Origin of the sequence: Phyllobacterium sp. SB3, from assembly GCF_040009165.1 — a bacterium.
Classification (GTDB): domain Bacteria; phylum Pseudomonadota; class Alphaproteobacteria; order Rhizobiales; family Rhizobiaceae; genus Phyllobacterium.
The window spans coordinates 1-922,746 of record NZ_JBDYKI010000001.1 but is presented as its reverse complement, the minus strand read 5'-3'; the positions used below and the strand labels follow the sequence as shown (position 1 = coordinate 922,746).

The 922,746-nt window shown below is 53.3% G+C and carries 882 protein-coding genes, 8 tRNA genes, 1 other RNA gene, 9 pseudogenes and 4 riboswitches (1 of these 904 only partly in view); of the genes and pseudogenes, 466 read left to right on the top strand and 434 right to left on the bottom strand.

The annotated features are described in order from the left end of the window. Positions 1-897: the 3' portion of a multidrug efflux MFS transporter gene (locus ABKW30_RS04500; protein WP_348596919.1), read on the top strand. 321 nt of this gene lie to the left of the window's left edge; only the last 897 of its 1,218 coding nucleotides appear in the window; its start codon lies beyond the left edge, outside the window; it ends in the stop codon at positions 895-897. 4 nt (positions 898-901) lie between these two features. Here the strand turns inward: ABKW30_RS04500 and ABKW30_RS04495 are convergent, their stop codons facing one another. The 5 genes from ABKW30_RS04495 to argH (ABKW30_RS04475) form a co-directional block, all read right to left on the bottom strand. Further along, a complete protein-coding gene (locus ABKW30_RS04495) occupies positions 902-1,378 on the bottom strand; it encodes a GNAT family N-acetyltransferase (RefSeq protein ID WP_348597617.1) in 477 nt (158 codons plus the stop codon). Positions 1,379-1,448: 70 nt separating this feature from the next. Next, on the bottom strand, positions 1,449-2,279 hold the full coding sequence (locus ABKW30_RS04490; RefSeq protein ID WP_348596917.1) for an ABC transporter substrate-binding protein: 831 nt from the start codon (positions 2,277-2,279) through the stop codon (positions 1,449-1,451). Between the two features lie 30 nt (positions 2,280-2,309). Continuing rightward, on the bottom strand, positions 2,310-3,074 hold the full coding sequence (locus tag ABKW30_RS04485; RefSeq protein WP_348596915.1) for an amino acid ABC transporter ATP-binding protein: 765 nt from the start codon (positions 3,072-3,074) through the stop codon (positions 2,310-2,312). A gap of 2 nt (positions 3,075-3,076) precedes the next feature. Further along, on the bottom strand, positions 3,077-3,976 hold the full coding sequence (locus ABKW30_RS04480; RefSeq protein WP_348596913.1) for an amino acid ABC transporter permease: 900 nt from the start codon (positions 3,974-3,976) through the stop codon (positions 3,077-3,079). 5 nt (positions 3,977-3,981) lie between these two features. Continuing rightward, the gene (gene argH, locus ABKW30_RS04475) at positions 3,982-5,415 is read right to left on the bottom strand and encodes an argininosuccinate lyase (protein ID WP_348596911.1); all 1,434 of its coding nucleotides are present in this window, start codon (positions 5,413-5,415) and stop codon (positions 3,982-3,984) included. Between the two features lie 117 nt (positions 5,416-5,532). Here argH (ABKW30_RS04475) and ABKW30_RS04470 point away from each other — a divergent pair, with 117 nt between their 5' ends. Beyond that, on the top strand, positions 5,533-6,441 hold the full coding sequence (locus ABKW30_RS04470; RefSeq protein WP_348596909.1) for a LysR substrate-binding domain-containing protein: 909 nt from the start codon (positions 5,533-5,535) through the stop codon (positions 6,439-6,441). On the opposite strand, the gene ABKW30_RS04465 is transcribed toward ABKW30_RS04470, so the two are convergent. The 12 genes from ABKW30_RS04465 to ABKW30_RS04410 all read right to left on the bottom strand — a co-directional run bounded on the left by ABKW30_RS04465 (position 6,442) and on the right by ABKW30_RS04410 (position 20,677). After that, positions 6,442-8,100, bottom strand: coding sequence for a GMC family oxidoreductase N-terminal domain-containing protein (locus ABKW30_RS04465; protein ID WP_348596908.1), 1,659 nt, complete (start codon positions 8,098-8,100; stop codon positions 6,442-6,444). It lies immediately after the preceding gene. A 1-nt stretch (position 8,101) separates the two neighbouring features. Then, positions 8,102-8,869, bottom strand: a complete 768-nt coding sequence (locus ABKW30_RS04460) for a 3-ketoacyl-ACP reductase (protein ID WP_348596906.1) — start codon at positions 8,867-8,869, stop codon at positions 8,102-8,104. Further along, on the bottom strand, positions 8,869-10,392 hold the full coding sequence (locus tag ABKW30_RS04455) for a GMC family oxidoreductase (protein WP_348596905.1): 1,524 nt from the start codon (positions 10,390-10,392) through the stop codon (positions 8,869-8,871). Before ABKW30_RS04455 ends, ABKW30_RS04460 begins: the two co-directional genes overlap by 1 nt. Positions 10,393-10,416: 24 nt before the next feature. Beyond that, on the bottom strand, positions 10,417-11,535 hold the full coding sequence (ugpC, locus tag ABKW30_RS04450) for a sn-glycerol-3-phosphate ABC transporter ATP-binding protein UgpC (RefSeq protein WP_348596903.1): 1,119 nt from the start codon (positions 11,533-11,535) through the stop codon (positions 10,417-10,419). Between the two features lie 4 nt (positions 11,536-11,539). After that, positions 11,540-12,421, bottom strand: a complete 882-nt coding sequence (locus ABKW30_RS04445; RefSeq protein WP_348596901.1) for a carbohydrate ABC transporter permease — start codon at positions 12,419-12,421, stop codon at positions 11,540-11,542. Beyond that, positions 12,418-13,296 carry a sugar ABC transporter permease gene (locus ABKW30_RS04440; RefSeq protein ID WP_348596899.1) on the bottom strand — a complete coding sequence of 293 codons (879 nt, stop codon included), beginning with the start codon at positions 13,294-13,296 and terminating at the stop codon, positions 12,418-12,420. Before ABKW30_RS04440 ends, ABKW30_RS04445 begins: the two co-directional genes overlap by 4 nt. A gap of 92 nt (positions 13,297-13,388) precedes the next feature. After that, positions 13,389-14,636: an ABC transporter substrate-binding protein gene (locus ABKW30_RS04435; protein WP_348596897.1), complete on the bottom strand. Its 1,248-nt coding sequence runs from the start codon at positions 14,634-14,636 to the stop codon at positions 13,389-13,391. Between the two features lie 106 nt (positions 14,637-14,742). Then, the gene (locus tag ABKW30_RS04430) at positions 14,743-16,251 is read right to left on the bottom strand and encodes an aldehyde dehydrogenase family protein (RefSeq protein WP_348596895.1); all 1,509 of its coding nucleotides are present in this window, start codon (positions 16,249-16,251) and stop codon (positions 14,743-14,745) included. A 2-nt stretch (positions 16,252-16,253) separates the two neighbouring features. Next, positions 16,254-17,030, bottom strand: coding sequence for an enoyl-CoA hydratase/isomerase family protein (locus ABKW30_RS04425; RefSeq protein ID WP_348596893.1), 777 nt, complete (start codon positions 17,028-17,030; stop codon positions 16,254-16,256). After that, the gene (locus ABKW30_RS04420; RefSeq protein ID WP_348596891.1) at positions 17,023-18,624 is read right to left on the bottom strand and encodes an acyl CoA:acetate/3-ketoacid CoA transferase; all 1,602 of its coding nucleotides are present in this window, start codon (positions 18,622-18,624) and stop codon (positions 17,023-17,025) included. Before ABKW30_RS04420 ends, ABKW30_RS04425 begins: the two co-directional genes overlap by 8 nt. A 17-nt stretch (positions 18,625-18,641) precedes the next feature. Continuing rightward, entirely contained in the window at positions 18,642-19,643 is a 1,002-nt protein-coding gene (locus ABKW30_RS04415; RefSeq protein WP_348596890.1) for a Gfo/Idh/MocA family oxidoreductase, read from the bottom strand. Next, positions 19,640-20,677, bottom strand: a complete 1,038-nt coding sequence (locus ABKW30_RS04410; protein WP_348596888.1) for a LacI family DNA-binding transcriptional regulator — start codon at positions 20,675-20,677, stop codon at positions 19,640-19,642. Before ABKW30_RS04410 ends, ABKW30_RS04415 begins: the two co-directional genes overlap by 4 nt. Before the next feature lie 260 nt (positions 20,678-20,937). On the opposite strand from ABKW30_RS04410, the gene ABKW30_RS04405 reads away from it, so the two are divergent. Further along, positions 20,938-22,101 carry a dihydrodipicolinate synthase family protein gene (locus tag ABKW30_RS04405; RefSeq protein WP_348596886.1) on the top strand — a complete coding sequence of 388 codons (1,164 nt, stop codon included), beginning with the start codon at positions 20,938-20,940 and terminating at the stop codon, positions 22,099-22,101. A gap of 249 nt (positions 22,102-22,350) precedes the next feature. Then, positions 22,351-26,802: an autotransporter domain-containing protein gene (locus tag ABKW30_RS04400; RefSeq protein WP_348596884.1), complete on the top strand. Its 4,452-nt coding sequence runs from the start codon at positions 22,351-22,353 to the stop codon at positions 26,800-26,802. A 67-nt stretch (positions 26,803-26,869) separates the two neighbouring features. On the opposite strand, the gene ABKW30_RS04395 is transcribed toward ABKW30_RS04400, so the two are convergent. From ABKW30_RS04395 to ABKW30_RS04355, 9 genes are all read right to left on the bottom strand, one after another. Then, entirely contained in the window at positions 26,870-28,594 is a 1,725-nt protein-coding gene (locus tag ABKW30_RS04395; protein WP_348596882.1) for an ABC transporter substrate-binding protein, read from the bottom strand. A gap of 96 nt (positions 28,595-28,690) precedes the next feature. Next, the gene (locus ABKW30_RS04390) at positions 28,691-29,098 is read right to left on the bottom strand and encodes a DUF2160 domain-containing protein (protein WP_348597615.1); all 408 of its coding nucleotides are present in this window, start codon (positions 29,096-29,098) and stop codon (positions 28,691-28,693) included. Continuing rightward, positions 29,098-29,916, bottom strand: a complete 819-nt coding sequence (locus tag ABKW30_RS04385) for a carbohydrate ABC transporter permease (protein WP_348597613.1) — start codon at positions 29,914-29,916, stop codon at positions 29,098-29,100. The genes ABKW30_RS04390 and ABKW30_RS04385 overlap by 1 nt, the downstream gene beginning before the upstream one ends. Before the next feature lie 79 nt (positions 29,917-29,995). Beyond that, positions 29,996-30,862, bottom strand: a complete 867-nt coding sequence (locus tag ABKW30_RS04380) for a sugar ABC transporter permease (protein ID WP_348596880.1) — start codon at positions 30,860-30,862, stop codon at positions 29,996-29,998. A 2-nt stretch (positions 30,863-30,864) separates the two neighbouring features. Next, entirely contained in the window at positions 30,865-31,932 is a 1,068-nt protein-coding gene (locus ABKW30_RS04375; RefSeq protein WP_348596878.1) for an ABC transporter ATP-binding protein, read from the bottom strand. Positions 31,933-32,157: 225 nt separating this feature from the next. Beyond that, a complete protein-coding gene (locus tag ABKW30_RS04370) occupies positions 32,158-33,285 on the bottom strand; it encodes an ABC transporter ATP-binding protein (RefSeq protein WP_348596876.1) in 1,128 nt (375 codons plus the stop codon). Between the two features lie 51 nt (positions 33,286-33,336). Further along, positions 33,337-34,881, bottom strand: a complete 1,545-nt coding sequence (gene glpD, locus ABKW30_RS04365) for a glycerol-3-phosphate dehydrogenase (protein WP_348596874.1) — start codon at positions 34,879-34,881, stop codon at positions 33,337-33,339. A 113-nt stretch (positions 34,882-34,994) separates the two neighbouring features. Continuing rightward, the gene (locus ABKW30_RS04360; RefSeq protein WP_348596873.1) at positions 34,995-35,759 is read right to left on the bottom strand and encodes a DeoR/GlpR family DNA-binding transcription regulator; all 765 of its coding nucleotides are present in this window, start codon (positions 35,757-35,759) and stop codon (positions 34,995-34,997) included. A gap of 175 nt (positions 35,760-35,934) precedes the next feature. Next, positions 35,935-36,960, bottom strand: a complete 1,026-nt coding sequence (locus tag ABKW30_RS04355; RefSeq protein ID WP_348596871.1) for a LacI family DNA-binding transcriptional regulator — start codon at positions 36,958-36,960, stop codon at positions 35,935-35,937. 212 nt (positions 36,961-37,172) lie between these two features. Between ABKW30_RS04355 and denD the strand changes: the two genes are divergently transcribed. The 10 genes from denD (at position 37,173) to ABKW30_RS04305 (ending at position 48,758) form a co-directional block, all read left to right on the top strand. Then, positions 37,173-38,162 carry a D-erythronate dehydrogenase gene (gene denD / locus ABKW30_RS04350; RefSeq protein WP_348596869.1) on the top strand — a complete coding sequence of 330 codons (990 nt, stop codon included), beginning with the start codon at positions 37,173-37,175 and terminating at the stop codon, positions 38,160-38,162. Beyond that, positions 38,159-38,932, top strand: coding sequence for an SDR family oxidoreductase (locus ABKW30_RS04345; RefSeq protein ID WP_348596867.1), 774 nt, complete (start codon positions 38,159-38,161; stop codon positions 38,930-38,932). The genes denD and ABKW30_RS04345 overlap by 4 nt, the downstream gene beginning before the upstream one ends. A 58-nt stretch (positions 38,933-38,990) precedes the next feature. Continuing rightward, positions 38,991-40,055: a sn-glycerol-3-phosphate ABC transporter ATP-binding protein UgpC gene (gene ugpC, locus ABKW30_RS04340; protein WP_348596865.1), complete on the top strand. Its 1,065-nt coding sequence runs from the start codon at positions 38,991-38,993 to the stop codon at positions 40,053-40,055. Positions 40,056-40,170: 115 nt separating this feature from the next. Continuing rightward, complete coding sequence (locus ABKW30_RS04335) at positions 40,171-41,487, top strand: ABC transporter substrate-binding protein (protein WP_348596863.1); 1,317 nt, start codon at positions 40,171-40,173, stop codon at positions 41,485-41,487. A 126-nt stretch (positions 41,488-41,613) separates the two neighbouring features. Beyond that, positions 41,614-42,546 (top strand): sugar ABC transporter permease, encoded by a 933-nt coding sequence (locus ABKW30_RS04330; RefSeq protein WP_008127671.1) that lies wholly within the window; start codon positions 41,614-41,616, stop codon positions 42,544-42,546. Between the two features lie 17 nt (positions 42,547-42,563). Next, entirely contained in the window at positions 42,564-43,463 is a 900-nt protein-coding gene (locus ABKW30_RS04325; protein ID WP_348596861.1) for a carbohydrate ABC transporter permease, read from the top strand. 17 nt (positions 43,464-43,480) lie between these two features. Then, on the top strand, positions 43,481-45,283 hold the full coding sequence (locus ABKW30_RS04320) for an IlvD/Edd family dehydratase (protein WP_348596859.1): 1,803 nt from the start codon (positions 43,481-43,483) through the stop codon (positions 45,281-45,283). A 334-nt stretch (positions 45,284-45,617) separates the two neighbouring features. Beyond that, positions 45,618-46,370 carry an SDR family NAD(P)-dependent oxidoreductase gene (locus tag ABKW30_RS04315; protein WP_348596857.1) on the top strand — a complete coding sequence of 251 codons (753 nt, stop codon included), beginning with the start codon at positions 45,618-45,620 and terminating at the stop codon, positions 46,368-46,370. Between the two features lie 33 nt (positions 46,371-46,403). Continuing rightward, positions 46,404-47,243: a fumarylacetoacetate hydrolase family protein gene (locus ABKW30_RS04310; RefSeq protein ID WP_348596855.1), complete on the top strand. Its 840-nt coding sequence runs from the start codon at positions 46,404-46,406 to the stop codon at positions 47,241-47,243. A 177-nt stretch (positions 47,244-47,420) separates the two neighbouring features. Continuing rightward, positions 47,421-48,758: an MFS transporter gene (locus tag ABKW30_RS04305; RefSeq protein ID WP_348596853.1), complete on the top strand. Its 1,338-nt coding sequence runs from the start codon at positions 47,421-47,423 to the stop codon at positions 48,756-48,758. A gap of 102 nt (positions 48,759-48,860) precedes the next feature. Here the strand turns inward: ABKW30_RS04305 and ABKW30_RS04300 are convergent, their stop codons facing one another. Beyond that, the gene (locus ABKW30_RS04300) at positions 48,861-53,474 is read right to left on the bottom strand and encodes a translocation/assembly module TamB domain-containing protein (RefSeq protein WP_348596851.1); all 4,614 of its coding nucleotides are present in this window, start codon (positions 53,472-53,474) and stop codon (positions 48,861-48,863) included. After that, positions 53,471-55,399, bottom strand: coding sequence for an autotransporter assembly complex family protein (locus tag ABKW30_RS04295; protein ID WP_348596849.1), 1,929 nt, complete (start codon positions 55,397-55,399; stop codon positions 53,471-53,473). Before ABKW30_RS04295 ends, ABKW30_RS04300 begins: the two co-directional genes overlap by 4 nt. A 298-nt stretch (positions 55,400-55,697) precedes the next feature. Between ABKW30_RS04295 and ABKW30_RS04290 the strand changes: the two genes are divergently transcribed. The 4 genes from ABKW30_RS04290 to ilvD all read left to right on the top strand — a co-directional run bounded on the left by ABKW30_RS04290 (position 55,698) and on the right by ilvD (position 58,698). Further along, positions 55,698-55,940: a type II toxin-antitoxin system VapB family antitoxin gene (locus tag ABKW30_RS04290; protein WP_348596848.1), complete on the top strand. Its 243-nt coding sequence runs from the start codon at positions 55,698-55,700 to the stop codon at positions 55,938-55,940. A gap of 10 nt (positions 55,941-55,950) precedes the next feature. Continuing rightward, positions 55,951-56,346 (top strand): type II toxin-antitoxin system VapC family toxin, encoded by a 396-nt coding sequence (locus ABKW30_RS04285; protein WP_348596846.1) that lies wholly within the window; start codon positions 55,951-55,953, stop codon positions 56,344-56,346. A gap of 75 nt (positions 56,347-56,421) precedes the next feature. Next, the gene (locus tag ABKW30_RS04280) at positions 56,422-56,658 is read left to right on the top strand and encodes an Lrp/AsnC ligand binding domain-containing protein (RefSeq protein ID WP_348596845.1); all 237 of its coding nucleotides are present in this window, start codon (positions 56,422-56,424) and stop codon (positions 56,656-56,658) included. 186 nt (positions 56,659-56,844) lie between these two features. Next, positions 56,845-58,698, top strand: a complete 1,854-nt coding sequence (gene ilvD, locus ABKW30_RS04275; RefSeq protein ID WP_348596843.1) for a dihydroxy-acid dehydratase — start codon at positions 56,845-56,847, stop codon at positions 58,696-58,698. A gap of 151 nt (positions 58,699-58,849) precedes the next feature. Here the strand turns inward: ilvD and ABKW30_RS04270 are convergent, their stop codons facing one another. The 7 genes from ABKW30_RS04270 to ABKW30_RS04240 are packed head-to-tail and all read right to left on the bottom strand — an operon-like array spanning position 58,850 to position 66,800. Continuing rightward, positions 58,850-59,839, bottom strand: coding sequence for an ABC transporter substrate-binding protein (locus ABKW30_RS04270; RefSeq protein WP_008127659.1), 990 nt, complete (start codon positions 59,837-59,839; stop codon positions 58,850-58,852). A gap of 26 nt (positions 59,840-59,865) precedes the next feature. Further along, complete coding sequence (locus tag ABKW30_RS04265) at positions 59,866-60,972, bottom strand: ABC transporter permease (RefSeq protein WP_348596841.1); 1,107 nt, start codon at positions 60,970-60,972, stop codon at positions 59,866-59,868. Next, entirely contained in the window at positions 60,969-61,868 is a 900-nt protein-coding gene (locus tag ABKW30_RS04260) for an ABC transporter permease (RefSeq protein ID WP_348596840.1), read from the bottom strand. The genes ABKW30_RS04265 and ABKW30_RS04260 overlap by 4 nt, the downstream gene beginning before the upstream one ends. Further along, positions 61,865-62,704: an ABC transporter ATP-binding protein gene (locus ABKW30_RS04255; RefSeq protein ID WP_348596838.1), complete on the bottom strand. Its 840-nt coding sequence runs from the start codon at positions 62,702-62,704 to the stop codon at positions 61,865-61,867. Before ABKW30_RS04255 ends, ABKW30_RS04260 begins: the two co-directional genes overlap by 4 nt. Continuing rightward, positions 62,704-64,158, bottom strand: coding sequence for a dihydropyrimidinase (hydA, locus tag ABKW30_RS04250; protein WP_348596836.1), 1,455 nt, complete (start codon positions 64,156-64,158; stop codon positions 62,704-62,706). Before hydA ends, ABKW30_RS04255 begins: the two co-directional genes overlap by 1 nt. A gap of 57 nt (positions 64,159-64,215) precedes the next feature. Beyond that, positions 64,216-65,463, bottom strand: a complete 1,248-nt coding sequence (locus tag ABKW30_RS04245; protein ID WP_348596834.1) for a Zn-dependent hydrolase — start codon at positions 65,461-65,463, stop codon at positions 64,216-64,218. 11 nt (positions 65,464-65,474) lie between these two features. After that, a complete protein-coding gene (locus tag ABKW30_RS04240) occupies positions 65,475-66,800 on the bottom strand; it encodes an aspartate aminotransferase family protein (protein ID WP_348596832.1) in 1,326 nt (441 codons plus the stop codon). 223 nt (positions 66,801-67,023) lie between these two features. Here ABKW30_RS04240 and rutR point away from each other — a divergent pair, with 223 nt between their 5' ends. Then, positions 67,024-67,677: an HTH-type transcriptional regulator RutR gene (rutR, locus tag ABKW30_RS04235; protein ID WP_348596830.1), complete on the top strand. Its 654-nt coding sequence runs from the start codon at positions 67,024-67,026 to the stop codon at positions 67,675-67,677. A gap of 196 nt (positions 67,678-67,873) precedes the next feature. Here the strand turns inward: rutR and preA are convergent, their stop codons facing one another. From preA to ABKW30_RS04215, 4 genes are all read right to left on the bottom strand, one after another. Then, positions 67,874-69,184, bottom strand: coding sequence for an NAD-dependent dihydropyrimidine dehydrogenase subunit PreA (gene preA, locus ABKW30_RS04230; protein WP_348596828.1), 1,311 nt, complete (start codon positions 69,182-69,184; stop codon positions 67,874-67,876). Between the two features lie 11 nt (positions 69,185-69,195). Next, on the bottom strand, positions 69,196-70,653 hold the full coding sequence (locus ABKW30_RS04225; RefSeq protein WP_348596826.1) for an NAD(P)-dependent oxidoreductase: 1,458 nt from the start codon (positions 70,651-70,653) through the stop codon (positions 69,196-69,198). Positions 70,654-70,993: 340 nt separating this feature from the next. Next, positions 70,994-74,179: an efflux RND transporter permease subunit gene (locus ABKW30_RS04220; RefSeq protein WP_348596824.1), complete on the bottom strand. Its 3,186-nt coding sequence runs from the start codon at positions 74,177-74,179 to the stop codon at positions 70,994-70,996. Further along, positions 74,142-75,311 carry an efflux RND transporter periplasmic adaptor subunit gene (locus ABKW30_RS04215; protein WP_348596822.1) on the bottom strand — a complete coding sequence of 390 codons (1,170 nt, stop codon included), beginning with the start codon at positions 75,309-75,311 and terminating at the stop codon, positions 74,142-74,144. The genes ABKW30_RS04220 and ABKW30_RS04215 overlap by 38 nt, the downstream gene beginning before the upstream one ends. A 422-nt stretch (positions 75,312-75,733) precedes the next feature. Between ABKW30_RS04215 and pncB the strand changes: the two genes are divergently transcribed. Beyond that, the gene (gene pncB / locus ABKW30_RS04210; protein WP_348596820.1) at positions 75,734-77,041 is read left to right on the top strand and encodes a nicotinate phosphoribosyltransferase; all 1,308 of its coding nucleotides are present in this window, start codon (positions 75,734-75,736) and stop codon (positions 77,039-77,041) included. Between the two features lie 25 nt (positions 77,042-77,066). Here pncB and ABKW30_RS04205 read toward each other — a convergent pair whose 3' ends face one another. Continuing rightward, positions 77,067-77,312: a DUF1150 family protein gene (locus ABKW30_RS04205; RefSeq protein WP_348596818.1), complete on the bottom strand. Its 246-nt coding sequence runs from the start codon at positions 77,310-77,312 to the stop codon at positions 77,067-77,069. Positions 77,313-77,367: 55 nt separating this feature from the next. Next, complete coding sequence (locus tag ABKW30_RS04200; RefSeq protein WP_348596816.1) at positions 77,368-77,790, bottom strand: Hsp20 family protein; 423 nt, start codon at positions 77,788-77,790, stop codon at positions 77,368-77,370. A 134-nt stretch (positions 77,791-77,924) separates the two neighbouring features. On the opposite strand from ABKW30_RS04200, the gene ABKW30_RS04195 reads away from it, so the two are divergent. After that, positions 77,925-78,863 (top strand): nucleoside hydrolase, encoded by a 939-nt coding sequence (locus ABKW30_RS04195; RefSeq protein WP_348596815.1) that lies wholly within the window; start codon positions 77,925-77,927, stop codon positions 78,861-78,863. On the opposite strand, the gene ABKW30_RS04190 is transcribed toward ABKW30_RS04195, so the two are convergent. The 7 genes from ABKW30_RS04190 to cysG are packed head-to-tail and all read right to left on the bottom strand — an operon-like array spanning position 78,860 to position 85,035. After that, on the bottom strand, positions 78,860-79,204 hold the full coding sequence (locus ABKW30_RS04190) for a 2Fe-2S iron-sulfur cluster-binding protein (protein WP_008127640.1): 345 nt from the start codon (positions 79,202-79,204) through the stop codon (positions 78,860-78,862). The genes ABKW30_RS04195 and ABKW30_RS04190 overlap by 4 nt on opposite strands. Beyond that, positions 79,205-80,233, bottom strand: a complete 1,029-nt coding sequence (locus ABKW30_RS04185) for an NAD(P)/FAD-dependent oxidoreductase (RefSeq protein WP_348596813.1) — start codon at positions 80,231-80,233, stop codon at positions 79,205-79,207. Between the two features lie 39 nt (positions 80,234-80,272). Further along, positions 80,273-80,809 (bottom strand): DUF934 domain-containing protein, encoded by a 537-nt coding sequence (locus ABKW30_RS04180; protein WP_348596811.1) that lies wholly within the window; start codon positions 80,807-80,809, stop codon positions 80,273-80,275. After that, the gene (locus ABKW30_RS04175) at positions 80,806-81,561 is read right to left on the bottom strand and encodes a phosphoadenylyl-sulfate reductase (protein ID WP_348596809.1); all 756 of its coding nucleotides are present in this window, start codon (positions 81,559-81,561) and stop codon (positions 80,806-80,808) included. The genes ABKW30_RS04180 and ABKW30_RS04175 overlap by 4 nt, the downstream gene beginning before the upstream one ends. Beyond that, entirely contained in the window at positions 81,551-83,221 is a 1,671-nt protein-coding gene (locus tag ABKW30_RS04170; protein ID WP_348596807.1) for a nitrite/sulfite reductase, read from the bottom strand. Before ABKW30_RS04170 ends, ABKW30_RS04175 begins: the two co-directional genes overlap by 11 nt. Positions 83,222-83,241: 20 nt before the next feature. Next, entirely contained in the window at positions 83,242-83,556 is a 315-nt protein-coding gene (locus tag ABKW30_RS04165) for a DUF2849 domain-containing protein (protein WP_348596805.1), read from the bottom strand. Between the two features lie 18 nt (positions 83,557-83,574). Further along, a complete protein-coding gene (cysG, locus tag ABKW30_RS04160) occupies positions 83,575-85,035 on the bottom strand; it encodes a siroheme synthase CysG (protein WP_348596804.1) in 1,461 nt (486 codons plus the stop codon). Positions 85,036-85,380: 345 nt separating this feature from the next. Between cysG and ABKW30_RS04155 the strand changes: the two genes are divergently transcribed. After that, the gene (locus tag ABKW30_RS04155) at positions 85,381-85,776 is read left to right on the top strand and encodes a VOC family protein (protein WP_348597611.1); all 396 of its coding nucleotides are present in this window, start codon (positions 85,381-85,383) and stop codon (positions 85,774-85,776) included. A gap of 6 nt (positions 85,777-85,782) precedes the next feature. On the opposite strand, the gene ABKW30_RS04150 is transcribed toward ABKW30_RS04155, so the two are convergent. The 6 genes from ABKW30_RS04150 to rph are packed head-to-tail and all read right to left on the bottom strand — an operon-like array spanning position 85,783 to position 90,023. After that, the gene (locus ABKW30_RS04150; protein WP_348596802.1) at positions 85,783-86,148 is read right to left on the bottom strand and encodes a YraN family protein; all 366 of its coding nucleotides are present in this window, start codon (positions 86,146-86,148) and stop codon (positions 85,783-85,785) included. An 8-nt stretch (positions 86,149-86,156) separates the two neighbouring features. Next, the gene (gene rsmI / locus ABKW30_RS04145; RefSeq protein ID WP_348597610.1) at positions 86,157-87,020 is read right to left on the bottom strand and encodes a 16S rRNA (cytidine(1402)-2'-O)-methyltransferase; all 864 of its coding nucleotides are present in this window, start codon (positions 87,018-87,020) and stop codon (positions 86,157-86,159) included. A gap of 60 nt (positions 87,021-87,080) precedes the next feature. Beyond that, positions 87,081-88,247, bottom strand: coding sequence for a radical SAM family heme chaperone HemW (hemW, locus tag ABKW30_RS04140; protein WP_348596800.1), 1,167 nt, complete (start codon positions 88,245-88,247; stop codon positions 87,081-87,083). Continuing rightward, on the bottom strand, positions 88,244-88,891 hold the full coding sequence (gene rdgB, locus ABKW30_RS04135) for an RdgB/HAM1 family non-canonical purine NTP pyrophosphatase (RefSeq protein WP_348596798.1): 648 nt from the start codon (positions 88,889-88,891) through the stop codon (positions 88,244-88,246). Before rdgB ends, hemW begins: the two co-directional genes overlap by 4 nt. After that, the gene (locus ABKW30_RS04130) at positions 88,888-89,295 is read right to left on the bottom strand and encodes a VOC family protein (protein ID WP_348596796.1); all 408 of its coding nucleotides are present in this window, start codon (positions 89,293-89,295) and stop codon (positions 88,888-88,890) included. Before ABKW30_RS04130 ends, rdgB begins: the two co-directional genes overlap by 4 nt. A gap of 11 nt (positions 89,296-89,306) precedes the next feature. Next, positions 89,307-90,023: a ribonuclease PH gene (rph, locus tag ABKW30_RS04125; RefSeq protein ID WP_348596795.1), complete on the bottom strand. Its 717-nt coding sequence runs from the start codon at positions 90,021-90,023 to the stop codon at positions 89,307-89,309. Positions 90,024-90,147: 124 nt separating this feature from the next. On the opposite strand from rph, the gene hrcA reads away from it, so the two are divergent. The 3 genes from hrcA to ABKW30_RS04110 all read left to right on the top strand — a co-directional run bounded on the left by hrcA (position 90,148) and on the right by ABKW30_RS04110 (position 92,769). Further along, positions 90,148-91,215, top strand: coding sequence for a heat-inducible transcriptional repressor HrcA (gene hrcA / locus ABKW30_RS04120; RefSeq protein ID WP_348596793.1), 1,068 nt, complete (start codon positions 90,148-90,150; stop codon positions 91,213-91,215). A gap of 76 nt (positions 91,216-91,291) precedes the next feature. Next, positions 91,292-92,005, top strand: coding sequence for a nucleotide exchange factor GrpE (gene grpE / locus ABKW30_RS04115; RefSeq protein ID WP_348596791.1), 714 nt, complete (start codon positions 91,292-91,294; stop codon positions 92,003-92,005). A 110-nt stretch (positions 92,006-92,115) separates the two neighbouring features. Beyond that, positions 92,116-92,769: a trimeric intracellular cation channel family protein gene (locus ABKW30_RS04110; RefSeq protein ID WP_348596789.1), complete on the top strand. Its 654-nt coding sequence runs from the start codon at positions 92,116-92,118 to the stop codon at positions 92,767-92,769. Here the strand turns inward: ABKW30_RS04110 and ABKW30_RS04105 are convergent. After that, entirely contained in the window at positions 92,761-93,753 is a 993-nt protein-coding gene (locus ABKW30_RS04105) for an adenosine kinase (protein WP_348596787.1), read from the bottom strand. The genes ABKW30_RS04110 and ABKW30_RS04105 overlap by 9 nt on opposite strands. Before the next feature lie 180 nt (positions 93,754-93,933). On the opposite strand from ABKW30_RS04105, the gene ABKW30_RS04100 reads away from it, so the two are divergent. Next, positions 93,934-94,650: a sulfate transporter family protein gene (locus ABKW30_RS04100; RefSeq protein ID WP_348596785.1), complete on the top strand. Its 717-nt coding sequence runs from the start codon at positions 93,934-93,936 to the stop codon at positions 94,648-94,650. A gap of 9 nt (positions 94,651-94,659) precedes the next feature. Here the strand turns inward: ABKW30_RS04100 and nth are convergent, their stop codons facing one another. Beyond that, a complete protein-coding gene (nth, locus tag ABKW30_RS04095; protein ID WP_348596783.1) occupies positions 94,660-95,442 on the bottom strand; it encodes an endonuclease III in 783 nt (260 codons plus the stop codon). Between nth and ABKW30_RS04090 the strand changes: the two genes are divergently transcribed. The 4 genes from ABKW30_RS04090 (at position 95,441) to cueR (ending at position 99,945) form a co-directional block, all read left to right on the top strand. Next, entirely contained in the window at positions 95,441-95,947 is a 507-nt protein-coding gene (locus tag ABKW30_RS04090) for a DUF2244 domain-containing protein (protein WP_348596781.1), read from the top strand. The two genes, nth and ABKW30_RS04090, sit on opposite strands and share 2 nt — an antisense overlap. A gap of 77 nt (positions 95,948-96,024) precedes the next feature. After that, positions 96,025-96,924, top strand: a complete 900-nt coding sequence (locus tag ABKW30_RS04085) for a bifunctional helix-turn-helix domain-containing protein/methylated-DNA--[protein]-cysteine S-methyltransferase (protein ID WP_348596779.1) — start codon at positions 96,025-96,027, stop codon at positions 96,922-96,924. A gap of 128 nt (positions 96,925-97,052) precedes the next feature. Continuing rightward, positions 97,053-99,548: a heavy metal translocating P-type ATPase gene (locus tag ABKW30_RS04080; RefSeq protein ID WP_348596778.1), complete on the top strand. Its 2,496-nt coding sequence runs from the start codon at positions 97,053-97,055 to the stop codon at positions 99,546-99,548. A 7-nt stretch (positions 99,549-99,555) separates the two neighbouring features. Beyond that, a complete protein-coding gene (cueR, locus tag ABKW30_RS04075; protein WP_348596776.1) occupies positions 99,556-99,945 on the top strand; it encodes a Cu(I)-responsive transcriptional regulator in 390 nt (129 codons plus the stop codon). On the opposite strand, the gene ABKW30_RS04070 is transcribed toward cueR, so the two are convergent. From ABKW30_RS04070 to maiA, 6 genes are all read right to left on the bottom strand, one after another. Then, complete coding sequence (locus ABKW30_RS04070) at positions 99,942-100,232, bottom strand: Dabb family protein (RefSeq protein WP_348596774.1); 291 nt, start codon at positions 100,230-100,232, stop codon at positions 99,942-99,944. The two genes, cueR and ABKW30_RS04070, sit on opposite strands and share 4 nt — an antisense overlap. An 83-nt stretch (positions 100,233-100,315) precedes the next feature. Further along, positions 100,316-101,278: a hypothetical protein gene (locus tag ABKW30_RS04065; RefSeq protein WP_348596772.1), complete on the bottom strand. Its 963-nt coding sequence runs from the start codon at positions 101,276-101,278 to the stop codon at positions 100,316-100,318. Between the two features lie 224 nt (positions 101,279-101,502). After that, on the bottom strand, positions 101,503-102,579 hold the full coding sequence (locus tag ABKW30_RS04060) for a porin (RefSeq protein ID WP_348596770.1): 1,077 nt from the start codon (positions 102,577-102,579) through the stop codon (positions 101,503-101,505). Between the two features lie 672 nt (positions 102,580-103,251). Then, on the bottom strand, positions 103,252-104,571 hold the full coding sequence (locus ABKW30_RS04055; protein WP_348596768.1) for a HAMP domain-containing sensor histidine kinase: 1,320 nt from the start codon (positions 104,569-104,571) through the stop codon (positions 103,252-103,254). Beyond that, the gene (locus ABKW30_RS04050) at positions 104,568-105,308 is read right to left on the bottom strand and encodes a response regulator (RefSeq protein WP_348596766.1); all 741 of its coding nucleotides are present in this window, start codon (positions 105,306-105,308) and stop codon (positions 104,568-104,570) included. The genes ABKW30_RS04055 and ABKW30_RS04050 overlap by 4 nt, the downstream gene beginning before the upstream one ends. A 32-nt stretch (positions 105,309-105,340) precedes the next feature. Beyond that, positions 105,341-106,006: a maleylacetoacetate isomerase gene (gene maiA / locus ABKW30_RS04045; protein WP_348596764.1), complete on the bottom strand. Its 666-nt coding sequence runs from the start codon at positions 106,004-106,006 to the stop codon at positions 105,341-105,343. A gap of 276 nt (positions 106,007-106,282) precedes the next feature. Here maiA and ABKW30_RS04040 point away from each other — a divergent pair, with 276 nt between their 5' ends. Next, on the top strand, positions 106,283-106,783 hold the full coding sequence (locus ABKW30_RS04040) for a MarR family transcriptional regulator (protein WP_348596762.1): 501 nt from the start codon (positions 106,283-106,285) through the stop codon (positions 106,781-106,783). Positions 106,784-106,800: 17 nt separating this feature from the next. On the opposite strand, the gene ABKW30_RS04035 is transcribed toward ABKW30_RS04040, so the two are convergent. From ABKW30_RS04035 to ABKW30_RS04025, 3 genes and pseudogenes are all read right to left on the bottom strand, one after another. Then, positions 106,801-107,217 carry an organic hydroperoxide resistance protein gene (locus tag ABKW30_RS04035; protein ID WP_348596760.1) on the bottom strand — a complete coding sequence of 139 codons (417 nt, stop codon included), beginning with the start codon at positions 107,215-107,217 and terminating at the stop codon, positions 106,801-106,803. Between the two features lie 168 nt (positions 107,218-107,385). Next, a pseudogene (locus ABKW30_RS04030) lies at positions 107,386-108,636 on the bottom strand (cytochrome c biogenesis protein DipZ); the annotation flags it as partial. A gap of 186 nt (positions 108,637-108,822) precedes the next feature. Further along, positions 108,823-109,593, bottom strand: a complete 771-nt coding sequence (locus ABKW30_RS04025; RefSeq protein WP_348596758.1) for an alpha/beta hydrolase — start codon at positions 109,591-109,593, stop codon at positions 108,823-108,825. Between the two features lie 366 nt (positions 109,594-109,959). On the opposite strand from ABKW30_RS04025, the gene ABKW30_RS04020 reads away from it, so the two are divergent. Beyond that, a complete protein-coding gene (locus ABKW30_RS04020) occupies positions 109,960-110,982 on the top strand; it encodes a DUF3095 family protein (protein WP_348596756.1) in 1,023 nt (340 codons plus the stop codon). A gap of 161 nt (positions 110,983-111,143) precedes the next feature. Beyond that, complete coding sequence (locus tag ABKW30_RS04015; RefSeq protein WP_348596754.1) at positions 111,144-112,196, top strand: alpha/beta hydrolase; 1,053 nt, start codon at positions 111,144-111,146, stop codon at positions 112,194-112,196. Between the two features lie 96 nt (positions 112,197-112,292). Here the strand turns inward: ABKW30_RS04015 and ABKW30_RS04010 are convergent, their stop codons facing one another. Beyond that, positions 112,293-113,075: an SDR family oxidoreductase gene (locus tag ABKW30_RS04010; protein WP_348596753.1), complete on the bottom strand. Its 783-nt coding sequence runs from the start codon at positions 113,073-113,075 to the stop codon at positions 112,293-112,295. Positions 113,076-113,170: 95 nt separating this feature from the next. On the opposite strand from ABKW30_RS04010, the gene ABKW30_RS04005 reads away from it, so the two are divergent. Beyond that, entirely contained in the window at positions 113,171-113,632 is a 462-nt protein-coding gene (locus ABKW30_RS04005) for an OsmC family protein (protein WP_348596751.1), read from the top strand. Positions 113,633-113,656: 24 nt separating this feature from the next. Continuing rightward, positions 113,657-113,851, top strand: coding sequence for a glutathione S-transferase (locus ABKW30_RS04000; RefSeq protein WP_348596749.1), 195 nt, complete (start codon positions 113,657-113,659; stop codon positions 113,849-113,851). Between the two features lie 17 nt (positions 113,852-113,868). On the opposite strand, the gene ABKW30_RS03995 is transcribed toward ABKW30_RS04000, so the two are convergent. Then, entirely contained in the window at positions 113,869-114,819 is a 951-nt protein-coding gene (locus tag ABKW30_RS03995) for a DMT family transporter (protein ID WP_348596747.1), read from the bottom strand. 188 nt (positions 114,820-115,007) lie between these two features. On the opposite strand from ABKW30_RS03995, the pseudogene ABKW30_RS03990 reads away from it, so the two are divergent. Next, positions 115,008-115,378: pseudogene (locus ABKW30_RS03990) on the top strand (hypothetical protein). Here ABKW30_RS03990 and ABKW30_RS03985 read toward each other — a convergent pair. Continuing rightward, positions 115,364-115,966: a TetR/AcrR family transcriptional regulator gene (locus ABKW30_RS03985; protein ID WP_348596745.1), complete on the bottom strand. Its 603-nt coding sequence runs from the start codon at positions 115,964-115,966 to the stop codon at positions 115,364-115,366. The pseudogene ABKW30_RS03990 and the gene ABKW30_RS03985 sit on opposite strands and share 15 nt — an antisense overlap. A gap of 148 nt (positions 115,967-116,114) precedes the next feature. On the opposite strand from ABKW30_RS03985, the gene ABKW30_RS03980 reads away from it, so the two are divergent. The 21 genes from ABKW30_RS03980 (at position 116,115) to ABKW30_RS03880 (ending at position 137,641) form a co-directional block, all read left to right on the top strand. Further along, on the top strand, positions 116,115-116,864 hold the full coding sequence (locus tag ABKW30_RS03980; protein ID WP_348596743.1) for an NIPSNAP family protein: 750 nt from the start codon (positions 116,115-116,117) through the stop codon (positions 116,862-116,864). A 250-nt stretch (positions 116,865-117,114) separates the two neighbouring features. Then, entirely contained in the window at positions 117,115-118,428 is a 1,314-nt protein-coding gene (locus ABKW30_RS03975; protein WP_348596742.1) for a site-specific integrase, read from the top strand. A gap of 214 nt (positions 118,429-118,642) precedes the next feature. Beyond that, complete coding sequence (locus ABKW30_RS03970) at positions 118,643-120,130, top strand: hypothetical protein (RefSeq protein WP_348596740.1); 1,488 nt, start codon at positions 118,643-118,645, stop codon at positions 120,128-120,130. Positions 120,131-120,270: 140 nt separating this feature from the next. Continuing rightward, positions 120,271-120,483: a helix-turn-helix domain-containing protein gene (locus tag ABKW30_RS03965; protein ID WP_348596739.1), complete on the top strand. Its 213-nt coding sequence runs from the start codon at positions 120,271-120,273 to the stop codon at positions 120,481-120,483. A 225-nt stretch (positions 120,484-120,708) separates the two neighbouring features. Beyond that, positions 120,709-121,002 carry a hypothetical protein gene (locus ABKW30_RS03960; RefSeq protein WP_348596737.1) on the top strand — a complete coding sequence of 98 codons (294 nt, stop codon included), beginning with the start codon at positions 120,709-120,711 and terminating at the stop codon, positions 121,000-121,002. Next, positions 120,996-121,178 carry a hypothetical protein gene (locus ABKW30_RS03955; RefSeq protein ID WP_348596736.1) on the top strand — a complete coding sequence of 61 codons (183 nt, stop codon included), beginning with the start codon at positions 120,996-120,998 and terminating at the stop codon, positions 121,176-121,178. The genes ABKW30_RS03960 and ABKW30_RS03955 overlap by 7 nt, the downstream gene beginning before the upstream one ends. 290 nt (positions 121,179-121,468) lie before the next feature. Continuing rightward, complete coding sequence (locus ABKW30_RS03950) at positions 121,469-122,047, top strand: toprim domain-containing protein (RefSeq protein ID WP_348596735.1); 579 nt, start codon at positions 121,469-121,471, stop codon at positions 122,045-122,047. Beyond that, positions 122,040-123,098 carry an AAA family ATPase gene (locus ABKW30_RS03945; RefSeq protein ID WP_348596733.1) on the top strand — a complete coding sequence of 353 codons (1,059 nt, stop codon included), beginning with the start codon at positions 122,040-122,042 and terminating at the stop codon, positions 123,096-123,098. The genes ABKW30_RS03950 and ABKW30_RS03945 overlap by 8 nt, the downstream gene beginning before the upstream one ends. Continuing rightward, positions 123,088-123,360, top strand: coding sequence for a hypothetical protein (locus ABKW30_RS03940; RefSeq protein ID WP_348596732.1), 273 nt, complete (start codon positions 123,088-123,090; stop codon positions 123,358-123,360). Before ABKW30_RS03945 ends, ABKW30_RS03940 begins: the two co-directional genes overlap by 11 nt. Positions 123,361-123,741: 381 nt before the next feature. Next, positions 123,742-124,251: a GNAT family protein gene (locus ABKW30_RS03935; RefSeq protein ID WP_348596730.1), complete on the top strand. Its 510-nt coding sequence runs from the start codon at positions 123,742-123,744 to the stop codon at positions 124,249-124,251. Next, positions 124,175-125,647: a tail fiber domain-containing protein gene (locus ABKW30_RS03930; RefSeq protein ID WP_348596728.1), complete on the top strand. Its 1,473-nt coding sequence runs from the start codon at positions 124,175-124,177 to the stop codon at positions 125,645-125,647. Before ABKW30_RS03935 ends, ABKW30_RS03930 begins: the two co-directional genes overlap by 77 nt. Next, on the top strand, positions 125,648-127,906 hold the full coding sequence (locus tag ABKW30_RS03925; protein ID WP_348596727.1) for a hypothetical protein: 2,259 nt from the start codon (positions 125,648-125,650) through the stop codon (positions 127,904-127,906). Then, the gene (locus tag ABKW30_RS03920; RefSeq protein ID WP_348596725.1) at positions 127,906-129,951 is read left to right on the top strand and encodes a hypothetical protein; all 2,046 of its coding nucleotides are present in this window, start codon (positions 127,906-127,908) and stop codon (positions 129,949-129,951) included. Before ABKW30_RS03925 ends, ABKW30_RS03920 begins: the two co-directional genes overlap by 1 nt. A 264-nt stretch (positions 129,952-130,215) precedes the next feature. Then, positions 130,216-130,566: a hypothetical protein gene (locus ABKW30_RS03915; RefSeq protein WP_348596723.1), complete on the top strand. Its 351-nt coding sequence runs from the start codon at positions 130,216-130,218 to the stop codon at positions 130,564-130,566. Positions 130,567-130,773: 207 nt separating this feature from the next. Then, positions 130,774-130,929 carry a hypothetical protein gene (locus tag ABKW30_RS03910; RefSeq protein ID WP_348596722.1) on the top strand — a complete coding sequence of 52 codons (156 nt, stop codon included), beginning with the start codon at positions 130,774-130,776 and terminating at the stop codon, positions 130,927-130,929. 1,701 nt (positions 130,930-132,630) lie between these two features. After that, on the top strand, positions 132,631-133,119 hold the full coding sequence (locus ABKW30_RS03905; RefSeq protein WP_348596720.1) for a hypothetical protein: 489 nt from the start codon (positions 132,631-132,633) through the stop codon (positions 133,117-133,119). A 34-nt stretch (positions 133,120-133,153) separates the two neighbouring features. Beyond that, on the top strand, positions 133,154-133,519 hold the full coding sequence (locus ABKW30_RS03900; RefSeq protein WP_348596718.1) for a hypothetical protein: 366 nt from the start codon (positions 133,154-133,156) through the stop codon (positions 133,517-133,519). A gap of 833 nt (positions 133,520-134,352) precedes the next feature. Next, the gene (locus ABKW30_RS03895) at positions 134,353-135,177 is read left to right on the top strand and encodes a hypothetical protein (RefSeq protein WP_348596717.1); all 825 of its coding nucleotides are present in this window, start codon (positions 134,353-134,355) and stop codon (positions 135,175-135,177) included. Beyond that, positions 135,174-135,716 (top strand): hypothetical protein, encoded by a 543-nt coding sequence (locus ABKW30_RS03890; protein WP_348596715.1) that lies wholly within the window; start codon positions 135,174-135,176, stop codon positions 135,714-135,716. Before ABKW30_RS03895 ends, ABKW30_RS03890 begins: the two co-directional genes overlap by 4 nt. Further along, entirely contained in the window at positions 135,713-136,369 is a 657-nt protein-coding gene (locus ABKW30_RS03885; protein WP_348596713.1) for a hypothetical protein, read from the top strand. Before ABKW30_RS03890 ends, ABKW30_RS03885 begins: the two co-directional genes overlap by 4 nt. A gap of 219 nt (positions 136,370-136,588) precedes the next feature. Continuing rightward, the gene (locus ABKW30_RS03880; RefSeq protein WP_348596711.1) at positions 136,589-137,641 is read left to right on the top strand and encodes an IS110 family transposase; all 1,053 of its coding nucleotides are present in this window, start codon (positions 136,589-136,591) and stop codon (positions 137,639-137,641) included. 336 nt (positions 137,642-137,977) lie between these two features. Here ABKW30_RS03880 and ABKW30_RS03875 read toward each other — a convergent pair whose 3' ends face one another. From ABKW30_RS03875 to ABKW30_RS03860, 4 genes are all read right to left on the bottom strand, one after another. Continuing rightward, positions 137,978-138,361, bottom strand: a complete 384-nt coding sequence (locus ABKW30_RS03875; RefSeq protein ID WP_348596710.1) for a hypothetical protein — start codon at positions 138,359-138,361, stop codon at positions 137,978-137,980. A gap of 190 nt (positions 138,362-138,551) precedes the next feature. Further along, positions 138,552-139,031 (bottom strand): DUF2569 domain-containing protein, encoded by a 480-nt coding sequence (locus ABKW30_RS03870; RefSeq protein WP_348596708.1) that lies wholly within the window; start codon positions 139,029-139,031, stop codon positions 138,552-138,554. A gap of 86 nt (positions 139,032-139,117) precedes the next feature. Continuing rightward, positions 139,118-139,390 carry a hypothetical protein gene (locus tag ABKW30_RS03865; protein WP_348596706.1) on the bottom strand — a complete coding sequence of 91 codons (273 nt, stop codon included), beginning with the start codon at positions 139,388-139,390 and terminating at the stop codon, positions 139,118-139,120. Then, positions 139,387-139,959, bottom strand: coding sequence for a hypothetical protein (locus ABKW30_RS03860; RefSeq protein ID WP_348596705.1), 573 nt, complete (start codon positions 139,957-139,959; stop codon positions 139,387-139,389). The genes ABKW30_RS03865 and ABKW30_RS03860 overlap by 4 nt, the downstream gene beginning before the upstream one ends. A gap of 243 nt (positions 139,960-140,202) precedes the next feature. On the opposite strand from ABKW30_RS03860, the gene ABKW30_RS03855 reads away from it, so the two are divergent. After that, positions 140,203-140,790 carry a hypothetical protein gene (locus ABKW30_RS03855; RefSeq protein WP_348596703.1) on the top strand — a complete coding sequence of 196 codons (588 nt, stop codon included), beginning with the start codon at positions 140,203-140,205 and terminating at the stop codon, positions 140,788-140,790. Positions 140,791-140,891: 101 nt separating this feature from the next. Here the strand turns inward: ABKW30_RS03855 and ABKW30_RS03850 are convergent, their stop codons facing one another. After that, positions 140,892-141,158, bottom strand: a complete 267-nt coding sequence (locus ABKW30_RS03850; RefSeq protein WP_348596701.1) for a helix-turn-helix transcriptional regulator — start codon at positions 141,156-141,158, stop codon at positions 140,892-140,894. Between the two features lie 151 nt (positions 141,159-141,309). Here ABKW30_RS03850 and ABKW30_RS03845 point away from each other — a divergent pair, with 151 nt between their 5' ends. Genes ABKW30_RS03845 through ABKW30_RS03830 form a run of 4 tightly spaced genes read left to right on the top strand, consistent with a single transcriptional unit; the run spans position 141,310 to position 142,341 of the window. Then, complete coding sequence (locus ABKW30_RS03845) at positions 141,310-141,612, top strand: hypothetical protein (protein ID WP_348596699.1); 303 nt, start codon at positions 141,310-141,312, stop codon at positions 141,610-141,612. Beyond that, positions 141,609-141,890 (top strand): hypothetical protein, encoded by a 282-nt coding sequence (locus tag ABKW30_RS03840; RefSeq protein ID WP_348596697.1) that lies wholly within the window; start codon positions 141,609-141,611, stop codon positions 141,888-141,890. The genes ABKW30_RS03845 and ABKW30_RS03840 overlap by 4 nt, the downstream gene beginning before the upstream one ends. Next, positions 141,887-142,123 (top strand): hypothetical protein, encoded by a 237-nt coding sequence (locus ABKW30_RS03835; protein WP_348596695.1) that lies wholly within the window; start codon positions 141,887-141,889, stop codon positions 142,121-142,123. Before ABKW30_RS03840 ends, ABKW30_RS03835 begins: the two co-directional genes overlap by 4 nt. A gap of 38 nt (positions 142,124-142,161) precedes the next feature. Beyond that, positions 142,162-142,341: a hypothetical protein gene (locus ABKW30_RS03830; protein WP_348596693.1), complete on the top strand. Its 180-nt coding sequence runs from the start codon at positions 142,162-142,164 to the stop codon at positions 142,339-142,341. A gap of 533 nt (positions 142,342-142,874) precedes the next feature. On the opposite strand, the gene ABKW30_RS03825 is transcribed toward ABKW30_RS03830, so the two are convergent. Next, entirely contained in the window at positions 142,875-143,627 is a 753-nt protein-coding gene (locus tag ABKW30_RS03825) for a hypothetical protein (RefSeq protein ID WP_348596692.1), read from the bottom strand. A gap of 57 nt (positions 143,628-143,684) precedes the next feature. After that, the gene (locus ABKW30_RS03820; RefSeq protein WP_348596690.1) at positions 143,685-144,731 is read right to left on the bottom strand and encodes a type I restriction endonuclease subunit R; all 1,047 of its coding nucleotides are present in this window, start codon (positions 144,729-144,731) and stop codon (positions 143,685-143,687) included. Between the two features lie 202 nt (positions 144,732-144,933). On the opposite strand from ABKW30_RS03820, the gene ABKW30_RS03815 reads away from it, so the two are divergent. Then, positions 144,934-145,497, top strand: coding sequence for a Panacea domain-containing protein (locus tag ABKW30_RS03815; protein ID WP_348596688.1), 564 nt, complete (start codon positions 144,934-144,936; stop codon positions 145,495-145,497). Positions 145,498-145,893: 396 nt separating this feature from the next. On the opposite strand, the gene ABKW30_RS03810 is transcribed toward ABKW30_RS03815, so the two are convergent. The 3 genes from ABKW30_RS03810 to ABKW30_RS03800 form a co-directional block, all read right to left on the bottom strand. Beyond that, entirely contained in the window at positions 145,894-146,793 is a 900-nt protein-coding gene (locus ABKW30_RS03810) for a hypothetical protein (RefSeq protein ID WP_348596687.1), read from the bottom strand. A gap of 175 nt (positions 146,794-146,968) precedes the next feature. Continuing rightward, positions 146,969-147,044 (bottom strand) — tRNA-Ala (locus tag ABKW30_RS03805). Between the two features lie 167 nt (positions 147,045-147,211). Next, positions 147,212-147,592, bottom strand: coding sequence for a TIGR02300 family protein (locus ABKW30_RS03800; RefSeq protein ID WP_348596685.1), 381 nt, complete (start codon positions 147,590-147,592; stop codon positions 147,212-147,214). Between the two features lie 351 nt (positions 147,593-147,943). Between ABKW30_RS03800 and aroA the strand changes: the two genes are divergently transcribed. The 4 genes from aroA (at position 147,944) to rpsA (ending at position 152,442) form a co-directional block, all read left to right on the top strand. Continuing rightward, on the top strand, positions 147,944-149,299 hold the full coding sequence (gene aroA, locus ABKW30_RS03795; RefSeq protein ID WP_348596683.1) for a 3-phosphoshikimate 1-carboxyvinyltransferase: 1,356 nt from the start codon (positions 147,944-147,946) through the stop codon (positions 149,297-149,299). A gap of 7 nt (positions 149,300-149,306) precedes the next feature. Then, positions 149,307-149,624 carry a hypothetical protein gene (locus ABKW30_RS03790; protein ID WP_348596681.1) on the top strand — a complete coding sequence of 106 codons (318 nt, stop codon included), beginning with the start codon at positions 149,307-149,309 and terminating at the stop codon, positions 149,622-149,624. A gap of 341 nt (positions 149,625-149,965) precedes the next feature. Beyond that, complete coding sequence (gene cmk, locus ABKW30_RS03785; RefSeq protein WP_348597609.1) at positions 149,966-150,604, top strand: (d)CMP kinase; 639 nt, start codon at positions 149,966-149,968, stop codon at positions 150,602-150,604. A 137-nt stretch (positions 150,605-150,741) separates the two neighbouring features. After that, the gene (gene rpsA / locus ABKW30_RS03780) at positions 150,742-152,442 is read left to right on the top strand and encodes a 30S ribosomal protein S1 (RefSeq protein ID WP_008127561.1); all 1,701 of its coding nucleotides are present in this window, start codon (positions 150,742-150,744) and stop codon (positions 152,440-152,442) included. A gap of 96 nt (positions 152,443-152,538) precedes the next feature. Here rpsA and ABKW30_RS03775 read toward each other — a convergent pair whose 3' ends face one another. Then, positions 152,539-153,126: a hypothetical protein gene (locus ABKW30_RS03775; RefSeq protein ID WP_348596679.1), complete on the bottom strand. Its 588-nt coding sequence runs from the start codon at positions 153,124-153,126 to the stop codon at positions 152,539-152,541. 403 nt (positions 153,127-153,529) lie between these two features. On the opposite strand from ABKW30_RS03775, the gene ABKW30_RS03770 reads away from it, so the two are divergent. Then, entirely contained in the window at positions 153,530-154,567 is a 1,038-nt protein-coding gene (locus tag ABKW30_RS03770; protein ID WP_348596677.1) for a LacI family DNA-binding transcriptional regulator, read from the top strand. A gap of 121 nt (positions 154,568-154,688) precedes the next feature. Continuing rightward, positions 154,689-155,657: a complex I NDUFA9 subunit family protein gene (locus tag ABKW30_RS03765; RefSeq protein WP_348596676.1), complete on the top strand. Its 969-nt coding sequence runs from the start codon at positions 154,689-154,691 to the stop codon at positions 155,655-155,657. Here ABKW30_RS03765 and ABKW30_RS03760 read toward each other — a convergent pair whose 3' ends face one another. The 10 genes from ABKW30_RS03760 to ABKW30_RS03715 form a co-directional block, all read right to left on the bottom strand. Next, a complete protein-coding gene (locus tag ABKW30_RS03760) occupies positions 155,658-157,280 on the bottom strand; it encodes a GMC family oxidoreductase (RefSeq protein WP_348597607.1) in 1,623 nt (540 codons plus the stop codon). Positions 157,281-157,282: 2 nt separating this feature from the next. After that, positions 157,283-158,812 (bottom strand): FGGY-family carbohydrate kinase, encoded by a 1,530-nt coding sequence (locus tag ABKW30_RS03755; RefSeq protein ID WP_348596674.1) that lies wholly within the window; start codon positions 158,810-158,812, stop codon positions 157,283-157,285. Between the two features lie 33 nt (positions 158,813-158,845). After that, positions 158,846-159,664, bottom strand: a complete 819-nt coding sequence (locus tag ABKW30_RS03750) for a class I fructose-bisphosphate aldolase (RefSeq protein ID WP_348596672.1) — start codon at positions 159,662-159,664, stop codon at positions 158,846-158,848. After that, positions 159,600-161,408, bottom strand: coding sequence for a glycerol-3-phosphate dehydrogenase/oxidase (locus tag ABKW30_RS03745; protein ID WP_348596670.1), 1,809 nt, complete (start codon positions 161,406-161,408; stop codon positions 159,600-159,602). The genes ABKW30_RS03750 and ABKW30_RS03745 overlap by 65 nt, the downstream gene beginning before the upstream one ends. 11 nt (positions 161,409-161,419) lie before the next feature. After that, a complete protein-coding gene (locus ABKW30_RS03740; RefSeq protein ID WP_348596668.1) occupies positions 161,420-162,415 on the bottom strand; it encodes an aldo/keto reductase in 996 nt (331 codons plus the stop codon). Further along, the gene (locus tag ABKW30_RS03735; protein WP_348596667.1) at positions 162,412-163,422 is read right to left on the bottom strand and encodes a sugar-binding transcriptional regulator; all 1,011 of its coding nucleotides are present in this window, start codon (positions 163,420-163,422) and stop codon (positions 162,412-162,414) included. The genes ABKW30_RS03740 and ABKW30_RS03735 overlap by 4 nt, the downstream gene beginning before the upstream one ends. Before the next feature lies 1 nt (position 163,423). After that, positions 163,424-164,413 carry an ABC transporter permease gene (locus ABKW30_RS03730; RefSeq protein WP_348597605.1) on the bottom strand — a complete coding sequence of 330 codons (990 nt, stop codon included), beginning with the start codon at positions 164,411-164,413 and terminating at the stop codon, positions 163,424-163,426. A gap of 22 nt (positions 164,414-164,435) precedes the next feature. After that, positions 164,436-165,974 (bottom strand): sugar ABC transporter ATP-binding protein, encoded by a 1,539-nt coding sequence (locus ABKW30_RS03725; protein WP_348596665.1) that lies wholly within the window; start codon positions 165,972-165,974, stop codon positions 164,436-164,438. A 73-nt stretch (positions 165,975-166,047) separates the two neighbouring features. Further along, positions 166,048-167,076: a substrate-binding domain-containing protein gene (locus ABKW30_RS03720; protein WP_348596663.1), complete on the bottom strand. Its 1,029-nt coding sequence runs from the start codon at positions 167,074-167,076 to the stop codon at positions 166,048-166,050. Between the two features lie 249 nt (positions 167,077-167,325). Further along, positions 167,326-168,135, bottom strand: a complete 810-nt coding sequence (locus tag ABKW30_RS03715; RefSeq protein ID WP_348596661.1) for an undecaprenyl-diphosphate phosphatase — start codon at positions 168,133-168,135, stop codon at positions 167,326-167,328. Positions 168,136-168,396: 261 nt separating this feature from the next. On the opposite strand from ABKW30_RS03715, the gene ABKW30_RS03710 reads away from it, so the two are divergent. Genes ABKW30_RS03710 through ABKW30_RS03700 form a run of 3 tightly spaced genes read left to right on the top strand, consistent with a single transcriptional unit; the run spans position 168,397 to position 171,130 of the window. Further along, positions 168,397-169,089, top strand: coding sequence for a glutathione S-transferase family protein (locus ABKW30_RS03710; RefSeq protein WP_348596660.1), 693 nt, complete (start codon positions 168,397-168,399; stop codon positions 169,087-169,089). Continuing rightward, positions 169,089-170,264 (top strand): tRNA epoxyqueuosine(34) reductase QueG, encoded by a 1,176-nt coding sequence (gene queG / locus ABKW30_RS03705; RefSeq protein ID WP_348596658.1) that lies wholly within the window; start codon positions 169,089-169,091, stop codon positions 170,262-170,264. Before ABKW30_RS03710 ends, queG begins: the two co-directional genes overlap by 1 nt. Continuing rightward, positions 170,261-171,130, top strand: coding sequence for an SDR family oxidoreductase (locus ABKW30_RS03700; RefSeq protein ID WP_348596657.1), 870 nt, complete (start codon positions 170,261-170,263; stop codon positions 171,128-171,130). Before queG ends, ABKW30_RS03700 begins: the two co-directional genes overlap by 4 nt. Before the next feature lie 6 nt (positions 171,131-171,136). Here the strand turns inward: ABKW30_RS03700 and ABKW30_RS03695 are convergent, their stop codons facing one another. Together ABKW30_RS03695 and ABKW30_RS03690 are read right to left on the bottom strand one after the other, a co-directional pair. Next, positions 171,137-171,628, bottom strand: a complete 492-nt coding sequence (locus ABKW30_RS03695; protein ID WP_348596655.1) for an ABZJ_00895 family protein — start codon at positions 171,626-171,628, stop codon at positions 171,137-171,139. A gap of 100 nt (positions 171,629-171,728) precedes the next feature. Then, entirely contained in the window at positions 171,729-172,778 is a 1,050-nt protein-coding gene (locus ABKW30_RS03690) for a zinc-dependent alcohol dehydrogenase family protein (protein ID WP_348596654.1), read from the bottom strand. A gap of 123 nt (positions 172,779-172,901) precedes the next feature. On the opposite strand from ABKW30_RS03690, the gene mepA reads away from it, so the two are divergent. The 8 genes from mepA to ABKW30_RS03650 all read left to right on the top strand — a co-directional run bounded on the left by mepA (position 172,902) and on the right by ABKW30_RS03650 (position 181,124). After that, entirely contained in the window at positions 172,902-173,897 is a 996-nt protein-coding gene (gene mepA / locus ABKW30_RS03685) for a penicillin-insensitive murein endopeptidase (protein ID WP_348596652.1), read from the top strand. Between the two features lie 90 nt (positions 173,898-173,987). Further along, a complete protein-coding gene (locus ABKW30_RS03680; RefSeq protein ID WP_348596650.1) occupies positions 173,988-174,443 on the top strand; it encodes a methylglyoxal synthase in 456 nt (151 codons plus the stop codon). Between the two features lie 15 nt (positions 174,444-174,458). Further along, a complete protein-coding gene (locus ABKW30_RS03675; RefSeq protein ID WP_348596649.1) occupies positions 174,459-175,487 on the top strand; it encodes a glucokinase in 1,029 nt (342 codons plus the stop codon). 178 nt (positions 175,488-175,665) lie between these two features. Continuing rightward, a complete protein-coding gene (locus ABKW30_RS03670) occupies positions 175,666-177,498 on the top strand; it encodes an ABC transporter ATP-binding protein (protein WP_348596647.1) in 1,833 nt (610 codons plus the stop codon). After that, the gene (dapB, locus tag ABKW30_RS03665; protein WP_348596646.1) at positions 177,495-178,316 is read left to right on the top strand and encodes a 4-hydroxy-tetrahydrodipicolinate reductase; all 822 of its coding nucleotides are present in this window, start codon (positions 177,495-177,497) and stop codon (positions 178,314-178,316) included. Before ABKW30_RS03670 ends, dapB begins: the two co-directional genes overlap by 4 nt. Before the next feature lie 26 nt (positions 178,317-178,342). After that, positions 178,343-178,963: a 2,3-bisphosphoglycerate-dependent phosphoglycerate mutase gene (locus ABKW30_RS03660; RefSeq protein WP_008127518.1), complete on the top strand. Its 621-nt coding sequence runs from the start codon at positions 178,343-178,345 to the stop codon at positions 178,961-178,963. 111 nt (positions 178,964-179,074) lie between these two features. Continuing rightward, a tRNA-Leu gene (locus tag ABKW30_RS03655) sits at positions 179,075-179,159 on the top strand. Positions 179,160-179,417: 258 nt separating this feature from the next. Further along, a complete protein-coding gene (locus ABKW30_RS03650) occupies positions 179,418-181,124 on the top strand; it encodes an ATP-binding protein (protein ID WP_348596644.1) in 1,707 nt (568 codons plus the stop codon). On the opposite strand, the gene ABKW30_RS03645 is transcribed toward ABKW30_RS03650, so the two are convergent. The 6 genes from ABKW30_RS03645 to ABKW30_RS03620 all read right to left on the bottom strand — a co-directional run bounded on the left by ABKW30_RS03645 (position 181,118) and on the right by ABKW30_RS03620 (position 186,384). Beyond that, complete coding sequence (locus tag ABKW30_RS03645; protein WP_348596642.1) at positions 181,118-181,765, bottom strand: response regulator transcription factor; 648 nt, start codon at positions 181,763-181,765, stop codon at positions 181,118-181,120. The two genes, ABKW30_RS03650 and ABKW30_RS03645, sit on opposite strands and share 7 nt — an antisense overlap. A 105-nt stretch (positions 181,766-181,870) precedes the next feature. After that, a complete protein-coding gene (locus tag ABKW30_RS03640) occupies positions 181,871-182,638 on the bottom strand; it encodes a 2,3-dihydro-2,3-dihydroxybenzoate dehydrogenase (protein ID WP_348596640.1) in 768 nt (255 codons plus the stop codon). Between the two features lie 5 nt (positions 182,639-182,643). After that, the gene (locus ABKW30_RS03635) at positions 182,644-182,895 is read right to left on the bottom strand and encodes a phosphopantetheine-binding protein (RefSeq protein WP_348596639.1); all 252 of its coding nucleotides are present in this window, start codon (positions 182,893-182,895) and stop codon (positions 182,644-182,646) included. Positions 182,896-182,899: 4 nt separating this feature from the next. Continuing rightward, positions 182,900-183,538: an isochorismatase family protein gene (locus ABKW30_RS03630; protein ID WP_348596638.1), complete on the bottom strand. Its 639-nt coding sequence runs from the start codon at positions 183,536-183,538 to the stop codon at positions 182,900-182,902. Between the two features lie 4 nt (positions 183,539-183,542). Then, a complete protein-coding gene (locus tag ABKW30_RS03625; RefSeq protein WP_348596636.1) occupies positions 183,543-185,159 on the bottom strand; it encodes an AMP-binding protein in 1,617 nt (538 codons plus the stop codon). Between the two features lie 13 nt (positions 185,160-185,172). Then, the gene (locus ABKW30_RS03620) at positions 185,173-186,384 is read right to left on the bottom strand and encodes an isochorismate synthase (protein ID WP_348596635.1); all 1,212 of its coding nucleotides are present in this window, start codon (positions 186,382-186,384) and stop codon (positions 185,173-185,175) included. Positions 186,385-186,630: 246 nt separating this feature from the next. Here ABKW30_RS03620 and ABKW30_RS03615 point away from each other — a divergent pair, with 246 nt between their 5' ends. Then, the gene (locus ABKW30_RS03615) at positions 186,631-187,449 is read left to right on the top strand and encodes an ABC transporter ATP-binding protein (RefSeq protein ID WP_348596634.1); all 819 of its coding nucleotides are present in this window, start codon (positions 186,631-186,633) and stop codon (positions 187,447-187,449) included. Between the two features lie 20 nt (positions 187,450-187,469). On the opposite strand, the gene ABKW30_RS03610 is transcribed toward ABKW30_RS03615, so the two are convergent. From ABKW30_RS03610 to ABKW30_RS03595, 4 genes are all read right to left on the bottom strand, one after another. Then, the gene (locus ABKW30_RS03610; RefSeq protein WP_348596633.1) at positions 187,470-195,977 is read right to left on the bottom strand and encodes an amino acid adenylation domain-containing protein; all 8,508 of its coding nucleotides are present in this window, start codon (positions 195,975-195,977) and stop codon (positions 187,470-187,472) included. A 198-nt stretch (positions 195,978-196,175) separates the two neighbouring features. Next, complete coding sequence (locus tag ABKW30_RS03605; protein WP_348596632.1) at positions 196,176-196,400, bottom strand: MbtH family protein; 225 nt, start codon at positions 196,398-196,400, stop codon at positions 196,176-196,178. Between the two features lie 24 nt (positions 196,401-196,424). Continuing rightward, positions 196,425-197,801, bottom strand: coding sequence for an enterochelin esterase (gene fes, locus ABKW30_RS03600; protein WP_348596631.1), 1,377 nt, complete (start codon positions 197,799-197,801; stop codon positions 196,425-196,427). A gap of 43 nt (positions 197,802-197,844) precedes the next feature. Continuing rightward, the gene (locus ABKW30_RS03595) at positions 197,845-200,031 is read right to left on the bottom strand and encodes a TonB-dependent siderophore receptor (protein ID WP_348596630.1); all 2,187 of its coding nucleotides are present in this window, start codon (positions 200,029-200,031) and stop codon (positions 197,845-197,847) included. A 179-nt stretch (positions 200,032-200,210) separates the two neighbouring features. Here ABKW30_RS03595 and ABKW30_RS03590 point away from each other — a divergent pair, with 179 nt between their 5' ends. The 5 genes from ABKW30_RS03590 to fepG are packed head-to-tail and all read left to right on the top strand — an operon-like array spanning position 200,211 to position 205,460. Further along, the gene (locus tag ABKW30_RS03590; RefSeq protein ID WP_348596629.1) at positions 200,211-201,098 is read left to right on the top strand and encodes an AraC family transcriptional regulator; all 888 of its coding nucleotides are present in this window, start codon (positions 200,211-200,213) and stop codon (positions 201,096-201,098) included. 8 nt (positions 201,099-201,106) lie between these two features. Then, complete coding sequence (gene fepB / locus ABKW30_RS03585) at positions 201,107-202,090, top strand: Fe2+-enterobactin ABC transporter substrate-binding protein (RefSeq protein ID WP_348596628.1); 984 nt, start codon at positions 201,107-201,109, stop codon at positions 202,088-202,090. A gap of 57 nt (positions 202,091-202,147) precedes the next feature. Beyond that, positions 202,148-203,428 carry an enterobactin transporter EntS gene (gene entS / locus ABKW30_RS03580; protein ID WP_348596627.1) on the top strand — a complete coding sequence of 427 codons (1,281 nt, stop codon included), beginning with the start codon at positions 202,148-202,150 and terminating at the stop codon, positions 203,426-203,428. Then, complete coding sequence (locus ABKW30_RS03575; RefSeq protein WP_348596626.1) at positions 203,425-204,426, top strand: Fe(3+)-siderophore ABC transporter permease; 1,002 nt, start codon at positions 203,425-203,427, stop codon at positions 204,424-204,426. Before entS ends, ABKW30_RS03575 begins: the two co-directional genes overlap by 4 nt. Continuing rightward, positions 204,423-205,460: an iron-enterobactin ABC transporter permease gene (fepG, locus tag ABKW30_RS03570; protein ID WP_348596625.1), complete on the top strand. Its 1,038-nt coding sequence runs from the start codon at positions 204,423-204,425 to the stop codon at positions 205,458-205,460. Before ABKW30_RS03575 ends, fepG begins: the two co-directional genes overlap by 4 nt. 49 nt (positions 205,461-205,509) lie before the next feature. Here fepG and fdhA read toward each other — a convergent pair. After that, positions 205,510-206,704: pseudogene (gene fdhA, locus ABKW30_RS03565) on the bottom strand (formaldehyde dehydrogenase, glutathione-independent). Between the two features lie 273 nt (positions 206,705-206,977). Continuing rightward, a riboswitch (cobalamin riboswitch) is annotated at positions 206,978-207,181 on the bottom strand. Positions 207,182-207,382: 201 nt separating this feature from the next. Here fdhA and ABKW30_RS03560 point away from each other — a divergent pair. Both ABKW30_RS03560 and ABKW30_RS03555 read left to right on the top strand, forming a co-directional pair. Further along, the gene (locus ABKW30_RS03560; protein WP_348596624.1) at positions 207,383-207,997 is read left to right on the top strand and encodes a dihydrofolate reductase family protein; all 615 of its coding nucleotides are present in this window, start codon (positions 207,383-207,385) and stop codon (positions 207,995-207,997) included. A 113-nt stretch (positions 207,998-208,110) separates the two neighbouring features. Continuing rightward, positions 208,111-208,443: a PepSY domain-containing protein gene (locus ABKW30_RS03555; RefSeq protein WP_348596623.1), complete on the top strand. Its 333-nt coding sequence runs from the start codon at positions 208,111-208,113 to the stop codon at positions 208,441-208,443. A 174-nt stretch (positions 208,444-208,617) separates the two neighbouring features. Here ABKW30_RS03555 and ABKW30_RS03550 read toward each other — a convergent pair whose 3' ends face one another. Then, a complete protein-coding gene (locus tag ABKW30_RS03550) occupies positions 208,618-208,863 on the bottom strand; it encodes a hypothetical protein (RefSeq protein WP_348596622.1) in 246 nt (81 codons plus the stop codon). A 156-nt stretch (positions 208,864-209,019) separates the two neighbouring features. Here ABKW30_RS03550 and ABKW30_RS03545 point away from each other — a divergent pair, with 156 nt between their 5' ends. Next, on the top strand, positions 209,020-209,535 hold the full coding sequence (locus ABKW30_RS03545; RefSeq protein WP_348597604.1) for a transglutaminase-like cysteine peptidase: 516 nt from the start codon (positions 209,020-209,022) through the stop codon (positions 209,533-209,535). A 42-nt stretch (positions 209,536-209,577) separates the two neighbouring features. On the opposite strand, the pseudogene ABKW30_RS03540 reads toward ABKW30_RS03545, so the two are convergent. Further along, positions 209,578-210,483: pseudogene (locus ABKW30_RS03540) on the bottom strand (ATP-binding protein); the annotation flags it as partial. Positions 210,484-210,513: 30 nt separating this feature from the next. Between ABKW30_RS03540 and ABKW30_RS03535 the strand changes: the two are divergent. Continuing rightward, positions 210,514-212,328: a recombinase family protein gene (locus ABKW30_RS03535; protein WP_348596621.1), complete on the top strand. Its 1,815-nt coding sequence runs from the start codon at positions 210,514-210,516 to the stop codon at positions 212,326-212,328. 147 nt (positions 212,329-212,475) lie between these two features. Continuing rightward, complete coding sequence (locus ABKW30_RS03530; RefSeq protein ID WP_348596620.1) at positions 212,476-213,081, top strand: hypothetical protein; 606 nt, start codon at positions 212,476-212,478, stop codon at positions 213,079-213,081. Between the two features lie 24 nt (positions 213,082-213,105). Here ABKW30_RS03530 and ABKW30_RS03525 read toward each other — a convergent pair whose 3' ends face one another. Together ABKW30_RS03525 and ABKW30_RS03520 are read right to left on the bottom strand one after the other, a co-directional pair. Further along, positions 213,106-214,083, bottom strand: a complete 978-nt coding sequence (locus ABKW30_RS03525; protein ID WP_348596619.1) for a hypothetical protein — start codon at positions 214,081-214,083, stop codon at positions 213,106-213,108. 141 nt (positions 214,084-214,224) lie between these two features. After that, positions 214,225-215,454, bottom strand: coding sequence for a hypothetical protein (locus tag ABKW30_RS03520; RefSeq protein WP_348596618.1), 1,230 nt, complete (start codon positions 215,452-215,454; stop codon positions 214,225-214,227). Positions 215,455-216,402: 948 nt separating this feature from the next. On the opposite strand from ABKW30_RS03520, the gene ABKW30_RS03515 reads away from it, so the two are divergent. From ABKW30_RS03515 to ABKW30_RS03490, 6 genes are all read left to right on the top strand, one after another. Then, entirely contained in the window at positions 216,403-216,984 is a 582-nt protein-coding gene (locus ABKW30_RS03515; protein ID WP_348596617.1) for a hypothetical protein, read from the top strand. Positions 216,985-217,567: 583 nt separating this feature from the next. Then, positions 217,568-218,446: a hypothetical protein gene (locus ABKW30_RS03510; RefSeq protein WP_348596616.1), complete on the top strand. Its 879-nt coding sequence runs from the start codon at positions 217,568-217,570 to the stop codon at positions 218,444-218,446. 80 nt (positions 218,447-218,526) lie between these two features. After that, positions 218,527-219,249, top strand: coding sequence for a hypothetical protein (locus tag ABKW30_RS03505; protein WP_348596615.1), 723 nt, complete (start codon positions 218,527-218,529; stop codon positions 219,247-219,249). Between the two features lie 134 nt (positions 219,250-219,383). After that, positions 219,384-219,749 carry a hypothetical protein gene (locus tag ABKW30_RS03500; protein WP_348596614.1) on the top strand — a complete coding sequence of 122 codons (366 nt, stop codon included), beginning with the start codon at positions 219,384-219,386 and terminating at the stop codon, positions 219,747-219,749. A gap of 474 nt (positions 219,750-220,223) precedes the next feature. Continuing rightward, on the top strand, positions 220,224-223,226 hold the full coding sequence (locus ABKW30_RS03495; protein WP_348596613.1) for a DNA methyltransferase: 3,003 nt from the start codon (positions 220,224-220,226) through the stop codon (positions 223,224-223,226). Beyond that, entirely contained in the window at positions 223,223-224,251 is a 1,029-nt protein-coding gene (locus ABKW30_RS03490; RefSeq protein WP_348596612.1) for a hypothetical protein, read from the top strand. Before ABKW30_RS03495 ends, ABKW30_RS03490 begins: the two co-directional genes overlap by 4 nt. A gap of 457 nt (positions 224,252-224,708) precedes the next feature. Here the strand turns inward: ABKW30_RS03490 and ABKW30_RS03485 are convergent, their stop codons facing one another. The 3 genes from ABKW30_RS03485 to ABKW30_RS03475 are packed head-to-tail and all read right to left on the bottom strand — an operon-like array spanning position 224,709 to position 228,645. After that, the gene (locus ABKW30_RS03485; protein WP_348596611.1) at positions 224,709-226,106 is read right to left on the bottom strand and encodes a hypothetical protein; all 1,398 of its coding nucleotides are present in this window, start codon (positions 226,104-226,106) and stop codon (positions 224,709-224,711) included. Further along, positions 226,106-227,278 carry a UvrD-helicase domain-containing protein gene (locus ABKW30_RS03480; protein WP_348596610.1) on the bottom strand — a complete coding sequence of 391 codons (1,173 nt, stop codon included), beginning with the start codon at positions 227,276-227,278 and terminating at the stop codon, positions 226,106-226,108. The genes ABKW30_RS03485 and ABKW30_RS03480 overlap by 1 nt, the downstream gene beginning before the upstream one ends. Further along, on the bottom strand, positions 227,278-228,645 hold the full coding sequence (locus ABKW30_RS03475; protein ID WP_348596609.1) for a protein kinase: 1,368 nt from the start codon (positions 228,643-228,645) through the stop codon (positions 227,278-227,280). Before ABKW30_RS03475 ends, ABKW30_RS03480 begins: the two co-directional genes overlap by 1 nt. 235 nt (positions 228,646-228,880) lie before the next feature. On the opposite strand from ABKW30_RS03475, the gene ABKW30_RS03470 reads away from it, so the two are divergent. The 4 genes from ABKW30_RS03470 (at position 228,881) to ABKW30_RS03455 (ending at position 230,491) form a co-directional block, all read left to right on the top strand. Next, positions 228,881-229,501: a recombinase family protein gene (locus ABKW30_RS03470; protein ID WP_348596607.1), complete on the top strand. Its 621-nt coding sequence runs from the start codon at positions 228,881-228,883 to the stop codon at positions 229,499-229,501. 91 nt (positions 229,502-229,592) lie between these two features. Further along, positions 229,593-229,766 (top strand): hypothetical protein, encoded by a 174-nt coding sequence (locus tag ABKW30_RS03465; RefSeq protein WP_348596606.1) that lies wholly within the window; start codon positions 229,593-229,595, stop codon positions 229,764-229,766. A gap of 205 nt (positions 229,767-229,971) precedes the next feature. Next, positions 229,972-230,148 carry a hypothetical protein gene (locus ABKW30_RS03460; protein WP_348596605.1) on the top strand — a complete coding sequence of 59 codons (177 nt, stop codon included), beginning with the start codon at positions 229,972-229,974 and terminating at the stop codon, positions 230,146-230,148. A gap of 43 nt (positions 230,149-230,191) precedes the next feature. Further along, positions 230,192-230,491, top strand: a complete 300-nt coding sequence (locus ABKW30_RS03455; protein WP_348596604.1) for a DUF982 domain-containing protein — start codon at positions 230,192-230,194, stop codon at positions 230,489-230,491. Positions 230,492-231,161: 670 nt separating this feature from the next. Here ABKW30_RS03455 and ABKW30_RS03450 read toward each other — a convergent pair. The 9 genes from ABKW30_RS03450 to ABKW30_RS03410 form a co-directional block, all read right to left on the bottom strand. Continuing rightward, entirely contained in the window at positions 231,162-233,792 is a 2,631-nt protein-coding gene (locus tag ABKW30_RS03450; RefSeq protein WP_348596603.1) for a hypothetical protein, read from the bottom strand. 525 nt (positions 233,793-234,317) lie between these two features. Beyond that, complete coding sequence (locus ABKW30_RS03445; RefSeq protein WP_348596602.1) at positions 234,318-235,238, bottom strand: hypothetical protein; 921 nt, start codon at positions 235,236-235,238, stop codon at positions 234,318-234,320. A gap of 233 nt (positions 235,239-235,471) precedes the next feature. Beyond that, the gene (locus ABKW30_RS03440; protein ID WP_348596601.1) at positions 235,472-235,969 is read right to left on the bottom strand and encodes a hypothetical protein; all 498 of its coding nucleotides are present in this window, start codon (positions 235,967-235,969) and stop codon (positions 235,472-235,474) included. A 15-nt stretch (positions 235,970-235,984) separates the two neighbouring features. After that, entirely contained in the window at positions 235,985-236,662 is a 678-nt protein-coding gene (locus ABKW30_RS03435) for a hypothetical protein (protein WP_348596600.1), read from the bottom strand. Positions 236,663-236,680: 18 nt separating this feature from the next. Then, the gene (gene tssI, locus ABKW30_RS03430) at positions 236,681-238,762 is read right to left on the bottom strand and encodes a type VI secretion system tip protein TssI/VgrG (RefSeq protein WP_348596599.1); all 2,082 of its coding nucleotides are present in this window, start codon (positions 238,760-238,762) and stop codon (positions 236,681-236,683) included. 639 nt (positions 238,763-239,401) lie between these two features. Further along, positions 239,402-239,641 (bottom strand): hypothetical protein, encoded by a 240-nt coding sequence (locus tag ABKW30_RS03425; protein WP_348596598.1) that lies wholly within the window; start codon positions 239,639-239,641, stop codon positions 239,402-239,404. A gap of 90 nt (positions 239,642-239,731) precedes the next feature. Beyond that, a complete protein-coding gene (locus ABKW30_RS03420) occupies positions 239,732-240,097 on the bottom strand; it encodes an SH3 domain-containing protein (RefSeq protein ID WP_348597602.1) in 366 nt (121 codons plus the stop codon). A 332-nt stretch (positions 240,098-240,429) separates the two neighbouring features. Next, positions 240,430-240,759 carry a hypothetical protein gene (locus tag ABKW30_RS03415; RefSeq protein ID WP_348596597.1) on the bottom strand — a complete coding sequence of 110 codons (330 nt, stop codon included), beginning with the start codon at positions 240,757-240,759 and terminating at the stop codon, positions 240,430-240,432. Between the two features lie 8 nt (positions 240,760-240,767). Then, positions 240,768-241,184 carry a PH domain-containing protein gene (locus ABKW30_RS03410; protein ID WP_348596596.1) on the bottom strand — a complete coding sequence of 139 codons (417 nt, stop codon included), beginning with the start codon at positions 241,182-241,184 and terminating at the stop codon, positions 240,768-240,770. 124 nt (positions 241,185-241,308) lie between these two features. On the opposite strand from ABKW30_RS03410, the gene ABKW30_RS03405 reads away from it, so the two are divergent. Next, a complete protein-coding gene (locus tag ABKW30_RS03405) occupies positions 241,309-241,677 on the top strand; it encodes a helix-turn-helix transcriptional regulator (protein WP_348596595.1) in 369 nt (122 codons plus the stop codon). A 32-nt stretch (positions 241,678-241,709) separates the two neighbouring features. On the opposite strand, the pseudogene ABKW30_RS03400 reads toward ABKW30_RS03405, so the two are convergent. From ABKW30_RS03400 to ABKW30_RS03380, 5 genes and pseudogenes are all read right to left on the bottom strand, one after another. After that, positions 241,710-242,354 (bottom strand): annotated as a pseudogene (locus ABKW30_RS03400) (magnesium chelatase domain-containing protein); the annotation flags it as partial. A 104-nt stretch (positions 242,355-242,458) separates the two neighbouring features. Beyond that, positions 242,459-243,400, bottom strand: a complete 942-nt coding sequence (gene gshB, locus ABKW30_RS03395; RefSeq protein ID WP_348596594.1) for a glutathione synthase — start codon at positions 243,398-243,400, stop codon at positions 242,459-242,461. Positions 243,401-243,489: 89 nt separating this feature from the next. After that, positions 243,490-243,843 carry a septal ring lytic transglycosylase RlpA family protein gene (locus tag ABKW30_RS03390; protein ID WP_348596593.1) on the bottom strand — a complete coding sequence of 118 codons (354 nt, stop codon included), beginning with the start codon at positions 243,841-243,843 and terminating at the stop codon, positions 243,490-243,492. A gap of 430 nt (positions 243,844-244,273) precedes the next feature. Continuing rightward, complete coding sequence (gene uxuA / locus ABKW30_RS03385; RefSeq protein ID WP_348596592.1) at positions 244,274-245,464, bottom strand: mannonate dehydratase; 1,191 nt, start codon at positions 245,462-245,464, stop codon at positions 244,274-244,276. Between the two features lie 36 nt (positions 245,465-245,500). Next, positions 245,501-246,271, bottom strand: a complete 771-nt coding sequence (locus tag ABKW30_RS03380; RefSeq protein ID WP_348596591.1) for a GntR family transcriptional regulator — start codon at positions 246,269-246,271, stop codon at positions 245,501-245,503. Between the two features lie 198 nt (positions 246,272-246,469). On the opposite strand from ABKW30_RS03380, the gene uxaC reads away from it, so the two are divergent. The 6 genes from uxaC (at position 246,470) to ABKW30_RS03350 (ending at position 253,553) form a co-directional block, all read left to right on the top strand. Continuing rightward, positions 246,470-247,867, top strand: coding sequence for a glucuronate isomerase (gene uxaC, locus ABKW30_RS03375; RefSeq protein ID WP_348596590.1), 1,398 nt, complete (start codon positions 246,470-246,472; stop codon positions 247,865-247,867). 18 nt (positions 247,868-247,885) lie between these two features. Continuing rightward, entirely contained in the window at positions 247,886-249,364 is a 1,479-nt protein-coding gene (locus tag ABKW30_RS03370; protein ID WP_348596589.1) for a mannitol dehydrogenase family protein, read from the top strand. A 122-nt stretch (positions 249,365-249,486) separates the two neighbouring features. Then, a complete protein-coding gene (locus ABKW30_RS03365) occupies positions 249,487-250,665 on the top strand; it encodes an extracellular solute-binding protein (protein ID WP_348597600.1) in 1,179 nt (392 codons plus the stop codon). Between the two features lie 61 nt (positions 250,666-250,726). Further along, positions 250,727-251,794, top strand: a complete 1,068-nt coding sequence (locus ABKW30_RS03360; protein ID WP_348596588.1) for an ABC transporter ATP-binding protein — start codon at positions 250,727-250,729, stop codon at positions 251,792-251,794. Positions 251,795-251,799: 5 nt separating this feature from the next. Next, positions 251,800-252,705 (top strand): sugar ABC transporter permease, encoded by a 906-nt coding sequence (locus ABKW30_RS03355; protein WP_348596587.1) that lies wholly within the window; start codon positions 251,800-251,802, stop codon positions 252,703-252,705. Positions 252,706-252,707: 2 nt separating this feature from the next. Continuing rightward, the gene (locus ABKW30_RS03350; RefSeq protein WP_348596586.1) at positions 252,708-253,553 is read left to right on the top strand and encodes an ABC transporter permease subunit; all 846 of its coding nucleotides are present in this window, start codon (positions 252,708-252,710) and stop codon (positions 253,551-253,553) included. A gap of 61 nt (positions 253,554-253,614) precedes the next feature. Here the strand turns inward: ABKW30_RS03350 and ABKW30_RS03345 are convergent, their stop codons facing one another. The 4 genes from ABKW30_RS03345 to ABKW30_RS03330 all read right to left on the bottom strand — a co-directional run bounded on the left by ABKW30_RS03345 (position 253,615) and on the right by ABKW30_RS03330 (position 258,559). Further along, positions 253,615-254,631, bottom strand: a complete 1,017-nt coding sequence (locus ABKW30_RS03345; protein ID WP_348596585.1) for a Gfo/Idh/MocA family oxidoreductase — start codon at positions 254,629-254,631, stop codon at positions 253,615-253,617. Further along, positions 254,628-255,662, bottom strand: a complete 1,035-nt coding sequence (locus tag ABKW30_RS03340; RefSeq protein ID WP_348596584.1) for a Gfo/Idh/MocA family oxidoreductase — start codon at positions 255,660-255,662, stop codon at positions 254,628-254,630. Before ABKW30_RS03340 ends, ABKW30_RS03345 begins: the two co-directional genes overlap by 4 nt. Positions 255,663-255,673: 11 nt before the next feature. After that, complete coding sequence (locus tag ABKW30_RS03335) at positions 255,674-256,864, bottom strand: extracellular solute-binding protein (protein ID WP_348597598.1); 1,191 nt, start codon at positions 256,862-256,864, stop codon at positions 255,674-255,676. A 168-nt stretch (positions 256,865-257,032) separates the two neighbouring features. Then, positions 257,033-258,559 carry an altronate dehydratase family protein gene (locus ABKW30_RS03330; RefSeq protein ID WP_348596583.1) on the bottom strand — a complete coding sequence of 509 codons (1,527 nt, stop codon included), beginning with the start codon at positions 258,557-258,559 and terminating at the stop codon, positions 257,033-257,035. A 434-nt stretch (positions 258,560-258,993) separates the two neighbouring features. Here ABKW30_RS03330 and ABKW30_RS03325 point away from each other — a divergent pair, with 434 nt between their 5' ends. Together ABKW30_RS03325 and ABKW30_RS03320 are read left to right on the top strand one after the other, a co-directional pair. Next, the gene (locus tag ABKW30_RS03325) at positions 258,994-259,197 is read left to right on the top strand and encodes a hypothetical protein (protein WP_348596582.1); all 204 of its coding nucleotides are present in this window, start codon (positions 258,994-258,996) and stop codon (positions 259,195-259,197) included. A 696-nt stretch (positions 259,198-259,893) separates the two neighbouring features. After that, the gene (locus ABKW30_RS03320; protein WP_348596581.1) at positions 259,894-261,360 is read left to right on the top strand and encodes a calcium-binding protein; all 1,467 of its coding nucleotides are present in this window, start codon (positions 259,894-259,896) and stop codon (positions 261,358-261,360) included. Between the two features lie 34 nt (positions 261,361-261,394). Here the strand turns inward: ABKW30_RS03320 and ABKW30_RS03315 are convergent, their stop codons facing one another. After that, positions 261,395-266,011, bottom strand: coding sequence for a GH92 family glycosyl hydrolase (locus tag ABKW30_RS03315; RefSeq protein ID WP_348596580.1), 4,617 nt, complete (start codon positions 266,009-266,011; stop codon positions 261,395-261,397). Between the two features lie 319 nt (positions 266,012-266,330). On the opposite strand from ABKW30_RS03315, the gene ABKW30_RS03310 reads away from it, so the two are divergent. Further along, positions 266,331-267,266, top strand: a complete 936-nt coding sequence (locus ABKW30_RS03310) for a cyclase family protein (RefSeq protein WP_348596579.1) — start codon at positions 266,331-266,333, stop codon at positions 267,264-267,266. 130 nt (positions 267,267-267,396) lie between these two features. Here ABKW30_RS03310 and ABKW30_RS03305 read toward each other — a convergent pair whose 3' ends face one another. The 13 genes from ABKW30_RS03305 to ABKW30_RS03245 form a co-directional block, all read right to left on the bottom strand. Then, positions 267,397-268,023: a hypothetical protein gene (locus tag ABKW30_RS03305; RefSeq protein ID WP_348596578.1), complete on the bottom strand. Its 627-nt coding sequence runs from the start codon at positions 268,021-268,023 to the stop codon at positions 267,397-267,399. A 179-nt stretch (positions 268,024-268,202) separates the two neighbouring features. Next, on the bottom strand, positions 268,203-269,246 hold the full coding sequence (locus ABKW30_RS03300) for a hypothetical protein (protein ID WP_348596577.1): 1,044 nt from the start codon (positions 269,244-269,246) through the stop codon (positions 268,203-268,205). Next, the gene (locus ABKW30_RS03295; protein ID WP_348596576.1) at positions 269,243-269,893 is read right to left on the bottom strand and encodes a hypothetical protein; all 651 of its coding nucleotides are present in this window, start codon (positions 269,891-269,893) and stop codon (positions 269,243-269,245) included. Before ABKW30_RS03295 ends, ABKW30_RS03300 begins: the two co-directional genes overlap by 4 nt. 11 nt (positions 269,894-269,904) lie before the next feature. Continuing rightward, positions 269,905-272,019, bottom strand: a complete 2,115-nt coding sequence (gene tssI / locus ABKW30_RS03290; RefSeq protein ID WP_348596575.1) for a type VI secretion system tip protein TssI/VgrG — start codon at positions 272,017-272,019, stop codon at positions 269,905-269,907. A gap of 446 nt (positions 272,020-272,465) precedes the next feature. Beyond that, positions 272,466-273,737, bottom strand: a complete 1,272-nt coding sequence (locus ABKW30_RS03285; RefSeq protein WP_348596574.1) for a polyhydroxyalkanoate depolymerase — start codon at positions 273,735-273,737, stop codon at positions 272,466-272,468. Positions 273,738-273,925: 188 nt separating this feature from the next. Further along, complete coding sequence (locus ABKW30_RS03280; RefSeq protein WP_348596573.1) at positions 273,926-274,213, bottom strand: DUF1330 domain-containing protein; 288 nt, start codon at positions 274,211-274,213, stop codon at positions 273,926-273,928. A gap of 29 nt (positions 274,214-274,242) precedes the next feature. Continuing rightward, complete coding sequence (gene pyrF / locus ABKW30_RS03275; protein WP_348596572.1) at positions 274,243-274,953, bottom strand: orotidine-5'-phosphate decarboxylase; 711 nt, start codon at positions 274,951-274,953, stop codon at positions 274,243-274,245. Between the two features lie 83 nt (positions 274,954-275,036). Further along, on the bottom strand, positions 275,037-275,633 hold the full coding sequence (gene pmtA, locus ABKW30_RS03270; protein WP_348596571.1) for a phospholipid N-methyltransferase PmtA: 597 nt from the start codon (positions 275,631-275,633) through the stop codon (positions 275,037-275,039). Between the two features lie 83 nt (positions 275,634-275,716). Further along, positions 275,717-276,847 (bottom strand): molecular chaperone DnaJ, encoded by a 1,131-nt coding sequence (gene dnaJ, locus ABKW30_RS03265; protein WP_348596570.1) that lies wholly within the window; start codon positions 276,845-276,847, stop codon positions 275,717-275,719. A 308-nt stretch (positions 276,848-277,155) separates the two neighbouring features. Further along, the gene (locus ABKW30_RS03260) at positions 277,156-277,659 is read right to left on the bottom strand and encodes a hypothetical protein (protein ID WP_348596569.1); all 504 of its coding nucleotides are present in this window, start codon (positions 277,657-277,659) and stop codon (positions 277,156-277,158) included. 211 nt (positions 277,660-277,870) lie between these two features. Then, positions 277,871-279,790 carry a molecular chaperone DnaK gene (dnaK, locus tag ABKW30_RS03255; RefSeq protein ID WP_008127427.1) on the bottom strand — a complete coding sequence of 640 codons (1,920 nt, stop codon included), beginning with the start codon at positions 279,788-279,790 and terminating at the stop codon, positions 277,871-277,873. A 239-nt stretch (positions 279,791-280,029) separates the two neighbouring features. Further along, positions 280,030-281,016, bottom strand: a complete 987-nt coding sequence (locus ABKW30_RS03250; protein WP_348596568.1) for a Gfo/Idh/MocA family oxidoreductase — start codon at positions 281,014-281,016, stop codon at positions 280,030-280,032. 66 nt (positions 281,017-281,082) lie between these two features. Continuing rightward, positions 281,083-281,973 (bottom strand): LysR family transcriptional regulator, encoded by an 891-nt coding sequence (locus tag ABKW30_RS03245; RefSeq protein ID WP_348596567.1) that lies wholly within the window; start codon positions 281,971-281,973, stop codon positions 281,083-281,085. A gap of 139 nt (positions 281,974-282,112) precedes the next feature. Here ABKW30_RS03245 and ABKW30_RS03240 point away from each other — a divergent pair, with 139 nt between their 5' ends. Then, positions 282,113-283,108, top strand: a complete 996-nt coding sequence (locus ABKW30_RS03240; RefSeq protein ID WP_348596566.1) for an aldo/keto reductase — start codon at positions 282,113-282,115, stop codon at positions 283,106-283,108. A 70-nt stretch (positions 283,109-283,178) separates the two neighbouring features. On the opposite strand, the gene ABKW30_RS03235 is transcribed toward ABKW30_RS03240, so the two are convergent. Next, positions 283,179-283,382: a hypothetical protein gene (locus ABKW30_RS03235; protein ID WP_348596565.1), complete on the bottom strand. Its 204-nt coding sequence runs from the start codon at positions 283,380-283,382 to the stop codon at positions 283,179-283,181. 94 nt (positions 283,383-283,476) lie between these two features. Continuing rightward, positions 283,477-283,794 carry a hypothetical protein gene (locus ABKW30_RS03230; protein WP_348596564.1) on the bottom strand — a complete coding sequence of 106 codons (318 nt, stop codon included), beginning with the start codon at positions 283,792-283,794 and terminating at the stop codon, positions 283,477-283,479. Positions 283,795-284,201: 407 nt separating this feature from the next. Between ABKW30_RS03230 and ABKW30_RS03225 the strand changes: the two genes are divergently transcribed. Continuing rightward, a complete protein-coding gene (locus ABKW30_RS03225; RefSeq protein WP_348596563.1) occupies positions 284,202-285,014 on the top strand; it encodes an aspartyl/asparaginyl beta-hydroxylase domain-containing protein in 813 nt (270 codons plus the stop codon). Positions 285,015-285,133: 119 nt separating this feature from the next. On the opposite strand, the gene pheT is transcribed toward ABKW30_RS03225, so the two are convergent. The 6 genes from pheT to infC form a co-directional block, all read right to left on the bottom strand. Next, a complete protein-coding gene (gene pheT / locus ABKW30_RS03220; RefSeq protein WP_348596562.1) occupies positions 285,134-287,548 on the bottom strand; it encodes a phenylalanine--tRNA ligase subunit beta in 2,415 nt (804 codons plus the stop codon). An 80-nt stretch (positions 287,549-287,628) separates the two neighbouring features. Further along, complete coding sequence (pheS, locus tag ABKW30_RS03215) at positions 287,629-288,711, bottom strand: phenylalanine--tRNA ligase subunit alpha (protein ID WP_348596561.1); 1,083 nt, start codon at positions 288,709-288,711, stop codon at positions 287,629-287,631. Positions 288,712-288,867: 156 nt separating this feature from the next. Further along, positions 288,868-289,269, bottom strand: coding sequence for a 50S ribosomal protein L20 (gene rplT / locus ABKW30_RS03210; protein WP_008127401.1), 402 nt, complete (start codon positions 289,267-289,269; stop codon positions 288,868-288,870). 41 nt (positions 289,270-289,310) lie between these two features. After that, positions 289,311-289,511, bottom strand: coding sequence for a 50S ribosomal protein L35 (gene rpmI / locus ABKW30_RS03205; protein ID WP_008127399.1), 201 nt, complete (start codon positions 289,509-289,511; stop codon positions 289,311-289,313). A 191-nt stretch (positions 289,512-289,702) separates the two neighbouring features. After that, the gene (locus ABKW30_RS03200; RefSeq protein ID WP_348597597.1) at positions 289,703-290,320 is read right to left on the bottom strand and encodes an isoprenylcysteine carboxylmethyltransferase family protein; all 618 of its coding nucleotides are present in this window, start codon (positions 290,318-290,320) and stop codon (positions 289,703-289,705) included. A gap of 98 nt (positions 290,321-290,418) precedes the next feature. After that, the gene (gene infC, locus ABKW30_RS03195) at positions 290,419-290,955 is read right to left on the bottom strand and encodes a translation initiation factor IF-3 (protein WP_040855885.1); all 537 of its coding nucleotides are present in this window, start codon (positions 290,953-290,955) and stop codon (positions 290,419-290,421) included. A gap of 215 nt (positions 290,956-291,170) precedes the next feature. Here infC and ABKW30_RS03190 point away from each other — a divergent pair, with 215 nt between their 5' ends. The 10 genes from ABKW30_RS03190 to ABKW30_RS03145 all read left to right on the top strand — a co-directional run bounded on the left by ABKW30_RS03190 (position 291,171) and on the right by ABKW30_RS03145 (position 300,548). Next, positions 291,171-291,962, top strand: a complete 792-nt coding sequence (locus tag ABKW30_RS03190; RefSeq protein WP_348596560.1) for an alpha/beta hydrolase — start codon at positions 291,171-291,173, stop codon at positions 291,960-291,962. Between the two features lie 11 nt (positions 291,963-291,973). Beyond that, positions 291,974-293,119: a benzoate/H(+) symporter BenE family transporter gene (locus tag ABKW30_RS03185; protein WP_348596559.1), complete on the top strand. Its 1,146-nt coding sequence runs from the start codon at positions 291,974-291,976 to the stop codon at positions 293,117-293,119. A 116-nt stretch (positions 293,120-293,235) separates the two neighbouring features. Further along, entirely contained in the window at positions 293,236-293,685 is a 450-nt protein-coding gene (locus ABKW30_RS03180) for a DUF2852 domain-containing protein (RefSeq protein WP_348596558.1), read from the top strand. A gap of 89 nt (positions 293,686-293,774) precedes the next feature. Beyond that, a complete protein-coding gene (locus ABKW30_RS03175; RefSeq protein WP_348596556.1) occupies positions 293,775-294,545 on the top strand; it encodes a M48 family metallopeptidase in 771 nt (256 codons plus the stop codon). Further along, positions 294,545-295,186 (top strand): YdcF family protein, encoded by a 642-nt coding sequence (locus tag ABKW30_RS03170; RefSeq protein ID WP_348596554.1) that lies wholly within the window; start codon positions 294,545-294,547, stop codon positions 295,184-295,186. The genes ABKW30_RS03175 and ABKW30_RS03170 overlap by 1 nt, the downstream gene beginning before the upstream one ends. Positions 295,187-295,406: 220 nt before the next feature. After that, positions 295,407-296,066: a phosphoribosylanthranilate isomerase gene (locus ABKW30_RS03165; RefSeq protein ID WP_348596553.1), complete on the top strand. Its 660-nt coding sequence runs from the start codon at positions 295,407-295,409 to the stop codon at positions 296,064-296,066. Between the two features lie 14 nt (positions 296,067-296,080). Continuing rightward, positions 296,081-297,331 carry a tryptophan synthase subunit beta gene (gene trpB, locus ABKW30_RS03160; RefSeq protein ID WP_348597595.1) on the top strand — a complete coding sequence of 417 codons (1,251 nt, stop codon included), beginning with the start codon at positions 296,081-296,083 and terminating at the stop codon, positions 297,329-297,331. Positions 297,332-297,333: 2 nt separating this feature from the next. Further along, a complete protein-coding gene (gene trpA, locus ABKW30_RS03155) occupies positions 297,334-298,173 on the top strand; it encodes a tryptophan synthase subunit alpha (protein ID WP_348596552.1) in 840 nt (279 codons plus the stop codon). A gap of 44 nt (positions 298,174-298,217) precedes the next feature. After that, a complete protein-coding gene (gene accD / locus ABKW30_RS03150; RefSeq protein WP_348596551.1) occupies positions 298,218-299,138 on the top strand; it encodes an acetyl-CoA carboxylase, carboxyltransferase subunit beta in 921 nt (306 codons plus the stop codon). 78 nt (positions 299,139-299,216) lie between these two features. Continuing rightward, positions 299,217-300,548: a folylpolyglutamate synthase/dihydrofolate synthase family protein gene (locus tag ABKW30_RS03145; RefSeq protein ID WP_348596550.1), complete on the top strand. Its 1,332-nt coding sequence runs from the start codon at positions 299,217-299,219 to the stop codon at positions 300,546-300,548. A 59-nt stretch (positions 300,549-300,607) separates the two neighbouring features. On the opposite strand, the gene trxA (ABKW30_RS03140) is transcribed toward ABKW30_RS03145, so the two are convergent. From trxA (ABKW30_RS03140) to ABKW30_RS03080, 13 genes are all read right to left on the bottom strand, one after another. Further along, entirely contained in the window at positions 300,608-300,958 is a 351-nt protein-coding gene (trxA, locus tag ABKW30_RS03140) for a thioredoxin (RefSeq protein WP_348597593.1), read from the bottom strand. A 420-nt stretch (positions 300,959-301,378) separates the two neighbouring features. Further along, on the bottom strand, positions 301,379-304,876 hold the full coding sequence (gene addA / locus ABKW30_RS03135) for a double-strand break repair helicase AddA (protein ID WP_348596549.1): 3,498 nt from the start codon (positions 304,874-304,876) through the stop codon (positions 301,379-301,381). Then, positions 304,873-308,013, bottom strand: coding sequence for a double-strand break repair protein AddB (addB, locus tag ABKW30_RS03130; protein ID WP_348596548.1), 3,141 nt, complete (start codon positions 308,011-308,013; stop codon positions 304,873-304,875). Before addB ends, addA begins: the two co-directional genes overlap by 4 nt. Next, positions 308,006-308,728, bottom strand: coding sequence for a nucleotidyltransferase family protein (locus tag ABKW30_RS03125; protein WP_348596547.1), 723 nt, complete (start codon positions 308,726-308,728; stop codon positions 308,006-308,008). Before ABKW30_RS03125 ends, addB begins: the two co-directional genes overlap by 8 nt. Then, positions 308,725-310,239, bottom strand: coding sequence for a tRNA (adenosine(37)-N6)-threonylcarbamoyltransferase complex ATPase subunit type 1 TsaE (tsaE, locus tag ABKW30_RS03120; protein WP_348596546.1), 1,515 nt, complete (start codon positions 310,237-310,239; stop codon positions 308,725-308,727). The genes ABKW30_RS03125 and tsaE overlap by 4 nt, the downstream gene beginning before the upstream one ends. 5 nt (positions 310,240-310,244) lie before the next feature. Further along, positions 310,245-312,773 (bottom strand): ATP-binding protein, encoded by a 2,529-nt coding sequence (locus ABKW30_RS03115; protein ID WP_348596545.1) that lies wholly within the window; start codon positions 312,771-312,773, stop codon positions 310,245-310,247. A gap of 206 nt (positions 312,774-312,979) precedes the next feature. Then, on the bottom strand, positions 312,980-314,380 hold the full coding sequence (gene ahcY / locus ABKW30_RS03110; RefSeq protein WP_348596544.1) for an adenosylhomocysteinase: 1,401 nt from the start codon (positions 314,378-314,380) through the stop codon (positions 312,980-312,982). A gap of 175 nt (positions 314,381-314,555) precedes the next feature. Then, positions 314,556-315,701 carry an alpha-hydroxy acid oxidase gene (locus ABKW30_RS03105; protein ID WP_348596543.1) on the bottom strand — a complete coding sequence of 382 codons (1,146 nt, stop codon included), beginning with the start codon at positions 315,699-315,701 and terminating at the stop codon, positions 314,556-314,558. Between the two features lie 54 nt (positions 315,702-315,755). Further along, positions 315,756-316,070 (bottom strand): HPr family phosphocarrier protein, encoded by a 315-nt coding sequence (locus ABKW30_RS03100; RefSeq protein ID WP_348596542.1) that lies wholly within the window; start codon positions 316,068-316,070, stop codon positions 315,756-315,758. 9 nt (positions 316,071-316,079) lie between these two features. Further along, positions 316,080-316,481 (bottom strand): PTS sugar transporter subunit IIA, encoded by a 402-nt coding sequence (locus tag ABKW30_RS03095; RefSeq protein WP_008127362.1) that lies wholly within the window; start codon positions 316,479-316,481, stop codon positions 316,080-316,082. 185 nt (positions 316,482-316,666) lie between these two features. Beyond that, a complete protein-coding gene (locus ABKW30_RS03090) occupies positions 316,667-317,125 on the bottom strand; it encodes an HPr kinase/phosphatase C-terminal domain-containing protein (RefSeq protein WP_348596541.1) in 459 nt (152 codons plus the stop codon). Then, positions 317,122-318,909 carry a sensor histidine kinase gene (locus tag ABKW30_RS03085; RefSeq protein WP_348596540.1) on the bottom strand — a complete coding sequence of 596 codons (1,788 nt, stop codon included), beginning with the start codon at positions 318,907-318,909 and terminating at the stop codon, positions 317,122-317,124. The genes ABKW30_RS03090 and ABKW30_RS03085 overlap by 4 nt, the downstream gene beginning before the upstream one ends. Positions 318,910-319,016: 107 nt before the next feature. Then, on the bottom strand, positions 319,017-319,736 hold the full coding sequence (locus ABKW30_RS03080) for a response regulator transcription factor (protein ID WP_163025315.1): 720 nt from the start codon (positions 319,734-319,736) through the stop codon (positions 319,017-319,019). Positions 319,737-320,045: 309 nt separating this feature from the next. Between ABKW30_RS03080 and ABKW30_RS03075 the strand changes: the two genes are divergently transcribed. The 4 genes from ABKW30_RS03075 to ABKW30_RS03060 all read left to right on the top strand — a co-directional run bounded on the left by ABKW30_RS03075 (position 320,046) and on the right by ABKW30_RS03060 (position 323,465). After that, complete coding sequence (locus tag ABKW30_RS03075) at positions 320,046-321,659, top strand: phosphoenolpyruvate carboxykinase (RefSeq protein WP_348596539.1); 1,614 nt, start codon at positions 320,046-320,048, stop codon at positions 321,657-321,659. Positions 321,660-321,771: 112 nt separating this feature from the next. Next, entirely contained in the window at positions 321,772-322,209 is a 438-nt protein-coding gene (arfB, locus tag ABKW30_RS03070; protein WP_348596538.1) for an alternative ribosome rescue aminoacyl-tRNA hydrolase ArfB, read from the top strand. Positions 322,210-322,326: 117 nt separating this feature from the next. Beyond that, complete coding sequence (gene lysM / locus ABKW30_RS03065; protein WP_348596537.1) at positions 322,327-322,785, top strand: peptidoglycan-binding protein LysM; 459 nt, start codon at positions 322,327-322,329, stop codon at positions 322,783-322,785. A gap of 65 nt (positions 322,786-322,850) precedes the next feature. Then, positions 322,851-323,465 carry an alpha-ketoglutarate-dependent dioxygenase AlkB gene (locus tag ABKW30_RS03060; protein ID WP_348596536.1) on the top strand — a complete coding sequence of 205 codons (615 nt, stop codon included), beginning with the start codon at positions 322,851-322,853 and terminating at the stop codon, positions 323,463-323,465. On the opposite strand, the gene coaA is transcribed toward ABKW30_RS03060, so the two are convergent. Genes coaA through hisB form a run of 7 tightly spaced genes read right to left on the bottom strand, consistent with a single transcriptional unit; the run spans position 323,452 to position 328,080 of the window. Next, complete coding sequence (coaA, locus tag ABKW30_RS03055; RefSeq protein WP_348596535.1) at positions 323,452-324,465, bottom strand: type I pantothenate kinase; 1,014 nt, start codon at positions 324,463-324,465, stop codon at positions 323,452-323,454. The genes ABKW30_RS03060 and coaA overlap by 14 nt on opposite strands. Positions 324,466-324,467: 2 nt before the next feature. After that, positions 324,468-324,791, bottom strand: coding sequence for a phosphoribosyl-ATP diphosphatase (locus ABKW30_RS03050; RefSeq protein WP_348596534.1), 324 nt, complete (start codon positions 324,789-324,791; stop codon positions 324,468-324,470). Between the two features lie 13 nt (positions 324,792-324,804). Further along, positions 324,805-325,590, bottom strand: a complete 786-nt coding sequence (hisF, locus tag ABKW30_RS03045; RefSeq protein WP_348596533.1) for an imidazole glycerol phosphate synthase subunit HisF — start codon at positions 325,588-325,590, stop codon at positions 324,805-324,807. Then, entirely contained in the window at positions 325,587-326,330 is a 744-nt protein-coding gene (gene hisA, locus ABKW30_RS03040; RefSeq protein WP_348596532.1) for a 1-(5-phosphoribosyl)-5-[(5-phosphoribosylamino)methylideneamino]imidazole-4-carboxamide isomerase, read from the bottom strand. Before hisA ends, hisF begins: the two co-directional genes overlap by 4 nt. Continuing rightward, positions 326,327-326,977, bottom strand: a complete 651-nt coding sequence (gene hisH / locus ABKW30_RS03035; RefSeq protein WP_348596531.1) for an imidazole glycerol phosphate synthase subunit HisH — start codon at positions 326,975-326,977, stop codon at positions 326,327-326,329. Before hisH ends, hisA begins: the two co-directional genes overlap by 4 nt. A 2-nt stretch (positions 326,978-326,979) precedes the next feature. Next, positions 326,980-327,468: a DUF2628 domain-containing protein gene (locus ABKW30_RS03030; RefSeq protein WP_348596530.1), complete on the bottom strand. Its 489-nt coding sequence runs from the start codon at positions 327,466-327,468 to the stop codon at positions 326,980-326,982. Between the two features lie 3 nt (positions 327,469-327,471). Further along, complete coding sequence (hisB, locus tag ABKW30_RS03025; protein ID WP_348596529.1) at positions 327,472-328,080, bottom strand: imidazoleglycerol-phosphate dehydratase HisB; 609 nt, start codon at positions 328,078-328,080, stop codon at positions 327,472-327,474. Positions 328,081-328,276: 196 nt separating this feature from the next. On the opposite strand from hisB, the gene hslV reads away from it, so the two are divergent. The 4 genes from hslV to ABKW30_RS03005 all read left to right on the top strand — a co-directional run bounded on the left by hslV (position 328,277) and on the right by ABKW30_RS03005 (position 331,878). Next, on the top strand, positions 328,277-328,831 hold the full coding sequence (hslV, locus tag ABKW30_RS03020) for an ATP-dependent protease subunit HslV (protein ID WP_348596528.1): 555 nt from the start codon (positions 328,277-328,279) through the stop codon (positions 328,829-328,831). After that, on the top strand, positions 328,821-329,381 hold the full coding sequence (locus ABKW30_RS03015) for a GNAT family N-acetyltransferase (protein ID WP_348596527.1): 561 nt from the start codon (positions 328,821-328,823) through the stop codon (positions 329,379-329,381). Before hslV ends, ABKW30_RS03015 begins: the two co-directional genes overlap by 11 nt. Continuing rightward, positions 329,378-330,679 (top strand): ATP-dependent protease ATPase subunit HslU, encoded by a 1,302-nt coding sequence (gene hslU / locus ABKW30_RS03010; protein ID WP_348596526.1) that lies wholly within the window; start codon positions 329,378-329,380, stop codon positions 330,677-330,679. The genes ABKW30_RS03015 and hslU overlap by 4 nt, the downstream gene beginning before the upstream one ends. Positions 330,680-330,909: 230 nt before the next feature. Then, complete coding sequence (locus ABKW30_RS03005; RefSeq protein WP_348597592.1) at positions 330,910-331,878, top strand: DUF1402 family protein; 969 nt, start codon at positions 330,910-330,912, stop codon at positions 331,876-331,878. A gap of 7 nt (positions 331,879-331,885) precedes the next feature. Here the strand turns inward: ABKW30_RS03005 and ABKW30_RS03000 are convergent, their stop codons facing one another. From ABKW30_RS03000 to ABKW30_RS02985, 4 genes are read right to left on the bottom strand one after another with little or no spacing between them, the layout of a single operon-like run. After that, complete coding sequence (locus ABKW30_RS03000; protein ID WP_348596525.1) at positions 331,886-332,257, bottom strand: helix-turn-helix transcriptional regulator; 372 nt, start codon at positions 332,255-332,257, stop codon at positions 331,886-331,888. Beyond that, positions 332,254-332,802, bottom strand: a complete 549-nt coding sequence (locus ABKW30_RS02995; protein ID WP_348596524.1) for a Smr/MutS family protein — start codon at positions 332,800-332,802, stop codon at positions 332,254-332,256. The genes ABKW30_RS03000 and ABKW30_RS02995 overlap by 4 nt, the downstream gene beginning before the upstream one ends. Then, a complete protein-coding gene (locus ABKW30_RS02990) occupies positions 332,802-333,899 on the bottom strand; it encodes a murein transglycosylase A (RefSeq protein WP_348596523.1) in 1,098 nt (365 codons plus the stop codon). Before ABKW30_RS02990 ends, ABKW30_RS02995 begins: the two co-directional genes overlap by 1 nt. A 21-nt stretch (positions 333,900-333,920) precedes the next feature. Next, positions 333,921-334,616, bottom strand: a complete 696-nt coding sequence (locus ABKW30_RS02985; protein WP_348596522.1) for a Tim44/TimA family putative adaptor protein — start codon at positions 334,614-334,616, stop codon at positions 333,921-333,923. 177 nt (positions 334,617-334,793) lie between these two features. Here ABKW30_RS02985 and ABKW30_RS02980 point away from each other — a divergent pair, with 177 nt between their 5' ends. Both ABKW30_RS02980 and secB read left to right on the top strand, forming a co-directional pair. Next, a complete protein-coding gene (locus ABKW30_RS02980; protein ID WP_348596521.1) occupies positions 334,794-335,273 on the top strand; it encodes an FxsA family protein in 480 nt (159 codons plus the stop codon). A 128-nt stretch (positions 335,274-335,401) separates the two neighbouring features. Further along, positions 335,402-335,887, top strand: a complete 486-nt coding sequence (gene secB, locus ABKW30_RS02975) for a protein-export chaperone SecB (protein ID WP_008127318.1) — start codon at positions 335,402-335,404, stop codon at positions 335,885-335,887. A gap of 45 nt (positions 335,888-335,932) precedes the next feature. Here the strand turns inward: secB and dnaQ are convergent, their stop codons facing one another. From dnaQ to ABKW30_RS02950, 5 genes are all read right to left on the bottom strand, one after another. Beyond that, positions 335,933-336,640 carry a DNA polymerase III subunit epsilon gene (gene dnaQ / locus ABKW30_RS02970; RefSeq protein WP_348596520.1) on the bottom strand — a complete coding sequence of 236 codons (708 nt, stop codon included), beginning with the start codon at positions 336,638-336,640 and terminating at the stop codon, positions 335,933-335,935. Positions 336,641-336,707: 67 nt separating this feature from the next. Continuing rightward, a complete protein-coding gene (gene coaE / locus ABKW30_RS02965; RefSeq protein ID WP_348596519.1) occupies positions 336,708-337,301 on the bottom strand; it encodes a dephospho-CoA kinase in 594 nt (197 codons plus the stop codon). After that, complete coding sequence (locus ABKW30_RS02960; RefSeq protein WP_348596518.1) at positions 337,298-338,134, bottom strand: shikimate dehydrogenase; 837 nt, start codon at positions 338,132-338,134, stop codon at positions 337,298-337,300. Before ABKW30_RS02960 ends, coaE begins: the two co-directional genes overlap by 4 nt. Next, complete coding sequence (locus ABKW30_RS02955) at positions 338,127-338,720, bottom strand: Maf-like protein (RefSeq protein ID WP_348596517.1); 594 nt, start codon at positions 338,718-338,720, stop codon at positions 338,127-338,129. Before ABKW30_RS02955 ends, ABKW30_RS02960 begins: the two co-directional genes overlap by 8 nt. Positions 338,721-338,746: 26 nt before the next feature. After that, positions 338,747-339,568 carry a pyruvate, water dikinase regulatory protein gene (locus ABKW30_RS02950; RefSeq protein WP_348596516.1) on the bottom strand — a complete coding sequence of 274 codons (822 nt, stop codon included), beginning with the start codon at positions 339,566-339,568 and terminating at the stop codon, positions 338,747-338,749. Positions 339,569-339,983: 415 nt separating this feature from the next. On the opposite strand from ABKW30_RS02950, the gene hemE reads away from it, so the two are divergent. From hemE to rho, 3 genes are all read left to right on the top strand, one after another. After that, a complete protein-coding gene (gene hemE / locus ABKW30_RS02945) occupies positions 339,984-341,012 on the top strand; it encodes a uroporphyrinogen decarboxylase (RefSeq protein WP_348596515.1) in 1,029 nt (342 codons plus the stop codon). Positions 341,013-341,022: 10 nt separating this feature from the next. Further along, entirely contained in the window at positions 341,023-341,553 is a 531-nt protein-coding gene (hemJ, locus tag ABKW30_RS02940) for a protoporphyrinogen oxidase HemJ (protein WP_348596514.1), read from the top strand. Positions 341,554-341,749: 196 nt separating this feature from the next. Next, on the top strand, positions 341,750-343,015 hold the full coding sequence (rho, locus tag ABKW30_RS02935; protein ID WP_008127303.1) for a transcription termination factor Rho: 1,266 nt from the start codon (positions 341,750-341,752) through the stop codon (positions 343,013-343,015). Here rho and ABKW30_RS02930 read toward each other — a convergent pair. After that, a complete protein-coding gene (locus ABKW30_RS02930) occupies positions 343,012-345,018 on the bottom strand; it encodes a thioredoxin domain-containing protein (RefSeq protein ID WP_348596513.1) in 2,007 nt (668 codons plus the stop codon). The genes rho and ABKW30_RS02930 overlap by 4 nt on opposite strands. Positions 345,019-345,088: 70 nt before the next feature. On the opposite strand from ABKW30_RS02930, the gene mnmE reads away from it, so the two are divergent. The 5 genes from mnmE (at position 345,089) to ABKW30_RS02905 (ending at position 350,875) form a co-directional block, all read left to right on the top strand. Beyond that, the gene (mnmE, locus tag ABKW30_RS02925) at positions 345,089-346,411 is read left to right on the top strand and encodes a tRNA uridine-5-carboxymethylaminomethyl(34) synthesis GTPase MnmE (RefSeq protein ID WP_348596512.1); all 1,323 of its coding nucleotides are present in this window, start codon (positions 345,089-345,091) and stop codon (positions 346,409-346,411) included. A gap of 172 nt (positions 346,412-346,583) precedes the next feature. Further along, positions 346,584-348,449 carry a tRNA uridine-5-carboxymethylaminomethyl(34) synthesis enzyme MnmG gene (gene mnmG / locus ABKW30_RS02920; protein WP_348597590.1) on the top strand — a complete coding sequence of 622 codons (1,866 nt, stop codon included), beginning with the start codon at positions 346,584-346,586 and terminating at the stop codon, positions 348,447-348,449. Next, positions 348,446-349,078 carry a 16S rRNA (guanine(527)-N(7))-methyltransferase RsmG gene (gene rsmG / locus ABKW30_RS02915; RefSeq protein WP_348596511.1) on the top strand — a complete coding sequence of 211 codons (633 nt, stop codon included), beginning with the start codon at positions 348,446-348,448 and terminating at the stop codon, positions 349,076-349,078. The genes mnmG and rsmG overlap by 4 nt, the downstream gene beginning before the upstream one ends. A 61-nt stretch (positions 349,079-349,139) precedes the next feature. After that, positions 349,140-349,934, top strand: coding sequence for a ParA family protein (locus ABKW30_RS02910; RefSeq protein ID WP_348596510.1), 795 nt, complete (start codon positions 349,140-349,142; stop codon positions 349,932-349,934). Between the two features lie 38 nt (positions 349,935-349,972). Further along, the gene (locus ABKW30_RS02905) at positions 349,973-350,875 is read left to right on the top strand and encodes a ParB/RepB/Spo0J family partition protein (RefSeq protein WP_348596509.1); all 903 of its coding nucleotides are present in this window, start codon (positions 349,973-349,975) and stop codon (positions 350,873-350,875) included. A gap of 17 nt (positions 350,876-350,892) precedes the next feature. On the opposite strand, the gene holA is transcribed toward ABKW30_RS02905, so the two are convergent. Further along, entirely contained in the window at positions 350,893-351,945 is a 1,053-nt protein-coding gene (gene holA, locus ABKW30_RS02900; RefSeq protein ID WP_348596508.1) for a DNA polymerase III subunit delta, read from the bottom strand. 203 nt (positions 351,946-352,148) lie between these two features. After that, positions 352,149-352,223 (bottom strand) — tRNA-Gly (locus ABKW30_RS02895). 197 nt (positions 352,224-352,420) lie between these two features. Between ABKW30_RS02895 and ABKW30_RS02890 the strand changes: the two genes are divergently transcribed. From ABKW30_RS02890 to ABKW30_RS02865, 6 genes are all read left to right on the top strand, one after another. Beyond that, positions 352,421-352,930 carry a YbaK/EbsC family protein gene (locus tag ABKW30_RS02890; protein WP_348596507.1) on the top strand — a complete coding sequence of 170 codons (510 nt, stop codon included), beginning with the start codon at positions 352,421-352,423 and terminating at the stop codon, positions 352,928-352,930. Between the two features lie 61 nt (positions 352,931-352,991). Beyond that, on the top strand, positions 352,992-353,963 hold the full coding sequence (gene trxA / locus ABKW30_RS02885) for a thioredoxin (RefSeq protein WP_348596506.1): 972 nt from the start codon (positions 352,992-352,994) through the stop codon (positions 353,961-353,963). A gap of 51 nt (positions 353,964-354,014) precedes the next feature. Then, positions 354,015-354,677, top strand: coding sequence for an LON peptidase substrate-binding domain-containing protein (locus ABKW30_RS02880; RefSeq protein ID WP_348596505.1), 663 nt, complete (start codon positions 354,015-354,017; stop codon positions 354,675-354,677). Between the two features lie 7 nt (positions 354,678-354,684). Continuing rightward, the gene (locus ABKW30_RS02875) at positions 354,685-354,879 is read left to right on the top strand and encodes a Trm112 family protein (protein WP_348596504.1); all 195 of its coding nucleotides are present in this window, start codon (positions 354,685-354,687) and stop codon (positions 354,877-354,879) included. 60 nt (positions 354,880-354,939) lie between these two features. Further along, entirely contained in the window at positions 354,940-355,362 is a 423-nt protein-coding gene (locus ABKW30_RS02870; protein WP_348597588.1) for a metallopeptidase family protein, read from the top strand. A 17-nt stretch (positions 355,363-355,379) separates the two neighbouring features. Next, entirely contained in the window at positions 355,380-355,721 is a 342-nt protein-coding gene (locus ABKW30_RS02865; protein ID WP_348596503.1) for a hypothetical protein, read from the top strand. Here the strand turns inward: ABKW30_RS02865 and ABKW30_RS02860 are convergent. Next, positions 355,718-355,927, bottom strand: a complete 210-nt coding sequence (locus ABKW30_RS02860) for a DUF1737 domain-containing protein (protein WP_348596502.1) — start codon at positions 355,925-355,927, stop codon at positions 355,718-355,720. The two genes, ABKW30_RS02865 and ABKW30_RS02860, sit on opposite strands and share 4 nt — an antisense overlap. Positions 355,928-355,963: 36 nt before the next feature. After that, a complete protein-coding gene (locus ABKW30_RS02855) occupies positions 355,964-356,845 on the bottom strand; it encodes a CoA ester lyase (protein WP_348596501.1) in 882 nt (293 codons plus the stop codon). 151 nt (positions 356,846-356,996) lie between these two features. On the opposite strand from ABKW30_RS02855, the gene leuD reads away from it, so the two are divergent. Then, positions 356,997-357,602, top strand: a complete 606-nt coding sequence (leuD, locus tag ABKW30_RS02850; RefSeq protein WP_348596500.1) for a 3-isopropylmalate dehydratase small subunit — start codon at positions 356,997-356,999, stop codon at positions 357,600-357,602. Positions 357,603-357,776: 174 nt separating this feature from the next. Next, the gene (gene leuB / locus ABKW30_RS02845) at positions 357,777-358,889 is read left to right on the top strand and encodes a 3-isopropylmalate dehydrogenase (RefSeq protein ID WP_348596499.1); all 1,113 of its coding nucleotides are present in this window, start codon (positions 357,777-357,779) and stop codon (positions 358,887-358,889) included. 63 nt (positions 358,890-358,952) lie between these two features. On the opposite strand, the gene ABKW30_RS02840 is transcribed toward leuB, so the two are convergent. Then, entirely contained in the window at positions 358,953-360,839 is a 1,887-nt protein-coding gene (locus ABKW30_RS02840; RefSeq protein WP_348596498.1) for an MFS transporter, read from the bottom strand. Between the two features lie 581 nt (positions 360,840-361,420). Here ABKW30_RS02840 and ABKW30_RS02835 point away from each other — a divergent pair. After that, the gene (locus tag ABKW30_RS02835) at positions 361,421-362,455 is read left to right on the top strand and encodes an aspartate-semialdehyde dehydrogenase (RefSeq protein ID WP_348596497.1); all 1,035 of its coding nucleotides are present in this window, start codon (positions 361,421-361,423) and stop codon (positions 362,453-362,455) included. Positions 362,456-362,501: 46 nt separating this feature from the next. On the opposite strand, the gene ABKW30_RS02830 is transcribed toward ABKW30_RS02835, so the two are convergent. Then, positions 362,502-362,969, bottom strand: a complete 468-nt coding sequence (locus ABKW30_RS02830; RefSeq protein ID WP_348596496.1) for a MarR family transcriptional regulator — start codon at positions 362,967-362,969, stop codon at positions 362,502-362,504. 157 nt (positions 362,970-363,126) lie between these two features. Between ABKW30_RS02830 and ABKW30_RS02825 the strand changes: the two genes are divergently transcribed. Together ABKW30_RS02825 and ABKW30_RS02820 are read left to right on the top strand one after the other, a co-directional pair. Next, positions 363,127-363,549, top strand: a complete 423-nt coding sequence (locus tag ABKW30_RS02825; protein WP_348596495.1) for an organic hydroperoxide resistance protein — start codon at positions 363,127-363,129, stop codon at positions 363,547-363,549. 199 nt (positions 363,550-363,748) lie between these two features. Next, positions 363,749-364,570, top strand: a complete 822-nt coding sequence (locus tag ABKW30_RS02820; protein ID WP_348597586.1) for an alpha/beta hydrolase — start codon at positions 363,749-363,751, stop codon at positions 364,568-364,570. 11 nt (positions 364,571-364,581) lie between these two features. On the opposite strand, the gene ABKW30_RS02815 is transcribed toward ABKW30_RS02820, so the two are convergent. Together ABKW30_RS02815 and ABKW30_RS02810 are read right to left on the bottom strand one after the other, a co-directional pair. Further along, entirely contained in the window at positions 364,582-366,630 is a 2,049-nt protein-coding gene (locus ABKW30_RS02815) for a M3 family metallopeptidase (RefSeq protein WP_348596494.1), read from the bottom strand. Positions 366,631-366,737: 107 nt separating this feature from the next. Further along, positions 366,738-367,961 carry an argininosuccinate synthase gene (locus ABKW30_RS02810; protein ID WP_348596493.1) on the bottom strand — a complete coding sequence of 408 codons (1,224 nt, stop codon included), beginning with the start codon at positions 367,959-367,961 and terminating at the stop codon, positions 366,738-366,740. 169 nt (positions 367,962-368,130) lie between these two features. Here ABKW30_RS02810 and ABKW30_RS02805 point away from each other — a divergent pair, with 169 nt between their 5' ends. Further along, the gene (locus ABKW30_RS02805; protein ID WP_348596492.1) at positions 368,131-368,772 is read left to right on the top strand and encodes a LysE family translocator; all 642 of its coding nucleotides are present in this window, start codon (positions 368,131-368,133) and stop codon (positions 368,770-368,772) included. 2 nt (positions 368,773-368,774) lie between these two features. Here the strand turns inward: ABKW30_RS02805 and ABKW30_RS02800 are convergent, their stop codons facing one another. The 4 genes from ABKW30_RS02800 to ABKW30_RS02785 form a co-directional block, all read right to left on the bottom strand. Then, positions 368,775-369,194 carry a hypothetical protein gene (locus ABKW30_RS02800; RefSeq protein WP_348596491.1) on the bottom strand — a complete coding sequence of 140 codons (420 nt, stop codon included), beginning with the start codon at positions 369,192-369,194 and terminating at the stop codon, positions 368,775-368,777. A 7-nt stretch (positions 369,195-369,201) separates the two neighbouring features. Continuing rightward, positions 369,202-370,440, bottom strand: coding sequence for a 23S rRNA (adenine(2503)-C(2))-methyltransferase RlmN (rlmN, locus tag ABKW30_RS02795; protein ID WP_348596490.1), 1,239 nt, complete (start codon positions 370,438-370,440; stop codon positions 369,202-369,204). 122 nt (positions 370,441-370,562) lie between these two features. Next, complete coding sequence (locus ABKW30_RS02790) at positions 370,563-371,066, bottom strand: invasion associated locus B family protein (protein ID WP_008127246.1); 504 nt, start codon at positions 371,064-371,066, stop codon at positions 370,563-370,565. 258 nt (positions 371,067-371,324) lie between these two features. Further along, positions 371,325-371,711 carry a YkvA family protein gene (locus ABKW30_RS02785; RefSeq protein WP_348596489.1) on the bottom strand — a complete coding sequence of 129 codons (387 nt, stop codon included), beginning with the start codon at positions 371,709-371,711 and terminating at the stop codon, positions 371,325-371,327. Between the two features lie 133 nt (positions 371,712-371,844). Between ABKW30_RS02785 and ABKW30_RS02780 the strand changes: the two genes are divergently transcribed. Next, positions 371,845-372,315: a low molecular weight protein-tyrosine-phosphatase gene (locus ABKW30_RS02780; RefSeq protein WP_348596488.1), complete on the top strand. Its 471-nt coding sequence runs from the start codon at positions 371,845-371,847 to the stop codon at positions 372,313-372,315. Here ABKW30_RS02780 and thpR read toward each other — a convergent pair. Beyond that, a complete protein-coding gene (gene thpR, locus ABKW30_RS02775; RefSeq protein WP_348596487.1) occupies positions 372,267-372,863 on the bottom strand; it encodes an RNA 2',3'-cyclic phosphodiesterase in 597 nt (198 codons plus the stop codon). The two genes, ABKW30_RS02780 and thpR, sit on opposite strands and share 49 nt — an antisense overlap. 135 nt (positions 372,864-372,998) lie before the next feature. Next, on the bottom strand, positions 372,999-373,688 hold the full coding sequence (locus ABKW30_RS02770; RefSeq protein ID WP_348596486.1) for an arylesterase: 690 nt from the start codon (positions 373,686-373,688) through the stop codon (positions 372,999-373,001). A 68-nt stretch (positions 373,689-373,756) separates the two neighbouring features. On the opposite strand from ABKW30_RS02770, the gene ABKW30_RS02765 reads away from it, so the two are divergent. The 4 genes from ABKW30_RS02765 (at position 373,757) to ABKW30_RS02750 (ending at position 378,683) form a co-directional block, all read left to right on the top strand. Further along, a complete protein-coding gene (locus ABKW30_RS02765; protein ID WP_348596485.1) occupies positions 373,757-374,461 on the top strand; it encodes an ABC transporter ATP-binding protein in 705 nt (234 codons plus the stop codon). After that, a complete protein-coding gene (locus tag ABKW30_RS02760) occupies positions 374,458-377,022 on the top strand; it encodes an ABC transporter permease (RefSeq protein WP_348596484.1) in 2,565 nt (854 codons plus the stop codon). The genes ABKW30_RS02765 and ABKW30_RS02760 overlap by 4 nt, the downstream gene beginning before the upstream one ends. Before the next feature lie 181 nt (positions 377,023-377,203). Further along, the gene (locus ABKW30_RS02755) at positions 377,204-377,980 is read left to right on the top strand and encodes a Bax inhibitor-1/YccA family protein (RefSeq protein WP_348597584.1); all 777 of its coding nucleotides are present in this window, start codon (positions 377,204-377,206) and stop codon (positions 377,978-377,980) included. 157 nt (positions 377,981-378,137) lie between these two features. Next, positions 378,138-378,683 (top strand): N-acetyltransferase family protein, encoded by a 546-nt coding sequence (locus ABKW30_RS02750; RefSeq protein WP_348596483.1) that lies wholly within the window; start codon positions 378,138-378,140, stop codon positions 378,681-378,683. Between the two features lie 3 nt (positions 378,684-378,686). Here the strand turns inward: ABKW30_RS02750 and ABKW30_RS02745 are convergent, their stop codons facing one another. From ABKW30_RS02745 to acnA, 3 genes are all read right to left on the bottom strand, one after another. Next, a complete protein-coding gene (locus tag ABKW30_RS02745; RefSeq protein ID WP_348596482.1) occupies positions 378,687-379,058 on the bottom strand; it encodes a DUF2794 domain-containing protein in 372 nt (123 codons plus the stop codon). A gap of 386 nt (positions 379,059-379,444) precedes the next feature. After that, positions 379,445-380,215 carry a DUF1223 domain-containing protein gene (locus ABKW30_RS02740; RefSeq protein ID WP_348596481.1) on the bottom strand — a complete coding sequence of 257 codons (771 nt, stop codon included), beginning with the start codon at positions 380,213-380,215 and terminating at the stop codon, positions 379,445-379,447. A gap of 189 nt (positions 380,216-380,404) precedes the next feature. Then, positions 380,405-383,092: an aconitate hydratase AcnA gene (acnA, locus tag ABKW30_RS02735; protein WP_348596480.1), complete on the bottom strand. Its 2,688-nt coding sequence runs from the start codon at positions 383,090-383,092 to the stop codon at positions 380,405-380,407. A gap of 289 nt (positions 383,093-383,381) precedes the next feature. Between acnA and ccmA the strand changes: the two genes are divergently transcribed. The 5 genes from ccmA to ABKW30_RS02710 are packed head-to-tail and all read left to right on the top strand — an operon-like array spanning position 383,382 to position 386,233. Further along, the gene (ccmA, locus tag ABKW30_RS02730) at positions 383,382-383,990 is read left to right on the top strand and encodes a heme ABC exporter ATP-binding protein CcmA (protein ID WP_348596479.1); all 609 of its coding nucleotides are present in this window, start codon (positions 383,382-383,384) and stop codon (positions 383,988-383,990) included. Next, complete coding sequence (gene ccmB, locus ABKW30_RS02725) at positions 383,990-384,655, top strand: heme exporter protein CcmB (RefSeq protein ID WP_348596478.1); 666 nt, start codon at positions 383,990-383,992, stop codon at positions 384,653-384,655. Before ccmA ends, ccmB begins: the two co-directional genes overlap by 1 nt. A gap of 47 nt (positions 384,656-384,702) precedes the next feature. Further along, positions 384,703-385,467 carry a heme ABC transporter permease gene (locus ABKW30_RS02720; RefSeq protein WP_348596477.1) on the top strand — a complete coding sequence of 255 codons (765 nt, stop codon included), beginning with the start codon at positions 384,703-384,705 and terminating at the stop codon, positions 385,465-385,467. Beyond that, positions 385,467-385,640: a heme exporter protein CcmD gene (gene ccmD, locus ABKW30_RS02715; protein ID WP_348596476.1), complete on the top strand. Its 174-nt coding sequence runs from the start codon at positions 385,467-385,469 to the stop codon at positions 385,638-385,640. Before ABKW30_RS02720 ends, ccmD begins: the two co-directional genes overlap by 1 nt. Then, complete coding sequence (locus tag ABKW30_RS02710; protein ID WP_348596475.1) at positions 385,637-386,233, top strand: DsbE family thiol:disulfide interchange protein; 597 nt, start codon at positions 385,637-385,639, stop codon at positions 386,231-386,233. Before ccmD ends, ABKW30_RS02710 begins: the two co-directional genes overlap by 4 nt. Here the strand turns inward: ABKW30_RS02710 and ABKW30_RS02705 are convergent. The 7 genes from ABKW30_RS02705 to ABKW30_RS02675 all read right to left on the bottom strand — a co-directional run bounded on the left by ABKW30_RS02705 (position 386,230) and on the right by ABKW30_RS02675 (position 393,075). Continuing rightward, the gene (locus ABKW30_RS02705; protein ID WP_348596474.1) at positions 386,230-386,646 is read right to left on the bottom strand and encodes a hypothetical protein; all 417 of its coding nucleotides are present in this window, start codon (positions 386,644-386,646) and stop codon (positions 386,230-386,232) included. The two genes, ABKW30_RS02710 and ABKW30_RS02705, sit on opposite strands and share 4 nt — an antisense overlap. A 103-nt stretch (positions 386,647-386,749) precedes the next feature. After that, on the bottom strand, positions 386,750-387,418 hold the full coding sequence (locus ABKW30_RS02700) for a septation protein A (protein WP_348596473.1): 669 nt from the start codon (positions 387,416-387,418) through the stop codon (positions 386,750-386,752). Next, positions 387,418-388,935 carry a signal recognition particle-docking protein FtsY gene (gene ftsY / locus ABKW30_RS02695; protein ID WP_348596472.1) on the bottom strand — a complete coding sequence of 506 codons (1,518 nt, stop codon included), beginning with the start codon at positions 388,933-388,935 and terminating at the stop codon, positions 387,418-387,420. The genes ABKW30_RS02700 and ftsY overlap by 1 nt, the downstream gene beginning before the upstream one ends. Before the next feature lie 17 nt (positions 388,936-388,952). After that, entirely contained in the window at positions 388,953-390,248 is a 1,296-nt protein-coding gene (gene mtaB / locus ABKW30_RS02690; RefSeq protein ID WP_348596471.1) for a tRNA (N(6)-L-threonylcarbamoyladenosine(37)-C(2))-methylthiotransferase MtaB, read from the bottom strand. Continuing rightward, a complete protein-coding gene (gene dapF / locus ABKW30_RS02685; protein WP_348597582.1) occupies positions 390,248-391,135 on the bottom strand; it encodes a diaminopimelate epimerase in 888 nt (295 codons plus the stop codon). The genes mtaB and dapF overlap by 1 nt, the downstream gene beginning before the upstream one ends. A gap of 105 nt (positions 391,136-391,240) precedes the next feature. Continuing rightward, on the bottom strand, positions 391,241-392,257 hold the full coding sequence (locus tag ABKW30_RS02680; protein ID WP_348596470.1) for an NADP-dependent oxidoreductase: 1,017 nt from the start codon (positions 392,255-392,257) through the stop codon (positions 391,241-391,243). 65 nt (positions 392,258-392,322) lie between these two features. After that, positions 392,323-393,075, bottom strand: coding sequence for a siderophore-interacting protein (locus ABKW30_RS02675; protein WP_348596469.1), 753 nt, complete (start codon positions 393,073-393,075; stop codon positions 392,323-392,325). Between the two features lie 391 nt (positions 393,076-393,466). Between ABKW30_RS02675 and ABKW30_RS02670 the strand changes: the two genes are divergently transcribed. Then, complete coding sequence (locus tag ABKW30_RS02670) at positions 393,467-394,006, top strand: protease inhibitor Inh/omp19 family protein (RefSeq protein WP_008127209.1); 540 nt, start codon at positions 393,467-393,469, stop codon at positions 394,004-394,006. 40 nt (positions 394,007-394,046) lie between these two features. After that, on the top strand, positions 394,047-395,219 hold the full coding sequence (gene zapE, locus ABKW30_RS02665) for a cell division protein ZapE (protein ID WP_348596468.1): 1,173 nt from the start codon (positions 394,047-394,049) through the stop codon (positions 395,217-395,219). A 1-nt stretch (position 395,220) separates the two neighbouring features. Here the strand turns inward: zapE and ABKW30_RS02660 are convergent, their stop codons facing one another. After that, positions 395,221-396,498: a DUF3422 family protein gene (locus ABKW30_RS02660; protein WP_348596467.1), complete on the bottom strand. Its 1,278-nt coding sequence runs from the start codon at positions 396,496-396,498 to the stop codon at positions 395,221-395,223. 449 nt (positions 396,499-396,947) lie between these two features. On the opposite strand from ABKW30_RS02660, the gene mdh reads away from it, so the two are divergent. From mdh to lpdA, 8 genes are all read left to right on the top strand, one after another. Beyond that, positions 396,948-397,910 carry a malate dehydrogenase gene (gene mdh / locus ABKW30_RS02655; protein WP_008127205.1) on the top strand — a complete coding sequence of 321 codons (963 nt, stop codon included), beginning with the start codon at positions 396,948-396,950 and terminating at the stop codon, positions 397,908-397,910. Positions 397,911-397,980: 70 nt separating this feature from the next. After that, positions 397,981-399,177 (top strand): ADP-forming succinate--CoA ligase subunit beta, encoded by a 1,197-nt coding sequence (gene sucC / locus ABKW30_RS02650; RefSeq protein ID WP_348596466.1) that lies wholly within the window; start codon positions 397,981-397,983, stop codon positions 399,175-399,177. A 3-nt stretch (positions 399,178-399,180) separates the two neighbouring features. Beyond that, positions 399,181-400,095, top strand: coding sequence for a succinate--CoA ligase subunit alpha (gene sucD / locus ABKW30_RS02645; protein ID WP_115054438.1), 915 nt, complete (start codon positions 399,181-399,183; stop codon positions 400,093-400,095). Between the two features lie 163 nt (positions 400,096-400,258). Further along, the gene (locus tag ABKW30_RS02640) at positions 400,259-403,273 is read left to right on the top strand and encodes a 2-oxoglutarate dehydrogenase E1 component (protein ID WP_348596465.1); all 3,015 of its coding nucleotides are present in this window, start codon (positions 400,259-400,261) and stop codon (positions 403,271-403,273) included. Between the two features lie 112 nt (positions 403,274-403,385). Then, entirely contained in the window at positions 403,386-404,678 is a 1,293-nt protein-coding gene (odhB, locus tag ABKW30_RS02635; RefSeq protein ID WP_348596464.1) for a 2-oxoglutarate dehydrogenase complex dihydrolipoyllysine-residue succinyltransferase, read from the top strand. A gap of 71 nt (positions 404,679-404,749) precedes the next feature. Beyond that, the gene (locus tag ABKW30_RS02630; protein WP_348596463.1) at positions 404,750-405,391 is read left to right on the top strand and encodes a LysE family transporter; all 642 of its coding nucleotides are present in this window, start codon (positions 404,750-404,752) and stop codon (positions 405,389-405,391) included. Positions 405,392-405,398: 7 nt separating this feature from the next. Then, positions 405,399-405,923: a hypothetical protein gene (locus ABKW30_RS02625; RefSeq protein WP_348596462.1), complete on the top strand. Its 525-nt coding sequence runs from the start codon at positions 405,399-405,401 to the stop codon at positions 405,921-405,923. Between the two features lie 30 nt (positions 405,924-405,953). Next, positions 405,954-407,360, top strand: coding sequence for a dihydrolipoyl dehydrogenase (gene lpdA / locus ABKW30_RS02620; RefSeq protein ID WP_348596461.1), 1,407 nt, complete (start codon positions 405,954-405,956; stop codon positions 407,358-407,360). A gap of 65 nt (positions 407,361-407,425) precedes the next feature. On the opposite strand, the gene ABKW30_RS02615 is transcribed toward lpdA, so the two are convergent. The 3 genes from ABKW30_RS02615 to ABKW30_RS02605 form a co-directional block, all read right to left on the bottom strand. Next, on the bottom strand, positions 407,426-407,767 hold the full coding sequence (locus tag ABKW30_RS02615) for a hypothetical protein (protein WP_348596460.1): 342 nt from the start codon (positions 407,765-407,767) through the stop codon (positions 407,426-407,428). 93 nt (positions 407,768-407,860) lie between these two features. After that, a complete protein-coding gene (locus ABKW30_RS02610; protein WP_348596459.1) occupies positions 407,861-408,928 on the bottom strand; it encodes a TraB/GumN family protein in 1,068 nt (355 codons plus the stop codon). 21 nt (positions 408,929-408,949) lie between these two features. After that, the gene (locus ABKW30_RS02605) at positions 408,950-409,906 is read right to left on the bottom strand and encodes a tyrosine recombinase XerC (protein WP_348596458.1); all 957 of its coding nucleotides are present in this window, start codon (positions 409,904-409,906) and stop codon (positions 408,950-408,952) included. Between the two features lie 123 nt (positions 409,907-410,029). Between ABKW30_RS02605 and rimM the strand changes: the two genes are divergently transcribed. From rimM to leuC, 6 genes are all read left to right on the top strand, one after another. Next, positions 410,030-410,605 (top strand): ribosome maturation factor RimM, encoded by a 576-nt coding sequence (gene rimM / locus ABKW30_RS02600; protein WP_348596457.1) that lies wholly within the window; start codon positions 410,030-410,032, stop codon positions 410,603-410,605. After that, complete coding sequence (gene trmD / locus ABKW30_RS02595) at positions 410,605-411,291, top strand: tRNA (guanosine(37)-N1)-methyltransferase TrmD (RefSeq protein ID WP_348596456.1); 687 nt, start codon at positions 410,605-410,607, stop codon at positions 411,289-411,291. The genes rimM and trmD overlap by 1 nt, the downstream gene beginning before the upstream one ends. 177 nt (positions 411,292-411,468) lie before the next feature. Beyond that, entirely contained in the window at positions 411,469-411,921 is a 453-nt protein-coding gene (gene rplS, locus ABKW30_RS02590) for a 50S ribosomal protein L19 (protein WP_348596455.1), read from the top strand. Positions 411,922-412,090: 169 nt separating this feature from the next. After that, entirely contained in the window at positions 412,091-412,885 is a 795-nt protein-coding gene (locus ABKW30_RS02585; protein WP_348596454.1) for a transporter substrate-binding domain-containing protein, read from the top strand. Positions 412,886-412,899: 14 nt separating this feature from the next. After that, entirely contained in the window at positions 412,900-413,721 is an 822-nt protein-coding gene (locus ABKW30_RS02580; RefSeq protein ID WP_348596453.1) for an amino acid ABC transporter permease, read from the top strand. Positions 413,722-413,864: 143 nt separating this feature from the next. Further along, positions 413,865-415,274, top strand: coding sequence for a 3-isopropylmalate dehydratase large subunit (gene leuC, locus ABKW30_RS02575; protein ID WP_348596452.1), 1,410 nt, complete (start codon positions 413,865-413,867; stop codon positions 415,272-415,274). Between the two features lie 137 nt (positions 415,275-415,411). Here leuC and queF read toward each other — a convergent pair whose 3' ends face one another. From queF to ABKW30_RS02550, 5 genes are all read right to left on the bottom strand, one after another. Continuing rightward, positions 415,412-415,870: a preQ(1) synthase gene (gene queF, locus ABKW30_RS02570; protein WP_348596451.1), complete on the bottom strand. Its 459-nt coding sequence runs from the start codon at positions 415,868-415,870 to the stop codon at positions 415,412-415,414. Next, positions 415,867-416,253: a 6-carboxytetrahydropterin synthase gene (locus ABKW30_RS02565; RefSeq protein ID WP_348596450.1), complete on the bottom strand. Its 387-nt coding sequence runs from the start codon at positions 416,251-416,253 to the stop codon at positions 415,867-415,869. The genes queF and ABKW30_RS02565 overlap by 4 nt, the downstream gene beginning before the upstream one ends. Positions 416,254-416,322: 69 nt before the next feature. Continuing rightward, positions 416,323-416,976: a 7-carboxy-7-deazaguanine synthase gene (gene queE, locus ABKW30_RS02560; RefSeq protein ID WP_348596449.1), complete on the bottom strand. Its 654-nt coding sequence runs from the start codon at positions 416,974-416,976 to the stop codon at positions 416,323-416,325. Continuing rightward, positions 416,973-417,683 (bottom strand): 7-cyano-7-deazaguanine synthase QueC, encoded by a 711-nt coding sequence (queC, locus tag ABKW30_RS02555; RefSeq protein WP_348596448.1) that lies wholly within the window; start codon positions 417,681-417,683, stop codon positions 416,973-416,975. Before queC ends, queE begins: the two co-directional genes overlap by 4 nt. A gap of 72 nt (positions 417,684-417,755) precedes the next feature. Continuing rightward, positions 417,756-418,133 carry a hypothetical protein gene (locus tag ABKW30_RS02550; protein ID WP_348596447.1) on the bottom strand — a complete coding sequence of 126 codons (378 nt, stop codon included), beginning with the start codon at positions 418,131-418,133 and terminating at the stop codon, positions 417,756-417,758. A gap of 167 nt (positions 418,134-418,300) precedes the next feature. Here ABKW30_RS02550 and ABKW30_RS02545 point away from each other — a divergent pair, with 167 nt between their 5' ends. The 5 genes from ABKW30_RS02545 (at position 418,301) to ABKW30_RS02525 (ending at position 422,643) form a co-directional block, all read left to right on the top strand. Further along, a complete protein-coding gene (locus ABKW30_RS02545) occupies positions 418,301-418,774 on the top strand; it encodes a GNAT family N-acetyltransferase (RefSeq protein ID WP_348596446.1) in 474 nt (157 codons plus the stop codon). A 370-nt stretch (positions 418,775-419,144) separates the two neighbouring features. Next, positions 419,145-419,543, top strand: a complete 399-nt coding sequence (gene sdhC, locus ABKW30_RS02540; protein ID WP_348596445.1) for a succinate dehydrogenase, cytochrome b556 subunit — start codon at positions 419,145-419,147, stop codon at positions 419,541-419,543. 11 nt (positions 419,544-419,554) lie between these two features. After that, positions 419,555-419,938, top strand: a complete 384-nt coding sequence (sdhD, locus tag ABKW30_RS02535) for a succinate dehydrogenase, hydrophobic membrane anchor protein (protein ID WP_348596444.1) — start codon at positions 419,555-419,557, stop codon at positions 419,936-419,938. Positions 419,939-419,946: 8 nt separating this feature from the next. Continuing rightward, complete coding sequence (gene sdhA / locus ABKW30_RS02530; RefSeq protein ID WP_348596443.1) at positions 419,947-421,779, top strand: succinate dehydrogenase flavoprotein subunit; 1,833 nt, start codon at positions 419,947-419,949, stop codon at positions 421,777-421,779. An 84-nt stretch (positions 421,780-421,863) separates the two neighbouring features. Beyond that, the gene (locus ABKW30_RS02525) at positions 421,864-422,643 is read left to right on the top strand and encodes a succinate dehydrogenase iron-sulfur subunit (RefSeq protein ID WP_008122201.1); all 780 of its coding nucleotides are present in this window, start codon (positions 421,864-421,866) and stop codon (positions 422,641-422,643) included. An 81-nt stretch (positions 422,644-422,724) separates the two neighbouring features. On the opposite strand, the gene ABKW30_RS02520 is transcribed toward ABKW30_RS02525, so the two are convergent. Beyond that, entirely contained in the window at positions 422,725-423,162 is a 438-nt protein-coding gene (locus ABKW30_RS02520) for an OsmC family protein (RefSeq protein ID WP_348596442.1), read from the bottom strand. Positions 423,163-423,336: 174 nt separating this feature from the next. On the opposite strand from ABKW30_RS02520, the gene ABKW30_RS02515 reads away from it, so the two are divergent. The 5 genes from ABKW30_RS02515 (at position 423,337) to ABKW30_RS02495 (ending at position 428,391) form a co-directional block, all read left to right on the top strand. After that, the gene (locus tag ABKW30_RS02515) at positions 423,337-423,861 is read left to right on the top strand and encodes a hypothetical protein (protein ID WP_348596441.1); all 525 of its coding nucleotides are present in this window, start codon (positions 423,337-423,339) and stop codon (positions 423,859-423,861) included. Between the two features lie 23 nt (positions 423,862-423,884). Beyond that, positions 423,885-424,925, top strand: coding sequence for an aldo/keto reductase (locus ABKW30_RS02510; RefSeq protein ID WP_348596440.1), 1,041 nt, complete (start codon positions 423,885-423,887; stop codon positions 424,923-424,925). A gap of 231 nt (positions 424,926-425,156) precedes the next feature. Next, entirely contained in the window at positions 425,157-426,695 is a 1,539-nt protein-coding gene (locus ABKW30_RS02505) for a sodium:solute symporter (RefSeq protein WP_348596439.1), read from the top strand. An 11-nt stretch (positions 426,696-426,706) separates the two neighbouring features. After that, on the top strand, positions 426,707-427,003 hold the full coding sequence (locus tag ABKW30_RS02500) for a hypothetical protein (RefSeq protein WP_348596438.1): 297 nt from the start codon (positions 426,707-426,709) through the stop codon (positions 427,001-427,003). Between the two features lie 65 nt (positions 427,004-427,068). Further along, positions 427,069-428,391 carry an LLM class flavin-dependent oxidoreductase gene (locus tag ABKW30_RS02495; protein ID WP_348596437.1) on the top strand — a complete coding sequence of 441 codons (1,323 nt, stop codon included), beginning with the start codon at positions 427,069-427,071 and terminating at the stop codon, positions 428,389-428,391. A gap of 10 nt (positions 428,392-428,401) precedes the next feature. Here the strand turns inward: ABKW30_RS02495 and ABKW30_RS02490 are convergent, their stop codons facing one another. Continuing rightward, positions 428,402-429,625, bottom strand: coding sequence for a ubiquinone biosynthesis hydroxylase (locus ABKW30_RS02490; RefSeq protein ID WP_348596436.1), 1,224 nt, complete (start codon positions 429,623-429,625; stop codon positions 428,402-428,404). A gap of 85 nt (positions 429,626-429,710) precedes the next feature. Here ABKW30_RS02490 and tesB point away from each other — a divergent pair, with 85 nt between their 5' ends. The 3 genes from tesB to ABKW30_RS02475 all read left to right on the top strand — a co-directional run bounded on the left by tesB (position 429,711) and on the right by ABKW30_RS02475 (position 432,573). After that, positions 429,711-430,595 carry an acyl-CoA thioesterase II gene (gene tesB, locus ABKW30_RS02485; protein WP_348596435.1) on the top strand — a complete coding sequence of 295 codons (885 nt, stop codon included), beginning with the start codon at positions 429,711-429,713 and terminating at the stop codon, positions 430,593-430,595. A gap of 254 nt (positions 430,596-430,849) precedes the next feature. Next, positions 430,850-431,188 (top strand): P-II family nitrogen regulator, encoded by a 339-nt coding sequence (locus ABKW30_RS02480; protein WP_008122182.1) that lies wholly within the window; start codon positions 430,850-430,852, stop codon positions 431,186-431,188. A gap of 26 nt (positions 431,189-431,214) precedes the next feature. Continuing rightward, a complete protein-coding gene (locus ABKW30_RS02475; RefSeq protein WP_348596434.1) occupies positions 431,215-432,573 on the top strand; it encodes an ammonium transporter in 1,359 nt (452 codons plus the stop codon). Positions 432,574-432,661: 88 nt separating this feature from the next. On the opposite strand, the gene ABKW30_RS02470 is transcribed toward ABKW30_RS02475, so the two are convergent. Further along, positions 432,662-433,102 (bottom strand): hypothetical protein, encoded by a 441-nt coding sequence (locus tag ABKW30_RS02470; RefSeq protein ID WP_348596433.1) that lies wholly within the window; start codon positions 433,100-433,102, stop codon positions 432,662-432,664. A 460-nt stretch (positions 433,103-433,562) separates the two neighbouring features. Here ABKW30_RS02470 and ABKW30_RS02465 point away from each other — a divergent pair, with 460 nt between their 5' ends. The 3 genes from ABKW30_RS02465 (at position 433,563) to ABKW30_RS02455 (ending at position 437,971) form a co-directional block, all read left to right on the top strand. Then, entirely contained in the window at positions 433,563-436,190 is a 2,628-nt protein-coding gene (locus ABKW30_RS02465; RefSeq protein ID WP_348596432.1) for a DNA translocase FtsK, read from the top strand. Positions 436,191-436,492: 302 nt separating this feature from the next. Continuing rightward, complete coding sequence (locus ABKW30_RS02460) at positions 436,493-437,065, top strand: outer membrane lipoprotein carrier protein LolA (protein WP_348597580.1); 573 nt, start codon at positions 436,493-436,495, stop codon at positions 437,063-437,065. A gap of 99 nt (positions 437,066-437,164) precedes the next feature. After that, positions 437,165-437,971 (top strand): exodeoxyribonuclease III, encoded by an 807-nt coding sequence (locus ABKW30_RS02455; protein ID WP_348596431.1) that lies wholly within the window; start codon positions 437,165-437,167, stop codon positions 437,969-437,971. Between the two features lie 135 nt (positions 437,972-438,106). Here ABKW30_RS02455 and ABKW30_RS02450 read toward each other — a convergent pair whose 3' ends face one another. Both ABKW30_RS02450 and ABKW30_RS02445 read right to left on the bottom strand, forming a co-directional pair. Continuing rightward, positions 438,107-438,562, bottom strand: a complete 456-nt coding sequence (locus ABKW30_RS02450) for a cyclic nucleotide-binding domain-containing protein (RefSeq protein WP_348596430.1) — start codon at positions 438,560-438,562, stop codon at positions 438,107-438,109. A 38-nt stretch (positions 438,563-438,600) separates the two neighbouring features. Beyond that, entirely contained in the window at positions 438,601-439,284 is a 684-nt protein-coding gene (locus tag ABKW30_RS02445) for a response regulator transcription factor (RefSeq protein WP_008122166.1), read from the bottom strand. A gap of 129 nt (positions 439,285-439,413) precedes the next feature. On the opposite strand from ABKW30_RS02445, the gene ABKW30_RS02440 reads away from it, so the two are divergent. Continuing rightward, positions 439,414-439,947: a L,D-transpeptidase family protein gene (locus ABKW30_RS02440; protein WP_348596429.1), complete on the top strand. Its 534-nt coding sequence runs from the start codon at positions 439,414-439,416 to the stop codon at positions 439,945-439,947. Here ABKW30_RS02440 and ABKW30_RS02435 read toward each other — a convergent pair. Genes ABKW30_RS02435 through tsaD form a run of 5 tightly spaced genes read right to left on the bottom strand, consistent with a single transcriptional unit; the run spans position 439,944 to position 443,425 of the window. Further along, complete coding sequence (locus tag ABKW30_RS02435) at positions 439,944-440,615, bottom strand: methyltransferase (protein ID WP_348596428.1); 672 nt, start codon at positions 440,613-440,615, stop codon at positions 439,944-439,946. The genes ABKW30_RS02440 and ABKW30_RS02435 overlap by 4 nt on opposite strands. A gap of 9 nt (positions 440,616-440,624) precedes the next feature. Continuing rightward, the gene (locus ABKW30_RS02430) at positions 440,625-441,053 is read right to left on the bottom strand and encodes an EVE domain-containing protein (RefSeq protein WP_348596427.1); all 429 of its coding nucleotides are present in this window, start codon (positions 441,051-441,053) and stop codon (positions 440,625-440,627) included. 8 nt (positions 441,054-441,061) lie between these two features. Beyond that, on the bottom strand, positions 441,062-441,352 hold the full coding sequence (locus ABKW30_RS02425) for a YciI-like protein (RefSeq protein ID WP_348596426.1): 291 nt from the start codon (positions 441,350-441,352) through the stop codon (positions 441,062-441,064). A 10-nt stretch (positions 441,353-441,362) separates the two neighbouring features. Beyond that, the gene (locus tag ABKW30_RS02420; RefSeq protein WP_348596425.1) at positions 441,363-442,349 is read right to left on the bottom strand and encodes an NAD(P)H-dependent glycerol-3-phosphate dehydrogenase; all 987 of its coding nucleotides are present in this window, start codon (positions 442,347-442,349) and stop codon (positions 441,363-441,365) included. Then, complete coding sequence (gene tsaD, locus ABKW30_RS02415) at positions 442,346-443,425, bottom strand: tRNA (adenosine(37)-N6)-threonylcarbamoyltransferase complex transferase subunit TsaD (protein ID WP_348596424.1); 1,080 nt, start codon at positions 443,423-443,425, stop codon at positions 442,346-442,348. The genes ABKW30_RS02420 and tsaD overlap by 4 nt, the downstream gene beginning before the upstream one ends. 87 nt (positions 443,426-443,512) lie before the next feature. Between tsaD and hemC the strand changes: the two genes are divergently transcribed. The 6 genes from hemC to ABKW30_RS02385 all read left to right on the top strand — a co-directional run bounded on the left by hemC (position 443,513) and on the right by ABKW30_RS02385 (position 449,594). After that, entirely contained in the window at positions 443,513-444,442 is a 930-nt protein-coding gene (hemC, locus tag ABKW30_RS02410) for a hydroxymethylbilane synthase (protein WP_348596423.1), read from the top strand. Positions 444,443-444,444: 2 nt separating this feature from the next. Beyond that, positions 444,445-445,152: a uroporphyrinogen-III synthase gene (locus ABKW30_RS02405; RefSeq protein ID WP_348596422.1), complete on the top strand. Its 708-nt coding sequence runs from the start codon at positions 444,445-444,447 to the stop codon at positions 445,150-445,152. Positions 445,153-445,258: 106 nt separating this feature from the next. Beyond that, complete coding sequence (locus ABKW30_RS02400) at positions 445,259-446,575, top strand: mitofilin family membrane protein (protein ID WP_348596421.1); 1,317 nt, start codon at positions 445,259-445,261, stop codon at positions 446,573-446,575. Positions 446,576-446,582: 7 nt separating this feature from the next. Beyond that, on the top strand, positions 446,583-448,259 hold the full coding sequence (locus tag ABKW30_RS02395; RefSeq protein ID WP_348596420.1) for a heme biosynthesis protein HemY: 1,677 nt from the start codon (positions 446,583-446,585) through the stop codon (positions 448,257-448,259). A gap of 113 nt (positions 448,260-448,372) precedes the next feature. After that, the gene (locus tag ABKW30_RS02390; protein ID WP_348596418.1) at positions 448,373-448,849 is read left to right on the top strand and encodes a TerB family tellurite resistance protein; all 477 of its coding nucleotides are present in this window, start codon (positions 448,373-448,375) and stop codon (positions 448,847-448,849) included. A 10-nt stretch (positions 448,850-448,859) separates the two neighbouring features. After that, the gene (locus tag ABKW30_RS02385) at positions 448,860-449,594 is read left to right on the top strand and encodes a glutamine amidotransferase (protein ID WP_348596417.1); all 735 of its coding nucleotides are present in this window, start codon (positions 448,860-448,862) and stop codon (positions 449,592-449,594) included. Between the two features lie 6 nt (positions 449,595-449,600). On the opposite strand, the gene ABKW30_RS02380 is transcribed toward ABKW30_RS02385, so the two are convergent. Together ABKW30_RS02380 and aqpZ are read right to left on the bottom strand one after the other, a co-directional pair. Then, positions 449,601-450,836, bottom strand: coding sequence for an MFS transporter (locus tag ABKW30_RS02380; RefSeq protein WP_348597578.1), 1,236 nt, complete (start codon positions 450,834-450,836; stop codon positions 449,601-449,603). 143 nt (positions 450,837-450,979) lie between these two features. Next, a complete protein-coding gene (gene aqpZ, locus ABKW30_RS02375; protein WP_348596416.1) occupies positions 450,980-451,666 on the bottom strand; it encodes an aquaporin Z in 687 nt (228 codons plus the stop codon). A gap of 256 nt (positions 451,667-451,922) precedes the next feature. Here aqpZ and ABKW30_RS02370 point away from each other — a divergent pair, with 256 nt between their 5' ends. Beyond that, the gene (locus ABKW30_RS02370) at positions 451,923-452,213 is read left to right on the top strand and encodes a YggT family protein (RefSeq protein WP_348596415.1); all 291 of its coding nucleotides are present in this window, start codon (positions 451,923-451,925) and stop codon (positions 452,211-452,213) included. A 3-nt stretch (positions 452,214-452,216) separates the two neighbouring features. Then, positions 452,217-452,534 (top strand): DUF167 family protein, encoded by a 318-nt coding sequence (locus tag ABKW30_RS02365; protein ID WP_348596414.1) that lies wholly within the window; start codon positions 452,217-452,219, stop codon positions 452,532-452,534. A 6-nt stretch (positions 452,535-452,540) separates the two neighbouring features. Here ABKW30_RS02365 and ppa read toward each other — a convergent pair whose 3' ends face one another. The 6 genes and pseudogenes from ppa to ABKW30_RS02335 all read right to left on the bottom strand — a co-directional run. Then, positions 452,541-453,080: an inorganic diphosphatase gene (gene ppa, locus ABKW30_RS02360; RefSeq protein WP_348596413.1), complete on the bottom strand. Its 540-nt coding sequence runs from the start codon at positions 453,078-453,080 to the stop codon at positions 452,541-452,543. 157 nt (positions 453,081-453,237) lie between these two features. After that, positions 453,238-453,744 carry a GNAT family N-acetyltransferase gene (locus ABKW30_RS02355; RefSeq protein WP_348596412.1) on the bottom strand — a complete coding sequence of 169 codons (507 nt, stop codon included), beginning with the start codon at positions 453,742-453,744 and terminating at the stop codon, positions 453,238-453,240. Positions 453,745-453,867: 123 nt separating this feature from the next. Beyond that, entirely contained in the window at positions 453,868-455,697 is a 1,830-nt protein-coding gene (gene typA / locus ABKW30_RS02350; protein ID WP_348596411.1) for a translational GTPase TypA, read from the bottom strand. A gap of 136 nt (positions 455,698-455,833) precedes the next feature. Continuing rightward, entirely contained in the window at positions 455,834-457,138 is a 1,305-nt protein-coding gene (mgtE, locus tag ABKW30_RS02345; RefSeq protein WP_348597577.1) for a magnesium transporter, read from the bottom strand. A gap of 454 nt (positions 457,139-457,592) precedes the next feature. Then, positions 457,593-460,034, bottom strand: coding sequence for an FAD-dependent oxidoreductase (locus tag ABKW30_RS02340; RefSeq protein ID WP_348596410.1), 2,442 nt, complete (start codon positions 460,032-460,034; stop codon positions 457,593-457,595). Between the two features lie 105 nt (positions 460,035-460,139). Further along, positions 460,140-460,325, bottom strand: a pseudogene (locus tag ABKW30_RS02335) (choline kinase); the annotation flags it as partial. Between the two features lie 395 nt (positions 460,326-460,720). Here ABKW30_RS02335 and ABKW30_RS02330 point away from each other — a divergent pair. Together ABKW30_RS02330 and ABKW30_RS02325 are read left to right on the top strand one after the other, a co-directional pair. Further along, positions 460,721-461,485 (top strand): DeoR/GlpR family DNA-binding transcription regulator, encoded by a 765-nt coding sequence (locus ABKW30_RS02330; RefSeq protein WP_348596409.1) that lies wholly within the window; start codon positions 460,721-460,723, stop codon positions 461,483-461,485. A gap of 75 nt (positions 461,486-461,560) precedes the next feature. After that, positions 461,561-462,130: a methylated-DNA--[protein]-cysteine S-methyltransferase gene (locus tag ABKW30_RS02325; protein WP_348596408.1), complete on the top strand. Its 570-nt coding sequence runs from the start codon at positions 461,561-461,563 to the stop codon at positions 462,128-462,130. A gap of 236 nt (positions 462,131-462,366) precedes the next feature. Here the strand turns inward: ABKW30_RS02325 and ABKW30_RS02320 are convergent, their stop codons facing one another. Then, positions 462,367-463,107 (bottom strand): 3-oxoacyl-ACP reductase family protein, encoded by a 741-nt coding sequence (locus tag ABKW30_RS02320; RefSeq protein ID WP_348597575.1) that lies wholly within the window; start codon positions 463,105-463,107, stop codon positions 462,367-462,369. Positions 463,108-463,207: 100 nt separating this feature from the next. On the opposite strand from ABKW30_RS02320, the gene ABKW30_RS02315 reads away from it, so the two are divergent. Further along, complete coding sequence (locus tag ABKW30_RS02315) at positions 463,208-463,813, top strand: TetR/AcrR family transcriptional regulator (protein WP_348596407.1); 606 nt, start codon at positions 463,208-463,210, stop codon at positions 463,811-463,813. On the opposite strand, the gene ABKW30_RS02310 is transcribed toward ABKW30_RS02315, so the two are convergent. After that, positions 463,805-464,470: a DJ-1/PfpI family protein gene (locus tag ABKW30_RS02310; RefSeq protein WP_348596406.1), complete on the bottom strand. Its 666-nt coding sequence runs from the start codon at positions 464,468-464,470 to the stop codon at positions 463,805-463,807. The two genes, ABKW30_RS02315 and ABKW30_RS02310, sit on opposite strands and share 9 nt — an antisense overlap. 75 nt (positions 464,471-464,545) lie before the next feature. Here ABKW30_RS02310 and ABKW30_RS02305 point away from each other — a divergent pair, with 75 nt between their 5' ends. After that, complete coding sequence (locus ABKW30_RS02305) at positions 464,546-465,508, top strand: GlxA family transcriptional regulator (protein ID WP_348597573.1); 963 nt, start codon at positions 464,546-464,548, stop codon at positions 465,506-465,508. Here the strand turns inward: ABKW30_RS02305 and ABKW30_RS02300 are convergent. Further along, positions 465,505-466,401 carry a LysR family transcriptional regulator gene (locus ABKW30_RS02300; RefSeq protein ID WP_348596405.1) on the bottom strand — a complete coding sequence of 299 codons (897 nt, stop codon included), beginning with the start codon at positions 466,399-466,401 and terminating at the stop codon, positions 465,505-465,507. The genes ABKW30_RS02305 and ABKW30_RS02300 overlap by 4 nt on opposite strands. A gap of 90 nt (positions 466,402-466,491) precedes the next feature. Between ABKW30_RS02300 and ABKW30_RS02295 the strand changes: the two genes are divergently transcribed. Further along, positions 466,492-467,577: an aldo/keto reductase gene (locus ABKW30_RS02295; RefSeq protein WP_348596404.1), complete on the top strand. Its 1,086-nt coding sequence runs from the start codon at positions 466,492-466,494 to the stop codon at positions 467,575-467,577. A gap of 227 nt (positions 467,578-467,804) precedes the next feature. Here the strand turns inward: ABKW30_RS02295 and rpsP are convergent, their stop codons facing one another. From rpsP to ABKW30_RS02270, 5 genes are all read right to left on the bottom strand, one after another. Then, positions 467,805-468,254, bottom strand: a complete 450-nt coding sequence (gene rpsP, locus ABKW30_RS02290) for a 30S ribosomal protein S16 (protein WP_348596403.1) — start codon at positions 468,252-468,254, stop codon at positions 467,805-467,807. A 45-nt stretch (positions 468,255-468,299) separates the two neighbouring features. Next, positions 468,300-468,605, bottom strand: coding sequence for a chorismate mutase (locus tag ABKW30_RS02285; RefSeq protein ID WP_348596402.1), 306 nt, complete (start codon positions 468,603-468,605; stop codon positions 468,300-468,302). Between the two features lie 2 nt (positions 468,606-468,607). Further along, entirely contained in the window at positions 468,608-470,197 is a 1,590-nt protein-coding gene (ffh, locus tag ABKW30_RS02280; RefSeq protein ID WP_348596401.1) for a signal recognition particle protein, read from the bottom strand. A 236-nt stretch (positions 470,198-470,433) separates the two neighbouring features. Next, complete coding sequence (locus ABKW30_RS02275) at positions 470,434-470,820, bottom strand: BrnA antitoxin family protein (RefSeq protein ID WP_348596400.1); 387 nt, start codon at positions 470,818-470,820, stop codon at positions 470,434-470,436. Then, positions 470,801-471,076, bottom strand: coding sequence for a BrnT family toxin (locus ABKW30_RS02270; protein WP_348596399.1), 276 nt, complete (start codon positions 471,074-471,076; stop codon positions 470,801-470,803). The genes ABKW30_RS02275 and ABKW30_RS02270 overlap by 20 nt, the downstream gene beginning before the upstream one ends. A gap of 334 nt (positions 471,077-471,410) precedes the next feature. On the opposite strand from ABKW30_RS02270, the gene ABKW30_RS02265 reads away from it, so the two are divergent. After that, the gene (locus ABKW30_RS02265) at positions 471,411-472,232 is read left to right on the top strand and encodes a lytic murein transglycosylase (protein ID WP_348596398.1); all 822 of its coding nucleotides are present in this window, start codon (positions 471,411-471,413) and stop codon (positions 472,230-472,232) included. 84 nt (positions 472,233-472,316) lie between these two features. Then, entirely contained in the window at positions 472,317-473,774 is a 1,458-nt protein-coding gene (locus tag ABKW30_RS02260) for a diguanylate cyclase (protein ID WP_348596397.1), read from the top strand. Between the two features lie 24 nt (positions 473,775-473,798). Here ABKW30_RS02260 and ABKW30_RS02255 read toward each other — a convergent pair whose 3' ends face one another. The 3 genes from ABKW30_RS02255 to ABKW30_RS02245 all read right to left on the bottom strand — a co-directional run bounded on the left by ABKW30_RS02255 (position 473,799) and on the right by ABKW30_RS02245 (position 476,056). Further along, positions 473,799-474,905: an NADH:flavin oxidoreductase/NADH oxidase gene (locus ABKW30_RS02255; protein ID WP_348596396.1), complete on the bottom strand. Its 1,107-nt coding sequence runs from the start codon at positions 474,903-474,905 to the stop codon at positions 473,799-473,801. An 88-nt stretch (positions 474,906-474,993) separates the two neighbouring features. After that, complete coding sequence (locus tag ABKW30_RS02250) at positions 474,994-475,746, bottom strand: GGDEF domain-containing protein (RefSeq protein ID WP_348596395.1); 753 nt, start codon at positions 475,744-475,746, stop codon at positions 474,994-474,996. Positions 475,747-475,819: 73 nt separating this feature from the next. After that, positions 475,820-476,056, bottom strand: coding sequence for a hypothetical protein (locus ABKW30_RS02245; RefSeq protein ID WP_348596394.1), 237 nt, complete (start codon positions 476,054-476,056; stop codon positions 475,820-475,822). A 136-nt stretch (positions 476,057-476,192) separates the two neighbouring features. Here ABKW30_RS02245 and ABKW30_RS02240 point away from each other — a divergent pair, with 136 nt between their 5' ends. Both ABKW30_RS02240 and ABKW30_RS02235 read left to right on the top strand, forming a co-directional pair. Continuing rightward, positions 476,193-476,375, top strand: coding sequence for a hypothetical protein (locus ABKW30_RS02240; protein WP_348596393.1), 183 nt, complete (start codon positions 476,193-476,195; stop codon positions 476,373-476,375). An 85-nt stretch (positions 476,376-476,460) separates the two neighbouring features. Beyond that, positions 476,461-476,808 carry a hypothetical protein gene (locus tag ABKW30_RS02235; protein WP_348596392.1) on the top strand — a complete coding sequence of 116 codons (348 nt, stop codon included), beginning with the start codon at positions 476,461-476,463 and terminating at the stop codon, positions 476,806-476,808. 69 nt (positions 476,809-476,877) lie between these two features. Here ABKW30_RS02235 and ABKW30_RS02230 read toward each other — a convergent pair whose 3' ends face one another. From ABKW30_RS02230 to ABKW30_RS02215, 4 genes are all read right to left on the bottom strand, one after another. Continuing rightward, positions 476,878-477,549 (bottom strand): carbonic anhydrase, encoded by a 672-nt coding sequence (locus tag ABKW30_RS02230; RefSeq protein WP_348596391.1) that lies wholly within the window; start codon positions 477,547-477,549, stop codon positions 476,878-476,880. A gap of 61 nt (positions 477,550-477,610) precedes the next feature. Continuing rightward, positions 477,611-478,147 (bottom strand): GNAT family N-acetyltransferase, encoded by a 537-nt coding sequence (locus tag ABKW30_RS02225; protein ID WP_348596390.1) that lies wholly within the window; start codon positions 478,145-478,147, stop codon positions 477,611-477,613. Positions 478,148-478,153: 6 nt separating this feature from the next. Next, on the bottom strand, positions 478,154-479,035 hold the full coding sequence (gene pdxY, locus ABKW30_RS02220; protein ID WP_348596389.1) for a pyridoxal kinase PdxY: 882 nt from the start codon (positions 479,033-479,035) through the stop codon (positions 478,154-478,156). A gap of 50 nt (positions 479,036-479,085) precedes the next feature. Beyond that, a complete protein-coding gene (locus tag ABKW30_RS02215; RefSeq protein ID WP_348596388.1) occupies positions 479,086-479,334 on the bottom strand; it encodes a hypothetical protein in 249 nt (82 codons plus the stop codon). A 125-nt stretch (positions 479,335-479,459) separates the two neighbouring features. On the opposite strand from ABKW30_RS02215, the gene ABKW30_RS02210 reads away from it, so the two are divergent. The 5 genes from ABKW30_RS02210 (at position 479,460) to ABKW30_RS02190 (ending at position 488,018) form a co-directional block, all read left to right on the top strand. Beyond that, a complete protein-coding gene (locus ABKW30_RS02210; protein WP_348596387.1) occupies positions 479,460-480,086 on the top strand; it encodes a LemA family protein in 627 nt (208 codons plus the stop codon). An 18-nt stretch (positions 480,087-480,104) separates the two neighbouring features. Then, a complete protein-coding gene (locus ABKW30_RS02205; RefSeq protein WP_348597571.1) occupies positions 480,105-480,938 on the top strand; it encodes a YgcG family protein in 834 nt (277 codons plus the stop codon). Further along, entirely contained in the window at positions 480,932-481,573 is a 642-nt protein-coding gene (locus ABKW30_RS02200) for a TPM domain-containing protein (protein ID WP_348597570.1), read from the top strand. The genes ABKW30_RS02205 and ABKW30_RS02200 overlap by 7 nt, the downstream gene beginning before the upstream one ends. A gap of 106 nt (positions 481,574-481,679) precedes the next feature. Continuing rightward, complete coding sequence (locus ABKW30_RS02195; protein ID WP_348596386.1) at positions 481,680-486,473, top strand: NAD-glutamate dehydrogenase; 4,794 nt, start codon at positions 481,680-481,682, stop codon at positions 486,471-486,473. A 183-nt stretch (positions 486,474-486,656) separates the two neighbouring features. After that, complete coding sequence (locus ABKW30_RS02190) at positions 486,657-488,018, top strand: MFS transporter (RefSeq protein ID WP_348596385.1); 1,362 nt, start codon at positions 486,657-486,659, stop codon at positions 488,016-488,018. Here ABKW30_RS02190 and purH read toward each other — a convergent pair. From purH to htpX, 6 genes are all read right to left on the bottom strand, one after another. Further along, a complete protein-coding gene (gene purH, locus ABKW30_RS02185; protein ID WP_348596384.1) occupies positions 488,008-489,624 on the bottom strand; it encodes a bifunctional phosphoribosylaminoimidazolecarboxamide formyltransferase/IMP cyclohydrolase in 1,617 nt (538 codons plus the stop codon). The genes ABKW30_RS02190 and purH overlap by 11 nt on opposite strands. A gap of 89 nt (positions 489,625-489,713) precedes the next feature. Continuing rightward, positions 489,714-490,946, bottom strand: coding sequence for an MFS transporter (locus ABKW30_RS02180; RefSeq protein WP_348596383.1), 1,233 nt, complete (start codon positions 490,944-490,946; stop codon positions 489,714-489,716). A 42-nt stretch (positions 490,947-490,988) separates the two neighbouring features. Beyond that, positions 490,989-492,044: an aldo/keto reductase gene (locus ABKW30_RS02175; RefSeq protein WP_348596382.1), complete on the bottom strand. Its 1,056-nt coding sequence runs from the start codon at positions 492,042-492,044 to the stop codon at positions 490,989-490,991. Positions 492,045-492,172: 128 nt separating this feature from the next. After that, complete coding sequence (locus tag ABKW30_RS02170; RefSeq protein WP_348596381.1) at positions 492,173-493,882, bottom strand: heparinase II/III family protein; 1,710 nt, start codon at positions 493,880-493,882, stop codon at positions 492,173-492,175. Positions 493,883-493,941: 59 nt separating this feature from the next. Next, positions 493,942-495,315 (bottom strand): RsmB/NOP family class I SAM-dependent RNA methyltransferase, encoded by a 1,374-nt coding sequence (locus tag ABKW30_RS02165; RefSeq protein ID WP_348597569.1) that lies wholly within the window; start codon positions 495,313-495,315, stop codon positions 493,942-493,944. Next, positions 495,312-496,280 carry a zinc metalloprotease HtpX gene (gene htpX, locus ABKW30_RS02160; protein ID WP_348596380.1) on the bottom strand — a complete coding sequence of 323 codons (969 nt, stop codon included), beginning with the start codon at positions 496,278-496,280 and terminating at the stop codon, positions 495,312-495,314. Before htpX ends, ABKW30_RS02165 begins: the two co-directional genes overlap by 4 nt. 127 nt (positions 496,281-496,407) lie before the next feature. On the opposite strand from htpX, the gene ABKW30_RS02155 reads away from it, so the two are divergent. After that, positions 496,408-496,653 carry a DUF1674 domain-containing protein gene (locus ABKW30_RS02155; RefSeq protein ID WP_348596379.1) on the top strand — a complete coding sequence of 82 codons (246 nt, stop codon included), beginning with the start codon at positions 496,408-496,410 and terminating at the stop codon, positions 496,651-496,653. Between the two features lie 10 nt (positions 496,654-496,663). Here ABKW30_RS02155 and ABKW30_RS02150 read toward each other — a convergent pair whose 3' ends face one another. Continuing rightward, complete coding sequence (locus ABKW30_RS02150) at positions 496,664-498,058, bottom strand: MATE family efflux transporter (RefSeq protein WP_348596378.1); 1,395 nt, start codon at positions 498,056-498,058, stop codon at positions 496,664-496,666. Between the two features lie 503 nt (positions 498,059-498,561). On the opposite strand from ABKW30_RS02150, the gene ABKW30_RS02145 reads away from it, so the two are divergent. Next, positions 498,562-499,842 (top strand): cyclopropane-fatty-acyl-phospholipid synthase family protein, encoded by a 1,281-nt coding sequence (locus ABKW30_RS02145; RefSeq protein WP_348596377.1) that lies wholly within the window; start codon positions 498,562-498,564, stop codon positions 499,840-499,842. Between the two features lie 316 nt (positions 499,843-500,158). On the opposite strand, the gene acs is transcribed toward ABKW30_RS02145, so the two are convergent. From acs to ABKW30_RS02125, 4 genes are read right to left on the bottom strand one after another with little or no spacing between them, the layout of a single operon-like run. Beyond that, positions 500,159-502,111, bottom strand: a complete 1,953-nt coding sequence (gene acs, locus ABKW30_RS02140) for an acetate--CoA ligase (RefSeq protein ID WP_348596375.1) — start codon at positions 502,109-502,111, stop codon at positions 500,159-500,161. A 31-nt stretch (positions 502,112-502,142) separates the two neighbouring features. Further along, positions 502,143-502,556: a type II toxin-antitoxin system VapC family toxin gene (locus ABKW30_RS02135; RefSeq protein ID WP_348596373.1), complete on the bottom strand. Its 414-nt coding sequence runs from the start codon at positions 502,554-502,556 to the stop codon at positions 502,143-502,145. Then, on the bottom strand, positions 502,553-502,795 hold the full coding sequence (locus tag ABKW30_RS02130; protein ID WP_348596371.1) for a hypothetical protein: 243 nt from the start codon (positions 502,793-502,795) through the stop codon (positions 502,553-502,555). Before ABKW30_RS02130 ends, ABKW30_RS02135 begins: the two co-directional genes overlap by 4 nt. 56 nt (positions 502,796-502,851) lie before the next feature. Continuing rightward, positions 502,852-503,514, bottom strand: a complete 663-nt coding sequence (locus tag ABKW30_RS02125) for a YggS family pyridoxal phosphate-dependent enzyme (RefSeq protein ID WP_348596370.1) — start codon at positions 503,512-503,514, stop codon at positions 502,852-502,854. Positions 503,515-503,794: 280 nt separating this feature from the next. Here ABKW30_RS02125 and leuS point away from each other — a divergent pair, with 280 nt between their 5' ends. From leuS to ABKW30_RS02080, 9 genes are all read left to right on the top strand, one after another. Further along, a complete protein-coding gene (gene leuS / locus ABKW30_RS02120; protein ID WP_348596369.1) occupies positions 503,795-506,425 on the top strand; it encodes a leucine--tRNA ligase in 2,631 nt (876 codons plus the stop codon). Continuing rightward, positions 506,412-506,993: an LPS assembly lipoprotein LptE gene (lptE, locus tag ABKW30_RS02115; RefSeq protein ID WP_348596368.1), complete on the top strand. Its 582-nt coding sequence runs from the start codon at positions 506,412-506,414 to the stop codon at positions 506,991-506,993. Before leuS ends, lptE begins: the two co-directional genes overlap by 14 nt. Positions 506,994-507,020: 27 nt before the next feature. After that, complete coding sequence (locus ABKW30_RS02110) at positions 507,021-508,145, top strand: AAA family ATPase (RefSeq protein ID WP_348596367.1); 1,125 nt, start codon at positions 507,021-507,023, stop codon at positions 508,143-508,145. Positions 508,146-508,252: 107 nt separating this feature from the next. Then, positions 508,253-508,939: a DUF2268 domain-containing putative Zn-dependent protease gene (locus tag ABKW30_RS02105; RefSeq protein WP_348596366.1), complete on the top strand. Its 687-nt coding sequence runs from the start codon at positions 508,253-508,255 to the stop codon at positions 508,937-508,939. Positions 508,940-509,118: 179 nt separating this feature from the next. Beyond that, positions 509,119-510,066 (top strand): aliphatic sulfonate ABC transporter substrate-binding protein, encoded by a 948-nt coding sequence (locus tag ABKW30_RS02100; RefSeq protein WP_348596365.1) that lies wholly within the window; start codon positions 509,119-509,121, stop codon positions 510,064-510,066. Between the two features lie 24 nt (positions 510,067-510,090). Further along, positions 510,091-511,254: an FMNH2-dependent alkanesulfonate monooxygenase gene (ssuD, locus tag ABKW30_RS02095; protein WP_348596364.1), complete on the top strand. Its 1,164-nt coding sequence runs from the start codon at positions 510,091-510,093 to the stop codon at positions 511,252-511,254. Next, positions 511,251-512,030, top strand: coding sequence for an ABC transporter permease subunit (locus tag ABKW30_RS02090; protein ID WP_348596363.1), 780 nt, complete (start codon positions 511,251-511,253; stop codon positions 512,028-512,030). The genes ssuD and ABKW30_RS02090 overlap by 4 nt, the downstream gene beginning before the upstream one ends. A gap of 10 nt (positions 512,031-512,040) precedes the next feature. Next, positions 512,041-512,847, top strand: a complete 807-nt coding sequence (locus ABKW30_RS02085; protein WP_348596362.1) for an ATP-binding cassette domain-containing protein — start codon at positions 512,041-512,043, stop codon at positions 512,845-512,847. 17 nt (positions 512,848-512,864) lie between these two features. Next, positions 512,865-513,875, top strand: coding sequence for an isopenicillin N synthase family oxygenase (locus ABKW30_RS02080; protein WP_348596361.1), 1,011 nt, complete (start codon positions 512,865-512,867; stop codon positions 513,873-513,875). Between the two features lie 56 nt (positions 513,876-513,931). Here ABKW30_RS02080 and fsa read toward each other — a convergent pair whose 3' ends face one another. Continuing rightward, positions 513,932-514,585 carry a fructose-6-phosphate aldolase gene (gene fsa, locus ABKW30_RS02075; RefSeq protein WP_115054346.1) on the bottom strand — a complete coding sequence of 218 codons (654 nt, stop codon included), beginning with the start codon at positions 514,583-514,585 and terminating at the stop codon, positions 513,932-513,934. Between the two features lie 106 nt (positions 514,586-514,691). Here fsa and ABKW30_RS02070 point away from each other — a divergent pair, with 106 nt between their 5' ends. The 8 genes from ABKW30_RS02070 (at position 514,692) to ABKW30_RS02035 (ending at position 523,728) form a co-directional block, all read left to right on the top strand. Then, positions 514,692-516,875, top strand: a complete 2,184-nt coding sequence (locus ABKW30_RS02070) for a primosomal protein N' (RefSeq protein ID WP_348596360.1) — start codon at positions 514,692-514,694, stop codon at positions 516,873-516,875. Positions 516,876-517,059: 184 nt separating this feature from the next. Continuing rightward, positions 517,060-517,449: a DUF4345 family protein gene (locus tag ABKW30_RS02065; RefSeq protein ID WP_348596359.1), complete on the top strand. Its 390-nt coding sequence runs from the start codon at positions 517,060-517,062 to the stop codon at positions 517,447-517,449. Between the two features lie 245 nt (positions 517,450-517,694). Beyond that, complete coding sequence (locus ABKW30_RS02060; protein ID WP_008121995.1) at positions 517,695-518,255, top strand: F0F1 ATP synthase subunit delta; 561 nt, start codon at positions 517,695-517,697, stop codon at positions 518,253-518,255. Next, positions 518,255-519,784, top strand: a complete 1,530-nt coding sequence (gene atpA / locus ABKW30_RS02055; RefSeq protein WP_348596358.1) for a F0F1 ATP synthase subunit alpha — start codon at positions 518,255-518,257, stop codon at positions 519,782-519,784. The genes ABKW30_RS02060 and atpA overlap by 1 nt, the downstream gene beginning before the upstream one ends. An 18-nt stretch (positions 519,785-519,802) precedes the next feature. Further along, a complete protein-coding gene (locus ABKW30_RS02050; protein WP_348596357.1) occupies positions 519,803-520,681 on the top strand; it encodes a F0F1 ATP synthase subunit gamma in 879 nt (292 codons plus the stop codon). Between the two features lie 18 nt (positions 520,682-520,699). Next, positions 520,700-522,370, top strand: a complete 1,671-nt coding sequence (atpD, locus tag ABKW30_RS02045) for a F0F1 ATP synthase subunit beta (protein ID WP_348596356.1) — start codon at positions 520,700-520,702, stop codon at positions 522,368-522,370. Positions 522,371-522,502: 132 nt separating this feature from the next. After that, positions 522,503-522,910, top strand: a complete 408-nt coding sequence (locus tag ABKW30_RS02040) for a F0F1 ATP synthase subunit epsilon (protein WP_115054341.1) — start codon at positions 522,503-522,505, stop codon at positions 522,908-522,910. A 116-nt stretch (positions 522,911-523,026) separates the two neighbouring features. Beyond that, positions 523,027-523,728, top strand: a complete 702-nt coding sequence (locus ABKW30_RS02035; RefSeq protein WP_348596355.1) for a hypothetical protein — start codon at positions 523,027-523,029, stop codon at positions 523,726-523,728. Here the strand turns inward: ABKW30_RS02035 and ABKW30_RS02030 are convergent. The 4 genes from ABKW30_RS02030 to ABKW30_RS02015 form a co-directional block, all read right to left on the bottom strand. Continuing rightward, the gene (locus ABKW30_RS02030; RefSeq protein WP_348596354.1) at positions 523,723-524,262 is read right to left on the bottom strand and encodes an RNA pyrophosphohydrolase; all 540 of its coding nucleotides are present in this window, start codon (positions 524,260-524,262) and stop codon (positions 523,723-523,725) included. The genes ABKW30_RS02035 and ABKW30_RS02030 overlap by 6 nt on opposite strands. A gap of 32 nt (positions 524,263-524,294) precedes the next feature. After that, positions 524,295-525,350 carry a divergent polysaccharide deacetylase family protein gene (locus ABKW30_RS02025; RefSeq protein WP_348596353.1) on the bottom strand — a complete coding sequence of 352 codons (1,056 nt, stop codon included), beginning with the start codon at positions 525,348-525,350 and terminating at the stop codon, positions 524,295-524,297. A gap of 189 nt (positions 525,351-525,539) precedes the next feature. Further along, positions 525,540-526,865: a S41 family peptidase gene (locus ABKW30_RS02020; protein ID WP_348596352.1), complete on the bottom strand. Its 1,326-nt coding sequence runs from the start codon at positions 526,863-526,865 to the stop codon at positions 525,540-525,542. After that, positions 526,855-528,213 (bottom strand): murein hydrolase activator EnvC, encoded by a 1,359-nt coding sequence (locus tag ABKW30_RS02015; RefSeq protein WP_348596351.1) that lies wholly within the window; start codon positions 528,211-528,213, stop codon positions 526,855-526,857. The genes ABKW30_RS02020 and ABKW30_RS02015 overlap by 11 nt, the downstream gene beginning before the upstream one ends. A gap of 271 nt (positions 528,214-528,484) precedes the next feature. On the opposite strand from ABKW30_RS02015, the gene ABKW30_RS02010 reads away from it, so the two are divergent. Then, a complete protein-coding gene (locus tag ABKW30_RS02010; protein WP_348596350.1) occupies positions 528,485-529,204 on the top strand; it encodes a glycosyltransferase family 2 protein in 720 nt (239 codons plus the stop codon). Here the strand turns inward: ABKW30_RS02010 and ABKW30_RS02005 are convergent. The 3 genes from ABKW30_RS02005 to ABKW30_RS01995 form a co-directional block, all read right to left on the bottom strand. Beyond that, positions 529,146-530,612, bottom strand: a complete 1,467-nt coding sequence (locus ABKW30_RS02005; RefSeq protein WP_348596349.1) for a glycosyltransferase family 39 protein — start codon at positions 530,610-530,612, stop codon at positions 529,146-529,148. The genes ABKW30_RS02010 and ABKW30_RS02005 overlap by 59 nt on opposite strands. Positions 530,613-530,779: 167 nt before the next feature. Further along, entirely contained in the window at positions 530,780-530,944 is a 165-nt protein-coding gene (locus ABKW30_RS02000; protein WP_348596348.1) for a DUF1328 domain-containing protein, read from the bottom strand. Positions 530,945-531,026: 82 nt separating this feature from the next. Beyond that, positions 531,027-531,821, bottom strand: a complete 795-nt coding sequence (locus ABKW30_RS01995) for a response regulator (RefSeq protein WP_348596347.1) — start codon at positions 531,819-531,821, stop codon at positions 531,027-531,029. Between the two features lie 171 nt (positions 531,822-531,992). Between ABKW30_RS01995 and ABKW30_RS01990 the strand changes: the two genes are divergently transcribed. Together ABKW30_RS01990 and ABKW30_RS01985 are read left to right on the top strand one after the other, a co-directional pair. Beyond that, on the top strand, positions 531,993-532,196 hold the full coding sequence (locus tag ABKW30_RS01990; RefSeq protein WP_348596346.1) for a NepR family anti-sigma factor: 204 nt from the start codon (positions 531,993-531,995) through the stop codon (positions 532,194-532,196). Positions 532,197-532,208: 12 nt separating this feature from the next. Then, positions 532,209-532,760 carry an RNA polymerase sigma factor gene (locus ABKW30_RS01985; protein WP_348596345.1) on the top strand — a complete coding sequence of 184 codons (552 nt, stop codon included), beginning with the start codon at positions 532,209-532,211 and terminating at the stop codon, positions 532,758-532,760. Here ABKW30_RS01985 and ABKW30_RS01980 read toward each other — a convergent pair. Continuing rightward, positions 532,743-533,159, bottom strand: a complete 417-nt coding sequence (locus ABKW30_RS01980) for a hypothetical protein (protein ID WP_348596344.1) — start codon at positions 533,157-533,159, stop codon at positions 532,743-532,745. The genes ABKW30_RS01985 and ABKW30_RS01980 overlap by 18 nt on opposite strands. Before the next feature lie 141 nt (positions 533,160-533,300). On the opposite strand from ABKW30_RS01980, the gene ABKW30_RS01975 reads away from it, so the two are divergent. Then, positions 533,301-534,056, top strand: coding sequence for a Crp/Fnr family transcriptional regulator (locus ABKW30_RS01975; protein WP_348596343.1), 756 nt, complete (start codon positions 533,301-533,303; stop codon positions 534,054-534,056). 15 nt (positions 534,057-534,071) lie between these two features. Here the strand turns inward: ABKW30_RS01975 and ABKW30_RS01970 are convergent, their stop codons facing one another. Next, positions 534,072-534,293 (bottom strand): hypothetical protein, encoded by a 222-nt coding sequence (locus tag ABKW30_RS01970; protein WP_348596342.1) that lies wholly within the window; start codon positions 534,291-534,293, stop codon positions 534,072-534,074. A 138-nt stretch (positions 534,294-534,431) separates the two neighbouring features. On the opposite strand from ABKW30_RS01970, the gene ABKW30_RS01965 reads away from it, so the two are divergent. Continuing rightward, positions 534,432-535,958: an HWE histidine kinase domain-containing protein gene (locus tag ABKW30_RS01965; RefSeq protein WP_348596341.1), complete on the top strand. Its 1,527-nt coding sequence runs from the start codon at positions 534,432-534,434 to the stop codon at positions 535,956-535,958. On the opposite strand, the gene ABKW30_RS01960 is transcribed toward ABKW30_RS01965, so the two are convergent. From ABKW30_RS01960 to ABKW30_RS01945, 4 genes are all read right to left on the bottom strand, one after another. Then, positions 535,938-536,411, bottom strand: a complete 474-nt coding sequence (locus ABKW30_RS01960; RefSeq protein WP_348596340.1) for a hypothetical protein — start codon at positions 536,409-536,411, stop codon at positions 535,938-535,940. The two genes, ABKW30_RS01965 and ABKW30_RS01960, sit on opposite strands and share 21 nt — an antisense overlap. Before the next feature lie 2 nt (positions 536,412-536,413). Continuing rightward, positions 536,414-536,752 (bottom strand): DNA gyrase subunit B, encoded by a 339-nt coding sequence (locus ABKW30_RS01955; protein ID WP_348596339.1) that lies wholly within the window; start codon positions 536,750-536,752, stop codon positions 536,414-536,416. 125 nt (positions 536,753-536,877) lie between these two features. After that, a complete protein-coding gene (locus tag ABKW30_RS01950) occupies positions 536,878-537,741 on the bottom strand; it encodes a PRC-barrel domain-containing protein (RefSeq protein WP_348596338.1) in 864 nt (287 codons plus the stop codon). 187 nt (positions 537,742-537,928) lie between these two features. Next, the gene (locus tag ABKW30_RS01945; RefSeq protein WP_008121950.1) at positions 537,929-538,087 is read right to left on the bottom strand and encodes a DUF3309 family protein; all 159 of its coding nucleotides are present in this window, start codon (positions 538,085-538,087) and stop codon (positions 537,929-537,931) included. A gap of 185 nt (positions 538,088-538,272) precedes the next feature. Here ABKW30_RS01945 and ABKW30_RS01940 point away from each other — a divergent pair, with 185 nt between their 5' ends. From ABKW30_RS01940 to ABKW30_RS01925, 4 genes are all read left to right on the top strand, one after another. After that, positions 538,273-540,246 carry an AI-2E family transporter gene (locus ABKW30_RS01940; RefSeq protein ID WP_348596337.1) on the top strand — a complete coding sequence of 658 codons (1,974 nt, stop codon included), beginning with the start codon at positions 538,273-538,275 and terminating at the stop codon, positions 540,244-540,246. A gap of 257 nt (positions 540,247-540,503) precedes the next feature. After that, positions 540,504-540,695, top strand: coding sequence for a CsbD family protein (locus ABKW30_RS01935; RefSeq protein ID WP_348596336.1), 192 nt, complete (start codon positions 540,504-540,506; stop codon positions 540,693-540,695). A 108-nt stretch (positions 540,696-540,803) separates the two neighbouring features. Next, positions 540,804-541,610, top strand: coding sequence for a transglutaminase family protein (locus ABKW30_RS01930; RefSeq protein WP_348596335.1), 807 nt, complete (start codon positions 540,804-540,806; stop codon positions 541,608-541,610). 61 nt (positions 541,611-541,671) lie between these two features. Beyond that, positions 541,672-541,908 (top strand): hypothetical protein, encoded by a 237-nt coding sequence (locus tag ABKW30_RS01925; protein ID WP_348596334.1) that lies wholly within the window; start codon positions 541,672-541,674, stop codon positions 541,906-541,908. A 13-nt stretch (positions 541,909-541,921) separates the two neighbouring features. Here the strand turns inward: ABKW30_RS01925 and ABKW30_RS01920 are convergent, their stop codons facing one another. Further along, positions 541,922-542,350, bottom strand: a complete 429-nt coding sequence (locus ABKW30_RS01920; protein WP_348596333.1) for an Lrp/AsnC family transcriptional regulator — start codon at positions 542,348-542,350, stop codon at positions 541,922-541,924. Positions 542,351-542,470: 120 nt separating this feature from the next. Here ABKW30_RS01920 and ABKW30_RS01915 point away from each other — a divergent pair, with 120 nt between their 5' ends. After that, positions 542,471-543,574, top strand: a complete 1,104-nt coding sequence (locus tag ABKW30_RS01915) for a saccharopine dehydrogenase family protein (RefSeq protein WP_348596332.1) — start codon at positions 542,471-542,473, stop codon at positions 543,572-543,574. Between the two features lie 65 nt (positions 543,575-543,639). Here ABKW30_RS01915 and ABKW30_RS01910 read toward each other — a convergent pair whose 3' ends face one another. The 4 genes from ABKW30_RS01910 to ABKW30_RS01895 all read right to left on the bottom strand — a co-directional run bounded on the left by ABKW30_RS01910 (position 543,640) and on the right by ABKW30_RS01895 (position 547,700). Beyond that, the gene (locus ABKW30_RS01910) at positions 543,640-544,890 is read right to left on the bottom strand and encodes an aminopeptidase (RefSeq protein ID WP_348596331.1); all 1,251 of its coding nucleotides are present in this window, start codon (positions 544,888-544,890) and stop codon (positions 543,640-543,642) included. 81 nt (positions 544,891-544,971) lie between these two features. Continuing rightward, positions 544,972-546,285 carry an MFS transporter gene (locus ABKW30_RS01905; protein WP_348596330.1) on the bottom strand — a complete coding sequence of 438 codons (1,314 nt, stop codon included), beginning with the start codon at positions 546,283-546,285 and terminating at the stop codon, positions 544,972-544,974. Between the two features lie 48 nt (positions 546,286-546,333). Beyond that, positions 546,334-547,185: an SDR family oxidoreductase gene (locus tag ABKW30_RS01900; protein ID WP_348596329.1), complete on the bottom strand. Its 852-nt coding sequence runs from the start codon at positions 547,183-547,185 to the stop codon at positions 546,334-546,336. 68 nt (positions 547,186-547,253) lie between these two features. Further along, positions 547,254-547,700 (bottom strand): hypothetical protein, encoded by a 447-nt coding sequence (locus ABKW30_RS01895; RefSeq protein ID WP_348596328.1) that lies wholly within the window; start codon positions 547,698-547,700, stop codon positions 547,254-547,256. Between the two features lie 256 nt (positions 547,701-547,956). Between ABKW30_RS01895 and ABKW30_RS01890 the strand changes: the two genes are divergently transcribed. Together ABKW30_RS01890 and ABKW30_RS01885 are read left to right on the top strand one after the other, a co-directional pair. Beyond that, a complete protein-coding gene (locus tag ABKW30_RS01890) occupies positions 547,957-548,244 on the top strand; it encodes a DUF6074 family protein (RefSeq protein WP_348596327.1) in 288 nt (95 codons plus the stop codon). Positions 548,245-548,312: 68 nt separating this feature from the next. Beyond that, positions 548,313-548,495 (top strand): hypothetical protein, encoded by a 183-nt coding sequence (locus ABKW30_RS01885; protein ID WP_348596326.1) that lies wholly within the window; start codon positions 548,313-548,315, stop codon positions 548,493-548,495. Positions 548,496-548,498: 3 nt separating this feature from the next. Here the strand turns inward: ABKW30_RS01885 and ABKW30_RS01880 are convergent. Together ABKW30_RS01880 and ABKW30_RS01875 are read right to left on the bottom strand one after the other, a co-directional pair. Beyond that, a pseudogene (locus ABKW30_RS01880) lies at positions 548,499-548,624 on the bottom strand (SDR family oxidoreductase); the annotation flags it as partial. Between the two features lie 54 nt (positions 548,625-548,678). Further along, positions 548,679-548,960: an aminotransferase class V-fold PLP-dependent enzyme gene (locus tag ABKW30_RS01875; RefSeq protein WP_348596325.1), complete on the bottom strand. Its 282-nt coding sequence runs from the start codon at positions 548,958-548,960 to the stop codon at positions 548,679-548,681. A 200-nt stretch (positions 548,961-549,160) separates the two neighbouring features. Here ABKW30_RS01875 and mqo point away from each other — a divergent pair, with 200 nt between their 5' ends. The 6 genes from mqo to ABKW30_RS01845 all read left to right on the top strand — a co-directional run bounded on the left by mqo (position 549,161) and on the right by ABKW30_RS01845 (position 555,556). Further along, on the top strand, positions 549,161-550,879 hold the full coding sequence (gene mqo, locus ABKW30_RS01870; protein WP_348596324.1) for a malate dehydrogenase (quinone): 1,719 nt from the start codon (positions 549,161-549,163) through the stop codon (positions 550,877-550,879). Positions 550,880-551,413: 534 nt separating this feature from the next. Further along, the gene (locus ABKW30_RS01865) at positions 551,414-552,616 is read left to right on the top strand and encodes an integrase arm-type DNA-binding domain-containing protein (protein WP_348596323.1); all 1,203 of its coding nucleotides are present in this window, start codon (positions 551,414-551,416) and stop codon (positions 552,614-552,616) included. Then, positions 552,613-553,305 (top strand): hypothetical protein, encoded by a 693-nt coding sequence (locus tag ABKW30_RS01860; protein WP_348596322.1) that lies wholly within the window; start codon positions 552,613-552,615, stop codon positions 553,303-553,305. Before ABKW30_RS01865 ends, ABKW30_RS01860 begins: the two co-directional genes overlap by 4 nt. A gap of 93 nt (positions 553,306-553,398) precedes the next feature. Further along, positions 553,399-553,584, top strand: coding sequence for a helix-turn-helix domain-containing protein (locus ABKW30_RS01855; RefSeq protein WP_348596321.1), 186 nt, complete (start codon positions 553,399-553,401; stop codon positions 553,582-553,584). Positions 553,585-553,709: 125 nt separating this feature from the next. Continuing rightward, complete coding sequence (locus ABKW30_RS01850; protein WP_348596320.1) at positions 553,710-554,174, top strand: hypothetical protein; 465 nt, start codon at positions 553,710-553,712, stop codon at positions 554,172-554,174. Then, the gene (locus tag ABKW30_RS01845) at positions 554,174-555,556 is read left to right on the top strand and encodes an AAA family ATPase (protein WP_348596319.1); all 1,383 of its coding nucleotides are present in this window, start codon (positions 554,174-554,176) and stop codon (positions 555,554-555,556) included. The genes ABKW30_RS01850 and ABKW30_RS01845 overlap by 1 nt, the downstream gene beginning before the upstream one ends. 1,173 nt (positions 555,557-556,729) lie before the next feature. Here ABKW30_RS01845 and ABKW30_RS01840 read toward each other — a convergent pair. After that, positions 556,730-557,455 carry a hypothetical protein gene (locus ABKW30_RS01840; protein ID WP_348596318.1) on the bottom strand — a complete coding sequence of 242 codons (726 nt, stop codon included), beginning with the start codon at positions 557,453-557,455 and terminating at the stop codon, positions 556,730-556,732. A gap of 209 nt (positions 557,456-557,664) precedes the next feature. On the opposite strand from ABKW30_RS01840, the gene ABKW30_RS01835 reads away from it, so the two are divergent. From ABKW30_RS01835 to ABKW30_RS01810, 6 genes are all read left to right on the top strand, one after another. Further along, positions 557,665-557,853, top strand: a complete 189-nt coding sequence (locus tag ABKW30_RS01835; RefSeq protein WP_348596317.1) for a helix-turn-helix domain-containing protein — start codon at positions 557,665-557,667, stop codon at positions 557,851-557,853. Then, positions 557,850-558,029, top strand: a complete 180-nt coding sequence (locus tag ABKW30_RS01830) for a hypothetical protein (RefSeq protein WP_348596316.1) — start codon at positions 557,850-557,852, stop codon at positions 558,027-558,029. The genes ABKW30_RS01835 and ABKW30_RS01830 overlap by 4 nt, the downstream gene beginning before the upstream one ends. Positions 558,030-558,236: 207 nt before the next feature. Then, complete coding sequence (locus ABKW30_RS01825; protein ID WP_348596315.1) at positions 558,237-558,665, top strand: hypothetical protein; 429 nt, start codon at positions 558,237-558,239, stop codon at positions 558,663-558,665. Between the two features lies 1 nt (position 558,666). Beyond that, on the top strand, positions 558,667-560,907 hold the full coding sequence (locus ABKW30_RS01820) for a phage tail tip lysozyme (protein ID WP_348596314.1): 2,241 nt from the start codon (positions 558,667-558,669) through the stop codon (positions 560,905-560,907). Then, a complete protein-coding gene (locus ABKW30_RS01815) occupies positions 560,907-562,418 on the top strand; it encodes a hypothetical protein (protein WP_348596313.1) in 1,512 nt (503 codons plus the stop codon). The genes ABKW30_RS01820 and ABKW30_RS01815 overlap by 1 nt, the downstream gene beginning before the upstream one ends. A 468-nt stretch (positions 562,419-562,886) precedes the next feature. Next, entirely contained in the window at positions 562,887-563,414 is a 528-nt protein-coding gene (locus ABKW30_RS01810) for a hypothetical protein (RefSeq protein ID WP_348596312.1), read from the top strand. Positions 563,415-563,438: 24 nt separating this feature from the next. Here ABKW30_RS01810 and ABKW30_RS01805 read toward each other — a convergent pair whose 3' ends face one another. Together ABKW30_RS01805 and ABKW30_RS01800 are read right to left on the bottom strand one after the other, a co-directional pair. Further along, positions 563,439-563,687 (bottom strand): hypothetical protein, encoded by a 249-nt coding sequence (locus ABKW30_RS01805; protein ID WP_348596311.1) that lies wholly within the window; start codon positions 563,685-563,687, stop codon positions 563,439-563,441. A gap of 197 nt (positions 563,688-563,884) precedes the next feature. Then, a tRNA-Ser gene (locus ABKW30_RS01800) sits at positions 563,885-563,974 on the bottom strand. A gap of 329 nt (positions 563,975-564,303) precedes the next feature. On the opposite strand from ABKW30_RS01800, the gene rplU reads away from it, so the two are divergent. From rplU to ABKW30_RS01745, 11 genes are all read left to right on the top strand, one after another. Beyond that, a complete protein-coding gene (gene rplU / locus ABKW30_RS01795; protein WP_008121909.1) occupies positions 564,304-564,780 on the top strand; it encodes a 50S ribosomal protein L21 in 477 nt (158 codons plus the stop codon). Between the two features lie 24 nt (positions 564,781-564,804). Beyond that, positions 564,805-565,077, top strand: coding sequence for a 50S ribosomal protein L27 (gene rpmA, locus ABKW30_RS01790; RefSeq protein ID WP_115054309.1), 273 nt, complete (start codon positions 564,805-564,807; stop codon positions 565,075-565,077). Between the two features lie 119 nt (positions 565,078-565,196). After that, entirely contained in the window at positions 565,197-565,799 is a 603-nt protein-coding gene (locus ABKW30_RS01785; RefSeq protein WP_348596310.1) for a GNAT family protein, read from the top strand. Positions 565,800-565,952: 153 nt separating this feature from the next. Next, positions 565,953-566,987 carry a GTPase ObgE gene (obgE, locus tag ABKW30_RS01780; protein WP_348596309.1) on the top strand — a complete coding sequence of 345 codons (1,035 nt, stop codon included), beginning with the start codon at positions 565,953-565,955 and terminating at the stop codon, positions 566,985-566,987. Positions 566,988-566,995: 8 nt separating this feature from the next. Continuing rightward, positions 566,996-568,192, top strand: a complete 1,197-nt coding sequence (gene proB, locus ABKW30_RS01775; RefSeq protein WP_348596308.1) for a glutamate 5-kinase — start codon at positions 566,996-566,998, stop codon at positions 568,190-568,192. A 3-nt stretch (positions 568,193-568,195) separates the two neighbouring features. Beyond that, complete coding sequence (locus ABKW30_RS01770) at positions 568,196-569,491, top strand: glutamate-5-semialdehyde dehydrogenase (RefSeq protein ID WP_348596307.1); 1,296 nt, start codon at positions 568,196-568,198, stop codon at positions 569,489-569,491. A 47-nt stretch (positions 569,492-569,538) separates the two neighbouring features. Further along, positions 569,539-570,135, top strand: coding sequence for a nicotinate-nucleotide adenylyltransferase (locus ABKW30_RS01765; protein ID WP_348597567.1), 597 nt, complete (start codon positions 569,539-569,541; stop codon positions 570,133-570,135). Between the two features lie 154 nt (positions 570,136-570,289). Continuing rightward, positions 570,290-570,673, top strand: coding sequence for a ribosome silencing factor (gene rsfS / locus ABKW30_RS01760; RefSeq protein WP_348596306.1), 384 nt, complete (start codon positions 570,290-570,292; stop codon positions 570,671-570,673). Positions 570,674-570,776: 103 nt separating this feature from the next. After that, positions 570,777-571,259 carry a 23S rRNA (pseudouridine(1915)-N(3))-methyltransferase RlmH gene (gene rlmH / locus ABKW30_RS01755; RefSeq protein WP_348596305.1) on the top strand — a complete coding sequence of 161 codons (483 nt, stop codon included), beginning with the start codon at positions 570,777-570,779 and terminating at the stop codon, positions 571,257-571,259. A gap of 172 nt (positions 571,260-571,431) precedes the next feature. After that, positions 571,432-572,721: a macrolide transporter subunit MacA gene (gene macA, locus ABKW30_RS01750; protein ID WP_348596304.1), complete on the top strand. Its 1,290-nt coding sequence runs from the start codon at positions 571,432-571,434 to the stop codon at positions 572,719-572,721. A 2-nt stretch (positions 572,722-572,723) separates the two neighbouring features. Then, positions 572,724-574,667 (top strand): MacB family efflux pump subunit, encoded by a 1,944-nt coding sequence (locus ABKW30_RS01745; protein ID WP_348596303.1) that lies wholly within the window; start codon positions 572,724-572,726, stop codon positions 574,665-574,667. A 1-nt stretch (position 574,668) separates the two neighbouring features. Here ABKW30_RS01745 and ABKW30_RS01740 read toward each other — a convergent pair whose 3' ends face one another. Further along, entirely contained in the window at positions 574,669-575,550 is an 882-nt protein-coding gene (locus tag ABKW30_RS01740) for a LysR family transcriptional regulator (RefSeq protein ID WP_348596302.1), read from the bottom strand. Positions 575,551-575,675: 125 nt separating this feature from the next. Between ABKW30_RS01740 and ABKW30_RS01735 the strand changes: the two genes are divergently transcribed. Next, complete coding sequence (locus tag ABKW30_RS01735) at positions 575,676-577,172, top strand: CoA-acylating methylmalonate-semialdehyde dehydrogenase (RefSeq protein WP_348596301.1); 1,497 nt, start codon at positions 575,676-575,678, stop codon at positions 577,170-577,172. Between the two features lie 51 nt (positions 577,173-577,223). On the opposite strand, the gene ABKW30_RS01730 is transcribed toward ABKW30_RS01735, so the two are convergent. Continuing rightward, positions 577,224-577,877, bottom strand: a complete 654-nt coding sequence (locus ABKW30_RS01730) for a GntR family transcriptional regulator (protein ID WP_348596300.1) — start codon at positions 577,875-577,877, stop codon at positions 577,224-577,226. A gap of 81 nt (positions 577,878-577,958) precedes the next feature. On the opposite strand from ABKW30_RS01730, the gene ABKW30_RS01725 reads away from it, so the two are divergent. From ABKW30_RS01725 to ABKW30_RS01675, 11 genes are all read left to right on the top strand, one after another. Further along, positions 577,959-578,852 carry a dihydrodipicolinate synthase family protein gene (locus tag ABKW30_RS01725; RefSeq protein WP_348596299.1) on the top strand — a complete coding sequence of 298 codons (894 nt, stop codon included), beginning with the start codon at positions 577,959-577,961 and terminating at the stop codon, positions 578,850-578,852. A gap of 22 nt (positions 578,853-578,874) precedes the next feature. Then, complete coding sequence (locus tag ABKW30_RS01720; protein ID WP_348596298.1) at positions 578,875-580,128, top strand: FAD-binding oxidoreductase; 1,254 nt, start codon at positions 578,875-578,877, stop codon at positions 580,126-580,128. Positions 580,129-580,133: 5 nt separating this feature from the next. After that, positions 580,134-581,135 (top strand): 4-hydroxyproline epimerase, encoded by a 1,002-nt coding sequence (locus ABKW30_RS01715; protein ID WP_348596297.1) that lies wholly within the window; start codon positions 580,134-580,136, stop codon positions 581,133-581,135. A gap of 266 nt (positions 581,136-581,401) precedes the next feature. Next, complete coding sequence (locus ABKW30_RS01710) at positions 581,402-582,310, top strand: branched-chain amino acid ABC transporter permease LivH (RefSeq protein ID WP_348596296.1); 909 nt, start codon at positions 581,402-581,404, stop codon at positions 582,308-582,310. Between the two features lie 4 nt (positions 582,311-582,314). Further along, positions 582,315-583,721, top strand: a complete 1,407-nt coding sequence (livM, locus tag ABKW30_RS01705) for a high-affinity branched-chain amino acid ABC transporter permease LivM (RefSeq protein WP_348596294.1) — start codon at positions 582,315-582,317, stop codon at positions 583,719-583,721. Next, entirely contained in the window at positions 583,721-585,181 is a 1,461-nt protein-coding gene (locus ABKW30_RS01700) for an ATP-binding cassette domain-containing protein (protein ID WP_348596293.1), read from the top strand. Before livM ends, ABKW30_RS01700 begins: the two co-directional genes overlap by 1 nt. Then, complete coding sequence (locus ABKW30_RS01695) at positions 585,181-585,912, top strand: ABC transporter ATP-binding protein (RefSeq protein WP_348596292.1); 732 nt, start codon at positions 585,181-585,183, stop codon at positions 585,910-585,912. The genes ABKW30_RS01700 and ABKW30_RS01695 overlap by 1 nt, the downstream gene beginning before the upstream one ends. A gap of 42 nt (positions 585,913-585,954) precedes the next feature. Further along, the gene (locus tag ABKW30_RS01690) at positions 585,955-586,308 is read left to right on the top strand and encodes a DUF6867 family protein (RefSeq protein ID WP_348596291.1); all 354 of its coding nucleotides are present in this window, start codon (positions 585,955-585,957) and stop codon (positions 586,306-586,308) included. Between the two features lie 127 nt (positions 586,309-586,435). Then, complete coding sequence (locus tag ABKW30_RS01685) at positions 586,436-587,551, top strand: branched-chain amino acid ABC transporter substrate-binding protein (RefSeq protein ID WP_348596290.1); 1,116 nt, start codon at positions 586,436-586,438, stop codon at positions 587,549-587,551. A 168-nt stretch (positions 587,552-587,719) separates the two neighbouring features. Then, on the top strand, positions 587,720-591,178 hold the full coding sequence (gene pyc, locus ABKW30_RS01680; protein WP_348596289.1) for a pyruvate carboxylase: 3,459 nt from the start codon (positions 587,720-587,722) through the stop codon (positions 591,176-591,178). Between the two features lie 120 nt (positions 591,179-591,298). Beyond that, positions 591,299-592,465 carry an MFS transporter gene (locus ABKW30_RS01675; protein WP_348596288.1) on the top strand — a complete coding sequence of 389 codons (1,167 nt, stop codon included), beginning with the start codon at positions 591,299-591,301 and terminating at the stop codon, positions 592,463-592,465. A 4-nt stretch (positions 592,466-592,469) separates the two neighbouring features. On the opposite strand, the gene ABKW30_RS01670 is transcribed toward ABKW30_RS01675, so the two are convergent. Continuing rightward, on the bottom strand, positions 592,470-593,570 hold the full coding sequence (locus ABKW30_RS01670; protein WP_348596287.1) for a patatin-like phospholipase family protein: 1,101 nt from the start codon (positions 593,568-593,570) through the stop codon (positions 592,470-592,472). Beyond that, complete coding sequence (locus tag ABKW30_RS01665; protein ID WP_348596286.1) at positions 593,570-594,349, bottom strand: 3-hydroxybutyrate dehydrogenase; 780 nt, start codon at positions 594,347-594,349, stop codon at positions 593,570-593,572. The genes ABKW30_RS01670 and ABKW30_RS01665 overlap by 1 nt, the downstream gene beginning before the upstream one ends. Positions 594,350-594,552: 203 nt before the next feature. On the opposite strand from ABKW30_RS01665, the gene ispG reads away from it, so the two are divergent. Next, a complete protein-coding gene (gene ispG, locus ABKW30_RS01660) occupies positions 594,553-595,803 on the top strand; it encodes a flavodoxin-dependent (E)-4-hydroxy-3-methylbut-2-enyl-diphosphate synthase (protein WP_348596285.1) in 1,251 nt (416 codons plus the stop codon). 2 nt (positions 595,804-595,805) lie between these two features. On the opposite strand, the gene ABKW30_RS01655 is transcribed toward ispG, so the two are convergent. After that, positions 595,806-596,723, bottom strand: coding sequence for a polyprenyl synthetase family protein (locus ABKW30_RS01655; protein ID WP_348596284.1), 918 nt, complete (start codon positions 596,721-596,723; stop codon positions 595,806-595,808). A gap of 230 nt (positions 596,724-596,953) precedes the next feature. Between ABKW30_RS01655 and mtgA the strand changes: the two genes are divergently transcribed. From mtgA to ABKW30_RS01640, 3 genes are all read left to right on the top strand, one after another. Beyond that, positions 596,954-597,613: a monofunctional biosynthetic peptidoglycan transglycosylase gene (mtgA, locus tag ABKW30_RS01650; RefSeq protein WP_348597565.1), complete on the top strand. Its 660-nt coding sequence runs from the start codon at positions 596,954-596,956 to the stop codon at positions 597,611-597,613. 177 nt (positions 597,614-597,790) lie between these two features. Beyond that, the gene (gene rpmF / locus ABKW30_RS01645; protein WP_008121851.1) at positions 597,791-597,973 is read left to right on the top strand and encodes a 50S ribosomal protein L32; all 183 of its coding nucleotides are present in this window, start codon (positions 597,791-597,793) and stop codon (positions 597,971-597,973) included. An 86-nt stretch (positions 597,974-598,059) separates the two neighbouring features. Further along, positions 598,060-598,464, top strand: coding sequence for a hypothetical protein (locus tag ABKW30_RS01640; protein WP_348596283.1), 405 nt, complete (start codon positions 598,060-598,062; stop codon positions 598,462-598,464). On the opposite strand, the gene ABKW30_RS01635 is transcribed toward ABKW30_RS01640, so the two are convergent. Next, positions 598,461-598,751, bottom strand: coding sequence for a cupin domain-containing protein (locus ABKW30_RS01635; RefSeq protein ID WP_348596282.1), 291 nt, complete (start codon positions 598,749-598,751; stop codon positions 598,461-598,463). The two genes, ABKW30_RS01640 and ABKW30_RS01635, sit on opposite strands and share 4 nt — an antisense overlap. 26 nt (positions 598,752-598,777) lie before the next feature. After that, entirely contained in the window at positions 598,778-599,389 is a 612-nt protein-coding gene (phaR, locus tag ABKW30_RS01630; protein ID WP_348596281.1) for a polyhydroxyalkanoate synthesis repressor PhaR, read from the bottom strand. 258 nt (positions 599,390-599,647) lie between these two features. On the opposite strand from phaR, the gene ABKW30_RS01625 reads away from it, so the two are divergent. The 6 genes from ABKW30_RS01625 to ABKW30_RS01600 all read left to right on the top strand — a co-directional run bounded on the left by ABKW30_RS01625 (position 599,648) and on the right by ABKW30_RS01600 (position 607,080). Continuing rightward, positions 599,648-600,832, top strand: a complete 1,185-nt coding sequence (locus ABKW30_RS01625; RefSeq protein WP_348596280.1) for an acetyl-CoA C-acetyltransferase — start codon at positions 599,648-599,650, stop codon at positions 600,830-600,832. 117 nt (positions 600,833-600,949) lie between these two features. Next, entirely contained in the window at positions 600,950-601,675 is a 726-nt protein-coding gene (locus tag ABKW30_RS01620) for a beta-ketoacyl-ACP reductase (RefSeq protein ID WP_348596279.1), read from the top strand. Between the two features lie 406 nt (positions 601,676-602,081). Continuing rightward, positions 602,082-605,108, top strand: a complete 3,027-nt coding sequence (locus tag ABKW30_RS01615) for a helicase-related protein (RefSeq protein ID WP_348596278.1) — start codon at positions 602,082-602,084, stop codon at positions 605,106-605,108. 4 nt (positions 605,109-605,112) lie between these two features. After that, entirely contained in the window at positions 605,113-605,523 is a 411-nt protein-coding gene (locus ABKW30_RS01610; RefSeq protein ID WP_348596277.1) for an RNA-binding S4 domain-containing protein, read from the top strand. 258 nt (positions 605,524-605,781) lie between these two features. After that, the gene (fdxA, locus tag ABKW30_RS01605) at positions 605,782-606,120 is read left to right on the top strand and encodes a ferredoxin FdxA (RefSeq protein ID WP_348596276.1); all 339 of its coding nucleotides are present in this window, start codon (positions 605,782-605,784) and stop codon (positions 606,118-606,120) included. Positions 606,121-606,465: 345 nt separating this feature from the next. Next, positions 606,466-607,080 (top strand): CarD family transcriptional regulator, encoded by a 615-nt coding sequence (locus ABKW30_RS01600; protein WP_348596275.1) that lies wholly within the window; start codon positions 606,466-606,468, stop codon positions 607,078-607,080. 47 nt (positions 607,081-607,127) lie between these two features. On the opposite strand, the gene ABKW30_RS01595 is transcribed toward ABKW30_RS01600, so the two are convergent. The 17 genes from ABKW30_RS01595 to ABKW30_RS01515 form a co-directional block, all read right to left on the bottom strand. Beyond that, positions 607,128-608,558, bottom strand: coding sequence for a M48 family metalloprotease (locus ABKW30_RS01595; protein ID WP_348597563.1), 1,431 nt, complete (start codon positions 608,556-608,558; stop codon positions 607,128-607,130). Positions 608,559-608,759: 201 nt separating this feature from the next. Beyond that, positions 608,760-609,500 carry a thiamine ABC transporter ATP-binding protein gene (gene thiQ / locus ABKW30_RS01590; protein ID WP_348596274.1) on the bottom strand — a complete coding sequence of 247 codons (741 nt, stop codon included), beginning with the start codon at positions 609,498-609,500 and terminating at the stop codon, positions 608,760-608,762. Continuing rightward, on the bottom strand, positions 609,493-611,121 hold the full coding sequence (gene thiP / locus ABKW30_RS01585; protein WP_348596273.1) for a thiamine/thiamine pyrophosphate ABC transporter permease: 1,629 nt from the start codon (positions 611,119-611,121) through the stop codon (positions 609,493-609,495). Before thiP ends, thiQ begins: the two co-directional genes overlap by 8 nt. A gap of 5 nt (positions 611,122-611,126) precedes the next feature. Continuing rightward, the gene (gene thiB, locus ABKW30_RS01580; protein ID WP_348596272.1) at positions 611,127-612,140 is read right to left on the bottom strand and encodes a thiamine ABC transporter substrate binding subunit; all 1,014 of its coding nucleotides are present in this window, start codon (positions 612,138-612,140) and stop codon (positions 611,127-611,129) included. Between the two features lie 46 nt (positions 612,141-612,186). After that, a riboswitch (TPP riboswitch) is annotated at positions 612,187-612,297 on the bottom strand. A gap of 761 nt (positions 612,298-613,058) precedes the next feature. After that, a complete protein-coding gene (locus ABKW30_RS01575) occupies positions 613,059-613,778 on the bottom strand; it encodes an ABC transporter ATP-binding protein (protein WP_348596271.1) in 720 nt (239 codons plus the stop codon). Continuing rightward, a complete protein-coding gene (locus tag ABKW30_RS01570; RefSeq protein ID WP_348596270.1) occupies positions 613,759-614,529 on the bottom strand; it encodes an ABC transporter ATP-binding protein in 771 nt (256 codons plus the stop codon). Before ABKW30_RS01570 ends, ABKW30_RS01575 begins: the two co-directional genes overlap by 20 nt. Next, positions 614,526-615,524, bottom strand: coding sequence for a branched-chain amino acid ABC transporter permease (locus ABKW30_RS01565; RefSeq protein ID WP_348596269.1), 999 nt, complete (start codon positions 615,522-615,524; stop codon positions 614,526-614,528). Before ABKW30_RS01565 ends, ABKW30_RS01570 begins: the two co-directional genes overlap by 4 nt. Before the next feature lies 1 nt (position 615,525). Next, complete coding sequence (locus ABKW30_RS01560; RefSeq protein WP_348596268.1) at positions 615,526-616,389, bottom strand: branched-chain amino acid ABC transporter permease; 864 nt, start codon at positions 616,387-616,389, stop codon at positions 615,526-615,528. Positions 616,390-616,413: 24 nt separating this feature from the next. Continuing rightward, positions 616,414-617,589 (bottom strand): ABC transporter substrate-binding protein, encoded by a 1,176-nt coding sequence (locus ABKW30_RS01555; protein ID WP_348596267.1) that lies wholly within the window; start codon positions 617,587-617,589, stop codon positions 616,414-616,416. A gap of 256 nt (positions 617,590-617,845) precedes the next feature. Further along, complete coding sequence (gene pobA, locus ABKW30_RS01550; RefSeq protein ID WP_348596266.1) at positions 617,846-619,015, bottom strand: 4-hydroxybenzoate 3-monooxygenase; 1,170 nt, start codon at positions 619,013-619,015, stop codon at positions 617,846-617,848. Positions 619,016-619,020: 5 nt separating this feature from the next. After that, positions 619,021-620,076 (bottom strand): 3-carboxy-cis,cis-muconate cycloisomerase, encoded by a 1,056-nt coding sequence (locus tag ABKW30_RS01545; protein WP_348596265.1) that lies wholly within the window; start codon positions 620,074-620,076, stop codon positions 619,021-619,023. Positions 620,077-620,085: 9 nt separating this feature from the next. Then, on the bottom strand, positions 620,086-620,700 hold the full coding sequence (gene pcaG / locus ABKW30_RS01540) for a protocatechuate 3,4-dioxygenase subunit alpha (RefSeq protein WP_348596264.1): 615 nt from the start codon (positions 620,698-620,700) through the stop codon (positions 620,086-620,088). Beyond that, positions 620,700-621,440, bottom strand: a complete 741-nt coding sequence (pcaH, locus tag ABKW30_RS01535; protein ID WP_348596263.1) for a protocatechuate 3,4-dioxygenase subunit beta — start codon at positions 621,438-621,440, stop codon at positions 620,700-620,702. Before pcaH ends, pcaG begins: the two co-directional genes overlap by 1 nt. 9 nt (positions 621,441-621,449) lie before the next feature. Then, complete coding sequence (gene pcaC / locus ABKW30_RS01530; RefSeq protein WP_348596262.1) at positions 621,450-621,845, bottom strand: 4-carboxymuconolactone decarboxylase; 396 nt, start codon at positions 621,843-621,845, stop codon at positions 621,450-621,452. 6 nt (positions 621,846-621,851) lie between these two features. Beyond that, complete coding sequence (gene pcaD, locus ABKW30_RS01525; RefSeq protein WP_348596261.1) at positions 621,852-622,664, bottom strand: 3-oxoadipate enol-lactonase; 813 nt, start codon at positions 622,662-622,664, stop codon at positions 621,852-621,854. Between the two features lie 108 nt (positions 622,665-622,772). Continuing rightward, on the bottom strand, positions 622,773-623,378 hold the full coding sequence (locus tag ABKW30_RS01520; RefSeq protein ID WP_348596260.1) for a class GN sortase: 606 nt from the start codon (positions 623,376-623,378) through the stop codon (positions 622,773-622,775). Next, complete coding sequence (locus ABKW30_RS01515; RefSeq protein WP_348596259.1) at positions 623,375-625,636, bottom strand: marine proteobacterial sortase target protein; 2,262 nt, start codon at positions 625,634-625,636, stop codon at positions 623,375-623,377. Before ABKW30_RS01515 ends, ABKW30_RS01520 begins: the two co-directional genes overlap by 4 nt. A 184-nt stretch (positions 625,637-625,820) precedes the next feature. Here ABKW30_RS01515 and ABKW30_RS01510 point away from each other — a divergent pair, with 184 nt between their 5' ends. Beyond that, on the top strand, positions 625,821-626,588 hold the full coding sequence (locus ABKW30_RS01510) for a helix-turn-helix transcriptional regulator (RefSeq protein WP_348596258.1): 768 nt from the start codon (positions 625,821-625,823) through the stop codon (positions 626,586-626,588). Then, positions 626,585-627,499 carry a pca operon transcription factor PcaQ gene (gene pcaQ / locus ABKW30_RS01505; RefSeq protein ID WP_348596257.1) on the top strand — a complete coding sequence of 305 codons (915 nt, stop codon included), beginning with the start codon at positions 626,585-626,587 and terminating at the stop codon, positions 627,497-627,499. The genes ABKW30_RS01510 and pcaQ overlap by 4 nt, the downstream gene beginning before the upstream one ends. On the opposite strand, the gene ABKW30_RS01500 is transcribed toward pcaQ, so the two are convergent. Next, positions 627,496-628,251: an IclR family transcriptional regulator gene (locus ABKW30_RS01500; protein WP_348596256.1), complete on the bottom strand. Its 756-nt coding sequence runs from the start codon at positions 628,249-628,251 to the stop codon at positions 627,496-627,498. The genes pcaQ and ABKW30_RS01500 overlap by 4 nt on opposite strands. 176 nt (positions 628,252-628,427) lie before the next feature. Here ABKW30_RS01500 and ABKW30_RS01495 point away from each other — a divergent pair, with 176 nt between their 5' ends. The 7 genes and pseudogenes from ABKW30_RS01495 (at position 628,428) to ABKW30_RS01465 (ending at position 634,819) form a co-directional block, all read left to right on the top strand. Next, a complete protein-coding gene (locus tag ABKW30_RS01495) occupies positions 628,428-629,276 on the top strand; it encodes a CoA transferase subunit A (protein ID WP_348596255.1) in 849 nt (282 codons plus the stop codon). A 4-nt stretch (positions 629,277-629,280) separates the two neighbouring features. Next, the gene (locus ABKW30_RS01490; RefSeq protein ID WP_348597562.1) at positions 629,281-630,060 is read left to right on the top strand and encodes a CoA-transferase subunit beta; all 780 of its coding nucleotides are present in this window, start codon (positions 629,281-629,283) and stop codon (positions 630,058-630,060) included. Continuing rightward, positions 630,060-631,265: a 3-oxoadipyl-CoA thiolase gene (gene pcaF / locus ABKW30_RS01485; protein ID WP_348597560.1), complete on the top strand. Its 1,206-nt coding sequence runs from the start codon at positions 630,060-630,062 to the stop codon at positions 631,263-631,265. Before ABKW30_RS01490 ends, pcaF begins: the two co-directional genes overlap by 1 nt. Positions 631,266-631,319: 54 nt before the next feature. Continuing rightward, entirely contained in the window at positions 631,320-631,955 is a 636-nt protein-coding gene (locus tag ABKW30_RS01480; protein WP_348596254.1) for a thiamine diphosphokinase, read from the top strand. A 95-nt stretch (positions 631,956-632,050) separates the two neighbouring features. Beyond that, entirely contained in the window at positions 632,051-632,332 is a 282-nt protein-coding gene (locus ABKW30_RS01475) for a hypothetical protein (RefSeq protein WP_008128299.1), read from the top strand. Between the two features lie 138 nt (positions 632,333-632,470). Further along, positions 632,471-632,761: pseudogene (locus ABKW30_RS01470) on the top strand (glycine zipper 2TM domain-containing protein); the annotation flags it as partial. 237 nt (positions 632,762-632,998) lie between these two features. Beyond that, positions 632,999-634,819 (top strand): ATP-binding cassette domain-containing protein, encoded by a 1,821-nt coding sequence (locus tag ABKW30_RS01465; RefSeq protein ID WP_348596253.1) that lies wholly within the window; start codon positions 632,999-633,001, stop codon positions 634,817-634,819. 9 nt (positions 634,820-634,828) lie between these two features. On the opposite strand, the gene ABKW30_RS01460 is transcribed toward ABKW30_RS01465, so the two are convergent. The 3 genes from ABKW30_RS01460 to ABKW30_RS01450 form a co-directional block, all read right to left on the bottom strand. Further along, entirely contained in the window at positions 634,829-635,779 is a 951-nt protein-coding gene (locus ABKW30_RS01460; protein ID WP_348596252.1) for a tripartite tricarboxylate transporter substrate binding protein, read from the bottom strand. A gap of 107 nt (positions 635,780-635,886) precedes the next feature. Further along, positions 635,887-636,252 (bottom strand): cell division protein ZapA, encoded by a 366-nt coding sequence (locus ABKW30_RS01455; RefSeq protein WP_348596251.1) that lies wholly within the window; start codon positions 636,250-636,252, stop codon positions 635,887-635,889. A gap of 17 nt (positions 636,253-636,269) precedes the next feature. Continuing rightward, positions 636,270-636,542: a DUF4164 domain-containing protein gene (locus ABKW30_RS01450; protein WP_348596250.1), complete on the bottom strand. Its 273-nt coding sequence runs from the start codon at positions 636,540-636,542 to the stop codon at positions 636,270-636,272. Between the two features lie 293 nt (positions 636,543-636,835). On the opposite strand from ABKW30_RS01450, the gene tkt reads away from it, so the two are divergent. The 5 genes from tkt (at position 636,836) to ABKW30_RS01425 (ending at position 643,244) form a co-directional block, all read left to right on the top strand. Beyond that, positions 636,836-638,821 (top strand): transketolase, encoded by a 1,986-nt coding sequence (gene tkt, locus ABKW30_RS01445; RefSeq protein WP_348596249.1) that lies wholly within the window; start codon positions 636,836-636,838, stop codon positions 638,819-638,821. Positions 638,822-638,881: 60 nt separating this feature from the next. Next, entirely contained in the window at positions 638,882-639,889 is a 1,008-nt protein-coding gene (gap, locus tag ABKW30_RS01440; RefSeq protein WP_348596248.1) for a type I glyceraldehyde-3-phosphate dehydrogenase, read from the top strand. Positions 639,890-640,011: 122 nt separating this feature from the next. After that, positions 640,012-641,205 carry a phosphoglycerate kinase gene (locus tag ABKW30_RS01435; protein ID WP_348596247.1) on the top strand — a complete coding sequence of 398 codons (1,194 nt, stop codon included), beginning with the start codon at positions 640,012-640,014 and terminating at the stop codon, positions 641,203-641,205. Between the two features lie 171 nt (positions 641,206-641,376). After that, complete coding sequence (locus tag ABKW30_RS01430) at positions 641,377-642,402, top strand: class I fructose-bisphosphate aldolase (RefSeq protein WP_348596246.1); 1,026 nt, start codon at positions 641,377-641,379, stop codon at positions 642,400-642,402. 92 nt (positions 642,403-642,494) lie between these two features. Continuing rightward, positions 642,495-643,244: an SGNH/GDSL hydrolase family protein gene (locus ABKW30_RS01425; protein WP_348596245.1), complete on the top strand. Its 750-nt coding sequence runs from the start codon at positions 642,495-642,497 to the stop codon at positions 643,242-643,244. Positions 643,245-643,251: 7 nt separating this feature from the next. Here the strand turns inward: ABKW30_RS01425 and ABKW30_RS01420 are convergent, their stop codons facing one another. Further along, a complete protein-coding gene (locus ABKW30_RS01420; protein ID WP_348596244.1) occupies positions 643,252-643,416 on the bottom strand; it encodes a hypothetical protein in 165 nt (54 codons plus the stop codon). A gap of 121 nt (positions 643,417-643,537) precedes the next feature. On the opposite strand from ABKW30_RS01420, the gene ABKW30_RS01415 reads away from it, so the two are divergent. From ABKW30_RS01415 to ABKW30_RS01395, 5 genes are all read left to right on the top strand, one after another. Continuing rightward, on the top strand, positions 643,538-645,448 hold the full coding sequence (locus tag ABKW30_RS01415; RefSeq protein ID WP_348596243.1) for a propionyl-CoA synthetase: 1,911 nt from the start codon (positions 643,538-643,540) through the stop codon (positions 645,446-645,448). 48 nt (positions 645,449-645,496) lie between these two features. Further along, entirely contained in the window at positions 645,497-646,282 is a 786-nt protein-coding gene (locus ABKW30_RS01410) for an SDR family NAD(P)-dependent oxidoreductase (RefSeq protein ID WP_348596242.1), read from the top strand. Positions 646,283-646,367: 85 nt separating this feature from the next. Further along, complete coding sequence (locus ABKW30_RS01405; protein ID WP_348596241.1) at positions 646,368-646,667, top strand: hypothetical protein; 300 nt, start codon at positions 646,368-646,370, stop codon at positions 646,665-646,667. A gap of 29 nt (positions 646,668-646,696) precedes the next feature. Beyond that, complete coding sequence (locus ABKW30_RS01400; protein WP_348596240.1) at positions 646,697-647,284, top strand: DJ-1/PfpI family protein; 588 nt, start codon at positions 646,697-646,699, stop codon at positions 647,282-647,284. A 110-nt stretch (positions 647,285-647,394) separates the two neighbouring features. Further along, entirely contained in the window at positions 647,395-648,105 is a 711-nt protein-coding gene (locus ABKW30_RS01395) for a YafY family protein (RefSeq protein ID WP_348596239.1), read from the top strand. Positions 648,106-648,168: 63 nt separating this feature from the next. On the opposite strand, the gene ABKW30_RS01390 is transcribed toward ABKW30_RS01395, so the two are convergent. Next, positions 648,169-648,861, bottom strand: coding sequence for a DUF1013 domain-containing protein (locus tag ABKW30_RS01390; protein WP_115054130.1), 693 nt, complete (start codon positions 648,859-648,861; stop codon positions 648,169-648,171). 250 nt (positions 648,862-649,111) lie between these two features. Between ABKW30_RS01390 and ABKW30_RS01385 the strand changes: the two genes are divergently transcribed. Next, positions 649,112-651,310: an esterase-like activity of phytase family protein gene (locus ABKW30_RS01385; protein WP_348596238.1), complete on the top strand. Its 2,199-nt coding sequence runs from the start codon at positions 649,112-649,114 to the stop codon at positions 651,308-651,310. A gap of 61 nt (positions 651,311-651,371) precedes the next feature. On the opposite strand, the gene ABKW30_RS01380 is transcribed toward ABKW30_RS01385, so the two are convergent. Continuing rightward, positions 651,372-652,376: an NAD(P)H-quinone oxidoreductase gene (locus tag ABKW30_RS01380; RefSeq protein WP_348596237.1), complete on the bottom strand. Its 1,005-nt coding sequence runs from the start codon at positions 652,374-652,376 to the stop codon at positions 651,372-651,374. Positions 652,377-652,471: 95 nt separating this feature from the next. Here ABKW30_RS01380 and ABKW30_RS01375 point away from each other — a divergent pair, with 95 nt between their 5' ends. The 3 genes from ABKW30_RS01375 to ABKW30_RS01365 all read left to right on the top strand — a co-directional run bounded on the left by ABKW30_RS01375 (position 652,472) and on the right by ABKW30_RS01365 (position 654,329). Next, on the top strand, positions 652,472-652,657 hold the full coding sequence (locus tag ABKW30_RS01375; protein ID WP_348596236.1) for a DUF1192 domain-containing protein: 186 nt from the start codon (positions 652,472-652,474) through the stop codon (positions 652,655-652,657). Positions 652,658-652,769: 112 nt separating this feature from the next. Further along, positions 652,770-654,011, top strand: a complete 1,242-nt coding sequence (locus tag ABKW30_RS01370) for an MFS transporter (RefSeq protein WP_348596235.1) — start codon at positions 652,770-652,772, stop codon at positions 654,009-654,011. 54 nt (positions 654,012-654,065) lie between these two features. Next, a complete protein-coding gene (locus ABKW30_RS01365; RefSeq protein WP_348596234.1) occupies positions 654,066-654,329 on the top strand; it encodes a metalloregulator ArsR/SmtB family transcription factor in 264 nt (87 codons plus the stop codon). 123 nt (positions 654,330-654,452) lie between these two features. On the opposite strand, the gene ABKW30_RS01360 is transcribed toward ABKW30_RS01365, so the two are convergent. Continuing rightward, positions 654,453-654,632 carry a DUF465 domain-containing protein gene (locus tag ABKW30_RS01360; protein WP_008128261.1) on the bottom strand — a complete coding sequence of 60 codons (180 nt, stop codon included), beginning with the start codon at positions 654,630-654,632 and terminating at the stop codon, positions 654,453-654,455. A 223-nt stretch (positions 654,633-654,855) separates the two neighbouring features. On the opposite strand from ABKW30_RS01360, the gene ABKW30_RS01355 reads away from it, so the two are divergent. The 5 genes from ABKW30_RS01355 to ABKW30_RS01335 all read left to right on the top strand — a co-directional run bounded on the left by ABKW30_RS01355 (position 654,856) and on the right by ABKW30_RS01335 (position 657,748). Next, positions 654,856-655,059: a DUF465 domain-containing protein gene (locus ABKW30_RS01355; RefSeq protein WP_008128260.1), complete on the top strand. Its 204-nt coding sequence runs from the start codon at positions 654,856-654,858 to the stop codon at positions 655,057-655,059. 91 nt (positions 655,060-655,150) lie between these two features. After that, positions 655,151-655,648, top strand: coding sequence for a 5-(carboxyamino)imidazole ribonucleotide mutase (purE, locus tag ABKW30_RS01350; protein ID WP_348596233.1), 498 nt, complete (start codon positions 655,151-655,153; stop codon positions 655,646-655,648). A gap of 2 nt (positions 655,649-655,650) precedes the next feature. Beyond that, a complete protein-coding gene (locus ABKW30_RS01345) occupies positions 655,651-656,724 on the top strand; it encodes a 5-(carboxyamino)imidazole ribonucleotide synthase (protein WP_348596232.1) in 1,074 nt (357 codons plus the stop codon). Positions 656,725-656,891: 167 nt separating this feature from the next. Continuing rightward, positions 656,892-657,017 carry a type B 50S ribosomal protein L36 gene (ykgO, locus tag ABKW30_RS01340; protein WP_027231189.1) on the top strand — a complete coding sequence of 42 codons (126 nt, stop codon included), beginning with the start codon at positions 656,892-656,894 and terminating at the stop codon, positions 657,015-657,017. Between the two features lie 170 nt (positions 657,018-657,187). Continuing rightward, positions 657,188-657,748, top strand: a complete 561-nt coding sequence (locus ABKW30_RS01335) for a hypothetical protein (RefSeq protein ID WP_348596231.1) — start codon at positions 657,188-657,190, stop codon at positions 657,746-657,748. 386 nt (positions 657,749-658,134) lie between these two features. Here the strand turns inward: ABKW30_RS01335 and pyk are convergent, their stop codons facing one another. Beyond that, entirely contained in the window at positions 658,135-659,571 is a 1,437-nt protein-coding gene (gene pyk / locus ABKW30_RS01330) for a pyruvate kinase (protein ID WP_348596230.1), read from the bottom strand. After that, complete coding sequence (locus ABKW30_RS01325; protein ID WP_348597558.1) at positions 659,568-660,041, bottom strand: DUF1036 domain-containing protein; 474 nt, start codon at positions 660,039-660,041, stop codon at positions 659,568-659,570. Before ABKW30_RS01325 ends, pyk begins: the two co-directional genes overlap by 4 nt. Before the next feature lie 363 nt (positions 660,042-660,404). Between ABKW30_RS01325 and ABKW30_RS01320 the strand changes: the two genes are divergently transcribed. The 12 genes from ABKW30_RS01320 to ABKW30_RS01265 all read left to right on the top strand — a co-directional run bounded on the left by ABKW30_RS01320 (position 660,405) and on the right by ABKW30_RS01265 (position 671,821). Then, positions 660,405-661,208 carry an N-formylglutamate amidohydrolase gene (locus ABKW30_RS01320; RefSeq protein ID WP_348596229.1) on the top strand — a complete coding sequence of 268 codons (804 nt, stop codon included), beginning with the start codon at positions 660,405-660,407 and terminating at the stop codon, positions 661,206-661,208. Beyond that, on the top strand, positions 661,201-661,506 hold the full coding sequence (locus ABKW30_RS01315; RefSeq protein WP_348596228.1) for a DUF1244 domain-containing protein: 306 nt from the start codon (positions 661,201-661,203) through the stop codon (positions 661,504-661,506). Before ABKW30_RS01320 ends, ABKW30_RS01315 begins: the two co-directional genes overlap by 8 nt. 130 nt (positions 661,507-661,636) lie before the next feature. Further along, on the top strand, positions 661,637-661,900 hold the full coding sequence (locus tag ABKW30_RS01310) for a DUF2312 domain-containing protein (protein ID WP_040856131.1): 264 nt from the start codon (positions 661,637-661,639) through the stop codon (positions 661,898-661,900). Positions 661,901-662,013: 113 nt separating this feature from the next. Continuing rightward, complete coding sequence (locus ABKW30_RS01305) at positions 662,014-662,532, top strand: DUF4269 domain-containing protein (protein ID WP_348596227.1); 519 nt, start codon at positions 662,014-662,016, stop codon at positions 662,530-662,532. A 92-nt stretch (positions 662,533-662,624) separates the two neighbouring features. After that, positions 662,625-663,017 (top strand): GFA family protein, encoded by a 393-nt coding sequence (locus ABKW30_RS01300; protein WP_348596226.1) that lies wholly within the window; start codon positions 662,625-662,627, stop codon positions 663,015-663,017. 386 nt (positions 663,018-663,403) lie between these two features. Beyond that, on the top strand, positions 663,404-664,441 hold the full coding sequence (locus ABKW30_RS01295; RefSeq protein ID WP_348596225.1) for a substrate-binding domain-containing protein: 1,038 nt from the start codon (positions 663,404-663,406) through the stop codon (positions 664,439-664,441). Between the two features lie 90 nt (positions 664,442-664,531). Next, the gene (pstC, locus tag ABKW30_RS01290; RefSeq protein ID WP_348596224.1) at positions 664,532-665,998 is read left to right on the top strand and encodes a phosphate ABC transporter permease subunit PstC; all 1,467 of its coding nucleotides are present in this window, start codon (positions 664,532-664,534) and stop codon (positions 665,996-665,998) included. Then, the gene (gene pstA / locus ABKW30_RS01285) at positions 665,995-667,311 is read left to right on the top strand and encodes a phosphate ABC transporter permease PstA (protein ID WP_348596223.1); all 1,317 of its coding nucleotides are present in this window, start codon (positions 665,995-665,997) and stop codon (positions 667,309-667,311) included. Before pstC ends, pstA begins: the two co-directional genes overlap by 4 nt. 21 nt (positions 667,312-667,332) lie before the next feature. Further along, positions 667,333-668,154 (top strand): phosphate ABC transporter ATP-binding protein PstB, encoded by an 822-nt coding sequence (gene pstB / locus ABKW30_RS01280; RefSeq protein WP_348596222.1) that lies wholly within the window; start codon positions 667,333-667,335, stop codon positions 668,152-668,154. A gap of 21 nt (positions 668,155-668,175) precedes the next feature. Then, positions 668,176-668,904, top strand: a complete 729-nt coding sequence (gene phoU / locus ABKW30_RS01275; RefSeq protein WP_348596221.1) for a phosphate signaling complex protein PhoU — start codon at positions 668,176-668,178, stop codon at positions 668,902-668,904. A 16-nt stretch (positions 668,905-668,920) separates the two neighbouring features. Continuing rightward, a complete protein-coding gene (phoB, locus tag ABKW30_RS01270; protein ID WP_008128223.1) occupies positions 668,921-669,607 on the top strand; it encodes a phosphate regulon transcriptional regulator PhoB in 687 nt (228 codons plus the stop codon). A 285-nt stretch (positions 669,608-669,892) separates the two neighbouring features. Next, positions 669,893-671,821: an LTA synthase family protein gene (locus tag ABKW30_RS01265; protein WP_348596220.1), complete on the top strand. Its 1,929-nt coding sequence runs from the start codon at positions 669,893-669,895 to the stop codon at positions 671,819-671,821. Between the two features lie 2 nt (positions 671,822-671,823). On the opposite strand, the gene ABKW30_RS01260 is transcribed toward ABKW30_RS01265, so the two are convergent. The 3 genes from ABKW30_RS01260 to ABKW30_RS01250 form a co-directional block, all read right to left on the bottom strand. Beyond that, positions 671,824-673,686, bottom strand: a complete 1,863-nt coding sequence (locus ABKW30_RS01260; protein WP_348597557.1) for an ABC transporter ATP-binding protein/permease — start codon at positions 673,684-673,686, stop codon at positions 671,824-671,826. Positions 673,687-673,894: 208 nt separating this feature from the next. Continuing rightward, positions 673,895-674,329, bottom strand: coding sequence for a nuclear transport factor 2 family protein (locus ABKW30_RS01255; protein ID WP_348596219.1), 435 nt, complete (start codon positions 674,327-674,329; stop codon positions 673,895-673,897). A 103-nt stretch (positions 674,330-674,432) separates the two neighbouring features. After that, positions 674,433-675,272, bottom strand: a complete 840-nt coding sequence (locus tag ABKW30_RS01250) for an oxidoreductase (RefSeq protein WP_348596218.1) — start codon at positions 675,270-675,272, stop codon at positions 674,433-674,435. 101 nt (positions 675,273-675,373) lie between these two features. Here ABKW30_RS01250 and ABKW30_RS01245 point away from each other — a divergent pair. Beyond that, positions 675,374-676,263 (top strand): annotated as a pseudogene (locus tag ABKW30_RS01245) (LysR family transcriptional regulator). 8 nt (positions 676,264-676,271) lie between these two features. Here the strand turns inward: ABKW30_RS01245 and ABKW30_RS01240 are convergent. Both ABKW30_RS01240 and choX read right to left on the bottom strand, forming a co-directional pair. Beyond that, entirely contained in the window at positions 676,272-677,312 is a 1,041-nt protein-coding gene (locus tag ABKW30_RS01240) for an alcohol dehydrogenase catalytic domain-containing protein (protein WP_348596217.1), read from the bottom strand. Continuing rightward, complete coding sequence (gene choX / locus ABKW30_RS01235) at positions 677,309-678,247, bottom strand: choline ABC transporter substrate-binding protein (protein WP_348596216.1); 939 nt, start codon at positions 678,245-678,247, stop codon at positions 677,309-677,311. The genes ABKW30_RS01240 and choX overlap by 4 nt, the downstream gene beginning before the upstream one ends. A 141-nt stretch (positions 678,248-678,388) precedes the next feature. Here choX and betI point away from each other — a divergent pair, with 141 nt between their 5' ends. The 6 genes from betI (at position 678,389) to ABKW30_RS01205 (ending at position 683,606) form a co-directional block, all read left to right on the top strand. Further along, positions 678,389-678,994 carry a transcriptional regulator BetI gene (gene betI, locus ABKW30_RS01230; protein ID WP_348596215.1) on the top strand — a complete coding sequence of 202 codons (606 nt, stop codon included), beginning with the start codon at positions 678,389-678,391 and terminating at the stop codon, positions 678,992-678,994. Between the two features lie 146 nt (positions 678,995-679,140). Beyond that, positions 679,141-679,380, top strand: coding sequence for a hypothetical protein (locus tag ABKW30_RS01225; protein WP_348596214.1), 240 nt, complete (start codon positions 679,141-679,143; stop codon positions 679,378-679,380). A gap of 146 nt (positions 679,381-679,526) precedes the next feature. Then, positions 679,527-680,816 (top strand): amidohydrolase family protein, encoded by a 1,290-nt coding sequence (locus tag ABKW30_RS01220; protein ID WP_348596213.1) that lies wholly within the window; start codon positions 679,527-679,529, stop codon positions 680,814-680,816. A 226-nt stretch (positions 680,817-681,042) separates the two neighbouring features. Then, positions 681,043-681,990, top strand: coding sequence for an ABC transporter substrate-binding protein (locus tag ABKW30_RS01215; RefSeq protein WP_348596212.1), 948 nt, complete (start codon positions 681,043-681,045; stop codon positions 681,988-681,990). 57 nt (positions 681,991-682,047) lie between these two features. Further along, positions 682,048-682,824 carry an ABC transporter permease gene (locus ABKW30_RS01210; RefSeq protein ID WP_348596211.1) on the top strand — a complete coding sequence of 259 codons (777 nt, stop codon included), beginning with the start codon at positions 682,048-682,050 and terminating at the stop codon, positions 682,822-682,824. Then, the gene (locus tag ABKW30_RS01205; RefSeq protein WP_348596210.1) at positions 682,821-683,606 is read left to right on the top strand and encodes an ABC transporter ATP-binding protein; all 786 of its coding nucleotides are present in this window, start codon (positions 682,821-682,823) and stop codon (positions 683,604-683,606) included. Before ABKW30_RS01210 ends, ABKW30_RS01205 begins: the two co-directional genes overlap by 4 nt. A gap of 1 nt (position 683,607) precedes the next feature. Here the strand turns inward: ABKW30_RS01205 and ABKW30_RS01200 are convergent, their stop codons facing one another. Continuing rightward, entirely contained in the window at positions 683,608-683,865 is a 258-nt protein-coding gene (locus ABKW30_RS01200; RefSeq protein WP_348596209.1) for a GlsB/YeaQ/YmgE family stress response membrane protein, read from the bottom strand. A 354-nt stretch (positions 683,866-684,219) separates the two neighbouring features. Here ABKW30_RS01200 and ABKW30_RS01195 point away from each other — a divergent pair, with 354 nt between their 5' ends. The 12 genes from ABKW30_RS01195 (at position 684,220) to ABKW30_RS01140 (ending at position 696,338) form a co-directional block, all read left to right on the top strand. Continuing rightward, a complete protein-coding gene (locus ABKW30_RS01195; protein ID WP_348596208.1) occupies positions 684,220-685,260 on the top strand; it encodes a glutamine synthetase beta-grasp domain-containing protein in 1,041 nt (346 codons plus the stop codon). Between the two features lie 412 nt (positions 685,261-685,672). Further along, positions 685,673-685,896: riboswitch (cobalamin riboswitch) on the top strand. 101 nt (positions 685,897-685,997) lie between these two features. Beyond that, positions 685,998-686,261, top strand: coding sequence for a hypothetical protein (locus tag ABKW30_RS01190; RefSeq protein ID WP_348596207.1), 264 nt, complete (start codon positions 685,998-686,000; stop codon positions 686,259-686,261). Next, the gene (cobF, locus tag ABKW30_RS01185; protein ID WP_348596206.1) at positions 686,258-687,031 is read left to right on the top strand and encodes a precorrin-6A synthase (deacetylating); all 774 of its coding nucleotides are present in this window, start codon (positions 686,258-686,260) and stop codon (positions 687,029-687,031) included. Before ABKW30_RS01190 ends, cobF begins: the two co-directional genes overlap by 4 nt. A gap of 72 nt (positions 687,032-687,103) precedes the next feature. Further along, positions 687,104-687,321: riboswitch (cobalamin riboswitch) on the top strand. Further along, positions 687,278-687,469, top strand: coding sequence for a hypothetical protein (locus ABKW30_RS01180; RefSeq protein WP_348596205.1), 192 nt, complete (start codon positions 687,278-687,280; stop codon positions 687,467-687,469). (Overlaps the previous riboswitch by 44 nt.) A 26-nt stretch (positions 687,470-687,495) precedes the next feature. Further along, the gene (locus ABKW30_RS01175) at positions 687,496-689,439 is read left to right on the top strand and encodes a TonB-dependent receptor (protein WP_348596204.1); all 1,944 of its coding nucleotides are present in this window, start codon (positions 687,496-687,498) and stop codon (positions 689,437-689,439) included. 93 nt (positions 689,440-689,532) lie between these two features. Further along, positions 689,533-690,270, top strand: a complete 738-nt coding sequence (locus ABKW30_RS01170; RefSeq protein WP_348596203.1) for an ABC transporter substrate-binding protein — start codon at positions 689,533-689,535, stop codon at positions 690,268-690,270. Then, positions 690,267-691,262, top strand: coding sequence for an iron ABC transporter permease (locus ABKW30_RS01165; protein WP_348596202.1), 996 nt, complete (start codon positions 690,267-690,269; stop codon positions 691,260-691,262). Before ABKW30_RS01170 ends, ABKW30_RS01165 begins: the two co-directional genes overlap by 4 nt. Beyond that, complete coding sequence (locus ABKW30_RS01160; protein ID WP_348596201.1) at positions 691,259-692,044, top strand: ABC transporter ATP-binding protein; 786 nt, start codon at positions 691,259-691,261, stop codon at positions 692,042-692,044. Before ABKW30_RS01165 ends, ABKW30_RS01160 begins: the two co-directional genes overlap by 4 nt. Beyond that, positions 692,037-693,071, top strand: a complete 1,035-nt coding sequence (locus ABKW30_RS01155) for a hypothetical protein (protein WP_348596200.1) — start codon at positions 692,037-692,039, stop codon at positions 693,069-693,071. Before ABKW30_RS01160 ends, ABKW30_RS01155 begins: the two co-directional genes overlap by 8 nt. Positions 693,072-693,136: 65 nt before the next feature. Continuing rightward, positions 693,137-694,108, top strand: a complete 972-nt coding sequence (locus tag ABKW30_RS01150; RefSeq protein WP_348596199.1) for a GAF domain-containing protein — start codon at positions 693,137-693,139, stop codon at positions 694,106-694,108. A gap of 182 nt (positions 694,109-694,290) precedes the next feature. Further along, positions 694,291-695,808 carry an aldehyde dehydrogenase gene (adh, locus tag ABKW30_RS01145; protein ID WP_348596198.1) on the top strand — a complete coding sequence of 506 codons (1,518 nt, stop codon included), beginning with the start codon at positions 694,291-694,293 and terminating at the stop codon, positions 695,806-695,808. Positions 695,809-695,987: 179 nt separating this feature from the next. Continuing rightward, a complete protein-coding gene (locus ABKW30_RS01140) occupies positions 695,988-696,338 on the top strand; it encodes a DUF779 domain-containing protein (RefSeq protein ID WP_348596197.1) in 351 nt (116 codons plus the stop codon). On the opposite strand, the gene ABKW30_RS01135 is transcribed toward ABKW30_RS01140, so the two are convergent. Beyond that, entirely contained in the window at positions 696,331-696,741 is a 411-nt protein-coding gene (locus tag ABKW30_RS01135; protein ID WP_348596196.1) for a DoxX family protein, read from the bottom strand. The genes ABKW30_RS01140 and ABKW30_RS01135 overlap by 8 nt on opposite strands. Positions 696,742-696,869: 128 nt before the next feature. After that, complete coding sequence (locus tag ABKW30_RS01130) at positions 696,870-697,781, bottom strand: hypothetical protein (protein WP_348596195.1); 912 nt, start codon at positions 697,779-697,781, stop codon at positions 696,870-696,872. 41 nt (positions 697,782-697,822) lie between these two features. Between ABKW30_RS01130 and ABKW30_RS01125 the strand changes: the two genes are divergently transcribed. Both ABKW30_RS01125 and ABKW30_RS01120 read left to right on the top strand, forming a co-directional pair. Next, positions 697,823-698,029, top strand: a complete 207-nt coding sequence (locus tag ABKW30_RS01125; protein ID WP_348596193.1) for a hypothetical protein — start codon at positions 697,823-697,825, stop codon at positions 698,027-698,029. Further along, positions 698,026-698,580 carry a DNA-3-methyladenine glycosylase gene (locus ABKW30_RS01120; protein WP_348596191.1) on the top strand — a complete coding sequence of 185 codons (555 nt, stop codon included), beginning with the start codon at positions 698,026-698,028 and terminating at the stop codon, positions 698,578-698,580. Before ABKW30_RS01125 ends, ABKW30_RS01120 begins: the two co-directional genes overlap by 4 nt. 36 nt (positions 698,581-698,616) lie before the next feature. Here the strand turns inward: ABKW30_RS01120 and ABKW30_RS01115 are convergent, their stop codons facing one another. The 6 genes from ABKW30_RS01115 to ABKW30_RS01090 form a co-directional block, all read right to left on the bottom strand. Next, positions 698,617-700,059, bottom strand: a complete 1,443-nt coding sequence (locus ABKW30_RS01115; RefSeq protein ID WP_348596189.1) for a TRAP transporter large permease subunit — start codon at positions 700,057-700,059, stop codon at positions 698,617-698,619. Then, a complete protein-coding gene (locus ABKW30_RS01110) occupies positions 700,056-700,664 on the bottom strand; it encodes a TRAP transporter small permease subunit (protein WP_348596188.1) in 609 nt (202 codons plus the stop codon). Before ABKW30_RS01110 ends, ABKW30_RS01115 begins: the two co-directional genes overlap by 4 nt. A gap of 151 nt (positions 700,665-700,815) precedes the next feature. Continuing rightward, a complete protein-coding gene (locus tag ABKW30_RS01105; RefSeq protein WP_348596187.1) occupies positions 700,816-701,850 on the bottom strand; it encodes a histidine kinase dimerization/phosphoacceptor domain -containing protein in 1,035 nt (344 codons plus the stop codon). Between the two features lie 14 nt (positions 701,851-701,864). Further along, the gene (locus ABKW30_RS01100; protein ID WP_348596186.1) at positions 701,865-702,302 is read right to left on the bottom strand and encodes a response regulator; all 438 of its coding nucleotides are present in this window, start codon (positions 702,300-702,302) and stop codon (positions 701,865-701,867) included. Between the two features lie 3 nt (positions 702,303-702,305). Beyond that, entirely contained in the window at positions 702,306-703,793 is a 1,488-nt protein-coding gene (locus ABKW30_RS01095; protein ID WP_348596184.1) for a CHASE3 domain-containing protein, read from the bottom strand. A 106-nt stretch (positions 703,794-703,899) separates the two neighbouring features. Further along, positions 703,900-704,772, bottom strand: a complete 873-nt coding sequence (locus ABKW30_RS01090) for a DMT family transporter (RefSeq protein WP_348596183.1) — start codon at positions 704,770-704,772, stop codon at positions 703,900-703,902. A gap of 241 nt (positions 704,773-705,013) precedes the next feature. Here ABKW30_RS01090 and ABKW30_RS01085 point away from each other — a divergent pair, with 241 nt between their 5' ends. Then, positions 705,014-706,168 carry a fumarylacetoacetate hydrolase family protein gene (locus ABKW30_RS01085; protein WP_348596182.1) on the top strand — a complete coding sequence of 385 codons (1,155 nt, stop codon included), beginning with the start codon at positions 705,014-705,016 and terminating at the stop codon, positions 706,166-706,168. Positions 706,169-706,179: 11 nt separating this feature from the next. Here the strand turns inward: ABKW30_RS01085 and ABKW30_RS01080 are convergent, their stop codons facing one another. Genes ABKW30_RS01080 through ABKW30_RS01055 form a run of 6 tightly spaced genes read right to left on the bottom strand, consistent with a single transcriptional unit; the run spans position 706,180 to position 711,917 of the window. Beyond that, positions 706,180-707,121 (bottom strand): phosphatidate cytidylyltransferase, encoded by a 942-nt coding sequence (locus tag ABKW30_RS01080; protein ID WP_348596181.1) that lies wholly within the window; start codon positions 707,119-707,121, stop codon positions 706,180-706,182. After that, complete coding sequence (locus ABKW30_RS01075) at positions 707,114-707,770, bottom strand: lysophospholipid acyltransferase family protein (RefSeq protein ID WP_348596180.1); 657 nt, start codon at positions 707,768-707,770, stop codon at positions 707,114-707,116. Before ABKW30_RS01075 ends, ABKW30_RS01080 begins: the two co-directional genes overlap by 8 nt. Next, positions 707,767-708,177, bottom strand: coding sequence for a hypothetical protein (locus ABKW30_RS01070; RefSeq protein WP_348596178.1), 411 nt, complete (start codon positions 708,175-708,177; stop codon positions 707,767-707,769). The genes ABKW30_RS01075 and ABKW30_RS01070 overlap by 4 nt, the downstream gene beginning before the upstream one ends. After that, positions 708,170-709,516: a phosphatase PAP2/dual specificity phosphatase family protein gene (locus tag ABKW30_RS01065; protein ID WP_348596177.1), complete on the bottom strand. Its 1,347-nt coding sequence runs from the start codon at positions 709,514-709,516 to the stop codon at positions 708,170-708,172. Before ABKW30_RS01065 ends, ABKW30_RS01070 begins: the two co-directional genes overlap by 8 nt. Next, positions 709,513-711,285 carry an alpha/beta fold hydrolase gene (locus ABKW30_RS01060; protein ID WP_348596176.1) on the bottom strand — a complete coding sequence of 591 codons (1,773 nt, stop codon included), beginning with the start codon at positions 711,283-711,285 and terminating at the stop codon, positions 709,513-709,515. Before ABKW30_RS01060 ends, ABKW30_RS01065 begins: the two co-directional genes overlap by 4 nt. Positions 711,286-711,308: 23 nt before the next feature. Beyond that, complete coding sequence (locus ABKW30_RS01055) at positions 711,309-711,917, bottom strand: CDP-alcohol phosphatidyltransferase family protein (RefSeq protein ID WP_348596175.1); 609 nt, start codon at positions 711,915-711,917, stop codon at positions 711,309-711,311. A gap of 201 nt (positions 711,918-712,118) precedes the next feature. Between ABKW30_RS01055 and ABKW30_RS01050 the strand changes: the two genes are divergently transcribed. Further along, a complete protein-coding gene (locus ABKW30_RS01050; protein ID WP_348596173.1) occupies positions 712,119-713,870 on the top strand; it encodes an EAL domain-containing protein in 1,752 nt (583 codons plus the stop codon). 13 nt (positions 713,871-713,883) lie between these two features. Here the strand turns inward: ABKW30_RS01050 and ABKW30_RS01045 are convergent, their stop codons facing one another. Further along, on the bottom strand, positions 713,884-714,192 hold the full coding sequence (locus ABKW30_RS01045; RefSeq protein ID WP_348596172.1) for a hypothetical protein: 309 nt from the start codon (positions 714,190-714,192) through the stop codon (positions 713,884-713,886). Between the two features lie 192 nt (positions 714,193-714,384). After that, positions 714,385-715,395 (bottom strand): DNA topoisomerase IB, encoded by a 1,011-nt coding sequence (locus tag ABKW30_RS01040; protein WP_348596171.1) that lies wholly within the window; start codon positions 715,393-715,395, stop codon positions 714,385-714,387. Between the two features lie 128 nt (positions 715,396-715,523). Between ABKW30_RS01040 and ABKW30_RS01035 the strand changes: the two genes are divergently transcribed. Beyond that, complete coding sequence (locus ABKW30_RS01035; protein WP_348596170.1) at positions 715,524-716,324, top strand: Ku protein; 801 nt, start codon at positions 715,524-715,526, stop codon at positions 716,322-716,324. Here the strand turns inward: ABKW30_RS01035 and ligD are convergent. From ligD to ABKW30_RS01005, 6 genes are all read right to left on the bottom strand, one after another. Then, complete coding sequence (gene ligD, locus ABKW30_RS01030; RefSeq protein WP_348596169.1) at positions 716,321-718,882, bottom strand: DNA ligase D; 2,562 nt, start codon at positions 718,880-718,882, stop codon at positions 716,321-716,323. The genes ABKW30_RS01035 and ligD overlap by 4 nt on opposite strands. 3 nt (positions 718,883-718,885) lie before the next feature. Further along, positions 718,886-719,725: a Ku protein gene (locus tag ABKW30_RS01025; protein ID WP_348596168.1), complete on the bottom strand. Its 840-nt coding sequence runs from the start codon at positions 719,723-719,725 to the stop codon at positions 718,886-718,888. 65 nt (positions 719,726-719,790) lie between these two features. Next, the gene (locus tag ABKW30_RS01020) at positions 719,791-721,089 is read right to left on the bottom strand and encodes an MFS transporter (RefSeq protein WP_348596167.1); all 1,299 of its coding nucleotides are present in this window, start codon (positions 721,087-721,089) and stop codon (positions 719,791-719,793) included. Beyond that, positions 721,086-721,763, bottom strand: a complete 678-nt coding sequence (locus ABKW30_RS01015) for an FCD domain-containing protein (RefSeq protein WP_348596166.1) — start codon at positions 721,761-721,763, stop codon at positions 721,086-721,088. Before ABKW30_RS01015 ends, ABKW30_RS01020 begins: the two co-directional genes overlap by 4 nt. A gap of 127 nt (positions 721,764-721,890) precedes the next feature. Then, positions 721,891-722,340, bottom strand: a complete 450-nt coding sequence (locus ABKW30_RS01010; RefSeq protein ID WP_348597555.1) for a GNAT family N-acetyltransferase — start codon at positions 722,338-722,340, stop codon at positions 721,891-721,893. Positions 722,341-722,355: 15 nt separating this feature from the next. Further along, entirely contained in the window at positions 722,356-722,955 is a 600-nt protein-coding gene (locus tag ABKW30_RS01005) for a DUF1993 domain-containing protein (RefSeq protein ID WP_348596165.1), read from the bottom strand. A 145-nt stretch (positions 722,956-723,100) separates the two neighbouring features. Between ABKW30_RS01005 and ssrS the strand changes: the two genes are divergently transcribed. The 7 genes from ssrS (at position 723,101) to ABKW30_RS00970 (ending at position 727,601) form a co-directional block, all read left to right on the top strand. Continuing rightward, a non-coding RNA gene (gene ssrS, locus ABKW30_RS01000) (6S RNA) lies at positions 723,101-723,257 on the top strand. A 47-nt stretch (positions 723,258-723,304) separates the two neighbouring features. Continuing rightward, entirely contained in the window at positions 723,305-723,910 is a 606-nt protein-coding gene (locus ABKW30_RS00995; RefSeq protein ID WP_348596164.1) for a 5-formyltetrahydrofolate cyclo-ligase, read from the top strand. 19 nt (positions 723,911-723,929) lie between these two features. Then, entirely contained in the window at positions 723,930-724,754 is an 825-nt protein-coding gene (locus ABKW30_RS00990) for a TIGR00282 family metallophosphoesterase (RefSeq protein WP_122083294.1), read from the top strand. Positions 724,755-724,999: 245 nt separating this feature from the next. Then, positions 725,000-725,737, top strand: coding sequence for a TerC family protein (locus ABKW30_RS00985; protein ID WP_008128127.1), 738 nt, complete (start codon positions 725,000-725,002; stop codon positions 725,735-725,737). 30 nt (positions 725,738-725,767) lie between these two features. Next, positions 725,768-726,343, top strand: a complete 576-nt coding sequence (locus ABKW30_RS00980; RefSeq protein ID WP_348596163.1) for a biotin transporter BioY — start codon at positions 725,768-725,770, stop codon at positions 726,341-726,343. Next, positions 726,340-726,768, top strand: coding sequence for a DUF1284 domain-containing protein (locus ABKW30_RS00975; protein ID WP_348596162.1), 429 nt, complete (start codon positions 726,340-726,342; stop codon positions 726,766-726,768). The genes ABKW30_RS00980 and ABKW30_RS00975 overlap by 4 nt, the downstream gene beginning before the upstream one ends. A gap of 83 nt (positions 726,769-726,851) precedes the next feature. Continuing rightward, positions 726,852-727,601, top strand: coding sequence for a YebC/PmpR family DNA-binding transcriptional regulator (locus tag ABKW30_RS00970; RefSeq protein ID WP_348596161.1), 750 nt, complete (start codon positions 726,852-726,854; stop codon positions 727,599-727,601). Positions 727,602-727,668: 67 nt separating this feature from the next. Here ABKW30_RS00970 and ABKW30_RS00965 read toward each other — a convergent pair whose 3' ends face one another. The 3 genes from ABKW30_RS00965 to rpmE all read right to left on the bottom strand — a co-directional run bounded on the left by ABKW30_RS00965 (position 727,669) and on the right by rpmE (position 730,108). Then, on the bottom strand, positions 727,669-729,090 hold the full coding sequence (locus ABKW30_RS00965) for an APC family permease (RefSeq protein ID WP_348596160.1): 1,422 nt from the start codon (positions 729,088-729,090) through the stop codon (positions 727,669-727,671). Positions 729,091-729,154: 64 nt separating this feature from the next. Beyond that, positions 729,155-729,802 (bottom strand): aspartate/glutamate racemase family protein, encoded by a 648-nt coding sequence (locus tag ABKW30_RS00960; RefSeq protein WP_348596159.1) that lies wholly within the window; start codon positions 729,800-729,802, stop codon positions 729,155-729,157. An 84-nt stretch (positions 729,803-729,886) separates the two neighbouring features. Beyond that, entirely contained in the window at positions 729,887-730,108 is a 222-nt protein-coding gene (gene rpmE / locus ABKW30_RS00955) for a 50S ribosomal protein L31 (RefSeq protein ID WP_348596158.1), read from the bottom strand. Between the two features lie 214 nt (positions 730,109-730,322). Between rpmE and ABKW30_RS00950 the strand changes: the two genes are divergently transcribed. Then, entirely contained in the window at positions 730,323-732,137 is a 1,815-nt protein-coding gene (locus tag ABKW30_RS00950) for an ABC transporter transmembrane domain-containing protein (protein ID WP_348596157.1), read from the top strand. 57 nt (positions 732,138-732,194) lie between these two features. Continuing rightward, a complete protein-coding gene (locus tag ABKW30_RS00945) occupies positions 732,195-732,548 on the top strand; it encodes a DUF1304 domain-containing protein (RefSeq protein WP_348596156.1) in 354 nt (117 codons plus the stop codon). On the opposite strand, the gene ABKW30_RS00940 is transcribed toward ABKW30_RS00945, so the two are convergent. The 6 genes from ABKW30_RS00940 to ABKW30_RS00915 all read right to left on the bottom strand — a co-directional run bounded on the left by ABKW30_RS00940 (position 732,545) and on the right by ABKW30_RS00915 (position 738,320). Further along, a complete protein-coding gene (locus ABKW30_RS00940; RefSeq protein ID WP_348596155.1) occupies positions 732,545-733,576 on the bottom strand; it encodes a peptidoglycan -binding protein in 1,032 nt (343 codons plus the stop codon). The genes ABKW30_RS00945 and ABKW30_RS00940 overlap by 4 nt on opposite strands. Positions 733,577-733,578: 2 nt before the next feature. After that, entirely contained in the window at positions 733,579-734,604 is a 1,026-nt protein-coding gene (locus ABKW30_RS00935) for a MotA/TolQ/ExbB proton channel family protein (protein ID WP_348596154.1), read from the bottom strand. A gap of 154 nt (positions 734,605-734,758) precedes the next feature. After that, positions 734,759-735,550, bottom strand: a complete 792-nt coding sequence (locus tag ABKW30_RS00930) for an inositol monophosphatase family protein (RefSeq protein WP_348596152.1) — start codon at positions 735,548-735,550, stop codon at positions 734,759-734,761. Between the two features lie 73 nt (positions 735,551-735,623). Further along, positions 735,624-736,187 (bottom strand): elongation factor P, encoded by a 564-nt coding sequence (gene efp, locus ABKW30_RS00925; protein WP_348596151.1) that lies wholly within the window; start codon positions 736,185-736,187, stop codon positions 735,624-735,626. A 386-nt stretch (positions 736,188-736,573) separates the two neighbouring features. Continuing rightward, positions 736,574-737,638 carry a tetratricopeptide repeat protein gene (locus tag ABKW30_RS00920; RefSeq protein ID WP_348596150.1) on the bottom strand — a complete coding sequence of 355 codons (1,065 nt, stop codon included), beginning with the start codon at positions 737,636-737,638 and terminating at the stop codon, positions 736,574-736,576. A gap of 19 nt (positions 737,639-737,657) precedes the next feature. Then, entirely contained in the window at positions 737,658-738,320 is a 663-nt protein-coding gene (locus ABKW30_RS00915; RefSeq protein ID WP_348596149.1) for a thiamine phosphate synthase, read from the bottom strand. A 203-nt stretch (positions 738,321-738,523) separates the two neighbouring features. Here ABKW30_RS00915 and ABKW30_RS00910 point away from each other — a divergent pair, with 203 nt between their 5' ends. The 21 genes from ABKW30_RS00910 to ABKW30_RS00810 all read left to right on the top strand — a co-directional run bounded on the left by ABKW30_RS00910 (position 738,524) and on the right by ABKW30_RS00810 (position 761,261). Continuing rightward, complete coding sequence (locus ABKW30_RS00910; RefSeq protein ID WP_348596147.1) at positions 738,524-739,297, top strand: sulfite exporter TauE/SafE family protein; 774 nt, start codon at positions 738,524-738,526, stop codon at positions 739,295-739,297. A gap of 135 nt (positions 739,298-739,432) precedes the next feature. Then, positions 739,433-740,629 (top strand): OpgC domain-containing protein, encoded by a 1,197-nt coding sequence (opgC, locus tag ABKW30_RS00905; RefSeq protein ID WP_348596145.1) that lies wholly within the window; start codon positions 739,433-739,435, stop codon positions 740,627-740,629. A gap of 128 nt (positions 740,630-740,757) precedes the next feature. Continuing rightward, the gene (locus tag ABKW30_RS00900) at positions 740,758-742,404 is read left to right on the top strand and encodes an acyl-CoA synthetase (protein WP_348596144.1); all 1,647 of its coding nucleotides are present in this window, start codon (positions 740,758-740,760) and stop codon (positions 742,402-742,404) included. Positions 742,405-742,794: 390 nt separating this feature from the next. Next, positions 742,795-743,340, top strand: coding sequence for a DUF1465 family protein (locus ABKW30_RS00895; RefSeq protein WP_348596143.1), 546 nt, complete (start codon positions 742,795-742,797; stop codon positions 743,338-743,340). A 74-nt stretch (positions 743,341-743,414) separates the two neighbouring features. Continuing rightward, positions 743,415-743,942, top strand: coding sequence for a crossover junction endodeoxyribonuclease RuvC (gene ruvC, locus ABKW30_RS00890; RefSeq protein ID WP_348596142.1), 528 nt, complete (start codon positions 743,415-743,417; stop codon positions 743,940-743,942). Beyond that, complete coding sequence (ruvA, locus tag ABKW30_RS00885; RefSeq protein WP_348596141.1) at positions 743,939-744,556, top strand: Holliday junction branch migration protein RuvA; 618 nt, start codon at positions 743,939-743,941, stop codon at positions 744,554-744,556. The genes ruvC and ruvA overlap by 4 nt, the downstream gene beginning before the upstream one ends. A 40-nt stretch (positions 744,557-744,596) precedes the next feature. Continuing rightward, positions 744,597-745,637 (top strand): Holliday junction branch migration DNA helicase RuvB, encoded by a 1,041-nt coding sequence (gene ruvB / locus ABKW30_RS00880; RefSeq protein WP_348596140.1) that lies wholly within the window; start codon positions 744,597-744,599, stop codon positions 745,635-745,637. Continuing rightward, entirely contained in the window at positions 745,637-746,074 is a 438-nt protein-coding gene (ybgC, locus tag ABKW30_RS00875) for a tol-pal system-associated acyl-CoA thioesterase (RefSeq protein WP_348596139.1), read from the top strand. The genes ruvB and ybgC overlap by 1 nt, the downstream gene beginning before the upstream one ends. Before the next feature lie 237 nt (positions 746,075-746,311). Beyond that, on the top strand, positions 746,312-747,019 hold the full coding sequence (gene tolQ / locus ABKW30_RS00870; protein ID WP_008128090.1) for a protein TolQ: 708 nt from the start codon (positions 746,312-746,314) through the stop codon (positions 747,017-747,019). 39 nt (positions 747,020-747,058) lie between these two features. Next, a complete protein-coding gene (tolR, locus tag ABKW30_RS00865) occupies positions 747,059-747,508 on the top strand; it encodes a protein TolR (protein ID WP_122083313.1) in 450 nt (149 codons plus the stop codon). Positions 747,509-747,514: 6 nt separating this feature from the next. Then, positions 747,515-748,618 (top strand): cell envelope integrity protein TolA, encoded by a 1,104-nt coding sequence (locus tag ABKW30_RS00860; RefSeq protein ID WP_348596138.1) that lies wholly within the window; start codon positions 747,515-747,517, stop codon positions 748,616-748,618. Positions 748,619-748,658: 40 nt separating this feature from the next. Next, the gene (tolB, locus tag ABKW30_RS00855; RefSeq protein ID WP_348596136.1) at positions 748,659-749,975 is read left to right on the top strand and encodes a Tol-Pal system beta propeller repeat protein TolB; all 1,317 of its coding nucleotides are present in this window, start codon (positions 748,659-748,661) and stop codon (positions 749,973-749,975) included. Positions 749,976-750,205: 230 nt separating this feature from the next. After that, positions 750,206-750,706 carry a peptidoglycan-associated lipoprotein Pal gene (gene pal / locus ABKW30_RS00850; RefSeq protein ID WP_008128081.1) on the top strand — a complete coding sequence of 167 codons (501 nt, stop codon included), beginning with the start codon at positions 750,206-750,208 and terminating at the stop codon, positions 750,704-750,706. A gap of 159 nt (positions 750,707-750,865) precedes the next feature. Next, positions 750,866-751,828, top strand: coding sequence for a tol-pal system protein YbgF (ybgF, locus tag ABKW30_RS00845; protein WP_348596135.1), 963 nt, complete (start codon positions 750,866-750,868; stop codon positions 751,826-751,828). Beyond that, on the top strand, positions 751,803-753,176 hold the full coding sequence (gene tilS / locus ABKW30_RS00840) for a tRNA lysidine(34) synthetase TilS (RefSeq protein ID WP_348596134.1): 1,374 nt from the start codon (positions 751,803-751,805) through the stop codon (positions 753,174-753,176). The genes ybgF and tilS overlap by 26 nt, the downstream gene beginning before the upstream one ends. Before the next feature lie 93 nt (positions 753,177-753,269). Further along, entirely contained in the window at positions 753,270-755,201 is a 1,932-nt protein-coding gene (gene ftsH / locus ABKW30_RS00835) for an ATP-dependent zinc metalloprotease FtsH (RefSeq protein ID WP_348597553.1), read from the top strand. A 200-nt stretch (positions 755,202-755,401) separates the two neighbouring features. Continuing rightward, positions 755,402-756,745: a phosphoglucosamine mutase gene (gene glmM / locus ABKW30_RS00830; RefSeq protein ID WP_348596133.1), complete on the top strand. Its 1,344-nt coding sequence runs from the start codon at positions 755,402-755,404 to the stop codon at positions 756,743-756,745. Positions 756,746-756,943: 198 nt separating this feature from the next. Continuing rightward, positions 756,944-757,717, top strand: a complete 774-nt coding sequence (locus ABKW30_RS00825; RefSeq protein ID WP_348596132.1) for an outer membrane beta-barrel protein — start codon at positions 756,944-756,946, stop codon at positions 757,715-757,717. A gap of 167 nt (positions 757,718-757,884) precedes the next feature. Then, the gene (locus ABKW30_RS00820) at positions 757,885-759,060 is read left to right on the top strand and encodes a phosphoserine transaminase (RefSeq protein WP_348596131.1); all 1,176 of its coding nucleotides are present in this window, start codon (positions 757,885-757,887) and stop codon (positions 759,058-759,060) included. A gap of 73 nt (positions 759,061-759,133) precedes the next feature. After that, positions 759,134-760,729 carry a phosphoglycerate dehydrogenase gene (gene serA, locus ABKW30_RS00815; protein WP_348596130.1) on the top strand — a complete coding sequence of 532 codons (1,596 nt, stop codon included), beginning with the start codon at positions 759,134-759,136 and terminating at the stop codon, positions 760,727-760,729. Between the two features lie 16 nt (positions 760,730-760,745). Continuing rightward, positions 760,746-761,261: a GNAT family N-acetyltransferase gene (locus tag ABKW30_RS00810; RefSeq protein WP_348596129.1), complete on the top strand. Its 516-nt coding sequence runs from the start codon at positions 760,746-760,748 to the stop codon at positions 761,259-761,261. Here the strand turns inward: ABKW30_RS00810 and ABKW30_RS00805 are convergent. After that, a complete protein-coding gene (locus tag ABKW30_RS00805; protein ID WP_348596128.1) occupies positions 761,239-762,150 on the bottom strand; it encodes a DMT family transporter in 912 nt (303 codons plus the stop codon). The genes ABKW30_RS00810 and ABKW30_RS00805 overlap by 23 nt on opposite strands. Positions 762,151-762,337: 187 nt before the next feature. Between ABKW30_RS00805 and ABKW30_RS00800 the strand changes: the two genes are divergently transcribed. Beyond that, positions 762,338-763,630 (top strand): adenylosuccinate synthase, encoded by a 1,293-nt coding sequence (locus ABKW30_RS00800; RefSeq protein WP_348596127.1) that lies wholly within the window; start codon positions 762,338-762,340, stop codon positions 763,628-763,630. 54 nt (positions 763,631-763,684) lie between these two features. Further along, positions 763,685-765,292, top strand: a complete 1,608-nt coding sequence (locus ABKW30_RS00795; protein ID WP_348596126.1) for a transcriptional regulator — start codon at positions 763,685-763,687, stop codon at positions 765,290-765,292. A 54-nt stretch (positions 765,293-765,346) separates the two neighbouring features. Here ABKW30_RS00795 and rpoH read toward each other — a convergent pair whose 3' ends face one another. Both rpoH and ABKW30_RS00785 read right to left on the bottom strand, forming a co-directional pair. Beyond that, positions 765,347-766,258, bottom strand: coding sequence for an RNA polymerase sigma factor RpoH (gene rpoH / locus ABKW30_RS00790; RefSeq protein WP_348596125.1), 912 nt, complete (start codon positions 766,256-766,258; stop codon positions 765,347-765,349). 222 nt (positions 766,259-766,480) lie between these two features. After that, on the bottom strand, positions 766,481-767,485 hold the full coding sequence (locus tag ABKW30_RS00785; RefSeq protein ID WP_348596124.1) for an RluA family pseudouridine synthase: 1,005 nt from the start codon (positions 767,483-767,485) through the stop codon (positions 766,481-766,483). 89 nt (positions 767,486-767,574) lie between these two features. Between ABKW30_RS00785 and ABKW30_RS00780 the strand changes: the two genes are divergently transcribed. From ABKW30_RS00780 to ABKW30_RS00770, 3 genes are all read left to right on the top strand, one after another. After that, positions 767,575-767,973, top strand: a complete 399-nt coding sequence (locus ABKW30_RS00780) for a fimbrial protein (protein ID WP_348596123.1) — start codon at positions 767,575-767,577, stop codon at positions 767,971-767,973. Between the two features lie 75 nt (positions 767,974-768,048). After that, positions 768,049-768,123 (top strand) — tRNA-Glu (locus ABKW30_RS00775). 134 nt (positions 768,124-768,257) lie between these two features. Next, on the top strand, positions 768,258-769,415 hold the full coding sequence (locus tag ABKW30_RS00770; protein WP_348596122.1) for an acyltransferase: 1,158 nt from the start codon (positions 768,258-768,260) through the stop codon (positions 769,413-769,415). A gap of 51 nt (positions 769,416-769,466) precedes the next feature. Here ABKW30_RS00770 and ABKW30_RS00765 read toward each other — a convergent pair whose 3' ends face one another. Together ABKW30_RS00765 and ABKW30_RS00760 are read right to left on the bottom strand one after the other, a co-directional pair. Then, positions 769,467-770,111 (bottom strand): glycosyltransferase family 29 protein, encoded by a 645-nt coding sequence (locus tag ABKW30_RS00765; protein WP_348596121.1) that lies wholly within the window; start codon positions 770,109-770,111, stop codon positions 769,467-769,469. A gap of 4 nt (positions 770,112-770,115) precedes the next feature. Next, positions 770,116-771,306 (bottom strand): alpha-hydroxy acid oxidase, encoded by a 1,191-nt coding sequence (locus tag ABKW30_RS00760; protein WP_348596120.1) that lies wholly within the window; start codon positions 771,304-771,306, stop codon positions 770,116-770,118. 177 nt (positions 771,307-771,483) lie between these two features. On the opposite strand from ABKW30_RS00760, the gene ABKW30_RS00755 reads away from it, so the two are divergent. After that, positions 771,484-772,407: a 2-hydroxyacid dehydrogenase gene (locus ABKW30_RS00755; RefSeq protein ID WP_348596119.1), complete on the top strand. Its 924-nt coding sequence runs from the start codon at positions 771,484-771,486 to the stop codon at positions 772,405-772,407. Between the two features lie 13 nt (positions 772,408-772,420). Here the strand turns inward: ABKW30_RS00755 and purU are convergent, their stop codons facing one another. From purU to cobG, 5 genes are all read right to left on the bottom strand, one after another. Then, a complete protein-coding gene (purU, locus tag ABKW30_RS00750) occupies positions 772,421-773,275 on the bottom strand; it encodes a formyltetrahydrofolate deformylase (RefSeq protein ID WP_348596118.1) in 855 nt (284 codons plus the stop codon). Positions 773,276-773,429: 154 nt separating this feature from the next. After that, complete coding sequence (gene cobJ, locus ABKW30_RS00745) at positions 773,430-774,845, bottom strand: precorrin-3B C(17)-methyltransferase (RefSeq protein WP_348596117.1); 1,416 nt, start codon at positions 774,843-774,845, stop codon at positions 773,430-773,432. Continuing rightward, positions 774,842-775,582, bottom strand: a complete 741-nt coding sequence (locus ABKW30_RS00740; RefSeq protein ID WP_348596116.1) for a precorrin-2 C(20)-methyltransferase — start codon at positions 775,580-775,582, stop codon at positions 774,842-774,844. Before ABKW30_RS00740 ends, cobJ begins: the two co-directional genes overlap by 4 nt. Next, positions 775,582-776,208 carry a precorrin-8X methylmutase gene (locus ABKW30_RS00735; protein WP_348596115.1) on the bottom strand — a complete coding sequence of 209 codons (627 nt, stop codon included), beginning with the start codon at positions 776,206-776,208 and terminating at the stop codon, positions 775,582-775,584. The genes ABKW30_RS00740 and ABKW30_RS00735 overlap by 1 nt, the downstream gene beginning before the upstream one ends. Beyond that, entirely contained in the window at positions 776,201-777,571 is a 1,371-nt protein-coding gene (cobG, locus tag ABKW30_RS00730; RefSeq protein ID WP_348596114.1) for a precorrin-3B synthase, read from the bottom strand. Before cobG ends, ABKW30_RS00735 begins: the two co-directional genes overlap by 8 nt. Before the next feature lie 120 nt (positions 777,572-777,691). Here cobG and cbiE point away from each other — a divergent pair, with 120 nt between their 5' ends. From cbiE to surE, 12 genes are all read left to right on the top strand, one after another. Next, the gene (gene cbiE, locus ABKW30_RS00725) at positions 777,692-778,918 is read left to right on the top strand and encodes a precorrin-6y C5,15-methyltransferase (decarboxylating) subunit CbiE (protein ID WP_348597551.1); all 1,227 of its coding nucleotides are present in this window, start codon (positions 777,692-777,694) and stop codon (positions 778,916-778,918) included. A gap of 150 nt (positions 778,919-779,068) precedes the next feature. Continuing rightward, a complete protein-coding gene (locus tag ABKW30_RS00720; protein ID WP_348596113.1) occupies positions 779,069-780,115 on the top strand; it encodes a DUF475 domain-containing protein in 1,047 nt (348 codons plus the stop codon). A gap of 80 nt (positions 780,116-780,195) precedes the next feature. Then, positions 780,196-780,993, top strand: a complete 798-nt coding sequence (locus ABKW30_RS00715) for a mechanosensitive ion channel domain-containing protein (protein ID WP_348596112.1) — start codon at positions 780,196-780,198, stop codon at positions 780,991-780,993. Between the two features lie 88 nt (positions 780,994-781,081). Beyond that, positions 781,082-782,314, top strand: a complete 1,233-nt coding sequence (locus ABKW30_RS00710) for a putative DNA modification/repair radical SAM protein (protein WP_348596111.1) — start codon at positions 781,082-781,084, stop codon at positions 782,312-782,314. After that, positions 782,311-783,771 carry a UdgX family uracil-DNA binding protein gene (locus tag ABKW30_RS00705; protein ID WP_348596110.1) on the top strand — a complete coding sequence of 487 codons (1,461 nt, stop codon included), beginning with the start codon at positions 782,311-782,313 and terminating at the stop codon, positions 783,769-783,771. The genes ABKW30_RS00710 and ABKW30_RS00705 overlap by 4 nt, the downstream gene beginning before the upstream one ends. A gap of 91 nt (positions 783,772-783,862) precedes the next feature. After that, the gene (locus ABKW30_RS00700) at positions 783,863-784,870 is read left to right on the top strand and encodes an AI-2E family transporter (protein WP_348596109.1); all 1,008 of its coding nucleotides are present in this window, start codon (positions 783,863-783,865) and stop codon (positions 784,868-784,870) included. Between the two features lie 259 nt (positions 784,871-785,129). Further along, positions 785,130-785,495 (top strand): hypothetical protein, encoded by a 366-nt coding sequence (locus ABKW30_RS00695; protein ID WP_348596108.1) that lies wholly within the window; start codon positions 785,130-785,132, stop codon positions 785,493-785,495. Between the two features lie 323 nt (positions 785,496-785,818). Further along, positions 785,819-786,805 (top strand): ABC transporter substrate-binding protein, encoded by a 987-nt coding sequence (locus ABKW30_RS00690; RefSeq protein WP_348596107.1) that lies wholly within the window; start codon positions 785,819-785,821, stop codon positions 786,803-786,805. A gap of 232 nt (positions 786,806-787,037) precedes the next feature. Beyond that, the gene (locus ABKW30_RS00685; RefSeq protein ID WP_348596106.1) at positions 787,038-788,741 is read left to right on the top strand and encodes an iron ABC transporter permease; all 1,704 of its coding nucleotides are present in this window, start codon (positions 787,038-787,040) and stop codon (positions 788,739-788,741) included. Beyond that, on the top strand, positions 788,729-789,796 hold the full coding sequence (locus ABKW30_RS00680; RefSeq protein WP_348596105.1) for an ABC transporter ATP-binding protein: 1,068 nt from the start codon (positions 788,729-788,731) through the stop codon (positions 789,794-789,796). The genes ABKW30_RS00685 and ABKW30_RS00680 overlap by 13 nt, the downstream gene beginning before the upstream one ends. Then, positions 789,796-790,947 (top strand): MBL fold metallo-hydrolase, encoded by a 1,152-nt coding sequence (locus tag ABKW30_RS00675; protein WP_348596104.1) that lies wholly within the window; start codon positions 789,796-789,798, stop codon positions 790,945-790,947. Before ABKW30_RS00680 ends, ABKW30_RS00675 begins: the two co-directional genes overlap by 1 nt. Positions 790,948-790,959: 12 nt before the next feature. Further along, complete coding sequence (surE, locus tag ABKW30_RS00670) at positions 790,960-791,703, top strand: 5'/3'-nucleotidase SurE (protein ID WP_348596103.1); 744 nt, start codon at positions 790,960-790,962, stop codon at positions 791,701-791,703. Here the strand turns inward: surE and ABKW30_RS00665 are convergent, their stop codons facing one another. Beyond that, positions 791,704-792,597 carry a DMT family transporter gene (locus ABKW30_RS00665; RefSeq protein WP_348596102.1) on the bottom strand — a complete coding sequence of 298 codons (894 nt, stop codon included), beginning with the start codon at positions 792,595-792,597 and terminating at the stop codon, positions 791,704-791,706. A gap of 65 nt (positions 792,598-792,662) precedes the next feature. Between ABKW30_RS00665 and ABKW30_RS00660 the strand changes: the two genes are divergently transcribed. Next, on the top strand, positions 792,663-794,003 hold the full coding sequence (locus tag ABKW30_RS00660) for a cation:proton antiporter (protein ID WP_348596101.1): 1,341 nt from the start codon (positions 792,663-792,665) through the stop codon (positions 794,001-794,003). Here ABKW30_RS00660 and ABKW30_RS00655 read toward each other — a convergent pair. Then, complete coding sequence (locus ABKW30_RS00655; protein WP_348596099.1) at positions 793,978-794,244, bottom strand: hypothetical protein; 267 nt, start codon at positions 794,242-794,244, stop codon at positions 793,978-793,980. The two genes, ABKW30_RS00660 and ABKW30_RS00655, sit on opposite strands and share 26 nt — an antisense overlap. Positions 794,245-794,268: 24 nt before the next feature. Here ABKW30_RS00655 and ABKW30_RS00650 point away from each other — a divergent pair, with 24 nt between their 5' ends. Next, positions 794,269-794,718 carry a DUF3592 domain-containing protein gene (locus ABKW30_RS00650; protein ID WP_348596098.1) on the top strand — a complete coding sequence of 150 codons (450 nt, stop codon included), beginning with the start codon at positions 794,269-794,271 and terminating at the stop codon, positions 794,716-794,718. Here the strand turns inward: ABKW30_RS00650 and ABKW30_RS00645 are convergent. Beyond that, positions 794,715-795,074 carry a winged helix-turn-helix domain-containing protein gene (locus ABKW30_RS00645; RefSeq protein WP_348596097.1) on the bottom strand — a complete coding sequence of 120 codons (360 nt, stop codon included), beginning with the start codon at positions 795,072-795,074 and terminating at the stop codon, positions 794,715-794,717. The two genes, ABKW30_RS00650 and ABKW30_RS00645, sit on opposite strands and share 4 nt — an antisense overlap. A gap of 149 nt (positions 795,075-795,223) precedes the next feature. On the opposite strand from ABKW30_RS00645, the gene ABKW30_RS00640 reads away from it, so the two are divergent. Both ABKW30_RS00640 and ABKW30_RS00635 read left to right on the top strand, forming a co-directional pair. Beyond that, on the top strand, positions 795,224-795,730 hold the full coding sequence (locus tag ABKW30_RS00640) for a GAF domain-containing protein (RefSeq protein ID WP_348596096.1): 507 nt from the start codon (positions 795,224-795,226) through the stop codon (positions 795,728-795,730). 4 nt (positions 795,731-795,734) lie between these two features. Further along, positions 795,735-796,163, top strand: coding sequence for a DUF6314 family protein (locus ABKW30_RS00635; RefSeq protein ID WP_348596095.1), 429 nt, complete (start codon positions 795,735-795,737; stop codon positions 796,161-796,163). A 163-nt stretch (positions 796,164-796,326) separates the two neighbouring features. Here the strand turns inward: ABKW30_RS00635 and ABKW30_RS00630 are convergent, their stop codons facing one another. Beyond that, positions 796,327-797,214, bottom strand: coding sequence for a LysR family transcriptional regulator (locus tag ABKW30_RS00630; RefSeq protein ID WP_348596094.1), 888 nt, complete (start codon positions 797,212-797,214; stop codon positions 796,327-796,329). A gap of 108 nt (positions 797,215-797,322) precedes the next feature. Between ABKW30_RS00630 and ABKW30_RS00625 the strand changes: the two genes are divergently transcribed. Then, on the top strand, positions 797,323-798,345 hold the full coding sequence (locus ABKW30_RS00625) for a putative sulfate exporter family transporter (RefSeq protein WP_348596093.1): 1,023 nt from the start codon (positions 797,323-797,325) through the stop codon (positions 798,343-798,345). A gap of 419 nt (positions 798,346-798,764) precedes the next feature. Beyond that, the gene (locus tag ABKW30_RS00620) at positions 798,765-800,486 is read left to right on the top strand and encodes a GGDEF domain-containing protein (protein ID WP_348596092.1); all 1,722 of its coding nucleotides are present in this window, start codon (positions 798,765-798,767) and stop codon (positions 800,484-800,486) included. Positions 800,487-800,492: 6 nt separating this feature from the next. Here the strand turns inward: ABKW30_RS00620 and ABKW30_RS00615 are convergent, their stop codons facing one another. Further along, positions 800,493-800,741: a hypothetical protein gene (locus ABKW30_RS00615; protein ID WP_348596091.1), complete on the bottom strand. Its 249-nt coding sequence runs from the start codon at positions 800,739-800,741 to the stop codon at positions 800,493-800,495. 98 nt (positions 800,742-800,839) lie between these two features. Continuing rightward, positions 800,840-801,643, bottom strand: a complete 804-nt coding sequence (locus ABKW30_RS00610) for an SDR family oxidoreductase (protein ID WP_348596090.1) — start codon at positions 801,641-801,643, stop codon at positions 800,840-800,842. Positions 801,644-801,791: 148 nt separating this feature from the next. On the opposite strand from ABKW30_RS00610, the gene ABKW30_RS00605 reads away from it, so the two are divergent. From ABKW30_RS00605 to ABKW30_RS00585, 5 genes are all read left to right on the top strand, one after another. After that, positions 801,792-802,661: a LysR family transcriptional regulator gene (locus ABKW30_RS00605; protein WP_348596089.1), complete on the top strand. Its 870-nt coding sequence runs from the start codon at positions 801,792-801,794 to the stop codon at positions 802,659-802,661. Between the two features lie 383 nt (positions 802,662-803,044). Beyond that, the gene (locus ABKW30_RS00600; protein WP_348596088.1) at positions 803,045-804,730 is read left to right on the top strand and encodes an integrase arm-type DNA-binding domain-containing protein; all 1,686 of its coding nucleotides are present in this window, start codon (positions 803,045-803,047) and stop codon (positions 804,728-804,730) included. A 232-nt stretch (positions 804,731-804,962) separates the two neighbouring features. Further along, the gene (locus ABKW30_RS00595) at positions 804,963-805,379 is read left to right on the top strand and encodes a hypothetical protein (protein WP_348596087.1); all 417 of its coding nucleotides are present in this window, start codon (positions 804,963-804,965) and stop codon (positions 805,377-805,379) included. 841 nt (positions 805,380-806,220) lie between these two features. Continuing rightward, complete coding sequence (locus tag ABKW30_RS00590; RefSeq protein ID WP_348596086.1) at positions 806,221-806,631, top strand: hypothetical protein; 411 nt, start codon at positions 806,221-806,223, stop codon at positions 806,629-806,631. Then, positions 806,628-808,913, top strand: coding sequence for a DNA-primase RepB domain-containing protein (locus tag ABKW30_RS00585; protein ID WP_348596085.1), 2,286 nt, complete (start codon positions 806,628-806,630; stop codon positions 808,911-808,913). The genes ABKW30_RS00590 and ABKW30_RS00585 overlap by 4 nt, the downstream gene beginning before the upstream one ends. Before the next feature lie 281 nt (positions 808,914-809,194). On the opposite strand, the gene ABKW30_RS00580 is transcribed toward ABKW30_RS00585, so the two are convergent. The 8 genes from ABKW30_RS00580 to ABKW30_RS00545 all read right to left on the bottom strand — a co-directional run bounded on the left by ABKW30_RS00580 (position 809,195) and on the right by ABKW30_RS00545 (position 820,212). Then, positions 809,195-811,000: a hypothetical protein gene (locus ABKW30_RS00580; RefSeq protein ID WP_348596083.1), complete on the bottom strand. Its 1,806-nt coding sequence runs from the start codon at positions 810,998-811,000 to the stop codon at positions 809,195-809,197. After that, positions 810,945-812,056, bottom strand: a protein-coding gene (locus tag ABKW30_RS00575) for an IS3 family transposase (RefSeq protein WP_348596081.1) whose coding sequence is annotated in 2 segments (ribosomal slippage) — positions 810,945-811,801 and positions 811,801-812,056 — 1,113 coding nt in all. Because the reading frame shifts where the segments join, the coding sequence is not laid out codon by codon here. Before ABKW30_RS00575 ends, ABKW30_RS00580 begins: the two co-directional genes overlap by 56 nt. Before the next feature lie 347 nt (positions 812,057-812,403). After that, complete coding sequence (locus ABKW30_RS00570) at positions 812,404-814,125, bottom strand: response regulator receiver domain (protein WP_348596079.1); 1,722 nt, start codon at positions 814,123-814,125, stop codon at positions 812,404-812,406. Continuing rightward, positions 814,122-817,094 (bottom strand): ATP-binding protein, encoded by a 2,973-nt coding sequence (locus ABKW30_RS00565; RefSeq protein WP_348596077.1) that lies wholly within the window; start codon positions 817,092-817,094, stop codon positions 814,122-814,124. The genes ABKW30_RS00570 and ABKW30_RS00565 overlap by 4 nt, the downstream gene beginning before the upstream one ends. Further along, on the bottom strand, positions 817,094-818,155 hold the full coding sequence (locus ABKW30_RS00560; RefSeq protein ID WP_348596075.1) for a DNA cytosine methyltransferase: 1,062 nt from the start codon (positions 818,153-818,155) through the stop codon (positions 817,094-817,096). The genes ABKW30_RS00565 and ABKW30_RS00560 overlap by 1 nt, the downstream gene beginning before the upstream one ends. A 79-nt stretch (positions 818,156-818,234) precedes the next feature. Further along, positions 818,235-818,675 (bottom strand): very short patch repair endonuclease, encoded by a 441-nt coding sequence (locus ABKW30_RS00555; RefSeq protein WP_348597550.1) that lies wholly within the window; start codon positions 818,673-818,675, stop codon positions 818,235-818,237. Positions 818,676-818,840: 165 nt separating this feature from the next. Beyond that, positions 818,841-818,917: transfer RNA gene (locus ABKW30_RS00550), tRNA-Arg, on the bottom strand. A gap of 125 nt (positions 818,918-819,042) precedes the next feature. After that, positions 819,043-820,212: a M20 aminoacylase family protein gene (locus tag ABKW30_RS00545; RefSeq protein WP_348596073.1), complete on the bottom strand. Its 1,170-nt coding sequence runs from the start codon at positions 820,210-820,212 to the stop codon at positions 819,043-819,045. A 143-nt stretch (positions 820,213-820,355) separates the two neighbouring features. Between ABKW30_RS00545 and ABKW30_RS00540 the strand changes: the two genes are divergently transcribed. After that, a complete protein-coding gene (locus ABKW30_RS00540) occupies positions 820,356-821,477 on the top strand; it encodes a D-alanyl-D-alanine carboxypeptidase family protein (RefSeq protein ID WP_348596071.1) in 1,122 nt (373 codons plus the stop codon). After that, the gene (locus ABKW30_RS00535) at positions 821,477-822,631 is read left to right on the top strand and encodes a GTP-binding protein (RefSeq protein WP_348596069.1); all 1,155 of its coding nucleotides are present in this window, start codon (positions 821,477-821,479) and stop codon (positions 822,629-822,631) included. Before ABKW30_RS00540 ends, ABKW30_RS00535 begins: the two co-directional genes overlap by 1 nt. Positions 822,632-822,803: 172 nt before the next feature. Here the strand turns inward: ABKW30_RS00535 and ABKW30_RS00530 are convergent, their stop codons facing one another. The 4 genes from ABKW30_RS00530 to ABKW30_RS00515 form a co-directional block, all read right to left on the bottom strand. Then, positions 822,804-823,028, bottom strand: coding sequence for a sulfurtransferase TusA family protein (locus tag ABKW30_RS00530; protein WP_348596068.1), 225 nt, complete (start codon positions 823,026-823,028; stop codon positions 822,804-822,806). Positions 823,029-823,036: 8 nt separating this feature from the next. Next, positions 823,037-824,206, bottom strand: a complete 1,170-nt coding sequence (locus ABKW30_RS00525) for a hypothetical protein (RefSeq protein ID WP_348596067.1) — start codon at positions 824,204-824,206, stop codon at positions 823,037-823,039. A 276-nt stretch (positions 824,207-824,482) separates the two neighbouring features. Next, the gene (locus ABKW30_RS00520) at positions 824,483-824,827 is read right to left on the bottom strand and encodes an HU family DNA-binding protein (protein WP_348596066.1); all 345 of its coding nucleotides are present in this window, start codon (positions 824,825-824,827) and stop codon (positions 824,483-824,485) included. 136 nt (positions 824,828-824,963) lie between these two features. After that, positions 824,964-825,905, bottom strand: coding sequence for a LysR family transcriptional regulator (locus tag ABKW30_RS00515; RefSeq protein WP_348596065.1), 942 nt, complete (start codon positions 825,903-825,905; stop codon positions 824,964-824,966). A 165-nt stretch (positions 825,906-826,070) separates the two neighbouring features. On the opposite strand from ABKW30_RS00515, the gene ABKW30_RS00510 reads away from it, so the two are divergent. Next, complete coding sequence (locus ABKW30_RS00510; RefSeq protein WP_348596064.1) at positions 826,071-827,024, top strand: ring-cleaving dioxygenase; 954 nt, start codon at positions 826,071-826,073, stop codon at positions 827,022-827,024. A 19-nt stretch (positions 827,025-827,043) separates the two neighbouring features. Here the strand turns inward: ABKW30_RS00510 and ABKW30_RS00505 are convergent, their stop codons facing one another. The 3 genes from ABKW30_RS00505 to ABKW30_RS00495 all read right to left on the bottom strand — a co-directional run bounded on the left by ABKW30_RS00505 (position 827,044) and on the right by ABKW30_RS00495 (position 829,657). Next, the gene (locus ABKW30_RS00505; RefSeq protein ID WP_348596063.1) at positions 827,044-828,609 is read right to left on the bottom strand and encodes a VOC family protein; all 1,566 of its coding nucleotides are present in this window, start codon (positions 828,607-828,609) and stop codon (positions 827,044-827,046) included. Positions 828,610-828,807: 198 nt separating this feature from the next. Further along, the gene (locus tag ABKW30_RS00500; RefSeq protein WP_008127986.1) at positions 828,808-828,957 is read right to left on the bottom strand and encodes a DUF1127 domain-containing protein; all 150 of its coding nucleotides are present in this window, start codon (positions 828,955-828,957) and stop codon (positions 828,808-828,810) included. Between the two features lie 247 nt (positions 828,958-829,204). Next, positions 829,205-829,657, bottom strand: coding sequence for a low affinity iron permease family protein (locus ABKW30_RS00495; RefSeq protein WP_348596062.1), 453 nt, complete (start codon positions 829,655-829,657; stop codon positions 829,205-829,207). 227 nt (positions 829,658-829,884) lie between these two features. Between ABKW30_RS00495 and ABKW30_RS00490 the strand changes: the two genes are divergently transcribed. Further along, positions 829,885-830,688 carry a DUF2189 domain-containing protein gene (locus ABKW30_RS00490; RefSeq protein ID WP_348596061.1) on the top strand — a complete coding sequence of 268 codons (804 nt, stop codon included), beginning with the start codon at positions 829,885-829,887 and terminating at the stop codon, positions 830,686-830,688. Between the two features lie 126 nt (positions 830,689-830,814). Continuing rightward, positions 830,815-831,030: a hypothetical protein gene (locus ABKW30_RS00485; RefSeq protein ID WP_348596060.1), complete on the top strand. Its 216-nt coding sequence runs from the start codon at positions 830,815-830,817 to the stop codon at positions 831,028-831,030. A 105-nt stretch (positions 831,031-831,135) separates the two neighbouring features. Here ABKW30_RS00485 and ABKW30_RS00480 read toward each other — a convergent pair whose 3' ends face one another. Further along, positions 831,136-831,609, bottom strand: a complete 474-nt coding sequence (locus ABKW30_RS00480) for a VOC family protein (RefSeq protein ID WP_348596059.1) — start codon at positions 831,607-831,609, stop codon at positions 831,136-831,138. A gap of 281 nt (positions 831,610-831,890) precedes the next feature. Further along, the gene (locus ABKW30_RS00475; RefSeq protein WP_348596058.1) at positions 831,891-832,634 is read right to left on the bottom strand and encodes an SDR family oxidoreductase; all 744 of its coding nucleotides are present in this window, start codon (positions 832,632-832,634) and stop codon (positions 831,891-831,893) included. 97 nt (positions 832,635-832,731) lie between these two features. On the opposite strand from ABKW30_RS00475, the gene ABKW30_RS00470 reads away from it, so the two are divergent. Beyond that, positions 832,732-833,652: an AraC family transcriptional regulator gene (locus ABKW30_RS00470; protein ID WP_348597548.1), complete on the top strand. Its 921-nt coding sequence runs from the start codon at positions 832,732-832,734 to the stop codon at positions 833,650-833,652. 33 nt (positions 833,653-833,685) lie between these two features. Here ABKW30_RS00470 and ABKW30_RS00465 read toward each other — a convergent pair. From ABKW30_RS00465 to ABKW30_RS00445, 5 genes are all read right to left on the bottom strand, one after another. Further along, positions 833,686-833,762, bottom strand: a tRNA-Arg gene (locus tag ABKW30_RS00465). 96 nt (positions 833,763-833,858) lie between these two features. Beyond that, entirely contained in the window at positions 833,859-834,812 is a 954-nt protein-coding gene (locus ABKW30_RS00460; RefSeq protein ID WP_348597546.1) for an acetyl-CoA carboxylase carboxyltransferase subunit alpha, read from the bottom strand. 139 nt (positions 834,813-834,951) lie between these two features. Next, positions 834,952-835,473 carry a hypothetical protein gene (locus ABKW30_RS00455; protein WP_348596057.1) on the bottom strand — a complete coding sequence of 174 codons (522 nt, stop codon included), beginning with the start codon at positions 835,471-835,473 and terminating at the stop codon, positions 834,952-834,954. A gap of 99 nt (positions 835,474-835,572) precedes the next feature. Then, the gene (gene xerD / locus ABKW30_RS00450) at positions 835,573-836,499 is read right to left on the bottom strand and encodes a site-specific tyrosine recombinase XerD (protein ID WP_348596056.1); all 927 of its coding nucleotides are present in this window, start codon (positions 836,497-836,499) and stop codon (positions 835,573-835,575) included. 4 nt (positions 836,500-836,503) lie between these two features. Then, on the bottom strand, positions 836,504-836,665 hold the full coding sequence (locus tag ABKW30_RS00445; protein WP_348596055.1) for a histidine kinase: 162 nt from the start codon (positions 836,663-836,665) through the stop codon (positions 836,504-836,506). A gap of 241 nt (positions 836,666-836,906) precedes the next feature. On the opposite strand from ABKW30_RS00445, the gene ABKW30_RS00440 reads away from it, so the two are divergent. From ABKW30_RS00440 to ABKW30_RS00430, 3 genes are read left to right on the top strand one after another with little or no spacing between them, the layout of a single operon-like run. Further along, positions 836,907-837,539, top strand: coding sequence for a shikimate kinase (locus tag ABKW30_RS00440; protein WP_348596054.1), 633 nt, complete (start codon positions 836,907-836,909; stop codon positions 837,537-837,539). After that, positions 837,539-838,666, top strand: a complete 1,128-nt coding sequence (aroB, locus tag ABKW30_RS00435; RefSeq protein ID WP_348596053.1) for a 3-dehydroquinate synthase — start codon at positions 837,539-837,541, stop codon at positions 838,664-838,666. The genes ABKW30_RS00440 and aroB overlap by 1 nt, the downstream gene beginning before the upstream one ends. Continuing rightward, positions 838,663-839,952, top strand: a complete 1,290-nt coding sequence (locus tag ABKW30_RS00430) for an HlyC/CorC family transporter (RefSeq protein ID WP_348596051.1) — start codon at positions 838,663-838,665, stop codon at positions 839,950-839,952. The genes aroB and ABKW30_RS00430 overlap by 4 nt, the downstream gene beginning before the upstream one ends. Positions 839,953-839,971: 19 nt before the next feature. Here ABKW30_RS00430 and ABKW30_RS00425 read toward each other — a convergent pair whose 3' ends face one another. The 3 genes from ABKW30_RS00425 to ABKW30_RS00415 form a co-directional block, all read right to left on the bottom strand. Next, positions 839,972-840,241 (bottom strand): type II toxin-antitoxin system RelE/ParE family toxin, encoded by a 270-nt coding sequence (locus tag ABKW30_RS00425; RefSeq protein WP_348596049.1) that lies wholly within the window; start codon positions 840,239-840,241, stop codon positions 839,972-839,974. After that, positions 840,225-840,452: a DUF6290 family protein gene (locus ABKW30_RS00420; RefSeq protein ID WP_348596047.1), complete on the bottom strand. Its 228-nt coding sequence runs from the start codon at positions 840,450-840,452 to the stop codon at positions 840,225-840,227. The genes ABKW30_RS00425 and ABKW30_RS00420 overlap by 17 nt, the downstream gene beginning before the upstream one ends. A 74-nt stretch (positions 840,453-840,526) precedes the next feature. Next, positions 840,527-840,829 (bottom strand): BolA family protein, encoded by a 303-nt coding sequence (locus ABKW30_RS00415; RefSeq protein ID WP_348596046.1) that lies wholly within the window; start codon positions 840,827-840,829, stop codon positions 840,527-840,529. 133 nt (positions 840,830-840,962) lie between these two features. Here ABKW30_RS00415 and ABKW30_RS00410 point away from each other — a divergent pair, with 133 nt between their 5' ends. From ABKW30_RS00410 to ABKW30_RS00395, 4 genes are all read left to right on the top strand, one after another. Then, positions 840,963-841,616: a J domain-containing protein gene (locus tag ABKW30_RS00410; protein ID WP_348596044.1), complete on the top strand. Its 654-nt coding sequence runs from the start codon at positions 840,963-840,965 to the stop codon at positions 841,614-841,616. 79 nt (positions 841,617-841,695) lie between these two features. Beyond that, a complete protein-coding gene (cobS, locus tag ABKW30_RS00405) occupies positions 841,696-842,682 on the top strand; it encodes a cobaltochelatase subunit CobS (protein WP_348597544.1) in 987 nt (328 codons plus the stop codon). A gap of 14 nt (positions 842,683-842,696) precedes the next feature. Then, the gene (gene cobT, locus ABKW30_RS00400) at positions 842,697-844,586 is read left to right on the top strand and encodes a cobaltochelatase subunit CobT (protein WP_348596043.1); all 1,890 of its coding nucleotides are present in this window, start codon (positions 842,697-842,699) and stop codon (positions 844,584-844,586) included. Between the two features lies 1 nt (position 844,587). After that, on the top strand, positions 844,588-845,601 hold the full coding sequence (locus tag ABKW30_RS00395; RefSeq protein ID WP_348596041.1) for an esterase-like activity of phytase family protein: 1,014 nt from the start codon (positions 844,588-844,590) through the stop codon (positions 845,599-845,601). Here the strand turns inward: ABKW30_RS00395 and ABKW30_RS00390 are convergent. Together ABKW30_RS00390 and rpmB are read right to left on the bottom strand one after the other, a co-directional pair. Continuing rightward, positions 845,574-846,224, bottom strand: a complete 651-nt coding sequence (locus tag ABKW30_RS00390; RefSeq protein ID WP_348596040.1) for a queuosine precursor transporter — start codon at positions 846,222-846,224, stop codon at positions 845,574-845,576. The two genes, ABKW30_RS00395 and ABKW30_RS00390, sit on opposite strands and share 28 nt — an antisense overlap. A gap of 82 nt (positions 846,225-846,306) precedes the next feature. Then, the gene (gene rpmB / locus ABKW30_RS00385; protein ID WP_008127961.1) at positions 846,307-846,609 is read right to left on the bottom strand and encodes a 50S ribosomal protein L28; all 303 of its coding nucleotides are present in this window, start codon (positions 846,607-846,609) and stop codon (positions 846,307-846,309) included. Positions 846,610-846,880: 271 nt separating this feature from the next. Between rpmB and ABKW30_RS00380 the strand changes: the two genes are divergently transcribed. Together ABKW30_RS00380 and ABKW30_RS00375 are read left to right on the top strand one after the other, a co-directional pair. Beyond that, entirely contained in the window at positions 846,881-847,687 is an 807-nt protein-coding gene (locus ABKW30_RS00380) for a DUF3108 domain-containing protein (protein WP_348596039.1), read from the top strand. A gap of 34 nt (positions 847,688-847,721) precedes the next feature. Then, positions 847,722-848,582 (top strand): EamA family transporter, encoded by an 861-nt coding sequence (locus ABKW30_RS00375; protein ID WP_348596038.1) that lies wholly within the window; start codon positions 847,722-847,724, stop codon positions 848,580-848,582. Here the strand turns inward: ABKW30_RS00375 and ABKW30_RS00370 are convergent. Both ABKW30_RS00370 and gloB read right to left on the bottom strand, forming a co-directional pair. Beyond that, complete coding sequence (locus tag ABKW30_RS00370) at positions 848,569-849,012, bottom strand: cupin domain-containing protein (RefSeq protein WP_348596037.1); 444 nt, start codon at positions 849,010-849,012, stop codon at positions 848,569-848,571. The genes ABKW30_RS00375 and ABKW30_RS00370 overlap by 14 nt on opposite strands. Continuing rightward, entirely contained in the window at positions 849,012-849,782 is a 771-nt protein-coding gene (gloB, locus tag ABKW30_RS00365) for a hydroxyacylglutathione hydrolase (protein ID WP_348596036.1), read from the bottom strand. Before gloB ends, ABKW30_RS00370 begins: the two co-directional genes overlap by 1 nt. A gap of 110 nt (positions 849,783-849,892) precedes the next feature. Between gloB and ABKW30_RS00360 the strand changes: the two genes are divergently transcribed. Further along, entirely contained in the window at positions 849,893-850,651 is a 759-nt protein-coding gene (locus tag ABKW30_RS00360) for a class I SAM-dependent methyltransferase (protein WP_348596035.1), read from the top strand. Here the strand turns inward: ABKW30_RS00360 and metW are convergent. After that, a complete protein-coding gene (gene metW / locus ABKW30_RS00355) occupies positions 850,648-851,262 on the bottom strand; it encodes a methionine biosynthesis protein MetW (RefSeq protein WP_348596034.1) in 615 nt (204 codons plus the stop codon). The genes ABKW30_RS00360 and metW overlap by 4 nt on opposite strands. Next, complete coding sequence (locus tag ABKW30_RS00350) at positions 851,259-852,446, bottom strand: homoserine O-acetyltransferase (protein WP_348596033.1); 1,188 nt, start codon at positions 852,444-852,446, stop codon at positions 851,259-851,261. The genes metW and ABKW30_RS00350 overlap by 4 nt, the downstream gene beginning before the upstream one ends. Positions 852,447-852,594: 148 nt before the next feature. Here ABKW30_RS00350 and hisC point away from each other — a divergent pair, with 148 nt between their 5' ends. Together hisC and ABKW30_RS00340 are read left to right on the top strand one after the other, a co-directional pair. Beyond that, complete coding sequence (gene hisC / locus ABKW30_RS00345; protein ID WP_348596032.1) at positions 852,595-853,701, top strand: histidinol-phosphate transaminase; 1,107 nt, start codon at positions 852,595-852,597, stop codon at positions 853,699-853,701. A 3-nt stretch (positions 853,702-853,704) separates the two neighbouring features. Next, on the top strand, positions 853,705-854,634 hold the full coding sequence (locus tag ABKW30_RS00340; protein WP_348596031.1) for a prephenate/arogenate dehydrogenase family protein: 930 nt from the start codon (positions 853,705-853,707) through the stop codon (positions 854,632-854,634). Here the strand turns inward: ABKW30_RS00340 and ABKW30_RS00335 are convergent. After that, positions 854,629-855,648: a DUF2125 domain-containing protein gene (locus ABKW30_RS00335; RefSeq protein WP_348596030.1), complete on the bottom strand. Its 1,020-nt coding sequence runs from the start codon at positions 855,646-855,648 to the stop codon at positions 854,629-854,631. The two genes, ABKW30_RS00340 and ABKW30_RS00335, sit on opposite strands and share 6 nt — an antisense overlap. A gap of 62 nt (positions 855,649-855,710) precedes the next feature. Here ABKW30_RS00335 and ABKW30_RS00330 point away from each other — a divergent pair, with 62 nt between their 5' ends. Continuing rightward, positions 855,711-856,238 carry a gamma-glutamylcyclotransferase gene (locus ABKW30_RS00330; RefSeq protein ID WP_348596029.1) on the top strand — a complete coding sequence of 176 codons (528 nt, stop codon included), beginning with the start codon at positions 855,711-855,713 and terminating at the stop codon, positions 856,236-856,238. On the opposite strand, the gene ABKW30_RS00325 is transcribed toward ABKW30_RS00330, so the two are convergent. The 4 genes from ABKW30_RS00325 to ftsE all read right to left on the bottom strand — a co-directional run bounded on the left by ABKW30_RS00325 (position 856,235) and on the right by ftsE (position 859,666). After that, positions 856,235-857,020 carry a 1-acyl-sn-glycerol-3-phosphate acyltransferase gene (locus tag ABKW30_RS00325; RefSeq protein ID WP_348596028.1) on the bottom strand — a complete coding sequence of 262 codons (786 nt, stop codon included), beginning with the start codon at positions 857,018-857,020 and terminating at the stop codon, positions 856,235-856,237. The two genes, ABKW30_RS00330 and ABKW30_RS00325, sit on opposite strands and share 4 nt — an antisense overlap. Positions 857,021-857,209: 189 nt before the next feature. Further along, entirely contained in the window at positions 857,210-857,920 is a 711-nt protein-coding gene (locus tag ABKW30_RS00320) for a YdcF family protein (RefSeq protein ID WP_348596027.1), read from the bottom strand. Between the two features lie 95 nt (positions 857,921-858,015). Then, entirely contained in the window at positions 858,016-859,014 is a 999-nt protein-coding gene (locus tag ABKW30_RS00315) for an ABC transporter permease (RefSeq protein WP_348596026.1), read from the bottom strand. After that, complete coding sequence (ftsE, locus tag ABKW30_RS00310; RefSeq protein WP_008127935.1) at positions 859,007-859,666, bottom strand: cell division ATP-binding protein FtsE; 660 nt, start codon at positions 859,664-859,666, stop codon at positions 859,007-859,009. The genes ABKW30_RS00315 and ftsE overlap by 8 nt, the downstream gene beginning before the upstream one ends. 214 nt (positions 859,667-859,880) lie before the next feature. On the opposite strand from ftsE, the gene hpt reads away from it, so the two are divergent. After that, positions 859,881-860,417, top strand: coding sequence for a hypoxanthine phosphoribosyltransferase (gene hpt / locus ABKW30_RS00305; protein ID WP_348596025.1), 537 nt, complete (start codon positions 859,881-859,883; stop codon positions 860,415-860,417). Positions 860,418-860,601: 184 nt separating this feature from the next. On the opposite strand, the gene ABKW30_RS00300 is transcribed toward hpt, so the two are convergent. The 4 genes from ABKW30_RS00300 to argH (ABKW30_RS00285) form a co-directional block, all read right to left on the bottom strand. Next, on the bottom strand, positions 860,602-863,154 hold the full coding sequence (locus ABKW30_RS00300; RefSeq protein WP_348596024.1) for a TIGR02302 family protein: 2,553 nt from the start codon (positions 863,152-863,154) through the stop codon (positions 860,602-860,604). Between the two features lie 119 nt (positions 863,155-863,273). Further along, a complete protein-coding gene (gene lysA, locus ABKW30_RS00295; protein WP_348596023.1) occupies positions 863,274-864,539 on the bottom strand; it encodes a diaminopimelate decarboxylase in 1,266 nt (421 codons plus the stop codon). Between the two features lie 10 nt (positions 864,540-864,549). Then, complete coding sequence (locus tag ABKW30_RS00290) at positions 864,550-864,735, bottom strand: lipoprotein (RefSeq protein ID WP_348596022.1); 186 nt, start codon at positions 864,733-864,735, stop codon at positions 864,550-864,552. A gap of 84 nt (positions 864,736-864,819) precedes the next feature. After that, complete coding sequence (argH, locus tag ABKW30_RS00285; protein ID WP_348596021.1) at positions 864,820-866,220, bottom strand: argininosuccinate lyase; 1,401 nt, start codon at positions 866,218-866,220, stop codon at positions 864,820-864,822. Positions 866,221-866,256: 36 nt separating this feature from the next. Here argH (ABKW30_RS00285) and ABKW30_RS00280 point away from each other — a divergent pair, with 36 nt between their 5' ends. Then, entirely contained in the window at positions 866,257-866,928 is a 672-nt protein-coding gene (locus tag ABKW30_RS00280; protein WP_348596020.1) for a TlpA disulfide reductase family protein, read from the top strand. A gap of 65 nt (positions 866,929-866,993) precedes the next feature. Here ABKW30_RS00280 and ABKW30_RS00275 read toward each other — a convergent pair whose 3' ends face one another. After that, positions 866,994-868,901: a DEAD/DEAH box helicase gene (locus ABKW30_RS00275; RefSeq protein ID WP_348596019.1), complete on the bottom strand. Its 1,908-nt coding sequence runs from the start codon at positions 868,899-868,901 to the stop codon at positions 866,994-866,996. A gap of 311 nt (positions 868,902-869,212) precedes the next feature. On the opposite strand from ABKW30_RS00275, the gene ABKW30_RS00270 reads away from it, so the two are divergent. After that, positions 869,213-871,204: a CocE/NonD family hydrolase gene (locus tag ABKW30_RS00270; RefSeq protein WP_348596018.1), complete on the top strand. Its 1,992-nt coding sequence runs from the start codon at positions 869,213-869,215 to the stop codon at positions 871,202-871,204. 18 nt (positions 871,205-871,222) lie between these two features. Here ABKW30_RS00270 and ABKW30_RS00265 read toward each other — a convergent pair whose 3' ends face one another. Beyond that, entirely contained in the window at positions 871,223-871,708 is a 486-nt protein-coding gene (locus tag ABKW30_RS00265; RefSeq protein ID WP_348596017.1) for a YaiI/YqxD family protein, read from the bottom strand. A gap of 67 nt (positions 871,709-871,775) precedes the next feature. On the opposite strand from ABKW30_RS00265, the gene ABKW30_RS00260 reads away from it, so the two are divergent. Beyond that, positions 871,776-872,123, top strand: coding sequence for a hypothetical protein (locus ABKW30_RS00260; protein ID WP_348596016.1), 348 nt, complete (start codon positions 871,776-871,778; stop codon positions 872,121-872,123). Here ABKW30_RS00260 and ABKW30_RS00255 read toward each other — a convergent pair. The 9 genes from ABKW30_RS00255 to ABKW30_RS00215 all read right to left on the bottom strand — a co-directional run bounded on the left by ABKW30_RS00255 (position 872,088) and on the right by ABKW30_RS00215 (position 878,989). Then, positions 872,088-872,711 (bottom strand): exopolysaccharide biosynthesis protein, encoded by a 624-nt coding sequence (locus tag ABKW30_RS00255; RefSeq protein WP_348596015.1) that lies wholly within the window; start codon positions 872,709-872,711, stop codon positions 872,088-872,090. The genes ABKW30_RS00260 and ABKW30_RS00255 overlap by 36 nt on opposite strands. A 23-nt stretch (positions 872,712-872,734) precedes the next feature. Further along, positions 872,735-873,616, bottom strand: coding sequence for a 3-hydroxybutyryl-CoA dehydrogenase (locus ABKW30_RS00250; protein WP_348596014.1), 882 nt, complete (start codon positions 873,614-873,616; stop codon positions 872,735-872,737). Between the two features lie 133 nt (positions 873,617-873,749). Beyond that, positions 873,750-874,679, bottom strand: coding sequence for an electron transfer flavoprotein subunit alpha/FixB family protein (locus ABKW30_RS00245; RefSeq protein ID WP_348596013.1), 930 nt, complete (start codon positions 874,677-874,679; stop codon positions 873,750-873,752). A 21-nt stretch (positions 874,680-874,700) separates the two neighbouring features. After that, complete coding sequence (locus ABKW30_RS00240; protein ID WP_348596012.1) at positions 874,701-875,450, bottom strand: electron transfer flavoprotein subunit beta/FixA family protein; 750 nt, start codon at positions 875,448-875,450, stop codon at positions 874,701-874,703. Between the two features lie 194 nt (positions 875,451-875,644). Further along, on the bottom strand, positions 875,645-876,406 hold the full coding sequence (locus tag ABKW30_RS00235) for a rhomboid family intramembrane serine protease (protein ID WP_348596011.1): 762 nt from the start codon (positions 876,404-876,406) through the stop codon (positions 875,645-875,647). A gap of 163 nt (positions 876,407-876,569) precedes the next feature. Beyond that, entirely contained in the window at positions 876,570-877,301 is a 732-nt protein-coding gene (locus tag ABKW30_RS00230; RefSeq protein WP_348596009.1) for a rhomboid family intramembrane serine protease, read from the bottom strand. Between the two features lie 27 nt (positions 877,302-877,328). Beyond that, positions 877,329-877,910 (bottom strand): cob(I)yrinic acid a,c-diamide adenosyltransferase, encoded by a 582-nt coding sequence (locus ABKW30_RS00225; RefSeq protein WP_348596007.1) that lies wholly within the window; start codon positions 877,908-877,910, stop codon positions 877,329-877,331. An 11-nt stretch (positions 877,911-877,921) separates the two neighbouring features. Next, positions 877,922-878,119, bottom strand: coding sequence for a twin transmembrane helix small protein (locus ABKW30_RS00220; RefSeq protein WP_348596006.1), 198 nt, complete (start codon positions 878,117-878,119; stop codon positions 877,922-877,924). Between the two features lie 39 nt (positions 878,120-878,158). After that, positions 878,159-878,989 (bottom strand): SDR family oxidoreductase, encoded by an 831-nt coding sequence (locus ABKW30_RS00215; protein ID WP_348596005.1) that lies wholly within the window; start codon positions 878,987-878,989, stop codon positions 878,159-878,161. Between the two features lie 95 nt (positions 878,990-879,084). On the opposite strand from ABKW30_RS00215, the gene ABKW30_RS00210 reads away from it, so the two are divergent. Beyond that, on the top strand, positions 879,085-879,939 hold the full coding sequence (locus ABKW30_RS00210) for a YihY/virulence factor BrkB family protein (RefSeq protein WP_348596004.1): 855 nt from the start codon (positions 879,085-879,087) through the stop codon (positions 879,937-879,939). Here ABKW30_RS00210 and ABKW30_RS00205 read toward each other — a convergent pair. Continuing rightward, positions 879,906-880,793, bottom strand: coding sequence for a DMT family transporter (locus ABKW30_RS00205; RefSeq protein ID WP_348597543.1), 888 nt, complete (start codon positions 880,791-880,793; stop codon positions 879,906-879,908). The two genes, ABKW30_RS00210 and ABKW30_RS00205, sit on opposite strands and share 34 nt — an antisense overlap. A 62-nt stretch (positions 880,794-880,855) precedes the next feature. Beyond that, entirely contained in the window at positions 880,856-881,710 is an 855-nt protein-coding gene (gluQRS, locus tag ABKW30_RS00200; protein WP_348596003.1) for a tRNA glutamyl-Q(34) synthetase GluQRS, read from the bottom strand. 85 nt (positions 881,711-881,795) lie between these two features. Between gluQRS and ABKW30_RS00195 the strand changes: the two genes are divergently transcribed. Together ABKW30_RS00195 and ABKW30_RS00190 are read left to right on the top strand one after the other, a co-directional pair. Beyond that, positions 881,796-882,440 (top strand): DNA-3-methyladenine glycosylase, encoded by a 645-nt coding sequence (locus ABKW30_RS00195; protein ID WP_348596002.1) that lies wholly within the window; start codon positions 881,796-881,798, stop codon positions 882,438-882,440. A 108-nt stretch (positions 882,441-882,548) separates the two neighbouring features. Beyond that, positions 882,549-883,106 (top strand): HNH endonuclease, encoded by a 558-nt coding sequence (locus ABKW30_RS00190; protein WP_008127884.1) that lies wholly within the window; start codon positions 882,549-882,551, stop codon positions 883,104-883,106. Positions 883,107-883,177: 71 nt separating this feature from the next. Here the strand turns inward: ABKW30_RS00190 and ABKW30_RS00185 are convergent, their stop codons facing one another. Then, positions 883,178-883,678 carry a disulfide bond formation protein B gene (locus ABKW30_RS00185; RefSeq protein ID WP_348596001.1) on the bottom strand — a complete coding sequence of 167 codons (501 nt, stop codon included), beginning with the start codon at positions 883,676-883,678 and terminating at the stop codon, positions 883,178-883,180. Positions 883,679-883,711: 33 nt separating this feature from the next. Further along, entirely contained in the window at positions 883,712-884,302 is a 591-nt protein-coding gene (locus tag ABKW30_RS00180) for a YqaA family protein (RefSeq protein WP_348596000.1), read from the bottom strand. 254 nt (positions 884,303-884,556) lie between these two features. On the opposite strand from ABKW30_RS00180, the gene ABKW30_RS00175 reads away from it, so the two are divergent. Both ABKW30_RS00175 and ABKW30_RS00170 read left to right on the top strand, forming a co-directional pair. Further along, positions 884,557-884,641 (top strand) — tRNA-Leu (locus tag ABKW30_RS00175). A gap of 209 nt (positions 884,642-884,850) precedes the next feature. Beyond that, entirely contained in the window at positions 884,851-886,281 is a 1,431-nt protein-coding gene (locus ABKW30_RS00170; protein WP_348595999.1) for a diguanylate cyclase, read from the top strand. A gap of 15 nt (positions 886,282-886,296) precedes the next feature. Here the strand turns inward: ABKW30_RS00170 and pepT are convergent, their stop codons facing one another. Beyond that, positions 886,297-887,529, bottom strand: coding sequence for a peptidase T (gene pepT / locus ABKW30_RS00165; protein WP_348595998.1), 1,233 nt, complete (start codon positions 887,527-887,529; stop codon positions 886,297-886,299). A gap of 159 nt (positions 887,530-887,688) precedes the next feature. Between pepT and ABKW30_RS00160 the strand changes: the two genes are divergently transcribed. Next, positions 887,689-887,982 carry a hypothetical protein gene (locus ABKW30_RS00160; protein WP_348595997.1) on the top strand — a complete coding sequence of 98 codons (294 nt, stop codon included), beginning with the start codon at positions 887,689-887,691 and terminating at the stop codon, positions 887,980-887,982. Here the strand turns inward: ABKW30_RS00160 and ABKW30_RS00155 are convergent. Genes ABKW30_RS00155 through ABKW30_RS00140 form a run of 4 tightly spaced genes read right to left on the bottom strand, consistent with a single transcriptional unit; the run spans position 887,975 to position 890,208 of the window. Continuing rightward, entirely contained in the window at positions 887,975-888,514 is a 540-nt protein-coding gene (locus ABKW30_RS00155; RefSeq protein WP_348595996.1) for a GNAT family N-acetyltransferase, read from the bottom strand. The genes ABKW30_RS00160 and ABKW30_RS00155 overlap by 8 nt on opposite strands. Beyond that, a complete protein-coding gene (locus ABKW30_RS00150; protein ID WP_348595995.1) occupies positions 888,511-889,059 on the bottom strand; it encodes a tail fiber protein in 549 nt (182 codons plus the stop codon). Before ABKW30_RS00150 ends, ABKW30_RS00155 begins: the two co-directional genes overlap by 4 nt. Positions 889,060-889,110: 51 nt before the next feature. Continuing rightward, the gene (locus ABKW30_RS00145; RefSeq protein WP_348595994.1) at positions 889,111-889,641 is read right to left on the bottom strand and encodes a tail fiber protein; all 531 of its coding nucleotides are present in this window, start codon (positions 889,639-889,641) and stop codon (positions 889,111-889,113) included. Between the two features lie 36 nt (positions 889,642-889,677). Then, positions 889,678-890,208: a tail fiber protein gene (locus ABKW30_RS00140; RefSeq protein ID WP_348595993.1), complete on the bottom strand. Its 531-nt coding sequence runs from the start codon at positions 890,206-890,208 to the stop codon at positions 889,678-889,680. A 462-nt stretch (positions 890,209-890,670) separates the two neighbouring features. Between ABKW30_RS00140 and ABKW30_RS00135 the strand changes: the two genes are divergently transcribed. Then, positions 890,671-891,444, top strand: a complete 774-nt coding sequence (locus ABKW30_RS00135; protein ID WP_348595992.1) for a sulfotransferase — start codon at positions 890,671-890,673, stop codon at positions 891,442-891,444. Between the two features lie 23 nt (positions 891,445-891,467). Here ABKW30_RS00135 and ABKW30_RS00130 read toward each other — a convergent pair whose 3' ends face one another. The 3 genes from ABKW30_RS00130 to secA form a co-directional block, all read right to left on the bottom strand. Further along, positions 891,468-892,754, bottom strand: coding sequence for a GNAT family N-acetyltransferase (locus ABKW30_RS00130; RefSeq protein ID WP_348595991.1), 1,287 nt, complete (start codon positions 892,752-892,754; stop codon positions 891,468-891,470). Next, positions 892,754-894,175 (bottom strand): lipopolysaccharide biosynthesis protein, encoded by a 1,422-nt coding sequence (locus tag ABKW30_RS00125; RefSeq protein ID WP_348595990.1) that lies wholly within the window; start codon positions 894,173-894,175, stop codon positions 892,754-892,756. The genes ABKW30_RS00130 and ABKW30_RS00125 overlap by 1 nt, the downstream gene beginning before the upstream one ends. 120 nt (positions 894,176-894,295) lie before the next feature. Beyond that, positions 894,296-897,022, bottom strand: coding sequence for a preprotein translocase subunit SecA (gene secA, locus ABKW30_RS00120; protein ID WP_348595989.1), 2,727 nt, complete (start codon positions 897,020-897,022; stop codon positions 894,296-894,298). Between the two features lie 260 nt (positions 897,023-897,282). On the opposite strand from secA, the gene ABKW30_RS00115 reads away from it, so the two are divergent. From ABKW30_RS00115 to ABKW30_RS00095, 5 genes are all read left to right on the top strand, one after another. Beyond that, the gene (locus ABKW30_RS00115; RefSeq protein ID WP_348595988.1) at positions 897,283-898,209 is read left to right on the top strand and encodes a peptidylprolyl isomerase; all 927 of its coding nucleotides are present in this window, start codon (positions 897,283-897,285) and stop codon (positions 898,207-898,209) included. A 73-nt stretch (positions 898,210-898,282) separates the two neighbouring features. Continuing rightward, positions 898,283-899,524, top strand: a complete 1,242-nt coding sequence (gene argJ / locus ABKW30_RS00110; protein WP_348595987.1) for a bifunctional glutamate N-acetyltransferase/amino-acid acetyltransferase ArgJ — start codon at positions 898,283-898,285, stop codon at positions 899,522-899,524. After that, on the top strand, positions 899,524-900,285 hold the full coding sequence (locus tag ABKW30_RS00105) for a GNAT family N-acetyltransferase (protein ID WP_348595986.1): 762 nt from the start codon (positions 899,524-899,526) through the stop codon (positions 900,283-900,285). Before argJ ends, ABKW30_RS00105 begins: the two co-directional genes overlap by 1 nt. Beyond that, entirely contained in the window at positions 900,278-900,691 is a 414-nt protein-coding gene (locus ABKW30_RS00100) for a (deoxy)nucleoside triphosphate pyrophosphohydrolase (protein WP_348595985.1), read from the top strand. The genes ABKW30_RS00105 and ABKW30_RS00100 overlap by 8 nt, the downstream gene beginning before the upstream one ends. Before the next feature lie 111 nt (positions 900,692-900,802). Then, complete coding sequence (locus tag ABKW30_RS00095; protein ID WP_348595984.1) at positions 900,803-901,123, top strand: hypothetical protein; 321 nt, start codon at positions 900,803-900,805, stop codon at positions 901,121-901,123. On the opposite strand, the gene ABKW30_RS00090 is transcribed toward ABKW30_RS00095, so the two are convergent. Then, a complete protein-coding gene (locus ABKW30_RS00090; RefSeq protein WP_348595983.1) occupies positions 901,120-902,001 on the bottom strand; it encodes a methyltransferase domain-containing protein in 882 nt (293 codons plus the stop codon). The genes ABKW30_RS00095 and ABKW30_RS00090 overlap by 4 nt on opposite strands. 62 nt (positions 902,002-902,063) lie before the next feature. On the opposite strand from ABKW30_RS00090, the gene ABKW30_RS00085 reads away from it, so the two are divergent. The 7 genes from ABKW30_RS00085 (at position 902,064) to ABKW30_RS00055 (ending at position 907,454) form a co-directional block, all read left to right on the top strand. Next, positions 902,064-902,843, top strand: coding sequence for a ComF family protein (locus ABKW30_RS00085; RefSeq protein WP_348595981.1), 780 nt, complete (start codon positions 902,064-902,066; stop codon positions 902,841-902,843). Between the two features lie 77 nt (positions 902,844-902,920). Further along, entirely contained in the window at positions 902,921-903,190 is a 270-nt protein-coding gene (gene grxC, locus ABKW30_RS00080; protein ID WP_348595980.1) for a glutaredoxin 3, read from the top strand. A gap of 10 nt (positions 903,191-903,200) precedes the next feature. Then, positions 903,201-904,067 (top strand): carbon-nitrogen hydrolase family protein, encoded by an 867-nt coding sequence (locus ABKW30_RS00075; RefSeq protein ID WP_348595979.1) that lies wholly within the window; start codon positions 903,201-903,203, stop codon positions 904,065-904,067. Then, positions 904,064-904,477 (top strand): DUF1178 family protein, encoded by a 414-nt coding sequence (locus ABKW30_RS00070; RefSeq protein WP_348595978.1) that lies wholly within the window; start codon positions 904,064-904,066, stop codon positions 904,475-904,477. The genes ABKW30_RS00075 and ABKW30_RS00070 overlap by 4 nt, the downstream gene beginning before the upstream one ends. 60 nt (positions 904,478-904,537) lie before the next feature. After that, complete coding sequence (locus ABKW30_RS00065; RefSeq protein WP_348595977.1) at positions 904,538-905,434, top strand: DMT family transporter; 897 nt, start codon at positions 904,538-904,540, stop codon at positions 905,432-905,434. Positions 905,435-905,466: 32 nt separating this feature from the next. Further along, entirely contained in the window at positions 905,467-905,811 is a 345-nt protein-coding gene (locus ABKW30_RS00060) for a YnfA family protein (RefSeq protein ID WP_348595976.1), read from the top strand. A gap of 215 nt (positions 905,812-906,026) precedes the next feature. Further along, positions 906,027-907,454: a diguanylate cyclase gene (locus ABKW30_RS00055; RefSeq protein ID WP_348595975.1), complete on the top strand. Its 1,428-nt coding sequence runs from the start codon at positions 906,027-906,029 to the stop codon at positions 907,452-907,454. A 22-nt stretch (positions 907,455-907,476) separates the two neighbouring features. Here the strand turns inward: ABKW30_RS00055 and ubiG are convergent, their stop codons facing one another. Continuing rightward, positions 907,477-908,220 (bottom strand): bifunctional 2-polyprenyl-6-hydroxyphenol methylase/3-demethylubiquinol 3-O-methyltransferase UbiG, encoded by a 744-nt coding sequence (gene ubiG, locus ABKW30_RS00050; protein WP_348595974.1) that lies wholly within the window; start codon positions 908,218-908,220, stop codon positions 907,477-907,479. A 190-nt stretch (positions 908,221-908,410) separates the two neighbouring features. Here ubiG and ABKW30_RS00045 point away from each other — a divergent pair, with 190 nt between their 5' ends. The 7 genes from ABKW30_RS00045 to ABKW30_RS00015 all read left to right on the top strand — a co-directional run bounded on the left by ABKW30_RS00045 (position 908,411) and on the right by ABKW30_RS00015 (position 920,191). Continuing rightward, complete coding sequence (locus ABKW30_RS00045) at positions 908,411-909,664, top strand: aspartate kinase (RefSeq protein ID WP_348595973.1); 1,254 nt, start codon at positions 908,411-908,413, stop codon at positions 909,662-909,664. 100 nt (positions 909,665-909,764) lie between these two features. Further along, on the top strand, positions 909,765-912,041 hold the full coding sequence (gene ptsP, locus ABKW30_RS00040) for a phosphoenolpyruvate--protein phosphotransferase (protein ID WP_348595972.1): 2,277 nt from the start codon (positions 909,765-909,767) through the stop codon (positions 912,039-912,041). A 7-nt stretch (positions 912,042-912,048) separates the two neighbouring features. Further along, complete coding sequence (gene prfA, locus ABKW30_RS00035) at positions 912,049-913,128, top strand: peptide chain release factor 1 (RefSeq protein WP_348597541.1); 1,080 nt, start codon at positions 912,049-912,051, stop codon at positions 913,126-913,128. Beyond that, positions 913,115-913,996, top strand: coding sequence for a peptide chain release factor N(5)-glutamine methyltransferase (prmC, locus tag ABKW30_RS00030; protein WP_348595971.1), 882 nt, complete (start codon positions 913,115-913,117; stop codon positions 913,994-913,996). The genes prfA and prmC overlap by 14 nt, the downstream gene beginning before the upstream one ends. A 317-nt stretch (positions 913,997-914,313) precedes the next feature. Then, positions 914,314-915,144 carry a DUF4167 domain-containing protein gene (locus ABKW30_RS00025; protein WP_348595970.1) on the top strand — a complete coding sequence of 277 codons (831 nt, stop codon included), beginning with the start codon at positions 914,314-914,316 and terminating at the stop codon, positions 915,142-915,144. Positions 915,145-915,988: 844 nt separating this feature from the next. Continuing rightward, positions 915,989-918,601 (top strand): ATP-dependent chaperone ClpB, encoded by a 2,613-nt coding sequence (gene clpB, locus ABKW30_RS00020; protein WP_348595969.1) that lies wholly within the window; start codon positions 915,989-915,991, stop codon positions 918,599-918,601. A gap of 198 nt (positions 918,602-918,799) precedes the next feature. Then, positions 918,800-920,191, top strand: a complete 1,392-nt coding sequence (locus ABKW30_RS00015) for a L,D-transpeptidase (protein WP_348595968.1) — start codon at positions 918,800-918,802, stop codon at positions 920,189-920,191. A 3-nt stretch (positions 920,192-920,194) separates the two neighbouring features. Here the strand turns inward: ABKW30_RS00015 and ABKW30_RS00010 are convergent, their stop codons facing one another. Next, on the bottom strand, positions 920,195-922,171 hold the full coding sequence (locus tag ABKW30_RS00010) for a M23 family metallopeptidase (RefSeq protein WP_348595966.1): 1,977 nt from the start codon (positions 922,169-922,171) through the stop codon (positions 920,195-920,197). Positions 922,172-922,445: 274 nt separating this feature from the next. Continuing rightward, a partial coding sequence (locus tag ABKW30_RS00005) for a hypothetical protein (RefSeq protein ID WP_348595965.1) occupies positions 922,446-922,746 on the bottom strand: 301 nt, incomplete at its 5' end.

Here is a 922,746-nt window from a genome sequence, read left to right as displayed (position 1 = left end):
GCAACCGAGGTCTGGCATCTGATAGTTCTCCGCCTGCTTACCGGATTGCTCGGCGGTTACGCATCCGGCTCAACAGTCCTTGTTGCAACGCAAACACCTAAGGCGCGGACCGGCTGGGCCTTGGGAACGCTCGCGTCAGGCATCATGGCCGGAAATCTCATTGGACCGCTGATTGGTGGAGGTTTGCCGCCATTGATTGGTATCCGGGCAACGTTCTGGCTGGCCGGTGGCGTCATCTTCATAACCTTTCTGGCGACGAGCCTCTTCATCAAAGAAGAAAAGCGGCCGGCAAAAAACAAAACTCTTGAACAAACTGGTGGATGGAAGGCAATTCCGGATAAACGTCCGGTATTCGCGATGCTGGTTACCGGCATGCTCCTGATGCTTGCCAATATGTCTATCGAACCCATCATCACAGTCTACGTGGCGCAACTGGTCGACAATCCGGCTCATATAACGATGGTTGCCGGTATAGTGATGTCTGCAGCTGCACTGGGCAGCATTCTGTCTGCATCAAGACTTGGCAAACTGGCCGACCGCATAGGGCACTGGAATGTAATCGTCGCAGCCCTTGGCGTATCTGCGTTGCTCTTGATCCCGCAGGCTTTTGTCACTGAGGGCTGGCAGCTTGTCGTCTTGCGATTTCTTATGGGCCTTTCGCTTGGCGGCCTCCTGCCCTGTATTACAAGCGTCATCAGGCATAATGTACCGGACAGGGTTGCGGGCAACATTCTTGGTTATGCAACGTCCTCGCAATATGCCGGACAGGTCATAGGTCCGCTTACGGGTGGCTTCGTTGGCGGGCATTTTGGCATGCGGGCTGTTTTTCTAGCCACCAGCATACTACTTGCAGGAAGTGCCATTTACGGATGGGTCATTCGTCCCAAAAGGTCATAGGCGGCTAACTATCACTTTTTGCTGCGGCAAGGAGGGCCGTTCCATCGAGGCGATAGAACAACTTCTCAGGTTTTGACGCTCCACCCAACCCATCGTAAAAGGCGCGAAGACGAAGGTTATCACGGTCAGCGGTCCAGTCGACACGGCCATGTCCTCGCTCAAGTGCCAGTTTCGCCACGCCCTGCATCAAGCTTTTTCCGACACCCGATCCTCGAAAACGCTTTGATACGAACAGCTCCTTGAGGAACAAGCCTGATCCAAGCTCCGGCCCGGGATAGACCGGAGCGATTGCAGCAAAGCCCTTGATTGCTTGCTCTCCGGCAACAAGAATTTCTGTACCCACCGGCATCGCAGTGAGCCCTTCAAGTATCACCTCTCGCGACGGGCATGGGACATTGTAATGCGCCTGCATTTCCTCGAACAGAGCGGCGAGCGCAGCGTGATCTGACGCTTTTGACAATCTCACTTCAGGCAATTCAATAACTCCATGAAAAATGGCAACCCGGAAGTGCTCCGGAGTTGCCATTCTTGTATGTAATTTCAACTAAAGCCTAGTCGCCCATGTTGACTGTGATGGGTGACAGTTTGTTGGCCTTGAGCCCATACTTGTCGAGAAGGACATCATAGGTTCCGTTCGCCTGCAATTTCTCAAGTGCCGCCTTAACTGCGTCGCGCAATTGGGTTTCAGATTTTAGAACCGGAATGCCAGCCAATGACTGACTGAACGCATCGCCAATCGTCACATATGTGTCAGGCTCGAGCTTCTGATTGTAAGGCAGAGTTTCATTGCCTTGCGCAGCGGCCTGCAATCGCTGACTTTTGATCTGTGTGCGGGCGTCTGCAGATCCTTCTGTGCCTGTAACATTGATCGCTGGCTTGCCCTTTGCAGTGCAATTGGCTTCGCTCCACGCAGTGATCTGGGCAGGCCAATCAGTCGAGCGGCTTGCGCCCACTGATTTTCCACAAAGATCGTCAACCGTTTTGATCTCTCCGGCAAGAGCTTTGGAAGTGTAGAACTGAGCACCGGACTTCATGTAGTCAACGAAATCCGCCGTCTCCTGACGCGCCTTCTTGTCGCTCATCCCGGCCATTGCCAGATCAACGCGTCCGGTTTGCAAAGAGGGCAGCATTTGAGCAAATGCAATTTCCTGCCATTCGATTTTGACACCAAGCTCCTTGCCGATCGCTTCACCAAGATCGATGTCGAAGCCCTGAAGCTCGTTTGTCGCCGGGTCCTTGTAGGTAATCGGAGGATAATTTGGCATCGTTGCAATGATGATCTTTCCGGCATCCTTGATGCGCGCCGGAAGTTCTTGCGCCGTAGCAGGGATGCTGACTGCGATGCTTATACCCAGTAGCGCCAGTTTGATAAAGTTGCTCATGTTCTCTGTTCCTCTTTTATGTTTATTGCTTCAAGCCAGAACGGCTGCGATAAAATCCTGAGTGCGTTTTTCTTTCGGACTGCCTAAAATCTCTTGAGGCGTTCCGCTCTCAATGATCTTGCCATGATCCATAAACACCACACGGTTCGCCACCTCGCGGGCAAAACCAAGCTCATGCGTGACAACAACCATCGTCATACCGCTTTTCGCCAGATTACGCATGACGCTGAGAACGTCGCTGACAAGCTCCGGATCAAGCGCCGATGTGGGCTCGTCAAAGAGCATCAGCTTCGGTTTCATCGCCAAGGCCCGGGCAATCGCGATACGTTGCTGCTGACCGCCCGAAAGCTCGCTGGGATAGGAGTCCTTCTTGTCAGCCAACCCCACTTTTTCGAGCAACGCCATGGCTTCGGGAATAACAGCACTTTTGGTACGCCTTTGCACCGTTACCGGACCCTCAATAATATTCTCGAGCACCGTCATATGAGCAAACAAGTTGAACCGCTGAAACACCATGCCGCTTGAAAGTCTTTGGCGTGCAATCTCCGAGTCATTCAACTGATAGAGCTTGTCACCTTCCTGCCTGAACCCGATGAGTTCATCATCAATCCATATTGCGCCGGAATCGATACGCTCAAGCTGGTTTATACAGCGCAGTAGCGTACTTTTGCCTGATCCGGACGGACCGATAATGCACAGGACTTCGCCATGCTCTATCTCAAGTGAAACCTTGTCGAGAGCCTGAAAATCGCCGAAAAATTTGTTAAGCTCAACTGCAACCACCATGGAGGACATCGTTACGCTCCCTCTGCTTCTGCAGCGGCTGCGCGCTTGGTATCCCGTCGTCCTTGGCTTTTCGCATAATGTTTCTCAAGCAGGTGCTGCCCGATGGAGAGTATGGTGACCACAACCAGATACCAGATGGCCGAAACAATCAGCAGTTCCATGACGCGGTTGTTAGCGTAATAGACGGACTGTGCGTTGCGCAGAATTTCGGCATAACCAATTACGCTGGCGACGGAAGTCAGCTTGACCATGCTGATGACTTCATTGCCGACGGGCGGAATGATAACCCGCATTGCTTGCGGCAGAATGATCCGGCGCAACATGGTGAGGCGTGTCATGCCGATCACTTTCGCAGCTTCAATTTGACCGTTGTCGACGGAGAGAATTCCGCCGCGAACCACTTCCGCCGTATAAGCTCCCTGATTGATGCCAAGTCCGAGCAGCGTCGCCATGAATGGTGTCATGAAATCGACGGTCCGCATTTCGAACAGGCCCGGAATACCCAAAGTCGGAAAAATCAGAGCAAGGTTGAACCAGAGCAGAAGTTGCAGGAGTAGCGGCGTGCCCCGGAAAAACCAGATGTAAAACACGGCCACATATTTGAGCACCGGATTTGGCGACATAATCATGATCGCAAAAACAACACCAAGAACAAGTCCAAGCGCCATGGCGCAGATTGTCATCAGGATTGTGTTCCAAAGTCCTGAAAGAATAGCCGGAGCAGTGAAAAACTGCGCAACCACAGGCCAGGCAATCTGCCCCTGTGCGAAGGCTTTGACGATCAGAGCCAACGCCAGAATGATCAGGGCGGCGGCCAGCCAGCGCCCATAATGCCGACGCGGCTGATGGTGGAGATGAGCAATCGAATATTTTGCCGGAGGAATGGAAATGGTACTGTCGACGCTTGCCATGTGTCTTACCTTTCAAATCTGGGACCGGAATAGAGGTTCAACCACTCCTGCTGCTCATTCAACAAATTGCCCAACCGCGCGATCTGTTCTTTAACCCTGGCGGGTGCGGTTCCGCCATAAGCTCTGCGCGCTTCAATTGCTGCCCTTGCCGTCAACGCTGATTTGATGGATGGCAGTAAACGCGTATCAACTGCGGCAAGATCATCGTCGCTCAAATCCTCCAGTCCAACTTCCCGGTCCTCGCAATAGCGTACAAGAGCGCCTGTAATTTCATGCGCCTCCGAGAATGGCACACCATTTTTTGCCAGCCAATCGGCAACTTCCGTCGCGAGCGTAAAGCCATCTACAGAATGCTGCTGCATCCGATCGACATTCACCCGCATTGTGCGGATGAGCCCGGCCATCGCAGGCACGACCAGCTCCAGCGCATCTATCGTATCAAACGCAGCATGCTTATCTTCGGCCAAGTCGCGATTATAGGCAAAGGGCAAACCTTTCAATGCAACCAGCATCGTCGTCAAACTGCCAATCAAACGCGAGGCGCGACCGCGGGTCAATTCTGCAATATCGCAGTTTTTCTTCTGCGGCATGATCGATGATCCTGTTGCATAGGAATCATCCATTTCGATCCAGCGGAACTGCCGAGACGACCACAGGAATAGCTCCTCGGCGAGGCGTGACAGGTGCACGCCGAACATTGCCATAACAAAGAGGAACTCTGCCACATGATCCCGGCTGCCAACGGCATCTATTGAATTCTCGCACGGCCCGTCATAACCAAGCTCTTCGGCTGACCGCTCAGGGTGCAAGGCGATGGCTGATCCTGCAAGCGCCGCAGCGCCCAGCGGCGAACGCGCCGCACGGCGATCCCAGTCACGCAGTCGCTCGAAATCGCGCGCAAAGGTTTGAGCATGTGCAAGCAGTTGATGTGCAAAACTCACAGGTTGTGCCGGTTGCAGATGTGTAAATCCAGTAGTGACAGTCTCTACGTGCTGACTGGCCTGCCCCATCAATGCAGCCTGAAGGGTAAGCATATCAGAACCAATCCTGCGACCGACATCACGCAGATAAAGTTTCAAGTCGTTGGCTGCCTGATCGTTGCGTGATCGTCCTGCACGTAACTTCCCTCCCAATATGCCAACACGCTCGCCAAGCACCCGCTCGAGAAACGTATGGATATCCTCATCGGAAAGAGACGGGGAGATGGCTCCCGATTTGTGTTCTTTTCCAATAGTTGCAAGCGCGGCGCAGACTTGATCCGCTTCGGCGGTTGTCAGGATTTTTGCACGAACCAGTTCCCGGGCGTGAGCCGCTGATGATGCGAGATCATAGGGTACAAGGCGGAAATAGCTGCTTTCCGATCTCGATAGTGCTGTCAGTTCTGCAGATGGACTAGCTCTGAAACGTGCACCCCACAAGCGCGCGGATTGCTCAGACATAATATTGTTCCCTTATTCTTTGTTGTTTGAAGCTTATGGTTGTGATTTCAGCGCGACAAACGAAATGATTTCGCGTAACCATTCCAAAATGGAATACCCCTCCAAGGGCAAATTGAAATGGTTACTGGCCGCAATTACCCATCCACGCGCGCGTTGCAGGTGATCGTCACGATTGCCGAGCGAGGAAGCACGACGGCTTGCGCACAGGCGTTGAATATGACCCAGAGCGCCGTCAGCAAACAGCTTCAATCACTTGAGCAACTCGCAGGAACTGTTCTCTTCACGCGTACGCCCTATGGCCTTTCAGCTACAGAAGCCGGCCGCATCTATGTAAACGAGGCTCGGGTTGCCTTGGGTGCCTTGGAAAATGCAACTCTGCGTATTGCTGCCTTGGGCTCATCACCCAATGCAATCAAACTTCACATTCTACCAATCATGGGCGACCGCTGGGTAATTCCCCGCTTTGCCGGGTTCGCAGATGCGCATCCCGAAATCGACGTGGAACTTTCCACCTTTGCAACGGCTGACTTGATTAACCAGGCAGATGCAGCTTTCCGGTTTGGGGAAGGCGATTGGCATGGGCAGAACAATTATTACCTTTTCGGGCGACAGGTAGCTCTTGTTGGAGCACCGCACTTTCTTGCCAAAAATGGCGGTATCCAAAGGCCGGGTGACATCCGTTCCTTTCCACTTCTTGATCACAAACATACGCCATTACGCTGGAGCGAGTTCGCAGCCGCTCACAAAATCACTGATTTCACCCCGGAACGCATTACGCATTTCGGTTATTACGCTCTCGTTATTCGTGCTGCCATAGCGGGACAGGGACTAGCCTTGGTACCGCGTGGCCTGATTGCCGATGAGCTTGCTTCCGGGAAACTTATCAACCCACTTGGCTATGGTTTCGTAAGCAATCATGCCTATTGGCTAACCTGCCCTGATGACCGTCCCCAGCGTCCCGCAATGCGGCTTTTTCTGGAATGGCTGTTGGAAGAAGTAGGATCAATGCCTCCGGAAATGCGGTAACTAGCTGATTTTCTCTCGTGCCCGTGGTCGTTTTTCATTGAGTTCGTTGGAGAATATCGCGGATGGTAACGGTGCCATGTTGCGGATGATATCGGCACCTTTCTCTCCCACCATGATCGTAGGTGCATTTGTATTGGCTGAGGGAACGCGCGGCATCACGGAACTGTCACACACCCGTAAGCCCTCAATGCCATGCACTTTCAATTCAAGATCGACAACAGCCATGTAATCCGTACCCATCTTGCAGGTACCGACCGGGTGATGGTCTGTCTTTGCATTGGCGCAGCCATACTCAAACAATTCTTCATCCGAATTGTATTTTGGTCCGGGCAAACGCTCGGCTAGAACATATGGTTTAAGTGCTGCCTGGTGCATGATCTCGCGAGCCAGCTTCAATCCTTCGATCGACATCTTGCGGTCATGCGGATCACTCCAATAATTTGGATCGATCAGCGGAGCCGCCGTGGGGTCTCCGGAACGCAGGCGCACAGTGCCGCGGGAGCGCGGATGCAAATATGCAGAATTCAGCGTTACACCGGCATTCTTCAGGCGTTCCACGCCAGCCTCAATCCCTGAGCCAAGCCCCAGATGAAACTGGATGTCAGGTGACCGCGCTTCCGCATCGGCATACCAGAAGCCGCCTGTCTCAAACAGGCTGGAGGCAACGGGACCTGAACGGAACATCACATATTGCAGCCCCGCCCAGAGGGTACGATGCAGCTTGGCAACCCCGTCATAGGTATGATCGCCCGTGCATTCGCTGATAACAAAAAGATCCAGATGATCCTGCAGATTTTCACCGACACCCGGCAGATTGTGTACGACCGGAATACCAGCGCTTTTCAGGTGATCGGCAGGGCCGATACCCGATTGCAGTAGAAGCTTTGGCGATCCAATTGCGCCCGAACTAACCAGAACCTCGCGGTCTGCACGTATGATCTCACGAGTATTGCCGGTGATGATCTCCACCCCCACGGCGCGGGTGCCTTCAATGACAATCCTTGATACCTGAGCGCCCATACGCACTGTCAAATTCTTGCGCTTTTTTATGGGAGAGAGATAGGCCATCGATGCGGAAGAGCGACGCCGATTGCGCTGCGTTAGTTGGTAAAAACCCACACCTGCCTGCTGCTTGCCGTTGAAATCGTGATTGTAGGGGATACCCAATTCCTGACCGGCGCGAATATAGGCATCACAGATCGGCAATGCGGCGACCGGCATTGAAACGCCGAGCGGACCACCATAGGAGTGATAATCGTCAGCAAAACGTTGATTGTCTTCAGCCCTTTTGAAGTACGGGAGGATGTCGCGATAACTCCAGCCCGTGCAACCATCCTCATTCGCCCATAAGTCGTAGTCGGTTGCATTGCCGCGTGCGTAAAGCTGGGCATTGATGCTGGAGCCGCCGCCTATAACCTTTGCCTGCGTATAGCGAAGAACGCGGTTGTTCATGTGCTTTTGCGGTACGGTTTCCCAACCCCAGCTGGCAACCCCCTTGGTCATTTTGGCAAAGCCCGCAGGCATATGGAACAACGGATTCCAATCACCTCCACCGGCCTCCAGCAGCAAGACTGAAACATCGCTGTCTTCGCTCAACCTGTTGGCAAGCACGCAGCCAGCCGGTCCAGCGCCAGTGATAATGTAATCAAAGCTTTTCATTTCAGAGCCTGCTTATGGAAAGGGCACCATCCGCGTTGATGATGGAACCTGTGGCAAAATTGAAATCTCCGCTGGCAAGTGCGGCAGCGATGCGACCAAGGTCATCCGGCTCGCCCCAGCGCTTCATCGGAACCAAGCCATCCGAAATCAGACGGTCGTATTTTTCGGTAACGCTGGCGGTCATGTCAGAACGGATAATACCGGGGCGAACATCGAAAACACTGATGTCATGATCAGCCAGCCTCAATGCCAACCCTTGTGTGAAGGCAGCAAGCGCTGCTTTCGTCATGCAGTAATCAAGGCGTTCCGGCGATGTCATTGCCGCCGAAACCGATGTAATATTGATGATCGAGCGTGGATGGCCGACGGCCTTGTCTGAGATCATTTCCCGAACTATCGCTTGGGAAAAGAACACGGTCCCGCGGAGATTGACGTCAAAAATCGTGTCGTAATTGGCAGCATCCAGATCGAGAAAGTCTCCTCGCACCTTCGAGCCAATTCCTGCATTGTTCACGAGGCAATCGATCTGGCCAAACTCATCGATAATTGTTTGTACTGTTGCCTGGTGCGCCGACAGATCGGCAATATCTGCTTGAATAAATTGAGCCTTTGCGCCGAGATTCTGCAATATTTCTATGGCAGATTCACTTGCTTCATCCGCGGCAATATCCGTGATCACGAGGTCAAATCCTTTGGATGCCAATGCCTTGGCGATTCCAAAGCCGATACCCCGGCGCGCACCGGTAACAATCGCAAGCGGACGCCTCATCAGCTCAGCTCCTTTGCAGTAATATGATCTGCAACGCGCAGGGCCTGAGCAGCAATTGTCAGCGCAGGATTAACGGCAGCAGATGTCGGCAGGAACGCGGCATCAACCACAAAGAGATTGGAATGGTCATGGGAGCGGCAATATATATCAAGCGGCGCGGTTGAAGGATCAGCGCCCATACGCACGGTACCGCACTGATGCGATGGGGTCTTCCGGTCAAATGCTTTGGAAACAACCAAAGGGAAACCTGCCGCACGAAGTACAGCCTTGATTTGTGCAACCAGTTTTTGATGAGCATGCCAATTGCTTCTTATCCACTGGAGGATGATTTTATCGCCATCAATCTGGACTCGGCTTTCAGGCTTCGGCACATCTTCACTCATGGCAAGGAAATCCACGGTGTGGGCGCAAAATCTGTTCAGGAGCCACTCGGGCACAAGTTTCATATCAGATTTCAGGACAGGCGCGCTGATCCGGCCGAGCAACTGGACGTTGCCTAACGGCGCTCCACCCTTTCCGTCGGAAAGATAGAAATCATTGAAGCCCAGCGTCTTCTGATAGACGGAATCGTTTTTAAAGCGAGGGTCAAAGCCAATAACCGCCGACAGGTTGTGGTTCATAAAATTTCGGCCGACCTGATCGGAACGATTGGCCAACCCCGCCGGATTTGCATTATTCGCAGAGCGCAAAAGGAGAACCGCAGATTGCACCGCTCCGGCTGAAAGGATTACCAATTTAGGCTTGATAACAAAGCGCTGTCCGCCTGTTTCGTAGTGCACGGCAGTGATCGTTTTGCCGTCTAATGCTGTTTCCAGATTGGTCACGCGTGAGTTTGTCTGGATTGTTACATTGTCGTGTTTCAGCGCTGCAGCAAGTGCAGTGGTCTCTGCATCCATTTTGCCATTGAAACTGTTAGGGTGTGCATCCCAAGGTGTTTTGCCATGTGACAGCCATGTATCGATATCAACGCCAAGCGGCAGCGAGAAAGGATGAACGCCTGCGGTTTTGAGGCGCTGGCGTAATAAGCTGATTGGAGCCTCATCCGGCACGGGTGGAAATTTATAATGGGTTGAATGCTGCGGTTCGGTTGGATCCTCGCCCAGAGCACCACGGACCTGAAACAGTTCCTCCGCCTTACCGTACCACCGTTCCAATTCTTGATACCGGAATGGCCAAGCTGGCGAGACGCCTTCCAAATGCTGCATCTCTTCAAAATCTTCGGCACGGTAACGTGTAAGCACTGCACCGTAGAATTTCGAGTTCCCGCCTACATTGTAGTAATTCCCGGGATTGAAGGCTTTCCCAGTTTCGTCATACCAGCTCTCCTTGGGGCGGAAGAAACCTCTTTGAAAGATCGCTCTTGGATCACGATTTTCCGGACGATCCGGGAGATGATCTCCCGCCTCAAGAATGAGAATGTCAGCTCCCGACGCCGCGAGGCCAGCGGCCATAGTCGAACCACCAACACCCGAGCCGATGATGACAATATCTGCAGTTGTACGTGGTTGCGGTTGACGTGTCATTTGTTCGGAATCGTTCGGCGCTTTTTAAGCGCCGATACGCAATTGCGATTGCGGATCAAAGAACACTGCTTTGTCCAGATTGAACGCGAGCTTTGTCTTCTGGCCCGGCAGAATATGAGCATCTGCACGCAGCCGTGCGACCACTTCTTTGCCGCCAAGCTTTGTAACAGCGAAAGTATCCGAGCCAGCCGGCTCAACCACTTCGATCAAGCACTCGCCCTCAGCCAGAGACGCCGCATTTCTGTCGGCGCCATCCGGATCGGTAAGGGCTTCCGGACGAATACCAAAGACAACGTCCTTGCCGGAATAACCTGCCAGCGCAGCATTGGTCTTCTTGATTGGCAGCCGCAAGGGGGCTGCATCGGGCCGTTCGAGAGTCACATGCAGATCAGAAGCTGCTCCATCGATCTTTGCCTTGAGAAGATTCATGGCCGGTGAACCCATGAAATCCGCAACGAACAGATTTGTCGGATTGTTGTAGATTTCTGCAGGCGTGCCAAATTGCTGCAGGACACCGTCCTTCAACACCGCAATCTTGCTGGCAAGGGTCATGGCCTCGATCTGGTCGTGCGTCACATAAACAATCGTTGTCTTCATCCGTTGATGCAGGCGCTTGATTTCCGTACGCATGTCGACACGCAGCTTGGCATCGAGATTGGACAATGGTTCGTCGAATAGAAACACCTGCGGGTTGCGCACAAGCGCCCGGCCCATGGCAACGCGCTGACGCTGACCGCCTGAAAGCTGACTTGGCTTGCGGTCCAGAAGATGGCCGATCTGCAGCATGTCAGCAACCTGTTTGATAGCTTTGTCACGCTCGGGTTTCGGTACGCCACGAATTTCCATACCGAAGGCGATATTTCCTCCCACGGTCATATTCGGATACAGCGCATAGGACTGGAACACCATGGCGATATCACGCTTCGATGGATGCAGCCCACTTATCGACTTTCCCCTTATAGAAATATCGCCTGAGGTAATCGGTTCGAGTCCCGCAATAGTGTTTAGCAGGGTAGATTTACCGCAACCGGACGGACCAACGAGGACGAGAAAACCGCCCTCATCGATTTCGATATTGATATCCTTCAGGATCGGCACGTTACCGTATGACTTGTGCAGGTCTTTGATTTGGAGAAATGACATTGATTTATCCCTTCACGGCGCCGGACATGAGGCCGCGGACGAAATAACGCCCGGAGACGATGTAGACGATGAGAGTTGGCAGCGCTGCGAGTATGGCGCCGGCGAAATGCACATTGTATTCTTTCACACCCGTCGACGAGTTGACGAGATTGTTCAGAGCAACGGTCATGGGCGTGCTGTTAAATCCGGAGAACGATGCACCAAAAAGGAAGTCGTTCCAGATGTTGGTGAATTGCCAGATGACTGAAACAACGATGATCGGACCCGACGAAGGCAACAGGATGCGGCGGAATATCTGAAAGAAGCTTGCGCCGTCTATTTGAGCTGCGCGTACCAGTTCAGTTGGAAATGCTTCGTAGTAATTGCGGAAATACAGGGTCGTGAAACCCAGTCCGTAAATGACGTGAACCAGGACCAACCCCTGAATCGTACCCGCCATGTTCAATATTCCCAGAACGCGGGCCATAGGGATGAGCACGATCTGAAATGGTATGAAACAGCCAAGGAGCAGCATGCCGAACATTACATTCGAACCACGGAATTTCCACTTTGTCAGAACGTAGCCATTCAATGCGCCGAGGATTGTAGAGATAGCCACGGCAGGAACGACCATGATTATCGAATTGATGAAATAAGGACGAAGGCCGGTGGGCTGAACGCCAATCTGGGCAGTCGACCAGGCAGAGAGCCAAGGTTCGATTGTCCATTCGCGTGGAGGCGATAACATTCCGCCCTGCCGGATTTCATCCAGCGTTTTAAGCGAATTCACGACCATTACGTAGAGGGGCAACAGGTAATAAAACGCAAACACCAAAAGCGCGGTGTAAATCAGTACACGCGTCAGCTTTCCACTGCTGATTGCATTGTCGGGGCTTGGAGCACTCATTTGTTGCCTCCCCTGATTTCTGAATAGAGGTAAGGAACAATGATCGAGAAGATCATGATCAGCATAATGATCGCTGAAGACGCCCCGATGCCCATCGAGTTACGGGTGAATGTGTAGGAATACATGAAGGTTGCGGGCAATTCTGTTGCCTGACCCGGACCACCGCCTGTCAGCGCGATCACCAGATCGTATGCCTTGATGGCAAGATGCGCGAGCACCACGACGGCAGAAAGGAATACCGGGCGCATGAGCGGAATGATAATACGGCGGTAGATCATGCCGGTCGAGGCTCCATCGATCTGGGCGGCCTTGATGATTTCATTATCCACGCCGCGCAAACCGGCAAGAAACATTGCCATGACGAAGCCGGAGGACTGCCAAACGGCGGCAATAACAACCGTGTAGATCGCCATCTTTGAATCTTTGATCCAATTGAACGAGAAACTCGCCCAGCCCCATTGATGGATGGTATTTTCAAGGCCGATACCGGGGTCCAGAAACCACTTCCAAGCCACGCCGGTCACGATGAACGACAGTGCCATGGGATAGAGATAGATCGGGCGGAGAAAACCTTCGATACGGATTTTTTGATCAAGCAGAATAGCAAGCCCAAGTCCGATGACCGTGCAAATAATGATGTAGAGCGAAGCAAAAATGCCAAGATTGGTGATTGCACGCCACCAATGTGGCAATGCCCAGAGCTTACGATAGTTCTCAAAGCCGACAAAACCATATGTGGGCAGCATTTTACTATCCGTAAAGGACAACACGCCCGTGTAGGCAATGAACCCATAAACGAAAATCAATACGATCAGGAAGCTCGGTCCCAATACCAGCTTTGGTATAAGGTCCTGTATGCGGCTGCGGGTATCCATAGCCTCACCCCTTCAAATAAGCATTATTATCATTGCCGCGCACTTGCGGAAAACTGTTCGGGGCGATATCGCCCCGAACAGAGATGCTGCGTTTACTTGGCAGCATCAACGGCTGAAACAAGTTCCTTGACGGCATCTTCCGACGACAGATCGCCATTGAACTGACGTGTCACCACGTCATAGATCGCATTCTTCACAGCTGCTGGATTGGCATGGCCGTGAGCCATCGAACCATAAAGCGTGCCTGCCGTGTTGGCTTCAGCCAGATCTTTGATCGCCTTCTTGCCGCAATCATCGAATGCTGTGTCCGGAACGTCAGTACGTGCGGGAGCTGAGCCCTTGACGACGTTGAAGGCCGACTGGAAGACAGGGTCTTCGATTGCAGAAGCCATAACCAGCTGAGGCTTGGCCTTTTCATCGCTGACCTTGAACATGGCAAACTGGTCAGAGTTGAACGTGACAGAACCCTGTGTACCTGGGAAGCGCATGCAAACGAAATCCTTGCCTGGCTCTTTCTTGGCTTTGACAAACTCGCCCTTTGCCCAGTCACCCATGAACTGCAGGCCAGCCTTGTTTTCGATAACCATTGCGGAAGCAAGGTTCCAGTCACGACCGGAGAAATTGTCATCCACATAGCTGCGAAGCTTGGTCATGCGGTCGAAGGCTTCCTTCATCTTGTCACCGCCAAGAGCAGCCGGATCGAGATCAATGAAAGCTGCCTTGTAGAAGTCATTACCAAGCGACAGGACAACAGCATCGAAAATCGTCGCATCCTGCCAAGGCTGACCACCGTGGGCGATCGGTGTGATGCCCTGTTCTTTGAACTTGTCGAGAAGAGCGATCAGTTCGTCCCAGTTCGCAGGTTCCTTGCCACCGGCCTTGTCGAGAGCGGCCTTGTTGATCCAGATCCAGTTGGTCGAGTGCACATTGACCGGAGCTGCGATCCAGTGGCCATCATACTTCGAGAACTTCTGCAGAGCGGTCGGGATTACATCATCCCATTTTTCTTTCGAAGCAACTTCATCAAGATTGCCAAGTGCGCCCTGTTTCGCCCAATCGATAATATCGAAGCCGAGCATCTGTACGGCTGTCGGAGCATTGCCTGCAGTAACGCGAGCACGAAGAACGGTCATGGCTTCTGTACCGCCACCGCCGGAAACGGGCATGTCAGACCAACTGATGCCTTTGCTTTCCAGATCCTTCTTCAGCACTTCAAGTGCCGTTGCTTCACCGCCGGATGTCCACCAGTGCAAAACCTCGACATTTTCAGCAGCGCGAGCTGCCGTTGCAACGCCCATCAGCATGGCTGTGGCGGCTACAGTATTCATCAACTTTTTCATTTAGTCCTCCCGTGAGAAAAAAGAGATAAAAATCCAACAAAACCGACTGAAGTTTCCCTAAGTCCGGAGCATTCATACAGCATGCAGAATGGCTCTTACAATCGATTTAATTGGTTGACCATACTACTTTCCTACTACCGATGTGCATGTTTAAAGTCTTGGTTTCCGTGTAATCCTCAACGGCATGCCTTCCAAGTTCCCGGCCAAGACCGGATTGTTTATAGCCACCGAACGGCAGTTCCGATGCGCCGTCCATGAATGTATTCATCCAGATCGTTCCTGCACGCACCTTGCGCCCTACACTCAGGCAGGTGTCGAAGTCACGGCTCCAAACTCCAGCGGACAAGCCATAATCAATTGAATTGGCAATTTTTACCGCATCTTCCAGTGTTTCGAAAGTCAGAACCGATAGCACCGGACCGAAAACCTCCTCACGCGCTACGGCCATTTCAGGCTTAACTGATGAAAGAATTGTGGGCGACATAAACTGCCCCATGCCGAGGTTCAACAACTCCCCACCATAACTTACTGAGGCTCCTGACGACGCGGCATTGCGGACATAATCATTGATTTTTGCCAGATGTTCCGGAGTGATAATCGCCCCTACCTTCGTCTGCGGATCAAGCGGATCTCCCACTTTCACTTTGGCTGATAATGCCGCCACCCGTGCTATAACGTCATCGGCTATATCCCGGTGAACAATCAAACGTGAACCGGCATTGCAGCATTCGCCCGCGTTGAAATACGCCCCAAAAACTGCGGCATCGATGAAATCATCGAGATTTGCATCCGGAAATACGATCTGGGGGTTTTTGCCGCCCAGCTCGAGTGATACCTTTTTCAAGGTCTGTGCGGCATTGGCCATGGTCAGCTTGCCAACCCCGGTCGAACCGGTGAAGGATACCATGTCCACATGGGGGTGCGTTGTCATGGGAGCACCAACTTCCGGACCAGTGCCGACGATGATATTGACCACTCCGGAAGGCACGCCTGCTTCCATCAGAATTTCGCCGAGAAGAAGCGTTGAGCCCGATGTCAGCTCCGAAGGCTTAACCACAGCTGTACAACCAGCAGCGAGAGCAAATGGCAATTTCTGACTGACGATGAGGAAAGGGAAGTTCCACGGAGTGATAATGGAAATGACACCGATGGCTTCCCGCAACACGACACCGAGTGTTCCTTCTCCAAGGGTATTATAGCTCTCCCCATGAAGATCCCGCCCAAGGGCGGCGGCATAACGCCAGATATCCACGGCGCCGCCAAGTTCGGCTTTTGCCTGACTGATTGGCTTGCCGGATTCGATACAGTCAAGATAAGCGAGTTCATCGGAGCGAGCAGCGATGAGATCCGCCGCTCTGAGCAGGATATTTGAACGTTCTGCACCAGTCATATGCGGCCATGGGCCAGTGTCGAACGCTACACGTGCGGCAGCAATTGCACGCTCCGCATCGGCTTTCGTGCCAGCCTGATAGCGCGACACCACAACACCATGTCCAGGGCTCTTGCGCTCGATAACATCGCCCGCAGCGCCATTGGTCCATCTGCCATCAATCAGCATCTGGAACTCGCGCACTTTAAAATTTTCCAGTGCCTGTGGGCGGACCAGAACTGTCATTATCATTCTCCCTTGAACGCGGGTTCGCGCTTTTCGGCAAATGCCGAAACGCCTTCTTTCAAGTCCGCTGTTTTCGCTACGAGGATCGAGCCCAAGGCTTCCACCGCTGTTCCATTGTCTTCGCCATTGGCAGAAGCAATCATGAGTTTTGCCACTTCGATAGCCGAAGGACCTCGCTTGGCTATGCGTTCGGCATAAGCTTGGGCCGCGTTAAGTGCAGTTCCAGTTTCAACCACATGATCTACAAGCCCGAGAGCAAGCCCTTCATTCGCACTGAATATTTCTCCACCGAGAGCCATTCGGCGTACCGCCTGCGCGCCGAAACGCAAGGTTAAACGTTGCGTGCCGGACCAACCGGGGATCATCCCCAGACCCGTTTCAGGCAGGCCGAGCTTGATGTGCGATTCTGCAATTCGAATATCCGCAACCGCGGCAAGCTCCAGTCCACCACCCAGCGCATGTCCATTGAGCGCTGCGATAAGTGGTACGCGCAACGTTGCGAGACGCTCGAAAACACGATGGCCAAACCGCACCCACGCATGTCCGAATTCGTTCGGCGTCATCGCGGCCCAAGCTTTGATATCACCTCCTGCAGAGAAAGCCTTTCCTGCCCCGGTGAGGATTGCAGCACGTACCTGCCCATCAGCCTCGACGGTATCGCAAGCAGTGCTCAGTTCCTTCAACATGCCAATGTCCAAAGCGTTCAGCTTTTCAGGCCGTGTAATGGTTATGGTAGCGACGTGGCCGTTAATCGAAACGTGGATGCGGGGCTCAGCCATGGAGTGTCCTCTGCTTCTTTTGCGGCAGCTTCAGGCCAAATGGTTCTGGCGAAAACAGATGCGCATCCATCAGCTTGAGGTTCCGCGCGACAACGAGCGGGAATTCGGATTGATCGAGAATATGCGCTTGCAGATCGATACCCGGAGCGATTTCCGTCAGCACCAAACCTTCGGGGCGCAAGACCATGACGCAGCGCTCGGTTACGTAGGTAATGTCCTGCCCCTGCTCCACGGCGCGGCGGCCGGAGAAGGTGACATGCTCGACCTCGTTGACGAGCTTTTTCAGCTTGCCTTCTTTCTCGATAATCAACTTGCCGTTTTCAATGTGCACCTTCGCACCGGCATTGAACATGCCGGAGAAAACAATCTTGCGGGCACGAGCCGTGATATCGACAAAGCCGCCAGCGCCTGCCGTTACATGCGGACGAAAGCTGAGCTTTGAGACATTGACTGAGCCCGACTTGTCGATCTCAAGGAACGACAGCAGCGAAGCGTCGAAACCCGCACCTTGAAAATAAGTGAACTGGTGAGGCGATGGGACAAATGCCTCAGCATTGGAGGCACAGCCAAAGGCAAAATCCAACAATGGTATTCCGCCGACCGGACCCTGCTCGATGACCCAGGTAACAGCGCCGTGCAGGCCCTCTTCGAGCAGAATCCGCGGCACATTTGCCGAGATACCAAAGCCGAGATTAACAGCACTACCCGCCTCAAGCTCGCTTGCAACGCGGCGCGCAATGACCTTTTGGATATTGAAATCGGCCAAAGCAAAGTCTTCCAGCGGATGGAAAATTTCGCCGGATATGGCCGGATCATAAACAGTCTGCGTCGTCTGCTTCTGGTCTGGATCGACAACAATATAGTCGACCAGAATGCCCGGAACGCGAACATCATGCGGTTTCAGCGATCCGCTTTTCGTTATGCGTTTGACTTGGGCAATGACAATGCCGCCATTGTTGCGCACAGCGAGCGCCTGATCAAAACCACCAAGATAAGCGCCTTCATGCTCATAGGTGAGATTGCCGCGCTCATCGGCGGTAGTCGCGCGAATGATAGCGACTTGGGGAATGATCGGCTTGAAAAACAGCCATTCTTCGCCGTCAAAATTGATCTTGCTGACCACTGGTTCTTTCGAAGCTGCCGCATTCATGGCGCAGCCCTGACGGTCGGGATCGACAAAGGTATCCAAGCCAACCTTTGTCAGCACGCCGGGACGCTTGGCTGCTGCCTCGCGGTGCATGTCGAACAGAATACCGGACGGGACATTATATGCCGCGACTTCATCATTGCCGATCATTTGCCAGATCAAAGGCGGTTCGGCAGTAGACGGGCCCGATGGATAAGAGCCGCCAATGATTTTCTTTAGGAGGCCTTTCTTGGCAATATAATCGACCCCCTTGATACCGCTCATATCGCCCGCTGCGATAGGGTGCAGCGTGGTGAGATCACGTGGCTGGCCGGTAGCATCGAACCGTGCGCCAATCGCCTTCAGCATCAGGTCCGGACAGCCAAGACCGCTGGACGAAGACACCGTGATGATGGCTTCATCAGGGATGAGATCAGCGGCTTGTTCTGGGGTTATGTGCTTGTTCATGCTTGGTTTTATTCTTCTCAAAGGCCAGGATCAATCGGTTGTGCAGTTCCGGTTTCCGCGGCCTTCGCCACAGCCAGACCAGCTGCGAGAGACCAAAGCCCATCCTCACCGCTTGCGGCAGGCTTCCCATCTCCAGCGATCGCGGAATGGAATTTGGCGATACCCGTTTCGTATAAATTCCTGTGATCGAGCTTCAGCTCTGTTTCGCCATCGGCATTGCGCAGGTTCACCACACCGACCGGCCTTTGCGACATCACATTGCGGCCAACAAGAGAACCTTCAGTGCCATGCACTTCGAAGCCCGTCTCGGAATATTTGGTTGTAAAACCATCGTGGAACATGGCGATAAGGCCGGACTTAAAGCGTATGACCCCCATGACCGCATCAGCCAGACCGGCTTTAGCCAAACCGCTTTGTTGAGTAGAAGCAATGGCTTCGACCGGATCGTCGTTCAATACATAACGCAACGTATCCGTGTCATGCACAGTGATGTCGAGGATGACACCGCCACCCGCATCCGGGCGATCAAGACGCCAGCCCTGCAAATGCGGTGGCAGATAAACAGCGTGAAATACTTTCGCCGCCAATGGCTTGCCAATCTTGCCGGCAGCGACCGCATCGCGCATCGCTGTGTGAGTGGCGGCATTACGCAAATGATGGTTGGTGGCGAAAACAACATTGGCGGCCTTGCAGGCATCGACCATGACTTTTGCATCGGCCAAGCTTGTCGCCAGAGGCTTCTCGCAAAGGATGTGCTTACCAGCCTTTGCCGAAGCCAGAACCTGATCCTTGTGCAGCTCGTTTGTTGTCGAAATGTAAACAGCATCAATGGGTTGACCATTCAGCAGCGCATCCAAAGTATTGACTGAATGGGGAATGCCGTGATCCGCAGCGTACTTCGCTCCCCGCTCCACATTGGTACTCATGACCGAAACGATCTCGCCGCCACTAGCCCGGATCGCACCGATCACCCACTCGTGTGCAATGGTACTTGCCCCGATCAATCCCCAACGTATCATGCCATTTCCTCCGATTGTTTTACTGATGCGCCGCAGCTCTGGCGCACGACCAGTCTCACCGATGTTATGATCGACTCCTGATCGCGTTGCCCTGAATTGATCTGCTTGAGCAAAAGTTGTGCCGCACGCTGACCCATCCCCTGCGGGTCAACAGACACTGTTGTCAGGGCAGGAACTGCGGTCTTCGCCTCGATAACATCATCGAAGCCTATGATTGCAAATGATTTTCCTGGCTCAAGGCCGTTGGCGCGCAGACCATCGCACACACCGAATGCCACCGCATCATTGAGGCACAAGGCGGCGGTTGGACGGCCAGTGAGCACCATTAAACGTTCTAAAGCAATCACTCCTCCGGCGCGGGAGGGAGCGGAATGAATGATGAATCTTTCGTCGACCGGAATGCCCACATCCGCAAGCGCATTGCGGTAGCCGCGCAGGCGCTCGCCAAAAACGGCGGTGTCCTGGAAACCACCCATGAAAGCAATACGACGATGACCCAGACCAACCAGATGCCTGACAGCCGCCTTGGCACCCGCATAATTGTCGGACAACAGCGTCGAAACCTTAACCCCGGGGAGATTGCGGACAACAACGACAACGGGGATACCACTTTCAACCAACGCCTTGATATCATTAGGTTCTGTACCGCGAGCCGGTGACAGGATCAGTCCTGCAATTCCATTCTCCCGCATAGAAGCAATGACTTCGCGCTGACGATCAACGCTCTCGCCGCTATGGGCAAGGAACTGAACATAACCCGCGGATTGAACGACCATATCCATGCCCACAGCCAGTTCTGCGAAGAAACTATTGGTCAGGTCATTGACCACTATACCGACAATTTTCGACTTGGACTGGCGCAGGCTGGCAGCGCCACGGTTATAAATATAGCCCAATTCAACGATATGAGCATTGACCTTTTCGCGGGTACTTTCACTGACCAGCGGGCTCTTTTGAAGAACCAGCGACACAGTCGATTTCGACACGCCAGCGGCGCGCGCAATATCCACGATGCTTGTTCTGGTCCGGCTCAAAAGCGACTTCCTCCACCAAGCTCGCCATATAATTGGAACGTTCCAATTACGTCAAGAGGTTAATTTACACAACCGTATGCACCTAAAATGCATCCATGGGTTACGAATTTGCTGCCATTTCCGCCTGTTTTGCTGGCAAACTTCGTTATTTCAACGCAATACCGCGCCATTCTCCTACAGTTTGGCTGTAATCCAGATTTATTTCTTGTTTTTTGGATCGTTCCAAAATATGTGTTCTTTTGTTCGATGGGAGCGATGAGATGACTGACACCTTAAAGTTGCCGGATCAAAGTGGCGCAATCTCCGATTACAAATTAATCGGCACTCCGATACCTCGCCCATCTGGTCCGCCAACTTTCAACCGGATCGCTTATGCAGCGGCGCATGTCGTGTCCAATCCGCTTCGCGATACAGCCCCATGGGGTTCGCCAGCCATCGATTGGGACGCAACCATGGCGTTCCGTCACCACCTCTGGTCGCTCGGATTCAAGATCGCCGAAGCAATGGATACAGCCCAACGCGGCATGGGTGTGGACTGGGCTGATGCCCGCGAATTGATCCGCCGCTCGCTGGCAGAGTCTCGCAGTGTACCGGGTGCAGATCTGGCCTGCGGAGCAGGCACCGACCAACTGGCACCCGAAAATGCCACGACGCTTCAGGATGTGATCGACGCTTATGAAACGCAGATCGATTTTGTCGAAGCCGAAGGCGGCCGCGCAGTGATGATGGCGAGCCGGGCTCTGGCCCGTGTTGCCCGCTCCGGCGAGGATTATCGTGCGGTCTATGGAAATATTCTCAGCCAGACACGCGAGAAGGTTGTTTTGCATTGGCTGGGCGACATGTTCGATCCACAGCTTGCCGGATACTGGGGCTCATCCTCGTTCGACAAGGCGCTGGAGACTGTGCTCGCGATCATTAATGACAACAGAGACAAGGTCGAGGGCATCAAGATTTCGCTCCTCGATAATGTCCGGGAAATCGAACTGCGCAAGCGCCTGCCGGAAGGCGTTCTGTGTTTCACCGGCGATGATTTCAACTACGCGGAACTGATCGAAGGCGATGGTGAACATTATAGCCACGCCCTGCTCGGCATATTCGATGCGGTGGCGCCTTCCGCTTCAAAGGCTCTTGTGCATCTTGCCAAGGGTGACACGCAAACATTCCGTTCCGTCATTGAGCCGACTGTGCCGCTATCCCGAAAGATATTCGAAGCCCCGACACAATATTACAAAGCCGGCGTTGTATTTCTTGCCTGGCTTAACGGGCACCAATCTCATTTCATCATGCCGGCCGGAATGCAGTCGTCACGCGGTATCATTCACTATGCGGATATTTTCCGGCTCGCCGATCAGGCGAATGTACTCGACAAGCCTGACCTCGCCCTCAACCGGATGAAAACCCTGCTGCAGGTTTACGGTCTATAGCAGGAATATCAAATTCCGGCGGGGTTTAACACATTGACGTTTGTAATGTTATTTACTAACACGCACTGAATTCCCCGTTGGAGATGGCTTTTGTCGTTCAGGCAAAAGTTGATCGATATTCCAGTCTGTACATCAAAAGGAGGATGACAAGAGACTTGGCAGAGTGCGCGATGTTGGGCACCAGCTTCTACGCTTTCATTATTCTGATTTTAGAACCTCATTTATTTTTGCATTTTTCCGGAGTCCATTATGAAGATCGTCCTCTCGAATGCTTCAAACCTGTTGCACTCATCCGACAGGCAAGTCCCTTACGCTACCTCACAGAAATCCAACCAACTCAAGCTTTGGAAAGCTGCAAAACTGGCTTCCATTGCAGGGTTCGCCTGCTTCGGTCTCAGCCCTATCGCCATGGCGCAACAGGCGGTGGTCTCGCCAATGGTCGGGGTGTCTGGAACGACGGGGGAACCCGGGGAACACAGCCACGATGAGAATATGGAATATGGCGGAACCGGCGAAAATGGCGGCGTGGGCGGTGCGGGGTTAATCATCCAGCCATCTACCGGCCAGACTTATAGTGGCATTGTTATTGGAGGAGATGGAGGCACCGGAGGAAACGGCGGCAACAAGTACGATTATCACGACCACAACGGACCTGTCGACGTTAACGCGCACAAGCATGGAGGGGGCGGCTACGGTGGGATCGGGGGGATGGGCGGAACCGGCATTCTCGGAGATAGTGACACCTTTGTTTTCAGCGGAACTGCAACAGGCGGCGCAGGTGGAAAAGGCGGCGCAGGCGGTGAGGGTCTGATAGTTGAGGACGAGCATCATGATGAAGAGCATGAGGGCGACGAACCCGCCGATCATGAGCCTATTCCACCAGCCAGCGGTTCCGCAGCCCCAGTTGTAAAGCAATATACTTCTGCTGAGGAGCATAATGGCGGAACTGGCGGACGGGGAGGATTGGGTGGCGACGGTATAATCGTTAAAAACCTTGAGAATGAAGGGACAATCATTGGCGGTCAGGGTGGTGCGGGCGGTGATGCAGGCCACGGCGACAGCGGTATAGGCATTCACGGCCACGGTGGTGATGGCGGCACCGGGGCCGATGTTGTTCAACTAACCAATAAGGGCACCATAAACGGTGGAGCTGGCGGTAGCGGTGAAGGTCATCCGGAAAATGGTTACGGCGGCAAGGGTGGTACAGGTGTCATTGGTCGCAATGGTAGCGTAATCGTAAACAACGGGGATATTTCGGGTGGCATGACCGGAAAAAGCGGCCGGAATGGGACTTCAGGAGATGGTGGTATCGGCTTGGTGGCACTCTCCGGCACCAATATCACCAATAATGGCACTATTATGGGCGGATATGGCGGTGCCGTCGGCGGACGAGGGGCCGCAGGTGTTTCATTTGCCGGAACCCTAATCAATAATGGAACCATCGGCGGTGGCGATGGCGGTTCAATTCGAGGTAAGTTCAAACTGTCATCGGGGGTCGAGATTACGCCTACAGACAGCGTTGGTGTCCATGTCGGAGATGGTTCAGGCAGCATTCTCACGAATAACGGCACTATTACCGGTGGTCTTGGCAAAGGAAATGAACGGGGCACGGCCGTTCAGTTTTCTGAAAAAGCAGTGAACGGTGCGCTCGTTCTGCATGCCAAATCAAATATCATCGGCAACGTAATAGCGAACAAATCCATCGTCCTGAAGCTTGGTGGTACAGAAGCAGCAACCTTTAATGTCGCCCAGATAGGGGATAATGCACAGTACCGCGGGTTTGGCTTTTTTGACAAGATTGATCCCGGCACGTGGACCTTACAAGGCTCCACAACCGCAGTCACGCCTTGGGTCGTGTCGGGGGGCATTCTCGCTGTCTCGTCCGATGAAAGTTTCGGTGACCTAGGCGGTATTGTTATCCTCAACGGCGGCAAATTACTGACTACAGTCGCAATAGAAACATCCCGACTGTTTTCTGCAACTACCGCAGTCGGGAGAATTCAGAACGATGCCGCGCTGACCCTGAAAGGTGGCTTTGTTGGGCAGGGATCTTTGATAAAATCAGGTCAGGGACGGCTCACAATTGCAGGTGCGGGCACCTATCCGGGTGAAACCACTGTCGAGGAGGGAGAACTGGCGATCGCAAAGTCCGGTTCATTGGTCTCACCAATTACTGTCAATTCATTAGCCCGACTGATCGTCGATGGCAGTGCAGCTGCGGCCACACTCAATTCCGGTTCTCATATTTCCGGGTCTGGAACTCTGGTCAGTCTGCATGCCAAAAGCGGCAGCATTGTCTCGCCGGGCAATTCGGTAGGAACTCTCCGAGTAAGCAAGGACGTAACGTTTGAACAGGGCAGCACTTTCAATGTGGAGATCAAATCGAACCTTGGAAGTGCCGATAGACTGGCAATTTCTGGTCAGGCAATGCTGCTTGGCGGCGTGGTGAATGTGCGGTTGGAGAACGATACAGCGCTTTTGACAGAGGATGTTACGAAAAGCCTGTTCCTGAAAACTTTCGATATTTTGACAACGGGCAAAGGCGTGACCGGTCAGTTTGATGGTGTCTGGCCGCGTTACAACTACATCACTGCCAATCTTGATTATACCGACAAGAACACGGTGGTCCTTGGTTTCGATTTCACGACTGGCGTGAAGACTGCGGAGATTGTGAAGCTTGAAACGCAATTGGCTGCAGTTCAAGCCGAAAAGAAATTATTGATAGATGCCGAGGCCAAACGCATTGCCAATGCGGCTGAGGCAGCACACCTAGCCGAGGAAACCGAGAAGCAGAGGCTCGCTGACCAGAAGGCTGAGGAAGATCGTATCGCGGCAGTTAAAGCGGCAGATGACCTAAAACTAGCCGAGGAAGCCGAACAGAAAAAACTGGCTGATCTGGCCGCTGCCGAGGCCAAGAAACTCGCCGACCAAAAGGCCGAAGAAGAGCGCATCGTGGCAGCCAAAGCGGCAGATGACCTAAAACTAGCCGAGGAAGCCGAACAGAAAAAACTGGCTGATCTGGCCGCTGCCGAGGCCAAGAAACTCGCCGACCAAAAGGCCGAAGAAGATCATATCGCGGCAGTTAAAGCGGCGGATGACCTAAAACTAGCCGAGGAAGCCGAGCAGAAAAAACTGGCTGATCTGGCTGCTGCCGAGGCCAAGAAACTCGCCGACCAAAAGACCGAAGAAGATCATATCGCGGCAATTAAAGCGGCGGATGACCTAAAACTAGCCGAGGAAGCCGAACAGAAAAAACTGGCTGATCTGGCTGCTGCTGAAGCCAAGAAAATCGCCGACCAAAAGGCCGAAGAAGAGCGCATCGCCGCAGCTAAAGCGGCGGATGACCTAAAACTAGCCGAGGAAGCCGAACAGAAAAAACTGGCTGACCTGGCTGCTGCCGAGGCCAAGAAAATCGCTGACCAGAAGGCCGAAGAAGATCGTATCGCGGCGGAGAACAAGCGGCTTGCTGATCTGGTGGCTACTGAAGCCACGTTACAAGGGGACCTCCATAAAGCGAGAATGAAAACATTACTGTTAGCGGAGTATTTGCCAGTTGGTGTTCAGAGCCGCAATCAAACGAGCGTGTGGAGAGGTATTCAATCGCTAGGGCTAGCAAACGAGGATTTGCTGAATCAGGTAGCGGGCTCCAGCAGCGACAATCCCCTCGACTTCGATACCCTCTCCGGTGAAGTTCATGCCAGCTTGTCGGGTGTTCTGGCGGCCGATAGCCACTTCATCTCCGATGCGGCAACGTCGCGGGTTCGCAATGCCTTTGGCGGTGTAACCGGCAAGGCGCAGGCAGTGACCACGCCACTGGCCTATGGTCCGGAGAGCAAGGCAAAGCACAGCGATGCCTTTGCCCCCGTCGAACCTGCCGCTGCCACCACGGCATTCTGGGGTGAAGCCTATGGCTCATGGGCACATGCGGACGGGGATGGCAATGCTTCCGGCTACAGCCGCAATACCGGCGGCCTTGTCACCGGCTTTGACGGCATTGTTGCCGATGATTGGCGCTTTGGCCTGCTTGCCGGATATGGCAGCACCTCGCTGCAGACAGGATATGGCAAGGCATCGGTCGACAGCTATCAGGTCGGTGTCTATGGCGGCACGAAGCTCGATGCACTCGGCCTGCGCCTTGGCGTCAATCTCGGTCAGCATGAGATCGACACGAAAAGAACAGCACGCTTCGGTAGTCTCAACAACGAGCATGAGGCTTCCTATGATGCACAGACGGTGCAGGTGTTCGGTGAACTCGGTTATGAGATCAACACGGCCTATGCAGCCCTCGAACCCTTTGCCGCAGCGCGGCATGTGCACGTCAAGACGAACAGCTTCAATGAGGATGGCGCTTTCAGTAATTTGAGCGGAGAAGGTTCCAGCACCGACCTGACGATCACGACGCTTGGCCTTCGTGCCGCGCATCAGTTCACCTTGAGCGAAAGCATGACACTGACGGCGCGCGGCATGCTTGGCTGGACCCATGGCTTTGGCGATATGACGCCTGAGGCAAGCCTTGCCCTGAACAGCAGCGCAGGCTTTACGGTTGAGGGTGCCGGCATTGCAAAAGATGCAGCGATCATCGAGGCGGGCTTTGATATCGGCATCGGCAGGGCAACCAGCATCGGCCTCAGCTATACCGGGCAGTTCTCCAGCCAGTCACACGACAACGCCATCAAGGCCGATCTCAGCGTCAGGTTTTGAAACAAGACCTGGTATCAAAGAAAAAGGCGGCGCCGAAGCGCCGCCCCTCCCCTCAATCTCTTGAGACTTACTTGTTCCAGCTCTTGACCAGCTCATCATAATTGATGGTCTGCGGCTTTTCCTTTTCGTTCTCGATCTTCAACTGTGGTGCAAGGTGGCCATTCTTGACCGCATCGGCATTCCAGTAAGCAAGATCATGTTCTTCTGCCATTTTCGGTCCGATGTCGCCCTGAATACCAGCGCGTTCCAGACGTTCCATGACCTTTTCCTGTTCGGCGCAAAGTGAGTCCATTGCTTCCTGTGCAGTCTTGGCACCGGACGATGCATCACCGATTGCCTGCCACCAAAGCTGAGCCAGCTTTGGATAATCAGGAACGTTGGTGCCGGTTGGCGACCACTGAACGCGAGCAGGCGAACGATAGAATTCGATCAGACCACCGAGTTCCGGAGCGCGCTTGGTGAAGCTTTCATGCTGGATCGAGCTTTCGCGGATCAATGTCAGGCCCACATGGCTCTTCTTCACGTCAACGGTCTTCGATGTGACGAACTGGGCATAGAGCCAAGCCGCCTTGGCGCGATCATCCGGTGTCGACTTGAGCAAGGTCCAGGAACCCACATCCTGATAACCAAGCTTCATGCCGTCCTTCCAGTAAACGCCATGCGGCGAAGGTGCCATGCGCCACTTCGGCGTGCCATCCTCATTCATGACCGGCAGGCCCTTTTTGACCATATCGGCAGTGAAGGCCGTGTACCAGAAAATCTGCTGGGCAACATTGCCCTGTGCAGGAACCGGGCCGGATTCCGAGAAGGTCATGCCCTGTGCTTCCGGCGGAGCATATGCCTTCATCCAGTCGAGATATTTCTGGATGGAGTAGACCGAAGCAGGGCCGTTTGTATCACCGCCGCGAGCGACGCAAGAGCCGACCGGCTGTGACTTCTCGTTGACCTTGATGCCCCATTCATCGACCGGCAAACCATTTGGCAGGCCCTTGTCGCCATTGCCGGCCATGGAAAGCCAAGCGTCCGTGAAGCGCCATCCAAGTGATGGATCTTTCTTGCCGTAGTCCATGTGGCCATAGACTTTCTTGCCATCGATTTCACGGCCGGTGAAGAATTCGGCAATGTCCTCATAGGCTGACCAGTTGACCGGCACACCGAGGTCGTAACCATACTTCTCCTTGAAGTCGGCCTTGTTCTTTTCGTCGTTGAACCAGTCATAGCGGAACCAGTAGAGATTCGCGAACTGCTGGTCAGGCAGCTGATAGAGCTTGCCGTCTGGAGCAGTCGTGAACTTGGTGCCGATGAAATCATCAAGGTCGAGATCGGGATTGGTGACATCCTTGCCCTCATTGGCCATCCAGTCGGTCAGGCTGCGGGCCTGCTGGTAGCGCCAGTGGGTGCCTATGAGATCGCTATCGTTGACATAAGCGTCATAGACATTTTCGCCGGACTGCATCTGTGTCTGCAGCTTTTCAACGACGTCACCTTCACCGATAAGGTCATGGGTGATCTTGATGCCGGTGATATCCGTGAAAGCCTTGGCCAATGTCTTGGATTCATACTCGTGGGTGGTGATCGTTTCTGAAACCACCTTGATATCCATGCCGGCAAAAGGCTTTGCAGCATCGATGAACCACTGCATTTCCTTTTCCTGACCCGCACGGTCAAGGGATGACATATCGCCAATTTCCTTGTCGAGGAAAGCCTTGGCCTCATCCATGCCCGCATAGGCACTTCCGGCCCCCAGTAGCAGCGCAAGCGCTGTTGTTGTTGTCAGTATTCGCGTTCGCATTTTAGTCCTCCCAGAGTTGCGATTTGCATGTTTTGAATGACTGGCGGGTGCCGGGCATTCAATTCCTATCACCGGATTACTTTTCGGTCCGATGCTTTAGACAAAGCGGAATACGCCGATGGCGTAGACCACAGAGATTGCAAGTGCCCACCAGACATTCGGGCCAACAAGGCCAAGCCATGCAAGGTGGATGAAAGCGCTGCCAAGCAGCGATACGAAAAGCCTGTCGCCGCGCGTTGTTTCAAAGCGAAGAATGCCGATGCGCGGATTGCCACCCGGCGAGGCATATTCCCAGACGGCCATCAGCGATATGAGCGCGAAGATCGTCAGGAAGAACAGCGCCGTCGGAAATGTCCACGCCATCCACCCGCCACCGGCGAGTGGGCCGAACCAATCCCGCGCACCACTTTTGAGCGGTACAGCCGTCACAAGCAGGCCGGCAAGAACCGCATAGGCGGCAAGTACAGCCAAGAGAGCTATCGGCCAGCGCCGTGTGTTTTCCATCATACCCTCCCCAGGGCAAAGCCCTTGGCGATATAGTTGCGGACGAAATAGATGACGATCGCACCGGGGATGATGGTCAGCACGCCCGCCGCGGCAAGCACACCCCAATCCATGCCTGAGGCGGAAACCGTGCGCGTCATGATTGCCGCGATCGGCTTTGCTGCCGTGGTCGTCAGCGTACGGGCGATGAGCAGTTCCACCCATGAGAACATGAAACAGAAGAAGGCAGCAACACCGATGCCGCTGGCGATGAGCGGAATGAATATCTTCACGAAGAAGCGCGGAAACGAGTATCCGTCAATATAGGCGGTTTCGTCGATCTCTTTCGGAACACCGGACATGAAGCCTTCGAGAATCCAAACGGCCAGCGGCACGTTGAACAGGCAATGCGCAAGGGCAACGGCGATGTGCGTATCGATCAGACCGAAAGCCGAATAGAGCTGGAAGAATGGCAGTGCGAAAACAGCAGGTGGTGCCATGCGGTTTGTCAACAGCCAGAAGAAGAGATGCTTGTCGCCAAGGAAGCGGTAGCGCGAGAACGCATAGGCAGCAGGCAATGCAGCAAGCACGGAAATTACCGTGTTCATCACCACATAGATGATCGAGTTGATGTAGCCCTTGTACCACGACGGGTCGGTAAAAATGACCGCATAATTGTTCAGCGTCGGGCTTTGTGGCCAAAGCGAAAAGGCACCGAGGATTTCCTGATTGGTCTTGAAGCTCATATTGATGAGCCAGTAGATCGGTAGCATCAGGAAGACGATATAAAGCGTCGGGATCAGCCACCAGAACTTCGACTCATCGCCGCGCTTGCGCATGCGGCGGGCAAGCGCCTTGTCTATCCGGGCCTGTTCAGGGCTTACATCGCGTGTGCTGCGGGCAACGGATTCTGACATCTCAGCGCTCCGCATCATAGTTGGTCATGACGGTGTAGAACACCCATGACATCAGGAGAATGATAAGGAAGTAGATGATCGACATGGCCGCGGCCGGTCCAAGGTCGAACTGACCGACCGCCATCTTGACCAGATCAATGGACAGGAAAGTTGTCGAATTGCCCGGGCCGCCGCCGGTGACGACGAATGGTTCGGTATAGATCATGAAACTGTCCATGAAACGCAGCAGGACGGCGATCAGAAGCACGCGATTCATCTTTGGCAGCTGGATATAACGGAACACAGCCCAACGCGAAGCGCCATCGATCTTCGCCGCCTGATAGAAGGCATCCGGTATCGAAACAAGCCCGGCATAGCAGAGCAATACCACAAGGCTGGTCCAGTGCCAGACATCCATGATGATGACAGTGAACCATGCGTGCATCGGATTCTGCACATAGTTGTAATTGATGCCAAGACGCTCAAGCGTATGGCCGAGCAGACCGATATCGACGCGTCCGAACACCTGCCAGATCGTACCAACAACATTCCACGGAATGAGCAGCGGCAGCGCCATCAGCACGAGGCAGACGGGGACGCCCCAACCCTTGCGCGGCATGTTAAGCGCGATAATAATTCCGAGCGGTATTTCGATGACAAGAATGATGAACGAGAAGAACAGGTTCCGGCCCAGCGCCGAATGAAACCGCTCGGAGGTAAGCATTTCCGTAAACCATTCAGTACCCGCCCAGAAGAACTGGTTGTTGCCGAACGTGTCCTGCACTGAATAGTTGACCACGGTCATTAGCGGGATAACTGCCGAGAAAGCCACGAGAAGCAGCACAGGCAGAACCATGAACCAGGCTTTGTTGTTCCAGGTTTTTTCCATGATCAGTTTCCTCCCACGCGCCAGCTGTCGGCATAGATATTTATGCCCTTCGGGTCGAAGGTGATGTGCGGATCGGCAGGGATATCTTCACCCTCGCCGACGATGACTGCGATGTCCTGATTTTCGAGACGGGTGCGGACAATCTTGTGCCGCCCGATATCCTCGACCTTGGCAATCTTCACCGGCATGCCGGAGCGGCCGATACGGACATATTCCGGACGAATGCCCAGCTCGATCTTTTTGGCATCGGCTGGCGTAACAGGTGTAGGAAGTTGTATCTGGTGCGCACCAATTTGCGCCGTGCCGCCAGCCAGCTTTACCGGCATGACATTCATGCCGGGTGAGCCGATGAAATAGCCAACGAATGTATGCTTCGGCCGTTCGAACAATTCTTCCGGTGTACCGATCTGCACGATCTCGCCGTCATACATGACGACCACTTTCTGGGCGAAGGTCAGGGCTTCCGTCTGGTCATGCGTGACATAAACCATTGTATAACCGAAACGCTGGTGCAACTGCTTCAGCTGCGAGCGCAGCACCCATTTCATATGCGGGTCGATAACCGTCAGCGGTTCATCGAAAAGAATGGCGTTTACATCAGAGCGGACAAGCCCCCGACCGAGCGAAATCTTTTGCTTCTGATCGGCGGTCAGCCCCCGGGCTTTCTTGTTCGCCCAGCTTGCAAGGTCGATCATCTCCAGCGTTTCGCGCACCTTGACGTCGATCTCGGATTCTGCAACGCCGCGATTGCGCAGCGGGAAAGCGAGATTGTCGTAGACGGTCATGGTGTCGTAGATGACCGGGAACTGGAACACCTGCGCAATGTTGCGCTCTTGCGTTGAAAGGTTGGTCACGTCCTGCCCGTTGAACAGCAATTGTCCATGCGACGGGTGGATAAGCCCAGAAATGATGTTCAACAATGTTGTCTTGCCGCAGCCAGATGGGCCGAGCAGCGCATAGGCGCCGCCATCCTCCCAACTGTGATGAACTTCACGCAACGCATAATCCTTATCCGACTTCGGATTGGGGCCGTAAGCATGGCGGATATGGTTCAGATCAATACGTGCCATGTTAGAGCCCTTTCTGACCATATTGGACGTATTCTGTTTCTCGGCTGGCTAGACAGTCCACGCGGAAGGTGGCGAGGTCGATGTGGTTCATCGGACGAAGCCGCCTGACAAAGTGGATGGCCGCCAGTCGGAAACCCGAAGGGACGGGTCCTGTTGCGCCAATTCCAGCGCAAAGCCACTCGCCCGCACGCAGAGTGCGGGTCTTCCTGTCTTTGCTTGATCTTGTCACAACATGCCTCCGTCAGAATAGGTCAATGTGGTCAAAAAGGGCTCTGCCGCCAGTTTCTGGGCGCGGCGAACAGAACTGCCGTTGCCGTCAAAAATCATCAGGTTGCGCGGATCGATGAAGATATCGATTTCCTCATCGGGAGTGTGAATGTGGATACCGTGTGCGAGCATGATCCAGCGCGCATCGGCAAAGGACAGATGCACAAAGCTTTCCGAGCCAGTGATTTCAGTTGCGGTAACGCGCGCCTTCAACCCGATTTCTTCAGCATTGCTGCGAACGGTATTGATGTGATGCGGCTGGAAGCCGATTGTATAAGTGCCGTCGGCAATATCCGTCAGATTCGAAGGGATTGGCAGAGTAACGCCGCCTTCCAGCTGGAAAGCCTTGCCGAATTTGGCAAGCGCGATTGTGTTCAGCGGCGGATCGGCAAAAGTCTGCGCGGTAACAAGGTCATCCGGCTTGCGGAACACATCGATTGTAGAGCCGAACTGTGTAACACGTCCCTCTGAAAGCGTTGCTGTGCTGCCGCCAAGCAGCAATGCCTCATGCGGCTCGGTGGTCGCATAAACAAAGATCGTGCCGGACTCGGCGAATATCCGTGGCAATTCCTGACGCAATTCCTCGCGCAGCTTGTAATCGAGATTGGCCAGCGGCTCATCGAGCAGCACGAGCTTGGCGTTCTTGACGATAGCACGGGCAAGAGCGGTGCGCTGCTGCTGGCCTCCGGAAAGGCTTAGCGGTGTTCGGTCCAGATATGGCGTCAGCTTGAGGATTTCAGCGGCTTTGCGCACTTCCCGATCAATGGTCGCCTTGTCAGCGCCTGCGACACGCATGGGCGAGGCTATATTCTCATACACCGTGAAGGCGGGATAGTTGATGAACTGCTGATACACCATGGCGACGGAGCGCTTTTGAACCGGAACGCCGGTTACATCCTGCCCATCGAACCAGACGGAGCCGGAGGTCGGCACGTCAAGGCCAGCCATGATACGCATAAGGCTGGTCTTGCCGGACAGGGTGGGCCCGAGCAGAACGTTCAGCGTTGCATGTTCCAAAGTCAGCGATATATCGCTGAGGTGCGGCTTGCCGCCCACCATCTTGGATACATTCCGCAGTTCCAGCATTACTTCTCCTCCCAGAGCCGACACGCGCTTCAACACGCATCAACGGTATATTTATTCTGCAGCAATGGCGCGCCGTCTGTCGACTGCGCCTTCCATGAAATGATCGAGAGCACCAGCTTCATCGGCACTCAGATGCAGGCCCTTCTTGGTCCTGCGCCACAGCACATCCTGCGCGGTCAGTGCCCATTCCTGCTCTATCTGATAGCGTACTTCAGCCTCGTATAAATCCGATCCAAAATGCTTACCCAGATCGCCGAGAGACTTTGCATTGCCAAGCAAAATACGGGCCTTCGTGCCATAGAGACGGAAAAGCCGATGCGCATGCGCCGCCTCAAGGAATGGATAGTCTGCCCTCAGTTTCTGCAATTCGCTATCAAAAGCCGTCACGGCAAAATTGCCGCCGGGCAAAGTACCCGTTGCAGTCCATGGCTTGCCACGCTTGCCAAGCTGATCTTCGATCTTTTCAAGCATATGTTCCGACAGGCGGCGGTATGTGGTGATCTTGCCTCCGAAGATATTCAGGATCGGCGCGCGGCCTTCCGGTGCATCGGTTTTCAACACGTAATCGCGCGTTGCTTCCTGCGCTTTTGATGCTCCATCATCGTAAAGCGGACGCACGCCGGAATAGGTCCAGACAACATCCTCGCGCTTGACCGGCTCAACAAAATATTCACTGGCAGCGGCACACAGATAATCTATCTCCGTATCGCTGATTTTCACCTCGGCAGGATTGCCGTGATAATCCTGATCGGTTGTACCAATCAGCGTGAAATCCTGCTCATAGGGAATAGCGAAGATGATGCGTCCGTCAGTGTTCTGGAAGAAATAGGCACGCGGATCGTCGAACTTCTTTTTCACGACGATATGACTGCCCTGCACCAGACGTACATTATGCGCGTTGTTGCTGCCGACAACGCCGGTCAATACTTCATCCACCCACGGACCGGCAGCATTGACCACAAGCTTCGCCTGCACCTCTTCCTTTGCACCGGTCAGGCTATCCTGCAATGTCAGGGTCCAATGATCACTATCGCGAACAGCGCTGACGACCTTGGTACGTGTGCGGATAGTTGCGCCGCGATCTGCAGCGTCACGAGCATTGAGCGCAACGAAGCGCGCATCATTGACCCAGCAATCGGAGTATTCAAATGCTTTTGTGTAAAGCGATTTCAGCGGCTTTGCGGCTGGATCGCGGGTCATGTCCAGCGTGCGTGTAACAGGCAGCTTCTTGCGCCCGCCAATATGATCGTAGAGGAAAAGACCGAGCCGCAGCAGCCATGCAGGACGCAAGCCCTTGTGGTGCGGCAGCACAAAACGCATCGGCCAGATGATATGCGGCGCACAGGCCCAGAGAACCTCACGCTCCATCAAGGACTCGCGCACAAGGCGGAATTCGTAATGCTCGAGATAGCGCAGGCCGCCATGGATAAGCTTGGTTGAACCGGAGGACGTACCGCTGGCAAGATCATTCATCTCGGCCAGAAAAACCGAATAGCCACGACCCACAGCGTCACGCGCAATGCCGCAGCCATTGATGCCGCCGCCTATGACGAAGATATCGTAAATCTGGCCAGTCAAATCTTTTCCCACCCTCATTTCGCACCGCACCATTCTTTCGCAAATGCGAAAGGAAAATGTTGAAATTGCGAAAGCAATACGAAACTAAAATGAACTATAGCGCGCAACCGACCAACGCACAAGGGGCGGTTTCAACCAGACGTTTCAATCAATCGAACATCTGCTTCGCTACAAATCCGGCGTATCGCCTCGCTTTCGCAGCGGTCGGTGATGAAGGTATTGACCTGTGACAGATGCCCTATACGCACCGGCGCGGTTCGCTCAAACTTTGTCGAGTCCGAAACGAGGATTACGTGCCGGGCATTCGCCATGATCGCCTGCGCAACCTTGACCTCGCGAAAATCGAAATCAAGCAAGGCGCCATCGCTATCGATTGCCGACGTGCCGATCACCGCAAAATCGACCTTGAACTGGCGAATGAAGTCTACGGCGGCTTCGCCGACAATACCGCCATCGGAGCCGCGTACAACACCACCGGCGATCACGACCTCGATATCGGGATAAATACGTAACCTATTGGCAACATTAATATTATTAGTGATAATCATGAGACCTTTACGATCCAGAAGGGCCTGACCCACCGCCTCGGTTGTCGTGCCGATATTGACAAAGAGCGATGCATTGTCGGGTATCAGCTCTGCCGCCGCCTTGCCGATGGCTTCCTTTTCGCTCGCAGCGATTAATCGCCGGGCCTCATACTCAAGGTTCTGGACACCAGAGGGGAATAAAGCGCCGCCATGTATGCGGGTGAGCAGGCGCTGATCACACAGATCATTGAGGTCTTTTCTGATGGTCTGCGGCGTTACATTGAAGTGCATAGCCAGATCATCGACCAGCACACGACCATGCTCCTTGGCCATCTCCAGAATTTCGGCATGTCTGGGAGCAAGAAACATGGGGTAACGCTTTCATTTTCGTTTTGGTGGTTTCTATACGAAAACGAAAACGCAAATATGTCAATTGGGGCTAAAGCGAAACCGGCTAAGTTTTGCAAGTCTTAATACTGCATCGGGCCGTTCTGCGTGGTTCGCCCTTCGACAAGCTCAGGAGCAATGCAGCATACGGATACAGCTAAGCCGTAGCACCTTCAATAATATCGAATCCGGTATTGATGATTGTTTTCTCTGCCGGACGTTCGCGGCTTTCAAGGAGCTTTTCCGCAGCTGTCTTACCAATAAGGAAACGCTTGGACAGGATCGTCGATAGAGGCAATGGCATTGCCTGTCCGATATCCAAACCATTGAACCCGAATATGCCAAGCCGCTCTTTGATGACGATCCCCGCGTGAATGCAGTGAAATATGCCACCCATGGCCATATCGTCATTCGGGAAGATGACAACATCGATATCCGGATGAGCCACAAGCAGTTTTTCCAGAAGCTCGCGCCCGGCTATTGTCGAACCACCGCCGGGCGAGCGCATCTCCGCAACCAGTGAAAGCCCGCCATCCTGTAACGCAGAGCACAATCCTTCATAGCGGGCTTTGGCGCGATCATCATGGACAAGCATATGCCCGGCATAACCGAATTTGCGATAACCCCGCTTGATGAGATGCCGCCCGGTTTCATAACCAGCCTGCCGGTGCGACATGCCCACAGCGATATCGACGGGATCGCCATCGATATCCATCAGTTCGGCGACACGAAACCGCCCCTGCTCCAGATGTTTTCGTGCGATGGGCGTGTGATGCAGGCCTGCGAGAATGACGGCTGCAGGCTGCCACGCCAGAAACGACAGAAGAATACGCTCTTCAATCAGGGGATCATAGTCGGTAACGCCGATAACCGGCTGAAACGCTGTTTCGGTAATCGCAGTATGTATCCCGCGCAAAACATCGGGAAAGACAATGTTCGAAAGTGACGGCAGGAGCACGGTCATCAGTGTCGAGGCAGCAGAAGCGAGACTTCCCGCAGCGCGATTGGGGATGTAACCGAGCTGGGCAACCGCGGCCTGAACGCGGGTTCGCGTGGCGTCAGCAATTGGCCCCTGGTTGCGAACGACGCGCGAAACGGTGATTTCGCTCATACCCGCCAGCCGCGCCACATCGGCCAAGGTCGGAGTACCGGCGGTTCGATTGGCGTTTCGTTTGCGGGCCATGGTGTCCCATCCAAGGCATTTCGGAAGAATAATGACAGCGCTACCATAAAACACTTGATGAACGCTAGTCAGTGTGCATAACTTTATGACAGCGCTAACATTAGAGCTGTTCGCATCAATTCTGTTGTCATGATTCCGGACGGAAAACCGGCACCTACTTTTTCTGGAATTGTTTTGGGCCCGGGAGGGGCTTGCAGGGAGGAATACCGCATATGCATGTTTTGGTGATCGGTTCAGCCGGAATGGTTGGCCGCAAGCTTTTGGACAAGATCGCTGCCAATCCGGGCGCGCTCGGATTGGATATCGACAAACTGACGCTGGTTGATGTTTTCGAACCTGTTGCACCCCCTGCCTTTGCCGGTATTTCCAGCACCATCGCAGCGGACCTATCTGACCCCGGGGTCGCAGAAAAGCTGATAGCCACCCGCCCCGATATGATCTTTCACCTTGCCGCAATCGTTTCCGGTGAAGCGGAGGCCGACTTTGAAAAAGGCTATAAGGTCAATCTTGACGGCACGCGCTCGCTGTTCGAAGCCATCAGGATCGAGGGCCATCGCGAGCCTTACAGGCCGCGGGTCATCTTCGCCTCTTCCATAGCCGTTTTCGGCACACCCTTTCCGGACAAGATCGGCGACGAGTTTTTCACGACACCGCTCACAAGCTATGGCACGCAAAAGGCGATCTCCGAGCTTTTGCTCTCCGACTACAGCCGCAGGGGGTTTTTCGACGGTATCGGCATTCGCCTGCCAACCATCTGCATTCGTCCGGGTAAACCAAACAAGGCCGCCTCGGGTTTCTTCTCAAACATTCTGCGCGAACCGCTTTCGGGGCAGGAAGCCATTCTTCCCGTCGATGAAAACGTACGGCACTGGTTTACAAGCCCGCGCTCGGCAGTCGGCTTTTTCATTCATGCCGCAACACTCGATCTCGAAAAAGTCGGACCAAGGCGCAATCTTTCCATGCCGGGGCTTTCAGCACTTGTCGGAGAAGAGATTGCCGCCCTGCAACGCGTGGCAGGAGACAAGGCTGTAAAACTCATCCGGCGCGAGCCCGATGCTGTGATCCAGAAGATCGTTGCCGGTTGGGCAACGGATTTTGATACGTCACGCGCCGCCAAGCTTGGTTTCAAGGCGGAGACAGCCTTTGACGACATCATCAAGGCGCATATTGACGATGAACTGGGCGGAAAGATTCCAGCATGAGCGTGATCGATTCAGGTAAAGGCAAAATCGCGCTGGTGACAGGCGGCGGAACAGGCGTCGGCAAGGCGATCACCACCGCATTGCTGGGCGTTGGCTATACGGTTGTCATTTCAGGCAGGCGCAAGGATGTGCTTGAAGATGCGGCCAAGACTTTAGCCGCAGGCACAGGTGGTACAGTCAAACCAATCACCGCAGATGTAAGCGATCCGAACTCCGTCGCGGCACTTTTCGAGGCGATCAAAAGCGAGTTTGGACGACTTGATCTTCTGGTCAACAATGCAGGTATCAATGTTCCGAACATCGCCATGGAAGAACTGACGTTCGAACACTGGAATGCAATCGTTGGTGCTAACCTGACAGGGGTATTCCTCTGCACGCAGCAGGCGATGAAGCTGATGAAGGCGCAGTCACCCCGTGGCGGACGTATCATCAACAATGGTTCAATCTCGGCACAGACCCCTCGCCCCAATACGGCGCCCTATACGGCAACAAAGCATGCGGTGACCGGCATGACAAAATCGACGGCGCTGGATGGCAGGCCTTTCGATATTGCCTGCGGGCAGATCGATATCGGCAATGCTACGACTGAAATGACATCAAAAATGGCGGGCGGCGTCATGCAGGCCAATGGCGAGATTGCCAGCGAGCCGACAATACCGGCGCACCATATCGGTGATGCGGTGGTCTATATGGCAAGCCTGCCGCTGGACGCGAATGTACTGACAATGACGATCATGGCGACTAAAATGCCACTGGTGGGTCGCGGATAAATCATAGGGCAGCACTTTGGGAGAAGTGGTGCCTGACATAATTTCTGGAGGAGAGCGCATGGCATCGGTTGAATTCGCCGACGTACGAAAATCATTCGGTACGCATCCCGTCATCAAGGGTGTCGACATCAAGATTGAAGATGGCGAGTTCGTCATCCTTGTCGGGCCTTCCGGCTGCGGCAAGTCTACCTTGCTGCGCATGCTGGCGGGGCTGGAGAATATCTCGGCAGGCGAAATCAAGATCGGCGGCCAAGTCGTGAACGGTCTCGCGCCCAAGGAACGCGACATTGCCATGGTGTTCCAGAATTATGCGCTTTATCCGCATATGACCGTGGCCGACAACATGGCCTTCTCGCTGACGTTGAAACGCGCCTCGAAAGCCGAAATCGAAAAGCGGGTGAAGCCTGCAGCGGAAATACTCGGACTGACACCGCTTCTTGATCGCTTTCCACGCCAGCTTTCCGGTGGTCAGCGCCAACGTGTTGCCATGGGCCGAGCCATTGTCCGCGACCCGCAGGTCTTCCTTTTTGACGAGCCTTTGTCCAATCTTGATGCCAAGCTGCGTGTCGCCATGCGCGCCGAGATCAAGGAACTGCATCAGCGGCTGAAGACCACAACGGTTTATGTCACGCACGACCAGATCGAAGCCATGACCATGGCCGACAAGATTGTCGTCATGCATGACGGTCTGGTCGAGCAGATCGGTGCACCGCTCGAACTCTATGATCAGCCCGCCAACCTGTTTGTTGCCAGCTTCATTGGCTCACCTGCCATGAACATGCTCAAGGGTAAACTTGATCCGAACAGCACACTCAAATTCAAGACTGACAATGGCGTGGATCTTCCCGTTGCCAAGGCGCCGGAAAGCGCCAAGGGACGTGCGCTGATCTATGGTCTGCGGCCAGAACACATGACCATTGCCGATGGCGGTATTCCTGCGGAGGTGGTGGTGATCGAGCCAACCGGCTCGGAAACGCAAATGATCATGCGGGTTGGCGGCGATCTCGTTACCGGCGTTTTCCACCAGCGTATCAGCGCCAAGCCGGGTGAGACCGTGGGTCTGTCGATCCATGCTGAAGCAACATATCTCTTCGATGCTGAAACCGGCAAACGACTGGTCTGAAGTTCATAAGCGGTGCCTGCCGGTCGGGAGCAGGTCTTCGTCATAAAGCCCCGGCACTCATGGCCTGAAATGTGGGAGCATTTCAAAAGCCTTTTACAACCAAGGAGGAGCAAGAATGACCATCAATAGAAGACATCTTCTCGGCGCATCAGCCGGACTAGTCGCCGCCGCAGGGCTGAACCGTTTTGGCCTGACACCAGCCTTTGCGCAAGGCTCTGCGCCTGCCTACAAGCCGGAAGAAGGCGCAACGCTGCGCCTCCTTCGCTGGGTTCCATTCGTTCCGGCTGAAGAAGCCGCCTGGCTGGCCAATACCAAAAAATTCACTGATGCCACTGGCGTTACTGTGCGTGTAGACAAGGAAAGCTGGGAGGACGTTCGCCCGAAAGCTGCCGTCGCTGCCAATGTTGGTTCCGGTCCCGATATGGTCATGAGCTGGTTTGACGATCCACAGCAATACCCCGACAAGCTGATCGACGTGACCGAGCTTGGCGAATATCTCGGCGGTGCTCATGGCGGTTGGTATGCCGGTCTTGAAGGCTATGCCAAGCGTGACGGCAAGTTCATTGCCCTTCCACTTTGCGCCATCGGCAATGCGGTTATCTATCGCGACAGCCACATGAAAGCCGCTGGTTTCCAGGAGTTTCCGAAGGACACGGCAGGCTTTCTTGAACTGTGCAAGGCGTTGCAGGCCAAGGGCACTCCGGCAGGCTTCCCGCACGGCAAGGCAGTGGGCGACGGCAACAACTATGCGCATTGGCTGCTTTGGAGCCATGGCGGCATGATGGTCGATGAGAGCGGCAAGGTTGTCATCAACAGCCCTGAAACTTTGGCTTCCGTCAAATATGCACAGGAGCTTTACAAGACATTCATTCCCGGCACTGAAAGCTGGCAGGACGTCAACAATAATCGCGCCTTCCTTGCCCGTCAGATATCACTGACTGCAAATGGTGTCTCGGCCTACTATACAGCCAAAGCTGATCCATCCATGGCCGATATTGCCGAGGACATGCGCTCGACAAACCTGCCTATCGGTCCCGCCGGTCAGTCCATCGAACTACATCAGACTTCGACTATTTCGATCTTCAAACACACGAAATATCCGGAAGCTGCAAAAGCCTATCTGCAATTCATGTATCAGGCCGAAAACATGAATTCGTGGATTGAAGGTGCCAGCGCCTATTGCTGCCAGCCGCTCAAGGAATTTGCGGCCAATCCGGTTTGGAAATCCAATCCGATCCATGAAGCCTATGCACGCGCTTCCGAAACGCTTCGTCCGAATGGCTTTGCAGGGCCTTTGGGAACAGCGTCTGCAGGCGTCATGGCCGATTATGTTCTGGTCGATATGTATGTCACAGCCGTCACCGGCCAGATGACCGCAGAGGATGCCATCGCACAGGCGGAGAAGCGCGCCAACCGCTACTACGCCACTTAAGGAACACAAGCCTTCCGCCGCGCAAATGTGGCGGAAGGCTGACCGTTGTTACGCAATTCCGGACGGAAAACCGGCTACCACTTTTCCTGGAATTGCTTTCGAAGCCGACGCAACCGGAGATATCCGATGACAATGACGCCGACTGCAAAACGAAACTCTGGCTTTGGTGCAATGGCCCGCAGCAACACTGCGGTCGGCCTGTTCTTCATGCTGCCTGCAGCAGTATTCCTCATATGCTTTCTCACATATCCGCTCGGGCTGGGTGTCTGGCTCGGCTTCACCGATGCGAAGATCGGCCGCGATGGCATATTCATCGGGCTTGAGAATTATCAGGCTCTCGCCAATGACAGCGTGTTCTGGATGGCTGTTTACAATACGGTCCTCTACACCTTTATCGCCTCCGTTCTGAAGTTCGGTTTAGGGCTCTGGCTGGCGATGATCCTCAACGAACACCTGCCTTTCAAATCATTCTTTCGCGCCATTATCCTCCTGCCCTGGGTAGTCCCGACAGTGTTGTCCGCCCTTGCCTTCTGGTGGATTTACGATGCGCAGTTCTCGATTGTTTCATGGTCGCTGATGCAGCTTGGCTGGATCGACGGACCAATCAATTTCCTCGGCGATCCAAACAATGCACGCGCCTCGGTTATTGCCGCCAATGTCTGGCGCGGCATTCCTTTTGTGGCAATCTCACTGCTTGCAGGCTTGCAGACAATCCCGCAATCGCTGCATGAAGCCGCGTCGCTTGATGGCGCTACGGGTTGGCAGCGTTTCCGCTTCATCACCCTGCCCATGCTGACGCCGATCATCGCCGTTGTCATGACCTTCTCGGTACTTTTCACCTTTACCGATTTCCAGCTTATCTACGTGCTGACAAAAGGCGGGCCGGTTAACGCCACGCATCTGATGGCAACATTATCGTTCCAGCGCGGCATTCCCGGCGGGCAGCTTGGCGAAGGCGCCGCCATTGCCGTTGCCATGATCCCATTCCTCCTCGCTTCGATCCTGTTCTCATTCTTCGGCCTTCAGCGCCGCAAATGGCAACAGGGCGGACAAGATTGAGCGGAGGGAGAACGATCATGAGCATTTCCGAACAAACGACAGTCCAGCCGCTCAACGACGAAGCGCAGGGCATGAGCTATCTCAACCGGTTGCCACGGCGCATCGTCGTGCTCTACCTGCCGCTGCTTGTCTTCATCATCGTGCTGCTGTTTCCATTCTACTGGATGGCGATCACTGCGGTGAAACCAAACAACCAGCTGACCGACTACAACAATTTCAGCCCTTTCTGGGTGGTGAAGCCAACGTTTGACCACATCAAATATCTGCTGTTCGAAACCTCCTATCCCGGCTGGCTGTGGAACACGATCGTGGTTTCCGTCTGTGCGACTGTGCTGTCTCTAGGCGCATCGGTCTTTGCTGCCTACGCCATTGAACGCGTCCGCTTCTCCGGATCACGTCCGGTCGGCCTCCTGATCTTCCTCGCCTATCTGGTGCCGCCTTCAATCCTGTTCATTCCGCTGGCAGTGATCGTATTCAAGTTCGGTATCTACGATACCAAGCTTGCACTGATCTTCACCTATCCGACCTTCCTCATTCCATTCTGCACATGGCTGCTGATGGGTTATTTCCGCTCGATTCCTTTTGAGCTTGAGGAAAGCGCCTTGGTGGATGGTGCCTCCCGCTGGCAGATTCTGGTCAGGGTCATATTGCCGCTGGCAGTGCCCGGTCTGATCTCTGCAGGTATTTTTGCCTTCACTTTATCGTGGAATGAGTTCATCTATGCGCTGACCTTCATCCAATCCTCTGAGAACAAGACTGTCCCGGTTGGTGTGCTGACAGAGCTGGTTCGAGGCGATGTTTTCGAGTGGGGTTCGTTGATGGCGGGCGCACTGTTCGGGTCGCTGCCCGTTGTCATTCTCTACTCGTTCTTTGTCGATTATTACGTTTCTTCCATGACCGGCGCGGTCAAGGAATAATTGGAGCCTTCTCAAAAATGACCACCAACAAAGCCCCGAAAAAACTTCGCTCGCAGGAATGGTTCGACAATCCTGACAATCCGGGGATGACAGCGCTCTATCTGGAGCGCTATCTGAATTACGGCCTGACGCGTGGCGAGCTGCAATCCGGCAAGCCGATCATCGGCATCGCCCAGACCGGCTCTGACATTTCGCCCTGCAACCGTCACCACATCGAACTCGCCAAACGCGTACGCGATGGCATTATTGCTGCGGGCGGCATTCCTTTTGAGTTTCCCGTCCATCCGATACAGGAAACCGGCAAGCGTCCGGGGGCCGCACTTGATCGCAACCTTGCCTATCTAGGCCTCGTCGAAGTGCTTTTCGGTTATCCGCTCGATGGTGTTGTGCTGACAATCGGCTGCGACAAGACTACCCCGGCCATGCTGATGGGTGCTGCCACAGTCAATATTCCCGCCATCGCCTTGTCTGTCGGACCCATGCTGAATGGCTGGCATCGCGGTGAGCGTACAGGCTCCGGCACGATCGTCTGGAAGTCCCGCGAGAAGCTCTCTTCCGGCGAAATCAACTATGATGAATTCATGGACATCGTTGCTTCATCCGCTCCATCGGTTGGTTATTGCAACACCATGGGCACCGCGACAACCATGAACTCGCTGGCGGAAGCGCTTGGCATGGAATTGCCGGGTGGTGCGGCCATTCCCGCGCCATATCGCGAACGCGGACAGATCGCCTATGATACCGGCAAACGCATCGTCGATATGGTGCGTGAAGATTTGAAGCCTTCCGATGTCATGACGCGCGCAGCTTTTGAAAATGCCATCGTCATCAATTCTGCCATTGGCGGCTCAACCAATGCTCCAATCCATCTCAATGCCATTGCGCGCCATCTGAACATTCCCCTCGACAATGATGACTGGCAGGAAATCGGCCACGATGTACCTTTGCTGGTCAATCTGCAGCCAGCCGGTGAGTATCTCGGCGAAGATTATCATCGCGCGGGCGGCGTCCCTGCCGTCGTTGCCGAACTTATGAAAGCCGGAAAACTGCCGCATCCATCGGCTGTAACCGTCAATGGCCAGAGTATCGGCACGAATTGCGAACATGCCGAAAACCTCAATACGGATGTGATCAAAACCTACGATGCGCCATTGAAGAAGAAGGCAGGTTTTATCAATCTCAAGGGCAATCTGTTTGATAGCGCCATCATGAAGACCAGCGTGATCTCTGACGAGTTCCGCGAGCGCTATCTTTCCAACCCCGATGATCTGGAAGCCTTTGAAGGTATTGCAGAAGTATTCGATGGACCTGAGGATTATCATCACAGGATCGATGATCCCGCGCTTGGCCTCAATGAAAACAGCATCCTCATCATGCGCGGTACGGGACCAATCGGCTATCCGGGCGCAGCGGAAGTCGTCAACATGCAGCCTCCGGCCTATCTGCTGAAACAGGGCATTCACGCGCTGCCTTGCCTCGGCGATGGCCGCCAGTCCGGTACATCGGGTTCGCCTTCCATCCTCAATGCTTCACCGGAAGCTGCGGTCAATGGCGGACTTGCTCTGGTGCGATCCGGCGATCATCTGCGTATCGACCTCAATAAGGGCACCGCAAACATTCTGATCGACGATGAGGAATTGCAGAAGCGCAAGGACGATCTGATCGCTGCCGGTGGCTACAAATATCCTGCCAGCCAGACACCTTGGCAGGAAATCCAGCGCGGCATGGTTGGGCAGCTTGACGAAGGCATGGTGCTGAAACCTGCCGTCGGCTACCAGCGTATTGCTCAGACAAAGGGCCTGCCGCGCGACAATCACTAGGGTCAGGACCTATTAATATGATCGCAATGGCGCCTACAATGGCAAGAAGATGCGAGGAGAAGCGTGAAGGGCGGGGCCTTCCCCCGGCCAAGCGGTTCGACACTGCAGCTTGCGGCCATTTTGGCGTCCGTAGGATATGGTCTTTTCGCCCGCCCAGTTTGTCGCAAAGTCTCGACAATGAACCACATTGCCTTCGCCTTTGCTCCTCCTGGCCAAACGAAAAGCCTCATACCATTGCGACCAGATTAACAGGTCCTGACCCTAAGCATTTCCAGCAAAGTGCGTAGCGGTTTTGCGTTCGGACAATGCGTCAAACAATAGAGCGGGAGGAAGCATGGCGAATTCCATACGACGCTATGAAGGGCGGCACGCGGTCATAACCGGCGGTGCCTCCGGCATAGGTTTCAGGACAGCAGAGCGGATCGTGTCGGAAGGCGGCACGGTCAGCCTGTGGGATGTGGATGCAGCAAAGATCGACGAGGCGAAGGCAGCGCTCGGCGCTTCTTCGCATGGCGTGCGGCTTGACGTGTCGGACCCGGATCAGGTCGATAAAGCCACGCAGGAAACTGTTTCGGCATTTGGCAAGATCGATGTGTTGATTTGCTCGGCGGGCATAACTGGCCCCAATGCCAAGGTTGCCGATTATCCTATAGACCAGTGGAAGAAGGTCGTCGATATTAATCTGCACGGCTTGTTCTACTGCAATCGTTTCGTCGTGCCAGTCATGCAGAAGAATGGTTATGGCCGGATCGTCAATGTCGCCTCCATTGCAGGCAAAGAGGGTAATCCCAATGCGTCGGCCTACAGCGCTTCAAAGGCAGCTGTGATCGGTCTGACCAAATCGCTTGGCAAGGAGCTTGTTGGCGATGGAATAACCGTTAACGCCATAACACCAGCGACAGTTGATACGCCGATCCTCCAGCAATTGAAGCCGGAGTTTATCGATTACATGCTTTCGAAGATCCCGATGCAGCGTTTTGGTAAAGTCGAGGAGCTTGCATCGCTGATTACGTGGATTGCCAGTGAAGAATGTTCATTCACGACCGGCGCAGTATTCGACATTTCCGGTGGCCGTGCTACATACTAAGCCACTACTCACCAGTGAAGAGAAGGTTGACCAATGAAACTCTTGCGTTATGGCCCGCTCGGCCAGGAAAAGCCAGGTCTTGTCGATAAGGATGGCAAAGTCCGGAATCTTTCAGGGCATGTGAAAGATATTGCCGGAGAAGCGATTTCGCCGGAAGGTTTGAAAAAGCTGGCTGCCATTGACCCTGCTTCGCTGCCAATAGTCGAGGTTGAGCGTTATGGTGCCTGCGTTTCCGGAACAGGTAAGTTCATCTGCATCGGCCTGAACTATTCCGATCACGCGGCCGAGACTGGCGCGACAGTGCCGCCGGAGCCGATCATCTTCATGAAGGCAACATCTGCCATCGTTGGCCCGAACGATGATGTCGAAATTCCCCGCACCTCGCTCAAGACCGACTGGGAAGTCGAGCTTGGCGTTGTCATCGGCAAGCATGCCAAATATGTCAGCGAAGACGAAGCGATGGATCACGTGGCAGGCTATTGCCTGATCAATGATGTTTCCGAGCGCGCATTCCAGGCGGAACGTCAGGGCCAATGGACGAAGGGCAAAAGCTGCGACACATTTGGCCCAACCGGCCCATGGCTTGTTACCAAGGACGAGGTCAAGGACCCGCAGGACCTGAAGATGTGGCTGGAAGTCAACGGTCACCGCTATCAGGATGGCACATCCGCAACGATGGTCTATGGCGTGAAGTATCTTGTCTCTTACCTGTCGCAGTTCATGAGCCTGCATCCGGGTGACATCATTTCGACGGGCACACCTCCCGGCGTTGGCCTTGGCCAGAAGCCGAATGTGTTCCTCAAGGAAGGCGACATCATCACCCTTGGTATCGAGGGGCTTGGCGAACAGCGCCAGTTGGTTGTGCAGGCCTGAACTTCCTGATGGTATAAATCATTATAGCAATTAAGGTGCCGGTACGGTTGTGCCGGCACTTTTTTAGCGACCTCGTTTCGCAAGGAACATCCGTACAAATGGTTAAGTTGCCACTCGCAACTTTTGCATGATGCGATGCCGTTGGCTTCGGCCTGATGCGGCAAAGGGAGATACAAAATGTCCTCAGCTACCAAAGCTGCCCACCCCCCACAAAAAGCTCCGGCGGGAGCCAGCAAGGTCCGGTACATCATTCTCGCGATGTGCTTTCTCGGCCTGACGATGAATTATCTCGACCGCGCCAATATGAGCGTGGCACTTCCCTATATCGATGCTGAACTCGGCCTCAACCTGACCAATGCCGAAAAGGGTCTCATCTTCGGTGCGTTCTTCTGGGCCTATGACGGCATGATGCTGATCGCAGGCTGGTTCACCGACAAGGTTGGCGCACGGCGGTCCTTCTCGCTGGCGGCCGTATGGTGGTCCGTATTCACGGCGTTGACACCGCTCGCCACCAGCTTCTGGGGTTTCTTCGGTATGCGGTTCGCATTGGGTGCGGGTGAGGCACCAGCCTATCCCAGCGCAACCAAGGCTGCCTCGCGCTGGTTCCCCAAAAGCGAGCGCGCCTTTGCCACCGCGGTCGTCGATTCCGGCTCGCGCGTCGGCACTGTTCTCGCATTGCCCATCGTCACCGGCATTATCGCGCTGGCCACATGGCACTACTCGTTCATTATCCTCGGTGCACTTGGTCTCGTCTGGGCATTCTTCTGGTACATGATGTATCGCGACCCGGCTGATCATCCCGGTGCAAACGATCTTGAGCGTCAATACATCACCGACAATGGTGGACGCACGGAAGACAATGACGATGCGGAGGCGGTAAAAATCCGCTGGCGCGACCTTTTCCGTTATCGCACCATCTGGGGCATGATGATCGGCTTCTTCTGTCTGAACTTCGTCATCTATTTCTTCCTGACATGGTTTCCGGATTATCTGAAGAATGCGCGCGGCCTCAATCTCGCGGAACTCGGCACCTTCGGCATGATCCCCGGCCTTACCGCCGTTGCTGCGGCATGGGCAGCAGGTATCTGGGCTGACAAGGCAATCCGCAACGGCGCCGATGTGACGACGATCCGCAAGATCATCATGGTTGGCGGTCTGCTTGGTGGTGCCGCCATTCTCCCGGCAGCACTCGTGACATCGCTTTATATGGCGCTGATCTTCCTTGCGATTTCGTACAGCAGCCTGGCGGTTGCAGCGACTGCAATCTGGTCACTGCCAGCAGACGTTGCGCCAAGCTCACATCACGTAGCTTCAATCGGCGGCATCCAGAACTTTGCGTCGAACATTGCGGGGATTATCAGCCCGTTCCTGTTCGGTTATCTGCTTGATCTGTTCAGTGGGAATTACATTCCGTCTTTCGCTCTGGCTGCCGGTGTCGCTGTCATCGGCGCATTCAATTACGCTTTCGTGGTTGGCCGTGCAGAACCGCTGCCGGTATTGCCAGCACGGGCTTAAAACAAAAAGGGCGGTGCAATGCGCCGCCCTTATCCTGTGAACATACGTTTTTCAACGCATTATCCGGACGCAAAACCGCGTCGCACTCTGCTGGAAATGCTTTTAGTAGTCTTTCTCGAAGAACAGACCCGCGCCGGAATCGCCATCGCTGCCAACGGCACCCTTGGCTTTCAGATTGGGCGTAATGTCGAGATTGATCGTGCCCTTGGTGTTACCACCCGCACCTGCCTCGACCCCCAGATAGATATTATCCCTGATATAGCGGCCTGCCCGCACGCCGGCATTGCCTTCGCTGTCGGTGACGACATCAAGGTCATCAAGGCCCGTGCTCTTGCGCAGGCTATCAATAAGCGATGAGTTCGAACCACCCGCCAGTTCCGCAGCGGCTGTTGCCAGACGGGCTATCTGCAGCGGCGTCAGTTCACTTATCGAGCGATTGAAGATCAGCCGCGCCATGACTTCATCCTGCGGAAGCTCCGGCTGCGAGGAGAACACTATCTGCAAGTCGGATACACGGCCCTTTACCGTCACATTGACGGTGATATCGCTGCTCTGTGTACTGGCAACAAAGTTGATCTCAGGATCAAGGTCGCCAACCAGCGTTACCTGACCTTCCGTAAAGGTAATGCGTTGGCCAAGAATGCCAAGACGACCGCGGATAAGATCAAAACCGCCAACAGGCTGGATATCCGTTGCAGGGCCGGTCAGCCGTACTGAACCGCCAATTTCCGCATCAAGGCCGCGACCACGCACAAAGATCTTGTTCGGCGCGGTAACATTGATGTCCAGCCGGACAACACTCGGACGCGCTGTCGGTGTTGCGACTTCGCGCTGATCAGCCTTGGCGCGCTTCAATGTCTGCTGGACCTTTTTCGAAGGGTCCTTGTGCTTCACATCGATGACAGCCGAGGAGCCACCAAAACTTTCCGGAACGGTAATTTCGGCACGATCAATATTGATGTTGCCGGCGATGACAGGATCACGGGTAAGCGGACCATTGATCCCGAGCGCGCCCGTGACCGTCGCTACAACGAGATTGCCGTCCGCATAACGAGCCTTGTCGAGCTTGATATCGATATTGGCCGGGAAGTTTGCTGCCGCGTCTGTCGATATCGTGCCGGTCGCACTGACTGTTCCGCCCGTCGAAAGCCCCGCCGTAAGGGTGCGGATGGTAACCGTGGTGCCTTCCATGCTGCCGAGCAAGGTGATGCGCTGGAGGCGCAAATTGGCTTCCGGATCGATGACCTCAGCACCATTGGCCGAGAACATGCCGCGTATCTGCGGCTGCGCAAACGTACCTGTTACATTTGCCGTCACATCGATATTGCCCTTGGCCTGCGTTCCGCGATCAGCAAGGAAGCGGTTGGCCAGTGATAGCGGAATGTTGCCGGTCACATTGATGCCGAGACCATTGCCAGAGATGGGAACTTCACCACTGGCAGAAACGGTAAAGCCTTGCGGCCCATCAACCTTCGCAGACGAAAGCGAAAGCCGCTCATTGGCAAAGCTACCCGCAGCGGTGAGCTGCAGAGGTGCAAGTCCGGCTTCCTGCAACGGGTTGGCGGAAATGCTAGAACCCTTGAGATCGAATTCCGCATTCGGCTTCTGCAAAGTACCGGTGACACGGCCACGGCCGGAAATGACGCCCGCAAGGTTTTGATCCTTGACGATGCCATTGAGCGTTGCCAGTGGCAGGCTCTTCAGATCGAGATCGACAGCGAGCTGGCCCCGCGCCAAGGGCACGGAACCACGCGCCGAAGCATCAAGCCCATTTGCTCCAGTCAGATGCGCATCAACATTTAACTGATCAGTCGTAGAGGTGCCCTTGGCGTCAAGATTAAGCGCTTCAAGACCTGCCTTTTTGAGAGCCGCCGCAGTCACGCCGCGTGCCTGCATATCGAAATTGACATCGGGCTTTTCGCGCGTCCCGCCGATTTTCGCCGTACCGTTTATTTCACCGCCGACGCCAAGGTCAGGCTTGATCGTATTGGCGATATCAAGCGGAAGCTTCTCGATTGCGACGGCAAGATTGAGTGTCTGCGCGACTTCGCCACTAACAGTTACCTTGCCCTTGCCGATATCAAGGATGATATCGCCAAAAGATACATCACTTCCTGCAACATTGATTGCAGCTGGTTGGACCAGGCGCGCTGCGAGCTTGTCGCGTGTCAGTTCGGCCTTGGCCAACGACAGAAGATAACCTTTTTCTGTCGGCTCAAGCGCACCACCTACGGAGGTCTTTGCACCATTCTTCAAGGCAGCATTCAGATTGAAATTGGTGCTCTTGCCACTCTGGTCGGCCTGCGCATCGAGGCTTGTGATATCGACACCGCCAGCCGACACATTGGCTGCTGTAATGGAACCATTGGCCGCAGGAACGTTGAAAATATCCTGCGCCACGAGCGCAATATCGGCTTTGCCTACAACAACGTCATTGGCCTTGAGACTATCAATATTCCCTTTGATGTCGAGATTCTGTTTGTCGTCCTCGTGAGAAAGCGCGATCGTTGCATCCGCCTTGCCTGTTGCCTCAACGAGGAAGAGTGCCGCAGCGGTCGATACATCAGCTGAACTCAGAGTCAGATTGCCTTGCAGCAAACCCTTTTTGTCCTGTGTGACATCACCACGCAGACGTGTACCGCCTGCAATGAATTGCAGGTTGCTTAGGCGTTTCTCATCCTTGCGCAAGGCTATTTCCGTCGCAAGATCAGCGCGGATACCATCAAGGAATGCGAGGCCGGATAGCTTGCCATCAACATTATCCTCGACCAATGTTCCATTGAACGAGATGTCGCCTTCGGTCAGCTTGCGGCCCGATAATGTGCCCTGCGGCACGCCGGCATTGAAGGCAAGCGCAATAATCTTGTCCTGACCGCGAGCGCTGCCTTTGACTTTGAGCGCACCACCGGCTTTTTCAGAAAGCAGAGCCAGATCGGTAAGGTCGAGACCGAAATCGAAATTCGCTGCGCCACTGGCAAATGTGCCATTGGCCGTGACCAGTGTTTGTGGATTTTCAACTTTGAAGTTCTTGGCACTCAAACCGTTTTCGCCGCGTGCAAGACCACCAGTAATACGCGTTTCCCCTGCCAGAACCTTGTCTGCCGCATCAATACCGAGCTTCATACCAGTGGCACTGCCGTCAAGCATCAAATCGAAACCGCCAGTCAGAGCCTCGACAAGTCCGTTGGCTTTCAAATCCAGCGAACCGGCCATGTCTCGGCCTGCAAGCGCAGAGAATGGTGAAATGCTTGAAGCTTTCACCAGAATATCGCCGCGATAAGCAAATTCGTTGATAGTCCCGGCAAGAGAAGCACTGAGGCCGTTTGCTGCGATCAAAGCCTGTGTGAGGTTGACTGGCGTACCGGCCTTCCAGTCACCATTGATTTTGAGCTGGACCAACTCGCCGAGGGCTTCGGCGATATCCGCACGCTTGGCGGTGATGCCTGAAACGTCGCCGTTCACGTCATAGGTCAACGAACGGGCTGCCGGGTTGTCGATATTCTGGGCCAAACCCTTTGCGACCAGACTAACCGATTTGGCGGCGAACATTTCCGTGGTCAGATTTGCAACTTCCAACGTGCTCGACCATGCATCATTGGCGTTGGTGCCGAATCCGACGGCAAAAGTTGCCTTGTCGACGGTTGTCTGCCCGCCAGCTACAGGCAGAATAACCTTCTTGCCTGTTGGATCGGCAATCGTTGCATCAACCTTCAACTGGCGCAGAAAGCCGTCATTGGTTGTTTCGCCTGTCGCATCGACAACCAGCGCATTGCTTTTGATGCTGAGGCGATCAAGTGAAAAACCACCCGCATCGCGCACGACACCATTGACCACCAATGCGGTATCATTGCCGAAGAAGTCGCGGAAGACAGGTGGTATCAATGCTGCAACTTCACCATCCAACGTGGTCTTGAAACCCAGCCCATCTGCCTGACGGTCGATCTTGGTATTGCCTGTAAGAACGCGCTTGCCAGCAGCATCAAGGGTCAACTGCAGTGCCAGATCGCTCAACGGGCCGGAGCCCTTCAATGCCATTACGACCGGCGGACGACCTTCAATATTGAGGAGGTTCGCCATGATGCCATTTGCCGGTTCGTTCAACGAAAGATCGAGGTCCAGTTGCTGGCTTTCATTGGCGTAAGCTGCCTTTATGCTGAAATCACCGCCCGGACCATCGAGACGTTTTATCTGCAAATTGGAGTCGAGAGAGCCACCATCAAGCGTGAGGTTACCCGCAGCGGAAATTTCTGATTTCAGGCCAAAAACAGTATCGCCGAAGGCAACACGGCCGATCTTCAATTCTTGAAGAATGACTGCAAGCGGCAATTCCGGCAGGCTGAAGCCCTTTGCTTCGGGCGAAGGCAGGCTTTCATCCGGCAATGGCTTGCGCATGACATCTATGCTGTCAGCGGCCAGTGTATTGATATCCAGGCGTCCCCTAAGCAAGGCAAGACGGCTCCAGACGATCTTGGCATTGGTGACTTTCAGCCAGATACCTTCACGGTCGGCGACAGTGATGCTGCCAATATTCGCTTCGGAGGAAAGCACGCCCTGAATATCGGAAATCACGATTTGGCGATTGGGTGTCGACAGCTGGTTTTCGACGAAGCTCAAGAAATATGATTTCTCTGCCTCGGGGCTGGCAGGCGCAGGTGACTGCGCCACGGATGGGCCGACAAGAAGAAGCAGAAATAGGGTTACTAGAATCCTGATCAAAACGCCTGTCCTATGCCAACGTAGAATGCAAAACTGGGATCGTCGTTCGTCCGATCCAGAGGAACGGCAACATCAAGCCGGATCGGACCAAGGCCGGTATTATACCTTATACCGGCACCTACACCGAGCCGCATATCCTGAGCAAAATCCGGGAAAGATTCTTCGCCCACATAACCGGCATCGACAAAGGCAACAGCGCCGATCGTGTCTGTAAAGCGCACGCGCGCTTCCACCGAACTTTCGATAAGCGACCGCCCGCCTATAACATAATCATCGCCATCGCGCCTTACGTTCACGCCGATATTGCGATAGGCATAACCACGAACAGAGCCGCCGCCACCTGCGAAAAACAATTGATCCGGCGGCAGTTCGCCAATATCGGCACCCACGATTGATCCAAGTTTCAGACGCCCGGCAAGAACAAAGCGGTTATCCTCGCCAAAACCATAATAGGTGCGCCCTTCCGCCGTGAATTTCGTAGCGAAGTTGCCATATTCGATTTCATAAAATGGCGATAGCAGTCCTTCGAGGAAGTAGCCGCGTGCCGGGTCGACCTTGCTGTCACGACTATCGTAGGTAAGACCGCCCAGCACACCGACGGTGAGGAAATCACGGCTGCCGAAGAAATCGTCTTCAAACTTCGACTTCGAGACATTGGCCGTCAATTTGCCGGAAAGTTCGTCTGAGAATATGTGGGTGAGCCCAGCCTCCGCGGTGATGGAGGTCTGCGTGTAGGCATCGAGAACCTTGCGCTCGCCAATCAACGAGGAAATGAAATCCGTGTCCGGCGTCCAGACGCCGGGCTTGGTGAAACTAACGCCCAGCATGTAGTTATAATCCTGCGGATCGTAGGACTGCCCGCCAATACCACCGATCTTGGCATCGAAACGCAAACGCTCCGCACGACCGAAAAGATTCCGGTGTTGCCAGTAGGTTTCAAAACCGGCACCATCCAGAGTCGAATAACTGCCACCGACGCCAAAGCGGCGCAGCTTCTGCTCCTGCACAGCCACCGTAATCGGCAAAAGGCCCTCGCTTGTGATGGCGTCTGCCTCTTCGATGCGGGCTGAGCGGAACACCTCAAGTCGTGACAACCGCTTCTTGGCGCGCTCTATCTCGTCGGGATCATATTCGCGTCCGGGTTCCAGCCCTGTGATGAAGGCCACAAACTCCGGGTCCATACGTTCAGTGCCGGTAACCTGTGTCTGACCGAAGGAAGCACGCTGCCCCGGATCGACATCAATGCTTGCATCCACTTTATTGTTATCGTGGTCGGCAGTGACTTCACGCGAAACAATCTTTGCCTTTGGGTGTCCCTGCTCGCGCCATGCGTCAACGGCAAGTCGCTCCGCTTTCACGATTGCCGTGGAACGGGCAATTTCGCCAACTGCGAACCCCTGCTTTTCGGGCAGGTCAACAATGTCTTTCTTATCAACAGGCGGTGGGGCAACATTCTTGATCCGCGCATTGGCGAAGAGGAATTGCGGCCCCGGATCTACGGATATCGCGACAGTGGCAGGGTCCGGCAGAACTGTATCCGGAGGAAGATCGCTTGCCTCACGCCCATCCACCTTGATGCTTATGTTGCCGCCATAACGGCCATCGGCATAGAGTGCCCCCAGAATACGGCGATAATCGCCTCTGGCTTTTGCGAGAAGCCCGGCAGCACCCGAGGCGGGCTTTTCCTTGTCGGCGACAAGGCTGGATGCGCCTTCGACGAGCTTTTTAGTTTCCTCATTTTCTTCGTTTGCGATTTCGACAGTGTATTTCTGAGGATCGGCGATGACAGAATCAGCGTCGTCTTCCTTCTTTTCACCCCAGAGATGAATGCCGAAAATATCGAACGCGTGCGCAGGCGATACGAGGGCTGAGCAAGCCAGCAAAGCGGCAGCAAACAAACTGGCCTGTGGGCGCTTGAAGTCCATCAACCAGTATAATCCCTAACTCAAACAAAATGACACAAACCAACAGGAATGATTACGCCATACCCTGTGATCGTTAAAATTCGCCTCTCTAGCTTAAGAAAACGATAACATGGTGACTCATACAGGCCAACCCGCAAAGACCACTCACAGCCCGTTGCAGCCTGGAGTTGTGGCCATATCGCCACAAAACGGGGAGATGCAGTACTGTTAGGCAGTACGTCACTTTTTATTGGGTATTGTATTATTTGGTTTGTATATTCTGAACGTATATATTATATATCCAACAAAGGATATACTCATGCCTCTTTATATAAAAGACGATCGAATAGATCAGTTGGCGCGTCGGTATCAGGCGGCCATTAAAGCGCCCTCTAAAACTGAAGCGGTCAGATTGGCACTGCAACACGCACTCGAAGCCAACCTTGGACAGCCAACGCTTGCCGAGATTGCAGCAGCGTTCTGCCGGGATTTGAAACTACGCGCCAAACCCGAAAAGGGTCTGTCGCCCGACAAGGCCTTCCGCGATAGTCTTTACGACTGAAAGGCATTTGATGTTCATAGATGCTTCGGCAATGGTGGCAATGATGACAGACGAAGATGATGCACGCCTGCTTGCTGCTCGCATGCAATCATCCACCAACCGCATAACGTCACCTGCCGCCATATGGGAAACCGCGATCAACATTGCGCGCATTCTTGGAATCGAGCTTGATGATGCCGCGCGTACGGTACAGTCCTTTCTCGATGCGATGGAGATAACACTGCTGCCGATTCCGCCTGAAGCTGCCTATGCAGCGATTGATGCGTTTGACCGCTTTGGCAAACGCCACCATCCTGCTGAACTCAATTTTGGCGATTGTTTTGCTTATGCGTGCGCCCGGCACTATGCTGTTCCACTGCTTTATAAAGGCAATGATTTCTCAAAAACCGATATAGAAGCCGCGTAGCCAGAAACCTGTGATTGCGCTGTCTGTGCAACCCAAATAGGTTATGCAAGACCAATCAGTCCCCGGAGCATATCAATGAAACCCGTATTCCTGCAGCTGCAATGCTTTCCCGGCAAAACATATGAAGTGGCGGCTGCCCTGTTCGAGCGCGAAATAGTCTCGGAACTCTATTCAACCAGCGGCAACTTTGACCTGCTGGCAAAGATTTATATTCCCGAAGATCAGGATGTCGGCAAGTTCATTAATGACAATGTTCTCAACATTCAGGGCATCGCGCGCTCGCTCACAACCATGACCTTCACGGCATTTTGACATCCCGAGAGCGATTTTAACGTGACAACCGAGACATTACGTCTCGTTTCATGCGATAATGATGTCCCCTATGTAATGAGTGCAATAAAAGAGCTCCATTCGGGTAACAAAATTCCATTCTTTGCTTGAGACGCGGTTCTTCTATAGACTGGTTCTTTCGCAATTCACTATCAGGATAGTTTGAAAATGCCGCCCTATCGTTCACGTACAACCACACATGGCCGCAACATGGCCGGTGCCCGCGGCCTTTGGCGCGCAACCGGCATGAAGGACGATGACTTCGGCAAGCCGATTATTGCGGTGGTGAATTCGTTCACGCAGTTTGTGCCGGGGCACGTGCACCTGAAAGATCTCGGCCAGCTTGTGGCGCGCGAAATCGAAAGCGCTGGCGGTGTCGCCAAGGAATTCAACACGATTGCCGTCGATGATGGCATCGCCATGGGACATGACGGCATGCTTTATTCGCTGCCATCGCGCGAGATCATTGCCGACAGCGTTGAGTATATGGTCAACGCACATTGCGCAGATGCCATGGTCTGCATTTCAAATTGCGACAAGATCACGCCCGGTATGCTTATGGCAGCTCTGCGCTTGAACATCCCTGTCGTTTTCGTTTCCGGCGGCCCTATGGAAGCCGGCAAGGTTATCTGGGACGATAAGGAAAAGAAGCTCGATCTAGTCGATGCCATGGTTGCCGCTGCTGACGACCGCATTTCCGATGCGGAAGTAACGGCTATCGAGCGTTCCGCCTGTCCAACCTGCGGTTCCTGCTCCGGCATGTTTACCGCCAATTCGATGAACTGCCTGACCGAGGCACTGGGTCTGTCCCTGCCGGGCAATGGTTCAACACTGGCAACCCACGCGGATCGCCGCCGTCTGTTCGTTGAGGCAGGTCACCTGATCGTCGATCTGGCCCGCCGCTACTACGAGCAGGACGACAATACCGCGCTGCCGCGTTCCATTGCGTCCTTTGCCGCTTTCGAAAATGCCATGACGCTCGATATTGCCATGGGCGGGTCGACCAATACGGTTCTGCATCTGCTTGCGGCCGCACATGAGGGCGAAGTCGATTTCACCATGAGTGATATTGACGGGCTGTCGCGTCGTGTGCCGGTGCTCTGCAAAGTGGCTCCTGCGGTTGCCAATGTGCATATGGAAGACGTGCACCATGCGGGCGGTGTCATGGGCATTCTTGGCGAACTTGATCGTGCCGGTCTGCTCGACACCTCCGTCTATTCCGTTCACGCGGCAAATCTTGGCGCAGCGCTGGATCGCTGGGATGTTATGCGCAGCAAGAACCAGTCTGTACATGATTTCTTCAAGGCGGCGCCGGGTGGCGTTCCAACTCAGGTTGCATTCAGTCAGGACCGCCGGTTTGCGGATGTTGATCTGGACCGCGAAAAAGGCGTTATCCGCAATGCGGAACATGCCTATTCCAAGGATGGTGGCTTGGCCGTGCTTTACGGCAATCTTGCCGAGGATGGCTGTATCGTCAAAACCGCAGGTGTTGACGAGTCGATCCTGAAATTCTCGGGTCCTGCCCGTATTTTTGAGAGTCAGGACACAGCGGTGCTGGGCATTCTGAATGGCGGGGTCAAGCCGGGTGACATTGTGCTGATCCGCTATGAAGGTCCACGTGGCGGCCCCGGCATGCAGGAAATGCTTTATCCGACCAGCTATCTGAAATCGAAGGGCTTGGGCAAGGCCTGTGCTTTGATCACTGATGGACGTTTCTCCGGCGGTTCGTCCGGCCTTTCCATCGGTCACGTTTCTCCGGAAGCAGCTGAGGGCGGTCTGATCGGTCTGGTGCAGGAAGGCGATGTTATCGATATCGACATTCCAAACCGCAAAATTCATTTGGCTGTAGACGATGCGGTTATTGCCGATCGTCGTGCACATATGGAAGCTAAGGGCACAGCCGCCTGGAAGCCGGAAGAAAAGCGCAAGCGCAAGATCACGACGGCATTGCGTGCCTATGGTGCGATGGCAACCAGCGCCGCACGCGGCGCTGTAAGGCAAATCCCTGATCATTGGGAGTGATGTAGCACTGCCGCCTCTTGCCCTCCCCCTTGTGGGGAGGGTGGCTGCAAAGCAGCCGGGAGGGGTACGCTAACAATCATATTAGAAATAATCCCCTCCCCGTCGCTACGCTCCGTCCCTCCCCACAAGGGGGAGGGTAAGGCGTCCGGCCTTACTTCGCGGCGTCAGTGACCTTGGTTGTCCAGGCACCTTCCGGCTTCTTGGTGATCACCGGATCTGAGCCTCCACCAAGCAGGGTCTCGACTGTGCGGTCGGCAGCTGCCGTATCAAGCACACCGTCTGAACCTTCCGTCAGCTTGTTGATTTCGGCAACCATGCGCTTCTGGTGCTTTTCGGTCTGTGCACCGCTTGCGTCATTGTCGAGGACAATCGTTGCGGCTTCATCAGGATTGGCGCGCGCATATTCCCAGCCCTTCATTGACGCTTTGACGAAGCGGGCCAGCTTTTCGACCATCGCCGGATCATCAAGGCTCTTCTGCAAGACGTAAAGACCGTCTTCCAGCGTTGCCACTTTCTCGTCTTCATACTTGAAAGTGACAAGCTGATCTTCCGGTATACCTGCATCAATGACCTGCCAATATTCATTATAGGTCATGGTGGAAATGCAATCGGCCTGCTTCTGGATCAGCGGATCGACATTGAAGCCCTGCTTGAGAACTGTAACGCCTTCCGGGCCACCATCTGTCTTGAGACCGAGATGGTTCATCCATGACAGGAAGGGATATTCATTGCCGCCAAACCAGACGCCAAGTGTTTTGCCCTTGAAATCCTCCGGCTTGGTAATGCCGGTTTCCTTGCGGCAGGTCAGCATCATGCCGGAGCGTTTGAAGGGTTGCGCGATATTGACGAGCGGCAGACCTTTTTCGCGCGTGGCAAGTGCGGACGGCATCCAGTCAACCACGACATCGGCACCACCACCAGCGATGACCTGTGGAGGCGCAACGTCAGGGCCACCCGGCTTGATCTCGACATCGAGATTGGCTTCTTCATAGAAGCCCTTATCCTTCGCCACGTAGTAGCCTGCGAACTGCCCCTGCGTGACCCATTTAAGCTGAAGGGTCAGTTTGTCCGCCGCCAGCGCCGAACCGGCCATCAGCGTGCTAATGGCAAGCCCTAGTGAGAGTGCAATTGTCTTTTTCATTTTTAGTTCTCCTCTGTTCTTGTTTTTTAAGTTCTGTAGGAAGGATGCCAGAAGGTGACCGCCCGTTCGAGCAAGGTGATCAACCCGTAGGATAGTGAACCAGCCAAGGCAGCAACGAATATCTCGGCCCACACCATATCGACATTCATGCGTCCGACTTCAGCCGATATACGAAAGCCCATGCCCACAATCGGAGAGCCGAAGAACTCCGCAACAATCGCGCCGATCAGCGCCAGCGTCGAGTTGATTTTCAGCGCGTTGAAAATAAACGGCATGGCAGCGGGAAGACGGAGTTTCAGTAGTGTCTGGCCATAGCTGGAGCCGTAAGTGCGCATCAGATCACGCTCCATGGCACCCGATGCGGCAAGCCCGGCAACCGTATTCACCAGCATTGGAAAGAACGTCATGATGACGACGACAGCAGCCTTTGACTGCCAGTAGGAACCGAACCACATGACCATGATTGGAGCAATACCGACGACTGGCAGGGCTGCAACGAGATTGCCTATCGGTAGCAGTCCCTTACGCAGGAACGGTACGCGATCAACGATAATCGCAGCAAGAAAGCCCGAGCCGCAACCCATGACGTAGCCGGCAATTGCGGCTTTCAAATAGGTTTGCTGGAAATCCGCCCAGAGCGTAGGTACAGACGCAGCAATACGAGAAGCAATCATGGAAGGTGGTGGCAGGAGGATAGCCGGAACACCGAAACCGCGCACAACAACCTCCCAAAGGATGAGCAGCCAAGCGCCAAACAGGACAGGCAGCGCAAGGTTGATCAGACGCTGCATATCCGGCGAAGCAGCACGCCACTCCGCAAGGCGCTGAACTGTCAGCCACGCGAGCAGCCACGCGGCGATAACCATGCACCAGTAGCCGAGTGCGGCACCTGCTGCTCCCATCGAGCCAAGCAGCGATATAAGACAGTAAGCCGTAACGTGTACAAGAACGAGCAAAGCAATCGTCGATGATGCGGAGGCTGATGCAAACACCGCGACAGCGGAGGCGGCAAATAGGATTACCGGAGCGGCATAGGACAGTGTGCTTTGCACATCAGCGCCCGTCGATAGCACCAGCGAGGCTGCGGACAGGACGAAGGCACCGATGGCCAAGGGTGAGCGCGATATCCTCATGGCCGCACTCCCATGCGCCGGTTGACCAGCGTTGAGATAACACCGATCAAGCTTACAAGGATGGCCGCCATCAGCGCCGCTGCGATCAAGGCCGCCCAGATTTGCACCGTCTGGCCGTAATAGGAGCCGGCGAGCAGACGCGCGCCGATACCTGCCACTGCGCCGGTTGGCAACTCGCCAACGATAGCGCCGACGAGGCTGATTGCGACTGCGATCTTCATTGAAGTAAAAAGATAAGGCATCGAGGCAGGCCAGCGCAGCTTCCAGAAAACCTGTGTCTTGGAAGCGTTGTAAGTGCGCATGAGATCAAGGTGCATAATCTCTGGCGAACGCAGGCCTTTGACCATGCCGACAGCAACCGGAAAGAAAGACAAATAGGTCGAGATCATTGCCTTGGGCAAAAGCCCGGTAATATTTACCGCGTTGAGCACCACGATAATCATCGGGGCAATAGCAAGGATCGGCACGGTTTGCGAAGTGATGATCCAAGGCATCAGGCTCTTGTCGAGCGTTCGCGAATGCACAATGGCAATCGCCAGAAGAATGCCGAGCAAAGTACCAAATGCAAAGCCAAGCAACGTAGACGACAGGGTGACCCCGCCATGATAAATAAGGCTGCGTTTCGAGGTTGGCGCAATATCGAAGACTGTCTTGCGGATTTCAGCGGCGACCTGATGCGGAGCGGGCAGAACCGGCCTTTCCTGCGCCATTGTATTGGCGATCAATTGACTGGTGGAGATGGTGGTATTGGCACGCGCTGCCTGATCACGCTCGAAAGGTGCATTGAGGAATATTGCGAACCCATACCAGAGCACGATAATGACCAAGAGGATTGTTCCGACCGGGATTACCCTGTCGTGGAGCATGGCTGAAAAGCCTTTACGCTCCTTCATCATAAATGCGCCTCATCATAAGAGTGACCGTGGCGAAGGCCCTCGCGAACCCTATGTGCAATCTCAAGAAACTTTGGCGTTTCGCGGATATCGAGCGTGCGTTCGGAACCGAGATTGCAGTCTATGATCTCGTGAATGCGCCCAGGACGCGGACTCATGACGACGATCTTGGTTGATAGAAAAACCGCCTCGGGGATTGAGTGTGTCACAAAGATTACGGTCTTCTGCGTCTTGGCCCAAAGCTTCAGCAATTGTTCGTTCAGATGATCGCGGACGATCTCGTCCAACGCGCCGAAAGGCTCATCCATCAACAGCATGTCAGGATCGAATGACAGCGCGCGGGCAATGGATGCACGCTGCTGCATGCCGCCGGACAATTGCCAAGGAAACTTTTTATCGAACCCGGCAAGATTGACCAGCTCAAGATTCTTGGCGATGCGCGCCTTGCGCTCTTCCTTGGCAATTCCCATCACTTCCAGCGGCAGGGAAATATTGCCGCCAATGGTACGCCAAGGATAAAGCGCCGCCGCCTGAAACACATAGCCATAAGCGCGCTTTTCACGCGCTTGTGATGGCGTCATGCCATTAACCGATATGCTGCCCGATGTGGGCTGCTCCAGATCGGCGATTACCCGCAACAGAGTGGTCTTGCCGCAACCGGAAGGGCCGATGAAGGAAACGAACTCGCCGCTGTTCACTGCAAGGTTGATATTTGACAAGGCGTTGACCGGCCCGTCATTGGTCTGGAAGACCAGCGACAGATCCTTGACGTCAATTACATTTTTTGGCGCCGCATCAGCCATTATCTTTGCCTTGGGTGGAAGCGCGACGACTGTCATCAGACGCCTGCCGGAATGTTCTTCGGATCGCGCTCCACTCTACGCGGTGCGGTCAATTCCTTCCAAGTGGAAAGTGCTCGGCTGGCAGACGGATTGGCTTCGCGTTCTACAAAGCGGCCACTCCCAGTTGGCGCAAGCACCTCACCATCTCTATAGGCGATCTCGCCACGCGAAAGCGTGATGCGCGGTAAGCCTGTGACCTCAATGCCTTCAAAGACATTATAGTCGATAGCAGACTTTTGCGATTTTGCAGAAATGACTTTGGTTGCGTTGGGGTCCCAGATGACGATATCCGCATCGGAACCCGGCAATATCGCACCCTTGCGCGGGTAGATATTGAGGATTTGGGCAATGTTGGTAGACGTCGCGGCCACAAATTCGTTCGGGGTCAGGCGGCCTGTCCGTACTCCCTTGGTCCAGAGTACGGGCATGCGATCTTCAAGCCCACCCGTGCCATTCGGTATTTTGGTGAAATCACCAATGCCGAAACGCTTTTGCTCCGTGGTAAAGGCACAGTGATCTGTTGCAACAACTTGCAGGCTTCCCGATGCGAGGCCCGCCCACAAACCATTCTGGTTGATCTTGTCACGGAAGGGCGGAGACATGACGCGGCGGGCGGCATAATCCCAATCCTCGTTCTTGTATTCGCTTTCATCCAGAACAAGGTGCTGAATCAGCGGCTCGCCGTAAACACGCATGCCCTTGGCGCGGGCGCGGCGTATGGCTTCGTGTGACTGCTCGCAGGAGACATGCACGATATAGAGCGGTACACCGGCCTGATCGGCGATCATGATGGCGCGATTGGCCGCCTCGCCTTCGATTTCCGGTGGTCGTGAATAGCCGTGGGCTTCAGGGCCGGTATTGCCCTCTGCCAGAAGTTTCTGCTGGAGATGAGCAACCACATCGCCATTTTCCGCATGAACCAGCGGCATGGCGCCAATCTCGGCGCAGCGCAGGAAGGATGCGAACATTTCGTCGTCGTCCACCATCAATGCACCCTTATAGGCCATGAAATGCTTGAACGTGTTGATGCCGCGCTCGACGACCTTTGGCATTTCGTCGAAGACCTGCTTGTTCCAGCCGGTGATTGCCATATGGAAGGAGTAATCGGTGCGTGCTTTGCCCGCCTTCTGGAACCAGTCCTGCAGGGCTGCGAGCAGCCCATCTTCGCCCGGAAGAACAAAATCGACGACCATGGTGGTCCCGCCCGCTAAAGCTGCGGCTGTACCAGTGTCGAAATCATCGCTGGAATGCGTGCCCATGAAAGGCATTTCAAGATGTGTGTGGGGGTCGATACCGCCGGGCATCAGGAAACAGCCCGTTGCATCTATCACTTCGTCGCCGATAAGATCATTGCCGATAGCAGCGATCTTATCGCCGTCAATCAGCACATCCGCTTTGTAGGTGCGGTCGGCGGCAATAATAGTGCCGCCCTTGATCAGTTTCGTAGCCATGTGTTCGTTCCCCTTTTTGGTCTTTTGCCGAACATGTTGCCATATGTGGGTGCTAGATCAGGCTTGAATCTCCGCCGTCTCCAGAACCGCATGCAACAGGACGTCAGTACCGGCAGCAGCCCATTCTTTCGAAATCTCTTCATCCTCATTGTGGCTCAGGCCATCGACGCAAGGACACATCACCATCGCCGTCGGAGCAACGCGATTGATCCAGCAGGCATCATGGCCCGCCCCGGAAACAATATTGCGGTGACTGTAACCAAGCCGCTCAGCCGCATTGCGCACGGCCGTGACACAACCATCGTCAAATGTGACGGGATCGAAATGGCCCGCCTCTTCAATTTCAATGCCCAGACCAAGTTCTTTGGCGATTTCCGGTGCTTTCGCTTCAATTTCAATCTTCATGGCGGTGAGCGTTGCCAGATCCGGCGAGCGGATATCAACGGTGAAAACCACCTTACCCGGGATGACATTGCGCGAATTCGGATAAACATCGACGTGGCCGATTGCGCCGACAGCGCTTGGCTGATGTGCCATGGCAACCGTGTGAACAAGTTCGGTAATGCGTGCCATGCCAAGCCCGGCGTTCTTGCGCATCGGCATGGGCGTCGAGCCCGTATGGCTCTCCTTGCCTGTCAATGTGACTTGCAACCACCACAGACCCTGTCCGTGAGTTACAACACCGATATCCTTGCCTTCAGCTTCAAGAATTGGTCCCTGCTCGATATGCAGCTCAAACAGCGCATGTATCTTGCGGGCACCAACCTTTTCATTGCCCTTCCAGCCAATACGCTCCAGCTCGTCACCGAACTTCTTGCCCTTGGCATCTTCACGATCATAGGCCCATTGCTCGTCGTGAATACCGGCAAATACGCCGGAAGCCAGCATGGCCGGAGCAAAGCGCGTGCCTTCCTCATTCGTCCAGTTGACGACGACAATTGGGTGCTTGGTCTTGATATTAAGATCGTTGAGTGTGCGGATCAGCTCCAGCCCACCAAGAACACCGAGCACGCCATCATACTTGCCGCCGGTCGGCTGCGTATCGAGATGGCTCCCGACATAGACTGGTAAGGCGTCGGGGTCTGTTCCCTCGCGGGTGAAGAACATATTGCCCATGGTATCCACTCCCATGGTCGCTCCGGCTTTCTCGCACCAGGACTGGAACAGGCGGCGACCTTCACCGTCCTCATCGGTCAAGGTCTGGCGGTTATTGCCGCCGCGCAGACCCGGGCCGATCTTGGCCATTTCCGTGAGGCTGTCCCAGAGCCGGTCGCTATTGATCCGAAGATTTCCTGTCAGCGACATTTGCCTGTTCCCTATGTGAGGTTCTTCAACACGTCAGCGAGTGTATCGAACAGGTGCTCGATCTGCCCCTTGCTGATGGTCAAAGGCGGTGACAGCGCGATAATATCGCCGGTTGTGCGGATCAGCACACCCTTTTCATAGGCGTTGAGGAACGCCTGGAACGCACGCTTGGTCGGTGCGCCTTCAATGGGTTGCAACTCGATAGCGCCGATCAGGCCGAGATTGCGAATGTCGATAACATTCGGCAGCCCCTTGAGCCCATGCAGCGCATCTGCCCAATAATCGGAAAGCTCCGATGCGCGGGTCAGAAGACCCTCTTCCTCATAGGTATCGAGAGTTGCCAATGCGGCGGCGCAGGCAACAGGATGACCGGAATAGGTATAGCCGTGGAACAGCTCGATCAGGTTTTCAGGACCATTCATGAAGGCCTGATAAATGTCGGATGAAGCAAACACAGCGCCCATTGGAATGACACCGCTGGTAATGCCCTTCGCGGTTGTGACGAGATCAGGCACGACGCCGAAATAGTCAATCGCAAAGGGAGTGCCGAGGCGGCCAAACCCGGTGATGACCTCATCGAAGATCAGGAGAATATCGTTCTTGGTGCAGATCTCGCGCAGGCGCTTCAAATAGCCCTTTGGCGGGATGAGAACGCCGGTAGAACCAGCAACCGGCTCAACGATAACAGCCGCGATATTCGATGCATCGTGCAGAGCAATAACTCTTTCCAGATCATCGGCAAACTCGACGCCGTATTCCGGCTCTCCGCGCGTATAGGCATTGCGCGCCAGATCGTGGGTATGGCGAATATGGTCGATGCCACCCAGCGCATTGCCGAAAGTCTTGCGATTGCCGGAAATGCCGCCAACGGAAATACCGCCAAAGCCAACGCCGTGATAACCGCGCTCACGGCCGATCAGCTTCACCTTGGTACCATTGCCCTTGGCGCGATGGTAAGCCAGCGCAATTTTCAGCGCAGTGTCGACCGATTCAGACCCGGAATTGGTGAAGAATACATGATCGAGCGGTGATGGCAGCATAGCTGCGAGACGGGCAGCGAGCTCAAATGCCTTGGGGTGGCCCATCTGGAATGCCGGCGCATAATCCAGCTCTGCGACCTGCTTTTGAACTGCTTCTACAATCTTCGGGCGGCCATGACCGGCATTGCAGCACCAGAGGCCAGCAGTGCCATCAAGAATTTCGCGGCCATCATGAGACTTGTAGTGCATGTCTTTAGCACTGACGAGGAGGCGGGGATTTTGCTTGAACTGCCTGTTTGCCGTGAAAGGCATCCAGAACGCGTCGAGATTGTTTGTCCCCAGTGCCGCTTTAGACATGTGACGAAGCCTCCTGATTGCGGATATTACCGCTTGTTTTGTGTTCCCGAATGATTGAACCTTTGGGTGGATTCAAAAACCAATTGCCAAAAACTTGACTAGTTGGTCAAAATGCAGGCTAGAAGAGCATAGTTAGGTGGTCAAGCGCTTTATAGGCATTTCAACCCGTTGCGAGTGATAGCGGAATTGCCATTTTGTCGCGGGTGGGTGGAGTAATCGGTAGATGGCGAAAGCTGCAAAGCAAAAGACCAGTAGCGGACCGGAAAAAACGACCCGTATTCAGGAAATCAACCGCCGCCTGATCCTTGATGCGGCGCTTGATGTTTTCTCAACCTATGGTTTTCGCGGCACGACTATCGATCAGATCGCCGATAAGGCAGGGATGTCAAAACCGAACCTGCTTTATTATTTCCCCCGCAAACAGAACATCTATGTGACACTGCTCGAAGAAACATTGACCGAGTGGCTTGCACCTTTGGCGGATATCGATCCCGAAGGCGATCCGATTGAACAGCTTCGTAAGTACATAACGCTCAAGATTAAAATGTCTGAAAGCCACCCGGAAGCTTCACGCCTCTTTGCCAATGAAGTGCTGCATGGCGCACCGGCGATCAGCGATTTTCTGGCCAAGCACCTGAAGCCACTGGTGGATGAGAAAGCTGTCGTTATCCGCCGCTGGGTGGGTGAAGGAAAGCTTGCGCCCGTCGATCCCTATCATCTGATTTTCATGATCTGGGCAACCACCCAGCACTATGCGGATTTCGATGTTCAGGTTCGCGCCATCATGGGCAGCCAGGTTGGCCGTCCGGGCTTTCGCGAGCAGACGGCACAGGCTGTGCTTAGCATCATTCTCAACGGGATACGGCCGCGTAGTTGAGTACAAATTACCGTAAACTTGGCTGCGTTACTTGTTGTGCGTGGTTCGACGGGGCTCACCATGAGGAGAATTGTAGGTTGCAAAGCCAGCCTGCATTGCTACAGAACTAGACTCTCTTGCCAATTACAACTCCCTCATGGTGAGCCCCGTCGAACCACGCACAAACGGTATGCCAACCGGAGGTCGAGTTAATCTCTTACTCTGCCGCGACCTTCGCCATTGGATTATTCGGGTGCGTTGTCCAGTTGGCATAGTCGGGTCGAACCGGTGTTTTGGTGCGCGGGTCAACACCCGAGATCATCGGCACCATATCGATGCAATTTTCGACCGGGCAAACATTGACGCACAGATTGCACCCCACGCATTCCTCATCGATCACTTCGAAATGCCGAACTCCATCGACCATCGAAGTGATGGCCTGATGCGATGTGTCTTCGCAGGCAATATGGCAACGGCCACATTTGATGCAGAGATCCTGATCGATCTGCGCCTTGGTGATGTAGTTGAGGTTGAGATACTGCCAGTCCGTAACATTCGGCACAGCCATGCCACGAAAATCTTCGATGGAACTGAAACCGCGTGAGTCCATCCAGTCAGACAGACCGGAAATCATTTCCTGTACGACCTTGAACCCATAGGTCATCGCAGCGGTGCAAACCTGCACATTGCCACAACCGAGCGCGATGAATTCTGCCGCATCGCGCCACGTGGTGATACCGCCGATACCCGATATGGGCAGGCCGCGCGTTTCTGCATCGCGGGCAATTTCCGCAACCATGTTCAATGCGATGGGTTTCACCGCCGGGCCGCAATAGCCACCATGCGAGCCACGCCCGTCAATGGAAGGATTGGGCGCGAAAGTATCAAGATCAACCGAAACGATGGAATTGATGGTGTTGATCAGCGATACGGCATCGGTGCCACCAGACTTGGCAGCGCGAGCAGGTTTGCGAACATCGGTGATGTTCGGCGTCAGCTTGGTGATGACCGGCATGCGCGTATATTGCTTGCACCAGCGCACCACCATTTCGATATATTCCGGCACCTGACCGACAGCAGCGCCCATGCCACGCTCGGACATGCCATGTGGACAGCCGAAGTTCAGCTCGATGCCATCGCATCCTGTCTCTTCCACGCGTGGCAGGATCGCCTTCCAGGCCTCTTCCTCGCAGGGCACCATGATCGATGCGATCAGCGCACGATCCGGCCACTTCTTCTTGACCTCGGTCATCTCGCGCAGATTGACCTCAAGAGGGCGATCCGTGATCAACTCAATATTGTTCAAGCCAAGTAAGCGGCGGTCCGGGCCATAGATTGCACCGTAACGCGGGCCATTGACGTTGACGACGGGAGGCCCCTCTTCGCCAAGGGTTTTCCAGACAACACCACCCCAGCCAGCGGCGAATGCTCTTTCGACATTGTAGGCTTTGTCGGTAGGCGGCGCGGAGGCCAGCCAGAATGGATTTGGGGATTTGATACCAAGGAAATTCGATGAAAGATCAGCCATGATGGTTTCCTTTAGCCACTAACGTGGCCTGGATTGGCAGGACGTTGCGCAGGGGCGGTTGTAGGTTCGGCATTGCTGGCAATGACTGCCTCTGCAAAACCGCTGACCTTTTCCGGCTGCATTGAAAGAACGCGGTGGATGGATTCGGCGGCAAGCTTGCCATCCTGAACGCCTGCCACGGTCAAATCCTGACCACCTGCAATACAATCGCCGCCTGCCCAGATTCCCGGGATCGAAGTGCGGCGTTCCTCGTCAACACTGATACGGCCGCGCGATAGCGCCATTCCCGCATCTGCAAGTATCTTTTCCGCAGGCATCTGGCCGATGGCCTTGAATACCTGATCGCTGGCCAATGTGACGCTCTCACCGGATGTCTCCAGCTTGCCATCATTCATCACCGTATAATCGAGAGTAATACCGCACACCTCGCCTCGCTCGTTGCGTGTCAAAGCGCGGGGTTGCAACCAATGGCGGATGATGACGCCGTTCTTCAAAGCGAGTTCCTGTTCGAACTCACTGGCATTCATGCTTTCTGGTCCACGACGGTAAGCGATGATGACATTTTCCGCGCCGAGCAGTTTTGTCTGAACGGCAACGTCAACAGCAGTCATGCCGCCACCAATGACGACAACATCGCGACCAACCGCTATTTCCGAAAGATCATTGCTCTGGCGCAGAACCGAGATGTAATCCACGGCATCGATGCAACCAGCGGCATCTTCGCCATCAAGTCCCAATTCATTGACACCAGGCAAGCCCAAACCGAGGAACACCGCATCAAACCCGGCTCGCAATGCATCAAGGCTGATGTCGCGTCCAAGCGCTTTGTCATTCTGGATTGTAATCCCACCGATCTCCAGAATGAACTGGAGTTCCTTCTGGGCGAAATCATCGACGCTCTTATAAGCAGCAATACCATATTCATTGAGGCCCCCGGCCTTGGGGCGAGCCTCGAAAATCGTGACATCGTGACCATGCATGGCCAGACGATGGGCGGCAGAGAGACCCGCAGGACCGGCACCAACAACAGCAACTGATTTGCCGGTAGGTGCAGCGCGCTTGAAGGGATGCTGGCCATTCTCCATGAGATGGTCGGTAGCATAGCGCTGCAACAGGCCGATTTTTACCGGCTTTCCTTCAGCTGCTTCCCGCACGCAGGCTTGCTCGCAAAGCGTCTCTGTCGGACATACCCGGGCGCACATGCCGCCAAGAATGTTCTCGCTCAAAATTGTCTTGGCGGAGCCGGTTGGATTGTCTGCCGCGATCTCGCGAATGAAAAGCGGAATATCGATGCCCGTCGGGCAAGCGTTCATGCACGGTGCATCGTAGCAGAAGTAGCAACGGTCAGATTCAACGAAAGCCTCATGCCGCGAAAGCGGTGGATGCAGATCGGAAAACACTTCGCTGTAATTGCCGTTGGCGAGCCGCCCGGCCCTGACGTCACGGATTCCTGAATCCATCGATCCCATGAAATGGCATCTCCCATATCTGTGGCAGTGTCCGGTTCCCGTGGATCACCGCCATTTGCAGGATGAGCCGGTACGTCCGGCTCCGTTATGGAAAGAATGGCATATTTTTACAAAAGGTCAAATTTTTTATCAAATGGTCAATAATCATATTCCTATGAAGAACTGTCTCCGTACACTCCCATCGTGCGTGGTTCGACAAGCTCACCATGAGGAAGCTAATGGGTTGTAAGGAGATCGACTCCGCGAGCCAACGATTCTACTTGCAAGCAACCACCTTCCTCATGGTGAGCTTGTCGAACCACGCACAAACTATTTTGTAATCAGAGTACGGAACTAAGGTTTACTCCGCCGGAAGCTGTGCCCGCGTATTGACCTGCAAAAGTTCACGCTGGAGTCTCGCCTCCTCTTCGGCCTTTGGCTTGGAGAAACCTGCCAGAAGCAAATACGCGACCGGCGTAAGGAACAAGGTCGAAGCTGTTGCCAAACCAAGTCCGCCGACAATGACCCATCCAAGCGCAATGCGGGCCTCGGCGCCTGCGCCACTGGCAAGGACCAGCGGAACACCGCCAAGAATTGCGCAGAGCATTGTCATTACAACCGGGCGTAGCCGGATAGTTGCTGCTTCCTCGATTGCCTGGCGAACATTGCGACCCTGATCGCGCAGATGATTGGCAAACTCGACAATAAGAATACCGTTTTTCGCCATGATCCCCACAAGCAACACCAACCCGATCTGACTGTAAACGTTCATGCTCGTGCCAGTCATCACCATCGCAAAGACGGCGCAAGCCAACCCCAGCGGGACAGTCGCCATCACAATGACAGCACTGATGAAGCTCTCGAACTGCGCAGCAAGCACAAGGAGGATGATCAATATGGCAAAGCCGAAAGTAATGATCATGCTTGAAGAATTTTCACCAAGCGTAGCGGCTTCGGCAAGCGGAATGAGACGATAGCCGGGTGGAAGCAATGGCTCGGCAACCGCCTGTGCTTCCGCATAGGCATCACCAAGTGCGAATTCCGGCGACAGGCTTGCGGTAATGGCTACCGACCGCATCTGCTGCTCGCGGGTCAATGCAGGTGGCACCGCAACTTCCGTTAGACGTGCAATCGTCGACATCGGCACAAAACGCCCATCTTGCGTGCGCAAGAACACGTTTTCCAAATCGGTCGGATCGTTGATCGGATTGGTGGTCGAGACGAGTTTCACATCGAAGCTGCGATCTTCGATATAAACAGACCCGATCTTGTAGCCGTCGAGCACCGACTGCAAAGCTTCTGCCAGACCGGTAATATCGATGCCAAGGTCCGATGCACGTTCACGGTCAATCGTAACGGCAAGCTGCGGTTGTGTCGGCTCGTTGGTCAGGCGTGGACGATCAAAACGGCGATCCTTTTCCAGTTCGCTAACAATCTTGGCAGCTGTTTTGCCCAACTCGGCATAGCTGGTCCCAACTACCGCAAACTGCAAACCATTGCCTGCGCCGCGAATGCCTAGCGAATTAGGTTGCGATGCGAAAACCTGAATGCCGGGGACAGAACGGACACGTTTCGATACGTCGGAGATGATCTCCTGCTGCGTTCTTGTGCGTTCTTTCCAATTGGCAAGGCTAAGGACCATGAAACCCCGATTGGTATTGCCGTTCTGGCCTGCGATGGAAAACGTGTTCTGGATTTCGCCGGAGTCACGTAGTGGCTGGATCAACGTTTCGATCTGGCGCATCTCATCATTCAGATATTCAAGGCTGACACCTTGAGGAGCGGTGATGCGCAAAAATGCAGCGGCGCGATCTTCGGTCGGGGTCAATTCCTGCTTGAGCAGCGAGAATGCGCCAAATGCGGCTCCGGCAAAAAGAAGGGAAACAACAACGACGATCCATGGGCCGGCAAGGCAGGCATGCAGCAAGGTTTTGTACCAGCCGCCGAGAAGATTACCCGCACGGCCGACAATGCCGGGAGCATGAGCAACTTCATGATGGCTGGCCTCACTTGCGCTCAGGAGCCGCGAGGCCAGCATCGGGCACAGAGTAAGGGCTACGACTGCGGAAAGAAGCACACAGATCGCCAGAACAAAGCCAAACTCGCGGAACAACCCGCCCGTTTGGCCGGGAAGGAACGATAGCGGCACAAAAACGGCAGCCAAGGTAACAGTGGTTGCGATGACTGCGAAGAACACTTCCTGCGTACCGAGCACCGCAGCGGCACGCGGGCCCATGCCCTGATTACGACGGCGGACAATGTTCTCAAGCACGACAATGGCGTCGTCCACCACCAGACCCGTTGCCAGCACCAAAGCAAGCAGCGTCAGAATATTGATGGAAAAGCCCGCCAGATAAATCGCCGAAATTGTGCCGATCAATGCAACCGGCATGCTGACCGCTGGAATCAGCGTCGCCCGGATATCCCAAAGGAACAAATAGATGATCGCGATGATGATAATGACCGAGGCACCCAACGCTATTTCCACTTCATGGACAGCGCCATTGATGAAGTCGGCATCATCACTCGTAACGCGAATATCTACGCCTTCCGGCAATGTCTGCTGAAGCTGCGCGACTGCCGCACGGACACCCGTTGAAATATCAAGCGTGTTCGACTGCGCCTGACGGATAATGCCAAGGCCGATACCCGTCTTGCCATTGGCCCGGAGACTGGAGGTGCCGATATCCGGACCGAGCGTCACCGTTGCGACATCACGGATCTTCGTCCGACCCTTGATGATAATGTTTTCAAATTCCTCTGGCGTTGTAACAGGCGCCGTTGCGCGCACAACAATGCTCTGGTCATTGCTGTTGAGCTGTCCTGCCGGTGTATCAAACGCCATCGTGGTGAGCGCATTACGGATATCGGCGACGTTCATGCCAAGGCTTGCGAGTTTGCCCTGATCGATATCAATGCGGAAAATCTTGTTGCGATCGCCGTTGACCTGCACGTCGGCAACGCCGGGAACAGATGCAAGCACATCTTCGATCTGATCCTCGACAAGCACGGTCATGTCTTCGACGGCCATGGTATCGGACGTAACGGCAAGCCGCATCACCGCATCGGAGTTGGCATCCGCCTTGACGATCCGCGGAGGATCAGCCTGCTCGGGCAGCGTGTTGGTAATGCGGCTTATAGCGTCGCGCATATCGGCCGCAGCGACGTTCAGGTCAACGCCATCATTGAACTCGACGGTCACGCGGCTGCTGCCAAAAGATGAACTGGACGAGATGGATTTGACACCTGAAACGCGGGAAACAGCGCCTTCGATTGCGGATGTCAATTCGCGGTCAACCGTTTCGGCGGCTGCCGATTCAAAATCCGTAGAGACGGTAACCACGGGACGGTCAACGTCCGGCAGTTCGCGCACGTCGACACCGTAATAAGCCGCCAAACCGCCCACAACGATAAGGGCATTGAGCACCAGTGCCATGACAGGACGGCGGATGAAAAGTGCGGTAAAACTCGTATCTGAATTATTGCTCTGCGTTGTCACGGATACGCCCTCAGCCAGCTTCGCCGGCAGAGGCAAGAGGCCCTGCATCCGTATTCTGCTTGGGTGCAGGTTGCCCTTTTATCTGAACCAGGCCGCCTTCACGGACCGATTGGACACCTTCTGCAACTATCTCATCGCCTGGTTTTATCTCTGCATCAACCAGAACATTAGACGCATTTCGTTGAACGATCCGAACTGGCACGCGGCTCGCCTTGTCATCAGCTATTTTCCAGACAAAGGCGCCATCCGTCCCCCATTGGATAGCCAGCGGGTCAACCGCAGCATAGGTATCGCCCGGAAATGCAATGGATATCTCGAAAGCCATGCCCTCTCGTAGCGTGTCCTTTGGATTGGTGATCCGTGCCTGAACGTGCAAGGTACGGCTGGCAGGATCAACCCTGCTATCAATGGCACTTACAGAACCGTTAAAGGTTTCTCCGGGGCGGGCAATCGAGCTTGCTGAAACAGGCGCACCAACGGTAATCAAGGGCGCAAAGCGCTCCGGCACCCAAAAATCTACGAGCACCTCAGATCGATCATCAATTGTTGCAACCTGCGTGGAAAGCGTAATGTAATTGCCTGCATTAACCGGCAGGATACCGACGATCCCGCTGATTGGGGCTTTTATATCGCGGCGATCAAGCGCGAGTTCGGCCTCACGCAAATTAAGCGCAGCATTCTCTACGGCAAGTTCGGCATCCGACACCTGCACAGCCGAAACCGTATTGGTTGTGCTCAGATTCTCCGCACGCTTCAGCTTGTTTTGCGCATCCTTGAGAGCAGTGCGGGCTCTTTCTGCAATGATCATTTCGGCTTCTGCATCGAGCTTGGCGATGACATCGCCAGCCATCACCCTGGAGCCGGACTGGACAAGCACTTCGGTCATTCTACCAGCGGCAAAGGGCGTAACGGATACCGAACTCTTTGCCTTACCCGTACCAATTGCTGAAAGCCGGTCGTTGATTTTGGCGTCCGTGGCGGCTTTCACAACCACAAGAGGCATTCCCTGTCCGCCATTGCGGCTGCCGGAACCCGCAGCGGGCTCTGTAGTTGATGTGGAGGTTGGATCAACACCGGCCTTTTTCAAAAGTTCATTGGAGCCGGGAAAAAAGTATAGCCAGCCGGCCCCGGCACCTACCAGAACCACGACGGCGATCAAAATTTGTTTCCAGACCTTCATCCAACACTCCAAGGCCGGTTCCGTTCAGGGGAGCCAGCAAAAATCATTATAGCCGCACCTGCGCTCCGCAGCGAACAACTTATCTACTGGAGAGAATAAAGCGCTTTGATGTCCCCGTTAATGACAATTCGGAGATATTACAAAGATTTAATAGAACGGTATCATTCAACTTGGCCGCATTTTATCCGTCACACTTCTTGATGACGCTGTTCTGCCGTGCAACATGGCTAGTGGAGTGAATTTGACATTTGTATCTCACCGGTCGATGGCTCTTAAAGCAAATGTCAAATTCGTAAACTCCACTAGAACCATAAACTTAACAGTGGTCTTCCTGATTCTAACATTCGCTACGAGCGTGATCGAAACGGGGCGCGAATGTTAGAATCAGACCACTGGCGACATATTCGCAAGGATAGCATTCGATGGCGACCAAGACCGATATAGCCCGGCGCGTTTTCAACCATACATGGAAACTGGACCCCATCGTCCGGAGTCTGCTTGATACCGACTTTTACAAACTCCTGATGCTGCAGATGATTTGGGGTGTCTATCCCAAGGTCGATGCTACATTCACTCTCATCAATCGCACTACGACAGTCCGGCTGGGCGATCAGATAGACGAACAGGAGTTGCGGGAACAGCTCGATCACGCCCGGGAAGTTCGCTTCACGAAAAAGGAAATGATCTGGCTCGGCGGTAATACGTTCTATGGCAAGCGCCAGATATTCGAGCCGGACTTTCTCAGCTGGCTCTCGAACTTCCAGTTACCGGAATACGAGCTGATCAAGCGCGATGGCCAGTACGAACTCAACTTTCACGGCCCGTGGATGTACACCACGATGTGGGAGATTCCAGCGCTCACCATCATCAACGAACTGCGCTCGCGCGCCGCAATGAAGCGGATGGGGCGGTTTGAACTCGATGTGCTTTATGCCCGCGCCAAAGCGAAGATGTGGACGAAAGTCGAGCGCTTACAAGCTTTGCCGGACATACGGATTTCCGATTTTGGTACACGCCGCCGTCACTCGTTCCTGTGGCAACGCTGGTGCGTGGAAGCTTTGAAAGAAGGTATCGGCGCTTCATTCACCGGCACCAGTAATGTGCTGATGGCGATGGATAATGATCTGGAAGCGCTAGGCACCAACGCGCACGAATTGCCCATGGTTCTGGCAGCTCTGAGCAAAACCCGTGAGGAACTGCTGGCCTCGCCTTATAAGGTGCTTCAGGACTGGAACCGCTATTATGGCGGCAATCTTCTCATCGTCTTACCGGATGCCTTCGGAACAGCGGCATTCCTGCGCGATGCACCTGACTGGGTGGCGGACTGGACCGGTTTCAGGCCCGATAGCGCACCGCCCATAGAAGGCGGCGAGAAAATCCTTGCCTGGTGGAAATCAAAAGGCAAAGACCCACGCGAAAAGCTATTGGTGTTTTCGGATGGCCTCGACGTCGACACGATCGAAGAAACCTACAGGCATTTTGACGGGAAGGTTCGCATGAGCTTCGGTTGGGGCACCAACCTGACCAATGACTTTGAGGACTGCGCCCCGCGCTTCAACGACCAGTTGAATGCAATTTCGCTGGTCTGCAAGGTCAGCTACGCCAATGGGCGTCCCGCAGTGAAGCTCTCGGACAATCCCAAGAAGGCCACGGGTGATCCCACCGAGATAAAGCGCTATCTTGAGATTTTTGGAGCGGAAGATCGCGTGGAGCAGACTGTTAAAGTCTGACCCACGCTGTTTCCAATCTGCGCAATTACTGAAGCATCACGGTGCGCAACTCGTGTTCCTGAGCGCCGACAAGAACATTGTCGCGTTCATCGGAAAGCACGATAGGATCGCCGTTAGCTGCAAAGAGCGCCCAAAGCTCGACACCCGGCGTCATCGGCGGAAGAGCTGGAAAGCTGGTAGCGAGATCATCGGTCTTGACCTTGCGCAGGTACGCAACCTGACCGGAGCCAAGACGGGAAAATTCAAGTTCTGTCAGAGGATTCGTTTGCATTATAGCCTCCTTATTTAGACAGTCTCTCGTGAGCCCTGTCCCGTTAGAGCCGTGATTAGTCTTCCACCGCGATATTAATGCGTTTGACCAATCGTTCGGGTTCCGGCCGATCAAGATCGATCGACAAAAGCCCATTCTTCAAAGTGGCGTTACTGACCCGCATTCCATCGGCAAGAACAAAAATGCGCTGAAACTGGCGGGCAGCGATGCCTCGATGTAAATATTCCCGCGCTTCTTCCTCAACCTGACGGCCGCGAATGATCAGCTGATTATCTTCCGTGGTGACTTCAAGATCGTCGCTGGAAAAGCCCGCCACGGCGAGAATAATTCGCAACTGCTCACGATCATTATTGCAACGGATACGCTCGATATTATATGGCGGGTAGCCGTCGCCGGATTTGGCGATACGCTCCAGCGTCTTTTCCATCGAGTCGAATCCAAGCAGCAATGGGCTTGAAAATGGTGTCATTCGTGTCATCTAAGCAGTCCTTTAGTAAAGCGACCTAAAGCAAAACCCGTAATTCAACAGCATTTCACTCCTGTACTCAGATATGGTCTATCGACCTCGAGACTTCAAGGGAGTGCAGTATATAGAGCAAGAGAAAGCGACAAATGGCACGTAAGATCATAATCGATACCGATCCCGGGCAAGACGATGCCTTGGCGATCCTTTTGGCATTTGCCAGCCCGGAACTGGAAGTACTCGGTATTACGGCGGTGGCCGGGAATGTGCCGCTTGCCCTGACCGAGGTGAATGCCCGTAAAATTTCCGAACTGGCGGGGCGTTCGGATGTGCGGGTTTTTGCTGGCGCCGACCGTCCGCTTATGCGCCCTTTGATCACCGCCGAGCATGTTCACGGGAAAACCGGCCTTGACGGCCCGGACCTGCCTGAACCATCCATGCCTTTGCAGGATCAGCATGCGGTCGATTTCATTATCGATACTTTGCGTAATGAGGCGTCAGGAACAGTTACGCTTTGTGTGCTTGGGCCACTGACTAATATCGCCCTTGTGCTGCTGCGCGCGCCCGACCTAGCCCCGCATATTAAAGAGATCGTCCTTATGGGTGGCGGCTTCTTTGAAGGCGGCAATATTACGCCAACCGCCGAGTTCAACATTTATGTCGATCCGCAGGCCGCGCAAATCGTGTTGCAATCCGGCGTTCCAACAGTGATTTTGCCGCTCGACGTTACGCATCAGGCGCTGACGACCGCCAAGCGCATTGATCGCTTCCGCGCCATGGGAACCAAGTCAGGTGATGCTTCAGTGGCGCTTCTCGAGTTTTTTGAGCGTTTCGATGAAGAGAAATATGGCAGCGATGGTGGACCTCTGCACGATCCGAATGTCATCGCCTATCTGCTGAAGCCGGAGCTTTATACGGGTCGACAGTGTAATGTGGAGGTTGATGCTTCCAACGAGTTGACGCTTGGCATGACAGTGGTTGACTGGTGGGGTGTTACCGACCGCCCGAAGAACGCGTTCTATATTCGTGGTGTGGATTCTGACGGCTTCTTCGAACTTTTGACGACACGAATTGCGACGTTGCCCTAAGCCGCGACGCTATCCTTCTGAGTGCCTGGAGCAAGTGTAATCTCCAGGCCGTTCAATTCTTCGGTCATGATCAACTGACATGACAAACGGGAATTCTCCTCGACGTGAAATGTCACGTCGAGCTGATCAATTTCCTCATCCAGCGGGGCAAAAAGTTTCTCTGTCCACTCCTGCTCGACATAGCAATGGCACGTGCCGCAAGCGGCAGCGCCGCCGCACTCTGCCTTGATGTCGAGGCCCCAATCACGAATGACTTCCATGACGCGGAAGCCTTCCAAAGCTTCCAGCGTATGGCGTTCGCCCTTTTGATCGGTGACGTGGATGAAAAGAGAATCAGACACTCAAGCCGCTTTCAGTTTCTTTTGGAGGGATGATGAGGAGGTCGTATACTGAAAAATAATGCGTTCGCCAGGGGCAACTATGCGTTTTGCTGCTTGGGACATCAAAGCTGCCTCATGGAAACCGGAAAGAATGAGCTTCAGTTTACCCGGATAAGTATTGATGTCACCAATCGCGAAAATTCCCGGTTCAGATGTCTCGAACTTTTCAGTATCAACCGCAATCAGGTTCTGATCGAGGTTCAGCCCCCAATCGGCGATTGGACCTAACTTCATCGTAAGGCCAAAGAATGGCAGCAAACGGCTGGCTTCCAGAGCTTCCTCGCCTTCTTCGCCGCCTTTGAGCAAAACCTTCGATATCTGACCGTCAGCACCTTCAAGGCTGCCGAGTTGCCCCATGCGGAATTTCACGCGGCCTTCTTTTTCAAGCGCCCACATCTTGTTGACACTATCAGGAGCAGCGCGGAATTCGGGGCGACGATGAACCAGCGTCACCGACTTTGCAACAGGCTCAAGATTCAGCGTCCAATCAAGTGCGGAATCACCCCCGCCAACGATGACGACATCATGATCGCGGAAAGCCTCAATCTTGCGGACAGCATAATGGACGCTGACACCTTCATAATGTTCGATTTCCGGCACAGGCGGGCGCTTCGGCTGGAATGAGCCGCCACCCGCAGCTATGACGATGACCTTGGTAATAAAGACTTCATCCGCATCGGTTTCTACACGGAACCGGCCATCTTCCAGACGAGTGAGCGCGCTCACCATTGTCGAAAAATGGAACTGCGGATCGAACGGTGCAATCTGCTTCAAAAGATTATCGGTCAAGGCCTGGCCGGTAACTTCCGGCAAGCCCGGAATATCGTAAATCGGCTTTTCCGGATAAAGCTCGGCACATTGGCCGCCCGGACGATCAAGAATATCAATGACATGGGCGCGCAGGTCCAGCAGGCCAAGCTCGAATACCGCAAAAAGGCCGACCGGGCCGGCGCCGACGATAACTACATCTGTTTCAATAATTTCGGACATATAATTCTTTCCAACAAACCCAATTGAACTTTGATTTTTTCAGACGCCGGGGACGCGACGCCAGCTATAGGCACCCGGGACGGTGTGCGATCCCCTGCCAGGCTGATAATAGCCGGGGGCATCATGCAGATTATGCTCCGCAAGACGCGTCAGGGTTACAGCATGCGTCACCTTCATCGTATCGAAGCCGGTACGCAGCATATAGGCAACCTGATCGATGAGAACATCGCCCACAGCACGCAACTCACCTTTGAACTGGTGCTGGTTCTTTAAAATATCCGCCTTTGAATAGGATCGTCCATCGTTGAAGGCCGGAAACTGCAATGCAATAAGTGGTATCGTATCAAGCAATGGCAACAATGGCTCAATGCTTTCACCCGGCGCAACAGAAACCCCAATCTTGCGGTTTGTCTCTGACCGGACGCTTTCGTCAAGGCCGAGCCAGACAGCCAGCGGCAGAATTAACGCCGGGGCATCGCCGGTTTCTTCCAGTGTTTCCGCTATAATATAGGGGTCTTCGCGAAATCCTTCGCGGCCCCAAAGCTCGCCAGCTGCGTTTTCAGAAATGTCACTCATAGATTCGAATCCGTCAGGGAAATATTGCTCAATTGATCGGTAAGGCCCGTCAGGTGGATACCGCATTCTGTCTTGTCACTGCCAGCCCAACGCCCGGAGCGCGCATCTTCGCCTTCCTTCACCGGCTGGGTGCAAGGCATGCAACCGATTGAACGATAGCCTTCTGCAACCAAGGGATGTGGAGGCAAATGATTTGCGACCATATAATTTTGAAGATCCGCTGACGTCCATTGCGCCAGAGGATTGATGCGGATGCGCTCACCCACGGACTCAAAGACCGGCAAGGCGTTGCGCGTCGACGCCTGAAACTGTTTGCGACCAGTCATCCAAGCCCGGTAAGGGGCAACGGCACGAGCCATCGGCTCCACCTTGCGGATGTAGCAGCAACGATCCTTGTTGGTCATCGACATGGCACCATAAGGATCTTCATCCTTGAGGCTTTGTTGCAGAGGATGAATGTCATGAACGTCCGTCATGCCAAGTTCGCCGACCAGTTCATCGCGGTAGCGAAGGGTTGCCGGAAAGTGCTTCCCTGTTTCCAAAAATAGAACCGGAGTCGCGCGGTCTACCTGAGCAATAAGATGCAGCAGCACAGAGGATTCGGCGCCGAATGATGAAACGACAGCAATTTCTTCATTGAACAAATGATCTACAGCCAGCTCGATAATATCGGCCGGTTCAAGATTCCCGTAGCGGGCCTGAAGCGCACGCGCTTCATCCGCTACGGTACGTTCATTCATTTCAAGCAGCATTTGCAGTCTCGTTATAAAGCGCATCCTTGAATGGTGCCGCGCCTAGACGACGGTACGTTGCAAGGAAATTCTCTTCCTTGTCCGTCCTTACCAGCAGATAGCGGTCAACAATGGTTTCAACCGCATCCACGATCTCTTCGGATGAGAACCCGCGACCAGTAATATCGCCAATGGTGCAAATCTCATCACCCGAGCCGCCAAGCGAAATCTGGTAGAGTTCTTCGCCCTTCTTCTCGACGCCGAGAATGCCGATATGGCCGACATGGTGATGCCCGCAGGCGTTGATGCAGCCGGAAATCTTGATCTTGAGTTCGCCAATATCTGCCTGACGTTCCGGTTGACCGAAACGTTCGGAAATACGCTGTGCTACCGGAATGGAACGGGCATTAGCCAGCGCGCAATAATCAAGGCCGGGGCAAGCGATGATATCGGTGATCAGTCCGGCGTTGGCGGTCGCCAAGCCATCGGTCAACAGCAGATCGTAGACTATGCGCAAATCGGCAATGGCAACATGCGGCAAGACCAGATTCTGTTCATGGCTGACGCGGATTTCATCGCTGGAGAATTTCTCCGCAATGTCGGCGACCAAATCCATCTGAGCATCAGTTGCATCCCCGGGGATGCCGCCAATCGGCTTCAGGGAAATGGTCACGACACCATAGTCCGGATTCTTATGCGGCGTTACATTCTGGTCTACCCAGCGCGCAAAAGAATGGTCAGCCTTGCGCGCCGCGGCAAGCTGTGACCAGCCTTCCGGACGGTGCGGGAGATTTGGCATGCGGAAATAATTGTCTATGGCGTCGACATCCTGCTGCGGCATCTTCAGGTCTGTATCCTTGATCGCCTGCCATTCAGCTTCAACCTGACGCGTAATTTCTTCCGTTCCGGTTTCATGCACGAGGATCTTGATGCGCGCTTTGTATTTATTATCACGACGGCCGTTCAGGTTGTAAACGCGCACGATAGCAGTCGTGTAAGTCAGCAAATCTTCAACGGGCAGGAAGTCACGGATTTTCTTGGCAACCATCGGCGTGCGGCCTTGTCCACCACCGATATAGACAGCAAAACCCAGTTCTCCAGCTTCATTCTTCTTCAGGTGAAGCCCGATATCATGCACTTGAATCGCTGCACGATCACGATCAGCACCAGTCACGGCGATCTTGAACTTGCGTGGCAGATAGGAGAATTCCGGATGCATGGACGACCACTGCCGCAGGATTTCCGCATAAGGGCGAGGATCGGCGGCCTCATCGGCAGCGGCACCAGCGAAATGATCGGCAGTAACATTGCGAATGCAATTGCCTGATGTCTGCAACGCATGCATTTCAACGGATGCCAGTTCATCCAGAACAGCAGGCATATCGCTCAAAGCAGGCCAGTTATACTGAATGTTCTGGCGGGTGGTGAAATGGCCGTAACCGCGATCATAACGGCGGGCAATATGCGCCAGCTTGTGCATCTGGCGGCCGGACAACGTGCCATAAGGGATCGCAACGCGCAGCATGTAGGCATGCAGCTGCAGATAGACACCGTTCATCAACCTCAGCGGGCGGAACTGCTCTTCGGTCAGTTCACCGGCAAGACGCCGTTCAACCTGATCCTTGAACTGCTCAACGCGGGCTGAAACAAACGCGTGATCAAACTCATCGTAACGATACATTCTATTCAGACCTTCAGATATTAGGCAGCGTTGGCGCTGGTTTTCTCGGCCTGTTTGCCGAGATCAAGACGAATTGTAGGACCAAGTTGGCGGATGCGCTCGCGCAGACGGACCGGATAAAGGTTTGTACCGCGTTCTTCAACATCAATGACATTAACATCGATAACCAGATTGGATTTGATCGCCGCTTTACCGGCCTCTTCAAGTGCTGCTACGGCCTCAGCATGACGGGCGACAAGCGCACCATCAATCTGGTCAAGCCAGTCGCCATTGGCACCAAGCCAAACTGCTTCGCCATCTGTCAGGCGGTTCGCTGTTAAAACTTTGACACTCATGATCGTCGTCCTTGCGATTCAGACAGCTTGTGCTGTCAGGTGGCGTTGCGCCACAGAATTTTCAAAAGTTGCATTGCTTGTGGCAAGCGGCTCAGCCAGATGGATTGCGGCGCCGGCAACTGCATCGCCAATGACGACCATCACCGGGCCCTCCAGATCAGCCCGCTCTTCAAGCGCCGGCAAATCCTTCAATGTGCCATGGAACATGCGGCGCTCGGAGCGCCCGGCATTTTCGATAACAGCGACACCCGTATCCGCGTGCAAACCGGCCTGTATCAGACGGCTGGCAACGGAAGCGGCCACGCTACGGCCCATGTAGACGGCGATTGTTGCGCCAGAGATGGCGAGACGTGCCCAATCCGGCAAAACGTCGCCAGCCATGTCATGACCTGTGGTGAACACGAGCGAAGAGGCGACTCCCCGCAATGTCAGTGGCAGTTGCATATCTGCCGCGGCAGCAAAGGCAGAGGTAATGCCCGGAACAATTTCGAAGGCTATTCCGGCATCGCGGAGCGCTGCCATTTCTTCACCAGCGCGACCATAAACCAGCGGATCGCCGGACTTCAACCGGACAACGCGCTTGCCTTCGCGGCCAAGGGACACGAGAAGATCATTGATCTCGCTTTGACTCTTGGAATGGCAACCTTTGCGCTTGCCAACCGATAGTCTTGTTGCATCGCGGCGGCCCATGGCGACAACAGCTTCGGGAACCAGTGCATCATAGACAATTACATCCGCTTCCATCAAAACGCGATGAGCGCGCAGTGTCAGCAAGTCCTCAGCACCGGGACCTGCACCGACCAGCCATACATAACCCTTCGGTGATGCCTGATTTTCCAGCAAGTCTGCGGCAGAACCATGCGCAGCAACAAGATCGTTGTTATAAACATTGCTGGCCACATCGCCGGAGAAGAACGACCGCCAGAATATCCGGCGGGGCAATCCTTTTTTCACCAGCCGTTCGACGGCAGGCCGATAGGCGTTGGCCAAGCGGGCAAGATCGCCCAAGCGTGGTGAAAAGGCAGAATCAATACGAGCCCGGATAAGCTGGGTCAGAACGGGGCCCGTGCCTTCCGAGCCGATTGCGATGGCAATGGGTGCGCGATTGACGATGGCAGGCGTATAGAAATCGCAAAGGTCAGGACGGTCGACCACGTTCACCGGAATGTTCTGGCGACGAGCCTCATCGGCTATCGCCATGTCCTGGTCTTCATCGCCTGTTGCGACGAAGACCAGTTTTGCGCGGGTCAAATGCTTGGGAGCAAATTCTTCTGCAATATGGTCGTATTCGCCTTTGCGCAGGAACGCTGCTAATTCTGGCTCGGGTTCAGCGGCGACAACCCGGATGGTTGCATTGGTCTGCTCAAGCAGGCGGGCCTTGTTCAGAGCCTCTTCCCCATTCCCAATAACCACAAGCACCTCATTCCGCACACGGAAAAAGGCAGGAAACACAGATAGCTGGTTGGAACGAATGGTCATGAATCGAAGGTATCCCAATGGCTGAGGGAATTATCCGATATCAATGACAGGATTATAAGAAACAGAAGTGCGCCGTTTATCGTGCGTGAGCATAGAATTTCTGAAAAACCGGAGACAACCGGATTCTATTTCCATGTAACGCGCAATTACAGTCCCCATCGACCCGCCGGAGGGTTTCGATAAGGCACAGGTCAGCACTCCGCAAAGCAGCATTCTATACACGACTATTTTTATAGGGTTAAAACGTAATTGCAAGTTGTTTTTTATTTTTTAAAGAATGTCGGGACCCGACACCTTCGTTCGTCATTTGTGAGTAAGCTACCAAATGGAGAGGATGCTATCCCGATGCGTATGATTTTCGTAAACCTGCCAATCAAGAATCTTGCTGCTTCAAAGGCCTTTTTTGGCGCCTTGGGTTTCAGTTTCAACCCGGACTTTTCTGACGATAAAACCACCTGCATGATCATTGAAGAGAATATCTTTGCCATGCTGATGGAAGAAGACCGCTTCAAGGACTTTATCAATAACGGGATTAGCGACGCGACAAAATCCCAAGAAGTCCTTATCGCCCTATCGGCAGCCAGCAAAGAAGAAGTCGACGAAACACTCGCAAAAGCTCTCGCCGCTGGTGGCAAGGAATGGAAGCCGATACAAAATTATGAGGGCTTCATGTATGGCTGTAGTTTCCAGGATATAGATGGGCACGTCTGGGAATTGGTGCATATGATTCCGCAGGGATAACGGGCCTCAAACGGTAAAAACAGCCGGAACATGAACAGGCCATCGCCAAGGCAAGATCGCAACCAGATCGAAACGAAGCGACAGGCGGTCATGATCCGGTTGCCGGGCCAGCCATTGATCGGCAGCAGATTCAATGCGTTGCATAGTGAGCTGATTGACCGAATCCATCGCCTGTTGGAGCGTAGCCCGCGCTTTAACCTCAATAATGAGAACAACATCGCCACGGCGTGCAATCAGGTCGATTTCCCCAAGTTTCGTGCGATAGCGACGCCCTACGATCCGATAGCCTTTCAGCATCAGGGCCATGGCAGCAAAGCGCTCAGCAGAATGACCGCGGCGGTAGGCCTTGTGGCGCTTGCCCCGTTCGCTCATCGATTCCCTTATTTCATCGCCAACAGGCGTTGATACAGCTCGCCCTTTGGCCGCCCCGTCATGCGGGATGCCTCTCCCGCTGCCTTGGACGGCGACATTTCGAGACTGAGTGCACGCAGCAACGCATCAATATCGTCATCGCTTCGCGCAACATGCTCATCTTCTTTTGGTGGCCCGATAACCAGCACAACTTCGCCGCGAATACGGTCTTCGCCATCAAACTCTGCGGCCAGATCCTTCAAAGGCAAAGTTGTCACGGTTTCATAAGTCTTGGTAAGCTCGCGGCACAGCGAGCCTTGGCGCTCCGGCCCAAACACTTCCACCATATCGGACAGTGTGGTCGAGGTACGGTTGGGTGATTCAAAGAACACCAATGCCGCATCCAAATTCTTCAACTGCTCGAGTTTTGCCTTGCGCTGTCCCTGTTTTGAGGAAAGAAACCCAGCGAAATAAAACGCATCCTTGAAAAGGCCCGAAGCTGTCAACGCCGCCAGAACCGAGGATGCACCGGGAATTGGTACGACACGAATGCCGGCAGCCTTGGCTTCGGGAACAAGGCGTCCACCCGGATCGGATACCAGAGGCGTGCCCGCATCTGACACCAGCGCGACGCTTTTTCCGGCAAGGAGAGCTTCGATAAGCTTGGGCCCTGCCATCTCTGCATTATGCTCATGATAGGCATAAGGGCGGCGCGAAATGCCGTAACGATCAAGGAGAACACGACTGACGCGCGTGTCTTCGCATGCAATGACATCTGCAGCAGCCAAAGTCTCGATACCGCGAAGCGTCATGTCCCCAAGATTGCCGATGGGCGTCGCCACAATATAGAGCGCCGGTTCCAAAGGCCGGGCACGATAGGATGCGCTGCCGATCTGATAACTCCGGTCCTTATCGGCAGATTGAGTGTTTTCCGCTTCGGTCACTGCATATCCTCAAGCTGCCAGATCGGCGATAACCGCATTGAGCACAATCGCTCCTTCCGGCGTGGTCCTGATGCGGCTGTTGCCGATATATTCGATAAGCCCCTGCTCGGCCAAGGAAATCACCCGGCTTTCCTTGACGCTATGGCCGGTGAGCCGCTCATAACGGGAAAGATCGATACCTTCCACCAGCCGCAGCCCCATGAGCAGGAATTCATCGCCCTCTTGCTCGCCGGTCAAAAACTCTTCTTCAACAACGCCATGCCCATTGGCCTCAACCTTCTGCACCCAGGTCTCAGGGTGACGCTCGGTAATGGTCACAGAACGCGCGCCATTCTCAATGAAGCGTCCATGAGCACCGGGGCCGATACCGACATATTCGCCATAGCGCCAATAGACGAGATTGTGCTGTGATTCAGCACCCGGCACGGAATGATTGGAAATCTCATAGGCAGGCAAGCCATGCTTGGCAGTAACATCCTGCGTTTCGGCATAAAGCGCCGCTGCATGATCACCATCCGGAGTAACCAGCTTGCCTGCCTTCCAAAGGTTGTAGAACGGCGTACCCTCCTCAATTGTCAGCTGATAGAGCGACAGGTGATCGGCCGCATAGGAAATGGCCTTTGCCAGTTCCTCCCGCCACGCCTCGATTGTCTGGTCCGGCCTTGCATAGATCAGATCGAAGGACAGGCGGGGGAAAATCTCGCGTGCAAGTTTGATCGCAACCAAAGCTTCATCGACATTGTGCATGCGGCCAAGGCGGCGCAAATCCGGATCATTGAGTGCCTGAACGCCAAGTGATACGCGATTGACCCCAGCAGCACGATAGCCACGAAAGCGATCCGCTTCGACGCTGGTTGGATTGGCCTCCAGCGTAATCTCGATATCGTCCGGCACATGCCAGTTGCGGGCAATCTCGTTCAAAACGGAAGCGACAGTTTCGGGCTGCATCAATGATGGTGTGCCGCCGCCCAGAAAGATACTGGACACTTTGCGTGCGCCTGTTCGCTCCCGCATGGTTGCCATTTCACGGGCAAAAGCCGCAGCAAAGCGCGGCTGGTCTACCGCTTGATGCCGGACATGCGAGTTGAAGTCGCAATAGGGGCATTTCGCCATGCAGAAAGGCCAGTGGACATAGATCCCGAAGCCGGATTCGGATCTATGGTCGCTATGGTTCATGCAGCGTCCAGACAGTCTTTGGCAAACAACTGGAAAGCGCGGGCGCGATGGGACAAGGCCAATGCATCGCCGGGCTTCCAGCCATGCTTTTGTTCCGCCGTCATTTCACCGAAGGTGGTTTCATAACCTTCCGGTTTGAACACGGGATCGAAGCCAAAACCAGCTGTACCGCGCGGCGGCCAGACAATTTCTCCTTCCACTTCGCCGCGATAATAATTGGCTTCTCCATCCGGCCAAGCAAGGCAAATAACGGAAACAAACCGCCCGCCGCGCTCTTCGGGTTTAACAACGCCTTCTTCCTGAAGCGCGGTTTCAACCTTCTGCATACCGTATGCAAAGTCACGCTTGCCATCCGGCAATTCCGCCCAGTTGGCTGTATAAACACCCGGATTACCGCCCAACGCGTCTACACACAGGCCAGAATCATCAGAGAGAGCTACAAGGCCGGTGGCCTTTGCAGCAGCAAAAGCCTTGATGTACGCATTTTCTTCAAAAGTGGTGCCAGTCTCGTCCGGTTCGGGCAGTCCCAGCTCGGCGGCAGACACAACCTCAAAGCCAAAAGGGCCAAGCAGATCAATCATTTCATTGATCTTGCCTTGATTGTGGCTGGCAACCAGTAGTTTGCCTTTTTCCAGTGTTCTCATTTCAAATTCCATAGTTGTGGTTCAGCGAACTCCACGGAGTTACCCGAGGGATCGCGGAAATAGAGCGAATGTGCTCCGCCTGGCCAATCGAATTCGCTTTCGATTTCTATACCATGCTTTGTCAGATGGGATTTCCATGTCGCAATTTCATCCCGGGAAGCACGGAAACAAACATGACCCGGGCCTTTTGCACCATGTTTTGGAATGGGGAGGCCACCAACAGGCCGGTCTTTCAGCTTCTCCGCATTGAAGACGATAAGCACACCGGCACCGCAGGTAAAGAATGCTGATTCCTCGCCTGCCCGCAATATGCATTCCAGACCAAGCAGGCCGCCGTAAAACTGCGCCGCCACCTCGACATCATCTACATAAAGCGCTGTTTCCAATATGCCCGATGGCTGCATGGTCTCGCCCCTTAGCTGACTGCCATTTTCTGCAAGGAAACCAGCCGTGTGATGCCATTGCGCGCCAGATCCATAAGGGCGAGCAGTTCTTCCTGTGAGAACGGCTCGCCTTCAGCCGTACCCTGAACTTCGACAATGCCACCCTTGCCGGTCATGACGAAATTGGCATCGGTTTGCGCCGTGGAATCTTCGAGATAATCAAGATCGATAACAGGCGTACCATTGGAAATACCGCAAGAGATTGCAGCGACGTGATCTTTCAGAACCTTTTCCACTTTCAGCATCTGGCGTGTTTCCATCCAGCGCAGGCATTCGTGCAGAGCCACCCAACCGCCGGTGATTGCTGCGGTACGTGTACCGCCATCGGCCTGAATGACATCGCAATCGACAGTGATCTGCACTTCGCCCAGTGCCTGCAAATCAACGACTGCCCGCAATGAACGTGCGATCAGGCGTTGAATTTCAAGGGTACGCCCACCTTGCTTGCCGGATGAAGCTTCGCGGCGCATGCGATCGCCGGTTGAGCGAGGCAACATGCCATATTCCGCAGTTACCCAACCCTTGCCCGTGTTGCGCATCCAGCCCGGCACTTTTTCCTCAAGGCTGGCAGTGCACAGCACATGGGTATCGCCGAACTTGACCAGGCACGAGCCCTCAGCATGTTTGGAAACGCCGCGCTCAAAGTAAATGGCGCGCATTTCGTCGGGGGCTCGTTTGGAGTGACGCATGGATAGACCTCTTGTTGAAAAGCTTTCGGCCTTTTAACCGCGATGAGGTGATGAAGCAAAGGCTTTGATGATTCCGGCAAGAATGCTTATATCAGTGTTATAACCAACCGATAGATGAGGCACGATGAACAAGGCAGTCGCCCCGGAAGCACTTCAATCGCTTGATCAGAGGTCACGCGATATTTTCCGGCGTATCGTCGAGAGCTATCTGGGCGATGGCGAGCCGGTGGGTTCCCGCAACCTGTCGCGTATATTGCCGGTGGCCCTGTCACCGGCCACTATCCGCAATGTCATGAGCGATCTTGAGCATCTGGGCCTTGTCTATGCTCCGCATATTTCGGCCGGGCGCTTGCCAACCCAGCTTGGCCTGCGCTTTTTCGTCGATGCATTCATGGAAGTTGGTGATCTTTCTTCGTCAGAGCGCAATTCAATCGAAGCGCAGGTCCGTGCCGGTGATGCGCAATCCGCAGAAAATGTGCTGACGCAAGCAAGCCAGATTCTTTCCGGCATGTCACGTGGAGCTGGTCTTGTGCTTGCGACCAAGGTTGAAGGTGCACTGAAACATATCGAGTTCGTGCGGCTGGAGCCTACGAAAGCTCTTGCGGTTCTCGTTACGCAAAACGGTGACGTGGAAAACCGGGTCATCGACCTTCCAATTGGCGTAACACCTTCGCAATTGATCGAAGCATCCAATTTTCTCAATGCGCATATTCAGGGACGCACCATTACCGAGGCGAGGCAGGAAATTGCACGTCTCAAAGATGAGACGCAGCAGGCCCTCGATAGTCTCTCGCAGCATATGGTCAAGCAGGGCTTGGCAGTGTGGGGCGGCGATGGGGCAGGACAACCTGCACGTTTGATCGTTCGGGGCCGGGGCAATCTTTTGGAGTCAATTCACGCGGAAGCCGATCTGGAGCGTTTACGCCATCTCTTTGATGATCTGGAAACAAAAGAGGGTACGCTGCAACTGCTTGATCTGGCGGAAGCCGGGCCGGGTGTGCGTATTTTCATTGGATCGGAAAACAAGCTGTTTTCGCTTTCTGGGTCTTCTCTCGTGATCGCACCCTATCGAGATTCCGAACAGCGGATTATCGGCGCGCTTGGTGTCATCGGCCCGACACGGCTCAACTATGCCCGTATCGTACCAATGGTGGATTATACGGCACAACTTGTCTCAAGACTCTTGCGATAGAGCGGTTTGCACTTGATTTTCGAGCACTAAACCTCGATATCCAGCGCAACTTACGAATATAGGACGGACTGGATAGATGACTGACGACAAGAACAATCACGACACACCTGATCTCGATCAGCGCGATCTGAAGAATCCGCGCGATCGCGATGCGCTGAAACGCGCTGCCGATGATTTTCTGAAATCACGCAAGGCTGAAGAATACGCCCTGGCGAATGAAGATGAAGTCGAGGCAAATGCCCAAAATTGGGCTGAACTGGACAAGCTGCGCGCTGAAAATGGCGACTTGAAAGATCAGTTGCTGCGTCTTGCTGCCGATATGGAAAACCTTCGCAAGCGTACCGCGCGCGATGTGCATGATGCGCGCAGCTATTCGGTTGCGAATTTCGCACGCGATATGCTTTCGGTTTCCGACAATCTCAAGCGGGCGCTCGAAGCCATTCCAGCCGATGTGCTTGCGCAAGGCGATGCCGGGTTTAAAGCACTGGCCGAGGGTGTCGACATTACCGAGCGTTCGCTGATTTCGGCTCTGGAGCGTCATGGCGTCAAGAAGATCGAGCCGCAGGGCCAGAAGTTCGACCCGAATTTCCATCAGGCCATGTTTGAAATTCCGAATGCAGATGTTCCACACAACACGGTGTTGCAGGTAGCACAATCCGGCTATGTCATTGGTGATCGCATGCTTCGCCCCGCTCTGGTCGGCGTTTCCAAGGGCGGTCCCAAGCAGGCATCGGCTGAAGGTCAGCCCGAGCCGGGACCGATAAACCCGCAAGCGGAAAAAGACGCCTGATCTGAGGGCACACCAAATTAGAGCCACGTTTCCAAAGGGAGCGTGGCTCTTTTCATTTTAGCGGTAGCGTGCTGTATCTTCAGCCTAATTACAGCGTAAGGACACTGCCAATGACCATGATTCAGCTATTCAATTATGCGGGCGTGTTCGTTTTTGCAGCCACGGGGGCGCTAGCGGCATCGCGGCGGCAACTCGATATCATCGCCTTTGTGTTTCTGGCTGCCGTTACAGGTATCGGTGGAGGTACCCTGCGCGATCTGATTTTGGGCGTTCCGGTGTTCTGGGTGCAGGACCCAGGCAATCTGCTTGTCTGTACCGCAGCCGCCTTTATCGTCTACTTTTCAGCCAATCTGCTGGAATCGCGTTATCGCCTGTTGCTTTGGCTCGATGCATTGGGGCTTGCTGCCTATAGCGTTCTTGGCGCCGCCAAAGGCCTGGCAGTAGGTTTCGATTCAACAATCGCGGTTGTAACAGGGATTCTGACTGCAACCTTTGGTGGTATTTTGCGCGATATTGTTTCGGGAGAGCCATCAGTCCTGATGCGTCGCGAGATTTATGTCACGGCGGCATTGGCTGGCTCAAGCGCATACATACTCCTGTACAAGCTCTCCGTGGCACCCGAGATCGCCGCGCCGGTGGCTGCGCTCGCTGCGTTTTCTGTACGCGGCGGAGCGCTTTATTTCGGATGGATACTGCCCAACTATCACAAGCCGGGCCGCACTGATGAGGAACTCAAGCGCGATGGCTATATCCGTTCAGAGTAATCCGGCGCGCTCAGCTGCGATTTTGAGATTCTGCTGAGGACGCGGGCCGATCTGCTGAATTACCAGACCTGCTGTCAACGAACCGAGCTTCGCGCAATCAACCAACGGACGCCCGCTGGTATAACCGAACAAGAAGCCAGCAGCGTAAAGATCGCCTGCTCCGGTCGTATCCACCAGCTCTTTAATTTCGATTGCCGGAACCGAAACAGTTTCATCCCCTGACACAACGACCGAGCCTTTTTCGGAGCGGGTGATCGCTGCAAGTTTGCAGTCCTTGCGGATCAATTCGAGACCTTCTTCGAAGTCATCGGTCTGATACAAGGATTTCAATTCTGCTTCATTGGCAAATACGATGTCCACAGTGCCGGAACGCATGAGATCGAGGAATTCTTCGCGATATCTGTCGACGCAGAAAGGATCTGACAAGGTCATGGATACTTCGCGACCATATTCATGTGCGATTTTTGCCGAAAGGCGGATGGCTTCCTTGGCACGGGGCGGGTCCCAGAGGTAGCCCTCGAAGTAAGTCACTTTTGCTTCAGATACCTTTGAACTTTCCACATCTTCCGGTCCAAGTTCGATGCAAGCACCGAGGTAGGTATTCATCGAACGTTCGCCATCCGGCGTCACAAAAATCATTGATCGGGCGGTGGGCGGTGGGGCCTGCAAGACTCTCGTATCGAATGCCACGCCCTGCGAGCGGATATCATGGATAAAGACATGGCCGAGCTGATCGTCGGCAACCTTGCCGAAATAAGCGGCGCGACCACCGAGGCTGGCGACGCCAGCGGCTGTATTGCCAGCGCTTCCGCCCGATGCCTCGATAGCTGGTCCCATGCGCTCATAGAGAAATTCTGCACGATCGGCATCAATAAGGTTCATTGCATTCTTGATGATGCCGTTCTTCACGATGAAATCGTCATCGGTGCGGGCAATGATATCGACAATGGCATTGCCGATGCAAAGCACGTCATAGCTGGACATGAATTCTCCGGATTGCGAGGCCGCCTTGGCAGCGATTACACCTGTAAGCGAATATTCCGGAGCACTTCGTAGCGCGTCAGCAAAAGCTTTACTACCCCTTGTTTGGCATATGTTGCCTTGTCATCAACTGTTACCGACCCTATCTCGGATGCAGAGGTTCAACTGGAGTACGGAACGCCAATGATAGTCGAAAGCGCCCGCGCTGCAGCAAGTCATTTATTCAGACCGGAGTTTCGCGCTGTCCTGTGGAAATCGATCGGCCTGACAATTCTGCTTCTGGCAGGCGTCTGGTTTGGACTTCGGGAAATCTTCGAAGCTTTGGCTTGGCCTTTTGTCGACCAGATGATCCCCGAACTCCCCGCATGGACCGGATGGATCGGCTTTATTGCCGGAATTCTTGCAAGTTTGGGGCTGGCTTTGGGGCTGGCCCTTCTCATCGCTCCGGTGACTGCCATCGTCGCCGGGCTATTTCTCGATGACGTTGCTGAAGTCGTGGAGAAGGAAGATTATCCTCTAGATCCGAAAGGGCGTCCCCTTCCAGCATTTCGCTCCTTCATTCTTTCAGCAAAGTTCCTCGGTGTCGTTATTGTTGGCAACATTATTGCACTGCTTTTGCTGTTGATACCCGGCATCAACATTATCGCGTTTTTCGTGGTGAATGGTTATCTGCTTGGCCGCGAGTTCTTTGAGTTTGCGGCGATGCGGTTCCGCCCCGAAATGGAGGCAAAAGCCTTGCGCTCCAAGCACTCAACGACCGTATTTCTGGCTGGCCTGTTGATCGCAGCCTTCATGGCAATCCCGATATTGAACCTGCTGACACCGCTGTTTGCCGCAGCAATGATGGTCCACCTGCACAAGGCTGTTGCGCAGTCCGAGCCACCTGCTGCCGTACATTAGCAATATTCGTCAGAAGACCTGTGGCGGAAGCGGCACCAATAGCGCGGGTATTTCCGAAGTCTTTTCGGCAGCCTTGCAGATATCGGCGATAACACATGCCGGGCACTCGGGTTTGCGCGCTTTGCAGGTATACCGGCCATGCAGGATCAACCAGTGATGCGCATGATAAAGATATTCCGCCGGAATAATTTTCATCAATTTGTCTTCCACCTGCTCCGGCGTTTTACCGGGCGCAAGACCGAGACGATTGCCGATGCGAAAAATATGCGTATCAACAGCCATCGTAGCTTGCCCGAAAGCCATCGAAAGTACGACATTTGCGGTCTTACGGCCAACGCCGGGAAGCTTGACCAACTCGTCCCTGCTGTCAGGGACGACACTATTGTATTCATTGATCAGTGTTTGCGACAGGGTGATTACGTTCTTGGCCTTATTGCGCCAAAGACCGATTGTCCTGATGTAATCGCCGACTTTTTCTTCACCGAGTGCGAGCATCTTCTCGGGCGTATCGGCAATTTTGAAGAGAGCCCGCGTTGCCTTGTTCACACCGACATCTGTTGCCTGTGCAGACAGAACAACCGCTACAAGCAGTGTGAACGGATTGACGTGCTCAAGCTCGCCTTTTGGCTCGGGCCGCTGGACCGAAAAACGCCGGAAAATTTCATGGATTTCCGCTGCTGTATAGCTCGTACCGGCCACACGGCGCACCTTCGAGGAAACATTGTTGCTCACGTGAATCTGATCAACTTTACGCTTGGGATTTTCCATTTGCCTTCTATACTCAAACCCCATGAACCAAACAATCGACCCAATTGACGCTGGCGGCATCAACGAAGAAGAGATTTTCCGCGCTCTTCTCGTGCCGCATCGCTCGCTTGGAAAGACAGGCTTTCTCGTCCTTATGGGCGCGCTCGGTATAAGCAGTTTTGTAACAGGAATCTTCTTCCTGATGCTCGGAGCATGGCCGGTGTTCGGATTTTTCGGGCTTGATGTCCTGCTCGTCTATATTGCCTTTCGTTTGAACTACCGATCCGGGCGAGCACATGAGGAAGTCAGCGTTTCCCGTATTGCTTTGCAGGTCCGCCAAGTAGCTGCATCAGGCCGAACCAATCTGCACGAATTCAATCCATTCTGGACACGATTTCATGTGGCGCGCCATTCAGAAATTGGCATCACATCGATGCAGGTAGAGAGTCGCGGCAAAGCGCTGACTATCGGCTCATTCCTCAATCCGGATGATCGCGAAAGCTTCGCTTCCGCCTTTCAGAATGCCTTGGCGACGGCAAAAAGCCGGTAGTTGCGCCGCGTGCAAGAATCGGGTGGCGACAAAGGCCTATCGATGGTCATATAACCTCAACAACGAGGTGCAGAACCATGAAACCACACGCCATACTTCAGAAAGATATTACGCCAAGCGGCGATGATTATGCAATTGTCAGCCATATCATAGAGCGCATCAGCAAGGACTATCGCGACCAGCCTTCGCTAGAGACATTGGCTCGCGACACCGGCCTTTCGCCAACAGGCCTTCAAAAGCTGTTTACGCGGTGGGCGGGACTATCCCCCAAGGGCTTTTTGCAGGCAGTGACAATTGACCATGCGCGTCGCCTGCTCGACGATGGCATGCCTTTGCTTGAGGCAGCCTATGAAACCGGGCTTTCCGGTCCCGGCCGCCTGCATGATCTGTTTGTAACACATGAGGGCATGTCTCCCGGTGATTACAAAACGCGTGGTGCAGGGCTGACCATCCGTTACGGGTTTCTCATTTCACCATTTGGTCAGGCCTTGATCATGGTGACGGATCGCGGATTGGCCGGACTGGCATTTGCTGATCCCGGCAAGGAGCGCGAAGCTCTTGCCGATATGTCGTCACGTTGGCCCAACGCAACCTATGTAGAGGACCTCGCTGCAACTGCACCTTATGCGGCTCGCGTCTTCAATCCGGCAGAATGGCGCGCCGACAAGCCTTTGAAGGTTGTCACCATAGGGACAGACTTCCAGCTGCGTGTCTGGGAAGCGCTTCTCAAGATTCCGATGGGCAAGTGCGTTGCTTATTCCGACATCGCTGCCGACATTGGATCGCCCAAGGCATCACGTGCCGTTGGTGCTGCGGTGGGCGCCAACCCAGTTTCCTTTGTCGTACCCTGCCACCGGGCCGTCGGCAAATCCGGCGCATTGACCGGGTATCACTGGGGCCTCACCCGCAAGCGTGCGATCCTGGGCTGGGAAGCCGGACAACTTGGTACCGGAGATGAAATCAGCCAAGCCGGTTGACAGAGCGTCTAAGCAAAGCCCGACATTGTTTCGGGCTTTTGCATAATAAAACCCATGCCCCTTGACCTTCCAGTTACTGGAAAGATTATGTTTGATGCACTATCTGGTTTATAACCGAAAGCTGCATCATGAAACACGACCAAAACCACCACCATAATCACTCCTGCTGCGGAGGATCGCAATCCTCGGCCGATGCGATTACACGCGATCCGGTTTGCGGAATGCTGGTGGAACCCGATGCGGGCAAACTGACGGCCACACATGATGGGCGGTTGTTTCATTTCTGCTCGGCAGGCTGCCATTCAAAGTTCGCAAAGGACCCCGAAGCTTATCTGGAGGCAACAGATCCGGTCTGTGGCATGAAAGTCGACCGCGCCAGTGCCAAGCATTTTTTACGGCATGAAGGCGAGAAGTATTATTTCTGTTCGGCCAGTTGCATGGCGAAGTTTGAAAAATCTCCGCAAGACTATCTGGGTGACCGTCCCGCTCCGAAGGCTATGCCCGCAGGGACACAATATACCTGCCCGATGCATCCGGAAATCGTGAAGGATGGACCGGGTTCCTGCCCGCTTTGCGGCATGGCTCTGGAACCCATGGGCATTCCTACAGGTGATGAAGGGCCCAATCCCGAGCTTGTCGATTTCACCAGACGCTTCTGGATCAGCGCCCTTTGTTCGGTTCCACTTTTGCTCATAACGATGGGGCCGATGCTTGGCCTGCCATTACGCACGTGGATCGGAGAACAGCTTGCCGTCTGGCTGGAGTTTGCCTTGGCAACGCCGGTGGTCTTGTGGGCGGCAGTACCCTTTTTCGAGCGTGCTTGGGCATCCTTCGTCAATCGCAGTCCGAATATGTGGACCTTGATCGCAATTGGAGTTGGTGCAGCCTATACTTTCAGTGTCGTTGCGACCTTGCTGCCAGATATCTTCCCACATTCATTCCGGATGCATGGCGGTTCCGTACCCGTCTATTTTGAAGCAGCTGCGGTAATCGTCACGCTTGTCTTTCTTGGCCAGATTCTTGAGTTGAAGGCACGGGAACGTACCGGCTCGGCTATTCGTGCTCTGCTTGATCTCGCGCCCAAGACTGCACGCCGTATAGCAGCAGATGGCACAGAGACAGATGTTCCACTTGATGAAATCGTCGTGGGTGATCGCCTGCGTGTCCGTCCGGGTGAAAGCGTACCCGTTGATGGTGTCGTGATTGAAGGCCGCTCGTCAATCGACGAATCCATGCTGACTGGCGAACCGCTTCCAGTTGAGAAGACTCTTGAAGACAGCGTGACTGGTGGCACTCTCAACCGGAATGGTACTTTGCTGATTACTGCAGAAAAAGTAGGCGCGGATACTGTGCTGTCCCAGATTGTCGGCATGGTGGCGTCAGCCCAACGCTCACGCGCACCCATCCAGGGCATGGCAGATCGTGTCGCAAGTTACTTTGTTCCAGCCGTGGTTATTGTTGCCGTCATCGCATTTGCCGCCTGGGCACTCATCGGTCCTGAACCCAGCATGATTTATGGCCTTGTCGCAGCGGTCTCGGTGCTCATCATTGCCTGCCCCTGCGCATTGGGACTGGCAACGCCAATGTCGATCATGACCGCAACGGGACGCGGAGCCCATGCGGGCGTACTCATAAAAGACGCTGAAGCACTTGAGCGCTTTGCCAATGTCGACACGCTGATTGTCGATAAAACTGGCACGCTGACGGAGGGCAAGCCGAAACTGACCGACATCATAACAGTAAACGGCATTTTCGAGAATGAATTGCTCGCCTTTGCGGCAAGCCTTGAAAAAGGCTCGGAGCATCCCCTGGCCGAGGCTATAATTGAAGGTGCAAAAATACGCGATCTCGCTGTTCGCGACGCGGGCGACTTCAATGCGGTCACGGGTAAGGGCATATCGGGCAAGGTCGGCGCCAACGCTATTGCGCTTGGCAACCTTGCCATGATGCAGGATATCGGCGTCGAAATCTCTGCCCTCATACCACAGGCAGATGATTTAAGGGCTGCTGGCAAAAGTGCGCTGTTTGTGGCAGTCGATGGCAAGGCAGCAGGTATTTTGGCAGTGGCCGATCCGGTAAAATCAACAGCAGCCGAGGCGATCCGCAAACTGCACGGAGCGGGACTTCGCATCATCATGGCAACAGGCGATAATCAGGTAACAGCTCAAGCTGTAGCCAAGGCGCTTGGGATTGATGAGGTACGTGCCGATATGCTGCCGGAAAGCAAAAAGCAATTGGTGGACGAATTGCATGCCAAGGGTGCCAAAGTTGCCATGGCTGGCGACGGTGTGAATGATTCGCCTGCATTGGCTGCAGCCGATGTTGGGATTGCAATGGGTACGGGTGCTGATGTCGCAATGCAAAGCGCAGGAATCACCTTGGTCAAAGGAGACCTGAACGGCATCGTTCGCGCGCGTACGCTTGCCACTGCCACCATTCGCAACATCAAGCAAAACCTGTTTTTTGCCTTCGTCTATAATGTGCTTGGCGTGCCGGTTGCCGCTGGTGTGCTCTATCCGATTTTCGGCCTGCTGCTGTCGCCTATGCTTGCGGCTGCCGCGATGAGTCTTTCCTCCGTCTCGGTCATCGCCAATGCGCTGCGCCTGCGAACGATAAAACTGTGAGATCACCATGAATATTGGCAATGCTTCCGAACGGTCCGGCCTTCCTGCAAAAACCATCCGCTATTACGAGGATATCGGCCTATTGAAACCTGACCGCGCCGACAATGGTTATCGCGATTACTCGGTATCAGACGTACACAAGTTGCGCTTTCTGCAACGTTCGCGGGGGCTGGGGTTTTCCGTCGAAGAATGCCGTCAGTTGCTTGCGCTTTATGAAGACAAGCACCGCGCCAGCGCAGACGTTAAATCTATGGCGCAATCCAAACTTCAGGAGATTGACCGCAAGATTACCGAACTCCGTGAATTGCAGCACACGCTGAATCATCTGGTCGCTCACTGTCATGGCGATCAGCGGCCCGACTGTCCGATACTCGAGAATATATCGGGAAGCAGCTAGAGCGTCGATACAACGTCAGCGGAGATACGCAGTTCGCGCATTGGCTTCACAAGCGTTGTTGTTGCCGAATAGATGGGGTGGGCCTTATAGGCTGCGAGGGAGTCCGCATCCTCGAATTCTCCATAGACGACAACATCGATCTCGCCTGAGATCGGGTCGACTTTGGTGTTCTTCATAACCTCAAACACAGTTGAGTGGGGGATGTCGCCAAGCTGTTTCAGTCCGGTGACGATTGCTTCAACGTCATCTTTGTTGCGTGCGCTGAAGAATACAATATGGCGGATCATAGCTGCTTCCTGATGCAATGGATTGCGCCGGACTTTTCATATCCCACCCCCATCAGTCAATAGGTGCGCTGTCGCAGTTTGACTCAGAAGGTTGTTTCTACTTGCGACGTCTGAGATTTATGACTGCCGCCGTCGATTGGCAGCATATGATATTCGCCATTCGCAAGGTGGATATCAAACTGCGCCCGCGCAACGCGCGAAGCAACCATCTCTGCAAATACATCATCAAGACGCGGTAGAAGCTCAACTTTACGCCCCCCAGTTTCAAGCAATCGCACAAGCCCGTCATCTTCAGCGCGTTTCATGAGCCGGCGGATGTGGGTTCTCGAAACACCGTAGAGATGGCCGATTTCATCAAAGGGAAAGCTGACTGCATGCACGTCTCCACCCCGTCCGGAGTTTTTGATTGTCATCAACTTGCATAACAACATAACGCCGCTATCAGTAATCGAAAACAATTGGGAGTTTCGATTGAACAGGGTATTTATGTTCATCAGAGAATGCAGACTCGATGCGAAATATCTGCGCATGAAATCTTCTGCGCCGTTGATTCGCTCAACGTAATGTTTGTCAGGATATAATTTATCAGCTGCCGCGAATGTGACGCCCACCATCTTGCTGGTGCCCATAATCATTCTATCGGTTGGCCGTATGAGATGATTCCTACGATCACTTTCATCCGCGACCCGGGTTATCAAGCCCAGATTCTCCAGAACGTCGATCGTTGCAGCGGTTGTATTCTTGCTGCATAGTCCGAGCACTGTCGTAATGTGCTGAAGTGTCGAGATCATAGCGCCGTGATGATCACCGGCAGCGTTGAAGTGCAAAGCAAGGATAGCCATATAGATTACGCGTTTGGCTACGTTGGCCATGACCTTGTTGGCCATATAACGGCCCTCAAAAATCTTGACGCTACCCTCGGCAAACACGATAGCTGCCTGATCAAGATTGGGGTTTTGCCGGATTTCCGCAACTCTTTCGAGGAGCCAGCGCGAGCGAGCTTCGTGACTTATGCAGGGCAGCGTTTCAAATGGATTATAGTTCATGCTGGCATCCAATTCACTGCAGCAGTTCGCTAACAGCATCCGGAAATTGATCGTCAACGCATTTTACGCCGCCCCAACAGGTGGCTCACGAGATCGGATATTGTTCCAGATAATACGGCAAACCCATAGCTTGACCGGAAGAGGTGATATATTGAGCTGACAAATAAGAAATACATGAAAAAGGTCCGGGGATGTAGTCCCCGGACCGTTACAATTTGGTAATGTTAGAAGTTGCGCTGGAAGCGGATGATGCCTTCGAAAGCATCATCTTCATTGCCTGCGAAGTTCCCCAGATCTTTGCGCTCGCCACCGAACGAGGTGTAGCTGATTTCCGGGGTAATAACGAAGCCTGGAACGAGTTCGTAGGCAACGTTCATGGCTGCAGCAAATGTACCGTCATCCTCGTAAGCAGCCTGTGCATTGAAGGTTGCCTTCTCGGAGACCTTGGCAGCCAGACCACCCCAGACGGCATAATCGCCATGCCATGTTCCGAAGTAGTTGTTTTCGTAGTCGTCGCCGTCAGATTTGTAACCGCCCATTACCCATGCGGATACAGTGTCTGTGAAGTTTACATCCAAACGGATTTTTCCGGCCCATTCTTCAGATACAGAGTCGTAACCGGCAACACCGGAAATCTTACCCCATGCCTGTTCGAACTTGGCACCAGCAACAACATGCGGCATGTAGTCATCAATACGATAGTCTACAGTGCCATACCCCTGATCGTTGGTCTTGCCCTGTTCAGCACCGATCATTGCCGAGAAGCCGTTGCCGCCTGCCCAAGTGTAGCTGATCTGGTTTGTAACATAGTTGCCTTCGAGGACCACGTCATCATTGATGATATCGCCAAGATAGCCGGTCCATGAAATAAACTGCGAGTCTGTTGCACCGACCCGGAAACCACCGAGTTCGATGAAACCGTTATTCAATTCAACCGAGTCGGCATTGTTACCGTCGTCGAAATTGAAGCGCAGTTCAGCGTAGGAACGCAATGTGCCGAGTTCTGTTTCATTGCGGGCATCCACACGCAAACTGAAACGCGTACGCTTGAAGTATGTGTCGTCGCGATCATTACCGGTATAAGCGTCATCGCCCGCATGGGCATCGTAGCGCATATAACCGTCAAGTTTCAGGCATGTCTCAGTACCTGGAATGTAGAAGAAGCCAGCACCATATGTATCGCAGACGCGAACATATTCTACAGGCTCCGGTTCAGCAACGACAACGGCATCTGCCGCACGCGCACCAGACGCTGCTATCAAAACGGCTGCCGAGCCGAGAAGAAGACTTTTTATATTCATGTCGATCTCCAGTTACGGAATATTAGGTTAACAACAAACATCGTTCGACGAACGGTCTATCTATGTCGTACTTTGCATTAGTTTTGGTCAAAGGACATAACTGGGCGCATTTCTCTGCCTGCCATACTGTTGCCATTATGTGACATGGCTAAATGACAAAACGAATACTGTCATCAACTTGCTTTTGTATTTCAAATTTCAGATAAAAACTTATGCTCACAAGAACACCCAATTATGTCCTTTGACTCCCGTTGGAATCGGATGCAGCTTGATATTGCTTATTCGACCAATGTAGAAGGACTGCATTGGGCAAGGGCATTGGGCTTTTTGATCTCCAGTCAAAGCTCCAGGACTCTGTCTTTCAAGGCAGAGTCCTTTTGGTTTTGCAGGGGTTTTCACGACCCGGAGCCTGGCTAAAACCGGGGATTAAAACTGTACCTGTCACCCACACATTGGCTGCATTGCGATGACGCCATCACTATTGAAACAATTACATGAATATCTGTCACCGGCGGGACTGATATCTTCGGGCACGATTGGGTGCCGGACACTCAAGACAGGGACAGCGAAGATCACTCTTCACCCATCCTGTCAGCAACAAAGTTGCTCGATTGACATGATCGGCTCCGCAGGCCGACCATAGTTGATAGTCGACGAACAATAGATAACCCGTCAACGCAGTGTAAGTTCTGCCGACAATCCTCCCCCATCGCGATTACGCAATTTGAGCGCAGCACCTATACCCGCTGCCAGTTGGTGAGCTATGGCGAGGCCAAGTCCAGTTCCTCCGGTTCCTCTGTTTCGGGATTGCTCCAGCCGAAAAAATGGCTGAAGTACCGCCTCAAGTTGATCTTCGGGTATTCCGGGGCCACGATCAAGAATCCTTACCACAATCGACTTTCCCGGACCCTGTAGCAAGTCCACTTCAGCGCTTCCACCAAACTTGAGTGCATTGTCGATCAGATTGGTGAAGATACGGCGCAGGGCATGTGGCCGGGTCAATATTGCGCTCTCAGCACTGCCAGCTAGGGATACGGATTTCCCCGTATCCTGATAATCATAAACAAGGCTTTCCATGAAGGATTCAATGTCAACTCTCGTCGACTTTTCTGTATTGCCGTGGGCGCTGCGGGCATAAGCTATGCCCTCATGAACGAGGCGTTCGATCTCTGCCAGGTCCTGTATGAGCTTATCTTTCTCGGTCGAGCCCTCCGAAAATTCGGCGCGCAGTTTCATACGCGTGATCGGTGTTTGCAGATCGTGGGAAATTGAGGCGAGTATCTGCACTCTTTCCTCAAGATAATGCGCAATACGGTCGCGCATCGCATTAAACGCCACGGCAGCATAAGCGACTTCGCTCGGCCCTTCTTCACTCAACCGAGGAGCCTTCTTGTTGGGATCAAGCGCATCTGCAGCATTGGCAAGGTCAACCAGCGGTCGTATCGCCAGTCGAACAGCAAACCAGCTGCAAAGAATGATCAGCAGTAATTGGGCAAACAGGACATAGGGAAGCCAGTCCGCAACGGGCATGATTGAAGGGTTCACTTCAATCGTCAGTGGCGTTCCATCACTCAGATTCAGTTTAGCCTGAACACGCTTGGTGCCCGGAATGGAATCGACCGTCACAGGAAATTTCGGTCCAACGGCCTTGCGGATCGTAGAAGCTACATCGGCACCGGTATTTGTGAGTTCCGGAATACCCGCTGCCCCCGGACCCAGGATATAACGTGCGTTCCCTTTGTCGAGCTGCGGCGCCCACTGCACACGTTCCTTGGCTGAAATCCGGTCAAGAATAGTCACTGACGTTGCAACGTCCTGCTCGAAATTGGTGAGCATCATGGCCTTTGCCGTCATGTAGCGCTCCAGAAACAGGACACCAAAAGACATGCAATGCGCGATGGTCAGAGCGGCCAGAAAGATCAGAAATAGCCGAGATCCCAAAGTGCGTGGCCACGGACGAAATGATGCAATAGCGGCAGTAGCTGCACTCATTGCCGGACCTCGATTATCTCGACGGGCATGGAAAATACATAACCTTCACTGCGAACCGTTTTGATGTAGGACGATCCGCGGGCATCATCTGCAAGCCGCTGCCTGAGACGGCTGACAAGGAGATCGATTGACCGGTCGAACAATTCGGCTTCGCGGCCTTGTGTCAGGTTTAATAACTGATCCCGATTGAGGACACGTTGCGGATGATCGACAAACACCCTTAGCAAACGATATTCCGCGCCGCTCAATGCCACTGTTGTTCCGTTGCGGTCCAGCAAATGACGCCCGGACGTATTCAATTGCCAATCTCCGAAGGAAACCACCTGACCGACTTCTGTGATCTGGAGGTTTGGTGGCAGCATGCGTGTACGACGAAGAACCGCCTTGATCCGGGCGAGTAGTTCGCGGGCAGCGAAAGGCTTTGTAAGATAATCGTCAGCGCCCATCTCAAGACCAATGATGCGGTCCGTTTCATCATTGCGGGCAGTCAGCATCAGCACAGGCGTGGATTTGTGCTTTCCTGCCCGCAATTCACGGCACAGGACAAGGCCATCGTCGCCCGGCATCATCACATCGAGAATGATCAGGTCGACGGAATTAGCTTCAAGAAACTTCCGCATGTGCCTGCCGTCCGCCGCCGTGGTGACACGGAGTCCATTCTTCTTGAGATAGCTGGAAACCAGTTCACGGATTTCACGATCGTCATCGACAATAAGGATGTGGTCAACATGATCCATCGAACGGGGCCTTCTGTAGAGTTCAGGGAGCTTCAAACTTTTTCGATAAGTGGTCGAGCAGGCTGAGGAGCAGTGGGCGCGTTTTCAAAGAACGCGGGAATATCTTTCAACGCGGTTGTGATCTGCGCTATTCGAGGCCATTGCCCAAGATCAATCCCCAGCCGCTGCTCCGTATTAATGGCCTGCGGATATAGGAACAGGTCTGCAATTGATGGTCTGTCTCCTGCAGTAAATCTGGATTGTTTGCGGCCAGAAAGTAACAGTTCAACTGCATTCATGCCTTCAATTATCCAGTGCTGGTTCCATGCGAATACATCGTCGTCGGTGAAACCCGGGATACTCAAGAGGCGCGCCCTTATTCTTGGCGGCAGAAGGGCGTGTATTTCCGCAGCAATCATAAGTGCTACAGAGCGGGAGAATGCACGATCCTCAGCATTATCCGGCAAAAGCGCAGGGTGCGGATGAAGCTCGTCAAGATATTCGATGATTGCCAGCGACTGAGTAATCAGAGTGCCGTGACTGGTCAAAAGCGCGGGTACAAGTCCCTGCGGATTGACGCTCAAATAGTCGGACTGCCGGTTTTCGGCGTCGGGTCCAAGAATGCCCACCGGGATCTTTTCGAAAGAAAGACCTTTTAGAGCCAGCGCGATGCGAACCCGGGAAGAGGCTGATGAAATTTCGTTCTCGTAGAGTTTCATAACGGTTCTCTGATCTGACTTAGTGAAGTCGGGTAACTGACGACCCCGCGAAAAACGCCGTTAGCGCGGAAGGTTCGGTGGATGTGCTGTCGTAAGCGCAAGGCACAGCGAATATGGCGAACCCAATGAGAAAGATGGCTGAAAGCTTCATAGCGACTACCTTTTATATAATGCACAATTGATTATTACGATAATGATATGCTCGTGAATTTCAAAATGCAAGCTTGATAATCATTCGCGTAATAATTAATTCTGATATTTGATTGGAGAGGACGAATGACCGACCAGAACCCGCCGCGCACAAGGACTGCGAAACTCGCTGACTTCATGTGCTTTACGATCTATTCGACCAACCTGGCCTATTCACGGGTCTATAAGCCTGTGCTGGAAGCCTTGGGGCTCACCTATCCGCAGTACATAACGATCATTGCTCTCTGGGAAGAAGACAACCAGACTGTCAAAAGCCTGAGCGAGAAACTTTTTCTTGAGCCAAGCACTATGACGCCCATGCTGAAGAGACTGGAAGCAATGGGCTATCTTCATCGCACCCGCGACACAGTGGATGAGCGTAATGTTCGTATCTCGCTGACGGATTCAGGGCGCCAGCTTCGTGAACGAGGTTTCGGTTTTGGCGAGATAACCATGAAGGCTTCCGGTTTGACGCCGGAAGAGTTTCCCATACTGCAGAAGGCTATTGCTAATCTTCGCAACAACCTTCTCAAAGCCAGTCGGGAAGAACCTCAAGGAGCAATGCCGGTCAAAGGGCTTGTTCCTTAAAGACGTCACGATTCTATCTATTGCAGCGTTATGATAACATCGATGTTGCCGCGCGTTGCCTTGGAATACGGGCAGGTCTGGTGAGCCGCATCCACAAGCGCTTGAGCTGTATCGCGATCAAGGCCCGGGAGGCTGACATCGAGGCGAGCCTGCAGGAAATAAGCTCCTTCGGTTACACCAAGGTCGACTTCCGTATCAACAGACAAGTCGGTCGGTAAAGCGACCTTCATCTTGGCAGCGGCCAATCCCATTGCGCCGATGAAACAGGCCGACCAGCCGGCTGCAAACAACTGTTCCGGATTGGTGCCACCTCCAGCTGTTCCAGGTGACGAAAGCTTGATATCCAGACGACCGTCAGAACTGCGGGATGCACCATCCCGGCCACCTGTAGTGATTGTCTTTCCAGTATAAAGTACGCGATCTATCTTGCTCATGATTTTGGTCCTTCGGTTTCTATATCTTTGCTCGTTGAGCTGGCACAATAAGGCGCTTCGGACATGTCTCGCATGTGTCTGCAACAGTCCGAATTGTAACGAAATGTAGGTGGCCTGCGGGCGTTAAACCCGCAGGTATTGCTAACCGTTCGAAGCTTGCTGTCCCGCTGCTTCGGCAAGCAGATCCTGAATGACCTTTTCAGACTGTTCGTAGTCCCCCTCACCGAAGTGGTGATAGCGAATCTGCCCTTTGGCATCGATGAAATAGTGAGCCGGCCAATAGCCGTTCTCGAACGCCCGCCAGATCTTGAAATCATTGTCAATTGCAACAGGGTATCCAATCCGGAAATCCTTGACGGCTTTTTTAACGTTGTCGATTTTCTTTTCGAAGGCATATTCGGGCGCATGTACGCCAATGACCACCAAACCCTGATCCTTGTACTTCTCCGCCCAGGCGCGAACGTAGGGAACGGTGTGGATGCAGTTGATACAGGAGTAGGTCCAGAAATCGACGAGGACGACCTTGCCTTTGAGTTGTTCCGTCGTAAGTGGCGGTGAGTTCAGCCACTGAACCGCTCCATCGAGTGAGGGGAACAGGCCTTCAACCGGCAGATCGCTCTTCTTGGCCGCTTTATCGATCGTATTCTCCGCGACTATCGGGCCATTGCCTTTAGCAGCCACAGCACTTTTTTCTGGAGCATTGACGCTATCCAGAACAACCTGTTCCAGTGTCGACGTGCTGGCATAGGACAGGCGCGCGAGAAATCCGGTATCAAGGCCAAGAGCAATTGCTGCGACGCCTGCAAGGACAGTAACGCCAAGCACCCGACGAATTCTTTCGCCCGCACCCAACGATTTTTTCATGGCAGTGAGAACACGGCCACCAATCAATAGAGCGAGGGCCAGCGAGGTGGCAGCACCTGCCGAATAAGAAAGAAGCAGCAGCGTCGTGTCAACGCTTGCGCCCTGCAATGCCGCACCAGTCAGGACGAGCCCAAGAATCGGTCCAGCGCATGGTGCCCAGAGCAACCCTGTCGCTATACCCAGCAATAGTGAGCCGCCTACAGATGACATCGCGCCTCGGCCATTGGCAGTTTGTGTGAGCCGATTGCCCAGTGATACCACCGGCCGCATCAGCTTTTCCGAAATGCCCGGTGAGACCAATGCAATACCGAATGTTGCAAGCAAAACAATTGCAGCATAGCGGCCATATTCGTTGACATGGATTGCCCAGCCGCCACCGACTGCCGCCAGAGTTGCTACCCCTGCAAATGTCACAGCCATACCACCAAGCATGGGCAGCGTGCTTTTCATAAAGGGATGCCCGGCGCGGGCAAAGACGAAGGGCAGCACAGGAAGGATGCAAGGACTGAGGATAGTCAGCACGCCTCCGAGATACGTGATTGCAAGAATGATCATGGTTTTATCCTTTGCAGTGAGATTTTTTCTGGCCTCAGCCAGTCACTGCATTAGGAATCATGCGTGTATCCGGGGTGTGTTCAGTTCGCGCCTAAATGTATCAGTCTGTAAGTGTACGGGCGAGAAACAGAAAAGCGCCAGCTGCTTTCGCAACCAGCGCTCTCGTTAAGTAAGTTACTTTCTGAGTTATTTAGAAGCGCCCTTGGCGGCCTCTTCAATGATCTTGGCCACGGCCTCCGGCTTTGATGCATACACCACATGACTTGCATCCAGCTCATAGACTTTGCTATCGGCTCGCTTTGCCATTTCCCGTTCAAGATCAGGATTGATGGAGCGATCAGCCTTGGCAATAATCGATATGCTCGACTTTGTCTTCCAGGCAGGTTCTCCCGCTTTTGTGGTGAAAGCTTTTTGTGATGCGAAAACCTGCGATCGTCCGATAAACTCGGCATCAGCGAGCGGCAGGTCTGCAGCAAAGGCCTCCGGCACAGCGGCAGGATCAAGATAGAGAAACCCATCTGGCGTTGCTTTGATGGTATCTTTCTTTGCATTCTCGACGGGCTTGCGTGTCGCAAGGTCAATCAAGCTTTCACCTTTATCGGGCTGAAACGCAGCAACGTAGACGAGACCGGCAACGTTGGCGGCATTTCCCGCATCGGTGATAACCATGCCACCGTAGCTATGGCCAACAAGTATGCTTTGGCCATCCTGCAGATCGAGCACACGTTTCGTTGCGGCAACATCTTCGGAGAGAGAAGTCAGCGGTTGTTGTACCAACGTGACCTTGTAGCCATCTTTTGTCAGAATGTCCGAAACTGTACGCCAGCCCGAACCATCGGCAAAAGCGCCATGCACTATAACCACATTTTTGATTTCAGCTGCAAAGGCCATGGAGAAGGCGCTTGAGGCAGCAAAGGCAAGACTGGCAACGGTTGGAAACAGAGAAGATTTGGCCATCAGAGGCTCCTGTTATTAAATTGCTCAACATATATTATGATGATAAATATCAAATAGGAGCGACTGCTTTATGAGTCCAGTGAGTCCGGCAGTAATCTGCGACTAGAATTGTCCGCTAATGTATCGCTGCCAGTCGCCCGATACATTGCGATACAAAGCAACCGAATGACCGGTTCCTGTTCGGTGGTATTACATGCATGTCACAAAGGACGACCGGACTGATCGGCGACTGTATACACATGTATCCGAACGGACGAATAAAACACTTCCATGCAAATAGCCCCAACCTCGACATACTGGAGATACATGCGGGGCATCCTTATATAATCGTATCAAAACACTTTCAGAAAAATGAGGACGACAGCCATGGGCAATATACTGGAGGGTCATGCGCGTACTTATAGCGACTTTACCAGCATCCTGAGCGATGCAGCCTATGAACCGCTCCCCGATGATTGGGTGATCGGCATGACGGATGTGGTCGACTCGACGTCGGCCATTCGCAGAGGCGCTTATCAGGATGTCAATTATACCGGTGCCGCCGTGGTTGCAGCAATTGGCAACAGTTGGGGCACCTACGACTTTCCGTTCACCTTCGGAGGTGACGGTGCATCTTTCGCCCTACCGGCCAATGGCATTGAACAAGCCAAAACTGCACTTCGGCAAGTCATCACCATGGCGAAATCCAGATTTGACCTGACTCTTCGCGCCGGACTTCTCCCGGTAAGTGAAATCCGTGCCAATGGCCGCGATGTAAAGATTGCCCGCTATGCAGTATCGGAAAATACAACCTACTCAATGTTTGCCGGCGGCGGATTGAGATGGGCAGAGCGCGAGCTGAAAAAAGGCAAATATGCTGTCGAACCGATTGGGAATAATTCCGAAGCGGACTTGACCGGGCTTTCCTGTGAATGGCGACCCTTTGCCAGCCGTCACGGGCTGATACTGTCCTTGCTTGTAGAACCGCGCGATAACAAAGGCACAGCTGGTTTCTCGGCATTGGCACAAAGGGTTCTAGCAGTACTTGACTCAGGCGCGCGACATGGACATCCATTACCGGATACATCCCCAACACCAAAAGGTGCGAAGAACGCACTCGATCAACAGACATGGTCCGAGATCGTCATGAATTCCGATTTCCGAAAGTATGATGATGTCTTGCGTCTTACTCTCGACTGTTCGGAGGAACAGGCGGATACTATCGAAGATATTCTGAAAGCTGCAGCAGCCGACGGCTCCATCACCTATGGCATGCATCGCCAGTCTCACGCTCTCATGACGTGCTTGGTGCCCACCGGAAACCCGAACTCGCATCTGCATTTTCTTGATGGATCGGATGGCGGTTATGCGAGGGCTGCTGAGAATATGAATACCGTCAAACGCAGATAGCCAATTCCAGCATGATATGTTCTTTTGGCAGCGGTGATTGTAACACAATGTATCCCTACCCCGCTTTTTCTACATTTGCTTTCAATTCAGGTTGATGAAGACACATCGCTGATACATGGAATTGGTCTCTTCAGCCTCAACATGATGACTGGAGAGAAGAAATGTCAGAAGAAATCAACCATCATCGCCGTGGCTTTCTAGGCATCGCAGCAACGGCGCTCGCCGCGGCACAGTTTGGAACATTGAGGCCCGCAATTGCCAAGTCAGGCACATCGAAGGCCAGCGAACTTCCAGAGATCAAGCCAGGCACCAACACTTCATTCGGCACGCTGAAGCAGATCAATGCAGGTGTCTTGAATGTTGGCTACGCCGATCTTGGCCCTGCCGATGGTCCCGCCGTTCTGCTCTTGCATGGCTGGCCCTACGACATACACAGCTTCGTCGACGTTGCGCCCTTGCTCGCATCTGCCGGTTATCGTGTTATCGTGCCGCATCTCCGAGGGCATGGCACGACCAGTTTCCTTTCCGCTAATACGTTTCGCAATGCCCAGCAATCCGTCGTCGCGCTGGACATCATTGCGCTTATGGATGCGCTTGGCATCAACAAAGCCATCCTAGCCGGGTATGACTGGGGTGCACGCACCGCCAATATCATTGCCACGCTTTGGCCCGAGCGCTGTAAAGCCATGGTTTCGGTCAATGGCTACCTGATCAATAATCTGGAACGGAACAAGATGCCCCTGCCGCCAAAGGTCGAGCATGGCTGGTGGTATCAATATTACTTCGCCACAGATCGCGGCAAAGCCGGCTACGATGCAAACAGGCGCGAATTCACAGACCTTATCTGGCGCGCGAATTCGCCGGAATGGCATTTCGATGCAGCGACATTCGACAGGACGGTCGCGTCATTCGACAATCCGGACTACGTTGCCATCGTCATTCATAATTACCGCTGGCGCCTGAGCCTTGTTCCGGGCGATCCACAATGTGACGATCTGGAAAAGAAGCTTGCGGAAGGCCCGGTCATTGCAGCACCGACAATCACTTTGGATGGAGATTCAGACGGCGTGGCGCCAGCGTCCGACGGTACATCCTATGCCAAAATGTTCACCGCGAAACGCACCCACAGGATCATCAAGGGCGCGGGCCACAACCTGCCGCAAGAAGATCCCCAAGCATTTGCCGAAGCGGTTGTCGAAGTCGACACCTATTGATACAGGAATCACCGACAACGAGTTGGACTGCCACAGGAAGCTTCCGAAGCTTTCACGGCCACTGCAGCAGACCTCGTCGGCCCTTAATTTGAGCAGTTAGCCCATTGTCGAATTAAATGCTCCACCATCAAGCAAAAGATTTTGACCAACAATGAAACCTGAAAATTGACTGCAAAGAAACGCCGCTGCCGCGCCGAATTCTTCAGCGGTTCCATACCGTCCCGTTGGATTTCCTGCATATGCCTCTGCACGGGCGGCTTCCAAAGAAATGTTCTTCGTCGCGGCCGTACGCTCGATGAAGCCCTTTGTCCGGTCCGTGTCGTGTGAGCCGGGCAACAGATTATTGATAATGACCCCATGACGGGCGACCTGTCTGGCAGTTCCCGCAACGAAGCCGGTAAGACCGCTGCGAGCTGCATTGGACAAGCCGAGCTGTGCAATCGGAGCCTTTACGGAACCGGACGTGATGTTGACGACGCGACCCCATTTGCGTTCGATCATTCCAGGCAAGATGGCGTTCATCAACAGGATGGGTGTCAGCATGTTGTTATTGACGGCCTTCAGCCATTCTTCTTCGCCCCAGTCCGACCAGACACCGGGAGGCGGGCCACCTGCATTGTTAATCAGGATATCGGCGTCAGGCTCTGCACGAAGCAAAGCCAGACGCCCAGCCTCTGTCGTAACATCTTCCGCAACGATCTGGACGTGAACCCCATACTTATCTGCGATCTCGTCTGCCGTAGTGCGCAATGTCGACTCAGTGCGTGCATTCAGTGTGAGATTAACTCCGGCTTCCGCCAGCTTCTCCGCAACGCCCCGGCCAAGCCCCTTCGAACTCGCGCAGACAATCGCGCGTTTTCCCTTGATACCCAGATCCATCGTGCTCTCATCCTTTGTTGTTGGTCATTCGCTTATCGACAATTCCAGCACACTTTGACAAGCTCCCGGCACACAAATCAGAATCGGAAACCATCATGACCACATTTGGAGCGACCATTCTCTGGAACAGAGATGTGGACGCAGTTTTCACCGACAATAAATATAGCCGGGCCCATATCTGGCAGTTCGACGGTGGCGCTGAAGTTCCTGCATCCTCGTCGCCGCATATCGTAAAGCTGCCCTATTCCGCAGCGGAAAATGTTGATCCGGAAGAAGCTTTTGTTGCCTCTCTTTCCAGCTGCCACATGTTGTTCTTCCTGGCCGGTGCAGCAAAGGCCGGTCTCGTGGTGGATGAATATCGCGACGAAGCCGAGGGAGAATTGGCGAAGAATGAAAAGGGTAAACTATTTATCAGCCGGGTAACATTAAGACCCCGTGTTACCTATGCAGGTAAATCGCCCGACAGTGCTTTAGAGGCAAGCCTGCATCACGAAGCACACGAGCAATGTTTCATTGCAAACTCCGTCATCACCCAGGTCGATGTCGAGCCATCCTGACCCTTACACCTTGGGAGCAACCGAATGCGCGAACTTAAAATCAGTGATGCCATCAATACAACCTGCCCTTGGTCAGGCGATCCGATCAAAGAAGACAGCCTGACGCTTTATAACGGAGCCGTTGTGGGGTTCTGCAATCCGGGCTGCCGTGACAAGTTTGAAAAAGCGATCAATCACTTCGAGGCCGAACTTGTCCATCGCAGGCACGAAGGTGTCTGAATTGACTTACTCGAAGCTCAGGCGCCGTCGCCTGAGCCAGCCACCACAGCCTCTGCCGGTTGCTTGATCCGGCCCTGCCGTTTCAATTGCTGTTCCCGGAAGAAAATGAACAGGCCCGAAGCGATGATAAAGCCTGAACCGATCAACATTGACATGCGTGGTACATCGCCAAATACCATCCAGCCGAACAGGATCGCCCAGAACAGCAATGTATATTGCAAGGGCGCTACGGTTGCCGCATCAGCAAGCTTCAATGCACGGTTGACCAGCACGTGCGCAAGCATTGCGACAATGCCAAGCAGCCCAAGCAATAACAGGTCACGCATCGTTACCGGTGTCCATTCGAAACCGATCCAAACAAGACCAGCAAGCCCTGCTCCGATAATCTGCCAGAAAACCAGCGTTGTATCCGGTGTGCCGCGCAAAGTGCGACCAAGCAAGAGCATGAAGGCAAAGGCTACGCTGCCGAATATCGAGATGACCGCTTGCGGCGTGAGCGCTTGGGACGACGGCTCAAGTGCGATTACCACACCGATGAAGCCGACAATGATTGCGCTCCAGCGCCGCCAGCCAACAGGCTCTTTCAAGATAAAGGGAGAGATGGCGGCCACATAGATTGGCGCAGCTAGCCAATAGGTCATCACATCTGCCAGCGGCAGATAGATCACTGCGAAGTAAAAGGCGAAAACTTCAGCTGTTGAGAGAATGACCCGCGCGGTCTGCACCCACGGGCGATCAACCTGAACGATCTTCTTTGGTCCCGTGAACCAGATGAATGGCGCCAGAACGACCAAGGCGGCAATGCTGCGGATAAATACAACCTGCCCGACGGAATAGGTTGAAACCAGCCATTTTCCCATCACGTCATTGAGCGAGAACATCAGCATACCGAGCAGCATGAGCAACACGCCAGTGCGTGCTGCTGACGATTCCGGGATGCTCGTTGAAGGTGCCTGGCTGGAGGACATGGGCCGTTTCCTGATAGAAGTCTTTTGCCCATGCTTTGAGCCATTTTCTGCTTTCAATCCAGCAGAAAAGTCTTTGATGACAAATAGTCCCTGCCCAAATTGCTTACTGCTTTGCGCATTTCCTAGTCTGGAATGATTCTTGATTTGCCGGTACTATCCGCCTCGGCCTGGCTCGGGGGAGACTAACCATGCCAAAGGTTTCAGAACTATTCTTCAAATCCGCCACGATTTTTTCATAATCGGGATCGTGATGGGACTTCATATGGGGATTTCGGGTGATCATAGTCCCTTTCCCGCACATGCCCACCTCAATCTGCTGGGCTGGGTTAGCAGTGCCATTTTTGCAATCTACTATGCGCTTAATCCCGCGAAGGCCGAGGGAAAACTGGCGATGTGGCAGTTCACTGTCTACACACTGGGGATCATCGTGATGATTCCGGCGCTTTACTTCATGGCACTCGGAAACACAGCCTTGGAGCCAATTGTCGGTATTGGTTCGTTCATTATCTTTGCCGGAGTGCTGCTTTTCGCAGCCGTTGTGTTTTCAAGCAAGTACTAAAGCCAGTTGCCGTGCGCTCGCGCGTAATGGCTCCGCGCTCTGGCTTGCCTTGGCCATTGCCATCGCGCCGGAATAGCTGGCGACAACAAGCGTCGCCAAATCATTCGCATCCGATGTATTCAGCGTCTGCCTGTCAGCCTTGAGCCGCAGAACCAATGCCTCTCGCCATCGGTCGAAGACAGTATTCACAGCTTCACGAAAATCCGAATCCGCAAGGGATAGTTCCAGCGCCAAATTGTTGAGCGGACAGCCCGAAACTGCCTGATTATGCTCCAATGTACCGGCGACATTGTCGAGAAAAGTCGCTACGCCCTGGGCTATTGATGCGGCCGTTGCCACAGGCCTGATTGCAGTTTTCTCCACTTCGACCGCAACCCGCTCAGCTATGACAGCCAGGCCAAGTGCTTTCTTGGTCGCAAAATGGTGGTGCAGTGCGCCGCCGGTAGTTGCGGCTGCCTTTACAACATCATGGATACTCGTCGCATTATATCCCCGTTGCTGAAAAAGAATGGCAGCAACATCAAGAAGCCGCGCCCGCATCGCTTGCGGATTATTGGTCCGTTTCGGTTTTTCCAGATCTTTCGTCATCAGCTATTTTCCGTATCCACCAGCGAACTCTTTTGCAGGAAGATCGTCTCCGCTTGAGAGTTTCACTCTTGTGATAATAGCCAATTGACAAAACAGGACAACCGGTTTTATTAAAAACAGGACAATCATCCTGTTTATGGAGTCTAAAATGACGGACGCTTCTGCACACCCCCAAATATCCCGTTACAGCCCGATCATTGAACTGCGGCGCTATCGCCTGCATCCGAACAAGCGCGATGAGTTGATAGATATTTTCGACACGCATTTTCTTGAAGGCCAGGAACGATGCGGGATGAAAATCATCGGCCAGTTTCGCGACATGGACGACCCTGACGCGTTTGTGTGGTTCCGCGGCTTCGATAATATGCAAGCGCGAGATCAGGCACTGACAGGATTTTACGATGGACCAGTCTGGTGTGAAAATCGACAGGCAGCCAACGCCACCATGATCGATTCAGATGATGTTTTGCTGCTGCACCCTGCCAGCCGCAACCTTGATTTTGTATTGCCGGTAATCCGCCATGCTAAACAGAAGATCAGTGCTGATACTATATTTCAGATTAACACTTACAACCTGAAGGCGCCTGCTGAGGATGGCTTTCTCGATTTCTACGAAGGCGTGATCGCGCCTATTCTTGATAGCGCTGGTGATAACCGTATCGCGCTTCTCGCCTCTGACCACAGTGAAAACAGTTTTACCCGCTTGCCGGTGCGATTGGGAGAGAATGTTTTGATAAGCGTTTCACGCTTTAAATCTGCTGCCGCGCAAACAGATTTCGTCCGTGGGCTTGCGAGCAGTGAAGCTTTTGCCAGCATACAGGATAAGCTCTCCACCTGGCTTGTCGCACCAACAGTCATTGCACGACTGGAGCCAACCAGCAGGTCATTGTTGAGATAAATTGGAAAAGTTTTGGTGGAGCCAAGCGGGATCGAACCGCTGACCTCTTGCATGCCATGCAAGGTGTCTTACTTTCGTTCTCTTTCCGTTTCATTCCTGCTGTTTCCATTAAAGCTTTATTTTCAATGATTCTCATGTATGGTCATTCCGAGAGATTTCAGTTGTTTCCTTTTTAGGGGTGCCCTCGGGGTGCCCAGTATGCGAAAGTACCCTTATGTCGGATGACAAGCGTTCGAAATCCGTGCGGATAATGAAACGCACTGTTGATGCCATCAAACCGGATGGCACTGACTTCTATGTATTCGATAGTGAGTTGATCGGGTTTGGTGTCCGCGTTCGCAAGACAGGGGGCATGTCGTACATTGCCCGGTATCGCGCTGGCTCGGGACGTTCAGCGCCAGTGCGCCGGGTTACTATTGCCCCGATAGGGAAAATTACTCCTGATCAGGCTCGCGAGATGGCGAAGGACATTTTGGCATCGGTGGTTAAGGGTGAAGATCCTGCCAAGAAGAAATCCGACCAGAAGAACGCAATTACATTTGAGGAGTTGGTGAAGCATTTTCTTGCCAACGTGGAAGCAAAGAAGAAGCCAAACACTCATTACCTGTATAGCCACCTCCTGAACACATATGCCGTGCCCGAGTGGGGTAAGCGCAAAGCGGAGGCTGTGTCTCCTCAAGACGTAGCTGTACTGCACTTGGGATTGAAGGCAAAACCAACGACGGCCAATCGCGTGCGAAACGTCCTTGCCACTATGTATACGTGGGCGATGAAGGGCAATGTGATTGGCAAGATGGAGAACCCTGCGGCAGGCATAGAGAAATACCGGGAGACAAGCCGGGAACGTTATCTAAGTGGTGACGAGATGCTCCGACTAGGAGATGCCATTGAGGAGGCGGAGACTGTGGGCGTTCCATGGGATCCAGACCCGGCAAAGAAAGTAAAGCATGCGCCAAAACCGGAGAACAGGCGAACGATAATTGAACCTGCTGCTGCGGCAGCAATTCGACTCTTCATTTTGACTGGAGCGCGTCTTCGCGAAATCCTGCACCTTACATGGGACATGGTTGATATAGAGCGCAGCTTGCTGTTGCTCCCAGACAGTAAGACCGGGAAAAAATCTATCGTCCTGAATGCACCTGCCAAGATTGTGTTGGCAAATTTACCGCGTGTTGATCGTTATGTCATTCCGGGCAAGCCGCGTCGTTCAAAAGATGGAAAAGAGATGGAGAGCCGTCCCCGTTCGGATCTGAACCGTCCGTGGCGTTTGGTACGCAAGCGCGCTGGTCTCGCTGCAGACGTGGACAACCCTCATTTCCGCGTCCGTATCCATGATCTGCGCCACACACATGCCTCAGTGGGCGTAGGTGCCAGCTATGGCTTACCCATAGTTGGAAAGCTACTTGGGCATACCCAAGCCAGGACAACCGAGCGGTATGCACACCTTGAGACCGATCCTTTGATAGCTGCGTCCGAAGTCATTGGTGGACGTATCGCCGATGCAATGGGCTTACGGAAAGATTTGAAAGACAACGTGGTCCCCATCAAAAAGGGAAAAGGTTAGTTTCTTATCTTCTTATCGCTATGCCGATTAGGATAAGGACAGAATAAGATCAGAGTAAGAAGTCCATGAAGCTAACTACATGAATTGTTTAGTTTTATAGGATTTTCTTATCTTCTTACCGCAATTTGACTAGCTGGGATAGGACGGCCATCCGACAAGCCGAGGTAGCACCATCGGTTTCCCAGCGCCCTCGGTGCTTTTCGCAGGTGCGCGAATGAATCTTGAATTCGATGAAAGCATGAAGTTCTGGGTGACCACTGAACGTTGGCCGCAAGACAGCAGCGAGTACGTTTTCTTGGCACGCGCAGTTCATCAGATTGGCCGGCATCGGTTTCCGGGGGAATGGTTGGGGAGCGAAGTCACTGCGAGCAATCTACTTGGCAATCCTCAATCACAGAAGCCCCTTCCACCTTCCCCCGGCGCTGCAACAGATGGTCAAAAAATACGAGCGTATCTCATCTTGAATCGGAACAATCCAGACCGAGGACCGCTGCCACTAACATCCAAACTTTCATTCAGCGATGCGGAATGGGAACTCGCGTTGAAGACTGCTGCTGAAATCGACCGGAAGCAAAAGACAGCGATCAGCCGCTTCTCTCAGACGGTTGATATCGTGATCAAAGCTTTAGTCGATGGCCAACTGATATCTGTCCTGCGGCCTGGGGGCGGTGGGGCGTTTAGCTCACCTTTAGACAAGAGCTTCTGGAACTCTGAGAATCTTCGCCAACGTTTCCAGGCATGTATGATGAACCGATCAGATCCGTTTGGACACGGATTCGCAGGCAAGGGATACGAATACATCTTTATAGAGAAGGAGAGCCTTGATTCGTTTGCACGCACACCACCCCCTGTTTCCCGTCGTTTTGATCACCTGCGTAAAACGGAGGAACCAAAGGATCTCATTCGAAAAGACATCCTGAAGCAATTGGAGAGGGGCGACATAACGGTGCAGGTCGCTAAACAGCAGGCTGAGTATCGCGAAGCGGTTCTGGAAATAATTCCCGATAAATCAGATTTCGATCCGATGAAAAAACGTGTCTGGTCACTTCCCATGGTTGTCGCGTGGATTATCTGGCGGGACGTAGAGAAGGTTCGGGAGCACTTTGACGATTATAGACTTCAACGTCACGATAATTGGACATTTAAAAGCACCGTGCTCTCGGGAGCGGTTTTGCAATCACAAGGAAAATCCTCCCTTCCATTGATTGAAAAATCCTACAAGAACAGGCCGGGATCTGACAATTTATTTGAGCGGGCGGTGGACGAACTGCTAACGAAGCTAATCCAAGGCGAGCTTGTCGCCATGGCATTGGAGAACGGAGAACCGGCTCAGATCACCTCGGCTCAATGGTCTCACCTTCATCTGGCCGGCAGCAGCGCTGGCGGTGACATCCTCCATAGCCCCGGAAAGTCTGCAAAATTTACAGACATGACAATTCTCCGAACAACCGTGCTGGATCAATGGCCCCTCAACAAAACCGCCGCTGAAAAACCATGCTGGAAAGACCAACTGTCTCCAGCGCAAAAATCTATTAGCGATGCTGTAGATCAGCTTTGGGGAAATGATAAGCCTTTCCCACCAAGCGTGGGAGAAAGAAATGTCGCAATTGTTAAATGGCTGCGCGACAATAACCGCACCCTTCGGAGCGACAAGACAATAACCCGATACTTCGATGAGCGTAAGAGACATTCTTCTGACTAAGCCAATGATATTATTACTTCTTCATCGGACAAATTAGACAAATTTTCTTGTCCACGCTTGTCGCTACAAAAGCATCTCGTCGTTCGTCATCCTTCCTCTATGCCCACTGATTTTCAGGGGCATTCATTGAGGAGTACCAGATGTCAACGACAGAAACGCACCCACGACAGATGCTGCGCACGGACGCTGCGGCACGTCATACAGGGCTTTCATCTTCCACGCTTACAAAGCTCCGTTTGACCGGCAACGGCCCCAGGTTCATCAAGCTTGGCCGCTCCGTCGTCTATGATCCTGCCGATATTGAAGCATGGATCGCCCAAAACCGCCGTTCTTCCACTTCGGTAAATCAGTGAGGATGTGGTTATGACGACACAAAGCAAAACCGCCGCTCCGATGGGCTCAATCATCGGAAACGGCGGAGAAGGTAGTTTCAAAAGTATTGCGCCTCGAAATTATCTCATCCACTCCGAATCCGCAACCGACTTTGCTGTCAAAGTTATCACCCGACGCTTTCGGCTGTCATCTGTTCACGCTCGCGTTGTGTGTGAGCTTGCTTGTATCGGCGGGAGGGCAGAATAATGGAAAAGCACCGTATGCTTGTCCGGGTTTTGCCCGATGGCGCTATCCTGCCCCTGGTTGGTCGTGAGTGCTGGTGTCTTGGCCAACTGCTTGAGGCAGGATCACGTGGCTGCACGCCGATCGAGCGTCCAGCGCCCCGGTGGTCAGATTACGTTTTCAAACTTCGTCGCCATGGTCTCGTCATTGAAACCATTCACGAGCTACATGAGGGCCCCTATTCCGGAACGCATGGCCGTTACGTTCTGCACTCGCAGATTGAAATCGTCAAAGAAACGGGGAAATCATCATGGTGACCCCCTTCGAAAAAAGAGCGGCGCGTGTGGAACGCGCTGCAATCTGGCTTGCCACTACGCCGCGCGATTTCACAACGCCAGCCGTGGTGCTGCTGCGAGACCGCTTTGACTTAACAGCGCTTGAAGCTTGCGAGGCCATCGCTGAAGCTCGTTTGATCAGTGCGAGGTCCTTATGAGTGTTCACCATTTCGCAAAGCAGTTAGGTGGCCAGATTTCTGGCCCTAACAGCGTCCTTTGCCCAGGCCCCGGCCATTCTCCCCATGATCGTTCATTAGCGGTGACGTTCTCAGAGAGTGACTTTTCCGTACATTCATTCGCAGGCGACGACTGGAGGGCCTGCAAGGATCACGTTCGACTATTACTTGGCGGGTCTATTTCAACCGTTGCCGCGCACCCTCGTTCAGGAAGAACCGACAAGGACGAAGATCTACGGACAAAAGGAGCTCTCGAAATCTGGAACCGCTCGATGTCCGCGAAAGGCTCACCCGTCACACTCTATCTTCAACGTCGGGGTATTTCGTACTCCGGGCCCGATATCCGTTGGCTTGAAAGCTGTCCGTTCGGTCGCGAGAGGGTTGGCTGCATGGTTGCCTTGGTAAGAGATATTATGACCAACGAGCCCAAGGCGATCCATCGCACTGCCATCGATCGGGAAGGGAACAAGCGGTCTAATCTCGGGGCTAACGGGCGTTTGACCCTCGGGCCCATCAGTGGAGGAGCCATAAAGCTGAGCGACAACAGCGAAGTAGGCGTTGCACTGGGCGTCGGTGAAGGCATCGAAACAACATTGTCGATCCGCAACTTGCCAAGTCTTAAATCCCTGCCCGTTTGGTCCCTTTTATCGGCGAGCCAAGTTGCCAATTTTCCCGTGTTACCCGGATTGGAAACGGTCTGGTTTGCGATGGATAACGACCTGGCAGGCTGTAGCAGTGTTGAGCGAGCCGCGTCACGTCTGACCGAAGCAAATGTCGAGGCGCTCATTATTCGACCGATTGCTGCGGGGGCTGATCTCAACGACATCTGGAAAGGGGCTCATAATGCTTAATACAGAGCTGGGGCCCACAGGACTTCCTGTTGTGAAGGGCGTTCATATTGAACCGTTCAATGCAGCCAATCAGCAGCGGCAGAAAAAGCCGAGTGCTTCTTTCAACCTCACAAACACGAGCACAATCATGGAAACCAAATTCAGACCCATTCAGTGGGTGGTATCTGATTATCTGACAGAAGGCTTCTCGGTCCTCGCAGGCCGCCAAAAGCTTGGGAAGACATGGCTGGCTATCGACTGGGCGATTGCCGTCGCTACCGGAGGATACGCAATGGGTTCGGTTCGGTGCGAACAGGGCGATGTTCTTTACATCGATCTGGAAAACGGGCAGCGCCGTATTCAAAGGCGTATAGACGCTCTTTTCCCAGACCCCCGCTCCAGACCAGACCTATCCCAACTCAATTGGGTAACGGAAGCACCCATGCTGGATGCTGGTTTCATCGATGCTTTGGAAAATTGGAGGTCGTCGGTCACTGCACCACGGTTCGTGATCATTGATGTTCTCCAGCGCATCAAACCAGCGGGGAATCCCGGACGGAACAGCTATGAGAACGATTACTCCATTTTCGCAGGCTTACAAAAATGGGCCACACAAAAAGGCATCTGCGTCTTGGCTTTGCACCACACCCGCAAAGGCGGCGCTGATGATCCTCTGGAAGCCCTGAGCGGATCGAATGGGTTGTCAGCGTGCGCAGATGCAACCCTTGTACTCGATCGTGACGAGAACGGCATTACGCTTTATGTGCGAGGCCGCGATATTGAGGAGAAAGAAAGTGCCTTGAAGTTTAATTCTGGCATCTGGAATCTTGTGGGAGATGCTTCAGCTTTCAAACGTACAAATGAGAGAGAAAGCATTTTGGCAGCCCTGCTTGACGCCGATGAGCCAATGTCTCCGAAGGACATTTCCATCGCGACAGCCATGTCACGAAACAATATTGATCAACTTCTTCATAAGATGTCCAAGGCTGGAGAATTACAGAAGCACGGACGTGGCCGTTACGTTCATCCTGGAAGGGCGGATCTGATTAAGGGAGGTTCAGATGCACGGTAAACCAATCAATCTCTCGATCGGAGAGGAGATGATCAGTGTTACTCAGGCTGCGGTGGCACTTGGCAAAAGTCCCGACACCATCCGACGTTATGCAATAAAATATGGCATAGGGCGGCAGTTGGACAAAAACGGAGCATGGAGCGTGTCTCTTGCTGCATTGAAGATGGTTTATGCAAAAGACCCGGAAGCATTAACGCTTTACCGAAATGGCGATAGAGACGCTCCGCGGGTGCGAATGTACTTCCAAACAGACGGTTCATAACTGAATTTGCAGAGCTTTGCGGCATTTGCGTTAAGTTACTGTTTTCGCATTTATTTACAGCGTGTTTCCTATGGCGATTTGGTGTCTCATCCAACCGGAGAAGAGACCGAGGGCTATCTTTTGCGATCCAATGTTGCCATGCCAATGAACATAAACTTCGCCGTCTTAAATGACGAAAAGCGAAGAATCCGGGAGGCCGCGTCACGGACGGGTATACCGATGGCAGAATTTGTTCGAAACGCTGCCCTCAATCAAGCGTCAAAGGCCAGCAAAATACCAGATCCAATTGGGGTTATCGCTGGATTAGGCCGAAGTTCCTTGCCATGGCGCATTCCCACCGTTGCCGCACAACCATGCAGGTCTACCAAAGAAATCAGGTCGATGGTGTTCCGCCAAGGGCGCAGTCTGAAAATAGCGTTTGGGAGCCTTGATTGCCCGGAAATCAATCAAGGGATCGCCTATTTCGTGGCATCCCATATTCCAGGCTGTACGCGAGGATTTGAGAGCTACACAACAATGGGCGTCATTAAGGACGACCAGTTGATTGCAGGCGTTGTCTATAGCAATTTCTTTCCGGAAACTGGTGTCATTGAACTCTCGGCAGCATCTACCAGCCGTCTTTGGCTGACCCGCCCGGTCCTCAATGCAATGTTCGGATATCCTTTCGATCAGCTTGGCTGCCAGATTTGCGTTCTTCGCGTCTCCGAACGCAACGAGCGGATGATCCGGATACTGCACAGATTTGGATTCGGTTCTGTGCGCATCCCACGCCTGAGGGGCAGCGATGAAGCAGAAATCATATTCACTCTGACAGATGACGCTTGGCGATCCAGCAGATTCAATCCCGCTAACAGAAAAGTGCAAGCGGCTCGTACCGCTTCACGAAGGTAGGTGTATTATCGGAAAATCAGCGCCCAAGGCTCCGGATCCAGCAAAAACAGCGGCAGCCCAAACAGGTACCAACGTAGCTACTGCCGTTGCCAATGCCGCGCTCGGTAATGTAAATCAAATCACCCCAGACGGTACGCTGACCTACAATCAGTCGGGAACGAAGTCGATCTATGATCCGACCTCGAAAGTAAATTACGATGTACCGATTTACACCGCCACACAAACGCTTTCGCCCGCTCAACAGGCAATCAAGGCGCAGGAAGATGCAGCGCAGCTCAACCTCGGAAAGCTTGCAAACAACCAATCAGCCCGGTTGGATGGGCTGCTCGGCACACCGTTCAGCCTGAATGGTCTGCCCGCAGGCGGCAATGCGGCGAATATCAAGGCTCCTCAGTATCAGCAGTTCGCCAATGGACCACAACTTCAGACCTCGCTCGGCAATGCTGGCGATATCACCAAGTCATATGGGACTGATTACGCGGCCAACGGCCAGCAGATTCAGGATACCCTGATGCAGCGGCTTCAGCCGATGATTTCGCAAGATGATGCGGCTATGGAGCAAAAGCTTGCCAACCAAGGCATATTGCGCGGTTCGGCAGCATTCGATGCAGCAATGGATGAACGTGCAAGGGCAACCAATGACGCCCGGATGACAACTGTCCTGGCTGGCGGACAGGAGCAGTCACGCCTTGCAAACCTCGCCCGCGATCAGGCCTTGTTTCAGAATACGGCTCAGCAGCAGGGCTTTGATCAGAACCTGTCCAGTGCGACGTTCGGCAATACCGGCAAGCAGCAGATGTTCACCAACCAGAACACTGTCACCGGCCAGAACAACCAGCTTCAGGACCAGAAAACCAATGCGCAGCTTGCACAGTTCAATGCAGCCAATCAGCAGCGCCAGCAGGCTTTGAGCGAGAAGTTTGCAGAACGTAACCAGCCGATAAACGAGGTCTCAAGTCTTTTGTCCGGATCTCAGGTGACAAATCCCCAGTGGGCAAGTTCCAATATGCCTACGCTGCCCACCGTCGATTACGCTGGCCTCGTTCAGCAAAAATATCAGAACGACATGGGTGCATATCAGCAAAGCAACGGGCTTTTGAACAATATAGGCTCGGGTATTGGCAGTATTCTAGGCCTCGGTAGCGGGTCGATAGGTGGGAAGCTGTTCGGGCTCTCTGATGAACGGGCTAAGAAGGATGTCAAAAAAGTAGGGAAAACAGCCGGAAAGAACGGCCATGACCTTTACGCTTACAGATACATCGATGAGCCCCAGGACGCGCCGATACGAATAGGTTTGCTTGCCCAAAAAGTGGAAAAGAAACAGCCCGGCGCTGTGAAGAAAACCCGCTCCGGGCTTCTCGCAGTCGACTACGGCAAAGCACTGGGGGGCAAATAAATGGTTGCGGCTCCATCTTTCATTTTTGGCGAAGGTCAAAAATACAAAACACCTGAAGAGCTAGAGCGTGCTCGTCAGACTGTGATGCAGATATACAATGGGATCGGGAAGGCTCAGGGACCGGGAGGGTGGTTTGATTCTCTTGCAAAGGGCATAGCTGCCCGTTCCATGAACAACAAAATCGACCGCGACCAAAACGAATTCAATGCGAACCGGGCAACAGCCGATAGCAATTTTTTCACTGGAGCACCTGCATTCCCTGCCAGTGTTGCTGCTGGCGGGTCGTCAACGGCTCCGGCTGCGACCGGCGTTTCCAGTGGTGCACAAGTCGCGCCCGAAATAAAGGATGGCATCGTTCAAACAGCAGCCTCCCTTGGTATCGATCCGGTTGATCTGGGAACTGCTATCTCATACGAAACTGCTGGAACATTTGACCCAACCAAAGCAGGCCCACGCACTCAGTGGGGGCAGCACAAAGGGTTAATTCAATTCGGGGAACCGCAGGCCAAGAAATTCGGTGTTGACTGGAACAACCCTGTTGGTTCTCAGCTCGGTGAAAACGGTGCCGTTGCAAACTATCTCCGGAATGCTGGCGTGAAGCCGGGCATGAAGATGTTGGATATTTATTCAGCAATTAATGCCGGTGGTGTCGGCAAGTACAATGCATCCGATGCGAATAATGGCGGCGCGCCCGGAACCGTCCGCGACAAGGTTGAAAAGCAGATGGCCGGGCATCGTGCCAAAGCTATGGCGCTGCTTGGTTTCGACGGTCCCAAGCCCGTACAGGTTGCTTCGCTTGATCCTTCTGCCGGAATGGCCGAGGCGATGCAGCCGACACGTGAACAGGTCGTTCAGCAGCAGAGACAACTGGCTGCCCGAAACGGCTTTGTAGACGGACAGCCTGTAGCGCAGCCTCAACAGCAGCCTATGGGATTGGCGGCAGCAAATCCGAACAACTATCCGGAAGCCGGAAATATCGCTCCGGTTGACTGGACCGATCAGCCCAATCTGTCTGCCGGTGCAGGAATGAGTTTTCAGGGCGGTCAGCAGCCGCAAGGCCAAGAAACCGCAGCGCTACAGCCTCAACAGCCCCAGATGGCTCCACAGCAAGCACCAGCCTTACGTCCGCAAGCTGATCCGAATGATACGCTCGTTGCCGGTGCAGATCAGACCATGCAGCCTTCAGCACAGGAATTGGGCGGCAACGGTGGCTTCCCGCCCGCTCCATCCATGGGGCAGCAGCAGTCACCGCAAGCGCAGCTTGAATATTATGCTCGCGCTATGAGTAATCCGTTCATATCGCCGGAAATAAAGAGGGTCGCTGCCACACAGTATCAGCAAATCATGCAGCAACAGCAACAAGCCAGCGATCCTGCAGTGCAGTTGGATATGCAGTACAAGCAGGCGCAGATTGATGCGCTTTCAAACAAGCAGAATGGGGCCGGTGACTTCAAGGTTGTTGGCGATCAACTGGTCCGGATCAGCCCCAAGGGTGAAATCAGCGATGTTACTCCGCAGCAGACAGGCGCTGCGACGACAGGAGAGTTCCGGTTCGGTGGCAAGTCTGTCGAGGCTCAAGCACTTAATGGCCTTATGGATGCCGGGACATTGACACCTGCACAGGCACAGCAGCTCGGGGCGGGCAAGACAATCACTGATCCTTCGACTGGCGCTATAATGTTTATGACACCTCAAGGCATATTCAGCCAGCCAGCAACGGGAGGCGCACCAACTGCATTGTCTTCAGGCAGCAATGCGGCCCCTCAGGGCGCTGTTACCCCTGCTGGTGGTCAACCGGGAATGATCCCGCTGACAGCAGGCAAAGAAAAGCCATTAACCGAAGGGGAACGCAAGAACCGCTCTCTTTATTCAGTGATTAAGCCGGAATTGGTAACCGTCGAGACCAACTTCGATGCCTTGGCAGATCCAAAAAACCAAGTTCTCTCTAGGCTGCCGTTCAGCGAGTACGCCACTACGCCCGAGTATCAGAAGGCTGCAAACTCTCTCCAGACCATCATTTCGTCGTACCTCTATAGTGTATCGGGTGCGACGGCCACGCCAGATGAGGTTCGCAAGCAAACCGATATCCTTCTCCCGCGCCCCGGTGAGGCAGCCGAGTCCATCGCTAATAAAAAGCTGCGCATTCGGAACATGGTTGAAGCTGTTGCCAAGACGGGTGGCATGGAGCCGGAAATTCAACAGGATACGGGCGGCGGCTGGCAAGATCTAGGCGGCGGTGTCCGGGTAAGGGTCAAATAATGGCAATATTCGAGTTCCAAGGGCCAGATGGTCGCACATTTGAAATCGATGCTCCGGATCAGTCCACCGCGTTGAGCGCTTATCAGCGGGTTTCCGGCGGGCAGCCTCAACCTGAGCGGAAAGCATCAGGACAGGCGGAATACAATGATGGGACAGTAGGGCCGACTCTTGCACGTGGTGGAGCAGCCTTGCCCCCTGAAACCAGTGGGATGCGTAGTTTTGCGCAAGGATTGGCTGACACAGCCTCGTTTGGCTTCTCAGACGAGATAGCAGCGGGGCTGGGTAGTATCGGCGGCATGCTTCCCGGAGGACATGGCAAATCATATAGCGAACTTCTGCCGGAAATAAGAGGACAGCAGGACGCTGATGCCGAAGAGCATCCTTATGCGCATGTCGCAGGACAATTGACTGGTGGCGTAGGCAGTGGCGTTGCCTTGGCCAGAGGCGGACTGTCTCTCGCTGCCAACGCCGCAAACGCTGGACATGGCCTCGCTCGAGTTGCCGGTATGTCCGCCCTTGATGGTGGAATGCTCGGGTTTGGCCAAGGTTTCGGTAGTGGCAGAGAGGGATTTCAGAACAGATTTGAGAACGGCTTACTCTCTGGCGGAATAGGCGTTGGCTTGGGTGGTACTCTTCCATTCGCGTTGGCCGGTGGGGGAGTGGCGGCCCGTAAAGCTTTTGCCCCTCTTACTGCAAGAACCAATCCTGAAAAATATACTGATCTCGCTTTGAATACGGCAGTACGCCGCGCCGGAACAACTCCGCAAGAATTATCAAACTCTCTTCGGGCCGCTCAGGATGACGGACAGAACATGTTCAACTTGGCGGATGCGTTAGGGCAGCCTGGTCAACGTTTTATGTCCACAGTCGCCAGAACACCAAATGATGCCCGGCATGAGGTGGTTCGGGATCTTCTTCTCCGGCAGACAGGGCAAGGCCCACGACTTTCCAATGCTTTATCTGAAGGTTTCGGCGCGCCCGATACAGCGGCTCAGCGAGCAGCAAGCCTTACCGGGGCGAGGGATGCGGCCGGCAACATAAACTATAACGCTGCGCGACAAGGAGCTGGCGCGGTAAACCTGACGCCAGCCATAAGCTCTATCGATGAAACTATTCGACCAGGCGTGCAGCAGTTTGTAAATCCAGCGGACGATATTGCGGGAGATAGCATAGAGCGGTCCTTGAATAGCTTCCGCTCAAGGATGACTGATGGGAATTCCACTCTCACTGATTTCAGTCGGACGCTGTCCATAAAGAGGGACCTTACGGACGCTATTGAAAGTGCGAGAAGGTCAGGACAGGGAAATAGAGCTCGTGTCCTTGGCATGTTGAACCGGGAAATTGATCAGGCGCTTGAAGAGGCATCCCCGGCTTATCGGACGGCCAATGACACGTTCAGGGACCAGAGCCGCGCCATAGGTGCCATAGATACGGGGACGAATGCTGCTTCAGGCCGGATGCGCGCCACTGATAATATCCAAGGCTTCAATCGTATGTCTCCGGATCAGCAATCAGCCTTCCGCGCCGGTTATGCCGATCCATGGATTTCAAAAGTAGAAGCAGCATCTCAATCGCCCACTACCAACAAGGCCAGGATGCTTGGATCTGAAAAAACCAATCAGGAATTTCCCGCCTTCGCTGCTCCCGGGCAAGCTGATCAGCTCTCTCGTCGCATTGGCAGGGAGGATACCATGTTTCAAACGCTGACGGCCGCAACTGGCGGATCAAAGACAGCCGACAACCTCGCTGATATGGCTGACATGTCTCAGTTTGATCCATCAGTTATGCAGGGTCTATTGACGGGTGGATGGAAACAGGGGCTCACAACCGCTGTCATGAGGGGACTGAATGAGGTCAGGGGCCTGCCGCCTGGCGTCGTAGAGCGTGTTGGCCGGTCGCTCATGACAACCAGTCCGGAAGAAGCTTTGACGGTTCTTAACAGGGCTGCGCAGCGCGGTCAGATAACAGCCCGCCAACAGGCGAGGGTGACCACCATAATCAACAACGCGAGTGCTGGTTTAACGGGGAGGCTTGGTTCGCCATGAATCGGGAACCTTGTTTCCTGTTACCTCAATTGCCCATGCGGCAAGTACACATCCGGTTCCAAGAGCTAGAGCGATCTGCCCCCAATTGAACCAAGCGAGGCCGTGAATGTATAAGTTACCAAGCCAGAAGAATGCCAACATCGGCCATACAAATTTCCATGGTGCGGGAAATTTCCGGTTGATCTTTGGTTCGTCGTCTTGGTGCTCAATCTCATTCATGCAGAAACCATACCGTGTTTTCAACTCCAGTAGAAGGGGCCAGATATGACCGACCGACCTGAGGATTATCCGCCGCTCCTCGCTTGCCAGGAGGCGCTTGAACTCGCAAACATGCGTCGTCAGTCCTTGCTGGGGCAGACTGTAACGAATGACGAATTTTATTCGCATCTCATCAAGATTTTGGGAGCTCCGGCCTTAGGCGGATTGGATGCCATGGCCCTGATCGTGGTGGCCAAGCACCTCGTTACTACGATGCATACGCTTCCCGACGAGGAAGCGAAAACATCCGCTTTGAATTTGGTAGCGGCCTATCTTGCCAATGCTGTCACTGCCCTCGAGTATACGACTGGGTATTGCGGAGAATCCTTTACCGGGGATCTGCAACTGTTTCATTGAGGCGAGTAAACGCATGACTGGAAAACCAAAAGGGGTGTTTGTTAAGGGGCAGTCCGGAAATCCGGCCGGCCAAAAGGTGCTCGCAGCAAACTAGGTGAACAGTTTATCGAGGATTTTCTTGCCTCATGGGAGGAACATAGCGCTGATGTTATCAATCGCGTTATCGAGGAGAAACCGGAACAATATCTGAAAGTAGTCGCCAGCATTATGCCGAAGGACCTGAATGTTAATGTGAACGGCATGGAGGGGCTTACGGATGTTCAGCTACTCAACCGGATCAGAAACCTTGATGCGCAGATCCAGCCACTGTTGAAGGCTGCCGAGGAGGCAGATAACGAACCCGAAGGCAACAAGCTTCATTGAGCGCTTATGATCTGGATAAACACCCCTGTTTTTGAAAGTGCTGACCAGCTGCGACAGATCAGGCATCGAGCAGGATGGTCACAAAAGCTATTGGCTGAAAAAGCCGGGGTTCACGTGCAAACCGTAAAATACCATGAGGCACGAAGCGGTCAGATCAATGGCTCTGCGCCTATACAGTTCCGGGAAGCTTTTGCCAGAGATGGGGTACCGCTACCGGATTTGCCGCGTAAGTCTGTCTCACGGACCATCCTGCGGCCCTTAATTGTGCCTGTCAGGCACATTAAAGAGATCACTATCGGAAAATCTGACACTGAACTAATTCACGAAATTGGGAAAAAGTCCGGAGCAAAGGCAAAAGCCCCGCTTCTGCGCTGTGAGGCTATAACCCGTCAGGGCAATCCCTGTAAGGCTAAGGCTATCCAAGGGCGTAATAGATGCAAGAACCACGGAGGGCTGTCTACAGGCCCCAAGACGCCCGAGGGAAGGGATAGGATACGCAACGCCCAGATCAAACGCTGGGAGCGCTGGAGAGGCCAGAAAAACGCAGGTGTGTCGCCTTGGTGAAGATATGAGCAGTTTTGCTCACATCTACTCCGACAGCATGAACCGCGACCAGACGGGTATCTGTTGAATGAGCGGTATAGATTGTGGATCAATACGCGTGGGCGTGCGCGTGCATCATGGGGTCTTAGTGGGCCTATCGGTTTAACCTGTGTTTTACTCAGGTTATGAGTGCAGCCTGACTTGCAACCAAGTGCGCGCATATGTGCGTCATGGGGTATTACAAGGGTATCAATAGAGCTGACACCCCTATTCGGAAATCAGAATCCGATACGGTGAGGCTTTTCTTCGACGTTAGGCGTTGCACCAAGCCCCGACATCACGGTGGATCACGGCTTTTTTCAGCTTTGTCTAGTCGGTTTAGAATATCTCGGAAGGGTGCATCGTTGGCGGGCGTTTTGTATGCACTGGCCATCGCCGTGCGAAAGTCCCGCTGACGTAGCTGACGTCTAAAGTTTTCGTCTTTGCCCATTTTCATTTCGTCGTCATCCGCCAAAACACAAAACTCCGCTTTGGCGTACAAGCAAGTAATCTTGCATTGGTTCCAACTTGATTTTTCATCTCGAAATGAACGCTTCAATTTTCTGCGCTGTTGACTATAGAAGAGGTGAGCAGATCAGGCGCTTTTCGTGGAGTTTAGGTGAAATGCCCTTTAGCAGGCGGGACGAACAATACACGTCAGAAGAATGGAATTGTATGCAGCAAGCGCATATGATCGCATCAACAATGCTTGGGCGTGATATTAAAACACACGAGCATTCGGATAGAGCGGCTCGCATGGTGATACTATTGTTTGGTCAAGGCCTCCGTGACCCTCAAGAAATAGCGTTACAGGTAGTTAATCGTGAATTGGAATTAGCTTCCGAGTAAGGACGGAATTTAACACAGGATTTCGTTGGCGGACTTCCTGTCATCCTTCTGAAAGTTATAGTTGCTTGATAGAAGCTTGATGAAATGTTCGGTGCGCTTTCTCACTGATCACGATCAAGAGGCCCACGTGATAAAGATTTTGAAAGTCACTCGCCGCGCAGCACGGCAAGTCTCATCAAGATAAACATCTAACGCCGTCTCTCCCCATTACTTCCTGTTTTTGAATCATCCGTCTTAAATTAAGAATCGAGAATATGGATTATAGAATCGTTGGTGCAAACACCCACGGCAGGCTATGGATATGGCCAGGTTAAAGGTTTGCAGGGAAAGGAACCTGATTTGGATCTGGAAAACTGTAGGTTCTGTTCTCGACCGGCCAAACTGTCCAAGTCACATTGCATTCCTGATTATTATTTCCGGAAAACCAAATCCAAAGGTCACTCCATGTTCGTCACAGCTACGGACAAGGCGCGGGTAATTAAAACCGTCGATAGTGGAGCTAGCCCCCTGCTCTGCTCTCAATGTGAAAGCGATTTCAACAGGCTTTACGACAAGCCTTTGCGGAAACTTACCGGAACAATCTATCGCTCTGGCGGTATGTTAATTCTGGTTGATGCTTCACGGTTAACTGCTGCGATTGTATCTGTCTTGTGGCGAGCCAGTGTATCAACATCGAACCTCTATAAACCGTATGCGGTTTCAGGAACGGTAGTGGTGCGTTCTAACCGTTGTCATACCTGTGCGATTGTGCCAATTTGAGACTTTCCCGGGAAGCAAAAAGGGAACGCCTCATATGGTTGCGAAGTCGATGCGCTGCCTGCTGTTCGGATTAATTACCTTCGTACCTGGTCCGTCCTTTGCAGAATACTTGGAAATCAACAAAGACCTTCTTAATGATTCTGACAGCACGATCTACGCCATTGGCAAATGTGATTTTAGTGAGGATGAAGCCGTACACATCACTATGACAGCCTCGTTGCAAGCCCCGCTGGATGGGAATAGCACGGACAATATTGCTGCTACTGTGAAGGGTAATCCAATCGCTTTCCCGTTAGCTGTCCCACCACACGTTCAATACAAATTCTCGGCCCAATGGCATAACGGTTCATCGGGGAACATCAGGGACTATTGTCTCGTGCAAACCTATCCAGTTCAGTAACCCAAGCGCGCTGGATTGGAGCATGTCGTCTATCGTTGGTGCAGGTGGGTGGCAGTGACTGGCCCGGGAAGTGAAATGGGATTTACCTGAAACGACATCCGGCGGTTAAGCTGGCCTGTCAGACTGGACGCGCCGCATATCAATTTCGAGATATTGCCGAGTGTGTCACTGACACCGTTTCGACCGCCCATTATCGAGAGTGCCGAATAGCCTGATCCATAGACTGGCACCCAATAAGTCAGCGCCTTAAATAATAGAGGCCCGGTTTTCGCTTTCGAGGGGAAAGAGAAGGGACGCCGGACCTCATACTGCTGCAACTTGGTAGGGAACAGCAGTCCGGCCATCTAAGATGCGCGTTAAGTTGAAGTCAATGCACCGTACGACCAGAAAACGTCCAGCCCAGATAGATTACAACTGCGGCCACAATCATAAAAGCGATGAGGTAAGGCACTACCGGTGTTAAGTATGGTCGATAGTCTGGGATATGGTCTTGCTCGAACTGCATAGTCACCCCTCCCTATAAGCGAGACCCAGCTTCATCTTTGTGGGGACTTAGCCGGGCCTCATGCTGGCGATTTGGTAAAAACCAGCCCAAGGAGATCAACACACTACCACCAAACGATCAAGCCCCGGTGTCTCCTATGCGTTGATAGATCGTTTGGAGCGTGCAGAGCGGGAACGGCGTCAAGCGTTACTGCCTTAAGGCATACGGCAGCGATAATTGTACGCCCTTTCGTGAATACGGTTGATTTCTGTCTTAACTGCACGCTAGTACGTTTGTGATAACGTGATATGGCGAAACCTTCGCTAAATGAGAATGGATCATAAGTGGAATGTGGAAACCAGTTAGCGATGATCATTCGATCGAGAGTATGTCAGCTGTAATTTCGTTCGTCGAGCCTGTCAGTTCTCTAGTTTATAGAAAGATGATTCGAGAATTCGAGCGCACAACCTTTGATCAAGGATTGAACAATCGTCAGCCGATGCAAGCCTTCGAATTCAAGATGGATGGGGGCGTGCCGTCTCCGGTCCAGCAGGTGTTGGTAAATGGAATGATATTTCAGAAACATTCGTTGGTGCGGGATGTTACTGGGGCCGTTGTCAATAGGTTGGTGGAGCAGTTACAGTTTCAGCCTCAAGTTATACATTATACAGCGTGGAAATATGTCAGTTGGACTCAGGCACTTGCAACTATAAATAAGATAATATTGCCTGCTTTGAAAATTGCACTAGATTCAGTAGCTTTAGGCGTCGTTCGCTTAGAGTATATCGATAGATTTATTTACGAAGGCGCAAGCGGAGATATAACTGCCAAGGGCGTGATAAGAGAAGATTCAGACTTAATCTCCGCCCACATATTCAAAGCTAGCGATCTATGGCATTCTCACACTGGAAAATTCGAAACATTAGAACCAAGTATTAAACGATTGTTTCAAGTTAACGTTGATGCACAAGAATTACTCGGGCCGGCTGAAACCAAAAGATCAATTAGCGTAATGACTGCGGTAGAGGATCGTTTTGAACAAACCGGGCTAGTTGTTGAAGATGATGTGGAAGAAGTCTTGTCTTCCCGCTTGTCATCTTTACATGAGAGTGTCATAGATCTGTTTAAAGGCGTGGTGGATTCGACCATGACAAAAAAGGTGGGGATGGTATGAGTTTCGTAGATCGGCGGTATTTATCGACAACAACCATCGTCGCCATACCCTTCATTTTTGCAGCGGGAGTAATTCTAGCACCGCAAATTGGCTCTACAAGCACGAACCAAAGCAAATTTGCCGTTCTACATCGTACGGGAAAGCCTGCAAAAATTGTTGATGCCATCGAATTTAACAGCTCGCTTGTGTACCAGAGGTCCATCGAACGACTGAATACACTAAAATATTTAGATGATGATTTTGATGGTGAAGGTGCAGCTTCTCCGACAGCAGAGGCGATTGATGCTGCAATCTCGTTTGTAAAATTGCTTCCATTTTATGCGCCGGAACCTTCGGTGGGAGTAGACCGCGATGGGAATGCAATCGTGGAATTCCATGAAGAGAATGAAACGGGCCAAGTGCTCTTTGGAAGTGGTGGCTACTTTGAAGCGTTCTACTCAAAGGCTGGCGGAAAAACTGTGAGCTTCGAAGGCCAGTTAGGTGATGCTCAATCCAACTCAAAATTCATAGCTGCGTTCGGATTCCCGCTCGAAGCGTGAGTACCACCGGCTGCGAACACTGTCGAGATTTACTGAACGGTCTAGCTGAGGACAAATTACAGGCTAGCCGAGTAGACGCAACTCATCCACACTGTGCTTGTGAAAAGATTTCTGTCGGCATAGGCAGTCCTGGCCCCATACTTTCTGATGAATACATTTACAGGTTGGTAATTAGTCCTGGGGATGTGGATGAAATTACCGGCAAACTACTTTTGTCATCGCTTAAAGATGCAGCGGAAAACGGATTAAGTGTGTTTCGTGAATGCGCAAGTGATGATGATATTGAAGCGCTAGTGAGAGAAAGATTGATGCGCAAGGCTGATCGAAAGCCCAAGATAGTCCAAGCGCTCACTAGAGTTAAAGTTTCAGATATACATCAGATGGAGAACGCGCGGTCGGGGCGCCTTTTTTGTGTCTATGATGAAACTGTGCCCCGTAAGGACGCGAGCCTTCAGCCTGTCCCAACACACGGAACTATTCTGCAGCGAATACCCCCGCCGAAAACCGACAATAGGAAGGGCCTCATAAAAGAAGACCAGTTAGAACTTTTGAAATCTATGCAGGCTCAATTAATCCAATTAGAAGATTTCAGAGGCGGTTTGATTGGTGGTCTAAACGAGCGCTCTATTAACGGTGATTTTATCTCAGACTAACGCCGCTCTGTCCTCGGATGGGGCGGCACTTTTTTGCATTTCCGGGGTGGTTCTGGAAAAGGCAAAAGAGTCCGGCGAAGAGTTGCCTTGCTGAGTGTCACTGGTCCTGTTGGCTATTGAAGTGATCTATCAGCAATCTGCCTGCCTTCATACCGTGCGGTGCGGCGGCCCCCGTGTTAAAATGGCGTATTTCTGCCATTCGATTAAGGAGGACCGGTCATGGAGAAAGTCGCAACTATAGGATTAGACATTGCCAAGAATGTTTTTCAAGTTCACGGCGCGGATAAGGAAGGCGCACCGTTGTTCGATCTCAAGCTTCGCCGCGCGGAGATGTTGGGCTTTTTCAAGCGGCTGCCACAATGTATGGTCGCCCTGGAAGCTTGTGGAACTGCACATTACTGGGCGCGCTGCATCTCGGAACTGGGCCATGAGGTGCGCCTGGTACACACAACGTACGTGAAACCCTTCGTTAAACGCGGAAAGAGCGACGCCTTGGATGCGCAGGCAATCGCCGAGGCGGCAACACGAAAGACCATGTGGTTTGTTCCGATTAAGTCGGTTGACCAACAGGCGGCCACTATGGTTTTCCGCGCCCGGAATCTTTTCGTTCGTCAAAGAGCGCAGGCTACGAATGCGCTACGCGCCCAACTAGCGGAGCTTGGATTTACTGCGAATACGGGACTTGCGAGCTTTAAATCGCTAGCAAGGGCTGTTCGTGGCGTAGATGGGATAGACCTTCCAACGATAGCCAGAGATGCCCTTGAGGAAATCGTTTTGCAAATCGAACGCTTGTCAGAACGCATAAAAAAACTCGACCAAGAGATCGATGCGCGGGCAAAGAGCGACGAGGATATGCGACGCTTGATGACGATACCGGGTGTGGGAGCCCGAATCGCTGCGGCAGTGAAGGCAATCGCTCCAGACCCCTCTGGATTCAAATCCGCGCGTCACTTCGCAGCTTGGATTGGTCTGACGCCGAAGTCACATTCAAGCGGCGGCAAGGTGCTTCTGGGGCATATCTCGAAGATGGGCAACCGTGAACTTCGCTCGTTGCTATATTTCGCGGGTGCAACGGTTCTCAGCACCGTCAAAGATGAGAGTGGGATGGTGCGCTGGTCAAAGAGGTTGAAAGCTAGACGCCCGTTCAAGGTAGCTGCTGTGGCGGTGGCAAACAAGCTCGCCCGAATAATCTGGGCATTACTGGTCAAAGGTGGGGTGTACGTTCGGATTAGAACAGCGTCGATCTCGGGAGCGGCGGCGAGCGAGGCGTAGTCACTGGATGAGTTGCTGCCGCCTGCGTATAGGCGGGATAAGAACAATTGTGGTGGCCTCTTGAAACGTAAAAGATGGGCAAAGAAAACCGGCACTGCGTTCGTGCTTCCAAGCACGCAAAAGATAGTGGGATTTGCCCTGCGGAGCATGATTAGGCCAGCGGCCAACCACCGCTAAGGCCGCTGTCAATACAGCACCGTTTCGCTGAGGCACATAGCAATAACCCATCTCGCCTGGCGGGTCGCTCTGTGTAACCAGAGCGGCCCGTCATTAAATCAGCCCAAGTGTCCCATGCGTATGCCGGGGCTTTTTGCGTTTTTGGGTTTTCACCGGGTGTCACCCATCCGGGTTGTCGACCTTACAGCCGATACCATGGCATCCTTGATAGTTGCCTTGAGTGTCAAAATTCGGATTGCCGTCTTTATCGTACTGGGGCCGGTCATCGATGATGCTAGACCCGGCAGTGGATTCGAAATCTTTCGCTCGCCGCCGGTCTCTTCGATCCTGTCGTTCCAGGTCATCCATTGTGCGCTGCTGGTCGTCGGCTCGTTTCTGGTCTTGATCCATCATGCAGTCAGCAAAACGGTTTGTTCCCTGTCGATAGCCGTATGAAGCGCACTTATCCTGATTCGTTGCTTGCTGGTCCTCAGAGCTGACGCAACCGGCAACAGCCAGCGGCACAAGCGCGATCAGAACATATCTCATGTTGAAACTGGTCATTCGTCCCCTCCAGAATATTCGTCCCGATTCCGCACATCAAACATTCTCATGCACAACGTTGTCAATCTATCCGCTTGTCTCTGTCCTCCGGGAACGAGGGGCGCTTTTTTGCGTTTGGAAGGGGCTTGTTAATTTCTGCGACCAGATTTGTGGTGATAGCCAGAAGGTCTGTCAGGTGCCTCCTCGAATGCTAATTCACGAACGTGTTTCGCACCCGTTTCGAACGCATGAAATATGGAACCCAAACTGCAGCGATGATGTAATTCCGGATAGTATCTTTCGGCTCGTCGTCCAACATTGAAGGATCTTGGAAAACATCCGCATAGTGATGCAAAATTCCAAACTCTATTGTCCCAATGACCACCATGAATATGAAATAGAGGATTGCCCACTTCGGGGCTCTGGCATCCTTGGAAAATATAAGCTTCAAGGTGAATGCAATAATCGCGACTCCCGCCACACCAAAGGCAACCGATAACGCCAAAGATGCTACAAACCAAGGATATGCGGCAAGTAGGTTCTGCCAATCATCCAACGTTAGTCCCGCAACGCCCTGCCAGGTAGTGATGCCAGCCGCTAAGGCAGTCCCTGCCATCCCCAGAATAGGGAGTATCATCCAACCACCAATCCCTTTTGGTCCATCGCTAATAGAGTTTTCAACCGCTGTCATTCTATACCTTCTATTAAATCGCCCATGAGTCAGTGAACGAATCCTGCCTCAAATCTCTTCCGTTAATTCGGCTTTGGGTTTTCGGATCAATGCGCAACCTTCGGATCGTCAAGATACCTTCCAAGTGAACGCAGATGTGCCACGATCTGGTGCCTGAGAAAGTCCCGTTCGCCATACTTTTCCTTTATTCGCCTCAACTCGGATGCCGCTTTTTCGTAGTCTTCGTCCGGAATATCAGCATCGCCAATTACATACATGTCGTCGCCAATCGCGCAGATATCGCAGCCAGCGTTTATTACATCGTAAACGAAATCAGGGATTTCGCTCTCTGACATCAGTTTGATTGGTTGTTCGCTCATATCTTTCCTTCGCTCTGATGCTTAGAAATTGGTGGAATTGTACAGACGATTTCCGCATTAAAACGGCGCGAACTTAATTCTTTGGACCGGAAGCCCAAGGATATAGAGAGGCGATCGGAGCGAAGATGAAAGGGCAAGTGAATCCAAAGGGCATCTTCTGCCCGCTCACTATCCCCATTTATCAAGCTGGCCGAGCCGGCTCCTTTGGAGGCCAGGATTCTTCCAAGTTTCAAAGAGTTTGTAAGTCGTGACATATCCAGCTTCGAAACGTCAGGATCTCCGGGATCCCAAACTGGTCCGTTTCTCGGCATTGTCTTCTCGTCAACTATTTTTCCGCCGACAGGTTGTGTCAAAAGCACATGGTCGACTTCCCATCTCACATGGGAATTGTTTTGGGTTATGAAACGGACAATAAGCCAATCAGGCAGTGGGCCACAGTACGTATATGTTGGCTCTACCGTCGGGTAGTCCATTTGGGACTCATGAACACCCTTTTTCCAACTCAGGAAAAAGCCGACGGCAGTGATTATCAAACCGCCTAAGGCAATGGCTATCTCCGGCCACCCCATTCATTCCCCCTGACGCGCTCCTTAACCCTTACCCTCTGGCCTAAGGTTCCTTCGATCACTCTTAGCCCTCAATTTGGCGTTGTCCCATGTTCGCCTCCGCTGTGCGTTCGGAAAGAAAAGGTGAATTTGGCGGAACTGTCAACTTAACGGAGCAATCACGCCAACCTGTGGATGCTTGTGGAAAGCGAGGATTGTCACACAGTTTGACTCGCAAACGCGAGACGTGTGCGCTGGGTTTATAAAATGACACGTCTCAGTAATTTTGCCAGTGGCGCAGCAACTGCCGAACGAAATCGTCAAAGAATGAGGAGGAATGGCTTCACTATGAATGGCCACAAATTATGGAGTGATGACGAGCGTGAGTTTATTACCAAGCTTTTCCCTGACATCGATGCAATCTGTAAACAGTTGCCACATCGAACACGAGTAGCCGTCTTGGATCAGTGCCGTAAAATGAACTTCAGAAGGCATATTCATTTCTGGACCGCCGCTGAGATATCAAAATTGAGAAGAATGTATCCTGCTGCATCCAAGGAAGATATTTGCAGCATATTTTCTCATTCCACTTGGATCAATATTCGCCAAGTCGCTCGCTATCATGGCATGAGGCGCGACAGGAAACCATATAAGAAAACTGGAATCGTTCCGCTGGATCAAGTCCGAGACAAATGTTTCGACATTCGATGGACGATGGTTGACTTGGACCAGGCAAGCCGCACAAAGAGCTATTTTCAGAAATCAAATTGGATCGGCAAAAGGCTAAATTATAAAGCTCTTGGAAAAGCAGTTCGGGCTCTTGATGGAAGGTTGAGAGTAGAGTGGCCAGATTAATTGCGTTGGGAGCGGCCTACCTGCCCCTTCGGAACCGAATACTTTCAATCTTCGGCAACTTCTGCATTTTGTACGCAGAGATTTCTAACCACGCAGGTCCTTCAGGTTTCGTTAACTTTTGACACGCTGCCTTTCCCGGCCCCCGGCAAAGAAAATCGCACCCCTGCACCCTTCCCGTTCTCGTCCAGAAATTCAATTCCCGCTTCTTCGAAAGTCATGCGCAAAAGCTTTTGATTTGATGAGCGCATTTCGCGCCCTCTTTCGAAGGCTCGGATCGAAGCGGCAGCAATGTGAACGCGCTGCGCCAAGTCATCCTGCGTCCAGTTTAAGAGCGCTCTTGCAGCACGACTTTGTTCAGGGGCAATCATAACATTCCTTTTTAGTACGTTTGCTATTGATTTCGTATTTTAGGTAAGATATGTAAAAAGAACGTTAACACTGAAAAACAAGCGTTACAAGGTTAGGAAGCGTTCATGTTCAACAAATCAGGCATCATGAAAGCCGCATGGGAGAAGCAAAATGATCTGCAAGCAGGATAAGACACCGAAGCGCCCAGTACCCTATGATTTTGGGATTCCAGATCCAGTTGTCCGCAGAATTTACCTGAAGCAGGAACTGGACAAGCTCGACATAGATGAAACACCTCACGCTAAGGCAAAGCGTCTGGCATTGGAGCTTTTTGGAGCTTTGGACGGTATTCCAGAAATCACCAGTCTATACATGGATAAATCAGCTCCAAAGGGCCAGCGATTACTCTGGATGTCCCATTTGCCAGAATTGGAATGCCCCTCCCATCTTGACTCGGAAGGTAACAAGCAATGATCACTCGCCGCCTCTTTCTAAAAGCAGTTCCTCCAGTTGCGTTGGCTGTTAACATTCCTGCTGTTGCATCGGCAAAAACACTTGAAATCACACAGCAGCAGCGCCTTGATGCAGCAATCGAAGAACTGAAAGCCGCCTCCGAGGTTATTTGGCCGAATGCCAATGATTGGCGCATCATCATTGGGGCATCTCCCGGCGCTCCGCTTCTGGTCAATGCGCTGACTCCCACTCATCGAGAAATGCAGTCCGGCCCACTGATTTGGAAGGCACAATCATGATTATCCCACACCATAATGTGCTCCCGCCGGTAAAGCGATCCCTGCGCAAAAGATTGGAAAGCGTCGTAGAAACCCTTGTTTCGCTACTGGATGAAATAGACGGCGACTCCGATTTTGAGGATGACGACCGGGAACTTGATCAAGCTGAGGATGGCGTAGCCGATAGAGATGCTTTGCATTTCATTGAGCAGTCGCTTCATCCAGAACGGTTCGTGTGCGTCGAACATGAATAACAACGGTCACAGACCATAAGTTATCAAAGAGGTACGGTATGACGGAAGGAAATCATGATAATTTTAAGGTCCGCGAAGCTGCTGCTTGGTATGCAATCAACCCGATAGATAATCGTCAGCCCGCAATTCCGTTGTTGCGGGAGCGTTTTGGTTTGACCGCATTAGAAGCATGTGACGCGGTCAAAGAGGCGCATATCATTCGAGCGAGGTCCCTGTAATGGCAGCCCGGTTCAGTTCTGATTGCCGCTGCATCGACGGTCGCTTATGGCGTCACGATCCCATGCCGGATGATCCATACCTCGAAACGGATATTGGCGTGTGCGAGGAATGCGGAGGGTGGGGCGGTGGCTTGAATTGCAGCAATGATTTTAGCGGGAGAAAGCATCTGCCGGATACGGTAAAATCTCTCCTTACCGAAGAGAACTCCTAACGCGCGGAATGTCCATGGTTTACCGTTGATATTACAGGGGATTTACAGGGTGTGGGGCTCTTTTGAACGGCACGATTAAAACCGAGATGCATACAAGTATTCTCTGCAGAGTTTCAAGCAGCAAGGGGTGCCGTCAAGAGAAAGGCAGTAAGAAGATAAGATATTTCTAATTATATCGAAAAATCAAAGACTTGACTTAAAAGAACTTCTTATCCCAATCTTATTCTTTCTTACCGAAAGGTCGCCGTCGATAAGAAGATAAGATAAAAATGCATGTTAGGCCTCTACCGCTAGCGCCTGTTGGCGGCTCATGACTGCCGGTTACGCATCTTCTTGTCTTTCTACCATTCCCTCGAGTGCCAATATTTCAACAGCCAACTCCATGGCTTCTGCATCGGCCTTGGTAAATGCAGTCTCCGGGTCTTGGCCAAACTCTAAACTCATCTCCTCTATCAGTTGCATCATGAGAAACACGTGAAGCCCAAAGGCTCTCCTAGACGCGTCTTTATCGAGCAATGGGAACTGTCTAGTCGCTTTAGTGCCGTTTGGAGCATCGGTTAAGTCTGCTTCTTCCCAGTGAGTTGCCATGCTCATGACTGAATGATGGGATAGATGAGTTGCTATGGACAACGAGCCATACATCCGAGCAAGCGATTCTCCGAGACTCGTCACATTCGGTGAGCCTTTGGACTTCCTTCTACCACTTCGTACGGCCTTGAGTTGCGCTATGGTCTCCATCTCTTGACGAAGCAAGGCGTGAGCCTGAAGGTAGCGCCCTTCTGCAATAGCATCTTCGCAGATTGAAACGCCGATTATGAACGATGCAAACAGCGCTGTCCGCTGATCTTTATCCGAATCCATCGGTAGGATTTTTCCGTTCGCCCGGAGCAATGCAGAACCCAAAACTCCAGCAACCAACATATGCGCATCCAAAATTTTACCGTATGCAGCGTGGCTCTGCTCACGTACTGCATCCCCTTGAATCTTTTGAACTGCGTATAGGGTCGCTGCCGCATCAATCAGACGTTCTTGATGAGATTTCAGAGCAGCATCGAAAGAGTTGTGATCTAGCATTTTACGCTCCATCTCGCTCAGACATAACCGAGACGTTCGGCCTACGTGGATATGCTGTTAACTAAATTTAATTTCGAACGAGCCGTCAGTTCGCATTTCAATATGTTTTGGCAGCGGAATTGGTGCTTCTGTGAGCAATTCGTAAGCATAAATGACGGTGAAAATTCCCTTGAATGTGGTCCCGTCGATAAATCCTTCTGCCTCAATAAAACACTCTGCCTTAACTCTGATCGGTAAAACTCCACCCGGCGACAAAGGTGTGGTAGGCAAATGTGTACCTTCTGGAAAATCAACGATAAGCAAATTCTGCAATAGCGTCGGGTTCTCTGAATCCACAGAAAGAAATTCGTCAGAAGTGCTGAAGCGAAGAGGATAAAACCCAAACGCGGTAAAAATTTCATCCATTGCAGCAAATGCTGATTTAAGCTCAATTTCCGCTACAATTAAGCCATCGTCCGTTCGAAAAACCTTATTTCCTTTTACTGTGTTGACGAGACCATCCATATTGAACTGCTGTGGAAGACTACTGAGGGTTTTTTCGTATGTGACATGGCCACCAACGATTTGTACCGATGATGGAACGCCCGGTGCCAACGGTTTGCCCTTATCTATCTCGACGCTTGCCCGTTTTTTCATAGCTGCTGGCCCAAGTAACTCACGCAGCGCGGGCAATAAGTCGTCTGTGTCGTCTTTTGCCCATGTCCAGAGTGGCGTCTCAGGATTTCCGGCCCTGTATAGGCGGAACTCTCGTCCGTTCGTTAAAATGTAGAACTCAGCCGCAATACTTGGATGGGTTGCATAGGTGTGGGCTTGCTCGCTATCCCCCAGAGACAATTGAACTGTCGGCTTTTTGGCTTCGATAACCCACCGGGCGTAGGATACTACTTCGCAAACAAAGTCCGGCTTTCCAATCAATGCAGGATCCCGTTTGGGATTCTTGTGGCCCAGAAACGAGTGAGGGTACCGGATAGTAACTTGGCTTCGAAGGTTTGCTTCAGGATGCCCTTGAAAATATCCGAGCGCTCTACAAAACGGACGAATAATTTCGCCCTCAACATCAGCTTCGGTCATTGTTTCAATATTATGGGGCGCAAAAATACTCACAGAATACCCTCCGAATCGCACAGCTTATAGTCTAATGGGATTTGAAGTTCTGACCACGGTGACGAAGTATGGTTACACAGGAATTGGATTAAGGCGTTGGTAGCGCTTAGCCCTTGACGTAGGACGTATTGTGAGAATGAAACATTCGGCGTAGAATCACTTTGGAGATGCGCTTCGTTTTTCCAAATTTGAGGAAGCCACCATGTTATTACCCGGATATGACGTTGCTAAAGCCGCTCAAGCGGTTGTTTTTTTTGCGACGAAAGCCGGCGGCGCAATTAACGTCCTGAAGCTTGCTAAGTTACTCTATCTTTCTGAGCGGGAGTTCTTAACCCGCTATGATGAGCCAATGTTTTACGACAGGCTTGCTGCATTACCGGACGGGCCAGTCACATCTGTAACACTGAATTTGATCAATGGCCATCTGGAAGACCCTGTTTGGCAAAAGTTCGTTGCTGCCCGTGCGGGGTATGACATAGCTCCGGCCCAAGGGGTAAGTAGCGCTGAACTGACCGACTTAAGCAAAGCCGATTTGGAAGTCCTGGACGCGATATGGGCTAAGTTTGGGTCTTTTGATAAGTACAAGTTGCGCGACTGGACTCACAAGCCGGAAAATGTGCCTGAATGGAAAGATCCGAATGGCTCGTCGAATGATATTAGTTATCAGTCCGTTTTTGAGCACCTGCACAAAGATGATCCTTCCCTGCTGATCGAACACATTAAAGAGCGTAGAGCGCTGTCAGCAGAACTAGCAAAGTCGGCATGACTTTCTCTCCGTATCCGTCTGGCACGCTGTTGATCCCATCTGGGCCGAGCAAGCATCTTTTCGTAGTTATGACCAATTTGTGTCATAACGGCCAACATCTTCTTTTCTCAGTGACAAGCATCAAGCCAGGGGTGAAATACGATAACGCATGCGAGTTCTCAGGTGGAGAGCATGAATTTATCAACAAGCCGAGCTATGTTTATTATCGAATGTCCGAGATTCGTCGGGCCGACCGAATTACCGAATCCGTGAACAACAATTATTATCATGTAAAAGCAGATCTCTCGGCCCAAGAGTTCGAAAGAGTGTGCAAGGGCGTGGAAGTTTCCCCATTCATAAAACCATGGGCCATTGAATATTTTCGCACAAACAGGCCATGACAGAACTGGTTGGTTTTCAGGCAGACAACAATTCAATCAATTCTGGTATCAATGATTGGTACCACCCGTAACCAATGTTGGTCGCGGACAAGTCCTTGCTTTGCAAGCGGCCTGCGTAAATTCCAATGATGTCGTACGAAGCAAATTCTTCTACAGCCCCAATGTCCCGATTATCAACCGTGACCGCGATTGCCTTTCTAATGATCGGAGAGCCAGACATTGCAGATGTGGTGGCTGCATCCACCAAGAAGATAGGTCTGTTATCCACGCCAATCGAAGTATCGCTTGCAATAGAACCTCGTTTCCAAACAGGAAGATTCAGCCCAGCATAATTGGTGAGTGGGTAGCCAAGAATGAAACAATCATCACCTGCACGCGTCACAATTCTTTGTCCGATATGTTCGTTAATGAATCCGGAAGTTGTCGAGGCCCCTTTAAATCCAGTTGCTTTAGGATTTTTGCGAACGACTACATCAGAGGCAACCTCGAGGGCGTAAACATCCACGATGGCCCCCCGGAGCACTGGAGGGTTTGATAAAAGCTCTTGAGCTACGTCCGTAATGGTCACGACATGTTTTTCGCGGGTAAACACAACTTTGCCATCCTCGATACCATATCCAAATCCATAGTAACTGAATTTCGTTGGCACAAATCCGCTTGATGACATGGGGTCATTTGTAAAGGGGTTTCGACCGGACAAGACATGCCAGTTCGTGATCAAGAATGATCGAGAGCCGTGCAGCCAGAAGAAACCACTGGCGGTTGAGACAATCGAATCTTCGCCATCATTGCTTAAAAGCTCAATTGGCGTGCAGCAAAATGACATCCCTAAAAAACCAGCTCCTGCAAAATTACGTGACGCAGCAACCATGCTTTGCTCGTCAACGTTGCCATAAGTTAATACGCCGCTGTTCATCACGAGGCTCCAAGCATCCATCGCGAGACTCGCGACTCGTGGACACAATTAGATATTTCTACAGTTGAGGCGAGTCGATTTCCATGCGGGAGTGCCCCAGGGGTGCCCCCAGAGAAATCAAAGATTTTCGCCGCATAGGGCTAAGCGATAACCTATTGAATCATTAGTGAGAATTTGGTGGAGCCAAGCGGGATCGAACCGCTGACCTCTTGCATGCCATGCAAGCGCTCTCCCAGCTGAGCTATGGCCCCATTCCAACCAGCCGTTCAGGCGGCACCGGAGAACCGGCTTGTATTCCGCAAGGTCTGGTAACCTTGCTTACGCTATCCGAAGATGGCGGGTTCTTAGCTTCCGCTAACGCGAAGATCAAGCCCCGTTCGCCGCTTATTTCTCGGCGAACGGAACTTATTTTTTGAAATCAATTCTCGTCGTCGTCGCCGATGCCGCCGCCGAGGATGTCCGTAACGTCGTCATCCTCGTCTTCCTCATCGGTGGCAAGGAATGTATCGTCATCGTCTGAATCGTCGACTTCGACATCATCGCCAAGATCCGGAACATCGCTGTCATTGTCGCCATCGGCTTCTTCGAGAGCTACAAATTCAGGCTTCTCCAGCGCTACGTCCAACTCTTCAGTCTCGACCTCTTCTTCTTCCTCGCGGACAGAAGCTGTCGTTTCGAAATAGCTGAGCGGATAGGTTTTGCCTGTGAATGGCGAAACGATCGGATCGCGGTTCAGGTCGTAAAATTTCTGCCCGGTTTCCGGGTCAACACGCTTGGTGCCAAGTTTTGGGTTCGCCACGTTATGCCTCGTCTTGCTGCGCTTGCCTGCATTCGGCTGACAATTATTGCGCCATGTGCCTACAGAGACCCATGTGCACGCAATAACACTTTGTATTGGCGCATAATCCTTGTCCAAAATCGAACTGATTTTGGGGATATACGCTGGTTTCTCGAGGACACGGCTTTTCCGGCCGCCCCTCATAAAAAAATTCGTGGTCCCATAAACGCAATTCGCCGCGTTTGTCAAAGTGAAAAAGCACAAGGCGAGGATTGAATTTGCAAGATGACCGCGTAGCCAAGCTGTGTTAGGAGGTGCTCGGCCTCTCAAGTCCATCCCGCCCATCATATTTTATCGCGATTGATCCACATCATGTCCCACTCTTCGCTGCCCAAGCCCGCAACATCCCGCCGCTCAAATGCCCTTACCGGCGATATCCGTATTCCCGGCGATAAATCGATTTCGCACCGCTCGTTCATGTTCGGCGGGCTGGCCTCCGGCGAAACGCGTATTACAGGCCTTCTTGAAGGCGAGGATGTCATCAATACGGGCCGCGCCATGCAGGCCATGGGCGCAAAGATTGCCAAAGAAGGCGATGTATGGATCATCCATGGGACCGGTAATGGCTGCCTGCTGCAACCTGAAGCACCATTGGATTTCGGCAATGCAGGTACTGGAGCGCGCCTCACAATGGGGCTTGTCGGCACCTATGCCATGGAAACCACCTTTATCGGCGATGCATCGCTGTCGAAGCGCCCGATGGGCCGCGTGCTTAACCCGCTGCGTGAGATGGGTGTTCAGGTTTCGGCTGCCGAGGGTGACCGTATGCCGCTAATCCTGCGGGGCCCGAAAGTGGCTGCTCCTATCACCTACCGCGTTCCAATGGCTTCGGCCCAAGTGAAATCTGCTGTCCTGCTCGCAGGCCTCAATACACCTGGCATAACTACCGTGATCGAACCTGTCATGACACGGGACCATACGGAAAAAATGCTGCAGGGCTTTGGTGCAAACCTTTCGGTGGAAACTGATAAGGATAATGTGCGCCATATCCGCATCGAAGGCCAAGGTAAGCTGACAGGCCAGACAATTGATGTTCCCGGCGATCCCTCATCGACCGCTTTCCCGCTGGTTGCTGCCCTGCTGGTTCCCGGCTCAGATGTGACGATCCGCAATGTGCTGATGAACCCTACCCGCACCGGGCTTATTCTCACGCTGCAGGAAATGGGTGCAAGCATCGAAATCATGAATGCACGGCTGGCTGGCGGAGAGGATGTTGCTGACCTACGGGTAACGCATTCCGAACTCAAGGGCGTCAATGTACCGGCGGACCGCGCTCCTTCGATGATTGATGAGTATCCTGTTCTGGCCGTCGCTGCGAGTTTCGCCACGGGCGAGACCGTAATGAACGGGCTGGAAGAACTGCGCGTAAAAGAGTCGGATCGGCTTTCCGCCGTGGCCAATGGTCTGAAAGCAAATGGCGTTGACTGCACCGAAGGTGCCGAAACGTTGAGCGTGCGCGGACGTCCCGATGGTAAGGCTATCGGCGGTGGCACGGTGGAAACCCATCTGGACCATCGCATTGCAATGAGCTTCCTCGTCATGGGCCTCGCTTCAGAGAAACCTGTCACCGTTGATGATTCGACCATGATTGCCACAAGTTTCCCAGAATTCATGGCAATGATGGCAGGCATGGGTGCGGAAATCACCGAACGTTCAACGCCAGCCTGATTCTTTGATGAGTGCATTTTTCTCGGCTGTTACAGTTTATGGGCTTTATGGAATGTCCAGTATCCCGTTCATCGTGTGGGCCGGGAGAAGCGCTTATGCGGGCACGCACGCCAGTAAGGCAAAGCGGCCTTGGCCGGGTATAAGCAGCACGATCTTTCGTATCGTTCTTCCTTTACTGCTCATCTTCCTCTATGCGTGGAACGTCTCCAGCGCGGCAAGTGCGAGTAAGTGGATGCCTTACCAGTTTTTGTTGCTGCCACCGGCACTTGGATCGATAGCCGGTTACGGTATAGGGTTCTTAATAAGCAAGAGGACAAAGAACTGATGTACTTCCTGCTGGCATCGATTGCCATTACGGCCATCCCCTATGCTATCGAGCGCATCGGCCTAAAGGTCCGTTTTGGCCTGTTCGCGCTTTTGTTCTGGCTATTTGTTTTCCAGTTTCTACTAATTCTGGCTATCGACACGTTCCTGCAAAATCTGGCGTCTTATCTGCCGGAGTGGCTGGAAACGATGATGACGACGCTTGGCGGCTTCGCCTTTGTGACCATTGGCATCACGCCGCTCATCACGCTTGTTCTTGCTGCGGCGTATCTGCTGTTTGCCGTCTGGCAGTGGCTCTTCGACAGGGACGACCCGGAGCTAGCACCAAAGAAACATTTTACGATCGCGATCGATGGCCCTGCCGCCTCGGGCAAGGGTACGCTTGCACGTCGTCTCGCAGAATATTACGGCTATCATCATCTTGATACAGGCCTCACCTATCGCGCTGTGGCAAAGGCATTGCTGGATCAGAATATGCCGCTGGACGATGAGTTTCTGGCTGAAAAAGCTGCACGCTCTGTCGACTTATCAAAGCTTGATCGCACTGTTCTGTCCGCTCATGATGTTGGGGAAGCTGCCTCGAAAGTAGCGATAATACCGGCAGTCCGCCGCACGCTTGTTTCAGCACAGCAAGGTTTTGCCTTGCTATCTCCTGGCGCTGTGCTTGATGGCCGTGATATTGGTACGGTCGTTTGCCCGGATGCACCGGTAAAGCTATATATTACAGCTTCGCCGGAAGCCCGTGCCCAGCGGCGCCATGATGAAATCAAGGCGAGTGGAGGCGATGCCGACTATCAGGATATTCTCGAAGATCTGACCCGCCGCGATGCCCGCGATATGGGCCGCACTGACTCTCCATTAAAACCGGCGGCGGACGCGCACTTGCTTGATACGACAGAAATGGATATAGAGACCGCGTTTCTTAATGCCAAAACACTGATCGATCAGGCCTTGGCGCGGGAAACCCGTAATACCAAGTAATACATTCGCAGTCGGCCCTCGCACCGGATTGCCCTCACAGGGCGGGTTGGCATGTGGATGATCCTTAACTCGAACCACCGGTGCCTGTGCCCACAAACCTTTCCCAAGGCGGAAAGCCGGGTGCTCCAGGAGTATATATGTCTCAAGCCAATCCATCGCGCGAAGATTTCGAAGCTCTTCTCGCCGAGTCTTTTGCTACCAATGACCTTGCAGAAGGTTATGTTGTAAAGGGCCGTGTTGTTGCCATCGAAAAAGACATGGCAATCATTGACGCAGGTCTTAAGGTTGAAGGCCGCGTTCCGCTGAAGGAATTCGGTGCGAAAGCCAAGGACGGATCGCTCAAGCCGGGCGATATCGTTGAAGTTTACGTCGAGCGCATTGAAAATGCACTGGGTGAAGCCGTTCTGTCGCGCGAAAAAGCACGCCGCGAAGAGAGCTGGGTTCGTCTGGAAGAGAAGTTCAACCGCGGCGAACGTGTCGATGGCGTGATCTTCAATCAGGTCAAGGGTGGTTTCACCGTCGATCTCGACGGCGCAGTAGCCTTCTTGCCACGTTCGCAGGTCGATATCCGTCCGATCCGCGATGTTACACCGCTGATGCACAACCCGCAGCCCTTCGAAATCCTCAAAATGGACAAGCGTCGCGGCAATATCGTTGTATCGCGCCGTACAGTTCTCGAAGAGAGCCGTGCAGAACAGCGTTCTGAAATCGTCCAGAACCTTGAAGAAGGTCAAGTCGTTGAAGGCGTCGTCAAGAATATCACCGATTATGGTGCATTCGTTGACCTCGGCGGTATCGACGGTCTTCTGCATGTGACTGACATGGCATGGCGCCGTGTGAACCATCCTTCGGAAATCCTGAGCATCGGCCAGACGGTCAAGGTTCAGATCATTCGTATCAACCAGGAAACACATCGTATTTCGCTCGGCATGAAGCAGCTCGAAAGCGATCCTTGGGATGGTATCGGTGCGAAGTACCCAATCGGCAAAAAGATCACCGGTACGGTTACCAACATCACCGACTACGGTGCATTCGTTGAGATCGAGCCAGGCATCGAAGGCCTTATCCACGTTTCGGAAATGTCCTGGACAAAGAAGAACGTGCATCCGGGCAAGCTGCTCTCGACCACACAGGAAGTCGAAGTCGTTGTTCTCGAAGTGGATCCGGTCAAGCGCCGCATCTCCCTCGGTCTCAAGCAGACGCTCGACAATCCTTGGACAACCTTCGCAGACAAGTTCCCTGTCGGCACAATCGTCGAAGGCGAAGTCAAGAACAAGACCGAATTCGGCCTGTTCATTGGCCTCGATGGCGATGTGGATGGCATGGTTCACCTCTCCGATCTCGACTGGAACCGTCCAGGCGAACAGGTTATCGAAGAGTACAACAAGGGTGACATGGTCAAGGCGCAGGTTCTCGACGTTGACGTTGAGAAGGAACGCATCTCGCTCGGCATCAAGCAGCTTACCGGCGATAAGGTCGGCGAAGCAGCAACTTCGGGTGAACTGCGCAAGAACGCCGTTGTAACCGTTGAAGTTACGGCAATCACCGATGGTGGCCTCGAAGTTCGTCTGGTCGATCACGACCTCGACACCTTCATCCGCCGCGCTGATCTGTCCCGTGACCGTGACGAACAGCGTCCAGAGCGCTTCACTGTTGGTCAGAAGGCTGACGCACGCGTCATCGCTTTCGACAAGAAGACCCGCAAGCTGCAGGTTTCGATCAAGGCGCTTGAAATCGCTGAAGAGAAGGAAGCTGTTGCCCAGTACGGTTCAACAGACTCCGGCGCTTCGCTCGGCGACATTCTCGGTGCAGCTCTGAAGAACCGCGAAAAGAACTAAATCTCTTTTCACAGTTTGAAGTAAATGAACCCGCCGGTTACACTGGCGGGTTTTTCTTTGCCGGACAGCGATTCCGACAGCACTTGCCGTGCAATCCTAGATGGTATCGAACTGAATGAGGATGAAAGCGGTCTGCAGTATTAATGCTGCGATCAAAAGCGCAAGCTGTGCTCTCTGATTGTTAAGATAAATGCCTGTAGCAAGAAGGCCCATCAGAACGAGGTTGCGAAAAGGATATTCCGCACCAAGCGACTGAAAGTGGACCATGCCCTTCATCACCGTGTCGATGAAGTCGAAAATGAAGATCGAGATCATGATGCCGAAGAACCAGCGCCTGCGGGACATGAAGTAATCTTCATATCCGGCATAACCCTCCATACTGTCGGGGAACAGCATGGCGCAGGCGAGAAAATGCAGGCTCGCAAAGAAAATAACGAAGAGATATGCCTCGAACTTCCACAAGACCAGCTGATGAAGATAAAACTCGAACCACCAGAAATGCACTACTGTTAGAAAAGTAAAAAGCACCCAACCCAAATGAACCGCATAGATATTTTTACGTTGCGGATGCTGGATGATACGGGCAATACCAGTAAGCAAGCGTGACACGCTGAGACCGAGAATGATGCCGATGATCACACGGACGTGTGTGAACACTTCAGGATTAGGAATTGCACCTTCCATCGAACTTTCTCCATATTACGCCGAGGACAGTCAATAGGCCCCGACCGGGGAGGGCCGAGGCAACGCAATTTTTACATATGAACTATGCGATTGACTGCGTGTCATAACAATATGAAACTGAAGGGTAGATATTTGTAAAGTCGTAAACTATTAAAACCTATTGGTTCATTTACGTGCACGTTCTAGATGGGAATAACAACATTGTAACAATCAGGAAATTTGAGAAAACATACGTTCTATTCGAGTAACTTGACACTGCTTTTTGCCTTACATATTCTCAACTTAGACGATTATTTATATACAACTGCAAGCTGTATTATTCGAAATTAATTCACACATTTATTGCGGGCTTAGTTGCAATTGCTTCGTTCAATTGCCTACGGCCTAAAAAGGAAATTAAGCGATGCCTAAAGACATCAAAACGATGGAAGATTTTTCCGAATTTGCAGGCCTGTCACGACCTACAGTGTCGAAATACTTCAACGACCCGTCATCTGTTCGAAAAACCACGCGCGATATCGTCGAGGCTGCTATTCGGAGCTCAGGCTACAAACCCAATATTTTTGCAACCAATCTCTATCGTCGACGAACCCATATTCTCGGCGTCATTGTGCCCAACTCCAATGACCCGTTCTACATGGCATTGACCCGCCGCATCCAGCATTTGGCAGGTCTGGCTGGTTATATGGTTTTCGTACAAAGTTCCGAGGGGCAGGCAGAGCTTGAAGAGCGCGCCATCGAAACCTTTAAATCCATGAATGTGGCCGGGGTAATTATAGGCCCGCTCGGCATTGAGTCTCATCACGAAAAGCTGGCCCAAGCTGCGCAAACCTTACCTCTGGTCTATATTGATTCGCCACTTGATGAGACATCTCCCTTCGTTGGTACAGATAACCGACAAAGTTTCCGTCTCATTGTGGAGTATCTCACTCGTTCTGGTGACGCTCCATGCTACTTCCCGATGCCACAAATTAACAGCAATGCACAGGATCGTAAGAACGCCTATATCGAGGCGATGGAAAATCTGGGCTTTGAACCGCTTTTCGTAGCGGTGGAAGACATGACGACATTGGGCTTGGAGAAATTCGCCTTTGATGCAACTGTCCGCATACTCCGGGACGGATCATTTCCTACCAAGACCGTACTTTGCGCGAATGACCGGATTGCCGCAGGTGTTTCCGCCGCCGCTTATCAGGCTGGATTGAAGATTGGACGGCGCCAGCATGATGATCTTCGATTGGCTGGCCATGATGATCAGCCTTTTGCTCGCTATATGTGTCCACCTCTAACAACAGTTGCGCAGAACCATGGGGAAATCGGCCGACTGGCAGTCGAGCTTATGTTTCAAAAGCTCGGTGAAAACCGTGATACTAAAACGTTGCTACCCACAAACGAGCGCATTCTGTTGAATGCAGAGATCATGCTGCGTATGTCGGCCTGAATGGTAGAAGCGCGGCAACGCGCCGCGAGATTCCTGCAACAACGACCCTTTGCGCCAGCCTTAAAACGGATTAAACAGCATAGAACAGCCATTATACGTTTTGACTACCAGGAGAATTCCAATGACGATCACCAAACCAAAGCTGGTTACTGTTTTTGGAGGCTCCGGCTTTGTGGGTCGTCACGTGGTTCGTGCACTGGCAAAAAGGGGATACCGGGTCAAGGTGGCAGTGCGGCGACCTGACCTTGCTTTTCACTTGCAACCATTAGGTGGTGTTGGCCAGATACAGGCAGTGCAGGCCAATCTGCGTTACCGTTGGTCTGTCGATCGTGCTGTCGCCGGTTCAGATCACGTGATCAATCTGGTTGGCATTCTTTATGAGGGCGGTAGTCAGCGCTTCAACACAGTGCATGATTTTGGTGCACGAGCCGTCGCTGAAGCTGCGCGTGCCGCAGGTGTACCACTCACCCATATGTCAGCGCTTGGCGCCGATCCACAATCGGAATCACAATCAGCCAGCAGCAAGGGACGCGCTGAACAGGCCGTTCTTAAAATCATGCCTGAAGCTTATATTATCCGCCCATCAGTCATTTTCGGACCAGAGGATGGCTTCTTCAACAAGTTTGCCGCAATGGCACGCATTTCACCATTCCTGCCACTGATTGGTGGTGGTCACACAAAGTTCCAGCCTGTCTATGTTGGTGACGTAGCAGAAGCCATTGCCCGTTCGGTCGACGGCACTTTGCAACCGGGCAAGGTTTACGAACTCGGCGGCGGGGAAGTGCTGACATTCCGCCAATGCATGGAAGAAATGCTGCGCGTGATTGGCCGCAAGCGTCTCTTCATGCCAATTCCTTTCTGGGTAGCATCCATTCAAGGTTCGATCCTCGGTTTGCTGCCAAAACCAATGATTACTTCCGATCAGGTTATTCAGCTCAGAAGTGATAATATCGTCTCTGAAGTTGCAAAAGCTGAAGGCCGCACATTGGAAGGCATCGGTATTCGCCCACAGACAATCGAAACAATTCTGCCGTCCTATCTCTGGCGTTTCCGCGTCCAAGGTCAGTACTCCAGTCAAAAGCCTGCCTGACTAATGAGCCACCGCCCGAATTAGATCGGCGGCCTTCTCTGCAATCATGATGACCGGCGAGTTGGTATTGCCCGATACAATTGAGGGCATTACCGAGGCGTCAACGACGCGCAACCTTTGCAACCCCCGCACTTTCAGATCTTTATCGACCACAGCCATACTATCGTTGCCCATTCGACATGTGCCTACCGGATGAAAAATCGTCGTAGCAATATCACCCGCACGATGGATCAGCTCATCATCGGTTTGATATTGCGTTCCGGGCAGCATTTCCTGCGGCTGGTACTTCATTGCGGCTTTGGTTGCCATCAGATCGCGTGCATGACGGATAGACCGGGCAGCAAGTAGTCTGTCACCCGCTGTTGAAAGGTAATTCGGTTTTATGTCCGGCGGCAGGCTGGAATCAACCTTGCTTATATGGACTGTGCCACGGCTCTCAGGCCGCAAATTGCAAACCGAGACGGTAACTGCAGGATATCGATGCAAGGGCTCGCCCAATCGATCTGTGCTCAGTGGCTGCACGTGATACTCCAAATCCGGTGTTAGCAGCGCCGGATCGCTTTTAGCGAAGATACCAAGCTGGCTCGGTGCCATGGACAAAGGCCCCGAGCGACGGAGAGCATATTCAATGCCCATCGCAGTACGCGAAAACAGGTTGTGATAAAGCTGGTTCAGTGTACGTGCACCTTCAATGCGAAATACAGTCCTTATCTGCAAATGGTCCTGAAGGTTTTCGCCAACACCGGGCAAATCATGCAATGGGTTAACCCCGACATCCTTTAAAAGAGCAAAATTTCCAACACCCGACAGCTCAAGGATTTTTGGAGAGTTGATAGCACCTGCCGAAAGAATGATTTCACCCGACGCTGTTGCCGCACAAAGCTTGCCCTGTATACGATACCGGACCCGCCTGGCTTGCTTGCCTTCGAACTCAAGCCGCTCCACTTCGGCTCCGGTAATCACCCGCAAGTTGCGACGCTTCATGGCAGGGCGAAGAAATGCCTTGGTGGTATTCCAGCGTAACCCTCCTCGCTGGTTTACCTCGAAATAGCCTGAACCTTCATTGTCGCCCGTGTTGAAATCTTCCGTCTTTCGAATGCCCAGCTCTTCCGCAGCATCGCGAAATGCATCAAGGATCGGCCATGATAGACGCTGGCGCTCGACACGCCATTCACCGCCAGCGCCGTGCAAGGCGGACTTTCCACGATAATTGTCTTCAGATTTGAGGAAATAGGGTAGCACGTCGTCCCAGCCCCAGCCGGTATTGCCCGCTTGACGCCAACCATCATAATCTGCCGCCTGCCCGCGCATATAGATCATACCGTTGATCGACGAACATCCGCCCAAAACTTTCCCACGAGGATAGGGCAGAGCACGGCCGTTCAATCCGGGCTCCGCTGCAGTCTTCATCATCCAGTCTGTTCGGGGATTGCCCATGCAGAACAGATAGCCGATAGGCACATGAATCCAGTGATACCGGTCCGTCCCTCCCGCTTCAAGCAAGAGCACGCGATGTTTAGGGTTGGCGGAAAGTCTGTTGGCCAGAACGCATCCTGCCGAACCTGCGCCGATGATGATGAAGTCGTAGATTCCCTCGTCTACGACGATCTCACCGCTTTGCATATTCACGCTGCCACCTCCGCGACCGCAGCGTCGCTTTCGGCCATGCGCCGCCAGATTGGCTCCATAGCTGCGGCAATTTCCAGATATAATTGGTAGCGGCGTTCATAATGTTTCGCGCGATTGGCGTCAGGTTTGTAATGGCGCTCGCTGGTGACCATTGCACCGGCACCGGCAGCAAAGTCCGCGAAAACCCCGACTCCAGTTCCAGCAGCGATTGCGGCTCCCAGCGCTCCTGTTTGGCTTGATCGCGCAATCGAGACCGGCAGGCCCAGCACATCAGCGAAAATCTGCGGCCAGATCAGGCTACGCGACCCACCACCCGAAAGCACCGCTTCATTGAAGCTGGCTCCTGCCGAACGCATTGTTTCGATGTGCTGGCGATGGCCGAAGGCTACACCTTCCAGCAGTGCACGAACCAGATGTCCCTGGGTATGCCAGCCTGCAACACCATAGAACCCGGCACGCGCATTTCCATCCTGTTGGGCGCCGTAAAGGAAGGGATGATAAATCGGATCATTCGCCACCGGTTCAACTGATGATGCCAGTTCACAGCAAACATCGAATGGCGATTGACCGCCCGGCTGCTCCCCATGGAAAAACTCGCGCACAAGCCATTCAAGATTGGCTGCGGAGGTGGCACTGGATTCGATTGCCATGTACCGGTCGCGATCGAATGTCGATGACATGAACACCGGACCGTCCAATCGCGGGCGATCAATGATCACCTGATTGATACTCCATGTACCTGCGATAATAGATGCTGCACCAGTGCGTGTGACACCAGAGCCGATGGCCGAAGCAATCACGTCAAAGAATCCGCCAACGACCGGTGTACCCTCGGCAAGCCCGGTTTCGGCGGCAGCCTTGGCAGTGACCGTACCGGCAATGTCGGCGCTCTCAATCAAAGGTGGCAGCATATACATGCAATCACCCAGCCCGAAGGCTTCAAGCAGGCTCTGGTCGTAGCGGCGTTCTGCAACATTCAGCAATCCGCAGCCGGTCATATCCGAGACCTCGCTGACGCGCGCGCCGGTCAATCGGTTGACGATGAAATCCTTGCAGAGAAACACTGTCCCTATCTTACCGAAGGTCTCTGGCCGATAGCGTTTAATCCAAGCCAGCAGGGTGGGCGTCTGGGAGGGCCAGGGACGCTGTAGTCCTATTGGATAGGTAAGGTCTCCCACGCCTTCAGCTTGCAACAATTCGACCAGCAATGCGGCACGGGTATCGAGTGATTGAATGGCAAGCAACGGCTCACCGGAATGATCGAGCGCATAAAGCCCATTGCCGTGCCCGGCACAGCCAATAGCTGCAATGTCTCCGGGTTTGATACCGGCTTTTTCGATGCAGGTCCGGATAACCACCTTGGCATTGTCCCAAAGTTCGCCAAGGCCGCGCTCTACATGGCCGGGAGCGGGCATCGTACTGTGCCCCTCCTGTGCTGCCGAAGCGATCTCGTTGCCCTGTCGGTCAAAGATCACCGCCTTGATGATCGTATTGCCGGCATCCAGCCCTAAAAGATATTCTCCCATCCGGAACCCCTCCTCAGGTTCTTATGCGTATGCTCAGCTCTGCTGATAAAGTGCGTAGGCATCCTCACCGCTGGCATCATCATGGATGATTGCCATTAGCCCCCGTACCACCGCTCCGGGATTTGCATGCTGATAGATATTGCGCCCATAAACCATACCCATTGCACCCTGCTGCATTAGGGCCGCGGACTTTATGAAGACGTTCTTCAGATCTTCCTTGCCACCACCGCGCACCAGAACCGGACAACGTGCGGCTTCTACGACACGGTGAAAATCTTCGGCATTCGTGGTCGGATCAGCTTTGACGATATCTGCACCCATTTCGCGGGAAAGCCGCGTCAGCGTTACAATCTTGTCTGCATCACCGTCGACCATATAGCCTCCCCGCTCGGTCACCGGCTGCATGACGAGCGGCTCGATCATCAGCGGCAGCCCATATTTGTCGCAATCGGCGCGTACACGGGAAATGTTCTGAACGCACTGCCGGAACAGGTCCGGTTCGTCGGGCAACATAAAGAGATTGACGACGACGCAGGCTGCATCCATCTCGATAGCACCGATCAGGGGCTCTGCTTCGTTCTGCAAAACCGCCCACATATCGCGATGACGTATTGGGTTATAGGGATTGCCCATATCTATACGCATGACCAGTGCAGGCTTGTCCTTACCATCCACATTCTGCAAAAGATCGGCCTGCCCGTAATTCATCTGTATGGCATCCGGAGCCGCGGCGACCAGCGTCTTCACCACCGACTCCATATCCTCAAGACCATTCAGGAAGGTAGGCTCATTGCACACGCCGTGATCGATCGCCACGTCGAGGCAGCGCCCTTTGCCGAAAAGACGGTTCATCCGAACCTTGCTGTTGTTTCTCATCATATTCTCCTTCTTCATTTCGTGCGTTCAGTACGGCGATATCAGCACCGTGCCGTTCTGTGAGCAGGCGCAAAAACACCGCCCGTGCATCATTGCGGCGTGCAGTAGGCCATTCTTTTTCAGTGGCAAGCAGATCGAGTACGGCTTCCGTCATTGTCAGGGAAAGCTCTCCACTAATCGCAAGGGTCGTACGCCGGAGCAGTATATCGTCCAGATTTTCGACAGCTTCGTTGCGGATCAGAAATAGTATTTCCCGTCTGGAGTAACCCGGATGCGGCATCGTCTCATCGTTATCGGCTGTAATAAACCGAGCGATTGTCTCGGCATCGGTCCCGTAACGCTGGAATAGTTGATTGATGCGATCATCTCCCAGTTCTGTCTTGGCAGCGACACGTGATATCCAATCAGTTGTGTTTGCCGGGAAAGCGCGACCGCCACCGATGGCGCGATCCGTCGTTAACAGCCGCCGCTGACGTCCAAGTCTTGTCAGAACCATATCGGCAGCAAGTTCCCCGAACGAGCGGAATGTCGTCCATTTGCCGCCAATCATGCAAAGGACAGGCGGCCCATCATTTTCCTGTTCGATAAAGGTGCAGAAGTGGTCACGCGGGATACGCCCGGTAAACTGATCCTTGCTTGCGGGCAGCGGCCGTACACCGGAGAACTGAAAGACAATCTCTTCAGACCGTATCTTGATCGCGGGCAGCACAAAAGCCAGTGATTGCAAAATGTAGTCACGCTCTTCCGGTGTACAGGCAACATTTTCCGGACTGTCAACGCGGATATCCGTAGAGCCGATCAGCACCTTGCCAAGATAAGGAAAGAGGATGCAGACGCGGCCATCTTCGTTCTCGTAATAGATCATATGCCCATCTAGCGCTGCCAGAAGTTCGGGATTATCGATGATGAGATGCGATCCCTTGGTACCGCCCATCAGTGGTGTAGGGAGCGTGCTCTGTGAAAATAAGGTGGCATTGGCCACATCGATCCAGCCGCCTGTCGCATTGATGATCAGGTTCGGTTTTACGGTTACTGACGTTCCATCGATATGGTCGCGAACGATGAACCTGCCAGCAGCATCCCGGCTGAGTTCGGCATAGTTGATTGCTCTGGCAAAGACATTGGCTGCCAACCCATCCTGCAGCAGTTCAATGCCTATCCGCTCAGGATGGCTGACCCAGGCATCATGATAGGTTGCTGAACTCTTGATTGCCGGATTGAGCGCAGGCCATTTGGCCAGACTGGCCCGCCGTCCACGAAAGCGATGCTTAGGCATCAGGGCACGCTTTCGTGTCAGAAAATCATAGATGGTCAAGCCGCTCTTGATAGCGATGGCGCCACGCCTGCTGGGCTTGCGGGTCAAGCCGAGAAAGCGGACAGCGCCATTGGCCAAGCCAGAAAATATACTGAATACCGGCACTGTGGTTGGCAATGGCGCTACCATATGCGGGGCATTGCGGAGCAGGCGATCACGCTCGACGAGTGACTCCTTCACCAGATTGAATTCACCGTTTTCGAGATAGCGCAAACCGCCGTGAACCATGCGTGAGAGAGCAGAGCTTGCGCCTGAACAATAGTCGTTCTTCTCGACAAGCAGAACGTTGATGCCCTGCAGCGCCAGTTCACGGAATACGCTGAGACCATTTATCCCGCCGCCGATGACACACACGTCCACCTTCGGGCTCCGGCGAAGCCCGTCAAACACTTCTTCACGCTTCATGATACAGCCCGTTACCTGTCCATATGTGCCAGTTTCACTGCGATGGCCGCGTCAATGGCCGCAAGGTCTTGTTCGTCGAGCCTTATTGTTCCGGCTTTGGCGTTTTCCAGTGCCTGCTCCGGATTGCGCGCGCCGCAAAGCGCAAAAGTCACACCGGGTTGCGCCAGCGTCCAGGCAATAACAGTCTGGGCGATACTCGCCGTATGCTTTTCAGCAATAGGCTGGATGGTCTCGGCAAACTGCTTTACCTTCAGCCGGTTATCCGTAGAAAAGCGGGGGTTATCCTTGCGCTGGTCATCGCCGGAAAAAGTACGCTCGGGATCGATTGTTCCGGCAAGAAGACCAAGCGCCAATGACGAATAACTGAGGGTCGATACACCTTCCCTGCGGGTCACCGGGAGCAAGTCAGCCTCGATCTCACGATCAATCATGCTGAACCGCTCCTGTATCGCATCCAGCGAGCCGGTTGCTACATAGGCATTCAGTTCGTCAAGGCTGAGATTACTTGCACCTATTGCGCGGATTTTGCCCGCTTTGCGCAAATCCTCCAATGCCCGCACGGTCTCTTCGATGGGAGTCGTCGGATCCTGCCAGTGAGTGATGTAGAGGTCGATATAGTCGGTTCCGAGCCGTTTCAGGCTTTCGTCGATCTCATGGAGAATCGCATCACGTCCGAGATATCGGTGGACCGGCTTCCCATCCTGATCAAAAAAATGTTTTCCCTTTTGTGTATGCCAGACCAGCCCGCATTTGGTGGCAATGATTGCCTTGTCGCGCCTGCCTTTTAACGCCTTGCCGACAATCTCCTCCGAACGACCCAGACCATAGGCTGGAGCTGTATCGATGAGACTGACACCAGCGTCGAGCGATGCCTGTATAGCAGAGATGGACTGATTTTCGTCCGTGCCGCCCCACATCCAGCCGCCGATTGCCCAAGTTCCGAGGCCCACTGCCGAAGCTTCAACACCGGATTTGCCGATTGCGCGTTTCAGTTGTCCCTCGCTCATGCCCAACTTCCTTCTGCCTCAGCTATTTCAAGAATACGCATTCCCGTTGCTTCGTCGGTTACCAGCGTATCCAGATGGTTGCCGCGCATGATGCTGAGAATTGGTTTTGCCTTATTTGGTCCGCTCGCCACACCGATCTTGGTGGGGATCGAAGCAAACTCGCTCAGCGTCAGCGAGACAAGGGAATCGTTGAGGCTGTAGCCGCAAACCTGACCCCGGTCGTCCAGCAGATGCGCTAGCAGTTCACAGCTTGCACCGGAGCGCTCAATGGCCACCCGGTCGGTGCTCGATGAAGGGTGCAAATCGTAATAGCTGGAATCATCGGTCAGGATGGAGCCGATACCAACCACCGCGACTTTTGCTTCTCTTGCGCGTTTGAAAACGTCTGCCACAGAACGCATGTTAATGAGCATGGAGCGCTCTGCCGCAGTGTCAGCAAAGAGCGGCGCATGTATCTGATATGCGCGTCCGCCGAGCTTGTCGGCCAGCAATGTCGAGACATGATTCACGTCGGTATAGTGCTTGCCCTGCACGCAGCCCGTCGCTGGAACAACCTCGATATTGAATGGTCGCGGCACCTGCAATCCGGCGACCACAGCGCTGACACCTTTGCCGCCGGTAATGCAGATCGTATCGCCATCGGTGATTTGCTCAAGCAACAGCCGAGCCGCAGCTTCACCAACTGCCTGTAGTGCCGTCTGCGGATTACCCGAGACAGTAGGCACGACAATCGCCCGGTTGATACCCCCAACCGCCAGAAGCCGCTCTTCCAGATCGATCAGCGGTTCGACCGGCGACTTGATCTTGATCTCGACCAGCCCAAGCTGGCGCCCACGCTTGATGAGGCGATTGACTGTAGGCTGCGATACACCGAGCTGATCGGCGATCTGTCCCTGTGTCAGCCCCTCCACGAAATGGAGAACCAATGCCTGATGCATTTGCCGGGCAATGACGATTTCCTCGCGTGGTACCGGAGATTGTTTCGTACTGAGTCTGACAACCGTCATGTCAGGAAGCCTTCCGCTTGTGCAGGAAATGATCGATGGACACTGCGCCGAGCAAAATGCAGCCCTTGATCATGTCCTGCCAGTAGACAGATACATTGAGTAGAACCAAAGAACTCGTCACCACCGAGAGCAAAGCAATGCCGAGGATCGCACCAAGGATCGTTCCGGAACCGCCGTTCAGCGAAGCGCCGCCAATAACTGCTGCTGCGATGATGTTCAACTCCATGCCAACACCGAATGTCGGGGTCGCTGCACCAAAGCGGGACATGTAGATTACCCCTGCAACACCGGCCAGTGTAGAGCAAAGGACAGTCACCCAGAACTTCACCTGATTGGTCTTGATGCCTGAATAGAGTGCAGCCTTTTCATTACTGCCTGTATAGAAAACCTTGCGGAGAGCCGTTGCACGACGCAACAGGAAATCAAAGAGAACGACGACGGCAACGAAGATGATGATAACATAGGGCACACCGTTAAAACTGCCCTGCCCGATTGCCTTGAATGCCGGAGGCAGCGTGAAAAGCGAGAGCGGTGTACCCTTGGTGATGATGAGGCAGAGGCCTCGTACAATGACCATACCGGCAAGTGACGTAATGAAATGGTTGAGGCCAACGACAGTTACAAAGAAGCCCATCACGCAGCCAATGAGACTGCTGGCGAGAATACCGATGAGAGAGGCACTCCAAGGGTCCAGCCCGGCGAGGAATAAAGAGCCCGAAAGCACCATGGCAAAACAAACTACTGAGCCAACCGCAAGATCAATACCGCCGACAATAAGCAAGATCGTCATGCCGACGACCACGATACCTTCGACGGAAAAACTCATGAGCATGGCACGGAAATTGCCGAGTGTCAGAAAGTGGGGCGAAGCAAAACTCATGGCAATGCAGAGCGCCAGAATGATAGCGATCAGCCCTGCCTCCCGCATCGAACCCAGCCGCTTCCAGGATGGCGACCGCGTCGGGCTTGCTCCTAGTGTATCAGCCACCATTTTCTTCTCTCCCATAGCATTTTCAGGCTGCATGATCTGTCGCCAGCCGTGTTTGTACGTTCGGGTTGACGCCGGAAGCCAGCCGTATAACCGCCTCTTCCGTCATCTCATCCGCACTGAGTTCCCCTGCGATTTTCCCCTCGCGGATAACCAGAACGCGATCACACAATCCCAGCAATTCCGGCAATTCCGACGAGATGACAATGATGCCGATACCGGATCGCGCCAGATCACGCAGCAGCAGATGGATTTCGGATTTCGCCCCCACATCGATACCGCGCGTCGGCTCATCCATCAGGATTACCTTCGGCTGCACTGCAAGCTGCTTGGCAATCGCAACCTTCTGCTGATTACCGCCACTGAGCGAGGATACAAGCGTATCGATGCTGCCCATGCGAATGTTAAGCCGTTGCGCGAAATCGCGGGCAAGTTGTGCTTCGCCTCGTGAATCGATTAGTCCCAGATGGCCCGTCAATGCTTCAAGGTTTAAGACCGAGATATTCTGAGCGATGGACAAATCAAGGAATACACCGGAGCCCTTGCGGTCCTCAGAAAGGTAGACAATCCCCGCCTCCACCGCATCAGCATAGGTTTTGATCGTTTGCACTTGTCCATGCAGCCGCACCTCGCCATCAGTCGTGGCCCGCAAACCGCAAATACCTTCAGCAATCTCTGTGCGACCAGAGCCAATCAAACCTCCAATGCCGAGTATTTCGCCCTTGTTCAACTCGATACTGATATCGCGGAAGCGGTCCCGGTCTCCAAGCCCCCGAACCGAAAGGATGATCTCTCCAGATGACTCGTCACTCTGTTTTTTCGGCGGGTAGAGCTGTGTAATTTCACGACCTACCATGCGACGGACAACATCGTCCGGCGTAACGTCCGCGACATTTTCGGTCGAGACATAGCGCCCGTCGCGCAGAACTGTCACGCGGTCGCAAAGTGAGAAAATTTCGGCCATGCGATGACTGATATAGATGATCGAAATGCCGTTGGCCTTCAGGTCGCGGATAATATCAAACAGAATACGGGTTTCCGCTTCGGTGAGTGCCGCTGTTGGCTCATCGAAAATCAAAACCCGGCAATCCAGTGTTAAAGCTTTGGCGATCTCCACAAGCTGTTGGCTTGAAATTGACAGATCGGCAACCTTGCGGCGCACATCAATCGGCGCCAGCCGATTCATCACTTTCTGCGCCTCGCGTTCCAGCTTGCGATAGTTCATCAGGAAAGATCGCTGGCGGCTGGTTGCTGCCATGAAGATGTTTTCCGCCACGCTCGCATCCGGGCAAAGCGCTATCTCCTGGTGCACAAGTCCAAGACCGAGCGACTGGGCAACCGAAGGCGATGCGATCTTGACCACTGCGCCTTCGACAAGAATTTCTCCTTCATCCGGTTGCAACACACCAGCAATGATATTCATCAATGTCGACTTGCCGGCTCCGTTTTCGCCGCAAATCGCATGGACTTCCCCGCGTTCGAGACTGAAACTCACATTCGTGAGCGCCTTCACTGCGCCGAAATGCTTTGTGACACTGCGGATGTTCAGAACCGGTTCCGGCATGACGACATTCCTTCCAAATGCTTCACAGGATGCTACCCAGACTTGGTAAGCCCGGATAGCAGGTCTGTAATGCTTACTCCTCGATACCCTTGGTACCGCGACGCTTCAGGTATTTGTCCCAGAAGAAATCATCGGCATTTTCTGCCGTGACAATCGACAGACCATTATCGACAAAGGGAATGCTCATCGGGTTGAAACCAGCCCGCTTTGCGTCGTTCATAGGATCAATCAGTTCAGGATGCTTGGCCAGCCAAAGCAACATGAAGCCCATATAGCCCTGCATGCCCTGATTGGGGTTGATGGAACCGAAGACTTCACCAGCCTTGATCATATCAAGGATATTCGCATTGACGTCCGCGCACATCACAAGAATCTTGCCCCCGCTTTCCTTGTTCGCCTGAGCAGCACCGATTGCCGAGTTGGCCTCCGGCATGAAAACTGCGCTTAGATTTGGATTGGCCTGAATGATACTCATCAAGCCCTGATAAGCTTTGGTTGGGTCCTGATTGGAAGCGGCGCGGCCAACCAGTTTCATGTCCGGCCATTTTTCCTTCATGCGATCGACAAAGGCGGTAACGCGCTTGTCGTGATTGTCCTGACCGGGATTTTCCAGCACTGCATATTCGCCCTTGCCGCCAAGCTTGTTGGCAATGGCATCTGCCGCATAGGTTCCTTCGCGAATATTGTCCGAGGTTATGAATGATATCCGCTTTGACAATGGCGAGTCCGCAGCGAATGTCACGACGGCAGTACCCTGATCAATGGCGCGGTTGATTGGCTCGATGAAAGGATCCGAATTCATCGGATGCACCAGAATGCCCGCCGGGTTCTGTGCCAGTGCCTGATCGAAGCTGGCGATCTGCTTGTTGACGTCATATTCCGGTGTACCGGTATAAGCGGTCTCGCAACCGAGCTGCTTGCCCGCCTGTTTGAACATTTCGTAGACGGGGAACCAGTATTCAACGCCCGACACCATCACGTTCATGACGTATTTCTCACCTGGCTTGCAGCGGAAAGGCGATTCCGTTTCAGCTTTGGCTGGCGATGCAAAAAGTGTCGTTGCAAGGACCGCCATCGCGGTCGTGCCTAAAAAAGTGCGCAAGTGTCCTCCTCGAGGCCGGAGCCCCTCCCATTTGTCCGCGGCGCTTCGATGCTGCCACTTTACTTTGCGAAAACCGGCGCTCCTCCTCGAATGCCGGCACACACAACTAAGCTCAAAGAAAAGACTCTGTCAATAAAATTCATATCGTGAATAATAATTCATGCCTTCTACAATTCGAAAGATTACCGGCCCGCGACATTGCTACTCTCAGTCCAGAATTGATGAGGTCAATAAATCTATTTTTTACAATTACTTGCCGATCAGAATAAGCGCGACGAGGCCTACAGTTCCTACGACAAGCCGCCACCAGGCAAAAAGGCCGTAGCCATGACGGGATACGTAATCGAGCAGATAGCGCACCACCAGAACAGCGGAAATAAAAGCGGCAATAAAGCCGACTCCTATCAGTGATAGGTCATCAAAAGTCAGCACATTACGATTCTTGAAGAGATCAAGTGCGAAAGCACCCGCCATGGTCGGCATAGCCAAAAAGAAGGAAAACTCAGCTGCTGATCGTTTATCAGCCCCCATCAGCAAAGCTCCAACAATTGTTGAGCCTGAACGCGATGTGCCGGGAATCATGGCGAAACACTGGAAAAGACCAATCTTGAAATAGAGCGGCAGCGGAAAGTCCATCGCATCATTATAGCGCGGCTTCAGATCGAGCCTGTCCACCCATAGAAGGATAAGTCCACCCAGTATCAGCATAATGCAAATCAGCATCGGCGATTCAAACAGCACCGCCTTTATTATCCCATGGGCAAGAACGCCGATTACAACGGCTGGTAGAAAAGCAATCAGCACTCCGGTGACGAACCGTTGGGTCTTCGGATCGCTCGGTAAGTCACGCGCTATTTTCAGGAGTCGCCCAAAATAGACAGTCAGGATAGCTAAGATCGCACCAAGCTGAATCAGCACTTCAAAGGTTTTTCCGTTGGATTCAAAACCGAGAAAATGCCCGGCAAGAAGCAGGTGACCAGTGGAAGACACGGGGATGAATTCTGTCAGGCCTTCCAGCAATCCCAGAAAAAGCGCTTCGACGATCGTCTGTGTTTCCATGTTTATGCTTACCGCTTCCTTAACCTTGCCGCAGCGCCTTGGGACTTATCCGACGCCCTACCGCATTTGAATATGCTACATAATTCCTGTCTTAACCGATTCTCGTTTAAGAAATTATGCAGTGATGGCGAGCTGTTGGTTAAATCGTGTTTACTTGTCTCATGCCACTGTTACGCCTATAGCATTGACCGATGCCTGCCTTACCCGCAATGCAATGCCGACTTGCTAAATGCCATTTCGAAAGATTTAAGAATAGCTACCATGTTGACGCTTTTTCATCATCCCATGTCCACCGGTTCGCGATATGCGCGATTGATCCTCAATGAATATGACATTGAGGTTCAGTTGATCGAGGAAAACAGCTGGGCCCGCCGTAAGGAGTTCCTATCTCTCAACCCGGCAGGCACACTTCCCGTATTGCTTGCAGAGGGCGACGTTCCCGTGGCAGGTGCATCGGTGATCGCGGAATATATCGACGAAACGCGTGGTGCTTTGAAACGCAGCCGCCGCCTGTTTCCCGAAGACTCGCTAAATCGCGCTGAAGTGCGGCGTCTCATCGACTGGTTCCTGAGCAAGTTTGAAAACGAAGTGACTCGTCACATGGCTCGCGAGCGCATTTTTAAGCTGCATATGACTGCCGAGCAGGGAGGAGGGGCGCCTGACAGTGCTGCAATCCGCGCGGCACGTGCAAATATTACCCAGCACATGAAGTATATCGACTGGTTGACGGCTACGCGTAATTGGCTTGCCGGTCCCGCTCCGACCTATGCAGATATGGCGGCCGCGGCCTCCATCTCAATCCTCGACTATCTCGGCGAAGTCAAATGGGCTGAGTACCGCGCGGCGCGCGACTGGTACACACGAATGAAATCCCGCCCATCTTTCCGCCCGCTTCTCGCGGACCGCGTGCGCGGTTTGCCCCCCGCATCTCATTACGGCGATCTGGATTTCTGATGCTGGGCGCGCATGCAGATACAGCATTGCGCAACACCTCGCAGTCAGAGCGGCTCAAGCAATTCATTGTCGAGGAATCTCGGGCTGCCGGCTTTGATGTGGTTGCGATAACCCGTCCGGATTCTATTCCACAGGCGGAAGAACGGTTACGTCAATATCTTGCGCTCGGCCGCCATGCCAGCATGGATTGGATGCAGGAAACAGAAGAGCGCCGCAGCAGCCCCAACGCGCTTTGGCCGGAGGTTCGCTCTATCATTGTGTTAGCCATGAATTATGGCCCGGATAGCGACCCGCTGACTATCCTCAATCACAAAGACAAAGCGGCAATTTCTGTCTATGCGCAGAACCGCGACTACCACGATATTGTCAAAGGTAAGCTCAAAGGCGTAGCTAGCCGTTTTGCATCCCGAGCTGCTGGGGAGGACCTCAAGGTCTTCGTTGACACCGCACCAGTCATGGAAAAGCCTTTGGCCGAGGCGGCGGGTCTTGGCTGGCAGGGCAAGCATACAAATCTGGTCAGCAAGTCACACGGTTCCTGGCTTTTTCTTGGCACCATTTTCACGACCGCCGATCTGCCATCGGATACCAAAGAGCGCGATCATTGCGGCTCGTGTCATGCCTGCCTTGATGCCTGTCCGACTTCAGCCTTTCCGGCGCCCTACCAGCTCGATGCGCGGCGCTGCATCTCCTACCTGACTATCGAGCACAAGGAACCGATTGCGCTTGAGTTTCGCAAAGCAATGGGTAACCGCATTTACGGCTGCGATGATTGCCTTGCTGTTTGCCCATGGAACAAGTTTGCCGAAACTGCCCGTGAAGCGAAGCTTCGTGCCCGCGACGACCTTCGATCACCTTCGCTTGACTATCTTCTGACACTGGACGACCCGGCATTTCGTGCACTCTTCTCCGGCTCACCAATCAAGCGCATAGGCCGGGATCGTTTCATGCGGAACGTGTTGAATGCCTGCGGCAATTCCGATGATCAGAGTCTCGTCACACCGGTGACGCAGCACCTGGATGATCCATCGCCACTTGTACGTGGCTCTGCTGTCTGGGCACTGAGTCAGCTTCTGGATCAAAAGAGCTTTTCTGACCTTCGCCTTCATCACGCAGCTAAAGAAAATGATGTCAGCGTCTTGACCGAATGGCGCAATGGCGCAAACAATCAGCCATGAAAGTTTTCCTGTTCGGCGCGGGCTATTCGGCTCGCGCTTTTGCCAGATTAATTGGTTCCAACGCCGACTTTATCGGCGGGACGACACGCGACAGTTCAAAACTTGCAGCCCTCGACAAGGAAGGCATTACGCCATTCCTGTTTCATGGCACCCATGCGTCGCAGGAAATAAGCGATACACTCGAAACAATCACCCACCTTGTCATTTCCACTTCGCCCGCCCAAACCGGCGATCCGGTGATCGGATTGTTCGGCGATACGATCCGCCGCGCCATGCCGAAACTGCAATGGATCGGATACCTGTCAACCGTTGGCGTTTATGGCAATCATGCTGGTGGGTGGGTGGATGAAACGACGCCTTGCAGCCCAGTCTCTGCCCGCTCAGTGGAACGTGTCGATGCGGAAAAAAGCTGGCAGGCATTGGCTGATGAACGCGGCATTCCCTTAGCAATCCTGCGACTTTCCGGAATTTACGGACCGGGCCGCAACGCTTTTGTGAATCTGACGAATGGATCGGCGCGCCGCCTCAATAAAACCGGACAGGTTTTCAACCGCATCCATGTGGATGACATTGCCGGTGCACTGCAATTTCTCAGCCTTAGCAATGAAGGCGGCATATTCAACATCACCGATGATGAACCAGCGCCACCGCAGGATGTTGTAGCCTATGCAGCTGAGTTGATGGGCGTTGAGCCGCCGGAAGAGTCCGATTTCGAGTCAGCGCAACTGACACCTATGGCGCGCTCATTCTACGGCGAAAACAAGCGTGTCTCGAACAAACGCATTAAGGCGCGCGGCTTTACCTTCCGCTATCCTGATTACGGCACCGCATTCGCCGCCATGTGGCGCGATGGCACCTGGCGGTAAAGTAAGTTACTTTGCCTTCGACAGGCCTTTAAGCACACGACGTGCAAACCATCCTGTTTCGATATAGGCGAGGATCCAAGTCAGAGCCAATGCGAGCAAAGATAGACCGGCTATGAGGATCATCCCAGACAACCCTGTCTCTCTCGAAAAATCATCCAGCATTATCTGATAACTATTCGCTTCGCCCGTCATGGCGAGCATATAGTAACTGAGCAGGGCCAAAGCACCGGTGACCAGAAGCCCGATAACAGACGTCATGTTTGCAAAGCTCACACGCTCACGGCCTGTGAACACGCGCTCGTGGGTTTTGACGAAGAGGGAAACGGGATATGACAAAGCAGCCATAACCACAACTATTCCCATTCCTGCCGGAACATCGAACTGAAATATCGAGGTAATGGCAACAACCAAGACCTGACAAAAAAGCAGGACGCCGCCAAACATGAGTACGTATTTCTTTAGATCAACCGGCGTTACCGCAGCGTCCGATACTGTCATTTAGCTCCCCCCGGAGGCAGGAACGTCATTCCGCCCTGCTCAATGCTGCAGCGTTGATACGACAATTGCACGCCCGTCCACAAGCCGGTTTTATTACGGCTTAACTTTGCTGAAAGCTCGTAATCACATTGATCCCTATGCCTTCAAACCGATCCATTGCCATCAGCGCGGCCGGAGCGTCATCAAGCGTGATTTCCTTGCCGATTAGCTGCTGTGGTTTCAGCTTTCCGGCTTCCAGCATATCCATCAATGAGTTGTAGCGAAACGCCTGCATGCCATGGCTGCCGTATATTTCAAGCTCATGCGCGATAACCTTGTCCATCGGTATGGGAGGATGCGCATGATCGCCGAGCATAAGCCCCACCTGCACATGACGACCACGGCGGCGCAGGTTTGCGACTGAATTGAAGCAGGTAGACGGATGACCAAGTGCATCGATCGAAACGTGCGCACCTCCACTGGTTATCTCCCTCACGGCCCCGATTACGTCCTGCGTCTCGCCCCCATTGACCGTCGCAACTGCACCAAGCTCGCGGGCAAAGGCCAGCTTTTCTTCGGTGAGATCAAGGGCAATGACATTTGCGCCCATGGCGGTAGCGATCATGATCGCAGAGAGGCCAACGCCCCCGCAACCGTGCACCGCTACCCATTCACCCGGCTTTACCTTTGCCTGATCTACGATGGCCCGGAAAGACGTAACAAATCGGCAGCCGAGGCTTGCAGCCGTTGCAAAATCGAGCGAATCAGGAAGGGCAACGAGGTTGGTGTCAGCAAAATCCAACGCGACATATTCCGCAAAGGAACCCCATGCCGTGAAGCCCGGCTGAAACTGGTTTTCGCACACTTGATGGTTACCTGAATTGCATTCAAAACAATGCCCGCAACCGCCAACAAATGGCACGGTTACCCGTTGGCCCACTTTCCACTGGGTGACATGCTTGCCGATCGACTCGATTGTTCCAGCCAACTCATGTCCCGGCACGTGCGGCAGCACGATATCCGCATCGTGTCCCATCCAGCCATGCCAATCGCTGCGGCAAAGACCCGTTGCTTCGACCTTGACCACAACGCCGGTTGCGGCCGGTTCCGGATCGCGAACATTCTGTACGCGTGGCGGCTGACCAAAGTGTTCGAAAATGACTGCTCTCATGATAATGGTCCGTGCGAATCAATGCGGGGTATTATTCCCATATTGCGGGTTTCATGCGAATCTGGCCATCATAAAGCCCGGATGATCAAAGCAATTTTGCTTCTCATCCTTTGGATAACGAGCATGATTTCGAAAACTCTGGCACGGCTGGCTCTTGGCTTTCTGATTACATTCGCAGGCCCGCTCAACGCAATTGCCGAAGATGGCCCCGCAAAACAGCTGTTCGGCTCTCAATCGCTACCTAGCCTCGGCGCGCCGCAGTCAACCGGTTTCTATGCCAAAGGCTGCCTTGCAGGTGGCGTTGCGCTGCCGGTCGACGGATCGGCATGGCAGGTCATGCGTCTGTCACGAAACCGTAACTGGGGTCATCCGCGCATGATCGCCCTGTTGGAGCGACTTGCACGCGATGCATCTGCCAAGGACGGTTGGCCGGGTCTGCTCGTCGGTGACATTTCGCAGCCACGCGGTGGACCGATGCTTACCGGACATGCATCGCATCAGGTAGGGCTGGACGCGGATATCTGGCTGACACCAATGCCAAAGCGCCGCTTTACCAATCAGGAGCGCGAGACAGTCGAAGCAAGGTCCATGCTCAAAGGCGATACGCTGTTCGTTGATCCTGATAAATGGAGCGCCAATCGCACCGCCCTTCTCAAACGCGCAGCAGGCTATCCCGAAGTAGAGCGGATTTTCGTCCATCCCGGTATCAAGAAAAAGCTATGCGACAGCGTGCAGGGAGACCGCAGCTGGCTGAACAAAGTGCGTCCTTACTGGGGCCACTACTATCATTTCCATGTGCGCATCAAATGTCAGCCCGGATCTCCGCAATGCAAGGCGCAGGAGCCTACGGGCACCGATGACGGATGCGGAAAACCTTTAGCCTGGTGGTTTACCGACGAACCTTGGAAGAAAGCACCGCCACCAAAAAAACCAGTGAAGCCGAAGGTGATGATGCTTTCCGATCTTCCCAAACTCTGCGCCCAGATCTTGCGAGCGCCCGGCCCGCAATCGGTCGAAGAGGTAACCCTTGGCGTTGGTGCAAAAGTTCGACAGCCTTCCGCTGATGCAGAAGGTGAAGATATTCCGGAGGATGTACCCGTACCAGGTCAAAAGCCCTAAGGTCTTTTTCTGCTCTGCCCTTTTCACAACGACATGAATTGTTTATAGGGTTTCAATCGATTTAGGGCGCCAACCCGAAACAGAGTTTTGATGACACAGCCTTTTCGCCTCGCGCTGATTGCCCATGACCAGAAGAAGGACGACATGGTTGCGTTTGCACGCAGTTATGAAAGCCTGCTTGTTCCATGCGATATCGTCGCCACCGGAACAACTGGCGGGCTGATTCAGGAGGCGTGCCCTTCACTGACGATATCGCGCGTGAAAAGTGGCCCGCTCGGCGGCGACCAGCAGATCGGTGCATTGATAGCAGAAGGCCGGATCGATGGGCTGATTTTCTTTGTCGACCCGCTGTCACCCTTGCCACATGATGTCGATGTAAAAGCACTTATGCGGCTTGCCAGCGTCTACGATATCCCGATGGCTCTAAACCGGGCGACTGCCGAGGTTCTGGTACAAAAGAGGGGTCTGCTTCGCGACGATGCAGCCGAAAATACATTGATGAGCCATTCGTCTGCCCGGACGGATAAAGGCTCTGGTGACAATTAAGACAGGAAAGCGATAATGGTAACACAGGCAGATACCGACCACATCATGAAGTTTCCGATCCTGGTCGGCGATATCGGCGGTACCAATGCGCGCTTCGCAATTCTTGTCGATGCCTATGCTGAGCCAAAAGAATTTCCGGTTCTGCAGACAGCGGATTACCCGACCATTGATGAGGCAATCCAGAACGCCATTCTCGACCACACTTCGATCCAGCCACGCTCTGCGGTTCTGGCCATTGCCGGACCCGTGGAAGGCGATGAGATCGACCTGACAAATTGCGCTTGGGTTGTCAAACCGCGCCAGATGATGGAAACACTTGGCCTTTCGGACATCACCGTTATCAACGATTTCGAAGCGCAGGCGCTAGCCGTTGTCTCGCTTGAGCCAAAACATCTGGAAAAGCTTGGCGGTGGTGCAGGCGATCCGCATGGCAGCCGTGCAGTACTTGGACCCGGCACCGGTCTTGGCGTGGCCGGAATGGTCCGTTCCCGAGCAAGCTGGGTCCCGGTTCCCGGTGAAGGCGGACATGTCGATATGGGTCCGCGTACCGAGCGCGATCTCGAACTCTTTCCGCACATTGAACATATTGATGGCCGCATCTCCGGCGAACAGTTGCTTTGCGGACGCGGCCTGCAGAACATTTATCGGGCAATTTGCAAAGTTGGCGGCACTGAAGCGACGCTCGAAACACCGGCCGACATCACTGCTGCCGGGCTTTCCGGCGAATCCGAGGAGGCCAAGGAAACGCTGGCGTTGTTTGTGACGTATCTCGGCCGTCTTGCCGGTGATTTCGCCCTGACATTCATGGCGCGCGGCGGTGTTTATCTTGCCGGTGGCATTGTACAGAAGATCGTGGAGCCACTGAAAAACCCGGCCTTCCGCGAAGCTTTTGAGGACAAAGCTCCCCATCAGCAAATACTACGCGAAACGCCAGTCTATATCATCACGCATCCTCTGGCAGCTTTGAGCGGCCTCTCTGCATTCGCCCGCACACCGGCCCGTTTTGGTGTTGCTACGGAGGGCCGTCGCTGGCGTCAGGGCTAAGCAACCCGACTAACTACTCTGGGGCATCAGGGCAACACTGTCCGCCGCATTGAGCCTCACGGGGCAAAACCGATAGGCAAGAAGGGGCAATAACGCTATAGGGACAGGATCACGTGGCAAAATTTCCTTTAAAAGGATGTTTGCCTGATATTTTAGTACCAGCGAGTTGCCGCCTCCCATGAATGGTGTACCCAAGAAGAAGAAAATCGATCCGACACAAGCGAGGCGCGTCGTCGGCCGGGTCCTTGGCGAAAATGTCCGTCAGCACCGTTCGTCCTATGCCATCGCCGTTGTTGCCATGTTGGCAGTGGCTCTCAGCACTGCTTTTGTCGCCTATATCTTCAAGGACGTGATCAACAAAATCTATTACGAGCGGCGCGAAGATCTAATTGTGCCGATAAGCCTTGGCATTCTTGCTGCTTTTGTCATTCGCGGCGTCGCCACCTACGTGCAGTCGGTCACGATGGCGAAAGTCGGCAACAGCATCGTCGCGCGTTATCAGCATCGAATTTTCGATCACCTGATGAAGCTTGGCCTCGACTTCTATCACGATACCCGTTCCGCCCAACTTGCTGCCCGCATCAACCAGAATATTGGCGGTGTTCGCGAACTCCTTGATATTGTCGTCACGACGATCGGCAAAGACATCCCTACGCTCATTGCCTTAGTGGGCACCATGATCCTGCTTGATCCGCTGCTGTCACTCTTCGCGCTGCTGATCGGCCCGCCTGTACTTATCACCGTGCGTTACCTTACCAAGCGTCTACGGGTTATCCATCGTGAATCAGTGACTCTTAATTCCCATCTTCTTGGGGCCATGCAGGAAGCCACGCAAGGCATCGCCATCGTTAAAGCTTTCACCATGGAAGATCAGCTGCGCGGCAAGATCAGCACACTGATTACGCGGGCCGAGGGACGTGCCAACAAGATTTCACGCGTGTCCGAGCGACTAACGCCGGTTACTGAGCTGATCGCCGGTACTGCTATTGCCTCTATGATCATGTATACGGGCTTCCGTGCGGTCTATGACGCGCAGCCGCCTGGTGCCATGTTCAGTTTTATTACGGCCGTCCTACTGGCTTATGATCCTGTACGCCGACTCGCCCGTGTACAGGTCGGCCTTGAGCGTTCGCTCGTCAATGCGCGAATGATCTACGAAATCCTCGATATTGAACCACGCCAGGCCGACAGCATCGGCGCGGTGCCGATTACGGTGCCGAGCGGCGAGGTACAGTTCGACAATGTCAGCTTCGGCTATGGTAATGGCATTCCGGTGCTGCACAATGTCAGTTTCACTGCAGAAGCGGGCAAGACAACTGCAATTGTCGGTGCATCGGGTGCGGGCAAATCAACGTTGATAGGCCTTGTTCAGCGTTTCTACGATATCGATGGCGGACGCATTCTCGTCGATGGTCAGGACATCGCCCATGTCAGCAAGCGATCCTTACGCCAATCCATAGCCTATGTCTCACAGCAGCCCTATCTGTTTGAAGGCACAATTGCCGATAATATCCGCTACGGGCGTCCGGATGCCACCGATGAAGAGGTGATCGAGGCAGCCAAACTTGCCAACGCGGATGAGTTCATCATCAAGCAGCCGCAGAGCTACGGCACTGAAGTCGGCGAAAACGGCATCACACTTTCCGGCGGTCAGCGGCAACGCCTGTCAATTGCACGCGCGATTGTCCGTAATGCGCCCATCCTGCTGCTCGATGAAGCGACATCAGCACTCGACAATGAGTCTGAAAAACGTGTGCAGCAGGCATTGGAACGCAGTATGCAGGGCCGCACCACAATCGTTATTGCGCACCGTTTATCGACTATCGTCAATGCGGATCATATTGTTGTTATGGAAGCTGGCCGTGTCGTGGAAGAAGGTGTCCACGACACCCTGCTCGCCCGGCAAAATGGTGTCTATGCCCGGTTCTACCAATTGCAGGGCAAAGACGGTTCTCCCATAATCGATACAGTCGAAGACCAACACTCCGAAATAGCAGGACAACCGGAATGAATGCAGAGAATCCGATGAAGCTTGCGGTCACCGGCGCTGGCGGGCGCATGGGGCAGACATTGATCCGCATCATCCATTCGACACCAGGCGCTATGCTTGCCGGGGCCGTCGAGCGGGCAGGATCACCGCATATCGGGCAGGATGCGGGTGAATTCGCCGGCGTTGGCCACCTTGGCATACCCATAACTGATGATGCCCTTTCCGTTTTTGCGGGTGTCGAAGGCGTTCTTGATTTCACAGCACCCGCTGCAACTATTGAATTTGCTGAACTCGCCGCACAGGCGCGTATCGTCCACGTGATAGGAACTACGGGTTGCTCGGATGAAGACAATGCCCAGATCAGGGCTGCCGGTCGCCATGCGGTTGTTGTCAAATCAGGCAATATGAGTCTCGGCGTCAACCTGCTCGGCGTTCTCGTCAAGCAGGCAGCAAAGGCGCTTGGCGACGATTTTGATATCGAGATTCTCGAAATGCATCACAAACACAAGGTCGATGCTCCTTCGGGCACTGCCCTGCTGCTTGGAGAAGCTGCCGCCGATGGACGTGAGATCGGTCTTGGCCAGCATAGCGTGCGCGTGCGCGACGGCCATACCGGCCCTCGCGAAACCGGAGCTATTGGCTTCGCGACTTTACGGGGCGGATCGGTTGTCGGTGATCATTCTGTCATCCTTGCAGGTGAAGGCGAACGCATTACGCTCTCCCACCACGCGGAAGACCGTACCATTTTCGCGCGCGGTGCAATCAAGGCGGCGCTTTGGGGCAAAGGCCGCAAACCTGGCCTGTATTCCATGCTCGATGTGCTTGGCCTCAGCAACTAATTTTTAGCTTTAGAAGGAGTCTCACAATGTCCGGAACCCTCGTCCTTGTCCGCCACGGCCAGAGCGAATGGAATTTGAAAAACCTTTTCACGGGTTGGCGCGATCCGGCATTGACTGAACTCGGCCACGAGGAAGCCAAGGATGCCGGCAAGCGCCTTAAAGCCAAGGGTCTCAAATTTGATATTGCCTATACATCCGTCTTGTCGCGTGCCCAGAATACGCTCCAGCACATCCTTGAAGAAGTCGGACAGACCGGCCTCGAAACCATTCGCGATCAGGCGTTGAACGAGCGCGACTACGGCGATCTCTCCGGCCTCAACAAGGATGATGCCCGTGCCAAATGGGGTGAGGATCAAGTGCATATCTGGCGCCGTTCCTATGATGTTCCCCCACCCGGAGGCGAAAGCCTTCGTGACACCGGGGCTCGCGTCTGGCCCTATTACCTACACGAAGTTCAGCCGCATGTACTGCGCGGCGAGACTGTTCTGGTAGCCGCACATGGTAATTCGTTGCGCGCCCTCATTATGGCATTGGATGGTCTGACAGGGGAAGAGATCGTGGCGCAGGAACTCGCGACCGGCGTACCAATCGTCTATAAGCTCAATGCTGACTCAACAGTTGCGTCCAAGGAAGTGCTTGCGGGATAACACCTGCAAAACCGCTGGCCATGGTTCAACAAGCTCACAGCTTTTGCAATCATATATTTCCCGAATATATGCATTGACAGACCCTTGAGCGCCCCTTAGATGAGACGCGCTGCCCAGATGGCGGAATTGGTAGACGCGCACGGTTCAGGTCCGTGTGCCGCAAGGCGTGGAGGTTCGAGTCCTCTTCTGGGCACCAATTCTCTTTCCACAAAGGTCTATGACCTGCTGGAAATACTCAAAAAGCCCGGTTTTCCCGGGCTTTTTTGTTGACCTGATTCCTGTTTACGCTCAAGCAATCCCAGTTTCCGGTGGAAATAAAGTGATACCTACGTACCTTCTGCAAATTAAAACACTGGACGACACCCGCCCCTCGTAATATCACCGTTCTCTATTTTGGTACTTAAGTCATTATCTTCTTAAGTACATGAATTTAATACGGAAAGGGCTTTCTTCTATGGAAAAAGACGTTAGCCTGAATACAATATCGGGCAAATTTAGAGCCCGTTTTGCGAATGACAAGCAGCGAAAGCAGGATACCGAACGATCTCAGGCTATTGTCCGTCTAATAATAATTCCATTCTTCTTTAGCTACATATTTTATGCAGCTGTATCACAAGACTTATCGACAGCGTTTCTTGTAATATATTCTTATTACTGGATATACTACGTCTTATCTTCAATTGTATTATTTATATGCATTGTTATCTGGCCGGGAAAATACTTGCTGCGCCGAATATTTTCTATATCCCACGACTACATTGCCATGACGTTTGCCATGTCCGTTGGTGCTCAACTGACACTCCCTGTTTACGCCATATTGCTTTGGGTGACCGTCGGGAACGGATTGCGGTTTGGGCCTCGCTACTTGGTTGCAGCCACAATCGCTGCCCTGCTCGCATTGGCAACGACGACATATTTCAACAGTTTTTGGCGAGAATACCCCTACGTCGTCGGCACCTTGATGATTACCGCGATCCTCGTACCTTCCTACATTTTTGTTCTATTGAATCGGGTTCACAAAGCGTACAATGACGCGCTCGAAGCAAATCTTGCGAAATCTCGCTTTCTGGCACAAGCAAGTCACGATCTACGTCAACCTATTCATGCCATCAGCCTTTTCATTGCCTGTTTGCGTGATGCTCGCCTCGGCGTGGATGAACAGCAGATGGTTGATAATATCGACAGGTCACTACAAAGCGTTTCGAGGCTGTTCCAATCCCTTCTGGATATCTCCACACTCGATAGCGGCAAGATCTCCGAACAGCGGGAAGACGTCGATATTGGAGAGATACTGCGCGATATCAAACAGCAAAATTCCGAGGCTGCTCAATGGGCAGGTGTTGAGCTCAAACTTGTGGGGACTAAAAAGTTTGCTAGGGTCGATCCAAGCCTCTTAACCACAATGATCCAGAATATTGTCTCAAATGCCTTGAAGTACGCACCGGGAGAGCCTGTTCTGATTGGGTGCCGGAAGCGGTCAGGCAAACTGTCCATAGAAATCCATGATCGCGGGCCCGGTATAGCGAATGAACATTTACCGCATCTTTTTGAAGAATTTTATCAAGTTCGTGAGCGTGGCGACAAAGACACCGAAGGTGTTGGGTTAGGTCTCTCGATCGTGCGCCGCCTCTCCAATATAATGGGTCTCGACGTTTCATTGCGGTCTGAAGAGGGTAAAGGGACAACCGTTATCGTTGATGGACTTGAAGTGGTGGCGCAGCCTGTCCGTACCGCTCAACCAGCAATTAACAAACCTGCGTCGATGCTCAATGGTCTACGTGTGCTTCTGGTTGAAGATGATATCAATGTTCTAATGGCGACCAGAATACTTCTGGAAAAATGGGGCTGCATTGTTCAGCAGGAAGAATTCCTGCCAGAGGGCAAAGATGTAACATGCGACCTCGTCATCACTGACTTTGATTTGGGCGCAAAAACCACCGGGTTGGACTGCATAAACTATGTCCGACGCGAGAATGGGCGAAACCTCCCGGCGATTATCGTGACAGGTCATGATGAAAACAGGGTGCGTGACGACGTCGGAGACCCTGAGATACCGATATTGTCCAAGCCGATACGGCCAGCAGAATTACGTTCAACTATTCTAGCGCTAAAGTTGAAACTGCAACGTCAAACTGTCAGCGCCAATCCGCGAAATCAGTAGTTGGTGCCAATACCGAAAGTCACAGCTTTGCCAGCCGCGGCAGCCCGCGAACCGACATTAAGCGTGCGCAGCAGAGCCGACACATGAATACTGACCGTGTAAGGCGATATCTCTAGAATACGGCCTATTTCCTTGTTCGTTTTTCCGTCAACGATTAACCGCAACACTTCCAGCTGACGTGGTGTCAGCGATGAAAGGCCGGTCGAGTTAGGCGGCCGCACTTTTCCGTCAATTGGATGGGGCCTTACGACAAATTCACCACCGCGGATATCGACAATAATCGCGCTAAGTTCATCAGGCGGAACCGTCTTGCCAATAAATCCGTCAGCGCCCTGCGCCATAACCATGTCAATCGCGACCGGATCATCCAGCATTGATACAACGATGATGGACGATCCCATGAATTCCTGGCGTAACTCGCCAATAGATTTGTCGGGAACCATGCCAGGAAAAAGCAAATCGAGGACGAAAGTGTCCGGCTTCTTTCCTTCGTGGGCCAGCTTGAGTACCTCATTCATGGTACCAGCGCAAAGCACCTCTGCCTCGGGAAAAGTTCGCTGGATTACCTGACGCAGACCTTCCCGAAAAATGGGGTGATCGTCTGCAATGATGATACGCTCTTTTTCCGTGTGTAAACTCATCTGATAGCTTGTATCGTTACAGTAAAGGCATGCCAAGGTGTCCCCTATAGCAAACCTTCACTAATGCTTCACAAGCCAGCACTTGTCTGTTTGCGACCGCAATGTTTAACCACGCAAGGTTGCCCCTCCGTCGACATAAATATCAGCCATTGTCACGTGCCCGGCCTTATCTGATAAAAGGAAGAGTACCGAATTGGCCACATCCTCCGGCGTCGCCAGTTTGCGAAGGGGAATACCTGTCTTATAGGCGATAAGCGAGCCTTCGATCACCCGCTCACCACCAGTTTCATCCTCCCACATGCCTGTCTGCATTGGCGTCAATGTTGAACCTGGAGCAACAATGTTGCAACGTATCCCATAAGGTGCAAGCTCAAGGCCCAGACATCGGGTGAACATCGTCGAAGCAGCTTTGGAAGCAGCATAGGCAGCCATGCTGTGGCGCGGAATTCCCGCAGCATTTGAACTCACCGTTACAATAGCTCCGCTCTTTCGCTCTATCATATGACGGGCAATAGCCCGCGATACATGGAATACGCCTGTCGTATTGACTGCAAATACCCTTGCCCATTCATCGTCGCTAGTTTCTGTAACCAGTGTCGTGGACAACACGCCAGCAACATTCACGCCAAAATCGAGCGCGCCCCAGCGTTCCACTGCTTGCTCTACTGCATGGTCGACTGCAACACTATCGCTCACATCAAGCATAACAGCTTGCAGATGGTCACTGCTCATCTCTGCCAGCGCATCGACATCAAGGTCCGTGGCGGTAACCCGCACTCCTTCCTCGAGCAGCAGTTTGACGAGGCTAAAACCAATTCCTCCGCCTGCGCCAGTTACGAAGGCAGACTTGCCTGTAAATCCATCACTGCGCATCTATGCTATACCTTTTCCGATGCAGCTATTTTATTCGATGCAATGCCCCACCAATGGGCCAGCGTCAGCGAGGTGGCTAGTTCGGCAAAGTTGAGATGAATATTGCGCTGCTGCCAGAGCAGAACGAGGTTCATCGCGCGCATAGAGTCGAGGCCGAGATCCATCAGATTATCATTGTCGCCGATCTCTTCCGGATCGACATAGATCATGTCGGCAATATCCTGGCGCATAAGGTCAATCGTAAATTTATCGGTCATGCTTTTATCCTTCAATGTGTATCAGCAAATCTGCAAGCAGCAACGGTATGCCACTGGTCTTTGCGAGATAGCTCAAAGCCATGTCATGATTTTCACGGGAGAAGTCCGCCACAGCATCGGCCACCATGAACGGGTGTATATCGCGCTGGAAAGCTTCGGCCGCAGTCAATAGGCAACCAATATGCGCATAAATCCCGCAGATAATGATCTGGTCGCGGCCGCGCACCCGCATGAGATGCTCAAGGTTGCTGAGCTGAAAGGCGCTATAACGGTGTTTTGCCAGAACCGTATCGCCCTGTTCCGGCTTGAGCGCTGCTGTAATATGCTGATGCTCCGGTGCATCTGTCATTCCCGGCCCCCACAGATCTGCTTGCAACCCGCGATCACGCCGATCTTGATTGCCGTTCTGGGCGGTATAATAGACAGGTATACCGGCTTTGCGGCAGGAACTTTTTAGCCGGTTAATATTTTCGATCACTGGAGCGATTGGCGAGGCATCCTGCTCGAACGCATTGATGAAATAGTTCTGCATATCGTGAATGAGCAAAGCAGCCCGATCCGGCTCGAATGCCCATTTAGCGCGTGCAACTGGTATTTCGCCGGCAATAGGCAGTTCATATGCCGGTATTTTCGGTAGACCCATTATCTTACTCCGCCGCCGATGTGCTCAAAAATTGTTCGCGCAATGTCTGGCGAAGGAACTTGCGGCTGGTTTTGCCAACTGCAGTTGTTTCGAATGCCTCGACGAATACGATCTGATCAGGAACTTTGAAATCGGCAAGGCCACGCGAGCGCACGAAAGCCTTGAGTGCCGCGCTCTTCGGCTTCTCACCCTTGGGTATGATGAAAGCGCAACTCCTCTCGCCCAGATAAGGGTCAGGAATGGAGACTACTGCCACATCCAGCACCGAGGCATGGGCAAGCAGATGATCTTCGATTTCTTCCGCTGAAATTTTCTCGCCGGAGCGATTGATGTGATCTCCGGCTCGACCGCGTACCGTCAGATAGCCATCCGGTGTTCGCGAGACGATATCGCCTGTGCGGTAATACCCGTCTTCTGTAAAGGAGCGGGCATTGGCTGCGTCATCATTATGATAGGCATTGATGGTATAGGGTCCGCGTGTCAGCAGCATGCCCGGCTCGCCATCTGCCACCGGATTGCCCATATCGTCAACGATCAGTACCTCATCGTGCAGGCTGATCGGACGGCCTTGCGTATTGATGACAACCTCATCTGTATCATCCAGCCGTGTATAATTGACCAGACCTTCAGCCATGCCGAACACCTGCTGTAGCGAACAGCCAAGGCTCAACTTTACACGGGCGGCTGCTTCCGGGATGAATTTCGCACCTCCAACCTGCAGGATTTGCAGGCTTGAAATGTCGTGCCCCGTCGTTGCCGCCGCCTGCATCCACAAAAGCGCCAGGGGCGGCACAACGCCAGTAATGGTCACTCGCTCCTGCTCGATCAGGGCGAAGGCCGTTGCAGGCGTCGGTGATGGACACATGACAACCGTACTACCGGCATAGAGTGCCCCGAAGACACCCGGGGAACTCATCGGGAAATTATGCGCAACCGGTAGCGCAGCCATATAAACGCTCGCCTCATCCAAGGCACATATCTCCGCGCTGGCTCTGAAGCTGTAGATGTAATCGTCATGCGTACGGGGGATCAACTTTGAAAGACCAGTACTGCCACCGGATATCTGCAGGAAAGCTACACTGGAGGATTTCACTGCCAGGGGGAGTCTTGCCACGTCGCTGGGCGCGCTGCGAAACTCCTTCAGATCATCTACGACGATAACCCGCCGCAGCCCGGGACACTGCACCTGAACCTCGCCCGCAAGAGCGCGGTAATCGAAGCCCTCATGTGTTGCAGTAACTATATAGGCACCCGCCTCAGATTTATTGACGAAATGGGACATCTCCGTCAGGCGATGCGCGGGAAGGGTAAAGACGGGTATCAAGCCAGCACGGAAAAGCCCGAAAACCACGGAAAGAAATTCGGGAATATTGGGCAATTGTACAACAACGCGCGTGCCTGGCTCCAACCCCATGGCAAGGAAGGTTGCTGCATGGTGCTTTGCTCGGCTTACCAGTTCAGCGTAGCTCCAGCGCTCCTGCCCCCCGACAACTGCGATATTGTCTGGCGATTTCGCCGCCCTCTGCTCGAGGAACCCGAACATGGTTTCTCCGCGCCAGTAGCCTGCCGCCCGGTAGTGCGCAGCCCGCTCTGCGGGCCATTCCTGCTTCAGTTCAAGCATGGTCATTCTTCCTCTAAATCCCGAACCGGTCGCCATCGATGCCGAAAGCGTCCAGCATGGCGCGGAACTTGGCCGCTGTTTCAGCCACTTCACCTTGCGGTGTCGAACCTGGAACAACCCCTGCTCCCGCGTAAAGCCGGGCATTCGGACCTTCCACTTCCGCACAGCGAATGGAGACGTACCAGCGCCCGTCACCCGCAGAATCACACCAGCCAACCGCACCCGCATAAAAGCCACGGTTGTAGGCTTCCAATTCACTGATCTTCGAGTGTGCCGCAGCGCGAGGGACGCCGCAAACCGCCGGTGTCGGATGCAATAGCGAAACAAAGTGCTCCGAGGGAATGGAGCCATCCTTCAGACGGCCAACGATCCTTGTGCCCAGATGCCACATGCTGGCCGTAGCGCGCAGTGCCATTCCTTCCGGCGCGGAAAGTTCCACACAATAGGGTGCCAGAAGGTCCATAATGGACTCGACAACCATGGCGTGTTCGCGCCGGTCTTTATCCGAATTCCACAGGGAATCGGCGGAACGGCGATCTTCTGCCTTGTTTTTGTGTCGCTTGGCCGATCCGGCTAGTGGATGAGATGCAATATGCGTGCCGCGCTTTTCAACAAGCAGTTCAGGTGTTGCACCAACAAGCATTGCTCCGCCTTTTTCCGGCTGACGCAAAGGCGTTGCAAAAACAGTGATGCTTTCGTCAAGTGCAAGACGGCTCATCAGGTCTGCAATGGAAAAATCGCGGCTGGCAAAGACTTTCAGGCTGCGCGAAAGCACGATCTTCTGCAATGCACCATTCGATAAGGCCATGGCCTCCAATCCGGCAGCAACGCTACTGCCGAATATGTCCGCCGAAGGGTCGGCGCTGACAGAAATAATCCTGTTTGGTTCGGCACTGCCTGCACTTGCTCCAAATCCCGGGACATGGCCAAGATTGTGCTCTCCTTGCACGCGCAGAACACGCTCGGGCTGGAACAGAAATGCTGAATGATCGGGATCGAATGGAAGGGCGCCGACAAGGATATCGGGGCCATCCGTACGCTTACCAAAGAAGTTTGCGGTGCGTTCGCTCAAGGTTGACAACGGCCCCTCAGCCAAAACAGCTTTTTGGCCAAGAGAAAAGAACGTCTCTCCGGATGTCTTGAGGATGTAGAAGGGCTTTTTTGAATTTGAGCTTTGGGGATATGTTCCCTCATCGAGCCGAGCCAGCGAGATTGGCATTTTCATACTCCATTCCTACGATTTTGGCTGGTTGATCCCGATGCTGTGGCAATAATATGACTAGACTTGTCATATTATGATATGTAGCAGATACGGAACCAGAACAATCAGCCTGAACTTTTGCCGATGACGATAATTTCAGTTGAAGATCTGGCGTTAGAATGTTTATCCAAACATCACGACAGCCTCCCTTTTCCCACTAAGGCGGAACTTTGAAATGACGGGTGCCCATATATTCAGGACTGTTTCCCCATGACCGCGCCATTTCATCTCGAAAGCCGTCTTACCGGCTCGAATCTCACGCTTGGCTATGGCAAGCGCATGGTTTGCAAAGAACTCGACATCGCTATTCCCAGCGGTGGATTTACTGCAATTATCGGCCCTAATGGCTGCGGAAAATCCACGCTGCTGCGGGCCTTGAGCCGTCTGCTCACACCTTCCGGCGGTCAGGTTCTGCTTGATGGTAAGGATGTTCAGAACACGCCAGCCCGCGAAATTGCCAAGCGTCTTGGCTTGTTGCCGCAGAGCGCAATCGCGCCCGCCGGAATTACTGTGTCCGACCTTGTCTCTCGCGGACGTTACCCTCATCAGACCCTGCTGCGTCAATGGAGCCGAGCAGACGCCGAAGCTGTCGAAAAAGCTATGCAGGCGACTGCCATCAGCGATCTTGCCGAACGGAGTGTTGACGAGCTTTCCGGCGGCCAACGCCAGCGCGTCTGGGTGGCGATGGCTCTTGCCCAAGATACGCCGTTGCTGCTCCTGGACGAGCCGACAACGTTTCTCGATATCACCCACCAGATTGACCTGATGGACCTGTTTCAGGATCTCAACCGCAATAGCGGTCGCACGCTTGTAGCCGTGCTGCATGACCTTAATCAGGCCTGCCGCTATGCCACGCATCTGATTGCCATGCGCGAAGGACGTATCATTGCCAAAGGCGCCCCCAGCGAGATCGTAACCGCAGAACTCGTGGCAAGCGTCTTTGACCTCTCTGCCATGATCATCGAAGACCCGGTTAGCGGAACACCATTGGTTATTCCGCGGCAGCGGGCGGGCAAATCCGTCGAGTAGGTTCAGGACCAACATCCGCATCATCCGAGCGACCGCACGTCAGCCAGTAATTTCGCCAGCTGCGGCCCCAGTTCCACCAGCGTTTCAGGGCTGAGAATATCCTCATGAGCGCAATCGACTTCATGAATGTCCAGCGCATTGATATGGCCTGACCACGAACCGCGTACATCCCAATCAACGGGCAATGTGTTCTTCGCAACGAACAGCACGGCTTTGCCATCGAAATAAGGTGTTCGTCCCTGTGCCAGCAGCTTTACCGCGTCGGCGTAGTTGGCGACGATATCGCTAAACATTGCGGCCTTTTCTGCCTGCATTGCTTCGTCGACAATCTCGTCTTCAGTCGCGGCAACGAATTGTTCGCGCTCGCGATCTGCTTCGGCACCCGCCTCATTCTCCGTATTGCCGCTCCAATCCTGACCTTCCGGCGGATAGGTATCAAACAGCCCGAGGAAGGCCACTTCTTCGCCAAGCTCGCGTAGACGTGCTGCCACCCCTTGCGCCAATGTTCCACCAAGCGAATAACCAATGAGATGGTAAGGTCCACGCGGCTGCAATTTACGGATAGTTTCAAGATGCCGTTCGCATGCTTCAGCCAGCGTTGCGCTATTGGCAATAACGCCGTCAGCACGCGGCGACTGCAATCCGATCACGGGAAGCGTCACTGGGAGATATCGCGCAAAACCATTATACTGCCAGGCAAAGCCGGATGCCGGATGGAAGCAGAAAAGCGGATTTCCCTGTCCAGCGCGAAGCTGCAGAACTTTCCCGAAACCGGCGCCGCTTTTGTCGCCGGGTTCAGCCGAAAGCAATGCCGCAAGTTTGGCGACACTTGGCGCCATCATTACTTGCCCTACCGACAGCGGTATGCACAAACTGGCACGCAGTTTCGAAGCAAGCCGCATGGCCAAAAGCGAATGGCCACCAAGACTGAAGAAGTCATCTTCTGCGCTAACTGATGGCAGTTCGAGAATGGCGGCAAATTCCACGGCAATCCGGCTTTCCAGTCCGGGACGAGGAGAGCGTCCACTTTGTGTTACGCCGGTCGGCACAGGCAAAGCTTTGCGATCCAGCTTGCCATTCGGACTGAGCGGAAGAACATCAAGCTCGACGATCAATGTCGGTATCATGTGAGCAGGCAACCGCTCGGCCAGAGCCAGTTTCAATCGTGCCATATCCAAGTCTGCCTCAGGCACCACATAGGCTACCAGCTGCCGTGCATCGCCGCCATTTCCAGCAGCGCCGAGCACACAGGGGTTGACTACGGCGTTGATGATGCCGGGTTGGGTTTTCAAAACCGCTTCGATTTCGCCAAGCTCGATACGTTGACCGCGTATCTTCAACTGGTCATCGCTGCGGCCAAGATAATCAACCTCGCCATTCTCCATCCATTTCGCAATATCACCTGTGCGATACATGCGCTGACCATTGGCAAAGGGATCGGCAACAAAGCGGGTCGATGTCAGCTCTGCGCGGTCCAGATAATAATCCGCAAGCTGAACGCCACAAAGATAAAGATCGCCCGGAACGCCAACCGGAGCAGGCCGTAAGGCATGATCCAAAATGCGCAATTGAGTGTTCCATACAGGTCTCCCGATTGGAACATTTGACGATGCGGCACACTGTTCACTCGCAGGCTTGTAAGTGACATCCACTGCCGCTTCGGTTGGCCCGTAGAGATTATGCAACTCAGCAGAAAACAAGGCCTGATGCCGGTCGGCGAGACTGCGGGAAAGAGCTTCACCACTGCAGAACACGTGGCGCAGACTTTGCCCCAGTGGCGCTCTGGCATTCGCATCTTCCTCGCACCATTCAAGGAATGCAGCGAGCATTGAAGGCACGAAATGCATTACCGTTATATTTTCGCGCTTGATGATTTTCGACAACTCATCGGGGTCTCGATGAGCTTCCGGCGGGGCCATATAAAGCGCTGCGCCCTCAATTAATGGCCAGAAAAATTCCCAGACCGAGACATCGAAGCTCGCGGGTGTCTTTTGCAGCACCACATCGCCGCGGTCGATCTGGTACTCGTGCTGCATCCATGCAAGACGGTTCACGATGGCGCAATGCGAGACGAGCACACCTTTCGGCCTTCCGGTCGATCCCGATGTGTAGATCAGATAAGCGGGATCATGCAGTGCAAGTATTGGAGACGCGAACGCCAGCGCATCGCCTTCCGGTAGACCATCAAGCAGCATGATTTCGCTGAGGCCCCTGAACCGCCCTTCCAGCGCCGATGCTGTGATGATGAGCGCAGGTTTGGCATCTTCGATCATCATGTGCAGACGCTCGTCCGGATAGCCGCTATCCAGAGGCAGGTAAGCTGCTCCAGCTTCGATAACAGCATGGATGGCTATCGTCAAAAGCACTGAGCGTGGCAGAGCAATAGCGACGATCGCGCCCGGACCAACGCCTGCCACCTGCATCATTGCAGCAAGCTGTCGAACCCTTGCTCGCAGTTCGGCATAAGTTAGCGTGTGATTTTCGTCGACGAGAGCAATGGTGTCAGGAGTTGCTTTTGCTTGTGCATCCAACAGGTCACGCAAGCTCGTATCGGGGAACGGCGCCCCTGTCGAATTGATTTGCTCGATCAATTTACGTTCGCTCGGCACCAGCGGATTGAACTCCGACCAAGATTGATCACCCTGATATGCGACGTGTTCAAGCAGCATCCTGATGCGCGCCATCAATTGATCCGGATCGCGCAAAAGGTCACGGTACTCGACGAGAAGACGCAGTTTTTCTTCGCGTAACACCATCAATGTCAGCGGATAATGCGTATAGCCACGATTACTCAGGCCCGAGAGCCGAACACCGGCATAATCGCGCGAAGCGAGTGCGTTCGTCTGCGGATAATTTTCACTGACAAGCAGCGTATCGAACAAAGTCGAGCCGCCTGCGATCTGCTGGATTTCGGCGAGTCCAAGCCCGTCATGTTCAAGCATGCCGCCTTGCACTGCTTGCGATACCGCCAATTGCTGGAGTAGCGGCAGGGAGGGATCGAGGCGGATACGCACCGGAACAGTGTTGCTGAACAGCCCAATGTGTTCATCGATGCCGTCGACCGGACTGAAACGACCTGAAACCGGCGTGCCAAACAGCACATCACTTCTTCCCGTCAACAGTGACAGCGCTGCCCCCCAAATACCCTGCATGAGCGTGTTGAGCGTCAGGCCATTTTCACGGCAGCGTGCCAGCAAAGCCTTTTCCAACACATCCGGAACGATGAATTCCATTTCGTGCACATCGGATGCGGCAATTGCCGTTCCAAACAGCAAGGTGGGCCGAGCACCTGCAAGCATTTCGATCCATGCTTGCCGTGCGGGCTTCAGATCTCGGGCTCCGAGTGCATTGATCACATCGCTATAAGCAACACGGGTTTTTTCAAGAGTATCAGGCCCATCGCCATAGGCGACGAGTAATTCGCGTAGCAGGATCGGTGTCGACCAACCATCAATGACAAGATGATGCACGTTGATGAAAAGCGTGTGGGCTTCCTCACCGCGTTGAACAAGGCTAGCGTGGAAAAGTCGGCCTGCCGCCGCAAAGAACTCTCGCTCCAATTCCAGATGCTCTATTTGTCTCAGTGCCGCCGATTTGTCTGCTTCAGCGCTGATGTCGTATTCATCCAGCGGCCAGCTTCCCGGTATCAGCGGCAGTACATGGCATGATCCGCAACGCAACCCTGTTTCAAACCGTGCAGCAAGTTGCGGGAAGCGTTTCAGCAGCCCGTCAAGAGCCTCCCGCAGCAAAGCCTTGTCCAGAGGGCCCGTAAAATCAATGCGCGTGATCGAGTTATATTTGCTTGCGGCCTCGTGCAGTTGCGTGTGGAACAACAGTCCCTCTTGCAACGGCAGCAGAGGTAGTACCGCAGACAATGGTCCATGCCGCTCGCGCAGGTCCTGCAGTTCGTCATCACTCAGTCCCGGTGTGTCAGCGGCAACAAGCGTATCGGCGGCATTTTCCGGATGCTCCCACGCGTTGTCTGCCAATGCGGAAATATTGGCAGCGATTGAATCGTGCAAAGCCTGGATTGTATCCGGCTCAAAGATTCCATCAGCCCAAGTCCAGTTGATGGCAAGGCGCGGCCCGGCCTCTGTCTCATCTATGAAAGCATTGATTTCCATGCCATGCATGAGTTTCATTACCGGATCGACATCGACGGCAAAGGCATCGGCAAAGCGCCCGCCCACGGCTTGCGGCGTCCAGTGCCCATCCCGAGAAACGAAACGACCAAGGTAATTGAACAAAACCTGCGGCGGATTGTCGGCCTCAAGCTTTGCCAGATCAGGTCCGGTTTCCGCATCAAGATAACGCAAGATGCCATAGCCAAGCCCATGATCCGGTATCCGGCGCAGTGCCTGTTTCACTGCCCTCACAGAGCCCTGCAAACCGGCACTTCCCCCAAGGTCAAACAGCACGGGATATTCTGCAGTGAACCAGCCGACCGTCCGGCTCGGGTCAACGCGATCATCGATGATATGGCGACCATGGGATTCCAAAGCAAACCGCAAACGTTCAACCGCAAAGACCTGGGAGAAAGCTCGTGTAACCGCAGTAAGAATCGTTTCCTCGACCGTCATATGGTAGGCGGCTGGCAGATTATTCAGCATCAGCCGTGTGAGATCGCTATCAATCAAGGTCCGCTTGTGCAGAGACGAGCCATAAGTATCGCGAGCTGCATCAAGCTTGCGTGGCATGATGCTGGATTTCTCTGCCAACATTTCACGCCAGAGTTTCTGCTCGCTTTGACGTGCCGGGACCTGCTCTCCCAACATCTTCGACCAATCGCGGATCGATGCTTCCTCCCGAGCTATGAAAGGAACGGTCCCCGCCATTGCGGCGAGACAGGCGGTTTCAAGTTCGGTCAGCAAGATACGCCACGACACACCGTCAGTAGCGAGATGGTGGATAACCAGCATCAGCCAGCCATCCCTGTCCGTTGAAGGCCAGTGGACTGCCTGCAACAGGATACCGGATGCCGGGTCCAGCCTAGCGCTTGCGGTGGTAAAAGCTGCTTCTGCCTCATCCGAGATTTTACCGTCACCCGCCCCGGCAATCTCATGCAAAAGTGGTGCTGCGCTGAAGTCGAGCGGCAAAGGCGGTATTCTCAGACTGGTCTCTGTAGCTTGCGCCCGCAGTGCCGGATGCGCGCGATGCAGAGCTTCCAAAGCCTGCTCGATTGGCTTGCGCGTTAGCTGTGCGGGTACACGCAACAGGACGGCTTGGGCGAAACGCGTTTGCAGACCATGGTTTTCCGCATACCATTTTATGATCGGAAGGTCGCTGACCTCACCGTCAACATCCACCATGCGCAATTGCGGCTGTGTTTCGAGAGGCTGTAATGCCGCTTTCATTCGGCTGGCACGGCGCAATCCGAAAACATCGCGCGGTCGCAAGACAAAACCTGCTTTGCGCAACGCCGTACACAGCGCCATGGCGCTGATACTGTCGCCACCCAGTCCGAAGAAGTCATCGTCACTGCGTACAGTTTCAATGCCTGTGACAGCGGCAATGCTCTCGCAGATCAGCTTTTCCTGATCATCAGCATAGGTTACGGGTTCGCTAATCACACTACGTTGCTCAGGACGAGGCAAAGCCTTGCGCTCAACCTTTCCATTTACATTGAGCGGCCACGTTTCCAATCTCAAAAGACTGGACGGCACCATGTAGTCGGGGAGACTTTGAGCGAGGGCAGCAAGCACATCTTTTTCACTGGCAGCGCCGGTAAACCAGCCAAGCAATCTCAGACTCATCCCGAATGGTTCAGCCAAAACCAGAGCCGCAGTTACACTTGGCAAGGAGGTTATCGCATGTTCGATCTCACCCGGTTCGACGCGGAAGCCGCGAATCTTCACCTGATGATCGCTGCGACCCGCATAATCAACCTGACCATCCGAGCGCCAACGGGCGAGGTCACCCGTACGGTACATCAAGACGCCATCATCGAATGGATTGGCGACAAATCGCGAGGCCGTCAGCCCGGCGCGACCAAGATAACCAGCAGCAAGACCCGGGCCGGCGATATAGAGTTCTCCGGTCACGCCAATTGGAACAGGCTGCAAAAGTTTGTCCAAGATGTATATGGCCGAGTTGGCAACAGGGCGGCCAATAACCGGCGTCTCTGCCGCCATGACAGCGGCGCTTAGCGTGTCGACGCTGTACTCAGTCGGACCATAGAAATTATGGAAATGGATGTGTGGATGTCGACGCAGTTCCCGCCAGAGCGCAGAGGATACAGCCTCCCCGCCAACCTGAATCATCACAGGGTGATGTTCGCGATCCAGCAGTCCGCTATCAATCATCTGCTGCAACATCGAAGGTGACAGGTCGACGGTATCGATCTGCCGTTCCACGATGAGGTCAACCAGTGCCTGAGCATCACGCCGCTGCTCTTCGTCACACAGATGCAGCTCGTGGCCAAGTAGCATCCAGATCACCTGTTCCCAGGACGAATCAAAAGAGAGTGACATCGCATGACCGGCACGCACACGCCGCCCGCTGACCTTGCGCATGACCTCCCCGAACAGGTCTGCCTCGTGCGACAAAAGGAGGTTCAGCAAGCCCTTGTGCGGAACCATAACGCCTTTGGGCATGCCGGTGGAGCCGGAGGTATAGATGATATAGGCAAGGTCCTCGCTCCTCAGAGCGCGTATCCGATCAGTATCTTCAATCGGTCGGGATGATTGAACTGCCATCAACTCCATAATTGCCGGGTCATCAAGACAGAAGACATCCGCATCTGTCACCACCGCTGCCCGCAAACTTTTCCGCGTGAGTACCAGTGCTGGCGCTGCATCGGTACACATTAGGGAAAGGCGTTCGACAGGATAATCCGCATCAAGCGGCATCCACGCTGCTCCCGAAGCCATGATCCCCATCAGGGCTACGATTGCTTCGATACGCCTTGGCAGAACTGTGGCAACAACATCGCCGGGACCGATCCCTTGTGCAATCAGCAAGTGGCCGAGCCGCGCTGACGCAGCAGAGAGCGTGGCGAAATCCATGCGGCCTTCGCAATCGGCAACAGCCGTCTCATTGGCATTTGCCAGCGCACTTTGTTCGAAAACATCAAGGACCGTGTGCGCCTGACGCGAGCAGCGTACCTGCGGTCCACGTGACCAATGGACAATTGAGGCTTCCTCCGATGCACTTCGCAGCGAAATCGATGCGATCGGTTCGTCCACGTGGCCGATCAGGCGACAGAGGAAAGCCTCAAGCCGATCAGCATGCAGGCCAAGGTCCTCTGCAGAATAACGTTCGGGATTTGCAGACAGCTCTACAGTCAGCGCATCGCCTTCAAACCAGAGACCAAACTCGATATCTTCCACCGGTCCCGCTGCAAGCACGTGCGTGGTCGACTTTACGCCTGCCAGTGCGAGATCGCCATCATAGACCTTGAAGTTGATGGTCGGGCCGTAAAGCGCGCGCCCTGAACCAACCAACCCGAGATCGCGTTGTACCTGTTCAGCATCATAACGTTGATGTTTACGGACACTTCGAAGTTCACGCGACAGCTGCTGCGCCAGCGCACCGAAGCACTGGGTGTCGTCAAAGCGAAGCTTGACGGGAAGGACATTCACGACAGGTCCAGTTGCATTAATGGCTGCCGAACCCATCCGCCGCATGAACGGCATGCCGACGATGATTGTTTCACTCATCGTCATCCGGTGAATATAGGCTGCGACACCAGCCATCAACATTTCCGGTTGCACCACCCGGAAACGATGCCCCGGCTCGTCGAGCCCGGTCAATATATTCGCATCAAGTTTGAACCGGAGCCGCAACACGTCGATATTCGCTGTGCTTTCCTTTCCGGTATCTGCCGGAACAAAGCTCACGGGGACATCGTCCTCAGTCAGATAGCTGTTCCAGAAGCCTCGGTCCCGTTCATAGAGGTCGGAGTTTTTGTAATTCTGATATTCTTCGATCACTTCGCCGAAGGGAGTGAAAGGCCTATGGTCCGGCTTGCTTCCAGCAGCCAGTGTGGTTTGAATCTGGACGATACGCCGGGTAAGCGCTGCAAAACTATAACCGTCAAGGCAAAGATGATGATAGCGCTGATACCAGAACCAGCGATCAGCGCCGATTTTCAACAGCATATGTCGGTAAAGCAGGCCTTCGCTGCCGGGTGCCGGCGTTGTTTCAAGATCGGCGCGCATTAGTGCACAAGCCTTGCCAACAGGATCTGTTTCGCCGGTCAGATCAATGACATCAGGTGCAGCAATATCGTCAAATGAACGCTCGACAGCCCAGCTCTGAACCGGTCCATTTTCGCCATTTTCGAAACGTGCGTGGATCGTATCTACTTCGGCAAGTCCTATGCGGATGGCGCGGCTCAGCAGCTCCACATCAAGCACACCTTCCAGTTCGGCATAATGCGCAACAACAAAGGTTTGTGCCTCGGAATCGATCTGCCCTGCAAACCAGATGCCGGGCTGCGCCGCAGCCAGCGGTAGCTTGATCACGCGGGTGTGATCAAGCTTTTGAGAGCTGGCAGGGGCGTTTACCGGAGATGGAACAATCGGCATGATGTTTTCTCACAATCCAGTTTTTACGGTTTCGCCAGTCAGGTGCTTGGCAAAACAGTCCTGCGTGGTTCGACAGGCTCACCATGAGGAGGATGCCTGATCGCAGGGTAGCTAAACGGTTATCCTTGCAACTCACCTGTTCACTCATGGTGAGCTTGTCGAACCACGCATTGGTGCTGTTGCAGGCGCAGTTTTATTCTACAAAGTTTGGCCGTCCATCATGCTCGCCCCCGGTCGCAAAGCCGGACCCCAGCGCATTTCAACAAACTCAATGCACGTAGCGCGGCTGTCCGGCCCCGCTTCAATGCTCCATCCCGCTGGCACGCGCGCGAAGCTCGGCCAGAGGCTGTATTGACCTCGTGCGTTAAGCAAAACGAGGAACTTGCCATTCTCGTCGTCGAATGGATTTGTTTCTTCACTCATTGTTCGGCTCCTTGACTTTAGTTTTCAGGCAAATAGCCAGCGCAGTCCGTCGATCAGTCCATTGCGCCAGCAAAGACCATCATGGCCGCCTTCGAAGCGGCGATAAGAAACATCGTGCCCGGCATCCTTCAGCGCCGCACTCATGGCGTCGCTTGCGTCGATCATGTCTTCTTCGCGGTTGCCGACTTCCATGAAAACGCGCAATCCGCTGATGGTTTTTTGCGGTATCTGCTGCGATTTCAACTGTGTAGTGAGCCAGCCTGTTCGGGCGCCTTCGCGTAATTCCGCAACATTCTGCGAAGAGCGAAGTGCACCGAAATTCGGCCACCAGAATGACCCGGACTGACTGAGAACGAGACCGAAACGATCGGGCAGATGCAGCCCGGCATAGGTGGCAGCAAGACCTCCATAGCTCTGACCCGCCACAACACTATTTGCTGGATTTCCGGTAATCGGAGCAATTTCGGCCACAAGCGGCAACAGCTCGCTGCGCACCGCATTCCAGAATATTGGATTGCAAGTCAGGTCTTCGGCGCGCTGTTCCATGTCAATTGGGTCGATGAATATATAGACGGCGGCAGGCAAGCTGCCTTCGGCGGTTTCTTTTTCAAGCACACCTTGGATGGGCATCTGTTCTGCCCAGTTACCTCCATCAAGCAGCACCACCAGCGGATAACCATCTGCCGGAGGTGCGCTCTGGTTGTGGCTCCAACCTGAAACATAGACCCAAACCTTTCGGGTCTTATTTTGAATGGAGCTTGTCCACTCGATCCCGATCAGTTTCTGGAATGGTGCATGAGGTACTGTTCCGGAATCGATGGCGTGCCACAACGCATAATTGGGAGCCCCCGGCATGTGGAGTGGTGAGGTATACATCCGCAGCCCGGTCCTGTAGGGCCGCAACGGATTGAGTGGATCGGAAACCGCGTATGGAAGTACAGATCGCAACCAGTCTCGATGGTTTCCCCGACAGGTTTCCATGTCGCCTTGATGCCTTGGCGGCAGACGATCGGCAGTTACCGGAATGAACGAATAGCTCCCACGCCAGTCGAGTGGCAGTTCCACTTGCCAGAACCATATGTCGGTTCCGCTTATCCGTTCCAGGCTTTGCGGAGTGAGGCAATGATGATCGGTAACTGAGTTGACATCAGCAAAGACACGTTGGATCGGCGAGGTAAGCTCGCTGCCCTCTCCATCTCGCCAAAGAAAGGTGACACACGCCTGCCCCTCCCCGAACAGTTCGACCATTGGCACGCCGCGCTTTTCTAAGCGCATCCACCAGCCCACCTCACCGCGATCGGATGAGTTGAGCAATGAGGCAGTCTGCGGCGCATTCCGGTTGAGTGCAGGAGGTTGCATTACCTCTTCAATCTTTGCCCGGGATGAGTTTTCTCTTGCCATGATGCTAACTTGTGAACGTTTTCTGGAATGTCATGGCCGCCACCTACCAGGACTTCTTCAGGGTGGCGGTTACAGTACGCCCCTCGCCATAGAAGCAGGCAGTCGAATTGGAACAGGACGCGACGAACTCTTTATTTGCCAAATTTTTGCCGTTGACCTGAAGCTTGAGACCCTTCCATTCTGGATTCACAGCTTCAAAATCATAACTGAGCATGGCATCGAAAAGAGTCGCGGAATCTACCTCAAATGTATTGGTGTCATCACCCCAACTTTTACCCTGATACCGAACGCCACCTCCAACCGAGAGTCCGTTCAACGCACCGTGATCGAAGTCATACTTGACCCATAGCGCCGCCTGATGCGCAGGTTGGCGCGCAGGCGTCTTGCCAATCTCAAGCTCATTGATTGAATTTTTCACCTCTGAGTCGAGATAAGCGTAGCTGCCGATCAGCGTTAAATTCTCATAGATTTCTGCCTTGGCAGAGAGTTCCACACCGCGATTACGGATTTTGCCGATTTGTCGGTAAACTGCCTGTCCGTCGATCCAATCGCTTTTTACGACATCTTCTTGAGTAAGATCGAAATAGGCAGCCGTCAGTACAACATCTGTACCTTCAGGTGCATACTTTATGCCGACCTCGTATTGATCTGCTGTCGTCGGCTTGAACGCGCTCTGACCTTTGCCGGGAACATTCAAGGAAGGTTCAAACGATGTTGAATAGCTGGCGTAAGGCGCTAGGCCATTGTCGAAATTATAGACAGCGCCCACCCGCCATGTGAATGCATCGTCATCATAAGAATGGTCACCGGTGCCGAGCTTGTCGTCGATATCCGTGCTTGCCCAATCATAACGACCGCCAGCCATCAGGTTCAGCTTGCCAATCTCGATCTGATCCTGAACGTAAATACCTGCCTGCTTCGCCGTGGTGTCGTCGATTTGTGTAGGATTGAGAACAATCGAACCATAATCTATCGTGCCATAACGTGGATCGGTCAGATCGATATCCGGTACGGATGCCCCTCCCCAGTGGTAATCCCTTGAATAATACCGATAGTCGAAGCCGCCAAGCAAAGTATGTTCTGCGGCACCAGTACTGAATTTTGCCTCAATCTGATTATCGATTGTGAACTGGTTCGTCCGCGCCCCGCCGCCTCTGGCTGCGCGCGTAATTACCGTGCCTTCACCGGTATCCGGATCGGCAGGCCTGTAACCATACACCAGTGTATGATGCTCATAATCGACATATTGATACCGTGCATTCTGCCGTACGGTGAATGTATCATTCAATTCGCGCTCGAATTCATAGCCGATCCAAGCTTGATCACGCTCAAACTTCTCGAAATCGGGATCCGAAACAAAGAAATCACGCGGAATGTATCCGTAGCCGGGTATTGGTGTAACTGTTCCGACCGCATCGAGGAAGTTACGGAAACCGGCATGCGGCTCCCTCTGATAACCGCCAAGAATCGTCAGTGTCGTATGGTCATCGGGGGTCCATGTTACCGATGGGGCGATCGCAAAACCTTCCTGCTTGGTAAAGTCTTCTTGCAAATCTGTTGTGAGACCCGTACCGACGACACGGTAGGAAAGAGCATCAGATCCCGGAACCTGATCGCTAAAATCGAACGAGGCTCCATAATGGTTTCTTGATCCACCCGTGAATTCGATCTCGCGAATTGGCTCCCCGGTTGGCTTTTTGCTAACCATATTGATAATACCCCCCGGATTGGTCTGGCCGAATAGCACGGATGATGGGCCCGAGAGCAGTTCCACCCGCTCAAGCAGATAGGGGTATATTTTCGAATAGCTTCCGCTGACACTGTTATCGAACAATAATCCGTCAAGATAGCGGGGAACATAATAGAAACCGCGAACACCTATTTCATCCTGCAGATTTGATGCGCCGCGGTATTCCGTGTTCACGCCTGGGGTAAAGCGCAGCGATTCGGCTACAGATTGCACATCCATATCTTCCATCTGCTCTTTTGATATGACCGCAACGGACTGTGGTGTCTTGATCAATGGCGTGTCAGTCTTTGTTCCAGCCGTGCTCTGCTTCGCCACATAGCCTTTAACCGGCCCGTTGCCCTTTTCGCCCTTGATCGTAATTGTATCCAGAACAATCGGATTACCGCTCTCCTGTGCCTTTGCACCGCTTGTCATGGCACTCACCATGAGGAGCAAAAGGGCGGAGCTGGAAAAATAGCGGTTCTTCAACATGCGACTCATCAACAAAGGTCCTTGCAATCTTGGATGGGCTGAACTAGCACCCAATAAACTTGACTAAGAATGTCATGTATATGATGCTATACGCGCTGTCGACAGAACGCTTTTTGACGAAACGGCAAAAAACTTTGTTCAAACGGCAGCCCCGAAAAGCGAACCATTTGCAAACGGAAATTTCTGATATGGCCTCAATCATGCAGCACGCCGTGATGAATCTCAGTATCCCGCAGCCCCTGTTCGTCGGTACGATAGAGGGTGTCCCTGCATGCACATCCGACACCGAAACGCAGGACATTTCGGCGAAGTTTATTGTCATGGTGCTGTTGCAGGGCGCGCAGCATTTCATTGTCGATGACGTGCCCTTCCGCATTGACGCCGGATTTGGCGAAACCTGCGCGCCCTTTGTTTTTGTGTTGAATGTTGCGCGTGCATCCAAGCTGACCTTTATCAATGCCAGCAAGGTACCCTTGCGCAAGGTAATGATCTCCGCACCGCTATCCTGGATGAACTGGCTGATCAGCGCACAAAGTGACGGCGTTCCGGCACTCAAGGAGTTTCTATCGACCCACCTTGCGCATTTTCGCATTGATGCCAGCAGGCACATTCTTGGTCTTGCGGAGCAGTTGATGAATCCGCCAGTGGGCATGCAGGGTGAGATGCGCACACTGTTCCGCAGTTCGCGCGCCTTTGATCTTATGTCCCTGACATGTGTCGACCTTGCTGCACACAAGGTAGAGCGCCAGAGTCCGCATCTTTCCAGCGCACGTCAGAGTGAGCGCGTCTACAACTACATCCTTGCCAATCTTGGTGAAGAACTGACAATCGAGACCATTGCGCGTGAATGCGGCGGTAGCGTTTCGTCGATCCAGCGCCATTTCAAGGAACATTACGGCGTTACTGTTTTCGAGTTCATCCGCCGCAGCCGACTGGAACTTGCTTATGACGCGCTTGAACGCGAAGGGGCAACCATCGGTCAGGCTGCACATCTCGCCGGTTATAATACGCCGTCTAATTTCACAACGGCATTCAAGAAAACCTATGGCGTTTCGCCAAAATACAAGCGCAGGTAATGGGAATTATGGCCACACCTTTGTGGAAACGACGCACATTTCTTTTGGGTGCGGCCAGTGCTTTGCTGGCAAATCAGTCTGGCGTTATCGGACAGGCAGTGGCAGCTGACGATATTTGGCCGCGCAGTGTCGATACTCCCAAAGGCAAGCTGACGCTCGAGAGTAAGCCGCAGCGTATCGTTTCCACGAGTGTGACCCTCACTGGCACCTTATTGGCCATCAATGCGCCTCTGGCAGCAAGTTCCGCGACTAACAATATGGGTACGGTGGCGGATCACGCAGGATTCTTTACCCAGTGGGCAGAAATAGCGCATCAAAGAGGCGTTGTTCCTGTCTACCGCACCGAACCGGATGTCGAAGCTGTCATGGCGGCCGCGCCGGACCTTATCATCATGTCCGCAACAGGCGGAGACAGTGCGCTGCGCCTGTACGACCAGATCAGCCAGATCGCGCCGACACTCGTGGTCAACTATGATGACAAAAGCTGGCAGGAAGTCGCAATGCTGCTGGGCTCCGCAACAGGTCTTGAAGCCGAGGCCAAAGCAGTTATTGCCGAATTCGACAAACGCGTCGCCGATACGAAACTAAAACTGCGATTACCGCCGCAGCCGATCACAGCAGCCGTCTATTACGAAGATGATTCCGGTGCCAATGTCTGGACGCCAGCCTCGGCACAAGGGAAGCTGCTGCTCGCCCTCGGTTTCGAACTGGCCGCCATCCCGCCAGAGGTCAAGACCCTGACCACGATGGGGATACGCAGTGATATCATTCAGCTATCAGGCGAACAGTTCGCAGATGGCGTCAATGGCGAAACGCTTCTGCTCTTCGCGGCCGATGACAGCATCATTGATCAGGTTAATGCCAATATCTTTCTCAAGCACATTAAATCCGTTTCCAGCAAACGTGTCTATGCAATGGGACTGGATACATTCAGGCTCGATTATTACAGCGCCTCGCACATGCTGGAGCGGCTGACGCGACTTTTCGTATGATGCATTTATCCAATCACATTCCTTCCCACATGCCCGTATAAGGTTAGACAGAACGCTATGGCCGCCTCATTTATAGTCGATTTCAGCTTATTGAAACGCAATGCAAATTTCCGGGCGGTTTTTGCCGCACGCATGATGTCAGTTATCGCGCTTGGCATTCTCACCGTTGCGGTACCGGTTCAAATCCATCAATTGACAGGTTCTGCCCTACAGGTTGGCATTGTGATCGCTCTGGATGGCGTCGGGATGTTTGTCGGCCTCATGGCCGGCGGCGTACTTGCCGACCATCATGACAGGCGGCGTCTCATTCTTCTGGCGCGTGGTCTTTGTGGTGTCGGTTTTCTGGTACTCGCACTTAACGGCTTTCTCAGCAGCCCATCTCTGGTTGCGCTTTATCTTGTCTCGCTCTGGGATGGCTTTTTCGGTGCCATTGGAATGACTGCTTTGATGGCCGCTATTCCAACGCTTGTAGGCCGTGAAAATCTGCCCGCGGCCGGTGCACTTTCCATGATTACAGTCCGCTTCGGTGCCATTCTTGCACCGCTCATCGGCGGCCTGATCATCGCATCTGCCGATGTCAGCTGGAACTATCTCATTGCAGGCATCGGAACGCTTGGCACGCTGGTCCCGCTCTTCCGCCTGCCGTCATTGCTACCGGGTGAACGCGGCGATGAACATCCGCTTCGCGCCATGATGGATGGTTTTGCGTTCCTGCTGCAAAACAAGGTCGTCGGCGCAGTTATTGCGGTTGGAACCCTGCAATCGGCGCTCAGCGCCATCCGCGTCATGTTCCCCTCCATTGCCGACAGTTTCACCGCCGGACCCGTTGGCATCGGCCTCATGTACTCGGCTGTACCGCTCGGGGCAATGATTGGTGCCTTTACCAGCGGCTGGGTCGGGCGGTTTCCACTGCCGGGACAACTCCTGCTTGGCTGCGTCTGCGGCGCTTCCGCTTTGCTGGCAACTATTGGATTGGTCAGCCACCTTGTGCCAGCGCTTATCATCCTTGCCGTGTTCGGTTATCTCGGCTCTATCGCATCGCTGATGCAATATACTCTGGTGCAAACCAATACGCCGGATCACCTCCTTGGTCGTGTCAATAGCCTTTGGGCGGCGCAAGATGTCGTCGGTGATCCGGGCGGCTCCATCGTCATGGGCAGCCTGTCACGCGCATTCGCACCGATGGCATCGGTGTTCTGGTTTGGCACGGGTGTCTTTCTCATTGGCGCTGTCATGAGTTTCGGTTTCAGCAGTTTGCGCAATCTTTCGAAAGGCGTGGCTGAAGAAGATAGCGAACCACTCGATCAAACATTGGCTGCCGATAGCGCTACGCAATGAAAGCAGGTCGCCTGATATGGCTCGGCATCGGACTGATTGCTCTTGCGTTGCTTTTCGTCGTCAGTCTCGGTATCGGTGCCAAGCCCCTGCCATTGCAGGTGGTCATCGATAGCCTTCTTGGCCGCGTTGACGGGCCTGACAGCACAATCATCCTGCAATCGCGCCTGCCGCGTGCATTAATCGGGCTTTTTGGGGGTGCGGCGCTCGGAATTTCCGGCGCATTGATGCAGACGCTGACACGCAATCCATTAGCCGATCCGGGGATTGTAGGCATCAATGCTGGAGCGGGCCTTGCGGTGACGCTTGGCTTCGCTTTTGCCGGGATCAGCCAACCCCATGTCTTGTTTGCCTACAGTTTTGCCGGGGCCTTGGCGACAGCCATGCTTGTCCATTTGATCAGTATCAAGGGAGTGGCCAAACCCGATCCGGTGCGTTTCATTCTTGCAGGGCTGGCAGTTGGCGCAATGATGAGCGGAATATCGTCCGGAATAGCTCTTTTGCAGCCGGCCGTGTTCAATCGCATGCGCTTCTGGATGGCCGGTTCGCTCGACGTGGGCGATTTGACGCTCGTTCTTGCCGCCATACCGCTGATTTGCATCGGATGCATCGCCGCGCTTGTCCTCGCCCGTCCGCTCAATGCTTTGGAAATGGGTGACGACATGGCCGCGTCTCTCGGAACCAATCCCTTGAAGACCCAGACTGCAACACTCCTGACCGTAGCGCTTTTGTCCGGCACAGTGACCGCAGTTGCTGGCCCAATCGGTTTCGTCGGGTTGATGATTCCCTATATCGCGCGCTGGGCTGTAGGCCCCGATCTACGCTGGATGCTGCCGTTTTCGTTCCTCTATGCCCCAATTCTTCTCCTATGTTCCGACATCGCAGGACGCCTGATCGTAGCTGGAGAACTGCGTGTTTCCATAGTCACAGCCTTCATAGGTGCGCCTGTTCTTATCCTGTTGGCACGTGGAAACAGCACCGCACGGACAGCACTGCAGTGACGTCGTTGAACCGAACCATCCTTCTTGGCAACATAGACGGACGCATCAATCTGCGCTTGCAATTGCGGCACGTCATCGTTTCGGTTCTGCTTGCCGTCATGGCACTGATTCTCGCCGTTTTTGTACTTGGGCTTGGAACGTTACCTCTCTCTTTTGCCGACACCCTTTCCGCTCTAAGCGGTCGCGCCAATCCACGTACCGCCATGATCGTGCTGGACTGGCGCCTGCCGCGCATCACCATGGCGCTGATCCTTGGGGCGGCGCTAGGGATGAGCGGTGCGATATTTCAATCGCTCATCCGCAATCCGCTCGGCAGCCCGGATATCATCGGCTTTAACACCGGTGCCTATACGGGTGTTCTTATCACTATTGTCCTGTTTCACGGCGATCACGTGATGATTACGTTGGGCGCTCTTGGCGGTGGACTTTTAACGGCGGTGATCGTCTATCTGCTCAGTTGGCGGCAAGGCATTCAGGGCTTCCGGCTCATCATGATCGGTATCGCTGTCAGCGCGATGCTGACTGCATTCAATATGTGGCTGATGATAACCGGCAGTCTTGAAACAGTCATGAGCGCGGCCCTCTGGGGTGCCGGTTCATTGAATGGCATGACCTGGGCCCGCGCTATACCTTCTGCGATCGCTTGCACGCTTGGCATGTGCTTGTGTCTTGGTCTGGCACGCCGTGTGCGAATGATGGAGATGGGGGACGATATGGCCGGGGCTCTCGGCCTGTCTGTGGGTTCAACGCGTCTTTGGCTGATGATAGTGGGCGTAATGTTGGTTGCGGCTGCAACTGCTGCTACAGGCCCAGTGGTCTTCATCGCCCTTGCTGCCCCGCAGATTGCGCAGCGCCTTTGCCGGACGCGATCCATGACGCTTGCTGCTTCAGCCTGTACTGGCGCCGTACTTTTGCTTGGAGCCGATGCTGTTGCGCAGCACCTGTTCAGTCCATTCAGCCTGCCCGTCGGAATTGTCACCGTCAGCATAGGCGGGCTTTACATGCTCTGGCTGCTGGTCCGTGATGCGTCATAAAAAAAGCCCGCTCCAATCGGAGCGGGCCACGACATGAGCTTGGGAGGCTCTATGCTGCCTGACCGAGAGCGCCGTGCGGGTCGAGCACGAATTTCTGTGCTGCGCCCTTATCGAAGCTTTCATAGCCCTGTTCTGCTTCTTCCAGCGAGATGATCTTCGCATTGACGATATCGGCAATGGGCAGGCGGTCATAAAGGATAGCCTGCATAAGCTGGCGATTATATTTCAACACCGGGGTCTGGCCTGTGTGAAAGGATTGCGCCTTCGCCCAACCAAGGCCGAAACGCAGTGAGAGATTGCCATGCTTGGCGGCACTGTCCACCGCGCCCGGGTCTTCTGTCACATAAAGCCCCGGAATGCCGATGGAACCTGCCGCGCGCGTGATCTCCATCATCTGATTGAGTACCACCGCAGGCTGCTCGCCGCCACCATGTCCACGAGCCTCAAAGCCCACGGCATCAATGGCGCTGTCCACCTCGTTGCTGCCAGTCACCTGCGCAATCATATCACCGAGGCGATCACTGGCTGAAAGGTCTATTGGCTCAAAACCGACTTTGGCCGCATGAGCCAGTCGTTCCTTGTTGAAATCGCCAATCATGACGACCGCAGCGCCTAGAATGCGCGCCGAAGCGGCTGCGGCCAGACCAACTGGCCCTGCACCCGCGACATAAACCACCGAACCGACACCCACCCCGGCTTTCACAGCCCCATGGAAGCCTGTCGGCAGAATATCCGAAAGCATGGTGAGATCACGCATCTTTGCCATGGCACGGTCACGGTCAGGAATCTTCAGAAGGTTGAAATCCGCGTAAGGCACAGTGACATAGCGAGCCTGCCCGCCAATCCATCCACCCATATCGACATAGCCATAGGCACCACCCGCACGCGCCGGATTGACTGTAAGGCAGACACCCACCCGTGTCCTGCGATTTGCAAGTGCGGCAGCGGCCGCAGGCGACATTGAACGGAACCGAAACAATATCGCCGACGCACAGCATCTCGACGTCGCTTCCCTTTTCGATGATTTCGCCAGTGATCTCATGGCCAAGCACCAGGCCGGGCTCCGCCGTGGTGCGGCCACGAACCATATGCTGGTCGGAGCCGCAAATATTGGTCGATAGCACCTTGAGGATAACAGCATGGCCAATTGCGCGTCCGTCCGGCGCCTCCAGTCTTGGATCGGCAATGTCCTGCACCTCTACCCTGCCGGGGCCGACATAGACCACGCCTCTGTTCTTGCTCATTACGGTATCCTCCCTTGGATTGTACTTGCACGATGGACTTAAGTGGAAATCAGGACAGACCGTCCCGTCTGTGGTTCGAACTCAGATCCTGTCGTGACGTCTATAGCGCTCCTCGCCGTCACGACTTCGAATGTGTTGCGAAGATCGCGCGAACGCGACCTTCGCAGGCCCGACCTTTCTGGGTGGAAAACTTAAAGAGAGTAGCACTGCGTTTGATAGGCCAGGAGGGGCTTCGCAAGGCTATTATCCCTTTGATTGCCCACCGCAATCAGTCGAGTCATCTCAGCTCATGGCTGGTTTCCGGGCTTCGAAGCTGTCCTACTCGACTCTTCCGGCACCTTCCCGGCCTCAAGAGGCCAGTGGTGATCCGCCGGAAATTACGCTTCGCTACCGTTGCGGGGGCAGCGCTGGACTTAAGACCAGCTTCCCAATTATCAGCCCCGTCACCGAAGCAGCACCGTGAGTATGATGATTTAAGCATCAATTGACACAAAGAAGTGCGTGGATTGCGACCTTCCGACAGCACAGGCGCGACAGTGTGATATCTCCGAACACAACCGGTTTCCGGGTATGTGGGAGGCCTGATCACTTTCAGTCCAGAAAAAATCGAGGGTGGTGTCGGCAAGGTCGAGGCTCGTTCGTCCTAGTTGCATACTAACCAAACAGAGGAACTTCGGAATGCGAAAGATCATTGCAACAACCTTCCTTTCCCTTGACGGCATTATGCAAGCGCCGGGTGGCCCTCAGGAGGACACGGATGGCGGCTTTAAATATGGCGGCTGGACATTTCACTACTGGGACGAAGTGATGGGAGAGGTCATGAGCAAAGGCATGAGTACGCCTTTCGATCTTCTGCTCGGTCGTAGAACCTACGATATATTTGCAGATCACTGGCCTCGTGCTGAGAAGGGCGACCCGATTGCTGACAAGTTCAACGCAGCCACCAAATATGTTGCGACCTCTTCACCGAACACGGTGAACTGGGAGAATACCGTGACCTTAGGTGCAGATGTTCCCGGGGCAGTGCGCAAACTCAGCCAGTCCGATGGCCCGGATTTGCTCATTCAAGGCAGCAGCCAACTCATCCATGTCTTGCTTGCCAATAATCTCATCGATGAACTCAACCTGTGGGTTTTCCCGCTTGTACTTGGCAAGGGCAAAGCCTTCTTTAGCGGAGATGCGAAACCCGGCGCACTTACTCTCGTCAATTCAAGAGCCTCCACGACGGGCGTAGTGATGAATACCTATCACAAGGCTGGAGAAATCAAGACAGGTTCGTTCGCGCTGGAATAGCCAGCTTCTGGCGAAGGCTGGAATGCGAAACATCATGAAGGGAACGCTATCGCCTACGATGCGTTCTCTTCAACATGGCCGGGGAATTGATTGCTACTCGGAAGGAGAAAGCCATGTTGAAGAAGTTTATTATTATCGGTGCCGCATCTCTTATGGCACTCACCGCAGTGCCACAGAGTTTCGCTCAAACCATTCAGTTAGGCCCCAATGGCGTGCGTCTGGTCGAACCGGAACGTATGGATCGCCGTGATCGCAGAGAACGGGATCGCCGCGATGAGATCAGCGAGCGCCAAGCGGTGCGCATAGCGAAAAGTGAAGGCGTACGAACGGTCGATGATGTCAGAAAAACACGTTCCCGTTATGTAATCGAAGGCTTGGATCGGCGTGGTAATGACATAGAAGTCAGCATTGATCGCCGCAATGGAGATGTCATATCCGTTAATTGACACCTCACTGAAAGCGCATTGACAGACAAAGGGTCAACGGGCCCTTTGTCTGGGTGCCGCATGGCCTGCCCTATTTGGTTAACGATCATGCGGAGCTGAAACACCAATACGAAGTGAAGCTGCCCCCTGATGCGTATCAATGATTAATCCTTACGATTTAGCTCTTTGGCAAAGTTATTTGGGTTCAATATTGCTTGCATTGTAGCCGATCAAAATCTCCATTTCAAAAAGTCCTAACAATATCAATTTGTTGAGCAACCTGTCGTTGCAAACAATCAATCCAAAAACCATTCCAATAGTGGTTGGAGAAGCAATTTGGGAACCTTGGGATTGCATCATCCTATTGTGGGAATGCGAAAGCTCAAATTTTAACCATATATTAACAATGGCAGGACCGTGGCGCCATTGTGATTGACTCATGGTCCACTCCGACATTAACGTTTTGTTAACGATCGGTAGTCGGGTTTGGAGTAAAGAATGTTCGCAGCACTCAAAAAAATGAAATCCTTGGGCTTTGCCCTCGCGTTTTTCGCTGCTGCATTCTGCACAAATCCCGCATCTGCCGCTGAGCCTTTCATGCAAACTGGCGGCATGACATCGCAGCCTATCGGCCATTACGAGTTCTGCAAAAGACTTCCTGCGGAATGCAGCGTAAAAAGCCGCAATGTGATGCCCGAAACGATGAATCATGATTTTTGGCAGCTCATCGTCAGCGTTAACAGCAGTGACAATCAGAAAATCAAGCCGTTGACCGACATGGAAATCTACGGCGTGGAGGAATATTGGGCCTATCCGGATGCTGTCGGCGATTGCGAGGATTACGTCCTTTTGAAGCGTCGCGACCTGATGGAAGCCGGAATTTCACCAGCCAATCTGTTGATAACAGTCGTCCGTAAGCCCGACGGTGAAGGCCATGCTGTCCTGACTGTACGTACCGACCGGGGTGACTTTATCCTCGACAATCTTGTCGATGGCGTAAAGAACTGGTCGGAGACGGATTACACCTATCTCAAGCGCCAAGCTTCCAACAATACGGGCCGCTGGGTCAGCATCGAAGCACCAAGCAACATCCTTGTTGGCTCGGTTCAGTAGACCTGATCAACGACTGTGCCGGATCAAGAGGTCCGGCATTTTCTATTGTACTGCCTGATTCATGGTATCCGCACCCATCCGATATGAGATCGCTTCGGCGAGATGAATGCGTCCAACTGTTTCCTGCCCTTCGAGATCAGCCAGAGTTCGCGCTACTTTCAGCACTCGGTGGTACGCTCTTGCAGAAAACCGCATCTGCTCGCTCGCCTGGTGAAGCAGGACCACGCCTGCTTTATCCGGCTGAGCGATTTTCTCAATGATTGCGACAGAGCATTGAGCGTTGGTTGTCATTGCCGAAACACCGAGTTGCTCGAAACGCTGCTTCTGGATTACCCGGGCCTTGGCAACACGTTGTGCAACGGTTGCACTGCTTTCCGATGCAGAGGGCTTGATAAGGTCAGCGGCGCTCACGGAGGGCACGTCAATCCTGATATCGATACGGTCCAACAACGGACCTGAAATTCGCGCCTGATAGTCCTCGCGGCATCGCGGCCCCCTTGCGCAACGACGGCCGGGCTCGCCTGCCATCCCACACTTGCAAGGGTTCATAGCAGCGACAAGCTGAATTTGAGCTGGATAGGAAATACGATGATTGGCACGGGCAATCATACACTCGCCAGTCTCGAGCGGTTGGCGCAGAGAATCCAGAACTTGCGGGGTAAACTCAGGGAATTCATCAAGAAACAAAATACCGCGATGAGCGAGGGACACCTCTCCGGGCCTGGCACGCATCCCTCCACCGACCATAGCAGCCATTGACGCTGAATGATGTGGTGCCCGGAAAGGACGTCTGTCGGTCAGCTTGCCACCCATAAGCTCACCAGCGATAGAAGCGATCATCGAGACATCAAGCAGCTCGCGCGGCAGTAGCGGCGGCAGGATAGACGGAAGCCTTTGAGCCAGCATGGATTTGCCGGAGCCCGGAGGCCCCATCATAAGGCCATTGTATGCTATTAAATAAAGATGTAATTTACGATAATGACAGCTCCTCGTGCATACTCTTACATACGGATGTCCACTGACCTACAGATCAAGGGAGACAGTTGGCGGAGGCAGAGTCAACTATCGATTGAGTATGCCCAAAAACACGGTTTGATATTGGATGAGGAATTCCAGCTTAAGGACATTGGAATATCGGCCTACACCGGTGAAAATGTCCAAAGCGGTGAATTTGGTGCCTTTCTAAGGGCGGTCAAATCTGGCCAAATTCCCAAGGGCTCGTATCTGCTAGTTGAATCGTTGGATCGAATAAGCCGCCAGACACCCACTACTGCCGCCGTAGCGTTTCTCGACCTAATTAATAATGGAATCAATCTTGTTACGCTCTCAGACGGTCAGCTTTTCAAAGCTGGAGACACGGATTGGGTCCAACTTGTTGTCTCCATTGTTGGAATGGCCCGCGCTTACGAGGAATCCCGAACAAAAAGCGATCGAGTTGGTAAGGCGTGGTCAAATAAACGAAACAACGCAGAAACGAAAAAGTTGACTCGCATTTGCCCGGCATGGCTGAAACTCTCTGTGGATCGGAGATCATTCAACATACTGGAGGGACGAGATGTTGTTGTCAGGCGCATTTTTGAAGAGAGCTTATCCGGCGTAGGGACATTCTCTATAACCAAACGCTTGAATCGTGACGAGGTGCCTCCATTCGGGAAATCCGATGGGTGGGTTCAGTCTTATGTAGCGAAGATTCTAAAAAATCGTGCTGTCATTGGAGAATATCAGCCGCATAAGATGCTAAGCGGTAAGCGTGTTCCTGAGGGCGATCCAATAAAAGGATATTTTCCCGCAATCATTGAGCCCGAATTATTTTACGGCGTGCAATCAGCCCAGCGCGAGAGGGCAGCTTACCCAAGTGCGGGACGAAAAGGTGAGCAACTTAGCAATCTTTTCACTAACATCGCGAAGTGCAGGTATTGCGGAAGCCCGATGCATTTTGTCAATAAGGGTAAAGGACCCAAGGGGGGGACTTATCTCAAATGTTCGAAAGCAATTAAAGGCCTTGAATGCATCGAAACCGGCTGGCGGTATTCTGACTTTGAAAAGTCTTTTTTGTATTTTGTCAGCGAGATCGATCTTGAAACTATATTTGAGGCATCGTCTATAAACCAAGAACGAAAAGCGTTGGAATCAAAGTCAATCGAACTGAGCGGGCGTATACATGATGCTAAGTCGCGTCGGGATCGGATATTTGAAACCATAAAAGAGTCCACGATTTCGGTTAAGTTTTTGGGAGCGAAACTCGATGAGGTACAAGCGGAAATAGAAGTCCTCGAAGAGGAACTCTCCCGTTTAGCTGTTGAAACCACGTCGAAGAGCGATACCATTTCACCTGAGCTGCTTCGCGAACAAATAATGCATCTTCAAGAGGGAAAGTATGCCAATTATCTCGATAGGACAGCAGTAGCCAACAAACTTAAAACCGTAATACATTCACTTTACGTCGCCCCTCAAGGCAGGGCACCTTTAATCGCGACCGTTGAGGCGTTATTGGAAGAAAACCACGTTGAACTCGAATATCGTAAGCAACTTCTTGATCGGATGAATGGTGCGATTACTGAAAATAAATCCATGAGTAGGACGTTCTACGTTCAGTTCGCAGATGAATCTTCCAGAGCTGTAGTCGTGGATGAAATTGATCCAACGAAATTTGTTACCTACGTCGATAATATCCCTTCCCAAGTTACGCTTTTGCGTCGGGACAAGTTTGGAAAAATAACTGACCACAGTGGATGGTTTGCGCGTAATCAATCCGAGCCGTCTTGGTGGGAAAATATCAATTGGGACGCATAACCCGTCATTCTTCTCAATAAATAATCGATAATCGATTACAATTCTGTTGTGTAAAGACCCTCGCAATTACCGTCGATGTTTGAGTTGGCAACCACCTGCAAATCAGGTGGCTTTATTGTTATATGAAATTTTTAAAGAGACCACACATTGCCTAATAAACTCAAACACGCATACGGATTCTGGTTCGACCAGCTGCTAACGGATTTCATTTGCCAACATAAATGCGAAACTGAATCCGAAGAAGAATACGCCAGCCGAAATGGGTTTTTCATCACATTAAATTTTGACACCAACGCAGTTGCTTCGCGTAAGCGAAGCTTACACGATCAGAATGAAACAGCTCGTTCAATCGAGCTGTGGAACACCAATCATCTTTATAATTTGCTTTGTAACAAGTTGATTGGAAGGAACTTTCTAAAAGCAAAAAACCATAATCGGCTTCCAAAAATGATTGCTTGTGTAGACGTCAATGGAACACGGCACTGGCATTCAATGGGAGAGGTTCAAAACATCCATATTCACACGATTTGGATGCTACCAAGTGATCTGACAGAAAAGTTTAAAACAGCGTTGAATGAGATTGATCTAAGCAGGTTTGATTTCCGTCAAATCGATGTTCAACCAATTACTTCATTGAAAAATAATCGATCCGGACCATCAACACTGAGCAGTTACACAGGAAAGTTTCTAGGTTTCAATAATCACAATCTGGAAGTCAGCGAGGACATAATGATTTATCCAAGAGCGAGATAAAAAGTTGTGGCATTGGAAATGCTTCTAAGCGTCTCCGGTATGATCAGCACATGGGCTAATCGCTGCCATCAACTCATCATCGCTGGCCTCATCAAAGTCGCTTGGATCAATTGGGATAGGGTTCTCAAAAAAATAGAAACGTCTAAGTTTGATATGGCGAGCGAGCATTTGCTCTATATCATTTACCAGGGCGGTAACGACTTTTTCCAGATGTCCAACCGTTGCACTATCAATCGAATGCATCTGCCCGCCCTTATCCCGACCATTCCGATGTACAAAATCGTGACGAATTGGCATGGCCGCATCAAGTTCCCGGCGCAGTGTATTTGTCCGGAAAATGTCGACATCGAACGCTTTCTTGTAAAGTGTCTCAACATCGGTAAGACGGTGATATAAAAAATCGATTAATGCTTTTCCCACAAGCTCGTGGACGATACGAGGATGTCCCAAAATAGCGTGAAGTGGAACATTTTTGTCACCTAACAATGGGTATTTCGTTAAAAATCTTTTCAAGACTTCATCACTATAAGTCACCAGACTTACAATACGGTCACACAGATAAGCCTCTAGGATCGCGATATTGTGTGCGTATAACATTCTGAGCTGCACCTGCTCCAACTCGCCGGTCTCAAAATCAATATGCGCAAGTTGATGTAACCCCGCAGTCGACCGGAGAAAAAGGCGATAGGGATCATCGAGTGTGTCGTCAACAAGCCAGAACTCGTAATGGTCTTTGTCTTCAAAAAACACTGGTACTTCGAGCATCGCTTTAACGGTTTGGTCACCAACGCACTCAATTTCGTAGTAATTTAATTCATACGCGGTGATTTCAAACAACTGCTCTGCTTCACAGGTTTCACACACTGCTTCGCAGATAATCGTGTCGCTGGCGTCTCCGCGCGAATCCGCAGTCTCGTCAAAAGCAGGGAGTTCGCACTCCTGAAAGACCGGTTCACCACAGTCGAGGCAGCGATATGCTATGTAGGATACTCCGAACGCCATAGCTCTCCCGTATCTAAGTCAGTATGGTCTTCATGCGGTGTAGGTAAATCTTGCCCGTCTGTCATTAAAACAGCAACCAACACTATTTAATAGAGATTGTGTTAGAGCTCTTTTGCAATACCGGAATAGCCCAATACGCAACTAACTGCTTGAAGAATCTTCATAGTCGATATTTTCCAGAAAGCGCTTCGATGCTAGCGGATCGATTCTGTTCGCCTGAGCGAGAGCCCATTCGGACCACTTTTCGAATTCCTCAGTAGTTACTTCATTGGTCACCGTGTTCCGGACCGCCTCCACGTACCCACGAATGTCAGCTGCTTGCCGAAATGCTTCGGCTTCACCAAGCAATCTATCAACGCGGGCTTTTTCAGCAGCTATCCTGCGTTCTCTTGCAAGCCGTTCTTCTTCAACGTTGCGCTTGCGTTGTTCTTCAATCAACTGCGCTTTGCGCCCAACAAGCCAATTGTGATGATGCAGCTCACCAGCTCGATATTTGAGCTCTCCGGCCAAGGCGATGTTGACTGCAATCTGTTGGCAGTGGCTCTCGACCTTTTCATCGGACGTGTCTTCCCAAACCAAACGCACCTGCTCACCAGCGGCATACGCAGATATCTTCACAGTCAGCTTGTCAGAAGCGGGGCGATTGGCTTCAGATGTCGGGAAATACGAATTCCGGGATTTACCATTGCTATCAAAAGTTACGGAGACGCTCTCCCCTCCAATTTTAACGTCGAAACCTGCTGGGTTTTTGCCTCGCATTGAGACTGCAAACCCGGACCGCATCAGTGCGATCATCAGTGCATTGATAAGACGCAACCTACGACGTTCAAACGGCGATTGAAAATAAGGTGCATCCCAGCTTGATGGATATCTTTGACCGAGTTGTTTAAGGCGACGCTGCTCATCATCTTCCAGAAGCTTCTGTATCGATCTGTGGGCCTTGTCGAAGGTCTTAGGGATAGTGACTTTGCCAATCAGCTTTTCAACGCGGTCTTTCACGTCGTTGATTGGTTCTTCGAACTCTGGAGGAGGCGGAAGCTCAGCATTGATCAAATTATCTGGCGTATTGTAACGCTGCCAATAATTATTGGACCCTGTTTGGATAATCTCAGCCATTCCCAATTCCCGGGCCGGTAGTGGTGTTTTCGATACTTTCTTTCCCGCTTGAACCTTTGCCCAATATCCACGAAACGGAATCGGTATCCCACCACGTTTACACATTTTGGCAAAAGCCACGTCAGAAACGCCGTAACGTGCCGCAGCGGTTTTCATCGATTCTGACCAAACGAGATCGTAAAGCTGTTTTCGGGTGAATGATTTTCGCATCGCTGCAGTTACAGAAAAAAGTTTGAAAACCGTATGACCAAGCAACTGTTTTTTGTGATACCTAGATTGAATTGGGGGAGAATTGGGAGAAGGGCTAAAACCTTATCGTGTCCCCTCAATGATTTTTGACTTTTTTGCGACGAAGTTTGCCCTCGCTAAAATCGTCCGAGCCGGATCCATCAGATCGTTGTTTAGCCGATCACGCGGTGGAAAAATAACGGATCGATGCTCCTGATCCTACGAAGTTACACAAGAAAGTTTCTTAGCCTCAAAAACAAGTGACTAAAGTGACCAACGATTTACTGATTCCTTCCGACAGCGAGTAAGAAAAGCTAAAAAATGGAAAGGTAAATAAATGGCATTTAAAACGGCTTACGATGATCCATCTTTGCTAAAGGTCAAAATTACCCATTGCGGAGAAGAAGTCCTCGCATGTCTTTTTTGTCATACGGTGCGCCCGACTCCCAAAGTAGTAATATTTGAAATCATTTAGAAACAACTTATACCCCGATTTATCATATGATCGGGTTCTCCGTACGTATGAAAAATCTACTAGTTTCGAACGGGTTGTAGAGCTGGATCCTTGATGACGCGGGCGGCTTGCTTCCACGAATTCGAAAGTTGCAAATTTACCATCGGGGCTGCAAAAATACTGAACGCGCCAGTTTTGCCGATCGGGTCTGTTAATATGTATAGCCCCCGCTTTTCTCGCTACATCATCGGCTTGGCCAATTAGTGAGCCTTTGAAAAAATTAGTTTGGCTACGTGCCCAATAGAAATAATCCGGATCAGAAAACATGATCTGCGGAAGGGTTTTACCCTTATGCTTTCCAACTGTCAGCTCAGTCCACATCTGTGTTTCTCCCTTGGTGATTTCATCTAAACACACTCACGCACCGCCGAACACCACAGGTTTTATCGAGTTATTCCAACTATTGACATTCGATGGTGAAACGGGTATCTCATGAATTACACGTGAGGTAGGTGAGCGACATGAGATATAATCTGGCTTTTATGGGTGATGGCGGTGATGGAGCTATTCTTTCTGGAGCTGTTAACGGTAAAATCGCCTTCGCTCAGTTGGTCAAAGAGATAGATAATGAAGCCAATGCTCCCATACCCTTGTTTCTTGACTTCAAGCACGTTGACGTAGCAACAGCTAGTTACTTGCGAGAGTCTATTTTTGCATTGAAAAACTACATGCGCGCTGTTGGATCAAAATACTATCCGGTTGCTGCAAATCCAAACGACTCAGTCCATGATGAGTTACTCATGGTTGCCAATGCGAAGAATGACGCAATTCTTAGTTGTTTAATGAGCGACGATAACCTTATCTCTAATGTTACCGTAATTGGGTTGCTTGACGTTAAACAACAAAGAACATTTGAACTAGTTTGTGACTTAAGAAAAACTGATGCAAATCAGCTGATGGAACAATTCGGGGAATCCGAAGAGATTAAAGTGACGACAGCTTGGAACAATCGTTTAGCTGGCCTAGCAAATAAAGGACTAATCCGAGAATTCACAAAAGGACGATCAAAATACTATCGCCCTGTATTAGAAGTGAGTGACTGATGGGATCAGAATTTCTTAATAGGACTCGGCGAACCTTCAACAAGCATATTGATGCAAAGCGCGTGGAGCTTGCCACTCCTGATTTGTTTACTCGTAACCCTGAGGATCAACCGCGATGCTTGATCGCTTCAATAGCAAAAGAAACAAGCTTAACCGGAGGTGAGAAACTCATTATCGAATCTCTGGATGGCTCGCTAAAGTTACGACGGGGTAACTCAATCGTTGGGTCTTTGGACAGTCCGTCCAAAGATGTGATTGCCGCTGTGGAAAAATCTGGCGGGGTTGCGACCGGCGTTATACGTCGGGTTCACACCTTCTCAAGGAAGGCTGAAGTATCGCTGTGCTAAATCAAAGCCAAGATTTGCGTCGTAATGATACTATCATTCGCTCGCTAACCGACGAACCACAGTATAATACAAAGCTGCTCGGATGCTTCACTTGCCCCGACCACGGGTTGTGTGGCGGTCTATCTATAAAAGGATCACTATTCGACTGCCTCGGACTTTGCTGTGGAGACACTGAGCGCTGTACGAGAGTTTGTCCGAACAACATCGAAAGATATGTATCGCAAAAACGCGAGATTATGGGTTTTGGTCTTGATAATGTACCTAGAACGCCACTTTGTGACATAGATTTGCCAAATGGCGTCGCTCCCCTAATCTATCATGGAAGCTCACGCTCTTCTAATCTACCAAACCAATGGATTGCCCTCCGGTTATCTGACCTCGTTAATTTTCAAAAGAAAGAGGTTCGCTTCAATTCACGCGAACACCTTTGTAACTCCTATCGCATTGGCTTTGGATCAGAAATCATTCTTTCGGGCGTTGATCACGACCACCGGATTGAACCTTGGTGGGCGCTAGGAACGGAACGTTTTACCATTATTCAAAAATTGGTTCACTTGGGTATTCGTCTGGTATCATCACCGAATTTCAGCCTTTTATTAGACAATCCTCGAACGGACGACATGCATGCAATAAAGCGCATAGGACTGATTTTTTCGGAATTCCAACATGTGGGACTTTCCTGCGCGCTTCATCCTAACGGTAGAACAAACAAAGACTTCGAACGGTGGGGAAAGTTTATTTCCGAGCGCCCAGAGATCCAAGTTTTAGCCTACGAATTTATTACAGGGCCAGCGCGAAAGGAACGGATGCAGTTTCATTTGGATAGTCTCGCTCACTTAGCAACAAAGGCGGGTCGAACATTAGATATTGTAGTTCGGGGTGATCCAAGTGTGATCCCTTTCTTGCGCAGATTTTATAGAAGCGTAGTTTACATTGATACAACCGCTTTCATGAAGACGATTAAACGCCAGGTAGCTGAACGTACAAATAACCAAACGTTGGATTGGAAACCTAAAAAGACTCATCCTGAAGAGTCATTAGCTAACCATCTAGAATACAATATAAATGAACAAGTAGCTTTTCTGAAGGCTGCTTTCTACAATGAAGCAATTTAAAGTTTGGTTATACGAGGCGCATTATCGATACGCTTACATTCGATCTTCTAGATGACATCTGCTTTGCAATTGAAGGTGGAATGACAGTTACCGAGCTCCCCACATTTGTTGCTCACGATTTGGGACCGCTATTAGAACTTGTTCATATGGCGTCAAACGCCAACGCACGATCAGAAACGTCTAAATACCTTCTAGCTCCAAATCACTCTAACTTGCTCAAAAGTTTGAGAAAAATGAATTCTTGGTTTGGTTCATTTGACGGTCAAGGATTCGTTCCTGTCACGCAGCTTGTAGATGATAAGCTCGCGTGGACGGATTTCATTTTAAGATCGAAAAGAGCGGCGACTTCTGTCGGCTTCTCTAATGATTCTGCGGGTAAACTGATAGCGGCTATTGGCGAAATATATGGAAACATCGTTGATCATAGTGAACGAATTGAGACGGGTTATGTTGCATACAGTACAAGAGCAGGTAAGTTTGAGTTTGTTGTGGGAGACTCAGGAGTTGGTGTTCTGCGAAGCCTCCAGACGAACTCTCAATATGCTGACATTTCAGACTCTGGTTCAGCACTGGAATTGTCTTTGAAAGAAGGGGTATCGCGCTTTTTAGAGCCCGGGCATGGTTTCGGATTTAGGCCACTATTTGTCGGATTGGCTAACATAAGCAGAACCATTCGATTTCGATCCGGAGACTACGGCTGCACATTGAGCAGATCACCCGATGGCCATATCCACGCGACGACCACTCAACTGGCGAAGATATCGGGATTATTTTGCGCTGTGGAATGCGAGCTAGATTCGTGATCGGTATAAAGTGGCAATAATATCTATAGCTCATCAAATTTGTCACTGCCGTGGTTACGGCAAATGGTATTCAAACTAGTTGACCATTTCTTGTTTCCACCTGATGCCCTTCGCACTCAACAGGGAGAAAGCGAATGGCATTGGAAGGTTTGAAACTCACCGTATCGAAAGCGAAGCCAAAACTAGACGCCACTGCAAAGCGGCGCAAACGGCTGGTCACTCAGATCGAGAAGCAGATCAAATTTGTCGATCAGACTTCACAGGGAAAATCTCCTCGCGGTCGCTGGTGGTTTGAAGACGAAGACGGAAAACTGATCTTGTCGATCAAATACGGACGTACCGCTCTGGAACTTGCCAAGGGTAAGAATGCGATCATCTGCGAAGCGTTACCGGATTTGATTGCTGCGTTGGAAAAAGCTAAAGCTGCAGCCGTATCCGAGTCGTTCGATGATCAGTTGGCTACAGTATCGGAGCAGATCAAGAAACGGTTTCGGAAATAGTTAAATGGAGCTTCTAAAGTGTTTGTTGCAGCAGAATCCAGCAATCAGAAGGCCACGGGGCGTACGTGTGCCCTTTAAGGCTAGTGGCCGAGCTTCAACGGCGCTGCACGTCGGCGACATATTTTCTATTAACTTGCCATCTGTCTGACCATAGTAGCGTTCGTTGAACTCAAGCTTTTGATCTTGGCGCGTGAGCAAGGTTCAACGGCTAATTGTGATCTCCATCCCAAGACTTAATTTAAGCCGCTACTCCCTATCTTCGAATGAGCTTACGATTCTATCAATTCGATGGCCCAAATCCCTTCAAGTTTTCGGTGGCTTCGTGAACGGTAAGAGAAAGATCCTACTAAGTACTACGAAGGGTGGAGACTGTAGTGATACACAAAGCTTGCGTCTCGTTTGAAGATGACACCAACTATGATGACGGCTACAGTAGGGATATGAGAACATACGACATAACAAGAAATTAGGTACATGCACGCCGACGATTTTATAACCAAATGGAGAGCTTCTACACTCAAAGAAAGGTCTGCTTCCCAATCGCATTTCAACGATCTTTGTGACTTGCTCGGCGTTGAGCAGCCAATTAGTGCTGACCCAACGGGGGAGTGGTATTGTTTTGAACGGGGTGCTTCAAAAGCCGCAGGTGGAGAAGGGTGGGCAGATGTCTGGCGACGAGGAGCTTTTGGTTGGGAATACAAAGGCAAGCGTAAAGATCTAAGGGCTGCCTATAGCCAACTTCTACAATATTCTGTGGCGCTGGAAAATCCACCGCTCTTAATCGTATCTGACATGGATAGGATTATTATCCATACAAATTGGACGAACACCGTATCAGAGACACATGAGATTCTCATGGAGGATCTCCGAGACTACAATAAGCGTGAGTTCTTGCGGAATGCTTTTGTCGAACCTGAGCGTCTAAAACCTAAGAAGACGATCGATGCCTTGACAATGGAGGCGGCTGATAAATTTGCATCCCTTGCCATTCGTTTGCGTGAGCGGGGACATCAAGCACATAAAGTGGCACATTTCATTAACCGGCTTGTTTTCTGTATGTTCGCCGAGGATATAAGCCTATTGCCACGCAAATTATTTACGCAGATTCTTGACCGTGCGTTTGAGCGACCTTCAATTGGCTCAGATTTGCTGACGAGTCTTTTTGAGAAAATGAAAAGTGGCGGATTGTTCGGGATCGATCAGATCGCGTGGTTCAACGGTGGATTATTCGATGACGCTAACGTGGTTGATTTAAACAAGGAAGACATCGAGTTAGTAAGACGGGCGGCAGAGCTGGATTGGAGTGACATTGATCCATCGATCTTCGGTACTCTTTTTGAACGTGGGCTGGATCCCGCAAAAAGAGCTCAGCTTGGCGCGCATTATACAGATCGCGAAAAAATAATGATGATCGTACGGCCCACGATTATCGAGCCTTTGCTGTCAAAATGGGAAACTGTATTTACGGAAATTAAGGAGCTGTGCTCTGCTAGGGATAAGGCCACTTTAGACATCAAGGCCGTACTGGATGAGGCCAGTGCTCTTTATAAACTAGACGCGGATAAAGCCAAAAAGTCGGATAAAGGACGGCAAGTCCGAATTACGAAACTACGAAAGGCAGCGACCGAGAAATTCAATCGGGCTCATACATTACGTGATAAGTTTCTGCAAGAATTGCGGGAATTTCGTGTTCTGGATCCAGCATGTGGTTCAGGGAATTTCCTTTACATGGCGTTGCATGTGTTGAAGGATTTGGACCATCGTGTTCGCCTCGATTGCGAATCTTTCGGAATAGAGCGTGGTGTACCAGAAGTTTCCCCCGCGGCCGTTTTGGGCATTGAATTAAATCCTTACGCAGCTGAACTGGCGCGAGTAAGCGTCTGGATTGGTGAAATTCAATGGATGCGGAAAAATGGTTTTGAGGTGAACCGCGATCCTATTCTGAAGACGCTGTCGACCATCGAAAACAGGGACGCTCTTTTGAATGAAGACGGCTCTGCATCACAATGGCCACGAGCAAATGTCATTATAGGCAATCCGCCATTTTTAGGAAGCCGCAAGCTTCAGCCAGAGTTGGGTAGGGAATATGTCCGAGAGCTACGTGCGGTTTATGGCGGCTCGGTTCCAGATGGTGCTGATTTAGTGACGTTTTGGATCCACAAAGCAGGCGAAGCGCTGAAAGATTTCACCGATAGGGTAGGCCTTGTTACAACCAATTCAATCGCCGACGGCAAAAACAGAGAGGTACTTGCTAAGGCGGCTTCAAAAGGTAAAATTTTTGAGGCCTGGTCGGATGAGCCGTGGACGGTTGATGGTGCGTCAGTTCGCGTCTCCATGGTCTGTCTAGCCAGTTCTAGAGTGACATCCGAAATTCGACTGGACGGAAAGAACGTTGACACCATTTTCGCGGATCTAACAGCGAAGATCGGCGAGACTGGTGTAGATCTGACAAGGGCAGGGAAACTACTTGCTAATAAGGGAATAGCTTTTCAAGGTGTAGTGCCTCGTGGAAGCTTAAATCGCGCTGACGCAATGCGTTTGGGCTTGCCACCTGCTACCTATCTAGTCGATGCTGAACAGGCCACGGGACTTCTATCCGCAACAGGGAACCCGAACGGACGGCCAAACTCTGACGTGGTGGTGCCGTATTTAATCGGCGATGAAATCGTCAATAGGCCATATGGTCGGTCCATCGTTGATTTCAACAATCTCAACGAATACGAGGCATCCCTTTACGAAGCTCCGTTCAAATATATAAAACCGGTCCGAGAGCATCGTGCTCACATGAACCAGAAAGAGGCATTGGAGACATGGTGGAGGCATTGGAATACACGTCCAGCCATGCGTAAGGCCCTCGTAGGGAAACGCCGGTTTATCGCTACACCGAGAGTATCAAAGCATAGAATTTTCCGCTGGGTTTCGACCTCTATGTTAGCCGACAATATGGTTGTGGCTATAGCAAGAGACGACGATCTTGCGTTCGGTATACTACAAAGTAGATTACATGACCTTTGGTCGTTGCGGATGTGTAGCTATCTGGGAATGGGTAACGATCCGAGATACACGCCCAGTACGACCTTTGAAACTTTTCCCTTTCCCGACGGATTGACGCCAGATATCGAGCTAGGTATCGCGATGACAGACCCACGCGCAAAGGCAATAGCTAACGCCGCTCAGGAGTTAAATCGGACACGTGAACGATGGCTAAACCCACAAGAACTTGTAGGTGTTGAGATCGATCCAGATCAGGGAATGTCTGTCGTGCACGATGCTATCGACACCGTTGCCACTTCAGAAGTCAAGCGGCGTACGCTAACAAAGCTCTACAACGAGAAGCCGTCTTGGTTGATAACTCTCCATGAAAGGCTAGATGCTGCAGTTGCGGCAGCATATGGATGGCCGTCCAACGTCAGTGACGATGATATAATTGCCAAACTCTTCGCACTTAACCTGTCGCGAGGCAAAGATCGACAATGAAGGTAAAAGCTTTTCTTCAAAGCCCGAACTCTGAAGTAACTACGTCAGGGCAACTTTTAAGAGTGCACGGCTTGGTAGGATCATCGTCTATGCTGGGATGCTATGCCTATGCAACCCAATCAGGTGCTGCCGGGTTTGACATTGAATTCGGTGCTGGCTTCTGGAACAATGTGCCGACGCGGTGGCTATTCGGGTTGGACTATGGTCGGACGCACCCCAAAGCTCTTAAATTCATTAGCGAAAAACCAAACACCGAGGTTCGAATTTATGATGGGGCTTGGATTGTGGGCCAAGATGGGTTTGTTCCTCGTCTTGACTACCACATGAAGGCAGCCTTCCTGCTTAATAATCCAGAGAACAAATTTGGTATGGTTTCGGGATCGGGGAACTTTTCGGCCAGCGGTCTAAGTAAAAATGTGGAGTGCGGGGTTGCATTGTATGCGGCCGATCACGCCCAATATACTAGGATATTTCGCCAATCGCATCTTGCAGCGGAAACGCTTTGGAATGGGGCAACACCTTTAGCGGAGATCATAGATCTTTATGAGGCCGCGTGGGTGGAGAAGAAAGCACCCCAAGGGGATGACGGAGGCGAACCAGACTACGCAGAAGTAAAAACTTTCTGGATAGAGGCTGGATACGTTACTCGTAATCGTGGTGAGGACAGACCCGGAAACCAAATTGATATGCCTCGGGGAATGAATCGTTTTTTTGGATTTCACGCGCCTATTGATCAACCGTTAAACTCGATTATCGGTGAGATCATTTTCGTCACCCCCACCGGACAAGAAGTTGCTAAAAACCTTCGGATGGGGAACAACCACATGGAAAAAATTACTTTGCCGATTCCAGAAGAATACGGTTTTGATATGTACGATGGCAAGGTGTTGGTATTTCGAGCCGACGGCGCAAAGCACCATATACGGGCTTTGGAGGAAGCGGATTTTGACGCAGCCTTCGGACATAGTATTGCTGGCGCTAAAGTCATGGGAAGTGGGCGCCGCTACGGTTACGTAAATGAATAAATAAAAGTACTTTTGAGATGCGTTCTTCCAAAGTCGGGACGCGCAATTATGCTCATCGATCACTCGTTTTCCATGATGCCGACCGTGACAGAACTTGTTTTTCTTGTGAAGTGTATCTCCCTAACCGATCGGCCTATGCTGAGTTCGTCCAGCACTAGGATATATCTTCGACTCGGCAAAAACCCGACTGAGTTAAAAGTCTGTGTTATATATTGATGGCTGTTGCCCTCAATCTTATTAGCCGTGAGTAGAGAAAGAGTTCGAAACGCGATCATTTGCGAGATGTTGACCGATGTGATTGCCGCGCTTGAGAAAGCAAAAGCCGCAACAGTCACCGGATCCTTCGATAAACAATTGGCGGTAGTATCAGAGCAAATAAAGATGCGATTTGCAGAATAGCTTACCGCACTAGTGTCTCAGACAACGTGTATTGCCTGCTGCACCATCTTCGCTTGGATTAATCTGAACTATACTTAGTTTGGTTCGCGCGCTTTTTAGAACTAGCATTTTTCGGTGCTGTGTTACTTATCAAGCCTTCACTTCGGATTTTATCCAAAATTGAAGGCCATAAAACGTTTACGAGCGCTGCGAAATCGCCGACCTTTTGCTCAGGTCGCATTGCCGTGGTCTGCTGCCCACTGGACACCTCATTCTGTTCTGATAACGGAACCGTTAGATTGACGCCGGGGAAAAGCGCAATCGAAAGTTGTCGCTGCTGTTTGATTTTCAAATGTACCAGAGGATCGCTTAACTGCTTGTCCACCAGATGAACGGCTTCATCAATGGAAAAATCACAACTAGGAGGCTCGTTTAGGTGGAGTGGGCGCAACAACTCCCTGCTCACGAGCCTACCTAGACCACTAAAACTAGAGGTCCAAGTTATTTGTTCACCAATTCCACCTATTACGTAGGCCCAAGCCAAAACTGCGGGAAAATCTCGAGATACATGCTCGGCCAAACCGATACTTGGCGCTCCACCAGCTGCGATCGTTGCAATATAACCTGCCACAAATGCCAACACATTTGACCTTTCGGTGCCTAGGTTTGAGAAACGAAGTTCGTTAATAACCTGATCAAATGCATTTACCCTTGCTTCGGGATGGAGCTCGTTAAGCTGAACTATAAGTTCACGTTCTGGCCAGCGCGATAAATTTTCAGCCAATACTAAATTTTCACTGGACGGGTCATTTAACCGTGATTCCAACAGCCCCAATATGGCTTTGCTCAGGCTGCGATCAGAGGCCGCATATGCGTTAGGAACTCCAATCAGACTACCCCATATTGGCTCAAGGTCCTTTGCCAGTTTAACTGTTGCTCGTGGAACATTGCGCGCAACACTGTTAGCCAACTCATATTTTTCAATAGTCTGTTCAACACGTACCCTCGGCCATAGTGCATGCGTTCGCGCGACCGCAAAACTGGCGGTGGCAAAACATGCCGCGACACGAATCTTGTCAATTGGTCGTTGAGCTAAAAGAGCTGATTCGGCAATTGCTAACCCACTCCAGGCGGCTTCAAGTCCACCCAATGATGCCGGTTGATGTAAATCATCGATTGAGTCAAACAATTGCTCGGAAATGATATGACACCACGTTGAGAGAGGAGCGAGTTCTTCCCGGAGAGAAGCGAATCGCCCGAAAAGCCGCCGTTGCGCAGGTTCTGGTACTACAAGCACTACTGGCTTGATGTGCTCGTGCTCATCAAGACCTAATTCGATTAAAACTCCGATTTGCCCGTCGCCTTTGTTCCTAAGTTGAATGCTGGGCCAAGGCACATAATTGCCAGTTAGTTGTCCTGTGACAAGCTCATTAAGTTCCCGGTCTGACGCCCAGACAAAGTAAAAATCTTTATTCATCAAGACCAAATGTCCCCCGCGGGCTTAGAGTGCGATCTTGCTAGAGTTTGAGGAAGGGAGTTTGTGTGATAGATGTCCAAGCTCGACTTCGCACGTGTCACCACCGTATAGTACCGCTCGTCGGTTCGAAATCCAGTTAGGTCATCCACAAATAACCAATGCAGTGCTCTGAACTCCAACCCTTTGCACGCTTGCTCTGTCATAATCAAAATAGGTCGGTCGAGGTCAAGAGCTGTCGAATGGTTTCGATCATCTTCATCACCGGTGCGAGCTCTCACTATCTGGGCGCGACCAGATAATTCGGAACTTGCTTCTATCGCATCATAGAGTAAAATTCTATCATCCTTACGCGGAACAATTACGCCTAGCCTATCGCCTTGACTTAAGAAATCGCCGTAAGCTCTGAGCTGGTTGGTGAGATTACTAATTGTCGCAGCAATGAGAGGTTCGCGGTCTAGGAAGGCATGAACATCAATCCGCCCGGGCTTTGGCCCTGTGTAGTGCTCGGTTTTCGATAAGGTTTGTCCCGCCACATTATTGAGAATTCGATCAGCCATCGCACATATCTCGGGAGCTAATCTATAGTGAAATGGGAGGGTTTCCTCAACAGGAGTAGGCACAATGGCCCGAACTGCTTCTAAACCACTTACGCTATGATAGATGCGCTGACGGTCATCCCCCACAAAAAACAACCTATCTGCCCTATCTTGAATCAAAGCCACTTCTTCCGGCAAAAGATCTTGCGCCTCATCGATAAAAAGAGCGTCATATCGAGGCAAATAACTGTTTCTAACAATTTCCAAAGCTCCAGCTGCTAACTCTCTTTTTCTGGCTGACGGATCAGTGACCGTAGGGAGATCGATTTTTTGCTTATAATAGATTTCTCTGATCCAAGATTCGTAAGTGGTTATTAAAGCAGGAGGAAATATTTCATCTCCATTGGCATTAAAACAGCCAGTCCGCAAAAATTCTGTCAAAGATCTTGTAAAAGTCAAAACAAGAATATTAGGGATACTCTGTGTTCTGAAAAACTGGGCGCGCCGCAGTAGAACATTCGTCTTTCCTGAGCCGGGAGGGCCAAGTATAAGATATTTTCCTTCAATTTCTAAATCTTCAATCAACCTGCGTTGATGCTCGTCCAATTGATCTTTACGGGCCCACCAGAGTGACATTATTCGTTTTCCTTAGAGCTATTCATAATATTGGTGGCAAGCTCGGATATAGCACCGACCGCACGAGTAAAAATTACTTCTTTGGTAGACTCGTCAATAGGGATATTTGGTAATTCTATCGTTGCAGCATGATCTCCAGATGAATTGTGAGCAATGAGTGTCCCAACCATACCGATCTGCGTATTGCCCATAACAGAATGTACCGACAACTCGTAGGATAGGGCTATGTGATCATAGCTATGCTCTCCATCGATAGGCAATGTCCACTCGAAGCAGACTTCCCAGCGGTTATCATTAAGGCGTGGAGCAGCGGAATGGATTGCCTTAATTCCTTTTTCGACTTGGTATGCCCGAAGCTGCTCTTCCAAATCCTTGGCGTAGCCTGACAGAAGTTGACGGATATTAGCCGGGCCAATCTCAGGTTTTTGTTTTAATTTTGGAGCGAGCCCAATTGCTTCGATCCCTAATTTACTGCGGCTATTCTTGTTTGCAAGAAAGTCTTCCAGCTGAAGACTAGAGCGACGTTGCCAATCCTTGTCTAACGATCGTTGCCCAAGTAGTAGAAGTCCGGCATCAATGTCTTCTGCAGCGAGCTCTGGAGTTTTGGTTGCGACCACCCAAGCGAACCGGTAGCGGTTTTCAGCCGACTTTCGATAGTCTTCCTCAAACATGGGCTTTCGCATAACTAGATCATGTATTAGTCCGCCCAGTTGATATACATCTACCGCATGCCAGAGCTCTTCACCCGGATCAATTAACCTAAACAAATATTCCGGCGGAGTGTAACGCGACGTAGCAACAACGGGTAGCTTATCTCCATGGTCCGTTCCGAGACCAACGGGATCGTAGATGTCACGCGCCACAGAGACATCCAGCAAAGTGGCATGCGTGAAATCCGAAGTCACGAAGACATTGGCGGATTTGATGTCTCTATGACACAGTCCGATGCTTCTTAAGTATATGCAGGCTTGGGCAACCTGATCAACTATGGACGATATCTTGTTTCTAGGAACAAGATCCAAGCATTGTGCGAGCTCAGAACCAAGCGCCTTGTTCATTAGTAGAAACAGTCTGTCCTCAAAAGCTCCCCCCTCGTAAACTTGGATAAGGTACGGGCATGCATGAATCCCAATCGAGTCAACTTGTTTCTGGATACGTTTTTCACTTTCGGAGCGGCGGGCTCCCTCGGAAAACTCCTTATCGAGTAACTTGAGTGCGAGCGGTCCTTTGGGAGAGTTGACTGTAAATACTGGAGCGGTACCTCCACGTCCTGCGGTATCAACTAAACTCCAACCTGAACCTTTTGAACGGCACCACCGTTCAGCAATAGCTTGGTTTAACTTTTCATCGTTTTGCTCCGCAATCATTGGAACCGCCTTTCTTTATTCCCTCTCGAGTTATAGATTGCAATGTGTACTGTGCAAGCTACTTCCGAACGGCAATTCAATGTATAAAGTTAACAATCTCCGTATCTGCGTAGTATTCTCACAAACTTCTTTGTCGGCGCGGAATCCCTGCGCAGTTGAACTTTTTTCGTTGCCCCCCAATTTATTCGACGTGACCCGTCAAACATAAACCAGCGTTTATGTTTGAAGAGGATCGATGCAATACGTTGCTTATTACCGGGTTTCGACCAAAAAGCAGTCCAAATCTGGATTGGGTCTGGAAGCTCAAAAACAGATGGTCGAAGCATTTGCTGAAGCAAATGGTCAGCTGATCGCCGACTTTGTTGAAGTTGAATCTGGCAGGAATGATCAACGTGTTGAGTTGATCAGGGCGATGGCGTTTGCCAAGAAGTCAGGCGCTTCATTGCTGATAGCCAAACTCGACCGTTTTTCGAGACGCGTCAGTTTCATTGCGACAATGATGGAAAAAGGCGTTCCACTGGTTATCGCGGAAATGCCGAATGCAACGGATTTTCAGCTTCACATTTTCGCAGCACTGGCACAGGAAGAACGCAGACTGATTTCCGAGAGAACCAAGGCAGCACTCGCTCAAGCCAAAAGGCAAGGAAAACAGCTTGGTCTGAATGGATCAGTTTTGGCTGAAAAGAACAAGGCTGACGCTGAAGCGTTCGCGTCGTCACTTGTCAGCCACTTGGACGAAGACTGGAAAAACCAGTCCCTTAGTCAATTGGCAAGAACTTTGAATGCGAAAGGGATTAAAACCAGAAATGGCGGCAGGTTCTTTCCTCAGACAGTGAAGAACTATCTAGGGTCCTGAGCCCGATATCATACCCTTTTTTAATCTAGACCATGATTGCTTGATTTGTTAGCCGCGAAACTGTTATTTGGGCATTTTGCACAGGTGAGCAATGGCCAAGAAGAAAAACAAAAAGCTTTCGACTTACGTTACGACGAGTCTGGGGCTGTTCTATCTAAATATTGAAGATGGTTCCCCTGAACCTGAGATCATGGGACCGTTCAAGACTTTGGCTGAGGCCGAAGAAGAGCAGACCCGCCAGTCAAAGCTTCGTAAATCCAAATAGAACAGCTATCCTGACACGTGGTGTGTTTCAGTTTGTGGCAATTGAGAAAGCCCGACAGGCTTCCGCACGGCTCTGAAAAATTACGACAAAACTCTTGAAACGCAGTTTTCCCAGAATTATAATTCCGGGTATCCAAACAACCCAAATGCTACCCCGCGATATGTATCGTGGGCGCAGTTTGTTATTCTTCAGGGAGTGGCAAAACATGGAAGGACTGACTCAAAAAACCTCTGTTAATCGCGTAGCTCCACCGGAGCTGCTTATCAAGATCAAGGCTCAGGCGGTTCGAGACTACTCACCGCCTGAAACAATCTCCGAGATCTTACGCAAGGCAAAAGGTGGTTGCATGCGCCGCCGCGTACGATCTTCAGGGAAAGCCTAATCAAACCCAATCGATTTCTTGGTGAACCATTCTGGAGGAATTGATGAACATATATTTCGAAAGCCCAATCTTCGTAAAAGATGGATCGCGAATTGTTCGCGAAATCGCAACGCTTGATGATGCGATTGAATTTCTGGACAACTGGCCGGAAGCCCATCGCGATCTTATTCATGAAACTGCATGGCGTACATGCTGTGAAGTCTTCGACGGCCATAAGCCGCTGAGCGTGGCTCATTCGGCATTTGAAGGCTTCGCCCGCAAGGCAAAGATACTTGAAGATCCTGCGTCGGTCATGCCTTGGATTGTCAACGGAAAAGCAGGAGGTGGATTGATGACGGCTTGATACAATCTCAACACAGCCGGTATCTCAAAACGATAAGGTTGTCTTCCGGATAAAGTCTGGTTCCAAACTCAACAATGATTGGATGAGTTTTCCTTGAATGATGCCAATGGATAGGAATTAGCCTGCGGCACGCGTAAACGCGTCTTTTCTCCTTTTTTGGTAATCAGGCCCTTTCAAGATAAAACAAAAGGAGGATAAGAGAATGATTTTTATGGTTTTGTATATAAAGTGGTGTGTTATCCTGCATCGCATAGATGCTTGGGTTTAATATATCCAATATATTCTTATAATATAAAACAAACCAAAATCCGTAAAAGTTATATATGGGTGTGGGGAGGCAAACATTTACGGATTATACTTGTCTACGTAATAGACGCGTCGTTATTATTTAAAACAATTCACTCATCCTGTAAACATTAAACTTGGTGAGGCCCGTTCCTCGATAGGTGGGATAAATATTGAAATCTGTGGTTGGGACCTTGGTAGGTGACCACTGAGGTTTATCTGATTTCAATATTTATGCTGGCTTTCGAGGGATGAAGAAGGGTTTTCACGAGTTATCCATTGGCCCTTAGATAAAGTGAATCTCATAAAAAACCGGATCAGAAATCCGGTACGGATTTCTCTTCAGTTTACTGAAGTGGGTTAAATCCTTGTTGACGCGATTTTCTTATTCAGGTTCCATCAGGATATCGATATCCAACTGCGGATAGTGGTTTTGCTTTAACATCTGGATAGCCTGCATGGCCTTTTCTGTACGGAACGATTGGTTGGGTTTGAACTCTGCCCGCTTGCCATTATCCAGATCAGAATCTTTGCACTCGATCCCGCAATCCGCCAACGCACTCATAAAGCTTGCATGGGAGATTTTTCCCTGAATTTCAATCTCACGATCAAACCCTGCCAGTGAATGCTTGAACGCACGGCACAAATCTCTTCTTAGCCTTTTCATATCTCCCGCTTGTCTGCTCACGTACTTTGCCCGCTGGCGATCAGGCGTGGAGTTGGTTTGGAGATACGTATTGAAATTATCAAAATCGGATTTTGTCTTCAGGCAACTGTGAGACTTGGAATCATATTTTTCCCATGCATTTCTTGCCTTTTTGAATTCCTCTGCATCTTCCAGTGGAGCGGTTTCATAAGACAGGTGGGTATAGGTTTTCCCGTTAAAAACGACCGATTTATCACTTGGTTGGATTGGTCTGCGTTTCCAATCGAACTCCATTGAAACGCGTTTCGACACGTCCTTGAAAACGAAGTCTGTTTCAAATCTTACCATGTCTTTGATACCAATACCGGACGTGTATTCCAGCTTTTGTTCAGGATAGCGATTGAAGAATAATTCTACGACATGATTGTTTTGCTGATCATCATCGAAAAGAATGTTGGTTTTCAGCCCTCCTTTTTGAAGAACGATCGCATCTTTACCAAAACCTTTTTTCAGTGTCGCCGATCCACGTGTTCGCCATCCCAACGGCTGCCTGATCTGATGCTTTATTTCCAGTGACGTATCGTTGCCGACCAGCTTTTGTCTGGCCGCACCAAATGATTTGACCAATGCCCCTGTCGAAGCCTTATCTATTTGAGCTTGTGAAGCGGTGGTGAGCAAGCCATCCGTAGTCGCGCTGAACACTTTTACGGAAGGGGGAAATCTATTGAGGATTTCCCCAAGTACGGCCCTTGTATACGATGTGATGAAGGCGGCGAAGAACGGCTGTGTCAATTCACTGGCAGGTAACTCGACCATATCATCGCTTTTGAGATCATATACCCTTTTCTCTTTCAGCCCTTGCGCTGTCTTACCATACGTACTGTTTCCAACTTCCTTCCAGAACAGATTGTCGAACGTGCCTTTACCGAACGCATTGCGCCTTTCGATGCAATCGCGATTAAAATCTGCAAATACCGGGTTTTTCTTATCTGTGTCCACGACGACCGCTGTTTTGACCGTCAGTGTTGCCCCAAGCTTCCTTGCAAGATAAATCTCAGGCGCAGCACAATAAGATTCTCCTTTTCTTGGAAATATAATTCCATGCGCGGTTCTGACTGGTAGTGTGGGAAACCGAGCTGACGCCGGAAATTCAAATTCCACCCACGCATAGCCAAGATCATCCAGCTTGAAATCATCAATACTGTAGACCTCTCGCACACTTTCCCAGTCTGGCGTGCCTATCAGGGACATTGCCGTTGGATAGGCTGAACTCAAATCGATGTCTTTCCACTCGCCCTCATCAGCTATGCCGAAATGATATTGCTCATTGCGTCCGCCGTGAAAACACTCTGTAATAAAAGCCTGCTTAAAATGTACCTTTGGCAGGAATGGTGTTTCTGTATCTGATATAAAGTAGCCCAGTTTCTTCTTGTATTGTTTGGTGTCCACCTTCTCTTTTCCAACGATCTGATAAGGATCAAGCCCCTTTTCTTCCCAGCCTTGCCACACCAGTTTGCGACCGAAGCTTGTCAGTGTGACCGGCATTTTGAACTCACCAAATAATTGATGGTTCTGCCTGATAATCCGTTCTGCATAAGCAACACAGATTTCCGCGTCTCGAATTGCATAGTCGCGGAACTCTGGCCAATTCGTCCGGCGATACTCTTTCATATTCTCTTTGATATGAAGCTCCGTGGCGGCATCATCCGCCAGAGAGAACTTTTCAAAACCCAAGATGTCACCGATGGCCGCCAAGGATTTTGCGTTCGCTGGAGCTAGCAGGATTGTGTCACGCATTCTGACATTCAGCGTGCCGAGATCGTTGTTTTGATTATCGCAGATCGTTAGCTTCTGGGACGCGTCAATGGAAACAAATGTGCTGCGAACATTGGACAGTAAATTTCTTGCATGATCGGCAAACCCCTCAAAAGCTGGCAAATCTGCCCGAGTGAAATGGCCTATCAGGTAAACATCCTTGGGAAGAACGATGTCAGGATTCTTCCCGACAAGATCGCCAAGGCTCGCTGCGATGAAGTCGTCAAGAAACCATCGTTTATCTTCATCCGGAATGATAATTCCTGAAACTGAAATTGGCGGATCGGCTGGTTGACTGTTTGCATCGATAAGCTTGACGCAATACTGGTAGGAAAGAACCTCGTTTCGCGCTTTGCGATCCTTGATCTGCTCAGCCGTCACATTGAATGACTGGTACTCAGTATCGAAACCAATCAACAAATGTCGTGTGGTCGATTGACCTTTTCTCCTTCTCCCTGCTGGTGAAAAGTTATGCGGGTTGATTGATACCGTAATTGGGTGACTGCCCTGTTCAGGCGTAGCTGTATTAAACTCATAGGTGTTGAGTGTCGTCATTTTTGGTCCGCCCCGTTCGCGCTGAGAATGAACGGTCCAAGGCTTTCATTCCAGTAGATCGCAATGAGTTATCCGCATAATTTTATGGTGTAATTGATCCATGGAATGCGAATGGATCGAACGTTGAAATTGGCCGACTATGCGAGCTGCCTCGCAGATTGTTTCGGCGTAAACCTGACGCGGATTTCTGACCAATATGTCGCTGCAAGCAACGCACCGATTGTGAGCGTTGATGCCGTGGGTTCAATTGGCAGCAGCTGCGTAACTATACCAGTGATAGTTATGTATGAAGCCGCAGGCTGGGACCTCCAAATCGCAATAAGCCTATCGTTGTTACGACCGCCGCAACGAGAAGCAGGATGTCTGCTTAGGTAATCTCGGTTGGAGCTTTGGCATCTGCCACGGTGCTAAAGAATTCAACCAATCCACTGGTCAATGCTAAAACCAAGTTTGCAATCACTAGTACGCGGAACTTCATGGTTGTCATTTCTGCGATCATGCTCACCTAGCGTTGGAATGTGGTTGTTATTGACTGCTGGAGAGCGCAGACCACATTTCTGTGGAAGCACTCTTAGCCAATGTTAGCCCCTCTTGGACAAGCGCTTGGTCGTTGTTGACCGTCTCGTTTAACTTGGTAACGAGACGATTGAATTCTTCACTATCGCTGTCACTCTCAAAGAGCAAAACACCATCTGCGCTAAGCGAATACTGGCCCTGGCGGTCAAGAAGAAACTGCGACGTTGAAGCGGCTGTATTCATAAGCTCGCTAAAACCTGCAACCCGACGAGAAAAAATGCTCCGATTGTTTGTGTGCCTTCGCTCAATGCCCCCAAGATATCCCTTACGCATTTGGCTGGACAGCTGAGCCAGCAGGAGATCAAATTTATGCCGTTCGATACTGAAAATTTCTTCCGCTTTTGGTCCAAAATCGGCCAGAAGTGTAATTTTCGCATTTGCCGCCGCATTGGCTGCTCGCAGTGAGCCGATGTCCATTACTTTTTCTGGTAAAAACGGTCCGTCGAGTGCGGGATCATCTAGTGAGTTTAAAAGCTTTTCGAACGAGGCTGCACTTTCTGTTGAGATCGCCTGCATTCCACGAGCTGTTGCAGCGTAACGAGTATTGGAGCGTTGAATTGTCTCCATTAGTTTGTCTGGACCCACTGCCGCAGCTTCAGTTTGGAATTTCCTCACATCATAAGTGTCAACGATTATTGATCGATTTGACATAATCAACATAACCAGGGTTAAGGCCAGTGTTATATCGCCTCTAAATTTGCTCTTTGTAAAATGCGCAATCGCTCCGGCAAAACATGCAACGATTGCAAAAAATGCTGTCGTTTGGGCAATGATGTACCCGATGCCAATCGGTGATCTGCTAATATAAAAATGTATCGTAAACATCACTGCGATCAGCATCGCGAGAGCGATCTTGCTTTTTCCCGTCATTTTGGCCCCAAAGTATTCTATGCCCATATTCTTTTGGTCACTATAACATCGCTGCTTTTCTGCATAGTGGATTCTCGAGCATTGCTGGCCCGCTTGGAGGCAGCTTCCCAGTCGAATCGTGGCACATTCTGTCTATCGCAAATCGAGACTGGACATATCGGTTCTGATAAATGAGCCTTGGCATAATACATAAATCCAAGAAGAGGATCGATCCCCTTCAGCAAACACGATAGTCACATTCTGTCAAACTCCACATCTTTAAAACAGAACGCCAAAGCTACTCTTTCGTTATCTAGAACAATCTCAAAATTGCGATTGCTAATTACAGCGATCGCGCTTGTTAAAGCTGAGCGATTAAGTAGTAAAAATGCATTGTTTTCCTTCAAGAAAAAGATAGGAGAGATGTTGATATTTGAATTTATAAGGAAATTTCTCGCAGTCCAATTTTCACACTTGTTGAGCACTTGGTGAAAGAGGCTATATTCGCTTTCCGCAACATCTTTTATTCTAGTTGAGACCCCTGCAAGTATATTGCTCCCGTCTCTGCTTCTCTGTGTGAAGCGAATATCCACGTCAGTATCGGGACTGCTTAGAATAACGTTGTCATAAGAATTAACGTGCGGAAATACATCCGTAGATTCCTCGGAATGGCAACTCATATCGAACGAGTAGTAATCGATGCCATATATACTTTTATATGAAATACACTCTTCAACCCACAATTCGATCATAACTCTGCTCTTGTTCTATTTATAAAGGAAATGAAGTACAGTCCAGTCCTTCGTCCGAAGGACTAATTCCAATGTGTATTTCTTAGCTTGGCCAGTTTTATCGTATTTTTCAAGCTCAAGGATAAATTTCACCGCGCCAGCAACGCCTTGGGGATCAGCCATTCTTTTGCCGTAGCGAGCTGCCAGATAAAGGACATGCGTAGGCACGTATCTACCTTTTTCTGCCATATGTACTGCTGTGGTGCCCGTGAACTTAAAGATCTCCCGCTTAGTCAATTGGCGAAACGAAATGCGCAACCCAACCAAAGCTGATCGACTTATAAGAGCAGCCGCAATGCCTAAACTGGCTGAGCGCCCTATTTGCCTTCCCGCAACAACAGCAGCTTCTTTTCCTCCTTGTAGAATCCACTTAATTTCTGTGATTCCAACAAAAAGCAAAAGTATGTCTTCGACAATGTAAACATTCTCTAAGGGAAGTTCTTCCATCCCCACGAACTTGCCTTCAAGGTCGTATATTTTCTTAAGACCAGTCCATTCTTCCACCCACCCAATCACTGCATTTGATTCTTCATCAAATACTGGCTTCCAATTTGCTGGAATTCCAGGTAAGCGCACGGCAAATATTTCATCAGAATCATGATGAATAACATCCGCATCAAGCTCGATACCTATTTCAGTGCCATTATAACCCATATCTGTGCTTTATTTCTTTCAGTTTAAATCGATGCGTTTAGCATTCAACTTTATAGAAACCCCGTTCACTTCAATTTGCCCGTCCTTATTCAAAATAATTTTTGATTTCCCGCATCTCAGTTCAATGGATTGTCCGGCACTAACAATCACGTGCTGATTGCCTGACATCAATATGCTCTTTCCTGAGGCCAAGGATTTTGAGCCATTCGATATCTCCGTACTGTTTCCTTGGACTCGTATCGACGATTTGCCAGAAATGTTGACGTGGAAATCTCCTGGCCCCTTATAATTATCGTCAAGAACCTGATAAGATTCGCGAAGTTTTACAAATTGATCAAAGATGCGTAAATTAGCGTCGGGCAAACTTGTTGACAGACCCGACTTTCCGACTGAAAGACGCATGTCACCTTCAATCTGTATGGTCTTATTTAACCTTGTTTGGCTGAGTTCATTCTTAAATACAATGTTTGTCTTGTTTCCATCCGTACGCTCTACGTGATCATTTCTGACATAAGAAAGCCTATCATGCCCTACAATTTTTGATTCATCGTGTTCAATTTCGACATCCATATCTCTTTCAGCGTGGACATAAATTTGTTCACGCCCGTTTTCGTCCTCAAATGTCAGTTCGTTAAAGCCTTTCCCCTTATGCGTGTTGGTCTTGAACACACTCTTTGTCTTGTTTGCGGGAAGCTTATACGGAACCTTTGTGCTTGGATTTGGCACGATGCCGGTCACGACGGGACGGTCGGGATCGCCTTCAAGATAGGTGACCATCACTTCCATGCCGATACGTGGGATGACTTGTGCACCGAAGCCACCACCGGCCCACGACTGCATGACGCGTATCCAGCAAGTATCGGAGCCATCCTTCTTGGCGCGATTGCGTTGCCACGGAAACCACACCTTGATCCGGCCGTATTCATCCGGGTGAATTTCCTCGCCGGGTGGTCCGGCGACTATGGCGACCTGCGAGCCGTCAACCCTCGGCTGCGGCGTTGTCCGGTGCGGCGTTGCGGGAAGTCTTGAGGGAAGCGCAATAAAGCTGTTGGAGTAGTCGAGAGAGCCATCTTCCGCAGTCTCGTAAGAGTGATCGACAATCCGGTGCACAATGGCGGTGACCACATATTCCTCAAACACGTGCTCGGCATGAGCAACTTCATAGGGCTTGAACTTGCGGCCCGCTGCAAGGGTCCTGACCGTGGATGATCCCTCGATCTTCTCGTGGTCGGCCTCAACCGCCTGCATGCGAAGCTTTGAAGCCGCTTCGTTGGAAGATTGATCCATGGCTTTCGCCGGGTAATGGAACAGTTCGTACTCTGCGTTTTTCGGTAGCGACACGAGCGAGGGAGTGACCGCACCCTGTGGCCCCTTCGGCATCTCAAAGTTCCAGTCACCACCAGCCCGTTTTCCTGGTGTGAATTGATAGTCTCTTGCAAACGCGCTGATGTGGTTCCTGTCCGTGGAGCCTGCTGCAAACCTAACATCGGTTTCCGGTCCCTCAGTATACCCAAAAGGATGACTGGCGATATGAAGCGTATGCTCACCATCCTCATGTTCAAACCAGTAGAAGAGACCATCCGCCTCAAGGCGGCGGGTGAGGTAGGCGAGGTCCGTCTCATTCCATTGGACCGAGTAATGAATTGGTGCCGGTGGACTGACGACGCCGCCGGTGACCGCTGCCTTGATGCCGTGTTCCGACAAGAGAGTTTCAGCGATCTGCAGCGCCGTCATATCCATGAATATCCGGCAATCCGAACGCTGCGACAGCAGCCACAATTGCGGCCGGATGGTCAGCTGATAAGAGCGCAGTCCACGCGAAACCGGTGGCCCTTCGCGAAAGCCTGTGATCAGTCCGTTCCAGGGACGGCGCTCGCCATAGGCAACTTCCAGCGAGACATCGGCAAGCGTTCCGACAAGTTCTTCCGGCTTGAGGTCGGTGCGCTTGGATTTGACACTGACATGGATTTCGAACAGGCCATTGATTTCCTCGCGGACATCCATCTTCTCGGCGAGAAAAACATCAAGCCCAAGCACCGTGGAAATGCGAAGAATGCGATCTGCCTGAATCAAACCAGCGTCGAAGAATTCGTATTCCATTCGCACCTCAAGTGTATTGCAACCCAACTCTAATGCTCACGTTGTTTTAGGGCGCTCGGAGAGATGCGTCGAGAGCTAATTCTTTTTGATTAGAATAAAAGCGAAATAAAGCTCACTTTTCAGCTCACGAAACAAAGCAACACTGAATATATGATTTGCGTTCGATACAAATGTTAGGTTTGATCTTGATGAGCACTCGCAAGAGCGTACTAGCTCGTCGTGCACTCAGGGGAAAAAGATTGCCCGTGACCGCTCCCGCGTTGGGTCTTTTTTATTAGCGTACTTATTTTCATCTTTCCGAAGGCTCGAAAGTGATCAGAAGCATTCGGTCGTTGTCCGAAATTCTCTTTGGCTTGATGCTTAGTGGATGCAGACAATTTCAATTCCCGATAATTTCCAAGCGTATATCTTGCTTGAAGACGTTCCGTATTTCCCTGAACCTAATTGCTGGATTCAAAAGGGAAGTATCGTTTTCACCTGCGTGAAACCAGACTACGGGATTGCTGCTGGCGATAGCCGTATGTTGGGAGAGCCGTGTTTGGCTGTTACGCTTGATCCAACCGGCGATTATCCGTTCTGGACTGTTCCGGTAAGATTACTAACGCCCGCTGTGAGAGCGAATTAGCTTTTCCCACGTGGTTATTCTGGAACAGGGTCAACCAGTATTTCAATGACGCATGCTTTATCAGTCAGATATCGGAAGAAGCGGGAGACCACGACCCAAAGTTTTTCATCGTTGCTGTCAAAATCAAAGAAACTAAGGAAGTCGCCGATATCGGGTAGTATTGCATTCGGGTTTGGTTCCAGTTCTTGAAGAAGCTGTGAGAGTTCGGGCTTGTTATCGATAGGGAGTGACTTGAATTCGATTGAGTACTTCATTGATATTCCCCTTGTAGTTGTCCTCCCATTTTCGCTAACGATCACCTCGGCAAAAGGTTCACAACAGCATTTTCCTTTTCATTTCAATCGTCAGTAATAGCAAATTGGGCTACGCCCTCCGGGACGACTGTAGGCACTCCTGCCGCCACAACGACTACCGTTACGTGCATAGTCGTAGGGACAGTCACAGGTGCCGGAATAAGGCTGGCGAACGGGTTGTCCTGATCGATTTTGAGATGGAACTCGCACTACCGCCGATGGAGGCGAAGGCGCTCGCGGTCGCTCACTATTCACCGGTTTTGGAGCAGTTTCCGAAATATATCGGCCATAAACCCAGCCTGTGTGGTTGCGATACGATATGCTGAACCAGCCGGATCGGTGATTGACAACCTGAACGATCTGGCTTGCATCTATGGTGGTTATGACTTGAGAGGCCGTGTTGGGCTCAGCTCTCATGTTAATGCGGGTTGTAACGTAAAGATGTTTGCCGATGTACGGATGCTTCTCAACAATCGGAGGCGGTGTAACTGGTCGCTGGGATACCGACGGCTTTTGTATAAAACCCAGTCCCTCGACCGGTTGGTCGGATGATTGTGACACTTGGGGAGGCGGTGTGGATATTGGCGGCGGTTTATCTTCACCAAACAATTTTACGACAAGCACGATTAATGCTGCGCCGATAATCCAATTTCTCACTTTCACCAATTTTGATCCCCACCCCTATGGAATCAAAGCAAAACCATCGTCAAGAGTCGAGGCTGGTGATTGGGCGTCAAGCTTGGATGCTATTACGGAAATTTTCTGATTAGTTCCCTTGTTCCTTCGTCACGACTTTCGAAACGTCCGTTCACGCATGAGTATGCTTCACCGCTTTCTCCAACCCCGAAGCTAACACCGGATTCCATCGGATCATCAAACGTGACATAGATTTCTGTCGGCTTGGCATTTTTCTTTATATATTTCAGTGCGTACACATAACATTGGGCATCACGGTCGTTCAGTCCCCTCTGGATATACACTTCCGTGGCTCGATCCAGTTTATCAAGCCTGACCGTTTCCACATTAGCCGCAGTTAAAATCACACCTACGGCGATAAGAGCTATAAAAGCACGCTTCATTTAGTCACCTACTCTGTATGAATGCGAACGTTGCGGCTCTGCTTTAACTGTTCGGTTGCCTTACGAATTTTCTCGCGGGTATCTCTCGGTGACAGAATTTTCTGAATATTCCAATTTCCCGACACATCTGACGTATTGACCTTGACTGATCCAATCTGAAGCATGCGATCAATCACGCCCTGATCAAGCTTGGTATCCTTGATTCGGTACAGCTCAATGTCATCGATCTTTTTGGCGATGATACCTTTCTCAACCATCAGCCGATGGTTGGTCAGCGTATACCGTGTCGTCAATCGAACGATGACCAGATATGCTACGACAAACAGGAAAAGTCCTCCCGTCGCTATCGTGAGAATGATCCAAAAGGGATTGAGAAACACATCCCGCAACACTGGTCTATCGACCCAAATCGTCTGTTCTTCCATTTGCTCTCCGTCTTAGGTGGTATCAATGACTAATAAAATCCTCCATATGGTATAACCATATCATTTTCAACGCGAATTGGTATGGATAGATATTTTATCGCGGGTAGACTCGTCTCATCAGTTAATGATGACCCCGAAGCAAAAGGCCTTACAGTCCGCAGAGTTATTTAAGGAGCGTCTTAAGGCGGCTCGTGTAATGCGTGGGCTCACCCAAGGCGAATTAGCCACGAAAGCAGAGCTATCTTCTGTGACCATCAGCAAACTCGAAACCGGAACGAACCGACCTGCTTTCGAAATAATCGTAGCGCTGTCTCATGCCCTCGAAATCCCTCCAAATTTTTTGCTTGGATGGGATGGCAGTTTTTCTGATGAGGTTAAACCGTCTCAACAACAAGCTATACAGCGCCTCGTCCTTGCGGCAGGAAGGCTTGAAGATGATTGGTTAAACCAACTTATTGCGTTAGCTGAAAAAGCTGGCTCTAACTTAAAATAAAGCCCGCGTACAATTTAATTAATAGCGTACAATATGAGGAGATTATGTCCACCTGCAGCGGCGACCTCCAATGCGCGCCGTGCGCTTTCCTGCCCACGTATCTCGGCCAGATCAGGTAGCCCCGTTGCCCCGGCCTGCATCGCCGGTTCCGGGCGGGAAAGCACCTGTGTGCCGCGAAAATGGTTGGCGAGTGCAATGAGGCTCCGTGGCGCCAGAATATCAATATCCGAACCAGCCCATGCAGCTTCCGGACCACATGGTGCTGGACATATGAGGCCTCTTTCCTGTCTGTTAGCCGCAATGGCTGCAGGCAAGACGCCCGCGACATGGGTTATTGTCCCATCAAGTGAAAGTTCGCCAAGCACCACATAAGATTGTAGCGCATCGGCCGGAATAGCACCGAGACCAGCCATAAGGCCCACGGCAATCGGCAAATCATAATGACTGCCTTCCTTCGGAAGGTCTGCTGGAGCAAGATTTATTGTGACTTTCTTGACGGGCATTGACAGACCGGAAGCGTGTAGCGCTGCTTGCACACGTTCACGACTTTCCGCCACTGCCTTATCCGGAAGGCCGACGATATGCATACCCATCTTCCCCGGTGCGATCATGACCTGTACATCGACAGGCTGGGCTTCAATGCCTTGAAAAGCGACCGTCCGGACACGGGTAACCATGCAATGTTCCTTGAAAATACAGTAATCTAAAATGAAAAAGTGCCAATGTTTTCACATCAGCACGTTTCATCCCGCATGACAAGAACATTGAGTGAACGCAGGATTTACCGGCGCTTGGCTTCCACTGCATCCCAGAACAGCGCCGCAATATCGGCACCACCGAATTTTTTGACTTCCCGCACACCTGTTGGAGACGTGACATTGATTTCGGTCATATAGTCGCCGATTACGTCAATACCGACAAGAATAAACCCGCGCTCGCGCAAAGACGGGCCTATTCGAGCGCAGATTTCCCGCTCACGCTCTGTCAGTTCTGTCTTTTCGGCACGACCACCAACATGCATGTTGGAACGGGCATCCGTTTCAGATGGGACCCGGTTGATAGCTCCCACAGGCTCACCATCAATAAGGATGATGCGTTTATCGCCCGAGCGAACATCCTTGAGGTAACGTTGAGCGATGAATGGCTCGCGGAACATCTGGCCGAACATTTCCAGCAGTGACGTGAGATTGCGATCGCCATCGGCCAGATGAAACACGCCTGCGCCGCCGTTGCCATAAAGCGGCTTTAGGATGATATCGCCGAACTCCTTGCGGAATGCGGCAATTTCCTGCGGATCTTTGGTGATCAGCGTTTCCGGCATCAAGTCGGGGAACTCGGTAACAAAAATCTTTTCAGGACTGTTCCGCACCCAAGCCGGATCATTGACTACGAGCGTCTTCGGATGAATGCGCTCCAGCATATGGGTAGTTGTGATGTAGTTCATGTCAAAAGGCGGATCTTGCCGCAATAGCACGACATCCATCTCCGATAGATTACGGGATATTTGTTCGCCAAGCGTGAAATGATCACCTTCGACATCACGCACACTCAGTTCTTCTACACGTGCGGAGACAATGCCATCGCGCATGCTCAGCCGGTCAGGAGTATAGTGATAAAGGCTGTGTCCCCGCTTCTGTGCTTCAAGACAAAGCGCAAAGGACGTATCGCCGCCGATCCGGATAGAATTGATATGGTCCATCTGGACCGCGACTTTCAGTGCCATGGAACGCCCCCGGTTTTAACGCGAATGTTCACATGGCGATGTCACGTTCAACGATCAAGGTCAATGCCGAGATTGTTGGTCCTGTTTTATCAGAGGCGGGCCATGCAGATATTCGTGTGGCCTGCACTGACAAAACCGAGACGGTTTGCAGCACCCTTGGAAAGATCGATCACACGGCCTTTGATGAACGGGCCGCGATCATTGATGCGAACCACGATGGATTTGCCATTACGCTGGTTGGTAACCTTTACCTTGGAACCGAAAGGCAATGTACGATGAGCCGCAGTAAGTGCGGAGGGATTCATGCGTTCACCTGAAGCGGTTTTGGAGTGGAGAGCATACCAGGAAGCACCACCGCATGCGGCATTTGCGGAAGCCGCACCAAACATCAACAGAGCAATTGAGGTGACGAGTACCGTACGGATACTTGAAAAAGAAATCATAGAGAAAGTCGCACTTTAAACGGCCCGTGGCAGAAATGCCTATGAAGAAACACGCAGCTGAAAATGACCTTGGGCAAGTAGATCGTGGCGTAGATGAAGTGCCTCTTCTATTTTGTAGAAATGTGGCGCTGAGGTGTCTCGGTCGGAAAGAACATCTGAGATTAACCGAACAGAATTGCCAAGTTACTCAAAAAACTTGTCTTATTATGATTCAAAACGTGATCAGGGTTGCTTTATATAGAAAGGGATATGCCTTCTGCCATGGGGAAGTGTGGCGATATTGTGATGGTTTATGATAGAATTATTAAGCGTGAGGCGCCGCTCCCGGTAAATCGACATAAAAGGGTTAACAGGAATTAAGCCATTGGATGTAGAAAACCCCGGCTTGAAACAAACCGGGGTTTTGACACGATGCAAAATGTGATCGGTTTTATGCGAGTGCGCTCGCGTCGAGGGCGTGAATAATACCACGAAGCTCGGCAAGACCACGCAGGCGGCCAATTGCCGGGTATCCCGGTGTCACGTCCTTGTTCAAATCATCAAGCATGCGATGACCATGGTCCGAGCGGAAAATGATACTGTCCGGCTTGGCGCGTTTACTGTCTTCAGCAAGCAGCTCGCGCAGGACTGCAACCATGTCGACATCACCCTCCAGATGCGCTGCCTCATGAAAACTGCGGCCATCGCCTTCCCGGGTGGTTGCCCGCAAATGCGAAAAATGGATGCGCGATGCAAAGCGCCGGGCGATTTTCGGCAAATCATTATCGGCACGTACACCAAGGCTGCCGGTGCAAAAACACATGCCGTTCGCAGCGGAAGGGACTGCATCGAACAATGCCGCGTAGTCCGCTTCCGTTGAAGCAATGCGTGGCAGGCCAAATAGCGAGCGGGGCGGATCATCCGGATGCAGCGTCAGCTTGACGCCAAGATCGTCTGCAACTGGAGTAACGGCTTCAAGGAATTCAATCAGGTGCTGCCGCAGGCGCAGTGCATCAATACCGGAATAGGCTTCAAGTTTCTCGCGGAATGCAGGAATGGTCAGAGGCTCGGTTGTCGAGCCCGGAAGGGCGCTGGCTATGTTCCGGGTAAGATCGGATATCTCCTGCGCGCCCATAGCTTCATAAAGGTCGTTGGCGATTTCCCGATCAGCTGCGGAATAATCGTTTTCGGCACCGTTGCGCTGCAGGATGTGCAGATCGAACACTGCAAAGCTATTATGGTCGAACCGCATGGCGGTAGAACCCGTTGGTGTCACATAATCAAGGTCTGTGCGGCACCAGTCGACGACAGGCATGAAATTATAGCAAATGACTTTGATGTCATTGGCGCTAAGCGCTTCCATGCTGGCAATCCATGCCGCAATCTCTTGCTTTGCTGCTCCACCGAGACGCTTGACGGCATCGGGGATCGGAATGCTTTCCACTACAGACCAAGTGAGTGGTGTTCGGTCTGCTGGTGTCGACTCGATCAATGATTTACGGGTTTGAACCTGTTCTTTGGTCCAAGCTTCACCGATCGGCACCTCATGAAGGGCAGACACAATGTCTGTTGCTCCCGCCTGACGCACATTGTCGAGTGAAACCCCTGCTTTGGGCCCAAACCATCTCCATGCCTGACGCATTATTCCTCCGTCAAATTTTCGTATTCCAGCCGTGGATCAGACAAATGATCCCGGATGGCTTTTTCTCAAGGTTTCAATATCGGGAATGACGGCATTCAAATGCTGTTTCATTGCCGCACAGGCAGCGGGAACGTCATGGTTTTCAATCGCATTGCGAATGATTTTGTGTTCGGCAAGCACATGGCCCATCCGGCCCAGGCCCGGCAATGTCATACGGCGTGCTCTGTCGATCTGAACTTTCACGGGCTTCAGATAATGCCAGATGCCGGGATGCCCCGAAATTCCGGCAATGGCCTCGTGAAAAGCTTCATCTGCCTCGTGAAATGCACTCATATTCTGCCGGTCTGCAAAGAAATGCTGGCGGGCAAGGATTTCATCGAGCCATTCGATATCCTTGGGCGTAGCCACTGCGGCGGCACGCTCGACCGTGGCACCCTCAAGAGCTTGGCGAATAATGACAGCCTGCGGGATGAGAGCTACTGGAATACGGGCAACGAAGGTTCCGGATTGAGGAAATACGTCAACAAGGCCGTCTTCTACCAGGCGGATCAATGCTTCGCGAACGGGCGTGCGGCTAACGCCGAAACGCTCGGTCAAAACTTTCTCGTTGAGTGCGGTTCCGGGTGTCATCTCCATGGCAACAATAGCGGCGTGAAGCTCACGATAAATTGCCGTTGCGGTGGTCATGCGCCCGACCGGAGCACCACGCGGGCTAGGCCGTGCGCCTTTAGTTGCGCGGTCAGACTTGGATTCTGCGACCGACGACGCGAGTTCTGCAGTCTTGCCCCCGAAATTATCTGCTGTCATTTCAGCGCTCCATTTCCATCTCTCACAGACCCTCTGTCTCACTGAATGATGGAATTCCGTATAAATTCATAGTCCGATGCCACTATTATCCGACGATATAAAACGCAATCACCGGCTGTTGACATACTAATATATTATTATTTAGTCTTCGCCAAGATCATCGTTCGCCCTAATTGAGCGGCGGCAAGGGACATTTCCATGGCACTTCACCCAGACCGGCTATTCCCCATCGAATCCGATGCGCGCTCGATTGCAAGGCGCCTTTTCGGTGCAGTGGAGCGACTACCGATCATATCGCCGCACGGGCATACGGATCCATCCTGGTATGCCACGGACGAAGCCTTTCCCGACCCCGCCAGCCTCTTCGTGAAGCCGGATCATTATATTTTCCGTATGTTGTACTCGAAAGGCGTCAAGCTCGAAGACCTTGGCGTGCCAAGACAGGATGGCGGTCCGGTTGAAACCGATGGCCGGAAGATATGGCGGCTGTTTGCCAAGCATTTTTATCTGTTTCGCGCCACCCCATCGCGCCTCTGGTTTGAGCACGCTCTGGAAACTGTATTCGGCATCGTCGAGCGCCTTACCGAAAAAAATGCTGATGCACTTTATGACAGGATCGCAGAACGCCTCAACGACCCCTCAATGCGCCCACGCGCACTTTACAAGCAGTTTGGCATCGAGGCTATCTCTACTACGGATGCGGCAACGGATAACTTGGCGGCTCACGACACAATATTAAAATCTGGCTGGGATGGTCGCGTTGTGCCTGCCTATCGCCCGGATGCTGTCGTCGACGCATCGCGCACTGATTTCCGGACTAATGTTGAGGCTTTTGTCGCTCTCGCAGGCACAAAACTTGATTATCAAGGCTATCTGGAGGCGCATCGCATAAGGCGGGCCTATTTCAAGCAGCGCGGCGCTACGTCCACAGATCACGGCCATCCAAATGCCCGTACCGCCAATCTTTCAACGTCCGAAGCTTCTGCACTTTTCGAGCGCGTTCTCAAAGGTGCTTCGACTGCCGATGCTGATCTTTTCCGTGCGCAGATGCTGACCGAAATGGCACGCATGAGCATTGAAGATGGTTTGGTCATGCAGATTCATCCCGGCTCATTTCGAAACCACAACGCTGCTGTGTTTGAGCGGTTTGGGATGGATAAGGGCGCAGATATTCCACGGTCCACGAGCTATGTGGAAGAATTGAAGCCGTTGCTTGACGCCTTCGGTAACGATTCCCGCCTTACGCTCATTCTGTTTACACTGGATGAGACGAGCTACAGCCGCGAACTTGCGCCCTTGGCGGGTCACTATCCTGCCCTGCGGCTCGGACCTGCATGGTGGTTCCATGACAGCCCTGAAGGCATGCGGCGGTTCCGCGAACTGACGACTGAAACCGCTGGCTTCTATAATACTGTTGGTTTCAACGACGATACGCGCGCCTACCTGTCCATTCCTGCCCGCCACGACATGGCGCGCCGTGTGGATTGCGCATTTCTGGCACGACTTGTTGCGGATCATCGACTGGATGAAGATGAGGCGCACGAGATAGCCCACGACTTGGCATACAGACTGGCGAAACAAGCCTATAAGCTTTGAACCGAAAGAATTCCGACGATGACTGAACAGGCACGCCTCTCCAATGCGACACTCTCATCTTTGCCAAGGGAGGTGACGCGTCCTGAATATGACCGGAGCCGGGCGAAAATTGGCATAGTGCATCTTGGTATCGGTGCCTTTCATCGGGCACATCAAGCTGTCTATACCGACAGTGTATTGGCAGGCGGGGACAATGACTGGGGAATCCTCGGTGTATCATTGCGCAGCGGCGATACGCGTGACGCCTTGGAGCCACAGGATGGTCTTTACACAGTTGCAACGCGCAGCGGGAATGGAGATAGCTTTCGGGTGATCGGAAGTATCAACCGGTTGCTGGTTGCTCCGGAAAATACGGAAGCTGTTCTTGACGCAATGGTTGATGCTGCAGCCAAAATTGTCTCTCTTACAGTGACCGAAAAAGGTTATTGTTATTCGCCAGCATCAGCGTCACTCGATGAAAGTCATCCGGACATTGTGCACGATCTTGCAAATCCGACTGCTCCTAAATCAGCTATTGGTTTCATCGTCGAAGCTCTTTCCCGGCGCCGGGCCAACGGGACGGAGCCGTTTACTCTGTTGTCCTGCGACAATCTCCCTGCTAACGGCCGGACGCTACAACGTGTCGTAACGCGTTTTGCCGAACTCCGCGATCCTTCACTGGCAGATTACATCAGAGAGAACATCGCGTTTCCGTCGACTATGGTTGACAGAATTGTTCCAGCGACTACCGACGCAGATCGTGCCCTGACAGTGGCTGCTACCAAACTCACCGATACGTGGCCGATCATGACCGAACCATTCTCGCAATGGGTTGTGGAAGATCATTTCCCTGCAGGACGACCAGCATGGGAGAAATTTGGCGTCACGTTCGTGGATGACGTGGACGCCTTTGAGTTGATGAAGCTGCGGCTTCTGAATGGCAGCCACTCGACATTGGCCTATCTTGGCTATCTCGCGGGGCATGAAACCGTTTCGGATGTGATGAAGGCTCCGGGGTTCAATGACCTTATCGAAGCGATGATGGATGAGGAAATTTCACCTACACTTCCGCCGCTACCCGGCTTTGATCTTGCTGCCTACAAGACAGAACTGCGTGAACGCTTCCGCAATCCGGCCCTGCGTCACCGCACTTGGCAGATTGCCATGGATGGTTCGCAGAAACTGCCGCAACGATTACTGAATACGATCCGCAAGTGCATTGAGAGCGGCTCGTCGTTTGATCGTCTGGCTCTCGGTGTCGCTGCCTGGATGCGCTATGTAACCGGTGTTAGTGAGACGGGCGCAGCTATCGATGTCCGTGACCCGCTTGCCGCTGAACTCAAGAGTCGGACCGCCAAAAAAAATAGCGCTGACGAAATTTTTAACGCACTTATCAGCATGGAGCAGGTTTTCGGCGATGATCTTCCTGCAAACAACGTATTTAGGCGAAGTGTCGAAGCTCAACTTGAGAAGATATTGAAGCATGGAGCAGCGGAGACCGTGGCTAAAACCACCTGAAGCCGAAAGTTCTTGCTATCTGCATCTGATAGATTAATATATCAAATACAATAAAGATCAGTTGTGGGAAGCTGGTTTATGCCCAGAACGGGCGACGAGAATCAAACAGGGAGGAAGTCATGATCCGCATTACACGCAGGCAAGCTATTGCCGGAATGGCGGCTGTTGCCACCTTGCCGGCAACGCGTCTTTTTGCACAATCGAAACTGGCATTGCCGAGTTCACCCATTACATTGAACGTCGCCGATGTCGCCGGCAATCTCGCGCTGACGCAAACGGCGATCGAAAACTATGCGAAGGCAAAGCCCGAACTCGTCTCTAAAATCACTTTCACAAAGGCACCAGCGCCGGAACTACCGGGTAAAATCAAAGCGCAGCAGGCCGCAAACAGGCTCGATATCGACCTTGTGCTGACGGGAACCGATGCTCTTTCAGCAGGTCTCGATCAGGATTTGTGGGTCAAGCTTCTGCCGGATCACTCAGCATCGTTGCCGGACCTTGCCGCGATCTATCTGGAGCCAGCGCATCGCATGCTGGCCTTAGGTAAAGACCATGGCGTTGTTGTCACCTACTACCCTTCAGGTCCGCTCCTCGAATACATGCCGGAGCGTGTGAAGAAAGTTCCGACGACGGCAGAAGAACTGCTCGCCTGGGCCAAGGAGAATCCGAACAAGTTCCTTTATGCACGTCCTGCAAATTCCGGCCCCGGCCGCACATTCCTGATGGGCCTTCCCTATCTGCTTGGCGACAGTGATCCGCGCGATCCGGTCAAGGGCTGGGACAAAACCTGGGCCTATCTCAAGGAGCTTCACAAGTATATCGAGTACTATCCAACCGGCACCGGTGCTTTGATGAAAGAGCTGGGTGAAGGTACGCGTGATATGACTGTTTCAACCACTGGCTGGGATATCAATCCGCGTGTCCTTGGCGTTGTTCCGAAGGAAGCTGCCGTTGCACCGCTGAAGGGTTTCCATTGGGTAGCCGATGCGCATTATATGTGCGTGCCTAAAGGCATTGCTGATGAAAAGCTCGCCGTTCTGCTTGACCTGATGAGCTTCCTGCTTACGCCGGAACAGCAGGCCTACACATACGATCAAGGTTATTTCTATCCGGGGCCAGCCGTGAAGGATGTTCCAATCACCATGGCACCTCAGGAAAGTCAGGACGCCATTGCTGAATTCGGGCGTGCCGAATATGCTGATTGGATAGCCAATAATCCGGTTGAAATTCCGCTTGAACCGTCATCGATGGTCGTGGCCTTCCGCCGCTGGGACGAAGAAGTCGCAGCCAAGAAGTCCTGATTCATAAACGAACATTAGGCCATCCGGGTGATCCGGATGGCCTTTAATCATGAGGTAATCGATGCTGCTTGCGTCATCCCCATTTAATGAGATCCGCCTCGACCGGATGAGCCGCGCCTTCGGTTCGCACAACGCACTCAAGGACGTATCGTTATCGATCCGCAAGGGTGAGTTCATCGCCCTGCTTGGCCCATCGGGCTGCGGAAAATCCACCGCGCTTAACTGTATTGCCGGATTGCTGTCGACTACGGGTGGTGGGATTTTCATCGACGACAAGCGCATAGATACACTGAAGCCCGAAGATCGCGGCTTCGGTATGGTTTTCCAAAACTATGCACTCTTTCCGCATATGACGGTCAGACAGAACATTGGCTTCGGTTTGAAGATGCGTCGGGTGCCCAAAGTGGAAGCCGAAAAGCGTGTCGAAGAGGCTCTGAATCTCGTCCGCCTGCAAGGTCAGGGGCACAAATTGCCGGGCCAGCTTTCCGGTGGTCAGCAGCAGCGCGTGGCTATCGCTCGCGCCATTGTTATTGAGCCGCCGCTGGTTCTCATGGATGAACCTCTTTCAAACCTCGATGCGAAGTTGCGGCTTGAAATGCGCGCCGAAATCCGCCGCATTCACAACCAGCTTGGCGCTACGACGATCTATGTTACGCACGATCAGGACGAGGCATTGTCCTTGGCGGACCGTGTTGTCGTGCTGCGTGACGGTGAAATCCGTCAGGTTGGTGTGCCAAGTGATCTTTACGAGCGCCCCGATCATCTGGACGTGGCTGAGTTCATGGGCTACCGCAACCGTCTGACCGGCAAAGTTACCGCTGTTGATGGCGATAAGACGAGCATTGCGGTCGGCGCTTCAACACTCTCCGGAATAGCTCGCGACAAGCTGAAGGTTGGCGATACCGCTGTTGTCGCTGCCCGTGCCGATGACGTTATTGCCGGAACGAAATCCACTACGACCGTGGAAGCCGTGGTTGAAACTATCGAATATCGCGGTCGCGAATTCGTTGGAACGGCGCGCACTGCCGAAGGGCTTGAGCTGGTGTTTCATGCCCCGCAAACAGCGGCACTCGGCAGCGCTATATGGCTTTCGGTCGATCCAGCGCGCGCGCTGGCTTTTGCGGCGTGACTGCCATGACAAGCGTAACCTCAACGCCATTCGACAACCGAATGTCACTGCGTCAACGCCTCGCCTTGCGCGGGATTGACGGCGTAACATTGCTTGTCCTGCCAGCCGTGATTTTCCTGCTGGCTGTGTTCATTTATCCCTTTATTTACGGTCTTATCCTCTCTTTCGAGCCAAAAGAGGGAGGCATGTTTGCCAACTACCAGAAGTTTTTCTCGGACCCATTTCTGTATGACACGATCCTTACGACACTCTGGCTTGCAGTCCCCGTTACGCTGATCAGTATTGCGATAGCCCTGCCGGTGGCCTTCCGGGTGCGCCTGATGACCCATCAGCGCCTGCTGACGACCATTCTGGTTCTACCCGTCACGCTGGGTACGGTGCTTGTCGCTGAAGGCCTGTTGAATTATCTCGGTCCGCAAGGCTGGTTCAGCCGCACCTTGATGCTGATCGGCCTGATAGACAGTCCTGTAAAGCTGACCAATAATTACTGGGGTGTCTTTTCCTCTTTGATCATCACAGGCTTTCCGTTCACCTTCCTGCTGACCCTGTCCTATGTTTCTGGTATCGATCCGGCATTGGAGCAGGCTGCAGCAACACACGGGGCTAAAAGCTGGCAGCGTTTCCGCTATGTCATGTGGCCATTGCTGGTTCCGGGTCTCACCATCGCGTTTTGCCTGTCCTTCGTTCAGGCCTTTGCGGTTTTCCCTTCCGCTGTCTTGCTCGGCGCTCCGGCAGGGCCTACCCGCGTCATATCGATAGCGGCCTATCAGGCGGCTTTCGAGCAATATGATTATTCAATGGCATCGGCTATCGCGATGATCATGGCCGCGGTTCAGCTCTTTATTGTCGTGGCGCTGCTCTCAATTCGAAACTTGTTCTATCGCGGCTCGACCGCTGGCGGAAAGGGCTGACGATGATCCGTGATACGACCATTGGAGCAAAGCTCTGGATCACTGCCGTATGGGCAGTGGTCGCCTTCTTCATCATCAATCTTCTGGCGATGATTGCGACAGTCATCATATCGTCTTTTGGCACCCGCTGGCTTGGCACATGGCTGCCTGCCGGCTGGACTACAAAATGGTATTTCACTGCATGGTCTGAATTTCAGCTCAGCGACGTGCTGATCGTCACCTTCCAGATCGTCTTTACCGTGGTAGCTCTATCCGGTCTGCTCGGTGTAACTGCAGCCTATGCTTTGGCCAGGCGAAACTTCCCCGGCAAAAAACTGATCATGCTCCTGTTCCTGCTGCCCTTGCTCGTGCCGCCGATTACCTTCGGTATTCCGCTGGCAACGGTGCTTTATCAAGCTGGCGTAGGCGGCACATTCTGGGGTGTTGTTCTTGCCAATCTGGTGCCAACGGTTCCGTTCGTCATCCTTGTGATGATCCCGTTCATCGAGCAGATCGATCCGAAGGTTGAAGCTGCCGCGCGAGTGTTCGGCGCTGGTACTTTCCAACTGTTCCGGCATGTGCTGTTGCCGATGCTCCTACCCGGCATTCTTGCGGCCCTGCTGCTGGTGCTGGTACGCACAGTTGCAATGTTTGAGCTGACCTTCCTGACCGCCGGACCAACCAGCCAGACGCTTGTTGTTGCTCTGTATTATTCGGTCTTTGCATCTGGTGTGCGTGCCGTTCAATCGATCGATGCCATGGCAGTCGTCTACATGGTCACAACACTGATATGGCTGCTAATCGCGCTGCGCTTCGTCAATCCGACGCAGATCGTGGCCCGGGCCAAGACACAACAAACCACAGCCTGATTTTTGCAGCATGAAAAAACCCGCCGGATTGCTCCGGCGGGTTTTCTATTACAAGTCTGCTTCAGACGGGCTGGGTATTGGACGGGTCAGCCCGAATAATATCGGCAATCAATTTTTGTGTTGCCAAAGCTTCTTCTCCGGTCACCACGGGGTCCCGCTTTTCAGCAACGGCAGAGAGGAAATCTGCGATCAGCGCCCGATGGGCGTCGTGCGGAAAATCCATGATATTGGCGCCGCTACCGGATTTGCCTTCCGCTTCAACGACTTCCTCACGATCATCAAGCCAAGAAAGCTTTAGCGCACCGCCCGCGAGATGCGCAGAACCCAGTGATCCGGTGATTTCCAGCGTCTCGGGAAAACCCGGAAACGCTGCCGTGGTAGCAAGCAAAGATGCAGGCGCGCCATTGTCCAATGTCATCAAGGCGGTCACATGATCCTCCGCTTCCATACGGTGCAGAGATGTGGTCCGCACCTGTGAAGCAACTACATTCTTCACGGGAAGAAGCGAGCGGAAAAGATCCAGTGCATGGATCGCCTGCGACAGCATCACACCCCCGCCATCGCGAGCGAAAGTGCCTCGCCCACCCTCATCATAATAGCTCTGTGGACGCCACCAAGGTACGCGTAACGATGCCGCTTCGATCTTGCCGAGGCTATTGTCTTCAAGCGCCTTGCGCAGTCTGACGCTGGCGGTTCTAAACCGGTGTTGCAGTACGACGCCGAATGTCAGGCCGCTTGCACGCCCGGATGAAACAATCTGCTCTGCCCGTTGCAGGGTAATGTCCAGCGGCTTTTCCAGAAGCACGTGCTTTCGCGCCGCAAAGCTCTTCTCGGCTATCTCGAGATGTGCGTTGGCTGGTGTCAGAACCAGCACAATGTCGACAGCTGGATCGGCGATTGCTGCATCAATGTTGTTCGTAACGGGAAATGGAAAGGCCTGCGCAAACTCTTCCGTACGCCCCTTTGTCCGGCTTGCACCCCAAATTACATCAACCTTGTCGCTCAAATCGACGAGACTTCTTGCATGAGGGAGCGCGGCAGGGCCAAGTCCGATGATCGCAAGCCCAGGCTTTTTCATTGCATGCTCTCTCTTAATGCGGGCCGTCTGGTCAGAATAGCTGCGCGTTCCTGCACATCAAGCGCAAGCCTGCTGACTGTAAAAGCGTGGCTTTGCTTCATTGTGGTTTCGGTGCGATCACACACATCGGCAAGAAACGATTTGAAATAAGTGATAGGTTCGTTGCTCGCATCGATATGTTTGGTGCCTTTCCCGTTGACCAGGAACACATGATCAGTGCCGCCGCGTCCGGCAATATCAACATATTTGCGCAGCTCGATCGTACCCTCCGTACCAAGGATAATCAGCCTGCCATCGCCCCACGTGGAAAGCCCGTCAGCGGTAAACCAATCAACACGGACATAGCCGGTTGCGTGGTCGCTACGGAGCAGCACCTCTCCAAAATCCTGAAATGCCGGAATATCGTCGTCCCCGAAATGACCGATTGCACTCGAAACAATTTCCGCATCATCCGATCCGGTATAGGTCAAAAACTGATCGATCTGGTGTGAGGCAATATCGACCAGAATGCCGCCATAAAATGAGGGATCGAAAAACCAGTCAGGACGGATAGAGCGATTCAGCCGATGAGGTCCCAGACCAACAGTCTGGATGACGCGACCTATCGATCCATCAGCAATCAGTCTTTGCGCGACGCCCGTTGCCGGGACGACAAAACGTTCTGAAAAACAGATGGAGAATATGCGTCCGGTTTCAGCCACAACCTTTTCGACCTCGACCAACTGATCAGAATCGGTGATGCCGGGTTTGTCGGTCATCACATCCTTACCCGCTTGCATTGCTGCAATGGCGATTGCGGCCCGCTCATTTGGTACTGCGGCGGTTATGATGATGTCGACAGTGGGATCATCCAGGAATATTCGTCCATCGGGTACGGATTTCAGGCTTGGAAAACGCTCCCGAATTCCTTCAAGAATTTTCCCATCTGATGTTTGGGAAACGAAGCCGGCGCACTCAGCGCCGGCTCCGATGAGACCACCAATCATGTGGTAGATATGACGATGATCGATGCCAATGACGGCAAACCGCATGACTATACCCGCTACTTGTTCATCTTGTTGGCACCGACTTCTCGGTCCCATTTTTCAAAAGCAGCAACAAGCAATTGCGGCTTCAAAGGAGCTTCTACCGGATATTTCGCAATCAAAGCCTCATAGGTCGGGCGACCGAACTCAGCGATTACATCCTGACTCTCCTGCGGGGCCAAAGTGAGCGGAACGTCCTTTACCGCAGGGCCGGGATAGAAATAGCCCTTATCATAGGTATAGGCCTGCTGCGCAGGTTCCAGCATGTAGGACATGAGCTTCAGCAATACCGCTACCTTATCATCACCCACACCACGCGGGATGCACATAAACTGTGTATCCGGCACCCAGTGCGTGCCATCCAATGCGAATGTCTCCGCTTCCTTGGGAACCACACCAAGAACGCGTGGATTGATATCCCAACCAAAGGTCGACACGACCATATCACGTGTTCCTTCGGCAAATTCCTTCATGGTCGCAGTGGTGCCCGGCGGATAGTAGTCGATACCCTCATCGAGTTCTTTCAGATAGGCCCAGGTCTTCTCCCAACCATTGATGGGATCGCTCGGATCCTTGTCGCCAAGAATGTAGGGCATCGCCATCAGGAAGGTCCATCCCGGCCCTGAATTTACGGGGCGGGCATAACAGAAACGTCCGGGATTTGCCTTGACCCAAGCCAGCAGTTCTTCAGCATTCTTCGGCACCGACTTGACGCGATCAGGTGCATATTCGAACAATGGTCCCGATGGCGAATAGACAACGGCCACACCTTCATTCTGGCCAAAGTTCTTCTGCATCATGAGAGCTTTCTCATGATAGATTTCATCAGCTTTCGGCAGCAGATCCGGATATTTCGTCCAGACATCAATCCACAGTCCCTGTGTGATGCCATCCGACATGGCGCCCGGTCCGGTCAGGACAAGATCGATATCAACCCGGTTAGCAGTTTGCTGCGCTTTAAGCTTGGCAGGCAACTCCGGTGACGGGGCGCGGGAAAAGATCACTTTCGATATAAGTGCCGGATTTTCCTTGGCAAATTTCTCGATTGCGGCCTGCGTCAGCTGCAGGTTTCCGGCCACATCAATGATGTTTAGCGCGACCGGTGATGACGGCAAAGCCAAAGATTGCGCGAAGGCAAACCGCGGCAGAACACTCGCCCCCGCAAGTCCAGCCAATCCTCCAATTGCTTGTCGGCGATTAATTCGGATCATTATTTTCCTCCCAGAAATGCCCGATTATTCTTGTTTCTCCAAAGCAAGAATAATCATATTAGTATATTACTTAGAGAAAAAGCAACCGTTACTTGTCCTTTGGTTGAAGCCACGCAAACGAAAGGGAGCCGAAGCTCCCTTTCGTTCTGTACAAGGCTCCGGCACTTACATGGTAGCGCCGATCTGCCACGGCACAAATTCCGCATCGCCGTAGCCCAGAGCTTCGGATTTGCTACGTTCGCCCGATGCGATTTTAAGGATATGTTCGAAAATTTCACGACCCTTGTCCTCGATAGAAACGCCATCGAGAACATCGCCGCAATTGATGTCCATATCTTCGATCATCTGCGTGTACATGGGGGTGTTTGTTGCGAGCTTGATGGAGGGTGTCGGCTTGCAACCATAGGCAGAACCACGACCAGTGGTGAATGCGAGAATGTTGGCACCGCCTGCTACCTGGCCTGTCGCGGAGACCGGATCGTAACCTGGGGTATCCATGAAAACCAGACCCCGCGCCGTGACAGGTTCGGCATATCCATAAACTGCTTCCAAAGGCGTTGTGCCGGATTTTGCCACAGCTCCAAGCGACTTTTCAAGAATGGTGGTCAGACCTCCCGCCTTGTTGCCGGGTGACGGATTATTGTTCATTTCCATACGGTTACGTGCTGTATAATCTTCCCACCAGGCGATAACAGATTGTAGCCGCTCAACGGCTTCAGGGTTCGATGCGCGCTCGATCAAAAGATGCTCGGCACCGTAAATCTCCGGGGTTTCAGAAAGAATGGCAGTGCCACCCTGCTGGACCAGAAGATCGACCGCTGCACCCAGAGCCGGGTTGGCGGTGATCCCCGAATAACCGTCCGATCCGCCACATTGCAGCGCCAGCATAAGCTCCGATGCGGGAATGGGTTCACGCTTCACATTTGCAGCTGTCGGCAGCATATCGCGCACAGCGGCAACGCCGGCTTCCATAGTCTTGCGGGTGCCGCCAACCTCCTGAATTGTAAGGCTTCGGAACGTATCGCTCTCGACAATATTGTAGGCTTCCTTCCAACGCCCAATCTGGAATCCTTCGCAACCAAGACCTACCATCAGCACAGCAGCGATATTCGGATTGGTCGCATAGCCCCACTGGGTGCGCTTCAAAACCTCGTAACCTTCACCTTTGACATCCAGTGCACAGCCACCACCGTGGACAAGTGGGATAATGCCATCAATCATTGGATATTCGTCGAGAATACCAGACTTCTGCACTGCTTCGGCTATGAAGCGCGCAACCGATGCGGAGCAGTTCACAGAAGTCAGAACGCCAATATAATTACGGGTGCCAGCGCGGCCATTGGCGCGGAGAAACCCTTTAAAAACAGCACGTTGACCAATGGGCAGGACACCATTGACCGACGTTGCATGAGCCGCATCCGGCTCGCGGGTGAAGTCGCTGTAATCGAGATTATGCTCATGCACCCACTGGCCGGGCTCAATTTGCACGGAGGCAGAACCAATAATCTGGCCGAATTTACGAACAGGCTCACCCACGGCAATCAAACGGGAAGCCAGCTTATGACCTCTTGGAACGCGGTCCGAAACGGTAACATTTTCAATGAGTTGCCCCGCCTGAAACGTATCGACAGCTACAACAACATTGTCGCTGGCATGCAGGCGTAAATGCCTTGGTGCAGTGAGGGTGTCCATGAAACTCTCCAATTGGTCAATTAATATATTAGTTCACGGCGCATAAGGTTGCAATGTGTCAAGATGACCAGAAAGACCAGTTGTCATCACTCAGCTACAACAACCGACCACAATCAAATTACACGCAAAGATAGCGAATTTGCTCGAAATTTTGGCGTTTTCTCTCGCAACTTTGATGAATTTTGCGAAACTGCATGATCATTTCCTCCAAAGCTGTTCGAAACACATGGCTCTTTATAGCTTGAAGTGGATCACTTCGAAGAACCGATAGCAGAGCCCCCTCCTCCCTGTTCTGATGGCTTGCAATACGACCGGAACCTTATTTTGAGATGTGCGTTTTTAGATGGGGTTTTAATCTCATTTTATTTATATTGCCCAACGGACTCGCCAGTAATTATCGGCCCATTGGCGAAGCAAATCAGGATGGCTGAAGGATGAACGATATTCTCAATGATATTGCCGCAGAACCAAACAAATTGCACAGCACCACATTTATCAAAATTCACAAGCAACCTTTGCTGGGTGCACTGTTACTTGAAACTGACAAAGGTCCGATTATACTGGCCGTCAATCGAACTGTAGCTGAAGAATTATTAAGCGAAATTGAACGCTTTCTGATGGCTAGCAATGAACAGTAATAGTATCATTTGATACATTGCATCTTCCAGATTTATTTGTATGCATGTGGTGTGCCTAGCTATTACACCTGTGCATGGAGACGGGAAATGAAATTCCTTCTGACCCTATGCTGAAGGTTAAGCCAGTTATATGGACAGACGAAGAACTCAGGCTCGTTCGTAAGTACTTTCCCGAGTACGCATTGCTTTCGGAGAAATTGCAGAACCGCTCGCCCGCAGCTATTCGGAGTGTTTCTCGCAGGCTTAGCCTGTCAGTTCGCAAGCACCAATGGTCTCAAGAGGACCTGGACCTCCTCGAACGAATGTTTCATACGAGTTCATGGCAAGAGCTTTTAGCGGCTTTCCCATTCGCGACCGAAAAGATGCTGCGAAGTATGGCGAGCAAACAAAGGCTTTTTCGCAGATCAAACCGAAAATAACTGTCGTTCGGACATCATTTATCCAGTCACGCCTAAAAATTTTTTGACCGGTCACTGGCCGAGGATAAGGCGTACCGATCGTTACTTGTGATCAGGTTTATTGAAAGAAAAGCGAAATTCCAAATATATTTTAATTCAACTTTTGAAATATATTGCGCATATATTTCAATTATACTTTGTCATAAAAATTTCAGTTGGAATATAGAAAATTTTGTAGTTCATATCCAAAATATACCCAAATTAATTCCGAGAGAATTTCTCCAAATCGAGGACTCCAATGGCGCTGAACCAATCCCTGCTCGACCTTTTGAATATTCATCCAGAAAATGGCCTGGACGAGATTATCATCGGTAACAATGGCGATGATACGATCTTGGGCGGCAGCGGCAACGAGTACATAGAAGGCGGCAGCGGAACTGATTTGCTGTTTGGAAACGAGGGCACCGATACGCTCGGCTATGCCGGTTCAAAAGAAGGCGTCATGGTGCGCCTTGGTGGCTTCGAGGGCTCCGGCGCACTTGGCGGATGGCACGGCGACGCGGAAGGCGACCGGCTTGCAGTTGGTTTCGAGAATGTTGTTGGTTCGGGTTTCAACGATGTCATCTCAGGCGATGCCGGAGACAATGTCATTGCCGGTCTCGACGGTGATGACGGACTTGGCGGTGGTGCTGGCAATGACACTCTGGTTGGCGGTGCCGGTAATGACTGGCTGGACGGCGGAACCGGCGATGACAGGCTACTTGGCGGCGAAGGCGAGGATTATGCCTATGGCGGCGACGGCAACGATATCCTTGACGGTGGCAATGGCGACGACCGGCTGAGCGGTGACGCGGGCGACGATCAATTGCTCGGCGGAGCTGGCAATGACTGGCTCGATGGCGGCACCGGCAATGATTATCTGAATGGCGGTGCGGGCAATGATTCCCTTCGCGGCGGCGAAGGGAATGACACCTTGATCGGCGGCGCTGGCAATGACGTCCTCAATGGCGGTGATGGCGACGATCGCATCAGCGGCGGGGACGGCAACGACTCAATTGATGGCGGCGATGGGACCAATTGGATTGACGCCGGTGCAGGTAATGATGAAATTCACACTGGCAACGGAGCCAACTGGATCTATGCTGGCGATGGCAATGACAAGGTGTTTGGCGGATCTGGCGACGACCGTATCAGCGGCGATGCCGGCGATGATCAGCTGAATGGTGGCGGTGGCACCGATTGGCTTGATGGCGGTTCGGGCAATGACACGCTGCTTGGCGGTGAAGGCAATGATTTTCTTCGCGGCGGATCGGGAAATGATTTCCTCAAAGGTGGTGACGGCGACGACCGGCTCAACGGCGGTGAAGGCAATGACATCCTCAATGGTGGCAGCGGCAATGATTGGCTGAGCGGTGGTGCGGGAGCCGATACGTTTCTCTTTGATACGCTTGGGCGCGGCGTTGATGGCTCGGCACATGAATACGCTGCGCGGATCACAGACTTCAATGCAGCCGATGGCGATAAAATCGACCTGAGCCGCCTTGATGCGGACACAGGCACGGCGGGCAACCAGCCATATCACTTCATCGGTGAGAGCGGCTTCTCCGGCACAGCCGGTGAACTGCGTATTGTTGTACCGGAACACGCAACCGATACACATTATCTGCAAATTGAAGCGGACAGTGATGGTGACGGAATCGCCGACCTGATCATAGCCGTCAACGATACGGAACATGATTGGTCGGCAAACGACTTTCACCTTTAGAAGCAAAGGGCCGCTGCGAAGCGGCCCTTTTCTTTTACTGGATCAATTGCGGCCCGGGCAGCGGCTTTGCCGTCGCCTTGCTGTAATCCGCATTTGGCCCGGATGGCGGCGTCAGTTCCGGCGCTGCACCCCATTCCGTAGTAAGCTTCGAAAGTGTGAAGCTTAGCTTGCCGCCATTGGCAATTTTATCGAGGGGTAGCCAAGTGCCTTTATATGCGGCATCTCCCAGCTTCATCTCGCTGATATACCGGGTATCGTCGAGCATTGCCTGCTTGTCGGTTTCAATACGAAGCTTCCTGCCATTGCCCAGCCATAGATTGATGCCGGAGAATTGCGGCGTCGATACTGCAAATCCGGCTTCTGACGGAATGACAGGATAGAGACCCAACGCAGCAAGAACATACCAGGTGGATGTCGCGCCCATATCATCATTGCCGGGCAGACCTCCGGGATTAGTGGTGAAGGTTTTGTTCATGATGATGGGGATGACATACTGGGCATGTTTCGGTGATCCTGCCCAATTATAGGCCCACGGGGTCTGGAATGCAGGCTCGTTGCCTATGTAAAGGGTGGCTCCCGACTCACCGCTGTTGAGTTGGCGACCGGTTGGCTCAATTCCTGTGAAATTCGAAAAGACAAAGAGCTTGTTCAACCTGTCGAGTGCTGCGCTCTTGCCACCGAGTTTTTCAATCAAAGCAGACCAATCATGGGCAAAGGCCCAGATATAATTCTCTTCCGTTGACTCGTGGAAGATATCACTCGCGTTACTCCAGTTAGAGTTCACGTCCTTTCCAATCAGCTTTTTCTGGGTATCGTGAAAAATGTTTGTCCAGTTCGAAGCGCGCGCTCCTTTATCCGCAGCACCCACGAGCAATTCATCGATCTCGGCTTTATCTGCCGTTGCTGTCGGCAATGCTTTCAGAAATGCGCCTATCGAGCGGTCTGATGTGACCATTTCAACGGTAGCTGACCCTGCCTTCCATGGATTGCTTGGGAAGGCTGTCGGAACATAGCCGAGTCGCTTGTATGTGGGCAAAACCGGCTGATCGCCATTCCGACCAACGCTCAATTTATCATTGCAGGCACTGTCATCCTTGAAAGCAGATTGCTTCATGAAGGTACGCATGGAATCGACGTCAAACTTTCTTGCGCCAAATACATAGGAACCCGCCACAACATTGGTGCCATGATCACCCTGCATGGGGATTGTATCATCGCTGCCGTCAACCCAGTGCGGAATTGCACCGCATTGTTTGGCATCGGCAACAAGAGATTGCATCATTTCGCTGGCTTCGTTTGGTGCGACAAGGGCAATCAGTTGCGCCTGCGAACGATATGTATCCCACATGGAGAAGCCGGAATAATGTGTATTGTAACCGGCATCCTGCCCATTCAGCTTGAACTTGTAGTTGGATACATTCTCTGTCGCTCTTACCGGAACCGTATTGGCAGCAGGGAAAGGAGTAGTCTGCTTCATACTACGATATTCACCATTTACGTCACTATAGACAGTTGGACCGCTATAAACGCGATAAAGTGCGGTGTAGAACTTTGTCAGATTGGTTTTGGCGACAGGCAATTGTGCGGCCGGAACTTTGGCGAGTTCCTCTGGTTTGGCCAGATCGAGCTGGATTGTATTCAGGCGCCTGTTCCACTCAGCTGAAGCCTGTGCCTTGAGCGCATCGAAGGAAAGATCCTTGTTCTCCGTCTCCAGATTCAATTTGGCATTTTCGACGCTGACTGAGGAAATTCCAATCTTGACACTTACAGACTTGTCCGTGTCTGTCACATCGAAATGCAATTGTGCAAAGCCGCCGACAATCTTGGACGATGCTGTCTTCAAGGGCTTGTCAAAGGTAGCGTAGAAATAAACCGGCTTACGCCAGGTGCCATCGCAAAAAGCAGCCACGACTGATCTGCCGGAAAGGGCGCCTTCGTCCTCATTGCCCGGCAAACCTTGAGCAGTGATACCAAAGAGTTCGTTGAGAACTCGCCGGACGAGGGCTTGAGTTTTGTAGGGTTGGCTTGTCCAATTATACATGAAAGGCGTGGCAAATGAAGGTTCATTGCCAACCCAGAGATAAGGCTTTTGCTCCCCGCCTGCGAGATGAGTCGTGAACGTATCCAGCCGGGCAAGGGCATCTACCTCGGAATTGGGCGCATTTGTCTTGTCTTTCACAAGCACGCGGAACAAGCCGCGAATATCATGCGGCACCATATAGGTATATTGTTCGGCGTTGCCTTCACGGTAAGCTTTTGCACCGTTGGGGTAAAGCGCAGGGGTATAAACCGGCCAAGTTCCATCAGCATTACGTGGCTGTAATTGTGGATATGGTTGTCCAGCTACCTTTTCCCATTCCGGATTGAAATGATTGCTCCAATTACCCGAGCGCTTCAAGAGATCGGCGGCATCACTCGTGCCGGCATTGATGACAAGCTGACTGGCCTCGCTATCCAGCGCGGTAAGGAAGCGGGAAATGGCAAAATCCGTGCTGGCATATTCCAGCGTATTTGATGCGGGCGTATTCTCGCCATAGGCCATCGGGCCTTCGCCAATGGCGAGATAACCACGATCTATGTAGTTTTGAAGAAAAGGCAGCGGTGTCACGCCCTTACAGCTCGTCTTCTTGTTAAGGGCCATGTCCAACATGATTTGCCGTGCCGCTGTCGTATCGAAGTTGTCGGCGCCAAAGGCGTAATTCTGCGCGACGATGATAGACGCGCCATCTCCCGGCATAACATTGCTGTTAGACGTAGCGTCAACCCACATGGGAAATACGCCGCCGCATTGCTTGGCGTCATTAACAAGAGATTGCGCCATGTCGCTTGCTTCTTTCGGAGCGAGCAAAGCCTGTAACGGTGTAAGCGAGCGATAAGAGTCCCAACTTGAAAATGTGGTATAATGGGTTCTGCCTTGCTCGACTTTTTCGACGGTTCCTTTTCCGTCAAAACTTACATATTGACCATTCACATCGTTGAAGACAGACGGTGCAAAAAAGGTATGATACAGGGCTGTATAGAATTTCGTCCTATCATCGCTACTGCCGCCTGTGATCTGAATGCCGTTAAGACGTTTATTCCAGGCATCATCGGCATTTTTGCGAACCTCATCGAAGCTCAATGACGCATTTTCCGCCAGCAGATTTTCCTTTGCATTGGCTGTGCTCACATAAGAGATGCCAGCCTTCATCCCGATGGTGGTTTTTGAGCCGACCGTCGGGACGAAAGTCAGAACAGTTCCAGAACTGTTGGATGTAAATGGCTGGTCGAACTCCGCATGAAAGTAAATGTTATAGAACGGGCCACCACAAAACCCACCCCCTCGGGTCGAAGCGGATATCGTACGCGATGCGGTATCTATCTTTGCATTGCTGAAATTAAATTTGAGGATAGCATTACTGCCATCCGGGAATGTGAAGCGCCCGGCACCGGTCCGTGTCGTCGCAGTCAATTCGGTTTCAATATTGTTATCAAACTGGACGCGGTAGTAACCCGGTTTTGCAGTTTCATTAGCGTGACTAAACTTGGCATTCTGGTCTGTGGCCTTCGCTACGGGCTGCACCATGAAGGGGGCCTGCGTTCCGCAACCCACGCCATTCAAATTTATCATCGGAAAGCCATGGATGACATCCGTCTCATAGTGATAGCCGCGCGGAGACCACGTCCCACTGATGGCATCTGTTTCCGGACCCCACGACACCATTCCGAAAGGAACTTTTGCGCCGGGATTTACAAAACCACCCAGCAGATCTTCAGTGGAACCCGGCACGTCGGATTTTGGAACTTGACCTGAGCCGATGAGCGGATTGACGTAACCGGTCAGTCCGGCAATGTCCTCTCGCACTTCCGGTTCGAGTGGCTTGAGGTCGGCTTCCAGCTTGGCAAGGCGATCTCCAAGCGCTTTGGTCGAAAGTTCACCACCCTTTGCCGAGGTTTCAAGCAGAGCAAGTTTCGCATCGACAGATTTGTGGGCTGCCTCAAACTCGCTCTTGCTGGCTGTGGCGGACGCGTCCAGCCGCTTCACATCAGCATCCAGTTTGTCGAAGCTCGTAAGCTCAACTTTCGACGCCAGTTCTTTTGCGAAGTCCTCGCTCAGTGATTGGAGCCGTACATCCAGCCCTTGAACCCTGGCAAGGTCTTCCTTTGAGAGGGTCGTTTCTTTCAGCGCGTCAATGCGGGTTCCAAGGGCCGTAAGCCGGTCTTGCAGTTCTTGCAGCGTCGTAATGTCGTTCTGCACGATCTGCATCTTGGATTTCAGATCGGCGACGTCGCTGCCCAGTATTTCGAGGTTCAAGTCCTTGAACCCTTTCAAATCGGTTTCCGCAGCCGAAATCCGTGCCTCAAGCTTTGCAACAACCTCTTGCCAGCCCGCTGTCGCGTCTTTTTGCGCAAGGCGTTTCTCAAGATCGGCGATCAATGCCCGTGTTTCTGCCGTGTCAGCATCTGTACCGCTTTTGAGTCCCGCAATAAGCCCCAGCAATTCCTCATCGGTCTTTTGCGAATCGCCAACTCTGGTGGTCTGCGTATCAAAGGTGCCTTGCGACACGTCTGCGACGGTATTTGTGTCAACCTTGCTGTCTGAATCGCCCTTGCAACCGGCGAGCATGGTCGTGCCAAGAAGCATCACCACAAATGTGCGTTTAAAAAACATGGTTCCTCCCAAATGCTTTTTTTGAAAATATTTTGAAATATGAAGCTAAGGCGCTTTAGACGCGTGTGCGGTTGCACTCGCAAATTAAACCGTGCTCCTCCCAAGCCGATCTAAAACGATTAGATACAGGTTTCTGATTATTTCGTCGGGTGTTAGGGTGTCAATTCACCTAAAGTCTAAGCCGTAAACCGCAATAACGGTGGATCGATTGCGCGAACGTTTCTACAAAACCGCTCATTCAGGAACAAGCATTGCTTGCTCTGTCCGGGAATAGCGGTAGTTTTACTTCAGATGAGCTATTCTCAGATGGAGCGACGATATGAACATAAAGCGTTTTATTGCGAGCACTGTATTTCTCGGAGTTATGTCGCTGCCGAACCTTGCACTGGCTGATAACTCATCGCTTTGGAAGTTCTACGACGAAACATTGAAATCTTCGAAGTATATTGATCTCACACATGCTTTCGAACCGCAGCAACCGGTATGGCCAGGCTTTGCAAATGCCAGGTTTAAGCCAGCCGTAGCCGGGCAGGACATTGAGGGTTATGTCAAAGCCGGTGAAGAATTCACTTATGAGAAACACGGCTTTGTTGCCAGCGCCTATGATTTGACGACAGATCAATACGGGACGCAGCTTGATCCACCATCGCACTGGAATCCGCTTGGCGCTTCTATCAGCGATTTGCCGGCAACCTATGCCGTGCGCCCACTGGTGGTTATTGATATCAGCGGCAAGGTGGCAACCGATGAGGGCTACCATCTACAGGTCAGCGATATTGAGGGCTGGGAAGCCAAACACGGCAGGATTCCGGAAGGCTCGGTCGTGTTCGTGCGCTCTGACTGGTACAAGAAATGGTCCGATCCAGCACGTTTCAACCAAAAGCCTTTTCCGGGTGTCAGTCTGGATGCTTTGAAGTTCCTGCATCTTGAACGGAAAATCCTCTTCCATGGACATGAACCGCTCGATACGGACACGACACCCAACCTTGAGGGTGAGCATTGGCTTTTGCACAATGATTTCGCGCAGGCGGAAGGCGTTGCCAATCTCGATAAGGTACCCGAGGCAGGCGCACTGCTTACAATCGGCTTTGCCAAGCCCCTCGGCGGATCGGGCGGCTATGCTCGATATATCGCCATTGCACCAGCGGACTGGAAAGAAGGCGTTTCAATCAATGATGCTCCGGGAGCGCCCTTGGCGAAGCAGACAGCACCGTTAAAGCGCGATGCGAATGGGGTATTCCGGCCAACGCCTTGAGAGGGGAAAGGGCATCGCAACAGCAAGTTTTAGGAAGATAGTGCCCAAATATATAACTCAGGTGTTGCGCCTGAGTTATATCATTCGACCACGGTTTCCTTATTCCAGGCGCATCGCACGACTCTGCTCATTACTTTCGCTCCCGTACAACGCAAGAGAGAGAACTCTCAAATTCTTTGCAGTTGTAACGCTCTTCCAGATAACCCAGTTTTACTTCTGACCCCAGCGACCGGGACTCCGACTCATCAGCGTCAGGTCCAAGGATGCTAAACACCTGAACAACCGGTACAAACATTTCTTCGCGCGTTTTCGGATGGTAGTCATACGTATTTCCAGCTTCGACAAGCACCGATCCCTGTTTTTCCGGGGGTACGCCACTCTCGAGGGATGGAAGGAAACGAAACTCGTAGCTTCCTCCAGCTGGGTAATCGAAGCGCACAATACTGACTTGCCCAAATGCCAGAACGGAAAGTCGCCTGTCATGTTCCAATATCGGCTTGCGGACGTCGAGCCGGGAGTCTTGTCGAGCGGGATTGGGTTGGGCGGGATGCGGCTTCCAGTTATCCAGAGGTACTTCGCGCGGCACAACGAAAACAGTTCCACCACGATTGAGCAGCGGCCCATCAAGATAAATGGTAACATCTGATTTAATAGGGTTGTCTTGTGCCTCTGCAATTTGGGTAATGGTAAGAAGCGTTAAGAAGACAAGGCTACCGATGAGGAAAGCAGCAGGGACCCTTGGTGTTTCTTTGCTCATTTGATCCGCCATCTAATTCAATCCTGCCTGTCTCCATACTCCTGAGAAAGCTGAGCGATAATCCAACACTATCCTTCGCAATCTCTGGTATCGCGTCAGTACGCGCTTGTGTGAAGCCGGATCTTCCGTCCCAAACCACGTTTGTGAGAAGTTGTTTGGTTACTCAGGAAGAAATCGCCCTAGAACGCATTTCTGATTTGCTCTTTGACGCTTCGCCAAGTTTGGCGGGGCAGTGGAACATTGTCTTCGACTTGTCGCAACCAGTTGCCGCTTGCATCCCTGCCAGTGTGAGCTCTATTCCAGTCAGCGCGGGACAACTCGCCATAACCGGCAATCTCCTGGGGACTGCCGTCACCGGTATAATCCACAGCAAGCTGAACATTTACCTTTTCCCCAAATATGTCTCCCTCGTTCAAATCTGCGACGATCATCGTTCGAGACATAGGCAAGGCACGGCCGCCGGGCAATTGCGTTGCAGCAGTTCCTATGCGGATATGGCTGGCAAGAAAAAGCACATTATTCGAGCTATCTATCAGGAAGCTTTCACAATTGGGAAAACCATCTCCCGAAATTGCGGAGGTTATATGTGCCGTTTTCATGCTACGGGCAAATCGAATGCTGAACTCATGAGTAACGTCCAGATCAGGAACAACTCCGCCCCAGCGCTTCCAAACTTTCAGACTGCCACCCTCGGTATTGGAGCCGCCATCAGATATCTCTCCACCCAAAATTCCATGCCCTATATCGGAATCGGCACCATAAAAGGCGAAATTCTTCCCAGCGTATGCGATCCGCCCGTTTACAGCCTGATCGCCATCTTTGCGGTAGGGCGTGATGTTGACGCTTTCATTATGCCGCGGCTTCTTGCGTTTTTGAGAATAGTCATTCTTCATGGGCGGCAAAATATCCATTTTTTTTGAAATCGGATTTTCCGGAGGTGTAGGAACACCCCAGTCCGTTAGTTCATTGCGCGCCAATATCTCAGCCGCCCGGCCTTCGCGACCCTCCAGAATTCTCGGGATGACTTCGTTTGAAGAAGGGTCTGAGTCACACTGCGCCAAGACAGATGCCGCTTGCAGGTCAATCGTAAGAATATGGTAGATTCTCGCTGTTACCAGCTTATCTGCGCTAAATCCGCGGCTGTCTCCATGAAAGCCCAGTCCACCCATACCAAAGTTGGTATCGGGGTGAAATGATCGTGTATACAAACTGAGTTTTGTCATTTTGAATTGACCACATATTTTTCTACAGCTTCTTTGCTCAAAGCGAGAACCCGTGATCCAAGAAACTTATTGATGGAAATTTCCTCCTTGTTGACGTCAGAAAATGTGACGTTAAAAAGCCGAACCCATTGCACATCATATTTATTCCCATGGACGAAAATGGTGGTGGTCAGCCAACTGATTTTTTGTCCCGTCTCCGGATCGAAAATTTCCCTGCTGCCATCAGAGGTAGCCTCGGTTTGCAACTCCCTCCCGTCCTGCAATCGCTTGCCCGGTTTTGGGAGAATATTGAATGTATAAGAGCCGTTCTCGGGATAGAAAAACTCTACAGCCGAGGCAGATGAGGAAACAACTGCTCCGAAATGCCGATCTCCGTCTTGAATCTGGGCGCGTTTAGGGTTGCTCTGGTCGCTATCCGCGGGATTGAAACCATCGGACAACTTTAGCCACTCAGCCTCCGCAATGGGTCGAGCTGCAACGATGATGCCCCCTCCTTCGCTGAGAATGGGTTCGTCAAGATAAATGGTAAGATGAGTTTGCACGGTCTTGTCCTGTGTAGCCCAATCGGAAATTGCAGTTATGGAAATGGCACCAATAAACAAGATGGCGACTGCCGCCATGATAAGGGGGTTGGTCAATCGCTTCATGTTCAATGTCTCTAGTTAAGGTCAATTCTCCCGGCATTCACTTTGACGGATTCACTTTCCTCTACAATGAGTTTGGTGCCACGAATCGTGACAACTCCTTCAGGAGTCATGTGTATCTCCGATTTTCCACATCTCAGAAGCACAGCCCCATGTGCATCGATCGTTTTTGTTCCACCGACAATCTCACTTGAATCCAGCCCGGCACTTTCGAAAATCGTACCGCCTGATGCAAGCGTATGTGTGAGGCCGACAGTAACCATATGTGCACCACCAACCGTGTGAGTGGAAGCTCCAATTGCATTCATACTGATAGAACCCATTGCATTGAGTGTGTAGTTGCCTTGGCCAGTCATAGTTACCATACTGTTGGCAAGAAAATAGGCGGCGTCCCTGACCCCAAATACATTGGCAGCCAACGGGCCGCGTATCATGTCGCCTGCAGGTCCACTACCGACATTGATCGTCATGTTCTGTCCGACATGCGTGGTATTGCTTCGCTGGACTTCAGTGAGTTGTGCACCGCCAACAGAAATAACCTTGTTCGCATCAACGCGTTCGGTTGCGTGGTTTTCCACCTTAACGGTCATGTCTTTCTGAGCATGCAGATATACCTCCTCCTGACCCTCTTTGTCTTCGAAGGTCAGTTCATTGAACTGCATGACATCTTTCGACTTGTGCGTATTGGTGCGGAAGACGCTCTTCGTCTTATTCTCCGGCAACTTGTAGGGAACCTTTGTGCTTGGATTGGGCACAATTCCGGTAATAACGGGGCGATCCGGGTCGCCCTCAAGATAGGTGACCATAACTTCCATTCCGATGCGCGGAATGACCTGCGCGCCAAATCCACCGCCAGCCCATGATTGCATCACCCTTATCCAACAGGTATCCGAACCGTCCTTCTTGGCGCGATCACGCTGCCAAGGGAACCATACTTTAATCCGTCCGTATTCGTCCGGGTGGATTTCCTCGCCGGGTGGTCCGGCAACAATAGCAACCTGAGAACCGTCGATCTTTGGGCGTATCGTCGTGCGGTGCGGCGTTGCCGGCAGACGCGAAGGAACCGCAATAAAGCTGTTGGAATAATCAAGTGCGCCGTCATCCGCCGTCTCATAAGAATGATCTACGATCCGGTGCACAACGCCTGTAACAACATATTCTTCAAACGGGCTATTAGCGTGGGCAACTTCATAGGGCTTGAATTTTCGGCCAGCCGCCAGAGTTCTAACCGTTGAATGTCCTTCGACTTTCTCATGGTCGGTCTCCACCGCCTGCATCCGCAGTTTTGAAGCCCGCTCATTGGCGGATTGATCCATAGCTTTTGCCGGGTAATGGAACAGCTCATATTCCGCATTCTTTGGCAAAGATACGAGCGAGGGCGTCATCGCCCCTTGCGGTCCCTTGGGCATTTCAAAGTTCCAGTCTCCACCGGCCCGTTTTCCCGGTGTGAACTGATAGTCTCTTGTGAATTCACTTATATGGTTTCTGTCCGTCGATCCCGCCGCATAACGCACATCGGTTTCAGGACCTTCCGTATAACCAAAGGGGTGGCTGGCCAGGTGGAGCGTATGCTGACCATCCTCGTGCTCAAACCAGTAGAATAAGCCGTCATGTTCGAGACGACGGATGAGATAGTCGAGGTCCGTCTCGTTCCATTGAACCGAATAGTGAATTGGAGCCGGTGGAGCGATGACGCCTGCGGTAACCGCAGCCTTGATCCCATGTTCGGACAAAAGCGTTTCAGCAATCTGCAACGTTGTCATATCCATGAAAATACGGCAGTCTGAACGCTGCGAGAGCAGCCACATTTGTGGACGAATCACAAGCCGGTAAGATCGCAACCCCCGGGAAACCGCAGGCCCTTCCCTGAAGCCGGTGATCAGTCCATTCCATGGCCTTCGCGCACCATAGGCTATCTCAAGTGAAACATCCGCAAGCGTGCCGACAAGTTCTTCCGGCTTGATATCGGTTTGCTTGGATTTAACATCGACTTGGATTTCAAAGAGGCCGTTGATTTCTTCGCGAATATTCATCTTCTCGGCCAGAAATACATCGAGGCCAAGAACGGTAGATATGCGAAGAATGCGATCTGCCTGAATCAAACCAGCATCAAAGAACTCAAATTCCATTCGTACCTCAATGTATAACGGTCTCGAACTTTCAAAGCTGCGCTTCTTCTAGTTTGCCAGAAGACTTACGTCGAGAGTTAATCTTCCACTCCGCCAGCTACGTAACAAGCACTTCCTGCAGGAAACTTTATGAAAACTTCCCACGAAACCTTTCGGTATTTCGAAGTTGAGCAAACTGCTTGGCCATTTTACGAGCGGTTCGAACAACTGCAAACAGCACAGTACCCTGTTGCAGGGCGTCAAGGCAGTAGCAAGATCAGACTATGGTAATAGAGAATGTCGCGCTGGCACGCTTCAGAAAAGCGTTTGATCGCTGGCGGAAATACCGGGGCTTAACCCACGGGCGTGGTCATACAACGTGAGATGATCTGTTCGGAACGGCAAAAGCCTTTGCCAAGGGGGGCCTTTTGCAAAGGCCGGAAAATACCAAGCTCTATTAGCTGATATCAGGCACGTCTGATGATCGGAGTTACGTTTGATTCGCGCTTGGCCTGTGCATGATCATTGACGAATTTGACGATCCTCGGTGCAATTTCAGCACGGAATCTCGATCCGTTGAAAACGCCATAATGGCCAACCTTTGGCTGAAGATAATGCATGCGCATATCATCAGGAATATTGACGCAAAGGGTCTGTGCAGCCTTTGTTTGGCCAACGCCGGAAATATCGTCGTTTTCGCCTTCGACGGTCAGCAGAGCCACATTGCGGATAGAGGACGGGTCAACCGGCAGGCCGCGATGGGTCATCTCGCCCTTCGGCAGTGCCTGTCGAACGAAGACTGTATCAACAGTCTGCAAATAGAATTCCGCTGTCAAATCCATCACAGCAAGATATTCATCGTAGAACTCGCGATGCTTGTCAGCAGAATCGCCATCCTCCTTGACCAGATGCACAAAGAACTCCTTGTGCGCAGTAATGTGCCGGTCGAGATTCATGCTCATAAACCCTGAAAGCTGCAAAAAGCCCGGATATACATCGCGCATAAACCCGGCATGCGGCCAAGGAACTGACATGATCACGTTTTCGCGGAACCAGTCTATGCCCTTTTCTTCAGCGAGCTTGTTCACTGCAGTCGGATTTTTGCGGGTGTCGATTGGTCCACCCATGAGAGTCATGCTGGATGGAGCAAAACGATCGCCATTCGTCTCCATGATCGCGACGGCCGCAAGCACCGGAACCGATGGCTGACAGACAGCGACCACATGGGTGTCCTCACCCAATGCATGAAGTATTTCAATGACATAGTCGATGTAGTCATCAAGATCAAAAGAGCCATCGCTCAACGGGACGCTACGGGCATCAACCCAGTCGGTTATGTAAACCTCGGCATCCGGAAGCAAGGCCTCGACGGTGCCACGCAGCAATGTCGCATAATGACCGGACATTGGAGCCACGATGAGAATCTTGGGATCGGGAGCGCGTTTCGCCGACAATGAACGCTTAAAGTGAATCAGATTGCAGAACGGCTTTGACCAGACGATCTTTTCGCGAATGTCCGTTTCAACACCATCCACTACTGTCGTCGGCAGGTTGAATTTTGGTTTCGCATAGGCGCGCGTCGTACGTTCGAACAGTTCGCAACCAGCAGTAATTGAACGCCCGAAAACTGTTTGGGATAATGGATTCAACGGGTTGTCATAGAACAACTTCGTAGCGTCGGCTAGAGCCCGATATGGCTGGAGCGCGGCATGGTTGAGTTCATAAAGCTGGTAAAACATTCCACCGTCCGATCAATCAACACAACTGCAACCCAAAGAACATCGCACTCACAGGTGAAAAAGTTCTTGATTGGTCAGTGACCCTATCCGGTTTTGGCAATATTGCAATGCAACAAACGGATAAGATCGGATAAAAATGTTCAGGACTCGCGAGCCATGCAAGCCGTTGAAATCGTTTGGGTAAATGATCAAGCGCCTTCGACAACCAGCATTTCAGCATCGGCCACGCTTTGCCGGATTGCCTTAGCCGCCTGATATTCAGGCGAATTATAACAATCGAGCGCAGCCTGAACCGAGGGGAATTCAATCACGACATTGCGACCACGGGCCTGACCTTCCAATGTGTGAAATGGACCACCCCGCGCCAGAAAATTAGCACCATATTTTTCAAAAGCCGGCTTGGCTGTCGATACGTAATCCTTATAGCGCTCCGCATCCCGAACGTCGACGCGAGCTATCCAATATCCCTTGGCCATTGATCTTTTTAACCTCCACAAATCCGCAATTAAGCTGGCGCAAACCCGCCAGCCATTTCATTCAGGATCGACTCAGCTGCCTTCCGGCGATCCTGAGCGGCAATAATTGGTCGCGCAACCACCAGATGTGTTGCGCCAGCGCGGAGTGCATCCGCAGGTGTCATCACCCGCTTCTGATCTCCGGCATCAGACCCTGTTGGCCTGATGCCCGGCGTCACGATACTCAATTTCGGGCCGACGATTTTCCTCACGCCGGATGCTTCCGCCGCGGAGCAGACAATTCCACCCATGCCCGCATCGGCGGCTTGCTTTGCCCGCTTGAGCACGAGAGCTTCGGGGCTACCCGCGTAACCGGCTTCAATCAGGTCCTGACCGTCCATCGAAGTCAGTACCGTTACGCCGAGAAGGCAAAGGTTTGATCCATGGGCGGCTTCAACTGCCGCCCTCATGGCCTTCGGGTAGGCATGGAGGGTGAGCATGGACACACCCATTTTGACAATGTTTTCGACGCCTTTGGCGACGGTGTTGTCGATATCGAGCAACTTCATGTCCAGGAAGACTTTCTTGCCCGACCGGACCAGATCAGAAGCAAAATCCAATCCTCCGGCAAAGACCAGCTGATAGCCGATTTTATAGAAAGCCACCGTATCGCCAAGTTCACTGACAACCTCATTGGCTGTCTCAACCGTTGGCACGTCAAGGCCGACGATCAGGCGCTCGCGCAAAGCCGCATCCGTCATGACAAATCACCTTTTCTGTTGATCGTATTCCAATCGCACAGAAACGGCCAATATGAAAGATGAAAGCTAGGGCAAGTTTTACTCTAATCCACGCGGCGATAAACCCACAGACGAGCGGGGGGCACATTGCGGATAATGAAGTCCAGATGTTCGACTTTATAGTTACCGCGGCCAGCAGGAACCGGCGACATCGGGCCATAGGTGATCTGGACCACCGGGCGGCCGTGGGGGATACGGCGCAAAAGATCTTCGATGATCTTTACCCGATCATTGACGGGAAAATTCAGCAGCGGGACTGCCGATATAACAGAGTCAAATTTTTGATCCCGCTTGTTGCCAAGTGTCGTATCCAGATCGAAAGCATCGCCCTCAATAATGTTTACGCCGGGAAAATCCTCACGCAGATGCTCGGCAAAATCCGCCGAGTACTCCACACTGTAAAGATTGGACGGCTCGACACCGCGTTTCAGGATGGCTTTGGTGATGACACCCGTGCCCGGCCCAAGCTCAAGTACCGGAAGGCCGGAATGTGGATTAACGACACTTGCCATTCGGCGGGCAGTAATGGAACTGGTCGGCAGAATTGACCCCACTGCCTTCGGTCCGTGCATCCAACCCTTGAAGAAGCGAATTTCCTCGCCGAACTTTTCGGCAAACTTCTTACCCAGTGGTCGTGACATGCCATTCCTCCGTCGCAGCTAGACAAGTTTATGACGCAACAGATGGCAGAAGCAAGGCCGCAGCTTGCGAATGCCTCAAGAAATTATTCGCTCAGACCTTCAAAAAAATCTTTCATCCGGGAGAAGAAGCCTGTCGACTGCGGGCTGTTGTCCTGTGACGAAACACGTTCGAACTCCTCAAGCAATTCGCGCTGCTTCTTGTTGAGGTTCTGAGGAGTTTCTATCGCAATCTGGATGTAGAGATCACCCATGGCTGGCTGGCGCAAAACCGGCATGCCTTTGCCCTTGAGACGGAACTGCTTGGCATTCTGCGTGCCGTCGGGAATTTTTACCCGCGTCTGCGTGCCATCCAGCGTCGCCACCTCGAACTGACCACCGAGTGCGGCGGTCGTCATTGAAATAGGTACCTTGCAATAAAGATCGGCACCATCGCGCTGGAAGAATTCATGCGGCTTCAATGAGAGGAAAATGTAGAGATCGCCCGAGGGACCACCGCGCAGACCCGCCTCACCTTCGCCCGTCAGGCGAATACGTGTGCCGTCTTCAATGCCAGCCGGAATATTGACCGAGAGCGAACGCTCTTCAGTGATACGCCCTTGACCACTGCATTTCGGGCAAGGGTCCTTGATGATCTGGCCACGGCCATGACAGGTCGGGCAGGTGCGTTCAATGGAGAAAAAGCCTTGCGCTGCACGCACGCGTCCGGAACCGCTACAGGTTCCACAGGTAACAGGCTGCGTGCCGGGCTTGGCACCACTGCCTGAACATTCGTCACAGGTAATCGATGTGGGCACATGGATTTGCGCCGTCTTGCCCGCGTAGGCCTCTTCCAGTGTGATTTCCATATTGTAGCGCAGGTCTGCACCGCGCTCACGTCCACCGGAACGGCGCTGGCGGCCGCCACCCATCATCTCACCGAAAATGTCTTCGAATATATCTGCGAAACCACCGGCTCCGCCGCCGCCAAAGCCGCCGCCTCCCATGCCGCCATTCTCGAAGGCAGCATGTCCGAAGCGGTCATAGGCCGCCCGCTTTTGAGGATCTTTCAACGTCTCGTAAGCTTCGCCGATTTCCTTGAATTTGTGCTCGGCATTGGCATCGCCCGGATTCTTGTCAGGGTGAAATTGCATTGCCAGTTTACGGAAAGCGCTCTTCAGCTCTTTCTCATCAGCGCTTTTGCCTACGCCGAGGGTTTCGTAATAGTCAGCCTTCATCCAAACACTCGTTCCATGGAAACTCAGGAACTTCCTCAGAAGCTCGTTTAAGAGCGGTATTTAGGTGTTCACGCCCGCAAATGCCATAGTTAACTTACATTGATTCCAATGAAATGGCGCTTATTTGCGGATTATTGCGTTTGTGTGGCAAGCATCTCACGGAATACGGATGCGTTCCCTTGTTGAAACCCGGACGGGAGAGGCCTCGAATCTTAACCAAACAAAGACAGGATAGATTTTTCGGGTTGCAGAATACCGTTTAGCCGAAACGGATATGTTCCCGGAGCGCCGAACTGGATCCACAATTATTACGGCTCCAGGGGCGATACCGTAATTGGAATAGGGTTTTGGACATTGGTGTTTGTGATGCCATCATTGTTGGCAGAACTGTTATTAGTGTTCCCCTCATTATTAGCTGAGTTGTTGTTGGTACTGCCCTGACTATTTGCGGAATTGGTATTAGAAACATTCACTTGCGGTGAGCTTGCATTTCTCTGGTTTCGTACGGCAATCGAGATTGGCAAGCTGCGGGCAAGGCCTGTTACGGCAGCTTCGGAGACTGTCTGCGTCATGCTGCGTTCGGATGATGCGGCCTGTGCGACAAGTTTTGCATCACCCTTTTTTCCGATATCGAAAGTTTTGAGATGTGTAATCGTAGGAGCGGTACCTTTTCCATTCGTGGCAACGGAAATGACGTCCTGATAAACAGCTCCATTAGACAAGGTATAAGGTTTGAGAACGGTTGTTTGCGGGGACGCGCATCCCGCCAGTAACAACGACATAGACAACATGGCGAGAGAGGCAAACTTCATCGTGGCGCCTTAAAAAAACAGTTAAGTTCTGAAAAATATATTTTGCATTCGCAAAATTTGTTTTTGATCCTGAAAATATTTATGTAGTGCCACTATTACAGCGAGTTGAAAGGTGTCAATTATCCTTAAGTCTAAGATTGACGTGCAGGCCGACTAAACAAAAAAGCCCGGCACAATGGCCGGGCTTTTCATTAAACGCAGAGCGTTGGGATCAGGCAGACTTCTTCTTGCCGTCTTCGTCGATTTCTTCGAAATCGGCATCGACAACATCGTCATCAGCCTTGGCTGTTGCGTCGGCTTCAGCGCCTTCGCCAGCTTCGGCAGCCTGTGAGGCTTCGTACATGGCCTGTCCAAGTTTCATCGAAACTTCGGCAAGCGTCTGTGTCTTGGCCTTGATGTCTTCCGCGTCATCGCCTTCAACAGCAGTCTTCAACTCGGCAAGAGCAGTCTCGATGGAGCCCTTGTCTTCAGCCGAAACCTTGTCGCCATAATCCTTCAGCGACTTTTCAGTCGAGTGGATCAAAGCTTCAGCCTGGTTCTTGGACTCGACGGCCTCACGGCGCTTCTTGTCGCTCTCGGCATTGGCTTCGGCATCCTTAACCATCTTCTCGATATCAGCGTCGGAAAGACCGCCCGATGCCTGAATACGGATCTGATGTTCCTTGCCGGTGCCTTTGTCCTTGGCAGACACGTTGACGATACCGTTCGCATCAATGTCGAAACCGACTTCGATCTGCGGAATGCCACGTGGTGCCGGCGGAATGCCAACGAGATCGAACTGGCCAAGCGACTTGTTGTCGGCAGCCATTTCACGCTCGCCCTGGAAAACGCGGATCGTCACAGCGGACTGATTGTCCTCAGCCGTGGAGAAAGTCTGCGACTTCTTGGTCGGGATCGTGGTGTTACGTTCGATCAGACGTGTGAATACGCCGCCAAGTGTTTCAATGCCGAGTGACAATGGAGTTACGTCGAGCAGAAGAACGTCTTTAACATCGCCCTGCAGAACGCCAGCCTGAATGGCAGCACCCATAGCAACCACTTCGTCCGGGTTCACACCCTTGTGTGGCTCCTTGCCAAAGAAGGCTTTGACGATTTCCTGAATCTTCGGCATGCGGGTCATACCGCCGACGAGAACCACTTCATCGATTTCGCCAGCCTTGAGGCCTGCATCCTTGAGCGCGGCTTTGCATGGCTCAACCGTACGCTGGACCAGATCGTCAACGAGGCTTTCGAACTTCGAGCGCGACAGCTTCATGGTCAAGTGCTTTGGACCGGAAGCATCTGCCGTGATGAATGGCAGGTTGATTTCAGTCTGCTGCGACGAGGAAAGCTCGATCTTGGCCTTTTCGGCAGCTTCCTTGAGGCGCTGCAGAGCAAGCTTGTCGTTCTTCAGGTCGATGCCCTGTTCCTTCTTGAACTCAGCTGCGAAATATTCGACCAGACGCATATCGAAGTCTTCACCGCCAAGGAATGTATCGCCATTGGTGGACTTAACTTCAAAGACGCCATCGCCGATTTCAAGAACGGAAACGTCGAATGTACCACCGCCAAGATCGTAAACGGCAATGGTCTTGCCTTCCTTCTTGTCGAGGCCATAAGCCAAAGCAGCAGCAGTCGGCTCGTTGATGATGCGCAGGACTTCAAGACCGGCAATCTTGCCTGCATCCTTGGTAGCCTGACGCTGAGCGTCGTTAAAGTAAGCCGGAACAGTGATGACGGCCTTTTCAACCTTCTCGCCCAAATAGGCTTCGGCTGTTTCCTTCATCTTCTGCAGAATCATTGCAGAGATTTGCGAAGGCGAATACTTCTTCTTGTGAACTTCAACCCAGGCATCGCCATTGTCGCCCTTGACGATTTCATAAGGAACAAGCTTCTTGTCCTTGGCAACGGTCGGGTCTTCATAGCGGCGACCGATAAGGCGCTTGACCGCAAAAACAGTTCCTTCCGGATTTGTTACAGCCTGACGCTTGGCCGGCTGGCCAGCAAGGCGCTCATCGCTATCCGTAAAAGCGATGATCGAAGGCGTAGTACGTGCACCTTCTGCATTTTCGATGACCTTCGCGCTCTTGCCATCCATGACGGAAACGCAGGAATTGGTCGTACCCAGATCAATACCGATAACTTTAGCCATTACTCTTCTCCATTCAGCAGGCTGCCGGGACCTCTGCCGAGCATTCCATACGGGCAGCCCCTAGGTTTAACAAAATCAGGACTGCCGGGGCGGGCAGTTCCTTACAGTGTTGAGGGCTATATAAGAAGGGCTAAATTGCCATGCAAGTAAGAAGCAGTGCAATTTACACCCTTAATCGCCCAAAAAGACTCATAAAACGGCGTTTTTAGCCGGTTTCACGAGATTGCATATTCGCGATCTCAGACAGTTTCCCACTGACCCGTCTCGTCAGCCCGGTAAACAGCGTCGATGAGCTTCTGATTCAGTACCGAATCTTCCAGCGAAAACACACCAGCCTTCTCGCCTTGGGCCTCGCGTGCAAATGCCTCGACCTGCAGCCTATAGTGGTTCACTGCGCCGAAGTTGAACTCCTGTGCACCATCATGGGCGGCATTGTGCAAAGAGACTTTCGCGTGGTCATATTTGCCGGTGTTGAACGGCGCCAGCACTTCGATATAGCCCTTGTCACCGTGAAAAACGATGGACTGCCGGGCGGCAAGCTGGGTTGCCACATAGAAGTTCAGTTCAAACCCATCAAAGTCAGCCCGGATATTGGCATAGCGGTCTGTGCCAAAATCCGGATCGCGTTCGACTGTCGCGGCCACGCGAAGCGGTTCCTTTCCGGTGACAAAACGTGTTGCCACAGTCGGATAGACACCGATGTCCGGTAAGGCACCGCCGCCCAGCGATAGCTGATTGCGCATATTGCCCGCGTCTTTGTTGAAATAAGTGAAGGCCGCCTGCACCTGACGCAGGGTTCCAATGGCTCCGCTTTGCACCAGCTCACGCACTTTCAACCATTGCGGATGATAGGTGACCATGAAGGCTTCCGAAATCAAGACACCATGCGTGTCACGTGCCTTTTGCAAGGCGGCAATCTCGCTGGCATGAAGCGAAATCGGCTTTTCGCAAAGGACATGCTTGCCTGCTTCGGCAGCTTTTAATGACCATTCCACATGCTGCGAAGTTGGCAACGGGATGTAGACGCCATCAATCTCCTTGGAGGCGAGCATTTTCTCGTAGGAGCCGAATGCGTGGGGAGCACCAAAACGATCAGCCACAGCACGGGCCTTTGCAATATCCCGGCTGGCAATCCCCGAAAGCACCGAATTCTCCGCATCGCAGATTGCGGGAATAACCGCGGTAATACCAATTTTGGCGGTGGACAGAATACCCCAGCGAAACATGACGACTTCCTCTTCATAATGAGCGGACGCACCCTATTGCACTTCGCTCGTGGAAGGAAAGGCCGTTCAACCCGTATATTTGAAGAAATCGATGAAAGCGCGTAGTGCCGGACGCATTTGCCTTCGGCTCGGATAGTAGAGGTAAACGCCCGGGAATGGCGCGCACCAATCCTCCAGCACGCGGCGCAGCTTGCCATCCGCAATCGATTCGGGTGCCATATGCTCCAAAAGAAAAGCTATCCCCGCACCGCCAAGCACGGCCTCGACCACCAGCCCGTCATCGCCAAGAATAAGAGGCCCGTCAACATCAAGCACAATCTCTTCTGCGCCTTTCTCGAACTCCCAGCGATAGACCTGACCACTGGCAAAGCGACGGCGAATACAGCGGTGATCAAGCAAATCACGCGGATGCAACGGCACCGGGTATCTTTTGAAATAGTCGGGCGTGGCGACAACACTTGCGGAAATGGAATCGCTCATGCGAACCGCGATCATGTCCGATTCCAAACTTTCGCCAAGCCGCATACCCGCATCCATACCGGCGGCAACGATATCGTTGAACTGCTCCTCCACGCGCAGTTCCAGCGTAATTCCGGGATAGGTCTGGCTGAAGGCTGCCAATTTGGGTGCAAGTAACCAATGCGCAGCAAAGGGCGGTACACTGAGCCGCAGATTTCCTGCGATACGGTTATTGGCTTCCTTCACCGCATCTAGCGCCAGATCAATTTCGCCAAGTGCAGGGCGCAAGCGCTTCAGCAGCATTGCGCCCTCATCCGTGACAGCAACGCTGCGTGTGGTACGCGTAAGCAGCCGCACGCCTAATGATCGCTCCAGAGACGATACGGCATGACTTACCGCCGACGGCGCAATGCCAAGTTCCTTGGCGGCATTACGAAAACCCCCATACGTAGCAACAGTGGCAAAAATGGCTAATTGGGGAAGATGTGAGCGATCCATTGATCTATTATACAGAACAGCCTGTGAAAATTTAAGCAAATTATCGAACAGCGATTCACGATTTATGTTTGCTCCATCACACCAAAGCAATTCCGGGAAAGTCGGTTTCCATCAGGAATTGTCAAAAAGGAGATGAGTGATGGAAAAGCGCAAACTCGGAACGAACCTCGATGTATCGGCCGTTGGCCTCGGCTGCATGGGCATGACATTTGCCTATGGCGGACAGGACGAAGCAGATGCAATCCGCACACTTCACCGGGCAATCGATATCGGTGTCACGTTCTTCGACACGGCTGAAGTCTATGGCCCCTTCGACAATGAAATCCTTCTGGGTAAAGCATTCAAAGGTCGCCGTGACGAGGTGATCATCGCCACCAAATTTGGCTTCAAGATTTCCGACGAAGGCGAAGGCGCATCACGCATGATCGGAGTCGACAGCCGCCCGGAGCATTTGAAGGCTGTAGCTGAATCGTCGCTTGGCCGCTTGGGCATCGAACAGATCGACCTGTTCTACCAGCATCGCGTCGATCCCACCGTGCCGATCGAAGAAACAGTCGGGGCCATGGCCGAATTGGTCAAGCAAGGCAAGGTGAAGGCGCTCGGACTATCTGAAGCCAGTGCCGCCACCATCCGCCGCGCTCACAAGGTGCATCCGATTGCCGCAGTGCAAAGTGAATATTCATTGTGGAGCCGCGAACCGGAAGATGAAGTCTTTGCGGTCTGCCGCGAACTCGGAATTGGCTTTGTACCCTACAGCCCGCTTGGACGTGGCCTTTTGACCGGCACAATCAGCAAACCCGATGAACTTGGCGCGGACGACTGGCGAAAGACCCTGCCGCGCTTTCAGGCGGAAAACATGGATGCGAATGCTGTGCTGATTGCCACCTTGAAGGGGCTGGCCACCGACAAGGGTGTTACGCCTGCACAGCTTGCACTTGCCTGGGTGTTGCATCAGGGTGACTTCATTGTGCCAATTCCCGGTGCACGCAAGATCAAGCATCTCGAGGAAAATGCCGCTGCGGCAGGTATCAGGCTGACAGAAGCGGAACTTGCCCGCATCGGCGACGCTTTGACGCCGGATCAGGTTGCAGGAAGCCGCTATACGGAAGCTGCACTGGCCCTCGTCAACGGCTAAGTTCACTTCAAAGTTGAGGGTGCTGATTACTCAGCGCCCTCAGCTTTGTTTTAGAATACGGCCAACAGGTTCACTTTTTAACCTCTACCGGATCAAGCGGTACACTCTTGCCATCCGGGTCAACCAGCGCCTTCTTTATCGCGTTTAGAAACATCTCGGGATCGTCGATGACAACCCTGACGCTCCTGTGCTTCTTGAATGGATTCAGGCCGGAAAACTTTATTGTTGCTGTCCGTTCATCATAATGAATTTCCTGTAGTTCGCGGATACGCATATAGCTGAAGTCCTCACTTTAGGGCCGTACAGCAATATTCCCCCGAATTTTCTGTCATAATCAAGTCTTCCGGTAAAATCCGCGATATGGCCGATTAGGTGGCAGTCAGAAATACTCCGGACACGGCTGTGAGCATAAGCGCGCCTCCAGCTACTCCTGCCGCTTGCTCCCTGTTCAAAACCACGCGACCTGCCGCAAACTCCACAGCAAGAAGAAAGACGATAACTGCAAGGATCGGGTTCGTGGCAAGTCTGGGATAGATCACAGACATGGTTATATAAAACAGGCCTATGGCGGAAAGGCCGAACGTGGAAACAATCCCGCCCTGCCAGATCTTTGCACCTGTCTGGACTGCACCGAGCATGCTTCCGAGCACGGTAGTGATGGCAAGTACTGATAGAAAAAACTGCATCAAATCGCTCCTGATTCCCGGAGCGAACCTGCATTGGCAAACTGACAACAGGCTGAACAATCAACCGGCTGTATTATCCGCGATGGTGCGGGTTGCATCATCCGCACTACTCGCCTTGATCACTTCGTAGCAGTGCGGCTATTTCGGCATCATTTTCATAACTGGCAACGCGCCGGGCCAAACTGCTGCCCGGGCCATAAAGCCGGGCCTCGTTAAGTGCCCGCCAGCAATTTATCTGCCTTAGTCTTGCCAGAAACTGGCCGCAGTCCTATTCGCTGGCGCCGGTCCATCGGAACTTAGCGTCAGCGGCGTAACATACACGTAATTTCATTGTCCTATTTGTCCCAACATTAGCCAACCAACCCTGTACATTCATCGATGGTCGGGCCTTTAAAAGCTGGAATATCATGGAAAAATCCACCAAAAAATCCTTTCGGCGCTGGACTGTCGGAGTAATCCTCTTCGCCGTTCTTGCCTTCTTTATCCCCTATCTCGAATTCTTCTATCTGGCCTGCGGCATCTATGATCTGGCCCGCAACAAGAACCTGAAACTTCAGGTCGTAGAACAGTATTTCTTTGGCAATGGACTGTTTACCTGGTTGCTTTCGCCCTTGAATATCCTGCTCGATATCCTGTCTTTGCCCTACAAGAACAAGGGCGTTTACAAGCTGGAAGACCTGCCGCCAGCCTATCAGGCTGAAGTGAAGCGCCTGATCACCGCCGCGCAAAAAGAAAACATCGTCGGGCAATTGCAGCAGCGAGCCGAGCAACAGGGCCGCAGCATGTTCTTCTTCAAATGGTACGGCAAGGACCAATCAAGCTTTGCCAATGTTCCGTCCTTTTACGAGAACTATGATTATGTAAAGACGATCGGTGTTTCGGTGTTCAACAAGAAGAACTCGACATCAAAGCATTTTGGCCCGATCCGCGCGACGATTCGTGTGCTTTACAACATCAACGATATGAATGACCGCACGGCCTATATCTGGTGCGGCGATACCACCAGTTACTGGAAAGATGACAAGCTGTTTATTTTTGATGACACCCTGATGCATCAGTCCGTCAACCAGACCGACCAGACGCGCTATTGCCTGTTTGTCGATATATTGCGGCCTTCATACATACCGGGATTCTTCGCCGCCATCGTCTCGTTCATGGGCCTGATCCTGAAAGGCAGCAACTCGATATTCTACAAGAACTGGAAGGTTATTCAGAGGTAGGGATTGGCTCGCTCTCTTTGCCTCGTGCCTCTCCGACCGTCATCCTCGGGTCAAGCCCGAGGATGACGGAGAGGTAAAAGTGTAAACACAACCTCAATGAGGCTCAAACAGGCACCAGTTTACCCGCGCAATACGCCGCCGGTCTGCTTGCTCACGCTTTCGACAACGCGCTTGGTCAAAGCATCCAGATCCTCATCGTTCAAAGTGCGTTCCTGTGGCTGGATCGCTACTTCGATAGCAACGGACTTCTTATCCTCGCCCAGCGAAGCGCCCTCGAACAGATCAAAGACCTGCACCCCGACAATCAACTTCTTGTCGCTGCTTAGTGCGGCGCGAACGATGCTGCCCGCTTCGACCGATTTGTCGACAACGAATGCGAAGTCACGGCGCACAAGCTGCAAATCAGAAAGATTGAGTGCGGGCTTGGTACGGGTGGCTTTCTGCTTTGGCTCCGGGATGGCGTCAACGAAGATTTCGAAGCCGCAAAGGCTACCGCCGACATCAAGTGTTTCGAGAGTTTTCGGATGAAACTCACCAAAGGTGCCAAGAATAACCTTCGGTCCGAGCTTGATCGTGCCCGAACGGCCGGGATGATACCATGCCGGACCGCCTGCCTCGATCTGCAACTTGTCCACGGGCGCACCGCAGGCTTCCAGAACCGCAATCGCATCGGCCTTGGCGTCAAATACGCCGACCGGTGCAGCATTTCCGGACCAATGACGCCCAACACCTTCGAAATGTGCAGTGCCACGACGGACACCCGCGGCAACGCGGCGCTGATCTTCCGGCGTATTGCCCTCATAGGTACCCGAAACTTCGAACAGTGCAAGATCATTGAACCCGCGATCCGCATTGCGCTGCGCCGCTGAAAGCAAGCCCGGCAACAAGGACGGGCGCATGTCCGACATATCCGCAGCAATCGGATTACTCAGTTTGAGTTCCGGCTTTCCGCCACCAAAGGCTTTGGCCGCGCTTTCCGAAATGAACGACCAGGTAACCGCTTCCATCATGCCGCGCGATGCCAGTGCACGCTTGGCATTGCGCGTGCGAATCTGCAGCGTTGTCAGGATTTTGCTGTTGATCGCGTCGAGCCTAATCAGGGGCTGCGGCTCAATCATATCGACGCCGTGAATGCGCATGACTTCTTCAACCAGATCGGCCTTGCCATCAACGTCAGGCCGCCAGGACGGCACGGTCACGTCAACCAGTTCACCCTTGCCTAGCGGTTTGAAACCAAGGCGCGACAGGATATCGAGACTGGTTTCGGCGGAAACATCGATGCCGGTCAGCCTTTTGACTTCGGATGCCGGAAACTTGACCGTTTTAGGCGTATGGCCCTTGTAACCCACGACCGTGGTTTCTGATGGCGTGCCGCCGCAGAATTCAATAACCAGCTGTGCAGCAAGCTCCACACCCGGGATCATCTGTTCAGGATCAACACCGCGTTCGAAGCGATAGCGGGCATCGGTTATGAGGCCCAGGGTGCGGCCCGTGCGGGCAACGTTCATCGCATCCCAAAGCGCCGACTCAATGACGACATTGACCGTATTTTCATCGCAGCCGGAATGCTCACCGCCCATGACACCGGCGATGGATTCAACGCCATTCTCATCAGCGATGACGACGTTCTCCGGGCTCAGAGTGTAGTCTTTGCCGTTGAGACCGAGGATCGTCTCGCCGTCGTGCGCACGACGAACAACAAGTCCACCCTTGACCTTATCCGCATCGAACACATGCAGCGGACGGCCACGATCGAATGTCACGTAATTGGTGATGTCAACCAGCGCATTGATCGGGCGCAGGCCAATGGCGATCAGCCGCTGCTGCAACCATTTCGGGCTCGCACCATTCTTGACGCCCTTGACCGTACGCCACGCGAAGCCGGGGCAAAGATAATCCTCACCCTTCAATTCGAGCGCTACATCGACCTGTGGTGCACCGATGCCCTTTACAGGCTCGATTGCAGGCGTTTTGAGCGTGCCGAGACCGGCTGCCGCCAGATCACGCGCAATGCCATAGACACTCGTGCAATCAGGGCGGTTCGGTGTCAGGTTGATTTCGATGACAGGATCATCAAGGCCAGCATAGGCGGCAAAGCTCGTGCCGACGGGTGCATCTTCGGGCAAGTCGATAATGCCATTATGCTCGTCCGACATCTCCAGCTCACGCTCGGAGCACATCATGCCGTGGCTTTCCACACCCCGGATTTTGCCGACCGAAAGCGTAATATCAATCCCCGGCACATAAGCGCCCGGAGCAGCAAAAGCGCCGATCAGCCCTGCGCGCGCGTTGGGCGCGCCGCACACAACCTGAAGCGGCTTGCCATCCCCGGTATCGACGGTGAGCACTTGCAACTTGTCTGCATCCGGATGCCTTGAAGCGGTCAAAACTTTGGCAATGACAAACGGCTTCAGCGCTGCCTTGTCGTCGAGGGACTCGACCTCAAGACCAATCGTGGTCAGGGTTTCGACGATTTCATCAAGCGACGCCTTTGTCTCAAGATGATCTTTCAGCCAGGAGAGTGTGAATTTCATGATTTCACTCGTTTTCTGAATTTATTATGAGAGGATTCCAACCGAAGCCTTGATCCCCTTAGGAAGAGCCCAATCGCCTTTTAAGCGCTCAAGCCCCCGAACAAGGTTGGCATATCGAGCGGGCGGAAGCCGTAATGCGACAGCCAGCGAACATCGGCATCGAAAAAGGCGCGAAGATCGGGCATGCCATATTTGAGCATGGCAATACGATCAATGCCCATGCCCCATGCAAAGCCCTGATACTCATCCGGATCGAGTCCGCCATGGCGCAGCACATTCGGATGCACCATGCCGCAGCCTAGAATCTCCATCCAATCATTGCCTTCGCCGAACCTCACTTCCTTGCCGGAGCGGTCGCACTGGATATCGACTTCCAGCGATGGCTCGGTGAATGGGAAGTAGGATGGACGGAAACGCATCTTCAGGGATGGCACTTCGAAGAAGGTTTTGCAGAACTCTTCAAGCACCCATTTCATATTTGCGACATTGGCAGTCTTGTCGATAACCAGACCCTCGACCTGATGAAACATCGGCGAGTGTGTGGCATCGGAATCCATGCGGTATGTCTTGCCGGGAATGACGATACGGATCGGTGGCTTCTGCGCTTCCATGGTACGGATCTGTACAGGACTCGTATGGGTACGCAGCACACGACGATCGTTCTTCTCGTCAGGGTTGAAGAAGAACGTGTCATGCATCTCGCGCGCCGGATGACCTTCCGGAAAATTCAACGCTGTGAAATTGTAGTGGTCGGTCTCGATATCCGGACCTTCGGCAATGGCGAAACCCATATCGGCGAAGATCGCAGTGATCTCGTCAATGACCTGACTGATAGGATGGATACGGCCACGCTCTGCTGGCGAAGCGCGCAACGGCAAGGTCACATCCACTTTTTCCTTGGCGAGGCGCTCGGTGATCGCCGCATCTTTTAGCGTTGTCTTGCGTGCAGTCAGCGCTTCGGTAATGCGGTTTTTCAAACCGTTGATTGCCGGTCCCTGGCTTTGACGCTCTTCCGGCGACATCGAGCCAAGCGATTTCAGCTTTTCGGAGATCGAACCCTTTTTGCCCAGCGCCGCAACGCGAACGGCTTCTATAGCCGCTTCATCATTGGCAGCGTTGATCTGCGCAGCAAGAGTGCTTTCCAGTTGTGTAAGCTCGTCCATGGCTTTTGACCTGTTGTTCTACAGTGACGATAGTAGGTGGCGTATCTTCCCCGAGAAAGACAGAGCACCGTTAGAAAATCGAAAAACCCGCGCCAGCCGAGCCAGCGCGGGTTTCCCAAACTTAAATTTTCGAATGCTTTGGGAGCGGCGGCTGGCTTAGCGGACAGCGCCTTCAAAAGCGTTCGGTGTAGTGTCTTTGAGATATTCGAGCGCCTTCTTGGCAGAAGCCACGATTGCACCGAATGCTTCTGGCTCGTGGATCGCGAGATCCGACAGAACCTTGCGGTCAACTTCGATTCCCGACTTGGTCAGACCATCGATGAAGCGGCTGTATGTCAAACCATGCTCACGCACAGCAGCATTGATGCGCTGTGTCCAGAGCGCGCGGAATGTGCGCTTCTTGTTCTTGCGATCGCGATAGGCATATTGCTTCGAACGGTCGACAGCAGCCTTGGCGGTCTTGATTGTATTCTTGCGGCGACCGCGGAAACCCTCGGCCTGCTTCAGAACTTTTTTATGCTTGGCGTGGGACGTAACGCCCCGTTTTACACGTGCCATGATATGATCTCCTTACTTGAGGATGGATAACGTTGCCCGGATCAGAGACCGTTAGGCAGGAACTTCTTCACGATTTTCGCATCGGCATCGGCGAGAACCATGGTTCCGCGAGCGTCACGAATGAATTTGTTCGAACGTTTGATCATGCCATGGCGTTTGCCAGCGGCGGCGGCTTTGATTTTGCCAGTTCCGGTAATCTTGAACCGTTTCTTGGCAGCAGATTTGGTCTTCATCTTGGGCATTTTGCTACTCCTGATTTTGTGAGGCCATTCACTCTTGCGAGCTTCGAACCTCTGTTTTTGACTTCAGGCCGACCAAAGCCTGAAAGCATACAAAACCGCCACGGCATGCCCTGCCGGGCGGTTTGAACGGGTGCTTCTTACCAGAAGCTTGAAAAAGCGCAACTGTTGAATCGAATAAGCCAGCAAAACTATCAATAAAGCCGCAAAAGAACCGGCAAGATATCAATCGACTGCAGATATTCGACAAATTCCAGCAATGGATAGGAAACAAAGAACACCAGTCCGTCTGCCAGCGTCTTATAGAGCACAGACGGGCGAACACTCAACAGTTCGGTTTCCCTGTAAATCGAGAATTTTGGAAAGAAGCGCGGCACATCACGTTTGTAAGACAGATAGGTCTCACCGAATATGTTCTCCAGATATCCTTCTTCGGCGCGGATAACGAAGTGAAATGCCAGACAGCAGATAATGGCCAGCACCAGCCCAATGATCAGGCTACCTGTCATCATGCCGATACCGGCAGCGCCAAAGGCTGAAAACACGTAAAGCGGATTGCGGCTTATCGAATAGGGCCCAAGGCGCACGATCTCTGCGCTTTTCCGCCCGCCAATGTAGAGCGTGCACCACATGCGCCCGAGGATCGACAGGACGATGATACCGATACCGACATCCTCGATATATTCATGGTACCAGTCATTGGTCCATGCCGAACGGATGGTCATCAGGACAATCAGAATCAGCGCAATGATACCCGCGATGACCAGACGCCTGCGGCGCTGAAAACGCGCCATGTCTTTGGGAGATTTCAATGTCATTGAGCCGGTGCATCCGTTAGAGCCGGAGCTTCGCATGCCCCGAAACGGAAAAAGCCGCCCGAAGGCGGCTTTTCAAAGGCAATGAACCGGTTTTAGCGCGGCGCCAGAACCATCATCATCTGACGGCCTTCCAGCTTGGGCTCGGCTTCCACTTTGGAAATCTCAACCGTGTCTTCCTTGACCTTGTCGAGGAGGCGCATGCCAAGTTCCTGGTGGGCCATTTCACGGCCGCGGAACCGCAGCGTTACCTTGACCTTGTCGCCTTCTTCAAAGAACCGCTTAATTGCACGCATCTTCACGTCATAATCATGCGTGTCGATATTGGGGCGCATCTTGATTTCTTTGATTTCGACCGTCTTCTGCTTCTTGCGAGCTTCCGCAGCCTTCTTCTGGCCCTGGTACTTCAGCTTGCCCAGATCAACGATCTTGCAGACCGGCGGTTCGGCATTAGGTACGATCTCGACAAGGTCGAGACCCGCCTCGTCGGCCATGGCCAACGCTGCCTGAATCGTTACGATGCCGTGGTTTTCACCTTCGGCATCAATGAGCTGCACCTGGGGTACCCGGATATCACGGTTGGAACGTGGTCCATCTTTCTGGACCACCTGGGCTCTAAAGGGTCGACGAATGGCAGTAGTCTCCTTGAATTATTTCGGACCCGCAAATAGCACCACCGGGCCTTGGCCGCAATGCTTAAGCTGTACCGGCGGGCGTCAATATGACTATTTTTGGGGTAAATCGCTCAAATTAAACATAGGATTATTTCAGTTTTATGCAATGGAGAGGACTTTCTTGACGCGTTTTCGCATGCAAAAAGATGAAGATAGAAAGCGAGTCGCGACCCATGACACTCTCTACACCGGAATATCTTGAGCTTAACGGAATCAATATTGCCTTGCGACGACGTGCCGGAACCGCCCCCGGCGTGGTTTGGCTCGGCGGTTACCGTTCCGACATGCTGGGCAGCAAGGCAAATTTTCTGGATGAATGGGCAACCGCAACCGGACATGCCTTCCTGCGCCATGACTATTCCGGACATGGCGAGTCGGGGGGCGAGTTTCGCGATGGGACCATATCGCTCTGGCTCGAACAAAGTCTCGGCGTGTTTCGGCAGTTTTCAACGGGACCGCAGATTATTGTCGGCTCATCCATGGGCGGCTGGATTGCCCTGCGCTTGCTGGCGGAATTGCAGCGGCTTGGCGAAGGTGGCCGCGTTGCCGGTCTTGTGCTGATTGCACCGGCTCCCGACTTCACCTCCGAGCTGGTGGAACCGAACTTGACCAACAAACAGCGCAAGCAGATCGCCGATCAAGGCTACATGGAAGAACCGTCGGAATATTCTGACCAGCCCTACATCTACACCAAGGCTTTGCTTGAAGATGGAAAATCCAATCAGGTTCTCAAAGGTGTTATCCAGACTGATTGTCCGGTGCACATCCTTCAAGGCATGCAGGATGAGGATGTTCCGTACAAACATGCGATGAAACTCGTGGACCATCTTCCCGTCGATGATGTGACCATTACGCTGGTTCGCGATGGCGATCACAGACTATCGCGCCCGCAGGACCTTGAACTTTTGGGCCGAACCGTGTCTTCAATGGCAGATAGTATAAAGCCCATTCCCTCCGTCCAATAATCAGGCTCGCCATGCGCTTTTCCGTGATTGCCTCTGCTGTCGTTGCTGCCATCGTTGGATTTGGCGGGACGCTCGCGCTTATTATCGCGGCGGCGAATGCTCTTGGTGCAACTCAGGCTCAAACCGCAAGCTGGGTTACCGCGAGCTGTCTCGCCATGGTTGCCGCCACCGGCTATCTCAGCTGGCGCTACAAGATGCCCATCATCAGCGCCTGGTCAACGCCGGGTCTCGCGCTCATCGGCAGTTCCATCGGTTTTACGATGCCACAGGCTGTTGGTGCGTTTATCGTCACAGCCATTGCAATTATCCTCACCGGCCTGATCAAACCCATATCGACCTTCGTATCCAAAATACCTGCGTCGATTGCCTCTGGTATGCTTGCGGGAGTGCTCTTTGCTTTTTTGATTGGCGCAGCACGAACAGTTCCCATTGATCCCCTCTTCGTTTTGCCGCTTGTGCTGCTGTTCTTCGTCATCCGTCTTTTCAATCCGGCTATGGCAGTCCTTGCCGTTCTGTTCGGCGGCGTGATCTTTGCTTTCGCCACTGGCCGTGTAGCCAGCGTGCCCGCAATTGAACTATCGACGCTCAACCTGATCATGCCGGTTTTCGACATGCACGCGATGATCGGTCTCGCCTTGCCACTTTATCTCGTCACGATGGCATCGCAAAACCTGCCGGGCTTTGCAGTGCTGCGCGCAGCGGGGTATGAGCCACCTACAGCCTCGGCGTTGCAGGTGACGGGACTTGTATCGCTTTTCAGTGCGCCATTCGGTGCGATTACCAGCAATATGGCGGCAATTTCAGCTGCGATCTGCACGGGCCCGGACGCGCATCCCGATCCGGCGAAACGCTGGCTGACCGGACCGTTCTATGCGCTCAGCTACCTCGTATTTGCTATTTTCGGGGCATCTCTTGTGGCTCTCTTTGCCGTACTTCCCGCTCCCTTGATCGCGCTTGTTGCGGGCCTCGCACTGATAGGCGCCTTCGTCAACGCACTGGCACTTTCGCTGAAAATCGAGGAAGAACGCCTTGCTGCAATCGTCACTTTTGCAGTCACAGCATCGGGTATTACGATCGCCGGAATTGGTGCCGCCTTCTGGGCTTTGGTAGCCGGACTTCTGGTTGCCGGGTTGGAGCACGCAAAGAAACGGTCCTGATTTCAATCCCTTGCAGTAATTGGAATCACGTTTTCTTGAAAAGCCGCAATGTTTTTCCCATGTCGTTCTTAATCGACCAATTAGGGTCGGGGCTTCTTAAGAAGGAAGGGCTCAATATGAACAATGCTGCTTTGATCCGGCCGGGCTGGACTCCCGCGACCATCGCTCTGATGATCATCGGTTTCATGCTTTTCTGGCCACTTGGTTTTGCCATGCTTGCCTACATCATCTGGGGTGATCGCCTCGAAGGGTTCAAGCGCGACGTGAACCGCAAAACGGACAGTTTCTGCGGTGCATTCCGCCGTAACAAGCGTTCGGCACATTTCGGCCGCGCTCCATTTGGCACGGGTAATGCCGCTTTTGACGAATGGCGCGATAAAGAACTTGAGCGTCTCAACGAAGAGCGCCGCAAGCTCGAAGAAATGCGTGCGGAATTCGAAGATTATGCAAACGAGCTACGCCGTGCCAAAGACCGTGAGGAGTTTGATCGCTTCATGGCCGAACGTAATGCAGTCGCGAAAAAACCATCGGGCACAGTGCCGGATGTGAAAGACGATCAGGAATAATTATTGCCTGATTTCGCTTCGCAGGGCGGCGCCGGTGAAACTCCGGTGCCGCTTTTGTTTTGTTCTACGAATCAATTACTATCGAGACCATGATCCTATCGCTCTTTCGGGCCTCGCCTCCCAAGCCAGTCAAGAAATCGGCCACTTTGCGGGCCGAGCGGAGCTATGAGGTAGCGGGCCGAATCCTGCCGTTACGTGTCATGGAGAATGCGCGGGCAACGCGGCTGACGCTGCGCATTGATGCAGGCGGCAAAGGCCTGCGAATGACCGTGCCTCCCGGTGTCCCCTCACGTGAAATCGACAAGTTCCTTGTACGGCATGAAGGCTGGATCGAAACGCGTATCGCCAAGATGCCGGATCAGCCGAAGGTTCGCCCGGGTGTGAAAATCCCGGTGCGCGGCGTGCCGCATCTGATTGTCCATGAGCCCGCTGCGCGCGGAACCGTGCGGCAGGAGAATGGTGCTGAGGGTCCGCGCCTGATCGTGTATGGCGACCGGCCCCATCTTGCACGGCGTGTTGGCGATTTTCTCAAGCGCGAAGCCAGACGCGACCTTGAAATTCTCGTAGCCCGGCATACGGCGACGGTCGGGCGGCGTGCCAAAGTCATTCGCATCAAGGATACCAAGAGCCGCTGGGGTTCATGCACCTCAGATGGCACGCTGGCATTTTCCTGGCGCATCATGATGGCTCCGCCCCCGATCATCGATTATCTTGTTGCGCATGAAGTGGCGCATCTGAAGGAAATGAACCACGGCCCCAAATTCTGGAAATTGTGCGGCGAGCTGTGCCCGGATACTGAACGTTGCAAGGCTTGGCTGAAGCGCAATGGTAGCTCGCTGCAGGCAATCGACTTCACCTGATGTCTGCCGCTGTTTCCCCTGCCGTACTTGCAGCAAGCCGCATACTTTGGAATTTCCATCTTGTCTATGACAAGCTTTCACGAGCAGACCTGATCGTCGGGCTCGGCAGTTATGATCTGCGTGTGGCCGACCATTGTGTTGATCTGCTGAACCAAGGCCTCGCTAGTCAAATTCTGTTTACCGGCAAATCCGGGAACTGGACGGGCGGGCTTTACAAGACATCGGAGGCGGAAGCCTTTGCCGAACGTGCCATGGAACTTGGTGTTTCTGCACAAGCCATATTGATCGAACCAGAGGCCACCAATATCGGCGAGAACATTCGCTATGCACACAACATGGCGGGAAATGCAGTGAAGCGCATTATCATCGTTACCAAGCCTCAGACGCAGCGCCGGGCATTTGCGACGGTTCGAGCGCAATGGCCTGATGTAGAGGCAATGGTGACAGCCCCGCCAACACCGTTTGATGAGCAACCTATCCCAGCCTATCCGATGGAAAACTTCATCAATGAAATGGTCGGCGACGTGAAGCGGGTGATAGATTATCCGGCCAAGGGTTATCAGATTCCGCAACATATCCCGGCACATGTCGCAGATGCGTTCGATTTTCTTGTGAAAGCCGGTTACGACAACCATCTTTAATTGAGTTGGTTACATTAGTTTTGTGCGTGGTTCGCCCTTCGACAGGCTCAGGATGAGCTCACCATGAGGGAGGTGGGGTGATTGCAGGGAGCAAAAATCTGCAACGCAGGCGATTGGCTTGCAACTCCACGTTCCTCATGGTGAGCTTGTCGAACCACGCACTATATCTGATGCAACCAAAATCCTCGACTTTGACGCATTTTCATGCGAGTTGCGCCCTATGAGCCTTGATATCAAAATATGCGGGTTGAAAACCGACGATGCAGTTGCCGCGGCACTGGATGGCGGTGCGACGCATATTGGCTTCATTTTCTTTGCAAAAAGCCCGCGAAATATCGATCCGGTAGAGGCTGGACGGCTTCGCAAAGCAGCCATAGGCAAAGCAAAGGCTGTTGCCGTTACGGTCGATGCAGATAACGCAACGCTTGACGCCATCGTTGAAGCGCTGGAGCCTGATTTCCTGCAACTGCATGGCCACGAAAGTGTCGAGCGGGTGGCCGAGGTCAAGGCGTGCTTCAGACTGCCGGTCATCAAGGCTTTTGCCATACGCGAGCAAAGCGATCTCGATCAGGTTGAGCCCTATATCGGCGTTGCCGATTTCTTTCTCTTCGACGCAAAGCCACCAAAAGGCTCCGAGCTTCCGGGCGGAAATGGCATCGCGTTTGACTGGCAGGTGTTGAGCACGCTTGACGGCAAGGTTCCTTACATGCTTTCGGGCGGACTAAACGCGGGTAATATCGGCGAGGCGCTGCAAGCGACCAATGCGCGCGGTATCGATATTTCATCGGGTGTGGAGTCCGCTCCGGGCGTCAAAGATGTTAGCCTGATCAAAGAGTTTTTTCAGGCGGTACGCGCCGCACAGAGCGTGAATGCGGTATGACAGGGAGTATAGTGGTGGACAAGGCGGTTGAACCCAATTCATTCAAGACAGGCCCCGATGAAGAGGGCATGTTTGGCATTTTCGGTGGACGGTTCGTCGCCGAAACCTTGATGCCGCTCATCCTTGAACTACAGCAGGCCTATGATGATGCGAAGAACGATCCTTCATTCAAGGCAGAACTTCAGGAACTCTCAACCCATTATGCCGGACGGCCCTCCAAGCTCTATTATGCTGAAGGGCTGACCAAGCATGTACGCCAGCTTGCCAGGGATCAGGGCCTTGATGGCGGCGCGAAGATTTACTTCAAACGCGAAGATTTGAACCACACGGGCAGCCACAAGATCAACAATTGCCTCGGCCAGATCCTGCTTGCCAAGCGCATGGGCAAAACCCGTATCATCGCTGAGACGGGCGCTGGCCAGCACGGCGTTGCATCCGCCACCGTTTCCGCGCGGTTTGGTCTGCCTTGCGTTGTTTATATGGGCGCGACCGACGTTGAACGGCAGAAGCCGAATGTGTTTCGCATGAAACTGCTCGGTGCCGAGGTAAAGCCAGTCTCTTCAGGACATGGCACGCTGAAGGATGCAATGAACGAAGCCCTGCGCGATTGGGTTTCCAATGTTGATGACACCTATTACCTGATCGGTACTGCCGCTGGCCCGCATCCCTATCCTGAACTCGTGCGTGACTTCCAATCGGTCATCGGCACAGAAGCCCGCGAGCAAATTCTGGAGCGCGAAGGTCGTCTCCCCGACACCATTATTGCTGCCGTTGGCGGTGGTTCCAATGCAATTGGATTGTTTCATCCATTCCTGGATGACAAGAGCGTCGAAATCATTGGCATTGAAGCCGGTGGTCGTGGACTTGAGGGCGAAGAACATTGCGCTTCAATGAGCGCTGGAAGCCCGGGTGTACTGCACGGCAACCGCACCTATCTTCTGCAAAATGCCGATGGCCAGATTCTTGACGGCCACTCGGTTTCGGCAGGGCTGGACTATCCCGGCGTAGGTCCTGAACATTCATGGCTGCGCGATACGGGCCGGGTTTCCTATGTGCCGATTCTAGATGATGAAGCTCTGGAAGCCTTCACGCTGACAACGCGTACGGAAGGTATTATTCCCGCGCTTGAATCAGCGCATGCAATTGCTCATGCGGTAAAGATCGCGCCAAAAATGGCGCAGGACAAGATCATGATCGTCAATCTATCGGGCCGCGGCGATAAGGACGTGCATACGGTCGGTCAATTGCTTGGGATGGATATTTGACAATGGCGACACGTATCGATGCAAAATTTGCCGCTTTGAAAGCTGAGGGTCGCCCGGCACTGGTTACTTACTTCATGGGCGGTGACCCTGATTTTGAAACCTCGTTGAAGATCATGCAGGCCCTGCCGCGTTCCGGCTCCGACATTATCGAGCTTGGCGTGCCTTTCTCAGATCCAATGGCTGATGGCCCGGCCATTCAAGCTGCTGGTCTGCGCGCGCTCAAGAAGGGCATGTCGCTGACAAAGACGCTCGAGATGGCGGCGTGTTTCCGCGAAACCGACAACACCACGCCGATCGTCATGATGGGTTATTACAATCCCATTTACATTTACGGTGTGGACCGTTTTCTGAAAGATGCTGTGGCATCGGGCATTGATGGTCTAATCATCGTTGACCTTCCACCTGAGATGGATGAGGAACTGTGCATTCCTGCAATCAAGGCCGGTATCAACTTCATCCGCCTAGCAACACCAACGACCGATGAAAAGCGTCTGCCAAAGGTTCTGCAGAACACATCGGGCTTTGTTTATTATGTCTCGATGAACGGGATCACCGGATCGGCGCTACCGGATACCACAAAGATTGCCGCTGCCGTTCACCGCATCAAGCAGCATACGGATTTGCCTGTCGTGGTTGGTTTTGGCGTGAAGACTGCGGAGCAGGCCAAGGTCATGGGCGCATCTGCCGATGGGGTGGTTGTAGGCACTGCAATCGTCAATGCCGTAGCCAATACGATCAATCCGGATGGCTCATTGGTGACCGATCCAGCAGAGGCTGTGGCGACGATGGTGCAGGGCCTATCGAGCGGCGTACGTGCGGTGCGACTTGCAGCGGCGGAATAGAAGCCTTAAATCAACCTTCCGATAGATAAAAAACAGGACCGATCATGAACTGGATCACGAATTACGTCCGGCCGAAGATCAATTCGATGCTTGGACGTCGTGAAATGCCGGAAAACCTCTGGATCAAAGATCCCGAGTCCGGCGAAATGGTGTTTCATACGGATCTGGAAAAGAACCAGTGGGTCGTCCCTTCGTCCGGGCATCATATGCGCATTCCAGCCAAGGATCGGTTGAAGTTTTTCTTCGACAATGGCGTTTACGAAACCTTGGAACAGCCCAAGGTCGCGACTGATCCGCTGAAATTCCGCGACGAGAAGCGCTATGTTGATCGTTTGAAGGAGCATCGCTCCAAGACCGGTCAGGAAGACACGATCATCAATGCTCTTGGCACGATTGAAGGTCTCCCAGTCGTCGTGACGATCCACGATTTCAACTTTATCGGTGGTTCGCTGGGAATGGCGGCCGGTGAAGCCATTATCAAAGGCTTCGAAACCGCTATCGCTCAAAAGAAACCTTTGGTGCTTTTCGCTGCTTCCGGCGGCGCACGCATGCAGGAAGGTATTCTTTCGCTCATGCAATTGCCACGCACCACTGTTGCCGTGGAAATGCTGAAAGAAGCCGGTCTGCCTTATATCGTTGTTCTCACCAATCCGACGACGGGCGGCGTCACGGCATCCTACGCCATGCTTGGCGACATTCACATTGCAGAGCCGGGCGCATTGATCGGCTTTGCCGGACAGCGCGTTATCGAACAGACCGTTCGCGAGAAACTGCCTGAAGGCTTCCAGCGTGCGGAATATCTCAAGAGCCACGGCATGGTTGACATGGTTGTTCCGCGCACCGAGCTGAAAACCACTATTGCGCGACTTTTGAAGATGTTGGTGGGCGAGCCTGCAACCGAAAAGGCTGTCGAACCCCAAGTGGAAGAGTCCGCGGTGCCAGCGGTGGTTGAAGCTCAATCCTGATAGGATCGTGCTGCTGCTCGGAGTTTATTCGGGCAGCGCTGCCAACAATCAAACCAGAACCGCTTCAGGAACCGCATTTTGACGTTATCCCGTGCCGAACAGGAAATAGAGCGACTTCTCAGCCTGCATCCCAAGGGTTTTGATCTCTCCTTGGGTCGGATCACCCGGCTTCTGGATACGCTCGGCAATCCGCATTTGAAGTTGCCACCAGTCATTCACGTTGCTGGTACAAACGGCAAGGGTTCCGCCACAGCCTTTTCCCGCGCATTGCTGGAAGCTGCTGGCTATACGGTTCACGTTCACACGTCGCCACATCTTGTCCACTGGCACGAGCGCTATCGCTTGGGGCGCCCCGGCGGTGGCAAGCTGGTTGATGACGATGTGCTGTTTGATGCGGTCCGGCGAGTAGCCGACGCCAATGGGGGGCAGCAGATCACTGTTTTCGAAATCCTGACTGCCGTGACTTTCGTGCTGTTTGCCGAGTATCCTGCTGATGCGGTCATTCTCGAGGTCGGGCTTGGCGGCCGCTTTGATGCAACCAATGTCATTCCGGAACCAGCCGTCAGCGTTATCATGCCGATCTCCCTGGATCATCAATCCTATCTGGGCGACCGGGTTGAACTCATCGCCGCCGAGAAGGCCGGGATTATCAAGGCTGGCTGCCCTGTCATCATCGGCGCACAAGAGCACGAGGCCGCTCGTACAGTACTGATCGAGACAGCCGAGCGCCGCGATTGCCCATACAGCGTTTATGGGCAGGATTTTCTCAGTTTCGAAGAACGGGGCCGGATGGTCTATCAGGACAATACGGGCTTGTTGGACTTGCCGTTACCGAGCCTACCCGGACGTCATCAACTGGCAAATGCAGCAGCGGCCATTCAAGCGGTTAGAACCGCAGGCTTCACTATCCCTGACCATGCTGTTGAAACGGCTATGGGTACTGTCGAATGGCCTGCACGGATGCAGCGCCTGTCTAAGGGCAAGCTGGTTGAAATGGCAGTGCCCGGCTCTGAAATCTGGCTGGATGGCGGCCATAATCCTGGAGCTGGAATGGTGATAGCAGAGGCTATCGCAACCCTTGAGGATCGCAGCCAGCGACCGCTTTTTCTAATCACCGGAATGATCAATACCAAGGACCCGGTTGGTTATTTTCAGGCTTTTACGGGGATGGCACGACATGTTTATACCGTGCCGATCAGTTCTACGGATGCCGGCATCCCGCATGAAGAACTTGCACTGTCAGCGCAGGAAGCCGGACTTTCAGCCGAGCCCGTCCATTCCGTCGAAAATGCCTTGAAGATATTGCGCGACAGCTGGGATAAGACCGAGCCCTCACCACGAATATTGATTGGTGGCTCGCTCTATCTGGCAGGCGATGTCCTGTCACAGAATGAAACACCACCACAATAATTCCGGATACAAAAAAGCCCACTGAAGAGCGGGCTTTTAATGCAGAGATGCCGGATTGATCAGGCAGCAGAATTCTTGATCCAATCGGAAAGCTTGCTCTTGGGAGCAGCGCCAACCAGATTGGCCGCAAGTTCGCCATCCTTGAACAAAAGCAAGGTTGGAATTGAACGGACGCCGAACTGGGCAGCCAATTCAGGATTCTCGTCAATGTTTACCTTGGCAATCGTGACCTTGCCGTCCATTTCGGCAGCGATCTCTTCAAGCGCTGGAGCAATCATCTTGCACGGACCGCACCATTCTGCCCAAAAATCCACAACGACGGGCTGGCTGGCCTGAATTACGTCGGACTGGAAATTGCTGGTGTCGATTTTGACGGTGGTAGCCATGAAGCTTTTCCTTAACCTGTGAATGTGTTGCCAATCATGTGGTGAGTCTGCTCGAGGTAGTCAAGCGGAGTCCTGTCACGATTCAGTGCAATCTCACACCTGAGTGCTTTCAACCCTGCGTTTGTTGCCGAAACGGATTAGCCCAATCAATACTCGGATGTATCAGTTTTGAGGGCGAAGCAGCAGCACTGTTCCAGCCAGTGCACCGGGGAGATGGCCTCCCCGGCTGAGGCATACGGCCATATGCCCTCAAAATTTGGAGCAATAGATATGTGGTATCTGCCATTATCTATTACCTTTGAAGTGCGAAAACCCGGACCAGCTGGACACTGACAATCCGGGTTCAATTGATAGCTTAAGGTAAACGTGGGGTAGGCAAAGCTTACCCCACACTCCAAGACGAATATAGCACTTATCGCAGAAATTCCAAGTTCCTCGTTCGGTTCAACCCAACCGCTCCAGCGCGCTTTGCATTACCTCTGCCGGGATGTTGATCAGATGTGGACCTTCCGTGAAAAGCAGTGCCGCTTCCACCGCTTTGCCGGGATAAAGCGGCTCAAGCAGTTTCCGGTATAGGGCGAGCTGAGCGACATAGGCATCGGGAACTTTGGAAAGATCGCGCGGGGGTGGCCGGTTCGTCTTGTAATCGACAATGACGACCCTGTTTTCACTGACAGCAAGCCTGTCGATGACGCCGGAAACAGCGTGATCTTTTCCACGAATATGCAGCGTTCCCATGATAGCTACTTCAGCCAGTGATCCTGATGCAAATACAGTCGCAAAACCGGGGGAATCCAAAACGGCAAAGACCGGTTCCAGCGCATTCCGGGTTTCTGCCGGCTCCCAATCGAAAGCGGCGCGGCTCATATAACGCTGCGCTGCCTGCATACGCTGCTCATCCGGAATATCCGGCAAAGTCTGCAACAAGGCATGGATGACTGTGCCCCGGCGTATGGTAAAGGATGGATTTTTGCCTTCCGTAGCAAGAACCGGCGAGCCGGTTACCAGTGGGGCTTCGTCGTCTGGTTCAATCAGAACCGAGACACCTGAGGGCGCGAGCGGCCTTGGCAGGCCTGCTTCGCGCGGCATTGGTATACGGTAGGTCGGCGGAAACGGCAGTACTCTGGGTTCAAGCGCGAGCTCTGGTTCTGGAATTGAAGGAGCACTTCGCGGCGTTACCCGGTAACGCTTGGCAACCACGGAATCTACCACATGCTGCACTGGTTCACTCAAATCGGCCAACGCCGCTTCGACCAAGCCATGCCAAGTGTCCGGTGCCTGCCGCGCGCCGCGATAACCACAAACGATCAGCCTGTCTTCAGCGCGGGTCATGCCGACATAAAGCAGCCGGCGATATTCCTCTTCTGATCTCACCTTCAGGCTATCGACGAGGCGGGTCGTAAAGGCAGTTGAATAGGATTTTCCGGGCACGAACAGGAAGCCTTTGCCGTGCCAGCCGCTATCCTCTTTCATATCAAATGAAAGCAGATTGGGTGTGCGCCCACCCGAAGAGGCCGAGCTGCCGGAATCCACGAGAAACACCACTGCCGCCTCAAGACCCTTTGCTGCGTGCACGGTCATGATGCGTACTTCGTTGCGGCTTTGATCCAGTTCGCGTTTGATTTCTGGCGTTACTGCTTCCAGTGTTTCAAGGAAGGCCTGCAGGCCCGGCAAGCCGGTCTTTTCGGTGGCAATCGCATAGTTCTGAAATTCGTCGATAACATCGCCCGCCTCGTGCCCAAGCCGCGCAAGAAGCTCCCTGCGCGCGCCGCCGCGACCAAGAATATCCCCATAAAACTCAAAAACAGGAACCGTGTCAGCGCGATTGCGCCATTCCTGAAGGCGTGCCGCGACGGGAGCCAGCAGCAGATCATCCTTTGCTTGAGCTATCAGCCTTTCAAAAAGGGTTTCATTGGCAGCCCGCTCATAGCCCAGAGTAAAGAGCTGATCATCATCCCATTTGAACAAAGGGCTTTTGAGCAGTGCCGCCAGTGAAAGATCGTCCGACGGCAGAAGCATGAAGCGGCCAAGCGCCATGAGATCCTTGATGGCAATGTGATCGGTCAGTTTCAGCCGATCCGCGCCCGCCACAGGCACATGACGTTTTTTCAACTCACGTGAAAGAGCGGGCATAAACTGATCGCGCTTGCGGACCAGCACCATGATGTCACGCGCTTCCAGACGGCGGTTCTGGCCCTCGATGACTTCACCGTTCCTCAGCCAATGTTCGATGGTACGTGCAATATGCTCGGCCAGCCGTACCGGAGGAGCAGGAAGGCTATCGACAGGCGTGCGCCAATCATCCTCTTCCGGTGCTGTTTCCGGTGTCAGCATATCCCAAATCTGCACTTCGCCCGGCTCATGGTCGCGGATCGGTGTATGGATGGTAGGGCCATGATCCGTACCAAAACCACGATGAGCCTCGGGGCGTTTGAACACCTTGTCGACCGCGGACAGTACATCCGGCGAGGACCGGAACGAGAAGTTGAGATTAACCCGCTCGAAGCTCAGCTTGGCTTCATCGGTTTTTCGCTTTGTCGCCCTGCCATGCTTCGCAAAGTCTTCCGGAATTGCTCCCTGAAACGAATAAATCGATTGCTTCTCATCACCAACCGCAAACAGCGTACGGCGCACCTCGCGCGCAGTCTTGCCTGTGAAGAATTCTTCGCTGAGCAGGCGGATAACATTCCATTGGTTCGGGCTGGTATCCTGTGCTTCATCGACCAGAATATGGTCGATTCCCTTGTCCAGCTTGTATTGCACCCAAGGCCCGGCATCCTGCCGCGCCAACAATGCCACGGTTCGAACAATGAGATCATCGAAGTCGAGCAAGCCACGGCCCTTTTTCATGTGCTCATAGCGGCCGATCAGATCATCGACGACGACCAAAGCGGACAGGGTCAATCGAATAAGACGCAGCTGTTTGAGCCGATCCAAACCTTCGAACACACGCTGAGCCGCCTTATCATAAAGCTCTGCGAAATCTGGGAACCGCTCCGCCACCCCCTTTGTACCGACATAGGAGCCGCTTTTGGGCTCACCCGTCGCCTTTAGGAACGCGGCCCTCAATGCTTCTTCGCGCTGATCCTTACCCGGCTCAAACTTCGCTTCCAGCAGGATCATCGCAAATTCCTGTGCACGCGTTGCGCTCTTCGGTATATCAAGAATTGAACGCAGCATTTGTTGGTCGAACTCTTCGACCGGCCAAATTGCAGAAAGGATGTTGTCCTCGGTCTCCTCGCCGCTGAAGCCGAAATGTGAATAGAATGCTGGTCTGCGCAGATCGTCGTGACCAACTTCACGGATGAAGCGGGTCAGATCATTGCGTTTGTTCACGGCCTCGTCGAGCAGTTCCTGCAGACCGAATTCACCAGCCGCCTCCAGCACATCGGCAAAGGCCGCAGCCAACTCGACATTATGATCGAGGCGCGCCGATTGCAGCACCTGACGCCGCGCCTCGCCAATAAGCGCAACCTGCATCATGTCGTCCATCAGTTCAAAATGGCCGGCAATATTTGCCTCCAGCGGGAACTGATGCAGGATCGCCTCGCAAAATGCGTGGATTGTCTGGATTTTCAGGCCACCCGGCGTTTCCAGTGCACGCGCAAACAATCTGCGCGCCTGTGCTAAACGCTCAGGGCCGGGAGTAGTGTCATCAATTTGCTCGATGATCTTGGCAAGCGCCGCCGCATCCATGGTTGCCCAATCGGAAAGGCGGGCAAATACGCGGTTCTGCATGACTGCCGCAGCGGCTTTCGTATAGGTCAGGCAAAGGATTTTTGACGGATCGGTTCCGTCAAGCAGCAAGCGGATAACCCGGTCTGTAAGAACGTAGGTCTTGCCTGAACCGGCATTGGCCGACACCCAGACGGAGTCTCGCGGATTGGCCGCCTTACTCTGGCTGCGGGTTGTTTCCTGAGGTATGGTGCGCGGCTTTCTCATTCGCCTTCGCCTCCGTCCTCGGCCCCACCTGCCGACCACTCAAGTACGCGTGCCAAGTGATCATAATCACCCGTGAGATCGCTTTCCCTGAATGGCAACGCACGCGACAGATAACCTTTGTGCGGATCGTGATAGGCCGTCAGCAGTTCGTTCAAACGTAGCCACGATAGTTCACCGAGTTCCGGCGCAGTCTTCTCACTGCCGTTCGCAGCGGAGCCAACCCTCAAGATTGATTCAGGATCGACCCTGCCGTTTGGCCGCAAGCGGACATAGAGAAGATCGGCGGCTTCACGCGCACCGACTTCGTGAAAAGCGCCTCGAGCCAGCAAAGCCGCCTCAAGCGCAAGTTGCGGCGACAGGAGGACATGCGCCTGACGCTTGGACGGCGTTGACCCGGTCTTGTAGTCGATGATCTCGACTGTACCATCACGGCGTAAATCCACCCGGTCTGCCCGCCCTGAAAGGGTAACGCCAGTCGCCTCAACGGCAATTTTCTTCGACGCTATTTCGGGATGGCGCTCGGCGATAAGGTGGTCGCGTTGCCGCTCCCAGTTCAAGTATTCCGGTACCAGCGATTGGAAGCGGGGCCACCAAACAGCATCGATTTCTTCCGGCAATGCTATATCATCAAAGTACTGCCTGCCGATTTCCAGCAAAAGCTTGGACGCGTCCGCACGCATAGGATCAATGCGCTTCTCTGTGAAATGCGCCAAGATGTTGTGAAACAGCGAGCCGCGCTCTGCCACATCTGGGTCACGGATCAACGGCTCAATGGGCCGCAATCGCAATATGCGCTTGGCAAAAATGGCATAAGGATCTCGACGGAGTGTCTCGATTTCCGTCACCGAGAAATGCTTCGGGCGGGCTGACAATGGCGGCTTGGGCTCCGGCCGTCTTACAAAATCCTCATCCGGCGCATGGTCGATTTCGCGGGCCCAACCAAGATATTTTGCACCCCGCTTGCGCATTTCTTCCGTAGCAAGATTGCCAAGGACTGTTTCAAGCCGTTGCAACCAGCGCGAAGCAACTGTAGGCGCATTGGCCGAGCGTTGCGCGCGGGTGAGAATGACCTGATCCATCCCCAGCGCCATCTGAAAATCATGAGCCGCAAGGCCGGTGCGGCGTTCAGGGGGATCGAGATTTATGATGGATTTCATTGGTCGCGACATGAATGGGTCATTGCGCGTTTTACCGGGCCAAGAGCCTTCATTAAGGCCACCGATTATCATTGTATCTACTGTTTGAAGGCGCGCTTCGAGCGCACCCCAGATGAACAGACGCGGGTGCGCTCCGCTCTTTGGTTTTACAACCTCTCCCGCAATCAGAGCTTCGATCATTGCGGGGAACTCCGCGACCGGAAAATCCAACCCTGAATCTGCCGAGACAAGGTTACGAAGAAAAGCGGCAAACTGCTCTCCGGCAGCACCAGTGTAAAGCGCGGCAATATCGCCCTTTTCATCCCGTGCGAGATTTTCAAGACTGGCGACAACAGCCTCAATGATTTGTGGAAGCTGTATCTGTTCCGCTAATTCAGCAAAGCCAACCAACGGTTCCACTGATTGGCTGAGTGCTTTGCAAACAATGCGAGCAGACTCGATTCTGGCGGCATTGATCTGACGAAGCCAGACAGGCTCGAAAGGCGTATTGCCGCTTTCCGCAAGGCGTTTTTCGAAATGCTGTTCGAAATCGGACAGGGTAGCCCGCCCGGTACCTCCGCGAAGCGCAATCAGTTCAATCGTTTCTGCTGCCTGACGCACCACAACGCGGTCCAGTCCAAGCCGCGTGAGTGGATGTTTGAGCAAAGCCAGAAGAGCAACCGGATCGCCAGGGTTGAAAACGATGTCCAATACCAAACGCATCAGCGCCGCAGGTTGCGTTTCCCGCATGGCATGTCCGCCAGAGTCATCCGCTGCAATATTGAAACGGGCAAGTTCCGTCGATACACGCCGAGCCAAATCACGGTCGGCTGTAATTAGAGCTGCAGTCTTTCCGGGTTGCTCAATGGCATCGCGCAAAGCAATCGCGATGCTCAGCGCTTCCTCGCGTTCATTGGAAGCCTCAATCAGAGCGATGGAAGCTACCGCCGCAGAAAACTTACCACTGTTGCGGTTGATATCCGCCCATGCCTCACTGGTGTCCGCAGGCCGCATAGCCTCGGCCAAAAGGTTTTCCCGCTGACGCTTTTCGGGCGTGATCTTGCCCAGCACAGCCACGTCTTGACGCAGTACACCGAGTTCACCAAGCAATTTGCGTAGCCCATATTGCGGGTGACCAAAGATAGAAGGGTTGTCGGCAGTATTTGCCAGTACATTCCAACTGACCGAATCCATATCGCGATCAAGCCCGGGAAGAACCAGGGCGCCCTTGGGCAGCGAAGCAATGGCGGCCAGCAGTTTGGCTGTAGCAGGAATGGAACCTGTAGAGCCGGCAGCGATAACAGGACCTTGCGGCGCCTTGCGCAGAAGCCTCTCAGCCTCGAGTTCAATCAGACGATTACGGTGAGCAGCAGGATTTGAACGTCGACGCTCGGCCAGAATCTCCGGCCAGAGACTGGTAACGATGTTGAGGAAGTCGAGCGTGACCTGCCACCAATTCGGCAGTTCTTCCGAAATAATGTTGGAAAGTGTCGACCATCCAGTCGACTCCGTCTCCACCTGATCCATAAGCCCGGCCAGATCGCGCGCCAGCCAGATTGCATCGGCTGTGGTAGCCGGGATCGCGATTTCTTCATTTCCGAACAGGGCACGTACATGTTCTGGCAGGCGCTCCCGCCATGGCCGAACCAACCGGGCCAAGAGCAACAGCCTTTCCGCGCCCCCGATTGGCGGGAGAAGATCAAAGAATGCATCCGATCCCATGTCGAACATGGCGGCATCTTCATCGACATCGCCCAATGGACGAATGACCGGAAGAATAGCGGATTTGACCGGACTCTTTTCGACTAGAAGCGAGCGCAGTGTGCGCGCCGCGCGCCGGGTCGGTACATAAATGGTCGCCTGCGCCAACGCCATCGGATCATTGGGATTGGCCGGATAACCCGGTATCAGCGTTCCTGATTGCAGTGCATCGACTAGAGCCGGAAGAAACGGCGTACCCGGCGCTATGGAAAAAATCTTCGGATTCTGGCGCTCAGCCATGAATCCCCTGCTTGGCAATAGCGGCATTCGCCTCGGCTATCGCACCAGGCGTTCCTACTGTGAGCCACAAACCATCCATTGACTTGCCAAAGAGCCGGTCTGAGGCAATCGCTTCATCGAAATATCTGTTCAAGGAGATTTTTCCGGAAGGTGCATTGGCAAAAATGCGTGGGTGAATGATCGCTGCTCCCGCATAAATGTAAGGTGACGTTTCGCCGGGCTTCAAGCGTCGCAACTGTCCTGTGCCGCTCATGCTGAAATCACCGCCACCCTCACGGCCGACGGCTTGATCCATATGTGCGATCATCAGAAGAATATCCATGCTCGCATCATCCCACCCTTCGGCCAGCAGGACAAGGTTGGGCTTGTCACCATCCGTCCAAAAGGTGTCTGCATTCAGCACATAGAACGGTTCTGTGCCGATCTGCGGCAATGCCTTGATGATGCCACCTGCGGAGTCGAGCAATTGCTCCCTCTCATCGGAGATGACTATGGCCGGCGATGCGCGTCCTGCAAGATGTTTCTCCAGCTGGTCGGGTAGATAATGCACGTTTACAATAGCGCGCTTTACGCCCGCGACAGCCAACGCATCAAGCCCCCAATCAATTAATGATTTGCCGGCTACACTTACCAAGGGCTTTGGTATTGTATCGGTAACAGGCGCCATGCGCTTGCCTAAGCCAGCAGCAAGAACCATCGCGGTATCGGGTGTCATGCTTCAATCCTATGGGCGAGTATTCCATTCTTTTCGCACCAATCCTTGACGGGCGCCAGAGCTGGATGATCGATGACCCGCTCAAGATACGCACGGATGCGAGGAAGGTGTTTCAGATAGAAGGGCTTGCCGTCGCGCTCATGAAGGCGAACGAATATTCCGAGAATCTTGGCATTTCGCTGCGCCGCCATAATGGCAAAGGATTTTCTAAAGCTTACTTCGTCAAAATAAGCACTTCCCTTGCAGCGCTCATCAATATAGGCGGCCAGCAGTGCATCCTGCATCTCCGGCGGGACAGTGACTCTGGCATCCATGACAAGTGACGCGACATCATAGGCGGCAGGACCTATCATCGCATCCTGAAAGTCAATCAGCCCGACACGGTCTGTTCCATCTTTTCCTGCCTGCCAAAGGATATTGGGTGAGTGAACGTCACGCAGAAGCAAGCTTTTTTCCACATCACTTAGCTGACTAAATACTTTACTCCAAGCGGATATGAATTGCTGCTTCACTTCAGGATTCAGTGGTGCGCCGTTCATCCTTGGCACATACCAATCCGAGAGCAGTTCCACTTCGATCATCATTGCATCACTGTCGAAGTCGTGGATGTGATGCGCGACATCAGCAGTCACTGATGCGTCATGCGGCCACGAAAGCTGGTGCAGCCTGGCAAGTAACCGCACCGCTGCTTCATAACGTTCCACGATAGGCAACCCATCCCCGTCAAGAATACCTTCGTTGCCAAGATTCTCGATAATGAGAAAACCATTCTGCAAATCCTCCGCATGGATTTGCGGAACCTTAAAGCCTTTGGATGCCAAGAGCCGGTCCACGGCGGCGAATGCATTCACGGACTGGGAAAGATGCGCAATCTGCATATAGGTTTTACCATCACGCAGGATTGGACCACCCGGATTATAGGGCGAGTTCATTAGAATGAGAGGTGTTCCACTGCCCGTTGAGACGGTTTCATAGCCCCGCGCCGATGCGTCACCGAGCAGATAACGGCGCTCGGCGTACGGCAAGTCCGACTTTGCCAAGAATGAGCGGACAGCCAATGAGCGTTCAAGTCGCGCCAGAACTTCTGTCTTTCCCTCGATGATCGCTTTGCGACCACCCCCATCATCAAGGAGTGTGATGCTCAAACCGACCGTTGGCAAAAAACCATCGGAACGTTCAGGCCATTCTACGAGCACAATCCCCTCTTGCAGCGCCTCATCGAGACCAAGCTCATCGATCTCATCCGCAGTTGAGAGGCGGTAGAGATCCACATGATTTACAGGCAGGCGGAGTTCCGGATAGGACTGCACGATCGTGAAAGTCGGGCTTGGCACGTCAAAATTGCCATCATCCGCAATGGTGCGGATCAAGCCACGAGCCAATGTCGATTTGCCTGCGCCAAGATCGCCGCTCAGCGTGACTAAATCACCTTTACGCAAGCATAGGCCAACATCCTGACCCAAGCGTGCCGTATCTTCAGCAGTAGCTAATTTTACAACAAACGAGTTCATGCAGATCATTCAGCGGCAAGGCTGAAGGAGCGTGCCTCCAGCGGGAAGCGGCAAGTGACCAGCGTACCCTTACCGGCAGAACTGTTTATATCAACTGTTCCGCCGTGCAGTTCAACAAAGCCCTTGACGATGGAAAGGCCAAGCCCCGCACCCCGTTTGCGACCGCCGTTTGGATAAGGCTGGAAGCGCTTGAAGATACTGTCGAGCACATAATCCGGCATTCCAGGGCCATTATCCATGACGCTGAAAACCATTTCTGTCTGCTCGCGCCAGCACTTCAGAGTGATCGTGCTGCCCTCCGGAGCGTAATTTGCAGCATTGCTGAGGAGGTTGGACAAAACCTGCTTGATGCGGGCGGCATCAGCACGGAACGAACCAGTCCCCGCCTCAATGCGGGTGTCGAGGAGGATATTGTGCTCCTTGAGCCGGTCCGCGACTTTCTCCGAGGCCACGGTAACAGCGTCCGTGACCGAGACATCGCTGATATCAAGCTCCATGATCCCCGCATCCACTGTTGCAAGATCAAGAATGTCATTCACGATGGTCAAGAGTACAGACGAGGACGTGCCGATATGATCGAGGTAATCCCGCTGACGATCGTTCAGTGGTCCGGTCATCGGTGTTTGAAGAAGTTCCGTAAAGCCCATGATATTTGTTAAAGGCGAACGCAATTCGTAAGAGACGTGCTGGACAAAATCATTCTTGAGTTCGTCGGTACGCTCAAGGGCTTCGTTCTTTTCTTTCAGCGCTCTCTCAACCTGAACAGAATCCGTCACATCCACAAAAGTCAGCATTGTCTGGCCGTTTGGCAATGGCGCCGTTGCATAAGACAATATTTTACCGGTGGTAAGTTCTATGTGGCCAGTCAACGAGAGGCGCTCATCATCAAAGCCCGTGACCGTCGTTACAAAGGATTCCCAATTGTCCACATCCGAGACAGGCTCGCAGACTTTCCTGATTGCCGAAATATGCGTTCCTTCCGCAACCTGCTCACTCTTGAGCGACCAGAGAGATGCGAATGCGGGATTGGCGAGACGTACTTTTCCGTCTGAACCAAACACCGCTACCCCTTCTGCGAGATAATCGAGCGTCTGACCCTGAACTTTAATCAGCGTATTATAACGGCTCTCGAGTTCGAGCTTCTCGGTGAGGTTTTCGAAGACCCATGTAACCCCACCTTTCGGCTGCGGGTTGACGATAACCCGCAATGTACGGCCATCGGTCAAATGCCAGACATATTCCTGCGACTCGATGGAATGATAGGCCGTAAGAACCTGCTCTTTCCAGCGCCGCCAGTCCGGCTGTTCCGGTAGTATGCCGTCACTGCGGAAACGATCAAGCAGCATGGCGTTGTCGGGATTGCTTTCGAGGAATGGTGTTTCCAGCCCCCAGAGCTTGGCGAATGCCTGATTGAAGAATTGCAGTTTACGATTGGCGTCAAACATAGCCACTGCGGAGTTCAACTGATCCAACGTGTCAGAATGATTGAGAACAGTCCGCTTGAACTCTTCACGGATCAATTCTATCTCACTGATATCAATCGCCAAACCTGCCGAGCCGGTGCTCGCGGTAATATCCGTCACATCGAACATATGTCTATCACCGCCAACGACAGTCGATAGCTGATCATGAAATTTGTGGTTTAGCGTCTTGTCACGCTCGATCCGCTCGCGCGCCTGGGCACCGAAAAGCTCACGGCCTTCATGTACCGCGCTATTGGGATCACGTTCATCGACTGCTCTGGCATAGGCCAGATTGACCCAGTTCAACTTGCCTTCGCTACTACGGCTCCATGCAGGCACGTTGATAGCATCCAAGAGGCCGCGCAGTGTCGCGACGGCTTCGCTCAGATGATAATTTTCGGTTTTAAGAAGTGCCTGCGCGGCGCGAACTTCGCCGGGATTGATGAAGCGTACAATGGCGTAGCCGCCTGATGTGCGGCCCTGCACCTCCAAAGGTGCACCTTTCGATGTTTCGATAGCGATATCGAAAGGCCGGGCTTTCTCCCGCAACGCGGATACTGATCTGTCGAGCAGAGTGACCGACTCCACCCGCAACCAGCGGCCAAATGCCAGAAACAAAGCGCGACTTTCAGGAACACCGATCTCTGGCGGCAGATTGCCGATGAGCGCAGGCGTTGCAGAATTGCCTTCCCAGACAATAACGCGTTGATCCTTGAGGTTGAGCAAGGCTTCGTTACGCTGAACTGTAACGTTGAGATCCGCCACCTTGTCGCGCAAATGACGGTTTTCATGAGCAATGCGGCTTCGCTCGCGGATCAACCAGCCGGCGGAGAGCAATGCGGCGCCCATGGCGCCAAGGAACATTGCGAATTGCACGACTTCAAACGTACCAACCTTCATCCCGAAAGGTGTATCAATCAGGCCAAGCACGTCTTCAGCACGAGCGGATAAGGAAGATGTCAAGAGGATCGGCAGCGCGGAAACTGCGCTCAGCGCCCGGGTTTGCAGCCTGTTTAGCACCGGTCGTTTGTGTGCTGCATCTTCACTGCGAACATCACTTCTCATTCTCATATCAACCGTCGCAGCCCCATCCAGACGAATGCCGGTAGCTCTTTTCCATCTGGCTGGTCACCATTTGGCCCATCAAGAGCAACGTCATCCCGAATCACTACAATAAACCTTGAGGGAATCGACGGGAAGAACTATGCGTAAAAAAGAAAGCCGGAGAATTTCTCAATTCTCCGGCTTCTATATATTGTGGGTATATTCTAACTATATCAATATCTGTAGTGGTCAGACTTGAATGGACCCTTTGGAGTCACGCCGATATAGGCAGCCTGTTCTTCCGAAAGAACTGACAATTTTGCTCCGAGCTTATCAAGATGCAAGCGCGCAACCTTTTCGTCGAGGTGCTTAGGCAGAACGTAGACTTCATTCTTGTACTGCTCGCCGCGGCTATAAAGTTCGATCTGCGCCAGAACCTGGTTGGTGAATGAAGCGGACATGACGAAGCTTGGATGACCGGTTGCGTTGCCGAGATTGAGCAGGCGGCCTTCCGAAAGAAGCAGCAAACGCTTGCCATCCGGGAACGAAATCATGTCGACCTGTGGCTTGATGTTGTTCCACTTGAGATTACGCAGGGCCGAAACCTGAATCTCGTTGTCAAAGTGGCCGATATTGCCAACGATGACCATGTCCTTCATCCGGCGCATGTCATCAATGGTGATAACATCCTTGTTGCCGGTTGTGGTGATGATGATATCTGCGGTCGGTGCTGCGTCTTCGAGCGTAACGACTTCGAAACCATCCATCGCTGCCTGCAGCGCGCAGATTGGATCGACTTCCGTTACCTTGACGCGAGCACCGGCGCCGAGCAGCGACTGCGCCGAACCCTTGCCAACATCGCCATAACCGCAGACCACGGCAACCTTACCGGCCATCATGACATCCGTTGCGCGGCGAATGCCGTCAACCAGCGATTCCTTGCAGCCATATTTGTTGTCGAACTTCGACTTGGTGACGCTGTCGTTGACGTTAATGGCAGGGAACGGCAGCAGGCCCTTCTTCTGCAACTGATAGAGACGATTTACACCAGTCGTGGTTTCTTCAGTTACACCCTTGATCGCATCGCGCTGCTTGGTGAAGAAGCCCGGGGTTTCCTTCATGCGCTTCTTGATTTGCGCGAAAAGGATTTCCTCTTCTTCGCTTTCGGGCTTCGACAGAACGTCTTCACCAGCCTCAGCGCGCGCGCCGATCAGGATATACATGGTGGCGTCGCCGCCATCGTCGAGGATCATGTTGGATGGCTGACCATCCGGCCACTGGAAAATCTGGTCCGTATAGGTCCAATATTCTTCGAGCGACTCGCCCTTGACCGCAAAAACTGGCGTGCCGGTTGCAGCAATGGCTGCTGCGGCGTGATCCTGTGTCGAGAAAATATTGCACGACGCCCAGCGAACTTTTGCACCAAGTTCCTGCAAAGTCTCGATAAGAACCGCAGTCTGAATTGTCATGTGCAGCGAGCCGGTGATACGCGCGCCTTTGAGCGGCTGCGACTTGCCGAACTCTTCGCGGCTGGCCATGAGGCCCGGCATTTCGGTTTCAGCAATGTCCATTTCCTTGCGGCCCCATGCGGCCAGCTCAAGGTCTTTGACTACATAATCCTGCTTATCGGCCATCTTTTTCAGCTCCGTCTTTGTTTATTCTGATCGGCAAGGCCCAAGTTTTCAGGCCGCCGGAGATGCGCTTGACTAGCAGATATGCCATCCGCGCACAATGGGACATAAAGAAATCCTTATGCGTGCATATCCAGCGCGGTGAACGTCGTCCGTTTCTGTTTGATCATTAACCGCTTTATCTGAAACGAAGGTTCTCGCGGGAAAGCTGATCGACAGAGGTACAACCCATGAGCTTCATGCCTCTCTCAACTTCTATTCTCAACAGATCAACGGCACGTTCCACGCCTTCCTGACCTGCCGCGGCAAGCGGAAACAAATAATATCTGCCGACACCGACAGCTTTTGCCCCAAGCGAAAGTGCCTTTAGGATATGCGTTCCACGTTGAACGCCGCCGTCCAAGATTACGTCGATCTTATCGCCAACTGCATCGACAATTTCGGCAAGCTGGTCAAAAGCCGCCCGTGAGCCATCAAGCTGACGGCCACCGTGATTTGAAAGAATAATGCCCGTACAACCTATATCAACGGCCCTCTTTGCATCGGCCACAGACATGATGCCTTTGAGGCAAAACTGTCCGGACCAGAGCTTGACCATTTCTTCGACGTCATCCCAATCCAGCGAGGGATCGAGCATCTCTGTGAAATATTTACTGAGGGACATGGCACCGCCTTCCATCTGAACATGCCCTTCGAGTTGTGGCAGTCTGAACTTTTCATGAGTAAGATAATTCAGTGCCCACATTGGCTTGATGGCGAATTGCAGCATTCCGGCCAGATTGAGTTTGAATGGAATCGAGAACCCTGTGCGCCGGTCACGCTCGCGGTTGCCGCCGGTAATGCTGTCGACCGTCAGCATCATGACCTCGACACCTGCTCCTTTGGCACGCTCCATCATGGCACGGTTCAGTCCGCGATCCTTGTGGAAGTAGAACTGGTAGACCTGAGGACCGCTGTGTTGCTTGCGCAATTGTTCGAGATCAACGGTTCCCAGCGAGGAAACACCGAACATGGTGCCGTATTTGGATGCGACATTGGCAACGGCATGTTCACCGCGATGATGGAATAGGCGCTGCAGCGCTGTGGGCGACAGATAAAACGGCAGCGTCAGTTTTTGCCCCATGATGGTTACTGACATATCCACTGCTTCAACGCCGCGGAGGACGCTTGGCAAAAGATCGCAACTGTCAAAGCTTGCAGAATTACGTCGCAGCGTTACCTCGTCATCAGCCCCGCCATCAATGTAATCGAAGATAGGACCCGGCAACCGTTGCTTGGCCAAGGCCCGGAAATCATGGAAATTATAGCAATCGCGCAGACGCATCAAAACCTCGTATAGCGCTTGGGAATGGGAAGAGTAACGTCAATGACCGGGTGATCAGGCTTCTTCGCCAAACTTGTCCGCAATCAACGCGCCAAGCGCTTTCATAACATCGGAAGCCTGACGTCCGGACGCGCTGACTTTGATACAGCAGCCGGGCGAGGCAGCAAGCATCATCAGGCCCATGATAGATGTGCCGCCCACGGTCATGCCGTCTTTTTCCACACGCACATGTGCATCATAGCCATCGACAAGCTGAACAAACTTTGCAGAAGCCCGCGCATGCAAACCGCGCCGGTTAACGATTTCGAACAACTCGACGAGCGCGTTTTCCGGGTTAAATGTGCCAGTGGTTTCAGCAGTCAGGCGCATTCATTACCTCTATTTGGCTGTCAGCACCTGGCTGGCAACATTGATGTATTTTCGTCCAGCGTCCTGGCTTTCCTTCAAGGAAGCGGCCATGTCATTGGTAACCCGAACACTGGAAAGTTTGATCAGCATTGGCAGGTTAACGCCAGCGATGACTTCTACGCGTCCGGCTTCCATAACCGAAATTGCAAGGTTGGATGGTGTGCCGCCGAACATATCGGTGAGGATAATGACGCCCGAACCATTGTCGGCGCGTGCAACAGCATCAACAATGTCTCGCCGGCGTTGCTCCATATCATCATCTGCACCGATCGAGACGGTCTCCAGATATTCCTGCTGCCCGACCACATGCTCAACCGCATGATGAAACTCTTCGGCCAGTCTTCCGTGCGTCACAAGCACGAGTCCGATCATTCTGAAACTGCTCCTGTCGCGCCCGCCCGTTCAAGAATAGGCTTTTTTCTGCGCTCTAAAATGCCCCTTTTGGCAGGTGTCGCATTCTGGCAGGACGAATCGCGAAGGCAAGCAGAAAATGTCATACACATGGCAGTCAGTCATTTTATCGCAGGATAACTGTTTAACCCGCTGAATCAGCCAGATTATTTTTTCCATAGTGGTTTAAATAACCACGCTTCAACCGAACGGCATGCGGATTCGACCTCACCTGCCGGCAGTATCAACTGCTCAATTGCGACGCCCTGAAGCTCTGCTTCGGCATTTTCATACATTCTGATGGCATGTGCTGGCTCAATCAGATGTACCACGAGATGAATCACTGCGCGCGACTCAAACGCTATCTCATGCAGTCCCGACCCCCGAATCTCCATTCCGCCTCGAAGGGTTTCAGGGGTGGTACAGATCAAGCGCCCGGACGTCGCATGCAGCAGGCATTGATCGTCGCTCACCAAAGCAGCGTACCGCCCTTCAAAAGAAGCACGATCAAGAAGTGCATTGGCCAACGATGACTTGCCCGAGCCCGAAGCTCCCGTGATGAGGACACCGCGGTCGCCGACCACAATCGCAGTCGCATGGACTAGTTCACCTACAGCTCCACTCATGCCTCAACCGGCAGGACAGCGATGAACCGCGCGCCGAGATAATTGTCCGGATTTGCGGGATCAATAATGTTTTCAGCATTCAGCGTACCGCCATGCGCTTCGATAATCTGACGACTGATTGAAAGGCCCAGACCCGAGTTCTGGCCAAATGCTTCGCCTGCCGGACGATCCGTGTAGAAACGCTCAAAAATACGATCAATCTGTTCGACACGGATGCCGGGGCCGTTGTCTTCTACAAGAATGCGAATCCTGTCGCCCAGATGTTGAAGCGTGACAGTAATCACTCCGTCATCAACAGGGACAAACGAGCGTGCGTTCTCGATCAAGTTGGATACGACCTGACCAATCCGCAAATCATGCCCTACAACAAAGAAGCCCTTCCGGTTATTCGGGAGCTTGTCCACCACATACTCAATGCGAGTGTCCTTCTTGTTGCGTCGCACTTCGCGAGCAGCAACCACCAGATTGCCTAGAAGGAACTTGAGATCTACATGTTCGGAATCTTCTCTCGCCAGTTCAGCATCCAATCTTGAAGCGTCAGAGATATCAGTGATCAGTCGATCGAGGCGACGTACATCGTGCTGAATGACATCCAGGAGCCGTTTGCGGGAATCGTCATTCTTGGCAAGCGGCAATGTTTCTACAGCGCTACGCAGCGACGTCAGGGGATTTTTCAACTCGTGACTAACATCCGCAGCAAAGCTTTCGATTGATTCAATCCGCGCATAGAGTGCATTGGTCATATCGCGGATGGATGTCGAAAGATGCCCGATTTCATCCTGACGTTCGGAGAAGTCTGGTATTTCTTCACGGTTCTTGACGCCATGGCGAACGCGGTCCGCCGCGGCTGCGAGCCTGCGCAGCGGATTGGCTATTGTCGAAGCCAGAAACAGGGAGAGAATAGCCATGACCAGAGCAGCGACAGTGAACACGCGGATGATCGCATACCGTTCGCCCTGAACGATCTTGTCTATGTCGCCGCCTTCCGTCGATAGAAGCAACACACCGAGCACAGCGCGGAAACGTTGAATCGGCACGGCAACCGAGACGATCTGTTCACCCTTCTCAGTCATTCGCACAACTGTTGCAGGTTGTCCTGTCAGTGCTTTGACGATTTCAGGATAAGACGAGCCGTTACCGCCGGGCAATTCCTGATAGATCGGTAGATCGCTGCGACGTAGAAGCCGTGTCATGCGATTGGTCAGGCGCTCAAAAAAACTTGGTTCTTCGCCGTCAATGGGCGGAAGATCGTAGCGAAGGACCTGTCCGCGTGAATAGAGGTGGCGCGAATCAAGCAAAAGATTCGAATCGCGATCATAGATGCGGGCGCGAGTACGCGTCGGTGAGATCAACCGACGCAGCACAGGCGCGACACGCTCCGGATTGATCGGAAAATCGAGATTATCAAGAACGTCGGGTGAAGGCGTGATGCTCTGTCCGGCTTGAAGTTCCAACAGCTTTTCCGGATCAATGGCGATGGAGTTTGTATCGACCGTGGCCGATGAAGCGATTGCACCAGCGATAATTTCGCCCTGTGTCATCAAGCTCTCGACGCGAGCGTCGATCAACCCGTCACGAAACTGATTGAGATACATGATGCCGGAGAGAAGAACAGCCAGACCGGCAAGGTTGAGAAAGAGAATACGCCGCGTCAGGCTTGAGAAAAGATAATTGCCGAAGACGCGGTTAAGCGGTTTGAACAGCCGACGCAGCGCGAGCGAACGCTTCCGGCGCATAACAGCGCTCTTGCGCGTAATATTGCCGCCTCGCAGTTCGGCTACCATCTCTGCCTCAAAACATCCGGAACAGGTTGCCTCTTCGCATTCATAACGCGTCGAGACAACCATATTTATAGCCGATCACGCGGCTTTGAAAGCAGGTTCGTCTGCGATCAGGTCTCGCGGAAGCGATAGCCAACGCCGTAAAGCGTTTCAATCATATCGAAGTCGTCGTCAACAACCTTGAACTTCTTGCGCAGGCGCTTGATGTGACTGTCGATTGTGCGGTCATCAACATAGACCTGCTCATCGTAAGCAGCATCCATCAGGGCATCACGGCTTTTTACGACGCCCGGACGCTGCGCCAGGGAGTGCAGAATGAGAAACTCGGTGACCGTCAACGTTACCGGCTCGCCCATCCATGTGCAGGTATGACGCTCCTGATCCATGACAAGCTGGCCGCGCTCAAGCGACTTGGCCTGCACACTGCCCGGTTTGGCTGCGCTTTCGCGCGCAGCAACCCGGCGCAGAACCGCCTTGACCCGCTCAACCAGAAGGCGCTGCGAAAACGGTTTGGTGATGAAATCATCCGCACCCATTTTAAGGCCGAACAATTCGTCGATCTCGTCGTCCTTCGAAGTCAGGAAAATCACTGGAAGATCTGATTTCTGACGTAGGCGGCGTAGAAGCTCCATGCCATCCATGCGCGGCATCTTGATATCGAAAATGGCAAGGTTAGGCGGACGGGCAGTCAGGCCATCCAGCGCCGAAGCTCCATCTGTATAGGTCTCTACGCGATAACCTTCCGACTCCAGTGCGATGGATACGGATGTCAGAATGTTGCGGTCGTCGTCGACGAGCGCAATAGTCTGCATTGCGGGTACTTCCCTCATGCCCTGCCTTCCTATGTGCTTCAAACCTGTGCGCTTGTGCCGGACAAATTAGGTACAAAATGTGGCACAGATCGCAAACCTTGTCATCCAATCACTTTTAAAGGTGTTTTTTATATCTGACGAACATTCCTCCAGCCCCTCCAAATTAAACCGATTTAAAAAAAATTAAAATCTTTAAATCGATTAAACATTTGAAACTATTTGATATTTCTGCTTTTGACCAATTCTAGTCGCATTCGGCATTGAACATGTGGAATGCGGTTAACCAAAAGTTTGACCTATGCACCCTACTTAAACAATGGCGGACAGATGACTAGAGAGATCGGCATCCATAACGCGGCAATCGCGCTCGGCAACTTAGGATTAGAGGGCGTTTCGGCGGCCTACTACAATCTTGGAACAGCAGAACTCTATGAGGAAACATTGCGCCGTGGCGAAGCTGAATTGACAGCTCAAGGTGCACTTGTTGCCCGTACGGGCCAACACACGGGCCGCTCGCCCAAGGACAAGTTCGTTGTTCGCGATACATCCACCGAAGGCAATATCTGGTGGGACAATAACGCAGCAATGTCACCTGCAGCTTTTGAGTTGCTCTATGCGGATTTCATGGAGCAGGCAAAGGGCAAGGACCTGTTTGTCCAGGATTTGATTGGCGGTGCCGATGAAGATTATAAACTCAACACGCGCGTCATTACAGAATTCGCGTGGCATTCCCTGTTCATCCGCAATCTTCTCATCCGTCCTGAACGCGAAGATTTGGCTGATTTCGTTCCGCAGATGACGATTATCGATCTACCGTCCTTCCGAGCAGACCCTGCACGCCACGGGACAAGGACCGAAACTGTTATTGCTGTAGATCTCAATCGCCTGATCGTTCTGATTGGCGGTTCAGCTTATGCAGGCGAAATGAAGAAGTCTGTCTTCACGGCGCTCAACTACATTCTGCCGGCAAAAGGCGTCATGCCAATGCACTGCTCAGCCAATGAGGGCCTTAATGGCGATACCGCCGTATTCTTCGGACTTTCCGGCACAGGCAAAACCACACTTTCGGCCGATCCGACACGTACTTTGATCGGCGATGACGAGCATGGCTGGGGCGAACACGGCGTTTTCAACTTCGAAGGCGGTTGCTACGCCAAAACCATCCGTCTTTCCGCGGAAGCTGAGCCGGAAATCTTCGCAACCACACAACGTTTCGGCACAGTGCTGGAAAATGTTGTGTTGGACGAGAAACGTCAGCCCGACTTCAATGATGGTTCGCTGACCGAAAATACACGCTGTGCCTATCCACTCGACTTTATTCCGAACGCGTCGAAGACGGGCAAGGCAAGTCATCCGAAAAACATCATCATGCTCACGGCCGACGCTTTTGGCGTTATGCCGCCCATTGCGAAGCTGACACCTGCCCAGGCAATGTATCATTTCCTGTCCGGCTATACTGCAAAGGTTGCTGGCACAGAACGTGGCGTAACCGAACCTGAAGCAACATTCTCAACCTGCTTCGGCGCTCCATTCATGCCACGGCACCCGTCGGAATACGGAAATCTCCTGCGCCAGCTAATTGCCGACCATAATGTTGATTGCTGGCTGGTAAATACCGGCTGGACAGGCGGTGCCTATGGCGTTGGCAAGCGTATGCCTATCAAGGCAACGCGGGCTCTATTGTCTGCCGCACTTGATGGATCGTTGAAGAATGCCGAATTCCGCACGGATCCGAATTTCGGTTTTGCGGTCCCGGTTTCAGTAAACGGCGTTGACGGTTCCATCCTCGATCCACGCTCAACATGGGCAGACAAGGCAGGCTATGACGCCCAGGCCAAGAAGCTTGTCGACATGTTCATCCGCAACTTCGACAAATTCGAAAGTCACGTTGATAGCGATATCAAAGCCGCCGCTCCGCATACGCCAGTTGCAGCGGAATAAAATTCCACTTTGAAACTAAAAAGCCCCGTCCAGCATGGGGCTTTTTTTTATGGCGATTGGCTGGTTGGCAATGGTTCTTTCAGAAAATTAAAGTTTAGGCTACCAATCAGCCATGGAAGAAAGTCGCAGCAAAATCCGAATCAATAATCGAATCTGGATCGATGAGAGCGATCTGGAGGAGAGCTTTATTCGCTCTGCGGGTCCCGGCGGACAGAATGTAAATAAAGTTTCCACCGCCGTTCAGTTGCGATTTTATGCTGTGCGGGCAGGATTGCCTGATGAGGTTCTGGCGCGGCTCGTCACGCTTGCGGGACAAAGAGCGACCAAGGATGGCGAAGTCCTGATTGAGGCAAATCGCTTTCGCACACAAGAACGCAACAGGCAGGATGCCCGCGAACGTATGGTGGCGCTGATCGCGAAAGCTGCAGAGCCGCCTCCGCCGCCACGCAGAAAAACCCGCCCCACGAAAGGCTCAATCGAACGTCGATTGAAAGAAAAATCAGGCCGTTCCGGAGTGAAAAAACTGCGCGGCAAAGTTCAGGGCGACTAGCCGGGATCAAATGGCCTCAACAAGCGTTATCGTGTGAGTTCAATTCATTCTTTCCAAAGCGGGCGTGAAATGTCACAACAATGCCTGTCGATTTGAACAATCAACAAGGAGCCAGTCATGGGACTATTTGATTTCGTTAAATCCGTAGGCAAGAAAATTGGTATTGGCGATGAAGAGCCGAATGCCGACGATCTAAAAAAGGAGCTGGACTCCCACAAACTAGGCACCGAAAACGTTGAGGTGGTCGTTGAAGGGGACAAGGCAGTACTCAAAGGCAATGTCACCAATCAGGAAATTCTTGAGAAAGCCATCATCGCGGTAGGTAATTCGCTCGGCGTTTCCAAAGTGGATACGGGCGGTTTACAGGTCGATCAGACGACAACGGGTTCTGTTGCCAAAGCTCCGGTCTTCTACACGGTGAAAAAGGGTGACAATCTCTGGAAAATCGCCGAATCCCAGTATGGCAAAGGCAAGGGCGCAAAAAACACACTCATTTTTGAAGCCAACAAGCCGATGCTGAGCCACCCGGACAAGATCTATCCTGGTCAGGTTCTGCGTATTCCTGAACTCAGCTAAATAAAACTTCACCAATCCCAAACCCGGTGCATGACGCCGGGTTTGTTTTTTGAGGTTGCAGGTGAATGCTACTGCTCGCACCGGGTATTCGCTATTTTCCGGATTATTTCAGCCAGCAGCAACAGGCATCACTGCTGGAAGAAATCCGTGCGGTGGTGACTGCAGCACCCCTTTACGTTCCGGCAATGCCACGGACTGGTAAGGAAATGAGCGTGCAAATGACCAATTGCGGGACCCTTGGCTGGGTTACCGATAAAGAACGCGGTTATCGCTATCAGGCCACACATCCGGTCACAGATCAGCCATGGCCGGAGATTCCGCAACAACTGCTGGAGCTTTGGCAGAGCGTGGGTGACTATCCGCAATCCCCCGAGGCTTGCCTGATCAACTTCTATTCCGAAACGGCAAAAATGGGCCTTCATCAGGATCGCGACGAGCAAAACCTCGAAGCACCGGTCGTTTCCGTATCGCTGGGAGACACGTGTCTTTTCCGATTCGGCGGCACCAACCGTAACGACCGGACGCAATCCATCAAGCTTGCGAGCGGCGATGTCGTCGTGCTGGGCGGCGAAGGACGACTGGCATTTCACGGGGTCGACCATATTTATCCTGGCACTTCGACTTTACTGAAAAGCACTGGCCGGATCAATCTTACGCTAAGGCGCGTTACAGCTTCCTGAGCGCCACTTCTTCAACGAGATGATTGTTGCCTTTGCGCAAGATCAGGTCAGCGCGCGGCCTCGTCGGCAAAATGTTCTCACGCAAGTTCTTCAGATTGATATTCGCCCAGAGGCTTTCGCCGATTGCTCTGGCGGAATCATCAGAAATTGTCGAATAGCGATGAAAGAATGAGCTTGGGTCTTTAAAGGCAGTTTCACGCAGACGCATGAAGCGATCAATGTACCATTTGTGAATTTGCTCTTCGTCTGCATCGATATAGATCGAGAAATCGAAGAAATCCGAAACGAAGGGCACCATTTTACCATCTTCAGGCAGGTCGCGCACCTGCAGCACATTGATACCCTCGAAGATCAAAATATCCGGCGCATCGACAGTCTGGAATTGCCCCTGCACTACATCGTATGTCAAATGGGAGTAAAGCGGGGCATTGACGTTGCGCTGTCCTGCCTTGATCTGCGAGAGGAAGCGCAGTACCATTCCGACATCATAGCTTTCCGGAAACCCCTTGCGCTCCATCAGGCCTTTGGAACGCAGCACGTCATTGGGATAAAGGAAACCGTCTGTCGTGACGAGATCGACTTTTGGGCTTGAGGGCCAGCGTGCCAGCAGCTCTTTCAACACGCGAGCAGTGGTTGATTTACCGACCGCAACCGAACCAGCAACACCGATGATGAAGGGTGTCTTGAATGCATCGCCCGTATTGAGAAACTGACGGCGCTGGTAAAACAAGAGCTGGCTTGCTTCGACATGAGCCGAAAGCAGGCGGGAGAGCGACAGATAAATCCGGCTTACCTCGTCGAGATCGATCGGATCGTTAAGCGAACGCAGCCGCTTGATCTCTTCATAAGTCAGCGTGATCGGCGTATCGGCACGAAACTCCGCCCAACGCTCCGCGCTGAAAAAGCGGTACGGAGAAAACTCGCTGGGTGCCAATTGATCCACGACGTCACCTTCCGCCAGTCTGATCGCCTGCCTCTCACCTGCCGGGGCTTTGAACATGATCAGCCCTGCCCCCGCGAAGCTTTTTCCTCTAGTCCGGTCTGGCTTGTCCGGTGCTGCAATTCTGCCAAGACCTCATCAAGCTTGATACCGGAAATTCCGAGAACAACGAGGAGATGATAGAGCAAATCCGCGCTCTCGGAAACAATGCCTTCCCTGTCGCCCGACACAGCCGCGATAACTGTTTCCACCGCTTCTTCGCCAAGCTTCTGGCTGGCTTTGCCAATGCCCTTGGCATAGAGACTGGCTGTATAGGATTTTATATCCGTCGAGCCAGCGCGGATGGCAACAATGCGTTCCAGATCTGCCAAAGTGAATGCAGTCATCAAAACTCTCCAATCAACGCACAGGGTCGAGCCGCATCGGGATACCAGCCGCAGCCATATGCGCCTTCGCTTGCGCGATTGTATAAGTCCCGAAATGGAAAATGGATGCTGCAAGGACCGCCGATGCATGGCCTTCCCGGATGCCTTCAACCATGTGATCAAGGTTGCCGACGCCGCCTGATGCGATAACCGGCACACGAACCGCGTCAGAGATTGCCCGTGTCACGGGTATATCATAGCCAATTTTCGAGCCATCGCGGTCCATGGAGGTCAAAAGGATTTCTCCTGCGCCAAGATCCACAACTTTTCTGGCGAACTCAACCGCATCAATGCCTGTCGCCTGACGTCCGCCATGGGTGAAGATTTCCCAGCGATCAACCTCGTTTGCCCCTGAAACTTTCTTCGCATCTATTGCGACGACAATGCATTGATTGCCGAATTTGTCGGCCGCCTCTGCGATAAAATCAGGATTAACCACAGCGGCTGTGTTGATAGACACCTTGTCAGCGCCTGCCAGCAGCAGCTTACGAATGTCCGCAACTGTCCGCACACCACCGCCTACAGTCAGCGGCATGAAGCACTGCTCGGCAGTGCGGGCGATAACGTCGAATATCGTCTCACGATTATCCGAAGATGCCGTAATATCGAGGAAGCAAAGTTCGTCCGCTCCCGCCGCGTCATAGGCTTTGGCTGCCTCGACAGGATCACCAGCGTCAACGAGATCGACAAAATTGACGCCTTTGACGACCCGTCCGTCCTTCACGTCCAGACAGGGGATTACGCGTGCTTTGAGGGTCATGCTGCGCGCTCCCTTGCCTGCCGGAGGACATCCAGCGCCTCTTCAGGGTCAATGCGTCCATCGTAGAGCGCCCGGCCTGTGATCGCGCCCTCCAGCTTACGCGCATCAGGCATGGTCATGCGGACAATATCCGCGATTGATGCGAGCCCGCCTGAGGCAATGACAGGGATTGAAACCGCCTCTGCCAGTTGCAGTGTCGACTCCCAATTGATGCCCGCCAGAATACCGTCGCGGTCGATATCCGTATAGATGATCGCCGCAACACCAGCACCCTCAAACTTCTTTGCAAGCTCTATTACGCCCAACGTTGATGCTTCGGCCCAGCCTTCCACGGCGACCTTGCCGCCTTTGGCATCGATACCGACGGCTACCTTGCCCGGAAACCGCTTGCAGGCCTCAATGACCAGCTCCGGATCTCGTACAGCAATGGTGCCCAGAATGACGCGCGACAGGCCCTTGGCAAGCCAGGCTTCAATGTGATCCAGCGTCCGGATACCACCGCCAAGCTGAACGGGGTTTTTTGTTGCTTTAAGGATCGCTTCCACGGCTGCGCCATTGACCGACTCACCGGCAAAAGCACCATTGAGATCCACAACGTGAAGCCACTCGAACCCCTGATCCTCAAAAGCCTTGGCTTGAGCACCGGGGTCAGTGTTGTAGACGGTTGCCTGTTCCATGTCGCCAAGCTTGAGCCGGACGCATGTGCCGTCTTTCAGATCAATCGCCGGAAAAAGTATCATGGGTTCCACCTCAAAAAATTACCGATGAGAGCAAGGCCAAGGGCTTGGCTCTTTTCCGGATGGAACTGTGTTCCGGCCATATTGTCATTGGCGACGGCTGCAGTGATCGCACCGCCATATTCGGTAACCGCAAGAACGTCGTTTTCTATTTCCGTATCCAGAAAATAGGAATGAACGAAATAGGCATGCAGTCCTTCCGGCCCGGTTTTGATACCATCAAACAACGGATGAGGTCGGGTCAAGCGAATGGTATTCCAGCCAATCTGCGGAATTTTCAACGCCGGATCAGAGGGTACCATCTCGCGAACATCGCCTTTGATCCAGTCAAACCCGGTTGAAATGGTTTTTTCCAGCCCTCGGGACGACATCAACTGCATGCCAACGCAAATGCCAAGGAACGGGCGTGCTTTTTTGACCGCGACTTCGTTGATAGCATCAACCATGCCTTCGACGGCATGAAGACCGCGACGACAATCCGCATAGGCACCAACGCCGGGCAAGACAATACGGTCTGCAGAACGCACACGCTCTGCATCAGCAGTCAGGTCAATGGTGGCATTGATCCCGTTTTCATATGCTGCACGTTCAAAGGCTTTTGTGGCCGAGCGCAGATTACCCGAACCATAATCAATAATGGCAACGCGCATGTTCAGTTTTCTCCGCGATGGCTGACGAGGCCAACCATGCCGCCAACTACAGGTTTGAAGCCGCGAGCTTGAGCGGGCATATCAACTCTGGCCGTCGGTTCGCTTGGTTGCTCGGCAACAAAGTCATCACCGTAGAAATAAGCAATCTCGGCATCACCCGCATTTGCTGCATCCACAACAGCGCGCTGCTCGAAACCCTTGCGCTCAAGCTTGGCATGGCGCCAGCGACTCGCCTCAAGTCCCACGAGCAGCGAAAGCAACGCAGTAATGATGGCCGCCATGTCTGCATGGCCGGTGTAAGAGCCAATCAGCGAGACGGCGATGGTGGCCGCGAGTACCAATCCAGCCTCAAGCCACAGTCTCTGCAATAGCAGCCACGGTACAGGGAAAATGAACGCCAGCCAGATAAAACCATCGCGGATGAAGACCGCGCGATCTTCATCAGGTAGGCCGTTACGTAACTGCGGCGTCAGCACAATAAAGCTGGCCATAACTCAGCCTTTCAAACTGCCCTTCGTTGAAGGAATAGCATCCTTCTGGCGAGGATCGGTTTCAATTGCGTGCCGTAACGTACGGGCCACGGCCTTGAAGCAAGTCTCGGCAATATGGTGGTTGTTCTCACCGTAAAGATTCGCGATATGCAGGGTAATCCCGGCATTTTGCGCCAAGGCATGGAAAAACTCCCGAACCAGTTCGGTATCAAACGTGCCGATTTTAGGTGCCGAGAATTTTACATGCCAGATAAGATAAGGACGCCCTGATACATCCAGCGCAGCGCGTGTCAGTGTCTCGTCCATGGCGAGGTCGAGCGAAGCATAGCGGTTTATGCCCCGGCGCTCCCCCAAAGCCTTTGCAATAGCCTGTCCAATGGCAATACCCGTATCTTCGACGGTGTGGTGATCATCGATATGCAGATCGCCATTGGCCTTTATATCCATGTCTATCAGCGAATGACGCGAAAGCTGCTCCAGCATATGGTCAAAGAAACCGACGCCTGTTGCAATATTGAATGCACCGGTTCCATCCAGATTCACCGAAACGGCAATGCTGGTTTCCTTGGTTGTCCGCTCTACCTTCGCTTCACGCGTGCTGACGCTGCTCATGCCTCTATCCCGCTGGAGAAATATCTTTAATTGTGGCCTTCTAAAACACGAATGCCGAATCTCCAAATGCTTTGATGGCTTAGGGTTATAGAGTCATTTGCATTTCTGCTGCGGCATCATACATAAGTGGAACAGAAGGGGTTCGATATGCTGCCAAATGGGGCATGAGCCGGACCCGCTTTAAGGAGCGTGAGCCATGCAAGAACACAACCCCTCCACCATGTACGGGACTACCATTGTGACCGTCCGCAAAGGCGGCAAGGTGGTCATAGCCGGTGATGGACAAGTCAGCCTCGGCAACACCGTCATGAAAGGCAATGCCCGCAAGGTTCGCCGTATCGGAAAAGGCAATGTCATTGCCGGTTTCGCTGGTGCAACCGCAGACGCCTTCACATTGCTTGAACGACTTGAATCCAAGCTCGAACAATATCCTGATCAATTGATGCGGGCCTGCGTCGAACTCGCAAAAGATTGGCGTACGGACCGCTATCTGCGCCGCCTCGAAGCCATGCTATTGGTCGCCGACAAATCTGTGACGCTGGCACTTACCGGCAATGGTGACGTGCTTGAACCTGAATATGGTGTAATGGCTATCGGTTCCGGCGGAAATTTCGCTTTGGCAGCAGCCAAGGCACTTTTGGATACAGATAAGGATGCTGAAGAAATTGCACGCACTGCGATGCAGATTGCGGCCGATATCTGCATCTATACCAACACGAACGTAACGCTTGAGAGCCTCGATGCAGCCTGAAGCTGAAGCTGGGACCAAGTTCCGTTACCGTTTCATTCCGGTTGAGCCACGCCATCTGAACATGATTTCGGAATGGCTGGCAGAGCCGCATGTGGCGCAGTGGTGGAATGATGACCCGGAAAGGGAAATAGCCGAGATCGCCAACCATATGGATAGTATTTCGGTTGAACCCTTCATTATCATGCTTGGCGATGAACCGATCGGCTATCTGCAAACTTACGATCCACACCTTGAGGATGACCACCCCTACCAGGACCAGCCCGGCGGCACGCTTGGAATGGACCTTTTCATCGGTGAGCCGAATCTGACCGGAAAAGGTCATGGAGCGCGACTGATTGATGAATTCGTATCGTTGCTCTTCGAAGAAGGCGTTCCACGCGTAATCATTGATCCTGATCCGGCCAACAGGCAGGCAATCCGGGCTTACGAAAAAGCGGGCTTTATCGCTTTCGACACGAGAACATCAATCTATGGTCCCGCCCTGATGCTGGCACGGGATAACTTTGAAATTTGGCCCAACGACGGGCAGGAAGAAACGAGAATCCAATGACAACATTTTCTCCAAGAGAGATCGTCTCTGAGCTTGATCGCTATATTATTGGCCAGAACGACGCAAAACGTGCCGTTGCTATTGCGTTACGTAACCGTTGGCGCCGCCAGCAGCTGGCAGGCCAGATGCGCGAAGAAGTCATGCCGAAGAATATCCTGATGATCGGACCGACCGGCGTTGGTAAGACGGAAATTTCCCGCCGGCTGGCCAAGTTGGCAGGCGCCCCTTTCATCAAGGTCGAAGCAACCAAGTTCACTGAAGTTGGCTATGTCGGACGCGATGTTGAGCAGATTATCCGCGATCTGGTTGAAGTCGCTATTGGCCTTGTGCGTGAAAAGAAGCGTGAGGACGTGAAGGCCAAGGCCCATGTCAATGCGGAAGAACGTGTGCTTGACGCTCTGGTAGGCAAGACTGCCAGCCCTGCAACCCGCGACAGCTTCCGCAAGAAATTGCGTGACGGTTTGATCGACGACAAGGAAATTGAGGTCGAGATTTCGGACACGGGCTCGCCGAGCTTCGAGCTTCCGGGCATGCCGGGTGCCAATATTGGCGTGCTCAATCTTAGCGACATGCTTGGTAAAGCCATGGGCGGCCGTACCAAGACTGTTAAAACCACCGTGAAGGAATCCTACGGTGTTCTGATCAATGACGAGTCAGACAAACTGCTCGATCAGGACCAGATCACCCAAGAAGCACTACGTTCCGCTGAAAATGACGGCATCGTCTTCCTCGACGAGATCGACAAGATTGCAGCGCGCGATGGCGGAATGGGTGCAGGTGTGTCCCGCGAAGGCGTGCAGCGCGACCTGCTCCCATTGGTGGAAGGAACGACGGTCGCGACCAAGTATGGCCCGATCAAAACCGATCACATCCTGTTCATTGCATCAGGTGCATTCCATGTATCCAAGCCTTCCGATCTTCTACCGGAATTGCAGGGGCGCCTGCCTATTCGTGTAGAGCTAAGCGCTCTTACCCGGGATGATATGCGCCGCATTCTCACTGAACCGGAAGCAAGTCTGCTCAAGCAATATATCGCGCTCATGGCAACTGAAGAGGTCAAGCTGGATATTACGGACGATGCGATTGATGCACTGGCAGATATTGCCGTTGACCTTAACTCGACGATAGAAAACATCGGCGCACGACGTCTACAGACAGTTATGGAACGTGTGCTCGACGAGATTTCATTCAGTGCGCCTGACAAATCCGGGGCCGAATATACTGTCGATGCAAAATATGTCCGGGATACAATTGGCGACATGGCCAAGAATGCTGATCTCTCCCGGTTTATTCTCTAGAGAAAACCTCTTCCGGATCATGTGAACTGAGAAATCGCGATGGGAACCGTCGCGATTTCTTGTTTAAGAGTAAGTTCCAGCCGGAGATACCATTTGAAATATGAGATGGCAGGTTGAGTTGCCTAGTTCCCACACAGTCAAGGGACTCGACGCCTTGAACTGAGGTTTTTCTGGCTTTCATCGAAACAAGCCGCTATTGCGGGGCCTCTGACTGGATTTCTGGATCGATGATGAAACGAACCCTGTGCCTCATAGCAACCAGCTGTTTTGTGCTGTTTTCTGCTGTTTCCCAATCTGCATTCGCTGTAACCCTCGTGCCCGTGGGTAACCGCAATGTTAGCCAGCCTGGTGTTCCAGCTGCGTCCGCCAAGCGGACACGCGAGATGAATACGACCTATGAAGCAAAGTACCAGAAAATTTATGGCCTGCTAAAGAGCGACTCGAAGCTGCGGTCAAAAATTGCCAGCGTTTCCAGAACCTACGGGATTGATCCGGTTCATGTTGCTGGCGCGCTCATCGGCGAGCACACCTACAACGTCGATGCCTATGATCGACTGCAGACCTATTACGTCAAGGCCGTTTCCTATTTGAAACAGGGTCTCAGCTTTGACTACAAGGGAGAAAGTATTGGCGATTTCGTCAAGCGTCCTCAGTTTGCCGAGTGCAACAAGTTCAAGGATAGTCTTCGCCTTTGGTCGTGCCGGGAAAATGTCTGGGATAACAACTTTCGCGGAAATACGATCGGCGGGACGAGCTATCCTAATAATCGTCTGAGCGCTGTTTTCTTCCAGCCCTTTTATGCGGGTCAAAGCTTTGGTCTAGGGCAACTCAGTCCTCTCGTCGCTTTGCAGATGACGGATATGGTCAACCGTTACTCGGGCTTGCCAAAGCTTGATGCCGATCATGCTACCGAAGTCTACAAGACCATTATGGATCCTGATCTGACGCTGCCATACATGGCCGCAACACTGAAACATTCAATCGATGTTTATCGGCGGGTTGCCGATCTCGACATTTCCAAGAATCCTGGCCTAACAGCTACGCTATACAATACGGGCGGTGCCGATGCTCGTGCACGCGCGCTTGCCAACATCAACGCGCAGCGCTCTGCAAATGGCGAATCCCTGCAAATGCCTGAAGAAAACTACTATGGCTGGCTTGTTAACGAGAAGGTCGATCAGCTCAAGGCTTTGTTCTAGTCTCGCTTTAGCGTCGGCGCTTGTCCGGCAATGATTTCAGCCTGGTGATGAACATATCTGTTGTTTCCGGGTCTATATCCCCAATACGCATGGAAAGCAGGTTCGCAAGCTCTGTTACAGAGGGCGAAAGGCCGCCCGTATCAATAGTCACGCGCGGTTGCGAGATCAGCGCCAACCTTTGCAGTTCTTCTGCCTCATCCCAGATAATATTGAAGTACTGGATGATACGCTGGAGTTTGTCCCATGTTGGCTGGCCACGCCGCCCATGCTCCAGTGCGGAAAGATAGGCTGCCGAAACACCGATCGCCTTGGCCATGTCCTTTTGCGAGACGTTCCTTTCCTGCCGCAACTCCCGCAGTTTTTTCCCGAAAGGTGTCATGGGGCCTCACGACGTATGCGAACATAGATTGCGCCTGTGCCGCCATGATTGCGAGCTGCATCCTCATAGCCATTGACCAGAATGCGGAAAGCGGGTGTGGCAAACCACGAGGGCACCGCCTGACGGAGTACACCATCGCTACCAAACGAAGCGCCTTTGCCGGTAATGACTAGTACATGCCGCAATTTTCTCAGATGGGCCCGCTGCAAGAAACCCAGCAGCAGACCATAGGCTTCGCTTTGCGTCAGCCCATGAAGATCGATCCGGCCTTCGATAACAACGCGTCCCTTGGCGATTTTCTTATGGGTCGGTTTGTCGATTGGATGAAGAAGGTGCGGACGTGGAGCTGGTTTTGCCGGGAATGCCGGTGCCTGCTGCCTTGGTCTTTCTGGAGCGGAGGGTTGCTGCAACTCGCTCTCGGATTTTTCATCCAAAAGAAATTGAGGTTTGTCCTTACCCTTTAAAGGGCGGGTCGTCTTCGCAACGGTCTCCCAAAGTATCCGGTCTTCGAGCGTTGCAAACTCCGGTGATGATTTTTTCTTCATCACATCGATCCCAGCAGGCTTCGCGGTACCAGTGCATAGAAATCTGCATTGTGACGAATACCTCCGGCTATCTCGCCAGCAGCATCACCTGAACCCGCAAACAAATCACCCCTCGCCGGGCCAACAATTGCCGACCCAGTGTCCTGAGCGATCATCAAACGGGAAAAGCTATTTCCACCAAAGGCAGTCAGTTGCGGCGCATGAATGTAAAAAGGGGTTCCAAACGTATGGAGAAGGCGGTCGACAGCCATCGACCGCCCCCCCATAAGCGGCACCTTTGCCGCTGCGATGGGGCCGAGGCTTTCGTCATCTACAGCTGCTTCACGAAAGAAGATGTATGACTGGTTATTCCACATCAATGACTGGGCTTGTTCCGGATGTTCGGCAAGCCACTTGCGTATGGACTGCATGGATATGTTTTCAGGAGCAATCTCACCCCGGTCAAGCAGTATTTTGCCTATTCCGGTGAAGCGATGGCCAGTCTTTGCGGCATAGGTGATACGGCGTAGACTTCCATCAACCATTTTCAGCCGTGCTGCTCCCTGCACGTGAATGAAGAATGCATCCACAAGACTTTTCACAAAGGCGATTTCCAGTCCCTGCCCATCAAGTGCGCCGCTCTCAATGGCTTGGCGATCATAGTATTCTGAAAGTCCTGCCGATGTCTGACGGGCAAAGGCAAAATAGGGATCAAGCCCTGCAGGGCGATTGCTATCATCTATATCGATCAGATCATTAGGTCGTTTCAGGAAGGGAATCCTGAATTCATCCGTTCGCACCGGAGAGGCGATGACTTCCGGCTCGTAAAATCCGGTGACGAAACCACTGGATGAGTTGTCCTGCATTATCCGGGCGGGACGAAACCATTTCTCAAAAAATTGCCGCGCCTGAATATCTGTTTGGACAATTGTTTCACGTGAATCAGCGAAAATTGGTTCCAAGGCTTCAAATGAAATGCCAAGCGACCCGGATTTATAAGGTTTTTCCAGAACCCGATTTGCCGAACGCCTGAATGCAGTGAGGGCTTGCAGTTGATTGTCATCCTCCCAACCGGGGCAATCTTCAAACTCCACCGGTTGCAGCAGGGGCGATAACATGTTTTCTGATCTCAGATATGGTCAGTCTTCAGCTTCAGTAGCAACAAGCTTCCAGTTCGGATCTTTTGATCGGGTGTCGCGGGCAAACGTCCAGACATCCTTCACCTCGACAACAGCTTCCTTATCGCCATCGATAACAGCATCATCCTTGTCGAGGGTCGCCGAAATCAGCTCACTTATAATGCGAACGGTCACATGAGATTCGGTGCCCTTCATCTCGGCACCGATGATCTCTGCCTTATTGATCCCTACGAAAGAAGACTGAACTTTCTCACCACGCGACTCACGATCTGCGATAGCTGAAACAAAGCCGTCAAAAACTTCGCGCGAAAGCAAGGATTTCAGCGTCTTTCGATCGCCATCGGCGAATGACATGACAATCATCTCATAAGCCATCTTGGAGCCATCAAGGAATTTCACTGGTTCGAATATTGGGTCAGCGGCCTGAATGGCACGTAGACCATCATTCAATGGCGTGCCCGGCTTCGCAAGACTGTCGATCTTCTCGAAGTCATTCTCTTTGACTTCGCCGCGTCTTGGCAGAGAAACAACATTGTCGCCAGACTTTGCCTTGTCATCAACCTCACCCTGTCGCGAATAAGGATTGAACGGCGGGCGCTCGCTTCCGGTACGGCGTCCAAGGACTTTGCGTAACTGCAGGAAGATCACCACAGCTGCTACGAAGAAAAAGATTGTTCCAAAGTCCAGGTATTCCATGTTGCCTGCCATTCATCCAGATGTTCGTTTCCGCTTTCGATCTTTCGTCGAAATATCAAAAATATATAGATTGCCAATTGCAATCATACAAATACTCTTCACGCTTACCTATATAGGCATGAAATTGACACCGGCCATGCATAATAGCCGGATATGTCCTTTGAAAGGTAAAATAGTTTGCGATCTCTTATTCCTCTGTTCCTGTTGGCTCTGCCTTTTCTGGAAATAGCCGGTTTCATCATCGTCGGAAACGAGATTGGTGTTCTGGCAACGCTTGGCCTGATCATTTTGGCTATTTTTGTCGGTGTATTCCTTCTGCGCCTGCAAGGATTTGGTTTGATCCAGAAAATACGTGAGGAAACAGCAGCCGGACGCTCACCGAAACGCGAGCTTGTTCACGGTGTGATGCTGTTCTTTGCGGCTTTGCTGCTGATCATACCCGGTTTCATTACGGACATTCTGGGCCTGCTCCTCTTTATCCCAGCGGTACGTGACCTTGGCTGGCGTTGCATCAGCGACAGGGTGGTCGTTGTGAATTCAAGCGGTAAACGCCCAGCCGGTGCACGGCAAACCCGCATCAAGGAGAATGTCATTGATCTCGATCCGGAAGACTATTCAAGCAAACCAGACCCAAAGTCGCCATGGAAGCCTGATTAGTGAGAGTCAGCATATGGAACGATAGGATTAGACCCGACAGCTTGCCTCGCCAAACAACACATGCTAGCCAGCCATCATTGATTTTCTAGACCGCTGCGGCGGATGCAACAGTAAAAGGTTTCCAGATAATGGCTGATGAGAACGCAGAAAACGGCAATGGCAACGGTACTGTCCAGCCACAGACCCTGAATATTCTGGCGCAGTATGTGAAGGATCTTTCCTTCGAAAGCCCAGGTTCACCCCTGTCGCTGCGTCCGCGTGACAAGGCCCCGGGTATCAGCATCAACGTCAACGTTAATGCCAATCCTATTGCCGAGAACGATTTTGATGTTGTTCTCACGCTTTCCGCCAAAGCTGCTGAAGGCAAAGAGGTTCTGTTCAACGCGGAACTCGTCTATGGTGGTGTTTTTCGTCTCGAAGGCTTCCCGCAGGAGCATCTCCTGCCGCTGCTTTTCATCGAATGCCCCCGCCTGCTGTTTCCCTTCGCACGCCAGATCATCGCTGAAGCAACGCGCAATGGTGGCTTCCCTCCATTGATGATCGACCCGATCGATTTCGCACAGATGTTCCAGCAGCGCATGGCTGAGGAACAAGCCAAGGCGAAAGTCAGCTAAAATCTGATACTGATTAAATGAAACCCGGGCTGGTCCCGGGTTTTTTTATTGCGCTTCTATCCGTTCATTCCAGATGGCTTTTTCGCCAAGCTTGGCCACAAGTGCAGCATGCGCATGTTTTTCATCTTCACTTAGCCGAGGCGGCAACGCTACTTTGCGCTGCATAATAACAATTGTAGTTGTTTCGCCCGCATCGCTCCGATTGTTCGTTTGGTCTGCAACCGTGAGTCCGAGCGCAGTCTGTTTCCCGCCAATGAGCTCTATGTAGACTTCGGCAAGCAATTGCGAATCAAGTAGCGCGCCGTGCATGGTGCGATGGCTATTGTCGATGCCATAACGCCGGCATAAAGCATCGAGTGAGTTTGGGCCCATAGGATGTTTGCGCCGAGCCAGCGCCAGCGTATCGACAACCCGGTCATTATGGATAGGTGGATGACCAAGCCTATTCAGCTCAGCATTTATGAAACCCATATCGAACGTCGCATTGTGTGCGATGAGCTTTGCGCCGTCGGTGAAATCCAGAAAGTCCTGAAGAATTCCGGCAAAAAGCGGCTTGTCCAACAATTGGTCATTGCTGATTCCGTGCACCGCCAATGCTTCAGGATTAACAGCTCTGCCTTCGGGATTTATGAAAACGTGAAATGTGCGGCCGGTCGGAAACCGGTTGATCATTTCCACACCACCAATCTCGATGATGCGATCATCCAGCCGGTCGAGACCTGTCGTTTCCGTATCAAATATAATTTCACGCATGGAATCACCTTTGTCTCAAACTCCACGACTTCGCCTGCTCTTGCAAGGTTATGCCGTTGCTGAGTGTCTAATCTGCCGACATATCCACCAGTGAGTGGATAAGCTCAAGAACGTCGGCACGCGCTGCTTCCAATCCATGGCTTGTATCAAGAACAAAGTCTGCGCGTTTTCGTTTTTCTCCATCCGGAATTTGTCGGGCAAGGATAGCGTCGAGTTTTTCCACCGTCATGTCCGGGCGGGCAAGAACTCTTTCCCGCTGTACTTCTTCGGGTGCAGTCACAACCAGAACTTTATCAACCCGATTTTCGGCTGCTGTTTCGAAAAGCAATGGGATATCGAGTAGGATCAGTTCGGCACCGTTTTCCTTTGCTTCTCTGCGAAAACGATTCTCTTCGTTTCGCACAAGCGGATGAACGATCTTTTCCAGTTTCTGCAATGCTTTCGGCTTGCCCATAACGGCTGCGGATAATTTGCTACGGTCTACCTCGCCACTGTTTGTCGTACCAGGAAAAGCCTGTTCAATAAGTGGTGCAGCTGCACTCTTGTAAAGGCGGTGAACTGTGTCATCGGCAGAATAAACGGGAATCCCGGCGTCAAGAAACATTTGGGCCGTCGTCGATTTGCCCATGCCAATAGATCCTGTCAGCCCCAGTACGATCATTTTTGCTGCCCGCCATTCATATCAGCGAGAACCAAGTCGCGTAGTTCTGAGGTCACTTCCGGGCGAACGCCAAACCAATGTTCAAAACCTGGTACAGCCTGATGTAAAAGCATACCAAGACCATCTACAGTTTTCAGCCCAGCCAAACGCGCAGCTTTCAGCAGTGGGGTTTCAAGTGGGACATAGACAATGTCGGTAACCAGCGCATTAGGCTTCACCCCCGAAAAGTCGATGGACAAGCTTTCCTTACCCTCCATCCCAAGCGACGTTGTGTTCACGATAAGTGACGTATCCTGAAGCAATTCCGGTGTGGCTGCCCACTCGTGAGCAGTGATGCCCGATCCGAAATGGCCAGCCAGTTCTTTGGCCCTTGTCAGTGTGCGGTTCACAATGCGGACATCGGTAAATCCGCGCTGCTTCAGAGCATAAAGAATCGCACGGCTCGCGCCTCCAGCCCCAAGCACAAGTGCAGATTTCTGCTTGTCCCAATCCGAAGCGCTTGCATCAAGGTTTGCGACAAAACCATAGGCATCAGTATTACCCCCGCGAAGCTGTCCCTCCTCAAACCACAGGGTATTGACAGCACCAATCTCCTCGGCTGCGGAATCACGCTTCTGACAAAGGGAGAATGCCACTTCCTTATGAGGAATTGTAACATTGCCACCGACATAGCCATTCTGCTGCAGGGTGCTCACAAAGTCACTGAAATCTTCCGGTACAACTTCAATGGCGCCATAGGAGCCTTCCAGTTCATACTTCTTCAGCCAATGGCCATGGATCAATGGTGATCGTGAATGCTTGATCGGGTATCCGGTTACGAAGGCCTTATGCATCGATCGCGCCTTCCTTGCGAAGCTCAGCCAGCAGTGGAAGTAACGGAAGCCCTACAATGGTGAAGTAATCTCCATCGACTTTCTTAAACAGTTGCACGCCCTCACCTTCGAACTGATATGCGCCAACACTTTGCAGAGCGATAGGACCAACGCGTGACAAATGGCGACCGACAAATTCCGGAGTAAGCTCCCGCAGTGTCATTCGTGCGACCGACACATGTCTCCAAAGAGTCTGGCCATCCCTGCAAAGCACAACAGCACTGTTGAGATGGTGTGTCTCGCCGGAAAGTTTCAGCAATTGGCGGCGGGCAGCTTCCATGTCCTCAGGCTTGTGCAAAACTTCATCACCGAGTGACAATGTCTGGTCCGAACCTATTACAAGCGCTGATGGATTGTGCTCGCTGACGTCGAGCGCTTTTGCCTCGGCCAGAACCAGAGCAACCTCTTCCGGGGTAGCGCCACTATTATAGAGAGGAGCTTCGACGGCTCGTTCATCTATGTCTGCCGATTGTGCCGTGAATTCTACACCGGCATTCTTCAGGAGCACGGCACGGAACGGGCTTTTCGAAGCGAGAATGATTTTCATGATTTTCTCTTTGTTGCGATCTGGCGCTATCGACTTTGTGCTCGCAGGGCAAGCACAGCGGCAGCCGTTTCTTCTATCGAACGCCTTGATACATCAATCATCGGCCAATTGTGTCTGTGGCAGATTTGGCGGGCATAGGTCAATTCCTCGATAATGTTCGCCCTGTCGAGATAATGATCTGCATCAAACCCTTGCGTAGCGCCAAGCACTCGGTGTTGTCTGACCTGTGAAATACGTTCTGCAGAAGCAACCAACCCCACGATCAAGGGTTTTTGCGAATTTATGAGCACATCCGATATAGGCACCCCGACAACAATCGGCACATTGACCGTTTTGATGCCCCGGTTGGCTAGATAGATGCTTGTTGGCGTTTTGGAGGTACGGGAGATACCAATCAGAATAACGTCTGCCTCTTCTATGTCTGGCGGCAACTGACCGTCATCATGTTCCATCGTAAAGTTGAGGGCATCTATCCGCTGAAAATATTCAGCATTCAGGACGTGCTGGGCGCCTACCCTGCGTCCAGCAGGAGCGCCAAGGTAAGACTGAAACAGCGTCAGCACCGGTTCGAGTACGGAAACACAAGGTACGCCTAGTTCCGCGCAGCTATCGTCAATCATTGCGGCGAGCCGTTGATCTACAATTGTATAAAGAACAATTCCCGGCTCCGCATCGATACCCTCAAGCACCTTGCGTATCTGCTTTTCAGTCCGGATTAGGGGATAAACGTGCTCAATTGCCCGCGCATGGGCATATTGGGCCGAAGCCGCCCGTCCGGCAGCAATGAGAGTCTCTCCGGTCGCATCAGAAATCATGTGAAGATGAAAGTAGTTTACTGGTTTCGTCACAGAAATTTCCACGTCCTGTTGATGAATGGGGACAATTTGGACAATCCCAACCAAGAGATGGCAGCCATGTGAATTGTTGGCAAGTCATCCACAGCGAGCTCATCTGTGCGCAACGTTACCGTCTGTATCTGCATACTGTGAATTGTTGCGACTTTTCGTCTGTTGTTCTTTACATTTCCACATGAAAATCCACAATCTAAATTAGGATAAATATTTGATATAATTATATTTTTTTAGTTTTCCCAGAAGTTCTGTAATCTGGCACAATAGTTTTCCCTGACGTTGGCTATAATTGTTTGCTGTGGGAAAATTCTGACAATGTGATAATTCCCGCTACTAACAGACTCTAAGAATCAGAAAATCAAAATAGATCTGAATTTCTTTTTTAAGAGAGGCCATGAAGAGGGATCACCTAATGACCGATCGCAAAGTGATGAAAGTTCTAAAAGGTGAAACTGTTTTTCCACCACCAATCTGGATGATGCGGCAAGCCGGTCGGTATCTTCCTGAATATAGGGAAGTCAGGAAGAACGCAGGAACTTTCCTGGATCTTTGCTACTCGCCAGACCTTGCTGTCGAAGTAACCTTGCAGCCAATTCGACGTTTTGGCTTTGATGCAGCAATCCTGTTCTCTGATATTCTCGTTGTACCCCATGCTCTCGGGCGTGATCTCCGTTTTGAGGAAGGTCGCGGTCCATTGATGACACCAATAGACAAGGACGGAATATTTTGGCTGGAATCGGCGGGTGCTGCAGACAGGCTGGAGCCGGTCTATGAGACGGTTCGTCTGTTGAGACAGCAGCTACCAGCTGAAACTACCTTGTTGGGCTTCTGTGGGGCTCCTTGGACGGTAGCGACCTATATGATTGCGGGCCATGGAACGCCTGATCAGGCTCCGGCCCGTCTGTTCGCATACCGCGAACCTGAGGCTTTCAGGAAACTACTCGACGAGCTTTCGGATGTTTCAGCCGAGTACCTGATCAGACAGATCAATGCTGGCGCAGATGCAGTTCAGATTTTTGATAGCTGGTCTGGTGTGCTGGATGAAGCCTGCTTCGAGCAATTCTGTATTGAGCCTGTGGCAAAGATTGTAAAAAAGGTACGGGCTGTTCACCCCGATGTGCCGATTATCGGGTTCCCAAAAGGAGCAGGAGCGCTTTACACCAATTACCGGCAGCGAACGGGTGTTACTGCACTAGGGCTAGATTGGTCAGTACCACTTTCTATGGCTGCTTCTTTGCAGGATGAAGGTGCTGTTCAAGGTAATCTTGATCCTTTGCGGGTGGTTGCTGGTGGCAAGGCAATCGATGAAGGTGTTGACGCAATTATTGACGCACTTGGCCATGGACCTTTGATATTCAATCTGGGCCATGGCATTACGCCGGATGCGCCTGTTTCTAACGTGGAACAGATGATTAATCGTGTCCGTCTGGCATCCAGCTAAGGAGGGAGCCATGACCATTTCACCAGATGCAGATCGGAATATACCGGTTTTGCCGCGCTTGATTATGGCGGTAGTGGCTATTACAGCGATTGCGCTGGTGTTTCTTTATCCGGACCGGGCCTACCTTTGGGTCAAGGCTATCCATGTCATTGCTGTCATCTCGTGGATGGCCGGAATGCTCTATTTGCCGCGTCTTTTTGTCTATCATTGTGCTGCCGAACCGGGCTCTGTTCAGTCCGAAACCTTTAAAGTGATGGAGAATCGTCTTCTCAAAGCCATAATAAATCCCGCCATGGGGCTTACATGGCTCGCAGGGTTATGGCTTGCCTGGCAAAGTCAGGCCTATCTGGATGGCTGGTTCCACGTAAAGTTTCTGGCAGTTGTTCTTTTGTCAGGCGTACACGGATTTTTTTCCAAGGCTGTCAGGCTATTTTCACAAGATCGCAATGAAAAATCGGCTCGTTTCTGGCGATTGATGAATGAAGTACCTACATTATTGATGATCGTTATTGTCATCATGGTCATTATTAGGCCATTTTGATTCATCATAAAAACGACAGTCTTATATCAATAAGACTAATGAAACCTCTTGCCCTTGACTTGTCTATTAGCTAGATAGGGGCTCTTCCTACGGAAATACCGCCATAGCATCTCCGGCCATTTCACTATGGCACTGCATTCAGGCAACGTCATTTCCCTTCCCCATTTCAAACAACAAGAATTAGAGTTCCGCACACATGCAGGAAATGAAACTACAAGAACTTAAGAACAAAACCGCTGTAGACCTTTTGGCTTTCGCGGAAACGCTGGAAGTGGAAAACGCCAGTGTCATGCGCAAACAGGAATTAATGTTTGCAATCCTCAAAAAACTTGCTTCTCAGGAAGTCGAGATCATCGGTGAAGGGGTGGTCGAGATTTTGCAGGACGGTTTCGGCTTTATGCGTTCAGCCAATGCCAATTATCTTCCAGGCCCTGATGATATCTATATTTCGCCATCGCAGATTCGGCGCTTTTCGCTGAAAACTGGCGATACGGTTGAAGGTCCCATCCGCGGACCAAAGGAAGGTGAACGCTATTTCGCTCTTCTGAAAGTCAATACCGTCAATTTTGAAGACCCGGAAAAAATCCGTCATAAGATTCATTTCGATAATTTGACACCACTTTATCCAAATGAGCGCTTCAAGATGGAGCTGGAGAATCCGACAACCAAGGATCTTTCCGCTCGCGTTATCGATCTGGTGGCACCACTCGGCAAGGGCCAGCGCGGTCTCATCGTTGCACCGCCGCGTACAGGTAAAACAGTTCTTCTGCAGAACATCGCCCATTCAATCACTGCAAATCATCCTGAATGCTATCTGATCGTTCTTCTGATTGATGAACGTCCGGAAGAAGTGACCGACATGCAGCGTTCCGTAAAGGGTGAAGTTGTATCCTCGACGTTCGACGAGCCGGCATCACGTCACGTGCAGGTTGCGGAAATGGTTATCGAAAAGGCCAAGCGTCTTGTTGAGCACGGTCGCGATGTCGTTATTCTGCTTGATTCGATCACCCGCCTTGGCCGTGCGTACAATACGGTCGTTCCATCATCCGGTAAGGTTCTGACCGGTGGTGTGGATGCCAATGCATTGCAGCGTCCGAAACGTTTCTTCGGTGCAGCACGTAATATCGAAGAAGGTGGCTCGCTGACTATTATTGCGACAGCACTGATCGATACGGGCAGCCGTATGGATGAAGTTATCTTTGAAGAATTCAAGGGTACGGGCAACTCGGAAATCGTGCTTGACCGCAAGGTTGCCGATAAGCGTATCTTCCCGTCCATGGATATTCTCAAGTCCGGTACGCGCAAGGAAGACTTGCTGGTCCCGCGTCAGGATTTGCAGAAGATATTTGTTCTGCGCCGTATCCTGGCTCCGATGGGTACAACGGATGCTATCGAATTCCTTATCGACAAGTTGAAACAGACAAAGACCAACAGCGACTTCTTCGACAACATGAATACTTAAGGGACGGTGCGAAGCAGAGTGTCAAGCTCCGCTTCAGTCTCTATCGGTGGAAGACAAACGAACCCGCGGCATAAGAATGCTGCGGGTTTTTTAACGATGACTTCGCCACCACCCGGCACAAGTTCAATCTTTCGGTCGTTTCTATATTCCACCCACAGGTCAATCCGGCGCGGATCTGCATGAAGATTAGCTACACGCATTAGGGTATGATTACGATCGGGAGTCACGATGACGAGTTTGATCTGTTCCAGCAACAGGCTGGCACTATTGAGTATCCCGGCTTGACCATAACGCTGCGGCAATACGCGCCCCAAGGCATTTTCAGCGATACGATTGGCGCGCTGACGTAACTCTTCGTCGCCCGTAACCAATGCTAGTCGGCCCATTGCTTCGATTATCTGACTTGTCGCGCTTGGTATGGCTTCATCCTGATCGCCGCGAACGCGAATGATTGTATCCGTACTATCCTTTGCACTCAGGGAGTAATCCCCATCTTCTGTCTGATGCCAGCTATCCAGCATTGCCATCCAATGGGCAGCGTCCTCAACATAATCACTGTTTTGCGTTGCTTGATGGAGCGATAAGGAAGCGTTCATCATTGCCGCATAATCCGACGACAAGCCGGGAAACAAGTTTGATTCGCCGAGTGCAGAATGTGGAAGTCGACCGTCAACCATCGATTCGGATACGGAACGATATACATTAGCTGCCAGCTCAATCCATTTGCTATGGCCCAATGCGCGACCTGCCTCTGCCAACGCCCGAATCATCAACCCATTCCAGTCGGTAAGAGCCTTGTCGTCACGTCCGGGGCGAATACGGGATAATCGCTTGTCAAAGAGCTTTTTCCGTAAGGTAGTCAAATGTTTTTCGGAAGAATCGTCCATGAGAGCAATGGATTGCAGACGGTTAAGAATGTTCTTGCCTTCCCAATTGCCTTTCTCTGTGACGTCATACACGTCACGAAATTGCTCGAACTCTGTTGTTTCGGGAATATCGGTGCTTTGCCAAACATAAAAGCGACCCTCTTCCCCCTCGCTATCGGCGTCGAGACTAGAAGCAAACCGTCCATCCACCAGCATCTCGCGCTGTAACCAGCTGACGGTCTCTTCGATTCGTCTGCGGAATAGAGGGTTATTAGATTGGCTATACGCATATGTAGCATGCCGGATAAACTGTGCATTGTCGTACAGCATCTTTTCGAAATGCGGTACAAGCCACTCATCATCGACAGAGTATCGCGATAGGCCGCCTCCCAGATGGTCATATATCCCACCTTGAAGCATGGTTTGAAGACTTTTGAGAAATATGTCCCGATGTGACGCTTCACCATTGCGCAGCCAGGAAAGCCAGATTGTATCCATAAAGGGCGCACTTGGAAATTTAGGCGAGCCGGTTAGTCCGCCCTTAACCGGGTCCATGGCTCCATGAATGTTTGACGCGAACTGATCAAAAAGTGCCGGGTCAAGCTCTGTGCCCTCTGTCTTCGCGTCCAGTCGCGCGCTTATATGTTGGGTAAGAGCAATGACGTTCTGTTTAATACGCTGACGATCATTTCTCCACACGCCATCAATTGATCGCAAGACATCCAGAAACCCAGGCCTGCCATAATGCGAATATTTGGGAAAATAAGTTCCTCCCCAAAACGGTTTTCCTTCCGGGGTCAGAAACATTGTTAAAGGCCAACCGCCTTGTTCTCCCATAGCTCCAAGCGCCGCCATATAAATCTGGTCGATGTCCGGTCTTTCTTCTCGGTCAACTTTGATATTGATATAAAGTTCGTTCATCAACGCGGCGACTTCACCGTCCTCAAAACATTCGTGGGCCATGACATGGCACCAGTGGCATGCAGCATAACCAACCGACAACAAGATTGGCTTGCTGGTTGAGATCGCTTCGTCGAGCGCATCCCTGCCCCATGGCCGCCAATGGACCGGATTATCAGCATGCTGGCGCAGATATGGGCTGGATTCCTTGCCAAGTAGATTGGCCGCTTCAAACATGAGTTTACCTCGCTCTTTCCCAACCATCTTAGGACAGCTATTAAGGCCTGTGTAGCAGGAAGCGATTGAAATGAATCACGCCTTTGACGATACAATATTTGCACTATCAAGCGGTCGTTTGCCAGCCGGCGTCGCAGTAGTGAGGATTTCCGGAAACAAGACTCGATTCGTTATCGAAACGATTTGCGGACAACTTCCAGTGCCACGCATTGCCAAACTATGCAATTTTAGAGGCGGCGAAGGTGCTTTGATTGACCGTGGACTAGCTCTGTTTTTTCCAACGCCACATAGTTTTACGGGTGAAGATTGTGCCGAACTTCATCTTCATGGCGGCAAGGCGGTCGTAGATGCAATTATAACTGCACTTTATGCATTTGAAGGCTGCCGCATGGCAGAGGCCGGCGAATTCTCCCGTCGAGCTTACGCAAATGGAAAGTTTGATCTTACAGCGGCAGAGGGCTTGGCCGACCTAATCGCTGCGGAAACAGACAGCCAGAGACGGCTTGCCTTGCAGATATCTTCAGGAACCCAGGCAAAGCTCTACTCCGGCTGGCGTACAGATATTATTAGAGCCCGCGCTCTAATCGAGGCTGAACTGGATTTCGCCGATGAGTCGGATGTGCCCGGTTCGGTATCGGATCAGGTCTGGCAGCTTATGGAAGATTTGTCTGATCGAATAGGCAAGCATGTGCGCGACGGAAAACGAGGAGTCATTGTAAGGGATGGCTATAAAGTGGTGATTATTGGAGCTCCGAATGCGGGAAAATCCAGTTTGTTAAATACGCTTGCTGGAAGCGAGGTTGCCATAGTCTCTGATGAACCAGGCACAACACGAGACCTTATCGAGATAAAACTGGATCTCGGCGGAATTACTGTTCTCGTCACGGATACGGCTGGTATTCGTGACACTAAAGGGACTGTTGAGAAAATTGGCATCGAGAGGGCTCTTGATCGTGCTGAAACTGCGGACCTCGTGCTTAGCTTGCATGATCTTACCGCGCCTGTTCAAGTAGATCATGGCTCGGCTGTAAATATCCTACGAATAGGAACGAAGGCTGACCTTGCTGTAAGTACGGACAGTATGGGCTACGATCTGTTAATCTCAACTCGAACCAGTACTGGTATTGAAAACCTGATATCGCTCCTATCCAGAAAAGCAGCGGCTGCAGCGGGTAATTTGTCGGACCCCTTGCCCACGCGTCGACGACATATGGAGCTACTCCATGACGCGAATGCAGAACTGCGCCTCGCTATTGACGATGAAACGGCACCCTTGGAAGTTCGCGCTGAGTATCTGCGCCGTGCCTCGCATTATTTGGGCAGGATCACTGGTGACGTCGACGTGGAAGACATACTTGATGTTGTGTTTTCCCAGTTCTGCATCGGCAAATGATTCACGTGAAACATTTGATTGATGGCAATGAACCTCCAAGCTCTGTAGAGAAAACTAAGTAGACTGGCAGCGATAAATGTTTCACGTGAAACATCGATTATCGGGTTATACTTGACTCGTGAAGCAGTTTTGCCCATCAAGATGCGAAATCGAATCCAGAAAGTTTTATATCGTGCAGAGATCCTTTGACGTCATCATTATAGGTGGTGGTCACGCCGGTTGCGAGGCTGCTGCTGCTTCAGCACGCCTTGGTGCCAAGACTGCCTTGGTCACCCATCGGGCAGATACCATTGGCGTTATGTCCTGTAACCCCGCTATCGGCGGGTTGGGAAAAGGTCACCTTGTCAGAGAAATTGATGCAATGGACGGCCTTATGGGTCGAGTGGCTGACGCTGCTGGTATTCAGTTCAGATTGCTGAATCGTCGAAAGGGTCCAGCCGTGCGTGGACCACGCAGTCAGGCAGATAGGAAGCTTTACCGACTCGCTATGCAGCAGGCAATTGCTGAGCAAGAGAATCTTTTAGTCATCGAAGGCGGAGCCAACGATCTGATTATTCGCGATGGTCGTATTGCTGGCGTCCAGTTAATGGACGGTCGTGTACTGGATTGTGCTGCGGTTGTTTTAACCACAGGTACGTTCTTGCGTGGCCTTATCCATATAGGAGAAAAGCAAATTCCTGCGGGCCGTATGGGGGAGGCCCCTGCCCTTGGATTATCTGATACTTTGAGCCAACAAGGTTTTGCTCTCGGGCGCCTGAAGACGGGTACACCGCCTCGACTCGATGGTAGGTCTATCGATTGGCAAAGCCTTGAGAAGCAGAGTGCGGACGATAATCCTCTACCGTTCTCCCTCATGACGGATTCGATTGTTAATCCTCAAATTGACTGTGGCATAACGAGAACAACCCCTGCCACCCACGAAGTGATACGGACAAACATTCATCGATCAGCCATGTATTCTGGCTCTATCGAAGGTATAGGTCCGCGCTACTGCCCTTCTATTGAAGACAAGATTGTAAAGTTCGGCGATCGTGATGGTCATCAGATATTCCTTGAGCCAGAAGGACTGGATGACGACACCGTTTATCCCAATGGTATTTCAACTTCTCTGCCTGAAAGTGTGCAGCTGGACATTCTCAAGACAATACCTGGACTTGAACATGCAACAATGCTGCAACCCGGCTATGCGATCGAATATGACTTTATTGATCCGCGCGAGCTTGATCGCAGTTTGCAGACACGCCGGATTGGCGGACTTTTTCTGGCCGGGCAAATTAACGGCACAACTGGCTATGAAGAAGCCGCGGCTCAGGGTCTGTTGGCGGGTCTGAACGCTGGACGTCTGGCTGGTAGATATGATCCGATTATTATGCAGAGAACCGAGGCATATATAGGTGTGATGGTGGACGACCTTACTGCTCGGGGTGTCAGCGAACCATACCGCATGTTTACATCACGAGCCGAATTCAGGTTATCCTTGCGTGCGGACAATGCTGACGAACGGCTCACTCCATTGGCCGGACGTCTGGGACTTTTAGGACGAGCTCGTGAGATTCGATTTAGAGAGCGCACGGTAGCCTTGGACAAGGCTCGTGACTTGGCAAAAGCTTTGATGATTACACCCAATGCCGCAGCAAATGCCGGTTTACGATTGAATCAAGATGGTGTCCGCCGTTCAGCGTATGATTTAATGGCCTTCCCCGATATTGATCTTCAACGAGTTAAAGAAATCTGGCCAGAGTTAAACACGATCGCCCCTCGCGTTGGTGAGGCTCTTGAAATTGAAGCGCAGTACGCTGTTTATCTTGAACGGCAGAAAAGCGATGTGGCTGCAATGCAACGCGATGAAATGCTCACTATTCCATCGGGTATAGATTTTGATGCTACTGCCGGATTATCAAATGAATTGAAACAGAAGTTGAAACAACGGAAACCCCAATCTATTGCCGAAGCGCAGCGGATTGATGGAATGACGCCGGCAGCACTGGCTTTGATAATCACACAGATTAGGCGCTCATCAGCCCGGAATGCAGCGTGACCGCGAATCGCGAGAAAAGTCTCAGGCAAGTTCTTCCACATGTTTCACGTGAAACATTGGAAGATTTATTTGCATTTGAGGAACTTTTCAGAAAGTGGTCCAAAGCAATCAATCTGGCCTCTCCTTCCACGCTGGATCATCTCTGGGAGCGGCATGTCCTTGATAGCGCACAGCTCTATCGTTTGGCCCCACATGAAAAGCGTTGGTTGGACTTGGGCTCTGGTGGTGGGTTCCCGGGGGTGGTGCTTGCAATTCTCATGAAAGCATCAGTAGAATCGCGGATTCATCTTGTTGAAAGTAACTCAAAGAAGTCCGCCTTTCTAAGAACGGCGTTGGGATTGACGTCAGCGCCCGGTACAGTCCATGCCGCAAGAATCGACGCCGTTTGGGATAAGATACCCGTTCCAAATATCGTTACTGCGAGAGCATTGGCTTCATTGAAGGAGCTTTTTGGGCTTGCAGAACCTTGGCTAACGGCAGGTGCGACGGCTCTCTTTCAAAAAGGTAGGGATTATCGTCGGGAAATTGATGAAACTCGTGACGGTTGGGTATTTGATCTGGTAGAACATGAAAGTGCAGTTGATCGAGATTCGGTTATTTTGCAGATAAGCAATCTTAGAAGGCTCTGATACGCCCCGGCCTATTACCCGTTTGATCGGCAACGAACAGTTTAGTGTTCAGGAAAAGTCAATGAACAGCCAGACTCGTATTATAACCATAGCCAATCAGAAGGGCGGCGTGGGTAAAACAACGACCGCAATCAACCTCGCTACTGCGCTGGCCGCTATTGGCGAGAATGTGCTGATTGTCGACCTGGATCCGCAAGGGAATGCCAGTACCGGTCTTGGGGTAGATCGAAAGAGCCGCGCAATATCATCATACGATGTCCTGATGCAGACCGCGACAGTGGAAGAAGCGGCCGTTCCAACAGCTGTTCCAAGCCTATCCTTGATCCCATCAACGCTCGACCTTCTGGGTGTTGAGATGGAAATAGCCAATGCTGCAGATCGTGCAACGAGATTGCGCAAAGCTTTTCGCGGAAATGCGTCAACATCTGAGTTTACCTATATACTCATAGATTGCCCCCCATCGCTCAATCTTTTGACGATGAATGCCATGGCAACTGCCGATTCGGTGCTGGTGCCTTTGCAATGTGAGTTCTTCGCTTTGGAGGGGCTTAGCCAGTTGCTTGAGACCGTTAGCCAAGTGCGAACGTCATTGAATCCGGCACTGACAATCCAAGGTATTGTGCTGACCATGTATGATGGGCGCAACAATCTGGCGACTCAGGTCGTAGATGACGTTCGCTCATTTATGGGCGATAAGGTTTATCGAACCGTTATTCCACGGAACGTTCGCGTTTCCGAAGCGCCTTCTTATGGAATACCGGCTATCCTCTATGATTTGAAATGTGCCGGCAGCCAAGCGTATTTGCAATTGGCGTCTGAAGTTATCCAGAGAGAGCGACACTTACGCGCTGCCTAATCGATTCGTGAACGAAACATTTTTGAGAGCCTGCGACAATGAATGAAGATCTGTCAAAGAAACGCCTTGGACGAGGCTTGGCTGCACTTATAGGGGAAATGGATCGTGTCCCTGATGAGGCTGCTGCGCCAGTTGCAACATTGGACAGGCAAATACCGATCGAGTTCATTGCTCGTAATCCACGTAATCCACGCAGACTGTTTACAGAAGGCGATTTGGAGGATCTTACCAATTCCATTCGCGAGCATGGTATAGTCCAGCCGGTGGTTGTCCGTCTCGCCAAGGATTCAACTGATAGGTATGAACTTATAGCCGGTGAGCGCCGCTGGCGTGCAGCACAGCGTGCAGGTCTAACAAGTGTGCCGGTAATTATTCGCGAAGTCGATGATCGCGTTGCACTCGAGCTTGCAATTATCGAAAACGTCCAGCGCGCAGACCTCAATCCGCTCGAAGAAGGCATGGGATATCAACAACTTATCGATGATCATGACTATACCCAAGCTGACTTGGCGCAAGTTATTGGCAAGAGCCGCAGCCATGTCGCCAATACCCTTCGCCTATTGAAACTGCCGGAACCAGTCCGTGATTTGATCACCAATGGTTCTCTTTCTGCGGGACATGCCCGCACATTGATTACAGCCGACAATCCTGCTGCCCTGGCCGACAAAATTGTTCGTGATGGCCTCTCGGTTCGACAGGCGGAGGCGCTCGCGCAAGGTGAAGGCGGAAAGCAGCAGGCACCAAAGGTCAAGGCAACCGGAGATAAAGATGCTGATACGCAGGCGCTTGAAAAACTCCTCTCCGACGTTATGGGTATGCGCGTTACAGTGAATCACCTTAATAAAGGTGGTGATGTGCGCATCCATTATACGACTTTGGAACAGTTGGATGAGATCTGCCAGCGGCTGCAAAATCGCACAAAATGGGGTGGACTAGCCTGATACGGCTGGCCCGCTAGTCAGCGCCCGTTGCTTCGCCCGGCACGCGCAGCTTCTGCAACCAGAGCAATCATTGTCTGACGGATAATTGGCACCGATAGCGCTGCGTTGCGCCGGCTCTCCAGCACGGTCTTTTGCAGGCGCTCAATTGCTCTTGCGCAAGACGTCGTTGACCAGCGTTGAAGCGCTGTTTCCATCAGCTTTTTTCTGGCAAAAAATACCGGCGGCCGTGCCGAAGCAACCGTTGCAGCAGCATTCTTATTCTCAGTTTCCATGCCGTAACGGAGCGTTTGTAACGCTTGAAACTGCCGAATTGCTGAACTAAGGATCAAAAAGCTTGAGCTGCCCGTGTTAACGACACGATCAAACGCTGAAGTGAAATCAGTCAGATTGCCAACGATCATAGCGTCAACGATTGTCTCGTAGGATGCTGCGCTGACATCACCGATAATGTCTCGAACATCATCGATCGTTATACGTTCCTTGCCGTGAGCATAAAGGCAGATTTTCTCCAGCTCGGCACGGGTGGCCAGTCTATCGCCGCCAAGGCTCTCCTTGAGCAGGTTACGCGCATCCAATGCTATCTGGAGCTGGCTTTTGGTCAGCATGTCGTCAATAGTACTGTCAATTCCACGCGCATCGTCACTGTAGCAGGGCAGGGCCATAGCGCTGGCGCTTTGCTCAACGATGCCACGCAGTCCAGCTCCCTTTTTTAAATCACCGGCTTCGATTAGTATGAAGGTGCCAATGGGAGGGTTTTTGGTCAGATACGAAACTGCATCTGCCACACCCTTCTGGCCGGCCGCATTTCGCACCCAGATCAACCGCTCTCCACCAAACATTGATATTGTATTGGCTTCGTCAGACAGTCTTCCGGGCTCCGCCTGTACGACATCGGCGTCTAGCCGGATTACAGCAAAGGGGTCGTCCCTGGCCAGTCCGGTCATCGTTATGAAAAGATCGGCTCTTTCGCTGACCAAGCCTTTGTCCGGACCGTAAAGCAGCACTATAGGATAACTGCGATCCAAGCGCTTTAGAAAGGAATCTACTTCGTGAGCTTTTTTCTGTGCCATGATGAATGGTTTAGCTATTTGAACGAGCATTGCAATTGCGTGGTTCGCTGCCCGGTACAAATTCAAGAAAATTGCAGAAGAAATAACCGACGTGTTTTGCCATGCGCCGGATAATAAAATTTGAACCGGCAAGTTCAAGGTAAACATAAATGAAGAATAGCAAAAAGGCCCGGTAAAACCGGGCCTTTTGAACTTCGGACAACTGGAGCGGGAGAAGGGATTCGAACCCTCGACCCCAACCTTGGCAAGGTTGTGCTCTACCCCTGAGCTACTCCCGCATGCGCCAGTTAGTCTTGCGAAGCGGCTGCTATATGACCCAAGCGCAGACCAATTGCAACAGGGAAAATTGGACTTTCTTTCGATATCCGTAAAATTTGCAGATTGTATCGCAAACTTCCAGAGTTTTGCTTGAGAGGACGATCTCAAGCCTTTAGACAAGTTTGCGAGCGTGCATGGTGGACCAAGGAGGATGGAAATGTCCAAGTCGTTTGAAGAGTTGATGCAATTTATCAATGATCTTGGCATTGAAGTATCAACAGTTCGCCATGCAGCGGTTTTTACCGTTGCCGAAGCTCAAGCCTTGCGTGGAAAAATTACTGGCGCCCACACAAAGAATCTTTTCCTCAAGGACAAGAAAGACAATTTCTTTCTGCTCACAGTCGATGAAGAAGCGAACGTGGATCTGAAAACGATCCATACAAAAATCGGCGCATCAAGCCGGCTATCTTTCGGGAAACCGGAAAAGCTGCTTGAATATCTGGGTCTTACGCCGGGCTCTGTCAGCGTGCTTGGTCTCATTAACGACACTGGCCATAATGTGATGGTCGTACTTGATGAAAGTTTGTTCAAACACGAAGCTATCAATGCGCACCCGCTGACCAACGAAGCGACGACGTCGATACGCACGGATGATCTTTTGAAGTTCCTTGAGGCCACGGGGCATAGCCCGACGGTCTTGAAAATCGAGGCGTCGAACCCGAATTGAGTGTTCTAGACATGCCATGCAAATAGCGGCAATGGTTTATCCCAAGATGACGGAGAGTTTCATGAGCAGTACAGATAATCCGTTCAGTGGCGGGTATGGCAGTGGTTCCGCGACGACGACATTGACTTTCGGTTCCGGCGAGGCGCCATCTCCTGTAGGAGATGTCATCAAGGATACCACGACAGCTGCCTTCACAACGGACGTAATTGCCGAATCAAAGAAACAGCCTGTGCTCGTCGATTTTTGGGCACCCTGGTGTGGGCCTTGCAAACAGCTCACACCAATCCTCGAGAAGGCAGTCCAAGCTGCGGGCGGCCGTGTCAAACTCGTCAAGATGAATATTGATGATCATCCGGCCATTGCCGGGCAACTCGGGATTCAATCTATTCCTGCCGTTATAGCCTTTGCAGATGGCAAACCTGTCGATGGTTTCATGGGTGCCCTGCCGGAATCCAAGGTGAAGGAATTTATCGACAAGATAGCTTCGCCAGACGGCGGACGCGACGAGGCGATAAAAGATGCGCTCGCGGCGGCTGAGCAAAGGGTGGAGGCATCTGACTTCGAACAGGCTGCTCAGATTTATTCTGCAGTGCTGGGAGAGGTTCCGGATCATGTTGCAGGACTTGCAGGACTTGCAAATTGCCTGATTGAACTTGGGGATATTCAGGCTGCACAGGCGACGCTAGAGTCAGTCCCCCCTGCAGGCAAGGAAGATGCAGGAGTTCGCGCGGCGCAGGCAAAAATCACATTGGCCTTGCAGGTCGCCGAACTCGGCGATCCATCAGCACTGGAAGCTCGCCTGAAAGCCAATCCAGCCGATCATCAGGCGAGATATGATCTGGCCATGATCCTCAACGCCAAGGATCAACGTGACGAAGCGGCCGACCATCTTCTCGCCATCATGAAGGCAGATCGTACCTGGAATGATGATGGCGCGCGCAAACAGCTCCTGCAGCTGTTCGATGCGTGGGGAGCCGGAGATCCGGCTTCCATGAGTGCCCGTCGCAAACTGTCCTCTCTGCTGTTTTCCTGACAAGTGTAGTATACAGAGAAGCAGGTTAAAGGGCTTGGCCCGGAGCAAGTTATGCAAGCTGGAAATGTTCGTTATCGCACGCTGGACGATATTCCGGAAAGCGTGCCGATTTTTCCGCTTTCGGGAGCGCTGTTGCTCCCGGGGGGACAATTGCCGCTAAATATTTTCGAGTTGCGTTATTTGGCAATGATCGATGCGGCGCTGGCATCCAAACGGATTATAGGAATGATCCAGCCGCGCCTTGATCAGGAAGACGAAGAAGGTCTCGAACTAAGCGAAGTCGGTTGTCTTGGAAGAATAACATCGTTCGCCGAAACGGGCGACGGCCGATTGCTGGTTACACTTCAGGGGATTTGCCGTTTTCGGGTTATAAAGGAACTAGCGACCCGCACACCTTTCCGTCAATGCAAGATTGCTCCTTTGCGCGCTGATCTTGACGAAGCGGATGATAGCGAAGTTGACCGGGCAGCGCTATTGCGTGTCTTTCGTGCATATCTTGACGCAAACAGCCTTGAGGCTGATTGGGAGGGGATATCCCGCGCTGGTAACGAGACGCTTGTTAATGCCCTCGCGATGATGTCGCCATTCGGGTCAGCAGAAAAGCAGGCTTTGCTGGAAGCAGCAGATCTGAAAACCAGAGCAGAAACCCTGATTGCGATTACCGAAATCGCTCTTGCAAAAGATCAGGACGATTACGAATCCAGTCTGCAATAGGTCCCCGATGACAGAACCCAGGCGCGAAACACCAATTGATCGTAAGTTGCTGGAACTGCTGGTTTGCCCGCTTACCAAGGGGCCGCTCACTTACGATCAGGAAAAATCCGAATTGATTTCCCGAAAGGCACGGCTTGCTTATCCCGTACGCGATGGCATTCCCATCATGCTTCCCTCCGAGGCGCGCGCCATTGAGGATTGATCTCTCGCAACGCTGCTGACGACGCATTATATGAGGCCGTAAACCTTATTGGGAATTGTTATGGCCAGAAGTAACCAAACCGCAGACTGGACTAATCGTGTGTCGCCTTCGATCGCTGAAATCGAATCGTTGGCGATCGAAGCTTATGCTCATCTGCCGGAAACATTTCGCAGTTTGTGCGGTGAAATCACTATGCAGATTTCAGAGTTTCCTGATGATCAGATCATTGAAGATATGGGACTGGAATCACCTTTCGATCTGATGGGCCTTTTCGAGGGCAGTGGTATCGGTGAGCGATTTTCATTACAGACCGGCCAGCAAACTAACCGCATCACGATCTATCGGCGGGCAATCCTTGATTATTGGGCGGAATACGAGGAAAGCTTGGGCGATATTGTTACGCATGTTCTCATTCATGAAATAGGTCATCATTTTGGATTGTCTGATGAAGAGATGGAACGTATGGAAGCCAGCGTAGAATAGCCTGACGGGAGACTCTCTTGACCGCCGATTTCGCCACACCCTACGAGCTTTATGCCAGCCTCAAGACCGCGTGGAGCAAAGAAAGCGCGACTTCGTGGTCAGCTGAAAATCCCGCGAAAGGCCAATGCAGCGTAACCTCCCTGGTCACGCAAGACATATTCGGCGGTTCGATCCTCAAAACGAAAACCTATGGCGGTACACACTTCTATAATCTGATTGACGGCGTTCGTTGGGACATGACGGTCAGCCAGTTTGACCGGCCTATCCCATTCGAGGACAACCCGGCCACACGCGATGAAGCAATGGCCGACACGTCAGAATCACAATATCAGGCACTGAAACGCCGGCTGGGTATTTAGTGATCACTTAGTTTGGTTGTTCCAGGTACGTAATCGACCCCATCAACATCTTTGACCACAGCCTGACCGCATTGCATGATGCCGGTCACAGAATTGAATGCGTATGTTGGCGAACCATAAATATGCCAGCCTTTGTTAAGTGCGGCTGTCACCTTGTGACAAAAGCTTGCATCGTCGGGGCCAGTCAAAAATCTGTAAAGCTTCATATCTGAATTCCAATTCTCGCGCTTATCTAACGTGTATTAATTCTGAACGATTGTCCCGATCCTTGCCAGCAACTTTTGTGCTGTTTCGAGATGCATACGCTCAACCATCCGGCCATTTAGTGAAATCGCGCCTTTGCCGACATTTTCGGCAAGGGCGAAGGCCTGCACAATTGACCGGGCGTCGGCAACTGATTTGTCGTCAGGTGTAAATGCTTTGTTTGCTGGTTCAATTTGCGAGGGATGGATTAGCGTTTTGCCATCAAAACCCATCTTGAAGGATTCAACACATTCGTCGGTGAAGCCAGACAGGTCTTTGAAATCATTGTAGACGCCATCAATAACATCAAGACGGCCCGCCTTCGCGCAAAGCAGAATTTGCATCAGCCAAGGTGTAAAATACTGACGCCCTTTTTCCAAAACTGTGCCGGTTTCCTTTGCGATGTCATTGGTGCCCACTACGAAGCAATCGAGTCTCGCAGTCGATCGAAGACCAAGCTCGGCAATTTCATCGGCATTGATAATTCCGCGCGCTGTCTCGATCATTGCCCAGAGCCGCACGTTCTCGGACGCATCGGTTTCCTCCAAGACTTCTGCCACGCCTGTTACATCCTGTAGGTTCTCTACCTTGGGTAGCAAAATTGCATTGGGCTTGCAGGCGCGAGCGGCCAGAAGATCTTCGCTGCCCCAGTCGCTGGCGAGGTGATTGATGCGGATAATGCGCTCCGCTTTGTCCGGTGGGTTGGCGGCAAAGTAATCGCGCAAGGCCTCTCTCGCATCTTCCTTTGCTTCTGGTGCGACCGCATCCTCCAGATCAAAGATAATCACGTCGGCATTCAACGATGCTGCCTTGGCCAATGCTTTGGGATTGGATGCCGGAACGTAGAGTACGGATCGGCGAGGTCGGAAAAGTTTGCTCATCGCAACTTTTTGCCCTGAAGACGTTTGCAAGGCAAGGGGTCGCTCAGGGCGAGCATAAAGTGCCACAGGTGAAACGCTTTGATTCGTGGCAAAGCTGGTGTAAAGCCAAGAATAATCTCTTATCTACGGACGGACTGTACAGGCGGATACTATGGATAAATTTACCCAGCTCACGGGCGTGGCTGCTCCATTGCCCATCATCAATGTCGATACTGATATGATCATTCCGAAGGATTACCTGAAGACGATCAAGCGTACAGGCTTGGGTACCGGGCTATTCGCCGAGATGCGCTACAATGAAGATGGCAGCGAGAACCCGGACTTCGTTCTGAATAAGCCCGCTTATCGTAAAGCGCAGATTCTTGTTGCCGGCGATAATTTTGGTTGCGGTTCAAGCCGTGAGCATGCGCCATGGGCTCTCCTTGATTTCGGTATCCGCTGTGTGATTTCAACCAGCTTTGCCGATATTTTCTATAATAACTGCTTCAAGAACGGCATTTTGCCAATCCGCGTGAGTCAGGAAAACCTGGACAAGCTCATGGACGATGCGCAGCGTGGTTCCAATGCTACGGTTTCGATCGATCTTGAAGCTTTGACAATCAAAGGTCCGGACGGCGGGTCGATCAGCTTCGAGCTGGATGAGTTCCGCCGTTATTGTATGCTCAATGGTTTGGACGATATCGGGCTGACAATGGAGAAAGCCTCGAAAATTGATAATTTCGAAGCTTCCAATGCTGAAAAGCGTCCTTGGGCCTGATGTTCTTGCCTACATTAAAACAGCCCGGCTTCGCCGGGCTTTTTTATATCTTGAAGGATGGGCACGGATTTGGGCATTTAAGATAATTTCCCAAAACGCTTTTCATCTTTGCTCAAGTTGCGCTAAGTACGCGCCATCTCGACTAGAGCTAATCACATAAAGAGGTTTTCCAGCATGGCACCGAAAAAGCTTTTCCTTCTTCCTGGCGATGGCATCGGCCCTGAGGCAATGGCCGAAGTCCGCAAAATCATTGCTTATATGAATGCCGAGCTGAAAAGCAGCTTTGAGCTGGATGAAGGTCTGGTTGGTGGTTGTGCTTATGATGCGCATGGAAAAGCCATTTCAGAAGCTGATATGGAAAAGGCGTTGGCTTCCGACGCAGTTCTTTTCGGTGCGGTTGGCGGTCCGAAGTGGGACAGTGTTCCCTATGATGTGCGTCCTGAAGCCGGATTGCTTCGCCTACGCAAGGATATGGAGCTTTTTGCCAATCTGCGTCCGGCTATCTGCTATCCGGCGCTTGCCGACTCTTCCTCATTGAAAAAAGAGATCGTTGAGGGTTTGGATATTCTCATCGTGCGCGAGTTGACCGGCGGCGTGTACTTCGGGGAACCGAAAGAAATTCGCGATCTTGGCAATGGCCAAAAGCGCGGTGTCGACACTCAGGTTTATGACACCTACGAGATCGAGCGTATTTCCGGCGTAGCTTTTGAATTGGCGCGGACCCGTGGCAACAAGGTCACGTCGATGGAAAAGCGCAATGTCATGAAGTCCGGTGTCTTGTGGAACGAGGTTGTCACCGCGATACACAAGGCGAAATATTCAGATGTGAAGCTCGACCATATGCTGGCAGATGCCGGTGGCATGCAACTTGTGCGTTGGCCTAAGCAGTTCGACGTTATTGTTACGGATAATCTGTTCGGCGATATGCTTTCTGACATTGCGGCTATGCTGACAGGCTCGCTGGGCATGCTGCCTTCGGCTTCGCTCGGTGCACCGGATGGCAAGACGGAAAGCCGCAAGGCGCTTTATGAGCCTGTGCATGGCTCTGCACCGGATATTGCCGGAACGGGTGCTGCCAATCCGATCGCGATGATCGCGTCATTCGCCATGTGCTTACGCTATTCGTTTAATATGGTGGCTGAGGCTGACAGGCTGGAGGCTGCAATTGCCGGGGTACTTGATGAGGGCATCCGCACAGCCGACATCATGTCAGATGGCATGACCAAGGTCGGAACTGTCGAGATGGGCGATGCAATTCTCGCCAAGTTCAAGTCGCTATCTGCCTGATCGGACATCGGGACAAGAAAAAGCCCGGCGCGAGCAAGTCGCGCCGGGCTTTTTTGTATTATCTTATTTGATTTCGTCGAGATCCGTATCCTTGGTATCGCGAACAAAGAGCAGTCCGATGACAAGCGTCATCGCGGCAATGACAATGGGATACCAAAGGCCGTAGTAAATATCGCCCCTGGCTGCGCTCATTGCAAAGACTGTTGCCGGCAACAGACCACCGAACCAGCCATTGCCGATATGATAAGGCAAGGACATGCCGGTGTAGCGAATACGGGTCGGGAACATTTCCACCAGAATTGCTGCAATTGGCCCGTAAACCATCGTCACATAGATAACGAGAACGAACAGAATACCGATAACCATTGGCCAATTGACGGCCGCAGGATCGGCCACCATCTTGAATGCACCGGCATTCGGAACGGTATAGACGGTAACCTCCGTGGCACCGGCCGCCTCTTCTGCTGTAACCAGCTTGTCTTTGACAGCTTGATCCACCGGTACGACAGTCTTTTCACCGGCGCGGATAGCAGCTGCGTCCAATGCCAGTTTAGGATTGCCTGCAACCAAGGCATCAAGCTTGCTGTCTGCAACCTTTGCAGGGTCGCGAACGAGCGGGTAACCACCGTCCTGAAGCGCAGTGTTTACGCCTTTTTTGAATGCATTGTCCTTTGCCGCAGCATCGGCACCAGCGGTGGTTGCGTTATATGATTCAACAGTTTCTTCGCCGATTTTAACTGTTGCCGCAGTTCCGGACGGGGCCGTTGCTACGATGTCATAGGGGATTGAATTCTTGGCGAGAAAGTCGGTTGCAATATCGCAGGACGTCAGTGGTTTTCTCGTGCCAACTGGGTTGAACTGGAAATTGCAATCTCCCGGCGCAGCAGTCACGGTTGCCCGCACATCCTGCTGTGCGGAAGCGAGTGCCGGATTGGCGGCCCAAGTTAGCGCTTTGAACAACGGAAAGTAGGTAAGGATGGCGAGTGCCAAACCGGCCATAATGATCGGCTTGCGGCCGATTTTGTCGGACAACCAACCAAACAGGACGAAAAAGCCAGTGCCCAGCAAAAGCGCAATGGCAATCATGATGTTAACAGATTGGCCATCGACCTTCAGGACGTTCTGCAGGAAGAACAGTGCGTAGAACTGACCTGAATACCAGACAACTGCCTGACCTGCGGTAAGACCGAAGAGCGCGAGCAGGGCGATCTTGGCATTCTTCCATTGTCCAAAAGCTTCTGAAAGCGGTGCCTTCGAGCCCTTGCCTTCTTCTTTCATCTTTTTGAAAGCAGGTGATTCACTGAGTGACAAGCGAATCCAGACTGAAACGCCCAAAAGAACGAATGACAGAATGAAAGGAATGCGCCAGCCCCAGGCGGAGAAGGCTTCCTTTGTCATCGAATTCTGAATGATCAGGATGACGATAAGTGAAAGGAAAAGACCCAGCGTTGCGGTAGTCTGAATCCATGAGGTGTAAAAGCCGCGACGATTGCTCGGTGCGTGTTCGGCAACATAGGTTGCAGCACCGCCATATTCACCGCCAAGTGCAAGGCCTTGCAGCATGCGCAATACGATCAGAATGATCGGAGCAGCAATGCCCCAGCTGGCGGAGCCAGGCAGAATACCGACCAGGAAGGTCGAGAAGCCCATAATCAGGATTGTGACAAGGAAGGTATATTTGCGGCCGACAAGATCGCCGATGCGTCCGAACACCAGCGCGCCGAAGGGGCGAACCAGAAAGCCGGCGGCAAAAGCAAGCAAAGCAAAGATATTACGTGTTGCTTCAGGATACTCGCTGAAAAATGCTGCGCCAATAAAGACAGCCAAAGAACCATAAAGGTAAAAGTCGTACCACTCGAAAACAGTGCCGAGAGAAGAAGCGAAGATCACCTTCTTTTCTTCCCGCGTCATCCCCCGGCTGGTAGCGCCGGCCACAGTAGTGGATGCCATTTCTATTCCTCCCAGAAAACAGCAATTAAGCCTCAAGTTCAAAGAGACATGATCAGACTAAACCTTGTTTCATGCCCCCACTCCGACACTTGCGCGCGTTCTTTTTGCTCAGCCTGTTGCTATTGCAGATCACGCGCTGGCGAATGTCCTTGCGAATTTCTTTCCCCCCAAGGTCAGACAACCCAATGCACCAATGAATTGTTGACTAAATATTGAAGAAAGCAAAGCCCGTAACTTGTACCAAATGTCTAAAATTGTGCGTAACACGACATATTCTTGCCCGTTAAAGATGTAATTGACTCTTTTCGGAAACCGCGTACAAGCACAACCGGATAAGGAGAGCCCCGCGTGCACAGCGAATCATCATCGCTATTTCCAATGAACGGTTCCGGTATTTTCGCCGGCTGCGTTGGCGCGCCTGCTGTTCTGACCAAAATTTCGGCCAAAAAACTCTCGAAAACGACCACCAAAACGGTCTGATTTCCCTTGGCCTGCTCGCCCCCTCCCGGGCCCGGCCCGGGGGATGAAACCTGCGGTGGCCAGCGGGTTAGAAGCAGCGGAGAGGGACAGGAGAATATACAATGAGTTTCAAGGTTGCGATTGTTGGTGCCACAGGCAATGTGGGCCGGGAAATGTTGACAATACTGGAAGAGCGTGGCTTTCCGGTAAGTGAAGTTGTTGCGCTCGCCTCGCGTCGTTCGCAAGGAACCGAGGTTTCCTATGGCGACAGAACGTTGAAGGTTAAAGCGCTCGATACCTATGACTTTTCGGATACTGATATTTGCCTGATGTCTGCAGGTGGTAATATTTCAAAGGAATGGTCGCCGAAGATTGGTGCGCAGGGTTGTGTCGTCATCGATAACTCTTCCGCATGGCGCTACGATTCCAACGTGCCGTTGATCGTTCCGGAAGTAAATCCAGACGCAATTACCGGCTTCAGTAAGAAGAACATTATTGCAAATCCGAACTGCTCGACGGCGCAATTGGTCGTTGCTCTGAAGCCTTTGCATGACAAGGCTCGTATCAAGCGCCTTGTCATTGCGACGTATCAGTCCGTTTCGGGAGCGGGCAAAGATGGCATGGATGAGCTTTTCCAGCAGTCGCGTGCAGTCTTTGTTGCTGATCCGGTGGAAGCCAAGAAGTTCACCAAGCGGATTGCCTTCAACGTTATTCCGCATATCGATGTGTTCATGGAAGATGGTTACACCAAGGAAGAGTGGAAGATGGTCGCCGAGACCAAGAAGATGCTCGATCCCAAGATCAAGCTGACGGCGACTTGCGTACGCGTTCCTGTTTTCATTGGTCACTCGGAAGCGGTGAATATCGAGTTTGAAAGCCCGTTGAGTGCTGAAGAGGCGCGTGAGATTCTTAGCGATGCGCCAGGCTGCCTGGTTATTGATCGTCATGAAGATGGTGGCTACATCACCCCTTATGAGGCAGCCGGTGAAGATGCGACCTATATCTCGCGTATCCGTGAAGATATCACAGTCGAAAACGGCCTGTCGCTTTGGATCGTTTCGGATAATCTACGCAAGGGTGCAGCGCTGAATACTGTCCAGATCGCTGAACTTCTGGTTGCGCGTGGACTCATTCAACCAAAGAAGATCGCAGCCTGATCCATCAGGCCGGTGAAAGCTCTAAAGGCGCTGGAGACGGCGCCTTTTATTTTGCCTGATCAATGCTCGCAACGAGATTATCTCGTAACCCGATGAGTTCTTTTCGCATGCCGCGTGCTTCATCCATGGTGCAGCCAAATGCCTGTCCCATTGCCAGAGGGACGGCTTCTGCTCTCTCCCGCATGGCGCGGCCTTCATCCGTCAAGCTGATCAGGACTTGACGCTCGTCTGTCTTGTCGCGCCTACGTGATATAAGGCCTGCTGTCTCCAGCCGTTTCAAAAGCGGGGTCAGCGTACCGGAATCGAGACTGAGCTTGTCTCCGATCGCCGTTACGGTTTGGTTCTCTTCTTCCCACAGCACCACCATGACCAGATACTGCGGATAGGTCAGCTTCAACGCCGCCAAGCGTGGTTGATAGGCGCGTGTAACCGCGTTTGCAGTGGAGTAAATGGCGAAGCACAGAAAATTTTCCAATTTCAGTTGTGACTCAGGCGCCTTCTTTTTTTCGCTCATTTGCCTTCCTTCTCAATAAGTTGGCTCAGGATACCCAAGCGCTTTCAATTGTGCATCATTTAATTTTTTAACATTGATGCAAAATATCTATTGCACACAATCTAATTGTATGCAATTTAATATGCATTGAACAATCACAACCCGAAAGGAAATGAAAATGAGCATCCTCTATACAACTAAAGCGACAGCAACTGGCGGACGCGATGGCAGTGCCAAGAGTGAAGACGGTCGTCTGGAAGTTACGCTCTCCACGCCAAAGGAACTTGGCGGCAACGGTGCGCAGGGCACCAACCCTGAACAGCTATTCGGCGCGGGATATTCCGCGTGCTTTCTCGGCGCACTGAAATTCGTGGCCTCGCAGAAGAAGATCAAGCTTTCTGAGGAAGCCGCAGTAACAGCCACGGTCGGTATTGGCCCTCGTGATGATGGCAAGGGATTTGGCCTGGACGTTGCTTTAGCCGTGACATTGCCTGGCATTGAAGCTGGACAGGCACGCGAGCTTGTCGATGCAGCCCACATCGTCTGCCCTTACTCGGAAGCAACACGCAGCAATCTAGACGTACGTATTTCGATTAATTGACGCCTGCGCCGTCACCATAGAGTTATCAAGGAGCGCTAGCATCATGAGCAATGACCCAAAGAATGTGACGTCACGCCGTGCTGTACTGGCCGCGGGCATTGCCTTGGCGGCGGCAGCAAGCCTCCCGGCACTTCCCAGTTCAGCGGCAAACAAACCGACAAAGCAAAAATCCAACCAACCCGTGAAAGGACATAGTACAATGACCACGATCACAACCAAGGATGGAACAGAAATTTACTACAAGGATTGGGGCAAGGGACAGCCTGTCGTCTTCAGCCACGGTTGGCCACTTTCTTCGGATGCCTGGGAAGACCAGATGTTTTACCTCGCATCAAATGGCTACCGCGTGATTGCCCATGACCGGCGTGGCCACGGCCGCTCGAGCCAGCCTTGGAACGGCAATGATATGGATACTTATGCCGATGATCTGGCGGAACTGTTTGAAAAGCTGGATTTGAAGGATGCCATCATGGTTGGTCATTCGACCGGTGGCGGTGAAGTAGCCCGCTATATCGGTCGCCATGGTACAAAGCGTGTTGCCAAGGCCGTGCTGGTTGGTGCCGTCCCACCGCTCATGCTGAAAACTGATGCAAACCCTGAAGGTCTGCCTATTGATGTTTTCAATGGCATTCGTGATGGCGTCATTGCCGACCGTTCCCAGTTCTTCAAGGACCTGTCGTTGCCATTTTATGGTTACAACCGTACCGGTGCGAAGGAGTCTGAAGGTGTAAGAAACGCTTTCTGGCTGCAGGGCATGATGGCCGGAATGCCAGCCTCATACTTCTGCATCAAGGCGTTTTCGGAAACGGATTTCACCGAAGATCTGAAGAAGATCGATGTCCCGACCCTCTTTATCCATGGCGATGACGATCAGATTGTGCCTATTGATGCTGCTGCTCGTAAGGCAGTGAAGCTGGTAAAGAATGCCACGCTGAACGTCTATGCCGGTGCGCCGCACGGTTTGGCCACGACGCACAAGGACAAGCTGAACGCTGATCTTCTGGCTTTCGCCAAGTCCTGATTGGCTCTATCTCAAAGCCCACGCTTTTCGATCATCGCATCGGGCGTGGGCATTTTACCCCGGAAAGCTTTGTAAAGCTCTTCGGGGTCTTTGCTGCCACCAGCCGAATAGATGTACCTTTTCAGCTTTGCCGCAAGCTCTGTATTGAATGTATCGCCAGTCTCTTCAAATGCCTTGAATGCATCGGCATCGAGCACTTCCGACCACAGATAAGAATAGTATCCCGCAGAATATCCATCACCCGAGAAAACGTGCTTAAAGTGCGGTGTGCGGTGGCGCATGATGATTGCATCGGGCATGTCCAGTTGCTGCAAAGTCTCTGCCTCGAACTGGATTGGGTTCTCCGGCGGGGTGCCATCTGCATGAAATGCCATGTCGACCAATGCCGATGAGGTAAACTCGACGGTGTTGAACCCTGCATTAAACGTATCTGCGGCAAGCACCTTGTCGAGCAAAGCTTTTGGCATTGCTTCGCCCGTGCGGTAGTGGATCGCGTACTTTTGAAGGATCGATGGTACAGTCAACCAGTGCTCGTAGAGCTGAGATGGCAGTTCGACGAAATCCCGGGACACTGATGTGCCTGAAACCGCTGGCCAAGTGACGTCTGACAGCAAGCCATGCAAAGCATGGCCAAATTCATGAAAGAGGGTACGTGCACCGTCGAGGGAAAGTAGTGCAGGCTCACCTTTCAGTGGCTTGGCAAAGTTCATCACATTATAGATGATCGGCTTCTGCACGCCGCCCAGCTTGTGCTGTGACTGTAACGCACTCATCCATGCGCCGGAATGTTTCGACTGACGGTTGAAATAATCGCCAAGGAAGACACCGCATTCAGTTCCATCGGGATTGAACACTTCCCAGACACGCACATCCGGATGCCAGGTTGTGATGCCGGATTTTTCCTTGAAGGTAATGCCGAACAGGCGTGTTGCCACATCGAAACAGGCCTCGATGATTTTCTCCAGCTGCAGATATGGCTTCAGCTCCGCAGCATCGAAGGCAAAGCGTTCGCTACGCAGCTTTTCCGCATAGAAACGCCAGTCCCAAGGCGCGACCTTGTGGTTGCGGCCTTCCTTGGAAATCAGTTGCTGCAGGTCATTTTCTTCTTCTCCCGCGCGCGTCTTTGCTTTTTGCCAGACTGGCTCCAGCAGGTCCATAACGGCTTTAGGCGTTTTTGCCATGGTGTTGTCGAGCTTGTATGCGGCAAAGCTTTTGTACCCCAAAAGTTTTGCCTTCTCTGACCGTAAAGCTACCGTCTGAGCTACAATGGCGACATTGTCAGTATCCCCGCCATTTTCGCCCCGGGCAGCCCAAGCGCGGAAAGCCTTTTCCCGCAAATCACGGTTCTCGGCAAAAGAAAGGAAGGGTTCAATAATCTCACGCGATAATGTCACCGCCCAAGCATCCGTACGGTTGCGCTGTTCGGCAGCACCGCGCATCGCATCGCGCACGAAATCCGGCACTCCCGTAAGGTCGGTTTGATCAGTGATGTACAAAGCCCAGTCGGACTCATCCTTGAGGACATTCTGGTCAAACTGCGCGCCAAGGCTGGCGAGTTTCTCATTGATGTCCGCAAGACGGGCCTTGCCCTGATCATCCAACCGGGCACCACTGCGAACGAAACCCTTCCAGATTTTTTCCAGCACACGATCCGTTTCGGAATCCAGGCCAAGAAGGTCACGCTGTTCGTAAAGGGAATCAATGCGGGCAAACAGATGCGGATTCATCATGATTGACGATGAATGACGCGACAATTTTGGAGCGATAGACCGCTCAAGTGCCTGAATTGTATCGTTGGTATTTGCACCGGTCAGCATCCAGAAGATTGATGATACCCGGTCGAGCGACTCGCCGGAAAGCTGCAGGGCTTTCAAAGTATTCTCAATGGTGGGCGCTTCGTGATGGCCGATAATTGCTTCAATGTCGGCAAGATCGTCCGCCAAAGCCACATCGAATGCCGCAGCGAAATCCTGATCATTGAATGCTGTGAAGTCCGGCAGACCCAATGGCCCTGTCCAGTTTGTCAACGCGGTATTGATGGCTGGCTTGTCTGAAGGCATGGGGAACTCCGTCGTATGAACTTATGGCTCTATCATCTAGGCTGCCAAATTGGCGGCAACAAGCGACAAAAGTAAAACGGCGGGACCAGCCCGCCGTTTTGTATTCTTTAGCTGTTGCGCTTGCGCGCTGCGAGCGTACGTAACCGCAGGGCATTCAGGCGGATAAAGCCTGCCGCGTCCTTCTGATCATAGGCGCCGCGATCATCTTCAAAGGTGACAAGTGCATCGGAATAAAGTGACTTGTTCGACCTGCGGCCTGAGACCATGACATTGCCCTTGTAGAGCTTCAGACGAACAGTACCTTCCACATCCTCCTGGCTCTTGTCGATCATGGCCTGCAGCATCTCGCGCTCGGGCGAATACCAGAAACCATTATAGATCAACTCGGCATAACGTGGCATGAACTCATCTTTCAGGTGCGCCGCGCCACGGTCCAGCGTGATCGATTCCATCGCCCGATGTGCGGCGAGCAAAATGGTGCCGCCCGGAGTTTCGTAAACGCCACGAGACTTCATGCCAACGAAACGGTTTTCAACGAGATCAAGGCGGCCGATGCCATTGTCACGGCCAAGATCGTTCAGCTTCTTCAGAAGTGTTGCTGGCGATAGGGGTTTACCGTCGATAGCAACAGCATCGCCTTTTTCGAAAGCGATCTCGATTTCGGTGACCTTATCAGGTGCCTCCATGGGCGAGATTGTACGCTGGTGCACATATTCGGGCGCTTCCTGCCATGGGTCTTCAAGCACTTTGCCCTCCGAGGACGAGTGCAGCAGGTTGGCGTCGACAGAGAATGGAGCCTCGCCGAGCTTGTCCTTGGCGATCGGAATCTGATGCTCGCGCGCAAATTCCAGAAGGTCGGTGCGGGATTTGAAGGTCCAGTCGCGCCAAGGCGCAATCACTTTGATATCGGGATTGAGCGCGTAAGCGGAGAGTTCAAAACGAACCTGATCGTTGCCTTTGCCCGTTGCGCCATGCGCAATTGCATCAGCGCCGGTGCGGGCAGCAATTTCAACGAGGTGCTTGGAAATAAGCGGTCGCGCTATCGAGGTGCCAAGCAGGTAAACGCCTTCGTAAACGGCATTGGCGCGAAACATCGGGAAAACGAAGTCACGAACGAATTCTTCGCGGACATCTTCGACATAGATTTCCTTGATGCCCAGCATCTCGGCTTTCTTGCGTGCAGGCTCAAGTTCTTCGCCCTGACCGAGATCAGCGGTGAAGGTAACGACCTCTGCGCCAAGTTCCGTTTGCAGCCATTTCAGGATGATCGATGTATCCAACCCGCCTGAATAGGCCAACACGACTTTCTTGACGTCTTTCCATTTATTCATTGCTCATATCCTGTCTGTCGACCGCCGCCGCGATCCTGAAATTTCAGTTGGGGTCTTGTAGCATTTGCGCCGCTATTGGCAAGCGTAGCTAAAACGAGATGAGGCGCAAATACATATGGCATAGGGCTGCTTTTCGCGTTAGCTTCCGCCAGTTTTTCCGGAGCATCTGATGACCTTCATTCCCGATTGGCCAATTATACTGCAGTTTATAGTCGCCACTTTCGTTCTCTCGATCACGCCGGGGCCGGATATGACTCTATTTGTCGGACGCGCTCTGTCAGAGGGCAAGGCTGCGGGATTTGCCTGCCTCGCCGGAGCCTGTAGCGGCATCGTCGTTCACACGACAATGGTAGCTATTGGTCTCTCGGCGTTGATTGTGGCTTCGCCAACCGCCTTTCTTGCGCTGAAGGTCGTTGGCGCTGGCTATTTGGTGTGGTTGGCCTATCAGGCTATCCGCTATGGTTCGGCTTTCTCGCCCGAGAAGAAAACAGGACAAGTTCATACATTGTTTCAAAACTGGCTGACAGGGCTGGGCATTAACCTGCTCAACCCGAAGATCATCCTGTTTTTCATGACTTTTCTGCCGCAGTTCGTTTCTGCCAGCGATCCGCATGCGCCGGGAAAGCTATTTTTTCTTGGTGTACTTTTCATCCCGCTATCATTACCGGTGGTTGCACCGATGATCATAGCGGCTGACAGATTTTCGATGTTGCTGAGAAAGAATCCAACTGTGACACGTATTACAGACTGGTTGTTTGCCGGCGTGTTCTCGGCCTTTGCCGCGAAAATCCTGCTGGCACAGGCAAAATAATTTTAGGAGGAACTGGTTGGCCTTGCAGGAATAATCCCCGCTGTACGGCCGGAAATCATCCAGTAAACAAAGCCGCCGACAACGCCCGTGGCAAGGATAGCAGCGAATGCGCTGATATCCTCGGTCTGGGGCCGCCATTTCCAGACGATAACGACTACAGCCGTTGCTGCCCCTCCGAGCGTATAGAATAGCCAGTCACGCCAAGCGGTAAGCTCGGCGTATATGATGATAAGTGCCGCAGGCACGAATACGCTATAGCCAATTGCTGAAGCAAAAGCCGGGATGGTCAAATAGAGAAACGGACTTTCGCCGCCGATCCACTCCGCACTGCCGATCAGGAGCATGTTCAGAAATACTGAAGCCGCGAAAATGGCGCAGATAAATCCAAAAACGATGAGAACAAAGCGGACGAGATACAACATGCGCTGATCAGTCTTCGCCGTGACCGGCTATCATCGCTGCCTCGAAGGCAAGGCGCTCGGTCTTCTTCATGCGCTCCGACTCTGATTTGAGCTGGCCGCAGGCGGCAAGGATATCGCGGCCGCGCGGTGTGCGGATAGGCGATGCATATCCTGCCGCATTCACGTAATCGGCAAACTTCTCGATCTGCTCCCAATCGGAGCACTGATAATTGACACCGGGCCATGGATTGAACGGGATCAGATTGATCTTGGCTGGAATGCCTTTGAGCATCCGCACAAGTTCCTTGGCGTCATCAAGAGAGTCATTGACGCCCTTTAGCATTACATACTCGAACGTAATACGCTTGGAATTGGACAGGCTCGGGTAAGCGCGGCACGCAGCAAGCAGTTCCTTTAATGGATACTTCTTGTTTATCGGCACCAGCATGTCGCGCAAATCATCTGTCACCGCATGCAGGGAGATCGCCAGCATGACGCCGATCTCTTCGCCCGCTCGGTAAATCTCCGGCACGACACCGGATGTAGAAAGGGTGATGCGGCGCCGGGACAGGGAAAGACCAGCATCGTCAGCAGCAATCAGCAGCGCCTTCTTGACGTTATCGAAATTGTAGAGTGGCTCGCCCATGCCCATCATAACGATGTTAGATACTTTGCGGCCTTCTGCCGGGACCATCGTGCCGTCTGGCGTGTTGCGATCAGGAAAGTCGCCGAGACGATCACGCGCTACTAGTAACTGAGACAGTATTTCTTCAGCGGTAAGATTACGCACCAGCTTCTGTGTGCCTGTATGGCAGAAAGAGCAGGTGAGGGTGCAGCCGACCTGGCTGGAAATGCAAAGAGTGCCACGGCCCTCTTCTGGAATATAGACCGTTTCAATCTCTACAGGGCGTCCTGCTCCACGAGCAGGAAAACGGAACAGCCACTTTCGCGTCCCGTCGTTGGAAATCTGCTCCTCAACGATTTCCGGACGAGCAATATTGAAGTTATTGTTCAGTAGTTCACGCATCTCGCGCGAAATGTTTTGCATATCGTCAAAGTTTGAAACGCCGCGCACATAGAGCCAGTGCCAGACCTGCGCCACGCGCATTTTTGCTTGCCGTTCAGGCACACCAACCGCAATTAGGGCCTCTGCCAGTTCCGGACGCGTCAAGCCGATCAGTGAAGGCTTCTCAACCATCGGGGCGCGAACGGCATCACGGGATTTATCCCGGGCAACAGGATGTGTCAGGTCAAGCGAAACGGACATGGGTTTTTCTAACGTTTATAACGGAAGCGCGGCTCATATCACGTTCCAGCGGCCACGTCACCTCCACAAGCAAAAAGGCCCGGCATGTGCCGGGCCCTTCGCATGAAATGGGATTATTCAGACTATTTGCAAGTGGAAATTGCCTTGAGGGCTGCCGATACGCCTTTCAGCGAATAGGCATAGCTTGTCTTGGTTCCACGCTTGGAAACAGCGTTGATCGACATATTATGTCCTGCTCGCAAAGCGGCAACGAGCTGCGGCTCTTCCGCTGCGTTTTCCATCCAGCCATGGCTGCCATTGGTGAACATGGAGAATGTGCGGTCATCAATCTTGACGAGGACTTTTGAATTTTCCTGCAGATCATAGCCAGCCTTGAACTGCGGCTCGAAACTGACATTCTGGCCGGGTTTCTGGCTTACCATGAAGAAATTGTCGCCATGGTCAATCTTTGCTGGTTGCTTATCAACCGGCACAGACAGGACATAGCAGACTTTGCCCTTGCCCTGCTGGTAGCTATAGGCACCCCACGCGTTGAACTGGCTAATCTGACTCGGGGTCTGGGCAAGAGCTGTTCCCGCCAGCCCAAGCATGAGCACAGAGGTCGCTACGATTGATTTTCCAAACATGATACCTACCAGTTTTATTTGTACACTTCATAACTCATGAACCGGCAATGGCCCGGAAGATAATCCAGATGCCGTATTGTCCAGTTCGCTTGTCTTAATTTGACTTAATCTGGGTTACCAAACGGTGAAGACAGGTCAAAAAAGCAATTTTTAGAGCCAAAAAGGTCACAGCCTCATTCAAGTCCGATGCAGTAACACCAGCCAAATAAAAGCGGCGAGACTTTGACATTGGGGCTTTTCACAGTCTTGTGATCTCGATCACACCTTTTCGTCAGTATCGAGTTCCTTGATCGCCTGTCGTGCAGCCGCCCTGTGTGCGGGGGTGATGTTATTGCGGATGGCGCTCAATGCCGCCATCATTACCGCAACATCGTCGGTAAAGCCGAGGCCCAGAATGAAATCCGGAATGAAATCCAGCGGCAGAACAAAGTAAGCCAGCGAAGCCAGCAATATACCGCGAACCTTTGTCGGGGTAGCAGGATCAAGCGCACAAAAATAGCCAGCGACCAGCTCGTCCAGAAACGGGATGTTCTTTGCCGCCTTACGCACGGTTTTCCAGAAGGAAGCGCGGACACGCTCCTCGCGCGAACGCTGTTGATGCGCGCTGCCCGGCTCCAGAATTTCACCGATCTTGATCTCGTCCATTCCTTTTCCTTCAGTTGTTCAGCAAGAACATGGGAAGGAATGCGGGGTGGTGCAAGAGTTTTGCTCACAATGATGTGATTTCTTTGGTAAGGGTCATCCTTGTCCGCATTGCTTTCCGAACCACGGTGTCAAAATGAAATCCTCTCCTCTTCGCTCCGTTCTTTTTGTTTGCCTGGGCAATATCTGCCGGTCGCCGTTGGCAGAAGGTGTCTTTGGATCGGTTCTGAAAGCTGAGGGCAAAGCTGCGGGAGTGTTGATCGATTCTGCTGGAACCAATGGCTATCATACGGATGAGGCACCGGACTTGAGATCAATCAAAGTCGCACAACGACACGGCGTTGATATTTCCTCTCAGCAATGCAGGCAGCTCGGTGCGGACGACTTTACACGTTTCGATCTGATCATCGGTATGGACCGCATGAACATGACTGCCATTGAAAAGCGTCGCCCTGCAAACGCTACGGCACAGATCGGGCTGTTCTACGAGGTCGCGCTTGGTGATACCAAGCAAATTCCCGATCCCTATTATGGGACCGATGCAGACTTTGAAACGATCTACCGGATGATCCTTGCAGCTTCGAAAGGTCTCTCTGTGAGGTTCTGATAAGAAGATCGGCGCGATTCCAAAGGCCAGGCCTCTTCAACGATATATGGCCCGCCGCCGACTGAATCTCGCGATGACATCAGCACGAAACGCCCGACAGAAAAGGGTGCCGTGGAGAAATTACCCCGCGAGGAAAGGTAGTGCGCGATCTCTTCGTTGCGGACATTGCGCAGCCGAGCCAGAGAAACATGCGGCGTGAACTTGCGCGGGTCGGGGGCAAGCATCAACCGTTGGCAGATGCGCTCGATCTCAGCTTGCAGTGCCTGAATATCGGGTGAAGGCGCAACAGAGGCAACAACGCTATGGGGTTTTTTGGAACCGAAGGCGTTGACGCCTGAAAGCCAGAGCGTGAATTCCGGACGCCGTATGCGATCAAGGGCGTTTGCGACTTCGTCGGCAACATGGCCTTCGACATCCCCGATGAAGCGCAATGTGATGTGATAATTCTCGACATCAATCCACCGTGCTCCGGGGAGTCCACCACGCAACAACGACAGCGAGAGTGCAGCGTCGCGCGGAATTTCGAGGGCAGTAAAGAGACGCGGCATAAGGCATCCTCCCCGAATCGAGTTGTACACCTAGAGAATCATTGAACCTGTCTGTGGGCAAGCCATAAGTTTATATTCTTCTGCCACGCGACAAATTGGACACGGTAACATCGTCAGCCAAAATTGAAATCTGGTCTATTGTGAGGCGCTGGGTCCCGTAGCATTCGCTGGCGGGGTTGCATTGCCTGCGATGGTTTTTTCGATGACTGGAAGGAAACCCTCCACCATTTTGGCAACACCTTCCGTGTTCGGGTGCATGCCATCCTCCAGCTGCAGGGATTTTTGCGCCGCTACACCTTCCATGAAAAAGGGATAGAGAGGGACATTGTACTTCTGGGCGAGGCGCGGGAAAATCGCATTGAACTTTTCCTCGTAATCGACGCCCATGTTCGGGGGAGCCAGCATTCCGGCAAGAATGACCTGAACTTTACGCTGCTGAAGCTTCTCGATTATTTCCGCGAGGTTCTTTTCACTTATCTCGGGGGAAATGCCACGCAACGCGTCATTTGCACCAAATTCGAGGATAACCAGTCCGGTACCCTCCGGCACAGACCAGTCGAGCCTGCTTACCGCATCCGTAGTCGTCTCACCGGCAACGCCTGCGTTTGCGACCGTGACGTTGATACCCTTGTCCGTCAGGGCTTTTTCGAGTTGCGCCGGGAATGAGTCCTGAACGGGCAGCTCGAAGCCAGACATAAGGCTATCACCAAAGCCCACGACAGCGAGAGGCTGTCCGGACACGGTATTTTGATTGGCCAAAGCCGAAACAGGCAAGGCAACAAGACTTAGAAAAACAACAATTCTTATCAACGGTTTGAATATCATTTCAGGGCACCCATATCAGAACAGCTGCATTGCATGTTGTGTCGACCATATCGCAAAGGAAGTCTTTCGTGACGAAATCCGTTATCAAGCTCGATCACATTGAGTTGACACTGGGCACAGGAGCCTCCGCCGTGCATGTCCTCAAAGGTATTTCCCTGGATATTGATGCTGGTCAATCAGTAGGAATTGTCGGGCCTTCAGGTTCTGGGAAATCTACGCTTCTTATGGTTCTGGCTGGTCTTGAGCACGTGGATTCCGGCTCGGTTCAGATTTCCGGGACACGACTTGAAAAATTGAGCGAAGATGCAACAGCCGCATTTCGCGGCCAGAATATTGGCATTGTTTTCCAGTCGTTCCATCTGATTCCGAACATGACCGCACTGGAAAATGTTGCCGTTCCGCTGGAGCTTGCGGGGAATTCTGATGCTTTTGCCATCGCAGAACAGATGCTTGCAGCTGTTGGTCTGGCAGATCGTGTGACCCATTATCCGGGCGAGCTTTCCGGCGGTGAACAGCAGCGCGTTGCTATTGCCCGCGCACTCGCGCCATCGCCAAAAATACTTATTGCCGACGAGCCGACGGGAAACCTCGATACGACGACAGGGCGGCAAATTGCCGATCTTCTTTTCGAGAAACAGCGGGAATTGGGACTAACCCTCGTTCTCGTAACTCATGATACAAGCCTTGCTGCACGCTGTGACCGGGAAATTCGTGTCCGCTCCGGCTTGATAGAAGCCGACGAAGGCGTGACTGCATTGGCGAAAACCGCATGAGCAACGCCTCTTTTGGTTCCGGACCGTCGTTAAAGCTGGCTCTGCGTTTTGCTCTGCGGGAAATGCGCGGTGGCCTGTCAGGTTTTTACATATTCCTGGCCTGCATTGCACTCGGCGTTGCGGCAATTGGCGGCGTTAACTCGGTAGCGAACTCTGTAACATCGGGGATTTCCACACAGGGGCAGAGCATCCTTGGCGGCGACATGCGGTTCCAGCTCAACCAGCGTGAAGTTACGCCCGAAGAACGGGCTTTTCTCGACAGCAAGGGCATGGTGGCAGTGAGCGCCAATATGCGTTCGATGGCGCGCCTTTCTGATGGATCGGACCAGTCGCTGGTAGAAGTCAAGGCAGTCGATAACGCTTATCCTTTAAATGGGGCGCTTGAAACTTCACCGCCGTTGGATCATCAGGCTCTCTTTGCAGAAAAGGCCGGCGTCTATGGTGCTGCGGTCGCGGAGATATTCCTCGAACGTCTGCACTTGAAGCTTGGTGACCGTATCTTGCTAGGTTCCGCAAAGTTCGAGGTGCGTTCTGTTATCGTCAACGAGCCGGACGCTTTGTCGGATGGTTTCGGTTTTGCTCCGCGCTTCATGGTGTCGCTTGAGGGGCTCAATGCTGCGGGTCTTGTACAGCCGGGCAGCCTTGTTGATCATAGCTATAAAATTGCGCTTCCTGCGGGGGCGGGCGAACAGGTGATCACAGCTATCCGCGATGAGGCGCAGGAAAAATTCCCGCAGGCCGGCTGGACAATTCGCAGCCGCACCAATGCCGCGCCTTCCCTTAGCGCCAACATTGAACGTTTCTCGCAGTTCCTGACGCTGGTTGGCTTGACGGCTCTTGTTGTTGGCGGCGTTGGCGTGGCAAACGCAGTTCGTTCCTATCTCGACGGCAAGCGCGGCGTTATTGCAACCTTCAAATCACTTGGCGCGCCAGGTTGGTTCGTTATTGCGGTCTACCTGTTTCAAATCGTCATCCTTGCAATTGCCGGCATTCTCATTGGTCTCATCGCCGCCGCCGCAATACCCTATCTTGCCGCATATGCACTTCAAAACGTACTTCCCATTGCAGGCTCAGGTGGTTTTTATCCGGGAGCACTGCTCTGGGCTGCCCTGTTCGGTCTCCTGACCACGCTGGCTTTTGCAATCCTGCCGCTGGGGCGCGCCCGCGACGTTCCGGCTACGGCGTTGTTTCGCGAACAGGGTTTCGACCAACGGGGCTGGCCGAAGCCTGTTTACATTGGCGCAGCCGTTCTGCTGATCGGTGCGCTTTGCCTGCTCGCAATCTATTTTGCCTATGATCGGCGCATCGCTATCGTGTTTGTCGGGGCGGTAGCCGTCTCCTTTGTAATCTTGCGCGCGGTCTCCGTTCTGGTGCAGTGGCTTGCCCGCCGTGCGCCAAGGGTTTCATCAACGGCGCTGCGTCTGGCGATCGGCAATATCCACCGTCCCGGGGCTTTGACGCCCTCGGTTGTTCTTTCGCTGGGTCTTGGCCTTACCTTGCTTGTATCGTTGGCTCTGATCGACGGTAGCCTCCGGCAGCAATTGGCTGGCAATCTGCCGGAAAAAGCGCCAAATTTCTTCTTCGTAGATATCCAGAGCAGAGAGATCGATCAATTCAAGGACGTATTGCAAAAGTCCGCACCCAACGGAAAAATCGTCAGCGCTCCAATGTTGCGTGGCCGTATCGTTGCCTTCAATGGCACAGATATCACCAAGATGACGATCCCGCCGGAAGGTGCATGGGTATTGCGGGGCGACCGGGGTATAACCTACGCCAAGAATGTGCCGGAAAATTCAACCCTGACCGAAGGAAGCTGGTGGCCGGCAGATTATACGGGCGAGCCACTGGTTTCATTTTCGGCAGAGGAGGGGCGTAATCTCGGTCTCAAGATCGGCGATACCGTTACTGTCAATGTACTCGGAAGAAACATGACGACTCGCATCGCCAATTTCCGTGAAGTGCAGTGGGAATCATTGGCCATCAACTTTGTCATGGTCTTTTCGCCCAATACTTTTGCCGGGGCTCCCCATGCGTGGCTGGCAACATTGACCGACCCGACCGCAACGACAGCGGAGGAGGCCAATGTCATGCGTGAAGTAACGAGCGCATATCCCGCTGTAACGTCGGTCCGCGTCAAGGATGCAATCACCATAGCGAATGAACTGGTTGGTCAGCTGGCTGTGGCCATTCGGGCGGCGGCTTCCGTTGCCTTGATCGCATCGATTCTGGTCTTGGGTGGTGCTCTGGCAGCCGGGAACCGGGCGCGCATTCATGATGCAGTGGTGCTGAAAACACTTGGCGCCACACGGCGGACGCTCATCAAGGCCTTTACGCTCGAATATGTACTTTTAGGGCTTTCAACAGCAGTCTTCGCGCTGTTGGCCGGCGGTTTGGCTGCCTGGTATGTGATTGTCCGGGTCATGACCTTGCCAGCTTCATTCCAGCCGGAAGTTGCGGTGATGACTGTTGCCGTGGCGCTTATTTTGACCGTGGGATTCGGGCTTGCGGGGACGTGGCGGATTCTTGGTCAGAAGGCAGCTCCGGTGCTTAGAACGCTTTAAATTGATTAAAAGCATGTAACTATTGCCCCAATTGGCGGCTTTGCACGCAATCTTGAGCAAAACAGGACTTGTTATAGAGCGGGTTAATCACCATAATTCTTGTCAAGGCATGCTGGGGTCCCGCCAGCGGAGCCTGGGGATAGTCCCCGACACCCGACGGGACGAAGCAATGAGGAAAACCATGGCTGACTATCGCAACATCCAGGCCCAGAATTCGGCCGGAGTGCGTGTGGACGCGGGGATCGATCAAGGTCTGCGCAGCTACATGCTGAAGGTCTACAATCTTATGGCGATCGGTCTCGCAGTGACCGGTCTTGCTGCTCTCGCAATCGTATATATGACAACAACCAATGATGCGTCGCTTGCGGCTGCAACATTGCCCAACGGCAAGATGCTGACCAGCTTCGGTGTTACGTTCTACGTGTCGCCATTGAAGTGGGTAGTAATGCTTGCCCCGCTGGCTGCAGTGTTCTTCCTGAGCTTCCGCATTAATTCGATGAGCGTTGCTGCCGCCCAGACGACTTTCTGGGTTTATGCCGCACTTGTCGGTGCATCGCTCTCGTCAATCTTCCTGGTTTATACATCCGGAAGCATTGTACAGACGTTCTTCATCACTGCGGCATCGTTCGGTGCGCTTTCGCTCTATGGCTACACGACCAAGCGTGACCTTTCCGGTTTCGGCTCGTTCCTGTTCATGGGCGTCATCGGTATCCTGCTCGCTTCGGTGGTCAATATCTTCCTTCAGTCGAGCGCGCTTCAGTTCGCTATCTCTGCAATCGGTGTGCTGGTATTTGCAGGCCTAACCGCCTACGACACACAGCAGATCAAGGAAATGTATTATGAGGGCGATGATTCGGACTCCTATGGCCGCAAGGCAATCATGGGTGCGCTGCGTCTCTATCTCGACTTCGTCAACATGTTCATGTTCCTGCTGCAGTTCCTGGGCAACCGCGAATAGTTTTTACGCAGGACCAATAATGAAAAGGGCAGCCCAGGCTGCCCTTTTTTATGCGTTGCATAAGGATTGCTGATCGAGAATCTATCACCAAGCCCTTTAATTCTGCATCGAACGGGTGCATGAAAGTTGTCAGAAACTTACCCTTCAAGCGAAATCCATGTCTGACATCAATATCCGTTCCGCACAGCCAGCCGATCTGCCAACCATCACCGAAATCTATCGAGATGCAGTTCTGCATGGCACAGCTACTTACGAGATTGATCCGCCCGATCTCAAGGAAATGACGAACCGGTTTCACTTGCTTACTTCGGATGGCTTTCCATACGTCGTGGCGGAGCAGAACGGCGAGGTTATTGGCTACGCCTATGCCAGTTATTTCCGAGCACGTCCTGCCTATTGGTGGATGGTTGAGGACTCGATCTATATTACGCCAGCAGCCAAGGGCAAGGGATTGGGGAAAGTTCTGATCCAACGGCTTATTGATGATTGCACTGCTTTGGGATTCCGTCAGTTCATAGCTGTCATTGGCGATGGCCATGAGGGATCGGCTTCGGTGCGTCTGCACAGCAAGGCGGGCTTCCGGCATTGCGGCAAGATAGAAGCTTCCGGTTTCAAGCATGGCCGATGGCTGGACACGGTTCTCATGCAGCTTGATATGAATGGGGGAGCAGCAACGCTGCCGGGCAAGCCGCCACTTAAGTAGTAATTAGCTTCGAACGATGCTCAAGGTCTTGTCGAAGACGCGCAAGACCCTGTCCAATTCATGACCACGCTTGAGGATAAGTCCGCTTGCTGCAATCACGCTGTAGACGCCCTGCTTTCGTGATAATTTCGGGTTCTTTTCGATGCGGAACATCGGGACTTCGCTGGTTCGCCGGAAAACCGAAAAAATTGCCCTGTCGGAAAGATGGTCGATGGCGTAGTCGCGCCATTCACCGGCGGAAACCATGAACCCGTAAACCCGCAAAATCTGGTTTAACTCGCGCCGGTCAAAGGTAACAGGCAGGTCATTGTTTCGAACGAGGGGGATGAGTTTCGCCTGACGCTGCGAATCTTCGCCACCTGCATTGCTGTCCATCAATCAACCACCTTTGAATCTGTCGTGTGACACCTGGATGACAATAAAGTGGCCCCATCCGGACAATTTTACAAGCTTGCAGTTTTCTCGCAGCACAGATTTTATAAAAACGCCGGTGTAATTTCATCGTCTCACGAACAAATACGAGATGAAGTGAATGGTGATGGCTCATCACATTCTCGCCATCTTCTGTACGCATTGCCGCCGGATTTCAAACTGAACATCGCCCCGTGTTGCCAGAGACGGTTTCATCAGGGCAGTCCGATTACCCAAGCCCCCCGCCCAAGCGGATTGTTCAGGTAAGACCAACAGTTCTCATCTATTGGCAACATGCCCCAATAGCTCAGGCCGGATTTATCCGGCCTGTTTTTGTTTAGTGCAGGGTGTTATTTCGCTGCCATGATTGAAGCGCCGATAATCGGCCCCGGCTTGCCGTCGCCCAGCATTTCCTGCAATAAAACAGCGCAACCGGAAGCTTTCTTGCTGGCAAGCTCGCTGATTGGAATTTCGATCTTTTGTGCGTTTCCGTCCCACATGCCGATGGTTTCCATGGCCCGAACGCTGTTGGCATAACTCACCATCCGTCCGACATTTTCACCCCCGGGAATAGAGACGATGCTCTCCCGGTTGAAATAGGCAAGGACCACGCGAACCGGATTGGTAGTCACAGGGCCAGATCCGATATCGATGAGGAGCCGGTTTTTTGCAGCTTTTTCAATTGAGACCGGCACTGTCAGGCCAGAAGGCGTGTCGCGCATATCCGCAATGCGCCGGCGGATTTTTGTCTCGTCCTGTCCGTTCACATGTTCGCGGCCATTGATAATGACCTGCGGTGTGTAAACGCCGTTCAGGCTGAGGGCCTTACGATACTCGTTCTGACGCTCGGTATTTTCCGGCAAGGCAAGATTATCTGTCCAACCGCGATAATCCCAATAGTCGACATGAAATGCCAGTGCCACGACCTTCCCTTCGGTTGCCAATTCTTTAAGGACGGCATCGGCAGGCGGACATGATCCGCATCCCTGCGACGTATAAAGTTCGACGACACCTTCCGGTTTCGTTCCCGCATCCTCGGCGCAGACTGGCAACACATAGACGATCGCTGCCACTAGAGGCACGCCGATAGCCAGAAGTCTTGAAGTGGTGCGCGAGAGCAAGGTTGCGAGCTTTCTTCCCGAAAATTTCTAAATCTTATGTGCCAGATTGGTTGCCAGAAGATTGATAGGAGTCCGTTCGCTCAAGAGGAAGTCACTTTGAGGTGAATTCAATCACGAATGCTACATCCTTACAGGATTGAGGGCCGCCAGTTGCCCGGCGGCCCTCAATCCTAACAAAATTCCGCTAAATCAGGCAGCGAGATCGCGCAGAACGTACTGCAGGATGCCGCCATTCTTCAGGTATTCCAGTTCATCGATGGTGTCGATGCGACAGATCAAAGGAACCTGCTTCACCTGACCATCGGCAAACGTCACCGTCGCAAATGTCTTCTGGCGTGGCTGGATGGTGGCCAGACCTTCGATGGAGACGATTTCATCGCCCTTCAGGCCTAGTGACTGCCAGCTTGTGCCTTCCTCGAGAACGAAAGGAACAATGCCCATGCCTACAAGGTTGGAGCGGTGGATACGCTCGAAAGACTGGGAGATAACAGCGCGAACGCCGAGCAGATTGGTACCCTTTGCTGCCCAGTCGCGTGATGAGCCATTGCCATATTCCACACCGGCAAAAATCACCAGTGGCACGTTCTCGCGGCGATATTCCATTGCCGCGTCATAGATCGGCATTTCTTCCTTGGTAGGATAATGGATGGTGTATCCGCCTTCGCGCCCGTTCTCACCAAGCATGTGGTTGCGGATACGGATGTTGGCAAACGTACCGCGCATCATGACTTCGTGATTACCGCGACGTGTGCCGTACTGGTTGAAATCCAGCGGAGCAACTCCATGATCTGTCAGATACTGACCAGCTGGTGAAGCTGCCTTGATCGAACCGGCCGGAGAAATGTGATCGGTGGTGATCTTGTCGCCGAACAGTCCAAGGATACGCGCGCCCTTGATGTCATTGACCTTGCCCGGGGTTTTGCCCATGCCGACAAAATAAGGCGGGTTTTGCACGTAGGTCGAATTATCGTCCCACGCATAGGTCTGGCCAGCCGGTACCTTGACGTTCTGCCAGTTCTCATCGCCCTTGAAGACATCCGCATACTTCGCCGAAAACAGCTTGCGGGTGACGTTCTTGGTGATGAACTCCTGGATTTCGTGGCTGGAAGGCCAGATATCCTTGAGGAACACCGGATTGCCGTTCTGATCTTCACCGAGAGGCTCGGTGGTCAGATCTTTGGTAACGGTACCGGCCAGAGCATAGGCGACGACCAGCGGAGGCGATGCAAGATAGTTCGCCTGAACATCTGGCGACACGCGGCCTTCGAAGTTACGGTTGCCGGAAAGAACGGCAGCAGCAATCAGGCCCTTGTCGTTGATGGTCTTGGAGATCGGTGCAGGCAGCGGACCGGAGTTGCCGATGCATGTCGTGCAACCGAAACCGACCAGATTGAAGCCAAGCTTGTCGAGTTCAACCTGTAGTCCTGCGCTTTCCAGATAAGCGGCAACAACCTGCGAGCCGGGAGCAAGCGAAGTCTTGACCCAAGGCTTGGATTTCAAACCCTTTGCAGCTGCATTCCGGGCAAGAAGCCCGGCGGCAATCAGGACGCTCGGATTTGAGGTATTGGTGCAGGACGTGATAGCAGCAATGGCAACATCGCCATGTCCGAGATCGAAATCTTCGCCCTCGACCTGATAGCGCGCATCGAGCTGTTCGGTCTTCTTGTATTCCTTCTGCAGGGATTCACGGAAGCCGGATGCGATACCTTCCAGCGCAATACGGCCTTCAGGACGCTTTGGACCAGCCATCGAAGGCACGACTGTGCCGAGGTCCAGTTCAAGCGTATCGGTGAAGACCGGATCGGCAGCACCTGCTTCACGCCACATGCCCTGCGCCTTGGAATAGGCTTCCACCAATGCCAGACGATCTTCGTCGCGGCCTGACATGTGCATGTAGTTGATGGTTTCGCCATCGATCGGGAAGAAGCCGCATGTAGCGCCGTATTCCGGACCCATATTGCCGATGGTTGCGCGGTCAGCGAGGGTCATCGAATCGAGACCCGGACCAAAGAATTCGACGAACTTGCCGACGACACCCTTCTTGCGCAGCATCTGCACGACAGTCAGAACCAGATCGGTTGCCGTCACGCCTTCCTTGACCTTGCCGGTCAGGCGGAAGCCGATAACTTCCGGCAGAAGCATGGAAACAGGCTGGCCAAGCATGGAAGCTTCGGCTTCGATGCCGCCAACGCCCCAACCGAGAACACCAAGGCCGTTGACCATGGTGGTATGCGAATCGGTGCCGACGCAGGTGTCCGGGTAAGCGATGGTTACGCCGTCTTCTTCCTTGGTCCAGACGCCTTGCGCGAGGTACTCAAGGTTGACCTGATGGCAAATGCCGGTGCCGGGTGGCACAACGCGAAAATTCTTGAATGCCTGCTGGCCCCATTTCAGGAAGCGGTAACGTTCGCCATTACGTTCATATTCGAGATCGACATTTCGCTTGAAAGCCTGCGGATTGCCAAATTCATCAACGATAACCGAGTGATCGATGACCAGATCGACCGGGACGAGCGGATTGATCTTTTCAGGGTCGCCACCGAGATTGACCATCGCATCGCGCATCGCCGCAAGATCCACCACTGCGGGAACGCCGGTAAAGTCCTGCATGAGAACGCGGGCAGGGCGATAGGCAATTTCAGCACCGGCAGCGCCGCGGTCAACGAGCCATTTGGCTACGCTCTCGATGTCTTTCTTGAAAACCGAGCGGTTGTCTTCAAAGCGAAGCAGGTTTTCGAGGAGAACTTTCATGGAGAACGGAAGTGCGGAAATCCCTTCCAGTCCATTCTTTTCGGCTTCGGTCAAACTGAAATAAACATATTCCTTATCCCCTACGGTGAGGGTTTTACGGCATTTAAAACTGTCAATCTGAGACATTTTGCGTACGTCCTTATGCTGAGGCCTAAACCCGGGACGAACGCCTTTGCCGCGTTTCAAGGACGCGCTAAGGTGCGGGTGCAGTCATTTCCGCTGTCCGTCCCGCAGCAAATACCGGGTAAAGTATTCGCTTGAGATCGGCCAAAATTGTTTCCACGCCGACCGCTGGCATGGTTGACTGGTATATAGAGTTTTTCCGCGATTTGTGCCAGACCGGCTGGGAGCAAAAATGCGTACTGCGGCGAAATGGTCATTTGGCCGCATCTGAACCAGAAAAAGCGGGATTTTCATGCAGTTAGTCGCCGAAAGGTTGAGTGGAGAGCGGGGTGGGGAAATGTTGTTTTCCGGGCTCAACTTTACCATCAGGTCGGGCGAAGCGCTGCTTGTCACCGGACCGAATGGTATCGGGAAATCGACGCTTCTTCGAATCGCTGCAGGACTTTTGCGTCCGGCAGAGGGCGCTCTTCACCTTGAGGGCAAATCCGCTGAGTATGACAGTCTGGGTTCTGCCTCGCATTTTCTCGGACATCTCAATGCGATGAAACCGGCTCTTACGCTGGAGGAGAACCTTCACTTCTGGCAGTCCTTTTGCGGAATTGGCAAGCGAACGGTTTTACATGCTTTGGAAATGGTCGGATTGGCCGATATCGGGCATCTTCCATTCGGATATCTGTCCACCGGACAAAAGCGTCGGGCCAGCATTGCGCGCCTCTTGGTCAGTGACCGCCCGGTCTGGTTGCTCGACGAACCTACAGCAGGGCTGGACAAGGACTCCGAAGCGCAATTTTCCGAGTTTATGCAGGCGCATCTTGCCGATGGCGGCATCGTCATGGCGGCAACACATCTGCCACTTGGCCTGCCTCATTCGAGAGAACTGACACTCGGGGCATTTGTCTGATGGGCGCATTGTTCATCCGCGACGCCAGATTGGGTTTGCGTGCCGGGGGTGGTGCGCTGGTCGGGATACTCTTCTTTCTGGCGGTCATTGCAGTTGTGCCTTTCGGTGTCGGGCCTGATCTGAAGCTTTTGGCGCGCATTGGCGCTGCCATGCTGTGGATCGGGGCTCTGCTTGCCACGCTGCTCGGTCTTGACCGCCTCTTTCAAGCGGATAGGGATGATGGTTCGCTCGATATTCTCATCATGGCATCCGATCGCCACATGCTGACACTGACCGTACTGGTCAAGTGCCTCGCACATTGGACGGTGAGCGTGCTGCCGCTGGTGGTCGCAGCGCCTTTGCTGGGACTGTTCATGAACATGGAGCCTGTAGCGATTGCAGCGACAACTCTAACTCTGCTTGTTGGCACTCCGGCGATAACGCTGATTGGTGCGGTTGGTGCGGCCGTTGCGGTTTCCCTGCCGCGCGGCGGGCTGCTCGTTTCTGTCATTGTACTGCCCTTGACGATACCAGTCCTGATTTTTGGTGTATCTGCGTCCTATGGCGCAATTGAAGACCCAGCCCCCTTTCTGGCACCTTTCCTTATTCTGGGTGCAATTACATTGTTCTTTTCGGTTTTGGGTCCTTGGGCAGCTGCAGCGGCCCTTAAATCCTCGACCGACTGACAGGCTGATGAATTGCACTACCAAATTCGAAAAGCTAAGAGACTTTTATGAGTAATGTGGCATCCAAATCCGGGCGGTGGATCGATCTGGCCAATCCGACAAGATTTTTGAATCTTGCAGGTAGCGTGCTGCCATGGTTGGGCGGAATAACATTGATCACGCTTGCAATAGGATTCTGGATGTCGATGACAGCTCCGGATGATTACCAGCAGGGCTCAACTGTCAAGATCATGTTCATCCATGTGCCTTTCGCCTGGCTCTCCATGATGTGTTACACGGTGATGTCGATTGCTGCACTTGGAACGCTGGTCTGGCGTCACCCTCTTGCTGATGTTGCGGCAAAGGCGGCTGCACCCATCGGTGCCGTGTTTACGGCACTTGCGTTGATCACCGGTTCTCTCTGGGGCAAGCCCATGTGGGGAACATGGTGGGTTTGGGATGCGCGCCTGACGTCAGTGTTTGTGCTTTTTCTCATGTATCTGGGTGTTATCGCGCTGACGCGTGCCATGGGTGATCCGGCCAAGTCTGCAAAAGTGACAGCCATCCTCACGCTTGTCGGATTCGTCAATATCCCGATCATCAAGTTTTCTGTCGATTGGTGGAATACTTTGCATCAGCCGGCGTCTGTAATCCGCATGGGTGGGTCTACTTTGGATTCGTCCTATCTCTGGCCGCTATTGATCATGGCGATCGGCTTCACACTGCTGTTCTTTACTCTGCACATCATGGCCATGCGCAATGAAATCTGGCGTCGGCGTGTTACTGCGATGCGACGTATTGCAGCGCGTAGTGCAGAAAGAAAGGTAGGCTAATGAGCAGCCACACAGCTTTCGTCCTTGCCTCATATCTTTCGGCAGCCGTCGCTTTGACGGGCTTGATCGGGTGGATTTTTTTCGATCAGCGCAGCCAGCGTAATGCTCTTCGCGATCTTGAGGCGCGGGGCGTGCGGCGCCGTTCTGCTGCTGATACGGATGGTGCGTCTTGAGTGAAGAAGTTCAGCAAGGTACGCGCCGCAAGCGCCATCCTGCCCTTGTTTTCCTGCCGTTCATCCTGTTCTCGATACTTGCGCTGATTTTTGCACTGCAACTCGCCTCAGGCCGCGATGAATCGGTCATTCCTTCAGCGTTGATCGGCAAGCCAGCACCGAATGTTATGCTTCCGGCTGTTACAGGACTTGTAAAAGACGGCACGCCTGTTCCCGGTCTAGATCCGGCAAAGTTCAAAGGCCAAGTGACGCTCGTCAATATATTCGGCTCGTGGTGCGTGCCATGCCGTGTTGAGCATCCGCTCCTGATGAAGCTTTCACAAGACAGGCGATTTGTGCTTACCGGCCTCAACTACAAGGACAAGCCTGAAAACGCTGTCAGCTTTCTTGGCGATCTTGGTAATCCCTACGCAGCCGTTGGTGCTGATCTCAATGGTCGTGGGGCCATTGAGTGGGGCGTTTATGGTGTACCGGAAACATTCCTGATAGGGCGCGATGGCATCATAGCTTACAAGCATGTGGGGCCGTTCTCCGAGGAAACGATCCGCAACGACCTGATGCCAGCAATTGAAGCAGCGCTGAAGTCAAATTAGAGCGACGCGTAATGCCTTACCCAACCAGCAGCGCGGTTCGCGGCTGTTGTTGTGCCTTCAACGGCATGATTGAAGGGTCCGGTGATCAGTCTGTAGCCTAAAGACCGCTTTTCAACATGCACCGCTGCTTCAATAGATGTTCCCATCGCAATGGTTTCGATTGGGCGGTTGATCGCGGGAGAGGGAACTTTGAACGATTGACTGGCGATTGCTGATCCGGACTGTGATCTTGAAGAACAGGTAGCCGTAATCAGGGGATAGTCGACTTTTCCGGTTTTTCGAATCTGTGCCTCAAGATCGGCACGGCAAGTCTCCATGGTGCTCCAGCCCGTATCCGCTGTCTTGATGTACTCGCAGACTTTGGCATCGCAGTCGCAACCCATCAGGGTCATTACGATGAGGGCGGTTTTCATGGAGGATGGCTTTCTCAAGAATCGTTGATAATTACCAACTCTTGAGCTTTGATCGCGGCGGGATTTCGTCGCGATCAGGCGGAAATTGTGACCGTTTCCAGCGTTATGTTTTCTTGTTGGCTGCCTTTTCACCATTTAATGGTTCTGCAGAATATTTCATGATTAGCGGCATTTGCGCGAAAGTGAAAAGCAAGGTGATTGGCATTGTGCCCCAGACCTTGAATGCAACCCAGAAATCCGTCGAAAAACTGCGCCAGACGACTTCGTTCAACACGGCGAGGAACAGGAAGAAAACTCCCCAACGCAAAGTCAGCTTGCGCCAACCTTCAGCATTGAGCTTGAAAGCACTGTCGAACACATAGCCCAGAAGTGCTTTGCCGAAATAAAGCCCGCCAAGCAGAATCACGCCGAACAGAGCATTGACGATTGTTGGCTTCATTTTGATGAAGGTTTCATTGTGCAGCCAAAGCGTCAGCGCGCCAAAGATGAGCACAACGATGCCGGAAATAAGCGGCATGATCGGCAAGCTGCGGGTAAGCACCCAGGATACGCCCAGTGCAACGAAAGTCGCAGCCATGAAAAGGGCGGTCGCAATGAAGATCGGCTCGCCTATATTTCCCAGCGCAGGAAAACGTTCCAGAAGCCAGTCGCCCTTTGCATTGGCAAAGAAGAAGACCATCAACGGACCCATTTCCAGCGCCAGTTTGAGCAATGGGTTGATCTGCTTGTGAGCAGGATCGGACGGATCGCGTTCAAATATCGGTTCGTTCATTATGCAACTCCAGCAATGGCCTTGGCAAAATCGCTTGCCGCGAATGGCTCAAGGTCATCGACCTGTTCGCCTACGCCAATAAAATAGACCGGCAATTTATGCTTTGCCGAGATGGCAACAAGAATGCCGCCGCGTGCCGTGCCGTCGAGTTTGGTCATGACCAAGCCGTTGACACCGGCAATATTTCTGAAAATCTCGACCTGATTAAGCGCATTCTGGCCGGTCGTCGCATCAAGTGTCTGCAAAACAGTGTGCGGCGCTTCCGGGTCGTGCTTGCCAAGAACGCGCACAATCTTCGCCAATTCTTCCATAAGCTCTGCCCGGTTTTGCAGGCGACCAGCAGTATCGATGATCAATACATCGCTTCCTGCTTCCTTGGCCTGTTTCCAGGCGTCAAAGGCCAGCCCTGCTGCATCGGCACCAAGCTTGCTGGAAACGACAGGTGCACCTGTGCGCTTGCCCCATATGTGCAGCTGTTCGATAGCGGCGGCGCGGAATGTGTCACCTGCTGCGAGCATGACATTCAATCCACCAGCGGTGAGTTTAGCGGCCAGCTTGCCGATTGTCGTGGTCTTGCCGGTACCATTGACACCGACAACGAGGATGACGTGCGGTTTATGTGAGAGGTCAAGTTCCAGCGGCTTTGCAACTGGCCCGAGCACTTTCTCGATCTCCGTTGCCATGATGTTGCGCACCTCGTCAGTGCTGATGTCCTTGCCATAACGCGTAGCACTCAGGACACCCGTTATACGGATTGCGGTTTCCATGCCAAGATCCGCTTGGATCAGAACATCTTCGAGATCCTGCAGCGTGTCTTCATCAAGTTTGCGGCGTGTAAATATGCCACCAATGGAGTCGCCAAGCTGCTGCGAGGAACGTGACAGACCTTTGCGAAGCCGTTCAAACCAGCTGATGCGCTTTTCCGGCTCTACGGGTTGCGGTTCCTCGTCCTGCTTTTCCTCGACAGTTTTGGAAACGGTGACCTTTTTCGCGACAGGCTTGGGTGCCTCAACAGGTTCTGCCGGAGTAACAACGACCGGTATTTCTGCCACAGGCTCCGCCTCAGGACTGATCACGGATTCCGGAGCAGGTTCGGGTGTTGGTGCGGCTACAGGCTCGGGTTGGGGCTCCGGTTTCGGTTCAGGTGCTACAACAGGTTCGAATTGTTCTTCTTCGGGCGCTTCTACTTCGACGGGTGCAAGCGTCTCGATTATCGCTTGCTCAAGAGGCTCCGTTGGTTCGAGATTTACCTGCGGAATAATTTCCGGCTCTGGCTCCGGCAGGATTTCAGGTTCGGGAGCAGGTTCATCAGCAACCACTTCCGGTTCAGCCTGTGGAGCAGGCTCTGCTTTGAAAGCTTCTTCCGCAGCAGGCAAGGTCTCCTGTGCAGTAGTATCTTCATAGGTCTGCTCGACCGTTTCGGGCTTTTCCACCTCGATCAGAGGCACATCGGCAGGGGTCTCCTGGACCTCCTTCTTGCCGAACGAAAATATCTTCTTGATAAAACCCAGAGCCATGAATGCTGCTTTACTTTTTATGCCGCGTGGCGATTGCTGCCATTATCACTGGCGTTGGCCAACAGTTTATCACCGTCATGCCCTGTTATGTTGCGTTCAATGATCGTTCCTGCCGCACCGGCATCGACGCCAACGAGCGTGAAGCCTTCCGTGCGGCCAATACCGTCGCGCTCGATGAGAATTTTCTGGCGCGTGCCGACGAGGTCGCGCAAGTGACTTTCATAGGCTGCATCACCAGCAGATCTTAGCCGGGCAGCACGATCCTTGATAATTTTGCGGTTCATTTGTGGCATGCGCGCAGCAGGCGTTCCGTCACGCGGACTGAACGGAAAAACATGAAGGTTTGTCAGGCCGCATTCTTCGACAATGCGTATCGAATTCTCAAACATTTCGTCGGTTTCGGTCGGAAACCCGGCAATAATATCGGCACCGAATACGATGTCGGGACGGATACTCCGCACAGTTTCGCAGAACTCGATCGAGTTTTCGCGGGAGTGGCGGCGCTTCATGCGCTTCAGGATCATGTTGTCGCCGGATTGAAGCGAGAGATGCAGATGCGGCATCAAGCGGCTCTCCGTAGCCAGAGCCTCCATCAAATCCTCGTCGGCCTCAATGGAGTCAATGGATGAGAGCCGCAAGCGTTGCAGGTCCGGCACTTCCTTGAGTACCGTTTTGACGAGTTTGCCGAGCCGCAGATTACCGGGAAGATCCGGACCATAGCTGGTCATGTCGACACCAGTCAGAACCACCTCGTGATACCCATTGCCGACAAGCCGCTTGACCTGCTCCACAACGCCGCCCATCGGGACAGAACGGGAGTTACCGCGGCCATAGGGGATGATACAGAAAGTGCAGCGATGGTCGCAACCGTTCTGCACCTGCACGAAAGCCCGCGCACGTCCTTCAATGGCATCAACCATGTGCGATGCGGTTTCGCGCACTTCCATAATATCGTTGACGCGAACCTTTTCAAACTGGTTGACGCCGAAATCCGGCAGCATGCGGTAGGAATTGGATTTGAGTTTTTCCTCATTACCCAGAACGAGGTCCACCTCGTCCATGGCAGCGAAATCATCTGCACCTGTCTGGGCAGCACAACCAGTCACAATAATGCGCGCTTCGGGATTATCGCGCCGCGCTTTGCGGATTGCCTGCCGCGCCTGCCTCACAGCTTCGCTGGTTACAGCGCAGGTGTTGAAAATGATCGCGCCATTTTCCAGCGTGCCAAGACCGGCGGCATCAGCCTCACGCTTCATCACCTCGGATTCATAGGTGTTGAGGCGGCAGCCGAAGGTGACGACGTCCACAGCCATCAGGCCGCTCCCTGTGCGTCTTCGTCGCGTGTCCAGCTTCCGTTTTTAGGATCGAGATTACCGGAAAATTCCCACTCGGCAGGTCCGGTCATCAATACATGATCGTCTTCCAGCCACTCGATGATCAGCGGACCACCAGGAACTGTGACCGTTACAGCCCGCTCCGTCCTGCCTGTACGTGCAGCAGACACACCTGCCGCGCATGCAGCAGAACCGCAGGCGCGGGTTAGTCCTGCACCACGTTCCCATGTCCGCAGCGTGATCGCATTGCGGCTGGTAACATGTGCGATAGAAATATTGGCCCGTTCCGGAAACATGGGATGGTTTTCGAGCATTGGCCCGAAACGCTCCAGATCATAGGTCCAAACATCCTGCTCAACCCAGAAAATCGCGTGGGGATTGCCCATGCTGACAACAGAAGGAGAATGCAGAACCGGCGCGTCTATCGGTCCGATCTGCAATTCGATCTTTCGCGTATCGTGGAAAGGTTCGGAAAGCGGTATTTCCTGCCAGTCGAAATGCGGCTTGCCCATGTCGACTGATATCTGTCCGTCGGGATGCTCGTTGGCTGTCAGAATTCCCGCGATTGTCTCGAAGGTAAATTCACGCTTGCCCGATTGGGCGCTGAGAGCCTGCACGACACAGCGCATGCCATTGCCGCAGGTCTGGGCCTGACTGCCATCCGAATTGATGATCTCGACATAGGCGTCTGTGCCATCATTGCGGGGTGAATGGATCGCCATGATCTGATCGAACTTGGTTGCTGGATCGCGATCAAGTGCAATCGCCGCCTCCGGGGTAATCCTGTCCGCACGACCGCGCATGTCGGCAACGATGATTTCGTTACCGAGCCCGTTCATCTTCGCGAAGGGTGCGCGCGTTGTCATGCCGTCAAGTTCCTGCATCGGATTGGTGTCTATCGCGCCTATATGGCTGAAAAGGTGACGAATTGCCAGTCCCGGCAAGCATTCGCGACGCGTATCATTTGGCAATCATGCCACACGGATAACCAGTTTTCCGAAATTATGTCCCTGAAGCAGCCCCATGAAGGCTTCCGGGGCATTGGCAAGGCCGTCAATGATGTCCTCGCGATATTTGACTTCGCCGCTTCGGAGCCATCCTGCCATGGCCTCCGCAAAGGCAGGGCGCTGATCCACGAATTCGCGTTGAATAAAGCCGCGTATCAGCAGGCTCTTTTTCAGTACATCCCGCATGACATAGGGCAAACGGTCCTTGCCGGATGTGTCGAGGCCATCATATTGCGCGATCAGCCCGCAGACGGGTACTCGCGCATATGTGTTGAGCAGCGGAAAGACGGCGTCCCAGACAGCGCCGCCGACATTCTCGAAATAGACGTCAATGCCGTCAGGACAAGCCTGTTTCAACTGTTCAGCAAAATCCGGTGCGCGATGGTCAATAGCTGCATCGAATCCGAGTTCATTCTTGATGAAAGCGCATTTGTCCTGCCCGCCAGCGATTCCTACGGCCTTGGCGCCTTTTATCCTTGCGATCTGACCGACTGCGGAGCCTACAGGGCCGCTGGCAGCTGCGACAACGACAGTTTCACCGGGTTTCGGCTGGCCGATTGTGAGAAGACCCGTATATGCGGTGAAGCCCGGCATGCCGAGAACACCGACAGCTGTTGAAAGCGGTGCGATTTTGGGATCGAGTTTGCGCAAGCCGCTGCCATCAGACAGTGCATAACTTTGCCAGCCGGAATGCGAGAGCACGATGTCGCCGATGGGATAGGCAGAGTTCCTGCTTTCAATGACTTCCGCAACCGTGCCGCCTTCCATCACGCCATTGATGGCGACCGGTGCGGCATAGGATTTCGCATCATCCATGCGGCCACGCATATAGGGGTCGAGCGAAAGGTAAAGAATTTTGAGCAGTATCTCTCCGTCACCGGGAATCGGGATTCCTGCCTGTTCCACCCGGAAATTGTCTGTTTTCACGTGGCCTTCCGGGCGTGAGGCCAAAACGATACGGGTATTTGCTGGCTGGGACATGGTTGCTCCTTCAAGATCGGCATTCAGCCTAACCCAGCCACTTAACCCCGGCAACGCTTGAAAACTTAGTGAGGCTCGTGAGCGTCCGCAACGCCGCGCAACCAATAACCGGAAGCTTTGATCCATTCATTATTAAGGCCGCGCTTGTCGACAAGGTGTTCGCGAATTGCTTTCGAAACGCCGCTTTCGCTGGCGATGAAGGCATAACAATCGCCCTCGGGGAGGGAGAGCGATTCAATCTTGCGGAGCAGAAGATCATTGTTGCCCGGCTCCAGGCCATTGCGATGGACCCAGATGATCTCGACATTCGCTTTTGTATCGAATGTCTGCTCTTCTTCCTTGCCGGCCACTTCGATAACCGCAGTGACCTTCGATGAAGCGGGCAATTCTTCCAGTCGGCGACCAATTGCCGGCAGGGCTGTTTCATCGCCTGCCAGTAAATACCAGTCAAAAGCATCAGGGACGATCATCGAACCTCGAGGGCCGCCAATAACAAGTTTCTGTCCAACTGCAGCCTGCGCAGCCCAACTGGAGGCAGGACCATCACCGTGCAGAACAAAGTCCACGTCAAGTGTATTGGTGGCCGCGTGGTATTTGCGCGGCGTATAATCGCGCATTTCAGGCCGGGGCCTGCCTTCCGGGAAAGTTACACCATCAGGCCCAAGCGTCGGTAATACCGGTTCCTCACCCAGTGGCGAAAAGAATAGCTTGATGTGGTCGCCGTATCCGGGACTGATAAATCCTTCCAGATCATCGCCTGCAAGCGTGACGCGCAGCATAAGCGGCGTCAAATGTCTTACGGCCTGGACTTCAAGCACGCGAAGGCGGGTTTCGTGGCGGATTCTTTGAGGAGTTTTATTTATGACTGACATAGTCAGGAAATACGCCGCCGCTTCTTCAAGTTCAATGGGTTCTGGCGTTAAATTTTCGTCATCAGGGAGCAAGACATAATAAGACTTTATTCACCTTGAAATGCTTAAATTGGTTAATGCGGCTTGATCGTGTCGAAAGGATTGATCCGCAAAGGTGTGGCGATATTGCAAGTCTGGTCAGTTTTTGGACCCGTTTACCAAGAGAGACGCCATTGAAATGGCGGTTTTTTCGGAGTTCGGGTTGAGAATTTCGGCCAGATGCCATTGTATCATGGTCAATCATGCGGAATGGGTTTGCATTCCCCGAATCAGATTATGCAGATGGAGAACTGACGTTATGGGAACTTTGAAGGTCAATTTGCTGACCGTTGCCGCTGTTGGCATGGTGTTGGCTGGATGCCAGAGTTCGCGGATGGACCCGATGGATAGCCCATCGGCGCCAGCACCGTTGCAAGCGGCTCCCTCGGGCTCAGTCAGCCAGAGCCAGTTGCCTCCTCCCGGCGGCAATCAGTTCCCTACAGCTCCAACGACCAATACTGCTGCTCCGGGCACGCAGGGTAATACGCAGGTCGCGTCATTGCCTCCGGAAAATGCGCCTGATCTTACGGCGGGCAGCGTTGCCGGTGTCTGGAACGCCAACATGGGCGGTCAGAGCTGCAAGATTGCCACTCCACAGACGAAATTTGGTCAGGGCTACCGCGCTGGGCCGCTCCGCTGTCCGGGCGAGTTGGCAACGCTCTCATCATGGGCGGTCAGCGGCAAGCAGCTTACCTTGTATGATGCAGCTGGCGGTACTGTAGCGCGGCTTTATTCGTCAGGGGCTTCCAAGTTTGACGGTCAAACATCCGGTGGGCAAAACCTGACGCTCTCGCGCTAGTAAATTAAACAAGGCGCTGCCTTAAGAGACTGCTCTCCGCATGTCGCATGATAATCTGAAAGTGTTCCCTTCGGTGAGCGAGCGCTACCAAGCGCTCGTTCAGGCGGGGGATCTTGACGCAGACCCCGCACAGCAGCAGCTTGCATTGCGTTTCGACCGGCTTATCCGCGATGTTGCGACGAAACGCCTTGCAACAAAATCAAGTGCCTTGGGTTGGCTTTTCAGCCGAAAATCACCGCGCAACGAGATCGTGAAGGGTCTCTATGTTTACGGTGAAGTCGGACGTGGCAAAACCATGCTGATGGACATGTTCCATGAACTTGTTCCGGTCAAGCGCAAGCGCCGCGCGCATTTCCTTGATTTCATGGCTGATGTTCATGAGCGCATCAATGCGCATCGTCAGGCACTCAAGAATGGCGAAACAAAGCAGGACGATCCCATACCGCCTGTCGCCGATGCCCTTGCCGAACAATCGTGGGTTCTGTGCTTTGACGAGTTCACTGTTACCGATATCGCCGATGCAATGATATTATCGCGATTGTTTCGCGCTTTGTTCGAGCGTGGTGTCGTGCTTGTTGCCACCTCCAACGTATTGCCGGACAATCTCTATCGGGATGGCCTCAATCGCCAACTGTTTCTGCCATTCATTGATCTTCTGAAAACCCATGTTGATGTCTTCAATCTGGATGCGCGGACGGATTACCGGCTTGAGAAGCTGAATCGTATGCCAGTCTACCTCTCGCCCTTGAACGACGAGAATGCTCGCCTGATGGATCAGGCGTGGCATGCGGCGACGGATGGTGCCTCTGTTGTACAGGACAGCGTTACTGTAAAAGGCCGTACGGTGGTCATCCCCAAGGCCGCCCGCCACGTTGCACGCTTTACCTTTGCGGACCTCTGCTCAAAGCCGCTTGGTGCTGCCGATTACACAGCCATCATCCAGCGATACAAGACAATTTTCATCGACGAAGTTCCCGTTCTCGATCACCCGCGACGCAATGAAGCCAAGCGCTTTATCATCCTGATCGATATTCTTTATGATCATCATGTGCATGTAGTGATCTCAGCGGCTGCCTCACCAGACAAGCTTTACATTGCCAATCGTGGAACGGAAGCCTTCGAATTTGACCGCACGGCATCGCGCCTGTTTGAGATGCAGAGCGAAGAGTATCTGGAAACGGCTGATGCGAGCCGCGCCCCCGGAGTTGCGTAGCTTAGGCGCGATCTTCTTCTTCGTGCCGCTTACGGATCGAACGTACCACGAACCAGATTGAAAGCACGGCCACAGGAACGAACAAGCCCGTCAATATATTTGACTCGACCGGGAGTCCCAGTTTTTCGAGCGCCTTCGCCAGATAGCCGAACAGGCCAACGACATAATAGGAAATTGCTGCGACTGAAAGACCTTCAACTGTTTGCTGAAGACGCAGTTGCAGCTTGGCGCGCCGGTCCATTGACAGGAGCAGAGCACTGTTCTGGCGTTCCAGCGCAACGTCTATCCAACTTCTCAAAAGTGCCGTTGCCCGTGCCAATTTACGGGAAAGGTTGGCCTGTCGTTCTTCTATTGATTGGCAGGTGCGCATGGCTGGTGCGAGACGGCGCTCCAGAAAGAAGCCAAGCGTCTCGTAGCCGGGCACAGCAGTTTCGGCGAGTGTGCGGATGCGCTCCTGTACAATGCCATAATAAGCTCTGCTTGCGCCGAAACGATAAAGCGTTGAGGCCGCATTTGCTTCCAGTCCTGCCGCAAGGCGGGTTATTTCTTCCAGCATCGCATCTGCGTGTTCACGCGCGTTGGATTTCATTTTCAAGGTGACTGCCGTAAGGCCATCTTCGATACGGCGCATCTCGGGAGACAGGGATTGAGCCAATGGCAGGCCGAGCATGGCAAGCGTGCGGTAGGTCTCGATGTCGAGCAGCCGCTGCACCAGCGCCCCGGTGCCTGAATTGGTCATTCCGCGATCAATCACGAGAATCTGGGTCAGCCCGTCACCATTCTGACGAAAATCGGTAAGAATAGCCGCTTGTCCATTTTTCACTTCACTATGGCAAAGACTGGTTGGATCGAACACGGCAATGGCCGCCTGCGTTTCGGTCGATTCCGGCCGTATCTCCAGCCGGATGCCGGAGATTAAGGTTCCGGGCGGAGAAAAGCCGTCGCCAAAAGGATGCACAGGAACCTCACCGCCAAATTGTTTCGGCAAAGGTCCATCCCAGAAATAGGTTGAGAACTCGGTATGCCGCTCCCAGCGCAAGGTTCCTTGACCCCAGGGAATGGCGTGATGGTTGGCATCGCGGGCGGGTGGAGCCAGTCCCCTTGCACGCGAAATTTCGGAAAGTACGGCATGATCGACACCCGATCCGCCATCCGTTATGAAGGCCAGCTGAAAGATCACACGGGGCGAGGGCACGAGAACATAAGGGCGCGCATGAATTTCACCGAGCGCTTGTGTCCGGTTGATAGCAGTTGGAAATGCAAATGTCCCCTGCGGCATCGATATCCCCTCGAATGCTGTTTTTCATCGATACCAAGGCATACGATAAAAGGAAAACAGCGCTTTGACGCAGGTATGACACAGATTCCGTGTGCAGCATGATCTGGAACGCCATCTGTGAGCACGGGTGCGCCATCTATCAAGATGCCAGACGTTCCGCGGGGTCATTTTTCTGACGCATATCCCATGTTAAAAATGGGACGAGATCAAGTGAAATGCTAAATCTGATTGACGTTTACGTAAATCCCATCAAATCTAAACGATTGAATTTATTGAGGTGAAAATTTTTGGTTGAGTTATTTTTCAAAGAGGAATATTCGAACCACCCAACGCAGAGGCATATGGCGACAGGTTGCCGATGGGCATTCCTGATAATCGTTATTTTTGTCTTTGGCGTCGGTCAAGACTTTTAAGTTCAGGCAAAACTTCAGATCAGGGAAGTATCCAGCATGGCACGTAACAAAATCGCCCTCATCGGCTCAGGTATGATCGGTGGAACGCTTGCACATCTGATCGGGCTCAAGGAGCTCGGCGACATCGTTCTTTTCGACATCGCGGAAGGGACGCCTCAGGGCAAAGGTCTCGACATCGCCCAGTCTTCCCCGGTCGATGATTTCGACGCCAAGCTCACAGGCGCGAATGACTATGCAGCCATCGAAGGCGCAGATGTCGTTATCGTTACCGCCGGTGTTCCCCGCAAGCCGGGCATGAGCCGCGACGATCTGCTCGGTATCAACCTCAAGGTCATGGAACAGGTCGGCGCGGGCATCAAGAAATACGCCCCCGGCGCTTTCGTGATCTGCATCACCAACCCGCTCGATGCGATGGTCTGGGCCTTGCAGAAGTTCTCCGGTCTGCCGAAGAACATGGTTGTCGGCATGGCCGGTATTCTGGACAGCGCCCGCTTCCGTTATTTCCTTGCCGATGAGTTCAAGGTTTCGGTTGAAGACGTCACTGCATTCGTTCTTGGCGGTCATGGCGACTCCATGGTGCCATTGGCGCGTTATTCGACTGTTGCCGGTATCCCGCTGCCGGATCTGGTGAAGATGGGCTGGACCAGCCAGGAAAAGCTTGACCAGATCATTCAGCGTACCCGTGATGGCGGTGCGGAAATCGTCGGTCTGCTGAAGACCGGTTCCGCATTCTACGCACCTGCTTCGTCAGCCGTGCAGATGGCTGAGGCTTTCCTCAAGGACAAGAAGCGCGTTCTTCCAGTTGCTGCGCATCTTTCGGGCCAGTACGGCGTTAAGGACATGTATGTGGGCGTGCCGGTCATTATCGGCGCTGGTGGTGTTGAGCGCATCATCGAGATCGATCTGAACAAGACAGAAGAGAAGCAATTTGAAGCTTCGGTTGCTTCGGTTGCCGGACTTTGCGAAGCCTGCATAAACATCGCGCCGAACCTCAAGTAATTCGGCTCACGAAACAATTCTGAAACGATCCTGGGCTACGGCTCAGGATTATTCGTAGAGGAAATACCATATGAACATTCATGAATATCAGGCCAAGCGTCTGCTGCACACTTTCGGTGCACCGATCGCCAACGGCGTTGCCGTTTACTCCGTCGAGCAGGCGGAAGAATGGGCGAAGACGCTGCCCGGTCCGCTTTATGTGGTGAAGAGCCAGATTCATGCTGGCGGACGCGGCAAGGGCAAGTTCAAGGAACTCGGTCCGGATGCCAAAGGCGGTGTACGCCTTTCAAAGTCTGTCGAGGAAGTTGTAGCCAATGCCAAGGAAATGCTCGGCAATACGCTGGTCACCAAGCAGACCGGCCCGGCAGGCAAGCAGGTCAACCGCCTCTACATCGAAGACGGCGCTGATATTGATCGCGAACTCTATCTTTCGATCCTTGTCGATCGCGCTGTTGGCCGCCCCGCATTCGTGGTTTCCACGGAAGGCGGTATGGACATTGAAGGCGTTGCACACGATACGCCAGAAAAGATCATCACTGTTGCCATCGACCCTGAAAAGGGCGTGACAGCAGAAGACATCGCCAAGATCAATGATGCCTATGGCCTGACCGGCGAAGCGCGCGCCGATGGCGAGAAGCTTTTCCCGATCCTCTACAAGGCCTTTACCGAGAAGGACATGAGCCTGCTCGAAGTGAACCCGCTGATCGTTATGAAAGACGGCCACCTGCGCGTTCTCGACGCCAAGGTTTCGTTCGATGGCAATGCCCTGTTCCGTCATGCGGATGTGGTCGAGCTGCGCGACACCACTGAAGAAGACGAGAAGGAAATCGAGGCATCCAAGTATGACCTCGCTTATGTTGCTCTCGATGGCAATATTGGCTGCATGGTCAATGGTGCCGGTCTTGCCATGGCAACCATGGACATCATCAAGCTCTACGGTGCGGAGCCAGCAAACTTCCTCGATGTTGGCGGTGGTGCCAGCAAGGAGAAAGTAACGGCTGCGTTCAAGATCATCACTGCTGATCCGGCTGTCAAAGGCATCCTGATCAACATCTTCGGCGGCATCATGAAATGCGACATCATCGCTGAAGGCGTGATCGCTGCGGTCAAGGAAGTTGGCCTCAAGGTTCCGCTGGTCGTTCGTCTCGAAGGTACCAATGCTGAACTCGGCAAGAAGATCATCAATGAAAGTGGTCTGAATGTCGTCTCCGCCGATGATCTGGATGATGCGGCGCAGAAAATCGTCAAGGCTGTAAAGGGAAACTAAGGCATGTCTATTCTTGTTAACAAAGACACCAAGGTTCTCGTTCAGGGCCTGACCGGCAAGACCGGCACATTCCACACCGAACAGGCTTTGGCCTATTACGGTACGCAGATGGTCGGCGGTATTCACCCGAAGAAGGGTGGCGAGACCTGGGAAGGCAATCTGCCGACCGGCTCAAGTGCACAGTTGCCGATTTTTGCTTCCGTAGCCGAAGGTAAAGATCGTACGGGGGCAAACGCATCCGTCATCTACGTTCCGCCAGCAGGTGCAGCAGAAGCCATTCTGGAAGCCATCGAAGCAGAGATTCCTTTGATCATCTGCATCACTGAAGGCATTCCAGTCATGGATATGGTTCGTGTCAAGGCGCGCCTTGACCGCTCCTCATCGCGCCTGATCGGGCCGAACTGCCCGGGCGTCCTGACCCCTGAAGAATGCAAGATCGGCATCATGCCGGGCAATATCTTCAAGAAGGGCTCGGTAGGTGTTGTATCGCGCTCCGGCACGCTTACTTATGAAGCAGTGTTCCAGACAACGAATGAAGGCCTCGGCCAGACGACAGCTGTCGGTATCGGTGGCGACCCTGTGAAGGGTACCGAATTCATCGACGTGTTGGAAATGTTCCTTGCTGACGAAGAAACCAAGTCGATTATCATGATCGGTGAAATTGGCGGTTCGGCAGAAGAAGATGCAGCGCAGTTCATTGCCGACGAAGCAAAGCGTGGCCGCAAGAAGCCAATGGCTGGTTTCATCGCCGGACGTACTGCTCCTCCCGGACGCACAATGGGTCATGCCGGTGCGGTTATCTCCGGCGGCAAGGGTGGTGCTGAAGACAAGATCGCAGCGATGGAAGCCGCGGGTATCCGCGTTTCGCCATCGCCTGCGCAGCTTGGCAAGACATTGGTTGAAGTCCTCAAGGGATAAGACCTTAAAAGAGGCGAACTTTCGCCTTTATCAGACGCAAGAAGGATTGGGGCGGCTTCCGCCCTGATCAATCCGCGGGGCCAAAGTGGCCTCACCCAGGGCGGCACCAGAAGGCTGGTGCGCTCTTATCAAGGGAGACGGGGCGCAGCTCCGGTCAACGAACATGGCACGTCAAGAACAGGCCAACGATCTTTTTGCTCTCACTTCATTTCTCTATGGCGGCAATGCCCACTATATCGAGGAACTTCACGCGCAGTACGAGAAAGATCCGTCATCGGTGGATGCGGAGTGGCAGGAGTTTTTTGCCAATCTCGGTGATAACAAAGACGATATCCAGAAGAACGCCAAGGGCGCGTCCTGGGAAAAGCCAAACTGGCCGATTGCCGGCAATGGCGAACTTGTTTCGGCTCTCGACGGCAATTGGGGCGAAGTCGAAAAGCACATTACCGACAAGCTGAAGTCGAAGGGTGCCAACGGCGCTGCTCCAGCAAACGGGGCTGCTGCAAAGGCGACTGTCTCCGACTCCGACATCATCCATGCGGCGCGCGATTCCGTCCGCGCCATCATGATGATCCGCGCCTATCGCATGCGCGGTCATCTGCATGCCAAGCTTGATCCGCTGGGCCTTGCCGAAGTCAAGGAAGACTATAACGAACTGTCTCCCGAGAGCTATGGCTTCTCACCGGCCGATTATGATCGCAAGATTTTCATCGATAATGTGCTTGGTCTCGAATATGCGACCATTCCGCAGATGCTCGACATCCTGCAGCGCACCTATTGCTCGACGATCGGCGTCGAATTCATGCACATTTCCGATCCGGTGGAAAAGTCCTGGATTCAGGAACGCATTGAAGGTCCGGATAAGGGCGTCGCCTTTACCGCCGAGGGCAAGAAGGCAATCCTTTCCAAGCTTGTAGAGGCTGAGGGCTTTGAGCAGTTCATCGACGTCAAGTACAAGGGCACGAAACGTTTCGGTCTTGATGGTGCAGAATCGCTCATTCCGGCGCTTGAACAGATCGTTAAGCGTGGCGGCTCGATGGGCCTCAAGGAAATCGTCCTTGGCATGGCTCACCGCGGCCGCCTCAACGTGCTCAGCCAATTCATGCGCAAGCCGCATCGTGCCATTTTCCATGAGTTCAAGGGTGGTTCCTATGCCCCGGATGATGTGGAAGGCTCGGGCGATGTGAAGTATCATCTTGGTGCTTCGTCGGATCGCGAGTTCGATGGCAACAAGGTGCACCTGTCTTTGACAGCCAATCCTTCGCATCTGGAAATCGTCAATCCTGTCGTCATGGGTAAGGCCCGCGCCAAGCAGGATTTGCTTGTCGGCCGCGACCGTGATGAAGTTGTGCCGTTGTCCGAACGCGCCAAGATCATGCCGCTGCTGCTTCATGGCGATGCTGCGTTTGCGGGTCAGGGCGTTGTTGCCGAGTGTCTGGGCCTTTCCGGCCTGCGCGGTCACCGCGTTGGCGGCACCGTGCATTTCATCATCAATAACCAGATCGGTTTTACCACCAATCCGCGATTCTCGCGCTCTTCGCCTTATCCTTCCGATGTGGCCAAGATGATCGAAGCACCGATTTTCCACGTCAATGGTGATGATCCGGAAGCCGTGGTGTACGTTGCCAAGATCGCAACTGAATATCGCATGACTTTCCACAAGCCGGTTGTCATCGATATGTTCTGCTATCGCCGCTTCGGTCACAATGAAGGCGATGAGCCTGCATTCACGCAGCCGCTGATGTACAAGACCATTCGCGGCCAGAAAACGACAGTGCAGCTTTATTCTTCCAAGCTGATCGAAGAAGGTCTCATCACCGAGGCTGATCTCGACAAGTTGCGGGCCGCATGGCGCGAGAATCTTGAGCAGGAATTCGAGGCTGGTCAGCACTACAAGCCTAACAAGGCCGATTGGCTGGATGGTGCGTGGAGTGGCTTACGCACGGCAGACAATGCCGATGAGCAGCGCCGCGGCAAGACGGGTCTTCCGCTGAAAACCCTGAAGGAAATCGGCAAGAAACTGGCCGAAGTACCTGCGGGCTTCAATGTGCACCGCACGATCCAGCGCTTTCAGGATAACCGCGCCAAGATGATTGAAACCGGCGAAGGTTTTGATTGGGCAACGGCAGAAGCGTTGGCATTCGGCTCGCTCGCAATCGAAGGTCATCCGGTCCGCCTGTCGGGTCAGGATGTCGAGCGTGGCACGTTCAGCCAGCGGCATTCGGTTCTTTATGATCAGGATACCGAGCAACGTTATATCCCGCTGAATAATCTTCAGAAGGGTCAGGCAATCTACGAAGTCATCAATTCGATGCTTTCGGAAGAGGCTGTACTCGGCTTCGAATATGGTTATTCGCTATCCGATCCGCGTGCATTGACCCTTTGGGAAGCTCAGTTCGGCGATTTCGCCAATGGTGCACAGGTCATTTTCGACCAGTTCATCTCGTCCGGCGAGCGTAAATGGCTTCGCATGTCGGGTCTGGTCTGCCTGCTTCCGCATGGTTATGAGGGTCAGGGTCCGGAGCATTCTTCAGCCCGTCTGGAGCGCTATCTGCAACTTTGTGCGGAAGACAACATGCAGGTTGCGAACTGCACGACGCCTGCAAACTACTTCCACATTCTGCGCCGTCAGATGAAGCGTGACTTCCGCAAGCCGCTGATCCTGATGACACCGAAATCCTTATTGCGTCACAAGCGTGCTGTTTCGTCAATCAGTGACTTCACCGGCGATTCCTCGTTCCATCGCCTGCTGTGGGATGATGCGCAGCTTCTGAAGGACCAGCCGATCAAGTTGCAGAAGGACTCGAAGATCCGCCGTGTCGTTCTCTGCTCGGGTAAAGTCTACTACGACCTTTACGAAGAGCGTGAAAAGCGCGGTATCGATGATGTGTATCTGCTGCGTGTCGAACAGCTTTATCCGTTCCCGGCCAAGGCGCTGATCACCGAGCTTTCGCGTTTCCGTAATGCGGAGATGGTCTGGTGTCAGGAAGAACCCAAGAATATGGGTGCCTGGGCGTTTATCGATCCTTATCTGGAATGGGTATTGGCGCATATCGATGCCAAGCATCAGCGTGTTCGTTATACCGGACGTCCTGCTGCCGCTTCGACGGCAACCGGCCTGATGTCCAAGCACCTTGCACAACTTGAAGCATTCCTTGAAGATGCTTTGGGTTCTTGAGAGCAATTCCAGAAAAAGTGGGAACCGGTTTTTCGTCCGGAATTGCGTATTAGAAAATAGAGCGGCGTGAAGTCGCTCTGAACAATTATTTAGATCAACGAGAGCTGAGAACATGGCAACCGAAATCCGCGTCCCAACACTGGGCGAATCCGTTTCCGAAGCAACGATCGGCAAATGGTTCAAGAAGGTCGGCGAAGCTATTGCTGTCGACGAACCGCTGGTCGAGCTTGAGACCGACAAAGTTACAATCGAAGTACCAGCCGCCGCTGCCGGTTCTCTTGCCGAAATCACGGCCAAGGAAGGCGATACGGTTGAAGTGGGTGCCTTGCTCGGCATGATTGGTTCTGGTGATGGTGCTGCTGCAGCACCCGCCAAGAAAGAAGAAGCCAAGCCTGAAGCGGTTGCGCAGGCTTCCGGAACATCGGCTGCTGCATCGACTGCAGAAGCAGAAGAAAAAGCCGGACAGGTAGCAGGCAATACGCCGATCTCCGAGCGCAAGCCGAGTGAAATGCCAGCCTCGCCAGCAGCTTCCAAGCTTTTGAGCGAGAAGGGCGTTTCTGCTTCGCAGGTTGAAGGCTCGGGCAAGCGTGGTCAGGTTCTCAAGGGTGACGTGCTCGATGCTGTTGCCAAGGGCTTCACATCGCAGCCAGCCGCCGCAGAAGCACCGAAGGCAACGGCCCGTCCGGCTTCCGCACCAGACGACGCATCGCGCGAAGAGCGCGTAAAGATGACCCGTCTGCGCCAGACAATTGCGCGCCGCCTCAAGGATGCGCAAAGCACCGCTGCCATGCTCACCACCTATAATGAGGTGGACATGTCTGCGGTCATGGACCTGCGCAACCGCTACAAGGAAATCTTCGAGAAGAAGCACGGCGTCAAGCTTGGCTTCATGGGCTTCTTCACCAAGGCTGTTACCCACGCCCTGAAGGAAATCCCGGCAGTCAACGCTGAGATTGATGGCACAGATATCATCTACAAGAACTTTGCCCATGTCGGCGTTGCAGTAGGCACGGATAAGGGCCTTGTCGTTCCAGTTGTGCGCAATGCCGATCAGATGTCGATAGCCGAAATCGAAAAGGATATTGGTCGTCTGGGCAAGGCTGCCCGTGATGGCGCGTTGTCGATGGCTGACATGCAGGGCGGCACATTCACCATTTCCAATGGTGGTGTTTATGGTTCGCTGATGTCGTCGCCGATCCTCAATGCACCGCAGTCCGGCATTCTTGGCATGCACAAGATTCAGGAACGCCCGGTTGTGGTCGGCGGCCAGATTGTCATTCGTCCGATGATGTATCTGGCACTGAGCTATGATCACCGCATCGTTGATGGCAAGGAAGCCGTAACCTTCCTCGTTCGCGTCAAGGAAAGCCTCGAAGATCCGGAACGTCTCGTTCTCGATCTCTAAGCAATAAGCCGGTGCCGGTCTGCTCGTTCTGAGGCTGACCGGCATCGAAATCTTGTCGTTGGAGATAAAGCATGTCGCACTACATGTACGAATTCCTTGGTCTGATGGCGGTCTTTTCGATCATGATCGTCTCACCGGGTGCTGACTTTGCCATTGTTGTCCGGCAGAGCATCGTGCATGGGCGCCGCAGCGCTATCATGACGAGCTTTGGTATAGGCTCGTCGCTGCTTTTCCACATCAGCTATACGATTCTCGGGCTTGGGCTTCTGGTGTCCAAGTCTCTGCTGCTTTTCAGCATGCTGAAATGGGCTGGCGCGGCATATCTGGTTTATCTTGGTATCAAGGCCCTGCGTGCTCCAGCGATGGAAGCACCGGCCGAGATCGTCAAAGACGCAATGGACGAGAAGAAGATTTCTGACGGTCGTTCTTTTCTGATGGGATTTGTGACGAATGCGCTCAATCCAAAGCCGGTATTGTTCTTTTTGTCTTTGTTCTCGGCTCTGGTCAGCCATGAAACCCCCGTGCTGGTGCAAGCCAGCTATGGCGTGTTCATGGCGATAGCTCTGATCGCGTGGTTTGTTGCGGTCTCGACTTTCTTCACCATCCAGTCGGTGCGCGACCGCTTTGTCTCTTGGGGCAGGTGGTTCAATCGCATAACCGGCATGGTTTTCATCGGGCTTGGCATCAAGCTTGCGACCAGTCAGGCAAGCTAGGGCGCAAATGGCTGTCTTTTTCCGCTCCACCAGATTAGGCCTTGCAGTGATATCTGCGCTGGGAATCGCATTTGCGTCTCCCGCCTATGCTGCGTGCACGCAGGACCGGGCTGTCTACACGGACCGTGATGATGACTATACGCTGACCTTCAAGCATTTCCCCGAAGATCAACCCATGGCCACATCGAATGAATTCGTCCTCCAGCGCAACGAGACGGAGTTGAAGCTCGACGGCGTTGTCATGCGTGATGACGCGGCAAGGCCCAATGGACTTATCATGTATAATTGCCCGAGCGGCGACGCGACCGGCGATGAGTTGACGGCCTGTACGGTCTGGGAAGGTGTTCCCTACGCTTTGAAAGACGGTGTGGATGCGGAATATCTGCCGAAGGCCAAGGAGCCTGCGGCGCAGGCTCTGCTTCTGCCAAATCTTTCAGGCGCAATGAGCAGCTTCAATTTCAAGCTCGAAAAACCAATCGAAACATTTCCATGGGAAGTATTCCGCTTCAAGGAATGCGTTCGCGAACAATAATTGATACGGGTTACAACAAAGGAATCAATCATGGCATATGATGTCGTCGTCATTGGATCAGGCCCCGGCGGCTATGTGTGCGCTATCAAGGCAGCACAGCTCGGTCTAAAAACCGCAGTCATCGAAAAGCGCGCAACCTTTGGCGGAACATGCCTTAACATTGGCTGCATCCCTTCCAAGGCTTTGCTCCATGCTTCGGAAGTTTTCCATGAAGCTGGCCATTCCCATGCAACTCTCGGTGTCGAAGTAGGCTCGCTGAAGCTGAACCTCCCGGCGATGCTGGCCCACAAGCAGGCGACTGTGGACGCCAATGTGAATGGTGTCGCCTTCCTGTTCAAGAAGAACAAGATCGATACATTCATCGGTACCGGCAAGGTTGTTGCTGCGGGCAAAGTCTCGGTAACAGGCGAAGACGGCAAGGTTCAGGAAGTCGAAGCCAAGAATATCGTGATCGCCACCGGCTCCGATGTCGCTGGAATTCCAGGCGTCGACGTGAAATTCGACGAGAAGGTAATCATCTCCTCAACAGGTGCGCTGGAGCTTCAAGCTGTTCCGGAACATCTTGTTGTCGTTGGCGGTGGCGTCATCGGTCTTGAACTGGGTTCCGTATGGGCCCGTCTCGGCGCCAAAGTTACTGTTGTCGAGTTTCTCGACAAGATTCTCGGTCCAATGGACGGCGAAGTTTCAAAGCAGTTCCAGCGCATGCTGGAAAAGCAGGGTATCGAGTTCAAGCTTTCTGCCAAGGTTACAGCGGTTGAGAAATCCGGTAAGGGGGCGAAGGTCACATTTGAGCCGGTCAAAGGCGGCGATGCTCAGACAATCGAAGCCAATGTCGTTCTCGTTTCGACAGGCCGCAAGCCTTATACCGATGGTCTCGGCCTGAAAGAGGCTGGTGTCGAAGTGGATGATCGCGGCCGTGTTGCGATCAATGATCATTGGCAGACCAATGTGCCGGGCATCTACGCTATTGGCGATGTGGTCAAGGGCGCGATGCTGGCGCACAAAGCTGAAGATGAAGGCATTGCAGTTGCTGAAATCCTCGCCGGACAGGCCGGACACGTCAATTACGACGCAATCCCGAGCGTCGTCTATACGCAGCCTGAAGTTGCCTCGGTTGGCAAGACGGAAGAAGAACTCAAGGCAGCCGGGATCGAGTATAAGTCCGGCAAGTTTCCATTCACTGCCAATGGCCGTGCCCGTGCCATGCTGCACACGGATGGCTTCGTCAAGATTCTCGCAGACAAGACGACAGACCGTGTTCTTGGCGTCCATATCCTTGGCTACGGCGCAGGCGAGATGATCCACGAGGCAACTGTCCTCATGGAGTTCGGCGGATCGTCGGAAGATCTGGCTCGTACCACGCATGCTCATCCAACGATGTCGGAAGCGGTGCGCGAAGCGGCTCTGGCTACCTTTGCCAAGCCCATTCATATGTAAGCGTATTGAGTTTAAAACTATGAAAAAGGCCCGGAATTTCCGGGCCTTTTTTGGGAGTCGCTCTACTAATTAGCAGGCGCTGGTGCAGGGGCCGGAGCCGGCGCAGGAGCGGGATCAGCTGGCGCTGGAGCCGGTGCAGTTGATGCGGGTGGCTCTGCCGGTGCTGGATCTGCCGCTGGTGGCGTGGTTGTATCCGTTGCTGGCGCTGTAGGTGCCGGAGCGTTCATTTCGGTGCTTCCGCTCATGAAGTAATAACCACCGATGACAATCGCAGCGATAATGATGCCAGCGATGAGATAGGTGCCGCCACCGCTCTTGTTGTTGACGACCGTTGTGTTTGGCCTCAGCGGATCGGTCGGGTTCAACGGATCATCGACGGGTCGTTGCAGGTTTGGATCGTAGGTCATGTTCTATCCTCCATGGCATTCCAGTGATGCCGATGGAGGAATAACGGGTATCCACTTGTAAAGTTCCAGAATTCCTGCGCAAGTAGCGCCAGATTACTGTGCTGTCACTGTATAGTTCTGTTTCTTGAGAAGAGATACCAGCCCTTGCTCGCCCGGAAGATGCAATGCACCGACGGCTATAAATGCATTTCCTTTGGCAATTATTGGCTCGGCGCGTTCGGCCATGGTGCGATTACGCGCATTGACCATCTTTTCTTCAAATTCTGCATAGTTTTGGCCATTGGCTGTACCATCGGGGGATACTGAACGCATGAGCGGGAAGATCATACCCACGTCGCCCTGCGTATAAAGTACGGTCATTGTTTCAAAGAGGTCAGTCATCTGTGGGCCCAAAGCCAGCATTTCGATCACGCCGTCGATATGAAATTTGGCAGGCAGCGAGGCCATGGCTCCCAGCTGGTCGCGGATCGTTTCCAGCCCTGCAATCTGTTTTCCATTATCCTTGGCTTCCTGTGCCAGCTTGATATCAAGAAACGCGGCACCCTGTTTCTTGCGGGCCATTTCACAGGCGGGCAGGGCGAGCATGCTTGTCAGCATCCAGGGTTGCATCTTATTTACAGAGCTCAACGGGATTCCCCGCTCTGAAAGCGCGGCTTTGACGCCATCCAGCTTGTCAGCCGGGATAACCTTTTCCAACGTTGTTCCATCTGTGAACATCATCAGTTCCGGTGACTCGGCCATCACTTTCATTATGCCTTTGGGGTCGAGAATTTCATCTGTTTCAATTACGATCGTATCTGCGGTTTTATAGGCTGCCTGTGCGGTGTCTGAAAGTTTCAGAACACGCGGATCGGTCAAGTGCATCGTCCCATATAGCCATGATGGTTTGACGCCCGACTTTTCGATCTTCCAGAGCAGGCCGTGACCATTGGGAGTAGCGGCGGCTTCCTTCCGCAAAGTTTCGAGCTTTGCGGGATCGGACTTGGCCAGTTCCTCGATCAGATTATTGCCGCCGCAGGAAACATCCTCCGCCCGGGCATAAGTGGCGCTGAAAGCGACGGCAAAAAATGATGCCAGCACAAGCCAGCTTAACCCTGCACAAAATCGTAACAGGGCATCAGCATGTCGGTCGAACGGAGATAGATTATCTAGATTGTTCATGGATAGTCCCAATTTGCTTGGTCAGGCGCGTGGATGAGCCTTGTCGTAAATTTCCATCAAGCGGTCCGTATCGACGCCGGTATAGACTTGCGTTGTCGATAAGCTGGCGTGACCGAGCAGTTCCTGAATTGTCCGCAGATCGCCGCCCCGGCCCAACAGATGCGTTGCAAAGGAATGGCGTAGTGCATGTGGTGTCGCCGTGTCAGGCAGGCCTAGGGCCCCGCGCATTTTCTGCATATCGCGCTGGATTATGGCCGAATGCAGTTCACCGCCACGAGCGCCACGAAAAAGCGGCTTGCCTTCTTCAAGGTCATAGGGGCAAAGCCTGCGATACTCTGCAACAGCCCTGTGCACTATCGGAAGCAGCGGAACCATGCGTGTCTTGCCACCCTTGCCGGAGATTGGAATCGAACGGGCGTCAGGATCGGTCAATGCTCCACCATCAAGACCAAGCGCTTCGGAAATGCGCAGGCCACAACCATAAAGCAGCGTCAGCACGGCAGCATTGCGGGCGGCAATCCACGGCTCTTCGTTGAGCTGCTCACCGATCTCGACAACGCGCCGGGCATCAATCGTTGTCAGCGGCTTGGGCAGGGACTTCGGCTGTTTAGGTGCCCTCATCGCAATGGACGCAGCAGCATTGGCCATCCCCTGCTTTTCAAGGTGGCGCAGAAAGGAGCGGATGCCCGCCAGCCCGCGTCCGAGCGTACGTGCGCCAGCGCCATCATTACGCCGCCGCGCCAGAAATGAACGCAGATCGGCGATGCGCAAAGTCGCGACATCCTTCAGTGCGGGAGGTTCCCCCAAATGCCCGGTCAGAAACTGAAAGAACTGCCTTGTGTCACGCTCGTAGGCTTCAAGCGTATTCGTAGCGAGCCGCCGCGTATTCTTGAGCGATTTCAGCCAGTTCTCCCGCGCATCGATCAGATCAGGACGCGCGGATACAAGAAACTGTTCGGTTTGCGGTTGGACGCCCATGGCATCGCTCCTTGGCTTTAATAGGCAGACAATGGCACAAGAACCCTTACGAGAAGGTTTCGCCTTGGTTTTATCGGGCGTTTGCTCTAATTCGGGCAGAACAGATTTTTGATGGATAGAACAATGGCAAAATTGAATGATCCGGTTCAGCTGGCAGTGATCGGCGCGGCGCACGGAACGCGTGGCGAACTCAGGGTGAAAACATTCACCGGCGACCCCATGGCGCTTGCCGATTACGGCCCGCTTTATGACGTGACCGGCAGGGCTTTCGAGGTGCTGGATATCCGCCCCGCAAAGACCGTGGTTGTCGTGCGCTTTCGCGGTGTGAATGATCGCAACATGGCCGAAGCCCTAAATGGAACAACGCTGTTCATCGAACGCTCGCAACTGCCGCAGGATCTTGATGAGGATGAGTATTACCATTCCGATCTGATCGGGCTTGAAGCGATCGATGCGGATGGTAAAAATTATGGCAAGGTTTCAGCCATGTTCGATTTCGGCGGCGGTGACCTGCTCGAACTTTCCATTCCCGGCAAGCGTCCGATGTTGATCCCTTTCACGATGGCCGCTGTGACGAAAGTAGATGTCAAAGCGGGTCATATTGTGGTTGACCCTGCCGCTGCTGGTCTACTTCCCGATGAGAATGAAGATGAGGAGCGTCGCAGGCAGCTTGGCGGCGAAGGGAAAGACAAGTCCTGATGGGTGCTTTCCGCGCGACCGTCCTGACGCTCTACCCGGAAATGTTCCCCGGCCCCCTTGGCATTTCTTTGGCAGGGAAGGCTCTGGCAGAGGGTGCCTGGTCGCTGGAGACAGTGCAGATACGCGATTTTGCCACCGACAAGCATCGCATGGTCGATGATACACCTGCGGGCGGCGGTGCAGGCATGGTGATGAAGCCTGATGTGCTTGGGCGTGCTGTAGATCATGTGGCAGATGAACGTCCGAAACTGTTCATGAGCCCTCGCGGGAAACCGCTGACACAGGAGCGGGTGCGCGAACTGGCGACAGGGCCGGGCGCGATCCTGCTTTGCGGCCGCTTTGAAGGCGTGGATGAGCGTCTTATCGAGGGCCGCGATTTCGAGGAAGTATCCATTGGCGATTATATTCTTTCGGGCGGTGAAACTGCGGCGATAGTGGTGCTGGATGCGATTGTGCGGCTGCTGCCTGGCGTCATGGGGAATAGCCTTTCCGGTGAAACCGAGAGTTTCGAGACCGGACTGCTTGAGCATCCGCACTATACAAAACCGCAGGAGTGGGAGGGCCGCCGGATTCCGGATGTGCTACTGTCGGGTAATCACGGTGCAATAGACAAGTGGCGGCGCGCCGAAGCGGAAAAGCTTACGCGAGAGCGCCGCCCCGATCTTTGGGATAAAAAGAATCGGTAAAACAGGTGACAAAGCGGGTTTTATGGTGTATTTGCCCGCCAACTCGGAAAATCCGAAGTCTGTTAATCAATGAATGGTGAATTCGCCCCTGTCTCGTTCGAGACATAGAAATGCGACCAAGGATGCTGCATTCAAGTGTGGACGCTCTGACTGTTTGAACAATAAAAGGATAAGACAATGGCCGTCGATATCATTCGTCAGCTCGATCTCGAACAGAGAGCAAAAATCGAAGCCAAGCGCGTGCTTCCAGATTTCAAGCCAGGCGACACAGTTCGTGTCAACGTACGTGTTACTGAAGGTACACGTACCCGCGTGCAGGCCTATGAAGGCGTTTGCATTGCCCGTAATGGCGCCGGCATCAACGAGAACTTCACAGTTCGCAAGATTTCCTATGGCGAAGGCGTAGAGCGCGTATTCCCGATCATTTCACCACTGGTTGAAGGTGTTGAAATCGTTCGCCGCGGTAAGGTACGTCGTGCGAAGCTTTACTACCTGCGTGGTCTTACCGGTAAGGCTGCTCGTATCGTCGAGAAGAAAGACAACCGCAAGAACAAGACTTCCGTTCCTGCAACCGGCACTGCCGAGACAGTAACAGAAGCAACTGTTGCAAAGGCACCTGTTGCTGAATAAGCGCTGTACATTAGTTTTAAGAAAAGGCGGTCTTCGGGCCGCCTTTTTGTTTTTGAGCATTTTTTCCTTGTGACCGCCATTAGAAGAAACAGACATGCTTGCGGGGATTGACGTGCCGATGACAAGGTGAAATCAGTTTGCCCAAGTTTATTGCACAATAGGGATTACGATGAGCTTTCGTTCCGTTTTTCTGGCAGTAATTACGCTGGCCATGCTTCCGATTTCCGCCTTCTCCGCCGATCTGCCTGATCTTGGCGGTAAACAGGTCACCGTCGTGACTGAAAACGCCTATCCGCCATTGCAGTTTGTCGATCCCAAAACCGGTAAGCCCGTGGGCTGGGAATATGATGCGATGAACGAAATTGCCAAGCGCCTTAACTTCAAAGTTGAATATCTCAACACCAGTTGGGATGCGATGATCCAGGCTGTGTCCGACAGCCAGTATCAGATTGGCATGACCGGCATCACCATCAATGACGAGCGCAAGCAGAAGGTGGATTTTTCCGAGCCCTACATGCGCTCCGAGCAATTCATGCTGGTTCGCAGCGACGAAAAGCGTTTTACCGATGCCAAAAGCTTTTCCGAATCCAAGGATACGCTTGTCGGCGCACAGCCCGGAACCAGCAATTTCTACGTTGCCGTCTACAATGTTCTTGATGGCAACGAGCAGAATACGCGCATCAAACTATTCGAAACATTCGGTGCAACCGTTCAGGCACTGAAAACCGGCGATGTCGATCTTGTCCTGACTGACAGCACGGCTGGCAAAGGTTATGTCTATGCATCCGATGGTGCCTTAAAGCTTATTGGCGAACCGTTAGGTGCAGAAGATTTCGGCTTTATCTTTCCAAAGGGCTCCGATCTTGTCGGTCCAGTCAATGCTGCAATCGCCGCGTTGAAAGCGGACGGTACATTCGACGCTCTGAACAAGAAGTGGTTCCTTGACTACAAGCTTGGTCAATAGATGAGTTTGGGTTCTTGAAGCAGGAAACCTCTCCACGGCAGGCTGTAAAAGCCGATTTTCCGTGGTGGCTTGTGGTTGCCACAGCGATTGCCATCGCGCTTGGCCTCGCAATTCTTTTCAATCCCCTTTACGGGCAGGTTTTTTCCACCGTCGCCCAAGGCATCTGGATAACCGTCTGGGTATCTCTGGTTGCGTTCTTTCTTGCGTCGATATTAGGGCTGGTCCTCGCGATCATGAGCCGCTCGGAATATATCGCTGTCAGGCAGATCGCGCGGTTTTACGTGGAGATCATGCGTGGTGTCCCGTTGCTGGTGCTGTTGTTCTACATCGCGTTTGTCGGTGCTCCTGCCACCGTCTATTTTTGGAATTTCATTACGCAGCCTCTGCAGAACGCCGGCATTCTGGAACCGCTGCTGGTCCGGGATTTTTCCCTGCTGTGGCGCGCAATCATCGCGCTGGTGCTTGCCTATTCGGCGTTTCTTGCCGAAATTTTCCGGGCGGGTATTCAGTCTGTCGATGCTGGCCAAATCGAGGCTGCCAAGTCGCTTGGACTGCGGCGCTTTCCGCGTTTCCGGCTCATTGTCATGCCGCAGGCAACCCGTACAATCCTGCCGCCTTACGGCAATGATTTTATCGCGATGGTGAAGGATTCGTCGCTTGTGTCGGTACTTGGCGTTGTCGACATTACCCAGATGGGCAAGGTCTATGCCTCCGGATCGTTCCGTTTCTTTGAAACATATTCGGTCGTGGCCTATATATATCTCATCCTGACGATCAGCCTTTCCCTGCTGTTGCGATGGGTGGAGCGACGTCTCGATCAACGAAACCGGTATTAGCCAACTCACGTAATTTTGTCTGGTTTTCAGCTTGCAAACAGCGGCGCATTGTCACTTTTAGTGCTTGTTTCTTGACGTTTACCGGCCTCAAGTGCATATGTCCCACGAAATAATCGAAAAGACCCCACTGCCAGGATATCGCGATGATTGCGCCACGCACACTTTATGACAAGATTTGGGATGACCATTTGGTTGACAGCCAGGATGACGGCACATGCCTGCTCTATATTGATCGCCATCTTGTACATGAAGTGACCAGCCCGCAGGCTTTCGAAGGTCTGCGCTTGACCGGCCGCCAGGTTCGTCACCCGGAAAAAACGCTTGCCGTGGTCGATCATAATGTTCCGACTTCGCCGGATCGCGTCAATGGCATCAAGAACGATGAAAGCCGCATTCAGGTTGAAGCCTTGGCAAAGAATGCTTTGGATTTCGGTGTTGAGTATTACTCGGAAAAAGATATCCGTCAGGGCATCGTTCATATCATCGGACCAGAACAGGGTTTCACCCTGCCGGGCATGACGATTGTTTGCGGTGACAGCCATACCTCGACGCATGGCGCTTTCGGCGCTTTGGCGCATGGTATCGGCACGTCGGAAGTCGAGCACGTGCTCGCCACCCAGACGCTGATCCAGTCCAAGGCCAAGAACATGCTGGTGCGTGTCGATGGCGTTCTGCCTGAAGGCGTGACCGCCAAGGACATCATTCTCGCCATTATCGGCGAAATCGGTACAGCAGGCGGTACGGGCTATGTCATCGAATATGCGGGCGAAGCCATTCGTGCGCTGTCGATGGAAGGCCGCATGACCATCTGCAACATGTCGATTGAGGGCGGCGCACGCGCTGGCTTGATCGCTCCGGACGAAATTACCTTCGCTTATGTCAAAGACAAGCCGCGTGCACCGAAAGGCGAGCAGTTTGATCAGGCTGTTGAATATTGGAAGACTTTGCAAAGCGACGAAGGTGCGCATTTCGACAAGGTTGTCGTCCTGAACGCCGCCGATCTTCCGCCAATCGTTTCATGGGGTTCTTCGCCCGAAGATGTGATTTCCGTCATGGGCGCCGTGCCTAATCCCGACGATATCGCTGACGAGACCAAGCGTTCATCCAAGTGGCGCGCTCTCGACTATATGGGCCTGAAGCCGGGCACGCCGATCACCGATATCAAGCTTGATCGTGTTTTCATCGGTTCCTGCACCAATGGGCGTATTGAAGACCTTCGTGCTGTCGCCAAGGTTGTCGAAGGCCACAAGGTCAGCGAAACTGTCGATGCGATGATTGTGCCGGGCTCGGGTCTGGTCAAGGAAATGGCGGAAGCTGAGGGTCTCGACAAGATTTTCAAGGAAGCAGGCTTTGACTGGCGCGAGCCGGGCTGCTCCATGTGCCTTGCCATGAACGATGATCGCCTGAAGCCGGGTGAACGCTGCGCATCAACATCAAACCGCAACTTTGAAGGCCGTCAGGGGTTCAAGGGCCGCACACATCTCGTATCGCCCGCCATGGCTGCCGCTGCGGCAATTGCCGGTCACTTCGTCGATATCCGCGAGTGGAAGTAAGCTAGCTGCTGCTGCATATTTGTTGTGCGTGGTTCGACGGGGCTCACCATGAGGAAGGTTAGTTGATTGCAGACAACAACCTTCCTCATGGTGAGCCCCGTCGAACCACGTATAATGTTAATGCAATCAGCGCAAATCTACCGTCCCCGGTAGCTTGGTACGCCCTGATCCGGCAGCCACAATCCCTCAGGCATTGGGCCTGTTTGCCAGAACACATCGATTGGAATGCCGCCGCGCGGATACCAGTAGCCGCCGATACGCAGCCACAGAGGCTTGACTGTCTCAACGATGCGCTTGCCGATGCTCACAGTGCAATCCTCGTGAAATGCCCCATGGTTGCGGAAGCTGCCGAGAAACAGTTTCAGCGATTTGGATTCGAGCAATGTTTCGTTTGGCGCATAGTCAATGACCAGATGGCCAAAATCCGGCTGGCCTGTTACGGGGCATAGCGAAGTGAACTCGGGGCAGGCAAAGCGCGTAAGGAACAAGGTTCCGGCCTGCGGATTGGGAACAGCCTCAAGAATTGCTTCATCGGGATGCTGCGGGAATTTGACCTCTTTGCCCAGCATGGTTGAGCTTTCCGCATAATGGCTCATGCTGCAACCCTCCGCGTTTCGTATTCGCCCTGATACTCGCAGCCTTCACCGCAGGTATCACGATAGACACCGATCTGCGCAAGGCTTGGCAGGTCGGGATAGAAATGCCGCCACAACCACATGGCAATGTTTTCCAGCGTCGGGGTTTCGAGCCCTTCAATTTCATTGAGATAACGATGGTCGAGCTTTTCGCGTGCGCTGCCGAACGCAGTCTCTACCAGTCCAAGATCGGCGATAAGGCCGGTTCTTGCATCGGGCTTTCCTTCAAGTGTCACACGCACACGGAAACTATGTCCGTGCAGCCGCGTATTGACGTGCCCATCGGGAAAAACATGCGGCAAATGATGTGCCGCCTCAAACGTGAATTCGTTGAAGATCCTCATAAGTGCTCCATTCGCATTGGCGCAATACAGGCGCCCGCAATATCAAACACGGCACCGAAAGGGTTTGCCCTATGGTAAGCCGTTCATCTTATGTGTCTGCGTGCTCAGCCGCCAAAGCGGATGTGCGAGGCAATAGGCCGCTGCAGATGCCACATGCGCGGCGGTTTGCGCCGGATCACCGATGACGTCAAGAGGTTGCAAATAGAAATGCTCGAAGGACAGCTGTTCGAAACGTGAAGGATGCGTCTCTTCTTCCTTTTGCGGAAAGACCAGTTTCAGCTCATTGCCGCTGGTCTGAACAAGTGGCGCAGCAGCCTTCGGAGAGACGCATATCCAGTCAATTCCGGCTGGAGCCTCAAGTGTGCCATTCGTCTCGATTCCTACTTCAAACCCTCGTGCATGGAAGGCTTTTATGAGAGGTTCATCAAGCTGCAGCAAAGGTTCGCCGCCGGTGCAGATGACATAGGGCGTGCCGCCGCCGCCCTGCGGCCATGCGGAGGCAACTGCATCTGCCAAGGCGTCAGCCGTCTTGAATTTGCCGCCGCCCGGACCGTTAACACCGACAAAATCAGTATCGCAAAACTGGCAAGTGGCAGTCGCCCGGTCCTGTTCCCGTCCGGTCCACAAATTGCACCCGGCAAAGCGCATGAACACAGCAGCGCGTCCGGTGTGATTGCCTTCGCCTTGCAGGGTCAGGTATATTTCCTTGACGGCGTAGGTCACACGGCCTCCGCCTTGAACTTCTGCCAGCCGGACGATCGCAGTTCACAGGCCGGGCATGTGCCGCAACCATAGCCCCATTCATGGCGCTTGCTTCGGTCGCCGAGATAGCAGGTGTGGCTGTTTTCAACGATCATGTCGAGAAGCGGCTCGCCCCCAAGCTCTTCCGCAAGCGCAAAGGTTTCTGCCTTGTCCAGCCACATGAGCGGCGTTTCGATTGTGATCCGGCGATCAAGTCCAAGCGACAGCGCCACTTGCTGGGCCTTCAACGTGTCGTCGCGGCAATCGGGGTAGCCGGAATAATCGGTTTCGCACATTCCCCCGACAATCACACGCAAGCCTCGGCGATAAGCCAGTGCTGCAGCCAGTGTAAAGAACAGCAGATTGCGGCCGGGGACAAACGTATTGGGCAGGCCATTTTCCGCCATTTCAATGGCGATATCATCGGTCATGGCGGAACTGCCGAGCTGACCAACTATTCCGGCATCAAGCATATGATCTTCGCCGAGCCGCACTGTCCACTCCGGAAACTGAGCTATCAATGCCGCCCGGAAGTCCTTGCGAACTTCAAGTTCGATCCTGTGGCGTTGGCCATAGTCGAAACCCACGGTTTCCACGCGGTCGAAATGCGACAGAGCCCAGGCTAGGCAGGTAGTTGAATCCTGACCGCCGGAAAACAGAACGAGGGCGCCGCCGGAACGTCGTGCCATAATCAATACCTCTCAAGTGAGCCGGTCCCATACAGGCGCGGCCAGTTGGAGGCAAATCAAATCTCGGATTCGTCAGTCGGGACAGCCCGGATGTTCGAGAATTGCTATCTCGTTTCGATCCAGACCATAGCGATAGCTCAGGCCCTTGATGACGATAGGCGCATCGCAGTTTGTGTTCGGAGCGGGAATGACACCCACGACCAAAGGATCAGCAGCGGGATAGATGACCGATGGTCCACTGACCCGCTTGTAGACCGGGGTATTGCGTCTGACCTCTTGTCCGATCACGTCAGACTTGGCAGCTCTCGATCCGACAAAGATGATCTTTGGCCCGCCAGCCTGATGCATGATGACATTGCCATATTCATCGCCATAAGTGCCATTATCGGCGAGCGCTGCGCCCGACAGGCTTCCGAGTGCGGCCAGAATGAAAAGCGATGTACGAAACATGGCGAGACCTCAAATCAGGTGATCGTCATGCCAGCATTAACCATTTGTTAACGATTGTCATCTGCCTCGACGCAATCAAATCGATTTTGATTCCGCCTTAAGGTTGACGTGAACGGCACAATCAACCAATCCTTGGCACAAGCAGCAATAAAGGGACGGAAGCGATTATGACCAAAAAAGCCGCAGACGAACATGCAATTGATATTTCCCTGCTGCATTTGAACGATGCGCATGAATTCGCGCCGCTGCTTGCCAGCTATGCGCAGGCGCTGAAGCGCGGCGCACCTCGCCGCCCCGATGATTATTACGCCGAAAACCTCTTGCGTGACCGCGCAGCGGAAATTGCCGGGGCAAGACTTGACGGCAATCTTGTTGGCTTCGTCATTTTCTACGATCTGCCTGAGCCTGTATCGGGCATGCGTGCGGGGCAGGTCGATCATATTTACGTGCATCATGATCATCGCGGCAAAGGAATTGCCAAGGCTTTGATCGATGTACTGGCCGACAAGGCGGAAGAGCGCGGCTGGACCAAACTGTCGCTCAATGCACCGCGTGTACCGGAAGACGGGCGCAAACTCTATGAGCAGGTGGCTGCGGCCGCAGACTGGACGAGTTTCGTCATCCGTTTCGGTAATCAGTAGTCTCCGCAACGATCAGGGAGTTGCTCCAACCTGCGAGCGACTCCCGGCGTCGCAGATGAACTTGTAATGCCGGGACCATGGCAAATGATCGGGCAGTAAATCTGGACAGACTCACTCAACTATTTCTGACATTATTTTGATCGCTGTTTTTACCCTTCAAAGGGCTGTTCAGGCTGTTTAAACGATTGAATTTTATACAAAAACCTTATTATCTTGCTATTAGAGCCAATTCGCCGCATGAGGGTTCTGAATGGGGCTTTGACGCAGTGCAAAAACCGCATTAAAACCCTTCTAAATTGGCTCCATCCAGCCTTCGGCCCTGCCCGTCTTTTTCCCACCCTAAGGCGCGGCGATTCTCATTGGGGACGCTATGAGCAAAACTAATTTGCATGCAAACCGGCCTTTGTCGCCTCACTTGCAAATCTATAAACCAATCCCGACCATGGTTATGTCCATTGTCCACCGCATTACAGGCTGCGCGCTTTATTTCGGCACACTGCTGGTTGCATGGTGGTTGATCGCGACTGCAACGAGCCAGCAGCAATTTGACATTGTTGCCATGGTCTACGGCTCATGGATCGGCCTTCTCGTGCTGCTCGGTTATACTTGGGCGCTTATCCACCACATGATCGGCGGCATCCGTCACCTGATCTGGGATACAGGGCGCGGTCTGGAAAAAGACACCACCACCAAAATGGCATGGGCATCGCTCATTGCTTCCGTTCTGCTGACGATCCTTGTCTGGGTCGCCGTATTCACACTCGCGTAGGGAGCTATACCATGGCTGATATGCGCACGCCGCTTGCCAAGGTTCGCGGATTGGGTTCTGCGAAGGAAGGCACCGAGCATTTCTGGCGCCAGCGTCTCACGGCAGTCGCCAACATTCCTCTAATGCTGTTTTTCATCGGGCTGATCGTATCGTTGCATGGCGCAAGCTACGAGGAAACCCGGGCAGCATTGTCACACCCGCTGACGGCGCTGGTTCTTATTCTGGTACTTTTGTCCGGCCTATACCATATGCGTCTTGGGATGCAGGTGGTCATTGAGGATTACGTGCATGGTGAAGGCGCAAAGCTTGCCTGCATCATGCTCAATACCTTCTTCACAATCGCGGTTGGTGTTGTGTCTCTTTTTGCGATCCTCAAGCTGAGTTTCGGAGTTTAAGCTCTATTATGGCAACTACAGAAAACAAAGCCGCAAAGCCTTACACCTTCGTTGACCACAAGTTCGATGTGGTTGTCGTTGGCGCTGGCGGCGCCGGCCTTCGCGCTACGCTCGGCATGGCGGAGCAGGGTTTGAAGACAGCCTGCATTACCAAGGTTTTTCCAACGCGCTCGCATACGGTTGCGGCGCAGGGTGGTATTGCCGCCTCGCTCAGCAATATGGGCGCAGACTCCTGGCAGTGGCACATGTTCGATACGGTCAAGGGTTCCGACTGGCTCGGCGACACCGACGCGATGGAATATCTGGCCCGCGAGGCCCCTGCTGCGGTCTATGAGCTTGAGCATTACGGCGTGCCTTTCTCCCGTACCGAAGAGGGCAAGATTTATCAGCGCCCATTCGGCGGCCACATGATGAACTACGGCGATGGTCCGCCCGTGCAGCGCACTTGCGCCGCGGCTGACCGTACCGGCCACGCCATTTTGCACACACTCTATGGCCAGTCCCTGCGCCACAACGCGCAGTTCTTCATCGAGTATTTCGCGCTTGACCTCATTCAGGATGAAGACGGCACGATTACCGGTGTTGTCGCATGGAATCTTGATGACGGCACGATCCACCGCTTTGCCGCCAAAATGGTGGTCATGGCGACGGGTGGTTATGGCCGCTCTTATTTCTCTGCAACTTCGGCCCATACCTGCACTGGCGATGGCGGCGGCATGGTTTCCCGCGCCGGCCTCCCGCTTCAGGATATGGAATTCGTGCAGTTCCATCCAACCGGCATTTATGGTGCTGGATGCCTGATCACTGAAGGTGCGCGCGGCGAGGGTGGCTATCTGGTCAATTCCGAAGGCGAACGCTTCATGGAGCGTTATGCGCCTTCAGCCAAGGATCTGGCTTCGCGTGACGTGGTTTCACGCTGCATGACGCTGGAAATCCGCGAAGGCCGCGGGGTTGGCAAGAATAAGGATCACATCTTCCTGCATCTGGATCATCTTGATCCTGCCGTTCTGCATGAGCGCCTTCCCGGCATTTCCGAATCCGCGAAGATTTTCGCAGGCGTTGATTTGACACGCGAGCCGATCCCGGTCTTGCCGACCGTTCATTACAATATGGGCGGTATTCCAACCAATTATTGGGGTGAAGCGCTTAATCCTACGCCGGAAGATCCGGACCGTATCCAGCCCGGCCTCATGGCTGTGGGGGAAGCCGGTTGCGCTTCCGTACATGGTGCCAATCGTCTCGGTTCCAATTCGCTGATCGATCTCGTGGTGTTCGGCCGCGCTGCCGCCATTCGTGCCGGTCAGGTGATCGACCGCAACTCGAAGATTCCGGAGATCAACGAGGCTTCGGTTACGAAGATCATGGATCGCTTTGATCGCCTGCGTCATGCCGATGGGGGCACGCCAACAGCCGTGCTTCGCGAAAAGATGCAAAAGACCATGCAGGAAGATGCGGCCGTGTTCCGCACCTCGGACTCGCTGAAATCCGGTGTCGAGCGCATGGAAAAGATCTGGAGCGAACTGCCTGACGTCAAGGTGACGGACAGGTCGATGATCTGGAATTCCGATCTGGTGGAAACACTGGAATTGGAAAATCTGATGGCGAATGCCTTGACGACTGTTGTCGCGGCAGAAGCCCGCAAGGAAAGCCGCGGCGCGCATGCGCACGAGGATTTCCCCAGCCGCGATGATGTCAATTGGCGCAAGCACAGCCTGGCATGGCTTACGCCGGAAGGTGAAGTAACGTTGGCGTATCGTCCCGTCCACCTTGATCCGCTGGTCAAGGAAGAGGATGGCGGTATTAGCCTCGCCAAGATCGCGCCGAAAGCGCGTGTGTACTAAAAGCGGCTTCTGGCTGCGAAGAACAAAAGAGAGAAAGCGGTTCACTGATCCAGTCTGAGAATCGTTATAAAGGACCAGAACATTATGGTTGAACTTGCACTTCCGAAGAATTCGAAGATGCAGCCCGGCAAGACCTGGGACCGTCCGGCAGGCGCCAACAATCTGCGCGAATACCGGATTTACCGCTGGTCGCCGGATGATGGCGAAAATCCCCGTATCGACACTTATTATGTCGATCTGGACGATTGCGGCCCGATGGTTCTCGATGGCCTCCTGTGGATCAAGAACAAGATCGACCCGACGCTGACTTTGCGCCGTTCGTGCCGTGAAGGCATCTGTGGTTCATGCGCCATGAATATTGACGGCACCAATACGCTCGCCTGCACCAAGGGTATGGATGAGATCAAGGGCGCGGTGAAAATCTATCCGCTGCCGCATCTGCCGGTGGTCAAGGATCTGGTGCCGGACCTGTCGAATTTCTATGCGCAGCACCGTTCAATCGAGCCTTGGCTGAAAACCGTTTCGCCGGAGCCTGCAAAGGAATGGCTGCAAAGCCATGAAGATCGCGCCAAGCTTGATGGCCTTTATGAGTGCATTCTGTGCGCCTGCTGCTCGACATCCTGCCCAAGCTATTGGTGGAATGGCGATCGCTATCTCGGCCCTGCTGTTCTGCTTCAGGCCTATCGCTGGCTGATCGACAGCCGTGATGAAGCCAAGGGCGAACGTTTGGATAATCTGGAAGACCCGTTCCGGCTCTACCGCTGCCATACGATCATGAACTGCGCGCAAACCTGCCCCAAGGGTCTCAACCCTGCCAAGGCAATTGCCGAGATCAAGAAGATGATGGTGGAGCGCCGCGTTTAACCTGACGCGTTGGTTCTGTATTACAAAGAGCAAAAAGCCCACCTGTCATGGTGGGCTTTTTGCTGCTTTGATCGAGTTAGCTCAAGCCAGCTTGGCGTCCAGCGTCACGTCAATGGCGCCGAGTGCTTTTGACAGCGGGCAGGTTGCCTTAGCCTGATCTGCAAGCTTGGCAAAAGTCTCTGCATCTATGCCCGGAACATCACCAACCAGCGTCAGGGCGCTTTTGGTGATCTCGAATCCGCCACCTGCCGCAGGGCTTACGGTGACAACAGCCTTGGCATCGAGATTTGCTGCCGGTGTGCCGTTCTCGGCCAGGAAGTGCGAAAGCTGCATGGCAAAGCAACCCGCGTGGGCAGCGGCCAGAAGTTCTTCCGGATTGGTACCGGATGTACCGCTTTCATCCTCGAAGCGCGCCTTGAAGTTGTAGGGAAGACCTTTCAACGCGCCGCTTTGCGTGTCCAGCGTTCCTTTGCCGTCCTTCAATGCGCCCTGCCAGATTGCCGTGGCTTGTCTGTCCATGAGTATCTCTCCCTCGTTAAGATGTGTGTTGTCCGTACGTCATGTTTGTGTACCTACGATAACGTACGATCTCTGCCAGTGTTCCGTATCAGGTCCATGACGGTCTCGCATATCGGTGGAATATACAAATGGATTTCTCCTCTGTAGAAGGGAAAAATCAAACGGGGGTTGTTGATGCATATTCTTCTGGCGTTGCTTGGGATTATTGGCGGCGGTCTTTTCTGGTGGTACAGGGTGCGTACCCTGGGAAGCGCTGCCAGCGATGTGATTGATACGGCTGGTAAAGCTCGCGGCTATCTGCGCCGCAGAAAGATCCGCCTGCAGCACGAGCACTCGCCATTAACGGCGATCGATGATCCGGTTCTTGCTGCAGCGACTGTCATTTTCGCGATCATTTCAGAAGACACACCGGTTACCGACAGTCACTATGAAGCGGTTCGGGATGCGATCATTGATATCAGCGATCCGGAGAAGGCAGACGAGGCCGTCATCTATGCAAAATGGGCGACCGGCCAGATCGACGATACAGTCACTGTCATCGAAAAAACTTCGCCATTCCTGCGTCAGCGGTTGAACGATGCGGAAAAACGTGAATTGATTGATATGGTAGGCAGGGCCGCTGCCGCCGTTGCCGTTTCCCCCACTTATGGCCAGCGCGTGAAAAAGCTCAAGCAAAAGCTTGGCCTCGAAATCGACTGATCAATCCAGATAGGAATCATCCCTTGAAACTGAAGAAACTTGGCCGGACGGATATTGACGTCACGGAAATTTGCCTCGGCACGATGACCTGGGGCGTACAGAACACCGAAGCCGACGCTCACAACCAGATTGACTACGCTCTGGATGCCGGCGTCAATTTCATGGATACGGCGGAGGTCTATGCCATCCCTTCCAGCCCCGAAACCTATGGCAAGACCGAAGACTATATTGGCAGCTGGTTCAAAAAGTCAGGCAAGCGTGATCGTTTCGTTCTGGCAACGAAAATTTCGGGCGGTGGTCAAAGCTGGATTCGTGATGCCAGCAAGCCAAGCCGCGCAAGCGTGCGTGAAGCTGTCGAAGGCAGCCTCAGGCGCCTGCAGACCGATTATATCGACCTCTATCAGGTGCATTATGCGGCGCGGGGTCATTATCATTTCGGCTCTGCGTGGAAATATGCCCCGCATACGCAAAACCAGACGCAGGTTCTGGACCAGATCGAGGATGCGCTGCTTGGCCTTGGCGATATGGTCAAGGAAGGCAAGATCAGGCAGATCGGCCTGTCCAACGAAACTGCGTGGGGCATTGGCCAATGGTTGAAACTGGCAGAGCGCAGCGATCTTCCGCGCGTTGTCTCCGTTCAAAACGAATACAGTCTCATCCAGCGCGTTTTCGATCTCGATCTGGCAGAACTCAGTCACCATGAGGATGTCGGCCTGCTCGCCTATTCCTCACTTGCCTCGGGCGTGCTCACTGGCAAATATCTGGATGGTAAGGTTCCGGCTGGAACACGCGGCGCGATCCAGACCGGCGGCCTGTGGCGCAATAATGAGCACTCAGAGCCTGCGGTTCGCGCCTATGTGGAATTGGCAGGCAAGCATGGGCTTGATGTTGCGCAAATGGCAATCGCTTTCGCACTTACCCGGCCATTCATGACTTCGGTGATCATTGGAGCGACTTCCATGGATCATTTGAAGACGGATATTGGGGCAGCTGATCTGGAGCTTTCGCCTGAACTTCTGTCTGAAATCGACGCGATCTACCGGAAATATCCGCGCGCCCTTTAGGTGCGATTTTTGTAGAGCAGGCTAGTTATGCTTGCTCTACAACCGGATACATATTGATTATCCTTCAGTGGCCGTATCCACTGGCGAAACGATCCTTTGCATCTCAATGCAATTTTTGATTGGTTTTTTCTTAAAGTCAGGTGCGTTTGGATTTTTATCCCAAGCCAACCCCGCCATATTGGTTATTTTACAAGAAATTTTTAGCGAACCTATTTTTATTGGAATTTTTTAATGGATAAATCGACTCTGGCTTTAACGCCCGGATTAACGCCCGCCCTTGGCTACGCTCTTATGATCGGATTGGGTCTGGGCTCTCTTATAATAGCACTCATTGTACGTGCCAAACTCGTGCGCAATACGCATGATTTCATTATATCTGACAGAAAGATCGGCTTCGGCTTTGGTGTCGGTTCAGTCATCTCCGTCTGGACGTGGTCGATGGCGGTCATGATGACATCCGCAATGACCTTTCAATGGGGCCTGTCCGGGCTGTTCTGGTTCGTTGTGCCAAACGGACTGGCGATCATGCTTTTGATCCCATTTACGCGGGTGCTGCGCCGCCAGATGCCAAATGGATATACCATCTCCGAATTTGTACGCCATCGGTTCAATCGATCCAATGTGGCGACCGGAATCGTCACTGCCACAATGATCTTCGGTATCATTCTGGAATTGCTGATCAACCTCAAGGGTACATCTGTGGTCATGTCGACCATATTCGGCACGGATTGGGCCATTGCCGCACTTGTGGGCATGCTCTCGGTATTGGTCTATTCCTATTTTGGCGGCCTGTGGACCAGCGTCATGACAGGAACCATCAACCTGCTGATGATCACTGTACCGGCGGCGATCATCGTGTCTCTGGCCTTTGATAAGGTTCCGGGCGGTGCCGCAGCGGTCATGGAACAGGTTGGTGCAGCAGGCGCTGAAAATCTATCTGTATTGCGCCCTGAAGCTGCTGCCGGGTTTGGTATCACCTTGGCTTTTGGTATTTTTGCTGCGGCAATTGCGGATCAGACATTCTGGCAAAAAGCGTGGGCCTTGCGTCCGGAATATGTGAACAAAACATTCCTGTGGTCCGGCGCCTTGTTTTACCCGATCCCGATTTGCCTTGGCATGCTCGGTCTCATCGGCATCGCCTATGGCATCACGCTACCGGAAATTGGCGGCGACAGTGCCGCGATTGGCCCGTATCTCATCGCCCATCTTGGATTGCCAATATTCGTAATTGTTATCTACGCATTGGTCATTCTAGCTGCCTGCTATTCAACCATTGATGGAGCCAGTGCTGCTCTGTCTTCCATTGTTGCAGTGGACATCGTGAAGCGTGTTTCGCCGGCAACATCGGAAAAGACGCTGTTCGTCATTACCAAACTGTCGATTCTGGCAGGTGGATTTATTGCCCTCGCCATCGTCCTTTCCGGTGTTGATTTCACAACGCTTGTCCTGACCACCTATGCGTTGAAATCTTCAATCCTGCTTCCGTTGGTGCTGGCAATCTTGTGGCCAAGGACAAACACCGTTGGTTTTGTTGGCGGTATCGTTCTCGCCATCCTGATCGGTATGCCCATCCGCCAATATTACGGCGACCTTATCGGGACGCTCTCGATTGTCAGCATCAGCGGCCTCGCGGTTGTCATTGCTGCTGCGTTCAAGCCAGTGCGATTTGACTTTTCATCCCTGCGGGAAGCCGGCTTTTTAAGCGAGGCAGGTGTGCCGGGCGAACCTGCGCATGTTATCACCAGATCTGCTTCACAGCCGGTATTGTAAGGAGAGAAGCTATGTCCGCTATTTCACTTATCATTATTGTCCTTGGCGTTGCCGTCAGCATTTTCTTCACCTTTGGTTTCATTCGCGGCGTGCACAACGCTATCGCCGCGATACGCTCCACGAAACCGGCCGGACAAATGCCGGAGAACGGTCATTGGGCAAGCATAGCTATAGTCTTCTCACTGTCGATCTTTGTCATTGCAGGGATCGGTTATGATTATCGCTTTATCTATGCGGGACCTTTACTGGTGCTGGTCACGGCCGCTGGGACTGCACTCGCTTTCTTCATCGAGAAGCGACCGTCCTGAACTGCCAGCCAGCAATTTCAGAATATTCATTTTCGAGGCATTGGCCTCCATAAGCGGTGATTGATATGACCAAGAAGAAAGCCCATTTTTTGGGCTTCATACAGCATGGGGTCAGCAGCCATGCGACAGGCATGTGGCGGCATCCAAAAGATAAGGTGGGTTGGGATTATGCATCCCCTCCCTACTGGCATCATTTGGGACAGACGCTGGAACGAGGCCTGTTCGATGCAATATTCATTGCCGATGAACTTGCGCCTTATAATACCTATGCGGATAGTTCGGATACGACTGTAAAATATGCCGTGCAATTTCCAACGCACGAACCATCGACCATTGTGCCGGTAATAGCAGGTGCTACGCGCAACCTTGGGATTGGCGTGACGCTTTCAACTGCATTCGAGCATCCTTATTCAATGTCGCGTCGGCTTTCGAGCTTGGACCATCTAACCGGCGGACGTCTTGCGTGGAATATTGTCAGTTCCTATTCGAAGAGCGAGTGGGATGCTTATGGCTCTACAATGCCAGATCGCTCGCTGCGCTATGAGCGGCTTCACGACTATATCGATCTCTGCAAAAAGCTTTGGTCCTCTTGGGATGAGGGTGCAATCGTTGCCGACAAGGTGAGCGGTGTTTATGCCGATCCGTCAAAGGTACGTGAAATCAACCATGACGGGCCATTCTTCAAATGCCGCGCCCGCCATTTCGTGTCTCCATCTCCGCAAGGAAACCCGGTCTTGTGGCAGGCAGGTTCGTCCGATGCGGGCCGTGATTTTGCGGCGGAACATGCTGAAGCAATCTTTGCTATCCACCCGACGGTTGAGCGTATGCGTGCCTATAGCGAAGACCTCAAAAATCGGCTCGTGACGCGGTTTTCCCGTCCTGCCAACAGCGTCAAACTCATCTATGGCGTTCAGGTTGTAGTGGGAGAAACGCGCGCTGAGGCGGAAGAAAAGTACGAGTTCATCCGCTCACTGGTGCCGAAGGAAGGATCGCTCGCGATGATCTCCGGTCAGCTTGGTGTGGATTTCTCGCAGTATGATCCAGACCGGCCTCTCGCCGATATTGCGGTTCCCGGCATTCAAGGTGTGAAGGATGCTCTGGTGGAATCTGGGGCCGGAAAAACCGTGACCATTGGTGAGGCAGCTCAAACCTATTCCCTGCGTTTCTCCATGCCTGCGCTGGTAGGTACGCCAGCCGACATTGCCGATCAGCTGGAGGATTTTATGGATCGCGGTGGTGCAGATGGCTTCATGTTGCTGGCCACCTATACACCCGGCTGCTTTGAGGAATTCGTCGATCTGGTGGTGCCGGAATTGCAAAGACGTGGCCGCTACCGGACCGCTTATACCGGCACGACATTGCGGGATAATTTACGCCAGACCGACTAACAGCCAAGGATCAGATAGACTGCCCCTGCAGCAGCTTCGGGGCAGACGGTGATAGTCCGGCGGCTTGACGGATGAAGAATCCTTTAAGCCGCGGCATGCGTTCGACAAGACCAAGTCCGAAATCGCGCAAGGCGCGGACAGGTACGTTGTCATTCGAGAACAGGCGGTTGAGCACGTCTGTGGTCACGCCCATCTGTACCGTATCGAAACGGCGCCATGTCTGGTAGCGCTCCAGAACTGCAATAGAGCCAATGTCGAGGCCAAGGCGATCTGCATCGACAATTGTTTCAGCAATGGCTGCCGCATCCTTGAAGCCGAGGTTCAGCCCTTGTCCGGCAATAGGGTGAATGCCGTGGGCCGCATCGCCGACAAGCGCAAAACGTGGCTTGATGAAATCGCGCGCCAGTGTCAGGCCGAGCGGGAAAGCTTTGCGGGCACCCTCGACACGCAGTTCGCCAAGCTTCAGGCCGAATCGCTGTTCAAGCTCTGCATCGAAGACGAAATCGTCTTCCTTGATCAAGCGGTCTGCATCGGCGGTACGTTCCGTCCAGACCAGCGAAGAACGGTTGCCTTTCAGCGGCAGCACAGCAAATGGACCGGCAGGCAGGAAATGTTCTTCGGCGCGGCCATTATGCGGGCGCTCATGTGCAACTGTGCATACGATTCCGGACTGGCCATACTCCCAGTTCACGGTCTTGATACCCGCCATGTCACGCAAGCGCGACTTTACGCCATCCGCCGCTATCAGCAGGCGGGCCTGCAAAGACTTGTCCTCGCCATAGCGCACGGTCAGGCTATTATCGCCCTGATCGAAACCATGCACCGGCGCGCCTTCGATAAAAACAATACCCAGCGCGTCAGCCTTGTCGCGAAGCGAGGCGTTGAGAGCGCGGTTCTCGACCATATGAGCAAACGGTTCGCCCGGTTCGATTTCGCCGTCGAAAGTCAGGAATACAGGCCGCACAGGATCGGCAGTACGCGAATCGGTGACAATCATTTCATTGATGGGCTGGGCATCCGGGAGAATTGACTGCCAGCAACCGAGGCGATCAAGCATGCGGCTTGCGGCAGCTGCGATGGCTGAGGCACGCGTATCATTGCGCCAGACGCCGGCAGGCGCGGCATCGATAACAGTGACGCCCAGATGCGGCGCTGATGACTTCAGCGCAACTGCAGTCGCCATGCCGACATAACCTGCACCGGCGATGATGATGTCTGTGCGGGGTGCGTTCATGATGGTCTCCGGGTTGACTATACTTGACTTGTCGGCCTGTTCCTGTTGCAAGCGATGACACGGATGAACAGGAGATTTGTCGATCATGTCTGAAGCGCCCAAGTCAACAGCAATGACTGAGCTTTTGTCCATACTCGACCTTGAGACGCTTGAACACAACCTGTTTAGAGGTCGCAGCCCGCAAGTTGGCTGGCAGCGGGTTTTCGGCGGCCAGGTTATCGGGCAGGCATTGGTTGCAGCGCAGCGGACAGTGGACCCGCTCCGGCATGTGCACTCGCTGCACGGCTATTTCATGCGTGCTGGTGATCCAAAGGTGCCGATTATCTATGAAGTCGATCGCATCCGCGACGGCTCAAGTTTCACGACGCGCCGCGTCGTTGCCATACAGCATGGCCATGCCATCTTTTCTCTGGAAGCTTCATTCCAGATTGAGGAAGAGGGGCTGGAGCATCAAAAGCCAAAGCCATTGGACATTGCCGCGCCGGAAAGCCTCATCTCCGACAAGGATATGAAAGAACAGTACCTGCAAAATGCGCCAAAGATCATCCGGCAATATTGGGAGCAGGACCGGCCAATTGAGATCAAGCCGCTTTCACTTCGGCATTACTTGACACGCGACAAGCTTCCGCCAGAGCAAAGCGTCTGGATAAAAGCGACAGGCCCCGTGCCGGAGGATCGCGCCATACAGGCTGCGGTACTTGCCTATCTTTCGGATATGACCCTGCTCGACACCTCACTCTATGCCCATGGCCGCAATATTTTCGATCGCGATTTGCAGGTGGCGAGTCTTGATCATGCCATGTGGTTCCATCGGCCTTTCAGCTTCGATGACTGGATGCTCTATACGGCCGACAGCCCCAGCACTTCTGGCGCTCGCGGCTTTAACCGTGGCGCACTTTATAGCCGAGACGGCACTTTAATCGCCTCTACTGCGCAGGAGGGCCTAATTCGTGTGCATAGTACCGAGTGAAACTTGAACAGTCTTCGCTATTCGCCTAAATTTTAGGCATATTGCTGCACTGCATATAAATTTGGAAGCTCATATAAAAAATATCCATTTAAATTCAAAGTATTAGAAGTAATTTTCGAATCTGGCACGGAACTTGAATACTCCTTCTCAGTCACTAAGGGCCTTGCGGCCTGAGGCGATGGGTTCAACGCGGTTGCTGAGAGTTCAGATAATTCCATCTGACGGGCACCGCGCAAAGCGCAGGGGTATAGTCAATGAAAATTGTGATGGCCATCATCAAGCCGTTCAAGCTGGACGAAGTGCGCGAAGCACTCACCGCTGTCGGCATCCAGGGCCTGACCGTCACCGAGGTGAAGGGTTATGGCCGCCAAAAGGGACACACCGAGATTTATCGTGGCGCGGAATATGCCGTCAGCTTTCTTCCGAAATTGAAAGTGGAAGTCGCTGTCGCGTCGGATCTCGTCGATACCGCCGTCGAGGCCATCACTGCCGCCGCCAAGACCGGCCAGATCGGCGACGGCAAGATTTTCGTTCTCAGCATCGAGCAGGCAGTCCGTATCCGTACGGGCGAGACCGACACCGAAGCGCTGTGAGTTATTTGGGGTTCAAGGAGAGCATAATGAAAATTCCAAGCAGATTGACAACAGCGGCAGGCAGCACCCTTCTGGGGTCGCTGGCTTTGACCGCATTCGGCTCGCTGGCCGCATTCGCACAGGAAGCAGCGCCCGCTGCGCCTGAAGCTGCAGAAGCAGTCGCCGCAGTGGCCGACAAGGGCGATACCGCCTGGATGATGGTTGCAACCATTCTCGTCCTGTTCATGATTCTTCCGGGTCTTGCCCTGTTCTATGGCGGTCTGGTCCGCGCCAAGAATGTTCTTTCCGTTCTCATGCAGTGCACGGGCATTACCGCCGTCGTCATGGTCATCTGGGTTGTCTATGGTTACTCTTTTGCTTTTGGTGGAAGCGAGAGCGCTTATTGGGGTGGTCTGGGCAAGGTCTTCCTTTCGGGCATTGGCCCCGATACCGTATCAGGCTCGATCCCTGAATATGTCTTCATCTCCTTCCAGATGACATTTGCCTGCATCACACCGGCGCTTATCGTTGGCGCCTTTGCAGAGCGCATCAAGTTCTCAGCGACCATCCTGTTCGTGGCTCTCTGGGTTACTTTCATCTACTTCCCGATCGCTCACATGGTCTGGGACTCAAATGGCCTGATCTACAATTGGGGTGCGCTTGATTTCGCTGGCGGTACAGTCGTTCATATCAATGCAGGTATTGCAGGTCTGGTCGGTGCTATCGTTATCGGCAAACGTGCAGGTCTTGGCCGTGATATGATGGCTCCGCATTCCATGCCACTCACCATGATTGGCGCTGCAATTCTCTGGGTTGGCTGGTTCGGCTTCAACGCAGGCTCCGCGCTTGAAGCCAACGGCACAGCGGCTCTTGCAATGATCAACACCTTTACTGCTACAGCAGGCGCGATCATCGCCTGGGTGGTCATTGAAGCGCTCTCACGCAAGACGGCGTCCATGCTGGGTGCTGCATCGGGCATTGTCGCGGGTCTTGTGGCAGTAACACCTGCTGCCGGTGCTGTTGGCCCGGTCGGTGCAATCGTCCTTGGCGCTGTCGCCAGCGCGATCTGCTACTACATGGTTGCAGTTATCAAGCCGAAGCTGGGCTATGATGACAGCCTTGATGTGTTCGGCGTGCATGGTATTGGCGGCATTGTCGGTGCTATTGGAACGGGCATCTTTGCAAGTTCAGCCCTTGGTGGTGTGGGCTATGCGGAAGGTCTGACAATGGGCAGCCAGGTCTTTATACAGATCAAGGCGATCGCTGTTACCATTGCATGGAGCGGCATCGGTTCCTTCATCCTCTACAAGATCGTGGATGTTGTTGTCGGTCTCCGCCCGACTGCAGAGAACGAGTCCATCGGTCTCGATCTCACCTCCCACGGCGAAGCTGCCTACCACAATTGATAGCTTCCTTACGAAAACTCAAAAGGCCCGGTTTACCGGGCCTTTTCTGTTATAGGTTGGATGTTATCCATGAAAGTTTCGGATATTTTTACCGGCAACGATACCTTTGCCCGTCGCGCCCTATAAATGTACCTGATCTCTCGTCGTAGTTGCTATAGCGGCTGTAGCAGCGGGCATGCCGTTCACGATCCGCATCGCGTTTCTTTGCCTGGCTTGCTGCCCCTACCGCCAAAGCGCCGAGTGTCAGCCCCACAATTCCGGCAGCGATAGCGGCATCTTTATTTTTCTTTTCGCGTCGGTGGTCGCGTTTTCTTTCTTCGCGCTTTCTCTCGTCACGCCACCTGTCTTTCTGCCGCCAGCACCGTTCGCGATCCCAACGATCGGAATCGCGACAAGACCTGTTGCCATCCCATTGGGCAACTTGATAGCTGCCGGTGGGATATTGCTGTTGTGCGCCAGCGGGCACAGTAGTGATCATCAGGCTGCCAATGACGGCAAACTGAATCGAACGGAAAATTGTTGTAGTCAAAGCCATCTCCATTTTTTGGAGACACAGAAATTATGCTTCAACATTGCAACAATGTTACGCTTGGCTTTGACCCCGGTTGAATTTACCCGACGAGCTTACCGCGCAGCCCCGTGTGAGAAGGAGTGATGTTGGTTACGCCTTGTTATCTCTCCGGCTTTCAAGGCGCGCGCTGCACAAACACATCTCTGGACCCGACCGCCTTCACAACCTCCCGCCTTAACTGCCCCAGTCTCTCCGTTATCATAAAACACCTCCTTCTCCGTCCTCCTCGGGCTTGACCCGAGGATCTAAAAATTCTGTGACTTATGGGACAGTCTTCTATGAGGCTCTGGTACCATCCAGCTAATTTCCCCCACATCACCCATGGTTAATGGCCCCTTAACCATCCAGCCGGTAAGTTTGGAATCAGCTCCGTGGAATGCACAGCCACAGGGCATAGATTCACGTGGGACCGGATTTCATGCGTCAAGGATATTCAGCCTCTTATGCCATCGACGACGACAGGACAGGTTTTTATAACCTGTTCCGCAGGCAGATAAACATCCTGATCGGCCTGGCAATTCTTTGCCTTGTCGCGCTTGCTATCGGCAGTCTGGCAACCTGGAATGTGCTTGATCCAAGCTTCAGCCACGCCACATCCAATCCCACTCAAAATGCTCTGGGCTATGCCGGAGCAGTATTTTCAGACCTTGGAATGCAGTTTTTTGGCCTGTCGACGGTTGTTGCGCTGATGCCGGCCGTATTCTGGGGTGGGCTATTCATGACAGGTCGCGGCGTTGACCGTATGGCGCGCCGCACGGTTGCATGGTTCTGTGCGTCGCTGCTCGCAGCGGCCATGGCCGGTTGTTTTGCCATTCCGGAAAGCTGGCCAATGCCTATCGGTCTTGGCGGCGTGCTTGGCGATATGGTTCTCAAGATACCTGCGATCTTCACCGGAACTTTCCCGCGGGGCGGGCTTGCCATGATCCTGGTGGCTGTTCTTGCTGTCCCGACTTTATGGATATTTGCCTTCGCAAGCGGCCTTACCTATCGCGGCAGCGAGCCTGCTGTAGCCAAGAAGACGAAACGTCATGTGGCCGAGCCGGATGACTTTGACGACGACGAGGACGAAGATGACGAGCGTGAAGGCGGTGGTCTTCTGGCGCTCGGTGCCATTACGCATTTCTTTTTCAGTACACGTGCCTTGTTCCGGCGTTTGTTTGGCCGTGGCGCTGGAATGTATAACAGTGCCCGTAGTCTTGGTGCCCGCCATGAGGATGGCTTTGATGACATTCCGGTATCGCGCCAGAAGGCCGGTAATGGCGGTGAACGCCGCGAGCCGGGCTTCTATAATGAATCACCGCGCATTGAAGCGCCTTCGATTGAGATCGATGATGACTTTGATGACCAGAGTGATCGTTTCGATCCGGTAGCCTTCAGTGATGAAGACGAGGCCGTCGATGATTGGGCACCGCAAGCTGCGCCGGCACGCCCGGCCGCAAAACCAGCCGCTCGTGTTTCAACGCCGGCTCCGGCACCCAAGGCCGGTGTCCGTATTCAGCGCGAAGCTCAGGCTTCATTGATCAAATCCGATGGTTTTGAAATGCCGCCGCTGCACTTCCTGAGCGAGCCGAAGAATGTGGTGCGCAATCCGAGCCTCTCCAAAGAGGCATTGGAACAGAATGCGCGGTTGCTCGAAGGCGTATTGGAAGACTTCGGCGTACGGGGCGAAATCATTCATGTTCGCCCAGGACCGGTCGTAACGCTTTATGAGCTGGAGCCTGCTCCGGGTATCAAATCATCCCGCGTTATTACCCTGGCAGATGACATCGCCCGATCGATGAGCGCTATAGCCGCCCGCGTTGCCGTTGTCCCCGGCCGCAATGCCATCGGTATCGAATTGCCGAACCAGACACGCGAAATGGTTTATTTGCGTGAGTTGCTGGCCAGCCGCGATTTTGAGCAGACGAAGACCAAGCTGGCGCTGGCGCTGGGCAAGACGATCAATGGCGAGCCTGTCATTGCCGATCTTGCCAAGATGCCGCATTTGCTGGTCGCGGGTACGACTGGTTCGGGGAAATCCGTTGCCATCAACACGATGATCCTGTCGTTGGTCTACCGGATGACGCCGGAACAGTGCCGCCTGATCATGATCGATCCGAAAATGCTGGAACTCTCCATCTATGACGGCATTCCGCATCTGCTGACGCCTGTTGTGACTGATCCCAAGAAAGCAGTCGTAGCACTGAAATGGACCGTCAAGGAGATGGAAGACCGCTACCGCAAGATGTCGAAGGTCGGTGTCCGCAATATTGACGGCTTCAACCAGCGGGTCGAGCAGGCGCGGCAAAAGGGTGAACGTATTGCCCGCACAGTGCAGACCGGATTTGATCGCGCAACCGGCGAAGCTGTTTATGAGACCGAAGAACTCGATTTGACTGCAATGCCATACATCGTCGTCATCATCGACGAAATGGCCGACCTCATGATGGTTGCCGGCAAGGATATTGAAGGTGCGGTGCAGCGTCTGGCACAGATGGCTCGTGCCGCCGGTATCCATGTGATCATGGCGACGCAGCGTCCGTCAGTGGATGTTATCACGGGTACGATCAAAGCGAACTTCCCGACGCGTATTTCCTTCCAGGTTACTTCCAAGATCGATTCGCGTACCATTCTTGGTGAGCAGGGTGGTGAGCAGCTGCTTGGCATGGGCGATATGCTTTACATGGCGGGTGGCGGACGTATTCAGCGCGTGCATGGGCCATTCGTTGGCGACGATGAAGTCGAAAAAATCGTTCAGCATCTCAAGATGCAGGGTGTGCCGGAATATCTCGATTCCATCACCGAGGAAGATGACGAGGATGACAGCGGCGGCGGACCTGCCGGAACCTCCAATCTTGAGGATTCCGATGATCCATATGATCAGGCTGTTGCAGTCGTCCTACGCGACAAGAAGGCCTCGACAAGTTACATCCAGCGTCGCCTTGGCATTGGTTACAATCGTGCTGCTTCGATTATTGAGCGCATGGAAGAGGAGGGGCTTGTCGGTCCGGCCAACCATGCGGGCAAACGCGAGATATTGGTGCCGACGCAGGATGATGACTTCTAGATTCAGGCAATGGCAACTAACAGCTTGTAATTGCCTGAAAATTTGAACGTAACGTAACGGGTTGTTACGAGCGTTATGGAACTGGGCAGGTCCCGTTCCTATATGTGTTTGCGGTTGTTACGTGACGAAATCGTGGAACCAGTTTACGCAGCCCGCCGTTTCTTGGCCACACTCAAGCCAAACTGATCGAGTAGGCCTAAGACAAGATGACAGGAGACTCTACACCCATGAGAACCATGACAGCATTATTTGGCGTTGCAGGCCCATTCGCCCGGCGCGTCGTAGCTGCTTCGATTATTGGCATGGGCCTCCTCACAGCACCCGCAATGGCGCAGAATGCGGCGCCGGGTGCGGCTCAGCAGATTGCCAATCAATTCTCCAGCGTGAAGACCCTGACTGGTGACTTTGTTCAGTTCGGCCCTCGGGGTGAACAGACTGAAGGAACTTTCTATATCGAGCGTCCGGGCAAGATTCGCTTCAACTACAATAAGCCGTCGCCAATTCGCGTTATCTCGGATGGCGATTCAGTCGTCATCAATAATCGTAAGCTCGATACATGGGATCTCGTTCCCCTGTCGAAAACGCCATTGAAACTTCTTTTGAGCGACCAGATCAATCTGACTGGCAATACAGTCAAATCGGTCAAAGAAGAGCCGGACATGACGACAATCGTTCTCGGCGACAAATCGATCTTCGGTAATTCGACCATCACCATGATGTTCGACCCCAAGACGTTTGAACTGCGTCAATGGACCATTACCGATGCGCAAGGCCTCGATACGACGGTGATGATTACCAATGTCCGAACCGGCGTACGTTTCGCCAAGGACATGTTCAAGATCGATTACACGCGTATCGCGATGAGGGGCAAATAAGCCAAGGACAGTTTTGCCGGAAATAAGATATCCGGTTTCAATAATCCTTAACTTGCTCTAGTCTTGCGGCTCACCCATCACCCGCGAGACTTTCTTTCCATGCCTTTTTCTGTAGCTACCTGGAACATCAATTCGGTGCGCTTGCGCTTGCCGCTCGTCCTGCAATTCCTACGCGATTATCAGCCGGACGTGTTGTGCCTGCAGGAAACCAAATGCCCCGATGATCTGTTTCCGCGTGAAGCTTTTCATATGGCTGGTTACGAGCATATCGAGATCAGTGGCCAGAAGGGTTATCACGGGGTTGCCACCCTTTCGCGCCGCCCTTTGACAGAACCTGCGCGTGTCGGATTTTGCGATATCGCCGATTGCCGTCATTTGAGCACAGTCGTGACTGCTGGCTCGAAGCGGATGCGTATCCATAATTTCTACGTTCCGGCTGGCGGCGACGAGCCCGATCCGGAGATCAATCCCAAGTTCAAGCACAAGCTGGGTTTTCTCGACGAGATGAAGGCCATGAATGCGGTTTATGGCGACGGCCATGCATCGCTGCTGGTCGGTGACCTCAACATCGCTCCGCTTGAAACCGACGTCTGGTCGCACAAGCAGTTGTTGAAGGTTGTAAGTCATACGCCGATCGAAACCGAAGGTCTGGAGGCGCTGCGCAAGAATGGTGGATGGAGCGATCTCATGCGTCACCACATTCCGCCGTCCGAGAAGATTTACACCTGGTGGAGCTATCGGGCTGCCGATTGGCAAGCAGCGGATCGCGGTCGGAGATTGGATCATATTTGGGGCTCGCCCGACCTTGAAGCGGATTTGAGAGACATCACAATCCTGCGCGAAGCCCGAGGTTGGGAGCGTCCGTCAGATCATGTTCCGGTGATCGCGCGGTTTGATCTGGATTGATCGCAGTCCGGAGGATATTTTCTGTAATCTGAAGTCAGTCAGTGTAAGAATCGAAGGTTCTTGCAGAAAAACCATCGATTTTTGCAGCAAATTCGCAATCAACGCGGGAAATTTGGTTGTGGTCACGCGAGTTGGCTAATCGCCAAACAGTTTTTCGTATTTGGAAATTTCCGCGATCATCTCGCTCAAATCAGTGGAAATCTGATCGTGCAACGCAGCGGCGATTTCAGGATATTCTTCGAGAATACGCCGAAACAATGAGCGGTTCAGGCGGATAACTTCAGTCTCCGTGTCGGCCATTGCACTGGTCAACCGCTTGGTTTGCGCAATAATCGCCATCTCGCCGAGGACCGCTCCCGGCCCGACGGTTTTAAGAGCTATCCGGCCGGAAGGTCCTTCCCGAAACAGGGAAATCGTACCGCGATCAATGACATAGGCGCAATCCGCCGACTGTCCTTCACGGTAAAGTTCACGACCCTCCCGCAAGACAAGGCGTTCTGTCCCGAAGGCAAGCAAGCGCAACTGGTCGCGCGTAAACGTGCCGAACAGTCCCACCGTCTCCAGAATGCGAATATCATCTTCAATTGCCATGCAATTACAGACATATACCTAGATTGACCCGATCGGCATCAAGGAATGAGCTTGTATCCCCCGCTTTCCGTGACGAGTATGGTTGAATTCGATGGATCCTGTTCGATTTTCTGCCGAAGTCTGTAAACATGCGTCTCCAGCGTGTGAGTTGTCACGCCAGAGTTGTATCCCCAGACCTCTTCAAGAAGAATATCGCGTGTGATGACCTTGCCGCCAGCGCGATACAGATACTTGATAATTGCGACTTCCTTTTCGGTCAGTCGAATCTTGCCGCCCTTGGCGTCGATGAGCATCTTCTGGCCGGGCTTGAATGTATAAGGGCCGACAACGAAAGTCGCGTCTTCACTCTGCTCATGCTGGCGCAGCTGCGCGCGGATACGGGCAAGCAGTACAGCAAAGCGAAACGGCTTGGTGACGTAATCGTTGGCACCGGACTCCAGTCCGAGAATCGTATCAGAATCAGTATCATGGCCGGTCAGCATGATAACCGGAGCCTTGAAGCCGCCCTTGCGCAGGAGCTTGATGGCTTCTCGTCCATCCATGTCCGGCAAGCCGACATCCATGATCAACAGGTCGACAACGCCATTGCGCGCAGCCTGAATTCCTTTGGTCGCATTGTCTTCCTGAACAATCTGAAACTCTTCGTAAAGGCTCAGTTGTTCAACCAGAATGGCCCGCAGGTCTGCATCGTCATCGACGATTAGGATGGTACGTGCTGTCATTGGATCTCCCGAAGATGGAAAGAAGTCGTTGGAATTTAAGTCGAATTCTACAGGAAAGAAAGAGCATCGACTTGATATTGCTTATGCGGCGCATCAGTCTGCCATAAAAATGCTTTTTATGAGGCAAGCATGCCACGAAGCTCTTTGAAATATATCGATGTTCACCCTCGGCCTGGCCATAAAAGTCAGGGGCAACTCATCGCGGGTGGAATTGTCTTGCGCTGCGCGCTTGGCAAAGGCGGCATAATTTCCAGAAAACGCGAAGGTGACGGTGGTACTCCACTGGCATCCATGCGGCTCCTCTATGGCTTCAAAAGACCAGACAAGCGGGTTAGGGCGACGCGATTGCTAAAGCTTAACCCGTTGAAAAATAATGATGGTTGGTGCGAAGTCAGCAATGACCGCAATTATAACCGCCAAGTTCAAATACCCTATAATGCCAGCCACGAAACCATGTGGCGTAACGATAATCTGTACGACATCTGCATCGTTATGGACTGGAACATCCGGCCACGCAGAAGGGCCGGTGGCAGTGCAATATTCTTTCATCTGGCGAGACCGGGATACATGCCGACCGAAGGCTGTATTGCCTTGAGCCGGGCAGACATGAACAGGCTCTTGCCTCATTTGTCGGACAGAACAATTGTCCGCGTACTGCGTTAGCTCGGGAAACGCCAGACAGTTGTTTTCTTTATCTCGGCATCTTCCAGAACACGGGTAACCGGAACCGAGTAGACTGCCAGCGGCTCCAGCATACCTTTGGGGAAATAAGATCGTCCGGGATCGCCGACGATCACTTCCGTACCGCGCGCGGCAAGTTTATGAAACCATGGAATGATCATATCTGCCAATGGTTTATCGTAAAAAATATCACCCGCGAGTATCGTGTCCCAAGGCTCGTCACTCCCTATCAAATCCGCTATCCGCACGTCTATTTTGACTTCGTTGGCGGCAGCATTGAGGATGATTGCAGGCTTGGCAAACGGGTCGATATCGCAGCAGAGAACATGTTCTGCATTAGCCATGGCAGCAGCAATGCCGATCAGTCCCGATCCGGAAGCAAAATCAAGCACAGAGCGGTTTTCAACTGTTTGCGGATTGTCAATTATGTAGCGGGCAACGCCTTGTCCACCAGCCCAGGCAAAGGCCCAGAAAGGTGGTGGAAGGCCGATAGTGGCAAGTTCGTCTTCCGTACGCTGCCAGAGATCATGGGCCTCATCCGCAAGGTGAAGTTTGATTTCAGGAACGTGCGGCGGCGATTGCAACACCGTATTGGCAAGCACAAACTGCCGGTAGCGTTCGCTGGCAGGGTCCAGCGCGGTCTCAACCAAAACAGATCGTCACTTTGGAGCCGGGACAAGATCACCCATGCGGCAAACTTCGTCCCATTCATCCTCGGTCACCGGTTGAACCGAAAGGCGCATCGAAGTCACCAGAGCCATTTTCTCCAGTTTCGGATTTGCTTTGACATCCTTGAGAGTGACAGGCTTTGGCATGTCCCTGACAGCGCGAATATCAACGCAGTCCCAACGCGGATCATCCGTCGTCGAATCCGGATGGCTGAGCGCGCAAACCTCGACGATCCCGACGACTTCCAGACCTTCATTGGAGTGGTAGAAAAAACCCTTATCGCCGATCTTCATGGCCCGCATATTGTTACGGGCGAGATAGTTGCGTACGCCGGTCCACTCCGTACCCTTGGCGCCTGCAGCTTTCTGCTTTTCCCACGACCAAGCGTCAGGTTCGGATTTGTACAGCCAGTATGCCATGTTGAAACCTATTTGTTGTCCGGGTTTTTGATTGCCCAGTTCCATGGGCGGATATCGACAGACGCAAAAAGCCCAGCTTTTGCATAGGGATCATCGGCCGCAATCTGTTTTGCAGCTTCCAAATCCACAGCTTCCACAACAACCAGACTGCCATTTGGCTTGGCATCATCTCCAAGGAAGGGGCCGGCGAATTTCAGCTTGTCACCCAGTCCGTTCAGATAATCGAGATGCACGGTCCTTGTATCAAGGCGAAGCTGCAAGCTGTCAGCCTTATCGTTACATAGCAGCGCAAAAAGCATTCCTATTCTCCTAGTCTTCGTTCTTGAGTGGCCGTGAAAGCAATGCTTCCATGGCCTCGTCGACGGTAATCTTGCCATCGAGTATTTTTGAAACAGCCGAAATGATAGGGGCATCGATATCATGTCGAGCCGCCAGTTCAACTGCAATGGATGCAGTTGCAACACCTTCCGCCAATGGGCGCCCCGTCAAGTCATCGCCTTTCCCCAGTGCAAGGCCGTAGGAGTAATTGCGCGATTGCGGGGTGGAGCAGGTCAATATGAGATCGCCAAGTCCGGAGAGCCCCATGATCGTTTCTACCTTTGCGCCCAAAGCCTGACCGATGCGGCGCAATTCGACAAAGCCACGCGTAACGAGAGCGGCTTGCGCACTGGCGCCATATCCTCTGCCGATGGCGGCACCAGCCGCAATGGCAAGTACGTTCTTGAGTGCGCCGCCGATCTCAACCCCGGTCATGTCATCGGTGGAGTAACAGCGGAATGTGGCGCCCGAAAGCGCAAGCGCAATACTGTCTGCCAATGCTTTGTCACGCGAAGCAACGGTTACCGCCGTGGGCAATCCTCTTGCTACATCGGTAGCAAAGCTTGGACCGGATAATATGCCTAGCTGATGATTTGGCAGGATGTGGTGCGCAACCTCGGACATGAGAAGGCCGGTGGATCGCTCAATTCCCTTAGCGCAAATGATGAGAGGCGTAGTTTCGGGGATATGCTCCTTGAGTTCCTGCAAGGCAGTTGAGAGCGCTTGGGCGGGAACAACACACAGAATGAATTTGCCATGCTTCAAGGCGCTTTCAGGGTCGTCGCTCGCGGTCAATAAAGGATCAAGTTGGATGTCCGGTAAATGGGCATCGTTACGATGATTATCGTTTATCGAGGCGACGGTCGCGGAATCCCGCGCGTACATCACCACTGGGCTGCCATTTGATGCGGCCATGGTTCCGAGTGCTGTACCATATGCGCCGCCGCCCAATACGGCTATTGGCGGCCTGTTGCTCATGCCTTTGCTCCGCGTCGGCCTGCGCCAATCAAAGGTGCAGAATGCATGTCCAGCGGCCAGCGTGATCGCGGTGCTATATCGAGTGAATCCGGAGACATATTTCCTGCGCGTTCAGCACCTGCCCATGCGATCATGGCCGCATTATCGGTGCATAATGCCATTGGGGGTGCAATGAAGTCGAAACCGTTCTTGTCGCAAAGCCGCTGAAGCACGCTCCGGAGAACCTTGTTTGCGGCAACCCCACCCGCAACCACCAATGCGGGGCTAGTCACATCCGGGAACGTCTCGCGAAACCGCGAAAGCGAGCGAGCAACGCGGTCATCCAATGTATCGGCGACAGCCGTTTGGAAGGCCGCACAGATGTCATTAACATCTGCTTGCGAGAGGGGTTCGAGGCTCGTTGCCAATTGACGAACCGCTGTCTTGAGGCCCGAGAAAGAAAAGTCGAGGCGCTCTTCACCTTTCAGGGGGCGCGGCAGATTAAAACGCGTTGAATCACCCAGCATCGCCGCTTTTTCGACTTCCGGTCCACCCGGGTAAGGGAGGCCAAGCATTTTTGCGGTTTTATCGAAAGCTTCGCCGAGTGCATCGTCGATGGTCGTGCCCAGTCGCTCATAATCGCCGAGCCCTTTGACCAGCACCATCTGCGTATGTCCGCCGGAAACCAGCAGCAAAAGATAAGGAAATTCAATGCTATCCGTCAGGCGCGGTGTTAGTGCGTGACCTTCAAGATGATTGATCGCATAGAATGGCTTTTGGCTTGCCATGGCGATGGCTTTACCAGTCATCAGTCCGACAATCAGGCCACCGACGAGGCCCGGGCCTGCTGTGGCGGCTATGGCATCAACATCATCAAGCGTCAAATGTGCTTCATGCAGTGCCTGACCAATCAAACGATCAAGAACTTCGACATGAGCGCGTGCAGCGATTTCCGGCACGACACCGCCATAGGGTGCATGTTCGTCGATCTGGCTCAGGACGACGTTCGAAAGAATGGTGCCATGACCATGCTCATCGCGTTCGACAACAGCCGCCGCCGTCTCGTCACAGCTCGTTTCAATACCCAGAACCCGCATCGATATCCTTCGTCGCATTGCCCGTCGAATAAAACCCCGTTAGTAGAGGCCATGAATATGAAACTCGCGTAACACGGACAGCGGCCAATGCAAACAAAAACGCTCAAGATCGGTACACGTGGGAGTGCGCTTGCGCTTATGCAAGCCCGCGAGACGCGCGACCGGCTGATCAAGGCCCATGGGTTGCGTGAAGAAGATATTGAAATCGTTGCGATCTCTACAAGTGGCGATCGGATACAGGACAAGTCTTTGGCCGAAGTGGGAGGCAAGGGTCTTTTCACGCTGGAAATCGAAGAACAGCTTGCCGATGGCCGCATCGATCTTGCCGTGCATTCATCAAAAGATATGCCGACATTTCTACCGGAAGGTTTGCACTTATCAGTCTTTCTTGAGCGCGAAGATCCCCGGGACGCGTTCATTGGCCGTGAAGTGAAAACCCTCACCGACCTCCCCTTGGGGGCTGTGGTCGGTTCCGCATCGCTTCGCCGTCAGGCATTGATCAAGCGCGTTCGCCCGGACCTTCAGGTGGTCAATTTCCGAGGCAATGTGCAGACACGTCTTCGCAAACTCGCCGAGGGAGAAGTCGATGCAACATTCCTGGCTTTTGCCGGGCTAAAGCGCCTTGATTTGGGTCATGTTGTCACCGAGTTGATGGATGCCAAAGCATTTCCACCAGCGCCGGGACAGGGTGCTATCACTGTCGAAAGCCGGATCGGCGATGATCGGATCGACAATCTCCTCGCTGCCATCAATCATTCGCCAACTTCTACTGCGCTTGCATGCGAGCGGGCATTTCTTGCTACGCTCGATGGGTCATGCCGTACTCCGCTTGCGGGACTGGCTACGATCTCTGGTGAAGTGCTGCATTTTCATGGCATGATCCTGCTGCCGGACGGCAGCGAAGTCCATGAAATTACAGGTGAGGGATCTCTTGCGGATGCTGCTCAAATTGGCCGGGACGCGGCGTTGCGTGTCAGGAAAATGGCTGGCGCGCATTTCTTCACGGACTGGCTCTAACCATGAAGACTGTTTTGGTTACGCGGCCCGAACCCGGAGCGACCAGAACAGCCGAACGATTGGTGGCTCTGGGTTTTAACCCGCTTGTTTTGCCGCTGACTGAAATTCAGCCGCTGCCTGTTCAATCGCCGGGCGGAAATTATGATGCCGTGACAATTACCAGCGCCAATGCGTTGCGGTACATACCCGAGGATATTCTCGCACCGCTTTATCATTTACCCTGCTTTGTCGTTGGTGAAGTAACAGCAGAACTTGCCCGGAACACCGGCTTCATGCACGTGGTTACGGGGGATGGCGATGGCGCTTCGCTTGCCGGGAAGGTGAACAATTCAACGCCTTCCAGTGCCAGTTTGCTCTATCTCACCGGACAGGTCAGGTCTTCCCGGTTTGAAACGATCATTGGTCAATCCGGTCGGGTCGTGACGCCTGTTGCGGTCTATGACACGATTTTGAAGAGCTATGAGACGGATTATTTGGCCAGACTGCTCAAGCCTTTGCCCGTTGATGTCTGCCTTTTATATTCGACAAAAGGCGCGGAAGCTTTCATGGACGCAATCCGCAAGGCCGGAATTCAACATCTATTTGAAAAAACAGAATTTTTATGCCTTTCTAATAGCATCGCAGCGGTTGTTTCTGGGCAAGCATTTGGCCGCATCGCCACTGCCAGCTTACCGGATGAGGCAGCATTGCTCGAATTACTGAAGGCTTGATACCATCTGCTAATCAACAAGCCGGCTTGACTGGTGGTTTCATATCAGGAACTTCCTTGCTAGCTTTAGAGTTCAATTGAAGCATCTGTTCCCGAAGAGAGTTTCCATGGCCAAATCTACCGTTCCACGTCATTCCAAAACGACCCGCAAATCGATGACGATCGAACTGGAGCCATCTTCGATAGTAAAACAAACAACGTCCACAAAAGATATTCCAGAGCCGGAACCAGTAGGTTTTGATCCTGCAATTCAGGCAAAGGCTGCGCCAGTGGCTGAAAAAGCTGAGCCCGTTACTGAAAGGGTGGATCAGAATGCAAGTGCGGAGCCTGAATCTTCGTCCTCCAGTCCCGCTGCAAACTTTGGCCGTGGTGGTCAAGCCTCCGGCGGAAAGCGTGTCAGCTCCGGCCCTGATCAATTCAGTTCCGTCCAAAAGTCGAATGACTCATTCGGTCGGTTGGCGTCGGGGCTGATTGGCGGTGTGGTTGTTCTTCTCGGCGCCGCTGCATTGCAGTGGGCGGGTGTGCTTCCATCTCCAAAAGCTGATGTCTCCTCGCTTGAACAGCAGATCGCGCAATTGCGGGATGCTCCAAAACCGCTTGATGAGGGTAGTCAGACAGCTTTGAACAGCGCTACTGCCAGCGCCAAGCAGGCATTGGATCAGATTGGCGCTCTTTCAACGGAGTTGAATTCGGTCAAGCAGAGCGTTGCGGATATCCAGAATAATGCTTCGGCGGGCGGTACGCCTTTGGATACCAACGCCATAGACGCACGAATTGCCTCGCTTGAAGAGCAGCTCAATGTGAGCAAGCAGCAGGTCGCTCAGGCCGATGGAGCTGCTGCCGGTGCCACCACGAGACTTGACGCGCTCGAAGCCAAGGTCAATGACACGTCCGGCCAGACCAACATGGCGCTGGCAATGGCAGCAACGGGCCTGAAGGCGGCTGTAGATCGCGGAGAGCCTTATAAGGCTGAACTTGATACTTATATCGCTGTCGCTCCGGCTGCGGGTGATGTCGAAACATTGCGCCCGACAGAAGCCAGAGGGATACCTACTGTAAACACTTTGGCAGGTGAGTTCGGTGATGTTGCTGCCCGCATTATAGCCAGCACTCGTACAGTTGATCCCAATGCCGGGGTCCTTGACCGGTTGTGGGCGAGTGCATCCGGATTGGTCGAAGCTCGACCGGTCGGCATGATCGAAGGCGAGGGTGTTGATGCAATCACTGCCCGGATAGAAGCTCATCTGAACGCCGGTGATCTGGCGGCTGCAATTGCTGAATGGGATAAATTGCCTGATACAGCGAAGACTGTTTCAGCAGACTTTGGCAGCGCGATGAAGGCACGGCAGAACGCCAGTACAGCTGTCTCCAAAGCCTTGTCAGATGCTTTGAGCGGCATCAAGACGCCAGCAAATCAGGAGTAAGAAGATCATGATGCGTATTCTGTTCTTCTTCATTTTCGTCCTGCTGCTTGGCGTTGGGTTTGCGTGGCTTGCAGACCGTCCCGGCGATCTGGTTCTGACCTTTGCCGGGATGCAGTACAAAGTCAGCCTCATGGTGGCAGCATCGAGCATTGTCGCTATCGTTGCAGCCGTGATGCTGACCTGGTGGCTGGTCAAAAGCATTGTCACCTCGCCCTACGCCTTGCGGCGGCATTTCCGGGCACGCAAGCGCGACAGAGGCTACCAATCGCTTTCCACGGGCTTGATTGCTGCGGGGGCAGGTGATGGCCAAAAAGCACGGTTGATGATCAAGCAGGCGGAAAAGCTCCTCAACGTCGATCAGGAACCATTGATCAAGCTGCTCGATGCGCAGGCTGCAATGCTTGAAGGGCGTACTGATGATGCTCGCGCCAAGTTTGAGGCTATGCTGGATGATCCGGAAACAAGGCTGCTGGGGTTGCGCGGTCTCTATCTGGAAGCGCAGAGGTTAGGCGCTCGCGATGCATCCCGTCATTACGCCGAGGAGGCCGCTCTGCTGGCGCCAAATGTTGAGTGGGCTGCTTCCGCAGCGCTTGGGCAGAAAACGACCCATGGCGACTGGGACGGTGCTCTGGTGCTTTTGGAAAAGCAGAAGGCGACCAAGCAGATCGACAAGGAGAAGGCCAAGCGCGAGCGGGCAGTCATCCTTACCGCAAAGGCAATAGAAACGCTTGAAAGCGATCCGGTAAATGCAAAGCCGCTGGCTATTGAAGCCAACAAATTGGCTCCGGACCTTGTTCCGGCAGCAATTGTGGCTGCCAAAGCATTGTTTGCTCAGGGTGACCTGCGGAAGGGTTCAAAAATTCTAGAATATACGTGGAAGCGGGAGCCACATCCCGACGTTGCCGAAACCTATGTTCATGCCAGAATCGGAGATTCGCCCGTTGATCGCTTGAAGCGTGCGCGTCATTTGGCAGGACTTTATCCGCACCATGCCGAATCCAGTCTGGTAATTGCTCATGCCGCTCTGAGCGCTGGCGAATTGAAGGAAGCACGCGAAGCTGCAGAAGCAGTTCTGCGCAGCACGCCGCGTGAAAGCGCCTATTTGCTGCTTGCAGATATTGAGGAAGCGCAAACCGGGGATCAGGGCCGTGTCCGTCAATGGTTGTCACGGGCTGTCAAAGCGCCACGTGATCCTGCATGGACTGCTGATGGTTATGTTTCCGACCATTGGGCTCCGGCTTCGCCGGTGACTGGAAAGCTGGACGCTTTTACATGGAAAGTTCCTGTTGAGCAGATTGGGCCGGTTATCGACGCAAGCGATGATTTTGACAGGGCGAAAGCGACAGAACCGTCAAAACCGGAGGAGGCCACAATAGAGGCAAAGCCAATTTTACCGCCGCGCAAGCAGGAGGCGAATTCGCAGCCGGTAAAGGTAGAGGCAGATATCGTCGATGCTGAAATTGTGCCGTTTCAGCCGCCAGTGCAAAACACGGTGAAGGCCAAGTTGGACAAGCCCGCGGCAGAGGCGGATATTCCTCAGAGGATCGCCTCGGTGCTGCCTCCGCTGCCGGAGAAGGAAAAAGACGATGCCGGCGAACCGTTTTTTGGCCCGGTTCCGGATGACCCCGGCGTGAAGCCCGAATATAAATCGCCTCAACCCAACAAGAAGTTCAAGCTGTTCTGATGGTAGCAAGGGGAGGATTTGGCTCACTTTGCGGCAAGATGCACAGTAGCGGGACAGGTCGACTCGGGCTATCAGTTATTGAAGTGATGCTAAAAGCTGAAAGACTTCTATAAATGCTTGATCGCCTTGTTACTTTTTTCAAATCAATACCCTCGGGCGAAAGTGGCTCGGAGCATTTTTCGAAGTCAGATCCTCGTCTGGCCGCTGCTGCTTTGCTATTCCACGTAATGGATGCAGATGGGTCCAGCGGTAAAGAGGAACGTAAACGTATCTCGCAACTGATATCCGATGCTTATGGCTTGAAGGGCGAGGCGCTGAAGCGGCTTCTGAACGAAAGTGAGCAGGCGGATCAGGAAGCAGTCGATCTTTATAGCTTCACCAGCATTATCAAGCGCAATCTTGACGAAGAAGCCCGCATCAGGTTCATTGAACTCATGTGGGAAGTGGTTTTTGCCGACGGTGTCGCTCATGAGCTTGAGGACAATGTTGTCTGGCGGGTTGCCGAATTGATCGGTGTATCCACACGTGACCGGGTCACAATGAAGCAAAGGGCCGCTGTTCGAGCCGAGCGGGAAGTGCCCGAAGAATAGGACCTAACGGATGTTCCAGACAGAATGGATGGACGGGAACAAGATAGAGCGCCCGAAAATCCTCGCAGTTCTCCATCAGGAAAGGTCAAGCACCGGCCGCGTTGGACAATTGCTGCTTGAGGCTGGGTTTTCACTGGATATACGCCGTCCACCACTTGGTGATGTACTACCGGAAACGCTTGAGGATCATGCGGGCGCCGTTATTTTCGGTGGTCCGATGAGCGCCAATGATCCGGAAGAGTTCGTCAAGCAGGAGACGGATTGGCTATCGGTTCCATTGGCCGAGAATAAACCATTTTTGGGTATCTGTTTGGGTGCGCAGATGCTTGCAAACCATCTTGGTGGAAGCGTTGCACCGCATCCCGATGGACTGGTTGAAATAGGTTGGTATCCTTTGGAACCAACGGCAGCTGGCAAAGCGCTGATGGATTGGCCATCAATGGTCTACCACTTTCACCGCGAAGGCTTTGATCTGCCGAAGTCTGCAACCTTGCTGGCAACTGGCAATACTTATGCAAACCAAGCATTCCGCTATGGCAAGAACGCCTGGGGTGTGCAGTTCCATGCGGAGCTGACCCGAGCCATGATGCAGCGCTGGGTGGTGCGCGGGTCGGAGCGGTTCTCGCTTTGTGGCGCGCAGCAGGGGCGGGATCATCTGGAAGGCAGGATGATCCACGATGCCATACTCAAAGCTTGGCTGCATCGCTTTCTCGGGATAGTGTTCGGCGCTCCCGTTACTGCCTGAAGGGTCTCATGTTCTCCCCTGCAAATTGCGTGCCTTACGCAATTGCGGAAACCACCACGCCCATAGGCCCGCTACCGCGACTGTGCCTATCCCGCCGAAAACGACAGCAGGAATGGTGCCGATCATTGAAGCCATGATGCCTGCGCGGAATTCGCCAAGCTCATTGGATGCACCGACAAATACCATATTCACCGCGTTGACCCGTCCGCGCACATTGTCCGGTGTCCAAAGCTGAAGCAGGGTCTCACGAATATAGACGCTTACCATGTCTGCCGCGCCCATCAGTGCGAGGACAATGATTGAAAGCCAGGCGATATTTGAAACACCGAACATGATGGTAAGCAGGCCAAACAGTGCAACGAAGGCAAACATGACGATACCGGCATGATCGCGGATAGGATGGCCTGTAAGCCATACGGCGGTCAGGATTGCTCCAACGCCAGGTGCCGCGCGCAACATGCCAAGCCCCCAAGGTCCAAGTTCCAGAATATCACGCGCGTAAACCGGCAAAAGCGCTACCGCGCCACCAAGGAGCACAGCAAACAGGTCCAGCGAGATTGCGCCGAGTACGACTTTCTCTTTCCAGATATAATGGAAGCCGGCCAACAGCGTCTGAAGCGACTTCTTTTCATTCAACGTATGCTGCGTGGGTTTGGGAATGGAGAAAATGGCAACAGCAGCGATGAACAGCATCACGCAAGCCACACCATAGGCCGCAACCGGTGATAGACCATACAATAACCCGCCCGCCACAGGTCCGACCAGTGTTGCGATCTGCCACGCTGAGGAGTTCCAGGAAACCGCGTTTGAGAAAATCTCGGCCGGCACAAGATTTACCACGAGCGACGAAGATGCTGGCCCTAGAAACGCGCGCCCTACACCAAATCCTGCCAGTACAATGAAGACATGCATAGGCGAGAACGTGTGAGTCACGGTAAGTATCAGCAGCAGGGCGGCGCAGATCAGTTCGACACCGATGGACAACCCCATAATCAAGCGGCGGCCAAAGCGATCAGATGCAGCGCCGGTTACAAGAACGAGCAGAAGGGCAGGTGCAAACTGCACAAGGCCAACAATGCCGAGATAAAAGGGATCACGTGTCTGATCGTAAATCTGCCAGCCGACCGAAACGCTGATGATCTGAATGGCAAAAGAGCCAAAAAATCGCGATAGCCAATAACGGGTGAACGACGAGTGGCGAAAGGCGGCATAACGATCGTGAGCCGCGTCCGTTTCAGATATAGTCATTTCGGTGGAGAGCTCCGGAAGATGGAGATTTCTTCTAGAACAGTTTCCAGCAGAAGTAGAGAGAAAAGCGGCACTTTATATTACAGTGTGAAAGTCAAAGGGAGCGAGCCGGCAGGCCGCCTCGCTCCGGCAGCAGGTTAGTCCTTGCCGAGCAAGGCTTTCCAAATGATTGCGCCAATGGCAGCACCAACAAGCGGTGCAACCCAGAACAGCCAAAGCTGACCGAGGGCAGCAGTTTCGGCAAACAAGGCTACACCTGTAGAGCGAGCCGGATTAACCGAAGTGTTGCTGACAGGAATTGACACCAGATGGATCAATGTCAGGCCAAGGCCGATCGGGATCGGTGCGAAGCCGGCAGGTACCGAAGCGGACGTTGCTCCAAGGATGATGATCAGGAAGAATGCAGTGAAAACAACCTCTGCGACGAGTACTGCGGTAAGTCCATAGCCGCCGGGTGAGAGCGTATCGTATCCGTTAGAAGCAAAGCCTCCAGCCACAAAACCAGTCTTGCCTGATGCTACCAGATAAAGCACCGCAGCGGCGGCAATTGCTCCAATTACCTGTGCGATCCAGTATGGAATAAGTTCCTTGAAATCAAACCGCCCGGCAACAGCCAACCCAAGCGATACAGCAGGGTTGAAATGCCCCCCGGATATGCCGCCGACCGCATAGGCCATGGTAAGAACAGTCAAGCCAAAAGCTAAGGCGACGCCAAGATAACCGATACCGACATCGGGAAGGCCGGCAGCCAGAACTGCGCTGCCACAACCGCCCAGGACAAGCCAGAATGTGCCGAAGAATTCGGCCGATAGTTTGTTTAGCATGGTAACCCCCTAGATGAAAAACGGACCGGAATAGCCCGAATCACGAGGGTTAAATTTATTCCTGTTTTTGAAGTTCAACAATATCTAGGGGGTAGTCCAGCCTTACTACCATAGTCTAGTGTTTTTGAGACAGTACACGACAAGGGAATACTATGAGCGACCATCGGAGCGTCATGGAAATAATGTCCGTCGCTCCTCGCCTCTTGCTCGTGAGGCAGCCAATCGCTACATAACCTGAGACTTTCAGGAGAAACAGATGCTCGCCATTATCCGCACCATAGATCTTGCCCTTGATATCTATACTTGGATCCTTATTGCCAGTGCGATCTTTTCATGGCTTTACGCCTTCAATGTCATCAACTCGAGCAACAGGTTCGTGGCGTCCATCGGCGAGTTCCTTTATAAGGTGACTGAGCCTGCCTTGCGTCCTATTCGGCGCTTTCTCCCTGATCTCGGAGGGATCGATATTTCCCCGATCGTTCTGCTGCTGATTATCTTCTTCGTCCGTCAGCTGTTGTGGACCACGATTGCGCCAATCCTGCTCTGAGCCATGACAGACCGTTACTTTCGCAAGGAAGCCGACGGCATTATGCTCTTTGTGCGGCTAACGCCAAAGTCTGCAAAAGATGCGATTGAAGGTGTGGAAACGACGGATGATAACCGCCAGCATATAAAGGCGAGGGTGCGCTCAATTCCGGAGGACGGTAAAGCCAACGCGGCGCTTATCAAGCTGCTCGGCAAATGGCTGGGTATGGCACCGCGTAATATCACGATTGTTGCAGGAGCAACTTCGCGCGTTAAACAGGTAAGACTTGAAGGTGATCCGGACAGCCTGATTGCCAAACTGTCCGGTTTACTGAGCAGATAGCGGCAGTTATGCGCCGACTTTGGCCTTATGGCGCTCCATGGCTTCTGTAATCAGCTGGCGTGCAGCGTCTTCATCACCCCAGTCGCCGATCTTCACCCATTTGCCGGGCTCCAGATCCTTATAATGTTCGAAGAAATGCTGGATTTGCTTCAAGGTGATCTCGGGCAGGTCTGTATAATTGTGAACCTTCTCGTAACGCAGCGTCAGATGCGGTGAAGGAACGGCGATGATCTTTTCGTCCTGACCCTTATTGTCTTCCATGACGAGAACGCCAATCGGACGAACGTTGATGACGCTTGTAGGCATCAATGCGCGGGTGTTGCAGATAAGAACGTCGATTGGGTCGCCATCGTCCGACAATGTGTGCGGTACGAAACCATAATTACCCGGATAGGTCATGGGCGTGTGCAGAAAGCGATCGACGAATAGTGCGCCGGAATCTTTATCCAGCTCATATTTGATAGGTTGACCGCCGACCGGGACTTCGATGATCACGTTAACGTCTTCAGGAGGATTGTTGCCGACAGGAATGGCATCGATGCGCATATTCTAGGAGTCCTTGTTGGTTTGGGAGTGCTGTACTGATTTTTGACCCTTTGCGCAACAACGCGTCGCCTTTTAGGTCGTTATCCGACCTATTCTTGCGACGATTGGGCGCAAAGTCAGGGTATATCGTGGTGGGATTGATATGAGAGGTAGATTCTCAGCTCCAGACGAAAGCCCGCTTCTTGAGCATCTTGCCGTCGAAGCATTCCACGCCTTCTGCAGCGTCCCGTCCGCCAGCACCATGGTAGAATGAAACGGCCAGATCATTATCCTCAAGCACCCAGATAACCATGCCCTTCAGGCCCTGATCGCCAAGGCTACGCTTAGCCGCGCCAAGCAGGCGCGAGCCCAGACCGCAGCCTTGATATTCGGGGCGGATGTAAAGTTCGTATACTTCGCCCTTTTCAGGCAATTGCCGCGCGCGGTTTGGTCCGAGTGTTGCATACCCGGCGACAACACCGCCGATGTCCGCAACCAGAATTTGTGTGGAACGCTTGATAGCTCGTGCCCACCAGTCGGCGCCTCTGCGTTCCAGCATGGTAGTAAGAGCACGATGCGGAATGATGCCTGAATAAGCGCCGCGCCAAGCGCTCAGATGAATGGCTGAAATCGCCACTGCATCGGCCAAACCGGCTTTTCTTATCTCGGTTACGTGCGTGCTCATGCCAAGAGCATAAACCCGCGACACGCGATTTCGCAACGGCATTAACAACGATTTTTTAAAAGCATCAAAAAGAAAAAGCGGCGATGAACGCCGCTTTTCAAACTGTCTGCAAAGGTGGTGCGATTATGCAGCGCCTGCAGCCTTGTTGCTCTTTTCGAAACGCTTACGCTCATTTGGATCAAGGTAAAGCTTACGTAGACGAATGGACTTTGGCGTAACTTCCATGAGTTCGTCGTCCTGAATCCATGACAAAGCGCGCTCAAGGGTCATGCGAATTGGTGGAGTGAGCTTTACAGCTTCATCCTTGCCGGCAGCGCGAATGTTGGTGAGCTTCTTGCCCTTGAGAATATTCACTTCCAGATCGTTGTCGCGTGAGTGAATGCCGATGATCATACCTGCATAGACCTTGACGCCAGCTTCGATGATCATCGAGCCGCGATCTTCAAGATTCCACATGGCGAACGCTACGGATTCACCCTGATCGTTGGAAATCAGAACGCCATTGTTGCGTCCTGCAATTTCGCCCCGGAAGGGCTCGTAGGCGCGGAACAGGCGGTTCATGATCGCAGTGCCGCGTGTATCGGTCAAAAGCTCCGACTGATAGCCGATGAGGCCACGTGTCGGTGCGTAGAACACCATACGGACGCGATTGCCGCCGGATGGGCGAAGCTCAACCATTTCGGCTTTGCGTTCGGACATCTTCTGGACAACCGTGCCGGAATATTCTTCGTCAACGTCGATGAGAACTTCTTCGATTGGCTCAAGCAGATTGCCTGCATCGTCCTTCTGCATCACAACGCGCGGGCGGGAAACACCAAGCTCGAAGCCTTCACGGCGCATGTTCTCAATGAGAACGGCAAGCTGCAATTCACCGCGACCGGACACGAAGAACGAGTCCTTGTCGCCGGACTCTTCAACCTTGAGCGCGACATTGCCTTCGGCTTCCTTCATCAGGCGATCACGGATGACGCGGCTGGTAACCTTGTCGCCTTCAGTGCCTGCAAGCGGGCTGTCATTGACGATGAAGGACATTGTTACTGTTGGTGGATCGATAGGCTGTGCATGCAGCGGCTCGGTTACTTCGAGCGCGCAGAATGTGTCGGCAACGGTGCCCTTCTGCAAGCCGGCGATGGCAACGATGTCACCCGCATGGGCTTCATCAATCGACTGGCGTTCAAGACCACGGAATGTAAGAATCTTCGAGATACGGCCGGTTTCAACCTGTGTGCCGTCGCCATGCAGAACCTTGACTGGCTGGTTGGACTTCACTGTGCCGGAATGGATACGGCCGGTAATGATGCGTCCAAGGAACGGATCAGCTTCAAGGATCGTTCCGATCATCTTGAAAGCACCTTCACCAACGGTTGGCGCAGGTACGTGATCGAGAACCATGTCGAACAGGGCTGACAGACCCTGATCCTGTGGGCCTTCCGGGTTTTTTGCCATCCAGCCATTGCGGCCTGAGCCATAAAGGATAGGGAAATCAAGCTGTTCGTCAGTTGCATCTAGAGCGGCGAAAAGATCGAACACCTCGTTCACGACCTCTTCGTGACGCGCATCAGGGCGGTCGATCTTGTTGATCGCAACGATTGGGCGAAGGCCAACCTTCAGCGCTTTGCCAACGACGAACTTCGTCTGTGGCATCGGGCCTTCCGCAGCATCGACGAGAACGATAGCGCCATCCACCATCGAAAGGATACGCTCGACTTCACCACCGAAATCGGCGTGGCCTGGTGTATCGACGATGTTGATGCGGGAATCTTTCCAGACAACAGAAGTGGCTTTGGCGAGAATCGTGATCCCGCGTTCCTTTTCTATGTCGTTGGAATCCATCATTCTTTCGGCAACGCGCTGATTATCGCGGAAGTTGCCGGACTGTTTCAATAGTTCGTCAACAAGCGTGGTTTTGCCATGGTCAACGTGTGCGATGATCGCGATGTTGCGCAGTTTCATAAGGTTCTCTTTGGAGGATTGTGGACGCAAAATTGCATGCGACGCTTTACATTTGCGCGCTCCATACATGTTTTTTCGCAATTGCGAAAGGGGGCGGCACAGGAATATGCCGCCCGGATAGCTTTCGGGTCCCGGTTCAGAGCAGCGTACCGGACAGGATAACCAGCGCGATGCTGAAATAAATCACCAATCCTGTGACATCGACGAGTGTTGCGACAAATGGTGCAGAGGCACTTGCCGGATCAAAACCCAGGCGCTGCATGGCGAACGGCAGCATGGACCCGACGAGTGAACCGAAGGTCACGATACCGACCAGAGCAGCACCAACTGTAGCGGCAACCAATTGCCAGTGCTGGCCATAATCATAAAGGCCAAGCATTTGCCAGGCGGCGATACGCGCGACACCGATCAGGCCGAGGAAAGAGCCGAGTACGAGCCCTGTCGGAATTTCGCGTAAAGCTACCCGCCACCAGTCCTTCAGGCGTAAATCCTGCAAGGCCAGAGCGCGGATGAGCAGAGAGGTTGCCTGCGATCCGGAATTGCCACCGGAACTCATGATGAGAGGGATAAACAGTGTTAAAACAACAGCTTTTTCCAATTCTCCTTCGAAATGCTGCATGGCGCTGGCAGTCAGCATCTCGCCCAGAAGCAGGATTCCAAGCCAACCGGCGCGCTTGTGGATCATCTGGAAAAACCCGATCTGCATATAAGGCTTGTTCAAAGCCTCCATGCCGCCGAACTTCAACGTATCCTCGGTCATCTCCTGTGTCATGGCATCGATAACGTCATCAACCGTAACGATTCCAATGACTTGGTTACCATCTGTCACGACCGGAACAGCCAGAAGATCGTGCTTGCGGAAGAGGCGGGCAACGTCCTCCTGATCGGTCAATGGCGTAACCACCACAGGCGCAACATCGCGCCCCACGCTCAAGATGGAAGCCTCTGGTCCGCTGGTAATAAGGCGGCGCAATGTCACGGTACGAAGTAGAATTTTCGATGCAGGATCAATGACATAGATCGCATAAATCGTCTCGCGGGACCGCTCGACTTCACGCACATGCTGCAAGGTTTGCGCTACTGTCCAGTCAGCGGGAACGCTGACGAATTCCGTGGTCATCAGGCTGCCCGCCGTATGCGGCGGATAGCGCAAAAGCTTGCGAAGCGCGGCGGTGGTTTCAGGCCCGAGACCGGCGGCTAGCCGGGCGCGTGTTTCGGCATCAAACTCCTGAAAAATGTCGGTAACACGATCAATCGACATTTCATCGAGTATATCGCGTGCCCTTTCTGCAGGCAGTTTTTGAATGATCTCCGCTGCCGAATGCAGCTCGGGCTGATCCAGAATCAGCACGGCATGCTCAAGTGGTATGTCGACAAAAATATCAATGATATCAGTTAGTTCAAGCTCGTTTAGAAGCTCGATCGCATCTGCGGCATGCATGGATGCAAGGCGCTGGGTGATGTTCAGGTCTGCGCCAAGCGCATCCTGATTTACGAGGATGTTGTTCATTTTACTCGCCTTTCCGTCGATCCGCCGTCAAGGGGGATCAAGGCGAGCTGATTTCAAATCAGGCCAGGATCACCGCTGACGGCGCAAACAATCGACTACTGTCGTCGTTGGGCATGGAAATAGATTCCTGATTGAAACAAACAGGCGCTGAATGCTTACCTGCATGGGGTCATTTGGCTCTGCCACTGCAAAAAGTCAACCCCGTGGAAGCCGCTGCAACTGAGCACAATCAAATTGCAGCCTTAGATAGCGAAAATGCTCGAAAAACCGATCGTTTTGCTGCCACTTCGGTCAGATTTCGCGTAAACCTGCTATCAAACCGCGGAAAGCAGAATCATTATCGAAGAAATCTGTTCCCTGCTGGAAACGCGGTGCGAAACTCTGATCAGCTTTTCACTTTTTCGTTCTGCGGGTCGTAAAGTGGTTCCATATGCAACTCTGCCGCGAACCGTTCATTGGCGACGATGAGTTCATATTCTCCTTCGCGGAGAAAGTCATCGCTGACGCCATCCTCGTTTCGGACGTAACCATATCCGACAGGTTTACCGACCGTGTACCCGAAACCACCGCTGGTAAGATATCCGGCAAAAACCCCATTCCGCAAAATTGTCTCACGACCGAGAAGAACAACATTGCTGTCGGCAATAGTAAAAGCCGCGAGACGTTTTTTCAGTGGTTTGGCACTGATGGCTTCACTTGGCCCGCGCCCGATGAAATCCATATTTTTGCGAAGCTTGACCGCCCAGCCGAGACCGGCCTCGAATGGCGAGTCATTTGGCGTGATGTCGGAGCCCCAGGCCCGGTAGCCTTTTTCCAGACGAAGCGATTCAATGGCACGGTATCCCACGGGCCGGATTCCGAATTCTTCGCCCGCCGACATGAGCGCATCGAAGACCGTTGCGGTTGCATTGATCGGAATATGCAACTCCCAGCCGAGTTCGCCGACATAGGTGATACGCAAGGCCCGCACGCTTGTTCCGGAAATTTCTATTTCGCGAATATGACCGAATGGAAAAGCGCTGTTGCCAACATCGGCATTGCTGACCTTTGCCAGCACGCTTCGAGCTTTCGGACCCATGAGCGAGAGCGTCCCATAATTCTCGGTAATGTCGATAAGTTCCGCATCGAGATCTTTGCCGATATGATCCCTGATCCAGGCAAAGTCATGGGTGCGGAAACCCGTGCCGGTGACAATATAGAACTTGTCGTCGGAAAGGCGCGCTACGGTAAGATCGCATTCAGTACCGCCTCTTGTGTTGAGGAGCTGGGTATAGGTGATGCGGCCTGCCGGTTTGGTCACGTCATTGGCACAGATGTGGTCCAGCGCTCTGGCTGCGTCCTTGCCGGACAGCTCAAATTTGGCAAAGGAAGACTGGTCGAAAATGCCGACCTTTTCGCGCACCAACCGATGCTCCTCGCCAACGGCATCGAACCAGTTCTGGCGGCCCATGGAGTAGATGTCTTCGGCAGGAACGCCTTCCGGCGCGAACCAGTTTGGCCGCTCCCAACCGAGCTTTGAGCCGAAGACGGCACGGTGCTTTTTCAAGCGTTCGTAGAGGGGTGAAACAATAGCAGGGCGGCCCGAGGCGTATTCCTCGTGCGGGAAGCCGATAGTGTAGTGCTTGCCATAGGCTTCAAGGGTTCTGTCGCGCACCCAATCGCGATTGCGATGAAGGTTTGAGAAGCGGCGAATATCGACGCTCCACAAATCGAGCGGGCTCTCGCCATCAATCGCCCACTGCGCCAACACCCAACCGGCACCGCCGCCGGAGGCAATACCGAAGGCGTTAAAACCGGCGCCGACAAACATGTTCGAGCATTCGGGCGCGACGCCGAGAATGAAATTGCCGTCGGGCGTGAAGCTTTCCGATCCATTGATCATTTGTTTGACCCCCACTGTTTCCAGCGCCGGAATACGCTCGATAGCCTGAACCATATGCTGCTCGAAATGATCGAAATCATCGTCGAACAGGCGGAACTGCCAATCATTTGGAACATCGCCGGTCGTCCAGCTTTGCGGGTTGGGCTCATAGCCGCCCATGACCAGCCCACCCACCTCCTCCTTGAAATAGGTGCGCCGGTCGGGATCGCGTAGAGTTGGTGCGTCGACCGTAAGTCCCTCTATCTTTTCAGTGATGATGTATTGATGCTTAACCGGCTGCAAAGGCACATTGATGCCCGCCATCTCGCCGACCTGTCTTGCCCATTGTCCCGCGCAATTGATCACTTTCTCGCAGGCAATATCGCCTTGGTCCGTCCTGACCTTGATGATCCTGCCCGCTTCCATTTCAAAGCCGGTCACCCTTATGTTCTCGCTGAGTTTTGCGCCATTCATCCGCGCGCCTTTGGCAAGCGACTGGGTGATGTCGGATGGGCTTGCCTGTCCGTCAGTCGGCAACCAGCTTGCGCCGACAAGATCATCCACGTTCAGGAGTGGCCACATGGCCTTGACCTCTTTTGGCGATAAAAGCTCCATATCCATGCCGAAGCTGCCAGCAGTTGTTTTCAGCCGCTTATATTCCGTCCAGCGATTCTGATTGGTGGCAAGCCGCAAGCAACCTGTCATTTTCCACCCGGTCTCAAGGCCGGTTTCTGCGGCCAGTCGTTTATAGAGTTCAACGGAATATTTGAGCACGCGGGTGATGGAGGCAGAAGAACGAAGCTGACCGACCAGACCCGCCGCATGCCATGTGGAGCCGGAAGTCAACTGACCCATTTCAAGTAAAACAACATCCGCCTTGTGATCTTTGGCGAGGTGATACGCGGTGGAACAGCCAATAATGCCGCCACCGATGACAACGATTTGTGCGCGGGAGGGAAGGGTCATGATGTGCTGTACTCTATTTGCATTTCGTTACTGCGTGGTTCGCCCTCCTGAGCTTGTCGAAGGGCGAACCACGCGTAATTAGGACTGCAATTCGACGTATGAGCATTACCCAAACGCCAATCTATAACTCTCCAATGCCTGATCCAGACACAGGAGATTCTCAGCTGTACAGGCAGCGTAATCGACACACGGCGCGTTGAGGTAAAGTTCCGATACCATGCTCTACATGGCTTCCCGCCGCAGCGAAGCGTACTGCATCACGGCATGGGCGCGCTGGAGTTCAAAGTCAGGCGAGTGCGCAATCCCATTTGCAGAAGGAGTTTTTAAAGGATTCATACGACGCGTCCCCTCCTCGCTTGTCTACTTACAGGACGGGAGCATAAGCGCAGTCAGACAGACCCATCATGAGTAACGAACATGTTTCATGGGGTTGTGAGCTCTCCACGGAACAGAACGATTATTCAATATTTTCTGCGTAGTATCCTCATATATGCTTCTTGTTATTCGAGGACACTTCCCCTCACGATGAGCCTGTCTAACCACGCTTCTTATTGTGTTGTGAGGTTCCTGCATCTTCTTGTCTCTGTCAACAGAATTATGTGGTATTTTGTGGTTTTTATGACTTTTTACATCGAATTATGTGTTATTTATGCCCGTTATCTTACGTTTTCGTCAAAGGTTCAGTCATGAGTTCGAAGCGCCGTAGTGAAATCAAACGTCTTTTGCAAGATGAAGGAACGATTTCGATAGCTGATCTGGCTGTGAAGCTGGGTGTCTCGCTTGAAACAATACGGCGGGACGTGAAACCATTATATGATGAGGGCGCAATTACCCGTGTGCATGGCGCTGTGGGCCTGCCGCAACATTTGGGCGAAGCGCCGTTTGAATTGCGGATGCGCGAGAATGCCGACGCAAAGCGACTGATTGCGCAATATGCAGCGGGTACTATCGGAAACGGCGAATCGATTATGCTGGATACGGGTACGACGACGAGCTTTCTCGCCCGCGAACTTTTACAGCATCGAAACCTGACGGTGATCACCAATTCTTCCGATATTGCCCGCACTTTGGCCACCGTTAACGGCAACCGCGTCTTCATGGCTGGCGGTGAGCTGCGCAGCGACAGTGGTGCGGCTTTCGGAGTATCGGCAATCGATTTCGTCAGCCGGTTCAGCGTCAATCACGCGGTCATTTCTATAGGTGCAATCGACGCCAGGGGTGGTGTGATGGATTATGATCTGGAGGAGGCGGAATTCGCGCGCACGGTTTTGTCGCGGGGCGCCCGCAAACTGGCTATCACCGATGCGACGAAATTTGGCCGTCACGGGCTGGTAACCGTCTGTGGCTTTGACGGGTTTGATGAATTGATAACAGATCGTCAGCCGCCTGAGGACATAGCGCAGGCTTTGGATGAAGCAGGCGCGATTTTGACGATCGCCACGCGGCAATAGAATTCTCGCAGAGCAAGAAACGGATTGGCGCTGAAATAATCACGGCTATTCTGAATGCGAGTCGGAGAAAAGCCCGTGTCCAAATTATTGCTCAGCAAATCCATCCAGACCAAAATTGGCCCGATGATCGCGATGGCCACCAACGAAGCTCTGGTGCTGCTTGAATTTCATGACCGCCCGATACTGGAATATGAGCTGAAAGAATTGCAGCAGCGTTATGGCTATAAGATCGAAGCTGGAAGCAATGCCGTGCTCGACCAGATACAGTCGGAACTTGACGCTTATTTCGACGGAAAGCTGACCGGATTTAAAACGCCACTTGCCATGCCAGCCATGCCTTTCCAAAAACAGATATGGTCTGTGCTGCAAGACATTCCCTATGGGGAGACGCGTACCTATGGCGGCATAGCGCGTGATCTCGGCAAGCCCAACTCAAGCCGTGCCGTAGGAGCGGCCAACGGCCAGAACCGCTTGGCGATTGTTATTCCCTGTCACCGGGTGATCGGGGCCGACGGTGCCCTGACAGGCTATGGTGGCGGCAAGCACCGCAAGCGCTATCTGCTCGACCTCGAACATCGCATCGCGGCAGGTATTTCGGAAAGCCCGGTGTTTCATCCGATTACCGCGCAAAGCAGTATGTTTTAGGATTTCCAAGAAGAGCGCGACCCTTTTCTCCCCCACTTGTGGGGGAGAAAGCAATTTCAGCATCTTAGCTTCTTGGCCAAATACTGGAAATTGCCAGAGAGGGGACTGGCCTTGCTAATTCCCCCTCCCTTGGATTTTCCAAGGACTTGGCAAAGGGGCCAAATCCAGGAAAACCCCTTCTGTCCTACCGGGGGAGAGATAATCGTCATCGGCTGTCAGCGTGATTGAAGCAAGGACTAAGCATTCGCGCCGCCATCAATGACGAAGCCGGAACCAGTGATGAAACGGCCTTCTTCGCCAGCAAGAAATGCTACCAGACCGGCAATGTCCTTTGCCTCACCAAATTTGGGAATAGCCATGCGGGCGCGCTGCCCGTCGGCATGGTCGCCATTGGCAGGGTTCATATCCGTATCGGTGGAGCCGGGATGAACGATATTGGCAGTGATTTCCCGTGGGCCAAGATCGCGGGCAAGGGCTTTTGTCAGGCCGATAAGTGCGGCCTTGCTGGTTGAATAAGCGAGAATGCCGGAGAAAGGCACGATCTCAGCGAGGTTGCTGCCAATGGTAATGATACGGCCGCCAGCACCCATATGCGCTGCTGCGGTCTTTGAGGCAATGAAACTGGCACGGACATGGATCGACATGACCCTATCAAATTCAGCCAGTTCCAGCTGATCGACTGTATCCATCGTATAGACACCCGCATTGTTGACAAGGATATCGAGGCGGCCAAGCTTGGCATGGGCTTCGTTGACAGCGCTTTCAACAGCGGCGGCGTCGAGATTGTCTGCCTTGATGGCAATGGCACGGCGGCCAAGCTTTTCTATCGCCTTGACTGTTTCATCGGCCTTGGTGGCGTTGCTGGTGTAGGTGATGGCTATGTCCGCACCATCTTCAGCGAGTTTCAGTGCAATGGCGGCACCCATTCCGCGGCTTCCGCCGGTGATGAAGGCAACCTTGTTTTCAAGACGAGACATCATATTTCCTTTATGTAATGATCGATACATAATGAATGGCACTGTTGCAACGAGCCGTCAAGTGATTTATGTATTGACTACTACAAAAAGGAGATTTGCCATGTCGACCAAGGGCCGTCCACGCGCATTTGACCGCGATGCAGCGCTTGAGCGTGCCATGCGGGTTTTCTGGAAGAAGGGTTATGACAGCGCTTCGATGGCCGATCTGACCGGCGCGATGCAGATCAATGCGCCGAGCCTCTACGCGGCGTTTGGCAGCAAGGCCGATCTCTTCAAGGAGGCGGTAGAGCTTTATACGGACAAGGTGGGTCAGCGTATCAAAAACTCTTTGCCGAACGCGGCAACCGCAAAAGAAGGCATTGCCGATTTCCTCATGCAGACCGCGATATCGCACACAGACCCGGAACAGCCGCATGGTTGCATGGTGGTGCTGGGGGCACTGCATGGAGATGATGCGGAGAACACGCCATGCGGTTTGCTGCGTGATCGCAGGCTCGACAATGTTACACTTCTGCGCGGTCGGCTGGAGCGCGGTGTGCGCGACGGGGAGATTGCCGCTTCTGTCGATCTCCAACAGGTGGCCGAGTTCTATGTGACCGTGCAGCACGGCATGTCGATCACCGCACGCGATGGAGCAACATTGGAGCAGCTGACCAAGACTGCCCACGCGGCCATGGCCGCATGGGATGGGCTGGTTTCAGCCTGACGACAGGATTGCCTCCCGCTCCGCTCGCGCTTTTGCCATGCGCTGTCTGGCCTGCGCCAGAATCTCTGCAGAGGCTTCCTTTGGCGTTCCTGATTTGAACGGAGGAGCTGGCGCATATTCCAGCGATAGCTGGACAATCTCCGCCTCGGTCTGCCCGATCAACCCGGCAAGAACAGTCAGGCCGAAATCTATTCCTGATGTTACACCGCCAGCCGTAATCAGATTACCATCCTGAACGACGCGCTCTTCCACCGGGATTGCGCCAAAATGCGGCAGAAAATCCATAGCGTTCCAATGGGTTGCAGCTCGTTTGCCGTCGAGAAGACCTGCCGCACCAAGCACCAGTGATCCCGTGCAGACCGAGGTGATGAAGCGCGCTTGAGCGGCCTGCCTGCGGATAAATGCCAGCACCTCTTCGTCGCGCAGCAGCGCGTTCACCCCGCCACCGCCCGGAACGCATATGACATCGAGCTGCGGGCAATTCGCGAATGTCATTGTAGGGGTGAGCTTGAGGCCAGTCGCGGACACCAAAGGTTCGAGATCCTTCCAGATGAGATGAACCTGCGTGTCCGGGGCCGATGCAAACACCTCATAGGGACCGGTAAGATCAAGCTGCTGAACGCGGGGAAATACGAGTATGCCGAAGGTTAGGGGCATGACGGAAACTCCTTGATTGACGCTGGCAATGTACAGGAATAGAACTTGGCAAGATTGCCAATGAGCCCTCGTTTCATGCCAAATGTCAGACGCATCGAGATACTGACTTTCGATCAGGCCCAGCTTCTGGATGTGGCGGGTCCTCTGCAGGTTTTTGCCTCGGCCAATGATTTGTCGGCGGCGAAGGGCATTGCGCTGCCTTATCAAATGATGGTCGTGGCCGAGAAGACGCCGGTAATAACCACATCCGGGCTGGAGCTTGCAGCGGCACGTTTGCCCGACGCTGGCAGTGTGCCGGATACGTTGATTGTGGCAGGTGGGCGAGGCGTCAATGCAGCCTGCGAGAATGCGGTGCTGGTGGAATGGGTGAAGGATCGCGCCATGCAAGCAAGGCGTTTTGCCTCGGTTTGCAGTGGAGCTTTCCTTTTGGCGCAGGCCGGGTTGCTGGATGGAAAGCGTGCGGTGACACACTGGCAACGCTGTGCTGAATTCGCCAAACGCTACCCTCTGGTGCTCCTCGATCCGGACCCGATTTTTGTGCAGGACGGCAATATCTGGACGTCAGCAGGTGTAACAGCAGGGATCGACCTGGCGCTTGCGCTGGTGGAAGCAGATCTCGGGCGCAACATGGCGCTGGCTGTCGCAAGGCAGCTTGTGGTGTTCCTCAAGCGTCCCGGCGGACAGACACAGTTCAGCGCTGCACTTGCTCTTCAGGAGGGCGACCAGCATTTCGACCGGCTTCATGTCTGGATCATGGAAAATCTGCGCAAACCATTATCGCTCGAAGTGCTGGCCGAACAGGCGCGCATGAGTCCGCGCAGTTTCTCGCGGCATTACCGGCAGAAAACCGGGCGGACGCCAGCCCGCGCCGTCGAAGACATCAGGATTGAAACGGCGCGCCGCCTGCTGGAAGAGGGGCTCACTATTGCCCGCGTTTCGCAACGCTGCGGCTTTGGATCGGAGGAGACCATGCGCCGGGCTTTCATGCGGAGTCTCGGCACGAACCCCCAAACCTACCGCCAACGGTTTTCGGCTTAAGGTTTATGCCGCTGCACCAGTTCGATCAACGCGCGTAGCGCCGGTGAAGCCTGCCGCCTGCTTGGATAATAGAGGTAGAAACCGGGAAAGCGCGGTGTCCAATCCTCTAGGATCGGGACCAGCCGCCCCGCCTGAACTTCATGTTTCACCTGATCTTCCAGCAGGTAGGCGACGCCCAGACCGGCCGCGGCAGTTTGAACCAGAACCTGCGTGTCATTGACAATCATCGGGCCATTCACGGCAATGTCGAACTCTTTCCCGTCACGCTCGAATTCCCAGCGATAGATATTGTGTGTTGTAGGTCCGCGAAAGTTGAAACAGCGATGGTTCCGCAAATCATAAGGTGTTTCGGGCGTACCCATGCGTTGAAGATAGGCGTGCGAAGCAACGCAGACCAGGCGCTGGTTTCCACTGATCGGCAGGGCAACCATATCTGCATGCAGATTCTCGCCAAGGCGTATGCCGGCATCATACCCGCCCGAGACAATATCGATCAAACCTTCTTCGACCGTGATATCCACGATCAATTCTGGATGCGCAGTCAGCAGGAGCTGCAAAAGCGGCGCCAGATGGTGGTAAAGGGCAATGTGGGCGGTATTGATACGCAAGGTTCCGGCGATCACACCGCGTGAAGCAATGACCCCGCTGATCGTTGCATCGAGGTCAGCCATGATCGGGCGCAGTTTTTGAACGAGGCTTTCACCCGCCTCACTAAGGCTTACGCTGCGTGTCGTCCGGTTGACAAGCGTCACCCCCAGCCGTGCTTCGAGCTTGGCTATGGTCTGGCTTAAAGCTGAGGCCGACATGCCCAGATGCGCACTGGCACGGCGAAAACTGCGGTGCTCCGCCAGCATGGCAAAGGCTCGTAATTCTGCATAATCCGATCCGCGCATTGTATATCAATTACTTCATGGCTCATGGAGATAATACACGATTATCATATCAATCGAATGCGTCAATATAGGTTCCAAAAGGAGACTATCATGACGCTTGCACTTGATCATTATCGCCTGCTTGGCCGCTCGGGCCTGCGTGTTTCACCGATTGCGCTGGGCACGATGACCTTCGGCAACGATTGGGGTTGGGGCACGGAAGAGGCCGATGCCCGCCTCATATTCGATGCCTATGTCGATCGCGGTGGCAACTTTATCGACAGCGCCAATCGCTATACGGACGGCACGTCCGAACGGTTTGTCGGCAGCTTTGCAAAGGGGCGCAGGGACCAGTTGGTGATTGCCACGAAATATACTCTTCCGATGCGCCCGGGCGACCCGAATTCCGGCGGCAATCATCGCAAATCCATGCTCCGCTCGGTGGAAGATAGCCTTAAAAGGCTCGATACGGACTATATTGACCTGCTTTATCTGCACGCATGGGATTTCACGACGCCGGTTGATGAAGTCCTGCGCGGGCTCGATGATCTGGTCAGGTCGGGAAAGGTGCTTTATGTCGGAGTCTCGGACATTCCCGCGTGGCAGGTGTCACGCATGCAGGCCATTGCCGATCTACGCGGCTGGTCGCCGCTTATTGCGCTACAAGTAGAATACAGTCTAATCGAGCGCACGGTTGATCGTGACCTTGCTCCCATGGCTCAGGAAATGGGCCTTGGCGTCATCCCTTGGTCACCGTTGGGAAGCGGTGTGCTTGCCGGCAAATATTCAAAGGCTGATCTTGGCAAGCTTCCGCAAGGCTCGGCTGCCGAAGGTACGCGCCGGGATGTTGCTGCGGGCAATGGATCGCTGACTGAAAGAGGTCTCGCAATTGCCGATGTGGTGAAAGAGATAGCGGGAGAGATTGGCCACACGCCATCGCAAGTTGCACTTGCATGGACTTTGCTGAATCCGGCAGTGACTGCGCCGTTGATCGGTGCGCGAACATTGCAGCAGCTTGAAGAAAATCTCGGCGCTTTGGAGGTTATTCTGGATAAAGGCCAGCGGCAAAGGCTGGAGGATGCAAGCAGGATCGATCTCGGCTTCCCGCATGAATTTCTAGCGCGCCCGATGACACAGGCAATCATGACAGGTGGATTGAAGATTGAGCGACGGGTTGGTGGGGTTGGTTCAGGATAATCGTAAAGCACCTACTTCTCCGTCATCCTCGGGCACTTGACCCGAGGATCCATAATTCAACGGCCCGAAATAGTATCACTTAGGCGCAAAACCTGTAAGAGATAGATTCTCGGGTCAAGTGCCCGAGGATGACGGAGAGGTCAGTTCTAAGCTCGAAGACATCATCGCAAGAACAAAAACGGGTGGCACATGGCCACCCGTTTGCATTCAATAAATGAAAGTGCCGATTAGCTGGCAGCTTCTTCTTCAGCCGGTGCTTCTGCAGGCGCAGCAGCAGCGGCCTTGGCAGCTTCTTCCGCAGCCTTTGCAGCTTCTGCTTCAGCAATAACTTTTGCCTTTGCATCTTCTTCAGCCTGCTTGGCCATGGCAACGCGTTCCTGCGCCTTCTTGCCTGGCAGTGCCTTTTCAGGGTTGTTGCGGGTGTCGCGCTTGGCGATACCAGCCTGATCAAGGAAGCGAAGAACGCGGTCTGTTGGCTGTGCGCCGTGACCGATCCAGTAGTTGATGCGCTCTGCATCAAGCTTAACGCGATCGCCATCCTTGGGAAGCATTGGGTTCCATGCGCCTACTGTTTCGATGAAACGGCCGTCGCGTGGCGAACGGACGTCAGCAACGACGACGTGGTAGTAAGGGCGCTTCTTTGAGCCCGCGCGGGCCAGACGGATTTTCAATGGCATTGGTAGTCTCCTAGTTTTTCTGTTGTCGCAATTCCGTGGAATTGCTTAGCCGCCGTTTTCTTTGGCAGCGGTTGTTTCGTGATGCCTGATCACTTCCTTGACGATGAAGTTCAGGAACTTCTCGGCAAAATCGGGGTCGAGGTCGGCAGACAGCGCCAGTGAGCGCAAGCGTTCAACCTGTAGTTTTTCGCGGTTCGGGTCGGCAGGAGCCAGACCGTTCTTCGCCTTGAGAACGCCGACCGCCTTGGTGCAGCGGAAGCGCTCTGCGAGCATGTGAATCAGCGCGGCATCGATATTGTCGATGGAGGCGCGCAGTTCGAGCAATTCTTTTGGCAGGGATGATGCGCTCATGATCAGCCTTTCTTTTTTGGAAAACCGGGAAGACCGCCGCCGCCCAGGCCGGGAAGCCGGGGTAGGCCACGGGGGCCGCCAAGACCGCCCGGAAGACCACCAAGTCCGCCTGGCAATCCGCCGCCCTTGCCGAAACCTGCTGCTTCAGCCTGTTTTTGCAATGCTTCAAGCTGCTTCGGGTCCATCTTGGACAGATCAGGCATACCGCCGCCAAAACCCCCGGGGCCACCGAGCCCACCAAGGCCCATCTTGGCACCGAGGCCGCCCATCATCTGTTTCATCATGCCGCCTTTGCCCTTGCCCATCGACTTCATCATGTCCGCCATTTGGCGGTGCATTTTCAGAAGTTTGTTGATGTCGGCGGCATTGGTGCCGGAACCCTTGGCAATACGCTGCTTGCGCGAATGTTTGAGCACATCGGGATTGCTGCGTTCGGCTTTGGTCATTGATGAGATAATTGCGAGCTGACGCTTGAAGATGGAATCATCAAGACCGGCAGCGGCCATTTGATCCTTCATCTTGCCCATGCCGGGCATCATTCCCATGATGCCGCCCATGCCGCCCATCTTCTGCATCTGGCCAATCTGGTCAGCCAGATCGTTCAGATCGAACTTGCCGGACTGCATCTTTTTGGCCATCGCCGCGGCTTTTTCCGCATCGATGTTTTCGGCAGCCTTCTCAACCAGCGAAACAATGTCGCCCATGCCGAGAATACGGTCAGCGATACGGCGGGGATAGAACTCCTCCAGCGCATCCATCTTTTCGCCGGTGGCGATGAGCTTGATCGGCTTGCCGGTAACGGCGCGCATGGAAAGAGCAGCACCACCGCGTCCATCGCCATCCATGCGGGTGAGAACAAGGCCGGTAATGCCAACGCGTTCATCGAAGGAGCGTGCGAGATTGACCGCGTCCTGACCAGTCAGCGCATCGGCGACCAAAAGGATTTCGTGCGGATTGGCCTTCTTCTTGATGTCGGACATTTCGAGCATGAGCGGCTCGTCAATATGGGTGCGGCCGGCAGTATCGAGAATGACGACATCGTGGCCGCCGAGCTTGGCAGCCTGTACGGCGCGGGCGGCGATCTCCACGGGTGTCTGGCCCGCAATGATGGGCAGTGTGTCAACGCCGGTTTGCACACCAAGCTGGCGCAACTGTTCCTGCGCGGCAGGACGGCGCGTATCGAGCGAGGCTAGAAGAACCTTCTTCTTCGAGCGTTCCGTGAGGCGCTTGCCGATCTTGCCGGTTGTTGTGGTTTTACCTGAACCCTGCAGGCCGACCATCATGATGACAACGGGCGCCGGGGCATTCAGGTCGATGGTGACGCCTTCGGCGCCGAGCATGTCAACCAGCTCGTCATGGACGATCTTGACGACCATCTGGCCGGGCTTGATGCTTTTCAGAATGTCGGCGCCGACAGCCTTGGCACGCACCTTGTCAGTGAAGGAGCGGACAACATCCAGCGCAACGTCAGCTTCAAGCAGCGCACGGCGTACTTCGCGCAGGGCTGCCGAAACATCGGCATCCGACAGCGCGCCACGGCCTGTGAGGCCGTTCAAAATAGTACCTAACCGTTCCTGTAAGCTCTCGAACATTCAAACTTTCCTTTATCCCTTCGAAGACCCTTCCCCGAAAGATAAGTACCAACCGCGCCAAGGCAATGAGCCACAAGCAAAATGACACCCGAGGGCGCATCGCGCTGTCGGGTGTTGACCTCCGGGATCGTTTGAACCCTTGCGGGGTCCCGGTTGGCTGCTCGGAGTTTATTACTCGTCGCGGATTGATGAGCGGCTTAAACAGGAAATGCTGCGCAGAGTCAAGACGTGTGGCCTCAGGCCCGCTTTTTCAGACCCGCCGCATCCCGCAAGGTTTCGTCAATGCGGCCTTGCCAGCCGGGGCCGGTTGAGCGGTAGTAATCGAGCACGTCAGGGCTAAGGCGAATTGAAACCGGCTGCTTGGGTGCATCGGCAACAGGGCGACCAGGGCGGCGCTTGGTTAAAGACGTGATCAATGCCGTATCGGGGTCTTCAAGTGCAGCCTTGGTGAGAGCGGCATCTTCTTCGGGGGTAAGAGATTCGCCATAGGCCTTGGCAGCTGCCAAAGCCTGCTCTCGCGTCTTCGGCTGATAGGTCTGACCAGTTACAGTCATGGTTACCAGCCGTCCTACCTTCTTAATGGTGATCTTTGCTTCCTGCTCTTTAGAAGTTCGATTTGACATATTTATCTACTTCCTTTTTTGACGCTTTGCGCAGGGAGATAATGCGGATCGTTGTTCCTCGAAAAGTATAAACCAAGGTGCAAAGTTTTGATCCCAAGATTCCAACTGCGATTATTCGTTCTTCGCCATAGTCATAACTATCATCAATCCACTCGATCGCTGTATCAAATTCGAACTGATCCAGTATTTCAAAAGCCACACCATGCTTGCGCAGATTGCGTTTTGCCTTTTCTTCGTCCCACTCAAACCTACTCATAAAAATCGCTCTGGTCAATAATTATTGTATATACAGAAATATGCTGTGGCGGCGCTGATCGCGGAAGATATCACGGTCGATAGAGACGGCGCTCTTATCAATAAGTTCAAGTTGGCCGCAGAAATTCGCGTAAGAACAACCTTGGATTGTGGATGCAATGCCTGAAGCAAGTTGCCGCCCGGGTCATCGGGTATAAAGCGGTCCAAGCCGGAATTGGCTCAAAACAGCGTAAATAAGCACTGTTTCCGGCATCATAGCTCGATTCAGCCAGATGACAGGACACGCGAAAAGTGGCAGATAGGCACAAGACGATTCAACTTTTAAGGAGATATCCATGGCATTTGTTGCCAAAGGCAGATTTTTTGCGGGCGTCGCGACCGCTCTTCTCGGCTTGGCCGGTACTGCGCATGCAGCCGGTCAATGTGGCAACAATTCTGCCGGATTCCCCGAATGGATTCAACAGTACAAACAGGAAGCCCGGGCGCAGGGCATTGGCAGCCGGGGTCTCAAGGCGCTGGACGGCGTGACCTATGCCAGCAAGACCATCAATGCCGACCGCAATATGAAGAGCTTCAAATATTCGCTCGACAAGTTCATGCAGGTTCGCGGCGCACAGACAATTGTTTCCCGCGGCAAGAAGCAGAAAGCGCAGAATGCAGCTCTGTTTGACCGTATCGAGCAGCGTTATGGCGTGCCTGCCGGACCGCTTTTGGCGATCTGGGGCATGGAGACCGGTTTCGGCTCGTATCTCGGCAGCCAGAACACGCTTTCCGCAGTTGCGACGCTTGCCTATGATTGCCGCCGTCCCGCTTATTTTCGCCCGCATTTGAATGCGGCACTTCAGCTGGTCGACAATGGTACTCTTTCGCCCGATGCAAAGGGTGCGATGCATGGTGAAATCGGCCAGACACAATTCCTGCCGCTGAACGTGCTGAAATATGGTGCCGATGGTGACGGCAATGGCCGCATCGACATGGTACGCTCCAAGGCCGATGCGCTGGCATCAACGGCAAACTTCCTGCGTGGTCATGGCTGGCAGCCTGGCGCCGGATATCAGGCGGGACAGCCCAACTATGCGGCTATTCAGGGCTGGAATGCCGCAAGCGTATATCAGCAGGCGATCGCCATCATGGGTGCGCAGATCGACGGCCAGTAATACTTCGTCCGGCGTCACGGGTCCGGTGCAATGCGCCGGGTCCACAAGCCTAACGCTCCTCCAAGCCAAGAGTTCAAAGCTTCGATGAACGACCGAATTGACCACCGGACCGAGAGCGACACGTTCGATCTCGCGCCTATTTCATTGTGGCTGGAAGATTTCAGCGATGTGCGGGCGCTTTTCGAAACATGGCGTAAGGCGGGTATCAAGGACATCAAAGCCTATCTGCTCGAAGATGTTACCCGCATCCGCGAATGCTCGCGCCTGATCCGAGTCCTCAAGGTCAACAAGAAGACACTTTCGCTTTTTCAGGCGGAAAGCTTCGAGAGCCTGACAGCCAATCTTGGCACGATCTTCCGCGATGATATGCTTCTATCCCACGTTCAGGAGCTTGCCGCGCTGTGGAATGGTGAGACCGAGTTCTCCAGTGATACGGTGAACTATACATTATCCGGCGGCCGTCTCGACATTCAGCTGCGTGGTGCAGTCCTGCCCGGTTATGAAAATACGTGGGAGCGCGTATTGCTCTCCATCGAGGATGTGACAGAGCGTGAAGATGCGCGACGCCAGCAGATCGAAAGCAAGCAATATGCGGAGGGACTGTTCGAGCATTCTCCCGTATCTCTATGGGTCGAGGACTTCAGCCGGATCAAGAAGCTGCTGGACGAGGTGCGCGAGCGGGGCATAACCGATTTTCGCGTGTTCACGGATGTTCACCCGGAGTTCGTCGGGCAATGTGCCAGCGAAATTCGCGTCATTGACGTTAACCGGGAAACGCTGAAGCTTTTTCTCGCGCCGGACAAGATGACACTGTTGCGCCGTCTGCCGGACGTTTTTCGCGATGTCATGAATACGCATTTCCGTGAGCAACTGATCGAGCTTTGGAACGGAAATCTGTTTCACACGCGTGAGACAGTGAATTACGCGCTGGATGGCACGGAACGCCATGTTCTCCTGCAATTTTCGGTGCTGCCGGGACATGAGCAGGACTGGTCGCTGATCCAGATTTCATTGACGGATATTACTGCGCGCAAGAAAGCTGAGGCCTATCTGGAATATCTCGGCAAGCACGATGTGCTGACGAAACTGCACAACCGCGCCTTCTATGTCGATGAACTGAACCGGCTTGAGCGTCGCGAGTTCTTCCCAGTGTCGATCATCATATTGGACCTGAATGGCCTGAAAGCCATCAACGACCAGTGGGGGCATGGTGTCGGCGATGGACTTTTGCGGCGCATGGGCGAAGTGCTTGGCGAGGCGGTCAAGCCGCCATCCTACGCCGCGCGCATCGGCGGTGATGAATTTGCAGTGCTTTTGCCATCAATTGATGAGCTTGGTGTTGCCAGCATGGTCGATGAAATTCGCAGCCTGATCGAGATCAACAACCAGTACTACTCGAACATTGTCCTGAATGTTTCGATTGGCTGGGCGACGAGTGCTGTCGGTGAAAAACTGGAAGCGGTCGCAAAACGCGCCGACCTTCTGATGTATGAGGATAAGCACCAGCATTACACGAGAGCCGGGAACAGCCATCACAGCTGATCCCGGACAAGAACCTTCCGGCATTCAGTCGGTATGGGCGAAAAGTTTCGGATAAGCACGAGGCTGGCACCGCAGATATTGCGGCGACGCGAATGTCCTGGCACCGAGTTCGGCTGCTGCATGCCACGGCCAGCGTGGATTGTAGAGAATTGCGCGGGCAAGCCCGATGGCGTCCGCATCGCCATTGGCGACAATTGCTTCGGCATGTTCGGGCTCGTTGATCAGGCCTACGGCAATGGTTGTCATGCCGGTTTCCGCCTTGATCTTGCGGGCGAGATTAACCTGATAGCCGGGGCTCAGCTTCATCTGCTGCAAGGGTGAAAGACCGCCACTGGAGACATGGATTGCTGCGCAACCGAGCTTCTCCAGCGCCTTGGCAAAGGCAATCGTCATATCGACATCCCAGCCGCCGCCCTCGACCCAATCTGTGGCTGACACACGTATCCATACCGGCTTGTCAGCCGGGAAAGCACCGCGCACCGCCTCAAACACTTCGAGGGGAAAGCGCATGCGGTTTTCAAGGCTTCCGCCATACTCGTCCTCGCGCTTGTTTGACAGCGGCGAAAGAAATTCGTGCAAGAGATAACCGTGCGCGCCATGTACCTCAATGCCGTCTATTCCCAGACGGGCTGAACGTTTCGCTGCTTCCGCGAAGGCATCACGAATACGAGCCAGTCCGGCTTTATCGAGTGCCGTTGGCGAGTCATATTCGTCGAGATAAGGAATTGTAGACGGTGCCTCGGTTTTCCAGCCGTCTGCATGTCCGGGTGCGATTTGCCTGCCGCCCTTCCAGGGTAGGTCAGTCGACGCTTTGCGTCCGGCATGAGCCAGCTGTATTGCAACCGGCATTGGCGAATGATCGCGGATCGCCTTCATCACGCGGGCAAGCGCCTCTTCATTCTCGTCGTTGTAAAGTCCCAGATCCTTATAGGATATGCGTCCTTCCGGCGTCACCGCAGTTGCCTCGGTAATGAGCAACCCAGCCCCGGACAGCGCCAGATTTCCCAGATGCATCATATGCCAGTCAGTCGCGCTGCCATTCTCCGCTGAATATTGGCACATCGGGGCAATGATGATGCGGTTTGGAAGGTCTAGCGTACCCAAACGCAATGGCTGGAACAATTGGCTCATGGATCATACCTCGGCGAGATTCAGGGAGGGGTTTATTGTGACAAGATGCGAAGAGTCAGTCCTTAATTCAAGTCACGGTTGTACCGGGTCAACCCGCCGGTCCAAAAACTATGCGGTCGCGTCCCTGATTTTTAGCCTGATAAAGACATTGATCGGCGCTATCCACGAGTTGCTCCAGCGTCTGTCCGGGAGCGTGAAAAGCCACGCCGATACTTACCGTGACAGATACGTCCTGATCGCCGGCGCGGCGCGTAACAGCGCGGCAGTTTGTGAGTATCCTGTTGGCTACCCACATGGCCTGACCATAATCCGCATCCGCCAGAAAAACAGCAAACTCTTCCCCGCCAAAGCGCGAACCTACATCGCGCCGCCCCATCATGCCACGGATCAATAGTCCGATATCCTGCACGATGTCGTCACCTACCGCATGTCCGTAACGATCATTGACCCGTTTGAAGTGATCAACATCCACATAAAGCACGGCACCTGCGCTCAGCACCGGATTGCTGGCCTTGATGAAGTGGTCAACGCGGAGATAAAATTCGTGGCGGGTAAAGAGCCCAGTCATTCCATCTTTGCGAAATGCAGTGTCCAACTCGCCGGTCATCTGCTTCAGCCGATAGTTCCAGCTTACAAGGAATGCACAAAGAGGGCCTCCCACGGTCATTACAATAATGGTTGTCAGATAAATGGTTCGATCAAGCCTGTTATAGCCGCCAAGCAAGAAGAAGGCGGCGGCCATGGCATCTGCCAGAACAGCGCCAATGCATACCATAACCAGAACCTGCATCACGGGCGATAGATTCGCAAATCTTGTCGACCAGAGGTTGTAAAAACTCATTTTCACCTTCCAGCATTCACAGGCAAGCATACCCTTTGGGAATGAAAAAAGCTTTCTGAAACAAGGTGAATGATTATTGTACAGATTGATGGGCGCAATTTTGAATTACAGGCAAAAAAAGAGCCGGACTAAAAAGCCCGGCCTGAATTGTGAAGGTTAAAAAACCTCCAGAGGGGAACAGCCATCGCGGCAAAATGGGAGGAGTACCGCGACGACTGACTTCTACATAGGCCTCTTTTTGCAGCGCAGCAATCGCTATAAATGCATAGCTGCTATGCAAAGCGGTGAAAATATAGCCAGCGAGACGCATTTCTGAGCAGTCGCAGCATAAGTATCAAATAAAGGTACTGAAAGGTTGCGAATTAGCGCGATCAGCCGGCTGTTGCGTGATAGGCAAGTCACGGGCGTGCGTTGCGTCCTTACGTACCGGCAAGGAGCCAGGCAAAATGGCGATAAAATTCGCGCAGAAGACAAGCGACACCAAAACTCCGGCTCCGGCAGACAAGGCACCAATCAGGATACAGTCAGAAAAGATTGAAGCTGCAACGATCCAGGCCGATGAGACCGAAGGCGGTACGGATCTTTTCGAAACGAAGTCCGGAACCCAGAAGCGTAAAAAGAAACGCTAAGCTCTTTCTGAAATAACCCGGTCCGTTCACACTCTGTTCATCGTTAAAGGCGCACCCATGGTTGCAGACTTTAAAGGAGCAGTTCATGAAACGAGTAATCTCAGCGATAGGTGCCGGTATTGTGGCCGTCCTTATCGGGTTCACTTCAGTTGTATCGTCTTACGCAGCACCAATTGCGCCGATGCAGGTTCAGGTATCGACAAATGTCGAAAAGGCGCAGTACCGCGAGAAACGCAAGCATCGTGTAGAGAAGCGGCATGACCGCCGTGATCGGTACGAACGACATGACCGCCGTTCGCATTTTGAAAACAGACGCGAGCGGGAGCGCCGCTGGAACGGTCATCGCGGCTATCGCGAAAAGCGCAGTGGCTATCGCCGCGGCCATGATGGCTGGTGGTACCCACGCGCAGCTTTCATCATTCGCGTGAAGTAATTCCTAGTTATTGACTAAAGAAAAAGCGGCCTGCAGGGGCCGCTTTTTTATAAGTTCATGCTGAGCAGCTCAGGCGGATTTCTCGACCGCCCCGTGCTCTTCCGGGTCTGGCCGCAGGAAATCGCCCGTTTCAGGATTCATGATCCATAGCTCACCCGTTGAAATATCAAACCAGGCGCCATGAAGTGACAAGCGCCCCTTCTTTTCGAGAATATCGACGCAGGGAAAACTGCGCAGGTTTTTCAGGGAGTAACGGATGGAGATGCGCTCAAGCGCGGTCTGTCGTTCAAATGGCGTCATCAACTCATTGGCAGCAACCGCTTCGGCAGCTGGAGCGACAAGGCTCATCCATTTGCCGATGAAATCGCCCGGCGACAGGGGTTGGCTGTCCGGGCTCAGTGCTGCCTTGATGCCACCGCAACGGCCGTGGCCCATGACAACGATGTGCTTGACCTTCAGGCTCTGCACGGCAAATTCAAGGGCTGCCGAAGTAGAATGATATTCGCCGTCGGGCGAATAGGGCGGTACAAGATTTGCCACATTGCGAACGACGAAGATTTCGCCAGGCGCCGTGTCGAAGATGATTTCAGGAGCAGATCGGGAATCGCAGCAGGCAATAACCAGCGTTTCGGGCGTCTGGCCCTGTTCCGCCAATTCCTTGTAGCGCAGCGTCTCGTTGGAGAAACGGTGTGCCATGAAGTTGCGATAACCGGTGAGGAGTCTCTCGGGAAGCAGTGTCATAAAGTTGCTCTAGTCCTGATTACTCGGAAATTCAATTGGCTTGCCAGCAGGGCTTACCCTGTCAGAAAGTCAGATACCAGAATAATGCAGTTTCATCGCGGGTGGCAGGCATTGCGGAATAAATGCCTGTGTCGAAACCACGCAGGACAAAGCCGTAACGTTGGTAGAAAAGACAGGCATTCACATTGTTGTCCTGCGTTTCCAGCATAAGCCCCGGAAGATTGCGTGATTTTGCCCACTCTACCGCAGCGTCGACCAGCATCCGTCCGATGCCCGCTTTGCGGTGGTCAATATCCACCTTGATATTGTCGATGAGGGCATAGCCATTCCAGTTTTCGCTGACGAGCAGCAGTCCGGCGGGATTTCCACTGTTATAGGCGATCACGGCACGCTTTGAATCTGTTGCAATGTAGCTGGCGAGATCATCCGGATCGTCGTGCTCATAGCGTTTTATGCGTGGCTCTGCAGGAACAATCGTAAAATGCACACTGCCTTTCGCCGATGAAAGCAACAGGCGGGATTCTATATGAAACGACCCGTCAATTGCCTCCACATCACCAGCATCCTCTGCCGTGAGCGTCTTCAGAACGACCGCCATTATCTATCAGGCCCTGATACCTTTGGTTGGATGGGTCAAATGCCGCATCTGCACCATTGCCATGGGTGTAGAAAGACTTGATGCATCGGCTTCGAGCATAAGCTCATCCGCTCCGCGCTTGGCAGAACGTGCCATGATCTCAAAGACGGAAGCGGTGGTTCGTTGCAGAACCTGTTCCAGTTCGAGGCCGGAAAGCATGCGTGCAAGGAACAAGGCGGAAGTCAGATCCCCGAGGCCATTGGTAGGGCCGGTAACAAGGCGGTGTTCAGCAAGCAAAGCGAGCGCGTGATTGACAAGCAGGTTGCCCGTGCCGCCGGCCAGCATGGGATGAGCGGAAGTGACGAGCATTGTTGCGGGACCAGCATGAAGCGCCGCCTGCATGATCGCCTTGTTATCCGGCAGATCGGCTCCGGCCAGCCATGCCAGCTCGAAACGATTTGGTGTTGAAATATCCGCAAGCGGCATCAAGTCGTCTCTTATTGCGGTGGCCGTTGCTTCCGGAACATAAAGCCCCTTTTCATCTCCGATGACAGGATCGCAGAGATAGAGCACATTTTTGTTCTTCGCCTTGATGGTTTTCACAAGGCGGGCAACCGCTGACGCCTGCGCTGCATTGCCGAGATAGCCACTCATGATGCCGCTGATTTCACCAAGCCACGGCGCACGTTCAAGGTCTGCAATCAGATCGTCGAACTGCTCGACCGGCGGAACGATACGCTTGGCGGGACCGTGTCCGGGATGCCATGGCAGGATGACAGTCGGCACTGCCCATACGGGGTGCCCCAGCGTTTCCAGGGCAAAAACAGCAGCGCGGTTACCTACCGAACCGCGCACCACATGGCTGGATATGACGATAACGGCATTGGAAGATATAGCAGGTTTATTCATCGGGGATACTCATGAGAGTGGGTGAAGGCAGGCGAGTGGGGAGTGGAGGGTCAACTCAAGCCGAAGAAAGAGATCACGAACCAGATAAACATGGCGATTAACACAAGCAATCCCAAGCCCCGGCCAATGCGTGTGCCGAGAATCTCGATAGGATCGGAGGCATCGGTATCCTTTGCGGAAAAATGCCGCTTGGTGCGATCAGTGAAGGAAAGGCCACTCGAAACATTTTCGTCGCCCACGCGTTGCAGTATGCGCTGCGCTTCCTTGTCCTGCCTGTTGTCTTTGCTGCTGCCTGTCATGATGGCCCCGTTGCTTCGGATTCAGCATAGCGCTTTGCCAGTTCCTTTTGGAACAAAAAATAGCTAGGGTCTCCGTTATTCGGTTCCTGCCGGATGGGGATGACATGAAAACTGGAGAGCGGATTATGCAGACTACCAATTTTTCAATCGGGCGCCGCCGGCCTTCAAGCCGCGTTCTTTCTGTTCTTGCCCTGACATTGCTTGTCCCGCTGTTATCAGCCTGCGGTTTCAACACCATCCCGACCAATGAAGAACGTGCGAAGGCTGCCTGGAGCGAGGTTTTGAACCAGTATCAGCGCCGCGCCGACCTTATCCCCAATCTCGTGGAAACGGTCAAAGGCTATGCAGCACAGGAAAAAGACGTGCTGACCTCGGTGGTCGAAGCACGCGCCAAGGCGACCTCGGTGCAGGTTTCACCTGAGACGTTGACCGATCCCAATGCAATGAAGGTATTTCAGGAGAATCAGGCTCAGTTGACTGGTGCCCTGTCGCGGTTGCTGGCTGTGGTCGAAAACTATCCGGACCTGAAGTCCAACCAGAATTTCCTCGCCCTGCAGTCGCAGCTTGAAGGCACGGAAAACCGTATTGCCGTATCACGCCGGGATTATATCGAGGCTGTACGGGTCTATAATACAGCGTTGAAGACCATGCCGACAATGATCTGGGCGTGGATCTGGTTCACCAGCAATGAGCCTTATCAGACATTCAATATCGAAGACTCAGCCAAGCAGACACCTCAGGTGAAATTCTAGGCATTTGATGTGAAAGCCATGCGTCCGATAGCTGCCGGTGCCAGCCGCCTTTGGCTGGCTCTTGCCCTGCTTGCTGTCTTCTCCGTCCATGCTTTTGCAGCGGAACTGCCAGCGCTTACGGGCCGGGTTGTCGATGGCGCCAATGTCATTGAAGCGGGTACACGCGAAGCGATCACGCGCGAATTGGAAGCCTTTGAGGCAAAATCCTCTGATCAGGTTGTTGTCGTTACGGTTCCCAGCCTTGATGGCGAGGATATTGAAACATACTCCAACCGGCTCTATCGCCACTGGGCACTGGGGCAGAAACAGGAAAACAACGGCGTGCTGCTGGTGGTAGCGCCGAATGACCGCAAGGTCAGGATTGAAGTGGGCTATGGCCTTGAAGGCACGCTGACCGACCTGTTGTCGAAGCTCATCATAGAGAACAGCATTATTCCGGGTTTTCGCTCGGGCAACTATTCCGAAGGAATATCCCACGGGGTCCGTGACATCCTTCAGGTTCTTTCCGGCGATGCCGCAGAGCTTGAGGCTCGCGCCAAGCGCAATATCAAAGAGCCAGGCACTGATATCGACTGGTTCATGGTGATCTTCATCAGCATCTGGATCATCATTTTCTTTGGCGGTTTTGGTCTTGCCGTGCTTGCCCCGGTTTTCGGGCGCAAGATCGGCCCCGGCCAATATCGCTGGCTGGGGATGAACATCGATACCAGGCCATCCCGCAACAGCGGCGGCAGCAGCGGTGGAGGCTGGTCTTCCGGTGGCGGTGGTTGGTCATCCGGCGGAGGTGGTGGCGGTGGATTTTCGGGCGGCGGCGGTTCTTCCGGCGGCGGTGGCGCATCGGGGAGCTGGTAGTCATGTCCTTAATCACAGACATCGATCACAAGCGCATTGCCGAAGCGATCCGGCTTGCAGAAAGCCGCACCAGCGGTGAAATATATGCCGTTGTGGCGCGGCGCAGTGACAGCTATTTTTTCGTTGCTGGATTTGCCGTTGCATGTGGAATATTGCTGGCTGCAGTGATGGTTGCCTTGGCCGCGCATTGGTACTGGTTCGTTATTTCGCTGCCCACTTTCGGGCTTGCAATCCTCGCTGCATTTTTGACTGCGGTACTCGTCCTGTGGTTTGTGCCTGGCATTACAATGCTGCTTGTGCCAAGGCGGATCAGATATCGCCGCGCCCATCAGAATGCCGTCCAACAATTCCTTGCGCGGAATGTTCACCTGACTTCCGAGCGCACCGGTATCCTGCTTTTCGTTTCGCTTGCAGAGCAGTATGCCGAGGTGATTGCCGATGCGGGAATCAACGCCAAAGTGCATCAGGACGAGTGGAATGGCATTGTCAGCCTGCTGACCGATCACGCCAATAAAGGCGAACTTGCATCAGGTTTTCTACTTGCAATTGAAAAGGCCGGTTTGCTGCTGGAGGAACATTTCCCCGTCGGCCCTGGCGACGTCAACGAACTCGATGATCATCTTGTTGAATTGTAATATTCTTGCGTGTCACGCTATTTTCACGTCCACGTGCAATTTGGGGTCGAAAAGCCTTATTTAATGGCTATGATCGGCCAAATTTCAGGATTCAGGGGGGTATTTTATGGTTTCCGGCAAAAGTTCCGCGACGAAAGCCAAACCGGCATCAAAAACCACAAAAACTGCAAATACGAAAAACAAGATCCGGCTCTTCGAGGAATTGCTGTTTGCCCGTGCTCCGGAAGAGGATCTGGCAGTTTATGACGCGGGTGCGCTGACAGCCTCCGCCAAGCTGGCCGAAGATGCATTGAGCCGGTTCAAATCGGGCAAGCCGCTGATCGACCTTTCGGATGGAGGCACCATTGCTCGCGATGGCAGGCCGATCACAGTCATTACCCTCATCAACGACAACATGCCGTTCCTGCTCGATTCGGTTCTCGGCGAGATCAGCGAACGCGTCAGCTCGGTCTATCTGGTTCTGCATCCGGTGATGGATGTCGACAAGAAGAGCGGTGCCGTCATAGGCGCTGCAGGCCCTGACAAGCCCGGTACGGGCATAGCGCGCGTCTCCGTGATGCAGATTCATGTGCCTGCGCTGGATGCTCCTGTCCGCGAGATCATGCTGGCCGCACTAAACCTTGTGCTGAAGCAGGTCCGCGAGGCGGTCAACGACCGCGCAGCAATGGCGGCGCGGCTTGAGGATGCCATCGAGGCCTACAAGACCGGCAAAACGCCGATGAAGAAAGCGGCTGCTGACGAAGCGGTCGAGTTCCTTGAATGGCTCCGCGACAACAATTTCACGTTTCTCGGCGTTCGCGAATACGACTATCAGGGTGATGCAACCCAGGGCGAGCTGGAACGTTCGGGCAAGACTGGTCTCGGCATACTGCGCGATCCCGATGTGCGCGTTCTCAAGCGTGGCAATCAGGGCGTAACCACCACGCCGCAGATCATCGCGTTTCTCACCGGCCCGGAGCCTTTGATCGTAACGAAGGCGAATACCAAATCGCTGGTGCATCGTCGCGGTTACATGGATTACATTGGCGTCAAAACCTATGATGCTGAGGGCAAGGTCAGCGGTGAATTGCGATTTGTCGGTCTCTTCACTTCCGGGGCCTATACCCGCCCCGTACTGAAAATCCCTTACCTGCGTTCGAAGACGGAAAGCGTTATCAGCCGCTTGGGATTCAATCGCGAGGATCACTCCGGAAAGCAGTTGATCAAGGTTTTGGATGGCTATCCGCGCGACGATCTTTTCCAGATCGACGTCAAATCATTGACCCGCAACGCCGAGATCATTCTGGCGCTGGGTGAGCGGCCGCGTGTTCGTGTCCTGCCGCGTATCGACCCGTTCGGACGCTTCGCTTCGATCATCGTCTACGTGCCGCGCGAGCGTTATGATTCCGTCGTGCGTGAGAAGATGGGAAGCTATTTTGCTTCGGTTTATGATGGGCATGTATCAGCCTATTATCCGGCGTTCCCGGAAGGCAATCTCGCCCGTGTTCACTTCATTATCGGCCATGCGGATAACGACTTCCCCAAGGTCAAGCGTGAGGTTCTGGAAGAGAATGTCCGTTCTATCGTCCGTACTTGGGAAGATGCTGTTGCCGAGGTTGGCGATCGTACGGGTGCAGCGGAATTCACGGCGCTGGCAGCCGCATTCCCCGATAGCTACCGCGAAAACTTTTCACCGGATGAAGCGCTTGTCGATGCCGGACGTATCGCCGGTCTGACACGCAATAATCCGCTCTTTGTCGATTTCTATCGCCATCATACCGATGGGCCGGGTGCTGCTTCGCTGAAGATTTACCATTATGGTTCGGCGGTCGCGCTCTCACAGCGTGTCCCCCTGCTTGAAAACATGGGTTTTCGCGTTATCAGCGAGCAGACATTTGCCCTGCCGGCGGCAGATGGCAGTCCGCTTTTCGTGCATGACATGGAACTGACCAGCACTTCTGGAACGCCAATCGACCTTGACGATGATGGCGATTTGTTCGAGGAGGTTTTCCGCAGTATCTGGAATGGTGCCTCCGACAATGACGGTTATAATGCACTGGCACTTACAGGTCAGCTCGCATCGCGGCAGATTATCATTCTGCGTGCCTATGGCCGTTATCTGCAGCAGGCGGGTATTCCCTATTCGCAGGATTTCATTGCCGCGACGCTGAACCGCTATCCGGCAATAGCGAAGCAGGTTTTCGATCTGTTCGACCAACGTCTCAATCCGGCAAAGAACAAGGCAGGCGCTGCAAAATCGCAAAGCGCCCAGCAGAAAATACGCGCCAAAATTGAGGAAGCCTTGCAGGGTGTGCCGAGCCTTGACGATGACCGTATTCTCAGGCGTTTCCTCAACCTGATCGAATCGACATTGCGTACCAATGCTTTCGCTCCGGAGGAAAATGGCAGCGAACGTGTTACGCTTGCCTTCAAGCTTGATCCGCGGGCGCTGGATGAACTGCCTGCACCGCGCCCTTACCGCGAAATTTTCGTTTACGGTCCGGAGGTCGAAGGCGTGCATCTGCGCTTTGGCCCGGTTGCCCGTGGTGGTCTGCGCTGGTCCGATCGTGCACAGGATTATCGCACCGAGGTTCTTGGCCTCGTCAAAGCTCAACAGGTCAAGAATGCCGTTATCGTGCCGGTCGGCGCGAAGGGCGGTTTCTATCCGAAGCGACTGCCGACAGGTACGGATCGCAATGCGATCTTCGAAGCGGGCCGTGCTGCCTATATTACCTTTATTTCGACGCTGCTTTCCGTGACAGACAATCTGCACGGCGAGACGGTGGTGCCGCCGGAGAATATCCTCCGGCTTGATGGCGACGATCCCTATTTTGTTGTCGCTGCCGATAAGGGTACTGCAACGTTCTCTGATACGGCCAATGCCATCAGCCAGGCGCATGATTTCTGGCTGGACGATGCCTTTGCATCCGGTGGCTCGGTTGGCTATGACCACAAGAAAATGGGCATTACTGCACGCGGTGCATGGGAGGCTGTAAAGCGCCATTTCCGTGAAATCGGTACTGATATCCAGAAGGCACCATTCACGGCTGTGGGTGTCGGCGACATGTCGGGCGACGTGTTCGGTAATGGCATGCTGCTTTCTCCGCAGACCAAGCTGATTGCCGCTTTCGACCACCGGGATATCTTTATTGACCCTGAACCCAATGTGAAAGCCACATTGAAGGAGCGCCAACGCCTGTTCGACCTGCCGCGCTCCAGCTGGCAGGATTTCGACAAGTCGAAGATTTCCGCAGGTGGCGGTGTTTTTTTCCGCTCGCAGAAGTCCATCACGCTTTCAAAGGAAGCGGCGAAGGCGATAGGCCTCAGCAAGACAACTGCAACACCGTTTGAAATCATGACGGCTATTCTCAAGGCACCGGTCGATCTTCTCTGGTTCGGCGGTATCGGCACCTATATCCGCTCCTCGCTGGAAACAGATGCGGAAGCGGGCGACCGCTCCAATGACGCGATCCGCATCACCGGCAGCGATGTCCGGGCGAAGGTGATCGGCGAAGGTGCAAATCTCGGTGTAACGCAGAAAGGCCGCATCGAATTTGGCCTGCTCGGTGGCCGCTGCAACTCCGATGCCATCGACAACTCGGCTGGCGTTAACACGTCTGACGTCGAGGTTAATATCAAGATTGCGCTGGCTCAGGCCATGCGCAGCGGCAAGCTGAAGCGTGACAAACGCGACAAGGTGCTGGAATCCATGACCGAGGAAGTCGGTGCGCTGGTTCTGCGCAACAACTACCTGCAAACACTTGCACTTTCACTTGCGCAAAGACGTGGTGTTGCCGATTTGGCCTATCAGGCGCGCTTCATCAGCGACCTTGAAGCCCAGAAACTGCTGAACCGCAAGGTCGAGACTTTGCCGGATGACAAGGTATTGCAGGAGCGCCAGATTGAAGGCATTCCGCTGACCCGGGCCGAGCTTGGCGTGCTTCTCGCTTATGCCAAGATTGTGCTCTCCGACCAGCTTTTGGCCAGCGATCTGCCGGACGATCCTTATTTCGAGCGCGAATTGTTGGAGTATTTCCCGGTTCAGATGAAAGAGGGTTTTGCCGACGAACTCCGCAGCCACCGTCTTCGCCGGGAAATCATTGCAACCCAGCTTGCCAATGACATTATTAATAGGGGTGGCCCCACATTTGTTAGCCGGCTTTCTGACCTGACAGGCCAATCCGGACCGGAGATCGTCCGCGCTTATGTCATCGTTCGCGATGGTTTTGAAGTGGACGCCTTGTTCGATGCGATTGACCGGCTGGATAATACCATGCCCGGCGATGTGCAGAACGGGCTCTACGCCAAAGTGGCGCAGATGTTGAACTGGACGACCGCCTGGGTACTCCGCAACCGCAAGAGTTCTGATCTTGGCGGGGCAATCGAGGAGATCAAGGCCGGGCGCAATGCTCTGCTTCCGCGTCTCGACAAGCTCCTGCCTGCATCCATGATGACTCTTATCCGCGAGGACACGGCGAATAATGTGGCACTTGGTGCACCGCAGACCTTGGCTGAGCAGATGGCAAGATTGGAAATCGCTCCGATCATCCCGGATATCGCTGCGGTGGCGCAGGCGGCCAACGTGGATATCACTGCCGCTGCAAAGGCTTACTTCGATATTTCCGAAGCGTTCCGCATCGGGCGCATCGAGGATGCTGCGCGCAATGTCTCGGTTGCTGATTATTATGATGGGCTGGCGCTTGCCCGCGCTACCGATCTGATCAGTCAGGCGCGGCGCGGTATTGCGGTGGCGGCACTGACCCAGCATGGCAAGAAATCCGACCCCGCGAAGGAATGGCTGACAAGCCGGGGTACGCGTCTGGATGAGGTGCGGCAGCGCATGGCGAACATCGTCGAAACTGGTGATCTTACGGTTTCGCGGCTGGCTGTTGCTGCCGGGTTATTGTCTGATCTTTCGTGATTGGAAAAACTGAAAGCTGGACGGTGAGCTTTACCCTCCCCCTTGTGGGGAGGGTAGCTGCGTAGCAGCAGGGAGGGGTACTTAATCTTTTTTAGAATTCCCCTCCCCGTCGCTTCGCTCCGTCCCTCCCCACAAGGGGAGGGTTGGCGCTTGTAATACTCACTTCCGACCACTGGAGCACGCATGCAACAAGCACCGAAACGCGGTATCTGGGGTTGGATGTTCTTCGACTGGGCGGCGCAACCGTTTTTTACGGTCGTCACCACATTCATTTTCGGACCCTATTTCGTTTCGCGCATGGCGACTGACCCTGCCATGGGGCAGGCAGCATGGGGTTACGGCATTGCCATCTCCGGCCTGTTCATTGCCATATTATCGCCGGTGCTGGGCTCGATTGCCGACCAGACCGGGCGGCGCAAGCCATGGATCGGCTTCTTTGCTGTCATCAAAATCCTGTCGCTTTGCATGTTGTGGTTCGCCGAACCGGGTTCAGGCCTGATCGCACCGCTAATCTTTTTCTCGCTCGCTTCCATTGCTGCTGAGTTCTCCATCGTCTTCAATGATTCCATGATGCCGCGACTGGTTGCGCAGAAAGATATCGGCCGCATCTCCAATATTGCGTGGGGCCTTGGTTATCTCGGTGGCATGATCGTGCTGATCTTTGTCGTAGCCTTCATGGCAGCTTCTCCGGAAACAGGAAAAACGCTGCTTGGTGCCAATCCGATTTTCGGCCTTGATCCAAGCCTTTCCGAAGGCGATAGGGCGACCGGACCCTTATCGGCGCTGTGGTATCTCATCTTCATCCTGCCGATGTTCTTTTTCACACCGGACGCAGTGAAAGGTCTTCCGGTTGACAAGGCGGTGCGTGCAGGACTGACCGAACTGAAATCCACCATAGGGGAGGCAAGACAAAGGCCGGGTATCATGCGGTTTCTTCTCGGGCGCATGATCTATCAGGATGGTGTCAATGCACTGATTGCCCTTGGCGGTGCCTTTGCCGCAACGATGTTCGGCTGGGTGACGGCCGAGATCGGCATCTTCGGAATTATCCTGAATGTGGTGGCTATTTTCGGCTGTCTTGCAGCAAGCAAGTTCGACACGGTGCTCGGCTCCAAAGCGGTCGTTATCGTCTCGTTGATCCTGCTGACCATTGCAACGCTGGGGATTGTATCGACCGGGCCGGGCTATACGCTTTTCGGATTACTGCAACTGCCGGGTGCGGACAGCGGCGGCCTATTCGGCACACCCGCAGAGAAAGCCTATATCGGCTTCGGCCTTCTTATAGGCATCGCGTTCGGCCCCGTGCAGGCTTCCTCACGCTCCTATATGGCACGCAGTGTTTCACCCGATGAGGCAGGCCGCTACTTCGGCCTTTATGCACTGTCCGGAAGGGCGACGAGCTTCCTTGCGCCCTTCATGGTGGCAACAGTCACGGCATTAAGTGGATCGCCACGCCTTGGCATGGCCATGATCCTTATCTTCCTGCTTGCCGGTCTGGCGATCCTCGCAAGGACGCCATACCCGGCCGCAAAAATCAGTGCCTGAAATGGCGCATGCCGGTGAAGACCATGGCTATGCCATGCTCATTGGCAGCGGCAATCACTTCATCATCGCGCATTGATCCGCCCGGCTGGATGACTGCCGTTGCACCTGCTGCGACGGCCGAAAGCAAGCCATCGGCGAACGGGAAGAACGCATCGGAAGCGACGACAGAACCCTTGGTAAGCGGCGTTGCCTGTCCTGCTGCCTCGGCTGCATCTTCCGCCTTGCGGGCGGCGATACGCGCGCTGTCAACACGGCTCATCTGACCTGCACCGATGCCAACTGCTGCGCCATCCTTGACATAGACAATCGCGTTGGACTTCACATGCTTGGCGATACGGAAGGCAAGCTTGAGATCAGACATCTCAGTTTCGGTCGGTGCGCGCTTGGTAACAACCTTCAAATCCAGATCATCGACGACGCCGCTATCGCGTGACTGAACGAGGATGCCGCCAGCAACTGTCTTGGCGCTGATGCCACCCGCACGCGGGTCAGGCAGGCCGCCAGTCACGAGCAGGCGCAGGTTTTTCTTGGCCGCGACGATGGACTGCGCTTCCGGTGTCGCGTCCGGTGCAATGATGACCTCGGTGAAGGTTTTTACGATCTCTTCCGCAGCTTCCGCATCCAGCGTCTTATTGAGTGCAACAATGCCGCCAAACGCCGAAACCGGATCGCAGGCAAGCGCCTTGAGATAAGCCTCCTTCAAGGTCGCACCTTCGGCAACGCCGCATGGATTGGCGTGCTTGATGATTGCCACGGCTGATGTGCGTTCAGGATCGAACTCGGCCACCAGTTCGAAAGCTGCATCGGTATCATTAATGTTGTTGTAGGAAAGCTGCTTGCCCTGAAGCTGGGTAGCTGTGGCAACGCCGGGGCGCTTTTCGCCGGTAAGGTAAAAGCCAGCGGACTGATGCGGGTTTTCACCGTAACGCATGACTGAATGGAGATGTCCGCCAATGGCGCGGCGCGATGGCGTTTCTGTCATCAGCGCTTCGGCAAACCAGCCGGAAATAGCCGCATCATAGGTCGCCGTACGGGCATAGGCCTTGGCCGCAAGGCTCTGGCGGAACGAATAGGGCAGCGAGCCTTCGTGTTTGTCGAGCATGGCGATAACCATGTCATAATCGCCAGTTTCTGTAACGACACCCACATAGGCATGGTTCTTGGCGGCAGCGCGGATCATGGCCGGGCCGCCGATGTCGATGTTCTCGACGATATTGGCATAGTCAGCGCCCGAATGGCGCACTTCCTCGAAAGGATAGAGATTGATGACAACGAGATCGATCTCGCCGATGCCATGGGTCTTCATTGCCTCGACATGCTCGGGATCATCGCGCACGGCGAGCAGACCGCCATGTACCTTGGGATGCAGGGTTTTGACGCGGCCATCCATGATTTCCGGAAAATCGGTGATTTCGGAAACATCGCGAACCGGAATACCCTCGGCTGCAATGGCCTTGGACGTCCCGCCTGTCGAAAGGATTTCCACGCCGTGGCGATGCAGGGCATGGGCAAGAGCTGTCAGGCCCGCCTTGTCGGAAACGGAAATAAGCGCCCGCTTGACTGGATGAAGATTGGGAGCGGGAAAAGATTTCGCGGCGACGGCCATGGGGTTCGTCCTTAAATTTCGTATGGATCAATGGATTTGGCTTGGCCGTTAGCACAGGCCGAGCCGGAATCCTACCTTTTTGCGCAAGTTCACACGGGTGATTTGCTGGTTCTTTCGGTAGCGAAGATGCCAAGAACGATCAGCCCCATGACAGCTCCGGTAATGCAGGTCGCCCACCAGCCGCCATAGAAATAGCTCGCGGCAGCGATGGCTGATCCGCTGGAGCCAATCAGGAATACGATCGTCATATAGACCGCGTTGAGCCGCCCGCGTGCCGCATCATTCAGTGAAAAAATGATGCGCTGGCTTAAGATCTGGTTGGTCTGCACTGCGCTGTCGATAAAGATCGCAGATAACACAAGCGCCGCGATGGAGATGGCGGTACCGGCCCAACCCGCGATGAGGAACCAAAGGGTCAGCGTAATCATTGCGATTGCAGTACCCTGCCGCGTGTAGCCACGGTCGGCGAGACGTCCGGCGATAGGTGCTGCCAGAGCACCGGCAGCGCCAGCCAGCGCAAAGAGTGCGATCTGGCGCTGGCTGTAACCAAACTGCTCTGTCAGCAGCAGCGGAATACCCGTCCAGAACAGGTTGAAGCTGGCGAAGATGATGCCTTGATAGAAGGCGCGGCGCTGCAAGGCAGGCGTGGTGATAAGCAGGTTCCACATGGATTTGAGGATTGCGCCGTAATGTATGCCGCCTTGCGGCTGACGCTTTGGCAGGGCAATACGCAAAAGGACAAGTACAGCCAGCATTGCTGCTGCCGATATCCAGAAGATAGCGCGCCAGCCAAATTCCGAGGCAACGAGATTCGCGAGCGGTCGAGCCAACATGATGCCGGTCAGCAGACCGGCCATGACATTGCCAATCGTTCTGCCACGCGAAGCGGCCGGAACGAGATGAGATGCGAAAGGCACAAGCACCTGCGCGCCGCAGGCGAAGAATCCGATAGCGAAAGATGATATCAGGAAGGTGGTTGCCGAACCGGACATTGCAGCACCGGCAAGACCGAGCGCCGTACCGCCGAGGGTAAGCAGCACGAGACGGCGGTTTTCGAACAGGTCCGCGAGCGAAACAAGTAGCAGCAGGCCCGCGCCATAGCCAAGTTGCGTCACCGTGACGATAAAACCGGCCATTCCGCCATGCAGATTAAGATCGTCGCTGATCAGTCCAATCAGCGCCTGAGCATAGTAAATGTTGCCGACCATCGCACCGCAGGCGAAGGCAAACAGGAAAGTCAGTGCGGGTGACAAGCCATTGGGCTCGGCAACCGCAATTTCAGGTGCGCCGGGCTGAAGGGCAGGATTGTTTGAATAGGCCATTTGGTTCTCGCTGCCGGTGGCCTCCCTCCGCCGGTTTTCTGGTTATTTCTTCAAGTGAGGTTCGATAAGGGAAAGGTCCGCTGCGGAAAGCCGGTCAGATGCCGTGCGTGCCTGATGCCAATAGGGATAAAGCAACGGCGGTTGGCTGACCGCATCAAGGCTTGCGCGCTCATTCGCAGTTAATACGAGATCGGCTGCTTTGAGATTGTCGGCAAGCTGCTCATCCGTTCTTGCGCCGACAATGAGGGACGTTACCCCTGCGCGGCCAAGCAGCCATGCCAGAGCGACCTGTGCCGCTGAAACTTTGTGGGCCTCGGCAATACCAACGAGCACTTCGACAATATCGTAAAGGCGCTCTTCATCGCGGATTGGCGGCTCACCCCAGTTGGCCAATTGGCGGGTACCTTCCGGTGTCGCCTTGCCACGGCGGTATTTGCCCGAAAGCAATCCACCGGCAAGCGGGCTCCAGACGAGCACACCCAGGTTCTGGTCAAGCGTTGCCGGAATCAGTTCATACTCGGCATCGCGCGATTCAAGGCTGTAGTGAATTTGCTGGCTGACCGGGGCGATGAATTTTTCCAACGCGGCAACGCCCATCGCCTTCATCAGATGCCATGCGGAAAAATTGGATATGCCGACATAGCGGACCTTGCCGGAGCGGACGAGAGTATCAAGCGCTTCAAGGGTCTCATCAAGCGGCGTCAGCCCATCCCACTGGTGCAGTTGATAAAGGTCGATATGATCAGTGCCAAGACGCTTGAGGCTTATCTCTGCGGCGCGGATGAGATGATAGCGCGACAGGCCTGCATCGTTGATTTCTTCGCCCATGCGGAAACGCGCTTTGGTGGCAACGAGAACCCTGTCACGCTTGCCTTTCAAAGCTTGTCCGAGAATTTCCTCTGATGCGCCGTTCGAATAAATATCTGCCGTATCGAACAGATTGATGCCTGCATCGAGTGCCATGTCGACTTGCCGCTTTGCACCTTCGAGATCAGTGTCGCCGGTTTTGGCAAAGTTACCTTTGCCGCCGAACGTCATGGTTCCAAGACTGAGCGCAGATACTTTAAGACCGGAACGGCCAAGCTGACGATACTCCATGGATCGGCTCCTGATGATATGACTGGAAATGGGATTGCGCCGGCGAGTGCGTCAATGACGGTCGCTTCCTATAGCCTATCATGGAGCTTTTGTCGCCTCGTTGTCGTACAAGATTCAGTGATATTGTATCAACCGTAGACGCCGAGCGATGTACGGGTGAACTGCCATTCGACTTCCGGACGATTGGCGGCATTGACCGAGAGCGTGATCTGCCGGGTTTTTACCGGACCGCGGAAACCGGCAAAGAACAGCGAATCTTCGACAAAAGGCTGAACCGTCGAAGAGAACATCCAGATATCATCGTTGTCAGCCTGAAGAACGATAAGCCCATGATCGTCAACACTGACGTTCACTGAGGGATGCAGGTGAAAGCGGATGACGATTTCTTCCGCCCCGGTCTGGCGTAGTGGATTGCGTCCGGCGGCAAAAAAGCTGTCGATGCCTTCGATAACACTGCCATTGTGGGACAGGACGATCTGGCGTTCATGGTAAATGCCGAAAGGCCGGACATAGCCATTGTGATTGGCGACGAAGCCAATTGTTCCCGGCTTTTCAATCCGTTCGATATTGACCTTATTCGGACCTGCAATAATAGGCGTGCCGATCATTGTGGACAGGCCGGAAGTATTGCTGAAACGGCAGGACGAGGTGTCGTTGATGGTCGCTGTAGAATGCGCCGCTGTAGAGCGCGCCAGCGGGCGAAACTCGGCCGGACCGTAACGGTCGACGCCCGCATTGACGATGTAACGGCTGCGGCCTGATGACATTTCGAATGACAGGCAACCCGCATGGGCATCACGTGATGCCGTAACGGGCGGCGCGAGGCCTGTATCTGCAATGATTGTCGTCGAATCCATGGACAGGCGTTCATAACCGGAATGCGCCGCATGGATGAGCGGCAGGCCGCCAATATCATCATGCCGTAACACGGCAATAACCCGTTCGGGCATGGTGGCGCCAACGCCATTGAACAGGGCAAGACTGCCATCATGGTGGCGGAAAAAGCGTAGCGCAGGCAGCATGCGCTCTATAGCTTCGATCAGTGCTTTCGGGGGGGCTTCCTGCCCGCTCGCATAGGTTTGGCGCAGCGGCAGGAGGTCGGCCAGCAATTCAAGAATTGCCAGCGGATTGCGTGAGATATGTCCGCCATCAGGCAGTATCTGCCTTGTAAGCTCCAGTTCAAGGTTGCGCCGCGCAGAACGGGTGGTGCTGGACGAAACAGGCAATGCCAATGCCGCAAGGGCCAAAGCGATGCGTGCGCGCAGTTTTTCTTCGCCGTCATCCATGACAGCGGCCATCGTACGCAAATAGCGCACCTGCATGGCCAGAGAGCGCATGAACTGGCGGTAGGTACGAAGCTCGGCACCAGCCAGAATAAGGTTGGAGTGCTGCAACCAGGCAATGATACGCTGTGCGGTTACTTCCGGTGCCCAGGCAGGGCCACTGATCGAGCGGCCATGAGTAACGATCCAGTCGCCCAGCAATGCCCGTGCATTGGCGGTGGCAAGTTCCGTGCCTGCGGCGCGCAGATTACGCAGCCAGCCGAAATTATGCAGGGCGATCTGCCAGGCGGCATTGGGTGGTTCGACAAGGAAGGGCGAGCGCCCGCCGGTTTCGACCACGCGGCCAGCAAGGGCGAAGCGGCCGTGATAGAACTCTTCCGCGAGCTGCGGATCGGCAGGACGCAAATCCTGCGGGGCAATGAGAACGCGCTCTGGGGTGAAACCGGTAAAGCGCCAGCGATAGAGCGGACCCATACGCACACGTCTGCGGAAACGGCGCCAAAGCTGCGCTGTTGCAAGTCCCCATAGTTGCGGTGTTTCGCTCAACGCGACCATATTTATTGCTTCGAAATTTGTCGACAGTCAGCGATTATGCAGCCCGAACAGTTAAAACTTTAGTATTTTCGGCGAAACCGTGCGGCAAAGAAGCCATCCATGCCGGAAAGTGCCGGATTTTCATGTGGCAGGTCCGCAGGCGTAGAGCGGACGAAACCTTCCGGCGTGATAAGTTCGGCAACGCCGCCAACCTCTTCCTTCGTGACGGGCACGAGTTCAATAGCGGGATTCTTGGCAAGGAGTTCACGCGATACAATCTCGCCTTCAAGCGGATCAAGCGAGCAGTTGGAGAAGACCACGATGCCGCCCGGACGGACGATTGTTACCGCGTGATCAAGCAGTTTCGCCTGCAGGTTGGCGAGCTTACGCACATCTTCCGGGGTTTTCGTCCATGGTACGTCAGGATGCCGCCGCACTGTGCCTGTGGAGGAACAGGGGGCATCAAGCAGTATCGCATCGAAGGGCTCGGCGGGAGTATAGGCGGAGAGATTTGCTTCGACTGTTTCGGCGACAAGGCCCAAACGCTCAAGATTTCCGCGAAGACGCTTCAGCCGATTGGCGGAAAGATCAAGCGCGGTGACATTTGCGCCCGCATGGGCAAGCTGGGCTGTCTTGCCGCCCGGTGCCGCACACAGATCGGCGACGCGCTGACCCTTGATGTCGCCAAAAAGTTTTGCGGGGAGGCTGGCAGCAGTATCCTGCACCCACCATTCGCCCTCTGCAAAACCGGGAAGTTCGGTCAGCGAGCCCTCAACCGTGCCAAGCCGCACTGAGCCTGTCGGCAAGGCAATGCCACCGAGCTTTTCAGCCCATTCCGCCATATTGCCTTTTACAGTCAGATCGATAGGCGGTTCTTTCGCCTGTATATCGAGAATAGCTTTCGCCTTGTCCTTGCCATAGGCCGCAATGAGCGTTTGCTCGAACCATTCCGGAACGTTGCTCGCACCAGCCTTCAACGTATCCTTCTCGCGGGAAAGGCGGCGCAGAACAGCATTGACCATGGAGGCAAAACGGCGATTTCGCGGGTCATTATTCGCTGCGGTCACAGCAAGATCGACAGCCGCGCGATCAGGAACGTCCAGATAAAGAATTTGCGCCGCAGCGACGTGCAGGAGGTGCTTCAGTGCCACTGCGTTTTCTGGCAATGGCCGGTCAATCATCTGGCCGATAGCGGTCTCGATTGTGCCGCGATTGCGCAAGGCAGCGCCAAGAATAGCCCGTACAAGCGAACGATCCCGGTCTTCAAGCTCCATGTATTGCGGATGGCCATTACTGTTATCGGTCAACCCGTCAAGTGACGTGTGCTTTTCGATAACAGCCCCGAGGAGCCGTGTCGCGCACTGGCGCGCCGCCAGACCCGGGCGGTCCTCAGCGTCGATATAGTCTTTTGGCTTTTTACCGAATGGCCGTTTTGTACCGTGCTCCACACTCATGCCCATGGGCCTTTGCGCCCGCCGCCATTGCGGCCCCAGGGCGATGGCCTGTCATCCTGTATTTCTTCCTCGGCGGGAGCCTGTACACGGCGTCCCTGTTGTGGTGCCGGCTGAGCCTGGCGAAATTCCTGCGCCATGGCTTCGAGCGCGGCAATACGGTTTTCGGTGCTCGGATGAGTGGAGAAAAGATTGTCCGCGCCCTGACCGCTCAAAGGGTTGATGATGAACAGCGGAGCCGAAGCAGGATTGCGCTCGGCATCCTCATTGACGATCTGCTTTGCACCGCGCGCGATCTTGTTGAGTGCAGAAGCGAGCCAGAGAGGATTGCCGCAAATCTGCGCGCCGCGCCTGTCAGCCGCATATTCGCGGGTCCGGCTAATAGCCATCTGCACGATCATTGCCGCGAAAGGCGCAACGACCATGGCCGCGATAATGCCGATGAAGCCAAGGGGATTATTGTTCTGGCGGTTGCCGCCGAAGAACATGGCGAAATTGCCAAGCATGGAGATTGCACCGGCCAATGTTGCAGTGATTGTCATGGTCAGCGTGTCGCGATGTTCGACATGGGCAAGCTCATGCGCCATGACGGCTGCGACCTCCTGAGGTGTCAGCGCTTGCAACAGTCCGGTACTGGCTGCGACAGCCGCATTTTGCGGGTTCCGACCGGTCGCAAATGCATTGGGCTGGGCGTTCTGTATCAGGTAAACCTTGGGCATTGGCAGATTGGCATTGGCCGCAAGGTCACGTACGATACGGTAATATTCGGGGGCATTGGCTTCATCGACCTCGACGGCATTGTGCATTCTCAGCACCATCTTGTCGGAATTCCAGTAGCTGAAAAGATTCATGACTGTAGCTACGACAAGGGCGATCATCATGCCGCCGGTTCCACCGATAAGAAACCCGACGCCCATGAAAAGGGCTGTCATGAAGGCGAGCAGCATTCCTGTGCGCATTACGTTCATGGTTGAAGTCTCTCTTCCGGTAACACTATGATAGGCAAGGTTATTCCTTTTATTGCGTTTATTCCGCTATATGATGGTGTTTCGCATCGCAAGCTTCAATGATCAGTATATTCGGAATGAGTATAACATGACCCCATCCAATTCCGGTGAAGAGACATCAACACACCCGCAGGCAGACAATGATGATCAGCGTCCGCGCCCGAGCTTTGACCAATTGCCGCCTGCCGCACAACGGGCCTTGAAGGAAGCGGAAGAGCGTCACGCGGCGGAAAAAGCCGAAGCGGACAAGCCCCGCGAAATTGGCGGGCGAGGTGGCAAGGACCCCGCCCGGTTTGGCGATTGGGAAATCAAAGGCCGCACGATCGATTTTTAGCAGGCGGTTTCTAGTGAATGATCTCGATGCCGAGTTTTTCACGCCGCAGCCAGCGGCTCAACAGCAGAAGTGATGCCACGGCAAGGCCGACAAGCAGCCCTATCCAGATGCCAACGCCCTTCATGTCGAGCCAGAAGGCAAAGGCTACCGACAGGGGTAGACCAATGCCCCAATAGGCGATGGCGGCATAGATCATCGGAATGGTCGTATCGTGCAGCCCGCGCAACATACCGGCAGCAACCGCCTGCGCGCCATCGAAAATCTGAAACAATGCCGCAAGAGCCAAAAACGAAACCGCCAAGGTGACGACCTCGACATTTGCCGGACTATGGATATCGATAAAGACGCGGATGAGTTGCAAAGGCGCAAGTATCATCAGCAGGGCCGTAAGTGCCATGAATCCTGTACCAGCAGTAAACGCCACCCAGCCCGCCCGCTTGATGCCAGCGGGGTCCTGTGCACCATATGCGCGACCGACACGCACAGTCGCCGCCTGCCCGAAGCCGAGCGGCACCATGAAGCTTATCGATGCAATCTGGATTGCGATGGCATGGGCCGCGAGCGAGTTGGGGCCGATGAGACCCATGAGGAAAGCTGCTGCGTTGAAGATGGTGACTTCAAAGCCCATGATTGCAGCGATCGGCAAACCCAGCCGCATCAATTGCCCATAGCGCGGCCAGTCAGCACGCCAGAAGCGACCAAACAGATGGTAGCGCCGGAAGCGGCGATCAAGCGAGATGATAAGCACCATACCGCTGAACATGAGTACGGAAGACAGGGCGGTTGCGATACCTGAACCAACGATCCCCATTGGAGGAAATCCGAAATGGCCGAAAATCAGCGCATAGTTGGCCAATGCGTTAAAACCGACAGCCATAAAGGCGATGACCAATGCCCAGCCGGGCCGCTCGAGCGCCGCCATGAACGAGCGCAGGACAATGTAGAAATAGAATGGCAGAATGGCCCATTGCAGCGCGCGGACATAGGTGCCCGCTTCCGCGGACAGGCCAACATCCTGCCCCATAGCCAAAAGGATTGGAGTCGCGTTCCACAAGGCAATCCAGATAGGAATTGCAATTGTTACAGCAATCCACATGCCCTGACGCACGGTGCGGCGCACATCGCGAACGGAAAATTTGCTGCGGCCAAGTTCGCGCGCAATCATCGGCGTTGTAGCAGTCATAAGGCCAAGGCCGAAAATCATGGGAATGTAATAAAGATTGGTGCCGAGGGCACCTGCAGCCAGTGCGTGCGGTCCCAGCCAGCCAAGCATCATCACGTCGGTAGCCGTCATCGCAACCTGAGCCACATTCGTCAGGATGATGGGCCAGCTCAAAGTGAGCATCGCTATGATTTCGTCACGCCACACACGTGGTGCGGCATCTTGAGATATAACCACCGACATTGTTTTGTCTTTCAGAGGGAGATGCCTTTTTAAAAGGCAAAATGCACCGTTTTCAGGCAAATCAGGTGGTATCATTATTTGGTCGAGGAAGCAAAACCGTTGGCTATGCAAAGCCCAAAAGGAAAGGGCCACCCCTAAGGATGGCCCCGTAATTCCGTCTGGCCTAAGGGCCTATACCCGGCGGGAGCCGGGGACACTGTTTCAACGGAGAGATGATCCCCGCGGATTAGCATCAGACGCCTTGTGGCACATATCGAAATCACTAGACATCGGATCACCTCCTTTACGTTCGTTGAACACATGAAGAGAATGGGGTGTCTTTTTATAGATTTCAAGAGAAAAATCAGCCCACCGCGCTGCATTGTCTCCAAATGGCCGTCTCCGCGCGCTTTCATAGGTGGGTGTTGCCGGAAAACCGTTGGACAGTTTTCAGAAACCTGCTTAGAGCAAATCATGTTTCGTAATTTTCATGCAAGCACTGGCGCAGTGCCTGGAGGCAAGAAATGGCAGCTGAGCAGCGTGCAGCCCGAATTATCCGCACCGTAATCGATCTGATCGAGCCCCAATTTTCGGTCGAGTTATGGGACGGAACCCGTATTGGAGATGTTGCTGACGGACCAATGCTGGTCATCAACGATCCGATGACTGTGCGCCAACTGGCTCTTAAACCTAATATAGGTTCTATCGTTGAATTATGGGTATCCGGCCAAATCGACGTCAAAAACGGGACGTTGTTCGAGCTTGTCGAGCGCGGGCCAAAGGGCAAGCTGAAAGAGAAGATCAAGGCTCTGCCGAAATGGCAGTTGCTGAAGGATATTCCTGCCCTGCTTTTGAGCGGTGGTAAGAGCGGATCATCCGGTCTGGGCGGCAAAAACCCGTACGTCAGCGGCTCGAATAAGGAAGCGATCACGCATCACTATGATGTCTCGAATGCTTTCTATCAGCTCTTTCTCGATGACCGGATGGTCTATACCTGCGCTTATTTTACCGACTGGAACAACAGTATCGATCAGGCGCAGGCCGATAAACTGGAACTGATCTGCCGCAAGCTGCGCCTTAAACCCGGTGAACGGCTTCTCGATATCGGTTGCGGCTGGGGTGCCATGCTGATCTACGCCGCAAAGCATTACGGCGTTACCGGCACAGGCGTCTCATTATCGGAGGCGCAAACGGCACTGGCTCGCGAGCGCATCAAGGCCGAAGGTCTTGAGGACAAAATCACGATCCACGTCAAATCCTATGAGGAGCTGGCCAAAGATCCGCAGATGCGTTTCGACAAGATATCGTCGATTGGCATGTTCGAAGCCGTTGGGATCGCGCATTACAACACCTACTATTCAAGTGTACATAAGCTTTTGAAGCCGGGTGGGCTCTATCTGCATCACGCGATTACACGTCGTATGAAGCGCAACAAGAAAGCTTTCGGACGCAAGAGTGCCGAACATCTGGCGCTGGTGAAGTACATTTTCCCGGGCGGCGAACTCGACCATTTGGGCATGACGGTCGAGAATCTCGAAGGCCATGGTTTTGAAGTGCACGATGCGGAAAACCTGCGCGAGCACTACGGCAAGACCTGCCGTATCTGGGCCGACCGCCTGCATGCGCGGTTTGACGAGGCAATTGCAGAAGTAGGCGCGCCAAAGGCTCGTCTCTGGCTGCTTTATCTTACAGGTTGCGCACTGGCATTCGAGCGCGGCACTGTGCAGATCAACCAGACACTGGCTTCCAAGCGCAAGCGCGGGATATCTGCGGTGCCACAGACGCGAGCTGATTTATATAGGTAAATTGCATTTCAGTTGTGCGTGGTTCGCCCTTCGACATGCCCAATGCTCACCCTGAGGAGTGGTTTTCACAAGGCTGAACAGCTAATTTAGCTGCAACTCGTATAATGCGTGGTTCGACAAGCTCACCATGAGGAAGGTATGGTTATTGCAGGAAGCTCGTTTTGAAAGGCTATAAGCAAACCCCTGCCATGCACAAACCGTCCTCATGGTGAGCCCAGTCGAACCACGCATTGACGATACTGCAAGCGTGTTTATTGACGGCTCATGAGCCTACCTAAATGCGACCCCGCATAATGAGGTCGCCAGAGGCTGAATATCAGCCCTTTTTATTCTGCCTATTGGCGATCAGATCATCGACAACTGCCGGATCTGCAAGCGTTGATGTATCGCCAAGTGAGCCGAAATCATCCTCGGCGATCTTGCGCAGGATACGGCGCATGATCTTGCCGGAGCGTGTTTTGGGCAAGCCCGGTGCAAACTGGATCTTGTCCGGTGATGCAATGGGGCCGATTTCCTTGCGGACATGAGTGATGAGTTCCTTGCGCAACTCATCGCTCCCCTCGAGACCTGCCATCAAAGTGACATAGCAGTAAATGCCCTGCCCCTTCAGATCATGCGGATAACCGACAACTGCCGCTTCCGAAACCGTATCGTGCGATACCAGTGCAGACTCGACTTCCGCCGTTCCCATCCGGTGTCCCGAAACGTTCAGAACGTCATCAACACGGCCGGTAATCCAGTAATAGCCATCCTTGTCGCGGCGGCAGCCATCGCCGGTAAAGTACTTGCCCTTATAGGTGGAGAAATAGGCTTCGATGAAACGCTTGTGATCGCCGTAGAGCGTACGCATCTGGCCGGGCCATGAATCGGTGATGCAGAGGTTGCCGTCGGCGGCGCCTTCCACGACATCGCCTTCATTGTCGACGAGCTGAGGTTGTACACCGAAGAACGGGCGCGTTGCGGAACCGGGTTTCAACGCTGTTGCGCCGGGAAGCGGGGTGATGAGGATGCCGCCGGTTTCCGTCTGCCACCAGGTGTCGACAATAGGCGAACGCTTTTCGCCGACCACCTGATAATACCATTCCCATGCTTCCGGGTTTATGGGCTCGCCAACCGAACCGAGAACACGCAATGATTTGCGCGATGTCTTCTTGACCGGCTCGTCGCCTGCACCCATCAGGGCGCGTAGGGCGGTTGGGGCTGTGTAGAAAATATTGACCTTGTGCTTGTCGATAACTTCCCAGAACCGCGACACGGAAGGATAGTTGGGCACGCCTTCAAACATCAGCGTCGTCGCGCCATTGGCGAGCGGGCCATAGACAATATAGGAGTGGCCCGTAACCCAGCCCACATCGGCGGTGCACCAATAGATATCGCCTTCATGATAATCGAAAACATATTCATGGGTCATGGAGGCGTAGACGAGATAGCCGCCTGTGGTGTGCAGTACACCTTTCGGCTTGCCTGTCGATCCTGATGTATAAAGAATGAAAAGCGGGTCTTCCGCCTTCATCTTTTCCGGCTTGCAATCGCCCTTAACCGAGGCGATTTCCTCGTGATACCAGAAGTCGCGGCTGTTTGCCCATGTGGTCTTGCCACCGGTGCGGCGCACAACCAGCACATTCTTGACCATGACATGGTGCTTGGCAGCGATGTCGATGGCCTTGTCGGTGTTGTCCTTGAGCGGAATTGGCTTGCCGCCGCGCATGCCCTCATCGGCAGTGATAACGAAAGTGGATTCGCAGTCGATGATGCGACCGGCCAAAGCGTCGGGCGAGAAGCCACCGAAGACAACGGAATGAACGGCACCGATGCGTGCGCAAGCCAGCATCGCATAGGACGCTTCGGGGATCATCGGCATGTAGATGGTTACGCGGTCGCCCTTTTTGACGCCATGCTTCTTCATCACATTGGCGAGGCGGCAGACCTGATCGTAAAGCTCGTTATAGGTGATCTTCTTGTCGAGGTAAGGGTTGTCACCTTCCCAGATGATCGCAACCTGATCGCCACGCTTTTTCAAATGGCGATCAATGCAGTTATAGGCGACGTTGGTTACACCATCCTCAAACCATTTAATGGAAACCTTGCCGGTGAATGAGGTGTTCTTGACTTTGGTGTAGGGCTTGAACCAGTCGATACGCTTGCCATGCTTGCCCCAGAACTTTTCCGGGTCCTTGATGCTCTGCTTGTACCAGCTGAGATAGGTATCATTGTCGATAAGCGCGTTTTTCTTCGCGCTGGCCAGCACGGGATATACCTTCTCGGACATTCATTTCCTCCACTTGAACAGTTTGTTTTATCTACTGAACCTGCCACGGATCAATGATTTGAAGCGGCAGACCTGTAAAGTCTTTGGTATTACGCGTTGCCAGAGTTCCACCCACCACACTCACTATACCCGCAATCATCATATCGGCTAGTGTTGTGGGCTTCCCGGTGGATTCACGCAAGGCGCGATACTGCCCGGCTTTGTAGGCCGCAACATCGTCTAAAGGCAAAACGGGGATTGTGCGGATATAGGTTTCAAAAGCCTTTTGAAGCTGGTCTCTGCGTATTCCCGCTGGCAATCTCTGTATCCCGAACTCAATTTCAGCGATCGTGATCGAGGTGGTAGCAAGCGGCGTGTCTTCAAGTCCCACAAGCCAGTTGCGTAAGCCGTTATCAGCTCTGACGTTCAGAAGCTCCGAAATGACGTTGGTATCAAGAACAATCATTGTTCAAAATTGACCGGCGGGCGGTCATTATTCCGATCCGGCAACTCGAGCGCAATGCCGCTATTTTCTCCGAATAATCCGCGCGACAAATCCCAAAGCTCTTTGCCGGTGATACCGCCAGTTGCGCGCTTTAGGATTATTCGTGCCTCTTCTTCCATGGAATGGCCATTTTGGGCAGCCCGCACGCGCAACCGCTCCTTTACACCTTCATCGATATTCCGGATCGTCAGCATAGCCATTGGGCAAACTCCATCTTGGAAACAAAATGTATGCAATGCATGCATTGAAGTCAATATTATCGGCTGCCAAAGATTGCTGAACCAACGCGCACGGACGTTGCTCCGAAACCAATGGCGATCTCGTAATCGCTCGACATGCCCATGGAGAGCTTTTCGACGTTGGCTTCTCCGGCGATCTTGCGCAGGAGGGCGAAGTGTGGGCCGGGATTTTCGTCAGCGGGAGGAATGCACATCAAGCCTTCTATGGTCAGACCGTGCACATCGCGGCAACGCTTGACGAAAGCCACAGCCTCTTTTGGTTCAATTCCGGCCTTTTGCGGCTCAGATCCTGTATTCACCTGAATATAAAGCTTGGGAAAGCGGTTTTGTTTCTTCATCTCCGCTGCGAGCGTGGCGGCGATTTTCTCGCGGTCGACAGTCTCGATGACATCGAACAAGGCAACTGCATCCTCGGATTTGTTGGATTGCAGTGGTCCGATGAGGTGCAGTTCGATACCGGGAAACTCTGCACGAAGGGCTGGCCATTTGCCTTGTGCTTCCTGAACGCGGTTTTCTCCGAACACGCGCTGCCCGGTTTCCAGCACCGGGCGGATTTCATCGGCGTCAAAGGTTTTTGATACTGCTACCAGCGCTACGGAATCCTCGTCACGCCCCGCCTCAACTGATGCTTTGCCGATTGCGGCGCGAACGGTAAAAAGTTGATCAACAACGGTCGACATGGCTGGTTCTTGTCCTATTTATAAGTTTCGAGCCGGTTTTAGCAGGCCCGATAAGCGTCAAGTGGTTGACGGTACACCTAATACGTGGTGAAGGTCCGCCCAACCAGGGTGTGCGAGATTCACGTCGTGGTGGCCTGCAAATGGCATTTTTCTACGCTTCCGGTACTCATGAACCAAAAGTTCACTCCGTTCCGGTTCTCGAAAATTACCATTTTCGGCTCACCCTGACCTGAACTTCGACGCACCCTAATCCAGTATCCTTTGCAAGAGAATTCCGTTCATGGCAACCGAACGTTACAACCCGCGTGTGGCAGAAAAGCATTGGCAGAAAGTTTGGGACGATGCCAAGCTTTTTGAAACCAGCAATGATGATCCGCGTGACCCGTACTACGTGCTTGAGATGTTTCCCTATCCGTCGGGCCGCATTCACATGGGGCACGTGCGCAACTATGCGATGGGCGATGTTGTAGCGCGTTACAAGCGCGCCAAGGGCTTCAATGTGCTGCACCCGATGGGTTGGGATGCTTTCGGCATGCCTGCGGAAAACGCGGCGATGCAGAACAAGGTCCACCCTAAAGAATGGACCTACCAGAACATCGATTCGATGCGCAAACAGTTGAAGTCCATGGGACTGTCGCTCGATTGGTCGCGTGAGTTTGCAACCTGCGATGTCGAATATTACCACCGCCAGCAGATGCTGTTTCTCGATTTCGTCGAGAAGGGTCTGGTGACGCGCAAATCTTCCAAGGTCAATTGGGACCCGGAAGATATGACGGTGCTTGCCAATGAGCAGGTCATTGACGGTCGCGGCTGGCGTTCAGGTGCTCTGGTCGAGCAACGCGAACTGACGCAATGGTTCTTCAAGATCACCGATTTCAACGAAGAATTGCTGGGTGCGCTGGACGGGTTGGATCAGTGGCCGGACAAGGTGCGCCTGATGCAGCGCAACTGGATCGGCAAATCTGAAGGCATGCTGATCCGATGGGCACTGGATGAAAAATCTGCCACGCCCGAAGCCAGCGAGATCGAGGTTTACACAACGCGCCCGGATACGCTGTTTGGCGCATCGTTCATTGCGATTGCTGCCGATCATCCACTGGCGAAGAAAGCTGCCGAGAGCAATCCCGCTCTGTCTGAATTCAACGAGGAATGCCGCCGCGCAGGAACATCCGTAGCGGCGCTGGAAACGGCTGAGAAGAAGGGCTTTGATACTGGTCTGCGCGTTACTCATCCGCTGGATGCGAGCTGGACGCTGCCGGTTTATGTCGCCAATTTTGTTCTGATGGACTATGGAACAGGCGCAATTTTCGGTTGTCCCTCCGGCGATCAGCGCGATCTGGATTTTGCCAATAAATACGGCTTGCCCGTTGTGCCGGTTGTCATGCCGGAAGGCGGCGATGCGGCAACGTTCCAAATCACTGAAACGGCTTATGTCGATGATGGCGTGATGATCAATTCACGTTATCTGGATGGCCTGACGCCAGCGGCGGCTTTCGACGAAGTTGCGAAAAAGCTTGAAACCCAGACAATCGGTGGCCGCCCGCAAGGCGAGCGCAAGGTTAATTTCCGTTTGCGTGACTGGGGTATCTCGCGCCAGCGCTATTGGGGTTGCCCGATCCCGATGATCCACTGCGACGATTGCGGAGTAGTACCTGTTCCAAAGGCCGACCTGCCGGTCAAGCTGCCGGACGATGTGGAGTTTGACCGCCCCGGCAATCCACTGGATCGTCATCCTACCTGGCGTAACGTCAATTGTCCGAACTGCGGCAAGGCTGCGCGCCGCGAAACCGATACGATGGACACGTTTGTCGATTCGTCCTGGTATTTCGTACGCTTCACTGCGCCTTGGGAAAATGAGCCGACCAACCCGAAGATTGCCAACCACTGGTTGCCGGTTGATCAGTATATTGGTGGGATCGAGCACGCGATCCTGCACCTGCTCTATTCACGCTTCTTCACCCGGGCGATGAAAGTTGCCGGTCATTTGGATATCAGCGAGCCATTCAAGGGCCTGTTTACGCAGGGGATGGTCGTGCATGAAACCTATCGTCTTGGCACTGGTGCAAACAGTAACTGGGTTACTCCGGCAGAGGTGCGGCTGGAAGAGGCTGACGGCAAGCGCCGCGCTGTGTTGATAGCCACCGGCGAAGAAGTCGAAATCGGCTCTATCGAAAAGATGTCGAAGTCGAAGAAAAATGTTGTCGATCCGGATGACATCATTGCTTCCTACGGTGCTGATACCGCCCGCTGGTTCATGCTGTCCGATTCGCCGCCGGAACGCGATGTGATCTGGACGGAAGCCGGTGCAGAAGGTGCGCACCGCTTTGTGCAGCGCGTATGGCGGCTGATTTCGGAAGCGGCTGAAGGTTTGCGCGGCGTAAAGCCAGTTGCAGCAGCGAATGGTGATGCCTTGCAGATTTCCAAGGCGGCGCATCGTACCGTCAAGCTGGTCGGTGAAGACCTTGAGAAGCTGGGTTTCAACAAGGCCGTGGCGCGTCTCTATGAGCTGGTAAATCTCTTGGCTGGACCTTTGCAGAAAATCGCCGTGGGCGAAGCGGATGCCGTTTTGATAGGCGCCTGCCGTCAGGCAACGGAAATGCTGCTCTCAATGATTGCACCGATGATGCCGCATCTGGCTGAACAGTGCTGGAAAGAGCTGGATGGCGAAGATCTGATCGCGCATCGGCCTTGGCCGGAGTTTGATCCTGCATTGATTATCGAGAACGACGTCACCATGCCCGTTCAGATCAACGGAAAGAAGCGTGGGGATTTGACAATTGCCCGCGATGCGGATCAATTGACGGTCGAAAAGGCCGTGCTTACGCTTGATTTTGTACAGGCAGCGTTGAATGGCAATTCGCCAAAGAAAGTCATTATCGTACCGCAGAGGATCATCAATGTCGTTGTCTGATCGTTGGATGCAGGGCTTTAGCTCCAAGCGTTTGTTGTCCCTGTGTGTTGTGGGATTGGCGTTGGTTGCCGGTGGTTGTCAGGTGCGGCCGCTTTATTCCGATTCTGCGCCTGCTGCCGGTAGCAGCGTTGGCGTGAACGGAAGCATACGCTCCAAGCTTGCGAGTGTTTCTATCAATCAGCCCGGCGACCGCATTACGCAGGAAGTGCGCAATCATATGATCTTCTTGTTTGCTGGCGGCGCTGGTCAGCCAGCTAGCCCCGCATATTCACTGCGGCTTGCGGTAAGTTCAAAGAATCTGTCTCTGGCGCTCGTCCAGAATGCAACCAACGATAAATCAGGGCAGCCCACGGCAGGTTTGATTCGTATGACTGGTACCTATGTTCTGACCCGGACTTCAGACGGCAAGGTCGTTGGCCAGAAAACCCGGATTGTCACGTCGAATTATGATTCGCCGAGACAGCGCTTTGCAGCCACACGGGCGGCACGTGATGCGAATAATCGCGCCGCGCGTGAACTTGCCGAGGCATTGAACCTGAGTGTTGCACAGGACCTTTCCAAGTTCTGATCTCATAATTGCGGGCGGAAGCAATTCATGCGCCTGACTTCACTCTTTGCGACCGGCTATCGGTCGCTTCGCTCCATACGCCTCGACATGGGCCAGCTTGCCCTGTTCGTTGGCGAAAACGGCGTTGGCAAGTCCAATCTCTACCGCTCCATGCAGTTGATAAAAGCCGCCGCTGGAGGCACGCTTTCCTATGAGATCGCTCGCGAAGGCGGAATGCAGTCGGCTCTATGGAGCGGGAAACGCAAATCCGGTCCTGTTCGTATGGGCTTCAATGCATGTTTTGAAGCCGACGATACGGCCATGCGTGCCGATTACAAGGTAGAGTTGGGCTTGCGCCCGCCAGCCGCGGCCGGTTTTGCTTTCGAACCCCAGATCAAGGAAGAGGGCCTGACGGTCAGCAATGGCGGTCGTCCAGTCGATATGATGGACCGCAAAGGCCCCGCAGTTTCAATCCGGGACGATGCGGGAAGACGCACGCAATATCCGCTCAAGCTTCTTGATTCAGAGACGGCGCTGGCAATCCTCGGTCTTTCGGGGCGCTATCCGGAAATAGGCGACCTGCGTGCCACTGTTCTCGGTTGGCGCTTCTATCACGGTTTTCGAACAGACAGGGATTCACCGATCCGCCAGCCAGCGCTGGCTATCACAGCGCCGATGCTCGATGAGGACGGACGCAATCTGGCGGCGGTCTTTGCGACTCTTGTTCACATTCGCGAGGATACAGTGGAACTTGACCGCTGTATCGCAGATGCCTTGGGCGGCGCCATTCTGGATGTGCCTGTTCCAGGAGAAACAGCAACCTTCGGACTGCGCCTGCCCGAGTTTCCGCAACGGGTTTTCCGGCCCGAGGAACTATCTGATGGACAAATAAGGTTTCTGGCATTGGCGGGCGCACTCATGTCGTATCGCCTGCCGGGGTTGATGGCATTGAACGAGCCCGAAACCAGCCTGCATCCTTCGATGCTGCCAGCGCTGGCCGAGATGATCGCACAGGCAGCAGAACGTACACAATTGTGGATCGTAACCCACTCACAAGTCCTCGCCGATGAGATAACGGCCAGAACGGGTGTGCGATCCATGGCAGTCGTCCGCAAGGACGGCGCGACTTCTATTGAAGGCTTGAAGCTGAGTGGAGGTTTCGAAGACGAGTGAAATTCGTTCAGGCTGCGGTCATTGCAAGGGCGTTTAGACTATAGTCAGGCTTGGCATATCCCATAAGCTGAGTACATTAGATTGGTGTTATCAACATTGATGCTGCGATGAAACTGAACCTGCATTTTCTTGAAGCGGAGGGATCACTTGATTCTTGGCATGCAATTCTTCGCACTCAAGCAAAAAGCGTTGCTGATCTCATTACGGCAACGGTGCCTCCCCGATTCATTTCTCGACCAGTGGATGTCCTCGTTCAATATTTACCGGAAGAAACTATTCCTGAACTTGGTATTGGCGGTTCCTGCTTCCGGCGTGGATTGGTAACGATCAACCTCGATCCAGCCAACACACTTTTTGAGAAGAGTTTGACCACAGGCAGATTTACGCAGACTTTAGCCCACGAGCTTCATCATTCCATGCGGCACGAGGCATGCGGTTACGGCTATTCTCTGGGCGAAGCATTCATCTCCGAGGGGCTGGCGGACAGCTTTGCCCAGAAGCTGTTCACTGGACTTGCCCCTGTATGGACTAATGCACTTGTGAATTGCGATTGGGCGGAGGTCATAAATCGGGCTGAACTTGAATTAGATCACGTTCACTATGATCATTCTGTCTGGTTTTTCGGGGCTGGTGAGCTACCTCGTTGGACTGGTTATACAATTGGCTACCATCTCGTGCAGCTCTACGGGCGACATTATCCCGACAAGGCCGAACACGGGATGATAGATGTTCCTCACTCAGACATCTTGCTGACCATGTGGGAAGCTCTAAAGATGGAACTTCAAAGTAATTGACGCACAAGTGAAACTGGCAGAGCCGTTTAACTTCTTCGGGTTGCGCCAGAAAATTAATCGCATTTATGCCTCTTCTATGAAATTTCTTTTCTCTATAAGAGCGGTCGAGTTACCTAACATAGGTCCAATTCCATATCGGGCGGAAGATTTACCGCAAGCCTGTGATGTTGAGAGGGACTATGACAAGACTGACACGCCGGGCTCTCGGGGCCTTATTCTTCGCCGCAGCTTTTATAGCGACAAGTTCATTCGCTGCGGAGCCGTTGCAGGAATTGAAGATTGGCTACCAGAAAACCGGGCTGCCTGTTGTGGCACGCCAGCAGAAGGTCATTGAGAAGGCTGTCGCACCCGCCACCGTCAAGTGGGTTGAATTCACTGCGGGGCCACCGCTGGTGGAGGCTCTCAATGTCGGCAGTATTGATGTTGGCTGGGTTGGTGATGCACCACCCATTTTCGGGCAGTCCGCAGGCTCTGCGATTGTTTATGTTGCAGCGCTTGCTTCAAACGGCGCGGGTGAAGCTGTCTTCGTCAAACCGGAATCGACAATACAGTCGCTGGCCGATCTGAAGGGCAAGAAGGTTGGTGTCGGCAAGGGTACCAGCGCGCATAATCTGCTGATTGCTGCCCTTGAAAAAGCCAAGCTCGGATATGATGAAATTACGCCTGTCTATTTGAGTCCAGCCGATGCGGCAGCAGCATTCGCCAGCGACAAGATCGATGCGTGGGCGGTTTGGGACCCGTTCTTTGCCATTGCGGAAACGCGCTACAAGCCTCGTATTCTTGCTCTGAGCAGTGAAGTTTTGAACGTAAAAACCTATTTCATTGCCAATCGCGATTTTGCGGCAGCACAGCCAGCTGCCGTGACAACGACAGTCAATGCCCTGGGTGAGGCTGCCAAGTGGGCCAATGCGAACAAGGACAAGGTTGCAGAAGCGCTGCATGAGGTAACCGGTGTTCCGCTCGATGCGCAAATCCTGGCAGCAAACCGTTCTGTTTTCAGTGTTGAGCCGATCACTCCGGAAATCATAGCTCACCAGCAGGAAACGGCAGACCGCTTCGCCAAGCTGAAACTCATTCCAAACGCGATCAAGATTTCCGATGCGGTTTGGACCGCACCGACGAATTGATCGGGACCTGACGGGACATATCCGATGACACTTTCCGGTAATAAGCCTCCACTGGATTTCTTCTGGTTCATCCCGACTCACGGTGATGGTAATTATCTGGGCTCTGAACAGCAGCAGCGCCCGCCGGAACACGACTATCTCCGTGAGATTGCGCAGGCGGTTGACCGGCTGGGATTTCCCGGTGTCCTGTTACCTACCGGGCAAAGCTGTGAGGATTCATGGATCACGGCCGCCGGACTTGCCACCCATACGGAACGGTTGAAATTTCTGGTCGCCTTGCGCCCCGGTGTTACCTCGCCAGTCTTCGCCGCGCGCCAGACAGCGGCTCTGGATCGCCTGAGCAAAGGGCGGTTGCTGCTGAATGTGGTGGTCGGCGGCAATCCGAAAGAACTCGCCGGTGATGGCGTTTTCCTGCCGCATGATCAGCGTTATGAACAGGCGGCGGAGTTTTTGAAAATCTGGCGCGATCTGGTTTCCGGTGAAACGGTGAACTTTGCCGGTGAGCATTACCGGGTCGACGGTGGAAGGCTCGATCTTCTGCCGACGCAGGAGCGGCCGCCGCTTTATTTCGGCGGCTCGTCTGATGCCGGACAGGACTTGGCTGCTGAACAGGTGGATATGTACCTGACATGGGGCGAGCCTGTTGCGCAGGTGGCTGAAAAGATCGAGCGTGCCCGTGCCAAGGCAGCATTGAAAGGCCGCAAGCTGCGTTTTGGTATTCGTCTGCATTTCATTGTGCGTGAAACCGAAGATGAGGCTTGGGCTGCGTCTGACCGCCTGATCAGCAAGATTACGGATGATCAGATCGAAGTCGCACAGGCCCGGTTCCTCAAGGAAATGGACTCTGTCGGCCAACGCCGCATGGCGGAACTGCATGGCGGACGCCGCGACAAGCTTGTTGTGGCGCCGAACCTTTGGGCCGGTGTGGGTCTGGTTCGCGGCGGGGCGGGCACGGCGCTCGTCGGCTCTCCGGAAAGTATTGCAGCACGTATCCGCGAATATCAGGAAATCGGGATCGATACGATTATCGGTTCTGGCTATCCGCATCTGGAAGAAGCATACCGCGTTGCAGAACTATTGTTTCCGGTGCTTGGTCTTGGCAATGCAAAACGCGCTCCACGCCGGACGCAGGAAAACGAGTTTGGAGTTGGTGCTCACAGTGTCCAGCGCTTGCAGGCTTCATCATGAGCAGGGCTCTCTCATCATTCGGTCGAAGCACTCTAGGTTGGCTTTTGCCTGCCTTGCTGCTGGCAGGATGGGAAGCAGCCTCACGAGCGGGGCTTATCCCGGCTAATGTCCTGCCTGCACCATCGGCGGTGGGCGAAGCATTCTGGAAACTGCTTCTATCGGGTGAGCTTATCGAGAATATCCGCATATCCACTTTGCGCGCGCTGAGTGGCTTTGCCGTTGGTGGCCTTATCGGGTTTTCACTTGGCCTTGCCAACGGGCTTTCGTCGCTTAGCCGCGAGCTTACCGACACGACATTGCAGATGATCCGCAATATTCCGCATCTGGCGCTGATACCCTTGGTCATTCTCTGGTTCGGCATTGATGAGGAAGCCAAGCTTTTTCTCGTCGCGCTGGGCGTGTTCTTTCCGATTTACGTGAACACATTGCTTGGCATACAGGGTGTCGATCCTCAACTGGTCGAGATGGGACGCATTTATGGCATGTCGAGACGCCAATTGTTCCTGCGGGTGATTTTACCGGGAGCACTACCCTCGATCTTCGTCGGGTTGCGTTATGCCCTCGGAATCATGTGGTTGACACTGATCGTTGCTGAAACAATCTCGGCGTCATCCGGACTTGGTTACATGGCGATGCAGGCACGCGAATTTCTGCTCATCGATGTCGTGGTTCTGTCGATCCTGATCTATGCCCTGCTTGGAAAGCTGGCCGATGCGCTTGCAAGGTTTCTCGAACGGCTATCCCTGCAATGGCACCCGGCCTATCAAACAGTTTGAAGGAACGAAGATGACCGCAGCAACTGTTACAGCACGCCGGGCCTTCACGGATACCTCTTTTATAGCCCCGGGCGAACAGGCTGAAGAAGCGCGAGGCACGCTTGCCTTTTCCTTTCGCAACGTAACCAAGCAGTTCAAGGACAAGCCGGTCCTGCAAGGCATCGACCTTGATGTGCAGGAAGGTCAGTTCGTTGCAATCATCGGCAAAAGCGGCTGTGGCAAGAGCACTTTGTTGCGGCTGCTGGCGGGGCTCGACAAGCCGACATCCGGTGAACTTATCTATGGTGCGGATGCCAAGGAACAAAAGCGCACGCGCATCATGTTTCAGGAGCCGCGGCTTTTGCCGTGGGCGCGGGTCATAGCAAATGTCGAAGTGGGGCTGACCGGGATCGAAAAGGGCGAAACTGCCCGGGTAAAAAGCCAGGAATTATTGACGGAGGTAGGACTTGCCGATCGTGGCGGGGAATGGCCTTCTGTTCTATCAGGAGGACAAAGGCAACGCGTGGCGTTGGCCCGGGCCTTGGTAGGACACCCTTCCATTTTGGCGCTGGACGAGCCGCTGGGCGCGCTGGATGCTTTGACGCGGATCGAGATGCAGCAATTGCTGGAACGCATCTGGATTGCCAAGAAGTTTACTGCCGTGCTGGTGACTCACGATGTCACCGAGGCCGTCGCGCTGGCAGACAGGGTTGTGGTGATCGATAGCGGCCGGATCGCTCTTGATTTGACCATCCCGGTGGAAAGGCCAAGGCGTCATGCTTCTCCGGAATTGGCCTTTTACGAACGCCAGATACTGGATAGACTTTATAACCGCTGAACTTTGGAGAATTCGCAATGACCGGATTGCCGGCGAACACAACCCTCCCGACACTTGATTTTTCGCGCTATCGTGATCCGGCGCAACGCGACAGTTTTTTCGAGGATTTGAGACATGCCGCGCGCGAGTTCGGCTTTTTCTATCTAAGCGGCCATGGCATTTCGGACGAATTGCAAAAACGGATTGTTGCAACCTCCAAAGAGTTTTTCGCGCTGCCCGAAAAGGAAAAGCTGGCGGTGGAGATGGTCAAGTCGCCGCATTTTCGAGGCTATACACGAGCTGGCGGCGAGCGCACCAAAGGTGAGGCGGACTGGCGCGAGCAGTTCGACATAGGGGCGGAGCGAGAGGCTATACGCCAGACGGAACGTTCTCCCTCGTGGTCTCGCCTGCAAGGTCCGAATCAATGGCCTGCCGGTTTGCCTGACCTCAAACTGACTACTCTAGAGTGGCAAAGCGAGTTGACCCGTGTTGCCATTGAGTTGTTGCAGGCATTTGCCTTGGCTCTTGGCCAGGACGAAGATGTTTTCAAACCGATCTATCAGGATGCACCCAACCAGCACTTGAAAATCATTCGCTATCCGGGCCGCGACGCAACCGGAAGCAGCCAAGGCGTTGGTGCCCACAAGGATAGCGGCTTCCTCACCCTGCTTTTGCAGGATGTGCAGGGTGGCTTGCAGGTCGAAAAAGATGGCGGCTGGATTGATGCCACGCCTGTGCCCGGAACATTCGTCATTAATATTGGCGAGATTCTGGAGCTGGCTTCGAATGGTTATCTCAAGGCAACTGTGCACCGGGTGGTGACACCTCCCTCGGGCAAAGATCGGCTTTCGGTAGCGTTTTTCTTCGGTGCGGACCTGAAGGCGAATGTGCCGGTTCTGTCATTGCCCGCTAATCTGGTGGCCGAGGCGGGCGGGGAAGATACCGATCCGGATAATCCCTTGTTCCGCGAAGTTGGCCGCAATTATCTCAAGGGCCGTTTGCGCTCGCACCCGGATGTGGCGCAGAGGCATCATTCGGATTTGCTCTAAACAAAAACGCCCGCTGGTCTAATCAGCGGGCGTTTTCATTTTATTGCCAGATCGGCTTAGGCGATGGACTGACCAGTCTTCGCCCAATCGGCCAAGAATGTCTCAAGGCCCTTATCGGTCAGCGGGTGCTTGACCAGTGCCTTCAGTGTTGCTGGTGGTGCAGTTACAACATCGGCACCGATGAGAGCTGCGCTTTTGACGTGATTGACCGTGCGGACAGAAGCCGCGAGAATTTCTGTCGGATAGTCGTAATTGTCATAGATGGTGCGGATTTCCGAAATCAGCTCCATGCCGTCAATCCCGATATCATCGATGCGGCCGATGAACGGCGAGATGAAGCTTGCACCGGCTTTGGCGGCGAGCAGTGCCTGATTGGCAGAGAAGCACAAGGTAACGTTGACGAGGTGACCGTCGGAACGAAGCGCCTTGCAGGCACGCAGGCCGTCAAGCGTCAGTGGCACCTTGATACAGATATTGTCGGCGATTTTGGCGAGAACCGCTGCTTCCTTCATCATCTGCTCATATTCCACGGCAGCAACTTCCGCTGAAACCGGACCCTTGACGATGCTGCAAATTTCCTTGGTGACTTCCAGGATGCTGCGGCCGGATTTGAGAATGAGTGAAGGGTTCGTCGTTACGCCATCGACCAGTCCAAGGTCGTTAAGCTCACGGATATCCTTTACATCGGCAGTATCGACAAAAAACTTCATCGGGGCATTCCTTCCTAATATGACAGCTGGTCTGAAACAGGAGATGGGATATATCTCCGGAAAGTGGCTTTTCTTTAGACCAAAGCCGCGTCAAGGTCACGCACATATGAGTGAAGATTCGTCCAGCCCGCAAAAAATAGTTCCGGTGCTCGTGCCAATGCCGGCTGAGCGGCCCTATAGCTATGCCGTGCCGGAAGGAATGGACGTAAAACCCGGTTCCATCGTGAGGGTGCCGCTTGGCCCACGGGAAGTCGCGGGTATTGTCACGAGCGATGTGACCAATGATGTCGCGGCCAAGAAGCTACGTCCCATTTCGCAGCTTTTTGATTGCCCGCCCGTCGATGGGGGCATGATGCGTTTCATGCGCTGGGCTGCCGATTATACGATCTCGCCGCCGGGGATGGTGGCGCGCATGGTGCTACGGGTTCCAGCGGCATTCGATCCGGAGCCGCATGTGCCTGGCTTGCGCTTTTCCGGCAAGGAGCCCGAGCGAATGACCGGCGCCCGCGCTCGCGTTCTCGAGCTTGCGGAAGATGGCATGGCGTGGACGCGGACAGGCCTTGCCCATGCTGCCGGTGTATCAGCAACGGTGATTGACGGGCTTCATACGGCCGGTGTTTTCGAGCAGGTGATGATCCCGCCGCGCCCGATCGTGGCTGCGCCTGATGTTGAATATGCAAAGGCGGTTCTCTCAGGCGATCAGGCTGATGCTGCAGCTCAATTAGTGGAAGCAGTATCGAATGAAGGATTTTCGGTTGCGTTGCTTGACGGTGTAACCGGCTCCGGCAAGACGGAGGTTTATTTCGAGGCCGTCGCCAAAGCGATCGAGCAGGGAAAGCAGGTACTGATCCTGCTGCCTGAAATCGCGCTGACCCAGCAATTTCTTGAACGGTTTCATGACCGGTTCGGGACCAAGCCGGCGGAGTGGCATTCGGATCTTGCGCCAAAAACCCGCGAGCGTGTCTGGCGGCAGGTCATGGAGGGACAGGTGCGGGTTGTGGCTGGAGCGCGCTCGGCCCTGTTTCTGCCGTTCAATGATCTGGGCCTGATCGTCGTCGATGAAGAACATGACGCTGCCTACAAGCAGGAAGACCGGGTATTTTACAATGCACGCGACATGGCCGTGGTGCGCGGACATATCGGCAATTTTCCGGTGATCCTTGCATCGGCGACGCCTTCGATTGAAAGTCAGGTCAATGCGATACAGGGTAAATATACCCGCATCCGCCTGACCGGCCGCTATGCCGAAGCGGCCATGCCCAATCTGCGCGCGATAGATATGCGGAAATCGCCGCCACGCCCCGGCGGATTTCTCTCGCCCGCACTTGTGGAAGCAGTGAACCAGACTCTGGAGCGCAAAGAGCAGTCGCTGCTTTTCCTCAACAGGCGCGGTTATGCACCTTTGACCCTTTGCAGGGTTTGCGGCCATCGCTTCCAGTGTCCCTGCTGCTCCAGCTGGCTGGTTGAGCACAGATTTCGCGGACAACTCGTCTGCCATCAATGCGGCCATCACGAACCGAAACCGGATGCCTGTCCTTCCTGCGGTACACTCGATCATCTGGTCGCATGCGGCCCGGGTGTGGAGCGCATTGCGGAAGAAGCCGAAAAGACCTTTCCGGAAGCGCGGATCATCGTGCTATCCTCCGACCTCATGGGTGTAAAGCGATTGCGGCTGGAACTTGATGCAATTGCACGGGGTGAGGCCGATATCGTGATCGGCACGCAGCTTGTGGCCAAGGGGCACAACTTCCCCAACATGACGTTGGTTGGCGTGGTTGATGCCGATCTTGGTCTGGCCAATGGCGATCCGCGTGCTGCAGAGCGCACTTTCCAATTGCTCAATCAGGTAACGGGGCGCGCTGGGCGAACCGGCAAGAAAAGCACCGGCCTTCTCCAGACTTATCAGCCGGATCATCCGGTCATGCGTGCCATTGTCTCCGGCGATGCCCAAGCTTTCTATGATAGGGAAATTGAAGAGCGCGAACGTTCCGGTCTCCCGCCGTTTGGAAGATTGGGCGCGTTGATCATTTCCGCCGCAACCCGCCCGGAGGCCGAGGGCCATGCGCGTGCTTTGCGCCGCGGCGCGCCAACGTCACAGCAGATCAATGTTCTTGGCCCGGCGGAAGCACCCTTGGCGCTGGTACGCGGTCGCCACCGTTTCCGGCTGCTTATTCACGGTACGCGCAAGGCGGATATTCAGGGCTTCATTCGCGCCATGCTTAGCGCAGGCCCAAAAGAGCGGGGATCAATAAGGGTGCAGGTTGATATCGATCCGCAAAGCTTCCTATAAACAAAAACTGCCATGACGGGCTGCAAATGGCGCTTTTCTGCACTCCGGTGCTCATGTACCCAAAAGTATATGCCGCTCCGTGGTTCAAAGTCACCATTTTCGCCACCCCATGACAAGTTTTGAGTCGGCGTTATAAAAGGACGCTATAAGTGTTGAATCAGCTGTTTGGGGGAAGGGGATTGAGATGGAACTTTACTGGCCGGCAAGTCAGGGGGAATGGATGGCCTGGTTGTCTGCGGCCATTACCGTGGCGTTCGGTATCATCCTGTTTTTTGCGCCGCGTATCGCCTTAAAGGTTTTGCGGCTTCAGACTGTACCTGCGCATCCGGAAGCGCTTGCGGCAGTTCGTGGCCCTCTTGCCGGATTTTATCTCGGGCTTGGCCTATCCGCTCTGATTTTCTCACAGCCCTTTTTGTGGATCGCGCTTGGCGTTTCCTGGGGACTCACGCTTTTTGGCCGCCTGATCTCCATGATGTCGGATCGCGGCAATACGATCTATAATTGGGTGATGGTCATTATCGAACTGGCGCTGGCGGCCGGTCCTTTGCTCTTTGCTTTCGGCTTTATCGCCTAGCGTAAAACGTCATTAGTGGAATGGCTTACTCATGATTATCCAGAGTTGAAGCAATTCTGATGCCCATTTTACGGGATTCCCGTGTTGCGAGTCCGGTATTCCTATGCTAGACGGCAATCAAATCTCGTCAGGGATGGCCTCCGGGTCATGTTCTGAGGTTAAAAAAATCAATAATGCCAAAGATTTGACCCGAAATTCGTTCAGGTCGCCCGATTTTTGGCCAAAACGCAGAGAGCTTGTCGTTCGTGGCAGAAACTTCGTCGCTCATTTCCGGTGTTGCCCAGCGCTATGCGGGTTCATTATTTGACCTCGCGCTGGAGGCAAAATCCGTCGCACAGGTAGAGAAAGATCTCGGCAGGTTCGAGGCTCTCATCGATGGCAGTCCCGAATTGAAGCGTCTGATCGTCAGCCCGGTTTTTTCTTCCGGTGATCAGGTAAAGGCGATTTCCGCCATCCTGACCAAGGCCAAGATTGGCGGTCTCGTCAATAATTTCCTGCGTCTCGTGGCGCAGAACCGGCGCCTTTTCTCGGTGCCTGCAATGATCCAGTCATTCCGCCAGATCGCTACCGCTCATCGCGGTGAGGTTTCGGCAGATGTTACTTCCGCGCATGCCTTGACAGCAGCGCAACAGACAGAATTGAAGGCCACGCTGAAAAGCGTCGCCGGCAAGGACGTGACAATCAATGTCACCATTGATCCGTCGATCCTTGGAGGTCTCATCGTCAAGTTGGGGTCCCGCCAGATCGACACTTCGCTTCGCACAAAACTTTCTTCGCTTAAGCTTGCACTGAAAGAGGTCGGCTGATGGACATCCGCGCCGCGGAAATTTCCGCAATCCTTAAAGATCAAATCAAGAATTTCGGCCAGGAGGCAGAAGTCTCCGAGGTTGGTCAGGTTCTGTCCGTCGGTGACGGTATTGCCCGCGTTTACGGTCTGGACAATGTTCAGGCCGGTGAAATGGTGGAGTTCCCTGACGGAACCCGCGGCATGGCCCTGAACCTTGAAAGCGACAATGTCGGTGTCGTTATTTTCGGTTCCGACCGCGACATTAAAGAAGGTGATACGGTCAAGCGCACAGGCGCCATCGTTGACGTTCCAGTCGGCAAGGAATTGCTTGGCCGCGTTGTGGATGCTCTTGGCAACCCAATCGACGGCAAGGGCCCGATCAAGGCAACCCAGCGCTCGCGCGTTGACGTCAAGGCTCCGGGCATTATCCCCCGCAAGTCTGTGCACGAGCCAATGTCGACAGGCCTCAAGGCTATCGATGCTCTGATCCCGGTCGGCCGTGGACAGCGCGAGCTGGTTATCGGCGATCGTCAGACCGGCAAGACAGCGATCATTCTCGACACGTTCCTTAACCAGAAGCCAGCACACGATGCCGGTGACGAGAACCAGAAGCTGTATTGCGTTTATGTCGCTATCGGCCAGAAGCGTTCGACTGTTGCCCAGTTCGTGAAGATCCTTGAAGAGCGCGGTGCGCTTGAATACTCGATCATCGTTGCGGCAACTGCGTCCGATCCAGCTCCTATGCAGTATCTGGCACCATTCGCCGGTTGTGCAATGGGCGAATATTTCCGTGATAACGGCATGCATGCTTTGATCGCTTATGACGATCTTTCCAAGCAGGCCGTTGCTTACCGCCAGATGTCCCTGCTGCTGCGCCGTCCTCCGGGCCGTGAAGCTTATCCTGGCGACGTTTTCTATCTGCATTCCCGTTTGCTGGAACGCTCTGCAAAGCTCAATGACGAAAATGGCGCCGGTTCGCTGACCGCCCTTCCAGTCATCGAGACACAGGCAAACGACGTATCTGCCTATATTCCAACCAACGTGATCTCGATCACCGATGGCCAGATCTTCCTCGAAACCAACCTGTTCTATCAGGGTATCCGCCCGGCTGTTAACGTCGGTCTTTCGGTTTCCCGCGTTGGTTCTGCTGCGCAGATCAAGGCGATGAAGCAGGTTGCCGGTTCGATCAAGGGTGAGCTTTCGCAGTATCGCGAAATGGCTGCCTTTGCCCAGTTCGGTTCCGATCTTGATGCCTCGACGCAGCGTCTGCTTAACCGCGGTGCACGTTTGACTGAACTCTTGAAGCAGCCACAGTTCTCGCCGCTCAAGACGGAAGAACAGGTTGCCGTGATTTTCGCTGGTGTTAACGGATATCTCGACAAGCTGGCCGTCAATCAGGTTGGCAAGTTCGAGCAGGGTCTGCTGACCTGGCTACGCACGGAACACAAAGATGTTCTGAGCACAATCGCCAAGGAAAAGCAGATCAGCGATGACACCAAGGGCAAGCTGAAGGCAGCAGTCGATGCCTTTGCCAAGTCTTTCGCTTAACACTGACGGGATGAACGGATGCCTTCGTTAAAGGATCTGAGAAACCGGATCGCCTCGGTCAAGGCGACGCAGAAAATCACCAAAGCGATGCAGATGGTCGCTGCGGCGAAGCTGCGTCGTGCACAGGAAGCTGCGGAAGCCGCACGCCCTTACTCGCAGCGCATGGCTGCAGTTCTGGCGAACATCGCTTCCAATGTGGATGGTGACGATGCGCCTGTACTGATGAGCGGAACCGGCAAGGACGACGTGCATCTGTTGATCGTGTGCACTTCCGAACGCGGTCTTTGCGGCGGCTTCAATTCACAGATTGCGCGTTTGGCCCGTGAACATACGCGTCGGCTGCTCGCAGATGGCAAGACAGTGAAAATCATCACCGTCGGCAAGAAGGGTGCGGATATTCTGCGCCGTGATCTTGGCAAGCTAATTATCGATCACGTCAATCTGCGCGAAGTAAAGCAGGTTGGGTTTACCAATGCTGACGAGATCGGTCACAAGATCATCGGACTTTACAATGAAGGCGCTTTCGATGTCGCCACATTGTTCTACTCCGAGTTCAAGTCTGTAATTTCGCAGATTCCGACTGCACAGCAGCTGATCCCGGCCAGCGCCATTGGCGATGCCGAGCCGGAAACAGCAGGTGATGCAGTTTATGAATATGAGCCGGATCCGGCTGCCATTCTCGGCGATTTGATCCCGCGCAATATTTCCGTCCAGGTTTTCCGCGCTCTCCTTGAAAACGCGGCATCGGAACAGGGTGCGCGCATGTCCGCCATGGACAATGCAACCCGTAACGCCGGTGACATGATCAACAAGCTGACAATGTCGTACAACCGCCAGCGTCAGGCCCAGATCACCAAAGAACTGATTGAAATCATTTCGGGCGCGGAAGCGCTCTAATCGCGAAGGTAAGGATCGATGGCAAAAGCAGCGACCCCGAAAACACCCGCAGCCGCAAAAGCAGCTGCACCAAAGGCAGCAGCTGCCAAGGCTGCTCCGGCAGCCAAGCCAGCAGCCGTAAAAGCGGCAGCTGTTAAAGCAGCGCCAAAAGCTGAAGCCAAGGCTGCACCTGCCGCCAAGGCGTCAGCACCGAAGGCAGCTGCGGCAAAGGCTCCAGCAGCGAAATCAGCCAAGGCATCTTCAACACCGAAGACTGCGCTGAAGGCAACCGGCGTTGTCGGGCGTGTCAGCCAGGTCATCGGCGCTGTTGTCGACGTGGCTTTCGATGGTGGTGTTCTGCCAAAGATTCTCAACGCTCTGGAAACCGACAACCTCGGCAACCGCCTTGTTCTGGAAGTTGCCCAGCATCTCGGTGAAAATACTGTTCGTACAATTGCCATGGACTCGACCGAAGGTCTGGTTCGCGGTCAGGTTGTTTACGATACAGGTTCGGCAATTCAGGTTCCGGTTGGACCGGAAACTCTCGGCCGCATCATGAACGTTATTGGTGAGCCGGTTGACGAAGCCGGCCCGATCAAGACGACATTGACCCGCGCGATCCATCAGCCAGCTCCCGAGTATGTCGAGCAGTCGACAGAAGCGCAGATTCTGGTAACGGGCATCAAGGTTATCGATCTTCTCGCGCCTTATGCACGCGGCGGTAAGATTGGTCTGTTCGGGGGTGCCGGCGTTGGCAAGACCGTTCTGATCATGGAATTGATCAACAACGTCGCCAAGGCGCATGGTGGTTACTCTGTATTTGCCGGTGTGGGTGAACGTACTCGCGAAGGCAACGATCTCTATCACGAAATGATCGAGTCCGGCGTGAACAAGGAAGGCGGCGGAGAAGGTTCCAAGGCTGCACTCGTTTACGGCCAGATGAACGAGCCACCAGGGGCCCGTGCCCGTGTTGCTCTGTCGGGTCTGACAGTTGCTGAACATTTCCGCGATGAAGGCCAGGACGTTCTGTTCTTCGTGGACAACATTTTCCGCTTCACGCAGGCTGGTTCGGAATTGTCGGCTCTGCTTGGCCGTATTCCTTCTGCTGTGGGTTATCAGCCAACGCTGGCAACCGACATGGGCCAGATGCAGGAACGCATCACCACGACCCACAAGGGTTCGATCACTTCGGTTCAGGCGATTTACGTGCCCGCCGACGATTTGACCGATCCGGCTCCTGCGACATCGTTCGCGCATCTTGATGCGACGACCAACTTGAACCGTGCGATTTCCGAGAAGGGTATTTACCCGGCTGTGGATCCGCTCGATTCAACATCGCGCATGCTTGACCCGCTGATCGTTGGTGAAGAGCACTACCAGATTGCCCGTCAGGTACAGTCAATTCTTCAGCGCTACAAGTCGCTGCAGGACATCATCGCCATTCTTGGCATGGACGAGCTTTCAGAAGAAGACAAGATCGCTGTGGCACGTGCCCGCAAGATCGAACGCTTCCTGTCGCAGCCGTTCTTCGTTGCTGAAATCTTCACCGGCTCGCCGGGCAAACTCGTTGATCTTGCTGACACCATCAAGGGCTTCAAGGGTCTTTGCAACGGTGACTACGATCACCTGCCGGAAGCAGCATTCTACATGGTTGGCTCGATCGATGAGGCAATCGAAAAGGCACAGCGTTTGGCAGCAGAAGCAGCCTAATTCCGGAAATGATGGCGGGCTACGGCCCGCCCTTTTCTGTCTAACTTGGCAATTTCTATTGGGAAACCTGTTCCCGCGTTTTGCAATTGCTTGAACTGATCAGGTCACGATCACAGGAATTGAGTGGATATCATGGCTGAAGCCTTCCAGTTTGAACTCGTCTCGCCAGAACGCCTGCTTCTCTCGGAGCAGGTCATTGAAGTCGTTGTTCCGGGCACGGAAGGTTACATGACTGTGCTGGCGCATCACGCTCCATTGATGGCAACGATCAAGCCGGGCGTTGTTACGGTAAAGACACCTGACGGCAAGCCAGACAGCTATGTTGTTTTCGGCGGCTTCGTTGATGTGACGCCAGATGGCTGCATTCTCCTCGCTGAATCGGCGGTACACGTCACCGATATAAAGGCTGATGAATTGCAGAACCGCATCAAGGACGCGAAGGAAGACTTCGAAGATGCGACAACGCGCGAAGAAAAGTCCCGCGCCGAAGATCTGCTAGGCCAGTTGACGACATTGCAGGAAGCCATCAAGGCCGCTTGAATATTCTTAACTGAACGACAATGATGAAGCGGGCTCTGCCCGCTTTTTTATTTTGGGTCTCAATCGGATTTATCTCACATGATAAAAGATCAGCCCGGTTTATGCGCGCGTAAGAGATGAGTGATCGGCGACGCATTGTTATTTTGCCGGGACTGGATGGAACAGGGCGACTTCTCGTAGAGTTTGCCGAACATTTGCGAAGCCATTTTACAGTTGATGTCATCGCCTATCCAGTTGATAAGCCGAAAACGTATGACGAACTGATGTCGTATGTGCAGGAGCGGTTGCCAAGGGATGAATACATCTTGATTGGAGAATCGTTTTCCGGACCGTTAGCCATACGACTGGCGTCGCAGAATTTTCCTTCTTTAAAGGCTGTTGTTTTGGGTGCTTCGTTTGCCCGGCTTGATTTTCCGGTCAAGGGCTTGATGGACAAGTTGGTTGAGTGGGCACCCCGGCAACTTATACCGTTCGCAGTACTTAACTTCCTGCTTATGGGTGGCAGGGCAACTGAGGAGCTTCGACAAGGAGTGAAAGAAGTGCTCAAAGGAGTGCAGCCAGAGGTACTAAAAATCCGGGCGAAGGAAGCACTCAATGTCGACCTTATACAGAGTCAGTTCGAGGTAGAGCAGCCAGTACTTTATCTGCAGGCTTTGGCAGACAGGTTAATTCCTTCCAGTGCAGCAAAGCATATTGGACGTATCGCGCCGCAGACTGTCGTTCACGGCATTGATGCTCCGCATTTCCTGTTCCAGATGGAGCCTTTGGCCTGCGCCAAAGCAATTATCGAGTTTGATATCTCGCTTTCGAATTCATGAGCTGCTGCCTTGTGCCACCAAATGCCTGAAGGCGGCGACAACCTCTTCGTAGACGGCGCGCTTGAACGGTACAATCAGCTCGGGCAATTGTTCCATCGGTTTCCAGGCCCACTCGTCGAATTCGGGTGTGTGGCCGCCCGGAGGAGGATTGATCGCGATCTCGCTTTCATTACCTTCAAAGCGATAAGCAAACCACTTTTGCGTTTGGCCACGATATTTGCCCTTGAGCGCAACGCCCATGAGATGTGGGGGCAGATCATAGTTGATCCAGTTTGGCGCTTCGGCGAGCAGGGATACCGACTTCATGCCGGTTTCTTCGTAAAGTTCACGCAGCGCAGCCGGTTCAGGATTCTCTCCCGCATCGATGCCACCCTGCGGCATTTGCCAAAGCTGCGTCTGTCCATCCATTTCATCATTGGGAATGACGATGCGATGCCCGGCCCATACAAGTCCATCCTTGTTAAGCACCATGATGCCGACACAAGGCCGATAAGGCAGGGACTGCGGATCTACAGGCTTCTTGTTCTTGCTCATGAGAATGCTCCGGTACGTATTGTTGGAGGGTGCTAGCCCTTCTGAGGGTCGCGGACAAGCGCTGATATAGGGACGATTTCTATTCCGCGTGCCTTGGCTTCATTAGCCCAGGAGGTGACCGCCTCGACAGTCACATCGAATGCCGAGCCGGTCGCGATTGCCGTACCTTTGGCACGGGCAATACGCTCCAGTTCGTCGAGCTTTTTCAGAATGCTACCGCGTTCTTGCGTTGCGTCGATCATAAGATCGCCTGCTGCATAGGGAGTGCCTTGCTGACTGGCGATTGCATCGGCCTGACTGCGCGCCGAGGTACCATCATCAAGATAGAGCAGCCCGCGGCGCGTAATCTCCTGCATGAGCGGCGTCATTGCAGCAATCTCCGAGGTGAAGCGAGCGCCCATATAATTCATCACGCCAGTATAGTTGGTGATGCGTCCCATGGTCTTATGCAGGTTTTCAATCGTAGTTGCCGGATTTGCATTCACGGTAAGCGTGTTGCGGCCAGGGTTGACCCGCGGATAATCAAAAGGTTCGAGCGGTATCTGCAGGAGTATCTCGTGGCCTTCCTGTCTGCCTGCCTGCATCCAGCGGCCAAGGCTGTTTCCCTCCGGCGAGAAGGCAAGTGTCACTTCGGGCGGCAAAATCCGTATGGCGTTTTGAGACCCGGTTTGCGACAGGCCAAGCCCGCCGATGACAATGGCGACACGTGCGCCGCGCGCACCGGACCATGGTCTTGCATAGGCATCAAGTGGGCGGCGCCCATCCGGTGCGATGACGGGCAGAGGCCCTTGGGGTGACTGCTCCAGCAAGTCCGGCTCCGGCAGGTGCGCAGTTCGGGGGTCTTGTGATCGTCTTGTAGGGTCACCGACCACGATGACCTTCGGTCCGCTTGCGGTATCGCTGGCAATATTACCCGGTAGCTGATTCTGGCTGTGCGTCGGCTGGGCCGAAGTAATCGGCTCCGGAGCAGCAATTTGAGCTGTTACCGGCGCGGACGGAACTGCGACAGGCCGTCTAAAACCTTGATGGCTCGTATATGAAATTACCGACGAGGCCACCAGCATGGCGACAACAACGGTCGAGGGCAATATCCATCGCCCTGTAATTTTGTTGCCCGCTCTGACGTTCGGCCGTTTGCTGTTTTGCCCCAGCGGCCTGTTCAGTTCTGAATTCACGCGTGTCGGCCGGAAAAAGGGAGGAAGAGCTGGCGGCAAATGCCGCGCGAGGTGGGAAAAATGGCCGGACTATTCAAAGAAAGTCCGGCCACTTGTACCACATTAGTTTGGGACGCCCTTTTTGGGGTCAGCAGGGAATGCCGCATTGGCCTGCTCACCGCGAAGAAGCTTCATTGCCTGAATGAGCTGCAGGTCATCCTTTGGTTCCGGCGGAACATATGGAATGGAGCCGGAACCGTCAGCGTCCTCAAGGGCACCCTTGATGTGGCCCTTCAAGCTCGATTCGCTCATTGGCTCAACCTTGCCTTGCAACTCTTCAGGCAATGGCTGCTCAACCGTAATATCCGGTATGATGCCTTTGCCCTGAATGGACTTGCCGGCAGGCGTGTAATAGAGCGCTGTTGTAAGACGCAGCGCGCCATTCTCGCCAAGCGGGATAATCGTCTGAACAGAACCCTTGCCGAATGAACGCGTACCGAGGATCGTACCACGGCGATGATCCTGCAGGGCACCAGCAACAATCTCGGATGCACTGGCCGAACCGCCATTGATCAGAACGATCAGCGGCTTCCCGTCAGTCAGATCGCCCGCACGGGCGTCAAACCGGGTAATGTCCTGAGGATCGCGGCCACGCGTGGAAACGACTTCACCCTTATCGAGAAAGGCGTCCGAAACGGCCACTGCCTGATCTAGAAGACCACCTGGGTTAAGACGAAGATCGAGAACAAAGCCCTTTAGCTTGTCCTTCGGAATCTTGGTCTGGATATCCTTGATGGCTTTCTGCAAATCATCGAATGTCTGCTCTGTGAACGAGATTACGCGCACATAACCTATGTCATTTTCGACACGGGACTTTACAGCCTGAACCTTTACGACGTTCCGCACGATGGTCAACACGATCGGCTTGTCCGCGCCCTGACGAATAAGTGTCAGTTCGATCGGCGTATTGATCTCACCGCGCATCTTGTCGACAGCATCGGTCAGTGTCAGTCCACGAACCTCAACGCCATCAATCTTGGAAATGTAATCGCCTGCGAGAACACCGGCTTTTGCGGCTGGTGTATCGTCGATTGGCGCGATTACCTTCACCAGCTCGTTTTCCATGGTGACTTCAATACCAAGACCACCGAATTCGCCCTTGGTCTGGACGCGCATGTCCTGTGCCTGCTCGGCATTCATGTAGGACGAATGCGGATCAAGCGAAGTCAGCATGCCGTTAATGGCATTCTCGACAAGCTTCTTGTCATCCGGCGGCGTGACGTATTGAGCGCGCACGCGCTCGAAAATATCACCAAAAATTGATAGCTGCTTATAGGTATCGTTGCCCGCAGCCTCTGCAGCGGTAGTGGGCAGAGCACCCTGCACGACGACCATTGCCGTAGCGCCCATCAGTGCTCCAGCCATGAGAAGCGACAGTCTACGTATCATTTGCGGTCCTTCCAGCAAGCCGATCCGCCCACCATGGAGCGGGATTAACAGGTTTTGTATCTTTTCGGAACTCAATGTAAAGCATTGGAGCTCCATTTCCCATCGGCATAGGTGCACTGCTCGCAATAAGTTGTTCGTTCATTACACCGACCGGTTCTCCCGCCAGAACAAACTGGTTCTGCGAGACGTTGATTCTAGACATCCCTGCCAAAACGACATGATAGCCATTGCCGGCATCAAGTATCAAGAGTTGACCATAAGAACGGAATGCGCCCGCATAAAGGACAACCGCATCTGTTGGTGCAGTTATTGTCGCTCCGGCATTGGTTTCCAATGTGTCGCCCTGGAGAACGCCGCCCAACCCATCATTGTCGCCAAAGTGTTTGACAAGCTTACCCGCGGCAGGCATCGCCAGACGACCGCGAAGGGAGGCAAAGTTTACCTGCGCAACGAGGCGGTTTTGATTGGCGGCAAATTCGTCGGCACGTTTACGGCTGGCTTCGAGTTTCTGTTGCTCCTCGCTACTGGCTTCGTTCGCGGCCTTTTGCACCTCTGCCATATCCTTTTCCATGGAAGCGATCAGACCCTGCAACGATGTGGCACGCTTGGCGAGATCCTCGGCTCGCTGCTTTTCAGCAGCCAATGTTTCCTCGGATGTCGTTTGCAATTTCTGCTTTTCAGCCAACAGAAGATCGAGCCGCTTCTTTTCTTCGGCCTGACTGGACAATGCAGTCGTCAGTCGCGCCTGTTCTTCGGAGATCGACGTCTTGATTTTGGTCAGTTCCTTGAGATCGGCGATCAGAACCTCGGTCTGTTGGCGCATTTCAGGGACAACTGCACCCAGTAATACTGCACTGCGTACGGACGCCAAGGCATCATCAGGACGTACCAGAAGAGCGGGTGGAGGATTGAGACCCATACGTTGCAATGCAGCCAGTACTTCCGCCAAGGCACCGCGTCGCTGGCGCAAGACCAACCTTACTCCGTCTTCGCGTTCCCGCAGGCCCGTCAATCGGTCGGTGAAGCTGCTTATGTCTTCGCTCAGTTTCTTTTCTGTCTTGGCCGACTGGATCAGGGCCGCAGTAATCGTCGTCTGATCTTTCTTGAGACCCGAGATTTCCTTGTCCAGGGATGCTACTTTTTCTACCGAAAGTGAAATCTGATTTGTCAGTTCCTGCAGTTCTTTGGCAGTCTCGGCGCGCTTTGCTTCCACGGAGGCTTGGTCGGGTGGCGTAGCGATTGTCTGAGCGTTAGCAACCGGACTCAAGGCTATCATTGACGCAAGAATGACTGCTCCGGAAATGTTCTTGCCCGAACCGATAAATGCTCTGGTTAGCTCAAGTTTCATTACCTGTCCGGAATCAATGCGTTATTTGATGCGACTCTAGAAAGCTCCGCTTAATGAAGCATTAACCATGATCGGCCCGCATCGGAAGCTCTTTATTCTAGTAGTAATAGGGATGGCGGAATTACGGCACCCGCTCCTGTTGGTCGGATGAAGTCATATGAAGAGGGATGGAAATCGTTTCAACGTATCTATACATAGCGAATTATCGTATCGAATATGAGCTGGTTCTGCCGCCAGCTTGCTACCGGTACTTCTTTGATGGTTTCCTGATATGATCGAACTGACAATCATTGTTCCTGTGCATAACGAGGCTGGCAATATTGGCTTGCTTGTCAAAGAGATCAGTGCCGCTTTTGCAAATGGTCCATCACATGAAGTTATTGTGGTAGACGACGGTTCGACGGACAATTCAGCCGCTGAAGCCTTGAGCGCGGATGAGAAAGTTCGTGTGTTGCGCCATGAAAAGCGCACAGGCAAATCACGTGCATTGCTCAGTGGTTTTCAGGCAGCAAATGGCCGATGGATTGCAACACTGGATGGTGATGGCCAGAACGATCCTGCCGATATCGTAAAGCTCTGGAACCGTATAGAAACTTCGCCGCCGGTTCTTTTTGCCGGCGTGCGGAAACGCCGGAACGATGGTGTCGTTAAACTGCTGACCTCACGCTTTGCCAATTTCGTTCGCAAGCGGCTTCTTAAGGATGATTGCAGGGATGCGGGTTGCGGTTTCAAGATCATGCCAGCTGCAGCCGCCCGGGATTTCCCTTATTTCGATAATATGCATCGCTTCATCCCGGCTCTTTCGCGCCGGGCCGGATTACCTGTCATAGAAGTGGATATCGAAGACCGGCCCAGGCTCGCGGGCATTTCGAAGTATGGTTTTTTCGATCGCGCAGCCGTGGCATTTCTGGATACTGTGGGCGTATTCTGGCTTATTCGTCGTTACTCTGATCCGGTACAGGTGACCGAGATGAAAAGCGCTGAAAACTGAAGGTTCTCAACTCTTTGCTAAAATTCCTGACGGGGGCAGATACGCGCGTCACGGGACTGGCAGGCAAGGCATCTGCAGGTAATCGAGCGAGAAGTCCCTCTGTGGGAGGATTATTGTCTTGCCAAACAAGAACGATATCCGTTGTAGAGCCTTGTTCGGGAGGCCAATGCAAAAGAACCGAGATATTCGCCGCATCATCCTGACGATTTGAGATGATTGTCGCTGGAGCCGGATTCTGGGCACGAATAGCACCGCTGACGGCATCATATGGGAACGTAAATCGCGGGGTGCCAAACAGCGCAACGCCGGCAAAGCCCAGTGGAGCGAGAACGAACATGCAGGCGGACAGAAACAGGAGATTCCGCGCTCCCAATACTTGCGGAAGGTATAGCGCCAGCAATATCGCAGTGGGGGCTAAAATAGGCGCCATGTAACGTTGGGCAACCGAATGGTAGTCAGCAACCAAAACCAGCAGTGCAAAAGCTCCCATACCGATCAATATGGTGCGCAGGAGCAATTTGCGAACATCTTCATCGCCATCAGCCACCGGGCGCGGGTGATCGCGTGTCCTCCCGATGACGTAAACGATAAAGGCCAGTCCGGCCCAAAGAACGGCAGAAACCACAAGGCTGGTAAAACCATCGATGCCTATATGGGGCAGATCGATAACGTCGAGATACTCAACCGGTTGATTCAGTTTCTCCATCCGCCCTGCGGTGGCCGCCAGCGGAGCCTTGATTGATGCCATGACGACGGGTGTGAAGGCCGTAACGAAAATCGCAATCGATATCCAGATTGACCGGCTGAAAAGCTGACGACGGATTGATGGTGTGAGGGTTGCGGCAACGAGGAAGCTGATCAGGAATATAAAGAAGTTGTATTTGGCGAGCGCACCTACAGCCGCCCAAATCCCAAACCAGACATAGGCAATATTCCCTTTACCAGATCTTATCAGTGCCAGCGCATGGATTATCCCAATCGAGGCAGCGACGACAAGTACGGTGTGTGCAGTTGTTTGGATAGACATCCATACGATCTGCGGCAGAAAAGCCGACGCCATCAGTGCCAGAACGCCTGCGCGGTCGCCGCCAAGACGCCTTGCCGTGTCGAAGACAAGCCAGTGATAAAGGCCAAGCAGTGAGAGACGAACAAGTGCCAGTGAAAGCACCCAGTTCCAACCGGTCAGTTCAAGCGCTGACCGCACCAGCCAATTATATAAAGGTGGATGTGAATTGCCGTATATCCAGGAAAAGTCCACGGCCCCAACGAACTGTGCTTCATCAATCTCCATGAAGCGCGAAAGCAACAAGCGTAGGGCAAGGACAAGAATAATGTAGACTGCAATTATTCGAGGCGCGCGGCGCGCGAACCACGCCCAATTTATTTCCGGCCCATCAAGTGAGGCCAAGTTAAATTTCCGCCAAGTCACCCAAAACCCCACCGCTCGCTTTCAAGGTGGACTACTACGATAGACGGGTCGGTGCAATCCCAACGCGGCCTTTACAACCTTAATTATATGTTAGGATGAAACGACAAAACCGTCAGCATAAGCTGACGGCCGTCTGGTAGATTGGTTTATGCGCGGCGTATGATACTCGCGATCAACGACACCAGAAGAAGTGCCAGGAACACATAGAATATAATCTGGGCAATACCAGCAGAAGCGCCGGCAATACCACCGAAACCCAGGGCACCTGCGACAAGCGCGATGATCAGAAAAACCACTGCATAATAAAGCATTTTTATCTCCCTTTATTGTTGAAACAGAAACGAAACAAAGTTCGTTTGGTTCCCGCAAAGATCAGGGATGTGTTACGCCGATCTATGCTTTTGTCTTGCTGCTTTCCTTAAAGAACAAAGCCTGGGTGATAAGCGCTTTTACCATGTCCGGATTAAATGGCTTCGTGACCAGGAAGGTCGGCTCAGGCCGCTCGCCCGTCAGCAGGCGCTCCGGAAATGCTGTAATGAAGATGACTGGAACAGCATCCTGGCTAAGGATGTTATTGACAGCGTCAATGCCTGAACTGCCATCGGCCAACTGGATATCCGCCAGTATCATGCTTGGCTGTGTCTCGGAGTAAAGCTTTAATGCTTCATCTTTGGTGCGGGCAATGCCAACTACCCGGTGACCCAGACTCTCAACCATGTGTTCGATATCCATGGCGATCAAAGGCTCGTCCTCGATAATCAGGATATCCGTGGCAATCTGCTTGGAAATGCCAACTGACGCTTCATCGAGCAGTGCATACAGTTCGTCATCGGAAATTTCGAGAATTTCCATGGTTTCCGTTTGACTGAAACCTTCAAGGCTGATGAGCAGGAATGCCTGACGCGCCCGTGGTGCGATCGAAGTCAGATTCGCTGCAGCGTGTTTTTCCCAACCGTATTCAGACTGCATTTCCAGAGGTCGCACATTGACCGAGTTGAAATGTTTGACCAGCAATTTATAGAGACTTACCCGGTCTGAACCCGTATCGGGAAACAGGGAGACGTCAGCTATCAGGATTTCGAGGGTTGCCGCTACATAAGCGTCGCCTGAAGATTGTGAGCCAGTGATGGCACGGGCGAAACGGCGGAGATAAGGCAGGTGGGGGGCTATCCGGGTGGATAATGACATTCTAGTGCGTTCCCTGTTAAGGCGATATTGGTCAGAATATATAGAGAGTTCCGTCCTACAACACTTTCGAGAAAAAAAAGTTCCAGCCTACGGAACTTTTTCTTTTTTCGGGCATTATCGAAATTAATGTGCCTAAGAACTTCGCGTCGACATACCAGCAAAGATCAAGCAATGAACGCAAAAATTAATTCATCCTCCGCGCCAGCCAAGGCGCGTGTTCTTCGCCGCGATGCAAAAAATGCTGAAACGGAAATTGGGTTGAAGCTTCGCGCACTTTATGCGGCGGTGCAGGAAGAAGAGATACCGGCAAGGTTTCTCGATCTTCTGGAAAAGCTGGATGAGGCTGAACGCCTGCATTCGCGATCCTCGAAGTAAGCGGGCCCTTGAATGGTACATGAATCAAAGGACTTCAAAAGAAATCTGATTGCCTCGCTTCCGAAGCTGAGAGCTTTCGCGGTTTCCTTGATCGGTAATCCTGACCGGGCGGACGATCTGGTGCAGGATACAATCATGAAAGCTTGGGCCAAGCAGGACTCGTTCGAGCTTGGCACAAACATAAAGGCGTGGCTTTTCACAATCCTGCGCAATGAGTTTTATAGCCAGATGCGCAAGCGTGGGCGCGAGGTACAGGATTCCGATGGGATTTTCACCGAACAATTGTCTGTACACCCCGCTCAATACGGTTCACTTGATTTGCAGGATTTCCGTAAAGCGCTGGAAAAACTTCCCGATGATCAGCGTGAGGCCATCATTCTTGTAGGCGCCTCCGGGTTTTCCTATGAGGAAGCCGCGGACATATGCGGCTGTGCTGTAGGAACGATCAAGAGCCGTGTCAGCCGCGCCAGAACCCGCCTGCAGGAACTTCTCGAGATTCAGGGAGAGGTCGACTACGGCCCGGATGCGATCGCTACACAGGTTACATCAAACAAGTTCGCCTGATGAATCGTCCTTGCTGGAAAGCCTGTTGAGCAAAGAATCGCTGCCAACTGTAGCGACAGCCTGCACAATCTGGCTTTTTCCATAGGGCTTTCCGACGACAGGTATGCCCGCGAACTCGGTAATACCACTCAAATCTGCATCATAGGCGCTGGTAAACACGAGAGGTATTTTGCGGGCTTGAAGCTTTGATGCAGCTTTAAGCGAGGAAACGCCACGCGCTTCCACTTCAAGTATAGCAAGATCGCATGTTTGATTGCTGTTTATCCAGTCGAGCAGCTGGTCGATTGTAGAAACAACATGCACGGACTTTACACCGCATTCTTCCGCGATTCGCTCCAGCTCCAGTCCGATCAAGTATTCATCTTCGAGTACCAAAAGACGTTTGCCGGCCAGTTCCATAATTCCATCACTCCATTTGGCGGTGGTTATGGGACTGCTTGGGTGAGCTGTCATTTAACTAAGACATATCGTTTGCGAAGAAACCGCATGTGAATTTCTGCGGGCATGCTAATTTGCACGCGGCTACAACTGGATAAAAAAATGAAAAGCAAGCCGGCGTTGACAGTAAGACAGTACCCTTGTGAAAGATGCCCTTTACAGGATTATCCGCATTTTCAGCCGCATGAGAAAGAGGAAGTTGAGTTCCTGTCCGGTTTCAAGATGGGCGAACTCGTCGCTGATGTCGGTAGTACCGTACTTGGTGAAGGCACCAGCAGCGCCCATCTTTTCACGGTTCTCTCGGGCTGGGCGTTCCGGTACAAAACATTGGAAGACGGCCGGCGGCAGATTCTGAACTATGTGCTGCCGGGCGATCTTATCGGGCTGCAAGGCTCGGTAATGAAAGAAATGCAGCACTCTGTCGAAGCTTTATCGCCGATGGTCTTGTGCATGTTTCAGCGAGATAAATTGCCGAACCTTTTCCGTAGTTTTCCGAGCATTGCCTATGACATTACCTGGCTAGCATCACGCGAAGAACAGATGCTCGACGAGATATTGTTGAGTGTTGGCCGCCGGTCTGCGCTTGAGCGGGCCGCCTATCTGTTTGCATTCATTTATCAACGGGCAAAATCAGTCGGAATGGTGAAGAATGACAAGTTGATAGTGCCCCTGCGGCAACAGCACGTTGCCGACACGCTCGGACTATCAATTGTTCATACAAACAAGACTTTGAAAAAACTTGCTGCAAGGGGGGCGTTACGCTGGCTGGACCGCGGCTGCGAAGTTCTTAGCCACCAAATGCTTTTGGATATTTCCAGATGGCAGGGTCTTCCTGCTGCACCCCGTCCCTATATTTGACGGGTGATTATGCCTTTATAGCGTTGCAGCACCGGTTTCGGGCTTTTCGGCATTCAGCCTGTCCAAAGCGAGTTCTATGTCACGCAAGTTTCTTGTAACGCCATCATCCGGGTCCATTCCACCCTCGGTCGCTGCCCGTTGCAGGCCTCGTGCCTCAGCGAGAAGTTCTTCCAATCTTGCAACTTTTTGGACTTTGCTAAGACTTTCGTCCGATAGAATGTCGTTGGCTTCGAGCATTTCGTCCTCCATATGGTTGCTGATTGAGAACGAACGGAATGATTAAATGTTCCGTTAGAGGAACAATGGCAAGGTGGCCGCGTTGAAGTCGTGGGATTTATAACTTAGTGGAGTAAGGGCACCTTAAAACAGGTCGTCATGTGGGATATGAAGTTAAACGATATTTCCGAAAACACTTTATTGTTCCTGACAGAAACATCACGCCGGGAAGCTCTTTCCACGCTCCGGCTGATCGGGAAAGATGATAGCGACCTGAGAAATCTCACTGATCTTGCATTGTCTGTTTTTAACGTCGATGGCGTGAGGGTGGCTCTGGTCGATAGCGACCACAGTCTGGCTCTTTCGTCGGCAGGTTCCATGGCTGATGTTGATATATGGGCGATCGAAGCACATGCGATTGCCCAAATAGACAAGAGGTGCCTTGTAGCTCTCAATGCCGCTGAGGATGTGAGATTTGCTGAAGTTACAGCCGTTGCAAGGAAGCCTGGCATAAAGTTTTTGGCCATTGCGCCGGTTTACGTTGGCGAAGAGCGTGTTGGCGCATTGAGCATTTTGTCGTTGGCTCCGCTTGCCGAATTCGGCATTGAGCAGGAAGAGAAGTTGATACAGCTCGCCTCTCTTGCCGGATCTCTGATCCAACTGAAGCGCAATTCCCGCCTTGACCAGACCGCAGTGGAAAAACTTCATCAGGACGAAGACCGCAACGCCATGGCGTTGGAGGTAGGTAATGTTGGCAGTTGGGTTTGGGATCTGAAGAGCGGTATATTTACCGGTAACAAGATGGCCTATTCCATGCTGGGCCTGAGCGAGGAAAATCCTGTCACGGGTGAGGATGTGTTCCGGGCCATGCATCCGGATGACTTTCCAATGATGAAGTCATCGATTACGCGTGCATTGGCTCATAATCAGGATTATGCGGGTGAGTTTCGCGCTGCATCCTCCGGTCAATGGCTGCTGGGAAGAGGTCGCGTTTTTGAACGAGACGAAACGGGGCGGCCTGCAATTGCAGTCGGTGTGAACATCAATATTACAGCGACAAAGAACGCGGCTGAGAAAACGCGGCTTTTGCTTAGAGAACTTAATCATCGCGTGAAAAACACTCTGGCCATGCTGCAGTCGCTTGCACGGCAAACTTTGAACCGGACATCTGATCCTGCCGAGTTCATGGAAGCATTTTCCGGCCGGTTAAGGGCAATTTCCGAAGCACACACGCTTCTCTCTGACCGCGAATGGAGCGGTATAAGCCTTGTTGACCTTATCACGCGGCAGGTCGAACCCTATGCAATTTATGATGCGGCTCAAATGGTGCTCGTCGGCGAAGATATAGTCTTGCCCCCTGATCATGCATTAGGTCTTGGCATAGCGTTGCATGAGCTTGCAACGAATGCGGCCAAACATGGCGCATTCTCGGTTGCGGGAGGTCAAGTGCGGGTGTCCTGGGAGATTGAGCCAGGACTCGACGGATCGCGTGTGGTCATCCATTGGGTAGAAGCGGGCGGCCCACCGGTGGCGGCGCGTGAAACGCGCGGACTTGGCGAGCGTCTGATCGAACGCAGCCTGGATAAGGTAATATCCAGTAGCGTCAGGTTAAGTTATCCTGAAAGCGGCGTGGAGGCTATAATCTCCATGCCGATCAAGGATAACTCAATCCCCGAGTTCCTCTGAAGAACGGCGGCGTCTGCGTCGTCCCGCTTTAGGTTTTTTCCCCAGCATGGACAGGCCGCCAAAGGCGATAACCGGGAGCGCCAGCATCAACAGCGAACGTGAACGCAAAAGCATGGGGGCGGCAGCAACTGCAGCGATGGCCAGAAGGGCGGATGTATCGGTTTTCGCCTTATCACGCTGACGCTTGCGGATGATAGCGTCGGATATTTTCATGATGACGTAGAGGATAAGCGCCAAGGCAATAGCACCGCCGCCAATATAAAGGGCTGCCCGCAATTCACCGTAACGGTCCGAAAGAGCGATATAGGCCGCGACCAGCAAAAAAATGGCACCGATAGTACCGAGCACACCGATTACGCTCAGGAAGATTGCACTACGCTTTACGCGATTCACTGCAAGACCAACCTCGCCAGCGGCGAGGCTAGTCAATAAAGGAGTAAGCAGTTTCAGCATGATCAGCGACGGGAAATCAGAGCGAGAAGAAAGCCGACTCCCGCTGCTACCGCTATAGATGTCAACGGTTTATCACGGATCGTTTCAGTCAGCTGATCCTCTACGTCCAATGCCTGCGATTTCAAGTCTTCAAAAACTTCCTCACCGCGCACCTTGGCGGTTTCGAAAGAATTGGCAGCGCTGGCGCGGGCTCCCTTTGTCGAGTTCTTGCCAATCTTTGCCAGCGTGGCAGCGATGCTGGCAATATCATCCTTCAGAGCTGCAACCTGTGCCTGCAAATCAGGATTTGTCTCCGTAGCATCATCGACTGCTTTTCGAACTTTTGAGGAAACTGAGGCCATGCGATAACTCCTTGGAAAATTGATGCATATGATTTCGAAACGTCGCTGGAAACTATTTGTTCCATGCGAAAACGGCCACCGCAAGTTGCGGTGACCAAACACTTTTTAAAAGACCTATGTTTCTGCTATTCGGCAGTGCCACGTAGCAGGATTTTCTCGCTGTCAGCCTTGTAGGCTTCTGCCGTATAGGCCGGTTGGGCTTCCAGATCTTTCTTGGTAAAAGGCGTAAAAACCGAAATCTTGCCGCTATCGTCGGCAAGCAGGTCGAGATTCTCAATTGACACTGCGATTGGTTTTTTACCGAGTCCGAGGAATCCGCCCACATCCACGACAAATGCTTCAATCTGGCCGTCCGGGGTCATTAGTGCATCACCGACGCTGCCGAGTGTTTCGTCTTCAGGTCCATAAACCGTTGAGCCGATCAATTTATCGGCGCTCATTGCGCTTGAGGGAACTGCCTTGAGTGCACTTCGAAGCTCGGCAGCAGGCTTCTCTGCTTGGGGTTCAGTTTGATTGGCGACGGGTGGTTCGGGGGCCTTTGCCGGGTCTGAAGCGCCATCAGTCAGCAGTACTGAACGATCATAAGCCGGGGCTTTGTCCAATTCTTCCCTGGTTGTAGCGATGACGAGCCAACGTTTCTTGTCGGGCTTCTCGGTCCAGGATAACTGATCCAGCCCAACGGCTACTTCCTTTTCGCCCACACCAAGAAAGCCGCCGACACCAACGATTGCAGCTTCTGCACGCCCTTCAGGGTTGAGCACGACATCTTTAACCTCTCCGATGGATGCAGCATCGTCTTTCGAACTGTTATAGACGGACTGGCCGATCAAGCCGCTGGCCAATACCTGCCCGGGCGCTGCAACAAGATATCGATCCTGTACAGGAGAAGCCATGATTGGCTGGCCAAAGATGTCGGAGCCCTCCTGCGCGGCAGCAGCCGTGCAGAGAATGACCACTATAGCTGAAGTGGAAAGAAGTTTTTTCAACATTTATGTTCCTTTTTGCCCGGACGGCACAACGCCGGTTAAATAGTTGGCGCGCATGTAAGAGGCTGAATTCAAAAGGCTTTATGAAAGATAGCCCATCAACCAGAGAATAATGATTATTGGTAGCGGCAGGCCAATAAGCCAAAGTAAAACGCCACGAAGCATAGGTTCAAACTCCTTTTCTTCGGTATCAGATGCGGCCCATAAGCAGCAGTACTACCAGTACCACCAGTACGATCCCGAGTAGCCCCGATGGTCCGTAGCCCCAGTTTCGAGCATGGGGCCAGCTTGGAAAGACACCTATGAGTGCAAGAATGAGAATGATGACAAGGATCGTTGTTAACGGCATGTTCCAAGCCTCCGGTTGTTGTTGTCGGATAATAAACACCGCGACAGTGTTTTTCGTTCCAAATCATCAACTTGCATGAATGTGTGAGAAGTGCCGCATTCCATGCAACCAATTTGCTTCGTCGGCGTTGCAGTGGCGGGTTTATATGGAGAGGCACTTTATGCAATTCGGGTTAGGGGTTTTCGATGCCTTCTGAGGATTTCAGCGGGCGGTCGCCACGTGCTGTGGAACGTGTGACGCGGAAATCTGTCTATGCGCCAGCCGTAGTTGAGGCAGATACGCGGACCCAGTTTCCACCTGTTATTGTCGCTATAGCTATTGTTGCCGCACTTTATTTTGCCAGTGACGTTTTCGTGCCATTGGCATTGGCGTTGCTTTTGACATTTGCCTTGTCGCCGTTGGTCACCCGCTTGCACCGTAATCGCGTGCCCAAAGGCATAGCGGTTATCAGTGTCGTCGTAACGGCATTTCTGGTAATTGCGATGTTTGTCGGCATTGTTGTCAGCCAGCTAACTGTCCTGGCACAGAACCTTCCAAGCTATCAGTACAATATCGAAGCAAAAATACGCACGGTTAAAGACGCGCAGTCGGGTAACAGCATCTTTGATCGCGGCGCCCGCATGTTCAAAAGATTCAACGAAGAGATCGGGCGTTCTGACGAAGTAGAGCGATTCCAGGTGGACAATGCGCCTGATAATCCGGATCAAGCCCGGAAACAGCCAGAAAATGTTGATGCACAAAATCCGGCAGACGGAACCCAGTTGAAAACACAGGATCCCAACAAGCCTGTGCCGGTGGAAATACGTTATCCTCCGCCCGATCCGCTGAGCCTTTTGCAAACATTTGCCGGTCCATTGATCCAGCCCTTGGCTACGATTGGCATTGTCATTGTCGTCGTGATCTTCATGCTGATGCGGAGGGAAGACCTTCGCGACCGATTTATAAAACTGGTCGGGGCAAGTGATATTCACCGGACGACGACAGCGCTGCACGATGCCGGGAAACGCGTCGGACAATATCTGCTGATGCAGCTCATCATCAATATCAGCTTTGGCGTGCCGATAGGTATCGGGCTCTGGCTGATAGGCATTCCCAATCCAATGCTGTGGGGCATGCTGGCAATTATCTTGCGGTTTGTGCCTTATATCGGTCCGATCATCGCCGCGTTCTTCCCGTTGATGCTGTCGCTGGCGGTTGATCCGGGTTGGATGCTGCTGTTCTGGACCGCCTCCCTGTTCATCGTGCTTGAACTCATCAGCAACAATATTATGGAGCCGCTGCTCTATGGATCAAAGACCGGGCTTTCTCCGGTAGCGATCCTCATGGCTGCAATCGTTTGGACATGGATATGGGGTCCTATCGGTCTTATTCTATCCACGCCGCTGACTGTGTGCCTTGTTGTGCTCGGGCGGCATGTTCCGAAATTCGAGTTTCTTGACGTTCTGCTTGGCAATGAGCCCGTTCTTCTGCCGCCGCAGCAACTTTATCAAAGGCTGCTGTCGGGCGATCCCGACGAAGCAACAGAGAAAGCGGAGGAATATCTCCAGTCCAACTCAGTCATGGAGTACTTCTCCTCGGTTGCAGTTCCTGCGCTTCTGTTGGCGGAACACGACCGGGGGCGGGGAGTTCTCGACGCGCCGCGACGTAACCGTGTTGCACAAAGTATGGTGTTTCTGGTCGAGAACCTGTCTGATTATCACGATGCTCTGGATGAAGAGGACGAGGCAGAAGAACAAGTTTCCAAACCGGAAAAGAAGCCGCTCAAGAAGGCGGAATCTGCCAAACCGAAGACAATCATATCAGCTGGCGGGCGTGGTAATCTGGATGATGCAGCAGCAGTTATTATTGGAGATATTCTTGAGCGTAACGAGTTCGAAGTTCATGACATTACCCATGACGAACTGGAAGCTGCCAATATTGCCAAACTCGAACTTACAGGCGTAAGTGCTATCTGCATAAGCTATCTGAACACGTCATCCATCGCACATGCTCGATATCTGATACGGCGGATAAGACGCCGTAACACGCGCATAAAAATCATTATCGGGTTTTGGGGCGACGACGCTGAAAATGTCGATGGAGAGAAGATTGTCGGCTCGACCCGCAACTGTATTTTCGCATCTTCAATCGAGAACGCGATACAGGAAATATGCTCCTGAGAGGTCGCTTTCTGTATTTCTTTTTCGCGCAGGATTTAAGCGGAACCAAGATATGGTTGCGGCGTTTCCCACAAGCCGATCGAGCCTTTTGATTGGTAACGTAAGACCCGGTGCCTGTTCCCCCGTGGGCGCCGGGTCGGTTTTTGTGTGAGTATTTATCTTTATATTTCAACTATTTAATTAATATGCTCATTGGGAACCAACCTGAAAACTGTTCGTTTATAGATTGTAAATTCAAAGTTTCAGGAGTTCCTATCATGGGTAGTACAAGTGACAAGATTTCCGGTGCGGCCAATAAAGCAGCCGGCAATGTTAAGCAGGCGGCAGGCAAGGCAACGGGTTCAAAGAAGCTGGAAGCCGAAGGCAAGGTGCAGGAACTGAAGGGTGACGCTCAGACAGCCAAGGGCAAGGCAAAAGATGCCGTCAAGAAGGTTGTAGACAAGGCTTAATACCTTTGTGGGCAAATAGTTTAACCGGTCCGCTTTCGGGCCGGTTGCTTTTTGCATAAGACTCTGCCGATGCTGTTGCGACATAAATTATAATCAAGGGAACGGTGAATGCGATTACATGTAGGGTGCGAGCTGACATTCGAATTCATGCAGGAAACACCCCTTGTAGCGATATTGAATGTGCATCACTCGAGGTTCGAGGATCTGGAAGGCATAGAAACGTTCCACACCAACTTTGATTCAACGATTACAGGCTATCACGACCAGTTTGGCAATTGGTGTAACAGGATAGTTGCTGCCCCCGGGACGTTTGTTTGTTCGACAAATGCCATCGTGCGCGATAGTGGTCTGCCCGACCCGGTTGTACTTGGTGCAGAGCAGCACCGCGTTCAGGACCTTCCGGACGAAACGATGGTCTATCTCATGGGTAGCCGCTATTGCGAAACTGACCTGTTGAGTGACGAGGCTTGGCGGCTCTTCGGAAATACACCGCAGGGTTGGCAGCGAGTTCAGGCTGTTTGCGATTTCGTTCACAATCACATTACGTTCGGCTATGAGTATTCCAATCCAACCCGGACAGCATCCTCAGGCTATTATGAAGGTCGGGGCGTATGCCGTGATTATACTCATCTTGCTGTAGCCTTTTGCCGTTGCCTGAATATCCCCACCCGCTACTGCACAGGTTACATCACGGATATTGGCGTGCCTCCGCCCCATGCGGAAATGGATTTCTGTGCGTGGATGGAAGTCTATCTTGGCGGCGAGTGGCATTCATTCGACCCCCGCAACAACACTCCCCGAATCGGGCGGGTGAAAGTAGCTCACGGGCGTGACGCGGCAGATGTTCCATTGACCAATATTTTCGGGCCAAACTATCTGACAAAGTTCAAGGTCTGGGCGAGCGAAGCGCGTTAAATTCGCAACCTTATCGTTCTCCAACTGTTTTACTCGCTGGATGCGTAATAAGGAGAAAAGCATGAGTCAAAGAGCTATTGATTTTGTCAATAACTGGATTGATGCCAACGTTGATACTGCCAAGCCTGCCGATATGGAACACCATGACAGTCGGCCACAGCGTCTCGCAGAGAAATGTGCGAAGGCTGCAGAATCGGCGGGCATAACTGACGGTGAAATCAAGGATGGTCTCGGGGATCTTGAAGTGTGCATGATTGCGGCCATTGACAGGGTAGCGCTGGCAAAGGCGGACAAATAGATACCCGACGTCCCTATCGGTCTATGCGTGTGGAAAGGATGATTGACGACATCGTTCTTTCAACGCCTTCCAATGCGCCGATCTCATCCAGCAGTTTATCAAGTTCCTGAATCGACGGCGCTTCCACAATAACAATCATATCAAACTGGCCGCTTACAGAATGCAGGGTTCTGACCCAGGGTATTTTGCGGAGCGAAGCCTCCACGCGGATGGCAAGCTTTGGCAGGGCCGTTACCAGAACATGCGCCTTGACCAGATTTTGCTGATACTCAGCGGATAATTGAACGCTGTATCCTCGGATCATCCCCCGATTTTCGAGTCTCTCAATGCGGCTTTGTACTGTAGTGCGCGACAGGCCGAGCTTGCGTGCGAGATCAGCAGTTGATGCTCTGGCGTTTTCCCGGAGCAGCGATAGAAGGTCGTGGTCAGCTTCCGTCAGCATAATGACAAATCCATGCGGCATATTGATAAAATTACTGCGCTATATCGTCAGTATATATACTTCATTTCGCCGATCAATATGCGAAAATAGCACAGGTTTATGCATATTCAGGGGAATCACATGAAAGAGATCGTTGTTGTCGGGGCTGGTAAAATCGGAGGAACGATTGCCAATCTGCTGAGCGAAACCGGAGACTACCGCGTAACCGTGGTTGATCGCTCGCAGGCGCAACTGGAAGCGCTGGAAGTTTCCGCGCGCGTTGAGACAGCCTGTATCGAGATTTCCGAAGCTGGTGCACTGGAGAAGGTACTTGAAGACAAGTTCGCTGTTCTCAGTGCTGCACCTTTCCATCTAACCACACGCATCGCTGAAGCTGCGGCCAAATCCGGCGTGCACTATCTCGATCTTACCGAGGATGTTGCGAGTACACGTATTGTCAAGCAGCTTGCGACAACAGCCAAGAGCGCGTTTATTCCACAGTGCGGCTTGGCTCCGGGGTTCATCTCCATTGTCGCCAATGATCTGGCCAAGCGCTTCGATACGCTGGAAAGTGTTCGCATGCGGGTTGGCGCGCTGCCGCAATATCCGTCCAATGCTCTCAATTATAACCTTACCTGGTCGACAGACGGCGTTATCAATGAATATTGCGAGCCATGTGAAGCTATCGTTGATGGCGAGCTGACCGAAGTACCTCCACTGGAAGAGCGTGAAGAGTTCTCTCTTGACGGTGTGACGTACGAAGCATTCAACACTTCCGGTGGTCTTGGCACATTGTGCGAAAGCCTGCTTGGCAAGGTGCGTACGCTCAACTACCGCACGATCCGTTATCCCGGCCATGCCGCAATCATGAAGGCTTTGCTGAATGATCTCGGGCTTCGTGATCGCCGTGACGTGTTCAAGGACATTCTTGAAAACGCATTGCCATCAACGCTTCAGGATGTTGTCGTGATTTTCGTGACAGTCAGTGGCCGCAAGAAGGGCCGCCTGTTGCAGGAAACCTATGCGAACAAGGTTTATAGCGGCCATATCGGTTCGCAGCTTTATAGCGGCATCCAGATCACTACCGCTTCAGCCATTTGTGCTGTCCTGGATATGCTGGCCAAGGGCGACCTTCCGCAGCAAGGCTTTATCAAGCAGGAAGACATCGCTCTCGATGCATTTCTGGCTAATCGTTTCGGCAAGGCTTATGCCCAGACCGAAACTGCAGGCCGTCTCGTCGCCTGATAGGCCCGATTCAAACTAATCGCCACCGCTTGTGCGGTGGCGATCTTTTGCTGACGCTAATTCAGTTATGCCCACTCGCCCTTGCGCATGACCGGCACAGTTGACCCATCCTTGTGGATGCCATCGACATTGATTTCGCCAGACCCGATCATCCAGTCAATGTGAATGAGGCTCTTATTGCCACCCTTCGATGCTACTTCATCCGGCGTCAATTCACCGCCATTGATGAAACATTTCGAATAGCATTGTCCAAGCGCGATGTGACTTGCCGCATTCTCATCGAACAAGGTGTTGAAGAACAACAACCCTGACGCCGAAATAGGCGACGAGTGCGGAACAAGTGCAACTTCACCGAGACGCCGCGCGCCCTCATCCGTGCCGAGAATTTTATTGAATACTTCCTCGCCGCGTGTCGCTTTGGCTTCGATAATCTTGCCGCCCTCGAAGCGAACCTGAATATTTTCGATCAAAGTGCCCTGATGCGACAATGGTTTTGTGCTGGATACATGACCATCAACGCGAAACGCATGCGGGGTAGTAAAGACTTCTTCAGTCGGGATATTAGGATTGCAGGTAATGCCGTTCTTGGCCTTTGAGGCACCGCCCTGCCATTCATGCTGATCAGCTAGACCTACGGTCAAGTCTGTTCCGGGCCCCTTGAAATTCAAGGATGCGAAGTTCAGGCCGTTCAACCACTCTCTCCGTTTCAGCAAGGCTGCATTATGCTCGCGCCAGGCGCTGACCGGATCATCAATATCCACACGGGAAGCGGCAAAAATAGCGTCTGCAAGCATTGCAATAGCCGTGTCCGAATCCTGATCCGGGAAGACCTGCTTTGCCCAGGAAGGATTGGGATAAGATACGATGTTCCAGTTGACGTCAAAGCCAGTGATTTTTTCGAGTGCCGGTCGATAGGCCTGGGATTGTGCCTTGTTGGCTCGCGCTACTTTTTCCGGATCTTCTGCCGAAAGCAGCATGGGATTGTCGCCGGCTACGGCAAGACGCGCAGTGTTGGCGGAAAATGCCTTCGCCATGCCTTCGTAAAGCCAGCCTGCAGAACGATCGAAACTATCGCTTGGTGCATTACGATAACGCATCAAGGTTGCTTCTTCGTCGCTGTAGAACGTCGTGACCAGCCCTGCGCCAGCCTTGTAAGCATGCTCGGTTATGCGGCGAACCAGAGGGAGTGCTGCCAATGGCGCGGTGATCAACAGGTCTTGTCCCGGTTGCAATTGCAGGCCGATTTTCACGGCGACTTCACCCAAACGATCAAGTTTGACCGGATCAACGGACGGAATTTTTTGTGACGAGTTCATAATATATCCATGCGGTTCAGTAATTCCGAACCAGCATAGAACCGGACCATCAACTTCATCAAGCCGATGATCCGGATTTAATCAATCCTCGTGGATGAGGCTGTGGTCGCGTGTATCACGCATGCGCAGATAAACGATCAGCGACAGGCCAATCATGATTGTGACATACCAGAAGAACCAGCTTTCATGGCCAACCTGCTTGAACTTGAGCGCGACCCATTCGGCGGTACCACCAAAGATCGTATTGGCCAGAGCATAGGGCAGGGCGACACCCAATGCGCGGATATGCGCTGGAAATAACTCGGCTTTAACGACTGCATTGATCGACGTGTATCCCGTAACGATCAGAAGGCCAGCGAGAGAAAGACCGAATGCCGTATAGGCGTTTGTGGTTGTCGCAAGTGTCGAGAAGATCAGATAGGTGAACAATACGCCAAGGATGCCGAACCCGACCATCAGCGGTTTACGGCCGATACGGTCGGACAGAGCCCCGGCAACAGGCTGGCACAGCATGAAAACAAGAAGTGCCAATGCGGTAATCTCACTGGCTGATTCCTTGCTGAAGCCGGAAGTATTGACGAGAAATTTCTGGAGATAGGTCGTGTAGGCATAAAATGCCAAAGTGCCGCCGGCTGTAAGGGCAAGAACGGTAAATGCCTCTTTCGGATAATGTTTGAAAAGAGCAAAGCCGCTGGACTTTGGCTTGTCGGAGTCTTTTGCATTGTGGAAAGACTGGGTTTCCGCCAATCCGCGCCGAATGTAGAACACTGCAATGGCCAGAATGCCGCCAATGGCGAACGGTATGCGCCAGCCCCATGATCCCAACTGCTCTGGCGTCAGAATGCGCTGCAGGATGAGCAAGACCGCGAGCGCGACCAACTGGCCGGAGATCAGCGTGACATACTGGAAACTTGAATAAAAGCCACGACGGTTCTTGCCAGCCATCTCGCTGAGATATGTTGCGCTGGCACCATATTCGCCGCCGACACTGATGCCTTGCAACAGTCTGGCAAATACCAGAGCAGACGGAGCAAGAAGGCCGATGGATTCATAGCCGGGCGTTACTGCGATCAACAGAGAGCCCAGACACATCAAGGTCACGGAAAGTGTAAGTCCTGCCTTGCGGCCCTTCCTGTCAGCATAAATGCCCATGAACCACGCGCCGATCGGGCGCATGAGGAAGCCGACCGCAAAGACTGCTGCAGCGCTCAGAAGTTCCGCAGTTTGATTGCCTGACGGAAAAAATACGGGTGCGAAATAAAGGGTAAAGGCTGAGTACACATACCAGTCATACCATTCGACAAGATTACCCGCGGAACCGCCGACGATCGATTTCAAACGCGTGCGGATGTCCGGCGCCCCGATGCCGGGGGCAATGGCAGCTATATTAGACATGAAAACTCCAATCTGAATTATTGGCAGGGGATTACGAGGAACTGCGGATCATGAGGGCTGCTTGAGAAAATCAGCAAACTTCGTTTCATAGTCCGCGTGCCATCGTGACAGTGGCGGCCGGTTCTCGATAATGTCGTTAGCGGCCCAAAGAATGCGCTTCTCATCCAGACTGCGAGCAACATCATTGTCGGGACAAAGAATATAGAAGTCTCCGGCATCCACGCTTTGCATCATGAAATCGACCGTCTGCTCGGGAGTCCATGCTCCTGCAGGTTTTTCAGTGCGGTCGCCTTTGGTCAATGCCGTATAAACAAAGCCCGGAATGAAAAGATGAGCAGTTACGTCACAATCCTTCGTGTTACGTAACTCATGCTGAAGTGCCTCTGTATAGGTCTTTACGCCTGATTTTGAAACATTATAGGCGGGATTTCCGGGCGGTGTCGTAATGCCCTGCTTCGAGCCGGTGTTGATGATCAGCCCCGGTTTCTTTCTTGCGATCATTGAAGGGCCGAATGTCTGGCAACCATGAATGATCGCCATGAGGTTCGTTGCTATTATCCGTTTCCAATTGTTCGGATCGAACACGCTGCTACCGGGCTGTATTCCGGCATTATTCATCAGGACATCAACGCCCCCAAATTTTTCATCCACGGCATGCTTCAGGCTGCGCAGATCGTCCAGGCTTGTAACATCAGTGGGGACTGAAATAATGTCGGCAGACTGTACCGAGTTGATGTCTACGATTTCCTGACGTGCCTCTTCGAGCTTTTTGCCACCCAGATCAGCAATCGCAACTTTCATACCCATGCTGGCAAAACGCTTTGCTGCCGCCAGACCGATCCCCGACGCCCCACCGGTAATGACAGCAACGCTTGATTTGGAAAAGGCAGGATGAGTCATGGTGGTGTCCTCAAGTGCGTTGAGAGAAGATATCGCCGCGCTACCAATTAATCTGTCAATCTTGGCGATCAGCCGAAATTGGGAACACGCAGATAATGAGGGAGCGGTGTTACTTGTTCCTTCGCAACGCGATTTTCCGGCACTGTCCGGACTTCAGGCTTAGCGGATAATTTCGCAGACTTTTGACGCCGCGCCTCAAGAATCTCCTTTTCTGAGCTTTCGCCCATGGAGAGCGCTTTCAGGAGGGTCATCCGCGCTGCGTCCGCGATCGAAGATTGATTTTCATTGAGGGCGATATCGAGAATGACGCGCCGGAAATCGGTAAGCTCAATCAGTTTCCCCGCAGCCGTACGCTGCCTCGCTGCATTCTCGGCATCGATGAGGGCATACAGCTTTTCGCGCAAATCGGCCCCTACATTTTCATACTGCATGACGATATCGGGAGCGACCGACGCCAGCTTTTGCTTCTGCCGTTCGCGGTGCCGTCTTTGCCGTTCTGCGTTACTTAATGCCATGTGTGAATATCTACGCCGTTAACAAACGAATCACTTACCTCTCTGTGATAGGCCTGCATGCCGTAACGGGCAAGATTCAGGACCTGTTACGCACAAATCTGTTCCCCAATAAATTGCTATTGTTTGTTACGTAACGTTTGAAAACATTGATGTTTTTGCCAATGGATTATGCTGAACAAATTATTAGGAACCTTGCACGTATCCTTCCTGGCGAATCAATTGCAAACGCGGCAAGTGCCGTTGGGAATGGTCGAGCATGTCAAAAGTTGAATCTTCAGTAAGTTGCCAAATAGTTCCTTTTCCGCTGACAAGAAGGCTTGCTACAGTCCGCGACGTGGCGGCAAAACTGAAAGAAAAAAATGATCGACATGCCGAAGCTTACCGGAACAGGATTGCCGATGAGCTGTTTGAACATTTGGCCCGGATAGGTCTCTCGGAAGACGAGCAGGATGAACAGGTTGGGGCGTTTTTCAGCGCCGTCGAACTGGAAATGTTCGAGATGTACGACCCAAGCGGCATTTATGGCGATCGTTCTGTTTACTGACCGATTTACGCGCTGCAGGGCGCAAGCTGATGGTTTGCTTTTTGCGGCGCTATGAATGAAAATACGGCATGGCAAATGAACAAAGATGCTATGTGCAGACCGACAAGAAAAGCGATGGTAAATGGTATTATGTTATCGTCGTCGACGGTGAAACCGGTGTGCTGATGGGGCCTCATGATACCGAGGATGAGGCTCTCGCTGCTGGCCAGAAAGATCTGGAAAACCTCGGTATCTGCGACGATGAAGAATAGCTGTTAGCCAAGCTTTGAGTTAAACGCGCCGCCATCAAGCAATAAATTCTGACCGACAATATAACCGGAATACCGGCTGTACAAAAATGCTGCCGCAGCACCAAATTCGTCTGGCGTGCCAAAGCGGCCTGTCAGGTTTTGCCTCATTGACCGAGATGCCCGCTTGCGCGGCAGTTTTCTCGATCAGTTGATGAATACGATCCGTCTCGTGCGGAGGCCGGGCAGCAACGCAATGGAGCGTTCACTGGTTTCGAATTTTCTCGCATCCGTCCCTACGGCAGGCATTCCGTCATCCAATGGGGCCGGAAGAACATCAAGATAGACGGGATCGAGCTTGGGGAGAAAATCTTCACGTATGTAGAGAATGGCTGTTCCCCGCGGTCCGCGAAGAAATTTGCGGCATGAGGCTTTGAGGGCGTCGCAACCTATCCGCCACAGAAAATCACAAAGGCAATTTGGCTGCATCCACTATAGATTATTAGATGTTTAGTCCCAACATCATGCACGATGTTCGACTGGAATTTGTCTTGACGTTCCTGTGTTTGACAAAATGTCGCACCATGCATATATCGCGGATATTCATCTGACCGAGGCGATGCGTATGAACATTCGCGGTCGGTTGTGAAGTGGCATCAGCCTTCAACGGCCTATTGCGGAGAACAGATTTGTCAAAAAGCACTGGCACGGACACCGGAGATACGAAACGCTCCCCATTAAGGCTTACGCGACGCCGTCTGCTCGCCTCGGTGTTTGGGGCTGGTGTTGCTGTTTTTGGCTATAAATGGCTGACGGACAATCAATATCGCGCGGAAAAGGCAGATAGATCGGTCGATGTTCTGCTCATCGGTGGTGGGATTATGAGTGCAACGCTTGGCGTGCTGCTTTCGGAACTCGAGCCGAATTGGAAACTTGAAGCTTTCGAGCGGCTTGATGACGTAGCGCAGGAAAGTTCGAACGGTTGGAACAATGCCGGGACCGGACACTCCGCGCTTTGCGAACTCAACTACACGCCCGAGGATAAGGACGGGAACGTCCAGATAGATCGGGCAGTGGCCATCAACGAGCAGTTTCAGATTTCGCGGCAATTCTGGTCACATCAGATTCGGCGCGGCGTTCTCGGCAATCCGCGTTCATTCATCAATTCGACCCCGCACATGAACTTGGTATGGGGCGAAGAAAATGTCGAGTATCTTCGCAAGAGGGTCGAGGCGCTTTCCCAAAGCCCTCTCTTCTCCGGAATGGAATACAGCACGGACAGGAAGCGCATTGCCGAATGGGTTCCTGTCATGATTGAGGGCCGCGACCCCGACCAGAAGATCGCTGCGGCGCGTTCCGATCTCGGCACCGATGTGAATTTCGGAGAGATTACGCATCAGTTTTTCAAACACCTGCTCGCATCTCCCAATTTCGCCAGCACTACCAATCACGAGGTGCGTTCAATTACACGCAATCCGGATGGCACATGGCGGGTTTCCGCCTTCAGCACGGCGGATGAATCGAAGGTTCAAACCGTTGATGCGCGTTTTGTGTTTATCGGTGCCGGCGGCGCCGCTCTGCCCCTGTTACAGCTTTCGGGGGTATCTGAAGCCAGTTCCTATGCCGGTTTCCCGGTTGGCGGCGCATTTCTGATCGCCGAAAAACCAGAGATCGTTAACCGTCATCTCGCCAAGGTCTATGGAAAGGCGGATGTCGGGTCGCCACCAATGTCCGTGCCGCACCTCGATACGCGCGTTCTGGACGGTAAGCGCGTTCTGCTCTTCGGGCCTTTCGCTACATGGTCGAGCAAGTTCCTCAAGAACGGCTCCATATTTGATTTGCCCGATTCCGTGACGCTCTCCAATATTCTGCCGATAGCGAATGTGGGATGGGACGAGATGGCACTTGTCAAATATCTGGCAGAGCAATTGATGATGTCTAAGAGCGACCGGATGGAAGCATTACGTGCCTATATGCCGGAGGCGAAGGATGAGGACTGGCGTGAATGGCAGGCTGGCCAGCGCGTTCAAATCATCAAGAACGACCCGGAAAAGGGTGGTGTACTCAATCTGGGAACGGAAATCGTCGTATCTGAAGACAAGTCGATTGCGGCACTTCTTGGCGCGTCGCCGGGGGCATCGACCGCGCCTTCAATTATGCTCGATCTTTTGAAGAAAGCCTTTCCAGACCGGCTTGAGAAACCTGAGTGGCAGGCAATTCTGCGGGAGATAGTGCCGAGTTACGGTAGAAAGCTGAATGACGATCCGGCGCTTATCGCCCAAACTTGGGCCGAAACGGAAAGCACGCTACAACTTGCAATCCCATCACCAAAGGTGAATGAAAATGCTGGAACCATACCGGGTGCGAACGGGGCGACTGTTCCGAAGGTGCCCGACATCGCCCTTTGATTTTGAAACATTCAATCGGCGCGGATCGCACGCCCACGTCTCGGCTTAGATTTTGCGGTCGGAAGGATTTGCAGGCGTGTCACGCCACGCCTGTGGAACTGTGCTTGCCAGCGTCCTCTCAGCTTCAGTATCGTTGCCATGTGATTTCCAATAATATTGAAGATCACGAATAGGGTGCTGCCAGAGGGCGCGTCAAGGATTGTCCCGGCACAACTTTCTGCTTGCGGTGGCCGCTTTAAACGATCCTATCAAGGCTTCGTGCCGAGAATGTAGCCCTGATCGCAATGCCGATCGCATCGGACGTCAATGCGTGTGATCGCGCTCATTGTTGAAATCTATAACGTCAAGAAAATCAAATTATAATGGCGGAGAGGGAGTCCGCCCAACTAGAATTCGCCATCGTTTTATGACGTTTGCTATAGGATTGTAATATCAGTATTTAATTCAGTTTCTCTATTCAATCTTCCACGATTATCCGCTATAGTTCACCCCTATCCCTAACTCAAGTTAGGGTTTTAGTTAGGGACTATCGAAATGGCCGCTCGCACTCTCAACAAGTTGACAGATACGGAATGCAAGGCCGTCAGCAAAGTTGGATTACTTGGAGACGGCGGCGGGCTGTATCTGAACGTCAAGCTCTCTGGCGCGAAGTCCTGGGTGTTTATCTGGAAGAATGCAGGCAAGCGCTATGAAATGGGCCTGGGGGCTTATCCATCGGTAAAACTGGCAAAGGCCCGTCTGTTGGCAGCGGACCACCGGCAAGCGGTAGCTGAGGGACGAAACCCTATTGAAGAGCGCAAACAAGTAGCTGAGCCGACATTCGCTGATTGCGCGGATATGTTCCTGAAATCGATGGATAGCCAGTGGCGCAATGAAAAGCACAGGGCTCAATGGCGGATGACGCTGGACAAGTATGCCAAGCCAATAAGTTCCTTCAAAGTTTCAGAAGTCCGGACTGAGGAGGTTCTAAAGGTTCTCAAGCCCATTTGGGCCACAAAGTCTGAAACTGCATCGCGGCTTAGAGGGCGTATTGAGCGTGTGTTGGACTTCGCAAAGGCAAAGGGGTGGCGCAATGGCGAGAACCCAGCACTATGGCGCGGCCATCTCAAAAACATCCTTCCGGCGCGTCAGAAGCTCACGCGCGGTCATCATGCGGCAATGCCCTATAACGGAATAGCTAAGTTTGTGGGGCAACTGCGCGTCAGAGAGGCTATGGCTGGAAAAGCCTTGGAGTTTATTATTCTGACCGCCAGCAGGTCTGGAGAGGTCGTCAATGCAACATGGGATGAGTTCGATCTAGATGCCAAGCTCTGGACAGTCCCAGCTAAACGCATGAAAGCCGGTCGTGTGCATCGAGTGCCTCTATCGGAAAGAGCCGTTGAGATTGTCAAAGAGCTGCTGGAGACGCGGGAAAGCGATAACGATTATGTGTTTTCCGGCCAGAAGGCTAAAAGGCCCATATCGGCGGCGTCCATTGATATGCTCATGCGTCGTATGAAGGTTGATCAATACACCATCCACGGCTTTCGATCAGCATTCCGCGATTGGTCAGGGGATGAAACCCATTATCCGCGTGAAGTCGCGGAACAGGCGCTGGCGCACACTGTCGGAGATGCGACGGAGCGGGCCTACAGGAGAAGCGATGCGTTAGAGAAGCGCCGTGAGTTGATGGAGGCATGGGCCAGTTATTGCACAGCCCTGCCTAATGCCACCCCTCCAGAGACAGGTGACGCATGAGCAACATAAATAAAATATCGGATGAAGCTATTGCGCCGAGCAGATGGGGATCTGAGGCAATTGGGGACCTGCTTGATAAAGTTCAAAAAGCGGGCGGCACAATCCCGGAGCGGTACCTATGTCCAAAGGGCAGCTCACCAGAACAGGCTGGAATAGCTGGTGACGCTCGCCGCCAATTGGGGGAAAAAATATCGTGGGCTTTCTTCTTCGAAGAGTTTCATCCGGAACTGACTAGCAAAACGCCAGCAAAAGAAAGATATAAGAAACTGAATTCCATGAAGAAGCAGCTCAGTATGCTGTTGTCTCCGCTGGAGGATGACTTGTTGAAGTCCCAGCTCTCCGCCCGCGTTAGTTGGAGAGGCCACGACCTGGCCAATATTGTTGAAGGTATGAAGGCCCTACGAGAGTCCGCGCTTGATGAACTCAAAGTGTTTGCCGAGACAAAGTCTCATGAGCAAAAACTGATGCCAAACTTAAAAGAAACTCCGCAAGAGCTTCTGCTAGGACGCCTGGGAAAAGTTTATCGTGAAGGTTTGGGACTTGAACCAGATATTAAAGAGAAAGGCCCCTTCGTGGCATTTGTGGATGCCTCCTATCTTCTTGCCGGAAAAAAGAAGCCAAAATCGGGTGATACAATAACCAAGGCGCTCCGAAGAGCGGGGCATAGTAAATCTCCGGACAATCTCTGATTTTTATTCATAATTTGTCCGGATATTACTTTGGACAACAACGTATCCATGCATACAATCCGATACCATCTGAAACATAAAGGATGGTCTCCCATGACTCCGACCCAGAAAATCGCCCTGACAATACCGGAAGCAATCGACTACTCAGGTATCGGTCGCTCAAGCCTCTATAAGCTTTTCTCTGAAGGAAAGATTACACGACGCAAACGTGGTAAGAGCGTTCTTATCATACGCGAGGAATTGGACAGGTTTATCCTAAACCTTCCTACAGCCGTCTGATTGCCGTTCTCATGGGGTGTAGAGGGAGCCCCGGAAATCTAAATTCCCGAGGCGGCTATTAGCATTTACCCTGCCGTGGTTTATACCACCACGATACCGCTCTCGCAATACGCGAGGCTACTGTTATGAATCTTATACCTACAGAAATACCAACCGAGCGCCTGGATGCAATTATTGATGGCACGCTTGAGACAGCAGAGCATATCCGAGTACTTGCCTTAGCAATACGGCATGGCGGTGTAACGCTTTCTGTTATCCCTCAAGGCCGGACACCATTCCGTGACAATGATAAGCGCCCGACGATCTTCTTGATAGGCGACGACACCGGTAGGGCTCTTGGGCCGGACGGCTTCCACATGCCTTCAATCCGTCGCGCAATCCGGCAATGTGCGGGCTTCAGCGTGATCTCGTGTGCACCGATGGTGGAAGCTTATGGCCCACCTGCGGGTGCTGCCGCCTTGCTCGGACAGAACGTCATGATAGTTGAAACGCGGCTGGAGCACGAAGCAGATTGGTATAATCTGATCCAGAGACTCGCGCCAAACTGCCCGATCCTGCTGTCTACGGTCAAAGTCGGAGGGCATGCGTGATGGACTATATCGATAAAGATAATTTGTTTGAGGACGACGATATCCGTCCATTAGCCCCTCTCTCTGCACAGACGGATGAATTCAATCGCGATGGCGACCAAGACAATGGTATTTGCTATGATCAGCCGATGGTGGAGGTAATTCAAGACGCTCCTGCATACATGTCTGAAGCGCCTATAGCCGACCCAGACGATTATGGTGCCAGGCTACCCGGCGCGGTAAATGATGAGGAGGCAGGGCTGCAAGAGTTGCGCAAGCGAATTAATCGTAATCCGACTGTCGGCCATAGTATGCAGCCATCTCAAGACGTAGGCATACTCGACACTATAACCGCCTCAAGCTTGGCAGGCGTCGCAGTACCTCAGCGTGATTGGTTCGTGGAAGGGCTAATCCCCGCATATACGGTAACCTTACTTAATGGCGATGGCGGAACAGGTAAATCACTTCTTGCCCTGATGCTTGCTGTTGCAGCCCAAGTTAACGGCTATTGGGCAGGGAAAGCGGTCTTTCAAGGACTAGCCTGCTTTCTAACAGCGGAAGACGAAATTGACGAGATTCTCCGGCGTCTTGCAGACATCGTGCGTGAACTCGAACTCGAACTCAACGCTCTTAAAGACCTCCACATTTGCTCATTGGCAGGCAAGGACGCGCTTCTCGCTGTCCCGAAAGTTAAAAGCAACGTACTGGCGGCAACGGCGCTTTTTGAAAAGCTCGAAGCCTTCGTAGCAAAATACCGACCATCGCTGTTGGTTCTCGACACCCTTGCTGATCTGTTCGGGGGCGATGAGATCCAGCGCGCGCAGGCCCGTCAGTTTATTAGTCTCCTGCGTGGTCTGTGCGCTCGGTATCGCGTTACCATCGTGATGCTGGCTCACCCATCAATCGCAGGTATGGCAAGTGGCACGGGATCATCAGGTTCGACGGCCTGGAATAATTCTGTACGTAGTCGTCTTTATCTGGACCGCCTCAAGGAGAAGGACGGCGAGGAGACGGATACAGATATTCGCGTCCTTCGAACGGTCAAATCGAATTACGGCAAAATTGGCGATGAAACCGTTCTGCGTTGGGTGAATGGCGTTTTCAAACCGAACACCAACGACAGCCTTCAAGCTGTCGCGGCCATGAGCAACATAGATCGTGTGTTCCTTCACCTCCTCGAAAGGTACGCCGCCGAAGGTCGCAAAGTCAGCCACTCTGCTGGTGCAAACTATGCGCCAGCCGTGTTCGCAAAAGACCCGCAAGCAAACGGCATCAAGAGGCGCGGTTTTATCACGTCTATGAACCGCCTGTTCGAAGCCGGACGCATCAAAGTTGATGAGATTGGCCCTCCATCTCGGCGCTCATATCAGCTCGCAGTCGTGGATGCAAATCATGTCGAATAGCCTACGAACCCCCCTACGAACGGGGTACGAACGGGGTACGAACGCCCCTACGAACGCCCCTACGAACGCCCCGCTTTTCATACGACCCCCCCTACGAACGGCCTGCCATCACGTCCCCCCATACCCCTATACGCATGCGCTGCCTTTGAGCAGCACCGCGTGCGAAGAAATAGGAGGCTAAAAATGATCAAGCATCTGGAGCACACGGCAGCAATGCCACTCGGCTACGAACTCAGGTTCATTTGGATTGGCGATGCTATTCCTGATTTTCGCTAGCCGTCACGCGCAGGAGCGGCAAAAAATTGATTATGACGTGCGCCTTGCACTGCCAGCCACGCGCTGGAACTTGACGCGGACAAACATTTTTGAGGGCCAGCCTTCACCTGAGTTATTTATTTGAGGTACGCCCAAAACGGCGTCCACAACCAGCCACTCGGTCCCCAAATGCAGATCGCTTGAAACGCTATTATGAAAAGCCCGAACAAAATCCACCGTATAATACGGAGTTCTGAAAGAATCGTGCGCGTGCCATCCTTAATATGAAAATTGATTTTTTCATGAGGGGGTGACGCGTCATAGTATCGTTGCTCGCGCTCCAGTCGCTCAATTTTCTTATCAGACCATCCCATGAGAGTTGCCTTTATGGTCGCATTGCGAAAAATAGGACGCCGATTAGCAGAACGAGTCCAATCAGTACGTTCACTTTTGTATGCAGAGACGCAAGAGCTTTGTTGGTAGCTACTATCGCAACTACGGAATGAGCCGCGTCTTGCCGGGCGTGAGCAAGCAGTCTGTCTCTCACCTCGCTTTCAAGATTATAGACTTGGCTAAACTTGTTTGAGTCGGAAAATTCTCCGAGGTCGTCTCTCAGGATGTTCTGGGCGGTAGTCGCGTGGATACTCGCCTCGATATCCACATTCTTGGAAACGCTGTTCTCTATAGACCGTATCACTGTCACCCTTCGACGTAGGTCTGTTTCAGCGGTATCGTCGCGCATAGTCTCTCCCGATTGTAATTGCTTCTGAGCGCTAGCCTGTGATCACATAGTGAAGATAACCACGCACAAGAGGAAACCACGCCGATATTAAGAAAGTCCCTCCGTTGCCTTTCGCATCGGGCATTTACGGTGAAATATTCGCTTAAAATCAATTCAAGAAGTGGCCAGATATCCCGTTAATGACCGTATAAAGGCCCGAGCAACCCCGGCAACGCCTGACCTGTATTCCACCGGTCAGGATTATTAGACCGATCGCGAATAACGGTTGAGCCTTTATCTTTCGCCGCCAATTGGTCAATCAGCATCATAAACGCTTCCTGGTCGCCGGTATAGTCAAGCTTCTTATTCTCACGCCAGCGCCATACAAGGCCAAGGGTAAGCAATCGTTCGCCACCTCGAATAATAAATTCATCGCTGTCACTCATAAATTCAGCCGTGGGAATGCCGCCACCTTGAGGAACAGCATAATTCGCTGATACATAAGGGAATATTGCCGAGCTGCCTGCTGCGGGTGCCGGAAAGAAATTCAGCTCATTGTTGTAGATCGTCCATGCGCCGGGAGTGCTGTATTCAGCGCCACGGGTTTTGAAAAACAGGAAGTCATTGATATTCGCGATATGCTGATAATCCCAGTACCAGTTATTCAGGTCTTGGATGTCAGTAACCAGCAACCGCCGATCATACTCTGCTAGCAGTGCGAAAGTCTCGGTAATGCCATCTCCAGCGATAGCGTGGAGCTTCGTCAGTGCCTGCCAATCGGCGTACTTGCAGATGTCTTTTGCGACCTCATTAACAAAGTCAAAAAGCTCGAGCTCAAACTCTTCTGATGATGCAAAGAACGCACCGGGTTTTTGGCCAATCAATCGAATGGAAGCTGACTGTAGAGAGTTTAATATCGACATGTATGCAGTCCGCCTTATCTGCTGATTATCTTCGCCGTATCAAACATTGGCGAGTTACTTAATTTATCATAATATCATAGTAAATTATGCAATATTCTTAGACAGTAATATATAATTATGATAATATATATGAGAGCACAACAGTGCACTAAACACTAGTGGACAATAGTAAACAATATAGAATGATAGAAAACGCTAAGGATTTCCTTATGTCTATTAAGCCAGTTCTTACCATCGAAGAGTTTTGTGAGGAATACGGCATTGGCCGTTCCTACGCGTACCTGCAAATCAGGGCTGGAAAGCTGCCGACGAAGAAAGCTGGCAAGCGGACACTAATTCTTCGCGGTGAAGCTGACGCATGGCTGGAAGCACTGCCCAATGGTCAGCAAGCAGCATGAGCGCGTCATGGGCTTTCCGCATGGGCCGCAAGTATCGCTGTATGCGGTACGACTTCGTTTACGACCATGCCAGCACTAATCCAATTGCCACGCAGGGCTGCATTCTGATGGCCGCATACGTCATCGACAGCTTCATCAAGCCAACCACAGGAGTTCTACAGTGGTTAATCCAGTAGGCCGGACTTCTGTCGATAGGCAGCCATACCAACTTTTCTCGCTTCGAGGCAAATTACGATGATCGTCTATAACCCCGAAAATAGTCTGCTCGCCATAGATTGGGCTTTCCTATACGCGGCATACTTTATCGACGCATGCCAAAAAGTGGGGTGGTTTACATATACCCACTTGCTAGGCCCCCTCCAAAGCGCATCGGGAGTTTGACCGTGGCATCACCTAAATCCGACAATCCAATTGGGCGTCCAAGTCTCTACAAGCCAGAGTATTGCGATCTTGTTATTGAGGTTATGCAGCAAGGTTTGGGCCTCAACTCTTTCGCTGCTGCTGCCGGTGTTTCACGAAGGACGGTTACAGAGTGGATGGAAGTGCACTCAGAATTTGCGGAAGCCGTTTCACGCGCAAAGGCATTTGCAGCGTCTTGGTACGAGATGCAACAGAAGAAACACGTTGAGGTCGGTGGCACATCTTCGCAGGCCACTTTGATAGTATTTGGACTGACAAACCTTGCTCGCACAGACTGGCAGTCGAAGGCGGCAATCGAGGTTGAGCACAGCGGCACGATCTCGCATATGCGGGACATGTCCGACGCCGAGCTTGAAGCTATTGTAAGCAGCGCATACCTCGAAAGGAAATAAAATGGCTACCAATCTGCAAGAGATCATTCCGGCATTTTTTGTTGGCCCCAATGGCGCGCAGCTTACCCCTGAGCAGATTGCTATCCGTCAACAGGTTGCACAATCATTGTTGCAGCAGGCCACAGATACATCCCCGAATGCCGGTGGCGTCGCGAGCATATTGGCAAAGGGCGTTCAGGGCGGAATTGCAGGGTTTAAGCAAAATCAGGCTGAGCGTGCGGCCACTGAAAACAATGAGTATAATTCAGGCTTGCTGTCGTCGCTTTTTAGCGGTGGAGGATCTGCATACCCATCGAGTGTGGCTGCTGGTGGTAGCCCAACGGCTCCGGCTGCAACCAATGTGCCAAGTGGCGCGGGTGTTACTGGTCCAGGCACTGTCGCCCCTGAAGTTCTCAAGGCCAAGTTTATAGAGCGTGGACTTCCTGAACATGTCGCTGATGGCCTTGTGATGAACTATGCCGACGAGAGTAGGTTAAATCCCGGCATCAATGAAGCCCATCCGATTGTACCCAATTCACGCGGCGGTTATGGGTTGGCTCAATGGACAGGTCCTCGGCGCAAGGCCTATGAGGCATACGCGGCAGAGCGTGGAAAGCCCCTTGATGATGTCGATACTCAGGTTGATTTTACCCTTGCCGAATTCCAGGGTTCAGAACGCAGTGCGGCAGAGAAAATATTAGCTACCAAGGATGCTGGCTCAGCCGGTGCGGCAATAACCAAATATTATCTGCGACCAGCGCCAGAGCATAGGGACAGGCGTATAGCGAAGTACACGTCTGGTCGCAGGTCTGCTCCAGTTCAAACTGTATCGCTTGATGGTGGCTCTGGCATGGAAGCGCTGCCGATGACGGTGACACCCAATCCAAAGCCAACAGTGGCGGAGGCGCTGCTGCGTCCTACTTCTCCAGTTGTGAAACCTGTATCAGTGCCTTCCGTCGAGGGCGTGGGTGTTGCAAATACGCCTGTCGGGACAGGTGGAGCGCCGGTGCTAGATGTCACTCAGGTTCCAGAGCTTTCCGCTGGTGCTGGATTGCCGTTTGTAGGTGGAGGTGCTGGCGTAAAGCCTGCGCCGACTCCTGTAGCGACAAGTCCAGTAGTAAGCCCTGTTGCTCAGGCCTTGGCTATTCGTCCAGAGGCTGCGGCAGGCGATGCCATGGTTGCCGGTGCAGATCAGACATTGCAACCAACGCAGACAGAGTTGCAAAGCTTGGGTATGTCATCCGCCCCCGCACCACAGCAAGCGCCGCAGACGGGCAGCATCAATCGGGAGGCTGTTGTGAAAGCCATATCGGACCCGCGTGCTAGTCCACAGACGCGCGCCGTAGCTATGGGGCTGTTGCGGCAGGAACAAGAGCGCGAACAGTCTGTCGCTACACAGCAAGCCGAGCAGGAACAGTGGCGTCAACGCCAAGAGTACGAGCAGAGCGTGAGGCAGAATGATCCGCTTATTCAGGCGCAAACCGATAAAGCCCGCATTGAAGCGGATGCTTTGCGAAATCCTCAGCCTAAGTTCCAGCAGCTATCGCCAGAAGAAGTAAAGAGCCTTGGTCTGGATCCCAAGAAGCAGTATCAGCAGTCAGCAGATGGGCGAATTACAGCTATTGGCGACAGTGGCGTAAATGTAAGCGTCAACACTGGCCAGAATACCAACGATTTCATTAAAAAGAGCGACGAAAAAGCCGCTGAGCGTTTCGATGGGTATATTGCCGGTGGTCGTCAGGCAGCGCAACAGGCTTCCGACATGCAACAACTGGTCGAGCTTGGTAAGCAGATCAAGACTGGCGCAGGTGCTCAGGCTCTTATCGCTCTTGGTCCTTATGCCGAGATGGCTGGTATCAAGCTTGAAGGTCTAGGACCAGCTCAGGCATACAAGTCAATAATTGATCGGCTTGCACCTGCCATGCGCGTTCCAGGTTCTGGATCATCCTCTGACATCGACGTGAAGATGTTCCTTAACAGCCTGCCGAACATTGGAAACTCACCAGAGGCGAATGCGATCATTAATGGAACATTCCAGTCCGTTGCTCAAAATAAAATAGCTGCTGCTGATATTGCGGTTCGCGCTCAATCTGGCGAGATGACATGGCAAGAGGCGGAGAAGCAAATTTCAGCGCTTCCAAACCCATACGAAAACTTCAAGAAGTTCAAAAAGGATAATCCCGCTATGTTTGGTGGCGATTTGAGCGATGAGCAGCCAATTAGCGGCGCTAATGATCCCCTTGGTATTCGTGGAAGTCGATAATGGCTAGCATTGCAGATATCCGCGCCAAATTCCCTCAATACCAAGATCTAAGTGACGAGCAGCTTGCCAATGCCGTCCATCGGAAATTCTATGCCGATATACCTGTTGATGAGTTCAACAAGACAATAGGGCTACAGCCAGCGGCTGGTGGCTATGGAACTCAAGTTGTTTCGGGACTCCTTGAAGGCGCTACGGGAGCATTGGGCGCTCCCGTCGATCTGATGAACAATTTGGTTGTTCGTCCAGTTACCAGCGGCATTAATGCGGTATTCGGTACTGACATACAGCCCTCCGACAATCCCTTGGGTGGTTCAAAGGGATTGCGTGAAGGATTGGCTATCGCTCCTCCGAGTACTGAAATGGGGCCACAGATGGCCCGACGTGTCTCTCAGTCTGTTGGCGGCGCTGCTGTACCTTTGGCGGGATCGGGAGCTACGGTTGCACAAACTCTTGCCGGTCTAGGCTCGGCGGCGGCTGGCGGCGTTGGTGGTGCTGTTGCTCAACAGGTTGCACCAGGAAATGCAGCGGTTGAGACTGTTGCTGAACTGCTCGCTGGCCTTGGCGCTGGTGGCGCTATAAGTGGCATTGCAAACAGGAGCGCACGTAATGCTGCTGAAAAAGCTGTTCCTACCGTTGAGAAGCTCAAACAGGATGCAAGCGACCTTTATGACCTTGCAGACAAGAACGGCGTAACCGCTACCAAATCACAGACCACGGCTCTGTCGCAGGATTTCAAGTCTCTGGCAACCGACGAAGGTCTTATCTCGCCTACGGGCCGCGTCTCTGAAGCTTACCCCAAAGCAAGGGAAGCTCTAAAGCTTGTCGAGGATTATGCAAACGGACCTATGACGGTTAAGCAGATGCAGACGGTTCGCAAGGCGCTCGCAGATGCAGCAGCGTCACCTGATGGAGCTGAACGGCGTATGGCAACTATCATGTTGCGCAAGTTTGATGACTTTACGTCTCCCCTTGCTCCAGAGCTTGAGACGGCACGTAGTCTGTACAGTCGTGCGGCTAAAGGTGATCAGCTTGAGACAGCGCGGGAGTTGGCAATTCAGAAATCCGGTCAGTACAGCGGAAAAACCTACGACGACGCCTTAAAGACCGAATACGGGAATGTTGAGCGACGGATTATCAAGGGTAAAGAAAAAGGCTGGTCGCCTGCTCAGGAAAAGGCCATTAGCAAGGTAGCGCAGGGCGGTCCTACTCAGAAAACAGCTCGCGCCCTCGGAAAGCTTGCCCCAACTGGAAATGGATACGGGCCACTCGTTGGCGCTGGTATGCCGTTTGTAATCGGCAATGCAATTGGCGGGCCCGCTGTCGGATCTGCTGTCTCCGGCGCTTCTATGGCAACAGGCATCATTGCGAACCAGTTGGCAAATCGTATGGGTGCAAGATCCTCGGAAATCGCAGAGATATTGGCACGCAATGGCGGCGTGCTTCCAAGGGTCAGCGATACTGAGTTGCAAAATATTATCGCCCGTGCGCTTATCGGCTCTGCGGCTCATTAAGAAGCCGCTGGGGGAAAAAATGAAAATACTGAAATTATGGTTGCCACTCCTTTGTGCAGGAGGGCTAACGGCGTCATGTGTCAGCACGCAGGAACCTATTCCCGGCCCATCGGGACAAACGGTTCAGCAAACCAAGTGCAATGGATCACCGAATGCATGCCTTAAAAAGGCGGCAGAGATATGCGCTGGCCCCTATCAGGTTGTTGATAGCTCAAGTAATGCTGGTGGGCTTGTGGCGGATATAATGCCTGGCCCCGTAACTTGGTATCGAATGACTTATCAGTGCGGGCCATCTGATGGCCGAATGCCCAGTTTTGCATTTAGGGGCCAATCCTATACGCCGCCGCCAATGCCAACGTATCGCGCGCCCAGTGTTACGAACTGCAACCGTTACGGCAACAATGTCACCTGCACGAGCTATTGAGTGAAGGGGGCAAGCCAGATGCATGGATCAATAGGGTGTTGGCAATGATTCGCAATCTGGGGCTAGTTGTTTTTGCACTGCTGCAAGGTATTCCAGAAACCATGGCGACAGAGTTTGCTACTTATATTTGCATTGAGGAGCGGTCTGCTGGGTGGGAGCCGCGTGAAGGTAAAGTTGATGTAATTGGGCAATTCCAACCGGATGCCTCACCGATGATCATCAAGGCATTTCCTTCGAAAATTAGCGACAATAAGGTCGTTACGCTTGGCAAGATAGAAGTTACCGAGGAAGGTAAAACTTCGACTTTCACGACCACTGAATGCTCCGAAATCTCAGCTTACATGATTAGAGATCGTGCCTTTAGGGTTGCGAGAGACGTAGACTATTACGTGAATTCCTGTGCATCAATTCTCGCCAGAAAATCTCAGCAAAATACTTTCGGCTTTGGTAGCCATACTTTCTATTTCACAAAAGACCCAGCTGCCGGGGAAACGCCTGTCCAGTACAGAGAGGCCCTCATGGTTGGAATACGAAACACCTATGTTCATCTTGGCACATGCACTCTTCAATAAGTTGCAAAAGCGGGAGCCTGACGATTATGGGAGGTGGTCTTTTTTCTCCGATATTCTGCGTTCCATATCCTCTCGCCAGCCGGACCCGATGCTTTCTGCTCTATCCGCCTTTGGTAATCTCCTGTTTTGAATGGCCAATAGCACCAGCGTAACTCCGTATGCTAAAATCCCTGCCATAACAGGTGCCGCAATACCTTTAACCCCCCAGCCAAAATAGATATTGGCGACGAGGAACGAGACAAAGATGACGATCTGTAAGATGCGTAGTCCCATTGCTCACCGCAGATTTAATTATCATGGAATGATTATTGCTGCATTCAGTATACGGCAGCGGAAGCAAGGCAAGCGATTTCGCTGATGGCGATCCGGGAAAATATAAGCAGCTTGACCAAAAGTTAGGGCTAAAGTTAGGGCCTCCGCTCATCTAATGTGAAATTATATAGTAATTTCAATTGGATGGCAGAAATAACTGGCGGAGAGGGAGGGATTTGAACCCCCGATGGAGTTGCCCCCATGCCGCATTTCGAGTGCGGTGCTTTCAACCACTCAGCCACCTCTCCGCGTCTGGGATCAATGTCGAGACCCCGTATCTATAGTGCCGCGTTGCCCCGAGGGGCTTTGGCTTGAGCGTGCGACGCGCTAGATAGCGGGCAAAGCGTGCAGATACAAGAGCAATTTTGCGTTAAATTTCTTGACTCTGTGCCAATCCTGATCTTATAAGCGCCCAACGACTGGCGTGGGGGATTCTCCGCGCCGTTTGTTTTTGAGTTCGGGTGCCTTCATTCATACGGATAAAAGTGCCTTTCGATCAATCTGTCACGACTGACAAAAAGACGGTTATTGCGGGGAAACCCGCAGAAAACCGAACCGAACGCCGAAAGGGCACAAAATGTTCGCAGTCATCAAGACCGGTGGTAAGCAGTATCGCGTTGCCGCCAATGACCTTCTAAAGGTCGAAAAAGTTTCCGGCAATGCCGGCGATATCGTACAGTTCGCAGAAGTTCTGATGGTTGGCGTCGGTGCTGACGCAACAATCGGCGCTCCTGTTGTCAGCGGCGCGCTGGTTACAGCCGAAGTCGTCGAGCAGGGCCGTGCACGCAAGGTTATCGCTTTCAAGAAGCGCCGCCGCCAGAATTCGAAGCGCACACGCGGTCATCGTCAGGAATTGACAACGATCCGTATCGCAGAGATCCTCACAGGTGGTGCGAAGCCTTCGAAGACTGCCGCTGAAAAGCCGGCCAACAAGAAGCCTGCAAAGGCAGAAGTTGCTGCAGCTGACGCGACAGAAACCAAAGCCGCCCCAAAGGCCAAGGCTGCGCCCAAGAAGGCTGCTGCCAAGGCTGAGAAGCCCGCTTCGGGCGAATAAGAACAGGTTTAAAGGAGCAATCCCATGGCACACAAAAAAGCTGGTGGTTCGTCACGCAACGGTCGTGATTCAGAATCGAAGCGCCTTGGCGTGAAGAAGTTTGGCGGCGAGCGCGTGCTTGCTGGCAACATCCTCGTTCGTCAACGTGGTACCAAATGGCACCCCGGTGTCAATGTTGGTCTTGGTAAGGACCACACTCTGTTTGCGCTTGAAGCAGGCACAGTATCTTTCCGTACCAAAGCCAACGGCCGTAGCTTCGTGTCGATCGTCACCCCGATCGCCGAAGCAGCAGAATAGCCGGTCATGCTTGAAGCACCGGCGTCCCATCGGACCCGGTGAAAAAATGGCAACCGCCAAAAGATCAAAGGGAGATGGGGCACTACCCGTCTCCCTTTTCGTATCTGGAGGAATGAAAAATGGTTGCTGATATACTCGAAGAAGAAGATGAACGGCTGGATCTCATAGACTGTCCGGTCCTCGTTACAGAACGCCTCGTTTTGCGCGCCCCTCACATTGAGGACGTGGATGCAATTGCCAATCTCGCCGATAATCTTCGCGTGGCAGAAATGCTGTCGCGTATGCCGCACCCCTACACGAAAGCCCATGCGGTGGATTTCGTGCGACGTGCCAATGCGGGCGAGATTGGCAAATGTGTCTACGCCATTACCCTCGCACAAACGGGTACGTTTGTCGGATGTTGCGGGATCAATTATCGACGCGGTGCAGGCAAGGACGAGCTGGAAATAGGTTACTGGCTGGGTGAGCCGCATTGGGGCAAAGGTTACGCGACCGAGGCCGCTCATGCGCTGGTTGACCTGGTATTCCGCGCTACGCAGGTGGAAAAGCTTTACGCCTCGTGCCGCGTGTCAAACATTGCGTCGCGCCGCGTCATCTACAAGAGCGGTTTCCAGTACACCAATACCGGGATGATGGACTCTATCAATGCAGGTAACGTCCCGGTGGAGCGTTACATGCTTGACCGGCGTACCTGGATTGGTTTGCGGAGCTGGACATCCTAAATGAGTTCGGGTGAGCGCCCGTTGTATTGCCGTTCATCAGTCTCGCCATTCAACACGCTGGTTCCCGAAAGGTTATCCGACGGGAACTGGCCAGTTTTATTCTCGCTGGAATTGCTGTATTGCCTCCAAGCAACACATAAGGACTGAATTTCCATGAAGTTTCTCGATCAGGCGAAAGTCTATATCCGCTCCGGTGACGGTGGTGCCGGCTCGGTGTCGTTTCGCCGTGAAAAATTCCTGGAATTCGGCGGCCCCGATGGCGGTGATGGCGGTCGCGGCGGCGATGTCTGGGCCGAAGCGGTCGATGGATTGAATACATTGATCGACTATCGCTATCAGCAGCATTTCAAGGCCAAGACAGGTATGCATGGAATGGGCCGTGACATGACTGGCGGTAAAGGCTCGGATGTCATTTTGAAGGTGCCGGTCGGTACCCAGATTTTTGAAAACGACAATGAAACGCTGATTGTCGATTTCACGGTTGTAGGACAGCGCTATCGTTTGGCCAAGGGCGGCAATGGCGGTTTTGGCAATGCTCATTTCAAGACTTCGACCAATCAGGCTCCGCGTCGCGCGAATCCGGGTCTTGAAGGTGAGGAACGCAACCTTTGGCTCCGATTGAAATTGATTGCCGACGCCGGGCTGCTTGGGAAGCCCAATGCTGGTAAATCCACGTTTCTTGCCAGCGTTACGGCTGCCAAGCCAAAGATCGCCGACTATCCGTTTACAACGCTGCATCCCAATTTAGGTGTAGCGCGTGTCGATGCGCGCGAGTTCGTTATTGCAGACATTCCGGGCCTTATTGAAGGTGCTCATGAGGGCGTCGGTATCGGCGACAGGTTTCTTGGCCATGTGGAGCGGACGCGTGTACTGCTGCACCTCATTTCGGCGCAGGAAGAGAATGTTGCAGAGGCATACAAGACGGTCCGGAACGAGCTGAAAGCTTATGGCGGGGGACTTGCAGAAAAGCTCGAAATCGTTGCTCTGAGCCAGATCGATACATTGGATGCAGCGGCCCGCAAAAAGAAAATCGCGGCACTGAAAAAGGCATCCGGCGTTGAGCCCATGCTCCTATCGTCGGTTAGCCGCGAGGGCGTCGAGCATGTATTGCGGGCGCTTTCGGCCATCATATTGGAATCCCGTAAATCGGAAGCGCCTGTAGAGGTCGACAACCGTTACAAATATTGAGTGTCGCAATGTCCGTGAAATCCACGCAAAGCCGAAAAGATAGTGAGTTTGCTCAGGTAAAGGTTTTGCCGAAGCTGCACACTTATCGGCGGATCGTCGTGAAAATCGGTTCGGCTCTGCTTGTCGATCGGGCCAGTGGATTAAAGCGGCAATGGCTGGAAAGCCTGGGCGCTGATGTGGCAGCACTAACCGCATCCGGCGTCGAGGTGATGATTGTTTCGTCAGGCGCAATCGCCCTTGGTCGAAATGTACTTGGCCTGCCGAAAGGAGCGTTGCGGCTTGAAGAAAGCCAAGCTGCTGCTGCTGCGGGTCAGATCGAACTGGCAAAGGCATATGCTGAGGTATTGAGCGACCACAGCTTGCGCGCGGGGCAAATCCTGCTGACTTTGGCCGATACCGAGGAGCGTCGGCGATATCTTAATGCGCGTGCTACACTAGGGACATTGTTACGGTTGAAAGCAATTCCGGTCATCAATGAAAACGATACGGTGGCGACGACCGAAATCCGTTATGGAGACAATGACCGGCTGGCTGCGCGTGTCGCAACCATGATGAGCGCTGATCTGCTTGTCTTGCTCTCGGACATAGATGGACTTTATACCGCCCCGCCGCATCAGAATCCCGATGCGCAATTCCTTCCGGTCGTAGATGCGATTACGCCCGATATTGAGGCCATGGCTGGCGCTGCCGCTTCTGAATATTCACGTGGCGGCATGAAGACGAAACTTGATGCAGGCAAAATTGCCAATGCTGCTGGTACAGCGATGATCATTGCGTCGGGAACACGGCTTCATCCGCTGGCTGCAATTGACCTCGGTGAACGCTCAACCCTGTTCAAGGCGAGTACATCGCCGGTAAATGCCTGGAAAACATGGATTTCCGGCAACCTCGAACCATCTGGACGTTTAGTTATCGATGAGGGTGCCTTGATTGCCCTGAAATCCGGCAAATCTTTGCTGGCAGCGGGCGTTCGTGAGGTTTACGGACAATTTATGCGCGGCGATACGGTTGCTGTCGTCGGTCCCGATGGCCGGGAGGCAGCGCGGGGCTTGATTGCCTATGATGCATCGGACGCCGTGAAGGTTGCCGGACACAAGACCAGCGAGATCGCCGAAATATTGGGGTATGATGCCCGTTCGGCGATGATACATCGTGACGATCTGGTGGTGCGCGCAGCAAAACGCCTTGCTGTTGCGGAGGAGTAAAGAATGCTGACACGTGCGGATGCAAATAGTGCCGAGGTCACGTCCATCGTTGAATTAATGGCTGAGACGGGCCGAAAGGCACGTGCTGCTGCACGTCCCTTGGCTATCGCATCACCGGAAGTGAAGACCATTGCGCTTCTCGCTATGGCGGAAGCGATTGAGCGCCGCGAGGCTGAAATTCTGCAGGCCAATGAGCAGGATATGGCAAATGGTGCAGCTGCCGGTATGACCTCCGCATTGCTTGATCGCCTCAAGCTGGACGAAAAGCGGATCGCAGCAATTGCGACCAGTATCCGGACTATTGCTGATCTGGCAGATCCTGTTGGACAGATCATCGCCGAATGGGATCGCCCCAATGGACTGCATATTGAGCGCGTCCGCACGCCGCTTGGGGTCATCGGCGTGATTTATGAGAGCCGGCCAAATGTGACGGCAGATGCGGGCGCGCTTTGCCTGAAGTCTGGCAATGCCGTGATCCTGCGCGGCGGTTCGGATTCGGCAAACTCATCTCGTGCTATCCATGCAGCTCTTGTCGATGGACTTGAAGCTGCTGGACTGCCATGCGATGCCATACAGTTGGTGTCCACGACAGATCGTAGTGCCGTAGGAGAAATGCTCAAAGGTCTTAACGGCAACCTTGATGTCATTATTCCACGCGGCGGCAAAAGCCTTGTTGCCCGTGTTCAGTCAGAAGCGCGGGTTCCGGTTTTTGCGCATCTGGAAGGCTTGTGCCACGTTTATATTGATGGATCAGCGGATGTCGAACTGGCCCGCAAGATCATTGTGAACGCCAAGATGCGGCGGACCGGGGTTTGCGGAGCCGCCGAAACTCTCCTCGTCGACCGTTTGATTGCGCCAGTGCATCTTGCACCGATGCTGGACGATCTGATCGCAGCCGGTTGTGAGGTCCGCGGCGATGAAGAGGTGACCAAACTCTACGGTAAAGCTAACGCTGCGATGGAGGAAGACTGGTCAACCGAATATCTGGACGCGATCATTTCGGTAAAACTGGTCGACGGTATCGATGGGGCGCTCGATCACATCAATCATTATTCGTCGCATCACACGGAAGCGGTTATCGCCGAAGACAGAGATGTCGTGGAAAGGTTCTTCAACGAGATCGACTCGGCAATTCTTCTGCACAATGCTTCGACGCAATTTGCCGATGGCGGAGAGTTTGGAATGGGTGCAGAGATTGGCATCGCGACCGGTAAGATGCATGCGCGGGGACCTGTGGGTGTTGAACAGTTGACGTCTTTCAAATACCGCGTTCGCGGCACTGGTCAGATACGTCCGTGATATTTGGACCAGCGAGCATTCCGGGCATCGACGATGCGCATCTGCGTATGCCTTTTGTCGAAAAGGGCATGGCGGTCGGTCTGTTTGGCGGATCATTCAATCCACCTCACGCCGGTCACGCGCTGGTCGCTGAAATCGCGATGCGCAGGCTGAAACTTGATCAGCTCTGGTGGATTGTCACACCGGGGAATCCGCTCAAGGATAAGCGCGAGCTTGCACCATTGTCGAAGCGGCTGGAGTTATGTGAAGCGCTTATTCACGATCCGCGAGTGAAGGTTACGGCATTTGAGGCGGCTCACCACATTCGCTACACAGCGGATACGCTTGCTCTCATAAAGTTGCGCAATCCGGGCGTTCATTTCGTCTGGATAATGGGTGCAGACAGCCTTGCCGATTTTCATCGCTGGCAGCGATGGCAGCAGATTGCAACAACGTTTCCCATTGCCGTAATAGATCGACCCGGTTCAACGCTGGCGTTTTTGTCCTCGCGCATGGCAAAGACGTTCGACTACGCGCGAATTGACGAAGACGATGCTCCACTTCTCGCCCGCTCGCGTGCACCGGCCTGGACCTTTATTCACGGGCCAAGATCACTGCTTTCATCCACGGCTATACGCAACGGGAAAACACAACAAAAAAGCTGAGATCGCGTTGGGAGTGGTTAGTTCAAGATGATGTCTTGAAACTGCCATGCGACTCTGCCTATCTTATACGTGTGCAGCGAGTTCAATAGCTGCGGCGCGTTGTTCTTAAGGGAAAGGAATTACACTGAGAACAGCAATTCAAAAGAAGGAAGCTTTGGCTCCTTCAACGGCAGAGATCAGCGGTATCAATTCCGTCGCTCGTGCCCTCAAATCAGTGCTTGATAGTCTCGACGACTCCAAGGCTGAACAAGTTGTCCCCATCGACCTTCGAGGTAAATCCGTTGTCGCTGACTATATGGTCATCGCGTCCGGTCGTTCGCATCGCCACGTTACAGCGGTTGCGGATCAGCTTCTTCGAACTCTGAAAGAGAACGGACACGGCAATAATGCCAAAGTCGAAGGTCTAGCCAGCGGTGATTGGGTGCTGATCGACACGGGCGATATCATCATCCATATTTTCCGCCCCGAAGTGCGGGAGTTCTACAACATCGAAAAGATGTGGCAGGCTCCGGAACTGGATGGTGAAACCGTACACTAGAGCAAGTTTTGCTTATATAGAGCCTGGGCTCTTGTGTATCATAGGCCGGCGGCAAGTCCGGTGTGAGCAGGTTTGTCTTTAACTCTGCCCGGACTGGAGTGTTATGCGTATCAGTGTTTTTGCCGTGGGCCGCATGAAGTCCGGTCCGGAGCGTGAGCTTGCGGATCGGTATTTTGACCGTCTGAAAAAGACCGGTGTTCCTTTGGGTCTTGAGTTTTCGTCGGTGACGGAAATCGTGGAAAGCCGTGCGCAACAGCCCGATCTGCGAAAGCAGGAAGAGTCTGCTCAGGTCCTTAAAGCTCTTGATACCGGCGGTGTGCTTGTGCTTCTCGATGAAAGGGGCAAAACCATGCCGTCCGAGGCCTTTGCATCCAGCATTGCGCGATTTCGAGATGAAGGTAAACGGCAGTTGCTGCTGGCTATCGGCGGGCCGGATGGTCACGATGCTGCCCTGAGGGAGCGAGCCGACCTTGTTGTTGCACTGGGTGCCATGACTTGGCCGCACCAGATTGTACGTATTCTTGTTGCCGAGCAACTTTATCGTGCCACGACGATACTGTCCGGGCACCCTTACCATCGCGTTTGATTACAAATATGTAATTCAGCCCTTGTTCATGCTGAGCGAGGATAATGACCTCCACTGATCATTACGAAAATATAATGATCTCAATGCTTTTCGAGTGAACCGCTCCTATCCATTTCTTGGTATTATCAATCAGGATGGAGATGTTTCATCTGCGAAGAAGGTGGATAGGTCGATGACTAAAATTGCCAAGGTAGCCAGTCACGGTAAGCCGACTCCCGAAGGGTCGAACGTTACCTTTATACCTGGTGCCATTCCTCCCGGACGCAAGAAAAAGCGCTCACGTCTTTGGCTTTGGCTACCGGTTGTGGTCATAGCCGCTGGTGCCGGTTATTATGCCTGGTCAGCCTACGGAGCTTCCACGACCGCTGCAGCTGTGATCACGCAACCTGTTGTCAGAGCGGATATCGAGAATGCAGTAACCGCCGTTGGAACCCTCGACTCGATCAAATCGGTTGACGCGGGTGCGCAGGTTTCCGGTCAGTTGAAGGTTCTGCACGTCGAAATTGGCGATAAAGTTACCCAAAACGAACTCATAGCCGAAATTGACCCGGCAACTATTCAAAACAGAATTGAGATTGATCAGGCAGAGCTTGCAAACTTGCAGGCGCAACTGGTGTCAAAGAAAGCCCAGCTTGTGCTTAAACAGGCCAATATTGAGCGTCAGCGTAATCTGGTGGCAACGCGTTCGGTTTCGCAATCGACGCTGGATCAGGCAGTTGCCGATCTTGCTGCTGCCGAAGCTGATGTAAATGCGCTCGAAGCACAGATACGCAAACAGAAGGCCACCCTTGATGGTGATCAGGTCGATCTGGGTTATACAAAGATTTATGCACCGATGGCGGGCACTATTGCCGCTGTGCCGGTGAAAGAAGGTCAAACGCTGAATGCCAGCCAGACAGCTCCGACAATTGTCACGATTGCCGATCTTTCGACAATGACTGTCAAGGCGCAGGTGTCGGAGGCGGATGTCAGCAAGCTCAAGATTGGTATGGAAGCATACTTCACACTGCTCGGTCAGCCGGGAAAACGTTATACCGGCAAGCTGCGCCAGATACAGCCAACGCCCGATATCGAGAACAATGTTGTTCTGTATTATGCGCTTTTTGATGTGCCCAATACCGATGGCGATCTCATGATCTCAATGAGCGCGCAGGTTTTCTTTCTGCAATCAGCTGCGAAGGATGTTCTGGTGGTTCCAAGTTCTGCCATCAAAGCAAGTCGAACTTCCGGCGAGGCTGGGAATGGAAAGCGGGCGTTTGAGGTAAGTGTCGTCGATGCTGCAGGTAAAACGTCGATGCGTGAAGTTGAAGTTGGTATCCGCAATCGCGTGAATGCGGAGATCAAGAGTGGCTTGCAGGAAGGCGACCTTGTGGTAGTCGGTCAGGGGAGCGATGCCAATAACGGTGCAAATGGGTCAGGCAACCGCTCGCAACGCGGTCAGCGCATGCCACGGATGTTCTGACCATGACAGCGCTCATTTCGCTCAAGGATATCGATAAAATCTACTACAATGGCGATCTTTCCGTTGAAGTTCTGCATGGAATCTCACTCGATATTGAAGCTGGTGAATTCGTTGCGATCATCGGGCAATCCGGTTCGGGAAAATCAACGCTCATGAATATTCTTGGCTGTCTGGACCAGCCGACCAGCGGCAGCTACCTGCTCGATGGAGAGCATGTTGCGGGGTTTGAGCCGGATGAACTGGCCGGACTGCGAAGGAGAACCTTTGGCTTTGTCTTTCAAAGCTATAATCTGATCCCGACTGCCAGTGCGCAAGAGAATGTCGAAGTCCCTGCTGTTTACGCAGGCGCTTCCGCGAAAGACCGGCACGACAGGGCGGAAGCCCTTCTAAGCACGCTCAATCTCGGTGATCGGCTGGACCATAGGCCAAATCAGCTCTCCGGTGGTCAGCAGCAACGTGTTTCGATTGCGCGAGCGTTAATGAATGGCGGACGGATTATCCTTGCGGACGAGCCCACAGGAGCGTTGGACAGCCAAAGCGGCGAAGAAGTCATGGCGCTTCTGCGGGAGATGAACGAAAGCGGCCATACGATCATCGTTATCACGCACTCGCGCGAAGTGGCTGAGCAGGCAGATCGTCTGATCGAACTGCGTGACGGGCGGGTTGTTTCCGATCGAACAAAGAAGGGGCGCAGTAATCCCGAAGCGGCTCTTGGATTAAAGCAAAAGGCAGTTGATGGCGTTGCTGCAATTGCTGACATATCTGAAGCGATCAAGATGGCGGTTCGTGCTCTGCGGGCAAACCTCTTTCGTACAATTTTGACATTGCTTGGCATCGTTATCGGTGTTGGTTCAGTTGTGGCTATGCTGGCCATAGGTACGGGTGCTCAAAACTCGGTTCTGGATCGCATCTCGTCCATGGGGTCAAACCTGCTGGTCGTCAGACCGAACATGGCGAATTTTCGTGGCGGGCAGGGCGGGAGTATTGTCACGCTGGTTCCGGGGGACGCCGACGCAATTCTGGAAGTGCCAAATGTGGCCTTCGCTGTTCCAGAAATGACCAGTACAGTTACCGTGCGCTACGGCAATATCGATTACCAGACGTCGGCGAATGGAACTGTCCCGCAATATACCGATGCCAAGTCGTGGAAGATCGGAACAGGGGAATTCATCAACCAGCGGGATATGATCAACTACGCCCCCGTGGCTGTCCTTGGTCAAACGGTTGCCAAAACGCTGTTTCCGGATGGAGAAAGCCCGCTGGGGAAATATGTTCTGGTCAGCAAGATTCCATTCCAGATCATTGGCGTGATGAGTGAAATGGGTGCCGGTCCCGGCGGCAATGATCAGGACGATACGATTATCGTTCCGCTGACCACCGGCAGCACAAGACTGTTCGGTCAGCGAAATGTGCGCTCCATTACTGTGCAGGTTAAAGACGGTTCGCTCATCGATGCTACGCAAACAACGATACAGCAATTGCTGGACGAGCGGCACCAGAAACAGGACACGCAAATCACCAACATGGCGTCAATACGGGAGGCCGTGACGGAAACGTCGAACACACTCAAGCTCTTCCTGGGTGCTGTAGCTGCGATTTCCCTGCTGGTTGGCGGTATCGGCGTTATGAACATCATGCTGGTGAGCGTCAGCGAACGGACACGCGAGATCGGTGTACGCATGGCAACAGGTGCACGGCAACGCGATATCCTGTTGCAGTTCATCATTGAAGCATTGGTTGTTTCGGCGGTCGGCGGGGCTATCGGCGTTGTCGCGGGTCTTGGCACAGGTGTGCTGGCCAAGTTCCTTGGTGCACCAATAAGTTTCACAGTTGGGCCAGTTGCATTGGCTTTTGCCTGCTCATTCTTGACGGGCCTCGTCTTCGGCTATCTGCCAGCCAGAAATGCTTCGAAGCTGCAACCAGCGGTAGCTCTGAGTTCAGAATAGATCAGGAGAACCGTCCCGCTTCACTGTGAACCAGATCGGAAATGAAACCGGATACAGCAGTGATACGGCGAAGCGTGCGTACTGATTCATGATACGAAAGCCAATAGGAACGGCGGATTTTGCGTTCGGGTAATACGGGCACAAGATCATCATGTTCGCGTGCGATGAATGTGTGAAGAATACCTATTCCCGCGCCCGCTCTAACGGCTTCGACCTGTCCCAAGGCACTCGATATTTCGAAGGCCGGGTGCCATTCACGCGTGATTTCAGGTGCATAGTTCAGTGATTGGCTGATGACCAGGTCATCAACATATCCAACGAGACGATGCTTTGGCAGATCATCAATAGTTTGTGGTGCCGGATGGGCTGCGAGATAGTTCCGGCTGGCATAGAGGCAGAGGCTGTAGTCGACCAGCTTCCGCGCAACCAATCGACCTTGATCGGGGCGATCAACGGTAATCGCTATATCGGCCTCTCGCCGTGATAGCGAAAAGGAACGTGGAACAGGAACAAGCTGGATTTTGAGATCAGGATAGCTTGCCGTGAGTGTTGCAAGCCTTGGAGCCAGAAAGGTTACACCGAAACCATCCGGGGCTCCGATGCGAACTGAACCGGAAATAGCGACATCGGCATCGCCAAGTGATGAACGTGCCGCCAGCATTTCTGCTTCCATACGTTCGCCCGAAAGGAGAAACTCCTCACCAGCGCGGGTCAGTTCGCAACCGTTCGTGCGCCTTGTCAGCAGTTTCGTATTAAGTGCAGTTTCCAAGGCAGTAAGCCGTCGCGCCACCGTTGCGTGATTGACGCCAAGGCGTTTGGCAGCCCCGAGTATTTGACCTGAACGGGCTACGCTGAGAAAAATACGAACATCATCCCAATTCATTTGAAAACTCCACACGATGTTGCTTTAATTTTTGCACAACGGATACGCTTTTGCACGTCTTGCATTAAATATTTTGTAGCGCGATTATGGTGCATACGAAAATTATCAAAGGGAGGTTGCTCGCAATGCGCGAAGTTGGACATTTTATCGGTGGCAAGCATGTCGCTGGCACGAGTGGTCGGACGACCGAGATTTTTCAACCTATGGACGGTACTGTTCAAGGTACTGTTGCGCTAGCCACTCCGGCGGAAGTGCGCGCAGCGGTTGAAAATGCCAAGGCAGCACAGCCGGCATGGGCAGCGACCAACCCGCAGCGCCGCGTTCGCGTCATGCGCAAGTTCCTCGAACTGGTCGAAGCAGAATATGATTCCCTTGCTGAGCTTCTTGCTCGCGAGCATGGCAAAACCATTCCGGACGCAAAGGGCGATATCCAGCGCGGTCTGGAAGTGGTCGAGGTTTGCCTCGGTGCTGCTCATATGCTCAAGGGCGAGTTCTCCGACAGCGCAGGTACAGGCATTGATGTTTATTCAATGCGGCAACCACTCGGTGTTGTTGCGGGCATTACACCTTTCAATTTTCCGGCGATGATTCCGCTCTGGAAGGCTGGACCTGCAATCGTATCGGGCAACGCTTTCATTCTGAAGCCTTCCGAGCGTGACCCCGGCGTGCCGATGCGCCTTGCCGAATTATTCATTGAAGCTGGATTGCCTGCTGGCATTTTCAATGTGGTCAATGGTGACAAGGAAGCAGTGGATACGTTGCTTGACGATCCGGATATCAAAGCTGTGGGCTTTGTTGGGTCCACACCGATTGCGCAGTACATTTACAGCCGTGCAACAGCAAACGGTAAGCGTGCCCAGTGCTTCGGTGGTGCCAAGAACCACATGATCATCATGCCCGATGCCGACATGGATCAGACAGTGGATGCCTTGATCGGTGCTGGCTATGGTTCAGCTGGCGAGCGTTGCATGGCGATTTCTGTTGCTGTTCCAGTTGGCAAGGAAACGGCCGACCGTCTGGTTGCAAAGCTAATTCCACGCGTTGAGGCTCTAAAAGTGGGTCCATCAACTGATCTGACTGCCGATTATGGCCCGGTCGTCACGAAGCAGGCACTGGAGCGCATTCAAGGCTATGTTGATCTTGGCGTGAAAGAAGGAGCGAAGCTCGTCGTCGATGGTCGCGGTTTCAAGATGCAAGGTTACGAGAACGGCTACTATATGGGCGGCTGCCTGTTCGACAATGTGACGCCCGACATGCGTATCTACAAGGAAGAAATCTTTGGACCGGTCCTCGGTATTGTCCGTGCCGATACTTATGAAGATGCGCTGCGCCTTCCGAACGAGCATGAATATGGCAATGGTGTCGCGATCTTTACCCGTGATGGCGATGCGGCGCGCGATTTCGCCTCACGCGTGCAGGTTGGCATGGTTGGTATCAATGTGCCGATCCCCGTTCCGATTGCCTATTACACATTCGGCGGTTGGAAGGGTTCCGGTTTCGGCGATTTGAACCAGCACGGTCCCGATGCATTCCGTTTCTACACCAAGACAAAGACTGTCACTTCGCGCTGGCCATCGGGCGTAAAAGATGGTGCCGAGTTTGTTATTCCGACAATGAACTAAGCTGTCTGATAAGTAGACCCGGAGCCGCCAGAGTTACTTTGGCGGCTTTTCCTATGGGGCGAGCACCCTCAGATGCTCAATAAGTTTCGTCGCTGCTTTTTCTGCATCCTCCGGATTGCGCTCGATGATCGCTTCGATCAATGCCTTGTGTGCGGAAACTGATTGTTGCAACCCGCCCGGCCGTTGCAGACGAAACCAAAAGCGCCTGCTGTGCGTTTGCAGTGGCGACGCAAGGCGGGCTGCAAACGGATTGCTCGCTGCTTGTCCCAGCACAGTGTCAAAAGTTTTGTCAGCCACCAAGAACCCGGTGACATCCTCCGAAGTCACTGCCTTGCTCATAGCGTCGGAAGCTTCCTTCAACCTGCGGTGATGCAACTGCGCACCGTATTGCGCTGCACCTCGTGCCAGTACACGCTCTATACCTTCGCGGGCATCCAGAACCTTTGCAAAGTCCTGTGGGTTCAGTTCTGCAATTGCTATGCCTGATCTGGGTCTGATCTCCATCAATCCTTCCCAAGCCAGCTTTTGAACCGCTTCCCGTACAGGTGTTCGGCCCATGCCTGTTATGTCAGTCAGTGCACGTTCATTGACGATTGCACCTGGCTCAAGCTTGAGCGTGACGATCATCTCTTCGATTTGCCGATAGGCCAGTTCTGCGAGGCTCTCGCCATATTGTACAGACGCGTGTGCAGTAGTTTGGAACATGAAACGGGATCTTTCAATGAAGCGATTGACAGATATGTATATTATAGATATATTTCTGATATATCAACAAGGAGTGTGATCATGTGGTCGGGTGTTCTTCCTGCAGTTACCAGCAAATTTACGGATGATGATAGGCTTGATCATGCGGAAATGGAACGCTGCTTCTCTCTCCTGATGGAAGCCGGTTGCGACGGTCTGATTGTCGCCGGTTCACTCGGCGAAGGCCCCATGCTCAGCCATGATGAAAAGCTTGAAGTGTTGAAAATTGCCCAGGATGTCGCCAGGGGTAAACCAGTACTGCTCACAATCAATGAGGCAGCCACTCGTGAAGGCGCTGCTCTTGCCAAACGAGCCGCCAAAGCCGGAGCGGATGGATTGATGCTTGTCCCCAGCCCTATTTACCATACGGATCCGGAAGAGACCGTCACGACATTGAAGGCTGTTGCTTCCGCAGGCGATCTTCCAGTGATGATCTATTCAAACCGTATCGCATACCGTGTTGATGTAACGAGTGCGATTCTGTCCGAGCTTGCTTCGGATGATCATTTTGTAGCTATCAAAGAATCTTCGGACGACATTCGCCGCACAACAGACATCATCAATGATTTCGGTGCACGGTTCGATCTGTTCACCGGTGTCGACAATCTTGCTTTTGAGGCATTGACGGCAGGCGCTGTTGGCTGGGTTGCAGGGCTTGTAACAGCCTTCCCGAAAGAAACGGTAGCCATTTACAAACTTGTGCTTGCAGGTCGGTATGCTGAAGCATTGGCAATTTATCGTTGGTTCCGCCCACTTCTAGACCTCGATGTCTCGACCTATCTGGTGCAAAACATCAAGCTTGCCGAAGTGCTGGAGATCGGTACCAATGATCGCGTGCGTTTACCAAGGCAGCCTCTGCGCGGCGAACGCAGGGCATCTGTTGAAAAGACGGTCAGGGATGCAATAGCGTCGCGTCCGGCCCTACCGGTGCTCTAGGTTTCGTGCAAACTTTGTAATCATGCCGAAAGACAATATCGATATCCTGATCATCGGCGCCGGTATTGTTGGCGTAGCAACGGCCGCCATTCTTGCAGAGAGTGGCCGCAAGGTACTTGTCGTTGATCGTCAAGGTATCTGTGAAGGAACCAGCTCCGGCAATGCCGGAGCCCTGGCATTCTCCGACATATTGCCAATGGCTTCGAAGGGCATACTTGCAAAGGTGCCGGGTTGGCTGATGGACCCGCTTGGGCCCTTCACCATACGCCCGTCTTATCTGCCAAGGCTTCTGCCGTGGCTCTACCGATTCTGGCGTGCCAGCAGCGCGGACATGCTTGAACGCACTGTGGAAGCGCAGGGTGCGATGATGCGTCTTGCCGAACCGGAAATGCTCGGGTTGATGCAGCGTGCAGGTATCGGAAATATGGTGCGGGAAGATGGCTCTCTGGAGCTTTATGAAAGTGAAAGCGAGCTTAATGCTTCATTGCCGGGATGGAGCGCGAGAAAAGCTGCCGGAATTGCCTTCGAGCATTTGCGGGGCAGCCAATTGCGTGAATGTCAGCCGGGCCTTTCACCCAGATTTATTACCGGGACATTTGTTCCCGGATGGAAGACCGTCAGTGACCCGAAACACGTTGGTCAAAGCTTGTGGAACTACGCGCAGCGCAATGGTGCAGCTTTTACTCACGGCGAAGTAACTTCAATCAGCATGAACACGCACGGTGCGGTAGCGCACTTTGCCGATGGGCAAACAATTGAGGCTGCAAAAGTTGTTGTCGCGGCTGGAGCCTGGTCACATCATTTGGCCAAGTATCTGGGCGATCATATCCCTTTGGAGACCGAGCGTGGCTACAATACAACCTTGCCTGTCGGTGCTTTCGATTTGAAACGGCAGCTCATCTTTTCCGGGCATGGATTCGTTGTCACTCCGCTGGAGACCGGCATACGTGTTGGCGGTGCCGTTGAGTTAGGCGGATTGAAACTGCCTCCGAATTACAAACGATCTGAAATCATGCTGCGAAAAGCCGAGCAATTTCTGCCCGGTTTACAGTCAAAGGGCGGACGCCAGTGGATGGGATACAGGCCATCGACACCGGACTCCCTACCTGTGATAGGATCTTCCAGATCGACGAATAATGTTCTCTATGCTTTTGGCCATGGCCACCTCGGCTTAACACAGTCCGCAGTAACAGCCCGGCTCATCAGCGATCTGATTGCCGGCCATACGTCTTCGATACCGGTTGATCCCTATAGTCCCGAACGTTTCAGGAGCTAGACCAGATGGCACGTCATTCTTTCTTTTGCGTAGATGGTCATACTTGCGGAAATCCGGTGCGCCTCGTAGCCGGTGGCGGCCCAAATCTGGCAGGCGCAACAATGATGGAAAAGCGTGCGCATTTTCTTGCAGAGTTTGACTGGATAAGAACCGGTTTGATGTTCGAGCCCCGCGGACATGACATGATGTCGGGTTCGATCCTCTATCCACCGACACGTGATGATTGCGACGTTGCAATCTTGTTTATCGAAACATCCGGCTGTCTGCCAATGTGTGGTCACGGCACGATCGGTACTGTGACAATGGCGATTGAACACGGACTGGTCACTCCGAAGGTTCCGGGTACTCTGCGGCTCGACACGCCTGCCGGTCTTGTCGTTGCCGAATACATACAGGAAGGGCAATACGTCACGAGTGTGAGAATCACCAACGTACCCGCTTTTCTCTATGCGGAAGCCCTGGAGGTGGAATGCCCCGATCTCGGTACACTCCTTGTCGACGTAGCCTATGGGGGCAACTTCTATGCGATCATCGAACCACAGGCAAACTACAGGGATATGGCCGATTATCGTGCACTGGATTTGATTGGCTGGAGCCCGGTGCTGCGGGAGCGTTTGAATGAACACTATACGTTCGTTCATCCAGAGAACCCCGGTATCAATAAGTTAAGCCACATCCTGTGGACAGGTGCGCCAACCCATCCTGAAGCGCATGCTCGAAATGCGGTTTTCTATGGTGACAAGGCAATCGACCGCTCACCTTGCGGCACTGGTACATCGGCGCGAATGGCGCAGTTGGCAGCCAAAGGAAAACTTCATCCTGGCGAAGATTTTGTTCATGAGTCGATCATAGGTTCGTTGTTTCATGGCAGGGTTGAGAAGACGCTGACTATCGGGGAAAGGCCCGCGATCATTCCTTCAGTGGCGGGATGGGCACGCATGACCGGCTACAATACTATTTTCATAGATGACCGCGATCCGTTTGCTCACGGTTTTGTCGTGAAGTAGTGCATTTTGCTGCATTGCAAAATTAGTGCTCTGGTGGTGATTTCGGCTAAAATGGACGGATTGGTTGTGGATAGCACTAAAGAAGACATCAAATTTGGTGTAAAATTCTGGAGAATCTATGCCAGCAAATAAAAGTGTGTCGCCGGTGCCAAAAAAGCAGTTGCTTTCTTTATCGCAGGCGCTAGGTGTAATGACATTGGGGCAACAGTAACCGGATAGAAAAACCGGACAAGAAACTTCCCAATAAAACGAGGGGTATCGTTGCAATGGAGTATTTCATCCAGCAATCGATCAATGGGTTGACGCTTGGTTCAATTTACGGCCTGATCGCCATTGGTTACACGATGGTCTATGGGATCATCGGTATGATCAACTTCGCCCATGGCGACGTGTTCATGCTCGGCGCCTTCATGGCGATGATTGTTTTTCTGGCACTGACGACATTTATTGGCGGTGTTCCAGTGGTTCTGGCGCTGTTGCTGATGATGCTTGTCGCAATGCTTTTGACCGGCCTCTGGAGCTGGACAATTGAACGGCTGGCATACCGGCCGTTGCGCGGTTCCTTCCGGCTGGCGCCATTGATCACTGCCATTGGCATGTCGATTGCTCTTTCGAACTTTGTGCAGGTTACACAGGGCCCTCGCAACAAGCCAATTCCACCGCTCGTCAATGGCGGCATTATCATCCCTGGTACCGATATCAGCATCGCCTACAAGCAGATGGTGATCATCGTTGTTACAGCAATTCTGCTGGTTGCCTTCTGGTACCTCGTCAACAAGACGACACTTGGCAGAGCCCAACGCTCCTGTGAACAGGATCGCAAGATGGCCGCCTTGCTCGGGATTGATGTCGACAAGACTATTTCCATGACCTTCGTGATGGGTGCAATGCTGGCTGCAGTGGCTGGTACACTGTACCTGATGTTCTACGGGGTGATTTCGTTCACAGATGGGTTCACGCCCGGCGTCAAAGCCTTCACGGCGGCCGTACTTGGCGGTATCGGCTCCTTGCCGGGTGCGGTGGTCGGAGGGTTGCTGATCGGCCTGATCGAGGCATTGTGGTCGGCTTATTTCTCCATTGATTACAAGGATGTTGCGGCATTCTCGATCCTGGCGATCGTTCTGATCTTCCTGCCGTCGGGTATTCTCGGCCGGCCCGAAGTCGAAAAGGTTTAAGCATATGGCCGATGTACAAACGTCTAACCCGGAATCCAACTTTGCCAAGGCAGTAAAGGAGGGTCTGGTCGCCGCCGCTCTGGCTTTGGGGTTGTTTCTTCTCATCGTCGGCTTCCGTACGGATCAAAATATTCGCAATGAACTTGTTCTGAACCAGCGTTGGGGTTTGCTTGCGATATTTGTTCTGGTTGCCGGTTTTGGCCGGTTTTTCCTGACGGCCTATGTGGCGCCTTGGAATGCCGCACGTGCAGCGAGCAAACGAGCAGCTGTAGCAAAAGAGGCGAAGGAACAGTCTGCGTTCCGCAAAAGCTTCCCCAAGATCGGTCTCGCACTGCTTTTTGTCTATCCGTTTCTGGTGATCGCGATTTTGGCCGCCTATAATGGCTCGATGATGGGCGGCCTGCAGGGTTCGCTCAAATATGTCGATAATTTCGGTATCCAGATTCTCATCTATGTGATGCTGGCTTGGGGACTCAATATCGTTATCGGCCTCGCCGGGTTGCTGGATCTCGGCTATGTCGCGTTCTATGCTGTCGGTGCCTATTCCTATGCGCTTCTGTCGACGCATTTCGGCCTGTCCTTCTGGCTTCTTTTGCCGATGGCTGGCATTTTCGCCGCGCTTTGGGGCGTTATCCTCGGCTTTCCGGTGTTGCGCCTGCGCGGCGACTACCTTGCCATTGTGACGTTGGCCTTCGGTGAAATCATTCGCCTTGTGCTGATCAACTGGACGGTTGTCACCAAGGGGACATTCGGTATCTCGGGCATCGCCAAGGCAACGCTGTTCGGTATTCCTTTTACACCCGGACCCGGTGGCTTCGCCAATCTGCTCGGTCTGCCCAACTCCGGCGTCTACTACAAGATATTCCTCTATTATCTCATTCTTCTTCTTGCTCTTTTGACGGCATGGGTAACAATCCGCCTGCGCCGCATGCCGATTGGTCGCGCATGGGAAGCGTTGCGTGAGGATGAGATCGCCTGCCGCTCACTTGGCATCAACACAACGACAACCAAGCTGACTGCTTTTGCCACGGGTGCAATGTTCGGTGGCTTTGCGGGGTCGTTCTTCGCCGCGCGTCAAGGTTTCGTTAGTCCGGAAAGCTTCGTCTTCCTTGAGTCTGCAATTATCCTTGCGATTGTGGTTCTGGGTGGCATGGGTTCGCTGGTCGGTATCGCGATTGCTGCTGCTGTCATGATTGGCGGCACGGAACTGTTGCGTGAGCTTGAATTCCTGAAGCGAATCTTCGGCAATGACTTCACGCCAGAACTCTACCGCATGCTGTTGTTTGGTCTGGCCATGATCGTGGTCATGGTATGGAAGCCACGAGGTTTTGTGGGTAACCGAGAACCGAGCGCCTTCCTGCACAAGCGAAAGTTGATATCGAGCGAATTCACTAAAGAAGGGCACGGCTGATGGTTTCGGAAGTGCAAAAAAACAATAGCGCAATTCTGCGCGTAGAACGCCTGTCAATGAAGTTTGGTGGTCTGATCGCCATCAACGATCTGAACTTCGAGGCGAAACGTGGTGCCATCACTGCGTTGATCGGCCCGAATGGTGCAGGCAAGACAACGGTATTCAATTGCATTACCGGCTTCTACAAGCCGACCGAGGGCATGCTGACCATGACCCGCCAGAACGGCGAGGAATATCTGCTGGAACGCATGGCTGATTTCGTGATCACCAAGAAGGCGAAAGTTGCGCGCACATTCCAGAATATCCGGCTATTCTCGGGACTGACAGTCCTTGAGAACCTGCTTGTTGCCCAGCACAATCCTTTGATGCTTTCATCAGGCTACACAATTCTTGGACTGCTTGGGTTTCCGACCTACAAAAAGGCGGCGGCTGATGCGATCGAGAAAGCCCGGTTCTGGCTGGAGAAGATTAATCTGGTTGACCGTGCCGATGACCCAGCGGGTGATCTGCCCTATGGTGCGCAGCGCCGTCTCGAGATTGCACGAGCCATGTGCACCGAGCCGGAACTGCTTTGCCTTGATGAGCCCGCTGCTGGTCTCAATGCACGCGAATCCGCTGAGCTTAACAAGCTCCTGCTCGATATTCGCGACGAAACAGGTACCTCGATCCTTTTGATCGAGCACGATATGTCGGTGGTCATGGAAATCTCTGACCACGTTGTTGTGCTTGAGTATGGCACCAAGATTTCCGACGGCACGCCCGAGAGTGTGAAGAACGATCCGAAAGTGATAGCCGCGTATCTCGGCGTTGAAGATGAGGAAATCGTTGAGATGCTGGAACAGGCCGAAGCTGCCGGCGTCGACGATATTACCGCTGCTGTTGACCTCATGTCGACCGAAGCCATTCACGAAATTGAAGAGACGCATCCGGATGCTGCGGCTGCTGCACTCGTTGCAACAGGACCCGCCCGTCCGGTCAAACCTGCAGCCGCAAAAAAGCAACCAACTGCGACTGCAAAGGCAGTGGCAAAGCCTGCGGCAAAAGTAGCTGCACCGGCTCCGGCCGCCCCTTCGCAACCGGTTAAACCGAATGTTGCAAAGCCTACCAAAGCTCCAGCAGCAAAGAAGCCTGCGGAAAAGCCAGAAAAAGCATCGCCTGTGGCATCTTCGATCAAGGCAGGCGCGACAACCAACGCATTGGCAGCGCCGCGTGACGGAAAGGCTGACAGGCTGATCGATATCAAGGGGATCGGGCCGGTCAACGAACGTAAGCTGAACGAGCATGGGATATTCCACTTCGACCAGATTGCCTCCTGGAAGAAAGCCGATGTCATTGCGGCCGAAGCCTATCTGGCTTTTGACGGGCGCATTGCCCGCGAAGACTGGATTGGTCAGGCAAAGGCAATGGCCAAGGCAAGCCAGAAGAAACCGGCAGCCAAGAAGAGCGGAGGAGCTAAGTAATGGCGGAGAACAAGGCTCTTCTCAGCATTGAAAATGTCGAGACATATTACGGAAATATCCGTGCGTTGAGCGGTGTGACCGTACATGCCGATGCCGGTGAGATCGTCACGCTGATCGGTGCAAATGGCGCTGGCAAATCAACGCTGATGATGACCATCTTCGGAATGCCGCGCGCCCGCACCGGCCGCATTATTTTTGATGGCAAGGATATCACGCAACTACCGTCGCATGAGATAGCCCGGCTGCGTATCGCACAGTCCCCGGAAGGCCGCCGCATTTTCCCGCGCATGACCGTGCAGGAAAATCTGCAGATGGGTGCCAGTCTCGACAAGCTGGAATATTTCGATGAGGACGTGCGCAAGGTTTTCGACCTGTTTCCGCGCCTCAAGGAACGGATAAATCAGCGCGGTGGAACGCTTTCGGGTGGCGAACAGCAAATGCTGGCCATTGGCCGTGCATTGATGGCGCGTCCACGTTTGCTTTTGCTGGATGAACCTTCTCTCGGCCTTGCCCCGTTGATCATCAAGCACATTTTCGAGGCGATCAAGGAACTCAACAAGACAACGGGTCTTACTGTGTTTCTGGTAGAGCAGAATGCTTTCGGCGCATTGAAGCTTGCCGACCGCGGTTATGTGATGGTCAACGGCATTGTGACCATGAGCGGCGCAAGTAAGGACCTTCTGGCCAATCCGGAAGTGCGGGCCGCCTATCTTGAAGGCGGGCGTCACTAACAAGACAAGACGGCTCAAAAGAGCCGCAAGGAGAACTTCGCCATGCAGGGCATATTATACGAAGAACCTTCCGTCTGGCTGTTCATTCTGGTCACCTGCATCATGGGTGGCTGGGCCGCATGGATGGCTGGCCGGGCATGCGCCAAGACATGGCGGCCAATCGCCATTCTCGTCTTCTACATGCTGCTGCTTGGCGTTGGCGTGCGTTTCATCCATTTTGCTCTCTTCGGTGGAACCATGGTTACGCTGCACTACTATATCGTCGACACTATCGTCCTTATCATCATCGGAACATTGGGGTACCGGTACACAAGGACAAACCAGATGGTGAGGCAATATCATTGGCTCTACGAAAAAGTTTCTCCTTTCGGTTGGAAGGAAAGAACAGGAGCCTGATCTATCTCGCTGATGCGAAATGAATCAGCGTGACAACCGCCGGAAAATCGGCAAATGTAGTCTTAAGCGATGCCCAGAAATCATCGCGAGGGGTTTGGTAAGTACCTAGAAAAATGGGAGTTTTCAAATGAAGAAGTCACTGTTCTCAGGCGTTGCATTTGCTGCGATGCTCGCTCTGAGCGGTCATGCCTATGCGGATGTTCTGATCGGCGTTGGTGGTCCGATGACTGGTCCGAATGCTGCATTCGGTGCCCAGTTGCAGAAGGGTGCAGAGGCAGCCGTTGCAGAAATCAATGCTGCTGGAGGCATTAATGGCGAACAGGTCAAATTGTCCCTGGGCGATGATGTTTCCGATCCGAAGCAGGGCATTTCCGTTGCCAACAAGTTCGTTGCCGACGGTGTGAAGTTCGTCGTGGGTCACTTCAACTCTGGCGTTTCTATCCCGGCATCAGAAGTTTACGCTGAAAATGGCATTCTGGAGGTTTCACCCGCTGCAACCAATCCGGTCTATACGGAGCGCGGCCTGTGGAACACATTCCGCACCTGCGGTCGTGACGATCAGCAGGGCGTTGTTGCCGGTGGTTACATTGCCGAAAAGTTCAAGGACGCCAAGGTCGCTGTCGTTCACGACAAGACTCCATATGGTCAGGGTCTGGCCGACGAAACCAAGAAGACGCTGAATGCCAAAGGCGTGACAGAAGCGCTTTATGAAGGCGTCAATGTTGGCGACAAGGACTTCTCTGCACTGATCGCCAAGGCGAAGCAGGCAGGTGTAACTGTTCTTTATTGGGGCGGTCTGCACACGGAAGCTGGTCTGATCATTCGTCAGCTTGCCGATCAGGGTCTGAAGGTTACCTTCATTTCCGGTGATGGTATCGTGTCGAACGAACTGGCTTCAATTGCAGGTGACGCTGTTGCAGGCACGTTGAACACATTCGGCCCAGATCCAAGCAAGGACCCTGCAAACAAGGAACTTGTTGAGAAGTTCCGTGCGCAGGGCTTCGAGCCTGAAGCTTACACGCTCTATTCCTATGCGGCGACACAGGCCATTGCAGCGGCAGCTACAGCAGCCAAGTCAAATGATCCAGAAACCGTAGCAAAAGCTCTTAAGGAGAATGGTCCGTTCAAGACCGTGCTCGGTGATATCGCATTCGACGAAAAGGGTGATCCCAAGCTTCCAGGCTACGTCATGTACGAATGGAAGAAGGGCGAAGACGGTAAGTACACCTACGTACAGCAGTAATACTTCTGCCTTTCATATATTAGCGAATGCCCGGTCCTGTACCGGGCATTTTGCTGTTGGAAATTTCCTGTTCCTGTGGTCAATATGTATTGTTTGCACTGCAGCAATCTTGAGCCGTCTTAAAGCATCAAATCAATTTTGATTTGCCTCTCGTTCGGAGTTTTCGTTTTGTCCATCAAGAAAATCCTCGTCGCCAATCGATCAGAAATTGCTATCCGCGTATTCCGTGCGGCCAACGAGCTTGGTTTGAAAACCGTGGCGATTTGGGCAGAAGAGGACAAACTTGCGCTCCACCGTTTTAAGGCTGATGAATCCTATCAGGTTGGGCGAGGTCCCCATCTGGCGAAAGACATGGGGCCGATCGAGAGCTATCTCTCAATTGAAGAAATTATCCGTGTTGCGCGGTTGTCCGGTGCGGATGCCATTCATCCCGGCTACGGCCTATTGTCCGAGAGCCCTGAGTTCGCCGATGCGTGTGCTGAAGCGGGCATAATATTTATCGGGCCGAAGCCGGAGACAATGCGGCGTCTTGGTAACAAGGTTGCTGCGCGTAATCTGGCGATTGAAATCGGCGTTCCAGTTGTGCCTGCGACCGATCCCCTGCCGGACGATATGGATACAGTCAAGCAGATGGCAGAGAAGATTGGTTATCCAGTCATGCTTAAGGCCTCTTGGGGCGGGGGAGGGCGCGGTATGCGCGCAATCTTCAAGCCCGAGGACATTGCTCGTGAAGTTACCGAAGGAAAGCGCGAAGCCAAGGCAGCATTTGGCAAGGATGAAGTTTATCTTGAGAAACTGGTTCAGCGCGCACGCCACGTTGAAGTGCAGATATTGGGTGATACGCATGGTAATGCGGTTCACCTGTTCGAACGAGACTGCTCGATCCAACGACGCAACCAGAAGGTGGTTGAACGTGCACCTGCTCCTTATCTGAATGAAGCGCAGCGTAAGGAAATTGCGGACTACGGACTGAAGATTGCCAAGGAAACGGCCTATATCGGTGCTGGAACCATCGAGTTCCTGATGGATGCGGATACCAATGAATTCTACTTCATTGAGGTCAACCCACGCATTCAGGTGGAGCACACAGTTACTGAAGAAGTAACAGGGATAGATATTGTCAAAGCCCAAATCCGTATTCTGGAGGGTGCCACGATTGGCACGCCGGAGTCAGGAGTGCCCGCACAACAGGACATCCGGTTGAATGGCCATGCCTTGCAGTGCCGTATCACAACGGAAGATCCGGAACAGAATTTTATCCCGGATTATGGCCGCATTACTGCTTATCGTGGCGCAACCGGCTTTGGCATTCGCCTCGACGGCGGAACGGCTTATTCAGGAGCAGTCATCACACGGTTCTATGATCCGCTGCTGGAAAAGATCACCGCCTGGTCTCCGACTGCCGAAGAAACCATACACCGCATGCATCGCGCCCTGCGTGAATTCCGTATCCGTGGTGTTGCAACGAACCTGACGTTCCTTGAAGCGATCATTACGCATCCGAAGTTCACGGACAATTCCTATACAACGAAGTTTATCGACACGACGCCGGAGCTGTTTGAACAGGTCAAACGGCAGGACCGCGCGACCAAGCTGCTGACGTATCTTGCAGACGTGACTGTTAACGGACACCCCGAGACAAAGGGACGGGCGGTCCCGCCGGCAGAAGCCGCATTACCGCGTGTTCCATTTATTGAAACGCCCATCCCGGATGGGACAAAACAGCTTCTCGATCAACTCGGGCCCAAGAAATTTGCAGAATGGATGCGTAACGAAAAACGCGCATTGTTCACAGATACTACCATGCGTGATGGACACCAGTCATTGCTTGCAACCCGCGTGCGGACTTATGACATCGCACGCGTTGCAGGCACCTATGCGCGTGCGCTCCCACAACTTTTCTCGCTCGAATGTTGGGGCGGTGCCACTTTCGATGTCGCTATGCGTTTTCTGACGGAAGATCCTTGGGAGCGCCTTGCGGAAATTCGTGAGCAGGCTCCCAATATCCTGCTGCAGATGTTGCTGCGCGGAGCCAATGGCGTCGGTTACAAAAGCTATCCAGACAATGTTGTAAAATATTTTGTCCAACAGGCAGCACGAGGCGGAATAGATGTTTTCCGTGTTTTCGACAGTTTGAACTGGGTAGAGAATATGCGGGTCAGCATGGATGCCGTGCTGGAGGAGAACAAGCTTTGCGAGGCAGCAATCTGCTATACGGGAGATATTCTAAATTCCGCCCGCCCGAAATATGATCTGAAGTATTATGTCGATCTGGCGCAACAGGTGGAGAAAGCCGGAGCGCATATTATTGCGGTCAAGGATATGGCCGGACTTTTGAAGCCCGGCGCTGCCAAGGTACTTTTCAAGGCTCTGCGCGAAGCTACCGATTTACCGCTGCACTTCCATACGCATGATACGTCTGGTATCGCTGCTGCAACCGTTCTTGCCGCTGTGGATGCGGGTGTAGATGTGGTGGATGCGGCTATGGATGCACTTTCCGGCAATACGTCGCAACCGTGCCTGGGCTCTATCGTTGAGGCCTTGAAGGGAACCGATCGCGATCCGGGACTTGATCCGGAATGGATTCGCCGGATTTCTTTCTATTGGGAAGCTGTGCGCACACAATATGCAGCATTTGAGAGCGACTTGAAGGGGCCTGCTTCCGAGGTATATCTCCACGAAATGCCGGGAGGTCAGTTCACAAATCTCAAGGAACAGGCCCGCTCGCTCGGTCTGGAGACACGCTGGCATGAAGTTGCCCAAGCCTATGCGGACGTCAACCAGATGTTCGGCGATATCGTAAAGGTAACGCCATCCTCGAAAGTGGTTGGCGATATGGCACTCATGATGGTGAGCCAGGACCTCTCTGTCAGTGATGTGAAAAACCCGGACAAAGACATTGCCTTTCCTGACTCCGTCGTATCGATGATGCGCGGCGATCTTGGTCAACCGCCTAAAGGCTGGCCAAAGGACATTCAGAAAAAGGTATTGAAAGATGAGAAGCCCTTTACCGAACGCCCGGGGGCTTTGTTAGCTGCGGCTGACCTTGCTGCAGAGCGCAAGGAGATTGAAGACAAATTGGAACGCAAAATCAGTGATCAGGAATTTGCTTCCTACCTGATGTATCCCAAAGTTTTCACCGATTTCGCAGTGACACATAATACGTACGGTCCGACCAGCGTATTGCCTACGCATGTTTATTTCTATGGTCTGGAGCAGGAAGAAGAAGTGTTCCTTACCATCGAGCGCGGGAAGACCCTGGTTGTTCGCAATCAGGCGGTTGGCGAGACCGACGAAAAAGGCATGCGCACCGTGTTCTTTGAAATGAATGGCCAGCCGCGGCGCGTCAAGGTTCCAGACCGGACACATGGTGCCACCGGCGCTGGCGTCAGGCGTAAGGCAGAGCTTACTAATGAAAAGCATGTTGGTGCCCCAATGCCAGGTATTGTTTCAACAGTCGGCGTAGCAGCGGGTCAGAAAGTCAATGCGGGCGACGTTCTTCTCTCTATCGAAGCAATGAAGATGGAAACTGCGTTGCGGGCTGAGCGAGATGGTGTTGTCGCAGAGGTTCTGGTCCGATCGGGTGATCAGATCGACGCGAAAGATCTCATGATTGTCTATGAATGAGGCGATTATCACAGTAATCATCTCAAATCCGTTCATAAATGATCAGAAAGAGTGATTTGACATCAAATTAAATCGATTTAAAGGTTTGCTCGACCTCAAATTCGAATGGCAGTGAAATCAATGGATGCTTCTGTTTATCGCAAGCGCGCCGTGTACGGCCGGTGGGCGGTCGCCTGTGCTTTCTTCTTCAATGGTTTCCTTGTGGGCAGCTGGGCTCCGCAGATTCCGGTGTTCATGACACGTTTGGACATTAGCGAGTTTACGCTTGGTCTGATGATCCTTGTTTTCGGGACCGGCGCACTTGTTGCCATGCCTTGGTGCGGCTATCTCATTGGCAAGTACGGATCACGGCTCGTTGTTAAATCCTTTGCGGTCTTTTGTTCTTTTTCTCTTTTACTTGTCGCCCTAGCTCCTAATTTGATTACCGCAGCACCTGCGCTTTTTCTTTTTGGCGCGGTTATCGGGGGCATGGATGTCGCGATGAATGCAAACGCCGTGGAAGTTGAAAAACAGCTATCGCGTGCCGTCATGTCATCGTCGCACGGCTTCTGGAGTCTCGGCGGTTTTGCCGGGGGTGCCTTGGGTGGCATTCTCATTGAGGCGCATGGACATTTGATTCACGCAATCGTCGTGACGGTGATCGCAATTGTTCTGGGGCTGGCTTCGTTCAGATATATGATCACCGAAGATGCACCCGTCGTCCATGAGAAACAGAAGTTGTCGTTTCCCACAAATCCGCTGATTTACCTGATAGGGGTGATGGCACTGTTTTCCATGGTGCCGGAAGGCTCGGTGCTGGATTGGGCTGCACTCTATTTGAAGCAGGAACGGGGAGCGGATATTGCAACAGCTGGGTTCGCGTTTGCCGCGTTCTCAGGAACAATGGCAATCATGCGGTTTCTGGGTGATGGCGTGCGCAACCGCTTTGGAGCGGTGAAAACATTACGGGTCTCGGCTCTTATCGGAGCGTCTGGACTGTTGGTAGCGAGTATTGCGCCTACGCCGTGGATAGCAATTCTTGCCTTCGCTTTCTCAGGCCTTGGTATTGCCAATATGGTGCCGATAGCATTTTCAGCGGCTGGCAATCAGCCCGGCACATCGTCTGGTGTCGCACTTAGCATGGTGACGCTGATGGGCTATTCCGGGATATTGGTCGCGCCTTCCGCTATCGGATTTGTCGGCGGGCATACAGGATTCGGACCTGTCTATATGGTGCTTGCAGCGCTTCTTGTTGTTGTTTTCTTGATGGCTAACCTCGCTGCGACTGCTGATCGAGCAAAGAGTTAGCCGGCTAGGCAGCCGGTTTTTTGCGCTGAATGAGGAAGTCGGTAACGCGCCTGCCGGGCTTCTTCTTCTTCAGACCAATATTCATTTCAGGCGCGAGTTCATCTGACAGATCAAGAGTCTCATGTTCGCCGATCGCGTCGAAATGATCTTCAAGCCAATCCTCTGCCGCCGCCCGGCCAAGATCGCGGAGATACTCCAGGAACGCCCATTCCGCATTGATTTTTGATGATGGAGAAAGACCCGCCAGTGCCTCATCCGCATCGATCCGATGCATGCGGATATTACGATATTCACCATGCTCAATTCTGCCAGCCTTGATCAAAGAGTTTACGAAAGAGATTGATCGGAATTCACGCAAAAGTGCGGCATTGAAGGTAATTTCGTCGATGCGGTCGGTAATCTCGCGGGCAGTCTTGGGGGTGCCTCTGCGCTCAATGGGATTTATCTGGATGAGCAGCACATCCTCGCAGGCGCTCGAATAGAAAAACGGAAACAGGGCTGGGTTACCGCCATAGCCACCATCCCAATAGGGCTGGCCATCAATCTCTACGGCCTGAAAAATATAGGGGAGACATGCGGATGCCATAATGACGTCAGCATTGAGTTCGCTCTGGGAGAAAACACGTAATCTGCCGCTCTCAACATTCGTTGCCGAGATGAAAAGCTTAAGTGCGGAACAGGCTTTGACCCGCTCAAAGTCGATCTCTTTCTCAACCAGATCACGGAGTGGATTCAGGTTGAGCGGATTGTACTCATAAGGCGAGAACATCCGGGTAATCTTCTCGAAAATATTGTAACCGATGCCGTTTTCGATTGACCAGTTACCGAAGAACACGTCCCAAGGAGTACGTTGGACAGGACTGAAACGTCCGCTACGCCCGACAGCACGCCAAAACTCATGAAGCTTGGCCCGTGCACCTTCGGCACCGTTCTGCGACCATCCATCTGCCAGTGCCACGGCGTTCATGGCACCGGCGCTGGTGCCGGAAATTCCTTCAATGGTCAAACGGCCATCTTCAAGAATGCGGTCAAGAACACCCCAGCTGAAGGCGCCATGGGAACCGCCACCCTGTAGCGCCACATTGATGGTTTTGGACTTGGCCATTATGCAGCAGTCCAGCCGCCGTCGACAGATATGGATGTTCCCGTAATCTGAGCCGCAGCATCGCTGGCCAAAAAGACAACCGTCGCGCCGATCTGATCGACAGTTGCAAACTCTTTGGTCGCCTGCTTTTCGAGCATGACGTCGCGAATAACCGTTTCACGGTCCATATTATGCGCCTTCATCTGATCGGGGATTTGCGCTTCAACCAGAGGCGTAAGGACGTAACCGGGGCAGATAGCGTTACTGGTGATGTGCTTTTCAGCGACTTCAAGCGCAACCGTTTTAGTAAATCCGATAACACCATGCTTTGCTGCAACATAGGCGGACTTGAAAGGGGAGGCGCGCAGGCCATGTGCCGAAGCGATATTAATGATGCGGCCCCAGCCAGCTTTCTTCATGTGCGGAAGGGCGGCGGCGGTAGTATGGAAAGCCGATGTTAAGTTGATTGCAATAATTGCATCCCATTTCTCAACCGGAAACTCGTCAACCGGTGCTACAAACTGAATACCGGCATTGTTCACCAATACATCAACAGTTCCGAATTGCTCGACGGACTTTTCGATGAGTGCACGACACTCAGCTCCATTCGACATATCTGCCTTGATATAGGAGACTGCGGTAGAGTATTTTTCGGCAAGATCTTTGGCCAATGCGTGATCTTCCGGGCGGTCCGTAAACGAATTTATCACAACATTATAACCAGCGGCTGCAAGTGCGTGTGCAGCGCCGAGACCAATACCTGAATTAGAACCCGTAACGATAGCTGTCTTTTTGGCCATGATTTAAGCTTCCTGAGCTGCAATATGTTTCTGGTTGAGCATGGCTGGAATATATTGCATTGCAGCAAAATTACTAGGTTTGGATCATGAACACTTTGTCATGCGGATTTTTTGCCAGCAGGGTAGGACAATACGGTAAGGTTGCATGGTGTTGACAAATGGCCGTGTCTGCGCCACCTGAACAGCATCTCTGGAGCTTGATAATGTCCGACTATATTTCGCAACCCTTTGCCCGGCGCTCGTCGATTGGTGTCGATGTGGGCGGTGTAATGGTTGGCGGCGGTGCCCCCGTTGTGGTTCAGTCCATGACGAATACCGATACGGCGGATGTCGACGGAACGGTTGCGCAGGTTGCAGCTCTTTCCCGGGCAGGTTCCCAGATCGTCCGTATTACTGTTGATCGTGATGAATCAGCTGCCGCAGTTCCGCGTATTCGCGAACGGCTCGACAGGCTTGGCCTGAATGTACCACTTGTCGGAGACTTTCATTATATCGGGCACAAGTTGCTTGCCGACCATCCAGCCTGTGCCGAGGCTTTGGCCAAGTATCGCATCAATCCGGGAAATGTAGGCTTTAAAGACAAAAAAGATGCGCAGTTCGGTGCCATTATTGAAATGGCTGTCCGTTATGACAAACCTGTGCGCATCGGTGTCAATTGGGGATCGCTGGACCAGGAGTTGCTTACGGCCCTGATGGACAAGAACAGCGCAGCAGGTTCGCCACTTACGGCTGAGGCTGTGGTGCGTGAAGCAATCGTTCAATCAGCGCTTATTTCTTCACAACTGGCAGAGGAAATCGGACTGCCGCGTTCGAAGATCATTCTGTCCGCCAAGGTAAGCCAAGTGCAGGATTTAATCGCCGTCTACGCTGAGTTGGCCCGCCGCTGCGATCATGCTTTGCACCTAGGACTAACAGAAGCTGGCATGGGGACCAAAGGCATAGTGGCTTCGTCGGCGGCCATGGGTATTCTCCTGCAACAGGGAATTGGCGATACAATACGTATTTCACTGACGCCAGAGCCCGGCGGAGACCGTACGAGAGAAGTGCAGGTAGCACAGGAATTGCTGCAGACGATGGGCTTTCGGCAGTTCATTCCTATCGTTGCCGCATGCCCCGGATGCGGACGCACAACCTCAACAGTGTTTCAGGAACTGGCGCAGTCCATTCAAAGCGATATCAGAACAAATATGCCGATATGGCGCGAGAAATACCCTGGTGTTGAAGCGCTGAACGTGGCCGTCATGGGGTGTATCGTCAATGGTCCGGGCGAATCCAAGATGGCTGATATAGGCATATCTCTCCCCGGAACAGGTGAAACGCCTTCGGCCCCAGTATTTGTGGATGGCAAAAAGGTTGCGACATTGCGTGGGACGGGTATCGCTCAGGAGTTCCAGAAGATGGTTGCCGACTATATTGAAAACCGTTTCGGCCACGGCAATCAGGCAGCTGAATAATTTTAGTTTTTTCGCTCGGCGATAAAGCGTGCTGCCTCTTTCAAAAGAGCTGCTTTTTCACCAAAAGGCTCAAGCAGCTGCTGTGCCTGCTCAACAAGGCCTGAGAGCTGTTGCTTTGTCCATTCGATCCCGTGAATTGAAACCAGTGTCGCTTTGCCGGCTGCTGCATCCTTGCCAGTCGCTTTACCCATATTTCCGGCATCCGATGTTACGTCCAGAAGATCATCAGCGAGTTGGAACGCCAGTCCTATGGCAGAACCGTATTCGGCAAGACGTTCGCGCTCACGCAGATCAGCATTGCCAATAATAGCACCCGATTCGCAGGCAAATCTTATGAGCGCGCCAGTTTTCATTGCCTGAAGCCGAATGATGCCTTGTTCATCAGGCTTCACTTTTTCAGCTTCCAGATCGAGTGTCTGGCCGCCGGTCATGCCACCGATTCCGGCTGCCCGAGCTAGCTCGGTTATAAGCGAAGCACGCGCCAGCGGGCTGAGTTCAGTTTCTTCGCTGGCAATAAGTTCGAATGCGTAGGTTAGGAGACTGTCACCAGCAAGTATTGCGGCAGCTTCATCGAACTTGCGATGAACGGTGGGTTGGCCTCGGCGCAAGTCGTCATTGTCCATGGCGGGAAGGTCGTCATGGACGAGAGAATAACTATGTATACATTCGAGCGCGGCAGCGACGCGCAAAGCAGCCGAATTGTCGGCTTCAAACAGGGCTGCGCTTTCCATGACCAGAAAGGGGCGAAGCCGTTTGCCACCATTGAGCACTCCATGCCTCATTGCTGCGAGCAATCTTGGGGGACGTGCAATTTCACCACTACGTGGTTGGTCAGACAAAAGCTCCGACAGCGCCATCTCTACGGATGCTGCGCGTTGTTGCAAACTTTGCTGAAAAAGCGAGAAACCATTGTCGTTCATGGCTGCTCAATGATCAATAAATAGTCTTTGGGTCAAGCACCGGATAAATTTTCTGTTCATTTTGTAAATGCAGAGCAGAATTTCGCAGAAAGAATTCCCTTCTGCTTCCTGATGCTCTATGTCCGAGGTGGCAATTCAAGCGGAAGGTCTACGTGGCAAGAGTTCTGGTCAGAAACAAACGGGGCAGGGGATATCTTGTCGATCCCGGGCGCTCGCCGTTAGGGCGAGTTATGCGCTATTTGGTTTTGACGGGCATAATACTCATTATGTTGCCTCTTATTCTGCTTTGCCTATATCGGCTGCCCTTTGTGCATCCGATTTCAACTTTGATGGTCAAAGATCTCGTCACATTCTCAGGGTATGATCGTCAGTGGGTGTCCATCGATGACATATCACCAACGCTCGTCAATTCGGTAATGATGTCCGAGGATGCCAAGTTCTGCTCCCATTCCGGTGTTGATTGGGATGCATTGAACTCAGTGGTTTCCGATACGATTGATGGGGAACAGACACGAGGCGCTTCGACTATACCCATGCAGACAGCCAAGAACCTGTTTTTATGGAACAGCCGCTCTTTTATTCGCAAAGGACTCGAAGTGCCGCTGGCCGTCATGACAGACCTTATATTGCCTAAGCGGCGCTTGATGGAAGTCTATCTCAACATTGCGGAATGGGGACCGGGAATTTACGGCATCGAGGCTGCAGCGCAGCATCATTTCAAGACCAGTGCCGCTAAACTATCTGCACGTCAGGCAGCCTATCTTGCAGTCACCCTGCCCAACCCGATCATGCGAAATCCGGCTAAACCTGGTCGTGGCCTGCAAATGCTGGCAAGGGTTAATGAGCGCCGTGCGCGTGCCGCGGGGGCTTATGTTGGATGCGTGGGATAGGTGCTAATAACACGCGATTGCCTTCTTTAACGGGTTCATGACAAAAAATATAAGAGTCACGCTGGTCAAAAGCTCTTAGGCGGTGTATAGCCCAGCCGAACTTTCCGGATTTTTGTCCATTGTGACAGGCTCAATTGGGCCAGTGCCGGATTTTGACTGATTACTGGAGCTGGAACAATGGCTGTACCTAAACGAAAAACTTCTCCGTCGAAGCGCGGCATGCGCCGTTCCGCTGACGCGTTGAAGGCACCGACATATGTCGAAGACAAGAATTCAGGCGAGCTGCGCCGCCCACACCATGTCGATCTGAAGACCGGCATGTATCGTGGCCGTCAGGTGTTGACGCCTAAAGAAGGCTGATTTTTCCTTCGAAAGCATGCTAAAAGGACCGGCCATGTGCCGGTCCTTTTATTTTAGGACCAGCGGCTTTTGTGGGAGATTGCTTCGTGATTTCGAATATACCGTTGATGATTGTGCCGCTTGTTGTATTCAATCTGGTTATTGCCGGGTTGGCTGGCATTGGTGGCGCTGACCCTTGGGCCACGCAGCTTTATTCGATGCAGATGCTGTCTGGGGGCAATTGGATCATGACGCTCGGCGACTTAATGATCGTTTTGTCGCTTGCATTGCTGTTCTTCGAAATCATGAAATCGACGCGCACGAGCAACGCTTCCGTTGTTGATCACCTACTCTCGACATTTGTCTTTGTTGCGTTTCTGGTCGAATTTTTGCTTGTGCCAAGTGCATCGCACTCGCTGTTCTTCATTCTCATGGCGATGGCGTTTTTCGATATCCTTGCTGGCTTTACAGTATCGCTACGCTCGGCGGGCCGTGATGTGAACTTCCGCTAGGGAGATTGCTTCAACTCGATTTCAATGAAGGCGTATTCGCCATCATTTGCGTTTATGACATCGTGTTCCACGCCTTCGGATCGAAAATAGGGAACACCCTTCGTCATCTCGGCTATTGAATCTCCGTCCTTGGTGACGAGTTTCACTTTGCCGTCCATCAACGGCACCACGACATAGTCGTGACCGTGACGATGCCAACCCGTATTATCTCCGACGCCAAACCGGTATTCGGTCACGATTACTTTTTCATTGTCGATGAAAACGGTTGCCTTGGCCGATCCGGTCATTATTCCTCCCGAATATCCCTCGGAAATTATTTGTCGAAAGAATCCAGTTTACGCTGCATGGCAGCAATCTGCTCTTTCAGTTCATTTAAACCCGAGCCATCGGCTGCTTGCTCTGTCGCATTACTCTCGTCAGGTGCGGCAGCGTCTGCTGACTTACTAAGTGGAAACGGAGTGAACATCTTCATCGCATGCTGCAGCATTTCAGTGTTACGGCGAACCTGTTCTTCTACCAACTTGATAGGGGTGCTGACATTCATCATGTCGATGGGCGACTTGCCAAAAGCAGTCGTAATTTGCTCGCGCATACGCTCTTGCTCTTTGGCAAAAGCCGACATGGATTGCTCAAGAAACGTTGGAAGAACAACCTGCATCTGATCGCCATAATAAGCAATCAACTGGCGCAGAAAGGGGATCGGCAGCATATTCTGGCCGTCTTTGTTCTCCAATTCGAAGATGATCTGCGTCAGAACTGAGTGAGTTATATCTTCGCTTGTCTTGGCATCCTGTACGGTGAAATCTTCATTTCGCTTAACCATGCCCGCCAGGTCTTCTAATGTTACATAGGTGCTTGTACCCGTGTTGTAGAGACGTCGGTTGGCGTACTTCTTGATGATGATTTCGCCGGTCTTCGCTGCCATTACTTAACTCCCCAAGCATATCCCATTGCCGAACTTACGCGCCAGCTTGACGGTAGATCACAAAGGATAGGGGCAAAGCGCATCATTTCAAAGTGATTTGTGCACCGCATACAACCGGTTACCAGCAAAGTTATGCTGCACTGCGGCAAGGATAATTCCTTCTCAAGACCAATTGGGCCCTTGTCAAATGTCTGAAGGGAGGGAATTCTGTTTGTTAGAAGTATTTTGAATTGAGCATTACAAAATGAGGAAACGTTTATGACCCAATCAATCGTTATCGCCAGCGCAGCACGTACCCCCGTAGGCTCCTTCAATGGCGCGTTTGCCAATGTGCCTGCGCATGAGTTGGGCGCCGCGGTTATAAAAGAGGTGCTCAGTCGTGCTGGTGTCGAGGGCGCAGATGTAGACGAAGTGATCATGGGTCAGGTGCTTGGTGCGGGCGAGGGGCAAAATCCGGCGCGGCAGGCTGCCATGGAGGCTGGTATCCCGCAGGAGGCGACAGCGTGGGGTTTGAACCAGCTCTGTGGTTCGGGTTTGCGTGCGGTAGCTTTGGGCATGCAGCAAATCGCTACTGGCGATGCCAACATCATTGTTGCCGGTGGTCAGGAGTCCATGTCCATGGCACCGCATTGCGCGCATTTGCGCGGCGGCGTCAAAATGGGCGATTTCAAGATGATCGACACCATGATCAAGGATGGCCTGACGGATGCCTTCCACGGCTATCACATGGGCATCACCGCTGAAAACATCGCCCGCAAATGGCAGTTAACGCGCGAAGATCAGGATAACTTTGCCCTCGCTTCGCAAAACAAGGCCGAGGCGGCGCAAAAGGCCGGACGCTTCAAAGACGAGATCGTTCCGTTCACCATCAAAACCCGTAAAGGCGATGTGGTTGTTGCTGATGATGAGTATATCCGTCATGGCGCTACGCTGGAATCGCTTTCGAAGCTGCGGCCGGCCTTTGACAAGGAAGGAACGGTGACTGCTGGCAACGCCTCGGGTCTGAACGATGGTGCAGCCGCCGTAGTGCTCATGAGTGAAGAAGAGGCCAAGCGCCGTGGTATCAAGCCGCTGGCTCGTATCGTTTCTTGGGCAACAGCAGGTGTTGATCCGGCAATTATGGGAACCGGCCCTATCCCAGCCTCCCGCAAAGCTCTCGAAAAAGCCGGTTGGAAGGCAGAAGATCTTGATTTGGTGGAAGCAAATGAAGCCTTTGCGGCTCAAGCTTGTGCGGTCAACAAAGATCTCGGCTTCAATCCCGATATCGTTAATGTCAACGGTGGAGCGATCGCCATAGGTCATCCGATCGGCGCTTCCGGTGCACGTGTCCTCAACACGTTGCTTTTCGAATTGAAGCGGCGCAACGGCACCAAAGGCCTTGCCACGTTGTGTATTGGTGGCGGTATGGGCGTAGCGCTCTGCATTGAACGCGTGAAGGATTAATTGAAAATCTTGCCGGCTTTGCGTTAGCAAGGCCGGTATTTTGCAGGGAGCAAATCGCCCTCTGCGCAAGTGACTTATTGACTGTGTTTAAGCGAGATTATTTCAGGGAGGGGAAACATGACCAAAACAGCAATCGTAACTGGTGGTACGCGCGGCATTGGTGCAGCGATTAGTATTGCCTTGAAGGCTGCTGGCTACAAAGTTGCCGCTAGTTATGCCGGCAATGACGAAGCCGCGAAGAAATTCAGTGATAAGACAGGCATAGCCACCTACAAATGGGATGTGTCGAGCTACGATGAATGTACTGCCGGTATTGCCAAGGTCGAGGCAGACCTTGGGCCAGTTTCCGTACTGGTAAACAATGCAGGTATTACGCGCGATGCGATGTTTCACAAGCTCACGCCCGGGCAATGGAGCGATGTGATCAACACCAATCTGAATGGCCTGTTCAACATGACTCATCCAATCTGGACGGGGATGAGGGATCGCAAGTTCGGTCGCATCATCAATATATCGTCGATCAATGGTCAAAAGGGCCAGGCCGGTCAGGTAAATTACTCGGCTGCCAAGGCGGGTGATATCGGCTTCACAAAAGCTCTGGCACAGGAAGGTGCTCGCGCCGGGATTACGGTCAATGCGATTTGCCCCGGCTACATTGGAACCGAGATGGTGCGGGCAATTGACGAAAAGGTTTTGAACGAGCGGATCATTCCGCAAATCCCGGTTGGACGCCTTGGGGAGCCAGAAGAAGTGGCGCGCTGTGTGGTTTTCCTCGCGTCTGACGAATCCGGTTTTATAACGGGCTCGACACTTTCGGCTAATGGCGGACAATATTTAAGTTAACCAGTTTTGCCGCGTATCCCCGGATGCGCGGCAAATCCTGGCACCTACGGAATCTCATCCTAAAATGAAACTTGACTCAAGATTAAAATTGACAGTGATGGCTAAAAGCCAAGAGTTAATTTTTTCACGAAATTTAGCTCTCTAGCGAGTCGGGCGATTCAGTATGTGGTATTCTTACCCCAAAGAAAATCTACATATGGCCGTGAACAAATCAGGAATCTGGTCCTAAAGCTGATTCGTAGCTGATTCGTTCTGCTCGCGTTCTATTTCTTAACGGTACATTCCGTGAATCGATTAATGATTGTTTATCTGGATTGGGCCACATACCTTCTGTAGATGCTGAGAATGCTGTTTGGTTGAATGCCAAACTTGGTTTGCTCGTTTGGGCGGTACTGGAATTTAATTGATGAACCTAATGCCCAAGACCGAACTGCCTCTCACATTGACTGGCCGCGATGTAACGGCAGTTTTGGGGCCTACAAACACTGGCAAGACCCATCTTGCTATTGAACGTCTTCTTGCGCACCGGTCTGGAATGATTGGTTTGCCGCTGCGACTTTTGGCGCGTGAGGTTTACAATCGGGTTGCCGAACGGGTGGGCATTGCCAATGTCGCGCTGATCACCGGCGAAGAGAAGATCAATCCGCCGGGCGCTCGCTATTCAGTTTGCACAGTTGAGGCGATGCCGCGTCAAACCGATGTGGATTTTGTTGCGATTGATGAAGTGCAACTCGCCAATGACCTTGAGCGCGGTCACATTTTCACAGATCGCATCCTTCATCTTCGGGGACGTCAGGAAACAATCCTGTTGGGTGCCGCAACAATGCGCGGGATCCTCGAAAAGCTTTTGCCGGGTATTTCCGTAATTACGCGGCCAAGATTGTCTAATCTCACTTATGCCGGTTCAAAGAAGATAACGCGCTTGCCGCCGCGGACGGCCATTGTCGCTTTCGCGGCGGAAGAGGTTTACTCAATCGCCGAGTTGATCCGCCGACAAAACGGTGGCGCTGCGGTTGTTATGGGAACATTGAGCCCGCGTACCCGAAACAAGCAGGTCGAACTCTATCAGTCGGGCGATGTGGATTATCTGGTCGCAACTGATGCGATTGGTATGGGGCTCAACCTGGACGTTGATCATGTGGCCTTTGCCCAAGACCGCAAGTTTGACGGCTATCAGTTCCGCGATCTTTCTCCTGCCGAGATCGGTCAGATTGCCGGACGTGCCGGTCGACATTTGCGAGATGGTACATTTGGCACCACAGGCCATGTATCAGGCTTTTCTGAAGCCCTCGTTCAGCGTATCGAATCGCATGCCTTTGATGCGGTCAAAATTCTGCAATGGCGAACCGCTCGTTTTGACTATTCCAATCTTGATGCGCTGAAGCGCTCTATTGATACGCCCGCGCCAATTGAGGGGCTGACGAGAGCACTACCTGCGGTTGATCAGCAGGCTTTGGAATTTCTCTCGCGCGATCCGGACATTGCACCACTTGCGAACACACCGGAGCGAGTGGCCCTTTTGTGGGATGCCTGCGCATTACCGGATTACCGCAAAATTGCCCCCGCGCAACATGCGGACATCATCGCGTCCGTGTATACCGATCTTGTTGAAAAAGGTCATGTGAACGAAAATTACATGGCTGAAGAAGTGCGCCGGGCTGATTCCATTGACGGCGATATTGACGCCCTTTCTCGGCGTATCGCACAGATCAGGACGTGGACATTTGTGTCTCATAGGCCCGGTTGGCTGGCAGATCAGGCACATTGGCAAGAAAAGACGCGTGAAATTGAGGACAGATTATCCGATGCACTGCATGAACGGTTGACGAAACGCTTCGTAGACCGCAGGACAAGCGTGCTTATGAGGCGCCTGAGAGAGAATACAATGCTAGAAGCCGAAATTAGCCCTGCCGGGGACGTTGTTGTCGAAGGGCACCATGTTGGACGATTAGACGGGTTCCGCTTTACTGCGGATGCCCAAGATGATGGAACAGACGCCAAGGCCATTAAGGCCGCAGCGCAAAAAGCCCTGGCGGCAGAGTTTGAAAATCGTGCCGAGCGATTCTCAGCATCTGCCAATGGCGATTTCGCGCTGGCGTCCGACGGTACGTTGCGCTGGGTCGGCGCGACGATTGCTTCTGTCGTGTCTGGCGAACAGGCCCTGAAGCCGCGCGCTGTACTGCTTGCGGACGAGCAGCTTACCGGCCCGGCTCGTGACAAAGTTGCAGCACGCGTTGAACGCTTCCTTAGCCATCACATCGATACGGTATTGAAGCCACTTGTTGATCTCGCCAACGCGGACGCGCTGGTCGGTATCACCAAAGGCCTTGCGTTTCAGCTGGTCGAAAACTTTGGTGTTCTGCAACGCCGGGATGTCGCCGAAGAAGTTCGTGGTCTGGATCAAGACTCCCGTGCGGCTCTGCGCCGCTTGGGGGTGCGTTTTGGTGCCTACCACGTATTCCTGCCTGCTTTGCTCAAGCCAGCTCCTGCCGGTCTGCTGACGCTCCTCTGGGCTCTTAAAGAAGATGCCAAAGATCGTCCGGGATACGGCGATGTTGTGCAGGTATTGTCTGCGGGCAGAACGTCTGTTGTGACTGATGCAAGCTTTGATCCCGCATTTTATCGTTTGGCAGGTTACAGATTGCTTGGCCGTCGGGCTGTTCGCATCGATATCCTTGAACGCTTGGCTGATCTCATCCGTCCTGCGCTGGCTTGGAGGCCCGGAACGGGCGTGCGTCCTGATGGTGCCTATGATGGTTCGCGCTTCCTGGTGATCCCGGCGATGATGTCGATTCTTGGCGCAACGGCAGATGACATGGAAGAGATTCTCAAAAATCTTGGATATCGTCAGGAAGCGGTCGAGCCCGCGGTTGTTGCTGCCAAGCTGGCAGAGCTTGAAGCAGTAGCAAATGCTGCGCTGAAACAAGATGTGCCAACCGCCTCTAAAGTACCTGCTGCGGAACCAGTCGGTCCAGGTTTCGTCAATGCATCAACGATCGAAGCTGTTGTTAAACCTGTTGCGGATGTCAGTCCGGTTGTAGCGGTTACGACTGAGGACGCACCGAAACCAATTCTTCTGTGGCGTCAAGCTCGTTTTGATAATCGCAATAATAATCGCGGCAATCATGAGAAGCGTGACAATCAGCGTGGCGGACAAGCGCGTAACGGCCAAATTGAGCAGAGGACCGCTCGACCGGATCGTCCGTCACTGCCTCAGAATGAGCGTGGTGAACGTAAGGAGCATTTTCGCGGTAAAGGTAAACCGGCGGGTAATGAGCGCTTCAAACAGGATGGCGCGAAACATGGCGGAAAACCACAAGGGCAGCACAAGGCTCCGGCCAAGCGTCCCGAACGCGAGGAACGTCCAGTCAAGATCGATATGGATTCGCCTTTCGCAAAATTGCTCGCCCTGAAGGAACAAATGAAGAAATAAAGCGATGGCAGAGGCCGAGGGGAAAAAGGGACAGCGTATCGATAAATGGCTGTTTTTTGCACGGGTGGTAAAATCCCGCTCCCTTGCGGCCAAGCTGGTGTCCAGCGGGAATGTTCGTCTCAACAAGGTAAAAATTGATCAGCCATCTCAGAATATCAAAACTGGCGATGTGCTGACAATTGCCTTGGAGCGTCGTATCCTTGTTTATGAAATCGTCTCCGGTGGGCTGCGGCGTGGGCCGGCTGAGGAAGCACGGGAGCTGTATAAGGACATTTCCCCACCTCCTTTACCGAAAGAGCTCAGCCGCCTGGACGCGTTGCCAAAGCGTGATGCAGGAAGTGGTCGCCCCACAAAACGGGAGCGACGGCAAGTTGATCGTTTAATGCACGGTGACAATGACGATTCCAGTCAATAATGCCGGCCGACAGGTGGATGGAATAAACTTCGAAGTTTAAGCTGAATTCCAATATGCTATACCGCAATATCTCTATTGCAGAGGAATGAATTTCTTGTTCAGCTCCGATGAAGGTGCGAACAATGCCGCCGAGAGCTTGCCGGTAACCCGACAACCGCGTTCTGGTGCCGCAGTCTTGTTCTTACCTCTTGTCAGCTTGGCAGCAAATCGTTACCTCAACGATTGTACCGCTGATCGTGGTGTCTTCTGGAGCCGTAAATGACTTATGTTGTGACCGACAATTGCATCCGCTGCAAATACATGGATTGCGTTGAAGTCTGTCCGGTCGATTGTTTTTACGAAGGCGAAAACATGCTGGTCATCCATCCGGATGAATGCATTGATTGTGGTGTCTGCGAGCCGGAATGCCCTGCAGAAGCCATTAGACCGGACACTGAGCCGGGGCTGGATAGCTGGTTGCAACTCAATTCCGAGTATTCCGAGAAATGGCCGAATATTTCGACCAAGGGCGAAGCGCCTTCTGATGCCAAGGAAATGGATGGCGTAACCGGTAAGTTTGAAAAGTTTTTCTCTCCGGAACCTGGCGAAGGCGACTAATGTTCAAAGGAATAATGCTGGCTAAGCTGGATTTGCTGCAATAAGCAAGTCTGTAGACGCTCGTTTTTTGAGCAAATGCAGCAAAAATTTGATTCTACTCGGTTTTCATGTTATGGTGCTGAAATATGTTGATCATTGGACGTCAATTTCGTGGCGCTAAAGTATAAATCACCACTTGGCTAGATTTTTTTCGGACGTAGCAGTTCAGGGTATGCTTGTTTGTCATTCAGCCCAACTGATCCGTCCGGATTGCTTTTGCGCGACACCATTGACGACCGACAAACCGGGTTCCGGTTTCCAGTGGTTGGTTTAACCGGTGCGTTTTGCCGGGCGCAGCAGGGAGTAATGAAGCGCATGACAGTAGTTCCGCAGAAAAAAGCCGCCCAGCGTATTGGATTCAAGACGGGCGAATTTATTGTATATCCGGCACACGGCGTTGGTCAAATTGTCAATATTGAAGAACAGGAAGTTGCAGGCCACAAGCTTGAACTGTTCGTTATTGATTTTCAGAAAGATAAGATGCGCCTGAAAGTGCCTGTTGCCAAAGCAACGGCCATCGGTATGCGGAAGCTTTCTGAGACAGATTATGTAGAACGCGCACTGAAAGTGGTACAGGGTCGTGCGCGCATCAAGCGGACCATGTGGTCGCGTCGCGCGCAAGAGTATGATGCGAAGATCAACTCAGGCGATCTGATTTCAATTTCCGAAGTTGTACGCGATCTTTTCCGCGCTGATAATCAGCCGGAACAGTCCTATTCAGAACGCCAGCTCTATGAAGCAGCGCTCGACCGCATGGCTCGCGAAATTTCTGCTGTCAACAAGATGTCGGAGACAGAGGCCGTCCGTCTCATCGAGGTTAATCTCGCAAAGGGACCAAAGCGCGGTGCAAAGACTGATGAAACTGAAACTGAAGTTGAAGCAGATGTAGTTGCTGAAGACGAACAGGAAGAAGCCGCGTAAAGAGCCTATTCCCTCAGAAAAAAGCCCGGCTGTGCCGGGCTTTTTTGTTATTCGCTGATAAGCTTCACCTTGTCGCCAACCGATACCGTTCCGCCTGGCGGCATAGCGTTGATAAGGCGAAAGAGATCAAGCTTGCGATCTGTTCCCATGATCTTGCTCGAAAGAGATGACAAGGTATCGCCGGCCTTCACCGTCACCACGCGGATACGCAATGGTTTGGCGGCAGCCTTCTCCTCGGGGGTTAACAACCGAAAGCTTTGAACGACTGTTTGCGAAGCAGGCATCAATGCAGCGCTTCCCGCAGGCGCGGCGGTCAGAAAGCGGTAGATACGGTTGCCGGCATTGACGACAAAAATGTCAAACTCCCACCGATCCGCCTTTGCCTTGGCGCGTGCTGCGGGCATCCCGTTAAAGGTTGTAGCAGTCACACTGGAATCATCTAGTCCTGTGACCCAACCACTGCGCATGTAGTCGGTCATTGATGGATTACCAGAGATTTGTGTCCCGTCGAAGCGGATTGCAACCTCACCTGCTCCCGTGGCCATGACAGCATCGGCGCTGTTATCGATGGTAAAGCCATCAGGAACGGTAAAGCTCACACCCAAAAGTGGATGGACAAAATTCCTGCCACGCACATAACCTTCCTCAGGCGTGTCGCCGTAAAGGATACCATCGATACCCTTCAGGAAAGAATCGCGATCGGTCGTGCCAACTCCAGGTGCGCCTATGCGGCGCGCGTGACCGCGCGCAAGCTCAATGCGTTGCGGAGCAGAGGGGTGGCTTGCAAGGAAGTCGAGGCTGGCATCTGTCGCGCCTGACACATTGCGGAAGTCAGCATAGGAAGCCATGGATTGCAGGAAGCGGGGGGCTGCAAAAGGATCGTAGCCTGCTTCGCCGATCATCTTGATGCCGATAGCATCCGCTTGGAGTTCCTGATTGCGTGAGAACTGTGCCATTCGCAGTTTGCCACGGATCAGAGCCTCTTGCCCCGCTGTATCGCCCTGCAGTACTTCCGATACGACCCGTCCGGCAATGACGGCTTCCTGCTCGCGCTGCTGGCGTTCGATGCCATGGTTTGCAATGACGTGACCCATTTCGTGAGCAAGAACTGCGGCAAGCTCGGCACTATCGTTTGCGAGGGCCAGAAGGCCACGCGTCACATAGAGATAGCCACCCGGTAATGCGAAGGCGTTGATATTTGGCGAGTTAAGGATCGTAATGCGGTAGGTGTGGGTCGGGTTATCGGAAACGGTCGTGAGATTACCAACAACCTTGGCAACCATCCGCTCAAGCTTTGCGTCTTTATATTCGCCGCCATAGGTTGCGAGAATACGCGGGTGCTGCTCGGCGCTAAGCTTGGCCAACCGGTCATTTTTATTGACGTTGTCTACGGTAACGGGATTGGAGGACGGCCCAAGAGCGGCATCTTCCTTGGTGACATTGAGCACCTGGCAGCCTGAAAGAAAGGCAAGCATCATCACGACCTGCGCGGGCTTTCTACCGCGATTGGCTGCTTGAAACCATGCTGTCTTCAGGGGTGACGTGTGCGAACCCAGAATCATATCCTCTTCGTACCGAGCGCCAGGAGACTCGTATGTCTTTGTTCTTGCTAGCCCGATGCGCGTCCGGGAGCAAGAATTTCATTGTTTTCTTGAGGGTGGCAAGGCGTCGAAAATATGTCAAAGCTCAGACTCTTTGCTACCGAGGTAATTTCGCAACAGCGAAGGTCCCCCATTGGACAGCAAATCTTTAGCGGGACCGGAGGCGGCTATATGCCCGTTCTCAACGAACAGGAGCGTTGATGGCAAGTACAAGGCATCGTCCGGATGATGGGTCACCATGATAATCGTCATCCCGGTTTCCTTGTGAAGATCTCCGATCAGATCAAGCATTTCATGACGTAGCGCCGGGCCTAATGATGCAAAAGCTTCATCAAGCAATAAAACGGGCCTGTTACGAACCAATGCGCGGGCAATGGCAACGCGCTGACGTTCCCCGCCGGATAGAGCTTCGGGTTTTCGTCGTTCTTTTCCCGTAAGCCCAACTTTCTGGATAGCGGCCTGTATGTCAGCCTGATCTGTCTGACTAAGCTTGAGGTTGGATCGGCGACCAAGCCCCACATTGGATACAACGTCGAGATGGGCAAAGAGATTATTGTCCTGAAATACCATTGAGACCGGTCGTTGTGAAGGCGGCAACGCGGTGACATCAAGATCGCCTATTCTTACCAAGCCTCCAACCGGCCGCTCGAAACCTGCAATAAGATTAAGCAGCGTCGATTTTCCCGATCCGCTAGGTCCGATGATCGCGGTTATCGAGCCAGATTCGATGAATATATCGAAGTTCATAGCCATTTCGCCATAGTCAAAACGAACGGCGTCGAGTTGAACTGAGACGCCATTTGTTGCTGGCTCAGCCATTGTTGCTATCCCTTCTGGCCAAGCTGGTTGCACCTCTGTCAGCGATTATCATGAGTATCAGGCAAAGAGCCGCAAGGATTAGCGCAAGTCCTGCAGCGTCGTCAGTACGGTAGCTCCCCATTCGCTGCAACAGCAAATAGGGCAGGGTGAGAATGCTATCGTTGCCAAAAAGCGCAATCGTTCCAAGATCCCCGAGGGACAAAGCCATGGCAAAAGCAAAAGCGATGCCCAGCGGTCGCTTTAAAACCGGCCAGTCAATGATCTGGAGTCGATTCCAGCCGGTGATACCAAGCTGCTCGCAAAGCCGGTTGTTACGGCTCGCTGCGGTATCCCATGACGGACGAAGAATGCGAAACGCAAAGGGGATGGCCATAGCGGCGTTAACGCAAACAACCATGAGGGGTGCAATACTGAACGGATCGACGAAGTGGCGGGAGAGTATGAACCATCCCGCACCAATGACGATAGGCGGCACGACCATGATCAGGCTTGCGCCAAGATCAAGGGAACGCTCGAACATTCCGGCACTGGCATAGCGTCGTCTGGTTGCAAGAAACTCGCGTGCAATTACCAGACTCATTGAGATTATCAGCGATAGTGCTGCAGCGGTCGCGCCGAGAATAAGACTTGTAGCAATTGCACGCCAGACCATTGTCTCGGATAGAAGCCGCGTAAGGTCCGCGGAAAGTCCGGAAACGACCGTGCCGACAATGGGCAGGGCGATGAAGAGAAAACCAAGCAGGATTAATGTGATATTCCACGTTCTAGCCTGCCAGGAGGGTGTGTCGAGGCGGCGTGTCGTCGTGCGCATGCTAAAACCTTCTTCGGTTGGTCGACCGGCCAATGACAGCACGGAAAGCACGGCGATAGTCAGACAAAGCTGGAGAAGCGTTAATGAAACTGCTCTGGCGATGTCGAAATCAAAGTGAAGGGATTGGTAGATTGCAACTTCAAGTGTTGTAGCGCGAGGCCCGCCGCCAAGTGTCAGAACCACTGTGAACGAGGTGATGCACAGCATGAAGATCAGGCCAGCCACTCCGGATATATTGCGCAGAATGACAGGCCATTCGATCAGCTTGAATTGGGTCCAGTTGCTCATTCCCAATTGTGATGACAGCTTCCAGTAATCTTCCGGAATGGAATCAAGGCTTGAAAGAATAAGCCGTGTCGCCAGCGGCAAATTGAAAAATACATGGGCTAGAAGAATTCCCGTCAGCCCGTAAATGTCAGGAACGATATCCAGTCCGAGCCATGCAAATGTTGAGGCAAGCAATCCGTTCCGCCCATAAATACTGGTGATACCGAGGACAGCTACAAGCGCCGGCAATGCCAGTGGCAGCGCAAACAACCGTAATATCATCCCGCGCCCGGGAAAACTCTGCTGTGAGTGCAACGCGCATGCAAGCGGGATGGCAAATCCCACCGAAAGCACCATGGAAAGCAGCGCTTGCAGGATTGTGAAACGAGCGATCCGCCAGAGATAGCTGTCGAACGCGGCAAACCCTTCCGTGCTGCCACGGAAAGCTTCGATTGCAAGGCTGAGTAAAGCGCCGCCTGCCAATATACTGAGAAAGGCGAGGGCGAGAGCCCCCGCCACAGGTTTGATCAAGCTTGCCGCCATTGGTGTTATTTACTCATGGCTTCCAGCCATTCGTCGATCCAGGCTTTGCGGTTTTCAGCCACTTCTTCAGCCGTGAAAGTGAGTGTCTTGGACGGTTTTACCAGCGTATCGAAAGCCGGGTTAAGCGGAGTGGAGGTTTTCGCCGCCGGATACATCCAGTTGCTTTCCGGAATGGTGTCCTGAAAGGCAGTACCTGTCATGAATGTCAGGAACTGCGCTGAAAGCGGGTTTTGGGACCCGTTCACCGTTTGCGCCGCTACTTCGACCTGCAAATAATGGCCTTCTTCGAAAGAAGCGGCTTTATAGCGGTCGGTTTTTTCGGCGATCAGGTGATAGGCAGGTGATGTGGTGTAGGAAAGAACCAGCGGCGCTTCACCTTTGGTGAAGAGCCCATAGGCTTCCGACCAGCCGGGCGTAACGGTCAAGACACGGTCTTTCAACTTAGCCCAGGCTTCACCGGCTTTGTCGCCATATACCGACTTGACCCACAATACGAGACCAAGACCCGGCGTTGAGGTACGGGGATCTTCAATGACAATCTTCTGCTTCGGGTCACCTTCAACGAGGCTTTTTAAACTCGCAGGAGCGTCTTTGATTTTCTCGCTGTCATAGATGACGGCGAAGTAGCCGTAATCATAAGGAACGAAGGTATCATCCTTGAATCCACCGGGGATATCGACCGTGCTGGCGTCGATACCATGTGGCGCGAAAAGTCCGGTTTGCCGGGCTTCATAGGTCAGGTTGGTGTCAAGTCCGAGAACAATGTCAGCCTTTGTAGAAGCCCCCTCGAGTTTCAGCCGGTTGAGCAGTGCAACGCCATCGGCAACTGCAACAAAGTCGACTGTGCAGGTGCATTGTTTCTCGAAAGCCACTTTGACTTTCGGTCCCGGTCCCCATTCGGCTGTAAAGCTTTCATAGGTATAGACCGTCAGCTTGCCTTCTGCGCTCGCAGTGCCGGCAATGCCTAATGCAAAAGCACTGGTAACAACGGCAAACTTCATAAGATCGGGTAGTCGCATAGGCACCTCCTGGAGTTGGATTTTCAAAAGGATAGGTGCGCCGGCCTGTAGAGCCGCATCTAATCCCTCCGCCGGTACAAACCGGATCAGGTTCCGCGGGTTGACTGGATTGTTCCAGCCTCTCAGCCTGTTGATGCAGGCACCCCGTTAGAGCAGGAGCCAGATTAAAGACTATAGCCATCAAGCGCAAGCGGCCATAGGCTAGCCGCTTGTTTTTGTTGTGCTTCCCCCTTGCCACGCCCGCTTTTGCGTCTGGCTGTTGATGGATGGGGAAAGACGGGCGGTCATCGAAGCGCGTCTTGGTAGATAAATTATGCGATCCGAGGACCGCCCGTCCGGCGATTTTGTCATCTGCCCGTTCCGCTTGGGGGGCTCCGGCTGCGTCAGGCACGCCATTTGCGGCATGCCCCTAGTCGCCGACGCCCCTTAAAGTGCTCGTCCAGCACGCGCCGCTCCTAGTAACGGCAGGGGAACCCTTGGACAGAACTTCCCCGGACAACGGGTCCGTAACCCGCCATCGGAGGCGCCCATCCTTCCCCAACTTCGAACGGCTCCGGAAGCAGTTCCCCGCGGGAAGGACACGAAAAGAATAAATCAGCTCCAAAGCTGTTGGATAAGTTTTCCGAGATTATTTTTGGAAGGGAGGAGCAACCGCAGTTTTTCGGTCAATGCAGGCTCGGGAAGTGGGAGTTTGCCTAAACAGAATGCGTGGTTCGCCCTTCGACAAGCTCAGGAGGGCTCACCATGAGGAAGGTTAGTGGGCTGCACGCTAATCATCAGCGTTTGCAGATACATTGCAAATCCTGACTCCCTGCAATTACCGTCCTTCCTCGTGGTGAGCGTCCTGAGCTTGTCGAAGGGCAAATTATGCAGGGATTTACGCAGTCGATCTTCCTCGTGGGAGTAAAAGCTTACGCATTAATGAACCAGACCGGAAACGCCCAGTAGCGTCTCGATCGTATCGCCCTGTTGTTTCAATTCCGCACTGGTGCCTTGCCAGGCAATTCGTCCGCGTTCCAGAATGAGCACATGCTCGGCAAAGTCGAGCGCGCTTTGTATGCGCTGTTCAACGAGCAGGATGGTCATTTCCCCGCTGGATGCCAAACGCGTAAGCGCGGCCATCAACTCTTCGCAAATTACCGGCGCCAGCCCTTCCAAAGGCTCATCAAGTAGAAGCACGCTGGGTTTCCCTAGAATCGAACGAGCCGTTGACAGCATCTGCTGTTCGCCGCCGGAAAGTTGAGAGCCGAGATTTTTCCGTCGCTCCTTCAGGCGGGGAAACATGTCATACGCTTCCTCCAGCGCCGATTGCGGGCGGCCCTTCAAACCGACGAAAAGATTTTCCTCGACGGTTAGCGAAGCGAAAATGCAGCGTGCCTGCGGAACATACCCCAACCCTTTCAGGGCACGGGCAGAGCTGTCGAGGGTTTCAATGGCCGTATCGTCAAGCCGTATCGAGCCATTGTAACGGCGCGTCTGCCCGGCAAGTGTTGCGAGCAATGTTGTCTTGCCCATGCCATTGCGTCCCAACACAGCGAGGCGGCCACCAGAAGGTACCGAAAATGAAATGTCTTCCAAAATGCGGGTTGGGCCATATCCGGCACTAAGACCTGTGACCTCAAGCGACGCTGCTGTCATGGCCATAACTCCCAAGATAGGCTTCACGTACGCGGGGATCGCGTGTCACATCGGCTGGTGATCCGTCGAAAATAATCTCACCAGCGGCCAGGACGATGACCCTTTTGGCAAAGCGAAAAACAAGATCCATGTCGTGTTCGATCATCAGCACGGCGAGGTTGTCAGGCAGTTTTGCAAGTGCTTCCTCAATGCGTCCGGTATCGCTTTGCGGAACACCTGCGGCGGGCTCGTCGAGCAACAGAACCTTAGGCCGCAATGCCATGGCGAGCGCTATTTCGAGAAGACGCTGCTGCCCATAGGCGATCTGGCGTACCTTACTGTGGCGCAATGAGTCGAGGCCAAGTGTCGATAAGAGTTCGTCGACTTCAGAGCGCATACCGGACAGAGCCATATAGTTTCCGAACATGCGACCGGACTGTTTATTGCGCTGTAGAATGGCAAGGGCGATATGCTCTTCAGGGGTCATGTCAAGGAAAAGACGTGTCACCTGAAACGAGCGCACGAGACCATGGCGTACACGTTGGGTCGGGTTGAAACGCGTCACATCGTCTCCGCCAAGTCTGACGGTGCCGGAATCGGGCCTCAGGTGGCCGGTAACCAGATTAACGAATGTTGTCTTGCCAGCGCCATTGGGGCCGATAAGCGCTAAACGATCACCCGGTTGCATGGCGAGGCTGACATTGCGGGTAACGGCAAGGCCGCCGAAGTTTTTTTGCAGATTTTCAACCTGAAAAATGAAGTTTTGGCTCATGACCGGCGCTTCCATAGGTTTGGCAGGCGTTCCAGCGCTGTGCCGTAGATGCCGCGCGGGGCGCAAAGCACAACCGCGATGAGCAGAGCACCGACAAGAGTAAGCCAATGGAATGGATTTGCGGCTGAGACAAAATCCTCGAAGAACATGAACACAATTGTTCCGATGAAGGCCCCATAGAGTGAACCAACTCCTCCCAGAACCAGCATGACAAGCGCTTCCGCAGACATTGTAAAGCTGAGACTGTCCAGCCCGACAACCTGTGTCGAGATGGCAGTGAGCGCACCGCCTATCCCGGCGACAGCACCGGAGATCGTGTACATTTTGAGAAGCGTACCGCGCACGGAAGCGCCCATGGCCCGAATACGCATCGGATCTTCTTTGATGCCCCGGCACAGCATACCGAAAGGCGATTGTACAAGCTGACGCAAGAGCATGAAAACCACCAGCAGAATTACAATACTGAAGACATAGGCCGTGCGTCCCCACAGGTCGAACTGGAAGATGCCGAAAACTGCGTCTGGAGCGATGCCTGAAAGGCCATCGCTACCACCGGTATAGGTAGATGCCTTGTTTGCAGCTTCATGGAACAAATGGATGATCGCGATAGAGAGAACAAGTTGCGACAGGCCATGCCCACGCAGGATGATTGCGCCGGATAGAAGCCCGGCGGCTGCGCCGCCCAGTGCGCCGATCAACACCATGGTGATGGGTTCGGTGATGCCAAAATGAGCTGCTGCGATACCGGCAGCATAGGCTCCGGAGCCGAAAAGTGCCGCATGACCAAGAGTTGCAACGCCGCAATAGCCGGTCACCAGATCAAGCGACAGCACCAGTAGCAGGATAGCGGTGATGCGGGTGAGCAATGCGAGATTGTTCGGAAAAATGAGATAGAAAACAATCGCAAACAGAACCATTACTGCAAGCCCAGCCAGATCACGCTTGAAGTGACCATGTTTGGTCGAGGCCGGTGCTTTTTCATCAATTACCGTCATTTCAGTTTGCCTTTCCGAGCAGGCCGCGCGGGAAGAAGCTGACAATGACAATCACGGCCAGATAGAAGAAGAACTCACCATATTCGGGCATGAGGTAGCGGCCAGTCGTATCGATGCCACCAAGGAGAAGACAGGCAAGCAGCGCGCCTGCAATGGACCCCGCGCCACCGACGGACACTACGACAAGGAAGGTCACCATATAGCGCAGGGCGTAATAGGGCTCGATAGGCAGAAGCTCAGCACCGACAACCCCACCAAAAGCGGCGAGCCCGACAGCAACGGCAAAGCTTGCCGCATAGACAACCTGCGTTCGAACCCCAAGCGCAGCAGCCATGGACGCATTATCCACCGAGGCACGCAGCTTGACGCCAAAGGATGTGCGCTCGATCAGATACCACAGAGCGAGGGCAACGGTGGCTCCGCAGCCGATCGCAAACAGCTTGTGCGCTGCAATCGAGCGGAAGCCGAGATCGACAGGTCCGCGCAAATGTTCGGGTAAGGGAATAGTCTTCAGCGTGGGGCCGAAGACATAATTAGCGATGCCGATGACGCAGAAGGTGATGCCGATTGTCATCAGAACCTGTGTCAATTCCGGTGCGCCATAGATTCGCCGGTAAAGCAGACGCTCGACCGGAATGGCAATGATGATGGTAGCAAAGACGGCAAGCAGCACTGCAAAACCATAGGCAAGACCGAGATCACGCACCGCGTAGGATGCGATGTAACCGCCGATCATAGCAAAGGCCCCATGGGCGAGATTGACGACCCGCATCAGGCCCATGGTCACTGAAAGGCCGATTGAGATGACGAAGAGCACCATGCCATAGGCCAAAGCGTCTATCGCTATGCTGAACACGGTCTGCATGATTCTATCCTGCCTTGCGGGCCATCACTTTACTGCTGCAAGGCCAGGATCGCCCTGCTTTTCGAAGGTCTTGATCTCCTTGTTGTAGAATGTTCCGTCTTCGTGCTTGGCAACTTCGCGCAGATAAATGTTCTGTGTGATATGGCGCGAACTGGCATCAATCTCGACAGGCCCGCGCGGACTTTCCCAGGCAAGACCCTTGACGGCATCAACCGCTTTTTGAGCGTCCTGTTCGCCGCCGGTCGCTTCGATCATCTTGTAAATGACGTGCATGCCGTCATAGGCACCAACCGATGGGAAAGACAGTTCCGCCGGATTGCCGATTGCTTTGGAAGCGGCCTCGACAAAGGCTTTGTTCTCAGGTGAGTCATGCGACACGGCGTAATGGAACGTGGTCAGGATACCGAGCGCGGGATCACCAAGTGCGGGAAGGTCCGACTCCTGTGTCAGATCGCCGGGTGCCAAAAACTGGACGCCAGCCTGTTTCAGGCCATTTTCATTATAGGCTTTGACGAAGCCCAGCGTTGTGGGGCCGGATGGCAGGAAAGCGAACACCGCTTCCGCACCCGAATCCTTGACGCGCTGCATGATGGGGCTGAAGTCATTGGTTGCGAGCGGCATACGGATCGACTCGACGACGGTGCCGCCTTCGGCACCGAATGTGGCCTTGAAGGCATTTTCAGCATCGACGCCCGGTCCATAATCACTGACGACGGTAATCACTTTGGTGATGCCGCGCTCCTTGGCAACTTTCGCCATGGGCGCCGAAGTTTGCCATGTCGTGAAGGAGGTACGAATAATCAATGGGCTCTTGGTGATGATGGCGGATGTTGCCGCGTTCATGACGACGAGTGGAACATTTGCCTGTTCGAGCAGAGGGGTAACGGCCATGGCATCGGGCGTAAAATAGAAGCCTGCCAGATATTGAACGCCTTCTTTGACGACCAGTTCCTGTGCGAGAGCCTTGGATTGGGCAGGGTCTGCCTGCGGCACGTCGCGATAGATGATTTCGATGTCATCATCGCCTATTTTGCCACCGCCATGAGTGGCTATATAAGCGTCGATACCAGCCTTGAAGTTTTTACCCTGAAGCGCGAACGGACCGGAAAATGGCCCGACCACACCAACTTTAATGGTGTCCGCTGCGGCGGCGCTGCACAAAGCAATGGCTGCGACCGTTGACATGATAATTCTTCTCATTCGTTCCTCCCTAGAACTTTGTCTGGAACCTGACTTTATATCCGGCCTTTATCAGGTTTGCGCATCTCCCGAACAGTCATGCAATCCCAAACATTATCAACCTAATGTCGCAGACTGCACGCTGGTGTAAAATGAAAAGTTCGACATAATAGATAACCAGTCATGTATATGTTTTGAGCATTTCTCGCCCACTTATATCAGCCGTTGCAGCCTTCTTCGCGATGCACATCACTTAAAGGTTATGCATTCTCGAAAATCAGTATGGCAGCCCGACATAATTCTCCGAAAGAGATGCGCTGGCTGCCGGTGAATGCACAAGATAGTCCAGCTCGGCCTCCTGAACTCGCTGGCTGAAAGCATCCGTTCCGGGAAAGCGGTGAAGCATTGTCGTCATCCACCATGAGAAGCGTACGGCTTTCCAGACGCGCGCCAGAGACTTGCCGGAGTAGGCATCAAGGCCTGCGGTGGACTTTTCCAGATAGTGCTGGCGCAGTCCTTCAAACAGATAATGTACATCGCTCGCTGCAAGGTTCAGCCCCTTTGCGCCGGTGGGCGGTACGATGTGCGCGGCATCTCCGACCAGAAATAACCGGCCAAAACGCATGGGCTCGGCAACGAAGGAACGCAGCGGCGCGATGGACTTTTCAAATGATGGGCCGGTAATGAGAGCCTCAGCGTCTTCAGCCGGGAGCCTGCGGCGTAGTTCATCCCAGAAACGATTATCGGCCCAGTCCTCGATTTTGTCGTCGAGCGGGCATTGCACGTAATAACGGCTGCGTGTCAGCGAGCGCATGGAGCAAAGGGCAAATCCGCGTTCGTGACTTGCATAGATAAGTTCGTCGCGAACCGGGTGTACCTCTGCAAGAACCCCAAGCCAGCCAAAAGGATATACTTTTTCGAAAGTCCGGATTGCATCCTCTGGTACGGATTTTCTGCTGATGCCGTGATAGCCATCGCATCCGGCTATATAATCGCAATCGATACGATGTGTTGTGCCGTCTTTCTCATAGGTGACATAGGGCGAAGAGCCGTCAAAGTCATGCGGCGACACATTGGCAGCGTCATAGATGGTTGTTGATCCTGAAGCTTCGCGTACCGCCATCAGATCGCTGGTCAGTTCCGTCTGGCCATAGATCATCACACTTTTTCCGGTTAGCGCATGCAGGTCAATGCGATGGTTCCTGTCATTGAATGCAAGTGAGAATCCTTCATGCGTGAGGCCCTGCGCATGCATACGCGCACCTGCTCCGGCTTTATCAACGAGACCGATGGTGCCTTCTTCGAGAACACCTGCCCGGACCCTGTGAAGAATGTAATCCTTGCTCACCCGGTCGAGGATAACATTGTCGATCCCGACCCGTGTGAGAAGTCCGCCAAGCAGTAAGCCTGCGGGTCCAGAGCCAATGATGACGACCTGCGTGCGCATTCCAGCTATTCCCGCCCGATTGATTTGATGCTGCCGCACACACGCTGGGCAAGGTTCAATGAAGCCGCCGCCGCGACCGCCATTTGCGGAAGCAGCATCCATTCAAGCGACCATGCTGAGCCTGACCGCTCCTGTTCGTGCACAAGGGCAAGATGCATGCCCGAAAGCTGAACCGCGTTGAACTGTGCCAGTGTCACGAGCAGTTCGGCGGACACCGGGTTCTGCTTGTGGGGCATTGCCGATGATCCGCCTCCGCCGTGGAGAACAATTTCATCGCCGCCTTGCGCCAACAGCGCGATGTCCATGCCGAATTTGCCCAGGGTTCCTGTAATCAAAGACAAGAGGCTGGCGAATTCCGTGAGGCGATCACGCTGGCTATGCCATTGCGGCGCATCGCCAAGCTTGAGTGACTTGGCCAAAGCTGCCCTTACCGCAAGGGCCTTGTCTCCAAGGGCATCCAACGTCCCGACTGGCCCGCCGAACTGAACGATCAAAAGCGATTGAGACAAAATGATAAGCCGTTCACGGTGGCGGACGAGCGGTGCATGCCATGCGTTGATGCGATCCGATACGCTGATAGGTAGAGCCGGTTGCATCCGCGTCCGTCCCATCAAGGTTTTTGTCCCATGCTGCTTATCCAAATGCGAGAGAGCAGACAGCACCACTTTCATCCGGGCGTCGAGGATCTTGCAAAGCTGCTTGAGGCGGAGAACATTGCTCGTATCGATAACGTCCTGACTGGTCGCACCGAAATGCAGCGACTTGCCATGCGGAGAGGGTACCGCTTTTCGTAGTTGCCGGATGAGTTCGGGCACCACCACTCCATCCCTTCGGGTCGCATCTTGCAGAGCAGGGAGATTGGGTTTGAAGGAATTGCACGTTTTGGAGATAGCCTTTGCTGCTCCGGCTTTGATAATTCCAGCCTCTGCTTCGACCTCCGCCAAGGCTGCCTCAAAGGAAAGCATGGCTCGGATATCTGCTTCAGCGGTAAAAAGCTTGGAGGCTTCTTCGTCGCCAAACAGGCCGGAGAGAAATGGATGGTCGAATGGAGATACGGTCATTTCCAGCTTTCAAATATCGAGAAAGACGGTTTCCTTGTCGCCCTGCAGGTGAATGTCGAATCTGTAGGTGTTGTCCTCGCGCGGTGCGATCAGCGTCGAGACTCTGACCTTGTGCTCAATGCGCGCCAGTAGAGGGTCTTCGGTATTGGCCTGTTCCTCGTCGCCGAAGTACATTCGCGTATGCAGGCCAATATTGATGCCACGGGCGACGATCCAGAAAGAGATATGGGGTGCCATCAATCGCCCATCCTTGAACGGAACCCTGCCGGGTTTGATGGTCTCGAACTTGAATTCACCATTTTCCATATTGGTTGGCTGTCTGCCCCATCCAGTAAAATTTGGATCGGCCGCCCCACGCAATTCAGATGGGCTGTTGTATAATCCGGCGCTATCTGCCTGCCAGATTTCAATCAGGGCATCTCGTAGGGGCGTATCCGTTCCATCGAAAATCGCGCCGCAGATGGTGATACGTTTACCTCTGGTTTTTTCATTGAGCATCGAGTGGCCAAGATCGGTCTCATACACGCCTTTGATGTCTGCAAAGTTCGGGAGCAATCCGATGTGGACATAGGGGCCCGCGGTCTGAGAAGCGCTCTCCTTCAAGAGACCAAGAGATTGTGCCATCAGTTGCCCTCCAAGCGATTTTCAAAAAGGGTCGAACGGCGGCCACGCAGCACGATATCGAACTTGTAGGCGCGGGCATCCATGGGAATTGTATTGTTCATGTCCAGCGCTGCTATGAGCTGCTCTATGGCAGCTTTGTCCGGGATGGTTTTTACTATCGGACAATTCCAGATCATCGGATCACCATCGAAATACATCTGGGTTATCAGGCGCTGTGAGAATCCATGACCGAACACCGAGAAATGGATATGCGCCGGACGCCAATCGTTAACTCCGTTGGGCCATGGATATGCTCCCGGTCGAATGGTTCGGAAACTGTAATAGCCGTCATCATTGGTAATCGTTCGGCCGCATCCCCCGAAGTTGGGATCAAGTGCGGCAAGGTAGGTTTCTTTCTTGTGGCGATAGCGTCCGCCGGCATTGGCCTGCCAGAATTCTAGCAAAGCGCCCGAAACACCTCTGCCGCGTTCATCCAGCACGCGGCCATGAACAATAATGCGCTCGCCGATGGCGGACTCGCCCGGTGCGGCATAATTATGGATTAAATCATTATCGAGTTCGCCGAGTATCGACGGGTTGAAGACCGGCCCTGTTATTTCAGACAATGTCCCATCGAGAGAGAGCAATGCTTTTTGCGGCGAGCGCAGGACGCTGGTTTTATAACCTGGTGTAAAGGCGGGTGGATGTCGGGCATAATCCCGCGACCAAAAAGCACCGGTCTCTGGTTTCCTGTTCGACATGTTTCCTCCTCATGCCGCCTGTTCGTCTTCTAGTTCTTCGTAGACCTGCTTGGTCAGTTTTATCGCGTGATTGGCTGCAGGTACGCCAGCGTAAATGGCCACATGCAAAAGCGCTTCGCGGATATCCTCTTTGGTAGCGCCTGTGTTGACAGTCGCGCGGATATGCATGGTCAGTTCTTCGTCCTGTCCCAGTGCAGCGAGCAAAGCGATGGTAACGATCGAGCGCTCACGTTTGGTCCATTGCGGGCGCGACCAGACATGTCCCCATGCAGCTTCGGTTATCAGGTCCTGAAACGGCACGTCGAACTCTGTTTTGCTGGCTTCGGCCTTGTCCACATGCCGGTCACCCAAAACAGATCGCCGCGTTTCCATGCCTTGGCTGTAGCGCTCTGATGGGTTCTTCATCTTGCTCTAACCATTCGATTTTTCCCCAAGCTTGAACTCATCGATAAAGGCAAGGATAATTGCAACGAGCATTTCGGGTTGTTCCACGCAAGGAATGTGTCCGGCATCCCTGATTAATTCGTAGCGGGAACCCGGAATAAGTTTTGCGAGGGAAAGCACCACATCCGGCGGCGTCGAGCCATCCTGATCGCCGACAATGCAAATCGCCGGGATTGAAATCCTGCCTGCAGCTTCTGTGAAATCGGCATCGCGAAGCGCCGCACACGTTCCGGCATAGCCCGCCAATGGCTGGCGGATAAGCATATTTCGATAACCCGCCAAGGCCGCGCTGCTTTCGCGATGAAACGGCGGTGTGAACCACCGTTCCAAGACGGTATCAGCGATGCTTTCAATGCCGTTCTGTTCAAGCGTGGCAATGCGGGCCTTCCAGAAATCGGCCGTTCCAATCTTATGGGCTGTGTCGCAAAGTATCAGAGCCCGAACTAGATCGGGCCGTTCGGCATATAGGCCCTGCGCAATAAGGCCGCCCACCGATAGACCGCAGATAATTGCATCCTTGACATTCAGAAGATCCAAAAGGCCGGCAAGATCGCCGACATGATCGTCTATAGAATAGGGGGACGTGCCGACACCTGATAATCCGTGCCCGCGCTTGTCGTAGGTCACGATGGCAAAATCGCCAGCCAGCCGGATTATGACGTCACGCCATATGCGAAAATCCGTGCCCAATGAATTGGCAAATACGATAACCGGCTTTGATGCCGGCCCACCAATCAGCTGATAATGCAGCGTCACACCATTAATATTGGCAAATTGCACGTCTTTCTCCCTTTCATACAAAATGATATGTGCGTACGGTTCTGTAAAATGAACTTTTAGGGCAAATCGATAACTCAGTGGTTATCAGTTTCCAAAGTTTGCTACAGTTTACTCGACGAGGATTGCTTTCACGAGATAGCGCATTGGCCCCGAAGTGGCGCTATCGAATGGCCAGCACGTAGCAAGGACAAGATTCTTGCCATTGGCTCTGGTGCCGATCCCTGAATGATCCCAACGAACAATGTCTGTGCCAGTGACGCGGTAATGGAACGCCCGGCCGTCTTGCCCGGTGATCTTGATGTCATCGTCGATGTTTACGTCTTTCAGGAAGGCAAAATGAGTATCGCGATGTGCAGCATAGACCGCTGTACCATCGCCTCCGGGTTTGGCGCTGCGATCAATATGACCGGGGCCAAAGGCGAGTGCCTGACCGCTTGCACCGTGGAGTGCGATGGCACTTTCAGCGAGGCGGGGAACTTCAATGCGGGCGACCGGCCATGTATCGGCCCAAGACCATGGTTTGACAGGATCACCGGTTGCAAGAGTTTCGGCAAAGGCACGCTCCAGCAGGATTTGCGCGAGTTGGGCCTTGGCATGTATCCATAGGCCTTGACCGAATAACGAAAAGCCGAACAGAGCCGCAATGATCGCAATCATTCTTGCGGCAGGGCGGAAAACCGCCCTGCTTTTATGTGTATGGGAGATTGCGGTCATGATGCTTTAAGTCCCGACTTGCGATTGAAGAGGAACAGGGCTCCACTGGCCAGCAGGATGAGAAGCCCGCCGATCATACGCAGTTCCGCATCGGTGGCCGTCTGGGGAAGAGGCAGTTGTTCCAGTGCGTCCTGTGCTGTTACCGGTTTGTTGCTATGGGCGATCTGTTCAATATCGGGCGAGTTGATATCGGCTTTGCGGAGTGTTTGCTCACCGAAGACCCTATCAAAATCCCATCCGGCTGGAAGATTCAGCGGAACATCGGAGCGTGTCAGAGGCATGTCCGCATTGCGTGATGGTGTCTTGTCTACTGCCACCAGACTTGTCAGGCGGGTTACCAGACCATGCTCCAGCGCCAGTTTGAGAATGCGCTTATTGGCGTCGTCAATGCTGATGGTTCCAAGTGTGCTCTCGACTTCCGCATCGGAAATCTTGCGGCGCGCCCAAAGCTTGGACAAGCCTTCACCAGTCGCGGCATTGGCAAGGGGCACGGTCATTTCCCAAGGCTGCCTGCCGATCATACCCTTGACTGTCAGAGTTCCTGACAGCGAACCAAGCTTGGCTGCAATGACCAAAGGCTCGCCTCGATAAAGATCAGGCAGGTTGGATGGTGTCATATCGACATTACCGGACGAGAATGTGGCAACGAGATTGGTGACAACGGGGTTTTCGAGCTTCGCGAAGAGGTCACGCATACAGTCATTGACCTGTTCGCCGGAGCCGATGGAGGTGAAACTGCCACGGCCCAGTTCGGCAGCACGGTTCATCAGGTAATTATTTGGTGCCGAGCCAATGCCAACCATGAATACCCGCGAGCGACCACGCTTTGCGGCAATCGCATCAAGAAGCTGCTGCTCATTGCCGATGGCGCCGTCGGTGAGGAAAACGATTTGGCGGATGAAAGACTGATCAGCAGGACGGGGATCATTCAACGCCGCCCGTAATGGCTCCAGCATTTCCGTGCCGCCGGATGCCTGAAGGCTGTTGATAAATTCACGCGCCGTGGAAACATTCTTGGCATCAGCTTTGACGGTATCTGTGAAAAGCAGGTCCATCGTGTCGTCAAAACGGATGACGTTGAAACGGTCGGCGGGCTTCAAACGGCTCAGCGCATAATCAAGGCTGGCCTTGGCCTGATCCATTGAGGTGCCGCCCATCGAGCCGGAATTATCGATAACGAATACGATCTCGCGTGGACGTGTATCCTTCTGCTGCTCGATGACAGGAGGCGTTATGTAGGCGAGTGCATAATCATCCTTGCCGACGTGCTCACGGAAGAGACCAACAGTAGGGGTCTTGTTGTCTTTGGGTGTCCAGGTCAGTTCGAAATCGCGATCCGCATGGGCACCATCGGCAAGAGTAATGACCTGTGTTTGATCATTGACGGTCTCTGTTTTTACCGCATGGTACTGGCTCTTGACCTCGCCAAGGTTAAATCCTGCCTGCAGGCGAACCTTGACGCTGACCGGGTTAACCAGCGCATTGAGGCGTGGATCAAGCACGGGAGATGTAATTTTTTCGCGGTCCGGAACCGGATCGGAAGCCGTGCCCCAACCAGTGCCGTTGGCGGAAATATCCGCTGATTGCGTTACAGATGCAGGATTGTAGCGCGGTGCAACGACCAGCGGTATGCGAAGGGAAAATACGTTGTTGGAAAGGCGGATCGGCTCCTGCAGATCAATCTGCACGACGACCTGTTCATGCGGCCCGATATTAGCGACGGAGTTGGTGAAAAGGTTCGGTCGCTCCTGTTCTACCAAGCTGGCTTTCTGACCGGCCGCTTTGGCAGTCTCATAGATGGCCTTCGCCTCCTGCCGCTCCTTGATGTCTCCTACGATAACGCGTTTGCCGACAACCATTTTGAGGCCATGGACGGCGCTGTCTTCCGGCAGAGGATAGGCATAGACCGCCTCCACCCAACCATTGGATGGGTTTGTAAAAATCTGCGTGATACGGGTACGTGCAGTCGGGCCGCTGACAACAATATCAACATCCGTTGCCACGCGCGTTGCTTCAACATACCGGCCGGGCTCCGTGCTCTTCAAAAGCAGCGAACCGGATTTGACCTCATCTAGAGTCATCTGTTGTGTCTGCGGCGAGGCTGATGTCTCGGCACGGGCAGGAAGGGCAGAAAAGAGAGTGGCGGCAAGTGCGATCAATGGCAGAATCAAAATGTTGATCAGGCCAATAGCGCGGCAACTCTGCCCGACCCAGCGGGGCATCGATCTTTTTTTGCGGTTGAGTGTTAAAGGATTCATCGGGAAAGCTCCTGTTGGTGCTCCCATCGGGGAAGCTTTCCTCATTTCATCCACATGCCGCTTTGCCGCCAGCGTAAGGTTCCGCGATGTTCCGCACGCGAACGTCACCTGCTGTCTTGCCGGATGCCGTGATGTGTGGATATGTGAAGGAATGTGCGGACTCTAACGCATTTGGGGCAGGAAAATGGACGGTGACGAACTATCCGAAAAACAGAACAGGGCTGTTGCCGCCAGAATCCGGGAGGAATTGGCACGCCGCAGGGTCTCAAGGCAGTATCTCGCTGACCTTGCAAAGATCAGTCTTTCAACGTTGGAAAAAGCCCTTTCAGGTCATCGCCCCTTCACGCTGGCAACAACAATACGGTTGGAAGAGGCGCTGGCGATGCGGCTGCGGGCGGCAGACACGCAGGATACAGTTATTCCTGTATCCAATGGTCACGCTGATGAGCAGTTTGGCGCTTATTCGCGGGCATCCGTCGCCTGGATCGAGGGCCTCTATGTGACGATCCGGCCCTCATTTGGCGACAAGCAGGCGATCTTTGCCTATTGCACCGAGATTCACTGGAACGAGGTTACCTCCAACCTCCGGTTCAATGAAAAAGACAGGTTGGACGCCGCATTCACCCAGCAGGGAACCGTGGCTATCCCCAACCTTTCCGGTCACATTTACCTTTCAACCAATACGTCCGGGCAGCAGAGATTGATCATTGTCTCGCGACCTTCGATTACCGGCGAAATGTATGGGATACTCACCACACTGCAGGCAGGACGCGGAGCACAGTTGACGCCGGTCGCCGCGCCAATAGTGCTTATTCCGATGCGGTCGCTACCCGAGGCGCCGCTGGGGCGAATAGGTCCTGATCAACCGGGTTTTGAAACCTATGCTGCTTATCTCAAGCGCACGGTGGAAGAGCCGTTTGCCATGTTCCTGCCAGGCGTGGCAGCGCAATGATCGAGAACCGCATCAAGTTTCGCCATCTCTTTACCTTCCTTGAGGTTGCACGGCAGAAAAGCGTGATGAAGGCTGCGGATCAGCTGAATATCAGTCAGCCAGCCGTCACGAAGACCATAAGAGAACTTGAAGACGTGCTTGGTGTAGCCGTTTTCGAGCGTGACGGCCGCGGGATTCGCATTACGCGCTATGGTGAGGCATTCCTCAAGCACGCAGGTGCATCCATAACGGCGCTGCGGCAGGGCGTTGACTCCGTTTCAAGCGAGTTGAGTGGAGATGGAATTCCCATACGAATAGGGGCTTTGCCGACTGTATCCACCCATATCATGCCGCGTGCCATGCAGTTGTTTCTCAAAGAGAAGACAGGAAGCCGCCTTAAAATCGTAACGGGTGAAAACTCGGTGCTGCTGGAGCAGTTGCGGCTGGGCGATCTTGATCTGGTGGTCGGGCGACTTGCGGCTCCGGAAAAAATGACCGGCCTGTCTTTCGAGCACCTCTACTCCGAACAGGTGGTGTTTGCGGTACGCGCGGGACATCCCTTGCTGGGAAGCGATAACGTCTTTTCGCGGCTGGGCGAATTTCCTTTGCTGATGCCGACACGGGCATCGATCATCCGTCCGTTTGTGGATCGTTTTCTTATAGTCAATGGCATTGGCAGCCTACCAACAGAGATTGAGACCGTTTCGGATGCCTTTGGCCGGGCGTTCGTCCGTATCAGCGATGCCGTGTGGATCATTTCTGCAGGGGTGGTGGCAAATGATCTGGCTGACGGTTTATTGGCTACGCTCGACATTGACACGCAAGATACCAAGGGTCCGGTCGGGCTGACTGTGCGGGCGGAGGTAATACCCTCATTACCGCTTTCGATTCTGATGCAGACGATCAGGGAAACAGCCCGCGATATCTCTTAAATGAGGACATGCCGTAGTGCTGCTTGTGTTTCGCGCATGATTGGTAGATACCGCCCGACCATTTCAGTCAGCTCTGTGCGCGCGGCTTGAGTGCCCACATTCATCGCTGCGATGGTCGATCCTCTGCTATCCTGTAACGGGATGGCAATCGAGCGCAGGCCGATTTCCAATTCCTGATCTACAATTGCATAACCTTGATTTTGAATACGCCGAAGTTCCTCAAGCAACTCCGCGATATCGGTTAATGTATGCGGGGTGTTGGCATTCCGGTCAGTATCTTCAAGAATGGCTCGTGCCTGTTGTTCGGGGAGCGCCGCGAGCAGAACCCGCCCCATGGATGCACAATAGGCAGGCAGCCGGCTGCCGGGATTGAGATTTATCGACATAACTCGCCGCTGGGCGGCACGGGCAACGTAGACCACCTCATTTCCGTCGAGAACGGAAACGGAGGCACTTTCGCCAGTTGCCTCGGACAGCCGGTCGAGAAAAGGCTGGACGATGCGTGGCAGGGGGGTAGCTGACAGATAAGAGTGGCCGAGACGCAGAACACGCGAGGTCAGGGTGAAGAACTTGCCGTCATAATGTGCGTAACCGAGTTCTGACAAAGTTAGCAGGCAGCGACGGGCGGTTGCCCGCTCAAGTCCCGTAATGTTCGACACATCAGTGATTGACAAACGTGGTGTTGCTTCACCGAAAGCCTCAATGACACGAAGACCCTTTGCAAAGCCGTTTATAAAATCCGTTTCACGCATAGAGGCTGCTCTCCATAGTTGGCCTACAACTATCACAATTTGTGCGATATACGAACAAAAATCAAATAACGCACAAATTGTTTGACGTTTTATGAGGCACGCCTTTATCTGCAAGCGGAATTGACCAGACCGACGGTTCAGTTTTTCGAAACTCCGGATTGCATGAGGAGATTGCCATGGCGCGCCTGTGCTCACTTTCACAAGCTATCGAAGAAAACTTGCGTGACGGCGACAGTGTTGCGCTGGAGGGTTTTACTCACCTTATCCCTTATGCAGCGGGGCATGAAATCATCCGGCAAGGCCGGAAAAATCTGTTCCTGATCCGCATGACCCCCGACATAATCTATGATCAGCTCATAGGTGCCGGTGCTGCCAGAGGCATGAAGTTTTCATGGGGAGGCAATCCGGGTGTAGGGTCATTGCATCGGTTTCGTGATGCGGTAGAGAACCAATGGCCTCGACCTCTGGAAATCGAAGAGCATTCCCATGCCGCCATGGCAAACGCCTATGAAGCTGGAGCAGCCAATCTGCCGTTTGCGGTGCTTAGGGGGTATATCGGAGCCGATCTGCCCAAGGTGAATGCAAACATCCGCAATATCACCTGTCCCTTCACCGGAGAAGTTCTGGCAGCCGTGCCGTCTATACGCCCTGATGTTTCAGTTATTCATGCACAACGGGCAGACCGGCAGGGCAATGTCCTAATCGAAGGTATTGTCGGTGTGCAAAAGGAGGCCGTGCTTGCGGCCAAGCGATCGATAGTCACTGTTGAGGAAATCGTGGATGAACTTAATCCACCTTCGCCCAATTCTGTCGTTCTGCCTTCGTGGGCGATCAATTCGGTCGTTCATGTTCCAGGCGGCGCATTCCCGTCCTATGCCCATGGCTACTACAAGCGTTCAAACTCTTTCTACATTGCATGGGACAGGATCGCCCGTGAGCGCGACAGTTTTCAGGCTTGGCTTAACCAGAATGTGATGAACGGTGGCCCGGAAGATTTTTCGCGGCATATCGGCCACGCGGCTTGAGGATATGATCGTGAGCAGTGATTTCACCCCAACTGAAATGATGACCATCGCCGCATCCCGGGCCTTGACCAATGACGATGTTTGTTTCGTCGGGATAGGCGCACCGTCTGCTGCCTGTAATGTGGCGCGCTTGACCCATGCGCCGGATATAACCCTGATTTACGAAAGCGGCACAATCGGAACCAAACCGGATGTGCTCCCGCTCTCGATAGGTGATGGCGAGTTGTGCGACACAGCCCAGTTCACGGTTTCAGTGCCCGAAATGTTTCGCTACTGGTTGCAGGGCGGGCGGATAACAACCGGATTTCTTGGCGGTGCACAGATCGACCGCTTTGCCAATCTCAACACGACGGTCGTCGGCGAATACGATCATCCGAAAGTCCGGTTGCCGGGTGGTGGGGGCGCGCCGGAAATCGCTAGTAATTGCGGTCAGATATTCATCACGATGGCTTTGACCAATCGTGGGTTTGTGGATCATCTGGACTTCATTACTTCAATGGGGCACGGCGAGGGTGGTGATCATCGCGCCCGTCTTGGTATGAAAACGAAAGGTCCGAGCAGGGTAATCACGGACCTTTGCATTCTTGAGCCTGATCCCCTGACGAAGGAATTGACCGTCGTGTCGATACATCAGGGGGTAAGCTGCGGACAAATTCAGGAAAATTGTGGCTGGCCAATCAAATTTGCTAAGGACGCAATCGTGACTCCTGTTCCGACTGAAACGGAATTGTCAGTTCTGCGGGATATCAATGCACGTACAAAGAAAGCGCATGAGGCAGCATGATGGGCGATGTATTTATCTGTGACTATATCCGGACGCCTATCGGCCGTTTTGGAGGATCGCTTGCCGTGGTTCGTACGGATGACCTTGGTGCGATCCCGATCAAAGCGCTGATCGAACGAAATAAATCCGTTGATTGGGTGGCGGTCGACGAGGTGATTTTCGGATGTGCCAATCAGGCTGGCGAGGATAACCGCAACGTTGCCCGCATGTCGTCGCTGCTCGCGGGTCTTCCTGTCGAAGTGCCGGGCACCACCATGAACAGGCTTTGTGGTTCGGGCATGGATGCAGTGATTACAGCAGCGCGCGCCATCCGCGCCGGCGAAATGGATATTGCGATTGCGGGCGGTGTTGAATCCATGTCGCGAGCGCCCTTCGTATTACCCAAGGCGGATAGCGCTTTTTCCCGGAATGCCGAAATTTACGATACGACAATTGGCTGGCGGTTTATCAACCCGCTCATGAAAGAACAGTACGGTGTGGATTCCATGCCGGACACTGGCGAAAATGTAGCGGAAGATTTTCATGTTTCTCGTGCTGATCAGGATGCCTTTGCCGTACGCTCTCAGCAGCGGGCGGGAAAGGCGCAGGATAATGGCCGTCTTGCGAGAGAGATAACGCCAGTTCTCATCCCGCAAAAAAAGGGCGAATCTGTCGTCATTGACACGGATGAGCATCCGCGCCCGCAAACGACAATCGAGGCATTGGCCAAACTCCCGACGCCATTTCGTGCAGGCGGTACTGTGACAGCGGGAAATGCTTCCGGAGTAAATGATGGGGCTGCTGCCTTGATCGTAGCGTCAGAACCTGCTGCAAAAAAATATGGCCTTAATCCCATCGCGCGTATTTTGGGCGGAGCAACGGCTGGGGTAGCACCGCGTATTATGGGGTTTGGCCCTGCGCCCGCAACGAAGAAGCTTTGCGCGCGCCTCGGTCTAACACCTGCGGATTTTGATGTTATTGAACTCAATGAGGCATTCGCCTCGCAAGGCTTGGCAACGTTGCGCAATCTTGGAATTGCAGATGATGCAGAATACGTCAACCCGAACGGCGGAGCCATTGCGCTTGGCCATCCACTTGGCATGTCGGGCGCTCGTATCACTGGAACCGCAGCACTGGAACTGCAATTGCGTGGTGGAAAACTCGCCTTGGCAACGATGTGCATAGGCGTCGGGCAAGGCATAGCTATAGCCCTTGGTAGTGTCTGAAACCTGTTGCAAAGTCGTCTGGTGGAAGTGTTTCACGCGTGCTATGGGCGGGTTATGAGCAAGTTCGTTCTTCTTTTGGGTGGTACCGTCCAAGTCACTGACCGCCTTCTCCAACAGGTTGCCGGAGCCAGAGTTCTTGCTGCTGATGGCGGGATTGCCCATGCTTCATCTCTAAGGCTCAAGCCGGAACTATGGCTCGGTGACTTCGACTCGACATCGCCTGAGTTGGAGGAACAGTACGCGCATGTGCCGCGGCAGGTTTTCCCGGCGGCCAAGGATATGACTGACGGTGAACTTGCATTGAATGAAGCCTATCGACTAGGTGCGACTGAAATCATTCTCTGTGGTGCATTCGGCGGCGAACGCACCGATCACACGCTCCTGCACCTGACGATGGCCGTAGCCCACGCCGCTCAAGGGCGAAAGATTATTCTTTCAAGCGGAAGCGAAGAAGCACACCCGCTTGTAGGTGGTGAATATACCTTCGATTTCGCTGATGAAACCCAATTCAGCATTGTTGCATTTTCGCAATTACACGGACTTTTTATCAATGGTGCACGTTGGCCGCTTGAAAATGTGGAACTTTCCTTCGGTTCATCGCTTACAGTGTCGAATGCCGTATGTGGAAACCTCCACGTATCGCTCCATTCGGGCAAAGCAATCCTGATTGCAGCGCCGCAAGTTGCCTGACGCTTGTCAATACAAGCGGAAAGTGTAATGTTTGCAGCACAGCATTGGGGACGCAAGCTGGTAAGTTTGGTTTTTAGAAACGGGAGAGGTCTTCCATGTTGAAAAGTTTATCTACAGTTGCAGTCGCCGCAGTTCTGGCATTCTCGGTTGCTGGTTGCACAACCAGTGAACAGCGGACAGCCGGCTATGGCGTCGGCGGTGCAGCGCTCGGTGCATTGGCCGGTGGTGCTATCGGCGGTGGCCGCGGTGCTCTGGCCGGTGCGGCAATCGGCGGTGCTTCAGGTGTCGTCGTTGGCGCAGCAACTTCAGACGGCGGACGCCGTTACTGCACATACGAAAACCGCTACGGCGAACGCTATCGCGCTCCCTGCCGCTAAGCAGTTAGCAGTTTCCAAAAAACAGGCCGGTTTTCCGGCCTGTTTTTTTGTGCGGATTTTGTTCGAAAACAGTGCAATCTTTCTTCTGCCGCATTGAGGAAGCAAGGTTTTGCCGCACTTTCAAATGGAGAGGTTATTATGAAAATTCGTTTTGCTGCCATAGCGGCCACAGCGCTTCTGGCATTTACAATTGCCGGATGTGAGACGAGTGAGCAAAATCAACGTGCCGGGACGGGTGCATTGATTGGTGCTGGCGCAGGTGCGCTGGCCGGACAGGCTTTGGGGCGTGATACGAAAAGCACGGTAGTTGGTGCTGCTGGTGGCGCATTGCTTGGCGCAGCCGTTGGTACGGCTACGACCCCACGCGGCGGAAATCAAAATCTATGCCGTTATCAGCGGCCTGATGGGTCAATCTACAATGCTCCCTGCCAAGGTAATGGTGGTGGTGCCTATGGCAATGGCCGTTATCCCGATGATGACGGATACCGCGATCAGCGCCGTCGCCGATATAATCAAGATCAATACAGTGATGACGGCGGATATTGATCCAGAATTACCGATTTAAGCAAACAGGCCGGAATTTCCGGCCTGTTTCGTTTGACAGAACACGCAATCTCAACGACAAGCCGTCAAAACCCCGCTTCACTTCCGGAATGATCAAGTTTTATGGCCCCACCACTGTTACGCCTTGATAGAATTGCCCTGACTTTCGGCGGCACGCCACTTCTTACGGATGCAGCCATCTCAGTCAGTGAAAATGATCGTATTGCACTTGTCGGTCGTAACGGTTCGGGCAAATCCACGCTGCTCAAAATCGCGGCCGGGTTCGTTACGCCGACCGATGGTGAAGTCTTCAAACATCCGGCAGTTACGGTTCGATATCTGGCGCAGGCACCTGATATGGACGGGTTTGCCAATGTCCGCTCCTATGTGGAGGCGGGGCTTGGACCGGCAGATGATCTTTACCGCGTCAGTTACCTGCTCGAGCATCTGGGCCTGACAGGCGATGAAAAGCCTGAAAACCTTTCCGGGGGTGAGACGCGCCGCGCTGCCTTGGCAAAGGTTCTCGCTCCTCAGCCTGACATTCTGCTGCTGGACGAACCGACCAACCACCTCGACCTTACGACCATTGAATGGCTTGAAGGCGAGCTACGTCAGATACGTTCAGCCATAGTGGTGATTTCGCATGACCGGCGTTTTCTGGAGAATGTCAGCCGCTCAACAATCTGGTTGGATCGCGGCGTTACGAAACGGCTGGATCAGGGATTTGGCTCGTTTGAGGAATGGCGCGACAAGGTTCTGGAAGAAGAAGAGCGCGACCTGCACAAGCTCGGGCGCCAGATCGTGCGCGAGGAGCATTGGTTACGATACGGCGTTACGGCACGGCGTAAACGTAACATGCGGCGGCTTGGCGATCTGCAATCTATGCGTAGTGAATTCCGCAATCATCGCGGTGCGCAGGGCAAGGCGGTCCTCAAAGCGAGCGATGCCAAAGAATCCGGCAAGCTGGTAATTGAAGCGGAACATCTTTCCAAAGGCTATGATGGCCGGGTACTCGTGGATGATTTTTCCACGCGCATCCAACGTGGAAATTGCGTTGGATTTGTTGGGCCGAATGGAGCAGGCAAGACGACGCTTCTTTCCATGTTGACGGGACTGCTCAAGCCGGATAGCGGGTTTGTCAAACTTGGCACCAATCTTGAAGTCGCTGTGCTGGACCAGCGGCGTGACAGTCTTAATCTGGAGCAGACCCTTTCGGATTATCTGACGGATGGTCGTGGTGAAAACGTCGTGGTTAATGGCGAGCAACGCCACGTTGCCTCATATATGAAGGACTTTCTGTTCCAGCCGGAGCAGTTGCGCACGCCTATCCGCGAACTGTCGGGCGGTGAAAGGGCACGTCTCATGCTGGCGCGCGTTCTCGCCCGGCCTGCGAACCTGCTGGTACTCGACGAGCCGACGAACGACCTCGATATGGAAACGCTGGACCTGCTGCAGGAACTGGTTGCGGGTTTTGCCGGCACAGTGCTTCTCGTCAGCCATGATCGCGATTTTCTTGATCGTACCGTAACGTCGGTCATCGCTCCTGAGGGCGATGGAAAATGGCTTGAATATGCGGGTGGCTATACGGATATGCTGGCGCAACGCAAAGAAACTGCTATCGCGACACGAAAAGAACTAAAGGGAGCGAAACCGCAGGCATCGTCTGGTGCCGTTGCTGAAAAGACGCCTGCTGTACGCGACGAAAAGCGCAAGCTTTCCTATAAGCAGAAGTTCGCGCTCGAGACCCTTCCTGCCAAAATTGAAACACTGCACGTTGAAATCGCGGCGTTGGAAAAGAAACTGGCAAACCCTGACTTGTTCGCCAAGAATCCGGCCTTGTTCAACAAGACTGTCGAAGAGATTGGCAAGAAGCGCTCCAGCCATGAAGCGCTTGAGCACGAATGGCTGGAACTTGAAATGCTGCGTGAAGAAATTGAAGGTTGAGTTGCTAGCCTATTCGACGAGTTTCAGTTCACGGAAGGTCGTGAGTATCGTTGCCTGCTGTTCTTTGATGTAGGCAGCAAATTCTCCCGATGGCTGGTAAAGGTCGACCCAGCCCTGTTTCTTTAGCAGCGACTTCCACTCCGGACTTTGCACCAGTTTGCCTAGGGTTGTATCAAGCTGCTTCGTCTGCTCTTCCGTCAGGCTGGCTTGTCCAAGCAGACCCCGCCAATTGACAAGCTCAACATCCACACCTTGTTCCTTCATCGTTGGAACATCGATTCCTTCCAACCTTTCCGGAGAGGAAATGCCGAGCGCCCGCACGCTACCCGCTGAAATCTGCCCGGCAAATTCAGCGTAGCCTCCTGCACCAACGGAAATATGGCCGCCCATGACCTGCCCGAGCATTTCGCCGCCGGCGCCGATTGCGACGTAGTTCATTTTAGACAGATCGCCTCCGATTGCCTTGACGATCATGCCATACAGCAAATGATCGACACCGCCCGCCGCAAAACCGCCCAACGACACTGATCCCGGATCAGCTTTGAACGCCTTGACCAGATCATCCATGTTCTTGAATGGCGAATCTGCAGGCACTACAAGGGCGAGGTATTCCCCGGTCATCCGTGCAATTGGCTTCGTCTGTTCCATTGTAACGGGTGATTTGTTGGTCAGGATTGATCCAACCATGCCTATCCCCGTTACGATAAGGCCCGTATCGGGATATTGCTTTGAAACGAATTCGGCGAGACCGATAGTGCCTCCGGCGCCCGGGCGGTTTACGACCTGAATGTCCCCGGCAAGTTTTAAATCCTGAAGCTGTTGTTGGGTAGAGCGGGCCAACTGATCATAACCACCGCCGGGACCGGCCGGGGCAATAATCTCAATGTTTTTTAGCCCTTCAGCATGCGCTAATGAGCTCATACCAAAGGCTAGCACCAACGCCAGTGTGCGAAGTTTCATGTATTTCCTCCCTGAAAGCTCCCATGCCTTGCACGTATGGCAAGGCTTTCACAGGCTGCGGGAGGATACTGTCATGGAGCTGTCTTGGTAGAGGGTAGGGAAATCCGTCAGTTTGCCTTCGGGGCGAGACGGGTAGCAAGAGTTTCGATACGGCCTGCAACCTCGGACAAAACGCCGGTAATTGCCGAGTCATTCTTATCGGCCTTGGCCAATGCTTCGTCCCGGCTCTTGCGCAGCGCTTCGGCTTCGTTTTCCAAGCCGGTTAGTCGCAATTGCAGCTCATGCAGCTCGTCCGTCACCATAATACCGGCCATGACTGTCAAACGTAGATCGCCGATTTCACCGAATGAAGATTTAAGGTGCGTCACGTAACGGTCGAAACGCTCTGCCAGCCCGGTAAGATGTTGCTCCTGGCCCTCGTCACAGGCCATTCTGTAGGCCTTGCCATCAATCGTTACGGTAACGGTAGCCATGGTCGTTTCGTCCTGTTCTATCGATCAAGCACTGTGCGGATTGATTCCATCGCAGCGACGAGACGGCGCGAAACTTCTTTGTTGACCGCCTCAAGACGCTCGGCCCGCCCTTCGGAAGCATCAAGCTCCTGCGCGAGCTTCCGGCGGTCCATGTTCATGCGCTGGACTTCTTCTTCCGCTTCGGCAAAGTCGCCCTCGTGCTCGAGACGCACTTCAACTGCATCCTCAAGCGCGGAAAGGGATTTGGCCAATCTTTCCAAAACTTGTTTGAGGGTGGCCTCAGATGCCATTTTCGACGTTTCCCCTGTGTCTCAATCTTTTCAGCGAATCGCAAAAAGAAGAACAACTTATGACGATGAGTCTAGTGGTTACATTAATGCTGCGTCAATCAATCCGAACGATCAGCTGCCACTCATGCACCGATAATAATGTGCTGCGACGAAAGACTTGCATCAGAGTGTCCCAATTTGGCCCAGCTTTTATTGACTCCCTCTAGACACCTGCTATTTGTCGCGTGCCTTTTGGATATTGTCTAACCGGCATCCAAAATGGCATCTCCTTTCCATTTCGAAAGACGGTGATTATGACCAATTCTGACAAATCCAATCAAATGGCCAACGCAATTCGCTTTCTTTCTGCGGATGCAGTGGAGAAAGCCAATTCCGGTCATCCCGGTCTTCCCATGGGCGCAGCCGACATTGCGACCGTCCTATATACAAAATTTTTGAAATACGATCCAAAAGCGCCGCATTGGCCGGACCGCGATCGTTTCGTGCTGTCAGCGGGCCACGGCTCGATGCTGCTTTACTCGCTGCTCTATCTGACCGGCTACGAAGATATCGATATCGACCAGATCAAGAATTTTCGCCAGCTCGGCTCGCGGACAGCCGGTCATCCGGAATATGGTCACGCTGCCGGTATCGAGACAACGACCGGCCCGTTGGGTCAGGGTCTTGCCAATGCCGTTGGCATGGCACTTTCCGAGCGCATCATGAATGCGCATTTCGGCGATGATCTGGTAGACCACCACACCTATGTCATCGCTGGTGATGGCTGCCTCATGGAAGGCATCAGTCAGGAAGCGATTTCACTGGCCGGTCATCTCAAGCTGAACAAGCTCATCGTTTTCTGGGATCACAACAATATCTCCATTGATGGTCCGGTGACGCTTGCGGACAATACCGACCAGCCTGCACGTTTTGCGGCTTCGGGCTGGAACGCTATCAGTGTTGACGGTCACGATCAGGATGCGATTGCCGCTGCTATCGAACGCGCGCAGAAATCCGACAAGCCAACCCTCATTGCCTGCAAAACCACCATCGGTTTTGGTGCACCAACCAAGGCAGGCACCAATAAGGTGCATGGCTCGCCGCTTGGTGCAGAAGAACTCGCAGGCGCGCGCAAAGCGCTTGGCTGGACTTCGGAGCCTTTTGTCGTTCCAACGGAAATCCTTGACGAATGGCGTCTTGCAGGCCTGCGTTCCGCAAAAGAGCACACGGCTTGGAATACACGTCTGGAAGCAGTCGATTCTGAACTGCGTTCTGAATTCGAGCGCCGCATGCGTGGCGATCTGCCGGGTAATTTTGAAGCGACAATTTCGGCTTACAAGAAGAAGCTGTCGGAAGAAAAGCCGAAGGTTGCCACCCGCAAAGCTTCTGAAATGGCACTTGAAGTCATCAATGGTGTTGTTCCTGAAACAATCGGCGGATCAGCCGATTTGACAGGCTCCAATAATACAAAGACCAGCCAGACCAAGGGAATCAGCGCTGAGGATTATGGCCAGCGCTACGTGCACTACGGTATCCGTGAACACGGCATGGCAGCGGCGATGAATGGTATCGCGTTGCATGGCGGACTGATCCCTTACTCCGGTACGTTCCTGACCTTCTCGGATTACGCACGTGGTGCGATGCGTCTATCAAGCCTGATGGGTATTCGCGTCATATACGTCATGACCCATGATTCCATCGGTCTTGGGGAAGATGGTCCTACGCACCAGCCGGTCGAGCATCTGGCTGCTTTGCGCGCTATTCCGAACAATTACGTATTCCGGCCTGCCGATGTGGTGGAAACTGCCGAATGCTGGGAAATCGCGCTCAAGTCACGCACAACACCGTCGACCATTGCTCTGACCCGTCAGAACCTGCCAACGGTTCGTGACGTTCATGTCGAGGAAAATAAGTGCTCCTACGGTGCTTATGAACTTGCTACCGCAAGCGGCAACGCGGAAGTCACCATTTTCGCAACCGGCTCGGAAGTTGAAATCGCTCTTAACGCAAGAACACAGCTTGAGAAAAACGGACACCCGACCCGCGTGATTTCCGTTCCCTGCTTTGAATTGTTTGAAGCACAGAGCGACGATTACAAGCGTACGTTGATAGGCGATGCGCCGGTCAAGGTTGCTGTTGAAGCCGCAATCCGCATGGGTTGGGATCGGTTTATCGGCACCGACGGTATTTTCATCGGCATGAATGGCTTTGGCGCCAGCGGACCGATTGAAGAACTCTACGAGCACTTCGGCATCACCGCGTCACATATCGTCACGGCTGCCGAAGCAAAGTTGAAATAATCCAGTCTATTCCTTCATGATCCATTCAAGGGCTCCAAATACCCTAAGGAGAAAACAGATATGACAGTTCGCGTTGCAATTAACGGATTTGGCCGCATCGGCCGCAACGTTCTTCGCGCTATCGTAGAATCCGGCCGCACCGATATTGAAGTCGTTGCCATTAACGATCTGGGTCCGGTTGAGACCAATGCCCACCTGATGCGTTATGACAGTGTGCATGGACGCTTTCCCGGCACGGTCACTGTAGCTGGCGACACAATTGACGTTGGCCGCGGTCCGATCAAGGTTACTGCCGTTCGCAACCCTGCCGAATTGCCATGGAAAGAGTTGGGCGTTGATATCGCGCTCGAATGCACAGGCATCTTTACGGCGCGTGACAAGGCGGCTGCCCATCTCGAAGCTGGTGCAAAGCGCGTCATCGTTTCGGCTCCATCCGATGGTGCCGACCTGACCGTTGTTTACGGCGTCAACGACCATAAGTTGACCAAGGAACACATGGTCATTTCCAATGCATCCTGCACGACAAACTGCCTGGCACCGGTTGCTTACGTGTTGAACGAAGCCATTGGTATCGATCATGGGTTCATGACCACCATCCATAGCTATACGGGCGATCAGCCAACTCTCGATACCATGCACAAGGATCTCTATCGCGGCCGTGCCGCTGCCTTGTCCATGATCCCGACTTCGACAGGTGCGGCGAAGGCGGTTGGTCTGGTCTTGCCTGAGCTCAATGGCAAGCTCGACGGTAGCTCAATTCGTGTTCCAACGCCGAATGTTTCGGTTGTTGATTTCAAGTTTGTTGCCAAGCGTTCGACGACAGTTGCCGAAATCAATGATGCCATCAAGTCGGCGGCCAATGGCAAGTTGAAGGGCATTCTCGGCTATACCGATGCTCCGAATGTCTCCATCGACTTCAATCATGATCCGCATTCATCCATTTTCCATCTGGATCAGACAAAGGTCATGGATGGTACGTTTGTTCGCGTTCTTTCGTGGTACGACAATGAATGGGGTTTCTCGAGCCGTATGAGCGATACTGCTGTTGCCTTCGGCAAGTTGATCTGACCGGCTTTGAAGTGATTTGATTTCAAATGGCGGGTCGACACACCCGCCATTTTTGTTTTTGATGGTTACACAGTCCGCTTTGCGGGTTTCCCAGCGGTTGTATGCAGATGAGGGTGAATTCAATGACTAACTTCAAAACGCTTGATGATGCCGATGTCGCGGGCAAGCGCGTTCTGGTGCGTGTTGACCTGAATGTTCCGGTTAGCGATGGCGTCGTAACGGATGCAACGCGTATCGAGCGTGTAGCGCCGACCATTCAGGAACTCTCAAAGAAGGGCGCAAAGGTTATTCTGCTTGCCCATTTTGGACGCCCGAAGGACGGTCCCGACCCTCAGTTCTCGCTTGGGCCGATTGCGCATGCCGTTGCAAAGATAGTCGGCCATAGTGTGCATTTCGCTGCTGATAGCATCGGAGAAAAGGCAGATGAAGCAGTCGCCAAGCTTAAGAATGGCGATGTGCTGCTGCTTGAGAACACGCGCTTTTATAAAGGCGAAGAAAAGAACGACCCCGAGCACGTCAAGGCGTTGGCCGCCAATGGCGATATCTACGTGAATGACGCGTTTTCTGCGGCGCACCGGGCTCATGCCTCAACTGAGGGCCTTGCCCGTGTGCTGCCTGCCTATGCGGGCCGGACAATGGAAGCTGAACTGCTTGCGCTGGAAAAAGGCCTTGGTGCTCCCAAGCGCCCTGTTGTGGCAATTGTAGGCGGCGCAAAGGTTTCGTCCAAGCTCGACCTGCTCGGCAATCTGGTGGAAAAAGTCGATGCGCTGGTCATTGGCGGCGGTATGGCGAATACATTTCTTGCCGCGCAGGGTGTCAAGGTTGGCAAGTCGCTGTGCGAGCATGATCTGGCCGGAACCGCGCGGGAGATCATGGCTAAGGCCAAGGCTGCAAACTGCACGATCATCCTTCCGGTGGATGCAATTGTTGCCTGGCATTTTCAGGCCAATGCGCCATTCCACGCCTATGGGCTTGATGCCATTCCCGATGATGGCATGATCCTTGATGTTGGCCCGCAATCCATTGAGCGTGTAAAGGCTGCAATTGACGATGCATCCACGCTTGTCTGGAACGGCCCGCTCGGTGCATTTGAATTGACACCATTTGACAAGGCGACGGTTGCTGCTGCCCGTCACGTTGCAGAGCGCACTAAAGCCGGACATCTGGTTTCGGTTGCGGGCGGCGGAGATACGGTGGCGGCGCTCAATCATGCGGGTGTTGCAGATGACTTCAGCTATGTCTCAACTGCTGGCGGTGCGTTTCTTGAATGGATGGAAGGCAAGCCATTGCCCGGTGTCGATGTGCTGAAGAAGTAGAATCCACTCTAATCAGGCCCGCAAACCGGGCCTGATTACCAAATAAAAGAAAATGTTATCCGGTTAAATCGGTTGAAAAAATTTCAATCGTTTCAATTACTTGGTGTGCCGTTTCGTTTGTCGTAGGCTTCTGTTATGGGGCGGATAAGGGAAAACGGAGTACATTATTCTATGAGCGAACGTCTGGAAGATATAGCGATTGCAATGGTTGCCAACGGCAAGGGTCTCCTTGCTGCCGATGAAAGTTCAGGAACCATCAAGAAGCGGTTCGATAGCATCGGACTGGAATCCACCGCCGATAGCCGGCGTGATTATCGCGAGATGCTCTTTCGCTCCGATGATGCGATGAAGAACTACATTTCAGGTGTCATCCTTTACGATGAAACCATTCGCCAGAACGCCAAGGACGGCACATCTCTCGTCAAGATCATGCAGGCTGCAGGCTGCATTCCGGGTATCAAGGTTGATGCGGGTGCGAAGCCGCTTGCAGGCTTTCCGGGAGAGACCATCACTGAAGGTCTAGATGGTCTGCGCGAGCGACTTGCAGAGTATTACAAGCTCGGCGCACGCTTCTCCAAATGGCGCGCAGCAATAGCCATTTCCGATGGCCTGCCAACATGGGGTGCGGTCAAGCAGAATGCTCAAGCTTTGGCACGTTATGCTGCGCTTTGTCAGGAAGCTGGAATTGTGCCTATCGTTGAGCCTGAAGTTCTTATGGACGGCACACCGGGCAACCATTCGATCGAGCGCTGCTATGAAGTCAGTGAATGGGTTCTGAAGACGGTATTCGACGAGCTTTATGATGCACGCGTTGTACTTGAAGGCATGATCCTCAAGCCAAACATGGTTGTTGCAGGCCAGAAGGCCCAGAAGGCTTCAGTAGAGCAGGTTGCTGAGCAGACTGTGCGCCTCCTGAAGTCGACTGTACCATCTGCCGTTCCGGGTATCGCGTTCCTTTCCGGTGGTCAGACCGAAGAAGAAGCGACGGCTCATCTGTCGGCCATGAATGCCAACTATACGATGCCTTGGAAGCTTACTTTCTCCTATGGCCGCGCGTTGCAGTCGGCAGCTTTGAATGCCTGGAACGGTAAATCCGAGAATGTCGCAGCAGGTCAGCGTGCCTTTGCGCACCGCGCAAAAATGAACGGCCTTGCTGCAACTGGCGGTTGGAAGAAAGATCTGGAAAAGGCGGCTTAAGGGTCCTTTAAGCTTTTTTTATCCAAAAGCGTATCTCATGAAGCCCGGGTTGGAATCAGCCCGGGCTTTTCCATGGGGACGACTATAGACGAATGAAACCTTCGCCTTTCCATCCTTTGCTGAGTTGGTTCCTGTATCCCGTATATGCATGGCAGGGGATCAATGTACGGCTGAAGACAGAACGGATGCTTCCGCCTGTCGGTCTTCCGGTGGGTGAGATAGCCGGTAAAGACCCCGCGATACGCCTGTTGGTTCTGGGCGATTCTTCGGCAGCGGGTGTAGGCATCACCGATGCTTGGCAGGGGCTGTGCGTGAGGTTGGCGATCCATCTGCAGGGGCGTACGGGGCGCAAGGTTATCTGGCGCGCCGCGGGGTTCAGTTCCGCTACATCCGGCCAGTTGCGTGATCATGTCGTGCCAAATCTGGAACGCGGAATGTGGACGCATATTGTGCTTTCCACCGGAACCAATGATACGAAGAATTTTCATTCGCTGCCACGCTTCAAGCGAGAGTTTGGCGGCCTTCTCTACGCGTTGAGAGCCAAGTGGCCGGAAGCGCATGTGGTTTGGTCTCAGGTGATCGATTTTCGCGATGTACCAGCCATGCCGCCCTTGCTCGGGCGCATTCTCGAAGGGCGGGCGGGGGCAATCAACAAGCTTGGCGAGCGGCTATGCCGTGAGCGGATGGCGATTCCGGCGGTTCGCTTGCCGGTAGAATCGGCTGAGGGATTCTCGACGGACGGTTTTCACGCCTCTGCGTTGGGTTACGACGCGTGGGCCAAGCATCTGGTTCCCTATATCCTTAATCGTCCCCATGCGGACGAGAGCGACACAGCGTCCTGATTGGTCGCTAATATCCTGCGTGTCTTGAGACACCAACAATCAATATGGCCAAGACTGCGCCGACCGCGATCTTCCAGAAATCCTTGCGCTTTTTCAATCCCGGCCAGCCAAGCGGCTTGAAAAGATGCAGCGCCATTATAACGATGAATATGAACGACAGGATTTTGGTCATGGATGATCGATCTGCAATATCCTGTTGATTGAACCGAGCAGTGTGCCAAGCGTGGGGAATTGTCAATTCGCCCTTTGACTCCGCCCGCCGGATTTAGGATGCTCGGTGCGGGAGGAAATTCATGACATCACGATATGCGCCGGTCTATCAGGACTGGCAAGCTGACCCTTTGGCGTTCTGGGCCAAGGCCGCGGTAGCAATCGATTGGACCAAGCCATGGGACCAGGTCTTTGATCCGGGCAGTGGGCCGTACGGGCGCTGGTATTCCGGCGCGGAGTGCAACACCTGCTACAACGCCGTAGATCGGCATGTTCTTGCAGGGCGCGGCGATCAGGATGCATTGATCCATGACAGCGCCATAACCGGCACAACGCGTAAAATAACTTATAGTGATTTACAGGCCGAGATCGAAGCATTGGCTGCCGTGCTTGGGGACAACGGTGTCGGCAAAGGCGATCGCGTCATCATTTACATGGCAATGGTGCCTGAGGCCGTTGTTGCCATGCTTGCATGCGCGCGTATAGGCGCGGTTCATTCCGTAGTCTTTGGGGGATTTGCCGCCAACGAGCTTGCAACGCGCATAGACGACGCCAAGCCGGTCATGATTATTGCCACCTCCTGCGGGCTGGAGCCGGGCAGGGTAGTTGCCTACAAGCCTATGCTCGACAAGGCTATCGAACAGGCCAAACACAAAGTCGATAGGTGCCTGATCCTTGTTCGTCCGCAACAGGCGCATGAATTGGTGGCTGGCCGGGACATTGATTACGCACAAGCGGTTGCCGCCGCTAGTGGACGCAAGGTTCCCTGCACGCCATTGAAGGCAACCGATCCGCTCTATATCCTTTATACTTCTGGCACGACCGGCCAGCCCAAGGGTGTTGTTCGCGATAATGGCGGCCATCTGGTTGCCCTCGCATGGTCGATGGGCGCTATCTATGACACTTACCCCGGCGATGTATTCTGGGCGGCATCAGACATAGGCTGGGCTGTCGGCCATTCCTACATTGCCTATGCTCCATTGTTCATTGGTGCGACGAGCATTCTCTATGAAGGCAAGCCCGTTGGCACTCCTGATGCAGGTACGTTCTGGCGCGTCGTTGCCGACCACAAGGTCAAGGTGCTGCTCACGGCGCCAACTGCATTCCGCGCGATAAAGAAAGAAGATCCGAAAGGCGAGTTCATCGGCAAGTATGACATTTCTTCATTGAAGTATCTTTTTCTTGCTGGAGAACGCGCAGATTCAGACACGATCAAATGGGCAGAAGAGAAGCTGGGTGTTCCGGTGATCGACCATTGGTGGCAGACCGAAAGCGGCTGGCCAATGGCGGCCAATCCTGCGGGGCTTGGCATGCTGCCAGTCAAATATGGCTCGCCGACAGTGCCAATGCCTGGCTACGATGTTCAGGTGCTGGACGATGCGGGCCACGCGGTGAAGCGCGGTGAACTGGGCAATATTGTCGTCAAACTGCCGCTGCCACCTGCGTTCCTGCCAACATTATGGAATGCCGATCAGAGGTTTCGCGAAGCCTATATCAGCGAGTTCCCGGGATACTACAAGACGGCGGATGCCGGTATCGTCGACGAAGATGGCTACGTCTATATTATGAGCCGTACCGACGATATCATCAATGTCGCAGGCCATCGCCTGTCTACCGGGGCTATGGAAGAGGTGTTGTCCAGCCACCCGGATGTTGCCGAATGTGCTGTTATCGGCATTGCTGATCATTTGAAGGGACAAGTTCCCTGCGGGTTCATCGTGCTTAAGTCTGGAGTTACCCGCGGCGAGACCGAGATCGAGCAGGATTGCGTTGCCTTGATGCGCGAAAGGATCGGGCCGGTTGCAGCCTTTAAAACAGCCATCACTGCAAAGCGTCTGCCAAAGACCCGCTCTGGAAAAATACTTCGCGGTACGATGCAAAAGATCGCCGACCAAGAACCGTGGAATATGCCGGCGACGATTGATGATCCGGCAATCCTTGATGAAATCAAGTCAGTGCTCAATGCGCGCGGAATTGGTACGGGCAACGGTTGACCATCTGCCGTCCGGGGTTAAGGTCTGTTTTCAAACCGGAGACTGACAATGGCATTGGATGGCAAAATCGCGATTGTAACGGGTGGCGCCCAAGGCATTGGGCTGGCAATAGCGAGGCGTTTTCTGCAGGATGGCGCAAGCGTCATGATTGCCGACATCAACGACAGTCAGGGAGCTGCGGCTATAAAAGAACTTTCCGCCTTGGGTAAAGTTCGGTTCTCTTCAACTGATGTCAGCAGCAGGTTGGACGTACATAATCTTGTGGCAGCAACAATTGAGGCGTTTGGCGATATGGACGTCCTCGTCAACAATGCTGGTATTGTTCATACGGCAGACTTTCTCGATCTGAACGAGGAAGATTTTGATCGCGTTCTTCGGATCAATCTCAAAGGATCGTTTCTTTGCGGCCAAGCGGTGGCTCGGCACATGGTCGAGAAAGTGAAAAATGGAGGCAATGCCGGCTCAATAATCAATATGTCGTCGATCAATGCCGTGGTTTCGATTCCCGAGCAGGTCGCTTATTCCGTTTCCAAGGGCGGCGTTGGTCAATTAACGAGGGTCATGGCGCTGTCACTGGCACCCTTTGGGATACGTGTAAATGCCGTGGGTCCGGGGTCAATCAAGACGCAAATGCTGGACGCCGTTAATTCGGATGCTGCGGCAAAGCACCGGATTCTGTCTCGTACACCCTTGGGGCGAATCGGTGAACCTTCGGAAATAGCAGCTGTTGCTGCGTTTCTGGCATCGGAAGATGCAAGCTACATAACGGGCCAGACGATCTATGCCGATGGAGGACGGCTGCCATTGAACTACACGGTTCCGGTCAACGGATAATTCTCGGCCTGTTGACATCCTCCTGACAGAAGGTTGTCAGGAGGGGTATGCCATTATGTTCCCATAGTCAGAAGGAGACAGGGATATGGCTTACATCGATTTCGACATTGTACGTAGTGTAAAGCGTTGGTTTTCGGAGTTTGCAATCCGTAGGGCAGAACTCCGCACGGAACGGCATTTGAACTCACTACCCGAATACGTCCTGAAAGATATCGGGTGGCCTGATGCCTATGCCGAGCGGTTGTCACAACGCAATTCCATGCGGATTGATGATGCGGGGGTCCGTGACCCTCGCGTCGCTACGGTATCCCGTTCAGCAGACTGGACGAAGCATTATGAAGCACTGAAGATTCGCAAAAACAATACCTTAGAGCTAGGGTGTTGAGCTGAGCGGCCATAGTGGAGGTGGCTTTAATGGAAAAGAAAAGAACCGTGGGACTCGTTTTTGTCGACGGTTGGGCCGATTGGGAATTCGGTATGCTCTCTGGCTCGATCAACGAGTGGTTCGGTGGCAAAGTTGTGTCGCTGTCACCGTCCACTGGCCAATTGAGATCCATTGGCGGTCTGCGGTTGGTTCCAGATCGTGGTGTAGCAACCTCTGAGAATGCAGACTTGGATGCGGTCGCCGTCATTGGTTCTGACGCATGGTCGGCAACTGACGCTCCTGACATAACACCGTTGTTGAAGGATGTTCTGGCGCGTGGCGGGATCGTTGGTGGTATATGCGCGGGCACGCTGGCTTTGGCCCGTGCAGGATTGTTTTCGGGGCGGAAACACACCAGCAACGGAGCTGGCTGGATTGAGTCACGCCTGAAAACCTATGCTGGTTCTGAGTTTTATCAGGACGTGCCCTACGCAGTCCGCGATGGACATGTCGTCAGCGCGGCAGGAACTGCGCCCGGAACGTTTGCAATCGCTTTTCTTGAAGCGCTATTTCCTGAACAAGCGCCCCAGATTGCTGAAATGCGCGAAATGATCGGTCGCGAGTTTCAGGCGAGCTGAGCAGTCCCGGCAGGGAGATTTGGACATGAAGACATGGACAGTGAGATTGAACTCCGGCGCGCAGCATCTGTGACAGAGCAGCGTCTGAAGGAAGGCTTGAGGGATTAGTGATGCGTAGAGCAGACAGACTTTTCCAGATTGTACAGAAGCTTCGTGGCGGGCGTCTTGTGACAGCAAGGCAGCTCGCCGAAAAGCTTGAGGTATCAGAGCGTACAATCTATCGCGATATTGCCGACTTGCAGTCGACGGGTGTGCCAATCGATGGCGAGGCGGGCGTTGGTTATATATTGCGGGAAGGCTTCGATCTTCCCCCGTTGATGTTCACCCGAGATGAGGTGGTGGCGCTTGTCGCCGGTGCGCGGCTTATAACCGCTTGGGGTGGTGCTTCGATGGCCCGCGCTGCGGAGGAAGCGATCATCAAGATCGGTGCGGTTTTGCCAAAAGAAGACCGGCCCCGCATCACCAATACGCATATTCATGCATCGGGTACGAATATCAGCGATAGTGCACGTGCATTGATCGATGTGGCTGAGAATGCCGCCGAACAGTGCCGGGTTCTCTCCATCACCTATACCGATCTGGAGGGTAAGGACAGCACACGAGATATAAGGCCGCTCGGTCTCTGGTTTTGGGGTAAAGTCTGGACGCTGATCTGCTGGTGCGAACTTCGCAATGATTTCCGGACATTCCGGATCGACCGGATCACCAAGGTGGAAAAGGCTGACCGGATTTTCCGGCAGGAACGCGGCAAGACGCTTGCTGATTTCTATCGCCGCGTGGAACTCAGCGAAACACCCTATACGGAGGCGCGCGCTTCATAACGAAAAGCTCCATCGTGTTGGATGGAGCTTTTCGTTTAGATAATCAGCTGGACAGAAAGACGATTATTCTTCGTCTTCGTCGTCTTGACGGCCTTTCAAAGAGGAAAGCTTGGCGAAAACCTTGTCCGCATCAAGCTCCTGATCCTCTTCGCGTACTGTTGGCTGAATATCGAGGTTCTCTGTAGCGGAAGCTGGCAGCAATGTGTCACCACCTTCGCCTGGCTGGACGGGACGGCCACGGGATGAACGCTCGACTTCGATGTCCAGATCAATCTGCGATGAAAGGCCAAGAGTGACCGGATCCATGGGCTGCAGATTATTGGAGTTCCAATGCGTACGGTTGCGAATCTGCTCGATGGTCGATTTGGTCGTGCCGATCAGGCGCGAAATCTGCGCATCCTTGAGTTCCGGATGATTGCGAACCAGCCAGAGAATCGCATTCGGACGGTCCTGACGCTTGGATAGCGGTGTGTAGCGTGGGCCCTTGCGCTTGGTCTCGGGAACGCGAACCTTGGGGTCCGAAATCTTGAGCTTATGATTAGGGTCTTTTTCACCCTTGGCAATTTCTTCGCGCGATAGCTGGCCAGTGATCAACGGATCAAGGCCCTTGATGCCTTGAGCTGATTCTCCGTCGGCAATAGCTTTTACTTCCAGCGGGTGCAGCGTGCAGAAAGCAGCAATCTGATCAAAAGACAGGGCCGTATTATCGACAAGCCAGACGGCCGTTGCCTTTGGCATTAGAAGCTGGGTGGCCATAGATATAGTCCTCTTGTTCGTCCGCTCCGGAGGGGCGGGACGTGGGTTCAACCACAATTTCCGGGATTTCGTGGCGTTATATAGCGGTATTTTAGGCGATGAGCAAGAATCGCTTTGGGGATTCGTAGCATGGCTCGAATATCACCGGATCATTGGGTTAAGTGTGTTTCATCAAACTGTCATGCAAACGTCATGACAGTGCAACACACGCACGCGATCAGTCTCTTAAAATCAACCGGAGATTGTTCCAATGTCGCATCGTTCCCTCACCCTTGGTCTTTGGACCATCCTTGCTGCATCCGTGGCAATGCCGGCAATGGCAGAACCGGTATTCAACCGCATTGCGAGCTTCCCGGTTGTTTCCAATCTGCCCAAGGATGCCGACCAGTCGAAGGCAACCTCCTCAGAAATCATTACAGCCTCGGAAGATGGCAACACGCTGGTCTATTCGGATAGCCCCAGCGGCGCGATTGGTTTTATCGACATCACCGATGCGGCCAAGCCGCAGCCGCTTGGACAACTCAAGATGGACGGTGAGCCGACATCTGTAGCCGCCGTTGGGGCCAATGTGCTCGCAGCTGTCAACACATCAAAGGACAAGGTCAATCCATCGGGCCGCCTGGATGTGGTCGACTTAGCCTCCCGCAAGGTTGTTGCCACATGCGATCTGGGCGGGCAACCGGATTCCGTCGCAATCTCTCCGGATAAAACTTTCGCTGCCATCGCCATTGAGAATGAACGCGATGAAGAGCTGAACGATGGTGAAATCCCGCAACTGCCGAGTGGCAATCTCAAAATATTCTCGCTGAAGGATGGCGCACCTGATTGCGCGACTGCCAAGACTGTCGAGCTTACAGGTCTTGCAGAAATCGCTCCGGAGGATGCCGAGCCTGAGTTTGTCTCGATCAACCAGCAAAACCAGATCGCTGTGACATTGCAGGAGAATAATCACATTGCGATTATCGATGCGGCAACCGGCAACGTTGTCAGTCATTTCTCCGCAGGAACTGTTGATCTGGACAAGATCGACGTGAAAAATGATGGTGCACTCAAGTTTGACGGTAGCGCAAAAGGCGTGCTGCGGGAGCCAGACACAGTCAAGTGGCTCGACAATGACCGCATCGTTGTTGCCAATGAAGGTGACTACAAGGGTGGTTCACGCAGCTTCACGATCTTCACCAAAGACGGCAAGGTTGCTTTCGAATCCGGCCCCTCACTGGAACACAAGATTGCCGAAGCAGGTCATTATCCTGACAAGCGCAACAAGAAGGGCGTGGAGCTGGAAGGCGCTGAAGTAGGCAAGTTCGGTGACACAAACTACCTCTTCGTCGCCAGCGAGCGAGCTTCAATCGTTGGCGTCTACAAGGATACCGGCGCCGAGCCGGAATTCGTTCAGCTGCTGGCATCCGGCGTTGCTCCCGAGGGCGTTCTGGCTATACCATCGCGCAACTTGCTTGTGACAGCCAATGAGGCAGACCTTGGCGAAGATGGTGGGGCTCGCTCGCACGTCATGATTTACGAACTCAAGGATCAGACGCCGAACTATCCGCAGATCGTCTCGAAGATTAATGACGATGGTACGCCGCTCGGCTGGGGTGCCTTGTCTGGTTTGGTTGCTGATTTGAAAGAAGCTGGCAAGCTCTACGCTGTATCCGACTCCTTCTACTCGGCAGCGCCCTCAATTTTCACCATTGACGCAAAGCAGCGCCCGGCAAAAATCACCGAAGCGCTGGTTGTCAAGCGCGGCGGACAGGCAGCACAGAAACTCGACCTTGAAGGCATTACCACAGATGGCAATGGTGGTTACTGGCTGGCCAATGAAGGTGACCAGTCAAAGCTGGTTCCGCATGCAATTCTCAATGTGAATGAAAAGGGCGAGATCAAAAAAGAAATCGCGCTACCTGAAGAGCTTCTACCCAACCAGGTGCGTTTCGGTCTGGAAGGCATTACGCGGCTCGGTGAAGGAGATGAAGCGACATTATGGATGCCCATCCAGCGGGAGTGGAAAGACGACGACAAGGGCTTCGTCAAGCTGTTGAACTACAACATCAAAGACAAGTCATGGAGCGCTGTCTCCTATCCGCTGGACAAGACCGAGGCAGGGTGGATCGGACTTTCTGAGATCACAGCTCACGATGGTCAGCTTTATATCGTGGAACGTGACAACCAGATTGGTGACAAGGCGGTGAACAAGCGGTTGTATCGCGTGGCACTTGAAGGGCTGAAGCCTGCCAAGATTGGCGAGAAACTGCCGGTTGTCGAGAAACTGCTGGTGCACGATTTCATTGACAATCTCAAGAGCGCCAACGGCTATGTTCCGGAGAAGCTGGAAGGGTTCGCCATCGACATTGACGGCAATGGTTATGCTGTGACCGACAATGATGGTGTTGATGACTCTTCGGGTGAAACACTGTTCTTTGGCATCGGCAAGGTTCAGGCAACAAATTGATAGCTTAAACTAGGAAAAAGCCGCGCTGATTGCGCGGCTTTTTCACGTTTTATGGCTGTACTTAGCTGACATCCAGAACGATCTTGCCAATGTGCTGGCCATCTTCCATGCGTTCGTGCGCGCGCCATGCCTCGTGTAACGGGTAAACAATGTCGATCACAGGCGCGACTTTGCGCTCTGCCAGAAGCGGCCAGACTTTCATTTCAAGTTCCCGGGCTATCCCGGCTTTGAAATCGATTGTCCGGGTTCGGAGGGTCGAGCCGGTATGCTGCAGGCGTTTCACCATAAGTTTTGTAATATCGGTCGTCGCTTTGGCACCGTTGAGGAAAGCAATTTGCACGATACGGCCATCAACCGCCGCCACGTCATAATTACGTCCAATGTAGTCGCCGCCGACCATATCGAGGATCAGGTTAACGCCCTTGCCGTCCGTAAGTCGCTTGATGACCTCGACGAAATCCTCCTTGCGATAATTGATTGCATGATCAGCTCCAAGCTTGATGCATGCCTCACATTTGTCGTCGGAGCCAGCTGTCGTAAACACTATGGCACCGAATGCCTTGGCCAACTGTATAGCGGTCGTGCCAATGCCCGAAGAGCCGCCATGAACAAGAAATGTCTCGTCGGATTGTAATGCACCGCGCTGGAAAACATTGTGCCAAACCGTGAAGAATGTTTCGGGAATGGCTGCGGCTTCGATATAGCCATACCCCGCTGGTATTGGCAGCGCGTTGCTCTCGTGAACAGTACAGTACTGGGCATAGCCGCCGCCGGGAACCAGTGCCGTAATCCGCTCACCGACGCGGAAGCGCGTGACGCTTTCGCCTGTTGCAACGACATCGCCTGCGATTTCCAATCCCGGAATATCGGAGGCTCCGGCAGGTGGTGGATAATGGCCTTGTCTCTGCAAAACGTCAGGACGGTTAACCCCGGCAGATCGTACCTGCACGAGAAGCTCACCCGGTTTTGGTGAGGGAACAGGACGCTCGGCTGTCTTGAGAACCCTTGGACCGCCGGGCGAACTGATCTCGATTGCCGTCATTACTGTTGGAATCTGTTCAGCCATTATGCACTTCCCTGATTTTGATTCGCTGGAATAATTTGCAATTCCAAGCAGTTGGAATGTATCTTATCGCACCAGACCGACAAGTGGAGGAAAGAATGTCACTTTTCGACGAAGAGCCGCGGCGCAAGACTGTTCATGATATCGGTCAGGACCTGTCTTTGCTCTCCGTGGGAGACATTGATGAGCGTATAGCCTTGTTGCGCGCCGAGATTACCCGGCTCGAAGAGGAACGTTCGCGCAAGGGCGACAGCAAGATTGCTGCGGAAGCCTTTTTTCGTTGAGCGACTTCGATTTGATGCGGGTGCCATGAAGTCTCCGCATTGATAACCGAGACAAAGTTACATCCCGGCCAGTCAAAAGCTGGTTCCAGCCGTTTCGTTCGAAGGATTTCTTGTGTTTCGTTCATTTGTCCAGGTCTTCGCGCTTCTCTGCGGCACATCCTTTCTCGTCATGGCTTCGGGTCTGCATGGCTTGCTGCTGCCATTGCGCGGTGGCGCTGAAGGATTTTCGACAACGTCGCTTGGCTTGCTGGGAACGGCGTGGGCGGGAGGCTTCATAACTGCCTGTCTGCTTGCACCGCGTCTCGTAAGGCGAGTGGGCCATGTCCGTGCGTTCAGTGCTTTTGCGGCGATTGCGGCAATCGTAGCACTGATGACCGGCATTCTGGTCGATTCGACAGCATGGATCGTCTTGCGCGCCCTTACCGGGTTTGCCATGGCGGGGTCTTACATGGTGATCGAAAGCTGGCTCAACGAACGTGCGACCAATGCCAATCGCGGTCAGATTTTTGGCCTTTATATGGTGGTGAATTTCGGCTCGATAACCGTTGGTCAGCTGATGATCGGATTTGGTGACGTGCACAATGGCACTTTCTTCATGCTGTCCGGCATCCTGTTCTGTCTTGCCTTGATTCCGACCGCCATTTCAACAGCCAGCAGCCCCAAACCTTTGACGGAAGTGCAGCTTGATCTAAGGGCGCTTTACCGGAATTCGCCGGTAGCCTTCCTTGGCTGTATTCTCATTGGCGTTGCCAATGGTGCATTTGGCACGCTGGGTGCTGTTTATGGCGCTGCTACCGGCATTTCGGTTGGTGAAATCGCATTGATGATGAGTGCTTCTGTTCTGGGCGGTGCGCTGATGCAAATTCCTGTCGGCCGAATGTCTGATCGCACAGACCGGCGCTATGTGCTGGCGTTTGTTGGTGGTGCTGCCGCATTGATCGGCTTGCTGATTTTCCTGATTGCACCACGCCATGCTACCATAATTCTGATCATGACTGCGATCTATGGCGGGCTTGCCTATACGCTTTATCCGGTGGCGGTTGCTCATGCGAATGACTTTTCGGACTCTGAGAACTTCGTCAAGGTAACCAGCGGTCTGCTCCTGCTTTATGGTTTTGGCACGATGATCGGCCCGGTTCTCGGAGCTTGGGCGATGGAAACAATCGGTGCGGAAGGGTTGTTTGCAATCACGGGGCTCGCTCACGCGGCAATCATGTGCCACGCGATCATACGCTCGCGTATGCGGGCACCTGTGCCGGTTGAACTCAGGGACAATTTCCAGTCGGTGCACTCGGAACGCGCGACCCCGGAAGGCGTCAGGCTTGATCCACGCGCGGAGACTCTGCCAGAGTAGCGCCATACGACGAAATTCGTTGACATTGCTGGTGATTTAGACCGAAACTCCAGCATGGTTGAAACAGATGCTTTCGTTGCAATTTCTGATCCAAACCGCCGCTACCTTCTTGAAGAATTGAGGCGGGGGCCAAAAACCGTAAATGAGCTGGCATCTGGCCTTCCAATCTCGCGACCGGCAGTTTCCCAGCACCTCAAGGCATTGCTCGACGCACAGCTCGTATCAGTGAAATCCGAAGGTACCCGCCGCATCTACACTGTCGATGACAGCGGTTTCTTCCATATGAACATCTGGCTGGACCAGTTCTGGAGCGAATAGCTTCGTTATTTATAGAGACATGAAAACCCGGCTGTCTGACCAGACGTGCCGGGTTTTCTGATCTGCCGCGTGATATACTCATGCGGAATTCGGGGTCTGTTCTGCCTTGCGACCCGGAGTCATTCAGTGGTGAGTAACGAGCGTCCGTATTTTTTCGATCTGCTCTTTCAGCACAAGCTTGCGACGCTTGAGGTCGCTAATCTTAAGATCGTCCGTGGCGGGACTTAGCAGGGCATCGGAGATCTCTTTTTCGAGTGCTCCGTGCTTACGTTCAAGCGTTTCAAGATGAGACTCAATGGCCATGCGGCTTCTCCCTTGGTTGATTTCCTTGCTCGTAATGCTCTGCCGGCCAGTGGGGGCTTTATGACAGAGCCGTGACACTCTGCCACTACTTCAAGCAATTGTCGAATGTGTTTCGCAGGATTTTATTGTCACATGAAATGTGATATTGCGGCATACCGGTAAGCAACCGTGTTGCTCCGGACCGCATTCGATAATTCTACAGCAAAATACCGGGAATCACTGCATGTCCGATCAAGATCAGGCTGACATTCGATTGGCAGTCGCAAGATTGAAGCAAGAGCATCTGGACTTCGATGCAGCCATACAAGCAATGATCCAGGTTGGTTGCGATCAACTTCGCATCCAGCGCATGAAAAAGAAGAAACTCATCATCAAAGACAAGCTCATCGAGCTGGAAGACAAAATTATCCCCGACATAATCGCCTGATATAAAAGAGCAATTTGCAATGCTGTGACTTATGCTTGCAGCCTCTCTGCTTTTGCACTAATCCCCCCATTCCGTTATTAGAGGATGCTCAATGGCTGATACACGCGCTGACGTAGCAATCATCATGGGAAGCCAGTCCGATTGGTCGACCATGCGTCATGCGGCTGAAACATTGGACAGCCTCGGCATTTCCCACGACGACAGGATCGTTTCAGCGCATCGAACGCCCGACAGGCTGGTAGAATTTGCCAAGGGAGCGCGTGAGACGGGTTTCAAGGTCATTATTGCCGGTGCTGGCGGTGCTGCACACTTGCCGGGCATGGCCGCATCCATGACACCCTTGCCGGTTTTTGGTGTACCCGTAGAGTCTAAGGCTCTGTCCGGCCAGGACTCCCTTCTTTCCATCGTTCAAATGCCAGCGGGCATACCTGTCGGAACTTTGGCTATAGGCCGGGCAGGCGCAATCAATGCGGCATTGCTGGCAGCGGCGGTTCTGGCTCTTAATGATCCGCAACTGGCGGACCGACTCGATAATTTCAGGCAGGCACAGAGCGAGAAGGTTGCGTTGCGGCCTTCCGACGAGGCGTAAGAATGATTTCTGCAGGTTCGACGATTGGTATCATCGGTGGCGGTCAACTCGGGCGTATGCTGGCGATGGCGGCGGCGCGTCTCGGTTACAGGACAGTGGTTCTTGAGCCGCAGGAAGATTGCCCCGCGGCACAGGTCGCAAATGAAGTGATCGTTGCGGCCTATGATGATCCAACCGCTCTGGAACGGCTGGCGGAGCTGAGCGACGTCATCACCTATGAATTCGAAAATGTGCCCGTCGATTCAGCGGAATTATTGAGTGAAACCAAAAATGTGTTTCCGCCAGCAGAGGCGCTGAAGGTCTCGCAGGATCGCGTTACGGAGAAGCGCTTTCTCAACAAGCTCGGCATTCAGACTGCGCAATGGCGCGTTGTCGAGAACGAAGTGGAGCTGGAAGCCGCTCTTCTTGCATTCGATGGCAAGGGCATCCTCAAGACCCGCCGCTTCGGCTATGACGGGAAAGGTCAGGCGAAGTTTTCCGGGGTGCCTGGAGAAACTGCCAAGGCCGGATTTGCCGCCGTTGGCAATGCACCATCGATTCTCGAGGCGCTGGTAGACTTTACTCACGAGATTTCCGTGATTGCCGCGCGCGATGAAGCGGGAGACATCCGTATTTACGATATAGCCGAGAACGTCCACAAGGACGGGATACTTGCAAGCTCCACGGTTCCTGTTTCAGTTTCCTCGACCATAGCAGGGCTGGCAGCCGACGCGGCACGTAAGCTACTGGAAGGATTGAACTATGTCGGTGTTCTCGGCATGGAATTCTTCGCGCTTGCTAATGGAACTTTGCTCGCCAACGAATTTGCGCCACGCGTGCACAACTCCGGGCACTGGACGGAAGCGGCTTGTGTTGTGTCGCAATTCGAGCAGCATATACGTGCAATTACAGGACTTCCGCTTGGCGATACGCGGCGTCATTCCGATTGCGTGATGGAAAACCTCATCGGTGATGATATTGACCGTGTGCCGGACCTGTTGAAGGAAACCGGAGCAGTCGTGCATCTTTATGGCAAGGCTGAAGCCCGTCCGGGACGGAAGATGGGCCATGTGACTCGCATCACGAAACGTCTCTAATTGCGGGAAAAGACAAGTTTTCTCGCTGAATCATGAGATGAATCGCGGGATAGGAGTTGACAATGCGGGCATTCCTTGGCTATTTCCCCGCAACGTGTTTCCGGCGCGCTTTAAAGGCGCGCTTTTTATTGGTGCCCGGTTTCGGGCGTAAAGATACCGGTGCTGAAATGAAGATCAAGAATTCGCTCAAGGCTCTCAAAGCCCGTCATCGTGACAATCAGCTGGTCCGTCGCAAGGGCCGCATCTACATCATCAACAAGACTGCTCCGCGCTTCAAAGCACGCCAGGGCTGATCTTTACCGTTTCACGGTTTTTTGCATTTGACGTTTCGCTGATACGGAATAAGCTTCGTGTCATGCGGAACGTTTTTTCTATTCTACTCGGGTCGACTCTGGTTCTTTCGCCAATGATTTCAATGGCGCAGGAGTCTAAAGACAGTGATAGTACGCAGGATAAGGCGGGCGTGGAAAAACCTGCACTGCAGGAGCAAGCGGCCACTCCACAACAAGCCGCTCTGCCCGCCAAAACGCTGGCTGAAAAACGTGCCGCGCGGCTGGACGAGCTTTTCGGTCAGCTGAAGCGCGAGAGCAACGCGATGAAGGCATCGCGCATCGCTTCACAGATTCAGACTCAGTGGCAGAATTCAGGCAGCGCCAGCATAGACCTGATGATGGGCTGGGCCGCTAAGGCCATGGAAGATAAGAAGTATTCTGTCGCGCTCGACTTTCTGGATCAGGTCATCGTCATGAAGCCGGACTACGCGGAAGGCTGGAACAGACGCGCGACGCTCAACTATGTGACCAATGATTACGGGCGTGCCATGGCGGATATTCAAAAGACGCTAGCGCTGGAGCCACGGCATTTTGGAGCCATTGCCGGGATGGCGGCCATCCTCAAGGAGACCGGTCGCAAAGAGGCTGCACTGGGTGCTTTCGAGCAAATTTTGAACGTCTATCCGATGATGCGCGACGCACAAAAGCAAGCCGGTGAGCTGGCCGATGAATTGACGGGCCAACGCACCTGATCTCGGCGCATTTCAACCCTGCACAACCAAATTGCTCGTACTGATTGCGAATTTGCTGCAAAACTCGCTTGTTTTTCTCGCAAACCTCTCAATTTCTATGTGAAATGGCAACGCTTCTCGCTAGGAAGCGAGCAGAAGCCTGAAACATCGGCGCAAGGGGCGACTGACTTGTCTGGCAGGGAACTGTGGTCGCGCCCGCACCCCTCGGGCCTTGAATGCGACTAACTTAAGTCTGCTTGGAGGCGTAGATTAGAGGTGCAAAAAGTTGTGGTGACAATCGCTGAGGTGGTAGTGCCCCACTTGAACTACCCAGAAATGCAAATTCCGGCGATGCATAAAATGCACGCCGGAATCATGGATAGGTTATCCGCTAAAAGCGGTATAAGTCAGACGCTCGTTAGACCGTCGGAGCCTATATAGGCAATGCGCAACATATTGGTGGAGCCAGGTGTGCGCAGCGGAACACCAGCCGAGATGATGATGCGATCACCTGGATTGCCGAACTCTTCCTGATAGGCAATGTGGCAGGCACGATCAACCATCTCGTCAAGGTCGTAGGCTTCGTCGGTTACAACGCAATGCAACCCCCAGACGAGCGCCAGCTTGCGCGCTGTCTCGACCACTGGCGACAGTGCAATGATCGGCAGGAGCGGCCGCTCACGTGCTGCGCGCAATGCGGTGGTGCCTGATGCGGTGTAAGTGACGATTGCCGAAAGATTGAGCGTCTCGGCAATCTGGCGGGCGGCCAGCGAAATCGCATCGGCGCCAGTCGCGTTTGGCTCCGGACGCTGCGCGTGAATGATTCCCGGAAAGTTAGGATCGCGCTCCACCTGTTCGGCAATACGCGCCATGGTTGCAACGGCTTCGACCGGATAATCACCGGCTGCAGATTCTGCAGAAAGCATGACCGCATCCGCACCTTCGAAAACGGCTGTTGCCACGTCGGAAACTTCAGCACGGGTTGGCACGGCAGCAGTGATCATCGACTCCAGCATCTGCGTGGCGACGACGACAGGCTTACCTGCGCGACGGCATGCGCGGATGATCTGCTTCTGAATGCCAGGGACCGACTCAAGCGGCATTTCAACGCCGAGATCGCCGCGCGCAACCATGAGCGCATCGGAAAGCTCGATGATTTCGTCAAGACGGGTAACCGCCTGCGGCTTTTCGATCTTCGAAAGGAGTGCAACGCGGCCGCGCGAGATCTTGCGGACTTCGGCAAGATCCTCCGGCCGCTGGATAAAGGACAAGGCAACCCAGTCGATTTCCTCCTGCAGCACGGCATCGAGATCGCGCCGGTCCTTTTCGGTCAATGCGCCGACATCGAGCGTCGTGTCGGGCAGGCTGACGCCCTTCTTGTCGGAAATCCTCGTACCGGAAACAACGCGGCAGCGAATATGCTTTCCGTCGGAAGCTTCGGCGACAAGCGCGAGCTTGCCATCGTCGATCAGCAGGCGGTGACCCGGCTCGACGGCTTTGAGAATTTCCGGGTGCGGAAGATAAACGCGGGTATTGTCGCCAAGCGCCTCGTTATTATCGAGCGTGAAGGTCTGGCCTGCAACGAGATCGACCTTGCCTTCGGCAAATTTGCCGACACGCAGCTTTGGTCCCTGCAAATCGGCAAGAATGCCGATAGGGCGGCCGACTTCTTTTTCCACATTGCGCAGACGGCGCACCAACTCACGCATAAGATCGTGGCTGGCATGGCTCATATTGATGCGGAAGACATCGGCGCCGGCTTCGAACAGTTTGCGGATCATGCCTTCGTCGGAAGAAGCGGGTCCGAGCGTGGCGAGAATTTTTACCTTGCGGCGACGTCTCATTGAGGAGGGGTATCCGTTACGATTGGAGATGAGGGAGGATTTTCTTCTGTCAGCTGGACCATCCAGCTTGTCTGCTCGCCCGTATCATATTCCTGAAATCCGGAGCGCTGGAACCCGCGCGCAAAACAGTCATTGATACCGGTTATCTTGAATTGGTTTTCAGCAACACACATGTTGATCTTGCCGTCCCAGCGTCCACCGCTTTGGGCATCTTCGGCATAAAGATAATAATAGCGCGAAGTCAGCGGTCCGACAACCAGCGTGGTGCAGGACGAGGCATTTACGTGCCACCAGCCCTCGGTGATCCAGCCGGTCTTGGCGCGATAGCCAAGCGCAACGCCAACAAGATTCTGGGTGGAGTTGCACACGCGGAAATCAGCATGGGCCTTGGTCGGCGTGAAAACGCTTCCCGCTATGAATATGAACAGAAATGCCGCGAGGAAGCTTCCCCATCTTAGCTTTATGCCCATACTCAATATTGCCTCCGTCTGGTCTTTTAGGGTCCTGCCAGCGCTAAAGTTAAGCCAAGGGCTTCAGGGCAGGTAGACGAGGTTCCTTTTCGGTAGTTTCGCGAGCATTGTCAACGCGTGAATAAGTCGTAGAGCGATGGCAGTACAAGATTGTGATCGGCTGTGCTGTTTTTGGGACGATATGGCCCCTGCTTCAATCTAATCGATTTGTAATGACGCATAATGTTGGCCAGTGCCACTTTCACGTCGAGCTTATCGAAGGACGCATAGCATCGCTTCACGCGTGACAATCACACCTTGCATTGCGGGCAAGGGCATGAAAGACAAAAGCAGTCAGATTCACTGTTGCAAGAGCCTGTCTTCATGTCCTTCTCCCCCTATCATCTGGTTGATGGCGATTATGCCAAGGGCCTTGTTCTTCTCGCGGATCATGCAAGCCGTGCGCTGCCGGAGGAATATGGTTCGCTTGGGTTGGATGCCGCGCAGTTCGAACGGCACATCGCTTATGATATCGGTGTTGAACAACTAACGCGGAAGCTTGCAGCCATGCTTGGCGTTCCAGCCGTGCTCGGCGGATTTTCGCGGCTGCTGATTGATCCGAACCGCGGCGAAGACGATCCCACGCTGATCATGCGGCTTTCAGATGGCGCAGTCATACCGCGCAATAATCCAATGCCGGCCGATGAACGGCAAAAGCGTATCAGCCAGTATTACCGGCCATATCATGAAGCCGTGGATGCGGCGATAAAGCAGACGTTGAAGGCAAGCGGCAAGGCGCCTCTGGTCATTTCGATCCATTCGTTCACCGCCTTCTGGAAGCAGACGCCGCGGCCTTGGCATGCGGGTATTCTCTGGGACAAAGACCCGCGTGCGGTGCTGCCTTTGCTGGCAGGGTTGCGGGCTGATCAACTTCTGGTGGTGGGTGATAATGAGCCCTATGATGGTGCCTTACAGGGCGACACAATGTACAAGCACTGCATTCTACCGGGCTATGCACACGCATTGATCGAAGTGCGTCAGGACCTGATCGACGATGATGCTGGAACGACGCTTTGGGCAGAACGGTTAGGGCCAATCCTTGAAGGCATGAACGCCACAGCCGATATACATGAGGTGCGCCACTATGGGTCGAGGACCGGCGCAATCGAGGAGATCTATCATGACTGAGCTTAGCCCCGAACAGCAGACAGAGCTTGAGGCGGCGGCTTTCCGCCGTCTGGTGGAGCATTTGCGGACACGCAATGACGTGCAGAACATTGACCTGATGAATCTCGCAGGCTTTTGCCGCAACTGTCTTTCCAACTGGTATCGGGAGGCGGCGGAAGCATCCGGAATCGAGATCAGCAAGGATGAGTCGCGCGAGATCATCTATGGCGAGCCCTATGCCGAGTGGCAGGCGAAGTATCAGCGGGAGGCGAGCGATGCGGCCAAGGCAGCTTTCGAGGCAAACAAGCCTGAACACTGAAAATGGTCAGGATGGTTGCTGTTCAGACTCAATTCCCTTGACTCTCTGGTCTCTGGTCGGGCATCGGAACGCTCCGCGCGGCTTTTCCCCGAGTCGCCCAGTTTTAAGTTTTACGGAGTGAGATATGAGCATGGATGATTTGGGCGCACAGGGTGGTGTCGAAGGTGTTGCGGCAGCGGAATTGCGGCAGTTCATCGAGCGCATAGAGCGCCTCGAAGAGGAAAAGACCACGCTTTCGGACGACATCAAGGAAGTGATGGCCGAAGCCAAAGGCCGTGGTTACGACACGAAAATCATCCGCACGATCGTTCGCCTTCGCAAGAAAGACGCCAACGAGCGCAAGGAAGAAGAAGCAATCCTCGAACTGTACATGAATGCGCTTGGCATGGAGTAAGTTTCCAAAGGCCTGCGGAGGAAATGAATGCTGCGTATCGTGGTCTGCATCATAGCCTTGATCCAGAATGTGCTCGCCGATCACGATATCGAACCCTGACGCGGCTCCGAACGATGGCTCGTCCTCCTTATCATGTTGCACTGGAACGCATGCAGCTATTGCAGCTTCTGCATGCATTCGACCCAAGAGTTGCGGGCACGCCGCCATTGGGTATCGCAGTCGAAACCAGTGATATCGATGTGCTGTGTCATTTGACGGACCAAGCCGCGTTCATGGACGTGATCCGGAATATTGTTTCGCCGCTTGAGGATTTCCGGATCGAGCAATGGGTGCATGGTGCGCGGCCCATCATTGCTGCTTTTCATGGTGAGGGGTGGGAATTCGAGATATTTGCCTGCCCCGAACCTGTAGACGAACAGGCAGGTTGGCGGCACTTCTGCATAGAGGCTCGTCTGCTTCATCTGGGCGGAGCTGCGTTTCGGGATCGCGTGATGGAATTGCGCCGCTCGGGACTAAAAACAGAGCCGGCATTTGCCATAGCGCTGAGCCTGACCGGCGATCCTTACAACGCGCTCTTGGAGCTTGAAGCGCTGGCAGACGATGTTCTCGCCGAGCGATTGACGGCGATATAGACCTGCTGGGCGCGTTGACGGCAGATTTTTTACACCACTATCTGCCTAGTGCGGTTCATAGTACATCTCGTTGGTAGTGGAGGAGATATGCAATGGACCGGTTTACAGGTGGTTGCCGCTGCGGAAGTGTGCGGCTTGTGGCGACGGGACTTCCATACAGGGTCGGCCTTTGTCACTGCCTTGATTGCCGTAAACATTATGGGGCGCTTTTTGGTGCCATTGCGATCTTTCCTCATGACGCTGTGACAATTGAGGGCGAAACAAGCAGCTACGCCGGACGCTTTTTCTGCCCCCGCTGCGGCTCGCCTGTCTTCGCGCGTAGCGATGATGAAGTCGAAGTGAATCTGGGCTCACTCGATGAGCCCGATCAATTGGTGCCGACATACGAAAGCTGGACTGTCCGTCGCGAGTCATGGTTGCCGCCGTTTCCACTCAATAAGCGGTATGAACGCGACCGCGAAGAAAAGGGTCGTTTTGAAGAATAGGCTGTCTCAAGCCGTTTTACTCGTGACAAGGGTGGGAATGCAGCTGCCGGGCATGGGACCTCTTATCCCTTGGCCAGCTCATGACGATACCTTTTGCCAAGTCTGGACGCATAACTGCCGCGGTTACGCTTGGCAGAAGAGAATGCCGGGCAACGTACTGCAACCTGCAGTGATATAATTGAGCTTCACCATGATTTTTGGCAGAAGGCTCATTTGCAGGATGTGGATTCGATCCGGTCATAAATAGCTAATTAAAACAATAGCTTATTCTCGCAGAATGCAAGGCCGAAGCATTGTGATCAAACCGTAATATAAGTGTCACATGACTGTTATAAACCTTCTGTAGATAGCGGTGACTTCAAAAGTTTCCCAACAGGAGTAAGACCATGAACAAGCTTTTTTCGACGGCCGCAATTGCCGCCCTCGGCATTGCAGCTTCCCTCGGCACTGCGTCTGCACGTGATCAGATCCAGATTTCCGGTTCCTCCACAGTGCTGCCCTATGCCAAGATCGTTGCCGAAACATTCGGCGAGACCTATCCTGACTTCAAGACGCCTGTTGTCGAATCCGGTGGTTCGGGCGCAGGCATCAAGGAATTCTGCAAGGGCGTCGGCGAAGACACAGTTGATATCGCCAACTCATCGCGTCCGATCAAGGAAAGCGAATTGAAGTCCTGCGTCGATGCCGGTGTGAAGGACGTTCAGGAAGTGCGCATCGGTTATGATGGCATCGTTTTTGCTACCGACATCAAGGGTCCAGACTGGGCTCTGACACCCAAGGACATTTATCTGGCACTTGCCGCGCAGGTTCCGGTTGACGGCAAACTCGTTGCAAATCCAAACACCAAATGGAACCAGGTTAATCCTGCCCTGCCGGATTGGGACATTGCCGCCTACATCCCTGGTGAAAAGCACGGTACACGCGAAGTCTTCGAAGAAAAGCTGATGACTGGCGGTTGCAAGGCAGCCGGTGCCGCAGACGCGATCAAGGCAGCTGGCCTTGACGAAAAGGCAGCAGCTTCCGCCTGCATCGCCATCCGCAAGGACGGCAAGGCAGTTGATATCGATGGCGACTATGCCGAAACACTGGCACGCATCGACGCCAACAAGACCGGCGTTGGCGTTTTCGGTCTGGCATTCTATGAAAACAATGCCGACAAGTTGAAGGTTGCTACAGTCGAGGGCGTTGTTCCAAGCACTGAAACAATCTCCAGCGGCACGTACCCGGTCTCCCGTCCGTTGTTCTTCTACGTCAAGAAGGCTCATCTCGGCGTTATCCCGGGCCTCAAGGAATATGTTGAGTTCTTCCTTGGTGAGCAGATGATCGGCGAAGACAGCCCACTGGTTGAATACGGCCTTGTTGCTGCACCAGAAGCCGAGCGCAAGGAACAGCGCGACGCATTCACTGCCGGTAAGACAATGTAATAAGCCTGACTGCATCAAGCGGGCGGCCCCGGCCGCCCGCTTGATCGTCATCAGACTTTGAATTTGCACGGACGGATCGAGGAAGCTTTGATGTCCACATTGCTGGTTTTTACAATCGTCATCGCCATAGCTGTTGCCGCATACCTCATCGGTAGCCGGCGTGCTGCGGGCAAGGACAATGGGAGCGTCAAGGCACATTCGCTGCCACACTATCATGGCTGGTGGGCTTTTCTGGTTTCTGCACTGCCTGCAGTTTTGTTCATCGCCATATGGGCCGCAGCGACAAGCATGTATCTTGAGCGGACTGCAATTTCAGAATTGCCAGTCCACAATGAAAACAGTGTCATTGCCAGTCAGAGTCTGGAACTCGGTATGGTGAGCGGCATTGCCCGCGGCCTCGACCGTCTTACGGATGCGGAGCGGCAAAATCTTCCTCAGACTTTTGCGGAACTGCGCCCTATTCTGTCCGCAAAAGGCGTAGCTCTGGCGACAGAGGGTCAGGATTTCATGATCCCCATCGCTATTGAGTGGAACAAGAATTCCAAGCTCGCGAAGAATACCGGCGCATTCATTGCCATTGCCCTCGCTATTGCGGGTGCGATTTTCGGGCTGTCCCGCATTCAGGCGCGGACCCGGGCCCGCAACAATGTCGAGCGGATCATTCTCGGTGCGCTTGTCGCCGCATCTACCATCGCCATTTTGACCACTATCGGCATCATCCTGTCGATGCTGTTCCAGACACTCACATTCTTCCAGTCGGTTTCGCCGACGAGTTTCTTTTTCGGAACAGTGTGGGACCCGCGTTTTGCCGCGGCAGGCTCAGGCGGATCGCAGGGGCAATTCGGTCTGATCCCGCTTCTTGCCGGAACACTCTATATCGCTTTCGTCGCCATGCTTTTTGCCGTGCCGATCGGGCTGTTTGCCGCGATCTACATGGCTGAATATGCCAGCCGCAGTGTGCGTTCGGTCGTCAAACCGCTGCTTGAGGTGCTGGCCGGTATCCCGACCATCGTTTATGGCTTCTTTGCCCTCGTCACGGTTGGGCCCTTCCTGCGTGACTTGAGTGCGGCGCTTTCCGGTGGTTACGCGTTTATCCAGGCACAAAGCGTGCTCACCGCCGGTATCGTCATGGGTGTCATGCTGATCCCTTTCGTCTCGTCGCTGTCCGACGACATCATCACTGCGGTTCCGCGCTCGCTGCGTGACGGCTCGCTCGGGCTCGGATCGACCCAATCCGAAACCATTCGCCGCGTGATTTTACCGGCTGCATTGCCGGGTATTGTCGGCGCTCTGCTTCTGACGGCATCGCGTGCTATCGGCGAAACCATGATCGTGGTGCTCGCTGCCGGCGTCGCTGCCAATCTGAATATCAATCCGTTCGATGCAATGACCACGATCACCGTCAAGATCGTCAATCAGTTGACCGGCGATCTCGAGTTCAACTCGCCCCAGACGCTGGTGGCGTTTGCCCTTGGCCTCACCCTTTTCTTCATCACTCTGGCGATGAATATTTTCGCGCTCTACATCGTGCGTAAGTATCGGGAGCAGTACGAATGACCGACATAACTCTCAATCCGGTATCAGCTCCAGCCCGTCCCGCGCGGCGCGATATCGGTCTAAAGCGCCGCTATGCTGCCGAACGCCGCTTCCGGATTTACGGCATTGCCGCGATTGCTGTAGGACTATTCTTTCTTGTTGCCCTGATGTTTTCGGTATTCTCCAACGGCTATACCGCATTCTGGCAAACCGAGGTCAATCTGGCGATCAATCTCGACCCGGCGGTCATTGATCCTGAAAATGCGCGCGCAACGAACCCGAATGTTCTTCTGACTGCGAACTATCCGGTTCTTGCCCGCAATGCCCTGGCCGAGAAGCTCGGTGTGAATGCAAGCGACAAGCCTGCCACACGTGAGCTGGGCAAGTTGTTTTCCGACGGCGTGCGCGGACAATTGCGTGAGCTTGTTGTCCGTAATCCCGCACTGATCGGAACCACGCAGAACATCTGGGTTCTGACGGGTGCCGATATCGACTCCGCCTTCAAGGGTCAGATCGACCTTGGTGTGGACGAAGCCCGGCGCAAGGTTTCCGACCGTCAGGTCGGCTGGATGAACGCGCTCAGGGATGAGGGCATTATGGCCCAGCGGTTCAATTCCGGCCTTTTCACTTATGGTGCGTCCAGCCGTCCTGAAACATCGGGACTTGGTGTCGCGCTGATAGGCTCGCTCTACATGATGCTCATCGTGCTGGGTCTATCGTTGCCAATCGGTGTTGCCGCCTCCATCTATCTTGAGGAATATGCCAAGAAGAGCAGGCTGACAGACATTATCGAAGTCAATATCAATAATCTGGCTGCCGTGCCTTCAATCGTGTTCGGTCTGCTGGGGCTTGCGGTATTCATCAACTTCTTTCACTTGCCACGCTCGGCATCGCTGGTCGGCGGGCTGGTCCTGACGTTGATGACATTGCCAACGATCATCATCGCGACCCGTGCGGCACTGCGGGCGGTACCACCTTCTATCCGCTCTGCGGCGCTGGGCATCGGTGCCTCAAAAACGCAGATGGTCTTTCATCATGTGCTGCCGCTTGCCGCACCAGGCATATTGACCGGCACCATCATTGGCCTTGCTCACGCACTGGGCGAAACGGCACCGCTGCTGCTGATAGGCATGGTGGCTTTCGTAGCCAACAGTCCCGTGACACCGCTCGATCCGTCGACGGCATTGCCGGTGCAGATCTATATGTGGGCCAACGAGGCGGAACGGGCCTTCGTTGAAAGGACATCCGGTGCTATCATCGTACTGTTGCTGTTCCTTGCGGTCATGAATATCACGGCAATCATTCTTCGGCGCCGCTTTGAGCGTCGCTGGTAGGTCACGGGGAAGGCTCCAATCATGAATCTAATGACCGAACGAAATCTCGAAAAAGCGGTGAATGACAAGATGAACGCGCAAACCAATGCGATCAAGATGCGAGGCAACGACGTCACCGTCCATTATGGTGACAAGCAGGCCTTGTTCGGCGTCAGTCTGGATATACCGGAAAAGATGGTAACGGCATTGATCGGGCCTTCGGGCTGCGGCAAGTCCACTTTCCTGCGCACACTCAATCGCATGAACGATACGATTGAAGGTTGCAAGATGGGCGGACTTATCACGCTCGATGACGAAGACATCCACAATCCGAAAATCGATGTTGTCGAACTGCGTGCCCGCGTCGGCATGGTTTTTCAGAAACCCAATCCATTTCCGAAGTCCATCTACGAGAATGTGGCCTATGGACCACGCATCCATGGTCTTGCCCGTACCCGGCAGGATATGGAGGAAATCGTTGAAAAAAGCCTGCAACGCGCCGGTCTTTTCGCTGAGGTCAAGGATCGTCTGCATGAACCTGGCACCGGCCTTTCGGGCGGTCAGCAGCAGCGCCTTTGCATCGCACGGGCCATTGCGGTCAGCCCTGAAGTCATCCTCATGGATGAGCCATGTTCGGCGCTTGATCCGATTGCTACGGCAAAAGTCGAAGAGTTGATCGATGAATTGCGCCAGAACTATACGATTGTCATCGTCACACACTCGATGCAGCAGGCTGCTCGTGTGTCGCAACGTACTGCAATGTTCCACCTCGGAAATATTGTCGAAGTCGGCGACACGGAAATGATGTTTACGAGCCCTACCGAAAAGCGCACGCAAGACTACATTACCGGACGTTTCGGTTGATCACGGGAAGAGGCTTAGGCAATGACTGAAACAGCACAACACACCGTCCGCTCCTATGACGATGAACTGAAGTTCCTCACGCACAAGATTGCAGAGATGGGCGGGCATGCGGAGCGCATGGTCGAACAGGCCGTGTCCGCCATGGTAAATTCTGACAATGCCCTTGCCCAGCGCGTTATTTCGGATGACCTGATCCTCGATGCCGGTCAGCGCGAGATTGACGAAAAGGCCATCACGATCATCGGCAAGCGCCAGCCAATGGCAATCGATCTGCGCGAAGTCATCGGCACCATCCGCATCTCGTCCGATCTCGAACGTATCGGCGATCTCGGCAAAAACATCGCCAAGCGCGTTGTTGCGGTCAATGACACGCGGCAGACGCTCTCTGTCTATCGTGGCTTGCAGACAATTGCAGAGCTTGCGCTGACACAGCTCAAGGATGTGCTGGACGCCTATGCAACGCGTTCTGTGGCACAGGTCAACATCGTCCGCGAGCGCGACGATGAGATCGATGCGCTTTACACATCGCTTTTCCGCGAACTCCTGACTTACATGATGGAAGATCCGCGCAACATATCGGCCTGCACGCATCTGCTGTTCTGCGCCAAGAATATCGAGCGTATCGGTGACCATGCCACCAATATTGCCGAGACGGTTTACTACATTGTCACGGGAACCCAGCTTCCAGCGGAACGTCCGAAGGAAGACCAGTCCCATACCGTTATTTTAGACGAGCCAGTCACGCCATAATTGCCGGAAGCAGATCATGCCTATAGCTCCCAGAATCACAGTCGTTGAAGACGAAGACGCCCTCAGTGTACTCCTCCGGTATAATCTGGAGGCTGAAGGCTATATTGTCGAAACCATCAGCCGTGGTGACGAAGCCGAAATAGCCTTGCGCGAAAAAGTACCGGATCTGCTGATCCTCGATTGGATGCTCCCGGGTCTTTCGGGTATTGAACTTTGCCGCCGCCTGCGTGCGCGCCGCGAGACGGAAATCCTGCCGATCATCATGCTGACGGCACGCGGGGAAGAAAGCGAGCGTGTGCGCGGACTTTCAACCGGTGCGGACGACTACATGGTCAAGCCGTTCTCCACGCCGGAATTGCTGGCACGTATCAAATCCATGCTGCGACGGGTCAATCCCAGCCTGCTTTCACACGTATTGAGCTTTGGCGATCTGAAGCTTGACCGCGAGCAGCATCGGGTTTTCCGCAAGGAACGCGAATTGAAGCTCGGTCCAACCGAGTTCCGCCTGCTGGAATTCCTCATGCAATCGCCGGGCCGGGTGTTCTCGCGCGGTCAATTACTGGACAATGTCTGGGGCGCGGACATTTATGTCGATGACCGCACGGTTGACGTGCATGTGGGCCGTCTGCGCAAGGCAATCAATATCGGCCGCTCGCTTGATCCCATCCGTACAGTGCGCGGTGCAGGCTATTCTTTCGGATAGCGACCGGCTTTCCGTATAAACTTCTTTGTTTCAGACATTCCGGCCCGGGCCGTTCCTCACAAGAACGACCCGGGCCACATTGTATTCATGTTCTTTTTAAACTCCGGAGACTTGCCATTCCGGTCGCGGCACAAAAGCTCGCCAGCCATCACAATCCATGACTCTGTATCAAGACAAATTTATCGGCATTAACGATTTTGTCACTGGTCGGGGAACGGAACGCTGATATATGACGTTTATGTGACGGTTTTGTGAATGCCGTTCTCGTGTAGCGTGGAGATGTTTTTGGCTGGGCAGATCGAGCAAGTGGAACTTGAAACGAATGTCTGGTCCGGTGCAGAAGCGGTGGTCAGGCCATCGCGGCTGGCAGGTTTTTTCCGCCACGCGGGCTATCTGACGGCCGTATTTGCCATCTCCACAATGCTTGTTCTTGCCATCGAACTGGTGTTTCGGGGCTCAATCTCAGACTCGATTCTCTTCTTTCAGCAGCTTTATCGTCCGGCATGGACCACAGTTGGTCTCTATGTCCTGATTATTCTTACATTGGATGCCATTTTCGGCCGGGCCCATAACGGCCTGCTGATTGTTGCGCCGCTTGCCCTGTTTTTTACATGGGTAGGGCGGCAGAAAGCTCTTTATCTTGGCGATCCGCTCTATCCGGCGGATTTTTTGTATTCGCGCCAGATATTTGACCTGATGCCGCTGCTGGTTCGCGAGCGGCCATGGACGGCGGTTGCGCTGCTGCTGGCCGGAGTTACAGCTGCCACCGGACTAGTAATGGCGTGGCGGTTCTGGCGCAAACGGGGGACACGCCTTAGCAGTAAGGGCCGGCTTTGGCGGTTGGCACTTGCGGTGCCTGCGCTGGCATTCTTTGTCTCGATCATGGACTACAACACATTCTCATGGGCGCGGGACCGGCTGCATGTTCAACCGATCATGTGGGACCAGAAAGAGAACTACGCGCATAATGGTTTCACCATGGCTTTTGCGCTCAACCTGCCGATGGCGGATGTTTCTGCGCCAGCGGGATATTCGGCAGAGGCGATCAGCTCGATACCTTCGGTTCCGGCACTGTTCGAATCCACGGGCAAACCCGATATCATCATGGTGATGAGCGAATCTTTCTGGGACCCAACCCGGCTTCCCGGCGTGAGTTTCAATCGCGACCCGATCCCTACAGTTCGCGCCAATCAGTCCGGCTCGGTGTTTTCACCGGAGTTCGGCGGGATGACTGCAAATGTGGAATTTGAGGCGTTGACGGGCTTTTCCAATGCCTTTCTGCCATATGGCAGCATTCCCTATCAGCAATATGTCCGTCACTCCGTGCCGTCATTGGCGACGTTCTTCAAAAGCGAGGGTTATGAGACAAAAGCGATCCATCCCTATCGGGAGTGGTTCTGGAATCGCCGCAATGTCTATGAATCATTCGGCTTTGATACATTCATGTCGGAAGAAAACCTGCCAAAGCTGAAGGCACGTGGGCCGCTGGTCTCCGATGATGCATTGATGGACGAGGTGATCAGCGAGGCAGACAAGGCCAAGGGACCATTCTTCTATTTCACGGTTACATTGCAGGGGCATGGTCCTTACGAACCGAACCGCTACAAGAATAACCGGATCAGCGCTGCCACGGATGCGGGCGAGGGCCCTCGTCAGATCATCGAGACATTCTCGGAAGGCGCGTCCGACGCGGATCGCAGCCTGAAAAAATTGATGAACTGGGCGTCCCACCGCAAACGCCCAACGATCCTTGTTTTCTTCGGGGATCATCTGCCGCCGCTCAACGAGGCCTATGTGGCGACGGGCTACATGAAAAATCGTGTGGCCGACCGGCGGGCGCCTCTGGATGACATGCTGAAACAGCATGAAACGCCCTTGGTCGTATGGTCGAATACATGGGGTGCCGATTATGGCATCGGTACGGTCAGCCCGTCATTCCTGCCGCTGCATGTGCTGGAATTGGCAGGCATGAGCCATCCTTACTATACCGGCGTTCTCGGAGCAGTTCGGGACAAGTACAAGGTCATAGACCGGCATATGCTGGTGACGGAAAATGACGAGCCGATGCCTGACTGGTCAGGCAAGCAGCAGATCGATCCGTTGATCAATAATCTGCGGCTTTTGCAATTTGACATGATGTTCGGTGAGCAGCACGGTACGCAGAAATTCTTCCCCGAAACCGGTGCGGGCAAGGCTACAGCCCCGATGTTTTGATGCTATTCTGCTGCAACCAGCGGGAAGCTGGTTACTGGCGTTGGAACGGGTTCTGCCGGTATTTCCTGAAGTGACCGTTGGATAGCCACGCCGTCACCGATTTCCAGTATATCTGTGTAGAAGCTTTCGCCGGAAATGGAGCGGGGCGCTTCAATCTCGTGCATCACGCTGATGACAGTTGTACCGGCGCAGTGATCCTTGATAGCCTGATGAAAGGCAATCTTGGAATCCGGGTCAAGCGCGCCGGTTGCCTCATCGAGAAACAGAACGGCAGGTTTGTGCAGAAGGATGCGCGCAAGCACAAGTTTCTGCTTCTGGCCGCCCGAAAGAAGCTGATCCCATGAAGTGCCGTCACGGCTTTCATCGGAAAGATTTTCGATAAAGTCGCCCATGCCGGCGCGATGCAATGCGGCGGCAACAGATGCATCGTTGAAGCGGGCTTCGTCCATCGGCAGGCAGACAAGCTGTTTAAGCGAGACGCCAGGGAGCTTTACCTCCTGCGCGGCATACATGGTTGCCGCATCTTTCGGGTAGAATATCTCGCCGCGCCCGTAACCCCAAAGGCCGTTCATTGCCTTGAGCAGGCAGGTTTTGCCGCTGCCGGAATCGCCTTTGATATATGCCCATTGGCCCTTGCGCAGGCGCATATTCGGCAAGGTCAGAAAAGGCTTCACCTCGCTATCGCGATGCATCAATTCAAGGCCGCGGACCGAAATGCCAAAGGCCTCGTGCTGCGTTGCGAATTTAAACTCGCTGACGCCGGTTGAACGATAATATTCGGAGGGCTGGCTGACACGCTCGACGGCCTGTGCGAGTTCGGTGACGCGCCGCGCATTTGCCCGCAGATTGGCGATCGCAGGCATGACATGGATGAACCACGAGCATTCATTGATCATTGAGCCGACGAGTTCGGAACCGGTAATGTAATTCTTGAAGCTGATCGTGTTGCCCATATAGGGCAGAAGACCGGGAATATAGGCCACGATACGGGCAGAAAAGAAATTATAGACCGATGTGAACGACATGTAGCACGCATCGAAAACATTGAATCGAGCCCAATTTTTATCAACGCTTTTGTAAAGCCTGCCATGCAGCGACTTCTGGACTGTCTCGCCATTGGCGGCGGCTACCTGAAAGCTGCGGCGCAAAAGCGTGGTCAGCTCGCCCCTGTAACTTCCTTCGGATTGCTGCATGGCCAAAGTGAGCTTTTCGAGCACGCGTCCAATGCGCATGGCAATCCATGTACTGACGGGGACGTATAGAGCAATTGCAGCGAAGGCCAGCGTGGCGCTGCCATAATCGCCGAGAATATCGAGGCCGGGAATTGGCGTCGACATTTCAATGAGCTTCTGGCCCACGAAGATAATGGACATGGTGACACCGAGAACCCCCATTGCAAGGCCGATAGCGCCGCCGGTCATGCCCTTGATGGACTCCTGAATGCGCTGATCGATATTATCCGGCGTCTGGTCTTGGGTAGAAGAAGAGCCGCCCTGCTGCAAATGATAGTGGGTGTGCTGCCCATCAAGCAGCGCTTCGCCGAAGCGGGTATTGAGCCAGCCGCGCCATTTGCGATGCAGCGTGGTCGACAGGAGGTGGCGAAAGCCGATGAAACCAACTTCCTTGACCGCGACGAGTGCGGCGAGAATACCGGCATTTACAAGAATCACATTGAGCGGATCGATCACAAGCGGGTCGTGAATATTGACAAATGAGCTGATCAACTCGCCGGACGCCATTGCCATCCAGACGCTGGCCTTGCTTGCCGCTGCGGTCAAGAGCGCAATGGCGATTGTCAGTGCCCAGGCTTCGACCCAGCGATCCGAAGTCCAGTACGCCCTTAGCAATCCCCAGAAGCTGCACATTGAGGATAATGTGGAGGTTCTGTTGGCGGGAACTGCTTTCTCAATGGCGTCATTGCCTGCTTGCAAAGGATTTCCTCGGTTTGATTCTCAATTATTGTAACACAATGTTACGCATTGCAACAAACCGTGGTTAAAATTGGGTTAATATTTGCGAAAAGGGAGCGCTCAGAGATGAAGCCCAGGCAAATCATCGCCCGGGCACCAATGCTTATTGTTGAGGCTGCGGTGTCACACGCTGCCAGAAATCATTGAAGGCAACGCTGTCAAAGAATGCGGAAGCCTTGACGATTTCCTTGCCGCGCAACTGCAAGTACCACGTATAGGTATTGCGATAAGGCTTCCCGTCCCGCGCAGTTCCCTCGGCATCGAAGAAGACGATCACCGTATCTCCATCGGCATAAACATTGCGGATGGTGGGAACGAGTCGGGTCGACATGCGGGCGTTGAAAGGACGGATGACTGTATCGATGAAATCCGCCTTGCTGGTATAGACCCGCGAAGCCGCGGAGTTCCCGACGATTTCCCACGTGGCATCCCGGGCAAGCGAATCGTAGGGGCTACCCGTTCCGTTCTTCCACGCGTCGAATCCAGCTTGGACAATCGCCTTGCTCTGCGTTTCAATAGCGTCGTTCGTTTGGGCCATGCTCATCTCCATCGGGGTCAACATTAAAAGACCTGTTGATAGCGTCAGAGCGTGGAGAGCGGATCGTCTGTCAAACATTGCATTGCTCCTTTCCTGAATGCGCTCAGGCGCCTGTTGGAAAGTCGGTTGAAACTGCCAGGTCGCGCCAAGTGGCAAGCTCCATGGCTACGGCAGCGTTCTTCTTTTCGATTGCCGCTACCGTGTCCGAGCCGAATGGCATGCGAAGCGGCGGATTATCGGAATGAGCAACGATGATCATTGCCTTGGCGAGGCGTGCGGGGTCGCCCGGTTGTTCATGATTGTACTCAACGGCCAAAGACCGCATCGCACCTGCTGGAGTTTCATCATAATCGGCGATGGCACTGTGACTGACTGAAAGTGAGCTTTCGTCAAGAAAATCGGTGCGGAAGAAGCCGGGTTCGACGACAGTTACCTTTACGCCAAGGGGAGCAAGTTCGTCGTGAAGAGCCTCAGAAATGCCTTCCACCGCAAACTTCGTTGAGCAATAGACACCCCAGCCGGCATGGCTGACATAACCGCCGATGGAGGAGATGTTGAGAATGTGGCCGGAACGCTGCCGACGCATGTGCGGAAGCACGGCGCGGGTAACCTTGAGCAGGCCGAAGACATTCGTTGCATAGAGTTTTTCAATCTCGGAGGTTGTCGCCTCTTCAACTGCGCCAAGCAGACCGAAGCCCGCATTGTTGAGAAGGATATCGATCCTGCCGAAACGCTTGATCGCCTGTTCGGCTGCGGCGTTTGCCTGTTCTTCGTTTGTGACGTCGAGCGCGACGGGGAGCAGATTGGGATGTTCGCCAAAACGGGCAGTGATTGTTGCAGGGTTACGGGCGGTTGCAACAACGGCATCGCCTGCTTTCAAAGCTTCCTCGGTGATCAGTGCGCCAAAGCCGCGCGATGCTCCCGTAATGAACCAGATACGCATGATATTTTCCTTTCTTGGTTGAACTCAGCCAAGTTTTACCGCATGAAGTAAGATGAAATAATCGCTTCAATTTTCCACGAGCTAATGAGGAAAATTCATCAATGCGAAAGATTGGTCCTGCCGACCTCGCCATATTTCTGGCTATTGCCCAGCATCGGAGTTTCCGCAAAGCCGCCGTCGAGCTTGGCGTCACTGCTTCGGCGCTCAGCCATGCGTTGCGCACCATCGAAGAACGGCTTGAGATACGGCTGGTCAACCGGACAACGCGCAGCGTGGCACTGACCGATGCCGGGCAGCAGCTTTTCAGCCGGGTCAATCCGGCTTTTCTCGATATTGAAGATGCGCTGGAGGATTTGAATGCCTTTAGAGGCCAGCCATCGGGAAAATTGCGGATCAATGCGGCACGGGCTGCGGCGAAACTCGTGCTCTTGCCAATCATCTCGAAATTTCTGCGGCCTATCCGGCAGTCGAGGTTGAGCTTCTGGTCAATGATGCGCTTGTAGATATGGTCGCGGAGGGTTGCGACGCGGGCGTGCGCTTTGGCGAGATGATTGCAGCGGACATGATCGCTGTGCCGATTGGCCCAAGGCATCGCTTTGCGGTAGTCGCATCGCCCGCTTATTTCGAACAACACCCCGTGCCTGTAACGCCGCGTGATCTGAGCACGCAGCCCTGTATCCGCTATCGTTTCGCGGGTGGATCATTTTACCGCTGGGAGTTCGAAAAAGGCGGTATAGAACTTGAAATCGAAGTGACAGGTCCGCTGACACTGGGCGATCAGGACTTGATGATCGGCGCTGCATTGGATGGCTCTGGCCTCGCCTATCTCTTTGAGCAGCAAGCGGAGGCACATATTGCCGAAGGGCGCTTGAAGCGGGTTCTGGAGGACTGGTGCCCCTATTATCCGGGGTTCTTTCTCTACTATCCGAGCCGCAGGCAACTTCCGACAGCGATGCGCGCCTTCATAGATTTTCTGAAAGCAAACAGATAGGGGCGTGGTTAATCGAAGCGGATTATAATGCGGCCATCGACCTTTCCGGCAGCCAAATCTTCCAGCGCGGCTTCGACACCTTCCAGAGATATCTCGCGTGTCTGCATGGCAAATGGCTTATCCCGGTGCAGCCGTAACAGTTCGCGCATTTCGAGGCGTGTACCGACGCTTGTGCCGGTTATGGTTACGCCGGTTCCGGTCAACCATTCCTGATTGATTGGCACGGGCTGCGAAACCATGGCAGTTGCAACAATCCTGCCGCGCGGCCGGATTGCGCCAATCATGAGCGGCCAGGTTGCCGTCGTCGGGGCGAAATTGATGCAGGCATGGACGCCGCCCAGCTCCTTCAACTTTTCAGCGGCAGTACCGTCGGCAATCAGGGTGGTATGAGCGCCCATGGATTTCGCCAGATCGAGCTTATCCTCCGAAATATCGAGGGCGATGACATGGGCACCCGCTCGAATTGCAATCTGGATTGCGTAGAGGCCAAGGCCGCCGCATCCGAAAATTGCGCAGCGCATGCCGGGCTTCAGCTCAGCTTTGCCAACTGCCGAATAGGCGGTGACGCCTGCGCACATCAATGGGGCGAGTTGTGAGGCTTCCATTCCTTCGGGCAGGGGAACGGCATAGCCTGCGTTGACGCGGACATATTCGGCAAAGCCGCCATCGACGTCAAATCCATGGGCACGCTGCGATTGGCAGAAAGATTCCTGCCCTGCCAGACATTCATCACATGCGCCGCACGTGTCGTGCAGCCACGGAACGCCGACACGGCCGCCAGTCTTGAAACCGGTTACACCTTCGCCCAGAGCAACAACGCGGCCAACGCCCTCATGTCCAAGAATTTGCGCTGGAGAATGCCCGCTTCCCGGCCTGACCGATCCCTTCCAGATATGAAGGTCGGTATGGCAGACGCCGCAGCTCTCCAGCTTTACGATCATCTCGCCATGACCAGCTGACGGAACGGGGATACAGGCAATTTTGAAATTTCCGCGCGGCGTGCCATCTGTGACGGCGGCACGCATTTCGACAGGCTCGAACAGGCTCATTTCAGAAGTTCCGCCTTCACCTTTTCCAGGGCGGGCGAGCCATCGGCGGTGGTTACGCCATCCAGCCATCTGTCAAGGTTCTCCGGATTCTTCCGGATCATCGCCAGAGCTGCCTCCTCGCCAGTGGCACCATCATCAAGCATCATCTTCATGCCTTCGTTTTCCTGATCGACGGAAAAGACGAGATTTTTGAAGAACTTTGCCACATTGGGGCAGGCCTGTTCATAACCGGGCCGTGTCAATGTCCATACGGTGGAGCCGCCAAAATTCGGGCCGAACTCCTCATCTCCGTCGGTAAGATATTCCATCTTCAGATTGAGGTTCATGGGATGAGGTTGCCAGCCGAGAAAGACCACCCATTCCTTACGGTCGACAGCGCGTTTGACTTGCGCAAGCATGGCCTGTTCGCTGGACTCTACGATTGTCCAGCCACCAAGGCCATGACTACCTTTGGCCACCATATCCAGCAGGGGTTGATTTGTGCCGGGCTCGATGCCGTAGATTTTCTTGGCGAACTTGTCCGGATGTTTGGCGAGATCATCAAAGGATTTCACGCCTTCCGCCGCCACATAATCCGGCACGGCCAAGGTGTATTTTGCCCCGGTGAGATTGGTTGTCAGCACATCGACCCACTTGTCGTCGAAGAACTGCTTGAATTCCATGTTCTGGGCGGGACGCCAATTTCCCATGAAAATATCAACCTGCCCATCCTTCAGGCTGGCATAGGTAACGCTCAAGCCGAGCAGGCTGCTCTTCATCTCATAATCCAGAACGCTGAGGATGGTGGTTGCCACCGCAGTTGTCAGGGTTATGTCTGTCCAGCCAAGATCGGCGGCTTTGATGCTTTTGCAGGAGGCATCGTCGGCCGCAGCTGAAAGTTCAGGACGGCCAGAAAGTAGCGCGGCAAGCAGCGCAATAGACACATATTTTCTCATGCTGTTCCTCTTTGGTCTTCTAACGTGAGATGTTGTCTCCAAGCTTGGCACCGCAAATTTGTTTGTCAATTTAAAAAATTGTATGAGCATACAAAAATGTGAACGCTATAGTCATTCCGGCGACAGCAACGGGTCCATGAAATGAAGCGTTCCATTGAAGACATAAGGCGGCAGGAGTTGATCGAGGGTGCCTACAGAGCATTTTTGCAGTTCGGCATTGATGGTCTGACCACTGCCCGCATATGCAAGGAGGCGGGCATGTCGCCGGGCATCCTGTCTTATTATTTCAAAAGCAAAGATGAGGTTCTTTTCTGGATGGTCCGGCACGCCAATCGCGTCATAATGGATGAGGTGGCAAACCGCATGAAGGCGGCGACGAATCGCTGGGACCGGCTGATGGCCATTATCGAAGGTAATTTTCCGGAATCGCTGTTCGAGCAGAATATCGCCAATGCCTGGCTCTCTTTCTACGTTGCCAGTGCGCGCGATCCACAGCTTGAGCGCCTGCAGCGGTTGTTTCATCGCCGTCTGGCTTCGAATATCAGCAGTTGCGTCAGTGATGTGGTGAGTGCGGCAGCCCTGAAAGATTTCGTTGAAACGGTTGCGGTTCTTATTGATGGCTGTTGGCTGCATCGTGCAGCTATGCACAGCCAGACAACAAGCTTCGGCGCCGTCGAGCTTATCAAGACGCAAGTGTTACAGATGCTTGGCAGTGACAGGATCAGCGGGATGATGAAAGCCAGCTAAAGACAAGGCTAAAATAACGTCTTTGCACTTTATGGCGAGATTTTCTCAATCAGCCGAAGCAATTCTTACAACCGCCATAATGACGACATGCAAGCGACATTGAGCATGGGCAAATTGCCGGCACTGACATCCTTTAGGAGGGAATCATGCTGGAAGTGCTTGAACCTACATTGAACGAATTGCTGGCCGAACCAATCATCCGTCAGATGATGGCGAGTGATGGTGTCAAAGCGGATGAGATTCGACGGTTGATGGCGCGCATCGGCAAGACTGTCGCTCCGGTACCGACCCAACGCCATGAGCGCGTGCTTCATGCCCTGAAAATGCCGCCGAACTGGCTCTATCGCCCGGGCGCAGCAGATGGTTCCATGTGCTGTCCGAAATAATAAAACGGTATTCCACTTTCGGGCGGCGTCACCCAAGTTTGACACGCCCTGGATATTTCCTCTCACATTGCGAAAACCTGCCACTGCCTGTTAACTGGCACGATGGCCTATTGCCCTGGTTCGAGGGCGAAAGATAAAGGTTTTCCATGTTCGATCTGAAACTAACCAACGCGACTTTGCCCGATGGCCGTACCGGCGTTGATATCGGTGTTAAATCCGGACGAATTGCTGCGGTTGAAGCCAAACTGGGCGGGGAAGCGGGCGAAGTCATTGATGCCGCAGGCCAGCTTGTATCGCCGCCATTTATCGATTGCCATTTTCACATGGACGCAACGCTTTCGCTTGGTGAGCCGCGTCTGAATGAAAGCGGGCGGCTGCTTGACGGTATCCGGATTTGGGGCGAGCTGAAGCCGCTTCTGACTCATGATGCCGTGATTGATCGTGCGATGCGTTACTGCGATCTGGCGGTTACGCAAGGCCTGCTTGCTATACGCACTCACGTTGATATTTGTGACGACCGTCTGCTCGGCGTCGAGGCATTGCTTGAGGTCAAGAAGCGCGTTGCGCCCTATATTGACTTGCAGCTCGTGGCCTTTCCGCAGGATGGTTATTACCGCTATCCCGGTGCTGTCGAATTGCTCGGTCGCGCGCTGGATATGGGTGTCGATGTCGTGGGCGGTATCCCGCATTTTGAGCGGACCATGGCAGATGGCGCGGCAAGTGTCCGGGCACTTTGCGAAATCGCGGCTGAGCGCGGGCTGATGATCGACCTGCATTGCGACGAGACGGACGATCCGTTGTCGCGTCACATCGAAACCTTGGCCTATGAGACCCAGAGGCTCGGACTTGGCGGACGTTCTACCGGATCGCATCTTACATCCATGCATTCGATGGATAACTACTATGTCAGCAAGCTGTTGCCACTGATTGCCGAGGCAGGCGTAGCGGCAATCGCCAATCCGCTGATCAATATCGGCATACAGGGCCGCCACGATACCTATCCAAAGCGTCGGGGCATGACACGCGTACCGGAACTGCTGGCGCATGGGGTCACCGTGGCTTTCGGCCATGATTGCGTGATGGACCCTTGGTACTCGCTGGGGCAAGGCGACATGCTTGATGTTGCAAGTATGGGATTGCATGTGGCGCAGATGACCAGCCGTGATGCCATGCGCCAATGTTTTGCAGCGGTGACAACAGAGCCTGCCAAAATCCTGAATCTGGAAGGCTACGGCCTCGATGTGGGCTGCAAGGCAGATATGGTGCTACTGCAGGCCGCTGATACAATCGAGGCAATTCGGCTGAATGCGACCCGGCTTGCGGTGATCAAAGGTGGCAAGGTGATTGCCAAGACACCGACAAAGGTAAGCACGCTTGATCTCCCTGGCAGGCCGGCAAGTGTTGATCCGGCAAGTTATGCGCCCCGGCTGGGATAAGTAAAATTTGCATTGGCTTTGTGCGTGGTTCGGCAAACTCACCATGAGGAATACAGGGAGAACTGCACGATAGATAGTTCGCTGCAACTTCACTCATAGTGAACTTGCCGAACCACGCATCACGCATAAATTCATCGAATATGTGTAGACAAAAGAAGCCCTGCCTGCCTATCATATGACCTGATATTCAACCTGCCAAAAAAATAAACACAGGGGTTCTGTCATCATGAAGTTCAAAAACTATATCGCAATTGCATCTATGGCAGTTGCACTATCCTCGGCACCTGCGCTTGCTGAGACCGCCGTATCAGTCGGGCTTTCCGGTTGGACAGGTTTCGCACCGCTGACGCTGGCAAAGCAGGCCGGAATTTTCGAGAAAAACGGCCTCAACGTTACACTGACGAAGATACCGCAGGCGAGTCGCCATCTGGCGCTTGCTTCCGGTGACGTGCAGTGCGCCGCGACCACAGTTGAGACGTGGATATCGTGGAACGCCAACGGTGTTGCGACTAAACAGATTTTCCAGATGGACAAGTCCTATGGTGCGGATGGCATGGTCGTTCGCGGTGATGTGACCAATATTGCCGATCTGAAGGGGAAGTCGATTGCGGCGTCAGCGCCCGGCACATCGCCTTACTTCGTGCTGGCGTGGATGCTGAAGAAAAACGGCCTTTCCATCAAGGATGTGAAGGTCGTCAATATGGAGCCTGGGCCCGCAGCACAGGCTTTCGTGGCCGGACAGAATGATGCGGCAATGACCTATGAGCCATATCTTTCCACGGTTCGCGCTGCACCGGACAAAGGCAAAATCATTGCCACCACGCTGGATTATCCGGTTGTGATGGATACTTTCGGCTGTACCAATGCTTTCCTTGAAAAGAATCCGGACGCGGCAAAGGCGTTTGCAAAGAGCTATTTCGATGCTTTGGCGTTGATCGCCTCCGACAAGGATAAATCTTATGAAATCATGGGAGCGGATGTGAAGCAGTCCGGTGAGAAGTTTGGGGAATCCGCGCAGTATCTGAAGTGGCAGGATCAGGCCGCGAACAAGGTTTTCTTCGACAAGGAGTTCACGACGTTTTCCGAAGAAGCCGCAGATCTTCTGCTTGAAATTGGCATCATCAAGAAGAAACCCGATCTTTCGACGATTGTAGATACCAGCTTCATACAATAATCAGGCTTATCAGGAGAGCGGGCGCTTTCCGCTCTCCGGTATCGCCAAGGGGACTTTATGTTCAAGCCATTACAGCCCATCGGGGCGCAAGCGCGGATACTGTTGGGTATCCTGTTTTTCATTCTTTTTGTCGGCGGCTGGTCCATTGCGACCTTTGGCGGTTTTGTGTCGAGCACCTTTCTCGCTGATCCACTGACGATGGTACATGACGGCTGGATTTTGCTGACAGAGCAGAATTTCCTCTACGATATCGGCATGACCATCTGGCGTGTCGTCGGTGGCTTTATCATCGCCGCTGTCATCGCCGTGCCGCTTGGCGTTGCTATGGGTGCCTACAAGCCAGTCGAGGCGCTGCTTGAACCATTTGTTTCCTTTGCCCGCTATCTACCTGCTTCGGCCTTTATTCCACTTTTGATTTTGTGGGCCGGGATTGGTGAATTACAAAAGCTGCTGGTGATCTTCATCGGCGCTGTATTCCAGATCATCCTGATGGTTGCGGTCGCTGTCGCCAATACGAGACGCGATCTGGTCGAAGCCGCCTATACGCTCGGTGCAAACGATCGCGGTGTGGTCAAGCGCGTTCTCATTCCAGCCAATGCCCCCGATGTGGCAGAGACATTGCGGCTGGTTCTTGGCTGGGCCTGGACCTATGTGATCGTAGCGGAAATGATCGGTGCGTCTTCCGGCATCGGCTATATGATCATCAACAGTCAGGCGCTGCTTGCGACAGGACAGATCATTTTCGGCATTATCGTTATTGGCATTATCGGCCTGATTTCCGACTTCCTTTTCAAGTCGGTCAACCGCCGCCTTTTCGCCTGGAGGCTCGCATGAGCACGCTTGTTATCAAAGGCGTCAGCCGTGTGTTTCCGGGTGTCCGTGGCGGCCAGCCTGTGCAGGCGCTGCAACCCACGGATTTGACTGTCCCGCACAATGATTTCGTCTCCATTCTCGGACCGTCCGGCTGCGGGAAGTCGACGCTGCTGCGCATTGTTGCGGGGCTTGACCGTCCCACGACAGGGACGGTTACGCTCGATGGAAAAGAGGTCAAGGGACCGGGTGCTGATCGCGGTGTCGTATTCCAGTCCTATACGCTGTTTCCTTGGCTCACAATTGAGCAGAATATCGGCTTCGGCCTGACGGAGCGCGGCGTTGGCGCGCGGGAGAAGGCGGATATCGTAGCGTCCTATATCGACAAGGTAGGGCTAAAGGGGTTTGAAAACCATTGGCCCAAGCAATTATCCGGTGGCATGCAGCAACGCACGGCCATCGCGCGGGCATTGGCGAATGATCCCAAAATTCTACTTCTGGATGAGCCATTCGGAGCGCTGGACAACCAGACACGCGGGTTGATGCAGGAACTCCTGCTCAGCATCTGGGAACGGGAACAGAAGACGGTGATCTTCGTCACGCATGATATCGAAGAAGCGATTTTTCTGGCGTCGCGTGTCGTTACGATGTCGGCGCGGCCCGGGCGCATCAAGTCGATTACGCCGGTGCCTCTGGCGCATCCACGCCATTACACGGTCAAAGCCGCACCCGAATTTGCCGAGATGCGGCTACAATTGACCGAAGAGATACGCAGCGAGGCGATACTCGCTGCGGTCGCTCATTAGCTCAGGCGGTTCGCCTGAACATCCGTGCAACGGCGATCAATATGCAGGCCCCGATAAAGCCCGCAATGAGATAGCCAAGCCAGCCGGTAAGAACGACACCGACCAAGGAAAGAATCGCGTTGGCAATAATCGCCCCAACGATTCCGAGGATAATGTTCATGATGATGCCCATGTTGCTTTTCATGAACATCTCAGCAAGCCAGCCCGCAACACCGCCTATTATGATTGCTGCGATCCACCCGATTCCGGCACTTTCCATAACCATTCTCCATTCAGTTCATTCCAGATGACTGAACCCCGTAGCACAGCTATTGGTTCCCAATTCGCGGATAGATATTTGCGCTTCGGTCTGCCCAGAATTTCTGCACTTGCCTAAAATTGCATCAGAGGAATGTAAGGTCGAAGTGGCCCAAGCAGTTTTATAAATCTGGCGGCTGCGGCAGGACGCCGCAAAAAGTGCGGAAAAATACTCCGGCTAACCTATTTCTCAAATAATTGCCGAGATATCACCTGAATTGGCACGCTGTTTGCTTTGTTAATTTTATCTGCGGAACTGCACACTCTCGTGCAGGCTTCGCAACCGGTTTTGCACAAACAATATGAGAGAAACGGAATGGCAAAATATAAACTCGAATACATCTGGCTTGATGGCTATACCCCTTCGCCGAATCTTCGTGGCAAAACGCTGATCAAGGAATTCGATACTTTTCCGACGCTGGACCAATTGCCATTCTGGGGCTTCGATGGAAGCTCTACCCTGCAGGCTGAAGGCAAAAGCTCCGATTGCGTGTTGAAGCCTGTTTCGCTCTATCCGGACAGCGAGCGCAAGAACGGCGTTCTCGTCATGTGCGAAGTCATGATGCCCGATGGCAAGACGCCACATCCTTCCAATACCCGCGCCACCGTCCTTGACGATGATGGCGCATGGTTCGGTTTCGAACAGGAATATTTCTTCTACAAGAACGGCCGTCCGCTCGGCTTCCCGGAGACAGGCTTCCCGGCTCCACAGGGCCCTTATTACACCGGCGTCGGTTACAGCAATGTTGGCGATATCGCCCGTCAGATCGTTGAAGAGCATCTGGACATCTGCCTGAATGCAGGTATCAACCATGAAGGCATCAATGCCGAAGTGGCGAAGGGCCAGTGGGAATTTCAGGTTTTCGGCAAGGGCTCCAAGAAGGCCGCCGACGAAGTATGGATCGCGCGCTATCTTTTGCAGCGCCTGACGGAAAAGTACGGCATCGATATCGAGTATCATTGCAAGCCGCTCGGCGATACCGACTGGAACGGCTCGGGCATGCATGCAAACTTCTCCACCACCTATATGCGTGAAGTGGGCGGCAAGGATTACTTCGAAAAAGTCATGGCTGCATTTGAAGAAAATTGCGCTGCTCATATCGCTGTTTACGGGCCGGACAATCACATGCGCCTCACCGGCAAGCATGAGACTCAGTCGATCCACCAGTTCAGCTACGGAATCGCTGATCGTGGCGCATCGATCCGTGTTCCGCACAGCTTTGTAAACAACGGCTATCGCGGTTATCTGGAAGATCGTCGTCCGAACTCGCAGGGCGATCCTTACCAGATCGCTTCGCAGATTCTCCGGACAATCTCCGAGGTTCCGGAAGATGCGGAAGAAGTTCTGGCCGCTTGATCTGGTCTGAATAATCTAGAGCCTTTCTTGCTTAAATAGAATCGTTCTGCCGGTAGGAATTTTGGACAAGGTCGAGGGATTTAGCGAGATCGATGTTTATCCATCGGGCGAAGCTGAAGTACGATGGATTTGGCCCAAATTCACCCGGCCCTTTGGGTTTCCGGCTGGTGGCCAACCACTTTGTCAGGCGGCGTCGGACGATGGATAAACATCGACCTCGCCACCTTTCGCGTGGATTGTCTCACCATCCAAGAAACAGAACTGTTTCTATTTAAACAAGAAAGGCTCTGGAATGGCGCAGGCATTTGTCTGCGCCATTTTTATTGCCTGTATACTCGTGCAGAGGTCGGGCGGTGTCCGATTTTCCCGGTTAATTTTGCGCCTGCCTGTTGACCTCTATGGCCATGCTGGGCTCTTATGTGATTGTTCCGGTTCTCCCGTGTCGCAAGACCGGGAGCTAAGAGGGAAGCCGGTGAAGTGAGTTTCACCAATGCCGGCGCTGCCCCCGCAACTGTAAACAGCGAGTTGCTGTCGCCTGAATCAGTTCAGGCAAAAGGTCACTGGGATTTCCCGGGAAGGCCAGACAGCCGCACCGACCTGTGAGCCAGGAGACCTGCCGAAACATGATGAACGTCCACGGGCGGGGTGTCCCGGTGTGTCGCTTGCAATGGTTTGCCGCAGGCTGACTATATGCAATCTTCGCGCTCGACCCTTGCCCCCAGCAATCGGGGTTAAGCATGTCTCTCGGCGCCAGTACAAGCCAACACAACAATCCGCCTGCCGTGGATGCATCCAGTGCACCGGAAGATGTGTTCTTCGCATGGCTGCTGTCCCGCCCGCGGGGCGTCGATATCGTGGCTGCTGCGAGCAGCGAGGTCATCAAGCTTGAAGCCTATGCGGGCAAGTACGCAGGAGCGAAACGGCTGCATGATCTGTTTTGTGCGTTGATTGAAGAGAAGCAGGGACTGGCGGCGACGCCGGTTGCGCGTGCGGCCCAGTGAAACGCAAGGTGCTCATTATCGGGATTGGCGCTGGCAACCCGGATTACGTCACCATACAGGCTGTCAACGCTCTCAATCAGGTCGATGTGTTTTTCATTCCGGACAAGGGTGCGGAGAAGGAGCAATTGTCGCGCATTCGCCGTGAAATCTGTGAGCGGTTCATTACCGATCCCGATTATCGCATGGTGGATTTTGAAACGCCGATCCGCCAAAAGCCCTCATCCACCTATCGCGCGAGTGTCACCGATTGGCATGACAAGGTTGAGGCGACGTATGAACATCTTCTCATGGAGGAGCTGGGCGACGATGAATGCGGTGCTTTCCTCGTCTGGGGTGATCCATCGCTCTATGACAGTACGATCCGTATTCTCGACAGATTGAACGCCAAGGGCAATTTCGAACTCGAGTATGATGTCATTCCCGGCATTACCAGCATTCAGGCGCTGACGGCCAAGCACAAGGTCGTGCTCAATCGCATAGGCGAGTCGATCACCATCACGACAGGGCGAAAGCTGGCGGAAGGCTTTCCGAATAATTCGGAAAGCGTCGTGGTCATGCTCGACGGCGAGGGGGCTTTCAAGAATCTCCATGAGGATGTCGATATCTATTGGGGCGCCTATATCGGCACCGAGGATGAGATTCTCATGTCTGGCAAGCTACGCGAGGTCGTGGATGATATCGAGCGATTGCGCAATGTGGCCCGTGCTCAAAAGGGCTGGATCATGGATACCTATCTGCTCAAGAAGCCGTTTGAGGAAGTCGAAGAGTGAAAGGCGGATGTTCTGCCGCAGTCTATCCCGCCCTAAAATTGTATCGCGATTGACCGGTTCCTGCACAGTTGCTATCCAGAATATGGAACTGGTTCCGCAATTATATGCGGATTAAAAGGGAACACGGTGAGGATGACCCATTTCGGGGCCTAATCCGTGGCTGCCCCCGCAACTGTAACCGGGAAGCGGTCTTCCATATGCCACTGAAAGCGCAACGGCGCGATTGGGAAGGCGGAAGAGCTTGCAATGATCCGGAAGTCAGGAGACCTGCCAGATCCGGTCACCAAGCCTGAGCACGGGGTGTGTTCCGGCGCGGTCGCTATGAACGCGGTGACATTTGAAAAAGTGTTGCCGCTTGCAGGGCGATGGGTGATTGGCGTTCTTGTCCACACATCATTTTCCCCCGTTCGCGGTTCAGTCGCAATCGCCAGCCCGTAACATGCTGGCAAGCCGTGGGGGCGAACATGTTGAAGCAGGCAGGTCTTGTGGGGGCCGCATTCCTTATTCTGGGTGGCGCTGCAAAAGCGCAGGAGACGACCAGCGCGGATGGCTCCATCCAGCTTGATCCGATCTATATCGATCTTGGCCAGTCGAAAATCGAGGCGGAGAAATCGGGCCGCGCCTATACGGTCATAACCGGTGAGCAGCTTGAGCAAAACCAGACCCGTTACGTAGCGGATGCGTTACGGCAGGTTCCGGGCTTCGCTGTCTCACGAACAGGTTCCTATGGCGGCGTGACGCAGGTGCGTGTACGTGGTGCAGAGGGCAACCATCTGCTTGTGATGATTGACGGTATCGAAGCGAGTGAGACCGGCAATGGCGAGTTTGATTTCGGCAGTTTGCAGGTAGCGGATATCGATCATATCGAAGTTTTGCGCGGACCGCAGAGTGCATTCTGGGGATCGAATGCCTTGGCTGGTGTTGTCAATATCATCACCAAGGGCGGCTCGCGCGATGGTTTCAAGGTGAGCGGACGCACTGAGGCAGGCACGGACGGGACATGGCTGGGCAGTGTGCTTCTGCAGGGTGGCAAGGAGAATTACGACTTCTCGCTGTCGGGCGCATGGCGTCAGAATGACGGGTTCAATGTTTCCCGTTTCGGCTCGGAAAAGGATGGTGACCGTAACGGCACGATCAATGGCAAGTTCAAGATCGACCTGACGCCGGATGTCGTTCTTGACGGTACATTCCGTTACGTTAATCGCAAAAGTGATTATGATCGCGAGGGCGATTACGGCTCGCCTTTCCAAGGATTGCCCATCGATAGTGATAATCAGACATCAACTGAGGAATTGCTGGGCTCGCTGGGGATCACGTGGACCTCTCTTGACGGAGCGCTGGTTCAGAAGGCGCGTATCAAGGATGGAGATACCAAGCGCGAATACTTCAAGGATGGCGATTACGAATCCGGAAATGACGGCAACAGGTTCTCTGGTTCCTATCAGGCAAGCTATACGTTCGAAACGCCGTCCTTTGCCGAGGCGAAGCACACGCTGACAGCGGGTTATGAGGGTGAGCGTGAGACATTCCAGCAAAAAGCATCGAAGATTGACTCTTCCAGCTCATCGCAATTCGACAAACATGATCGCACGACGCATTCATTCGTGGGGGAGTACAGGGGCGAATTTTACGACCAGCTCTATTTGAATGCCGCTGTAAGGCATGATGGTAACGACCGTTTCAAGGATGCTTCGACCTACAGCATTGGCGCTGCCTGGAAAATTCCCGGATGGGGAACGCGTTTGCACAGTTCGGTCGGAACAGGTGTGACTAACCCGACATTTTATGAGCAGTTCGGCTTCTTTCCTTCCACCTATCTGGGCAATCCGGATTTAAAACCGGAAAAGAGCCTTGGTTGGGATATCGGTGTTGAGCAGAGCTTTTTTGATGATCGGCTTGTGTTGGACGTAACCTATTTCCACCAAAACCTTACCGACGAAATCGTCACGATATATGCGCCTGTGGCTACGCCAATTAACCAGAATGGCACGAGCCGCCGTCAGGGTGTTGAGGTGTCGGCGACCGTCAATTTGATGAACGGCTTTACCACGACAGCGACCTACACCTACACGGACGCAACCGACCCGGATGGCCGGGAAGAGGTGCGCCGTCCAAAGCATTCGGGTTCATTGAATGCGGCCTATACATTCTATGAAGATCGTGCCCGGGTTTTTGGCGAAGTTACATTCAATGGCAAGATGGAGGATGACGCATTTACCTCACCGGCTCCGAGCCGAGTTGGGTTGGATGAATATACGCTGGTCAATATTGGGGGCAGCTACAAGTTCAATGACAAGGTGGAAGCCTATGCAAGGATCGAAAACCTGTTTGATGAGAACTATGAAGAGGTGTTTGGGTTTAGCACACCGGGACGCACTGCCTTTGTGGGTCTCAAGGGAAGCTTCTAGATGATGCCATTCGGCAAATTACTTCTTTGCTTTTTCCTGTTAGCTGCCTTGGGCTCGTCAGCCCAAGCAGTGTCTCCAATAAAGGTTGTCTCGATGAACCTTTGCACGGATCAGCTTGCCATGCTGCTTGCGGATGAGGGCCAGCTCTATTCCGTCTCCTATCTTGCCGGGGACATGGGAGCTTCGGTGCTGGCCGAAAGAGCCAAGGCCTATGTGGTCAATCATGGGCTGGCGGAAGAGATTTTCCTGATGCAGCCGGACCTGATTATTGCCGGCAGCTACACGACACGGGCTACCGTAGACATGCTCAAGCGCCTTGGTTTTCGCGTTGAAGAGTTCGAGCCGGAATCATCATTCGATGACATACGATCAAATATTATCCGGATGGGTAAACTGTTGGGTCAGGAAGCCAAGGCACGGGAAATGATCCGTGTAATGGATGAGAGGCTTGCGCGAATCCGGGAAAGCTCGCAGGCAAAAGCCGGAGCGGCGCCGACAATAGCCCTCTATTACGCCAATCAGCTCACCTCCGGTAAAGGCACATTGGCGGACGATGTTGTCAGACATGCGGGTCTTGTAAATCTCGGCGAAAAACTTGGTATGCAAGGCACGCAGAAATTGCCGCTGGAGCAGCTTGTGATGGCCAAGCCAGATCTTGTTGCAGCACACAATGCCTATCCCACTCCGGCTCTTGCTTATGAGGCTCAGGTACATCCGGCATTCCGGGCGACACTGAACGGCAAGCATCCGATTGATATTCCGGACAAGTACTGGATTTGCGGCGGGCCATTTACGGTTGACGCCGTGCAACTTCTGGCGGAACAGCGATGAAAGACCGCTACTGGCTACTCCTTGTCTGCCTGGTATTGCTGACGCTTGTGTTATTCACGCTGTCTTTGCTGACTGGCCCGGCCTCGCTGGCCATGTCGGAAAGCCTGAATGCATTGTTGTCGGGACGGGGTGATGCGATTGTTCTCGTCATGCGCGAAATTCGCCTGCCACGCGCTTTACTTGGATTGATGATCGGAGCGTCGCTCGGACTTTCGGGCGCGGTACTGCAAGGCTATCTGCGTAACCCGCTGGCTGAACCGGGCTTGCTCGGCATCAGCGCGTCCGCATCACTTGGGGCGGTTATCGCGATCTATACGGGATTGTCTCTGCTGTTTCCGCTGGCCCTGCCGCTTATGGCGTTGGCCGGTGCCGTCGTCGCGGTACTTATCGTCCAGTTGCTGGCTGGCAGGGGCGCCAGCGTGCTCACCATCATCCTCGCAGGTGTTGCGGTATCGAGCCTTGCCGGTGCCATGACATCGCTGGCGCTCAATCTCTCGCCCAATCCATTCGCGGCGATGGAGATTGTCTACTGGATGCTCGGATCGCTTACGGACCGTTCTATGCTGCATGTGCAGCTTGCCGCGCCATTCATTATTATAGGCTGGGTATTTCTGTTCAGCCTCGGACGTTCGCTCGATGCTTTGACGTTGGGATCGGACGCGGCGGCAAGCATGGGCGTCAGCATCAGGCGGGTGCAGTGGCTGGCCATCCTTGGAACGGCAGCTGCAGTCGGTGCCTCGACGGCGGTGTCCGGTGCCATCGGCTTTGTCGGGCTGATCGTCCCGCATCTGTTACGTCCGCTTGTCGGATCGCAGCCATCAAAGCTGCTTCCGGTAAGCGCATTGGGCGGGGCGTCGATGATTCTTGCAGCGGATATACTTGTGCGGGTTATTGCGCCAGGCCGTGATCTCAAGCTCGGCGTACTCACGGCAATTGTCGGTGCTCCCTTCTTTCTCTGGCTGGTATTCCGGACACGGAGGGCAGCGATATGAGTTTGCTCCGCGTTTCCCGTCTGGACGTATCGCTGGGTTCCAAAAAGGTTCTGAACGGCATTGAACTTGAGGCGACCAGTGGCGAGTTCATTGGTTTGATCGGGCCGAATGGTGCCGGCAAATCGACACTGCTGAAAAGCATTCTCGGACTTGTCCCGTCCAGTGGCGAGATCCTGCTTGATGGGAAAGCCTCCGGGCAATTGAGCGCAGTGCAACGCGCAAGAATTGCCGCTTATCTGCCGCAGGATCGCGAGATCGGGTGGGCCATCTCCGTGGAGCGGCTGGTCATGCTTGGCCGCATGCCGCACAAAAGCGCTTTCGCCGCTACCGACGCGAAGGACGCCCTCATAGCCGAAGAGGCAATACGGCGCATGGATATCGAAGCGTTTCGGAATCGCTCCGCATTAGAGCTATCCGGAGGCGAGAAGGCGCGGGTGCTGATCGCCCGGGCGTTGGCCCAGCAAGCGCCGCTGCTCCTTGCGGACGAACCCACAGCAGGTCTCGATCCGGCTCATCAAATCGGGCTTATGCAGTCATTCGCCGGCCTTGCGGAAGACGGATCGACGGTGATCGCATCCACACACGATCTTGCCCTTGCCGCCCGCTGGTGCACAAGGCTTGTGCTTCTTCATGGCGGCCGGATCTTGGCCGATGGTGAACCCGCTAACGTTCTGACGAGAGAAAATTTGCGCCGGGTCTTCGGCGTTGAAGTCTACCTCGAAACCACGCAGCAGGGACTGATTGTCCAGCCCGTGGCGATGACAGGAGAGAATAATGGATAATCTGCGCGCAGTTTTGACAAAGCATCTGGGGGTCTGGCAATCAAGCTGGAGCATGGGCACGTTTGGGGCGATTGCAGAGTTTCATCAGGACAAGGGTGAGCAGCCTATCATTTCGGATGTACGCAGCATGACGCGGGCAACACGCCGTGGAGCTGTTGAGCTGGACCCGAAGATGGTCGGCAATATCGTGCCTGTAGCCTATGAAGTGCCAAGCCCCCGCGCGCATAGGTGGACGCAGGCCGTTGCGCTTTGTCTGCCGGAAAGACAGGCGCGCCGCGCTGCCCGGCCCGTGCTCACCGAGCTTGGCCCTGACGACAATGCCATTCGGGGTATTGATCGCATGGGCATTCTTTTTGACATGGGGCTTTCATTGCCCCAGTGCGATTTCTGCATTCGTACGACAGACCCAAAGCTTCTGGCTGAGCTGCGGGCGAATGCCGGTAGGTCATTGTTCGAGCCGGACAATCCTGTCATGCACACGATCTTCCAGACGCACCCGCATCGGGTTGCGCTGACAAATATCGGCCGCGTCGAGGTCTACCAAAAGATAGGCGGACCGGACACAGGCGGCGTTTCGCCTGCCGGGCCCCATACCCACGTCCTGCCCAAACTCCTGAAAACCGGGCGAACCCATTCGGCCAATACACCAATCCCTGATCATCTGATGCCATGCGGGTTTTTACATCCGGGCAATCCGGTTATTGGGCCGCTTGGCGAGGATACAAAGTTCGATTGGGCGCTTCATGCACAATTCGAACGCATGTTTTTCAGCTATGGACCGGAGGAGGCTGTGGCAGTCAAGAAAAGGCTGATTGCGGCCCTCAATGAAGAATTGCCCTGCGAGAACTTTGAAAAGCCATCAAGCCGGGCAGAGCGTGCCGCTTTGCGTGTCGGTCTGCGGCAGCAATTGGCATTTGCATCCGTGCAGAGCGATCATGAGCGTGTGGAGCGCATCAAAAGCTGGCAGACAATCTTCGACCGCGAAAGCACCGCAATTGAGACGGATGATGATACGCCCGGTCACTGACAAATAGGTTACTTGACGCAGGCGAGAACAGGCGTCACCCTATGCGTGGACTTCGGGAGGAGACCATGGGTACGCTTCATGATGGCCTACACGCCGAGCATATTCAATCTGCACTGACGGGTGATGCCGCGGCGCAGTCCGCGCTGGTTGCATCCTGGGGGCGCTCTATGCGCCTGTATGGCCTGAAGCCGGATGAAGGCACCCCGCCTGATATTCTCACCGAACAGGAATTGCGCGAGGCGCGTGAGCATCTCGGTTCGTTGATAGAGACGGCGGAAACAACGCTTGACCGGCTTTACTCAGCTGTGGGCGGCGCTGGCTGCTGCGTTCTGCTGGCAGACAAGAACGGTGTTCCGGTGGATCGCCGCGGCTATGAGGGTGATGATGCGACCTTCTGCAAGGCCGGGCTTTGGACTGGTGCTGTCTGGAGCGAGGAAAGTGAAGGTACGAACGGCATCGGTACCGCGCTTGCCGAACAGCGTGCCCTGACAATTCATAGGGATCAGCATTTCCGCAGCCGCAATACGGCTTTGTCCTGTACAGTTGCACCGATCTTCGATCATCGCGGGCGGCTTATGGCAGCGATCGATGTATCGTCAGCACGTTCGGATCTGACGGAGGGCTTCGTCAAACTGATTGCCATGGCCGTAGTCGATGCTGCGCGGCGTGTCGAGGCCGAGAATTTCCGGCTGGCTTTTCCAAAGGCCCGCATCGTTGTGGCGCAAAGTGCGGATCTGGGTAATGACCGCGCGTTGAATGCCCTCATTGCCGTTGATGAAGACGACCTGGTTGTCGGTGCATCGCGTTCGGCGCGGTCACTGCTTGGGCTTACGGACGAAAGCCTTAGCAACCCATTGCCTGCTGCAAATCTGCTTGGGCAGGATACCGATGCGGAGCGAGGCTTTGCTGCGGCAGAGCGCAGTGTGATCCAACGTGTGTTGCGCAAGGCGGATGGCAATATTTCGATTGCCGCGAATATGATGGCCATGAGCCGCGCAACATTGCATCGTAAACTGAAACGGCTTGGCCTTAACTGAGTTTCTGACGTTTCCTGTCTCAATATTGCGACAAATCCTAAACCTGATTTCAGTGATGGGGATGACACATTCCCGTCGAAGCGCAATGCTGTCTGCATGCCGCGAGGAGGCGGTATGAAAATTGTGCAGGCGTTTGCCGTTGGCTTCTAAGCCGGAACGTCGTGCTTCAGGGAGGAATTTCAATGAACAAGGTAGAATTCAACCGAACCGTCAAACCCAACTTCAAAAAACGCTACGGCAATTTCATCGGCGGGAAATTCGTCGAGCCGAATGCCGGGCGTTATTTTGAGAATACATCGCCGGTCAATGGCCAGGTACTATGCGAGATCGCCCGTTCCGATGCCAGCGATGTCGAGGCCGCACTGGATGCTGCTCACGCAGCAAAGGATGCATGGGGCCGGACAAGTGCTGCTGAACGCAGCGTGATGCTGAACAAGATCGCGCAGGTGATGGAAGACAATCTGGCCGTTCTGGCTCAGGCTGAAACATGGGACAATGGCAAGCCGATCCGTGAAACAACGGCAGCCGACATGCCGCTGGCGATTGACCACTTCCGCTATTTTGCGGGTGCGATCCGCGCTCAGGAAGGCGGTATATCTGAAATCGACCACGATACTGTTGCCTATCACTTCCATGAACCTCTAGGCGTCGTCGGTCAGATCATTCCATGGAACTTCCCGATCCTCATGGCAGTGTGGAAACTTGCTCCGGCGCTTGCTGCAGGCAACTGCGTCGTGCTCAAACCCGCCGAACAGACACCGGCATCCATTCTCGTGCTTGCAGAACTGATTGCCGATATCCTGCCGCCGGGCGTTCTCAACATCGTCAATGGTTTTGGTCTCGAAGCAGGCAAACCGCTCGCATCAAGCCCGCGCATTGCCAAGATTGCCTTTACCGGCGAGACCACGACGGGCCGCCTGATCATGCAGTATGCCAGCCAGAACCTCATTCCGGTTACGCTGGAGCTGGGCGGCAAATCACCCAACATCTTCTTCAAGGATGTGGTGGCAGAGGATGATGATTTCTTCGACAAGGCTATCGAAGGTTTCGTTATGTTTGCGCTCAATCAGGGTGAAGTCTGTACATGCCCGAGCCGTGCTCTCATCCACGAATCGATCTATGATCGCTTCATGGAACGTGCGTTGAAGCGCGTTGAGGCAATCGTGCAGGGCGATCCACTTGACCCCGCAACCATGATCGGTGCGCAGGCATCCAGCGAACAGCTGGAGAAAATCCTGTCCTATATGGATATTGGCAAGCAGGAAGGTGCTGAGGTGCTTATCGGCGGCGAGCGCAATGTTCTGGCCGGTGATCTCGCCGGTGGCTATTACGTCCACCCGACCGTATTCAAGGGCCACAACCGCATGCGGGTGTTCCAGGAAGAAATCTTCGGCCCTGTGGTGTCGGTCACGACCTTCAAGGATGATGATGAAGCCCTGTCCATCGCCAATGACACGCTCTATGGCCTTGGTGCCGGTATCTGGAGCCGCGACGTAAACCGGTCCTATCGCTTTGGCCGTGCCATTCAGGCAGGTCGCGTCTGGACCAATTGCTACCATGCCTATCCGGCTCATGCGGCCTTCGGCGGGTACAAGCAATCCGGCATTGGACGCGAAAACCACCTGAAGATGCTCGATCACTATCAGCAAACCAAAAATATGCTGGTAAGCTATAGTCCAAACAAACTCGGCTTCTTCTAAAACCGATGTGAATACACCCTGACGGGCACCTGATGCGGTTTTCTACGGCTTCCGGTGCTCATGGACCAAAAGTCCACTGCGCGCCGGTCCTCAAAAACCGCACCATCTGCCTCGTCAGGCTGAACTCCCAAACGGTTTTACCCCAGGACTTGGAGGACAAGAAAGGTTCGGCAGGAGGTATGGAAGGTATAGTTGAAGATAAAGTGAGTGCTACGCCAGCGGCGCTTGAGCTGATCGCTACACTGCAATCAGAGTATGGGCCAATCCTGTTTCACCAGTCGGGAGGCTGCTGTGATGGCTCGTCACCCATGTGCTACCCACAGGGCGACTTTATCGTCGGCGATAATGATGTGAAGCTTGGTGAGATCGGTGGAGCGCCGGTCTATATCAGCGCGTCGCAATATGATGTCTGGAAACATACCGAACTTATCATCGATGTGGTTCCCGGCCGGGGTGGTATGTTCTCGCTGGACAATGGCCGGGAAGTCCGTTTCCTGACACGTTCAAAAGTCTGCGCGATTCCTAGTTGAAGGGAATGAGTGCGCGTAGGCGTCGATCGCGCAGATAAAGGCCGCCCCACATGATCAGCCCAAGGTAGACGCCGAAGAGCAGGTGGCTGAAGAGCGGATTTCCGATGCGTAGTTGGGTGAGTATCGCCCCTCCCATGTAACCGGTAAGCAGGATTGCGCCAAGGATCGAGGTGCGCGGATAAGCGTAGAGGGCTGTGCACAGCAATGCCAGAATACCGAGGCCGCGTGCAAAACCAACGGTCGCCGGCAAGCCCATTTCCGCGCTGGTTTGCAGAACAATATCGAGTGGCACGAGTTTGATGCCGCCATCGAAAATCATGAAAAGAATGAAGATCCCGCTGAGGATGCGCCCGGTCCAGAGTGCCTTGCCGGAAAGGTTGGTATTATGTGCAATGTTTTCCATGTTGTTCGTCCCATTGAGTGTGTAACTGTCTCAAGGACGAAGCAGATGCGGTAGCTCCTACAATGGTTTAAAAAATAAAAAAGCCCGCCCTGATAAACGTCAAGGCGGGCTACTATAATACCGAGCTGTTACTGATAAGGAGCCGGGTTTGTATTCAGATAGCCGTCTTCATCCTCATCCCTCTGGCGGCCACCGATAGCGGCGGCAACGCTTGAGATGAAAGCGCCGATCAGAAGGGACAACGCTGTCATGAATACGGTCGTTGCGCCGACCTTACGGGCGGTCTCAGCGGCTTCCTGAGCAGATTTCTTGGCCTCGTCTATCCGGGTAAGAACGCCATCAACGCGTGCCTTTGCCTCTGCCTCGTTCAAGCCGGTGCGTGAGGCAACCAGCTGGTCGAGATAGGCACGGTCATCAGCAGGCATTTCGCCAGTGGTGGCAGCATTCAGCAGAATACGTGAGACTTCCGACGCGGCTTGTCCAGCTTGTTCGGCGTTGGCTGCAGCAGGACTACCGGGACGTAGCAGACTATCGACAAAGTAGTTGGCCGAGTCGCTGTTGGCAGCAGCACCTGCGGCTGTAGAAGCCGCGCTGGCAGCACCGGACGCAACGCTGGAAGCAGCCTGAACGCCTGCACCAATCGTCGAAGAGATCGCAGAACCCAGAACCGCAACGAGGAACAATGTCGCAATCGCCCATGAGATGAACCCATGCGCCGTATCACGGAAGTAGACTTCGTTGGTATGCACGCCGGACCATTTGGTGCGAAGTCTGCCTGTGAGGTATCCGCCAAAAGCTGCCGAAATCCACTGAACGATAATGAGGCCCACGGCTGTCGAAACAGCAAATGTCGTGGCGGATGCGCCTTCGGAAGCAAACGGCGAAACCATCGTCAGGCCAAAACCTGAACCGAACAGGGTGAGCAAAAGCGTGATTGCAGTAGCTGCGACGGAGCCTGCAATAATTGGCCCCCAACTTACTGCGGACGAGCTGGATTCCGTGGTCGGGTCAGCGCCCACGTTCAATTCTGTGAGGGACATGATGTTCTCCTATCGCATGAAGAGAAAGAGGAGAATGATGATTGGAATCGGAACTCCGAGTAGCCATAGAAGAATACCGCGGCCCATGGGAAACCTCCTGTAATTACCTGATTTGCCAGGTGTTGCATGTGAGCAAGATCTTCGAGATTGTGGACCTTGCATTTGCTAAAGCTTTTTCATTAGAAATAGTTCCAGAAGCCGGCAAAGATCGCTTTAAAAACCGCAATTTTATCAAAGGGGTGCGATGATTACGCCCGAATTCTTCCAACGCAATGCTGTCGAGGTTTCGCGGGATCTCATCGGCATGTTGCTATTTGTCGATGGTGTGGGAGGGAGGATTGTGGAGACAGAAGCCTATACGCAGGACGATCCGGCCTCGCACGCTTTCAGAGGGCCCGGCCCATCCAACAAAACGATGTTCGGACCCGCCGCTCATGCTTATGTCTATCGTTCCTATGGCATTCATTGGTGCCTGAACATGGTCTGTCTTACCGGATCTGCCGCCCTGATCAGGGCATTGGAGCCGCTTCTTGGTCTGGAAGCAATGCAAGAGCGCCGCTCAACAGACAATCTACGTTTGCTGTGTTCAGGTCCGGGAAAACTTGCGCAGGCGCTTGGCGTGAACAAGTCGCATGATGGCCTGTCGCTGCTCAAAGAACCTTTCGTTCTTGAACATGGCAGCGGCAAGCCTGAAATCAGTATCGGACCCCGTATTGGCCTGACAAAGGCCATCGAAACGCCATGGCGGTTCGGGGAACAAGGTTCGAGGTTTGTCAGTCGGAAATTTGCGGAGGGTTAAAAACCGGCGAGATTGGCTCGCCGGTTTTTATTGCCATTATTTGAACGATGGTGGTTGGCCGAGATCAAAGGATGGCGCGTTGCCAAGATCATTGGCTGGAGCGTTTGGCAGATCGATCTTGAAGTTCTCCATATCGACAGTCACTGCCGGATCAAGGAAGTACGTCACCATGCCCGGGAAAGCGATCAGCAGACCGACCAGAATCAGTTGCAGCACCAGCCAAGGAATTGCACCCATATAAATATCGCTGGTCTTGATCGATTTGGGCGCGATACCTCGCAGGTAGAACAATGCAAAGCCGAAGGGCGGGTGCATAAAGCTTGTCTGCATATTGGCGCAGATCATGACGCCGAACCAGATCAGATCGATGCCCAAGGCGCTGGCGGCTGGTGCAAGCAGTGGAATGATGATGAAGGCGATCTCGAAGAAGTCGAGAAAGAACGCGATGATGAAGATGAAGATGTTGACGAAGATCAGGAAGCCGACAACGCCGCCTGGCAATGACGTCAGCATGCCTTCGATCCAGTGACTTCCACCCACCCCTTGGAAAACCAGGCTGAATACGCGTGCGCCGAGAAGGATGAAAACAACCATGGCGGTCAGCCGCATGGTCATGGCCATTGCTTCGTAGACGAGCTTCCATGTCAAACGGCTGTTCAACCATGCCATGGCCATGGCGCCGACAACACCCATCGCACCGGCTTCAGTCGGCGTGGCAAGGCCCATGAAGATGGTGCCGAGAACGACGAAGATAAGAGCGAGGGAGGGAATCATTCCGCGTGCACAACGGACGAAAAGCGGCCAGCCACGCAAGGTGCGGGCTTCAGGCGGCAGCGCCGGTACATAATGCGGCTTTATGATGCTGAGGATGAATACCCAGCCTGCAAACAGCAAAACCTGAACGATACTGGCACCGGTTGCACCGATATACATATCACCGGGAGACTTGCCGAGCTGGTCGGCAAGGACGATGAGAACCAGCGATGGCGGGATGAGCTGGGTTATGGTGCCTGATGCCGCAATAACGCCCGTGGCGTGGCGGATATTATAGCCATATTTTGCCATGACCGGCAGCGATATGAGGCCCATGGCGATAACTGAAGCAGCCACTGTGCCGGTGATCGCACCAAGAATGGCACCGACGAGGATTACCGCATAGGACAAGCCGCCGCGTACACCGCCGAACAATTGTCCGAAACCGTCCAGCAGATCTTCGGCAAGGCCGCATCGTTCGAGGATAACGCCCATGAGGGTAAAGAACGGGATGGCGAGGAGCAACTCATTCGAGAGTACCGAGAACATCTGATAGGTAAGATTGCCGAGAAAGTCCGGGCCGATAGCCCCCATCTCAATGGCAATGAATCCGAAGAACAGTCCAACGGCCGCAAGTGAGAAGGCTGCAGGATAGCCGATCACCATAAAGATGATCAGCCCGAAGAACATCAACGGGGCAAGATTGTCGGCGAAAAATGACATCATTGGGCAGGCTTCTCGTAGGCGAATTCACGCACGTAATCGGTCGTCAGGGCGAGATAACATTTAATGATTTCGGCGATGCCCTGAAGCCCGACAAGTGCAAAGCCCACGGGCAGGCTGAGCTTGACGGGCCAAAGTGGAAGGCCGCCCGAATTTGATGAGGCCTCATTGGTTACCCACGAGAGAACGAACCACGGCCATGTGAAATAAATCATCAAAGCGCAGATCGGCAGCAGAAAGAACAGGCCGCCGAGCAGGTCGATCCATGTTCTGGTTCTTTCGCTAACCGAACCATAGACCAGATCAACCCGGACGTGTTCATTGACCTTAAGCGTCCATGCTCCGCCAAGCATGACCATTCCGGCAAAAAGATACCATTGCGCTTCGGAAAGTGAATTGGAGTTGCGTCCATAAATGCCAAGAATGCCGCTGAACAGACCAGCTCCGCCGATATTCTGTTCGAGCCAGATCAACCCGCCAAGGCTGTAGCGCAACAGCGCGTTGAAAGCGCAGACCAATGATGCAAAAAGCACAAAATAAATGGCAATAATGCTTATGCGACGATTAAGTTCGTCGATCCAACCTGTGACCGTCAGCCACCGCGACATCCAGACCCCTCCCAAACCAGTTACGCAGATTCTCGAATTTCTGCGTCATTCCCTCCCGCAGTTCCTTTGCAGATATCAGCGGGTGTTTTGCGGGTTACAGAGTTAACCCATGGATTTGCACGATGCAATGACGGAATCCCGACCATTCTGATCAGCCGGCAATGTCGACGAGCAGTTCGGCCCTCGTTCCCTTGTCGCGCGCTGTGTAATCTATTCCGGTACCCAGACTTGTGGCCATCGCCTTGACGATACGGGTTCCAAGGCCTGTGCCCTTTGGCTGGTCGGTTTGTTGCCAGCCAACGCCGTCGTCCTCGACGGCAAGTATGGCCTTGTTTTCTCCAGAACGAAGAAATGAAATACGGATTTCGCCTTCATTGGTGCCGGGATATGCGTATTTATAAGCATTCGTGACCAGTTCCGTCACCACCATTCCAACAGATACCGCCCGGTCGGAAGAGAGACGTATGTCCTGTACATCAAGCGAAATTTTCAGCTTTTGATCGGTATGTTCCAACGAACTGCGCAGCTCGGACGTGAGGCTGGCTAGGTACTTGTCCATCTCGACCTGGCGCACATCATCGGAACTATAGAGGCTGCGGTGCATGCCGCCAATGGCGGTAATGCGCGCCTGCGCCTCGGTCAAAGCGTGTTTGACCTCTTCATTGTCGATACTGGATATTTGCAGTCTTATCAGAGCAGCAATGAGTGCAAGACTGTTGCCAACACGATGATTGACCTCGGTGAGCAAGACCTCGGCACGTTCCTTGCCGCGCAAAATCTCCATATCGGCGCGTTCGCGGTCACGGCGCAGCTCTGCCGTTGCAATGGCCTGCGCCACCGCGCTTTCAAGCAGCGGCATGAATTCTTCGCCAATGGTTTTGATGACATAGTCGGCAGCACCTGCCTTCAACGCATCAATCGCGATCTTCGCCTCGCTCGATCCGGTGACGTAAACAACCGGAACGGTTATGCCGTTCTCGCGCAGGACTTTCAGAAATTCTGTGCCGGTTGTCGTCTGGAGGTAGTGATCGAGCACAATAACGTCGATATCGCCTTTGCCGAGGATATCCAGACCGGCAGCGACGTTATCGGCATGGACAACATCATAACCCGAGCGCCCAAGCGCTTTTTGCGCCAGACGAACAAACGCGGCGTCATCATCGACATAGAGAATTCGGGCTTGCATGTTTCTCGGTTCGCTTAAGGAATTTGCATGACGGAGAAGAAAAGGCCGAGCTGCCGGATTGCATTGGCAAAGCTGTCATATTCTACCGGCTTGGTAATATAGACATTGGCACCAAGATCGTAGCAGCGCTGAATCTCGCCTTCATCGTCGGTCGTCGTCAAAATGACTACAGGCAGGCGCTTGGTATGCGGGTTGGTTTTGATCTTTTCGAGAATATCAATGCCCGACATGTCAGGCAGATTGAGATCGAGCAGGATCAGGAGGTAGTTGCTCTTGTTGCCTTCACCCGTGCGATCCTTGCCGAGGATAAAGTCGAGGGCCGAGGTTCCATCGGTGAATGGCAGGATCGGATTATTAACGCCGGCGCGCCGAACATTCTTTTCGATCAGACGAGCATGACCTTCGTCATCCTCAATCATAACGATGGTTACTTCTTTGCCGGTACCTTGCACGACCTATGCTCCTACTACTTTAGTCAAATCCGAAGGAAGCCGTAGCACAAAGGTACTGCCTTTTCCAATTGCCGATTTAACAGTGATATCTCCTCCCAGATTTCTGACCAGAGAGCGCACATGGGCAAGGCCAATGCCTTCTCCAGGCCTGTCCTGCTGGCCGGATCGACGGAACAGTTCAAAAACGCGTTCAAGGTCATCTTCCGAAATACCCCGACCATTATCGGAAACTTCGACGCCGATAAATCTGTAACCATTCTGATAGGCGCGGACAGAAAGTTTCAATGGGCGATCGGGGCTTGCATACTTAACCGCATTGTCGAAAAGATTGCCGAAAATCTGCTCCAGAGACAGCTTGTCAGTAGTGATCTTCGGCATTTTCTCCGAAATTTCTACAGTCCCATCAAGTTCCGCAACCTGATGGTTTATGCTGGCCGCACTCACTTCCAGCAAAGCTTTCAGATCAATTGATTCTGGTTTCAGTTCACGGCGGCCATCGCGTGAGATTTTCAGAATGGCGTTTATCAGCCCGTCCATTTTCTTCGTGGAAGAGCGAATGAACGAGATCGCTTCCGGCAGATCCTCGCTGGCGGCTGTCCGTGCCAGTTTCACGTCCTCTTCCGTCAGCGGTTCCCCATCCGTGAGAATATAGGGCTGTATGGCTTTCAGGGATGTTTCGAGTTCGCTGGTAAATCCCATAATGTTGACGAGCGGCGCTCGAAGATCATGCGTAACGATATAAGCGAAGCGCTGGATTTCCTGATTGGCGCGTATCAGGTCCTCGGTGCGTTCGTTGACGCGCTCTTCGAGACTGGTATTGAGAAGCTCGACCTCGCTGCGAGCGGTAGACAAATCGCGGACGTGCTGAAAAATAATGAAGATCGCGCCGCCGAGTACAGCGACAATGGCCACCGCACCGACAATGGTTGCCCGCTGAAGCGCTGCCGTGGCGCTGGACTGTTCTTCAATCCCCCGTTGCAGGTCCAGTTCTGAATCGACCGTGAAGGCGCTCAACAGCTCCCGGATACCCTCCATCGCCCGTTGTCCGGCGCCTGCGCGCAAAATCTCGATGGCCTCCGCCGCTTTGCCGGCATCGGCAAGCTCCAGCGTGCGATTGAGTTCATCCACCTTCAGGGCGATAAGCCGGTCCAATTCCGGCAGACGTGAGGAAAATTTCGGACTGTTCTCGACGCTTTTCCCTAACGCCTCCCTTCTTGCAACCAGAGTTGCCAGCGCTGTTTTGTAGGGATTGAGGAAGCTTTCTTCCTGCGATAGCAGATAGCCTCGCTGGCCCGTTTCGGCATCCTGCATCGTCAGCAAAAGGTCTGCCGAATTACTGCGAATGGAGCGTGCTGTCACAACCTCGGTGAAACGCTCGCTGCTCTCCTCCACCAGCCATATGGTGGAGGCAACGATACCGAGCAGGATCAGCACTCCAACTGTCAGCATGATCAAGGTGGAGCGGGCGAAGGAAGTATTGGTCGCGGCCATTTATTGTCTGCCAGTAGTTAAGGCACCGGCTTAGCGGCGCGAAAAAGGATGTGCGTCAGGAATGACCGGAGACGGACCAATCGTCAACCAGTGAGAGCAATCGTTCTCAACGCAAGGTGGTTGCGGGCGTTGCTTTTGATGCCCCAGAGATGACATGAAGAACGACAGCACCGAAGACAATGCAGCCGCCTATCAAGGTACTGCTGCCGGGAATCTCGCCAAATACAATCCAGATCCAGAGAGGCGCAAGCGGCGCATCGAGCGATCCGATCAGGGCGGTTTCGATGGGTGGAAGAAGCTTGGCACCGAGCGCGAAGAAGGCAACGCCAACGGCTGATACCATGATCCCAAAGAGTGCAATCAGCAGCAGCTCATGGCTGGACACTGCGAGAGGATCGCCCAAGGGCCAGCATATTATCGAGCTGAAAAGAGCGGATAGACAAGCAGCAGGCATGACGGAGATATCGGGATGACGGCGTGCGATAATCATGAGGACCGCCATGCCCAAGGTCATGCCGAAGGCAAGGAGGTCGCCGAAGAGAGTGCCTTCACTACCCAATCCGACCATGATCGACACGCCCGCGAGCGCGGCCACACTGGCCAATACAGCGCGAATTTCCGGCCGCTCGCCCATGACCAGCCAACCAAGCGTTGCGGCGCAGAAAGGTATCGTCGCGTAGATGACGGCAACATGCGCTACGGTCGTTTCCTTCAGTGCCGTGATAAAGAAGACCATGCAGACGCCCGACACGACCACAAAGAGCCACCCTGACTTGTCGAGGCGAAAGATGCTGGCCCATGACTGATGGCGCTCGGTCATGAAAATAACCGCGGCAAGGCCAAGCGCACCGAACACGCCGCGCCATGCCAGTATGGTCCAGCTGTCCAGTGGAATAACGCGGGTGAATAGCCCTGCAAGGCTCCAGGCGATTGCGGAAGCCGTTACAAATACAAGCCCGAGTTTGTACGGCGAGATCATCCTCATTCACCTTATGCCATGTCAGTAAACCACTTAGAACCGGCTTTTCTCTGCCATGCAATCAATGTCTGGAAGGGTTGATGCCGCTGCTGACAGTCCGTTGTCAGGAGCAGAACCGCATCAGACTGTTTTGAGCTTCGGTCTTGATTGACGCATTCATGTGCCGCATAAATATGAGCGGCCCGTTTCCGGCCTATCCCCGCCCATAAAACCCCATTGCCAGTTTGAAGGAAGCCGAACCATGTCTCATGCGATTATCCCTGAAGAAGGCGTTCTCCTGGGTAGGGCCAAATTGCCAGGTTGTAACTATCCGCGTGTCATCACGGTGCGTTACGGGGAAGCTTTCGACATTACAAGCAAGACTGCGCCAACCGTTCGCGACATTGCCGAACTGGAAAATCCGGCGACATATGTGGCGCAGGCAGAAGGCGTAAAAATCGGGAAAATTGACGCGATTATTGCCAATAGCTGGTCTGAAAAGAGCAATTCCGACGCGCCGTCGCTATTGTCGCCAATCGATTTGCAGGCGGTGAAGGCGTCCGGGGTTACCTTTGTTGCCTCGCTGCTTGAACGCGTTATAGAGGAACAGGCCAAGGGCGACAAGGCAAAGGCAGATTCCCTGCGTACAGACGTGCTCAATCTCATTGGTGCCGATCTTTCGCAGATTGTGCCAGGCTCGCCGGCCGCGATGAAGGTCAAGGAAGCCTTGATCGCGCGCGGCGTATGGAGCCAGTATCTGGAGGTTGGCATTGGACCGGATGCAGAGATATTTACCAAGGGTCAGCCAATGTCGACAGTCGGCTACGGTTCTGATGTGGGCCTGCATCCCATTTCAAGCTGGAACAATCCCGAACCGGAAATCGTGCTTGTCGTATCTAGCGCTGGAAAGATTGTCGGTGCGACGCTCGGCAACGACGTCAATCTGCGTGATGTTGAAGGGCGCTCGGCGCTGCTTCTCGGCAAGGCTAAGGACAATAATGCCTCCGGCTCGGTCGGACCGTTCATTCGGCTGTTCGATGGGGATTTCACAATCGCGACGGTGAAGAACGCTGAGCTAAGCATGCGAGTCGAAGGCACGGATGGCTTTGTTCTCGACGGGGCCTCGAATATGGCAAAGATTTCGCGCACGCCGGAATCGCTGGTGGAAGCCACCATAGGACGACACCATCAATATCCGGATGGTCTTGTGCTTTATCTTGGCACCATGTTTGCGCCGGTCAAGGATCGCGATGGTCCGGGTAAGGGCTTCACCCACAAGATGGATGATGTGGTGTCCATCTCCACGCCGACCCTGGGTACTTTATCAAACCGCGTGAGGCTTTCGACCGAATGCGCAGCATGGACCTATGGCGCGAGCCACTTGCTACGTGATCTTGCCAAGGCGGAGCTGCTTTAGAGCGGCTTGCTTCAAGGAACCCAGAAATAGCGGACGATGTGAAAGAAGACCGGGGCGGCAAAAATCAGGCTGTCCGCCCGGTCGAGCATGCCGCCATGACCCTCGATCATATGTCCCCAATCTTTGACGCCGCGATCCCGCTTGATTGCCGAGGCAACGAGCCCGCCAAAGAACCCCATGATACAGGCAAGGCCTGCCATAAGACCGGCTTGGACGAAGGTGAATGGTGTGAGCCATGTCAGTGATGCGCCAAGCAATGATGCGCTGATAATGCCGCCAATCAGGCCTTCCCAAGTCTTGGAGGGGGAGATTTTAGGGGCGACTTTGCGCTTGCCGAACAGCTTGCCAAAGACATATTGCAACACGTCGCTGCCCTGAACGGTGACGATCAAGAATGCGATCAGAAGCAGTCCTTTGCCTTCGAAGCCCGGGATCGGCAAGGTCAGCAGAGCCGGTACATGACTGATGCAATAGACCGATAGCATGATGCCCCATTGCTGCTCGCTGACGCGCTCAAGAAAGCGTTCTGTATCACCCGAAATCGCTGTCAGGGCAGGCATTGCGAGGAAGCAGTAGACAGGCACGAAGATCGAATAGAGGCCGTACCATTCAATCCACAGCAGGTAATATTGCACGGGAATGATGACCAGAAACATACCGATGAGAATCCGATGATCGCCGCGCCTTGTATGGGTAAGGGTTACGTACTCTCGCAGTGAAGCAAACGAGACGAAGGCGAAGAGGAAAATGACGCCCTTTTTGCCAAAGAGGAAGGCGACAGAAATGCCGCCAATCATGATCCACCATGCCTTGATGCGCGAATTGAGATTTACCAGCGTCGAGGGCAGAACATCTGTCGTACGTCGGCTTTTCCAGGTGAGCATTGTTGCAATGGCACTGGCAAGCGTGAGTACGCCGAGGAGACCAAGAAAAAGCCAGACCGTTTCAGCCATGATTAAGCGCCTTCTGCTGTTCCGGCGAGAGGTCGAGCAATGATTGGCGCGCCCTGTTGAGGAAATCTTTCCGGTCCTCGTCCTGCTCAAGCACGACAGGCGTTCCGAAAACAACGCGGCAGAGGAGCGGGACCGGCAGGAATGCACCTTTTGGCAGGACGCGGGACATGTTCTCGATCCAGCACGGCACGAGTTCGACATCCGGCCGCGCAACGGCCAGATTATAGAGACCTGAGCGGAAGCGGAGCAGGGGCTCATCGGTCATATTGCGGGTGCCTTCGGGAAAGACAATCAGCGAACTTCCCTGCTCAAGAGCGTCAATCATGATCACCATGGGATCGTCCGAACGTTCGATCCAATTACGATCAACGAGAACAGTGTTCAGCAGGTCTTTTGCCAGAATGTGCCGCAGCTTGTTGCGTTTCCAGTAATCGGCACCGGCAACAGCACGCGTACGCTCACGCTCGCGCGGCGGCAGGCTGGAGGAAAGCAGAATGAAATCACCATGGCTGCAATGATTGGCAAAGTAGATGCGCTGACGCTCTGACGGCGAGCAGCCCTGCCAGATCGGACGTACGCCGGTGACGCCGCGTGCCAGTCCGGCAAGCAGCATTGCACAGGTTCGTCTCATCATTGTTTTTGCGTTCATGGATGCCCCCACAACCCATAGGTTGTAATAGCAGCGAATAGAACAAGAAAAGCTGCAAAAGCAAGATGCAGCTTCAAGAGAAGACGATTTGTGCCAGCCATTCTTGCATCCAACAAAGGCGTTGCTTGCGGTAGCTTCCGTAAATGCAGGCGTGCGAGCAGTGTGTCGACGGCATGGCAACCTTCCTCTTCGCTTGCATGCGAGGCGATAAGCCTGAAAAGAGCTGCATCGAAAAGCATGTAGACGGCAAAGAACAAAACGATGAGCCCGCTTGCGACCGCCAAGGCGTGACCCCATCCGCGTTCGTCACCAAGTAAAAGAAGCAGCATCAGGAAAAGAGTGAGGATTCCCAGATACAGGCCCTGACGTTGGAGGCGGGAGGCAAATGCAGATGCACGCTCATTCATGCTTGTTGTGCTCGTGAGCAGCGAGAAGCATGTCTTCAGTTAAATGAATCTGTCTGCCTTTTGCTTCGATCTGTCTGATGGCTTCGGCAGTGCTTTTGACGCCGCCATATTGCATGAGCCAAACTGCAATTGCGGCGGCGCTTCGCTGAAAGCCAAGAGCACAGCAAACAAGAACCGGTCCTTTGCTGCGTGCCAGTTCTATGGCGTCGGCTGCCCTGAGAAGCTCAACGGACTGCGGCGAGACGAGATCAAGCAGTGGGAATGCATGCCAGCTAATGTCCATACGCTTGGGTTTGGCCAGCTCGGCGGTCAGATCAACAATACTTGCGAATTTCGACTGCTCTGCAGAGCGCGGCAGCCGACCAAGGTGCACATCTTTGCGAATGGCAACTGAAGCGGGGAGGTCGCGTGTCCAGATTCGACTGTTGATGAGCGCACCAAGGCGATAAGGCGCGAGCAGCCATTTACTGGCAAAGGAAATCGTGCCGTCAGAATTTTTCTGAAACACTGCGGGTCCGCCACCGAAGTAGCCAAGCGATACGAGCGCAAGGGCCAAAGCCGGCCAAAGGAAAAACAGGAATGCTGCTGACAACCCGGTTCCGAAGATTGCGGCAAGCAGGAAGATCAAGCCACCTGACGCATAGTAGGTGCCGATACGCCGGGCTTTCGGGTTGTTTGTCATCTGAAATGCAGCCAGCGGCGAGGTGGTTTGAGACGGGAACAGCCATAGAGCGAACAAACCCAGAAGCAGTCCTGTCGGAATGTCGATAAAATGGTGCTGATATGTAGTGAGAACCGATATCCCGATCAGCGCGCACCAGACATGCCAGATCAAACGAAGCGCGCCGGACAGGCGGACACGCCAATGCGACCAGATAATCGTCAAGAGCGCGATGTGCAGTGACGGCGCCTGATTGAACGGCTTGTCAAAGCCCCCAAGCATGTCGAAGAGAAAACCCGCGGCGCCGGTCGTGGGAGGTTTCTGGAAGATCGCTGTCAGCGGAAACGCGACGAAGCAGATGACAGCGATAATCTGTGCGGTGAGATAACGCTTGGCCAGCCGGTCGACCCCAACCTCCGTATTGTTGAAAAACAATGAGAGACCGTAGAACAGGTTGATCGACCAATAGGGGAAAATGGTCCAGGCAAGGAAGGGAATGGCATGTTCCCACGCGAAGGTGATGTTGGGGACATTTGCACGCTGGGAGGCGAGCCAATTGGTCGTCCCATAGCTGATGTAAAACAGCGGGGCGAGACAAAGCAGCCAGATCAGGGCACGCTTCGCCACAGCTTGATTGAAACGCCAATCTCCAATGGGGGCGATTGTGTTTTCGGTCATGTGCGCTCGGCAATGGAAACAGTAAATATGCCCCATTCGTCGATAAGCTGGTCAATCTTACGGAAACCTGCTGCCGCAACGAGTTGATCCATTTCCGCCTGTGTGCGCCGTCGCATGACCCAGGCTTCTCCGCCCCGGTGCGAGGTCAGCGCTCGCGCAATCATTTCAAGCTGGGGGTGCCATGGCTGGTTCGTGTAGATCAGAAGGCTGCCGGACTCCATGGATTTGGCAAGGCCTGCCAACGACCGTTTGATCAGCGCATTGTCGGGGAAAAGTTCATAGAGGCCGGAGACAATGGCAAGGTCAGGTGCGGGCTCAGTGACAGCGAGCTTGTCGCCATCGAAAGCGTCTGCCTGATGGAAACTTGCCGTTTCCTCAAGACCCCGCTCAGCGATGGATTTTCGACCTGCATCGACATTGATCGGCGAATAATCCTGCAACCGGACGCTTGACGGTTTAACAGCCGACTTGGCGATTGCATCGAGCACATAACGTCCATGGCCGGCTGCAATATCAAGAATGTTCGTGGTCCGGCCATCCTTCTGCAATCTTGAGAGAGCAAAGCCGATAAGTTCCTGCAGATGCAACTTGCGTTGACGAATACCGCGCCAACCAATGGCTTGCAGAAATTGCTTGTCGATAAGCTTGCCACCCGGCCCCATGCCGCGTGGTTCGTTCTCATAAACGTAGTCGAGCGTAGAACCGGAATCGAACCCGGTTTCGACGCCTGTTTTCAGTCCTTTGGAGAATAGAGCACTGAAACGGATCGAGGCGCGGTAGAGAGCCCAATATAGTCCTTTCAAGGAAAGCAGGTCATGCGGCGATGAAAGCCTGTCCTGTTCGTCGCGGGTAAAACCGGTCTGGTGGGCGTTTGTTAAATCGAGCTTATCCGGCTTTGCTTCGAACTGCTCCAGAATAAACCGCCGCGCATGGGCAACAGCGATTGCCCGATCCTTCTCGCCAAGTGTGTCGTGATAGAAACCTTTCAGGACATGACGCTCTTTCAGCGGATGCGCAAGATTTTCATAGAACCGATGTTGCGGCTCATGCCTGACTACCCAATCGCTGCCCGAGATGAGCAATTGCGTCGGCACAGTGATTGCACGGGCGTCGTCCACTACGCGCTCGGCATTTGTGTAGAGATCAAGCAGGATATTTGATGCGATGGCCCGGGTGATCAGCGGATCATTTTCGAACGAAGCAATGCGCGCTGGATCGTGGGTCAGAAATTTTGCTTTGACGTACGAGTTTACAAAGAACTGGCCTTTCAGTTTCTGCCAGAGCCAGATGCCCTCGCGTGCGAACGGTACGTAAAGCTTGACGCTGAAGGCTGGTGAGGCGAGCACAAGCGCGCGGATCGGCGGCGCATAATCATGAACCCACGTTGCTGCAAGCACGGCACCAACCGACTGTGCAACGACGGCGATGTCTTCGACTGGAAAATTGCCGATTTCGCTGATGTGCTTTATGAAACTGTCGAGATCGCGAACCGAGGCCGCAAAGGATGGTGAATATCCGCGTTCGCCGGGCGAGCGGCCATGGCCTCGCGCATCCCACGCATAAAATGCAAAATCGCCAAGTCCAAGTTCCTCAACCAGATGAGCGACACGCCCGCCATGCTCATGACCGCGGTGCAGCAGGATGATAGCGCCCTTGGGCTTGCCGGATTTTGAGGGCCATTTGCGATAGAATAGCTCAGTTCCGTCATGGGTGCGGAAGGTGGCTTCTTCTGCTGCATCTGCGGGATTTTGGGATGGTACAACGGACATGACTTGCTCCAGCAGAGATGACTTCAGGAATTGGCGCGGCGAAGACCGGCACGGATACGATTAAGCACAGTAAGGACTGAAAGCAGCGCCATCACGGGAAATACCCAGCCGAACCATGATGGCAGTATCAGGCCGCTGCCGATAAGGGCGGCGATGATACCAAGAGCCAATGCGCGATCGCTCTTTCCAAACGGTCCGTCATAGCCGCGACCACCGCCAGTCATGACGCCAAGTACACCCGCATATTCTGCGATGATCGCCGCGACTGTGAATGCCACCACGCCGGGCATCGCAAACGGGTGAACAAGGGCAAATGGCAGGATAAGCGCTACATCGGAAATAATATCGCCGATCTCATTCAGATAAGCGCCAAGCTTGGATGCCTGACCAAATTCACGCGCCATCATTCCGTCAACGGCGTTGAGCGCCATCCGCACGAAAAGCACAACCGGAAGTAGCCAAAACAGCAGCGTAGCTTCGGGGAAGAGGGCAATCAAAACGCCGGTGATAACAGATATGAGAGTGGCGGTTACGGTAACCTGATTTGCCGTCGCGCCGATGGCTACAAGGTGTCTGACAAGGGGGCGAAGTAGATTCTGGAAAGCCGGTTTGACTGAATAAAGTGTCGGCATGTAATCACCCCCATTGATTGCGCATATTCCCCTTATTCAACTGCTTGTAGCAGGGAAACCACCTCTGACCATTTTTCATGCATAAGATAATTGTTTCGAAGATGAAATAACCTCGCTTGAGCGTATGCAACAATATTTTCTTAAGGGAGTTTAATCAGGATGGCTGCCACAGGGAATCGGCAGAGATAAATAGAAAATACAATGGCTTCAGTACGATCAGAGCGAGACTTTCAAAGTATTGTGCGCAGGCTTGAGCTTGCACTCGACGCATCGCAAATAGGCGTGTGGGAGCACAATATCGATACCGATGAGGTGCTCTGGGACCTTCAGATGCATCGGCTTTATGCAACCGGAGAGATAGAAAGACTTGTGACCCCTCATCGCTGGCTCGGGAGCATACATCCTGAAGACAAGCAAAGAGCAGCAGACGATTTCACACGGGCAATTGCAGGCAAAGGTGACTACTCTTCGCAGTACCGCATCATACGACCCAACGGAGATATCAGGCATTTCAGGACGAGGGCGCATCGTTATGAGGACGCTGCCGGAGTAACATATATCGGTGCCGAATGGGATGTTACGGCCGATGTCCTGTTGCAACAGGAATTGTCGGATCAGAAGACGATTGCAGAAGCACGAGCAATCGAGCTGGAATCGAGCACAGCCCAAATCGCGCATGCCGCCGAACATGATTATTTGACGGGATTGCCGAACAGGCGGTTCTTTGAAAAGTCATTCAGCGAGATTGCCGGCAGCACCAAGGAACGACTGGCAATCCTTCATGTCGACCTGGATTATTTCAAACAGGTAAATGATGTTGCGGGGCACGCTGCGGGGGATGCCGTGTTGAAGTCTGCGGCTCTCGTAATCGCCTCTGTTGTTCCGCAGAACGGTTTTGTGGCGCGAATGGGCGGTGACGAGTTCGTTGTAGTCCTTCCGGACTTCGGATCGCTTGCCGAACTGGATATGGTGGCACAGCACATCGTCCGCCTGCTTCGTCAGGGGATTACCTATGGCGAGACACTTCTGCAGATGAGCGCTTCAATTGGTGTGGCGTGGGTGGATGACGGCAATCCTGCGAACCTGCTGGCAGAATCAGACCTGGCGCTTTACCGGGCCAAGAGGCTGGGGCGCAACCGTGTCGAGTTTTTTGCTCCTGATCTGAAGATCGAACTTGTACGCGACAGGCGGATTGCGGATCACGTGAAACTCGGTCTCGATAGGGGGCAGTTCATTGCTTTTTATCAGATACAGGTCGATGCCCGATCACAACGCATCGTCGGGATGGAGGCACTTGCCCGTTGGCAGCATCCGGAACGCGGGCTGCTGGCACCGGATAGCTTCATCAATATAATGTCGTCTCTCGGATTGATGGCTGAGCTGGACGCGGCAATCTTGCGGGTCGTCTTAAAGGACCGGGAAAAATGGGACCGGCTGGGCCTTAAAATTCCCCGAATAGCTGTAAATACATCGGCGTCACGCTTGTCCGACCCGTCATTGCCGGAGCAATTGCGAGCGCTTAAAGTAGCTCCGAATATCCTGTCATTTGAACTACTCGAAACAGTGTTTCTCGATGAGATCGAGGATGGTGTTCTTGGTAATATCGTGGCGCTTGAACAGATGGGAATCGAAGTCGAGGTAGACGATTTCGGATCGGGCCACGCTTCGATCATAGGCCTGTTGAAGATCAAGCCGAAACGGCTGAAAATCGACAGGCGCCTTGTCGCGCCTATCACAACTTCGCGCGAGCAGCGTATTCTTATCAGGTCGATCGTTGATATTGGCAAGGCGTTGGGCATAGACGTCATTGCCGAGGGCGTTGAGACCCCGGAACATGCGAAGCTATTGCGCCGGTTGGGATGCGACACGCTTCAAGGTCACACCATCTCCTATCCCGTTCCTGCGGAGGATATCGCAAACCTGCTTCTCGATGATCAGCGTATTCTGGTCTAATCGACCATAAAGCTTAGTGCTGGGTTCCCGTTTCCTTGACTGTTTCAAGTGGGCTTTGCGAAGGTTTGAAGGTAAAAGGTTTCTGGAAATGGCCCCGCACTGAAAGATGACCAAGTTCCCGATTGGCTGCCATCGCCGCCAGCTCATCTTCATCGCGGACACCGCTATCGAAAAGAGCCATTACCGTTCGCGCAAGATCGTTGCAGCGGGGATGTGTCTTGGGGCAACGATCAAGCATCTGTGAAGCCCTTTCGTGGGCTCGCTGCATGATCCCCCAATCGCTCGTTGCAAATATACGCCTGTCCCGGTCTAACAATGCCATCACACGCCTCCATTGTTGGCGCGAGCATATTTTTTGGACGTGGGTTCGTCCTGATGCTCGGCAATTAAGCAAAAGCTAAGCGCATTTTTATCCTGCCCGCAAATCGCATTTTATTTGCTTTGTGTGTGCAGCACTTACCGCATTGCAAAATTTTCGAGCGAGCAGAAAATTTGGCGCCAGCAGTTTATTGGCTCAAATTGTGGCTTTCTCAAGCAGGCGCATCAGGCCGGTTTCCGGCCCGGTAAGCCCCTTGCGGTGGGGCGCACGCAGTAGGGAACGATCCAGTTCGCCGGCAAAGAAACTATCTGTTACAACAGGGTGGACATAGCTCGAACGGGTTACGGCGGGCGTATTACGCAGGAAATTGCTGACATCGCGCATCGCCGCTACAATAGCCCTTTTTTTCTGAGCGTCCGTTTCTGCATTCACCTCTGCAAGAAAAGCCAGGGCTCGCGCCGAACCATGGAAAGTCCGAAAATCCTTGGCACTGACTTTCGAGCCGGAAACTTCACGAAGATAATCATTGAGTTCCTGAGCATGAAGGCTGCGCCAACGTCTCTTGTCCTTGTACTGAAACAAGCGCCCACGCCGCTTAAGCGCCTTCAACCGCGTGACAGCAGAGCGATCGGTGATGGAAATCTCATTCTTTTTCTTGGATTTCCCGGCAAAGACAAAGTTCGCAACATTGCCGTTGATCTTGAGATCGCTGCTCTTGAGAGTTGCGATACCTCTGCCGCCATCTTTTGCATATTGCTCGTGACCTGCGCGAAAAGCTTTTTTGTCGATGAGCTTCACGGCAAGTGCAGCAAGTGGTTTGCTCGACGTGGGAGGTCGCTGAATGTCGCGTGCGATCCGTTTACGAATGCGTGGCAAGGCTTTGCCAAATGCCAGCAGGCGATGGGTCTTCATGCTGTTGCGCACAGCTTCCCAATTGGGATGGTAGATATATTGGCGGCGCCCGAGGTCGTCGTACCCGACAGCCTGAATGTGTCCACAATCGTCATCGCTGCACAACACGCTGGTCCACGCGGGAGGAATGACCAAGGCGGCGATGCGCTCAATATTTTTCTTGGCAGCGGGGCGGCCGTCGACGCGGATATAACGCACGCCGGTTTTTGTCGTTTCGCGTTTGAGTGTAAAGCTTTCCGGATCGACCAGCTTCAATCCAAGTTTTTTAGCGTAATGGGCATGGTCAAGTTGCATAGGTTACTCCTCATCGCGAACTAGAACGCCCCCAAGCGGATGCTGTTCCGCCGAGTTTGAAAAACCGCGGCGGGAACAAAACGCTGAACAAGATCGTTGCGTGAATCGTATGGGAAAGGTTTGTGCTTATGGCCCCTCGTTCATTCTGGAAAGGCTATCTGAAGCTGTCGCTGGTGACGTGCCCCGTTGCGATGGCCCCAGCAACGACGGATAATGAAAAAGTCAAATTTCATACCCTGAACCGCAAGACCGGCAACCGGGTTGTCAGCCAGTATGTAGATTCCGTCAGCGGCAAGGCCGTGGATGAGGATGATGAGGTCAAAGGGTATCAGCGCGGCGAAGACGAATACGTCATGCTCGAGGAAGACGAGATCGACGCGGTGGGGCTGGAAAGTACACGCACAATCGACATCGAAATGTTCGTACCCGCCGATAGCATCGATTGGATATGGTACGATAAACCTCACTATCTGACGCCGGATGATCCTGTTGGCGAAGAAGCATTCTCGGTGATCCGGGATGCCATGGAGGCAACAGGACGTGTGGGTATTTCAAGGCTTGTCATGTATCGGCGCGAACGTGCCGTGATGTTGGAGCCACGTGGCAAGGGTATCATTCTTTGGACGTTGCGGTACGGCGACGAGGTGCGCAATCGCGAGGACTATTTTGGCGATGTCAAAGATGTCAAACCTGACAGCAAGATGATGGCGTTGGTCAAAACGCTGATTGATGAGCGAACCAAACCCTGGGATTCAAAAATGGTCGACGATCCTGTACAGGATCGTCTGCTGGAAATCATTGCTGCCAAGAAAAAGGGCAAGAAGCGTCCGGCAAAACCCAAGGTCGATGCGGAAGCTCCAAGCAATGTCATCAACATCATGGATGCTCTCCGCAAAAGTATCGCCAGCGAAGCCAAGAAAAAGCGTTAGCTTTTCTTCGCCCGTGTCGTCTTTGCCTTCTCGATGGGGGCTGCTGCTTCCTTGCGAAAGTCAGTCCAAGGATCACGCTTGATTGAAGCCATGCGGGTAGGTGCATTGAGCACGGTGAAATAGGCAGGCCCAATACCCGGCGTCAGTTCATCCCATTCCAGCGGCATGGATACGGCTGCTCCGGGCCTCGCGCGTGTTGAATAGGGCGCAACAGCGGTCATTCCGCGCTGGTTGCGCAGGTAGTCGATCAGGATTTTGCCTTTGCGTTTGGATTTGGTGATGGTCGAGACGTACTTGTCCGGGCTGTCCGCGGCCATGCTGTCGGCGATGGCTTTGGTAAAGGCTTTTACGTCAGGCCAGGCCGCTTTCGGCTTGATGGGAGAAACCACGTGCAAGCCCTTGCCGCCGGATGTCTTTACGAACGCGGCAAGGCCCGCCTGCTGCAACCTGTCCCGCGTTTCATGTGCACCCTTGATGACGGTCTCCCAGTCGACGCCATCGCCGGGGTCGAGATCCATAATGATCATGTCCGGGCGCTCCCAATCTACAATTGTTGAGCCCCATGGATGAATTTCGAGAACAGCGGATTGGACCAGGCCGATGAGCCCGTCGAGGTCATTGATGCTGATAAATGGCTCGCCATCTTTGTCTGTCGGGTCCTTGACCAGTGATATATTCGGGTTCAACCCTTTCCACGCGTGCTTCTGAAAAAATGCCTGTCCGTTGATACCCTCTGGACCTCGAAGCAACGCCAATGGTCGCTTGACGACGAACGGCTCGATATACTTCCACACATCGGTGTAGTAATCGGCGAGACCTTGCTTGGTCACGCCTTCCTCTGGCCAGTAAATGCGATCCGGATGGGTCAGTTTCACGGTGTGCCTCGCAGGTTGAGATTTTGACGTCGCCGTCGACTTCGGTATCTCCCGCACAACATCAGTGGGGTTTTTGTCTTCACGCAAACCACGGAAGGCGGCGTGACGCAGATTTCCGTCACCGGTCCACGCGCGAAACTCCACCTCAGCAACAAGCTGCGGCTTTGTATAGCGGACCTGCCTTGCGGCATCAGCGCTCAAGCGCTCTGCAAAAGAGCTTTCTGAGGCGCGTATCCGCTCAAGCCGCTTGAACAAATCTTCGGCCATTGCGGCGCTATAGCCCGTGCCGACACGACCGACATGCTCCAGCTTTTTGCCGTTGTACACGCCCATGACCAGTGAGCCGATGGCGCGACGGGAGGTGGACGAAGGCACATAGCCGGCAATGACAAACTCCTGCCGCAAGGAACATTTCGCTTTGACCCAGCTTTTGCTGCGACCCGAACGATAAGGCGCGTCGCTTAACTTTGAGACGATTCCTTCAAGGCTGAGACGACATGCATGATTGAGTACGGTTTCACCATTTTCGTTGAAATGACTGCTGTAACGAATAGGGTCTCCCGCATCGTTGACCAGCTGTTCCAGCAATGATTTGCGCTCGATAAGAGGAAGCGCGCGCAAATCATAGCCATCAAGATAAAGCAGATCGAACACGTAAAAAATGAAGCGATCGGTCCGGCCCTCGCTCAGGTCATTTTGCAGAGAAGAAAAGTCGGACGCTCCCGCAGATGTCTCAACCACCAGTTCGCCGTCAATCAATGCCTTGCCGACCGGGAGTTCCTGAAATGCGCTGACGATTTCTTTGCCAAACTTCTTCGTCCAATCGAGGCCAGTACGGGTAAGCAGCTTGACACGCCCGGCTTCTATGCGCGCCTGAAGGCGGTAACCGTCGTATTTTATTTCATGAATCCAGCGTTCTCCCTCCGGCGGCTTTGCCGCAAGTGTTGCCAGTACCGGCTCGACGAAGGCCGGGAGTATGGTTTTTTTTACACCTTTAATGCCTGAGGGATCGGGAACATTCGGTTCGATAAGCTCTATCTTTTCCGGTTTTACAGCTTTGGCTTTCGTTGTCTTTTTCTTGTCGATTCTCCCGGTCTTGGATGACCAGCCGGGCTCTTCTCCTGCCACCGCCGAGAGATTTCGTCCCGTCTTCACGGAATCCGGCATTTCCTTCAGGATGTCAGGGTCTTTTGAAGTGCGTGCCAGATCGTCATCGCCCTTGATGAGCAACCAGTTCTCCCGTTTCTCACGCGGTTTTCCATGCATGCGCACAAGGTGCCAGCGGCCGCCGAGTTTTTCGCCATGCAATTCAAATTCCATATGGCCTTTGGCATAGCCCCGCTCCGGGTCGTGCACAGGCTCCCACGTGCCGCGATCCCAGACGATAACAGTGCCACCGCCATATTCGCCTTTTGGAATCGTACCTTCGAAATCGCCGTATTCAAGCGGATGGTCTTCGACGTGTACCGCGAGGCGCTTTTCTGTCGGAACGAGACTCGGGCCGCGTGTTACCGCCCAGCTTTTCAGAACGCCATCCATCTCCAGACGAAAGTCATAGTGCAACCGCGTCGCATCGTGCTTCTGTATGACAAAGCTGTTTCCTGTTTTTCTGGATTTGCGGCCTTTGGGCTCGGATGTTGTCTTGAAGTCGCGTTTCTTGCGGTATGTTTCAAGCGCAACCATGGATCAGCTCGCTTTCCGTCGTGCCGGTTCTGCCTTGGTTTTTTTGGCAGTCTCCGGCTTCTTGCCGCCCAGAGCTTTGGCACTTTCGCGCAAGGCTTCCATAAGATCGACTACCTTGTCGGACTTGACTGATTTTCTGACCGGAATCTTCTTGCCCTCAAGTTTGGCTTTTACCAATTCTGCAAGGGCGGCCTCGTAGCGGTCCTCGTATTTTGATGGGTCGAAGGAGCCCTTCTTGGTCTCGATAATATGCTTGGCGAGATCGAGCATTTCGCCCTTGATCTTCATTTCCGGAACATCGCTGAAAGCGTCTTTGGCGGATTTGACCTCATAATCGAAATTAAGGGTCGTCGCGACCAACCCTTGGTCCTCAGCCCGAATGAGGAGTGTCCGGGCACGCCGGAAAATTACGGTCTGGGCGAGGGCTACGACCTTTTTTGCTTTCAGGCCTTCGCGGATGAGAGCGAATGCCTCTTCGCCATTCTTGTCGCTTGGAGCGAGATAATAAGGTTTGTCGAAATAGACATCATCCAGATCACCGACTCCAACAAAGGCTTCGACAGAAAGTGTCTTGTCGCTTTCCGGAATGGCGGCGGCAACCTCTTCAGGTTCAAGCACAATGTAGTCGCTATCGCCGACTTCGTAGCCTTTGACCTGATCCTCGCGCTCGACAGGTTTGCCGTTGTCGCTGTCAATAAACTGACGGTGGACGCGATTGCCGGTTACGCGATTAAGTGTGTGGAAGGCGATACGATCAGACGTTGAAGCCGCCGTGTAGAGTGCGACCGGGCACGTCAGCTCGCCAACTTTCAAATAGCCTTTCCAGTTTGCTCTCGGTGCCAAAAACTCGACTCCTTACACGCCATTGGGAAGAATGCCGGTAAAGGGGTTTTGTTCCAAGCCCCCTATTATTCAGGTAGTCTGGTGGAAATAATGACGGTGCGTGCGCCGACATGAAGGGCTCGGCCGGCACCCCAACCGAAGAAGGCCGTGGCCAGTCCGAGCAAAACAAAGAGCACTGATGTCGCACTATAGCTATCGGTGAGATTATGAATAAGGCCGACCAGCAAGGGGCCGATTGCGCCAAGCATATAACCGATGCATTGGGCCATGCCGGACAAGTGCGAGGCAATATGTGAGTCCGGCGAACGCAGGACGATAATAGTCATTGCAAGGGCGATCAGCCCACCTTGCCCTATGCCCTGAATGATTGCCCATAACCACACCCCCGTTAGCGGCGCAAAAAGCATTCCCAGCAGACCAACTATGGCAAAGGCGACGAGCGTGACCCCTACCAGACGCTGATCCTTGCAGCGCACGGCGATTGAAGGAATGCCGAGACAGGTCACAACCTGCGCCATCACTGAAACAGAAACGACCAGCCCTGCTGTAACGCCATCAAGCCCGCGATCACGCAAGATGGGTGAAAGCCAGCCAAACACGCAATAGGCCAGGGATGATTGGAAGCCCATGAAGAAGGTCACCTGCCAAGCCAGACGATCCCGCCAGAGTCCTTCGACACGAAAGCCAGCATGCTTGACTCTAACCTTGCGGAAAAAGGCGTGCGGGAACCAGATTAAGGCGACAACCAGCGCCGGAATTGCCCAAGCGCCAAGTGCCAGTGACCATGAACCGCCAAACGCATGCTGGAGAGGCGTAGTGAAACCAGCCGCGCTAGCCGCTCCGGCACACAATGCCATTGTGTAAAGCCCTGTCATCATTCCGGTACGACTGGCAAAGTCACGCTTGACCAAGCCTGGGAGCAGTACATTGCCGACCGCTATGCAGGCACCTGCAAGTGCCGTCCCAAAGAAAAGCAGCGGCAGGGAGGAAAATCCCCGCAAGGCTGTACCCAAGGCGAGCAGCAGCAGAACACCGAGCAATGTGCGTTCGGCCCCGATACGCTGGGCCAGCTTTGGCGCAACCGGAGCAAATACACCAAGGCAAACAACAGGAAGTGTGGTCAAAACGCCTGCACCGAGCGATGAAAGTCCCGTCTGAGCGATGATTTCCGGCAGGAGAGCCGAGGCGCTTGAAAAGACTGGCCGCAGGTTGAACGCAATCAAAACGAGACTTAACCCGGTCACGATTTCGACAGCACGGCTGCTGAAAACCGGAGCTCTCGGCGTTGGCTTGGAGTCAATCTCCGCATCTATCAACTGTTCAATGGAGGTGCTGCTCTGGCTGGAAGAAATATGCTGGTTCATGATGCAAGGAGCCGATCGAGTTCCAGAAGAATGGGAGCCATGAAAGCGCGCGTGGTGGCTTCCGCCTTTTCGGCATTGCCGGATTCGATGGCGTCGATGATTGCGGCGTGTGCCGCCATGTCAGGTTCCGGGAGTTCGCCCGTGACAGTCGCCTTGATGATTTCTCCGATTGAAATCGAAAAGAAATCATAGACCTCGATGAGTGCGCGATTGCACGAGGCTGCCACGACTGCCTTGTGAAATTTCAAATCCCGTTCGATGTAACGGTCATGTGTGGCGGGGTTGTACTCGCCGCGATCTGCAAGAATATCGCGCAGGTTGATTATGATCTGCGGGGTAAAGCGCGTGGCAGCCAGTCGGGCGGCTTCAACTTCCAATGCACATCGCGTTTCCACCTGATCGCGAAGACCCGTACGGCGAATGCGGAGCAGGCTATCTTCCGAACCCGTGATCGACTGAACGTAAGTGCCGGAGCCTTGGCGCGTATCAAGAAAGCCTTGGGCGACGAGAACGCGCACAGCCTCGCGCACAGTGCCGCGACTGACGCCGAGCATATCTGCCAGCGTCGCCTCGTTCGGTATGCGCTCACCAACCTGCCAGCGTCTCGCTGTGATTTCAGCGCGTATATTGCTGACAGCATTATCCGCGAGATTTGTACGTGTCGCAGGTTGCATTCTAAATCCTCAAGTCATCTGATGACTTGACTAATAAGCTCCCCACTTGAATGCGTCAAGGGGCAAGCCGGAGCGGCTGTTATGAAGTTTTTTGGTTCAGTTCGAAGGCGAAATGAGAAAGGTCGGCTTAGACAGCTTTTACATATTTGATGAATGGCGTTACTTTGGCGATACGGTTGTAGAGCTGGCGCGCAGTATCGTTGTTCTGATTGGTCAGCCAGTACACTGAATGAGCGCCTGCCTTTTTCGCCTCGGCATGAACAGCTTCGATCAATGCCCTGCCGATGCCCTTGCCGCGCACTTCCGGGTCTGCATAGAGGTCTTGCAGATAGCAGACATTCTCGATGCTCCAGTTATGCCGGTGAAACAGGTAGTGCGTGAGCCCGACCGACTTGCCGTCAAGCTCAGCTATCAGGCCGTTATATTCGTGCTCATCGTCGGAATTCAGCCGTGCAAAAGTGGTCTGGTAGACTTCCTCTGGCACCTTGGTTTCATAGAAATCAAGGTATCCGGTCCACAGACGACGCCATTCGGCTTCATCGGACTTTTGCAAAGGGCGAATTTGAACACTCATAATCTATGCATCCCTGTTTTAGTGCTGCCATGTCTGATGCGGAGTTGCCGGACCTGTGGAATAGATGGGAGTGCCTTCAAAATCCTGCTTTCCAAGCGGGACACCGGCTATACGCAAGATCGCGTAGCTGATTGTCAAATGAAAGTAGAAGTTTGGCAGCGCATAGTCCCGAAGAAACGGCAGTCCATGAAAATAACGGGTATTGTCGCGCCATGTCACTTCGATAGGCTTGTTCTCGCTACCATCGACGTTTGCCGGAGATATCGCATCGACATAATCGATGGCATCGCGAAGATAGGCGATGAGGCTTGCAAAGGTATGGTGGGATTCGGCGAAGTCCTGATGATAGCCGCGATTGAACACGGCGAACTGCCGTGCGTCGGGGGCAGGCAATTCCTGTCCCGCAAGCCGCGCTACGCAACCGCGCGCTCCATCTGCCAGAATCTGGACTTGCACCTTCAATGGAAACATATCGGGGGCAAGCTTTGCCTCTGTCATGCGCCGGGCGTCAGTGCCACTCAAATGCGCATGAGCCTCGGCTTTCTTCAGAATTGATATACAATTGGCGAGCAATCGCTGAAACACCGGAACGGATGCCTGATACATTGTTATGGTCATATGATCGAGTCTCCCCCTCAATGCACACGAAACTATCGTGACCTGACGCAGTCAACAACATAGCTACGGACAATGTTGTGTCAGGAATAGAAAATCGTGTCCGGTCCCACTGGCGCTATCCTTGCGGGCGTCCTATATTCGGATCGGCGCTCTGCGCCTCACGACAGGAGAGACATATTCCCCGGGGCCTTAATAATCCCTTAGGGAGCTGTCCCTGGAGAGGCCCGTGGGCTTCTTCATACGGCGCCCACCTACTTTGTAGGTTCCCGGGATCGACTTCTCCATCGGTTGTGTGGACGCCACTGTTTCATCCCGAGCCGGTTAGCCGGCGCCTCATGAAATTATTGCCTTGCAAACCCAACTCCCCATCAAAGAACTGAAAAAAGCACTGCGCCTTGAAGCGCTGGCGCGGCGTGATGCTTTGCCCGCGGACTATCGCAGCAATGCTTCCCTGCAGATTGCCGACCATGGTCTTCCCGCGATTGCGCTATCGCCGGGAGAAATCGTATCGGGTTTCTGGCCGATCCGTTCTGAAGTGGATCTGCGCCCTTTGCTTTTCGCGTTACGCGATAAAGGAGCGCGGCTTTGCCTGCCGGTTATTGTCGACAAGCAAACGATCATTTTCCGGGAACTGGTCAAACATATGCCGATGATCGAGACCGGGTTCGGAACTTCAGGTCCGCACGAAGATGCGCCTGTCGTCGATCCTACATTCATGCTTGTGCCACTGGCGGCTTTTGACGAGCGAGGCCATCGCATTGGCTATGGTGCGGGCTACTACGACAGGGCTATCGCAAGATTGCAGGGGCTGGGAGTGAACCCCAGGCTGCTTGGCATCGCCTTTGATTGTCAAAAGGTTGAAACGGTGCCCGACGAGCCCCACGATGTGCCGCTCGAAGCAATCTTGACGGAAAGCGGGTTGCGCAGCTTTGGCAGTATCGATAAAGCCAATTGACGAAATTCAGGATGCTTGCGTGAGATTACTTTTTCTTGGTGACATGGTGGGTCGATCCGGCCGGACGGCAGTTTACGAACAACTGCCCGGTCTGATTTCCGACCTGAAACTCGACTTCACTATTGTCAATGGTGAGAACGCCGCTGGCGGCTTCGGAATTACCGAGGAAATATTCCACGATACGATCAATGCGGGCGCCGATGTTGTTACCACCGGCAACCATGTGTGGGACCAGCGCGAAGCTCTGATCTTTGCAGACAGGGAGCAGAGATTTCTGCGTCCTGCAAATTTCCCGCTAGGTACTGCCGGAAAAGGCTCGGGCGTTTTCCTTGCCAAGAATGGCGCGCGTGTTCTCGTCTCCAATATTATGGGCCGGGTTTTCATGCACCCCGATCTGCATGACCCTTTCACAATTGCCGAAGAAATACTCAAAGCATGCCCGCTGGGCGAGCAGGCGGATGCGGTGGTCTTTGATTTTCATGCGGAAGCGACCAGCGAGAAGCAATGTTTCGGGCATTTTGTCGATGGCCGCGCCAGCTTTGTCGTTGGAACGCACACTCATGTGCCGACAGCTGATGCGCAGATACTGAATGGTGGGACGGCGTACATGTCCGATGCGGGCATGTGCGGCGATTATGATTCATCGCTTGGCATGGATAAGGAAGAACCACTGAACAGGTTCCTTTCCAAGGTGCCGAAAGGCCGGTTTGAGGCGGCCAGCGGTAAGGCTACAATATGCGGCGTGGGGGTAGAGATTTCCGACAGAACAGGACTTGCCGAAAAGATTGCGCCCTTGCGTATCGGCCCGCGGCTTGAAGAAACAATTCCCGCATTCTGGAAATAAGTTGACGTTTAGTTCCGTACACTCCTAGTGGAGTGAATTTGGCATTTGCCACTCAGCCAGGGCGCAAGCTCCGAGCAAATGCCAATTTCGAAAACTCTACTAGAAACATATACTTGCTAGTGGTCTTATGGGTTTTGACATTTGCTGCGAGCTTGATCGAACCAGGATGCAAATATTAAATCCCGACCACCAGGTCACACATGAAGTTTGCCCATCCGGTCATTTAACAAGGGACATACGACCCCATGGAAACCTTTCTTTCTCATTTTGATTTCATCTATCAGCCAGCCGGTCTCATAGCGCTTGTAACATTGGTTATAATGGAGGTCGTACTCGGGATCGATAATCTGATCTTCATCTCCATCCTCACCAATAAATTGCCGAAAGAGCAGCAGGCCCGCGCCCGTCGCCTCGGTATTGGTGCCGCGCTGGTTTTGCGCTTGGCGTTGTTGTTCACTATTTCGATTATCGTCCAGCTTACCGAGCCGGTTTTCGAGGCTTTCGGACATGGTTTCTCATGGCGCGACATAATTCTTATTGCCGGTGGCCTATTCCTCGTGTGGAAAGCAACCAAGGAAATTCATCATACGGTTGATCATGAAGACGCCAAGGATGATGTTATTGGTCGCAAGGTTACGCTCACGATGGGTGCTGCCATTGGCCAGATCCTGCTGCTTGACCTGGTGTTCTCTGTGGACTCTATCATCACGGCAGTGGGCATGACCGACGAAATCGCCATTATGGTCATTGCGGTTCTGGCCGCTGTTACCGTCATGCTTTTTGCTGCTGAACCACTGTCGAAGTTCATCGCGAACAACCCGACAATTGTAATGCTGGCACTAGGATTCCTGCTGATGATCGGTATGACACTGATTGCTGACGGGTTCGGCTTCCATGTGCCAAAGGGCTACATCTATGCGGCCATGGGCTTCTCGGCCCTTGTCGAGGCGCTCAACATGTTTGCGCGCCGCCGCAAGCGCTAACTATACTCAACCTTATCGGGGAAATGTGAAATGACACAGACTAATCCTGCCCAAGCCTTCGTACCCTTGAAGCTTGCCGAACGCTCTCTTGGCTCTCAGGCCTTGGCCGTTCTTATCGGTACAATGTTTCTGGCCGTGAGTTCATGGATATCCGTACCAATGGTTCCTGTGCCGGTAACAATGCAAACCTTTGCTGTCACCATGGTTGGTGCACTGTATGGCTGGCGTTTGGGCGGCATTACCGTGGTCGCCTGGCTTCTCCAGTCCTTTATTGGGCTACCGGTTCTTGCCGAAGGAATGCCCGGCCAGATAGCGTTCGCAGGACCAACGGCAGGCTATTTGTTCGCCTTTCCTGTCGTTGCTGCAGTGGTTGGTTTTCTGGCCGAACTCGGCTTTACCCGCAACCCGTTCATTTCGGCTATCGTCATGCTTCTCGGCAACGCACTTTGCCTTGCGGTCGGCGGCTTGTGGCTGGCTGGTCTTTTCGGGGCTGAAGTGGCTTGGACTTCCGGCGTTGCGCCATTCATTCTTGGCGGTGTACTCAAATCTGCACTGGCAGCAGCAACGATTGAAGGTATCCGTCGTTCGGGCATTCGTTTGCTTTGACGATAAGGCTTCGTCCGCACCACCTGCTTTGCATGCTGACCTATGTCGGTAAAGGCTATAGCCAGGCCTTTATCGATAATTACGACAAGGTTATCGCGCGGCTTGCGGGAGGTGAGGAGATATTAATCGGGGAGGGGCCGGACGAAATTTGCCAGCCCCTTCTCGAAACTGATGAGCCACATTGTTACAATCCAAGCGTTATCGAGCGTGATGTGCAAGCGTTGCATGATGTGGGCGAGCTACTTGGCCGGGAGTTGCACATAGGGGACCGCCTCGCGATCAAACTCCCCACACTTCAAAAATTTCATGAGGCTTTCGTTGCCGGGATAACCCGAACGGCCTGCGGCGGATGCGAATGGTTCGAACTTTGTACTGCCGTGTCGACAGACGGCTATGCCGGTGTAAAACTGCGCATCGCTGAATGAATTCTGGCGGTGCTGGACGGCGAGGCTGTTTTTACTTATAAGGGCCCCCATTCCAAAACCGCAGACAAGCATGCAGGGGTGCCATGGCAGGCCATTCACAATTCAAGAACATCATGCACCGCAAAGGGCGTCAGGACGCCGTGCGGTCGAAAATCTTTTCCAAGCTGGGGCGCGAAATCACTGTCGCCGCCAAGCAGGGTCTGCCAGACCCTTTGATGAATCCGCGTCTGCGTCTGGCTGTTCAAAACGCCCGTGCGCAGTCAATGCCGAAAGACAATATTGAGCGAGCCATCAAGAAAGCTGCAGGCGGCGATGCCGAGAACTATGAGGAAGTGCGCTACGAGGGTTACGGCCCGGGCGGCGTTGCTGTCATCGTCGAGGCGCTGACCGATAACCGCAACCGCACAGCTTCAAATGTACGCGCTGCTTTTACCAAGGCTGGCGGGGCATTGGGCGAGACAGGGTCTGTGGGGTTCATGTTCAACCGGGTAGGCGAGATCACCTACAAGTCTGAAGTCGGCGATGCCGATAAAGTCATGGAAGCGGCTATCGAAGCTGGCGCCGAAGACGTTGCAAGCGATGAAGAAGGCCATGTCATCATTTGCGCCTTCGAAGACATTGGCGATGTTTCGAAAGCTTTGGAAGCAGCTTTGGGTGAAGCGGAATCAATCAAGCCTATCTGGAAACCGGCGACAACTGCGCCAGTTGATGAAGAGAAAGCACAATCGGTCCTGCGTTTGATCGCAACCCTTGACGATGATGACGATGTTCAGAACGTTTATGCGAACTTCGAAGTCAGTGACGAAGTTCTGGCCAAACTAAGCGCTGCCTGATTTCAACATTTGAAAAAATCAAAAACCTGCCGAACGTAAGTCCGGCAGGTTTTTTTATGTGCAAAGATCAGTTGACGGGACCGTCGCCGCCAAGTGTGCTCAAATCCGACTTTTCGGTTACACCGGTAGCGCGATTAACCAGTATTGTAACGACCCATAAACCCACGCCTATCGCCACGAGAATGCCGGCGATCTTGTACTGAACCGGGTCGCGACCCGTCCATGGACCGGCAAAGAATGCGCAGGAAATAGCACCGATAACCGGAAGGAATGTCGGGGTGCGGAAATGGTCGTGATCGACCTTCTCGCGCCGCAAGATCAGCACTGCGATGTTGACGACTGTGAACACGAACAACAGCAGCAGTGCGGTCGTTCCGCCGAGCGCCGGAACTTCACCTACAAACATGATGAGGCCGAAAGCCAGAAGCGTTGTGAAAGCAATCGCAAGATAGGGCGTGCGACGTGTCGCGTGCACTTTGCCGAAGAGAGGTGGCAAGACGTGCTCGCGGCTCATGCCGTAAACAAGACGGCTCGCCATCAACATATTGATCAAGGCACTGTTGGCGACGGCGAACATTGTGATGAAGCCGAAAATCCACAGAGGGAAATTCGGTGCTCCGGCCTGTACCACTTTCAGCAAGGGCGTTTCGCCTTCACCAAGATCGGCAGGCGAGACCAGCGTGATGGCAGAAATCGAAACAAGTACATAAATGATGCCGGTAATTAACAGGCCCGTCAGAAGGACTTTCGGGAAGATACCTGACGGGTTTTTGCATTCTTCCGCCATGTTCACGGAATCTTCGAAGCCTACCATGGCGAAGAAAGCCAGTGTGGTTGCGGCCATAACCGACCAGAAAATACTGGAGTCAGGCGAAGTGCCAAACTGGGTGATGCGGGAGACGTCGCCCTGTCCCAGGCTTATGGCCCACAGTCCGATGAATATAATGATCAATAGGCCCGTGAGTTCAACCACGGTGAGCACGACATTGGCTTTCACGCTTTCACCAACGCCGCGGAAATTGACAATCGCGACCAGTGCCATAAAGCCGAGGGCAACGAGAGAAATACCGATGCCGGATTCGAGATTGAGTTGGAACGCGCCTGACAGGTTCGCTGCAAATGCGCGGGAGGCTGTTGAGGCCGAAGTAATGCCAGAGCACATGACGGTAAAGGCAACGATGAACGTGATGAAGTGAATACCGAAGGCCTTGTGCGTGTATAGCGCCGCACCGGCTGCTTTCGGATATTTTGTCACCAGCTCGAGATAGCTGAATGCGGTAACCACCGCAACGACGAAGGCAATCAGAAATGGCAGCCACACAACGCCGCCAACCTGTTTTGCAACTTGTCCTGTCAGGGCATAAATGCCTGTGCCGAGGATATCGCCTACAATGAAAAGAAGGAGGAGCCACGGCCCCATTACCCTATGCAGACTTGGTTCAATCGTTGCGCCAGCTGCTTTACCGGCTCCGGAAGTCACGTCGGTCATTGCATGGTCCCTCCCTATGCACGCTGATATGCCCGGGAAAAGCTATTGGCGAAACAGCAGCTTGTCAAACAGCGGGGTTATACGCGGCGACGGCTGCCATCAGTCCTGAACTTGGCGAGTCGAGAGGCCTTGGGCCTTTCGTAACAAGATGGGCTGCACCCATCATGGATGCCTGCGCCAAGGCAACAATGTCGGCTCCGGCCTCATATGCAGTGTCCGCCGCTTTAGCGATTTCTGCGTAATATGCGGCATGATCGCCTGCCAGAAGCAGATGCCAGATATCAGGAATCAGGCGGACTTCAACTTGTGCGCCGGTCTTGGAAACCGCTTGTTCAAAAAGCTTTGTCGTTGGCTCGACTGTGGTATCCAAGGCGCAAAGGGCCACTACCAGCCCACCATTGCAAACAGCACGCTCTGCCAGTGCCGCATCGACACGCAGGACTGGAACTTTGCTCGCGCGGACTTGTTCGACTGAGGGACCAAGTGTGGAACAGGTCAGTACCACCACGTCGGCGTTTTCGGTAAGCGCTTGCAATGACGCTGCTGTCTCCTGGGCGACGATGGCTGTCAGTTTGCCTGCCTCGCGTGCAGCGTGCAAAAGATCGGCGCGTACGGTGTGAACAAGCGTCCCCGCTGGAAGGCCGATTTTCACGCCGGCCTCTTCAAAACCCGCAATGTTGCTTTCGGCAGTGTGAAGCAGGGCAATCTTCATGGCTGTTCTTCCTCTGGAAAATCCACAAACAAAAACGGCCCCGCAGAGCGGAGCCGTTTCGTAATGCCATAAAGGCAAAAAGAATTATATGCCGAGATTGCCGAAGCGTGTCTTGAACTTGGAAACGCGACCACCGCGATCGGACAACTGTGCGTTGCCGCCGGTCCATGCCGGGTGTGTGGATGGATCGATATCGAGGTTCATCGTATCGCCTTCCTTGCCCCATGTGGAACGTGTGGCGTATTCAGTGCCATCGGTCATGACGACTTTGATGTTGTGGTAATCAGGATGAATGTTGGCTTTCATCGGTATAGTCCTAAACTGGAGGGCGTAAAACTGGAGCCACTATCTTTGTGGTGGTTCCAGTCGGAAGCCGATTGTTAAAGATGAAGCCAAACGCCACAGGGACTGCAGACGGTTGGGGCTTCCAAAACTGTTGGCGAGCCTATACATCAGCCTTCAAGCAATAACAAGGCCGTCTGGCTGCAAAGTCGCGAAAGCGATGTTAGGAAATCTATTAATGGCCGATTCGGCTCAATCTGACCTTGAAGAGACAGAAAGAAAGCGCCGCTCGCTAAAGCCGCTGAGCCGGGTTTTCCCTTACATGTCGCGCTACAAGGGCATGCTGGCAGGGGCTTTGATCTCCTTGTTTCTCGCCGCCGTGACGACATTGACGCTTCCGCTTGCGGTGCGCCGGATGATCGATCATGGGTTCTCCGGCGCCAATGGCGTGTTCATCGATAATTATTTCGGCATGCTCGTCTTGCTTGCGGCGTTGCTCGCGATAGCCTCAGCAGGGCGCTACTACTTTGTCATCACACTTGGTGAACGAATAATTTCGGATCTGCGCCGTGATGTATTCTCGCATTTGACCACGCTTTCCCCGGCTTTCTTCGATGGTACCCAGTCCGGCGAGATTGTCTCGCGTCTCACGGCGGACACCACACAGATCAAATCTGCGGTGGGTGCAACTGCATCCATTGCTTTACGCAATCTGATCCTGGCGCTCGGTGCCATCTTCATGATGGTGATTACCAGCCCGAAACTTTCAAGTCTTGTGATTGCCGCCATTCCGGTCATCATTATTCCGTTGGTCGCATTCGGACGCTCGGTTCGACGCCGTTCACGCAGGGCACAGGACACGCTTGCCAATGCTACCGCCTACGCCAGCGAATCGATTGTCTCCGTGCGGACGCTGCAAGCTTTTACCAACGAAGCCTTGGCGACTTCCCGGTTTGGTGGAGCAGTTGAGGACGCCTTTCTGGCGGCCCGCGCTTCGGTCAAGGCAAGGGCAGTGCTGACTGCTTTTGCAATTTTCATGATTTTTTCCAGCGTCGTTGCCGTACTCTGGTTCGGCTCACGCGATGTACTCTCCGGTGTCATGACGCCTGGTACACTAGGGCAATTCCTGCTCTACTCGGTCTTTGCTGCAGGTGCCTTGGGTGCACTTTCGGAGGTATGGGGTGAGCTGTCACAAGCCTCTGGTGCTGCCGAGCGACTGACGGAAATTCTCAACGAGCAACCTGCAATTGCAGCACCGGCCAATCCGGTTGCCTTGCCGCAGCCTTCCATCGGTTCCGTGAGCTTTGATCAGGTGCAATTCAATTATCCAGCGCGGCCGGATGCCCCGGCTCTAAAAGGGCTGAATTTCGCCATTCAACCCGGCGAGACTGTTGCCATTGTCGGTCCATCCGGTGCCGGGAAAAGCACGGTCTTCTCGCTCCTGCTACGCTACTATGACCCTGTTTCAGGAAGCATCAAGGTTGATGGCATCGATATCCGTCATGTCGATCCTGCAGATTTGCGGGCTCGCATCGCCATTGTTCCGCAGGATACGACAATCTTTGCGGCAACGGTCGGTGAGAATATCGGCTTCGGCCGTCCGGGCGCAAACGACGCTGACATAGAGGCCGCAGCAAGGTCAGCCTTGGCACATGATTTTATTCAGGCCCTGGATCACGGTTATGCGACGCAGGTTGGAGAGCGAGGAGTTACGCTTTCAGGCGGGCAGCGCCAGCGATTGGCGATCGCCCGGGCGATCCTGCGCAACGCTCCCATACTGCTGCTTGACGAGGCGACCTCAGCCCTGGATGCCGAGAGCGAAATGCTGGTTCAGAAGGCGCTTGATCACTTGATGGAAGGACGCACAACGCTGGTGATCGCTCACCGATTGGCAACGGTTCTAAAGGCTGATCGTATACTGGTAATGGAGAATGGCCGTATAGTAGAAGAAGGTTCGCATCAGGCGCTTGTGAAGAAAAACGGCATTTATGCAAATCTGGCCAAATTACAGTTTGAAGCAGGGGCGGATGCTTTCAAAGGTGCCGCTGAGTAACGTATTGTTATTTGAGCTGAACCAAGGCTCAGGTTGGAAGGTATTGGGGGGACGGAAATGATTGCAAATATTCTGACGGGATTGGTTGCGCTGCTCCACGTCTATTTCATGTATCTTGAAATGGTGGTCTGGGACAAACCGCAGGGCCTGAAAACATTCCGGCTTACGCAGGAGTTCGCTACTGCTTCAAAAGCGCTGGCTATGAATCAGGGCCTTTACAACGGCTTTCTGGTCGCTGGCCTGATTTGGGGCCTGTGGCTGGGCGAAGGCGGCTTCGCCATCAAGGTGTTCTTCCTTGGCTGTGTGCTGGTGGCAGGGCTGTTTGGCGCTGCAACCGTCGGCCGGAAAATCCTTTACGTACAGGCTTTCCCGGCCCTTCTGGCACTATTGGCCACCTTGTTTGGAATTTAGCGTTCAGTAAGTTTCAGCTCGATGCGGCGGTTTCGCGCGCGCACTTCCGGAGTTTCGCCGGGTTCCAGCGGTTGGAACTCGCCAAAACCTGCTGCGACAAGCCGGTTCGCCGGTACGCCGTTCGCAATAAGGAACTTGACCACTGAAATTGCACGGGCCGAAGAAAGCTCCCAATTATCCTTGAACTGGCCTGTGCCGGACAAAGCAATATCGTCCGTGTGTCCATCGACGCGCAAAACCCAGTTTATGTCGTCTGGAATTTCCTTTTGCAGGTCGATCAGAGCAAGCGCCAGCTTCTTCATTTCCTCTGAGCCAGCCGGGTTCAAGACTGCCGCACCTGACGGAAACAGCACTTCGGACTGGAAGACAAAGCGATCACCAACGATGCGGATATTCTCACGATCTGACAGTATCTCCCGAAGACGTCCGAAGAAGTCGGAACGATAGCGGTTCAGTTCCTGCACACGCTGGGCCAAAGCGACATTAAGCCGTTTGCCAAGATCGGCGATCTTCGCATTGGACTCCTTGTCCCGGGATTCAGAGGCGTTCAGCGCTTGTTCGAGTGCGCCGATCTGTCTGCGCAGTGCGGATATCTGCTGGTTCAAAAGCTCTACCTGTGAAAGTGCCCGGGCGCTGATCTGCTTCTCGTTTTCAAGGCCGGTGGATAGCTCGCTTATCTTGCCTTCTGCCGCAGCACCCGCGCCTGCACCTTGGGACAGCAATGATTGCAACCGCGATTGCTCGCTTTGTGCATTGGTCAACGAGGCTTGCAGGTTGGCAATGGTGTCTTCCAAGTCCTGTTTGTTGCCCTGCTCAAGCGAGAGAAGCTGCGTGAGTTCATTGATCTGGGAATTAAGCCGGTTGAGAACTGCATCCTTGCCGGTGATCTCCTGACTGAGCAGAAACTGGGCAAGTACAAACACCGACAGCAGGAACATGATGGACAGGAGCAGCGTCGACAGGGCATCGACGAAACCCGGCCAATAGTCGACGTGACGGATGGGGCGGCGTTTGCGACCAAGGCCCATCTTCAGTTTGCCTTGTTGCTACGTTCGATAGTATCGCCGAGTTTGTCGAGCGTTTTGCGAATGGCCTTTTGCTCGTCTGCCTGTTTTTCAACCCAGTCACGCATTATCTGTTGTTCTGCCCGCATATTCTTGACGAGGCCTTGGATACCCTCTGCAAGGCTGGCCAATGCCGCTGTCGTGCGCTGGCTGGAACCGCCCGTCTCCTGAATATTCTGCAGGCGTTCAGACAGCGCGCGCAGTTCATCGGATGTGCCGCTGCTGGCTGCGTCGAGTGCATGAATATCTGAACCAAGATCAGTTACACTGGAGAGCCAGTTCTCAAGCTCGGTGTAGAAACGGTTTTGAGCGCGTCCGGCCTGAAGGTCCAGAAAGCCAAGGATCAGTGAGCCGGAAAGACCGAAGAGGGAGGAGGAGAACGCCGTACCCATGCCGCGTAGAGGTGACTCAAGGCCAGCTTTGAGCGAATCCAGAACACTGTTTGCGTCACCTACTCGTGGATCGAGCGATTGGATGGTCGTTCCGATGGAACCGATCGTTTCCAGCAAGCCCCAGAATGTTCCCAGAAGGCCGAGAAAGACCAGAAGGCCAATCAGATAACGCGAAATATCCCGGGTCTCATCCAGTCGTGCGGCGATGGAATCGAGCATGGAACTCATTGCGCTTGTGGAAAGCGCCATTGATTGACGCCTGCCGATCAATGCCCGCATTGGTGCGAGCATGACAGGCCTTGCATCCGGGTCGTTATTGCCCTTCCGGAAGGAATTGACCCAACGCACTTCCGGAAACAAACGAATGACCTGACCGAAGCCAAGAAGGATGCCGACGATCAGGACGCCTATAATCAGACCGTTCAGGCCGGGGTTCGTAGTGAAGAATCCGGATATCTGACGATAGAGAATGGCACCAAGAAATGCGACGATAATCAGGAAGATCGCCATGGACAGCAGTACGAACCTCGGGCTTGAGAGCCGGTATGGATCGTAATCATCGTGGTCCAGACCTTGGCGGGTCGAACTGAAATCAGCCATCGTATCGTCTCCGCGGTTCGGTTAGCCGCGCAGATATGCACGTGCCAAATCGATTTCTGCGAACCCTAACCGAAAATGCGCTGCAAATGAAAGACGCAATAAGGCAACGATGGGACAATAAATTCCAATCGGATGGTCCAAATGGCGGGATAGATCAAACGGGCTTCTTGAGCGCCTTTACCAGAGCCTTCTGGATGGCTTCATTACCGGCAACGATAGCCTTGCTCTCGACAACATCCTGACCGCCATCGAGATCGGTAACGTATCCGCCTGCCTCGCGGATCATGATGATTCCCGCGCCGATATCCCAAGGATTCAAGCCGTCTTCCCAGAAGCCGTCAAAACGTCCAGCGGCAACATAAGCAAGATCAAGCGCTGCGGCGCCCATACGGCGAACACCGGATACTTCGCCCATGATATTACGCAACTGGAGAAGGTAATTACCGTGATCGCCGCGACCCAGATGAGGAACGCCTGTGCCGATGATGGAGTCCACCAGCTTTGTGCGTCCTGAAACGCGCAGGCGGCGGTCATTCAGGAATGCCCCGCCACCACGTTCGGCGGTATAAAGCTCATCCATTGCCGGATTAAAGATAACACCGGCAACGATCTGCCCCTGACGTTCGAGCGCAATGGAAACCGCGAACATCGGAATACCGTGGAGGAAATTGGTGGTTCCGTCCAGAGGATCGACCAGCCAGCGATGCTGACCATCGGAGCCTTCGACGGCGCCTGATTCTTCCATCAGAAAGCTGTAGTCCGGGCGGGCGCGTTTCAGTTCTGTATAGATGATTTCTTCGGCCTTCTTGTCGGCCTGGCTGACATAGTCGCCTGGGCCCTTGAGGGACACCTGCAGGTTCTGTACTTCGCCAAAATCACGAGCGAGCGAGCGGCCTGCCTTCATGGCAGCCTGAACCATCACATTGAGTATCGCTGAACGCGCCATTCGACTTACTTTCTCCGTAGTATAAAATTAGAGCGGCAACACGATTTCGAGGTGTTGCCGCTTATGTCCGGTCTTAGTCAGCCCGGCGAACATATGTCAGTTCATTGGTGTCGACGATGATACGCTCACCGGACGAAATGAACGGTGGCACCAGAACGCGAATACCATTTTCGAGGACAGCAGGCTTGTAGGACGATGCAGCCGTCTGTCCCTTCACGACCGGGTCAGCCTCGGTGATCTCAAGCGTCACATAATCCGGAAGCGAGATACCGATGGGGCGCTCATCGTAAAGTTCAACAGTAACCATCATGCCGTCCTGCAGGAACGCGGCGCGATCGCCAACGAATTCTTTCTGCAATTCAAGCTGTTCGTAGCTGGCGGTGTCCATGAAAACCAGTGCTTCACCCTGTTCGTAGAGGAAGGAAAAGTCTTTCTGCTCGAGGCGAACTTTTTCGACTGTTTCCGCTGAACGGAAACGCTCGTTCAACTTTGTGCCGTTGATGAGGTTCTTCAACTCGACCTGATTATAGGCGCCGCCTTTGCCGGGTTTGACATGGTTGGTTCGGACTGCGACCCAAAGTCCGCCATCATGTTCAATCACATTGCCAGGACGGATTTCATTACCGTTGATTTTCATTTGTCTATCCGGATTGAAGTTGTGAGTTGGCGCCAACATGAAAAGCGGCGTCCAATAATGGCGCTCCAAGACCACAAATTCGCGCAATAGGCAAGTGAAAGCACAAAAACAGCGCTTAGAGCAAATTTTGCTCATATCGAGTCATTCTGTTTCTCGGATGACGAGACAACCCATGCGGAAGGGAGCGAGGGTGATGTTTATCCATCGGGCGAAGCTGCCTGACAAAGTGGTTGGCCGTCAGCCGGAAACCTGAAACGCCGGGTGATTTTGGGCCCAATTCATCGGGCATAATCTCGTCTGATGGGCAAACATCGGCGTCGTTTAATCCCTCGACCTTGTCCACAAATTCTCTCCGGCAGAATAGTTCTATATGAGCAAAACTTGCTCTAACGAAGCTTGTTTGCCTCAGTAATTGCGGCTTTCATCTGATCATCATCCAGCCCGTCCATAAAGGAATTCAGGTCGGGATCGCTCAGACCGGCACGTCTGGCAACGATATACCAAGCCGCTGCTTTGATACTGTCACCTTCCACACCCAAGCCATCGCGGTAGAGTTTTGCCAGCCGTGCCTGTGCTGCAACATTGCCGCCTGCTGCTGCGCGGCGCATCCAGCCAAAGCCTGTCTTATAGTCACGCTTGCCGCCACGGCCCTCAACGAGCCACGTTCCAAGATCCATCTGTGCCGTGTCGTACCCCTTGATGGCTGCCCTCACGAGATATTGCCGCGCCTTGGTTTCATCCTTTTTTACCTTGAGCGTGCCGTTGGCCAGGATTTGGCTGACTGCATATTCGCCATCGGGCAAGCCCTTTTCAGCAGCTTGGAGAAACCAGGGATATGCGTTGTCCAGCCCGGTTTCACCCGGATGTTCCTGCATGAGGATCTGCCCGAGGTTGAATTGTGCAGCAGCATTCCCGGCATTGGCGGCTGCTTTCATCAGTTCCTTGGCTTTTGCCGGGTCTTTGGTTGCATACTTGCCTTGCAGCAAAATGCCTGCGTAACGGAACTGTGCCTCCGGCTGACCCTGATCTGCCGCCTTTGCATACCATTTGGCTGATTCAGCGAGGCTTGCCGGAACGCCCAGACCTCGGGCGAGAATATCCGCGACCAGAACCTGTGCCGTCGCATCGCCGGATTCGGCACGTGGCATCGCCAGATTATATGCAGTCTTATAGAGACCGCGCTGATAGGCGCCAAAAGCCTCGTCCTCTGCGCCTTTGCCAAAACGCGTCGGATTGATGGGGTCGGTAACGGGGGTGCCCAATGGTTTTGGCTTATCCTGTTTGGGCGTTGTGTCGGGCGTTTCAAGAGGCGCCGGTGCAGGATCGGCTTGTTTCAGCACGGGGCTCGTCGCGGTTGGCGGCGTGTCTGTCTGTTGGGCAAGGCCAAGCGATGCCGGTATTACCGTCAGCGCAGAGGCCAGGATAAGAAGAGCAACACGCTTCAATGCCATTAGTCCCGCTTCACTTTCATTATTTGCCGTCTTCGAATGTTGGAGCGTGCTCATCAAGCAGGCGGTTGGCTTCCTTGATTGCCGCAGCAGGATCGGCGCTATCGAAGATTGCTGCACCCAAGGCAATAAATTCCGCGCGCGTCGTGACCGCATCCGGAATGCTCTCGAGCGTGTTTCCCGCCTGAATGATGCAAGGGATTTCAACCATTGATGCCCACCAGTCGGCCAGGTCGATATTACGCGGATGCGCTTCCGGTTTGTTGTCAGCGCCGATTTTGCCAAAGAGCACGTAATCAGGTGCGGCTTCGCCAATTTCGAGCGCCGTATGCCGGTTTTTGATATTTCCGGTGCCGACGATCAGCTTTGGCGAAAGTCGCTGAATATTTTCTGTCAGCTCGGCAACCGGGCCTTCAAAATGCAGCCCATCGGCTTTGACGCGCCCTGCAATCTGAGTGTTGCCGACAATAATTGCAGCAGCACCAAAATTCTGAATCAATGGAACAACTGCTTCGGCCAAATTCTGGAACGTGGTCTCGTCCATTTCATAGGGCGGTAACAGTACTGAAGCCACATCGCCGCCACCTAGCGCTGCGCCAAGTTTCGCTGCAAGCTCGTCGGCGTTATCTGCGTTTGGTGCGACCAGAACGATACGGCAACGCTGGGGGATCGATTCGTTGTTCATTTGTTACCCTGACAATCGTTCATCTTTAACTGTTAAATCGTGATCGAATTCGGGCATAAAGGATGGTGGGAGCTTTGAACAGACCCCCTGCAATTTGTGAAAACGGCGTTTTCAGTTTTTCCGGTGGCTTTCAAGAGAAAGCATTTCTCAATTTCTCCGATCGGGATTAAGACGAAAGTCTCCTCCTCACGGGTCTTCCTGTCATGTCCGATCTTTTGATGAACCCATGGTTCTATGCCGCTGCCGTGCCAGCGACCATCCTCATAGGATTGTCGAAGGGTGGGCTTGGTGGTGCCATGGGACAAGTTGGTGTGCCGCTTATGGCACTGGTCATGCCACCGGTGCAGGCAGCGGCAATCATGCTGCCGATACTGATCATCATGGACGTGGCCAGCCTTTGGTCGTGGCGAGGGTATCGGGATGCAACAACGCTCAAGCTCATGTTGCCGGGCGCTTTGCTTGGAATAGGGATCGGCTGGCTGACGGCTTCAATTGTGACTGACGACATGGTTAAACTCATTGTCGGGCTGGTCGCGATCATCTTTTTTGCGCGGTATGTTTTTGCAAGTGCAGAACGTCGGGCCAAGGCGCAACCGCACAATGCTGCATCGGCGACCTTCTGGTCCGCCATAGCCGGGTTCACAAGTTTTGTCGCTCATGCCGGTGGGCCGCCCTATCAGGTTTACGCGCTTCCGCTGCGGCAGGACCCCAAGGTTTACAATGGTACCAGCGTGATATTTTTCGCGGTGGTCAATGCGGTAAAGGTCATCCCTTATTTTGCTCTGGGCCAGTTCGATACAACGAATCTTCAAGCTTCTGCGGTCCTTATGCCGCTTGCGCCACTCGCTACTTTTGCAGGTGCCTGGATCATCAAACGCATGCGTCCGGAAGTATTTTATCCCTTCATGTATGGGATGATCCTGCTCATGGGTCTCAAGCTAACTTACGATGGAATCGTCGCTTTGTTATATTCTTGAACCAAAGTTGATCGGCAAAACCGCAACTTTTGCCTTAGGTAGACATTATCAAGTCACAACTACCCCGAATGAGTCGCTCCCAACGAGGCAGGGAACGCAATGCTTGCTTGGTATTGACAGGAAACGGTGAACTTCATGACACAGACCCAGATAAAACAGCGGGATACCCGCATTGATGTTTTCCGGGCTTTGGCGCTGCTGACCATTTTCATTAACCACATCCCGGGTACGATTTTTGAGCATTTGACTCATAAGAATCTGGGATTTTCGGATTCTGCAGAAGCATTCGTGCTGATTTCGGGCATTGCCGTAGGCTTGGCCTATGGTTCCAAGTTTGAGCCTGGCAATCGCTTGCTGATGTCATTGAAAGCTTGGCGGCGTGCGGCGACGCTTTACAGTACGCATATTCTGACCACGGTTGCTACGCTCGCGATTTTCTGTGCTGCCGGGCTTTATCTGAAGCGTCCCGAGTTTATGTCATTCATCAATATCGGACCGTTGATGGATCAGCCTGCAAAAGCCCTGATCGGCCTTGCCACGATGGGCCATCAGCTTGGATACAATAATATTCTTTCCATGTACGGCGTCCTGTTGCTGATGCTGCCACTGTTCCTGCTGATCGGTAGCGTGAGCCTTAGCGCAATGGTTGGCGTTTCAGGTGTGTTGTGGCTGCTTTCGGGCATCTATCAGATTGCCCCGCCAAACTACCCGACAGATGGCGTTTGGTTCCTCAATCCGCTGTCATGGCAGTTCCTGTTTGTGATCGGTATTGCGGGAATTATGCATGTGCGCCGCGGCGGGACTATTGCCTTCAACAAGTATCTGTTCGGACTGTCTGTCGCCTATATTCTGATAGCGCTGGTCTGGGTTCGCTGGCCACTCTGGGGTGTTGATACGTCGCTTGGCCTGCCAATGGTCGTAACGGGATTTGACAAGACATTCCTGTCGTTGACGCGATTGGCCCATGTTCTGGCACTGGCCTATGTCATTGTCTCGGTGCCTTCGATTTCCAATCTGGCGCGCACGGCACCGGATCATCCGCTCGCAATCCTGGGCAAGCACTCATTGCCTGTGTTCGTGGCTGGTACGATTCTCGCCATGGTTGCGCAGGTGGTCAAGGTGATGAACCCGGGCGGTTTGCTGGATGATACACTGCTGGTTGCAAGTGGCGTAATGGCACAGTTCGCTTTGGCCTATTATCTCGAGTGGCTGCCGCGCATCGGTTGGGGTGGACGTCCTGTTCAGAAGCCCGTGCCTTCAAAGCCTGCATTGGTCAGCAAGACTGTTTCGGCAGCTAGCCTGAAGCCTGCTACAAGGGCCGTCATGTCCTGAGCATGGTAAGATTTAAAGAGCCCGCAGCAACGATTGCTGCGGGCTCTTTCTTTTCATAGGAAGAAACAACTGGCACCCGCCGACAAAGCTAAGTTAAGCTCGTCCCATTATTCTGGGAGGCATAATGTATGGGTGGTATTTTTGAGCAGAATCTTGATCGCAACCCGGCGAACCATCAGCCGCTAACGCCGCTGTCTTATCTGGAACGTGCGGCGCGGGTCTATCCCAGCCGAACCGCCATTATCCATGGCCCACAACGTACAGATTATGAGACCTTTTATAGAAGGACACGCCAGCTAGCCTCAGCGCTTGCAGCGAGAGGTATTGGCAAAGGCGACACGGTGACGGTGATGCTTTCCAATACACCGCCAATGCTGGAGGCGCATTTCGGAGTGCCCATGACAAAGGCCGTGCTGCATTCGTTGAATACGCGGCTGGATGCGGCGATCATCGCCTTTCAACTTGATCATGCCGAAACGAAGATCGCGATTGTTGATACCGAATTTTCCAAAGTATTCAGCGAGGCGCTGAAGCTGGCAAAGGTCAAGCCGCTTATCATCGACTTCAACGATACCGAGTATCCCGACGATGCGCCTCATGCGCAGGGGCCACGTATCGGCGAACTGGACTATGAGGCTTTTGTACAGAGTGGTAATCCGGACTATGCCTGGTCAATGCCAGATGATGAGTGGGACGCAATTACGCTCAATTATACATCTGGTACGACAGGGAACCCAAAAGGTGTTGTTTATCATCATCGCGGCGCAGCATTGATGGGTTATGGCAATATTGTTGCATCAGGACTGGGACGCTATCCGGTGTATCTCTGGACGTTGCCAATGTTTCACTGCAATGGCTGGTGCTTTCCATGGACCTTGGCGTTGCAGTTTGGAACGCATGTCTGTCTACGATGGGTGAGGGCAAAGCCAATCTTTGATGCGATTGCCGATCATGGCGTCACACATCTTTGTGGCGCTCCCATTGTCATGTCGACTTTGATCAACGCCAGCGAGAACGAAAAGCGTACATTCCCACAGACCGTATCATTCAATACGGCTGCCGCGTCACCGCCTGAATCAATCTTGGCCGGAATGGCGGATGCCGGTTTTGAAGTCACGCATCTTTATGGGCTGACGGAGACCTACGGACCTGCCGTGGTGAATGAGTGGCAAGACGAATGGGACGAGCTTGACTCTCCATCCAAGGCTGCGCGCAAGGCCCGCCAAGGTGTTCGCTATGCGTCGCTGGAGGGATTGGCTGTGCTTGATCCTGAAACAATGAGCCCGGTACCGGCAGATGGTGAAACTATTGGCGAAGTCATGTTCCGCGGCAATATAGTTATGAAAGGCTATCTTAAAAACCGGCAGGCGAGCGACGAAGCTTTTGCAGGCGGGTGGTTCCATTCGGGTGATTTGGGTGTGACCTATCCCGACGGCTATATCCAGCTCAAGGATCGCTCAAAAGACATCATCATCTCAGGTGGTGAAAATATCTCATCCATTGAGGTCGAGGACGCGCTTTATAAGTTCCGGGGCGTCGGCGTCTGTGCAGTCGTAGCATGTCTTGATGAAAAATGGGGTGAGACACCCATGGCGTTTGTGGAAATGAAGCCGGGACACACCGCGACAGCTGAAGAACTGATTGCACATTGCCGGGGCTTGCTGGCTGGGTTCAAATGTCCAAGGCATGTGGTGTTTGAGGAAATACCAAAGACATCCACCGGGAAAATCCAGAAATTTGAGCTGCGCAAGCGAGCGCGGGAAATTCGGGGATAGCCGTCAGTGTTGGAGAGAACTGGTAGCTTTTTAGGCAATATTGTCTCGATTTGTCCCAGTTAACCATTCGTTAAGCATTACAATCTATAAATAAATCATCCAGTTTTCTGGATTCTTACCAAGTGGTTTGGCCACTTTGTTTGACGCCTCCCTGTTAGACTCCTGAGAGCCGCCTCGTTTTTGCGGCTCTTTTTTTATGTTTATATCCCCTGTTCATTTGCTGATCACCCTGCCGTTAACCCTTTATTAAGGATAAACTTGCGTCACTGTGCACATACGGGCAGGTTGCGGGGGAATACTGCCCGTCGGCCGTTGTGCTGTTCCGGCTCCTCATTCAGTAAGGAGCCACTGCTTTGACGAAATTGCGGATTGCGGCAGCGCATATTTTAGATGACAGGGCATATGATGGGTGAACAGGAATTCAAGGCAGACAACACGATCCGGCTTGCAGACCGGATGGTCCGCTCCGAAAGTTTCAATCATATCTACGATGAAGGAATGAACCTTGTTGAAGAGGCAGCCGCTTACCTTGACGGTGAGGGACGTGAGGCTGCGCGTCAACTTTCGAGGACTGCGGCCACGCTTTACGCTGCCGAATCGATGCGCCTGACCACGCGGTTGATGCAAGTTGCTTCCTGGCTTTTATTGCAGAGAGCTTCGCGCAGCGGCGAGATGACACTTGAACAGGTCATGTCAGAAAAAGCCAAGGTAAGACTTGATACGGATTCTGCTCCGGAGACAGTGGAGGGATGGGAAGAGATACCGCTATCCTATTGCGATATTGTTCATCGCTCACTGAGATTGCAGGCGCGTGTTCGTCAGATGGACGATGAAATCTATAATGATGGTGCGGGCATTGAGCATGATCGGTTCATGTCGACCAATCCTGTTTCCGATCAGATCAGCCTGCTGGCGACCGCATTCGGCCATCGCTAAATTTTCCAGTGTTTGTTTCTCTTTTGTTCACCTTTGTGCTGTCAAGATGAATGACACACAGATAAGGTTCGGCAATGAAAGAAGCGATTCGCATCATCGGTATTGATCCCGGTCTCCGCCGCACCGGTTGGGGCATCATTGAAACGTTGGGCAATTCACTGCGTTTCGTTGCATCCGGGACGATCCTTTCGGATGCCAAACTCGACCTCGCCTCGAGACTATGCCAGCTTCATGACGGGCTTGCGGGTGTCATTCATGACCATCAGCCCCATGAGGCGGCAGTCGAGCATACATTTGTCAACAAAGATGCGACTGCGACGCTGAAGCTCGGGCAGGCACGCGGTATTGCACTGCTGGTGCCTGCACTGGCAGGTTTGAAAGTTGCAGAATATGCGCCGAACGCTGTCAAAAAAGCCGTCATCGGTGTGGGTCATGGCGAGAAGAAGCAAATCCATATGATGGTGAAAGTCTTGATGCCGAAAGCGACGTTCGACACAGATGATGCAGCGGATGCCATTGCAGTGGCCATTTGTCATGCGCATCATAGACAGAGCGCAATCGGGCGCCTCTTAATCGAACAAAAACTGGCAGCGACGGCATGATAGGCAAGCTCAAAGGCACAGTGGATGAAATCGCCGAGGATCACGTGATCGTCGATGTTCATGGCGTTGGTTATGTCGTGTTTTGCTCAATCCGGACATTGTCCAACCTTCCGGCGGTCGGTGAGGCGGTGGTCCTTTTGATTGAGACCTATGTACGCGAGGATCTTATTAGGCTGTTCGGTTTCGGAACGGCTCTTGAACGCGAATGGTTTCGCCTGTTGCAGGGTGTTCAGGGAATTGGTGCCAAGGTGGCGTTGAGTGTGCTCGGTACCTTGACTCCATCCGATCTGGCAAACGCAATCGCACTGCGCGACATCCCGATGGTTTCGCGCGCTCCCGGTGTTGGCAAACGTGTCGCTGAACGCATCGTCACGGAATTGAAGAACAAGGCTCCCGCCTTTGCTGGTGAGGCGATGGGAACGATCGGCCTCAAACAGGAATTGGGTGAGGGCGTTGCGCCTGCGCCTGTGACCGATGCGGTTTCCGCCCTCACCAATCTTGGTTACTCGCGTGATCAGGCTGCCAATGCCATTGCCGCAGCTTTGAAGAATGCCGGCGAAGATGCGGACTCTGCAAAACTGATCCGCCTTGGCCTGAAAGAACTGTCGCGGTGATGCTGTTGTCTGAAAGCACAGTCTATGCGAGGACAGGCGCATGAGTGATGCAGGCCGTCTGATAACACCGGAAAAACGCGGGGAAGATCTCGATACTTCACTGCGTCCGCAAACCCTGGCCGATTTCGTCGGGCAGGCAGCGGCGCGTGCCAACCTCAAAGTGTTTATCGAAGCAGCGAAAACGCGCGGTGAGGCGCTGGATCACGTATTGTTTGTCGGGCCGCCCGGTCTCGGCAAGACGACACTGGCCCAGATCATGGCGAAGGAGCTCGGTGTCAATTTTCGTTCGACCTCCGGACCTGTGATCGCCAAGGCAGGTGATCTGGCAGCGCTTCTGACCAATCTTGAAGAGAATGACGTTCTGTTTATCGATGAAATCCATCGGCTGAATCCCGCCGTTGAGGAAATCCTCTATCCTGCGATGGAGGATTATCAGCTTGATCTGATTATCGGGGAGGGACCGGCGGCGCGATCGGTAAAAATCGATCTTGCCAAGTTCACGCTCGTTGCCGCGACCACACGGCTCGGCTTGCTGACAACACCTTTACGTGATCGTTTTGGTATTCCTGTACGGTTGAATTTTTACACCGTTGAGGAGCTGGAGCACATCGTGCGTCGTGGTGCCCGTATCATGGGCATCGGCATGACCGATGATGGTGCGCTGGAGGTTGCGAGGCGTTCGCGGGGAACGCCACGCATTGCAGGGCGCCTGCTGAGGCGCGTACGGGACTTTGCTATTGTTGACGGCAAGGACAAAATCGATCGGGAAACTGCGGATTCAGCACTTTTGCGGCTTGAGGTAGATAAGCTCGGTCTCGATCAGTTGGACCGGCGCTACCTTGCAATGATTGCTCATAATTTTGGTGGTGGTCCGGTTGGAATTGAAACAATTGCAGCGGGACTTTCGGAGCCGCGCGACGCTATTGAGGACATTATCGAACCTTACATGATCCAGCAGGGGTTTCTTCAGCGAACCCCACGTGGCCGCGTTTTGACGGCCAATGCCTGGAAACATCTTGGACTGACCGCGCCTGCCGATATTGTTCAGCAGCAGATCGCGCTTTTTCAGGACGATGAGTGATGAGCGGACTGGCTGGCGAGCTGACAGATGACGGGCACAGCATTGAGGCGAGGGTCTACTATGCCGATACGGATTTTTCCGGCATAGTTTATCACGCGCGTTATCTGGAATTTCTTGAGCGTGGCCGCACCGACTATCTGCGTTTGCTTGGTGTGCATCATACCGAGCTTGCGGAGGGCAAACTCGGGGAAAATCTTGTATGGATTGTGCGCCGTATGGAGATTGATTTTAAATCTCCTGCACGGATCGACGATATTCTGATCATTGAAACGCACACCGCTGCCATATCCGGTGCGCGCGTGAAAATGCATCAAACCATCAAGCGTAACGATGAATTGCTTATATCGGCTGTTGTTGAAGCAGCGATGATCAATAGCGCGGGGCGCCCGCGAAGATTTCCGGCAGAGTGGGTGAAGCTTTTCAATCCACGGGCATAAGTTTATGCCATTTATATCGATCAGATGCGTGAATCATAACTGATCCTTAACCATAACAAATCATGAATAAGGCTATGAAACAGGGCGTTTGGCGTTAACGCCTTCGTTTTACCAAAATTAACGTCAAAAAGCCGCGTTAAGGTTACTGGAAATAAATCCGGTTTTTAACGTGGCTCATCTGGATTGAAACGATTGTGCCCCGGTCAACAAGCCGGGTTTTCGGATTCGAGGATAAATATGGAAGACTTAACAGCCGTTGCCGTTCATACAGACGTTTCCCTTTGGGGATTGTTCTGGCAGGCGGGCTTCATCGTCAAGCTTGTGATGGTGGGATTGCTGGGTGCATCAATCTGGACATGGGGGATCATTCTTGACAAGAGCCTCGGATTTGGTCGGGCCAAACGCGCATTTGATCGCTTTGAGCAGGTCTTCTGGTCGGGCCAATCCCTTGAGGAACTTTACCGCAACCTCGGCGACAAGCGCACGACGGGAATGGGCGCCATCTTCATCGCTGCCATGCGCGAATGGAAAAAGTCATTCGAGAAAGGCGCGCGGTCACCAATCGCCTTGCAGATGCGTATCGACAAGGCAATGGACGTGGCACTTGCACGCGAAAGTGACTATCTGGCCGCACGCCTGACATCGCTCGCCACGATTGGTTCAGCCGGTCCGTTCATCGGTCTGTTCGGTACAGTTATCGGTATCATGACATCATTCATGGGTATTGCCGGATCGAAGTCCACCAGTCTTGCAGTTGTTGCGCCGGGCATCGCGGAAGCGCTCCTGGCAACGGCGATTGGTCTGGTCGCGGCTATTCCTGCGGTTATCGCCTACAACAAGCTTTCAAGCGATGCAGGTAAACTGACTGCGCGCATGGAAGGATTCGCCGACGAGTTTTCCGCCATACTATCGCGGCAAATCGATGAGAAACTGCCGCGTACTTAAGCCTGCGCAACAGATACAGCAATTGCGAGAATTGATGCCATGGGCATGTCTATAGGAAATAATGGTTCTGGCGGCAGTCGCCGTCGTCGCGGCCGCCATAGCAAGGGCGTGATGAGCGAGATCAACGTTACACCGCTGGTCGACGTCATGCTTGTGCTGCTGATCATCTTCATGGTGACCGCGCCAATGATGACTGTTGGCGTACCGATCGACATGCCTGAAACATCAGCCCAGACGCTGAACAGCGAAGCTGATCCGATCTACGTGACAATCAACCAGCAAGGCCAGATTTACTTGCAGGAAACCGAAATTCCGCTTGAAGAAGTGGTGCCTAAACTGCAGGCAATCGCCAAGACCGGCTATAAGGAACGCATTTTCGTCAAGGGTGACAAGGCTGCCGATTACGGCACGATCATGAAGGTGATGGCGCAGATTTCCGGTTCGGGTTTCAAGAATATTGGTCTCGTAAGTCTGCCAGAGGGTAACTGATCCATTATGCGGGGCAGCATCACATCTTCAGCAATAATCCATGCCGCTTTGCTCGGCTGGGGACTGTTGTCGTTTTCTGCGCCAACCCCGATGGATATGGCTAACTCCGAATCCATGCCCATTGATATTGTGTCTGATGTAAGTCAGCTGCAAAAGGGCGACAAGAAAGCCGAGAAGAACGAGAAGCCTGCGCCGAAGCCTACCCAGAAGCCTCAGACCATCCCTGATGCGCAAAATGTCGGTGACAGTGAAGTTGATGTGGAAACCAAGCCCACGACAGAGACCAAACCGAAGCCAATAGAGGCAGCGGAAGCGCCCAAGCCATCTGAAACACCGGTAGCCAAACCAGAGCCGCAACCTGAACCCAAGCCCGAAGCAAAGCCTGAGCCTAAACCGACGCCAGTACCTGCAACAGAGGTGAAGGCAGAGCCAGAGCCCAAGCAGGAGATCAAGCCTGATCCGGTTGCTGCAGCCATCAACGATGTGAAACCTGAACCGGCACCGGCAGAAACGCTGAAGGCCGAACCTGCCCCGCAAGCCGAAAAGCCTGCCGAGGAAGAGTTCAAGCTGCCCGAAAAGGTTGCAACACCGCAGGCAAAGCCAACGCCTCCTGCACAGACGGCCAAAACGCCTGATCGCAAGGAGCCTACCGAGAAACCTAAGCAGACGGCTTCGACACCTTCCAGGGAAAAGGATGGAATCGCAGATCAGGTTGCTGACTTGTTGAACAAGCAGAAGGCTTCTGCTGGCGGCGCGAAGCGCTCAAGTGACCAAGCTTCATTGGGTGCGAGCAAGACGACTGGTGGAAGTTCGCTTAGCCAGAGCGAGATGGATGCTTTGCGCGGCATCATCGAAGGCAACTGGAATAAGCCGGTTGGTGCTGAAGAGTCGCCTGACATGAAGATTATCGTTCGGTTTCGCTTAACGCAGGACGGCCAGATTGACGGAAGTCCTCAAGTTAGCGGGACCGGTGCTGATGCCGGACTTTTGAATGCGGTCAAGAGCAGTGCTTTGCGAGCTGTCATGCGCTCTGCACCGTTCAACTTGCCACAAGACAAATATGACACTTGGTCGACTGTCGAACTGACATTCTATCCGGGTGCGACCTGACAATCACACAATAGGCCAGCCAAAAGAGGGCCCTTAACTAATGCTGAAACTTTCCCGTTTTATCCTCTCCGCAGTAGCGCTCGTCATGACGACATCGATGATTGCGACTTTGCCAGCCCGCGCTGAGCTTAAACTCGACATCACCAGAGGTGTTGTGGAGCCTATGCCCATCGCGATCACCGACTTCCTGTCCGGCGATCAGCTCGGTGCGCAAATCTCCGGCGTTATTGCTGCAGATCTTGAGCGTTCCGGACTGTTTGCCCCTGTGGACAAGGGCGCGTTTATCGAAAAGATATCCAATCCGGATGCCGCCCCACGTTTCGAAGACTGGAAAGTGATCAACGCGCAAGCGCTGGTGACTGGCCGTGTAACCAAGCAGGGTGACGGCAGGCTGAAAGCCGAGTTCCGGCTTTGGGATACGTTTGCGGGTCAGCAGCTTGAAGGGCAGCAGTTCTTTACGGCCCCGGATAGCTGGCGCCGTGTTGCCCATATTATCGCTGACGCGATCTATGAGAAGCTGACCGGCGAAAAAGGCTACTTCGACACGCGCGTCGTGTTTGTCGATGAATCCGGTACCAAGGAAAAGCGTATCAAGCGCCTCGGAATTATGGATCAGGATGGCGCCAATGTTCGGTATCTGACGAATGGCAAAGACCTTGTCCTGACGCCGCGCTTCTCTCCAAGCCGTCAGGAAATCACCTATATGTCCTATGAGGGCGGCAAGCCGCAGATTTATCTGCTTCAGCTTGAGACAGGGCAGCGTGAACTCGTTGGTAATTTCCCGGGCATGACCATTGCACCGCGCTTTTCGCCGGATGGCCAGAAGGTTGTGATGAGCCTGCTTCAGGAAGACGGCAGCGCCAATGTTTATGCAATGGACCTGCGTAGCCGGACGACGACCCGTTTGACCAGCACATCCGCAATCGATACCGGTGCATCCTATTCGCCCGATGGTTCGCAGGTGGTGTTCGAATCTGACCGCGGCGGTCGTCCGCAGATTTACAAGATGGGTGCAGACGGTTCCAATCCGCAGCGTATTTCTTTCGGTGACGGTTCCTACTCTACACCAGTTTGGTCACCTCGCGGCGATCTCATTTCCTTCACCAAACAATCAGGCGGCCAGTTCTCCATCGGTGTCATGAAGACGGATGGTTCAGGAGAACGTATTCTGACGAGCGGCTATCATGACGAAGGCCCGACATGGGCACCGAACGGGCGCGTCCTGATGTTCTTCCGTATGCCTCCCGGATCAAACAGCCCGCACCTTATGACTGTTGATCTGACAGGGCGTAACCTGCGTCAAATCCAGACGCCGAACCTTGCTTCGGACCCTGCATGGTCGCCGCTTCTCGAATAAATGGCACCATTTCGATGAATTAAGTCGATTCCCGGCGTTGTTTTCCAACATCGCCGGGAATGTCGTTTTTCCGCCGCATTCCTTACATTAAGGATGCGTCACAATCATTAAGTTTCGCCGTTAATCCTGATGTTAAGAGTGGATTAACCCTGTTTCTTGAACTGGTCTTAACCTCAATATGGTTACTGCTTAATCACCGAAACAAATTCAATTCCTAAGGAGTCCAGGCTATGCGCCGCTTCGAAATGATCGCTCGCAGTCCAGTTTTCGTCGCCCTCTTCTTGTCGCTCGCCATAGCTGGTTGCGCAAAGAAGCCAGTCAACAGTGCCGGTGATCTTGGCCTCGGAGCCGGTGCTGCTACGCCTGGCTCGACGCAGGACTTCACAGTAAACGTTGGTGACCGCATTTTCTTCGACGTTGACTCGTCCGTCATTCGCGCCGACGCCCAGCAGACCCTGTCGAAGCAGGCTCAGTGGTTGCAGCGTTATCCTAACTACGCCATCACCGTTGAAGGCCACGCCGACGAACGCGGTACTCGCGAGTACAATCTGGCCCTTGGTCAGCGCCGTGCGGCGGCTACACGCAACTTCCTTGCGTCACGCGGTTTACCAGCACAGCGCATCAAGACGTTGTCTTACGGCAATGAACGCCCGGTTGCTGTTTGCGATTCGGAGTCCTGCTGGTCGCAGAATCGTCGCGCAATCACCGTCCTCGGTGGTGCAGGCAGCTAAGCCGAACCAACGGAAACTGAGAAAAAGCGGCTTTAGGGCCGCTTTTTTTGTTTTATAACAAGTTGAAACAAAATTTGGCCGAAGTCGCCTTGCTCATGATAGATAGGGCTGCTGCAAAAGGTTGCAGTGTTAAATTCCCATATCAGGGGCGGTAAAGGAATGAACAAACGATTGAAAAGTTTCGTATTGGCGATGACGGTGGTGCCATTTTTGGCAACCGGCGCGAGCCATGCGGCTAGCGGTGGCGGCGGGTTCTTCCCTCCGGCTCCCAAGGCAGCTGTCGGTACTACCATGGATGCACCTGTTCTCATGGCTCAGGCGGGCGATCCGCGTGTCAGCCAGCTGGAAGAGCAGATCAGGCAGCTGACCGGCAAGATTGAAGAACTGAACTTCCAGCTTTTGCAGATGCAGGAGCAGATGCGGAAAGTTCAGGATGACAATGAATTCCGCTTTCAGGAGCTGGAAAAAGGCAAGCGTTCCGACGCTGGCGGCAAAGGCGACCGTACGGTCGCCGAAGCTCCCCGCGCGCCACACAATACGGAGGCATCGACAGATGCCTCCACCGATTCCGCTGCTATTGATCCGCAGGTTGATCCTTCCAACGATTCAGTTTTCGGTGTGCCGCCGCAAACACTTGGGCAGATTCAATTTGATGCCAATGGCAACGTAATCGGTGGAACCCGAAACGATGATCCTGCACAGGCGGACAACACAACGGTGGCTGCCTTGCCACAAACCGACGATCCAAAAACGCTGTATAGTCAAGCTTATCAGCTATTCCTGTCTGGCGATTACCGCAGTGCGGAAGCTGCCTTCCGCAGTCACGTGGATCGTTTTCCAAATGATCCGGCCGATCCCGATGCACGATATTGGCTTGGAGAATCGCTTTTCGGCCAAGGCCGTTACCAGCAGGCAGCATCGGTTTTTCTGGATAATCACAAGCAGTTTCCGGATTCCAAGAAAAGCCCGGAAAATCTGCTCAAACTGGGTATGACACTGGCGAAAATGAAGGATCATGATGTGGCCTGCGCGACGTTTGGATCGGTCACATCGCGGTATCCAAACATCTCTGCAGCGATTAAAGAGCGCGTGAAGAATGAGCGTGCTGCCAATAAGTGCTGAAACATCGATTGATCTGAACAGCATTTTCTCTGCAATTGACTTTGAAGGGGCGCGATCAATCGTCGTCGCTGTTTCAGGCGGTAGCGATTCTCTCGCTTTGCTTTATTTGCTGCTGGAATACCGCGCGGCGCACAGTTCGTTCCCGGGAATAGTCGCCGTAACGATTGATCATGGACTCAGGCAGGAATCCCGCGATGAAGCGGATTATGTCGGCGAACTCTGCCGGAAGGCCAATATAGATCATCGGATATTGCAATGGCATGGACCGAAACCTGATACGGGTCTGTCAGCCAAAGCACGCGAGGCGCGTTACAGACTGTTGTGTGATGCTGCACGCGTCATTGGCGCGAGCATGGTATTCGCCGGTCATACATTGGACGACCAAGCAGAGACATTTCTGATGCGCTCCGCCCGAGGTACGAAGAATGGTGATCGGGGGCAGGCCGGCATGGCGCCGGCAACTTTGCTGGAGCGGCAGGTATGGCTGTTGCGACCCTTACTGAACATGCGGCGCGAGGAACTGCGCGATTATTTACGAAAGCACGGTGTCGTTTGGCGGGACGATCCGTCGAATGAAAGTTCGAAATATGAGCGTGTGCGGGTTCGCAAAAGCATTCAGGGCCATGATCTGACGCAGCTAGGTCATGAAATCAGGATCAAGGCTTCCCGGCGCCGGGAACTCAATTCAAAGGTTGCAACCACGTTGCCAAGCTGCGTGACAGTTTTCAAAGGCATCAAAATTATGATTGATCGCGAAAGCTGGCGTAGAAACGAGCCTCAAGTTCAACAATTGGCAATTGGTGTGCTGCTTGCCATCATGGGTGGTCAGCCCTTCATGCCTGCCGCTGCCCTTTGTAAAAAAGCATTGAAATTCATGGAAGAGAACAAAAGGTACAGCAGGTTGGCAATTGGTCGCTGCATCATTGAAACGAGACCGGGAAACATTTTGCTCTATCGCGAAATGCGATCAATACCCACCGTTACCGTTGAACCGGGTACATCTGCGATCTGGGATGGGCGATATAGGATCACAAATGCGGGTGAGCAACCTATGGTTATTCAGGCTTGCGGTAAGCAGCGGCTCGATGCGATGAAAGATCGATTGCACGATATTCATGTGCCATCGGCGCAATCCAGTCCCGCGTTCTCCTTACGCGAAGGTACTGAGTATCTTCCCGTTATTGACGATCACGGTAAATTGCCTAAAGGAGTAACGATTGAGCGTCATTTTGAATTATTTGACAATATTCTCGTAGGACACGACGAATTGCTGGCACAATGTATGGCTACGATGTTTAAAGTTGAGCCTTACAAGCGTTCTCCTGTAAACCAGTTTAACAAGAATTGAGCGGAAGTCGAACGCCAGCCTTGGCAAGGGCACGCTTCGAACCTATGTTACATGCAAATTCCGCATCTGCGGTTGCAATTGATGGGACCTGACATGAATCCTAACTACCGGAACTTCGCGCTGTGGGCGATTATAGCTTTGCTCCTGATCGCGTTGTTCAATCTCTTTCAAAGCCCTGCGTCGCGCTCAGCTTCAAGTGATGTGCCATATTCGCAGTTCATCACGGATGTTAACAGCGGACGCGTGAAGTCGGTGACCATCACCGGTGATCGCATCACTGGTACGTATTCGGACAACAATTCCAATTTCCAAACCTATTCACCCGGCGATCCTGGTCTGGTTGGACGTTTGGAAAGCAAGAATGTGCAGATTGCAGCGCGTCCTGAATCAGATGGGTCAACCTCACTGGTTGGCATGCTGATTTCGTGGCTGCCGATGATCCTTATTCTTGGCGTCTGGATTTTCTTCATGCGCCAGATGCAGGGCGGCTCGCGCGGTGCCATGGGTTTTGGCAAGTCTAAAGCCAAGCTTTTGACCGAGGCGCATGGCAGGGTAACATTCCAGGATGTCGCTGGTGTTGACGAAGCCAAGGAAGATCTTGAAGAGATCGTCGAGTTTTTGCGCGACGCCCAAAAGTTCCAGCGTCTCGGTGGACGTATTCCGCGTGGTGTCCTGCTGGTCGGCCCTCCCGGTACAGGTAAAACCTTGCTTGCCCGCGCCATTGCTGGTGAAGCCAATGTTCCGTTCTTTACGATTTCCGGTTCTGACTTCGTGGAAATGTTTGTCGGTGTTGGTGCATCCCGTGTCCGTGACATGTTTGAACAGGCCAAGAAGAATGCTCCCTGCATCATCTTCATCGACGAAATCGATGCTGTTGGTCGTCATCGCGGTGCCGGGCTCGGCGGCGGTAATGATGAACGCGAGCAGACATTGAACCAGTTGCTGGTGGAGATGGATGGTTTTGAAGCCAATGAAGGCGTGATCCTCATCGCGGCAACCAACCGTCCCGATGTTCTTGATCCGGCACTCTTGCGTCCGGGCCGTTTTGACCGTCAGGTCGTTGTGCCCAATCCGGATGTTGCCGGTCGTGAGAAGATCCTCAAGGTTCACGTTCGCAACGTGCCGTTGGCTCCAAATGTCGATCTTAAAGTGCTGGCGCGGGGTACTCCGGGCTTTTCCGGTGCTGATTTGATGAACCTCGTCAATGAAGGTGCGCTCATGGCTGCCCGGCGTAACAAGCGCCTTGTCACCATGCAGGAATTCGAAGACGCAAAAGACAAGATCATGATGGGTGCAGAGCGCCGTTCCACGGCGATGACGCAGGCGGAAAAAGAACTGACTGCCTATCATGAAGCCGGTCATGCCATTGTTGCATTGAACGTGGCTCTTGCTGATCCACTTCATAAAGCAACAATTATTCCGCGTGGTCGTGCGCTTGGTATGGTGATGCAATTGCCCGAAGCGGATCGTTATTCGATGAGCTACAAGTGGATGATTTCGCGTCTTGCAATCATGATGGGTGGCCGAATTGCCGAGGAACTGAAGTTCGGCAAGGAAAACATCACATCCGGTGCTTCGTCTGATATCGAGCAGGCAACCAAGCTTGCCCGGGCGATGGTGACGCGCTGGGGCTTTTCCGACAAACTCGGACAGGTAGCCTACGGCGAAAACCAGGAGGAAGTTTTCCTCGGCCACTCGGTTGCGCGCACGCAGAATGTTTCGGAAGAAACAGCTCAATTGATTGACGCGGAAGTCCGCAAGCTTATCGAAGATGCCTATAGTGCTGCTCGTACCATTCTGACGAAAAAGAAGAAGGAATGGATTGCGATTGCTGAAGGCCTTCTGGAATATGAAACGCTGACTGGCGAGGAGATCAAGGCTCTGATGGCTGGCAACAAGCCCGCACGTGATCTTGGTGATGATACGCCGCCCTCTCGCGGATCAGCTGTGCCAAAAGCCGGAGCAAAGAAACCTCGCAAGGGTGATGAGCCCGACAAGGGGCTTGAGCCTCAACCGCAATCCTGATTGTAGCAAGAATAGAAAAGAGCGGCTGGTGAGAACCGGCCGCTTTTGCACGAATTGTTCATGGTTCAGAATTTAGTATAATCGCCACACAATTTGTGAACTGCGAAAGAGATATTCTTCTGCAATAAGCAAGGCCAATTCAAGCAGAGTAATCGTAGCCGTTACACACGCCTACGTATCGCAACAACTGGATAACGTACATGGCTCGTAAGTATTTTGGCACCGATGGCATTCGCGGACAGGCAAACGCCTATCCCATGACTCCCGATATTGCCATGAAAGTCGGCATGGCTGTCGGGCTTGCTTTCAAGCGTGGCGAACATCGTAATCGCGTGGTTATTGGCAAGGATACACGACTTTCCGGCTATATGATCGAGAATGCCCTGGTGGCTGGCTTTACCTCGACTGGAATGGATGTTTTCCTTTTGGGACCAATTCCAACGCCTGCTGTGGCGATGTTGTGCCGGTCATTGCGCGCCGACATAGGTGTGATGATATCGGCTTCCCATAATCCTTTTCAAGACAATGGTATCAAGCTGTTTGGGCCGGACGGTTTCAAGCTTTCCGACGCGATCGAACTTGAAATCGAACGCTTGATGGACGAGAATCTGGCTGACCGCCTGTCTTCCTCGGAATCTCTTGGCCGCGCCAAGCGTGTGGATGGTGATATTTATCGCTATATCGAGTTTGCCAAGCGCACGATGCCCAAGAATATCTCGCTATCCGGCCTGCGGATCGTTGTCGATTGCGCCAATGGCGCAGCGTATAAGGTAGCACCTGCTGCATTGTGGGAACTCGGCGCTGACGTTGTTACGATCAACAACGAGCCGAACGGCACGAATATTAACGAAGATTGCGGTTCAACTCATCCTTTGAGCCTTATCAAAAAAGTACATGAAGTTCGTGCCGACATTGGCATTGCATTGGACGGTGACGCGGACCGCGTGCTCATTGTCGATGAAAATGGTGCCATTATCGATGGCGATCAACTGATGGCAGTCATCGCCCAGTCATGGCAGGAATCGGACCGTCTCATCGGTGGCGGCGTTGTTGCGACCATCATGTCCAATCTTGGCTTCGAGCGGTTTCTTGGGGATCGTGGCCTGACCTTAGCCCGCACTCAGGTGGGTGACCGTTATGTGGTTGAGCATATGCGAAACCATGGTTTCAATATTGGTGGTGAGCAATCAGGACATATCGTCCTTTCGGATTTCTCGACAACCGGCGACGGACTCGTGTCTGCCTTGCAGATTCTGGCTGTGGTGCAGCAATTGCAAAAGCCTGTCAGCGAGGTTTGCCGCAAGTTTGATCCCGTTCCGCAGCTTCTCAAGAATGTTCGTACGACTGGCACGAAGCCGCTTGAGAACAAGCAGGTAAAAAGTGCAATAGATGACGCCCGTGGTCGCCTCGGCACATCCGGACGTCTTGTTATCCGCCCATCCGGTACCGAGCCGTTGATCCGCGTGATGGCGGAGGGCGATGACCGGAAGCTGGTCGAGGCTGTCGTCAACGATATCATTTCAGTGATTTCGTCTGCCGCATAAAGCGAGCGTTGCTACAATCTGAAAGGGCCCTTCGGGGCCTTTTTTATTGCCTGATTTCAGGGCAACCATTCATTAACGTTAATAGATATGGTGAATAAACACGGTTAAGCGTGATTTAACTTTTTCCGCTCATATTGGGACTCACAACTTTTGGCGGCGTCCGCTGCGATGACTTTTGGGCCTGTGAGGGAAACGGAAATGAGCACCTTTAACAAATATGCTGCATTGAGCGCAGCGCTTCTGTGCCTGGGTGCTGCCCCGGCCTATGCGGCTGATATTCAGGAGGCACCGATCGTCGAGGTTCAGCAATTCGGTGGCTGGTACCTGCGCGGTGATATCGGTATGAGCAACCAACGGCTGGATAAGCTGAGATACTCCGCTTTTTCCGAACCTGGGGATTTCGGTTGGAACAATGACGGCGACTTCGATGCAGGAATTACAGGCCAGATAGGTATTGGTTATCAGTTCAATGATTGGCTTCGTGCAGATGTGACTGCACAATACCGTGGTAAGACAAAGTTCGATGCACAGGATTACTACGATACGGACGGTATTCCCGGTGGTGGCGATAACGGTACAAATGATTATCGCGCCAAAAAATCCGAATGGCTGTTTCTTGCCAATGCTTATGCTGACCTTGGCACCTATGCGGGCATAACGCCTTATGTTGGTGCTGGTATCGGTGCATCGCGCAACACAATCTCAGGCTTCCGGGATGTGAATGTTGTGACTGGTGGCGGTGGTTATGCTGGTAGCGAATCAGAATGGAATCTCGCTTGGGCCCTGCATGCCGGTGTGGGTATTAAGGCCACAGAGCGCATGACGATTGATCTCGGTTACAGCTATGTTGATCTCGGTGATGCGAAGACCGGTACATTCTACAACAACAATGGTGATAACCGTGGTGAGTCGGTGAAGTTCAAGGACATTACCTCACATGATTTCAAACTCGGCGTGCGCTACGCATTCTGATAAATCGAACGATATCAACAAAGCGGCAGACCGCAGGGTCTGTCGCTTTCGTTTTTTGTGTCGCACACGAACATATTTCTTGACTGCAAACGACATTTCTCCTAACTCCCCAAGTGGGCCACCTCTCCCCAACGAGAGGCAAGCTATCTGAGAGGATAGGAGAAAACATGACGACGCTTTCCAAGCCGGCGCAGCGCCCGGCTAACCCCAACTTTTCATCAGGTCCCTGTGCCAAACGCCCCGGCTGGTCGCTTCAAGCGCTCGCCGACGCGCCGCTTGGCCGTTCGCATCGTGCCAAAGTTGGCAAAACGAAGCTGAAACTGGCAATCGATCTTACCCGTGAAATTCTGCAGGTTCCGGCCGATTACCGTATCGGTATTGTTCCTGCTTCCGATACCGGCGCTGTTGAAATGGCGCTTTGGTCGCTGCTCGGTGAGCGCGGTGTTGACATGGTAGCGTGGGAAAGCTTTGGCGCCGGCTGGATCACGGATGTTGTGAAGCAGTTGAAGCTTGCTGACACACGCCTGATCGAAGCAGGCTACGGTGAATTGCCCGATCTCTCAAAGGTCGATTTCGACCGCGATGTCGTGTTTACCTGGAATGGCACGACTTCCGGTGTACGTGTGCCGAATGGTGACTTTATTCCGGCTGATCGCAAAGGATTGACTATATGCGATGCGACATCGGCCGCATTTGCGCAGCGCCTCGATTTTGACAAGCTGGATGTAGTTACCTTCTCATGGCAGAAAGTGCTTGGCGGTGAGGGTGCACATGGCATGCTCATTTTGAGCCCGCGTGCTGTCGAGCGCCTCCAGACCTATAAGCCCGCATGGCCTTTGCCGAAGATTTTCCGCCTGACATCCGGCGGTAAACTGATCGAAGGAATTTTTGCTGGCGAGACAATCAATACGCCATCAATGCTCTGCGTTGAGGATTATCTGGATGCGCTGAACTGGGCAAAGTCCATAGGTGGTCTTGATGGTCTGGTCAGCAGGGCCGATGCGAATTTCGCGGCGCTGGACGCATTCGTTGAAAAATCGTCTTGGCTTGGCAATCTTGCTGTTGTTCCGGCGACACGATCCAACACCTCGGTTTGCCTGACGATAGTTGATCCAGAGATTACGGCTCTCGATGCAGACGCGCAGGCGGCCTTTGCCAAAAATCTCGTGGCTGTGCTGGAAAAAGAGGGCGTTGCCTTCGATATCGGAGCCTATCGCGACGCGCCTTCGGGCCTTCGCATCTGGGCTGGCGCAACGGTGGAAACCTCCGATCTCCAAGCTCTGACGCTTTGGCTGGACTGGGCGTTCCAGTCCCAAAAAGCCGCGTTGAAACAGGCAGCCTGATTTCATTCAGTGATGGCCGTGATCACGCGGCCATTCCCATTCAATCACCCGATTTTTAAAGATGGAGGCCATCATGGCACCACGCGTACTCGTATCCGACAAGCTTTCTCCAACTGCCGTGCAGATATTCAAGGATCGCGGCGTTGAAGTCGATTATCTTCCCGATCTGGGCAAGGACAAAGACAAGCTGCTTGAAGTTATTGCTCAATATGACGGGCTTGCTATCCGTTCCGCAACCAAAGTCACTGAAAAGCTGATAGCCGCAGCAAAGAACCTCAAAGTGATTGGCCGCGCCGGTATCGGCGTGGACAATGTGGACATTCCGGCTGCATCGCGCCGCGGTATCATCGTAATGAACACGCCTTTCGGCAATTCCATTACGACTGCTGAACATGCGGTCGCGCTTATGTTTGCCTTGGCTCGTGAGTTGCCCGAAGCAGACGTTTCAACACGCGCAGGCAAGTGGGAGAAAAACCGCTTCATGGGTGTCGAAATCACCGGGAAGACCCTTGGTGTTATCGGCTGCGGCAATATCGGTTCCATCGTTGCAACACGCGGCGTTGGGTTGAAAATGCATGTTGTGGCATTCGATCCGTTCCTCTCGGAAGGCCGTGCTGAAGAACTTGGTGTTGAAAAGGTTGAACTTGACGAGCTTCTGGCCCGCGCTGACTTCATCAGCCTCCACACACCGATGACGGACAAGACGCGCGGTATCATCAATGCCGAAGCCATTGCCAAGATGAAAGAGGGTGTCCGCATTATCAACTGCGCACGCGGCGGCCTTATCGTAGAGAAGGATCTGGTTGCGGCTTTGAAATCCGGCAAGGTCGCCGGGGCTGGCATTGACGTCTTCGAGGTGGAGCCTGCCACAGAAAATGAGCTATTCCACCTTCCTAATGTGGTTTGCACACCGCATCTCGGTGCATCCACCAGCGAAGCGCAGGAAAATGTTGCTCTGCAGGTTGCCGAACAGATGTCGGACTATCTGATCAAGGGCGCTGTATCGAACGCAATAAACATGCCTTCGATTACTGCTGAAGAGGCACCCCGTCTCAAGCCATTCGTTAAATTGGCAGAGGTATTGGGTGCGTTCGTGGGGCAGGTTACAGAAGAGCCGATTGAGGAGGTGGAAGTCCTATTTGACGGTTCCACGGCAGCAATGAACACCCGCGCACTGATCAGTGCGGCTCTGGCCGGTCTGATCCGCCCGCAGGTAGCCGATGTAAATATGGTCTCGGCACCGGTCATGGTGAAGGAGCGCGGAATTGTGCTTTCGGAAGTGCGCCGCGATAAATCCGGTGTCTTTGATGGCTATATAAAGCTTACCGTCAAAACCGCTTCGCTGACCCGCTCAATTGCCGGAACCTGTTTCTCCGATGGAAAGCCCCGGTTCATCCAGATCAAGGGGATCAACCTTGACGCGGAAGTTGGTCAGCACATGCTCTATACGACCAATAACGATACGCCTGGCATGATTGGTACGCTCGGAACAATTTGCGGAAAGAACAGCGTCAACATTGCAAACTTCTCCCTCGGTCGTGACCATCCGGGCGGCAATGCAATCGCCTTGCTTTACCTTGATGCGCGTATTCCAGATGGCGTATTGCAAGAACTGATCGACAACAAAGCGATTGTCTCGGCCAAGCCACTGGAGTTTGACGTTTCCTGATTGTAGAAGCCATCTCATGGCAACGGGTCCTGAAATATTGCGATGGCGCCCGATGGAGGTGAGTGATCTCGCCTCTGTCAGCGTCATGGCGAGCACTATTCATACGGATTTCTTTGAAGCGGATGCCGTTTATCAAGAACGCCTGCAGCTTTATCCAAATGGATGCCATGTGTTGCAGACCAGTGATGGAAGCCTGATCGGATATGCGATTACCCATCCTTGGCTTCTCTATACAATGCCGGCGCTCAATAGCCTGCTTGGGCAGCTTCCGGACGAACCTTCGACGTATTATCTCCACGATATAGCTTTGCTGCCGCAATCAAGAGGCACGGGTGCGGCGCGCGAAATCGTATCGATTCTTGCCGGTCATGCACAGGACTCAGGTTTCCCTACCATGTCATTGGTTGCCGTGAATGGCTCTACGGGATTCTGGCAAAAGCAGGGATTCGAACCTTATGAGCGGCCCGAACTGGATAACAAGCTCAAGACCTATTCCGACGATGCCCGTTTCATGGTGCGGCATCTCCGCTGAGAGCCGCGTGTTTACGACCGCTAAGCTCTGCGATCCATATGCCGCCAAGAACGAGTACCAACGCAATCGCGTGGTAAAGCTGAAATGCTTCGCCGAGCAAGAATACTGCCAGAAAAGTACCGAATATCGGAACGGCATTGATGAAAAGCCCGGCACGATTGGCACCTATATATTCAACTCCCTTGATGAAAAGCACCTGTGCGACAATTGAAGGTAGCACAGCCGTATAAATCACGACTGTCCAGCCTGTAGCGTCCGGTAACATTGTTTCACCGACCTGCCATTCCCAAAGCGCAAAGGGGACAGCAGTCAGAAAGGCAAAGAAGGTCATCGCAGCCATCAGGCTTTGCCAGTTTATTTCCGGGCGAAACCGCAATGCCACCGTATAACCACTATAGACAAGTATGGCGATGAGCATCAGGGCATCACCAAAATTGACCTTCAGGCTTGATAGGTTTGCAAGGCTGCCGTGGCCAGCGGTTAGAGCAACGCCAATAAGCGAAAGACTGAAGCCGATCACCTGACCGAGGCGAACCTGTGTTCCGAACAGCAGAAGATTTGCAATGAAGATCACCATCGGAATGCCTGCCTGCTCAATGGTAACATTGATGGCTGAGGTGTAATTCAGCGCACTGTAAAGAGCCATGTTGAACACGGTGAACCCGAAAGCTCCGAGTGATGCCAGCAGGATCAAATGTTTCTTCAGGACATTCCAATCCTGACGCAACTGCCGGTTGCTAAGAGCGGCTACAATCAGGAAAGCAAAAAGCCAGCGCAACACGGTTAAAAGCATTGGAGAGATGTGCCCGACGGCAAATTTCCCAGCAACAGCATTGCCGCCCCACAGGAAAGCGGTAACTAGAAGATAGATATAGGCAGTGCGATGCATGGGATGAGCTTTTCTGTTTGCACGATTGCTACAACCGTTTTGTCCAACATTAGATTTATTCGTCACACAAAGCCAAATAGTCGCGTGGAATGCGTAAAGAATAGTCGCGCTTTTCCAAAGCAGCCTGTATAGAAGCACCGCATTTAAGCAAAATGCGTTATTGAGGATTCGACTCAAGGAGTTTTGAATGGCAAACGTTGTCGTAATCGGTTCGCAATGGGGTGACGAAGGCAAGGGCAAAATTGTCGACTGGCTTTCAGAGCGGGCTGATATCATCGTTCGCTTTCAGGGTGGCCATAATGCAGGTCATACGCTTGTGGTCGATGGTGTGACCTACAAGCTGTCGCTATTGCCATCCGGGGTTGTTCGCCCGGGCAAACTCTCCATCATCGGTAACGGCGTTGTCTTCGATCCGCATGCCTTCATTGCTGAAAAGGCCAAACTGGAAGCGCAGGGCGTTAAAATTACACCCGAGACGTTGAAGATTGCCGAAAATACAACGCTTATCCTTTCCATTCATGGCGAGCTGGACCGGCAACGCGAAGCATCCAACTCCGGCACCAAGATTGGCACGACCGGGCGCGGTATCGGGCCTGCATACGAAGACAAGGTTGGCCGCCGTGCCATTCATGTCCTTGATCTTGCCGATCCTGATACGCTGCCCGCAAAAATCGAACGTCTTCTGGCGCACCACAATCCGTTGCGCCGTGGTCTTGGTATTGAAGAAGTAGATGGTGCGAAGCTTCTTGCTGAACTGAACGATGCAGCGCCGCATATTTTGCCATTCATGGACCGTGTCTGGTATGTGCTTGATCAGAAGAAGCGCGCAGGCGAGCGCATCCTGTTCGAAGGTGCGCAGGGAACGCTCCTTGATATCGACCATGGAACCTATCCATTTGTTACCTCGTCGAACACTGTCGCAGGACAGGCCTCGGCAGGTTCGGGTATCGGACCGGGTTCACTTCACTATGTGCTTGGCATTACCAAGGCCTATACGACTCGCGTAGGTGAGGGGCCATTTCCTACGGAACAGCAGAATGAAGTCGGCGAATTCCTTGGCCAGCGTGGGCATGAATTTGGCGTGGTTACCGGACGCAAGCGCCGCTGCGGCTGGTTCGACGCGGTGCTGGTTCGTCAGGCCGTTGCCAATAACGGCATCAGCGGCATTGCACTGACCAAACTTGATGTGCTGGACGGCCTTGACGAGATCAAGGTTTGTACCGGTTATGAGCTGGACGGCGAGGTCATCGACTATCTTCCTGCAGGTCAAGGCCAGCAATCACGTGTCAAGCCGATCTACGAAACATTGGAAGGCTGGAAAGATACAACGGCGGGGGCACGCAGCTGGAGTGAGCTGCCCGCACAGGCGATAAAGTATGTTCGCTATGTTGAAGAACTGATCGGTGCTCCGATCGCGCTTTTGTCGACCAGCCCGGAACGTGACGATACAATACTTGTTACCGATCCGTTTCATGATTAGAGTCGCGTGTGTGGCTTGAGGTTAATCTCACAACAAAACCATAGGTTTGGGTGAATGGCAGATTTCGTTGCAGTATTGAGAAAGACAATTGACGGGCTTGCGGATCCAACTCCCGAGCTTCGTCAACGTGTGTATGCAAAAGCTCGCGCAACGATTGAGCAGAAACTCGTTACGTTGAATGCGCCTGAGGCTGTATCGAAACGTCAGATCACTGCGCTTGATGATGCCATTGCCGAAGTTGAGGCCAGTTTCGCTCCGGTTGCAGAAGAGATTGCGCCGGTCCCGGAACCTTTGCCGGTTGCCCCTCCTCCGTCGATCCCTGACGTTGTGGCCGCTCCACCGCCTCCGCCAATCGTTAAAACCGAGCCGGCACCAACGCCGGCTCCTACTTGGTCGCGAAGCGAACCAGTAGCGCCACCGGCATTCACGTCAATCGAATCACAACCAGACGCTCTTGAAGATTTTCTTTCCAGTCAGGACAAGAGCAAGCCAAGCGCCGGGCCTGAAGAGGAGGACTTCTCCGCAGATGCGACAGAGCGCTCGCATACATCGCGCGATGGGCTTGACGATCAAGAGCTTGGTGTTGGAACTGCTGATGACTCACGCAGCGATTACGGCGTTTATACTCGCGGGCCTATCAAGCAACCGGAACCCAAGCGTTCTCTTCTGCCAATCTTGAGTATAGTGGCTCTGCTTGCAGTCGTCGGGGGCGTAGCTTATGCCGGTTATACGTGGCGGGATGATATCTCGAAGCAAGCAAGTGCTGCAAAAGATTACCTTGCCAGTCTGACAAGCAGTGAGCCTGAGCCAGCCCCGAAGCCAGCTCAAACAGCGGCCACACAGCCGGCTTCTCAGCAGCCTGCCAAACCTGTGCAACCGGCAGCGACGACGCCTACGGCGACACCGAATTCGACCGAGCCCAAGGGTGAACCAAAGCTTACGCAAAGACTGCTTCCGGACGGGCAGGAGATAGATCCGGGCCGGGCCAATGACACCCCATCGGTTGGCGAGGGCACATCCGTAGCCGCGTCTACAACCGATCCGGCAGCACAACCGGCAACGCCGGGTCAGCAACCGACCGGACAAACTCAACCTCCGGCGGCTCTGCCTATCGGGCAGAAGGCGTTCTTCTATGAGGAACGGTCGGGTCAGGATGCCCAGAGACGTGAAGAAGGTGGTGTCGTCTGGTCCGTTGTACAGGAATCGCCCGGCAACGACCTGCCGCCAGAGCCTGCAATACGTGCTGAAGTCAATATTCCGGAACTTGCCATCAAACTGCGCATGATCATTCGCCGCAATGGTGACAAGACGTTGCCTGCAAGTCATCTTATCGAGATGATTTTCACGGTGCCTGAAGGTTTTGCCGGTGGCTCCATCGACAATGTTTCACGCATGACGTTCAAGGATAGGGAAGAAGCGCCGGGTAGCCCGCTCGTCGCGATACCGGCAAAGATTGCCGACAACTTCTTCATCATCGCCATGAATGATGCGAAAACAGCGGTTGATACAAATACTTCGCTTATGCGCCGTATGTCCTGGATTGATATTCCCATTGCATATAAGACAGGTCGCCGGGCTCTGATTACGCTTGAAAAAGGCCTGCCGGGCGAACGTGCCTTCGATGAAGTACTCAAGTCATGGGCAACAAAGGTCGGCGGCTGACAGCCACAAAAAAGGCCGCTTGAAGCGGCCTTTTCTTTTTATCTGACAAATTTATCAGTGCGCGTCTGCGCCGCTGGAAATCAGCGCCTTTTGCTGACGAACAGCCGCGGCTTTCACCGCGTCCTGAACCTTCTCGAAAGCGCGAACTTCGATCTGTCGTACACGCTCGCGGCTGATGCCGAATTCGGTAGACAGGTCTTCAAGCGTGATCGGATCGTCGGATAGTCTGCGCGCTTGGAAAATCCGGCGTTCACGATCATTCAATGACGACATGGCGCCGGTAAGCATTTCACGACGGTTTTCCAGCTCATCCTGTTCAATCAGCATGGTCTCAGCACTGTCATGATCGTCAACCAGCCAGTCCTGCCAATCGCCACCCGCTTCGCCATCCGAAGACCGGATCGGCGCATTGAGCGAAGCATCGCCAGATAAGCGGCGGTTCATCGAAACCACTTCATCCTCAGAAACACTGAGGCGGGTTGCTATTTCCTTGACCTGCTCAGGGTTCAAATCACCATCATCAAGCGCCTGAATTTTGCTCTTCACCTTGCGCAGGTTGAAGAACAGGCGTTTTTGATTGGCGGTTGTTCCCATTTTGACCAGGCTCCACGAGCGCAGGACATATTCCTGAATGGATGCTTTGATCCACCACATGGCATAAGTCGCCAAACGGAACCCCCGCTCGGGCTCGAAGCGTTTGACAGCCTGCATCAAGCCGACATTGCCTTCGGATATGACCTCGCCAATCGGCAAGCCATAGCCGCGATAACCCATTGCAATTTTGGCAACGAGCCGCAGGTGGCTGGTCACCAGCTTATGCGCGGCTTTCGCGTCCGTATGCTCAAGATACCGCTTGGCGAGCATGTACTCTTCCTGCGGTTCAAGCATCGGAAACTTACGGATTTCTTCGAGATAACGGGTAAGACCGCCGTCACCACCTAGAATACTTGGAAGATTTTGGGCCACAGAGCACCCCTCCTCATTTGAAATGAACCTCCATTACCGGCAGGTTCGCAGCAACTGCCCGCCCAAAACATTGGCGCGAGCAGATTAATGCTATCCATATATAGGTATCATTTTGTCAAAAACACGGTGCATATCGTCATGAAACAAAGCGTCACATAAATGTGAACAATCATGTCATGTTACGTCCACCCGCGTAAACGCACTAAAGGTCAAATGGTTCCCTTAAAGGCTATATCCGCGGAAAGCTTCAAGCAACTCAGCCATATCTTCCGGTAAAGGAGCTTCAAAGCGCATGATTTCGCCGGTTATGGGATGTTCGAATGCCAAAAGCCGCGCGTGCAATGCCTGACGATCAAAGCCTTTGACAATGGACTGCAAAGGTTCATCGAATTTGTTCGCCTTGGTTTTATAAGCCCCGCCATATTCCATGTCGCCTACCAGTGGATGGCCAATATGGGTCATATGTACGCGGATTTGATGGGTCCTGCCGGTCTCAAGCTGGCATTCAATGAGGGATGCAAGCGCGGTGGAATCTTCGCGGGCACCAAAGCGCTCAAGCACTTCGAAATGCGTGACTGCGTGCCGGGCGTCCTCACGCTCCTCGTGAACAATAGCCTGCTTGGTCCGGTCACGGTGCGATCGGCCGAGATGCGCGTCTATTGTGCCCGTTGTCCTGTCTGGCGTGCCCCACACGATGGCAAGATAAGCGCGCTCAAGATCTCCAGTACGGCCATGGTCGGCAAACTGTGCGCTTAGATGCCGATGAGCGAGATCATTCTTTGCAACGACAATAACGCCGCTGGTTTCTTTATCGAGACGATGAACTATTCCGGGTCTTTTTACGCCGCCTATACCAGAAAGCGTATCACCACAATGATGGATGAGAGCGTTCACGAGTGTGCCGGTCCAATTGCCATTGCCGGGATGCACGACAAGCCCAGCGGGCTTGTTGATGACGATCAGGTCCGTGTCCTCGTAAAGGATGTCGAGCGGGATATCTTCGCCCAAGGGTGTTGCGTCCTCCGGTTCCGGAACGATAATTTCAATGTTCATCCCGTCGCGAAGTTTGTGCTTGGTTTCGCTTACGACCTTGCCATCGATGGTCACCTGACCACTGGTTATCAGTGCCTGAATGCGATTCCGTGACAGATCTGGTGCCAGTTGTGCAGACAACCATGCGTCGAGACGCTTGCCTGCTGCATCGATATCGGTAATTAGCGCTTTCAAAAACCTAGTCCCTTCGTTACAGAGGCCTACCGCGCCGCGTCCGTTGATACAGGATGCGGCAGCGCGTTCTAACCTCGGAGATGCCTTGCATGGCAAATACTAATCCAGACCTGGATGGCGAAGAACAGCCCCTGGACCCGGCAATGGAGCGGGTTCGCCGCAAGATGATCCGGCTTTTGGCTGTGTCCATCGGTATTATGGTCATTGGTCTTATGGCGGTGCTTGCAGCCATTGTCTACAAGATTAACCAGCCGGTCGCAGATGTTGCGGCCACATCCAGCGCTGCTGTGCCAAGCCAACCGCTAAGTGCTGCGCTGGCAGGGGAGTCGATAACACTTGATCCGGGTACCAGGATTCTCTCTCACAACCTTTCAGATAATACGCTCTCTCTGGAAACCAGACTGGCCAACGGTACGCGCCAGATTCTTGTTTATGATGTAGCAACAAAACGTGTGGTGGCTCGAATTGCAGAGGCTGCCGGTAATTAAAGGATTGCGTGCGATGGCTTCAAATGGCCATTGCACTTTTCGCCTGCCTTGATTATACCCGCCACATACTGCGATGCGCCCATCGTCTAGCGGTTAGGACGGCGCCCTCTCACGGCGCAAACAGGGGTTCGATTCCCCTTGGGCGTACCAACAAATTATAATCTGCTGCTATATTCTAGTTGTGGCTGTATTGCGGACTTGGCTTGCCCTTCCAGACAAACAGCGGCTTTCATTATTAGCTCTCGCATCGGGGGGCAAAATTTATACTGTAGGCGGGACAAAACTTGAAGCGACTAAGGCATCTCGAAGGGTTGCGTGGATATGCTGCGCTGATCGTTGTGTTATCTCACTGCGCTATGGCTTTTTGGCCTGCCTTGCACGGTGTAAAGGTTCCCGATCCTATACCTGCGTGGCAATCCCTCATATTCAATAGCCCGTTTACGTTCATCTACAACGGCACAGTGTCCGTATATATTTTTTTCGTGTTGAGTGGTTATGTACTCTCGGTAGCGTTTTTCGCTACGGGGGATGATGAATCCGTCAGGGAAAAACTTGTTCGGCGGTATTTTCGATTGGCAATACCAATCGTCACCTCTTGCTTATTATGTTTTGCCGTGTGGAAAATTGGCGGTTTCAATTATGTAGATTCTGCCCTGCCAGATTGGATCAAACGCTTCTATCGGCCCGATGCCGCGTTAACTCTTCCAGGTGTTTTCAGAGAAGGACTAGTTGATAGTTTTTTGTATGGAAAAGGCAATTACAACTACGTTCTTTGGACCATGAGGATAGAATTCTTCGGATCAATTTTGGTATTTGCAAATTGTCTGCTTTTGAAAGGCATTCGCTTCAGGTCCGCTGCATATCTGATACAGGCAGTGGTAGGTATTTACATGCTCAAAGCGGAAGAATGGTTTTACATCTGCTTTTTTGCCGGGATGGTTATTGCTGATTACCGGAATCTGGTAGTGCGTTGGCCAGTTTCTGTAGCGATGTTAGTCGTTGCCGTTTATCTCGGAGGTTTTCACAACACGAGTTTGTCCTACGCATTCTTGGGAAGGAGCGGGAGTACTGGAAACTTCTGCTACACCGTAAGTGCGTGCTTGTTTTTGTTCGCGGCCTTGAACAATAATATTGTGATCCGCACGTTGTCGACAAAACTCAGCGACTTCCTTGGGTCCATATCGTTCATGCTATACCTGACCCATAGCGTAGTCCTGTCGTCAATTGGCATGATATCATTTCTCAATCTACACCCTGTTTTGGGATATGGAACAGCAGGTCTGGTTTCGTCGATAGTTACTGTTACGGTATCCATTGCCGTAGCGTTCATGTTCCGTCCAGTTGATAGGTTCGCAATAGAGCTATCACGGCAATTTGGACTGGCACTGATGTCGAAAAGACAGCAGATAGTTTTTACTCCTGAATCCGCAAGTGCTCCTTAGCGATTTTGTGGTTTCGGTTTGAGGATGGAGAGAGAAATGACTTGATTGTGCTTAAGCTGCTTTTGGTACAAGCGGCGATATTTTCCCCAATTGAACCTGTTTATCGACCCAACGCTGTTCATTGCCCCAAGAGTGCCTTTTCCAGCCCTGCCAGCTAAAGCCGCAAAAATGGATTTGCGTTAATTCCGGTTGAAGAGTTTCGATCACATAGCGGATTGCAAGTATTCCGGAGCTTGGGAAAACACTGCCAAGCTCAGCGTCAGTAATTTCAAGTATCTGGCAGGTCTCATAATAAAATTCAGCGGAGAGGATAGTTGCCTTTTTGCCGAGCGCCTCAATCTTCTTCAGCGTTTCTGCGGTCCAGTCGGCTTTGCGGCCTTTGAGGCGTGACAGAAAGTTCGGCCTTGGATGATACCGTTTCACTATGGAGGGGTGGTAGGGAAGTATAATCTCCTTCGCATCCTGCACAAACGGCTCCTGCCAATAGGCAGGAGTTTCCAGTCGCGCTTGCATGGATTTACCGGAGTTCATCAGGAAAAGAATGTCGGTCTTATTACCGGTCAAGTTTGGCCGAATATTCGCCTCGTTGAAACGGATCACGATATCGGCGCTATCGATGGCGTGAACCAAGCCCGGTTCGACAGGTCCGTTGCCAACGATGACAATCCGTTTGACCGGCTCGGATGAACTTGTCATTTAATCAGCCAGTTTTCTTTTTCTTGACCTGAGACATACGGGGTTTGGTTTCAAGGCCGCTCTTGTAGAGATTGTTCCGGTCGAGAACTTTTACATCCCGTTCGCCACACAAGGCCATTGTAATGTCGAGTTCTTTGCGGATGATTTCCAAAGCCTCAGTTACGCCCGCCTTGCCTCCTGCACCAAGACCATAAAGGAATGCGCGGCCGATAAAGGTACCCTTAGCACCGATTGCCAGTGCTTTCAGAACGTCTTGACCGGAACGTATGCCGCCGTCAAACAGCACTTCTATCTTGTCGCCAACAGCATCGACGATTTCTGCCAGCACGGAAATTGACGATGGCGCGCCGTCCAGCTGGCGGCCGCCATGATTGGAAACGATGATCGCGTCGGCACCTGTAGACGCCGCCATCTTTGCATCCTCAACGTCGAGAATACCTTTGATGATCAGCTTGCCGCCCCAACGTTCCTTGATCCAGGCGACGTCATTCCAAGACAGGCGAGGGTCGAATTGCTCGGCTGTCCATGTCGAAAGGGACGACATGTTTTCAACCCCTTTGGCATGACCAACAATATTTCCGAAAGTGCGTCGTTTCGTTTTCAGCATGCCCATGCACCATTGCGGGCGGGTCATCATCTGCCAGACGAACGAAGGTGTAATTTTCGGCGGAGCAGACAGGCCGTTACGGATGTCCTTGTGGCGCTGCCCGAGAATCTGAAGGTCGAGCGTCAGGACCAAAGCCGAACATTTCGCGGCCTTTGCCCGGTCAATCAGATTGTAGATGAAGTCACGGTCGCGCATCACATAGAGCTGAAACCAGAACGGCTTTTTAGTCACCGAGGCAACATCCTCGATCGAACAAATGCTCATCGTGGACAGAGTGAACGGGACGCCAAACTCTTCGGCTGCCTGCGCTGCGAGCATTTCACCATCGGGGTGCTGCATGCCGGTTAGACCGGTTGGAGCAAGGGCCACCGGCATTGAAACCGTTTGGCCAACCATTGTGGTTTCCAACGTTCTTTCAGTCATGTCCACGGCAACGCGTTGACGCAGTTGGATCTTGGCGAAATCTTCTTCGTTGGCGCGATAGGTACTTTCGGTCCATGCACCAGAATCAGCGTAGTCGAAGAACATTTTAGGGACGCGGCGCTGCGCGATTCTTTTCAGGTCAGCTATTTCCAGATTGTTTGCCATGATCGTCCCGATATAGTTGTGGTGATGTTTTCATACGAATGACCTGTTGAGGCAAGGCCTTTACACGAGTAATCATATACGAGGGCGCGCTTCACGAGTAAATGGTTTGTCATTGCCTTTGAAACATCGTTATGGTTCGCTTCCATTACTCACCAATGATCGACAGGATTCGCTTTCATGCCACAACAGCCTCTTCTTATTCTCGGACCACTTATGCCATATCTCATTGAGGAGTTGAGCAAAAAGTACGAGATCGAAAAGCTGTATGAAGAGAAGGATGCCTTGGGGTTCCTGCAAGCAAATGCAGGACGTTTTGAAGCTGCCGTAACGAGTACGTTTACGGGACTCAAAGCCGACATGATTGACCTTCTGACAGCAGTAAAGATTGTTTCCTCCTTCGGTGTAGGTACAGACTCGCTCGACGTTGCCTATGCAAACAAGAGGGGCATAAAAATTGCCAATACACCGGATGTCCTGAACGAAGACACCGCGAACATGGCGATCACTCTCCTGCTGGCTTCGACGAGAGATATTGTTGCCAATGACCGTTTCGTAAGGGAAGGCCGATGGGCAAAGGGTGAATCAGCTCCATTGGCGCTCGGTATTGAGGGCAAGAAGGTCGGCCTTGTTGGGCTTGGGCGTATAGGTAGCGTGATTGCCGACAAGCTTTTGGCTTTTGGCTGCGATGTTGTCTATCACACGCGCAATAAAAAGCCTGACGTTGCATTCAAGCACTATGACAATCTTGTCGAGATGGCTGGTGATTGCGCAGCGCTAATTGCCATTCTGCCCGGTGGAGACGCAACGCAAGGGGTTATTTCCCGTGAGGTTCTGGAGGCGCTCGGGCCGCAAGGAACTTTCATCAATGTTGCTCGCGGAACAGTTGTTGATGAGATCGCGCTCGTGGAATTGTTGAAGTCGAAGAAACTCGGCCGTGCTGGACTCGACGTATTTGTTGACGAGCCCAACGTACCTGCGGAACTGTTCGCTTTGGATAATGTAGTTTTGCAGCCGCACATGGGCAGCGCTACAGTAGAGACACGCAAAGCCATGGCTGATCGCGTTGTCTCCAATCTCGATAGTTATTTCGCGGCCAAGTAAGCCGCGAAAGAAGTTATCCGAAAACCACTGTTTTGTGGCCGTTGAGCATAACGCGCGACTCGAGGTGTTTCTTGACCGCGCGTGCCAGCACGCGGCTTTCGATATCGCGGCCTGTTGCTACGAAATCCTCGGCGCTCATGGCGTGTGTAACACGTTCTGTTTCCTGCTCGATAATTGGACCTTCATCAAGATCTGGCGTTACATAGTGAGCGGTAGCGCCGATAAGCTTTACACCACGCTCGAAGGCTTGGTGGTAAGGCTTCGCACCCTTGAAGCTTGGCAGGAAGGAGTGGTGAATATTGATAACCTTGCCAAATAGCCGCTTGGACAGATTGTCGGAAAGAACCTGCATATAGCGCGCAAGAATAACAAGATCAGCGCCGGTATCCTTGACGATCTTGAGCAGAGCGTCTTCCTGCTCTTTCTTGTTGTCCTTTGAAACGGGAAGCACGTGATAAGGAATGCCCTCATGCTCGGCGAAACGACGGCTATCCTCATGATTGGAGACGATGGCGGCAACTTCTGCGTCAAGCCAGCCAACCTTGATCTGGTAAATCAAATGCAGCAATGCGTGATCGAAACGCGAGACCATGATGATGATCTTGGGCTTCTTTGACTGATCGACAAGGCTGGTCTTCATATCAAAGCGAGAGACGGCAGGCTTTAGCGCGCGCTCGACGTCATCCTTGGAAGTGCCCTCGGCAGCGGTAAATGCAATGCGCATGAAAAAACGGTTGGTCTGGCGATCCCAGAACTGATTGCTTTCGGCAATGTTTGCATCCATGCCCGCCAGCTCCGTTGTTACCGAGGCAACAATTCCCGGCCGGTCTTCACAGGTGAGCGTCAGGACATAATTCTGGTCTGGCATGGGAACTCCGTCTGTCGTCATTCAAATGGGCAATCGTTGCGGGATCATAGGGGGCACCGTTGAAATGCGTCGACACAAAAACGAAGTGCTCAGTCCTTTTTCCGGCATCCTTCAGAGCGATGAATGCCTTTTCGCAGGGGTAACTCCGTTTGTGTCAGGATGCGGGCTTGGTGCCATACCAACGCGGTGTGTAAGTCCACTCACCGCCACCGGTTTTGGGAAAGCTTCGGGTCAATGACGAGCCGACAATAATGACTGTTCGCATGTCGACCTGCTCCGGCGTGAGGTCTGCCAGCCGGATCGTGCGCAGGCTCTCTGCCGGTCGTCCGATATCACGGCCCAGAACAACAGGGGTATCCGGCCTGCGGTGCTGGCGGAGTAATTCAATCGCCCGCGGCAATTGCCATGGTCGTGGTTTCGAGATTGGATTATAGAAAGCAAAAGCGAAGTCAGCCTCTGCTGCCAGAGAAATACGCTTTTCGATAATTTCCCATGGCTTGAGATTATCCGACAGGGAAATGATGCAGAAATCATGACCGAGCGGTGCGCCGCTTTTGCTTGCTGCAGCGAGGGCGGCCGATACACCCGGCAATATCTCCAGCTCCACTTCATGCCAGGCTATATTGCCTGATTCGTGTAATGCTTCGATGACGGCGGAGGCCATGGCGAACACTCCGGGGTCGCCTGACGAAATCATGACAACGGACCGGCCAGTTGTTGCGAGTTCGAATGCATGGCGCGCGCGCTGCATTTCTTCGCGATTGTCGGTTGCATGGATGGTTTGGTCCGGACGGAATGAGCCAGCCATACGGATATAGGTTTCGTAGCCGAGGATGTCCTGAGCTTGTTGCAAAGCATGCTTGACTGCCGGAATCATGAAGTCCGGATTGCCTGGGCCAAGACCTATAACGCTGAGCTTTCCTCGCGGACGCTCGTGCTCGACAGCTGCGAGGGATTGGAAGACGAGTTCGTTTTCACCTGCAACAACGTCGTCGGATGTTATTAGAATAAGCAATTCGCCGTTGTCATCAAGCGGAAGCCGGGCATCGGCAAGCCACGGCGCATTTCCTTCTACACGAACGGTTTTGCCTGCAAGCATATCGGCGATAAAGGTTTTGGCACTATCGGGATTTTTCAGCTCGAATCCGGGAGGTGGATTGAGCAGGCAGGTGCCGAACCGCAGCTCGCCTGAAGTTGTGATTGCGGGGGAAACTTCGAGAATAGCGGCAATCCGCCGTGCCAAAACATTAACGCCGGTCGTACCGCCCAGCAGTGGAACAACAGTGCTGCCGTCGTCAGCCACCGCAAGGACCGGCGGTTCCGCCCCTTTGTTTTCCAGAACGGACGCAAGTGAGCGAATTGTAATCCCTGCCGAGCAAAGCGCGATGATAGTGTGTCCAGTCTGGTATAGCTGGCGGACAGTTTCACCGAAATTCTCGAAGGTTTCATCGGCACCCTCGACACGCGTATTAAGTCCGTAAATAATGACGTTCGGCATGCCGGACTTGATCTGCAATGCAGTTTGCAGGCCCAAGGCCGATAGTGCGAGGATGGCAGGCGAAGGGGTCATTCGCCGTTACCCTGCCACTTCTCCCCGGGTACCAAGATCAGCGAAAAGTAAGGCGAGGTCATCGGATCAACGTCAGCAAGCGGAATAATCCGCTGAGCATCCATCGTTGCCCTCTCCACATAAAGCGCACGATCCATCAAGCCGAGATCGGCAATGACATTCCGGACTTTTTCAAGGTTCTTGCCGAGTTTCATGATTGCAGCGGCTTCGGTGGCAGCCAGCCGTGTTTTCAGCTCTTCTGCCGACAAAACACCCGATAGTACAGTCAGGGTCTGGTTGCGATAAACCAGCGGAGCGCCGAGAACAGCTGCGCCACCGAGGATCGAGCAGACACCGGGCACCACCTCGGTTTCATAATCTTCGGCCAGGCGGTCATGAATGTACATGAACGAGCCGTAGAAGAACGGGTCTCCCTCGGCGATCACAGCGACATCCGATCCCGCATCAAGGTGGGTGCGCAACAGCGCGGTAATCTCGCTGTAAAAATCACTGACGATTGCCTCATAGTTCATGTGGGCAGGCAGTATCTCAGTCGTGACCGGGTAGACCAGCGGTACAAGCAACTGGCTATCATTGAGGTATTTCTCGACGATGGTCAGCGCATTCCCCTTTTTGCCCTTGGCCGCATGATAGGCGACCACCGGGGCAGACTGAAGCAACCGCAAGGCCTTCAGAGTGATCAGCTCCGGATCACCGGGTCCGACGCCCAGTCCGAACAATCTTCCCTGCATCGGCATTATTCTTTCTCCGACGCAAGCGCGTTGATTGCTGCCGCAGCCATGGCGCTGCCACCCCGTCGCCCGTGGACGACGACAAACGGAATGCCATGCTTATTTTCAGCAAGCGCAACCTTTGATTCCATCGCGCCGACAAAACCGACAGGAAAACCAAGCACCAGCGCTGGCCTTGGAGCGCCTTCTTCGATCATTTCGAGAAGCCGGAACAGCGCAGTTGGAGCATTGCCAAAGGCTACAACCGCGCCCTCTAGATGAGAACGCCAAAGCTCCAGTGCTGCCGCTGAGCGCGTATTGCCCATGTCAGCCGCAAGTGTCGCCACTGAGGAGTCGTTCAAGGTACAGATGACCTGATTGTTATGAGGCAACCGGGCCCGCGTAACGCCTTCAGAAACCATTCGCGCGTCACATAAAATAGGTGCACCAGCCAACAAGGCCTTGCGTCCCGCTGTCGCTGCCCCATCCGAAAATGCAATATCCTGAATTACATCGACCATTCCGCAGGCATGGGCGACCCGCACAGCGAGTTTTTCGAGATCGGCAGGAATGCGGCGCAGATCAGCCTCGGCACGGATAATGGCGAAGGAGCGATCATAGATCGCTTGGCCATCGCGGATGTAGTCAAGCATGTGATGGCCCCCCGGAGCCGAAATTGGTGCCAATCAGATCGGCAGATTCCTCGATAGTGCGATTGCTAGCCAATAGCTTGCCAAATCGCGACGGTCCATTGGTCGCGTACAGAAAGATATCGTAGTGACCTTCAGAGGTCGCAACGAGCGTCAGAGGCTTTGCCAAGGGCGATGCGCAGGACTTGCTGCAGCCGGTCAAGTGTATTTGTGGAATATCCGGTTTGCCGGCCAACAGTGCTGCGAGCCGAATACCGTCCGATTGTGTTGCCGCAAGTGCTGACTTGCAGCCCGCCGAGCCGGAACAGCTGATCATGGTCGCGATGGGTTCCCGAGGGTCGCTCACAAGTCCCAGAGCATGGAGCGCTTTGAGAGTTTCTCCGGCACGTTCAATCGCAACACCGGGCAAGAGCACGCTTTGCCACGGTGTCAATTGCACTGTTCCGCAACCATGCCGGTCGGCAATTGCAGTCAGGCTACGCAGCATATCGGGACTCAAGCGACCGAGTGGCGGCATCGCACCTACCATGCAATGTCCTGCGTTTGAGGTGTCCACGATTCCGAAGTGGCCACTGGCCAAAGGCATTTCTCTTCGCCAATAATAGAGATCCGGGTGTTGAACCGTCGTGCCAAGCCGCTGCTCGAGAAGCCGCGTAAATGCTTCGTTGCCGATGTCGGCAAGCATATGCCGCAGACGCGACGCATCCGGATTGCGGGCGTTCCATTCGATGAAAATGTCGAGAACAGTAGTAACCAGTTCGAAGGTGTGTTCGACATTGACTAAGCCCAGCGCTGGAAAATCCTCTGCGAGGACAGGAGGAGTTCCAGCAATACCGAAACTGAAGCCTGCGCGCGGATTTCCCGAGTTAACCGGGCTAAGCCAAAGGTCATGCGGGTGGCTCACCATGGCGATGCTTTCACCGCCGTCAATCTGGATACAGAATTTCGGGGAAAGCTTTTGATAGCTGGGGCTGGTCTGCAATGCAGTCAGGACACGCGTTGCGAGAGGCCTGATATCAAACTTGCCTTTATCGAGCCCGGCTAAAGGGCTGATCATGACATTGCGAACATCATCGCCCTTGTCCGTCAAAGGTCCCAACCCAAGTTCGAGCAAACCATCGACCAGCATATCCTCGCTGTCCGGGCGTATGCCGCGAATTTGCACATTTGCCCGGTTGGTGATGTCGACAATGCCGTTTCCAAACTGCTCTGCTGCTTCTGCAATACCTGTCATCTGATTGGATGTCACATTGCCAAAAGTCAGCTTTACACGGCATATCCCACCATCGCGCGCCTGCGCCATGCGAAACAATCCCGGACAGGCGGAGCGCCGGTCATGGACCAAAGGTTGGAGAGCGGGTTTCATTATCAGGCTCATGGCTTTGATGGTTTTACAGGATGGTTCAGGGCGTGCCAACCATTCTCATCGTCGCGTGCTTCGTTGACCCGTCCCGTCCTTTGGGGCATGCATGGCAACGGATACTTAATGGGATGCATGATGGCGCAGTGGCTTACGATAATCGGAATTGGCGAAGACGGATATGAAGGGCTAGGCCAGAATGCCCGCGATGCGCTGACAGCAGCAGGCACAATATTCGGCGGTAAGCGCCATCTTGATTTCTTGCCCGAAGAGCTTGCCGCAAAGCATGTAGCCTGGCCAACGCCGTTTTCCGATGCCTATGCCATGTTGCTGGCATTGCGCGGAAATGCCGTGGCCGTGCTCGCGAGTGGCGATCCAATGCATTACGGTATGGGCGCGACACTCACGCGCTATGTAAGCCCGGATGAAATGCTGGTTTTGCCATCGCCATCATCTTTCTCGCTTGCCGCTGCTGCGATGGGATGGCCCATACAGGATACGCAATTGCTTAGCGTTCACGGGCGTCCGCTTGAAACACTGGCAAAGTCCTTCGTGCCCAATGCAAGGCTGCTAATCCTCAGCAATGATGGAGAAACGCCCGCTCACGTCGCGCGGCTTCTAATAGAAGCCGGGTTTACTTCCGCCCATCTGACTGTGCTTGAGCATCTCGGAGGTGCAGCAGAGCAGCGTGTTGAAGGGGTAGCGCAAAGCTGGGACAAGCTGCGATGTGCCGATCTCAACGTGCTCGCGGTAGATTGTGGCATGCCTGAGCAATTTGCACTTTCATATCCCTGTATGGCCGGACTACCTGATGAAGCTTACCAGCACGACGGGCAATTGACGAAACGGGATATCCGGGCGGTGACCTTAGCGCATCTTGCTCCGCTACCGGGTGAACTCTTGTGGGACGTTGGTGCGGGATGCGGCTCCATCAGCATTGAATGGATGCGCTCTCACCCGACCTGCCGCGCATTGGCAATCGAAACCAATGTGAAGCGGCAGGCGTTGATACTCCGGAACAGCAAAACGCTTGGTGTGCCGGATCTTGAACTTGTGTGCGGTGAAGCGCCTGCGGTTTTGGCCAAACTCAATTCGCCCGATGCCGTTTTCATCGGCGGCGGAGTGACCGATGCTGGTGTTCTGGAAGCGTGCTGGCTCGGCTTGAAGCCAGGGGGCAGGCTTGTTGCCAATGCCGTGACCATTCAGAGCGAAATGGCTCTGGTCAACTGGCGAAAGGTTCATGGCGGGGAGTTGGTAAAACTCAGCGTATCGCATGCACAACCACTTGGAGGTTTCGATAGCTGGCGATCCTCTTTGCCGGTGACTATTTATATCGTGCGTAAGCAGGCGTAATGATTGTCGACATGTGTCCACGACAGGATTACGACAGGATTATGCTTTCTAAGGGGAGTGGGAGATTGCAATCGGGTGGAGATTCATTTCTTGAAGACGTTTGAAATCCCGTCCTGAGAGCAATCAGGGAGTCAGGAGCAGGAAACACGCATGGCAACTTACAAGTATTTCATTTGGCCAATTCTTTTCACGATTTTTGGTTTGGCAGCAGGAGCCTGGATAGGTTTCATCTATTCCGGCAATGTACAGGGCGCGCTTGCAATCTTATTTATCTGTGCCGTGCTCGGCGTTCTGGAAATTTCTCTGTCTTTCGACAACGCCATCGTGAATGCCAAGATACTGAAAGATATGACCCCCGTTTGGCAGCATCGCTTCCTTACGTGGGGTATCATCATCGCGGTTTTCGGTATGCGTATCGTTTTCCCGCTTGCCATTGTTGCTGTTGCTGCGTGGATAGACCCGATTTCTGCAATGAAGCTGGCGATCTCCAATCCTGAAGAATATGCGCGTATCATGAAGGAAGCTCATGTTGGCATTGCTGCCTTTGGCGGTACTTTCCTCTTGATGGTCGGCCTGAAGTTCTTCTTCGATCATGAGAAGGATGTGCACTGGATCAAGGTCATTGAGAGCCGGGCTTCACGTTTCGCTTCGATTCAGGGCATTGAAGTGGGCGTTGTCCTGATCCTCATTATTTTCTTCTCCCGTCAGCTTATCGGCGAAGAGTCCGTAACATTTCTCACTTCCGCTATTTATGGGCTGCTGACATTTCTTGTCGTTGAAGGCATTGGCGCCTTGCTTGATGCGACACAGGAGCAGATGGACACCGTTCAAAGGGGCGGTCTTGGCGCGTTCCTCTATCTCGAAGTGCTGGATGCGAGCTTCTCGTTCGACGGCGTTATCGGTGCTTTTGCACTTTCGACGAACCTTTTCGTCATCGCGATTGGTCTGGGTATCGGCGCTTTCTATGTGCGGTCGCTAACAATCATGCTGGTGGAAAAAGAGACACTCGGCCAGTACCGCTATCTGGAACATGGTGCATTCTACGCAATTCTGGTGCTCGCGGTTATCATGTATTGCCAGACGCTGTTCCACATTCCGGAAGTTATTACGGGCCTGATCGGCGCAACGTTGATTATCTTCTCGCTGATCTCGTCGATTGTCTATCGCCGGCGTAATCCGGAGGCTATCGAGGCATAGAGACAAAAATCAACAAGGTTTATCGGAACATTTTGGTGTCTTAGGGGTTGGACCTTTCTTGCCGGAAGGAGACCACCCCCATGGACCTTGATCCCCAAAATACTTTTTCAGCTATTCAGGCGGCTGTTGGCCAAGCCAGCGCACTGATCGTCACCTATTCATTCTCGGTGATAGGAGCAGTGATACTGCTGGTTATCGGCTTCCTTGCAGCAAGCCTGATAGAGCGCTGGGTTTACGCCGGGCTGGGACAGGTTAGCGGCTTCGATATGACCCTGCGGCGGTTTTTTTCGAAGATCGCGCGCTATGTGGTTCTCGGTCTCGTGATCGTCATGGTCCTTGGCCAGTTCGGTATTCAAACAGCATCGGTCATTGCGGCCATTGGTGCCGTCGGCTTGGCAATTGGTTTGGCTTTGCAAGGGACATTGCAGAATATTGCGGCGGGTATCATGCTTTTGGCGCTTCGCCCGTTGCGTATCGGCGAATATGTGGAAGTTGGCAGCGTTACCGGTACTGTTGAGGAAATTGGACTTTTTGCAACGCGTCTTCGTGCAGCCGACGGGATATATGTGCTTGCCCCGAACTCCACGCTCTGGACCCAGCCTGTCAAGAATTTCAGCCGCAATGGCGTAAGACGAAATGACATCACTGTTACAGTTGATAATGCCGAAGACATGGACAAGCTACAGGCGAAACTTACCAAGCTTGCCGAGAGCAATCCTCTTGTCAAAAAAGATCCCGCTCCAAACACATTTATTGCCGAACTTGGTGAGAGTTCGATGAGTGTAACCTTGCGCTACTGGACGGACGTACCAGACTTTCAGGCGGTAAAAACCGGATTGAACAAGAGCTTGAGAAACACGTTAAATCTCAAGAAATAAAAAACATAGCTTCGGAACAGTTTTGATAATTGCCGGTTTAACCTCAAGAGTTTGACAGGAAATGTTATAGAACATAAAGTGAACAAATATGAAGAAATCCTTACAACAACGCTTGGCAATCTTATCGGACGCAGCAAAGTATGATGCTTCCTGCGCGTCCAGCGGAACATCGCAGCGGGATTCCTCGCGATCAGGCGGGCTAGGTTCTACGGAAGGTTCGGGCATCTGCCATGCCTATGCGCCAGATGGGCGTTGCATATCGCTGCTTAAAATATTGCTGACCAATTTCTGCATTTACGATTGCGCTTATTGCATCAACCGCTCATCGAGTAATGTCGAACGCGCGCGCTTTACTGTGGAGGAGGTAATCTGGCTTACGCTCGAATTCTATCGTCGCAACTACATTGAGGGTTTGTTTCTTTCGTCAGGAATTATCCGCTCGTCCGATCACACAATGGAAGAGATGGTCAGAATCGCAAAAGAGCTGCGTACGACTCATAATTTCCGCGGATATATCCACCTGAAATCAATTCCCGAAGCATCGCCGCATCTAATCGAAGAGGCTGGGCTTTATGCGGACCGCCTGTCGATAAACATTGAATTGCCAACCGATTCCGGGCTCGCTCAATTCGCGCCCGAGAAAAAGCCGGCGGGTATTCGTAAATCCATGGGCGATCTTCGTCTGAAAATAGAGGCGGCGGCTGACCCGACCCTGCAAACGAAACGCCGTAAAAAATTTGTGCCGGGCGGGCAAAGCACCCAGATGATCGTGGGAGCCGACGACGCCAATGATGCGACGATTTTACAAACAAGTTCAAGGCTTTATGGAAGTTACAGCCTTCGCCGTGTCTATTATTCAGCCTTTAGTCCGATACCGGATTCATCGAAGAATCTGCCGCTGATAAAGCCGCCGCTGGTTCGGGAGCACCGGCTTTATCAGGCTGATTGGCTCTACCGGTTCTATGGTTTTGGCATTGAGGAAATAACGTCGGCCCGCCCGGATGGAATGCTGGATCTCGATCTTGATCCGAAACTTGCATGGGCGCTGGCTCACCGCGAAAAATTTCCCGTCAACATCAACAAGGCAGAACGGGAAATGCTTTTACGGATTCCGGGGCTAGGGACAAAGACGGTCAAGGCCATCCTGATTGCTCGCAAGCATCGTAGTCTTCGTCTGGATGATCTTGGGCGGCTTGGTGTTTCCATCAAGAAGATCAAGACTTTTATTGTTGCTGAAGGCTGGTCCCCACACAGTCTTATTGATAGCGCCGATCTTCGGGCAGTGTTCAGCCCCAAGCCGGAACAGTTGATGTTGTTATGATGATCGTTGCACCTCTCGATATTGCAGCAAATTATGAAGAGTGGCGTGAGGTTGCTCGAACAATGCTGGCTAATAGTGTGCATCCAAATGCGATTGACTGGAGCAGATCAGCGGATGGTGCCGGAAATCTTCTCGATAGTTTTGACACCACACCGGTGCAGTCCGAAAGTAAAGTAATAACTGTTCCCAAGGATTTCGTCCCTCTCGCCGAGACCATTATCTGTCACTCGAGTACACAGCGGTTCGGGTTGCTTTACCGGCTTTTATGGCGGCTGCAAAGCGAGAAGAGACTGCTTGAAATTCTGTCGGATGAGGATGTTGTTCTGGCACATAAAATGGAAAAATCCGTACGCCGTGACAGTCACAAGATGAAGGCTTTCGTCCGGTTCAAGGAAGTGCCGGAGGCAGATCAGACGGCGAGGGCACGGCGCAAGTTTTGGGCCTGGTTTGAGCCGGATCATTTTATCGTTGAGCGCGTTTCCTCTTTTTTCCAAAGGAGATTCACCGACATGGATTGGATCATCGCCACACCAAAAGGCTCGGCAGTTTGGGATGGGAGCGTCCTCAAAACCTCGCGTGAACCCGCCATCAGGATCGACGCGGAAGACACGACAGATGAACTCTGGAGAACTTATTTTGCCAATATTTTCAATCCTGCACGATTGAAGATAAAGGCGATGCAGGCCGAAATGCCGAAGAAATACTGGAAGAACCTGCCAGAAGCAGAATTGATCCCGGACCTTATCAACACGGCCGAAGCACGTGTGGCGGCAATGCGCGAGAAGCAGGCAACGATGCCACCAATGTTTCATGAAAAGTTACAGGCTGCCGCGAAATCAGAGGAAGATGAGCCTCCAGAAGTGGCGGGTTCCCTTGCCGGGTTAAAGCATCAGGCAAAACATTGCACACGCTGCGATCTGTACAAGAATGCGACCCAGACAGTTTTTGGCGACGGGCCGGAAAATGCCGACATCATATTCGTGGGTGAACAACCGGGAGATCAGGAAGACCTCGCAGGTACACCCTTTGTCGGGCCTGCCGGGAAAGTTTTCGACATGGCGCTTGATGTTGCCGGAATTAGCCGGACTAAAGTATATGTCACCAATGCGGTAAAGCACTTCAAGTATATACCACGCGGCAAGAGGCGCATACATCAGAAGCCCAATATGGGCGAAATCAGAGCCTGTCGCTGGTGGCTGAAGCAAGAAATAGAATTCATCAAGCCAAAGTTGATTGTAGCACTTGGCGCAACTGCATTGACTTCGCTGATGGAAAAGCAACAGCGACTATCGGACTTCCGCGGTAAAGCAATTCCATTTGGCGACGGAACGAAATTGTTTGTAACTGTTCACCCTTCGTACTTGTTGCGAATTCCGGAAGAAGATATGAAACAGGCAGAAACAGAGCGATTTATTAACGACATTCGCTTAGTGAAAAAGCTGGCTCTGGCCGCATGATAAACAGTCAATTCCAGCAGTTGGCCTTGCGTCGCAAGAGGTTTCAAGTCTAGGAACTGTTCTGGTCAGTTTCTCCTTTTTTGGTGTTCTCTTGCAGACTGTTTCAAAGCCTCAAATAGCTTCATATATATTGTCGTTCGTCGCGCTGATCGGCGTTCTCCAGCTTGGATTGCTGTCGGCACTTCTGGCAGGGCTTCTTGTCTACAGTCTGGTCCATATGGCGGCGCCTTTGCTTGGGAGGATGGGCGTCTCCAATGGACTGACAAGAACAGTTGCGTTGGCGTTACTTGGGCTGATTTTTATACTTATCGTCGTTGTTGGCGTAATGCGCGGTTTCGCGCTGCTTACGGATGGCTCAGAAGGCATCGTCTCGCTGTTTCAAAAGATGGCGGAAATCATCGATACGGCGCAGCTTCATCTTCCAGCTTGGGCGCGCGATTATTTTCCATCCAATATTGAAGAGCTGGAAACCTTTGCAGCAGCGTGGTTGCGTAACCATGCCGGACAATTGCAGCTTGTCGGACGCGATATCGGCGTGCTGCTGATACGGATTATTCTTGGCATGGTGATTGGCGGATTAATCGCGCTGACCTCGGTGTCGCCTCACAAGAAGCCCGGCCCGCTTGCAATTGCGCTTACGGAGCGCGCAGAATTTTTAAGTAATGCTTTCCGCAATATCGTCTTTTCGCAGTTGCGGATTTCTGCGCTGAATACGTTTTTTACCGGCATTTTCCTCGCGGTAGTATTGCCAGCCTTTGGCATTCATCTGCCACTGGTAAAAACGATGATTGCAGTAACTTTTCTGGTGGGTTTACTCCCGGTTATCGGCAACCTGATATCCAACACTGTAATTGTTATTGTTGCGTTGAGCGTTTCCTTTGCAGCGGCGGTAGGCTCCCTCGTATTTCTGATCATTATTCATAAACTTGAGTACTTCATGAATGCCAAAATTATCGGCTCGCGCATCAAGGCCGGTGCATGGGAATTGTTGCTTGCGATGATTGTTCTTGAGGCGTGGTACGGCATCGCAGGGCTTATTGCTGCGCCAATTTATTATGCCTATCTGAAGGACGAGCTGAAGTTGCGCGGCCTTATCTGAGGCCAGCGGATATCAACCAAGCACAACCAAATTGCAGCTATAGATAGCGAATTTGCTGCAAAAATCGCGGCTTTTTCTGTGAGTGTTGGCGATTTTTTTGCAAAACAGTGAAGGTTTGCTCCAAGCTTTCATCCAAACAGGTTTTTTTACAGAATTTTTTTCAACGACTGCTTTCCCATCCGACATCGGTAGAGATTCCGCTGGCTCAGTTGATGCCTTCATTATAGAGTTGGACTCGATTTGAAACTTGGAGTTGCACATGCCGTCGTTCCCCAATGAGGTCCGTTCCATCCTCAATCGTGTCATTGGATCGTCGCCGGCGGATCTTCGTCTGGTTGCGCAGCGGCTGCATGATCATGCGGTCGAGGAGCGCATGCCGGTAGACGAAGTGAAGACCAATCTTGCGCTACTCGGCTATGCCAATATTTCGGATTTCTGCAAGGATCTGGATTTGCCGCCGCATGTGGCCGAGCGCTGGGAACGTTTTGGAGTATCATCCGAGATGAAGCAGGTCTTCGGTATGCTGATCAAGCAACGCAACAAGTTCGCTGCCGCCGCCGCAGAGTTCGAGGCGATCACCCATGTTGGCCTGATGGACTTCTTGCGCAGCCGGGGTGTCCTTTAGGCATTTTTATTCTGGAAGCCAACAGGCATGCTGCGTCATATGAATGTTGACAATGCCGACTAAACTCGTGCTGAGATTTTTCACGATAAGTTCTCCGCATGATAGCTCATCAATGACTGGTCGGCTAAGTTCTCAAGTTTTTTCTTCGGCAGCTTCGTTTGTCATATAAGTTTCATTGTTCAAATGTATTTGACAAAAGACAAATGAACATGGACACTCTTCCGGCATGATGGGTCGCAAAGAACCCGCTATGCATGGAGGAGGATTTTTCGTGGGCACGTGTCCCCTCGATCAAACCGAATCCCCTTAGGGAGGAGAAAAAAATGAACAAGCTTCTTGGAATGACTTTCGCTGCGCCGGCAATGCTGGCGGCTACTCTCGCGTTTGGCGCGGCCAATGCCGAAACGCTAAGCCTTTATACATCGCAGCCAGATACGGATGCGGCCAAGACGGTCGAAGCCTTCCGCAAGGTTAATCCGGATATCGAAGTACAGGTTTACCGTTCCGGCACCAGTGATATTCTCGGCAAGCTTGCTGCGGAGTTTTCTGCTGGCGCGACACAGGCTGACGTGTTGCTGATCGCCGATGCCGTGAGCATGGAAGGTCTGAAGAAGCAGGGCAAATTACAGGCTTATGAAAAGGCCAATGTCGAAGGCTTCGACAAGGACTCTTATGACAAGGACAAGACCTATTTCGGCAGTAAGCTGATCACTACCGGTATTGCTTATAATTCCGCTGCAACCACAAAGCCCGAACATTGGGCTGATCTCGCCAAGCCCGAATATAAGGGCATGATCGTCATGCCAAGCCCGCTTTATTCCGGCGCTGCTGCTTATTTGCTCAGCGGATTTGTGGGCAATTCTGAACTCGGCTGGGGCTATTTCGACAAGCTGAAAGAGAATGAAACTGTTGCTGTGCGCGGCAATGGTGCGGTTCTCAAATCCGTTGCCAGCGGCGAGAAGCCTTACGGTATTCTGGTGGATTTCATGGCACTGAATGCAAAGGCAAAAGGTTCGCCGGTTGAATTCGTGTTCCCGTCCGAAGGTGTTCCTGCGGTGACTGAGCCGGTAGCGATCATGTCAGGCTCGAAGAATGAAGCCGCAGCGCAGAAGTTTGTCGACTTCATTCTTTCCGACGAAGGACAGAAGCTTGCACTTGAACAGGGCTATCTGCCCGCAAAGCCATCAATCGGCCGTCCTTCGTGGCTGCCTGAAGGTGTGCAGGTAAAGGTCATGCCAATCGAGACTCTGAAAGTTCTTGAATCGACCGATGCTGACAAGGCCAAGTTCTCGGAAATGTTCGGCGGCTAAGGCGGGTTCCGGCAAGAGAGTGCAACTGAGTTTTCTTGCCGTTTCCAGTTTAGCAATTGTGCCGTGCGTGGCTCGACAAGCTCACCATGAGGGAAGTGGTGGTTTGCAGGAGCCTTTCTCTCAGAAGCTGCAAACAGGTTTTGCAACCATCCAACCCCCTCATGGTGAGCTTGTCGAACCACGCACGGCGATAATGCAATGGGTTTAGCGCAATGAATGCTTGGGACTGTGAATGATTATTGCAGGTGAAAAGCGCTGGGGCGCTGATACAGCCCTGATCGCAGGGGTGGCGATCATTGTTGCGATGCTTTCCATTGTGCCGATGTTGCGCCTCGCTTTTGAAATTGTCATGCCGCAAGGCAGCTTTTCCGCAGCGCCACTTCGCACAGCGCTCTCCGGCTCGGCAACATGGACCGCAACCTGGCATTCCCTGCAGGTCGGCATAGGCGGTACATTACTGGCAGTCGTTCTGGGCACGGCCGTTGCTCTTCTTGTAAGCCTGACCAATGTTCGCGGGCGCAGCACCTTTGTCCTGCTTTATGTCGTTCCGCTGCTTATTGCGCCGCAGGTTACAGCCCTTGCATGGCTACAGCTCTTTGGACCTGCGAGCCCCTTTCTCAAACTCATCGGCATGGCTCCGGCGCTGGGCAGCAAAAACCCGCTTTATTCAACAACCGGAATCATAGCCCTGCTGGGCGTGCAATATGGGCCTCTGGTATTCTTGATGGTAAGGGCTGGCTTACGTAAACTTCCGCGAGAATTGGTGGAAGCGGCGCTCAGCAGCGGCGCTGGCAGATGGACGGTTCTTCGTACGATCATTGTACCGCTGATGACGCCATCGATCATTGGTGCCACGGCATTGGCCTTCGTTTCCTGTGTCGGCAATTTCGGCATCCCTGCATTTCTGGGCATTCCGGCGGGTTATCTTGTGCTGCCGACATTGATTTATCAGCGTCTGGCTGGCGGCGGCCCTGCCGTGCTTTCCGAGGTCGCGGTTCTTTCCATGCTTATCGGATTGATAGCCATGGCCGGAATACTGGCACAAGACTACGCGTCCCGCCGCCGTGACTATCGCATCGCTTCCACATCACTGCCAGCGGCCCCATTCGAGCTTGGGCGCTGGCGTCCTTTCGCAGAAATTGTAATGTGGCTGCTCATTATCGTTGTTCTGGTCCTGCCTATTGTTGGTTTGTTCCTCACCTCGCTTGTTGCTGCTTACGGCGTGCCGCTCAGCATGAAGACAGTGACGCTTGCCAATTATGCTTTCGTGCTGTTCGACCACGCCGCTGCGAAGCGCGCTTTCTTCAACAGTTTTGGCCTATCCATCGCCGCTGCCGCCTTTGCAGTGCTTATCGCCGTGCCGCTTGGTTATCTGATCACATGGCGTAAAAGATGGTGGACAGGGTTTCTCAACCTCTCGGCTGAACTGCCCTATGCATTGCCGGGCGTGGTTCTGGCGATTGCCGCGCTGCTCATGTTCCTGAAGCCACTGCCGGTCATCGGCCTGCAAATTTATAATACGATCTGGATCATTCTTTATGCCTATCTGGCACGGTTTCTCGTGCTGGCATTGCGCCCGACGATCAGCGGTCTGCATCAGATCGACCGCTCGCTTGAGGAAGCGGCACAAGTGGCCGGAGCCGGGCTTATCCGGCGCATGCGGACGATTGTTTTTCCGCTGGTCGCGCCTGCAACGCTTGCTGGTGGTGTCCTGATCTTCATGACGGCATTCAGCGAATTGACTGTTTCCGCCCTGCTTTGGGCCTCCGGCTCGGAGACCATCGGCGTTGTGATCTTCTCATTCGAGCAGGGCGGTGATTCCAATTATGCGGCCGCCATATCGACCCTTACGATTGTCGTGATTTTTGCGCTGATGCTGTTGACCAACCTGTTCGCACGCAGCCTTCCAAACGGAGTTCTGCCATGGCGGGATTGAAAATTGAAAATGTGACCAAGACATTTGGCGATTTCGACGCACTGTCGAATGTTTCGCTTGATGTTGCCAATGGTGAATTTGTTGCGGTGCTGGGGCCATCCGGCTGCGGCAAGACCACTTTGCTGCGGCTTGTCGCCGGATTTGAGCAGGTTAACCAAGGTACAATCACTGTCGGCGGCAAGGTGATGTCCGACCCCAAATTGAATGTGCCGCCGGAACAGAGGCGGGTTGGCATCGTCTTCCAGAATTATGCCCTGTGGCCGCACATGACTGTTTCCGAGAATGTCGGCTATAGCCTGAAAGTTGCGAAGGTTGAAAAGGCAGAGCGCGAGCGGCGTATCACTGAAGCGCTGGCGCTGGTCGATCTGCAAGGCTATGGCGAGCGCCGTCCGGCCAATCTTTCCGGCGGGCAGAGACAGCGTGTGGCCTTGGCGCGGTGCCTCGTTTCAGCGCCTTCGCTGGTGCTGTTCGATGAGCCGCTGGCCAATCTCGACGTTCACCTGCGTGCCTCCATGGAGGATGAGTTTGCCTCATTCCACAAGCGCACTGGCACGACGATCATCTACATTACCCACGATCAGGCAGAGGCCATGGCGCTGGCGGATCGTATTGCCGTGATGGACAAGGGACATCTGGTGCAGTTCGCGACACCGCGTGAACTTTACGAGCAGCCGGCAACGCCGATGGTAGCGTCGTTCATTGCGCAGGGCATGGTGCTCCCGGCGAAGGTTTTGACTGCGGAAGCGAACGGACATTGCAAGGTGGAAATCCTTGGACAGGAGGCCGTTTTCCGCTGCTGCCCCGGACAAGCCGTAACAGGCGATGCAAAGGTGTGCATTCGCGCTGCCGACATTATCCCCGCAACAAATGGCGGCATTGAGGTTACGGTCAAGCGCAGCATCTATCGTGGCGGCGGGTCTCGCATCGAGGCGGTGGCGGCAGACGAAACGCAGGAACTGCATTTCGACCTGGCTGATCCGAACCGGCTCGCCGAAGGCGAGACGACGCGCATTGCGATCACCTCCGGCTGGGTTATTCCGGAGGCCAGTGTCTGATGCGGATTGATCTACATGGCGGCTTTGGCGAAAAGGGCCGGACCAGTGTTGGTATTGCCAGTGGCGGCAAAAGCATCCTGCTGGATGCAGGCATTAAAGTTGGCGCGACGGGCAGGGAATATTATCCCGCAATTGATGATGCGGCCATTGCCGGGCTTGATGCAGTGTTCATATCCCACGCGCATGAAGATCATATTGGCGGGCTGGCGTGGTTGCTCTCGCGAGGGTTTCACGGCCGCATTTTCATGACCGCTGAAACATCGGCAGAGGCAGCTGCAATGCTCGGGCAATATGGCGAGCGCGAGCATATGCAGGCCTTCGCGATTGCAGCGCAGTCCGCCGAGTTGTTCTCAGCGGGCGACATAATTGATCTGGGCGGAATGAGCGTATCGACCGGGCGCTCCGGCCATGTGGCAGGCGGTGTCTGGTTTGCGGCAAATGACGGCATGAAATCGGTTGTCTACACCGCCGATGTGGTGCCGGACAGCGCTGTGCTGGCGATGGACCCGATTCCGCATTGCGACCTGCTGGTGCTGGATGCCTCTTATGGCGATGATGCCGTTGCAAGCAACGAGCGGATTGCGGCAATCCGCCAATGGATAGCTGCACGCCCGGATGGCTGCCTGCTGCCGGTGCCGCTTTCCGGCAAGCCGCTGGAGCTGATGGCGATCCTGCCCGAGCGCTTTGCCATCCATGGCAGTATGCGGGAGCCTGTCGCGGCCCAGATTGCCGCAAAAGGTGCCTTTCGTGCCGGGGTTGATGCAATGTTGACGGAGCGGCTGACCAATGCTCTGGACTGGTCGGAATTCGATTCTCTGCCGGACTGTCCGTTGATGACCTTCGATGGGATGGGAAGCGCCGGACCGTCGGTTGAAGCGATAGGGCGGGCGGCTGATCAGGGATATCCGATCCTGCTGACCGGCCACATTCCCCCCAACACGCCAGCAGCCGAGCTTTTCGGGACAAAGCGTGCAGAGTGGATAAGGCTTCCGACCCATCCGACACGGCAGGGCAATGTCGCGATCTGGGAGGGAGCGGGGCGTCCCGCGACGCTCGGTCATTCCTGCTCGCTCACCTCGTTGAGTGCACTGAAACAATATCTGCCAGCGCTGGACGATACGGCGCGCACCGGCGGGCATATCGAAATATAGAAGGCGTCTGCGATGAGAATTCTGGTTTGCAATGATGACGGCATTGATGCGCCGGGGTTGGCTGTGCTGGTCGAGGTGGCAAAGCTACTGACGGACGATGTCTGGGTTGTTGCGCCGGATGGCAAGCGTACGGCTGCGGGAGCCTCGATTACTGTCGGTAAACCCCTGACAATGCGGGAGATTGAACCGAAGCGCTATTCCTGTTCGGGAACACCTGCCGATTGCGTGGTGACAGCGATGAGCTGGCTATTCAAGGATGCCATCAAACCGGATCTGGTGCTTTCCGGTATCAATGACGGGCGCAATGTAGCGGAAGACCTCGCCTATTCGGGTACGCTTGGGATTGCGCGTGAAGCGAGTTTTTGGGGCATCGCGGCAATCGGGTTTTCTCGGGTGAAGAAGCCGGAGCAGACGGAACACGATGTCAAATGGCTTGCGGATTTTGTCAGGACACTGTGGAAAGAGCGCGACGAATGGGTGCTGGAAGGGCATTGGCTCAGCGTCAATCTGCCGACGTCGCTACCGGCAGAAATCCGTCAGCCCCGTATCGGGCGAGACAAGATTGCGCTGATATCGGATGTGGTGAGCAGGGATGGCGACCTGACGGTTCTTAACGTGCCGCGCGGGCGCGCCCACACGAGTGAAGAGGGTGACGATAATGACCTGATCGATCGCGGTTATGTCTGCATCAACAGGCTGAACTGGTTTGGGCAGGCGCAGCTTGATGCGGAGCTGCTTGAAAGTCTTGAAAAATGATCAGCCACGCCGTGCGATAAGGATACCGCAGATAACGATGACCCCGCCAATGGCCTGCATCAGGTCGATAGGCTCACTGAGCAGGAACCATGCCAATGCAGCGGCAACAACTGGCTGCAACAATAGTGTCAGCGATGAAAACGCCGGAGGCAGGAACGCCAGCGCATAGGTGATCATGCCTTGGCCCGCCGCGTGGGAAATAAGGGCAAGGCCAGCAAGCATCGCCCAGCCAAACAGGGTCAGCGGCACAAGGCCGGTTTCGAAGATGAGCGAGATCGGCAACATGCAGATCGCGGCTGTTGCGGTGCTCCAGATCATGATGGTGCGTGTGGAAAAGCGTACGCGAAGACGCCCGATGACAAGAATATAGCCCGCATAGAAAATCGCAGCGACGGCTGCCGTGGCGTCACCTGCAAGCTTGCCATCACCCAGCGCCGCAGGGCCACCCTTCAGCACGATGACGCCGATAAGCGCAGTCGCAAGCCCTATCAGGAATATGCCGCTGACATGGGCGCGGAAAATCGCCCAGCTGCCTAGGGTGACGAAGATCGGCGCCAGATTGGCAAGAAGCGTCGCATTGGCAACGGAAGTCATATGCAGCGCCAAATGCCATGCGGCAAGATCAGCCGCGAGGAAGACGCCGGGCATGGACAGCCAGAAATAGTCGGACAGGCTTTCGGGGCGTGTATCGGCTTTTACGCCGGGCATTGCCCTTGACCAGACCAGCAGGGGGATGAAGGCGAGAGCAACACGCCAGAAGGCTGTCGTCATCGGGCCGACTTCCGACAGGCGCACGAAAATCGGCGAACCGCCAATGGCGATGCCGCCAAGCAGCAGCGCAGCAAGAGCGAGACGATTGGCGTTTGTCGCCGATTGGACGGGCAGGGCGGTCATGTTTGCTTTCCGGTAGACGGAATGTGTCTATACGAAACCGGCTGGACTGCAAATTCGAATGATTGATGCTTTCGATGAATGCCGCTTCATTGATGGGAACCAAAGCGCGTGCGGATGGTTTGCAATTGAATATGACTGTAGACAGCTACATTGTACTGGTCGCTTTATTCGGGCTGGTCGTCTTAATGACGTCCTGGCTACCTATGGTGCTGAAAGAATTTCCGCTTTCACTTCCCATCGTCTGCATCGCCTTCGGCACGCTGTTCGTATGGACGCCACTATCATCAATGATAGGCGATAATCCGCTCGACAGCCGCTATCTCACCGAGAAAATAACCGAGTTCGTCGTCATCATTGCCCTGATGGGGGCGGGGTTGAAAATCGACCGCATAGTCGGTTGGCGCAGCTGGATGACAACGTGGCGATTGCTCGCCATTTCCATGCCCCTGACCATCGGGGCGATTGCCCTGCTCGGCTGGAGCTTCCTTGGCGTCGGGGTGGCTTCATCCCTGCTGCTTGGATCGGCACTTGCCCCCACTGATCCTGTGCTTGCCAGCGACGTGCAGGTCGGGCCGCCGCTATCCGGCGAGAAAAGCGAGGTGCGTTTTGCACTCACATCAGAGGCCGGGCTGAATGACGGGTTGAGTTTCCCGTTCGTGCATCTGGCAATTGCCATTGCAGCTTCAGCGGCGACCGGTGCCCCGTGGTTGCGTGACTGGCTGCTGGTGGATGTTGTCTGGCGGCTCGCAGCGGGAGCCGGGCTTGGTTGGCTTACGGGCAAACTTCTCGGATATCTGACTTTTCGTCTCCCCAACCGGGCAAAACTTGCGCGCACCGGCGATGGGTTCGTGGTTTTGGGCATCACCTGTCTCAGCTATGGGCTGATCGAGCTTGCACATGGCTATGGCTTTGTCGGCGTGTTCGTTACAGCCCTAACGTTGCGCCATGCGGAGCGCGACAGCGGCTATCATGAAAACCTGCATAGTTTTGCTGAACAGATCGAGCGGCTGATGATGATGATCGTGCTGGTGTGTTTTGGCGCGGCCATTGCGGAAGGCAGTGTATTTCGTGCACTGGACTGGCCTGTCGTTGCGGCATCACTGGTCATTCTTTTTCTTATCCGCCCTATTGCCGGTTGGATCGGGCTCCTTGGAAGTCCCATCCTCAAAAGGGAAAAAGTCATTATCGCATTCTTCGGAATACGCGGCCTCGGCTCGTTCTACTATCTGGCTTACGCGCTTGGTCATGCACCATTCTCCAACGCCGAGACATTGTGGGTCACGGTTTCGCTGGTCGTCCTGATATCGGTTGTGCTGCATGGAATTGCGGTGACGCCGGTCATGCGCTGGCTCGAGCGGGAGAATGACAGGGATGCGGTGGCTAAGCCCCAAGATCATGTCCTGTGAGGAAGAAAAGCGCATAGGCAAGGCAGGGTATGAACCAGATTAAAGCCCAGATGCCGAGGCGGGAACGGGTACTCCAAGCGAGAATGGGGCCAAGCACAGCAGAGATTGGCCAAACGCTGAGGATATAAAAATACTTCTTAGGAAAAGCACCCGTGAAGGCGAGTGACATCATGGCCGGTGGAAATGACAACACGCACAGAATTGTGCAAATGACGAAAATTGCGATAACTGGCTTACGCATGAGTCGCTGATCCGGATTGCTGGAATGAAAAACTTCAACGTGCACAAAGTGTTGATGTGCCTGATAACCGCCATTCTGTTTTGCAGCTTTGGAGGGTCCGTATTGTATGTGCGCCACTTCGTCAACAATGCGATGGAAGGCAAGGGACACGTAACAAATCTGGTTCGAAGCAACTCGAAAAACGGCTATGTTTTTAAACCTGTCGTCGAATTTCAGACGGTAGATGGCGCGCGTATAGAGTTCACGTCATCAATGGGAACTTCCCCTCCAAGCTATGATGTCGGGGACAATGTAACCGTATATTATGATCCAAAAGACCCGCATTCAGCCATGTTGAGCGATTGGATCTCAATGTGGGGCGCTTCGATCATTGTCGGATCACTCACGGTCATCTTCGGGTTCATCACCTATATGATGTATTTCCGCGTGAGTTTTAAAACGCCGCGCAGGAGGCGCAAATCTGCGAAGGCTTAACGGCTGCGATTGCGGTTGAGCCATTCGAAATCTGCATTCAGAGCCGTATCGATTTTCTTCTGCATACTGCGATACCGATGCAGCAGCTCTTCACCAAATTCCGTTACCACGGCGCCGCCGCCCTGTTTACCACCACGTTGCGAGTCGACGACGGGAGTTGCGAACATGGTGTTCATGGCGCTTACCAGCAGCCATGCCCGGCGATAAGACATGTCCATGGCACGTCCCGCGGCGGAAATGGAGCCAGTTTCGCGAATATGTTCGAGCAACTGCATTTTGCCCGGCCCCAGTCGCTCCTTGTCAGGAAAGTCGATGCGCACGTAGGTTTGCAGATCGCCCTTGGCGTTTGAACTCATCGTAATTGCACCTGTGGAATCCGGTTCCTATCTATAGCAAGGCGGCGGGCGATGTACACCGCCGGATCAGGACAGCTTTGCTTGACAAGCTGATTGCTTCGGCAGAAACGTGACCCGTCATGCGCAAGACCATAGGGAAGGCTAGTTTCATGTTTGCAGCAACAGCGATAACCGAAGGCGACAAGCCACAGTTCTACAAGGAATTGAGCGATCAACTGGAAGCGCTGCTTGCGGGCGAGAACGATCCGACTGCAAATGCCGCCAACACATCGGCGCTGATTTTCCAGATGCTGCCGGACATCAACTGGGCGGGTTTCTATTTTTTGCGTTCGCAAGCAGAGCTTGTCGTTGGACCCTTTCAGGGCAAGCCCGCCTGCGTGCGTATTCCTGTCGGGCGCGGCGTTTGTGGCAGCGCTGTAGAGCGTGCGACTTCGATATTGGTCGAAGATGTGCATGCCTTTCCGGGGCATATTGCCTGTGACGCGGCCTCGCGTTCCGAGCTGGTGGTTCCCTTGATTTATGATGGGCGCGTCTTTGGCGTTCTCGATCTGGATAGCCCGACGCCTTCACGCTTCGATAGCGACGATCAGGTTGGCGTGGAAAGACTGGCAGCGATCTATACGGCTGCTTGCGCCTGGGAAGAACAGGTGGATTGATTCAATGCTTGATCGCCCGCTATCCGCGACCGAAAGCATGGCTGCAAACATTGTTTGCGGCACGTGGCAAGTGACGCGAAAAGTGATCGATCATCGCGCTGGTGCGGTTTATGCATTTGCGGGGCAGGCTGAAATTACGCGCGAATTGTTTGAAGAGCGCGGCGAAATGGCTGTTGGCAAGAACCTTCTTCAAGCCGTGAGGACTTACAGGCTCGGTTTTGAAGATACTGCGGTGCGGGTGCTTTATCCAAGCGGAAATGAATTCATCAGTCTTGGGTTTGGTGCAACACAGCATGTGTCGCATCTTTGCGGCAGTGATCTTTATGAAGGGCGGTTTTTCTTTGAGAGCGAGGATAGCTGGGTAGAGGTTTGGCGCGTCAACGGCCCGCAAAAGCGCTATTCCAGCTTGAGCCGGTATGTGCGCTTAACCTGATAAGTTCTGCATCACCATTTTGCGCGGTTCGACGGGCTCACCATGAGGAAGATTGGTGATTGCAGGAAGCCACATTCTGCAACTTAGCAACGCTTCATGCAGCTAACCATACTTCCTCATGGTGAGCCCCGTCGAACCACGCATTACGGGTATGCAAGACGCGCTAAGTCTTTACGCTACACAATTCCTCCAATATCTCTGATGCCTTGCTGCTGTGTCGTTGTGTATGCCGCAGCATGCGAAAGTTGCGCACTGGCAAATCGAATGCAGCCTTAATCACCAGCCCTTCGTGCAGATAGGCTCGCGCTGCGGCGCTGGAAATCACAGCGGCGCAATTTCCCGCGCAAACTGCCGAAAGCACGGCTTCGTTTGACGGGAGAACCAAAGCGATCTTCAGGTCGTCATGGGACAGTTTGAGGTTGTCGATAGCATGTTCAAATTCCGAGCGTGTGCCGGAACCCTGCTCCCGCATGACCCATGATGTTTGCCCGACAAGATCTTTGGCTGTCAAAGGGCGTTGGTCGGCCCAAGGATGCTGCGGAGCAACCACGACGATCAACGCGTCCTTCGCCACAATCTTTGCGGAGAGGAGCGGCGCGTCGATCTCGCCTTCGACAAAGCCAAGCTCAGCTTCACCTTCCGTGACAGCTTCGGCGACTGTCCGCGTATTGCCGATTGTAAGGTCGATCTCGATGCCGGGATAATCCTGCTTGAAACGCATCAGAAAGGGCGGCAGCCAGTAACTGGCGATTGTCTGGCTGGCATAGAGGCTGAGCTTGCCGCGCCGCAGACCACCAAGCTCGGACAACATCAATTCTGACGAACGCACACGTGCCAGCGTTGCCTTGGCTTCTCCAAGAAAAACACGTCCGGTTTGGGTCAGTTCGATGCGCCGCCCGACACGGTGGAACAGCTCGACGCCGTAGAAAGCCTCCAGATTCTTGATAGCACTGCTAACCGCAGAGGGCGTCAGATGAATGGCCGCTGCGGCTTGTGTCAGATGCTCGCGTTCAGCCACGGCAACAAATATGGCGAGTTGTTCAAATGTCATAGCATACCATTCGATTTTATCGAATAAAACATGCCATAACATTCGATAGATGTCGATGATTGGAAATGAGATAAGCCGACTACCACTAAAGTCTGAAACGGCAAGCTCATGTCCACCTATCACCGTGCACTCTCTGTTCTTCCCGGCCTCGCGCTTTGTTGCGCTGTTGCCTTGGCGGCGGTTCTCGGCGAGCATATGGAGAGTGCGCTATTTGGTGCGAGATGGGTGGAAAGCCTCGTTCTGGCAATCGCTATCGGCATTACGATCCGCTCGTTTCGCCAACCGGGACAATCATTGATCCCGGGCATCGATTTCAGTGCGAAAGTTCTTCTGGAAATGGCAATTGTTTTACTGGGCGCATCCATCAGCCTGACAGCCATGCAGGGGGCGGGGCTGGCCCTGATTGCGGGTATAGCCGGTGTCGTCATTCTGTCGATTGGAATCAGTTATGGCATTGGCAGGCTCTTTGGCCTGCCGCCAAAGCTTGCGACACTGATTGCCTGCGGCAATTCGATTTGCGGAAACTCGGCAATTGTTGCGGTCGCCCCGGTGATTGAAGCGGATCGCAAGGAAATCGCGGCGGCCCTGACTTTTACGGCAGTGCTGGGCATAGCGGCCGTATTTCTGCTGCCAGTGCTTTATTTCCATACGATGATGAGCGTGCCGCAATATGGCGTGCTGGCCGGCCTGACAGTCTATGCCGTGCCACAAGTCATCGCCGCGACTGCACCTGCGGGGTTGCTTGGAGTGCAGACCGGAACACTGGTGAAGCTCGTGCGCGTGCTGATGCTTGGGCCCGTTCTGCTGGTGCTGGGTGCAATCATGAAAGCTGATCTGCGCCATGAGGCACCAGCAGTACGGCGCGAAATCTCTCTGGTTCCATGGTTCATTGGCGGGTTTGGCGCGATGATGGTCCTGCGCTCGCTTGGCCTGATACCGCAAGCGGCGATCATGCCTATGGGGCAGGTTTCCAACGTGCTGACGATCATCGCCATGGCAGCGCTTGGCTTGTCGGTTGATATCCGTTCTGTGGCTCATGCCGGAGGACGCGTCATGGCGGTGGCGGTTCTATCACTGGCTTCGCTTTTTGCCTTGAGCTTCGGTTTGCTTGCCCTGCTTCAACTTGTCTGAGGGGCATGAAGGCGAGTTGCTGTATCGCCAATGTAGTGATAATAAGCAGAGACAAGCTGCATTATGCGATATGGCGTACCAATGGAAGTTTTTCCAAGGAATTCGGTACGTCTAAAGCGCCATATCTACTATGAGTTGCAATTATTAATACATGCAACCTTAATTGATTTTAAGTATAGAATTATCATTTTCCTCCATTTCGGCAATTAAACATGATGATATTTCAAATGTTAAGTATTACATCCGTCATATTTTATGACGCAATCGTATTCTTATCAGGATTAACCCGCTCATTTCTCGATTGATCCGGTTAAACATCGGTTGAGCGCTTCGTGAAAAATCATTCAGTGAAGAAACTGCAAAACATGAGAATCAAGTTATTTTCAACTCGAGGTCGTCTCAAGGTGCGACTTTGGGGCATGGCTCTGCTTGTTATCATCTGTACGCTGGTGATGGCGGGGTCGACGATCTTCAACTTTGCAGCATCATTCTCAAAAGCACATGCCAATCTCCGTGACGTGAAGCAGTTTGCATCGGTTTTCGAAGCTGCCAATTTCGTCTCGGCGGAACGGGGTCCCGCCAACATTCTGATGACAGCAGAGGATGCAGATCGCGGTCAGGCCTATCTGAATTGGCTGGCTGCTCAACAAAAGACAGATGATGCGCTGAATAGGCTCGATGCCAGCATCATTCCCGATAATCTTGTTCGGGGTGTTCGCCAGGAACTTCGGCTTGGCCGCAGAAAGGTTGAAGCGACACAGTTGAAAGAACGGGCCCTGCTGCGTTTTGAAGATGTCCAAGACGCGATTGACCAAATGTTTGAGGCTTGGGACAGTTATAGCGAGATTATTCAATGGCAGGGAGCTGATCTTTTGCGCCGTGACCACGATTTGGCTGCGGTTGTTCTGAAAGGAATGATGCTGAGCAATGTCCGGGAATATGCCGGGAGAATGGGATCATATCTCATTGCGCCAATGGCGATGAAACAGGTCATCCCTGAAGAGAACGTGATCGAGATTCATGCCATCAGGTCGCGCATTCGCGATATCTGGTATTTGCTGGAACCGAGTGCCGGGTCCCGCCCTGATTCTTCTCCTATTTCTCAAAAACGCAAAGAAGTAAATTTGTTGTACATGCGGCAGGGGCTTGCCCTGATTGACGAGCAGATCAAGACAGGTCAGCAAGGCGGGGCATTCTCGCTGGATACAACGACGTTTACGAAACGCTACGTTGCCACGATGAAGCCGCTGGGAGAATTGCGTGGCATCTATCTGACCGCTTCGGTTGATGAGTTTGAAAGCCGGGAGCGGACCGCCCGCAAGGCACTTTACAATACCAGTGCCATGGCGCTTTTGATCCTCGCCTTGGTAATTGGTCTTGTTGTGGTTGTTCAGCACTATATTTTCAGGCCGCTTTTTCGCGGCGCCGAGGCGATTGTGCTTCTTGCCGATGACCGCCCCTCAAATCTCTCTCGGGAACCCAGGCATGTTGCGGAGATTCAAACACTTTACTCTGCCATTGAAGTCATCGCCGCCAAGTTGAAAGAGCGTTCTTTCCTCATGAGTCAGCTCGAGCATCTGGCGCATACGGACGGGTTGACGGGGCTTCTCAACAGGCGGGCGCTGGATGATCTGGGTAGTTCGCTGATCAGTGCTGAACATGGAGAGCCGGTTCCGTATTTTATACTTGCCGACATTGATCACTTCAAAGCCATCAACGACAAACATGGCCATCTTCTTGGCGATCAGGTCCTGAGGGAAGTCGCCCGGATCATGCGAAGTGCGGTTCGTGAAAGTGACATCGTTGCCCGCTTTGGTGGCGAAGAGTTTGCAATTTTGTTGCGCGGGTATTCGTATGCTGATGCGGCAATGGTTGCGCGCCGGCTGAGAATTGCAATCCAGCGTCACTCGATTGTTACGCCGGGGGGAAGTTCCGTCAGGATTACTGCAAGCTTTGGTGTTGCGGAGTGCAGGAATTTGCCTTGGTCTGAAATTGTCGACCGGGCAGACATGGCGCTTTATGATGCTAAATCAGCGGGCCGCAATCGAGTGCGTTTTTCCGAATATGACGGGGAACGTCAAAAACGAAAGCTGAAACAGTCATCCGAAAAACGTTCCGGACCAACGACAATCATAACGTAACCAAGCTTAGCGGGAATAACAATCAGCGCGGCCCGCAGCTTTACGGCGTTGGCTTTGCGGACTTGATCGCGAAGTGTGGCCATGGCTTTTGACCCAGGCCATCAGGCCGTGACTGACAAGCCATGATGCCTCTTCGTCAGTCAATCCCACATCTCGCAAGAGATGGTCATCCGGTTTGCCAAGAACATCCATAAGGGCTTGCCGTTGTTGCCGTAAGTTTATCCAGCCAATAATAAGCTGTTGCAGGTTTGACATGGTATCCTCCTACAGGAAGGCACCATGTCAGCGTGTTTGTGGCATTTGACAAACGAATAGTAATTATGCCTGTCATGTGAATTTTTTATTACTCGCAATCATGCGATTGTTGGCGTTATTCCACCCTCGACGCGAAGAGCAGCGCCATTGGTTGCCGCCGACAAGGGGCTGGCGACATAGGCGACCATGCTTGCGATCTCCTCCGGTTCGATCATACGCTGCAACAAGGATAGGGGGCGGTCCTTGCGAAAGAACTCCGCCTCCATCTCATCCGCGGGCAAAGTGGGATCGCTGACAACGCTTTTCAGGAAATCCACAATTCCTTCGGATCGTGTCGGTCCCGGCAACACGGAATTGACAGTGACACCCGTACCTTTGGTCAGACCAGCGAGACCGCGTGAAATCGAAAGCTGTGCAGTCTTGGTCATGCCGTAGTGAATCATGTCGGTGGGGATCAGCAGGCCGGATTCGCTGGCGATGAAAATGATGCGCCCCCAGTTTCTTGCAAGCATTCCCGGGAAATATTGCCGGGCGAGACGGGCGCCGCTCAGAACATTGACTTCAAAGAATTTCCGCCAGTCCTCATCTGTAATCTCGGTGAAGGGTTTCGATTCATAGATGCCCAAATTGTTTACGAGAATGTCGATGTCCGGCACCTGTTCGCCAATGATTTTCGCGCCTTCGGCGGACGCTGCATCCGCAAGAATCGCGCGTATATGGGGTTTGGCTGTCGTGGAAGCTGCTGCCCGTACCTTTTCCAGAGCCTCATCGAGCTTGGCCTTAGACCTGCCGACTATGGTAACATGAGCATCCTCCGCTGCCAGCCTCTCGGCAATTGCCAAACCGATACCTGCGGTCGAGCCGGTCACCAGCGCCGACTTTCCTGCCAGTTGTAAGTCCATGGTTATTCTCCTTTGGGCTGAGCAGCGTTCAGGAGATCATAGGATTGTATCTGAGCCGCATCCAATCATTTATCCTCTGGATTTGACATTCGCAATTTAAATGATGACTATCGCTATCATTCGGAATTTTTATTGAAAGATCATTCCAGTGAAGCTTCCCTTGGATAGTGAGTTACTGCGGGTTTTTGCTGCAGTTGCCCAAAACGGTAACGTGACGCGTGCGGCTGAGCAGATTGGCCGTACCCAGTCGGCGGTCAGTATCCAGATCAAACGTCTGGAGGAAATTCTGGGCGAAAGCCTTTTTGAGCGGGGCTCGCGCGGAGTGACCCTGACCAGCCAAGGCCGGGCGTTGCTCAGCAATGCCAACAGGATTATCAGTCTGCTGGATGAGACTGCGGCTTCCATTCGCGCGAAGCCACTGGGTGGCCCGGTGCGGATAGGTATACCTGAAGAATATGGCTATACGGTCTTGCCGCGTGCGTTGGCCGCCTTTGCCAACCAGCACCCAAACGTCGAGGTGACGGTCAAGTGCGGTTATTCTTCTGCCCAGATTGCAGCCCTGGAGGCGGATGAGCTGGACCTTGCTGTCATATTCGACCAGCAGCAACCGCCTGTCGGGGAAGTGCTCTTTGTAGATCCCACTGTCTGGGTTACCTCGGACACGCATTGCGTCCATGAAAACGATGTCGTGCCCATCGCTATTTACGAGAGTTCAAGCTGGTGCAAGAAATTTGCCATCGGATCTCTTGAAACATCCAGGGTCAATTATCGTGTGGCTTATAGCTGCGATACAAGTGGAGGTCTCAAGATCGCCGTTGTTTCCGGGCTTGCGATAGCGCCTCTTGCTTCAAGCAATATTCCTGCCGGTTGCCGAGCTTTGACAGAGGCAGACGGCTTTCCGCTGATCGATTCTTCCAATGTGGTTCTGAAGAAAAATCCGCTGAGAAAAAGTGCCGCCATAGAAGGAATGGAAGCAGTTATCCGCGAGGCCTTCCGGCCGGGGACAGCTGCAATGTAACCGTTCCGGGGCAGCAGGATCACAGTCCGGCCATTCGGGACGAGAAGAAGCCTTCACGGTTATTACTTCAAGGCATGTCGCGGGGCGGCCATACCTATAAGAAATAACTGAGTCATTGATATTAATGGTGATCCCGACTGGATTCGAACCAGTGGCCTACAGATTAGGAATCTAAATATTTTAAAAGTCATCTGTGTTGAGCTAATTCATAGCTGAAATAAAGGCTATTAAATCAATCATATAGCGGAATAACGATATTCCTATTTTATGGCTGTTCCTTCTGAATGGATCGGTGTTGCCAATTTACTTGGTCTATTGCTTGGTCTAAAAGATCGGCCATCGGCCTATTGGGCCTGTCATATGATTTAGAGGGCGAGACATTCATGCCGACATACCGGGTGGAGATTGGACCGAAGCACATCAAGGAAGCTGAAGTGGCTGCCATCGCTCGGGTCTATACAACGTCGAATCCGTTGATCTTCGCGGACGTCGTCGAGAAAGGCCTAATCTTGCGAACGCAGGCCGGATCAATCGGATGGGCTTTGAAGTGGAACGGAAACACACGGTCTCTTGGCAAACTGGAAGACGTCTCCACTGCGAAAGCTGCTCGAGCGCTTGCGAAGAAAGCACGGACCCTACTGAAAGATGGAACTGACCCAAAATACTTTCTGACGGGAAAGGTTGCGGGAAAGTCTGACGAGAAAGCAGAAGAGGCTGCCAGACAGCGAGCAGCACTCAAGTCCGGACAATGGACGTGGGAAAAGTTGGTGTCGGAGTACACCGATGAGTATCTGGCAAAGCCGCGGCTTACACGGGGCAGGCTCAAACCGCCTTCTAAGGATAGCGCCCACAATGCCAAAGCTTCTCTGACTGCGGTGGAAGCCGATGATCTGAAAGGGAAGCTCCTCTCAGAGTTGAGTGCTGGTGATTTGGAAGACGTTCGCGATAAGTGCGCTGATGCTGGCAGGAAAACAGCATCGAGAGCCTTCGTTGCAAATGCAAAAGCCGCTCTTAGCTTCGCAAGAAAGAAACATGCCCGGAAATCGGGATTGGCAGGCTCTCCAAGGTGGTGGTTAGAGGTAGAGATTCTGGATTCTACGGCGGTTGCGCCTCGCACTCGTATGCCTTCTTTGGATGATATCGCACGCACACTTTATATCGCCGAAAAGCACCGGGTACTTAGTGGCCGGAAGAACAGTCGAGGTACTTCCGAAACGGTATTGTGCGGTTTGTGGTGGCTTGCCCTGACAGCCCAACGGTCCGGAGCAGGGTTGGCACTTGAAAGAGCGCATATATTGGCTTGGCCGGATGGGCCGAAGGGGTGGAGGATTGTTCTTTGGTCAGAAGCCACGATGAAATCAAGGCGGTTTCATGCACTTCCAATTCCGCCGCGTTTATCGCTTCTAATTGAAAGAGCAACGACGCTCAGTGCGGTCGACTCCAAATTCGTATTCCCCGCAACAGCAAAGCGTGTCGGGGCAGCGGATAGTCATCTCAATAAATCCTCGCCAAAGAACCTTCTTGCTCGATTGCGGGGACAGCCATTGAAGTTAAGGAGAGAAAAAGAAGAGATTCAGGATAACTTGCCTAATCTTCTTGCAGACGTCGCATATTTTTCCATGCACGATCTGCGCCGAACCTTTGCCACGGTGTGCGGTGACATGGCAGTTCGCGGTGATGCGATTTCTGCCGTTCTCGATCATGCGGGTTTGGAAACGGGTCAGCGAATGATGCGCAGTGCGGAAATCACCCGGTTAGCTTATGATTATAGTCAACGTCTCGAGCTCAAGAGAATCGCCATTGAAGCGTGGACCGATGCGCTATTTCTAGCGTGCGATAAAGTCTGGAAAGCAAATGTATCGGTTTGGCCAGTAGGTGGGAGGAGACCTCCACCGCCACGATCATCTGATCAGAAGCCGGAAAGGAAGAAGGTTTCTTTTTCGGAAACGCGTCCTTGGTATGCGATCATGGAGACACGGGAAGCCGAGAAGAAAGCGCTTTCGCTTGATTTGGTGGGGGTGATTGAGCCTGGCGACTATGATTGGGAGGACGCTCCGAAAGAAAATTAGGATTAAGTCAGCCTGCATTCAGTTAATACATCAAAAAAAATGATGTATTTGAATCCTTGCCGTCAAGGATTCGTGAATTTCTTGAAAGGATTCGATCTTCAAAAAAATCTGGAGATCAAGGATTTATACCGATAACAGGTTGAAAACATGTGATAATTCATCAAATAATTTCAATTTTCTTTTAGAGTTCTCTCCGGCATGTCTCTCATTGTCACAACAGAAGGAGAGACAAATGGCGCAAAAACTACAATTTTTTAAATGGGAAGAGGATTCGACAGTATCCGGTTGGTCGGCTGGGTACGCAATTACGCCGGATCATGTCCTTGACCTGACTGTCACCGTTCCGGAGGAACCTCCACTGACTATCAATTACGAAGTGGCAGACGACGATGGGAACGTTTTTGCGACAGGACAAGCTGAAACCACCGAAGAAGCAAGAGAGGCGGCATTCGCGGTGGGCGTGGAACCATCCAATGTGATCACGCTGATTCTTACGCTTCCGGCAAAACATTCAATCTTCAGCTTTGACGTCATCGATGGCACAACGGTCTTGGCTCACGGCCAGACAGATAGTTTGGAAAGCGCAATGCGTGAAGCCGAACGTGATGCAAAGCGGTTGTTCATTAATCTTGTCAAGGCCTCGGCTTGATTGGATCAGGGGAGGGGGCGTTGTTGCTTCCCTGATCCCCGTCTCCGCCATCTCTGCTAGTCAGGTCCACCAATAGTTGGGCAACGGCTGCAAGATCAATGGAGGGGGTCTCTTTGGCCTCCTTCCGCTTTGCATCATCAAGTGCGACCTGCAGCCAACGTTCGAACGTCGCCTGATCGGTCAAATCCGGTCGAACCCAGATAGACAATACATTCAACTCATCAGCTTTGATTCTCTCTTTTATCCAATTGTGCAGTGCAGATGGACAGCGCACCAGAAGGGCTTCCTCCGCGCTTTTCCGCGCACTGGGGCGACGTAGGTCCTTCATGATCCGAGCTAAAGATGGCCGCGTTGAATATCGACCGTGTATCTCCCTAATATGTGCATGATTGGAAATTCCCTTCTCATAGTCATTCCGTGGGCGATGGAGGTCCGTATCCAGGCTTCCTCGCGTTTTACGGGATACTGGGACTACGACAGCCCGGATAGGAGGCACCAGAGCAGCGGTGATGAACGCAATCCAAAAAATAAGCCGTGTCATCACGCGGCCAGCACCATTTCGCTGTGCCTGTTCCCGCTTCACACGCGCTGCCTTGGCGCAAGTTCTACGTTTCACTGCTCGTTTCCGCGTCACCTGTACCTCTCCTTACATTGCTTTTGTCTCCACTAATGGTTTGGCCAGGAAAGGTGAGAAGCAAGCCATGTTTTTGTTTCACAAAAACGCTTGCCGGGGAAACGCCAGGCCCCTTACGCTTAACTGGACTGTTATCTTGCGGGTGCTCCCTGCGGTCGCATCCTTGATGACAGTCAATCGCGTTGACAAGCAAAGGCGGAACGTATCGTGAGCGAAGACAAAGGGCACACGCCCCCCTCCCCAGGGGGTAGAAAAAGGCGAGGCGGTCGGCCACTAGTGCCGGATGCCGAACGCCGCCGACGTTCTGCGTCAATCCGGTTTTCGCCGGCGGAATCGCTCGATCTCGCTGTCGCTGCTGGAGCTGCTGGACTTACTCTGTCGGCTTACCTGCGCGCTCGGGTGTTGGGCCACCAGGTGCGCGGGCCAGTGCCCGAATTGAACCGGAATGCCTATTCAGAGCTTGCCCGCACCACTGCGAACCTGAATCAGATCGCCGCACATCTCAATGGCGGCGGTGCCTATAGCGACGATTTGCGGCGGCTCCTTGAATCGGCTGCGCGGGAGACACGAGGCCTACGACTGGCCCTCCTGGGCATTTCGGAGGACAGGCCGTCATGATCGGAAAACTCGTCAAGGGGGCGGGAGCTCGGGGCTTGGTGGACTACTTGCTCGGTACCCATGACATGAACGGCAATCCTCGGGAGCGCGTGAACATTATCGGCGGAACGATGGCTGGAACGTCTGGCAGAGAGATTGCCGCCGAATTTGGACAGCTTAGGGCTTTGAAGTCCCGGGTTGGCAAAGCCGTTGCACATCAATGCCTCCGCTTGCCGGAAGGTGATCCAATTCCCGACGATGCCACTTGGTCCCGGATCGCGGACAGGTGGGCAGGGGAAATGGGCTTCGAATCCTATATAACTGTCTGCCACGGTAATCACATCCATATCGCGGCCAGCCGGATCAATCCAGACGGCCAAGTCGTTAGCGATGCTCACGATTGGAGACGATCGGAATCCGCGATCCGGAAGATCGAGACCGAGTTCGAACTGACCCAGATTGAAAGCAGCCATCTCTTAGAACCGGAAAAAGCGACGGATCATCGTAAAGCCCCGGATCGCGGGCAAATCGCGATGGCTGAACGAGGAGAAGTGCCACCGTCAACAATCCTAGCTGAAATGATCGATAGTAGACTTGCCGAGGGCTGCACCGTCTCTAGCCTAGTCGAACATTTGGAAGCCCACGGCGTCATCGTCCGCCCCAATATCAGCGCCACTGGGAGCGTCTCAGGGCTAGCCTACCAGCTCGACGGAACTGACATCACTGCGAAGGCCATGGGGAGAGGTTTTACATGGTCAAACATGCAAAAAAGGGGCTTAAGCTATGAGCAAGATCGCGACTTTCAGACACTCCGTGCAGCAAGCTACAGAGAAGCGGGAGAAGGCACGGGAGTTGGATATGAAAAGCTTGCAGGACGCGACGGCGCAGATCCAACGCTTGAACGCAGCCTTGACCCAAGTGCCGGATCAGTTAGCGAAACGGATTTTGCCCGCTGCGCTAGCGCTGGACGAGATGATCCGGACTACCAGGGAAGCAGTGGATCAGTTATCCGGAGCACTGATCGCGACGGAGAAAGCCAAAGCCGATGTGCAACACACAGTGTCGATGCTCGAGCACCAAGCGCGGAGGCTGGAAGAAGCGGCACAGAGAGCCGCGCAGCGGGAGCATCTGCAGAACCAAAAAGACCTTTGGACGACGGCGGCGATAGCGGCGATCGGAACGGCAGCATTGAGCCTGGCAGTGATCTTGAGCGCCTGGTGGTTCTGGCCATCACAGCAAGCCGAGATTCTGATCGGTCAAAGGGTACTCAAGGTGATAACGACCGCGGATCCCCGAACAAGGGATTGGTTGCTCTCAAACTTCGTGCATCAGAGATAATCGACGGCACCAAAAAAGCCGTTCATGACTATTTGGAAGCCGTACCTGCTGCAACGTATCGACTTCAGATCGTACGGCCCGAAAAAGCGAATGTGAACCGCCAGGGCCAATCCCCGGACATGATCATGAACGCCGTAGGTTGGCTCAAATCAGAGAACGCCAGGGGAGGCGATATTTACATCCGGCCCGAAGACCGCCGATACATCCTCATGGACGATTTGAGCCTTGCCACAATCAGGCGGCTGAAGAATGACGGGTTCGCCCCGGCCGCTGTACTGGAAACATCCAGAAATAATTTCGCAGCATGGATCCGGATCACTGCCCCAGAAGCTCTGGAACCTTCCCCAAAAGCCGCAACGATAGTCGCCAAGAGCCTTGCAAAAATTTATGGAGCGGACCCAGCCGCCGCAGACCACGCCCACTTGTCGCGACTACCGGGATTCACAAACAGGAAACCGACGCGGCTGGTTGAAGGAAAGTCACCGTTCGTAATTCTCCGGGAAGCCAGCGGCACCGTTGCCCGAACAGGGTCAAATCTTATTAAACAGGTACGCAGGTGGATCGTCCACAAGGCCCGTTTGGCGGCAGTAAAGGCCTCATCTGGGCCGTTACTCCAGAAAACCCGCGATGGCGACCATTTGGCAGCATTCAGAGTATATGCGAGGCAGCACAGCGAAGAGATGGGGCAAGAGGTTGATTGGAATTTGGTCGATTTCCGGGCCGGGCAAGACATGGCATTGGCCGGGTGGAGTCGCGAACTGATAGCCGACGCGATCACCGAAGCAAGCCCGGGTATTTTGGATCGGAAGGGCGATCGCGCCGAAGGCTACGCGGCTCGGACATCGATGGCTGCATGTGTCAGCGACCGCGTACAAGCCGAACTGAAGCGGCGGGAAGCGGAGGAAAAACTGTTAAAGTTTGCAGAGCTGTCCAGAAATTCATCGTCTTATATGCCTCGCCGATAAACATTGTATCCCCTTTCAGTTGCTTGCAATGTTCTGATGAGCGCCGTGCGGGCCAGCGGCACCCTGATCAATATATTTGTTAGAAACAAGCTGAACGTCGACCCGTCCGGTTAGCCAAGCAAGGAGCGCAGCGATGGGGCGATGTTCTAATGGCGCTCTGGAGCGACCGTGCCCGACTATCAGGATGTAGATGAAGCCGATGCAAGACTTGCGCCGTGCAAAAGAGATTAACTCCACGCTCCGATGTTCGATGAACATTACCACAGCTAATCTCATTTCTCTTATGTACCTGTCTGGAATTCTTCACTCGTTTCGCCACCCGTAGAAGTCTCAAAGGTATAAGCCGGACGAGATTCATTCTTTTTATCTATAGACCGAAATGCCTGGTCTTCGGTGGAAAGGGCGAGGAATGACTCAAGTTCCTTCCAACGGTTTTTAACTGTGGTCAAGGCGACGCCAGATATCCGGGCAACTGAAGATTTGCTTATTTGATTGCCATCGGCATTTAGGCGACGGACGGCTTTAACGAGGGCATTCAGCGATGTAGCGGCCTTGCATGAGGACGCATACGCCGCCGCCGCTTGACGACGTTCTTTGACCGTCTTCATGCCCTCTACGACGTGCATCAGTGTTCCGGATGCTTTTGATTTACGCGCCAGTTTTTTCGGATCCCATGTGTCGACGGCATAATCAGAAATTTTGGCGATAAGCAGCTCCAGCGCCTGATCTGAAATCTTTAGACCGGTCAGGTCCAATTCTCTAATGCGCTCTGCCAATGAAATATGCAGCCGATCACCGAGGGCACCACGGCGTCCTGATTTCATTGCGTCATGATAGAGTTCATCGCCGTTGAAGTGCCAATCGCGTAAAGCGCCGTACGCGGTTTCTTGCAGGCTATTGAAGACCGCGTTGCTGCCCGTGATGCCAAGGGCTGACTGTATTCCGACTGATCGTCGTACAAGTTTTTCCCTGCTGCATTTCATATCAAGGTATTCGGAATGTTCGACGAGGTCCGGGAAGTGAGAATCCTGTAGGCAAAGTGTTAACCACTCGGGGGAGAGGGGATTCTTGACTTGCTGCGAAGTAGCCGGCGCATCGGGATCGGCCCCACCTTCGAGTGCGGCGTTGCAAAGCCCATAATAGACGGACTTAAAAAGATCGACTGGACCTCGCCGCCACTGTTTGTGTCCCGGCGCATTCCAGACAGCTGAACCATACGGCAGAATCCAAATTGCATGCGGTCGAATGAAACGCCCGTCCGGTGGGCGCAATCCCACAATGAAATGCGGAGCACAGGCAATGCTTCCCTCGGCAACCAGGGTTTCATAGTAGTACTGGCATTCTTCAGGCGTGGTCCAAACACGATCAGTGTCTAGCCGAAGAAATCCCAAGAAATCTCGGTTTCCCTCCACGTACGGTTCATCAAGGGAGAACAGCTTTGTGCCGATCGTCTCCAGTTGCGCCTTGCCCCAGGAAGTCCGGAGCCGCGAAGCCTTGGGCACAAGGGCGGGCCAAAAAGCTGCTGCGTGACTGTTAAGAGTTTCGGATCGGAGGCCATTTTCCCGAAGCGGTTCGACAGTGTATCCAGATAAGATGCGGTAACCAAAACGCTCGTATCCAAATTCGAGCCTTTGTTTAATGTCGCGTGTGCGATCCTGAGATTTCCTAGCATAATACTGTGCGTCCTCTTCCCGCATTGCTGCTTTCAGGTGCCATGTTCGTTGCTGGGCTTCTGTCAAATTAGGCGGCATCATTTGCGCTTTCTGACTACGTTTGCGTGCTGATATTTGCCTGCGATCAAGATCAGCGTCTTTTTTCAAGGCAGCTCGTTTGGAGTCTTCCTGATACTTCGTCATGAATGCAGGGGGGGCGATGATCCGTTTGGGATCATCAGGCCTTGAAGTGTCTGATATATCTAATTGTTGACATTTTTGGATCAGACTTGGGTTTAATGTGGCTGGGAAATATCCCAGCTCTCGAGTCACCGGTGACGGGCCATTCGGCTTGACCTGCTCCCCTTTGTGTCCGCATTTATAAGTTAGCTCTGTTCTGGTTTTGGCCTTTTTGGGACCGGGTTGCGAACTCATAGGGTGTCATGCCGTCAAGGCTTGTGTGGGGTCGGTTCAGATTATAGTCAATCCTCCATTCCTCGATGATCTGGCGGGCGTGCCGATAGCTGGTAAAGAGATGCTCGTTGAGGCACTCATCACGCAATCTGCCGTTGAAGCTTTCGACAAAGCCGTTCTGCATCGGTTTTCCCGGCGCGATATAGTGCCATTCGACCTGGCGTTCCTGTTGCCATTTCAGGATGGCATTCGAGGTCAGTTCGGTGCCATTGTCCGAGACAATCATGCAGGGAATTCCACGGTGTTCGACGATCCTGTCCAGCTCCCGGCCAACGCGCGTTCCCGAGATCGAATTGTCGACGACGGTTGCCAGACATTCGCGGCTGAAGTCATCGATGACGCAGAGCACCCGGAAGCGGCGGCCGTCGGTCAAAGAATCCGAGACGAAGTCGAGGCTCCAGCGCTGGTTTGGTCCCTGGGGGATCGCCATCGGTGCACGTGTGCCAAGCGCTCGTTTGCGGCCGCCACGCTTGCGCACCGTCAGCCGCTCCTCTTTGTAAAGGCGGTAAAGCTTCTTCCAATTGACCTCGACACCTTCTCGCTTCAGCAGAATGTGAAGCCGGCGGTAGCCAAAACGGCGACGTTCGCTGGCCAGCTCCCGCATGCGGTGGCGGAGATCTGCATCATCCGCCCGGCTTGACCGATAGCGATAAACCCGCGGATCAATCCCCACCAGTCCACAGGCGCGGCGTTGCGAGTAGTTCTTTTCGTTCATGGCCCAGTTCACGGCATCTCTCCTCGAACCAGGCCTCAAAAGTTTTTTCCAAGCATCTCTTTGAGCGTCGATACATCCAGCATCGCATCCGCCAAGAGACGCTTCAGTTTGCCGTTTTCTTCCTCAAGTGCTTTTAGCCTCTTGGCTTCCGGCACTTCCATGCCACCAAACTTCGAGCGCCACTTGTAAAATGTCGCATCGCTGACACCGTATTTCCGGCAAAGGTCAGCAGCCGATAATCCGGCCTGATGCTCCTTCAAAATACCGATGATCTGCTCGTCGCTGAAACGGGATCGCCTCATGTTCTGTCTCCTGGTGTGGAGAACAGACTAACCTCAAATCGAGGACATTCCAGGGGAGCAGGTCAGGCTCAGTCGAACCGACGCGTGCGTCAATAGGCCGACAGAAACGTTCCGCATGCGAAACGACAATGGTTGCTGGCTTTGGAGTTTGTCGGCGGCCTCGAACGGGCCAAAGGCCAGCTCTAACGCTCTCTCGTTGAGGCTGGTCCAGTGTCGGCATTTCGTATCTACACAATACGGCTAAAAAGGCTGTGGTTAGTCTTAAGTGTTATTCTCAAATCTTGCTGATCTGTCGCGAATGTTTTTGCTGTGAGTTCTCTAATCAAATTGGGGTCCACTTGGCATGATCAGTTGTAGATACGTCTGAAGGCTTCAAATTCGTCAAAGCCAATACGACCCATTTCCTGACCAATGTATTGTACAGTCCGGAGCGCTCTTTTTCGTTTCACATCTGCTATCCAAGTAAATTGCTTCTGTTTGGGCGATCGCTTGCCTGCAGGAATGTTAAGAGCTGTAAACTCGAACCCTTTTCTGTCGTTCTTGCTTGCATAAACTCGTTGGTCGATTGTTGGGGAAAAGACGATCGATCGAAGCGCGGCATAGGGCGCTTTGTCCGACAGTTTAAGGCAGACCAGCTTGCGCTTTTTTGAAGCGCCTTCAAAAACGGGGACGACAAACTCAATTTTATTTTTCGCCTCTTTACTCAAAATGTCGGCTCTGGGAATTTCTTCTAACTGGGCGAATAGAAATGCTTGAGCTTTTTCGAGACGTACGGAATCGCAGGTTGCCTGTACGCACAGCAAATATTTTCCATCTGCGTCTTGCACGATAGAGCCAAGCGATAATGCTGGTTTATGATGGTTGTATCGACTCCCTGATTGCGCCGATAGACAGGTGAGTGCGGCAAACTCAAGCATGTTCTCAATAGTGACTTCTGAGCTCTGGGTGAATGGATTAGCAATCTGTTCAGAAACACCTTTGATGCCAATTCCCAAACCTTTCTTCGCATCCTCGAGCTTTTTTAAGGTTGGCTTTATTCCATTGATAATTAGGTCGCGAAAGTTCGCGTACGATACGGACACATTGTCCTTACCGTTCAAGAAATTTTGATCTTTTGAGTTAAGAGTATGGTCAAGAGCTTTTTCAAGAGCTTCCGAACCTGCAAAATGTGAAGAAATTTTATTGGCATCAATAGAGTTTTTAAGCTCGCTGACAATGATCTGTGTTGCGTATTCCTCTGCGTCCTCGGGACTAGGCAGAGTGCTGCGATGATGAAAATAAGGACCGTCCATCGGCTTGCCAAAGCGCGCTATTACATGGTGTGTAGCCTCACGAATTGACGCTATAGTCGCTATGGCAACATTGGTTAGTATACCGTCAGACAGGTATGAGAATTCTTTCTGTAGCCGCTCTGGCAGTTCGTCTTCACTAACAGCATATTTCTGGGTAAGTTTGTTCCGGACACCACCTTTTTTCATCAGCCAAACAATTCGCAGACCGTCATTGCTGGAAAGAAAATTTTCTTCGATAGCAATTGCACGCCTAGTCCTCACCCCTTTAGGTATCGAAGAAAGAACCTTTTTGAGGATCTGATCCTTATCCGCGACACCTGTGTAAATCGCAATCAATCTTAAGCGTCCGCCATTACCTTCATCGCTTTCAAGTACAGCTTGAATGATTTCAACGGCGGTTCTTCCGCTGTCGTTGTGCATTTCCCAATCAATGCAAAGAATATCCGCTCTTTGTGCGGCTATTGCTACCTTTGCGGCGGGTTTGGCGGTTTTCTTAGGTTTTAGGATTGAACATATTAGACCGAGTCCCATCGAGGCCTCCGTCAAAATAGCAGCATTCAGAGGATGATTGACTACAGCCTGTCTACTTGATGAAGGTTGACTAATTGATGATCGGACTGCGTCAGCACGAGAGGGCTTTTTCGCCGGAGTGGCATTTTTTTCCTGCTCCACATTTGGCGCTTCAGTAGATGCTTCGTCATCAACAACAATAAGGGTATGTGCGAACCGTTTCGTCGCGTCGAGGCGGTATTCGTCAAAAGAGTTAAGCGCCATCATGTATTCTTCTCACTCACTGGCTGAAGCCGAAAGGTCGTTCCAATATCTGTTTCATCAAGAACCAGTTGATAGTCTTCTTTGGCCAGTGACTGACGCGAAATATAAAGTCCCATCCCCCGGCCGCCGGGTTTACGTGTAAAATTAAGAATGAAGATATTCTCACGGTCTCTTGGACTGATGCCGGGACCATTGTCGCTGACAAGAAGATTTCCGTCTTTAACGTCGAGCGTAATTTTCTTGCTGTGGTTATTGGAATTACTCAACCAAAAAATCGCGTTGTCGACGAGATTAACAAAGACAGGATAGAATGTGGATGTATATCCTAGCCAACGATGCTCGCGAAATGTTGCGGTGGATATTAACTCTATTGAGTTTTTCTGCAATTGGTCTTCGAAAATTGCGGACAGGAAATCAAGAACATCTTTCCCCAGAATATTGGACTTCTCTTTATTGTAGCGCCTATCGAACGGGGTGAATAACTCAAGGTAGCCATCCAGATGGTCAAAAGCCGTTCTCATGGACGTATAGAGTTCAGTGGCTGCCGGATTGGCTTCCGCCCAAGCTTTCATGCGCCTGAAGCCCTCGCGCAAAGCTCGTACGGTTTTCTCAAATTCGTGGTTCACAACGCTGATGGCTAGGCCAATCTGAGCGAGTTCGAGCTCCGACGATCTTTGTTCACGAAGCGCGTCAAGTTCTTCCTCCAAAGCTTCTGTCAGATCGTTGGCGTCGAACCCATCTCCATCGAGGTAGCTGATTAATAACCCAATCTGTGATCGGAAGCTTATGATTCCCGATTGTTCCTTTTCAAAGAGGAGCCCAAATTCGACTTCGAGGCGGTTACGTTCCTCGGCAAGTTTATCGGTCCTGATTTTGTCAGACACGATTGTTGAAGCTTCAGTTAAACATTCGTCGGAGGCTTTTTGTATCTTCCGGAACCCATCCGCCAGTCTCTTGCGGCCAATTTCGTTTAGTTTACGAAGATCAGCGTCGGCGTCATTGCGAACTTGCTTGATCAAATCGCGGTGAACACCGATAAAGGCACGAATTCCGCCAAGAAAACGTGCGGTTTGATCAATTTTTACAGCATATTGCTCGGCACCTTTGGATATGATGTCAGCGATTTGATTTGCTGCTGGCGCAAAGATGCGTTCTTCCAAACGCTTGTTCTGTTCTTGATAGGCGAGCCATTCATTATTTATTGTTCTGCTCAACCCCACTCCTCGGGGCTTCTGAACAAGCAAATCCCCCTGTAGCGCCTGAATTGCGTCTTTACCCTCTTTTTCAATACGCATGAGAGCAAGGGCTTTAGAACTTTCGTCACGTCGACTCCGCAAGACTTCATTGACCTTTTGTGTCAATGTTTCCAACTGGACATTTACAGAAACTTCCGGTGTGCGGTTTTCAATTTTATCAAAGAATTGCGTCAGTCCGGCTTGAAATGCCCGCTTTTTGGAAGATGATTGTTTGGCCTTTTTTGCTCGAAGTTCCGCGTTTCGTTGTAAATCTGCACGTGTTGCTTCCCAACCCTCAGCGTACCTTCCATCCTCTCGAAAAAAATCAGCGGCAGACTGGAGGAAAAAGTTCATCAATATCGACCGGAATTGTCTATAAGCACGATTTTCGCGAAATCCCTCGCGGCCAGCTTTCTCAGTGAGCTCAAAATTGTCATGGCCGTTTAACTCAATGACGCCCATCATTCGTCGGTACGAATAGTAGTAATAAGCTGCACCAAGTGTTCGGCGCTTTTCTATGTCGAGGAAGTCGTAATCTGAATCGCCGTAAGGCTGGACGCGAATGCCATCCTTGTAGATGTACAATCCTCCATGCTTTTGAAGTTTTTTTGTAAGAAGGGCGTATTCCTGAGGGGCTACTAGGCTGTCGCGGATATTTCCTTGTAGCACTGCAAATGTAATGTCAAACGGCCCGCATTTCGTTTGGTAACCATCGCCTTCGGCCCAGTTCAGAACGTAATCTTCTGGAGACGTCTGATAGACGGCAACTTTACCACGGAACTGTCCAAACTCGTCAAAACGACCGCTGATATGGTGGTCAACCTCGCTGAATTCCCTTTTGGTAAAGAAGGCATTTTCGCCAAGCCGTTCGATAGGTGCTCCTTCATCCACATAGTCACGAAACCGGGCCACGATGGGAGGCTTGCTGTCTTCGGTTACGGTCATCGTGTTCGTAAACCCGATGAGATGTTTCTCAAATCTTGTTGCTTTATACTCAGCATCTCGATTATCGATGTCACTCTCGATAAGATTATCCGTCGGCGATATGTAAAAATGAGTGCCGCATCCATCTCCTACCAAACTGGGATCAGTTAGATAGGTAGAGATCTCGGACGGAGATACCGAAAAGGCTGACATTTCACTGTATATTTTTTGAAACTGTTCTTGGTCAATTCGGTCTTTCATGGCGTCAAGTGACGACATCGCGGCTTTCACCAAAGAATTAACTTGATCCTCGTCCGGAAGATCGGTGGCGTCGAATTCTTCGATAGGCACAGCGATCTCATTGAGATCAACGCCTGGAAGTTCGAATACCCCCCAATGGATATAAGCAGCAGTCAAGGTTGTCTGGGGTCGTTTATCCCTCTTGGCTCGCGTAAGAATCAATACTTGTGGACCTATCACTGCAATTGCGAGACGACCTATCCCTTTCTCTCCGAGAATTGGTCTGATGCCTTGATTTAGGTCTACAGGCGGGGGTGCAAGTCCTGCCGAGCTGTTGACTTTACTATCGGTACCCAGAGTGAGCCAACGTTGCTCAAAATCGTCTCGCGTCATTCCGAGACCATCGTCCCGTAGGACAAGCAGTTTGTCATCGCGGAAGTAATCGACTTCAACGCGCTGGGCATAAGCGTCGTGGGCATTCTTGAAAAGCTCGCTCAATGCCGTTGGTATGCCAGCAATCTGTTGCCGACCAAGCATATCAATTGTGCGGGCTCTAACCTTAAAATTGGCCATTAATTCGGTTTCGAATGGTTGCGTGGATCTGCAACGTGTTCCAGTAACTGCCGTCCCAAAGCCTCAGCAAGTTTCACCGGAACGGCATTCCCGATTTGGCGTGCCATTGAATTTAAGCTTCCAAAGAATTCAAAATCATCATCAAAAGTTTGCAGTCTTGCTGCTTCTCTAACGCTTATCGCACGGTGCTGTGTCGGATGGCCGTAACGACCATTTGATAGGCTGATACATCTTGTCGACAAAGCAGAAGCAGGGCGATCCTTAAACAACCTGCCGTAGACATCCGTGTGTCCGGAGTGGGTCTTATGGCAATCCAGGGTCAAGTCAGCTGGCCAATCCAGTCTGCCGCCGTTCTCTGGAGTTGCACGAATTCGTCGAGCGTTTTGATCCGACAAGGCAGCAGTCCTATGGTTGGAAACGCTCTCATGTGACTGTCCAGCTTCGAGCGGGGGTAAATCGCCGATCCAGTTCCAAACGGTCTCATACGGCCTTTTCGGTGCCGTCAAGCCGTGAGTCGGGGTTGGTATTGCAATCTTTCCATGTCGACTGGCTATCAACACCAAACGTCTTCGAATTTGCGGTACGCCGTAATCCTGTGACGAGATTACCTGGACATCGAACTTATATCGAAGTTTCGCCAAGACCTTAATGAATCTTCCCAATGGACCTTCGTCTCGCTTGATCCGTTGTAGACCTGGAACATTCTCCACAACTACAAAATCAGGACGAATCTCTTTAACAAACTTGTGGAAATGGTCGAGTAGACCCTTCCGCTCGTCGAATTCCCGCTTGCTGGTCTTTTGTTTGGTGAATGGTTGGCAAGGTGCACACGCCGCAAAGAGCAGTTGACGATTTGGTCTCTGTCCAAGTGCCTCAACCAATTCAGATGGACTCAGCTTTTGGATATCCTGAAGAAAGAACTTTGCGGCCGGGAAATTTGACTGATAGGTTTTTCCAGCATCTGCATTGATGTCGATGCCTGCAAGGATATTCAGGCCCGCGTTGCGTAAGCCCGCGCTAGTCCCTCCACAGCCACAAAAGAAATCCACCACGTCAATCATATTTGCATTGAACCCAACCTACACCCAGTAATTGATTCGGTATGATACAAATCAATTACGATCACGTGAACGGGCAGTTTTACTTTGTTTCACGCAGAAATGTCGTAAGTTTCAAGACAAGTGAATCTTCCTCGTTAAGTTCACATTCCCAAATTACCAATGTCGTCCATCCCAAAGCATCCAGCTTTCTGTAATTTGCGGCGTCTCGCTCAGAATTACGTTGTAATTTCGCATTCCAAAATTCATGGCGTGTTTTAGGTATCGAAGATTTCGTACAGTCCGGATGGCCGTGCTGGTGCCAAAAACAACCATTGATAAATATCACAGCCTTTTTACGCGAGAATACAATGTCAGGTCGTCCCGGAAGCTGAGCAACGTGCAATCGGTATCGATAGCCCAGACTGTGGATTAGTCGTCGCACGGTCATCTCTGGTCGAGTATTTTGGCTCCTTATTCGAGCCATGTTAGCACTTCTTTTGGCTGGGCTTATCCTATCCAATATGTACTCCGAGAAAAGCACCTCCGGTTTCACTCGAAGTGCATCTCTATAGCATTTTGGGTTGTCCGGAAATAAGCAAGATGCTTCCAATAATTCCGATACTTGGTCTAAGATTGGTCTAAACTTAAATTGGCCTGCTTTGCACGGAATCAAGAAATAAAAGATAGTTTATTTTCAATTAGTTAATGGTGATCCCGACTGGATTCGAACCAGTGGCCTACAGATTAGGAATCTGTCGCTCTATCCTGCTGAGCTACGGGACCATATCGGCCCTTCGAGCAGAACTCAAAGGCCAGACAGATCGCGGATAGCCGCGATCCGCCGAGACTTAACGTTTTTCGGGGCCGCCGCCAAGCCTCAACTTTGGTAGAATTTGGCGGCGCGACGATCAACTTGATGCGGGGAGCGCGCTTTCCGCAATATTCACCCAATAGCTGATGCCATGCGGGATCGCATCATCATTGAAATCATAGGCGGGGTTATGAAGTGAGGCGCTTTTGCCATTGCCCATGAAGATGAATGCGCCGGGGCGTGCTTCCAGCATGTAGGAAAAGTCCTCGCCTGCCATCATCGGCGCAACTTCTTCATTCACAGCAGCGTTTCCGGCGACTTTCCGGGCAACCTCTGCGGCGAAATCTGTTTCGCGGTCATGATTGAATGTCACCGGGTAGTTGCGCGCATAATCGATGACCGCGCTTGCACCGAGGGCGACTGCGATTCCTTCGATGATTTCGGTCAGGCGTTTTTGGGCGAAATCGCGCATCTCGGTACGTAGCGTGCGGACTGTCCCGGCCAGTTCAGCCTTTTGCGGGATGATGTTATGCGCATCGCCCGCATGAAACTTGGTCACTGAAATAACGACGGAATCGAGCGGATCGGTGCCGCGCGAAACAATTGTCTGCAATGCGTTCACAAGCTGTGCGCCAATGACGACAGGATCGATTGTCGTGTGCGGCTGAGCGGCATGGCCGCCGCGTCCTTCGATGGTGATGGTGAATTCGTCGGTCGCGGCCATGATCGGGCCCTTGCGGATAGCAAACTCGCCGACCGGTAAGCCTGGAATGTTGTGCAGGCCATAGACTTCAGAAATGGAGAAACGCTCCATCATGCCGTCCTTGACCATTTCTCGGCCGCCGCCACCGCCTTCTTCGGCGGGCTGGAAGATAACAGCAACCGAACCTTTGAAATTGCGCGTCTCGGCCAGATACTGTGCAGCGCCAAGGAGCATTGAGATGTGGCCGTCATGACCACAGGCATGCATTTTGCCAGCATTGGTAGAAGCCCACGGCTTCCCGGTAATTTCTGTCAGAGGCAGGGCATCCATGTCGGAGCGTAGGCCGATTGTTGGTCCTTCGCCGTGGCGGCCACGGATAATGCCGACAACGCCGGTCTGCCCAATGCCCGTAACAATCTCGTCGCAACCGAAACTGCGTAGCTTGTCTTCAACGAACTTTGCAGTCTGGTGCACATCGAACATCAATTCAGGATTTTGGTGCAAATGGCGGCGCCACTGCGAAACTTCGTCCTGCATTTCGATAGCGCGATTGAGCAAGGGCATTTTTAATCAACTCCAATTTACCTGTGGCAAGAAAGGCACTTTGCCTTTTGGATGCCACATAAGATAGATAAGGCCATTGCCGCTCCACGTGAAGCGCGGCTTAATGCCTTCCCAAGTTTATACAGACAGGCTGGATTTCAGGAATGCGGAAAACTGTAGCACTTTTTCTAGTCGGCAGCGCGATGTCAACCATCGCGACGCTCGGCCTTGGATCAACCGCGCTTGCCGATGCGAATATTACGCTTGATGCAGGAACCGGCGAGATTCTTTCACAGAAAGATGCTTTCCAGCGCTGGTATCCAGCCTCTCTGACCAAGCTGATGACTGTCTATGTGGCATTCCGCATGCTCGAATCAAAGCAGGTGACGCTTGATACGCCAGTGCGCATAACTGCGCTTTCCGCAAAGCAGCCCCCCAGCAAAATGGGATATAAAACCGGGTCTGAATTGACGCTTAGCGATGCGCTGAAGATCATGATGGTAAAATCTGCAAACGATGTTGCCATGGCTGTCGGCGAAACGCTGGGCGGATCTTCGGACAAGTTTGCAGTGCTGATGAACGAGGAAGCCAAGCGCATTGGCATGAACAGTTCGCATTTCGTCAATCCGAACGGCCTGCACTCGGACGATCATTACACAACAGCGCGTGACATGGCGGTTCTGACCTTGCAGTTGCGCCGCGAGTTTCCACAATTCGCGCATTTCTTCGATATTGAGGCCATCGATTATGGCGCTAAGAAGGTCCAGCCAAATCTCAATGCCCTCATCGGCCGCTTCCCCGGCGCTGATGGAATGAAGACCGGCTTTGTCTGCCCGTCCGGCTATAATCTGATCGGCTCGGCAACGCGTGATGGCCGGACGGTGGTTACGGTCGTTCTCGGAGAGTTGAAACTATCCACGCGAGCTACCAAGGCTGCCGAACTTCTCGCCAAAGGCTTTGAGACGCGAGGCAATGGCACCACCATCGATAATTTGAAATCCGATGGCTCGCCGCAGCTCGACGTTGCCGTGAACATGCGTCCGGAAGTCTGTGCCAAAACCTCGGGTTCAGATACGTGGGATGGCAAGGACCTTGAGGGGCATATTGTTGCCGGGTCGCCCTATATGAACCGCATGGACCGTGAACCGGTGGCCGAGAAGGTGGCCCTGCTGCCATCAAAGCTCAATTCGCTTGGTATGGAGCTAAACCGTCTGCCGGTGCCGACCCCACGTCCTGACCGCTCATCGCTGAGCGATGCAAGCGGTGCTGCGAAAGCGATCAACTGATGGCTGCCCCCATTCCTGTTTCTGTGCTGACGGGGTTTCTCGGCTCCGGCAAGACGACTTTGCTCAACCGCCTGCTGAAAGATCCGGCGCTTACCGATACGGCAGTGATCATCAACGAATTCGGCGACGTCGGCATTGACCATCTGCTGGTGGAGAAGGCGAGCGAAGGCATTATCGAGCTTTCCGACGGGTGCCTGTGCTGCACGGTGCGCGGGGAGCTTGTGGATACGCTTGCCGATTTGATTGATCGTTTGCAAACGGGCAAATTGCAGCGCCTGAAGCGGGTAATCATCGAGACGACCGGGCTTGCCGATCCTGCGCCGGTGCTGCACGCGATCATGGGTCATCCAGTGCTGCTTCAGGCGTTCCGCGTGGACGGCGTCATCACTACCGTTGATGCTGTCAACGGTATGGCGACACTCGATGCGCATGAAGAGGCAGTGAAGCAGGCGGCGGTTGCCGACCGGATTGTTATCACCAAGACGGATCTGCGCCAGTCTGTCGGCATGGCCGACGCGCTGCGCGAAAGGTTGCATGCACTCAACCCTGGTGCGGATATTATCGATGTCAGCGATGAGCGCACGGGCTATGCGGCGTTGTTCGAGTGCGGCGTCTATAATCCGGAAACCAAGACCGTTGATGTTCAACGCTGGTTGAACAGCGAAGCGTGGCGGAATCGTGAGCATGAACGCCACGACCTTGAGCACCATCACCATGGTCACGGACATCATCATGACCATGATCACGACCATCACCATCACGATGTAAACCGCCACGATGCGGCGATCCGGTCTTTTTCCCTGACGCATGATGCGCCGGTCCCGCTGTCGAGCTTCGACATGTTCATCGATCTCCTGCGCTCGGCGCATGGCGAAAAGCTGTTGCGCATGAAGGGTATCGTTCAACTTGAGGATGATCCGGAGCGGCCGCTGGTTATTCATGGCGTGCAGCAGATATTTCATCCGCCCGTAAGGCTTCCGGCTTGGCCGGAAGGTGTACGCGAGACAAGGTTGGTGATGATCGTAAAGGATTTGCCGGAAAGCTACGTGAAACAGCTTTTCAATGCATTCCTGAACCGGCCGGAGATCGATATGCCGGACAGGGCAGCGCTGTTTGACAATCCGCTGGCCATACCGGGCGTGAAACGGGTTTAGCGCTGTTTCGGGGCAAGCGTGGGTGACCCGACAGTCAACATGCGGGGAGTAAACTAAACACCACTTCTCCGTCATCCTCGGGTCAAGTGCCCGAGGATGACGGAGAAGTGGTGTTTGTGAAAAAAGGCGAAGTTGGCGCGTGGAGCGCTGGTCGCAACTTTAAACAGAAGCCTTAACCGCGCTCGATATGAAAGCGGTGGCCGCCTTCGACGCTGATGGTCTCGATCAGGCGATGACCATCGGTCACACAGAAATTGGGCATGTCGATTACGGCCAACGGATCAGTGGTTTCAACCCACAATCGTGTTCCAGCGGCAGCCAAGGCAAGCTTCTTGCGGGTCTTGAGCACGGGAAGCGGGCAATTCAGGCCGCGAAGGTCGTAAACGTCAGCTTCCATGTCCTGCTCTAATTACCGACGATTTTCCACCAGGCTTTCTTGGCGGATGCTGGTGCGGGTGTCTGCTGGGGTGCAGGTGTAGCTGCAACCGCAGGCGTATGCATGCGCGAACGCTTGGAAGCTTCGCGCTCTTCCTTGGCCTTATCCGCAGCGACTGCAGATGCGAGGCGAACCATGACCTGTGGCTTGCCTGTTGCGCCTGCATCCTGCGGCGACATTGATGGCGGTTCCTGCGTAACACGTTCACCCCGTGCACGGCGCTGGCTCCACTCGGCGATGATCTTTGCCTCGGTTAATCCCTGAATGGAGCGCGCAGGCGCCTGAATCTTGCCCTTGCCAACCATGGATGAGAAAGCAGTCTCATAATTGGTCTGGTAGGACTGATAGGCCATCTTCAGCGATTCAGGCTGATCCGATGGCGGGCAGGTGGCGGTGGCCGCGATAGGCGCGTTCGGATCGGATGTGTGGTTGAAGACATATTTCTTCTCGCAGACATCGACCTTCGGCGGCACCTTGGTGATTTCGAAATGGTCGTAGCCTTCCTTCAGGTTTTTCCAGAAGGCATAATTGGGATCGTCCTTGTAACGCGCCATGTTGGCGGCGGTCATACGGAACGGATAGGCCTGAAGCTGGATCGAATCCTGTCCGCCTTTGAAGGCTTCACGTGCAAACGCATAAATCTGCGCGACCTGGCCATCGGTCATCGAATAACAGCCCGAGGAAGAGCAGGCGCCATGAACCATAAGGTTTGCGCCGGTGCGGCCAAGTGCGCGGTCAAGCGCATTTGGGAAGCCGGTGTTGAACGAGAGGTAATAGCTGGATTTCGGGTTCATCTGCGCGGGGCGGACGGCATAATAGCCTTCCGGTGCCTGACGATCACCCTCGATGAATTTTGGTCCAAGCTTCCCTGACCATTTGCAGATCTGATAGCTCGTTACGATATCGTAGCGCCCATTGTCCTTGCGCTTCCAGACCTCAAGGACATTCTCTTCCTTGAATATGCGGAACATGATCGGCGAGGTGGCAGTCATGCCCTTCGTCTTCATGCTCTGGACGAGCTTGGCTGGCAATTGCGTATTTTCGCCGTTGGGAACGAGGTCGTTGACCGTCCCTCCCTGACATCCGGCAAGGAAAAGCGTGAGCATCAAAGGCGCAAGGATATGTGTCTTTATCTTCATCGCAGCAGCAGTTGCCAGTTCATCAATTGTGTTTATCAGGCCAGATTCGCAGCGAATGTAACATTCGCAACCCTATAGATGCATCCGTTATAGTTGATAAAGTCTTGACGCAACCGCATAAATTGCTCCGATCACGCAAGTGTCACCTGTCATGGACTGACGGCGGATTTATGGCAAAGTCGCGATAGTGCATTTGCAGTATGCCGACCGATATGCGTTAAAACAAAAAAGGCGGCGCAAAAAGCACCGCCTTTTAAGAGGTCTAACTCAAACAGATCAGCCGTTAAGGGCGTCCTTGAGAGCCTTTGCAGGCTGGAAAGCAACTTTCTTGGAAGCTGCGATCTTGATTGTTGCGCCAGTTGCAGGGTTGCGGCCTTCGCGAGCGGCGCGTGCCTGTACCTTGAACTTGCCGAAGCCTGGCAGCGAAACTTCATCGCCAGCTACGACGGAATCGGTGATGCCTTTAAGGATGCTATCAACAATCGCCTTGGACTGAACCTTTGTAAGACCCTGATCAGCAACGAGCTTATCAATGAGATCGGAAGTATTCATGTTGGCGGTTTCCTCAATATATTCGTTGATCGGAGGGGTCTGTATGGCACGCGTTACGCCCTCTGTCATCAGGAACTAGAGGCAAAAAGCACGTTTATACCCAGTGTTTACGGGGTTTTTTGTGATTTTAGCCGTCTTTGGCCGGATAGTAAGCCTTCCCTGTCCACAAACGGGCCGAAGTGATTCGGCCTGATCCAACCGCTCTTCAGGCTTCCTCGCGGTGAAAAGCCTCGTTCATTTGCCAGATTGGGGGGCTGCCTATGTGCCTGACAATGTGGTCGACAAAGGCGCGGACCTTGGCTGAAACATGCCGGGTCGGCGGGTAGACCGCATATATATTGTAGGGTAGCGGTTTCGCCTCCGGCAGGACGGCGACGAGGGTTCCGGCCCGTAGTGGTTCAGCGGCGATGAACATGGGCAACAGTACCAGCCCAAGTCCGGCGATTGCCATATCACGCATCGCCTCGCCATTATTGGCTACAATGCGCCCGTGCATCGGAACTGAGATAGGTTCACCATTTTTGTCCGGATTTTCAAATTGCCAGAGCTGGCTGGTGTTGACGTTGGAATAATCAACGCAGGAAAAACGGCTCAGCGCTTCCAGCGTTTCAGGCATGCCATATGTGTTTGCAAAATCAGGACTGCAACAGATGATACGGGCATCGGTGCATAACTTGCGCGCTATAAGGCTCGAATCTTTCAATATGCCGATGCGTATGCCGACATCGTACCCGCCGCGAACCAGATCGACCATGCGATCTTCGAACTCCACGGCAATTTCGAGATCAGGATACTGCCGGGCGAAATCGGCAATCATGCGTCCGAGATACATCGTGCCGAATGTCATGGGCGCGGCGATGCGTAATGTTCCGCGAATTGCGCTATTGCGCTCGGTGACCGTATCGGCTGCCTCCATGATATCGCGGACAAGCGGGCGTATGCGCTCAACAAAGTCCAGTGCATTTGCAGTGGCAAGCAATTTACGCGGCGTGCGCTGGAAGAGTTCTATGCCAAGCCCGGTCTCCAGATCAGAGATGCGCTTGCTGACCACAGATTTGGACAGATTAAGCCGAGCGGCGGTTGCTGTGATGCTGCCGGTCTCGATCACGTCTAGAAAAGTCAGTAAATCGTCGAAACGCCACTTCATGGTTTTCTTATAACGGACTGACTGGGCATTTAACAGATGATTATCTGCCTTATAGTTCTGTTTTATCGAACATGAGTTGCGGCTTTATGATCTTTATTCCTGCAGGCACTGCGCAGATATTCAGCCCAACGGCGATTTCGCCAAACAATCACGCAGGAGGCTTTCATGAGCTTGCAACTGACAGGTATCCACCATTTGACTGCAATCACGGCAAACGCGCCCGAGAATGTGCGCTTTTATACGCAAACTTTGGGTTTGCGGCTGGTCAAGAAGACCGTCAATCAGGACGATACCAGCGCCTATCACCTTTTCTATGCGGATGGTGAAGCAACGCCGGGTACGGATTTGACCTTCTTTGACTGGCCAGCCGCGCCTGAACGTCGCGGTACGCACAGTATTTCCCGCACCGGTCTACGTGTTGGTAGCAAGGCCAGTCTTGACTGGTGGAAGGCCCGTTTTACCGAATTGAGCGTCAAGGCAGGTGAGGTAACAGAAATAGGTGGTCATGCATCGCTGGATTTTGAAGATGGTGAAGGCCAGCGTTTTCGTTTGATCGATGATGGCGGTGCAGGTGATTCCCACCCATGGGACAAGAGCCCCGTGCCTGCGGAACATCAGATTCGCGGCCTTGGTCCTATCACCATCAGCGTGCCGGACATCACCAATACTGAAGCGATCCTGCTGCATGTGATGAACATGAAAAAGGTACGCGACTATGCTGATCCGGATGGCGTGGGCCATGTGCATGTCTTTGCCATGGGTGAGGGCGGTCCTGCTGCCGAATTGCACGTCGCTGTCCAGCCGGACCTTCCGGCAGCACGGCAGGGTGCGGGTGCGGTGCATCACGTGGCGTTCCGGGCCCCGGATGTGAATGCGCTGCATGAGTGGACCGAGCGTTTGAAAAGCTTCCGCATGCCTTCGAGCGGTGAGGTTGAGCGTTACTACTTCCGTTCGCTCTACTTCCGCGAGCCAAATGGCATTCTGTTCGAGATCGCGACCGATGGTCCGGGCTTCACGGTAGACGAGCCATTGGAAACGCTGGGCGAGGAGCTGTCATTGCCTCCATTCCTTGAAGCAAAGCGTGCTTCCATTGAAGCAGGTCTCAAGCCACTCGCATAAAACCAACAAACAGGCCGGATCAGTTCCGGCCTGTTTTTGTTTCTGCCAGCCAATTTCTGGCGGCGTCGATATCGTGCTGATTGGTCTCGTGTCCGGCTGGAACGTTGACAGTCGCCAGATCGGCTCCCGCTTGACGCAACTCGGCTTCCAACGCCGGGGCGTGTGCGCCGAAAAGATCGTGATCGCCGGTCAAGCTGAGAATTCTTGTCCCGGCAAGATCAGCATCGGGTGTTTCTTCAAGCACCTTGGTTGCACGCAGCAAGATTGCATTGCGCACAAGGCCGGGATGCAACTGCATCATCGCTGCCAGCAGATTTGCTCCATTGGAATATCCCATGAAGATCGTGTTCTCGAGATCGAGGTGGTAGGCTTCGACGGCACCCTCGATGAAAGCGGCAAAAGCCTCGGCCTCGGAACGGATATCTTTCTGATCGAAGCTTAGCGGGCCAAAGCGGCGGAACCAGCGGGCGGTTCCTTCTTCCGTGCTGCGGCCACGAACGCCTATGAGTGTTGCATCGGGCGCTATGTTAGCAGCCAATGGCATGAGACTTGTCTCACTGCCATCCGAGCCATGGAGCAGGACAAATGCCGGTCCGTCAGCGGGCTCCGGTGTGTAAACACGATGGATGAATGGCAGTTCGCGATAAATGAAGCGCGGCTCTTTCGGCAGGCCGAATTGCGGCAGGATGATTTTTACATTCTCTGTTTGATCGGCAAAGTGCGGGGGAACGAACAATTCTGTCCCCAATGTTTCGAGTGGTTCATCAATCAGCATGCCGGGTCCGTCCGTCGCCATTTCCAGCAAAGAACCGCCGGGCTCACGCACATAGATAGAGTTGAAATATTTGCGATCATGCATTGCCGTTGCATCCGCGCCTTCAGCGATCAGACGCTCATAAGTGACTGTCACTTCGGGAATATCTGCCGCGCGGAATGCAATGTGATCAATCGTGCCAGTGCCGGGCGCTGAACTCCAGAACCCGGTTGCATCACGAACATCGATGCAGTCGCCGGATGAGGAGGTCATGCGCGTGATCGTTTCGTTCTGATCTGCGCTTTCATAAGAAAAATGCCAGCTCAGGAAGTCTGTGGTTTCAGCGGGTTTCTCGGTGAGGATCGTTGCTCCACGCAAGCGCCTGATGGCGTCGGCGGGGGGGATGCCATCACTGGCCCAGATATCGCCAACGCTCACGGCATCGGTACCGACAAGTTTGATGATCGCCCCGTCAGGATCATGCATGCGCAGGACAGTTTCGCCAAACTCCTGCGCCGGGCCGGTTACGGCTATGTTGTATTGCAGGGCACGGGTCAGCCAGAAGCCGACACTATCAGGGGCAATCGCGAAAGACACTTCGCTTGGCTGGCCATAGCCGACGCGGCCAAGAGAGCCATCTTCCCAAACGAGAAAAGTAATAAGGGAGCCGGGTGTGCCTGTAGCATCGCCATAAAGCAGGTGGAGCTGCGTGGCATCTTCATAGCCGCCGGTACGTTTCACCAGCCGAAGACCCAGAAACCCTACGTAGAAATCGACATTCGACTGAACCTTGCGGGTGATCAGGGTGATGTGGTGAATGCCGCCTGCCATGGACTTTCCTCTGTTGCTGAGTTCGCTTGATAGGGGGAAAGAGCACGCCGTGCAATCAGGAGAGGGTACAAAGAAGAACACCCACCGCTGGGAGGAGCGATGGGTGTTACTTGTAAAGAACGGCTCTGGGAGGAACGCTGTTCTTTATGCGGCCGTGGCTGGGAGGAGGAGTGCCACGGACGTGGGAGGTCTTATAAATTAGAATGCCGAAGCGGCCTTCTTCGCAACGAAAGCGATATCACCGCGGGAGATGCCGAGGTCGTTCAGTTCACGTGCGGACAGGCGGTTCAATTCCGTGACAGTGTCACGATAGCGGCGCCAGTTGTTGTAAGAGCGGATCAAGTTCATTTCACTCACCTAAGTTCTTTTGTTTGTTGGATCGTTATCGATCGGTGAGCTGGATATAGTGCACCGCACCAAGGACTTGGAGTCACAAGTTTGCATAGCTGGTTTGCAGTAAAATGGGCCTTTAAACCCCTGAAATGAAAGGTTTCCGCCTTTAATTTGTCGCTATCAGTCATAAATTTGAGAAAAATGGCGGATTCGGCTGCAAAACTACCGGAGTCGGCCATATTCGTTAACGGAGAAAATGGCCTCAGGCCCGCGCTTTTGCGGTAGCTGGCTTGGCAGGCGACCGGCGCGATGCAGGTTTAGCCTTTTTCTTCCCGGCCTCCCGCTCTTCGAGTTCCTTGTCAGCCCTCTTGGCAGCCGCTTCACACTGCCTTCTAAACTTCTCGACTTCCTCTTCGGTCAGATGCTCGATGCCGATAAAGGCATTCTTTGCTTCGCTCACCCGCACCAATTCATCAAGCTTTGCCTGAATGGCAACGCCGTCGCGGTTCTGGGTGTTCTGAATAAGAAAAACCATGAGGAAGGTGATGATCGTGGTGCCGGTATTGATGATGAGCTGCCATGTATCGGTGAAGCCGAATATTGGGCCGCAGATAGCCCATAAGATGACGACTGCCACACAGAGAATGAAGGTTACGGGTTTGCCCGCGGCCAAGGCGACATCGTTGGCGACTTTAGTGAAAAACTTGCCGAACACGCGCAACCTCCCCGTATTGTATTCGCCGGATGAACGTCCAGCGATCAATAACCTTCAAGAGAGGCCTTTGGTTCCGGCAAGGACGCCATAACGCATCTGTGTTTTCCCGCGTCTGGCCAAAGATTTTCAAGGGGCGTATGCTTGTCTCATGCAGGTTGAGGTCCATGGTGGCCGATACGTGGTCGCTATGCGCCTTTACTGCCCTGAACTTCAAGGGAGGAATGAGTATGGCGAATTTCCACGTGATTGCTGGCGCCGATGCAGGCGTTGCCCATCCCGATGTGCGCAAGATTACGGTTGGCGATGTTTTCACTGCCCTGCGCAAGGGCTTCGACGACTTTTGGGAAAAACCGTCGCACTATGTGTTTCTCTGTCTGATTTATCCCGTGGCTGGTCTGGTGCTGATGCGCTGGTCTTCCGGGGCCAATGCTTTGCCGCTGATTTTCCCGCTCATGTCGGGTTTCGCGCTGATCGGCCCGCTCGCCGCTATCGGACTTTATGAAATCAGCCGCAGACGCGAGCGTGGCATGGACACGTCGTGGCGGCATGCAAGGGAAGTGATCCATTCGCCCGCAGTGCCGTCCATTCTCGCGGTGGGCGCAATGCTGGTAGCGGTTTTCGTTGCATGGCTGCTGATCGCGCAGGCACTTTATGTCAACCTGTTCGGTGAAACACCGCCAGCCTCGATCCGCGTTTTCATGGATCAGGTATTCAACACGTCCGAAGGCTGGCGGATGATCCTGCTCGGCAACGCAATTGGTTTTGTATTTGCAGTTTTTGTGCTTTGCACGACCGTCATCGCGTTTCCGTTTCTGCTTGACCGGGATGGCGGGGCTTATGCGGCAATAGCCACATCAGTCCGTGCTGTCGCGAAAAACCCGCTGCCTATGATCGTCTGGGGTTTGATTGTTGCGGCGATGCTGCTCGTCGGTTTTGCTACCCTGTTCGTGGGGCTGGCGATCTTCATTCCCGTGCTTGGCCATGCAACTTGGCACCTTTACAGGGCAGTTGTGCCTGCACACGAGATGTAGGTACCCCCGAATGCCCTGTTTCGTAGGGAAACGGGGCATTTTGTCAAATTTCCCGGCAAAACTAGCATTTGACGTAAACGGCTATTATCCTTCCAGAATCGCCAACCTTGCGAAGGGAATACCGACATGGGTAGCTATTCGAAGCTGATTGGATCGATTATCGGAGGTGTTGCAGGCTGGTTTGCCTCGCGTTATGCGCTCCCGCCGGAACTGACATCCCCCGAAATCCAAGGGGCGGCAACTGTTATTCTAAGCGCTGCGGCTACGTATCTGTTTCCGGCAAATACGGTTCCAACACAGACAACTGCAGAACCAGAGCCGAAGACCACCACTCCTCAATAATGTGGGTACTAACAACATCATGAACAGGCGCAAAGCGCGCCTGTCGCTGGAATGAATGTGCTCCATTAGACGCTTCTGCAGGGGCGCTACAACCATGCATATGACCTAGCCGCGTATGGCCGCTTCGATTTTGGCGATGTCTATTTTGTCCATTTCCAACATTGCTTCGAATGCGCGTTTAGCAATATCGCCGCCTTTGGCGTTGGCATCGGTCAGGACGTGTGGCGTGATCTGCCATGACAGGCCCCATTTGTCCTTGCACCAACCGCAAACGCTTGCCGTGCCGCCATTGTCGACGATTGCGTTCCAATAGCGGTCTGTCTCTTCCTGGCTGTCAGTGGCAATCTGGAAAGAAAACGCCTCGCTGTGCTTGAAACTGTCGCCACCATTAAGACCGATGCATGGTACGCCACACACAGTGAATTCGATGGTCAAAACATCGCCTGCCTTGCCGCCCGGGTAGTCGGATGGCGCATGGAACACTTTTCCAACCGAGCTGTCGGGAAAGGTCTTGGCATAGAAGTTTGCCGCATCTTCCGCGTCATTATTGTACCAAAGACAGATCGTGTTCTTGTTCATTTTCTTCTCCCTTTATTGCTTTCGGCCAAGGAAATCTGTGCCTTGGATTGCATCCTATGCCCTTGCCACCGAACATTGATCGGCGTGGGCAATACCGTCATGGTGTTCAGTCCATCGTAAAAAACAAGAAAATACGTTGATGTCAACCTATTTTCTTGAAGGGTGCAGTTTTGAAAGGCCGAGCGGGTTTTCCACGAGGCTAAGGATAGTGGAAATTGTGGAGAAAATTATCGGGCAGGTTGGCAATCCGCGCCAGAAGTGGGCTGGCGCGGAATTGTGTCTCAAGAGGCGCGTGCCAGTGCAACTGCATCGGCACCCGCAGGGAAGCGAAGTTGACCGGTATCGTCGTTCACCGCATGAAAAACCGCTTCCGCGACATCGATTTCGCTGGTTGTAAGCGCCGGGCTGGCGAATCCGGCGAAGATTGGAGCTGCGAAATCGGCATAGGCTTCCGGAATGAGATCCTGAACATCAACTTCCGTGTTCCGGGTGAAGTTCGTTGTCGGGGCGTATCCCGGTTCCACCAGTTTTGCCCTTATGTTGAAATGTGCGAGTTCATGCGCCAGTGAGCCGGTAAAGCCCTCTATGGCCTGCTTGCTGGCTGTATAGGCTGCTGCCAAAGGCATTGGAGCCAACGTCGCGCTCGAAGTCACGTTGACGATAACGCCGGATTTCCGAGCGCGGAATTGCGGGATTACTGCCTGCGTCATGGCCATCACGCCAAACGTGTTTGTCTCAAACACTTTGCGTATATGTGCCATAGGCGTAGCCTCAAATGCGCCGGCAACTCCGATACCCGCATTGTTGACGAGGGCGTCAATGGGGCCTGCGGCTTCAACAGCCGCCGTGATACTTTCATTACTGGTTACATCCAGCGGTAGAAGACGAAGGTATTGTGAGAGGGGCAGGATGCCTTCGCGGGGCGCCCGCATAGTGGCAATGACTTTCCAGTTTTTTGAGAGGAAGTGGCGGGCTGTCTCAAGGCCATAGCCGGATGAGCAGCCGGTAATCAGTACGGTTTTCATGATGGAATCCAGATTGGTTTCGATGCCCCATGCTAGCCTCGCTGATCAGGACTATCTACGATTGAAAGTCCACTTTTTATTTGTTATAGTCCGGATTATGGTTGATCCGCTTTCTGAAGTCATAAGCCTGTTAGAGCCGCAGGCCATATTTACCAAAGGCATTAGCGGCGCAGAGCCATGGGCCGTCCGTTATACGGATTTTGGTTATCCGAGTTTCTGTGTTGTGATCGAAGGGGCATGCCGTCTTGCTGTCGATGGGCAACAGGTCGTGACGTTGCAGGCAGGCGACTTTGTATTGTTGCCGACCACGCCCGGCTTTACCATATCGGGATTCGAGCACGCCCGGCCTGAACACATTGACCCTCATATGGCGGCATCTGCCGAGGAGGAAATCCGTCACGGAACGCAGAGCGGTCCGCCAAGTGTGCGGTTGCTGGGCGGCTACTTTGTGTTCGGCGGTGAAGATTCCGGCCTGCTCGTTTCGCTGCTTCCCGCACAAGTCCATGTTCGCGGCGTTGAACGACTGTCCGTGCTGGTGAAGCTTCTAACAGAAGAAGCCGCGCAACAACGCTCGGGCCGTGATCTGGTGTTGAGTCGTCTGGTAGAAATTTTGCTGGTCGAATCCTTGCGGTTGATACAGACCCGCGATGCTCCTGCAGGATTGCTGCGAGGCTTGGGGGATATTCGACTGGCGGAAGCGATTCGGCAAATGCATGCGAATCCGGCTCGCCCATGGACGATGGCGCAGCTTGCGAGGGAGGCGGCGCTTTCCCGATCTGCATTTTTTGATCGCTTCACACGCAATATCGGATTGCCGCCGATGGAATATCTTCTGGCTTGGCGTATGGCGCTTGCAAAGGATCTGCTTCGCCGCCGTGAGATAGATATAGCTGAAGTTGCTGAACGTGTCGGCTATGGCTCTGCCAGCACCTTCAGCACGGCATTCAGCCGTTACACAGGATCGCCACCAGGCCGTTATGCCCGAGGCACGTCTGTCCCGGCATTGGCTGGTTCCTGATATATATGTTGGGAAACCCATCAACTGATGGAATGGCGCGCCCGAAAGGATTCGAACCTCTGACCCCCAGATTCGTAGTCTGGTGCTCTATCCAGCTGAGCTACGGGCGCGTGCCACAATTGCGCGTTCGTCTGCGCAGGCCGGTTCCTAATTGGTTGGCTGCTGAAATGCAAGCCGGTTTCCAAAAAAACCGCAACTATTTGTTCTTAAAGGTTGCGACCTATTGCCAGATACTTGTCGCGGCGATCCTGCCGCAGTGCATCGCGGTCCATATTGCCCATGGATTTAAGCGCAACATTGATGATGTTTCCGGTGGCTTCAATTGCCGCTTCACGGCCGCGATGAGCACCGCCCAGAGGCTCAGGGATGATGCCGTCAATGATCTTCAGTTCATAAAGATCCTGTGCGGTGATGCGCATTGACGTGGCCGCATCCTTGGCGCGTGTCGAATCATGCCAGAGAATCGAAGCAGCACCTTCCGGTGAGATAACCGAATAGATGGAGTGTTCAAGCATATAGACGCGGTTGGCCGTGGCGATGGCTATGGCACCGCCTGAGCCGCCTTCGCCGATGATGACGGAGACGATTGGCACTTTCACGTTGAGGCAGGCAGCAGTCGAGCGTGCAATGGCCTCGGCCTGCCCGCGTTCTTCGGCAGCGATGCCCGGAAACGCGCCTGCGGTATCAACAAGCGTCAGGACCGGCAGGTTGAAGCGATCTGCGAGTTCCATGATACGGACGGCCTTGCGATAACCTTCGGGCATGGCCATGCCGAAATTGTGTTTCAGGCGGGTCTTGGTATCGCTGCCCTTTTCCTGTCCGATGACGGCAACTGCCTGCCCGTTGAAACGGGCAAGGCCCGCCTGTACGGCATCGTCATCGGCATAATTGCGATCACCGGCAAGCGGCGTGAAATCGGTGAAGAGCTTGGCGATATAATCCACACAATGCGGCCGGTCCGGATGGCGGGCGATCTGCGCCTTCTGCCAGGGTGTCAGCTTGCGGTAAAGATCGCGCAAGGCTTCGCCCGAGCGTTTTTCAAGCCGCACGATCTCGTCATTGGTATCGAGCGCGCCACCTTCCTCCGCAAGCTTTTTCAGCTCGAGAATCTTGCCATCGAGGTCGGCTACCGGCTTTTCAAAATCAAGATAGTTGTACATGGACTGAATATCTGCCTGCAAAACGGTGGTTTCTTGAGAGCCTAACTGGCTGTTGCGAGCGCTCATGTCAAGGAACCATGCCCCATATGAGCTGCCAGCCGCGCAACTTATACGGTGAATTCCGGCGAAGGTGTGGTGACTATTTGGCCTGTTTTTTGATTTTGGGCTTTGCAGCAGGAACAGTTTTGACCTTTGCCCTTGGGCGTCTGGCCGGTTTTGGCGCTGGTTTACTCCAGCCTTGCCATCGTCCTTCACCTTCGTAATTGTGATATCCGCCAGCCGCTGCGGCGAGGCCTTCCCGAAGTCTTGCCATATCCAGCCCTGGCATGTTCCTGACAAGCGCGGGTGGCAGTCTGTCTATATTGAGCCAAGCTGCGTCGAAGAAGATGTTTTCAGGACCGTTTTCATTCAGAACCGTGACGAACCATTCATCTTCCATATAATCGCCGAACCAGGGGTCCGGAAACATTGCCGGTGAAAAAGAAAAACCGAAAGCGGTAACTTCCTCCCAGCTCCAATCCTGCCGCCAGCCCATGTTGCGGGCCATCTTGCTGGAACGATGGAAACCGTTATCGTCAAACCGAACGATTTCACCCCCGTCATCTTCAGGTGACGATGGGGAGGTCTTGCCTCCAAACAGTTGTTTTAACAACCGCCACATGGAACTTCCACAATTCTGACGTGCATAAGCGCCCGTCAGTGTCTTCATTTTATGCAATGCCGGACGGAAAACCGCTGAACATTTTTCCTGGAATTGCTCTTAGTCTGCCAGAGGGTGATGCTCGGTGACAAGCCGATGCAAGCGCTCCTCCATCACATGTGTGTATATTTGGGTGGTGGAAATATCTGAGTGGCCAAGCAATTGCTGCACCGCGCGCAGGTCTGCACCGTTTTGAAGCAAGTGGCTGGCAAAGGCATGACGTAGGACGTGCGGCGAGATTGAGGAAGTCTTGAGACCGGCACGGGCAGCAAGCCCCTTGAGATCGCGTCCGAACACCTGCCGTGCGAGGAAGCCGCTTTCGGAGACAGCCGGAAACAGCCACGGACTTTCAGAAAGGCCGGGCAGGGCATCGCGCAACTCAAGATATTTCATCATGGCTGTGCGCGCCTTGCCGGAAAGCGGAACCATACGGTCCTTTGATCCCTTGCCCCGCACCATCAAAAAGCGATTGTCGGAGCGCGCAACCGTCACGGGCAGGCCGACAAGCTCCGAGACACGCAAGCCTGTCGCGTACAGAATTTCAAGCAAAGCATGAAGACGCAGCGCCTGCAGGTGCACGGCGTTGGAGGCTTTTGCGTCAAGCGTCTCTTCTTCCGCCCGGGCCAGCAGCTTCTCTACATCGGCTTCGCTCATTATTTTTGGAAGGGAGCGATCTTTCTTGGGCGCATCAAGCGTGCTCGTTGGATCATCTGCGCGAATGTTTTCCGTATAGAGGAAACGGAAGAACTGGCGAAGTGCCGACAGGCGGCGGGCCTGCGACGTGGCAGCAAAGCCGCGATTGGCGATATCGTCGAGATAGGTGCGGATCGTGACGGGTTCAGCCAATGGCAGCTGAATGCCGGTTGCGGCACTGAAAGATGCGGCGTCTTCGAGATCGCGGCGGTAGGAGTCGAGTGTGTTCTGTGCCGCGCCACGCTCGGCGCTCATCATTTCCAGAAAGTTCTCGATGGCTGTTGAAGCACGCATGATTTTACTTTGGCTGTTGCGGTTTGGGATTAAGCTTTTCGCTTGGCACACGAATGGTCATTTCGGTCTGTGTCGGATGAACAAAGGTTACCAGCGCTATCATCCCGGCATAGACAAGCCCTGCCAGAACGGCGAGGGTAATGATCAGTCGTGTAAGTGTCGGCATTTCTGAATCAGGCAGCTCGATTGGTCGGTTCCATAATCTTGGGCCCAAACTCTTAATAATTTGGTGACCCTCCACCTCTCCGTCATCCTCGGGTCAAGCCCGAGGATGACGGAGAGGTGGAGTTCGTACTGAGCTTGTCGAAGGGCGAACCACGCATCGGGGCGGTGCAAAAAGCAAAATAGCCTGCTGCCACATTACAGTCCGCTTGACTGGACCAAGGTTTTCCTGTCGAAACGCAGTCATGACTACGACCGAAGAAGCGCCCCTGCCTGACGAAACACTGGAGCTGGCAAAAACCATCCGCGAGCGGCTGGGCACGCGTTCAATCGTACTTGTCGGCCTGATGGGCGCCGGCAAATCGACAGTTGGTAAAAAGCTTGCGTCACTCGTTGAGTTGCCTTTTTTCGACGCGGATCACGAGATTGAAAAAGTCTCGACGATGACCATCCCCGAACTGTTCGAAGCTTATGGAGAAGCGGAGTTCCGTGACCTTGAGCGGCGCGTCATCGCGCGCATGCTGGAAGAGGGCCCGATTGTGCTGGCGACAGGCGGTGGTGCTTACATGAATGAGCAGACGCGGGGTGCAATCGCATCGACCGGCGTTTCCGTATGGCTTAAAGCCGAGCTTGACGTTCTGATGGCGCGTGTTGTGCGCAAGCAGAATCGTCCGCTGTTGAAGAATAGCGATCCGCGCAGTGTCATGGAGCGGCTGATGAGTGAGCGCTACCCGGTCTATGGCCATGCTGACCTGACGATCAATTCGCGGGAAGAGAAGAAAGAAATCATCGCTTTCGAAGCGATGCAGGCTATCGCAGTGCATCTGGACGGGCAGGCCCATTCACATGAGATAAACACGAATGAGGACGCCGGGTGATGATGGATCAGGTTGAAAACACAATTGTCCCGGTCAAACTGGGCGACCGGTCTTATGACATACTCATAGGGGCAGGCCTTATCGAACGTGCAGGACAGGAAATCGTCTCGCGGGCAGGCAAGACAATGCGTGCGGCAATTGTCAGCGATGAGACCGTGGCGGAACTGCATCTTGCGCGGTTGCAGGCAAGTCTCAGCGTTGCGGGCATAGAATCGACGCCGGTTGTGGTTGCTCCGGGAGAGCAATCGAAATGCTTTGCGACGCTTGAGACTGTTACCAATGCCATTCTGGCCGCGAGACTTGAGCGCGGCGACATTGTGATAGCCTTCGGGGGCGGCGTGATTGGCGATCTTGCCGGATTCGCCGCAGGAATTGCGCGCCGTGGCATGGGGTTTGTGCAGATACCAACTTCTTTGCTGGCTCAGGTCGACAGCTCTGTTGGCGGGAAGACTGGTATCAACACCTCGCACGGCAAAAATCTTGTCGGTGTATTCTACCAGCCGCAGTTGGTTCTGGCTGACACCGATGTGCTGAACACGCTTTCCCTGCGTGAATTCCGCGCGGGATATGCGGAAGTTGCTAAGTATGGACTGATTGATCGCCCCGACTTTTTTGCCTGGCTTGAAGCCAACTGGCGCGGTATTTTCGATGGCGGACCGGAACGAACAGAGGCGATTGCCATCGCCTGTCAGTCCAAGGCCGATGTGGTTACACGAGACGAATTCGAGATGGGGGACAGGGCGCTCCTCAATCTTGGCCATACATTCGGCCACGCGCTTGAGACGGCGACCAAATATGATTCCGCACGGCTCGTTCACGGCGAGGGCGTTTCGATCGGCATGGTATTGGCGCATCAGTTTTCGGCCAAAATGAATCTGGCGAGCCCGGATGATGCGTTGCGTGTGGAAAAGCATTTGCGCGCCGTTGGTCTGCCGGTTTCCATCGATGAAATCCCCGGGGAACTTCCTCCAGCGGAAAAGCTGATGGAATATATTGCGCAGGATAAAAAGGTTGCGCGGGGCGCGCTTACCTTCATTCTTACGCGCGGTATAGGCCAGTCATTCATTGCCAAGGATGTTCCGCCCTCAGCGGTCCTGAGCTTCCTTCAGGAGAAAGATAAAAGATGACTTTGGAAATCTGGATCTTTTGCGGAATTATTTTCGGTTTGATCCTGATGTCCGGTCTGTTTTCGGGGTCTGAAACCGCGCTGACGGCGGTTTCGCGTGCCCGTATGCATCGGCTCGCCAATCGTGGCGACGAACGCGCAACGATTGTCGAAAAGCTCATAGAAAAGCGCGACAGGTTGATCGGCGTCATGCTGATCGGCAATAACCTTATCAATATTCTGGCCTCGTCGCTGACAACCAGTATGTTGCTGGACCTTTTCGGTCAGGCGGGCGTTGCCTATGCAACGGCAATCATGACGGTACTTCTGGTGATTTTTGCGGAAGTTCTGCCAAAGTCCTGGGCAATATCAAGCCCTGATCGAAATTCGCTGGCGCTTGTGCGGTTTGCCCAGATTGCCGTGTGGATATTCGGTCCCATTTCAGATCTGGTAAACTGGATCGTGCGCAAGATACTGGCGCTTTTCGGGATTAATCTTGCTGCGGGAACGTCGATGCTCTCAGCGCAGGAAGAGCTTCGCGGTGCTGTCGATCTGCTTCACAAGGAAGGCTCAGTCGTAAAGGGCGACCGCGACCAGATCGGCGGGTTACTCGATCTGCGCGAATTGGAAGTCTATGATGTGATGATCCACCGCACCGATATGGATTCGGTCAATGCGGACGATCCCATCGAAACGATCATCACCGAGATTCTCGCCAGCCATCACACGCGCATTCCCGTGTGGCGGGACACAAACGACAATTTTGTCGGTGTTGTCCACGCCAAGGATCTTGTGCGGGCGATCAGGGATGCCAATCGCGACTTCTCCAAGATCAACATAATGAAGGTGGCGACAAAGCCGTGGTTCGTGCCGGATACGACCACGCTTCAGGACCAGCTCAACGCGTTTCTGCGGCGCAAGGCGCATATTGCAATTGTGGTCGATGAGTATGGCGATGTGCAGGGTTTGATCACGCTCGAGGATATCCTTGAGGAGATAGTCGGGGATATAGCCGACGAGCATGACATAGACATGCAGGGTGTGCGCCCGCAGCCCGATGGCTCCATTCTTGTCGATGGTTCAGTGCCGATTCGCGATCTCAATCGCGCTCTGGACTGGAATCTGCCGGATGCCGAGGCAACGACCATCGCGGGGCTTGTCATTCACGAGACACAGAGCATTCCTAAGGAAAAGCAGGCGTACACGTTTCATGGCAAGCGATTCACGATCATCAAGCGCGAGAAGAACCGTATAACGAGATTGCGTATCCGGCCTATCGAAGATGAGGAAAAGCCGAAGCTGCGATGATTTAATGTTTTCGCATTTACTAGCGATAAACGTCGCGGCGATTACCTATGCGAACGATAAGAATTTTGACAAGCCCGTCTTCGATACTCGCGATAATGCGGTAATCACCCACTCGGTATTTCCAGAAATCGCCTAAACGCGAGCCTTTCAGGGCTTCACCGATGGTTCGTGGATCGTCCAGTGGCACTATGCGTTCGTGCAAGAATGTCAGGATTCGCTTCTTAGTTTTGGAGTCAAGTTTATCAAGGTTCTTTTCGGCTAGCGTGGAAAGCTCAACTTCCCAAGCCATGGCGCTTCATCACATCGGCTAGAGGTGTTGTCGTGGAAGTTCCGGCACGAATTGCCTCAAGCTCACGCTCTGCCAAATAGAGATCTTCCAAATCTTCCAGATGCTCTACTATTGCCTCAGTCACATAGTAAGTCTTACTGCGGCCCGTAAGGTCCGCAAGACTTTGCAGTCGATTTTCTATATCTGTCGGTAAGCGGATTGAGATGGCCATGATGGGCTCCAAAAGCATGCGATACAAATATCGCAACGCTACGCAAAAATTGCAAGTAGCACTTTAGGAGGCTTTTAACGCCGCGTTGCCTCGCCGGGTGCTGCGGGTTCCAGTGCCAGTGCGTGAACGCTGCCCTTCAGTTCCGCATCGAGAACTTCGTTGATTGCACGGTGGCGTGCAACGCGGGACATTCCGGCGAAAGCCTCCGCGACAATCCGCACGCGAAAATGCGTTTCGCCTGAACCGTCAAATGTGCCATGATGATCGCTGTCAGAATGATGGTGGCCTGCGTGAAGGTGACTTTCATTGATGACAGCCAATGAAACGGGATGGAAAGCCTGTGTCAGTTTGTTTTCGATCGCTGACTGAGTGGACATTTCGTTCTCCTGAGCCCATATGGTAGTTTCATTTGGCAAATCCGAACATGATCACAAATTTACCGCCATTTCAGGCGTTAGGTTAATCCGTGTGCGAATGTCAATTCACGTCAAGCCAAGATAATTTTATTCGATGACCACAAGCTCTAAATATTTCGACAGCATCCGTATCCGCCCCAAGAAGGCGGACGAGGAGAAATCGCGCACACCCGTTTGCCAATGGGACGGTTGTGACAAGCCCGGTCCGCACCGTGCGCCGGTGGGCCGTGAGAAGGAAGGCGAATTCTTCCACTTCTGTATCGACCATGTGCGCGAGTACAATAAGGGCTATAATTATTTCTCCGGCCTGTCGGATACAGAAGTTGCGCGCTACCAGAAGGAAGCCCTGACCGGTGACCGCCCGACATGGACCGTCGCAGGCCTGCCGGGCAGCGGAGCCGGGGCCAGTGCGAGCACACGTGCACAGGCTAGTGCAAGCGCCAAGACTTCGCCGGACTTTTCGAAGCTGCGATCTGGACGCGCTGCCTATCAAAACAGGTTCCGCGACCCCAACAGTGTCTTCAACAATGCGCGAGTCCACGTACGAAAGCTCAAGCCATTGGAGTCAAAAGCGCTGGACACGCTCGGTTTGGGTGCAAAAGCTACTGGCGAAGACATAAAGTCGCGCTATAAAGAGCTGGTGAAGCGCCACCACCCCGATGCAAACGGCGGTGATCGGGCTTCCGAGGATCGTTTCCGTGACGTAATCCAGGCCTATCAATTGCTCAAGACAGCCGGTTTCTGCTAGAGCCTTGAGTTGAATTCAGAACCTTGTCGCAAGGTTCACTATTTTTATGCGTCTGCCTTGCAGTCGCTCTGGAGGCATGATGAACAAGGTTGATCGCGATATTGCGAATTTGCCGGATACAACGGTTTCTGTAGAAAAGCTTTTCGGATTCCAGTCCGACATGATGGTCCCGGCCTATAAGGCAGGCGATGCCTATGTCCCGGAAATCGATACGGACTATCTGTTCGATAAAGCGACGACGCTCGCCATTCTGGCAGGCTTTGCCTATAACCGTCGTGTCATGGTTTCCGGCTACCATGGGACGGGTAAATCCACGCATATCGAGCAGGTTGCCGCACGTCTCAACTGGCCATGCGTCCGCGTCAATCTCGACAGCCACGTCAGCCGTATCGATCTCGTCGGCAAGGACGCGATCGTCGTTAAGGAAGGTATGCAGATCACGGAATTTCGCGATGGCATTCTGCCTTGGGCCTATCAGCACAATGTTGCTCTGGTATTTGACGAATATGATGCCGGTCGTCCGGATGTGATGTTCGTTATCCAGCGCGTGCTTGAATCATCCGGTCGCCTGACGCTTCTGGATCAGAGCCGCGTTATCCGCCCGCACCCGGCATTCCGCCTGTTTGCAACGGCAAACACTGTCGGCCTCGGCGATACCACCGGCCTTTACCATGGCACGCAGCAGATCAATCAGGCGCAGATGGATCGCTGGTCCATCGTGACGACGCTCAACTATCTGCCACATGACAATGAGGCGGCAATCGTTGCTGCGAAGGCCAAGCACTACCAGAACAAGGAAGGCAAGGAGATCGTCTCGAAGATGGTCCGCGTTGCCGATATGACCCGCGCTGCTTTCATCAATGGCGATCTTTCGACCGTCATGAGCCCGCGTACGGTTATTACATGGGCTGAGAATGCCGATATCTTCAAGGATGTGGGCTTTGCTTTCCGCCTGACCTTCCTCAACAAGTGCGATGAGCTGGAGCGCCCTATCGTAGCCGAATTCTACCAGCGTGCTTTCGGCAAGGAACTGCCTGAGTCCACCGCCAACGTGGTTATGGGCTAAGAGCACAGCAGAAAATGGCAGGTCCCGGAGACAACTCACGTGCAGTACCGAAAGGTCCGGTTGACAGCGAGCCCTTCAAGCGCGCTGTCACGGCCTGCATGCGTGCAATTGCCGGTGATCATGAGTTGGAAGTTGGCTTTGGCAACGATAAGCCTGCACTGACCGGTCACCGCGCACGCCTCCCGGATTTGCCCAAGCGTCCGACTGCCAATGATATTGCAGTTACGCGTGGCATCGGCGATTCGATGGCGCTGCGCCAAGCCTGCCACAATGACCGCATCCATGCGACACTTGCTCCTGAAGGCAAGCAGGCGAGGGCGATCTATGATGCGGTTGAACAGGCGCGTGTCGAGGCTATCGGTTCGCTGCGCATGGAAGGCGTTGCTGAAAACCTGACGTCGATGCTGGCGGATAAATATTCCCGCGCCAATTTCCCGGCAATTACCGACAAGGCCGAGGCACCGCTTGAAGAAGCCGTGGCTTTGCTGGTGCGTGAAAAGCTGACGGGCCGCAAGGCTCCGGAATCAGCGGGAAATGTGCTCGATCTCTGGCGCGATTGGATCGAGGAGAAGGCTGCAACCGATCTCGATCACCTGTCCGACAAGATCAACGATCAGAACGCATTCGCGCGTGTTGTGCGCGAGATGTTGGCCTCGATGGAGATGGCGGAAGAACTGGCGCAGGAAAGCCAGGACGACGACAGCCAGAGCAACGAGGAAGATCAGCCCGAGCCCGAAGAAAACAATGAAGGCGGTTCCGAAGAAGATCAGGGCAGCGATTCGTCCGAGAATGACGATTCCGATACGTCCAGTGATGACAGCCAGGCTGGCGAAACGGAAGCCGCCGATGCCTCATCCGACGATATGGATGAAGATTCGGATGCTGACGCGGAAATTCCGGGCGAGTCGCGGCGTCCAAATCAGCCCTTCTCCAATCTTGGCTCGGAAAGCGGTTACAAGGTCTATACGCAGGAGTTTGATGAGACCACTGACGCAGAAGAACTCTGCGACGAGGCTGAGCTTGAGCGTCTGCGCGCGTTTCTTGACAAGCAGCTTGCCAATCTTTCCGGCGTTGTCGGCCGTCTTGCGAACAGGCTGCAGCGCCGCCTGATGGCGCAGCAGAACCGCTCTTGGGATTTTGATCTGGAAGAGGGATATCTCGATAGTGCGCGTCTGGTGCGTATCGTGATCGACCCGACGCAGCCGCTTTCCTACAAGATGGAGCGCGATACGGATTTCCGTGACACCGTTGTCACGCTGCTCATAGACAATTCCGGCTCAATGCGCGGGCGGCCTATAACGGTTGCAGCAACTTGCGCTGACATTCTGGCCCGCACGTTGGAACGTTGCGGCGTCAAGGTTGAAATTCTCGGTTTCACCACGAAAGCGTGGAAGGGCGGGCAAGCCCGAGAGGCATGGCTTGAACGGGGCAAGCAGCCAAATCCGGGCCGTCTGAATGATTTGCGCCACATCGTTTATAAGCGCGCTGACGCCCCTTGGCGGCGCTCACGGCGCAATCTTGGCCTTATGATGCGTGAAGGTCTCCTCAAGGAGAACATCGATGGTGAGGCGTTGATTTGGGCGTATCAGCGTTTGCTGGCGCGTCCTGAGCAGCGCCGCATCCTGATGATGATTTCGGATGGCGCGCCGGTCGATGACAGCACACTATCGGTTAACCCCGGCAATTATCTGGAACGGCATTTGCGCGCGGTAATCGAAGAGATCGAAACAAAATCGCCCGTTGAGCTGATCGCAATCGGTATCGGCCATGATGTGACACGTTATTACCGTCGTGCTGTGACGATTGTTGATGCTGAAGAACTTGCGGGTGCGATGACTGAGCAGCTTGCCTCCCTGTTTGAAGAACAGGGCCGCGCGGCCGGCAAAAAAGCCGGACGCCGATAGGATGAGGTCAGTTGCGCTGCTTTGCTGGCGCGTCTGGTTGACATTGGCCATTTCGACAGCCTGTTTTCCGGCCTTGGCGCAGGAGCCGGGCGTATTGCCCATACAAATCAAATCCCGGTTCATTTCAAATTTCCGGCTCGGTTCAGCAGAAACGCGTTTCGGTTCATTCGAATTTATCGGCGGTCTGGATATGTCATCGGCGAGTGAACGTTTCGGCAGCATGTCCGCATTCCATTTTCTCGATGCGGGACGCAGATTTCTCGGTGTTACGGATACCGGCTCCTGGTATGCGGGGAGGATCGTACGCGATGCCAAGAGCAGGCCGGTAGCTGTCGAAGATTACCGGCTGGCGCCTATTCTAGGCGGTGATGGCTTGCCGCTCGATGGGAAGCGCGATTCCGATGCAGAGGGAATGAACGTCTCTGGTCAGACCGTCACGGTGTCTTTTGAACGCAATCACCGAATTGCCGAATACAAGCTCGATCTGGAGAGTTTCGCCTCGCTGCCAAAAATCCTGCCGCTGCCTATTCCAAAAGAAGAGTTGAGAACCAATCGCGGGATTGAAACCGTCGCCTATGCCCCTGCGAACAGTCCATTGCAGGGCGCGCGGGTAGCTGTGACGGAGATGAGCCTCAACAAGGCGGGTAATATTTTTGCGGCTGTGCTTGAGGGACCACGCAAGGGAACGTTCTACGTCCAGCGCAAGGATGGTTTTGACATTAGCGATGGAGATTTCCTGCCGGATGGCGACCTTCTGCTGCTGGAGCGCAAATACAGCATTATCACTGGCATCAGCATACGCCTTCGCCGCATTTCGGGCGATTCAATCAAGCCGGGTGTAACTGTGGATGGGCCAATGCTGCTTGATGCGGATCTGAGCTACCAGATCGACAATATGGAGGGATTGGATGTCTGGCAGGCCGCCGATGGGTCGACTCGCGTATCGATGATGTCGGACGACAATTTTTCTGTCGTCCAGAGAAATCTCTATCTGGAATTCCGGTTGGCCGAATAGATGGCAGGTGCGAAGATGGCGAGGACTGCGCCATAAGGCACCAGCATGACCACCGCCATCACGATCTTGACGAGCAGGTCGCCGAAGCCAAGCGATGCCCATAGCGGGATCTCAGAGCTGAAGAAGGGCACAGGCATTGCAAGGGACGAATCGGGCTGGCCGGTCATCGTATCAATCCACGCAAAATGTGCGGCAAAAGCGATGGAGAAAAACAGCAGCGTATCCAGCAACGATCCACATATTGCCGAGGCGAATGGCGCTTTCCACCATGTGAGCTGACGCAGCTTGCTGAAGACGGTGATATCGAGAAGCTGCGCTGTAAGAAAAGCTGTACCGGATGCGATGGCGATACGCGGCGTTGCAAGCCAGACTGACAGGACGACGGCAATGGCAAAGCCAGCATAAACAACGCGGCGCGCAAAGACCGGGCCGAACCTGCGGTTGGAGAGGTCGTTTACCAGAAACGCTATGGGATAGGTGAATGCGCCATACGTAAGAATCTCGCCCAATCCGAAATGATTGAATGGATATTGAACGAGAATATTGGACGCAGCCACGACGGCGCACATGGCCAGAACGGGCAAAACGAAATCGGTCAGGGAATAAGCGCGGCTGAGCGGCATTTTTTTATCCTGGGTAATGGAACCAGCAAGAATAAGGCCAGCATATGCTGGCCCTGATGATCAAGCAATGATGCAGTGCTAATTAAGCAGCAGCAACCGGAGCTTCGAGAAGCTTCTTGGCAATCTGGCGCTTCAGGAGACGGGCACGCTGTGACAGCTCCTTCTCGTCAGCCTTGACCAGGAATGCATCCAGACCACCGCGATGCTCGACGCTGCGAAGCGCATGAGCTGTAACGCGCAGACGATAGCTCTGACCCAAAGCTTCGGAAATCAGTGTTACCTGGCAAAGATTTGGCAAAAAGCGGCGGCGCGTACGGTTGTTCGCGTGGCTCACATTGTTGCCGTACTGGACCGACTTGGCGGTCAATTCACATGTGCGGGACATTGGGTCTCACCTTTAAATTTCATTCCCGCCGATCCAAATTCTGTCTTTTGCCATCGCATGTTGCCACGCAGCGGCTCAGCTTTCGGAAAGGCGGCCTATTGGGAAGTTGCGTTTCTATAGTGATATGAGCCTCACGCGTCAAGTGTGTATATGCGCTGTTTAGGCCATGGACTGTGTATTTCATCCTGATCACGCTGTGTTTAACACAACTTTGCCTGCTTTATAAACGAGCAGTACCATCAGGGACTGCGTTGGACAGGAATATGACAAAATGACAGCCAGTTGGCATCTCTCCAGTCGGATATTGATGGCGGTCTGCTTTGCTGCTTCTACCAGCTTGGTAGCGACAGAGGCAGATGCCGCGCAAATCTACAAGTCGGAATATCGCGTTTCGCTGTATGGCTTGACTATCGCACGCGCCAGCTTCTCGACCAACGTTTCCGATAGCCGTACCTATGAGGTCAATGGCAAATTGATGAGTTCAGGGCTTGGCAGTCTGTTTGACGACACGAGCGGTACGCTTGATGCGAAAGGCCAGTACAGTGAGGCCGGTCCGGTGCCGGGTTCGTATGTGGTGAAGTACAAGCACGGCAAACGCAACAAGACCACAACGATTGCTTTTGCCAATGGCAATGTGACGGCGACTGTGAATGTACCGCCGATCAAGAAGAAGAAAAACTGGGTCGAACTGAAACCCGATGATCTGAAATCTGTCGCTGACCCGCTTTCCGGCGTGATGGTGGCTGCTGACAATCTGGATCAGATATGCTCGAAGACGCTGCATATGTATGACGGGCAAACCCGCATTGATCTGAGGCTCTCGCCGGAGAGTAAACCGCAGCCTTTCGCTACCGATGGTTTCAAGGGTGACGCCATCACCTGCTCAGCAAAATTCGTGCCGATTTCCGGCTATCAATCCGGCCGGAAAGCCATCGAATATCTGAAAAACTCCAGCAAGATCAGTCTGACCTTTGCATCGCTTGGCAAGTCCGGTATCTATTCGCCGGTGCAGGCGAAAATCGGCACGCAGATCGGCACGGTGAGTGTTTACGCAACCCGTTTCGAGAAGACACAGTAAGCGGCTGCGCGCCGCCTGTTGATTTGGGGGCAGCGTGGCTACATTCGTTGGATTTCTTGCCGTTGTCATGTGGGCAATGCTTGCCCTGTTTACCGATGTATCGGGCAAAGTACCGCCATTCCAACTGACCGCGATGACATTCGCCATTGGCGCGAGCCTTGGACTGATTTCATGGCTTTGGCGTCCGGGTGCCGTCAAGCATCTGCGCCAGCCGCTCAAGGTCTGGATGCTCGGAGTCATCGGCCTTTTCGGATATCATTTCCTTTATTTCACAGCACTGCGTAATGCCCCGGCGGTTGATGCCAGCCTTATTGCCTATCTGTGGCCGCTATTCATCGTGGTCGGCTCTGCATTGATGCCGGGCGAGCGTCTGCGCTGGTTTCACATTGTCGGGACGCTGCTTGGTCTTGCCGGTACTGTGCTGATCATCACCAAAGGCGGGGGGCTGGGCTTCGATCCGCAATATAGCTTCGGCTATGCGATGGCGGGACTTTGTGCGCTGACATGGGCAGGTTATTCGCTGTTGTCGCGCCGCTTTGCAGAGGTGCCGACAGATGCGGTGACCGGCTTCTGCATCGCAACTTCGGTACTCTCACTCATTTCCCACTTGCTGCTGGAGCAGACAGTCTGGCCGGACGGTCTGGTGCAGTGGCTGGCGGTACTTGGACTCGGGCTATTTCCGGTTGGCGCGGCGTTCTACGTCTGGGATTACGGGGTCAAGCGCGGCAATATTCAGGTGCTGGGTGCGTCCAGCTATGCAGCGCCGCTGCTGTCCACGCTCGTGCTGATCGTCGCCGGCGTGACCGAGCCGACGACACGTGTATTGCTGGCTTGTGCCCTGATCACATTGGGTGCAGTGCTTGCGGCCAAGGATATGCTGCTTAAGAAACGCTAGGTTCCCACCCAGCCGGGGCGAGTTCGAACTGGGCAAAGTTGAAACCCGGTGCAACTGTGCAGCCCACAAGTGTCCAGTCGCCAAGGCTCTTGGCCATCTGCCAATGTCCGGCGGGAACCACTGCCTGCGGACGCTGACCACTTGCAAGGTCAATTCCGAGGATGTGGGTGCTCACCGGCTCTTTGCCGGAGGCAATCGATAGCTCCAAGGGTGCGCCGCCGTAATAGTGCCAGACCTCGGAAGCATCGATTACGCGGTGCCATCGGGAAATCTCACCCTTTTCAAGCAGGAAATATATGGCCGTGGAGTGGCCGCGCTTGCAAACCTGCGGCTCGGCCTTGTTGTCGCGGAATGTTTCGACATAGGCGCCGCCTTCGGGGTGAGGCTCAAGCCCGAGAATCTCTTTGATCTGTTCTGCTGTGGGGGTCATCAGAAATGATCCTTGCGCTTGCGAATCTCCGCAAATACCACCTCATCGGTAGCATTTTCCATTTTGAGATTTTTGCGGATGGCAGGATCGTGCCAGCGCAGGAAGGGATTGGTGGCCATTTCACGCAAGATTGTTGAGGGCAAAGTAGGCTGGTCTGCTGCACGCAGGGCGGTAATTTCCTTGGCCCGCTCCTTCAGAGCTGAATTGTCCGGATCGATAGTCAGGGCAAACCGCGCATTGCTTTCACTGTACTCGTGCCCGCAATAGACCTGCGTATCGCCGGGCAGCGCTACCAGCTTTTGCAGCGATGTGAACATCGTTGCCGGCGTGCCTTCCAGCAAGCGTCCACAGCCAAGGGAAAATAATGTATCGCCTGCGAAGAGCACCTTGGCCGCCGGGATATAGAACGAGATTTCCCCATTGGTGTGGCCGGGGGTCGAAATGACCTCGATATCGAAGTTACCGAACTGGAAATGATCGCCATGATTGAGAGTGGCGTCGATCCCGGGAATTTGCGACTTCTCATCTTCCGGGCCGATAATCTGAACGCCGAAACGCTTCTTGAGAGCCAGGTTGGCCTCAACATGATCATTGTGGTGGTGGGTCGTGAGGATATGCGTCAGCTTCCAGCCACGCCGCTTGAGCGCATCAAGAATTGGCTGCTCTTCCGGTGCGTCTATAGATGCGGTGAGATTGGTCTCCGGATCGTGGATAAGCACGCCGAAATTATCGCTGCGGGCGGAAAACTGTTCGATCTGCAAGTTTGACATAGCACTCTCTTTTTCTTTTCAGAACCAAGATAGGCCGCCGCCATGGATGCGCAACCCCGGCTAGCTGGCATTTTCTTGATGTTATAGATTGGCGTGGTAGTTTGCCCGCCATGCATCTCGATATCATCGATCTTCGAACGTTCTACGCATCGACCCTCGGTCATCTGACGGAGCGTTCGATTACCATGGCCCTTGCCACCATGTGGCCCAAACTTCCGGGCGAGCGTCTTGTCGGTCTGGGATATGCCGCGCCTTACCTTGACAGATTCCGCAGCGATACGGAGCGGACTTTTGCCTTCATGCCTGCAGGGCAGGGTGCTGCAAGCTGGCCGCCGTCAGAGCCGTCATCGACCGCACTGATTTTCGAGGAAGAACTGCCGCTCCCGGATTCGGCAGTGGACAGGGTATTGCTCGTTCATGCCCTGGAACATGCGGAAGATCCGCGTGAGACATTGAAGGAAATGTGGCGTGTTTTGGCACCCAATGGCCGACTTGTCATCGTTGTACCCAACCGGCGCGGATTGTGGGCGCGGTTTGAACATACACCATTTGGCAGCGGCAGACCTTATAGCCGTGGCCAGCTCATCCGGCTTTTGCGGGAAACCAATTTTACGCCCGGCCCATGGGGCGAGGCATTGTTCTTCCCGCCATCGTCACGCCGCTGGATGATGCGGCCATCCGCATTGTTTGAAAGAATGGGCAGGCGGTTCTGGCCGATGTTTTCGGGCGTACTGATCGTGGAAGCGCAAAAACGTGTTTATCAGGGATTGCCAGTGGCAAAGCGGTCATCCCGGCGCGTCTTTGTGCCGGTGCTTTCGCCGCAGGGCACAGCCATGCGACGCGATGGTCCGAAGGATGATCCGGTTTAACGGCGCAGCAAAAATACGGCCTGCTGGCCGAAAAGGTTCCAGAACCCCCAAGGCATGTTAAAGCCGAGGCGCTGGCCCAACGCGTTAAGCGCTACCGCTGATTCCACATGTGCGCCAACTTCCTTGGTCATATCCACAAAATCGTTGATTGTGCAGAAGTGAATGTTTGGCGTGTCATACCAGCTATAGGGCAGTTCTTTGGTGACGGGCATACGTCCATTGATCGCCAGCGAAGCGCGCATACGCCAATGGCCGAAATTCGGAAATGAGACGATTGCTTTTTCGCCAATTCGCAAAAGCTCGGTCAGTACGTATTTCGGGTTGCGTGTCGCCTGCAATGTCTGGCTGAGGATCACATAATCGAAGCCGCCATCCGGATAATATTTCAGGTCGCTATCCGCATCGCCTTGAATCACCGAAAGGCCGCGCGCAACGGATTCGCTGACACCCTTTTGCGAAAGTTCGACGCCGCGTCCGTCTACGCCTTTTGTGTTCTGCAAAAGCTCCAGCAATTCGCCATCGCCCGAGCCCACATCGAGCACTCGCGAGCCGGGTTTGATCAATGAGGCGATGACGGCAAAATCGACGCGGGGATGACTATTGATACTCATGATGGAAGTAGCCCCTTGGCCCGTGCTGCCGAACGCAGGAAGCCATTGACGGCGGAAAACATCTCCGGCTCGTCCAGCAGGAATGAGTCGTGGCCGCGATCCGATTCGATTTCCACAAAGGAGACAGAAGCACCGGCTGCGTTCAAGGCATGGGCAACAGTGCGGCTTTCACTGGTCGGGAACAGCCAGTCGCTGGTGAAGGAGACAATACAGAAACGTGTCTTCGTTCCGGCAAAGGCGTCAGCGAGACGCCCCTCGTGCTCCGCAGCCAGATCAAAATAATCCATGGCGCGCGTCATGTAGAGATAGGAGTTGGCATCGAAACGCTCGACAAATGTATTGCCCTGATGACGCAGATAGCTCTCGATCTGGAAATCGGCATCAAAACCAAATGTCACATTCTGGCGGTCCTGCAGATTGCGTCCAAACTTGTTGTGCAAGGCTGTTTCCGACAGGTAAGTGATGTGCGCGGCCATACGGGCTACCGACAGACCCTTGCGGGGTACTGTGCCAGCCTCAAGATAGCGGCCTTCCTTCCATTGGGGATCAGCCATGACGGCCTGACGTCCGACCTCATGGAATGCAATATTCTGTGAGGAATGGCGCGCGCCGGTAGCAAGCGCCACTGCTGCAAAAACCTTGTCGGAATGGCTGGATGCCCACTCCAGAACCTGCATGCCGCCCATGGAGCCGCCGACCACGGCGAAGAGTTGTTCAATGCCGAAATGCTCGACCAGCATTGCCTGCGCACGCACCATGTCCGCAATCGTAATGATGGGAAGATCGAGCGCATAGGGCTTGCCGGTTTCAGGATTGATCGAAGCCGGGCCGGTCGAGCCAAGGCAGCCGCCCAGGACATTCGAGCACAGAACGAAGTAACGATCTGTATCAATTGGCTTACCCGGACCAACGAGCAATTCCCACCAGCCAGACTTGCCCGTAACAGGGTGAACGTTTGCCACGTGCTGATCGCCGGTCAATGCATGGCAGATCAGGATAGCGTTGGATTTGTCCTCGTTCAGCGTGCCGTAGGATTGATAAGCAATGCGGAAGGGTGAAAGCGATACGCCGCTGTCGAGATTCAAAGGTTTATCTGCGCCAAACTCGACCACCGGACTGTGGGGATTTGTCGCTTCCTGACTTTTCGGGGCTTTATAAGCGGCGGGTCGGGTGGCTTTGGTCATATTGGTGCTGATCGTCGTAAAGTCCTGCTGGAAAAGATTGGCCGTAGCTATGGTCGCGTATGGGGCAAAGTCAAGTTGTTCTCGACATCTCGTCTCCAGACAGTTATGTCCGCGACGGAGTTTTTTGCCGCTTAACGGGTGAACAATCATGTCAACGACACTTAAAGACCAGCGTCCAACACCAAAAACCGGTTTGCTTGATATTGCGGCCTATGTGCCCGGCAAGGAACATGCGCATGGTGTGGCCAAGGTTTACAAGCTGTCATCCAACGAATCTCCGCTTGGCGCCAGCAAACTTGCGGCTGAAGCTTTCGGCACCGCTGCAAGAAATCTTGAAATGTATCCCGATGGTCAGGCGACCGCCCTGAAGCAGGCAATTGCGGATGTACATGGCCTGAATGCCGGTAACATTCTGTGCGGGAATGGCTCCGACGAATTGCTTGGCCTTCTGTGTCAGACATATCTCGCGCCCGGTGATGAAGCGATTTACACCGAACATGGCTTCATGGTGTACAAGATTTACATCATGGCCGCAGGTGGCACGCCGGTCATCGCCAAGGAAAAGAATGAGCAGGCCGAAGTCGATGCCATATTGAGCGTCGTGACGCCCCGTACGAAGATTGTATTCCTTGCCAATCCGAATAACCCCACGGGTACCTATCTGCCTTTTGAGGAAGTGCGCCGCCTGCATGCCGGCCTGCCGAAGAACGTATTGCTGGTTCTCGATGCCGCCTATGCGGAATATGTGCGCCGCAATGATTATGAGTCTGGCATGGAACTCGTTTCATCTTCCGAAAACGTGGTGATGACCCGCACATTCTCAAAAATTCATGGTCTTGCAGCGTTGCGGATCGGCTGGATGTTCGCACCCGCTCACGTCACCGGCGCGGTTAACCGCATACGCGGTCCGTTCAACCTGAACTCTGCGGCCATCCTCGCTGGTGCTGCCGCGATCCGAGATCGCGCGCATGTCGACAAGGCAATTGCATTCAACGAGCAGTGGCTTCCCTGGTTGACCGAAGAGCTGACAGCACTTGGCTTACGGGTAACGCCATCAGTCTGCAATTTTCTTCTCGTTCATTTCCCTGATGATGCAGCCAAATCCGCAGAAGCTGCCGACGCCTATCTGACGAGCAAGGGCTATATTTTGCGCCGCGTTACGGGATACGGATTTCCTAACGCGTTGCGCCTTACCATTGGATCCGAAGAAGCCAATCGCGGCGTAGTCGCCGCACTCTCCGAATTCCTGAAGTAAAAAATGTCCAAAGTTCATTTCAATACAATCGCACTGATTGGTATCGGCCTGATCGGCTCGTCACTGGCACGCGTCATAAAGCGTGAAGGTCTGGCCGATCACGTCATCATCTCCACGCGCAGCGAAAGCACGTTGGCGCGGGCAAAAGAGCTTGGCCTCGGCGATGCTTACACACTTGATAGCGCTGAAGCCGTCAAGAATGCCGACCTTGTTGTCGTTTCCGTTCCTGTCGGCTCATCGGGCGCAGTAGCCAAGCAGATAGCTGGTTCGCTCAAGCCCGGCGCAATCGTGACAGATGTGGGGTCAACCAAAGGCTCGGTCATCGCACAGATGCAGCCGGAGCTACCTGCAAATGTGCATTTCATACCGGGACACCCGCTTGCCGGAACGGAGTATTCCGGGCCGGATGCGGGCTTTGCCGATCTGTTTGTCAATCGCTGGTGCATTCTGACGCCTCTCGAAGGCACCGATGCAGATGCCATCGAACGGCTGAAGAAATTCTGGGAAGCTTGCGGCTCGCGGCTCGACACGATGGACCCGACACATCACGACCGGGTTCTGGCGATCGTTTCGCATCTTCCGCACCTGATCGCTTACAACATTGTTGGTACGGCGAGTGATCTCGAAGAGGTTACGAATTCCGAAGTCATCAAGTATTCTGCTTCCGGCTTTCGCGATTTTACCCGTCTTGCTGCATCGGACCCGACCATGTGGCGCGATGTCTGCCTGCACAACAAGGATGCGATCCTTGAGATGCTTGCGCGGTTTTCTGAAGACCTTGCATCCTTGCAGCGCTCGGTGCGGTGGGGCGATGGCGATGCGCTGTTCGATCTGTTCACGCGTACGCGTGCTGTGCGCCGTGGCATTATCGATGCAGGGCAGGAAATTGACGCCCCCGATTTCGGACGCCAGAAGGCTACGCCGCAATTATAAGGACGGCAGACGTCCAATTCGGATAAAGCCCACCGACATTTTGCCTTTCTTCACGGTGATCGGGAGTGTCGGTGCGCCATCCGAATTCCGTGGAACGAATGCCATGGCCTGAAGCACGGAAGAGATTGTGCTTTCCTCGTCCGGTAAAATTTCACGCATCGCTTGGGCGACACCTTCAGGGTTGCGCATGGTTACGTTGAAGTCACCGCTGATACGGCCTTCATCGTCGACGGAGAAAGGACCGGAAATCGCAATGCCGCTGCCATCGGCAAAACCGAGGTCGACATTATTCAACAGGCCCGATTGACCGCGGAGGATCGTTGCATCTCTTTCGGGTTTTGCCAAAAGGTCAAAGCCGTTCTCAAGCTCAATATCTGCAGCCCCGGTCAGCTCCGGCAGCGGATGCTTATAGACAACATTGTCTGCGATTTTGAGCTTCTCGAAAGACCAAGCAATATTCATTTTGGGCTCAGCGGTTGAAAAACTCAGCTTTCCGTCCTGCATGACTGCGATAGGAGGTGTGCCTTCAGCAGCATTGCGTTGATTGACAACAATATCGTTGCCTTGAACTGAAAGCTGCTTTGGCAAGGGCTTGTCCAGGCGGACATTTGAGCCGAGGTTCTTCCATGTGATATCCAAGGGAATCATATTCGGTGCGTCAACGGCTGCCGGTCCTTCAATCCGGCTGACGATCTGCATCGGGTCATAGACCTGCGCGGCGGCATTAAAGCTGCCAGCCATAATCGAAAGCTTTTTCGCCTGATCGACCCAGCCGACTTTGGTGCAGTCCAGTCCCAGCCTTATAGGAAAACCACTTGCCCCGGCATTCTCACAGGTGGCATCAATGCCCTTCTGCCTGAAGGCAGCGAGGTTGGTTGCCACACGGGTTTCAAGCTCATTGGCAAGATAAAACCAGCCGCCGGTGTAGATAATCCCGAGCAAGACAACGAAGCCCGCAAGATATTTGAGGAGCTTTCCGGACTTGCGGGTTTCTGGGGTATTGCTTGACGGCATGGTGCGGCTCTCGCTATCGGTCAGGAAGATACTTTGTTTCGAATCCAGCTATCGGGATGGATATGGGCGATTTTTGGGTCTTTGGCTATGGTTCACTGATGTGGAAGCCCGGCTTTGCACATGTAGAGACGCATCATGCCCGTCTTCATGGCTATCGCAGGGCGCTTTGCGTGCGTTCCTATGTACATCGTGGTACGCCCGAACGGCCGGGACTTGTTCTCGGACTTGATCGTGGTGGTTCCTGCCTTGGCATGGCCTTTCGTGTGCCGGGCGAGCTTGAGGACGAGGTTGTCTCTTATCTGCGCGAGCGCGAACTGGTTACGCATGTCTATCTTGAACGGCGCGTGGGTGTGCGGCTTCCTGATGGACGCAAAGTCGAAGCGCTGACCTATATTGTCGACCGTAACCACGTTCAGTATGCCGGAACATTATCAGTTAGCGAGGCTGCTACGGCCGTTTGCGGATCGGTTGGCGTATCGGGACGCAACGAGGATTACGTACACAACACGCTCGAACACATGCGCAAGATGAATATCCGCGACCATTGGATGGAGGCAGTAGCCGTCGCTGTGGACAAGCACAAACCTTAAATCTTTACGCCCAATTCCTTGAGGCGTGTGACGGCGGTGGGAGGCATTGGCGGTGGATTGGCAGACGTTGCTGCTTCGATCAGCAATTCGTCACAGGCCGCCTCCGTTACCTCCTGGAGCTTCTTTAGGAAAGCGTCATTGTCCAAGCCCGGTTGAATTGGCGGGAGAATGCGGCAGCGGATGACGCCGGGATGACGGAGAAACTTGCGGCGGGGCCAATAAAGACCCGCATTATGGGCGATAGGCAGGACCGGGACGCCAAGCTCACCATAGATGTGGGCTACGCCGTACTTGTAAGCAGGCGGGGCTCCGGGGCTTGTGCGTGTGCCCTCGGGATAGATCATCAATTGCCGGCCACCGGATACGGCGATATGGGCACCCTTGACGGCGGTTTTCATCGCCGCAGAGCGTTTGCCGCGATCAATAGGCACCATTTTCATTTTCTGGATGTACCAGCCGAAAAGCGGAATCCACATCAACTCGCGCTTGAGAATATAAACCGGGTCCGCGACATAAGGCAGAAAAGCGTAAGCGTCCCAGAATGACTGATGCTTCGGCGCGCAGATGTATGGGCCATCCGGAATGTTCTCCAGCCCCTCGATTTCCATATCCGTTCCGGCAAAGACCTTCTGCAACCAGAGATTTGATCTCGCCCAGTTCTTCGGAATGGCCCAAGCCTGCTTGCGCGGGCTGAGGAAGTAATAAGGCGTGAAAATGATCATCTGGACGATCAGGTTCAGGTAAAACAGCACGTTGAAGATGATCGACCGGATTATTGTCATAAGGGGCTCATAAGAAGTTGCATAAATGCAGTGCGTGGTTCGACGGGGCTCACCATGAGGAAGGTGTTTGATACGCACGTGAGCTACCACTATTGCAGAACTTGGCTTTCTGCAAATCAGTTGACCTCCTCATGGTGAGCCCCGTCGAACCACGCACTATAGATGTGCCAAGTTCAACGAAGATCCGGGCTAATCCCTGATCTGATGTAGCAATTCGTCAGTGACACTTGAAAGACTGTCCGGCAATTGGGCACGCGCCACGGCACCGAGATATTTGATATATTCCATCAGTAAAACCCGCACGATCTGTCCACGGGTTATCCAATCGCCGTCCTTGAGGCTGGTATTGGTGATCGGATAGGCGATGAACTCTATTTCCTGCGAGGCGCGACCAAGTTCGAGCATGGTGCGTGGTATGTGATAATTGTTGGTGACGACAATCACGCGCTTGTAGTGATTGGCGCTGGCCCACTTGATGCTTTCCGTGGCGTTACCCACCGTGTCCAATGCTGAACGGTCTATATCCACGCAGCACTCAAAGAGGGTTGCGTCGCCGCCGGTGACGCGTTGCAACTCGCTGCGTTTTGTCGATGGATGGACGCCGCTGATAAACAGACGTTCACCGCGCTTGTTCTTGAGCAACTCCAGCGCGCCTTCGATACGGGAGTAACCGCCGGTCAGGACGACTATGCCGTCGGCAGGTTCAGCGAGATCCGGTATGCCAAGAGTGGTGACACGGTCGCTGAAAACAATAAATCCACCGATGAACAGGCCTATCGCCAGGATAGCAAGCAGGAACAGAAACCGGGCAAAATACGTACCCAAGGTCGCAGACAATCCACGGACCGGAACTGTGTCCGTGTCGGGAGACTTGTTGCTGCTGTCGTTAAGGCCGTCCATCTTGTGCCGTAAGTGCCTTGTTCGAGAGTGTTGTTCTGCTTAGTCTGCCGCTCGTCAACAGGAAGCGGGTAGTCCGTAAAATTGAATAAAATATCTCAGGTCTCGTGATTTTCGCCTGTGCGTCCATCCACCTGCCTTAAATGCGCTATGACTGTCATTCGTGTTGTAATCATGGTGAGAACGCTGACTGCCAATATGATGAGAATGACGCCCGTATACCCGCCCGATCCGATAGAGAAGTTGCCGAACAACGCTGTCGCCTGATCTGCTTCGGGTGTTGCCAGATTACGCGACGACCACCATCCGATCATCAGAAAAATAAACATTGCGAGTGCGCCACCGAAAGCGGCACCCTTTAAAGCAGTCCAGAAAAAATGCCGCTCAAACTGGCGGGCCACGAATTTCTGTTCGGCACCGATGAAGTGCAAAACCTCGATGATGTGACCATTGCCCGCCATCGCCCCGCGTGTGGCAAAAATCACCGTGAGAACCGTTGCCGCCACCACAAGCGAAAGGACGCCGGTGCCGATGAGCACGGTCGAACGCGCCATGGAGACCAGACGGTCGACCCATGTGCGATGATCGTCGAAACTGGCGGCCGGTATCTGCCCGACAAGCATACTGCGGAGTGCCGCGAAATCCGGCGGCGAAGCTTCATCGAGCGTAACAACGACAAGACGGGGAACAGGCAATTCATCGATATCAAGACCAGTGCCAAGCCATGGTTCAAGAAGACGTGCCGTCGCATCACGGTCGATAATACGCGTCGATTTTACGCCAGCAAAGCCTTGCGCGATCTTGCTTGCCTCGGCAAGCATTGCTTCCATATCCTGACCTTCGACAGGTCTGATCTGGATTGTGGCCTCAGTCGAAATCTGGCTTTGCCACGTGGCGGCCGTCGATTGAACGAGGCTGACAGCGCCGACTGTGAGGCAGGCGAGGAATGTCATGATGGCGATCACGATCATCAACGCGTGACCGACAACATTGCCCGCCGGGACAATCGAGACCTGACCGCTACCTTTGCGAATGCGGGTCCATACTCGCCCGGCAACATCCAGCGCCCGATCCTTGAGGTCGGCGGCGTCAATCATAAACGTCGAGCCTCCCCTGATCGAGAATCATGCGTCGCGCATTGATCTGATCCATAAGGGTCAAATCGTGAGTGGCAATAACGACCGCTGTACCGGAGCGGTTCAACTCGCCGAAAAGCCGCAGCAAGCGACGTGCCAAGGGTGGATCGACATTGCCTGTAGGCTCATCGGCCAGAAGAATTTCCGGCTGATCGATTAGAGCGCGAGCGATGGCGGCGCGCTGTTTTTCACCACCTGACAGCACAGGCGGCAGCACATGCATGCGCTCACCAAGGCCAACCCAGTGCAGAAGTTCTTCCACTTCGGCGCGGTATGTTGCCTCTTCCTTGCCGCGAACACGCAAGGGCAGGGCAACATTCTGGTATGTGGTCATATGATCGAGAAGGCGGAAGTCCTGAAACACCACGCCGATCCGGCGGCGGAGCATCGGCATTTCTTTTGAAGAGATTGTCGCGATATCTTTGCCGAATACAGTAATTGAGCCGCGTGTGGGCTTGAGCGTCATGAACAACAGGCGCAGCAAAGATGTCTTACCTGCACCGGAAGGCCCGGTGAGGAACTGGAATGATCGCGGTGATATGTGGAGGCTGACATCGCGCAAGACCTCCGGGCCCATCCCGTACCGCAATCCGACATTCTCAAAACGAATCAACTGTGTTTTTCCGATCTCATCTGCATCGTGTTCTATTTTGCGGGAACTGATTTGACCACCCCATCAAACGTGAACCAGCATGAACGGAAACATGAATTTTATGCGGCAGCATTGCGAGAATACAGGTTTTTGCATTTTGACCGGTGATCAGGCTATAGGTGCGGGGAGTTGTACTGGAAAAATTAATACTGAAAACGCGCTACAGGAATCTTGCATGCCAAAGGTCGGAACTAAAAATATTGATGTTCTTTTCAGTGCCGAGACAATTGCTGTGCGCAATCTCGAACTTGCCAAGGCAATCGTTGCAGGCAATTTCGAGAATCTCCTTGTCATATCGATCCTCAAAGGCTCGTTCATTTTCGCTGCCGATCTGATCCGCGCGATGCATGATGCCGGTGCTGAACCGGATGTCGAGTTCATCACTGTGTCCAGTTACGGCAAGGGTACGGAAAGCGGCGAAGTGCGGCTGCTGCGCGATATCGACAGCGATGTGCACGGGCGCGACGTGCTTCTGATAGATGACATTCTTGAATCGGGCCGGACATTGAAATTCACGCGCGAACTCATGCTCGAACGCGGTGCCCGGAATGTCTATATCGCCGTACTGCTCGACAAGAGCGTCAAGCGCAAGACCGAGATAGAGGCGGATTTCAAAGGCTTCGAATGCCCCGACTATTTCGTCGTGGGTTACGGCATGGATGTCGGTCACTCATTCCGGCAACTGCCCTATGTCGGCGTTGTTCGGGATTAGTTGGCTCCTTTATTCATGAAAGAACCCCTCCCTGCTGCTCCGCAGCCTCCCTCCCCACAAGGGGGAGGGTAATTGGTGTTTTATTCTGAGATATTCGTGTTCGGAAGAAACACACTCGACCTGTACCCTCCCCCTTGTGGGGAGGGAGGCTGCGGAGCAGCAGGGAGGGGTTCTTTATCTCAGTTCAATTGAACTTGAGCAGGCGCTCCAGATAGTCCTTCTCCATCTGCGGGCTTAGCGAATTGCCGAGCCGCTTGCGGATGGCATCAAGGATTTCGCGCGCACGCTGAATATCGATCTCGCCGGGGACTTTGGTATTCGTACCATCATCGGGGCCGCCGGTACGATTTTCACGACCCAGCGGATCGCGCCCTCCGGTCTGCTGACGGCCGCTGGATCCGGTCTGCCCGTCCTGCCCCATCGCCTCTTGCATCTGTTTCATCATGTCCTGACCGCCGCGGCGCAGTGCGTCCAACGCGTCGCTTTGCTGACTGAGCGCCTGACCGCCATCTGCATCACCAAGGGATTTCCCGGCGTCGCCCATAGATTTCCCTGCCTGACCAAAGCCTTCGCCGGGTTTAATGCCCATGCCTTCCAGATCTTTCATCAACTGGTTGAGTTCAGATTGAAGCTTGCCCTGACCCTGCTGCAGATCACGCAGCGCCTTGGCGATATCCTCCTCGGACATCTGCCCTTGCTGACCCTGCTCGCCTTGTTGTCCTTCGCCAAAATCCTGCTGCATGCCTTGCTGGCGCTGCTGTTCAAGTTTGTGAGTCTGGTTCATCATGTCCTGCTGACGGCGCATCAGCTCACCGAGCTTGTCCATCTGCTGTTTCATCTGCCCTTGCTGACCATTTTGGCCTTGCTGCTGCTGGCCCATCTGCAGGTTGTTCATCATGTTTTCGAGTTCGGACAGCAATTGCTGTGCCTGATCCTTCGACCCCTGCTTGGCCAGATTTTCGATCTGGTCGAGCATCCTGTCGATATCCTCCTGCCGCAGTTCCTTTATATTGGGGTTCGGCATCTGCGCCATATTCGGGTTCTTCTGGGCCTTTTGCGCAAATTCACGCAAATACTCATTCATGGCGCTACGCAATTCGGCCATGCGCTTTTCAATTTCTTCCTGACTCGCGCCCTGTTCGATGGCATTTTTCAGGGCTTCCTGAGCCTGCCTCAAACGGCGCTCCGCGTCGGAAAGCGCGCCGTCCTCAATGCCGCGCGCAACCTGCCACATATAGGCAACCACTTCGCGCAGCTGGTCATCACTCTTTGCAAGATTGAGACGTGAGCGGACACTGCGCAATGCGAGATAATGCGATGAATTCCTGATCGTTTCTTCCGGCCACATGGTGATGGCATCAATCATCTCAAGCACGTTCGGCTTGGCGTTTGCATTCAATGCAAGATTGCGGCGTTGCTCGACGACAGCACGAGCAAGCGGGTTGGCAAATGGCCGCTCCGGCATAACCAGAGTTTTGGTTTCGCTGCGCGCCTCCTGCTTGGCATCATCAGATGTCACGAGTGTCATGTGGATTTCCGAACCCGACCATGGGTGCTCCGTCAAATCCTTGGTAGTCTTTGTTTCCTTGGGCTGTTCGCCACGGCGCGGCAGCGATAACGGCAATTCCGGAGCGTTGTAAAGCGGGCGTGCATCCTTTTCGGCAGGCAGGGCCGGTTCAATTTTTGCCTGCGCGCCTATAGCGCCGTAATCATCCCTGATCTCGTAGAACACATCCATCGTACCGTTGGCTGCACTGGAAGGTTCTTTGGTAAAGCGGATGGTTGGAGGCTGATCCGGAATGATGGTAAAGCCCCAACTGGAAAGCACAGATCGGCCATCCATCAGATCAATCGAACTGTTTTGACCAAGAGTCAGTTCGAAATTCCGCGGTGTTGCCTTGGCGGTTTGGATACCGTCGGCCTTTGGCGTATCCTTCGCTGCAATCTCCAGGGAATCTCCATTGGCCAGTTTCTGGGTAACAGCTTCCGAGCCGCTACCACCGATAATGCGAACAACAAGCGTGCTGTTCTGCGGTATGGAAAACTGCGTGTCGGCAGCATTGGCTGCTGTGGTCAGAAATAGCGGTGCGCGACCGGTATAGCGAGGCGGCGTAACCCACGCATCAATGCGAGGTGGTATGGCGTTGCTCGTTGCATGGCTGAGAAACGCATCGCTGATACGCCCGCCAAATGGGCCGCTGGAAAACGCAAAAGCAACGAAGAGGAGAAGAACGACGACGCCGCGCAAGGCCCACGGGTCGCGCTCTGCGATGCGTGTCTGCGGCAGGCCGCTTTGCAGGTTGGCAATGCGTTCTGCCATGCGCTTGCGGTGTTCTGCCCATAGTGCCTGAGCAAAAGGATCGTTGCCGTTGCCTGCAAGCTCTTCCGTCTGAACTGTAATAGGCTGGTGTGCGAGTTCGTTGACATTTTCAAGTCTGCGCGTGACATCCGATGTGCGGGGCAAGCGGAATTTCAGCAGCAGATAGACACAAAACGGAATGCTCAGGAGAAATAGCGCAAGCAGGGCTTGTCTCGCCAGATCAGGCATGAGGCGGAAGAGGCCGAACCACGACAGGCTAAGAAATACGCCAACAACAAGTAGAAATGGCAGCAAGAGCGGCCAAAGTCGCTCAAGTGCAATCATCAGCCAAGCGGACAAACGGAGGCGATCGATACTTTTCAAAATATCGAATTTGAAACTGGTCGCTTCCCGCTCTTCCGAGTTTTGATCGGCCATTCCCGCTCCATTTTTCCGGCATCGATGCTACCGGATAAGACTAACAATACCATTCATCATGGCAAAGGCGAGGCCTTGCGTGGTAAAACGCAATCATACTTCTGTGTAACGTGTGAAAATTACAGCCAATCCGGAATGGAATCGAGGCCGATCAATTCGTCATAAGTTGTACGCGCGCGCACCACATGAAATTGATCGCCATTGACCAGAACTTCAGGCACAAGAAGGCGCGTATTATAGGTTCCTGCCTGCACGGCACCATAGGCACCAGCTGTACCGATAGCGATCAGGTCACCCGGTGCCGGGCGCGGCAAATCGCGATCAAGGCCGAGATAGTCGCCGGTTTCGCAAACTGGACCCACAACATCGCCGCGAATGCGCGGATGGTCGGCTTTTGGTTCCTTGACCGGGCGGATCGTATGAAATGCGTCGTAAAGCGTTGGGCGGATGAGATCATTCATGGCCGCATCAACAATGATGAAGTTGCGTGCGTCGCCTTCCTTTACGAAGATAACTTCGGTGACAAGGATGCCGGCATTTCCCACGATAAGACGGCCCGGCTCAAAAATCGTTTTCAATCCGAGTGGCTTGATGTGCTTTTGCACGATCTGCGCATAGGCATCAGGTAAGGGAGGCGGGTTGTTGTCGAAGTGATAGGGAATGCCGAGGCCGCCACCAAGATCGACATGCTTGATGTCGTGACCATCAGCTTTTAACTGCGCAACCAGTTCTGCCAGCAGGCGGAAAGCGTCATCGAAGGGCTCCAGATCGGTAATCTGGCTACCAATATGCATATCCACGCCAACGACGCTAAGCCCGGGCAGCTTGGCCGCCTGCGCGTAGATTGAGCTCGCCTTGGCGAGCGGAATGCCAAACTTGTTCTCGGATTTTCCTGTTGAAATTTTCTTGTGAGTTTTTGCGTCGACATCCGGATTGATGCGCAGCGAAACCGGCGCAATCTTTCCGGCAGCGACCGCACGGCTGGAAAGTATGGCCAACTCCGGCTCGGACTCGACGTTGAAGCAATGAATGCCAACGCTCAAAGCCAGATCCATTTCGCTTGGCTTCTTGCCGACGCCGGAAAAGACAATCTTGTCAGCCGGAATACCAGCGGCCAGTGCCCGGCGCAGTTCGCCTTCTGAAACCACATCAGCACCGGAACCAAGGCGCGCCAGTGTTTTTAATACCGCCTGATTGGAGTTCGCCTTGAGGGCGTAGCAGACAAGCGTGTCCATATCGGCAAAGGCGGCCGAGAACACTTTGAAATGGCGTTCGATGGTCGCGGTTGAATAGCAGTAGAAAGGTGTTCCAACAGCGTTGGCTATTTCCGGAACGCTGACGCCCTCGGCATGGAGAACGCCGTCTCTATAATCGAAATGGTTCACGGGAATTTCTCTAAATCAATGGGTCGAGAATAAAACGCTTGTCCTTGACGGGCGGGGTTGCGGGTTTTGGCTCACCGGGCATCGATGTACCGGAGGCGGGCGGCGGTTCCAACGGGCCCTTGCGGCCGCATGCCGATATGGCGCTTACAATCACGACCGACATTAGAATTGTCGATAATAGGGAACGGCTTGTCATTGTTGATCCTGTCGTCCGAAATGGGTCTGCCATGTCTAGCCTAAGAAGGCGCAGTTTGCACCCCCAAGGCTGGTCAATGTTGTTTTACAATTTTGCGATCCGCTTTTGCCAGAATTTGATCTGCTTGCGAACCTGCTCCGGCGCTGTTCCGCCATAGGATTTGCGGCTGCGTACGGACTTGTCTACCGTGAGAAAACCGAAAATCGCAGCGGTTATACCCGGGTGTATCTGCTGCAAATCTTCCAACGACAATTTGCCCAGATCGACTTTTTTCTGCTCGGCAAGTGCCACTGCACGTCCGGTTACGTGATGTGCTTCACGGAACGGCAGGCCAAGCTCACGTACCAGCCAATCGGCCAGATCGGTAGCAGTTGAGTAGCCGGAGCCTGCGGCTTTCTTCATTGCCGCCGCGTTGATGGTCATATCACCAACCATGCCGGTCATTGCAGCAAGAGCGAGTTCCAGCGTTTCAGCGGCGTCGAAAACAGCTTCCTTGTCTTCCTGCATGTCCTTGGAATAGGTCAGCGGCAGGCCCTTCATGACTGTGAGCAACGCGACCAGCGATCCGGTGATGCGTCCGGTTTTGGCGCGAACCAGTTCGGCAGCATCGGGGTTTTTCTTCTGCGGCATGATGGAGGAGCCGGTTGAGAAGCTGTCGGAAAGCCGGACAAAACCGAACTGCGATGTGGACCAGATGACGATTTCCTCTGCAAGGCGAGACAGGTGTGTCGCGGTAATTGCCGCTGTTGAGAGAAATTCGAGCGCGTAATCCCGGTCGGAAACGCTGTCCAGCGAATTACGGGTAGGTTCACGAAAGCCAAGCGCTTTCGCAGTCATGTGACGGTCAATCGGAAAACCGGTTCCCGCCAATGCTGCGGCACCAAGCGGCGATTCGTTCATACGTTCGATAGCGTCGCGGACGCGGCTAAGATCGCGGCCGAACATCTCGACATAGGCCATGCAATGATGGCCGAAAGTTACGGGTTGTGCGGTTTGAAGATGAGTGAAGCCCGGCATGAGGGTAGCCGAATGTTCTTCAGCACGTTTGAGGAATGCTTCGATCAGTTTTTTGAGCAACGCGGCTGTCTTTTCAAATTCAGCTTTGACCCAAAGCCGGAAATCCACCGCCACCTGATCGTTGCGGGAACGCGCGGTATGCAGCCGGCCCGCTGATGCGCCGATCAATTCGGCAAGGCGCGACTCGACATTCATGTGAATGTCTTCAAGTTTGCGTGAGAAAGTGAACTTTCCGCTCTCGATTTCTGACAATATCGTGTTCAGGCCGCTTGTGATCTTGTCGTAATCGTCGCCCGCAATTATGCCGGTTTTTGCAAGCATGGCTGCATGAGCAAGCGAACCTTGAATGTCTTGGGCGTAAAGCTTCTGGTCAAAGCCGATGGAAGCATTGATTTCTTCCATGATGGCGGCGGGACCAGAGGCGAAACGACCACCCCACATTTCATTGCTGTTCTTCTTGTCGGACATGGAAAGCGCCTTGAGTGAGAAGCGGAAGAGTAAAGAATGACAGACGGCATGCAGAAAACGCCACGCAACAGCAACAAAAAGATCATCGCCCTTGCCGCGCTTGCCGGCATCGCCGCAGGTGCGGTTGCGGTATACGTGATGGAGCGGCCATCTGGCAATATTGCCGTGGCGACTAATACTGCGGATCAGTGCCCGATGAAGGCGGCAGGCGCAAAGGCAATTGATGCAGCAGCCGTTGGCTCCATTGCAGCGATGCGTGGTTCAGATCAACCACAATCCATGTCCAGCCTTTCGTTTACTGGCCCGGACGGCAAACCGGTTCGTATCAGCGATTTCAAAGGCAAGACTTTGCTCGTCAATCTATGGGCGACATGGTGCGCGCCTTGCCGCGAGGAAATGCCTGCACTCGATGCACTGGAAACAAAAAAGGGCAGCGACAAATTTGAGGTCGTCACGATCAATATCGACACGGGCGACGATGCAAAGCCCAAAGCTTTCCTGAGCGAAATCGGCGTTAAATCGCTCGATCTTTACCGCGACCCATCAATGGGCGTGTTCAATGAGCTAAAACGAAAGAATCTGGCTTTTGGTCTTCCTGTTACGATGCTGATTGATAAGGAAGGTTGCCAGATAGCTGCGATGAACGGCCCTGCCGATTGGTCCAGCGATGACGCTCAACGCTTCGTTGATACGGCGTTGGGTTTGTGAAGGACACATCCGTAGATCCTCGGGTCAAGGGCCCGAGGATGACGGAGAGGAAGCGTTCTTGATGATTACTCGGTGCCTGTAGTAGCGGCCTTGCGGGCTTTTTTCGCCTTGTACTTGTCGAAACCCTGCAATTCGCCGGGCTTGCGTTCCTTTGGCAGCTTTTTTGGCTTTTCCGTGGTCCAGCCTTCCGGCTTTGCCTTCGCAGGCTTGGCAGCCCACTCGGTACGCGGATTGGCGTCGTTGCCACGTGGTTTGCGATTGTCGAACTCGCGCTTCTCACCGAAGTTCTTCTTCGGCTTGAAATCGCTGCGCGGAGCAGAACCGCCGGGACCTTCGCTGCGCGCAATATTTACGCCCTTTTCACCCGTACCAAACTGTTTGATACGTGCAAGGAAAGCATCGGCCTTGCTGGCAGTGATTTCGAAGCGTGTTTCTGTTTCCAGAATCTTGATCGAGCCGACATCGGTTTTGGTGATGTCACCGGCCTTGCAGATGAGTGGCAAGAGCCAGCGTGGTTCGGCACGCTGCTTGCGGCCAACGCTGACGCTGAACCATGCGCCGCTCTCGAAATCCGTGAAGCGATCCGAGCGCGATGTGCGCTCACCGCGACCTGGACGGTCTTCGAAGCTACCTTTGCGGATAGGCTCGAGAACATGGGACGGTGTATTGGAAAGCTCTTCCGGTGCAGGACGGGCAGCCATTTGTTGACGCAGATAAGCAGCAGCAATCTGTTCAGCCGAGTGAAGGCTGAGCAGTTCGCGTACGAAATCACCCTCATCCTCGGTTATGACCTCTGACAAAGAAGGATCATTGAGAATGCGGTCATTGTTGCGCTTGTTGATTGCATCCGCATCCGGTGGCGGCACCATCGTCGTCGATAGTTTTGCTCCCTGTAGCAGGCGTTCGGCTGTACGGCGGCGCGATGCGGGCACGATCAGAACGCAAATGCCCTTGCGGCCTGCACGTCCGGTACGGCCACTGCGGTGCAGGAGCGTTTCCGAGTTGTTGGGCAGATCGGCATGGATGACCAGATCAAGATTAGGCAAGTCGATACCACGTGCTGCAACGTCCGTGGCAACGCAAACGCGGGCACGGCCATCACGCATGGCTTGCAGAGCATTTGTACGCTCCGCTTGGCTGAGTTCGCCTGAAAGGGACACCACCGCAAAGCCGCGATTGGACAGGCGGCTGGTCAGATGTTTGACAGCTTCGCGGGTTGAGCCAAAGATGATCGTGTTCTGTGCGTCGTAAAACAGCAGCGAATTGATGATGGCGTTTTCACGCTCACGGGGTGCGACCGGCATGATGTGATATTCGATATCCGCGTGCTGTTCGCGGTCATTGGTTGCCGAAATGCGCAGCGCATCTTTCTGGAACTGCTTGGCCAGCAAGGCGATTGGTTTCGGCACTGTCGCCGAGAACATCAATGTGCGGCGGTCTTCCGGCGCTTCACCCAGAATAAATTCGAGATCTTCGCGGAAGCCGAGATCAAGCATCTCATCGGCTTCATCAAGGACAACAGCACGCAGCTCTTTCATATCCAGCGAACCGCGGCTGATATGATCGCGCAGGCGGCCCGGCGTCCCGACAACGATGTGAGCGCCCTGAGCAAGGGCCCGGCGTTCCTTGGTCATGTCCATGCCGCCAACACAGGAGGCAATGCGCGCGCCAGTTGGCTCATAAAGCCACTCCAGTTCGCGGCGAACCTGCAATGCCAATTCGCGGGTCGGTGCGATGACCAGCGCATAGGGTGCACCGATTGAGGTGAAGCGATCCGCATCCTCAAGCAGGGTTGGTGCAATGGCAATGCCGAACGCGACGGTCTTGCCGGAGCCTGTCTGGGCGGAAACGAGAAGATCCTGTCCCTCGGCTTCAGGAGCGAGAACGGCTGTCTGAACCGGTGTCAGGGTTTCGTAGCCACGGGCTTTCAATGCACCGGACAGCGCCGGAGCGATAGAATCGAAAATAGTCATGAATGAACTTTCAGTGCTTGTTTGGGCGTGTTTTTAGCTCGGCGTCAATGGAGCACGAGCGGCACGCATATAGCTTTGTTGCGCTCTCGTAGAGGTTATAGCACATTTCGTCAATCCTAATGGCATTTTACAGTCAGGCGATACGAAAACCAATAGGTCGGTTTAATTGAGATTATATCTCCGTTTTGGGGTCATTTGACTAAAAATTATTCCCTTGTCGTTCTTGCACATATATTGACCAAGAGCGGCAGTCGTGGCATGGAGAGGCATTAAGTTATTTTTTATTCATTTTAAAAGTTGAGAGATTGCACGTGAAATCATCCCGATTCATTCTATGTGCCATGGCTCTTTTAGCCGCTTGCGATGGCTCCAGTTCGAACAAGCCAAACGACAATGTTTCCGACAATACATTTGATGGCAAGGCCGTCCCAGTCGTTACAGATAATACAATTTTAGAGCCTAATCCCACACCAGCACCTGCTGTAGAAGTTAAACTAGAGTCTCAACTGCCGATTGTTCCGGCGACCACTGTGCCAATTCCAACGCCCTTGCCGGAAATAGGCAAGCAATTTGAGACCTCCCCTACGGGCATCGCTTATCCCAAGCTGGCCACATTGTATCCCGGCCGCAACGGGCCTGTCGTGGAAGATGGTATGATCTTGCCGTGGTTGTCAAAGCGCGCCCCGTTGAAATCGGCCGTGAAGGTGCTCACAGATATGGATACGGACGGGGATGGACAGAAAGATAAAATTGCATTGCGGATCGTGCAACCGGCAGAAGTTACCGAGGGTTTAAAGACACCAGTCATTGTTCGTCCCTCAATTTACTACGAAGATTCGACTTATGAAACTGATTCACGTGGCCCTTTTCTTGGTGAGGCTCAATATCTTCGAATGGGTTTTACAATTGTCTACGCTGATTCATTGGGTTCCAACCAATCGGATGGCTGTCCCTCGATCATGGACGGAACCGAGCGCGAGGCTATGGCTGATGTCGTACGCTGGCTGGTAAATGATCCGAATGTAAAGGGTATGGATGCATCAGGACGCGCGATACTTGCCCCTTGGTCAACCGGGCATGTCGCAATGGAAGGTGTGTCTTACGGAGCGACCTTGGCGACTATGGCGGCAGCGACTGGCGTTGCGGGACTCGAGGCAATCGTTCCGGTTGCTGGCATCAGCAATGCCTATGATTATTTCCAGCGATACAATGGCGTGCAAATTGGTGATGTAGTCGATCTCAACGGATATGCAGGTGAGTATACATCAGCCATTCGGAAAACAGCTTGCTCGGCAAATAAAAAGAAATTGGATCAAGGTGTCGATGATCTGACCTTTGCATATAATGATTTCTGGAAGGAGCGTAACACTCTTCTATTGGTGAACAACATAAAAGCAGCCACGTTGATTGCGCACGGTCAAAGCGACAATAACGTCAAAACAAAAAACAGCGTCCAATTATATGACACATTGTTTGAAATGAAAAAGCCGGTTCAGCTTTGGTTGCACAGTCGCGATCACGATGATCCCGCTTGGCAAAAGGAGTGGCAGAAACAGATTTTGCTCTGGTATAGCCGGTATCTCTTCGGGGTGAATAATGGCGTTGAAAAGCAGGATACATACGTGCGCGAAATACCTGCCGGAGATTTGATTGCTGGCAACTTAATAATGCCGGATAGGGATGATACGAGCGATACACTGATCGCTCATTGCAGCGCCTCGGCACATTCCCCTCGCGATTGTATTCCAGCAGGCGAACTTTTGGTAAAAGAACCAGCTTGGCCGAAGACGGATGTTGTTCCTTATTACTTGCTCAGAGATAGCACCGCGAAACTTTTGCTGACAGTGAATGCGACAGAAGGAAATACAAAGATACCGGTCCGCTTTAATGCGTACGGGAACAGCGGTGCATTCGGGACTGCACCTCTGGAAAATGCTACCCGCTTTGCTGGAACGATCCGTGTAAAAATAAATGCAAGTTATTTGGCTGGTGTCCCCAACCTCAAGGCGACCTTGTTTATCGACGGTGCGAGGGTTACGTGGGGCTGGGCTAACCCAAGCTTCTATAAAGGGTTGGAAAAAGAAGAGATAATCAACGAGGGAGAAAATTATCCGCTTGTGCTGGAAATGATGCCCCGTGATTTCACTGTTCTGCCAGGAAGTAAAATTTCTGTTTTCATAGAGGGAGCCTACCATCCCAGGCGGGGTGGTGCAAAAGAGACCACTTTGGATCTATCTCAGACAACGCTGGAAATGCCAGTTGTGAAGCGAGCTATTCCTTCCACGGTGATGATGCTTAACTAATGGCTTTAATCGTGCGGGTCAGGAGGTGAAGCCCGCACGTTTCAAACGCACAATAGCGAGATCGAGCGCGGAAAGAAAGGCGGATCGATCTTTTGGGGAAAAAGGCCGCGGTCCGCCGGTAATTTGACCGGCCGAACGCAGCTCATCCATGAGATTGCGTGTCGCCAAAGTATTGCCGATGGAAGCTTCCGTGAATGCCCTGCCCGTAGGAGAAATGGCGTCGGCGCCAGCCTTTACACTACGGCTGGCGAGCGGGATATCAGCTGTTACCACAACGTCGCCCCGGGAAACCCGCTCGGCAATCCAGTCATCGGCAGCATCAAAGCCATCGCTGACAATGACACGCTCGATCATTGGATCGCGGGGGATTGCCATCATGGAGTTCGACACAACGAAAACTTTGACGCCATAACGTTCTGCGACACGGTAGATTTCAGCTTTTACCGGACAGGCATCAGCATCGACGTAGATTGTTATATGCTTTATGGCTGCTGTTTCGGTCATTTCAGGTCCGGTTTCACGTCGTTATATGCTATGAGCATTCGGGGTTTACAGTGGGGAGTTGCGTTGCTTGCAGGTCGAGATATCGCACCATATAGATGCTTCGGACCCCGACGAGGATGGCAATTACCTATATTACTATGAATACGATATCTATGTTTTCTCCGAGGGAGACACATTCTTCTCGGCACGAGCTTACACAGACGAGCCTGATTGCGCGTCGTTTCAGGGCAAGACTCAAGCAGGAAAAGACTCTTATCTGACCAAAGACGATCTCGATCATCCACTGCTTCTGGCCGCGTATAATTATCTTAAAAAGTCAGGCAAAACGGAATTATTGTGGTTCGGCGAGGAATTCAGCGAATATCTTCCTGTTCCCAATCTAACCAAAGATATGAAGGGCTGCCAGTCCGACTGAAGCGCCAAGCCCTATCGCGATTCCCGCCGCCAAGGCAGCAACGAGAAACCCTGTGCCAAGCCATGCGCCATCCTGTTCTCCCAAGCCGATCGCCAACAAAATAATGCTCAAGGCGGGTATCTGGTTGATTAGGGGAATTGGAAGAATGACGATCAATGACATCAGGAGCGCGACTATGCTGACGACACGCTCGACGACAATTTGCGGGAAGAGCCAGTAACGCGGGCGGGCAAGCCGCTCAAAGCGGGCGAGAACGCTTTCCAGTTTTGCAATGCCCGAGCGATATGTTTCGGTACGCATGGATTTGCGGCGCAGGAATGCTGGAAACCATGGGTTCTCAAAGCCAATCAGCATTTGGATCGACAACAGTACCAGCGGAATGCCGAAGATAGTCGATGATCCTGGCGGCAGGGGCAGCAGGTTCAACGCGGAAAACAGGATGAGCAAAGCGCCGAAGCTTCGCTCCGATAGTGCAGTGAGAATATCGTCAAAGGAAATTCGTTCTGCAGTTGTGTTCCCAAGCTCGACGAGCACGGTGGACAGCCGCTTCGTTCCGGCAGGAAATTCAGAGCTATGCTCGCTATCCATGGGATAATTTCATGCGGACACGCTCAACGCGTCGGAACGGGATTTTCCCCGCGATAGTCGTAGAAGCCGCGCCCGGTCTTGCGGCCAAGCCAACCAGCCTCGACATATTTGACCAAAAGCGGGCAGGGCCGATACTTGGAATCGGCAAGGCCATCGTGCAATACCTGCATAATGGAAAGGCAGGTATCAAGACCGATGAAATCGGCAAGCTGGAGCGGGCCCATCGGATGATTGGCACCCAGCTTCATTGCGGTATCGATTGCATCAACTGAACCGACACCCTCATAAAGCACATAGATAGCTTCATTGATCATCGGTAACAGAATGCGGTTGACGATGAAGGCAGGAAAATCCTCGGAGACAGTCAAGGTCTTGTCGAGGCTGGTGACAAACTCCCGCGCGCTTTCAAACGTCACGTTTTCGGTTGCAATGCCGCGAATAAGCTCGACCAGCTTCATGACCGGAACAGGATTCATGAAGTGAATGCCGATAAATCGCTCAGGGCGATCAGTGGTAGCGGCGAGGCGGGTGATCGAGATTGACGAGGTATTGGTAGCCAGGATCGCCTCAGGATTGAGGTTGGGGCAAAGCTGCGCAAAAATCTTGCGCTTTACGGTTTCATCCTCGGTTGCTGCTTCAATGGCAAGGTCGACACTGGAAAGATCTTCCATGCGCAGGGCAGGGCGGATATGGGCCATAGCCTTTTCGCGGGCTGCTTCTTCGAGTTTACCGTGTGAAACCTGCCGTGCCATATTGCCATTGACGGTGGCGATGGCCTTTTCCAGCTGTTCGGCAGACTGGTCATGGATCAAAACGTCATAGCCGGCCACCGCACAAACATGGGCAATGCCGCTACCCATTTGCCCTGCTCCGATGATGCCTACAGTCTTGATCGATCCAGCCATGTTTCCATCCGTTTGTTTCTTGTAGCATACAAAGTAAATGGCCGGGGTAGCGTTCGTCTACCCCGGCCATGCAAATCATTTCAAACTTGCGACTATATTTCTCTATCAGCGCAATTCCGGATGGAAAATCGCTTTAAAGTGCTTTTTCAAGTTCGGGCAGGATGGTGAAGAGATCGCCAACGAGGCCGTAGTCCGCAACCTGGAAGATCGGTGCTTCTTCGTCCTTGTTGATAGCAACGATGACCTTCGAGTCCTTCATGCCTGCCAGATGCTGGATCGCGCCGGAAATGCCGACGGCAATATAGAGATCCGGCGCAACCACCTTGCCGGTCTGTCCGACCTGCCAATCGTTCGGGGCATAGCCCGCATCGACAGCGGCACGTGAGGCACCAACCGCAGCACCGAGCTTATCAGCAACCGGAAGGATCACTTCCTTGAACTTCTCGTTGGAACCGAGAGCGCGTCCACCAGAGATGATGATCTTGGCAGAGGTCAGTTCAGGACGGTCACCACCCGAAAGTTTGGCTTCGACAAAAGTCGAAAGACCCGGATTGGCAACAGCAGAAACGTTCTCCACCGAAGCCGAACCACCTTCACCAGCAGCAGCAAAGGTTGCCGTGCGAACGGTGATAACCTTCTTGGCATCAGTCGCCTGAACCGTCTGCAGAGCATTACCCGCATAGATCGGACGCTTGAACGTATCGGCCGAGATGACCTCGATGATATCCGACACCTGCATAACATCAAGCAAGGCTGCAACGCGCGGCAGGATGTTCTTGCCGTTGGTTGTTGCAGCGGCAATGATCGTGTCATAGCCATCGGCAATCGAGACGATGAGCGCTGCTGTTGCTTCGGCAAGGCGGTTGGCCAGATCATCGCTGTCGGCGAGCAGAACCTTTTTAACGCCTGCAAGTTTGGCAGCCTGATCGGCAACGCCCTTGGCGCTCTTGCCCGCAACCAGCACATGCACATCGGAACCGATGGCAAGCGCTGCCGTCAATGCCTTGGCGGTCTGGTCGGAAAGGGTCTCGTTATCGTGTTCGGCAAAAAGAAGAATAGCCATGTGATTTCCTTATCCTTTTCCTTAAAGAACGCCAGCTTCGTTCTTGAGCTTGGAGACCAGCTCCGCAACGTCCTTCACCTTGACGCCAGCCTTGCGACCGCCCGGGTCTTCAGTTTTCAGAACCTTGAGGCGTGGTGCAGTGTCGACGCCATAATCACCGGCAGACTTCTCATCCAGCGGCTTCTTCTTGGCCTTCATGATATTTGGCAGTGAAGCATAGCGCGGCTGGTTCAGGCGCAGGTCGGTTGTGACGATGGCAGGCAGCGTGATCTCGATGGTCTGCAGGCCGCCATCAACTTCGCGCGTTACCTTGGCTGACTTGTCGCCAAGTTCGACCTTGGAAGCGAATGTACCCTGGCTCCAGCCGAGCAATGCAGAAAGCATCTGGCCGGTCTGGTTGGCATCGTCATCGATTGCCTGCTTGCCAAGGATGACCAGCTGCGGCTGTTCGGCTTCAACGACGCCCTTCAAAATCTTCGCAACAGCCAGCGGTTCGACAATATCGTCGACCTTGACCAGAATGGCGCGGTCCGCACCCATGGCGAGCGCCGTGCGCAACGTTTCCTGCGCCTGTGCGGGCCCAATCGAAACGACCACGACTTCCTCGACCTTGCCGGCTTCTTTCAGACGAAGTGCTTCCTCGACCGCGATTTCGTCGAATGGGTTCATCGACATTTTCACATTCGCAAGCTCAACGCCCGAACCGTCGCCCTTGACGCGGATCTTCACATTGTAATCGACTACCCGCTTTACCGGTACGAGGACTTTCATGGGGACTCCCTCTTCAATATTCGAATGACAGCTTTAACTGTCCTATCACGGTACCTGCTTGCCGGATGCCGACATTGAGGTGAAAAATGCGACACGTTTGTGCCTGAACAGCGCGGGACCGTAAATATGAGTAACGTAAAGGTCAATGCACGGCATGCGACAATTTGTACTTCAAACGATTGAATTATGGTGGTCTAGCGGCCCCATTTTACGGGTCCAGTTTCGGGGGCCTGTATCGGCGGCTCCTTTTCCGCAACCACCGCGCGTGGAGAGACGATAGCGCGATCAAAAAGCGGAACATTTCGACGCTTTAGAACGACAGTCAGCAGCGCCCCTGCAATAATACCGCCGACATGGGCCGGCCATGAAACCTGCTGGTCACCACCCCACAAAAGCATGACGAACTGGACAGCAACCCAAAGAACGAGCGGGTAGATCGCAGGAATACGCAGCGGGATTCGTCCAAAAGCCAGAACCCAGACTTTGACGCGAGGATGAAGAAGAAGATAAGCCGCGACAATCCCGGCGATTGCACCGGAAGCGCCGATCAGCGGTGCCTGCGAGTCTGGCAAGATTACGCCGTGTAAAAAAGCGCCTGCCGCTGCACATAGAAGATAGAAAATCAGAAATTTCACATGTCCAAGCGCGTCTTCAATATTGTCGCCAAACACCCAGAGAAACAGCATGTTACCGCCGAGATGAAAAATATCGGCATGGAGAAACGCGTAAGTTATGTAGGTGAAGTTTGGCGGAACGATATCATAGGCGGCGGGCAGGGTTGCCAGATGGTGGATGATGGCGGGAATATAGCCAAGCCCGATAATGGTGGCTTCCGCGTAATCACCGCCAATGCTGGTCAGCGCGAAAATGATGACGTTGAGCGCTATCAGTGACAGTGTCACATACTGCACTTTGATGTATTTCAGACTGTTGGCGTCATGCAGTGGAATGAACATTAGTGTCTTTCATACCCGATCTCGGGAAAGGTGACGAGGTGGACACTGGAAGCTCGCCGAAACCAATGTGCGGGATGAATTTGAGCCAAACCTCTGGTCTTGTCTACAAACAGAATTTCCCAATTCAGAAAGGTAAGTTCTTCGCTATTCTCATGTCACTGCTTCAAGCCTCTTTGTTTTGCCTGTCCTCAACCACGACTGCGCGGGGAGTAACAATGGTGCGGTCGAACAGCGGAATGCTCCATCGTTTGAAAATACCAACAAGCAATGCTCCCGAAATAATTCCGCCGACATGCGCTGACCAGGATATGCGTTCATCGCCGTGTACGAAAAGCATCAAAAACTGTTCTGCAATCCAGAGTGCAAGCAAATAGATGGCTGGAAGTGGTAATGGAATTCGCCCGAACGCGAAGACCCAAACCCACACCCTCGGATGAAGCACGAGATATGCGGCGACGACGCCGAATATCGCTCCCGATGCACCAATCAACGGGCCTTGGGAATCAGAGAAAACAAAACCGTGCATGAAGGCACCAGCGGCACCGCAGAGAAAATAGAAGATCAGGAATTTTATATGCCCCATTGCGTCTTCAACATTGTCGCCGAAGACCCAGAGAAACAGCATATTTCCACCGAGATGATAGACATCGGCATGCATGAATGTATAGGTGATGTAGGTCCATCCGTCAGGTATGAAGTCATATTGGGGAGGACGTATAACCAGATCATGCGCTACAGCGGGAATGTAGCCAAATGCCATTGACGCTTTCTGGGTGTCCGGATCAAAAAGAGCCACAAGCCCAAAGATCACAACATTCAAAACAATGAGTGAGAGTGTAACGTATTGCAGTTTGATGTATTTAAGGCGATTGGCGTCGTATAGTGGAATGAACATTAATTCCGGATTCCTGCCTCAAGCCGTTCAGCGGTTTTTACCCGGAACCCATAACACGTCCTTTGCGCCATTGTCATTGACAACGCGAGCAGCAACAAACAGGAAATCCGAGACACGGTTGATGTATTTCAACGCGGCAGAAGTGACGATCTCGTCTGGTCGTTGAGATAGCTCTACCATTTGCCGTTCTGCCCGGCGCGAAACTGTTCTTGCCAGATGCAAAGCAGCCGATGCGGCCGAACCTCCCGGCAGCACGAAAGAGCGCAAAGGCGCAAGATTTTCGTTCATATGGTCGATATCCGCCTCGACCCGCGAAACTTGTGCATCGATGATACGCAAAGGCTCATAGGCAAGCGTTTCACCAGTATCCGGCGTTGCCAAATCTGCTCCGAGATCGAACAGGTCATTCTGGATGCGGACAAGCATGGCGTCGAGTTCGGGATAGTCCTGCTCGGTGTGCAACCGGGCCAATCCGACAAAGGAGTTTGCCTCATCAACCGTGCCGTAAGCCTCGACGCGCAAATCATGCTTCAAACGCCGTGCTCCGGTGCTAAGGCCGGTGGTGCCGTCATCGCCGGTACGCGTATAAATCTTGTTGAGCTTGACCATTGCCATTTGTCCTAGCTTGCGGCGCGATGGAAATAGATTGCGCCAACGATCAGGATAATTGCAACCAGTTGCAGGAGAATGCGCAGCTGCATCATCTTGTTGGAGAAGTTGGCATCGCCACCCTTCATCATATTGCGCAGACCAATGAGCAGCACGATGGCCACTGCGGCTATGGCGACAATCGCCAGAAATTTGAAGATGATGTCCATGGTGTTATTCCTTATCAGCAGAGTTCCACTCTGCTCCTGTCATGATTGGCTCGCAAGCATGCGATACAGCGCACGGGCCGATAGAATTCGTTTGGCAAGACTTGCCAATTTTGCCGGAAACGTCACCACATAATGGGGCCTTGGCCGCGGATTTTCCAATGCGTGCTTCAGCACTTTGTAAATCGCATCTGGTCCCAATGCGAATCGTGGTGGTTTGGCTTTTGAAAAGCGCTCGATTTCGCTGTTGTATTGCTCACGATGAACCGAGCTTTCAATATCTATGTATTTACTGACCTGTGCCGCAGCATTAGCCCGGAAGTTCGAGTCGATGGAGCCCGGTTCAAGCAGCGATACGTGAATGCCGGAACCTTCTAATTCCATGCGCTGCGTTGTCATCAATCCTTCAAGCGCAAATTTCGAGGCAACATAGGCACCGCGCAGTTTCATGGGAACGAGACCAAGAATCGAGGAACAATGCACAATGCGCCCGTGACCTTGTTTACGCATGATGGGGACGATCAACTGGGTAAGCTCGTGCCAGCCGAAAAATGCCGCTTCAAATTGCTCGCGTAGCGCAGCAGTGGGAAGGTCTTCGACTGCCCCGGGAACCGCATAGGCGCCATTATTGTAGAGTGCGTCGAGTGTGCCGCCCGTCTGTGTAAGAATGCCGGCAACTGTGTCCTGAATAGACTGTGATTCGCGATAATCCAGATAGTAAGCGGCAAAACCTTCAGACTTCAGCGCATCAATATCGGCTTGCTTGCGGGCCGTTGCAAAAACTGTCCAGCCATCAGCCTTCAAAGCGCGCGCACAATAGGCGCCCATTCCACTGGAACATCCTGTAATTAAAATCGTTCTGGAACGGGGCATGGTTTCAATTCAATAGGTTGCGCAAAAAAACACTTCACATATTCGCTTGTGCCTTGCAATCTCGCGTACATGGTCAAAGGGGCAAACCTGCATTGATGGGTAAAGTATATCGTTTTCTTCGGCGTATCGTTGCCGACGCGCTGGGACATTTCAGCACGGATGACGGGTGGGCACTGGCAAGCCATGTGGCGCTTTCCGGAATCATGGCGCTGTTTCCGTTCCTGATTTTTGCCACTGCACTGGCAAGTTTTCTGGGTGCAAGCGCATTTACCGAAACCGCCGTGCATGTGGTTTTCGATACCTGGCCGGAAGTCATTGCCAATCCGATCAAGCAGGAGGTGAGCAATGTGCTCAACGTGCAGCGTGGCGGACTGTTGACTATCAGTGTGATCGCCGCCGCCTATTTTGCCTCCAATGGCATTGAAGCCTTGCGGGTTGCACTCAACCGGGCTTACCGCGTGATAGATACGCGCTCGATCATCTATTGCCGCCTGCAGAGCCTTGGCTACGTGATCATTGCAACCATCGGCATCATGGCGATCAGCTTTCTGCTGGTTCTTGCGCCGCTTGCCATGCGCATCGCCTCGAAATGGTATCCGGAAATCTATCTTCTATCCGGCACAATCAGTTTCTGGCGTTATTGCATTGCGTCGGCTGTGCTGATTGTCGGGCTGCTTGTGGTGCATCTCTGGCTGCCTGCGGGACACAGGCGGTTTATCGACATCCTGCCGGGAATATTGCTCACGCTGATCGCATGGACAATCGGCGCCACGATCTTCGCCAGTTATCTGGAAACGTTCGCGTCTTATATCTCGACCTATGCCGGTCTTGCTTCGATCATGGCGGCCATCGTTTTTCTCTATATCATCGCCGCAATTTTCATCATTGGCGCGGAGGTCAATGCCGCGATCATCATTTATCGCGAGGGAAGGGTAGCCCGGCGGCTTTGACCGCCGGTGGAGAGGGCGACGCCCAGCGTCGCTATACCCATGCCAACGAGCTGAAACAGTGTCAAAGTTTCACCGAAGAGCACATAGGCCATCAAAGCTGTCACGCCCGGAACGAGATAGAATAGCGATGCCACTTTCGAGACTGCTCCTTGATTTATCAGAATCATTAGCAGCAGGACTGCACCTATCGATAAGACTACAACCAGCCAGAACATGGCGAAGACGAGTGAGCCGGACCAGATAATCTGATGAGTTTCGAAGATGAGTGTCATGATCACCATGACAATCATCGCACCGAGATATTGCAGCGTCGTACCAGCCTTGAGATCGATCTGGCCGACAAAACGTTTTTGCCAGACTGTCCCTGCACTGATGGCGATAACGGAAAAGACAGAGGCGCCGACAGTTGCCGGAGTAATGCCATCGGCAGAAATTGAAAGCTTGGGCCATAGTACCATGGCGACGCCAATGAAACCTACCGCGAGCCCAGTCCAATGGCGCGGCTGGATTTTCTCTCCAAGCGTCACGCCAGCGATCAGCGCGGTGATCAAAGGCTGAAGACCCACTACCAAGGCAGACATGCCGGCAGGTAGACCCTTGTGGATAGCCCAGAAAACCGCGCCAAGATAAGCACCGTGGATCAGGCAGCCTGCGATAATGGCGTGCATCGCTCCGCGCTTGCTTGGCCAGTTATTTCCAGCCAGTACGACCCATATTCCAAGAATAGCCCCTGCAATCGCAAAACGTGCAGCCAGAAACAGAAAGGGTTCCATATAAGGCATTGCATAGCGCGCGCCGATGAAACCGGTTGCCCAGAGGGCAACGAACAAGGCTGGGAAATAGCGAACAGGCATGGGAAAGACCAGATCAATGATGAGCCAGATTGGCTTATACCCGAATGGCGGAGTGCGATAGATCACAAACCGATCAAATCGCATATCTCCTGACGTGTTGTACCCTTCTCGCGTAAAGAGCGAAGAGATGTATCCTTGCGGCTTTTCGAAAGCTTGGCGCCATCCTCATCCAGAATGAGTTGATGATGATGATAGAGCGGCGGCTCTATGCCGAAGAGATGTTGCAGAAGGCGATGGACGCTGGTGGCATGATACAAATCCTTGCCGCGAACCACATGAGTGATGCCCTGCAAGGCATCGTCAATGACGACAGACAGATGATAGCTTGTCGGCATGTCGCGCCGTGCAATGATGATATCGCCCCAGTCTTGCGGACGAGCATCTACATTTTTTCCAGACCCGAACTCATGCCAGACCAGCGGCTTTCCGACCATCTCAAGTGCGCGATCCATATTCAACCGCCAGGCAAAAGGCTCTCCGGCACTTATGCGCGTCTGCTGTTCGCGTTTTGAAAGTTTCCGCTCGGTTTCCGGATAGAGTGGCGCGCCATCCGGATCGTATGGCCAATCGGCAACGTTCGAACGTTCTATCTCGTGCCTGATGCCATTACGGCTGAGGAAGGCCGGATAAATCAGTTCCATTTCGATAAGCCGGTTCAGCGCTTCCTGATAGATGGGGAAATGTTCTGACTGACGGCGAACGGGCTGCTCCCAAGACAAAGCAATCCATTCGAGGTCTTCCAGCATGGAGTTTTCGAGATCAGGTGTGCAGCGTTCGCGGTCGATATCCTCCATGCGAAGCAACATCTTGCCATCCGTCTCATGGACCATTTTCTGGTTGAGCAAAGCAGAATAGGCATGGCCGAGATGGAGAGAGCCATTGGGACTGGGAGCAAATCGGAAAACCGGAATTGTCATGAGTGATTGGTGACATTCTTGGCGTTGGTCGCACACATTGATACGGTGTTTGCCACATCATGCAAGACTTGAGGGCCAGCAGCACATGCGCAGGATAGATACACTCGACGATATTGCCGAAGGTTTGGCAGATTTGTTGCGGGTTCATCCGGAACTGGCGGGAATCGCAGAGAGGGCAGGACCGTTACCTCTGCGGCGATCAACGCCGGGCTTTGAAAGTTTGGCTTCAGTCATTGTTTCGCAACAAGTTTCGAAGGCAAGTGCCGATTCGATCTGGAAGCGCCTGATAGATGTCATCGACCCGCTGACGCCGGAAACCTATCTGGCAGGAGGCGAAGATGCGTGGCGCATCGCCGGACTTTCACGCGCCAAACAGGCGACACTGGCGCGGATAAGTGAGTCCATCATTGCAAAAGAACTGGACCTTTACGATCTTTGCGACCGGCCTATTGAGGAGGCTATGCAGGTGATGACCAGCGTCAAGGGCATAGGTCCATGGACAGCTGAGGTCTATCTGCTTTTTTCCGCAGGTCATGCCGATGTCTTTCCGGCGGGAGACGTCGCCCTCCAGCATGCTTATGCCCATGCTTACGGCGAATCAGTACGGCCTGATTCGAAGGCATTGAAGGTTTTTGCAGAGCGCTGGTCGCCTTGGCGTGGGGTGGCTGCCAGACTTTTCTGGGCCTACTATGCTGCAACGCGTGGCCGCGATGCTACACCCGTACCATGAAGTTGAAATAGTGGTGCTTTTTCTGCTGCCGCGCAGCAATTCGCTTCACATTCCTGTCACGTCGAGCTTACAATATCGGGGCCTGATGGTTGGATTGGAGTTGATTCCTTGACAATAGCCGTCTCGCCGGACGGATTGCCGGCTCTGGTACTCAATGCGGACTATCGTCCGCTCAGTTATTATCCCTTGTCGCTTTGGTCCTGGCAGGACGCGATCAAGGCGGTTTTCCTTGACCGTGTGAATATCGTCGCTGAATACGAGCACGAAGTCTCATCGCCATCATTCGCGATGCGATTGCCAAGTGTGGTTTCGTTGAAAAGTTACATCAAACCATCGCGCAATCCGGCGTTCACGCGATTCAATGTGTTTCTTCGTGACCGCTTTGAATGCCAGTATTGTGGCTCGGAAGAAGACCTCACATTCGATCACGTAATCCCACGTTGTGCGGGTGGTGAAACGGTGTGGGAAAATGTTGTGGCTGCCTGTTCACCCTGCAATCTGCGCAAGGGCGGACTTATGCCTGATCGCGCCAAGATGTGGCCGCGGCAAAAGCCATATCCGCCGACGGTTCATGACCTGCACAATAATGGCCGCATGTTCCCGCCAAACCATCTGCACGAAAGCTGGATGGATTATCTGTACTGGGATGTCGAGCTGGAACCGTAACTCTTTCGCCTGGATACTTACCTCTCCTCGGGCTCTTGACCCGAGGATGACGGCAGGTTGGTGCTAGAAACTCAGGCTGCTTTTGCAGCGCCGCGGAAAGCAACAATCATCAGTACAAAGCTTGCAATCGCATTCCAGCCGGCAAATGACAGACCAAGAACGCGCAGAGCAGCAGTATCGCATGCTGGCGGGTGCACTGAATTCATATCGCTCAGAAGATTGCCGGCATCTGTTGTGATCGACATTGCAACTGCCGTGCAATCTGTTGGACCGGCCCAGAATTTCCACTCAACGCCCGCATGGAATATTGCAAGGCCAAGACCTGCAAGCATGAGTAGGCCACCGAGCGCCAGCAGCAAGCGTGTCAGGCCGACGGGCCATCTCAATGTGGATGAAGCGACCGCAAGAGCCATCAGAGGAATGCCTGCATAATAGGGATAGCGCTGTTCGAGGCACAGCTTACAGGGAAGATATCCGCCAATATACTGAAAGCCCAATGCCGAACCGACAGTGACAATCATAGCCAACAGCAGAAACAGGGCAGTCTTCAAATGGGGTTTGGTATTGGTCATGATAAAGACGGGTCCTCGTACGATTTTACGCGGCTACAGATGCAGATAATGAAATACGGCGTAGAGCAGAATTAAGACAACGGCCGCAGCACCGGCGATGAGGCCAAGGCGCTTTTCGATGAAATCGCGGATCGGTTCGCCATAACGGCGCAGCAGCCATGCCAGGAAGAAGAAACGGGCACCGCGTGCAAGGATTGCCGAACCAATGAACAGCCAGATATTGATCCCGGCAGCACCGGAAAGAATGGTAACAATCTTGATCGGAGGAAGGTGAGCAAGCCCCGATGTTACAAGCAGGAGCAGGATCGCGTCGGCGCTGGTGGAGCCGCGCATCGCTTCGAAGGCATCAAGTTTTCCGTACATTTCAAGGATTGGTTTCGCCAGCGTTTCATAGGCGTAGAAGCCAAGCATCCAGCCGGCTATACCACCCAGCACAGAGGCAACCGTGGCAACGAGGGCATAGCGATAAGCCCTGTCTGGACGGGCGAGCGCCATGGGCAGATAGAGAACATCGGCGGGAACCAGAAAAACCGAACTTTCAACGAAGGCGATTACCGCAAGCCATGCCTCGGCGGATTTGCGGGCGGCCAGTGACATGGTCCAATCATATAATCTGCGCAGCATTGGCGGTTCCCGTCAGGAGTAAATCTGCAAGGTCTCTTAGAGCAAACATTCGCCAAATGGAATCGGGACGATCAATTTTCACAACCTCGCTGGCAGCTATCAGTGCTTTCGCCTCTAGCTGTGGCCGACAACACGGGCAACACACGAGTGCGTTATCCGCGATAAAAGCTTTTATTGCTGTTGACCGAAGGTGCCCTCTGCATGTATTTGGCTTTGACGGTTTTGAGTTCGCTCATCATCGACGCTTTTTGGCGGCCCCTTTGGCGGAATTGGTAGACGCGCCTGACTCAAAATCAGGTTCCGCAAGGAGTGCTGGTTCGATTCCGGCAAGGGGCACCAAAGCATCTCGAATCCCTTGAAATCGGTGAATTGGTTAGTTTGGTGGGTTTTTCCGTAAGCTGAGCGCGCTTCTACTCGTCTCTCGACGACGGGGCTACGATCATATTTTCAGGCATCGGATACATGCCGGCTAGAACGAAAGACGCATTGCTTTTGGCAACATGTCAAATAATGTTCGGCGGCTGGGAGTTCCGGCTGGGAGGCCCGTTTTGCGTAGACAATCCACCATAGCATTTGATTATGCGGCAACAGCAACCAGAAGTGCCGAGGGGGTATTGCTTATTGCGGGGGTGGTATTCGTAGCGGCTCTGTTCGGAATCTACACTCGCCCGATGGGCCTGCTTGCATCGTTCTGGCCAGCCAATCCGATATTGCTCGGGCTAATGATCAGAAAGCCCAGGCTTTCCACGCCTGCGGGTTGGACCAGCGCATGCCTTGCTTATCTGGCAGCTGATATCATCACAGGTGCAAATATCTGGACGACCCTATGGTTAACCGGAGCGAATATTGCGGGAGTTGCCTCCGGGTTTTTGCTCTTCCAGCAACTACCGAAAGGCGATCGGCGTTTGCGGCGGCCGCTGTCGATCATCTACCTGTTCGGTATCTGCGTCATTGCTACTCTTTGCTCAGCTACCGTTGGCAGCAGCGTGACCAAGATACTCTATGATCGCGAATTGTTGACGGGTTTTGCCTTCTGGTTCACCGGAGATCTTGTAAACCTGATCATCGTCCTACCGGTCGCACTTACAATTCCTTCGTTGGGGAGACTTCAAACGGCAATTGCAGGTGTTGTGCAGAAACCCTCATTCAACGACTGGCTGCCTGCCATCGCATTTGTCCTGTCGCTTGCAGGAAGTGGACTCGTCGGCGGCGTGGGTGCCTTTGCATATGCTGTTCCTGCACTATTGTGGTGCGCTGTCCGATATGAACTCTTCTATGTGGCGTGCTGTTCATTCCTGTACTGTGCAGTGCAAACCGTGCTTGTGACGTCTGGCCTCTATTCTTCGTTCGTAGAAGGAGACGCGCTAAACTCGATAATGTCCATTCGATTGGCAATCGTACTGATCGCGCTCGGTCCACTGTCCGTTGCAAGTATCAATGCGGCCCGAAGCGAGCTTATCTCCAAGCTTGAACGTGCAGTGCGCTATGATTTTCTCACAAACTCCCTTTCACGTCGTGAGTTCATAGAACAGGCAACAGCGATGCTGGCCAAAAGGTCGATCAATGGCGAGGGCACAGCGATAGCTCTGATAGATATCGATCATTTCAAATCTATCAATGACCGGTATGGCCACAGCGCTGGTGATCGGGTGCTTGTTGCGTTCGCATCCCGGCTGTCAGGCATTTTGGGAGAATCCGATCTTATGGGAAGGCTCGGGGGCGAGGAGTTTGGTCTGGTGCTCTCGGTACCCGATAATACGCAAGCGACAATCATGGCAGACAAAATCCGTAAGACTGTCGAAGAGCTGCGCGTCGGCCATCCGGACGGGAATCAGATTACTGTCACTGTCAGTGGCGGTCTGGTGTTCACCCGCAGCCCAAACCCTCTCAACGTAAATGTCCTGCTTACAAAAGCCGACACGCTGCTCTATGAAGCGAAGAACAGCGGACGTAACCAGATCATCAGCTCTGATACGTGAAAGCGATGCCCGCTATCAGGCACGCTCCGCCCATATTTTGGCCAACTCCACGAGCGTCTTTACAGCGCGTTCCATATCCTGCCTGCTAACCCATTCCAGGGGCGAGTGAAACGCATGACCGCCAGCAAAAAGATTGGCGCAAGGCAACCCCATAAAGGATAGTCTGGAACCGTCCGTCCCGCCCCTTATGCTGCCGCGCACAGGTTCCATCCCCGCCCGCCTGATTGCTTCAACAGCGTTGTCGACGATCTCCGGATTGCGGTCGAGGATCGCCTTCATGTTTCGATATTGTTCCTGGACAATAAATTTGTAGGATGAGCCGGGAAAATCAGCGATGACTTTCTTGACCAGCTCTTCCAACAGGGCCTCTTTTACCGCCAGTCCCTCATCGGTAAAGTCGCGAATAATAAAGCCGAGCGTTGCCTTTTCCATTGCTCCGGTGACACCGACCGGATGGATGAAGCCTTCACGTCCCTCAGTTGTTTCGGGAGCGGTATCCTTGGGCAAAGCCGCAATAATTCCACCTGCAATCTTGATGGCATTTTCCATCCTGTCCTTGGCAAAACCCGGATGGATTGCGACACCTTGAATGGTGATCTCTACACCATCTGCCGAGAACGTTTCGTCTTCTATGTGTCCGGCGGTTTCGCCGTCGACAGTGTAGGCGAAATGTGCACCCAGCTTTTCAAGATCGACCTTGTTTGCGCCGCGCCCGACTTCCTCATCGGGTGTAAAAAGCAGGCGAATGGTACCGTGTTTGATATCGGGATTATCCATGAGGATTTGCGCTGCTGTCATGATTTCGGCAAGACCGGCCTTGTCGTCCGCACCGAGCAGCGTTGTTCCATCCGTAGTGATGATGTCATTGCCAATCTGGTTGAGGAGGACAGGGTGATCCTTGACGCGAATGACTTGCTGCGTATCTCCGGTCAGTTGAATGTCGCCGCCGCGATAGTTCAGCACGTGCTGTGGTTTTACATTCGTACCTGTGAAATCAGGGGCTGTGTCCATGTGCGAACAAAAGCAAATGACCGGTACATCCTTTTCAACATTGGACGGGATGGTCGCATAAACGTAGCCATGCTCATCCAGATGTGCATCAGTCAGACCGATTTCCTGAAGCTCGGTGACAAGGACACGTCCAAGGTTAAGCTGTTTTTGTGTTGTGGGCTGTGTGGATGAACTCGCATCGGACTGGGTGTCGATTACAACGTAGCGAAGAAAGCGGTCGGTAACTGTATCGGTCATATTCCTCATCCAATTTTCATCAATGATTGGTCTGTTTAACGCCTGTCTTGCCCGGAGTGAAATGCTTTCGACCCGTGGCGTGTTTTTAGCGGCGCCGCCGGTTGCAAGACTGCCGATTCTACGCGAGAGATACTATCTGAAGATGGGTGAGGGGGTAGGATGAGTATTATAACACTGGAGCAGTTTGCCGGCTGTGTAGGTGAAGCTTTTGCCATCGAGATGAATGGCAGCTCTATTGTCTTTACGCTGACCGAGGCAAGGCCGCTGCCCGAAACCGGCTTTGCCGGCGTGCGAAGGGTGCCATTCTCCCTGTTGTTCAAAAGTGGCTCGCAAGTCGTGTTGCCTCAGAAAATATACCGGCTAAATAACGTAGCGCTTGGCCTCCTGGATATATTTCTCGTGCCTGTCGCCAGAGACAAGGACGGTATTGTCTATCAGGCAGTATTCAACTGATGGACGCAGGCCACTTCATGCCAATGTGGGTATCGGTGCCATCCGTGAAGGCAAATCCCAGCTTTCTATAGAGAGAGTGGGCGCGAACATTCGCCCGTTCAACATGTAAAATCACGGAACAATCCTCACGGGCGGCAACCACATTCTGTATCTCTTGAAGCAGGGTCCGCCCGAGCCCCTGCTGGCGCCATTCAGGCAGAAAACCGATATCGATGATGTGCCAACGGCTACCGCTTGTATCGATATAGAGGCGGCCGACAGACTGGCCATTCCGCTCGACTATCAGGAAGTCCGCTTTCGGAAAAACCGCCAAATAATAGCGGTGCTGCATATCAAACTGCTGGTTGAGAAATGCATGTTCCTGTTCTGCCGACCATTGCAAAACCGACAAATCTTCAAGGCGAAAAGAGCGGTACAGCTCGCGCAGGAACGGCAGGTCGCGACTCGTCGCAAAACGCAATGACTCAAAGGCTGCAACGGGTACGCAGCTATCGGTCCGTACAGGAAATACCGGAAGCCGGTCTTCCATCATCCGAAAGACGGAAACACACCTTGAAGGGCAATGCTATGGTTCAGTGCCAAAAAAGGCTGCCTGTTTTCATGAGGCTGGCTGTTTCCGGAGGGCAGTATCATAGTGGGAGAGAACGCGGTGTTGGGTGGACTGGCCGGTACATAGGGACTGCTCAGCCTTGGGGGTGATAGAGAATTGCCAGCGCTGGGCGAGGAGGCACGCTTATTCAGATCAGTTTGATTATAGACCGTAAAAGGGTGTGTATGGGCAGGCATCTCGTTGGTGGTCAGCGTCACACTGTTCTCACCAAAGGTTTCCCCAATCGTTCGAGGTGATAATCCTGCACCCGCACCTTGCTGGCAACCAGCACGATTGGTGAAATTTGGCAGCTGGAATGTGCTTTGGCCATTGCCGCCATATTGCGTGCCAAGCAACGAAAACAAGGCGGTGTTCTGCTGAATCGCAAGTGTTGCACCGTTACAGAAAGCCCAGCCTCTTGGAGGAAAGTTAAAACCGAACAATTGGATTTCACCGATGAAAGGTTCTGTCATTGTCGTGTCTTTCATGTTTCGGGCTATTCTGGCCCGGCCTGTGGCAAATCTCTTGTGGTGTGCGGCTTACGATTGTTGCGGGAATATGCCTGCCCAGGCGATGCAAAATTGCGCCGTCAGGGTGGGCATCGTGTTATCGTGGCCTGTGTTTCCGCCAGTACTTTGCGTAGAGGCGGGGGATGTCGTTGCTGCGCCTGCGCCGGTAATATCCGTGGCATACATTGTATCGCCATTGAGAGCGCCAAGCTCTACAGATGTTCCAACCGAGGTGTTGGCTGCCAAGCCTGTAGTTGCAAGCATTGTATGATTGTGAGCAGGCATCTGAGTTGACAAAAGCGTGACATTTTCGCTGCCACTCGACTGTCCGGGTACGTATGTGGACAGACCTGGACCTCTGCCCCAATGCATCGGCACACGACCGGTCAGATTCGGTACTGCAAACGTGACCTGCCCATCGCCGCCATATGTGGTTCCAATAAGCATGAACAGCACCTCATACTCCGCGATGGATTTGAGGGAGCCGTCGCAGGCAAACCAGCCATTGGGCACCCGGGAAAAACCGAACATCCGAATCTCTCCGACATAAGGGGTGCTCATTTATGGTCCTCCATCCACATCTCAAATGTTTGAACGTTAATTGCGCGAGGGGAAAATTCCCGCCAGAGCAATGCTGTAACTGATGACCTGATAGGGCTGAATATTATTATGAGGCTGACCATTGCCCGCGGGCATCAATGTAGACGCTGATAATGGAACCTGTGGACCACTTGAGGGTCCGTATATAGCTGCGCTGTTTGTTCCATATAGCGCATTGCTCGGACTGCGCTGATTGCCAACGGTTGTCGTGCCCATGGCTATGTGGGTGTGTTGTGGTAGTTGCTGAGGAAGCAATGTCGTTGTTTCTGCGCCTCCCGTTTCGCCTAGAGCGTAGGGGCTCGGCGACCAGCTCGAATCTACCGACTGTCCGAATCCGGCAGGTGTACGGCTTTGGAGATTTGGCAGCGCGAATGTCGTCTGGCCATTACCACCGTAAGTTGTTCCCAGAAGCGAGAACAAGGCCTGGTTCTGGGCGATCGCCAAAATCTGCCCATTGCATAAAGCAAAGGTCTTTGGCGCAAATGCGAATCCCGTAAGCATTATCTGGCCTAAAAAGACTTCAGTCATTGCCCCACCCCTGTTGCCTTGATTTGTTCGCAATACTCGCTCAATAATTGCAGGTAATGCAAGCGTAATTTTGTATTTCTATTATAATCTATGTTTAAAAGTTAAATAATCATTCACATAAATTTCATATATATTTTAGTATTTTTGATTTTTGTTTGTAAAATACAGTAATGTTTTAGATTAATTTTGTATTATTGTTTATTATGTTTTAGTTTATTGCAAATATATGTATAGTATGTAATTTTCTATATAGTTTTTGTTTGTTGATTCGTGTTAAGTAATTTTTTTGAAAAGTAAAATTATTATTATTTAGCGTAGCATTATTATTTTAACGCTGCAAAGTCATGTTCCCTATTTAGCCTTTTGATACCCTTGTCTTTATGTGAGGGGGATATTTGTCGTAATTTGTATTGCGGTATTTTCTGTTTCTGTAGAAAATAAATCTAAAAATGGGGAAAGCTAATGTCTGCTGATGCTGAATGCAGCCCGATAATCGTTTGTGGGTGCCAGAGAAGCGGTACGACGGCCATCGTTCGGATTTTGAACGATAATGGGATGATGATCTCCAACGAATGGGCATTATTCGCCTGGCCGGCATGGCAGGAGCAGTTTTCATTGGCTCAATGGCTTGAGAACAAACGCGATGTGGTGCAGCGGAACCTTTGGCTGCAATATTGGCACTACGAACTTGAACTCACGGGTTTCGAAGCCGAACAAGGTTTTACCACAGCCTTGCACTCGGTCTACGGCAAGCGCGAAGCATGGCGGTGGGGAGACAAGTGGTCCGACTATGTTTTCCATATAGATACTGTCAAGGCGCATTTTCCCGATGCCAGGATCATCTACATTTACCGCGATGGGCGTGATGTCGTTGCGAGCATGCTACGTAAAACCATCGAAAAGCATAGCGGTACAGGGTTCAAACGATGGGTGAACTCAATTGAAGCCTGGCTTTCATGGAAGGATCGGGTTGATCACCTTGCAATAAGACAAGAGGACTTGCTGCAATATCCGGAAAGGGTTGCCGCAAACATTGCTGACTACTGTGGTTTTACCTTGGAGAGTGCCGGGCACGCTGCCTATGTGCTGTTGGGCGCTGATGCTGAAACAGCCGAAGACCATGTATCTGAAAACCCCTTCAAGCACACCGGGGCATATCACGACCGATTGTCGGATGCCGATGTTCCAGCCGATGCCATGCGCCATTTGATTAATCTGGGCTATGCGCGGCCATAAGCGGCGGTACTCAAAATCTGGACCTAGCTCCGGCCGGTTAGTTCACGCAGGCGTTCGCGCACAAGGCGTGCGATATTCTGGGTGCGCCGATAAAGATGGATCTGAGAAGCGGCCTGCCGGGTAGCGCGATCTGCTTTCGGCGTAAGTCCGATAACCAATGTTCCAACTTTTTCTCTCTCTTGAAACAGGCGGGACGCAACAGGATGGTCCGGTACGGCGCAAGAGTCGGTTCGTTGGATATTCGGGTCATCCAGATGATTTTTCAGTACTTCGATCATCAACAAGACGCCGGGTGAAAAACCTGCGAGGCTTTCATCGTAGGCAGTTTTCCAAGTCCAAGCGTCGCCTGCCTCGACAAATACGATGAGTACGGCAATGACTTTGCCGTCCAGCTCCAGCGTATGTATGCGCGCCAGATCACGTCCAGCCAGATTGTTGACCGCTTCACGGGCAAAAGCAGCCCGGAAACGATCCACAGCCATGGCCGAGCCGCGCTGTCCTTTCCAGCCACTTGCCTCAAGTGCCAGAAAATCCTCCAGCTTGCGGCGGATATCTTCCTCACTGCGGCTGACCACATAAGTCAGCGAGCCTTTCTCTGACAGGCGCCGCCAGAGCCGGCGATATTCCTTGGCATGGCGCGTGCCAATGGCTTCCCGCAGATATTCGTCGCCCTCTTTGGCGCTCTCAATTGAGGGTCGCTCGACCTGGTGGGTCGTTACCAAGGGAAGATTCCGGTCCATTGCTATTGAACGAATAAGCTGCGCTACCGGGCGATCCAGCAGCATATCTGGAAATACAAGGATTTCCGGTAGCTTCAGATGTTTGCGGCCGAGCATGTCGAACAGATCATTCAGAACCCCGACCGGATCATCACGATCAATCAAAGGTGTTCCTTGTGGCCCGAAGGGTGTCGCCCAAGCGCGAAGAATCGAACCGGAGAACGCAAAGCCTGGACGCTCAATCGTATAAGGCATCAGAAAGCGTAAGCGGCTTTTGATATCATTTTCGTCGCGCATAACCATGAACCGGACCTGCCTGTCGTCTAGGCGTGGCATGGCGGGTGCGAGAAAGCGTGGATTGAAAAAGACGTTTGGTTCAATTGTCCGGTAGGTGAGATATTCGAGTTCATCAAGCAGTTCGAAACCGGCAGAGGCGGAATAGATGGAAAGCTTGCGTGGGATAGCTCGGGTGCCGAGTGTTTCTTCGAGCTGCTTTGTTGCATCGCGCGATGAATCCATTCCCGACAGCTGCGCAATAATTTGCGCGGAAGGACCACCGGCCAGTTCTTCGAGGAGCGGGATTGCTGCCATCAGATTTCTTCCTTGGCAGGTTTCTCAGTCACCCTGCCGGCAAAAACGAACATCGTAATGTTCAAGCGGTTGTAAACAGTCAGCGTCAAAGTCACCGCTTCAAAGATCATCGAAAAAGCAGTCGCGCATGCAGCTCCGGTCAAACCATAGGCCGGGATGAGCACAATGCTGAGACAGATATTAACAATCAGTGTGACAGCATAGACCGCAGCGCATATTTTTTGCTTGCCAGCCATGTTCAGCAAGCTCTCCGCCGGGCCCACAGAAGCCCGGGCAACGACACCGATCACCATGATGAAGAGGAGAGGATACCCCTCAGTGAATTCGGTTCCGAACAGATAGAGGAGCGGCTTACCCAACAACAACAAGACCAGCGCCATTGCCAGCGACGGCCAGAACGTCCAACGCGCCGTATCTCTGGCAAACAAGGCAAGTTGATTGTGATCGGTTGTATGCATGAGTTCAGAATAACGTTGGGCAGCGCCTGCTTTCACCGAGAAATAGACGAAATGTACCAGCGCCAGAAGCTTTACAGTCGCAAAATAAGTGGCAACCTTGTCGGGTTCCATGAACCGGCCAACCATAAGCACATCAGCATTTGTGAGGAGAAAGAAAAAACCTTCCACCAGAAAGATTGGTAGTGAAACCGCAAACCATTCGCCAAAACGGATGGATTTTTTCCCCGGTGCGACAACGGCGTTGAAACGACTGCAAACCACCGCCAGCTGAACCAGTGTCGTGGCATAGGTGGCGATGATCGAGCAGATTACTGCAATGATGGCAGTAGGCGGAAAGCCAGCCGCGTGGGCGATACTCATGACGACAAGAGTCAGGATTGGCCTGATGATATAGGTGGGAGTGAGAGCTATCATAACCCAGGAACGCGAGCGCGCTGTACCATCGAGCGTGTCGCCCAGCGCAATCATCGGCAGGCAGATGAAACCCAGCAAGAAGGGCGTAACATAATAAGGTTCGAGCACCTCACGGAAATGATAAACGCCAGCGGCGCTTGCAAGGGCCAGAAATGTGGTCAGGGAAACCGCAAACAGCTTGCTGGTAAACAGGATGCCGCGAAGGCGTTCCAACTGCTGGCGCTCAAGATATTCGGGCACATAACGAATAATGCTGGTCTGGAAACCGAGGCAGGAGAGATTGCCGAGGATTACGACCGTCACCCATACGAGAACAAAAATTCCGTATTCGAACTGTCCCATCCAGCGGGCGAATATAACTTGCGAGAGAAGCGCTATGGCAGCGCTTATGATGCGAATACCGAAAGCGATCAGTGACACGCGCTGTGCAACGGCGTGCTGATTGCTTCCGTCAAGCAACGCGTCCAGCCGAAGTAGCAAGGGACGAATTGGACGGATCAGGTTCTCCGGTAGAAACCGGTCTGCAGTTTTTACCGCAGAAATTCGCAAGGGGCAGCTCCACTTATGGCCAATGAGGGAGCTTTAATCAGTAAACCTTTAGAAACGGTTCGAAAAGTCGATGAGAATACTCAATAAATAAAGGCCGCGTCGAACGCGGCCCTTATGGTGTTAGACGAAAGCGCCGTGACAATGTTTGTATTTCTTGCCCGAACCGCACGGACAGGCCTCATTGCGGCCAATCTTGCCCCAGGTCTGAGGGTTATTGGGATCGCGATCTTCCGGGTTTACTACGCGCAAATCCTCCTGGACCGCCAGCATGCTGCCTTCGCCAAAATCATCTTCGCCCGTGGTGCCATCGATGTGATGACCTTCCATTGGCGGCAGTTCCGGCTCCTGTGAAGCTGCGGCATCACGCACCAGCTCAACACGCATCAACTGCGATGTCACGTTCTGGCGCAGGTTGACCAGCATTGTCTGGAACAGCTCAAAACCTTCAGTCTTGTATTCGTTGAGTGGGTCGCGTTGAGCATAGCCGCGGAAACCGACGACCGAACGCAAATGGTCGAGATTGACCAAATGCTCACGCCACAGAGCATCAAGGCTTTGCAGAATGACCGATTTCTCGACATAGGCCATGATTTCCGGACCGAAGCGCTCGGCACGATCAGCAGCTGCTTTCTCGACTGCTTCAAACAGGCGCTCGCGAACATCGTCTGACGTTATGCCGTCCTCAAGCGCCCAATCCGTTACCGGAAGGTCGAGGTTGAGAATTGTCCGCACATCTTCATCGAGTTGCTTGATATTCCACTGTTCGGCATAGGCGCCTTCAGGTGTATGGCGATTGGTCAGATCCTCGACGACATCCTCGCGCATTTCCTTGGTCATTTGACTAAGATCGGAACCATCCATGATTTCGATGCGCTGCTCGAAGATCACCTTGCGCTGATCGTTCATCACGTCATCATATTTCAGAAGATTCTTGCGGATATCGAAGTTGCGCGCTTCCACCTTCTTTTGCGCTTTTTCAAGCGCCTTGTTGATCCAGGGATGGACGATGGCTTCGTCTTCCTTGAGGCCAAGCCTTTGAAGCATGCCATCCATGCGCTCGGAGCCGAAAATACGCATCAGATCGTCCTGCAGGGACAGGAAGAATTTTGAGCGGCCCGGGTCACCCTGACGACCGGAACGACCACGCAGCTGGTTGTCGATACGACGGCTTTCATGGCGTTCCGTTGCCAGAACGTAGAGGCCGCCAGCAGCCAGCGCCTTTTCCTTGAGGACGGCGATATCGGCGCGAATTGCGTCTTCCTTGGCCTTGCGTTCTTCGCCGGCAGGCATGTCGTCGAGTTCACGCGCAATGCGCATTTCGAGGTTGCCGCCAAGCTGAATGTCGGTACCGCGACCAGCCATGTTGGTAGCGATCGTGATAGCGCCGGGTACGCCAGCCTGTGCCACGATATAGGCTTCCTGCTCGTGATAGCGGGCATTCAGAACCTGGAAGTCCTTGAAACCTTCCTTGCGAAGACGCTCGGCCAGTTGCTCGGATTTTTCAATGGATGTGGTGCCGACGAGGACTGGCTGGCCTTTCGACGCAGATTCGCGAATATCCCGAACAATGGCTTTGTATTTTTCTTCGACAGTCCGGTAAACCTCGTCATCCTCGTCCAAGCGTTTTACGGGATTGTTTGTCGGAATTTCAGTAACTTCGAGGCCGTAAATATTGCCGAATTCTTCTGCTTCCGTTGACGCTGTACCGGTCATGCCGGCCAGTTTCTTGTACATACGGAAATAGTTCTGGAATGTGATGGAAGCCAGCGTCTGATTTTCCGGCTGGATTGTCACATGCTCCTTGGCTTCAAGCGCCTGATGCAGGCCTTCCGAGAAGCGGCGACCCGGCATCATACGGCCAGTGAATTCATCGATGATAACGATCTCGTCGTTGCGAACGATGTAATCCTTGTCCTTCTGGAACAGCTTATGAGCACGCAACGCGTTGTTGACATGGTGAACAACTGCAACGTTCTCGATGTCGTAGAGACCTTCACCCTTCAGGTGCCCGGCTTCGCGAAGCAGGTTTTCCAGCTTCTCAGTGCCGTCTTCCGTAAAGATCGCTGTTTTCTGCTTCTCATCGATCTCATAATCTTCCGGCAGTAGCGGCAGGATGAAAGTGTCGATGAGGTTGTAGAAATCCGAACGATCATCCAATGGGCCGGAAATGATCAGCGGTGTACGTGCTTCATCGACAAGGATCGAATCCACCTCATCGACAATGGCGTAGTTATGCGGACGCTGAACCATCTGCGCGCGCTCATACTTCATATTATCCCGCAGATAATCGAAGCCGAGTTCGTTATTTGTCGCGTAGGTAATGTCGGCATTATAGGCCTTGGCGCGCTCTTCATCGTCGAGTCCGTGGACGATGATACCGTAGCTGAGACCAAGGAAATTATAAATCTGACCCATCCAATGGGCGTCGCGGCTGGCAAGATAGTCGTTGACCGTAACGACATGAACGCCTTTGCCTTCGAGAGCATTCAGATAGACCGGCAAGGTAGCAACAAGCGTCTTGCCTTCACCAGTGCGCATTTCTGAAATGCCACCATTGTGCAGGACCATGCCGCCGATAAGCTGGACATCGAATGGGCGCATGCCAAGAACGCGCTTGGCGGCCTCTCGAGCAACAGCAAATGCGGGCACAAGCAGGTCGTCCAGCTTGGTGCCGTTTGCCAGCTGCGCTCGGAATTCCGCAGTCTTGCCCTGGAGTTGTTCGTCCGTAAGGGCCGAAATTTCTGGTTCAAGCGCATTGATCTCATCAACGCGAGGCTTGAATCCTTTTACGCGACGCTCGTTTGAAGAGCCAAAAAGCTTGCGAGCCAAGCCGCCGAAACTGACCATCCCTGGTCCTCTCTTTAAATACGTTCTGCCGGTTTGTACCGGCATTTGAAGCGTCCGATGTCCGGAACTACAAATCTGCCATATATCTCGACTATCAAGTCAAAGGTATAAGAGCATCTTCTGCCAAGCTATCTGGACGCAAAGCCGTTGGACAGATAAGAGGGGCCTTGAATGATGTCAATGTTGAAGCGTTGCTTCGCGATGGCCAAATTCTGCCATATTCATAGCCCGTACCGGTCCTCCCAAGGAGAAAATTGAACATGAACCTATTGCGTAAGACGATTTCATTGATGACTGTTGCCACGTTTTTAGCGGGCGTTTCCACTGTGGCTATGGTCCAGAACAGCGCTATGGCGCAGGACGCAACACCCGCGCCAGCGGCTGACGCCGCGAAACCTGCCGCACCGCAGGATCCAAAGAAGGTTCTGGCAACAATTGGTGGTAACGATATTACAGTTGCCGATGTTGACCAGATTTCTGCTGATCTCGATCCGCAATTTGCACGCCTTCCCGATGATCAGCGTCGTTTGGCCGCTCTGGCCGCCATCATCGACATCAAGTCGCTTGCTGCCAAGGCGGAAGCCGAAAAGCTCGACCAGACGCCGGAATTCAAGGCACGCGTTGCCTTCCTGAAAGACCGCGCACTTCATAATGATTATTTCAAGCAGCAGGTTGTCGACAAGATCACAGATGCCGATGTCCGCGCGCGTTACGACAAGGAAATGGCGGCAATGCCTCCGCAGAACGAAGTTCGTGCGCGTCATATTCTGGTTAAGACCAAGGAAGAAGCCGAAGCAATCATCAAGCAGCTTGATGGTGGTGCTTCTTTCGAGGACGTAGCCAAAGAGAAATCAACGGATGGTTCGGCTGCTCAAGGCGGCGATCTCGGTTATTTCGGCGCGGGACAGATGGTTCCTGAGTTCGAAAAGGCAGCAAACGAACTGGAAATCGGCAAATACACCAAGGTGCCGGTTCAGACGCAGTTTGGCTTCCATGTCATCAAGCTCGAAGACAAGCGTGTGCAGCAGCCGCCAGCGTTTGAGCAGGTGAAGGAACAGGTAAAGTCGATCCTTATCCGCGAGCGCTACATGGAACTCGTCAAGAAAGACCGCGGCGACCTGAAGGTCACCTTCAAAGATCCGGAAACAGAAAAAGCGATTAAAGCTGCTACCGAAGGCCAGCAGTAGTAACCGAAGGCCCGCTGATTTAAGGCGGGCCTTTGCTCTATCCGACCGTTATTTCCCATCTTTGAGGTTGTAGATGTCCACATCGGTTTCGCCACTTGCCCCCAAACATTTTCCTGCAATGCCTGAAATTCATGGTGTCAGGATTGCGACGGCTGAGGCAGGCATAAAATATAAAGGCCGAACCGATGTCGTGATGATGGTTTTTGACAAGCCAGCGGCAGTTGCCGGTGTTTTCACCCGTTCCAAATGTCCCTCAGCGGCGGTGGATTTCTGCCGGGCAAGCCTGAAGGGTGGCTCTGCGCGAGCCGTAATTGTCAATTCGGGTAATGCCAATGCCTTCACCGGCAAAAAAGGGCGCGAGTCCACCAAACTCACTGCTGCCGCCGCTGCCAAGGCCATTGGCTGCAAATCGGGTGAAGTCTTTCTCGCATCCACAGGTGTAATCGGCGAACCGCTGGATGCCGGAAAATTCAGTCATCTGCTGGATGGTATGGCGAAGGACGCTGTTACTGGACGCTGGCAGGATGCGGCCAGTGCAATCATGACCACGGATACATTTCCGAAAGTTGCGACCGAAACAGTGCTGCTGGGCGGCGTGCCGGTGACCATAAATGGTATCGCCAAAGGTGCGGGCATGATCGCGCCGGATATGGCAACCATGCTCTCCTTCGTTGCCACGGATGCGCCCATTGCCGCCGATGTCTTGCAGGAATTGCTCTCGAAGGCGGTGGGCAAGAGTTTCAATTCGGTAACTGTCGACAGCGACACATCGACTTCAGACACTCTGCTGCTTTTCGCAACAGGATCAGCTGCTGAACGCGGCGCGGCGCCTGTGACGAAACTGAAGGACAAGCGCCTCAAGCCTTTTGTGAAGGCTCTGGACAACATTCTGAAGAATCTGGCCTTGCAGGTCGTGCGGGACGGTGAGGGTGCCCGCAAGATGCTGGAGATTACTGTCACGGGCGCAAAATCGGACAAATCGGCCAAGAAGATCGCTCTATCAATTGCAAACTCTCCCCTGGTAAAGACGGCCGCCGCTGGCGAAGACGCCAATTGGGGTCGTATTGTCATGGCAGTAGGTAAAGCAGGTGAACCGGCTGATCGCGACCTGTTGGAAATCTGGTTCGGTGGTATCCGTGTTGCGCGTGAAGGTGAGCGTGACCCGGATTATTCTGAAGCAGCAACATCCGCCTACATGAAGAACGAAGACATCCAGATTCGTGTCGACATTGGGCTTGGCAAAGGCAAGGCTACAGTCTGGACCTGCGATCTGACCAAGGAATATGTAGCGATCAACGGTGACTATCGTAGCTGATGCCGTTCGCTTTAACGCAAGTCAGACAAATCGAGGCTCTGGGTTTTCGCGCCTGGCCAGCTTCCTCCGTGCATTATGACGGTAGCTGGAGCATCCGCATAACGGCAAGTCACCCGTCAAAGCGATTGAACTCGGTCAATCCGCTTGATCCCGGAGATACCGACAATATTGAAGAACGCGTGGCCGCTGCTTCCGAAAGATTTCGGGCGTCAGACCGCACGCCGATATTCCGGCTTTCTCCGCTGGCGCCGCAAAAACTCGAATCATATCTGGAGAAATCCGGGTGGGAACGGTTCGACGAATCGCTGGTGATGGTTGCTGATCTGGCAGATATCGACCTTTCCGATGCACAAGATCAGCAACCTCAGGGAGATATTGGCCGGTTTATAGATGCTTCCCTGCAGGTTCAGGGGGAAACGCCGGAGATGAAACCCGGATTGCTCGACGTGATCAACGCCATAAGACCCGCGAAAGGACTGTTTGCCGTTGATGAAGCAGGTATCCCAGTTTCAACAGCCATCTGCGTCTGTGACGGGGTCATGGCCGGGCTGTTCAGTATCGGTACGGCTCAGGACCAGCGCCGCCGCGGACTTGGCCGCGCCATCGTCAAATCAGCTTTGAAATGGGCGGTCGCGCAAGGTGCTCGCAAGGCATGGCTCCAGGTTGAAGCTGACAATAACGGTGCCATTGCACTTTACCGGTCGATGGGGTTCAGCGAAGCTTATCGATACGCTTACTGGCAGGTAGTTGAACATGACTGAAAACACGCATCCAATGCTGCTGGTGACAGCCTGTGCTCTGGTTGACGGTGACGGCAGGGTACTTCTTACGCAGCGGCCGGAAGGAAAGTCGCTGGCAGGCCTTTGGGAATTTCCCGGAGGGAAAGTAGAGCCGGGCGAAACGCCGGAAGCCAGTCTGATCCGGGAATTGCACGAAGAACTCGGGATTACCGTCAAACCGGACTGCCTCGCACCACTGACTTTTGCCAGCCATACTTATGAGAAATTCCATCTTCTCATGCCATTGTTCATATGCCGGCGATATGAGGGCATACCGCGCTCAATGGAGGGGCAGGCGCTGAAATGGGTGCGTCCAAAGGACATGCGCGATTATCCGATGCCCGAAGCCGATATCCCGCTCATTCCGTTTTTGATCGACCTTCTATAATTTTATGCAACGTTGAGCTGTATTTTGCCCGTTAACTCTAACGGTTAATTGATCCTTCACCTGATTAAGCGACTTTTACGTATTCTTGAGGCGCATTTTTCAGGGTGGGTTATGGCGCGCAAAAACGATTACATCGATGATGATCTGATGCAGACCGGCGGTTTGTCCGGCGCAGCCGGAGGAATCCTGCGGATTACATTGTTGTTTGGTTCTGCGGCTGTAGCGCTTGCACTTGTTATCGCGCCACTTGCCAATCGTGGCAGTCAGGCTGTTGTTGACTATTCGGCAGGGCGCTCGCTGGATGAAATCCAGACCGGGTCCATCAAGAAAGCCGATCCTTCGACCTATACAATCCGCCGCAGTGTGCTTCAAAAGACGCCGGGCTCGGTTTGCGTCATCCAGAGTAACGGTTCGAAAACCGGCGACTGCTAGTCTTTTTCGGCTTCTTTTAAAAAATCAGCAAGCGAAGCCTTGGCAGAGCCCGGCTTTAGCGGTTTCTGTTGCGATTCATGCGCCGCCCAACCCGACATCCAGATGAATGAAAATGTAGCACGAATGCGTCCATCGGGATCGCTGAAACGTTCAGCATAGATTTCTGCCGCCCGCATGAAAAACTGCCGTGTCAGCGGCCTGCGGGAACGCCCGAACAGGCTGTTCTGGACTCCCATTGCGCGCAGGTCGCGCATCAATGCAAAAAGATTGTCGTAACGGACCGTGTAGCTTTCGATATCTGTGACCGGCAAAGTGAAACCTGCCCGTTGCAGCAATCCGCCAACATCACGCACATCGGCAAATGGTGCAACGCGAGGCGATACGCCTCCGCTTATTTCGCTCTCAGCGGCGATCAGGCATTCGCGCAGTTCTGTCAAAGTATTTTCACCGGCCATTGCGCCAAGGAACAACCCGTCCGGTTTCAGCGCGCGCCGAATCTGTAGCAATGTTCCGGGCGTGTCGTTGGTCAGATGCAGGGACAACAGGGAAACGGCAAGATCGACGCTTGCTGATTTAAGCGGAAGTATTTCCTGATTTGCAACAATTGCGGGAAAACGTTTTGTCAGGAGCCGCGTATCGTCTTCGATGCGAATGATTGTCGAAGCTTTGCCGGAACGTTGCAAAGCTTCTGCTGCAAGGTCCGTATGGCTGGCAAGGTCAACTGCAATGTCAAACCGGCGCTCGACGGCAGAGAGACGTTCTTCAAGATCATCGGCGGCACGGGCGAGCAGAAAATCTGCAGAGTTCCCGTGCTGTTTGAGTGCGCGCAGTCGTCTCTCTAGCACTAAAGTTCGATCGAAGACTTGATGCCGATCCATTCCGAATTTCTCTGATGAATGTATAGTTGTCCGGTAAATGCGTCGCTTGGGCATGAATTGCAATGAAAACCATCGGGAAAAATATCCGCGCAGGCCTTGGTGCTTTCGCGCGTGGTGCTGCCCGCGAGTTGTTCGGTGTGCTGTTTCCGCCGGTCTGCGCCGGTTGTGACAAGCATGTGGCCGAGCCGGGTTCCTTGTGCGGGACCTGTTGGTCCAAGGTGAGATTCATTGAGAAACCCTATTGCCCGGTACTCGGAATTCCGTTCAGCCATGATCTTGGCGCTGAAATTCTTTCAGCAGAAGCAATCGCGGATATGCCGCCGTTTGGCCGTGCCCGTTCAGTGGCAATCTATGATGGTGTTATCCGCGACATGGTACACCGGCTGAAATATAATGATCGCACTGATTTGAGCCGCTGGATGGCCGGATGGATGGCGCGGGCGGGCCGTGAACTGATTGATGATTGCGATGTCATTGTCCCCGTACCTTTGCATGCACGGCGTTTCTGGTTGCGCCGCTTCAACCAGTCAGCGGAGCTTGCCCGCTATCTTGCCGGCACCAGCAGAAGGCCTTTCGAGCCTGACGCTCTCAAACGCATCAAGAAGACAAAACAACAGGTGGGGCTTGGCCCGAACGAACGCCGTAGCAACGTTCAGGGTGCGTTTAAGGTGCCGGTGGCGCAGGAGATCAAGGTGAGGGGACGCAATGTCCTTTTGATTGATGATGTCTATACCACCGGGGCAACGGTCAAAGCCGCATCGCGTGCGCTCAAGCGGGCCGGTGCAAAAAATGTGGACGTACTGACCTTTGGACGGGTTATGGGAGACGAATTGTCCGTCTGAACTCGTTTTAGCGCAATGAACGGGTCTTTTCCCATAGGATTTTCACGCCTATATAGGAAGTAAATTGGAGTATCATAATGGTCGATGTAACGATCTATACGCGTAATGGTTGTGGTTATTGTACAGCTGCTGTTAGCCTTCTCAAGAAAAAGGGCGTGGCCTTTGTCGAGCATAACGCAAGTGTAGAACCGAATGCCCGGCAGGAAATGTTGGCCCGTGCCAATGGGCGTACGACATTTCCGCAGGTTTTTATCGGCAAGACGCATGTTGGCGGTTGCGATGACCTTTTCGCCCTTGAAGATCAGCGTCGTCTCGACGGCCTCCTGAAGACTGGCGAACTCGTTTAAGGACGATGCAATGAGTGTATTTCGTGCTGCCGCTATTCAGATGCGCTCGGGTGTCGATCCGCAACGCAATGCCGCTGATCTTGAAGGTTATGTAAAAGAAGCGGTGAGCAAGGGCGCGGTTTATATCCAGACTCCAGAAATGACCGGTGCGTTGCAACGTGATCGTAAGGCGCTTGCCAGCGTCTTGAAGGGCGAGAGCGAGGATATTATCGTTCGCACTGCTTCCGAGCTGGCGGCACAGCACAAGATTCACCTTCATATCGGATCGACGGCTATTGCCCGCGATGATGGCAAGATCGCCAACCGTGCATTCTTCTTCGGGCCTGACGGCAATATCCTGACGCGCTACGACAAGATCCATATGTTTGATGTCGATCTGGACAATGGAGAAAGCTGGCGTGAATCCGCTGTGTATTCGCCGGGCAGCGATACGGTGGTGCTTGACCTGCCATTTGCCAAGCTTGGTCTGGCTATCTGTTACGATGTGAGGTTTCCGCAATTGTTCCGGGCGCAGGCACTGGCCGGGGCATCAGTCATAACCGCGCCCGCCGCGTTCACGCGCCAGACCGGCGAAGCCCACTGGAATGTGTTGCAACGGGCGCGCGCAATCGAGAATGGTGCCTTCATGATTTCCGCTGCACAAGGCGGCGTGCATGAGGATGGCCGCGAAACGTTCGGCCATTCAATCATCGTGGCCCCCTGGGGCGAAGTGCTGGCGGAAGCGGCGCATGCCGATCCGGCTGTCATTGTCGCGGATATTGACCCGGCATTGAGCGCAGCCGCCCGCGCCAAGGTGCCAAACCTGAAGAATGCCCGCCCATTCGGCGTTCTTGTAGAAAATAATGGCGAAAGGACAAGGCTGGACGCTGCGTCATGATTCGGTTTTCACTCCATTGCGACCACGATCACGAGTTTGAGGGCTGGTTCCGCAGCAATGACGACTTCGATTCGCAGGTTGAAAAAGGTCTCGTTACCTGCCCTTCGTGCGGTTCGCATAAAGTCGGCAAAGCTCTCATGGCCCCATCAGTCTCTACCGGCAGACAGAAGGAAAAGATTGCCATTGCCATGAGCCAGATGGCCAAGGAAATGAAGGAAATGGTCAAGAAAGTCCGCGAGAATGCGGATTATGTTGGTACAGAGTTTGCCGAACAGGCCCGCAAGATCCATTTCGGTGAGGCCGAGGCGCGAGGCATTTATGGTGAAGCCACACACGAGGATGTAGAGGCTTTGCTTGAAGACGGCGTGGATGTCATGCCGCTGCCGGTATTCCCGGAAGATCGTAATTGATCTGGATAGACTAAGGTTTATTGTGCAGTGGTCGAATCTGACCGCTTCTGGTGAATTTCCATGAAATTTTTGAACTCTGCACCGCTGTTGCTTCTTCTGACGGGTGCTTTTCTGGGGCTGACACTGCCTTTCGGTAAATTGGCATTCGTCGCTGGTATAAACCCGGCTCTTTGGGCGTTCGTTATTTCAACTGGTGCTGGAACAGTACTCCTGGCTGCATTCCTGCTTATGGGAAAACGACTGCGGATCGATGCGCATATGCTGCGCTACTACCTCATTGCCGCTTTTATCTCCTATGCTGTCCCAAATGTGATGACGCTTTCGGCCATTCCACATCTTGGAGCGGGCTATACGGGCATCATGTACACTTTGTCTCCGGTGTTTACATTGATGCTTTCGATCCTGTTCAAACTGAAACGCCCAAGCCTGCTTGGACTTGTGGGTATATTAGTAGGTTTTATTGGCGCGGTGATCGTCGGTTTCACACGGGGGCAGGTTGGCCAGCCCGCTGAACCGCTCTGGGTTGTGATCGGCCTGCTTATTCCAGTGCTTCTGGCTCTGGGCAATGTCTATCGCACGGTCGACTGGCCAACTGGTGCTGATCCGACAGAACTGGCGGCAGGCAGCCATATCACAACGGCAATCATGCTTGTTCCGGCGATCCTGTTTATGACAGGCGGCTTTCCGGTGGCTCCGCTGGCCAATGTGCCATGGCTGGTATTCGCACAAATTTTGGCTTCGACCTGCATGTTTGCGCTGTATTTTCGCCTGCAGGCCGTTGGCGGTCCGGTTTACCTCAGCCAGATTGGCTATGTCGGTGCAGCGGTAGCACTGCTCGCGGGAACGCTGTTTCTGGGCGAAACATATGGGCTGACAACATGGCTTGGTGCTGCGATCATTACGGTTGGAGTTTTGATGACGACGAAAGCGCAGTTGACCGCAGCAAAGGCGGGGTAGTCCCGAAGCACTGGTTAGGTGATTGAATAAGAATGGCGAACTATTTTACAACCGTTTTGATTTACGGCACTGCAGCCTTAGCGGAAATTGCCGGGTGCTTTGCCTTTTGGAGTTGGCTTCGTATGGGTAACTCCGTTTTGTGGGTTATCCCTGGCGTAGCTTCCCTTATTGCGTTTGCATATCTTCTTACGCTGGCGCCATCGAGTGATGCCGGACGTGCGTATGCCGCGTATGGTGGCGTCTATATTTTCGCATCGTTGCTTTGGCTATGGATCGCGGAAGGTCAACGTCCTGATCGTTGGGATATTACTGGTGGCGTGCTCGCGCTGATTGCTGCTGCAATAATTTTGTTTGCCCCAAGGGCAAGCACAGCATAGCCTGTATTGTTGATTTGGCGTTAGTCTGGTGACTAAGCGCAGTACACGACAGATAAAATTAGTTAAGATGCTCAATGCAGCGGAGACATGGCGGGGTTTCATGCTAATTTGAAGCAATATTTCGTTTAATTATAGTTTCGAATCAAAATATATGCTGTTCGACAGTCATAATTGTATGGTGTATATTGTGAAGGAGCATTGTCGGAGCATAGTAAGTGACAGAGTTATTTCGAGTTCGCCGCTCCAATCTCAAGGCTATCGTGGTCTCTTCTTTGACAGTTGGGATCATTGTATTCGCTGCTGCCATGTTCGGTATATTAAGCAGGCCTGCCGGAAGCCTCGCAGCGATTTGGCCAGCAAATGCCGTACTTTTGGGTGTAATGGTCCGCTTTCCCAAGCTTTCGTCAGTGTGGGGCTGGCTATCTGCCTGTGCGGGTTTTCTTTTCGCTGACTTTGTGACGGGTGGTCAGTTACGCCTGACATTTTGGCTGACTGCCGCAAATATGGCTGGGGCACTAACAGGATACACATTGTTCCAGTTCCTGTCAGTTGAGAATCAACGACTCAGGCGCCCGCTTTCTGTCCTGTATTTTTTTGGGATTGCTACCTTATCGGCAATTGTTGCTTCGCTGACCGGAGGCGGAGCCGCCAGGATTGTATTCGATCAGGAGTTCCGGGTGGGATTTGAATTCTGGTTCGTTACAGAGTTGGTAAATACGATTATATTTCTGCCAGTTATCCTCACCATGCCCTTAGTAAAAATACCGAAGGTTTTACCCGCGTTGGTGTTGCGGATGCCTGGCGCAAGGTCTGTGCCTTTAGTCTTTTTGCTTTTCTCGGCAGCTGCATCTGCAATAGTTGCAGGCCCCGGCGCCATAGCCTTTCCCGTACCCGCCTTGATATGGTCAGCCCTGACATATCGTCTTTTCTTCACTGCGATATTGACTCTCCTTACATGCAGTTGGCTTCTCATCTGCATCACAGCGGTTCCTGTAAATTTTCCTAATGCAGGTTTCATATTGCAGGCGACCAGTTCGGCTCGCTTGGGAATATCGCTTATTGCGCTGGGTCCTCTAACAATTGCCAGCGTCATGGCAGCGCGCGACGAATTGATGTCCGAGCTATCACGTCTTGCCAATCACGATATGCTGACAGGTGTGCTGTCCAGAAGCGCTTTTTTTGATAGAGGCAGCAGTATTCTGGCCGCATGTCGGCAACGCGGTGAACCGTTGGCGGCTTTAATGATCGATATTGACCATTTCAAACAGGTAAATGACCAATATGGCCATGCAGCAGGAGATAAAACCCTTGTCGAGTTTGCAAATCTTGTTGCTGTTGAACTAAGGAGCAATGATGTGTTTGGCCGTATGGGCGGGGAAGAGTTTGCGGTCCTGCTCCCATTTACCACGATGGACGACGCTTTGACGGTTGCAGATCGAGTTCGAACCAGAATCGAAATGCAGTTGTCTGGCAAAGTGAATAGCAGTTTAAAAATAACAATAAGCGGCGGGCTGGCAAGCAGTAAGGACGGCCCGCCTGGCGATCTGGATGCGATCCTGCTTCGTGCGGACAAAGCGCTCTATGATGCAAAGAACAATGGACGCAATCGCATCGTGGTTTCGAAGGGAACTGTTCTGGCTTAGAGGTAAAGAGTGTGCCTCGGCGCTATGGCCGTACAGCCAGAACCATGTAATTCACGTCTGTATCGGTTGAGCGGTTCCAGCTGTCGGCAAATGGATTATATGTTACGCCGACTTTCTCGGTAACTGTCAGACCTGCTGCGCCGAGTGCAGCTTCCAGCTCTTCCGGACGCACCAGCTTTTCATACTGATGGGTGCCGCGCGGCAGCCAGCGCAATACATATTCTGCACCGAAGATTGCAAGCCCAAGAGCTTTCAGTGTGCGGTTGATCGTTGCAACGAAGGTCATGCCACCCGGCTTGACCATCTGCGAACAGGCGGACATATAGAGGTCAACGTCGGCAACGTGTTCGACGACTTCCATGTTCAGGACAACATCGAACTTTTCACCGGCTTCCGCCAGAGCTTCGGCTGTCGTTGCACGATAATCTATGTCCAGCCCGCTCTGGGCAGCGTGGATTTTTGCAACTTCAATATTGGTTTCGCCGGCATCGGCACCAACAACCGTCGCGCCAAGACGCGCCATGGGTTCGCAAAGCAGTCCGCCGCCGCAGCCAATATCGAGAAAACGGAGACCCTTGAACGGCTGTGGACTGTTTGGATCGAGATTGTAGTGGGCGCAGACCTTTTCCTTGATATAGGCAAGGCGCGTCGGATTGAATTTGTGCAATGGGCGGAATTTGCCTTGAGGGTTCCACCATTCCGCAGCCATGCGTGAAAAACGCTCGACTTCTGCAACATCAATTGTACTGCGTTCTGCCTGGGCCATTGCCTTGTCCTTTGCTATCCCTATCGAGTGGCCCTTTCGGGCAAAAAATGTCAAGGTGCAAATCGTCCCGTGTTCTTGCAGTTATGTCATAATTTGGTTATGGGAAGCCGCATTCAACTGGCGCGGAACTTGTTCATTCGACTGGTTCTCTTCCAATATAATTTCAGGCCTTTCCAGAACGGTAATTCCCATGGCTCGCATTGTGATGAAATTCGGTGGCACTTCGGTGGCCGATATCGACCGCATCCGTAATGTGGCCCGGCATGTCAAACGTGAAGTCGATGCCGGCCACGAAGTAGCAGTCGTCGTCTCGGCCATGGCAGGAAAAACCAATGAGCTTGTGGCCTGGACCCGTCAGTCTTCGCCAATGCATGATGCGCGCGAATATGATGCGATTGTTGCTTCGGGCGAGCAGGTAACCGCAGGCTTGCTGGCAATTGCCTTGCAGGCGATGGGGGTTCATGCACGCTCATGGCAGGGCTGGCAGATACCGATCAAGACAGACAATGCTCATGGCGCGGCCCGTATCACCGATATTGATGGCTCATTTCTGATTGAACGTTTCAAGGAAGGTCAGGTTGCGGTTATTGCTGGGTTCCAGGGGATTGGCCCGGATAACCGCATTTCAACGCTCGGGCGCGGTGGCTCGGATACCAGCGCTGTGGCCATTGCGGCGGCCGTCAAAGCAGACCGCTGCGATATCTATACGGATGTCGATGGTGTTTACACCACCGATCCCCGTGTTGAGCCCAAGGCACGCCGCCTTTCCCGTATCTCGTTCGAAGAAATGCTGGAAATGGCATCTCTCGGCGCGAAAGTCTTGCAGGTCCGCTCTGTCGAGCTTGCCATGGTGCACAAAGTGCGCACATTTGTCAGGTCCAGTTTTGAAGACCCCGATGCGCCGGGCATGGGTGATCTGATCAATCCGCCCGGTACTCTTATTTGCGACGAGGAAGAAATCGTGGAACAGCAGGTTGTGACAGGAATTGCCTATGCCAAGGACGAAGCGCAGATATCGCTGCGCCGCGTAGCGGATCGGCCGGGTATTTCGGCTGGTATTTTCGGCCCGCTTGCTGAGGCCCACATCAATGTCGACATGATCGTGCAGAATGTGTCGGAAGATGGCACCAAGACGGACATGACCTTTACAGTGCCTTCCGGTGATCTGGACAAGGCTCTGGTCGTGCTGGAGAAGGTCAAGTCGGAAATCGGCTGTGATATTATTCAGTCGGAGGCGGGCATGGTCAAAGTCTCGGTGATTGGTATCGGCATGCGCAGTCACGCGGGCGTTGCAGCAACGGCTTTCCGGGCTTTGGCCGACAAGGGCATCAACATTCGTGCCATCACGACTTCGGAAATCAAGATTTCCATTCTAATCGATGGCCCGTATGCGGAACTTGCCGTGCGCACTTTGCATTCTGTCTACGGTCTGGATAAGCATTGACATAAGAGATTCTGTTTGCCGGTATTTTTGTCGGCTGACATGATCTACAGATCACATTGGCGAGGTCATCCCGGCCTTGCCAATAATTGCTATGGAGCAAATGGTGCCAACGCCGCAGACAACCGGCCCTCGTGTCATGCTGAAGCGGCTCCGCGAATTGATGGCGGAGGCTCTTGAGCCACAGGAGAGGCTTGACCGTATCGTTCGCGATATTGCGCAGAACATGGTTGCGGAAGTGTGCTCGTTTTACGTGTTGCGCTCCGATGGCGTACTCGAACTTTATGCTACAGAAGGTCTGAATCCATCTGCCGTCCATTTGGCGCAATTGCGTCTTGGGCAAGGTCTTGTCGGTACGATTGCCGCGAGTGCGCGCCCGCTCAATCTTACCGATGCGCAGACCCATCCGGCCTTCGCCTATCTGCCGGAAACGGGGGAAGAGATTTACAACTCGTTCCTTGGTGTGCCGATTCTGCGTGCAGGGCGCACACTTGGCGTTCTCGTTGTTCAGAACAAGACAAAGCGCGTTTATCGCGAGGACGAGATAGAGGCGCTTGAAACCACGGCCATGGTTCTGGCGGAAATGGTTGCAGCTGGTAGCCTTACCCGGCTGGCGCGTCCCGGTGTCGAACTCGATATGGGCAAGCCGATGAGCTTTGCCGGCAGCGCCTTCAATGACGGGGTTGGCCTCGGTCATGTCGTGCTGCATGAGCCTCGTATTGTTGTTACCAATCTGTTCAATGAAGACATCGATACCGAAATCGACCGGCTTGAAAGCTCGCTTGGGTCATTGCGGGTTTCCATTGATGACATGCTGTCGCGCCGCGATGTGGCGTTTGAAGGTGAACATCGGGAAGTGCTGGAAGCCTACCGCATGTTTGCTCACGATAATGGTTGGGTGCGGCGTCTTGAAGAGGCAATCCGTAACGGCCTGACAGCAGAAGCAGCCGTCGAGAAAGTGCAAAGCGATACGCGCGCACGCATGATGCATCTGACTGACCCCTATATGCGCGAACGGCTGAGCGATTTCGATGATCTTGCCAACCGCCTGTTGCGCCAGTTAATGGGGCGCGACGTGAAGACCATGGCCGGGTCACTGGCCAAGGACGCGATTATCGTTGCCCGCTCCATGGGCGCGGCGGAGTTGCTGGATTACCCACGGGAACGCCTGCGTGGCCTCGTGCTGGAAGATGGCGCTGCGACGAGCCATGTGGTGATCGTTGCCCGGGCCATGGGTATTCCCGTTGCCGGACAGGTCAAGGGCGTTGTGTCCATGGCCGAAAACAATGATGCGATCATTGTCGATGGCGATGATGGCAAAGTGCATCTGCGTCCCCAATCGGACGTGGAGGCGGCCTATTCCGAAAAGGTCAAGTTCCGCGCCAAGCGTCAGGCGCTTTATCGCGAATTGCGTGACCGTCCGTCTGTCACCAAAGACGGCGTGCCAATCACCTTGCTGATGAATGCCGGGCTTTTGGTGGATTTGCCGCAACTCGTCGAAGCGGGTGCTGCCGGGATCGGGCTGTTCCGTACTGAGTTGCAATTCATGGTCGCCTCAACTTTCCCGAGAGCGGAGCAGCAGGAGCGGCTTTATCGTTCGGTCCTTGAAGCTGCAGGCGACAAGCCGGTGACGTTCCGCACGCTCGATATTGGCGGTGACAAGGTGCTGCCGTACTTCCGCAGCGAGACCAATGAGGAAAACCCGGCATTGGGCTGGCGGGCGATTCGCCTGACGCTTGATCGCCCGGGACTGCTGCGCACGCAGGTTCGCGCGCTCTTGAAGGCCGCTGGAGGGCGGGAGCTTCGGCTCATGCTGCCAATGGTTACCGAAATTGCGGAAGTGCGTAAAGCGAGTGAGTTGATCAATCGTGAAGTGCAGCACTTGTCACGTTTCGCGCATAATCTGCCGACGCGGGTAAAGATTGGCGCAATGGTGGAAGTGCCGTCACTGCTGTGGCAGCTTGATGAGTTGATGTCCGTCGTGGATTTCGTCTCTGTCGGCTCGAACGATCTGTTCCAGTTCGTCATGGCGGTGGATCGTGGCAATTCGATCATCACCAATCGCTTCGATAATCTTTCGGTGCCGTTTTTGCGCGTGCTCCGGCAGATCGTTGAAGCGGGCATACGCAACAACACGGACGTCACCCTTTGCGGCGAAATGGCTGGAAGGCCTATTTCCGCGCTGGCTCTGCTTGGTCTCGGGTTCCGCTCGATCTCGATGTCACCCGCTTCCATCGGCCCAATAAAGGCTATGCTTGGTTCTCTCGATGTGAACGAGCTGAGTGCTCAGCTGGTCGATGCCATGGACAATCGCGGCGATCCCGTTTCTTTGCGCCCGATCCTGACCAAGTTTGCAGAGCAGGCAGGCATATCACTGTGAGGCTAATCTGATGTCTATTCCGCAGGATCGTATGGATCAGCTGCTGAAGCGTTTTTCAATGATGGAAACGCAGATGGCGAGCAATCCCGATTCCGAAACATATGTGAAGCTCGCGTCGGAATATTCCGAGCTCGAGCCGGTGGTGTTCAAGATACGTGACTTCCTTGCCGCCCGCAGCGAAGCCGCTGATCTTCAGGCAATGCTGGATGACGCATCCACTGATCGCGATATGCGCGAACTCGCCGAGGTGGAATTGCCGGAAATCGAAGAGCGTATCGAAGTTCTGGAGCAGGATATACAGGTTCTTCTCCTGCCAAAGGATGTTGCGGACGAGCGCAACGCCATCCTCGAAATTCGTGCGGGTACGGGTGGCTCGGAAGCGGCGCTCTTCGGCGGCGATCTTTTCCGCATGTATGAGCGCTACGCTTCTGCCAATGGCTGGCGGGTTGAACTCATATCGGCAAGTGATGGTGAAGCGGGCGGTTACAAGGAAGTCATCGCCATGGTTTCGGGCAAGGGCGTGTTCGCCAAGCTCAAATTCGAATCCGGTGTTCATCGCGTTCAGCGCGTTCCGGATACGGAAGCCAGCGGGCGCATTCACACATCGGCCGCGACGGTGGCCGTTCTGCCGGAAGCCGAGGAAATCGACATCGAGATTCGCCCCGATGATATCCGTATCGATACGATGCGCGCGTCTGGCTCAGGCGGACAGCACGTCAATACAACGGACTCCGCTGTTCGTATCACGCACATTCCATCCGGAATTGTCGTGGTGCAGGCGGAAAAATCGCAGCATCAAAACCGCGCCCGCGCCATGCAGGTGCTGCGTTCGCGTCTGTTCGATATGCAGCGGCAAAAGGCTGACAGTGAACGCTCTGAAGCTCGCCGCAGCCAGGTCGGTTCAGGTGACCGTTCAGAACGCATTCGTACCTATAATTTTCCGCAAGGCCGGGTAACCGACCACCGGATCAACCTCACACTCTATAAGCTGGACCGCATCATGGAAGGCGATCTGGACGAGTTGATTGGTGCGTTGATTTCCGATTATCAGACAGCTTTGCTGGCGCAGATGAATGACGGATTCTGATCGTAGCCGACATTTGGCGGACGTACTGCGGCAGACCCGAGCCTCTCTTGCGGAAGCGGGAATTGAATCTGCCGATATTGACGCACGTCTCTTGGTTGAGTGGGTTACTGGCTGCGACCAGCTGGAAGTAATCCGTAATCCGAATCGGATGATTGAAGTGGACCGGCGGGAGCTTCTTGGCGCGGTACTCGCCCGCCGAATCAATGGCGAATCGGTACATCGCATTATCGGGAAGCGTGCATTCTTCGGAATTGAACTGGGACTTTCCACAGAAACGCTTGAGCCGCGTCCGGACACCGAAGCCTTGGTCGAATTGGCTTTGCCGTTTCTGCAAAAGCGGATTTCGACATATGGCGTTGCCGACATCGTAGACCTTGGCACAGGTACCGGCGCTATCGCCCTTGCATTGCTGGATCAGCTACAGCAACTGCGCGCGGTAGGTGTCGATATATCGGCCGATGCTCTTGCCACGTCGCGCGAGAATGCCATCGCCGCCGGTGTCTCCTTGCGCTTCGCAGCGCTCTTGTCGAATTGGTTTTCAGAGCTAACTTGTTCATTTGACATGATTATTTCCAACCCTCCCTATATTCCGACGGATGATATCGCGCATCTGCAACGGGAGGTTGTCCTACATGATCCTGTCCGGGCACTGGATGGCGGGATGGATGGCCTTGATCCATATCGCATCATTGCTTCCAATGCTCGGCGCTATCTTCTCTCGGGTGGAGCGGTCGCGCTGGAAATCGGGGCAGGACAGCGGGCGGATATAGAGGCGATTTTCCGGCGTGAGAATTTTGTTCTCAATGACGTGAAGAAAGATTTTGGCGGGCATGAACGTGCGCTTTTGTTCACAACAAAAGAAAAATAATGAAAAAAGGCTTGGAATTTGCGGAGAAGACCGCTAGTTTCCGGTTACCGCTCGAAACCGAACAACTCTGGTTCTGCCTATCAAGTTGATTGATACGCAAATTTATGAGGGTTTGCTTTCTCCCAACGTTTGTTTTGGAGGAATGTTTTTTGCGGTAGCACAAAAGTTTTATGAACTTTGGATGCGATTGAAGCGCGGGGCGCGCTTCAGATCGGCACTTGAGAAGCGAAGCTTTTTGACTCGAAATGTTGAGCAAATGAGCGCCCCTGATTTTCTGAAAAGAGATAAGTATGAGGCCAGTACAGCAGAATAGGCGCATGCGCGGACGCGGTAACAACAATAACCGCAGCAAAGGTCCTAACCCACTTTCCCGTAATTACGAGAGCAACGGTCCCGACGTTAAAATTCGGGGAAATGCTCAACACGTAGCAGAAAAATACACGACCCTTGCCCGTGATGCACAGAGCGCAGGTGATCGTGTGATGGCTGAAAATTATCTTCAGCACGCAGAACATTACAATCGTATCATTCTTGCCGCCCAAGCTGCGGCACCTGTCCAGTATCAGCGTGATGATCGCGATGATCAGGAGCAGGATGAAGAAAATAATTACGACGACGACGGTAACAATGTCGGCAATAATGATCAGGAGTTCCAGGAACGTCCTGAACGGCAAGAGCGCCCCGAACGACAGGAACGTCAAGAGCGGCAGGACAGGCCTGAGCGTCAGGATCGCCAAGATCGCCAGCCGCGGCAGGATCGCCCGGAACGGCAGGACCGTTCAGATCGTCGTGAGCGCCCTGAACGCGTAATGCACCAGCCGATTAATGGCAGCGGTCCGCAACCGGTTATCGAAGGTACACCAGCAGAAGTTGCCTACGATGATGATACCGTTAGCCAGCGCCAACCGCAGGCACAGCGTGTTCAAGCCCCGGCAGTAGAAGCAGTCAGTGCAACCACGCCGGAAGAAACTGACGATGCCAAGCCGGCAGTTCGCCGTTCACCACGTGGCCGCAGACCTGCTCGTCCACGTGCGACTGAGGAAGCTGGTGTTACAGCAAGTGCACCGGAAGCCGCAAACGACCTTTCGCCAGCAAGTATTGTTGCGGAAGTCAAAAAGCGTCGCGCTGCAGTCGAATCCGACGTTTGATCTGATTTGAAATGAATTATGCGCCACCCGCGGGGAAACCTGCGGGTGGCGTTTTTGTTATTTTTATTAAGTGTGCACTTGTGCAAGGGCATTGGTGCAGTGCGTGGTTCGCCCTTCGACAAGCTCAGGAGGGCTCACCATGAGGGAGGTCGTGTCTGGCAGAAGGTCAGAATTTGCAACGGTGACAACCTTTCGTGCAATCCACAATCTTCCTCATGGTGAGCCCCGTCGAACCACGCACGACAATCATGCTGAAATAAATCAGAAAACTTATCCAACAGCTTTGGAGCTGATTTATTCTTTGCGTGTCCTTCCCGCGGGGAACTGCTTCCGGAGCCGTTCGAAGTTGGGGAAGGATGGGCGCCTCCGATGGCGCGTTACGGACCCGTTGTCCGGGGAAGTTCTGTCCAAGGGTTCCCCTGCCGTTACTAGGAACGGCGCGTGCTGGACGAGCACTTTAAGGGGCGTCGGCGACCAAGGGCATGCCGCAAATGGCGTGCCTGATGCAGCCGGAGCCCCCCAAGCGGAACGGGCAGATGACAAAATCGCCGGACGGGCGGTCCTCGGATCGCATAATTTATCTACCAAGACGCGCTTCGATGACCGCCCGTCTTTCCCCACCCATCAACAGCCAGACGCAAAAAGCGGGCGTGGCAAAGGGGAAGCATATCATGTTAGGTTTCACGTCGAACAAGCGTCATAAAAGCAGAAAATGCGGCCTTGTACGTTGGGGATAATATTCCCATATCTGCATCGAGCGAATGGATCTGCCTCGTTGCAGGGGGTCCGTCACCAACACACCGCACAATGCCGATTTCGGGTTGTCCGGTAAAAGGAGACAAGAATGAACATTGAAAAGTACACGGAACGGGTTCGCGGCTTCATTCAGGCTGCACAGACTTTTGCACTCTCATCAAACAATCAGCAGTTTACTCCAGAACACCTTCTGAAAGTTCTGGTCGATGATGAAGAGGGTCTTGCCGCATCTCTCATTGAGAGAGCCGGTGGACGTATAGCGGATGTGCGCCTCGGTCTGCAGGCCGCACTTGATGCCTTGCCAAAAGTCACAGGTGGAAATGGTCAACTTTATCTTGCCCAGCCGCTGGCCAAGGTTTTTGCTACTGCCGAAGAAGTTGCGCAGAAGGCAGGAGACAGTTTTGTTACTGTCGAACGGCTGCTTACGGCCATGGCTATCGAAAAGTCATCCAAGACGTCAGAAATATTGAGTCGCGCTGGCGTTACTGCCGCCGGACTTAATGCGGTCATCAACGATATCCGCAAAGGACGTACAGCAGACTCTGCTTCCGCCGAGAACAGCTATGATGCATTGAAAAAATATGCACGCGACCTGACCGCAGATGCGCGGGCCGGTAAACTTGACCCCGTTATCGGGCGTGATGATGAAATCCGCCGGACCATTCAGGTTCTCTCACGCCGTACCAAAAACAATCCTGTTCTCATCGGTGAACCCGGTGTCGGCAAGACTGCGATTGCGGAAGGTCTTGCCTTGCGTATCGTCAATGGCGACGTGCCGGAATCTTTGAAAGACAAGCAATTAATGGCCCTTGATATGGGTTCGCTGATAGCTGGCGCAAAATATCGCGGTGAATTTGAAGAGCGGCTTAAAGGCGTGCTCTCCGAAGTGACGTCAGCCAATGGCGATATCATCCTGTTCATCGACGAGATGCATACGCTTGTCGGCGCTGGCAAAAGCGAAGGTGCGATGGATGCGTCGAACCTCTTGAAGCCGGCCCTTGCCCGCGGTGAACTCCACTGCGTTGGTGCGACGACGCTTGATGAATATCGCAAGCATGTTGAAAAGGACCCGGCCCTTGCACGGCGTTTCCAGCCTGTGTTCGTCGATGAGCCAACTGTCGAGGACACGATCTCGATCCTCCGTGGTCTGAAGGAAAAGTACGAGCAACATCACAAAGTCCGGATTTCCGATTCGGCGCTTGTAGCTGCTGCCACTCTTTCAAATCGCTATATCACTGATCGATTCCTGCCGGATAAAGCTATCGATCTGATTGATGAAGGCGCTGCGCGCCTTCGTATGCAGGTGGATTCCAAGCCTGAAGAACTGGATGAAATCGACCGGCGCATCATGCAGCTGAAGATCGAACGCGAAGCCTTGAAGGTCGAGACAGATAATGCGTCGCGTGACCGGCTTGAGCGATTGGAAAAGGAGCTTGTTGACCTCGAAGAGCAATCAACAGCGATCACCAATACCTGGCAGGCGGAAAAACAGAAGCTTGGTTTGGCAGCCGATCTCAAGCGTCAACTCGACGATGCACGCAATGCATTGGCGTCTGCACAGCGCAATGGTGAATTCCAGAAGGCAGGTGAGCTTGCATATGGCACTATTCCGCAACTGGAAAAGCAGTTGACGGAGTCGGAAAAGAATGACGGTTCGACCTCTATGGTCGAGGAAATCGTCACTCCTGATCATATTGCACAGGTCGTTTCCCGCTGGACGGGCATTCCCGTTGATCGGATGCTTGAAGGCGAACGCGACAAACTGCTTCGCATGGAAGATGAGCTCGCCAAGCGGGTTGTCGGACAGGGCGAAGCTGTGCAGGCGGTATCGAGAGCAGTGCGCCGAGCCCGTGCGGGATTGCAGGACCCGAACCGGCCTATCGGCTCGTTCATTTTCCTTGGACCGACAGGCGTGGGTAAAACCGAGCTGACAAAAGCTTTGGCTTCTTTCCTGTTCTCCGATGAAACGGCGATGGTTCGTCTCGATATGTCGGAATATATGGAGAAGCATTCCGTTGCTCGTCTGATCGGAGCGCCTCCCGGTTATGTTGGTTATGAGGAAGGTGGAGCCTTGACCGAAGCAGTTCGGCGGCGCCCCTATCAGGTGATTCTCTTCGACGAAATCGAAAAGGCGCATCCTGATGTATTCAATGTGCTGTTGCAGGTTCTTGACGATGGACGCCTGACTGATGGTCAGGGCCGTACGGTCGACTTCCGCAACACGCTGATCATCATGACGTCCAATCTTGGCGCGGAATATCTCGTCTCGTTGGGTGAGGATCAGGATGTTGAAGAGGTTCGCGATGATGTGATGAATGTGGTGAAAGCCTCGTTCAGGCCCGAATTCCTCAATCGTGTCGATGAAGTTATCTTGTTCCATCGTTTGAAGCGTAAGGAAATGGGAACAATCGTTGCCATTCAGTTGCAGCGTTTGCAGTCGCTTTTGGCAGATCGCAAGATTGTCCTGAAGATTGACGACGATGCTACAAACTGGCTTGCCGATAAGGGGTATGATCCTGCTTATGGTGCACGTCCGTTGAAGCGTGTTATTCAGAAGCAGGTGCAGGACCCGCTTGCCGAGAAAATCCTGCTTGGTGAAATATTGGATGGGTCAACAGTGAAAATTACGTCAGGTTCGGATCGACTTAACTTCAAGGCTGCGAAAGCGGGCCCTGTTGTCGAAAGCGATGAAGCTGCGTAACGAAATACATCGAAACAAAGAAAATGGCTGCCATCAGGCGGCCATTTTCATGTCTTGTTCATCCAGTAAATGCGACGATCACTTAAAAGCATTAACCATAAAAACATCAAAACGCGTCATTTTATGATTAATGATCAGTTATTGGCAGTTCCGGCAGCGCCGGACTGCATCAAAGAGTTGGAAATCGGAAGCTCAGGCATGGCGTTTTACCGTGGTCCGTTGATGAAAATTCTGCTCGCTACCACAGCGGGCATTATTGGTTTTGGCTCTGTCGCAGTAGCAGAGACAGTTACTGCGTCTGTTTATCAGCAAAAATCTTTCGAAGTCGCACAATTGTTTGAACCACAGGAACGCCGCCCGCGCCGCGAATCCTTCCGGTCCTATTTTGATGAGTACGGCCGCCGGGTGACTGTGGATCGCCGCGGTCGGATTGTGTCGGTCGAAGAACCGCAGAACGACCAGTATGGCGAGAACCCGGATTATTTTCCGGAGGCACCGCAAGATCCATACGATACCGGCGCAATTTCCAATGACCCTTATGGTGGACGGGACCCGGTTCCGTCGGAACAGGATTATGGAAATATCTCGCGCGAGCCATTGCCGCCAGCCAATGGCGAGCTGGATTTACAGCCATCCGATCCTTTTGATCCGAATTTCCCGTCCGATGGGCTGAGTAACGCTCCTCAGGAGCAAATCCCCGCTCATCCCAATCCGGCTCCCACTGTTGAGTTGCCCAAGGGGCAGGGTGCTAAGGCGAAGATCGCTGCTATTCAGGTCCTGCTTGACCGGATCGGGGTGTCGCCGGGTGTTATTGATGGCCATAAGGGCGGGAACGTCGATAAAGCTGTTGCTGCTTTTGAAGAAATGACGGGCCAGCAGTTCGATCCGCTTAATGAAGAAGGTATCAACGCGTCGCTTGAGCAGACCGGCGGTCCGGCTTTCACGCCCTATACCATTTCATCGGAGGATGCCGCCTATCCTTATGTCGCGTCCATTCCGGAGGATTATGCGCACAAGGCCCAGCTGGAGCGGATGGCGTTTACCTCGGTGACGGAGTTGCTGGCAGAACGATTCCATATGGATGAAAACTATCTCAAAGAGATCAATCCGGGCATCGATTTCAATACACCAGGCGTAACCATTCAGGTTGCCAATACCGGACAGAGTGCCGGTGGAGCAGTAACGAAGATTATTGCCGACAAGGGGCGTAAACAGGTGCGTGGTTACAATACCGAGGGCAGGCTGGTTGTGGCCTATCCGGCAACAATCGGCTCGACGGACACGCCTTCGCCTTCCGGGACTGTGCAGGTTGAGCGCATCGCACTCAATCCAAATTATACGTACAACCCAAAGCTGAATTTCAAGCAGGGCGAGAATGATAAGGTGCTGACGATCCCGCCAGGGCCGAATGGTCCGGTTGGGACAGTCTGGATTGCCTTATCGAAGCCCACTTACGGTATTCACGGGACGCCCGAGCCTTCCAAGATCGGCAAGACCAACAGTCACGGTTGCGTTCGGCTGACCAATTGGGATGCGACCGAGCTGTCGAAGCTGGTTCAAAAGGGCGTGACCGTCGAGTTTCACGAATAAGCGTCAGCCGCTGGCCGCAACCTTGGTCGGCGGCGTTCCATCATCCTGGATGAGCTGATCGATTCTCTCGCGCTCGCGTTTAAACGCGACAAGGTCTTCACCGCGCAACTCACCGCCACTTGGCAGGCGTATCCGCATCGGATCGACTTTTGAGCCATTGACGATGACTTCATAGTGCAGATGCGGACCGGTAGAGAGGCCAGTCGAACCGACGTAACCAATAACTTGGCCCTGCCGAACTTTTGCGCCCGGAGCTACGCCGCTGGCAATGGCATTTTGGTGCGAATAACTGCTTTCATAACCATTGGAATGACGGATCAAAGTCTGATTGCCATAACCATTGGTCCAGCCTGCCCGCTCGACAACACCATTACCCGAGGCAATAATGGCTGTCCCACGAGGCGCTGACCAGTCAACACCGGTATGCATGCGCGAATAACCCAGCAGCGGGTGCCGGCGCATGCCAAAGGGTGAGCGGAATACACCATTTGGAACGGGCTTGCGGAGAAGGAACTGTTTCGAACTCTTCCCGTTCTCATCGTAATAATCCGTGGTGCCGTCATCACCGTGGAATCGGTAGAACTTTTTCAAATCTCCACCGAAGTTGGCGGCGACATAGAGAATTTCAGACTGCTCGTCTGCCTTCTCGGAACCTGTTGGCAGCGAAAACAATGCTTCCAACTGGTCGGTGGGCAATAGTTGGGCCTGGAAATCAACATCAGAGGCCAGCATCTTGATCAGCTGCTGGATCATTGTGTCGGTCATGCCATAAGCAAGACCCGCTCTATAAATGCCGTCATAAACAGTTGGAAGATCTTCAGCTCGGCGCATAGGCGGAGGATTATCGTCAAATGCAACCTGAAGGCCGGGAGTCATTTCCGGCTCATCTGCCGGTACGTATTGCTCACGATCATTCAGTGCGATCGTAAGGATGTGAGTGGAGCGGTTATAAATGCTGGCGCGGATGATCTGATCAGTGTTGTTCTCTGACTCGATACCGAGCCGCAATACACTTCCAGCTTTCAAACGTGTGGAATTAAGAAGCTTCGAGATTGCGTCTGCCATGCCCGCGGCATCGCTGCCTTCATAACCTGCATCACTGAGCGCAGTTAGAATATCATTATCGCGGCGGAAAGGAATCAGCTCTTCGGAATAGCCGGCACTTACAGCGTCCTCGGCCAGTCGCGGCGATACGCTGACATTCTCCTGAATGATTTTCACTGCAAGCGGGCTTCGCAGATTATAGGGGTCTTCATCCGAGCCGAAGCGCAATGGATCCACATAATGGAGTGAGGCAACTTGAATGGCACCGTCGGAGAGTAGCGCACCAGTATTGCGGACGACTTCTTCAACGTCATCGACGCTCAAATCGTCCGAAGGGTCGTATTGAGCCGTTGCCAACGGGAAATCCAGTGTTCGTAAGCTGACTTCGCTCTCCACCTTGGCGCCATAGATAAGGCCGGTTCGTGGAACTGGATCTGTATTGGCGTTCGCTTCGGCAAAAACATTCAAGGGATTGAATGAAGGATACCTGCGATTGGTATTGTGAACGTCGGCAAGTGATATGTGAACCAGCTCGAACGGCATAGTTCGGATTACATCGCGCTCGCCTTCCTTAAACATCGTCGATACGTCAAGACGTCTGCGATCGCGATTCTTCTGAACAGGGGTCGTTGCCGCTACGCGCGCACCCTTCACCACATCGCTGTTATTGGCGCTCGGCATTGAATTGCGCGCCATAAGCTCTGGCGGTGTAGCCAATTGTTCCCGTCCGTCGAGAGCAGCAAAAAGCGCGACGCCAATGAGCATGCTCGATGTGATGCCGGTCAAAAAAGTACCGGCAAGCCATCGTGCCGAAACCTCACGCCGATCTGGCGGGCCACGGCGTCCGTCTGTAATCAGCGGAGGCTCATTGCCCGGATCGATCAGAGAATGCCCCTCATACTCATTCATACGATTACGTGTCGAACCTGTCGCCATTTATAAATTTTAGGCTTTACGAGATGATAAGCGTATCGGCCATTTGGCCCCGCCTTGGTATTTCATGCGGTCGCAGTTTTGCCCCCGTAAGATCGCTGTGTCAACGCGGTGCGTCCTTAACTTCTTATTGTATGGACAGGTATCGCATGGTGGAGGAGCGCTATGGTGCAAATCGGGCATGTTTGTGACCCTCCTATTTATCCACAGGTCTATGGCCGGATTTACGGGCTTTTAGAGTGAGTCAAAGGCCGCTATAAAAACTCTGTCACATTTTTCACAATAACTTCAAAATCGGTGTTGACAGTTTTGATGAGTGGGGTCTATATACCGACACAACGAGGGCGGGGCGCCGCTGGCGATTGCCGAATGCGCCCATAAGCCAGGCGGTTTTATTGACTGCGATCGTTGACGGAATTAGAGAGCGTTTTGATGTTTCTCTTTGCGGATCGGGCAGTGATGCCTGGTTTGTTTTTCCGGTTTTGTTGGTTGGGTTTGTGCCTGACTGGTGGGGCTGGGTTGATATTTGGGCGGTGATCTGATCATGGCCGGTTCTTTGAAAATTGCATACAGAAGAA

Bases quoted from the DNA above. Each gene is read 5' to 3' on its own strand.
- rph (WP_348596795.1), bottom strand. From the start codon at position 90,023: ATGCGTCACTCCAAACGAGCCCCCGACGAAATGCGCGCCATTTACTTT.
- ABKW30_RS01490 (WP_348597562.1), top strand. From the start codon at position 629,281: ATGATCGTGAGCAGTGATTTCACCCCAACTGAAATGATGACCATCGCC.
- ABKW30_RS01300 (WP_348596226.1), top strand. From the start codon at position 662,625: ATGGACCGGTTTACAGGTGGTTGCCGCTGCGGAAGTGTGCGGCTTGTG.
- ABKW30_RS00235 (WP_348596011.1), bottom strand. From the start codon at position 876,406: ATGTTCATTCCACTGCATGACGCCAACAGTCTGAAATACATCAAAGTG.
- ABKW30_RS00225 (WP_348596007.1), bottom strand. From the start codon at position 877,910: ATGGTCAAGCTCAACAAGATTTATACGCGTACCGGCGATGACGGCACC.
- ABKW30_RS00255 (WP_348596015.1), bottom strand. From the start codon at position 872,711: ATGGATAGCGAGCATAGCTCTGAATTTCCTGCCGGAACGAAGCGGCTG.
- ABKW30_RS00320 (WP_348596027.1), bottom strand. From the start codon at position 857,920: ATGGACGGCCTTAACGACAGCAGCAACAAGTCTCCCGACACGGACACA.
- ruvB (WP_348596140.1), top strand. From the start codon at position 744,597: ATGAGTGATGCAGGCCGTCTGATAACACCGGAAAAACGCGGGGAAGAT.
- ABKW30_RS03740 (WP_348596668.1), bottom strand. From the start codon at position 162,415: ATGAGCGAGGGACAACTGAAACGCGCAATCGGCAAATCCGGTGTTGAA.
- coaA (WP_348596535.1), bottom strand. From the start codon at position 324,465: ATGTTCAAAGCCCCGGCAGGTGAGAGGCAGGCGATCAGACTGGCGGAA.
- tolR (WP_122083313.1), top strand. From the start codon at position 747,059: ATGGGCATGTCTATAGGAAATAATGGTTCTGGCGGCAGTCGCCGTCGT.
- mtaB (WP_348596471.1), bottom strand. From the start codon at position 390,248: ATGGCTGTGGACGTCGTCACCTTCGGCTGCCGCCTCAACACCTATGAA.
- ABKW30_RS03840 (WP_348596697.1), top strand. From the start codon at position 141,609: ATGATCACTCGCCGCCTCTTTCTAAAAGCAGTTCCTCCAGTTGCGTTG.
- ABKW30_RS04380 (WP_348596880.1), bottom strand. From the start codon at position 30,862: ATGGAAAAAACCTGGAACAACAAAGCCTGGTTCATGGTTCTGCCTGTG.
- ABKW30_RS02420 (WP_348596425.1), bottom strand. From the start codon at position 442,349: ATGAGCAACAGGCCGCCAATAGCCGTATTGGGCGGCGGCGCATATGGT.
- acnA (WP_348596480.1), bottom strand. From the start codon at position 383,092: ATGTCTCAGATTGACAGTTTTAAATGCCGTAAAACCCTCACCGTAGGG.
- cysG (WP_348596804.1), bottom strand. From the start codon at position 85,035: ATGACCATTCGTTCCAACCAGCTATCTGTGTTTCCTGCCTTTTTCCGT.
- ABKW30_RS00500 (WP_008127986.1), bottom strand. From the start codon at position 828,957: ATGAACTTGATCCGCTCTTACAACAACTGGCGCCGCTATCGTGACACT.
- ABKW30_RS02870 (WP_348597588.1), top strand. From the start codon at position 354,940: ATGGCCAGAAGTAACCAAACCGCAGACTGGACTAATCGTGTGTCGCCT.
- ABKW30_RS00690 (WP_348596107.1), top strand. From the start codon at position 785,819: ATGAACAAGCTTCTTGGAATGACTTTCGCTGCGCCGGCAATGCTGGCG.
- ABKW30_RS00315 (WP_348596026.1), bottom strand. From the start codon at position 859,014: ATGATTGACGCCGCCGACCTCAAGGATCGGGCGCTGGATGTTGCCGGG.
- ABKW30_RS01520 (WP_348596260.1), bottom strand. From the start codon at position 623,378: ATGACCGCAATCTCCCATACACATAAAAGCAGGGCGGTTTTCCGCCCT.
- ABKW30_RS01990 (WP_348596346.1), top strand. From the start codon at position 531,993: ATGAACGCAAAAATTAATTCATCCTCCGCGCCAGCCAAGGCGCGTGTT.
- ABKW30_RS02110 (WP_348596367.1), top strand. From the start codon at position 507,021: ATGCGCCTGACTTCACTCTTTGCGACCGGCTATCGGTCGCTTCGCTCC.
- ABKW30_RS04330 (WP_008127671.1), top strand. From the start codon at position 41,614: ATGACAATGACGCCGACTGCAAAACGAAACTCTGGCTTTGGTGCAATG.
- ABKW30_RS02720 (WP_348596477.1), top strand. From the start codon at position 384,703: ATGAGTAATGTGGCATCCAAATCCGGGCGGTGGATCGATCTGGCCAAT.
- hpt (WP_348596025.1), top strand. From the start codon at position 859,881: ATGCCAAAGGTCGGAACTAAAAATATTGATGTTCTTTTCAGTGCCGAG.
- ABKW30_RS01155 (WP_348596200.1), top strand. From the start codon at position 692,037: ATGGATAATCTGCGCGCAGTTTTGACAAAGCATCTGGGGGTCTGGCAA.
- ABKW30_RS00610 (WP_348596090.1), bottom strand. From the start codon at position 801,643: ATGGACTTACAACTGGCAGGAAAGTCGGCGCTGGTGACCGGCTCGACC.
- ABKW30_RS04225 (WP_348596826.1), bottom strand. From the start codon at position 70,653: ATGGGATCGATGGATTCAGGAATCCGTGACGTCAGGGCCGGGCGGCTC.
- ABKW30_RS03775 (WP_348596679.1), bottom strand. From the start codon at position 153,126: ATGGAAGGTGCAATTCCTAATCCTGAAGTGTTCACACACGTCCGTGTG.
- ABKW30_RS00935 (WP_348596154.1), bottom strand. From the start codon at position 734,604: ATGGCTGATTTCAGTTCGACCCGCCAAGGTCTGGACCACGATGATTAC.
- ABKW30_RS02745 (WP_348596482.1), bottom strand. From the start codon at position 379,058: ATGGACAGCAATGCAGGTGGCGAAGATTCGCAGCGTCAGGCGAAACTC.
- ABKW30_RS03030 (WP_348596530.1), bottom strand. From the start codon at position 327,468: ATGGCCAGCTTTATTGTGCTGACGCCGCAGTTACGTAACGGCCTACCT.
- dapF (WP_348597582.1), bottom strand. From the start codon at position 391,135: ATGACAACGCGCGCACCCTTCGCGAAGATGAACGGGCTCGGTAACGAA.
- ABKW30_RS03000 (WP_348596525.1), bottom strand. From the start codon at position 332,257: ATGACACCTTTCGGGAAAAAACTGCGGGAGTTGCGGCAGGAAAGGAAC.
- ABKW30_RS00150 (WP_348595995.1), bottom strand. From the start codon at position 889,059: ATGAAAGACACGACAATGACAGAACCTTTCATCGGTGAAATCCAATTG.
- ABKW30_RS01495 (WP_348596255.1), top strand. From the start codon at position 628,428: ATGGCGCGCCTGTGCTCACTTTCACAAGCTATCGAAGAAAACTTGCGT.
- ABKW30_RS03300 (WP_348596577.1), bottom strand. From the start codon at position 269,246: ATGACAAAACTCAGTTTGTATACACGATCATTTCACCCCGATACCAAC.
- fdxA (WP_348596276.1), top strand. From the start codon at position 605,782: ATGACTTATGTTGTGACCGACAATTGCATCCGCTGCAAATACATGGAT.
- ABKW30_RS03285 (WP_348596574.1), bottom strand. From the start codon at position 273,737: ATGTTTTACCAGCTTTATGAACTCAACCATGCCGCGCTCCAGCCATAT.
- ABKW30_RS04200 (WP_348596816.1), bottom strand. From the start codon at position 77,790: ATGACACGAATGACACCATTTTCAAGCCCATTGCTGCTTGGATTCGAC.
- ABKW30_RS03550 (WP_348596622.1), bottom strand. From the start codon at position 208,863: ATGAGTCAATCACAATGGCGCCACGGTCCTGCCATTGTTAATATATGG.
- ABKW30_RS01200 (WP_348596209.1), bottom strand. From the start codon at position 683,865: ATGGAAAGTGCCGGAATCGGGTGGATCGCAGCAATCATAATAGGCGGT.
- ABKW30_RS03765 (WP_348596676.1), top strand. From the start codon at position 154,689: ATGACGATCACCAAACCAAAGCTGGTTACTGTTTTTGGAGGCTCCGGC.
- ABKW30_RS01510 (WP_348596258.1), top strand. From the start codon at position 625,821: ATGGACGGTGACGAACTATCCGAAAAACAGAACAGGGCTGTTGCCGCC.
- ABKW30_RS01205 (WP_348596210.1), top strand. From the start codon at position 682,821: ATGAGCACGCTTGTTATCAAAGGCGTCAGCCGTGTGTTTCCGGGTGTC.
- ABKW30_RS02015 (WP_348596351.1), bottom strand. From the start codon at position 528,213: ATGAAACTTGAGCTAACCAGAGCATTTATCGGTTCGGGCAAGAACATT.
- ABKW30_RS03575 (WP_348596626.1), top strand. From the start codon at position 203,425: ATGAAAGCAGGTCGCCTGATATGGCTCGGCATCGGACTGATTGCTCTT.
- ABKW30_RS01950 (WP_348596338.1), bottom strand. From the start codon at position 537,741: ATGTTGAAAAAACTTCTTTCCACTTCAGCTATAGTGGTCATTCTCTGC.
- ABKW30_RS02750 (WP_348596483.1), top strand. From the start codon at position 378,138: ATGTCTGACATCAATATCCGTTCCGCACAGCCAGCCGATCTGCCAACC.
- ABKW30_RS03950 (WP_348596735.1), top strand. From the start codon at position 121,469: ATGTCCGCGAAAGGCTCACCCGTCACACTCTATCTTCAACGTCGGGGT.
- ABKW30_RS00755 (WP_348596119.1), top strand. From the start codon at position 771,484: ATGCCACAACAGCCTCTTCTTATTCTCGGACCACTTATGCCATATCTC.
- macA (WP_348596304.1), top strand. From the start codon at position 571,432: ATGACTAAAATTGCCAAGGTAGCCAGTCACGGTAAGCCGACTCCCGAA.
- hisA (WP_348596532.1), bottom strand. From the start codon at position 326,330: ATGATACTTTTTCCGGCGATTGATCTGAAAGACGGCACATGCGTCCGG.
- ABKW30_RS00920 (WP_348596150.1), bottom strand. From the start codon at position 737,638: ATGGCATTGAAGCGTGTTGCTCTTCTTATCCTGGCCTCTGCGCTGACG.
- ABKW30_RS02090 (WP_348596363.1), top strand. From the start codon at position 511,251: ATGAGCAGGGCTCTCTCATCATTCGGTCGAAGCACTCTAGGTTGGCTT.
- pyk (WP_348596230.1), bottom strand. From the start codon at position 659,571: ATGAGACGTCGCCGCAAGGTAAAAATTCTCGCCACGCTCGGACCCGCT.
- ABKW30_RS00115 (WP_348595988.1), top strand. From the start codon at position 897,283: ATGAACCTATTGCGTAAGACGATTTCATTGATGACTGTTGCCACGTTT.
- ABKW30_RS02670 (WP_008127209.1), top strand. From the start codon at position 393,467: ATGGGAACTTTGAAGGTCAATTTGCTGACCGTTGCCGCTGTTGGCATG.
- ABKW30_RS00325 (WP_348596028.1), bottom strand. From the start codon at position 857,020: ATGACAATAATCCGGTCGATCATCTTCAACGTGCTGTTTTACCTGAAC.
- ABKW30_RS02460 (WP_348597580.1), top strand. From the start codon at position 436,493: ATGGGCCTCCTCACAGCACCCGCAATGGCGCAGAATGCGGCGCCGGGT.
- ABKW30_RS03750 (WP_348596672.1), bottom strand. From the start codon at position 159,664: ATGAACCGTCTTTTCGGCAAAGGGCGCTGCCTCGACGTGGCGATCGAT.
- ABKW30_RS00490 (WP_348596061.1), top strand. From the start codon at position 829,885: ATGGCGAATTTCCACGTGATTGCTGGCGCCGATGCAGGCGTTGCCCAT.
- ABKW30_RS02315 (WP_348596407.1), top strand. From the start codon at position 463,208: ATGTCGACCAAGGGCCGTCCACGCGCATTTGACCGCGATGCAGCGCTT.
- ABKW30_RS01105 (WP_348596187.1), bottom strand. From the start codon at position 701,850: ATGCAAGCCCGAATTCTCTATGTCGATGATGACGCCGCGTTTGTTCGT.
- ABKW30_RS01500 (WP_348596256.1), bottom strand. From the start codon at position 628,251: ATGCGTGAAACGGATTTTATAAACGGCTTTGCAAAGGGTCTTCGTGTC.
- ABKW30_RS01940 (WP_348596337.1), top strand. From the start codon at position 538,273: ATGCCTTCTGAGGATTTCAGCGGGCGGTCGCCACGTGCTGTGGAACGT.
- mgtE (WP_348597577.1), bottom strand. From the start codon at position 457,138: ATGCATGCCGCAGATGCGATCGAGCTTCTAAACGAGCTTGAACTAACT.
- ABKW30_RS00965 (WP_348596160.1), bottom strand. From the start codon at position 729,090: ATGACCGACGTGACTTCCGGAGCCGGTAAAGCAGCTGGCGCAACGATT.
- ABKW30_RS02305 (WP_348597573.1), top strand. From the start codon at position 464,546: ATGCCAAATGTCAGACGCATCGAGATACTGACTTTCGATCAGGCCCAG.
- ABKW30_RS02275 (WP_348596400.1), bottom strand. From the start codon at position 470,820: ATGTCAAATCGAACTTCTAAAGAGCAGGAAGCAAAGATCACCATTAAG.
- ABKW30_RS01685 (WP_348596290.1), top strand. From the start codon at position 586,436: ATGAAGAAGTCACTGTTCTCAGGCGTTGCATTTGCTGCGATGCTCGCT.
- tssI (WP_348596575.1), bottom strand. From the start codon at position 272,019: ATGGAATTTGAGTTCTTTGATGCTGGTTTGATTCAGGCAGATCGCATT.
- ABKW30_RS01620 (WP_348596279.1), top strand. From the start codon at position 600,950: ATGACCAAAACAGCAATCGTAACTGGTGGTACGCGCGGCATTGGTGCA.
- rplS (WP_348596455.1), top strand. From the start codon at position 411,469: ATGGCCGTCGATATCATTCGTCAGCTCGATCTCGAACAGAGAGCAAAA.
- ABKW30_RS03660 (WP_008127518.1), top strand. From the start codon at position 178,343: ATGTCCGGAACCCTCGTCCTTGTCCGCCACGGCCAGAGCGAATGGAAT.
- pcaQ (WP_348596257.1), top strand. From the start codon at position 626,585: ATGATCGAGAACCGCATCAAGTTTCGCCATCTCTTTACCTTCCTTGAG.
- ABKW30_RS02405 (WP_348596422.1), top strand. From the start codon at position 444,445: ATGAAGACTGTTTTGGTTACGCGGCCCGAACCCGGAGCGACCAGAACA.
- ABKW30_RS02820 (WP_348597586.1), top strand. From the start codon at position 363,749: ATGACCACGATCACAACCAAGGATGGAACAGAAATTTACTACAAGGAT.
- ABKW30_RS00650 (WP_348596098.1), top strand. From the start codon at position 794,269: ATGAAAAACTTCAACGTGCACAAAGTGTTGATGTGCCTGATAACCGCC.
- rpmE (WP_348596158.1), bottom strand. From the start codon at position 730,108: ATGAAAGCCAACATTCATCCTGATTACCACAACATCAAAGTCGTCATG.
- pdxY (WP_348596389.1), bottom strand. From the start codon at position 479,035: ATGAATAAACCTGCTATATCTTCCAATGCCGTTATCGTCATATCCAGC.
- ABKW30_RS03890 (WP_348596715.1), top strand. From the start codon at position 135,174: ATGAGTTTCGTAGATCGGCGGTATTTATCGACAACAACCATCGTCGCC.
- thpR (WP_348596487.1), bottom strand. From the start codon at position 372,863: ATGCCGCGTCTCTTTACTGCCCTCGAAATTCCGCGCGACGCTGCACTC.
- ABKW30_RS01735 (WP_348596301.1), top strand. From the start codon at position 575,676: ATGCGCGAAGTTGGACATTTTATCGGTGGCAAGCATGTCGCTGGCACG.
- ABKW30_RS00735 (WP_348596115.1), bottom strand. From the start codon at position 776,208: ATGCTTGACTACATCCGCGATGGCCAAGCGATCTATGATCGCTCCTTC.
- ybgF (WP_348596135.1), top strand. From the start codon at position 750,866: ATGAACAAACGATTGAAAAGTTTCGTATTGGCGATGACGGTGGTGCCA.
- ABKW30_RS02175 (WP_348596382.1), bottom strand. From the start codon at position 492,044: ATGGAGTATCGTCAGCTTGGCCGTTCCGGTCTTAAAGTATCTGCGCTC.
- obgE (WP_348596309.1), top strand. From the start codon at position 565,953: ATGAAGTTTCTCGATCAGGCGAAAGTCTATATCCGCTCCGGTGACGGT.
- ABKW30_RS01405 (WP_348596241.1), top strand. From the start codon at position 646,368: ATGGCTTACATCGATTTCGACATTGTACGTAGTGTAAAGCGTTGGTTT.
- purU (WP_348596118.1), bottom strand. From the start codon at position 773,275: ATGCCAGACCAGAATTATGTCCTGACGCTCACCTGTGAAGACCGGCCG.
- rpmF (WP_008121851.1), top strand. From the start codon at position 597,791: ATGGCTGTACCTAAACGAAAAACTTCTCCGTCGAAGCGCGGCATGCGC.
- ABKW30_RS02680 (WP_348596470.1), bottom strand. From the start codon at position 392,257: ATGTCCCAGCCAGCAAATACCCGTATCGTTTTGGCCTCACGCCCGGAA.
- ffh (WP_348596401.1), bottom strand. From the start codon at position 470,197: ATGTTCGAGAGCTTACAGGAACGGTTAGGTACTATTTTGAACGGCCTC.
- hemJ (WP_348596514.1), top strand. From the start codon at position 341,023: ATGACCATTTCACCAGATGCAGATCGGAATATACCGGTTTTGCCGCGC.
- ABKW30_RS03670 (WP_348596647.1), top strand. From the start codon at position 175,666: ATGAATGGTGTACCCAAGAAGAAGAAAATCGATCCGACACAAGCGAGG.
- ABKW30_RS04185 (WP_348596813.1), bottom strand. From the start codon at position 80,233: ATGTCCGAAATTATTGAAACAGATGTAGTTATCGTCGGCGCCGGCCCG.
- ABKW30_RS03850 (WP_348596701.1), bottom strand. From the start codon at position 141,158: ATGATTGCCCCTGAACAAAGTCGTGCTGCAAGAGCGCTCTTAAACTGG.
- ABKW30_RS01665 (WP_348596286.1), bottom strand. From the start codon at position 594,349: ATGGCCAAAAAGACAGCTATCGTTACGGGTTCTAATTCAGGTATTGGT.
- ABKW30_RS03735 (WP_348596667.1), bottom strand. From the start codon at position 163,422: ATGACGGTTGTCAGACTCAGTACGAAACAATCTCCGGTACCACGCGAG.
- grxC (WP_348595980.1), top strand. From the start codon at position 902,921: ATGGTCGATGTAACGATCTATACGCGTAATGGTTGTGGTTATTGTACA.
- ABKW30_RS02255 (WP_348596396.1), bottom strand. From the start codon at position 474,905: ATGAGCCAATTGTTCCAGCCATTGCGTTTGGGTACGCTAGACCTTCCA.
- pmtA (WP_348596571.1), bottom strand. From the start codon at position 275,633: ATGTCACGACCACTGGGTAAGAAGTTTGCCGAAAAGTTCGGCGAGGAA.
- ABKW30_RS00800 (WP_348596127.1), top strand. From the start codon at position 762,338: ATGGCAAACGTTGTCGTAATCGGTTCGCAATGGGGTGACGAAGGCAAG.
- ABKW30_RS03930 (WP_348596728.1), top strand. From the start codon at position 124,175: ATGACGCTTGGCGATCCAGCAGATTCAATCCCGCTAACAGAAAAGTGC.
- prmC (WP_348595971.1), top strand. From the start codon at position 913,115: ATGACGGATTCTGATCGTAGCCGACATTTGGCGGACGTACTGCGGCAG.
- ABKW30_RS01655 (WP_348596284.1), bottom strand. From the start codon at position 596,723: ATGAACGACAATGGTTTCTCGCTTTTTCAGCAAAGTTTGCAACAACGC.
- ABKW30_RS02890 (WP_348596507.1), top strand. From the start codon at position 352,421: ATGTCCAAGTCGTTTGAAGAGTTGATGCAATTTATCAATGATCTTGGC.
- ABKW30_RS03675 (WP_348596649.1), top strand. From the start codon at position 174,459: ATGGTAACACAGGCAGATACCGACCACATCATGAAGTTTCCGATCCTG.
- ilvD (WP_348596843.1), top strand. From the start codon at position 56,845: ATGCCGCCCTATCGTTCACGTACAACCACACATGGCCGCAACATGGCC.
- ABKW30_RS00085 (WP_348595981.1), top strand. From the start codon at position 902,064: ATGAAAACCATCGGGAAAAATATCCGCGCAGGCCTTGGTGCTTTCGCG.
- ABKW30_RS04360 (WP_348596873.1), bottom strand. From the start codon at position 35,759: ATGTTTCTTGCTCCCAGACATGCCGAAATTCTGGAGATGGCCAAGGAG.
- ABKW30_RS03945 (WP_348596733.1), top strand. From the start codon at position 122,040: ATGCTTAATACAGAGCTGGGGCCCACAGGACTTCCTGTTGTGAAGGGC.
- ABKW30_RS04265 (WP_348596841.1), bottom strand. From the start codon at position 60,972: ATGAGGATATCGCGCTCACCCTTGGCCATCGGTGCCTTCGTCCTGTCC.
- ABKW30_RS03960 (WP_348596737.1), top strand. From the start codon at position 120,709: ATGGAAAAGCACCGTATGCTTGTCCGGGTTTTGCCCGATGGCGCTATC.
- ABKW30_RS00280 (WP_348596020.1), top strand. From the start codon at position 866,257: ATGACAGACGGCATGCAGAAAACGCCACGCAACAGCAACAAAAAGATC.
- ABKW30_RS01815 (WP_348596313.1), top strand. From the start codon at position 560,907: ATGGCTAGCATTGCAGATATCCGCGCCAAATTCCCTCAATACCAAGAT.
- ABKW30_RS03170 (WP_348596554.1), top strand. From the start codon at position 294,545: ATGTCTGCCGCTGTTTCCCCTGCCGTACTTGCAGCAAGCCGCATACTT.
- ABKW30_RS01450 (WP_348596250.1), bottom strand. From the start codon at position 636,542: ATGGCATCTGAGGCCACCCTCAAACAAGTTTTGGAAAGATTGGCCAAA.
- ABKW30_RS03250 (WP_348596568.1), bottom strand. From the start codon at position 281,016: ATGTTTCGCTGGGGTATTCTGTCCACCGCCAAAATTGGTATTACCGCG.
- rplU (WP_008121909.1), top strand. From the start codon at position 564,304: ATGTTCGCAGTCATCAAGACCGGTGGTAAGCAGTATCGCGTTGCCGCC.
- ABKW30_RS03560 (WP_348596624.1), top strand. From the start codon at position 207,383: ATGCGAAAGATCATTGCAACAACCTTCCTTTCCCTTGACGGCATTATG.
- ABKW30_RS04445 (WP_348596901.1), bottom strand. From the start codon at position 12,421: ATGAGTGCTCCAAGCCCCGACAATGCAATCAGCAGTGGAAAGCTGACG.
- gap (WP_348596248.1), top strand. From the start codon at position 638,882: ATGACAGTTCGCGTTGCAATTAACGGATTTGGCCGCATCGGCCGCAAC.
- ABKW30_RS00075 (WP_348595979.1), top strand. From the start codon at position 903,201: ATGAGTGTATTTCGTGCTGCCGCTATTCAGATGCGCTCGGGTGTCGAT.
- ABKW30_RS00900 (WP_348596144.1), top strand. From the start codon at position 740,758: ATGGGTGGTATTTTTGAGCAGAATCTTGATCGCAACCCGGCGAACCAT.
- ABKW30_RS04315 (WP_348596857.1), top strand. From the start codon at position 45,618: ATGGCGAATTCCATACGACGCTATGAAGGGCGGCACGCGGTCATAACC.
- ABKW30_RS01935 (WP_348596336.1), top strand. From the start codon at position 540,504: ATGGGTAGTACAAGTGACAAGATTTCCGGTGCGGCCAATAAAGCAGCC.
- ABKW30_RS03180 (WP_348596558.1), top strand. From the start codon at position 293,236: ATGAACAATGCTGCTTTGATCCGGCCGGGCTGGACTCCCGCGACCATC.
- ABKW30_RS03050 (WP_348596534.1), bottom strand. From the start codon at position 324,791: ATGACTGCATTCACTTTGGCAGATCTGGAACGCATTGTTGCCATCCGC.
- ABKW30_RS02270 (WP_348596399.1), bottom strand. From the start codon at position 471,076: ATGAGTAGGTTTGAGTGGGACGAAGAAAAGGCAAAACGCAATCTGCGC.
- ptsP (WP_348595972.1), top strand. From the start codon at position 909,765: ATGGTGCCAACGCCGCAGACAACCGGCCCTCGTGTCATGCTGAAGCGG.
- ABKW30_RS00940 (WP_348596155.1), bottom strand. From the start codon at position 733,576: ATGGGCCTTGGTCGCAAACGCCGCCCCATCCGTCACGTCGACTATTGG.
- sucC (WP_348596466.1), top strand. From the start codon at position 397,981: ATGAACATTCATGAATATCAGGCCAAGCGTCTGCTGCACACTTTCGGT.
- tolB (WP_348596136.1), top strand. From the start codon at position 748,659: ATGCTGAAACTTTCCCGTTTTATCCTCTCCGCAGTAGCGCTCGTCATG.
- ABKW30_RS01595 (WP_348597563.1), bottom strand. From the start codon at position 608,558: ATGATGCTTGCCTTTCTTTCAGGCTGCCAGGTGCTCAATGTCACCAAG.
- ABKW30_RS01080 (WP_348596181.1), bottom strand. From the start codon at position 707,121: ATGGCTGAAACGGTCTGGCTTTTTCTTGGTCTCCTCGGCGTACTCACG.
- ABKW30_RS00420 (WP_348596047.1), bottom strand. From the start codon at position 840,452: ATGGCCATCTCAATCCGCTTACCGACAGATATAGAAAATCGACTGCAA.
- ABKW30_RS01965 (WP_348596341.1), top strand. From the start codon at position 534,432: ATGTGGGATATGAAGTTAAACGATATTTCCGAAAACACTTTATTGTTC.
- ABKW30_RS03410 (WP_348596596.1), bottom strand. From the start codon at position 241,184: ATGGAAGAACAGACGATTTGGGTCGATAGACCAGTGTTGCGGGATGTG.
- ABKW30_RS01985 (WP_348596345.1), top strand. From the start codon at position 532,209: ATGGTACATGAATCAAAGGACTTCAAAAGAAATCTGATTGCCTCGCTT.
- ABKW30_RS02105 (WP_348596366.1), top strand. From the start codon at position 508,253: ATGAAACTGAACCTGCATTTTCTTGAAGCGGAGGGATCACTTGATTCT.
- ABKW30_RS02355 (WP_348596412.1), bottom strand. From the start codon at position 453,744: ATGAGCACGCACGTAACCGAGATAAGAAAAGCCGGTTTGGCCGATGCA.
- ABKW30_RS02050 (WP_348596357.1), top strand. From the start codon at position 519,803: ATGCCTTCGTTAAAGGATCTGAGAAACCGGATCGCCTCGGTCAAGGCG.
- ABKW30_RS02235 (WP_348596392.1), top strand. From the start codon at position 476,461: ATGAAACGAGTAATCTCAGCGATAGGTGCCGGTATTGTGGCCGTCCTT.
- ABKW30_RS04110 (WP_348596789.1), top strand. From the start codon at position 92,116: ATGACCATGATTCAGCTATTCAATTATGCGGGCGTGTTCGTTTTTGCA.
- ABKW30_RS01170 (WP_348596203.1), top strand. From the start codon at position 689,533: ATGAACCTTTGCACGGATCAGCTTGCCATGCTGCTTGCGGATGAGGGC.
- ABKW30_RS01625 (WP_348596280.1), top strand. From the start codon at position 599,648: ATGACCCAATCAATCGTTATCGCCAGCGCAGCACGTACCCCCGTAGGC.
- ABKW30_RS02610 (WP_348596459.1), bottom strand. From the start codon at position 408,928: ATGAACAATCTAGATAATCTATCTCCGTTCGACCGACATGCTGATGCC.
- ABKW30_RS04165 (WP_348596805.1), bottom strand. From the start codon at position 83,556: ATGAGTGTCAAAGTTTTAACAGCGAACCGCCTGACAGATGGCGAAGCA.
- ABKW30_RS04470 (WP_348596909.1), top strand. From the start codon at position 5,533: ATGGTTACTGGCCGCAATTACCCATCCACGCGCGCGTTGCAGGTGATC.
- ABKW30_RS00220 (WP_348596006.1), bottom strand. From the start codon at position 878,119: ATGGACATCATCTTCAAATTTCTGGCGATTGTCGCCATAGCCGCAGTG.
- ABKW30_RS03325 (WP_348596582.1), top strand. From the start codon at position 258,994: ATGAACGATATTCTCAATGATATTGCCGCAGAACCAAACAAATTGCAC.
- ABKW30_RS01875 (WP_348596325.1), bottom strand. From the start codon at position 548,960: ATGCAGCCAAATTGCCTTTGTGATTTTCTGTGGCGGATAGGTTGCGAC.
- ABKW30_RS00560 (WP_348596075.1), bottom strand. From the start codon at position 818,155: ATGATTGACGTGGTGGATTTCTTTTGTGGCTGTGGAGGGACTAGCGCG.
- ugpC (WP_348596903.1), bottom strand. From the start codon at position 11,535: ATGTCATTTCTCCAAATCAAAGACCTGCACAAGTCATACGGTAACGTG.
- ABKW30_RS00930 (WP_348596152.1), bottom strand. From the start codon at position 735,550: ATGGCGCGTTCAGCGATACTCAATGTGATGGTTCAGGCTGCCATGAAG.
- aroB (WP_348596053.1), top strand. From the start codon at position 837,539: ATGATGGATCAGGTTGAAAACACAATTGTCCCGGTCAAACTGGGCGAC.
- ABKW30_RS03340 (WP_348596584.1), bottom strand. From the start codon at position 255,662: ATGCGGTTTGCCGTCATTGGCATCGATCATCGTCATATCTACCACATG.
- hisC (WP_348596032.1), top strand. From the start codon at position 852,595: ATGTCAACGACACTTAAAGACCAGCGTCCAACACCAAAAACCGGTTTG.
- pcaC (WP_348596262.1), bottom strand. From the start codon at position 621,845: ATGAAGAACCCATCAGAGCGCTACAGCCAAGGCATGGAAACGCGGCGA.
- ABKW30_RS02180 (WP_348596383.1), bottom strand. From the start codon at position 490,946: ATGGCCTATTCAAACAATCCTGCCCTTCAGCCCGGCGCACCTGAAATT.
- ABKW30_RS03490 (WP_348596612.1), top strand. From the start codon at position 223,223: ATGAAGGTAAAAGCTTTTCTTCAAAGCCCGAACTCTGAAGTAACTACG.
- ABKW30_RS03330 (WP_348596583.1), bottom strand. From the start codon at position 258,559: ATGGACACCCTCACTGCACCAAGGCATTTACGCCTGCATGCCAGCGAC.
- ABKW30_RS00070 (WP_348595978.1), top strand. From the start codon at position 904,064: ATGATTCGGTTTTCACTCCATTGCGACCACGATCACGAGTTTGAGGGC.
- queG (WP_348596658.1), top strand. From the start codon at position 169,089: ATGCTGGGCGCGCATGCAGATACAGCATTGCGCAACACCTCGCAGTCA.
- ABKW30_RS01820 (WP_348596314.1), top strand. From the start codon at position 558,667: ATGGCTACCAATCTGCAAGAGATCATTCCGGCATTTTTTGTTGGCCCC.
- ABKW30_RS01255 (WP_348596219.1), bottom strand. From the start codon at position 674,329: ATGGCCCAAACGAACGACGCTATTGAAACGCAGAGCAAGGCGATTGTC.
- ABKW30_RS00510 (WP_348596064.1), top strand. From the start codon at position 826,071: ATGAGCTTGCAACTGACAGGTATCCACCATTTGACTGCAATCACGGCA.
- ABKW30_RS00065 (WP_348595977.1), top strand. From the start codon at position 904,538: ATGAAATTTTTGAACTCTGCACCGCTGTTGCTTCTTCTGACGGGTGCT.
- ABKW30_RS00140 (WP_348595993.1), bottom strand. From the start codon at position 890,208: ATGACTGAAGTCTTTTTAGGCCAGATAATGCTTACGGGATTCGCATTT.
- ABKW30_RS00195 (WP_348596002.1), top strand. From the start codon at position 881,796: ATGCGCAGGATAGATACACTCGACGATATTGCCGAAGGTTTGGCAGAT.
- arfB (WP_348596538.1), top strand. From the start codon at position 321,772: ATGGAAGAAAGTCGCAGCAAAATCCGAATCAATAATCGAATCTGGATC.
- ABKW30_RS00915 (WP_348596149.1), bottom strand. From the start codon at position 738,320: ATGAACAACGAATCGATCCCCCAGCGTTGCCGTATCGTTCTGGTCGCA.
- rplT (WP_008127401.1), bottom strand. From the start codon at position 289,269: ATGGCACGTGTAAAACGGGGCGTTACGTCCCACGCCAAGCATAAAAAA.
- ABKW30_RS02390 (WP_348596418.1), top strand. From the start codon at position 448,373: ATGCTTGATCGCCTTGTTACTTTTTTCAAATCAATACCCTCGGGCGAA.
- cobG (WP_348596114.1), bottom strand. From the start codon at position 777,571: ATGAAACCCGCTCTCCAACCTTTGGTCCATGACCGGCGCTCCGCCTGT.
- ABKW30_RS02770 (WP_348596486.1), bottom strand. From the start codon at position 373,688: ATGATATTCAAACCGTTGATAAGAATTGTTGTTTTTCTAAGTCTTGTT.
- ABKW30_RS01015 (WP_348596166.1), bottom strand. From the start codon at position 721,763: ATGCAACCTGCGACACGTACAAATCTCGCGGATAATGCTGTCAGCAAT.
- ABKW30_RS02520 (WP_348596442.1), bottom strand. From the start codon at position 423,162: ATGGACAGACAAGCCACGGCAATCTGGCAGGGCGCATTGAAGGACGGC.
- ABKW30_RS01060 (WP_348596176.1), bottom strand. From the start codon at position 711,285: ATGTCCGTTGTACCATCCCAAAATCCCGCAGATGCAGCAGAAGAAGCC.
- ABKW30_RS02030 (WP_348596354.1), bottom strand. From the start codon at position 524,262: ATGAGCAAGAACAAGAAGCCTGTAGATCCGCAGTCCCTGCCTTATCGG.
- ABKW30_RS00685 (WP_348596106.1), top strand. From the start codon at position 787,038: ATGATTATTGCAGGTGAAAAGCGCTGGGGCGCTGATACAGCCCTGATC.
- ABKW30_RS02365 (WP_348596414.1), top strand. From the start codon at position 452,217: ATGACAGACCGTTACTTTCGCAAGGAAGCCGACGGCATTATGCTCTTT.
- ABKW30_RS00415 (WP_348596046.1), bottom strand. From the start codon at position 840,829: ATGTCCACTCAGTCAGCGATCGAAAACAAACTGACACAGGCTTTCCAT.
- ABKW30_RS01860 (WP_348596322.1), top strand. From the start codon at position 552,613: ATGAGCAACATAAATAAAATATCGGATGAAGCTATTGCGCCGAGCAGA.
- ABKW30_RS00230 (WP_348596009.1), bottom strand. From the start codon at position 877,301: ATGTTCATTCCACTATACGACGCCAATCGCCTTAAATACATCAAACTG.
- ABKW30_RS00645 (WP_348596097.1), bottom strand. From the start codon at position 795,074: ATGAGTTCAAACGCCAAGGGCGATCTGCAAACCTACGTGCGCATCGAC.
- ABKW30_RS01415 (WP_348596243.1), top strand. From the start codon at position 643,538: ATGACATCACGATATGCGCCGGTCTATCAGGACTGGCAAGCTGACCCT.
- ABKW30_RS01435 (WP_348596247.1), top strand. From the start codon at position 640,012: ATGACTAACTTCAAAACGCTTGATGATGCCGATGTCGCGGGCAAGCGC.
- ABKW30_RS00580 (WP_348596083.1), bottom strand. From the start codon at position 811,000: ATGAGTTCGCAACCCGGTCCCAAAAAGGCCAAAACCAGAACAGAGCTA.
- ABKW30_RS00440 (WP_348596054.1), top strand. From the start codon at position 836,907: ATGACTACGACCGAAGAAGCGCCCCTGCCTGACGAAACACTGGAGCTG.
- ABKW30_RS04400 (WP_348596884.1), top strand. From the start codon at position 22,351: ATGAAGATCGTCCTCTCGAATGCTTCAAACCTGTTGCACTCATCCGAC.
- ABKW30_RS01895 (WP_348596328.1), bottom strand. From the start codon at position 547,700: ATGGCATTAAGTAACGCAGAACGGCAAAGACGGCACCGCGAACGGCAG.
- ABKW30_RS01945 (WP_008121950.1), bottom strand. From the start codon at position 538,087: ATGCCGTTAACAACGATCCTTGTCATCATTCTCATTCTTGCACTCATA.
- lptE (WP_348596368.1), top strand. From the start codon at position 506,412: ATGTCGTTGTCTGATCGTTGGATGCAGGGCTTTAGCTCCAAGCGTTTG.
- ABKW30_RS02035 (WP_348596355.1), top strand. From the start codon at position 523,027: ATGAGTGATCGGCGACGCATTGTTATTTTGCCGGGACTGGATGGAACA.
- ABKW30_RS03230 (WP_348596564.1), bottom strand. From the start codon at position 283,794: ATGCAGTTTTTTCTATCAGTACTTGCCATCACTACCGTGCTCGGAAGC.
- ABKW30_RS00485 (WP_348596060.1), top strand. From the start codon at position 830,815: ATGGGTAGCTATTCGAAGCTGATTGGATCGATTATCGGAGGTGTTGCA.
- ABKW30_RS03405 (WP_348596595.1), top strand. From the start codon at position 241,309: ATGATGACCCCGAAGCAAAAGGCCTTACAGTCCGCAGAGTTATTTAAG.
- ABKW30_RS01905 (WP_348596330.1), bottom strand. From the start codon at position 546,285: ATGTCTAATATAGCTGCCATTGCCCCCGGCATCGGGGCGCCGGACATC.
- ABKW30_RS04180 (WP_348596811.1), bottom strand. From the start codon at position 80,809: ATGAGTGACATTTCTGAAAACGCAGCTGGCGAGCTTTGGGGCCGCGAA.
- ABKW30_RS01515 (WP_348596259.1), bottom strand. From the start codon at position 625,636: ATGAATCCTTTAACACTCAACCGCAAAAAAAGATCGATGCCCCGCTGG.
- ABKW30_RS03630 (WP_348596638.1), bottom strand. From the start codon at position 183,538: ATGGGTCTACCGAAAATACCGGCATATGAACTGCCTATTGCCGGCGAA.
- ABKW30_RS04245 (WP_348596834.1), bottom strand. From the start codon at position 65,463: ATGTCGCTGACAGGAAATCTTCGGATCAATAGCGACCGGCTCTGGGAC.
- ABKW30_RS03505 (WP_348596615.1), top strand. From the start codon at position 218,527: ATGACAGTTACCGAGCTCCCCACATTTGTTGCTCACGATTTGGGACCG.
- secA (WP_348595989.1), bottom strand. From the start codon at position 897,022: ATGGTCAGTTTCGGCGGCTTGGCTCGCAAGCTTTTTGGCTCTTCAAAC.
- ABKW30_RS00390 (WP_348596040.1), bottom strand. From the start codon at position 846,224: ATGCCGCTCAGCCGCGCTTATTCCCTGACCGATTTCGTTTTGCCCGTT.
- ABKW30_RS00380 (WP_348596039.1), top strand. From the start codon at position 846,881: ATGACAGCCAGTTGGCATCTCTCCAGTCGGATATTGATGGCGGTCTGC.
- ABKW30_RS02215 (WP_348596388.1), bottom strand. From the start codon at position 479,334: ATGACAGGCAGCAGCAAAGACAACAGGCAGGACAAGGAAGCGCAGCGC.
- ABKW30_RS03875 (WP_348596710.1), bottom strand. From the start codon at position 138,361: ATGACCAGTTTCAACATGAGATATGTTCTGATCGCGCTTGTGCCGCTG.
- ABKW30_RS01220 (WP_348596213.1), top strand. From the start codon at position 679,527: ATGTTCGATCTGAAACTAACCAACGCGACTTTGCCCGATGGCCGTACC.
- opgC (WP_348596145.1), top strand. From the start codon at position 739,433: ATGACACAGACCCAGATAAAACAGCGGGATACCCGCATTGATGTTTTC.
- ABKW30_RS03390 (WP_348596593.1), bottom strand. From the start codon at position 243,843: ATGATTTCTTTTTCAAGTATCCGTACGGTACTCGTCACCTCAATTGCT.
- ABKW30_RS01740 (WP_348596302.1), bottom strand. From the start codon at position 575,550: ATGAATTGGGATGATGTTCGTATTTTTCTCAGCGTAGCCCGTTCAGGT.
- rimM (WP_348596457.1), top strand. From the start codon at position 410,030: ATGGCAAAATTGAATGATCCGGTTCAGCTGGCAGTGATCGGCGCGGCG.
- ABKW30_RS03835 (WP_348596695.1), top strand. From the start codon at position 141,887: ATGATTATCCCACACCATAATGTGCTCCCGCCGGTAAAGCGATCCCTG.
- ABKW30_RS00455 (WP_348596057.1), bottom strand. From the start codon at position 835,473: ATGTGGCGGTTGTTAAAACAACTGTTTGGAGGCAAGACCTCCCCATCG.
- ABKW30_RS04010 (WP_348596753.1), bottom strand. From the start codon at position 113,075: ATGGATCTGGGTATCAAGGGAAAACGCGCGATTGTCTGCGCGAGTTCG.
- phaR (WP_348596281.1), bottom strand. From the start codon at position 599,389: ATGGCAGCGAAGACCGGCGAAATCATCATCAAGAAGTACGCCAACCGA.
- ispG (WP_348596285.1), top strand. From the start codon at position 594,553: ATGTCCGACTATATTTCGCAACCCTTTGCCCGGCGCTCGTCGATTGGT.
- ABKW30_RS01310 (WP_040856131.1), top strand. From the start codon at position 661,637: ATGGATGATTTGGGCGCACAGGGTGGTGTCGAAGGTGTTGCGGCAGCG.
- ABKW30_RS01380 (WP_348596237.1), bottom strand. From the start codon at position 652,376: ATGGCTGAACAGATTCCAACAGTAATGACGGCAATCGAGATCAGTTCG.
- thiP (WP_348596273.1), bottom strand. From the start codon at position 611,121: ATGGCGGCAAGCTTGATCAAACCTGTGGCGGGGGCTCTCGCCCTCGCC.
- ABKW30_RS04345 (WP_348596867.1), top strand. From the start codon at position 38,159: ATGAGCGTGATCGATTCAGGTAAAGGCAAAATCGCGCTGGTGACAGGC.
- ABKW30_RS04485 (WP_348596915.1), bottom strand. From the start codon at position 3,074: ATGTCCTCCATGGTGGTTGCAGTTGAGCTTAACAAATTTTTCGGCGAT.
- surE (WP_348596103.1), top strand. From the start codon at position 790,960: ATGAGAATTCTGGTTTGCAATGATGACGGCATTGATGCGCCGGGGTTG.
- ABKW30_RS03240 (WP_348596566.1), top strand. From the start codon at position 282,113: ATGGAAAAGCGCAAACTCGGAACGAACCTCGATGTATCGGCCGTTGGC.
- ABKW30_RS00145 (WP_348595994.1), bottom strand. From the start codon at position 889,641: ATGAGCACCCCTTATGTCGGAGAGATTCGGATGTTCGGTTTTTCCCGG.
- ABKW30_RS00640 (WP_348596096.1), top strand. From the start codon at position 795,224: ATGTTTGCAGCAACAGCGATAACCGAAGGCGACAAGCCACAGTTCTAC.
- ABKW30_RS02085 (WP_348596362.1), top strand. From the start codon at position 512,041: ATGACCGCAGCAACTGTTACAGCACGCCGGGCCTTCACGGATACCTCT.
- ABKW30_RS04295 (WP_348596849.1), bottom strand. From the start codon at position 55,399: ATGGACTTCAAGCGCCCACAGGCCAGTTTGTTTGCTGCCGCTTTGCTG.
- ABKW30_RS00460 (WP_348597546.1), bottom strand. From the start codon at position 834,812: ATGTACAACTATCTTGATTTTGAAAAGCCGGTAGCCGACCTCGATGGC.
- ABKW30_RS00505 (WP_348596063.1), bottom strand. From the start codon at position 828,609: ATGGCAGGCGGCATTCACCACATCACCCTGATCACCCGCAAGGTTCAG.
- ABKW30_RS01765 (WP_348597567.1), top strand. From the start codon at position 569,539: ATGCCTTTTGTCGAAAAGGGCATGGCGGTCGGTCTGTTTGGCGGATCA.
- argJ (WP_348595987.1), top strand. From the start codon at position 898,283: ATGTCCACATCGGTTTCGCCACTTGCCCCCAAACATTTTCCTGCAATG.
- ABKW30_RS01995 (WP_348596347.1), bottom strand. From the start codon at position 531,821: ATGTCATTATCCACCCGGATAGCCCCCCACCTGCCTTATCTCCGCCGT.
- ABKW30_RS02495 (WP_348596437.1), top strand. From the start codon at position 427,069: ATGACCAAGAAGAAAGCCCATTTTTTGGGCTTCATACAGCATGGGGTC.
- pstC (WP_348596224.1), top strand. From the start codon at position 664,532: ATGTCCACATTGCTGGTTTTTACAATCGTCATCGCCATAGCTGTTGCC.
- ABKW30_RS00205 (WP_348597543.1), bottom strand. From the start codon at position 880,793: ATGCCTGTTCGCTATTTCCCAGCCTTGTTCGTTGCCCTCTGGGCAACC.
- ABKW30_RS04285 (WP_348596846.1), top strand. From the start codon at position 55,951: ATGTTCATAGATGCTTCGGCAATGGTGGCAATGATGACAGACGAAGAT.
- ABKW30_RS00300 (WP_348596024.1), bottom strand. From the start codon at position 863,154: ATGGCCGATCAAAACTCGGAAGAGCGGGAAGCGACCAGTTTCAAATTC.
- xerD (WP_348596056.1), bottom strand. From the start codon at position 836,499: ATGCGTGCTTCAACAGCCATCGAGAACTTTCTGGAAATGATGAGCGCC.
- ABKW30_RS04355 (WP_348596871.1), bottom strand. From the start codon at position 36,960: ATGGCCCGCAAACGAAACGCCAATCGAACCGCCGGTACTCCGACCTTG.
- ABKW30_RS01225 (WP_348596214.1), top strand. From the start codon at position 679,141: ATGCTGGAAGTGCTTGAACCTACATTGAACGAATTGCTGGCCGAACCA.
- secB (WP_008127318.1), top strand. From the start codon at position 335,402: ATGGCTGATGAGAACGCAGAAAACGGCAATGGCAACGGTACTGTCCAG.
- ABKW30_RS02550 (WP_348596447.1), bottom strand. From the start codon at position 418,133: ATGTTTCGTACATCGCTTTTCATTCTGGCCGCACTCGGAAGCCTGTCG.
- ABKW30_RS02630 (WP_348596463.1), top strand. From the start codon at position 404,750: ATGTCGCACTACATGTACGAATTCCTTGGTCTGATGGCGGTCTTTTCG.
- ABKW30_RS01675 (WP_348596288.1), top strand. From the start codon at position 591,299: ATGGATGCTTCTGTTTATCGCAAGCGCGCCGTGTACGGCCGGTGGGCG.
- ABKW30_RS03440 (WP_348596601.1), bottom strand. From the start codon at position 235,969: ATGATCGAATTGTGGGTTGAAGAGTGTATTTCATATAAAAGTATATAT.
- hrcA (WP_348596793.1), top strand. From the start codon at position 90,148: ATGAACAAGGCAGTCGCCCCGGAAGCACTTCAATCGCTTGATCAGAGG.
- ABKW30_RS04390 (WP_348597615.1), bottom strand. From the start codon at position 29,098: ATGGAAAACACACGGCGCTGGCCGATAGCTCTCTTGGCTGTACTTGCC.
- lpdA (WP_348596461.1), top strand. From the start codon at position 405,954: ATGGCATATGATGTCGTCGTCATTGGATCAGGCCCCGGCGGCTATGTG.
- maiA (WP_348596764.1), bottom strand. From the start codon at position 106,006: ATGAAACTCTACGAGAACGAAATTTCATCAGCCTCTTCCCGGGTTCGC.
- ABKW30_RS02585 (WP_348596454.1), top strand. From the start codon at position 412,091: ATGAGCTTTCGTTCCGTTTTTCTGGCAGTAATTACGCTGGCCATGCTT.
- ABKW30_RS00600 (WP_348596088.1), top strand. From the start codon at position 803,045: ATGCCGACATACCGGGTGGAGATTGGACCGAAGCACATCAAGGAAGCT.
- phoU (WP_348596221.1), top strand. From the start codon at position 668,176: ATGACTGAAACAGCACAACACACCGTCCGCTCCTATGACGATGAACTG.
- ABKW30_RS00430 (WP_348596051.1), top strand. From the start codon at position 838,663: ATGACTTTGGAAATCTGGATCTTTTGCGGAATTATTTTCGGTTTGATC.
- ABKW30_RS02790 (WP_008127246.1), bottom strand. From the start codon at position 371,066: ATGTTTGGAAAATCAATCGTAGCGACCTCTGTGCTCATGCTTGGGCTG.
- coaE (WP_348596519.1), bottom strand. From the start codon at position 337,301: ATGATCGTACTGGGGCTGACAGGATCTATTGGCATGGGCAAATCGACG.
- ABKW30_RS00805 (WP_348596128.1), bottom strand. From the start codon at position 762,150: ATGCATCGCACTGCCTATATCTATCTTCTAGTTACCGCTTTCCTGTGG.
- ABKW30_RS03865 (WP_348596706.1), bottom strand. From the start codon at position 139,390: ATGAGCGAACAACCAATCAAACTGATGTCAGAGAGCGAAATCCCTGAT.
- cueR (WP_348596776.1), top strand. From the start codon at position 99,556: ATGAATATTGGCAATGCTTCCGAACGGTCCGGCCTTCCTGCAAAAACC.
- ABKW30_RS03480 (WP_348596610.1), bottom strand. From the start codon at position 227,278: ATGTCACTCTGGTGGGCCCGTAAAGATCAATTGGACGAGCATCAACGC.
- ABKW30_RS00980 (WP_348596163.1), top strand. From the start codon at position 725,768: ATGACACAGACTAATCCTGCCCAAGCCTTCGTACCCTTGAAGCTTGCC.
- ABKW30_RS01730 (WP_348596300.1), bottom strand. From the start codon at position 577,877: ATGTTCCAAACTACTGCACACGCGTCTGTACAATATGGCGAGAGCCTC.
- ABKW30_RS01690 (WP_348596291.1), top strand. From the start codon at position 585,955: ATGCAGGGCATATTATACGAAGAACCTTCCGTCTGGCTGTTCATTCTG.
- ABKW30_RS03760 (WP_348597607.1), bottom strand. From the start codon at position 157,280: ATGCAAAGCGGTGAGATCGTCGTAGACGAGGGAATCTACGACTTCATC.
- pstB (WP_348596222.1), top strand. From the start codon at position 667,333: ATGAATCTAATGACCGAACGAAATCTCGAAAAAGCGGTGAATGACAAG.
- leuC (WP_348596452.1), top strand. From the start codon at position 413,865: ATGATTGCGCCACGCACACTTTATGACAAGATTTGGGATGACCATTTG.
- ABKW30_RS03115 (WP_348596545.1), bottom strand. From the start codon at position 312,773: ATGAGAATGAGAAGTGATGTTCGCAGTGAAGATGCAGCACACAAACGA.
- ABKW30_RS03965 (WP_348596739.1), top strand. From the start codon at position 120,271: ATGTCAACGACAGAAACGCACCCACGACAGATGCTGCGCACGGACGCT.
- ABKW30_RS01610 (WP_348596277.1), top strand. From the start codon at position 605,113: ATGGCAGAGGCCGAGGGGAAAAAGGGACAGCGTATCGATAAATGGCTG.
- ABKW30_RS00825 (WP_348596132.1), top strand. From the start codon at position 756,944: ATGAGCACCTTTAACAAATATGCTGCATTGAGCGCAGCGCTTCTGTGC.
- ABKW30_RS02930 (WP_348596513.1), bottom strand. From the start codon at position 345,018: ATGTTTGAAGCGGCCAATCTACTTGGCAAGGAATCCAGCCCATATCTG.
- mdh (WP_008127205.1), top strand. From the start codon at position 396,948: ATGGCACGTAACAAAATCGCCCTCATCGGCTCAGGTATGATCGGTGGA.
- ABKW30_RS03015 (WP_348596527.1), top strand. From the start codon at position 328,821: ATGCAGCCTGAAGCTGAAGCTGGGACCAAGTTCCGTTACCGTTTCATT.
- ABKW30_RS01700 (WP_348596293.1), top strand. From the start codon at position 583,721: ATGGTTTCGGAAGTGCAAAAAAACAATAGCGCAATTCTGCGCGTAGAA.
- pheS (WP_348596561.1), bottom strand. From the start codon at position 288,711: ATGGACGAGCTTACACAACTGGAAAGCACTCTTGCTGCGCAGATCAAC.
- ABKW30_RS03465 (WP_348596606.1), top strand. From the start codon at position 229,593: ATGGCCAAGAAGAAAAACAAAAAGCTTTCGACTTACGTTACGACGAGT.
- sucD (WP_115054438.1), top strand. From the start codon at position 399,181: ATGTCTATTCTTGTTAACAAAGACACCAAGGTTCTCGTTCAGGGCCTG.
- hydA (WP_348596836.1), bottom strand. From the start codon at position 64,158: ATGGCTACGAAACTGATCAAGGGCGGCACTATTATTGCCGCCGACCGC.
- ABKW30_RS03975 (WP_348596742.1), top strand. From the start codon at position 117,115: ATGAAACGCACTGTTGATGCCATCAAACCGGATGGCACTGACTTCTAT.
- ABKW30_RS04385 (WP_348597613.1), bottom strand. From the start codon at position 29,916: ATGCGCAAGCGCGGCGATGAGTCGAAGTTCTGGTGGCTGATCCCGACG.
- ABKW30_RS03715 (WP_348596661.1), bottom strand. From the start codon at position 168,135: ATGGAAACACAGACGATCGTCGAAGCGCTTTTTCTGGGATTGCTGGAA.
- ABKW30_RS01745 (WP_348596303.1), top strand. From the start codon at position 572,724: ATGACAGCGCTCATTTCGCTCAAGGATATCGATAAAATCTACTACAAT.
- hslU (WP_348596526.1), top strand. From the start codon at position 329,378: ATGACAACATTTTCTCCAAGAGAGATCGTCTCTGAGCTTGATCGCTAT.
- ABKW30_RS03525 (WP_348596619.1), bottom strand. From the start codon at position 214,083: ATGGCGTTCGGAGTATCCTACATAGCATATCGCTGCCTCGACTGTGGT.
- ABKW30_RS03415 (WP_348596597.1), bottom strand. From the start codon at position 240,759: ATGAAGCGTGCTTTTATAGCTCTTATCGCCGTAGGTGTGATTTTAACT.
- ABKW30_RS00335 (WP_348596030.1), bottom strand. From the start codon at position 855,648: ATGCCGTCAAGCAATACCCCAGAAACCCGCAAGTCCGGAAAGCTCCTC.
- ABKW30_RS01910 (WP_348596331.1), bottom strand. From the start codon at position 544,890: ATGAACTCGTCACAAAAAATTCCGTCCGTTGATCCGGTCAAACTTGAT.
- ABKW30_RS04325 (WP_348596861.1), top strand. From the start codon at position 42,564: ATGAGCATTTCCGAACAAACGACAGTCCAGCCGCTCAACGACGAAGCG.
- ABKW30_RS00950 (WP_348596157.1), top strand. From the start codon at position 730,323: ATGGCCGATTCGGCTCAATCTGACCTTGAAGAGACAGAAAGAAAGCGC.
- ABKW30_RS04130 (WP_348596796.1), bottom strand. From the start codon at position 89,295: ATGCAGCCATCGGGCATATTGGAAACAGCGCTTTATGTAGATGATGTC.
- ABKW30_RS02070 (WP_348596360.1), top strand. From the start codon at position 514,692: ATGAGTGAAGATTCGTCCAGCCCGCAAAAAATAGTTCCGGTGCTCGTG.
- ABKW30_RS01215 (WP_348596212.1), top strand. From the start codon at position 681,043: ATGAAGTTCAAAAACTATATCGCAATTGCATCTATGGCAGTTGCACTA.
- ABKW30_RS00210 (WP_348596004.1), top strand. From the start codon at position 879,085: ATGGGTAAAGTATATCGTTTTCTTCGGCGTATCGTTGCCGACGCGCTG.
- gluQRS (WP_348596003.1), bottom strand. From the start codon at position 881,710: ATGACAATTCCGGTTTTCCGATTTGCTCCCAGTCCCAATGGCTCTCTC.
- ABKW30_RS00895 (WP_348596143.1), top strand. From the start codon at position 742,795: ATGACAGGGCATATGATGGGTGAACAGGAATTCAAGGCAGACAACACG.
- ABKW30_RS03280 (WP_348596573.1), bottom strand. From the start codon at position 274,213: ATGGCCAAGGGATATTGGATAGCTCGCGTCGACGTTCGGGATGCGGAG.
- hemC (WP_348596423.1), top strand. From the start codon at position 443,513: ATGCAAACAAAAACGCTCAAGATCGGTACACGTGGGAGTGCGCTTGCG.
- ABKW30_RS02840 (WP_348596498.1), bottom strand. From the start codon at position 360,839: ATGGCATCCACTACTGTGGCCGGCGCTACCAGCCGGGGGATGACGCGG.
- ABKW30_RS02330 (WP_348596409.1), top strand. From the start codon at position 460,721: ATGAGTTCGAAGCGCCGTAGTGAAATCAAACGTCTTTTGCAAGATGAA.
- ABKW30_RS02615 (WP_348596460.1), bottom strand. From the start codon at position 407,767: ATGACCTACGATCCAAACCTGCAACGACCCGTCGATGATCCGTTGAAC.
- ABKW30_RS01045 (WP_348596172.1), bottom strand. From the start codon at position 714,192: ATGGCATTGTTAGACCGGGACAGGCGTATATTTGCAACGAGCGATTGG.
- ABKW30_RS01210 (WP_348596211.1), top strand. From the start codon at position 682,048: ATGTTCAAGCCATTACAGCCCATCGGGGCGCAAGCGCGGATACTGTTG.
- aqpZ (WP_348596416.1), bottom strand. From the start codon at position 451,666: ATGCTAAACAAACTATCGGCCGAATTCTTCGGCACATTCTGGCTTGTC.
- ABKW30_RS00250 (WP_348596014.1), bottom strand. From the start codon at position 873,616: ATGGCTGGATCGATCAAGACTGTAGGCATCATCGGAGCAGGGCAAATG.
- ABKW30_RS03235 (WP_348596565.1), bottom strand. From the start codon at position 283,382: ATGCGTATCCGCGAACTACAGGAAATTCATTATGATGAACGGACAGCA.
- ABKW30_RS02125 (WP_348596370.1), bottom strand. From the start codon at position 503,514: ATGTCGACCGTTGTTGATCAACTTTTTACCGTTCGCGCCGCAATCGGC.
- ABKW30_RS00810 (WP_348596129.1), top strand. From the start codon at position 760,746: ATGGCAACGGGTCCTGAAATATTGCGATGGCGCCCGATGGAGGTGAGT.
- ABKW30_RS01115 (WP_348596189.1), bottom strand. From the start codon at position 700,059: ATGATGTCATTTTTCGCCGACAATCTTGCCCCGTTGATGTTCTTCGGG.
- ABKW30_RS04025 (WP_348596758.1), bottom strand. From the start codon at position 109,593: ATGGCCAAATCTTCTCTGTTTCCAACCGTTGCCAGTCTTGCCTTTGCT.
- ABKW30_RS01465 (WP_348596253.1), top strand. From the start codon at position 632,999: ATGGCCCCACCACTGTTACGCCTTGATAGAATTGCCCTGACTTTCGGC.
- ABKW30_RS03360 (WP_348596588.1), top strand. From the start codon at position 250,727: ATGCTGCTTGCGTCATCCCCATTTAATGAGATCCGCCTCGACCGGATG.
- ABKW30_RS02230 (WP_348596391.1), bottom strand. From the start codon at position 477,549: ATGACACTGCTTCCCGAGAGACTCCTCACCGGTTATCGCAACTTCATG.
- ABKW30_RS02465 (WP_348596432.1), top strand. From the start codon at position 433,563: ATGCGTCAAGGATATTCAGCCTCTTATGCCATCGACGACGACAGGACA.
- ABKW30_RS01890 (WP_348596327.1), top strand. From the start codon at position 547,957: ATGTCAAAAGTTGAATCTTCAGTAAGTTGCCAAATAGTTCCTTTTCCG.
- ABKW30_RS01615 (WP_348596278.1), top strand. From the start codon at position 602,082: ATGAACCTAATGCCCAAGACCGAACTGCCTCTCACATTGACTGGCCGC.
- ABKW30_RS00540 (WP_348596071.1), top strand. From the start codon at position 820,356: ATGCGGAAAACTGTAGCACTTTTTCTAGTCGGCAGCGCGATGTCAACC.
- ABKW30_RS04260 (WP_348596840.1), bottom strand. From the start codon at position 61,868: ATGATGAAGGAGCGTAAAGGCTTTTCAGCCATGCTCCACGACAGGGTA.
- ssuD (WP_348596364.1), top strand. From the start codon at position 510,091: ATGACACTTTCCGGTAATAAGCCTCCACTGGATTTCTTCTGGTTCATC.
- ABKW30_RS02370 (WP_348596415.1), top strand. From the start codon at position 451,923: ATGCTCGCCATTATCCGCACCATAGATCTTGCCCTTGATATCTATACT.
- ABKW30_RS03635 (WP_348596639.1), bottom strand. From the start codon at position 182,895: ATGACCGATAAATTTACGATTGACCTTATGCGCCAGGATATTGCCGAC.
- aroA (WP_348596683.1), top strand. From the start codon at position 147,944: ATGTCCCACTCTTCGCTGCCCAAGCCCGCAACATCCCGCCGCTCAAAT.
- pcaG (WP_348596264.1), bottom strand. From the start codon at position 620,700: ATGGCACAATCTCTTGGTCTCTTGAAGGAGAGCGCTTCTCAGACCGCG.
- ABKW30_RS02300 (WP_348596405.1), bottom strand. From the start codon at position 466,401: ATGCGCGGATCGGATTATGCAGAATTACGAGCCTTTGCCATGCTGGCG.
- hisF (WP_348596533.1), bottom strand. From the start codon at position 325,590: ATGACCCTCAAAGCACGCGTAATCCCCTGTCTGGACGTGAAGGACGGA.
- ABKW30_RS00370 (WP_348596037.1), bottom strand. From the start codon at position 849,012: ATGACCCCCACAGCAGAACAGATCAAAGAGATTCTCGGGCTTGAGCCT.
- rpsP (WP_348596403.1), bottom strand. From the start codon at position 468,254: ATGCCATTGAAAATCCGTCTGGCCCGCGCGGGCTCAAAGAAGCGCCCT.
- tsaD (WP_348596424.1), bottom strand. From the start codon at position 443,425: ATGCGGGTTCTGGGTATTGAAACGAGCTGTGACGAGACGGCGGCGGCT.
- ugpC (WP_348596865.1), top strand. From the start codon at position 38,991: ATGGCATCGGTTGAATTCGCCGACGTACGAAAATCATTCGGTACGCAT.
- rutR (WP_348596830.1), top strand. From the start codon at position 67,024: ATGGCGAAAGCTGCAAAGCAAAAGACCAGTAGCGGACCGGAAAAAACG.
- ABKW30_RS01770 (WP_348596307.1), top strand. From the start codon at position 568,196: ATGCTGACACGTGCGGATGCAAATAGTGCCGAGGTCACGTCCATCGTT.
- ABKW30_RS02385 (WP_348596417.1), top strand. From the start codon at position 448,860: ATGTTCCAGACAGAATGGATGGACGGGAACAAGATAGAGCGCCCGAAA.
- ABKW30_RS03090 (WP_348596541.1), bottom strand. From the start codon at position 317,125: ATGAGTGGAGCTGTAGGTGAACTAGTCCATGCGACTGCGATTGTGGTC.
- rpmI (WP_008127399.1), bottom strand. From the start codon at position 289,511: ATGCCCAAGATGAAGACCAAATCTGCTGCCAAGAAACGGTTCAAGATT.
- ABKW30_RS01325 (WP_348597558.1), bottom strand. From the start codon at position 660,041: ATGGGCATAAAGCTAAGATGGGGAAGCTTCCTCGCGGCATTTCTGTTC.
- ABKW30_RS03185 (WP_348596559.1), top strand. From the start codon at position 291,974: ATGCGCTTTTCCGTGATTGCCTCTGCTGTCGTTGCTGCCATCGTTGGA.
- efp (WP_348596151.1), bottom strand. From the start codon at position 736,187: ATGAAAATCAACGGTAATGAAATCCGTCCTGGCAATGTGATTGAACAT.
- accD (WP_348596551.1), top strand. From the start codon at position 298,218: ATGAACTGGATCACGAATTACGTCCGGCCGAAGATCAATTCGATGCTT.
- ABKW30_RS02195 (WP_348596386.1), top strand. From the start codon at position 481,680: ATGGTTTCCGGCAAAAGTTCCGCGACGAAAGCCAAACCGGCATCAAAA.
- ABKW30_RS02810 (WP_348596493.1), bottom strand. From the start codon at position 367,961: ATGAATAAATGGAAAGACGTCAAGAAAGTCGTGTTGGCCTATTCAGGC.
- ABKW30_RS00595 (WP_348596087.1), top strand. From the start codon at position 804,963: ATGGCGCAAAAACTACAATTTTTTAAATGGGAAGAGGATTCGACAGTA.
- ABKW30_RS00045 (WP_348595973.1), top strand. From the start codon at position 908,411: ATGGCTCGCATTGTGATGAAATTCGGTGGCACTTCGGTGGCCGATATC.
- ABKW30_RS00570 (WP_348596079.1), bottom strand. From the start codon at position 814,125: ATGATGGCGCTTAACTCTTTTGACGAATACCGCCTCGACGCGACGAAA.
- cobT (WP_348596043.1), top strand. From the start codon at position 842,697: ATGGCAGGTCCCGGAGACAACTCACGTGCAGTACCGAAAGGTCCGGTT.
- ABKW30_RS04055 (WP_348596768.1), bottom strand. From the start codon at position 104,571: ATGAGTGCAGCTACTGCCGCTATTGCATCATTTCGTCCGTGGCCACGC.
- trmD (WP_348596456.1), top strand. From the start codon at position 410,605: ATGGGTGCTTTCCGCGCGACCGTCCTGACGCTCTACCCGGAAATGTTC.
- hisH (WP_348596531.1), bottom strand. From the start codon at position 326,977: ATGCGCGTTGCCATTATTGATTATGGTTCGGGTAATCTGCGCTCGGCC.
- argH (WP_348596911.1), bottom strand. From the start codon at position 5,415: ATGTCTGAGCAATCCGCGCGCTTGTGGGGTGCACGTTTCAGAGCTAGT.
- ABKW30_RS01425 (WP_348596245.1), top strand. From the start codon at position 642,495: ATGAAACCTTCGCCTTTCCATCCTTTGCTGAGTTGGTTCCTGTATCCC.
- ABKW30_RS03745 (WP_348596670.1), bottom strand. From the start codon at position 161,408: ATGAAGCGTGAAGAAGTGTTTGACGGGCTTCGCCGGAGCCCGAAGGTG.
- ABKW30_RS01545 (WP_348596265.1), bottom strand. From the start codon at position 620,076: ATGACCGTATCTCCATTCGACCATCCATTTCTCTCCGGCCTGTTTGGC.
- ABKW30_RS03080 (WP_163025315.1), bottom strand. From the start codon at position 319,736: ATGAGGGAAGTACCCGCAATGCAGACTATTGCGCTCGTCGACGACGAC.
- ABKW30_RS04395 (WP_348596882.1), bottom strand. From the start codon at position 28,594: ATGCGAACGCGAATACTGACAACAACAACAGCGCTTGCGCTGCTACTG.
- ABKW30_RS01345 (WP_348596232.1), top strand. From the start codon at position 655,651: ATGATTTCTGCAGGTTCGACGATTGGTATCATCGGTGGCGGTCAACTC.
- ABKW30_RS02340 (WP_348596410.1), bottom strand. From the start codon at position 460,034: ATGACCCTTCCCTCCCGCGCACAAATCGTTGTCATCGGTGGCGGCATT.
- ABKW30_RS04015 (WP_348596754.1), top strand. From the start codon at position 111,144: ATGTCAGAAGAAATCAACCATCATCGCCGTGGCTTTCTAGGCATCGCA.
- ABKW30_RS00760 (WP_348596120.1), bottom strand. From the start codon at position 771,306: ATGGCAAACAATCTGGAAATAGCTGACCTGAAAAGAATCGCGCAGCGC.
- glpD (WP_348596874.1), bottom strand. From the start codon at position 34,881: ATGAGGGTGGGAAAAGATTTGACTGGCCAGATTTACGATATCTTCGTC.
- ABKW30_RS00340 (WP_348596031.1), top strand. From the start codon at position 853,705: ATGTCCAAAGTTCATTTCAATACAATCGCACTGATTGGTATCGGCCTG.
- ABKW30_RS00520 (WP_348596066.1), bottom strand. From the start codon at position 824,827: ATGACAGAGGGCGTAACGCGTGCCATACAGACCCCTCCGATCAACGAA.
- ABKW30_RS03895 (WP_348596717.1), top strand. From the start codon at position 134,353: ATGTGGAAACCAGTTAGCGATGATCATTCGATCGAGAGTATGTCAGCT.
- ABKW30_RS04405 (WP_348596886.1), top strand. From the start codon at position 20,938: ATGACTGACACCTTAAAGTTGCCGGATCAAAGTGGCGCAATCTCCGAT.
- ABKW30_RS00970 (WP_348596161.1), top strand. From the start codon at position 726,852: ATGGCAGGCCATTCACAATTCAAGAACATCATGCACCGCAAAGGGCGT.
- ABKW30_RS02155 (WP_348596379.1), top strand. From the start codon at position 496,408: ATGACCCCATCCAATTCCGGTGAAGAGACATCAACACACCCGCAGGCA.
- trxA (WP_348596506.1), top strand. From the start codon at position 352,992: ATGAGCAGTACAGATAATCCGTTCAGTGGCGGGTATGGCAGTGGTTCC.
- ABKW30_RS01085 (WP_348596182.1), top strand. From the start codon at position 705,014: ATGTCTCATGCGATTATCCCTGAAGAAGGCGTTCTCCTGGGTAGGGCC.
- ABKW30_RS00960 (WP_348596159.1), bottom strand. From the start codon at position 729,802: ATGAAGATTGCCCTGCTTCACACTGCCGAAAGCAACATTGCGGGTTTT.
- ABKW30_RS00635 (WP_348596095.1), top strand. From the start codon at position 795,735: ATGCTTGATCGCCCGCTATCCGCGACCGAAAGCATGGCTGCAAACATT.
- ABKW30_RS03005 (WP_348597592.1), top strand. From the start codon at position 330,910: ATGAAACGAACCCTGTGCCTCATAGCAACCAGCTGTTTTGTGCTGTTT.
- ABKW30_RS01410 (WP_348596242.1), top strand. From the start codon at position 645,497: ATGGCATTGGATGGCAAAATCGCGATTGTAACGGGTGGCGCCCAAGGC.
- ABKW30_RS02240 (WP_348596393.1), top strand. From the start codon at position 476,193: ATGGCGATAAAATTCGCGCAGAAGACAAGCGACACCAAAACTCCGGCT.
- ABKW30_RS02170 (WP_348596381.1), bottom strand. From the start codon at position 493,882: ATGGTCGCGTTGAGCGAAACACCGCAACTATGGGGACTTGCAACAGCG.
- fepB (WP_348596628.1), top strand. From the start codon at position 201,107: ATGGCCACACCTTTGTGGAAACGACGCACATTTCTTTTGGGTGCGGCC.
- ABKW30_RS00695 (WP_348596108.1), top strand. From the start codon at position 785,130: ATGCCGTCGTTCCCCAATGAGGTCCGTTCCATCCTCAATCGTGTCATT.
- ABKW30_RS01955 (WP_348596339.1), bottom strand. From the start codon at position 536,752: ATGGCCTCAGTTTCCTCAAAAGTTCGAAAAGCAGTCGATGATGCTACG.
- ABKW30_RS02855 (WP_348596501.1), bottom strand. From the start codon at position 356,845: ATGAGCAAACTTTTCCGACCTCGCCGATCCGTACTCTACGTTCCGGCA.
- ABKW30_RS00985 (WP_008128127.1), top strand. From the start codon at position 725,000: ATGGAAACCTTTCTTTCTCATTTTGATTTCATCTATCAGCCAGCCGGT.
- ABKW30_RS03495 (WP_348596613.1), top strand. From the start codon at position 220,224: ATGCACGCCGACGATTTTATAACCAAATGGAGAGCTTCTACACTCAAA.
- ABKW30_RS03225 (WP_348596563.1), top strand. From the start codon at position 284,202: ATGGAAAAATCCACCAAAAAATCCTTTCGGCGCTGGACTGTCGGAGTA.
- nth (WP_348596783.1), bottom strand. From the start codon at position 95,442: ATGGGGTTTGAGTATAGAAGGCAAATGGAAAATCCCAAGCGTAAAGTT.
- ABKW30_RS02080 (WP_348596361.1), top strand. From the start codon at position 512,865: ATGACCGGATTGCCGGCGAACACAACCCTCCCGACACTTGATTTTTCG.
- ABKW30_RS03125 (WP_348596547.1), bottom strand. From the start codon at position 308,728: ATGACACCCGATACCGCGATGGTTCTTGCTGCTGGCTTAGGCAAGCGC.
- mnmE (WP_348596512.1), top strand. From the start codon at position 345,089: ATGAATCACGCCTTTGACGATACAATATTTGCACTATCAAGCGGTCGT.
- ABKW30_RS01355 (WP_008128260.1), top strand. From the start codon at position 654,856: ATGTCCGATCAAGATCAGGCTGACATTCGATTGGCAGTCGCAAGATTG.
- ABKW30_RS01785 (WP_348596310.1), top strand. From the start codon at position 565,197: ATGGTTGCTGATATACTCGAAGAAGAAGATGAACGGCTGGATCTCATA.
- ABKW30_RS01715 (WP_348596297.1), top strand. From the start codon at position 580,134: ATGGCACGTCATTCTTTCTTTTGCGTAGATGGTCATACTTGCGGAAAT.
- ABKW30_RS02245 (WP_348596394.1), bottom strand. From the start codon at position 476,056: ATGCGTCTCGCTGGCTATATTTTCACCGCTTTGCATAGCAGCTATGCA.
- rpmA (WP_115054309.1), top strand. From the start codon at position 564,805: ATGGCACACAAAAAAGCTGGTGGTTCGTCACGCAACGGTCGTGATTCA.
- ABKW30_RS00565 (WP_348596077.1), bottom strand. From the start codon at position 817,094: ATGGCCAATTTTAAGGTTAGAGCCCGCACAATTGATATGCTTGGTCGG.
- ABKW30_RS01850 (WP_348596320.1), top strand. From the start codon at position 553,710: ATGAATCTTATACCTACAGAAATACCAACCGAGCGCCTGGATGCAATT.
- ABKW30_RS01900 (WP_348596329.1), bottom strand. From the start codon at position 547,185: ATGACTCATCCTGCCTTTTCCAAATCAAGCGTTGCTGTCATTACCGGT.
- pncB (WP_348596820.1), top strand. From the start codon at position 75,734: ATGGCGACCAAGACCGATATAGCCCGGCGCGTTTTCAACCATACATGG.
- proB (WP_348596308.1), top strand. From the start codon at position 566,996: ATGTCCGTGAAATCCACGCAAAGCCGAAAAGATAGTGAGTTTGCTCAG.
- ABKW30_RS01475 (WP_008128299.1), top strand. From the start codon at position 632,051: ATGTTGAAAAGTTTATCTACAGTTGCAGTCGCCGCAGTTCTGGCATTC.
- ABKW30_RS01065 (WP_348596177.1), bottom strand. From the start codon at position 709,516: ATGACCGAAAACACAATCGCCCCCATTGGAGATTGGCGTTTCAATCAA.
- ABKW30_RS01165 (WP_348596202.1), top strand. From the start codon at position 690,267: ATGAAAGACCGCTACTGGCTACTCCTTGTCTGCCTGGTATTGCTGACG.
- rlmH (WP_348596305.1), top strand. From the start codon at position 570,777: ATGCGTATCAGTGTTTTTGCCGTGGGCCGCATGAAGTCCGGTCCGGAG.
- ABKW30_RS04155 (WP_348597611.1), top strand. From the start codon at position 85,381: ATGCGTATGATTTTCGTAAACCTGCCAATCAAGAATCTTGCTGCTTCA.
- ABKW30_RS02605 (WP_348596458.1), bottom strand. From the start codon at position 409,906: ATGGGCGTCCAACCGCAAACCGAACAGTTTCTTGTATCCGCGCGTCCT.
- ABKW30_RS03700 (WP_348596657.1), top strand. From the start codon at position 170,261: ATGAAAGTTTTCCTGTTCGGCGCGGGCTATTCGGCTCGCGCTTTTGCC.
- ABKW30_RS02835 (WP_348596497.1), top strand. From the start codon at position 361,421: ATGAGTTTCAAGGTTGCGATTGTTGGTGCCACAGGCAATGTGGGCCGG.
- sdhC (WP_348596445.1), top strand. From the start codon at position 419,145: ATGAGCAAAACTAATTTGCATGCAAACCGGCCTTTGTCGCCTCACTTG.
- dnaK (WP_008127427.1), bottom strand. From the start codon at position 279,790: ATGGCTAAAGTTATCGGTATTGATCTGGGTACGACCAATTCCTGCGTT.
- ABKW30_RS02905 (WP_348596509.1), top strand. From the start codon at position 349,973: ATGAATGAAGATCTGTCAAAGAAACGCCTTGGACGAGGCTTGGCTGCA.
- ABKW30_RS03880 (WP_348596711.1), top strand. From the start codon at position 136,589: ATGGAGAAAGTCGCAACTATAGGATTAGACATTGCCAAGAATGTTTTT.
- ABKW30_RS01920 (WP_348596333.1), bottom strand. From the start codon at position 542,350: ATGCTGACGGAAGCTGACCACGACCTTCTATCGCTGCTCCGGGAAAAC.
- ABKW30_RS02040 (WP_115054341.1), top strand. From the start codon at position 522,503: ATGGCTGAAGCCTTCCAGTTTGAACTCGTCTCGCCAGAACGCCTGCTT.
- sdhD (WP_348596444.1), top strand. From the start codon at position 419,555: ATGGCTGATATGCGCACGCCGCTTGCCAAGGTTCGCGGATTGGGTTCT.
- ABKW30_RS01095 (WP_348596184.1), bottom strand. From the start codon at position 703,793: ATGGCCGCGACCAATACTTCCTTCGCCCGCTCCACCTTGATCATGCTG.
- ABKW30_RS00680 (WP_348596105.1), top strand. From the start codon at position 788,729: ATGGCGGGATTGAAAATTGAAAATGTGACCAAGACATTTGGCGATTTC.
- ABKW30_RS01670 (WP_348596287.1), bottom strand. From the start codon at position 593,570: ATGGCCAAGTCCAAAACCATCAATGTGGCGCTACAGGGTGGCGGTTCC.
- ABKW30_RS01885 (WP_348596326.1), top strand. From the start codon at position 548,313: ATGGCAAATGAACAAAGATGCTATGTGCAGACCGACAAGAAAAGCGAT.
- ABKW30_RS04415 (WP_348596890.1), bottom strand. From the start codon at position 19,643: ATGATACGTTGGGGATTGATCGGGGCAAGTACCATTGCACACGAGTGG.
- ABKW30_RS02295 (WP_348596404.1), top strand. From the start codon at position 466,492: ATGACGCTTGCACTTGATCATTATCGCCTGCTTGGCCGCTCGGGCCTG.
- ABKW30_RS01035 (WP_348596170.1), top strand. From the start codon at position 715,524: ATGGCCCCTCGTTCATTCTGGAAAGGCTATCTGAAGCTGTCGCTGGTG.
- hemW (WP_348596800.1), bottom strand. From the start codon at position 88,247: ATGAACCATAGCGACCATAGATCCGAATCCGGCTTCGGGATCTATGTC.
- ABKW30_RS01055 (WP_348596175.1), bottom strand. From the start codon at position 711,917: ATGCCGACACTTTATTCAGTCAAACCGGCTTTCCAGAATCTACTTCGC.
- ABKW30_RS03860 (WP_348596705.1), bottom strand. From the start codon at position 139,959: ATGGGGTGGCCGGAGATAGCCATTGCCTTAGGCGGTTTGATAATCACT.
- ABKW30_RS03710 (WP_348596660.1), top strand. From the start codon at position 168,397: ATGTTGACGCTTTTTCATCATCCCATGTCCACCGGTTCGCGATATGCG.
- ABKW30_RS04085 (WP_348596779.1), top strand. From the start codon at position 96,025: ATGAAACCACACGCCATACTTCAGAAAGATATTACGCCAAGCGGCGAT.
- ABKW30_RS03915 (WP_348596723.1), top strand. From the start codon at position 130,216: ATGACCGACCGACCTGAGGATTATCCGCCGCTCCTCGCTTGCCAGGAG.
- ABKW30_RS00515 (WP_348596065.1), bottom strand. From the start codon at position 825,905: ATGAAGTGGCGTTTCGACGATTTACTGACTTTTCTAGACGTGATCGAG.
- leuS (WP_348596369.1), top strand. From the start codon at position 503,795: ATGGCAACCGAACGTTACAACCCGCGTGTGGCAGAAAAGCATTGGCAG.
- ABKW30_RS02995 (WP_348596524.1), bottom strand. From the start codon at position 332,802: ATGAAGAAAAAATCATCACCGGAGTTTGCAACGCTCGAAGACCGGATA.
- ABKW30_RS03755 (WP_348596674.1), bottom strand. From the start codon at position 158,812: ATGGGAGAATATCTTTTAGGGCTGGATGCCGGCAATACGATCATCAAG.
- ABKW30_RS04090 (WP_348596781.1), top strand. From the start codon at position 95,441: ATGAACCAAACAATCGACCCAATTGACGCTGGCGGCATCAACGAAGAA.
- ABKW30_RS04020 (WP_348596756.1), top strand. From the start codon at position 109,960: ATGGGCAATATACTGGAGGGTCATGCGCGTACTTATAGCGACTTTACC.
- argH (WP_348596021.1), bottom strand. From the start codon at position 866,220: ATGTCCGACAAGAAGAACAGCAATGAAATGTGGGGTGGTCGTTTCGCC.
- ABKW30_RS02265 (WP_348596398.1), top strand. From the start codon at position 471,411: ATGGCATTTGTTGCCAAAGGCAGATTTTTTGCGGGCGTCGCGACCGCT.
- ABKW30_RS00330 (WP_348596029.1), top strand. From the start codon at position 855,711: ATGGGCGATTTTTGGGTCTTTGGCTATGGTTCACTGATGTGGAAGCCC.
- ABKW30_RS00265 (WP_348596017.1), bottom strand. From the start codon at position 871,708: ATGACCGAAACAGCAGCCATAAAGCATATAACAATCTACGTCGATGCT.
- ABKW30_RS04270 (WP_008127659.1), bottom strand. From the start codon at position 59,839: ATGAAAAAGACAATTGCACTCTCACTAGGGCTTGCCATTAGCACGCTG.
- ABKW30_RS03175 (WP_348596556.1), top strand. From the start codon at position 293,775: ATGATCCTATCGCTCTTTCGGGCCTCGCCTCCCAAGCCAGTCAAGAAA.
- ABKW30_RS03985 (WP_348596745.1), bottom strand. From the start codon at position 115,966: ATGACGAAAGATCTGGAAAAACCGAAACGGACCAATAATCCGCAAGCG.
- ABKW30_RS01455 (WP_348596251.1), bottom strand. From the start codon at position 636,252: ATGGCTACCGTTACCGTAACGATTGATGGCAAGGCCTACAGAATGGCC.
- atpA (WP_348596358.1), top strand. From the start codon at position 518,255: ATGGACATCCGCGCCGCGGAAATTTCCGCAATCCTTAAAGATCAAATC.
- ABKW30_RS02190 (WP_348596385.1), top strand. From the start codon at position 486,657: ATGCAACAAGCACCGAAACGCGGTATCTGGGGTTGGATGTTCTTCGAC.
- ABKW30_RS01140 (WP_348596197.1), top strand. From the start codon at position 695,988: ATGGAAGGTATAGTTGAAGATAAAGTGAGTGCTACGCCAGCGGCGCTT.
- ABKW30_RS02020 (WP_348596352.1), bottom strand. From the start codon at position 526,865: ATGATACGTAGACTGTCGCTTCTCATGGCTGGAGCACTGATGGGCGCT.
- fes (WP_348596631.1), bottom strand. From the start codon at position 197,801: ATGGCAAGAGAAAACTCATCCCGGGCAAAGATTGAAGAGGTAATGCAA.
- pheT (WP_348596562.1), bottom strand. From the start codon at position 287,548: ATGAAATTCACACTCTCCTGGCTGAAAGATCATCTTGAGACAAAGGCG.
- odhB (WP_348596464.1), top strand. From the start codon at position 403,386: ATGGCAACCGAAATCCGCGTCCCAACACTGGGCGAATCCGTTTCCGAA.
- thiQ (WP_348596274.1), bottom strand. From the start codon at position 609,500: ATGGCTGAGCCAGCAACAAATGGCGTCTCAGTTCAACTCGACGCCGTT.
- ABKW30_RS01375 (WP_348596236.1), top strand. From the start codon at position 652,472: ATGTCACTTTTCGACGAAGAGCCGCGGCGCAAGACTGTTCATGATATC.
- ABKW30_RS00350 (WP_348596033.1), bottom strand. From the start codon at position 852,446: ATGACCAAAGCCACCCGACCCGCCGCTTATAAAGCCCCGAAAAGTCAG.
- sdhA (WP_348596443.1), top strand. From the start codon at position 419,947: ATGGCAACTACAGAAAACAAAGCCGCAAAGCCTTACACCTTCGTTGAC.
- ABKW30_RS00105 (WP_348595986.1), top strand. From the start codon at position 899,524: ATGCCGTTCGCTTTAACGCAAGTCAGACAAATCGAGGCTCTGGGTTTT.
- ABKW30_RS02700 (WP_348596473.1), bottom strand. From the start codon at position 387,418: ATGAACGAACCGATATTTGAACGCGATCCGTCCGATCCTGCTCACAAG.
- hisB (WP_348596529.1), bottom strand. From the start codon at position 328,080: ATGAGCAGCGTCAGCACGCGTGAAGCGAAGGTAGAGCGGACAACCAAG.
- glmM (WP_348596133.1), top strand. From the start codon at position 755,402: ATGGCTCGTAAGTATTTTGGCACCGATGGCATTCGCGGACAGGCAAAC.
- ABKW30_RS02825 (WP_348596495.1), top strand. From the start codon at position 363,127: ATGAGCATCCTCTATACAACTAAAGCGACAGCAACTGGCGGACGCGAT.
- ABKW30_RS02010 (WP_348596350.1), top strand. From the start codon at position 528,485: ATGATCGAACTGACAATCATTGTTCCTGTGCATAACGAGGCTGGCAAT.
- ABKW30_RS02065 (WP_348596359.1), top strand. From the start codon at position 517,060: ATGGAACTTTACTGGCCGGCAAGTCAGGGGGAATGGATGGCCTGGTTG.
- ABKW30_RS04310 (WP_348596855.1), top strand. From the start codon at position 46,404: ATGAAACTCTTGCGTTATGGCCCGCTCGGCCAGGAAAAGCCAGGTCTT.
- ABKW30_RS03165 (WP_348596553.1), top strand. From the start codon at position 295,407: ATGAGCCTTGATATCAAAATATGCGGGTTGAAAACCGACGATGCAGTT.
- ABKW30_RS01120 (WP_348596191.1), top strand. From the start codon at position 698,026: ATGATTACGCCCGAATTCTTCCAACGCAATGCTGTCGAGGTTTCGCGG.
- ABKW30_RS01720 (WP_348596298.1), top strand. From the start codon at position 578,875: ATGCCGAAAGACAATATCGATATCCTGATCATCGGCGCCGGTATTGTT.
- ABKW30_RS03190 (WP_348596560.1), top strand. From the start codon at position 291,171: ATGACACTCTCTACACCGGAATATCTTGAGCTTAACGGAATCAATATT.
- ABKW30_RS04175 (WP_348596809.1), bottom strand. From the start codon at position 81,561: ATGCTGCTTGAAATGAATGAACGTACCGTAGCGGATGAAGCGCGTGCG.
- preA (WP_348596828.1), bottom strand. From the start codon at position 69,184: ATGGCTGATCTTTCATCGAATTTCCTTGGTATCAAATCCCCAAATCCA.
- ABKW30_RS01320 (WP_348596229.1), top strand. From the start codon at position 660,405: ATGTCCTTCTCCCCCTATCATCTGGTTGATGGCGATTATGCCAAGGGC.
- ABKW30_RS04170 (WP_348596807.1), bottom strand. From the start codon at position 83,221: ATGTATCGTTACGATGAGTTTGATCACGCGTTTGTTTCAGCCCGCGTT.
- ABKW30_RS02165 (WP_348597569.1), bottom strand. From the start codon at position 495,315: ATGAGTGTGGAGCACGGTACAAAACGGCCATTCGGTAAAAAGCCAAAA.
- ABKW30_RS00820 (WP_348596131.1), top strand. From the start codon at position 757,885: ATGACGACGCTTTCCAAGCCGGCGCAGCGCCCGGCTAACCCCAACTTT.
- ABKW30_RS02755 (WP_348597584.1), top strand. From the start codon at position 377,204: ATGGCTGACTATCGCAACATCCAGGCCCAGAATTCGGCCGGAGTGCGT.
- ruvA (WP_348596141.1), top strand. From the start codon at position 743,939: ATGATAGGCAAGCTCAAAGGCACAGTGGATGAAATCGCCGAGGATCAC.
- ABKW30_RS00180 (WP_348596000.1), bottom strand. From the start codon at position 884,302: ATGCTGCGCAGATTATATGATTGGACCATGTCACTGGCCGCCCGCAAA.
- ABKW30_RS04060 (WP_348596770.1), bottom strand. From the start codon at position 102,579: ATGAATATAAAAAGTCTTCTTCTCGGCTCGGCAGCCGTTTTGATAGCA.
- ABKW30_RS04070 (WP_348596774.1), bottom strand. From the start codon at position 100,232: ATGATCCGCCATATTGTATTCTTCAGCGCACGCAACAAAGATGACGTT.
- ABKW30_RS01050 (WP_348596173.1), top strand. From the start codon at position 712,119: ATGGCTTCAGTACGATCAGAGCGAGACTTTCAAAGTATTGTGCGCAGG.
- ABKW30_RS01150 (WP_348596199.1), top strand. From the start codon at position 693,137: ATGGGTACGCTTCATGATGGCCTACACGCCGAGCATATTCAATCTGCA.
- ABKW30_RS00720 (WP_348596113.1), top strand. From the start codon at position 779,069: ATGGCAACTTACAAGTATTTCATTTGGCCAATTCTTTTCACGATTTTT.
- ABKW30_RS03475 (WP_348596609.1), bottom strand. From the start codon at position 228,645: ATGATTGCGGAGCAAAACGATGAAAAGTTAAACCAAGCTATTGCTGAA.
- ABKW30_RS02130 (WP_348596371.1), bottom strand. From the start codon at position 502,795: ATGGCTATGCTGACGATCCGGAATATCGATGAAGGTGTAAAGGAGCGG.
- ABKW30_RS01695 (WP_348596292.1), top strand. From the start codon at position 585,181: ATGGCGGAGAACAAGGCTCTTCTCAGCATTGAAAATGTCGAGACATAT.
- ABKW30_RS02805 (WP_348596492.1), top strand. From the start codon at position 368,131: ATGACCTTCATTCCCGATTGGCCAATTATACTGCAGTTTATAGTCGCC.
- phoB (WP_008128223.1), top strand. From the start codon at position 668,921: ATGCCTATAGCTCCCAGAATCACAGTCGTTGAAGACGAAGACGCCCTC.
- ABKW30_RS04370 (WP_348596876.1), bottom strand. From the start codon at position 33,285: ATGCTGGAACTGCGGAATGTATCCAAGATGGTGGGCGGCAAGCCGCAC.
- ABKW30_RS01810 (WP_348596312.1), top strand. From the start codon at position 562,887: ATGATTCGCAATCTGGGGCTAGTTGTTTTTGCACTGCTGCAAGGTATT.
- ABKW30_RS03075 (WP_348596539.1), top strand. From the start codon at position 320,046: ATGACTAGAGAGATCGGCATCCATAACGCGGCAATCGCGCTCGGCAAC.
- tolQ (WP_008128090.1), top strand. From the start codon at position 746,312: ATGGAAGACTTAACAGCCGTTGCCGTTCATACAGACGTTTCCCTTTGG.
- ABKW30_RS01430 (WP_348596246.1), top strand. From the start codon at position 641,377: ATGAGCGAACGTCTGGAAGATATAGCGATTGCAATGGTTGCCAACGGC.
- ABKW30_RS03455 (WP_348596604.1), top strand. From the start codon at position 230,192: ATGAACATATATTTCGAAAGCCCAATCTTCGTAAAAGATGGATCGCGA.
- ABKW30_RS02760 (WP_348596484.1), top strand. From the start codon at position 374,458: ATGAGCAACGCCTCTTTTGGTTCCGGACCGTCGTTAAAGCTGGCTCTG.
- ABKW30_RS03320 (WP_348596581.1), top strand. From the start codon at position 259,894: ATGGCGCTGAACCAATCCCTGCTCGACCTTTTGAATATTCATCCAGAA.
- pepT (WP_348595998.1), bottom strand. From the start codon at position 887,529: ATGACCGATACAGTTACCGACCGCTTTCTTCGCTACGTTGTAATCGAC.
- ABKW30_RS03485 (WP_348596611.1), bottom strand. From the start codon at position 226,106: ATGAATAAAGATTTTTACTTTGTCTGGGCGTCAGACCGGGAACTTAAT.
- ABKW30_RS00240 (WP_348596012.1), bottom strand. From the start codon at position 875,450: ATGAAAGTCCTCGTACCGGTAAAGCGGGTAGTCGATTACAATGTGAAG.
- ABKW30_RS01360 (WP_008128261.1), bottom strand. From the start codon at position 654,632: ATGGCCATTGAGTCTCATCTTGAAACGCTTGAACGTAAGCACGGAGCA.
- ABKW30_RS00630 (WP_348596094.1), bottom strand. From the start codon at position 797,214: ATGACATTTGAACAACTCGCCATATTTGTTGCCGTGGCTGAACGCGAG.
- ABKW30_RS01250 (WP_348596218.1), bottom strand. From the start codon at position 675,272: ATGCGTATCTGGTTCATTACGGGAGCATCGCGCGGCTTTGGCGCACTG.
- pobA (WP_348596266.1), bottom strand. From the start codon at position 619,015: ATGCGCACGCAGGTCGTCATCATTGGCTCTGGACCCGCAGGCTTACTG.
- ABKW30_RS00410 (WP_348596044.1), top strand. From the start codon at position 840,963: ATGACCACAAGCTCTAAATATTTCGACAGCATCCGTATCCGCCCCAAG.
- ABKW30_RS01020 (WP_348596167.1), bottom strand. From the start codon at position 721,089: ATGAACCAGCATATTTCTTCCAGCCAGAGCAGCACCTCCATTGAACAG.
- ABKW30_RS02800 (WP_348596491.1), bottom strand. From the start codon at position 369,194: ATGTTGTATCTCGTCCGCTTTGTTCTCATCGTTTTTGGATTTATCTGC.
- thiB (WP_348596272.1), bottom strand. From the start codon at position 612,140: ATGCGACTACCCGATCTTATGAAGTTTGCCGTTGTTACCAGTGCTTTT.
- ABKW30_RS03315 (WP_348596580.1), bottom strand. From the start codon at position 266,011: ATGTTTTTTAAACGCACATTTGTGGTGATGCTTCTTGGCACGACCATG.
- ABKW30_RS04240 (WP_348596832.1), bottom strand. From the start codon at position 66,800: ATGTCTAAAGCGGCACTGGGGACAAACAATCTCGACGCGTTCTGGATG.
- ABKW30_RS03980 (WP_348596743.1), top strand. From the start codon at position 116,115: ATGACGGACGCTTCTGCACACCCCCAAATATCCCGTTACAGCCCGATC.
- ABKW30_RS03435 (WP_348596600.1), bottom strand. From the start codon at position 236,662: ATGGGTTATAATGGCACTGAAATAGGTATCGAGCTTGATGCGGATGTT.
- ABKW30_RS01295 (WP_348596225.1), top strand. From the start codon at position 663,404: ATGAACAAGCTTTTTTCGACGGCCGCAATTGCCGCCCTCGGCATTGCA.
- ruvC (WP_348596142.1), top strand. From the start codon at position 743,415: ATGAAAGAAGCGATTCGCATCATCGGTATTGATCCCGGTCTCCGCCGC.
- ABKW30_RS00715 (WP_348596112.1), top strand. From the start codon at position 780,196: ATGGACCTTGATCCCCAAAATACTTTTTCAGCTATTCAGGCGGCTGTT.
- ABKW30_RS01130 (WP_348596195.1), bottom strand. From the start codon at position 697,781: ATGTCCCTCACAGAATTGAACGTGGGCGCTGACCCGACCACGGAATCC.
- ABKW30_RS01305 (WP_348596227.1), top strand. From the start codon at position 662,014: ATGGCTCGTCCTCCTTATCATGTTGCACTGGAACGCATGCAGCTATTG.
- ABKW30_RS03380 (WP_348596591.1), bottom strand. From the start codon at position 246,271: ATGACAGCAGATAATTTCGGGGGCAAGACTGCAGAACTCGCGTCGTCG.
- ABKW30_RS02660 (WP_348596467.1), bottom strand. From the start codon at position 396,498: ATGCCGCAGGGGACATTTGCATTTCCAACTGCTATCAACCGGACACAA.
- cobJ (WP_348596117.1), bottom strand. From the start codon at position 774,845: ATGACCCCTTCGCCTGCCATCCTCGCACTATCGGCCTTGGGCCTGCAA.
- ABKW30_RS00445 (WP_348596055.1), bottom strand. From the start codon at position 836,665: ATGCCGACACTTACACGACTGATCATTACCCTCGCCGTTCTGGCAGGG.
- ABKW30_RS02320 (WP_348597575.1), bottom strand. From the start codon at position 463,107: ATGTCTCGTCTTGAAAACAAGGTTGCCTTCATCACCGGCGGAAGCCGC.
- ABKW30_RS03995 (WP_348596747.1), bottom strand. From the start codon at position 114,819: ATGTCCTCCAGCCAGGCACCTTCAACGAGCATCCCGGAATCGTCAGCA.
- htpX (WP_348596380.1), bottom strand. From the start codon at position 496,280: ATGAACGTAATGCGCACAGGAATGCTGCTCGCCTTCATGACAGCCCTT.
- ABKW30_RS03925 (WP_348596727.1), top strand. From the start codon at position 125,648: ATGGTTGCGGCTCCATCTTTCATTTTTGGCGAAGGTCAAAAATACAAA.
- ABKW30_RS00290 (WP_348596022.1), bottom strand. From the start codon at position 864,735: ATGACAAGCCGTTCCCTATTATCGACAATTCTAATGTCGGTCGTGATT.
- ABKW30_RS02565 (WP_348596450.1), bottom strand. From the start codon at position 416,253: ATGAGGATCTTCAACGAATTCACGTTTGAGGCGGCACATCATTTGCCG.
- mtgA (WP_348597565.1), top strand. From the start codon at position 596,954: ATGCGCTATTTGGTTTTGACGGGCATAATACTCATTATGTTGCCTCTT.
- ABKW30_RS01835 (WP_348596317.1), top strand. From the start codon at position 557,665: ATGTCTATTAAGCCAGTTCTTACCATCGAAGAGTTTTGTGAGGAATAC.
- ABKW30_RS03535 (WP_348596621.1), top strand. From the start codon at position 210,514: ATGACAGCTCCTCGTGCATACTCTTACATACGGATGTCCACTGACCTA.
- ubiG (WP_348595974.1), bottom strand. From the start codon at position 908,220: ATGGCCCAGGCAGAACGCAGTACAATTGATGTTGCAGAAGTCGAGCGT.
- ABKW30_RS02310 (WP_348596406.1), bottom strand. From the start codon at position 464,470: ATGCCCCTAACCTTCGGCATACTCGTATTTCCCCGCGTTCAGCAGCTT.
- ABKW30_RS02505 (WP_348596439.1), top strand. From the start codon at position 425,157: ATGGATAAATCGACTCTGGCTTTAACGCCCGGATTAACGCCCGCCCTT.
- ABKW30_RS03625 (WP_348596636.1), bottom strand. From the start codon at position 185,159: ATGCTTGAACTGAAGCAGGAATGGCCCGCAGAGCGGGCTGCGCACTAC.
- ABKW30_RS02150 (WP_348596378.1), bottom strand. From the start codon at position 498,058: ATGTCGGTGGTTATATCTCAAGATGCCGCACCACGTGTGTGGCGTGAC.
- ABKW30_RS02205 (WP_348597571.1), top strand. From the start codon at position 480,105: ATGCGTCCGATAGCTGCCGGTGCCAGCCGCCTTTGGCTGGCTCTTGCC.
- ABKW30_RS00710 (WP_348596111.1), top strand. From the start codon at position 781,082: ATGAAGAAATCCTTACAACAACGCTTGGCAATCTTATCGGACGCAGCA.
- ABKW30_RS00625 (WP_348596093.1), top strand. From the start codon at position 797,323: ATGTCCACCTATCACCGTGCACTCTCTGTTCTTCCCGGCCTCGCGCTT.
- grpE (WP_348596791.1), top strand. From the start codon at position 91,292: ATGACTGACGACAAGAACAATCACGACACACCTGATCTCGATCAGCGC.
- ABKW30_RS00425 (WP_348596049.1), bottom strand. From the start codon at position 840,241: ATGGCTTGGGAAGTTGAGCTTTCCACGCTAGCCGAAAAGAACCTTGAT.
- tilS (WP_348596134.1), top strand. From the start codon at position 751,803: ATGAGCGTGCTGCCAATAAGTGCTGAAACATCGATTGATCTGAACAGC.
- ABKW30_RS03345 (WP_348596585.1), bottom strand. From the start codon at position 254,631: ATGAAAAAGCCTGGGCTTGCGATCATCGGACTTGGCCCTGCCGCGCTC.
- ABKW30_RS03500 (WP_348596614.1), top strand. From the start codon at position 219,384: ATGGCATTGGAAGGTTTGAAACTCACCGTATCGAAAGCGAAGCCAAAA.
- ABKW30_RS04455 (WP_348596905.1), bottom strand. From the start codon at position 10,392: ATGACACGTCAACCGCAACCACGTACAACTGCAGATATTGTCATCATC.
- pcaF (WP_348597560.1), top strand. From the start codon at position 630,060: ATGGGCGATGTATTTATCTGTGACTATATCCGGACGCCTATCGGCCGT.
- ABKW30_RS03245 (WP_348596567.1), bottom strand. From the start codon at position 281,973: ATGGATCGCTCACATCTTCCCCAATTAGCCATTTTTGCCACTGTTGCT.
- ABKW30_RS03845 (WP_348596699.1), top strand. From the start codon at position 141,310: ATGATCTGCAAGCAGGATAAGACACCGAAGCGCCCAGTACCCTATGAT.
- ABKW30_RS00095 (WP_348595984.1), top strand. From the start codon at position 900,803: ATGGCGCGCAAAAACGATTACATCGATGATGATCTGATGCAGACCGGC.
- ABKW30_RS02545 (WP_348596446.1), top strand. From the start codon at position 418,301: ATGACCAAAAAAGCCGCAGACGAACATGCAATTGATATTTCCCTGCTG.
- ABKW30_RS03420 (WP_348597602.1), bottom strand. From the start codon at position 240,097: ATGAGAGCTGAGCCCAACACGGCCTCTCAAGTCATAACCACCATAGAT.
- pyrF (WP_348596572.1), bottom strand. From the start codon at position 274,953: ATGACGGATGCGGCTTTGCGCGAGCGCCTGATCGTCGGCCTTGACGTG.
- uxuA (WP_348596592.1), bottom strand. From the start codon at position 245,464: ATGCGTCAGGCATGGAGATGGTTTGGGCCCAAAGCAGGGGTTTCACTC.
- ABKW30_RS04105 (WP_348596787.1), bottom strand. From the start codon at position 93,753: ATGTCCAGCTATGACGTGCTTTGCATCGGCAATGCCATTGTCGATATC.
- ABKW30_RS04420 (WP_348596891.1), bottom strand. From the start codon at position 18,624: ATGAACAAGCACATAACCCCAGAACAAGCCGCTGATCTCATCCCTGAT.
- dapB (WP_348596646.1), top strand. From the start codon at position 177,495: ATGAATGCAGAGAATCCGATGAAGCTTGCGGTCACCGGCGCTGGCGGG.
- ccmA (WP_348596479.1), top strand. From the start codon at position 383,382: ATGCAGTTAGTCGCCGAAAGGTTGAGTGGAGAGCGGGGTGGGGAAATG.
- ABKW30_RS00135 (WP_348595992.1), top strand. From the start codon at position 890,671: ATGTCTGCTGATGCTGAATGCAGCCCGATAATCGTTTGTGGGTGCCAG.
- ABKW30_RS00535 (WP_348596069.1), top strand. From the start codon at position 821,477: ATGGCTGCCCCCATTCCTGTTTCTGTGCTGACGGGGTTTCTCGGCTCC.
- ABKW30_RS00530 (WP_348596068.1), bottom strand. From the start codon at position 823,028: ATGGAAGCTGACGTTTACGACCTTCGCGGCCTGAATTGCCCGCTTCCC.
- ABKW30_RS01240 (WP_348596217.1), bottom strand. From the start codon at position 677,312: ATGAGCCTGTTCGAGCCTGTCGAAATGCGTGCCGCCGTCACAGATGGC.
- ABKW30_RS01390 (WP_115054130.1), bottom strand. From the start codon at position 648,861: ATGGCCACCCAGCTTCTAATGCCAAAGGCAACGGCCGTCTGGCTTGTC.
- ahcY (WP_348596544.1), bottom strand. From the start codon at position 314,380: ATGGCCGATAAGCAGGATTATGTAGTCAAAGACCTTGAGCTGGCCGCA.
- queF (WP_348596451.1), bottom strand. From the start codon at position 415,870: ATGAGCCATTATGCGGAAAGCTCAACCATGCTGGGCAAAGAGGTCAAA.
- ABKW30_RS01420 (WP_348596244.1), bottom strand. From the start codon at position 643,416: ATGACCAAAATCCTGTCGTTCATATTCATCGTTATAATGGCGCTGCAT.
- tkt (WP_348596249.1), top strand. From the start codon at position 636,836: ATGACCAATTCTGACAAATCCAATCAAATGGCCAACGCAATTCGCTTT.
- ABKW30_RS01560 (WP_348596268.1), bottom strand. From the start codon at position 616,389: ATGCAGACCGTGTTCAGCATAGCGATAGACGCTTTGGCCTATGGCATG.
- ABKW30_RS02830 (WP_348596496.1), bottom strand. From the start codon at position 362,969: ATGAGCGAAAAAAAGAAGGCGCCTGAGTCACAACTGAAATTGGAAAAT.
- queC (WP_348596448.1), bottom strand. From the start codon at position 417,683: ATGGCACGACGTTCCGGCGGCGCCCTCGTTCTGTTTTCCGGCGGTCAG.
- ABKW30_RS04050 (WP_348596766.1), bottom strand. From the start codon at position 105,308: ATGGATCATGTTGACCACATCCTTATTGTCGATGACGATCGTGAAATC.
- ABKW30_RS01975 (WP_348596343.1), top strand. From the start codon at position 533,301: ATGAAAAGCAAGCCGGCGTTGACAGTAAGACAGTACCCTTGTGAAAGA.
- ABKW30_RS02100 (WP_348596365.1), top strand. From the start codon at position 509,119: ATGACAAGACTGACACGCCGGGCTCTCGGGGCCTTATTCTTCGCCGCA.
- ligD (WP_348596169.1), bottom strand. From the start codon at position 718,882: ATGGTTGCGCTTGAAACATACCGCAAGAAACGCGACTTCAAGACAACA.
- lysM (WP_348596537.1), top strand. From the start codon at position 322,327: ATGGGACTATTTGATTTCGTTAAATCCGTAGGCAAGAAAATTGGTATT.
- ABKW30_RS02445 (WP_008122166.1), bottom strand. From the start codon at position 439,284: ATGACAGCACGTACCATCCTAATCGTCGATGACGATGCAGACCTGCGG.
- metW (WP_348596034.1), bottom strand. From the start codon at position 851,262: ATGAGTATCAATAGTCATCCCCGCGTCGATTTTGCCGTCATCGCCTCA.
- ABKW30_RS03725 (WP_348596665.1), bottom strand. From the start codon at position 165,974: ATGCCGGAACCGGTTCTGAACATCCGCAGTGTCACAAAGCATTTCGGC.
- ABKW30_RS03690 (WP_348596654.1), bottom strand. From the start codon at position 172,778: ATGAGAGCAGTCATTTTCGAACACTTTGGTCAGCCGCCACGCGTACAG.
- ABKW30_RS00060 (WP_348595976.1), top strand. From the start codon at position 905,467: ATGGCGAACTATTTTACAACCGTTTTGATTTACGGCACTGCAGCCTTA.
- ABKW30_RS02525 (WP_008122201.1), top strand. From the start codon at position 421,864: ATGGTTGAACTTGCACTTCCGAAGAATTCGAAGATGCAGCCCGGCAAG.
- ABKW30_RS04255 (WP_348596838.1), bottom strand. From the start codon at position 62,704: ATGACAGTCGTCGCGCTTCCACCCAAGGCAAAGATAATGGCTGATGCG.
- ppa (WP_348596413.1), bottom strand. From the start codon at position 453,080: ATGCGCATCGATGCCATTCCTGTCGGCAACAATCCTCCTGAAGACGTT.
- ABKW30_RS02515 (WP_348596441.1), top strand. From the start codon at position 423,337: ATGCATATTCTTCTGGCGTTGCTTGGGATTATTGGCGGCGGTCTTTTC.
- ABKW30_RS02955 (WP_348596517.1), bottom strand. From the start codon at position 338,720: ATGAAAATCATTCTCGCTTCGAAAAGCCCGTTCCGTGCCGTGCTCCTG.
- ccmD (WP_348596476.1), top strand. From the start codon at position 385,467: ATGAGCAGCCACACAGCTTTCGTCCTTGCCTCATATCTTTCGGCAGCC.
- ABKW30_RS00275 (WP_348596019.1), bottom strand. From the start codon at position 868,901: ATGACTATTTTCGATTCTATCGCTCCGGCGCTGTCCGGTGCATTGAAA.
- ABKW30_RS01980 (WP_348596344.1), bottom strand. From the start codon at position 533,159: ATGGAACTGGCCGGCAAACGTCTTTTGGTACTCGAAGATGAATACTTG.
- ABKW30_RS03350 (WP_348596586.1), top strand. From the start codon at position 252,708: ATGATCCGTGATACGACCATTGGAGCAAAGCTCTGGATCACTGCCGTA.
- ABKW30_RS00090 (WP_348595983.1), bottom strand. From the start codon at position 902,001: ATGGATCGGCATCAAGTCTTCGATCGAACTTTAGTGCTAGAGAGACGA.
- rpsA (WP_008127561.1), top strand. From the start codon at position 150,742: ATGTCTCAAGCCAATCCATCGCGCGAAGATTTCGAAGCTCTTCTCGCC.
- clpB (WP_348595969.1), top strand. From the start codon at position 915,989: ATGAACATTGAAAAGTACACGGAACGGGTTCGCGGCTTCATTCAGGCT.
- ykgO (WP_027231189.1), top strand. From the start codon at position 656,892: ATGAAGATCAAGAATTCGCTCAAGGCTCTCAAAGCCCGTCATCGTGAC.
- ABKW30_RS00910 (WP_348596147.1), top strand. From the start codon at position 738,524: ATGTCCGATCTTTTGATGAACCCATGGTTCTATGCCGCTGCCGTGCCA.
- ABKW30_RS03825 (WP_348596692.1), bottom strand. From the start codon at position 143,627: ATGCTAGATCACAACTCTTTCGATGCTGCTCTGAAATCTCATCAAGAA.
- ABKW30_RS01315 (WP_348596228.1), top strand. From the start codon at position 661,201: ATGACTGAGCTTAGCCCCGAACAGCAGACAGAGCTTGAGGCGGCGGCT.
- ABKW30_RS01160 (WP_348596201.1), top strand. From the start codon at position 691,259: ATGAGTTTGCTCCGCGTTTCCCGTCTGGACGTATCGCTGGGTTCCAAA.
- ABKW30_RS03830 (WP_348596693.1), top strand. From the start codon at position 142,162: ATGACGGAAGGAAATCATGATAATTTTAAGGTCCGCGAAGCTGCTGCT.
- ABKW30_RS01555 (WP_348596267.1), bottom strand. From the start codon at position 617,589: ATGAGAAGAATTATCATGTCAACGGTCGCAGCCATTGCTTTGTGCAGC.
- ABKW30_RS01385 (WP_348596238.1), top strand. From the start codon at position 649,112: ATGTCGCATCGTTCCCTCACCCTTGGTCTTTGGACCATCCTTGCTGCA.
- ABKW30_RS03470 (WP_348596607.1), top strand. From the start codon at position 228,881: ATGCAATACGTTGCTTATTACCGGGTTTCGACCAAAAAGCAGTCCAAA.
- adh (WP_348596198.1), top strand. From the start codon at position 694,291: ATGAACAAGGTAGAATTCAACCGAACCGTCAAACCCAACTTCAAAAAA.
- ABKW30_RS01845 (WP_348596319.1), top strand. From the start codon at position 554,174: ATGGACTATATCGATAAAGATAATTTGTTTGAGGACGACGATATCCGT.
- entS (WP_348596627.1), top strand. From the start codon at position 202,148: ATGGCCGCCTCATTTATAGTCGATTTCAGCTTATTGAAACGCAATGCA.
- ABKW30_RS03100 (WP_348596542.1), bottom strand. From the start codon at position 316,070: ATGCGCCTGACTGCTGAAACCACTGGCACATTTAACCCGGAAAACGCG.
- ABKW30_RS03770 (WP_348596677.1), top strand. From the start codon at position 153,530: ATGCCTAAAGACATCAAAACGATGGAAGATTTTTCCGAATTTGCAGGC.
- ABKW30_RS02000 (WP_348596348.1), bottom strand. From the start codon at position 530,944: ATGCTTTATTATGCAGTGGTTTTTCTGATCATCGCGCTTGTCGCAGGT.
- ftsH (WP_348597553.1), top strand. From the start codon at position 753,270: ATGAATCCTAACTACCGGAACTTCGCGCTGTGGGCGATTATAGCTTTG.
- ABKW30_RS03510 (WP_348596616.1), top strand. From the start codon at position 217,568: ATGGGTTTTGGTCTTGATAATGTACCTAGAACGCCACTTTGTGACATA.
- ABKW30_RS01635 (WP_348596282.1), bottom strand. From the start codon at position 598,751: ATGACCGGATCGGCCAAGGCAACCGTTTTCATCGACAATGAAAAAGTA.
- ABKW30_RS02395 (WP_348596420.1), top strand. From the start codon at position 446,583: ATGATGCGTATTCTGTTCTTCTTCATTTTCGTCCTGCTGCTTGGCGTT.
- ABKW30_RS04035 (WP_348596760.1), bottom strand. From the start codon at position 107,217: ATGAGCAAGATAGATCGCGTACTTTATACTGGAAAGACAATCACTACA.
- gloB (WP_348596036.1), bottom strand. From the start codon at position 849,782: ATGTCAAACTTGCAGATCGAACAGTTTTCCGCCCGCAGCGATAATTTC.
- ABKW30_RS00360 (WP_348596035.1), top strand. From the start codon at position 849,893: ATGCATCTCGATATCATCGATCTTCGAACGTTCTACGCATCGACCCTC.
- ABKW30_RS02625 (WP_348596462.1), top strand. From the start codon at position 405,399: ATGGCTGTCTTTTTCCGCTCCACCAGATTAGGCCTTGCAGTGATATCT.
- ABKW30_RS04320 (WP_348596859.1), top strand. From the start codon at position 43,481: ATGACCACCAACAAAGCCCCGAAAAAACTTCGCTCGCAGGAATGGTTC.
- ABKW30_RS01960 (WP_348596340.1), bottom strand. From the start codon at position 536,411: ATGCTGAAACTGCTTACTCCTTTATTGACTAGCCTCGCCGCTGGCGAG.
- ABKW30_RS04000 (WP_348596749.1), top strand. From the start codon at position 113,657: ATGCGCGAACTTAAAATCAGTGATGCCATCAATACAACCTGCCCTTGG.
- ABKW30_RS03815 (WP_348596688.1), top strand. From the start codon at position 144,934: ATGTTATTACCCGGATATGACGTTGCTAAAGCCGCTCAAGCGGTTGTT.
- ABKW30_RS04080 (WP_348596778.1), top strand. From the start codon at position 97,053: ATGAAACACGACCAAAACCACCACCATAATCACTCCTGCTGCGGAGGA.
- ABKW30_RS04375 (WP_348596878.1), bottom strand. From the start codon at position 31,932: ATGGCACGTATTGATCTGAACCATATCCGCCATGCTTACGGCCCCAAT.
- ABKW30_RS02880 (WP_348596505.1), top strand. From the start codon at position 354,015: ATGCAAGCTGGAAATGTTCGTTATCGCACGCTGGACGATATTCCGGAA.
- ABKW30_RS03730 (WP_348597605.1), bottom strand. From the start codon at position 164,413: ATGGTGGCTGATACACTAGGAGCAAGCCCGACGCGGTCGCCATCCTGG.
- ABKW30_RS01855 (WP_348596321.1), top strand. From the start codon at position 553,399: ATGACTCCGACCCAGAAAATCGCCCTGACAATACCGGAAGCAATCGAC.
- ABKW30_RS03445 (WP_348596602.1), bottom strand. From the start codon at position 235,238: ATGACGGGAAAAAGCAAGATCGCTCTCGCGATGCTGATCGCAGTGATG.
- choX (WP_348596216.1), bottom strand. From the start codon at position 678,247: ATGAGAAAATATGTGTCTATTGCGCTGCTTGCCGCGCTACTTTCTGGC.
- ABKW30_RS01805 (WP_348596311.1), bottom strand. From the start codon at position 563,687: ATGGGACTACGCATCTTACAGATCGTCATCTTTGTCTCGTTCCTCGTC.
- ABKW30_RS00525 (WP_348596067.1), bottom strand. From the start codon at position 824,206: ATGAAGATAAAGACACATATCCTTGCGCCTTTGATGCTCACGCTTTTC.
- ABKW30_RS04100 (WP_348596785.1), top strand. From the start codon at position 93,934: ATGATAGTCGAAAGCGCCCGCGCTGCAGCAAGTCATTTATTCAGACCG.
- ABKW30_RS00100 (WP_348595985.1), top strand. From the start codon at position 900,278: ATGACTGAAAACACGCATCCAATGCTGCTGGTGACAGCCTGTGCTCTG.
- ABKW30_RS00010 (WP_348595966.1), bottom strand. From the start codon at position 922,171: ATGGCGACAGGTTCGACACGTAATCGTATGAATGAGTATGAGGGGCAT.
- ABKW30_RS02475 (WP_348596434.1), top strand. From the start codon at position 431,215: ATGAAAATTCCAAGCAGATTGACAACAGCGGCAGGCAGCACCCTTCTG.
- tesB (WP_348596435.1), top strand. From the start codon at position 429,711: ATGTCTGAAGCGCCCAAGTCAACAGCAATGACTGAGCTTTTGTCCATA.
- livM (WP_348596294.1), top strand. From the start codon at position 582,315: ATGGCCGATGTACAAACGTCTAACCCGGAATCCAACTTTGCCAAGGCA.
- ABKW30_RS03645 (WP_348596642.1), bottom strand. From the start codon at position 181,765: ATGAGTTTACACACGGAAAAAGAGCGTATCATCATTGCAGACGATCAC.
- ABKW30_RS00615 (WP_348596091.1), bottom strand. From the start codon at position 800,741: ATGTCAAACCTGCAACAGCTTATTATTGGCTGGATAAACTTACGGCAA.
- ABKW30_RS00860 (WP_348596138.1), top strand. From the start codon at position 747,515: ATGCGGGGCAGCATCACATCTTCAGCAATAATCCATGCCGCTTTGCTC.
- ABKW30_RS01400 (WP_348596240.1), top strand. From the start codon at position 646,697: ATGGAAAAGAAAAGAACCGTGGGACTCGTTTTTGTCGACGGTTGGGCC.
- ABKW30_RS02985 (WP_348596522.1), bottom strand. From the start codon at position 334,616: ATGGAATACCTGGACTTTGGAACAATCTTTTTCTTCGTAGCAGCTGTG.
- ABKW30_RS04430 (WP_348596895.1), bottom strand. From the start codon at position 16,251: ATGACAGTTCTGGTCCGCCCACAGGCACTGGAAAATTTTAAAGTGCGC.
- ABKW30_RS03260 (WP_348596569.1), bottom strand. From the start codon at position 277,659: ATGAAGTTTGCCTCTCTCGCCATGTTGTCTATGTCGTTGTTACTGGCG.
- ABKW30_RS02425 (WP_348596426.1), bottom strand. From the start codon at position 441,352: ATGCTTTTTGCGCTGCTATGTAACGATAAGGCTGACAGCTTGCAGCTT.
- ABKW30_RS01600 (WP_348596275.1), top strand. From the start codon at position 606,466: ATGAAGCGCATGACAGTAGTTCCGCAGAAAAAAGCCGCCCAGCGTATT.
- ABKW30_RS00160 (WP_348595997.1), top strand. From the start codon at position 887,689: ATGAGTATTATAACACTGGAGCAGTTTGCCGGCTGTGTAGGTGAAGCT.
- ABKW30_RS00245 (WP_348596013.1), bottom strand. From the start codon at position 874,679: ATGGCTATTCTTCTTTTTGCCGAACACGATAACGAGACCCTTTCCGAC.
- ABKW30_RS01710 (WP_348596296.1), top strand. From the start codon at position 581,402: ATGGAGTATTTCATCCAGCAATCGATCAATGGGTTGACGCTTGGTTCA.
- ABKW30_RS02285 (WP_348596402.1), bottom strand. From the start codon at position 468,605: ATGAGCGCATCATCCCTGCCAAAAGAATTGCTCGAACTGCGCGCCTCC.
- hslV (WP_348596528.1), top strand. From the start codon at position 328,277: ATGCAAGAACACAACCCCTCCACCATGTACGGGACTACCATTGTGACC.
- ABKW30_RS03425 (WP_348596598.1), bottom strand. From the start codon at position 239,641: ATGAAGTACTCAATCGAATTCAAGTCACTCCCTATCGATAACAAGCCC.
- ABKW30_RS03610 (WP_348596633.1), bottom strand. From the start codon at position 195,977: ATGCCGATTGTTCCATCTCCGGTAAACGCCCCTGCCAGCTCTCAAAAG.
- ABKW30_RS02135 (WP_348596373.1), bottom strand. From the start codon at position 502,556: ATGATTGTTCTTGATACCAACGTCATTTCGGAGCTTCTGAACGTCAGA.
- ABKW30_RS00130 (WP_348595991.1), bottom strand. From the start codon at position 892,754: ATGGCAGCAATCCCGCTCCTCGAAGAACTGGCCGGTGGTCCTTCCGCG.
- ABKW30_RS04005 (WP_348596751.1), top strand. From the start codon at position 113,171: ATGACCACATTTGGAGCGACCATTCTCTGGAACAGAGATGTGGACGCA.
- ABKW30_RS00655 (WP_348596099.1), bottom strand. From the start codon at position 794,244: ATGCGTAAGCCAGTTATCGCAATTTTCGTCATTTGCACAATTCTGTGC.
- cobS (WP_348597544.1), top strand. From the start codon at position 841,696: ATGAACAAGGTTGATCGCGATATTGCGAATTTGCCGGATACAACGGTT.
- ABKW30_RS03595 (WP_348596630.1), bottom strand. From the start codon at position 200,031: ATGAGTCGCATGTTGAAGAACCGCTATTTTTCCAGCTCCGCCCTTTTG.
- mepA (WP_348596652.1), top strand. From the start codon at position 172,902: ATGATTTCGAAAACTCTGGCACGGCTGGCTCTTGGCTTTCTGATTACA.
- ABKW30_RS02500 (WP_348596438.1), top strand. From the start codon at position 426,707: ATGTCCGCTATTTCACTTATCATTATTGTCCTTGGCGTTGCCGTCAGC.
- ABKW30_RS02640 (WP_348596465.1), top strand. From the start codon at position 400,259: ATGGCACGTCAAGAACAGGCCAACGATCTTTTTGCTCTCACTTCATTT.
- ABKW30_RS03870 (WP_348596708.1), bottom strand. From the start codon at position 139,031: ATGACAGCGGTTGAAAACTCTATTAGCGATGGACCAAAAGGGATTGGT.
- holA (WP_348596508.1), bottom strand. From the start codon at position 351,945: ATGGCACAGAAAAAAGCTCACGAAGTAGATTCCTTTCTAAAGCGCTTG.
- ABKW30_RS04335 (WP_348596863.1), top strand. From the start codon at position 40,171: ATGACCATCAATAGAAGACATCTTCTCGGCGCATCAGCCGGACTAGTC.
- ABKW30_RS03640 (WP_348596640.1), bottom strand. From the start codon at position 182,638: ATGCGCAGTGATGGATTTACAGGCAAGTCTGCCTTCGTAACTGGCGCA.
- ABKW30_RS01930 (WP_348596335.1), top strand. From the start codon at position 540,804: ATGCGATTACATGTAGGGTGCGAGCTGACATTCGAATTCATGCAGGAA.
- ABKW30_RS00675 (WP_348596104.1), top strand. From the start codon at position 789,796: ATGCGGATTGATCTACATGGCGGCTTTGGCGAAAAGGGCCGGACCAGT.
- ABKW30_RS04480 (WP_348596913.1), bottom strand. From the start codon at position 3,976: ATGGCAAGCGTCGACAGTACCATTTCCATTCCTCCGGCAAAATATTCG.
- ABKW30_RS03920 (WP_348596725.1), top strand. From the start codon at position 127,906: ATGGCAATATTCGAGTTCCAAGGGCCAGATGGTCGCACATTTGAAATC.
- ABKW30_RS00545 (WP_348596073.1), bottom strand. From the start codon at position 820,212: ATGCCCTTGCTCAATCGCGCTATCGAAATGCAGGACGAAGTTTCGCAG.
- rlmN (WP_348596490.1), bottom strand. From the start codon at position 370,440: ATGTCCGTTTCGCTTGACCTGACACATCCTGTTGCCCGGGATAAATCC.
- ABKW30_RS01570 (WP_348596270.1), bottom strand. From the start codon at position 614,529: ATGAGCCAAAACTTCATTTTTCAGGTTGAAAATCTGCAAAAAAACTTC.
- ABKW30_RS01070 (WP_348596178.1), bottom strand. From the start codon at position 708,177: ATGAATGAGCGTGCATCTGCATTTGCCTCCCGCCTCCAACGTCAGGGC.
- denD (WP_348596869.1), top strand. From the start codon at position 37,173: ATGCATGTTTTGGTGATCGGTTCAGCCGGAATGGTTGGCCGCAAGCTT.
- ABKW30_RS02400 (WP_348596421.1), top strand. From the start codon at position 445,259: ATGGCCAAATCTACCGTTCCACGTCATTCCAAAACGACCCGCAAATCG.
- ABKW30_RS01865 (WP_348596323.1), top strand. From the start codon at position 551,414: ATGGCCGCTCGCACTCTCAACAAGTTGACAGATACGGAATGCAAGGCC.
- ABKW30_RS01075 (WP_348596180.1), bottom strand. From the start codon at position 707,770: ATGAACGCAAAAACAATGATGAGACGAACCTGTGCAATGCTGCTTGCC.
- ABKW30_RS02960 (WP_348596518.1), bottom strand. From the start codon at position 338,134: ATGCATAAGGCCTTCGTAACCGGATACCCGATCAAGCATTCACGATCA.
- dnaJ (WP_348596570.1), bottom strand. From the start codon at position 276,847: ATGAAGGCTGACTATTACGAAACCCTCGGCGTAGGCAAAAGCGCTGAT.
- gshB (WP_348596594.1), bottom strand. From the start codon at position 243,400: ATGGCACTGAAAGTCGCGGTCCAGATGGACCATATCAATTCTATCCGG.
- ABKW30_RS02780 (WP_348596488.1), top strand. From the start codon at position 371,845: ATGAAATCCTCTCCTCTTCGCTCCGTTCTTTTTGTTTGCCTGGGCAAT.
- ABKW30_RS04280 (WP_348596845.1), top strand. From the start codon at position 56,422: ATGAAACCCGTATTCCTGCAGCTGCAATGCTTTCCCGGCAAAACATAT.
- ABKW30_RS01915 (WP_348596332.1), top strand. From the start codon at position 542,471: ATGAAAGAGATCGTTGTTGTCGGGGCTGGTAAAATCGGAGGAACGATT.
- ABKW30_RS03355 (WP_348596587.1), top strand. From the start codon at position 251,800: ATGACAAGCGTAACCTCAACGCCATTCGACAACCGAATGTCACTGCGT.
- ABKW30_RS03695 (WP_348596655.1), bottom strand. From the start codon at position 171,628: ATGACAGTATCGGACGCTGCGGTAACGCCGGTTGATCTAAAGAAATAC.
- ABKW30_RS01460 (WP_348596252.1), bottom strand. From the start codon at position 635,779: ATGAAACTTCGCACACTGGCGTTGGTGCTAGCCTTTGGTATGAGCTCA.
- ABKW30_RS00765 (WP_348596121.1), bottom strand. From the start codon at position 770,111: ATGACAAGTTCATCCGAGCCGGTCAAACGGATTGTCATCGTTGGCAAC.
- trpA (WP_348596552.1), top strand. From the start codon at position 297,334: ATGGCGACACGTATCGATGCAAAATTTGCCGCTTTGAAAGCTGAGGGT.
- ABKW30_RS04490 (WP_348596917.1), bottom strand. From the start codon at position 2,279: ATGAGCAACTTTATCAAACTGGCGCTACTGGGTATAAGCATCGCAGTC.
- ABKW30_RS02875 (WP_348596504.1), top strand. From the start codon at position 354,685: ATGACAGAACCCAGGCGCGAAACACCAATTGATCGTAAGTTGCTGGAA.
- ABKW30_RS04465 (WP_348596908.1), bottom strand. From the start codon at position 8,100: ATGAAAAGCTTTGATTACATTATCACTGGCGCTGGACCGGCTGGCTGC.
- ABKW30_RS04460 (WP_348596906.1), bottom strand. From the start codon at position 8,869: ATGAGGCGTCCGCTTGCGATTGTTACCGGTGCGCGCCGGGGTATCGGC.
- ABKW30_RS03940 (WP_348596732.1), top strand. From the start codon at position 123,088: ATGCACGGTAAACCAATCAATCTCTCGATCGGAGAGGAGATGATCAGT.
- ABKW30_RS01180 (WP_348596205.1), top strand. From the start codon at position 687,278: ATGATCCGGAAGTCAGGAGACCTGCCAGATCCGGTCACCAAGCCTGAG.
- zapE (WP_348596468.1), top strand. From the start codon at position 394,047: ATGTCGCATGATAATCTGAAAGTGTTCCCTTCGGTGAGCGAGCGCTAC.
- ABKW30_RS04440 (WP_348596899.1), bottom strand. From the start codon at position 13,296: ATGGATACCCGCAGCCGCATACAGGACCTTATACCAAAGCTGGTATTG.
- ABKW30_RS03620 (WP_348596635.1), bottom strand. From the start codon at position 186,384: ATGAAAATGCCAATCTCGCTGGCTCGGCTCGATGAGGGAACATATCCC.
- fsa (WP_115054346.1), bottom strand. From the start codon at position 514,585: ATGAAGTTTTTTGTCGATACTGCCGATGTAAAGGATATCCGTGAGCTT.
- ABKW30_RS04425 (WP_348596893.1), bottom strand. From the start codon at position 17,030: ATGGCTGAGCCCCGCATCCACGTTTCGATTAACGGCCACGTCGCTACC.
- ABKW30_RS01840 (WP_348596318.1), bottom strand. From the start codon at position 557,455: ATGTCGATATTAAACTCTCTACAGTCAGCTTCCATTCGATTGATTGGC.
- ABKW30_RS00475 (WP_348596058.1), bottom strand. From the start codon at position 832,634: ATGAAAACCGTACTGATTACCGGCTGCTCATCCGGCTATGGCCTTGAG.
- ABKW30_RS03450 (WP_348596603.1), bottom strand. From the start codon at position 233,792: ATGACGACACTCAACACCTATGAGTTTAATACAGCTACGCCTGAACAG.
- addB (WP_348596548.1), bottom strand. From the start codon at position 308,013: ATGGCTGAGCGCCAGAATCCGAAGATTTTTTCCATAGCGCCGGGTACG.
- atpD (WP_348596356.1), top strand. From the start codon at position 520,700: ATGGCAAAAGCAGCGACCCCGAAAACACCCGCAGCCGCAAAAGCAGCT.
- ABKW30_RS02815 (WP_348596494.1), bottom strand. From the start codon at position 366,630: ATGCCTTCAGACAAGCCAGCCATCAATACCGCGTTGACAAACTGGACA.
- ABKW30_RS03955 (WP_348596736.1), top strand. From the start codon at position 120,996: ATGGTGACCCCCTTCGAAAAAAGAGCGGCGCGTGTGGAACGCGCTGCA.
- ABKW30_RS03310 (WP_348596579.1), top strand. From the start codon at position 266,331: ATGAACATAAAGCGTTTTATTGCGAGCACTGTATTTCTCGGAGTTATG.
- ABKW30_RS01575 (WP_348596271.1), bottom strand. From the start codon at position 613,778: ATGACAGCAGCGTCGCTTGAGGTCACAGGTCTTAGTGCCGGATATGGC.
- tssI (WP_348596599.1), bottom strand. From the start codon at position 238,762: ATGGAATACGAATTCTTCGACGCTGGTTTGATTCAGGCAGATCGCATT.
- ABKW30_RS00945 (WP_348596156.1), top strand. From the start codon at position 732,195: ATGATTGCAAATATTCTGACGGGATTGGTTGCGCTGCTCCACGTCTAT.
- ABKW30_RS00740 (WP_348596116.1), bottom strand. From the start codon at position 775,582: ATGCCGATGCAGGGAAGATTGTTCGGACTGGGCGTCGGACCCGGTGAT.
- ABKW30_RS01365 (WP_348596234.1), top strand. From the start codon at position 654,066: ATGGTTGAAACAGATGCTTTCGTTGCAATTTCTGATCCAAACCGCCGC.
- ABKW30_RS01090 (WP_348596183.1), bottom strand. From the start codon at position 704,772: ATGATCTCGCCGTACAAACTCGGGCTTGTATTTGTAACGGCTTCCGCA.
- ABKW30_RS03650 (WP_348596644.1), top strand. From the start codon at position 179,418: ATGGAAAAAGACGTTAGCCTGAATACAATATCGGGCAAATTTAGAGCC.
- ABKW30_RS02785 (WP_348596489.1), bottom strand. From the start codon at position 371,711: ATGGACGAGATCAAGATCGGTGAAATTCTGGAGCCGGGCAGCGCGCAT.
- ABKW30_RS02440 (WP_348596429.1), top strand. From the start codon at position 439,414: ATGCCACGAAGCTCTTTGAAATATATCGATGTTCACCCTCGGCCTGGC.
- ABKW30_RS03555 (WP_348596623.1), top strand. From the start codon at position 208,111: ATGTTGAAGAAGTTTATTATTATCGGTGCCGCATCTCTTATGGCACTC.
- ABKW30_RS01925 (WP_348596334.1), top strand. From the start codon at position 541,672: ATGAGTCAAAGAGCTATTGATTTTGTCAATAACTGGATTGATGCCAAC.
- rho (WP_008127303.1), top strand. From the start codon at position 341,750: ATGCAGGAAATGAAACTACAAGAACTTAAGAACAAAACCGCTGTAGAC.
- dnaQ (WP_348596520.1), bottom strand. From the start codon at position 336,640: ATGCGTGAAATTATATTTGATACGGAAACGACAGGTCTCGACCGGCTG.
- ABKW30_RS01195 (WP_348596208.1), top strand. From the start codon at position 684,220: ATGGCAAAATATAAACTCGAATACATCTGGCTTGATGGCTATACCCCT.
- ABKW30_RS02225 (WP_348596390.1), bottom strand. From the start codon at position 478,147: ATGGCGGTCGTTCTGAAGACGCTCACGGCAGAGGATGCTGGTGATGTG.
- ABKW30_RS01725 (WP_348596299.1), top strand. From the start codon at position 577,959: ATGTGGTCGGGTGTTCTTCCTGCAGTTACCAGCAAATTTACGGATGAT.
- ABKW30_RS03680 (WP_348596650.1), top strand. From the start codon at position 173,988: ATGACACAGCCTTTTCGCCTCGCGCTGATTGCCCATGACCAGAAGAAG.
- leuB (WP_348596499.1), top strand. From the start codon at position 357,777: ATGGCACCGAAAAAGCTTTTCCTTCTTCCTGGCGATGGCATCGGCCCT.
- tsaE (WP_348596546.1), bottom strand. From the start codon at position 310,239: ATGAACTCGTTTGTTGTAAAATTAGCTACTGCTGAAGATACGGCACGC.
- betI (WP_348596215.1), top strand. From the start codon at position 678,389: ATGAAGCGTTCCATTGAAGACATAAGGCGGCAGGAGTTGATCGAGGGT.
- uxaC (WP_348596590.1), top strand. From the start codon at position 246,470: ATGGCACTTCACCCAGACCGGCTATTCCCCATCGAATCCGATGCGCGC.
- ABKW30_RS02860 (WP_348596502.1), bottom strand. From the start codon at position 355,927: ATGAAGCTTTACAGATTTTTGACTGGCCCCGACGATGCAAGCTTTTGT.
- ABKW30_RS03060 (WP_348596536.1), top strand. From the start codon at position 322,851: ATGCTACTGCTCGCACCGGGTATTCGCTATTTTCCGGATTATTTCAGC.
- addA (WP_348596549.1), bottom strand. From the start codon at position 304,876: ATGAGAAAGCCGCGCACCATACCTCAGGAAACAACCCGCAGCCAGAGT.
- ABKW30_RS03615 (WP_348596634.1), top strand. From the start codon at position 186,631: ATGACCGCGCCATTTCATCTCGAAAGCCGTCTTACCGGCTCGAATCTC.
- ABKW30_RS03935 (WP_348596730.1), top strand. From the start codon at position 123,742: ATGGTGTTCCGCCAAGGGCGCAGTCTGAAAATAGCGTTTGGGAGCCTT.
- ABKW30_RS02910 (WP_348596510.1), top strand. From the start codon at position 349,140: ATGAACAGCCAGACTCGTATTATAACCATAGCCAATCAGAAGGGCGGC.
- ABKW30_RS02490 (WP_348596436.1), bottom strand. From the start codon at position 429,625: ATGAACGCACCCCGCACAGACATCATCATCGCCGGTGCAGGTTATGTC.
- ABKW30_RS02705 (WP_348596474.1), bottom strand. From the start codon at position 386,646: ATGAAAACCGCCCTCATCGTAATGACCCTGATGGGTTGCGACTGCGAT.
- ABKW30_RS03515 (WP_348596617.1), top strand. From the start codon at position 216,403: ATGAGATATAATCTGGCTTTTATGGGTGATGGCGGTGATGGAGCTATT.
- ABKW30_RS04215 (WP_348596822.1), bottom strand. From the start codon at position 75,311: ATGAAGGTCTGGAAACAAATTTTGATCGCCGTCGTGGTTCTGGTAGGT.
- ABKW30_RS01005 (WP_348596165.1), bottom strand. From the start codon at position 722,955: ATGACCATAACAATGTATCAGGCATCCGTTCCGGTGTTTCAGCGATTG.
- ABKW30_RS00025 (WP_348595970.1), top strand. From the start codon at position 914,314: ATGCGCGGACGCGGTAACAACAATAACCGCAGCAAAGGTCCTAACCCA.
- ABKW30_RS03910 (WP_348596722.1), top strand. From the start codon at position 130,774: ATGCCGAAGGACCTGAATGTTAATGTGAACGGCATGGAGGGGCTTACG.
- pcaH (WP_348596263.1), bottom strand. From the start codon at position 621,440: ATGTCGAACAGGAAACCAGAGACCGGTGCTTTTTGGTCGCGGGATTAT.
- ABKW30_RS03970 (WP_348596740.1), top strand. From the start codon at position 118,643: ATGAATCTTGAATTCGATGAAAGCATGAAGTTCTGGGTGACCACTGAA.
- ABKW30_RS04065 (WP_348596772.1), bottom strand. From the start codon at position 101,278: ATGAACTATAATCCATTTGAAACGCTGCCCTGCATAAGTCACGAAGCT.
- ABKW30_RS00015 (WP_348595968.1), top strand. From the start codon at position 918,800: ATGGCGTTTTACCGTGGTCCGTTGATGAAAATTCTGCTCGCTACCACA.
- ABKW30_RS02450 (WP_348596430.1), bottom strand. From the start codon at position 438,562: ATGGCAATTGAAGATGATATTCGCATTCTGGAGACGGTGGGACTGTTC.
- ABKW30_RS01040 (WP_348596171.1), bottom strand. From the start codon at position 715,395: ATGCAACTTGACCATGCCCATTACGCTAAAAAACTTGGATTGAAGCTG.
- ABKW30_RS00660 (WP_348596101.1), top strand. From the start codon at position 792,663: ATGCTTTCGATGAATGCCGCTTCATTGATGGGAACCAAAGCGCGTGCG.
- ABKW30_RS03095 (WP_008127362.1), bottom strand. From the start codon at position 316,481: ATGATCGGACTCGTGCTTGTGACGCACGGAAGACTGGCCGAAGAGTTT.
- ccmB (WP_348596478.1), top strand. From the start codon at position 383,990: ATGGGCGCATTGTTCATCCGCGACGCCAGATTGGGTTTGCGTGCCGGG.
- ABKW30_RS00620 (WP_348596092.1), top strand. From the start codon at position 798,765: ATGGCTCTGCTTGTTATCATCTGTACGCTGGTGATGGCGGGGTCGACG.
- ABKW30_RS04290 (WP_348596848.1), top strand. From the start codon at position 55,698: ATGCCTCTTTATATAAAAGACGATCGAATAGATCAGTTGGCGCGTCGG.
- ABKW30_RS00395 (WP_348596041.1), top strand. From the start codon at position 844,588: ATGAGGTCAGTTGCGCTGCTTTGCTGGCGCGTCTGGTTGACATTGGCC.
- purH (WP_348596384.1), bottom strand. From the start codon at position 489,624: ATGGCCGTCGCCGCGAAATCTTTTCCCGCTCCCAATCTTCATCCAGTC.
- ABKW30_RS02250 (WP_348596395.1), bottom strand. From the start codon at position 475,746: ATGAGTTTTTACAACCTCTGGTCGACAAGATTTGCGAATCTATCGCCC.
- ABKW30_RS00795 (WP_348596126.1), top strand. From the start codon at position 763,685: ATGGCAGATTTCGTTGCAGTATTGAGAAAGACAATTGACGGGCTTGCG.
- ABKW30_RS01175 (WP_348596204.1), top strand. From the start codon at position 687,496: ATGTTGAAGCAGGCAGGTCTTGTGGGGGCCGCATTCCTTATTCTGGGT.
- ABKW30_RS04220 (WP_348596824.1), bottom strand. From the start codon at position 74,179: ATGCAGGGCCTCTTGCCTCTGCCGGCGAAGCTGGCTGAGGGCGTATCC.
- ABKW30_RS02455 (WP_348596431.1), top strand. From the start codon at position 437,165: ATGCCTTTTTCTGTAGCTACCTGGAACATCAATTCGGTGCGCTTGCGC.
- ABKW30_RS02210 (WP_348596387.1), top strand. From the start codon at position 479,460: ATGCAGACTACCAATTTTTCAATCGGGCGCCGCCGGCCTTCAAGCCGC.
- ftsY (WP_348596472.1), bottom strand. From the start codon at position 388,935: ATGGCTCTGGGTTTTATCAAGAAGATATTTTCGTTCGGCAAGAAGGAG.
- ABKW30_RS00470 (WP_348597548.1), top strand. From the start codon at position 832,732: ATGGTTGATCCGCTTTCTGAAGTCATAAGCCTGTTAGAGCCGCAGGCC.
- leuD (WP_348596500.1), top strand. From the start codon at position 356,997: ATGGATAAATTTACCCAGCTCACGGGCGTGGCTGCTCCATTGCCCATC.
- ABKW30_RS03085 (WP_348596540.1), bottom strand. From the start codon at position 318,909: ATGGTAGCCGAACTGCGAGGCGGCAATATTACGCGCAAGAGCGCTGTT.
- ABKW30_RS01565 (WP_348596269.1), bottom strand. From the start codon at position 615,524: ATGACGGTAATTGATGAAAAAGCACCGGCCTCGACCAAACATGGTCAC.
- pal (WP_008128081.1), top strand. From the start codon at position 750,206: ATGCGCCGCTTCGAAATGATCGCTCGCAGTCCAGTTTTCGTCGCCCTC.
- ABKW30_RS01395 (WP_348596239.1), top strand. From the start codon at position 647,395: ATGCGTAGAGCAGACAGACTTTTCCAGATTGTACAGAAGCTTCGTGGC.
- ABKW30_RS00705 (WP_348596110.1), top strand. From the start codon at position 782,311: ATGATGATCGTTGCACCTCTCGATATTGCAGCAAATTATGAAGAGTGG.
- serA (WP_348596130.1), top strand. From the start codon at position 759,134: ATGGCACCACGCGTACTCGTATCCGACAAGCTTTCTCCAACTGCCGTG.
- ABKW30_RS01970 (WP_348596342.1), bottom strand. From the start codon at position 534,293: ATGCTCGAAGCCAACGACATTCTATCGGACGAAAGTCTTAGCAAAGTC.
- ABKW30_RS04205 (WP_348596818.1), bottom strand. From the start codon at position 77,312: ATGCAAACGAATCCTCTGACAGAACTTGAATTTTCCCGTCTTGGCTCC.
- ABKW30_RS02990 (WP_348596523.1), bottom strand. From the start codon at position 333,899: ATGTTATCGCCCCTGCTGCAACCGGTGGAGTTTGAAGATTGCCCCGGT.
- ABKW30_RS03370 (WP_348596589.1), top strand. From the start codon at position 247,886: ATGACTGAACAGGCACGCCTCTCCAATGCGACACTCTCATCTTTGCCA.
- ybgC (WP_348596139.1), top strand. From the start codon at position 745,637: ATGAGCGGACTGGCTGGCGAGCTGACAGATGACGGGCACAGCATTGAG.
- ABKW30_RS02145 (WP_348596377.1), top strand. From the start codon at position 498,562: ATGGCAGCTGAGCAGCGTGCAGCCCGAATTATCCGCACCGTAATCGAT.
- cbiE (WP_348597551.1), top strand. From the start codon at position 777,692: ATGGGATGCATGATGGCGCAGTGGCTTACGATAATCGGAATTGGCGAA.
- typA (WP_348596411.1), bottom strand. From the start codon at position 455,697: ATGAAACTGCGCAACATCGCGATCATCGCACACGTTGACCATGGCAAA.
- ABKW30_RS01135 (WP_348596196.1), bottom strand. From the start codon at position 696,741: ATGGAAAACATTGCACATAATACCAACCTTTCCGGCAAGGCACTCTGG.
- ABKW30_RS03855 (WP_348596703.1), top strand. From the start codon at position 140,203: ATGACACGTCTCAGTAATTTTGCCAGTGGCGCAGCAACTGCCGAACGA.
- ABKW30_RS00585 (WP_348596085.1), top strand. From the start codon at position 806,628: ATGATCGGAAAACTCGTCAAGGGGGCGGGAGCTCGGGGCTTGGTGGAC.
- ABKW30_RS02260 (WP_348596397.1), top strand. From the start codon at position 472,317: ATGAACGACCGAATTGACCACCGGACCGAGAGCGACACGTTCGATCTC.
- ABKW30_RS03900 (WP_348596718.1), top strand. From the start codon at position 133,154: ATGGTTGCGAAGTCGATGCGCTGCCTGCTGTTCGGATTAATTACCTTC.
- ABKW30_RS03295 (WP_348596576.1), bottom strand. From the start codon at position 269,893: ATGAAGCGATTGACCAACCCCCTTATCATGGCGGCAGTCGCCATCTTG.
- ABKW30_RS00480 (WP_348596059.1), bottom strand. From the start codon at position 831,609: ATGAACAAGAACACGATCTGTCTTTGGTACAATAATGACGCGGAAGAT.
- ABKW30_RS03305 (WP_348596578.1), bottom strand. From the start codon at position 268,023: ATGAGCAAAGAAACACCAAGGGTCCCTGCTGCTTTCCTCATCGGTAGC.
- ABKW30_RS03460 (WP_348596605.1), top strand. From the start codon at position 229,972: ATGGAAGGACTGACTCAAAAAACCTCTGTTAATCGCGTAGCTCCACCG.
- ABKW30_RS02480 (WP_008122182.1), top strand. From the start codon at position 430,850: ATGAAAATTGTGATGGCCATCATCAAGCCGTTCAAGCTGGACGAAGTG.
- ABKW30_RS01830 (WP_348596316.1), top strand. From the start codon at position 557,850: ATGAGCGCGTCATGGGCTTTCCGCATGGGCCGCAAGTATCGCTGTATG.
- ABKW30_RS04305 (WP_348596853.1), top strand. From the start codon at position 47,421: ATGTCCTCAGCTACCAAAGCTGCCCACCCCCCACAAAAAGCTCCGGCG.
- ABKW30_RS03790 (WP_348596681.1), top strand. From the start codon at position 149,307: ATGAGTGCATTTTTCTCGGCTGTTACAGTTTATGGGCTTTATGGAATG.
- ABKW30_RS00780 (WP_348596123.1), top strand. From the start codon at position 767,575: ATGGCAAATACTAATCCAGACCTGGATGGCGAAGAACAGCCCCTGGAC.
- ABKW30_RS01110 (WP_348596188.1), bottom strand. From the start codon at position 700,664: ATGTCGCGGTGGCTGACGGTCACAGGTTGGATCGACGAACTTAATCGT.
- ABKW30_RS00665 (WP_348596102.1), bottom strand. From the start codon at position 792,597: ATGACCGCCCTGCCCGTCCAATCGGCGACAAACGCCAATCGTCTCGCT.
- ABKW30_RS02430 (WP_348596427.1), bottom strand. From the start codon at position 441,053: ATGGCATACTGGCTGTACAAATCCGAACCTGACGCTTGGTCGTGGGAA.
- ABKW30_RS01190 (WP_348596207.1), top strand. From the start codon at position 685,998: ATGTCTCTCGGCGCCAGTACAAGCCAACACAACAATCCGCCTGCCGTG.
- ABKW30_RS03105 (WP_348596543.1), bottom strand. From the start codon at position 315,701: ATGCGTCTGCGCGATTGCTATAATTTCCATGATTTCCGGGCCTTGGCC.
- ABKW30_RS01480 (WP_348596254.1), top strand. From the start codon at position 631,320: ATGAGCAAGTTCGTTCTTCTTTTGGGTGGTACCGTCCAAGTCACTGAC.
- ABKW30_RS04150 (WP_348596802.1), bottom strand. From the start codon at position 86,148: ATGAGCGAACGGGGCAAGCGCCACAAGGCCTACCGCCGCGGTCATTCT.
- ABKW30_RS03545 (WP_348597604.1), top strand. From the start codon at position 209,020: ATGCAAACTGGCGGCATGACATCGCAGCCTATCGGCCATTACGAGTTC.
- ABKW30_RS01260 (WP_348597557.1), bottom strand. From the start codon at position 673,686: ATGTGCAGCTTCTGGGGATTGCTAAGGGCGTACTGGACTTCGGATCGC.
- ABKW30_RS04195 (WP_348596815.1), top strand. From the start codon at position 77,925: ATGGCACGTAAGATCATAATCGATACCGATCCCGGGCAAGACGATGCC.
- ABKW30_RS03810 (WP_348596687.1), bottom strand. From the start codon at position 146,793: ATGAACAGCGGCGTATTAACTTATGGCAACGTTGACGAGCAAAGCATG.
- rpmB (WP_008127961.1), bottom strand. From the start codon at position 846,609: ATGTCCCGCACATGTGAATTGACCGCCAAGTCGGTCCAGTACGGCAAC.
- ABKW30_RS00155 (WP_348595996.1), bottom strand. From the start codon at position 888,514: ATGATGGAAGACCGGCTTCCGGTATTTCCTGTACGGACCGATAGCTGC.
- hemE (WP_348596515.1), top strand. From the start codon at position 339,984: ATGACCGATCGCAAAGTGATGAAAGTTCTAAAAGGTGAAACTGTTTTT.
- purE (WP_348596233.1), top strand. From the start codon at position 655,151: ATGGCTGATACACGCGCTGACGTAGCAATCATCATGGGAAGCCAGTCC.
- ABKW30_RS00215 (WP_348596005.1), bottom strand. From the start codon at position 878,989: ATGCCCCGTTCCAGAACGATTTTAATTACAGGATGTTCCAGTGGAATG.
- rdgB (WP_348596798.1), bottom strand. From the start codon at position 88,891: ATGAGAACACTGGAAAAAGGCAAACTACTGGTTGCCAGCCACAATCAA.
- pstA (WP_348596223.1), top strand. From the start codon at position 665,995: ATGACCGACATAACTCTCAATCCGGTATCAGCTCCAGCCCGTCCCGCG.
- ABKW30_RS03605 (WP_348596632.1), bottom strand. From the start codon at position 196,400: ATGAGTGAAGAAACAAATCCATTCGACGACGAGAATGGCAAGTTCCTC.
- ABKW30_RS03590 (WP_348596629.1), top strand. From the start codon at position 200,211: ATGGCCTCAATCATGCAGCACGCCGTGATGAATCTCAGTATCCCGCAG.
- ABKW30_RS04040 (WP_348596762.1), top strand. From the start codon at position 106,283: ATGACCGACCAGAACCCGCCGCGCACAAGGACTGCGAAACTCGCTGAC.
- acs (WP_348596375.1), bottom strand. From the start codon at position 502,111: ATGTCCGAGAAGGTATATCCCGTGCTGGCCAGCGCGAAGAAAAACGCG.
- ABKW30_RS04435 (WP_348596897.1), bottom strand. From the start codon at position 14,636: ATGAAAAAGTTGATGAATACTGTAGCCGCCACAGCCATGCTGATGGGC.
- ABKW30_RS00185 (WP_348596001.1), bottom strand. From the start codon at position 883,678: ATGACCAATACCAAACCCCATTTGAAGACTGCCCTGTTTCTGCTGTTG.